Annotated in this window: 645 protein-coding genes, 4 tRNA genes, 2 rRNA genes, 31 pseudogenes and 1 riboswitch (2 of these 683 cut by a window edge); of the genes and pseudogenes, 391 read left to right on the top strand and 291 right to left on the bottom strand. The window is 68.9% G+C overall.

The features are described from left to right. The 4 genes from OG452_RS07980 to OG452_RS07965 all read left to right on the top strand — a co-directional run. Positions 1-2,152 (top strand): 23S ribosomal RNA (locus tag OG452_RS07980); it begins 973 nt to the left of the window's first position. A gap of 78 nt (positions 2,153-2,230) precedes the next feature. After that, positions 2,231-2,347 (top strand): 5S ribosomal RNA (rrf, locus tag OG452_RS07975). 96 nt (positions 2,348-2,443) lie between these two features. Beyond that, the gene (locus OG452_RS07970) at positions 2,444-3,130 is read left to right on the top strand and encodes a DegT/DnrJ/EryC1/StrS family aminotransferase (RefSeq protein ID WP_327294920.1); all 687 of its coding nucleotides are present in this window, start codon (positions 2,444-2,446) and stop codon (positions 3,128-3,130) included. A gap of 95 nt (positions 3,131-3,225) precedes the next feature. Further along, positions 3,226-3,298 (top strand) — tRNA-Thr (locus OG452_RS07965). A gap of 61 nt (positions 3,299-3,359) precedes the next feature. Here OG452_RS07965 and OG452_RS07960 read toward each other — a convergent pair. Beyond that, complete coding sequence (locus tag OG452_RS07960; protein ID WP_327294919.1) at positions 3,360-6,017, bottom strand: SpoIIE family protein phosphatase; 2,658 nt, start codon at positions 6,015-6,017, stop codon at positions 3,360-3,362. A 267-nt stretch (positions 6,018-6,284) separates the two neighbouring features. Between OG452_RS07960 and OG452_RS07955 the strand changes: the two genes are divergently transcribed. The 9 genes and pseudogenes from OG452_RS07955 (at position 6,285) to OG452_RS07915 (ending at position 20,427) form a co-directional block, all read left to right on the top strand. Further along, a complete protein-coding gene (locus OG452_RS07955) occupies positions 6,285-11,771 on the top strand; it encodes a HAMP domain-containing protein (RefSeq protein ID WP_327294918.1) in 5,487 nt (1,828 codons plus the stop codon). A gap of 255 nt (positions 11,772-12,026) precedes the next feature. Next, positions 12,027-12,706: pseudogene (locus tag OG452_RS07950) on the top strand (response regulator). A gap of 144 nt (positions 12,707-12,850) precedes the next feature. Continuing rightward, positions 12,851-15,628 carry a DNA translocase FtsK gene (locus tag OG452_RS07945; protein WP_327294917.1) on the top strand — a complete coding sequence of 926 codons (2,778 nt, stop codon included), beginning with the start codon at positions 12,851-12,853 and terminating at the stop codon, positions 15,626-15,628. Positions 15,629-15,858: 230 nt separating this feature from the next. Further along, positions 15,859-16,668 carry a helix-turn-helix domain-containing protein gene (locus OG452_RS07940; RefSeq protein WP_327294916.1) on the top strand — a complete coding sequence of 270 codons (810 nt, stop codon included), beginning with the start codon at positions 15,859-15,861 and terminating at the stop codon, positions 16,666-16,668. Positions 16,669-16,716: 48 nt separating this feature from the next. Further along, positions 16,717-18,180: a 30S ribosomal protein S12 methylthiotransferase RimO gene (gene rimO, locus OG452_RS07935; RefSeq protein ID WP_327294915.1), complete on the top strand. Its 1,464-nt coding sequence runs from the start codon at positions 16,717-16,719 to the stop codon at positions 18,178-18,180. Continuing rightward, a complete protein-coding gene (gene pgsA, locus OG452_RS07930; RefSeq protein WP_327294914.1) occupies positions 18,177-18,833 on the top strand; it encodes a CDP-diacylglycerol--glycerol-3-phosphate 3-phosphatidyltransferase in 657 nt (218 codons plus the stop codon). Before rimO ends, pgsA begins: the two co-directional genes overlap by 4 nt. Beyond that, positions 18,830-19,339 carry a CinA family protein gene (locus tag OG452_RS07925; RefSeq protein ID WP_327294913.1) on the top strand — a complete coding sequence of 170 codons (510 nt, stop codon included), beginning with the start codon at positions 18,830-18,832 and terminating at the stop codon, positions 19,337-19,339. Before pgsA ends, OG452_RS07925 begins: the two co-directional genes overlap by 4 nt. A 109-nt stretch (positions 19,340-19,448) precedes the next feature. Beyond that, complete coding sequence (locus tag OG452_RS07920; protein WP_327294912.1) at positions 19,449-19,832, top strand: helix-turn-helix domain-containing protein; 384 nt, start codon at positions 19,449-19,451, stop codon at positions 19,830-19,832. 124 nt (positions 19,833-19,956) lie between these two features. Beyond that, entirely contained in the window at positions 19,957-20,427 is a 471-nt protein-coding gene (locus OG452_RS07915; RefSeq protein ID WP_327294911.1) for a Dps family protein, read from the top strand. A 515-nt stretch (positions 20,428-20,942) separates the two neighbouring features. On the opposite strand, the gene OG452_RS07910 is transcribed toward OG452_RS07915, so the two are convergent. The 4 genes from OG452_RS07910 to OG452_RS07895 form a co-directional block, all read right to left on the bottom strand. Beyond that, positions 20,943-21,722 (bottom strand): SDR family NAD(P)-dependent oxidoreductase, encoded by a 780-nt coding sequence (locus OG452_RS07910; protein WP_327294910.1) that lies wholly within the window; start codon positions 21,720-21,722, stop codon positions 20,943-20,945. A gap of 36 nt (positions 21,723-21,758) precedes the next feature. Beyond that, positions 21,759-22,622 (bottom strand): Fpg/Nei family DNA glycosylase, encoded by an 864-nt coding sequence (locus tag OG452_RS07905; protein ID WP_327294909.1) that lies wholly within the window; start codon positions 22,620-22,622, stop codon positions 21,759-21,761. Positions 22,623-22,679: 57 nt separating this feature from the next. Continuing rightward, a complete protein-coding gene (locus tag OG452_RS07900; protein ID WP_327294908.1) occupies positions 22,680-27,305 on the bottom strand; it encodes an ATP-dependent helicase in 4,626 nt (1,541 codons plus the stop codon). Between the two features lie 92 nt (positions 27,306-27,397). Continuing rightward, the gene (locus OG452_RS07895) at positions 27,398-28,312 is read right to left on the bottom strand and encodes a hypothetical protein (RefSeq protein ID WP_327294907.1); all 915 of its coding nucleotides are present in this window, start codon (positions 28,310-28,312) and stop codon (positions 27,398-27,400) included. A 79-nt stretch (positions 28,313-28,391) separates the two neighbouring features. Between OG452_RS07895 and OG452_RS07890 the strand changes: the two genes are divergently transcribed. The 4 genes from OG452_RS07890 to recX all read left to right on the top strand — a co-directional run bounded on the left by OG452_RS07890 (position 28,392) and on the right by recX (position 32,061). After that, complete coding sequence (locus tag OG452_RS07890; protein WP_327294906.1) at positions 28,392-28,586, top strand: DUF3046 domain-containing protein; 195 nt, start codon at positions 28,392-28,394, stop codon at positions 28,584-28,586. Positions 28,587-28,851: 265 nt separating this feature from the next. Next, the gene (locus tag OG452_RS07885; protein WP_327299549.1) at positions 28,852-30,024 is read left to right on the top strand and encodes an AI-2E family transporter; all 1,173 of its coding nucleotides are present in this window, start codon (positions 28,852-28,854) and stop codon (positions 30,022-30,024) included. Positions 30,025-30,243: 219 nt separating this feature from the next. Then, positions 30,244-31,377, top strand: a complete 1,134-nt coding sequence (gene recA / locus OG452_RS07880; protein WP_327294905.1) for a recombinase RecA — start codon at positions 30,244-30,246, stop codon at positions 31,375-31,377. A gap of 3 nt (positions 31,378-31,380) precedes the next feature. Continuing rightward, entirely contained in the window at positions 31,381-32,061 is a 681-nt protein-coding gene (gene recX, locus OG452_RS07875; RefSeq protein WP_327294904.1) for a recombination regulator RecX, read from the top strand. Between the two features lie 107 nt (positions 32,062-32,168). Here recX and OG452_RS07870 read toward each other — a convergent pair whose 3' ends face one another. The 5 genes and pseudogenes from OG452_RS07870 to OG452_RS07850 all read right to left on the bottom strand — a co-directional run. Continuing rightward, entirely contained in the window at positions 32,169-32,558 is a 390-nt protein-coding gene (locus tag OG452_RS07870) for a rhodanese-like domain-containing protein (protein WP_327294903.1), read from the bottom strand. A 122-nt stretch (positions 32,559-32,680) separates the two neighbouring features. Further along, complete coding sequence (locus OG452_RS07865; RefSeq protein ID WP_327294902.1) at positions 32,681-33,220, bottom strand: cysteine dioxygenase; 540 nt, start codon at positions 33,218-33,220, stop codon at positions 32,681-32,683. Between the two features lie 147 nt (positions 33,221-33,367). Further along, positions 33,368-33,439, bottom strand: a complete 72-nt coding sequence (locus OG452_RS07860) for a putative leader peptide (protein WP_327299548.1) — start codon at positions 33,437-33,439, stop codon at positions 33,368-33,370. A 47-nt stretch (positions 33,440-33,486) separates the two neighbouring features. Beyond that, entirely contained in the window at positions 33,487-35,379 is a 1,893-nt protein-coding gene (locus tag OG452_RS07855; RefSeq protein ID WP_327294901.1) for an FAD-dependent monooxygenase, read from the bottom strand. Between the two features lie 369 nt (positions 35,380-35,748). Beyond that, positions 35,749-36,693 (bottom strand): annotated as a pseudogene (locus tag OG452_RS07850) (winged helix-turn-helix domain-containing protein); the annotation flags it as partial. 95 nt (positions 36,694-36,788) lie between these two features. Between OG452_RS07850 and OG452_RS35390 the strand changes: the two are divergent. Further along, a protein-coding gene (locus OG452_RS35390) for an IS630 family transposase (protein WP_442809945.1) occupies positions 36,789-37,855 on the top strand; the annotation gives its coding sequence in 2 pieces (ribosomal slippage) (positions 36,789-37,235 and positions 37,238-37,855; 1,065 coding nt in all). A 165-nt stretch (positions 37,856-38,020) separates the two neighbouring features. Here OG452_RS35390 and OG452_RS07835 read toward each other — a convergent pair. From OG452_RS07835 to OG452_RS07815, 5 genes are all read right to left on the bottom strand, one after another. Beyond that, positions 38,021-38,425 (bottom strand): hypothetical protein, encoded by a 405-nt coding sequence (locus OG452_RS07835; protein WP_327294899.1) that lies wholly within the window; start codon positions 38,423-38,425, stop codon positions 38,021-38,023. A gap of 184 nt (positions 38,426-38,609) precedes the next feature. Continuing rightward, complete coding sequence (locus OG452_RS07830) at positions 38,610-39,524, bottom strand: amino acid ABC transporter permease (protein WP_327294898.1); 915 nt, start codon at positions 39,522-39,524, stop codon at positions 38,610-38,612. Next, positions 39,521-40,195: an amino acid ABC transporter permease gene (locus OG452_RS07825; protein WP_327294897.1), complete on the bottom strand. Its 675-nt coding sequence runs from the start codon at positions 40,193-40,195 to the stop codon at positions 39,521-39,523. The genes OG452_RS07830 and OG452_RS07825 overlap by 4 nt, the downstream gene beginning before the upstream one ends. Before the next feature lie 83 nt (positions 40,196-40,278). Beyond that, positions 40,279-41,109 carry a glutamate ABC transporter substrate-binding protein gene (locus OG452_RS07820; protein ID WP_327294896.1) on the bottom strand — a complete coding sequence of 277 codons (831 nt, stop codon included), beginning with the start codon at positions 41,107-41,109 and terminating at the stop codon, positions 40,279-40,281. Between the two features lie 94 nt (positions 41,110-41,203). Further along, positions 41,204-41,998, bottom strand: coding sequence for an amino acid ABC transporter ATP-binding protein (locus tag OG452_RS07815; protein WP_327294895.1), 795 nt, complete (start codon positions 41,996-41,998; stop codon positions 41,204-41,206). Positions 41,999-42,331: 333 nt separating this feature from the next. On the opposite strand from OG452_RS07815, the gene OG452_RS07810 reads away from it, so the two are divergent. Continuing rightward, a complete protein-coding gene (locus tag OG452_RS07810; RefSeq protein ID WP_327294894.1) occupies positions 42,332-43,021 on the top strand; it encodes a response regulator transcription factor in 690 nt (229 codons plus the stop codon). Between the two features lie 15 nt (positions 43,022-43,036). Continuing rightward, complete coding sequence (locus tag OG452_RS07805; protein WP_327294893.1) at positions 43,037-44,431, top strand: sensor histidine kinase; 1,395 nt, start codon at positions 43,037-43,039, stop codon at positions 44,429-44,431. Positions 44,432-44,474: 43 nt separating this feature from the next. Here OG452_RS07805 and OG452_RS07800 read toward each other — a convergent pair whose 3' ends face one another. Further along, positions 44,475-45,470, bottom strand: coding sequence for a TAXI family TRAP transporter solute-binding subunit (locus OG452_RS07800; RefSeq protein ID WP_327294892.1), 996 nt, complete (start codon positions 45,468-45,470; stop codon positions 44,475-44,477). A 259-nt stretch (positions 45,471-45,729) separates the two neighbouring features. Between OG452_RS07800 and OG452_RS07795 the strand changes: the two genes are divergently transcribed. From OG452_RS07795 to OG452_RS07785, 3 genes are all read left to right on the top strand, one after another. After that, positions 45,730-46,380 carry a CBS domain-containing protein gene (locus OG452_RS07795; protein ID WP_327294891.1) on the top strand — a complete coding sequence of 217 codons (651 nt, stop codon included), beginning with the start codon at positions 45,730-45,732 and terminating at the stop codon, positions 46,378-46,380. Positions 46,381-46,433: 53 nt separating this feature from the next. Beyond that, entirely contained in the window at positions 46,434-47,930 is a 1,497-nt protein-coding gene (miaB, locus tag OG452_RS07790; RefSeq protein WP_327294890.1) for a tRNA (N6-isopentenyl adenosine(37)-C2)-methylthiotransferase MiaB, read from the top strand. A 148-nt stretch (positions 47,931-48,078) separates the two neighbouring features. Next, positions 48,079-48,789 carry a class III extradiol dioxygenase subunit B-like domain-containing protein gene (locus OG452_RS07785; protein WP_327294889.1) on the top strand — a complete coding sequence of 237 codons (711 nt, stop codon included), beginning with the start codon at positions 48,079-48,081 and terminating at the stop codon, positions 48,787-48,789. A gap of 103 nt (positions 48,790-48,892) precedes the next feature. Here OG452_RS07785 and OG452_RS07780 read toward each other — a convergent pair whose 3' ends face one another. Both OG452_RS07780 and OG452_RS07775 read right to left on the bottom strand, forming a co-directional pair. Further along, positions 48,893-49,138: an antitoxin gene (locus tag OG452_RS07780; RefSeq protein WP_327294888.1), complete on the bottom strand. Its 246-nt coding sequence runs from the start codon at positions 49,136-49,138 to the stop codon at positions 48,893-48,895. 28 nt (positions 49,139-49,166) lie between these two features. Beyond that, positions 49,167-49,469, bottom strand: coding sequence for a hypothetical protein (locus OG452_RS07775; RefSeq protein ID WP_327294887.1), 303 nt, complete (start codon positions 49,467-49,469; stop codon positions 49,167-49,169). Positions 49,470-49,652: 183 nt separating this feature from the next. On the opposite strand from OG452_RS07775, the gene miaA reads away from it, so the two are divergent. From miaA to hflX, 6 genes are all read left to right on the top strand, one after another. Continuing rightward, positions 49,653-50,591, top strand: a complete 939-nt coding sequence (miaA, locus tag OG452_RS07770) for a tRNA (adenosine(37)-N6)-dimethylallyltransferase MiaA (protein WP_327294886.1) — start codon at positions 49,653-49,655, stop codon at positions 50,589-50,591. A gap of 106 nt (positions 50,592-50,697) precedes the next feature. Next, positions 50,698-51,156, top strand: a complete 459-nt coding sequence (locus OG452_RS07765; protein WP_327299547.1) for a hypothetical protein — start codon at positions 50,698-50,700, stop codon at positions 51,154-51,156. Positions 51,157-51,199: 43 nt separating this feature from the next. Beyond that, entirely contained in the window at positions 51,200-52,072 is an 873-nt protein-coding gene (gene dapF, locus OG452_RS07760) for a diaminopimelate epimerase (protein ID WP_327294885.1), read from the top strand. Positions 52,073-52,215: 143 nt separating this feature from the next. Beyond that, the gene (locus tag OG452_RS07755; RefSeq protein WP_327294884.1) at positions 52,216-54,363 is read left to right on the top strand and encodes a RelA/SpoT family protein; all 2,148 of its coding nucleotides are present in this window, start codon (positions 52,216-52,218) and stop codon (positions 54,361-54,363) included. 83 nt (positions 54,364-54,446) lie between these two features. Further along, entirely contained in the window at positions 54,447-55,904 is a 1,458-nt protein-coding gene (locus OG452_RS07750) for a M1 family metallopeptidase (protein ID WP_327294883.1), read from the top strand. A 148-nt stretch (positions 55,905-56,052) separates the two neighbouring features. Then, on the top strand, positions 56,053-57,570 hold the full coding sequence (hflX, locus tag OG452_RS07745; RefSeq protein ID WP_327294882.1) for a GTPase HflX: 1,518 nt from the start codon (positions 56,053-56,055) through the stop codon (positions 57,568-57,570). A 118-nt stretch (positions 57,571-57,688) separates the two neighbouring features. On the opposite strand, the gene OG452_RS07740 is transcribed toward hflX, so the two are convergent. Next, complete coding sequence (locus tag OG452_RS07740; protein ID WP_327294881.1) at positions 57,689-58,858, bottom strand: trypsin-like serine peptidase; 1,170 nt, start codon at positions 58,856-58,858, stop codon at positions 57,689-57,691. A 76-nt stretch (positions 58,859-58,934) separates the two neighbouring features. After that, the gene (locus OG452_RS07735) at positions 58,935-60,155 is read right to left on the bottom strand and encodes a trypsin-like serine peptidase (RefSeq protein WP_327294880.1); all 1,221 of its coding nucleotides are present in this window, start codon (positions 60,153-60,155) and stop codon (positions 58,935-58,937) included. A gap of 297 nt (positions 60,156-60,452) precedes the next feature. Here OG452_RS07735 and OG452_RS07730 point away from each other — a divergent pair, with 297 nt between their 5' ends. From OG452_RS07730 to OG452_RS07710, 5 genes are all read left to right on the top strand, one after another. Then, on the top strand, positions 60,453-61,868 hold the full coding sequence (locus OG452_RS07730; RefSeq protein ID WP_327294879.1) for a diaminobutyrate--2-oxoglutarate transaminase family protein: 1,416 nt from the start codon (positions 60,453-60,455) through the stop codon (positions 61,866-61,868). Positions 61,869-61,923: 55 nt separating this feature from the next. After that, complete coding sequence (locus tag OG452_RS07725) at positions 61,924-63,873, top strand: IucA/IucC family protein (protein WP_327299546.1); 1,950 nt, start codon at positions 61,924-61,926, stop codon at positions 63,871-63,873. Positions 63,874-63,911: 38 nt separating this feature from the next. Continuing rightward, positions 63,912-64,652 (top strand): GNAT family N-acetyltransferase, encoded by a 741-nt coding sequence (locus OG452_RS07720; RefSeq protein ID WP_327294878.1) that lies wholly within the window; start codon positions 63,912-63,914, stop codon positions 64,650-64,652. 243 nt (positions 64,653-64,895) lie between these two features. Continuing rightward, positions 64,896-66,701, top strand: a complete 1,806-nt coding sequence (locus tag OG452_RS07715) for an IucA/IucC family protein (RefSeq protein ID WP_327294877.1) — start codon at positions 64,896-64,898, stop codon at positions 66,699-66,701. 39 nt (positions 66,702-66,740) lie between these two features. Further along, positions 66,741-68,711 carry an ATP-dependent DNA helicase gene (locus OG452_RS07710; protein WP_327294876.1) on the top strand — a complete coding sequence of 657 codons (1,971 nt, stop codon included), beginning with the start codon at positions 66,741-66,743 and terminating at the stop codon, positions 68,709-68,711. 170 nt (positions 68,712-68,881) lie between these two features. Here OG452_RS07710 and lexA read toward each other — a convergent pair whose 3' ends face one another. Then, positions 68,882-69,676 carry a transcriptional repressor LexA gene (gene lexA / locus OG452_RS07705; protein ID WP_327294875.1) on the bottom strand — a complete coding sequence of 265 codons (795 nt, stop codon included), beginning with the start codon at positions 69,674-69,676 and terminating at the stop codon, positions 68,882-68,884. 552 nt (positions 69,677-70,228) lie between these two features. Here lexA and nrdR point away from each other — a divergent pair. The 7 genes and pseudogenes from nrdR to OG452_RS07670 all read left to right on the top strand — a co-directional run bounded on the left by nrdR (position 70,229) and on the right by OG452_RS07670 (position 78,216). Then, positions 70,229-70,741, top strand: coding sequence for a transcriptional regulator NrdR (gene nrdR / locus OG452_RS07700; RefSeq protein ID WP_327294874.1), 513 nt, complete (start codon positions 70,229-70,231; stop codon positions 70,739-70,741). Between the two features lie 125 nt (positions 70,742-70,866). Then, positions 70,867-73,752, top strand: a complete 2,886-nt coding sequence (locus OG452_RS07695) for a vitamin B12-dependent ribonucleotide reductase (protein WP_327294872.1) — start codon at positions 70,867-70,869, stop codon at positions 73,750-73,752. A 340-nt stretch (positions 73,753-74,092) separates the two neighbouring features. Next, on the top strand, positions 74,093-74,698 hold the full coding sequence (locus OG452_RS07690) for a YdbC family protein (RefSeq protein WP_327294871.1): 606 nt from the start codon (positions 74,093-74,095) through the stop codon (positions 74,696-74,698). Between the two features lie 66 nt (positions 74,699-74,764). Beyond that, positions 74,765-75,423: pseudogene (locus OG452_RS07685) on the top strand (histidine phosphatase family protein). Between the two features lie 12 nt (positions 75,424-75,435). Beyond that, a complete protein-coding gene (locus tag OG452_RS07680; protein WP_327294870.1) occupies positions 75,436-76,365 on the top strand; it encodes an ADP-ribosylglycohydrolase family protein in 930 nt (309 codons plus the stop codon). A 381-nt stretch (positions 76,366-76,746) separates the two neighbouring features. Then, complete coding sequence (locus tag OG452_RS07675; protein ID WP_327294869.1) at positions 76,747-77,457, top strand: ribonuclease HII; 711 nt, start codon at positions 76,747-76,749, stop codon at positions 77,455-77,457. A gap of 96 nt (positions 77,458-77,553) precedes the next feature. Next, entirely contained in the window at positions 77,554-78,216 is a 663-nt protein-coding gene (locus tag OG452_RS07670) for a hypothetical protein (RefSeq protein ID WP_327294868.1), read from the top strand. A 158-nt stretch (positions 78,217-78,374) separates the two neighbouring features. On the opposite strand, the gene OG452_RS07665 is transcribed toward OG452_RS07670, so the two are convergent. Then, the gene (locus OG452_RS07665; protein WP_327294867.1) at positions 78,375-79,007 is read right to left on the bottom strand and encodes a hypothetical protein; all 633 of its coding nucleotides are present in this window, start codon (positions 79,005-79,007) and stop codon (positions 78,375-78,377) included. 381 nt (positions 79,008-79,388) lie between these two features. On the opposite strand from OG452_RS07665, the gene OG452_RS07660 reads away from it, so the two are divergent. From OG452_RS07660 to OG452_RS07615, 10 genes and pseudogenes are all read left to right on the top strand, one after another. Then, a complete protein-coding gene (locus tag OG452_RS07660; RefSeq protein ID WP_327294866.1) occupies positions 79,389-81,548 on the top strand; it encodes a RecQ family ATP-dependent DNA helicase in 2,160 nt (719 codons plus the stop codon). 308 nt (positions 81,549-81,856) lie between these two features. Next, positions 81,857-82,759: a phosphotransferase family protein gene (locus OG452_RS07655; protein WP_327294865.1), complete on the top strand. Its 903-nt coding sequence runs from the start codon at positions 81,857-81,859 to the stop codon at positions 82,757-82,759. A gap of 649 nt (positions 82,760-83,408) precedes the next feature. Next, positions 83,409-83,669, top strand: a pseudogene (locus OG452_RS07650) (NAD(P)H-binding protein); the annotation flags it as partial. Between the two features lie 246 nt (positions 83,670-83,915). Next, a complete protein-coding gene (locus tag OG452_RS07645; RefSeq protein ID WP_327299545.1) occupies positions 83,916-85,211 on the top strand; it encodes a DUF4192 domain-containing protein in 1,296 nt (431 codons plus the stop codon). Between the two features lie 123 nt (positions 85,212-85,334). Then, entirely contained in the window at positions 85,335-87,371 is a 2,037-nt protein-coding gene (locus OG452_RS07640) for a glycogen debranching N-terminal domain-containing protein (RefSeq protein WP_405563607.1), read from the top strand. A gap of 95 nt (positions 87,372-87,466) precedes the next feature. Beyond that, entirely contained in the window at positions 87,467-88,237 is a 771-nt protein-coding gene (locus OG452_RS07635) for an NUDIX hydrolase (protein WP_327294863.1), read from the top strand. Between the two features lie 101 nt (positions 88,238-88,338). Then, complete coding sequence (locus OG452_RS07630; protein ID WP_327294862.1) at positions 88,339-90,243, top strand: ABC transporter ATP-binding protein; 1,905 nt, start codon at positions 88,339-88,341, stop codon at positions 90,241-90,243. A gap of 160 nt (positions 90,244-90,403) precedes the next feature. Beyond that, positions 90,404-91,288 (top strand): FadR/GntR family transcriptional regulator, encoded by an 885-nt coding sequence (locus OG452_RS07625; RefSeq protein ID WP_327294861.1) that lies wholly within the window; start codon positions 90,404-90,406, stop codon positions 91,286-91,288. A gap of 331 nt (positions 91,289-91,619) precedes the next feature. After that, the gene (locus tag OG452_RS07620; protein WP_327294860.1) at positions 91,620-93,167 is read left to right on the top strand and encodes an RNA polymerase sigma factor; all 1,548 of its coding nucleotides are present in this window, start codon (positions 91,620-91,622) and stop codon (positions 93,165-93,167) included. 160 nt (positions 93,168-93,327) lie between these two features. Continuing rightward, entirely contained in the window at positions 93,328-94,155 is an 828-nt protein-coding gene (locus OG452_RS07615) for a S1 family peptidase (protein WP_327294859.1), read from the top strand. A 230-nt stretch (positions 94,156-94,385) separates the two neighbouring features. Here the strand turns inward: OG452_RS07615 and OG452_RS07610 are convergent, their stop codons facing one another. Next, positions 94,386-94,616, bottom strand: coding sequence for a DUF7455 domain-containing protein (locus OG452_RS07610; RefSeq protein ID WP_266852304.1), 231 nt, complete (start codon positions 94,614-94,616; stop codon positions 94,386-94,388). A 433-nt stretch (positions 94,617-95,049) separates the two neighbouring features. Here OG452_RS07610 and OG452_RS07605 point away from each other — a divergent pair, with 433 nt between their 5' ends. From OG452_RS07605 to OG452_RS07580, 6 genes are all read left to right on the top strand, one after another. Beyond that, positions 95,050-97,170 carry a DNA gyrase/topoisomerase IV subunit B gene (locus OG452_RS07605; RefSeq protein WP_327294858.1) on the top strand — a complete coding sequence of 707 codons (2,121 nt, stop codon included), beginning with the start codon at positions 95,050-95,052 and terminating at the stop codon, positions 97,168-97,170. 203 nt (positions 97,171-97,373) lie between these two features. Continuing rightward, entirely contained in the window at positions 97,374-97,895 is a 522-nt protein-coding gene (locus tag OG452_RS07600; protein WP_327294857.1) for a DUF1453 domain-containing protein, read from the top strand. Then, a complete protein-coding gene (locus OG452_RS07595) occupies positions 97,892-99,040 on the top strand; it encodes a sensor histidine kinase (RefSeq protein ID WP_327294856.1) in 1,149 nt (382 codons plus the stop codon). The genes OG452_RS07600 and OG452_RS07595 overlap by 4 nt, the downstream gene beginning before the upstream one ends. Further along, positions 99,037-99,711, top strand: a complete 675-nt coding sequence (locus OG452_RS07590; protein ID WP_327294855.1) for a response regulator transcription factor — start codon at positions 99,037-99,039, stop codon at positions 99,709-99,711. The genes OG452_RS07595 and OG452_RS07590 overlap by 4 nt, the downstream gene beginning before the upstream one ends. Before the next feature lie 121 nt (positions 99,712-99,832). Beyond that, positions 99,833-100,303: a DUF485 domain-containing protein gene (locus tag OG452_RS07585; protein ID WP_327294854.1), complete on the top strand. Its 471-nt coding sequence runs from the start codon at positions 99,833-99,835 to the stop codon at positions 100,301-100,303. Positions 100,304-100,314: 11 nt separating this feature from the next. Next, positions 100,315-101,907 carry a solute symporter family protein gene (locus OG452_RS07580; RefSeq protein WP_327299544.1) on the top strand — a complete coding sequence of 531 codons (1,593 nt, stop codon included), beginning with the start codon at positions 100,315-100,317 and terminating at the stop codon, positions 101,905-101,907. Here the strand turns inward: OG452_RS07580 and OG452_RS07575 are convergent. After that, the gene (locus OG452_RS07575; RefSeq protein WP_327299543.1) at positions 101,881-102,603 is read right to left on the bottom strand and encodes a response regulator; all 723 of its coding nucleotides are present in this window, start codon (positions 102,601-102,603) and stop codon (positions 101,881-101,883) included. The genes OG452_RS07580 and OG452_RS07575 overlap by 27 nt on opposite strands. Before the next feature lie 168 nt (positions 102,604-102,771). On the opposite strand from OG452_RS07575, the gene OG452_RS07570 reads away from it, so the two are divergent. The 3 genes from OG452_RS07570 (at position 102,772) to OG452_RS07560 (ending at position 105,679) form a co-directional block, all read left to right on the top strand. Continuing rightward, positions 102,772-103,587 carry an ABC transporter ATP-binding protein gene (locus OG452_RS07570; RefSeq protein WP_327294853.1) on the top strand — a complete coding sequence of 272 codons (816 nt, stop codon included), beginning with the start codon at positions 102,772-102,774 and terminating at the stop codon, positions 103,585-103,587. Then, positions 103,577-104,479 (top strand): ABC transporter permease, encoded by a 903-nt coding sequence (locus OG452_RS07565; protein WP_327294852.1) that lies wholly within the window; start codon positions 103,577-103,579, stop codon positions 104,477-104,479. Before OG452_RS07570 ends, OG452_RS07565 begins: the two co-directional genes overlap by 11 nt. A 168-nt stretch (positions 104,480-104,647) precedes the next feature. Beyond that, positions 104,648-105,679, top strand: a complete 1,032-nt coding sequence (locus OG452_RS07560) for an ABC transporter substrate-binding protein (RefSeq protein WP_327294851.1) — start codon at positions 104,648-104,650, stop codon at positions 105,677-105,679. Between the two features lie 5 nt (positions 105,680-105,684). On the opposite strand, the gene OG452_RS35385 is transcribed toward OG452_RS07560, so the two are convergent. Beyond that, the gene (locus tag OG452_RS35385; RefSeq protein WP_442809970.1) at positions 105,685-106,707 is read right to left on the bottom strand and encodes a PucR family transcriptional regulator ligand-binding domain-containing protein; all 1,023 of its coding nucleotides are present in this window, start codon (positions 106,705-106,707) and stop codon (positions 105,685-105,687) included. Between the two features lie 47 nt (positions 106,708-106,754). On the opposite strand from OG452_RS35385, the gene OG452_RS07545 reads away from it, so the two are divergent. Further along, on the top strand, positions 106,755-106,889 hold the full coding sequence (locus OG452_RS07545; protein ID WP_327294850.1) for a hypothetical protein: 135 nt from the start codon (positions 106,755-106,757) through the stop codon (positions 106,887-106,889). A gap of 249 nt (positions 106,890-107,138) precedes the next feature. Next, positions 107,139-107,651 (top strand): SRPBCC family protein, encoded by a 513-nt coding sequence (locus tag OG452_RS07540; protein WP_327294849.1) that lies wholly within the window; start codon positions 107,139-107,141, stop codon positions 107,649-107,651. Positions 107,652-107,664: 13 nt separating this feature from the next. On the opposite strand, the gene OG452_RS07535 is transcribed toward OG452_RS07540, so the two are convergent. Both OG452_RS07535 and OG452_RS07530 read right to left on the bottom strand, forming a co-directional pair. Beyond that, entirely contained in the window at positions 107,665-109,299 is a 1,635-nt protein-coding gene (locus tag OG452_RS07535; RefSeq protein ID WP_327294848.1) for a sensor histidine kinase, read from the bottom strand. Between the two features lie 63 nt (positions 109,300-109,362). Further along, a complete protein-coding gene (locus OG452_RS07530; RefSeq protein WP_327294847.1) occupies positions 109,363-110,676 on the bottom strand; it encodes a citrate/2-methylcitrate synthase in 1,314 nt (437 codons plus the stop codon). A 161-nt stretch (positions 110,677-110,837) separates the two neighbouring features. Here OG452_RS07530 and OG452_RS07525 point away from each other — a divergent pair, with 161 nt between their 5' ends. Together OG452_RS07525 and OG452_RS07520 are read left to right on the top strand one after the other, a co-directional pair. Further along, entirely contained in the window at positions 110,838-111,977 is a 1,140-nt protein-coding gene (locus OG452_RS07525) for a citrate synthase/methylcitrate synthase (protein WP_327294846.1), read from the top strand. 121 nt (positions 111,978-112,098) lie between these two features. Next, positions 112,099-113,223 carry a CobW family GTP-binding protein gene (locus OG452_RS07520; protein WP_327294845.1) on the top strand — a complete coding sequence of 375 codons (1,125 nt, stop codon included), beginning with the start codon at positions 112,099-112,101 and terminating at the stop codon, positions 113,221-113,223. Between the two features lie 36 nt (positions 113,224-113,259). Here the strand turns inward: OG452_RS07520 and OG452_RS07515 are convergent, their stop codons facing one another. Further along, complete coding sequence (locus tag OG452_RS07515) at positions 113,260-115,707, bottom strand: DNA gyrase/topoisomerase IV subunit A (protein WP_327294844.1); 2,448 nt, start codon at positions 115,705-115,707, stop codon at positions 113,260-113,262. A gap of 181 nt (positions 115,708-115,888) precedes the next feature. On the opposite strand from OG452_RS07515, the gene OG452_RS07510 reads away from it, so the two are divergent. From OG452_RS07510 to OG452_RS07500, 3 genes are all read left to right on the top strand, one after another. Beyond that, complete coding sequence (locus OG452_RS07510) at positions 115,889-117,283, top strand: M16 family metallopeptidase (protein WP_327294843.1); 1,395 nt, start codon at positions 115,889-115,891, stop codon at positions 117,281-117,283. Between the two features lie 20 nt (positions 117,284-117,303). Continuing rightward, a complete protein-coding gene (locus tag OG452_RS07505; RefSeq protein ID WP_327299541.1) occupies positions 117,304-118,671 on the top strand; it encodes a M16 family metallopeptidase in 1,368 nt (455 codons plus the stop codon). Positions 118,672-119,018: 347 nt separating this feature from the next. Next, positions 119,019-119,696 (top strand): GntR family transcriptional regulator, encoded by a 678-nt coding sequence (locus OG452_RS07500; RefSeq protein ID WP_327294842.1) that lies wholly within the window; start codon positions 119,019-119,021, stop codon positions 119,694-119,696. 151 nt (positions 119,697-119,847) lie between these two features. On the opposite strand, the gene OG452_RS07495 is transcribed toward OG452_RS07500, so the two are convergent. Further along, the gene (locus OG452_RS07495; protein WP_327294841.1) at positions 119,848-120,417 is read right to left on the bottom strand and encodes a TetR/AcrR family transcriptional regulator; all 570 of its coding nucleotides are present in this window, start codon (positions 120,415-120,417) and stop codon (positions 119,848-119,850) included. A 70-nt stretch (positions 120,418-120,487) separates the two neighbouring features. Here OG452_RS07495 and OG452_RS07490 point away from each other — a divergent pair, with 70 nt between their 5' ends. Next, on the top strand, positions 120,488-121,381 hold the full coding sequence (locus OG452_RS07490) for an NADP-dependent oxidoreductase (RefSeq protein WP_327294840.1): 894 nt from the start codon (positions 120,488-120,490) through the stop codon (positions 121,379-121,381). A gap of 103 nt (positions 121,382-121,484) precedes the next feature. Here OG452_RS07490 and OG452_RS07485 read toward each other — a convergent pair whose 3' ends face one another. Further along, positions 121,485-121,766 carry an HPr family phosphocarrier protein gene (locus OG452_RS07485; RefSeq protein ID WP_327294839.1) on the bottom strand — a complete coding sequence of 94 codons (282 nt, stop codon included), beginning with the start codon at positions 121,764-121,766 and terminating at the stop codon, positions 121,485-121,487. Positions 121,767-121,891: 125 nt separating this feature from the next. On the opposite strand from OG452_RS07485, the gene OG452_RS07480 reads away from it, so the two are divergent. From OG452_RS07480 to OG452_RS07465, 4 genes are all read left to right on the top strand, one after another. Next, positions 121,892-124,816, top strand: coding sequence for a bifunctional acetate--CoA ligase family protein/GNAT family N-acetyltransferase (locus OG452_RS07480; protein ID WP_327294838.1), 2,925 nt, complete (start codon positions 121,892-121,894; stop codon positions 124,814-124,816). A gap of 107 nt (positions 124,817-124,923) precedes the next feature. Next, positions 124,924-125,511, top strand: a complete 588-nt coding sequence (locus OG452_RS07475; RefSeq protein ID WP_327294837.1) for a DUF5998 family protein — start codon at positions 124,924-124,926, stop codon at positions 125,509-125,511. Next, positions 125,511-126,707, top strand: coding sequence for an alkaline phosphatase family protein (locus OG452_RS07470; RefSeq protein ID WP_327294836.1), 1,197 nt, complete (start codon positions 125,511-125,513; stop codon positions 126,705-126,707). Before OG452_RS07475 ends, OG452_RS07470 begins: the two co-directional genes overlap by 1 nt. Positions 126,708-126,773: 66 nt before the next feature. Next, positions 126,774-127,424, top strand: coding sequence for a thymidine kinase (locus OG452_RS07465; RefSeq protein ID WP_327294835.1), 651 nt, complete (start codon positions 126,774-126,776; stop codon positions 127,422-127,424). A 255-nt stretch (positions 127,425-127,679) separates the two neighbouring features. On the opposite strand, the gene OG452_RS07460 is transcribed toward OG452_RS07465, so the two are convergent. After that, on the bottom strand, positions 127,680-128,453 hold the full coding sequence (locus OG452_RS07460) for a VOC family protein (RefSeq protein WP_327294834.1): 774 nt from the start codon (positions 128,451-128,453) through the stop codon (positions 127,680-127,682). Positions 128,454-128,658: 205 nt separating this feature from the next. Here OG452_RS07460 and OG452_RS07455 point away from each other — a divergent pair, with 205 nt between their 5' ends. Beyond that, entirely contained in the window at positions 128,659-129,486 is an 828-nt protein-coding gene (locus OG452_RS07455; RefSeq protein WP_327294833.1) for a sulfurtransferase, read from the top strand. A 68-nt stretch (positions 129,487-129,554) separates the two neighbouring features. On the opposite strand, the gene sepH is transcribed toward OG452_RS07455, so the two are convergent. Further along, positions 129,555-130,622: a septation protein SepH gene (gene sepH / locus OG452_RS07450; protein ID WP_327294832.1), complete on the bottom strand. Its 1,068-nt coding sequence runs from the start codon at positions 130,620-130,622 to the stop codon at positions 129,555-129,557. 476 nt (positions 130,623-131,098) lie between these two features. Between sepH and OG452_RS07445 the strand changes: the two genes are divergently transcribed. Further along, on the top strand, positions 131,099-132,103 hold the full coding sequence (locus tag OG452_RS07445) for a hypothetical protein (protein WP_327294831.1): 1,005 nt from the start codon (positions 131,099-131,101) through the stop codon (positions 132,101-132,103). A 30-nt stretch (positions 132,104-132,133) separates the two neighbouring features. Here the strand turns inward: OG452_RS07445 and OG452_RS07440 are convergent, their stop codons facing one another. Together OG452_RS07440 and OG452_RS07435 are read right to left on the bottom strand one after the other, a co-directional pair. Further along, positions 132,134-133,486: a D-arabinono-1,4-lactone oxidase gene (locus OG452_RS07440; RefSeq protein ID WP_327294830.1), complete on the bottom strand. Its 1,353-nt coding sequence runs from the start codon at positions 133,484-133,486 to the stop codon at positions 132,134-132,136. Continuing rightward, entirely contained in the window at positions 133,413-134,690 is a 1,278-nt protein-coding gene (locus OG452_RS07435) for an MFS transporter (RefSeq protein WP_327294829.1), read from the bottom strand. Before OG452_RS07435 ends, OG452_RS07440 begins: the two co-directional genes overlap by 74 nt. A 138-nt stretch (positions 134,691-134,828) precedes the next feature. Between OG452_RS07435 and OG452_RS07430 the strand changes: the two genes are divergently transcribed. After that, the gene (locus OG452_RS07430) at positions 134,829-135,941 is read left to right on the top strand and encodes a ferrochelatase (protein WP_327294828.1); all 1,113 of its coding nucleotides are present in this window, start codon (positions 134,829-134,831) and stop codon (positions 135,939-135,941) included. A 138-nt stretch (positions 135,942-136,079) separates the two neighbouring features. Then, entirely contained in the window at positions 136,080-136,880 is an 801-nt protein-coding gene (locus OG452_RS07425; RefSeq protein WP_327294827.1) for an inositol monophosphatase family protein, read from the top strand. A 63-nt stretch (positions 136,881-136,943) separates the two neighbouring features. Here OG452_RS07425 and OG452_RS07420 read toward each other — a convergent pair whose 3' ends face one another. After that, on the bottom strand, positions 136,944-137,153 hold the full coding sequence (locus OG452_RS07420) for a hypothetical protein (protein WP_327294826.1): 210 nt from the start codon (positions 137,151-137,153) through the stop codon (positions 136,944-136,946). Positions 137,154-137,472: 319 nt separating this feature from the next. Here OG452_RS07420 and OG452_RS07415 point away from each other — a divergent pair, with 319 nt between their 5' ends. The 4 genes from OG452_RS07415 (at position 137,473) to OG452_RS07400 (ending at position 141,058) form a co-directional block, all read left to right on the top strand. Further along, positions 137,473-138,126 (top strand): response regulator transcription factor, encoded by a 654-nt coding sequence (locus OG452_RS07415; protein ID WP_327294825.1) that lies wholly within the window; start codon positions 137,473-137,475, stop codon positions 138,124-138,126. A 7-nt stretch (positions 138,127-138,133) separates the two neighbouring features. Continuing rightward, entirely contained in the window at positions 138,134-139,369 is a 1,236-nt protein-coding gene (locus OG452_RS07410; RefSeq protein WP_327294824.1) for a sensor histidine kinase, read from the top strand. 394 nt (positions 139,370-139,763) lie between these two features. Beyond that, positions 139,764-140,060: a DUF4193 domain-containing protein gene (locus tag OG452_RS07405; RefSeq protein WP_164260119.1), complete on the top strand. Its 297-nt coding sequence runs from the start codon at positions 139,764-139,766 to the stop codon at positions 140,058-140,060. An 11-nt stretch (positions 140,061-140,071) separates the two neighbouring features. Continuing rightward, positions 140,072-141,058: a hypothetical protein gene (locus OG452_RS07400; RefSeq protein ID WP_327294823.1), complete on the top strand. Its 987-nt coding sequence runs from the start codon at positions 140,072-140,074 to the stop codon at positions 141,056-141,058. Positions 141,059-141,071: 13 nt separating this feature from the next. On the opposite strand, the gene OG452_RS07395 is transcribed toward OG452_RS07400, so the two are convergent. Next, positions 141,072-141,524, bottom strand: a complete 453-nt coding sequence (locus tag OG452_RS07395) for a DUF3093 domain-containing protein (protein WP_327294822.1) — start codon at positions 141,522-141,524, stop codon at positions 141,072-141,074. Positions 141,525-141,582: 58 nt separating this feature from the next. On the opposite strand from OG452_RS07395, the gene OG452_RS07390 reads away from it, so the two are divergent. From OG452_RS07390 to OG452_RS07360, 7 genes are all read left to right on the top strand, one after another. Further along, positions 141,583-142,167, top strand: coding sequence for a PaaI family thioesterase (locus tag OG452_RS07390; RefSeq protein WP_327294821.1), 585 nt, complete (start codon positions 141,583-141,585; stop codon positions 142,165-142,167). Beyond that, positions 142,164-142,679 (top strand): dUTP diphosphatase, encoded by a 516-nt coding sequence (dut, locus tag OG452_RS07385; protein WP_327294820.1) that lies wholly within the window; start codon positions 142,164-142,166, stop codon positions 142,677-142,679. The genes OG452_RS07390 and dut overlap by 4 nt, the downstream gene beginning before the upstream one ends. Before the next feature lies 1 nt (position 142,680). Continuing rightward, positions 142,681-143,454: a DUF3710 domain-containing protein gene (locus tag OG452_RS07380; RefSeq protein WP_327294819.1), complete on the top strand. Its 774-nt coding sequence runs from the start codon at positions 142,681-142,683 to the stop codon at positions 143,452-143,454. 349 nt (positions 143,455-143,803) lie between these two features. After that, positions 143,804-143,887 carry a K(+)-transporting ATPase subunit F gene (gene kdpF, locus OG452_RS07375; RefSeq protein ID WP_327299540.1) on the top strand — a complete coding sequence of 28 codons (84 nt, stop codon included), beginning with the start codon at positions 143,804-143,806 and terminating at the stop codon, positions 143,885-143,887. Between the two features lie 5 nt (positions 143,888-143,892). After that, positions 143,893-145,572, top strand: coding sequence for a potassium-transporting ATPase subunit KdpA (gene kdpA / locus OG452_RS07370; protein WP_327294818.1), 1,680 nt, complete (start codon positions 143,893-143,895; stop codon positions 145,570-145,572). Beyond that, the gene (kdpB, locus tag OG452_RS07365) at positions 145,569-147,665 is read left to right on the top strand and encodes a potassium-transporting ATPase subunit KdpB (RefSeq protein ID WP_327294817.1); all 2,097 of its coding nucleotides are present in this window, start codon (positions 145,569-145,571) and stop codon (positions 147,663-147,665) included. Before kdpA ends, kdpB begins: the two co-directional genes overlap by 4 nt. 5 nt (positions 147,666-147,670) lie before the next feature. Next, complete coding sequence (locus OG452_RS07360) at positions 147,671-148,336, top strand: potassium-transporting ATPase subunit C (protein WP_327294816.1); 666 nt, start codon at positions 147,671-147,673, stop codon at positions 148,334-148,336. 101 nt (positions 148,337-148,437) lie between these two features. Here the strand turns inward: OG452_RS07360 and OG452_RS07355 are convergent, their stop codons facing one another. Next, positions 148,438-149,016, bottom strand: a complete 579-nt coding sequence (locus OG452_RS07355; protein WP_327294815.1) for a TetR/AcrR family transcriptional regulator — start codon at positions 149,014-149,016, stop codon at positions 148,438-148,440. Positions 149,017-149,312: 296 nt separating this feature from the next. On the opposite strand from OG452_RS07355, the gene OG452_RS07350 reads away from it, so the two are divergent. From OG452_RS07350 to OG452_RS07315, 8 genes are all read left to right on the top strand, one after another. Then, a complete protein-coding gene (locus tag OG452_RS07350; protein ID WP_327294814.1) occupies positions 149,313-149,957 on the top strand; it encodes a 2Fe-2S iron-sulfur cluster-binding protein in 645 nt (214 codons plus the stop codon). After that, positions 149,954-150,946 carry an FAD binding domain-containing protein gene (locus OG452_RS07345; protein WP_327294813.1) on the top strand — a complete coding sequence of 331 codons (993 nt, stop codon included), beginning with the start codon at positions 149,954-149,956 and terminating at the stop codon, positions 150,944-150,946. Before OG452_RS07350 ends, OG452_RS07345 begins: the two co-directional genes overlap by 4 nt. Further along, positions 150,943-153,084 carry a xanthine dehydrogenase family protein molybdopterin-binding subunit gene (locus tag OG452_RS07340; protein WP_327294812.1) on the top strand — a complete coding sequence of 714 codons (2,142 nt, stop codon included), beginning with the start codon at positions 150,943-150,945 and terminating at the stop codon, positions 153,082-153,084. The genes OG452_RS07345 and OG452_RS07340 overlap by 4 nt, the downstream gene beginning before the upstream one ends. Continuing rightward, positions 153,077-154,219, top strand: a complete 1,143-nt coding sequence (locus OG452_RS07335; RefSeq protein WP_327294811.1) for an XdhC/CoxI family protein — start codon at positions 153,077-153,079, stop codon at positions 154,217-154,219. The genes OG452_RS07340 and OG452_RS07335 overlap by 8 nt, the downstream gene beginning before the upstream one ends. Before the next feature lie 317 nt (positions 154,220-154,536). Next, positions 154,537-157,113 (top strand): ATP-binding protein, encoded by a 2,577-nt coding sequence (locus OG452_RS07330; RefSeq protein WP_327294810.1) that lies wholly within the window; start codon positions 154,537-154,539, stop codon positions 157,111-157,113. After that, complete coding sequence (locus OG452_RS07325) at positions 157,110-157,808, top strand: response regulator (RefSeq protein ID WP_327294809.1); 699 nt, start codon at positions 157,110-157,112, stop codon at positions 157,806-157,808. The genes OG452_RS07330 and OG452_RS07325 overlap by 4 nt, the downstream gene beginning before the upstream one ends. A gap of 121 nt (positions 157,809-157,929) precedes the next feature. Beyond that, positions 157,930-158,280: an OB-fold nucleic acid binding domain-containing protein gene (locus OG452_RS07320; protein ID WP_327299539.1), complete on the top strand. Its 351-nt coding sequence runs from the start codon at positions 157,930-157,932 to the stop codon at positions 158,278-158,280. A gap of 3 nt (positions 158,281-158,283) precedes the next feature. Then, positions 158,284-159,027, top strand: a complete 744-nt coding sequence (locus OG452_RS07315; protein ID WP_327294808.1) for a DUF3159 domain-containing protein — start codon at positions 158,284-158,286, stop codon at positions 159,025-159,027. Between the two features lie 153 nt (positions 159,028-159,180). Here OG452_RS07315 and OG452_RS07310 read toward each other — a convergent pair whose 3' ends face one another. Beyond that, positions 159,181-159,858, bottom strand: a complete 678-nt coding sequence (locus OG452_RS07310) for a potassium channel family protein (protein ID WP_327294807.1) — start codon at positions 159,856-159,858, stop codon at positions 159,181-159,183. Beyond that, complete coding sequence (locus OG452_RS07305; RefSeq protein ID WP_327294806.1) at positions 159,858-160,526, bottom strand: potassium channel family protein; 669 nt, start codon at positions 160,524-160,526, stop codon at positions 159,858-159,860. The genes OG452_RS07310 and OG452_RS07305 overlap by 1 nt, the downstream gene beginning before the upstream one ends. Before the next feature lie 235 nt (positions 160,527-160,761). Between OG452_RS07305 and OG452_RS07300 the strand changes: the two genes are divergently transcribed. The 3 genes from OG452_RS07300 (at position 160,762) to OG452_RS07290 (ending at position 164,853) form a co-directional block, all read left to right on the top strand. Next, complete coding sequence (locus OG452_RS07300; RefSeq protein ID WP_327294805.1) at positions 160,762-162,873, top strand: APC family permease; 2,112 nt, start codon at positions 160,762-160,764, stop codon at positions 162,871-162,873. Between the two features lie 165 nt (positions 162,874-163,038). Next, positions 163,039-164,367, top strand: a complete 1,329-nt coding sequence (locus OG452_RS07295) for a class I SAM-dependent RNA methyltransferase (RefSeq protein WP_327294804.1) — start codon at positions 163,039-163,041, stop codon at positions 164,365-164,367. A gap of 156 nt (positions 164,368-164,523) precedes the next feature. Beyond that, on the top strand, positions 164,524-164,853 hold the full coding sequence (locus OG452_RS07290) for a hypothetical protein (protein WP_327294803.1): 330 nt from the start codon (positions 164,524-164,526) through the stop codon (positions 164,851-164,853). A gap of 690 nt (positions 164,854-165,543) precedes the next feature. Here OG452_RS07290 and OG452_RS07285 read toward each other — a convergent pair. Further along, a pseudogene (locus OG452_RS07285) lies at positions 165,544-165,840 on the bottom strand (transposase); the annotation flags it as partial. A gap of 406 nt (positions 165,841-166,246) precedes the next feature. Here OG452_RS07285 and OG452_RS07280 point away from each other — a divergent pair. Then, positions 166,247-167,509 (top strand): IS110 family transposase, encoded by a 1,263-nt coding sequence (locus tag OG452_RS07280; protein WP_327294802.1) that lies wholly within the window; start codon positions 166,247-166,249, stop codon positions 167,507-167,509. Positions 167,510-167,526: 17 nt separating this feature from the next. Here the strand turns inward: OG452_RS07280 and OG452_RS07275 are convergent. Next, positions 167,527-168,206: pseudogene (locus OG452_RS07275) on the bottom strand (IS5 family transposase); the annotation flags it as partial. A gap of 67 nt (positions 168,207-168,273) precedes the next feature. Beyond that, positions 168,274-168,474, bottom strand: a pseudogene (locus OG452_RS07270) (LacI family DNA-binding transcriptional regulator); the annotation flags it as partial. Positions 168,475-168,886: 412 nt separating this feature from the next. Between OG452_RS07270 and OG452_RS07265 the strand changes: the two are divergent. The 4 genes from OG452_RS07265 (at position 168,887) to OG452_RS07250 (ending at position 173,688) form a co-directional block, all read left to right on the top strand. Then, entirely contained in the window at positions 168,887-170,212 is a 1,326-nt protein-coding gene (locus OG452_RS07265) for an ABC transporter substrate-binding protein (protein WP_327294801.1), read from the top strand. Between the two features lie 5 nt (positions 170,213-170,217). Then, positions 170,218-171,228 carry a carbohydrate ABC transporter permease gene (locus OG452_RS07260; RefSeq protein ID WP_327294800.1) on the top strand — a complete coding sequence of 337 codons (1,011 nt, stop codon included), beginning with the start codon at positions 170,218-170,220 and terminating at the stop codon, positions 171,226-171,228. A 10-nt stretch (positions 171,229-171,238) separates the two neighbouring features. Beyond that, a complete protein-coding gene (locus OG452_RS07255) occupies positions 171,239-172,144 on the top strand; it encodes a carbohydrate ABC transporter permease (RefSeq protein WP_327294799.1) in 906 nt (301 codons plus the stop codon). 98 nt (positions 172,145-172,242) lie between these two features. Beyond that, on the top strand, positions 172,243-173,688 hold the full coding sequence (locus tag OG452_RS07250; protein ID WP_327294798.1) for a GH1 family beta-glucosidase: 1,446 nt from the start codon (positions 172,243-172,245) through the stop codon (positions 173,686-173,688). A 737-nt stretch (positions 173,689-174,425) separates the two neighbouring features. On the opposite strand, the gene OG452_RS07245 is transcribed toward OG452_RS07250, so the two are convergent. After that, positions 174,426-174,860: an FtsX-like permease family protein gene (locus OG452_RS07245; protein WP_327294797.1), complete on the bottom strand. Its 435-nt coding sequence runs from the start codon at positions 174,858-174,860 to the stop codon at positions 174,426-174,428. A gap of 180 nt (positions 174,861-175,040) precedes the next feature. Between OG452_RS07245 and OG452_RS07240 the strand changes: the two genes are divergently transcribed. Next, a complete protein-coding gene (locus OG452_RS07240; protein WP_327294796.1) occupies positions 175,041-176,348 on the top strand; it encodes an IS4 family transposase in 1,308 nt (435 codons plus the stop codon). Between the two features lie 441 nt (positions 176,349-176,789). Here OG452_RS07240 and OG452_RS07235 read toward each other — a convergent pair whose 3' ends face one another. The 8 genes from OG452_RS07235 to OG452_RS07200 form a co-directional block, all read right to left on the bottom strand. Then, a complete protein-coding gene (locus OG452_RS07235) occupies positions 176,790-177,767 on the bottom strand; it encodes an aldo/keto reductase (RefSeq protein ID WP_327294795.1) in 978 nt (325 codons plus the stop codon). A gap of 146 nt (positions 177,768-177,913) precedes the next feature. Then, positions 177,914-178,906, bottom strand: coding sequence for a UTP--glucose-1-phosphate uridylyltransferase (locus OG452_RS07230; RefSeq protein ID WP_327294794.1), 993 nt, complete (start codon positions 178,904-178,906; stop codon positions 177,914-177,916). Between the two features lie 53 nt (positions 178,907-178,959). Then, the gene (locus tag OG452_RS07225; RefSeq protein WP_327294793.1) at positions 178,960-179,952 is read right to left on the bottom strand and encodes a hypothetical protein; all 993 of its coding nucleotides are present in this window, start codon (positions 179,950-179,952) and stop codon (positions 178,960-178,962) included. Continuing rightward, complete coding sequence (locus OG452_RS07220; protein ID WP_327294792.1) at positions 179,949-180,971, bottom strand: glycosyltransferase family 2 protein; 1,023 nt, start codon at positions 180,969-180,971, stop codon at positions 179,949-179,951. The genes OG452_RS07225 and OG452_RS07220 overlap by 4 nt, the downstream gene beginning before the upstream one ends. A 77-nt stretch (positions 180,972-181,048) precedes the next feature. Continuing rightward, positions 181,049-182,218 carry an endonuclease/exonuclease/phosphatase family protein gene (locus tag OG452_RS07215; protein ID WP_327294791.1) on the bottom strand — a complete coding sequence of 390 codons (1,170 nt, stop codon included), beginning with the start codon at positions 182,216-182,218 and terminating at the stop codon, positions 181,049-181,051. Further along, the gene (locus OG452_RS07210) at positions 182,215-183,306 is read right to left on the bottom strand and encodes a glycosyltransferase (RefSeq protein ID WP_327294790.1); all 1,092 of its coding nucleotides are present in this window, start codon (positions 183,304-183,306) and stop codon (positions 182,215-182,217) included. Before OG452_RS07210 ends, OG452_RS07215 begins: the two co-directional genes overlap by 4 nt. 54 nt (positions 183,307-183,360) lie before the next feature. Then, the gene (locus tag OG452_RS07205) at positions 183,361-184,368 is read right to left on the bottom strand and encodes a UbiA prenyltransferase family protein (protein ID WP_327294789.1); all 1,008 of its coding nucleotides are present in this window, start codon (positions 184,366-184,368) and stop codon (positions 183,361-183,363) included. 101 nt (positions 184,369-184,469) lie between these two features. Continuing rightward, the gene (locus OG452_RS07200) at positions 184,470-185,513 is read right to left on the bottom strand and encodes an NAD-dependent epimerase/dehydratase family protein (protein WP_327294788.1); all 1,044 of its coding nucleotides are present in this window, start codon (positions 185,511-185,513) and stop codon (positions 184,470-184,472) included. Between the two features lie 674 nt (positions 185,514-186,187). Here OG452_RS07200 and OG452_RS07195 point away from each other — a divergent pair. The 8 genes and pseudogenes from OG452_RS07195 to OG452_RS07160 all read left to right on the top strand — a co-directional run bounded on the left by OG452_RS07195 (position 186,188) and on the right by OG452_RS07160 (position 200,471). After that, a complete protein-coding gene (locus OG452_RS07195) occupies positions 186,188-187,222 on the top strand; it encodes a helix-turn-helix transcriptional regulator (protein ID WP_327294787.1) in 1,035 nt (344 codons plus the stop codon). 411 nt (positions 187,223-187,633) lie between these two features. Further along, a pseudogene (locus OG452_RS07190) lies at positions 187,634-188,619 on the top strand (ribose-phosphate diphosphokinase). A 2,023-nt stretch (positions 188,620-190,642) separates the two neighbouring features. Next, on the top strand, positions 190,643-191,803 hold the full coding sequence (locus tag OG452_RS07185) for a radical SAM protein (RefSeq protein ID WP_327294786.1): 1,161 nt from the start codon (positions 190,643-190,645) through the stop codon (positions 191,801-191,803). A gap of 84 nt (positions 191,804-191,887) precedes the next feature. Further along, positions 191,888-193,459: an FAD-dependent oxidoreductase gene (locus OG452_RS07180; protein WP_327294785.1), complete on the top strand. Its 1,572-nt coding sequence runs from the start codon at positions 191,888-191,890 to the stop codon at positions 193,457-193,459. After that, entirely contained in the window at positions 193,456-194,760 is a 1,305-nt protein-coding gene (locus tag OG452_RS07175; protein ID WP_327294784.1) for a sugar efflux transporter, read from the top strand. Before OG452_RS07180 ends, OG452_RS07175 begins: the two co-directional genes overlap by 4 nt. Next, positions 194,757-196,532, top strand: a complete 1,776-nt coding sequence (locus OG452_RS07170) for a PIG-L family deacetylase (protein ID WP_327294783.1) — start codon at positions 194,757-194,759, stop codon at positions 196,530-196,532. The genes OG452_RS07175 and OG452_RS07170 overlap by 4 nt, the downstream gene beginning before the upstream one ends. 17 nt (positions 196,533-196,549) lie before the next feature. Then, positions 196,550-199,183, top strand: coding sequence for a glycoside hydrolase family 3 protein (locus tag OG452_RS07165; RefSeq protein WP_327294781.1), 2,634 nt, complete (start codon positions 196,550-196,552; stop codon positions 199,181-199,183). A gap of 994 nt (positions 199,184-200,177) precedes the next feature. Continuing rightward, positions 200,178-200,471: a hypothetical protein gene (locus OG452_RS07160; protein ID WP_327294780.1), complete on the top strand. Its 294-nt coding sequence runs from the start codon at positions 200,178-200,180 to the stop codon at positions 200,469-200,471. Between the two features lie 517 nt (positions 200,472-200,988). Here OG452_RS07160 and OG452_RS07155 read toward each other — a convergent pair. The 5 genes and pseudogenes from OG452_RS07155 to OG452_RS07140 all read right to left on the bottom strand — a co-directional run bounded on the left by OG452_RS07155 (position 200,989) and on the right by OG452_RS07140 (position 203,268). Further along, a pseudogene (locus OG452_RS07155) lies at positions 200,989-201,751 on the bottom strand (SDR family NAD(P)-dependent oxidoreductase). After that, positions 201,748-202,278: an MFS transporter gene (locus tag OG452_RS07150; RefSeq protein ID WP_327299538.1), complete on the bottom strand. Its 531-nt coding sequence runs from the start codon at positions 202,276-202,278 to the stop codon at positions 201,748-201,750. The pseudogene OG452_RS07155 and the gene OG452_RS07150 overlap by 4 nt, the downstream one beginning before the upstream one ends. A 19-nt stretch (positions 202,279-202,297) precedes the next feature. Then, positions 202,298-202,576, bottom strand: a pseudogene (locus OG452_RS35380) (MFS transporter); the annotation flags it as partial. After that, positions 202,501-202,773: an MFS transporter gene (locus OG452_RS07145; RefSeq protein WP_327294779.1), complete on the bottom strand. Its 273-nt coding sequence runs from the start codon at positions 202,771-202,773 to the stop codon at positions 202,501-202,503. The pseudogene OG452_RS35380 and the gene OG452_RS07145, both read right to left, overlap by 76 nt. 207 nt (positions 202,774-202,980) lie before the next feature. Continuing rightward, positions 202,981-203,268, bottom strand: a complete 288-nt coding sequence (locus OG452_RS07140) for an Atu4866 domain-containing protein (protein ID WP_327294778.1) — start codon at positions 203,266-203,268, stop codon at positions 202,981-202,983. Positions 203,269-203,404: 136 nt separating this feature from the next. On the opposite strand from OG452_RS07140, the pseudogene OG452_RS07135 reads away from it, so the two are divergent. Next, positions 203,405-204,255 (top strand): annotated as a pseudogene (locus OG452_RS07135) (helix-turn-helix transcriptional regulator). An 82-nt stretch (positions 204,256-204,337) separates the two neighbouring features. On the opposite strand, the gene OG452_RS07130 reads toward OG452_RS07135, so the two are convergent. Both OG452_RS07130 and OG452_RS07125 read right to left on the bottom strand, forming a co-directional pair. Next, the gene (locus OG452_RS07130) at positions 204,338-204,700 is read right to left on the bottom strand and encodes an alpha/beta fold hydrolase (protein ID WP_327294777.1); all 363 of its coding nucleotides are present in this window, start codon (positions 204,698-204,700) and stop codon (positions 204,338-204,340) included. Positions 204,701-204,761: 61 nt separating this feature from the next. Then, positions 204,762-205,991 carry a flavin-containing monooxygenase gene (locus tag OG452_RS07125; protein ID WP_327294776.1) on the bottom strand — a complete coding sequence of 410 codons (1,230 nt, stop codon included), beginning with the start codon at positions 205,989-205,991 and terminating at the stop codon, positions 204,762-204,764. A gap of 147 nt (positions 205,992-206,138) precedes the next feature. Between OG452_RS07125 and OG452_RS07120 the strand changes: the two genes are divergently transcribed. Both OG452_RS07120 and OG452_RS07115 read left to right on the top strand, forming a co-directional pair. Then, positions 206,139-206,774 (top strand): ABC transporter ATP-binding protein, encoded by a 636-nt coding sequence (locus OG452_RS07120; protein WP_327294775.1) that lies wholly within the window; start codon positions 206,139-206,141, stop codon positions 206,772-206,774. Further along, the gene (locus tag OG452_RS07115) at positions 206,771-207,526 is read left to right on the top strand and encodes a hypothetical protein (RefSeq protein WP_327294774.1); all 756 of its coding nucleotides are present in this window, start codon (positions 206,771-206,773) and stop codon (positions 207,524-207,526) included. The genes OG452_RS07120 and OG452_RS07115 overlap by 4 nt, the downstream gene beginning before the upstream one ends. A 635-nt stretch (positions 207,527-208,161) precedes the next feature. Here OG452_RS07115 and OG452_RS07110 read toward each other — a convergent pair. The 3 genes from OG452_RS07110 to OG452_RS07100 all read right to left on the bottom strand — a co-directional run bounded on the left by OG452_RS07110 (position 208,162) and on the right by OG452_RS07100 (position 211,526). Next, positions 208,162-209,358: a type II toxin-antitoxin system HipA family toxin gene (locus OG452_RS07110; RefSeq protein ID WP_327294773.1), complete on the bottom strand. Its 1,197-nt coding sequence runs from the start codon at positions 209,356-209,358 to the stop codon at positions 208,162-208,164. Beyond that, positions 209,348-211,024, bottom strand: a complete 1,677-nt coding sequence (locus OG452_RS07105) for a DUF262 domain-containing protein (RefSeq protein ID WP_327294772.1) — start codon at positions 211,022-211,024, stop codon at positions 209,348-209,350. Before OG452_RS07105 ends, OG452_RS07110 begins: the two co-directional genes overlap by 11 nt. A gap of 67 nt (positions 211,025-211,091) precedes the next feature. Continuing rightward, positions 211,092-211,526, bottom strand: coding sequence for a hypothetical protein (locus tag OG452_RS07100; RefSeq protein ID WP_327294771.1), 435 nt, complete (start codon positions 211,524-211,526; stop codon positions 211,092-211,094). 125 nt (positions 211,527-211,651) lie between these two features. Here OG452_RS07100 and OG452_RS07095 point away from each other — a divergent pair, with 125 nt between their 5' ends. The 8 genes and pseudogenes from OG452_RS07095 to OG452_RS07055 form a co-directional block, all read left to right on the top strand. Then, complete coding sequence (locus OG452_RS07095; RefSeq protein WP_327294770.1) at positions 211,652-211,810, top strand: hypothetical protein; 159 nt, start codon at positions 211,652-211,654, stop codon at positions 211,808-211,810. A gap of 447 nt (positions 211,811-212,257) precedes the next feature. Further along, positions 212,258-213,886, top strand: coding sequence for a TIGR02677 family protein (locus tag OG452_RS07090; protein ID WP_327294769.1), 1,629 nt, complete (start codon positions 212,258-212,260; stop codon positions 213,884-213,886). Next, positions 213,883-215,114, top strand: a pseudogene (locus tag OG452_RS35375) (TIGR02678 family protein). The gene OG452_RS07090 and the pseudogene OG452_RS35375 overlap by 4 nt, the downstream one beginning before the upstream one ends. Next, positions 215,111-219,226 carry a TIGR02680 family protein gene (locus tag OG452_RS07075; protein ID WP_327294768.1) on the top strand — a complete coding sequence of 1,372 codons (4,116 nt, stop codon included), beginning with the start codon at positions 215,111-215,113 and terminating at the stop codon, positions 219,224-219,226. The pseudogene OG452_RS35375 and the gene OG452_RS07075 overlap by 4 nt, the downstream one beginning before the upstream one ends. Further along, positions 219,217-220,476 carry a TIGR02679 family protein gene (locus tag OG452_RS07070; RefSeq protein WP_327294767.1) on the top strand — a complete coding sequence of 420 codons (1,260 nt, stop codon included), beginning with the start codon at positions 219,217-219,219 and terminating at the stop codon, positions 220,474-220,476. The genes OG452_RS07075 and OG452_RS07070 overlap by 10 nt, the downstream gene beginning before the upstream one ends. Positions 220,477-221,244: 768 nt before the next feature. Continuing rightward, complete coding sequence (locus OG452_RS07065; protein WP_327294766.1) at positions 221,245-221,439, top strand: hypothetical protein; 195 nt, start codon at positions 221,245-221,247, stop codon at positions 221,437-221,439. Next, positions 221,436-221,843 (top strand): type II toxin-antitoxin system death-on-curing family toxin, encoded by a 408-nt coding sequence (locus OG452_RS07060; RefSeq protein WP_327294765.1) that lies wholly within the window; start codon positions 221,436-221,438, stop codon positions 221,841-221,843. The genes OG452_RS07065 and OG452_RS07060 overlap by 4 nt, the downstream gene beginning before the upstream one ends. Positions 221,844-222,605: 762 nt before the next feature. Continuing rightward, positions 222,606-222,834 (top strand): annotated as a pseudogene (locus OG452_RS07055) (sodium:solute symporter); the annotation flags it as partial. Positions 222,835-222,887: 53 nt separating this feature from the next. Here OG452_RS07055 and OG452_RS07050 read toward each other — a convergent pair. Then, positions 222,888-223,511, bottom strand: a complete 624-nt coding sequence (locus OG452_RS07050; protein WP_327294764.1) for a TetR/AcrR family transcriptional regulator — start codon at positions 223,509-223,511, stop codon at positions 222,888-222,890. A 413-nt stretch (positions 223,512-223,924) separates the two neighbouring features. On the opposite strand from OG452_RS07050, the gene OG452_RS07045 reads away from it, so the two are divergent. Together OG452_RS07045 and OG452_RS07040 are read left to right on the top strand one after the other, a co-directional pair. Next, complete coding sequence (locus tag OG452_RS07045) at positions 223,925-224,581, top strand: peroxiredoxin-like family protein (RefSeq protein ID WP_327294763.1); 657 nt, start codon at positions 223,925-223,927, stop codon at positions 224,579-224,581. A gap of 80 nt (positions 224,582-224,661) precedes the next feature. After that, entirely contained in the window at positions 224,662-225,954 is a 1,293-nt protein-coding gene (locus OG452_RS07040) for an IS256 family transposase (protein ID WP_327294762.1), read from the top strand. Between the two features lie 203 nt (positions 225,955-226,157). On the opposite strand, the gene OG452_RS07035 is transcribed toward OG452_RS07040, so the two are convergent. The 4 genes from OG452_RS07035 to OG452_RS07025 form a co-directional block, all read right to left on the bottom strand. Beyond that, positions 226,158-226,670, bottom strand: coding sequence for an SRPBCC family protein (locus OG452_RS07035; RefSeq protein WP_327294761.1), 513 nt, complete (start codon positions 226,668-226,670; stop codon positions 226,158-226,160). Between the two features lie 352 nt (positions 226,671-227,022). Next, complete coding sequence (locus OG452_RS35370; RefSeq protein WP_405563747.1) at positions 227,023-227,253, bottom strand: SRPBCC family protein; 231 nt, start codon at positions 227,251-227,253, stop codon at positions 227,023-227,025. A gap of 110 nt (positions 227,254-227,363) precedes the next feature. After that, positions 227,364-227,906: an NADPH-dependent F420 reductase gene (locus tag OG452_RS07030; protein ID WP_327294760.1), complete on the bottom strand. Its 543-nt coding sequence runs from the start codon at positions 227,904-227,906 to the stop codon at positions 227,364-227,366. A 57-nt stretch (positions 227,907-227,963) separates the two neighbouring features. Beyond that, positions 227,964-228,971: an NAD-dependent epimerase/dehydratase family protein gene (locus OG452_RS07025; protein ID WP_327294759.1), complete on the bottom strand. Its 1,008-nt coding sequence runs from the start codon at positions 228,969-228,971 to the stop codon at positions 227,964-227,966. Positions 228,972-229,029: 58 nt separating this feature from the next. Between OG452_RS07025 and OG452_RS07020 the strand changes: the two genes are divergently transcribed. The 4 genes and pseudogenes from OG452_RS07020 to OG452_RS07010 all read left to right on the top strand — a co-directional run bounded on the left by OG452_RS07020 (position 229,030) and on the right by OG452_RS07010 (position 235,358). After that, positions 229,030-229,953, top strand: coding sequence for a LysR family transcriptional regulator (locus tag OG452_RS07020; protein ID WP_327294758.1), 924 nt, complete (start codon positions 229,030-229,032; stop codon positions 229,951-229,953). Positions 229,954-230,341: 388 nt separating this feature from the next. Continuing rightward, positions 230,342-230,656: pseudogene (locus OG452_RS35365) on the top strand (AMP-binding protein); the annotation flags it as partial. A 23-nt stretch (positions 230,657-230,679) separates the two neighbouring features. Further along, positions 230,680-234,288, top strand: coding sequence for a beta-ketoacyl synthase N-terminal-like domain-containing protein (locus tag OG452_RS07015; RefSeq protein WP_327294757.1), 3,609 nt, complete (start codon positions 230,680-230,682; stop codon positions 234,286-234,288). A gap of 107 nt (positions 234,289-234,395) precedes the next feature. Continuing rightward, positions 234,396-235,358, top strand: coding sequence for a LysR family transcriptional regulator (locus OG452_RS07010; RefSeq protein ID WP_327294756.1), 963 nt, complete (start codon positions 234,396-234,398; stop codon positions 235,356-235,358). A gap of 70 nt (positions 235,359-235,428) precedes the next feature. On the opposite strand, the pseudogene OG452_RS07005 reads toward OG452_RS07010, so the two are convergent. From OG452_RS07005 to OG452_RS06995, 3 genes and pseudogenes are all read right to left on the bottom strand, one after another. Beyond that, a pseudogene (locus OG452_RS07005) lies at positions 235,429-235,563 on the bottom strand (VOC family protein); the annotation flags it as partial. Positions 235,564-235,662: 99 nt separating this feature from the next. Continuing rightward, positions 235,663-236,343: a TetR/AcrR family transcriptional regulator gene (locus OG452_RS07000; RefSeq protein WP_327294755.1), complete on the bottom strand. Its 681-nt coding sequence runs from the start codon at positions 236,341-236,343 to the stop codon at positions 235,663-235,665. Between the two features lie 410 nt (positions 236,344-236,753). Next, the gene (locus tag OG452_RS06995; RefSeq protein ID WP_327294754.1) at positions 236,754-238,193 is read right to left on the bottom strand and encodes an MFS transporter; all 1,440 of its coding nucleotides are present in this window, start codon (positions 238,191-238,193) and stop codon (positions 236,754-236,756) included. Between the two features lie 467 nt (positions 238,194-238,660). Between OG452_RS06995 and pssA (OG452_RS06990) the strand changes: the two genes are divergently transcribed. Further along, positions 238,661-239,425 (top strand): CDP-diacylglycerol--serine O-phosphatidyltransferase, encoded by a 765-nt coding sequence (pssA, locus tag OG452_RS06990; protein ID WP_327294753.1) that lies wholly within the window; start codon positions 238,661-238,663, stop codon positions 239,423-239,425. 59 nt (positions 239,426-239,484) lie between these two features. On the opposite strand, the gene OG452_RS06985 is transcribed toward pssA (OG452_RS06990), so the two are convergent. After that, positions 239,485-240,669, bottom strand: coding sequence for an amidohydrolase (locus tag OG452_RS06985; RefSeq protein WP_327294752.1), 1,185 nt, complete (start codon positions 240,667-240,669; stop codon positions 239,485-239,487). Continuing rightward, on the bottom strand, positions 240,666-242,045 hold the full coding sequence (locus OG452_RS06980; protein ID WP_327294751.1) for an MFS transporter: 1,380 nt from the start codon (positions 242,043-242,045) through the stop codon (positions 240,666-240,668). The genes OG452_RS06985 and OG452_RS06980 overlap by 4 nt, the downstream gene beginning before the upstream one ends. A gap of 200 nt (positions 242,046-242,245) precedes the next feature. Between OG452_RS06980 and OG452_RS06975 the strand changes: the two genes are divergently transcribed. Then, positions 242,246-243,262 (top strand): Lrp/AsnC family transcriptional regulator, encoded by a 1,017-nt coding sequence (locus tag OG452_RS06975; RefSeq protein ID WP_327294750.1) that lies wholly within the window; start codon positions 242,246-242,248, stop codon positions 243,260-243,262. Positions 243,263-243,309: 47 nt separating this feature from the next. Here the strand turns inward: OG452_RS06975 and OG452_RS06970 are convergent, their stop codons facing one another. Together OG452_RS06970 and OG452_RS06965 are read right to left on the bottom strand one after the other, a co-directional pair. Continuing rightward, on the bottom strand, positions 243,310-244,521 hold the full coding sequence (locus tag OG452_RS06970; RefSeq protein WP_327294749.1) for a serine hydrolase domain-containing protein: 1,212 nt from the start codon (positions 244,519-244,521) through the stop codon (positions 243,310-243,312). Positions 244,522-244,606: 85 nt separating this feature from the next. Beyond that, entirely contained in the window at positions 244,607-245,248 is a 642-nt protein-coding gene (locus tag OG452_RS06965; protein ID WP_327294748.1) for a TetR/AcrR family transcriptional regulator, read from the bottom strand. 130 nt (positions 245,249-245,378) lie between these two features. Here OG452_RS06965 and OG452_RS06960 point away from each other — a divergent pair, with 130 nt between their 5' ends. The 3 genes from OG452_RS06960 to OG452_RS06950 all read left to right on the top strand — a co-directional run bounded on the left by OG452_RS06960 (position 245,379) and on the right by OG452_RS06950 (position 249,652). Then, on the top strand, positions 245,379-246,935 hold the full coding sequence (locus OG452_RS06960) for an acyl-CoA synthetase (RefSeq protein ID WP_327294747.1): 1,557 nt from the start codon (positions 245,379-245,381) through the stop codon (positions 246,933-246,935). A 58-nt stretch (positions 246,936-246,993) separates the two neighbouring features. Beyond that, entirely contained in the window at positions 246,994-248,163 is a 1,170-nt protein-coding gene (locus OG452_RS06955; protein WP_327294746.1) for an acyl-CoA dehydrogenase family protein, read from the top strand. Positions 248,164-248,257: 94 nt separating this feature from the next. Then, entirely contained in the window at positions 248,258-249,652 is a 1,395-nt protein-coding gene (locus OG452_RS06950) for an MFS transporter (RefSeq protein WP_327294745.1), read from the top strand. A 326-nt stretch (positions 249,653-249,978) separates the two neighbouring features. On the opposite strand, the gene OG452_RS06945 is transcribed toward OG452_RS06950, so the two are convergent. Together OG452_RS06945 and OG452_RS06940 are read right to left on the bottom strand one after the other, a co-directional pair. Then, positions 249,979-250,455, bottom strand: a complete 477-nt coding sequence (locus tag OG452_RS06945) for an RrF2 family transcriptional regulator (RefSeq protein WP_327294744.1) — start codon at positions 250,453-250,455, stop codon at positions 249,979-249,981. Between the two features lie 82 nt (positions 250,456-250,537). Beyond that, on the bottom strand, positions 250,538-251,122 hold the full coding sequence (locus OG452_RS06940) for an RNA polymerase sigma factor (protein WP_405563777.1): 585 nt from the start codon (positions 251,120-251,122) through the stop codon (positions 250,538-250,540). A gap of 64 nt (positions 251,123-251,186) precedes the next feature. On the opposite strand from OG452_RS06940, the gene OG452_RS06935 reads away from it, so the two are divergent. Together OG452_RS06935 and OG452_RS06930 are read left to right on the top strand one after the other, a co-directional pair. Next, positions 251,187-253,052 carry a serine/threonine-protein kinase gene (locus tag OG452_RS06935; protein ID WP_327294743.1) on the top strand — a complete coding sequence of 622 codons (1,866 nt, stop codon included), beginning with the start codon at positions 251,187-251,189 and terminating at the stop codon, positions 253,050-253,052. Between the two features lie 65 nt (positions 253,053-253,117). After that, positions 253,118-253,906 carry a DUF4232 domain-containing protein gene (locus tag OG452_RS06930; RefSeq protein WP_327294742.1) on the top strand — a complete coding sequence of 263 codons (789 nt, stop codon included), beginning with the start codon at positions 253,118-253,120 and terminating at the stop codon, positions 253,904-253,906. Positions 253,907-254,000: 94 nt separating this feature from the next. On the opposite strand, the gene OG452_RS06925 is transcribed toward OG452_RS06930, so the two are convergent. Both OG452_RS06925 and OG452_RS06920 read right to left on the bottom strand, forming a co-directional pair. Then, a complete protein-coding gene (locus OG452_RS06925; RefSeq protein ID WP_327294741.1) occupies positions 254,001-254,573 on the bottom strand; it encodes a DUF4232 domain-containing protein in 573 nt (190 codons plus the stop codon). Positions 254,574-254,732: 159 nt separating this feature from the next. Then, positions 254,733-256,040, bottom strand: coding sequence for an MFS transporter (locus OG452_RS06920; RefSeq protein WP_327294740.1), 1,308 nt, complete (start codon positions 256,038-256,040; stop codon positions 254,733-254,735). Positions 256,041-256,358: 318 nt separating this feature from the next. Between OG452_RS06920 and proP the strand changes: the two genes are divergently transcribed. The 3 genes from proP to OG452_RS06905 all read left to right on the top strand — a co-directional run bounded on the left by proP (position 256,359) and on the right by OG452_RS06905 (position 261,393). Beyond that, entirely contained in the window at positions 256,359-257,960 is a 1,602-nt protein-coding gene (proP, locus tag OG452_RS06915) for a glycine betaine/L-proline transporter ProP (RefSeq protein WP_327294739.1), read from the top strand. Positions 257,961-258,055: 95 nt separating this feature from the next. After that, complete coding sequence (locus tag OG452_RS06910; protein ID WP_327294738.1) at positions 258,056-258,514, top strand: MarR family winged helix-turn-helix transcriptional regulator; 459 nt, start codon at positions 258,056-258,058, stop codon at positions 258,512-258,514. Continuing rightward, on the top strand, positions 258,511-261,393 hold the full coding sequence (locus OG452_RS06905; protein WP_327294737.1) for an FUSC family protein: 2,883 nt from the start codon (positions 258,511-258,513) through the stop codon (positions 261,391-261,393). Before OG452_RS06910 ends, OG452_RS06905 begins: the two co-directional genes overlap by 4 nt. A gap of 109 nt (positions 261,394-261,502) precedes the next feature. Here OG452_RS06905 and OG452_RS06900 read toward each other — a convergent pair whose 3' ends face one another. The 7 genes from OG452_RS06900 to OG452_RS06870 form a co-directional block, all read right to left on the bottom strand. Next, entirely contained in the window at positions 261,503-262,816 is a 1,314-nt protein-coding gene (locus OG452_RS06900; RefSeq protein ID WP_327294736.1) for a CynX/NimT family MFS transporter, read from the bottom strand. Next, the gene (locus tag OG452_RS06895; RefSeq protein ID WP_327294735.1) at positions 262,813-263,589 is read right to left on the bottom strand and encodes a FadR/GntR family transcriptional regulator; all 777 of its coding nucleotides are present in this window, start codon (positions 263,587-263,589) and stop codon (positions 262,813-262,815) included. The genes OG452_RS06900 and OG452_RS06895 overlap by 4 nt, the downstream gene beginning before the upstream one ends. Before the next feature lie 106 nt (positions 263,590-263,695). Beyond that, entirely contained in the window at positions 263,696-265,234 is a 1,539-nt protein-coding gene (locus OG452_RS06890) for an APC family permease (RefSeq protein ID WP_327294734.1), read from the bottom strand. A gap of 194 nt (positions 265,235-265,428) precedes the next feature. Beyond that, positions 265,429-266,778 carry an aminotransferase family protein gene (locus tag OG452_RS06885; protein WP_327294733.1) on the bottom strand — a complete coding sequence of 450 codons (1,350 nt, stop codon included), beginning with the start codon at positions 266,776-266,778 and terminating at the stop codon, positions 265,429-265,431. A gap of 62 nt (positions 266,779-266,840) precedes the next feature. Continuing rightward, the gene (locus tag OG452_RS06880) at positions 266,841-268,154 is read right to left on the bottom strand and encodes an ArgE/DapE family deacylase (RefSeq protein WP_327294732.1); all 1,314 of its coding nucleotides are present in this window, start codon (positions 268,152-268,154) and stop codon (positions 266,841-266,843) included. Beyond that, a complete protein-coding gene (locus tag OG452_RS06875; RefSeq protein WP_327294731.1) occupies positions 268,151-269,623 on the bottom strand; it encodes an aldehyde dehydrogenase in 1,473 nt (490 codons plus the stop codon). Before OG452_RS06875 ends, OG452_RS06880 begins: the two co-directional genes overlap by 4 nt. After that, a complete protein-coding gene (locus OG452_RS06870) occupies positions 269,620-271,092 on the bottom strand; it encodes a purine-cytosine permease family protein (RefSeq protein ID WP_327294730.1) in 1,473 nt (490 codons plus the stop codon). The genes OG452_RS06875 and OG452_RS06870 overlap by 4 nt, the downstream gene beginning before the upstream one ends. Positions 271,093-271,233: 141 nt before the next feature. On the opposite strand from OG452_RS06870, the gene OG452_RS06865 reads away from it, so the two are divergent. Both OG452_RS06865 and OG452_RS06860 read left to right on the top strand, forming a co-directional pair. Beyond that, complete coding sequence (locus OG452_RS06865) at positions 271,234-271,842, top strand: TetR/AcrR family transcriptional regulator (RefSeq protein WP_327294729.1); 609 nt, start codon at positions 271,234-271,236, stop codon at positions 271,840-271,842. Between the two features lie 129 nt (positions 271,843-271,971). Further along, a complete protein-coding gene (locus OG452_RS06860; RefSeq protein ID WP_327294728.1) occupies positions 271,972-272,910 on the top strand; it encodes a LysR family transcriptional regulator in 939 nt (312 codons plus the stop codon). 37 nt (positions 272,911-272,947) lie between these two features. Here OG452_RS06860 and OG452_RS06855 read toward each other — a convergent pair whose 3' ends face one another. Next, a complete protein-coding gene (locus tag OG452_RS06855) occupies positions 272,948-273,940 on the bottom strand; it encodes an Lrp/AsnC family transcriptional regulator (RefSeq protein ID WP_327294727.1) in 993 nt (330 codons plus the stop codon). A gap of 48 nt (positions 273,941-273,988) precedes the next feature. Between OG452_RS06855 and OG452_RS06850 the strand changes: the two genes are divergently transcribed. Continuing rightward, the gene (locus OG452_RS06850; protein WP_327294726.1) at positions 273,989-275,110 is read left to right on the top strand and encodes an IS630 family transposase; all 1,122 of its coding nucleotides are present in this window, start codon (positions 273,989-273,991) and stop codon (positions 275,108-275,110) included. 151 nt (positions 275,111-275,261) lie between these two features. Here the strand turns inward: OG452_RS06850 and OG452_RS06845 are convergent, their stop codons facing one another. Together OG452_RS06845 and OG452_RS06840 are read right to left on the bottom strand one after the other, a co-directional pair. Next, positions 275,262-275,630 (bottom strand): hypothetical protein, encoded by a 369-nt coding sequence (locus OG452_RS06845; RefSeq protein WP_327299535.1) that lies wholly within the window; start codon positions 275,628-275,630, stop codon positions 275,262-275,264. Between the two features lie 8 nt (positions 275,631-275,638). Beyond that, a complete protein-coding gene (locus tag OG452_RS06840) occupies positions 275,639-275,896 on the bottom strand; it encodes a hypothetical protein (protein WP_327299534.1) in 258 nt (85 codons plus the stop codon). Between the two features lie 413 nt (positions 275,897-276,309). On the opposite strand from OG452_RS06840, the gene OG452_RS06835 reads away from it, so the two are divergent. Further along, positions 276,310-277,206 carry an aminoglycoside phosphotransferase family protein gene (locus tag OG452_RS06835; protein ID WP_327294725.1) on the top strand — a complete coding sequence of 299 codons (897 nt, stop codon included), beginning with the start codon at positions 276,310-276,312 and terminating at the stop codon, positions 277,204-277,206. A gap of 61 nt (positions 277,207-277,267) precedes the next feature. Here the strand turns inward: OG452_RS06835 and OG452_RS06830 are convergent, their stop codons facing one another. Further along, a complete protein-coding gene (locus OG452_RS06830; protein WP_327294724.1) occupies positions 277,268-279,022 on the bottom strand; it encodes a site-specific integrase in 1,755 nt (584 codons plus the stop codon). After that, positions 279,019-279,564 carry a hypothetical protein gene (locus OG452_RS06825; protein WP_327294723.1) on the bottom strand — a complete coding sequence of 182 codons (546 nt, stop codon included), beginning with the start codon at positions 279,562-279,564 and terminating at the stop codon, positions 279,019-279,021. Before OG452_RS06825 ends, OG452_RS06830 begins: the two co-directional genes overlap by 4 nt. A gap of 552 nt (positions 279,565-280,116) precedes the next feature. On the opposite strand from OG452_RS06825, the gene OG452_RS06820 reads away from it, so the two are divergent. The 3 genes from OG452_RS06820 to OG452_RS06810 are packed head-to-tail and all read left to right on the top strand — an operon-like array spanning position 280,117 to position 282,466. Beyond that, complete coding sequence (locus OG452_RS06820) at positions 280,117-280,722, top strand: ABC transporter ATP-binding protein (RefSeq protein WP_327294722.1); 606 nt, start codon at positions 280,117-280,119, stop codon at positions 280,720-280,722. After that, positions 280,719-281,567: an ABC transporter permease gene (locus tag OG452_RS06815; protein ID WP_327294721.1), complete on the top strand. Its 849-nt coding sequence runs from the start codon at positions 280,719-280,721 to the stop codon at positions 281,565-281,567. Before OG452_RS06820 ends, OG452_RS06815 begins: the two co-directional genes overlap by 4 nt. Next, the gene (locus tag OG452_RS06810) at positions 281,549-282,466 is read left to right on the top strand and encodes a squalene/phytoene synthase family protein (protein WP_327294720.1); all 918 of its coding nucleotides are present in this window, start codon (positions 281,549-281,551) and stop codon (positions 282,464-282,466) included. Before OG452_RS06815 ends, OG452_RS06810 begins: the two co-directional genes overlap by 19 nt. Before the next feature lie 83 nt (positions 282,467-282,549). On the opposite strand, the gene OG452_RS06805 is transcribed toward OG452_RS06810, so the two are convergent. After that, positions 282,550-283,656 (bottom strand): FAD-dependent oxidoreductase, encoded by a 1,107-nt coding sequence (locus OG452_RS06805; protein WP_327294719.1) that lies wholly within the window; start codon positions 283,654-283,656, stop codon positions 282,550-282,552. Then, a complete protein-coding gene (locus OG452_RS06800; protein ID WP_327294718.1) occupies positions 283,542-284,663 on the bottom strand; it encodes an IS630 family transposase in 1,122 nt (373 codons plus the stop codon). The genes OG452_RS06805 and OG452_RS06800 overlap by 115 nt, the downstream gene beginning before the upstream one ends. Positions 284,664-284,802: 139 nt before the next feature. Here OG452_RS06800 and OG452_RS35360 point away from each other — a divergent pair. Both OG452_RS35360 and OG452_RS06795 read left to right on the top strand, forming a co-directional pair. Then, positions 284,803-284,871 (top strand): annotated as a pseudogene (locus OG452_RS35360) (FAD-dependent monooxygenase); the annotation flags it as partial. 67 nt (positions 284,872-284,938) lie between these two features. Further along, entirely contained in the window at positions 284,939-286,240 is a 1,302-nt protein-coding gene (locus tag OG452_RS06795; RefSeq protein ID WP_327294717.1) for an FAD-dependent monooxygenase, read from the top strand. Positions 286,241-286,313: 73 nt separating this feature from the next. Here OG452_RS06795 and OG452_RS06790 read toward each other — a convergent pair whose 3' ends face one another. The 13 genes from OG452_RS06790 to OG452_RS06735 form a co-directional block, all read right to left on the bottom strand. Further along, positions 286,314-287,051, bottom strand: coding sequence for a DUF6390 family protein (locus tag OG452_RS06790; protein ID WP_327294716.1), 738 nt, complete (start codon positions 287,049-287,051; stop codon positions 286,314-286,316). Next, positions 287,052-288,119: a hydrogenase expression/formation protein HypE gene (gene hypE, locus OG452_RS06785; protein WP_327299533.1), complete on the bottom strand. Its 1,068-nt coding sequence runs from the start codon at positions 288,117-288,119 to the stop codon at positions 287,052-287,054. Between the two features lie 8 nt (positions 288,120-288,127). Then, complete coding sequence (gene hypD, locus OG452_RS06780; protein WP_327294715.1) at positions 288,128-289,231, bottom strand: hydrogenase formation protein HypD; 1,104 nt, start codon at positions 289,229-289,231, stop codon at positions 288,128-288,130. Beyond that, positions 289,228-289,530, bottom strand: coding sequence for a HypC/HybG/HupF family hydrogenase formation chaperone (locus tag OG452_RS06775; protein WP_327294714.1), 303 nt, complete (start codon positions 289,528-289,530; stop codon positions 289,228-289,230). The genes hypD and OG452_RS06775 overlap by 4 nt, the downstream gene beginning before the upstream one ends. A gap of 67 nt (positions 289,531-289,597) precedes the next feature. Then, entirely contained in the window at positions 289,598-292,204 is a 2,607-nt protein-coding gene (gene hypF, locus OG452_RS06770) for a carbamoyltransferase HypF (protein ID WP_327294713.1), read from the bottom strand. Between the two features lie 2 nt (positions 292,205-292,206). Next, positions 292,207-292,701, bottom strand: a complete 495-nt coding sequence (locus tag OG452_RS06765) for a hydrogenase maturation protease (RefSeq protein WP_327294712.1) — start codon at positions 292,699-292,701, stop codon at positions 292,207-292,209. A 52-nt stretch (positions 292,702-292,753) separates the two neighbouring features. Continuing rightward, positions 292,754-292,873, bottom strand: a complete 120-nt coding sequence (locus OG452_RS35355) for a DUF6893 family small protein (RefSeq protein ID WP_371534969.1) — start codon at positions 292,871-292,873, stop codon at positions 292,754-292,756. Next, positions 292,870-294,300: a hypothetical protein gene (locus OG452_RS06760; RefSeq protein WP_327294711.1), complete on the bottom strand. Its 1,431-nt coding sequence runs from the start codon at positions 294,298-294,300 to the stop codon at positions 292,870-292,872. The genes OG452_RS35355 and OG452_RS06760 overlap by 4 nt, the downstream gene beginning before the upstream one ends. Next, a complete protein-coding gene (locus OG452_RS06755) occupies positions 294,297-294,953 on the bottom strand; it encodes a DUF6084 family protein (RefSeq protein WP_327294710.1) in 657 nt (218 codons plus the stop codon). Before OG452_RS06755 ends, OG452_RS06760 begins: the two co-directional genes overlap by 4 nt. Further along, on the bottom strand, positions 294,950-295,603 hold the full coding sequence (locus OG452_RS06750) for a DUF5947 family protein (protein WP_327294709.1): 654 nt from the start codon (positions 295,601-295,603) through the stop codon (positions 294,950-294,952). Before OG452_RS06750 ends, OG452_RS06755 begins: the two co-directional genes overlap by 4 nt. Beyond that, positions 295,600-296,544, bottom strand: coding sequence for a NifU family protein (locus OG452_RS06745; protein ID WP_327294708.1), 945 nt, complete (start codon positions 296,542-296,544; stop codon positions 295,600-295,602). The genes OG452_RS06750 and OG452_RS06745 overlap by 4 nt, the downstream gene beginning before the upstream one ends. 14 nt (positions 296,545-296,558) lie before the next feature. Further along, positions 296,559-298,352, bottom strand: coding sequence for a nickel-dependent hydrogenase large subunit (locus tag OG452_RS06740; RefSeq protein WP_327294707.1), 1,794 nt, complete (start codon positions 298,350-298,352; stop codon positions 296,559-296,561). Between the two features lie 34 nt (positions 298,353-298,386). Further along, positions 298,387-299,442 carry a hydrogenase expression protein HypE gene (locus tag OG452_RS06735; protein ID WP_327294706.1) on the bottom strand — a complete coding sequence of 352 codons (1,056 nt, stop codon included), beginning with the start codon at positions 299,440-299,442 and terminating at the stop codon, positions 298,387-298,389. Positions 299,443-299,794: 352 nt separating this feature from the next. Between OG452_RS06735 and OG452_RS06730 the strand changes: the two genes are divergently transcribed. Continuing rightward, on the top strand, positions 299,795-300,124 hold the full coding sequence (locus OG452_RS06730; RefSeq protein ID WP_327294705.1) for a hydrogenase maturation nickel metallochaperone HypA/HybF: 330 nt from the start codon (positions 299,795-299,797) through the stop codon (positions 300,122-300,124). A 3-nt stretch (positions 300,125-300,127) separates the two neighbouring features. Beyond that, the gene (hypB, locus tag OG452_RS06725; RefSeq protein ID WP_327294704.1) at positions 300,128-300,985 is read left to right on the top strand and encodes a hydrogenase nickel incorporation protein HypB; all 858 of its coding nucleotides are present in this window, start codon (positions 300,128-300,130) and stop codon (positions 300,983-300,985) included. 12 nt (positions 300,986-300,997) lie between these two features. Here the strand turns inward: hypB and OG452_RS06720 are convergent, their stop codons facing one another. From OG452_RS06720 to OG452_RS06695, 6 genes are all read right to left on the bottom strand, one after another. Beyond that, complete coding sequence (locus tag OG452_RS06720) at positions 300,998-301,777, bottom strand: SDR family NAD(P)-dependent oxidoreductase (protein WP_327294703.1); 780 nt, start codon at positions 301,775-301,777, stop codon at positions 300,998-301,000. Between the two features lie 149 nt (positions 301,778-301,926). Continuing rightward, the gene (locus tag OG452_RS06715; protein ID WP_327294702.1) at positions 301,927-303,120 is read right to left on the bottom strand and encodes an alpha-hydroxy-acid oxidizing protein; all 1,194 of its coding nucleotides are present in this window, start codon (positions 303,118-303,120) and stop codon (positions 301,927-301,929) included. 5 nt (positions 303,121-303,125) lie between these two features. Then, entirely contained in the window at positions 303,126-303,506 is a 381-nt protein-coding gene (locus OG452_RS06710) for an amidohydrolase family protein (protein ID WP_327299532.1), read from the bottom strand. A 34-nt stretch (positions 303,507-303,540) separates the two neighbouring features. Further along, positions 303,541-304,875, bottom strand: a complete 1,335-nt coding sequence (locus tag OG452_RS06705; RefSeq protein ID WP_327294701.1) for an amidohydrolase — start codon at positions 304,873-304,875, stop codon at positions 303,541-303,543. After that, positions 304,872-306,143, bottom strand: coding sequence for an MFS transporter (locus tag OG452_RS06700; RefSeq protein WP_327294700.1), 1,272 nt, complete (start codon positions 306,141-306,143; stop codon positions 304,872-304,874). The genes OG452_RS06705 and OG452_RS06700 overlap by 4 nt, the downstream gene beginning before the upstream one ends. A gap of 94 nt (positions 306,144-306,237) precedes the next feature. Next, positions 306,238-307,062 (bottom strand): class II aldolase/adducin family protein, encoded by an 825-nt coding sequence (locus OG452_RS06695; protein WP_327294699.1) that lies wholly within the window; start codon positions 307,060-307,062, stop codon positions 306,238-306,240. A gap of 169 nt (positions 307,063-307,231) precedes the next feature. On the opposite strand from OG452_RS06695, the gene OG452_RS06690 reads away from it, so the two are divergent. Continuing rightward, on the top strand, positions 307,232-307,852 hold the full coding sequence (locus OG452_RS06690; RefSeq protein ID WP_327294698.1) for a TetR/AcrR family transcriptional regulator: 621 nt from the start codon (positions 307,232-307,234) through the stop codon (positions 307,850-307,852). Positions 307,853-307,868: 16 nt separating this feature from the next. Here the strand turns inward: OG452_RS06690 and OG452_RS06685 are convergent, their stop codons facing one another. From OG452_RS06685 to OG452_RS06675, 3 genes are all read right to left on the bottom strand, one after another. Continuing rightward, a complete protein-coding gene (locus OG452_RS06685) occupies positions 307,869-308,255 on the bottom strand; it encodes a hypothetical protein (protein ID WP_327294697.1) in 387 nt (128 codons plus the stop codon). 189 nt (positions 308,256-308,444) lie between these two features. Then, positions 308,445-308,777 carry a cupin domain-containing protein gene (locus tag OG452_RS06680; RefSeq protein WP_327294696.1) on the bottom strand — a complete coding sequence of 111 codons (333 nt, stop codon included), beginning with the start codon at positions 308,775-308,777 and terminating at the stop codon, positions 308,445-308,447. Positions 308,778-308,888: 111 nt separating this feature from the next. Further along, the gene (locus tag OG452_RS06675; RefSeq protein ID WP_327294695.1) at positions 308,889-309,248 is read right to left on the bottom strand and encodes an SCO4225 family membrane protein; all 360 of its coding nucleotides are present in this window, start codon (positions 309,246-309,248) and stop codon (positions 308,889-308,891) included. Positions 309,249-309,550: 302 nt separating this feature from the next. Here OG452_RS06675 and OG452_RS06670 point away from each other — a divergent pair, with 302 nt between their 5' ends. The 12 genes from OG452_RS06670 (at position 309,551) to OG452_RS06615 (ending at position 323,171) form a co-directional block, all read left to right on the top strand. Then, on the top strand, positions 309,551-310,426 hold the full coding sequence (locus OG452_RS06670; RefSeq protein ID WP_327294694.1) for an ABC transporter substrate-binding protein: 876 nt from the start codon (positions 309,551-309,553) through the stop codon (positions 310,424-310,426). Between the two features lie 139 nt (positions 310,427-310,565). Continuing rightward, positions 310,566-310,961 carry a cell division protein SepF gene (locus OG452_RS06665; protein WP_164266402.1) on the top strand — a complete coding sequence of 132 codons (396 nt, stop codon included), beginning with the start codon at positions 310,566-310,568 and terminating at the stop codon, positions 310,959-310,961. Between the two features lie 56 nt (positions 310,962-311,017). Next, entirely contained in the window at positions 311,018-312,142 is a 1,125-nt protein-coding gene (locus OG452_RS06660; protein ID WP_327294693.1) for an AAA family ATPase, read from the top strand. After that, positions 312,139-312,489 carry a nucleotide pyrophosphohydrolase gene (locus tag OG452_RS06655; protein ID WP_327294692.1) on the top strand — a complete coding sequence of 117 codons (351 nt, stop codon included), beginning with the start codon at positions 312,139-312,141 and terminating at the stop codon, positions 312,487-312,489. Before OG452_RS06660 ends, OG452_RS06655 begins: the two co-directional genes overlap by 4 nt. 122 nt (positions 312,490-312,611) lie before the next feature. Continuing rightward, a complete protein-coding gene (locus OG452_RS06650; RefSeq protein ID WP_327294691.1) occupies positions 312,612-313,073 on the top strand; it encodes a DUF6099 family protein in 462 nt (153 codons plus the stop codon). An 80-nt stretch (positions 313,074-313,153) separates the two neighbouring features. Next, entirely contained in the window at positions 313,154-314,074 is a 921-nt protein-coding gene (locus OG452_RS06645) for an LLM class F420-dependent oxidoreductase (RefSeq protein ID WP_327294690.1), read from the top strand. An 8-nt stretch (positions 314,075-314,082) separates the two neighbouring features. Next, complete coding sequence (mmuM, locus tag OG452_RS06640; protein ID WP_327294689.1) at positions 314,083-314,997, top strand: homocysteine S-methyltransferase; 915 nt, start codon at positions 314,083-314,085, stop codon at positions 314,995-314,997. 43 nt (positions 314,998-315,040) lie between these two features. After that, positions 315,041-316,519: a 3' terminal RNA ribose 2'-O-methyltransferase Hen1 gene (locus tag OG452_RS06635; protein WP_327294688.1), complete on the top strand. Its 1,479-nt coding sequence runs from the start codon at positions 315,041-315,043 to the stop codon at positions 316,517-316,519. After that, complete coding sequence (locus OG452_RS06630) at positions 316,516-319,089, top strand: polynucleotide kinase-phosphatase (protein WP_327294687.1); 2,574 nt, start codon at positions 316,516-316,518, stop codon at positions 319,087-319,089. The genes OG452_RS06635 and OG452_RS06630 overlap by 4 nt, the downstream gene beginning before the upstream one ends. 94 nt (positions 319,090-319,183) lie before the next feature. Next, a complete protein-coding gene (locus OG452_RS06625; protein WP_327294686.1) occupies positions 319,184-320,410 on the top strand; it encodes an arginine deiminase in 1,227 nt (408 codons plus the stop codon). Positions 320,411-320,497: 87 nt separating this feature from the next. Continuing rightward, on the top strand, positions 320,498-321,529 hold the full coding sequence (gene argF / locus OG452_RS06620; RefSeq protein ID WP_327294684.1) for an ornithine carbamoyltransferase: 1,032 nt from the start codon (positions 320,498-320,500) through the stop codon (positions 321,527-321,529). Between the two features lie 166 nt (positions 321,530-321,695). Further along, positions 321,696-323,171 carry an amino acid permease gene (locus tag OG452_RS06615; RefSeq protein ID WP_327294682.1) on the top strand — a complete coding sequence of 492 codons (1,476 nt, stop codon included), beginning with the start codon at positions 321,696-321,698 and terminating at the stop codon, positions 323,169-323,171. On the opposite strand, the gene OG452_RS06610 is transcribed toward OG452_RS06615, so the two are convergent. Beyond that, a complete protein-coding gene (locus tag OG452_RS06610) occupies positions 323,143-323,574 on the bottom strand; it encodes an ATP-binding protein (protein WP_327294681.1) in 432 nt (143 codons plus the stop codon). The two genes, OG452_RS06615 and OG452_RS06610, sit on opposite strands and share 29 nt — an antisense overlap. Positions 323,575-323,842: 268 nt before the next feature. Between OG452_RS06610 and OG452_RS06605 the strand changes: the two genes are divergently transcribed. Beyond that, a complete protein-coding gene (locus OG452_RS06605; protein WP_327294680.1) occupies positions 323,843-324,670 on the top strand; it encodes an enoyl-CoA hydratase family protein in 828 nt (275 codons plus the stop codon). Beyond that, positions 324,655-326,976 (top strand): bifunctional salicylyl-CoA 5-hydroxylase/oxidoreductase, encoded by a 2,322-nt coding sequence (locus OG452_RS06600; protein WP_327294679.1) that lies wholly within the window; start codon positions 324,655-324,657, stop codon positions 326,974-326,976. Before OG452_RS06605 ends, OG452_RS06600 begins: the two co-directional genes overlap by 16 nt. On the opposite strand, the gene OG452_RS06595 is transcribed toward OG452_RS06600, so the two are convergent. After that, entirely contained in the window at positions 326,969-327,811 is an 843-nt protein-coding gene (locus OG452_RS06595) for a GNAT family N-acetyltransferase (protein WP_327294678.1), read from the bottom strand. The genes OG452_RS06600 and OG452_RS06595 overlap by 8 nt on opposite strands. Before the next feature lie 73 nt (positions 327,812-327,884). Further along, a complete protein-coding gene (locus OG452_RS06590; protein ID WP_327294677.1) occupies positions 327,885-329,483 on the bottom strand; it encodes an AMP-binding protein in 1,599 nt (532 codons plus the stop codon). A gap of 88 nt (positions 329,484-329,571) precedes the next feature. On the opposite strand from OG452_RS06590, the gene OG452_RS06585 reads away from it, so the two are divergent. From OG452_RS06585 to OG452_RS06570, 4 genes are all read left to right on the top strand, one after another. Continuing rightward, complete coding sequence (locus tag OG452_RS06585; protein ID WP_327294676.1) at positions 329,572-330,681, top strand: acyl-CoA dehydrogenase family protein; 1,110 nt, start codon at positions 329,572-329,574, stop codon at positions 330,679-330,681. Beyond that, positions 330,678-331,076 (top strand): RidA family protein, encoded by a 399-nt coding sequence (locus tag OG452_RS06580; protein ID WP_327294675.1) that lies wholly within the window; start codon positions 330,678-330,680, stop codon positions 331,074-331,076. Before OG452_RS06585 ends, OG452_RS06580 begins: the two co-directional genes overlap by 4 nt. A 1-nt stretch (position 331,077) precedes the next feature. Continuing rightward, complete coding sequence (locus OG452_RS06575; protein WP_327294674.1) at positions 331,078-331,911, top strand: alpha/beta fold hydrolase; 834 nt, start codon at positions 331,078-331,080, stop codon at positions 331,909-331,911. Positions 331,912-332,355: 444 nt separating this feature from the next. Continuing rightward, positions 332,356-334,281: an acyl-CoA dehydrogenase gene (locus OG452_RS06570; RefSeq protein WP_327299531.1), complete on the top strand. Its 1,926-nt coding sequence runs from the start codon at positions 332,356-332,358 to the stop codon at positions 334,279-334,281. A gap of 8 nt (positions 334,282-334,289) precedes the next feature. On the opposite strand, the gene OG452_RS06565 is transcribed toward OG452_RS06570, so the two are convergent. The 6 genes from OG452_RS06565 to OG452_RS06540 form a co-directional block, all read right to left on the bottom strand. Next, the gene (locus tag OG452_RS06565) at positions 334,290-335,651 is read right to left on the bottom strand and encodes a cytochrome P450 (RefSeq protein WP_327294673.1); all 1,362 of its coding nucleotides are present in this window, start codon (positions 335,649-335,651) and stop codon (positions 334,290-334,292) included. Positions 335,652-335,663: 12 nt separating this feature from the next. Then, positions 335,664-336,254, bottom strand: coding sequence for a GTP-binding protein (locus OG452_RS06560; protein ID WP_327294672.1), 591 nt, complete (start codon positions 336,252-336,254; stop codon positions 335,664-335,666). Further along, entirely contained in the window at positions 336,229-336,609 is a 381-nt protein-coding gene (locus OG452_RS06555; protein ID WP_327294671.1) for a DUF742 domain-containing protein, read from the bottom strand. The genes OG452_RS06560 and OG452_RS06555 overlap by 26 nt, the downstream gene beginning before the upstream one ends. Continuing rightward, positions 336,606-337,016: a roadblock/LC7 domain-containing protein gene (locus tag OG452_RS06550; RefSeq protein WP_327294670.1), complete on the bottom strand. Its 411-nt coding sequence runs from the start codon at positions 337,014-337,016 to the stop codon at positions 336,606-336,608. The genes OG452_RS06555 and OG452_RS06550 overlap by 4 nt, the downstream gene beginning before the upstream one ends. Beyond that, complete coding sequence (locus tag OG452_RS06545; RefSeq protein ID WP_327294669.1) at positions 337,013-338,170, bottom strand: ATP-binding protein; 1,158 nt, start codon at positions 338,168-338,170, stop codon at positions 337,013-337,015. The genes OG452_RS06550 and OG452_RS06545 overlap by 4 nt, the downstream gene beginning before the upstream one ends. Positions 338,171-338,645: 475 nt before the next feature. Continuing rightward, complete coding sequence (locus OG452_RS06540) at positions 338,646-339,767, bottom strand: PP2C family protein-serine/threonine phosphatase (RefSeq protein WP_327294668.1); 1,122 nt, start codon at positions 339,765-339,767, stop codon at positions 338,646-338,648. Between the two features lie 215 nt (positions 339,768-339,982). Between OG452_RS06540 and OG452_RS06535 the strand changes: the two genes are divergently transcribed. From OG452_RS06535 to OG452_RS06525, 3 genes are all read left to right on the top strand, one after another. Further along, on the top strand, positions 339,983-340,501 hold the full coding sequence (locus tag OG452_RS06535) for a hypothetical protein (RefSeq protein ID WP_327294667.1): 519 nt from the start codon (positions 339,983-339,985) through the stop codon (positions 340,499-340,501). A gap of 190 nt (positions 340,502-340,691) precedes the next feature. Beyond that, positions 340,692-341,462 (top strand): ABC transporter permease, encoded by a 771-nt coding sequence (locus OG452_RS06530; RefSeq protein ID WP_327294666.1) that lies wholly within the window; start codon positions 340,692-340,694, stop codon positions 341,460-341,462. 320 nt (positions 341,463-341,782) lie between these two features. Continuing rightward, positions 341,783-342,160, top strand: a complete 378-nt coding sequence (locus tag OG452_RS06525) for an SH3 domain-containing protein (protein WP_327294665.1) — start codon at positions 341,783-341,785, stop codon at positions 342,158-342,160. A 338-nt stretch (positions 342,161-342,498) separates the two neighbouring features. On the opposite strand, the gene OG452_RS06520 is transcribed toward OG452_RS06525, so the two are convergent. Further along, on the bottom strand, positions 342,499-343,221 hold the full coding sequence (locus tag OG452_RS06520; protein ID WP_327294664.1) for a TetR/AcrR family transcriptional regulator: 723 nt from the start codon (positions 343,219-343,221) through the stop codon (positions 342,499-342,501). Between the two features lie 476 nt (positions 343,222-343,697). Here OG452_RS06520 and OG452_RS06515 point away from each other — a divergent pair, with 476 nt between their 5' ends. Together OG452_RS06515 and OG452_RS06510 are read left to right on the top strand one after the other, a co-directional pair. Beyond that, positions 343,698-344,378, top strand: coding sequence for a hypothetical protein (locus tag OG452_RS06515; RefSeq protein ID WP_327294663.1), 681 nt, complete (start codon positions 343,698-343,700; stop codon positions 344,376-344,378). A 99-nt stretch (positions 344,379-344,477) separates the two neighbouring features. Continuing rightward, on the top strand, positions 344,478-344,750 hold the full coding sequence (locus OG452_RS06510; protein WP_327294662.1) for a hypothetical protein: 273 nt from the start codon (positions 344,478-344,480) through the stop codon (positions 344,748-344,750). A 74-nt stretch (positions 344,751-344,824) separates the two neighbouring features. On the opposite strand, the gene OG452_RS06505 is transcribed toward OG452_RS06510, so the two are convergent. From OG452_RS06505 to OG452_RS06490, 4 genes and pseudogenes are all read right to left on the bottom strand, one after another. Beyond that, a complete protein-coding gene (locus tag OG452_RS06505; RefSeq protein ID WP_327294661.1) occupies positions 344,825-347,650 on the bottom strand; it encodes a glycoside hydrolase family 2 protein in 2,826 nt (941 codons plus the stop codon). 161 nt (positions 347,651-347,811) lie between these two features. Then, positions 347,812-348,188 (bottom strand): annotated as a pseudogene (locus tag OG452_RS06500) (phosphotransferase-like protein); the annotation flags it as partial. Positions 348,189-348,336: 148 nt separating this feature from the next. Beyond that, positions 348,337-349,242, bottom strand: coding sequence for an RNA polymerase sigma factor SigF (locus OG452_RS06495; RefSeq protein WP_327294660.1), 906 nt, complete (start codon positions 349,240-349,242; stop codon positions 348,337-348,339). A gap of 105 nt (positions 349,243-349,347) precedes the next feature. Further along, positions 349,348-349,653, bottom strand: coding sequence for an STAS domain-containing protein (locus OG452_RS06490; RefSeq protein ID WP_327294659.1), 306 nt, complete (start codon positions 349,651-349,653; stop codon positions 349,348-349,350). Between the two features lie 208 nt (positions 349,654-349,861). On the opposite strand from OG452_RS06490, the gene OG452_RS06485 reads away from it, so the two are divergent. After that, positions 349,862-350,188: a helix-turn-helix transcriptional regulator gene (locus OG452_RS06485; protein ID WP_327294658.1), complete on the top strand. Its 327-nt coding sequence runs from the start codon at positions 349,862-349,864 to the stop codon at positions 350,186-350,188. A 112-nt stretch (positions 350,189-350,300) separates the two neighbouring features. Here the strand turns inward: OG452_RS06485 and OG452_RS06480 are convergent, their stop codons facing one another. The 4 genes and pseudogenes from OG452_RS06480 to OG452_RS06465 all read right to left on the bottom strand — a co-directional run. Further along, positions 350,301-351,182 carry a YihY/virulence factor BrkB family protein gene (locus tag OG452_RS06480; protein WP_327294657.1) on the bottom strand — a complete coding sequence of 294 codons (882 nt, stop codon included), beginning with the start codon at positions 351,180-351,182 and terminating at the stop codon, positions 350,301-350,303. Positions 351,183-351,325: 143 nt separating this feature from the next. Beyond that, the gene (locus OG452_RS06475) at positions 351,326-351,520 is read right to left on the bottom strand and encodes a hypothetical protein (RefSeq protein ID WP_405563893.1); all 195 of its coding nucleotides are present in this window, start codon (positions 351,518-351,520) and stop codon (positions 351,326-351,328) included. Positions 351,521-352,061: 541 nt separating this feature from the next. Next, on the bottom strand, positions 352,062-353,591 hold the full coding sequence (locus tag OG452_RS06470; RefSeq protein WP_327294656.1) for a helix-turn-helix domain-containing protein: 1,530 nt from the start codon (positions 353,589-353,591) through the stop codon (positions 352,062-352,064). Positions 353,592-353,739: 148 nt separating this feature from the next. Further along, positions 353,740-354,271 (bottom strand): annotated as a pseudogene (locus OG452_RS06465) (aldo/keto reductase); the annotation flags it as partial. 487 nt (positions 354,272-354,758) lie between these two features. Here OG452_RS06465 and OG452_RS06460 point away from each other — a divergent pair. Together OG452_RS06460 and acnA are read left to right on the top strand one after the other, a co-directional pair. After that, a pseudogene (locus OG452_RS06460) lies at positions 354,759-355,317 on the top strand (DUF3291 domain-containing protein). A gap of 281 nt (positions 355,318-355,598) precedes the next feature. Then, on the top strand, positions 355,599-358,313 hold the full coding sequence (acnA, locus tag OG452_RS06455) for an aconitate hydratase AcnA (RefSeq protein WP_327294655.1): 2,715 nt from the start codon (positions 355,599-355,601) through the stop codon (positions 358,311-358,313). Positions 358,314-358,436: 123 nt separating this feature from the next. Here acnA and xylA read toward each other — a convergent pair whose 3' ends face one another. From xylA to OG452_RS06440, 3 genes and pseudogenes are all read right to left on the bottom strand, one after another. Further along, positions 358,437-359,606, bottom strand: coding sequence for a xylose isomerase (xylA, locus tag OG452_RS06450; protein ID WP_327294654.1), 1,170 nt, complete (start codon positions 359,604-359,606; stop codon positions 358,437-358,439). A 274-nt stretch (positions 359,607-359,880) separates the two neighbouring features. Continuing rightward, positions 359,881-360,805 (bottom strand): annotated as a pseudogene (locus OG452_RS06445) (aldo/keto reductase). 231 nt (positions 360,806-361,036) lie between these two features. Continuing rightward, the gene (locus tag OG452_RS06440) at positions 361,037-364,861 is read right to left on the bottom strand and encodes a GH92 family glycosyl hydrolase (RefSeq protein WP_327294653.1); all 3,825 of its coding nucleotides are present in this window, start codon (positions 364,859-364,861) and stop codon (positions 361,037-361,039) included. 474 nt (positions 364,862-365,335) lie between these two features. Between OG452_RS06440 and ngcE the strand changes: the two genes are divergently transcribed. From ngcE to OG452_RS06390, 10 genes are all read left to right on the top strand, one after another. Then, positions 365,336-366,781 (top strand): N-acetylglucosamine/diacetylchitobiose ABC transporter substrate-binding protein, encoded by a 1,446-nt coding sequence (gene ngcE, locus OG452_RS06435; RefSeq protein WP_327294652.1) that lies wholly within the window; start codon positions 365,336-365,338, stop codon positions 366,779-366,781. 48 nt (positions 366,782-366,829) lie between these two features. Continuing rightward, on the top strand, positions 366,830-367,753 hold the full coding sequence (locus OG452_RS06430) for a carbohydrate ABC transporter permease (RefSeq protein ID WP_327294651.1): 924 nt from the start codon (positions 366,830-366,832) through the stop codon (positions 367,751-367,753). A gap of 1 nt (position 367,754) precedes the next feature. Further along, positions 367,755-368,666, top strand: coding sequence for a carbohydrate ABC transporter permease (locus tag OG452_RS06425; protein ID WP_327294650.1), 912 nt, complete (start codon positions 367,755-367,757; stop codon positions 368,664-368,666). A 282-nt stretch (positions 368,667-368,948) separates the two neighbouring features. Further along, on the top strand, positions 368,949-370,148 hold the full coding sequence (locus OG452_RS06420) for an ROK family transcriptional regulator (protein WP_327294649.1): 1,200 nt from the start codon (positions 368,949-368,951) through the stop codon (positions 370,146-370,148). 132 nt (positions 370,149-370,280) lie between these two features. Then, positions 370,281-371,387, top strand: coding sequence for an ABC transporter substrate-binding protein (locus OG452_RS06415; RefSeq protein ID WP_327299530.1), 1,107 nt, complete (start codon positions 370,281-370,283; stop codon positions 371,385-371,387). 160 nt (positions 371,388-371,547) lie between these two features. Then, positions 371,548-372,336, top strand: a complete 789-nt coding sequence (locus OG452_RS06410) for an ATP-binding cassette domain-containing protein (RefSeq protein WP_327294648.1) — start codon at positions 371,548-371,550, stop codon at positions 372,334-372,336. Then, complete coding sequence (locus OG452_RS06405) at positions 372,333-373,637, top strand: sugar ABC transporter permease (RefSeq protein ID WP_405563900.1); 1,305 nt, start codon at positions 372,333-372,335, stop codon at positions 373,635-373,637. Before OG452_RS06410 ends, OG452_RS06405 begins: the two co-directional genes overlap by 4 nt. Before the next feature lie 188 nt (positions 373,638-373,825). Beyond that, positions 373,826-375,748, top strand: coding sequence for a 1-deoxy-D-xylulose-5-phosphate synthase (gene dxs / locus OG452_RS06400; protein ID WP_327294647.1), 1,923 nt, complete (start codon positions 373,826-373,828; stop codon positions 375,746-375,748). 162 nt (positions 375,749-375,910) lie between these two features. Beyond that, positions 375,911-377,386 carry an amino acid permease gene (locus tag OG452_RS06395; RefSeq protein ID WP_327294646.1) on the top strand — a complete coding sequence of 492 codons (1,476 nt, stop codon included), beginning with the start codon at positions 375,911-375,913 and terminating at the stop codon, positions 377,384-377,386. A gap of 120 nt (positions 377,387-377,506) precedes the next feature. Next, positions 377,507-378,553 (top strand): hypothetical protein, encoded by a 1,047-nt coding sequence (locus tag OG452_RS06390; protein ID WP_327294645.1) that lies wholly within the window; start codon positions 377,507-377,509, stop codon positions 378,551-378,553. A gap of 173 nt (positions 378,554-378,726) precedes the next feature. Here OG452_RS06390 and OG452_RS06385 read toward each other — a convergent pair whose 3' ends face one another. After that, positions 378,727-379,788: an LCP family protein gene (locus OG452_RS06385; RefSeq protein WP_327294644.1), complete on the bottom strand. Its 1,062-nt coding sequence runs from the start codon at positions 379,786-379,788 to the stop codon at positions 378,727-378,729. A gap of 292 nt (positions 379,789-380,080) precedes the next feature. Between OG452_RS06385 and OG452_RS06380 the strand changes: the two genes are divergently transcribed. The 5 genes from OG452_RS06380 (at position 380,081) to OG452_RS06360 (ending at position 387,397) form a co-directional block, all read left to right on the top strand. Beyond that, positions 380,081-381,646: a hypothetical protein gene (locus OG452_RS06380; RefSeq protein WP_327294643.1), complete on the top strand. Its 1,566-nt coding sequence runs from the start codon at positions 380,081-380,083 to the stop codon at positions 381,644-381,646. 260 nt (positions 381,647-381,906) lie between these two features. Next, positions 381,907-384,060: a hypothetical protein gene (locus tag OG452_RS06375; protein WP_327294642.1), complete on the top strand. Its 2,154-nt coding sequence runs from the start codon at positions 381,907-381,909 to the stop codon at positions 384,058-384,060. A 38-nt stretch (positions 384,061-384,098) separates the two neighbouring features. Next, the gene (locus OG452_RS06370; protein WP_327294641.1) at positions 384,099-384,914 is read left to right on the top strand and encodes a rhamnogalacturonan acetylesterase; all 816 of its coding nucleotides are present in this window, start codon (positions 384,099-384,101) and stop codon (positions 384,912-384,914) included. After that, positions 384,911-385,738, top strand: a complete 828-nt coding sequence (locus OG452_RS06365; protein WP_327294640.1) for an Ig-like domain-containing protein — start codon at positions 384,911-384,913, stop codon at positions 385,736-385,738. The genes OG452_RS06370 and OG452_RS06365 overlap by 4 nt, the downstream gene beginning before the upstream one ends. A 42-nt stretch (positions 385,739-385,780) precedes the next feature. Next, the gene (locus OG452_RS06360; protein WP_327294639.1) at positions 385,781-387,397 is read left to right on the top strand and encodes a glycosyltransferase family 2 protein; all 1,617 of its coding nucleotides are present in this window, start codon (positions 385,781-385,783) and stop codon (positions 387,395-387,397) included. A gap of 44 nt (positions 387,398-387,441) precedes the next feature. On the opposite strand, the gene OG452_RS06355 is transcribed toward OG452_RS06360, so the two are convergent. The 6 genes from OG452_RS06355 to OG452_RS06330 all read right to left on the bottom strand — a co-directional run bounded on the left by OG452_RS06355 (position 387,442) and on the right by OG452_RS06330 (position 395,351). After that, positions 387,442-388,473, bottom strand: a complete 1,032-nt coding sequence (locus tag OG452_RS06355) for a phage baseplate protein (RefSeq protein WP_327294638.1) — start codon at positions 388,471-388,473, stop codon at positions 387,442-387,444. 176 nt (positions 388,474-388,649) lie between these two features. After that, on the bottom strand, positions 388,650-390,782 hold the full coding sequence (locus OG452_RS06350; RefSeq protein ID WP_327294637.1) for a 3-hydroxyacyl-CoA dehydrogenase NAD-binding domain-containing protein: 2,133 nt from the start codon (positions 390,780-390,782) through the stop codon (positions 388,650-388,652). Further along, entirely contained in the window at positions 390,779-392,008 is a 1,230-nt protein-coding gene (locus OG452_RS06345; RefSeq protein WP_327294636.1) for a thiolase family protein, read from the bottom strand. The genes OG452_RS06350 and OG452_RS06345 overlap by 4 nt, the downstream gene beginning before the upstream one ends. Before the next feature lie 325 nt (positions 392,009-392,333). Continuing rightward, positions 392,334-393,617, bottom strand: coding sequence for a ribonuclease D (locus OG452_RS06340; protein WP_327294635.1), 1,284 nt, complete (start codon positions 393,615-393,617; stop codon positions 392,334-392,336). Positions 393,618-393,735: 118 nt separating this feature from the next. Then, complete coding sequence (locus tag OG452_RS06335; RefSeq protein WP_327294634.1) at positions 393,736-394,392, bottom strand: response regulator transcription factor; 657 nt, start codon at positions 394,390-394,392, stop codon at positions 393,736-393,738. Positions 394,393-394,700: 308 nt separating this feature from the next. Further along, positions 394,701-395,351 carry a DUF3000 domain-containing protein gene (locus OG452_RS06330; protein ID WP_327294633.1) on the bottom strand — a complete coding sequence of 217 codons (651 nt, stop codon included), beginning with the start codon at positions 395,349-395,351 and terminating at the stop codon, positions 394,701-394,703. A 92-nt stretch (positions 395,352-395,443) separates the two neighbouring features. Here OG452_RS06330 and hemE point away from each other — a divergent pair, with 92 nt between their 5' ends. Next, on the top strand, positions 395,444-396,508 hold the full coding sequence (hemE, locus tag OG452_RS06325) for a uroporphyrinogen decarboxylase (RefSeq protein WP_327294632.1): 1,065 nt from the start codon (positions 395,444-395,446) through the stop codon (positions 396,506-396,508). Positions 396,509-396,587: 79 nt separating this feature from the next. On the opposite strand, the gene OG452_RS06320 is transcribed toward hemE, so the two are convergent. After that, a complete protein-coding gene (locus OG452_RS06320) occupies positions 396,588-397,967 on the bottom strand; it encodes an FAD-dependent oxidoreductase (protein ID WP_327294631.1) in 1,380 nt (459 codons plus the stop codon). 202 nt (positions 397,968-398,169) lie between these two features. Between OG452_RS06320 and hemG the strand changes: the two genes are divergently transcribed. Then, a complete protein-coding gene (hemG, locus tag OG452_RS06315) occupies positions 398,170-399,591 on the top strand; it encodes a protoporphyrinogen oxidase (protein ID WP_327294630.1) in 1,422 nt (473 codons plus the stop codon). A gap of 4 nt (positions 399,592-399,595) precedes the next feature. Further along, positions 399,596-400,333, top strand: coding sequence for a hydrogen peroxide-dependent heme synthase (gene hemQ, locus OG452_RS06310; protein ID WP_327294629.1), 738 nt, complete (start codon positions 399,596-399,598; stop codon positions 400,331-400,333). 30 nt (positions 400,334-400,363) lie between these two features. Here hemQ and OG452_RS06305 read toward each other — a convergent pair whose 3' ends face one another. Continuing rightward, a complete protein-coding gene (locus OG452_RS06305) occupies positions 400,364-402,022 on the bottom strand; it encodes an alpha/beta hydrolase (protein ID WP_327294628.1) in 1,659 nt (552 codons plus the stop codon). A 137-nt stretch (positions 402,023-402,159) separates the two neighbouring features. Beyond that, a complete protein-coding gene (locus OG452_RS06300; RefSeq protein ID WP_327294627.1) occupies positions 402,160-403,479 on the bottom strand; it encodes a DUF692 domain-containing protein in 1,320 nt (439 codons plus the stop codon). Between the two features lie 270 nt (positions 403,480-403,749). Between OG452_RS06300 and OG452_RS06295 the strand changes: the two genes are divergently transcribed. The 5 genes from OG452_RS06295 (at position 403,750) to yicI (ending at position 410,399) form a co-directional block, all read left to right on the top strand. After that, a complete protein-coding gene (locus OG452_RS06295; protein WP_327294626.1) occupies positions 403,750-404,823 on the top strand; it encodes a LacI family DNA-binding transcriptional regulator in 1,074 nt (357 codons plus the stop codon). Between the two features lie 196 nt (positions 404,824-405,019). After that, positions 405,020-406,255, top strand: a complete 1,236-nt coding sequence (locus OG452_RS06290; protein WP_327294625.1) for a sugar ABC transporter substrate-binding protein — start codon at positions 405,020-405,022, stop codon at positions 406,253-406,255. A 13-nt stretch (positions 406,256-406,268) separates the two neighbouring features. After that, a complete protein-coding gene (locus OG452_RS06285; RefSeq protein ID WP_327294624.1) occupies positions 406,269-407,225 on the top strand; it encodes a carbohydrate ABC transporter permease in 957 nt (318 codons plus the stop codon). Positions 407,226-407,230: 5 nt separating this feature from the next. Beyond that, positions 407,231-408,046, top strand: a complete 816-nt coding sequence (locus OG452_RS06280) for a carbohydrate ABC transporter permease (RefSeq protein ID WP_327294623.1) — start codon at positions 407,231-407,233, stop codon at positions 408,044-408,046. A 43-nt stretch (positions 408,047-408,089) separates the two neighbouring features. Further along, positions 408,090-410,399, top strand: coding sequence for an alpha-xylosidase (gene yicI, locus OG452_RS06275; RefSeq protein WP_327294622.1), 2,310 nt, complete (start codon positions 408,090-408,092; stop codon positions 410,397-410,399). 41 nt (positions 410,400-410,440) lie between these two features. Here yicI and OG452_RS06270 read toward each other — a convergent pair whose 3' ends face one another. Beyond that, positions 410,441-411,166 carry a peptidyl-tRNA hydrolase gene (locus OG452_RS06270; RefSeq protein ID WP_327294621.1) on the bottom strand — a complete coding sequence of 242 codons (726 nt, stop codon included), beginning with the start codon at positions 411,164-411,166 and terminating at the stop codon, positions 410,441-410,443. 123 nt (positions 411,167-411,289) lie between these two features. On the opposite strand from OG452_RS06270, the gene OG452_RS06265 reads away from it, so the two are divergent. Next, complete coding sequence (locus OG452_RS06265) at positions 411,290-411,967, top strand: AIM24 family protein (RefSeq protein WP_327294620.1); 678 nt, start codon at positions 411,290-411,292, stop codon at positions 411,965-411,967. Positions 411,968-412,083: 116 nt separating this feature from the next. After that, positions 412,084-412,278, top strand: a complete 195-nt coding sequence (locus tag OG452_RS06260; RefSeq protein WP_327294619.1) for a hypothetical protein — start codon at positions 412,084-412,086, stop codon at positions 412,276-412,278. A gap of 45 nt (positions 412,279-412,323) precedes the next feature. Here OG452_RS06260 and OG452_RS06255 read toward each other — a convergent pair whose 3' ends face one another. Then, positions 412,324-412,749 carry an OsmC family protein gene (locus OG452_RS06255; protein WP_327294618.1) on the bottom strand — a complete coding sequence of 142 codons (426 nt, stop codon included), beginning with the start codon at positions 412,747-412,749 and terminating at the stop codon, positions 412,324-412,326. A gap of 43 nt (positions 412,750-412,792) precedes the next feature. Then, on the bottom strand, positions 412,793-413,863 hold the full coding sequence (zapE, locus tag OG452_RS06250) for a cell division protein ZapE (RefSeq protein ID WP_405563953.1): 1,071 nt from the start codon (positions 413,861-413,863) through the stop codon (positions 412,793-412,795). Positions 413,864-413,898: 35 nt separating this feature from the next. Between zapE and OG452_RS06245 the strand changes: the two genes are divergently transcribed. The 10 genes from OG452_RS06245 to OG452_RS06200 all read left to right on the top strand — a co-directional run bounded on the left by OG452_RS06245 (position 413,899) and on the right by OG452_RS06200 (position 423,856). Then, entirely contained in the window at positions 413,899-414,696 is a 798-nt protein-coding gene (locus tag OG452_RS06245; protein ID WP_327294617.1) for a pyrimidine reductase family protein, read from the top strand. A 104-nt stretch (positions 414,697-414,800) separates the two neighbouring features. Further along, entirely contained in the window at positions 414,801-415,271 is a 471-nt protein-coding gene (locus OG452_RS06240) for an indole-3-glycerol phosphate synthase (RefSeq protein ID WP_327294616.1), read from the top strand. A 47-nt stretch (positions 415,272-415,318) separates the two neighbouring features. Beyond that, on the top strand, positions 415,319-416,713 hold the full coding sequence (gene murC / locus OG452_RS06235; RefSeq protein ID WP_327294615.1) for a UDP-N-acetylmuramate--L-alanine ligase: 1,395 nt from the start codon (positions 415,319-415,321) through the stop codon (positions 416,711-416,713). 9 nt (positions 416,714-416,722) lie between these two features. Then, a complete protein-coding gene (gene msrB / locus OG452_RS06230; RefSeq protein WP_327294614.1) occupies positions 416,723-417,130 on the top strand; it encodes a peptide-methionine (R)-S-oxide reductase MsrB in 408 nt (135 codons plus the stop codon). 128 nt (positions 417,131-417,258) lie between these two features. Beyond that, on the top strand, positions 417,259-417,879 hold the full coding sequence (locus OG452_RS06225) for an acyl-CoA-like ligand-binding transcription factor (RefSeq protein WP_327294613.1): 621 nt from the start codon (positions 417,259-417,261) through the stop codon (positions 417,877-417,879). An 8-nt stretch (positions 417,880-417,887) separates the two neighbouring features. Next, complete coding sequence (locus OG452_RS06220) at positions 417,888-418,616, top strand: 4'-phosphopantetheinyl transferase family protein (RefSeq protein ID WP_327294612.1); 729 nt, start codon at positions 417,888-417,890, stop codon at positions 418,614-418,616. 291 nt (positions 418,617-418,907) lie between these two features. Further along, the gene (locus tag OG452_RS06215; protein ID WP_327294611.1) at positions 418,908-419,981 is read left to right on the top strand and encodes an ABC transporter permease; all 1,074 of its coding nucleotides are present in this window, start codon (positions 418,908-418,910) and stop codon (positions 419,979-419,981) included. Next, entirely contained in the window at positions 419,978-420,916 is a 939-nt protein-coding gene (locus OG452_RS06210) for a carbohydrate ABC transporter permease (RefSeq protein ID WP_405563968.1), read from the top strand. Before OG452_RS06215 ends, OG452_RS06210 begins: the two co-directional genes overlap by 4 nt. A gap of 34 nt (positions 420,917-420,950) precedes the next feature. Continuing rightward, positions 420,951-422,600, top strand: a complete 1,650-nt coding sequence (locus OG452_RS06205; RefSeq protein WP_327294610.1) for an extracellular solute-binding protein — start codon at positions 420,951-420,953, stop codon at positions 422,598-422,600. A gap of 47 nt (positions 422,601-422,647) precedes the next feature. After that, on the top strand, positions 422,648-423,856 hold the full coding sequence (locus OG452_RS06200; protein WP_327294609.1) for a Gfo/Idh/MocA family protein: 1,209 nt from the start codon (positions 422,648-422,650) through the stop codon (positions 423,854-423,856). On the opposite strand, the gene OG452_RS06195 is transcribed toward OG452_RS06200, so the two are convergent. Further along, the gene (locus OG452_RS06195; RefSeq protein ID WP_327294608.1) at positions 423,843-424,628 is read right to left on the bottom strand and encodes a DeoR/GlpR family DNA-binding transcription regulator; all 786 of its coding nucleotides are present in this window, start codon (positions 424,626-424,628) and stop codon (positions 423,843-423,845) included. The two genes, OG452_RS06200 and OG452_RS06195, sit on opposite strands and share 14 nt — an antisense overlap. Positions 424,629-424,752: 124 nt before the next feature. On the opposite strand from OG452_RS06195, the gene OG452_RS06190 reads away from it, so the two are divergent. Both OG452_RS06190 and OG452_RS06185 read left to right on the top strand, forming a co-directional pair. Continuing rightward, positions 424,753-425,637, top strand: coding sequence for an SIS domain-containing protein (locus tag OG452_RS06190; protein ID WP_327294607.1), 885 nt, complete (start codon positions 424,753-424,755; stop codon positions 425,635-425,637). Between the two features lie 3 nt (positions 425,638-425,640). After that, positions 425,641-426,498, top strand: coding sequence for a class II fructose-bisphosphate aldolase (locus tag OG452_RS06185; protein ID WP_327294606.1), 858 nt, complete (start codon positions 425,641-425,643; stop codon positions 426,496-426,498). A gap of 195 nt (positions 426,499-426,693) precedes the next feature. On the opposite strand, the gene OG452_RS06180 is transcribed toward OG452_RS06185, so the two are convergent. Beyond that, positions 426,694-428,163: a hypothetical protein gene (locus OG452_RS06180; RefSeq protein ID WP_327294605.1), complete on the bottom strand. Its 1,470-nt coding sequence runs from the start codon at positions 428,161-428,163 to the stop codon at positions 426,694-426,696. A gap of 153 nt (positions 428,164-428,316) precedes the next feature. On the opposite strand from OG452_RS06180, the gene OG452_RS06175 reads away from it, so the two are divergent. Next, entirely contained in the window at positions 428,317-428,937 is a 621-nt protein-coding gene (locus tag OG452_RS06175) for a nucleoside/nucleotide kinase family protein (protein WP_327294604.1), read from the top strand. Positions 428,938-429,006: 69 nt separating this feature from the next. Here OG452_RS06175 and OG452_RS06170 read toward each other — a convergent pair. Together OG452_RS06170 and OG452_RS06165 are read right to left on the bottom strand one after the other, a co-directional pair. Continuing rightward, a pseudogene (locus OG452_RS06170) lies at positions 429,007-429,378 on the bottom strand (transposase); the annotation flags it as partial. 54 nt (positions 429,379-429,432) lie between these two features. After that, complete coding sequence (locus OG452_RS06165; RefSeq protein WP_327294603.1) at positions 429,433-430,056, bottom strand: TetR/AcrR family transcriptional regulator; 624 nt, start codon at positions 430,054-430,056, stop codon at positions 429,433-429,435. Positions 430,057-430,180: 124 nt separating this feature from the next. Between OG452_RS06165 and OG452_RS06160 the strand changes: the two genes are divergently transcribed. The 4 genes from OG452_RS06160 to OG452_RS06145 all read left to right on the top strand — a co-directional run bounded on the left by OG452_RS06160 (position 430,181) and on the right by OG452_RS06145 (position 435,413). Further along, complete coding sequence (locus OG452_RS06160; RefSeq protein ID WP_327294602.1) at positions 430,181-431,632, top strand: amidase; 1,452 nt, start codon at positions 430,181-430,183, stop codon at positions 431,630-431,632. Positions 431,633-431,933: 301 nt separating this feature from the next. Then, positions 431,934-432,629, top strand: coding sequence for a TetR/AcrR family transcriptional regulator (locus OG452_RS06155; protein WP_327294601.1), 696 nt, complete (start codon positions 431,934-431,936; stop codon positions 432,627-432,629). Positions 432,630-432,927: 298 nt separating this feature from the next. Next, positions 432,928-434,070 (top strand): FAD-dependent oxidoreductase, encoded by a 1,143-nt coding sequence (locus tag OG452_RS06150; RefSeq protein WP_327294600.1) that lies wholly within the window; start codon positions 432,928-432,930, stop codon positions 434,068-434,070. A 218-nt stretch (positions 434,071-434,288) separates the two neighbouring features. Further along, positions 434,289-435,413 carry an aminopeptidase P family protein gene (locus OG452_RS06145; RefSeq protein WP_327294599.1) on the top strand — a complete coding sequence of 375 codons (1,125 nt, stop codon included), beginning with the start codon at positions 434,289-434,291 and terminating at the stop codon, positions 435,411-435,413. 35 nt (positions 435,414-435,448) lie between these two features. Here the strand turns inward: OG452_RS06145 and treZ are convergent, their stop codons facing one another. Continuing rightward, positions 435,449-437,194: a malto-oligosyltrehalose trehalohydrolase gene (gene treZ / locus OG452_RS06140; protein WP_327294598.1), complete on the bottom strand. Its 1,746-nt coding sequence runs from the start codon at positions 437,192-437,194 to the stop codon at positions 435,449-435,451. Between the two features lie 115 nt (positions 437,195-437,309). Here treZ and OG452_RS06135 point away from each other — a divergent pair, with 115 nt between their 5' ends. Both OG452_RS06135 and OG452_RS06130 read left to right on the top strand, forming a co-directional pair. After that, on the top strand, positions 437,310-438,689 hold the full coding sequence (locus OG452_RS06135; protein WP_327294597.1) for a GH1 family beta-glucosidase: 1,380 nt from the start codon (positions 437,310-437,312) through the stop codon (positions 438,687-438,689). Positions 438,690-438,703: 14 nt separating this feature from the next. Further along, the gene (locus OG452_RS06130; protein ID WP_327294596.1) at positions 438,704-439,798 is read left to right on the top strand and encodes an alpha-L-fucosidase; all 1,095 of its coding nucleotides are present in this window, start codon (positions 438,704-438,706) and stop codon (positions 439,796-439,798) included. A gap of 20 nt (positions 439,799-439,818) precedes the next feature. On the opposite strand, the gene OG452_RS06125 is transcribed toward OG452_RS06130, so the two are convergent. Further along, on the bottom strand, positions 439,819-440,781 hold the full coding sequence (locus OG452_RS06125; RefSeq protein ID WP_327294595.1) for a GNAT family N-acetyltransferase: 963 nt from the start codon (positions 440,779-440,781) through the stop codon (positions 439,819-439,821). 127 nt (positions 440,782-440,908) lie between these two features. Between OG452_RS06125 and OG452_RS06120 the strand changes: the two genes are divergently transcribed. Further along, positions 440,909-441,481 carry a DUF1707 and FHA domain-containing protein gene (locus OG452_RS06120; RefSeq protein ID WP_327294594.1) on the top strand — a complete coding sequence of 191 codons (573 nt, stop codon included), beginning with the start codon at positions 440,909-440,911 and terminating at the stop codon, positions 441,479-441,481. 21 nt (positions 441,482-441,502) lie between these two features. Here OG452_RS06120 and treY read toward each other — a convergent pair whose 3' ends face one another. Further along, positions 441,503-443,857: a malto-oligosyltrehalose synthase gene (gene treY, locus OG452_RS06115; RefSeq protein WP_327294593.1), complete on the bottom strand. Its 2,355-nt coding sequence runs from the start codon at positions 443,855-443,857 to the stop codon at positions 441,503-441,505. Between the two features lie 108 nt (positions 443,858-443,965). Beyond that, positions 443,966-446,155, bottom strand: a complete 2,190-nt coding sequence (gene glgX, locus OG452_RS06110; RefSeq protein WP_327294592.1) for a glycogen debranching protein GlgX — start codon at positions 446,153-446,155, stop codon at positions 443,966-443,968. Positions 446,156-446,373: 218 nt separating this feature from the next. Between glgX and OG452_RS06105 the strand changes: the two genes are divergently transcribed. The 8 genes from OG452_RS06105 to OG452_RS06070 all read left to right on the top strand — a co-directional run bounded on the left by OG452_RS06105 (position 446,374) and on the right by OG452_RS06070 (position 454,997). Next, positions 446,374-447,606: an SAV2148 family HEPN domain-containing protein gene (locus OG452_RS06105; RefSeq protein WP_327294591.1), complete on the top strand. Its 1,233-nt coding sequence runs from the start codon at positions 446,374-446,376 to the stop codon at positions 447,604-447,606. Between the two features lie 237 nt (positions 447,607-447,843). Continuing rightward, positions 447,844-448,557, top strand: coding sequence for a 3'-5' exonuclease (locus tag OG452_RS06100; RefSeq protein ID WP_327294590.1), 714 nt, complete (start codon positions 447,844-447,846; stop codon positions 448,555-448,557). A 146-nt stretch (positions 448,558-448,703) separates the two neighbouring features. Then, positions 448,704-449,018, top strand: coding sequence for a DUF4158 domain-containing protein (locus OG452_RS06095; protein WP_327294589.1), 315 nt, complete (start codon positions 448,704-448,706; stop codon positions 449,016-449,018). Further along, a complete protein-coding gene (locus tag OG452_RS06090) occupies positions 449,015-449,641 on the top strand; it encodes a hypothetical protein (RefSeq protein ID WP_327299888.1) in 627 nt (208 codons plus the stop codon). The genes OG452_RS06095 and OG452_RS06090 overlap by 4 nt, the downstream gene beginning before the upstream one ends. Further along, positions 449,620-451,719: a Tn3 family transposase gene (locus tag OG452_RS06085; protein ID WP_327299526.1), complete on the top strand. Its 2,100-nt coding sequence runs from the start codon at positions 449,620-449,622 to the stop codon at positions 451,717-451,719. The genes OG452_RS06090 and OG452_RS06085 overlap by 22 nt, the downstream gene beginning before the upstream one ends. 363 nt (positions 451,720-452,082) lie before the next feature. Continuing rightward, positions 452,083-453,342 (top strand): sensor histidine kinase, encoded by a 1,260-nt coding sequence (locus OG452_RS06080; RefSeq protein ID WP_327294588.1) that lies wholly within the window; start codon positions 452,083-452,085, stop codon positions 453,340-453,342. Beyond that, a complete protein-coding gene (locus tag OG452_RS06075; protein WP_327294587.1) occupies positions 453,327-453,974 on the top strand; it encodes a response regulator transcription factor in 648 nt (215 codons plus the stop codon). The genes OG452_RS06080 and OG452_RS06075 overlap by 16 nt, the downstream gene beginning before the upstream one ends. Before the next feature lie 147 nt (positions 453,975-454,121). Continuing rightward, positions 454,122-454,997: a recombinase family protein gene (locus OG452_RS06070; protein ID WP_327294586.1), complete on the top strand. Its 876-nt coding sequence runs from the start codon at positions 454,122-454,124 to the stop codon at positions 454,995-454,997. A gap of 161 nt (positions 454,998-455,158) precedes the next feature. Here OG452_RS06070 and OG452_RS06065 read toward each other — a convergent pair whose 3' ends face one another. After that, on the bottom strand, positions 455,159-456,010 hold the full coding sequence (locus OG452_RS06065) for a phosphotransferase enzyme family protein (protein WP_327294585.1): 852 nt from the start codon (positions 456,008-456,010) through the stop codon (positions 455,159-455,161). 132 nt (positions 456,011-456,142) lie between these two features. On the opposite strand from OG452_RS06065, the gene mgt reads away from it, so the two are divergent. After that, positions 456,143-457,354: a macrolide-inactivating glycosyltransferase gene (gene mgt, locus OG452_RS06060; protein ID WP_327294584.1), complete on the top strand. Its 1,212-nt coding sequence runs from the start codon at positions 456,143-456,145 to the stop codon at positions 457,352-457,354. A gap of 100 nt (positions 457,355-457,454) precedes the next feature. Continuing rightward, entirely contained in the window at positions 457,455-458,003 is a 549-nt protein-coding gene (locus tag OG452_RS06055; protein ID WP_327294583.1) for a DUF1697 domain-containing protein, read from the top strand. 21 nt (positions 458,004-458,024) lie between these two features. On the opposite strand, the gene OG452_RS06050 is transcribed toward OG452_RS06055, so the two are convergent. The 3 genes from OG452_RS06050 to OG452_RS06040 form a co-directional block, all read right to left on the bottom strand. Then, on the bottom strand, positions 458,025-458,828 hold the full coding sequence (locus tag OG452_RS06050) for an ABC transporter ATP-binding protein (protein ID WP_327294582.1): 804 nt from the start codon (positions 458,826-458,828) through the stop codon (positions 458,025-458,027). Between the two features lie 447 nt (positions 458,829-459,275). Next, the gene (locus OG452_RS06045) at positions 459,276-459,863 is read right to left on the bottom strand and encodes a class F sortase (protein ID WP_327294581.1); all 588 of its coding nucleotides are present in this window, start codon (positions 459,861-459,863) and stop codon (positions 459,276-459,278) included. Between the two features lie 61 nt (positions 459,864-459,924). Further along, positions 459,925-460,557: a hypothetical protein gene (locus OG452_RS06040; RefSeq protein ID WP_327294580.1), complete on the bottom strand. Its 633-nt coding sequence runs from the start codon at positions 460,555-460,557 to the stop codon at positions 459,925-459,927. A gap of 242 nt (positions 460,558-460,799) precedes the next feature. On the opposite strand from OG452_RS06040, the gene OG452_RS06035 reads away from it, so the two are divergent. From OG452_RS06035 to OG452_RS06025, 3 genes are all read left to right on the top strand, one after another. Further along, positions 460,800-461,825 (top strand): ketopantoate reductase family protein, encoded by a 1,026-nt coding sequence (locus OG452_RS06035; protein WP_327294579.1) that lies wholly within the window; start codon positions 460,800-460,802, stop codon positions 461,823-461,825. 83 nt (positions 461,826-461,908) lie between these two features. After that, positions 461,909-462,511, top strand: coding sequence for a mycothiol-dependent nitroreductase Rv2466c family protein (locus OG452_RS06030; protein WP_327294578.1), 603 nt, complete (start codon positions 461,909-461,911; stop codon positions 462,509-462,511). Positions 462,512-462,663: 152 nt separating this feature from the next. Beyond that, positions 462,664-465,300, top strand: coding sequence for a fibronectin type III domain-containing protein (locus OG452_RS06025; RefSeq protein ID WP_327294577.1), 2,637 nt, complete (start codon positions 462,664-462,666; stop codon positions 465,298-465,300). A 97-nt stretch (positions 465,301-465,397) separates the two neighbouring features. Here the strand turns inward: OG452_RS06025 and OG452_RS06020 are convergent, their stop codons facing one another. From OG452_RS06020 to OG452_RS05955, 14 genes are all read right to left on the bottom strand, one after another. Next, positions 465,398-466,147, bottom strand: a complete 750-nt coding sequence (locus tag OG452_RS06020) for a sirohydrochlorin chelatase (RefSeq protein WP_327294576.1) — start codon at positions 466,145-466,147, stop codon at positions 465,398-465,400. Positions 466,148-466,153: 6 nt separating this feature from the next. Then, positions 466,154-467,032: an ABC transporter permease gene (locus tag OG452_RS06015; protein WP_327294575.1), complete on the bottom strand. Its 879-nt coding sequence runs from the start codon at positions 467,030-467,032 to the stop codon at positions 466,154-466,156. After that, positions 467,019-467,804 (bottom strand): ABC transporter ATP-binding protein, encoded by a 786-nt coding sequence (locus OG452_RS06010; RefSeq protein WP_327294574.1) that lies wholly within the window; start codon positions 467,802-467,804, stop codon positions 467,019-467,021. Before OG452_RS06010 ends, OG452_RS06015 begins: the two co-directional genes overlap by 14 nt. A gap of 36 nt (positions 467,805-467,840) precedes the next feature. After that, positions 467,841-468,953, bottom strand: a complete 1,113-nt coding sequence (locus OG452_RS06005; RefSeq protein ID WP_327294573.1) for an aliphatic sulfonate ABC transporter substrate-binding protein — start codon at positions 468,951-468,953, stop codon at positions 467,841-467,843. A gap of 249 nt (positions 468,954-469,202) precedes the next feature. Further along, positions 469,203-470,561: a sulfate adenylyltransferase subunit 1 gene (locus OG452_RS06000; protein ID WP_327294572.1), complete on the bottom strand. Its 1,359-nt coding sequence runs from the start codon at positions 470,559-470,561 to the stop codon at positions 469,203-469,205. Continuing rightward, positions 470,562-471,497 carry a sulfate adenylyltransferase subunit CysD gene (gene cysD, locus OG452_RS05995; protein ID WP_327294571.1) on the bottom strand — a complete coding sequence of 312 codons (936 nt, stop codon included), beginning with the start codon at positions 471,495-471,497 and terminating at the stop codon, positions 470,562-470,564. Further along, complete coding sequence (gene cysC, locus OG452_RS05990) at positions 471,494-472,063, bottom strand: adenylyl-sulfate kinase (protein WP_327294570.1); 570 nt, start codon at positions 472,061-472,063, stop codon at positions 471,494-471,496. The genes cysD and cysC overlap by 4 nt, the downstream gene beginning before the upstream one ends. Then, a complete protein-coding gene (locus OG452_RS05985) occupies positions 472,063-472,764 on the bottom strand; it encodes a phosphoadenylyl-sulfate reductase (protein WP_327294569.1) in 702 nt (233 codons plus the stop codon). The genes cysC and OG452_RS05985 overlap by 1 nt, the downstream gene beginning before the upstream one ends. Beyond that, complete coding sequence (locus OG452_RS05980) at positions 472,761-472,949, bottom strand: hypothetical protein (RefSeq protein WP_327294568.1); 189 nt, start codon at positions 472,947-472,949, stop codon at positions 472,761-472,763. Before OG452_RS05980 ends, OG452_RS05985 begins: the two co-directional genes overlap by 4 nt. Then, on the bottom strand, positions 472,946-474,643 hold the full coding sequence (locus OG452_RS05975; RefSeq protein ID WP_327294567.1) for a nitrite/sulfite reductase: 1,698 nt from the start codon (positions 474,641-474,643) through the stop codon (positions 472,946-472,948). The genes OG452_RS05980 and OG452_RS05975 overlap by 4 nt, the downstream gene beginning before the upstream one ends. A 173-nt stretch (positions 474,644-474,816) precedes the next feature. Continuing rightward, the gene (locus tag OG452_RS05970; protein ID WP_310591794.1) at positions 474,817-474,900 is read right to left on the bottom strand and encodes a putative leader peptide; all 84 of its coding nucleotides are present in this window, start codon (positions 474,898-474,900) and stop codon (positions 474,817-474,819) included. Between the two features lie 183 nt (positions 474,901-475,083). Next, a complete protein-coding gene (locus tag OG452_RS05965; RefSeq protein ID WP_327294566.1) occupies positions 475,084-475,662 on the bottom strand; it encodes a GNAT family N-acetyltransferase in 579 nt (192 codons plus the stop codon). 277 nt (positions 475,663-475,939) lie between these two features. Continuing rightward, positions 475,940-477,253, bottom strand: a complete 1,314-nt coding sequence (locus OG452_RS05960; RefSeq protein WP_327294565.1) for a helix-turn-helix domain-containing protein — start codon at positions 477,251-477,253, stop codon at positions 475,940-475,942. Between the two features lie 285 nt (positions 477,254-477,538). Then, positions 477,539-479,176 carry an acyl-CoA dehydrogenase family protein gene (locus OG452_RS05955; RefSeq protein ID WP_327294564.1) on the bottom strand — a complete coding sequence of 546 codons (1,638 nt, stop codon included), beginning with the start codon at positions 479,174-479,176 and terminating at the stop codon, positions 477,539-477,541. A gap of 17 nt (positions 479,177-479,193) precedes the next feature. On the opposite strand from OG452_RS05955, the gene OG452_RS05950 reads away from it, so the two are divergent. Together OG452_RS05950 and OG452_RS05945 are read left to right on the top strand one after the other, a co-directional pair. After that, the gene (locus OG452_RS05950) at positions 479,194-480,348 is read left to right on the top strand and encodes a YihY/virulence factor BrkB family protein (RefSeq protein ID WP_327294563.1); all 1,155 of its coding nucleotides are present in this window, start codon (positions 479,194-479,196) and stop codon (positions 480,346-480,348) included. A gap of 316 nt (positions 480,349-480,664) precedes the next feature. Continuing rightward, positions 480,665-483,067, top strand: a complete 2,403-nt coding sequence (locus OG452_RS05945; RefSeq protein WP_327294562.1) for an ATP-binding protein — start codon at positions 480,665-480,667, stop codon at positions 483,065-483,067. A 120-nt stretch (positions 483,068-483,187) separates the two neighbouring features. On the opposite strand, the gene OG452_RS05940 is transcribed toward OG452_RS05945, so the two are convergent. The 6 genes and pseudogenes from OG452_RS05940 to OG452_RS05915 all read right to left on the bottom strand — a co-directional run bounded on the left by OG452_RS05940 (position 483,188) and on the right by OG452_RS05915 (position 491,201). Then, on the bottom strand, positions 483,188-483,538 hold the full coding sequence (locus tag OG452_RS05940; protein ID WP_327294561.1) for a hypothetical protein: 351 nt from the start codon (positions 483,536-483,538) through the stop codon (positions 483,188-483,190). An 89-nt stretch (positions 483,539-483,627) separates the two neighbouring features. Beyond that, positions 483,628-487,671: an amino acid adenylation domain-containing protein gene (locus tag OG452_RS05935; protein WP_327294560.1), complete on the bottom strand. Its 4,044-nt coding sequence runs from the start codon at positions 487,669-487,671 to the stop codon at positions 483,628-483,630. Positions 487,672-487,858: 187 nt separating this feature from the next. Beyond that, positions 487,859-488,614, bottom strand: coding sequence for a recombinase family protein (locus OG452_RS05930; RefSeq protein ID WP_327299525.1), 756 nt, complete (start codon positions 488,612-488,614; stop codon positions 487,859-487,861). Between the two features lie 451 nt (positions 488,615-489,065). Further along, the gene (locus OG452_RS05925) at positions 489,066-489,485 is read right to left on the bottom strand and encodes a DUF4260 family protein (protein ID WP_327294559.1); all 420 of its coding nucleotides are present in this window, start codon (positions 489,483-489,485) and stop codon (positions 489,066-489,068) included. Between the two features lie 49 nt (positions 489,486-489,534). After that, positions 489,535-490,419 (bottom strand): annotated as a pseudogene (lgt, locus tag OG452_RS05920) (prolipoprotein diacylglyceryl transferase). A 233-nt stretch (positions 490,420-490,652) separates the two neighbouring features. After that, entirely contained in the window at positions 490,653-491,201 is a 549-nt protein-coding gene (locus OG452_RS05915; protein WP_327294558.1) for a TetR/AcrR family transcriptional regulator, read from the bottom strand. A gap of 195 nt (positions 491,202-491,396) precedes the next feature. Between OG452_RS05915 and OG452_RS05910 the strand changes: the two genes are divergently transcribed. Together OG452_RS05910 and OG452_RS05905 are read left to right on the top strand one after the other, a co-directional pair. Then, entirely contained in the window at positions 491,397-491,975 is a 579-nt protein-coding gene (locus tag OG452_RS05910) for a GrpB family protein (RefSeq protein ID WP_327294557.1), read from the top strand. A gap of 177 nt (positions 491,976-492,152) precedes the next feature. Next, a pseudogene (locus OG452_RS05905) lies at positions 492,153-492,605 on the top strand (IS701 family transposase); the annotation flags it as partial. On the opposite strand, the pseudogene OG452_RS35350 reads toward OG452_RS05905, so the two are convergent. Beyond that, positions 492,593-492,808: pseudogene (locus OG452_RS35350) on the bottom strand (hypothetical protein); the annotation flags it as partial. The pseudogenes OG452_RS05905 and OG452_RS35350 sit on opposite strands and share 13 nt — an antisense overlap. 43 nt (positions 492,809-492,851) lie before the next feature. On the opposite strand from OG452_RS35350, the gene OG452_RS05900 reads away from it, so the two are divergent. Beyond that, complete coding sequence (locus OG452_RS05900) at positions 492,852-493,652, top strand: inositol monophosphatase family protein (protein ID WP_327294556.1); 801 nt, start codon at positions 492,852-492,854, stop codon at positions 493,650-493,652. A gap of 30 nt (positions 493,653-493,682) precedes the next feature. Here the strand turns inward: OG452_RS05900 and OG452_RS05895 are convergent. Continuing rightward, a pseudogene (locus OG452_RS05895) lies at positions 493,683-493,837 on the bottom strand (IS630 family transposase); the annotation flags it as partial. Between the two features lie 389 nt (positions 493,838-494,226). Between OG452_RS05895 and OG452_RS05890 the strand changes: the two are divergent. The 3 genes from OG452_RS05890 to OG452_RS05880 all read left to right on the top strand — a co-directional run bounded on the left by OG452_RS05890 (position 494,227) and on the right by OG452_RS05880 (position 498,226). Continuing rightward, positions 494,227-495,210, top strand: coding sequence for a L,D-transpeptidase (locus OG452_RS05890; protein ID WP_327299524.1), 984 nt, complete (start codon positions 494,227-494,229; stop codon positions 495,208-495,210). A gap of 147 nt (positions 495,211-495,357) precedes the next feature. Next, a complete protein-coding gene (locus OG452_RS05885) occupies positions 495,358-496,578 on the top strand; it encodes a low temperature requirement protein A (RefSeq protein ID WP_327294555.1) in 1,221 nt (406 codons plus the stop codon). Between the two features lie 496 nt (positions 496,579-497,074). Then, complete coding sequence (locus tag OG452_RS05880) at positions 497,075-498,226, top strand: hypothetical protein (RefSeq protein ID WP_327294554.1); 1,152 nt, start codon at positions 497,075-497,077, stop codon at positions 498,224-498,226. A 201-nt stretch (positions 498,227-498,427) separates the two neighbouring features. On the opposite strand, the gene OG452_RS05875 is transcribed toward OG452_RS05880, so the two are convergent. After that, a complete protein-coding gene (locus OG452_RS05875) occupies positions 498,428-499,783 on the bottom strand; it encodes a hypothetical protein (RefSeq protein ID WP_327294553.1) in 1,356 nt (451 codons plus the stop codon). A gap of 375 nt (positions 499,784-500,158) precedes the next feature. After that, complete coding sequence (locus OG452_RS05870; protein WP_327294552.1) at positions 500,159-501,376, bottom strand: alpha/beta hydrolase; 1,218 nt, start codon at positions 501,374-501,376, stop codon at positions 500,159-500,161. 192 nt (positions 501,377-501,568) lie between these two features. Here OG452_RS05870 and OG452_RS05865 point away from each other — a divergent pair, with 192 nt between their 5' ends. From OG452_RS05865 to OG452_RS05855, 3 genes are all read left to right on the top strand, one after another. Further along, entirely contained in the window at positions 501,569-501,958 is a 390-nt protein-coding gene (locus OG452_RS05865) for a VOC family protein (protein ID WP_327294551.1), read from the top strand. A gap of 401 nt (positions 501,959-502,359) precedes the next feature. Further along, positions 502,360-503,478: a ribosome small subunit-dependent GTPase A gene (rsgA, locus tag OG452_RS05860; RefSeq protein ID WP_327294550.1), complete on the top strand. Its 1,119-nt coding sequence runs from the start codon at positions 502,360-502,362 to the stop codon at positions 503,476-503,478. A 96-nt stretch (positions 503,479-503,574) separates the two neighbouring features. After that, a complete protein-coding gene (locus OG452_RS05855; protein ID WP_327299523.1) occupies positions 503,575-504,906 on the top strand; it encodes a DNA-3-methyladenine glycosylase 2 family protein in 1,332 nt (443 codons plus the stop codon). A 44-nt stretch (positions 504,907-504,950) separates the two neighbouring features. On the opposite strand, the gene OG452_RS05850 is transcribed toward OG452_RS05855, so the two are convergent. Beyond that, positions 504,951-505,316: a PPOX class F420-dependent oxidoreductase gene (locus tag OG452_RS05850; RefSeq protein ID WP_327294549.1), complete on the bottom strand. Its 366-nt coding sequence runs from the start codon at positions 505,314-505,316 to the stop codon at positions 504,951-504,953. Between the two features lie 246 nt (positions 505,317-505,562). On the opposite strand from OG452_RS05850, the gene OG452_RS05845 reads away from it, so the two are divergent. From OG452_RS05845 to OG452_RS05830, 4 genes are all read left to right on the top strand, one after another. After that, positions 505,563-506,096 carry a hypothetical protein gene (locus OG452_RS05845; RefSeq protein WP_327294548.1) on the top strand — a complete coding sequence of 178 codons (534 nt, stop codon included), beginning with the start codon at positions 505,563-505,565 and terminating at the stop codon, positions 506,094-506,096. An 89-nt stretch (positions 506,097-506,185) separates the two neighbouring features. Beyond that, on the top strand, positions 506,186-507,055 hold the full coding sequence (locus OG452_RS05840; protein ID WP_327294547.1) for a DUF4097 family beta strand repeat-containing protein: 870 nt from the start codon (positions 506,186-506,188) through the stop codon (positions 507,053-507,055). An 87-nt stretch (positions 507,056-507,142) separates the two neighbouring features. After that, positions 507,143-508,156: an ATP-binding cassette domain-containing protein gene (locus tag OG452_RS05835; RefSeq protein WP_442809957.1), complete on the top strand. Its 1,014-nt coding sequence runs from the start codon at positions 507,143-507,145 to the stop codon at positions 508,154-508,156. Next, entirely contained in the window at positions 508,153-508,935 is a 783-nt protein-coding gene (locus tag OG452_RS05830) for an ABC transporter permease (protein WP_327294546.1), read from the top strand. Before OG452_RS05835 ends, OG452_RS05830 begins: the two co-directional genes overlap by 4 nt. A 123-nt stretch (positions 508,936-509,058) precedes the next feature. On the opposite strand, the gene OG452_RS05825 is transcribed toward OG452_RS05830, so the two are convergent. From OG452_RS05825 to OG452_RS05815, 3 genes are all read right to left on the bottom strand, one after another. Then, on the bottom strand, positions 509,059-511,413 hold the full coding sequence (locus OG452_RS05825; RefSeq protein ID WP_327294545.1) for a glycosyl hydrolase family 95 catalytic domain-containing protein: 2,355 nt from the start codon (positions 511,411-511,413) through the stop codon (positions 509,059-509,061). A gap of 133 nt (positions 511,414-511,546) precedes the next feature. Beyond that, a complete protein-coding gene (locus OG452_RS05820) occupies positions 511,547-512,029 on the bottom strand; it encodes a DUF456 domain-containing protein (RefSeq protein ID WP_327294544.1) in 483 nt (160 codons plus the stop codon). Between the two features lie 140 nt (positions 512,030-512,169). Further along, entirely contained in the window at positions 512,170-513,204 is a 1,035-nt protein-coding gene (locus OG452_RS05815; protein ID WP_327299521.1) for a helix-turn-helix domain-containing protein, read from the bottom strand. A 265-nt stretch (positions 513,205-513,469) separates the two neighbouring features. Between OG452_RS05815 and OG452_RS05810 the strand changes: the two genes are divergently transcribed. Together OG452_RS05810 and OG452_RS05805 are read left to right on the top strand one after the other, a co-directional pair. After that, positions 513,470-514,897, top strand: a complete 1,428-nt coding sequence (locus tag OG452_RS05810; protein ID WP_327294543.1) for a protein phosphatase 2C domain-containing protein — start codon at positions 513,470-513,472, stop codon at positions 514,895-514,897. Between the two features lie 120 nt (positions 514,898-515,017). Beyond that, the gene (locus tag OG452_RS05805) at positions 515,018-516,760 is read left to right on the top strand and encodes a pyruvate dehydrogenase (RefSeq protein ID WP_327294542.1); all 1,743 of its coding nucleotides are present in this window, start codon (positions 515,018-515,020) and stop codon (positions 516,758-516,760) included. A 131-nt stretch (positions 516,761-516,891) separates the two neighbouring features. Here the strand turns inward: OG452_RS05805 and OG452_RS05800 are convergent, their stop codons facing one another. Beyond that, positions 516,892-517,269 (bottom strand): hypothetical protein, encoded by a 378-nt coding sequence (locus OG452_RS05800; RefSeq protein ID WP_327294541.1) that lies wholly within the window; start codon positions 517,267-517,269, stop codon positions 516,892-516,894. Between the two features lie 214 nt (positions 517,270-517,483). Continuing rightward, positions 517,484-520,609, bottom strand: a complete 3,126-nt coding sequence (locus tag OG452_RS05795; protein WP_327294540.1) for an alpha-mannosidase — start codon at positions 520,607-520,609, stop codon at positions 517,484-517,486. Positions 520,610-520,829: 220 nt separating this feature from the next. Between OG452_RS05795 and OG452_RS05790 the strand changes: the two genes are divergently transcribed. Beyond that, a complete protein-coding gene (locus tag OG452_RS05790; protein ID WP_327294539.1) occupies positions 520,830-521,228 on the top strand; it encodes an ATP-binding protein in 399 nt (132 codons plus the stop codon). Positions 521,229-521,350: 122 nt separating this feature from the next. Here the strand turns inward: OG452_RS05790 and OG452_RS05785 are convergent, their stop codons facing one another. Beyond that, positions 521,351-522,421 (bottom strand): DUF2637 domain-containing protein, encoded by a 1,071-nt coding sequence (locus OG452_RS05785; protein ID WP_327294538.1) that lies wholly within the window; start codon positions 522,419-522,421, stop codon positions 521,351-521,353. 166 nt (positions 522,422-522,587) lie between these two features. After that, positions 522,588-523,436 carry a (2Fe-2S)-binding protein gene (locus OG452_RS05780; RefSeq protein ID WP_327294537.1) on the bottom strand — a complete coding sequence of 283 codons (849 nt, stop codon included), beginning with the start codon at positions 523,434-523,436 and terminating at the stop codon, positions 522,588-522,590. A gap of 119 nt (positions 523,437-523,555) precedes the next feature. Here OG452_RS05780 and OG452_RS05775 point away from each other — a divergent pair, with 119 nt between their 5' ends. Next, the gene (locus OG452_RS05775; RefSeq protein ID WP_327294536.1) at positions 523,556-524,389 is read left to right on the top strand and encodes a GntR family transcriptional regulator; all 834 of its coding nucleotides are present in this window, start codon (positions 523,556-523,558) and stop codon (positions 524,387-524,389) included. Between the two features lie 52 nt (positions 524,390-524,441). Here OG452_RS05775 and OG452_RS05770 read toward each other — a convergent pair whose 3' ends face one another. Both OG452_RS05770 and OG452_RS05765 read right to left on the bottom strand, forming a co-directional pair. Beyond that, on the bottom strand, positions 524,442-525,212 hold the full coding sequence (locus OG452_RS05770) for a hypothetical protein (RefSeq protein ID WP_327294535.1): 771 nt from the start codon (positions 525,210-525,212) through the stop codon (positions 524,442-524,444). A 152-nt stretch (positions 525,213-525,364) separates the two neighbouring features. Then, complete coding sequence (locus OG452_RS05765) at positions 525,365-527,068, bottom strand: PucR family transcriptional regulator (protein WP_327294533.1); 1,704 nt, start codon at positions 527,066-527,068, stop codon at positions 525,365-525,367. Between the two features lie 286 nt (positions 527,069-527,354). Here OG452_RS05765 and OG452_RS05760 point away from each other — a divergent pair, with 286 nt between their 5' ends. From OG452_RS05760 to OG452_RS05735, 6 genes are all read left to right on the top strand, one after another. Further along, complete coding sequence (locus OG452_RS05760; RefSeq protein ID WP_327294532.1) at positions 527,355-528,245, top strand: FAD binding domain-containing protein; 891 nt, start codon at positions 527,355-527,357, stop codon at positions 528,243-528,245. Continuing rightward, the gene (locus OG452_RS05755; RefSeq protein WP_327294531.1) at positions 528,245-528,838 is read left to right on the top strand and encodes a (2Fe-2S)-binding protein; all 594 of its coding nucleotides are present in this window, start codon (positions 528,245-528,247) and stop codon (positions 528,836-528,838) included. The genes OG452_RS05760 and OG452_RS05755 overlap by 1 nt, the downstream gene beginning before the upstream one ends. A gap of 2 nt (positions 528,839-528,840) precedes the next feature. Further along, a complete protein-coding gene (locus OG452_RS05750) occupies positions 528,841-531,225 on the top strand; it encodes a xanthine dehydrogenase family protein molybdopterin-binding subunit (RefSeq protein WP_327294530.1) in 2,385 nt (794 codons plus the stop codon). A gap of 234 nt (positions 531,226-531,459) precedes the next feature. Further along, the gene (locus OG452_RS05745) at positions 531,460-532,938 is read left to right on the top strand and encodes an NCS2 family permease (protein ID WP_327294529.1); all 1,479 of its coding nucleotides are present in this window, start codon (positions 531,460-531,462) and stop codon (positions 532,936-532,938) included. 38 nt (positions 532,939-532,976) lie between these two features. Further along, positions 532,977-534,128: an XdhC/CoxI family protein gene (locus OG452_RS05740; RefSeq protein ID WP_327294528.1), complete on the top strand. Its 1,152-nt coding sequence runs from the start codon at positions 532,977-532,979 to the stop codon at positions 534,126-534,128. Between the two features lie 157 nt (positions 534,129-534,285). Continuing rightward, complete coding sequence (locus tag OG452_RS05735; protein ID WP_327294527.1) at positions 534,286-535,782, top strand: DUF6056 family protein; 1,497 nt, start codon at positions 534,286-534,288, stop codon at positions 535,780-535,782. Here the strand turns inward: OG452_RS05735 and OG452_RS05730 are convergent. The 5 genes from OG452_RS05730 to OG452_RS05710 all read right to left on the bottom strand — a co-directional run bounded on the left by OG452_RS05730 (position 535,757) and on the right by OG452_RS05710 (position 540,121). Further along, entirely contained in the window at positions 535,757-536,251 is a 495-nt protein-coding gene (locus tag OG452_RS05730) for a GtrA family protein (RefSeq protein WP_327294526.1), read from the bottom strand. The genes OG452_RS05735 and OG452_RS05730 overlap by 26 nt on opposite strands. Further along, a complete protein-coding gene (locus OG452_RS05725; protein WP_327299520.1) occupies positions 536,248-537,231 on the bottom strand; it encodes a glycosyltransferase family 2 protein in 984 nt (327 codons plus the stop codon). Before OG452_RS05725 ends, OG452_RS05730 begins: the two co-directional genes overlap by 4 nt. 198 nt (positions 537,232-537,429) lie before the next feature. Continuing rightward, positions 537,430-537,606 carry a hypothetical protein gene (locus OG452_RS05720; protein WP_327294525.1) on the bottom strand — a complete coding sequence of 59 codons (177 nt, stop codon included), beginning with the start codon at positions 537,604-537,606 and terminating at the stop codon, positions 537,430-537,432. A 173-nt stretch (positions 537,607-537,779) separates the two neighbouring features. Further along, positions 537,780-538,286, bottom strand: a complete 507-nt coding sequence (locus OG452_RS05715; protein ID WP_327294524.1) for a MarR family winged helix-turn-helix transcriptional regulator — start codon at positions 538,284-538,286, stop codon at positions 537,780-537,782. A 56-nt stretch (positions 538,287-538,342) separates the two neighbouring features. Further along, entirely contained in the window at positions 538,343-540,121 is a 1,779-nt protein-coding gene (locus OG452_RS05710; RefSeq protein ID WP_327294523.1) for an FUSC family protein, read from the bottom strand. A 386-nt stretch (positions 540,122-540,507) separates the two neighbouring features. On the opposite strand from OG452_RS05710, the gene OG452_RS05705 reads away from it, so the two are divergent. From OG452_RS05705 to OG452_RS05680, 6 genes are all read left to right on the top strand, one after another. Then, complete coding sequence (locus OG452_RS05705; RefSeq protein ID WP_327294522.1) at positions 540,508-541,797, top strand: ROK family protein; 1,290 nt, start codon at positions 540,508-540,510, stop codon at positions 541,795-541,797. A 346-nt stretch (positions 541,798-542,143) separates the two neighbouring features. Then, entirely contained in the window at positions 542,144-542,689 is a 546-nt protein-coding gene (locus OG452_RS05700; RefSeq protein ID WP_327294521.1) for a flavin reductase family protein, read from the top strand. A 104-nt stretch (positions 542,690-542,793) separates the two neighbouring features. Next, on the top strand, positions 542,794-543,804 hold the full coding sequence (locus OG452_RS05695; RefSeq protein ID WP_327299519.1) for an ABC transporter substrate-binding protein: 1,011 nt from the start codon (positions 542,794-542,796) through the stop codon (positions 543,802-543,804). Next, entirely contained in the window at positions 543,801-544,748 is a 948-nt protein-coding gene (locus OG452_RS05690; RefSeq protein ID WP_327294520.1) for an ABC transporter permease, read from the top strand. The genes OG452_RS05695 and OG452_RS05690 overlap by 4 nt, the downstream gene beginning before the upstream one ends. Beyond that, positions 544,724-545,473: an ABC transporter ATP-binding protein gene (locus OG452_RS05685; protein ID WP_327294519.1), complete on the top strand. Its 750-nt coding sequence runs from the start codon at positions 544,724-544,726 to the stop codon at positions 545,471-545,473. The genes OG452_RS05690 and OG452_RS05685 overlap by 25 nt, the downstream gene beginning before the upstream one ends. A gap of 61 nt (positions 545,474-545,534) precedes the next feature. Beyond that, positions 545,535-546,902, top strand: coding sequence for an LLM class flavin-dependent oxidoreductase (locus OG452_RS05680; protein ID WP_327294518.1), 1,368 nt, complete (start codon positions 545,535-545,537; stop codon positions 546,900-546,902). A gap of 41 nt (positions 546,903-546,943) precedes the next feature. On the opposite strand, the gene OG452_RS05675 is transcribed toward OG452_RS05680, so the two are convergent. The 3 genes from OG452_RS05675 to OG452_RS05665 form a co-directional block, all read right to left on the bottom strand. After that, a complete protein-coding gene (locus OG452_RS05675) occupies positions 546,944-547,957 on the bottom strand; it encodes an NAD(P)/FAD-dependent oxidoreductase (RefSeq protein WP_327294517.1) in 1,014 nt (337 codons plus the stop codon). After that, positions 547,954-548,511, bottom strand: coding sequence for an isoprenylcysteine carboxyl methyltransferase family protein (locus OG452_RS05670; protein WP_327294516.1), 558 nt, complete (start codon positions 548,509-548,511; stop codon positions 547,954-547,956). Before OG452_RS05670 ends, OG452_RS05675 begins: the two co-directional genes overlap by 4 nt. 90 nt (positions 548,512-548,601) lie before the next feature. Beyond that, positions 548,602-549,669, bottom strand: coding sequence for a type III polyketide synthase (locus tag OG452_RS05665; RefSeq protein ID WP_327294515.1), 1,068 nt, complete (start codon positions 549,667-549,669; stop codon positions 548,602-548,604). A gap of 167 nt (positions 549,670-549,836) precedes the next feature. Here OG452_RS05665 and OG452_RS05660 point away from each other — a divergent pair, with 167 nt between their 5' ends. Continuing rightward, positions 549,837-550,706: a UbiA family prenyltransferase gene (locus OG452_RS05660; protein ID WP_327294514.1), complete on the top strand. Its 870-nt coding sequence runs from the start codon at positions 549,837-549,839 to the stop codon at positions 550,704-550,706. Positions 550,707-550,766: 60 nt separating this feature from the next. Here OG452_RS05660 and OG452_RS05655 read toward each other — a convergent pair whose 3' ends face one another. Further along, a complete protein-coding gene (locus OG452_RS05655) occupies positions 550,767-551,915 on the bottom strand; it encodes a D-alanyl-D-alanine carboxypeptidase family protein (protein WP_327294513.1) in 1,149 nt (382 codons plus the stop codon). Between the two features lie 368 nt (positions 551,916-552,283). On the opposite strand from OG452_RS05655, the gene OG452_RS05650 reads away from it, so the two are divergent. Continuing rightward, positions 552,284-552,769, top strand: coding sequence for a hypothetical protein (locus tag OG452_RS05650; protein ID WP_327294512.1), 486 nt, complete (start codon positions 552,284-552,286; stop codon positions 552,767-552,769). A 59-nt stretch (positions 552,770-552,828) separates the two neighbouring features. On the opposite strand, the gene OG452_RS05645 is transcribed toward OG452_RS05650, so the two are convergent. After that, positions 552,829-553,167 carry a hypothetical protein gene (locus OG452_RS05645; protein ID WP_327294511.1) on the bottom strand — a complete coding sequence of 113 codons (339 nt, stop codon included), beginning with the start codon at positions 553,165-553,167 and terminating at the stop codon, positions 552,829-552,831. Positions 553,168-553,735: 568 nt separating this feature from the next. Between OG452_RS05645 and OG452_RS05640 the strand changes: the two genes are divergently transcribed. The 9 genes from OG452_RS05640 to OG452_RS05600 all read left to right on the top strand — a co-directional run bounded on the left by OG452_RS05640 (position 553,736) and on the right by OG452_RS05600 (position 562,365). Then, positions 553,736-554,689, top strand: coding sequence for an urea transporter (locus tag OG452_RS05640; RefSeq protein WP_327294510.1), 954 nt, complete (start codon positions 553,736-553,738; stop codon positions 554,687-554,689). A 4-nt stretch (positions 554,690-554,693) separates the two neighbouring features. Continuing rightward, positions 554,694-554,999 (top strand): urease subunit gamma, encoded by a 306-nt coding sequence (locus tag OG452_RS05635; protein WP_266851657.1) that lies wholly within the window; start codon positions 554,694-554,696, stop codon positions 554,997-554,999. Between the two features lie 32 nt (positions 555,000-555,031). Next, entirely contained in the window at positions 555,032-555,481 is a 450-nt protein-coding gene (locus OG452_RS05630; RefSeq protein WP_327294509.1) for an urease subunit beta, read from the top strand. After that, positions 555,481-557,205, top strand: coding sequence for an urease subunit alpha (ureC, locus tag OG452_RS05625; protein ID WP_327294508.1), 1,725 nt, complete (start codon positions 555,481-555,483; stop codon positions 557,203-557,205). The genes OG452_RS05630 and ureC overlap by 1 nt, the downstream gene beginning before the upstream one ends. Before the next feature lie 78 nt (positions 557,206-557,283). Next, positions 557,284-557,970 (top strand): urease accessory protein UreF, encoded by a 687-nt coding sequence (locus tag OG452_RS05620; protein WP_327299518.1) that lies wholly within the window; start codon positions 557,284-557,286, stop codon positions 557,968-557,970. Between the two features lie 111 nt (positions 557,971-558,081). Further along, complete coding sequence (gene ureG / locus OG452_RS05615) at positions 558,082-558,759, top strand: urease accessory protein UreG (RefSeq protein WP_327299517.1); 678 nt, start codon at positions 558,082-558,084, stop codon at positions 558,757-558,759. Continuing rightward, positions 558,756-559,697 (top strand): urease accessory protein UreD, encoded by a 942-nt coding sequence (locus tag OG452_RS05610; RefSeq protein WP_405564085.1) that lies wholly within the window; start codon positions 558,756-558,758, stop codon positions 559,695-559,697. The genes ureG and OG452_RS05610 overlap by 4 nt, the downstream gene beginning before the upstream one ends. Before the next feature lie 186 nt (positions 559,698-559,883). Beyond that, the gene (locus OG452_RS05605) at positions 559,884-561,263 is read left to right on the top strand and encodes an NB-ARC domain-containing protein (protein WP_327294507.1); all 1,380 of its coding nucleotides are present in this window, start codon (positions 559,884-559,886) and stop codon (positions 561,261-561,263) included. Continuing rightward, positions 561,253-562,365: a hypothetical protein gene (locus OG452_RS05600; protein ID WP_327294506.1), complete on the top strand. Its 1,113-nt coding sequence runs from the start codon at positions 561,253-561,255 to the stop codon at positions 562,363-562,365. The genes OG452_RS05605 and OG452_RS05600 overlap by 11 nt, the downstream gene beginning before the upstream one ends. Here OG452_RS05600 and OG452_RS05595 read toward each other — a convergent pair. Next, positions 562,358-564,091 carry a hypothetical protein gene (locus OG452_RS05595; RefSeq protein WP_327299515.1) on the bottom strand — a complete coding sequence of 578 codons (1,734 nt, stop codon included), beginning with the start codon at positions 564,089-564,091 and terminating at the stop codon, positions 562,358-562,360. The genes OG452_RS05600 and OG452_RS05595 overlap by 8 nt on opposite strands. Positions 564,092-564,589: 498 nt before the next feature. Here OG452_RS05595 and OG452_RS05590 point away from each other — a divergent pair, with 498 nt between their 5' ends. The 3 genes from OG452_RS05590 (at position 564,590) to OG452_RS05580 (ending at position 567,063) form a co-directional block, all read left to right on the top strand. Beyond that, a complete protein-coding gene (locus tag OG452_RS05590; protein WP_327294505.1) occupies positions 564,590-565,408 on the top strand; it encodes a class I SAM-dependent methyltransferase in 819 nt (272 codons plus the stop codon). Then, positions 565,395-566,099 (top strand): M24 family metallopeptidase, encoded by a 705-nt coding sequence (locus OG452_RS05585; protein WP_327294504.1) that lies wholly within the window; start codon positions 565,395-565,397, stop codon positions 566,097-566,099. The genes OG452_RS05590 and OG452_RS05585 overlap by 14 nt, the downstream gene beginning before the upstream one ends. 166 nt (positions 566,100-566,265) lie before the next feature. Next, positions 566,266-567,063, top strand: a complete 798-nt coding sequence (locus OG452_RS05580; protein ID WP_327294503.1) for an SAM-dependent methyltransferase — start codon at positions 566,266-566,268, stop codon at positions 567,061-567,063. Between the two features lie 107 nt (positions 567,064-567,170). Here the strand turns inward: OG452_RS05580 and OG452_RS05575 are convergent, their stop codons facing one another. Beyond that, on the bottom strand, positions 567,171-568,358 hold the full coding sequence (locus tag OG452_RS05575; RefSeq protein ID WP_327294502.1) for an ROK family transcriptional regulator: 1,188 nt from the start codon (positions 568,356-568,358) through the stop codon (positions 567,171-567,173). A gap of 169 nt (positions 568,359-568,527) precedes the next feature. On the opposite strand from OG452_RS05575, the gene OG452_RS05570 reads away from it, so the two are divergent. The 6 genes from OG452_RS05570 (at position 568,528) to OG452_RS05545 (ending at position 575,293) form a co-directional block, all read left to right on the top strand. Continuing rightward, positions 568,528-569,706 carry a Gfo/Idh/MocA family protein gene (locus tag OG452_RS05570; RefSeq protein WP_327294501.1) on the top strand — a complete coding sequence of 393 codons (1,179 nt, stop codon included), beginning with the start codon at positions 568,528-568,530 and terminating at the stop codon, positions 569,704-569,706. After that, positions 569,703-570,626 carry a sugar phosphate isomerase/epimerase family protein gene (locus tag OG452_RS05565; RefSeq protein WP_327294500.1) on the top strand — a complete coding sequence of 308 codons (924 nt, stop codon included), beginning with the start codon at positions 569,703-569,705 and terminating at the stop codon, positions 570,624-570,626. The genes OG452_RS05570 and OG452_RS05565 overlap by 4 nt, the downstream gene beginning before the upstream one ends. Positions 570,627-570,736: 110 nt before the next feature. After that, complete coding sequence (locus tag OG452_RS05560) at positions 570,737-571,852, top strand: Gfo/Idh/MocA family protein (RefSeq protein WP_327294499.1); 1,116 nt, start codon at positions 570,737-570,739, stop codon at positions 571,850-571,852. A gap of 126 nt (positions 571,853-571,978) precedes the next feature. After that, entirely contained in the window at positions 571,979-572,917 is a 939-nt protein-coding gene (locus OG452_RS05555) for a sugar phosphate isomerase/epimerase family protein (RefSeq protein WP_327294498.1), read from the top strand. A 181-nt stretch (positions 572,918-573,098) separates the two neighbouring features. After that, complete coding sequence (locus OG452_RS05550) at positions 573,099-574,385, top strand: MFS transporter (protein ID WP_327294497.1); 1,287 nt, start codon at positions 573,099-573,101, stop codon at positions 574,383-574,385. A gap of 119 nt (positions 574,386-574,504) precedes the next feature. Then, positions 574,505-575,293, top strand: coding sequence for an LPXTG cell wall anchor domain-containing protein (locus tag OG452_RS05545; RefSeq protein ID WP_327294496.1), 789 nt, complete (start codon positions 574,505-574,507; stop codon positions 575,291-575,293). A 28-nt stretch (positions 575,294-575,321) separates the two neighbouring features. Here the strand turns inward: OG452_RS05545 and OG452_RS05540 are convergent, their stop codons facing one another. Further along, positions 575,322-575,702: a hypothetical protein gene (locus OG452_RS05540; RefSeq protein ID WP_327294495.1), complete on the bottom strand. Its 381-nt coding sequence runs from the start codon at positions 575,700-575,702 to the stop codon at positions 575,322-575,324. A gap of 321 nt (positions 575,703-576,023) precedes the next feature. On the opposite strand from OG452_RS05540, the gene OG452_RS05535 reads away from it, so the two are divergent. Both OG452_RS05535 and OG452_RS05530 read left to right on the top strand, forming a co-directional pair. Next, positions 576,024-578,276 (top strand): serine/threonine-protein kinase, encoded by a 2,253-nt coding sequence (locus OG452_RS05535; protein WP_327294494.1) that lies wholly within the window; start codon positions 576,024-576,026, stop codon positions 578,274-578,276. Positions 578,277-578,519: 243 nt separating this feature from the next. Further along, the gene (locus OG452_RS05530) at positions 578,520-579,614 is read left to right on the top strand and encodes a winged helix DNA-binding domain-containing protein (protein ID WP_327294493.1); all 1,095 of its coding nucleotides are present in this window, start codon (positions 578,520-578,522) and stop codon (positions 579,612-579,614) included. Between the two features lie 137 nt (positions 579,615-579,751). On the opposite strand, the gene OG452_RS05525 is transcribed toward OG452_RS05530, so the two are convergent. Both OG452_RS05525 and OG452_RS05520 read right to left on the bottom strand, forming a co-directional pair. Further along, entirely contained in the window at positions 579,752-580,606 is an 855-nt protein-coding gene (locus OG452_RS05525) for a GNAT family N-acetyltransferase (protein ID WP_327294492.1), read from the bottom strand. A gap of 144 nt (positions 580,607-580,750) precedes the next feature. Next, a complete protein-coding gene (locus tag OG452_RS05520) occupies positions 580,751-581,590 on the bottom strand; it encodes a helix-turn-helix transcriptional regulator (RefSeq protein WP_327294491.1) in 840 nt (279 codons plus the stop codon). Between the two features lie 138 nt (positions 581,591-581,728). Between OG452_RS05520 and OG452_RS05515 the strand changes: the two genes are divergently transcribed. Both OG452_RS05515 and OG452_RS05510 read left to right on the top strand, forming a co-directional pair. Beyond that, on the top strand, positions 581,729-583,408 hold the full coding sequence (locus OG452_RS05515) for an AMP-binding protein (protein WP_327294490.1): 1,680 nt from the start codon (positions 581,729-581,731) through the stop codon (positions 583,406-583,408). Continuing rightward, positions 583,405-584,988 carry an AMP-binding protein gene (locus tag OG452_RS05510; RefSeq protein WP_327294489.1) on the top strand — a complete coding sequence of 528 codons (1,584 nt, stop codon included), beginning with the start codon at positions 583,405-583,407 and terminating at the stop codon, positions 584,986-584,988. Before OG452_RS05515 ends, OG452_RS05510 begins: the two co-directional genes overlap by 4 nt. A gap of 13 nt (positions 584,989-585,001) precedes the next feature. On the opposite strand, the gene OG452_RS05505 is transcribed toward OG452_RS05510, so the two are convergent. After that, the gene (locus OG452_RS05505) at positions 585,002-585,808 is read right to left on the bottom strand and encodes a hypothetical protein (RefSeq protein ID WP_327294488.1); all 807 of its coding nucleotides are present in this window, start codon (positions 585,806-585,808) and stop codon (positions 585,002-585,004) included. 203 nt (positions 585,809-586,011) lie between these two features. Here OG452_RS05505 and gcl point away from each other — a divergent pair, with 203 nt between their 5' ends. Further along, on the top strand, positions 586,012-587,796 hold the full coding sequence (gene gcl / locus OG452_RS05500) for a glyoxylate carboligase (RefSeq protein ID WP_327294487.1): 1,785 nt from the start codon (positions 586,012-586,014) through the stop codon (positions 587,794-587,796). Positions 587,797-587,874: 78 nt separating this feature from the next. Here the strand turns inward: gcl and OG452_RS05495 are convergent, their stop codons facing one another. After that, entirely contained in the window at positions 587,875-588,909 is a 1,035-nt protein-coding gene (locus tag OG452_RS05495; RefSeq protein ID WP_327294486.1) for an ABC transporter permease subunit, read from the bottom strand. Beyond that, on the bottom strand, positions 588,906-589,922 hold the full coding sequence (locus OG452_RS05490; protein WP_327299514.1) for an ABC transporter ATP-binding protein: 1,017 nt from the start codon (positions 589,920-589,922) through the stop codon (positions 588,906-588,908). Before OG452_RS05490 ends, OG452_RS05495 begins: the two co-directional genes overlap by 4 nt. Before the next feature lie 272 nt (positions 589,923-590,194). Between OG452_RS05490 and OG452_RS05485 the strand changes: the two genes are divergently transcribed. Then, on the top strand, positions 590,195-591,322 hold the full coding sequence (locus OG452_RS05485) for a sensor histidine kinase (RefSeq protein ID WP_327294485.1): 1,128 nt from the start codon (positions 590,195-590,197) through the stop codon (positions 591,320-591,322). Beyond that, entirely contained in the window at positions 591,319-591,975 is a 657-nt protein-coding gene (locus tag OG452_RS05480; RefSeq protein WP_327294484.1) for a response regulator transcription factor, read from the top strand. Before OG452_RS05485 ends, OG452_RS05480 begins: the two co-directional genes overlap by 4 nt. A gap of 411 nt (positions 591,976-592,386) precedes the next feature. On the opposite strand, the gene OG452_RS05475 is transcribed toward OG452_RS05480, so the two are convergent. From OG452_RS05475 to OG452_RS05465, 3 genes are all read right to left on the bottom strand, one after another. Continuing rightward, the gene (locus tag OG452_RS05475; RefSeq protein ID WP_327294483.1) at positions 592,387-593,844 is read right to left on the bottom strand and encodes a catalase; all 1,458 of its coding nucleotides are present in this window, start codon (positions 593,842-593,844) and stop codon (positions 592,387-592,389) included. A 196-nt stretch (positions 593,845-594,040) separates the two neighbouring features. Beyond that, positions 594,041-594,931 carry a 2-hydroxy-3-oxopropionate reductase gene (locus OG452_RS05470; protein WP_327294482.1) on the bottom strand — a complete coding sequence of 297 codons (891 nt, stop codon included), beginning with the start codon at positions 594,929-594,931 and terminating at the stop codon, positions 594,041-594,043. A 35-nt stretch (positions 594,932-594,966) separates the two neighbouring features. Further along, entirely contained in the window at positions 594,967-595,788 is an 822-nt protein-coding gene (locus OG452_RS05465) for a TIM barrel protein (protein WP_327294481.1), read from the bottom strand. 125 nt (positions 595,789-595,913) lie between these two features. Between OG452_RS05465 and OG452_RS05460 the strand changes: the two genes are divergently transcribed. Both OG452_RS05460 and OG452_RS05455 read left to right on the top strand, forming a co-directional pair. Beyond that, positions 595,914-596,174 carry a hypothetical protein gene (locus OG452_RS05460; RefSeq protein ID WP_327294480.1) on the top strand — a complete coding sequence of 87 codons (261 nt, stop codon included), beginning with the start codon at positions 595,914-595,916 and terminating at the stop codon, positions 596,172-596,174. Continuing rightward, complete coding sequence (locus OG452_RS05455; protein ID WP_327294479.1) at positions 596,171-596,566, top strand: helix-turn-helix domain-containing protein; 396 nt, start codon at positions 596,171-596,173, stop codon at positions 596,564-596,566. Before OG452_RS05460 ends, OG452_RS05455 begins: the two co-directional genes overlap by 4 nt. Before the next feature lie 241 nt (positions 596,567-596,807). Here the strand turns inward: OG452_RS05455 and OG452_RS05450 are convergent, their stop codons facing one another. Beyond that, the gene (locus OG452_RS05450) at positions 596,808-597,020 is read right to left on the bottom strand and encodes a DUF397 domain-containing protein (RefSeq protein WP_327294478.1); all 213 of its coding nucleotides are present in this window, start codon (positions 597,018-597,020) and stop codon (positions 596,808-596,810) included. Further along, positions 597,017-597,841 (bottom strand): helix-turn-helix domain-containing protein, encoded by an 825-nt coding sequence (locus OG452_RS05445; protein ID WP_327294477.1) that lies wholly within the window; start codon positions 597,839-597,841, stop codon positions 597,017-597,019. Before OG452_RS05445 ends, OG452_RS05450 begins: the two co-directional genes overlap by 4 nt. Before the next feature lie 1,408 nt (positions 597,842-599,249). Here OG452_RS05445 and OG452_RS05440 point away from each other — a divergent pair. From OG452_RS05440 to OG452_RS05385, 12 genes are all read left to right on the top strand, one after another. Continuing rightward, the gene (locus OG452_RS05440; protein ID WP_327294476.1) at positions 599,250-599,636 is read left to right on the top strand and encodes a hypothetical protein; all 387 of its coding nucleotides are present in this window, start codon (positions 599,250-599,252) and stop codon (positions 599,634-599,636) included. Between the two features lie 59 nt (positions 599,637-599,695). Beyond that, positions 599,696-600,043 (top strand): histone-like nucleoid-structuring protein Lsr2, encoded by a 348-nt coding sequence (locus tag OG452_RS05435; RefSeq protein ID WP_327294475.1) that lies wholly within the window; start codon positions 599,696-599,698, stop codon positions 600,041-600,043. A 2,174-nt stretch (positions 600,044-602,217) separates the two neighbouring features. After that, on the top strand, positions 602,218-602,535 hold the full coding sequence (locus OG452_RS05430) for a hypothetical protein (protein ID WP_327294474.1): 318 nt from the start codon (positions 602,218-602,220) through the stop codon (positions 602,533-602,535). Positions 602,536-602,540: 5 nt separating this feature from the next. Next, on the top strand, positions 602,541-602,882 hold the full coding sequence (locus tag OG452_RS05425; RefSeq protein ID WP_327294473.1) for a hypothetical protein: 342 nt from the start codon (positions 602,541-602,543) through the stop codon (positions 602,880-602,882). A gap of 1,401 nt (positions 602,883-604,283) precedes the next feature. Beyond that, positions 604,284-604,442, top strand: coding sequence for a hypothetical protein (locus tag OG452_RS05420; protein WP_327294472.1), 159 nt, complete (start codon positions 604,284-604,286; stop codon positions 604,440-604,442). Positions 604,443-605,457: 1,015 nt separating this feature from the next. Further along, positions 605,458-605,754, top strand: coding sequence for a hypothetical protein (locus tag OG452_RS05415; protein ID WP_327294471.1), 297 nt, complete (start codon positions 605,458-605,460; stop codon positions 605,752-605,754). Positions 605,755-606,299: 545 nt separating this feature from the next. Beyond that, positions 606,300-606,488, top strand: a complete 189-nt coding sequence (locus OG452_RS05410; RefSeq protein WP_327294470.1) for a hypothetical protein — start codon at positions 606,300-606,302, stop codon at positions 606,486-606,488. Positions 606,489-606,648: 160 nt separating this feature from the next. Next, complete coding sequence (locus OG452_RS05405; RefSeq protein WP_327294469.1) at positions 606,649-606,879, top strand: hypothetical protein; 231 nt, start codon at positions 606,649-606,651, stop codon at positions 606,877-606,879. A gap of 406 nt (positions 606,880-607,285) precedes the next feature. Next, complete coding sequence (locus tag OG452_RS05400) at positions 607,286-608,626, top strand: DUF3987 domain-containing protein (protein WP_327294468.1); 1,341 nt, start codon at positions 607,286-607,288, stop codon at positions 608,624-608,626. A 152-nt stretch (positions 608,627-608,778) separates the two neighbouring features. Further along, entirely contained in the window at positions 608,779-609,213 is a 435-nt protein-coding gene (locus tag OG452_RS05395) for an adenylyltransferase/cytidyltransferase family protein (RefSeq protein WP_327294467.1), read from the top strand. Continuing rightward, complete coding sequence (locus OG452_RS05390) at positions 609,198-609,557, top strand: Lsr2 dimerization domain-containing protein (RefSeq protein ID WP_327294466.1); 360 nt, start codon at positions 609,198-609,200, stop codon at positions 609,555-609,557. Before OG452_RS05395 ends, OG452_RS05390 begins: the two co-directional genes overlap by 16 nt. A gap of 414 nt (positions 609,558-609,971) precedes the next feature. Next, complete coding sequence (locus OG452_RS05385; RefSeq protein ID WP_327294465.1) at positions 609,972-610,283, top strand: hypothetical protein; 312 nt, start codon at positions 609,972-609,974, stop codon at positions 610,281-610,283. 1,609 nt (positions 610,284-611,892) lie between these two features. Here OG452_RS05385 and OG452_RS05380 read toward each other — a convergent pair. The 24 genes from OG452_RS05380 to OG452_RS35345 all read right to left on the bottom strand — a co-directional run bounded on the left by OG452_RS05380 (position 611,893) and on the right by OG452_RS35345 (position 633,635). Next, positions 611,893-612,993: a peptidoglycan-binding protein gene (locus OG452_RS05380; protein WP_327294464.1), complete on the bottom strand. Its 1,101-nt coding sequence runs from the start codon at positions 612,991-612,993 to the stop codon at positions 611,893-611,895. Then, entirely contained in the window at positions 612,990-613,295 is a 306-nt protein-coding gene (locus OG452_RS05375) for a hypothetical protein (RefSeq protein WP_327294463.1), read from the bottom strand. The genes OG452_RS05380 and OG452_RS05375 overlap by 4 nt, the downstream gene beginning before the upstream one ends. Positions 613,296-613,419: 124 nt before the next feature. Beyond that, positions 613,420-615,126, bottom strand: a complete 1,707-nt coding sequence (locus OG452_RS05370; protein ID WP_327294462.1) for a glycerophosphodiester phosphodiesterase — start codon at positions 615,124-615,126, stop codon at positions 613,420-613,422. Between the two features lie 13 nt (positions 615,127-615,139). Further along, positions 615,140-616,204, bottom strand: a complete 1,065-nt coding sequence (locus tag OG452_RS05365; RefSeq protein WP_327294461.1) for a hypothetical protein — start codon at positions 616,202-616,204, stop codon at positions 615,140-615,142. A 2-nt stretch (positions 616,205-616,206) separates the two neighbouring features. Then, on the bottom strand, positions 616,207-617,571 hold the full coding sequence (locus tag OG452_RS05360) for a siphovirus ReqiPepy6 Gp37-like family protein (RefSeq protein ID WP_327294460.1): 1,365 nt from the start codon (positions 617,569-617,571) through the stop codon (positions 616,207-616,209). Then, positions 617,572-618,564, bottom strand: a complete 993-nt coding sequence (locus tag OG452_RS05355) for a phage tail family protein (protein WP_327294459.1) — start codon at positions 618,562-618,564, stop codon at positions 617,572-617,574. Positions 618,565-618,582: 18 nt separating this feature from the next. Then, complete coding sequence (locus tag OG452_RS05350) at positions 618,583-624,384, bottom strand: transglycosylase SLT domain-containing protein (protein WP_327294458.1); 5,802 nt, start codon at positions 624,382-624,384, stop codon at positions 618,583-618,585. A gap of 10 nt (positions 624,385-624,394) precedes the next feature. Continuing rightward, positions 624,395-624,676: a hypothetical protein gene (locus OG452_RS05345; RefSeq protein ID WP_327294457.1), complete on the bottom strand. Its 282-nt coding sequence runs from the start codon at positions 624,674-624,676 to the stop codon at positions 624,395-624,397. Positions 624,677-624,810: 134 nt separating this feature from the next. Continuing rightward, a complete protein-coding gene (locus OG452_RS05340; RefSeq protein ID WP_327294456.1) occupies positions 624,811-625,122 on the bottom strand; it encodes a hypothetical protein in 312 nt (103 codons plus the stop codon). Between the two features lie 81 nt (positions 625,123-625,203). After that, positions 625,204-625,785 (bottom strand): phage tail tube protein, encoded by a 582-nt coding sequence (locus tag OG452_RS05335; RefSeq protein ID WP_327294455.1) that lies wholly within the window; start codon positions 625,783-625,785, stop codon positions 625,204-625,206. Between the two features lie 13 nt (positions 625,786-625,798). After that, positions 625,799-626,179: a hypothetical protein gene (locus OG452_RS05330; RefSeq protein ID WP_327294454.1), complete on the bottom strand. Its 381-nt coding sequence runs from the start codon at positions 626,177-626,179 to the stop codon at positions 625,799-625,801. Continuing rightward, a complete protein-coding gene (locus tag OG452_RS05325) occupies positions 626,176-626,520 on the bottom strand; it encodes a hypothetical protein (RefSeq protein ID WP_327294453.1) in 345 nt (114 codons plus the stop codon). Before OG452_RS05325 ends, OG452_RS05330 begins: the two co-directional genes overlap by 4 nt. A 324-nt stretch (positions 626,521-626,844) precedes the next feature. Continuing rightward, complete coding sequence (locus tag OG452_RS05320; protein WP_327294452.1) at positions 626,845-627,396, bottom strand: phage gp6-like head-tail connector protein; 552 nt, start codon at positions 627,394-627,396, stop codon at positions 626,845-626,847. Between the two features lie 33 nt (positions 627,397-627,429). Beyond that, positions 627,430-628,497 carry a hypothetical protein gene (locus tag OG452_RS05315; protein WP_327294451.1) on the bottom strand — a complete coding sequence of 356 codons (1,068 nt, stop codon included), beginning with the start codon at positions 628,495-628,497 and terminating at the stop codon, positions 627,430-627,432. Between the two features lie 19 nt (positions 628,498-628,516). Further along, complete coding sequence (locus OG452_RS05310) at positions 628,517-629,098, bottom strand: hypothetical protein (RefSeq protein ID WP_327294450.1); 582 nt, start codon at positions 629,096-629,098, stop codon at positions 628,517-628,519. Positions 629,099-629,184: 86 nt separating this feature from the next. Beyond that, positions 629,185-630,657: a phage portal protein gene (locus tag OG452_RS05305; RefSeq protein WP_327294449.1), complete on the bottom strand. Its 1,473-nt coding sequence runs from the start codon at positions 630,655-630,657 to the stop codon at positions 629,185-629,187. A gap of 12 nt (positions 630,658-630,669) precedes the next feature. Beyond that, positions 630,670-632,253 carry a hypothetical protein gene (locus tag OG452_RS05300; protein ID WP_327294448.1) on the bottom strand — a complete coding sequence of 528 codons (1,584 nt, stop codon included), beginning with the start codon at positions 632,251-632,253 and terminating at the stop codon, positions 630,670-630,672. A 20-nt stretch (positions 632,254-632,273) separates the two neighbouring features. Then, positions 632,274-632,702: a phage terminase small subunit gene (locus OG452_RS05295; RefSeq protein ID WP_327294447.1), complete on the bottom strand. Its 429-nt coding sequence runs from the start codon at positions 632,700-632,702 to the stop codon at positions 632,274-632,276. Next, entirely contained in the window at positions 632,702-632,866 is a 165-nt protein-coding gene (locus tag OG452_RS05290; protein ID WP_327294446.1) for a hypothetical protein, read from the bottom strand. The genes OG452_RS05295 and OG452_RS05290 overlap by 1 nt, the downstream gene beginning before the upstream one ends. Continuing rightward, positions 632,859-633,074: an Acb2/Tad1 domain-containing protein gene (locus OG452_RS05285; protein WP_327294445.1), complete on the bottom strand. Its 216-nt coding sequence runs from the start codon at positions 633,072-633,074 to the stop codon at positions 632,859-632,861. The genes OG452_RS05290 and OG452_RS05285 overlap by 8 nt, the downstream gene beginning before the upstream one ends. A 67-nt stretch (positions 633,075-633,141) precedes the next feature. Beyond that, positions 633,142-633,222 (bottom strand) — tRNA-Tyr (locus OG452_RS05280). A gap of 46 nt (positions 633,223-633,268) precedes the next feature. After that, positions 633,269-633,339: transfer RNA gene (locus tag OG452_RS05275), tRNA-His, on the bottom strand. A 55-nt stretch (positions 633,340-633,394) separates the two neighbouring features. Further along, positions 633,395-633,468, bottom strand: a tRNA-Met gene (locus tag OG452_RS05270). A 5-nt stretch (positions 633,469-633,473) separates the two neighbouring features. Further along, positions 633,474-633,635, bottom strand: coding sequence for an HNH endonuclease (locus OG452_RS35345; protein ID WP_442809954.1), 162 nt, complete (start codon positions 633,633-633,635; stop codon positions 633,474-633,476). Positions 633,636-634,395: 760 nt separating this feature from the next. Between OG452_RS35345 and OG452_RS05265 the strand changes: the two genes are divergently transcribed. The 28 genes and pseudogenes from OG452_RS05265 (at position 634,396) to OG452_RS05135 (ending at position 651,372) form a co-directional block, all read left to right on the top strand. Continuing rightward, entirely contained in the window at positions 634,396-634,890 is a 495-nt protein-coding gene (locus tag OG452_RS05265; protein WP_327294444.1) for a hypothetical protein, read from the top strand. A gap of 186 nt (positions 634,891-635,076) precedes the next feature. Further along, on the top strand, positions 635,077-635,415 hold the full coding sequence (locus OG452_RS05260) for a hypothetical protein (RefSeq protein WP_327294443.1): 339 nt from the start codon (positions 635,077-635,079) through the stop codon (positions 635,413-635,415). Further along, a complete protein-coding gene (locus OG452_RS05255) occupies positions 635,405-636,196 on the top strand; it encodes a RecB family exonuclease (RefSeq protein WP_327294442.1) in 792 nt (263 codons plus the stop codon). Before OG452_RS05260 ends, OG452_RS05255 begins: the two co-directional genes overlap by 11 nt. A 51-nt stretch (positions 636,197-636,247) precedes the next feature. Continuing rightward, a complete protein-coding gene (locus OG452_RS05250; RefSeq protein ID WP_327294441.1) occupies positions 636,248-636,652 on the top strand; it encodes a DUF6915 family protein in 405 nt (134 codons plus the stop codon). Next, a complete protein-coding gene (locus tag OG452_RS05245) occupies positions 636,649-637,161 on the top strand; it encodes a hypothetical protein (RefSeq protein WP_327294440.1) in 513 nt (170 codons plus the stop codon). Before OG452_RS05250 ends, OG452_RS05245 begins: the two co-directional genes overlap by 4 nt. A 200-nt stretch (positions 637,162-637,361) precedes the next feature. After that, entirely contained in the window at positions 637,362-638,195 is an 834-nt protein-coding gene (locus tag OG452_RS05240; RefSeq protein WP_442809953.1) for an AAA family ATPase, read from the top strand. 9 nt (positions 638,196-638,204) lie between these two features. Further along, positions 638,205-638,531, top strand: coding sequence for a hypothetical protein (locus OG452_RS05235; protein ID WP_327294438.1), 327 nt, complete (start codon positions 638,205-638,207; stop codon positions 638,529-638,531). Positions 638,532-638,599: 68 nt separating this feature from the next. Further along, on the top strand, positions 638,600-638,890 hold the full coding sequence (locus tag OG452_RS05230) for a hypothetical protein (protein WP_327294437.1): 291 nt from the start codon (positions 638,600-638,602) through the stop codon (positions 638,888-638,890). Continuing rightward, on the top strand, positions 638,877-639,302 hold the full coding sequence (locus OG452_RS05225; protein ID WP_327294436.1) for an endonuclease domain-containing protein: 426 nt from the start codon (positions 638,877-638,879) through the stop codon (positions 639,300-639,302). Before OG452_RS05230 ends, OG452_RS05225 begins: the two co-directional genes overlap by 14 nt. Then, a complete protein-coding gene (locus OG452_RS05220) occupies positions 639,302-639,436 on the top strand; it encodes a hypothetical protein (protein WP_327294435.1) in 135 nt (44 codons plus the stop codon). The genes OG452_RS05225 and OG452_RS05220 overlap by 1 nt, the downstream gene beginning before the upstream one ends. Further along, positions 639,426-639,614, top strand: a pseudogene (locus tag OG452_RS35340) (CHC2 zinc finger domain-containing protein); the annotation flags it as partial. The gene OG452_RS05220 and the pseudogene OG452_RS35340, both read left to right, overlap by 11 nt. Before the next feature lie 31 nt (positions 639,615-639,645). Beyond that, on the top strand, positions 639,646-640,341 hold the full coding sequence (locus OG452_RS05215) for a toprim domain-containing protein (protein WP_327294434.1): 696 nt from the start codon (positions 639,646-639,648) through the stop codon (positions 640,339-640,341). Then, a complete protein-coding gene (locus tag OG452_RS05210) occupies positions 640,341-640,769 on the top strand; it encodes a DUF3310 domain-containing protein (RefSeq protein ID WP_327294433.1) in 429 nt (142 codons plus the stop codon). Before OG452_RS05215 ends, OG452_RS05210 begins: the two co-directional genes overlap by 1 nt. A gap of 29 nt (positions 640,770-640,798) precedes the next feature. Continuing rightward, positions 640,799-641,533: a hypothetical protein gene (locus tag OG452_RS05205; protein ID WP_327294432.1), complete on the top strand. Its 735-nt coding sequence runs from the start codon at positions 640,799-640,801 to the stop codon at positions 641,531-641,533. A gap of 31 nt (positions 641,534-641,564) precedes the next feature. Next, the gene (locus OG452_RS05200; RefSeq protein ID WP_327294431.1) at positions 641,565-641,714 is read left to right on the top strand and encodes a hypothetical protein; all 150 of its coding nucleotides are present in this window, start codon (positions 641,565-641,567) and stop codon (positions 641,712-641,714) included. 186 nt (positions 641,715-641,900) lie between these two features. Further along, positions 641,901-642,458, top strand: a complete 558-nt coding sequence (locus tag OG452_RS05195) for a hypothetical protein (RefSeq protein WP_327294430.1) — start codon at positions 641,901-641,903, stop codon at positions 642,456-642,458. Beyond that, positions 642,458-642,658 (top strand): hypothetical protein, encoded by a 201-nt coding sequence (locus OG452_RS05190; RefSeq protein WP_327294429.1) that lies wholly within the window; start codon positions 642,458-642,460, stop codon positions 642,656-642,658. Before OG452_RS05195 ends, OG452_RS05190 begins: the two co-directional genes overlap by 1 nt. Beyond that, positions 642,655-644,679 (top strand): ribonucleoside-triphosphate reductase, adenosylcobalamin-dependent, encoded by a 2,025-nt coding sequence (gene nrdJ, locus OG452_RS05185; protein WP_327294428.1) that lies wholly within the window; start codon positions 642,655-642,657, stop codon positions 644,677-644,679. The genes OG452_RS05190 and nrdJ overlap by 4 nt, the downstream gene beginning before the upstream one ends. Before the next feature lie 75 nt (positions 644,680-644,754). Further along, positions 644,755-645,300 (top strand): hypothetical protein, encoded by a 546-nt coding sequence (locus OG452_RS05180; RefSeq protein ID WP_327294427.1) that lies wholly within the window; start codon positions 644,755-644,757, stop codon positions 645,298-645,300. 644 nt (positions 645,301-645,944) lie between these two features. Further along, positions 645,945-646,655, top strand: coding sequence for an FAD-dependent thymidylate synthase (gene thyX, locus OG452_RS05175; protein ID WP_327294426.1), 711 nt, complete (start codon positions 645,945-645,947; stop codon positions 646,653-646,655). Next, the gene (locus OG452_RS05170; RefSeq protein WP_327294425.1) at positions 646,652-646,831 is read left to right on the top strand and encodes a hypothetical protein; all 180 of its coding nucleotides are present in this window, start codon (positions 646,652-646,654) and stop codon (positions 646,829-646,831) included. The genes thyX and OG452_RS05170 overlap by 4 nt, the downstream gene beginning before the upstream one ends. A gap of 27 nt (positions 646,832-646,858) precedes the next feature. Further along, positions 646,859-648,835, top strand: a complete 1,977-nt coding sequence (locus OG452_RS05165) for a DNA polymerase (RefSeq protein ID WP_327294424.1) — start codon at positions 646,859-646,861, stop codon at positions 648,833-648,835. A 366-nt stretch (positions 648,836-649,201) separates the two neighbouring features. Beyond that, positions 649,202-649,372, top strand: coding sequence for a hypothetical protein (locus OG452_RS05160; RefSeq protein WP_327294423.1), 171 nt, complete (start codon positions 649,202-649,204; stop codon positions 649,370-649,372). Beyond that, positions 649,372-649,617, top strand: coding sequence for a hypothetical protein (locus OG452_RS05155; protein ID WP_327294422.1), 246 nt, complete (start codon positions 649,372-649,374; stop codon positions 649,615-649,617). The genes OG452_RS05160 and OG452_RS05155 overlap by 1 nt, the downstream gene beginning before the upstream one ends. Further along, complete coding sequence (locus OG452_RS05150) at positions 649,614-650,012, top strand: hypothetical protein (protein ID WP_327294421.1); 399 nt, start codon at positions 649,614-649,616, stop codon at positions 650,010-650,012. The genes OG452_RS05155 and OG452_RS05150 overlap by 4 nt, the downstream gene beginning before the upstream one ends. Positions 650,013-650,207: 195 nt before the next feature. Continuing rightward, positions 650,208-650,609, top strand: a complete 402-nt coding sequence (locus OG452_RS05145; RefSeq protein WP_327294420.1) for a deoxycytidylate deaminase — start codon at positions 650,208-650,210, stop codon at positions 650,607-650,609. A gap of 171 nt (positions 650,610-650,780) precedes the next feature. Next, positions 650,781-650,951 (top strand): hypothetical protein, encoded by a 171-nt coding sequence (locus OG452_RS05140; protein ID WP_327294419.1) that lies wholly within the window; start codon positions 650,781-650,783, stop codon positions 650,949-650,951. Positions 650,952-651,147: 196 nt separating this feature from the next. Continuing rightward, complete coding sequence (locus OG452_RS05135) at positions 651,148-651,372, top strand: hypothetical protein (RefSeq protein ID WP_327294418.1); 225 nt, start codon at positions 651,148-651,150, stop codon at positions 651,370-651,372. A 251-nt stretch (positions 651,373-651,623) separates the two neighbouring features. Here the strand turns inward: OG452_RS05135 and OG452_RS05130 are convergent, their stop codons facing one another. Continuing rightward, positions 651,624-653,237 (bottom strand): recombinase family protein, encoded by a 1,614-nt coding sequence (locus tag OG452_RS05130; RefSeq protein ID WP_327294416.1) that lies wholly within the window; start codon positions 653,235-653,237, stop codon positions 651,624-651,626. Positions 653,238-653,486: 249 nt separating this feature from the next. Between OG452_RS05130 and uraD the strand changes: the two genes are divergently transcribed. From uraD to OG452_RS05105, 5 genes are all read left to right on the top strand, one after another. Further along, a complete protein-coding gene (gene uraD, locus OG452_RS05125) occupies positions 653,487-654,056 on the top strand; it encodes a 2-oxo-4-hydroxy-4-carboxy-5-ureidoimidazoline decarboxylase (RefSeq protein ID WP_327294415.1) in 570 nt (189 codons plus the stop codon). Positions 654,057-654,061: 5 nt separating this feature from the next. Further along, on the top strand, positions 654,062-654,451 hold the full coding sequence (gene uraH, locus OG452_RS05120; protein WP_327294414.1) for a hydroxyisourate hydrolase: 390 nt from the start codon (positions 654,062-654,064) through the stop codon (positions 654,449-654,451). Between the two features lie 7 nt (positions 654,452-654,458). Beyond that, positions 654,459-655,382: a factor-independent urate hydroxylase gene (gene pucL, locus OG452_RS05115; protein ID WP_327294413.1), complete on the top strand. Its 924-nt coding sequence runs from the start codon at positions 654,459-654,461 to the stop codon at positions 655,380-655,382. 175 nt (positions 655,383-655,557) lie between these two features. Further along, a complete protein-coding gene (locus tag OG452_RS05110; protein WP_327294412.1) occupies positions 655,558-656,943 on the top strand; it encodes an 8-oxoguanine deaminase in 1,386 nt (461 codons plus the stop codon). Between the two features lie 285 nt (positions 656,944-657,228). After that, a complete protein-coding gene (locus OG452_RS05105; RefSeq protein ID WP_442809952.1) occupies positions 657,229-658,743 on the top strand; it encodes a nucleobase:cation symporter-2 family protein in 1,515 nt (504 codons plus the stop codon). A gap of 87 nt (positions 658,744-658,830) precedes the next feature. On the opposite strand, the gene OG452_RS05100 is transcribed toward OG452_RS05105, so the two are convergent. Further along, positions 658,831-659,595, bottom strand: a complete 765-nt coding sequence (locus tag OG452_RS05100; protein ID WP_405565665.1) for a chitosanase — start codon at positions 659,593-659,595, stop codon at positions 658,831-658,833. A gap of 406 nt (positions 659,596-660,001) precedes the next feature. Here OG452_RS05100 and OG452_RS05095 point away from each other — a divergent pair, with 406 nt between their 5' ends. Both OG452_RS05095 and OG452_RS05090 read left to right on the top strand, forming a co-directional pair. Continuing rightward, positions 660,002-660,685, top strand: a complete 684-nt coding sequence (locus tag OG452_RS05095) for an alpha/beta fold hydrolase (RefSeq protein ID WP_327294410.1) — start codon at positions 660,002-660,004, stop codon at positions 660,683-660,685. A gap of 108 nt (positions 660,686-660,793) precedes the next feature. Further along, a riboswitch (TPP riboswitch) is annotated at positions 660,794-660,888 on the top strand. Next, positions 660,880-662,310, top strand: a complete 1,431-nt coding sequence (locus OG452_RS05090) for a purine-cytosine permease family protein (protein WP_405564126.1) — start codon at positions 660,880-660,882, stop codon at positions 662,308-662,310. Its footprint overlaps the riboswitch before it by 9 nt. Before the next feature lie 28 nt (positions 662,311-662,338). On the opposite strand, the gene OG452_RS05085 is transcribed toward OG452_RS05090, so the two are convergent. The 5 genes from OG452_RS05085 to OG452_RS05065 form a co-directional block, all read right to left on the bottom strand. Continuing rightward, positions 662,339-662,959 (bottom strand): TIGR03086 family metal-binding protein, encoded by a 621-nt coding sequence (locus OG452_RS05085; RefSeq protein ID WP_327299512.1) that lies wholly within the window; start codon positions 662,957-662,959, stop codon positions 662,339-662,341. Positions 662,960-662,988: 29 nt separating this feature from the next. Beyond that, positions 662,989-663,591 (bottom strand): GNAT family N-acetyltransferase, encoded by a 603-nt coding sequence (locus OG452_RS05080; RefSeq protein ID WP_327294408.1) that lies wholly within the window; start codon positions 663,589-663,591, stop codon positions 662,989-662,991. Positions 663,592-663,643: 52 nt separating this feature from the next. Further along, a complete protein-coding gene (locus OG452_RS05075) occupies positions 663,644-665,212 on the bottom strand; it encodes an NCS1 family nucleobase:cation symporter-1 (protein ID WP_327294407.1) in 1,569 nt (522 codons plus the stop codon). Between the two features lie 312 nt (positions 665,213-665,524). Next, positions 665,525-667,147 carry a malate synthase A gene (aceB, locus tag OG452_RS05070; protein ID WP_327294406.1) on the bottom strand — a complete coding sequence of 541 codons (1,623 nt, stop codon included), beginning with the start codon at positions 667,145-667,147 and terminating at the stop codon, positions 665,525-665,527. 213 nt (positions 667,148-667,360) lie between these two features. Beyond that, the gene (locus tag OG452_RS05065) at positions 667,361-667,930 is read right to left on the bottom strand and encodes a nucleotidyltransferase family protein (protein WP_327299511.1); all 570 of its coding nucleotides are present in this window, start codon (positions 667,928-667,930) and stop codon (positions 667,361-667,363) included. Between the two features lie 265 nt (positions 667,931-668,195). Between OG452_RS05065 and OG452_RS05060 the strand changes: the two genes are divergently transcribed. Continuing rightward, the gene (locus OG452_RS05060; protein ID WP_327294405.1) at positions 668,196-668,504 is read left to right on the top strand and encodes a DUF5955 family protein; all 309 of its coding nucleotides are present in this window, start codon (positions 668,196-668,198) and stop codon (positions 668,502-668,504) included. Continuing rightward, positions 668,504-668,860, top strand: a complete 357-nt coding sequence (locus tag OG452_RS05055) for a VOC family protein (protein WP_327294404.1) — start codon at positions 668,504-668,506, stop codon at positions 668,858-668,860. The genes OG452_RS05060 and OG452_RS05055 overlap by 1 nt, the downstream gene beginning before the upstream one ends. Here the strand turns inward: OG452_RS05055 and OG452_RS05050 are convergent. After that, entirely contained in the window at positions 668,829-669,473 is a 645-nt protein-coding gene (locus tag OG452_RS05050; protein ID WP_327294403.1) for a response regulator transcription factor, read from the bottom strand. The genes OG452_RS05055 and OG452_RS05050 overlap by 32 nt on opposite strands. Beyond that, positions 669,470-670,675 (bottom strand): sensor histidine kinase, encoded by a 1,206-nt coding sequence (locus tag OG452_RS05045; RefSeq protein WP_327294402.1) that lies wholly within the window; start codon positions 670,673-670,675, stop codon positions 669,470-669,472. The genes OG452_RS05050 and OG452_RS05045 overlap by 4 nt, the downstream gene beginning before the upstream one ends. A gap of 135 nt (positions 670,676-670,810) precedes the next feature. Between OG452_RS05045 and OG452_RS05040 the strand changes: the two genes are divergently transcribed. Beyond that, positions 670,811-671,854, top strand: coding sequence for an ABC transporter permease (locus OG452_RS05040; protein ID WP_327294401.1), 1,044 nt, complete (start codon positions 670,811-670,813; stop codon positions 671,852-671,854). Then, positions 671,851-672,543 carry an ABC transporter ATP-binding protein gene (locus tag OG452_RS05035; protein ID WP_327294400.1) on the top strand — a complete coding sequence of 231 codons (693 nt, stop codon included), beginning with the start codon at positions 671,851-671,853 and terminating at the stop codon, positions 672,541-672,543. The genes OG452_RS05040 and OG452_RS05035 overlap by 4 nt, the downstream gene beginning before the upstream one ends. Before the next feature lie 120 nt (positions 672,544-672,663). On the opposite strand, the gene OG452_RS05030 is transcribed toward OG452_RS05035, so the two are convergent. Beyond that, positions 672,664-673,467: an IclR family transcriptional regulator gene (locus tag OG452_RS05030; RefSeq protein ID WP_327294399.1), complete on the bottom strand. Its 804-nt coding sequence runs from the start codon at positions 673,465-673,467 to the stop codon at positions 672,664-672,666. 298 nt (positions 673,468-673,765) lie between these two features. Between OG452_RS05030 and allB the strand changes: the two genes are divergently transcribed. Further along, entirely contained in the window at positions 673,766-675,103 is a 1,338-nt protein-coding gene (allB, locus tag OG452_RS05025; RefSeq protein WP_327294398.1) for an allantoinase AllB, read from the top strand. Between the two features lie 81 nt (positions 675,104-675,184). On the opposite strand, the gene OG452_RS05020 is transcribed toward allB, so the two are convergent. Continuing rightward, positions 675,185-675,922, bottom strand: a complete 738-nt coding sequence (locus OG452_RS05020) for an SDR family NAD(P)-dependent oxidoreductase (protein WP_327294397.1) — start codon at positions 675,920-675,922, stop codon at positions 675,185-675,187. Positions 675,923-676,138: 216 nt separating this feature from the next. On the opposite strand from OG452_RS05020, the gene OG452_RS05015 reads away from it, so the two are divergent. The 3 genes from OG452_RS05015 (at position 676,139) to OG452_RS05005 (ending at position 679,005) form a co-directional block, all read left to right on the top strand. Next, positions 676,139-676,966 (top strand): AIM24 family protein, encoded by an 828-nt coding sequence (locus tag OG452_RS05015; protein ID WP_327294396.1) that lies wholly within the window; start codon positions 676,139-676,141, stop codon positions 676,964-676,966. A gap of 157 nt (positions 676,967-677,123) precedes the next feature. Then, positions 677,124-678,338 carry a sensor histidine kinase gene (locus OG452_RS05010; RefSeq protein ID WP_327294395.1) on the top strand — a complete coding sequence of 405 codons (1,215 nt, stop codon included), beginning with the start codon at positions 677,124-677,126 and terminating at the stop codon, positions 678,336-678,338. 241 nt (positions 678,339-678,579) lie between these two features. After that, positions 678,580-679,005: a PaaI family thioesterase gene (locus tag OG452_RS05005; protein ID WP_327294394.1), complete on the top strand. Its 426-nt coding sequence runs from the start codon at positions 678,580-678,582 to the stop codon at positions 679,003-679,005. Positions 679,006-679,045: 40 nt separating this feature from the next. Here the strand turns inward: OG452_RS05005 and OG452_RS05000 are convergent, their stop codons facing one another. Next, entirely contained in the window at positions 679,046-680,050 is a 1,005-nt protein-coding gene (locus tag OG452_RS05000; RefSeq protein WP_327294393.1) for a Gfo/Idh/MocA family protein, read from the bottom strand. Between the two features lie 76 nt (positions 680,051-680,126). On the opposite strand from OG452_RS05000, the gene OG452_RS04995 reads away from it, so the two are divergent. The 6 genes from OG452_RS04995 (at position 680,127) to OG452_RS04970 (ending at position 685,960) form a co-directional block, all read left to right on the top strand. Further along, a complete protein-coding gene (locus OG452_RS04995; RefSeq protein ID WP_327294392.1) occupies positions 680,127-680,891 on the top strand; it encodes a GntR family transcriptional regulator in 765 nt (254 codons plus the stop codon). Between the two features lie 310 nt (positions 680,892-681,201). Next, complete coding sequence (locus tag OG452_RS04990; RefSeq protein ID WP_327294391.1) at positions 681,202-682,206, top strand: sugar ABC transporter substrate-binding protein; 1,005 nt, start codon at positions 681,202-681,204, stop codon at positions 682,204-682,206. Further along, on the top strand, positions 682,203-683,240 hold the full coding sequence (locus OG452_RS04985; RefSeq protein ID WP_327294390.1) for an ABC transporter permease: 1,038 nt from the start codon (positions 682,203-682,205) through the stop codon (positions 683,238-683,240). Before OG452_RS04990 ends, OG452_RS04985 begins: the two co-directional genes overlap by 4 nt. After that, positions 683,237-684,208 (top strand): ATP-binding cassette domain-containing protein, encoded by a 972-nt coding sequence (locus OG452_RS04980; RefSeq protein WP_327294389.1) that lies wholly within the window; start codon positions 683,237-683,239, stop codon positions 684,206-684,208. Before OG452_RS04985 ends, OG452_RS04980 begins: the two co-directional genes overlap by 4 nt. Before the next feature lie 25 nt (positions 684,209-684,233). After that, a complete protein-coding gene (locus OG452_RS04975) occupies positions 684,234-685,379 on the top strand; it encodes an ROK family glucokinase (protein WP_327294388.1) in 1,146 nt (381 codons plus the stop codon). Next, complete coding sequence (locus OG452_RS04970) at positions 685,379-685,960, top strand: hypothetical protein (RefSeq protein ID WP_327294387.1); 582 nt, start codon at positions 685,379-685,381, stop codon at positions 685,958-685,960. The genes OG452_RS04975 and OG452_RS04970 overlap by 1 nt, the downstream gene beginning before the upstream one ends. A 90-nt stretch (positions 685,961-686,050) precedes the next feature. Here OG452_RS04970 and OG452_RS04965 read toward each other — a convergent pair whose 3' ends face one another. The 4 genes from OG452_RS04965 to OG452_RS04950 all read right to left on the bottom strand — a co-directional run bounded on the left by OG452_RS04965 (position 686,051) and on the right by OG452_RS04950 (position 692,139). Continuing rightward, the gene (locus OG452_RS04965; RefSeq protein WP_327294386.1) at positions 686,051-688,780 is read right to left on the bottom strand and encodes a bifunctional YncE family protein/alkaline phosphatase family protein; all 2,730 of its coding nucleotides are present in this window, start codon (positions 688,778-688,780) and stop codon (positions 686,051-686,053) included. Beyond that, entirely contained in the window at positions 688,781-690,142 is a 1,362-nt protein-coding gene (locus OG452_RS04960; RefSeq protein WP_327294385.1) for an ABC transporter permease, read from the bottom strand. Then, positions 690,139-691,080, bottom strand: a complete 942-nt coding sequence (locus OG452_RS04955) for an ABC transporter ATP-binding protein (RefSeq protein WP_327294384.1) — start codon at positions 691,078-691,080, stop codon at positions 690,139-690,141. The genes OG452_RS04960 and OG452_RS04955 overlap by 4 nt, the downstream gene beginning before the upstream one ends. A gap of 180 nt (positions 691,081-691,260) precedes the next feature. Further along, positions 691,261-692,139 carry an NAD(P)H-binding protein gene (locus OG452_RS04950; protein ID WP_327294383.1) on the bottom strand — a complete coding sequence of 293 codons (879 nt, stop codon included), beginning with the start codon at positions 692,137-692,139 and terminating at the stop codon, positions 691,261-691,263. A 175-nt stretch (positions 692,140-692,314) separates the two neighbouring features. Between OG452_RS04950 and OG452_RS04945 the strand changes: the two genes are divergently transcribed. Further along, entirely contained in the window at positions 692,315-693,937 is a 1,623-nt protein-coding gene (locus OG452_RS04945) for a N,N-dimethylformamidase beta subunit family domain-containing protein (RefSeq protein ID WP_327294382.1), read from the top strand. A 290-nt stretch (positions 693,938-694,227) separates the two neighbouring features. Here the strand turns inward: OG452_RS04945 and OG452_RS04940 are convergent, their stop codons facing one another. Both OG452_RS04940 and OG452_RS04935 read right to left on the bottom strand, forming a co-directional pair. Then, positions 694,228-694,473 (bottom strand): DUF7848 domain-containing protein, encoded by a 246-nt coding sequence (locus OG452_RS04940; RefSeq protein WP_327294381.1) that lies wholly within the window; start codon positions 694,471-694,473, stop codon positions 694,228-694,230. Further along, positions 694,461-694,703 carry a hypothetical protein gene (locus tag OG452_RS04935; RefSeq protein WP_405565670.1) on the bottom strand — a complete coding sequence of 81 codons (243 nt, stop codon included), beginning with the start codon at positions 694,701-694,703 and terminating at the stop codon, positions 694,461-694,463. Before OG452_RS04935 ends, OG452_RS04940 begins: the two co-directional genes overlap by 13 nt. 282 nt (positions 694,704-694,985) lie before the next feature. Here OG452_RS04935 and OG452_RS04930 point away from each other — a divergent pair, with 282 nt between their 5' ends. Together OG452_RS04930 and OG452_RS04925 are read left to right on the top strand one after the other, a co-directional pair. Continuing rightward, positions 694,986-695,705, top strand: a complete 720-nt coding sequence (locus tag OG452_RS04930) for a helix-turn-helix transcriptional regulator (protein ID WP_327299509.1) — start codon at positions 694,986-694,988, stop codon at positions 695,703-695,705. A 2-nt stretch (positions 695,706-695,707) separates the two neighbouring features. Further along, complete coding sequence (locus OG452_RS04925) at positions 695,708-696,178, top strand: NUDIX domain-containing protein (protein WP_327294380.1); 471 nt, start codon at positions 695,708-695,710, stop codon at positions 696,176-696,178. Between the two features lie 554 nt (positions 696,179-696,732). On the opposite strand, the gene OG452_RS04920 is transcribed toward OG452_RS04925, so the two are convergent. After that, entirely contained in the window at positions 696,733-697,746 is a 1,014-nt protein-coding gene (locus OG452_RS04920; RefSeq protein WP_327294379.1) for a YdcF family protein, read from the bottom strand. Positions 697,747-697,945: 199 nt separating this feature from the next. Here OG452_RS04920 and OG452_RS04915 point away from each other — a divergent pair. Next, a pseudogene (locus OG452_RS04915) lies at positions 697,946-698,434 on the top strand (alpha/beta fold hydrolase); the annotation flags it as partial. 103 nt (positions 698,435-698,537) lie between these two features. Here the strand turns inward: OG452_RS04915 and OG452_RS04910 are convergent. The 3 genes and pseudogenes from OG452_RS04910 to OG452_RS04900 all read right to left on the bottom strand — a co-directional run. After that, positions 698,538-698,743: pseudogene (locus OG452_RS04910) on the bottom strand (RNA polymerase sigma factor SigF); the annotation flags it as partial. Next, positions 698,740-699,582: a DUF1206 domain-containing protein gene (locus tag OG452_RS04905; protein ID WP_327294378.1), complete on the bottom strand. Its 843-nt coding sequence runs from the start codon at positions 699,580-699,582 to the stop codon at positions 698,740-698,742. The pseudogene OG452_RS04910 and the gene OG452_RS04905, both read right to left, overlap by 4 nt. Before the next feature lie 198 nt (positions 699,583-699,780). Beyond that, positions 699,781-700,140, bottom strand: a complete 360-nt coding sequence (locus tag OG452_RS04900; protein WP_266851514.1) for a hypothetical protein — start codon at positions 700,138-700,140, stop codon at positions 699,781-699,783. A 104-nt stretch (positions 700,141-700,244) separates the two neighbouring features. On the opposite strand from OG452_RS04900, the pseudogene OG452_RS35335 reads away from it, so the two are divergent. After that, positions 700,245-700,361, top strand: a pseudogene (locus tag OG452_RS35335) (IS5/IS1182 family transposase); the annotation flags it as partial. Between the two features lie 793 nt (positions 700,362-701,154). Here the strand turns inward: OG452_RS35335 and OG452_RS04895 are convergent. Next, positions 701,155-701,814: a hypothetical protein gene (locus tag OG452_RS04895; RefSeq protein ID WP_327294377.1), complete on the bottom strand. Its 660-nt coding sequence runs from the start codon at positions 701,812-701,814 to the stop codon at positions 701,155-701,157. Between the two features lie 211 nt (positions 701,815-702,025). Next, positions 702,026-702,175, bottom strand: a pseudogene (locus OG452_RS04890) (TraM recognition domain-containing protein); the annotation flags it as partial. A 15-nt stretch (positions 702,176-702,190) separates the two neighbouring features. On the opposite strand from OG452_RS04890, the gene pcaDC reads away from it, so the two are divergent. From pcaDC to OG452_RS04870, 4 genes are all read left to right on the top strand, one after another. After that, the gene (gene pcaDC, locus OG452_RS04885) at positions 702,191-703,492 is read left to right on the top strand and encodes a bifunctional 3-oxoadipate enol-lactonase/4-carboxymuconolactone decarboxylase PcaDC (RefSeq protein WP_327294376.1); all 1,302 of its coding nucleotides are present in this window, start codon (positions 702,191-702,193) and stop codon (positions 703,490-703,492) included. A gap of 19 nt (positions 703,493-703,511) precedes the next feature. Then, positions 703,512-704,144 (top strand): MBL fold metallo-hydrolase, encoded by a 633-nt coding sequence (locus OG452_RS04880; RefSeq protein ID WP_405565675.1) that lies wholly within the window; start codon positions 703,512-703,514, stop codon positions 704,142-704,144. A gap of 30 nt (positions 704,145-704,174) precedes the next feature. Beyond that, positions 704,175-704,954: an exodeoxyribonuclease III gene (locus OG452_RS04875; RefSeq protein ID WP_327294374.1), complete on the top strand. Its 780-nt coding sequence runs from the start codon at positions 704,175-704,177 to the stop codon at positions 704,952-704,954. Positions 704,955-705,047: 93 nt separating this feature from the next. Continuing rightward, entirely contained in the window at positions 705,048-705,488 is a 441-nt protein-coding gene (locus OG452_RS04870) for a DUF6278 family protein (RefSeq protein ID WP_327294373.1), read from the top strand. Positions 705,489-705,695: 207 nt separating this feature from the next. On the opposite strand, the pseudogene OG452_RS04865 reads toward OG452_RS04870, so the two are convergent. Further along, a pseudogene (locus OG452_RS04865) lies at positions 705,696-705,916 on the bottom strand (hypothetical protein); the annotation flags it as partial. A 136-nt stretch (positions 705,917-706,052) separates the two neighbouring features. Between OG452_RS04865 and OG452_RS04860 the strand changes: the two are divergent. From OG452_RS04860 to hydA, 5 genes are all read left to right on the top strand, one after another. Then, entirely contained in the window at positions 706,053-706,676 is a 624-nt protein-coding gene (locus OG452_RS04860) for a hypothetical protein (RefSeq protein ID WP_327299887.1), read from the top strand. Between the two features lie 403 nt (positions 706,677-707,079). Next, a complete protein-coding gene (gene ggt / locus OG452_RS04855) occupies positions 707,080-708,906 on the top strand; it encodes a gamma-glutamyltransferase (protein WP_327294372.1) in 1,827 nt (608 codons plus the stop codon). 225 nt (positions 708,907-709,131) lie between these two features. After that, positions 709,132-709,974 carry a nitrilase-related carbon-nitrogen hydrolase gene (locus OG452_RS04850; RefSeq protein ID WP_327294371.1) on the top strand — a complete coding sequence of 281 codons (843 nt, stop codon included), beginning with the start codon at positions 709,132-709,134 and terminating at the stop codon, positions 709,972-709,974. Further along, the gene (locus tag OG452_RS04845; RefSeq protein ID WP_327294370.1) at positions 709,971-711,251 is read left to right on the top strand and encodes an aspartate aminotransferase family protein; all 1,281 of its coding nucleotides are present in this window, start codon (positions 709,971-709,973) and stop codon (positions 711,249-711,251) included. The genes OG452_RS04850 and OG452_RS04845 overlap by 4 nt, the downstream gene beginning before the upstream one ends. A gap of 50 nt (positions 711,252-711,301) precedes the next feature. Next, complete coding sequence (gene hydA, locus OG452_RS04840) at positions 711,302-712,705, top strand: dihydropyrimidinase (RefSeq protein ID WP_327294369.1); 1,404 nt, start codon at positions 711,302-711,304, stop codon at positions 712,703-712,705. Between the two features lie 30 nt (positions 712,706-712,735). On the opposite strand, the gene OG452_RS04835 is transcribed toward hydA, so the two are convergent. Then, positions 712,736-713,701 (bottom strand): cyclase family protein, encoded by a 966-nt coding sequence (locus tag OG452_RS04835; RefSeq protein ID WP_327299508.1) that lies wholly within the window; start codon positions 713,699-713,701, stop codon positions 712,736-712,738. A gap of 145 nt (positions 713,702-713,846) precedes the next feature. Continuing rightward, positions 713,847-715,808: a heavy metal translocating P-type ATPase gene (locus OG452_RS04830; protein WP_327294368.1), complete on the bottom strand. Its 1,962-nt coding sequence runs from the start codon at positions 715,806-715,808 to the stop codon at positions 713,847-713,849. Positions 715,809-715,903: 95 nt separating this feature from the next. On the opposite strand from OG452_RS04830, the gene OG452_RS04825 reads away from it, so the two are divergent. After that, complete coding sequence (locus OG452_RS04825) at positions 715,904-716,296, top strand: ArsR/SmtB family transcription factor (protein ID WP_327294367.1); 393 nt, start codon at positions 715,904-715,906, stop codon at positions 716,294-716,296. A 51-nt stretch (positions 716,297-716,347) separates the two neighbouring features. On the opposite strand, the gene OG452_RS04820 is transcribed toward OG452_RS04825, so the two are convergent. Then, positions 716,348-716,932 (bottom strand): nuclear transport factor 2 family protein, encoded by a 585-nt coding sequence (locus tag OG452_RS04820; protein WP_327294366.1) that lies wholly within the window; start codon positions 716,930-716,932, stop codon positions 716,348-716,350. A gap of 357 nt (positions 716,933-717,289) precedes the next feature. On the opposite strand from OG452_RS04820, the gene OG452_RS04815 reads away from it, so the two are divergent. Further along, a complete protein-coding gene (locus tag OG452_RS04815; protein WP_327294365.1) occupies positions 717,290-718,288 on the top strand; it encodes a TIGR03842 family LLM class F420-dependent oxidoreductase in 999 nt (332 codons plus the stop codon). 33 nt (positions 718,289-718,321) lie between these two features. Here the strand turns inward: OG452_RS04815 and OG452_RS04810 are convergent, their stop codons facing one another. The 5 genes from OG452_RS04810 to OG452_RS04790 all read right to left on the bottom strand — a co-directional run bounded on the left by OG452_RS04810 (position 718,322) and on the right by OG452_RS04790 (position 722,432). Beyond that, positions 718,322-719,371 (bottom strand): lipoate--protein ligase family protein, encoded by a 1,050-nt coding sequence (locus OG452_RS04810; protein ID WP_327294364.1) that lies wholly within the window; start codon positions 719,369-719,371, stop codon positions 718,322-718,324. A gap of 127 nt (positions 719,372-719,498) precedes the next feature. After that, positions 719,499-720,344, bottom strand: a complete 846-nt coding sequence (locus OG452_RS04805; protein WP_327294363.1) for a COG4705 family protein — start codon at positions 720,342-720,344, stop codon at positions 719,499-719,501. 116 nt (positions 720,345-720,460) lie between these two features. Further along, positions 720,461-721,174: a phosphatase PAP2 family protein gene (locus tag OG452_RS04800; RefSeq protein WP_327294362.1), complete on the bottom strand. Its 714-nt coding sequence runs from the start codon at positions 721,172-721,174 to the stop codon at positions 720,461-720,463. After that, positions 721,171-721,776, bottom strand: a complete 606-nt coding sequence (locus OG452_RS04795) for a phosphatase PAP2 family protein (RefSeq protein ID WP_327294361.1) — start codon at positions 721,774-721,776, stop codon at positions 721,171-721,173. Before OG452_RS04795 ends, OG452_RS04800 begins: the two co-directional genes overlap by 4 nt. Then, positions 721,773-722,432 carry a DedA family protein gene (locus tag OG452_RS04790; protein ID WP_327294360.1) on the bottom strand — a complete coding sequence of 220 codons (660 nt, stop codon included), beginning with the start codon at positions 722,430-722,432 and terminating at the stop codon, positions 721,773-721,775. Before OG452_RS04790 ends, OG452_RS04795 begins: the two co-directional genes overlap by 4 nt. Positions 722,433-722,595: 163 nt before the next feature. Between OG452_RS04790 and OG452_RS04785 the strand changes: the two genes are divergently transcribed. Then, complete coding sequence (locus OG452_RS04785) at positions 722,596-722,964, top strand: BlaI/MecI/CopY family transcriptional regulator (RefSeq protein WP_327294359.1); 369 nt, start codon at positions 722,596-722,598, stop codon at positions 722,962-722,964. 45 nt (positions 722,965-723,009) lie between these two features. On the opposite strand, the gene OG452_RS04780 is transcribed toward OG452_RS04785, so the two are convergent. The 3 genes from OG452_RS04780 to OG452_RS04770 form a co-directional block, all read right to left on the bottom strand. Next, the gene (locus OG452_RS04780; protein ID WP_327294358.1) at positions 723,010-723,456 is read right to left on the bottom strand and encodes an FMN-binding protein; all 447 of its coding nucleotides are present in this window, start codon (positions 723,454-723,456) and stop codon (positions 723,010-723,012) included. Positions 723,457-723,473: 17 nt separating this feature from the next. Then, complete coding sequence (locus tag OG452_RS04775; protein ID WP_327294357.1) at positions 723,474-724,823, bottom strand: ferredoxin reductase family protein; 1,350 nt, start codon at positions 724,821-724,823, stop codon at positions 723,474-723,476. A gap of 63 nt (positions 724,824-724,886) precedes the next feature. After that, on the bottom strand, positions 724,887-725,165 hold the full coding sequence (locus OG452_RS04770; protein ID WP_327294356.1) for a dsRBD fold-containing protein: 279 nt from the start codon (positions 725,163-725,165) through the stop codon (positions 724,887-724,889). Positions 725,166-725,417: 252 nt separating this feature from the next. Here OG452_RS04770 and OG452_RS04765 point away from each other — a divergent pair, with 252 nt between their 5' ends. The 6 genes from OG452_RS04765 (at position 725,418) to OG452_RS04740 (ending at position 730,955) form a co-directional block, all read left to right on the top strand. Continuing rightward, positions 725,418-726,281, top strand: a complete 864-nt coding sequence (locus OG452_RS04765; protein ID WP_327294355.1) for a universal stress protein — start codon at positions 725,418-725,420, stop codon at positions 726,279-726,281. Between the two features lie 131 nt (positions 726,282-726,412). Next, complete coding sequence (locus OG452_RS04760; RefSeq protein ID WP_327294354.1) at positions 726,413-726,625, top strand: hypothetical protein; 213 nt, start codon at positions 726,413-726,415, stop codon at positions 726,623-726,625. After that, on the top strand, positions 726,618-727,385 hold the full coding sequence (locus OG452_RS04755; RefSeq protein ID WP_327294353.1) for an FAD:protein FMN transferase: 768 nt from the start codon (positions 726,618-726,620) through the stop codon (positions 727,383-727,385). Before OG452_RS04760 ends, OG452_RS04755 begins: the two co-directional genes overlap by 8 nt. 130 nt (positions 727,386-727,515) lie before the next feature. Further along, positions 727,516-728,052 (top strand): DUF2231 domain-containing protein, encoded by a 537-nt coding sequence (locus OG452_RS04750; RefSeq protein ID WP_327294352.1) that lies wholly within the window; start codon positions 727,516-727,518, stop codon positions 728,050-728,052. 219 nt (positions 728,053-728,271) lie between these two features. Further along, positions 728,272-730,086: a gamma-glutamyltransferase family protein gene (locus OG452_RS04745; protein ID WP_327294351.1), complete on the top strand. Its 1,815-nt coding sequence runs from the start codon at positions 728,272-728,274 to the stop codon at positions 730,084-730,086. Positions 730,087-730,127: 41 nt separating this feature from the next. After that, positions 730,128-730,955 (top strand): inositol monophosphatase family protein, encoded by an 828-nt coding sequence (locus OG452_RS04740; RefSeq protein ID WP_327294350.1) that lies wholly within the window; start codon positions 730,128-730,130, stop codon positions 730,953-730,955. Between the two features lie 66 nt (positions 730,956-731,021). Here OG452_RS04740 and OG452_RS04735 read toward each other — a convergent pair whose 3' ends face one another. Both OG452_RS04735 and OG452_RS04730 read right to left on the bottom strand, forming a co-directional pair. Next, the gene (locus tag OG452_RS04735; RefSeq protein WP_327294349.1) at positions 731,022-731,570 is read right to left on the bottom strand and encodes a flavin reductase family protein; all 549 of its coding nucleotides are present in this window, start codon (positions 731,568-731,570) and stop codon (positions 731,022-731,024) included. Then, entirely contained in the window at positions 731,567-732,058 is a 492-nt protein-coding gene (locus OG452_RS04730) for an ester cyclase (RefSeq protein ID WP_327294348.1), read from the bottom strand. Before OG452_RS04730 ends, OG452_RS04735 begins: the two co-directional genes overlap by 4 nt. A 303-nt stretch (positions 732,059-732,361) precedes the next feature. Between OG452_RS04730 and OG452_RS04725 the strand changes: the two genes are divergently transcribed. The 5 genes from OG452_RS04725 to OG452_RS04705 are packed head-to-tail and all read left to right on the top strand — an operon-like array spanning position 732,362 to position 736,976. Beyond that, positions 732,362-733,570, top strand: coding sequence for an LLM class flavin-dependent oxidoreductase (locus OG452_RS04725; RefSeq protein ID WP_327294347.1), 1,209 nt, complete (start codon positions 732,362-732,364; stop codon positions 733,568-733,570). Then, the gene (locus OG452_RS04720; RefSeq protein ID WP_327294346.1) at positions 733,567-734,184 is read left to right on the top strand and encodes an amino acid synthesis family protein; all 618 of its coding nucleotides are present in this window, start codon (positions 733,567-733,569) and stop codon (positions 734,182-734,184) included. Before OG452_RS04725 ends, OG452_RS04720 begins: the two co-directional genes overlap by 4 nt. Then, positions 734,181-734,732: an amino acid synthesis family protein gene (locus OG452_RS04715; protein ID WP_327294345.1), complete on the top strand. Its 552-nt coding sequence runs from the start codon at positions 734,181-734,183 to the stop codon at positions 734,730-734,732. The genes OG452_RS04720 and OG452_RS04715 overlap by 4 nt, the downstream gene beginning before the upstream one ends. Then, positions 734,729-735,508 (top strand): alpha/beta fold hydrolase, encoded by a 780-nt coding sequence (locus tag OG452_RS04710; RefSeq protein WP_327294344.1) that lies wholly within the window; start codon positions 734,729-734,731, stop codon positions 735,506-735,508. The genes OG452_RS04715 and OG452_RS04710 overlap by 4 nt, the downstream gene beginning before the upstream one ends. Next, on the top strand, positions 735,480-736,976 hold the full coding sequence (locus OG452_RS04705) for an aldehyde dehydrogenase (protein ID WP_327294343.1): 1,497 nt from the start codon (positions 735,480-735,482) through the stop codon (positions 736,974-736,976). The genes OG452_RS04710 and OG452_RS04705 overlap by 29 nt, the downstream gene beginning before the upstream one ends. Before the next feature lie 70 nt (positions 736,977-737,046). Here the strand turns inward: OG452_RS04705 and OG452_RS04700 are convergent, their stop codons facing one another. Further along, positions 737,047-737,796: a GntR family transcriptional regulator gene (locus tag OG452_RS04700; RefSeq protein ID WP_327294342.1), complete on the bottom strand. Its 750-nt coding sequence runs from the start codon at positions 737,794-737,796 to the stop codon at positions 737,047-737,049. A 201-nt stretch (positions 737,797-737,997) separates the two neighbouring features. Between OG452_RS04700 and OG452_RS04695 the strand changes: the two genes are divergently transcribed. The 6 genes from OG452_RS04695 to OG452_RS04670 all read left to right on the top strand — a co-directional run bounded on the left by OG452_RS04695 (position 737,998) and on the right by OG452_RS04670 (position 745,004). Beyond that, complete coding sequence (locus OG452_RS04695) at positions 737,998-739,479, top strand: purine-cytosine permease family protein (RefSeq protein ID WP_327294341.1); 1,482 nt, start codon at positions 737,998-738,000, stop codon at positions 739,477-739,479. 74 nt (positions 739,480-739,553) lie between these two features. Next, positions 739,554-740,969, top strand: coding sequence for a phytoene desaturase family protein (locus tag OG452_RS04690; RefSeq protein ID WP_327294340.1), 1,416 nt, complete (start codon positions 739,554-739,556; stop codon positions 740,967-740,969). Positions 740,970-741,130: 161 nt separating this feature from the next. After that, the gene (locus OG452_RS04685; RefSeq protein WP_327294339.1) at positions 741,131-742,600 is read left to right on the top strand and encodes an AlkA N-terminal domain-containing protein; all 1,470 of its coding nucleotides are present in this window, start codon (positions 741,131-741,133) and stop codon (positions 742,598-742,600) included. Between the two features lie 41 nt (positions 742,601-742,641). Then, positions 742,642-743,169, top strand: coding sequence for a methylated-DNA--[protein]-cysteine S-methyltransferase (locus OG452_RS04680; protein WP_327294338.1), 528 nt, complete (start codon positions 742,642-742,644; stop codon positions 743,167-743,169). 94 nt (positions 743,170-743,263) lie between these two features. Beyond that, positions 743,264-744,424, top strand: a complete 1,161-nt coding sequence (locus OG452_RS04675; RefSeq protein WP_327294337.1) for a glycerate kinase — start codon at positions 743,264-743,266, stop codon at positions 744,422-744,424. A gap of 133 nt (positions 744,425-744,557) precedes the next feature. Beyond that, a complete protein-coding gene (locus OG452_RS04670) occupies positions 744,558-745,004 on the top strand; it encodes a MarR family winged helix-turn-helix transcriptional regulator (RefSeq protein WP_405564206.1) in 447 nt (148 codons plus the stop codon). A 57-nt stretch (positions 745,005-745,061) separates the two neighbouring features. Here OG452_RS04670 and pssA (OG452_RS04665) read toward each other — a convergent pair whose 3' ends face one another. The 12 genes from pssA (OG452_RS04665) to OG452_RS04610 all read right to left on the bottom strand — a co-directional run bounded on the left by pssA (OG452_RS04665) (position 745,062) and on the right by OG452_RS04610 (position 759,883). Then, complete coding sequence (pssA, locus tag OG452_RS04665) at positions 745,062-745,916, bottom strand: CDP-diacylglycerol--serine O-phosphatidyltransferase (protein ID WP_327294336.1); 855 nt, start codon at positions 745,914-745,916, stop codon at positions 745,062-745,064. Then, a complete protein-coding gene (locus OG452_RS04660; protein WP_327294335.1) occupies positions 745,903-746,550 on the bottom strand; it encodes a phosphatidylserine decarboxylase in 648 nt (215 codons plus the stop codon). The genes pssA (OG452_RS04665) and OG452_RS04660 overlap by 14 nt, the downstream gene beginning before the upstream one ends. 169 nt (positions 746,551-746,719) lie before the next feature. Next, the gene (locus OG452_RS04655; RefSeq protein WP_327294334.1) at positions 746,720-747,925 is read right to left on the bottom strand and encodes an acyl-CoA dehydrogenase family protein; all 1,206 of its coding nucleotides are present in this window, start codon (positions 747,923-747,925) and stop codon (positions 746,720-746,722) included. Between the two features lie 42 nt (positions 747,926-747,967). Next, entirely contained in the window at positions 747,968-748,471 is a 504-nt protein-coding gene (locus OG452_RS04650) for a MaoC family dehydratase (RefSeq protein ID WP_327294333.1), read from the bottom strand. Between the two features lie 3 nt (positions 748,472-748,474). Next, complete coding sequence (locus OG452_RS04645) at positions 748,475-749,449, bottom strand: HpcH/HpaI aldolase/citrate lyase family protein (RefSeq protein ID WP_327294332.1); 975 nt, start codon at positions 749,447-749,449, stop codon at positions 748,475-748,477. Beyond that, positions 749,446-751,458, bottom strand: a complete 2,013-nt coding sequence (locus tag OG452_RS04640; RefSeq protein WP_327294331.1) for a protein meaA — start codon at positions 751,456-751,458, stop codon at positions 749,446-749,448. Before OG452_RS04640 ends, OG452_RS04645 begins: the two co-directional genes overlap by 4 nt. Positions 751,459-751,467: 9 nt before the next feature. After that, on the bottom strand, positions 751,468-752,862 hold the full coding sequence (ccrA, locus tag OG452_RS04635; RefSeq protein ID WP_327294330.1) for a crotonyl-CoA carboxylase/reductase: 1,395 nt from the start codon (positions 752,860-752,862) through the stop codon (positions 751,468-751,470). Positions 752,863-753,248: 386 nt separating this feature from the next. Continuing rightward, on the bottom strand, positions 753,249-754,064 hold the full coding sequence (locus tag OG452_RS04630) for a TetR family transcriptional regulator (protein ID WP_327294329.1): 816 nt from the start codon (positions 754,062-754,064) through the stop codon (positions 753,249-753,251). 91 nt (positions 754,065-754,155) lie between these two features. Next, positions 754,156-755,937 carry a 3-hydroxyacyl-CoA dehydrogenase family protein gene (locus tag OG452_RS04625; RefSeq protein WP_327294328.1) on the bottom strand — a complete coding sequence of 594 codons (1,782 nt, stop codon included), beginning with the start codon at positions 755,935-755,937 and terminating at the stop codon, positions 754,156-754,158. 406 nt (positions 755,938-756,343) lie between these two features. Continuing rightward, positions 756,344-757,129 carry a 3-oxoacyl-ACP reductase gene (locus OG452_RS04620; protein ID WP_327294327.1) on the bottom strand — a complete coding sequence of 262 codons (786 nt, stop codon included), beginning with the start codon at positions 757,127-757,129 and terminating at the stop codon, positions 756,344-756,346. A 1-nt stretch (position 757,130) separates the two neighbouring features. After that, entirely contained in the window at positions 757,131-758,495 is a 1,365-nt protein-coding gene (locus tag OG452_RS04615) for an aldehyde dehydrogenase family protein (RefSeq protein ID WP_405565678.1), read from the bottom strand. A gap of 20 nt (positions 758,496-758,515) precedes the next feature. Then, positions 758,516-759,883, bottom strand: coding sequence for a glutamine synthetase family protein (locus OG452_RS04610; protein WP_327294325.1), 1,368 nt, complete (start codon positions 759,881-759,883; stop codon positions 758,516-758,518). 74 nt (positions 759,884-759,957) lie between these two features. Between OG452_RS04610 and OG452_RS04605 the strand changes: the two genes are divergently transcribed. After that, positions 759,958-760,250 carry the 5' end (the start) of a FadR/GntR family transcriptional regulator gene (locus OG452_RS04605; RefSeq protein ID WP_327294324.1) on the top strand. 439 nt of this gene lie beyond the right edge of the window, so only the first 293 of its 732 coding nucleotides appear in the window; the start codon lies at positions 759,958-759,960; the stop codon falls past the right edge of the window.

Genomic DNA, 760,250 nt, shown 5'->3' with positions numbered 1-760,250 from the left:
GGATAGGCGATGGGCCCTACCGGGTTACTGACCTTAGCCAAACTCCGAATGCCGGTAAGTGAGAGCGCGGCAGTGAGACTGTGGGGGATAAGCTCCATGGTCGAGAGGGAAACAGCCCAGAGCATCGACTAAGGCCCCTAAGCGTACGCTAAGTGGAAAAGGATGTGGAGTCGCAGAGACAACCAGGAGGTTGGCTTAGAAGCAGCCATCCTTGAAAGAGTGCGTAATAGCTCACTGGTCAAGTGATTCCGCGCCGACAATGTAGCGGGGCTCAAGCGTACCGCCGAAGTCGTGTCATTCCAGCATGTACCCCCAACGGGGGCTGGGATGGGTAGGGGAGCGTCGTGTGCCGGGTGAAGCAGCCGCGGAAGCGAGTTGTGGACGGTTCACGAGTGAGAATGCAGGCATGAGTAGCGATACACACGTGAGAAACGTGTGCGCCGATTGACTAAGGGTTCCTGGGTCAAGCTGATCTGCCCAGGGTAAGTCGGGACCTAAGGCGAGGCCGACAGGCGTAGTCGATGGACAACCGGTTGATATTCCGGTACCCGCTTTGAAACGCCCAGTACTGAGCCCATTGATGCTAAGGCCGTGAAGCCGTCCTGGAGCCTTCGGGCAAAGGGGAGTGGTGGAGCCGCTGAACCAAGGTGGTAGTAGGTAAGCGATGGGGTGACGCAGGAAGGTAGTCCAGCCCGGGCGGTGGTTGTCCCGGGGTAAGGGTGTAGCCCGTCATCCAGGTAAATCCGGATGGCATGGAGGGTGAGACCTGATGCCGAGCCGATTGTGGTGAAGTGGATGATCCTATGCTGTCGAGAAAAGCCTCTAGCGAGTTTCATGGCGGCCCGTACCCTAAACCGACTCAGGTGGTCAGGTAGAGAATACCGAGGCGTTCGGGTGAACTATGGTTAAGGAACTCGGCAAAATGCCCCCGTAACTTCGGGAGAAGGGGGGCCATTCCTGGTGATCCGATTTACTTGGTGAGCTGGGGGTGGCCGCAGAGACCAGCGAGAAGCGACTGTTTACTAAAAACACAGGTCCGTGCGAAGCCGTAAGGCGATGTATACGGACTGACGCCTGCCCGGTGCTGGAACGTTAAGGGGACCGGTTAGTGATCTTTCGGGGTTGCGAAGCTGAGAACTTAAGCGCCAGTAAACGGCGGTGGTAACTATAACCATCCTAAGGTAGCGAAATTCCTTGTCGGGTAAGTTCCGACCTGCACGAATGGCGTAACGACTTCTCGACTGTCTCAACCATAGGCCCGGTGAAATTGCACTACGAGTAAAGATGCTCGTTTCGCGCAGAAGGACGGAAAGACCCCGGGACCTTTACTACAGTTTGATATTGGTGTTCGGTTCGGCTTGTGTAGGATAGGTGGGAGACTGTGAAGCGGCCACGCCAGTGGTTGTGGAGTCGTCGTTGAAATACCACTCTGGTCGTGCTGGATGTCTAACCTCGGTCCGTGATCCGGATCAGGGACAGTGTCTGATGGGTAGTTTAACTGGGGCGGTTGCCTCCTAAAGAGTAACGGAGGCGCCCAAAGGTTCCCTCAGCCTGGTTGGCAATCAGGTGTTGAGTGTAAGTGCACAAGGGAGCTTGACTGTGAGACCGACGGGTCGAGCAGGGACGAAAGTCGGGACTAGTGATCCGGCAGTGGCTTGTGGAAGCGCTGTCGCTCAACGGATAAAAGGTACCCCGGGGATAACAGGCTGATCTTCCCCAAGAGTCCATATCGACGGGATGGTTTGGCACCTCGATGTCGGCTCGTCGCATCCTGGGGCTGGAGTCGGTCCCAAGGGTTGGGCTGTTCGCCCATTAAAGCGGTACGCGAGCTGGGTTTAGAACGTCGTGAGACAGTTCGGTCCCTATCCTCTGCGCGCGTAGGAATATTGAGAAGGGCTGTCCCTAGTACGAGAGGACCGGGACGGACGAACCTCTGGTGTGCCAGTTGTCCTGCCAAGGGCATGGCTGGTTGGCTACGTTCGGAAAGGATAACCGCTGAAAGCATCTAAGCGGGAAGCCTGCTTCGAGATGAGTATTCCCACCCCCTTTGAGGGGTTAAGGCTCCCAGTAGACGACTGGGTTGATAGGCCAGATGTGGAAGCCCGGTAACGGGTGGAGCTGACTGGTACTAATAGGCCGAGGGCTTGTCCTCAGTTGCTCGCGTCCACTGTGTTAGTTCTGAAATAACGAACGACCGTGTAGTTACCGGTGTTGGTTGATTTCATAGTGTTTCGGTGGTCATTGCGTTAGGGAAACGCCCGGTTACATTCCGAACCCGGAAGCTAAGCCTTTCAGCGCCGATGGTACTGCAGGGGGGACCCTGTGGGAGAGTAGGACGCCGCCGAACAATTTTTCAACGTCGGCCCCTGAACTTCGGTTCAGGGGCCGACGTTTTTTTGTGCCCTGTTACTTGGTGTTCACGTGCGGCGAGCAGCATGCAGTCATGAGTACCGCGAGGTTCCTGAAGTCCGCAGGCGTCCGAGTCGGCGACGAGGTAGTCGTGCCGGCGTACGGGGACGCCGAAGCGGCCGCGGCCGTGGTGATGGCCGGGGCCAGGCCTGTCTTCGCTGACATAGATCCCGGGAGTTACTGCCTCGACCCGGACGCGGTCGCTGCCGTACTCACCCCACGTACCGCCGCAGTGGTGGCCGTCGCCGCCTTCGGGCACCCGCCGGACCTGGCGCGGATCGGTGAACTCGGGCGTATCCACGGACTCCTGGTCATCGGGCCCGGGGAACCCTCCGGAGAGACTGCCGCCGTGGACGAAGTCGAGCAACGCCGTTCCTACGCGGCCTACTTGGGCGATCGCCTGACCGGTGTGCGGACGCCGGTGCCGAACGCGGGCCACACATACCAGCGTTACGTCGTACGTGTGCCGGGCAACGGGCGGCCAGACCGTGACGCCTTCGCCCAGGCCCTGCGGCGCAGGGGTGTGGGGTGCGAGGTGCCCGTGACGACGCCCGTTCACCGTATGCCGGCCTTCCGCCGGGATGTGCGGCTGCCCGAGACCGAGCGGGCCGCCGACGAGACCCTCGCGCTTCCCGTGCACGGTTCGCTGCGCCGGCGCGAGCTGCAGCGCATCGTCTCCTCCTGCAACGCGCTCGGCGGCCTCCTTCAACCGGCTTTCTGAGCACGTGGCTTGGATCCGGCGAGTGGTGGCGGAGTGATGAGAATGTGGTGGCGGGAAGCACCGTCGACTTCGGGTATGATCTATCTTGTTGTTGCGCCCCAATAGCTCAGTCGGTAGAGCGTCTCCATGGTAAGGAGAAGGTCTACGGTTCGATTCCGTATTGGGGCTCTCACACCGAAAGGCCCCCGCCGTCCGGCGGGGGCCTTTCGCGTATCCGCTCGTATAGCGGCTACTTGGGCGGCTCGGGCACGCGCATGGCCAGGATCGCCATGTCGTCCGATGCGGGCTCGGCGGCGAACCGCTCCACCGCGCGCAGGATACGGCCGGCCACCGCGCCCGCCGTCAGGCCGGTGCAGGTGCTGAGTACGTCGGCCAGGCCGTCGTCGCCGAGCATCCGGGTGCCCTCGCGGCGCTCCGTGACGCCGTCCGTGACGCAGAGCAGTACGTCGCCCGGTTCGAGGGTCACGCTCTGCTCGTACAGCTCCAGGTCCTCCATCACGCCCAGCAGCGGCTGCGGTTCGGCCGCGGGCTCCACCGTGCCGTCCTGCCGCAGTCGCAGGGGGAGCGGATGCCCGGCGCAGACGACCTTGAGGAGAGCGCTGCCGTCCTTCTGGGGCCACAGCTCGCCGTAGAGGAGCGTGAGGAAGCGGCTGCGGGCGCCCTCGTCCAGGATCGCGGCGTTGAGCCGTTCCAGGACGGCGGGGCCTCCGAAGCCCTCCCGGGCGAGCAGTCGCAGGGCGTGGCGGGCCAGGCCGGTGACGGCGGCAGCCTCCGGGCCCGTACCGCAGACGTCTCCGATGGCGAAGCCGTACGCCCCGTCCCGGATGGGAAAGAGGTCGTAGAAGTCGCCGCCGACCTCGTTGCCCTCGCCCGCGGCCCGGTAGATGACCTCCACCTCGACATTGGGCACGTCCGGCAGGCCCGGCGGAAGCAGGCTGCGCTGCAGGGCCTGGCTGATGGCGGTGCGTTCCGAGTACAGGCGGGCGTTGTCGAGCGCGAGTGCCGCCCGGCGCGAGAGGTCTTCGGCGAGCTCCAGGATCTCCTGGCGGAAGTGGTCGTCGGACGGTTTGCCGAGGGTGAGCATGCCGATGACGCGGTTCCGGGCGACCAGCGGCAGTACGACGGTCTCACCGCCGACCGCGGCGGCCGTGGCGAGCGTGGTGCCGATGCCCGAACCGAGCGCCGGGCTCGATCCGAGACCGAGGCTGCGCATGGACGACGTCAGCGCCGCCTGGTGCGCCGCCTCACCGGGAGCGGCCCAGCTCCGGGCGCCCGGGGTCGGGACCGGCTCGGGCGGGCTGATCCGGGAGAGCAGGGCCTTGAGGCCGTCGATGCGCTCCTCGTCCTCGTGCAGAACATAGGAGAGGTACGGCTCCGACGCCTGGTCGGCGATCGTGTAGACGGCGCACCAGGCAGCCAGCGTGGGCACGGTCATCTGCGCCATCAGCGCCAGGGTCTGGTCGCGGTCCAGGGTGCCCGCCAGCAGATCGGACGCCTCGACGAGGAACGACAGCGAGCCGCGGCGCAGCTTCTCCAGCTCGCCCAGCCGGGCCGACTCGACGGCGAGTGCGATGCGGTCGGCGGCGAACTGGAGGCGCAGTGCCTGCTCGTTGGAGTACCGGCCCGGGGCCTCCGTGGAGACGCCGAGGGAGCCGGTGAGGCGGCCCTCGACCTTGAGCGGGACGGTGACGACCGAGCGCATGCCGGTGCCGTTCAGCAGCGGTACGGCGCCGGGTACGGCCGCCAGATCCTCGTGGACGGCAGGCATCCGCGCCGATCCGTACCGTCCGGTGCCCGCTTCGACCGGGACCCGGGCGAAGCGCTGGCGGGCGGACGGCAGCCCCGTCGTGGCCCGTACTTCGAGTTCCGTCTCGTCGTCCGTCGCGAGCAGCAGGAACGCGGCGTCGGCGTCGAGCATGTCGCGGGCGCGCTCGACGGTGCGCTGGAGGAGGCCGTCGAGGTCGTCGGGGGCGGGGGAGCCGATGAAGACTTCGAACGGGTCGGTGGTGCGGTGGTCGGAGAAGGAGTTCGAGTCGTTCTGCGGGGTGCGGGCCGGAGTCTGGAGGACCGCGCGCTCGTAGTCGTTGACCAGGAGGCAGACGGTGCTCGGTTCGCCCTGCCCGTCCCGCACCCGCAGGTGTGAGGCGTAGACGGGGACGACCTTGCCGTCGGCGGCGCGGATGCCGTAGCTGCCCTCCCAGCGGGAGAGCTGGAGGGCGTCGGCGATACCGGTGTTGGTGCCCGGGGTGTGCGGCCAGGCGGCGAAGTCGGTGAGCTGCTTGCCGACGACCTGGTCGGCGGGGTGGCCGAAGAGCTCCGTCGCATCCTCGTTCCAGGAGGAGACGGAACCGGTCCTGTCGATCTGGACCACTGCCACGCGGACCCGTCCGTCGGCCACCGGGAGAAGCTCCGCGGGGAGCAGCGGGCCCGCCGAGCGGGCGCCCACCGGGCGCTGCGGCAGGTCGAGTTGGAACCACACCTGCTTCTGGGTGGGCGTGTAGTCGACGCCCCAGCGGGAGGCGAGCGCCGCGCAGAGAAGCAGCCCCCGGCCGCCCTCCCGGTCCGGGCTGCCGAAGGACTGGCCGCTGCCCTGGAGCGGGACCTCACGCTCCGGATAGTGGTCGGCGACCTCCACCCGGATGCCGTCATCGGTGCGCAGGCACAGGACGTCGGCGGTGGTGCCCGCGTGGACGACCGCGTTGGTGACCAGTTCGCTGGTGAGGACGACCGCGTCGTCGACGACGTCGGAATAACCCCACCCCTGGAGGGTGTCACGTACAAAAGTACGGGCGGTCGCGACCGACCGTCCGACCGGTTCGAAACTGGCAGCCGCCCGCGCGGTGATCACAGAACTCCTCGTACGCGTCTCGACGCCCGGCTCTGCCATGTTGTCGGCCCGCCCCTCGCTGCCCGGTGGTAGTGCTGGTGCCTCCGCCCCCGCCGGGCGGACCGGGACGGTTGGACAGCCGGATGCCAGGTTACTTACCTTCGCTGTCCGTTTGGGTGCCGGTTACTGGGTTTCCGCTCCGAGTCTGCGGGGACGGGTATCCAAAGCTGCCGAACTGTTATGGCCTGGTCCTGCCATGGTGAAACACTGGGCTAGCTTCTCGATTACAGCCCGGGCAGTACGGCCAACCCCTGCGGGAGGGACACGGTGGAGTCTGGCACGGCGGCGCGTGACAAGAACACGCGCGCAAAAAGCGGACAGTCGCCAAAAAAGCGACACCACGGGACAACTGAAGTGGATACCGCCGCCCTGGACAGACTTCTGACGGCTCTGGCCGCGATGCGTGACGGGAACTTCCGGCGGCGGCTGACGGTCTCGGGCGAGGGCACGATGGCCGAGATCGCGGCCGTCTTCAACGAGGTCGCCGACCGGAATCTCCATCTGACGGGTGAGATCGCCCGGGTGCGCAGGATGGTGGGCCGCGAGGGGAAGCTCACCGAGCGGCTGGAGACCGGGGCCCTGGAGGGCTCCTGGGCCGTCGCGATCGATGCGTCGAACGAGCTGGTGGACGATCTCGCGCGGCCGGTGTCCGAGGTCGGCAGGGTGCTGTCTGCGGTGGCCGAGGGTGACCTCGAACAGCGGATGGACCTGCGCTCGCAGGCCATGGACGGGGTGGAGCGGCCGCTGCGCGGTGAGTTCCTGAAGGTCGCCCGTACCGTCAACAACCTGGTCGACCAGTTGTCGGCGTTCACCGACGAGGTGACGCGCGTCGCACTGGAGGTCGGTACCGAGGGCAAGCTCGGCGGTCAGGCTCAGGTGCGCGGTATGTCCGGTTCGTGGAAGGGTCTCACGGATTCGGTGAACACCATGGCGTACCGGCTGACCGCGCAGGTGCGTGACATTGCTCTCGTCACGACCGCTGTCGCCCGAGGCGATCTGTCACGCAAGGTCACCGTCCATGTGGCTGGAGAGATGCTCCAGCTGAAGAACACCGTCAACACGATGGTCGATCAGCTGTCCTCGTTCTCGTCCGAGGTGACACGCGTCGCGCGTGAGGTGGGTACGGAGGGCGAGCTCGGCGGTCAGGCGGCTGTGCCCGGTGTGGCCGGCGTGTGGAAGGACCTCACCGACTCGGTGAACACGATGGCCGGGAACCTGACGTCGCAGGTGCGCGGCATCGCGGAGGTCACCACCGCGGTCGCCAACGGCGATCTCTCGCAGAAGGTCACGGTGAGCGCGCGCGGCGAGGTCGCCCAGCTCGCCGAGACCATCAACCAGATGACGGAGACGCTGCGTACCTTCGCGGACGAAGTGACCCGGGTGGCCAGCGAGGTCGGCGCCGAGGGGCTGCTGGGCGGCCAGGCGCAGGTGCCGGGCGCCGCGGGCACCTGGAAGGACCTCACGGACTCCGTCAACACCGTCTTCCGCAACCTCACGACGCAGGTGCGGGACATCGCCCAGGTGACGACGGCGGTCGCCAACGGTGACATGACGCAGAAGGTCACGGTGAACGTGGCCGGGGAGATGCTGGAGCTGAAGAACACCGTCAACACGATGGTGGACCAGCTGCAGTCCTTCGGTTCCGAAGTGACCCGGGTGGCCCGTGAGGTCGGGGTCGAGGGCCGTCTCGGCGGGCAGGCCGAGGTGCCGGGCGCGGCGGGTACCTGGAAGGACCTCACCGACTCGGTGAACACGGCCTTCCGTAACCTCACCGGCCAGGTGCGGGACATCGCGCAGGTCACGACGGCGGTCGCCAACGGCGATCTGTCGCAGAAGGTCACCGTGGACGTGGCCGGGGAGATGCTGGAGCTGAAGAACACCGTCAACACGATGGTGGCGCAGCTCTCCTCGTTCGCCGATCAGGTCACGCGGATGGCGCGTGACGTCGGTACGGAGGGCCGGCTCGGCGGGCAGGCCCGGGTGGACGGCGTCAGCGGTACCTGGAAGGAACTCACCGACTCCGTCAACTTCATGGCGGGGAACCTCACGTCTCAGGTGCGCCAGATCGCCCAGGTGACCACCGCGGTGGCCCGTGGTGATCTGTCGCAGAAGATCGACGTGGACGCCCGTGGCGAGATCCTTGAACTGAAGAACACCATCAACACGATGGTCGACCAGCTCTCCGCCTTCGCCGAGCAGGTGACCAGGGTCGCCCGCGAGGTCGGTACGGACGGCCGGCTCGGCGGTCAGGCGCAGGTGCCCGGTGTGGCCGGGGTGTGGCGCGATCTGACCGACTCCGTGAACGGGATGGCGGGCAACCTCACCGCACAGGTCCGCAACATCGCGCAGGTCGCGACCGCGGTGGCCCGGGGTGACCTGTCGCAGAAGATCGACGTGGACGCGCGCGGCGAGATCCTGGAGCTCAAGAACACCCTGAACACCATGGTCGACCAGCTGTCGTCGTTCGCGGAGCAGGTGACGCGGGTCGCGCGCGAGGTGGGCACCGAGGGGATCCTGGGTGGTCAGGCCGAGGTCCAGGGGGTCTCCGGTACCTGGAAGGACCTCACCCAGTCCGTCAACTTCATGGCGAACAACCTGACCTCGCAGGTACGGAACATCGCAGAGGTGACCACGGCGGTCGCCAAGGGCGATCTGTCGAAGAAGATCACTGTCGACGCCAAGGGCGAGATCCTGGAGCTGGTCACGACCGTCAACACGATGGTCGACCAGCTGTCGTCGTTCGCGGAGCAGGTGACGCGGGTGGCCCGGGAGGTCGGCACCGAGGGCATCCTCGGCGGCCAGGCGCGGGTGCGCGGGGTCACCGGCATCTGGGAAGACCTCAGCGACAACGTGAACCTGATGGCCAACAACCTGACCAGTCAGGTGCGGAACATCTCCCAGGTCGCCACGGCGGTCGCCAACGGTGATCTGACCAAGAAGGTCACCGTGGAGGCACGCGGCGAGGTCGCGCAGCTCGCGGACACGGTCAACACCATGGTGACGACGCTGTCCTCGTTCGCGGACGAAGTGACGCGGGTGGCGCGTGAGGTGGGTACGGACGGTTCGCTCGGCGGTCAGGCCCGGGTGCCGGGAGTCGCCGGTACGTGGAAGGACCTCACCGAGTCGGTGAACTCGATGGCGTCCAATCTGACCGGGCAGGTGCGCCAGATCGCCACGGTCACCACGGCCATCGCCAAGGGCGACCTGACGAAGAAGATCGACATCGACGCCCAGGGCGAGATCCTGGAGCTGAAGACCACCATCAACACGATGGTCGACCAGCTGTCGAGCTTCGCCGAGCAGGTGACCAGGGTGGCCCGTGAGGTGGGCACCGAGGGCCAGCTGGGCGGTCAGGCGCGGGTGCGCGATGTGGACGGCACCTGGCGCGACCTGACCGAGTCGGTGAACGAGATGGCCGGGAACCTGACCCGTCAGGTGCGCGCCATCGCGGCCGTTGCCACCGCGGTGACCCGCGGCGATCTCAATCTCAAGATCGATGTGGACGCCGCCGGCGAGATCCAGGCGCTGCAGGACAACATCAACACGATGATCGCCAACCTGCGTGACACCACGGTCGCCAACAAGGAGCAGGACTGGCTCAAGGGCAACCTGGCCCGTATCTCCGGTCTGATGCAGGGGCGCCGGGAACTGGTGGACGTGGCGTCGCTCATCATGAGCGAGCTCACGCCGGTGGTCTCGGCCCAGCACGGCGCGTTCTTCCTTGCGGTGCCGACCGGGTCGGCCGCGGAGAGCGGCGCGGGCGCCGAGGACGCGTACGAGCTGCGGATGCACGGCAGTTACGGATACTCCGCCGGCTCCATGCCGACGACGTTCCGGCCGGGGGAGACGCTCATCGGCACAGCCGCCGAGGAGAAGCGCACGATCCTGGTGGAGAACGTGCCGCCGGGATACCTGAAGATCTCGTCCGGTCTCGGCGAGGCGCCGCCCGCCCACGTGATCGTGCTGCCGGTGCTCTTCGACGGGAATGTGCTCGGGGTGATCGAGCTGGCCTCCTTCCAGCCCTTCACGCACATCCAGAAGGACTTCCTCAACCAGATCGCCGAAATGATCGCGACGAGCGTCAACACCATCAGCGTCAATTCGAAGACCGAGGTGCTGCTCAAGCAGTCGCAGGAGCTGACCGAGCAGCTGCGGGAGCGTTCGGCCGAACTGGAGAACCGGCAGAAGGCACTTCAGGCGTCCAATGCCGAACTGGAGGAGAAGGCCGAGCTGCTGGCCCAGCAGAACCGCGATATCGAGGTGAAGAACACCGAGATCGAGGAAGCCAGGCAGGTGCTGGAGGAGCGTGCCGAGCAGCTCGCGGTCTCGATGCGCTACAAGTCCGAGTTCCTGGCCAACATGTCTCACGAGCTGCGGACACCGCTCAATTCGCTGCTGATTCTCGCCAAGCTGCTCGCCGACAACGCCGAGGGGAATCTCTCCCCGAAGCAGGTGGAGTTCGCGGAGACGATTCACGGTGCGGGTTCGGATCTGCTCCAGCTGATCAACGACATTCTGGACCTGTCCAAGGTCGAGGCGGGCAAGATGGATGTCAGCCCGACCCGGATCGCGCTGGTCCAGCTGGTCGACTATGTCGAGGCCACCTTCCGGCCGCTCACGGCCGAGAAGGGCCTGGACTTCTCCGTACGGGTCTCGCCCGAACTGCCCGCGACGCTGCACACGGACGAGCAGCGGCTGCTGCAGGTGCTGCGCAACCTCCTCTCCAACGCGGTGAAGTTCACCGACACCGGGGCGGTGGAGCTGGTCATCAGGCCCGCCAACGCCAACGTGCCGAACGCCATCCGTGAGCAGCTGCTCGAAGCGGGCTCGCTGCGCGACGCGGACGCGGATCTGATCGCCTTCTCGGTCACCGACACGGGGATCGGTATCGCGTCGAGCAAGATGCGGGTGATCTTCGAGGCGTTCAAGCAGGCGGACGGGACCACCAGCCGCAAGTACGGCGGTACGGGCCTCGGCCTGTCCATCAGCCGGGAGATCGCACGGCTGCTCGGCGGTGAGATCCACGCGGCGAGCGAACCGGGGCGCGGTTCGACGTTCACGCTCTATCTGCCGCTGCACGCCAGCGAGCTGCCTCCCCAGGGGTATCCGCAGCTGACGCCGGGCAGCCGGGAGCGGATGCCCGGCGGGACCGACGAAGGGGTGCGGGACGAGGCGGGCCAGGCGCCCGGCATGGCGCCCACGGACGGCCAGGGCGGCCCCGCGGAGCTCTTCCGCCGGCGGCGCCGCAGGTCGCTGGGGCCGTCCGGCGGACAGACGGCGCTGCCCGCCAGTTCAGGTGTGCAGGCGGCGACCTCGGAGCCCGAGACGTGGGGGGAGGAGACCGGGGAGGCGGCGAAGCCGCGCCGCGTCTTCCAGTTCAGCGGCGAGAAGGTACTGATCGTCGACGACGACATCCGCAACGTTTTCGCGCTCACCAGCGTTCTCGAACAGCACGGCCTCGCGGTGCTGTACGCGGAGAACGGGCGTGAGGGCATCGAAGTCCTGGAGCAGCACGACGATGTGACGCTCGTACTGATGGACATCATGATGCCGGAGATGGACGGCTATGCGACGACGACGGCCATCCGCAGGATGCCGCAGTTCGCCGGGCTGCCGATCATCGCGCTCACCGCGAAGGCGATGAAGGGCGACCGGGAGAAGGCCATCGAATCCGGCGCTTCCGACTATGTCACCAAGCCTGTGGATCCTGATCATTTGCTCACGGTAATGGAACAGTGGATGAGCGGTGAGTGATCGGTTGATGGGTAAATCTCTATGAGTTGCTGACTGGCTGTGGCCGGAGGCGTGTGAGGCGCGCATATTCGGGGAACCTTCTGGTCTCCCGGCGCGTTCCTGCTACATGTGCCGTGACATCGCGGTGACATAGCGGTGACAGGGTGTGGCGACGGGCGGGGTGCGGTTACCATGACCGGCACAAGGACGGACGGCGTTACGGAGCTGTCCCCTGGGGCGGCGCCCGGTGCACTGCCGGGACGAGGAGGACGGGCCATGGTGCAGAAGGCCAAGATCCTCCTGGTCGATGACCGGCCGGAGAATCTGCTGGCGCTGGAGGCCATTCTCTCCGCGCTCGATCAGACACTGGTGCGGGCATCGTCCGGGGAGGAAGCGCTGAAAGCGCTGCTGACGGATGATTTCGCAGTGATTCTGCTGGACGTCCAGATGCCGGGGATGGACGGTTTCGAGACCGCAGCGCACATCAAGCGGCGGGAGCGGACCCGGGACATCCCGATCATCTTCCTCACCGCGATCAACCACGGGCCGCACCACACGTTCCGGGGTACGCCGCGGGGGCTGTGGATTACATCTCGAAGCCCTTCGACCCGTGGGTGCTGCGCGCGAAGGTGTCGGTCTTCGTCGAGCTCTACATGAAGAACTGCCAACTGCGTGAGCAGGCGGCGCTGCTGCGCCTCCAGCTCGACGGCAGCACTCCCGCCGTCGGCGACACCAAGGAGCCCGCCGGGCTGCTGGCCGAACTGTCCGCACGGCTCGCGGCAGTTGAGGAGCAGGCCGAGGCGCTCTCCAAGCAGCTCGACGAGGAGTCGGCTGACGCTGCCGCGGTCGCGACCGCGGCCCATCTGGAGCGCAAACTCACCGGTCTCCGCAGGGCACTGGACGCGCTGGAGCCGGGCACGGGTGGCCCGGCTGCCGCGCTCCCCTCGCAGAGTTGACGGCCTGTCCGTCAGTGGCCGCTGCTGAGGGCGTGTCACCACGCGTTGCCGCGCGTCAAGAAGGTGTGTTCACCTTGGCGACACGAACGGGTGAAGCGGTCAGCACACGTGTCCGTCGCGGCGGACACAGGTAACCTCGGCTCCATGGCCTCACGTACGTCCGGCAAGGGTTCCCCAGGGGCGGCGGGCACCGCCAAGCCGCGTGCCGGCCGTACCGGCCCAGCCAAGAAGGCGGCTCCGGTGAAGAAGACCGCTGCCAAGAAGACCGCCCCCGCGAAGCGCGCACCCGCCAAGAAGGCGGCGGCGAAGCCCGCACCGAAACCGGCGCCGTCCCCTACCGGCGGCGTGTACCGGCTCGTACGGGCCGTCTGGCTCGGAGCCGCCCACGGCGTGGGGGCGATGTTCCGCGGCATAGGACGGGGCGCGAAGGGCCTCGACCCGGCCCACCGCAAGGACGGGGTCGCCCTGCTCCTCCTCGGTCTGGCGCTCGTCATCGCGGCCGGCACCTGGTCGAATCTGCACGGCCCGGTCGGCGATCTGGTCGAGATGCTGATCACCGGTGCGTTCGGCAGGCTCGACCTGCTGGTCCCGATACTGCTGGGCGCCATCGCCGTACGGCTGATCCTCCACCCGGAGAAGCCGGAGGCGAACGGCCGGATCGTCATCGGGCTCTCCGCACTGGTCCTCGGGGTGCTCGGCCAGGTCCACATCGCCTGCGGCGCTCCCGGCCGCGGGGACGGCACATCGGCCATGCAGGACGCCGGCGGCCTGATCGGCTGGGCCGCGTCCAAGCCGCTGATCTTCCTGATGGGCGACGTCCTCGCGGTACCGCTCCTCCTGCTGCTGACCGTCTTCGGGCTGCTGGTCGTCACAGCCACCCCCGTCACCGCCATTCCGCACCGGCTCAGGGCGCTCGGGGCCCGGCTGGGCATCGTCGACCCCGAGCCGGCCACTGGCGGGGCGCACGAGGAAGACGACGAGCGGTACGAGGAGCAGTGGCGCGAGTCGCTGCCGGCCGGGCGCCGCCCGGCCGCACCGCGCGGCCGTACCTCCGAGTTCTACGACGCCGAAGCCGCCGAGGAGCAGGCGCTCACCAAGCGCCGCGGCAAGCCGCGCAGGCCCTCCGTACAGCCCGCGCCCGGCCGGCCGATGGACGCCGTGGATGTCGCGGCCGCGGCTGCCGCCGCGCTGGACGGAGCCGTGCTGCACGGGCTGCCGCCCTCCCCGCTCGTCGCGGATCTGACCCAGGGCGTCTCCGTCGAACGCCCCGAGGCCACCCCGTCCGGCACGCCGGCCGCAGCGCCCGTGCCGTCGGCCCGCGAGTCGGCGGGAGCCGCGAAGTCCGGGGGGCCGGGGGCCGCCGTACCCGACCTGACCAAGAAGTCCCCGAAGCCGCCCGAGTCCCAGCCGCTGCCCTCCCGCGCCGAACAGCTCCAGCTCTCCGGCGACATCACCTACTCGCTGCCCTCGCTGGACCTGCTGGTGCGCGGTGGCCCGGGCAAGACCCGCAGCGCCGCCAACGACGCGGTCGTCGCCTCGCTGTCGAACGTCTTCATGGAGTTCAAGGTCGACGCGGCCGTCACCGGCTTCACCCGTGGCCCGACCGTCACCCGCTACGAGGTGGAGCTGGGCCCGGCCGTGAAGGTCGAGCGGATCACCGCGCTCACCAAGAACATCGCCTACGCGGTGGCCAGCCCGGACGTGCGGATCATCTCTCCGATCCCGGGAAAGTCCGCGGTCGGTATCGAGATCCCCAACACCGACCGCGAGATGGTCAACCTCGGCGATGTGCTGCGCCTCGCGGACGCGGCCGAGGACGACCACCCGATGCTGGTGGCGCTCGGCAAGGACGTCGAGGGCGGCTACGTGATGGCCAACCTGGCGAAGATGCCGCACGTCCTGGTCGCGGGCGCGACCGGCTCCGGGAAGTCCTCCTGCATCAACTGCCTGATCACCTCGGTGATGGTGCGGGCCACACCCGAGGACGTACGGATGGTGCTGGTCGACCCCAAGCGCGTCGAGCTGACCGCGTACGAGGGCATCCCGCACCTGATCACCCCGATCATCACCAACCCCAAGAAGGCCGCCGAGGCGCTCCAGTGGGTCGTGCGCGAGATGGACCTGCGGTACGACGACCTCGCGGCGTACGGCTACCGGCACATCGACGACTTCAACCAGGCCGTGCGCAGCGGCAAGGCCAAAGCACCCGAGGGCAGCGAGCGCGAGCTCTCCCCGTATCCGTATCTGCTGGTCATCGTCGACGAGCTCGCCGACCTGATGATGGTCGCGCCGCGTGACGTCGAGGACTCCATCGTCCGGATCACCCAGCTCGCGCGGGCCGCCGGCATCCACCTGGTTCTGGCCACCCAGCGGCCGTCGGTCGACGTCGTCACCGGTCTGATCAAGGCCAACGTGCCCTCGCGCCTCGCCTTCGCCACCTCCTCGCTCGCCGACAGCCGGGTCATTCTCGACCAGCCGGGGGCCGAGAAGCTGATCGGCAAGGGCGACGGGCTCTTCCTCCCGATGGGGGCGAACAAACCGACCCGTATGCAGGGCGCCTTCGTCACCGAGGAGGAGGTCGGTGAGATCGTCCAGCACTGCAAGGACCAGATGGCACCGGTCTTCCGCGACGACGTGATGGTCGGGACGGCCAAGAAGAAGGAGATCGACGGAGACATCGGCGACGATCTCGATCTGCTCTGCCAGGCGGCCGAACTGGTCGTCTCCACTCAGTTCGGCTCGACGTCGATGCTCCAGCGCAAGCTGCGCGTCGGCTTCGCGAAGGCGGGCCGGCTGATGGATCTTATGGAATCGCGGAACATCGTCGGGCCCAGCGAGGGCTCGAAGGCCCGCGATGTGCTGGTGAAACCGGACGAAGTCGACGGTGTGCTAGCGGTCATCCGCGGAGAGACCGAGCCGTAGCCCATCGGAGGGCAACCGTTTCCCCCGGCCGTACGTCAATTTGGACAGGAACCGGAGAGAAAAGGACCGGGGATGTCCCGCACCCGGGTTGTCTCCCGGCCCGTCCGGCGGGTCGTCCGATGATCCGCCGACCTGATGGCGTACAAAGTGCGCGCTCAGGTTGCTCCACCCTTTCACCGCCCCCCTAGACTGAACATCCAGCAGGTGGCTCACGCTCGAAAGGCGCCCACGTGTCCATCGGCAACTCCCCCGAAGACGACCGCCCTTCCATCGGTCACACCCTCCACCAGGCACGGATCGCCGCAGGTCTGACGGTTGAGGAAGTCAGCTCGGTGACACGGGTGCGCATCCCCATCGTGCACGCGATCGAGCAGGACGACTTCTCCCGCTGCGGCGGCGATGTGTACGCCCGCGGTCACATCCGCACGCTGGCGCGCGCCGTCGCCGTCGACCCGGCGGCTCTGGTCGACCAGTACGACGCGGAGCACGGCGGCCGTCCCGAACCCACCCCGGTCGCACCGCTCTTCGAAGCGGAACGCATCAAGCCGGAGCGCCGCCGCCCGAACTGGACGGCGGCCATGGTCGCGGCGATCGTCGTCGTGGTCGGCTTCGTCGGGTTCACCGCGTTCAGCGGCGGCAGCAGCACCAAGGGCGGCAAGCAGGTCGCCGAAGGCCCCACGACCGCCACGAAGGGGGCCAGCCCCAAGCCCAGCAAGCCGGCCGATCCCAAGCCCAGCACTCCCGCCGCTTCGGACAGCGCCATCGCGGCCGTGCCGAAGGACAAGGTGACGGTGAAGCTGTCCGCCGTCGACGACAAGAGCTGGATCTCCGCGAAGGCACACAACGGAAAGCTGCTCTTCGACGGTGTGCTGGCCAAGGGCGAGTCCAAGACCTTCACGGACGCGCAGCAGGTCGATCTGATCCTCGGCAACGCCGGCGCGATCCAGTTGTTCGTCAACGGCAAGGACGTCCACAACGACTTCCAGACCGGCCAGGTCGAGCGTCTCTCGTACACCAAGGGCGACCCCGAGGCGGGCTGATCACCCTCGCGGAACGGGCGTGGGCCGGGACAAAGTAGTCTTGAGCCCATGCCCGAACGCCGTACCGTCGCCCTTGTCACTCTTGGCTGCGCCCGTAACGAGGTGGACTCGGAGGAGCTCGCAGGCCGCTTGGCAGCGGACGGCTGGGACCTCGTCGAGGACGCCGCCGCCGCGGACGTGGCCGTCGTCAACACCTGTGGATTCGTCGAAGCCGCCAAGAAGGACTCCGTCGACGCCCTGCTCGAAGCCAACGATCTCAAGGATCACGGCAGGACGCAGGCCGTCGTAGCCGTCGGCTGTATGGCCGAGCGGTACGGCAAGGATCTCGCCGAAGCGCTGCCCGAGGCCGACGGGATCCTCGGATTCGACGACTACGCCGATATCTCCGACCGCCTCCAGACCATTCTGAACGGCGGGATCCACGCCTCGCACACCCCGCGGGACCGCCGTAAGCTGCTGCCGATCAGCCCGGCCGAGCGCCAGGGGACGGCCGGTGTGGCGCTTCCCGGCCATGCGCAGGACACCCCGCCGGACGACCTGCCGGAGGGTGTCGCGCCGGTCTCCGGGCCGCGGGCACCGCTGCGCCGCAGACTCGGCGACAGCCCGGTGGCCTCCGTGAAGCTGGCCTCAGGCTGCGACCGGCGGTGCTCCTTCTGTGCCATCCCGTCCTTCCGCGGCTCCTTCATCTCGCGGCGCCCGTCCGATGTGCTCGGGGAGACGCGCTGGCTTGCCGAACAGGGTGTCAAGGAGGTCATGCTGGTCTCCGAGAACAACACCTCGTACGGCAAGGACCTCGGCGACATCCGGCTCCTGGAGACGCTGCTGCCCGAGCTCGCCGAGGTCGAGGGCATCGAGCGGATCCGGGTCAGCTATCTGCAGCCCGCCGAGATGCGGCCCGGGCTCATCGACGTCCTGACGTCGACGCCGAAGGTCGCCCCGTACTTCGACCTCTCCTTCCAGCACTCGGCGCCCGGAGTGCTCCGCGCGATGCGCCGCTTCGGGGACACCGACCGGTTCCTGGAACTGCTCGACACGATCCGCGGCAAGGCGCCTCAGGCCGGTGCGCGCTCCAACTTCATTGTGGGCTTCCCCGGCGAGACCGAGAGCGACCTGGCCGAACTGGAGCGCTTCCTCACCGGCGCGCGGCTCGACGCCATCGGGGTCTTCGGCTACTCCGACGAGGACGGCACCGAGGCGGTCGGCTACGAGAACAAGCTGGACGCGGAGGTCATCGCCGAACGGCTCGAACACATCTCGCGGCTCGCCGATGAGCTGACCGCGCAGCGGGCCGAGGAGCGGCTGGGAGAGACCCTCTCGGTGCTGGTGGAGTCCGTGGACGGCGAGGACGGCGCCGTGGGCCGGGCCGCGCACCAGGCGCCCGAGACGGACGGGCAGGTCGTGTTCACGGCAAGCGAGGGCCTGGTCCCCGGCCGTATGGTCGTGGCGAAGGTGGTCGGGACCGAAGGTGTCGACCTGGTGGCCGAATGTCTTGGTGAGGAGGCAGCCAGATGACCGGAGTCCCGGCATCCGCTACGGGCGGTACCGGTGCCAAGCCGGCGCCCGCCGGAAAGCTGGGCGCTGCGGTGGTCAACCAGGTCAGTCTGTGGAACGTCGCGAATCTGCTGACCATGGTGCGGCTGGTGCTCGTGCCGGGGTTCGTGCTGCTGCTGCTCCATGACGGGGGCTACGACCCGGTCTGGCGGGCCTGGGCCTGGGCGGCCTTCGCCGTCGCGATGATCACCGATGTCTTCGACGGCCATCTGGCACGTACGTACAACCTGGTCACCGACTTCGGGAAGATCGCCGACCCCATCGCCGACAAGGCGATCATGGGAGCAGCGCTGATCTGTCTCTCGTACCTCGGGGATCTGCCCTGGTGGGTGACCGGCGTGATTCTGTTCCGGGAGCTCGGGATCACCCTGATGCGGTTCTGGGTGATCAGGCACGCGGTCATTCCGGCCAGCCGCGGCGGCAAGATCAAGACACTCGCGCAAGGCGCGGCGGTCGGGATGTACGTGCTGGCCCTGACCGGACCGCTGGCGACCATGCGGTTCTGGGTGATGGCGGTCGCCGTGGTACTGACCGTGGTGACCGGGCTCGACTACGTGCAGCAGGCCGTGACCGCACGCCGCAAGGGGCTCGCGGCCGAGCGGGCCGCCCGGTGAGTTCGGCGGCCCGGGTGCTGGAGCTCCTGGCGGCCCGGGGCGAGACCCTCGCCGTCGCCGAGTCGCTGACCGGTGGTCTGCTGGCCGCCGAGCTCACTTCCGTCTCTGGCGCCTCCCGGGTCTTCCGCGGGTCCGTCACGGCGTACGCAACGCCCCTCAAGCAGGAAGTCCTCGGCGTCGACGGGGCTCTGCTGGCCGAGCGCGGCGCGGTGGACCCCGGGGTCGCCCGGCAGATGGCGGCCGGGGTGCGAAGGGTGCTGGGCGCGGACTGGGGGATGGCCACCACCGGAGTCGCCGGTCCTGACATGCAGGACGGGCAGCCGGTCGGGACGGTGTACGTCGCGGTTTGCGGACCCGGCGGGGCAGAGAATATGGCCCCGCTGCGGTTGAACGGGGACCGGGCGGAAATCCGTAGGGAGAGCGTGCTGGGTGTTCTCGGACTGCTCTGCGATGAACTCCGCGCGAATGCGCGGACACAGGATACGGAAGAGAACGGGGGGAATTGATGTTTGCAGCCCTGAGTGAACACGACATCGCTCCCCGCACGGCCGCGGCGCAAGGCGGTACGGTGGGGCGTGAAGGATGCGGCTACGCGGTCCGAGGAGGGAGCCACCGATGATTCTGCTCCGTCGCCTGTTGGGTGACGTGCTGCGTCGGCAGCGCCAGCGCCAGGGCCGTACTCTGCGCGAAGTCTCCTCGTCCGCCCGAGTCTCTCTCGGTTATCTGTCCGAGGTGGAGCGGGGGCAGAAGGAGGCATCCTCCGAGCTGCTCTCCGCTATCTGCGACGCGCTTGACGTACGGATGTCCGAGCTCATGCGGGAAGTGAGTGACGAGCTGTCGCTCGCGGAGCTGGCCGAGTCGGCAGCGTCGACTGAGCCCGTACCGGTGCCGGTACGCTCGATGCTCAATTCCGTTTCCGTGACGTCGGTCGCGGGTGTTCCTGCCGAGCGGGTCACGATCAAGGCGCCCGCCGAAGCCGTGAATGTAGTAGCGGCCTAGTACGTGCTTACGGCTCCGGCCGGTCCTCAGGGGCCGGACGGAGCCATTTTTCCGCCCTGGGTGTCCGCTTTATGGATATTTGTGCCATGGTGATGGAAACGTACGAACACATGGGAGGCCTCGCATGTCAGGCGTGAAGAGCTCTCTGCCCGAAGCCGACCTGAAGGTGGTCGGAGACGCGCTGCAGGGCGCGCTCGCGGATCTGGTGGATCTGTCGCTGGTCGCCAAGCAGGTGCACTGGAACGTGGTCGGGCCGCGCTTCCGGTCGGTCCATCTCCAGCTCGACGAGGTGGTCGACACCGCGAGGCAGTACACGGACACGGTGGCCGAGCGGGCCTCGGCGATCGGTGTGACGCCGGACGGCCGGGCCTCGACGGTTTCCAAGACCAGCGCGATCCGGGAGGTCGCCGAGGGGCGGATCAGCGACACCGACGCCGTACGGACGCTGGTGGCAGCGCTCGGCGCCGTCATCACGCGGATGCGGGAGCGGATCGCGGCGACCGATGCTCCGGACCCGGTGACGCAGGATCTGCTCATCGGGGTCACCGCCGCCCTGGAGAAGCACGCCTGGATGTACCAGGCGGAGAACGCGTAACCGTGCGGATACGCGCCGGGCGGGCGCCTTGGGCGCCCTCCCGCCGGGTGATGAGGCCCGGTCGGTGCGCCGGTCGGTGTCACCGGCGGTGGCGCGGTCGGAAAGGGCTCCCGGGTGCTGGGCCGTGCTAGGCATCGGTGCGCCTTTCCGGGTGCGGCACCGGCGTCAGCCGGAGGAAGCGGCCGTGGTCCAGCGGTGGGTGCCGGCGGTGATGCTGGCTTTAATAGCGGGCGGTATGTGGTGGTGGGCCGTCCTGCGACTGGTGCTGGCGCCCGGTGAGTCCGGGCCGCTGGAAGGCGCTGTCGCAGTCGGAGGGTGGGGGCTGAGCCTGCTGCCGGTGCATGTGGTCGAGCTTCCGGGCGGCCGCTCCCCGGCGTGGCGGCGAGTAGGTTCCCGGCGCTCCGCCGGGGCGTGGCGGCGCCGGTCTGCTGTGTCTCGTTCTGCTGCGCCCCGGGCTGCTCTGCGCCTATCCGCTCTGTCTCGGCCTGCGCTGCTTCGGTCTGCTGTGCGCCGTTCTACCAGGGCATGGCGACGCCGCCGTTCGGGCGCAGGATCTGACCCGTCGTGAACGCGGCGGCGTCGGATGCCAGGTGCAGTACGGCATGCGCGATCTCCTCGGGTGCGCCCACCCGGCCCAGCGGCGACATCCGGGACATCAGGGCCGCGGTGTGTGCCTGGGCTTCGCTGTTGTTGTGCCGCTCCGTCATGGGGGTACGGATCCAGCCGGGGGCGACCGCGTTGACCCGGATTCCGTGCGGGCCGACCTCGGTCGCGAGTGTCTTCGTCAGCTGGAAGACGGCCGCTTTCGTCACGCCGTAGCAGAGCAGCCCCGGCCCGCCGGTGTCCACGGCGCCCGACGCCATCGTGACGATGCTTCCCGCCGTACCGGTCGCGATCATGCTGCGGGCCGTGGCCTGGCAGGCGTACAGCACGCCCTTGAAGTTGACGGCGAGGACGCGGTCCAGATCCTCGTCCCGTGTCTCCAGTACCGGACTGCTGTGCATGATCCCCGCGACGGCCGCCAGAACGTCCAGCCGGCCCGAGGCCGCGGCGGCCGCCTCGACGGCTGCCTCCACGCTGCTGCGGTCGGAGACGTCCAGCGGATGCGGATGTGCGGCGCCGCCCGCTCGGGCGATCGTGGACACGGTCTCGCGCAGGCCCGCTTCGTCGCGGTCCGCGCAGTGGACGGTCGCGCCTGCTTCCGCCAGAAGTACCGCGCTGGCGCGGCCGATGCCGCTCGCGGCGCCGGTGATGAACGCGGTGCGGCCGGTGAGTTCGTACGCCGTGACGGGCATGACGGGACCGTACGACTGAAACTGACGGCCCGTCAACTAGAGGGTGGGCGGGGGCTGGGGCTTGGTGGGGACGGCGGGGTCGGTGGGACTGCCGGGGGCGGCGAGGCTGGTGGGGCCCGTTTGGCAGGTGGGGCACCAGTACGTCGGGCGTTCACGGCTGGCGTTGCCGCTGTCGGTCCGGTTGGCCCGGCGTACGGAGGTGCCGCAGCGCAGACAGGGGCGGGGCGCGCGTCCGTAGACGTACAGACGTTGGTTCGGCCGGCCCGTCGTGGTGCGGACCGGGCGGTCGCGGTTGGCCTCCAGGAGTTTCTTCGCGACGGTCACCGCTCTTTCCGGCCGGGGCAGTTCGCCAACGGGCAGCCAGGGCGTGGCGCGCAGTACGAAGCAGATCTCCGCAGCGAAGACATTGCCGATACCGGCGAGGTTGCGCTGGTCGAGAAGGGCTTCGACGAGCGGTCGGCCGGGATCTGCCAGCAGGTTGGTGAGCGCTCTGCCCGGCTCCCAGTCGGGGCCCAGGAGATCCGGGCCGAGGTGGCCCACGACCGTGCTCTCCTCGGCGGTCCGTAGCAGTTCCAGCACGGGGAGGCGGTAGCCGACGGCGGTGTGCCCGGCCGTTCCGATCACGGCGCGGATCTCGTACGAGGGGCCGCCGCGCCAGCGCTCGCCCGGTGCGTAGACCTTCCAGGCGCCGTCCATCCGCAGATGGCTGTGCAGGGTGAGGCCGCCCTCGATGCGCATCAGCAGATGTTTGCCGCGCGGGGTGACGTCGAGGATGGTCCGCCCGGTGAGGTCGGCGGTGGCGAATCGCGGAACGCGCAGGTCGAACCGGGTGACGGTGTGGCCGGCGAGCGCCGTGTGCAGCCGCCGGGCGGCCTGGTGGACGCTGTCTCCTTCGGGCATGTCTCCATGATGCGGGCCATTCGGTGCGGGCTCCTCACTGATTCGGGGCCGCCACCGTCAGCCTCTCAGCCGCAGCCCCCTCGGCGTGGCGACGAAACCGGCTGCCTCCAGGGTCCGGCCCAGGTCGGAGGTGAGGGCGGACGCGCCGTTGGTGCGCTCCACGGTCACGGTGCCCAGCGCGCCCGAAGCCGCCGCCGCGGCAAGTGCCTGTCCGGCGGCCAGCAGTCCGGGGTGGTCGGGCTCGGTGGGCCAGGCCAGCAGGCTCTTGCCACCGCGCTCCATGTAGAGGATCAGCTCTCCGTCCACCAGGACGACCAGAGCGCCCGCCTTGCGTCCGGGCTTGTGGCCCACCCCGCCCGGGGACTCCGGCCAGGGCAGCGCCGCTCCGTACGCGTTCGCCGGATCCGCCGCGGCGAGCACCAGTGCCCGGCCCGGCGCCCCTGAATCCGTACGGTCGCGGGCGGTGGCCGCCGCGCGCAGCCGGTCGACCGCGCCGTCCATCGCGAACTGGGCCGCGCCCAGGCCCTCCACGACATAGCCCCGCCGTGCCTGCCCGCTGTCCTCGAACGCGGAGAGGATGCGGTAGACCGCGGAGAAGCCGCCCTCGACCCCCTCGGCCGATACCGCGCCGCGGGTGACGACACCGTGCCGGTCCAGGAGCGTACGGGCCAGGGCGTGCGCGCGGTGGGTCGCCTCCGGCTCGGCGGCCGGGAGCAGGGACCACCGGCCCGCCACGGTCGGCGGGCCGGTCCGCGAGACGGGGCGCGCCGCCGCGGTGAGGGTGCCGTACCGCCCCCGCGGGACCATGCGGCGGGCCCGGTGGGCGGTGGAGCCGGCCGTCCGGCCCGAGCCGAGCAGGGAGCGGAGCGGAGCCAGGGTGTCGTTGGTCAGCCTCCCCGACCAGGCCAGGTCCCAGATGGCGTCGGCCAGTTGGGGATCGGTGCAGTCCGGGTGGGTGGTGGCGCGGACGTGGTCCTTGAGCTGGCGGAAGAAGAGTCCGTAGCCGGGGGCCAGGGCCTGGAGAACGGACTCGTGCAGTGCGCTCAGTTCCAGTGGGTGGGGTGGTGGAACGAGCAGCGGTGCGCTGTCCGCGAGGAAGAGGGAGATCCAGCCGTCCTTGCCGGGGAGAGCGCCCGCACCGGCCCAGAGGACCTCCCCGGTGGTGGTGAGTTCGTCCAGGAGCGCCGGTGTGTAACCGGAGACCCGTGACGGCAGGATCAGTCTCTCCAGGGCGGAGGCGGGGACGGGCGCCCCCTGGAGCTGCTCGACGGCGCGCGCCAGGCCGTCGATGCCCCGCAGACTGCCGGCCCCGAGGTGCTGCCACTGCGGCAGGAACGAGGCGAGCGCCTCGGGCGGTACCGGTTCGAGCTCCTCGCGCAGTGCCGCGAGGGAGCGGCGGCGGAGCCTGCGCAGCACCGTGGCGTCGCACCACTCCTGGCCGATGCCGGACGGGTGGAACTCGCCCTGGACGACCCGGCCCGCCGAGGCGAGCCGCTGCAGCGCGCCGTCCGTGACCGCGCTGCCCAGGCCGAAGCGGGCCGCCGCCGTCGACGAGGTGAACGGGCCGTGTGTCCGTGCGAAGCGGGAGAGCAGATCGCCGAGTGGATCCTTGACCGGCTCGGTGAAGGCCTCGGGGACGCCCACCGGGAGGGCGGTGCCGAGCGCGTCACGCAGTCTGCCCGCGTCCTCGATCGCCGCCCAGTGGCCGGTGCCCGCGATACGGACCCGGATGGCCCGGCGGGAGGCCGCGAGGCCGGATGCCCAGTGCGGCTCCGCCCCGCGCTCGGCCAGCTCGGCGTCGGTCAGCGGGCCGAGCAGCCGCAGCCGGTCCGCGACCCCCTCGGCGTCCTTGATCCGCCGGTCATCCGTCAGCCACTGGAGCTCGCGCTCCAGCTCGTCCAGCACGTCGGCGTCCAGCAGCTCGCGCAGCTCGGCCCGTCCGAGCAGCTCGGCAAGGAGCCGGGAGTCCAGCGAGAGGGCCGCCGCCCGGCGCTCGGCGAGCGGGGAGTCGCCCTCGTACAGGAACTGGGCGACATAGCCGAAGAGCAGCGAGCGGGCGAACGGTGAGGGCTCGGCCGTGGTGACCTCGACGAGGCGGACGCGGCGCGACTCGATGTCGCCCATCAGCTCGGTGAGACCCGGTACGTCGAACACGTCCTGAAGGCATTCACGTACGGCTTCCAGGACGATGGGAAACGAGCCGAACTCGCTCGCGACCTGGAGGAGTTGAGAGGCCCGCTGGCGCTGCTGCCACAGTGGTGTCCGCTTGCCGGGGCTGCGGCGCGGCAGGAGGAGGGCGCGGGCGGCGCACTCACGGAAACGGGAGGCGAAGAGGGCCGAGCTGCCGACCTGGTCGGTGACGATCTGATTGATCTCGCCCTTGTCGAAGGCCACGTCGGCCGCTCCGAGCGGGGCCTGCTCGGTGTCGTACTCGACGCCCGGTGCGGCCGGATCGCCGTCCAGCAGGTCGAGGCCCATCAGATCGGCGTCGGGGAGCCGCAGCACGATCCCGTCGTCGGCGTGCATGACCTGGGCATCCATCCCGTACCGCTCGGAGAGCTTGGCGCCGAGTGCGAGCGCCCAGGGTGCGTGCACCTGCGCGCCGAACGGGGAGTGGACGACCACCCGCCAGTCGCCCAGCTCGTCCCGGAACCGCTCCACGACGATGGTCCGGTCGTCCGGCACATGGCCGCAGGCGCGGCGCTGCTCGTCCAGGTAGGAGAGGACGTTGTCAGCGGCCCAGGCATCGAGTCCGGCAGCGAGCAGCCGCAGCCGGGCGTCGTCCGGGGCGAGGCCGCCCACCTCACGGAGGAACGCGCCCACGGCGCGGCCCAGTTCGAGCGGGCGGCCCAGCTGGTCGCCCTTCCAGAACGGCAGCCGGCCCGGCACGCCCGGGGCCGGGGTGACCAGCACCCGGTCGCGGGTGATGTCCTCGATACGCCAGGACGTGGTGCCGAGGGTGAAGACGTCGCCCACCCTGGACTCGTAGACCATCTCCTCGTCCAGTTCGCCGACCCGCCCGCCGCCCTTCTTGGGGTCGGCACCGGCGAGGAAGACTCCGAAGAGGCCGCGGTCGGGGATGGTGCCGCCGGAGGTGACAGCGAGGCGCTGCGCCCCTGGGCGGCCCGTGACCGTACCGGCGATCCGGTCCCACACCACGCGCGGACGCAACTCCGCGAAGGCGTCCGACGGATAGCGTCCGGCGAGCATGTCCAGGACCGCCGTGAAGGCGGACTCGGGAAGCGCGGCGAACGGTGCCGCGCGGCGCACCACCGCCAGCAGGTCGTCGGCCTGCCAGCTGTCGAGAGCCACCATGGCGACCAGCTGCTGAGCCAGTACGTCCAGCGGGTTCGACGGGACCCGCAGCGCCTCGATCGAGCCGGTCCGCATCCGCTCGGTCACCACGGCGGCCTGCACCAGGTCCCCCCGGTACTTGGGGAAGACGACGCCCGTGGAGACGGCGCCCACCTGGTGCCCCGCGCGCCCCACCCGCTGGAGGCCGGAGGCCACCGACGGCGGTGACTCGACCTGGATGACCAGATCGACCGCCCCCATATCGATCCCGAGCTCAAGACTTGAGGTGGCCACCACGGCAGGCAGCCGGCCCGCCTTGAGATCCTCCTCGACCTGGGCCCGCTGCTCCTTGGACACCGAGCCGTGGTGGGCGCGGGCGAGCAGCGCCGGCGCGCCCTTGGCGGCGCCCGACTCGGCCATCACCTCGGCGGGGGAGTGGGCCTCCGGCATGATCTCGCCGGTGGCCCGCTCGTACGCGATCTCGTTCAGCCTGTTGCACAGGCGCTCCGCCAGCCGGCGGGAGTTGGCGAAGACGATCGTCGAGCGGTGTGCCTGGACCAGATCCGCGATGCGCTCCTCGACATGCGGCCAGATGGAGGGCTTCTCCGCCTTGTCCGGGTCCGTGTCGGACGCCGGGGAGCCGCCCAGCTCACCGAGGTCCTCAACGGGGACGACCACCGAGAGGTCGAACTCCTTGCCGGAGGGTGGCTGCACGATCTCGGCCTTGCGCTGCGGTGAGAGATAGCGGGCGATCTCGTCCACCGGCCTGACCGTCGCGGACAGCCCGATACGGCGGGCCGGGCGCGGCAGCAGCTCGTCCAGCCGCTCCAGGGAGACGGCGAGATGCGCCCCCCGCTTCGTACCGGCCACCGCGTGGACCTCGTCGAGAATCACCGTCTCGACGCCCGCCAGCGCGTCACGCGCGGACGACGTGAGCATCAGGAACAGCGACTCGGGGGTGGTGATCAGGATGTCCGGTGGCCGGAGCGCCATCGACCGCCGCTCGGCGGCGGGGGTGTCGCCGGAGCGGATACCGACACGCAGGTCGGGCTCCGGCAGCCCGAGCCGCACCGACTCCTGGCGGATGCCGGTGAGCGGGCTGCGGAGATTGCGCTCGACGTCGACGGCGAGTGCCTTGAGCGGGGAGACATACAGGACCCGGCAGCGCTTCCTGGCTTCGGCGGGCGGTGGCGCTGACGCCAGCTGGTCGAGGGCGGCCAGGAACGCCGCGAGCGTCTTGCCGGAGCCGGTCGGGGCCACGACCAGCACGTCGGACCCCGCACCGATCGCCCGCCACGCGCCGTCCTGGGCCGGGGTGGGCGCGGAGAAGGCCCCCGTGAACCAGCTACGGGTCGCGGGGGAGAAGGAGTCGAGCGCTGACCTCACCATGTCCCCATCGTGCACCCCGCCACTGACAACCGCCCGGACCTGGGGAAACAACGGAAGTCACGGAGTCATGGGGAACAGCGGCGGGCGAGCGGTCAGGCGATGTCGCGGCCGTGGGCCCGCAGCGTCAGCAGTGCCTGGACCGTCACCATGGGCCGCGCCTCGATCTGCGGGCCCGGCGCCCAGGAACGCCAGTTGACCGGCCAGCCGCCGTCCTCGCGCTGCTCGCCCGCCAGGAAGTCCAGCGAACGGGCCATCTCCTCGTCGGTGAACCAGCCGCGCGCCAGGGAGCCGGGCACCCGCGCGTAGTCGTACGGAAAATGCTGTTCCCCCGGCGCGTACCCGGGCGCGACCGGATACGACGCACGGTCCGCCGGGTCCAGCACGGCCAGCCGCTGCTCCCGCACCAGCCGGCCCAGCCGGTCGGCCGCCGCCTCGGCCCGTGACCGGTCGGGGACGCCGTCCAGGAAGGCGACCGCCGCCTGGATCTCGTACGGGTGGGAGTGCTCCAGCGCGTCGACCGCGTTCCAGCAGAAGTCGGTCGCCCGGAAGAGCCAGGCGTGCCAGACCTCGTTACGGTGCAGCACGCCCACCACGGGCCCGGTGGCCAGCAACTCGCTGGGCGGGTCGTCGACGACCGGGATGAAGGGCGCGCACGGGTAGCCGCGCTGTGAGGGGTGGACCGCGGGGAGTGCGCCGTCCCTGGTGGACACCTCGGTCAGATACCGGCACACCCGCTCCACCCGCATACCGCCGCAGCGCCCCACGGAGTCGAGTACGTGCAGGGCGTGCGCCGTGTGCAGCGGCTGGCTCATCGGGCCGCGCAGATCGGGTTCGAGCGCGTGTCCGTAGCCGCCGTCCTCGTTGAGATGGGCGGCGAGGGCGGCTTCCACCGCGTCGGCGCGTCCGTCGAGGAAGTGGTACGCGAACCGCCGCTGTTCCAGCACCCGGGCCGTCAGCCAGATGAAGTGCTCGGCGCGTGCGAGAGGAGATGCTCCTGTTCCAGCCATGTTCCGAAGGTAGAGCGGAAAGAGCCCAGGGCAAGGGCGGCGGGCGAGGCTGCACTCTCAGGGGCTGGATACTGAAGTCATGCGGTTGACGATTTTCTGGGAGCGGATGGCGGAGCACTTCGGCGAGGGGTACGCCGACTCGTTCGCTCGCGACCATGTGATGGCGGAGCTGGGCGGCCGTACGGTGCACGAGGCACTGGCCGCCGGCTGGGAGACGAAGGACGTCTGGCGGGGCGTCTGCGAGGCGGCGGGCATCCCCGAGGACCGGCGCTGAGCGCGGCTGGGCCCGGGGCGGGCGGCCGGGGTGTCACACGGGTACGCGAGACTGGGCCTGTGCCTCCGACCGCCTGTGCCACCGACCGATGACCGATGAGACTGCCGAGGACCAGATGACCCGGGACGAGACCGCCGCGGACCGGACGACCACCGACCGGACCGCCGCGGACCGGACGACCGCGGGCGGGACGACTGAGGACCGGACTCCGGGCGCCGCGCCGCCCCCTCCCGCCGCCGGGCGTGACGCGCCGGGCCGCGCGTCGATGCCACGCTGGCTGCCCAGGGCCATGGTGCTCGCCCTCGCCCTCGTCGCCTGCTTCCAGCTGGGCAGCTGGGCGTTCTACCAGCTCATCGGGTTGCTGACCAACATCCTCATCGCGTTCTTCCTGGCTCTCGCGATCGAGCCGGCGGTGGGGCGCATGGCGGCGCGCGGAATGCGCCGCGGTCTCGCCACCTTCCTGGTCTTCTCCGGGGTGGCGCTCGCGGCGGCCGGCTTCGTCTTCCTGCTCGGCTCGATGCTGGCCGGGCAGATCGTGGACATGGTCGAGGAGTTCCCCAAGTACCTGGACCTGCTGATCAACTGGACCAACCACACCTTCCACAGCGAGCTGTCGCGGGTACAGGTCCAGGACAGCCTGCTCCACTCGGACTGGCTGCAGAAGTACGTCCAGAACAGCGCGAGCGGTGTGCTCGACGTGTCGACCACCGTGCTGGGCGGTCTCTTCCGGCTTCTGACGATCTTCCTGTTCGCCTTCTACTTCGCGGCCGACGGGCCACGGCTGCGGCGCGCACTGTGCTCCGTACTGCCGCCGTCGAAGCAGACCGAGGTGCTGCGGGCCTGGGAGATCGCGGTCGACAAGACCGGCGGTTACCTCTACTCGCGCGGTGTGATGGCGCTGATCTCCGGCGTCGCGCACTACATCCTGCTGATCGCGCTGAATGTGCCGTACGCCCCCGCGCTCGCCGTGTGGGTCGGACTCGTCTCCCAGTTCATCCCGACCATCGGCACATATCTGGCGGGCGCCCTGCCCATGCTGCTCGCCTTCACGGTGAACCCCTGGTACGCGCTGTGGGTGCTGGTCTTCGTGGTGATCTACCAGCAGTTCGAGAACTACGGGCTCCAGCCGAAGCTCACGGCGAAAGCCGTCGACATCCACCCCGCGGTGGCCTTCGGTTCGGTCATCGTGGGTACCGCGCTGCTGGGGGCGGTCGGTGCGCTGATCGCCATTCCGGCGGTGGCGACCCTCCAGGCGTTCCTGGGCGCCTATGTGAAGCGGTACGACGTGACGGACGATCCGCGTGTCCAGGGCAGGCGCGGACTCCGTGACGCAGCGGGGCGCCGGGACGCGGCCACGGTGCCTGTGCGGCCCAGGGGCTCCCTGTTCCAGGGGCGGGTCCCGCGACCGGGGAACGGCGCCGAGGACACCGACGGCTGAACATCCGCGTGGTGCGCTTGACAGTAAAATCGAACAGCCGTTCTTATGGGGTTCTGGCCCGGTACTCGGACGAACCGTCGACCGGTTGTCCACTGCGTTGTCCACCGAGTTGTCCGCCAGGTTATCCACAGGTGGGACGGGCTTCGGAGCCCATTGTCAGTGGCAGGGGTTAGCGTCATTGACGTGAAGCGATCGACTCAAGCAAATCGGGTGGAACCCATGGCAGCAGGCAACGACCGCGAGAAGGCGCTGGACGCCGCTCTCGCCCAGATTGAACGGCAATTCGGCAAGGGCGCGGTGATGCGCCTGGGTGAGCGGCCCAACGAGCCCATCGAGGTCATCCCCACCGGGTCGACCGCCCTTGACGTCGCGCTCGGTGTCGGCGGCCTGCCGCGCGGCCGGGTGGTCGAGGTGTACGGGCCGGAGTCCTCAGGCAAGACGACGCTGACGCTGCACGCGGTGGCGAACGCGCAGCGGCTCGGCGGCCAGGTGGCCTTCATCGACGCCGAGCACGCACTCGACCCCGAGTACGCGAGGAAGCTCGGCGTCGACATCGACAACCTCATCCTGTCCCAGCCGGACAACGGCGAGCAGGCGCTGGAAATCGTCGACATGCTGATCCGCTCCGGCGCGCTCGACCTGGTCGTCATCGACTCCGTCGCGGCGCTGGTGCCGCGTGCGGAGATCGAGGGTGAGATGGGCGACTCGCACGTGGGTCTGCAGGCCCGGCTGATGAGTCAGGCGCTCCGCAAGATCACCGGCGCGATGAACCAGTCCAAGACCACCGCGATCTTCATCAACCAGCTCCGCGAGAAGATCGGCGTCATGTTCGGCTCCCCGGAGACCACCACCGGTGGCCGGGCGCTGAAGTTCTACGCGTCCGTACGGCTCGACATCCGCCGGATCGAGACCCTGAAGGACGGTACCGACGCGGTCGGCAACCGCACCCGGGTGAAGGTCGTCAAGAACAAGGTCTCGCCGCCCTTCAAGCAGGCCGAGTTCGACATCCTCTACGGCCAGGGCATCAGCCGCGAGGGCGGCCTGATCGACATGGGCGTGGAGAACGGCTTCGTACGGAAGGCGGGCGCCTGGTACACGTACGAGGGCGACCAGCTCGGGCAGGGCAAGGAGAACGCCCGGAACTTCCTGAAGGACAACCCCGATCTCGCCAATGAGATCGAGAAGAAGATCCTGGAGAAGCTGGGCATCGGTGTCAGGCGAGAGGCCGAACTCGGAGCCGAGCCGGGCGCGGACGCCGCAGGCGCCGTCGTGGCCGACGAGGCAGCGAAGACGGTTCCCGCTCCGGCCGCCGGCAAGGCCAAGACGGCCAAGGCCGCCGCGGCCAAGAGCTGACCCGTGGTCCGGAGAACCGAATGGCCGGAGGACACAGGCGCTACGGACTCCGGGGGCTCCACGGCCTCCGGGGTCTCCGGGGGCGAGGTCGGCCAGGGGGACGGAGGAGTGGGACCGCGGCGGCAGCGGTCCCAGCAGAAGCGGTCCCAGGACCAGGGACCGCGGAAACCTCAGGATCCGGCGGAGCAGGCGCGGGCCATCTGCCTGCGCCTGCTCACCGGGACCGCACGCACCCGTAAGCAACTGGCTGAAGCACTGCGGAAGCGGGACATCCCCGAAGAGGTCTCCGAGGAGGTGCTGTCCCGCTTCGAAGAGGTCGGACTCATCAACGACGCGGCTTTCGCGGATGCCTGGGTGGAGACCCGCCACCATGGACGGGGGCTCGCCAAACGGGCGCTCGCGCGGGAGCTCCGTACGAAAGGTGTGGACTCCGAGCTCATCGAGGAGGCCGTCGGACAGCTGGACTCCGAGCAGGAGGAGGAGACTGCCCGGGAGCTGGTTACCCGCAGGCTCCGCTCGACACGGGGGCTGGACCGCGACAAACGGCTGCGCCGTCTTGCGGGCATGCTCGCCCGCAAGGGGTACCCGGAGGGCATGGCCCTGAGGGCAGTGCGGCAGGCGCTGGAGGCGGAGGGCGAGGACCTGGCGGACCTGGAACACGGGGGGTTCCAGGGCGACGGGTAGCTGTGCGGTAGACGGATAGCCGTGCGGTGGGTAGCTGGGGTCGGTAGCCGCAGGTCGGTAGGTGTGGTCGGTAGCCGGGCGACGGCTCGCGCCGCCGCCCGGGGCGTTCAGGGCCCGGCGACCGGGAGTCCTGCCGCGCGCCAGGCCTGGAAGCCGCCGATGAGGTCGGTCGCCCGGTGCAGGCCCAGCTGTCGCAAGGACGCCGCGGCGAGGGACGATGCGTACCCCTCGTTACAGATCACCACGGTCCGCAGACCATGGCCGGTGGCCTCGGGCGCACGGTGGCTGCCCTGTGGATCGAGCCGCCATTCCAGTTCGTTGCGTTCGACGACCAGCGCCCCGGGGATCAGGCCGTCGCGCTCTCGCAGCTCCGCGTACCGGATGTCCACCAGCAGCGCCCCGTGCGCCGCGGCATCGAAAGCCTCCCGGGGCCCGATCCGGTCGAGCTCGGACCGGACCCGCTCCAGCAGCTCGTCCACGGAGAGTGGTTCGGGCATGGGGGGTGGTTCGGACAGGGTGCGTGGTTCGGACGCCGAGACCGGTTCGGACACCAGGACCGGCTCGGACGACGGGACTGGTTCGGACGCCGGGGCCGGCTCGGGTTGGGAGCGCGGCTCGCTCACTCCCACTCCCCGGGGTGCTCAACCTGCTCCAGGCGCAGGAGGGGGCCCCTGCGGCTGTAGCGGCGCATCAGCGGCAGCGGCGGGTAGTAGGCGTGCACCGAGACCGCGTGCTCGGCGGGCGACTCATTGAGCACCTGGTGGACGTGGTGGGCGCCGAAAGCCCGTCCGTCGCCCCGTGCCAGCTGCCGGGTGCGGTCGACCCCGTCGGCCAGTTCGAGGGTCTTCCACCCTTCGGTGGGCAGCCGCGCGGCAAGCGAGTCCTCCGTGAGCAGGCCTGCCGCTGTGGCGAACGCGCCCTGGGAGCCGCCGTGGTCGTGCCAGCCGGTGCCGGTGCCGGGCGGCCAGCCGATCAGCCAGGCCTCGCTCCCGCCCGGACCGTCCAGCCGGATCCAGGTGCGGCCCTCGGGGTCGAGCGGGAGGGAGCGGATGAGTTCGGAGTCGGCGGCGGTACGGCGTACGAAGTCGAGGAGCCGGCTCGTGGCGGGCGCAGCGGAGCGCGCGGGCGCCGGGGCGGGCAGGGGTGTGGAGAGAGACATGATGACCGTCCGGATTGGTTCGCGGGAACGTGCGGCGCGGCAACCCGGAACAGCACGCGGCAGTCCGGAACAGCAGGCCGGAGTCCGGAACAGCACGCGGCAGTCCGGAGCAGCGCAGGCGGCGCAGGCACGGAGAGAAAGGGCGAATCAGCGGGACGGGCGACACATGCAGCCCGCATAGCGGACGAGGTCCATATGGACCCTCCGCCACAGGCGCACATCGGTGTCGGTCACGCTCCGCAGTACACCATGTGCGTCCAGGACGGTCAATTGACGTCCGCGGTGCTCTCCTCACGGACCGCCGTCGCCGCCCCGCCCCGTGCGGCGTCGGCCGCTTCGTACAGTTCGGCGGGGCGCACCCCGCTGAAGGCCGCCACCAGATGGCCGTCCGGACGCACCAGCAGCACCGTGTGCGCCGAAGCGCCCGGATAGGTCTCGGCCACCAGGAGTTCGCCCTTGACCGGCAGCGCGCTCACCGCGGCGGCCAGCCTCGGCATCACGCCCGCCTTCACCCAGTGCCGCCGGTCCCACACCCCCGTACCCGGTGCGATCAGGACGACCAGCAGCTGCCCGCGTCCGAGCCGTTCGCGCAGCCGTACGGTCGTACCGTCCGGCGCCGTGACCCGTACATCGGCGATCTGAGCGCCGGCAGCGGTTCCCACCGCGGTCTGCGAGGGTGTGCGTGGCGGCGCCAGGGGGGAGTGGGCGTACACCGGGGGTGCGCCCAGCGCGCCGCTGCCCAGATGGCCGTCCGCGAGGAGGGCGTCGTGCCCGCGCGCCCCGCCGGGCAGATACGCGCGCAGCCCACCACCGCCGCGCAGTATCGGCAGCGACTGGTCGGCGGCGCGCAGCCGGGCGGCGACAGCAGTACGGCGTTCCGCCTGGTAGCTGTCGAGCAACAGCTCGGAGGCTCCGTGGTGCCAGGTCTGTGCCAGCTTCCAGGCGAGGTTGCCGGCGTCTCGCAGCCCCTCGTCCAGCTCCTGGGTGCCGAGTGCGCCCAGCAGATGCGCGGCGTCCCCGGCCAGGAACGCCCGGCCCACCCGCCAGCGCCTGGCCAGCCGGTGGTGCAGGGTGTAGACGCCGGTGTCGATCAGTTCGTACGGAGGTGTCTCGCCGCCGCACCAGCCCGCCAGGGCGGCCCGGACCCGCGCCACCAGTGCCTCGGGGGTGACCAGTTCGGCGCGCGGCGGCAGCAGCCAGTCGATCCGCCAGACGTCGTCCGGCAGTGGACGGGCCGTCACCTCTTCCCCGCCGGTCCGCCAGGGCGGCAGCCGGTGCAGCAACGCCTCGCCGGGCCAGGGCAGTTCGGCGCGCAGCGCGGCCACCGCGTGCCGTTCCACCGCCGTACGGCCGGGAAACCGGATGCCGAGCAGTTTGCGGACGGTGGACCGGGCTCCGTCGCAGCCGACCAGATGGCTGCCGCGCCACCAGGTGCCCTGCGGGCCTGCCGTGTGCACGGTGACGCCGCCGCGGTCCTGTTCGATGGTGTCCACCCGGCTGCGGGTGACCAGCTCCACCTGTTCCCGCTTCGCCGCCGCGGCCCGCAGGCCCCGGGTCAGGGCGTGCTGCGGCAGATGGAACGGCGAGGGCCCACCAGGACCGGGGCCGCCGAACCCCTCGGCCGGACCCGGCCCGTCCGGCCCGTCAGAGCCATTGACCACGCCCGGCCCCGCGGCCACCCCCGCTCCATTGACCACACCCGTCCCATCGGCCTCGTCGGACCCGCGAAACCCGTGCGGACCGAATGAGCCGGATGGGGAAGAAATGCCCGCAAGGTCGACCGGCCCACCCCGCCCGCCGCTCGTGCCGGGGCCGCCGGCTCCCTGACCGCCAATCGCGCCGCCGATGCCCCGGCCCCCGTACCCCACGGAACCGGCGGCGTTCCGGCCGGGCTCGTCGAAAACGACCCGCTGCATCTGCCGGCTCCGCCTGACGGACCGCCAGGCGGCCCAGCGCGCGGTCTCACCCGGGGCTGTCGTGCAGCCGAGCCGGCCCAGGAAGTCAGCGGTCTCCGGGCGCAGTACGACTGTGCGGGCGGGGCGCGGCGCGTCCTCGCCGGTTCCCTCGTCGAGCACGACGGAGGGGACATCCAGCGCGGCGAGCGCCAGGGCCAGCGCGAGCCCGACCGGGCCCGCGCCGACGATGATCACCGGGTCCACGGTGCGGCTCCTCGAACCCGTGCGGAGAAGTGACTGATGGCAGGTAGAGCCCGGTGCGCGATCACAGAACGTATGCAACCCATTGAGGGTGCCCCCGTCAAGCGAGCAACGGCGCCGCACGTCAGGCGGTTCGTAGGTGCGGCATCAAGCGACCGAACCGATTGAGGAGTTGGATTTCGCTGATTCGGTGTCGCCGCAGCCGAATGCTGTGGCAGGGCTTTCGTCAGCGGACTCGTACGGGTCTTGATCAGACCGGTAAGGAGTGGAGCTGGGCTGCAACGATGAGGTTTGGCAAGGGTCCGTCCGCTACAAGGGGAGAGGCACTCTCCAGGTGCTGAGGCTGAAAGTGTGATGGCCGCTGTGTTGATCACCGGGTTCGATGATCAGTCCGGTCTCGGCGCGGCAGCGATCGGTGGAGGCGATACTGGATCTTGTTGAGCTTTCTCTTCATGACCCGCAGGAGGTGGTCGAGGTTGGCGGTCAGCGAAGTTCGCCAGGCCTCGCTTGACCAGTGACCAGACGCCTTCCTGCGGGTTGAGGTCCGGCGCATAGGAGGGGAACTGGTAGATCTCCAGCCAGTCGCAGTACTCGAGGGCGGACTCGGCCAGGCCGTCGGCGAGATGGACGTTCAAGTTGTCCCAGCACCACACCACCGGCCCGCCGAGCTGCAGGTGGGTCACATCGAGGAAGTCGCGGTAGTCCTGCCAGGCGAAGCTCTTTCGCCTCGCCCTTGCGGGCGCGGTAGACGTCAGCCTGTAGAAGAACCGCGATAGGTGGCCGGGCTTGAAGCAGACCACGCCGGCCACTGTCACCCGGCCCCGGCCGCCGACGCAGACCCACACCTGGGGGTAGACCTCGGCCTTCCAGACCGCGACCGCCTCGTCGTCCCGCTCCATCGCTCTGCGGGCTGGCACCTGACAGGACCAGCCGTTACGTACCAACGGCTTGCGCACACCCTGGATGGTGTAGGTCAGATGGAAACGACGGCCGATCACCGTGTTCACACGGCCCAGAGTCCAACGCTGGTCCTCCCAGCATGCGCGGCCGACTCTTTGGCCAGCTCCGCTTCCAGATGCGTGAACTGCCGATCGCTCAGCCTCGGCAGTGAGGCCGGCCCCTGCGATCGCAAGGACCGTGGGCCGTCCTCGGCCTACGCGTGACGCCATTGCTGGACCGGGCGGACACTGGCCCGCAGATCCCTGGCAATCGCTGTACTACCCTCGCCTCGGGCAAACCGAATCGGTCGCCTGGAGCCGTAACTCTCGCGAACTGCTGCCGTTTGACGGTCAGCCCGCCCCTTTGCGGATACCGCATGCCTCCGGTGATACCGCAGTCAACGGTTACTGAGGCTGAACTCGTGGTGTCGTAAGGGGTGACGACTGGTCGGTGGCTGCGGTATCACCGGAGTCATGCGGTATCCACAAGGGGGCGGGCTGACCGCCGAACGACAGCAGTTTCGCGAAGAGTTACGGCTCAAGGCGGCCGAGCGGTTCGCCCTGGGCGAGGGTAGTACAGCGATCGCCAGAGATCTGCGGGTCAGTGTCCGCTCGGTCCAGCGATGGCGTCACGCGTGGGCCGAGGGCGGCCCGCGATCCTTGCGGTCGCAGGGGCCAGCGTCGCTGCCGAAACTGAGCGATCAGCAGTTCACGCAGCTTGAAGCGGAGCTGGCCAAAGGCCCGGCCGCGCATGGCTGGCAGGACCAGCGCTGGACGCTTGCCCGGGTCACGACGGTGATCGGCCGACGCTTTCACCTGACATACACGATCCAGGGCGTGCGCAAGCTGCTGGTGCGCAACGGCTGGTCTTGCCAGGTACCGGCCCGCAGAGCGATGGAGCGGGACGACGACGCGGTCGCGGGGTGGGTCAAGGAGGTGTGGCCCTGCGCGGAAGGCTCGCGGCGGCCCATGGAGCCTGGCTCGTCTTCGAAGACGAAGCCGGCTTCTCCATGACGCCGCCGCACGCAAAGACATGGTCGCCACGCGGCCGCACCCCGGTGGTCCGCGTCCGCGGCCGTTCCCGCAGGCGCATATCCATCGCAGCGCTGACCTGCTACAAACCCGGCCACCGGTCGAGGCTGGTCTACCGGCCCCGCCGCGACGACGGCAACCGTGACGGGCGCAAGAGCTTCTCCTGGCGCGACTACCGCGACCTGCTGATCTCCGCCCACCAGCAGCTCGACGGCCCCATCGTGCTCATCTGGGACAACCTCAACGTCCACAAAGCAGCCGGCCTGAGAGAGTTCGCCGAAACCCGCGACTGGCTGACCATCTACTACCTGCCGCCCTACGCACCCGACCTCAACCCCGTCGAGGGCATCTGGTCACTCCTACGGCGCGGATGGCTCTCGAACGTCGCCTTCAGCACCCCCGAACACCTCGTCCAGACCGTCCGGCGCGGCCTGCGGCACATCCAGTACCGCAGCCACCTCATCGACGGCTGTCTCACCGAGACCGGCCTGACCATCCGCCCCGCCTGACCATCAGCACGACATCCCGAGTTCAACCTCAGTAGCCGTCACCGCTCTACGACCCCACAGGTTCAACTGCAGTAGGCGCGAAGGTGCGATTCGTCACCTATATTCCGTTTTGGAAAGAAGTAACGGCCTACCAAATGGAGATAGGCCGTTACAGGGGATTGGAAGTCAGGCCTTATAGGTAGCGTGAGCCACGGAACTCTTCGAACCGACATCGTCGGTGTCGATGGTTCCGGCGTTTGACGCCCGATAGGTCTGTCCGTGCTTGGCTGAAAGAGAAACCGTCACCGTCTGGCATGTCGTGGCGGCCCTACAGGCCTTTCCCTTGATGATCATGCCGTGCTTTCCCCCGTCGGCTGAAAGTACGACTGCAGGCCGCATTATGAGTGTGCGCCTCTTGCAGGTCATCTTCCCGAAGGCCTTTACCTTGCTTCCATCACGCCAGACCTTGACGTAATTCGTGCAGCCCTTGTACTTGGCGCTGCCATCGGCCGCATGTGCTGCGGTTCCGGATATCAGCAGGCACGCGAGTGCCAGTGAACTGATGCTTGCGACACGCATTTTCTTCTTCATGTTACTACCCCCTCATTTGGTCATATTCGTGGCGTGGTCGATGCCAGGAACTATCAATAAGTTACAGTAGCGCTGTCGTTGATGTAATCAAACCGAATAGAAAACTGCTGAAATCTGGAACAAAAATTAGCGCAGAATGCGTCGATGGGCAGCGGGTTCCCGCTGCCCATCGACCGATGCCTCGTCAGCTCGGCTGGTTCTCCTGGCCGAGGGGGGTTGCCGGGGCAGGGATGGTCTTCAGACCGCCACCCGGTCCGGCCTCCACGACGGCGCCCGTGGAATTCTTGCCCCGGCGCAGTCGCCCTTCGAGGCGACTGGCGAACAGCGTGAGCAGGTAGTTCATCACGATGTAGATCAACGCGATCACGACAAGCGTGGCGATGGTATTGGCGCCGTAGTTCGCTGTGATCTGCCGATTCCGTGAAAGCAGTTCGGTGAAGCCGAGCATCGCACCGCCCAGTGCGGTGTCTTTGACGATGACGACGAGCTGGCTGACGAGGGCCGGGAGCATTGCAGTGACAGCTTGCGGCAGCAGGACGCTCGTCATTGTCTGGCCCTTGCGCATCCCGATGGCCTTGGCGGCGTCGGTCTGTCCGCCGGGCAGGGTGAGTACACCGGCTCGGACGGTCTCGGCGATGACCGACGCGTTGTAGAGGACCAGGCCGGTCACCACGGCATACAGCGGCCGGATGTCGGATTCGAGGTCCGCGTACTGGATGTAGAGCTGATTCGCGAACATCATCAGCAGTAGCACCGGAATGGAGCGGAAGAACTCCACCACGACACTTGAGACCCAACGCACCCACACGTGGTCGGAGAGCCGCCCGAGACCGAGCATCGCGCCGAACGGAAGCGCGATCACGATCGAGAGGGCTGCGGCCTTGAGAGTGTCGACCAGTCCGGGGAGCAGATACGTCGTCCAGACCTCGGAGTCCGTGACGAAGGGCTTCCACTTCGCGGCCGCGAGCTGGTCCTTGTCTGCCATGGTCGCCAGAACCCACCAGAGGGCGAGCGCTAGCACTACGAGGAAGACGATCGTGTAGATGACGTTCCGCTGTTTGGCACGGCGGCCGGGGGAGTCGTACAGCACCGAGGTCATCGCTTCACCGCCACTCGCTTGGCCACCCAGCCGAGGATCAGGCCGGTCGGGAGGGTGAGAACGATGAAGCCGAAAGCGAAGACCGCGAAGACGGCGATCAGCTTGTCGCTCTCGTTCTCGATCATGTCCTTCATCAGGCTCGCAGCTTCAGCCGTACCGATCGCCGCCGCCACCGTGCTGTTCTTGGTGAGTGCGATCAGCACATTCGCCAGGGGACTGACGACCGAGCGGAAGGCCTGCGGGAGGACGATCAGGGTCAGGACCTGAGTGAAGCTGAGTCCCAGTGCGCGGGCCGCCTCTGCCTGGCCCACCGGAACGGTGTTGATACCGGAGCGCAGCGACTCGCAGACGAACGTTCCGGTGTATGCGACCAGTCCAAGCACGGACAGACGGAAGCCTATGTCGTTGAAGTTATCGGCTCCGAGAGCGAAGCCCAGCGTCTGGTTGAGTCCCAGAGAGCAGCCGACGATGATCACCGTCAGCGGGATGTTGCGGACGATATTGATGTAGGCGGTACCGAAGCTGCGCATCAGCGGGACCGGACTGACCCGCATGCCGGCCAGGAGCGTTCCCCAGACGAGGGAACCTATCGCTGAGTACACGGTGAGCTGCACCGTTACCCAGAAGGCGCCGAGCAGGTCGTACTGCCCGGAATCAAGAAAGTCGAACACGTTGCCCCGCGCTCTCCCGTGTCGGATGGCGCGGCGCGCCGCTGGTGCCTCGTAGGTTCACCGGACGGCGCGCCGACTGAGGATCAGCTGGTTTCCGTGATCTTCGGAGCGGGCTCGTTCTTGTAACCGGCCGGACCGAAGTTCCTCTTCACTGCGGTGGCCCAGGTACCGTCCGAGACCATCTTTTCGAGCGCCTTGTTGATCTTTCCCTGGAGCTCGGTGTCGCCCTTCTTCAGGCCGATGCCGTAGTTCTCGTCGCTCAGCTTCAGACCGGCGAGCTTGAACTTGCCCTGGTGCTCCTTCTGCGAGGCATAACCTGCGAGGATGTCGTCGTCGGTGGTCAGTGCGTCAACAGCCTTGTTCTCCAGGCCCGTCAGACACTCCGAGTAGCCGCCGAACTTCTGCAGGTCTGCCTTGGGCGCCAGCTTGTCCTTGATGTTCTGAGCCGAAGTGGAGCCAGTCACCGAACACAGCTTCTTCGAGTTGAGGTCCGCCGCCTTGGTGATCGACTTGTCGTTGGCGCGGACCAGCAGGTCCTGGTGGGCCAGCAGGTAGGGGCCGGCGAAGGAGACTTTTTGTTTGCGCTCGTCCGTGATCGAGTAACTGGCGACGACGAAGTCGACGTCCCCGGCCGAGATCAGGTTCTCGCGCTCCGCACTTGGGGCCTCCTTCCACTCGATCTGCTTTTCGGAGTAGCCGAGCGACTTGGCGACATACCGGGCGACATCGACGTCGAAACCCTCGTACTTGCCGTCGGGTGTCTTCAGGCCGACACCGGGCTGGTCGAACTTGATGCCGATGGTGATCTTCTTGCCACCGCCAGCCGAGTCGTTCTTGCCCGAACCACAGGCGGTGGCGGTCAGGGAGAGAGCCATAACCGCGGCGGCTGCCGCACTTGCCTTGAGTAGCTTCATGGATGAACTTTCCTCGCGTAAGTCAATGGTCAGCTGGTTCGGCGGAACCTGAATCGGCCTGGTGAGCCGCAACTGGCCGGAATCGGTCCCGAGATCAGTGATGAAGGATCTTCGACAGGAAGTCCTTGGCGCGGTCGCTGCGGGGGTTGCTGAAGAACTGGTCCGGGGCGGCCTCTTCGACGATCTTCCCGTCGGCCATGAAGACGACCCGGTTTGCCGCGGAGCGCGCGAAGCCCATCTCGTGGGTGACGACGATCATCGTCATACCGTCACGAGCCAGCTGCTGCATGACCTCGAGGACCTCGTTGATCATCTCGGGGTCGAGCGCCGAGGTCGGCTCGTCGAAGAGCATGACCTTGGGGTCCATCGCCAGCGCCCGCGCGATCGCGACGCGCTGCTGCTGGCCGCCGGAGAGCTGTGCGGGGAACTTGTCGGCCTGAGTGCCGACGCCCACCCGGTCCAGCAGCGCACGCGCCTTCTCCTCGGCGGCCTTCTTCTCGGTCTTGCGCACCTTGATCTGGCCGAGCATCACGTTCTGCAGAACGGTTTTGTGCGCGAAGAGGTTGAACGACTGGAAGACCATGCCGACATCGGCGCGCAGCCTGGCCAGTTCCCGGCCCTCGGCGGGCAGGGGCTTTCCGTCGATCGTTATCGCGCCGGAGTCGACGGTCTCCAGACGGTTGATGGTGCGGCACAGTGTGGACTTGCCGGACCCCGAGGGGCCGATGACGACCACGACCTCGCCACGGGCGATGGTCAGGTCGATGTCCTGGAGCACATGCAGCGCGCCGAAGTGCTTGTTGATGTTGCTCAGTACGACCAGGTCGTCCGACACCGGCAAGGTTTTTTCGGCGGATTCGGCGGACTTGGTCACTGGCACTCCGCTCATCGGCTGTTCGCTCCGTCCTCTTCGACCGCACGGGCGGTCGTGGTTGGAAGGACAGTAATGAGGCGCTCCTACCAGCGTCATCACATCTGAGCGGAAATTGAGCATCACGATCTGATTGCATGTGGGCACGGGCCGGACACTCCCGGTGAACGGGAACATGACCGGAGTACCGGGTGCGTAACGGAAACCCAGCAGAATCCGGAACCCTCTTGACTGGCACGGCAGCCATCGGCGTGGATGACGAGACGTACGCGCGGCGAGACACGCGGATGGCGAGACGTGCCGATCACGAGACGTTACGGATGACGGAACCGCGCACCACGGAAGGGGCCCATGAGACTGCTGCTCGTCGAGGACGACAACCACGTGGCCGCCGCCCTGTCCGCCGTACTGGCCAGGCACGGCTTCAAAGTCGTGCACGCCCGTAACGGCGAGGAGGCGCTCCGGTCCCTCCTGCCGGACGAGCAGGAGCCCTTCGGCGTCATACTTCTCGACCTCGGCCTGCCCGACCTGGACGGCTACGAGGTCTGCGGCAAGATCCGCAAGCGCACGGCGACCCCGGTGATCATGGTGACAGCCCGGGCCGATGTGCGGTCCCGCATCCACGGCCTGAACCTCGGCGCCGACGACTACGTCGTCAAGCCCTACGACACCGGCGAACTACTCGCCCGGATCCACGCAGTCAGCCGGCGCAAGAGCGCCGGCGAGGACACCGGGGCGGTCCCGGCGGCAGCGCTCCGGGTCGGTCCCGTCGAGATCCAGCTCCCCACCCGGCGGGTCAGCGTGGAGGGCAGCGAGATCCAGCTGACCCGCAAGGAGTTCGATCTGCTGGCGCTGCTCGCCCAGCGCCCCGGTGTCGTGTTCCGCCGGGAGCAGATCATCAGCGAGGTCTGGCAGACCAGTTGGGAAGGGACCGGCCGCACTCTTGAGGTGCATGTCGCGTCACTGCGCTCCAAACTGCATCTTCCCGCACTGATCGAGACGGTGCGCGGCGTCGGCTACCGCCTCGTCGTCCCGGCCTGAGGCGCGTCCAGGCCCGTGCGCGCCCGACTGCTTCCGCTGCTCATCGTCCTCATGGCCGGGGTACTGCTCGCGCTCGGCTTCCCGCTCGCCCTGAGCGTGGCCGCCGCCGCGCAGCAGAACGTGGTCGTCGACCGGATCGACGACACCGCGCGGATGGCCGAGGAAGCGCAGTTCGTCACCGAGATACCGGCGAGCGAGCAGGAGCGGCACGACACGCTCCAGGAGGAACTCGCCCGCTACGAGACGGTGTACGGCATCCGGGCCGGTGTCTTCTACCGCGACCGCATCGCGATGGCCGCGGCCCCGCAGTCCTGGACGGTACCGGTCAGCGGTGAGGGCCGGACCGCCTTCGAGGACGCGCTCGCGGGACGGCGCAGCCGGGACCCCGGGCAGATCTGGCCCTGGCAGCACGGGCGGCTGATCGTCGCGTCGCCCGTCGTCAGGAACGGCGACGTGATCGCGGTGGTGGTCACCGACTCGCCCACCGACCAGATGCGTTCCAGGACCCTCCGCGGCTGGCTGCTCATCGCCGCGGGCGAGGCGGGGGCGATGCTGCTCGCGGTGGGCGCCGCCTTCCGGCTCACCGGCTGGGTGCTGCTTCCGGTGCGCACCCTGGACGCGGCCACCCACGGCATCGCGACCGGGCTGATGAAGTCCCGTGTCGCCTCCGGCAGCGGTCCGCCGGAACTGCGCCGTCTGGCCCGGTCGTTCAACGAGATGGCCGACAACGTCGAGGACGTGCTTGAGCAGCAGCGCGCCTTTGTCGCCGACGCGTCACACCAGTTGCGCAACCCGCTGGCCGCACTGCTGCTGCGGATCGAGCTGCTCGCCTTCGAACTCCCGGAGGGCAACGAGGAGATCGCCTCCGTGCGTACCGAGGGCAAGCGCCTCGGCCAGGTCCTCGACGACCTCCTCGACCTCGCGCTGGCCGAGCACACCGCCGCGGAGCTGCGGCTCACCGACATCGCCGAGCTGGCGGCCGAGCGGGTCTCGGCCTGGCGCCCGGTCGCGGAGGGCAAAGGCGTCCGGCTCACCGGGGGAGGCGCCGGGGCGGTCACCGCCTGGGCCGACCCCGTAGCGCTCTCCAGCGCCCTGGACGCGGTGATCGACAACGCGCTGAAGTTCACCCCCGGCGGCGAGGAGGTGCGGGTCGAGGCTGCCTCCTGTGGCTCCTCCTCCCGGATCACGGTCGCCGACGGAGGTCCCGGACTCGGCCAGGACGAACTCGCCCGGATCGGCGACCGCTTCTGGCGCAGCGGCCGCCATCAGAACATCAAGGGCTCGGGCCTCGGCCTCTCCATCTCGCGCGCCCTGCTCACGGCGGGCCGCGGCACGATCTCGTACGAGCAGAACGAACCGCACGGGCTCCGTGTGACCGTGACGCTGCCGCGCTCTTCCCCGGACACATAGACCTTCACGGGCGGCCGGCCGTTCGCGTGCGGCGGCGCCCGGGTCAGGGCTTGACCGACCGGTAGTAGCGCCGTGCACCCTCGTCCAGCTTCAGCGGGTCCGTGTAGATCGCGGTCCGTACGTCCACCAGTTGCGCCGCGTGCACCTGCCGCCCGATGCGGTCGCGGCTGCGGATCACGCTGCGGGTGAAACCTTCGGTCAGCTTCGGGTCCACGCGGTCGGTGGTCACCAGAACGTTCGCAACCGCGATGGTCGGCACCGGGGCGCTGTTACGGGCCTGGCGGTAGGCATCGGCCGGCATGACGGCCGAGCGGTAGTAGCGGGTGGTGCCGCCGGCCGCGTGCAGCCGGGTCACCAGGTCGTCGAGCGGGATCAGCCGGATCGGCCGGCGCGCGGCCAGATCGCGTACCGCGTCGGTCGGCAGGCCGCCCGACCAGAAGAACGCGTCGATCTTGCCCGCCTTGAGGAGTGCCGGACTCGTGTCGATCCCCGCCGGTACGGCGGTGATGTCCTTGACCGGGTCGAGGCCGGCGGCCCGCAGCGTGCGGTCCGCTATCAGCCGTACGCCGGATCCGGGCTGGCCCACGGCGACCCGCTTGTGGCGCAGGTCGGCGGCACGTCTGACCGTGGAGCTGTCCTCGACGGCGAGCTGCACATAGTCGTCGTACAGCCGGGCGCAGCCGCGCAGCCGGTCCGCGCCCGGCTTGCCGTCCTCGATGTACTTTGCGATGGCGTCGGCCGTCGCGATGGTGAAGTCGGCCTTGCCGGTCGCGACCCTGGCGAGGTTCTGCTGGGAGCCCTCGCTCGGCTGGAGACGTATGTCCACCCCGGGCATGTCGTGGGCGAGTGTGGGGCTGAGCAGCTTCCCGTACAGCTGGTACACGCCGGTCCGCACCCCGGTACTGAAGGTCACGCTCCCGTGCGGGGAGGACGGGCCGATGGGCAGCAGCCACCACATCAGCAGTCCGGAGACCACCAGTACGGCCGCCGTCCCCTGGAGGGCGCGGCGGCGGCTGATGCGAGGCAGTGCCTTGGGCATGGGCGCGATCCTGCCAGTTCACGCCCCCGGCGAACAGGGGAGCGAGGGAGTGGGGCAGCGGACGGGGCGACGTGGCGGGGTGCGGCTCCGGTACGCGGTGAGGTCGCAGTCCGGCCGCCGTGCGCTTGCTCAGGAATCCAAAATTATTCGGATCGGTCCATGGATGTCACTATTGATCCTTGATCACCCGAAGGCAGCCGATTGCCGCTGGACCGCGCACCGGAGGACCGCAGTGACGTCGAGCCGAACCGTCGGACAGATGATGTCGACGAATGTCGTACGGGTGCAGCGGGGGACGTTCCTCAAGGAGATCGCCCGCCTCCTCACCGAACACCGTATTTCGGCCGTTCCCGTCGTGGATGACGACGACCGGCCGGTGGGTGTGGTCTCCGAGGCCGATCTGCTCCGCAAGCAGCTGGGCCTGACCGCGCTGCTGCCCGCCGTCCGGCAGGAGTCCGACCACCACTCCAAGACCGAAGCGACCACGGCGGAAGGGCTGATGACCAGCCCGGCTGTGGTCGCGCGCCCGGACTGGACGATCGTCGAGGCGGGCTGGCTGATGCAGGCGCGGAGCGTCAAACGGCTGCCGGTCGTGGATGACACCGGCAGGCTGTCCGGGGTGATCAGCCGCAGTGATCTCCTCCAGGTCTTCCTCCGCCGCGACCGCGCCATCCAGGAGGAGGTGCTGGAAGGCGTACTGACCCGGACTCTGGGGCTCTCACCTTCCGCGATCACGGTGGATGTCAGCGACGGCCATGTGATGCTCAGCGGCCTGGTCGAGCGCAGCAGCGTGATCCCGGCGGCGGTGCGGCTGTGCCGCGGGGTGGACGGAGTGGTCGAGGTCTCCGAGCGCCTGCAGTACGACGTGGACGACAGCGCCGGCGGGAGTCAGGGCCTCCGGGCTGGATGACCGCGTCCACGGCCGGGGCGAGAGCTCCGCCCGGCACCGCCTACCCTGGTGGGATGACCGCGCAGGACGCCCTGAACCGAAGTTACGAGATCCGCACCTACGGCTGCCAGATGAACGTCCACGACAGTGAACGGCTGTCGGGACTCCTGGAGGACGCCGGATACGTCCGTGCGCCGGTGGACGCCGACGGGGACGCCGATGTCGTCGTCTTCAACACCTGCGCGGTGCGCGAGAACGCAGACAACAAGCTGTACGGCAACCTCGGCAGGCTGGCCCCGATGAAGACCAGGCGCCCCGGTATGCAGATCGCGGTCGGCGGCTGCCTGGCCCAGAAGGACCGGGACACCATCGTCCGGCGGGCGCCGTGGGTCGACGTCGTCTTCGGCACCCACAACATCGGCAAGCTCCCGGTGCTGCTGGAGCGCTCCCGTATCGAGGGCGAGGCGCAGGTCGAGATCGCCGAGTCACTGGAGGCGTTCCCCTCGACGCTGCCGACCCGGCGCGAGAGCGCGTACGCCGCGTGGGTCTCGATCTCCGTCGGCTGCAACAACACCTGCACCTTCTGTATCGTCCCCGCACTGCGCGGCAAGGAGAAGGACCGCAGGCCCGGCGACATCCTCGCCGAGATCGAGGCGCTGGTGGACGAGGGCGTATCGGAGATCACGCTGCTCGGCCAGAACGTCAACGCGTACGGCTCGGACATCGGCGACCGCGAGGCCTTCTCCAAGTTGCTGCGCGCCTGCGGGAAGATCGAGGGTCTTGAGCGGGTCCGCTTCACCTCGCCTCACCCGCGGGACTTCACGGATGACGTGATCGCGGCGATGGCCGAGACACCGAACGTGATGCCGCAGCTGCACATGCCGATGCAGTCGGGTTCGGACACCGTCCTGAAGGCGATGCGCCGTTCCTACCGGCAGGAGCGTTTCCTCGGGATCATCGACAAGGTGCGGGCCGCGATCCCGCACGCCGCGATCTCCACGGACATCATCGTGGGCTTCCCCGGGGAGACCGAGGAGGACTTCCAGCAGACGATGCACGCGGTCCGCGAGGCCCGCTTCGCCCAGGCCTTCACCTTCCAGTACTCCAAGCGGCCGGGCACCCCGGCCGCGACCATGGAGGGCCAGGTTCCCAAGGAGGTCGTCCAGGAGCGCTACATGCGGCTCTCGGCGCTCCAGGAGGAGATCTCCTGGGCGGAGAACAAGACCCAGGTCGGCCGCACGGTGGACGTCATGGTGGCCGAGGGCGAAGGCCGCAAGGACGGCGCGACGCACCGGCTCTCCGGACGCGCGCCCGACAGCCGGCTGGTGCACTTCACCAAGCCGGACACCGAGGTGCGCCCCGGTGACGTGGTGACGGTGGAGATCACTTACGCGGCGCCGCACCATCTGCTCGCCGAGGGACCGGCCGTGGCGGTACGGCGCACACGGTCCGGGGACGCCTGGGAGAAGCGCAACACCACGGCTGCGGCCAAGCCGGCCGGTGTCATGCTCGGTCTCCCGGGCATCGGCGCGCCGGAGCCGGCCGCGGCCGGCGGCTGCGGCTGCGACTAGGAGGTCGCGGGCGGTCTCAGGGGAACTCAGGCGGTTGTCCGGCTCCTGCCCGGTCAGGGCCAGGATTTCTCTCTGGCCGGTCTCCGCGCGGTCCGGTGCCGCGACGGGGCAGATCTCGCGTGCCGCGTCACTGGGTAGGCTGCGGATCATGCTCGTAGCCGCCGCCGTCTGCCCCTGTCCGCCCCTGCTCGTGCCCGAGGTGGCCGCCGGCGCGGCGTCCGAACTCGACGCAGCCAGGGCCGCCTGCCTCGAGGCTGTCGGTGTGCTCGCCGCGGCCCGGCCCGATCTGCTGATCGCCGTTGGGCCTGCCGGTGCCGCGGACCTGGGGGCGTACCCCGAGGGCGCCACCGGCTCGTTCAGTGGCTTCGGCGTGGACCTCAGGGTACGGCTGGGGACGTCCGACGCCGGGTCCGGACGCCGGCTCCCGCCGTCCCTGTCGGTCGCCGCCTGGCTGCTGGGCCGTGCCGAGTGGGCCGGCGCACCGGTCGAGGGGCTGGGTGTCGGGGAATCGCTGGAGCCGGAACGCTGTCTGGCGGCCGGACGGGAGCTGGCCGGCCGCGCCGAACGTGTCGCCCTGCTGGTCATGGGCGATGGCAGTGCCTGCCGCACCCTGAAGGCGCCCGGGTACCTGGACGAGCGCGCCGCCGGCTTCGACGCCGCTGCCGCACGGGCGCTGGGCACGGCGGACGTGGCGGCGCTGAAGGCGCTGGATGTCCGGCCGGCGTACGAACTGAAGGCCGCGGGCCGGGCACCCTGGCAGGTCCTGGCGGGCGCGGCCGACGGCATGGAGCCGGGCGGCCGGCTGCTCTACGACGACGCTCCGTACGGCGTCGGGTACTACGTCGCCACCTGGTCCTGAGCGCGGCAACGCAGACTGCGCGTTCCCGGAAACACGGCGGGCGGTCGTGGAGCGAGGTGCTCCGCGACCGCCCGCCGTGTTGTGCCGGATCTGCCGTGCCGGATCAGGAAGCAGTGGGCGGCTTGGCGGTACCGCCGCCGTCCTTGTGCGAGAGGCGCTCCAGGGCTTCCTTGGCCTTGCCGGTGCCTGTCTCGATCTTCTCGCTGTACTTGCCATTGGTCCGGGCGTCGACCGTGTGAGCGGCCTTGTCGAGACCCTCTCCGATCTTCTCCCCGTGCTGCTGCGCGAGGTCGGAGACCTTGTCCTTGGCCGGTCCGAGCTTGGCTTTCACGTTGTCCAGGAATCCCATGGCTTCCTACTTCCCTCCGTAGGGCGTTCTACTTGCGAACGCCCTCACCGGCTTCGTTGTCGGCGGCCGCAGCCGCGGACTGCTGACGCGGAATCTCCACGCTCTCCGCGGTGCCGCCCGCAGTGTCCGCCGCGGGCACCGCCACGGACTCTCCGCTCCGGTCCTCGGACGCCGGCTCCGGGGCCGAGCCCTCGACCGCCCCCTCGTCGGACTTGTCGGCGGACTCCTCTGCCGGCTCCTGCGCCGCAGCTTCGGTCAGGGCGTCCACAGCCGGCTCCGCAACGGTTTCCTCGGTCTTCGCCTTCCGACGGAACACTGCAAAAATACCCATATTCACTCCATAACGTACTCGTGTGAGCGAAATTCCTCGCCACCCGGAGCGCCTGATTGCGCCGACCGGGGCCACCGGTCGAAAGCCGTCGGCCGGAACCTCCGGAAGAGGAAACGAACCCGGGCGCCCGGCCGTCACGTAACTCATTCGGGGACACGCCCCCGGGTTTGCGAGACTGAGACGGTGAGAAGTGCAGCTCCCGCAGCGCGGGTCATCGCCGTCGTCGGTCCCACCGCGGCCGGAAAGTCCGATCTGGGCGTCGCCATCGCCCGGCATTTCGGCGGCGAAGTCGTCAACGCAGACTCCATGCAGCTCTATGAAGGGATGGACATCGGAACCGCCAAGCTGACGCTCGAAGAGCGCGGCGGCGTTCCGCACCACCTCCTGGACATCTGGAGCGTGACCGAGGCGGCCAGCGTCGCCGAGTACCAGCGGCTCGCCCGCGCGGAGATCGACCGACTCCTCGCAGCGGGCCGTACACCAGTCCTGGTGGGGGGCTCCGGGCTGTACGTCCGCGGGGCCATCGACGCGCTGGAGTTCCCCGGCACCGACGCCGGCGTACGGGCACGCCTTGAGGACGAGCTGGAGCGGCAAGGACCCGGGGCGCTGCACGAACGGCTGGCCGCCGCCGACCCGGAGGCCGCCGTCGCGATCCTGCCCAGCAACGGCCGCAGGATCGTCCGGGCCCTGGAGGTCATCGAGATCACCGGAAAGCCCTTCACCGCCAACCTGCCGGGCCCCGACCCGGTCTACGACACCGTGCAGATCGGCGTCGACGTCGCCCGCCCGGAGCTGGACGGGCGCATCGCGGTGCGCGTCGACCGGATGTGGGACGCCGGACTGGTGGACGAGGTCCGCACGCTGGAGGCCCGGGGACTCCGGGAGGGGCGCACCGCGTCGCGCGCCCTCGGATACCAGCAGGTTCTCGCGGCGCTCGCGGGAGAGTGCACCGACGACGAGGCGCGCACCGAGACCGTACGCGCCACGAAACGCTTCGCGCGCCGCCAGGATTCATGGTTCCGGCGTGACCCACGGGTGCACTGGCTCAGCGGTGCGGCCGCGGACCGGACGGAACTCCCCGGGCAGGCGCTGGCCTTGGTCGAACGGGCGGTCACAGCCTGATCACGTGATGGCATCGGGACGCTCAGCCCGTCAGTTCGCGGCCGGAGGCCGTGCCATCATCGATCTGCGATCGACAGTGGAGTCCGAGTGGGGAGGGCGTGTGGCGATGGAGGCCGGCCCTCGCGACAGCGAACGCGACGGAGAACGCGGCAGTGGCCCGGGACACCCCGACGCCCCGCGGCTCAGCCCCGACGGACCCGATGCACTGGACATCCCCGAGGTGGCCCCCGAGGTCGAGGTCGAGCTGCGGCCGCAGCGCAGACTCCGCATCTGGCAGCTCGCCCCGATCGTGGTGCTGGCTGCCGTCGGATCGCTGATGTTCGCCTTCCCACTCGCCTTCGAGTTCGGTGACGGCGGCCCGGTGGTCGCCATGCTCGGGCTGCTGATCAGCTGCTGCGCCGCCGGCTGGGGCATGATGGCCGCCCGCCGCGTCGGTTACACGTGGCCGGGGCTGCCCGCCAGAGGCTCGGGGGCGCGCCCGGACTGGCGGATGGCCGCCCTCTACGTCCTGGCCTTCTGCGTGATCGTGGCGCTCGCCGTGGGGCGCGTGGCCCGGCTGCGCTGAGCCGCGCCCGCCCGTACCGGCGGCCACCTCGTACGATGGCAGGGTGACCACCTCGCAGATCGCCTTCCTCAAGGGCCATGGGACCGAGAACGACTTCGTGATCGTCCCCGACCCGGACAACCTCATCGACCTGCCCGCATCCGCGGTCGCCGTGCTGTGCGACCGTCGGGCGGGCATCGGCGGGGACGGCCTGCTGCACGTCGTGCGGTCCGCCGCACACCCGGAGGCCCGGGCGATGGCAGGAGAGGCCGAGTGGTTCATGGACTACCGGAACGCTGACGGCTCCATCGCCGAGATGTGCGGGAACGGCGTCCGCGTCTTCGCCCGCCACCTCCACCGCGCCGGACTGGTGGACGCCGGGGACCTGGCCATCGCGACGCGCGGCGGAGTGAAGCGGGCCCATCTCGCCAAGAACGGCGACATCACCGTCTCCATGGGCCGGGCCGTGCTTCCCCCGGACGGTGTGGCCGTCACGGTCGGCGACCGGACCTGGCCCGCGCTGAACGTGAACATGGGCAATCCGCACGCCGTCGCCTTTGTCGATGATCTGGCGGACGCCGGAGCCCTGCTGTCCGTACCGCGGTTCGCCCCGGAGTCCGTCTACCCGGACGGTGTCAACATCGAGTTCGTCGTGGACCGCGGTGAACGCCACGTAGCCATGCGGGTGCACGAGCGCGGCTCGGGCGAGACCCGGTCCTGCGGTACGGGCGCTTGTGCCGTCGCCGTCGCCGCGGCCCGCAGGGACGGCATCGACCCGGCGCTCACCGGCGAGCCCGCGACGTACACCGTGGACCTTCCCGGCGGGCGGCTGGTGATCACCGAGCTGCCGGACGGTGAGATCGAGATGACGGGTGCCGCGGTGATCGTCGCCGAGGGCACGATCGACGCCTCGTTCCGGGAAACGGCTCTCTCCTAGTCAGACTTCGCTCGAATGGGTGATCCGTTTCACGGTGGGCGGGAGCGGGCCAGTACCGCGTGATGGGCTCGGTAGCATCAAGCACCGGCCCGGAGCGCCCAGTCGCAGCCAGTCCACCGCCGGTCGACACTGCCGGAGGTGCCATGAGTGCAGAGGCCGCCAGCCCCAACGGCGCGTCCCCGGAGATCCGTCCGGTGGACAACCCGGGCCGCAGACGCGGTCGCGCCAGAATCGATCTGCGCAGACTGGGCCGTGCCGCACTGTTCGGGCCCGCCTCGCGCGGCGGTCTGCCCGACGCCATCGGCCACGTCGCCGAGGCCCACCGGGCGCACTTCCCGGATGCCGATCTCGCCGTGCTGCGGCGGGCGTACGTCCTTGCTGAAACGTCCCACCGCGGACAGATGCGCAAGAGCGGCGAGCCCTACATCACCCACCCGCTCGCGGTGACCTTGATCCTCGCCGAACTGGGCGCAGAGACCACGACCTTGACCGCCTCGCTCCTCCACGACACCGTGGAGGACACCGAGGTGACGCTCGATCAGGTACGGGAGGGGTTCGGCGACGAGGTCTGCTATCTGGTCGACGGCGTGACCAAACTGGAGAAGGTCGACTACGGGGCGGCGGCCGAGCCCGAGACCTTCCGCAAGATGCTCGTGGCCACCGGCGACGACGTCCGGGTCATGTCGATCAAACTCGCCGACCGGCTGCACAACATGCGCACGCTCGGAGTGATGCGCCCCGAGAAACAGGCGAGGATCGCCAAGGTCACCCGCGATGTGCTGATCCCGCTGGCCGAACGGCTCGGTGTGCAGGCGCTCAAGACCGAGCTGGAGGACCTGGTCTTCGCGATCCTGAACCCGGAGGAGTACGAGATCACGCGTGCCCTCATCGCCGCGCAGGACGCCACCGCCGACCCGCTCGTCGCCATCGCCGAGGACGTCAGAAAGGTGCTGAGGGAGGCCGGTATCGCCGCCGAAGTCCTCATCAGGCCACGCCACTTCGTCTCCGTCCACCGGGTCAGGACGAAACGCGGCGAGCTGTGTCCCACCGACTTCGGCAGGCTCCTGGTGCTCGTCGGTGAGGACGCGGACTGCTACGGCGTACTGGGTGAACTGCACACCTGTTTCACACCGGTGATCTCCGAGTTCAAGGACTTCATCGCCTCGCCCAAGTTCAACCTCTACCAGTCGCTGCACACGGCCGTCGCCAGCGCGAACGGGGACGTCGCCGAAGTCCTCATCCGCACCCACCTGATGCACAAGGTCGCCGAGGCCGGAGTGGTCGCGCTCGGCAATCCGTACGTACCGCTGGACGGCCCGCACTCCGCCGCCACCATCGCGAACGCCGCCGTTGGCACCGCGGAGGGCGGCGAACGCGTCGACCCCAGCCGCCCGGGCTGGCTCTCCAGGCTCCTCGAATGGCAGGAGTCGGCGCCCGACCCGGACACGTTCTGGTCCACACTCCGCGCCGACCTCGCAGAGGACCGGGAGATCACCGTCTTCCGGGCCGATGGCGGCACCCTCGGCCTGCCGGCGGGGGCGAGCTGCGTGGACGCGGCCTACGCGCAGCACGGCGAGAAGGCGCACTCCTGCATCGGCGCACGCGTCAACGGGCGCCTGGCGACCCTCAGTACGGTGCTCAGCGACGGCGACACCGTCCAGCTGCTGCTCGCCGAGGACACCGCGTCCGGGCCCTCACCCGACTGGCTCGGCCATGTGCGCACCCCCGGCGCGCGGATCGCGATCACCGGCTGGCTCGACGCCCACCCCGAAGGGGCGGCGGTACCGGCGGCGGCCCCCCGGCCCAGCGCTTCGGTGACCGGCGGAGCGATGCGCAGGGCGGCCGCCGGGGCCGTCGTGGGCGTGCCGAACGCGACGGTACGGCTGGCCGGCTGCTGCACACCGGTGCCGCCCGACGCCGTCACCGGATTCACCGTGCGCGGCGGCGCCGTCACCGTCCACCGCGAGGGATGCCCGTCGGTGGCCCGGATGCTGTCCCTGGGAAGGCCCCCCGTCGAGGTGAACTGGGGTGCCACAGGCGACTGCAGGGTCACGCTGGTGGCCGAGGCCTTCGGACGGCCGCAGCTCTTCGCCGACCTCACCGAGGCCATCGCCACGGCAGGTGTCGCGGTCGTCTCGGCCACCGTGGAACCGCCGTCCGAGCAACGCGTACGCCACACCTACACACTGCAACTCCCGGACGCCGCCGGGCTTCCCGCCCTGATGCGCACCATGCGGGACGTGCCGGGCGTCTACGACGTGAGCCGCGCCCAGCATCCGGCCACCGCCTGACCGCACGACCGGCTGACCACACGTTCGGGTGGCCCGGCGCCCTGGGCCGGGGCGCGCGCGGCAGGGGCTGGTAGCCGTAGTCCATGCTGTTCATCTCCCGGCGCTCGCGAGGAGTCCTGCTCGCGACCGCATCGGCGGCCCTCGTCGCCGCCACGCTGCCCGCTCCCGTCCCCCTCGGCATCGGCGATCCGCTCTTCCCACACCTGGGCAACCCCGGGTACGACGTCCTCTCGTACGACATCGGTCTCACCTATCCCGGCAGTAACACCACTCCGCTGGAGGCCGTGACCAGCATCGACGCCCGTGCCACGGCGCCACTGCGGCGCATCAACCTCGACTTCGCGCGCGGCACCGTGCACTCGGTGGAGGTGAACGGTGAGCCCGCCCGGTTCGCCACAGCGGACGAGGACCTGGTCGTCACTCCGCGCAGCGCGGTCAGGGCCGGAAGCCCGCTGCGGATCACCGTGCGGCACACCAGCGACCCGCGGGGCGCCGCCGACGGCGGCTGGATCAGGACCCCCGACGGCCTGGCCATGGCCAACCAGGCGGACGCCGCCCACCGGGTCTTCCCCTGTAACGACCACCCCGCCGACAAGGCGTTCTTCACCTTCAGGATCACCGCCCCGCGGAAACTGACGGTCGTCGCCAACGGCCTGCCCGGGCCCCGGATGGCCCGCGCCGGCCGCACCACCTGGACGTACCGGACCCGTCACCCCATGGCCACCGAACTGGCCCAGGTGTCGATCGGCGACTCGGCCGTGGTCCACCGGACCGGACCGCACGGACTGCCGCTCCGCGATGTCGTACCCGCGGCCGACCGGAAGAAGCTGGAGCCCTGGCTGCGGAAGACACCCGATCAGCTGGCCTGGATGGAGTCGAAGGCCGGGCACTACCCCTTCGAGACGTACGGGGTCCTCGTCGCCGACACGGACACCGGCTTCGAGCTGGAGACCCAGACCCTGTCCCTCTTCGAGCGGCGGCTGTTCACCGGGGACTCCTTCCCCGAGTGGTACGTCGACTCGGTCATGGTCCACGAGCTCGCCCACCAGTGGTTCGGCGACAGCGTCTCACCGCACAGCTGGTCCGATCTCTGGCTGAACGAGGGCCACGCCACCTGGTACGAGGCTCTCTACGCGGACGAGCATCACGGGAAGCCGCTGGCCACCCGGATGCGCGACGCCTACCGACAGTCCGACGGCTGGCGGGCGGCGGGTGGCCCTCCGGCGGCACCCAAGCCCCCCGTGCACGGGCAGAAGATCAGCATCTTCCGGCCGGTGGTCTACGACGGCAGCGCGCTCGTGCTCTACGCACTGCGCCAGGAGATGGGGGCGGCGGCCTTCTCGGCGCTCGAACACAGCTGGGTGAGCCGCTACCGCGACAGGTCGGCCACCAGCGCCGACTTCGCCGCGCTGGCCTCGCGGATCGCCGGACGGGACCTCTCGGGATTCTTCCAGGGCTGGCTGTACGGGAAGAAGACCCCGCCCATGCCCGGCCACCCCGACTGGCGGAGCGCCCAGGCCCCGCGGGCGCACCAGGGCTGAAACCCGGGTGACGAGCCTGAGCGCACCATGTCACTATCGACGCGTCGGCGGCGCTGCCGGACCGGGTGAGACCTCAGGGAATCATCCGCGGCCATCACGCGTTGTGACTGGCGAACGAAACTTTCTGCCCTCTCGACGTAAGGATCCAATGCCCTCCTCTTCTTCCCCTTCCCAGGCCGCGCACGAGAAGGAAGCGCACGAGAAGGAAGCGCAGAGCTTCAACGAGAGCCTTCGGGCCGATGCCCTGATGGAAGAGGACGTCGCCTGGAGCCAGTCGATCGACGGTGAGCGGGACGGTGACCAGTACGACCGCTCGGAGCGAGCCGCGCTCCGGCGGGTGGCCGGTCTCTCCACCGAGCTCGAAGACGTCACCGAGGTCGAGTACCGGCAGCTGCGCCTTGAGCGTGTAGTGCTGGTCGGCGTCTGGACCTCGGGTACCGCGCAGGACGCGGAGAACTCCCTCGCCGAGCTGGCGGCTCTCGCCGAAACGGCCGGCGCGCTCGTTCTCGACGGTGTGGTCCAGCGCCGCGACAAGCCGGACCCGGCCACCTACATCGGGTCGGGCAAGGCGCAGGAGCTGCGCGACATCGTCCTGGAATCCGGTGCAGACACCGTGGTCTGTGACGGTGAGCTCAGCCCCGGCCAGCTGATCCACCTCGAGGACGTCGTCAAGGTCAAGGTCGTCGACCGTACGGCGCTCATCCTGGACATCTTCGCCCAGCACGCCAAGTCCCGGGAGGGCAAGGCGCAGGTCGCGCTCGCGCAGATGCAGTACATGCTGCCGAGGCTGCGCGGCTGGGGTCAGTCGCTCTCCCGGCAGATGGGCGGCGCCGGTGCGGGTGGCGGCGGCGGGATGGCCACCCGTGGGCCCGGTGAGACCAAGATCGAGACGGACCGGCGCCGGATCCGCGAGAAGATGGCGAAGATGCGCCGGGAGATCGTGGAGATGAAGACCGGGCGCGACATCAAGCGGCAGGAGCGCAAGCGCCACAAGGTGCCGTCGGTCGCCATCGCCGGGTACACCAACGCGGGCAAGTCCTCGCTGCTCAACCGGCTGACGGGCGCGGGGGTGCTGGTGGAGAACTCCCTGTTCGCCACCCTGGACCCGACCGTGCGCAAGGCCGAGACACCGAGCGGGCGGCTCTACACGCTGGCGGACACCGTTGGTTTCGTCCGGCATCTGCCGCACCACCTGGTCGAGGCGTTCCGGTCCACCATGGAGGAGGTCGGCGAGTCCGACCTGATCCTGCACGTCGTGGACGGCTCGCACCCGGCTCCGGAGGAGCAGCTCGCCGCCGTACGTGAGGTGATCCGGGAGGTCGGTGCCACCGACGTCCCGGAGATCGTGGTGGTCAACAAGGCGGACGCGGCCGATTCGCTCGTCCTGCAGCGGCTGCTGCGCATCGAGCGGCGCGCCATCGCGGTGTCGGCCCGCTCGGGGCAGGGCATCGTCGAACTGCTCGCGCTGATCGACGAGCAACTGCCCCGGCCACAGGTGTCGGTGGAGGTGCTCGTTCCGTACACGCACGGACAGCTCGTCGCCCGTGCGCACTCCGACGGGGAAGTGATCTCCGAGGAGCACACCCCGGAGGGCACCCTCCTCAAGGCGCTGGTGCACGAGGAACTGGCCGCCGATCTGGCGCCGTACGTACTCGTGGCGCCCTGACGCCGACAGCACGACAGCCACCGGGAGGTGCTTCCGGTGCAACGGCCGAGGCCGGTCCTCTCTCCACTGAGAGGACCGGCCTCGGCCGTTGCCGGTGAAACCAAACCAGCCTGCCTTACTACTGGTTCGCGTACCGGTCGCTCATCGCCTGGTAGAGCTGCTGCGCACCCTGGCCGAGCTGAGGCCCCGCCAGCCAGCCCGAGGTGACCGGGCCGATCGAGGTGTTGGAGACCAGCTCCGACTTGCCGTCCGGGCCCGCGATGAACCAGCCGCCACCGGACGAACCACCGGTCATGGTGCAGCCGATGCGCCACATCGCCGGCGTGCCGGGACTGACGGACAGTTGTCCCGGCCGGTCGACGCACTTGTTCATCAGCTGACCGTTGAACGGCGGGGCGGCCGGGTAACCCCAGGCGCCCATCGCGGAGATACTCTTGGCAGCGGGAGCGTTGAAGTCGACGGTCAGCGCGTTGCCGACGGTCTCTTCGAGGGACTTGCCCCCGTTCTCCGGCTTCACATGGAGCAGGGCGTAGTCGTATGGGGCGCCCTGCCCGCCGGTGGGGCCACCGTCCTTGATCCACGCGTTGGACGTCATGGCCCAGTCGGCCCAGTATTTGCCGTACGGGGCGACTTCCTGCGACGGTGCGTTCCGCAGCTGGGCGATCGACTTGCCCTGGTCGTTGTACGACGGCACGAACATGATGTTCCGGTACCAGCCGCCCTTGCCGCCCGCGTGGACGCAGTGGCCCGCGGTCCACACCAGATTGGACTTGCCCGGGTGCTTCGGGTCCTTGACGACCGTGCCCGAGCAGACCATGGAGCCCTCGGGGGAGTCGAAGAAGACTTTCCCGACAGGCGCCGCGTACCGGTGGTACGGGTGCTTCTCCTCCTGGGCCTTCACCGGAGCGAGCTCCGGGTCGGTCACGTTCTGGCCGCCCGAACTGTCGCCGTAAGCCATGGTCTTCTGCGGATCCCTGGCCGTCTTCATCCGGTCGGGCTTCCACAGCCCCTTGATCACCGGATTGGCGAAGTCCTTGGCATCACGGAGCCACTTGTCCTTGTCCCAGTTCTTCCACTGGCCGCTCTTCCACTTCGCCAGGTCGACACCGTGGCGCTTGAGGGCGTCGGACACACCGGCCGCCGCGTCGGCGCCGGACGCCGCGGATACCGTGGACTTGTCGGCGGCCGGAGCGGCAGCCTTGTCGTCACCGCCGCCACACGCGGTGGCCGTCAGCGCCAGGGCAGCGGCCACTCCGGTGGCGGTCAGTATCGGACGGATGGATCGCATGGAACTGTTCCCCCTGAATGGAGCATGATCGTTGGCGCTGTCCGCGGGACAGCTCTTTGAGGGGCAGGAACTGCGCCTACTGGCCCGCGTACTTCTTGCTGACCGAGTCGTATACGCCCTTGGCCACCTTGCCGAGGCGCGGACCGGCCAGCCAGCCTGCGGTCACCGGGCCGATGGAGGTGTTCGACACGAGCGCGGGCTTGCCGTCGGCGCCCTTGGCTATCCAGCCGCCGCCGGAGGATCCGCCGGTCATGGTGCAGCCGACGCGGTACATCGTCGGGTCGGCCGCGGAGAGCGAGAGACGGCCCGGACGGTCGGAGCACTGGAACAGCTTCTGGCCGTCGAACGGGGGCGCCGCGGGGTAGCCCGTCGCCGTCAGGCTCGGGATCTCCGGCACCGCGGGCGCGTTGAAGTTCACCGGAAGCGCGCCTCCGACCGTCTCCTCCAGGGACTTGGTGCTGCCCTTCTCAGGAGTGACGTGCAGGACCGCGAAGTCGTACGGGGCGCCCTGCCCGCCGGTGGGGCCGCCGTCGTTGATCCACTGCTCGGAAGTCTGGGCCCAGTCCGCCCAGAAGACGCCGTACGGAGCGACCTCGTCCTTCTTGGCGTTCTGCAACTGGGCGACGGACATCCCGCTGTTGTTGTACGAGGGGACAAAGGCGATGTTCCGGTACCAGCCGCCCTTCTTTCCGGCATGCACACAGTGGCCCGCGGTCCATACCAGGTTGGACTTCCCGGGGTGTGCGGGGTCCTCGACGACCGTCGCCGAGCAGACCATCGACCCTTCAGGACTGTCGAAGAAGACCTTGCCCGCCTCTGGAATGCTCTGGTGGTACGGGGCGTTGACGCCCTGCGCGGTCACCGGCGCCGGAGTCGGGTCGGTCACCCCCTTGTCACCGGAGATGTCGTTGTCGACCGGCTTCTCCGGGGGCTTGGTCGCGTGCCGCATCCTGGACGGGTCCCAGAGCCCGGAGATGACCGGGTTGACGAAGTCCTGCGCCTCACGCAGCCACTTGTCCTTGCTCCAGTTCTTCCACGCGCCGTGCTTCCACTTGTCCAGGTCGATGCCGTGCTTCTTCAGCGCGCCCCTGACGTTGTCCGGTATGACGACCTTGCCGTCGGAGGACGACGAGGTGGTGGCGGCCGGCTTGTCACTGGCGTTGTCGTCGCCGGGACCGCAGGCGGTCGCGGTGAGGGCGAGTGCCGCCGTGAGGCCAACAGCGGCCATGACGGGGAGCGTTCGCCGGGACGCGCGCCTCCCGTGGCGTTCGGTGGAAGTCGGGCGTAGCGGTCGCATGTGGTGATTCCCCCTGGGACTCCGGAACAACGGATTTCGGCACTGTGGTGCGGAACTGCGGAAACGTGGAACTGACCGGAACCAAAGTGCGGGCCCCACTATGCCGGTGCCGATGTGGACGGCATAACGCAGGGCCGTGGTTCCGACCCCGCAAGGATCTTCCGACTTACCCGTGCTCCCGGGGGGACTTCGTCGTTGGTACGGATGGGGGCCCTTGGGCTGCGTTCAGCGCCGGTGGCGACGGTCGTGGGACGAGGGGCGCGGCGGCCGATCCGTACAGCGGGAGGACCAACAGCAGTGGCCGTGACCGAAACCGCACCGTCGGCGGCGACGACAGCGCACGAGGGGATCCTGCGCCGCCAGTCGATGCGTGAATCCGCAGCCCGTACCTACGCGCGGTCGCTGCCGATCGTGCCGGTACGCGCACGCGGGCTGACCATCGAGGGTGCGGACGGACGGCGGTATCTCGACTGCCTGTCGGGGGCGGGGACTCTGGCGCTCGGACACAACCACCCGGTGGTCCTCGAGGCGATCAGGAAGGCGATCGATTCGGGAGCCCCCCTGCAGGTCCTGGATCTCGCCACATCGGTCAAGGACGCGTTCGTCACCGAGCTGTTCGAGACCCTGCCGCCCGGATTCGCGGACCAGGCACGGGTGCAGTTCTGCGGTCCTGCTGGTACGGACGCGGTCGAAGCAGCCCTCAAACTCGTCCGCACCGCCACCGGCCGCAGCGGAATCCTCGCGTTCACCGGCGCCTGCCACGGCATGACGGCCGGGGCGCTGGCACTGTCCGGCGGCGCTCCCGACGTACGGGTGACGCGGCTGCCGTATCCGCAGGACTACCGCTGCCCGTTCGGGGTCGGCGGCGCCCGGGGCCGGGAGCTGTCCGGCAACTGGACCGAGTCCCTTCTCGACGACCCCAGGAGCGGGGTGGCTCTCCCGGCCGCGATGATCCTCGAACCGGTGCAGGGCGAGGGCGGGGTGATCCCCGGACCGGACAGCTGGATGCGCCGTATGCGGAAGATCACCGCCGACCGGTCCATTCCGCTCATCGCGGACGAGGTGCAGTCCGGCGTCGGCCGCACCGGTGCCTTCTGGGCGGTCGAGCACAGCCGGATCGTTCCCGACGTGATGGTGATGTCCAAGGCCATTGGGGGTTCCCTCCCGCTCGCTGTCATCGTCTACCGGTCGGATCTGGACTGCTGGGAGCCCGGAGCTCACATGGGTACCTTCCGCGGCAATCAGCTCGCCATGGCCGCGGGCGCTGCCACCCTCGCGCATGTCCGTGAGAACCGGCTCGCCGAGAGGGCGGCCGACCTGGGCGCACGCGTGATCGGCAGGCTGCGGGGCCTGGCCGCCGACCACCCGGCCATCGGCGACGTACGAGGCCGGGGCCTGATGATCGGCCTGGAACTCGTCGACCCGGAAGCCGCCGACGCCACCCAAGCCGCAGTTGCTCCGGATAGCCGGGAGACGGGTGCCGTCGGTCCCTCGCCGGCGGATCCCCGGCTCGCGGCCGCCGTACAGCGGGAGTGTCTGGCCAGGGGGCTCATCGTCGGACTCGGCGGCCGCCACGCGAGCGTCGTGCGTCTGCTGCCTCCCCTCACCCTCACCGACGAACAGGCGGAGGCGGTTCTGGACCGGCTGGTCGACGCCCTGTCCGCTGCCGAACGTGCCGTCCACAGCCGTCATGAGACCCGGCGCCCGCACTGAAGCCACCTCCCCACCAATCCCGCCGGCCGCGCAAGGAAGCACCCCCGTGAACCCCATGCCTGACCCCGATGTCCCCGAGACCGGTGACTCCGCCGCCCCCAGCAGCCGTACCGCAGGTCCGCTCCCGGCCCACTCGCTCCCGGCCCAGCAGCTGCGGGCCGATTCCCTCACCGTCGGCCCGGTATCGAGCGGTTCGCTCTCGGCCGGCCCCGAGATGGTGCCGCGCCAGATGACGGCGGACCGTACCCCCGGGGGGCGTCCGGTACCCGGCCTCTTCGAAGACCCCATCGACGCACCGGAACCTCACACGGCCGCCGAGGCTGCGGCCGTCGAGAACTTGCTGCGCTGCTGGGTCCGGGAGACCGACCTGTCCGCGCCCAACGGGCCCACACTGCGCATCCCTCTGAACGCCAGCGGTATCGCGCTGCTCGTCCCCGTCCTGTACTGGTCGGCCACCGGCCTGCACAGGTTCGGCAAACCGGTGCTCGAAGGCGGATCGATCGGCGCGCCCCGCGCCGACGCCGTCACCGTCGCCGCCCTCCTCGGCAGGGAGGCGGGTCAGAGCGACAGCACCGAGCTGGTCGGCAGGGTCGCCGATTCGGTACACCGGACCGCCGCCTTCATCACGGAGCGCCGTCGCAGGCCGGAGCCGACCGGTGGGGCGGATCCCTTCCTGACCGCAGAACAGTCCCTCCTGCTCGGTCACCCGCTGCACCCCACACCGAAGAGCCGCGAGAGTCTCTCGGCCGCCGAACTCCGGCTGTACTCGCCGGAGTTGCGTGGCGAGTTCGCTCTGCACTGGATGGCCGTCGACCGCTCCGTACTCGCGCAGGACTCGGCGTGGACGGAGAAGGGACGCACGCTGCCCGCCGACCAGCTCACCGCCCGCTTCGCGGGTGCCGTCAAGCACCCCGACAACACAGCCCTTCTGCCGGTCCATCCCTGGCAGGCCCGGGACCTGGCCCACCGCCCCGCGGTGGCCGCCCTTCTCGAGGCGGGGCTGCTGCACGACCTCGGTCCGCACGGCGACCCCTGGTATCCCACCTCCTCCGTACGCACCGTCCACCGGCCGGGCGGCGCAGCGATGCTCAAGCTGTCCCTCGGGCTCCGCATCACCAACTCCCGCCGGGAGAACCTCCGCAAGGAACTCCACCGCGGCGTGGAGGTCCACCGGGTCCTGCGGAGCGGCCTCGGCGGTGCATGGCAAGCAGCCCACCCCGGCTTCGACATCGTCCGTGATCCGGCCTGGCTGGCCGTGAACACGCCTGCCGGTGAACCGCTTCCGGGCTTCGACGTCGTCCTCCGCCACAATCCGTTCAGTGCCGCCGACGACGCCGTCTGCGTCGCCGGGCTCACCGCGATCCGCCCACGCCCCGGCGGCGGTGCCATGCGTTCGCGTCTCGCCGACATCGTGACCGCACTCGCGGCCAGGACCGGGCGGCCCACCGGAGCTGTCGCCACCGAGTGGTTCCTGCGCTATCTCGACCATGTCGTACGCCCGGTGCTGTGGTTGGACGGCACCGCGGGCATCGCCCTCGAAGCGCATCAGCAGAACACCATCGTCATCCTCGGCCCGGGCGGCTGGCCAATCGGCGGCCGATACCGAGACAACCAGGGCTACTACTTCCGGGAGTCCCACCGTGCCGCACTGGAGAAGCGACTCCCCGGGGTCGGAGCCGTCAGCGACACCTTCGTCGCAGACGACGTCACCGATGAACGCTTCGCCTACTACCTCGCCATCAACAATGTCTTCGGACTGATCGGCGCCTTCGGCGCCCAGCGACTTGCCGACGAACGGCTGCTGCTCGCCGCCTTCCGGCAGTTCCTCACCCGAGCCACCGCCCTCGGCTCCCCTTTGCCTGCTCAACTCCTCGACACCCCCGTCCTGCGTACCAAGGCCAACCTCCTGACCCGACTCCACGGCCTCGACGAGCTCGTCGGCCCGGTCGACACCCAGTCCGTCTACGTCCGTCTTACCAACCCCCTTCACTCCACTGAGGCATGACCCGACCGATAGCTGAGCAGAGTATGAGGAGAGTGGCTGTGCCCTCCACGGATGCGAGCGCCCATGGCGGGACAGGACCTGTCCCACGGACCGACGAGGAGTCCGAGGACACCCTGGACCTGCGGTTGTCCGAGGACCTGCTGTCACTGCTGCACACCGGAGACCTGGCACACGCTCGGTGGCCCGCCTCTCCCGGCTCCGCCGGTGGCGACCTGCTGGACAGCCCCAGCACCTGGCAGCCGGTCGCCACCCCGGCCGGTGTCTTCCAACTCGTACCCGTGGACATCGAACGCGACCTCTCCCTCGTCAGCCACTGGATGAACGACCCAGCCGTCGCCGCCTTCTGGGAGCTCTCGGGCCCCGAATCCGTCACACGCGCTCATCTGCGCCCCCAACTGGGCGGCGACGGCCGGAGTATCCCCTGCCTCGGAGTGCTCCAGGGCACCCCCATGAGCTACTGGGAGATGTACCGCGCCGACCTCGATCCACTGGCCCGGCACTATCCGGCACACCCCCACGACACCGGTCTGCACCTTCTGATCGGCGGTGTCGCCGACCGGGGGCACGGCACCGGTACCACCCTGCTGCGTGCCGTCTCCGACCTCGTACTGGACAACCGACCCCAGTGCACCCGCGTCGTCGCCGAGCCGGACCTGCGCAACACCCCCTCCGTGTCGGCCTTCCTCCGTGCGGGATTCCGCTACTCGGCCGAAGTGGACCTTCCCGACAAACGCGCGGCACTGATGGTCCGCGACCGTGCCTACCGCGACCTGATGTGAACACCTCCCATCCCCGCACAGTGGTGACCACCTCTGTGAGGCCGCCTGTACACCCCCGACTCCTGAACCTCCCACCTCTGCGCCCCCGTTCATGTGCGTCCCCTACCGGCGCATCCCCTGCCGGTGCCTCCGTTGTCGGTGCCTCCCCTGCCCTTACGCCCCGTGCTGTACATCCCCGCCCTGACGAACTGTTGCTTTTGATACACCGCCCGTCCCGAATCGGTTCCACCCCGAGGAGTCCCCGTGCTGAATCCGTCTGCTGGCTTCGACTCCGAAGCAGAACCGACGCTGCTCGCCCCCGCCGAGCTGAACCCCGAGGACTGGGACCGTGCGGCTCGCCGTCTTCTCGCCAAGATGCTCGGCGCCTTCGCCTACGAAGAGATCATCGAGCCGGTGGCACGGACCGGCGGCCGCCACACGCTCACGCTGGATGACGACCTGCCGCTGACCTTCCGGGCCCGGCGCGGTGCGTACGGGCACTGGCACATCGACCAGGACACCATCGCGCTCCAGGGCGAACCCTTCAGCGACCCGCTCCGCTTCCTCCTCCTGGCCCGCAGGCTGCTCGCCCTGGACGGCGCGACTCTGGGGCACCTGGTCCGCGAGCTCACCACCACCCTCGCTGCCGATGCCCGTATGGATCACACCGCGCTCCTCGCCGCCGAACTCGCCGAACTCGACTACGCGCGGCTGGAAGGCCATCAGACCGGCCACCCCTGGCTCGTACTCAACAAGGGCCGGATCGGATTCTCGGCGGCCGACGCCGCCCGCTGGACACCCGAGTCCCGCCGGCCCGCCCGGCTGCCATGGATCGCGGTCAGCACGGACCTCGCCCAGTACCGGGGTGTCACCGGCCTATCGACGCCCGACCGGCTCTACCGGCGCGAACTCGACACCGCCGTCCGGGAGTCCTTCGCCGCCGAGTTAAGGGCCCGTGGGCTGGACCCGGAGGGGTTTCTCTACCTCCCCGTGCACCCCTGGCAGTGGGACGAAGTGATCCTGCCGCTCTACGCACCGGCCATCGCCCACCACCAGATCGTCCCGCTCCACGCTGATGGCGATCCGCGCCTGCCGCAGCAGTCCATCCGGACCTTCCTCAACGTCGAACACCCCGAGCGGCACACGGTGAAGCTGCCGCTGTCGATCCTCAACACCCTGGTCTGGCGCGGCCTCCCCACCGAGCGGACACTCGCCGCTCCGGCCGTGACAGCGTGGGTCCAGGGGCTGCGCGACAGCGATGCGTTCCTGCGCGACGAGTGCGGCGTCATCCTGCTGGGCGAAGTCGCTTCCGTCGCGGTCGAGCATCCTCTGTACGACCACCTGCCGGAAGTTCCCTACCAGTACCGGGAACTCCTCGGCGCCATCTGGCGCGAACCGCTCGGTGTGCAGCTGGCCGCCGGCGAAGGCGCCCGTACGCTCGCCTCCCTGCTCCACACCGACATTCAGGGCCGCTCCTTCACCGCGGAGCTCGTCGCCCGGTCGGGACTCGCGCCCGCCGCCTGGCTCGAGCGGCTCTTCGCCGCGCTGCTCCCCCCGCTGCTGCGCTTCCTCTACCGCTACGGAACGGTCTTCTCCCCGCACGGCGAGAACGCCATTGTCGTATTCGACGACCACGATGTCCCGGTGCGGCTCGCGATCAAGGACTTCGTCGACGACGTCAACATCAGCGCGGAGCCCCTGCCGGAGCACGACTCGATGCCCGCCGACGTGCGGGACGTGCTGCTGACCGAGGAGCCGGCCTTCCTGACGCAGTTCATCCACTCCGGCCTCTTCGTCGGGGTGTTCCGGTACCTCGCCCCACTCTGTGAAGATCAACTAGGAGTTCCGGAGGCGGATTTCTGGCGGCTGGTACGCGCCGAGATCCTGCACCACCAAGCCCGGTTCCCCGAGCTCAAGGAGCGCTACGAGGCGTTCGACCTGCTCACCCCGCGGATCGAGCGGCTCTGCCTGAACCGCAACCGGCTCCACCTCGACGGCTACCGCGACCGCCCGAACCGCCCGCACGCCGCCGTGCACGGGACGGTCGCCAACCCTCTGCACGAGGTGTGACCCCGATTGTCAGTGCTGCCCCGTAGGGTGGTCCCCGCTATGACGAAGCCCTCCCTCCCCGAGCTCCTGCACGCCGCCGTCACCGCTGTGGGCGGTACGGAGCGGCCCGGCCAGGTCACCATGGCCGAGGCTGTTGCCGAAGCCGTCGACGACAACGCCCACCTGCTGGTCCAGGCCGGCACCGGTACCGGAAAGTCGCTGGGGTATCTCGTCCCCGCGCTGGCTCACGGGGAGCGCGTCGTGGTGGCCACCGCGACGCTCGCACTCCAGCGGCAGCTAGTGGAGCGAGACCTCCCGCGTACGGTCGAGGCCCTGCAGCCCCTGCTGCGGCGGCGCCCTCAGTTCGCCATGCTGAAGGGGCGGTCCAACTACCTCTGTCTGCACCGGCTCCATGAAGGCGTACCGCAGGAAGAGGAGGACGGGCTGTTCGACCAGTTCGAGACCGCCGTCCCCAGCAGCAAGCTCGGCCAGGACCTGCTGCGTATGCGGGACTGGGCGGACGAGACGGAGACGGGTGACCGTGACGATCTCACTCCGGGCGTCTCCGACCGCGCATGGGGCCAGATCTCCGTCTCCTCCCGGGAGTGTCTGGGGGCAAGCAAATGCGCCTACGGGGCCGAGTGCTTTGCCGAGGCCGCCCGTGAGCGGGCCAAACTCGCTGACGTCGTCGTGACCAACCACGCCCTGCTCGCCATCGACGCGATCGAGGGCGCACCGGTCCTCCCGCAGCACGAGGTGCTGATCGTGGACGAGGCTCATGAGCTGGTCTCCCGGGTCACCGGTGTGGCCACGGGCGAGCTCACTCCGGGCCAGGTCAACAGGGCGGTGCGGCGTGCGGCGAAGCTCGTCAACGAGAAAGCGGCAGACGCCCTCCAGACCGCTTCCGAGACCTTCGAACGGGTCATGGAGCTGGCGCTCCCGGGCCGGCTCGAAGAGATCCCCGAGGACCTCGGATATGCGCTGATGTCCCTGCGCGACGCGGCCCGGACCGTCATCTCTGCCATCGGTGCCACCCGGGACAAATCCGTGCAGGACGAGGACGTCGTACGGAAACAGGCTCTGGCGTCCGTCGAGTCCATCCACGATGTCGCCGAGCGGATCACCCTCGGATCCGAGTACGACGTCGTCTGGTATGAGCGCCATGACCGTTTCGGCGCTTCCCTGCGTGTCGCGCCGCTCTCGGTCTCAGGGCTCCTCCGGGAGAAGCTCTTCGCCGACCGTTCAGTCGTTCTCACCTCCGCGACGCTCAAATTCGGCGGTGACTTCAACGGGGTCGGCGCCTCACTCGGCCTCTCACCGGAGGGGACCGAGGGAGAGGACGTCCCGCAATGGAAGGGCCTCGATGTCGGCTCGCCCTTCGACTACGCCAAGCAAGGCATCCTGTACGTCGCCAAACACCTCTCGGCCCCGGGCCGGGAGGGATCGCGTACCGACATGCTGGACGAGCTCGCCGATCTGGTGGAGGCGTCGGGCGGGCGCACCCTCGGTCTGTTCTCCTCCATGCGGGCCGCCCAGGCAGCCGCCGAGGAGCTGCGCAGCAGGCAGGACAGGCGTGTGCTGCTCCAGGGCGAGGAGACGCTCGGTGAGTTGATCAAGAATTTCGCGGCCGATCCCGAGACCTGCCTCTTCGGGACGCTGTCCCTCTGGCAAGGGGTCGATGTCCCGGGACCCAGCTGTCAGCTGGTGGTGATGGACCGGATCCCCTTCCCCCGCCCGGACGACCCGCTGATGAGCGCTCGGCAGAAAGCGGTCGAGGAGGGCGGCGGCAATGGGTTCATGGCCGTTGCCGCGACGCATGCCGCTCTGCTGATGGCGCAGGGCGCCGGCCGACTGGTCAGGGCCATGGGGGACCGCGGTGTTGTCGCGGTGCTGGACCCGAGGCTGGCCACCGCGCGCTACGGAAGCTATCTGAGGGCTTCGCTGCCCGATTTCTGGTTCACCACGGACCGGAACCAGATCCGCCGGTCACTGGCAGCGATCGACGCTGTGGCCAAGGAGACCGGTCAGTAAGCCTGGGCTGCCCTCCTGTGCCGCCGCAGCGAGAAGCGGTGGCACAGAGCGCGACGCGGAAGAAACATGGAGAAACGCGCCGAGATCAGGGCGCGGAAAACGCAAGGAAAAGCAGGACCCCGGAACCGGCGCAGTGAGTTCCGGAGCCCTGTTCAGGGCCGACGCGGTACTCACACGCGTCGGAGTACAGCCACTACCTTGCCGAGGATCGTGGCTTCGTCACCGGGGATCGGCTGGTAGGCGGCGTTGTGCGGCAGCAACCACACATGCCCGTCCTCGCGCTTGAAGCGCTTGACCGTGGCCTCGCCCTCCAGCATGGCTGCCACGATGTCGCCGTTCTCCGCGACGGGCTGGCGCCGCACCGTGACCCAGTCGCCGTCACAGATCGCGGCCTCGATCATCGAGTCACCGACGACCTTGAGGACGAAGAGCTCGCCGTCGCCGACGAGCTGCCGGGGGAGCGGGAAGACGTCCTCGACCGACTCCTCGGCCAGGATGGGCCCACCGGCGGCGATCCGGCCGACCAGCGGGACGTACGACGCGGCGGGCTTGCCCGTGGTGTCTGTGGTCTGGGTGCTTGGCTGGTCGGAGCCCCTGACCTCGTACGCCCGGGGGCGGTGCGGGTCGCGGCGCAGGAACCCCTTGCGCTCCAGAGCCATCAGCTGGTGGGCGACCGACGAGGTGCTGGACAGCCCCACCGCCTGACCGATCTCGCGCATGGAGGGCGGGTATCCGCGGCGCTGCACGGAGTCCCTGATCACCTCGATCACCCGCCGCTGCCGGTCCGTGAGCCCGGAGCTGTCCGCCCGGATACCGGGAGGCCGTCCGGGCAGCGAGCGTGCTGGGCGCGGGGGCAGCTGGCCCTCGGAGCCCGTTGCTGCGTCATCCATGGCATGCACCGGCTCGAGTCGGTTCTGCGAACGGTCCTGGGCGGTGATGGTGGCGGTGTCTGCGGTCGTGGTCACGTCGTCGGCCCCTCTCGAGATGTTCTCTCCCTGGTTGGACAACGGTAGTGGCTTTCGAAAGGTTGCGCCAAACACACGTTCGAGTGAAAAAATAAAATATCCTTCACATGAGCGCAGTGTCGGGTGTATGAGCACGATCGAGGCCGAATGGCAATTCGGTCGATTACGGTACCCTCCGCCGACTGCGCCCCGTGCCGCGGGGCGTCGGCTGCGGACTGTCGCGGCGAGCCCGCGGTCTGTCGGTGCCCATCATTCGGCTGTCGCCGACTGTCGCGTGCCGGTGATTGCGGGGTGGCCCCCGGTCCGGCCGCCGACACGCTTCCCGTACCCTCTTCCGAGCCGGGCGGGCTCGGCGGCCGAGTGCGACACGCTCTGCCGCAAAACCAGTGCTGAACCCCAGATCTAGTGGTTGGATTCAAACCGCCGCCCAGAAGTTGTGGTCCCTGGTCCCTCGCGGCCCGGGCCATCGCCTATGCTTGGTGCTGCTTCGAGAGGGTCTTTACGGGCCCGGGCGAGGCTATTCGGTCGTACTGCGAAGGAGGCTCGGAAACCATGCACTGCCCCTTCTGCAGGCACCCTGACAGCCGCGTTGTCGACAGCCGTACGACGGACGACGGCACCTCGATCCGCAGGCGCCGCCAGTGCCCCGACTGCTCTCGCCGTTTCACGACGGTGGAGACGGCCTCGCTGATGGTGATCAAGCGCAGCGGGGTGACCGAACCGTTCAGCCGTACGAAGGTCATCTCGGGCGTGCGGAAGGCGTGCCAGGGGCGGCCGGTCACCGAGGACGCTCTCGCCAAACTCGGCCAGCAGGTCGAGGAGGCGCTGCGCGCCACCGGGGGCGCCGAGCTGACCACTCACGACGTCGGGCTGGCGATACTCGGCCCGTTGCAGGAACTCGACCTTGTCGCGTATCTGCGCTTCGCGTCCGTCTACCGGGCTTTCAACTCGCTCGATGACTTCGAGGCCGCCGTCGCGGAACTCCGCGACGCGCAGCCCCTCGCAGTGGAATGCGAGTGCGGAGGGGCCCCCGCGGCCCCCGTGCCCGCCACTGCCACCGACTGACCCTCCGGGGCCGGCGGACACAGACCTGCCTGCGGTGCTTCCTGTGCCGCAGGTGTCAGACAGACATAGTGCCATGGGAAGAACTGGGCACTTTTGGGCGTTTTAGCCCGCATATGGGAGGCGGCATGACAGAGACGGCGAGCGGCCCGGCACGAGGTTCCCGCGCGAAGGGAACCAAGGCGGCTGCTAATCGGCAGGGGCTGCGCAGCGAGCGCATCCACACCACTCCCGGCGTGCATCCGTACGACGAGGTCGTCTGGGAACGCCGTGATGTCGTCATGACCAACTGGCGCGACGGCTCGGTCAACTTCGAGCAGCGTGGCGTCGAGTTCCCCGACTTCTGGTCGGTGAACGCGGTCAACATCGTCACCAGCAAGTACTTCCGCGGCGCTGTCGGCGCGGACAACCGTGAGAACAGCCTGAAGCAGCTCATCGACCGTGTGGTGAAGACGTACCGCAAGGCCGGCGAGGAGAACGGTTACTTCGCCTCCCGTGAGGACGCCGAGCTCTTCGACCATGAGCTCACGTACGCCCTGCTGCACCAGGTCTTCAGCTTCAACTCGCCGGTCTGGTTCAACGTCGGTACGGCCCAGCCGCAGCAGGTCAGCGCCTGTTTCATCCTCTCGGTCGACGACTCCATGGAGTCCATCCTCGACTGGTACAAGGAAGAGGGGATGATCTTCAAGGGCGGCTCGGGCGCCGGCCTCAACCTCTCCCGTATCCGCTCCTCCAAGGAGCTGCTCTCCTCCGGCGGCAACGCGTCCGGCCCGGTCTCCTTCATGCGCGGGGCCGACGCCTCCGCGGGAACGATCAAGTCCGGTGGCGCCACCCGCCGTGCGGCCAAGATGGTCGTCCTCGATGTCGACCACCCGGACGTCGAGGCCTTCATCGAGACCAAGGTGAAGGAGGAGGAGAAGATCCGCGCCCTGCGCGACGCGGGCTTCGACATGGACCTGGGCGGCGACGACATCACGTCCGTCCAGTACCAGAACGCCAACAACTCGGTCCGTGTGAACGACGAGTTCATGCACGCGGTGGAGACCGGCTCCCAATTCGGTCTGCGCTCGCGCATGACCGGCGAAGTCATCGAGAAGGTCGACGCCAAGGCGCTCTTCCGCAAGATGGCCGAGGCCGCGCATGTCTGTGCCGACCCCGGGATCCAGTACGACGACATCATCAACCGGTGGCACACCTCGCCCGAGACGGGACGGATCACCGCGTCCAACCCGTGCAGCGAGTACATGCACCTGGACAACTCGTCGTGCAACCTCGCCTCGCTCAACCTCATGAAGTTCCTGCGCGACGACGACCAGGGCAACCAGTCGTTCGACGCCGAGCGCTTCGCCAAGGTCGTCGAGCTGGTCATCACCGCGATGGACATCTCGATCTGCTTCGCCGACTTCCCCACGGAGAAGATCGGCGAGACGACCCGCGCCTTCCGTCAGCTGGGCATCGGGTACGCCAACCTCGGCGCGCTGCTCATGGCGACCGGCCACGCGTACGACAGCGACGGCGGCCGCGCACTGGCCGGCTCCATCACCTCGCTGATGACCGGCACCTCCTACAAGCGCTCCGCCGAGCTCGCCGCGGTCGTCGGCCCGTACGACGGCTACGCCCGCAACGCGGACGCCCACAAGCGGGTCATGAAGCAGCACGCGGACGCCAACGCGTCGGCCACGCGCACCGACGACCTGGACAGCCCGGTCTGGGCCGCGGCCACGGAGGCCTGGCAGGACGTCCTGCGCCTCGGTGAGAAGAACGGTTTCCGCAATGCGCAGGCGTCGGTGCTCGCGCCGACCGGCACCATCGGCCTGATGATGGACTGCGACACCACGGGCGTCGAGCCGGACCTGGCCCTGGTCAAGTTCAAGAAGCTCGTCGGCGGCGGCTCGATGCAGATCGTGAACAACACGGTCCCCAAGGCCCTCAAGCGTCTCGGGTACCAGCCGGAGCAGGTCGAGGCGATCGTCGCCCACATCGCGGACCACGGCAATGTCGTCGACGCCCCCGGCCTCAAGCTGGAGCACTACTCGGTCTTCGACTGCGCCATGGGTGAGCGTTCCATCGCGCCCATGGGTCACGTACGGATGATGGCGGCCGCCCAGCCGTTCCTCTCCGGCGCCATCTCGAAGACGGTCAACATGCCGGCGTCCAGCACGGTCGAGGACGTAGAGGAGATCTACCTCCAGGGTTGGAAGCTCGGTACCAAGGCCCTCGCCGTCTACGTCGAGAACTCCAAGGTCGGGCAGCCGCTCTCGGCCAAGTCCAAGTCCGCAGGGGACGCCGAGGAGAAGACGGAGCCGAAGACCGAGAAGGTCATCGAGTACCGCCCGGTCCGCAAGCGCCTGCCGAAGGGCCGCCCGGGCATCACCACCTCCTTCACGGTGGGCGGTGCCGAGGGGTACATGACCGCCAACTCCTACCCGGACGACGGTCTCGGTGAGGTCTTCCTGAAGATGTCCAAGCAGGGGTCGACCCTCGCGGGCATGATGGACGCCTTCTCGATTGCGGTCTCGGTCGGTATGCAGTACGGCGTTCCGCTGGAGACGTACGTCTCGAAGTTCACCAACATGCGCTTCGAGCCGGCCGGTATGACGGACGACCCCGACGTACGGATGGCGCAGTCGATCGTCGACTACATCTTCCGCCGTCTGGCGCTCGACTTCCTGCCCTTCGAGACGCGTTCGGCGCTGGGTATCCACTCGGCATCGGAGCGTCAGCGTCACCTGGACACCGGGTCGTACGAGCCGGGCGACGACGATGTGGATGTGGAGGGCCTGTCCCAGTCAGCACCGCGCCATGTGGAGGCTCCGAAGGCGGCTCCGCCGCAGCCGGAGGCCGCTGCCGAGGTGCCCGCTCCGAAGCAGGCGCACAACTCGACCGAGCTGATGGAGATCACGCTCGGCCTGAACGCCGATGCGCCGCTCTGCTTCTCCTGCGGTACGAAGATGCGGCGTGCGGGCAGCTGCTACCTCTGCGAGGGGTGCGGCTCGACCAGCGGCTGCAGCTGACACGGGCTGCGACAGCGGCTGATGTGCCTCTGAGCAGTGATGTGTCTCTGAGCACCGACGGCCGAGAGCTCTGAACCGCGCCGGAGAGGGCGCCGACCACTGGTCGGCGCCCTCTTCCCGTACTCCGGATCCCGCACTCAGGGCCGTTGGTGCGCATGCACTCCGCTCCGGAGGCGAGGTGGGGGGCAGGTGAACCAGATCCTTGTGGCCGCCTCTGGTTGACCGGTTTTCCCAACTATGTGATCGGTATTGGAAATGGCCCGGATGTTTGCGGCAGCTGATCCGGATGTGCTGCGCCGGACCCGGCCCGACGTCCCTCTCCTGCCCGTACGATGGCGCGGTGCTGGTCAAGTGGATTCGCTGCACGGTGACAGATCCCCGAGGGTTCGAACAGGGGCAGCGGAGATGGGCGGGGCTGCTGGGTGAGCCGGGCTTCCGGGGGCAGGGGGGCGGCTGGAGCCGCGGGCGGCCGAGTGTGGCGCATGTGTTCGCCTTCTGGGAGAGCCGGCCCTTCTACGACTCGTTCATGGCCCGGGCACACGACCGGCTCGCTGCCGCACAGGCGGGCACGTTCACGGACATGCAGGCGAAGCTCTTCGATTACCGCTTCGATGTGAGAACGGGGTTCGAACCCCGCTTCGGGGACGCGGACGTGGTCCGGGTCGCGCACTCCCGTGTGCACTCGGAGCGCGCCGAGCACTTCGCACTGATGCAGGAGAAGGTCTGGAACCCTGCGATGGCGGGATCGCCCGGAATGCTGCGGGGGATGTTCGGGGAGGCGCCGGGGGACGAGTTCCTCGTGCTTTCGATGTGGCAGTCCGCGGCCGAGCGCGGGAAATACCGGCCGGAGCGTATCGAGCGGCTGTCGCTGCGTGCCCAGACCGACGCGGACGTGGTGGCGCTGGCGGGCGACGTCGTACAGCTGGAACCGTCCTGGACCGTATGAGGGGCGTCGGCTGACCGCATGATGAGCGTCGGCGCATTCGGCGGCGATCCGATCTAGTGTTTTGGCATGGCTCGACCACAGCGCATCGTTCTTGTCCGGCACGGGGAGTCGGAGGGAAACGCTGATGACACGGTGTACGAACGCGAACCCGACCACGCCCTGAAGCTCAGTCCGAACGGCTGGAGCCAGGCGGAGGCGACCGGGGCGCGGCTGCGGGAACTCTTCGGCCGGGAGCAGGTGAGCACCTACGTCTCGCCCTACCGCCGTACACACGAGACCTTCCGGGCCTTCGGCCTCGATCCGGAACAGGTACGGGTCAGGGAGGAGCCCCGGCTGCGCGAGCAGGACTGGGGGAACTGGCAGGACCGCGACGACGTGCGTCTGCAGAAGGCGTACCGGGATGCCTACGGCCACTTCTTCTACCGGTTCGCACAGGGGGAGTCCGGGGCCGATGTCTACGACCGCGTCGGATCGTTCCTGGAGAGCCTCCACCGGAGCTTCGAGGCGCCCGACCATCCGCCGAACGTCCTGCTGGTCACGCACGGTCTGACCATGCGGCTCTTCTGCATGCGCTGGTTCCACTGGACCGTCGCCGAGTTCGAGGCGCTGTCCAACCCGGGAACGGGGAGTCGCGGACGCTGGTGCTGGGCGAGGACGGCAAGTACACGCTGGACCGGCCGTTCGACCACTGGCGCGTTCCGGAACCGTACGGCCTCACCGGTTAGAGTGGGGGTGAGATGACCGCTGACTCCGCATTTCACTCCGTTTCCGGATCTCTTCCCGATGCATTCGGACGCGCTCGGGCCAGCCTGCGCGGGCTCTCCGTCGGAGATGCCCTCGGCTCCCAGTTCTTCGTCCCCGACAACTATCCGCTGCTGGCCAGGCGCGAGCTGCCCGCGGGTCTCTGGCAGTGGACCGACGACACCGAGATGGCCTGTTCGGTGCTGTCGGTGCTGGCCTCGCACGGCCGGATCGACCAGGACGTACTCGCCGCCTCCTTCGCCGCGCACCATGACTTCGACCGCGGGTACGGCCCGGCGGTCAACCGGATGCTGCGACTGGTCAGGGAGGGCGGCGACTGGCGGGAACTGGCCAGCGCCCTTTTCAACGGTCAGGGTTCGTGGGGAAACGGCGCCGCGATGCGGATCGCACCGCTCGGCGCCTGGTATGCGCACGACCCGGAGCAGGCCACGCATCAGGCTGAGATCTCCGCGTACACGACGCATCAGCACCGTGAGGCGGTGGTGGGGAGCATGGCGGTGGCCGCTGCCGCCGCGCTGGCCGCCGATCCCGCGGGACCTCCGTCCGCAGCTGCCCTGCTGGACGGAGTGATCGCACTCGTTCCGCGCAGCGCAGTGGGAGCGGGGCTGCGTCGGGCCAAGGACATGCTGGACTACGACGACGCGGGTACGGTCGCCGCGGTGCTGGGATGCGGGCGGCGGACCAGCGCACACGACACGGTGCCGTTCGCGCTGTGGTCGGCCGCTCGGGGGCTCGGCGATTTCGAGCGGACGTTCTGGATGACGGCCCAGGTCGGTGGCGACGTCGACACGACCTGCGCGATCGCCGGTGGTGTCGTGGCTGCCGGTACCGGCGGTATGCCACCCGCGGGGTGGCTGGAACAGACCGAAGGTCTGCCCGAGTGGACACCATCGTGCCCGTCGTGAGTGATCTCCCCGCCGAGATTTGCCTGCGTGCCACGATTCACAAATGTGAAGATTCTGCTGTGGGATCGTTTCGTCGACTGCTGATTATCCAGTAGGTCATAGAGCTTTCCACCCGGCCTGCAGTGGGCCGATCGCTGCGACATTCGCGGAATTTTGGGGCGGTGACGGCTGTCCGGGTGCTGTGGGTGATCGGATCTGCGGTCTGATTCCGAGCTAATGATTTATCGATCAACTGTGCGCGGACGCAAACTTTTTGACCGTGATGCCGCCTGGATGGTCGACGAAGTCATGATGCCGCTGCTGCGTCGAGACGGTCGCTGAATTGGTGGGCGGTACCGGGGTGTCGCTGGAGGTGTCCGGCGGCGTACCCTTGCTGGCGCCATGCCGTACGAACCACCTACGCACACCGTAGAGCGCTCACTGCGCGCAACTATGGGTGCCAAGACCGTCGCAGGCGTCGACGAGGTCGGACGCGGGGCCTGGGCCGGCCCTGTCACTGTCTGCGCCGCAGTCACCGGACTGCGTCGACCGCCGGCCGGACTCACCGACTCCAAGCTGATCACCCCCAAGCGCCGCACGGAGCTGGCCAGGCTTCTGGAGTCGTGGGTCACTGCCTTCGCGCTCGGGCACGCCTCTCCGCTGGAGATCGACGATCTGGGGATGACGGCAGCGCTGCGGCTCGCCGCGGTGCGGGCGCTCGAAGTGCTTCCTGTCCGCCCGGACGTGGTGATCCTCGACGGCAAGCACGACTATCTCGGCCTTCCCTGGCGGGTCCGTACGGTGATCAAGGGCGACCAGTCCTGTGTTGCCGTGGCGGCCGCCTCGGTGATCGCCAAGGTGCGCAGGGACGCGATGATGGCCGAGCTCGCCGCGGAGTCGGATGTGTGCGCGGGCTTCGCCTTCGAAGCCAACGCGGGCTATCCCTCGCCTGTGCACAAAGCGGCGCTGGAGGAGCGGGGGCCCACTCCGTACCACCGGCTCTCCTGGTCCTATCTGGACGGGCTGCCCCAGTGGCGGCACCTGAAGAAGACCCGTCTCACCGCGGAGGCCGTCGCGCTGGAAAGCGGGGGCCAACTCGGCTTCGACTTCTGAACTTTCAGTGGACCGGCGGAGGAAACTCTGTCCGGATCGCACTGATGTGCCCACCCGGTGGTGCCTCGTGCGCCGCCATTTGATAGACATCCATTCATGCCTCTCATCCCCGAGGAGTCTCAGATTCACGAGAGTGCCCAGGGTCCCCGCGTTGTTCCGGCCGCCGGCCGTACTGCGTCGACCCCTCGTCCTGTACCCGGCCCGCGTCCCGCGGCCGTGCCACGCCCCGCTCGTCCGGGGCCCCGTCCTGCTGCCAGGCCTGCGCCCACCGCGCCTCCCGTGCAGCGGACATCCTCTTCCCAGCGTTCGGACAACCGGCCGGGCAACCGTCCGGAGGCCCGCCCTGAGACCCCTGCGGGAGACACTTCCGCGCCGCAGGTCCAGCTGATCCCCGCTTCGGCGGACGGTGCGCTGGACGCGGCGGAAGAAGCGGTCGACCTGCTGCTCGACACCGGTCGTGCACCGGGTGACGTCCTGGTGCTCACCACCGGCGAGCAGCACCCGTGGGCGGCGCACGAGTTGTCCTTCGGCGAAGCCGCCTACTGGGCGCAGCACGATGCCCGCGAGGACGTCTTCTACGCGAGCGCCGACGCCGTGCGCCGGGCGAAGGCCCGTCCGGTCGTGGTGGTCGCGGTCAACGGCGGAACCGATGAATCCGTGGCCCAGGTGCTGCCTGCGGCCAGGAAGTACGCGGGGGCGCTGCTGATCGTCTGTGGTGACCCGCAGCGTGTCAACGCCGTACTCGGCGCAGGCGTCTGAACCGTACGTCCCCTCCGCCCGGCCGGCTCCCGCAAGGAGCAGGCCGGGCGGAGGCCCGTCCGGTACGGTCGGCCCGCGGGCGTACGCGGTGCGGAACGGTCCGCAATGTCCACAACGGGGGGTGGTGCGGCGGCCGTTGGCTGGTCGCCTCGCCCCGTTCAGCGCGCCGCGACCCTGCGGAGCGCGTTCTGTGCACCCGAACGGAGCGGGGCCGGGGGCGAGTCGGCACCGCTGCCGCCGACAGGGGCCGGGCGGGAGAGTGAGTTCGGCCGCCGGCCGCCGCGGCCTTCGCCCAGCACCTGCCAGCCGCCCCGGGTGAGCGTGATGTACGCACCGCAGCGCAGCCCGTGCAGCGTGCAGGCGTCGCGCAGCCCCCACATCCAGGCACCGTCCTCCTCGGTCCACCGCTCGTCCCCCTCGCGGCAGTAGAGCAGTACGGCGGTGCGGACCGGCGTGCGGCGGCGGAGGTCGTGCGGGATGACCCGGCGCAGATGGTCGAGGAGTGCGTTGCGGAAGTCCCAGCCGTCCGCGGGAGTGGAACGGCGTGTGAACGAGGCGCTCGCGACGAGCCGTTCCTCATGATCGAGCACGGCCACGACGGCGGTCGAAGGGATGGGGCGATGTCTGGAGTGCAGCCCGCCCACGACGTCACGGGGGCTGCGGAGCAGGGGTATGCCCGCGGCGGCCCACTCGGCGGGTTCGAGCAGCCGCCCGATCCGGTTTCCCGAGTCGGCGGATATGGACGTCGAAGAGGCTGTAAGGGCGGCGGACGGAGCGAATCCGAAAGTCACGGTCCTCCCTTCGCATACGCGCCCGTGGTGTGGGCAGGGCCGGGTGAGGCGCGCCGGGACACAGCCCTTCCGAACACAGTCGGGCCGTGCGGGGAGCAGTCCCAATTCTTCCTGCCGTACGGGCGGGCGGCAACGAACAATTCATGCGTCTGTCGGGAATCTGCGGGTACGGCGCCCATATCCCTGCCCACCGGGGCCCCGAGCGACTCCTGTTGTCACCTCTGAACGGCGAGGACCAGCGGAAACACTCCCCTTCGCTCCGGACCGGCGCAGCGACCGGGTCGTCGAGGCGAGTGGCCGCCCACTCGCCGGCTCTTCGCAGGCCTTCTGCAACAGTGGGTGGATTCGCTGATTGTCAGTGCCATCGGGTTGCATGGAGGGATGGACACCCTGGAGTTGCGCACTGAAGCCGATGCCGTTCTCGCTGAGCTGGTGGGTGCCCCGGGGGGTTCGGCGCGGTTGCGGGAGGACCAGTGGCAGGCGGTGGCGGCTCTGGTGCAGGAGCGCCGTCGTGCGCTGGTGGTGCAGCGCACCGGCTGGGGTAAGTCGGCGGTCTATTTCGTGGCTACTGCTCTGTTGCGGCGGCGTGGGGCCGGCCCGACGGTGATCATTTCGCCATTGCTCGCGTTGATGCGTAACCAGGTGGAATCGGCGGCGCGGGCGGGGATTCAGGCGCGCACCATCAACTCCGCGAACCCGGAGGAATGGGAGACGATCTACGGAGAGGTGGAGCGCGGTGAGACCGACGTTCTCCTCGTGAGTCCGGAACGTCTCAATTCCGTGGATTTCCGTGACCAGGTGCTCCCGAAGCTCGCGGCGACGACTGGTCTGCTGGTGGTCGATGAGGCGCACTGTATTTCTGACTGGGGTCATGATTTCCGGCCTGACTACCGTCGGCTGCGCACGATGCTGGCGGAGTTGCCGGCGGGGGTGCCGGTGCTGGCCACGACGGCGACGGCGAACGCGCGGGTGACCGCGGATGTGGCTGAGCAATTGGGCACGGGGGGCGGGGACGCTCTGGTTCTGCGGGGGCCGCTGGACCGGGAGAGCCTCCGGCTCGGAGTGCTGGAGTTGCCCAGTGCGGCGCACCGGCTGGCGTGGCTGGGGGAGCGGCTGGGGGACCTGCAGGGTTCGGGGATCATCTACACCCTGACGGTGGCGGCGGCTGAGGAGGTCGCGGCGTTTCTGCGGCAGCGCGGGTATGCGGTGGCTTCCTATACGGGGAAGACGGAGAACGCCGACCGGTTGCAGGCGGAGGAGGATCTGCTGGCCAACCGGGTGAAGGCCCTGGTCGCCACGTCCGCGCTCGGTATGGGTTTCGACAAGCCCGACCTCGGCTTCGTGGTGCACCTCGGGTCGCCTTCGTCTCCGATTGCCTACTACCAGCAGGTGGGGCGTGCCGGGCGTGGTGTGGATCATGCCGACGTGCTGCTCCTTCCGGGCAAGGAGGACGAGGCGATCTGGGCGTACTTCGCTTCGGTGGGCTTCCCGCCCGAGGAGCAGGTGCGGCGGACGCTGGACGTACTGGGGGAGGCAGGCCGTCCGGTGTCGCTGCCCGCGCTGGAGCCGCTGGTGGATCTACGGCGATCGCGCCTGGAGACGATGCTGAAAGTCCTGGACGTGGACGGGGCGGTCAAGCGCGTGAAGGGGGGCTGGACCGCGACGGGGCAGCCGTGGGCGTACGACGCGGAGCGGTACGCCTGGGTCGCGAAGCAGCGGGCGGCGGAGCAGCAGGCGATGCGGGATTACGTGGCGACGACTGAGTGTCGGATGGAGTTCTTGCAGCGGCAGCTGGACGACGAGAAGGCGGTTCCGTGCGGACGCTGTGACAACTGTGCCGGACCCTGGCTGGAGGCGGCCGTGTCTCCCGCAGCCATCACGGTGGCGACAGGTGAACTGGACCGCCCCGGGGCCGAGGTTGAGCCCCGCAAGATGTGGCCGACGGGGCTCGCCGCGGTCGGCATGGACCTCAAAGGCCGTATCCCCGCAGGCCAGCAGGCGGTCACCGGGCGAGCGTTGGGCAGGCTGTCGGACATCGGTTGGGGTAACCGTCTGCGGCCGATCCTGTCGGCACAGGCGGCGGACGGGTCCGTCCCGGACGACGTGCTGAACGCCGTAGTGACGGTGCTGGCCGACTGGGCTCGCTCACCGGGCGGCTGGGCCAGCGGTACCGCCGACGCGGTGGCGCGGCCGGTGGGGGTCGTCGCCATGCCGTCGCGTACCCGCCCGCAACTGGTCACCTCGCTGGCTGAGGGCGTGGCCAGCGTGGGCAGGCTCCCTCTGCTGGGCAGCCTGGCCTACACCCCGCAGGCGGATGAGTATGCGGCCCACCGCAGCAACTCCGCCCAGCGGCTCCGCGCCCTGGCCGCCTCATTTGCCGTGCCCGACGAACTCACCGCCGCCTTGGCCGCCACTCCAGGCCCCGTCCTGCTCGTCGATGACTACACCGACTCCGGCTGGACCCTGGCGGTAGGAGCACGCCTCATGCGCCAGGCCGGTGCCGGCCAAGTGCTCCCGCTCGTGCTGGCTGTGGCCGGATAGCCGGACTCTGCTGCTCCGCCGCAGGCCGGCTTCGATGTGCTCCCGGCACGCGAAGCGGAGCCGTCGGCGGCGTGGCTGTCCACCCCGGTGCGTAGATCATCTGTCGGGACCAGGCCGTCGTCGACACCAGCCAGCTGCGCGGCCTCACCAACTTCGCACTCCACATGCTCTGGGGCCTCGACGCCGTGACCGCCGGCCTCACCCGCCTCCGACAAGCGCCTTTGCGCGCGCTGACGTCCGGATGATGGGGTGGCACGGTGTTCAACCACGATGAGGCGAGGGCCGTCCGACCGTTGATCCTGGCTTGGGTGGGCGGGCATCTGAAGGCCGGCGAACGGGTCGTCAGAACCGAGGTGCTGCGCGGCGGCATCACCGCAGAAATGTGGAGGCTGATCGTCGGCACGCGGGATGGAACCACCCGTGACCTGGTGCTGCGGACCTTCGTCAACGTGGAGCACGCCGAGGACTGGCTGAACAGGGAGGCCTGCGCCCTGACCCTGCTCACAGGAACGGGCGTACCGGCTCCTCGACTGGTCGCGGTTGATCCGACCGCCGCGCATTGCGAGTCTCCCTCGCTCCTGATGACACATCTGGCGGGTCGGACGGTCCTCGACGATGAGGGGCTGGAGTCGCGCGTCCCTGTGCTGGCCCGTCAACTCGTGGCGATCCACGCGTTGCGACCCGCCGCGCGGCCCGGAAAGTATGTGGCGTGGACTACAGCCGACACCGTCGTCGTTCCGAAGGGCGCCGACGCGACGGTATGGGCCGCGGCGATCGACGTGATCCGCCAGCCCGCGCCTCCCTATGAGGGGCGGTTCCTGCACCGGGACTTCCAGCCCGGCAACGTGCTGTTCGAAGTTCCGTCCCCGACGCCGGCAGATGTCCGGATCACCGGCGTCGTCGACTGGGCACAGACCTCCCGGGGCCCCGCGGATCTCGATGTGGCGCACTGCTCCACCAATCTCGCGCTGCTGCACGGCCCGGCGTGGGGTCTGCGGTTCGCCGAGTCGTACGAGGAGGCCGGCGGGGTACTGGCCGCCGCCGCGAGCGAGCGGCTGTACTGGCGGATGCGGGACGGACTGGCGTTCTCAGAAGAAGTGCAGCTGGTGTCGCAGCCATGGCGGGAGGCAGGGAGGACAGACCTGACGACGCGAGCCGTGGAGGAGCGGCTGGACGCCTATGTCACCGCTCTGATGGAAACGCTGGGCTGAGCCCGGGCGGTCCGGGACGCGGATACCGCGTCGAACCGCCATTGCCCGTGCCCTTACCTCGATTCGCTCAGCGGCATCACTGCGGCGGCTGATGGAGCGAGCGTGGGAGGCCCCGTGGCCCTTCGACATCGCCGTCGTGAACGAGGGCCGTGCCATCCGCTGTATCGGACGCGCTTCTGGAGGTGAGTCTGGGAACTCCAGGAGATCGGCATGTTCTTTGCCGTGGGCAACCGGGAATTCTGCAACAGCAGTTCCGAGGTGGAGAGCCTCCCGATTGCTTTCGGACAACTGGGCGTAGCCGTTTTTGAACGCGCGGACTCCCAGCTCGCTCGCGAGATGCGCAGCCGGGTCAGGAGCCTCGCGGGCGATGAGCGCGGCGGTCAGGGCGGCCGCGAGACCGACGCTCTTGAGGGCGTCCCGCTCCTGAAGTGCGGCGCTGGCTGCCACGGCTGCGTACCTCCGCTCGGAGAACGGCACGGCTGCGTACCTCCGCTCGGAGAACAGGTCGACGGCCGCAACGACGAGTCGTTGGGGCGCCCCGGTTGCCAGTTGCCTCCAGCGTGAGAACAGAACAGGTGATGGGACACCTGTCCCGTCGCCGTGCAAGGTCAGTGACGGGGCATTGGTCCCGTCACGGCAGGGAGGGCTCATGCGCGTCTTCGTCACCGGCGGTACCGGCACCATCGGCTCCGCCGTCGTCGCCGAACTGCTCGGCAACGGCCACACCGTTCTCGCACTGGCTCGCTCGGATGGCTCCGCACAGGCCCTTGGGGGCGCCGGCGCCAAGGCGCTGCGAGGAGATCTGGCGGACCTCGACGTCCTGCCGGCCGGCGCAGCGCAGTGCGACGGCGTGATCAGTCTGGCGTTCGGACGCGACTACAGCAGTCCGGATGCGCTCGCGCAGGCCATCGCCGAGGAGGGGGCCGCTCTCGCTGCGCTGGGGCAGGAACTCATCGGGAGCGACCGCCCGATCGTCACGGTCTCGGGTACGCCCTGGGTGCCGGGGCGCGCCTCCACCGAGGCCGATCCGGTGCCGACCGAAGGGTCGGTGTGCAGTCGAGGCCGTTCGGTCACAGCACTGCTGGATCCAGTCGGCCTGTGGATAACGTTATCCACAGGGGTCGCGGACTCGGACGGATCGCGGGATCTTCGAGCCATGAACAAGCACGACGAAACCAACGGTCCTTCGCCCGTCCAGGAACAGGTCACGCTGCGCGGCCCTGCCGAACTCGCCGACGCGCTGCCCTATCTGCTGGGCTTTCATCCGACCAACTCGGTTGTAATGGTCGCTCTGCACGGAGTCCGTGGCCGTTTCGGCGGACGCCTCAGGCTCGGTATCCCACGTTCGCCGCAGGAATGGCAGCCGGTCGCCGACCAGCTCGCCGACGGGCTGGTCACCGGTAGCGAGAGCCGAGGCAGGCGGCCGGAGGGCATCATCGTCTTCCTCTGTCAGGACCCGGGCCCGGGGGAGACCCCGGCGGACGTCATGGAGCGGCTTCGTCCGTTCGCGCAGCATCTGCGTACGGCCTGCGGTGCCCGAGACGTGCCTGTTCCCGAAGCCCTCTGTATCTCCGACGGCAGGTTCTTCTCCTACTGCTGCCCCGACACTCGGTGCTGCCCTTCCGACGGGAACGCCATGGCCCTGCCCGGCACTTCGGTGATGGCCGCGGCCGCGGCGTACGCGGGAATCCAGGTGCGAGGATCACTCCAGGAGATGGAGGCCAGGCTCACCCCGTGGCAGCCGCCCCGCACGGCGGCACAGGAACGTGCCCTGGACGAGGCGGCTGGTGCTCTGGTGCCGAGGATCCTGGCCGGTGCCGACCGTGAACAGGTCGGACAGGAGACGCTGGACACTGCCCGGCGACTCGTCCGCCGCATCGGGCGGACGCCGCAGCCGCCGGGCTGGGCAGAGGCCGATACGGCGGACGATGCGCTCATCACCGACGATGAGGCCGCTCTGGTCCTTCTCGGGCTCCAGGACCGAACGACCCGCGACCGTGCCGCCGAGTGGATGGAAGGACCGTCCGCCGCGTCGGTCGTGCGGCTGTGGCGGGCCCTGGCACGCCGCTGTGTCGGCCCGTACGCCGAATACGCCGCGGCCCCACTGACCCTCGCGGGTTGGGTGGCCTGGTCGACGGGTGACGAACCGGGTGCCCGGGTGGCCCTGGGGCGAGCTCTGGCCCTCGACCCCGAGTACATTTTTGCCCGACTGCTTCACCAGGCGTGCAATGAAGGGCTCGACCCCGAGGCACTCCGGCACTGCCTGCGCCGGGAGCGGAGCAGCCGGGTGGCATCGGGTAAGCCGCCCGCGCTCAGCGGCCGGCGTACTTCTCCCAAACCGCCGGGTGCCCGCCAGGACACCCTCCCGGGAACCGACCGGCCGGGGCCGCCCGCCGGGCGCGGTCGGTCGCGCCGCCGCACCGGTCAGCGCGGATCGCGGACTGGGCGATGAGGGGCGGGACACAGGTACGGCCGTGACCCGGCCACGTCCGGCGCCGTTCATCCCGATGGCGGTGCGCGGCGGTCCGCGCCGGGAGCTCCGCCGCAACCGGCCGTAGCGCTCAGGAGGCGGAAGATGGCTCTCAGCGTCCCTTCAGGAACCCGCGGGGCAGCCGGAGACCATTCGGCAGGGCCCGCTCCCGCGGTCATGCCCGCAGGTCCACGCCGGCGAAGTGAACTGCCCTCCGTACACAACGCGTTGATCTGCGTGGGCCTCCCCGGACTGGCCATTTCGCCTGCTCACGGGCAATTGACCGGCCAGGGCTTCGACGGCTACTACCAGTCGGGGCGACGCCTCCTCTCCCGCTGTCATGTTCGGGTGTCCGGGCGTGAACCGGTCGCAGTCCGGGGCGGGTTGATCGGAGCAGGGCGAGCCCGGTTCGTCGCTGTGGTGCGTCTGCCCGGCGCCGTCGGGCCCGATCCCGAGCTGATCGTGGAGCGCCTGCGCTCCGCCGATGGCACGGAGCGGATCACACTGCGCAGTGCCTCGGACCGGACTCTGCGGGTGCCGGTGGAGATCGGGCTCGGTACGGACCTGGCGTTCCTGGGAGCCGTCGCGGCCGGATCTCCGGGGGCGGAACTGCCGGCCAGTGTCCACGGAGCCGGTCTGCGCTGGTCGGGAGAGGGGCGCCATGCCGTTGTCACGGCAGACCCTCCGCCGGAGGATTCGCTGGCCGCCACAGGGCTGCTCAGATGGAAGCTCGAACTGCCGCCGGGAGGTTCCAGGAACATCGAACTCCGGATCCGCGCGGACGCGCCGTCCCGCCCGGCGGGCCCGCTGCTCGGAGGTGTGCTGTCCCCGGCGAGCGCGGACGGCGACGATCCCCGGGCGCAAAAACTGATGCGCACCAGTCTGGAGGATCTGCGGGCGATGCTGGTCCGAGATCCGGGCCACCCCGTCGACATCTACCCGGTGGCGGGCGTGCCATGGCGCTGTGGGTTCGCGCCCGCGGAGATCCTCTGGACCGCCCGGATGACGCTTCCCCTCGGTACCCGTCTTGCCGCCGCCACGCTGCGCAGACTCGCCCGCACACAGCTCGGGGGAGCCGGGCCCGGTGCTGGGCGTATCCCGGGGCCACTCAGGGACGCCGGCCCTCATCTGCCGCCCAGCTGTACAGGGATGGAGGCGACGCTGCTCTTTCCTGTGCTGCTGGCGGAGGCCCGACGCTGGGGGCTGCCCGAGCGGGAGGTGGCAGGGCTGCTCCCCGCGGCAGAGCGCTGTCTCGCGTGGCTCCGCGCGGCGGCGGATGAGGAGTGTCTGCTCGGCGAGCCCGGAGCCGGAGGTTTGCAGCGCGCGGAGACGCAGGCGCATGCCCACCGCGCCGCGGTGCTCGCGGCCGAGCTGCTCGACGAGTGCGGCCGTCCAGGCGCGGACGGCTGGCGCGAGTGGGCCGGCACGCTCCGCAGCCGGTTCCGGCAGACGTTCTGGATCGAGGACCGAACGGGTGGCAGGCCCGCGGCCGCACGTACCCCCGACGGCCAACTGGTTCCGCATCTGGGTGCCGGGACGGCTCATCTTCTTGACACCGGTCTGCTTGGCGGTGGCAGCTTCGCCGAGGGGCTGCTGGACAAGGTGCGGACGGAGCAGGTGGCCAGACTCCTGGGCGGTCCGGCGATGGATTCCGGCTGGGGGCTCCGCAGCCTCGGTGCCAGAGAGCGGGGCCACAATCCGTTCGGGCACCGGGGTGGCGCCGTGCGCGTGCATGAGACGGCTGTCGCGGTAGCTGGGCTGGCCGCCTCGGGATTCGAGAAAGAGGCGTGTTCGTTGCTGGGCGGAGTGCTCGCTGCGGCCGATACCTTCGGCCACCGGCTTCCCGAGATGTATGCCGGCGTGCAGCGGACGGAGGACAGCGTCCCACTCCCGCATCCGGCGGCCTGCCGTCCGGCGGCTGTCTCCGCTGCCGCCGGGATCCAGCTGCTCACGACTCTCGCGGGGATCCGTCCCGATGTTCCGGCAGCAACGGTCGCACTCCGGCCGATGGGCAGCGCCCCACTCGGGGCGATCCAGATGTCAGGGCTGTCGGTGGCTGGAGAGCCCTTCTCCGTGCGTATCAGCAGGCTGGGCCTCGGGATGGTCGAGGAAGCTGCCGCCGGACTCCAGCTGGGGCTGTGAACGGGCTTGAGGAGCGCCGGAGTACGGGTGAATTGGAGAACACTGTGGATACCGAAGGGCGTGTTTATCGTCAGAGAGACGACTATGATCATGGCATGTCGCCCTACGACCCGTCGGCCTTTCCGCCTTTCGCTGTCACCGTCGATCTGGTCGTGCTCACGGTGCGCAGTCATGCGCTGTGCGCACTGGCTGTGCGCCGCGGGGAGGCGCCCTACCAGGGCCGGTGGGCGCTGCCCGGCGGTTTCGTCAAAACGGACGAGGACCTCGGCGCAGCCGCTGCTCGGGAGCTGGCTGAGGAGACCGGGCTGTGCGCCCTCGATCCCTCGGCCCCGGTCCCCGCTCCGGGCAACGGCGCACACCTCGAACAGCTGGGCACCTACGGCGACCCGAAGCGCGACCCTCGCATGAGGGTCGTCAGTGTGGCCCATCTGGCACTCGCGCCCGACTTGCCCGCGCCCCGCGCCGGTGGCGACGCCCACAGTGCCCGGTGGGCTCCCGTCGAGGTCCTGCTGGGTCAGCAGGGAGCCGTCGTCAGGGCTGCCGAGCCACCCGAGCTCCTTGCCTTCGATCACGCGCGGATTCTCGCGGACGGTGTGGAGAGAGCCCGGTCGAAGATCGAGTACTCCTCGCTGGCCACCGCCTTCTGCCCTCAGGAGTTCACGGTCGGCGAGCTCCGCCGGGTGTACGAGGCGGTGTGGGGCGTGGTCCTCGATCCCCGTAATTTCCACCGCAAGGTCACCGGTACACCGGGCTTCCTCGTTCCCTCGGGCGGCACCACGACCCGCCAGGGCGGTCGCCCCGCGCAATTGTTCAGAGCGGGAGGTGCGACGCTGCTCAACCCCCCGATGCTCCGCCCCGAGGTCTGAGAACTACTGCCACGCTGCACCAAAAGTCCGAAAAGTCGCGTTATCTTGCTTCGGTAGCCGCCCATGCCGCCCGGCGGCCCTGCTACCCGCGGGAGAAAGCGATGCTCCAGGCCGTCGGACTCACCAGCCACCCCCGCCGGGATCTGCCACCCGCGGTGGACGATCTGACCTTCGAGGCCGAACCCGGGCAGATCACGGCACTACTCGGCGCCCAGGGCGCCGGTAAGACCACCGCCCTGCGGCTGATGCTCGAACTGGACCACGGGCGTGGCGTCACCTACTTCCGGGGTCTTCCGCTGCACCGGATCGCCCGCCCGGCCGCCGAAGTGGGAACCCTGCTCGGTGATGTGCCCGGGAACCCCACGCGTACCGTGCGCGGACAGCTGCGCATGCTCTGTGCTGTGACGGGGATGCCGGCCTCGCGCGCCGACGAACTGCTCGAAGGCGTGGATCTCGTCAGCCTCGCGGATCAGCGGCTCGGCTCGCTCTCTCACGGGATGGACCGCAGGCTCGGCCTCGCGGTCGCCCTGCTCGCCGACCCGCAGACGCTTGTCCTGGACGAACCCACCGAAGGACTCTCGCCACGCGACAGCAGTTGGCTCTTCGGCGTGCTCCGCGACCACGCGGCCCAGGGCGGCACTGTTCTGTACACCACGAGCGACCCCAAGGCGGCGGCCCGCACGGCCGATCATGTCGTCACCATCGACGCCGGACGGCTGGCGGCGGACCAGGAGGGCGCAGAGTTCGCCCGCACCCGGCTCCGCCCCCGGGTCGCCGTACGTACACCTCACCCGGCACGCCTTGCCGGACTGCTCGGCCGTGAGGCCCGCGAGGGGCACCGCTCGGTGGAAGTTGTGATGGAGGGCGGCAGCAGGCTCTCCGTCTACGGCAGCAGTTGCGCCGAGGTCGGTGAGGCGGCGTTTCGGAACGGCGTCCTGATCCACCAGCTCGCCGACGAGACCGGCGACATGGGCCCGACGGGTGAGGCCGGCGCTCTGACTCCCGGCACGTCCGGCTCCGAGCCCGAACCCTCCGAGTCCCGAACCTTCCACTCCGAAGCGCCCGGCCCCGATGGACCCCCCTACGGTGGATCCGATCGCGGGCCCTTCGGCTCCGCGGGTCCCGCTGCCGACGCCCCCGTACTCGCGGCCCGGTCCGCACTCCCGGAGCTCCAGTCGCTGATCGCGGCGCGATCCGAACTCTCCGAGCAGCAGCCGGTGATCACTCCGCTCCCGGCCAGGGGGCCGTGCAGGCCGCTCCGTTACGAGCTGCGGCGAGTCTTCGGCGTCCGGACGGCTCTTCTCGTCGTGAGCGTCATCCTCCCCCTCTCCATCGCGCTGTCCGTCGCACTCGCCAGGACCGGGCAGACGCCGCTCTCCCATCTGCTGATGGCGTGGCCCGATCTGCTTCCGCTGCCGCCCGCGGCCTTCGCGGCGGGACTGCTGGGCGCTCTCGCGTTCGGCGACGAATTCCGGTACCCGGCGCTGGCTGTGGGCCGCGGTGGTGTCTCTGGGCGGTTCGGCCTGCTGGTCGCCAAACTCGCAGTATCGGGTGCGACGGCCCTCCTGCTGGCCCTGCTCACGGCCGTGGTCGACGCAGGGGCCCTCCGGCTGGTGTACGGCGGCGTCTTGGGTGGTATCCCACAGAACTGGCCTTCGCTGGTCGTGGGTTGGTCGGGTCTGACGGTCGGCTGCGCATGGGCGGGGCTGCTGGGTGCGGGCGTCTTCAGGAGTACGACCGCGGGGCTGGCCGCCGTGCTGTCGGTACCGGTCGCCGTCGTGCCGCTGGTGCAGGCGGCCCTGGCGGCACCAGCCGCCCGCTCGGTCGCGGGGCTCCCCGCCAGGCTCCGCGAACTCGCGTGGGTGTGGCCCCACGAGACGGACCGCTGGCTGATCGCGGCTCTCCGCCTCCTGTCGCAGCCCGTCGGCGTGGCCCTCGCGCTGTCGCTCGCGGCCCTCCTGTGCGCGTATCTGTTCACCGGCCTTCGGGGCAGGGCCCGTTGGTGACCGTCCAGGCCCGCTTGATGGCGCCTTGCACGCAACTCCTAGGGGAATGCCCGGGTTCTTTCCGATAAGGCGTCAATTGCAGGGAGGCCGATGATCACCCTTTCGTGTGCTTTTCACCAAAGACCTCAAGGGGGGCCCGAGGCGCGCCGACAAAGGATGCGTGACTACCCTTGCGCACTCCATGATGACCACCGCCCGCTCTGCCGAGTCCGGCCTCGCAGGCTCGGGTGAACTCGACCGCTATCCGTACGCAGAGGCGCCCGGCGCCGGCCGTGCCGGAGCCCCTTCCTGGGGCGGCGACGCCGAGATGGGCAGGGCGGGCCGACGGGCGACGGGCAGTCGCGGCCGCGGTCTGCACGGTCAGCTGGTTCAGCAGCTCGGCCAGATGATTGTCTCCGGCGACCTCGGTGCCGACCGTCCGCTGGTTCCCGAGGAGATCGGACAGCGCTTCGAGGTGTCCCGCACGGTCGTGCGGGAGTCCTTGCGCGTCCTTGAGGCCAAGGGCCTGGTCAGCGCCCGTCCCAATGTCGGTACCCGGGTCCGCCCGGTCAGCGACTGGAATCTGCTGGACCCGGACATCATCGAATGGCGGGCATTCGGGCCGCAGCGTGACGACCAGCGACGGGAGCTGAGCGAGCTGCGCTGGACGATCGAGCCGCTGGCCGCGCGCCTGGCTGCCGGGCATGGGCGTGAGGACATGCAGCAGCGTCTCGCGGACATGGTCGAAATCATGAGCCACGCTCTGGCTCAGGGTGACGGGGTCACCTTTTCCCGTGCCGATGCCGAGTTCCACGCCCTGCTGATCCAGCTCGCGGGCAATCGCATGCTGGAGCACCTCTCGGGCATCGTCTCGGGCGCCCTCCAGGTATCGGGTGGCCCCGTCACGGGGTGTGACCGTCCCACCGAGATCTCTCTCGTCCACCACGCACGTATCGCCGACGCGCTCGCCGCGAACGACCCGCAGGCCGCGGAGGCGGCCATGCGTCAACTGCTGACCGTCCACCCGGAGGTGGAGCGCGTCGTTCCCGCGCCGCGCGTGCACTGATCGCGCGGCGCGGCCGGGGTGCGGGGGCCGAACCGGTGTCGCCGGATCCCAGGGGGGTCCGGCGGCGTAATTATGGGTAAGCGTCCCTTGGGGAGCCGTATGTCGCGAATAAGGTGTGACTCGGGCCACGCGGATTGGGCGTAACACTCTTTGAGGCAGCGCGATGACCTAAGAGGTGGTAGCCGAAGAGGGAATGCAGGCGTCGTTGGCGGCGCTGTACAGCTCCGAAGCTCAGCCCGCGCCGTCGGTACATCCCCAGCCGGCGGTCGTCGGTTCCAGGCCCCTCAAGGGCGGAGCCGGAAGCCGTTTCCATCGTTTCGAGAGGTTGTTCGTGTCGGCCAGCACATCCCGTACTCTCCCGCCGGAGATCGCCGAGTCCGAGTCTGTCATGGCGCTCATCGAGCGGGGAAAGGCTGATGGGCAGATCGCCGGCGACGATGTACGCCGGGCCTTCGAGGCTGACCAGATTCCGGCCACCCAGTGGAAGAACGTTCTGCGCAGCCTCAACCAGATCCTCGAGGAAGAGGGTGTGACTCTGATGGTCAGTGCCGCGGAGTCGCCGAAGCGCCCCCGCAAGAGCGTCGCAGCGAAGAGCCCGGTGAAGCGGACCGCCACCAGGACCGTCGCGGTCAAGACGACCGCGGCGAGGACTGTGGCGGCCACTGCCGCTCCTTCTGCCGACAGTGTGGACGCTGTGGCTGACGACGCCGAGCCCGCGAAGAAGGCCGCTGCCAAGAAGACGGCTGCCAAGAAGACCGCCGCGAAGAAGACGGCAGTCAAGAAGACCGCGGCCAAGAAGACCGCCTCCAAGAAGGATGCCGACGAGCTCCACGACGGCGACGAGGCCGCCGAGGAGGCCCCGGTCGCCAAGGCCGGCGAGGAGGAGGAAGAGGGCGGCGAGGCCAAGGGCTTCGTCCTCTCCGACGACGACGAGGACGACGCGCCCGCGCAGCAGGTCGCCGTCGCCGGTGCCACTGCGGACCCCGTCAAGGACTATCTGAAGCAGATCGGCAAGGTCCCGCTCCTCAACGCGGAGCAGGAGGTGGAGCTCGCCAAGCGCATCGAGGCCGGCCTCTTCGCCGAGGACAAGCTGGCCAACGCCGACAAGCTCGCGCCGAAGCTCAAGCGTGAGCTGGAGATCATCGCGGAGGACGGCCGCCGGGCCAAGAACCACCTGCTCGAGGCCAACCTCCGTCTGGTCGTCTCGCTCGCCAAGCGCTACACGGGCCGCGGCATGCTCTTCCTGGACCTGATCCAGGAGGGCAACCTCGGTCTGATCCGCGCGGTCGAGAAGTTCGACTACACCAAGGGCTACAAGTTCTCCACGTACGCCACCTGGTGGATCCGGCAGGCGATCACCCGGGCCATGGCCGACCAGGCCCGCACCATCCGTATCCCGGTGCACATGGTCGAGGTCATCAACAAGCTCGCGCGCGTCCAGCGCCAGATGCTCCAGGACCTGGGCCGTGAGCCCACCCCGGAGGAGCTGGCGAAGGAGCTCGACATGACCCCTGAGAAGGTCATCGAGGTCCAGAAGTACGGCCGTGAGCCGATCTCCCTGCACACTCCGCTGGGCGAGGACGGCGACAGCGAGTTCGGTGACCTCATCGAGGACTCCGAGGCGGTCGTCCCGGCCGACGCGGTCAGCTTCACGCTCCTCCAGGAACAGCTGCACTCGGTCCTGGACACGCTGTCCGAGCGGGAGGCCGGCGTGGTCTCCATGCGCTTCGGTCTCACCGACGGTCAGCCGAAGACGCTGGACGAGATCGGCAAGGTCTACGGCGTGACGCGTGAGCGCATTCGCCAGATCGAGTCGAAGACCATGTCAAAGCTGCGCCACCCGTCGCGTTCACAGGTACTGCGCGACTACCTCGACTAGTCCGCCGGTTCGTCAGTCCGCCACAGGACGCACCGAAGCGGGTCCGTGTCTCTCCGTAACGAGAGATACGGACCCGCTTCTCGTTTCCGGTGTGGGTGTATGCGCCACGAGACTGATTCACTCTGAGTGAGACAAGTTCACTGGAGAGTCAGGAAGTCGTATGTGTCGTCCTATCGTCCGAGCGCTGACCGGCGTGCTGGCGCTGACCGTGACAGCACTGCTGCTGGGCGTGCCAGGTCCCGCGTCCGCTGCTGCGGTGGCAGTGATCGGCGGCCAGGGGGTGTCCGTGACCGACAGTCCCTGGGTGGTCGCGGTATCCAGCCGTGAGCGCTTCGGAGGAGGTCGTGCGGGCCAGTTCTGCGGGGGAGTGGTGGTGTCGCCGCGGGCGGTCGTGACGGCGGCCCACTGTCTGAGTCAGGAAGTCCTCGGGGCCCCGCTGGGCCAAGTGCATGATCTGTCGGTCGTCGCGGGCCGCAGCGACCTGCGTACATCGGCCGGCCGCGAGATCCGTGTGCGGTCGACCTGGACCGACCCACGGTACGACCGGGTCAGCAATGCGGCAGATCTAGCCGTGCTGCGGCTTTCCCAAGCGCTGCCGCCCTCGTATGCGATGGGAATCGCCGAGCCGCACGACCCGGCCGAGGAACCCGGCACGGATGCGACCGTCTACGGCTGGGGAGACACGGCCGGCACGGGGAACTACCCGTCGGGGCTGCACGCCACCCGGGTCTCCGTACTGCCGGACGCGCAGTGCGCGTCCGCTTACCCTGGGGCGTCGAGCGGTACTTTCCAGCCGGGGACCATGCTGTGCGCCGGTGAGCCCCAGGGTGGTCATGATGCGTGTCAGGGCGACAGCGGAGGGCCGCTGGTCGCTCGGGGACGACTCATCGGTCTGGTCTCGTGGGGAGCGGGCTGCGGGCGGGCGCAGAGCCCCGGTGTCTATACGCGGATGTCCGCGATGACTCAGGCCGTGGCGTCGCACAGCTGAAGGAAGGCCCTGGCGGTGACCGTGGCTGCGTGCGGGCCGCTCAGGTGCCGGGGTTGCACCGTTGAAGGGCTCCGGCGCCGCACATGACGCATCAGGGCCCAGCTGAGCCCTCGGCGTCGGCGCCTCCCGGGTCCGGGCATGAGAACGGGCGGCCGCTCCTGTGGGTTGCAGGCGGGGCCGCCCGTCGACCGGGCTGATACCGGTCCTTGGCTCGTCGTGGGTGCGAGGTGTCAGCGGTCCTCTTCTTCGGAATGGCTCGGGACGGCCGTCAGGCGATCCGTCTCATCCTGGATGTCCGCGGCGATCTTCTTGAGTTCTGGCTCGAACTTGCGACCGTGGTGGGCGCAGAAGAGCAGTTCGCCGCCGCTGGTGAGGACAACGCGCAGGTATGCCTGGGCGCCGCATCGGTCGCAGCGGTCAGCGGCCGTCAGCGGGCTCGCGGGGGTCAGAACAGTAGTCACGTCGCCTCTTCTCTAGCTCGACGAGCTGTCGTACCAGGGTCAACATCCAACCAGGCCCAAAACGTTCCCGCTCGTGGCTTTTCCTTGAAACTTTTTGTCAAGGTGGCTGTCTGCTGCCGGTTGGCGGCGAATAAGCCGTATTGCGGTGGCTTTACGGTTTCGCATTGCTTGTCTTCGGTTGATCCTCCCGACTGGCTGCCGGTTGTTGATGAGGACGTGCCCGGAGCCTAAATGGTTCATGCCTGGAAGGGAACGTGATGTGTGCTTCACTCCATCGAGCTATCGAACAGGTGTACGGTGCGGGTTTGGCGCCCTGTCTCTTCTAGGGTGGCGTAACAACGGCTCTACCAGGGCTCGGTAGGCTCTGACAGGCGACCGACGCCCTGGCCTTACCCAATGGGCCCCAAAATAAATTCAGCGAGGAGCGAACCGCGTGACCGCCGATACGTCCGTGCCTTCCACTGCGCTGCTGAGCGGTGCAGACCGTGACGGCTCCAACTACACCGCGCGGCACCTGCTCGTACTCGAAGGGCTCGAAGCGGTCCGGAAGCGGCCCGGGATGTACATCGGGTCCACCGACAGCCGCGGTCTGATGCACTGCCTCTGGGAGATCATCGACAACTCCGTCGACGAGGCTCTCGGCGGCTACTGCGACCACATCGATGTGATCCTCCACGAGGACGGCTCCGTCGAGGTCCGGGACAACGGCCGTGGGATCCCGGTCGACGTCGAGCCCAAGACCGGGCTCTCGGGCATCGAGGTCGTGATGACCAAGCTGCACGCGGGCGGAAAGTTCGGCGGCGGTTCGTACGCGGCCTCCGGTGGGCTGCACGGCGTCGGCGCCTCCGTCGTCAACGCCCTCTCCGCCCGGCTGGACGTCGAGGTCGACCGGAACAGCGCCACCCACTCCATCAGCTTCCGCCGCGGCGTCCCCGGCATCTTCACCGAGACGGGCCCCGACAGCCCCTTCGACCCGGCCAACGGGCTGCTCAAGGGCAAGCGCGTACCCAAGGCCAGGACGGGTACCCGTGTCCGGTACTGGGCGGACCGCCAGATCTTCCTCAAGGACGCCAAGCTGTCCCTGGACCACCTGTACCAGCGGGCCCGCCAGACGGCGTTCCTGGTACCCGGGCTGACTCTCGTGGTGCGCGACGAGCGCGGCCTCGACGGCGCGGGCAAGACCGAGGAGACGTTCCGCTTCGACGGGGGCATCAGCGAATTCTGTGAGTACCTCGCCCAGGACAAGGCCGTCTGCGATGTGCAGCGACTGTCCGGGCAGGGCACCTTCAAGGAGACCGTCCCGGTCCTGGACGACCGCGGCCACATGACCCCGACCGAGGTCACCCGTGATCTCGGCGTGGACATCGCGCTCCGCTGGGGTACCGGCTACGACACCACGGTCAAGTCCTTCGTCAACATCATCGCGACGCCAAAGGGCGGCACGCACGTGTCGGGCTTCGAGCGCTCACTGACCAGGACGGTCAATGAGGTGCTGCGCTCGGCGAAGCTCCTGCGGGTCGCCGAGGACGACGTGGTGAAGGACGACGCGCTGGAAGGGCTGACCGCCGTGGTCACCGTGCGCCTCGCCGAGCCGCAGTTCGAGGGCCAGACCAAGGAGGTGCTCGGCACGTCTGCGGCCAACCGGATCGTGTCCAACGTCGTCGCCAAGGAGCTCAAGGCCTTCCTGACCTCCACCAAGCGCGATTCCAAGGCGCAGGCCCGGGCGGTGCTGGAGAAGGCCGTCGCCGCGGCCCGTACCCGGATCGCGGCCCGCCAGCACAAGGACGCCCAGCGCCGTAAGACCGCCCTGGAGTCCTCGTCGCTGCCGGCCAAGCTCGCCGACTGCCGCAGTGACGACGTGGGGCGCAGCGAGCTCTTCATCGTAGAGGGGGACTCCGCGCTCGGTACGGCCAAGCTCGCCCGGAATTCGGAGTTCCAGGCGCTGCTGCCCATCCGGGGCAAGATCCTTAATGTCCAGAAAGCGTCGGTCTCGGACATGCTGAAGAACGCCGAGTGCGGCGCCATCATCCAGGTCATAGGAGCGGGCTCCGGACGGACCTTCGACATCGACGCGGCGCGGTACGGCAAGATCGTGCTGCTGGTCGATGCCGATGTGGACGGCGCGCACATCCGCATCCTCCTGCTCACGCTCTTCCAGCGGTACATGCGGCCGATGGTGGAGGCGGGCCGGGTCTTCGCCGCTGTACCGCCGCTGCACCGCATCGAGCTGGTCCAGCCCAAGAAGGGCCAGGACAAGTACGTCTACACGTACTCCGACAACGAGCTGCGGCAGAAGCTGCTGGAATTCCAGCGCAAGAACGTCCGCTTCAAGGACTCGATTCAGCGCTACAAGGGGCTGGGCGAGATGGACGCCGATCAGCTGGCGGAGACCACCATGGACCCGCGGTTCCGTACTCTGCGGCGGATCAACATCGGCGACCTGGAATCGTCGGAGGAGGTCTTCGACCTGCTGATGGGCAACGAGGTCGCGCCCCGCAAGGAGTTCATCACCAGCTCGGCCGCGACGCTGGACCGCTCGCGGATCGACGCCTGAGCCACCGGCCGGCGCTGAGCCACCGGCCGGCGCTGAGTCACCGGCTGCTTGGAGTCGCCGACCGGCTCTGCTCCACCCACGGGGTCTCCACCCGTGGGTGGAGCCGCAAACTCCACCCGGAGTCCACCTCTGCTCCGATCTGCTGACCCGCGCGTTTCCGTAGCGTCGAAGACGTCAACCTTCCCCGCTCGCCGGAGGCCCCCATGTCAGCGTCCACGCTCACCGACGTCGCGGTGGCTGTCGCAGTCATCGCCCTGGTGCTCGTGCGGCAGTTCCGCCCGCAGCAGGTCAATCACGACAGGCGCTGGTGGCTGCTGCCCGCCATCCTGGTCTTCGTCGCCCTGCGCCAGCACGGTCTGCTCGACGCGCATCACCCCACTCTGTCCGTCCTGGTGATCGGGGCCGAACTGCTGACCGGCCTTGTGATGGGCGCGGGCTGGGCCTGGACCACCAAGGTGTGGAGTGAGCCGGACGGATCGGTCTGGACCAGGGGTACCAAGGCCACGGCGGCCGTCTGGATAGTGGGACTGATCCTCAGGTTCGGGGTGGCGGGTCTTGGCGCGCTGGCCGGAGTGAGCCTCGGGACCGGGGCGATGCTGCTCGCGCTGGCGTCCTCCCTGCTGGTACGGGCAGGGGTGCTCGCATGGCGGGCCGGGCGAATACACCCGTCGTACGGCGTCCCTGCCGCAGCAACAGCTGGAGGGGCAAGGAGGGAACGCGTATGACGCCGGGCGCCTGGACGAGCTGGCCCTCCCGGGAGGCCCTTTCCCGGGTCGACCTGACCAGTACCCGGCGCTCGCTCACCTGGGCCGTGCGGTGCATCGCTCTGGGCGCACTCCTGTGGAGCACCTTCGCGAAGGCGGGCGACGACGCCGGGGTGCTGGCCGCCGCTGTGTCCGGGGTCGCTGTCTGCGTGGCGGCGGCCTGGGCCTTCTTCCGGACCAGCCTGGAGCACCGCTTGTGGCCGTCTGTGGCGCTGCTGGCGGTTCTGCTGGGCGTCGCCCTCCTGGCGCAGCAGGCGGGGTTCTCCGCTCCTGCCGCTGTCCTCTGGTGCGGCTGCGCCGTCACCGCGATGGAGCGGCTGCCGCTCGCGGCGGCCCTGCCCTGCACGGCTGCCGCCCTCGGTGCCTACGCCCTGCTCAGCGACGACCGGCGGCTGACGATCGCCGCGACCACCGTTGGGCTGGCTCTTGTCGGCTACGTGATGCGGCTCGACGCGGAGGCCAGAGGCAGCGCTCAGCGGCTGCTGGTGCAGGAGCGCGCGGCCCTGGCGGCCGAGGCGGAGTCCGCGGCGCTGGCCGAGCGCTCCCGTATCGCCCGGGAGATCCACGATGTTCTCGCCCACAGTCTTTCCGCGCAGATGGTGCATCTGGAGGCGGCCAGGTTGCTGATCGAGCGGGACGCGGGGCGGGATCAGATCCTGGAGCGGGTGGTGGCGGCGCGCGGGATGGCCCGTGAGGGGCTCGTCGAGACCCGGCAGGCGCTATCGGCACTGCGTGGTGAGATGACGCCGGTGGAGGAGTTCCTGGAGGAGGTGGCGGGCAACTCGCGGCTCGCTGTGACGGGGTGCCGCAGACAGCTGCCGGCCGAAGCCTCGCAGACCGTGCGGCGGGTGGCGCAGGAGGCGATGACAAATGTGCGCAAGCACGCTCCGGGCGCCGAGGTCCGGCTGCGGCTGGAGTATCTGCCGGACGAAATCACCCTGGAAGTACGGGACTCGGGCTCCGGGAAAGCGGTCGATGAGCTCGCTGTCAGTGGCTCGGGATACGGTTTGGTCGGAATGCGGGAGCGTGCCGAGCTGCTCGGCGGGACGCTGGAGGCTGGACCCGACGAGGAGGGCTTCTTGGTACGGCTGAGGGTGCCGGCATGACGGCCCGCGTTGTGGTGGCCGACGACCAGTCCGTCGTGCGTGAGGGCATCGTGATGCTGCTGGGGCTGCTGCCCGGGGTCGAGGTCGTCGGAGCGGCGAGGGATGGGGAGGAGGCCGTCGCGCTCGTAGGTGAACACGACCCCGACGTGGTCCTGATGGATCTGCGGATGCCCCGCTGCGGCGGGGTGGAGGCGACCCGTCGTATCCGCGAGCAGTATCCGTCCACTCAGGTCGTGGTGCTCACCACGTTCTCCGACGACGACTCGCTCTTTCCCGCGCTGCAGGCCGGGGCGCGCGGGTACCTCACCAAGGACGCGGGCGGCGAAGAGATCGTCCGCGCCATCGAGGACGTCATGGCCGGACAGGCCGGGCTGTCGCCGAGTGTGCAGCGGCTGCTCGTGGAGCGGGTCACCGCACCGCCCTCGCCGGCCCCGCGGACCGCCGTGGAGCTGCCCGACGGCCTCACCCCCCGGGAGGCCGAGACCCTGGCCCTTATCGCCGAAGGGCTCTCCAATTCGGAGATCTCCCGCTCACTGCACATCTCGCCTGCCACCGTGAAGACGCATATCAACAATCTCTTCGCCAAGACCGGGATACGGGACCGGGCGCAGGCCGTGCGCTATGCCTACCGGCACGGTCTTGCCCTGCCGCCGGGCCCGTCCATCACCTAGTCCGTCGCCCGGTCCATCACCCAAAGGGGTGAAGAGGGGACGATAAGGGTCCAGATGCCCTCCGAAATACCCATCCTTGGGCACGCGGCTGAAGCGGCCACGCACAGGGAGAGGGTGTTCGGTGGAGAAGGACGACGGGCTCGACGCCGCTGAGGTGCGGTTGGACGACCCCTGGTACGACGCGTTGGCCTCTGGCTGGGGCGAGTTGGACGGCACCGGTGTTCCCGCGGCCGTACCGGCGCAGGCCGCCCCGGGGCGGGGACGCAGCGCGGCCGACATCTATCTGGAAGTGCAGAGCAGCGCCGCCTTCCAGGAAGTGCGCAGCCGCTACCGGAGGTTCGTCGCCCCCGCGGTGTGCGCGTTCTTCGCCTGGTACCTCGCGTATGTCGTCATGGCCACGGCCGCACCCGGTCTCATGGCGCGCCCGGTGGCCGGAGCGGTGAATGTGGCGATGCTGGCGGGGCTCGGGCAGTTCCTCTCCACCTTCATGCTCACCTGGGCCTACACCCGTCACGCGCGGCTGCGCCGCGACCGGGCGGCACTCGATCTCCGCTGGGACACACAGGAATTGACACGAGGGATCAGCCGTTGAGCAGCCACGTGATCACCACGGAGCACCAGACCCTGGCACTGCTGCTGTTCAGCGTCTTTGTCGCGGCAACTCTCGCGATCACGACCTGGGTGAGCCGTAACCGGCACGGTTCGGCAGAGGAGTTCTACGTCGGCGGGCGCCTCTTCTCCCCGATGGAGAACGGTTTCGCCATCGCCGGCGACTACATGTCGGCGGCGTCCTTCCTCGGTATCTCCGGGCTGATCGCGCTCTTCGGTTACGACGGCATGCTCTACTCGGTCGGCTTCCTCGTCGCCTGGCTGGTCGTTCTGCTTCTGGTGGCCGAACTGGTGCGTAACTGCGGCCGGTTCACGCTGGCCGATGTCGTGGCGGCCCGGATGAGTGAACACCCGGTGCGGATCGCGGTGGGCTCGTCGTCCGTCACGGTGTCGGTGCTCTATCTGGTGGCGCAGATGGTCGGCGCGGGGAGCCTCGTATCGCTCCTCCTGGGCGGGAACAGCGGCGCAGCTCAGACCTGGGCCGTGATCGGCGTCGGGGCGCTGATGGTGATCTATGTGACGCTCGGCGGGATGCGGGCCACCACCTGGATCCAGATCGTGAAAGCCGTCCTGCTGATGACAGGATCGATCCTGCTCACGGTTCTCGTCCTGGTGCGCTTCCACGGAGACTTCAACCAGCTGCTCAACTCCGCCGCGCACCGCAGCGGCCACGGCATGAAGTTCCTGGCCCCCGGACTCAAGTACGGCGGTGACTGGACCTCCCGCATCGACTTCATCAGCCTCGGTCTGGCCCTGGTACTCGGAACGGCCGGGCTGCCGCACATCCTGTCGCGCTTCTACACCGTGCCCACTGCCCGCGCAGCCCGCCGCTCCGTCGTCTGGTCGATCGGGCTCATCGGCGGCTTCTACCTGATGACGATCGTGCTCGGCTTCGGTGCGGCCGCGCTCGTCGGCTCCGACCAGGTACGGGCGTCGAACCCGGCGGGGAACACCGCGGTACCGCTGCTCGCTCTGGAGGTCGGCGGTGGAGCGGGCTCCACCGGAGGGACGGTCCTCTTCGCCGTGGTCGCCGCCGTCGCCTTCGCCACCATCCTCGCCGTCGTCGCAGGGATCACGCTGGCCTCGTCGGCCTCCGTCGCCCACGACCTCTACGCGACCCTCAGACGCGGCAGTGCCAAGCAGCGGAGCGAGGTGGCCGTCGCCCGGGTCGCGGCGGCCGGAATCGGCGCCGTGGCCATCGGACTCAGCCTGCTGGCTAAGGATCTGAACGTCGCGTTCCTGGTCGGGCTGGCCTTCGCCGTCGCGGCGTCGGCCAATCTCCCGGTGCTGCTCTTCTCGCTGTTCTGGCGGAACTTCACCACGCGCGGCGCGGTCTGGTCGGTGTATGGGGGACTCATCCCCGCGGTCGTCCTGGTGGTCCTCTCGCCGGTCGTCTCCGGGAGCCCCACCTCGCTCTTCCCCGGCATGGACTTCCAGTTCTTCCCCCTGGAGAATCCTGGCCTGCTCTCCATCCCCCTCGGTTTCCTCGCGGGATGGCTCGGTACGGTCACCTCGCCCGAACCGCCGGACGCCGCCCGGCACGCCGAGGCGGAAGTGCGGTCACTCACCGGTGCCGGGGCCGTCTGATACCGGTGCGGCCCAGGCGTAGCGATGCTCGGGCCGGCCCGTGTCTCCGTACTTGAGGGTCAGTCTGAGCCGCCCCGTCTGCTCCAGCTGACGCAGGTAGCGCTGCGCCGTGGAGCGGCTCAGCCCCGTCCGCGCGGCGACCTGGTGCGCCGACAGCGGTTGCCTGGCGCCCGTCAGGACCTCGCGGATCAGGTCGGATGTCGGTACGGAGTGCCCGCTCGGCAGTCCCGAGGACGCGGCGGGCCCGGTGGTCCGCAGCGCGCCGAAGATCCGGTCGACCTGTTCCTGTCCGGCACACTGCCCGCTGCCCCCGACGCGGCTCACGGTGCGCCGCAGCGCCGCGTAGCCCTCAAGCCGGGAACGTAGGACCGAGAAGGTGAACGGCTTGACCAGGTAGTGCAGGGCGCCATGGCGCATGGCGGCCTGCACGGTCGCCACATCACCGGCCGCTGTCACCATGATCACGTCGGTGTGGTGGCCCAGTTCCCGCATCCGCCGGACCAGTGAGAGCCCCGTCTCGTCCGGGAGGTAGTGGTCGAGCAGGACCAGATCGATGCGTTCGCGTTCCAGCGCTGCCATGGCCTGGGCGGCGCTGTGCGCATGGGCCGCGACGCGGAATCCGGGAACCTTCCCCACGTACGCAGCGTTGATCTCAGCGACACGGAAGTCGTCATCGACCACCAGGACATCAATCATCGGGCTGCTCTCTGTCATTACCGGTGTCATTACCGGTCTGAGACGTTCTTGTTAACCACGTAGTTGTAGCGCGCGCAAAACGAGCACAACAGTCTCTTGCAGGCAGAAGACTGCCTTGCGCCCACAAGGCTGCCGCTGTGCTGTGTGCCACATCTACCGTCCCGGTTCATGAGCACAGACACGAGCCCCGCCATTGAGCTGCGGGGCGCCAGCAAAGTGTTCCGGACCCCGTCGGGGGTGCCGCACACCGCGGTGCGGGACTTGGATCTCACCGTGGGGCGCGGTGAGTTCGTCGCGGTCGTCGGCCCCACGGGCTGCGGCAAGTCGACCACGCTGACCCTGGTCAGCGGCCTGGAGGAGCCCACCGAGGGCGAGGTGCTGGTGGCCGGTGAGCCGGTCCGTGGCATCGGCGACAAGGTCGGATTCGTCTTCCAGCAGGACGCCTGCTTCCCCTGGCGGACTGTCCTGTCCAATGTGATGGCGGGCCCGCGCTTCCGCGGCGCTCCGAAGGCCGAGGCCAAGGAGAAGGCCCGGGAGTGGCTGGCCCGCGTCGGCCTCGCCTCGTTCGAGGACCGCTACCCGCACCAGCTCTCCGGGGGCCAGCGCAAGCGGGTCGCGCTCGCCGCGACCTTTGTCAACGACCCCGAGATCCTGCTGATGGACGAGCCGTTCTCCGCGCTCGACGTCCAAACCAGGGCGCTGATGTCCGACGAACTCCTCGAACTCTGCGCGGGCACGGGCACTTCGGTCGTCTTCGTCACACACGACCTGGAGGAGTCCATCGCCCTCGCCGACCGGGTGGTGGTGATGACGGCCGGCCCGGCGACCGTCAAACAGGTCTTCGAGATCGACCTGCCCAGGCCCCGCAAGGTCGAGGCCGTGCGGCTCGAACCACGGTTCATCGAGATCTACCGCGAGATCTGGGCCTCGCTGGGCGAGGAAGTCCGTATCACCCGTGAGCGAGGTGCCGCTGATGCCGCCTGAGACGGAGCCCGTGCCGGGCGCCACCACCACCCTGTCGTCCGTCGGCCCGGCGGTCACCCCCGACAAGAGGACCGGCCGGACCGAGGAGCGTCAGCGGGCCGCACGCAACCGCCGTGCGGTGGTGTACGTGAGCCGTGCGCTGCTGCTCATCGCGGTGGTCGCCCTCTGGGAGATACTGGCCCGCGCCAAGGTGATCGACCCCTTCAACTTCTCGATGCCGTCGAAGATCTGGGACCAGATACGGGAGTGGGCGCTGCACGGCACTGCCCAGGGATCTCTCTGGGAACAGATCTGGTACACGATGTACGAGGCGCTGTTCGGCTGGGTGATCGGTGTCGTCTCCGGTGTGGTCCTGGGCATCACCCTCGGCCGCATCCGGTTCCTCTCCGATGTGCTCGGCCCGTACATCAAGGTCCTCAACGCCATTCCGCGTATCGTGCTGGCGCCGGTCTTCCTCATCTGGTTCGGGCTCGGGCCGGCCTCGAAGGTCGCCTCCGCCGTCGTGCTGGTCTTCTTCCCCGTCTTCTTCAACGCCTTCCAGGGCGCCAGGGAGGTCGACCGCAACCTGGTCGCCAACGCCAGGATCCTCGGCGCGAGCAACCGGCGTGTCACCTTCCAGGTGGTCATTCCCTCCGCCACCTCCTGGATCTTCACCAGCCTTCATGTCAGCTTCGGCTTCGCCCTCATCGGCGCGATCGTCGGTGAGTACATCGGCGCGACCAAGGGCCTCGGACTGCTGGTGTCCGCCTCCCAGGGAACCTTCAACGCCGCCGGTGTGTACGCGGCGATGGTGATCCTCGCGATCGTCGCCCTGATCACCGAAGGCCTGCTCACCTTCGCCGAACGGCGGCTGTTCAGGTGGCGGCCGGTGGAGGCCGGGAGCGAGCGCTGAGGGCGCGGCGCCACCGGCTGCTTGCGGACCCGGCACCTCCGGAACAGCACCCGGCCCTGGATCTCCCGGTCATCCGTTACAGAGCGATTCCATACAGAGCAACTCCATACAGAGCGATCTCGCGCCAAGCAATTCCGTACGAATCACAGGGACGTGATGAAGATGAACATGCGCAGCATCAGCAGAGTTTCGGCAGTCGCGGTGACAGGTGTGCTCGCGCTGACCGCGCTCACCGGCTGCGGCGGCGGCTCCCCGAGTGAGGGCAAGGACGCCGGCAAGATCAAGATCATGGTGGGCGGCCTGGACAAGGTCATCTATCTGCCTGCGATGCTCACCCAGCGGCTCGGATACTTCAAGGACGAGGGCCTCGACGTCTCGCTGCTGACCGAGCCCGCGGGTGTCCAGGCCGAGACAGCGCTGGTCTCCGGGGACGTCCAGGGCACCGTCGGTTTCTACGACCACACGCTCGATCTCCAGACCAAGGGCAAGCACGTGGAGTCGGTGGTGCAGTTCTCGCATGCGCCCGGCGAGGTCGAGGTGGTATCCAACAAGGCCGCCGGATCCCTCACCGGACCCAAGGACTTCAAGGGCAAGAAGCTGGGTGTCACCGGCCTCGGTTCGTCCACCGACTTCCTCACCAAGTACCTGGCGGTCCGCGCGGGCGGAAAGAGCAGCGACTTCACACCTGTCGCCGTGGGCGCGGGGCAGACGTTCATCGCCGCGCTCAAACAGGGCTCGATCCAGGGCGGTATGACGACCGACCCGACGGTCGCGAACATCATCGACCAGAAGCTCGGCAAGGTACTCGTCGACATGCGCACCCCCGAGGGCTCGCAGGCGGCGCTCGGCGGCCCCTACCCCTCGTCCAGCCTCTACATGAACGCCGACTGGGTCGACGGCCACAAGCCGGCGGTGCAGAAGCTCGCCAACGCGTTCGTGAAGACCCTGAAATGGATGTCGTCGCACTCACCCGAGGAGATCGCGGCGAAGATGCCGGCGGACTACGCCCAGGGCGGCAAGGGCCTCTACGCGCAGTCGATCAAGGCGACACTGCCGATGTTCACCAAGGACGGTGTGATGCCCGCCAACGGCCCCGAGACGGTCGAGAAGGTGCTCAAGGCGTTCAACCCCAACCTCAAGAACGCCACGGTGGACCTGTCCAAGACGTACACGACGGAGTTCGCGAAGAAGGCCCACTGAGCCGGCTAAAACCCACTGAGGTCCGCTGAGCCCACATGGATGACCGGTTCCAAGGGATCAGTGCTCGTGGGCGGTGAGTGAGCGGAGGGTGGCCTGTCTGTCGTGATCGTTGTGCTGGATTGCGTCAGCAGGCCCCCGCAGCGCTCCTGCCCATGGGGCGACGGGCCGTCAGCGGGCGGTGCCGGTGATGGAGCAGGCGAGGTGCAGGTCGACGCGGTCGCGGGCGCGGGAGAGGTCGCGGCCGGTGAGCTGTCCGATGCGGCCGATGCGGTAGTGCAGGGTGCTGACGTGGATGTGGAGTCAGGCGGCTGTGGTGCGCCAGGCGCCGTTGTGTGGGTGCGCAGGAACTCCGCGCCGTGGGTGCGGTCGTACTCCTCCAGGGCCCGAGAAGCCGTCCGCGGAAGGCCCGTCTGATCTCGACCGGCACTCCGGCGAGCAGGAGGAGGTGCGAGTCGAGGTCGCGGGCGGTGACCACGCAGAGCTGTTTGGATCCGAGTCCGGCCAGGTGTCCTGCGTGCCGCGCCTCTTCCAGGGCGGGGAATGCCGTCCGGCGTGGCGACGGTGCTGCTGAGGCCGAACGAGATCCGGGGCCCCTGGGCGGCGCCCGCGAGCGCGGTGAAGCGCTCGCGCAGCACCTCTGCCAGCTTCAGGTCGTCGCCGACCGTGTCGCCGAGCGAGGCGAGGACGGTCAGACCGCGCTGTCGCCGGCGACGACGGTAAGGGCCTCCGGATCGTGGTCCGAGCGCGCTCTCGACCAGCGCGGGCGGCACCTCGCCGAGCAACAGGTCACCGGCGATGACGGCGACCGCTCCGCCCGCCGCCAGGGAAGCAGCGAACAGGGCGCAGTCGGCGGGCTCCCGGTACCAGCCCTCGCTTGTCAGGACCAGTTCGCCGCCGGTCAGGAACGGCTCGGGCTCCAGCAGATCCGTCGCGTACACCCAGCGCAGCTCATGTCCGAGGGCGTCGGTGTCCCCGGTGAGCAGTTCGAGCAGCAGCTTCGGCGGGTCGAGCGGGCCCGCGACGTTCACACGTTCACTCTGCCTTCTGTGTCCTTCCGCGTTCTCGATTCCGGCTCATGACCGGAGGCAACCCGGAGAACCCCACCATGGCCCTGCCCTGCCGTGACGTCTTCACAGCGGGCCGGCGCGAGCTGCCGGTCGTCGGACCCGTCGACATGGACGATGCGCGCGCCCTCCACGACGGCTTCTAAAGCTGACTCCGCCAGGACCGGGCCGGGACGCTTCCACGAGACGTGAGCGTCTCGGCCCGGGGTGCGGCACCTCGACGGCAGGAGAACCACGGCACAGCCGGTACGGCGCTCAAGGCGCCATCGCCACCAGGTCGTTGAGACCACCGCGAGCACCATCAACTACCCTGACCGACGCCGCGATCCTGTGTCCAGGATCCGAGCCAGAGCCTCGGCTGTGTGCGGCCCGGAACGCTCCCCGGAGGTTGAAGCATGCGTCTCGCCGATGGTCCCCAGCTTGAGTGTCAGATCGAGATCGCAGCTGCGCCGGAGCAGGTGTGGGGGCTGGTTTCGGACATCGCTACCTCGGCCCGGCACAGCCCGGAACTGCAGGAAGTGGAGTGGCTGGACGGCGCCGAAGGTCCGGCCGTCGGCGCGTGCTTCTCCGGTCGCAACCGCAATGAAGGGCTGGGGGAGTGGCACACCGTCAGCCGTATCGCGGAGATCGAGGAGCCTCGTACCTTCCGGTGGGAGGTCGTCTACGCCGACGACCGGCATGATGGCGACCCGATGGCCATATGGACGTACACGCTGGAGCCGGTCGCGGGAGGGGCCGGCACCCGGCTGCGGCACGGTATGCGGATCGGCGAGGCCTCCAGCCCGCTGCGGGACTTCGTCGAGAAGCATCCGGAGAAGGAGGAGGAGATCATCGGCGGCCGCCTGGCGCTGCTGCGCAACGGCATCGAGGCGACGCTGTCCGGGGTGAAGGCCGAGGCTGAGGCGTAGTCGGCCCCGGTCGTCAGCCCGCAGCGCCCGGTGCTGCCGTCCGCTGCCCGGTGAGTGCTTCCGGGAGTACGACGGTGAACTCGGCCCCACCGTCCGCACCGGCCCCGACCCCGGCGCTGCCGCCCTGCCGCTCGGCGAGTCTGCGCACCAGCGGCAGCCCCAGACCGCGCTTCCCGTGTGCGGGGAGCTTCTTGGTCGACCAGCCCTCCGTGAAGATCAGTTCATGCTGCTCCTCCGGTATCCCCGCGCCGGTGTCGCAGACCCGCAGGACGGCCGTATGGCCCTCGGTGACCAGCTCGATCTCCACCCGCGCGCCGGCTGAACCGGACACCGCGTCCAGGGCGTTGTCCACCAGATTGCCCACGATCGTCACCAGGCCCTGCGGGTCGATCAGCCGGTCGGGCAGCAGCGTTTCCGGGGTGAGGCGCAGGGTGACCCCACGCTCCGCCGCCACGGTGGCCTTGCCGACCAGCAGGGCCGCCAGCAGCGGATCGTGGATCTTCTCGGTGATCTGTTCGGCGGTGGTGCGGTGCACCCCGACCACCTCGGTGATGAACTCCGCGGCCTCGTCGTGCATCTCCAGTTCGAGGAGGCCGAGGAGTGTGTGCATCCGGTTGGCGTGCTCGTGATCCTGGGCGCGCAGGGCGTCGATCAGCCCGCGGGTGGAGTCGAGTTCACGGCCCAGCCGCTCCAGCTCGGTCCGGTCGCGGAGGGTGGCCACGGCGCCCCCGTCGTCGGTGGGCATCCGGTTGGCGACCAGGACGCGGCGGCCGCGCACCGCCAGCAGGTCCTCGCCCGTGACCCGGCCCGCCAGCACATCGGTGGTGCGCCCCTCGCCCAGGGCCTCGGTGAGGGGGAGCCCGATGATCTCGGGGCCGAGGTCCAGCAGTCGCTGAGCCTCGTCGTTCATGAGCCGAATCCTGCCGCCGCCGTCCAGCGCGACGACGCCCTCGCGGATCCCGTGCAGCATCGCCTCACGCTCGGCGAGCAGTCCCGAGATGTCGGAGAACGCAAGGTCGTGCATCCGCCGCTGGAGTCTTCGGGAGATCAGATACGCGGCCAGCGCCCCGGCGGCGAGCGCCCCGCCGGCGTACGCGAGAAGCCCCGGGATCGCCGAGAGCAGATTCGCGCGCACGCTGTCGTACCTGATGCCGACCGACACCGCGCCGACGATCCGGTGGTGGCTGTCGCGCAGCGGGACCTTGCCCCGGGCGGACCGGCCGAGGGTGCCGCTGTCGATCTGCATGACCTCGTGGCCGGCCAGGGGGTCCTTGGCGCTTGTCGAGACGGGCCGCCCGATCTCGGAGCGGGTGGTGTGGGACCACCGGGTCCCGTGCACGTCCATGACCACGATGTACTCGGCGTGGGTCGCACGCCGGATGCGTTCGGCCTCGGCCTGGACGGGGCCGCCGGGTGTCGGCCGCGAGGCGAGGAGCTCCGCCGCGAGCCGGGGCGAAGCGGTGGTCTCGGCGATCGCGAGGGCCCGGCGCATCGCCTGGTCGTCCAGCTGCGCGCCGAGGGGACGCAGGAAGAGGCCGGTGGCCAGGACGAGCACTCCGCCGGCAATGGCCAGCTGCATCAGCAGCACCTGCGAGAACACCCGGCGGGGCAGGCCGATGCGACGTTTCCAGGGGTGTGCGGTGCTCATGTGCCAGAACGGTAGAGGGCGGGAGGAGCTACCGGAAGTTCCCAACCGTTACCTCGCGGCGGCTCACGGCAGGGGCAGCGCCTTTGGCGGGCGCGGGCCGTTGTACTGGCCGCTCGGGCGCAGCCGCAGTGGCCGTTCCGCGTACTCCTCGAGGGCATGGGCGATCCAGCCCGCCGTCCTGGCCACTGCGAACACCGCTTCCCCCGCCTCGGCGCGCATCCCCGAGGACACCGAGAGCACGGCGAGCGCCAGATCGACGTTTGCGTGCAGCTCGGTATGGCGTGCCGTCGTCGTCACCACGTCGTGGGCGGCGGCGAGCGCTGGACCGGCCGCCGGGACCCTGTCGAGCAGCGCGAAGAGCGCCGTGGCCCGGGGGTCCTCGCCCCGGTAGAGCCGGTGCCCGAGACCCGGTACCCGCCTCCCGGCCCGCAGATGGTCGGCGACGACCGGGGCCGCCCCGCCCCGCTCCAGCACCTCCGCCAGCATCCGGTGGGCCAGTCCGCTGGCCGCGCCGTGCAGGGGGCCCTCCAGCGCGCCGAGCCCGGCAGAGACGACCGCGTACGGATGGGCGCGTGCCGATGCCGCGACCCGCGTCGCCAGCGTGGAAGCCGCCAGGTCGTGGTCGATGAGCAGCACAAGTGCGGCCTCCAGTACGGCCAGTGAACTGCCGTCAGGTGCTTGCGCGGTGAGCCGGCGCCAGAACCGGGGCGCCAGCCCTGCCCCGTCTGCCCCGGCTGCTGGGTCTGCAGTGTCTGTCGTGTCCGTACTGGCTTCCCCGGCTGTTCCGTTCCGGTCCGCGCCTTCCACGAGTGGCAGCGAGCCCACCAGCGTGGGGATCAGGGCGCGTGCCGTCCCCAGTACCGCGTCCGTCGATAGATCGAAACGCAGCGGGTCGGCCGCCGACGCGGCGACGGCCACCGCCCGCAGCCGGTCCATCGCGGTGCTGTGCGCGGGCAGCGCCCCGACTGCCCGCCGCCCGGCCACCAGCGCCTCGGGAGGAGCGGTGAACCGCACCCCGGGGCGGAGCGTGCCGGTCCACAGCCATTCGGCGACCTCCTCGTAGCAGTACCGCCCAGCGAGTCCGGTCGCATCCACCCCCCGGTAGTAGTACCGGTCGGCGTCCGGGTCGATCAGCGTCACGCCGGTGCGGAAGGCGAGGTCGGCGGATGGCTGGGGCTCCCGCCGGGTGCCGCGTGCGGCCAGCGCCTCGACTTCGGCGGCATCGAAGGTGCTGCCCCGGCCGCCCGGTGCCCGGCGGCTGCCGAGCTGGCCGCGGCTGACATACGCGTACACGGTCTCCGGCTTCACCCCGAGCCGGTCGGCCGCCTCCCTGGTGGTCAGCCGCCGGGGTTCCGCCGCCGCTGGTTGATCGCTCATGTGGTCCACCGTATCTATATTGATTCAATCAACATTGACAGGACTTGAGTCAATCATGGACAGTCGAATCAATGAAGAGGGAACGCGTCACGAGGCGCACCTGACAAGGCACTCCTGTCGGGGTGCACCTGTCGGGGCGTGCTTGGACCAAGGAGACAGTCATGTCCACCATCACCGCCCCACGAGGGCTCGCGGGTGTAGTCGTCACGGAAACCGAACTGGGCGACGTGCGGGGCCGCGAGGGCTTCTACCACTACCGGCAGTACTCGGCGGTCGACCTCGCCCAGCTCCGCACCTTCGAGGACGTCTGGTACCTGATGGTCAACGGCGAACTCCCCGACGCCGCCCAGTGCGAGTCCTTCACCGCCCGGACCGCCGCGCTGCGCCGGCTTCCGGCCGGGGTCCGGGAGGCACTGCCCGCCATCGCCCGCGCCGGATCCGGTCCGCTCGCCGGGCTGCGGACCGCGCTGTCCCTGCTCGGCGCCGAGTCCGGCTTCCGGCCGGTCTACGACATCGGCACGGACCGGCGGGTCGCCGACACCCTCACCGCCTGCGCGGTCGTACCGACGCTGCTGGCCGCGCTGTACCGGACCGGCCAGGGGCTGGAGCCCGTCGAACCGCGTGACGACCTGCCCGCAGCGGCCAACTACCTTTACATGATCACCGGTTCGGAGCCGGACCCGGACCGGGCGCGCGCCGTCGAGCAGTATCTGGTCTCCACCGTCGACCACGGCTTCAACGCCTCCACCTTCACCGCCCGCGTCATCGCATCCACCGGCGCCGATGTGGCCGCCTGCCTGACCGGTGCGGTCGGCGCCCTCTCCGGGCCGCTCCACGGCGGAGCGCCGAGCCGGGCGCTCGACACCCTCGACGCCATCGGCACACCGGACCGTATCGACCCGTGGATACGGGAGAGGGTGCTGGCGGGCGACCGGATCATGGGTTTCGGGCACCCCGTCTACCGCACCGAGGACCCGCGCTCGCGGATGCTGCGGGAGATCGCCATGGGGTTCGGCGGACCGCTCGTCGACTTCGCCGTCCAGGTCGAGGAGAGGGTGGAGGCACTGCTCGCCGAACTCAAACCCGGCCGTGAACTGCACACCAACGTCGAGTTCTACGCCGGGGTCGTCATGGAGCAGTGCGGGCTGCCGCGCGAGATGTTCACGCCGACCTTCTGTGTGGCGCGGGTGATCGGCTGGAGCGCCAACATCCTGGAGCAGGCGGCGGACTCCAAGATCATCCGCCCTGCGGCCCGCTACGTGGGTCCGCCCCCGCCGCAGCCGGTGCCGGCCATCGGCTGACCTGCTCCGTGCGGCCCGGGCCCGGCGGGCGGGTGTGCCGGCGGAACGGGTCAGGCAGGGGCCGGCGAGGGCGGTCCCTGCCCGGCCCGGCGGGCGCGCGGCTCGATTAGGATCGGTGCCCATGTCCAGGAAACCCGTGCCCGTCGTCGTCCTCGCGGGATTCCTCGGATCCGGCAAGACCACGCTGCTCAACCATCTGCTCCGGCAGAGCAGAGGCACCCGGATCGGCGCCGTCGTCAACGACTTCGGTGCCATCGAGATCGACGCGATGACCGTTGCCGGGCAGGTCGACTCGATGGTCTCGCTCGGCGACGGCTGTCTGTGCTGCGCCGTCGACACCAGCGAACTCGACGAGTATCTGGGCCGGCTCTCCCTGCCCGGCCTGCGGATCGATGTCATCGTCATCGAGGCGAGCGGCCTCGCGGAGCCGCAGGAGCTCATCAGGATGATCCTGGCGAGCGGCAATCCGGACATCGTGTACGGGGGGCTCGTCCAGGTCGTCGACGCCGCCGAGTTCGACGCGACCCGCAGCCGCCACCCGGAGACCGACCGCCATCTGACCCTCGCCGATCTGGTCGTCCTCAACAAGGCCGACCGGGTGGACGAGGTCGGCCGCGCACGCATCCGCGCCGCGGTCGGCGAGCACGCCGTCGGGGTTCCGGTGGTCAGCACCGCGTATGGACAGATCGACCCCGGACTGCTCATCGACCGCAGACCGGCCGGTGAACGCGTCGGGCAGCTCTCCTTCGACGACCTGCGCGACGACCAAGCATGCAGCCGCGCAGACGTCGGTGATCACGACGGCCATGATGGCCGCGGTCATGAACACAGCGGCCATCTGCATGCGCTCTACGAGAGCGTCGGGTTCGTCTCGGCCGAACCGATGAACCCGCGGCGGCTCATGGAGTTCCTGGACGCACGGCCCGACGGGCTCTACCGCATCAAGGGATTCGTCCACTTCGGAGTCCCCGGCCACCCGGAGAAGTACACCCTGCACGCGGTGGGCAACTTCCTGCGCTTCTACCCCTCGCCCCGGGCCGAGGGCGAGGAACCCCTCACCGAGCTGGTCCTCATCGGCTCCGGCATCGACACCGAAGCGGTACGCGACCGGCTGGATGGCTGCCGGGAGTACGCACCGCAGGACGTCCCCGCCGAATCGATGTGGGGCGTCCTGCGGTACGTGCCCGGCCTCTCCGAAGGGCCCGGGGAACCGGACGGGACCGAAGAGGCCGGGCTGCCGTACTGAACAACGGCCCGCCGCCCGGCGGCATACCGCTCCGGGCTACACCGGCCCCGCGAGCTTCGCCACCGCCGAGGTGAGCGGCAGGCCCGAGCCGTCGCGGCGCGGGTCCGGTTCCGGCAGTACGGCCGGGGCGCCGTTCGCGGCGGCGGCCCGCGCGGGGGTCTCTCCCGCCCAGGCGAGCACCAGCAGGTCCTCGCCCTTCAGGAAGCGCTGACAGCGCACCCCGCCGGTAGCCCGGCCCTTGCGCGGGTACTGGTCGAACGGGGTCAGCTTCGCCGTACGCACCGAGTCGTCCAGCGTGCCGTGCGAGCCCGCGACCGTGAAGACCACCGCACCGGCCGCCGGATCCACCGCGGTGAACGAGATCACCTTGGCCCCTTCGGCCAGCTTGATGCCTGCCATACCGCCCGCAGGGCGCCCCTGCGGCCTCACCTGCCCGGCCGGGTAGCGCAGCAGCTGCGCGTCGTCCGTGATGAAGACCAGATCCTCATCGCCGGTGCGCAGTTCGGCCGCGCCGACGATCCGGTCACCGTCCCGGAGGCCGATGACCTCCAACTCGTCCTTGTGGGCCGGGTAGTCGGGCACCACCCGCTTGACGATGCCCTGTTCGGTACCGATCGCCAGACCGGGTGACGACTCGTCGACCGTGGTGAGGCAGACGACCTCCTCACCGTCGGCGAGCGAGACGAACTCCGCGATCTGCGCGCCGCCGGCGAGGCTGGGCGCGGCCGCGGTGTCCGGCAGTTGCGGCAGGTCGATCACCGCCAGCCGCAGCAGCCGCCCGGCCGACGTCACCACACCGATGTCGCCCCGCGCGGTCGCCGGTACGGCCGAGACCACCACATCGTGCTTGACGCGCTTCTGCCCCTCCGTACTGAGCGCCTCTGCGGTGGCCGTACGCGCCAGGAGCCCCGTGGACGACAGCAGCACCCGGCACGGGTCGTCGGCGACCTCCAGCGAGGCCGCGGCGACCGGGGTGCCCGCCGACTCCAGCAGCACCGTGCGGCGTTCGGTGGAGAACTTCTTCGCCACCGCGGCCAGTTCACCCGAGACCAGCTTCCGCAGCTCGGCGTCGGAGTCCAGGATCCGGGTCAGCTCTTCGATCTCCTCGTTCAGCCGGTCGCGCTCGCTCTCCAGCTCGATCCGGTCGAACTTGGTGAGCCGTCGCAGCGGAGTGTCCAGGATGTACTGCGTCTGGATCTCACTCAGCGAGAAGTGCGAGATCAGCCGCTCCTTGGCCTGCGCCGAGTTGTCGCTCGACCGGATCAGGCGGATGACCTCGTCGATGTCGAGCAGCGCCACGAGCAGCCCGAGGACCAGATGCAGCCGGTCCTGCCGCTTGGTCCTGCGGAACTCGCTGCGCCGCCTGACGACCGTGAAGCGGTGGTCGAGATAGACCTCCAGGAGCTCCTTGAGGCCCAGCGTCAGCGGCTGTCCGTCGACCAGCGCCACGTTGTTGATCCCGAAGGACTCCTCCATCGGGGTGAGCTTGTAAAGCTGTTCGAGGACGGCCTCCGGCACGAAGCCGTTCTTGATCTCGATGACCAGCCGCAGTCCGTGCGCCCGGTCGGTGAGGTCCTTCAGATCGGCGATGCCCTGGAGCTTCTTCGACGCCACCAGGTCCTTGATCTTGGCCCGCACCTTCTCCGGGCCGACTGCGAAGGGCAGTTCGGTCACGACGATGCCCTTGCGGCGCGGGGTGACGTCCTCCACCGTGGCCGTCGCGCGGATCTTGAAGGTGCCGCGCCCGCGCTCGTAGGCGTCCTTGATCCCGTCAAGACCCACGATCCGGCCGCCGGTCGGCAGGTCGGGGCCCGGCACGAAGCGCATCAGGGTGTCGAGGTCGGCGCCCGGGTGCTTGATCAGATGGCGGGCCGCCGCGATGATCTCGCCCAGATTGTGCGGGGGCATATTGGTCGCCATCCCGACCGCGATCCCGGACGAGCCGTTGACCAGCAGGTTCGGATAGGCGGCCGGGAGCACCCCGGGCTCGCGCTCCTGGCCGTCGTAGTTGGGCTCGAAGTCGACGGTGTTCTCGTCGATCGACTCGGTCATCAGCGACGTGGCGTCAGCCATCCGGCACTCGGTGTACCGCATCGCGGCCGGCGGGTCGTCATTGCCGAGCGAGCCGAAGTTGCCGTGCCCGTCGACCAGCGGGAGCCGCATGGAGAAGGGCTGCGAGAGCCGCACCAGGGCGTCGTAGATCGACGCGTCGCCGTGCGGGTGCAGCTTGCCCATGACCTCGCCGACGACCCGGGCGCACTTCACATAGCTGCGGTCGGGCCGCAGCCCCATCTCGTTCATCTGGTAGAGAATGCGCCGGTGTACCGGCTTCATACCGTCACGGGCGTCCGGCAGGGCCCGTGAGTAGATCACCGAGTACGCGTACTCCAGGAAGGAGCCCTGCATTTCATCGACCACGTCGATGTCGAGAATCTTCTCCTCGAAGTCCTCCGGCGGCGGGGTCTTCGTGCTGCGGCGGGCCATCGCTGCTGCGGCTCCTTCACGTGCCTGGTCCGGTACTGACGCCGACCATTGTGGACTGTCCCACTGACAACACCGACCGCGACCCGTGCACACCGGGATGGCTCCCGGCTGTCGGCGGGCTTGCATACAGTGGCAGGACTGCATTTCAACGCGGTCAACACACGCGATCGAAGGGACGTACATGCCCATGGGTCACACGGCCACAGCCGAGGCCGGTTCCGGCGGCCTGACAGCGACCGAGCACCGGCTGGCCAACGGCCTGCGGGTGGTGCTCTCCGAGGACCACCTGACCCCGGTCGCCGCGGTCTGCCTCTGGTACGACGTCGGTTCACGCCACGAGGTCAAGGGGCGTACCGGACTCGCCCACCTCTTCGAGCACCTGATGTTCCAGGGCTCAGGACAGGTCGAGGGCAACGGGCACTTCGAGCTGGTACAGGGGGCCGGGGGCTCGCTCAACGGCACCACCAGCTTCGAGCGCACCAACTACTTCGAGACGATGCCCACGCACCAGCTGGAGTTGGCGCTCTGGCTCGAAGCCGACCGGATGGGCTCCCTCCTCGCCGCGCTCGACGAGGAGTCCATGGAGAACCAGCGGGACGTCGTCAAGAACGAGCGGCGCCAGCGCTACGACAACGTGCCGTACGGCACGGCGTTCGAGAAGCTGACCGCCCTCTCGTACCCCGAGGGCCACCCGTACCACCACACGCCGATCGGCTCCATGGCAGACCTGGACGCGGCGACGCTGGAGGACGCCCGCGCGTTCTTCCGTACGAACTACGCGCCCAACAACGCCGTCCTGTCGGTCGTCGGTGACATCGACCCGGAGCAGACGCTCGCCTGGGTCGAGAAGTACTTCGGCACCATCCCCTCCCACGACGGCAAGCAGCCGCCGCGGGACGGCTCGCTGCCCGACACCCTCGGCGGTGAGGTACGCGAGGAGCTGTACGAGGAGGTGCCCTCGCGCGCCCTGATGGCTGCCTACCGGCTCCCCGAGGACGGCACCCGCGCGTGCGACGCCGCGGACATCGCGCTGACCATCCTGGGCGGCGGCGAGTCGTCGCTGCTCCACAACAGGCTGGTGCGCCGGGACCGTACGGCGGTCGCCGCGGGCTTCGGCCTGCTGCGGCTCTCCGGCGCCCCCTCGCTCGGCTGGCTGGATGTCAAGACGTCGGGCGGTGTCGAGGTCCCGCAGATCGAGGCGGCCGTCGACGAGGAGCTGGCCCGCTTCGCCGCCGAGGGCCCCACGGCCGAGGAGATGGAGCGCGCGCAGGCCCAGCTGGAGCGCGAGTGGCTCGACCGGCTCGGTACGGTCGCCGGCCGGGCCGACGAACTGTGCAGGTACGCGGTGCTGTTCGGCGACCCCCAGCTGGCGCTGACCGCTGTGGGCCGGGTGCTGGACATCACGGCCGACGAGGTGCAGCAGGTAGCCAAGGCCCGGCTGCGCCCCGACAACAGGGCTGTGCTGGTGTACGAGCCCGTCACCGCCGATGAGCCCGAAGAGACCAGTGCGGAGGGCGCGTCCGACGAGGCCACCGCGACCACCGCAGCCACCGAGAGCACAGAGGCGGACCAGTGACCGACCCCGCGGCCGTGATGATGGCCTTCCACCCGCAGCCCCAGGCGGGGGCTCCCAGGCCCTGGGCCTTCCCGGCCCCCGAGCGCTCCACCCTGCCCAACGGCCTGACGGTGCTGCGCTGCGACCGTCCCGGACAGCAGGTCGTCGCTGTCGAGATCAGCCTCGACGCCCCGCTGGACGCCGAGCCCGAGGGGCTCGACGGCATCGCCACGATCATGGCGAGGGCCCTCTCCGAGGGCACCGACAAGCACAGCGCCGAGGAGTTCGCCGCCGAGCTGGAGCGCTGCGGCGCCACCCTCGACGCCCACGCCGACCACCCCGGCGTCCGGGTCTCCCTCGAAGTGCCGGTCTCCCGGCTGCCCAAGGCGCTCGGCCTGCTCGCCGACGCGCTGCGGGCGCCCGCCTTCGCCCCGAGCGAGGTCGAGCGGATCGTGGGCAACCGGCTGGACGAGATCCCGCACGAGCTGGCCAATCCGGCCCGCCGGGCGGCCAAGCAGCTCTCCAAGGAGCTCTTCCCGGCCACCGCGCGCATGTCGCGTCCGCGCCAGGGCACCGAGGAGACGGTGGCGCGCATCGACGCGGCCGCCGTCCGTGCCTTCTACGACGCGTACGTCCGGCCGGCGACCGCCACCGCCGTGGTCGTCGGCGATCTGGCGGGGACCGACCTGGACGCGGTGCTCGCCGAGAGCCTCGGCGAGTGGAAGGGCAACGCGGGCACGCCCCGGCCGGTCCCCCCGATCACCGCGGACGATACCGGCCGCGTGATCGTCGTGGACCGCCCCGGAGCGGTCCAGACCCAGTTGCTGATCGGCCGGATCGGCGCCGACCGGCACGACCGTGTCTGGCCCGCCCAGGTCCTCGGCACGTACTGCCTGGGCGGGACGCTCACCTCCCGTCTGGACCGCGTCCTGCGAGAGGAGAAGGGCTACACCTACGGCGTGCGCGCCTTCAGCCAGGTCCTCCGCTCCGCCCCGGACGGCACGGGCGCCGCCATGCTCGCCATCAGCGGTTCGGTGGACACCGAGTCGACAGGACCCGCGCTCGACGACCTCTGGAAGGTCCTCAGGACGCTGGCCGCCGACGGACTGACCGACACCGAGCGGGACGTCGCCGTGCAGAACCTGGTGGGCGTCGCCCCGCTGAAGTACGAGACGGCCGCCGCGGTCGCGGCCACGCTCGCCGACCAGGTCGAGCAGCACCTGCCGGACGACTTCCAGGCACAGCTGTACGCGCGCCTCGCTGCGACCGGCACGGTCGAGGCGACCGCAGCCGTGGTCTCCGCGTTCCCCGACGACCGGCTGGTGACGGTCCTGGTGGGGGACGCCGCGCAGATCGTGGAGCCGGTCAGGGCGCTGGGCATCGGCGAAGTGACCGTGGTCGCCAGCTGAGGCCCCGGCCGCCCGGGGGCACCGGGCGGCCGGAGCGGATCTGCGGGGTCCCGGCCACGGCTCGGACATCGGCCCCGTCGCGTACCTGCGCTCGCACGGCGTCGATGTCCGACCCGGCTGTCCCGTGTGGCCCCGGCGCTCCTGGCGCCGGGGCCACACGGGTTCCGGGTGTTCGCATTCGCACGGATATCTTCCTCACGCCCGGCGTTCGTACGTCCGGCTTTTGCCTGGCCAAAAGATATCCATGATTTACCGGGGGCCTTCGGGAATTAACCTGCCCTGCCATAGAGTCGCCGCACAGGTGCGTACGGACCGCGATATGCGGGCGTCGATGCGGAGGTTCGGTCATGCGCGTTCCCGCACATTCGGTATGCACGGCAATCCGTGACGACATCATCTCGGGCGTGTACGAGCGGGGCGGCCGGCTGACCGAGGAGGTGCTCGCGCGCCGCTACGGAGTTTCCCGCGTCCCTGTCCGTGAGGCGCTGCGGACCCTGGAGTCCGAGGGGTTCGTGGTCACCCGCCGCCATGCGGGCGCCTGTGTCGCCGAACCGACCGAACAGGAGGCGGCCGACCTGCTGGAGATACGGATGCTCCTGGAGCCGATGGGTGCGGCGCGCGCCGCCCAGCGGCGGACCGAGGCTCATCTGAAGGTGCTCCGTGGCCTGGTCAGGCTCGGTCAGGAGCGGGCCGGGCGCGGCCAGGGCGAGGATCTGCGGTCGCTCGGCGGCTGGTTCCACGAGACGCTGGCGCAGGCATCGGGCAGCTCGGCGCTGGCCACGCTGCTCGGTCAGCTGCGGCAGAAGATCAGCTGGATGTACGCGGTCGACCAGCCGGCCCTTCCCGTCGTGTCCTGGGCCGAGCACGGCTCCATCGTGGACGCGGTGGCGCGCGGCGACGCGGAGCGGGCCCGCGCTCTGACCGCGGTGCACGCCGAGCGTGCCATTGCGGCGCACCGGCTGCGGAAGCAGGGGCGTGTGAGGGATTCGCAACATGCTGTAAACATTGCGAGCATCACTGATTAACAGTGCTGCCGTATACAGGGAAGGGGAATTCCGGCCCTTATCTCTGCCGTATTCGTCGCTCAGTCCCGTGCTGTCTTTTTATGTTCTGCTTTTCTGGTGGCGGCCGAATAGAGAACAGTCGGGTCGCGGTCAACCTGGCATGTCGAGACGGTCAGGTGACCTCCCAGGCCGCCTCGATCATCCGGAAGATCTCGTCCACCGCGGCCTGCGGATCGGCCGCCTCGCGGGCCAGCGAATAGGCGTCGACGGCGAACCTCGCGATCGTCCGGCAGGCCGTTGTGGTCTGTGACAGGCCGGGATCGGCGGCGATGACTGTTGCCAGCGACTCCGCGTGACGCAGCCTCATCGACTCCTCGTACTCCCGCAGGGCGGGGGACTCGTCGATCATGTGCCAGATCGGCGCGGCGCTGTCGGCCGTGCAGTGTCGCACCTGGGCCTGGATCTCGCGGCGCAGTGCGGGGATGAGCGGCTCCTGCGGCGTCCGGCCGGTGACCGCCTGGGTGAGGCGCTGCTCGAAGTCGTCGTCCCGCTCGAACACCAGGGCCTCTTTCGAGGCGAAGTGGGAGAAGAGCGTGGTGACGGCCACGTCGGCCTCGGCGGCCACATCGCGGATGCCCACCGCGTCGTACCCGCGCTCCAGGAAGAGCCGCAGGGCGGTGTCGGCGATCTTCTGGCGGGTCGCGGCCTTCTTGCGCTCACGGCGGCCGGGCGGCACGGTCATGGACTGATGCTATCAGGTGCAAAACCGGAGCTGTTGTTAAACACTAACGGTTAGTGCTACGTTCGGTCGCATGAAGAAAGTGATCTTCGCCGAATTCGGCGGTCCGGACGTTCTGCAACTCATAGACGCCGAGGAGCCCCACGCGGGCCCCGGCCGGATACGCATCGCCGTGCGGGCGGCGGGTGTGAACCCCGTCGACTGGCGGGTCCGGGAAGGACAGGTCCTGGGGGCCCACCCGACCGAACTGCCCTCCGGGGTCGGGCTGGACGCCGCCGGTGTGGTGGACGAGGTCGGCGAGGGCGTGGAAGGGGTCGAGGTCGGCGACCACGTGTTCGGCGAAGGGGCGAGCACCTACGCCGAGTTCGCCGTGCTGTCGGCCTGGGGTCGGATGCCCGAGACGCTGACGTTCGAAGAGGCGGCCGGGTACCCCTCAGTGGTGGAGACCGCGCTGCGCATCATCCGCGAGACCGGGGTGCGGCCCGGGCAGACGCTGCTGGTCAGCGGTGCGTCCGGGGGAGTCGGTTCGGCGGTGCTGCAGATCGCCCGCGACCGGGGCATCACTGTGATCGGCACGGCCGGGGCCGCGAACCAGGACTATCTGCGGAGCCTGGGTGCCGTCGCCACGACCTACGGCGAGGGCTGGGCCGAGAGGGTGCGGCAGCTCGGGCAGGTCCACGCGGCTCTCGATCTGGCCGGCTCGGGCGTGATCGGCGAGCTGGTCGAGCTGACCGGGGACCCGCAGAAGGTGATCTCCATCGCCGATCTCGGTGCGCCGGCGCTCGGTGTCCGGTTCTCCGGCGTGGCCGGGAGCGTGCCGGACGCGCTCGCGGAGGCCGCCGGCCTCATCTCGCGGGGAAAGCTGCACATCCCGGTCGAGAAGTCGTACACGCTCGCCGAGGCCGCGGCGGCGCACACCGACAGCCAGGCCGGTCACACCCGCGGGCGCCGGGTCATAGTCGTCTGAGCCGTTTCCCGCACAGTCGCACACATCGGCATGCTGGGTTGCCGGGCGGCGGGGACGTGCTTCCCGTCGCCCGGGCCCGGTGCGTGCCGGGCCGGACACTCGCTCAGACGGTCTCGGGGAGTTCGTCGAGCCCGTCGGCGACCAGCTTGGCCAGCCGGTCCAGAGCGGCGTCGGCGCCGTCCACATCCGAGGTGAGCACGATCTCCTCGCCGCCCTCCACGCCCAGTCCGAGAACGGCGAGCATCGACGCCGCGTTCACCGGGTCGGTGCCGTTCTTCGCGATCGCCACCGGGACGCCGGAAGCGGTGGTGGCACGGACGAAGATGGAGGCCGGCCGGGCGTGCAGGCCCTCGGTCCAGCCGACCTTTACGCGACGCTCAGCCATGGTGTTGCCCTTCGAGTTCTGCGAAAGTCGTCCAGACCAGTCTTGCACGGGCGGGGCGTGGGACGGCTCTGCCGGATCCCAGACTGCACCGCTCCCCGTACCACCGCGACCCGTACGCTTTCAGCATGCAGCCCCCGCTGGAGGAGAACCCGCACCAGGAGTACCCGGCCCACTGGGAAGCGGACGTGGTGCTGCGCGACGGCGGTACCGCGCGGATCCGGCCGATCACCGCCGAGGACGCCGACAGGCTCGTCAGCTTCTACGAGCTGGTCTCGCCCGAGTCGAAGTACTACCGCTTCTTCGCTCCGTACCCCCGGCTCTCCGCCAAGGACGTCCACCGCTTCACCCATCACGACTACGTCGACCGGGTGGGTCTGGCGGCGACCGTCGGCGGCGAGTTCATCGCGACCGTCCGCTACGACCGGACCGGCGCGCACGAGGCCGAGGTCGCCTTCCTCGTCCAGGACGCGCATCAGGGGCGCGGTGTGGCCTCCGCGCTGCTCGAACACATCGCGGCGGTCGCCAGGGAGCGCGAGGTCAGCCGCTTCACCGCTGAAGTGCTGCCCGCCAACAACAAGATGATCAAGGTCTTCACGGACGCAGGGTACGAGCAGCGGCGCAGTTTCGAGGACGGCTCGGTCCACCTCACCTTCGATCTGGAACCCACCGAGGCGTCCCTCGCCGTCCAGCGCGCCCGCGAGCAGCGCGCGGAGGCCCGGTCGGTGCAGCGGCTGCTGGCCCCCCGCTCCGTCGCCGTCGTCGGAGTGGGGCGCACGCCCGGCGGGGTCGGGCGGGCGGTCCTGCGCAATCTGCACGGCTCCGGCTTCACCGGGCGCACCTACGCGGTGAACCGCGCCTTCCCCGACGGCCTCACCGAGGTGGACGGCGCCCCCGCCCACCGCTCGGTGGCATCCGTCGCCGCCACCGGGGACGCGGTCGACCTGGTGGTCGTCGCCGTACCGGCCGCACAGGTGTCCGACGTGGTCGACGACTGCGGGGCGAGCGGGGTGCAGGGGCTCGTCGTGATCTCCGCCGGTTACGCGGAGAGCGGGCTCGAAGGGCTGCTGCACCAGCGTCAGCTGCTGCGCCGGGCCCGCTCGTACGGCATGCGCATCATCGGGCCGAACGCCTTCGGGCTCATCAACACCGCGGAAGCAGTCCGGCTGAACGCCTCGCTGGCCCCCGAGTCCCCGGCGCGCGGCCGGATCGGGCTCTTCACCCAGTCCGGCGCCATCGGCATCGCGCTGCTCTCCGCGCTGCACCGGCGCGGCGCCGGACTCTCCTCCTTCATCTCGGCGGGCAACCGCGCCGATCTGTCGGGGAACGACTTCCTCCAGTACTGGCACGACGACCCGGACACCGATGTCGCCCTGCTCTACTTGGAGTCGATCGGCAATCCCCGGAAGTTCACCCGCCTCGCCCGGCGCACCGCGGCGGTGAAACCGGTCGTGGTCGTCAAGGGCGCCCGGCACAGCGGCAGCGCCCCGCCCGGCCACGCGGTCCCGGTCACCCGGGTCCCGGACGCCACGGTCTCCGCGCTGCTGCGGCAGGCCGGTGTGATCAGGGTCGACACCGTCACCGAACTAGTCGACGCGGGTCTGCTGCTCGCGGACCAGCCGCTGCCCGCGGGGCCGCGCGTCGCGATCCTCGGCAATTCCGAGTCGCTCGGCCTGCTGACGTACGACGCCTGTCTCACCGAGCGCCTGCGCCCGCTCCCGCCTGTCGACCTGACGACGGACGCGGCCCCCCAGGACTTCCGCGACGCGCTCGGCCGGGCCCTGGCGGACGACGGCTGCGACGCGGTACTGATCACGGCGATCCCCTGGGTGGGCGAGAACGGCGTGACCGAGTCGGGCGACGGCGAGGTGCTGGCCGCCGCCCTGCGCGAAGCGGCCGCGGACGGCCCCGCCAAGCCGGTCGCCGTGGTGCATCTGGAGATCGGCGGTCTAGCCGAGGCCCTGGCGGCGGCCACCGGCACGGTGCGCGGCCGCGGCGGGACGGCCGCCGCGACGGCAGGCCCGGGTACGGCGACCGCCCCGGACAGCGCCGGGGGAGAGGTCCAACGGGCCGGCCGCGCCGAGACAGCGGACACGGCCGGCACCAGCACCGGCACCGCGGATACAGCCGACTCGGCACGTGCGGCAGCCACCGCCACGCCCCCCGTCGCCCGCACTCGGGGCATCCCCGCCTACCCGGCCGCTGAGCGGGCCGTGCGCGCGCTCGCCCAGGCCGTCCGGTACGCGCAGTGGCGCCGCGAGGCCGCCGAGCCCGGCCGGGTCCCCGAGTACGACGACATCGACGAGAGCGCCGCCGCCGGCCGGATCGAGGCGCTGCTCGCCACCACCCGCGTCGACGTCACACGCGGCCTGGCCCTCTCGCCCGACGACGCCCGCGAACTCCTGGGGCTGTACGGCATCCGCGTCCTGCCGGCCCGTCCCGCCCCGGACGCGGACACCGCCGTCGCCGCGGCGGAGCACCTCGGCTACCCCGTCGCGCTCAAGGCCACGGCACCCCATCTGCGCCACCGCCCCGATCTCGGTGGCGTGCGGCTCGACATCGCGAGCGAGGCGGGGCTGCGCCGCGCCTATGCCGAACTCTCCGCCGAGCTGGGCAGCCCGGCCGAGGTCCGGCCCGTGGTGCAGTCCATGGTGGGGCGCGGCGTGGACACCGTCGTACGGTCCGCGATCGACCCCGCAGCCGGAGCCGTCCTCTCCTTCGGCCTGGCCGGGGCGCCGTCCGAACTGCTCGGCGACACCGCCCACCGCCTCGTCCCGGCCACCGACCGGGACGCGGCCGAACTGATCAGGAGCATCAGGACCGCGCCCCTGCTCTTCGGCTGGCGGGGCTCGGCACCCGTCGACACCGGGGCCCTCGAAGAGCTGCTGCTGAGGGTGTCGCGACTGGTGGACGACCATCCCGAAGTGGTGTCCGTCGCACTCGAACCGGTAGTGGTCGGGCAGAACGGCCTCTCCGTGCTCGGGGCCGCAGTACGGCTCGCACCGGCGAACGCACTCGGCGACCTCGGCCCGCGCCGCCTTCCCAGCTACTGAGGGCCGGCCGGCAAGGGCGACAGCTGCTGGGGGCCGTCGCGCCGGGCCCGTGCGGGCCCTGCTCCGGGGGCCTCTCCCCCCACGGCCATCGGTCTAAGATGGAGCCCATGGCGAAGACCGGTACAACGACCCAGGGGCTCCGCGCGGCGATCGAGCGCAGCGGCTACTACCCGGCCCTCGTGGCCGAGGCGGTGGAGGCCGCTGTCGGCGGCGAGCCGGTTTCTTCGTACCTGGTGCACCAGGAGACGACGTTCGATTCCAACGAGGTCCGCCGCCATGTCACGGTCCTCGTCCTGACGGGCAACCGTTTCATCGTCAGCCACACTGACGAGCAGGCCGCCGACGGCAGCTCCCCGACGCCGTTCGCCACCACGTCGACCGAGTCGGTGAAGCTGGGCCGGATCTCCTCCGTGGTGCTCAGCCGGGTCGTGGCCAACCCGGAGAAGTACGTCCCCGGCACCCTGCCCCGTGAGGTCGTCCTCACCATCGGCTGGGGCGCGGTCGCCCGGCTCGACCTGGAGCCCGCCGCTTGCGGCGACCCCAACTGCGAGGCGGACCACGGGTATACGGGCAACTCCACCGCCGACGATCTGAGCCTGCGCGTGAGCGAGGCGGGTGACGGCCCGGACACGGTCCGCCAGACCCTCGCCTTCTCCCAGGCGCTCTCCGAGGCGACCGCGGCGGCCGGCCGCTGATGGCTCTGCCCGACTGGCCGTACGCGGACGACACCGCTCCGCTCGCCCTCTCCACCGCCCCGGTGCCGGAGTACGGCTCGGGTTCGCTCGCCGACCTGCTGCCGACGATCGCCGCGGGGCTGGGAGTTCCCGGCTTCACCTCCGCGATCCCGGAACTGGCACCCGCTGACCGGAACTGCGTCTTCCTCATCGACGGCCTCGGCTGGGAGCAGATCCGCGCGCACCCCGACGAGGCCCCGTACCTCCACTCACTGCTGCCGGCCTCGCGCGGCGGCACCGGCCGTCCGCTCACCGCCGGCTTCCCCGCCACTACGGCGACGTCGCTCGCCTCGGTCGGCACCGGACTGCCGCCCGGCGCGCACGGTCTCACCGGGTACACCACCCGCAACCCGGCCACCGGCGAGCTGATGAACCAGCTGCGCTGGCGCCCCTGGACCGACCCGCATGTCTGGCAGCCGTACCCCACGGTCTTCCAGCTCGCCGACGCGGCGGGCGTGCACACCGCGCAGGTCTCCTCGCCCGACTTCCAGAACACCCCGCTCACCAAGATCGCGCTGAGCGGCGGCACCTTCAGGGGCCGGCTCACCGGTGAGGACCGGATGGACCTGGCCGCCGACCAACTGGGCGCCGCCGACCGTTCGTTGATCTACACGTACTACAGCGAGGTGGACTCCAAGGGCCACCGGTTCGGCATGGACTCGGACGCCTGGCGCGGCCAGCTGATGTACGTCGACCGGCTCGTCCAGCGCCTCGCCGAGCAGCTGCCGCCCCGGTCGGCGCTGTATGTCACCGCCGACCACGGCATGATCGACATCCCGTTCGACGAGGAGTCGCGCATCGACTTCGACGAGGACTGGGAACTGGGCGCGGGCGTCGCCCTGCTGGGCGGCGAGGGCCGCGCCCGGCACGTCTACGCCGTCCCGGGCGCCCACAGCGATGTGCTGGCTGTCTGGCGCGAGGTGCTCGGCGAGCAGTTCTGGGTGGCGGGCCGCGACGAGGCCATCGCGGCGGGCTGGTTCGGCCCGGCGGTCGACGAGCGGGTGTACGGGCGGATCGGCGACGTCGTCGCCGCGGCCCACGCCGATGTGGTGATCACCGCGTCCCGCCGTGAGCCGCACGAGTCGGCCATGGTCGGCATGCACGGCTCGATGACCCCGGCGGAGCAGCTGGTGCCGCTGCTCGAAGTGCGCTCGTAACCGCGCCCGTTCGCGCCGCTGCCTGCCGCCCCCCTCCCCGCAGATCCGAAAGGTCTTCGACTCCCCATGCCTGAACTGGTGTTCTTCTCCGGAACGATGGACTGCGGAAAGAGCACGCTGGCGCTCCAGATCGGACACAACCGCTCCGCGCGCGGTCTGCAGGGCGTGATCTTCACGCGCGACGACCGCGCCGGTCAGGGAAAGCTCTCCTCCCGCCTCGGGCTGGTGACGGAGGCGGTCGAGGCGGCGCCCGGCATGGATCTCTACGCCTATCTGGTGGGCCTGATGTCGAAGGGCGGCCGGGTCGACCATGTCATTGTCGACGAGGCGCAGTTCCTGGCGCCCGATCAGATCGACCAGCTGGCCCGGGTCGTGGATGACCTGAAACTGGACGTCTTCGCCTTCGGTATCACGACCGACTTCCGCACCAAGCTCTTCCCCGGCTCGCAGCGGCTGATCGAACTCGCGGACCGGATCGAGTCCCTACAGGTCGAGGCGTTGTGCTGGTGCGGTGCCCGCGCCACCCACAACGCCCGCACCGTGGGCGGCGCGATGGTCGTGGAGGGCGAGCAGGTGGTCGTGGGTGATGTCGACCGCTCGGCCGGGGAGGTCGGTTACGAGGTGCTCTGCCGACAGCATCACCGCCGGCGTATGACGAGTGGCGCGGTCAGGGCCGCGGCGCTCTCTCCCGACGTCCTGCCCTCCAACTCCGCCTGAGCCGCGCGTCCCTCGCTCCGCCGGGGGCGGTACGGCACCGGAGGCCAGGGACGTCCTCAGTCCTCAGTCCTCAGTCCCCATTCCCCATTCCTCAGTCCGACAGCATGACGAACGCTTTCGCATGCGCGTTCGCCCCGCTTTTCGCTTCGCGCGGGCTCGCGCGGATGACCCGTGGTCCGGCCGCCGCCCGGGCCCGGACCACGGAGAGACCGCCAACGGCACGGGTGTGCCTGGAGACTGGCGTCCGGCAGGACGTCAGCGCTCCGTCCGCACGACGGTGAAGACCGCGCCCTCCGGATCGGCGACCGTGGCCAGCCTCCCCATCTCGCCCTGGTGCGGCGGCTGGTGCACCTGCCCGCCCAGCTCGGTCACCCGGCGCACGGCCGCGTCGACGTCCGCCACCTCGAAGTACGTCATCCAGTGCGGTCCCCTGTCACGGGGCAGCGCCTGGCCGGCCCCGTGCAGCGAGGCGACCGCCCGGCCCTCCAGATACAGCGTCAGACGGTCGAACTCGGCCGGGACGACCGCCTCCGTCTCGTAACCGAACACCGCCTGGTAGAACTTGCCGACCGGTCCGGTCTCCCGGGTCACCAGCTCGTTCCACGCCGGGGACCCGGGCACGCCCCACTCCGCGGTGCCCACGTGGGCCGCCGCCTGCCAGATGCCGAAGACCGCGCCTTCGGGGTCCGACCCTATGGCCAGCCGTCCCGCCTCGCCCGCGTCCAGCGGGCCAACTCCTACCGTCCCGCCGCAGTGCCTGACGGCCTCCGCGGTGGCGTCGGCGTCGTCGGAGGCCAGATACGTCGTCCAGGCGATCGGCAGGTGGCGGTCCGGCGGCATCTGCCCGATCCCCGCGACCTCACGGCCGTCCAGCAGCGCACGTACATAGGGGCCCAGTTGCTCCGGACCCGGCCCGAACTCCCAGCCGAACAAGTCGGCGTAGAACTCCTGGGTCTCTGACAGGCCGTGCACCATCAGACTCACCCAGCAGGGGGTTCCGGGCCTGCGCCGCGAGGCTGCCTCGGTCATTTTCGCTCTCTCCTCGGACCATCGGTGGTGGCCGTGCGGGGGCCGGTGGGCCGCCCCCCGCCCCGATGCTTCCACCACCTGCCGCGCGCCGCGCCCCGGCCGCGCCGCATTTTGCACGTTCCAGCAGGAGGATGCCTGTTTTGCTACTCCTCGTCCTTTTCTACGGCGTTACGTGTGCGCCGGACACTGGGCGAGGATGGCAGTCATGACACCCATCATCACCGCATCCGATCTCGCGAGCGAGTTGGCCGGGCCCCGTCCGCCGGTCCTCCTCGACATCCGCTGGCAGCTCGGCGGCCCGAACCTGCGCCCCGAGTACGAGGCCGGCCACCTCCCCGGCGCGGTCTTCGTCGACCTGGACACGGAGTTGGCGGGTCCGCCCGGCGCGGGCGGCCGCCATCCGCTGCCCGATCCCGCCGGACTGGGCGCGGTGCTGCGCCGCGCGGGCGTCTCGGCGGACACCCCGGTCGTCGTGTACGACGGCGGCCAGGGGTGGGCCGCGGCGCGCGCCTGGTGGCTGCTGCGCTGGACCGGCCACCAGGACGTCCGGGTGCTGGACGGAGGTCTCGCATCCTGGTCCGGGTCGCTCTCCACGCGCACACCGGTGCCCGCACCGGGCGACTTCGTACCCGCGCCCGGCGCGCTGCCGCTCCTCGACGCGGACGGTGCGGCCGAACTGGCCCGCAAGGGCGTATTGCTGGACGCCCGCGCCGCCGAGCGCTACCGGGGCGATGTGGAGCCCGTCGACCGGGTCGGCGGGCATATCCCCGGCGCGGTTTCGGCCCCGACGTCGGAGAACACCGGAGCAGGTGGGCATTTCCTGGCCGCCGGTGAACTGGCCGCGCGGTTCGCCGCGTTGGGGGCGGCGGACCAGGGCGCGGAGGTAGGCGTCTACTGCGGATCGGGAGTGTCGGGCGCGCACGAGGTGCTGGCGCTGGAGATCGCCGGGATCCGGGCGGCGCTCTACGCGGGGTCCTGGTCCGAGTGGTCGTCGGACGAGTCCCGCCCGGTCGCCACGGGGCCCACACCCTAGAGCTGTCAGCGGCCGGGGCCCGTACGCAGTGCGTACGGGCCCCGGCTCAACCAGTGCCGCTGTTCCCGCTACTCCTGCTTCTTGCGCCGGGTGCCGAAGACGATCTCGTCCCAGCTCGGCACGGCCGCACGCCTGCCCGGGCGGACGCCGTCCGCCTCGGCCTGCCGGTCCGTCGTCCCGGTCAGCCGGTCGCGGTGACCGGCCACCGCACGTGGCATCAGCACGTCCGCGTACGCCGAACCGGCCCCGGCGGACGCCGCGGGCGGCTCCTCGGACTCCGGCTCCTGCGCGGGCTCGGACGGCGGGAGTTGGGGCGGCGCGGGGCGCTCGGGCACGACCATGTCCCCCCGGAAGCTCGGTACGGCCTCCAGCAGGCTGGTCAGGGAGTCCCGCTCTCCGCTGCCGCTCTCATCGGGCTCGGGCGGAGCGGGCACCGGTGCGGTGGGCCGCTCCATCTGCCCCATCTGCCGGTCCAGAGCACGGTCGAGGGGCCGGTCGCGGGGCAGCCGGGCGATCCTCGGTACGAACGGGAAGCTCGGCTCCGGCGCCGCCAGTGAGTCGTCCGACTCGCCGATCAGCGACCGGGCCTCGTCGTCCATGGCCTGCACCAGGCGGCGGGGCGGGTCGTAGCTCCAGCTCGCCGAGTGCGTCTCGGTGGCGACCCGGTAGACCAGCAGGACCTCCCAGGTCCCGTCGTCGCGGCGCCAGGAGTCCCAGAGCACGGTGTCCCGCTCGGCGCCGCGCAGCAGCAGCCGCTCGTTCACCGCCTCGCCGAGCTGCGGACCGGTGCCGGTGTTCTCACCGGCACGCCGTACAGGTGTCTTGCGGGCCCGCTCGGCCATGAACGCGCGCTCCGCGAGTACCGGCCCCTCGAAGCGGCGGACCCGGTCGACCGGGATTCCGGCCATCTGGGCTACCTCTTCGGCGGAGGCGCCGGCCCTTATACGTGCCTGGATGTCACGGGGACGGAGGTGGCTCTCCACCTCGATCTCGATCTGGCCGAGGCGGGCGCGGTCATTACGGACCGCGGCACGCAGCCGCTCATCGATCGGAAGCGTGTACTCCGTACTGTCCGCAGCTTTGAGCACCAGTCGTGTGCCGTCATTCGAGACGGCCACGACACGCAGTTCGGGCATGGGAACCTCCCGGGTGGTGCCTGCCGACGTCACGTGCGTCGCTGCTTCCGCTAGTCGAGTGTGGCCTGCCCGGGTACAGCACGCCACAACCTTGCCGAGTTATCCGGCGTGTCGGGCCTCAGCCCTGGAACGCCGTTATGGCACGGTTACCTGTTTGCGACGCAGAGCGACCGTCGGTCACTCTGTGCAGCGAGGCGCCCGTGCAGTGCCATGGTGCCGCCGGTTCGAGTGCCGCCTTAGGCCCCTTCCCGCCTGTCCGGACACCCCTGAGGGAGGCCGGGCCCAGGGCTCGCCACAGTACTCCATTCGGGCCAAGGGGGTGGACGGCTCGCCGCTGAACTTCCCGGGGCCCGGCGGAGGGGGAGCCTCGTAAGTGCCGCCAGCGTATGCCTGCGGGTGTTGTGCTTCACACAATCTTCTGAAGTGGAACTATCCACTTCGCTCAAATGTCCCTTTCTGGTGCAGGGTGTAACCAGATGGACAAGCAGGGGCTGGTGATGGAGCAGAAGCCGGACGGCGGCGCAGAGACCGGAAGCGGGAAGAGGGGGCAGCTCGATCTGAGCGTCCCTCAGGTGGCGGGCAGCGCGTTCGCCGCTGTGGTGGCCGCGGTGCTTGCATCGAAGCTCGGCGTGTACGGAACGATCATCGGCGCGGGCCTGGTGAGTGTGATCGCCACCTGTGGCGGCACGATCTTCCAGCACTTCTTCCGGCGCACCGGGGAGCAGATCCGCGAAGTGACGGTCCAGGTCAAGCCCAGGGCCCTGAAGATCCCGGTACGGCAGGTGCCGGGGGCTCCGGAGCCGGGGGAGGCGCCGCCGACGATCGCGGTGCCGTGGCCCGGACAGTCCGGTGCGGACCGGACGGGGGGCTTCCCCGGCGATGGGGAGCCGGACGCGACGAGGCCGCTGACGCCGGTCGCCGGAGAAGGGTTCAGCGGTGAGGAGTTCACCGAGGCCACGACGCACGGGACGCGGGTGCGGGGCTGGAAGCGCTCATCCCTCGCGGCCCTGGTCGTGTTCCTCGTGGCGATGGCCGGGATCAGCGGCTTCGAGCTGCTCTCGGGACACGGGCTCAGCGGCGGCCCGGGGACGACCGTGGGCTCGGTGGTCCAGGGCGGCAGCGGCACTCGGCACCACTCGCCGGGGCCGGCGGTTTCGACCGACCCGCAGCAGAGCCAGGACCCCCGGCAGCAGGACCGGCAGCAGAGCACCGGCCCCGACCCGTCGCCGGGCACCGGCTCCGGATCCGGCGACACCGGCCGGTCGAAGCCCGACCCCGGCAAGAGCGGCACGTCGGCCGGTCCGACGCCCAGTCCCTCGCAGCCCGCGACGGGCGGCGGCGCGCAGACCCCGGACCCGACGCCCTCCGGCTCGTCCGGTGACGGCTCGGGCTCCACTTCGGGCCACGACAGCACCGGGGGGCAGGACAACGCGCCGGACACAGCCACACAGAACCCGGCGGGACAGCGCCCCACCGGGTGACGGTCCCGCAGGTCCGTCACCCGGTGGGGGTCACTCGCCCAGGACCCGGCGCAGGTAGTCGTTGCCGAACAGCCGCTGCGGGTCGAGCCGGTCGCGTACGGCCGTGAACTCGCCGAAGCGCGGGTAGACCTCCGCCAGGTACGCCGCGTCGCGGGTGTGCAGCTTGCCCCAGTGTGGCCGGCCGCCGTGCGCGGTCATGATCCGCTCCACAGCGGTGAAGTACGCCCGGTGCGGAGTGCCCCGGTACATATGCGCCGCGATGTAGGCGGTCTCCCGGCCCGAGGCCGTGGAGAGCGCGATGTCGTCCGCGGGCGCCGTGCGGACCTCCACGGGGAAGCTCACCCGCAGCGGCGAGCGCTCCACCATCGCCCTGACCTCCCGCAGCGCCCCGACCGCGGCCTCCCGGGGCAGGGCGTACTCCATCTCGACGAAGCGCACCCGGCGCGGACTTGTGAAGACCTTGTACGGGATGTCCGTGTAGGTGCGGGCGGAGAGCGCCCGGCTGGAGATCTTCGCGATCGCGGGAATCGTCGCGGGGACGGCCCGGCCCAGCGAACACGCCGCCTGGAACACGCCGTTGGAGAGCAGCTCGTCCTCGATCCAGCCGGCCACCCGGCCGGGCGGGGCGGCCGACCCCGCGCTGCGGTTGTTGCGCTTGGTGTTGCAGTTGCCGGTGTGCGGGAACCAGTAGAACTCGAAGTGCTCGTTCTCGGCGACCAGCTGGTCGAAGTCGGCGGTCACCCGGTCGAAGCCCATCGGCTCCTCGCGGGCCGTCAGCAGGAAGACCGGCTCCACCGCGAAGGTGATCGCCGTGACGACACCCAGAGCGCCGAGCCCGATCCGGGCGGCCGCGAAGACGTCGGGGTGCTCCGTCGCCGAGCACGTCAGCACCGAGCCCTCAGCCGTCACCAGTTCGAGCGCCCGGATCTGTGCGGAAATCGAGGCGGACTCGCGGCCGGTGCCATGGGTGCCGGTGCTGGTGGCGCCCGCCACCGTCTGGTCCATGATGTCGCCCATGTTCGTGAGGGTGAGACCCTCACGCGCCAGCGCCTGGTTGAGCCGCTTCAGCGGTGTGCCGGCCTCGACGGTCACCGTGCCCGCCGCGCGGTCGATCTCCCGGATGCCGGTGAGGAGACCGGGGCGTATCAGCAGCCCGTCGGTCGCGGCGGCCGCCGTGAACGAGTGGCCGGTGCCGACGGCCTTCACCTTCAGGCCGTCGTCCGCCGCCCGCCTGACGGCGTCGGCCAGTTCGGCGGCGGACGCCGGCGTCACCTCCCGGGCCGGGCGGGCGGTGACATTCCCCGCCCAGTTACGCCAGGTCCCCGCCGGCCGTACCGCCGTCGCCGTCCGTGCCGCAGCCGGTGTTCTTGATGTACCGGTCATCCGCCCCGCTCCCGTCTAGTGGCACCGGCACATTGAGCCGGCGGTAGCCGGGCAACGCCACCGCGGCCGCGAGCGCTCCCGCCACGAGCGGCACCAGATACCCCTGGCGTGCCCCGCCCGCGTCGACCGCCCAGCCGGCGGCCGAGGAGCCGAGTGCCACACCGACAGCGAGCCCGGTGCTGGTCCAGGTCATGCCCTCGGTCAGCCTGCTGCGCGGTACGTGCTGCTCGATGAGGGCCATCGTGGTCACCATCGTCGGTGCGACGAAGAGCCCCGCGACGAAGAGCGCCCCGGCCAGAAACGGCAGGTTCCCGGCCAGTTGGAGGGGGATCATACTCAGCGCCATCGCGCACACCCCCACCAGCCATCTGCTGGAAGCGGCCCCCCGCAGGTGCAGCAGTCCGAAGACCGCCCCGGCCAGACACGATCCGAGCGCGTACACCGCGAGGACCAGACTGGCCAGTGCCTTGTGGCCGCGCTCGTCGGCGAACGCGACCGTCACCACGTCGATCGACCCGAAGATCGCTCCCGTTGCCACGAACGTCAGCACCAGCAGCCGCAGCCCGGGGGAGCCCAGTGCGGAGCCGCCGGGGCCGTGGCCGTGCGGATGCGGGGCCGGTTCGGTGGCGCGCTGCGCGGTCAGCCAGCACACCCCCGCGACGAGGAAGCCGCCCGCCATCAGCGGACCCGCCTCGGGGAACCAGGCGGTGGAGAGCCCGATGGAGAGGATCGGACCGAAGATGAAGCACACCTCGTCGACGATCGACTCCCAGGAGTACGCGGCGTGCAGCATCCGCGGATCGCCCCGGTGGATCGCCGCCCAGCGGGCCCGGACCATCGAGCCGACGCTCGGGACACAGCCCCCGCCGGCCGCGCAGACGAAGAGCGTCCAGTCCGGCAGCCGCTGCTGCGCACAGACCAGCAGTCCCGCCACGGCGACGGCGGAGACGGCGGTCGCCCGGCGCAGCACCCGCCGCTGTCCGTGCCGGTCGACGAGCCGGGAGATCTGCGGGCCGATGGCGGCCGCGGACAGCGCCAGCGTCGCGGAGAGCGCGCCGGCCAGGCCGTACCGCCCGGTGAGCTGCGAGATCATGGTCACCACGCCGATGCCCAGCATGGACAGCGGCATCCGGCCGAGAAGTCCGGCCGCCGAGAACCCCTTGGTGCCGGGGGCGGCGAAGATCGCACGGTAAGGACTGGTCAAGAAGGGCTCCGGTAAGGCGTACTGGTGGTCCGCGCAGCTTACGGGCGCTGATCGGCGCCGAGCACCGGGGGCGGCTCCGACCAGGCGTTCCGTGGGGGGTCCCGGAGCCTGTCGGACCCGGGTGGCAGGATCTGGGGCATGTCCGATCAGCGTGATCCAGCTCCCTACGACGCCCTCCTGCTGCTCTCCTTCGGCGGTCCCGAGGGCCCGGACGACGTGGTCCCGTTCCTGGAGAACGTGACCCGCGGCCGCGGCATCCCGAAGGAACGGCTCAAGGAGGTGGGACAGCACTACTTCCTGTTCGACGGGGTCAGCCCCATCAACGGCCAGAACCGGGCCCTCCTCGACGCGCTCCGCAAGGACTTCGCCGGGCACGGTCTCGACCTGCCGGTGTACTGGGGCAACCGCAACTGGGCGCCGTACCTGACCGACACCCTGCGGGAGATGACCGCCGACGGGCACCGCCGTATCGCCGTCCTGGCCACCAGCGCGTACGCCTCGTACTCCGGCTGCCGCCAGTACCGCGAGGACCTCGCGGGGGCGCTGGCCACGCTGGAGGCGGAGGGCCTGGAACTGCCGCGGGTCGACAAGCTGCGGCATTACTTCAACCACCCGGGGTTCGTCGGGCCGATGGCCGACGGCGTCCTGAAGTCCCTGGCGGAGCTGGACGACGCGGTCCGGGCCGGGGCGCACCTGGCGTTCACCACGCACTCCATCCCCACCGCGGCCGCCGACAGCTCGGGGCCCGACGGCGGGGCGTACGTCGCCGAGCACCTGGACGTGGCACGGGTGATCGTCGAGAAGGTCCGCGCCGAGACGGGCGTCGACCACCCCTGGCGGCTCGTCTACCAGTCGCGCAGCGGCTCGCCGCAGACCCCGTGGCTGGAACCGGACATCTGTGAGCACCTCACGGAGCTGCACGGGGCGGGGGTGCCCGCGGTCGTCATGGTGCCCATCGGCTTCGTGTCGGACCACATGGAGGTCCTGTACGACCTGGACACCGAGGCGGTCGCGAAGGCGGCCGAACTGGGCCTGCCCGCCGTACGGTCGGCGACCGTCGGCGCCGACCCGCGCTTCGCCGCCGCGGTACGCGACCTCCTGCTGGAGCGGGCGGCCACCGAGCGGGGCCGCCCCGTGGAGCGCTGCGCCCTCGGCGCGCTGGGCGCATCGCACGACGTCTGCCCGGTCGGCTGCTGCCCGGCCCGCACGGCCAAGCCGGCGGCCGCGGGCGCCGACAGCCCCTACGCGTAATCAGCCGGAGCCCGTACGCGTAATCAGCAGCCAGGGCGCCCCGGAGAGCCGGGCGGCCACTCCTTCGAAGCCACTGAAGGCAGAGAACCATAAGCCACACCCGGCCCTCCCGGGCCGCCTAACAACCTACGGAGAACCGTGACCGATCCGCTCCACACCGAACTGCTCGAACTGGCCCTGGAGGCCGCGAGGCGCGCCGGGGCGCTGCTGCGGGACGGGCGCCCCGCCGACCTGGAGGTGGCGGCGACCAAGTCCAGCCCCATCGACGTCGTCACCGAGATGGACATCGCGGCCGAGAAGCTGATCACCGGCTACCTCACCGGCCTCCGTCCCGACGACGGCTTCCTGGGTGAGGAGGGGGCGAGCTCCGAGGGCACCAGCGGTGTCCGATGGGTCATCGACCCGCTGGACGGAACCGTGAACTACCTCTATGGGCTGCCCACTTGGTCCGTCTCGATCGCGGCCGAGCAGGACGGCGAGACGGTCGCTGGGGTGGTGGCGGCCCCGATGCGCGGCGAGACGTTCCACGCGGTGCGCGGCGGCGGTGCCCACCTCGGCGGCGCGCGGCTGCGGTGCAGGCCCGCGCCCCCGCTCGACCAGGCGCTGGTGTCGACCGGCTTCAACTACGTCACGACCGTGCGCACCCACCAGGCGGCCGTGGCCCAGCGGCTGATCCCGCAGTTGCGGGACATCCGGCGCGGCGGCTCGGCGGCCATCGACCTCTGCGACGTGGCCGCCGGCCGGCTCGACGGCTACTACGAGCGGGGGCTGCACCCCTGGGACCGGGCGGCCGGTGACCTGATCGCCCGCGAGGCGGGCGCACTGACCGGTGGGCGGCCGGGAGAGCGCCCGACGGACGACCTGACGGTCGCCGCGTCACCCGGCGTCTTCGAACCGCTCCAGGCGCTGCTGGAGCAGTACGGCGCCTGGCACGACTGAGCACGTACGAGGCCCCCGGCACCTGGAACGGTGCCGGGGGCCTCGTGGACGCGCTGTACTTGGTCAGGCAGCCGCGGTGCGGATGTCCGCGCCGCACTCGGCTGTCAGGGCGGGCTCGACCGCCACGCCGTGTTCGGCCGCGAGGCGGTGAAGATCGTCCAGCTCGCCCTGCTCGACCTCCGCCAGGAAGTCGTCGCCGGACTCGCGGGCACGCGTCAGGTCGGTCTGGGTGGCCTTTATACGCTGCAGCAGACCTGCGGTGAATGCGTCCATGGGTGCGCCCCCTCGTCGTGGGTCGGTGGCACGGGGGTGTGCCGGGGGTTGTCAACTGATCACGCGCCCCGGTGGTCTCGGAGCGGGGTGTGGCGCGCCCCGTACAGGGCGTGATCGGCGGGTGTGCAGTCGTCCTCCCCTTGCTCTGCCTCAGAGAAACCTCAACCGCACCGGGAATCCCTGAATTCCCCGGGGACCGCTGCCGAGCACTGCCTTACAGCCGGTTTATGGCCGTACGGGGCAGGATGGAAGTACACAGAAGTGCACACCCCCCTGCAGGACCTGCCCGGACACGGGCTGTAACGGAAGGACAAGCGCCGTGCGCGTACTCGTCGTCGAGGACGAGCAGCTGCTCGCCGATGCGGTGGCCACCGGACTTCGCCGGGAGGCCATGGCCGTCGACGTCGTGTACGACGGCGCCGCGGCCCTGGAGCGGATCGGGGTCAACGACTACGACGTCGTGGTCCTCGACAGGGACCTGCCGGTGATCCACGGCGACGACGTCTGCCGCAAGATCGTCGAACTCGGTATGCCCACCCGGGTGCTGATGCTCACCGCTTCGGGCGACGTCAGCGACCGCGTGGAGGGCCTGGAGCTCGGCGCGGACGACTATCTGCCGAAGCCTTTCGCGTTCACCGAGCTGACCGCGCGGGTCCGGGCACTCGGGCGCCGTACGACGGTCGCCCTGCCGCCGGTTCTGGAGCGGGCCGGCATCAAGCTGGACCCCAACCGCCGCGAGGTCTTCCGGGAGGGCCGCGAGATCCAGCTGGCCCCCAAGGAGTTCGCCGTGCTCGAAGTGCTGATGCGCAGCGAGGGCGCGGTCGTCTCGGCCGAGCAGCTCCTGGAGAAGGCCTGGGACGAGAACACCGATCCCTTCACCAACGTCGTACGGGTGACCGTCATGACACTGCGCCGCAAGCTCGGTGAGCCTCCGGTCATCGTGACCGTGCCGGGCTCGGGCTACCGGATCTGAGCGCCCCGTGGCCAACAGCCCGGCGGCGCCCGCGGCGCCGCCCAAACCGACCTGGGACCCGAAGAGCTCGGAGTCCCTCTCCCCGCTGCTGCGGCCGACCATCCGGATACGCCTGACGCTGCTGTACGGCGGGATGTTCCTGATCGCCGGGATCCTGCTGCTGACCATCATCTACATGCTGGCGGCGCAGGCGCTCAACGTCGGCGGCCAGCTGCCTTTCAAGATCGTCTCGGGTCAGGTCACCAGCGGAGTGTGCAACCTGCCCACCAACGGTGGTTCCGCGGACCAGTTCAACCAGGCCATGAACTCCTGCGTCAACCACCAGCGCCAGCAGGCACTCGACCACCTGCTGGCCCGGTCGCTGTACGCCCTGGTCGGCCTCAGCATCATCGCGTTCGCCTTCGGCTACGCGGTGGCCGGCCGGGTGCTGTCCCCGCTCGGCAGGATGACCCGTACGGCCCGCCGCGTGGCCGGTACGGACCTGACCCGGCGGATCGAGCTGGACGGCCCGGACGACGAGCTCAAGGAGCTCGCCGACACCTTCGACGAGATGCTCGACCGGCTGGAGCGGGCCTTCACCGCTCAGCAGCGGTTCGTCGCCAACGCGTCGCACGAACTCCGCACACCGCTGGCCATCAACCGCACGCTTCTGGAGGTGCACCTCTCCGACCCGGGTGCGCCCGTCGAGCTCACCCAGCTCGGCAAGACGCTGCTGGCCACCAACGAGCGCAGCGAGCAGCTGGTCGAGGGGCTGCTGCTGCTCGCCCGCAGCGACAACCAGATCGTCGAGCGGAAACCGGTCGACCTGGCCGAGGTCGCCACCCGCGCCATCGACCAGACCCTCGCGGAGGCCGCAACGAGAGGGGTGGAGATCCGTGGAGAGCAGTCGCCGGCGGTCGTCCAGGGCAATGGCATCCTGCTGGAGCGCATCGCCCTCAACCTCGTCCAGAACGCCGTGCGCTACAACGTCGCGGAGGACGGCTGGGTGGAGGTCACCACCGAACTGCAGCCCGGCCAGGCGCTGCTGGTGGTCTCGAACACGGGTCCCGTGGTTCCCGCTTACGAGATTGACAACCTCTTCGAGCCGTTCAGACGCCTGCGCACCGAGCGGACCGGCAGCGACAAGGGCGTCGGGCTCGGTCTGTCCATCGCGCGCTCGGTTGCCCGCGCCCACGGAGGCCGTATCATCGCGGAGCCCCGCGAGGGCGGTGGCCTCGTGATGCGTGTCACGTTGCCTGTCTGAGCCGGTCGGCGGGGGTAGGCCGGATGTTCGCTTTGCGCGGAATTTTCGGGGACGCGTTCCTGTGAGACGGATGTGCGATCCATCACAGGACCGATTTCCGTCTACCTACTCTCCGTGATCCCCAAATCCCCGAAAACCCGGGAAAACCCTGGGTTTCCAGGGGGTGCGATCACGGGAAGTACACGGGTGGTGCCCGCAAAGCACTACCCCGGGACCGTGTACGGTCCCGATCGCCATCCAAATCGATCTCTCCCCAGGGATCCGGTTGGGTGTCGATTGAGTAACAGACCTTGATGTGAGGCAAAATCTCCGCCTCGGGTCGGGCACAAGTCCGGCCTCTCACGCGTTACGTGCGCTGGAGACACCGCAAATACCCAGAGGGGGAGAGCGCGACATGGCTACGGATTACGACACTCCACGCAAGACCGACGACGACAGCGACCAGGACAGCCTGGAAGAGCTCAAGGCACGTCGGAACGACAAGTCGACGGCTGCTGTCGACGTCGACGAGTTCGAGCAGGCCGAGGGCCTTGAGCTGCCCGGCGCCGACCTGTCCAACGAAGAGCTGTCGGTCCGGGTGCTGCCCCGGCAGGCCGACGAGTTCACCTGCATGAGCTGCTTCCTCGTGCACCACCGCAGTCAGCTGGCGCGCGAGAAGAACGGCCAGCCCATCTGCCGCGACTGCGACTGAGGCAGTCGGTAGTGGCAGGCGCGAAACCGTCCCGGAAGCGACGCTTCCGGCGGAAGGGTTCCCCCGAGGACCAGCAGGGCGGCACGGGCCCGGCAGAAGGTGCGGAAGCACCCGCCGAGCCCCTCGCCCTCCGGCCCCCGGAGGAGGACGACCACGGGGCGAGCGCGCTCGTCAGCAGCGCACGTGACGACGAGCGGGGCCTCCCGGCCTCGCTCGACGAAGCGGCGCCCTTCGCCGCGGTGGCACAGGGCGTGCAGGACGGACCCATGACCCGGGCCCGTCGGCTGGGCGCTATCGGTCACGGCATACAGCACGGGATACAGCAGGGCATCCAGAAGGGCGGCGACGGCGCGAAGGCGGGGTTCGCGTACATCACCGACCGCATCATCGACATCGCACCCCGGATCCCGGTCCGCGACCTCACGACGCTGCGCAAGCACTTTCCCGGTCTCGGCCCGGAGGAGATCGCCGACCGGCTCGTCGCGGGCGCGGCCAACGCGACGTCCACCGTCGGCGCGGGCATCGGAGCGGCTGCGATGCTCCCCGTACCGCTCGCCATGCCGGCCGAGATCGCCGCGGAGATCACCGGGGTCGCCGCGATCGAGCTGAAGCTCATCGCCGAACTGCACGAGGTCTACGGGATGCGCCCGCCGGGCGGCCTCAAGGACCGCTCCACCGCCTATCTGCACGCGTGGTCGGGCGAGCGGGGCTTCGACATCACCAAGCCGGCCACGTTCACCGCGCTCGGCGGCCAGATGAAGCGCGAAATGCGCCAGCAGATCATGAAGCGCACGGTCCGCGACCTGCCGAACCTGATGCCGTTCATGGTGGGAGCCACCGTCGGCGCCGTGATGAACCGCCGGGACACCAGGAAACTCGCCGACAAGGTGCGCAAGGACATGCGCAAGCGCCAGGTCCCCTGGGACGCCCTCCCCGAGCTGCCACCGCTGCAGCAGCCCAAGGAACTTCCCGGCGGGAAGACCAAGAAGGGGCTCTGACGGCCCGCGGCCGTCAGTCCTGGGCGGCGGGCACCGCGGTCAGCGCCGTCCTGAGCGACTCCGGGTTGCGGGTCGAGAGATAGGCGTACGGCGTCGGGTCCGCCGGATCCGTGATCTCCACCCGCACGGCCGTGCGCACATAGCTGCGCATCAGCATGAAGGCGCGCGGATCGGCCTTGTACGAGCGCCAGGCGACCGTCTCCTCGGCATCCAGCACCGTGGCCTCGCCCAGCGCGGACAGCGGGATCTTCGCGTCGCCCGCGACGAGCGAGCCCGCCACGACCCGGATGCGCACCGAGCCGTACGAACTCACGATGATGCCTGCCACCGCCGCCCCGCCGACCAGGCCGCCGAGCATCGGCAGCGTGCCGAGCGGCAGGGTGATCAGCGCGCCCGCGAACCCGACGAGCAGGGCGATAAGCCACCAGGAACGGGGCGCGGTGAGACGTTCTTCGTAAGGCTGCATAAAGCCAAGCTTGGCATGGTGCCGTCCCCGCGTTGCCGCGCGGGTAATGTCTGCGGCTGTGACACGAACATCTTCAGCTCTGACGCCCCCGGCCGACGCCATAGCGCCCGTGCGCCACCACGATGCCCCGGCCCCCGGAGAGCTGCTCGGAGCGCACTACGCGCACTGTTTCGGCTGCGGCGAGGGACAGCCGCACGGGCTGCACCTCCAGGCGCGGGCCGGCGAAGGTGTGAGCGTCACCGCCGAGTTCACCGTGAAGCCCGCCCATCAGGGCGCTCCGGGCCTCGCGCACGGCGGTGTGCTGACGTCCGCGCTCGACGAGACGCTCGGCTCGCTGAACTGGCTGCTGCGGGTCATCGCGGTGACCGGCCGACTGGAGACCGACTTCGTACGGCCCGTCCCGGTGGGCACCGCGCTCCATCTGGACGCCCAGGTCACCGCGGTGAGCGGCCGGAAGATCTACTCCACGGCGACCGGCCGGATCGGCGGCCCGGACGGGCCTGTCGCGGTCCGCGCCGAGGGCCTGTTCATCGAGGTCAAGGTCGAGCACTTCACCGAGAACGGGCGGCCGGAGGAGATCCGGGCAGCGATGGACGATCCCGACCAGATCAAGCGCGCCCGCGCCTTCGAGGTGAACCCATGAGCCGTACTCCTGTAGACGTACTGATCCGCCGTGTCGACCCCGACGTGCCGCTCCCCGCTTACGGGCACCCGGGCGACGCGGGCGCCGATCTGGTGACCACCGAGGCCGCCGAGCTGGCGCCGGGGGAGCGGACCGTGCTGCCCACCGGGATCTCGGTGGCGCTGCCCGACGGGTACGCCGCCTTCGTGCACCCGCGCTCGGGGCTCGCGGCCCGCTGCGGGGTTGCCCTGGTGAATGCCCCGGGGACGGTCGATGCCGGGTACCGTGGAGAGATCAAGGTGATCGTGGTCAATCTCGATCCGCGCGAGACGGTGCGGTTCGAGCGCTTCGACCGGATCGCCCAGCTGGTAGTACAGCAGGTCGAGAAGGTGCGCTTCCACGAGGTGGCGGAGCTTCCCGGCTCGGCACGGGCCGGAGGGGGCTTCGGGTCCACCGGCGGACATGCCGCTGTGGGCGGGCCACAGGGTGGGAATCGATACGCATCGGTCGTATCCGACCGGGAAGGACAGTGACGTGTTCGGACGTCGCAAGAACAGCGGTTCCGACGAGGACGCGACGGGCGAGGCCGGGCAGTTCGACGACGGCGCCGGCGCCGGGAGCGATGAGTCGGCAGAGGTGAGCGGGGCACACAGGTCCGGCCTGCCCCCCGCCCCGCGGCCCGACGGCCCCTGGGACATCTCCGAGGTCCGTGAGGCGGCCGAGGGGCGGGTGGACCTCGGCGGTCTGTTCGTCCCCGGAGTCGAGGGCATGGAGCTGCGCGTCGAGGTCGCGGGCGACGCGATCGTCGCGGCCACGGTCGTCCTGCGCGACAGTGCCGTCCAGCTCCAGGGCTTCGCGGCACCGAAGAAGGAAGGCATCTGGGGTGAGGTGCGCGAGGAGATCGCCTCGGGCATCACCCAGCAGGGCGGCATCATCGACGAGGTCGAGGGCCCGCTCGGCTGGGAGCTGCGGGCTCAGGTGCCCGTCCAGCTCCCGGACGGTACGAACGGCGTGCAGCTGGTGCGCTTCGTCGGCGTCGACGGGCCGCGGTGGTTCCTGCGCGGTGTCATCTCGGGGCAGGGCGCTGTCCAGCCCGAGGCGGCCGGGGTACTGGAGCAGATCTTCCGGGACACCGTGGTCGTCCGCGGTGAGGGGCCGATGGCCCCCCGGGACCCGATCGTTCTCAAGCTGCCGGACGACGCCCAGATGATGCCCGACGGCGTCCAGCAGGAGGACCAGGAGGGCTCGCGTTTCTCCGGTGGCATGGGGCAGCTCCAGCGCGGCCCGGAGATCACCGAGGTGCGCTGAACCGCAGGCACGGACAGCCTTGAACACAGCACAGCAGGGCCGGTGGCCCGCACTCCCCGACGGGGGTGCGGGCCACCGGCCTTTCTGCTGGTCACAGCTGCGGGGGCCCGGTCACAGGCCGAGGCGTAGGGATCGCGTCAAGGGCGGGACGATCGCCGTATGGGTGGCGTCAACGGACGGCTGACACGCCGTTCGAGGGGGTTTGCTCAGGGAGTCCGTTCTTCCGAATCCTCGAACCGTTTCAGGAGCTCACGATGGCCGATGTGGCCTTCGTCGTCACCATGGTCGCGGTCCTCGCGCTGGTGGCGCTCATCGCCAAGGGGGTGTCGAAGCTGTGACCGGTTCTGCCGTGGAAGCGGTGACCGGCCTCGTGGTGGCCGTCGCCCTGCTGGGCTATCTCGTCCTCGCCCTCGTCCACCCGGAGAGGTTCTGAGCCTGATGAGCCCCGTCCTCGCCGGTGTGCTCCAGATGCTCGCGCTCATCGTGGCGCTTGGTCTGGTCTACCGACCGCTCGGCGACTTCATGGCCCGCGTCTACTCCTCCGACCGGCATCTGCGGGTCGAGAAGTGGATCTACAAGGCCATCGGCGCCAACCCCGACTCCGCGATGCGCTGGCCGGCGTACCTCCGCGGGGTCCTCGCCTTCTCCCTGGTGAGCATCCTCTTTCTCTATCTGCTCCAGCGGGTGCAGGGCGGTCTGCCCGGCTCGCTCGGCTTCCGGTCGATCGACCCGGACCAGGCGTTCAACACCGCCGCCTCCTTCGTCGCCAACACCAACTGGCAGTCCTACTCGGGCGAGCAGGCCATGGGCCACGTCGTGCAGACCGGCGGCCTCGCGGTGCAGAACTTCGTCTCGGCCGCCGTCGGCATGGCCGTCGCGATCGCCCTCGTACGGGGCTTCGCCCGCTCCCGTACCACCGCGTCCGGCAGCGGTGAACTGGGCAACTTCTGGGCCGACCTGGTCCGCGGCACCGTCCGGATCCTGCTTCCCGTCGCCGTCGTCGGCGCGCTGGTCCTGGTGGCCTGCGGCGTCATCCAGAACTTCGCGGGGATCCACGAGGTCGGCCAGTTCGGCGGCGGATCGCAGCAGTGGAACGGTGGCGCCGTCGCCTCGCAGGAGGCCATCAAGGAGCTGGGCACCAACGGGGGCGGCTACTTCAACGCCAACTCCGCCCACCCCTTCGAGAACCCCAACGGTCTCTCCAACCTCCTTGAGGTCTTCCTGATCCTGGTCATCCCCTTCGCGATGACACGCACCTTCGGCCGGATGGCGGGCTCCCTCAAGCAGGGCTACGCGATCCTGGCGACGATGGTGACCATCTGGACCGCCTTCACCGCCCTGATGATGTGGACCGAGTTCCACCACGGCGGCCCCGCCTTCGACATCGCGGGCGGCGCCATGGAGGGCAAGGAGACCCGCTTCGGGATCGGCGGCTCGTCGATCTTCTCGGTGGCGACCACGCTCACCTCGACCGGCGCGGTCAACTCCTTCCACTCGTCCTTCACCGGCTTCGGCGGCGGCATCACGATGCTCGGTATGCAGCTCGGCGAGATCGCTCCCGGCGGCGTCGGCTCCGGCCTCTACGGGATGCTGATCATGGCGGTCATCGCGGTGTTCATCGCGGGCCTGATGGTCGGCCGCACCCCCGAGTACCTGGGCAAGAAGATCGGCGTACGCGAGATCAAGTTCGCGGCCTGCTACATCCTCGTCACCCCGGCGCTGGTGCTCTGCTTCACCGCGGCCGCGATGGCCCTCCCGACCCCCGGCCACTCGATGACCAACTCCGGGGCGCACGGCTTCTCGGAGATCCTCTACGCCTACACGTCCGGCGCCAACAACAACGGCTCGGCCTTCGCCGGACTCGGCGCCGACACCCAGTGGTTCAACACCACCATCGGGCTGGCCATGCTGCTCGGCCGCTTCGTGCCCATGGTGTTCGTCCTGGCGCTGGCGGGCTCGCTCGCCGGGCAGCGCCGGATACCTGAGACCTCCGGGACCCTCCGTACCGACAAGCCGCTCTTCGCCGGGCTCCTCGTCGGCACGATCCTGATCATCGCTGGTCTGACCTACTTCCCGGCGCTCGCGCTGGGCCCGCTCGCAGAAGGGCTGGCGTCATGAGTACCCTCACCCCGGCTCGCGTCCCGCACCGGGACCCGGCGCAGGGCCCGAAGCCCGAAGGCCGCGCCGGAAGCGGTCTGTTCGACCCCCGGCAGCTGCTCAGGTCCTTCCCCGACGCGCTGCGCAAACTCGACCCGCGGATCATGGTCAAGTCGCCCGTGATGTTCGTGGTCGAGGTCGGCTCCGTCGTCACCACGGGGTTCGCCCTCAAGGAGCCCGGCGACTGGTTCGACTGGGCCATCGCCGGCTGGCTCTGGCTGACCACGGTCTTCGCCAATCTGGCGGAGGCGGTGGCCGAGGGCCGAGGCAAGGCCCAGGCCGACACGCTCCGCAGGGCCAAGAGCGACACCGTCGCCCGGCGGCTGGACGGCGCCGTGGAGGAGCAGGTGCCCGGTACGGCGCTGCGCATCGGCGATCTGGTGGTCTGCGAAGCCGGTGACACCATCCCCGGGGACGGCGACGTCGTCGAAGGGGTGGCCTCGGTCGACGAGTCCGCGATCACCGGTGAATCGGCCCCCGTCATCAGGGAGTCGGGCGGTGACCGCTCGGCCGTCACCGGCGGTACGAAGGTGCTGTCCGACCGGATCGTCGTCAAGATCACGACCAAGCCCGGCGATACCTTCATCGACCGGATGATCAAGCTGGTCGAGGGCGCCGCCCGGCAGAAGACGCCCAACGAGATCGCGCTGAACATCCTGCTCGCCTCGCTCACCATCGTCTTCCTGCTGGCGGTCGTGACCCTCCAGCCGTTCGCGGCGTACGCCGGTGCGAAGCAGTCGATGACCGTGCTCACCGCACTGCTGGTCTGCCTGATCCCGACCACCATCGGGGCGCTGCTCTCTGCTATCGGCATCGCGGGCATGGACCGGCTCGTACAGCGCAATGTGCTGGCCATGTCCGGACGCGCGGTCGAGGCCGCGGGCGACGTGTCGACCCTGCTGCTCGACAAGACCGGCACCATCACCCTCGGCAACCGGCAGGCCGCCGCGTTCGTCCCGGTCAGGGGTGTCACCGAGGCCGTACTCGCCGACGCGGCGCAGCTCTCATCGCTGGCCGACGAGACGCCGGAGGGCCGCTCGGTCGTCGTACTCGCCAAGGAGAAGTACGGGCTGCGCGAGCGCAGCCGCGGTGAGCTGACCGGAGCCGACTGGATCTCCTTCACCGCCCAGACCCGGATGTCGGGCGTGGACACCGGCGGCCGCCGGATCCGCAAGGGCGCGAGCGGCTCCGTGGTGGCCTGGGTCAGGGAGAACGGCGGTCAGGCCTCCGAGGACGCGCAGACGCTCACCGACGCGATCTCTGAGGCGGGCGGCACCCCACTGCTCGTCGCCGTCGAGGACGGCGAGTGCGCCCGGGTGCTCGGTGTCATCCACCTCAAGGACGTCGTCAAGGAAGGCATGCGGGAGCGGTTCGGCGAGCTGCGCCGGATGGGCATCAGGACCGTCATGATCACGGGCGACAACCCGCTGACGGCCAGGGCCATCGCCCAGGAGGCCGGTGTCGACGACTTCCTCGCCGAGGCCACCCCCGAGGACAAGATGGCGCTGATCAAGCGCGAGCAGGCCGGCGGCAAGCTCGTCGCGATGACCGGTGACGGGACGAACGACGCCCCGGCGCTGGCTCAGGCGGACGTCGGGGTGGCCATGAACACGGGGACGTCGGCGGCCAAGGAGGCCGGGAACATGGTGGACCTGGACTCCAACCCCACCAAGCTGATCGAGATCGTCGAGATCGGCAAGCAACTGCTCATCACCCGGGGTGCGCTGACGACGTTCTCGATCGCCAACGACGTCGCCAAGTACTTCGCGATCATCCCCGCGATGTTCGCGGTGGCGTACCCGAGCCTCGACAAGCTGAACATCATGCGTCTCTCGTCGCCCGAGACCGCGATCCTGTCGGCCGTCGTCTTCAACGCGCTGGTCATCGTCGCGCTGGTGCCGCTGGCGCTGAAGGGCGTGCGGTACAGGCCGGCCGGCGCCGACCGGATGCTCCGCCGCAACCTCGGGATCTACGGGCTCGGCGGCCTGGTCGCACCGTTCATCGGCATCAAGATCATCGACCTGCTCATCTCCCTCATACCTGGCATCGGGTGACCATCATGAACAACTCCGTGAGCGGAACGGGCCGTCTGCTCTGGGCCGGTCTGCGCGCCCTGCTCGTACTCACCGTCGTCTGCGGTGTGATCTACCCGCTCGCCGTGACCGGCGTCGCCCAGGCGGTCATGGGCCATCAGGCCAATGGCTCGGAGATCAAGTCCGGTGGCAAGGTCGTCGGCTCCTCCCTCATCGGGCAGAGCTACCCGCTGCCGCTGAGGAAGGGGCAGCAGACCCCGGCGCCCGACCTCAGGTGGTTCCAGCCGCGCCCCTCCAACGGGCTGGGCACCAACACCGTCAACACCCAGTACAAGCTGCTGGTGTCCGGCGCGACCAACCGGTCAGGGGACAGCGCCGAACTGATCAAGTGGGTCAAGGACGCCAAGTCCGCCGTCGTCAAGGACAATTCGACCGCCGGATACCGGGTACGGCCGTCCGACGTGCCGGCCGACGCCGTCACCTCGTCCGCCTCCGGTCTCGACCCGGACATCTCCCCGCTGTACGCGAAGCTCCAGGTGCACCGGATCGCCGCGCGCAACCACCTCACGGTGGCGCGGGTCGACCGGCTGGTCGCCGACCACACCACCGGCCGCACGCTCGGCTTCATCGGGGAGCCCCGGGTCAACGTCCTGGAACTCAACGTGGCGCTGAAGCAGCTGACCGAAGGCTGATCAGCGGCCGGCTGCCGCACGGCTGCCCGGGAACCGGTCGCGTACGGTTCCCGGGCGTCCGCATGTCCTGACCGCGTGCCCGCCGGGAGGCCGGCCGGCGGTCACCGCCCCGGTGCGCCCGCCCGCAGTCCGTCCATGACCAGGTCCATCAGCCGGGTGGTGCGCGGCTGCCAGTCCGAGTGCGGGTCGATCTGCCAGAGACCGGCGATGGCGAGCAGGAAGTCGTCGGGGGTCACCCCCGGGCGGATAGTGCCGGCCTCTTCGCCGGCGCGGAGCAGTAGGCCGGCCGCTGAGGTCACCGGGGTGTGCCCCGGTTTCGGCGGCCCCCCGGGCCCGCCGGTGGCAAGCCGTATCGCGTCCGCCAGGCCGGCCTTGGTCATGGCGAACCTGGCGAGGCGGTCCATCCACTCGCGCAGTGCCACGTCCGGTTCCCGCGTCTTGAGCAACTGGGCCGCCGTGTCGGCGACCTGCTGCATCTCGTAGCGGTAGATCTCCAGGACCAGGGCCCCGCGGTTGGGGAAGTTGCGGTAGAACGTGCCCTGTCCGACTCCCGCCTTCTTGGCGATCGCGCTCAGCGAGGCGTTCGGGCACTGTGTCAGCTCGACCACGGCCACTTCGAGGATGCGCTCGCGGTTGCGCTGGGCGTCCGACCGCAGAGCCGCGTCCTTCTTCTGTTCCACTCGTCCTCCCGGCGGCGCGTGGCCGATCTTGGGCCTTGCTAACCGGACAACTGTCCATTACGCTCCCTGCAAATGGACAGCTGTCCGCTTATATTCACCATAGCGGCGATTCGGCCGGCGGGGATACGGCCGGCCGGCTGCCGCCGGTGCCCGTCGTTCCTCCCCAGCCTGCGGTTCTCCCGGGCCCGCCCGGCCGTGCACGGCCGCCGGCCCGGATCCCCCTTGCGTCTCCTCGTTCGACCGCCTGCCGGTCCGTCCTTCCGGCGGACTCCGGCATACGCGAAAGAAGGCTGATCATGGCCCCTGCCCCAGCCACCCCGACGGCGTACAGCGCCAATATCACCTTGAAGGTCAACGGCGAGAAGCACACGCTGCCCGTCGACCACCGCACCACCCTGCTCGACGCCCTGCGCGAGCGGCTCGATCTGACCGGCACCAAGAAGGGCTGCGACCAGGGACAGTGCGGCGCCTGCACCGTCCTGCTCGACGGGCGCCGTGCCGTGGCCTGTCTGCAACTGGCCGTGGCGGCCGAAGGGCGTGAGATAACCACCATCGAAGGCGTCGCCGAAGGCGGTCAACTGCACCCGGTCCAGCAGGCGTTCCTCGACCTGGACGGATACCAGTGCGGCTACTGCACGCCGGGACAGATCTGTTCGGCGGTCGCGGTGATCGAGGAACACGCGGCGGGCTGGCCGAGCGCGGTCACCGGCGATGTGCGGCCCGAGGCGGGGCCGCCCCCGCTGACCGCCGAGGAGATCCGGGAGCGGATGAGCGGCAATCTCTGCCGCTGCGGCGCCTATGTGTCGATCGTGCAGGCGGTCGCCCGCGCGGCGGCGGCCCATGAGCCGGCCACGGAATCCATAGAGCCCTCAGGGGCCACAGAGACCACACGGACCACAGAGGCCGGGACGGCCTCGGCGGCAGATGGAGCGGCGGCATGAAGGAGTTCGGATATGAGCGGGTCTTCGACGTCTCCGGCGCCCTCGCGCTGGCCGGCGCAGATTCCGGCGCCCGCTATCTCGGTGGCGGCACCAACCTCGTCGACCTGATGAAGGCGGGCGTCGAGCGCCCCACCAGCCTCGTCGATGTACGTGAACTGCCCCTGGACGCTATCGAGGCGGCCGGGGGCGGCGGTCTGCGCATCGGCGCGACCGTCACCAACAGCGACCTCGCCGCACACCCCGAAGTCCGCAGAAACTACCCGGCGCTGACGCAGGCGGTGCTGGCCGGTGCCTCCGGACAGCTGCGCAACATGGCCACCGTCGGCGGGAACCTGCTCCAGCGCACCCGCTGCGGCTACTTCACGGACGTGACCAAACCCTGCAACAAGCGCGTTCCCGGCAGCGGTTGCCCCGCCATCGAGGGCGAGCACCACAACCACGCCGTCCTGGGCGCATCCGGCCACTGCGTGGCGATCCACCCCTCGGACATGGGTGTGGCGCTGACCGCCTTCGACGCCGTCGTGTCGTACGAAACGGCCGAAGGCCCCGGCGAGTTGCCGCTCACGGAGTTCTACCTGCCCGTCGGCGACACGCCGCACCTGGAGACCGCACTGCCGCCGGGGGCGCTGATCACCGGCGTCACCCTGCCGCCGGCCCCGGTCGCCGCCTTCTCGCGCTACCGGAAGGTGCGCGAGCGCGCCTCGTACGCTTTCGCCATCGGCTCGATCGCCGCCGCGCTCGACGTCCGGGACGGAGTGGTCCGCGACGTACGCCTGGCCTTCGGAGCGGTCGCGTCCCGGCCGTGGCGTGCCCGGGCGGCCGAAGCGGTGCTGACCGGAGCGTCTGCCGACGCCGAGACGTTCGCCGCCGCCGCGGACGCCGAACTGGCGGCCGCCGAGCCCCTGCCGCACAACGGATACAAGGTGGCGCTGATGCGCAACCTCGTGGTGGCGGTGCTGACCGAACTCGCCGAGGAGGCCGCCCGATGACCACCACCACGACCACCAGACTGCAGAGCGCGGTCGGTACCGCGCACATCCGAGTGGAGGGCCGCGACAAGGTCACCGGCGCCGCCCGCTACGCGGGTGAGATCCCCTTCGCCGAACTGGCCCACGGCTGGCTGGTGCTGTCCACCGTCGCCCGTGGCCGCATCCGCTCGGTGGAGACCGCAGATGTCCTCGCGATGCCCGGGGTGCTCGCCGTCCTCCACCACGGGAACGCGCCGCGCGTCGACTCCGACTACACCGGCCTCCTGGGCGCCCCGCCGGACCCGACCTATGTGCTCTTCCAGCATGACCGGGTGCCGTTCATGGGGTGGCCGGTGGCGCTCGTCGTCGCCGAGACGTCCGAGCAGGCCAGGGAGGCCGCCGAGGCGCTGGTCGTGCAGTACGACGTGGAACCGCACGACGTCGCGTTCACCGCCGGCCACCCGGACGCGTATCCCGCGGACGGCCATATGCCGGCCGTGACCGGGAAGGGCGACCTGGAGGCGGAACTCGCCGCGTCCGCCGTCGTCGTGGACGCGGAGTACACCACTCCGGAAGAGCACCACAGCATGATGGAGCCGCACGCGGCCACCGCCCTCTGGGAGGGCGGCCGCCTCGAAGTCGTCGACTCCAACCAGGGCACCACCTGGGTAGCGGGCGAACTCGCGAATCTGTTCTCGCTCGACCCCGCATCGGTCCGCGTACGGTCCGAACACGTCGGCGGCGGCTTCGGGAGCAAGGGGGCGCGCGCCCACCAGGTCGCCGCGGTGATGGCCGCGACCGTCCTCCAGCGCCCGGTACGCGTTGTGCTGACGCGACGTCAGATGTTCTCGCTCGCCGGATATCGCAGCCCCACGGCGCAGCGGCTCAGGCTGGGCGCGGACGCCGACGGACGACTGCGCGCGCTGGAACACAGCTCCCTGAGCCTCACCTCGTCCGTGCACGAGTTCGTCGAGCCGAGCGCCGCGGTGCCGCGGGTCATGTACGACGCCGACGCCCACCACACGGCCGTCCGGGTGGTACGCCTCGACGTACCGACACCGACCTTCATGCGCGCCCCGGGCGAGGCGCCGGGGTCGTTCGCGCTGGAGTCGGCGCTCGACGAACTCGCCGAGAAGTGCGGCATCGACCCGATCGAGCTGCGCGCCCGCAACGAGCCCGAGCTGGGCCCCGTGTCCGGCCTGCCCTTCAGCGGCCGTAACCTGCACGGCTGCTTCCGTGAAGGCGCGCGCAGGTTCGGCTGGGCGGACCGTGACCCCCGTCCCGGCCTGCGCGCCGACGGGCGCTGGCTGATCGGCACCGGCACGGCTGCGGCCTCGTTCCCGGCGGGGGTCGCACCGTCCACGGCCGCTGTGACGGCGGAGGCGGACGGAACCTTCACCGTACGGATCTCCGCTGCGGACATCGGAACAGGGGCCCGTACGGCGCTCACCCTGGTGGCCGCCGACGCGCTGGAGGCCGCCCCGGACCGTATCCGGGTACGGATCGGCGACAGCGACTTCGGACCGGCGATGATCGCCGGCGGATCGATGGGCACCAGGTCCTGGGCATGGGCGATCACGGCTGCGGCCGGCGAACTGCGCGAGCGGCTCGTGCCCGGCGCCGACATCCCGCCGGAGGGCATCACGGTGCGGTCGGACACCACCGAGGCCGTCGGCGCCCTCGAACAGAAGGAACGCCACTCCTTCGGGGCGCAGTTCGCGGAGGTCGCCGTGGACGTCGCCACCGGAGAGGTACGCGTACGGCGGATGCTCGGCATCTTCTCGGCGGGCCGGATCGTCAACCCGCTCACCGCACGCAACCAGTTCCTCGGCGGAATGGTCTGGGGCATCTCCATGGCCCTGCACGAGGAGGCGGTCCGGGACCGCGCGTCCGGCGGTCACTACGGTGCGGACCTCGCGGGGTACCACGTCGCCACGCACGCCGACGTGCCCGCCATCGAGGCGGACTGGATCGAGGACCCGGCCACCGACGATCCCGACGACCCGGTCGGTATCAAGGGCGTCGGCGAGATCGGCATCGTGGGCGCCGCGGCGGCCATCGCCAACGCGGTCTGGCACGCGACGGGTGTACGCCACCGGGCCCTGCCCATCAGGCCCGACCGCGTCATCATGGCCGGTACGGGGGACCCGCGTGCTTGACATAGCCGATGAGCTGCACCGCTGGGCCGAGGAGGGCCGGGACTTCGCCGTCGCGACCGTCGTCGCCGTCGGTGGCAGCGCCCCGCGCGGCCCCGGCGCTGCCCTCGCCGTCGACGGCGAGGGGCAGGTCATCGGCTCGGTCTCCGGAGGCTGTGTGGAGTCGGAGGTGTACGAGCTGTGCCGACAGGCGCTGGCGGACGGGGAGACGGTCGTCGAACGGTTCGGCTACAGCGACGAGGACGCCTTCGCGGCCGGCCTCACCTGCGGCGGGACCCTTGACGTCATGGTCACGCCGGTCGCCGCCGGCGCGCCCTGGCGGCCGGTGTTCCGGGCGGTGCTGGCCGGCGCCGCCCGGGGGGAGCAGGTGGCGGTCGCCCGGGTCGTCCGGGGCCCGGCCGGACTCCTCGGCAGGGCCCTGGCCGTACGCCCCGACGGCCCGTACGAGGGGACCCTCGGCGGCCAGGCGGAACTGGACCGGACGGCGGCGGCCGAGGCCCGGGCCATGCTGGACTCCGGGCGCACCGGCACGGTCGGTCTCTCGGAGGACGGCTCGCAGTGCCCCGGCGGCCTCACGCTGCTCGTCGAAGCGAACGTGCCGCCGCCCCGCATGATCGTCTTCGGTGCGGTCGACTTCGCCGCGGCGCTCGTGCGCGCGGGCAAGTTCCTCGGCTACCACGTGACCGTGTGCGACGCCCGGCCCGTCTTCGCCACGAGGGACCGCTTTCCCGCGGCCGATGACATCGTGGTCGACTGGCCGCACCGCTATCTGCGGCGCGCCCGGACCGACGGGCGCACGGTCCTGTGCGTGCTCACCCACGACGCCAAGTTCGACATACCCCTGCTGAAGGAGGCGCTGCGGATGCCGGTCGCGTTCGTCGGCGCGATGGGGTCGCGCCGCACCCATCTGGACCGTGACCGGCGGCTGCGGGAAGTCGGTCTGACCGAGGGGGAGCTGGCCCGGCTGAGGTCGCCGATCGGCCTCGATCTCGGCGCCCGCACACCCGAGGAGACCGCCCTGTCGATAGCGGCGGAGATCGTGGCGGCCCGGCGGGGAGGGACGGGCGTGCCGCTGACCGGCTCGGACAACCCCATTCACGGTGACAGGGGGGAGCGCGGGCGAGTGGCGGCTGCCTGAGCCGCGCCGTCCACCGGGCCACCGAGGCCGGCGGGCACTGGCCGTGCGAGCTCGGGAAACGACCGCGCGGAGCCGCTGTGACGCTCAGTGTCCGCCGGTGCGACGGGACCCGTTCGGCCCTGCTTGACCAGGGCGGACCGGGTCCCGCCGCCGTTATCAGGATCGCGTCAAGACACCCGCGTGGGCGGCCCCCCCGTCCGTTATGCCGGAATCCCTGGCCGTAAGGTCGACGGAGAGTACCCAGCTGTTCTCCTGGAGGCGATGTCCTCCGGGAGACGCTGCTCCTCGGAAGACGCTGCTCGAAAGAGAATGGGGCCATGGCGCGAGGCAAGCTTCGGATATTCCTCGGCGCGGCACCGGGCGTCGGGAAGACGTACGCGATGCTGTCCGAAGCCCACCGCAGGGTGGAGCGGGGAACGGACTGCGTCGTCGCCTTCGTCGAGCACCACGACCGGCCGCGCACCGAGGTGATGATGCACGGCCTGGAACAGGTCCAGCGCCGTGAGATCGGCTACCGCGGCGGCGTCTTCACCGAAATGGACGTGGACGCGGTCCTGGAACGCGCGCCCGCCGTCGCCCTGGTCGACGAGCTGGCCCACACCAATGTCCCGGGCTCGCGCAACGCCAAGCGCTGGCAGGACGTGGAGGAGCTGCTCAAGGCGGGCATCGACGTCGTATCGGCCGTCAACATCCAGCATCTGGAGTCGCTCGGCGACGTCGTCGAGTCGATAACGGGCGTCGCCCAGCGCGAGACCGTCCCTGACGAAGTGGTCCGCCGGGCCGACCAGCTCGAACTGGTCGACATGTCGCCCCACTCGCTGCGCCGCCGGATGGCCCACGGCAACATCTACAAGCCCGACAAGGTCGACGCCGCCCTCTCCAACTACTTCCGCCCCGGCAACCTCACCGCCCTGCGCGAACTCGCGCTGCTCTGGGTGGCCGACCGGGTGGACGAGTACCTCCAGCAGTACCGCGGAGAGCACGACATCCGGTCCACCTGGCAGGCCCGCGAGCGCATCGTGGTGGGACTCACCGGCGGCCCCGAGGGCCGCACGCTCATCCGCCGCGCGGCCAGGATGGCCGCCAAGGGCTCCGGCAGCGAGATCCTCGCCGTCTACATCGCCCGGAGCGACGGCCTGACCTCCGCATCACCCAAGGAGCTGGCGTTCCAGCGGACGCTGGTCGAGGACCTGGGCGGCACCTTCCACCACGTCATAGGGGAGGACATCCCGTCCGCGTTGCTGGAGTTCGCCCGCGGGGTCAACGCCACCCAGATCGTGCTCGGCTCCAGCCGCCGCAAGACCTGGCAGTACATCTTCGGCCCCGGCGTCGGCCAGACCGTGGCCCGGGACTCCGGGCCCGATCTGGATGTCCACATCGTCACCCACGAGGAGGCCGCCAAGGGGCGCGGGCTGCCGGTCGCACGGGGGGCGCGCCTGGGGCACGTACGGATCATCTGGGGCTGGCTGGCCGGGGTCGTCGGACCGGCCCTCCTCACCGTGCTGCTGACCAACGTGGACGCCGAGCTCGGCCTCGCCAACGACATGCTGCTCTTCCTGTCGCTGACGGTGGCCGCCGCGTTGCTCGGCGGACTGCTGCCGGCGCTCGCGTCGGCGGCCTTCGGCTCGCTGCTGCTGAACTACTACTTCGCGCCGCCGCTGCATCTGCTGACGATCTCGAATCCCAAGAACATCGTCGCCATCGTGATCTTCGTGTCGGTGGCCGTGGCGGTGGCGTCCGTGGTGGACCAGGCGGCCCGCCGCACCCACCAGGCGGCCAGGCTGCGCGCCGAGTCCGAGATCCTCTCCTTCCTGGCCGGCAGCGTGCTGCGCGGCGAGACCTCGCTGGACGCCCTGCTCGAACGGGTGAGGGAGACATTCGCCATGGAGTCCGTGGCACTCCTCGAACGGAAGAGTGACGTCGACCCGTGGGTCCGCGTGGGCAGCGTCGGGCCCCGGCCGCTGGCCCGCCCCGAGGACGCGGACGTGGACATGCCGATCGGCGACCATATGGCGATGGCGCTCACCGGCCGCGTGCTGCCCGCCGAGGACCGCAGGGTTCTCGGCGCCTTCGCCGCCCAGGCCGCTGTCGTACTGGACCGCAGGCGCCTCGTCGGCGAGGCAGAGGAGGCCCGCAGGCTGGCCGAGGGCAACCGCATCCGTACGGCGCTGCTCGCGGCGGTCAGCCACGATCTGCGTACCCCGCTCGCCGCCATCAAGGCAGCCGTCAGCTCGCTGCGCTCCGACGACGTCTCCTGGTCGGACGAGGACGAGGCGGAGCTGCTCGCGGGCATCGAGGACGGCGCGGACCGCCTCGACCACCTCGTGGGCAACCTCCTGGACGTCTCGCGGCTCCAGACCGGCACCGTCACCCCGCTGATCCGCGAGATCGACCTCGACGAGGTCGTCCCGATGGCGCTGGGCGGGGTCCCCGAGGGCAGCGCCGAGCTGGACATCCCGGAGTCGCTGCCCATGGTGGCCGTCGACCCCGGCCTGCTGGAGCGGGCCGTCGCCAACGTCGTCGAGAACGCCGTCAAGTACAACCCGGGCGACGTTCCCGTCACCGTGGCCGCCAGCGCGCTGGGCGACCGCGTGGAGCTGCGCGTAGCCGACCGGGGCCCGGGCGTCCCCGACGAGGCCAAGGAACGCATCTTCGAACCCTTCCAGCGCCTCGGCGACGCCCCGCGCGGCGTGGGCGTCGGACTCGGACTCGCGGTCGCCCGCGGCTTCGCCGAGGCCATGGGCGGCACGCTCGGCGCCGAGGACACCCCCGGCGGCGGCATGACCATGGTCCTCACCCTGAGATCGGCCGCGGGACCGGCAGGCGCGGGCTCCGCACCGCCGGCCGGCTCCACCCCGGCCACCCCATCGGCAGAAAGGCAGAGCCAGCTATGACCCGGGTGCTCGTGGTCGAGGACGATCCGCAGATTGTGCGCGCCCTTGTGATCAACCTGAAGGCGCGCAAGTACGAGGTGGACGCCGCCCCGGACGGGGCCACCGCACTCCGGCTCGCCGCCGCCCGCCACCCGGACGTCGTCCTCCTGGACCTGGGGCTGCCCGACATGGACGGTGTGGAGGTCATCAAGGGCCTGCGCGGCTGGACCCGGGTGCCCGTCCTGGTGCTCTCCGCCCGCCACACATCGGACGAGAAGGTCGAGGCGCTGGACGCGGGCGCCGACGACTACGTCACCAAGCCCTTCGGCATGGACGAGCTGCTGGCCCGGCTGCGCGCAGCGGTCCGCAGGGCCGAGCCCGTCGGACCGGTCTCCGGCGCGGGCGGCGAGGACGTCTCACTGGTGGAGACCGCGGAGTTCACGGTCGACCTGGCGGCCAAGAAGGTGCAGCGCGCGGGCCGCGACGTCCGCCTGACACCGACCGAGTGGCACCTCCTGGAGGTGCTCGTACGGAACACCGGCCGGCTGGTCAGCCAGAAGCAGCTGCTCCAGGAGGTATGGGGCCCCTCGTACGGCACGGAGACCAACTATCTGCGCGTCTACATGGCCCAGCTGCGCCGCAAACTGGAGGCCGACCCCTCGCACCCCAGGCACTTCGTCACCGAGCCCGGCATGGGTTACCGCTTCGAGCACTGAGACGGTCCGGCGCCTGGACGGTTCCGGGCACTGGGACAGCGACGGTGGCAGGGGATACCGGGGGGCGGGGCCCCGGTACCCTTCACGTATGAGCGCTAAGCCGACCGGCCGCTTCCGCCGGATGATCGACCGGCTGTCGACCTCGCAGGAGGATCTGCACTCCGCGGAGCTGCAGGAGGACTCGCAGGCCACGGGGTGTACCCGGATCTCCGAATGCACCGACCGCCAGATCGTCAAGGTGACTGGTACCTTGCGCACGGTCACCCTGCGTCCCCGGGCCGGTGTGCCCGCCCTGGAGGCCGAGCTGTTCGACGGCACGGCCCCGCTGGACGTGGTGTGGCTGGGGCGGCGCTCGATCGTCGGCATAGAGCCCGGCCGAAAGCTGATCGCCTCCGGCCGGATCTCCATGAGCCACGGCCGGCGGGTGCTGTTCAACCCCAAATACGAACTGCGACCGCTCGGACAGGAGTAGCCGGTGACGTCTCCCGACAAGCCGACCACAACCGACCAGGACACCGCTGACAGAGGCGTCACGGAGGCAGCGCTCTTCGAAGCCTTCGGCGGAGTGCGGGGCATGGTCGAGACCGTGCTCCCGGGCCTGCTGTTCGTGACCATCTTCACGATCAACAAGGACCTGAAGACCTCCGCGATCGCCGCCGTAGCGGTCTCCCTGGTGCTCGTCGTGGTGCGGCTGGTCCGCAGGGACACCGTCAAGCACGCCTTCAGCGGTGTCTTCGGCGTCGCGTTCGGTGTGGTCTTCGCGATGATGACCGGCAACGCCAAGGACTTCTATCTGCCGGGCATGCTCTACACGCTGGGCCTGGCTCTCGCCTACCTCGTCACGGCGGCGGTCGGTTTCCCGCTGATCGGCGTGATCCTCGGGCCGGTCTTCAAGGAGAACCTCTCCTGGCGCAACCGCAACCCCGGCCGCAAGACGGCGTACGCGAAGTCGAGTTGGGCCTGGGGGCTGATCCTCCTCGCCAAGTGCGCGATCCTCTTCCCGCTGTACTGGTGGGCCGACACCACGCAGTTCGGCTGGGTGCTGATCGCGCTGAAGATCCCGCCGTTCCTGCTCGCGGTCTACCTCACCTGGGTCTTCCTGGCGAAGGCGCCGCCGCCCATCGACGTTTTCGCGGAGATGGAAGCCGAGGAGAAGGCCGAGAAGGCCGAGAAGGCCCAAAGGGCGGCCGCCGCCGAGGCACAGCGCGGCGAGGCGTAAACGGCGTCAACCACAGGGTCACAAAGCCACAGGGCCACAGGGCATGTGGAGCCACAGAACCACCCGCACACGCGGAACGCCGTACCGGGATCGATCCGGTACGGCGTTCCGCGTGTGCGGGCAGCTCGTACGGTGTGCTGCCGGCCGGAGCGGTTACCCGGCCGCGCCCTCCCGGCGTACCGACAGCAGGTCCTCCAACTGCTCCTCGCGCGCCTGCGCGGCCACGAACAGCAGCTCGTCGCCCGCCTCCAGGGTCTCCTCCGGGCTCGGCGTCAGGACGCGCGTGCCGCGGATGATGGTGACCAGCGAGGTGTCCTCGGGCCACGCCACCTCACTGACCTGGGTACCGGCCAGCGCCGACTCCGGTGGCAGCGTCAGCTCGACGAGGTTGGCGTCGCCGTGGCTGAAGCGCAGCAGCCGGACGAGATCGCCGACGCTTACGGCCTCCTCGACCAGCGCCGACATCAGCCGCGGCGTGGAGACTGCGACATCGACGCCCCAGGACTCGTTGAACAGCCACTCGTTCTTCGGGTTGTTCACCCGGGCCACGACCCGCGGTACCCCGTACTCCGTCTTCGCGAGCAGCGAGACCACCAGGTTGACCTTGTCGTCACCGGTCGCGGCGATCACCACGTTGCACCGCTGCAGCGCCGCCTCGTCCAGTGAGGTGATCTCGCAGGCGTCCGCGAGGAGCCACTCGGCCAGCGGCACCCGCTCCACCGAGATCGCGGTGGGCGCCTTGTCGACCAGCAGGACCTCGTGCCCGTTCTCCAGCAGCTCGCCCGCGATGGAACGACCCACCGCGCCGGCCCCGGCAATAGCCACACGCATCAGTGACCGCCCTCCTCGGGACCTCGGGCGAAGGCCGCCTCGACCTTTTCGACCTCGTCCGTGTGCATCATGACGTGCACCAGATCACCCTCCTGGAGCACGGTCCGGGACGTGGGGAGCGTCGCCTCACCCAGACGGGTGAGAAACGCGACGCGCACGCCCGTCTCCTCCTGGAGCTGGCTGATCTTGCGGCCGATCCAGGCAGCCGACGTATGCACCTCCGCGAGCTGCACACCCCCGCTCGGGTCGCGCCACAGCGGTTCGGAGCCGGACGGCAGCAGCCGCCGCAGCATCTGGTCGGCGGTCCAGCGGACAGTCGCCACTGTCGGGATACCCAGGCGCTGGTAGACCTCGGCACGGCGGGGGTCGTAGATGCGGGCGGCGACGTTCTCGATCCCGAACATCTCGCGGGCTACCCGCGCCGCGATGATGTTCGAGTTGTCCCCGCTGCTCACCGCGGCGAACGCACCGGCCTCCTCGACACCCGCTTCACGGAGGGTGTCCTGGTCGAAACCGACTCCGGTGACCCGGCGGCCGCCGAACCCGGCGCCGAGACGGCGGAAGGCCGTGGGGTCCTGGTCGATCACTGCGACCGTGTGCCCCTGCTGTTCCAGGGTCTGCGCGAGAGCGGCTCCCACTCGCCCGCAGCCCATGATGACGATGTGCACGACCGTCCTTCCACACGTCCGTAAATTTTCGGTCATAACTGTTCCACCGGAAAAAGGCCCCGGCCGAGGAATAAAGACTCTCAGACAAGCGGCCAAGCTACACACGCGCGGTGCGGGTGGGGAGCCCTGTGCGGAAAGCCTCTGACAAGGACGGGGAAGTTCCGTTGTGACGAGTCCGTGGCGATGAGGGGGTGGGGGTGCGCGCCCCCTATATCGAACGCTTACGATCCTCACCGTGTCCAAACTGACCGACGTGCCCAAACGCATCCTGATCGGCCGGGCGCTGCGCAGCGACAAGCTGGGCGAGACCCTTCTCCCCAAACGCATCGCGCTTCCCGTCTTCGCCTCCGACCCCCTGTCCTCGGTGGCGTACGCCCCGGGAGAAGTGCTGCTAGTCCTCTCCGTAGCGGGTGTGTCGGCCTACCACTTCAGCCCGTGGATCGCGGCTGCCGTTGTGGTGCTGATGTTCACCGTGGTGGCGTCCTACCGGCAGAACGTGCACGCCTACCCGAGCGGCGGTGGTGACTACGAGGTCGCCACCACCAACCTCGGGCCGAAGGCCGGGCTCACCGTGGCCAGCGCCCTGCTCGTCGACTACGTCCTCACCGTCGCGGTGTCGATCTCGTCCGGCGTCGAGAACCTCGGCTCGGCGATCCCCTTCGTCGTCGAGCACAAGGTGCTCTGCGCCGTCGGCACGATCGTGCTGCTGACCCTGATGAACCTGCGCGGTGTGAAGGAATCGGGGAAGCTTTTCGCCATTCCGACGTACGTCTTCGTCGCCGGCGTCTTCATCATGATCGCGTGGGGCGCCTACCGGGGCTTCGTGCTCGGCGACACCATGAAGGCCCCGACCGCGGACTTCACGATCCACGCCGAGCGGAGCGGCCTCGGCGGTTTCGCCATGGTCTTCCTGCTGCTGCGGGCTTTCTCCTCCGGTTGTGCGGCGCTCACCGGTGTCGAGGCGATCAGCAACGGCGTACCGGCCTTCCGCAAGCCGAAGAGCAAGAACGCCGCGTCCACGCTGGCGCTGATGGGCATCCTGGCTGTCACGATGTTCTGCGGGATCATCGGCCTCGCCATGGCCACCAAGGTGCGGATGGCGTCCAACCCCGCCGCCGATCTGCTCAACCACGGTGTCCCGCTGGGGTCCGGCTACAACCAGGACCCGGTGATCTCGCAGGTGGCCGCCGCCGTGTTCGGCAACGGCACGTTCTTCTTCGTGGTCCTCGCCGCGGCGACCGCTCTGGTCCTCTTCCTGGCCGCCAACACCGCGTACAACGGCTTCCCGCTGCTCGGCTCGATCCTCGCCCAGGACCGCTACCTGCCGCGCCAGCTGCACACCCGGGGCGACCGGCTGGCCTTCTCCAACGGCATCGTGCTGCTCGCGGGTGCGGCCGTGCTGCTCGTGGTGATCTACGGCGCGGACTCGACACGCCTGATCCAGCTGTACATCGTCGGCGTGTTCGTCTCCTTCACCCTCAGCCAGACCGGCATGGTCCGGCACTGGAACCGCCACCTGGCGACGGAGAAGGACCCGAACAAGCGCCGCCACATGATCCGTTCGCGTGCGATCAACGCCTTCGGCGCCTTCTTCACCGGTCTGGTGCTGGTCGTCGTCCTGGCCACCAAGTTCACCCACGGCGCCTGGGTCGCCCTGCTCGGTATGGTGATCTTCTTCGGGACCATGACCGCAATCCGCAAGCACTACGACCGGGTGGCCGACGAGATCGCGGCACCGGACGAGCCGTCCGACGACAGCCTGCGCCCGTCGCGCGTCCACTCGATCGTGCTGGTCTCCAAGCTCCACAAGCCGACGCTGCGCGCGCTCGGCTACGCGAAGCTGATGCGCTCCGACCACCTGGAGGCGCTCTCCATCGGCGTGGACCCGGCCGAGACGAAGGCGCTCAAGGAGGACTGGGAGCGGCGTGGGATCAATGTGCCGCTGAAGATCCTGGACTCCCCGTACCGCGAGATCACCCGGCCGATCATTGAGTACGTACGGGGCCTGCGGCGCGAGAGCCCGCGGGACGTGGTCTCCATCTACATCCCCGAGTACGTGGTGGGGCACTGGTACGAGCACGTCCTGCACAACCAGAGCGCCCTGCGCCTGAAGGGGCGGCTGCTCTTCACCCCTGGTGTCATGGTCACCTCGGTTCCGTACCAGCTGGAGTCCTCGGAACTCGCGAAGAAGCGCGCGAAGAAGCGGGCGGACTGGAACGCGCCGGGTGCGGTGCGCCGTGGCCCGGTGGCCAGGCGGTCCGACGAGGCCGTGGGCGCTGCCGGCGGGAAGGGCGCTGTCGGTGGGAAGGGCGGCAAGGATACGAAGGACGCGAAGGGCAAGAGCTGAGCGGACCGGACCGGGCCGGGCCGGACGGGATCGGCGCGGACCGGAACCTCCCGGGCCGTCCCGCCCCGATCCGGTATCCGGCTGGTGAAGAGCCGGGCAGCGCCCACGTAGACTGGTGGGTCGTTGTCCGGCTGTTCCCTTTTGACCTTCTGGAGTCCCCCCGCCATGCAGACAGAACCCACGTCATCGCTGGTCGGGGAGGAGTACGAGGTCGAGGTCGGCCCCGTCGCGCACGGTGGCCACTGCATCGCCCGCAATGAGGAGGGCCGTGTCCTCTTCGTCCGGCACACCCTGCCCGGCGAGAAGGTCGTCGCCCGGGTGACCGACGGCGAGGAGAACTCACGCTTCCTGCGGGCCGACGCCGTCCGGATCATCGAGGCGTCCAAGGACCGGGTCGAGGCGCCGTGCCCGTTCGCGGGTCCGGGCCGGTGCGGCGGCTGCGACTGGCAGCACGCCAAGCCGGGCGCACAGCGCAGGCTCAAGGGAGAGGTGATCGCCGAGCAGCTCCAGCGGCTGGCGGGCCTCACCCCGGAGGAAGCGGGCTGGGACGGCACCGTGATGCCCGCGGCCGGTGACAAGCTGCCGGCGGGCGAGGTGCCCGCGTGGCGTACCCGGGTCCAGTACGCGGTGGACGACCAGGGCCGGGCGGGCCTGCGCAAGCACCGCTCGCACGAGGTCGAACCGATCGACCACTGCATGATCGCGGCGCCGGGCGTCACGGAACTGGGCATCGAGAAGCGCGAGTGGCCGCAACTGGCATCCGTCGAGGCCATCGCGGCCACCGGCTCCAGCGACCGCCAGGTCGTCCTCACCCCGAAGCCGGGCGGCCGGCTGCCCCTGGTCGAGCTCGACAAGCCGGTCTCCGTGCTGCGCGTCGAGGAGCACGACGGGGGAGTGCACCGGGTCCACGGCCGCCCCTTCGTCCGCGAACGGGCCGACGGGCGCACGTACCGCGTCGGCATGGGCGGCTTCTGGCAGGTCCACCCGCAGGCGGCCGACACCCTGCTGAAGGCCGTGATGCAGGGCCTGATGCCCCGCAAGGGCGACACGGCGCTCGACCTGTACTGCGGTGTCGGCCTGTTCGCGGGCGCGATCGCCGAACGGGTCGGCGAGCAGGGCGCGGTGCTCGGCATCGAGTCCTCGAAGCGCGCGTGCGAGGACGCCAGGCACAACCTGAAGGAACTGCCGAGGGTCCGCATCGAACACGGCAAGGTCGAAGGGGCCCTGCCCCGCACGGGCATCACGGAGACCGACCTGATCGTCCTGGACCCGCCCCGGGCGGGCGCGGGCAAGCAGACGGTCAAGCACCTGACATCCCTCGGCGCCCGCCGCATCGCCTACGTCGCGTGCGACCCGGCGGCGCTGGCCCGGGACCTGGCGTACTTCCGGGACGGGGGGTACCGGGTGCGGGTGCTGCGGGCGTTCGATCTGTTTCCGATGACTCACCACGTGGAGTGTGTCGCGATCCTTGAACCGGTCGCCAAGCCGTCCTGACCTGCGGTTTTGTGCGTGCGCATTATGTGCGGTGTGGGCGTTACGGGCGATATCTTGACGCTGAAATGACGCTCGTTCCGAAGGGGTGTCAGGCTCACTGAAGTGCTGTTCAGGCCGCGGGCAGCGACGACAGTCGACCGGGGGTCTCTGAGAAAAGTGTCCCTGCGCGGCTGGAAGCCGGAATACGGACGATGGAACGGAGCTGACCTGCTGCCAGATGTCGTGGGTGGGGGTGTCTGGTTCTTCGGCGAGTTCCAGGTCGACAGCCGGGGTGTCGCGAAGGTCTGTGGATGTGACGGGGTGCACGCCGTACACGACGGCGGCAGACCATGCCTGGGTGTCATCTGGCTGGGGCATAATGACGAAGCCTTTGGCGCGGACGGGGAAGACGCTGTAAAGGCCGAGCGCTGCTCCGAACCGGGCGAAGTTGGTCTCCACGAGGTCGCGGTACCCGACGAGGGCGCCGCGCAGGACATCGGCCGGTGATCGACCGCGTCAGCTCGGGTGAATAGGTCTGCCCTATGTAGCGCGAAGGGCCTTCGGGTCGGTCGGGTTCGGGGCAAGGGTTCTCCAGGACGTCGCCCCGGACGTGCTGCAACTGCGTGTGGAGCCAGCGGACGTCCTCGGAGTCGAAGCTCGGTCTTCCGCCACGTTGCCACGTGGACCGGACTGTGTTCGCGGCGTGGGCCATGAGAGCGTCCACTTCGGCACGCAGACGGTCCAATGCGATCTGCCGGGCGACTCTGGTGCCATTCCCGTTCTCCATGATCAGTCGCGCGAGGAACCAGACGCGTTCGTCTGCAAGGTGACGTGGAGGGAACGGGAAGGTCGCGCTGCCGCAGGCGGCGGATCAGGGGCTGGCGGAGTCGATCACGGGCCCACTTCCAGCGTGCCAGATCTTGGCGGGGTGCCTCGAAGAGGCTTACGTCGTGAAAGTGTCGGAGCCACTGCCTTCTACCGAAATCAAGGTCGGCTCGGACGGTCACGTCTTTTTCGAGTATGCCGTCACGGGCGTGGCCGATGATCAGTGTGTTGTCACTCAGCAGCCGGACACCCCAGGGAGCGAGCCGTCCGCGATGATGAGGAAGGAGCTGCGGCCCCAAGTCGCCGAGGCCCTGGATCCAGGCGACCATGCCTTCCCGAAGCCAGCTCCCTAGGGCCTGTGTGGAGTTGTGATCAAGGCTGTGATCCGAGGTGTCGGATCCAGAGGAGACCGGCGCATAATTCGAGTCCGGCCTGGTAGCTTTCAGGCTTTTTGTCGTAGCGGACGGCGAGGCCACGCCAGTCCTTGATCTTGTTGATGGTGCGTTCGACGCTGTTGCGGAGCTTGTACAGCTGCTTGTCCCAGGTGACGGGCCGTCCGCCGTGTGAGCTGCGGTTCTTGCGGTGGGCGGCCTGGTCCTTCTTCTCGGGGATGACTGCTTTGATCCCGCGTTTGCGCAGGTGGGAACGGTTCTGGCGGGACGAGTACGCCTAATGGGAAGCGAAGGTCGGCGCATGCTGGCCCTCAAGGCGCGAGCCGAGCCTTGGAGTATGCCCGGGTCTGAGAGCCCTGTTGACAAGACGAGGCCGGCTCGCGCCCAGCGATGGTCTCCAGGCGTTCAGAATGACATGCAGATCCGTCCATGAAGGCATCCCAACGGCCTCGTTGGCGCAGGCGATGGCCTTTCGGTTTGCTGTTCGTAGTCCGAGCCGGTTGTGCGGATCACCTCTCACCTCTGCCTTGAGCTTCCAGCTCTGACACGGACCGGGGGCCGCATGACTCGCTGGGGTTGCGAACGGCTGGTGGGATGACGTGCCTTGAGCACTTCCATTAGGGAGCACGCGCACCCTGCACAGGCTCTGGCCCGGGAAAAGAGTCGCAACGAAGGAGGACCGGATGGAGATCACCGGATTACCGACGCCCGTGTTCTGTGGTGTGGACTGGGCCGAAGACCACCACGACATTGCACTGGTCGATGCTGGCGGAAAACAACTCGCGAAGGTACGGATCGCCGATGACGCTGCCGGGTTTGCCCAGCTCACGGACCTGCTGACCGAGCACGGCGATAGCGAGAATGCCCCGATCCCCGTGGCGATCGAGACATCACGCGGACTTCTTGTCGCCTGCCTGCGGTCCACCGGTCGGCCGGTCTTTTCGATCAACCCGCTAGCAGTTGCCCGCTACCGGGACCGCCACTCCGTCGCCCGCAAGAAGTCAGACGTCGTCGACGCCGCGGCCCTGGCCAACATCCTGCGGACCGACATGGCAGCCCACCGGCCGCTGCCGGAGGACTCCGAGCTCGTCCAGGCCATCGCCGTGCTCGCCCGGGCCCAACAAGACGCCGTCTGGGCCCGCGGCCAGGCCCACAACAAGCTTCGCTCCCAGCTCAGAGAGTTCTACCCAGCGATCCTCGACGCCTTCGCCCAGCACAAGCACGGACTGTGTTCAAGGGAAGCCCGCAGCATCCTGGCCGCAGCACCGACCCCTACCATGGCTGCGAAGCTGACACGGCGACGCCTGCAGTCGCTGCTCAAGCAGTCCGGCCGGGTCCGCGGCATCCAGGCCGAAGCCGAAAAGCTCCACGAGGTCTTCCAACGCGACTACCTCCACCAGCTCCCGCAGGTCGAGGCGGCTCTCGGGCATCAGACGTCCGCTCTGCTCAGGCAGCTGAACACCGCCTGCGACAACGCCGACCAGCTCGAGGCAGCCGCCACGCGGGCCTTCGAAGAGCACCCGGATGCGCCCGTCATCCGCAGCTTCCCGGGTCTCGCCTCACTGACTGGCGCCCGGGTCCTGGCGGAGATCGGCGATGACCGGGCCCGATTCGCCAGCGCCGGATCCTTGAAGGCCTACGCGGGAAGCGCGCCGGTCACCAGAGCCAGCGGCAAGAGCTGCAAAGTCATGAGCCGGAAGGTCAAGAACCAGCGACTGGCTGCCGTCGGATACGTCTGGGCCTTCGTCTCTCTCACCAAGTCACCAGGCGCCAGAGCCCACTACGACCGCCGACGAGCAGCCGGCGACCGACACGTCGCAGCACAGCGAAACCTCTTCAATCGCTTCATGGGCATGCTGTTCCACTGCCTCCAGAACGGTCACACCTACGACGAAGCAATTGCCTTCCCACAGCACCCAATCGGACATATAGCAGCGGCAGCTTGACGCTTATCCGCGTGGGATGCCTTGTCGCCCGCGACTGCGTCGGGCCGGGAGCGGGGCCGGCCGACCAGGCCGGGGACGCGGATCTTGTTCAGGACGGGGATGAACTGCGGGCTGTCCCCGGCCTGCCCCGCAGTGATCTTCAGCGAGAGGGGCAGGCATTGCGGCACGCAGGACAGGTGCGTCTTCGTGGTCAGTCCGCCGCGGGAACGCCCCAGGCCGGCGGCGGCGAGCCGGGCCTTGCGGCGACGCCTCACGCGTCGTCGTTCCTCCCGCTCCGGGTCCAGTTGCCCGTCTTGTTCCTGACTGGTGCCCCTTTTTCCGCGGCAGCCTTCTCCAACGCGTCCAGGGTCTCGGGCTCCACGATCGTCCCGGCAGCATCATGGTGGGCCCGGACTGTGGTCGAGTCCACGCTGACCAGCGACAAGTCGACCAAGCCCCGCTTCGCCGCCTCGGCAATCGCGCCCTGGAAGACCGCGGTGAACACCCCGGCATCCCGCCACTGCCGAAACCGGCCGTAAACGGTGGACCAGTGCCCGAACCGTTCGGGCAACTCCCGCCACTTCGCCCCGTTCCTGAACCGCCACACGACGCCCTCGAAGTGCGCCCGCAAGTTCTCCGGGTACGGCCCGTACTCACCGACCGGCAGGAAGGGAGAGATGAACTCCCACTCAGCATCTGTAAGTTGAGGTCGAGACACCCCACCGTTTTACTCCACAGGCCCGACCCTCCTGGGTCGGGGCCCCACGAGATCACAACTCCACACAGGCCCTAGCGCGCGCGGCCGTGTTCGGGACGTAACCGAGCTCCGCTATCGCGGCCTCGACGGCGGCCCGGGTGGCGTCACTAACCCGCGGTGACCCGTTGATGACCCGCGAGACCGTCCCCCGCCCCACACCAGCCTGGGCGGCGACATCTCCGAGGGTGGGCCGACCACCACTACGCCCCCGCGCTCCGTGGCTTGCCATGGGCTCCGCCTTTCTCACCGACGTTCCTGTGCTGGCCTGGAATCTAACAGTGCGGGGTATCGGGGTGGCGGGCTTTCGGGGCGCAAGCCCCAGACCCTGCTTTGCCCGCACAGCCTCGTCCGCGGATGGGAGCACATCGAGCTCACTGGACGGGCGCCGTCCGACGCATTCCGGGCACCAACTCCGGCTAGCTAACGACCGGATAACTGAACACATCCCTCCGTGTCCGTTACCTTGACACCCGGCCTTGAACCGGCAACCCTTCAACACATCACCTATGGGAGCGCTCCCACACTACCCGACACATACACATCCCATACGTTCCCCGCCCGAGCCGCAACAAGCAACAGACAGGCCCAGCAGTGCAGTTGGCCGGGGGGACGGCACGTCAGGGCGCAACAGGAGGACGTAAATGCGAGCACGTACCCAAACCGCCTCACGGAAGGCGGTCGTCCTGACGGCCATCGTGTCGCTGGGCGGAGCGTTGCTGGCCGGCTGTGCCGAAGACAGTGGTGGCGGCAGCGACGACACCAGCGGTGGCGGCAGCGGCAAGATGACGATCTCCATGGGCCTCTTCGGTACGCAGGGCTTCAAGGAAGCCGGCCTGTACGCCGAGTACGAGAAGCTCCACCCGAACATCACGATCACAGAGAACGTCACCGAGCGCAACGAGAACTACTACCCCGCACTGGTCAACCACCTCACCACCAACAGCGGCCTGCAGGACATTCAGGCCGTCGAGGTCGGCAATATCGCCGAGGTCGTACAGACCCAGGCGAGCAAGCTGGAGGACCTCTCCAAGATCTCGGGCGTGGACCAGAACAACTGGCTGAGCTGGAAGTGGCAGCAGGCCACCACCAAGGACGGGCAAACCGTCGGGCTCGGCACCGACATTGGGCCGATGGCGATCTGCTACCGCCAGGACCTCTTCCAGAAGGCTGGCCTGCCCACCGACCGGACGGCGGTCGGCAAACTGTGGGCGGGCGACTGGAGCAAGCTGGTCACCGTGGGTGAGCGCTACAAGAGGAAGGCCCCCGCGGGCACCTACTTCATGGACTCCCCCGGTGGTCTGATCAACGCGATCCTCTCCAGCCTCAAGGAGAAGTTCTACGACTCCTCCGGCAAGGTCGTCTACAAGACGAACCCGGCCGTCAAGACGGGCTTCGACCTGGCCGCCAAGGCCGCCGCGGAGGGGCTGGTCCAGTCGCAGACCCAGTTCCAGCCGGCGTGGAACCAGACGATCGCCAACAGCAAGTTCGCCGCGGTGGCCTGCCCACCGTGGATGCTCGGCTACCTGAAGGGCCAGTCGAAGGCCGACGCGACCGGCAAGTGGGACGTCGCAGCCGCGCCGCAGGCCGGCAACTGGGGCGGCACCTTCCTGACCGTGCCGAAGGGCGGCAAGCACGTGAAGGAGGCGGAGCAGCTGGCTGCCTGGCTCGCCGCCCCGGCCCAGCAGTCCAAGCTCTTCAGCGTGCAGGGCAGCTTCCCGAGCGCACCTGCCGCCTACGACCTGCCCTCGGTCAAGAACGCCAAGAACGCCATGACGGGTGACGCGCCGATCGGCCAGATCTTCGCTGAGGCTGCCAAGGCCATCCCGCAGCAGCCCATCGGCCCGAAGGACCAGATCATCGGCGCCGGGCTGGGTGACAACGGCGTGATCCTCGTGACGAAGGGCAAGTCCGCGGCAGATGCCTGGCAGACGGCCACCAAGACGATCGACAACAATTTGGAGAAGTGACCGGTATGTCCCGGCACGACACCGCCGCGCCCCCGGTTCAGTACCGGGGCGCGGCCCCTGGCCGCGACCCTGCGGCACCCGAGTCACCGGCGGATGAGAAGCGCCGGACGCGGCTGTCCCGGCGCTGGCAGCGGGACATGCGCTGGAGCCCCTACGCCTTCGTCTCCCCGTTCTTCCTGCTCTTCGCCGCGTTCGGCCTCTTCCCGCTGATCTACACCGGCTGGGCCTCGCTGCACACGGTGGAGCTGACCGCGCCCACCGACATGCAGTGGGCGGGCCTGCACAACTACACCCGGATCTTCGACGACGACTTCTTCTGGAACGCGGCGAAGAACACCCTGACCATCGGCGTCATATCGACCGTCCCGCAATTGCTCATGGCGATGGGGCTCGCCCACCTCCTCAACTACAAACTGCGCGGCTCCACCTTCTTCCGGGTGGCGATGCTCGCCCCATACGCCACCTCGATCGCCGCGGCCTCTCTGGTGTTCGTGCTGCTCTTCGGCCGTGACTACGGCATGATCAACTGGGCGCTGCACTTCGTCGGCGTCGACAAGATCGACTGGCAGAACGACAAGTGGTCATCGCAGATCGCGGTGTCGTCGGTGGTCATCTGGCGCTGGACCGGCTACAACGCGCTGATCTACCTGGCGGCGATGCAGGCGATCCCGCAGGACCTGTACGAGTCGGCGGCGCTGGACGGCGCCAACCGCTGGCAGCAGTTTCTCAACGTGACGCTGCCGCAGCTGCGGCCGACCATCCTGTTCACCACCGTGGTGTCGACGATCGGCGCGAGCCAGGTGTTCGGCGAGCCGCTGATGTTCGACTCCATCAAGGGTGCCTCCGGCGGTACCGACCACCAGTTCCAGACGCTGGGCCTGTACCTGTACGAACAGGGCTGGGTCAACCAGCACCTGGGCCGAGCCTCCGCGATCGCCTGGACGATGTTCCTGATCCTCATCCTGATCGGGATCGTCAACTACGTCATCTCGCGCCGGCTGCGCGCCAGCAGTTAGGAGAAACAGCGTGACGACGACCCTGACGAACGCCCCCGGTGACGCGCCGCCCAAAGCCGCGCGCGTACGACGGCCCAAGGCGGCGCGGGCCGGCGGGCAACTGCACGCGGGGCCCTTCGCGTACGCGGTGCTGGTGCTGTTCACCCTTGGCTCACTGCTCCCCCTGGTGTGGACCGCGATCGCCGCGTCCCGCGACAACAACCGGCTGGCGCAGACCCCGCCACCGTTCTGGTTCGGCGCGAACCTGATGCACAACCTGCGGATCGCCTGGACCGACGCCAACCTGGGCAAGGCATTCCTCAACACGACGATCGTGGCGGGGATATCGGCGACGACCATCGTGTTCCTGTCCACCGTTGCCGGGTTCGCCTTCGCCAAGTTGCGGTTCCGTGGCCGTAACAGCCTGATGCTGGTGGTGATCGGCACCATGATGGTGCCGCCGCAGCTCAGCATCATCCCCCTGTACATGATGGTGGCGAAGCTGCAGTGGTCCGACCAGCTGCAGGCGGTGATCCTGCCGTCGCTGGTGAGCGCGTTCGGGGTGTTCTTCATGCGGCAGTACCTGCTGCAGGTGCTCCCGGACGAGCTGATCGAGGCCGCCCGGGTGGACGGCGCGAGCAGTTGGCGTGTGGTGTGGCACGTTGTGTTCCCGGCAGCGCGGCCGGCGATGGCAGTGCTCGGCATGCTGATGTTCGTACAGTCGTGGAACGACTTCCTGTGGCCGTTCCTGGTGCTGTCCCAGAACGGCAATCCGACCGTGCAGGTCGCCATCGCAGGGCTGGGCCGCGGCTACACCCCGGACCAGTCCCTGATCATGGCGGGCGCTTTGCTCGGTACGCTGCCGCTGCTGCTGGTCTTCGCGATCTTCGGCAAGCAGATCGTCGGCGGCATCATGCAGGGTGCGGTCAAGGGCTGAGCCCGTTTCCGGGCCGGGGCAGTGCGGCCCCGGCCCTCACTTTCGTCCACTTCCCCGACCTGTCCGTCGGTTCCTCGAACCTCTATGGGAGCACTTCCATGTCTCAGTCCGCACAACCGGCGACCCCAGTGGCCTTTCCCCCCGCCTTCCTCTGGGGCGCCGCGACGTCGGCGTACCAGATCGAGGGGGCGGTACGAGAGGGCGGCCGCACCCCGTCAATCTGGGACACCTTCAGCCATACGCCGGGCAAGATTGCCGACGGCAGCCACGGTGACATCGCTGTCGACCACTACCACCGCTACCGTGAGGACGTGGCGCTGTTGGCCGAACTCGGCATGACCGCCTACCGGTTCTCGGTCTCCTGGTCGCGTGTGCAGCCGACGGGACGCGGCCCGGCCGTCCAGGTGGGCCTGGACTTCTACCGCCGGCTGGTGGACGAGCTGCTGGCGCACGGCATCAAGCCCGCGGTCACCCTCTACCACTGGGATCTGCCGCAGGAGCTGGAGGACGCGGGCGGCTGGCCGGCGCGGGAGACCGCCCTGCGCTTCGCCGAGTACGCGGAGATCGTCGGCGAGGCGCTGGGCGACCGGGTCGAGCAGTGGATCACTCTCAACGAGCCCTGGTGCAGCGCCTTCCTTGGCTACGGCTCCGGAGTGCACGCACCGGGCCGCACCGACCCGGTGGCCGCGTTGCGCGCGGCGCACCATCTCAACCTGGCGCACGGGCTGGGCACGGCGGCGCTGCGCGCGGTGATGCCAACCCGCAACCAGGTGGCGGTCAGCCTCAACTCCTCGGTGGTACGGCCCGTTTCGCAGCATCCCGCCAACCTGGCCGCGGCCCGCCGGATCGACGACCTGGCCAACGGCGTCTTCCACGGTCCGCTCCTGCACGGAGCGTATCCGGCGACCCTGTTGGCGGCGACCTCGAGAGTCACCGACTGGTCGTACGTCCTCGACGGGGATTTGCGCGCGATCCAGCAGCCACTGGACGCGCTTGGGCTCAACTACTACACGCCGACGCTGGTGTCGGCGGTGGACGGGGCGCCGGAGAGCCCGCGCGCCGATGGCCACGGGGCGAGCTCCTACTCGCCGTGGCCGGGGGCGGACGACGTGGCGTTCCACCAGACGCCGGGTGAGCGGACCGAGATGGGCTGGACGGTTGACCCGACCGGTCTGCACGAACTGATCATGCGTTACGTGCGGGAGGCTCCGGGGCTGCCGCTGTACATCACGGAGAACGGCGCGGCGTACGAGGACAAAGTGGACGCCGACGGCCGGGTGCACGACCCGGAGCGCATCGCCTATCTGCACAGCCACCTGGCAGCGGTTCGCCAGGCGATCACCGACGGGGCGGACGTCCGTGGGTACTACTTGTGGTCGCTGATGGACAACTTCGAGTGGGCGTACGGCTATGCAAAGCGGTTCGGCATGGTGCACGTGGACTACGAGACGCTGGAGCGGACCCCGAAGTCGAGCGCCCGCTGGTACGGGGAGGTGGCCCGCACGGGGGCACTGTCGGGAGTGCCGGTGGCGCCGACGGTGTGATCCAGCGGCTTTCCGTGCTCCGGCGGATTGGGCGCGGAGCGCGGAGGCGACGAAGCTCGCGGCGTGTCCTGTGAGCTCGCGCGTCCAGTCCTTGATGCCGTCCTGCGGTTTCCACCGGTCGAAGCGGCCGTCCCAGTCGCATATGCCCTGAACGGTGGTGTCGAGCAGATCCCACTTCTTCTCGCGTGCTGCGAGGCGCGCGACATCGAGCAGCCACCGCACGGCTCGGTCGGACTCCTGCCAGGTGGGCCAGTCGTCGGCGGTGGCATGCCGAGTGAGGGCCTGGACCACGGCGGCCGAATGGTCGGGGTTGTCGAGCAAGGCTTTCCTGACTGTGATCACCTTCGACTTGGTGAGCACGTCCAGGTACCGCTCGTAGGAGCCGGGCGGGTTGGCGGCGAGGGTGAGCAACTGGGCGGCCCCGACGGTGTCGTTCTTCTTGTCCGGCGGCCTCCAGTAGACGCTGGGCGCGCGCGACGGGCAGTACAGCGGAAGCCGTGCCGGCCGCCAAGTCTTTCCAACGGGGGCACGCCCCAGCCACGCACTTGACCGAAGGGCGAAACAGGGCGGTCGACAGGCAATTTGACGCCGGGGGCCGCTGCCGTGCGGAGGGGCGCCGATCATGCTGGGCCCAGCCCGGGCCCGGTCACAGGCCGGTTCCGGAAAGCCGATGGCACCGCCGGCGGCCCGGCGGTGCCATCGCATGCTCCCGCGGTATCAACGGCCCGCTGGGCGGCTCACTCGCGACCGCCGATCGCGTCGACCGGAGCAGACCGCAGGGTGTGCTTGGCGGCCATCGCGATCGAACCCCAGGAGAGCGCGACGGTGAGCGCCACGATCGCGATGAGGCCGAGGGGGGAAACACGTGGAACGGGCGACTTCGTCAGCGAGATGCTGATGCCGACGAGCGGCGGGATCGTCGCCAGCAGACCGAACAACAGCGCCGAGAAGACCACGATCCTGGCCTCGCCGTTCATCATCGCGCGGACCTGATCCCGGCTGGCGCCGATGAGCTGCAGCATGGCGAACTCGCGAACCCGCGCCGCCGTCGCCATCACCAGGGTGTTCACCACGGCGATGGCGATGTAGCCAAGGAGCAGGGTCTGGAACAGGAGGTTGAGCGCCCAGTCACCCGAGCCGCCAGCGCCGGGCGCGTTCTGAAATGCCCCCATCCACGCTTCCGTTCTAGTGGCAACGCAGTTCAGTTAGGTGTGTGGGCTGTTCGTCAAGGCTGGTGAACGAGGCAGCGGAGCTGCTGTAGAAGAGGGATGTCACTCCAGGACATCCTCACCACAGGAGCTCCGCTGTTGGAACAGGCTGCCATATCAAGGACGCGCGGGACAGCGGCTGGGGTGTTTGCTCCAGGGCACATCGGTGAGCTGACCCGGATCATCCCGTTCGAGATGGTCGATGAGGTGCTGGCGGAGACCAGTGCGGTGCAGCGCAGGGTCCGGCTGGTGCCGGCCCGGGTCACGGTCTACCTGCTGCTGGCCGAGGCACTCTTCAACGGGCTGGGCTACCAGCAGGTTTTCGGCCGGTTATGCGCCAGGCTGGTGGGCCTGGCTTCGGCCCGGCCCAGCGGCAGCGCACTTCGCCAGGCCCGCCAGCGGCTGGGGCCGGCACCGATGAAAGCCCTGTTCAACCTGGTGAGTGGCCCTGCTGCCACGGCCGCTGGAGCCGGACGATGGCGGGGCCTGAGAGTCGTCGCGGTCGACGGTACCCTTTTGTCGGTCCCGGACTGTCCGGCAAACCTCGCGGTCTTCACCCGCCAGCGGCTCGGCAACGGAATCTCGGGCTATCCGCAACTGCGGCTGGCCGCACTGGTGGCCTGCGGGACCCGGTCGGTGATCGGAGTGGTGTTCGGCCCGGCCACTACCGGCGAACTGGGGTACGCCCGCCGCCTGGCGGCGGACCTCCGGGCCGGAATGCTGCTGCTGGGCGACCGGAACTTCTCCGCCGCGACACTGCTGAACCAGCTGGCCGCCACCGGCGCCGATCTGCTCGTGCGATGCAAGACAAACCGGAAACTGCCACCGGTGGCGCGCTGCCGTGACGGCTCGACACTGACCCGGATCGGTCCACTGACCGTGCGTGTCATCGAGGCCGAGATCACCATCCGCACGGCCCAGGGCACACGCACGGGCCGTTACCGGCTGCTGACCACTCTCACCGACCCTGCCACCCACCCGGCCGGCGAACTCGTCCGGCTCTACCACGAACGCTGGGAGATCGAGACCGCCTACGCAGAGCTGAAGTCCACGATGCTGGGCGGGCGCGTCCTGCGGGCACGCACCCCGGACGGCATCGAGCAGGAGGTCTGGGCCCTGCTGACCACCTACCAAGCGCTACGGACCGCTATGACCGACGCCACCGACAGCATTCCGGGCACCGATCCCGACAGGGCCGGCTTTCTCACCGCCCTCGCCGCCGCCCGGGACCAGCTCGTCCTGGCCGCCGGAATCATCACCGGCACCGACACCGATCTCGTCGGCACGATCGGCCGCCACGTCCTGGCCCACCTCCTGCCCACCCGGCGGATCCGCACCAAAGACCGCATCGTCAAACGCGCCATCTCCAAATACAACGCACGCGGACCCGCCATCGACCGGACCACCTACAAAGCCACCATCAGCATCAACATGCTCACGAGCAGCCCTTGACGCCCCCAGCCCCGCCCTAACTGAACGGCGTACCCCGACGCAACACCCCAGCCGGGATGTCGACCCAGTTGACTTGTTCCACCTGCATGGAGGTGGTTCAGGTCCCCGATGAAGTCGAAGGTCAGGCGCCGGTCGCCGTTGGCGGCGGACAGGTCGTCGCCGGTCTCCTCCAGCCGCTTCAGCGGCCTGCTGAAGCGGCTTGGACCCCGCTGCCGCTGGCCACCCTTCACCTGCTGAGGGGCGTCGTCTGGGCTGCAACCGTGCTGGGACGGTGCCGGGATGACATGAGGTGCCCGTGCCAGGCCGTGGACCGTGAGGTGAGCGGGAGTGGGTGGCGCGAGCGTTCCGTACTCATGCCTCCCCGGCGTTTTCGCCTACGCCGCGGTCATCCACGAGCTGCACGCACCGCCCGCCACCCGGTGACCGGCCCGGTGCCCCGGCTCAGCGGCCCAGCAGGGCGTCAATCTCGCTCAGCTCGCCGCCGGTGAGCGGGGCCCGGCCGAGGGCATCGGCGTTCTCCTCGACCTGTGCGACGGTGCGGAAGCCGGGGATGGGTACCGTGTGCGGGCTGCGCGCCCAGATCCACGCCAGGGCGCCCTGGACCAGGGAGCGTCCGTCCGAGGTCAGGATCTCGCGCACGGCGTCACGGCGCTTGAGCCATTCGCCGGCCGGGGCGCCGTCGGCGAAGTACCGCATCCACGGCGGTGCCTCGTCGCCCCGTACGTCATCCTGGGCGAGTCGGCTGCCACCGGTGTACTTCTCGCTGAGCAGCCCCATGGCCAGCGGACTGCGGTTGACGCTGGCCCAGTTGTGCTCGTCGACCAGGCGCAGCATGTCCGGCGCGTCGCTCAGCACGTTCAACTCGTGCTGGACGGCGGCGAAATGGGGGCCGGCCAGCGCGGTGGGCAGGGTCGGATCGTCGGTGCTCCACCCGTAGTGGCGGATCTTGCCCGCCGCGACCAGCTCCTCCAGCGCGCCCTGCATCTCCTGCGCCTGCTCGGCGGAGGCGCCGCCCAGATGCCACTGGTAGAGGTCGACGTGGTCGGTGCCGAGTCGGGTCAACGACGCCTCGACAGCGCGTCGGACATGAGCCGGGCTCGGGTCCTCGCCCGTGATCAGGCGGCTGCCCTCGTCGAAGAGGTTGCCCCACTTGGTGGCGATCAGCACATCGTCGCGGTGACCGGCCAGGGCCGCGCCCAGGATGCGCTCGCTGTGCCCGGTGCCGTAGACGTCGGAGGTGTCGAAGAAGCGGATACCCAGATCCACGGCCCGGCGCACCGCCCGGGTGGACTCCGCGTCGTCGACCTCGCCCCAGCCGACCGGGGTGTCACCGGCCCGGAAGGGACCACCGATGGCCCAGCACCCCATGCCCAGGGGGGGAATGGCGGTGTCGCCGATCAGGCGGTGCGCTTGCGTCATCTTGGCTCCAAACACGTGGGAAGACCCTGGTACCGGGACAGCCTCGAAGAACGTGGGACGGGCTGTCGGACGGATGAGTGGGCAGAGAAGCATGGCTGGTGGGACGGGCGCAACACAGTGCGGGGCAGTACGCCGCGCGGAGACCGTTATTGGCCACGGCCGGTTGCGGAGAGGGATCCGGGCGGCAGCCCCGGGTGTGGCGCCTGGGCCCGCCCGGGGGCCCCCTGCAGCGCCCCCGCCAGGCTCGGCTCGATCATCCGGGAGGTGACGTAGGCGGTCAGCCACTCACTGAACTCCGGCCCCAACTCTGCATGTTCGCATGCGAGTTGCACCACCGAGCGCAGATAGTCGTGGCGGTCGCCGGTGTCGTAGCGGCGGCCGGTGAAGACCACGCCGTGCACGGAGCCGCCGGCCGTCAGCGTCTCCAGGGCGTCGGTCAGCTGGATCTCGCCGCCGTGCCCGGGGCCCAGCCGCTCCAGTACGCCGAAGACCTCGGGCTGGAGCACATAGCGGCCGATGACCGCGTAGTTGCTGGGCTGGGTGCCGGGCAGCGGCTTCTCCACCAGGCCGGTAACGCGCACGACGTCGCCGCCGTCGGCCCCGGCGATCCGGGCGCAGCCGTACAGGTGCGTCTGCGCGGGATCGACCTCCATGAGGGCGATGACGCTGCCGCCCAGGGCCTGCCGCACGTCGAGCATCCGGCGCAGCAGGGCGTCCCGGGGGTCGATGAGGTCGTCTCCGAGGAGGACCGCGAAGGGCTCGTCACCGATGTGAGGGCGGGCGCAGAGCACTGCGTGGCCCAGGCCGCGGGGCGTCTTCTGCCGGACGTAGTGCAGGGTGCCGAGTCCGCTGCTGGCGCGGACCTTGGCGAGTTTGTCACGGTCACCGCGTTGCGCGAGCACGGACTCCAGTTCGAAGTTGTGGTCGAAGTGGTCCTCCAGGGAGTGCTTGTTGCGGCCGGTGATCATCAGCACGTCGGCGAGGCCCGCGGCGGCGGCCTCCTCGACGACATACTGGATGGCCGGCTTGTCGACGACCGGCAGCATCTCCTTCGGAGTGGACTTGGTCATCGGCAGGAACCGGGTTCCGAGGCCGGCGGCGGGGACCACGGCCTTGGTGACGGGGGGATGCGCGAACATGCGTACCTCTCTCATGGGGGGAGGGGGCGGCAAGAGGGGGAGGCGTGCCTGGCTCAGACTTCGGAGGGGGCCGAGGGCGCCCGGTCCGCGGTGCGCTCAGGGCCGTCCGGAGCCGGGCGCAGTCCGCGGCGTGCCAGCAGCGCCGCGGTGGCGAGTCCGGCGAGCGAACCGGAGACCTCGGCGAGGGTGCACGCCAGCCGGCTGACCACGACGGCCGTCACGGTCTGCTGGGTGGTCAGGACAGGAGCGAGCGCCAGGGTCAGTACGACCTCCCGGACCCCGGCGCCGTCCGGCACCACCAGCACGAGCATCCCGGCGGCGGAGGCCAGGGCGAAGCCGCCCACGCACAGCAGTACGGTGTGGGCGTCCAGCGGGCCGCTCAAGACGGCCACGATCAGCACCAGATGCAGGCCGCCGACCGCCCAGGACACCACCTGCACGATGATCGAGCGACGCAGCGGCCCCTCAGCGAACGAAGCCTGTGGCGGTGGCCTGCGCAGCACCCGGGCGATCACCCCGGCCAGCATCATCACCAGCCGGGGCCGGCGCAGCAGCACCACGAGCAGCGCGAGCCCGAGGACGAGCACGACAGCGGAGTGGTCCATGACGGCTGGTGCCGCGGCGATGCCCACCACGCCCGCGGTCAGCAGCACCAGCGCCGAGTTAAGCGCGTACGCGGTGAACATGCGGGCCGCGGGCACACCGCTGGCCCGCCCGCTGTGGACGCTGGCCAGACCGCTCCAGAAAGGGCCGGGGAGGTACTTGCCCAGCATCGCGGCGCCGTAGATCCGCATCGTGGGCCCGACGCCGAGCGGATGACCCAGACCGCTGAGCAGACTGCGCCAGGCCGCCATGCCCAGGGTCAGCCCGGCCAGGTCGAGCGCGGCGGCGCCGGCGAGTACGGCGGGCGCGTCGCCGCGGGCCAGGAAGCTGGCGACCCCGTCGGTGGAGTCGCCCAGCGCCCGGTACATGCCGTAGCCCGCGGCGACGACGAACGCGGTCACCACGACAGCCCGCAGAGCCCGGCGGCGGGACAGTGAAATCATCCGGTCTCACCGCCCAGACTGGCCGGTTCCGGTCGACGGCGCGCCGTCGGGGTTCCGAAGTCGGTGAAGACCATCCGCACGACGCCCCACAGCGCCCCCAGACCGATGGTCATGTTGACGAGCAGATGACACAGCAGGAAGAACGGCAGGAAAGTGGACCCGCGGTGGCGGCGCACCACGCCGAGCAGCCCGGGATCGGAGAAGACGAAGCCGGTCAGCGCCGCGAGCGGCGCCAGCGCCCACCAGGGGCCTGCGGCGACCAGCGGCAGCGTGACCAGGGTGAGCATCGCCATCGCGACACCGCCGGTGGTGTTGACCCGCAGCGCGCCCTCCTTGCGGCGGTGCGCGGCGCCGAACGGCACCAGGAACTGCGAGCGTCGGAAGGACTCGCTCAGCATGCGGCCCATCCTCGACTCCTCGTCATGCCGGGCGACGATCCGGTCGGTCAGCAGGATGCGGTACTTGACGGAGAGCCGTTCGCTGTACTCCACGTCCTCCGCGTCGCGCAGGGTGGTGTCGAAGCCGCCGACCTCGTCGAAGACCCGGCGCGGCATCGCGGTGGCGACGAAGATGACGGTGGATGTCTCGCCCAGCGCCTTGGTGCGCCAGTGGTGGGCGTGCAGGGTGCGGTACCACTCGACGGGGCCGTCGTCGATGAGGGGTTCCGGGGCGAAGACGCCGTGCACACAGCCGAGTCCGGGGTCCTCGGTGAGGAGGCGCACGGCCTCCTCTACGGCGTCCGGCGCGATGGTCTCGTCGGAGTCGAGGAAGAACAGGATGTCGCCGCTGCTGGCCGCGACGGCGGCGTTGCGGGCGGCGGACACCCCGCCGTTGGGGTTGAGGTGCAGCACGGTGCAGGGGAACTCGGCGGCGATCTCCCGCGAGGCGTCCGTGCTGTTGTCATCGGCCACGATCACCTCGTGCAGAGGATATTCCTGGTCGAAGACGGACTTCAAGCAGAGCCGCAATGTCTTGGCGTAGTTGTAGTTGGGGATGACGACCGAGACGGTGGGTTGCACGAGGCTGGGCCTTTCGGTTCAGAGGTCCACGAGCCGCGGGACGGCGGCCGGACAGGGGCCGCCGTCCGGCCGGGCCGTCAGAGGGTGAACGACATGATCTGCGCCCGGTGATCGGAGATCCCGCCCATCGGGTCGATGCGGTAGTGGTCGGCTGCGATGGAGCCGCTGAGGAAGGCCCAGTCGAGCCGCCACAGGTGGCCCCAGGAGGCCGGAAAGAGGCTGTCCCCGGCGTCGGCGGCGTCCCGCATCCTGCCGCGCAGGGTGTGCAGGTCTCCCATGGCCGGGCTGGTGTTGAAGTCACCGGCCACCACGGTCGGCAGGGCGTTGGCGCGCAGGTCGTCTGCCAGGCCCTCGAACTGGGCCTTACGCGCACGTTCGTTGGCGTGCATCATCCGGTACAGCCGGCTGCCCAGCGGGCTGACGCCCATGTTGATCTGGACCGGGACGTGCACGTTGTACAGCGACACGGTGTGTCCGCCGACCCGGACGTCGGTGCGCAGCACCTTCTCCTTGTCGAACTCGGTCTGCCATGGCGGCTGCCCGTGCTCCACACCGGCGCCGGGCCCGATGCTGTGTGCGGACACCACGGGCAGCCGGGAGAGGGTGACCAGCTCGCCGCGGACGACGATGTGGTAACCGGGGAAGTTGGCCCGCAGTTGGGCGAGTTCGTCGATGGGTTCGGCCGTCGCCCCGTTGTCGTGCGTGGTGATGTACTCCTGGAGGAGGTAGACGTCCGCCCTCCGCTCCCGGATGGTGCGGTAGAACACCGCCCGGTCGGTGTCGCCGGCCCAGAACCGGGTGTTCCAGGAGACGACCCGCAGATCGGGGGTGCCGGACGGGGAGTCGTGGAAGAGCACGCCCCACTGCGCCCCGCAGGAATTCCAGCCGAGGACGAGGGCGGCGACGGCGCCGGCCACGGTCGTCCAGGTGACCCGGCGCGGGGGCGCGGTCCGCCGCAGCCGGCCGGCGACGGCGGCCGCCACCAGCAGCAGCGGTACGGCCGCGTACACCAGCGGTGGTGCCAGATCCGGTACGAGCATCAGCCACCAGCGGCCCGACAGCACCAGGTGGACCAGGGCCACGGCCAGCCAGAGCCAGGTCGCCGCCCACAGCCACCGCACCCGGCCGAGCAGCTGGGCGGCACGCCGGACCGGTCCGGGGCGGTCGGTGTCGGACGGCCGCTGCGGGCCGACCGAGGGGCGGGAGTCTGCCGTCGGGCCGCCGCCGGCGCTGAGGTACCCGGTCATGGCAGGAGCATCCCACCGGTCTCGTCCTTCGCCTCGCGCCGCGGCGCCGGCACACACGGTGCCGGGCCGGCGGTATCGGCGCGTGGCTCACGCTCGTAGAGCCGGCGGAATCCCGGGGAGAGCAGCCAGTGCACCACGCCGAAGAGGACGGCGGTGGCCACGGTGACGTTGAAGACCAGCATCACGCCGAAGAACGCGGACATGAACAGCAGGCCCTTGCGCCGCGCGACGAAGGCGTACATTCCCAGGTCGCAGAGGACGACCGCGGTGAGCGCCGCGGCAGGCAGCAGCCAGCCGAGCGGTCCGAGCAGCAGCGGTGCGCACAACAGCAGGACGGCGACCAGACTGAGCAGCGCGGCCCAGGACCGTGCCATGGTCTCGAACCCCTCGGCGTGCCGCCTGCGCTGGGCGTACAGCGGCACGCGCAACCGGCCCCGCACGAACATCTTGCGGATCAGGGCGGACAGTTCGTGGTCGTCGTCGTGCGCGCCGCGCATGCGGTTGGTCAGCCGTATCTCGTAGCGCTGGGACAGCCGTTCGCCGAAGTCGACCTCCTCGGTCTGCCGGAGCTGCGGGTTGAAGCCGCCGATCTCGTGGAAGACCTCGGCGCGCGTCGCGCAGATGGCGGAGATGAGGAAGCTGACCGAGCCCTCGGAGTCGTAGCGCCAGTAGTAGGCCTGGAGGCAACGGGCCTCCTCCACCAGGCTGTCACGGATGAGCGGTTCAGGTTCGTACATGCCGCAGACCGCGCCCAGCTCTGGGTCGGCCAGCAACTGCTCCACGGCCTCGGTGATCGCGCCCTGGGCGAGGGCGACGTCGGAGTCGAGGAACATCAGGATCTCGCCAGCGGCGTGCTCGACGCCGAGGTTGCGGGCGACCGCGGAGCCGCCGTTGGCCGGCGTGCTCAGCACGGTGATGCCGGGTATCGCCTGAGCGGTGGCCAGGGAGTCGTCGGTACTGCAGTCGTCGACGACGATGATCTCCTTGTGCGGATAGTCCTGCTCGAGCGCGGAGCGGATGGACAGGCCCAGGGTGCGGCTGTAGTTGTAGTTCGGGATGATCACTGACACCAGCGGTGCGCCGGACATGGCGGTGCCTTTCTCGGAGGCGGTGGTCGGTGCGGGGCGGACGGCCTGCCGTCGTCAGGCCGGGGCGGGCAGCAGCACGATCAGTACGGCCCACAGCAGTCCCACGGCCATCAGCACCCGGTCGCTGAGCAGCATCCGGACCGGGTCGCCGCCACCGCCGTGGACGAGGACGACCTGGAGGTAGCGGAAGAGCGCGAAGATCGCGCACGGTACCGTCACCAGGATCAGGACTATCGCGGCCGGGTGGGACGGCGGGACGAACAGATGGACGACGTAGATCATCACCGAGAGGCTGGCGCTGACCACCACCATGTAGTCGAGCAGTTGGGTCGTGTAGCCGGTCAGCGCCGGGCGGTGCGAGCTGCCGCTCTCGCTCAGTTCGCGTCGCCGCTTGCCCAGGGCGAGCACCAGGCAGAGCGTGAAGACGCACATCAGCAGCCAGGCGGACGGGGTCAGGCCCGGCGCCAGGTAACCCTCGGCGGCCCGCAGTACGAACCCGCCGGCGAGGGCGAACACGTCGACGATCGGCAGGTGCTTGAGGCGGAAGCTGTAGGCGACGTTGAGGGCGAGGTAGACCGGCACTGGCCAGTACCGGTCCACGCCGCCGAGCAGCACCCCGGCGGCCAGCACGGCGAGCAGCACACCGAGCGCCAGGCACGCGGACCGGGCGCTCAACTCACCTGCGGCGAGCGGGCGGTGGCGCTTGACGGGGTGCAGCCGGTCGCGCTCGCGGTCCACCAGGTCGTTGAGCACGTACACGCTCGCCGACGCGGTGATGAACAGGGCGACGGCGACGCCCACGGCACGCAGCGCCGACGGGGTCACCGTCCCGGTGAGCAGCACCGGCAGGGCGATGACGAAGATGTTCTTCACCCAGTGCTTGGGCCGGGCGAGCGCGACGAGGGCGCGTACCGGTCCCCGCCGGTACGGCAAGGGATGGGGCGGCGGCAGCTGCGGCGCGGGCGGCGCGGACACGGCGCCCGGCGGTGCGCCGACGGTGAGGCGTGAAGGTGCGGCGCCCTCGGTGGCAGAGGGGCGGGGGGCGGAATCCGCAACGGACATGGCTCTCCTAGAAGTGGGAGGCGCGTCGTGAACGGTGGTCCGGGAGGGAGGAGGCGTCGGCGGGCGCGGCGCGGGAGGGAATCCGCGGCGGCCGGGTGTCATCAGAACAACGCCTTGCCGAGGGAGAGGGCGCCCTGTTTCCAGGGCGCACGGCTGGTCCGCCCGGTCGGAGCGCCCTGGCCGCGGGCGTGCTCGCGCCGCCACCATGCGAAGGTGCGCAGCAGCGCCTCGCGGTTGGAGTACCTGGGACGGAAGGCGAGGGCCTCGGCCGCGCGCTCGGTGGAGACGTAACTGTCCACCTGGAGTTTCTGCAGCAGCCTGCCGTAGACGGGGGAAAGCCCTGTGCGGCTGAGCGCCTTGAGCACGCCCACGGCGGGTGCGGTCGGGAGGGCGACCACGCGCTTGCCGTGGCCCGCAGCGTCGAGCACGGACTGGAAGTCCTGGCGCAGCGTGCGGAACTCGGTGGCGGCGATGTTGAACGCCGTGTTGACAGCGTTGTCGTCCGGGTGGACCGCGGCGGCGGTGACCGCGTCGACCAGGTCGTCCACGTCGAGCATCTGGGAGCGCACGTCACCACCGCCCAGCATGGGGAAGTTGTGGCCCTCGTCCGCCCATTCGAAGAGCATGGCGAACAGGCCGAGCCTGCCGGGGCCGACGAAGGTCTTGGCGCGCAACACCGGTATCACCATGCCGGCCGCGCGGAACTCGGCCACGACCTCCTCCGCCGCGGCCTTGGAGCGGCTGTAGGGATCACAGGGCCCTGGCGGGTGCGTCTCCGGCGTCGGCACGGTCCCGGGCACGCCGTACACCGCGGCGGAGGACAGGTGGATGACGCGGGGCACGTCCGCCTCCCGGCACCCGGTGAGCAGGGTGCGTGCGCCGTCCACGTTGATGGAATGGATCTCGTGCTCGGCGTACGTGGGCAACGCGGTCGCGCTGTGCAGGACCAGATCGGCTCCCCGTACCGCCTTGCCGACGGCGGTGGGGTCCCGGATGTCGCCCTCGATCCACTCCACGTCCGGGTGGGCGGCGGCGGGCGGGACCAGGTCCAGGCCGACGACCTGACGGCCGTCCCGGACGAAGCGGTCGACCAGGGCGGTGCCGAGCATCCCGGCGGCCCCGGTCACGACGACGCGGCTCACCACGCGCCGGCCGGGGCGGTGTGGGCGGGGGACAGGTACAGGTGCCTGGCGGTCTGAGGCGATCTCCGTCGGCTTCGGACCGGGCTCGGGGAAGCGTACAAGCGGGACATGCAACACCTCTTCGGTGGAATGTGTCGTGTGGGGGGCGCGGCAGTCCGTGGGAGCCTCGCGCAGGCACGGCGTCGTTGCCGTGGGGGGAGGGCGCTCCTCGCGCCTGCCGCGCAGGAGAGGGCGGACGCCGCAGCGGGGGTCTGCCCTCTCCTGCGCGGCCGGGGCCTGCCCGGGGGGCGGCGCCCGCATCGTTGCGAGGGGCCCGGGGCGGAGGTTCCGCGGGTCACGTCCGTGTCGCGCTGTTTACTGGTCGGTGTACCGGTCAGTCGCCGGGGGTGCTGCCGACGCCGGTACGGAGCGCGGCACGGGCGCTCCGGGCGCGGGCGGCGCGGACTACTGGCCGGTGGCGGGTGCGGTGCCGGGCCGGGGAGTGTCTTCCGGCCGGCCACCCCAGGCGGTGTCATACGAGTCAGGGAATTCGCTTTGCAAACGGCAGGGAACGCGCATTGAGGAGACCCTTTGATCGACCGATGTCCTACAGATCATCGGTGCCGCCGCAAGTGAATGTACAGTGATCGTGACTGCATCTTGATGCATGCAGCAAATGCCCTCACGGAAGGCGAAGGATGTCGATACTGGATTCTGGGGACGGGAAACTGGAGCGCATCGGGGCGCAGGTATACGAGCGGGCCCGACGGAGAGGCGGCATTGACGGCCGGGACGCCGCTCAGGAACTCGGCATTTCGGTGAAAGAGGCGGAAGAAGTCCTGGAAAATTTACGATCTCTTCATCTGCTGCGTACCGTCGGCGGTGCGGGAGTCCCCGTCGAGGCCCCGGACAAGCGGATGGAGGCGGTACCCGTCGAGCTGGCCTTCGGGCTGCTCACCGGCGGCATGGAGCACTCGCTGCGGGAGGCGCTGGACTCCCTCGGGGCGGTGCGGCGGGGTGCGGCCGGCCTGCGGGCGCTGTTCCAGACGCTCACCCTGGAGGGCGGGGACGGCGACGGACCGCTGCGCATCCCGGACACCGGCACGGTCAACGAACTGATCGAGGAGGCCGCTTCGGCCTGCGTGGAAGAGGTGCTGACCTGCCAGCCCGGCGGCGGGCGGCCGGCGCAACTGCTGCGGGAGGTGGTCGACCGCGACCTGGCGATGCTGGGCCGGGGCGTACGCATGAAGGTGCTCTACCAGCACGCGGCCCGGCGTGACCGGCCCACCCAGGCGTACGTGGAGAAGGCGGTGGGCCACGGCGCGCAGGTGCGCACCCTAGCGGACCTGCCGCCCCGTTTCATCGCCTTCGACCGCTCTGTCGCCTTCCTGGCGGACGCGGAGGCGCCGGAGGGCGCGACCGTGGTGACCCAGCCTTTGACGGTGCGTTTCCTCTGCCGTGTTTTCGACGCGGCATGGACTCACGGAACGCCTTTCCGGTCGAGCGTGGGAAACGGCGCTCTGGCCGAGGGCGTGCAGCGGTCGATTATCAGGATGCTGGCTGACGGTATGCGCGACGACATGATCGCGCGGCGCCTCGCGATATCACTGCGCACCTGCCGCAAGCACATATCCGAGATTATGCAGCGTTTTGATTCCGAGACGCGTTTCCAGGCCGGCTTCGCGATCCGTGAATTCGTCGACGCGGAAGCCCTGGAAACACCGTCCGAATGAGGACCCGGTCGACGTCCCGCAGTAGTGGGAGCGCTCCCGCCATACCGCGGCTACTAGCGTGCTGCGATGACACGGTAGCGCAACGGCATGGTCGTTGGCGACCGCGGGATTCGGCACCGGGGTGCGCCGGCCGGTCGAAGGCGGGAGGAGTAACCCGGGGGACACCGGGAGATGCTTGGTGCTGTGCGGCCGGTGGGCCGGGCCCGGCGGCGGGCTGCGGACCACACGCCCGGCGCCCCCACGGCGCGGGTGGCCGCCGCGCGTTCTCACCCCGCCGGTCGACCGACGGCCCCCCGGCGCTCGTTCCCCCTCCGGGGCCGGACGGGACTGGGTCCCCCCTGCGCTCGCACGGCGTCGACCCCCCCTCCGTACCGCGTCACCGCGGTGCCGCACCGTTAGGAGACCTCTGCCGTGACCGGCTTCACGACCGGACAGCGAAAGCTGATGCTCTTCTCCGGCCGCGCCCACCCCACGCTCGCTGAGGACGTCGCGCGAGAACTGGGCGTGCACATCGTCCCCACCACCATCCGTGACTTCGCCAACGGCGAGATCTACGTCCGCTACGAGGAGTCCGTCCGCGGTGCCGACTGCTTCCTGATTCAGAGTCACACCGGCCCCGAACAAGTGGATCATGGAGCAGCTCATCATGGTGGACGCCCTGAAGCGGGCGTCGGCACGCACCGTCACGCTCATCACCCCCTTCTACGGCTACACACGGCAGGACAAGAAGCACCTGGGCCGTGAACCGATCTCCGCGCGGCTCGTCGCCGACCTGGTGCGCACCGCGGGTGCCGACCGCATCCTCGCGGTGGATCTGCACACCGACCAGATCCAGGGCTTCTTCGACGGCCCCGTCGACCACCTCTTCGCGCTTCCCACCCTCGCCGACCACGTCGCCGCGCGCTTCGACCCGGCCCGGCTGACCGTGGTCTCGCCGGACGCCGGACGCCGGACGCCGGACGAGTGCGGGTGGCGGACCGGTGGTGTGACCGGCTGGGGGCGCCCCTGGCGATCGTGCACAAGCGCCGTGACAAGGAGGTGGCCCACCAGGTCACGGTGCACGAGGTGGTGGGCGACGTGCGCGGCCGGGTTTGCGTGCTGGTGGACGACATGGTCGACACCGGCGGCACGATCTGCGCCGCGGCCGACGCGCGCTGTTCGCCCACGGCGCCGAGGACGTCGTCGTGACCGCCACGCACGGCGTGCTCTCCGGGCCGGCCGTCGACCGGCTGAAGAACTCGCGGGTCAGTGAGTTCGTCTTCACTGACACCCTGCCCGACCCGGTCGCCCTGGACCTGGACAAACTGACGGTGCTCTCCATCGCCCCGATGCTCGCGCGCGCCATCCGCGAGATCTTCCAGGAAGGCTCCGTCACGGGCTTGTTCGAGAGCGCCTGACGGCCGAAGGGCAGAGCTCGCAGAAGAACGACAGCTGGGTGGGCGACTCGCCGACCTGTGAGGTCAAGACCGGAACCAGCAAGCTATTTTCCGGCAGCGGACCGGGGGCAGCCTGCCCCCGCGGTCGCGTATCGCCCGCTTCCAAAGGCCGGTTGCATTCCTCCACGGAGAGGGCAGGTGCAAGGGTCATGGAAACGCGGAAGACATTCTGCCACCGGCGGACGAAATCCCGCGCTGTCAACCCGGCAGGGCACTGTTCGTTCTTTCCGACGGCCTTTCACCGCGATATATCGAAGCGCCGTTTCCCGGACCGGACCCGTCCGTGGCGCGCGGACGGAACCCGGGAAGGCGGTGAATGTCGCTGGGCCGCTTTCCGTTTCCCGGTGCGGTGTCGTGGTCCGAGGAGCTTTCCGCGGAGGCCGGGGGTCCTGCCGGTGCTGAAGCACGGCTGCACGGCTGGAAGTGGGCGCAGTGCGCCCAGTGCGGTCCGTCGATGGACCGCGACCATGCGGCAGCCCGCCCAATCGGCGCACGCGACCTGCTCGTCCGCTCCCAACCGTGTGACCGAACGCGCCACCGGCCGCGCCACCGGCGCCGAACGCGCCACCTGTGAGGTACCGTCCGCCCGGTATGTCGACCTGAGCAGGCCACCGCCGCCTGCGCCGCACCCGCCGACCGCCACGGCCCCGCCCTGCCCGCGCGGCCCCAGGACCCACCTCGGGCAAGGCCGGCCCCACCCCCGGCAGAGCGCGGCCGACCCCCACCGGCGGCGCAGCTCACGCGCCCTCGGGCAACCACTCAGCGCCCGCTCCGGTCAGCGCGGTGGCGGTGACTTCCCGCCGCAGGCCCGACGTGCGTACGCTCCCCGCGACCACCCCCCGCCGGGGTGGGTGCGGTGTCCGGCGTGGCAGGCCGGGAAGGCACCAGCCCGTCTTGGGCGGGTGCCTGGTACCCGCCCCACTCGCCCGAAGCTTCCGCCGGCACGGCGCGGGCGGCTCCCGCACGGAACCTCCGACGGCGTACTGACGCCGCCGAGCGGACCGGCTTCCACCCCCCCCGCATACCACCAAGGCCCACATTCCCACCCCCAGATCCGGACCACCGGACAGCGACAGCGAACGGCCACGCCGCGCCCGAAAAGCCTGAAACCTCTTGGCACACACCGAGTTTCCGAGACGCTCCCTCGTGCGGTTATCGCGCACCGGGGGTCACATCCTCCGAGCGGCCGCGGTTGCCCGCCCCCGTCTTTCCTTCGCAGGCGAGGCCGGTAATGATTCGGCCAACCTGTACTTCATGATGTACGACACATGTCCCGGCGTGCGGCGGTAATGTCTGCTTTTTCGTATCCGGTGGTGAAGGGCGACCGGTGAAAACGCTCACGAAAATACCGTGACATTAATGACGGATTGCTTTTCCGTCCGGTCAATCGTTCCCGGCTGACCGAAAATCACGGCCTGTCCGCCTTGACGGCGGTGCCTGCCCGTTCTGAGCCACCTGCCCCGTCGGCCATGTCCCGTCCCGCCGATGCGTGCGCCGGCGGGACGGCGTAGTCGCTGTGCGAGGCTCGGCCCGGCCGGCGGCGGTTCCCTCGGCCGGAGGGTCGTGCTCCCCGCTGACCTGGCACGGGTTTCGAACGGCCGTTTCTGGTCGGCCATCCGCCCGGAGCGGCGTGCCGGCCCGCCATGCGCCGCGCGGTCCGGCCGGACCCGGGCGACCGCGGAAGAGAGGTGGCCGACCACCGTGACGACGCGTGCGCCCTTACCCGGTTGGGCAAGCTCCCAAACAGTGCTGATTCAAGCCAACTAGCCCATCACGCAACTTAGTTCGAAGAAGACTGTTGACACGCCGACGCCGTTTCTATGACGATCTTGGGAGCGCTCCCAAGGCCCCATGCGTAACTGCTGCTTCCCCAGTCGAACGATCCGCTCGGCCCTCGCCGCCTCTCCGATCCGCGCCCTGCGCACACGCTCTCGCGTGTGCGTCGCCGTCCTTCGCCCGTATGCACCGGAAAGTGACTGCACGCATGCCCGATCGCACATCCGCACCGCCCGTCGCTCAGCCCGAAGCCGCTCTCGGCACCCTCTTCGTGGAGCGCAACCTCGACCTCGTCGGCAAGCTCTACCAGCGTTCCATCTACCCCGGCGCCTTCGACGTCGCCAGCGGCAAACGACTGTCCTCGCCGCTCGTCGTCGACCTCGACCCGACGACCGTCTGCGACCTCGCCTGCCCCGAGTGCATCAGCTCCCAGGTGCTGCACCATGGCCAGATAGGCAAGGACCGCATCGTCCGGCTCGCCCACGAGCTGGCCGAATCGGAGGTCCGCGCGGTGATCCTTATTGGCGGCGGCGAGCCGCTGCTGCACCGCGCCATCGGCGAGATCATCGAGGTGCTGCACGGCGCCGGCATCCAGCTCGGCCTGGTCACCAACGGCACCCAGATCCACCGGCACATCGACGAGCTGTCCACCATGCTCTCCTGGGTTCGGGTCTCGGTGGACGCCGGCAGCGCCGAAACCTTCCAGACCTTCCGCCCCAGCCGCGGCAAGCACAGCGCTTTCCCGCAGGTCATCGACAACATGCGGCTGCTCGCCTCACGCAAGCGGGGCAGGCTCGGCTACTCGTTCCTGCTCATGCAGCGCTTCGACGAGGACGGGAAGGTCACCGCCAGCAACTACGACGAGATCTACCAGGCCGGCGTGCTCGCCCGGGAGATCGGCTGCGACTACTTCGAAGTCAAGGCGATGCTGGACGAGGACCACTACACGGTCAACCAGTCCGCCGGGGACATCGAGCTCGTCGAAACGCAAGTCGCCCGGCTGCGGGAGCTGCAGGACGACTCCTTCCACATCCTGCACTCCTCCAACTGGCAGGCCGTGCGCCACGGTTCCGACCCGGTGCAGCCCAAGGACTACCGAACCTGCGCTGTCACCGAACTGCGCACCACCATCACGCCCACCGGCGTCTTCGTCTGCCCCTACCACCGAGGGAACCCCAAGGGCCGGATCGGCGACATCTCGCAGACGACCTTCGCCGAGATGTGGGCGGCAGCCGACACGACGGTGATCGACCCCAGCGAGGACTGCCGCTTTGTCTGCGCCCGGCACGGCACCAACCAGGAGATCGCCCTGCTTCCGCATCGTCCCGCGCCGGACGACCTGGACGACGACTTCGACCCCTTCATCTGACGGCCCGTCCTCACTCGCCGCACACCCGCAGTCCCCGCCCTCCCGGGCATCGCGAACGCCCCAGCGACAAGGCCAGGAGCCCGTATGCGCTTAGCCCTGATCGGAGCCGGTGCCGCAGGTCTGACCTGCGTCAAGCAGGCTCTCGCCGATGGCCACGACGTGGTCTGCTTCGAGAAGCACCAGGATCTCGGAGGCATCTGGAATCCGGCGTCAGGCGGCGCCTACGCGGGGGTCCGGATGCAGAGCTCCAGGATGAGTATGCCGTTCACCGACCACCCTCCGGGCTTCGCCGCCGACTTCCCCGAACTCACTGAGGTGCAGGCGTACCTGCGCTCGTACGCGACGCGCTTCGGCCTGCTCGAAACGGTGCGGTTCGGCCACGAGGTGGTCGCAGTCGCCAAGGAGGGTGACGAGTGGGCAGTGACGGCCCGCCGGGCGACGGGCGAGGAGGAGCAGGTACGCGTCGACGCCGTGCTGGTCGCCAACGGCGAGCTGTGGCAGCCCCGGCTCCCGGAGGGAGGGCTGCCCGCGCCCGGCACCGGGGTTCGGGTGCTCACCTCCCCTGAGTACCGCGGCGCCGCCGACTTCACCGGACAGCGGGTGCTGGTCGTGGGGGGCGGGGTGAGCGGCGCCGACATCGCCGCCGACCTGGCCCCGCACGCCGCCCGGGTGGACTGGTCCGTGCGCAGCAGGCAGCTGTTCCTGCCCCGCGACATCGGCGGCGTCTACAACGACGCTCTGTTCTCCTACGCCGGCCGGGTCGCCATCGAGGACGTGCCCTACGCCGAATACCTGGACTGGCTGACGGAGTGGCTGCCCGACTACATGGGCATGTACCGGGCCACCGGACTGCTGCCGGAGCAGGGCTTCCACGGGTCCGTGCACGTCAACGAGAAAATCGTGCCCGCAGTGTCGGCCGGAGGGGTGCATCCCGTCGCCGCCTTCAAGTGGTTCACCGACGACGGGCTCGCCGTCCTCGCCGACGGGACCACCGACCGCTACGACGCGGTGGTGCTCTGTCTCGGCTACGAACCGCCGGACTACGGCTTCATCGACGGACTGCGCCGCGAGGACCTGTACGAACACCACTTCTGGCGGCACGACCCGACCCTGGCCGTGATCAACACCCCCGTCGACACCGAGGCGTTCGGCACCGCTTGCCCGTACTTCGAGGCGGTCGGCGGCTGGGTGCTCAGCGTGCTCGGCGGCAAGACCACACTGCCCGGACCCGTCGAACGCGCGGAGTGGTGCGCCCGCCACATGTCCGCGCTGTACGACCGGCGTTACCTCGACTGCTGGCTGGAGACGATTCGCCTGGGCCTGCTCAGCGGCTCGCTGCCCGACCCGGCGGTGCACTTCCGCGCCTACTGGACGCTCGTCTCCCACCAGGTCGACCCCGCCTGCCTGCGGCAGGGCCAGGGGAGCGCGGTGCCCGCCGCGCACGACGGGCGCCTGGACCTCACCGGTGTGCGCCACCGCGTCCTGGCCGCGCTGCCCGAGGTCACCCGGCGGGACCTGCTGGCCCGAGGCGAGGTCGACGGGGCCGACCTCGCCGCCGCCGCAGGGGTGCCCGCCGGCAGGGAACTCGCCCCGTGGCTGCCCTACCGGCAGCGCGCCACCCGCACCGCCGGGTCCGCCGAAGGCACGGCGGAGTGAAGGAGCGGACCGCGACCGAACCGGGGACGGCGGTGAGCCGATGGCGGCTTGTCACCGACCCTGCAGTGCGCGACCTCATCGCCGTCAGCGGGGCGATCGGCCTGGTCGGTGCGTTCGTGGTGCCCACCACCAGCCTCTTCCTGACCGAGGCAGCCGCCGCGACGCCCCTGATGGTCGGGCTGTTCTTCGCCGCCCGCTCGATCGCCGAGATCGGCACTGACATGGTGGTGGGCGCGGTCTCCGACCGGCTGCGCGACCGCCGGACGATCCTGGTGGCGACCGCCCTGCTCAACGCCGTCGGCGCACTGGGCTACACGTTCCTGCGCGACTACTATGCGCTGCTGCTGACCGGCATCGTCTGCTTCGGCCTGGGCGGCGCCTGCTTCGGCCAGCTCTTCGCCTACACCCGTGAACTCGCGGACGCGCGGGGCGTGGACGCCCCGTTCTTCAACGGCTTCCTGCGCTCGGTCACCTCCCTGGCCTGGGTGGTGGGACCGCCACTCGCCTTCTGGACGATCGCCCAGTGGTCGTTTACCGTGCTGTACGCCGCGACGGCCGCCTTGTCGGTGATGGCCGCGCTGCTGTGCCAGTGGGGACTGCCGCGCCCCGACACACAGGTCGCCGGGGCGCCGCCGGTCCCCCCGGCGACCGACAGACCCGGCGACGAGGAGCAGCCGCCCGGACTGCTGGGCATGTTCGCCGGCGTCGGACTGCACACGATGATCCTCCTCGGCTCCGTCGTACTGTTGCTCGGCGCCAACGCGATGTACCAGATCAACCTGCCCCTGTACGTCACCGACGAACTGCACATGAACGCGCAGACCGCCGGCCTGATGCTCGGGGTAAGCGCTGTCCTGGAGATTCCGCTGCTGGTGCTGGCCGGCGTCTGGGCGGACCGTCTCGGCAAAAGACGGCTAATGATCACGGCCACCGTCTGCGCCACCCTCTTCTTCGCACTGCTGCCGTTCCTCCGGAGCCTTCCGCTGCTGGTGGCGGCGCAGCCCCTGAACGCCGCCTGGGTGGCCGTCGCCTTCAACGTCCCCGTAGTGGCGCTCCAGGACAGCCTGCCCGGCCGGCCGGGCACCGCGTCGGCCCTGTACTCCAGCGCCTTCAAGGCCGGCATGTTCCTCGGCGGCCTGACCGTCGGCACCGTCGCCACCTGGACCGGCTACCGCCAGGTGTTCTGGGTGTGCGCCGGCCTGACCGCGCTGGCCGGGCTGCTGGTGCTGTTCCTGCGCCCCGCCCCCGCCCCCCGCCCCTCCACGGACGCCACCCACCCTCTCGAAGGGAGAGCCGCGTGACCACGTCACAGCCCGCCTGCACCGTCATCGTGCCCACCTACAACCGCAGCGGACTGCTGCGGCACACACTGGAATCACTGTGCCGCCAGCAGCTCGCCGCCGGCGACGGCTTCGAGGTGGTGGTCGCGGACGACGGCTCCACCGACGACACCGAGGACGTCGTCAGCGGCTACCGCGACCGGCTCGACATCCGCTGGTACCACCAGGCGGACGAGGGCTACCGAGTCGCCAGGGCCCGCAACCTCGGCATCGAGCACGCCCGCGCCGACCTCTGCGTGTTCGTCGACTCCGGGGTGATCCTGCACTCCGGCGCGCTCGCCGCCCACCTCGCCGCGCACCGGGACACGGACGGCCCCACCGCGGTCGTCGGCTACGTCTTGTGCTTCAACGAGGACAACGAGGACGGCCAAGAGATCCTCGACGCCCTCGACTTCGCCGACCCCGACGCCTCCTTCGCGCGATTCACCACGGAGGGCCGGTGGCCGGACATCCGCGAGGACTACTACGAGCGCTACGGCGAGGATCTGGACACCCTGACGGCACCCTGGCTGATGTGGTGGACCTGCAACGCCTCGGCCCCCACCGCGCTGCTGCGGAAGACCGGCGGCTTCGACGAGGCGTACCGCTCCTGGGGTGCCGAGGATGTCGACCTCGGCTACCGGCTGCGCACGGCCGGCTCGCGCTTCGTGCTGCAGCGCGACGCCGCCGCGCTGCACGTGCCGCACCCCAAGAACTACGAGTCCAACATGCGCTCGGCCGCTCACAACTACCGCTACTTCGCCGCCAAGTTCGACACCCCGGTCGCCCGTCTGGTGCCCGGCAACCACTTCCACGAGATCGAAGACATCCTGCGCTCACGCGGACTGGCCGAGGGCGAGGTGACCGACGCGTTCGGCTCGGTGATCCGCCCCATCGACCAGACGGACGTGGAACGCGCCGCCGCCACACCGTTGGAAGGTGAGCCCATGACCCCGCCCCTGCTCGGCATGTGGATGTGGAAGGACCGCGAGGCACGCCGTGACGCGCCCCGGATCCTGGTGTTCTCGCCACACCCGGACGACGAGGTGATCGCCTGCGGCGGCACCACCGCCCGACACGTCGCCGAGGGCGCGCAGGTGGGCGTGGTCTTCGCCACCGACGGCGCGATGTCCCACTCGGCGGTACTGGACATCCACAAGAACCCGACCCCCGGGGAACTGCGCGAGATCCGCCGCCAAGAGGCTCGCATGGCGGGCAAGTCGATGGGCGTGCGCGAGGAGGCGGTGCGCTTTTTGGACTACCCCGACACCCGGCTCGCCGAACACCTGCCGGAGTTCCGGCGGGACGTGCTGGAACTGCTGCGCGAACACAGCGCGGTCACCCAGGTGTACGTGCCGCACGAGTTCCGGGAGCTCAACGCCGACCACCGGCTGACCGGCGAGACGGTGGTGTCCTGCCTGGCCGAACTGGGCCTGGAGCCGGACATCTACCGGTACGTGGTGTGGGACGAGCGCACCGAGGAGGAGTTCGGTTTCGTCAACCGCAAGCCGGCCGACGGTCCCGGCTTCGGCTCCGAACGCCTCGTCTCCTACGACATCGAGGCATACGTGCCGCAGAAGCACGCCGCGTTCCGCGAACACCGCACCCAGGTCGAGCTGTACGCCCCGGGACAGACCAGGCCGGTCGTGCCGTGGCCATTCCAGGAGCGGGTGTTCGCCGCACGCACCGAGGAATTCTGGATCACCGAGCCGGGCGGCGGCGACACCGGCCACCGCACCGGGGACGGGGAGTGACGACGACAGTGACGACCGTGACCGGCCCCTCCGGGGCGCCCATGGCGGAAGACCCCGAGACGTCCGCGGCCGGCAGTGCCGCGGACCCCGTGGCTCCCGCGCTGTCCGACCTGCGGCCGCTGACCCGGTGGCTGCGGCTCACCTCGGCGATCCCGGCCGACCCAGAGGTGGAGCGCCGCGTGGCGGAGATCGTCGCGCAGCTGACGCTGGAGGAGAAGGTCGGCCAGATGATCCAACCGGAGCTGGCCGAGCTGACCCACGAGGACCTGCGCGAGTACGGCATCGGCTCCGCGCTCAACGGCGCCGGCATCTGGCCTGGCGGCGAACGCCACGCCACCGTCGAGGACTGGGTGGACGCAGTCGACGGCTTCTGGACCGCGGCCGAGGAGCACTGGAAGGACCGGCCCTTCCGCATCCCGTTCATGTGGGCCACCGACGCGGTCCACGGACACAACAACGTGCACGGCGCCACCATCTTCCCCCACAACCTCGGCCTCGGCGCGGCAGGCGACCCCGACCTGGTCCGGCGGATCGGCGCGGCCACCGCCCGCGAGGTCGCCGCCACCGGCATGGACTGGATCTTCGCGCCCACCGTCACCACTCCGCGCGACCGCCACTGGGGACGCTACTACGAGGGCTACGGCGAGGACCCCACCCTTGTGCACGCCTACGGCCGCGCCATGGTCGAAGGACTCCAGGGCGACGGCGCGGCGCTGCGCACCGATGAGAAGGTGCTCGCCACTCTCAAGCACTGGATCGCCGACGGCGGCACCGAGAACGGAAGCGACCGCGGCACCGCCCGCTGTTCCGAGGACGTCCTGCGCGACATCCACGCCCAGGGCTTCCTGGCCGGCATCTCGGCCGGCGCCCAGAGCGTGATGGTCTCCTTCAGCAGTTGGTCGAACGAGGCCAACTACGACCACAGCCCCCACACGGGCGAGCCGTACAACGACAAGCTGCACGGCAGCCGTTACCTGCTGACCGACGTACTCAAGGACGCTCTCGGCTTCGACGGCGTCGTCATCAGCGACTGGGACGCGCACGCCGAGGTGGCCGGCTGTTCCGCCGGGGACGCCGGCTATGCGATCAACGCCGGTCTCGACGTGCTGATGATCTCCGGCCGCGACGCCTGGCAGAGCGTGCACCGCACCACCGTCCAATACGTGCGGGACGGGGTCATCCCGCCGGCACGCATCGACGACGCGGTCTCGCGCGTGCTGCGGGTGAAGATGCGCGCCGGGCTGTGGGAGAAACCCCGCCCGCGCAAGCGTGCCCTCGCCCGCGCGGCGACGTCGGTCGTCGGCTGCGCCGAGCACCGGACGCTGTCCCGGGAGGCGGCCCGCAAGTCACTGGTACTGCTGAAGAACACGCCGGGGACACTGCCGCTGTCTCGCACCGCGCGGGTGCTGGTCACCGGCAGCGGCGCAGACAACCTGAGCAAGCAGTGCGGCGGCTGGACACTGACCTGGCAAGGCGACGGCCTGGACCGCACCGACCTGCCCAGCGGTGTCACGCTGGCGGACGCGGTCCGCGCGATCGTCGGGAGCGAACGCTGCACCGTCGACCCGGCCCTGGTCCACGCCGACCCAGCCGACTTCGACGTGGCCGTGGTCGCGATGGGAGAGGACTCCTACGCCGAGATGCGCGGCACCCTCAAACCGTGGCGCTCCCTCGGCTACGCCGATCTCAAGCTGTCCTATGCCCGCGACGTGGAGGTGCTGCGCCGGCTGAAGAGCGCCGGATTGCCCGCCATCGGCGTCCTCTTCACCGGCCGGCCCCTGTACTGCACGGAGGAGATCAACCTCTCGGACGCCTTCGTCGCGGCCTGGCTGCCCGGCCCGTACGCGGACGGCATCACCGACGTCCTGTTCGCCCCGGCCGAGGGCGCGCCCGCGTACGACTTCCAGGGCCGGCTGCCGTCGTCATGGCCGCGCACCCGGGACTCCGCGGCTGTCAACCGCATCCCGCCCCACCTGCCCGACTACCGTGTCCCCGAGCAGGAGAAGTCCCCGGAGGGCCGGCACACCCCGCTGTTCCCCGTCGGCCATGGACTCTCCCTGCACGACCCGGTGCCCGACACCGCTCCGCTGCCTTTGGACGTGTTCCGGCAGGTCCCGCCGCCGCCCCCGGCGGACGGTCCACTGCGCATCCTGGACGCGGCGGGCAGCCCGTACCGGCTGCGCATCGGCGGCCACAACACTTGGTCGCGCGAGGACCTGTCGTTGAGCGGGCCGACACGGTGCCTGATCGTGCACGCGGACCCGGTACCCGCCGAGACGGGTTTCGGACTGCGACTGCGCTTCACCGGCTACCCGGCCTTCGTTTACGCGGAGTCGCCCACCGGCACCCCGGAGGACCTGCGCGGCCATCTGGAGGCCGGGGCACATGTGCGCTTCCGCGTACGGGTGCTGGAGCCGCCGTCGGCCCCGCTCTACCTCGCCTGCCATGACGACTATCCGGCCCAGCCCGGCGTGAACCTGGCGCCGATACTGCGCGAGGCGACGCCAGGGGGGTGGACCAGCGTGTCGGTGCCGCTCACTACGCTGTCCGCCGTCGGCATGGACCTGGCACACGTGGACGTGCCGTTCATGTTGTACACCGAGGGCACGGTCCTGCTGGAGACAGCCGACATCGGCTGGAGCGTCCGGTGAATCCCGGCCGACCCGCGATGGGCGGGCACAGCCGCGTGCTGGTGCACGCCCCCCGCCTCTCGTCTCCTCCTCCGTCCGCGGCGCCCACTGGACGAGGCCGATGCCGGGGTGGGCGGCATGTTCCCCGGCTCCTGTCCTGCAGCCGGTGTCGGCTCGGGCTTTGGTGACGTTCGGAGGGAGCGCGACTCCCCAGCCTGGTGTACTAGTGGACGTGCCGGATGAGTCCCGACGGTGCTGCACACGATCAGCCTGAAGGCTGTTCCACCGGTGGGAGCGTTGCATGAAACGTTCCGTCCAATGTCTGGCGGTTGACCTGGCACCACATCAATGATCTGGCAAACGCGCAGGTCAAAAGGGGTCTGACTCTTCGGGGTCGGACCCCTTTGATGTCTGGGGCTGTGACGTGGAGGCCAGGGCATGCCTCCATTCTGGGGCAGGAGGAGTGGCGCGGGTCATGATGAGCCAGCTGGTCTCCGGAGTGAGCGGGACGGAGCCCGCTGGGGCAACTGATCGTGGCAGCTCGGTCTGGCCCGAGTGGGCGGGACGGGCTGTCGACCGTGACGCTCGTTTGACGCTCTGGGCGCACTCACGCTGCGCGGCGAGCCGAGAAAGCCGCTCTGACCTGGTCTTTTCCGTGACTCGCTCAGGCCGACATCTTTCCGATGACCCATCATGTGGAGTGCGTTGCCATCCTTGAACCGGTCGCAAAGAGCGCCTGACCTGCGTTTTCGTGCGTGCGCATTATATGCGGTTTGGGCGTTACGGGCGATATCTTGATGCTGAAGTGACGCTCATTGACGCTCGTTCTGATGGGGTGTCAGTCGGACGGTCGTGCAGGTCGCGCTTGGTACTGGATGTAGCTTCCGAGGTCTGACTTTGCGGAGACTCGAAGGAAATCGGTCCGTTCCGCCGTCGCTGACTGAACCGGCACAGGCGCGGCTGCCTTGACGCGGGAGCGGTGTCTGCCGCGAGGCTGTTCCGACGGATGGGGTCCGTGGTCCAGGTGCTGCTGGCGGGCCTTGGTGGGCGCGACGGACCACCGGCCCTGTCGTTTGGCGACTTTGACCAGTCCGCGACTGCGAAGGGCTTGGCAGCTGAGTTTGTGCCCGGTTCCTTCCCGCGCGCCGTCAGGGCAGCCTCGGGCGACCCACCGCGGCACCTGTTGCTGCCGTTCGTTGAGCTGTCGTGGCACCTGAACTCCCCACCGTGCGAATGCTTCACGGGCATGCTCTCAGCCGCACTCCGCCTGGCGCGGGTGGAAGAGAACGGCGGTTGGCAGGCGGCATGAGGATTCGGACAGATGTAGGCATGGCCGCTTGTGGTGGCTAGGATCGCCGTCGTTCGTTGGTGGCCCCCGTGGACGCTTGCTGGTCGGCCTGTGACGGGTGCTGGCCGTTTCGCGATCATCCGAGGAGGTGGCCGTCGGGCGTACGAGTGCCCGTACTAGCCTGGCCATCCGTGCTGAGGCGTTCCCGTGTCTCGGGCAGGGGAAGGCTGGTTAGGAGTGTCGGTCCCGCTTGGCTGCGGCCGGGAGGGGACTGGCGAGTGGATCGTGTGAACGTGAGCCGCTCGTTCTTCCGGTGATGGGTGCCTGAGGGTAAGCGGGGGCGTGCAGGCGCACCGCGGACGAGGGCGTCAGTTCGAGACGAAAGCGGGTTGGTTCATGTCGGTCGTGGCGCGAGAGCAGATGGATGTCGTCGCAGGTGTGCTGGCTCCCTGCGACCTCGTGCCCCGCGAGGCGAAGCTCGCGCTCGTCGAAGCCTTCGGGACGGAAGCTGTCTCGCTTGTTCGCGGGCGGACACTGATCAGGCGGCGGTGAAGCCGCCGTCCGCGGCGAGTACGGCGTCCGTGACGAAGGCGGACCGCGGAGAGACCAGGAAGCACAGGACTTCCGCGATCTCGCGGGGCTGCGCCACCCTGCCCAGGGGGTGGACGTCCGCGAAGGACGCGAGATGAGCGCGGCTGTCGGGGCGGAAGGTGTCGAGGAAGTCGGTCTCGACAACGCCTGCGGCGACGAGGTTCGCGCGGATGCCCAGGGGGCCGCCCTCCAGTGCCAGCACCTTGGTCAGCTGGGCGAGAGCCCCCTTCGATGCGCTGTAGGCGACCCCTTGGGGCAGGCCGACCTCGGACGCGTACGAACCGGTACTGACGATGGCGCCGCCGCCGCGGTCCTCCATGGCCCGGAAGGCTTCGCGGGCGAAGAGGAAGGCACCGCGGGCGTTGACGTCCATCACGCTGTCCCAGTCCCGTGCAGTGGTGTGCGTGACGGGCTTGTTCAGGGTGCGTCCGGCGTTGTTGACCAGGATGTCCAGTCCGCCGACGGGGTCGACGGCGGCACCTACCACGCGGGTGGCGGTTTCTTCCGCGGTGACGTCGCCGGTCACGGTCACGCCCCCGGGCAACTCTTCCGAGAGACCGGCGAGTTCGGGACGTGTGTCGAGGGCGACGACGTGTGCGCCGCGGGTGTGGAGGAGGGATGCTCCTTGCCGATACCGCGTGCGGCGCCGGTGACGAGTCTGTCTTCCCGGCGAACTCGGCGGCTCCGGTGGACGGGGTCGTGGATGTCATTCGCGTGCTCCTTGGTGGGATCGGGTTCGGGGTCCGTGCGCGGTCACGAACGGCTTCGTGGCCGAAAGAGGGGCCGTCGTCATCAGTGATCCCGGCTGTCGGGCCGGTGCCGGACGAGGAGCGCGGCGCCCCGGGCCGACGAGTACGGTGGCGACGATGACGCCGGTACTGAGGCCGTAGCCCGCCAGGGGGTCACCCCGGTTCGTGCGCTGTCCGGCTTCGACGACCGTGGTGACGACGCCGAGGACGACGGCTCCACCGATCTGCATGAAGGTGTTGAGCAGGGCTCCCGCCAGCCCTTGGTCACGATCCGGCACCCCGGTCACGGCGCTCATGTTCAGCGCGGGAAAGGTCGCCGCAGTGCTGATCCCGTTGACGACCATGACGGGCAGGACCACGGTGAGGAGGGAGCTGTGGGGGCCGATCCGGAAGAACAGCGCGTAGGGCAGCGCGAGGAGCAGCATTCCGGCGGCGATCATCCTGTGCGTTCCGAACCGGGCGGCGAGCCGCCCCGCGAGCGGTGCCAGAGCGCCGTTGGCGAGGCCCAGCGGGACGAAGGCACCGGCGGTCTGCAGTGGCGACCAGCGCGCCCACAGTGATGGGCACAGGGAGCGCGAAGACCGGTCGCCACGACAGTTTGGTCAGCACGCCGCCGAGAACGAGTCCGCCGATGAAGCCGCAGGCGCCGGCGGTGGCGTACCAGCCGAGGGCACGGCCGCGCCGCGGACCCTCCGGCCGACTGGTGGTGATCAGAGCAAGAGCCGCCGGGGCCAGGAAGCCCGTGGCGACCCCCCTTCGCCAGCCGCGCCACGACCAGCACGCCACCGGTGGGAGCGAGCGCTCCCAGCACGCTCACCTCGCCGGCCGAACAGATCGGCGACCCGGCCGCCCAGGGGGAGGAACCCGCCGTAGCCGAGGGGGTAGGCGGACACGACCCACTGCAAGGAGCCCGAAGCCATGCCGAGGTCACGCTGGATCGTGGGCAGGGCCACGCCCACGTCGGAAAGATCTATGTCGTCCATGAAATGAGCCGCGCACAGCACCAGCAGGGCCGGCCGGGTGGCGGGGAGACCTCCGCAATGGCCCCGGTTCCGTCGGCGCCTGTGGCGATCTCGTCGGTCTGCTTCATTGCTCTGCCTTCCTCCGGTGACGGGGCGGCGGCCAGGGGCCCCCACCGCGGCGGACTCCGTATCCGTGGGCGTCGGAAACGATGACGCTGCCGCGCCTTCTCACGAGGGCTTCTCCGTCCGGTCCTCGCGGTAGAGCACGAGGTGTTCGTGGTGGAGCACGCCGTCCCGGATGTCGCCTGGGGCGGTGAAGCCGGTGTCGTCGACGTAATCGAGGTGGTCGCCGGTCACCGTGTACCGGCCGGTGTACGCGCTGCGCCGGCCTCCCCGGGCCTCGTCGTAGCGCCCGTCCGGCAACAGCTCCTGGCGGATCTGACCATCCGCGGTCATCCACATGCCGACCACGTCGGCACGCCCGGAATCGCGGCGGTTCCGCGCGTCGCCTGTCATCACATTGCCTTCCTCGATGGGTGCGGGTGCTTGCCCGACCGAGTCTGCGCAGGTCGTCGCAGGTGTGCCAGGGTGCTCTCTGCCTGGGTGTGGCACACCCAGGCAGAGCGCGGAGCCACTGCCTAGCCTGGAGGCCATGGACGACAACCATCTCGGGGAATTCCTCCGCGCGCGCCGTGCCCACCTGCGGCCACAGGACGTCAACATGGCGAGTCACGGTGTACGCAGGGTCGCTGCACTGCGCCGCGAGGAGGTCGCTGTCCTGGCCGGATGAACGCCGACTACTACACCCGGCTGGAGCAGGGCCGCGAGCGCCATCCCTCGCCACAGGTGCTGGACGCGCTCAGCCGGGCCCTCCTACTCGACAGGGACACCCGCGGCCACCTGCACCGCCTGGCCGGAATGTCACCGGACGGCCAAGGCGCCCTCCACACCACCGAGCGCGTCGGTCCCGCGTTGCGTCAGCTGATGGACGGCTACCCGCACACCCCGGCGTTCGTGCTGAGTCGCACCCTCGACCTCCTGGCGGCCAACACCCCTCGCCGACGCGCTCCACGCCCCCTTCATGTCCGCGGACAATCTGGCCCGCATGACCTTCCTCGACCCAGCCGGACGGGAGTTCTACCAAGACTGGGACCGGGCCGCCCAGGCCGCTGTCGCCAACCTGCGCCAGGCGAGCGGCTTCGACCCCGAGCACCCACGTCTGCGAGACCTGGTGGGCACACTGACCGAACACATTGCAGCATTCCGGCGGCTGTGGGCGCAGCACACCGTGCGCGGAAAGACCCAGGACGCCAAGCAACTTCTCCACCCGGATGTCGGCCCTCTGGCCCTCACCTACCAGTCTTTCGACGTCCGGGACCCCCGGGCCAGCAACTCGTCATCTATCACGCCGAACCGGGCAGCCCCTCCGCGCAGGCCCTGACCCTTCTCGGCTCCCTGTACGCCGACGGCAGGCGGAACCCGACCCGTTCCGCCGGACAGTGAGACCCGTGGCGCGCCCCCGAACAGGACCGCCCGTGCCCGCGGCTCTCTTCGGGCCGGATCAGCCGCTCGGCCGCCCCGCAGCTCAGGCTGATGCGAAATCAGATGTCAGGCAGGCCAGCAACTGGCCGGGCGTGTCTTCCTGGAGGAGGTGGCCGGCGTCATCGATCCAGTGCAGTTCGGCGTGCGGAACGCGTTCGTGCAGCCACTCGGCGTACTCCGGGAGGAGAATGCGGTCCTCACGGCCCCAGAGGAGCCGCACCGGAATCGACACACCGCCCAGCAGGTGCTTGTCCGCCTGCCTGCTGGCTGTATTGACGGTAGAACGCCGACTGCCCTGCCTCCCCCACCACGGTGCGAGGCATGTGTCGAGGATTCCCGGCCGGAAGCCGGCGTGCGTGGCGTGCCGTCGGCCGGCACTGATACCACGCCTCTCTCCGACCGTCACCGCGGCATCCGATCGCCCTGTCAGGGCAAGCCGCCTGACAGACCAGGCTTCGGAAGCTCCGTCAGCTCGGAGCGCGACCTTTGTTGAGTGGGTCGGTCGCGCGGTCGCCGGGCTGCGCGGTGGGAAGGGTCGCCCGCGTCTTCTCACGTCGTAGCGCGTGGGCGATGGCGCGCGCTTCGATGCCCGCCTGGCGAAGGACGCCCGTGAGCGGATTGGTGTATCCGGCGAAGTACAGGCGCGGGGCTGCTGGATGGGTCTGTGCCCCTACGACGAGAGGTTGCCCGGCCTCGTCGAGTACGTCCAGGGAGCCGATCAAGTCGTGCAGGTCGGGCCGGTATCCGGTGGCGGCGATGACCGTGTCGGGTCGCAGTCGGGTGTCGTCGACCAGGACCACGTCGGGGCCGTCGAACGCCTGGACGGCGGCGACCGGCTCGACCTGCCCGGACCGGACGGCGTCCACGAAGCCGTGGTCGAGCACCGGGTTGATCCCTTCGCGGGCATTGCGGGTGTACAGGCCGGTGCGGGGGCGGGGCAGTCCCCGTGAGGTCAGGTCGGGCACCGCGAGACGTTGCGTGAGCAGGGAGGTGCGGTCGCGCCACGCGAGCGGGAGAACCTCCGTCAGCCGGCCGGCCGCATGCCATCGTGCGCTGGAGCGGGGCAGGATGTTGGGCGGAGTACGGACTGCGATCCATACCCGTCCGGCTCCGGCTCCGGCCAGGACACTCGCGATCTCGGTACCGCTGTTACCGGCGCCGACCACCAGGACGTCCTGCCCGCGGTAGGGGGCCGGAGAGGCGTAGTGGGCCGAGTGCAGCAGGGTGCCGGTGAACGTCGAACGTCCGGGCCAGTTCAGGAGGTTCGGGGTATGACAGCGGCCGGTGGCCACCACGACCGCGCCGGTGGGCACCGGACCGTCGGGGGTGTGGACCAGCCAGTGTGCTCCCGAGCCTGGGTCGGCCCGCTCGATGCGCCGCACCGGGGTGGCCGCCCGGACGTCGAGTCGGTGGTGGGCTACGTAACGCTCCAGGTAGCGCACGTAGTCGTCCCGGCTCACCCACGGGCCCGCCTGGCGAGGAACCGACAGGCCGGGGAGGCTCGAAGTGCCGGGGGTGGTGTGCAGGCGCAGATGGTCATAGCGCTGCGCCCAGCTCGCTCCCGCGCGGTCCGACCGTTCCAGGATCACGGTCGGCTCTCCGGAGCGGTTCAGTAGCGCGGCGGCCGCCAGGCCGTGAGGGCCGGCTCCGATCACGATCGTGGGAGCGCTGAGGTCTCGTTGTGGTGTCGGGGGCATCGCCTCCTACAACGGCAGACCGCGGCACATGTCACGCCCAACTGGCCCGTATGTATGAGCGGGTGACCGCCGTTACACCGGCGGTACGGACTCGTTGGACACCCCGGGTCGGATCGCTCCGGCCGTCCGATCTCTCGAGGGGCTCATGTGCAGACAGTAACGACGCGCCACCGGCCACGGCTGCGCATCAGCGGAGTCTGCAAGGCGTACGGCGGCAGGCAGGTCCTGCGCGATGTGGATCTTGACGTGTCGGCCGGGACGCTGATGGGAGTCGTCGGCGAGAACGGGGCGGGAAAGAGCACCCTGTTGCAGATCGCCGTGGGACACCTCGCACCCGACCGCGGAACGGTGGCGCGGACCGGGGCGGTGGGGTACTGCCCGCAACGGGCGGTACTGAACGATGCGTTCACCGTAGGACAGCATCTGCGGTTGTTCCAGATGGCCTACCGGCTGCCGGCACTGGAGCGCGCCGGCGAACTGATGGAGCTGCTGGCGCTGACCGACTGCCGGCGACAGCAGGTCGGCGAACTCAGTGGCGGCACGCGACAGAAGCTGAACCTGCTGATCGCTCTCATGCACGATCCGCAGTTGCTGGTCCTGGACGAGCCCTACCAGGGCTTCGACTGGGACACCCATCAGCGCTTCTGGGCCCTGGCCGCCGATCTGCGTGATCAGGGCCGGTCGATCATCGTGGTCTCTCACCTGCTGCACGACCTGCACCACTTCGACGCAATCGCTCACCTGCGCCAGGGCCGTCTGCACTTCGAGGAGACCGACCGTTGAGGCTCTCCTGGACGGCGTTCACCGAACTGCTGCGCTGCACCCTGTTGGGCCACCTGCGCAACCGGCTGGCCCTGGCTCTGGCGGTCGCGTTCATCCCTGTCTGGATCGCTGTAGCACGCCTGTGCACCTCCGACCAAGTGGTGCGCATCCGGCTGGACGCCATCAGCACCCCCATCTCCTCTCCGGCCAGCCAGCTGGGGCAGGTGGCCAGCGCACTGGGCGCCGTCACCATGGTCGCCGGTTTCATCACCTTTACCGAGACCTTCCAATCGCGGCAGATGGAGCGCCGTCTGCTGCTGGCCGGCTACCCTCGGCTGCCGATGCTGCTGGCGAAGCTTGCCGCCGTCGCACTCACCGCCACCCTGCTGGCCCTCTACACCATGATCCTTCTGTGGATCTCTCTACCCGTACGCCATCCGTTCCCCCTGGCGCTGGCCCTCGCCGGCGCCGGCCTCGTCTACGGCGGCATCGGCCTTCTGCTCGGCTCGCTGGTCCGCGGCGAGCTGGAGGGCTTCTTCCTTATCATCATGCTCAGCCTGGTCGACACCGGCCTGCAAAATCCCGTCTTCAACACGCTCATGGACGTGGCCGGCGTGTCCGCGCTTCCTCTGTACGGCGTGAACCAGCTGGCGCTGAGCTCAGCCCTCACCTCTCAGATTGCCTGGTCCCATGGCTTGCTCTCCCTCACCTGGTCCGCAGCGACCGGCGCCCTGGCGCTGCTCGTCCTCCACTCCCACCGCCGGGTGCGGTGACGGCGGAGTGCATACCTGTCGCGGTGAACAGGCGCTGCTGCTCGACCGACACGCCCGAATCCGGCGGGCCCTGGTAGGTGGCGGGGCCGGCAGGGAGGAGGCGCCGCCGCGCAGAGCCCGCGACAGAGGTATCGGCGACTCTGGTTCCGAATGCCGATCACGAATAGTCAGGAGGGATGGACTGTTGGCCATGACGCTCGTTTGACGCTCGGGCGCCCGCACGCGGGACAATGAGCCGAGAAACGAGCTCTGACCTGGTCTCTTCCGAGGCTCGCTCAGGCCGACAACTTTCCGATGACCCACCACGTAGAGTGCGTGGCGATTCTGGAGCCGGTCGCGAAGGCCGCCTGACCTGCGGTTTCGTCGAGTGTGCATGGTATGCGTTACGGGCGAGATCTTGACGCGTTTCCGAGGCACGTGACGCACGTGACGCACGTCCTGATGGGCGTCAGACTGCTGTTTGGGCCAGTGACGGTGCGGCGGGTATGGATCGTCGGAGTCACGTCTCTGCCGTCTCTTGGTGAGATGGCCGGCTTGGGTGCTGCCGCGGAATCGGTGAGGTGGGGCTCGGTTCATGCGGGTATCGGTCGCGTTACGCCTGGGGCCGCCCCGGAGCTGGGGCGGCCGTGAGCTGTTCAGGGGTGCAGTAGTGGGAGCGTCCGCAACCGGTCGTTGATGGTCGCGGTGACGAAGTCCGGTACGGGGGAGTCCCGTTGGACGCCGGGCCAGGAGCTGGCCATGGCGTCTGCGGTCTCCGCGACCGTGTCCAGGATCTGCTCCTCGGGCAGGCCGAGGGCTGGGGCCAAGCCGAGGAAGTTGCGTCGGGTGACGGCCTCGGACCTGACCGTGCCGCCTAGTGGGAAGGCGAGCTTGGGGTCGATCTTCGGATACGCCGTGACGCACACGAGGTCGTACGCCGGCGACAGCCGGGCCTGCCTCCCGTCGGGGTAGCGCAGCGTCCAGTTCTTCAAGTGCGCGTCCGCATTGCCCATGACCACGACCGCCACGAGCCGCCGCACGTACTCGATCGCGTCCTCGGGCGGGCAGACCGCCCTGACTACCCGGCCGATGCCCTCGTACGTCGCCTTGTCGTACTTTGCATCAATAGCGACCTCGCGGACCTGGGCGAAATCCTCCTGGTGCACTCGGCCTTCGCCATTCGTACGGTCGAACCGACGGACAGCAAGGGCCTGTTCACCGGGATCGGTCGACCCCTCGGGCAGATTCTGCATCTGTGCGCCGACGACGAGCCGGGACTCAGGCACGTCGATCCCCGACCGGCCCGCCCACTGGAGCATCGCGTGCTCGTTGGCCGGCACGCCGGAGAAGCGCTGGTCGGCGAGCTTCACGATCCAGTCGCCGCCGATGCCGGTTGCGGGCAGCACCAGGGCCTTCCCCTCGTACCGCATGGAGAACTTCGGCTGCACTCCGGCCAGCGAGAACCGGAGCGCGTGATCGTGTGCACAGTCGTCCGTGCTCTCATAGTCGGGCAGGCCGTGCAGCGGTACGTCGGGTACAACACGAACTGCCCCCGGAAGGTCGGCTCCGAGATGGCTGAGCAGGACGAAGTCGTGAATTCTCTGCTTGCCCAGTTCACGTGCGATTTGCTGCCGGAGCCCGCTCCCGGTCTCCGGCAGCAGGTTCGCGAACCATTCGGGGACACTGCCGCTCGCCGTCCGGCGCTTGCGCGGGTCGCGCTCGAAGCCCTGGCCGAGGACGGGGTGATCGGCGCTCAGGTCCTGGTACCTGAACCAGGTGTTGCCGTCGTGATAGCCGAGTACGCCGATCCGGCGCTCACGCAGGAAGACGGACGCGGTGACGTCACGCTGCATTGTTGCCTCCGGAGAGGTCGTCCGGGGAGAAGAAGTCGTCCAGTTCGAAGGTCGTTTCGTCGAACCACGATTCCGGGTCCGGGCCGTCGGAGAAGCCCCACAGGGCCATGCTCTGGACGTGGTTGGCGATGACCTTGCGGACGCTGTCCGCGCGCATGAGGAGGGACCCGGTCCCGTCCGAGTCGTAGGACACTCGCTCGTTCTCGTCGAAGCAGTGCGAGCGGAGAGCCTCCGGTCCCCCGCTCGCCAACAAGGACAGAACATTTACCTGCTTGTCCACCGGCGGGTGGACGATTCGGTTCGCCACACCCTTCTCCCAGCCGCTCAGGATTGGTGCCAGCGGTGAGGCCTTGCCTGCGAGCAGGCTGGCCAGTAGCCGGGGCTGGTCAATGCGTGTGCCCGGCGTATGCCGGTTGCCGTCCTCGTCTCGGTAGTCGGTGAGCAGCACTGGGCGAAGAGACAGTAGCCCCAGCACGTTGAGCTTGGCCTGGGCGCGGTTGAGTGCCGTCTGTGAAAGGTCGGGGGTCCACTGTTCGCCACCTGGCGGCAGCATTTCCAGCAACCGCTGTGCACTCACGATCGGGTCGCTCTTGATCGCCGTCGCATTGCGCCGCAGCGCCACCGTGTTGCCCTGTGGCGCCGCCCCCATTGCTGACCCGCGCCAGATCCAGCGCCGCAGCAGTTCGGCCCCCCGCCCCTCGGGTCGCCCGAAGAGCGCTGCGTACCGCGCGAGTACCGGTACGAAGAGCGCGTACGGCAGCAATCGCAGGTGCGGAATTCCGGCGTCCTCGCGGAGAAAGTCGACAACCAGGCGCAGTGCCTTCTCTGTCATGGCGAAGGCGTGCTGCCTGTCCGCGTCGTCGTCGAACTCGTGCCGGAAGTCCCGGTCCACCTTGCCGCCGCGCACAGCCATTACGCTCTGCATCAATATCTGAGTGGTAAAGTCCCCGAAGTCCAGCCCCGAGACCCGCTCGCGCAGCGCGTCAAGGCCGGACGGCTGTACGTCGAGGGGGCCGGCGTGCAGCGCCTGGAAGATCTCCGCCCGATTGAGCCGCTTGCCGAATGTGTTCATCCGGTCGAAGATTTCGCGAAGCGCCTGCTCGTCGTCGCCCTCGATCTCGTACATGGGGATCTCGTACGTCCGGATGGCCGTGGTGACCTCGTCGCAGAGGCTGTAGTCCTCCGGCGTCAGCCAGCTCCGCTCGCGCTGCCAGGCGATCAGCCGACGGTTGTCACCGGCGACCCAGACGGGCAGCCAGTGGTCGCGCGGCTTCTGCGAGTGCGGCGTCGACAGGAACTTCTTGTCCCACAGATCGTAGAAGATCCGGAACCGCCGGTCCACGGTCTCCTCGGACGCGGTCAGCGCGCCGATGAGTGTGGTGAGGCGCTGCTGGCCGTCGACGACCGACAGCGCATCCGACACCGCGGGCGCGGGGAAGTGCAATTCGCCGAGGTCGATTTCGGCGGCGGGCGCGGGTTTGCGCCACATCAGAAGGTTTCCGATGGGGTAGCCACGCAGGATGCTGTCGAAGAGCTTCTCGGCGTCCGTGTACTCCCAACGGTAAGAACGCTGGAAACGCGGAATTCGGATGCGCCCGCTCCTGGCCCAGTCCACGAGCTGGGGTGGTGCGACGCGGCTTACCTTCGGCTGGGTTACTCCCGCCATGATCCACCTCCTGGGACGCACATATCGTAGGTGGGTTTGCGGCGGGAACCGGGGCCGGTCTGCGAGTTCATCGCAGGTCCTTCAGGAAGATACCGGCCTCGGTGGCGAATACCTTCCATCCGTTCTGCTGGTTGCCCGCCAGGGCGGTCGCTGCGCTGGACGGCGTGTAGTGGACGGTGCCGTCGTCGAGCCGGAGGCCGCCGCCCTCGACGACGATCACCTGGTGCATACGGCCGAGGTTGCGCCGATGCCAGACGAGCCGCTGGCCGACATGCAGACGGCCGTCCTCGATGAGCGGGGCTAGCGTCTGCGACGGGTCGCGGGGGGAGTGCTTCTGCTTGAGAGGGGAGGGGAAGGCCGTGCGTCCCTCTGCGGGAGCGGGGGTGAGACCGAGCAGCCTCCGGAGAGTGCTGTTTGGTGTGTCTACGAAGGGCTCAGCCAGGGACTGGAGCTTGGCGAACACTTCAGTGTCGACGTGGAGGGTGTGGGTTGGTTCGCTCATCGAGCCCATCTCACTCGGAAAACTGGGGAAGCTCAGTAAACTCTCTTCTGCCTTTCGCCATGTGTCAAGGGCGTCCATTTGGCGGCTACGGCCGGCGTCTCCGGTGAGTTCCTCGTGGCCGACGCATGGGGACTGGCGCTGCTGCGCGCACATCCAGCGCGGGCGGGCCGTACTCACCGCAGTCGGCGTCGTTCGCGTACGGCATCAACCAGATCACCGGTGCGATCGAGTACGTGGATCTCCAAGTGGTGGAGGAGGGAGTCCTGGGCGGGAGGCCTCCGTAGCGCGTGCCGGCACTTCCGCCCCGCAAGCCGCCCCCGACGCAACGCTGTTCGCCGGGTACACCGCGGGGCAACTGGCCGAACTGGGCTCGCCGAGGCAGACCTGGCCCATGCCGCCGTGGCCGATCCGTCCCAGCAGCGTGAAGCCGCCCAGCTCGGCCGGATCGTCCGGGCTCAGCGGCGTTGCGGTCACTCTGGTCCGCACCTCGAAGGTCTGCCGAAGGCCGGGCGATGGCCGCGTGCGTACGGCCAAAGGTATCGGCGGTACCCGACACCAGGTCCGGTTCGGGGCAGGCCGCCCATGCCTGGCCGGATGCAGCCCGCGGGCGATCGGGCAACGCTCCTTCTCCGGCTCCGGTCCTGCCCTTCCGAGCCGATCGGAACGGGGTGAATCGGCCGGGTACTTCGGTTTCTTTCCGCGGTTGCCGCGCTTCAGGGACAATTGCGGCGATGAACCTCACCGCCCCCAGTGCTTCCACCGGCCCGCTTCCCGAGCCGGCGGGCTTCGGCCCCTTTGCTCACCTCACCGTGCCGAACACCCCGCTCTACCGCCACGTGATGCGGGCGTTCCTGACGGCCAAGGAACGGTTCGCGGTCCACCTGCGCCCCGAGGACGTGCACACCGCACTGCCGGCGGACGTCCGTCCCGTCGAGCTGGACGCCGTCGCCGGCGCGCTCGACAAGCTCGTCGGCTGGGGCAATCTGCGGGCGGATCCCGACACCGCCCGTGTGACCGCGGTCGAAGACTTCTACCGGAAGCGGTTCATCTACCAGCTCACGCGGGAGGGGGAGGCGGCCGAGGAGGCGTTGTCCGCCTATGACGAGGCGCTCGGGCGGCGCGGCGCCCTCCAGGCCGTGGCCCTGCACGACATCGTCACCCAGCTTCGCGCCCTTCTCGTCCTGGCGGCCGAGGAGGAGCCGGATCCGGCCAAAACGCATCTGGCGCTCGACGCGCTGGCCAGCCGATTCGCCGCGCTCGCCGACAACGCCCGGGCCTTCATGGGATCGCTCCAGCAGACCATCGACCTGCACGATGTCGAGGAGGCGGTCTTCCTCGCGTACAAAGACCGGCTCATCCAGTACCTGGAGCGGTTCATCCAGGATCTGATCACGCTGGGCGGGCGGATCGCGCGCCTGATCCAGGAGTTGGAAGTGGACGGGAAGGTGGAGCCCCTGCTCCGCGCAGCCGCCGGGCGGGAGGCCGCCGACGCCTCGCCGGAGGAGGCCGCGAACGCGGAGCGGGAGATGTACGAGCGTTGGGCCGCCCGCTGGTCAGGGCTCGGCGCGTGGTTCATCAGCCGGGACGGGCGCGAGTCGCAGGCCAGACTTCTACGGGGCCGGGCACTCGGCGCGATTCCCCAGCTCCTCGCCGTCGTACGAGCGCTGAACGAGCGCCGGGCCGGGCGCTCCGACCGGTCGGCGGACTTCCGTACGCTGGCGCGCTGGTTTGCCGAGGCACCCGACGACGACGCCCGGCACCGGCTGTGGCGGGCCGCCTTCGGCCTCTATCCGGCCCGGCACCTCACCATCGACGCCGACACCCTCGCCGCCCGGGCGGCGAGGCCCGTCCCGGCCGCCACCCCGTGGGCCGAGGCCGAGCCGTTGCGCATCAGCCCACAGCTGCGCCGCACCGGCAGCTACGAGCGGCGCGGCAAGCCCCGCAAGGTCGAGAACAGGGAGGAGCGGCGGCGCCTGCTCGCCGAGACCGCCGCCAAGCAGGCCGCCGAAACGGCCGCCGCCCGCGCCCGGCTCGTCACCCATGGCGTCACGCGGCTGTCCGGTCTCGGCGAGCTCGACCCGGCCTCCTTCGGGCTGTTCCTCCAGCTGCTCGGGGACGCCCTGGCCACCTGGCGGCCCGGCATGCGGCACACCGCGGCCACCAGCAACGACGGCTCCATGGAGATCAGACTCACCGCACTCGCCGACGGCACGACCGCCGAGGTCCACACCCCCGGTGGGGTCTTCAGCGGCCCGGACCACCTCATCGAGATCGTCGACCTGACGGACGGAGACGGTCTGACGGACGGAGACGGTCTGACGGACGGAGACGGTCTGACGGACGGAGCAACCGGACGATGACCACACCACTTGCCGAGGTACTGGACGGCCAGCACGCCGCCGAGCTGCGCAAGGCGGCACGTGCCCTGCTCAAGCAGCCGCTTCTGCTTGCGCGCGGCCGGTACGCCGACGAGTTCCGCCTCGCTCGGCGGCACGCATCGGAGCTACGTGAGTGGTTCGACCGCAACACCGGCTGGGCGCTCCAGGCGGACACCGAAGCCGCCCGGCTGCGCAAGAGTCCCGGTGTCCTCACCGACCCCACCCACCCCGCGCGGGACACGACCCGCGGTGCTGCCCCCTTCACCCGCCGCCGCTACGTCCTGCTCTGTCTCGCGCTCGCCGCCCTCGAACGCGGCGAGGCCCAGATCGCCCTCGGGCGCCTCGCCGACCAGATCGTCCTCGACGCCGCCGATCCCCGACTCGCCGCGACGGGGATCGAGTTCGCCCTGGAGCGCCGCGACGAGCGCCTCGATCTCGCCGCCGTCGTACGGCTGCTGCTGGACCTCGGCGCGCTGAGACGGGTCGCGGGCGAGGAAGAGGCTTACGTCAGCGGGGCGGGCGACGTCCTGTACGACTCGAACGCCGCGTCCTCGCCGGGCTCCTGGCCTCCCGCCGCGGCCCCTCCACCGTCCAGGCCGAAGCCTTTGACGACCGGCTCGCCGAACTCGTCGCCGAAACCGCCCTGGACAGCGACGAGCTGCGCTTCCGCGCGATGCGCCGCTCACTCACCCGCAGGCTCCTCGACGACCCGGTGCTCTACTACGACGACCTGAGCGACGCCGAACTCGGCTACCTCACCCGGCAGCGCGGCTTCCTCACCGCCCGGATCACCGAGCTGACCGGACTGGTCGCCGAGGTGCGGGCCGAGGGGATCGCCATGGTCGACCCCGAAGACCACCTCACCGACCTCCGCATGCCCGAACAGGGCACCTACGGCCACGTCACCCTGCTGCTCGCCGAGCACCTGGCCGCCGCCGGCGGCCCGGTCGATCTCGACGAGCTTGCCCTTCGAGTCCGCGAACTCGCCTGCCAGCACGGCGGATTCTGGTCGAAGTCAGCCCGGGAGCCGGGCATGGAGACCGAGCTCGTCCAACAGGCCGTCGCCCGGCTCGCCGCGCTCGGCCTGGTCTCCCGTACTCCGTACGCGGTCGTGGTGCGACCCGCCCTCGCCCGGTACGCGGTCGGCGAGACCGTCATCCGCGAACCCGGCTCCGCCCCCGTGCCTCCGCAGCGAAAGGCCACCTCGTGACCCGCCTCCCCACCCCGCGGCGTTCCCGCTGGCAACCCCTGCGCATCGGGCTCGTCGACCTGTTCCACTACGACGTGGAGGAGTTCCGCTTCCGGGACGGGCGCCTGTTGCTGCGCGGCAACAACGGCACCGGTAAGTCCAAGGTGCTGGCTCTGACCCTGCCGTTCCTGCTCGACGGCGACCTCAGTCCGCGTCGTGTCGAACCCGACGGCGACCCGGGCAAGCGGATGGAGTGGAACTTGCTCCTCGGTGGCGAGCACCCGCATTCCGAACGGCTCGGCTACACCTGGATCGAGTTCGGCAGGCTCGACGACGCGACCGGCGAGCGGCACTTCCGTACGCTGCTGTGCGGGCTCAAGGCCGTCAGCGGGCGGGGTATCGCCCGACACTGGTACGCCGTCACCCGCCAGCGCGTCGACCACGGCTCCACCGAACGCATGGAGGAGACCCTCCGGCTCGTCGACGCCACCGGCACGGCCCTGTCCAGGGACCGCTTCGCCGAGGCCGTCGCCGGGCACGGCATGGTGTACGACCAGGCCAAGGCGTACCGCAGGGCCGTCGACGAAGCGCTCTTCGGCCTCGGAGAGCAGCGGTACGCCGCCCTGGTCGACCTGCTCATCCAGCTGCGCCAGCCCCAGCTCTCCAAGCGGCCCAACGAAGCGGCCCTCTCCCGCGCCCTCACCGAGGCGCTGCCGCCCGTGGACCAGGCCGTCATCGCCGACGTGGCCGAGGCGTTCCGCTCCCTGGACGAGGAGAAGGACGAGCTGGCCGCCGCGTCCGCCGCCGAGCGGGCCGCCGCCGCCTTCCTGGGGCACTACCGGCGGTACGCCCGGATCGCCACCCGGCGCCGCGCCCGGCTCCCGCGCGCCGAGCACTCCCGCTACGAGCGCGTGCAGCGAGATCTGGCCGGAGACCAGGAGCGCCGGACCCGCGCCGAGGAGAAGCGAGCGGCGGCCGAAGAGGAGATCAGCTTCCTGGCCGAGACGGGGGAACGTCTGAGGGCCCAGGAGACAGCGCTGCGCGAGGCGCCCGAGATGCGCGACGCCCGAGAGCTGGAGCACGCTGCCCAGGCCGTGACGCGAACCGTGCAGGCGGCGGACCGGGCGCGGGAGGACCGGCAGCAGGCGGACGCCCTCCACACCAAGGCGCTCGGGCGGCTCGGCACCGCCGACAACCGGCTGCGTGCAGCGCGGGGCCGCGTCGCAGAGACCTGCGCCCACGTGCGGGAGCAGGCAGCCGCCGGACACGTCGCTCTACCGGCGGACGACCTGCTGCCCGAGCCCGAATCGCGGCGGGCCGTCGAGGAAGCCACGGACCGCGCCCAGCGGGCGCTCGACCACATCGAGGGCCGCCTCGAAGCGTCCGAGCGGGCTGCCGCCGCGCACCGTCGGGCGTCGGGCCGTCTCGACGAGGCGGAGACCGACCTCGCGCTGGCCGCCGAGACGCACGGCGAGGCGGAGGAGAACGCGGCGCGGGCGGGCCGGGCCCTCCTGGACGACGTACGCGATCGCGCCCGCGCCTGGAAGGAACTGGCCTACTCCGACGCGACGGGCCTCCTGGACGAGCTCCAGGAGTGGACCCGCCACCTCGACGGCCCCTACCCGGCGCGGGTCCGTGCCACCTCGGCGCACACCGCCCGCTCGATGGACCTGGCCGACCAGGCGGCCGAAGCCGCCCGCGAGACCGCGGATCTGGCAGAGCGCACCGCCGAGGCCCGTCGCGAGCTCGCCGCACTGGAAGCCGGCACCGGACGCGAACCCCGGCCCCCGGCGACGCGCACCCCCGGCCTGCGCGAGACGCTGCCGGGCGCGCCGCTCTGGCGCCTGGTCGACTTCCGTGCCGAACTACCTGAAGCCGACCGTGCCGGGCTCGAAGCGGCGCTCGAAGCCTCCGGCCTCCTCGATGCCTGGGTGCTGCCCGACGGATCCGCCCTCGCCGTGGCCGGACACGATGTCCTCCTCGCCCCGTCGAACGGACCGGTGAGCGGCCCCTCGCTGGCAGACGTGCTGTGCCCGGCCGCGGACCACGGCGATGGACGAGCCGCTGTCCTGGACGAGACGACGGTGACCCGACTGCTCGCCGGCATCGGCCTCGACGGCTGGGGAGGAGCCGCGACATGGGCGGCACCCGACGGGCGCTTTCGGGTCGGTGCGCTCACCGGTACGTGGGCCAAGCCCGCCGCCACATATATCGGTGAGGGCGCGCGCGAAGCCGCGCGCCGGGCTCGCGTCGCGGCGCTCGGCGTCGAACTCGCCTCCCTGCGCGAGGAGTCGGAGAATCACGCGGCTCGGTCCGCGGTGATCGCGGCACGTCGGCGCACGCTCGACGCCGAGCTCGCCGACGTCCCCGACGAGTCGTCGCTCACCAGGGCACACGCGATCGTCAGCGCCGCCGCCGAGACCGTACGCAAGACCCGTGCCCGGTATGAAGGGCGTGCCACCGAGGTCATCGAGGCGGCTGAGCTCGCCGAGCGGGCCGCCGCCGAGCTCACCGAGGCCGCCGCTGATCTGGGGCTGCCCGCCGACCGGGCCGGACTCACCGCCGTGCGTCACGCTCTCGGCTCCCTCGCCACCGCACTGGCGGCCCTATGGCCCGCGCTGCGTGAACAAGGGGAGGCCGCACGGCAGATGGACGACGAGCGTGCCGAGGCGACCGACGCGGAGCGGCGGGTCGTCGGCCTCGCCCAGCGCGCAGAGGAGGCGGCGCGCGAGGCGGCGGCGGCCGACGAGCGGCACCGGACTCTGCGCTCCACCGTCGGGGCCGCCGTCGCCGAACTCCAACGGCGCCTCGCCGAGACCGACGAGGCCCAGCGGAACTGTGAGACCGACCGGAAGAATGCCCGGCAGCGTCACGCCCAGGCGGACCGGGAGGCGAGCCGGGCCGAGGGGCGGATCGAGCAGCTGGAGAAGGACCTCGCCGAAGCCGTCGACGCACGTGCGGAGGCCATCGCCGCGCTCCAGCGCTTCACGACCACCGGCCTGGTCGCGGTCGCGCTGCCCGAGGTCACCGTCCCCGCCTCGGACGACGGCCACTGGGCCGCGACCCCGGCCATCGCGTTCGCTCGCGCCATCGACTCCGGCCTGTCGTCCGTCGACGACACGGATGCCGCCTGGGAACGCGTTCAGCGCCGGTTCAGCGAGGAACTCAAGACCCTGCAGGACACCCTGTCCCGGCACGGGCACAGCGCGTCCGCTCGCATGGTCGACGACGGCATGGTCGTCGACATCGTCTACCAGGGCCGTGAGCGTGCCGTACCCGAACTCGCCGAAGCGCTCTCCACGGAGGTGGGCGAGCTCACCCGCATCCTGTCCGCGCACGAACGCGAGATCCTCGAAACCCACTTGATCACCGAGGTCGCCGGCACCCTCCAGGAACTCATCGGTGCCGCCGAACGACAGGTGCGGGACATGAACACCGAACTGGAGGACCGTCCCACCTCCACCGGCATGAGACTCCGGCTGGTGTGGCGGGCCTCGCGCAAGGCCCCGTCCGGACTGGCCCAAGCCCGCGAGCGGCTGCGCCAGTCCGCGGACGCCTGGACTTCGGAGGACCGCGCGGCGGTGGGCGAGTTCCTCCAGGCCCAGATCGCACGCCAGCAGTCCGACGACGGCTCGGGCAGCTGGCTCGAGCACCTCACCGCCGCGCTCGACTACCGCTCCTGGCACGAATTCGGCGTCGAACGCCACCAGCACGGGCGCTGGGTCCCGGCCACCGGCCCCGCCTCCGGCGGCGAACGCGTCCTCGCCGTGTCCGTACCGCTGTTCGCCGCGGCCTCCTCGCACTACGCCAGCGCGGGCAGCCCGCACGCGCCCCGCCTGGTCACCCTGGACGAGGCGTTCGCCGGCGTGGACGACGATTCCCGCGCCAAGTGCCTCGGCCTCCTGAGCGCCTTTGACCTCGATGTGGTCATGACCAGCGAACGGGAGTGGGCCTGCTACCCGCAGGTGCCCGGCATCGCCATCGCCCAACTGTCCCGGATCGACGAGGTGGCGGCGGTCCTCGTCACCCGCTGGGAATGGGACGGCACGCGACGGCAGCGCCGCGAGGACCCCGTACGGTACGCGCTACAGGACGCACCCGGCGTAGAGGAGCCCGAGCCGCTGTGGAGCTGACCCATGAGCCTGAGCCCGGCACCGAAGCAGTCGACAGCCCGCGGCTCGCCAGGCTGCTCGGCACACCGGACCTCTCCTGGCTCGTCGAACGAGCGCGCCGACGGCTGGTGGCCGGGCAGCCCCTGACCGGCTCCGTGTCCTTGGCCGATCCCACTTCGGCCCAGCGAGCGGCGGCCGAACGACTTCTCGCCCGGGCCCCCGGCGGCGGCAAGTCTCTGACCGTACGGTTGGAAGCGGTCGACGCCGTACTGCGCCGTTCGGGCGCAAGCCCGAATGGCCTCGCCGCGGCAGTCGCAGCGCTCACAGGGCCTGTCAGGTCGATTGTCCAAGCCCGCCAAGAGGAGGAGGACGCCTGGAAGCGGGCGCACACGCCCCTCGACGAGCTTGTCGCAAGGGTTCCCGCGCTTGCGGAGTGGGCGGCCCGGATACGCGCCGACGGCCTGGCGCGGCGCATGGGGCGCACTCCAGACGTCACGTTCGGTCTCCTCGCCGGGGTGGGTACCGCCCTGCGCGAACTCCCCGCTGTCCCGGTCGTCTCGCTGCCTGCCTTCGCCGCCCGGGTCCTCGGCTGGGCTCATGCCCTTGATGACGGCACACCGCTGGCCACCCTCACCCTGTCCGGGGCTCGAGCGCTGACCGGTTTCCACGACGGCCGGGGTGCCGAATGGCGACGGGAGGCCTGGGCATCGGTGGGACTGTTGCGAGACGAGCTGTCCTCGACCGTCCTGACCCTGAACCTGCGCGGCACCCCAGCCCTGGACCGCCTGGCCGAAGACGGCGAACCCTGTGTGCTCACCCTTCGCCAGCTCACCCGCAAGCCTCCGGCCGTCGCCGCTCCCACGGTGCGCATCTGCGAGAACCCGACGGTCCTTGCGGCGGCGGCCGACACGCTCGGTCCCGCCTGCCCGCCCCTGGTCTGCCTCCAGGGCCAGCCTTCCGCCGCCGCCCTCACACTGCTCCGTGGGCTGCACGACCACGGAGCGACCCTGTACTACCACGGGGACTTCGACTGGGGCGGGCTCCGAATCGCCGGCATCCTTCGCCGCCGCGTCCCGTGGCGGCCCTGGCGCTACACGGCCGCGGACTACCGTGCCGCCGTGCTCCGCAGCGCCTCACCCCCGCTGTCACCGCTCGTCAGCACCCCGACGGAGACCCCTTGGGAGCCCGGACTCGCTGCGGCCGTCGCCGAATTCGGTGTTCGTGTCGAGGAGGAGCGGGAGCTGGAGCTGCTGTTGTCCGATCTCGCCTGAGGATCGTGACGCGGCCAGGCTGGGCGAGGGGCCTGGGCACGGGCTCTACGCGCAGTCGGAGAGCATGCACTTCAGTGCGGCGGCATCGACATGGGGGTGGATCACCTCGGAGCACGGCTGCCGAGGTGAAGGCCAGAGCTGGCGTCGCAAGCGGCGGTGAGCGACTGGTGGACCCTACGGTCGCGTTGCGTCGTCTTGGCAGGCCTTCGCCGTCCAGCGGCGAAGGCGCGTTGCTTGCGCGGCCACCGATTTCGAAAGAGGCCACGCTGGTCAGCTCGCCGCGCTTGGTGTCGGCCTCCGGCCTATAGAGGGGCTGAATGCGTGCGTCGAAAGGTCGCGCGTGGCACCCATAGCGCACGTCATGGAAGTTGATCTTGAGTCCGTTTTGTCTTCCATGCGCCGCTGACCTGCGGGTTTGTGGCCCGGGGTGGATTGCTCGACCGGTTTCCCTCCATGCAGTGGGCCAAGCGGACGGATCGACCCCGAAAGCCTTTTGAACTGCGAATTCATGAGGGAGGCGCTTTAGACGCCCGGTCCGAGGTCTCGTCTCGTCGAGTGGCTGGTATCACCTCGCACCTAAGGGCTGTCCCGCAATTCCTGGTGGATCAGCGCGCGGCGTCAGATGCGGTGCACCGCAAGGCGGAGGGGCGTCCGCATACTGGATGTATGTGGACGTTCCGACAACGCGGCGAGGTGCCGTAGCTGTCGTCGCGCGCCCGCCGGGAATTGCGGGACAGCCCTTAGATACCAGCCCGGTATCATGGCTGTATGGCGATGACACTCCGACTCCCCGACGACCTTGACGCGAAGCTCACCGAGCGTGCCAGTCGTGAGCGCCGCAGCAAGCAGGAACTCGCTATCGAAGCCATCCGCGAGGCCCAGAATCGGGCCGAGCTGAAGGTCGATGACGTCTTGGCCGAGCTCATGGACAGCGATGCGGAGATCCTGGACTACCTGAAGTGAAGGAGGTGCGTCACATCCAGATTGACGAGATCCTGACCGTTGCTCTCAAGGTCAACGGCACGGAGCACAGCGTGCGTGACATGGGGCTTCTGATATCAGCGATCGAACGGCCCCGGACCAATGTGTTCGGGGCCGAGCTCTATCCCACGCTGCACGAGAAGGCGGCCGCGTTGCTGCACTCCGTTGCCCGCAATCACGCGTTGATCGACGGCAACAAGCGCACCGCCTGGCTCGCCATGCGTGTTTATCTGCGACTCAACGGCGTCAGCGCCGGTATCGCTCCGCCACCGGTCTCCATCGCCGGCCCGTTCGTCGAGGAAGTCGCGCAGGACAGCATCGATGTACCGGTCATTGCCAAGCGCCTGTCGGCCTGGTTCCCCGTTTCCCGACGTTCGACGTCGTGAGGTACGGGACGGAATAAGGTTCCATGAGCGGTGCTGGCTCCTGGTAGTCCGCCGGTCGGACTGATCTCGTTCTTGTGGGACCCGTTCGTCCAGGGGGCTGTTCCGTATGCTTTCGCGAGACGGTCGGCGGGTCCGATTTGCGCGAAAATGGCGTCCCGAGAGCGCCTTTCGGTTTGGGGCGGCAGGCAAGATCCACGTCGGCTACGGCGGTCTCTTCCCGGCCCTGGAAGCTGAGTCCTCGCCTTCATCCTGAGTATTTTTGCCTGAGGCCCGGGTGCGTCCGGACTACGCAGTGGAGACATCGGGGCGCATCACCGGCTTCCTGGAACTGAAGGCGTCTGGGCACGACGTCACGCCCCGACGGCTTCACGAAGCGGGACCGGGAGCAGTGGGAGCTGATGCGCCGGCTGCCCAACGTTCTGTACGGCAATGGCCACACCTGGTGTCTGTACCGAGGCGGTTCGCGGCCTCTCCGCACGGTTCGGCTCGAAGGTGATCTGTACCGGTCCGGCAGTCGGTTGCGTACCAGCGAAGCCGAAGGAGTAGCGTTTCGGGATCTGCTGCGGGAATTTCTCGGGTGGCAGCCTCAACCCATCACCGCTGTCGGCCAGTTGGTATCGTCTATCGCTCCGCTGTGCCAGTACCTGCGAGAGGAGGTGCTGGAGCAGCTCGCCCTCGAACGCAGAACGCGGTCCGCGCAGATGCCGGCGGGCTCCCAAGCCTTTCACCGCCTTGGCGCACCACTGGAGCAAGGTGCCCTAGCACTTCGGCGGCTCCGCGATGGAGATCCCGGGCATCGGGGAGATCGGATACATCGGTCTGACGGCGTTCGCGAGGAACGTGGTCGTGACCGTGGTGCTGACCTACGTGCAGGGCCGTGAGGGTCCCGGAAGGCTTGGACGGGACGTACCCGGATGGCTACACAGCCGACGCCGGCGACACGGGCGTCCGGGGACACCTGCCCAAGGCTGTGGCCGGAGCCGCCCACTGACATACACGCGAGCCGGGGATATGAGATTGCTCGTACTCTCCGGCTCGCTCTTCTCATCGCGCTACGCGGCCCCGGGGCTGCGCCGCCACCCGCGTACCTAGCGAGTCGAGTGCGGCCGTGACGCTCCCCTTCAGGGAGCGGGCGCTCGCCCCTGCGCGCGAGCGCAGGTTCACGCCGTAGGCGACCAGAGCCAGCACGTCGGCCGCGGCGGCGGGGTCGGCGCCCTGTGCCAGCTGCCCGCACGCCTGCGCCGTTGCCAGGGCGGCGTAGAGCGCGTCTCGTAGACCCTGATGATGCCGGTCCAGCACCCGGGCTACATCGGCGTCACCGTTGTCGGCGCCCGCGTGCGCGTTGGAGACCATGCATCCCCACCGCGCGTATTCGCCCGAGCAGCGCGCCGCGATCAGGCCGGAGAAGAACTCCTCAACGGCAGGCAATCCGCGCTCATCCTGTGCCAGGCGCTGGAACATCGGCTGCGAGCGCTGTTCGAGATAGCGGTTCAGCGCGGCTACGTACAGTTCCTGCTTCCCACCGAAGGTGGAGTACAGGCTGGAGCGGTTGAGACCGGTCGCCGCCACGACATCCTGGATCCCGGTCGAGGCGACACCCTGCCGCCAGAACAGGCGCACCACGGTCTCCAGCGCGGCGTCCGGGTCGAAGTGCTTGACGTCGGGCATCGGCCACCTCACCAACTTGAAATAGAGATTCCAAGATAACTCCGCCCGGCCCCCGGGTGCAGCCCACGGATGATCCAGCCGTCCAGGTTCATCCACGATCCGATACAGGGCCGCACGTCGTTCCCAACCTGAACGCACGAACCGAATACCCGCACTGTGGACAACTGCATACGCCTCGCAAGTCTCCCCGGTGCGCCGCCTTCTGGCCCGCCGGGCGATCCGGGCCGGAGCGTTCACCCGCGCACTGGCCCTGGCGGACCACCGCCCGTTCACCGTGCTCTGAATCCGAGGCGCGCAACGCGATTGGCAGGAGGCCCTGCATGCCCTTATCCTGAAACGGTCATTCCAAGTTGCGGTCTAGGTCCGTCCTGGACCCGGGCCGCGCGTCCCACCGAACCCGGGAGGCCGGCCCGATGTCGCTCAACTCGCTCAACTCCGAACTGCGCACCTTCTACAAAGCCCGCCAGCAGCAGATTCCCGCCGCAGTCCGGGAGATCATGCAGCGAGCCGGGGAGGAGCTCGCCATGTCCGGTCAGACCGACCGCGCCCTGACCGCCGGCGCGAAGGCCCCTGACTTCACGCTGCCCACGGCCACCGGCGATACCGTCACCCTGAGCGAACTGACAGTCCAGGGGCCGGTCGTGCTGACCTTCTACCGCGGGGCCTGGTGCCCGTACTGCAACATCGCACTGCGCTCACTCCAGCAGCACCACGCCGCCATCACCGAGCGCGGCGCCCGACTGGTCGCCGTCTCCCCGCAGATCCCCGACGAATCACTCTCGCTCACCGAGAAGCACGCCCTCGATTTCGCCGTGCTCAGCGATATCGGCGCCTTCGTCGCCAGGTCCTACGGCCTCGCATTCGACTTGCCCGACGATCTGGCCGCCGTCTACGAGAAACTCGGCTTCGACCTCGAACGCGTCAACGGCGGCCACCCCCGCACCCTGCCGCTGCCCGCCACGTACGTCATCGACCAGAACGGCACCATCCGCTGGGCATTCGTACAGAGCGACTACACCGCGCGGGCGGAACCGGCAGATATCCTCGCCGCGCTCGACGCTCTGGCCTGAAAGCGCAGGCCCGAGCCCAGCCGCGGGAGGGCGGGACTGTAAAACGTTCGGTGTAACTCCCGATCATGGAAGATGCATCGATGACCAGCGACAACGTGACCGAGGCCGATCCTGCCGAGCCGTCTGAGGCGGTTCCGTCGAAGCCTGTGGACGACCGGTTGATTGACGAGCTGGTGGGCCGGGCTCAGGCCGAGGGCCTTCAGCTGACCGGCGAGGGCGGGCTGCTCCAGCAGCTGACCAAGCGGCTCCTGGAGTCGGCTCTCGAGGGCGAGATCACCGACCACCTCGGCTATGACAAACACGATCCCGCCGGGAAGAACGGTGGCAACTCCCGCAACGGCACCCGATCCAAGACCGTGCTGACGGATGTCGGCCCGGTGGAGATAACTGTGCCCCGCGACCGTGAGGGTTCCTTCGAGCCGAAGATCGTCAAGAAGCGGCAGAAGCGTCTGTCCGGCGTGGACGAGATAGTCATCTCGCTCGCGGCGAAGGGCCTGACCACCGGCGAGGTCCAGGCCCACCTTGCCGAGGTCTACGGCGCCGACGTGTCCCGTCAGACGATCTCCACGATCACCGACAAGGTTCTCGAGGGCATGGCCGAATGGCAGAACCGGCCGCTCGACGCCGTCTACCCGGTGGTCTTCATCGACGCCATCCACGTGAAGATCCGCGACGGCGCGGTCGCCAACCGGCCCATCTACGTGGCCTTGGCGGTCACGACCGAGGGTCGGCGCGACATTCTCGGGCTGTGGGCCGGCGACGGCGGCGAGGGCGCCAAGCACTGGATGCACATCCTCACCGAGATCAAGAACCGCGGCGTGAACGACGTCCTTATGCTCGTCTGCGACGGACTCAAGGGCCTGCCCGACGCGGTCGAGACCGTCTGGCCGCAGACGGTCGTGCAGACCTGTGTGGTCCACCTGCTGCGGAACTCCTTCCGCTATGCCGCCCGCCAGGACTGGGACAAGATCGCGAAACTCCTCAAGCCCGTCTACACCGCGTCGACCGAAGACGCCGCACTCGAGCGGTTCGCGGAGTTCGCCGACGCGTGGGGCAAGAAGTATCCGGCGATCGTGCGGCTCTGGGAGAACGCGTGGGAGGAGTTCACTCCCCTCCTCCGCTTCGACACCGAAATCCGCCGCATCGTCTGCACGACGAACGCGATCGAGTCCGTGAACGCGCGGATCCCACGGGCGGTGAAAGCCCGCGGCCACTTCCCCAACGAGCAGGCCGCACTGAAATGCGTCTACATGGCAATCATGTCGCTCGACCCGACCGGCAAGGGCCAAGCCCGCTGGACCATGCGCTGGAAGACAGCCTTGAACGCCTTCGACATCACCTTCGACGGCCGACTCTCCGCAGCCCGCCAGTAACCCTCAACAACCCGAGTTACACCGCTCGTTTGACAGACCCGGGAGGGCGAGGATCACATTACCCGTGGTCCGACCAGGTAACCGAGTTGGACGTCGAGCGCGACAGCCCAGTGAGCCTGGTGCTCTGACCGGAAGCGATCACCCGCCACGCCGGTACTGATGGACCGTGTGGCGGGGGCCGTCGGTCGGCCTGTGCCGGGTTTCTACCTCGCCGGGCGCGGGAGTTGTGCTGCCTGCGCCTCGGCGGCTTCGGCCAGGCGCTCGACCCATTCCTGGTGGTAGCGGTAGAGGGCTCCGGGGTTTTTGCGCCCGAGTTCCTCAAGGAAGAACGGGCCCTGCTGCGTCTCCTCGGTCAGGACGTGGCAGCCCTCGTCCGTGGGCGTGATGACCCAGCCGTGGTAGGCGCTGGAAGCGGTGGTGTCACCGTCGACGACCGTCTCCCACGAGAGCCGGCGGTGCGGCTCGAACTCGGTCACGTTCAGGCTCATGGGAAATCCGACCGTCACCCGGCTGAACTTGGTCCCCAAGGCCAGCTCTGTCTCCGGGGTGAGGATCTTGACCTGGTCTTCGGGCGGGAAGTGACTGGACCAGTTCTCGGCATCGGCGAGCAGCCTCCACACCGTCTCGGGCGGTGCTTTGACGTTGATGTCGTTGAGTGCGTAGACAGCTGAGATTTTTGGGTCGTACTGGGTGGGCCAGGTCACCTTCGCGTACATCGTCAGTCTCTCTCATGGCTTGGTTGGTGCGGGAGCGGTCGGGGGACGCTGTGAGGCGGCCCGTAGGCGCGGCCCGGGTCTCGTTGGCGGCTGGCGTGCGCGGGTTCGCGAAGAAGGCGTCTGCCCTCAGGGGGCGGGGCGCGCTGCGGCCTGTGCGGCGAGGTTGGCGAGCAGCTCTTCGTGAGTGCGCCAGAAGGCGTCAGGGGCCTTCTTGGCGAGGTCGATCCAGAACGTTCCCTGCATCGTCTCTTCCGTCCAGATGTGGCATCCCTGGTCGGTGGGGGTGAGGATCCAAGCGTGATAGGCGGTGGACGCCGGCGCGGCTTGAGGATGGCCGCCCCAGGCGAGGCGGTCATACGGCTCGAATCCCCGTACGGTCGCTGTAACGTCCTGACCGGCCAGGTTGGTTTCGAACGAGGTGCCCGGTCGCAGGACACGGTGGCCGTCGAGCAGTTGTACGCGGGTGACCGGGGTGGAAACGCGGCCAGTTGGGCGGGTCGGTGAGCAGGGACCAGACGGTCTGCGGGGATGCCGGGACGTCGATTTCGTTGGTGAAATGAATCGGGGGTCGGCTGGGAGCCATCGACTCAGGCCACCTGACTGCTTCGAACACAGGCGCTCCAGAAGTAGGTGCGCTCCTCTCGGTGCGGAACGTCGGCCGGGGAGGAGCCCGCCGCTGCGGGGCGGTCGGGTTCAGAGTTCGCCGGGGGCGGCGGAGCGGTAGAAGACGCCTCCGGTCGGCTGGACGCCCATGAGCAGCCACACCGCGTTCTCGAAGTCGCGGGCCCGTGTGAGGTCCCCGACGCGCACCGGGTCGAAGCCGGCGTCACGGATCAGCTGCTCGGTGATGGCGGCGGCCCCGTCGTCCGCCACGTACCAGTTGCTCGGCCGCGCGCGCTGTTCGCGCACCGCGTCATACAGCGAGGCGAAGTTCATGTTGAAGCTCTTGGCGACCGGGCCGTGCGTGAAGGACTTCACTTCCTCGGCGTACGAGGGGAAGTCGCCGTGGCGCTCGGGGAGGATGTTCGTCGCGTCGATGGCGGTCTTTCCCTCCAGGCCCGTCACCTTGCTCAGGGCGTGTGAGATCTTGTCTCCGGGGACGGCGACCAGGACGACGTCCGCCTGCGAGGCGTCGCCGCCCTCACGCCCGAGCAGGTCGGCCTGGTGCCCGGCGGCCTTCCACAGACCGGCCAGTCCGGCGCCGACGGCTCCGCGTCCTATAGTCACGATCTTCATGTCATGCTCCTTGTGGTGCCAGGGATGAACTGGATGCGGCGCCTCGGCGGGTGCCGCTCATGCGCCGTTGCCGGCGAGGGACTTCGCTACGGCGTCGAGTCCGTCGGTGTGTGAGACCAGTGGCCGGTAGCCGAGCTGTGCGGTGGCCTTGTCGGCGCGCAGGGTGCACGGCTGGCCGAGGAACCACCGGGCGGGCACAGGGACTTCGCGCGCTGCGGTCTGCGCGTCCATCTCCGGGACCGGCACGCCGACGCCGTAGGCGTCGAAGAGGGGCCGGAGGAACTCACGCAGCACGACGCGGTGCTGGTCGGTCACGAAGTAGGCGTTGGCGGGCCGGCCGTGCTGCCAGCCGCGCATCAGGCCCTCGACGGCGTTGTCGACGTAAGTGACATCGGTGATGTGCCGCCCGCCGTCGATCCAGGCGAACTGGCCTGCCCGGGCTGCTGCCACCAGGCTTTCGATGAGGATGCTGCCGGGGCCCCAGACGAAGCGGGGGCGGATGGCGAGAGTGTCGAAGCCGGGCCCGCTCGCGTCCAGGACGATCTTCTCCGCGGCGGCCTTTGCCGCGCAGTAGGCGGCTTCGGAGTCCGGGCGCAGGGGCTCCGACTCGTCCACCTCGATCAGCGGGTCGCCGGCCAGGAGCGCGGCTTCACTTCCGCAGTGGATGAACCGGGAGACGTTCGCCTGCCGTGCGGCCTCGACGACGGCCCTGGTGCCGCGGACGGTGACCGCGTCGTGTCGTTCGCGCTCAGCGGTGATATCGGTCTCCGCGGCGAGGTGGAAGATTACCTCGCTGCCGGCCAGCCCCTCGCGCCAGCCATCCGGTTCGGTGAGGTCACCGCGCACCGGCACAGCCCCGAGCGCGTCAACCGCGGCTGCGGAATTCTCGCTGCGGACCAGGGCGCGCACTGTGTGCCCCTCGCTGGTGAGGCGTCGCACCAGCACTTGGCCGATGAAGCCCGAGCCGCCCGTCACGAACACTTGCGCCATCACGTTCTCCTTCGTCATCTGCGCGGTCTCCGCCACATGGAGTGGAAGAGCGTTGTCCGGTACAGCACGCGCCATCCCGCAACCCTTCCCTCAACTCCATTCATAGTTATGAGGTCTGCGATAAATTTTATGAATGCCTTCTCTACGTGCGCTGGAATGTCTCGTAGCTGTCGCGGACTCGGGTTCGATCACGCAGGCCGCGCTGGTGTTGCACTCCTCGCAGCCCGCCGTCTCCCATCAGATCGCGGCGCTGGAACGCGAAGCCCGCACCCCCCTGGTCCGGCGCGAACACCGGGGTGTCAGGCTCACGCCGGCGGGGCGTGCCGCCGTCACGGATGCCCGGCGGGCCCTCGACGCGGCAGCCGCGGCGGTGCGGTCGGCGCGCGCGACAGGCGAGATGGCCGGCGGTGTGGTGCGCCTGGGCTGCGCGCAGAGCCTGAGCGTCGCGCTGCTCGCCCCGGTCATCCACAGCTGGCACCGCGTCCACCCCCGGGTCTCGATCACGGTGCAGGAGTTCGCCGTGGAGCAGGAGGCGCTCCACCTCATCGCCTCTGATGCGGTGGACGTCGCCGTGCTGCCGACGCCGCCGGCGGGCCCCTTCACCGTTATCCCGTTGGCCGAGGAGGAGATCGTGCTGGCAGCGGAAGCCGGCCATCCGCTGGCCGAGCAGCCGACTCTGCGTGTGGAGGACCTCGACGGTGCTTCGGTGGTGCACTTCGCGCCCGACAACGGTTGGGGGATCTGGCTGGACCAGCAGTTCGCCCGGGCCGGCATCCGGGTCGAGACGGTGATGCGGACATCGGTGACGTCGGCGGCCCCCCAGCTGGCCGCGGCCGGGCTCGGGGTGGCCGTGTGTCCGGTGAGCGCGGTCAGTGACGGCTTTCCCGGCGCAGTGCGGTCGTTCACTCCCCGCTGGGTGCGCCAGCTGGCGGCAGTGACCCCCGCTGAGCCCGATGTTCTGGCCGCCCGATTCATCGAAGACCTCCGCCATCGCGGCGTGCGCATGCCACGCGGCATGGCCGAAACTGCAGAGCAGGACAGCGCGCAGCACTGGTAGAGGTGCCTCTCCCGCCTCACGTGCTGGAGACGCACGCCCTCGATTTCGCCGTGCTCAGCGATATCGGCGCCGCCGTCGCCCGCACTCATGGACCAACCCGCACCCGGAGACCGAGACCGTTGACGACCAGCGTGGTCCGGCGGTGACCTGTGTCATGCGCAGGTGTGTACGTAGGTCCAATGTCATCGAGGAACTGGTGTGTTTGGATCTTGCCTGGACCTAGGGGTCCCGCCAGGGGAGCCGCGCCAGGCAGTCGGAGTGGCCCGGTACTTGGTCCCCGATCATGCCGGCGACGCGGCATTGAGTACGTGCGGTGGACGGATGCGACGGCATGTCACCCGTCCATCCACAGGGCCCGTGACGAGGTCTCTCGGACAGAAGTAGCTCAATGGTTGACATCCAGCAGCCGGTTCAGCGCACCGGATCGTCTGCACGCTGCCTGCACGACATGTTCGCCGCATATGCGGCGGCCACTCCGGCGGCTCCCGCGATCACGCAGGCGGGGCGGACCCTGTCGTATGCCGAACTGCAAGCCCGGGTACTGCGGTTGGCGGGACACCTGCGTGGCCGGGGTGCCGGCCCCGATACTGTCGTCGGCCTCCATGTCGAACGCTCCGTCGACATGATCGTCGGCATGCTGGGCATCCTGGAGGCCGGCGGCGCGTACCTCCCGTTGCGCACGGACGACCCCGCCCAGCGGGTGGCGGCAGTTCTCACCGACTCGGGGTGCGCGACCGTGCTCACCTCGGCTGCGACCCACGAGCGGCTTGCCGGCTTCGACGGTGCGCGAGTCAGGGCGGACGCCGGGTACCCGCCCCCCCCCCGGCACACGGCGCCCCCGCCGGTCCGCGCCCCACCGGGGAGAACCTCGCGTACGTCATCTATACCTCGGGAACCACCGGCGCCCCGAAGGGCGTCGCCGTCCCGCACCGGGCCGCCGAGCGCGTCGTCCGTCCCGGGGGCTACGCCGACTTCGGACCGCAGGAGACCTTCCTGCAGACCTGCCCGCTCTCGTTCGACGCCCACGTGCTGGAGGTGTGGGGCTCGCTGGCCAACGGCGGCCACCTCGTGCTCCACCCGGACACCCGAGTGTCGGCCGAGTCGGTCATGGAGGCCGTGCGTGCTCACGCCGTCACCGCGTTGTGGCTCACCCCGACCGTGTTCAACCAGGTGGTCGACGGCGGCCTGTTCGAGGGAAGCGGGCTGCGCCAGGTCATCGTGGGCGGCGAAGTGGTGTCGACACCGCATCTGGCCCGGGCGATGCATACGACGGACATCCGGTTCTCCAACGGCTACGGGCCCACTGAGGCGGGCGTGTTCACCTGCTGCCGTGTATTCGAGGCCTCCGACCTGGTGCACTCACCGCCGCCCGTGGGAGCCCCGCTCCCCGGCACCGAGGTCTGGGGCGTGGGCCCCGACGGGAAGGAACTGCCAGACGGGGAACTCGGCGAGCTGTACATCGGCGGCGACGCCCTGGCACACGGTTACCACGACCGCCCCGACCTGACGGAGAAGGCCTTCGTCCCCCATCCCTTCGGTGGTGCGCCGGGCGAACGGGTGTACAAGTCCGGGGATCTCGCACGAGTGCTGCCCGGCGGCTTGATCCAGGTGACCGGGCGCATCGACAGCCAGGTCAAGATCCGGGGAAACCGGGTCGAGCTGACCGAAGTCGAGTCGGCGCTGCTGGAAGCGCCGGAGGTGAAGCAGGTCGCAGTGGTGGACCGGCAGCAGGGCGCCGAGCGGGTACTGGCCGCATACATCGTTCCCGCGGACGGGCCCGCACCCACCGTCGCCGCACTGCGCGGCCGACTCGCCCGGCAGCTGCCCGATTACATGATCCCCTCCGAGCTGTTCCGTCTGGACCGGATCCCTCTGACGGGCAATGGCAAGGCCGACCGTGGCGCGCTGCGCGACAACGTGGACGGCACACGGCTGGAGCTGGGTGTCGACTTCCGCCCCGCGGACACAGACGTGGAGAGCACGCTCAGCGCGATCTGGGCCGACGTGCTGCAGACCCGCGTTGTAGGCGTCGACGACAACTATTTCGATCTGGGCGGCACGTCCGTCTCGATCGCTCGCGCACACCAGCGGATCCAGCGGGAACTCGGCCTCCGGCTCCCCTCGTGTCGATGTTCGAGTACCCCACCGTGCGGCTGCTGGCCGACGCGATCGCCAACTCTGAGGTGTAGAACAGTGAGCACTCCTGCCAACACGGGCCGCCCGGACATAGCGGTCATCGGCATGGCCGCGGTCATGCCCGGGGCCCGCGACATCGACGCGTTCTGGTCCCTCATACGTGAGGGCCGAGAGGCCGTCACCCACGGTTCGCCCCGGGTTGTGGAGGATGGGGATTCCGGCCGCCGTTGGGTGCACGCCCGCGGAGTCATGGACGGGGTCAAGGACTTCGACGCCGAATTCTTCGGCATACCGAAGCGCGAGGCCGAGGTACTCGATCCGCAGCACCGGCACCTCCTGCAGTGCGCGTGGAACGCCATGGAGGACGCGGGCCACGACCCGTACCGGATCGCGGAGGATGTCGCCGTCTACTCCTCCGTCGGCCCCAACACCTACTACGAGGGACGCGCGTTCGGCCCCCGCTCCGCAGCGGAGCGCATGCTCATCCAGCTCTCCAACGGCCCGGACACCCTGCCGACCCGGATCTCCTACAAACTCGGCCTGACCGGCGAGAGCGTCAACGTCCAGTCGGCATGCTCCTCAGCCGCCGTCGCCGTACACCTGGCCTGCGAGGCTCTGCGCGAGGGCCGTGCAGGCATGGCGCTCGTCGGAGCCGCCAGCATCGGCACTGCGGAGACGGTGGGGTACGAACACCAGGAAGGTTTCATCCTGTCCGCGGATGGCAGCACCCGCGCGTACGACAGCAGGGGTTCCGGCTACGTCGAGGGCGTCGGCGTTCTGGTGCTGCGCCGGCTGGTGGACTCCCAGCGCGATGGCGACCAGATCCACGCCGTGATCAAGGGCAGCGCGGTCAACAACGACGGCCGTGCAAAAGCGGGTTTCTCCGCACCGAGCGTCGTGGGTCAGGCGAGGGTGATCCGCACCGCTCTGGAGGCCTCCGGCCTTCCGGCCGAGTCCATCGGCCTGCTCGAGGGCCATGGCACCGGCACGCTCGTGGGCGACCCGATCGAGGTCCGGGGCCTCACCCGCGCCTACCAGGCGTTCACCTCGAAGACCGGGTACGTTGCGCTGGGTTCGGTGAAAGCGAACATCGGCCATTTCTGCTTCGCCTCGGGCATCGCCGGGCTCCTCAAGACGATCCTGTGTCTCAAGCACGGTGAGATCCTGCCCATGGCCGTGTTCGACGAACTCAACCCGCACATCGAGCTCGGCGCGACCCCCTTCTACATCAACCGCGAACTCAAGCCCTGGAAGGCGGAGATCAGGCGGGCCGGTGTGAGTTGTTTCGGCATGGGCGGCACCAACGCCCACTTCGTGCTGGAGCAGGCCCCCGAGCCGCAGCCGGACACCGGCGGGGCCGCCTCCGACGGCCCCTACGCGGTCCTGCTGTCCGGACGGACCGAGGAAGCACTGGAGCAGGTCAGGGAGCGGCTGCGGGAATTCCTCGTCGACCGATCGGAGACCGGCCTGGCCGACCTTGCCTTCACCCTGGCCGCCGGCCGTCGGTCGCTGGCCTGCCGGTGGGCCGCCGTGGTGGCTTCGACCGCAGAGTTGGAGCAGGCCCTCTCCGTGCCCCAGGCCGAACGCGCAGCCGTGCAGGAAGGCACCGCCGCGGCCATCGCGCACGAGTGGGCTGCCGGGGGGAACCCCGACTGGGCGGCCCAGTTCGCGCGCCGGCGGACCTGCCGCGTCTCCCTGCCCACCTACCCCTGGCAGGGCGAACGGTTGTTCACCCGCGCCTCGTGCGTCTACCGCTCGCGCTTCTCCACCGTGATCGGCCTGTGCTCGCAGGCGATCCTCGACCACGGCACCGATGAGCAGCGCGAAGGGCTCCTGCCGAAGATGGCGGCAGGCGAGCACATCACCGCCTTCGCCCTGACCGAGCCCGAGGCGGGCTCGGACGCCGCCTCGCTGACCACGACCGCGCGCAGGGTCGAAGGCGGCTGGGTCATCGACGGCAGCAAGCGCTACATCACCAATGCCCACTGGGCGGACGACCTGGTGGTCTTCGCCAGGCGTCGGCGACCACCCCGTGCCCCGGATGTGGCGCGACGTGCGGGCGCTGCGCATCTACGAGGGCTCATCGCCGGTGCACGAGCGCAACCTGGGGCGGGCGGTGACCCGGCAGGTGGAGAAGGACGGCGCACTTCCCGACACCTACCGCGTCACTCGCGGGCGCACCTCACCGGCATAGGCTGACGGGAGAGCGATCCGTCCCGGCGGGGAGAACGTTTCCGCAGGGGCGGTCACCGGTCGGGCACAGGGCCCCCGGGCGTGCTGCGGGAAAGCGGGAGAGCAGAGGGACCGTGGAACTGCGACAGCTTGAGCACTTCATGGCAGTGGTGGAGCACGGCGGTCTGGCCCGTGCCGCGGAACGGCTCTACCTGTCCCAGGCCACCGTCTCCAGCTCGATCCGTGCCCTGGAACGCTCACTGAAGGTATCCCTGTTCCACCGCACCGGCCGCCGTCTGGTCCCCACTTCCGCGGGCGTGGAGCTGGTACCGCTGGCCCGCCGGGTGCTCGACGACGTGGTCGCCGCTCAGGACGCCATGCGCAGCGCCCGCGAGGTCGGCGGAGGAGTCCTCACTGTGATGTGCACGCCGGACATGTCGGGTGAGGCGGTGGCCTCCTGGGCCGGCGGGTTCACCCACAAGTACCCGGCCGTCCGGCTGGACATCAGCGAGGTCGGATCCCGGCACGAACTCGTCACGGCGGTGGCGGACGGGCAGGCCGAACTAGGCTTCACTCTGGAGTCCGAACTCCGCAGCGACCTCCACTTCGTCGAGCTGGGCGTGCAACGGCTTCTGCTGGTACGGCCGCGGGGGCGCCGGCCGCCGCGCGGCGGCGGCGTTCCACTCTCGGAGATCGGTGATCTGCCGCTGGCCTGCCGGCAGGCCGCCCCCAACGAGGACGACGCGGTGCGCACGGCTCTGGCCGCGCACGGCATCGATGCGGTGGTCGGGGCCAACGTCCCCAGCCGGGCGGCGCAGTTGGCCTTTGTGCTGGGCTCGGGGTTCCAGGCCTTTCTGCCGTTGCGCATGTGCGCGACCGCGTTGGACGCCGGGGCCTGCGTCGTCGAGACCGACCCTCTGATCGAGTCCCCTTTCGGAGTCGTGCACCGTTCCGGGGTGCTCGCCCCGGCCGCGCAGCAGTTCGTGCACGACGTCAGATCCGCCCTGCGGGGCTGGTTCGAGGCGATCGCGGCACACCGCGCCGAGGGGCTGGGCCTGGTGGAGGCGGTGGTGGCCGCACGTGACACCACGACGTGAGCCCAGCCGCCGGCCGCCGCCACTGTCCGGCCCACGACTTCTAGAGCCTGCCGCGGCACTAGGGCACGGCGGCTGCCCAGTACTCCCGCCATGTGGCATGGCCGCCCGGCGGAGGCTCGGGTACGTATCCCAGAGCCTCGCTCCAGAACGCCACCAGCCTCTGTATGTCGGCGCAGTCGATTGTCAGTTGCAGTGTCATCTCCATGACCGGAGCCTGGCAGACAGATCTGACATGGCGCCGAGCCCGGCACTCGAGTGCCTGATGTGTGAGTGCCTGACGTGCGAGTACGAGTACTGACGCGCGTCAGGAGGCCTCCGGGCTCTCCCGGCGCGCGTTCACCATTACCTCGACACCGTCGAGAACACGCTGGAGTCCGAAGGCGAACTCATCGGTGGGGGCGTCGATGACGCCGGCCGTGATGAGCTCGCTCAGGACGGGGAAGTGGTCCGCGTCCACGAGCTTGGCCAGGACCCGCCCGTACTGCGGCATCGCGGCCCCGTCGCCGTCCGGCATCCGCAGGGCTTCCGGGGAGAGCTTCGTACCGGCGTGCACATAGCCGGTCATGAGGAGCACGGCGGAGAACTTCTCGGTGGGGCTGAGTCCGGTCCTGCGTAGCATCTGCAGCCCGCACTCCATCCAGGACAGCTGTCCCGGCTCCAGCGGCGGGCCGGCCGTCGGGATCTGCAGCATCCAGGGGTGGCGGCGGTAGACGGCGAGCAGCTCGGTCGTCCAGCGCTCAAGCCCCGCGCGCCAGTTCTCCACCGGGGCCTCGGGGAAGGGCGGCTTTCCGTAGGCGTGGTCGAGCATGAAGACCAGCAGGTCGTCCTTGGTCGCCACATGGCGGTACAGCGACATGGTCGCGCAGCCCAGCCGTTCGGCGAGCCGGGCCATGGAAAGTTTCGCCAGACCTTCGGAGTCGGCGAACCTGACCGCTTCCGCGACGATCCGCTCCTGGCTCAGCTCGGGCTGGGAGCTCCGGGGCACACGGCGCCTGGACTCCCAGAGCCGTGCCACGCTCGGGGGGAGGGCGCTCCCTCTGTCTACGGTGCTCACCTGATGCTCGCCTTCGAGGGAGAGGAATGGAAGGTTGGAGAGGAATGGAAGGTGTTGGTGCGGGGCAACCACACGGTGGCGGCGCGGCCTTCGCAGGCGTCCCGCCTCCCATGGCTCCAGTCTGCATGGCCATCGTCCTTGGCTGAAATTTACCTGTCCGGGGTGTCCCGTCCGGTCGCGGGCGGGGCACCGCCCGGGCCGTGCTGATCCTTACCGGGCGGAATCCGTGACCCGAGGTGGCACGCTCTCGGCCGCCTCGTCCGGTGCGGAAGCGGCGACCGGCTCCTTGCGCAGCAGGATCGCAACGATCACGGCGGCCACCCCGAGGACGCACACAGCTGTCAGCGCCGCCAGGTCGAGACCGTGGGTGAAGGCTTCACGACCGGCGTGCAGCAGCTTGTCGGCGGTCCCGCCTGGCAGCCGGCCGGCCGCCGCCGTCGTACCGCCGATGCTGCCCCGGGCCCCGTCGAGATCGCTGCTGGACAGGCCGGTGGGGTGTAGTCGGCCATGTGGTGGTGGAACACGGCCAGGCCGATGGTGCCGAAGGTGGCGAAGCCGAGGGCGTTGCCCAGTTCGTTGGCGGTCTCCGACACCGCCGCGGACGATCCCGCGCGCTCGGGCGGTGCGGCGGTCAGGACGATGTCGGCGACCAGGGCCTTCACCATCAGCAGACCGGCCGCGATGAGGGCGACACCCGCCATGACGAACAGCAGATGGGATTTTGTCCGGACGAAGCACAGCAGCCCGCAGCCCACCGCCATGACCACCATGCCGCAGGCAAGGAAGTTGCCCGGGCGAACGCGGCGTGAGTACTTGGCCGTGATCGGTGCGGCCATGGCGACCACCGGGAACGCCGCGAGCGACCACAGGGCCGCCGTGAAGGGGCGCATCCCCAGGACGGACATCATGTACTGGTTCACCAGCAGGTTGATGCCGATGAGCGTGCCGTGGACGATCAGGGTGATGGTCACCGAACCGCTGAACGCCCGGTGGCGGAAGAGTTCCAGGTCGAGCAACGGGCTTGCCACCGTGGACTGGCGCTGTACGAAGTGGAAGCCGAGAACGACTCCGACGGCGATGCTGATCACCGCGATCAGGCTGTAGCCGTTCACGGCGAACTCCTTGACGCCGTACACCACCGTGAGGATCGCAGCGAAGGAGAGCACGGCACCGGTCACGTCCAACTTGCCGCGCGACGGGTCACGGTGCTCGGGGAGCAGGAACGGCGCGAGCACCACCAGCAGGACTATGACCGGGATGTTGATGAGGAAGACCGAGCCCCACCAGAAGTGGTTGAGCAGCAGGCCGCCGATGACGGGGCCGAACGCGGTGCTGCTGGTGAGCACGCCGGTCCAGGCCGCGATGGCGGTCTTGCGCTGGTCGGCGTCGTTGAACATGACGCGGATCATGCCGAGCACGGTGGGTGTCACCGGCGCGGCCGCCACACCGAGCAGGGCCCGGGAGGCGATCAGGGCCTCGGGGGTGGTCGCCATGGCCGCGCAGGCCGAGGCGGCACCGAACAGCAGCGCACCTGTGATCAGGAGCTTGCGCCGGCCGATCTTGTCGCCCACCCACCCCATTGGAATGAGCAACCCGGCAAGTGCGAACGGGTAGACATCCATGATCCACAGCAACTCGGGGGCGCTGGGGCGGAGATCGGCGCTCATGGCCGGCACGGCGAAGTTCAGCACGCCGATGTCCAGCATGATCAACAGCGACCCGAGTGTGAGGACCGCGAGGCCCACCCACTCCTTGGTCCCCGCCTTGGCGTTGATGTTCATCGCTCTCCCCCTTTGGTGTGTACGTCGCACGCATGGCGTACCACGTACACACAGCGTATGAGATACGCCAACGGGCATCAAGTGCACCAGCTGGACGTGGTGCCGTCCAGCGCGTTATGACGGGCCGTCATGAGGTGGAGCTCAAAACGCCGAGCGGCACGGTGACGCGCGCTGGACGGCGCGTACGGTGCGGCCCTGAGGGGCCAATCCCCGCAGCACACGGACCGGTTGACCGAGATCCCGATCTCAGCGGCGCATTGGGCCGACGGCGCTGCCCGGCTGTACGGTCAGGTCTTCGACCGTCCAGGCCACCGGCGCCGCCGCCGGGCTGCGACCATCCGGGCGGTCGGCTCCGTCCCAGCCAGAGAGTCCAAGGAGAGAGAGCGTTGAGCGTTACCGATTCCGAGCTTCCGGGGCCATGGACAACAGAGGAGCCCGCCGAGCCCGCTCGGCACGCTCAGAGCACTGTGTCCCCCACGCGGCTGTCGATCGCCGATGTGCTGACCCTCGGTAACGCGGTCTGCGGCTTCGCCTCGGTGTACTTCATCACGACCAACGTCCTGGTCCCCTACCTCAGTGACGGACCGGGCCAGGGAGTGGCACAGGTACGGCAGGCCGGTGCCACCGCGGTCCTGCTCATGTTGATGGCCTCTCTGTTCGACCTGTGCGACGGGCTGGTCGCACGCCGGTTCCGCAGCTCCGGCATGGGGGCCGAGCTCGACAACCTCTCCGACCTGATCAGTTTCGGTCTCGCGCCCGCCTACTTCGTCGTCGTCTGGGGGCTGGTCAGCGGCACCGGCTACCCGGCCCTCGTCGTCATGGCCGGCCTCGCCGTGCTGCTGGCCGGGCTGCTGCGGCTGGCGCGGTTCTCCTGCACCACGATGCAGGACGGCATGTTCCAGGGCATGCCGATTCCCTTCGCCGCCCTCACCGTGGTCTCGATCGTCCTGCTCCAACTGCCGTTCGTGCCGACCCTGCTCGCCGTCCTGGGCGTCGCCTGGCTGATGGTGAGCCGGGTCGAGTACCCGAAGCCCACCGGCAAGCTGGCGGTGGCCACCATCGTGTGGGGATCGGCCAACATCGGGTGCCTGGTGGCCTGGGCCACCGGTATCGCGGGCGGCGAGTCGCTGATGGTCACCGGCTGCACCCTGCAGGTGCTGGTGGCGGCCGTCCTGCCGGTCTTCGCAGGGATGCGCCGGATCAACGCCGTGCGGCAGCGACGCGCGGCCTGACCCCCCCGAACTACGCTTCTCACCCGGCGGGAACGGGCCGCATCAGGACTGCGTGAGATTCATCGGTGGCCCGGCTGCCGCTCCCGTACCCCGTCCAGCAGCCGGTTCCGGCGGGCCGGCGACGCCGCCAGAGCGGCGCCCGTCAGGGCCAGGGCCGTGGCGCCGTCCAGTACCGCCCGGTCGGCGCCCGGGCTCTTGCCGTACGCGGTGAACTCGGGGGTGTGCTGTCTGGCGCCGCCCGTGTCGTAGCCGATCGTCGGGTGGATCGTGGGGACGCGCCGCGAGACGTTGCCCATGTCGGTCGACGCCATCGACTCGCCGTGCCGCAGCGTCGCCGTGCGGCCCACCTCGCCGAGGGCCTCCACGTACGCCTGCGTCATGTCGGCGTCCTGCCGCATATCGGCGAAGTCCCGTCCGTGCGGCGCCACTTCGAGCTCGGCTCCGGTGGCGAGGGCCCCGGCCTCGAAGCAGGCCCGTACCCGCTGCCACGCCTCGGCGAGCTGTTCCACCGTCAGGGCCCTGACCTCCCAGCGCGCGCGGGTGCGGGCCGGTATGACGTTCACGGCCTGGCCGCCGTCGGTGACGATGCCGTGGACCACCACACCGGGTGGCAACTGCTGGCGGAGCAGCCCGACGGCAGTCTGCGCGACGGTCATCGCGTCGAGGGCGTTGACCCCTTCCCAGGGGGCGAGCGCGGCGTGCGACGGCTTGCCCCGGTATGTGATGTCCCAGGAGCCGATGGCCAGCGAGGAGGCGCCGACGCTGTCCTCGGGGGCGGCGTGGACCATCATCGCCGCGGCCACGTCGTCGAAGACCCCGGCGTCGAGGAGGAGGACCTTCCCGCCGATGTCCTCCTCGGCGGGTGTGCCGATCAGCTTGACCGTCAGGCCGAGTTCATCCGCGACGGCGGCGAGGCCGAGCGCGGCGCCGACGGCCGAGGCGCCGTTGACGTTGTGCCCGCAGGCGTGGCCGATGCCGGGCAGAGCGTCGTACTCGGCGCAGTACCCGATGACGAGGTCGCCGGTCCCGCACGTGGCGACGATGGCCGTGGGGAGGTCCGCGACCCCCCGGGTGACCGTGAAGCCCGCCGTCTCGAGCAGGTCCCCGATCCTGGCGGCGGCGCGGTGCTCCTGGAGAGCGGTCTCGGGTTCGTCGTGCAGTCCGTGGCTGAGGGCCACGAGCTGCTCGCTCCAGGAGCCGACCGCCTCGGCCACGGTCCTGCGTACGTCCGGGGTGTCCGTCATGTGAGTTCTCCGCTCTGTGCCAGGTGCTGTCCGTGCGCCGGGTTCGTCTCTCGCGGGCTGCGGTAGCGCAGCGCCAGTGCCGTGCCGGCGAGGGCGATGACGGCGCACGCGCCCCAGCCCCAGAGGTAGCCGGACTCGGCGATGTGGGTGGAGCCGGCCTTGACGTGGGCCGCGAAGAACGCGCCGATCACGGCGGCGCCGATGGCCGCGCCGAGGGACAGGGCCAGTTCGTTGAGGCCGACGGCCAGGGCCGTCTCCTGTTCCGCGACGGCCTCGGCGGACAGGGTCCGCGTGATCGACTCGAAGAGTCCGGTGGCGAGCCCCACCACCAGGGCGCAGACCACGTACTGGGTGAGGGTGCCGTGGAAGAGGATCATCCCAAGGAAGCCCAGGGCGACGAGGCCCCCGGCCGACGCGAGCACGGCGCGGTCACCGAGCCGCCGGGTGAGGCGCGGGGTCAGCGCGGATCCGGCGAATCCGGCGGTCACCATGGCGAGCGAGATCGTGGCGATGGCCTGCGGCCCCAGGTCCATGCCGTAACCGGTCGCGGACCGCGAAGCGCCCAGGAAGAGGGCGTTGGCGCCGAGGAAGCCGATCGTGCCGAAGGAGGCGCAGAAGGTGAAGCAACTGACCACCGCGAGCCGCGGATTGCTCAGCATCCGTACGCTGACCAGCGGGTTCGCCGAGCGCCGCTCGACCGTCACCCAGATCGCGAGGAGGACGACGGCCGCGACGGCGAGAGCGAGCGTACGGGGTGCTCCCCAGCCCCATGCACTGCCCTGCGCGAGGACCAGGACGAGCGCCACCAGACCCGCGGTGAGCAGCACGGCCGCCCCGTAGTGGAAGCGGCCGCCGCGCGGTGCGTCGCTGGGGGGCAGCACGATGCCCGCCACCACGGCGAGGACGGCGACCGGAACGGCCGTCCACAGCCCGGCCTCTGCGTGCCGCTCGCTGAGCGCGCCCGCCACCAGGCCGCCCACGCCGATCGACAGGAGCAGGACCCCCACGAGGAGGGAGATCCCGCTGCGGTTCCGCTCGGGTGCGCGGGAGCGCAGGATGCCCACGAGCAGCGGGAAGAAGCCGACGACGGCGCCCTGGAGCACGACCCCGACGGCCAGTGTCACGGTGGACGGACGTACGGCGATCAGCAGCGAGCCGCCCGCCACCATCGCGATGGACACCCGCAGGAGCCTGCGGTGCCCGTACAGGTCGCCGAGGCGCGAGAGCAGCGGCGTCATCACCGCGAAGGCCACCTGGGACAGCAGATAGATGTTGTTCTGCCCGACGGTGCTGATGTGCAGACTGAGGCCCACCGCGGGCAGCAGCGGCGTCAGATAGCCCTGGGCGATGCCGCTCAGCAGGATCACGAACGCCATCGTCGTGAGCATGCCGCGTCCGGAACTCAGCGCTCCGGGTCCGTGTCCCGTTCCCGATATACGTGGAAGCACAGCTTCACCTCTGGATGACTGGGGCCGGTGGATCATTGGTGGCCGGAACCGGATGTCGCCGCTACTGTGCGGGCCGAGGCGCGAACGACCTCAAATATTCATGGATTCGTCCATACGGAGGCCTTGTCATGCGAGAAACGGTCACCACGAGCGAACTCGACCTCGCCCTGGTGAACGCCCTCCAGCTGCGGCCCAGAGCCTCCTGGTCGGAACTGGCGCCGCTGCTCGGTGTGACCGCGGGCACGCTGGCCCGGCGCTGGGAGCGGCTCACCGGGGAGGGGCTCGCCTGGGTGTACGCGGCGCCGGGCCGCGAGTTCTCCCGTAACCGCTGCTCGGCCTTCGTCCTGCTGCGCTGCCTTCCCAAGGACCGGTCCCGGCTGATGGCGGAGCTGAGCGCGCTCCCGGAGGCCGTGACGATCGAGCTGACCGGCCACGGCACCGCCGATCTGCTCATCGACGTGCTCGCCCCGGATCTGACGGCGCTCAACCGGTTCCTCAGCGAGAAGCTGGACCCGATGCCGGGCATCACATCGGTGACCTGCCTGTTCACCACGGAGCTCTACGTCGAGGGCAGCCGCTGGCGGCTGCGCTCCCTGGCCCCCGCCCAGCTGACGGCGCTCGGCAGCCCGGCGGCGGTGGGGGAGCACGCCCGTACGCTCGCACTCGACGCCGTCGACCGGGCCCTGCTCGACGAGCTGGTCCGCGACGGCCGGCTCGGCCTGGCCGAACTCGCCGGGCGCACGGACACCAGCCCGGCCACCGTCCGCCGCCGCGTGCGCCGCCTCACGGACTCGTCGGTCCTGACATTCCGCTGCGACATCGCATCCGCGCCGGCCGGGCACCCGGTCCCGGTCTCGCTGCTCGGCCAGGTGCCCGCGTGCGACATCGGCACCGTCCACCGCACCCTGGTCGCCCTGCCGGAATGCCGCCTGGTGGCGGCCGTGACCGGCCCCGCGAACATCTTCGCCACGCTCTGGGTGCACGACCTCGGTGACATCCAGCGCCGTGAGACCGCCCTGTGCGCCCGGCTGCCCACCCTCACGGTGACCGACCGCATCGTCGGCCTGCACACGGTCAAACGCATGGGCCATCTGCTCGACGCGGAGGGGCGCCGGGTGGGAGTGCAGCCGATCGCCCCCTGGTAGCCGGGGCCGCTCGGCGGAACTCGGCTACCAGGGTGGCCGGGCTGCCTTCAGCTGTTGGGGCGCGCGCCGTTGAGGTGGGCGCCCACCAGCAGGAACGCCTCGATCAGGGGGACTTGTGGCACCGCGGGTGACATGACCTGTGAGGCGAAGTGCACGATGACGAGGTCGAGTCCGGGTGAGACGAACAGGCGCTGGCCGTGGATGCCGCTGGCCATGAAGGAGCCGTGCGGGTCGTTCGGGATCCACCACAGGTCGTGGTACGAGAGGGTTGCGGGCGTGGTCGCGGGGGCGGCGGGGAAGCGGACGCGCCGGGTGTACTCCGGGACCGAGGTGGTGATGGCGGCGGCGACGGATTCCGGCACCACCTGCCGGTCGCCGGCCGCGCCGCCGCAGCGGATCATCTCGCCTAGCCTGGCCACGTCCCGCGCCGTCGCACTGAAACCGCCGCAGGCGGCCTCGGCGCCTTCGGAGTCCAGGATGTAGAAGGCGTCCTCCTCCGCCCCGATGCGGGACCAGAGGAGTTCGGACAGCAACGCGGAGGTGGTCGTTCCGGTGATCCGGCGCAGGACTTCGGCGAGCGCCTCCACATTGCCGTTCTCGTAGCGGAACCCGCTGCCGGGGGCGCCGGTCGTCCGTGCGGTGGCGAGGTGTTCGCGGATGGTCGCCGGGCCCGTGTAGCCGTACGGGCGCAGTCGCGGGGCGAGAATGGCGGCGTAACGCTGGGCTTCGAGCCCCTTGTCGTAGGGGCGGCCCGCGTAGCTCATCTGCGTGCCCATGTGGAGCAGGTGGCCGACCTCGGCCTCGCCGAAGGCGGTGCCCGCCAGTTCGGGGACGTACGTGGTGACCCGGGCCGTCCGGTCGAGCAGTCCCTCGTGTGCGAGTACCGCGGCAAGCAAGCCTATGTACGACTTCGCCGCCGAGGCGTTGAAGTGCGGCACGTGGGCCTCGTAGCCGTGCAGGTAGGTCTCGTGGACGACGGTGCCCCGGTGGAGGACGACGAAGGCATCCGTCTCGGCCGCGGCGAACACCTCGGGGAGTGGGATCTCGCGGCCGTCCGGCGTGGTGAGCCGGAGACTGCCGATGCCGGAGTCCCGCTCTGCCACGGGCAGTTCAAGGGGCCGGCCCCGGCCACGCCAGACGCGGCGGCTGGGCACCGTCTCACGGCCTGCGGCATTGTGCCGGCGCACCCACGCCGGATCCGTGAAACCTCGTGCCCAGACGAGGTCCGCCAACGAGGACATCTCCACCGGCTGCGTCATGCGCTCACTCCTATCGGTCTGAAGTACCGATAGTTACCATACAAAGTGTCTGATAAATGTGAAGTAGTCGGCGCGATGAGGACGGTCAGGGTGTGCTGTCGACGGCTCCCGGTGCGTCCGACGGGGCCAGTCCCGAGGCCCACACCCGCCCGTACACGGACAGGTCCCGCAGATGCCCGGTGATCTCGGCGGCGCTGTATCCCGTGTCGTTCTCCACCCACCAGGTCAGCATCCCGATGAGCTCGCCCGTCCATGCCCGCGCGATGACGTCGAAGGGGATGCGCGGGGTGACGCCGAGCTCTCCGGCGCGTTCGCGGAAGAGGCGCTCGACGCGGTTGCAGGTGATCTCGGTGAACTCCCGCAGCGCCCGGCCGTCCCCCTCGCCCCGGAGGATGACCTGGTAGACGGGCTTCTCCTGTTCCGCGTGCTGGAAGATGTACAGAACCGGCAGGCCGGTGAAGCCCTGGGCCTGGGCCTGTTCGATGGCGGGCAGTAGCCGTTCCCGGTCCGCGGCGAGTTCCCGTACGACGTCGACGAGCAGGTCCTCCTTGTCGCGGTAGTGGGCGTAGAAGGTGGCGCGGGCGACGTCGGCGCGCTCGGTGAGCTCCTCCACGGTGATCGAGTGGAATCCGTGGTCCAGGACGAGACCGACGAGAGCCGAGCGCAGTGCGTGGCGGGTGCGGCGGACGCGGCGGTCCTCGGCGGGTTTCGGGGCTGCGGGCTTCATGGCCGGATTATTTCCTCTTCGTGCGAACCGTTGACCTGACACTAACGCTGCATTTACGTTCTCATACACCAAGATTGTTTCCGGACAGAGTGTTCAGGAACGATTGCCCAGGAACTGGTGATGGAGCGCGATGAACCTCGGACGGTATCTACGCAGGACGACCAGCCATCAGCCCGGCGCCGAAGCGGTGGTCTGCGGGGCGGCCCGGCTCACGTACGCGGACCTCGACGAGCAGAGCGACCGGCTGGCCACCGCCCTGCACGGCCTGGGCCTCCGCAAGGGCGACTGTGTGGCGACCCTGGCGGCCAACCGCGCGGAACTCGTCGTCACGGAGATGGCCCTCTACAAGGCGGCGCTGGTGCGCGCCCCGGTCAACGCCCGGCTCGGCGAGCGGGAAGTGGCCCATCTGCTGCGCGAGTCGGGGGCGCGCGTCCTCCTCGCCGACGCCGCCCACCTGGACGCGGCGCGGCACGCGGTGCCCGGCAGCGCGGTGCGGACGGTGATCGGCTACGACGGGCGGAGCGACCTCGGCCCCGGCTACGCCGGCCTCCTCGCCGACACCACCCCCGAGCCTGTCGACACCGACTGCGACGACGGCGACCCCGCCGTCCTTCACTTCACCTCCGGCTCGACGGGCAAGCTCAAGGCCGCGATCCAGACGTACGGCAACCGCGCCGCGGTGATGCGCAAGACGGTGATGGGCCCGGACACCCGTGTCGGCCCCGGTGACCGGCAGATCCTGGCCGGGCCCGTGACCCACGCCTCGGGTATGCCGCTGCTCGGCATCTTCTTCGCGGGCGGGTGCGCGGTGGTGCTGCCGGGCTGGGACGCCGAGGTCTTCCTCGCCACCGTCCAACGGGAGAGCGCGACACACGCGTTCGTCGTCCCGACCATGGTCAACACCGTGCTCGCGCTGCCGGACGCCCGCTCCTACGACGTCTCCACGCTGCGCCAGCTGATCTACGGGGCCGCGCCGATGTCGCCCCAGCGCATCCGCGAGGCCTGGGAGTTGTTCGGCCCGGTGCTCTCCCAGGGGTACGGCTGCGGGGAGACCACATCGGGTGTGCTGTTCCTGTCGACGGAGGACCACCGGCGCGCCATCGAGGGCGAGGACGAGGAACTGCTCCTCTCCTGCGGCCGGCCGCGGGCCGAGGCCGAGGTCGCGGTCGTGGACGAGCACGGGGTTCCGGTGCCGGACGGCGAGATCGGGGAGATAGCCGTACGGGGCCCCGACGTCGTACCCGGGTACTTCAACGAACCGGACCTCACCGCCGCCTCCTTCCGCGACGGCTGGTTCCTCACCGGCGACCTGGCGCGCCGCCGCGCGGACGGCTACGTCTTCATCGTCGACCGCAAGAAGGACATGATCATCTCCGGCGGTTTCAACATCTACGCCGTCGAGGTCGAGTCCGTCCTGCACCAGCATCCGGAGGTGTACGCGGCCGCCGTCGTCGGCGTCCCGGACGACCGGTGGGGCGAGGCGGTCAAGGCCGTCGTCGTGCGGCGCGAAGGCAGCACGCTGACCGAGGCCGGGCTCACCGAGTTCTGCGCCGAACACCTGGCCGGCATGAAGAAGCCCCGCTCGGTCGACTTCGTCGCCGCGCTGCCCCACAACCCCAACGGCAAGGTCGACCGCCGTGCGATCCGCGAGCCCTACTGGGCGGGCGCCGCGCGCCGCGTCCACTGAGGCCTGCCGCCGCCCGCCCCGCGAAGCCCGCCGATCCCCGCTGAAGAGGAGCCACCCCATGCCCTTCACCCTCGAACCCTCCTACGACGACAACCCGCGCCTTCGGACACTGGTCGCCGACCTGCGCCGCTACCTCCACGAGGAGCTCATCCCGTACGAGCGCGAGCGGGGCCTGACCCCGGAGACCAAACTGGACCGGCCGACTCTCGAACACGTCTGGAAACGCAGCCGCGAGCTCGGCTTCTACGGCGTCAGCCTGCCCACCGAGCTGGGCGGCCAGGGGCTGAGCCTGGTCGAACTCTGCGCGCTGAAGGAGGAGTTGACCGCGTCCGGCGCCGTGTTGTCCCACTCGGTCCTCGGCGACATGGGCGGACCGCTGCGCGCCGGCTCCATCGTCAAGTACGCGACCGAGTACCAGCTTGAGCGCTACCTGCTCCCCGTCATCCGGGGCGAACGTGCCTGCTGCTTCTCCATCACCGAGCAGGACGCGGGATCGGACGTACGGCGCATGACCACCACCGCCACACCCGACGGCGATTCCTACGTCCTCACCGGCCGGAAGGTATTCAGCTCGGCCGCCCCCTTCGCCGACTTCGCCGTCGTCGTCGCCCGCATGGCCGGTACGGAGGAGGCGTACAGCGCGTTCCTCGTCGACCTCGACAGCCCCGGCTGCCGGGTCCTGGCCGGCGAAGTCCCCATGTCAGGACAGCAGATGGAAGGAGACCTGGACTTCGACGGCTGCCGTGTTCCCGCCGCGAACCTCCTGGGCGAGATCGGTCAGGGACTGCGCATCGGCATCGGGCGCATCACCCTCAACCGCCTCCTGCACTGTCCATCCCTCATCGGTGCGGCGCGGCGCGCCTGGGACCTGTCCGTGGAGTACTCCAAGAGCCGCATCGCCTTCGGGCAGCCGCTGCTCGCCCTCCAGGCCATCCAGCACAAGCTCGCCGACATGGCCACCGACATCTACGCCGCCCGCTCCGCGGTCATGGCCACGGCAGCCCGCGCCGACCAGGGGGCGAACATCAGCGTCGAGGCCAACATGTGCAAGCTGCTCACCGCCGAGTCCTGTTTCCGCGTCGCCGACCAGGCCGTACAGATCCACGGCAAGACCGGACTCACTCGCGGCCACGAGGTCGAACAGATCTTCCGGACGCTGCGCATGTTCCGCGTCGTCACCGGCACCAGCGAGATCCACAAGAACGCGATCGCCAAGTCGCTGAGCTGAGCGGCAGCCCGCCGGCCGGGCAGATGCGCGCTGGGCACGCAACTGCCCGGCACCCCGGCCTCCCTGCTCTTCATCGAACCCGCAGGAGTCACTCTTGGCACCCCGACCCAGATCACGGCCCCGGCCCCGCCCTCAACCCCGGCCCGCTGCCGAGGAAGACACCGACGGCCGCACAGCGCCACCTCCCGCACCCTCCTACGACCGCCGCCGCGCCTGGCTGGTCACGGCCCTGATCGTGGCCTTCATGGTCGTCAACTTCGCCGACAAGTCGGTCCTGGGCCTGGCCGCCGTCCCGGTGATGGACGAACTGCACATCAGCAACAGCACCTACGGGCTGGTCTCCAGCTCCTTCTTCCTGCTGTTCAGCCTCTCCGGCCTGGTCGTCGGGTTCTTCTCCTCGCGCCTGGCCAGCCGGCTGCTGCTGTTCGCCATGGGGCTGCTGTGGGCGGTGGCCCAGCTCCCGGTCCTCGTCGTGGCCACGGTCCCCACCCTCGTCGCCGGCCGCCTGCTGCTCGGCGCAGCCGAAGGGCCCGCCGCCTCGATGTCCATGCACGCCCTGTACAAGTGGTTCCCGCCCGAGCGGCGCGGGCTGCCCTCGGCGCTGCAGATCGGCGGGGCGGCCCTGGGTACCCTGGTCGCCGCACCGGTGGTCACCTGGCTCATCAGTGCCTTCGGCTGGCGTTCGGCCTTCGCCGCCCTCGGCGTGACCAGCGCGGTCTGGAGCCTGGTGTGGTGGAGGGGCGGACATGACGGTCCGTACGACGACGTTCGCCGGCCGCCTCACGGTCCCGCCGCGCCACGGGCCTCCGACCGGCTGCCCTACCGCAGACTGCTGCTCAGCGGCACGGTGCTGGGGAGCATATCCAGCGCCTTCGGAGCCTCCTGGGCGCTGTCCCTGAGCCAGGCGTGGCTGCCCGCCTACCTCCGGACACAGCTCGGCATGACGCCGGGGAAAGCCGCGACCACCATCAGCGTCGTCGCCGCCTTCAGTCTCGTCCTCCTGCTGACGGTCTCCCCGCTCGTGGACTTGCTCAAATCCCGTGGTGTTTCCAGCCGTTGGTCGTGCGGTGGGCTGCAGGGCGCCGCCGTGTGCGTCGCGGCGGTGGCCATGGCGGGCTTCCCCCTGATCGACGCCCAGGGCCCCCGCGTCCTGCTCATCGGCGTGGCCTTCGCCTGTGCCTCCGTAGCTGTTCCCCTGCACTACATGACCACGGCCGAGGCCGTCCCCACCTCCCAGCGAGGCGCGGTGTTCGGCATCGTCGCCGCCACCGGCACCCTTCCCGGCCTCGTCGTTCCCGCCGTCACCGGCCACCTCATCGACGCGGCGGCGACCCAACAGGCGGGCTATCGCACCGCGTTTCTCCTCACCGCGGGCGTCATGTTCGTCGCCGGAGCGGTGGCCATCGCCGTGATCCGGCCCGAACACGACGCGCGGCGCCTGGGGCCGGCCGTCGCGATGACGGAGCCTCTCGCGGACGGGCCGGCCTGAGCCGTGACGTCAGTCCCCCCACGCTTCACGGGCTGCCGCCCGCCGCTCCCTGCGGCTGCGCTGTCCGGCTGCCGATGGTGAAGGCTCCCCGCCGACGAGGCCCCCGCTGTCCCCGCGTCGACCTGCCGGTGCCCGCAGGGGAGCCGGGCCCCGACGGAACCGTGGAACGCGCGTCGCAGCAGCTGGCCCGCGCCCTGGCCCGCTGGAAGGCGGCGGCGGAGAGGTAGCGCCCCGGGGCGAGCACGGGCGCCGCGCCCTGCCCCGCACGATGTGGTGACTGCCTGCCGGCGGCCTGTCCGGAACGGTGTGCGGGGCGGCGTCCCGGCTCAGTGAACCAGCTGGGTAAGGGTCTCCTGATTGCGCGTGCGCACCGAGTCGGGCAGCCGCGCGACGAGTTCGGCGATGGTGACCGAGCGCAGCGAGGCGCGCCACGCCTCGTCCGCCTCGTTCATCACGGTGTTGACCAGGCACGTGCTCCGGCACTCCTCGGCGGAGGAGGCGCCGGTGCCGCGCTGCCGGATCTCCTGGCAGACGAAAGGCGGCGCGGTGCCCTCGATGGCCTCCACCACATCCAGGACGGAGACCGACTCGGGGGCGCGGGCCAGCCGGTAGCCGCCTTTCGGGCCGGAGTTGGCGCTCAGTACCCCGGCTCTGGTCATCGCCTGGAGGTGCTTGGACAGATACGCCTCGGGCAGGCCGAAGTGGGCGGCCAGCACCCCGCGGCGCATCAGCCCGCCGGGCGGCACCTGGGCGAGCAACGTGGCGCAGTGCAGACCCCACTCCACACCCTGTGAAAGCTTCATCGCGTTCTTCGGTCTCGTCGAGGCTTTTCCGGATCTGTCATGTCCGGCATACCGGACACGACGGGGATGTCTTGCGTAGCCCTCAGGCTTCGGCGCCGCCCGGTCCTTCGCCGGTGTCCCCGCCGATCAGCCAGGGCCTGACCTGCTGGCGGGCGCGGTGCAGCCGGGACTTCACAGTGCCGACGGGCAGGTTCATCCGGTCGGCGATCTCCGCGTAGTCGAGTTCGCAGATGTCGCGGTAGACGAGCGGCGTCACCAGTTGCGGAGCCTCGCGCTCCAGCCGCTCCAGGGCTTCGAGCAGATCGACGCGCGAGCCCGCGATCACGCTGGTGGTACGCGGGTCGGGGTGGGTCGTCTCCGCCGTGGTCAGCGGGGTCTCCGCCGAGCGCCGCTTGAGCTCGCGGTACTTCTGCCGCGAGCAGTTGGCGACCACCGTGTACAGCCAGGTGCTGAACTTGCTGCGGCCCTCGAAGCGGTGGATGTTGCGCGCAACTTGGACGAGCACGTCCTGGGCCGCCTCCTCGGCATCCTCGCGGTACAGGAGGAACCGGGCGCAGCGGCGCAGCACATCGGGACTGATGTCCCGCAGCAGGGCGTCCAGGGCTGCCTGATCGCCGCCGGATGCTCGGACGGCCAGGGCTTCTGTTCCATCGGCGGGCAGGGTCACTGGAGGGTGTCCGCCGGTCGGGCCGACTGGACTCGCTGGGGGATCACCCATGCATGATAGCCACATGTCCGTACCAGAAGAGATTGGCCGGTACCGCGTACTGCGGCGCCTCGGCACGGGGGCCTTCGCCGTGGTGTGGCTGGCCCACGACGAACGGCTGCACGCCGAGGTCGCGGTGAAGGTGATGGCCGACAACTGGTCGTACCGCCTGGACATCAGGGAACGCTTCGTGGCGGAGGCGCGACTGCTGCGCAGAGCCAACTCGGGTGGCGTGGTCCAGGTATTCGACATTGGTGATCTCCCTGACGGACGGCCCTACTTCGTCATGGAGTACGCCGACCACGGCACCCTGGACGACCTGTTGACCGCGGGCGAGCTCGATGTGGACGAGGCGCTGCGACTGACCGCCGAGGCGGCGCGCGGCGCGGCCGCGCTGCACGACGCGGACATCGTGCACCGGGACATCAAGCCGTCGAACATCCTGCTCAAGGGCCGGCCGGGCGGTCACGAGCGGGTCCTCATCGCCGACCTGGGCCTGGCGAAGAACCTGGCGCAGGCATCCGGCCTCACCGTGATCGCGGGCAGCAGCGGCTATATGGCGCCCGAGCAGGCGCAGCCGTACGACGGCATCGACCCGCGCGCCGACGTCTACAGCCTCGGCGCCGTCCTCCACCACCTGCTCACCGGCACGGTCCCCGGCCCGCCCGGCAAGGTGCTCCCGGCCGACGAGCTGCGGCCCGGTCTGCCGGCGCCGGTGGTGGCAGCGGTGCAGCGGGCCATGGACCCGGACCGGGAGCGGCGCTGGGAGAGCGCGCGGGCGTTCACGGCGGAACTGGAGCGGCTGCGGGAGCTGCCCACATCCGGGGAGGCGGCACCCGCCCCGGGCGGCTCGCCGGTACCGGAAGTCTCCGGAGGCTCGCCGGTACCTTCAGTCCCTGACGCTTCGCCCATACCGTCTTCCTCCGGTGCGCCTTCGGTCCCTGCCGGTTCGCCCGTACCGTCTGCTTCCGGTGCGCCTTCGGTCCCTGCCGGTTCGCCCGTACCGTCTGCTTCCGGTGCGCCTTCGGCCACCAGTGATTCGCCGCCCGTATCTTCTGGCCCGGGGTTCGGTCCGCCCGGTCCGGTGTTCGGCTCGCCCGTACCCCCGAATCCGGACGCCTCCGCCGCACCCTCGTTCTCCCCGGAGACCGTCGCGTTCTCCGAGCCCTTCGGCGCCCCCGAGTTCGTCGCCTCCCCGGGGGCGCCGGCGTTCGCGGCGCCCGAGCATCCCGGGCCGCCCGGTGCCCCCGCGTCCCCGGTGCCCGCCGCACCCGGCCCCGATGCCCCGCCGGCTACCCGTACGCGACGTACCCGGACCCTGCGGACCGTACTGACCGTACTGGCGGCCGTGGCCGTCGCCGCCGGGGCGGGAACGGCGCTGACTCTGTGGGAGCAGAGGCCGCCCAGTACGGAGCAGGTCAGCGACGCCACCGGGAAACTAAGCCTGGAAGTCCCGCACGCCTGGGCCGTGCAACTGGCCGACTCCGGCTGGTCACCCGGTGTACTCGGCCTCGGCCGTACGCACCGGCCCGGCCTGACAGTGGCGGACTCCGTCGCGGGGTGGTCCGATCTGCGGACGGACGACGACGGTGTGTTCGCCGGTACGGCCGGTCCCGGCACCGACAGTTCGGCGGCCCTGACCGCGAAGGTGAAGAAGAGCACGCACCCGGGCTGCAAGGCCGTCGGCACGACCACGTACTCGGACAGCCGTTGGCACGGCACCATTCGCACCTGGGATTCCTGCGGAACCGAGGGCAGAAGCCTCAAGGAGATCGCCCTGGTTCCGGTCGCCGGGGGCAAGCCGCCGGTGTACGTGCAGATCAGGTGCGCCGAGAGTTTCGGCGCCGACGCCACCGACCGCATTCTGCGGAGCGTGCGGGTTGCTGCGTGAACTTTTCGGTCCTTCCGGTCATCGGAGGTAGTCATAGGGACGTCACAGAAGGGACGGTAGGCACCATGCCGAATCCAGGACAGCGGGGCAGAGAAGACCACCTGACCGGGGCCGGCGAGAGGACCGGATTCGCCGACCGCCGGGGCCTGCTAGCCGGGGCCGCGACCGCGGCCGTCGCGGGCGCGCTGCTGCTCAGCGGGTGCGGCAACGCCGACTCGGGTCCGCAGAAGGTGGCCAGCGTCGGCGGCCCGGTGACCAGCGGCGCGTCGGTCCCCCCGGCCGACAGCAGCAAGGGACCGACCTCGCAGGCGTCGGGACCCGGAAGCGGATCGGAACCGCCCGCCGCCCCGTCCGGGTCGAAGAGCTCAGACACCAGCAGTGCGAATCCGCCGAGGAGCAGCAGCGGCGGAGGCGGGAACACACCTGCACCGAACCACTCGACCCGCTGCCACACCTCCGAACTCGGTCTGTCGATCGGCGACGACCACCCCGGCGCGGGGCAGGAGAACTTCGCGCTGGTCCTCACCAATAAGTCCGGCCACACCTGCACCGTCAGCGGCTTCCCGGGCCTGGCCTTCGTGGACGGCGGAGGCCACCAGGTCTCGGTGGATCCCGAACGCACCGGCTCCTCCGGCGGTGCGGTGAAGGTGGCACCCGGAGCGAGCGCCTGGGCGCCGCTGTCGTTCACCAACCCGGAGGTGTCGGGGTCGGGCAAGGTGACACCGCCGACCGTACGGGTCACGCCGCCCGACGAGAAGGTCGCGCTGATCGTGCCGTGGAACGGCGGCCCGGTGCCGGCGGACGGAAGCTCGGGGCCGCAGGTCGGGGCGTTCTCGGCAGGCTCGGGCAGCTGAGCACAGGACGCGTGACAGGGAACCGGGAGCAGGAACCAGAAGGGGGCGGGCCGCACCTGCGGCCCGCCCCCTTCCTCTGTGCCTTCTGCTGTGATCAGCCGTTGACGCTGATGTGCGTGGCGAGCGCGGTGACGTCGAGCTCACCGTTGTCGACCCACTGCGGGAACTTCAGGGTCTTGTGCGTGGTGGACGCGGGCGGCGTGACCACCAGGTAGGAGGCGTGCCGGGCGTCGGACGTACCGGTGTTGGCGTGCGTCCAGGCGATGACCGCCTCGGCGCTCTGGCCGTTCTTGAGGGTCAGCGTCTGCTTGGCCGGGCCCTTGGCGTACCAGGTGCTGCCCCAGTGCACCTTGGAGGCCAGCGTGTGGTGGCCGGCGTCCTGGAGGCCGAGTCCCGGGTAGCCGCGCAGGTCGCAGGTGTGGCCGCTGGTGTTCTTGAGCTTGAGGACGACGCCCTCGTGGTTCATCCCGCCGGCCAGTCCCTGCCCGAAGGAGGCGGTGAGCCCCGAGGTGGCACAGGTGGGCACCGACGCCGCCTGGGCGGCCCCGGCCCCGGCGAGCCCGAGTCCGGCGACAGCGACGACGGCGAGCCCCGCGGCGCCTATACGGGCGATGCGGGTGCGGGCCCCTGCGCGCCGGGCGGTGCTGTTCCGATACTGCTCAGCCATGTCGATCGATCTCCACTCTCAATGGTGCGCTTCTCAGCAATGCGGTGCGCGTTGTCTTCGCGTTTCCAAGCAGTGGGATGCGGAAGACAGCCAGAAAGTTCACGGTAAATCCGCCCAGATACGCCGGATACGGCGGGTGACGGAAGCGGAAGGGCCCGCTCAGGCGAAGGCGCGCTCCGCCTCGATCTCCTCCAGTGACTTACCCGCTGTGTCGGGCATGAAGAAGAAGCCGACCGCCCCGCTGACCACCAGGAACACGGCCAGCAGCGCGGCCACCGGCCGGATGCCGGTGCTGGCGAGCGCCGGTACGAACAGGCTCCAGATCCCGACGAAGGTCCGCGAGAGTCCGAAGGTGAAGCCCTGGGCCGTGCCGCGCAGCATGGTCGGGAACAGCTCCTGGCTGAAGATCTTGTAGAGCGGCTCGCCTGCGAATGTCCCGCCCACCGCGAAGAGCACGATGTTCAGGATGATCACGGGGATGGTGAACGGCAGCACCAGATAGCTGACATAGGCGATGACCTGCATGGCGCCGCCCGCCCCCCACATCCACTTGCGGGTGAGGTGACTCCGGTCGACGTAGTTCATGAACAGCAGCGCCGCACCGATGCTCACCACGAACCCCGCACAGGCGAGGCCCACCCCCGCCGACTGGCTGCCCGCGTGCAGGGTCCTGATCATGTAGGGGGTGAAGATGCCGTTGGTCGCGGCCGCCAGTCCCCAGAAAAGGTAGATCGTCCCGGTCCAGATCAGCGCGTTCCGGTTGGGCCCCTGGAAGAGCGCCCTCGCGGTGGGCCGTGCGGTCACTCCCGAGGCGAACGCCCGTTTCCAGCGCGCCGATTCCGCCAGACCGCGCCGCAGTGCCCACGTGACCAGCGCCACGACGAACAGCTGGAGAAACACCAGCCGGATACCGAGCAGGCCGAACGGGGCGAGGGCGAGTGCGAGCAGCAGCACAATGACCGGGCCCAGACTCCAGGCGATCTGGGTGAATCCGAGAAGCTTTCCGCGCGCCGAAGCCGGTGCGAACTCACCCACCAGCGCGAGAGAAGTGGGGACGTCCGCACCCACCGCGAGCCCCACGACAAAGGTGCCCAGAAAGAGCATCAGCGGATTGACCGCGAGAGCGATGCAGAGAATCCCCGCCGCATAGACCAGCAGGTCGTACTTGTAGATGCGTTTCCGGCCCAGCGTGTCACCCAGCCGGCCCCCGATGAACGCGCCGATCGCACAGCCGACCGCGTTGGGCCCCAGCGCTGCGAGCAGCCCCACGGCATTCGAACTCAGGTGCAGATACGACTGGAACATCACGAGCCCCGCGCCCAGCGCGACGATGGATCCGGCGTCCATGTAGGAGGCCATACCGGCCAGCACCGACCATTTCCACTGCTCGGATGTGACTCTCCCGGCCTCGCCGTCCGCCCTTTCCCCAGCGGCCGTACCGAGATCGCCTGTCTCCTGGGGGATCATGCCTTTCTCCGGATCTGTTCGTGGTTCGCGGTGGTGGTCAGCGCCCTGTGACCGGCGGCCCCGTGGTCCGTGCCGGCCACGGTGCGGCCATCTGCCCGCTGTACTGCGCTGATGGTGCGGCCGGCGTGGGTGGCCGGGATTTCGCAGCTGCATTGTCCAGGCAATGCGGGGTACGGAGTGGTCCGGCGCTCCGTATTGCGGACGGTTGTGCCTGAGGGCGCGCCGACACGCGGTCTCCCGTGTTTCCGCGAAGAAACTGGACAGGGGAGACCGAGGCGATGATGAACGCGGCAATGGCCGCTCTGCAGACGGGATGACATGAGCAAGGGACGCCCCCGACGAGAATCAAGGCGGTCCGGCGGATCGAACCCCGCCAATGACCGGCTCCTCCGTACCCTGCTACGGCGCCGCAAACGGTCACTGAGTGCCGAGGACGTGACGGTCACCGACAAACCCGAAGTGCGCAGGGCGGTGTCCGCGTCTGCTCTCGGCAACATGATGGAGTGGTTCGACTTCGGTGTGTACGCCTATTTGGCGGGCACCCTCGGCGAGGTCTTCTTCCCTTCCAGCTCGCCCGGGGCGCAGGTCGTGTCCACCTTCGCCACGTTCGCCGCCGCATTCCTCGTACGGCCCCTCGGCGGGCTGGTGTTCGGCCCGCTCGGCGACCGTATCGGCCGTAAACGCGTACTCGCCGCGACCATGATCATGATGGCGATCAGTACATTCGCCGTCGCGTTCCTGCCGAGCTACGACTCGATCGGATTCACCGCACCGATCCTGCTGCTCATCTGCCGGCTCGTACAGGGTTTCTCCACCGGTGGTGAATATGCCGGAGCGACCACCTATATCGCCGAGTACTCACCCGACAAGAGGCGGGGATTCCTGGGCAGTTGGCTGGACTTCGGTACGTTCGTCGGCTACTCGCTCGGTTCCGGCATCGTCACCATCCTGACCGCGGCGCTCGGGCACGACGGGATGGTCCACTGGGGCTGGCGGATCCCGTTCCTGGTGGCCGGGCCGCTCGGACTGATCGGCCTCTATATGCGGCTGCGGCTGGAGGAGACCCCCGCCTTCAAGCGCCAGGCCGAGGAGGCCGCGGCGGAGTACGCGAAGGAGTCGCACGACGAGGGCGACGAGGACCCGGTGGAAGTGGCCCGGCAGTCCGGCCACGGGCGGCTGAGGGAGATCTTCACCCAGCACTGGCAGGCGGTGCTCATCTGTATGGGTCTCGTCCTGCTCTACAACGTGACCAACTACATGGTGACCTCGTACCTGCCGACCTTCATGACCGAGACGCTCGGCCAGGACGCGCTCACCGCCCAGCTGCTGGTGCTCGGCACCATGATCGTGGTGGTGCTCACCATCACCACGGTGGGCCGCAGCTCCGACCGCTGGGGCCGCAGGCCCGTCTTCATGGCGGGCAGTATCGCGCTCATCGTCCTCTCGGTTCCGGCGTTCGTTCTGATCCGGCAGGGCGGCATCCTGCAGCCCGCGTTCGGCTGCCTCATCCTGGGCCTGCTGCTGGTGTGCTTCGCGGGTACGTCGGCCTCCACCCTGCCCGCGCTCTTCCCGACCCGGCTGCGGTACGGGGCCCTGTCGATCTCGTTCAACGTCTCGGTCTCGCTCTTCGGCGGTACCACGCCGCTGATCGCATCGGGCCTGGTCGAGGTCACCAAGAACGACATGGTCCCCGCGTACTACCTGATGGTCGCCGGCGTCATCGGATTCATCGCCACCTACTTCCTGCACGAGACGGCGGGCCGGCCCCTGCGCGGCTCCGGTCCCATGGTGGAGACCCATGACCAGGCGCGCTCGCTGGTCGCCGCCAGCCGCACCGAGGCCGGGCGCCGGGCGCGGGACGTGTGGATCCATCTGCGGCACCCATGGGCCCGGCACAACGGCGACGACAAGCAGGGCTGACACCCGCCGGGGCGGCACCGTCCGCACGGGCCGACGGTGCCGCCCGGTGGCCGGTACGTCGACGAGCACCCCTGACGGCAATATATAATTGCGATATGCATCTATCTCCGGCCTCCGACGAGCAGCGGATCGAGGACGCCGCCCGAGGACTCCTGCGAGGCATCGGACGGCTCTCCCAGGCGCTCTTCAGGGCCGGAGAATTCGGACTCCCGCGCAGCCACACCGCCGTACTCGACGCCCTGGAGCCCAGGCCACGCCGGGTCACCGAGATCGCCGCCTACACCGGCATCGCCCAGCCGCGGGTGACTCTCGTCCTCCAGGAGCTGGAGGAGCGCGGACTCATCGAGCGCGAACGCTGCTCCAAGGACCGGCGCGTCGTCGAGGCGTCGCTCACACCTGCCGGCGGAGAGCTCATGGAGCGGGCGCGGCAGCGTATGGCGTCGGCCCTTCTCGAAGGACTGCGGACGAACGTCGACGAGCCGGAGCGGGCTGTGGGACTGGCCCGGGATGCGGTATCCACCCTTCTGCACGCCGTCGAACCGGAGGTCAGTTGACCACCCCAGCCACCGAAGCCGCGCAAGCCACCGAAGCCACAGCCGGGCCGGGCGGGGGCAGGCCACCCCGCACCGGGGGCTCCGTCGCGCCCCGCCGGGTCGGCGGGCCGAGACGCTGGTGGGACGGGGTACTCGCCGCCGACCCCGGTCTCGGTCAGCTACAGGCCGGGTGGCGCTCGCTGGTCGCCGTCACCACCGGCCTCGCCGTCGGTTACGGGATGTCCGTCGCCCTGACCCTGCCGGCCATGCTCGGCATGATGGTCGGCGGCATGATGGGCATGATGAGCGCGTTCGCCATCGCGGAGAACACCCCGCTCCGGCTGACCCGCTCCATCCTGTGGATGCCGTTCCCCTACTCGGCCGTGCTGCCGCTCGCCGCTTGGCTGAGCGACGACCGTGCGCTGCAGCTCACCCTGATGGTGGTGGCGCTGGCGCTGACGTTCTTCCTCGCGCGGTTCGGGCCGCTGGGGCTGCTCACCGGCATGATGCTCTTCAACTCGTTCATGGTCGGCATGATGGCTGCCATCCCGCTGAACCTGTGCGGGAAGCTGTTCGTCGTGGCGCTGGTGTCCGCGGTGGCCATCCTCGCCGCCCGGCTGCTGCTCTGCTGCCCGATGCCCCGCGAGGACCTGCTCCGCACCCAGCGCGCGTTCGTCGTCGAGGCACGCCGGGTCGGTGACGCCGCCACCGCCGCGCTGGATCCCGACGCCGACCACGACGTCGCCATCAAGCGGATGCGGCGGAGTCTGCGCCGTCTCAACATCACCACCGTCACCATCGACGGCCGCCTCGCCCAGCCGGAGGTCGCCGCCGACCCGGACACCGCCGAGCTGCTCCACCAGTACCTCTTCGACGCCGAGCTCGCCCTGCAGGGCATAGGCCAGGCGGTGCAGCGGCTCGCCCGGATGCCCGTGCCGCCGCACCTGCGCGAGGCGATGGTCGTCGCGCTGGTCGTCGCCCGCGACACCCCGCTGGGCCGGGCCGACGCCCTGCACCCGGCGGCCCGGCTCATCCAGCAGCAGGCCACAGAGGTCCTCTCCGACCGGAACGCGAGCCCCGATGAGGCCGAGGCCGCGATGCTGGCCCGGAGGGTGGGCCACCTCCTCGACTCGCTCGCCGACTCCCTCGCGCACTGGCTCGAACTCGGCTGGAACGCGCCGAAGGCCCGGGCCAAGGTCCCCTTCCAGCCCACGGTCGCCCTGGAGCAGAACCGCCCGGCCGGAACCGGCGCGGTCGCCAGGCGGGTCGCGGCGGCTCAGCAGCTGAAGGGCTGGCGGCGCGTCGTCCCGTACGTACGCGTACCGCTGCACGCGGCGGTGGCCTGCGCCATCGTCTGCCCGATCACCGACGCCATCGACCCCCGGCGCTTCTACTGGGGACTGATCGGCGTGATGATCACGCTGTTCGGTACCAACACCACGCACGAGCGGCTGCGCAAGCTCGCCCACCGGATGGTCGGCACGGTCGCCGGTGCGGTGATCGGCATCTGGCTGCTCCATGTCATAGGACCCGGCCACGTCTACTGGACCCTGCTGGTCATCGTCGCGGGACTGGCCCTGGGCGCCTGGGGGATGCAGCGCCAGTACGCCTACTGGGTCGTGGGACTCGTCACCGCTCTCGTCCAGCTGTACGGGATGTCCACCCCGTACAGCAGGATGGACCACCTGCTGGGCGAGCGTCTGCTGGACAACGGCCTCGGAATCCTCGTCGCCACCGCCTGCGCCGCGCTGATCTTCCCCCTCTCCACCCGGAAGGTCGCCCAGGAGGCCGATCGCGGCTATGTCGCGGCGCTGGAGCACCTGATCAGCCAGGTCCGTGAACGCTGGGAGGATCCCGAGGCCCCGGTCCGGCTGCGCGGCGCGGCCCGCGGGGTCGACGCGGCCCTGTTCCAGGTCCGCAGTGTGGCGCGGCCGCTGGTCCGGATGCCGCTGGGGATCCGGGGACGCGGCGCCGAGAACCGGCTCGCGCTCCTCGCCACCGCCACCGCGCACGCACGGGCACTCGCCGCCGCGGCCGATGTCGACATCGATCTCGGGCCACGGCTCACCGGGCACGTCGAGCGGATCACGCAGACGCTCCTGGAGTCGCTGCGGGCGCTCGACCGGCACTTCTCGACCGGGGAGCCCGGCGGCACCTGGGTCAGGGTGAGCCCGCTCATCCGTGACCTCGAAGGGCAGCTGCGGGGAGCCCCGGCGGGTCCCCGCGCCGACCGGCTGCACACCGCGCTCCGGGAACTGGCCGCGCTGGACGAGGTGCTGGCCGGATTCGCCGAGGGCCGCGGTCTGGAGACCGTCACCGCGTCCGCCGAGCGGGTCACCGCGGCCGCCGAAGCCCCCGGGACGCCGCCCACCACGCCACGGGAGCGCCGTACCCAGGAGGTCCTGGCGGCGTGGGCCGCACACACCCGGCGGCAGGCGGACGCGCGGAAGCCGGGCAGTACGCCGGGACCGCGCGGACCGGTCACGGACCGGGCCGGGCAACAGGCCGGCCCCGGGGCGGCGGTGCCCGCGCAGGACGCCGCCCGCCCGGTCGGCAGCGGACCGGAGCCCGCGCGGAGCAACGGCGGTCCGAACGCCGGTGGTTCGAGGACCGGTGGTTCCAGGACCGGCGGTTCGGTCACGGTCAGCGGCACCGTACGGTGCGATGACCATCCGGTCGACTGCGGTGCGTGGATAACGGTGGTCAGTTCCCGGGGTAAGCGCCAGGCAGGCGTCCGGGCGGCCGGCGGCCGCTACCGGATCACCGGTCTGGAGCCCGGCACGTACACGCTCATCGCGGCCGGCTCGTCCCACGCTCCGCGCGCGGAGTTCCTCACGGTCACGCGCACGGAGGGTGAGATGCACCACGACCTCCGGCTCCACCCGGCGTCCGGGCAGTAAGTCCGGGCAGCAGCCCGGGGCGGTAGAAGGCAACGCCGGCCGGACCGGCTGTGCGGGCGAGCGGCCCGCACAGCACCGTCCGGCCGGCGGTGGTGTCCCGGCGGGTCCGTCAGTCCTGCGTCCCCCGGTCCCGGTCCCGCGGGCTCTGCTCCGGTGCCGCGTGCCGGTCGCGGGCGGCGCCGGTGCCGATGACCGCCTGCGGCACCAGCAGCACGATGAGCATCACCAGCGGCACCGTCCAACTGTCGGTCAGCTGGTGCACGGCGCCCAGCGCGAGCGGCCCCACCGAGGCCAGCAGATAGCCGAAGCACTGCGCCATGCTGGACAGCTGCGCGGCATGGCGGCCGTCCGGCGCCCGCTCCACGATGAACAGCATCGCCAGCGAGATCGCCGCGCCCTGGCCGAGCCCGAGCAGCACCATCCAGAGGTAGGCCCCGCTCACCGGGGCCATAACGAGACCCGCGAAACCGCCCACGGTCAGCACGGCGCCGACCATCGCCAGCAGTCCGGGCCGCACACCCCGCGAGGCGAGGACCGGCGAGACGAAGGCCCCGGCGATCCCCAGCAGGCTGGAGAACGACAGCATCCATCCCGCGGTGCCCTCGGCCATCCCCGCGTTGCTCAGGATGGTCGGCAGCCAAGCGGCGGCGGCGTAGTACGAGAGGGACTGCAGGCCCATGTAGCCGGTGACCAGCCAGGCGACCGGGTTGCGCCATAGCCCCCGCACGGGATGCGCCGCGCTGCGCGCCTCGGCCGCGGTGGCCCGGCTGTGACGGCGGATCTGCGGGGCCCAGACCAGGACCGCCAGCACACCGAGCAGCCCCCAGAGCGCCAGCGTGGAGCGCCAGTCCAGGTGGGCGGCGTGCTCGACGGGGACGGTGATACCGGCCGCCAGAGCGGCCCCGCCGAACAGCGACATCGAGTAGAGGCCCGTCATCAGGCCGACCCGCTGCGGGAAGTCGCGCTTGATGACCCCCGGCAGCAGGACATTGGCGACGGCGATGCCCGCACCGACGATGACGGTGCCGCCGAGCAGGGCCGCCATCGACGGCACCAGCCGCAGCGCGGTTCCGGCGCAGATCAGCACCATGGTGCCCAGCAACGCGGGCTCCATGCCGAACCTGCGTCCCAGGCGCGGTGCGAAGGGGGCCAGCAGACCGAAGCAGAGCAGCGGCAGGGTGGTCAGCAGCCCGACCGCGGTGGCGGACATGCCCGTGTCGGTGCGGATGGTGTCGAGCAGCGGTGAAGCGGCCACCAGGGCGGGACGCAGGTTCAGTGCCAGGACGATCACGCCGAACGCGAGCAGCCCGCCCGGCCGCACCGCGTCCCGTGCCGGCGCGGAGGCCGGGGCGGAGGCCGGTGAGGCCGGTATCCGCTCGCCGGGCGGCCGGATCGGGCTCTGCTCAGCGCGGGTGCCCTTCATGCGCCGCCTCCCGTGTTCGCGCCGTTGCTCGTCCGGGGGCCGGTTTCGCCGCCGTCGGGCCGGCCGGGCAGGGGGTCCGCGTCCTGCAGGGACCGGACGGAGGCGATGGTCTCGTTGATGTACTCCTCGACACAGCGGACCGCCCGGTCGGCGTCGGCCGCTTCGATCGCGTCCACCAGGGCGGCGTGCGAATCCAGCTGGAAGCGCGGCCCGTCCGGCAGCGGAGCGTGGGTGACGGAGGTGACGGTGGCGCGCAGCCCGTCGGTGAGATGGCTGTACAGATCGGTGAGCATCCCGTTGTGCGCGGCGGCCACCACTGTGTGGTGGAAGGAGACATCCGCGTCCACGAACTCGGCGGGATCGGGCTCGTGCCTGGTCTCGTCGCGACGCCGCAGGGCGGCCCGCAGCGCGGCCACGTCCTCGGGGGTGCGGCGTTCGGCCGCCAGCCGGGCGGCGTCGCGCTCAAGACCGGCACGGACCTCCAGCGCCTCCAGATGGCTCGCCCGCCGCAGCCGCCGCAGGAGCGCGGCGCCGAGGTCGTCGGCGGCGCGTACGTAGGTCCCGTCCCCCTGGCGCGGTTCGAGCATCCCGCTGTGCACCAGTGCCCGCACCGCCTCGCGCACCGTGTTCCGGCCGACCCCCAGCAGCTCCACCAGGACCGGCTCGGCCGGAATCTTCGTACCGACCGGCCATTCCCGTGACTCGATCAGGGTCTGCAGCTGGTCGATCACGCGTCCGACCAGGCTGGAGCGCTCCGTCGCGCGTAGCGGCATGTCCACCTCCAGGTTCAATACCTCCAATCAACCTAACATCCCATGTTTGACGGACGGTGCGGCCGGGACCGGCGGCCGGGCGGGGGAGTGGGCCGGGGCCGGGGGTCTACGGCGCCGTGGTGTGTACGTGTGCGGCGGATCCGGAGGGGCCGGACTCCTCCTTCGTACGCGCCGCACGGTCCCGGATCGCGCCCACGCCCCGGCCGAGCGCGCCGATGGCGAGCAGGAGCAGCACTGTGCCGAGCGTGAACGCCTCGAACGTGGTGCGTGTGACGCCCCAGGTCTGCCGGAAGTCGTAGCCGGCACCGAGGGCCGCTTCCAGGGTGCCGGGGAAGAGCGCGACCCAGGAGCCGACCAGGATCCAGGCGTAGACGAGGACCGCGCAGACCCGGAAGCCCGCGGTGCCGAAGGGCACGGTGTAGGGACGGGGGACTTCGCGGTGGCGGTGGCGCAGGGTGACGAGCGCCGGCACGACGACCAGATACGAGAGCAGCAGTGTGGTGATGGCTACGGTGAGGACGACGCCGAAGACCGCCGCGCTGTCACCCCGTACGAGGTTCGTCGCGGCGATCATGAAGATCGTGGCGGTGATCCCGGACACCAGGTTCATCCGTACCGGCGTGCCGAGCCCGCGGTGGAAGGCGCCGAGGGAGCGGCCGAAGAACCCGCCGTCGGCCGCCGCCATGGCCTGCATACGGTCGCTGACGATCATCCAGGCGCTGCCCTGGGTGAGCAGCGCGAAGGCGAACATCACCCCGGCCGCCGTCAGCAGCGGCCCGCTCCAGGAGCCGTATACCCCGAAGACCAGGGCCGCGGCCTCCATGAACCCGCCGATTCCGGTGACCTTGTCGGCGGGCGCCGCGGACAGGATGGCGAGCACGGGCAGCAGATAGCAGCAGGTCGCGACGGACGCGGAGACCGCGATGGAGACGGGGACGTCGCGCTTGGCGTCGTGCATCTCGTCACCGGCCGCGTTCGGGGCCTCGAAGCCCACGTACGCGAAGAGCAGGACGGGAACCAGGGCGAGGAACCCTGCGGTGGTCGGGGTGAACCGTGCGTGGTGCAGCCCCGCGAAACCGTGCTGCAGACCGTAGGCCAGGGCGGTTCCGGTGAACAGGAGCACACAGCCCACCTTGACGACCGCACCGGCCGTGGTGATCCATTTGCCGCGGCGCAGCGAGACGACGGCGGTCAGGATCGAGGCCCAGATGAAGACGAGCTTGAAGGCGTAGTCGGCGAAGGTGCCGCTGCCGAGGTGCGACACGTAGCTGTTCCAGGCGTCGGAAGCGGCGAAGACCAGCGAACCGCCCAGCCAGACCGGGTTGGTGACCCAGTAGAAGAGTGTGGTGAGCGCTGCCGTCGCCTTGCCGTAGGCGAGCTTGACCCACACATAGGGGCCGCCCTCCTGCGGGAAGGCGGCGCCGGTCTCGGCGAAGAGCAGGGCGTACGGGACGAGGAAGAGGAGCGCGATGACGGCGGTCCAGGTGACGGCCTCGCCGCCGCCGGTGGCGATCTGGCCGACCACGTCGAAGGAGATGACGGCGGCGATGCCCATCGCCATGATGTCGAAGCGGCGCAGGCTGCGGGAGAGATGGGGCGGTGGGGGCACGGCGGCTGGTGCGGGTGAGGCCGGTGGTGCAGACACGAGGTCCTCCTGCCGGCACGCGCCGCGGGAGGCACGTGACGAACGGTTGCGGTCGGCTGATGGGCGGGACCACCCGGACCTCCCGCGGCGACGGGAGGCCCGGGTGGGGCGGCGGCCCAGGGATCAGGCGCAGCAGACCGGGCGCAGCGCGGCCCGGCCCAGTGGATCGGGCACAGTGGAGCGGGGCCGGCGGATCAGGCCCGGACCTCTCCGGTGGGGAGGGTGCGCTCCAGGACCGAACGCAGCGCCACCGCGGCCTCCTTGGCCTCCGAGTCCGTCATGATCAGCGGCGGCGACAGCACCAGGCTGTGGGCCGAGTCGCGGACGATGACACCGGTCTCGCGACGGATGACGTCGTGCGGCATCCGGGCGGGGTCCAGCGGGAGCGGGGTGCGCGACTCGCGGTCGGCGACGAGTTCAACGGCCAGCATCATGCCGACCGACCTGATCTCGCCGACTACCGGCAACCCGCCCAGCTGCGCGTCCAGTTCGGCGTGCAGCCGGGCGCCCATGGTGACGGCGCGCCCGAGCAGCCCTTCGCGTTCGATGATGTCGAGGTTGGCCAGCGCGACGGCGGCCGCCACCGGATGGCCGTTGTACGTGTAGCCCATCGGGAAGCCGTGGTCGCGCAGCAGCACCTCGGCGACCCGGTCGGCGACGATGAGCGCACCGAGCGGGATGTACCCGGAGGTGATGCCCTTGGCGGTGACGATGATGTCGGGGGTGACATCGAAGTGCTGCGCGGCGAACCACTCGCCGACGCGCCCGTAGGCGGTGACGACCTCGTCGAAGATGAGCAGGATCCCGTGCCGGTCGAGGACTTCGCGCACCCGCGGCCAGTAGTCGGCGGGCGGCACGAGCATCCCGCCGACGCCCATGATGGGCTCGCCGATCATGGCGGCGATGTTGCCGGGGCCGATCTCCGCGATACGGGCCTCCAGTTCGGCGATCAGGAAGTCGGTGGGGTCCTGGCCGCCGTACAGCTCGGTGCGGTACGGCCACGGCGGGGTGAGGTGCGAGACGTGCGGCATCATCGGGGCGAACCCCTCGTGGTAGACGGGGAACCCGGTGGCCGAGCCGCCGCCGTAACCGATGCCGTGGTACGCCTTGTCGCGGGCCAGGATCCAGGTGCGGTCGGTGTCGCCGCGCCGGTGGTGGTAGTAGCGGGCCATCTTGATGGCGGCCTCGTTGCCCTCGGAGCCGCCCGATGTGAAGTAGACGTGGTCCAGGCCCGCGGGGGCGAGCGAGGCCAGCCGGGCGGCGAGCGCGACGGCCTTGTCGTTGGAGAACTCCCAGAAGCTGGTGAAGTACTCCAGCTGCTTCATCTGGTCGAAGGCGACCTGGGCGACCTCCTCACGGCCGTGGCCGATCTGGGCGAGCCAGAGCCCGCCGGTGGCGTCGAGGTACGAGCGGCCCTCGGCGTCCGTGAGCCGGCAGCCGGAGCCGCCGGTCATCACGACCCGCTCCTCGGCGGACCCGGGGAGGTACGGATGGATGATGTGCGCCCGGTCGGTGGCGGCGAGTTCGGCATGGCTGAAGGGCATGGCCGTGCGTCCTTTCGTTCCTGTGTGCTGGAGCCAGGTGGGTGTGGGTCGGGTGGCGCGGGTCAGGCGGGGCCGGTCAGTTCGACGGCGGCCAGTGCCAGCGCCTTCGCGGTGTCGACGAGATCGCTGACCTCGATGTACTCGTCGATGGTGTGGAGGGTCGGTGATCCGTCGGGCCGGGTCGCGGTGGGGCCAAGGCAGACGGCGGGCGTGCCGCCGATGCGGGTGAGCGTCGCCGCGTCCGTCCAGGAGGGTTCGCCGAGTACCCGGGGCGTGCGGCCGAGCGCCGTGGCGCAGGCGGCGAGCCGGCCGACCAGCGGATGGCCGGAGCCGACCTCGGCGGGCGGCAGTTCGGTGTCCCAGGCGAACCGGGGCGGATGCGCGGTGAGCCAGCCGTCCGCCGCGCAGGCCGCCCGTACCGTCCGCTCGATGTCGTCCCGTACCCGGCTCGCCCAGCCGCCGTCGTCGGCCTGGACCGGCAGATAGGTGATGTCCAGGCCGACTTCGCAGGAGGCAGGGTAGGTCACCCACCACTCACCGCCCCGGATGGTGGTCGGCACGATCGAAGGGGGCGGCAGCAGCGGGTGCCGGTGCGCGGGGTCGGCCGCCCAGCGTTCGCGCAGCCCCTGGAGGGCGGCGAGCACCGGAAGGGTCTTCTCGATGGCGTTGACGGCGCCCCCGGCCCGCCAGTCTCCCGGCGGGTGTTCGGCGTGCCCGGGGCGGCCCGCGACGGTGACGGTGCCGCCGAGTATGCCCCGCTGCGCGGTGACGACATCGAGGTCGGTCGGCTCCGGGACGATCGCCGCATCGGCGCGTACGCCGTGGTGGACGGAGGCGAGGGTGCCCGCCCCGTTCCACTCCTCGTCGGTCGCGGTGTTGATCAGCAGGTCGCCGGGGAGCCGGACACCGAGCGCGGCGAGCGCCTCGGCGGCGACGACCGCCGCCGCGATGCCGCCCTTCATGTCGCAGGTGCCGCGCCCGTACAGCCGCCCGTCACGGACCTCGGCGCGGAACGGATCACTGGTCCAGGCGGTCCGGGGCTCGGCGGACACCACATCGATGTGGCCGTTGAACAGCAGCGACCGGCCGCCGCCCGTGCCCGGGAAGCGGGCGACCAGCTGCGGGCGGCCGTCGAAACCGAGCCCGGGCGGTGTCTGCGGCGATGCGGGCAGGCCGCCGGCGGCCGGGGTGAAGACATCGGCGGTGGCACCGGCCGCGCGCAGCCGGGCCGCCAGGTACTCCTGGAGGTCGGCCTCGTCGCGGGCGGGTTCGTCCGCGCTGCCGCGCACGGTCGTGTCGAAGGCCACCAGGTCGCAGGTGAGGCGGACCAGGTCGTCGGCGCGCCTGTCGATCTCGTCCAGGACAAGTGTGTTCATGCGTAGTCGATCCAAGTCGTCTTCAGGCCGGTGTACTTGTCGAAGGAGTGCAGGGAGAGATCGCGTCCGAAGCCCGACTGCTTGAACCCGCCGAAGGGGGTGGCCGGACTCAGCGCGTCGACGGTGTTCACCGAGACCGTCCCGGCCCGCAGCGCGTCGGCGACCCGGTGGGCGCGGGAGAGGTCGCGGGTCCAGAGCGACGCGGCGAGCCCGTACGGGGAGTCGTTGGCGATCCGTACCGCGTCCCCCTCATCGGTGAACGGCAGCACGGTCAGCACCGGCCCGAAGAGCTCTTCGCGGGCGAGCGGCGAGTCCGGGGCGAGTCCGGTGACCACGGTCGGGTCCAGATAGGCGCCGTCCCGGTCGGGGCGGGTACCTCCGCAGGCGATGCGGCCGCCGGAGCCGGTGACCGCCCCGAGGATCCGGGCCGCCTGCCGCTCGTCGACCAGCGGACCGAGCCGGGTGGCCGGGTCGAGCGGATCGCCCGGCACATAGGCGGCGGTGTGCTTGACGACCCGGTCCGTGAACTCCTCGGCGATCGAGGCGTCCACGAGCAGCCGGGTGTTGGCGGAGCAGACCTGGCCCGCGTTGTAGAGGAAGCCCCACGCGGCACGTTCCGCCGCGGCGTCCAGGTCGGCGTCGGCGAAGACCAGGCAGGGGCTCTTCCCGCCGGCTTCCAGCCACACCTGCTTCATGTTGGAGTCGGCCGCGTACGACAGGAACTGCTTGCCGACGGACGTGGAACCGGTGAAGACCACGGTGTCCACGTCCGCGTGCAGCCCGAGCGCGCGCCCGGCCGTCGGACCCGGGCCGGGGACGACATTGAGCACCCCGTCCGGCAGCCCGGCCTCCGCGGCGAGTTCGGCCAGCCGCAGCGCCGAAAGCGGGGACTGCTCGGCGGGCTTGAGGACGACGCTGTTGCCCGCGGCCAGCGCGGGCGCGAGCTTCCAGGTGGCGATATCCAGCGGGAAGTTCCACGGCACCACCGCGCCGACGACCCCGAGCGGCGCGCGCCGGACGAGCGCAAGGCTGCCCGGCGGGGTGGGGGCGACCTCGTCGTACAGCTTGTCCGCGGCCTCCGCGTACCAGGCGAAGCAGCCGGCGGCGCCGGGCACGTCGGTGCCGTACGACTCCGTGATCGGCTTGCCCATGTCGAGAGTGTCGAGGAGCGCCAGTTCGGGGCCGTTCGCCTCGATGAGGGCGGCGAGGCGCAGCAGCACCCGTTTGCGGACGGCGGGGTCGGTGCGGGACCAGCGGCCGTCCTCGAAGGCGGTACGGGCGACCCGGACAGCGGCGTCGATCTCGGGCGCGCCGCCCTGCGCGACCCGGGCGACGGTCCTGCCGGTGGCCGGATCGATGGTGGCGAAGGTGGCTCCGTCGGCGGCGTCGGTCCAGCGGCCGTCGGTGAAGACGCGGGTACGGAAGTCGAGGGCTGCGGCGCGCCGCTGCCAGTCGGCGTGGGTGTTCATACGGTCGGGGCTCCGGAGGTCGGTGCGGGGGATGCGGGCGGTGTCGTGGTGCCGGGGGAGTCGGTGCCGGGGGGACGGGTGCCGGCGGCCGGGCGGCGCCTGCGCCCCGTCAGCCCGGCGGCCAGCAGATACACGGGGACGGTGACCACGAGCCCGGCGATCCAGCCGAGGTCGGTGTCGCCGAGGGCGTGGGCGATGGGCCCGGTGTAGAGGGACTGCGCCATGAACGGGATCTCGGCGAGGATGCCGAGTACGTAGACCCCCAGAGCTGTCAGATTCCAGCGGCCGTAGATCCCTCCGTCCCTGGCGAAGAACGACGCGATGTCGTAATCGCCGTGCCGGATCAGATAGAAGTCGACGAGGTTGATCGCCGTCCACGGGATCAGGACGTACTGCAGGACGTAGATCAGATCGAGATAGCTGCTCATGAAGGAGCCGGCGAGCCAGAGGGCCAGGACGACGGAGAGCGCGGTGAGCAGGGTCCCCAGGACGGCGCGGCCGGTGGCACGGGGCAGCCAGCGGTGCGCGAAGGTCTGCACCGCGGTGACCGCGCACAGCACCGCCCCGTACAGGTTCATCGAGTTGGTGAGCATCGTGACCAGGGCGAAGCTCCACAGGGTGAGCTGCCCGAGCGTGTTGCCGAGCAGACCGTCGAGGGCCGCGATCGGGTTGTCACCGCCGGCCAGGCCGATCGCCGCGCCTACCACCATCGGGAGCAGGCTGCCGAGGACGCATCCGGCGTAGGTGCACCAGAGCGTCGAGCGGACGCCGGCGCGGTCGGCCGGCATATAGCGCGAGTAGTCGGAGACGTACGGCGCGTACGCGATCTGCCAGAGCGCGCCGACGGAGACCACGCCGAGGAACCCGCCGATGCTGAAGCCTCCCCTGGTCAGGAAGCCCTCGGGCAGTCCGCCGATGAACAGCCACACGGCGCCGACCAGTTGGACGGCTCCGAACACCCAGCTGGTGAGGGCGCCGATCCGGTGCATAAGGCGGTACCCCACCACGGCGACGATCAGGCTGACCACGGCGCCGAGCAGCACACCCGTGTGCTGTCCGACCGGGGTCACCTCGCTCAGCGACTGGGCGCCGACGACCAGATTGGAGGCGAAGAACCCCTGGTACATGACGATGACGACCAGGACCACGGCGAGCGCGCCCACCGAGCCGAACTGGCCCCGGCTCTGGATCATCTGCGGCACGCCGAGCTGCGGGCCCTGCGCCGAGTGCAGGGCCATGAGGAAGCCGCCGCCGAGATGGCCGGCCAGCAGGGCCGCAAGGCTCCACCAGAAGGAGAGGCCGAAAGCGGCGGGGGCCAGGGCGCCGGTGACGACGGTCAGCGGGCCCAGGTTCGCGCTGAACCAGATGGTGAACAGGTCGCGGGTGCGGCCGTGCCGCTCGGCGGCGGGGACGGCGTCGATGGTGCGGTTTTCCACGACGCCCGGGACGGGCGACGAGTGGTGTTCCATGCTGCCTCCTCGGCGCCGTTCGGCGCGCCCTGCACGGGCCTGATTCTTTGATGCGAGATTCAAACAATGATGGATGACGTCGTCAATACCAATGACACGTTGCGATCGGGTAACTTGAATCGACGGACGGAGAATGACTTCATGGCTCGACCCAAGAACCAGGGAGCCCGACGCGAGGCGCTGATCGACGCGGCCGGCCGGGCGATTTCCGAACGGGGCATCGCCGGCCTGCGGATCAAGGACATCGCGGCCGAGGCGGGCGTCTCCGCCGGTTCGGTCCTCTACTACTACCCGGACCTCGACGACCTCGTCTTCGAGGTCCACCAGGGCGCCGTCGAGCGGTTCCTCGCCGACCGGCACAGCCGTACGGACCACATCGCGGACCCGGTGGCTCGGCTGCGCGAAGCCATCGCGTCCGGCCTCCCGGCCGACGCCGACGACGCCGCGCACCGGCTGCTGTACGAACTGCACAGCAGGGCCGACCGCAGCGCTTCGCACGCCGCGCTCATGGGCTCGCTCTTCGCCCGGGAGACGGCGCTGTACGCGACGATCCTCGAACTCGGCGCCGCGTCGGGCGACTTCACGCTGACCGAACCCCTCCAGGACACTGCCCGCAATCTGGTGACCCTGGAGGACGGGTACGGGCTGCACATCGTCAGCCGCAACACCGCCGTGGACCGCACGGCCGCGCTGCGGATGATCGCCGGATACGCGCGCACGGTCACCGGCTGCCCGGAGCTGTGCGGCTGAGCGCTGCGGAACCACTGGCGGAACCGCTGTGGGAGGAGCGATCCGCATCGGTAAAGCGAATCTTCTGGAGGCAGTTCATCGGAAATAGAGATACGGTTCTCCGCACCGGATCCAGCAGAGGAACTGACCATGCCACCTGTCGCGTTCACCCTGGTCCAGCTGCGCTACTTCGTCGCCGCGGCCGAGGCGGGCAGCATGACGGGCGCCGCCGAACGCCTGCTGATCGCCCAGTCGGCGGTCTCCACGGCCGTGTCCAACCTGGAGCACGAGCTCGGCGTGCAGCTGTTCCTCCGGCGCCGGGCCAAGGGGCTGACACCGACCCCTGCGGGAAGCCGTCTGCTGCACGAGGCCCGGAAGCTGCTGGCGCACGCGAGGGAGGTCGCCGACGAGGCGAAGGGGACGGGCGCGGAGCTGACCGGGCCGGTGGCGCTGGGCTGCTTCATCACGCTGGCACCGTTCTTCCTCCCGGCGCTGCTCACCGAGTTCGCCGACCGCTGCCCCGGCGTGGAAGTGAGCGTGCTGGAGGCCGAAGTCACCGAACTGGGGCGGGCGTTGAGCGAGGGCCGGATCGACTGGGCGCTGACCTACGACCTCGGGTTCGGCCCGGAGGTCCAGCGGGAGACCGTGGCCACCGTGCCCGCCCATGCCCTGGTCGCCGCCGGCCACCGGCTGGCCGGACGGAAGTCGGTCGACCTGGCCGAGCTGGCCGGTGAACCGCTCGTACTGCTCGATCTGCCGTACAGCCGCGACTACTTCTGGTCGATGGTGAACGCGACGGGCACCCGCCCCGTCGTCCGCCACCGAACCCAGAGCTATGAGACGGTGCGCTCCCTGGTGGCGCGCGGACACGGCTTCTCGGTCCTCAACCAGCTGCCGGCCACCGCCCAGACGTACAGCGGCGGTGAGGTCGTCGCGCTGCCGCTGTCCAGTGCGCACACCCCGCTGGACCTGGTGCTCGCCCAGGTGGCCGGAGTGCGCCAGACGCGCCGGGCGCGGGCCCTGATGGATGTGGTACGTGAGGTGGTGCCGGGCGCCGTACCGCCCTCGCGCGCTGCCGGTGACAGATAGCGCCCCGGCCTGGTGACAAGCGGTGTGCTTCGCGCGATCAGAACAGCAGGGGGCCGGCCGGTTGCCATGTCTGGTTCGCTGCCCTCTTGACGGTCCTGATCACTGGTGCCGTTTCGAGGTGTGTGACGGCTGGGAGCGCGGCGATCCGGGTGGTCAGGTACCGGTACAGCTCCCGTTGGTTCGTGCACACCACGCTCGCGTACAGGTTGGTCGGGCCGGTCGTGGCGGCGGCGAACGCGATCCCCGGATGCCCGGCCAGCGCCTGGCCGGCCTCCTCCAGGTGTGCGGGGGCGACCGAGAGCCAGAGCAGGGTCCGGGCTTTCAAGCCGAACATGCGCCAGTCGACGTCGATGTCGAGATAGAGCAGGCCGTGTTCCCGTAGCTCCGTCATCCGGCGCCGTACCGTCGTCGGCGACCAGTCGGTCGCCTCGGCCAACTGCTCCAACCCGGCCCGGCCGTCGGCGGCGAGCAGGGCGAGGAGCTTGCGGTCGCCTTCGACGAGCCGTACCGGTCCCCGCCGCCGCGACATCGGAGGCGGGCGCAGCCGCTCGGCCTCCTCCGCGTTCAGCGACCCCAGTTTTCCGACCAGATTGTCCGGGCCGCCGTAGAAGGCGTGCAGCACGGAGTGCGCCGTCACGCCCTCCACGCGCGGCGTGCGGGGGAGTTTGGCCAGCAGCAGTGCCTCGCTGTCCGCCTCGCTCTCGGTACGGACCACGCAGGTGATCTCGGTGCCGCCCGAGCTGAGACTCACCCAGGACGTGTCGGGGCGTCTGGCCAGCGCCTCGGCGACCGAGTGCGACGCGGCGGGCGCACATCGCACCCGCAGGAACCACAGGATCGCGCCCAGCGCGGTGGGGTCGACCCCACCCAGCACCCGTACCGCCCCGGCCGACCGCAACCGGGCGTACCGGCGGGCGATGGTGCGGTCCGACACGCCGAGAACCTCGGCAATGGCGCTGAACGGGGCACGGCCGTCGATCTCCAGGGCGTGCACGAGCCGACGGTCCAGCTCGTCGTAGTCGGATTCCACCGAGCCGAGGCTAGTGTCCTGCGCCTGAGATCCGTCGTTAGTTTGTGTATGAGTGCCTCTGGGGCTGTGCCGGTGCCACGTCGTGGCCCGAAGTTGGAACCGTTGTTGTTGTCCGCCGATGAGCGTGTGGTGTTGGAGCGTTGGGCCCGGCGGGCGTCGTCTGCCCAGGCGGTGGCCCTGCGGGCCCGCATCGTGCTGGCATGTGTCGGCGCCGATGTTCCGCCGATTGTCGTGGTGGCACGGGAGTTACGGATCGCGGCGGACACGGTCCGCAAGTGGCGTCGCCGGTTCCTGGCCGGCCGGCTGGACGGGTTGGTGGACGAGCCGCGGCCGGGCCGGCCGCCCAGTATCAGTGTCGATCAGGTAGAGGCAGTCGTGGTCAGCACGTTGGAGGAGATCCCGAAGAATGCCACTCACTGGTCGCGTGCCTCGATGGCCGACCGCAGTGGGCTGTCGAAGTCGACCGTGGGCCGGATCTGGCGGAAGTTCCAGCTCAAGCCGCACCTGAGCGACACTTTCAAGCTCTCGACGGATCCGTTGTTCGTGGAGAAGGTCTACGACGTGGTGGGGCTGTACTTCAACCCGCCCGAGGGCGCGGTGGTGCTTTCGGTGGACGAGAAGTCCCAGATTCAGGCCCTGGACCGCTCTCAGCCGGTGCTGCCGATGATGCCGGGCATGCCCGAGCGCCGCACCCATGACTATGTTCGCAACGGCCTGACCACCTTGTTCGCGGCTTTCGACGTCGCCACCGGTGAAGTCATCACCAGCCTTCATCGTCGGCACCGGGCAGCGGAGTTCAAGAAGTTCCTCGTCAAGATCGAGAAAGAGGTCCCCGGGCACCTCCAGGTCCACCTCATCGTGGACAACTACGGCACCCACAAGACACCGGCGATCAGGGCATGGCTGGCCAAACACCCCCGGTTCCACCTGCACTTCACGCCCACCGGCTCCTCCTGGATCAACCAGGTGGAGCGGTGGTTCGGCTTCCTCGCAGACCAGAAGATCCGTCGTGGCGCCCACAAAAGCGTGCGCTCCCTGGAGGCGGACATCCGTGCATGGGTCAAGCAGTGGAACGAAAGCCCGACCCCGTTCACCTGGACCAAAACAGCCGAAGAGATCCTCGACTCGCTCGCCCGCTTCTGCCAACGGATCTCTGGCGCAGGACACTAGTTCTGATCCGGAAGAGACACCCGAGAGCGACGTGCTCACGACGCTTCCGGCGCAGCCGCCGAGCGCACCACCAAAGATGGGTCCTCCCAGAGCCTCACCAGCTGCCGTCCCAAGCACGGTCACCACGCCACTGACCAGAGCAGCGCCCCGGTCAGGGTGTGAGGTCCAGAACCCGCACCGGCTCTCCCGCCCACCGGTCCGGCGCGGTGGTCGCCACGATCGCCCCGTCAGGGCGGTCCGGAGTGGGCTGCGCCGCGTACTGGCTGTGCGCCGCAGCCCACGTCTCCTGCCGCGCCAGAGCGAGAGCGGCCCCGAGATCAAGATCAAGGACCGTGATGCCGGGCAGCGACGCCAGGTGTTCCGCGGTGCCGGGCCGGGCACGGTCGGCTTCGACGAGCGCGCACGCCGGTGCGTATAAGAACCAGCTCGCTTCGGCGTGAGCACGGTGGATCAGCCGGGACGCCAGGACATTGCCCTGGCCGGCCGCGGCCATCGCGGTGTCGTCGAGCACGATGTGCATGGCGTCGCTCACCGGCCGCTCACCTGTGCCAGGCGCCGGTCCAGCTCACCGTCCAGGTCGTGCTGTTCCGCTGCGGTCGGGGCGTAGCCGTTCCACTCCTGCAGTGCGGCCAGGGCCTGCTCGGCGCGCTCGGCCCGCTCGGCCGGGGTCAGCAGTGTCTCGGCGAGACGGGCCAGGTACGCGCGCAGCGACAGTCCCTCCGCCGCTGCGATCGCGGCCAGCCGGTCTTTGGCTTCCTCGGGGATACGGACGTTGGCATCGGACATCATCGTGCTCCTTCCCATCCTGCAAGGGTACGTGTACGTACCCGTACCCGTAACCGTCAGGTCGTCCTGCTGCCCCGTACGAATGTCGCGCGGGCGCTGGCCCGATCAAGGCAGATGCCAGCGGGTGCGTGCCCGGATCTCCGGGGCGAGGATGAAGGCACGGACGCCCTGTCGCCCGTCGGCCCGGCCGACTGCGGCGTGTCCTTCTCTTCGGGAGGTCTCATGCCCCGCCCTGTGTGGTCCGGAGCGATCTCGTTTGGCCTGGTCACTTCTCTGAACTTCTAGGCCATTCCCTCCCGAAGTCTCTGATCTACGGCTCTCTGAAGCCGAATCGGTGGTGTCAGAGGAATCACAGCGAGATGTTCCGGGGAGCGAGAGCCGCTCGGCCTGCCGCCTCAGTACTGTGACTTTGCATGACCGACACCGAGATCGAGATCACCGCAGACCTGGTCCGCGACCTGCTGCAGGAGCAACATCCAGACCTTGCAGGGCTGGCCATCCGCGAGGTGGAGGGCGGTTGGGGTAACCAAATGTGGCGCCTCGGGGACGAGTTGGTCGTGCGCATGCAGCGCATGGACCCCACCCCGGAGCTTCAGCTCAAGGAGCGGCGGTGGCTACCCGTGCTGGCCCCGCGCCTGCCGCTCCCGGTGCCGACCCCGGTGCGGTTCGGCGAACCGTCCGAGCGCTTCCCCAAGCACTGGACCGTGATGACGTGGGTGCCCGGTGAGCCGCTGGACCACGGATCGATCAGCCGCGGCGCCCAGGCGGCCGACACGCTGGCGGGCTTCCTCCGGGCGCTCCACGTGGAGGCGCCCGCCGAGGCACCGATCGCTACGGACTTCGGTGCCCATCCCAGGGACTGCACGAACGGCTTCGAGAACCTCTTCCAGGCCGTTGTCCCCGAGGACATCGCGGCCGGCGTCCGGGCCGTCTGGGACGACGCCGTTGCGGCCCCCGCGTGGGAGGGTCCGCCGGTGTGGGTGCACGGCGACCTCCATCCCGCGAACGTCGTGGTCTCGGACGGAACGCTCTCGGGCATCGTCGACTTCGGGGCCATGTTTGCCGGCGATCCGGCGTGGGACCTCGCCGCCGCATGGGTGCTGCTACCCGCAGGCACGGCCTCACGGTTCTTCGACATGTACGGGCATGCAGACGAGGCGACGATCCGACGCGCCCGCGGGCTGGCCGCTATGAAGAGCCTCTTCCTGATGCTCATGGGGCAGAACGGAGATCGGGGCCTTCCCGGCGGCAAGCCGAACTGGGGACCTGCAGGCCGGGCGGCACTTGATCGTGTTCTGAAGGGCATTTGATACACATTGAACTTGTTCTCGATCTTGGTTGAGGGCCATGCGGCAGCCCACCTTCGTGGGCTCATCGATCACCACGCGTGGTGGGGATGCCAAGGTCCACCGCCGCACGACGTCCGTGGCCCCGATCGAGCTGGTGGAGCTTCTCCTCTGCGCCGGCCAGGCTGACCTGGAGTCCTTCGACCTCGCCGAGCCAGCCTTCCGTCTCCGCTTCGGCGATACGGGCGATCAAGTTGTCGCGGATTTCTGCAAGCCGTGCCCGTTGGGACGGGTCAGGCCGGAGGAGCGAGCATCTGACACAAGCGTGTTCATGAATGCACGCTGTGCCGTAGGCACGGGCACATGTGCCTACGGACAGCTTGCGGCGCTCGAAGTGGCCTAGGAAGTCTTCCCACTCGGTATCGGTGGGGGTGCGGTATTCCTCGGCAGGTCGCAAGGTTCGGCGCCGCGCGATGAAGGCGCGGTGGGCCTCGATCGTTTCGGCGGGGTAGACGGCGTTGTAGCCCATGGTGGTGTTGATGTTGGCGTGGCCGGCGAGGGCCTGGGCGATGTGGGGTGGCAGGCCGGAGCGGATGGCGTCGGTGATGAACATGCGGCGGAAGTCGTGCGGCGCGAAGTCCAGAGGCTGGCCCGTGGAGTCGGTGAGGCCCAGGAAGGCCAGAACTTCGGCGAGGGAGGTGCGGATGAATTCTCCGCTCATCCGGGAGTTTTCGCCGCTGCGGTCCCACTGGAAGAGCAAGGGGGCCGGCAAGTTCCAGACGCGTTCCTCGTAGTCATAGGCGGACAGGAGAAGGATGACACCGGTCTTCGGGTTGCGGACGCGGCGGATGATCGTGGCCAGGACATCGGCAAGCTCGGAACTGACGAGCAGGACGCGTTCCTGGTCCGTCTTGGACGGGGCGATCTGGAGGAGGGGGACGATCTCGCCGGTGGTGGGCAGGCGGTACTGGATCATCGCGTGATGGCTGAGCTCCAGCATCTCTTCGATGCGCATGCCCGTGTGGCGCAGGACCTCCACTGCGGCCCAAGCCCCGAAGGCCCGGTGCTCGGAAAGGTCGAAGTACCGAAGGGTTCCGTCTTGGCCGCGGGCGGCGGCAGTGGCGGCGTTCCCAGTGCGGACAAACATCGCGCCCTGGATGGTGAAGGCCGCGCCGGGCGGCACTGCGAGAAGAGCCTCCAGGCCGGTCAGGTGGAAACGGTGGTGGTCGGCCGCTGCCTTCGCGAACGATTCCAGGGCGGGGAGACGCTCGCGAGTCCGTTGATCCATGCGGGCTTTGACCCGCTTCACGCGCTTGCGGTCCGTGGTCTCGGCTTCCTTGATAGGACACCGCGCGGCCCACGGCCCCCACCGGGCCGGTTCTTCCACCGCCCAGCGGGCGATGTCCAAGTAGAAGGCACGAACCGTCATGAGCAGCATGGCCCGGTCGGCGCGTTCGACCACCGCCTCCCCGACCGTGCCGTCCGGCTGCCTGCGCCGCTGGACGCGGGTGCTGAAGCGCTCCTTCCACGCCGCGGCGACGCCGGAGGGCAGGTCGAGGGAGTCGATGCCTGGGTGGTGACGTTCCAAGTCCGACCAGAAATTGCGGGTCAGGCTACGGGCGAGGCGGTCGAGAGTGCTGTAGTCCAGGCGGGGCCGACGCTCTTCCAAGTAGTCGATCAGCAGCGCACGAATCGGTGCGCCGACCACGCCGTGACGGTCGATGAGCTGCTCACAGCTGAGCTGGCCCGTGACGCGGTGGAGGAAACGAAGGGTGACCGGGGCGTCCGCGGGCAGATGCCCCAGCTCCCGTAGCCACGAGTAGAAGAGGGTACTGCTCACCGTGTCGTGGCTGGCGGCCCGAACCGTGGCCACGTACTCGAAGGCGTCCCCGGGGTGATGTCCGCGAGGCCGCCTCCCTTGGCCAGCATGATGCGGGTCAGCACCAGACGGGACCGGTTCCCTCCCGTGGACGCCCAGTGCTTCGGATGGACGATCCCCTCAAGGCGCGTCAAACCCTCGGGATCGCGACTCCGTTCGGTCAGTGCGCGCAGGTGCCCGCTGCGATTGCTGAACTGCCACTCCAGTGGCAGGCGGAGCACATCTGCGACAGCCAGCAGCCACAGCCCGGCCCGGATACCGCACCAGCGCGCGTCGGCCGCAGTGCGGACCCAGACATGCCCCTCCTTGGCCCAGCGGCCGGGCTCTGCGGACGCGGGAGACGCCTCCCACCTCTCCTGCCAGGTATCGCCGGGAAAGCCCGACAGCCAGGCCAGGATCGCGCGCGCTCCACTTCTGCGCTCCCACTGCGTGTGCCGGTTCTCCGCCCTGAACGGCGGGCGATCCAGCGCGGAGACCACCTCCTCCGCCGAGGCACTCGTCATCGCCCAGCGGGTCCCTGCGGACCGGGCCGGGAATTGCAGCTGGGCCTGGCGCATTACGCTGCCCACGGCCTGGGGAGTACGAGGCCGGTCAGCCGCCCGCATCCGCGCGGCACCTGTCATGTCGTGCACGCGGGACTTCACCGGGCGGCTCCGAACAGGTCGCTCAGGGACTCGGCCCGGTACCCAGCCGCCGGCGGGGCCGGAATCCTGGCCATCCGAGCCTGGCGCTCGTGGTGGGCGCGGATCGTTTCGACGATCTCTTCCCGACCGGCCGTTAATGGCGCAGTCGGGTATCGGAACTCTCTGAATAGCTCGGACAGCAGGACCTCGCCCTTGTCGAATCTGAACAGGCCCTGTCGGCTACGCCGGCCCCGGGGATCAACCAGGGCGGCGTCGTTCAGGGGTTCCGTCCAGTTTGATCCGAGGGTGGCCAGTGGTCGGGTGGCGTCTCGGCCGTGTCCGTGGCGGTGGGGCGGCGTCCCGTTTCCTTTTCCGCCTCTTGATCGTTGGGGAATCCAGTCGTGGTCGAGCCGATGTAGGGGTGGAGGCGGGGTGGAGGTCAGGGATGTGCATCATGCCTACGGTCGGCGTCTGGTCCTGCGAGGCGTTGACATGCGGCTTCGGGCCGGGACGCTGTGCGGGATCGTCGGGGAGAACGGCGCCGGCAAGTCCACGCTACTGAAAGTGCTTTCCGGTGAGCTGCGGCCCACGCGCGGCACTGTCCGTCACGGTGGCCGGTTCGGTTACTGTCCGCAGCACGTCGTCCTCAATGACGCTCTGTCCGTCCGGCAGCACCTGACGTTCTTCCAGACGGCCTATCGCCTCGCCGATATGCGGTATGCCGAGGAGGTCATGGACGTGCTGGGCTTCACCGGTTACCTCGATGAGCGGGCCGGGGTGCTCAGCGGCGGGACGCGGCAGAAGCTGAACGTGACGCTGGCGCTCATGCACGATCCGCAGGTGCTTCTGCTTGACGAGCCGTACCAGGGGTTCGACTGGGACACCTACCAGCGGTTCTGGAGCCTGGCCGTGCGGCTGCGTGACGCGGGGCGTTCAGTCCTGGTCGTCTCCCATCTGGCGTACGACACCGAGCGACTGGACGCGTTGTGGCGTCTGGACGGCGGGGTGCTCCGCCCGGACACGGCGGTGGCCGCGTGAGGTTTCACCTGACCCGGTTCGCCATCGCCACACGGTTCGCGCTGATCGAGCACGGCCGCAACCGGTTCGCCGTGCTCCTGGTGATCCTTTTCGTTCCCCTGTGGACGACCCTGGCGTATCTGGCGATGCCCGACACCCCAACACGTATGTGGCTACACGCCACCGGCGAGGTGCTTGCCCCGCCCGGCAACGAACTGACCGAGATCAGCGGCGCGCTCAACGCAGTGACGCTGATCACCGGTTCCATGATGTTCGCCGCCACGTTCTCCGGCAGCTTCTTCGACCGCCGGCTGGCGATGGCGGGCTACCCGCGCACGCATCTCGTCCTGGCCAAGGTCACCGCCCTGGCTTTGGTCTCTGCGGCGGTCGCCGCTTACGCCACCGCGGTCACTTCCCTGGCCTGGACACCTCGCCAGCCCGTCCTGCTCGCCGCCGCACTGTTCTGCGCCGGGCTGACCTATGGCGCTCTTGGCGTCGGGTTCGGGTCCCTGCTGCGTCGGGAGGTCGAGGGCATGTTTGCCATCTTGATGACCAGCATCATCGACCTCGGGTTGCAGAACCCCATCGGCAGCACTGCGGCCGGAAGCCCGATCATGCGCTACCTGCCCTCCTACGGGGCCATGCAGGCCAGCACGGCGGCCGGATTCTCCAGCAGCCCGGTGCCCCGATACCTGGCCATCCAGCTCACCTGGTTCGCGGGGGCCGCCCTGATCGCCCTGGTGTGCTTCCACCGCAGCACCAACAGCGCCCTGCCGCCGACCGCTCAGGCCCCTGAGCCCGAGCCGGCTCAATGTGACCGCCGCATCAGCTCCATGGAGGACACAACGTGCAGCCCCTCCTCCTGACCGGCTACCAGCGCACCCTGACCCAGGCCGAGATCCCCTGCCCCCTCCACGCGGCGTACACCGCCGCTGCCGCCTACATGGCCCGCCGCGAGCGCGCCGTAACCCTCACCGTCCGCCACCTCGCCCCCCAGGAACTACAACCGCACCTGTTGGCCGTGCTCGCCTTCGGCTGCGTCAGTGACGACACCGCGGACGACAACCCCGGCAACACGACCACCGTGAACGCCTGGGCCGACCACGCCCTGAAAGCCCTCGACGGCGGCCCCACCACACACCCCATCCTTCGGGCCCTCGTTCACACCCTCCTCGTCCGCAAGACCCCCGACCACTGGGTGCGCCTCTTCATCACCCGCACCCGCGACGAGACGCACTTCACCGGCTTCGACACCGACGACGACTTCACCGCGTGCGTACGCGCCTATACCTATCCCTTGCTGATGATGTCCGTCGACGTCCAGTACCCCGGCGGGGCCGACGCCCGGCAAGCCGAGGAATGGTTCCCGCTCGCCGAGGCATTCCACCGCATCGACTCCCTCTGCGACCTTGCCGACGACCTGGGCCAAGGACGCCTGACGATCCCCCGCCAGGACCTCGCCGACCACGACCTGACCCCCTGTGACCTCACCTTCTCGGGGCCGTCACCTGGCCAAGTCCGTGAGGTACTGCGCCTGATGTGCCGCCGGGCATGGACCGCGCACGAGGCGAGCCTGGCCTGCGCAGAAGCAGCCGCACCCGCGTACCGGCGGATGGCCCTCGCAGCCTGGGACCTCCAAGGCCGCCGCCTGGCCCGCTGTGAAACGGCCGGACTGCAGCTCTTGCGCCGGGTGGTGCATGTGGGCAAGACCGACGCGGTGCGCGTCGCGGTATCCGATGCCATCCGCCAGTGGAACAGCCGTTGATCACCACCCGCAGTGTCGGCGACCCGCTCTCCTCATGACGCTGCGCTGCCGCCAGGTCCCAGCGCAGCTCCCATCCCGGATGGTCAGGCAGCAGGGGTGAGCTTGAGCAGGGCGCTGATGATGCGGTCCGTTGCGTCCTTGCCACGGGGGTCGGTCAGGTTGGCGCTCAGCTTGAGCGCGAGGCGGCGCAGGGCGGGGCGGTGCAGGAGTTGGGTGGTGAGTGACTGGACGAGGCGTGGCTGGGCGTAGGTGAGTTGGACGCCCAGACGGCCAAGGGTGAAGTAGCTGCCGAAGGCGTCCTTGAGCGCCTGCGGGTATGCATGCAGGGCTTGTTCGCGCCGCCTCGCGCTGGAGCGGGCCAGCGCCTGCGTGATGATCTCCGCGCTGAGACGGCCGGATTCCAGGGCGTAGTCGATGCCCTCCCCGGTGATCGGGTTGATCATGCCCGCAGCGTCGCCCGTCAGCAGCACTCCGCGGGCGTACTGCGGTCGGCGGCTCAGTCCCGTGGGCAGCGCGTGACCTCGAAGGGGGCCGTCGGCGTGGTCGTCGTCGATGTGCCAGTGCCTGGGCAGGCGCGCTGTCCATTCTCTGAACAAGGCGCGGTGGTCGATGTCGAGCTTCCGGTTGACGGTGAAGGTGCCGATGCCCACGTTCCAGATGCCGTCGCCGAGGGGGAAGATCCATCCGTAACCGGGCAGGATCCGGTCGCGGCCATGGGCGTCCCGGGCCCGGAGGTCCAGCCAGGTCTCCAGGTAGTCGTCGCTCGTACGCGGCGTGGTGTAGTAGCGGCGCACCGCCACACCCATGGCACGGTCCCTGCGCTGCGGCCGGCCCATAATCCGCGCCATGGGACTGGCGGCGCCGTCAGCAGCGACGACCAACCGGGCACCGTAGAGATACCGGCCACCGTCCCGCTGGACGACAACGCCGCGGACGCCCCCCGTGCGGTCGTCCAAAGCAGCATCGATGACCTTGGTGCCCTCCAGCAGCCGGGCGCCGGCCGCTTCCGCATGCCGAGCGAGGAGCTGGTCAAGGTCCCGGCGGGTCCGGACCAGGCCGAAGTCGGGGTAGCTGGCTAGTGTCCTGCGCCAGAGATCCGTTGGCAGAAGCGGGCGAGCGAGTCGAGGATCTCTTCGGCTGTTTTGGTCCAGGTGAACGGGGTCGGGCTTTCGTTCCACTGCTTGACCCATGCACGGATGTCCGCCTCCAGGGAGCGCACGCTTTTGTGGGCGCCACGACGGATCTTCTGGTCTGCGAGGAAGCCGAACCACCGCTCCACCTGGTTGATCCAGGAGGAGCCGGTGGGCGTGAAGTGCAGGTGGAACCGGGGGTGTTTGGCCAGCCATGCCCTGATCGCCGGTGTCTTGTGGGTGCCGTAGTTGTCCACGATGAGGTGGACCTGGAGGTGCCCGGGGACCTCTTTCTCGATCTTGACGAGGAACTTCTTGAACTCCGCTGCCCGGTGCCGACGATGAAGGCTGGTGATGACTTCACCGGTGGCGACGTCGAAAGCCGCGAACAAGGTGGTCAGGCCGTTGCGAACATAGTCATGGGTGCGGCGCTCGGGCATGCCCGGCATCATCGGCAGCACCGGCTGAGAGCGGTCCAGGGCCTGAATCTGGGACTTCTCGTCCACCGAAAGCACCACCGCGCCCTCGGGCGGGTTGAAGTACAGCCCCACCACGTCGTAGACCTTCTCCACGAACAACGGATCCGTCGAGAGCTTGAAAGTGTCGCTCAGGTGCGGCTTGAGCTGGAACTTCCGCCAGATCCGGCCCACGGTCGACTTCGACAGCCCACTGCGGTCGGCCATCGAGGCACGCGACCAGTGAGTGGCATTCTTCGGGATCTCCTCCAACGTGCTGACCACGACTGCCTCTACCTGATCGACACTGATGCTGGGCGGCCGGCCCGGCCGGGGCTCGTCCACCAACCCGTCCAGCCGGCCGGCCAGGAACCGGCGACGCCACTTGCGGACCGTGTCCGCCGCGATCCGTAACTCCCGTGCCACCACGACAGTCGGCGGAACATCGGCGCCGACACATGCCAGCACGATGCGGGCCCGCAGGGCCACCGCCTGGGCAGACGACGCCCGCCGGGCCCAACGCTCCAACACCACACGCTCATCGGCGGACAACAACAACGGTTCCAACTTCGGGCCACGACGTGGCACCGGCACAGCCCCAGAGGCACTCATACACAAACTAACGACGGACCTCTGGCGCAGGACACTAGACAGTGTCAGGTACCAACGCAATCACACCGGTTTCTGGCTTGGGTGACCCGGCTGACGGAGCGTTGGCTCTGTCCCGATCGACACAACCACAGGAGAGTCCATGGACACCGATGTGCTCATCGTCGGCGCCGGTCCGACCGGAATGACGCTGGCCAACGAGCTGCTGATGGCCGGGGTGCCGACCGTGATGGTCGACAAGCTGTCGCAGCGCAGCGACCCTGTCCAGAGCGGGCGGCGTGCAGTCCCGCACACTGGAGGCGCTCGACCAGCGAGGGCTGCTGGAGCCGTTGCTGGCCACCGGAGATCACCCCGTCGGCACGGGTCATTTCGCCGGTATCCCCCTCCCGCTCCACGCCAACCGGCACCGTCTGCCCTGGCGTTCCGTGCCGCAGGTGGTGATCGAGGGGTTCTTCGAGCAGCACCTCGCCGCGCACGGGCTCCACGCCCGGAGGGACCACGAACTGGCCGGCCTCGCCCAGGACGACAACGGGGTCACCGCGACCTTCGCCAACGGCGCCACCTTTCGCTCCCGTTACCTCGTCGCCGCCGACGGAGCCCACAGCACCGTGCGGTCGCTCCTGCGGGCCGAGTTCCCCGGTGAGCCCGGTACAGTGACGATCACCGCCGCCGACGTGCGGCTGAGCGGCGTCGATCCGTCCATGTCGCACACCTGGAGCGAGGACGGGCACTGGGCGGCACTGTTCCCGCTCGGCACCGATCCGCAGGGCAGGCAGCTGCGCCGACTGGTACTCGGCGGGCCGGGCCGATCACTGCCGAGGGAGACCCCGGTCACCGAGGGTGAAATCCGCGACGGCCTGCGCGCCGTGTTCGGGACGCGGGCGCACCTGCTCGAACTGCGCTACGGCCGCCGTATCACCAACACGTCACGGCAGGTCCGGCAGTACCGGCACGGACGGGTCTTCCTGGCGGGCGATGCCGCCCATGTCCACCTTCCGCTCGGCGCGCAGGGCATGAACACCGGGATCCAGGACGCGCTCAACCTCGGTTGGAAACTCGGCGCCGCCGTGCACGGCTGGGCACCGGAGAACCTGCTCGACACGTATCACGCGGAACGGCATCCGGCCGGGGCCGCCGTATTGCGCAACGTCCGGGCGCAGAGCCTGCTGATGGACTGGGCCGGCACCCGCGATCCGGAGGTGCTGGCCGCTCGGGAGATCTTCACGGACATGGCCCGACTGCCGGACGTCCAGAACTATCTCGCCGACCTGATGTCCGGGATGGCCAACCCCTACCCGATGCCGGGTAACGAAGCCCATCCGCTCGTCGGCCGGCCCGCACCGGACCTGGACCTCGGTACGACCCGGGTGCACGAACTGCTGCGGTCCGGGCACGGCCTCCTCCTCGACCCGGCTGACACGTTCGCCAGGGTCGCCGGCCCCTGGTCGGACCGGGTGGACCGGGTGGGCCAGGGCGCCGATACCGAGGCGATGCTCATCCGGCCGGACGGTTACGTTTGCTGGGCAAGCGCGGATGACCTGGAACCGGCGCTCCACTACTGGTTCGGCGAGCCCCGCTGAACCGACGTCGAGCAAGCCGGCCTTCGAGGAGAGGCTGGTGCACAGGCGACAAGCCGCATCCCGGACATGAAGATCACGATCTGCGGCCGGAGCACTGAGCGGTGTCCTCCGGGACCACGCCGTGCCGCCGGCCCTCGATCGACTCGATGCGCGCGGCCTGCGCATCGGTGAGCACATCGCAGATCCAGTCCCAGTGCAGCGCCACCCGGTCGCCGGGGGAGACCCCGGCGATCAGCGACCTGCCACCCGTCGACCAGCGGACCGGCTCCCGCCGGGGCGGCCCCGGGGCGAGCACCTTCCCGTCCCAGCTCAGCGGACGGGACTCGACGGTCGCCGACTCACCGTCGACGCCGACGACCACCCCCGTACGGATACGGCACTGGTCGAGCACGGACAGTGCGACCGGGTTGCCGCCCGCGCGCAGCAGCGCCGCCCACGGGTACACGTCGAATACCTGGAAACTGTGGTGGGGCAGGGCCCGGTGCGCCGCCTCCCGCCAGGTGCCGCCCGGCTGTCCCCGGAACCGGTCGAGCAGACGGTCCACCAGCGCCCCGGAGTCGGCCAGGTCCAGCAGTTCGTTGCCGATCCAGTACGCCTCCACCACCCGGACGTCGAGCGGATCGGGGATGCCGGCTGACTCCGCCAGGAATTCGAGATAGCACCAGGCCCCGTCGAACTGCCGGGCCCGCTCCTCCATCCCGGCCACCGCGCCGGGGCGCAGCAGCGCGGTGGCGTCGTCAGGACCGCAGTAGCCGAGTTCGTTGGGGGGATAGGCGTATCGCGCGAACAGCAGCGCGCCCTCCGCGCTCATTCAGCAGATCCGGGGCAGCTGCTCGCCGATCGGCAGCCCGACCACCCGGCTGCCGCCGAGCCCGGTCCTGACCACCACCATCCCGGCGTGGTCCGGGACGCAGGTGCCGATCCGGCAGGCCGAGCGGCCCAGCGGGTGCGCCCGCAGCGCCGCGAGGACCTGGTCGGCGCTCTCGCCGGGAACCAAGGCGAGCAGCTTCCCCTCGTTGGCCACCTGGAGCGGGTCGAGCCCCAGCAGGCTGCACGCGTCGCGCACCGTCTCCGGGACCGGCAACTCCCGCTCCACCAGCTCGATCCCGACGTCCGACGCCACGGCGATCTCGTTCAGCGAGGCCGCGACACCACCACGGGTCGGGTCCCGCAGCACATGGAGATCCGTACCGGTGGCGATCATGTCGGCGACGAGGCCGTGCAGCGCGGCCGTGTCGCTCTCGACCGTGGTGCCGAACTCAAGCCCGTCCCGGCAGCTCATCACCGCCACCCCGTGCACCCCGATGTCACCGCTGACGAGCACGGCGTCCCCGGGGCGCGCACGGCGCGGCCCGATGTCGACACCGTCGGGCACCATGCCGATCCCGGCGGTGTTGATGAAGACGCCGTCCCCGCTCGCGCTGTCCACGACCTTGGTGTCCCCGGTGACGAGCCGTACTCCCGCGGACCGGGCGGCGGCGCCCAACGCCTGGGCGATACGGCCGAGTTCACCGAGCCCGGTGCCCTCCTGGAGGATGAAGGCGGTCGAGAGGAACAGCGGCACCGCGCCCGACATCGCGAGGTCGTTCACCGTCCCGTTCACGGCCAGATCACCGATCGACCCGCCGGGGAAGAACATCGGCTTCACCACGTAGGAGTCGGTGGAGAAGGCGAGCCGGGGGCCCCCGCCGACGGACAGCACGGCGGAGTCGCCCAGTTCGGCCGCGGCCGCCGCACCGTACGCGGGCAGGAACAGATGCTCGATCAGCTCGCCCGACATCGCGCCGCCGCCCCCGTGGCCCATCACCACGGATGGCGTCTCGCGCAGCGGGACCGGACAGACCCAGCTCTCGAAGTCGAGCTCGGCGGGGGACTGCATCGCTTCGGTCACTTGGCTTCGACCAGTTCCAGTCGGCGGTACGTGTGGTAGGCGGCGCAGGCGCCCTCGGACGACACCATCGTGGCGCCCAGCGGGTTGCGCGGGGTGCACTCCTTGCCGAAGGCCGCGCACTCAAGTGGTTTGATCAGGCCCTGGAGCACCTCGCCCGACCGGCACAGGGCCGACTCGGCCGTATGGATACCGGACACGTCGAACCGCTGCTCCGCGTCGAACTCGGCGTAACCGGGTGACAGCCGCCAGCCGCTGCGCGGGATCGTCCCGATGCCGCGCCACGTCCGGTCGGTCACCTCGAAGACATCCCGCAGCATCTCCATGGCGGGCAGGTTGCCTTCCTCGCGTACGGCGCGGGAGTAGGCGTTCTCCACTTCGTGGCGGCCCTCTTCGAGCTGGACGATCGTGCGCCGGATGCCTTCGAGGATGTCCAGCGGCTCGAAGCCGGTGACGACGATGGGCACCCGGTACTTCTCCGCCAGCGGCGGGTACTCCGCCGTGCCCATCACGCTGCACACATGCCCGGCGGCCAGGAATGCCTGCACCCGGCAGGTGGCGGACTCCATGATCGCCGAGATCGCGGGCGGCACCAGGACGTGGGAGACCAGCAGGGAGAAGTTGCGTACCCCGAGGCGCTTGGCCTGGTGGACGGTCATCGCGTTGGCCGGGGCCGTGGTCTCGAAGCCGATCCCGAAGAAGACGACCTCCCGGTCCGGGTTCTCCCGGGCCAGCTTCAGCGCGTCGAGCGGTGAGTACACCACCCGGACATCCCCTCCGGCGCTCTTCACCGAGAACAGGTCCTGGCTGCTGCCCGGCACCCGGAGCATGTCACCGAAGGAGCAGAAGATGACCCCCGGCCGGGCCGCGATGGCGAGCGCCCGGTCGATGATCTCCAGCGGGGTGACGCAGACCGGGCAGCCCGGCCCATGGATCAACTCGACGTCATCGGGCAGGAGTTGGTCGATACCGTGCCGGATGATCGAATGGGTCTGACCACCGCAGACCTCCATCATGGCCCACGGCCGTGTGGTCGCCGCGTGGATCTGGTCGAGCAGCTTCCTGGCCAGCTCGGGGTTGCTGAACTCGTCGAGATACTTCACCGGCCGACTCCTTCTGGGTGTTCCTGCTGAGCGGCCCGTGCGGCGAGTTCGAAGCCGTCGCCGAACTCCTCCTCCAGGATGCCGAGCCTGTCGAAATCGGCCAGCGTCCGCCGGGCCGACTCCTCGTCGAGGCGCTGGATGGCGAACCCGACGTGCACGATGACGTACTCACCGGCCGTCACATCCGGGATGTACTGGAGGCACACCTCTTTGCGTACCCCGCCGAAGTCGACATCGGCCATCAACGTGCCGTCGACCTCGGCGGTACTGAGGACGCGCCCCGGAACTGCCAGACACATGGTCCCTCTTCTCTGTGGATCCCCGGTGGATCCCGTGAATCTGTACGGATGACCTGACGTACGGGGGTCAGCCCGACGCGGCGATCAGAAGCTGGCCCAGGGCGATCCCTCCGTCGTTCGGGGGCAGGAGTCTCGGCCGGAGCACGGTGAAGCCAGCGTCTTCCAGGCCGTGTTGGACCGCACCGAGCAGTACGGCGTTCTGGAAGACACCACCGCCGAGAGCCACCACCCCGAGCCCCGTCCTGGCACGTGCGCGCTCGGCGAGGGAGACGGTCAGGGCGGCGACGCAGGTGTGGAACCGTGCCGCGATCAGCTCGGCCGGCACCCCCGCCCGTACGTCCGACACCACCGCGCGCACGACCGGGCCGGGGTCGGCGACGACGGGCTCCCCGTCCACCGCTTCCCTGATCCCGAAGGAGTACCGGCCGTCCGCAACCGCTCGGTCAGGACCGGCCGACCTGGCCAGCCCCTCAAGGCCGATCGCGGCCTCTGCCTCGTACTCCACCTCGTGCCGGACCCCGGCCAGCGAGGCCACCGCGTCGAAGAGCCGGCCCATGCTCGACGTCGGCACACAGCCGAACCCGGTACCGAACTGGTGGGCCAGCACGTCCCGTTCCCTCGGCGGGCAGGCCCGTACGGAGGGCAGCCGCTCGTCCCAGGCGACCCCGGCGGCACGGAGGTGGGCCAGCGCCATCCGGTACGGCCGCAGCACACTCGCGTCGCCGCCCGCCAGTGGCACGTACCCCAGGTGCGCCGACCGCTCGAACGACTTGTAACCGGCGATCAGCACCTCGCCGCCCCACACGGCCCCGTCCGTACCGGCGCCGGTGCCGTCGAAGGCCACACCGATCACGCTCTCGTCCGCCCCGATGCCGTGCTCACCCATGACCGAAGCGATATGGGCGTGGTGGTGCTGCACCCGCCGCACCGGCCGGGACCCGGCGTGCGCCACGGCCCAGGCGCCCGACCGGTAACCGGGGTGCAGATCGGCCACCAGCTGCCCGGGTTCGACCCCGGTGATCCGCTCCAGCTGCCGTTCCGTCCTGGTCAGCGCGGAGGCCGTGCCCAGATCGTCCATGTCGCCGATGTGCTGGCTCACCCAGGCGTACCGCCCGTCGCCGAGCGCGCAGGTGTTCTTGAGATCCGCGCCGGCCGCGAGGAGCGGCGGTACGTCGAAGGGCAGCGCCAGCGGCAGCGGGGCGTAACCGCGGGACCGGCGCAGCGGCAGCTCCGCGCCGGCCACGAACCGGCTGACCGAGTCGTCGCAGGGCACCTCGATCCGCCGGTCGTGCCGCAGCCAGGCATCGGCCAGCGAAGCGAGCCCGGTGAGGGCCGCGGCGTCATCGGTGACGATCGGCTCACCCGCCAGGTTGGCCGAGGTCATCACCAGCGCGTCGGGGCCCGGCCGGTCGTCCCCGACACCGAAGAGCAGGACGTGCAGGGGGGTGTACGGAAGCATCAGACCCAGATCCGGGCTGTCAGGCGCCACCGAACCGGATACCCCGGTCCGCTCCGGCGTCCCGCGCCGCGGCAGCAGCACGATCGGCCGGCGGGCACTGGTCAGCAGGCGCTCCTCGTCCTCGGTCAGCGTCACCAGCTGCGCCGCCACGCCGACGTCCGCGACCATCACCGCGAAGGGCTTGCCGCCACGCCGCTTGCGCCGCCGCAGCTCTGCCACGGCCGCCTCGTTGCGGGCGTCGCACGCGAGGTGGTAGCCGCCGAGCCCCTTCACCGCGACGATCCGGCCATCGGCCAGCAGCTCCCGGGCCCCCCGCAACGCGTTCTCGCGGCTCGCCGCCTGCGCACCGTCCTTGCGGACCAGTTCGAGAGTGGGCCCGCACGCGTGGCAGGCGATCGGCTGGGCGTGGAAGCGGCGGTCGGCCGGATCGCCGTACTCCGACCGGCAGTCGGCGCACATCTCGAAGGCGGCCATCGTGGTGGCCGCCCGGTCGTACGGCACACCGGTGACGATGGTGAACCGGGGGCCGCAGTGGGTGCAGGTGATGAAGGGATGGCGGTAGCGGCGGTTCGCCGGATCGCGCATCTCGTCCAGGCACTCCCGGCACGTCGCCACATCCGGCGAGACCAGGGTGCGGGCGGGCCCTTCCCCACGGGACTCCCCGATGGCGAACTCCGTTCCGCCCACGGGCGGCAGGTCCGACTCGTGGACGGACTCCACCACGGCGAGCACGGGCGCGTCCGTGCGCAGTCTCCTGCCGAACTCGGCCACCGCGCCTGCCTCGCCCTCGACTTCGGCGACCACCCCGGAGCCGGTGTTGACCACCGAGCCGCTGAGGGCGAGTTCGCGGGCGCTGACGTACACGAAGGGCCGGAACCCGACCCCCTGGACCACGCCGTGCACCTCGAACCGCCGCCGCAACCGGTCGACCGCGGCCTCACCGGACGGGGACTCACCGGGCGCGGCCTCAACGGGCTCTTCGTCGCGGGCCCGGCCCATCATCTCCAGGCCGGAGAGCGCCTCTCCCGCCTTCGCCGCGTCGATGACCTCCAGTGCGAAGCCCATGTGGAGAAGCACCCAGTCGCCGCCGGCCGGAGGGGAGTCGAGCATCCCGACGTTGACGCGCCGCCGCGCGCCCTCGACATCGACGAGCGCGAGCTGGCCGGCATATCCGTCGACGAGCTCCACGACCCGCCCCGGAATGCCAAGGCACATGATCAGGACCTCCTGGTCGGGGCGGGTCCGGCGGGCAGCAGCCGGCCCAGCAGAATCCCTACGGCCTCGATGGCCGCGGGCACCGCCGCGAGTACCGCGGGGCTGAGCCCGATGCCCTCACCGACGTCGGCGGGGGTGCAGCCCACGACGTAGGTGGACGGAAGGGTACCGCCCAGTTGTTCCAGATTTGCCAGTACTGCGACCGGATTCATACCGTGTGCATCGAATTCACCCGAACCGAGGTCGTCCGGACCCACTTCGAGTACAGTCACCTCGCCGGGCGGCCCCCCGCCCGGGCAGGCGTCGACCAGCACCAGCGCGTCGTACCCGTCCAGCAGGTCGTACGCGAGGTGCATGCCCCGGATTCCGTAGTCCACGACGCGGACGCCGGGCGGCAGTGTGTCCGCACCGGCGAGTGCCCGGACCACCTCGGGGCCGAATCCGTCATCGCTCAGGAAGAGGTTGCCGACCCCGGCGACCAGCACGCGATCCGTCACCGGCGCCACGCCCGGGCTGCTGCCGGGCCGGGCGCCGGGACCGACGCGGCGCTCACATCGAACGCATTCGCAGATACCGGCGGATGTCCGGGATCGACTGGACTCCCACGGCAACAGCGGCTGCCACCAGGACTGCGCCCGCGACTGCGGTGATCACGCCAAGGGTCTTCACGATGGGCTCTCCTCTCGGTTTTCGAGGGTTTCGAGGGTCCCGGCGGGCAGGGGCTCCAGCTCGTCGGGGGCGAAATAGAAGTAGCGGCCGTACCAGTCGTGCATGTCCGCCGCCGGATCGTCGACGAGGACCAGGGCGACGTGCGTCCCGCCGTCGACATCCGAGAGCACCGCGGTCACCCGCGCCACCTGACCGTCGAAGAACAGGTCCTGGGCGTCCGCCCGGCGTGAGGGGTGCACCCGCACCAGGCTGCCCTGCGAGACGCTGACGCCGTCGATCACCACAGCGTCGGACGCCGGACGGACGGCCGCGTCCGAAGCGGGGTCCCACCAGGGCGCGCCGCCGGTGTCGAACGCGGGCGGCTCACTGTCCCGGACGTCGGCGTTCAGCTGCGGCAGCGAGCCCGGGGCCGCTGCCGCGTGCGGTTCGCGCAGCAGCCCGTGCAACCGCTGGAGATCCGCGGCGGACATGGCGTCGCAGCGTTCGATGATCTCCCTCGCCCGGGGGTCGGTGGCCCGCGCCTCCGCCTTCTCCTGCTCGGTCATGGTCATGACCCGCAGGGTCAGGATCTCGTCGATCTCGGTGGAGTCGAACAGGGCGCCCGGGCTCTGCTCGGCCACCTCCGGGTAGTCGTAGAGGATGATCGGCGCGCCCAGGACGGTGTCAGCCGAGCCCTCGGCCCCGGCCAGGACCGGCCAGCACCTGCGCTGCCGGCAGCGGGCGGCGGCGGCCACCGCCTGCTCCGGCGGTTCGAGCAGCGAGACGAACTCGCCGCCGTGCGCCCGCAGGATCAGATGCGCTCCGATCAGCGAGCTGCGGATCGCGTCGTCCTTGGATGCGGGCGTCCCGGGGTGCTCGTTGGCCACGGCGAGCGACAGCCGCAGCAGACCGTCGTCGGCGGTGGCGTCCACCCGGATCCGGACGTCCAGCGGAAGCCGGCGCCGTACGATCCGGCCGACCGGTGCGCCGTCCGCGTCCGTCAGCTGCTCCACGTCTTCGCCGCCGGGCACCGTGCGCCGCACATCGGCCGGCTGCGCGAGGGAGAGCCCGGGCAGCACGATCTCCTGCTCGACCGCCTCCTCCCAGCTCAGCAACTGGACGCCGTCCACGTTCAGTCCGGTGACCGGAGTGTGGCCGCCGTCCGCCTCGCGCCGCTGCACCTCCCGCATCTGCACCTGGAGGAAGCGCAGATGAACCGTGACGGCGGCGGGGGACCCGTCCGGGGCCAGCAGGCACTGCATCGCCATGTCCGGCTCCTCGCCGAAGCAGGCGGGCGCCGCGGACGGCGGCCCCAGTACCCCGAACTGCCAGCGGGACCGGTTCTTGTGGGAGCTGGCCCGGTACGGGTACAGCAGGTACCCCTCGTACAGCACCGCGTCGGCGACCGTACGGACGTGGTCCAGGCTCAGGGCGTTCACGGGGGTCACGGGACCACCTCTCCGGTCTCGGCCAGCAGGGTGTGGACCGTCTCTTCCCAGCTGATCAGCCCGCGCTGTGCGCGGAAGCCGGCGAACTCGGTGATGACGTCGTGGTCGAGCCTGATCCACCCCGCGTTCGGGAAGTGGGCGGCGATCATCTCCCGCCACACCGCGACGGGCATCGGATGACGGGCTTCGCAGTCCCAGGGCACCTGCCGTACGCCGAAACCGGCGCTGCCCTTGGTGAAGACGGTGCCCGAGAAGAGCAGCGTGAGCGGCACCGCGCCTTCCCCGAGTGCGTGGAGATACCGCGAGCCGGTCACGTCGAAGTCATAGGTGCAGGGCAGCGCGAGGTCGACCTCGGTGGCGCCGGTGAACCCCTGGACCGTGGTGTTGCACTGCATCCAGAGGAACGGCCGCAGGGTGTCCGCCCACCGGGACCGCTCCCCGAACAGCCCGCGCAACCCCTCCTCCTCGGCCGCGTCGTACGAGCGGCGCTGCGGTTCGATACGGACCTGGCACTGCAGGACGATCGCGTGGATCCGCTCGCCGCTGCTCTCCTCGATCCGCAGCCGGGCCGTCAACTGGGGCGCCGCCGAGTACGGTTCGGCCACCACGTCGAGCACCGAGAAGTCCAGTAAGGAGAAGTCCGTGCCGCTCACGAGATCCCCTCCGCCGGGACGGTCCTGCTGCGCTCCCGTACCTGCGTGAAGAAGGCGTCCATCGCCGCGTGCGCCTCACGGCCGCCGTCGAAGCCGCGCCACAGCGTCCGCAGCTGGCCGACCAGCTCGTAACAGGCGTCGATGGGGACCAGATGGCATGAGCCGTCCCCGGTGCCGGGGCGGCGGACCAGCAGCGCTTCCACGTCGGGACGCAGCACCGCGAGCGCGGGCGCCGAGCGGACGACGGAGTCCCAGGCGTCCAGCGGGAGTTCGGACTCGGTGGCGCCCGCGGGCCCGGGGTAGAACGCGACCGTGCGGTCCTGCACCGAGTTGCGGAAGAGGAACGCCAGGCCCACGGGGATCTGGAGTTCGTCCCAGGCCCGTGCGTCCAGCGGCTCCCCGTCGAAGCGGAGATACCGTTCCGGCACCGCCCGGTAGCGCAGCTGCGCGTCCTCATCGGTGAAGAGGAGATAGCAGGCACGGCAGCTGCACATCAGCGCGCGGCTCTCCAGGTTCACCACGTGCGGGTGCTCGGGGACGACCGGCTCGGCGCACATCTCGCAGCGTTCACCAGCCGCCGGCTGCGGGCGGTTGCGGGTGATCCGCCGCAGCGCGGACACCGGGGTCGCCGTACGGCCCGGGGCGCTCACGCGGAGACCGGGGCGGGCACCGCGACGGAGACCGTCGGGCCGTCCACAAGCAGCGGCAGCGGGTCCAGGTGCAGCCCGTCCTCGTCGAGACAGGCACCGGCCCGTCGTACGTCGTAGTGCGCACGGCAGCCGGGGCACCGCAGCACACCGTCACCGGACGCGCCGCCCAGCCGGCGGGCCAACGCCGCGCCCTCCAGGGACCGGTCGCACCGCGCGCACCAGTCACGGAAGGCGAACAGGTCGGAGCCGATCCGGCAGGCAAGCACCGGGATCGTGCCCGCGCTGAAGTGCCGTACGCCACCGGGTTCCAGGGCGTCGAGCCCCGGCACGGCCTCCCAGGACGAACCTCCGTCGCCCGGAGCCGAAGCCGCCTCGTGGAGCCGGGAGAACAGCGAGTCCACCGTGACCAGCGGCCCGGGTTCGCCCGTACCGTCCGCTGCCGCCTCCACCTCGATCCCGGTGATCTCCGGGGCCGCGGCCTCGACCGCGCTGCGCACGGCCAGCTTGAGCGTGGCCGACGACGAGGGGCACCCGTCGCAGCTGCCGAGCAGCCGGAGCCTCACGACGCCGTCATCCGTGACGCCCAGCAGCTCCACATCGCCGCCGTGCGAACCGAGATACGGCCGGACGCTCTCCAGCGCCTCCTCGACCCGGGTCTCCACGCCGTACGGGTGCAGCCCGTGCACCAGCAGCAGGCTGGCCACCAGGTCGTCGGCCGCCAGGGCCGCCAGTACCTCGTCGTCCAGCCGGCCTTGCTCGTGCACCAGGTCGAGCAGCCGCTCCAGACCGGCGCCGTAGAAGTCCGTGACGAGCCGGACCAGTTCCTCGCTCCGCTCGCGGGCGACGGCGCCGCCCGCCGCGCTGGCGGCGATCAGTGTGTCGATACGGTCGCCGGCCGCCCGCCAGTCGGCGGGCCCGGACGCGGTCTGCTGTGCGGACACGGTCTCCTGCGCCATCACTCGCTGCCCGCCGACTGGGTGGGGGAGTGCAGCAGTTCCAGCTTCTTGCCCTCGCCGAGATACATGTGCACGCCGCAGGGCAGACAGGGGTCGAAGCTGCGCACCGTGCGCATGATGTCGATCCCCTTGAAGTGCTCCCGGTCGTTCTCCTCGAAGATCGGCTGTCCCTGCACCGCGTCCTCGTACGGCCCCGGCGTACCGAAGTTGTCGCGGGGGCTCGCGTTCCAGGGGGTCGGCGGGTACGGGTGGTAGTTGGCGATCTTGCCGTCCCGGATCACCATGTGGTGCGAGAGCACACCGCGCACCGCCTCGGTGAAGCCGCAGCCGACGCCCTCATCCGGTACCTCGAACTTCTCCCAGGTCTTCGTCCGGCCCGCGCGGATCTCCACCAGCGCCTTCTCCGCGAAGTGCAGCGCGCAGGCCGCCGCGTACGCCTGGAAGTAGGTGCGCGCCCGGTTGCGCTCGATCGTGTTGCTCCACTTCGGGACGTGCCACTCCAGCTCCACCGGGCCCTTGAGTGCGGTCTTCGGGAGATTGATCTTGACGCTGTTGCCGGTGGACTGGATGTACCCGATGTCGACGAGCCCGGCCAGCGCGGTGGTCCACAGCCGGGCCAGCGGGCCGCCGCCGGTGTCGAGCGCGAGGTAGTCCTTGCCGTCGAACCAGCGCGGCGACATCACCCAGCTGTACTTGTCGTCCAGATCCCGCTTCTGCGGCTGCGGGTTGGTGTGCTGGTTCCACGGGTGCCTGCGGTCCACGGGGTTGCCGAGCGGGTCGTGGGTCACGAACATCTCCTGCTCCTCCCAGTCGCCGTAGTACGACGAGCCGAGGAGGATCCGGATGCCCAGGTTGATCTTCACCAGGTCGGTGGTGACCAGCTTCCCGTCCACGACCACACCGGGGGTGACGTACATCTTCCGTCCCCACTCGGTCATGTCCTGGTACTTGAAGTTGCAGTGCTCCGGGTCCTGGAACGAGCCCCAGCAGCCCAGCAGGATGCGCCGGTTGCCGACCTGCTCGTAGCCGGGCAGCGCCTCGTAGAAGAAGTCGAAGAGATCGTCGTGCATCGGCACGACCTTCTTCATGAACTCGACGTAGCGCTGCAGCCGGGTGATGTAGTCCGTCATCAGCTGCACGGTCGCCACGGTGCCCACGCCGCCCGGGTAGAGCGTGGAGGGGTGGACGTGCCTGCCCTCCATGAGGCAGAACATCTCCCGGGTCATCCGGCTGACCTGGAGCGCCTCCCGGTAGAACTCACCGGTGAAGGGGTTCAGCGAGCGCATGATGTCGCCGATGGTCTTGTACCCGTGTGCCTCGGCGTGCGGTGACGGGGTGCGGTTGGCCTGCTCCAGCACGCCCGGGTTGGTCTCCGCGACCATCTTCTCGCAGTAGTCGACCCCGACCAGGTTCTCCTGGAAGATGTTGTGGTCGAACATGTACTCCGCGGCCTCGCCGAGGTTGACGATCCACTCACCGATGTGCGGCGGCTTCACCCCGTACGCCATGTTCTGCGCGTAGCAGGAACACGTGGCGTGGTTGTCTCCGCAGATACCGCAGATGCGGCTGGTGATGAAGTGCGCGTCGCGCGGGTCCTTGCCCTTCATGAAGACCGAGTAGCCGCGGAAGATGGAGCTGGTGCTGTGGCACTCGGCCACCACCTTCTGCTTGAAATCGATCTTCGTGTAGATGCCCAGGCTGCCCACGATGCGGGTGATGGGATCCCACGCCATCTCGACAAGGCCGTCCTTGCCCTGCTTCCCGCTGCCACCCCTGCGTTGCGTCGCGGTCATTGCGCCGCCTCATCTTTCTGTCCGTTGCGGTCGGTTACCAGCTGCGGGTGGCACCGGTCGTGAGAGTCCTGCCGGGCCTGCGCCACTTCGGCTCCTGGTCCAGCGTGTGAGTGGTCATGTGGCGCAGCCGGCGCATGGTCGCGCCGTACAGTCCGACCGCGTTCGACGAGAGTTTCCCGCCGGGCGGCTCATCCATGAACGGCATGAACTTGTCCGGGAATCCGGGCATGGTGCAGCCGATGCAGATTCCGCCGACGTTGGGGCAGCCGCCGATACCGTTCATCCAGCCGCGCTTCGGCACATTGCACTTGACCGCGGGCCCCCAGCAGCCGAGTTTGACAATGCACTTCGGCGATCCGTATTCGGTGGCGAAATCGCCCTGCTCGTAGTAGCCGGCCCTGTCGCACCCCTCGTGGACCGTCTGTCCGAAGAGCCATGTAGGGCGCAGCGCGTCATCGAGCGGAATCATCGGGGCCTGGTCCGTGGCCATGTAGAGCAGATAGGTCAGTGTCTCGGACAGGTTGTCCGGCTGGATCGGGCAGCCGGGGACGCACACGATCGGAATTCCCGCCTTGGACTTCCAGTCCCAGCCCAGGTAGTCGGGCACCCCCATCGCGCCCGTCGGGTTGCCCGACATGGCATGGATACCGCCGTAGGTCGCGCATGTCCCGGCCGCGACGATCGCGGTGGCCTTCGGCGCCAGCCGGTCGATCCACTCGCTGGTGGTCATCGGCTGTCCGGTGGCGGGGTTGTTGCCGAAGCCGCACCAGTAGCCCTCGTCGTGCAACTGCTCGTTGGGGATCGACCCCTCCACGACCAGGACGAACGGCTCCAGCTCTCCTCGGTCGGCCTTGAAGAACCACTCAAGGAAGTCGTCGGCCCCACCGTTCGGCCCGCACTCGAAGTCGATCAGCGGCCAGTGCACCGCGACCTGGGGAAGGCCGGGCAGGGCGCCGAGCGCGATCTCCTCGATGCTGGGCTGTGTGGCCGCCGTCAGCGCCACGGAATCGCCGTCACAACTGAGTCCCGCATTGATCCAGAGAACATGGATCAGCGTCTCTTCTGCCTTTACCGCTGCTTCTGTCGGCATAGCGCTGCCGCCTTCCGGGGCCGGCGTTCCCATTTCCAGAAAGCGCTGGACAGGGGCGCCTGGCTCACGAGTATGTTTTCGCTCACATTGCTACCATCTAGGCCCGGTGCACGCGCCCTGTCAACGCGAGAAGAAGTCCGTATGGCACCCCCGGGCCGTGTCATTCGGCGGTGTGAACCCCGAATGCGAACCGGCAGGACAGAACCGGCGGCCCTTTCTCCCCGCGGCCGGGGCCGGATTGCGCCGCCCGAATGAACCGGGAAGCGGAAAAGGGCCGACCGAACCAACCGTAAGAGGCGCGCCCGGGATTCAGGTCCTACGGTCGTGCCACCGATGCGGGAACGAGGCAGAGATGCATGAATTATCGATCACGCAGAGCGTCGTCGACATGGTCTGCGAACGCGCCGAAGGCAGACCGGTCCGCACGGTCAGTGTGCGGGTCGGTGTGCTCACGGCAGTCGTGGCCGAGTCGATGCGGTTCTGCTTCGACCTGATCACGGCGGGCACGGTGGCCGAGGGCGCGCGACTGGAGATCGACCAGCCGCCCGGAGCGGCGCGCTGCCGTACCTGCGAACAGGACTTCGCCCTGCCCGACCCCGTACTGCTCTGTCCGTGCGGCAGCGCCGATGTGGAGATCACGTCGGGGCGTGAACTGCAGATCATCTCGATGAAAGTGGGCTGACCCATGTGCGGTACCTGCGGTTGCGGCGCCGAGGGCGGCGGTACGCGGATTTCCCTGCCCCACGAGGACCACACAGGGGCAACCGGCCGCCCGCACCACAGCCATGACCACACCCACGGGCACGATCAGAGCTCGGGCCATCACGGACACGAGGATGCCCAGGACACCGGCGAGACCGTCACCCTTGAGCAGCGGGTGCTCGCCAAGAACGAGCTCCAGGCGGAGCGCAACCGCGCCTGGCTCGCCGAGCGGCGCATCGTGGCGGTGAACCTGATGAGCTCACCGGGCGCGGGCAAGACCACCCTGCTGGAGCGCACCATCAGGGACTTCTCCGGACTGCGTCCGGTGGCCGTGGTCGAGGGCGACCAGGAGACCATGCTCGACGCCGACCGCATCAAGCGCGCCGGATGCGCGGTGGTGCAGGTGAACACCGGCGCAGGCTGCCACCTCGACGCCGGGATGATGCAGGGCGCTCTCACGGCCCTCGCACCCGGAAGGGGAGCGCTGGTCCTCGTGGAGAACGTGGGGAACCTGGTGTGCCCGGCCCTCTTCGACCTGGGGGAGAGCAGCAGGGTCGTCATCATCTCGGTCACAGAGGGCACCGACAAGCCGCTCAAGTACCCCTATATGTTCGGCGCTGCCGACCTGATCCTCATCAACAAGGCCGATCTGCTGCCTTACGTGGACTTCGACGTGGCCCGGTGCGAGGCGTACGCGCGTTCCGTCAACCCGGACGTACGGGTGCTGACGGTGTCCGCGACGACGGGCGAGGGGATGGACCGGTGGTACGAGTGGGTGGCGGCACTCGATGAGCAGCTGCTCACTGAGCCGGCGCGCGTCCCCACCGCGCCGGCTCGGTGAGCGCCCCACTGCTCAGTGAACGGAGAGCCCGCCGTCCACGAAGATCGCCTGACCTGTGACGTACGCGGAGGTGCGGCCGGCCAGGAACACCGCCGCGCCCTCGAAGTCCTCGGCCAGCCCGTTGCGTCCGACCATCGTGCGTGCGGCCAGTTCGGCTGTTTTCGCCGGGTCGGACGACAGCCGCTCGTTGAGCGGTGTCATCACGAAACCGGGCACGAGCGTGTTGCAGGTGACACCGTGCGGAGACCACGCCTCGGCCTGCGAACGGGCCAGGGACTCCAGCGCCCCCTTCGACACCCCGTAAGCGCCGCTCTGGACGAAGGCCCGGTGTGCTTGCTGCGAGGTGACGTGGATGATCCGCCCGAAGCCACGCTCGGCCATGCCGGGGCCGAACCGCTGCCCCAGCAGGTAGGGCGCCTCCAGGTTCACGGCCATCGTGGTGTCCCACACCTCGTCGTCCAACTCACCCATCGGCGGGCGCAGGTTGACCCCGGCGCAGTTGACGAGGATGTCCGGCTCGCCGAACGCTTCGACTGCCTTCTCGGCGCCCGCGCGCACGGCTTCGCGGGTGCTCAGGTCGGCGCTCACCCACGCGGCCCGGCAGCCGTCGGCCGTCAGTTCACCGACGGTGGCGGCCAGTTCGGCCTCCCTGCGCGCCACGATGACGACGCTCGCACCGGCCCGGCAGAGTGCCCCCGCGATGCTCCGGCCGATGCCGGAACTCCCACCGGTCACGACGGCCACCAGGCCGTCCAGGGAGAACAGTCCGGAAAGGTAGGTCCGAGAGGTCATACCTGCCTCCCGAAGTGAACGACCGCACCTTCCGGCACCGTGGTCGCTGTCGCGATCCTCAAGGTATTTCCTCCCGTGTCGCGCCTGCCGCCGGTCAGCAGCATCTCACCCGGTCATGTCCCTGACGGAGACCGCCCCCGGCCGCGGCACTAGGGTGCGGGGCGGACGCGCCGCAAGGCGCCGGGCGTCAGGTCGGCGAGCCGCGGGTAACCGTCCACGGCCATGATCAGGTCGGCCTCGGCGAGCAGCGAGCGCAGGACGTGGACAACACCGTCGGCGCCGCCGAGGGCCAGGCCGTACGTGTAGGGGCGGCCGATACCGACCGCCGTGGCCCCCAGCGCGAGGGCCTTGACGACGTCCGCGCCCGAACACACACCGGAGTCGAAGAGGACCGGGAGCCCTTCGGCTGCCTCCACCGCCTCGGGCAGGACGTCGAGCGCCGGCAGACCGCCGTTCGCCTGGCGGCCGCCGTGGTTGGAGCAGTACACGCCGTCCACGCCCAGATCCTTCGCGCGCCGGACGTCCTCGGGGTGACACAGGCCCTTGAGGATCAGCGGCAGCGTGGTGAGGGAGCGCAGCCAGGGCAGGTCGTCCCAGGTGAGCGGGTTGCCGAAGACGCGGGCCCAGGTGAGTGCCGTCTCGTTGGGGTCGTCCCGCCGGCCCGGGGCCAGCAGGGCGCGGAAAGCGGGGTCACAGGTGTAGTTGGCCAGGCAGTGGCCGCGCAGCTGGGGGAAGTTGGCGGTGGCCAGGTCGCGCGGGCGCCAGCCGGCGACCCAGGTGTCGAGGGTGATGACGATCCCGGCATAGCCGGCCTTCTCCGCGCGGTGGACGAGGCTTTCGGCGAGGGCCCGGTCGGTGGGGGTGTAGAGCTGGAAGAAACCGGGCGTCGTGCCGAGTTCGGCCGCGACTGTCTCCATCGGGTCGGCGGAGAGCGTGGAGGCGATCATGGGTACACCGGTGCGGGCCGCGGCGCGGGCGGTGGCCAGGTCGCCGTGTCCGTCCGGGGTGCAGATGCCCAGCACCCCGACAGGCGCCAGGAAGAGGGGCGAGGGCAGCGTCCGGCCGAAGAGCTCGACGGTCAGGTCCCGCTCGTCGGCGCCGACGAGCATGCGCGGGAGAAGCCCCCAGCCCGCGAACGCCTCACGGTTGGCCCGCTGCGTCCGCTCGTCGCCCGCGCCCCCGGCCACGTACGACCATACGGAGGGCGGCATGGCGTGCTGGGCCCGCTCCTCCAGCTCTGCGAACGTCATGGGGTACCGGGGCAGGGCGCCGGACAGGCCGTGGAGGTAGATCTCGTTCTGGTAGTCGCCGAACGGTCCCTGCGGTACTGCGGGGTTGGTCATGGGTGTTACCTCTCGGGGGTGTGGGTCGGGCGGCCGCCGAGGTAGGTGGCCGTTACGCGGACCTCGGCGCGGAAGGCGTCCGGGCTCACCCGGCGCGGATCCGTGGTCAGGACGGTGAGATCGGCGCGCATACCAGTGCGGAGCATGCCGATCTCGTGCTCCGGATGGAGCTGCCACGCGGGGTGGACGGTGACGGCGCACAGCGCCTCGTCGAGGGTGAGGCGTTCGGCGGGGCCGTGTACGGGGCCGCTGGGGTGGGCCCGGCGGGAGATCGCCGTGGCGACACCCGAGAGCGGGTCGGTGGGTGAGCAGACGCCGTCGTTGTGGAGGGAGACCCGGTGGCCGGCGTCCGTCGCCGACCGGGCGGCCGTCCAGCGGGCCGCGATGTCCGGGCCCTAGAGGAGAGGCCTCCGGTGAGGATCAGTTCCGGGGTGCCGGACACGGGCCTGTCTCCTGTTCCGCCGCGCGGGGCTGGGGTACCGGGTGGACGCCGGGGGCGAGCCAGGGCGTCGCGGCGGTGAGCAGATGGCGTATGCCGAGGCCGATGGCCGGGTCGGGGACCGGGGCGAACCGCGGGGAGTGGTTGTGCGGTATCTCCGCGGGGACCCCGTCGGCCGGGAGGTCGGCGTCGCCGAACGCCGCTGGGTCGAGAGCGCCGAAGATCCAGTACACCGATGGCGCGCCGAGCGCCGCACCGAAGGCCCCGAAATCCTCGCTGCCGGTGAGGGGCTGGTCCAGTGCGACCACGCTCGGGGACCCGAGCGTGGCGCGGAACGCACGCAGCACGGTCTCGGTGGCCTCCGGATCGTTGACGGTCACGGGGAATTCGGCGAGAGCGGTGATCTCGGGTTCCTTCGGAGCGCCCGACGCGGTGGCTTCGGCGCGGACGATCCGCCCGATCGCCGAGAGGAGGCGGTCCCGTACGGCCGGGGTAGTGCTCCTGACGCTGATCCTGAGATCGGCGGTGTCGGGAATGACGTTCTCCCGGGTGCCCGCGTGGATCGATCCCACGGTGAGGACGGCCAGTTGGTCCGCCGGCATCTCGCGGGCGACGACGGTCTGCAGTCGCATCACGACCGCGGAAGCCATGACGACGGGGTCGACGGTGGCCGCCGGGGTCGATCCGTGCCCGCCCCTGCCGAACAGCCGGACGGCCAGCGCGTCCGACGCGGCCATTACCGTGCCGGGCCGGGTACCGACCAGCCCCACCGGCGCGGGCGCCGCGTGCTGGGCCAGGCAGACGTCCGGGCGCGGGAAACGGTCGAGGAACCCGTCCGCGACCATCGCCGGCGCCCCGCAGTCCTCCTCGGCCGGCTGGAAGACGGCCACGACCGTGCCCCGCCACGCCCGGCGGTGGCCGGCGAGCTGCCCGCAGGCTCCCAACAGGCAGGTCACATGCAGGTCGTGCCCGCAGGCGTGCATGACGGGCACCTCGTTGCCGTCCGGGTCGATGCCGGTCACCGTGGAGGCGTAGGGCAGACCGGTCTCCTCCCGTACGGGCAGCGCGTCCATGTCGGCGCGCAACAGCACCACGGGCCCCTCCCCGTTGGTCAGCACGCCGACCACGCCGGTGCCGCCGACGCCCTCGGTGACCTGCCAGCCCTGGGCACGCAGCCGGGCGGCGACGACGCCCGCGGTGCGGAACTCCTGGTGGGACAGCTCAGGTTGGGCGTGCAGGTCGCGGTACAAGGCGGTCAGATCCGGCAGTTGCCGGTCCAGGCCGGCCAGGAGGGCGCCGGGCGGTGCGGTCGTCATGAGGGCTCCTTGGCGATACGGACGGACAGGGCGGGCGGGGCGGTGCGGCGCAGGGCAGCGGTGAAGCCGTGCGTGTCCTGCGGTGTGAGCAGGGCCATCACGATGGTGAGGACCGGGCCGAGGGCGAGTACGGCGAAGGCGACTTCGAAAGAGGCTGCTTCGGCGATGGCGCCGAGGAGAGGCGGGACCGCCATACCGGCGAACTGCCCGCCGATGACGACGACGGAGCTGCCGACCCCGACGAGCTCCGGCGGCAGACCGCGCAGCGGCACCGCGAAGATCGGCATGTAGCAGAGCGAGACCGCGAACACGGCGACCGTGCCGCAGGCGATGGCACCCGCCAGGCTCGGCGAGAGCGCCATCAGGCACAGCGCGACCGCCGCGACGGTCATGGCGGGAACGATCACCCTGCGGTGGTGCCCCTCCATCCGGTCGGACAACCGTCCGCCCAGCCAGGTGGCGACGGCCGTCCCGAGCGAGGGCAGCGCCACGAGGACGCCGGCGGAGGTGAGGGACAGACCGCGCTCGCTGGTCAGATAGGACGGGATCCAGGTGCTCAGGCCCCAGACGACTGTGGCGTACCCGAAGAGCATCAGCGAGAAGCGCCACAGCACGCCCATCCGCAGGACGTCCCGCATCCGGACCGCGTCTCCCGCCGCGCTCTCCAGGCCGTGGGCCCGGGGCGCGGGCAGCCGGACCCGTACGGCTGCTTGGACGGCGGGCAGCCGGGCCCGTACGGCGAAATGGACGAGGACGCCCAGGCCGGCCGCCGCGAAGAAGGCCCAGCGCCAGCCGAACGCGGCGGCCAGCGGAGGCACGGCGAGCGGTGCGGCGACCGCGGCGAGGGCGTTCGAGCTCATGATCGTCCCCTGCGCGCCCATCCGTTCGGCGACCGTGGTCCGCTCGACCAGTGCCTTGGTGGCCGCGGCGGGGAAGACCCCCTCGGCCGCCCCGAACACGAGACGGATGAGGAGTAGGGCGGCGAAGGACCAGGCGAGTCCGGTGAGCGCGGTACACAGCGACCAGGCGAGCAGCGCCCAGCAGGTCACCCGCTTCGCGCCGAACCGGTCGGCCAACATGCCGCCCGGTATCTGGAAAGCGGCGTAGGCGACGAAGAAGACCGAGACGACGAGCCCCTGTTGCCGGAGGTCGAGGGAGAACTCCTTGCCGATGACCGGGAGCACGGTGGCGATGGCGAGCCGGTCGACGTAATCGATGAACCAGGCGGCGAACAGCAGCGTCACCGTGGTCCTGACGAGCCCGCTCATCCTGGGCTTCGTCGTGGGATGCACTGGATCGGAAGAGGTACGGAGGAAGCGCACGCGGTGGTCCTCTCGGGAGGTGAGCCGGCCGCCCCGGCCGTCAGTCGAACAGGTCCGGCTGCTCCTCGGTGATCTGGTCCCACAGCGGGCGCAGCTGGAACCAGCCCGACAGCGGGCTGCCGGTCTGCTCCCGCACCTGGAGGGCGGTCTCGCGGTCGATGGAGTACGGGGTGCCGGCCGCCATCGCCAACAGCTGTGCCTGGCAGGAGCGTTCCATCGTGATGAACCACCAGGCCGCCTCGGCCACGCTCTGTCCGACGGTCAGCAGGCCGTGGTTGGCGAGGACCACGGCCTTGTGCGGGCCGAGCGCCGCGCCGATCCTGCGGCCCTCCTCCGTGTCGTTGACGACGCCGCGGAAGTCCTCGTAGAGCCCGTGGTCCTCGAAGAAGGCGCAGGCGTCCTGGGTGAGCGGGTCGAGGCGGCGGCGCAGCGTGGAGAACGCCTTGCCGTGGATGGAGTGGGCGTGGGCGGCGGCGACGACGTCCGGGCGTGCCCTGTGGACCTCGGAGTGGATGCAGAAGGCGGCACGGTTGACGGGGCGCCGGCCCTCTACGACGGCGCCGGCGTGGTCGACCAGGACGAGGTCGGAGACCTTGATCTGACGGAAGCTCATCCCGAAGGGATTCACCCAGAACCACTCGGGGTTCTCCGGGTCGCGCGCGGTGATGTGTCCGGCCACGCCTTCGGAGAACCCCAACATGCCGAACAGGCGGAAGGCGGCGGCGAGTTCCTGCTTGCGGTGCAGCCGCTCCTCGGCCACGGAGTCGAACGTGGGCGGGAGCATCACCTCGAACCCGGGCGGGACCGGGCCTATGCCGGTGTGCGGTGCCGCGTTGGGCTGCTGTGCCGCGGTGGACGTCTTCATGGGGTGGCCTCCTCGTCGAGTACCGATGAGTACCGGTGAATACCGGTCGGGGTACGTGAACGTGCTGGCGTGCGAGATACGGATCCGTATCGGATACAGATCTGTATCGAATACGGTGCTGTATCATGCGGAGAGTCGCGCCGAGGTGTCAATGGCCGGGAGGAAATCCATGCCGAAGGGGCCCACCAAGCGCCGCCCGCAGACCACCGCGCGGCTGCTCGAAGCGGCCCGGGAGATCTTCGCCGAGCGCGGTTTCTACGGAGCCTCCATCGAGGTGATCTGCGAGCGGGCCGGGCTGACGCGGGGGGCGTTCTACTCCAACTTCCGCACCAAGGAAGAGCTGTTCTTCGCGCTGTTCGACCTGCAGGCACAGCGGGTGACCGAGCGGCTTGCCCGGGCGGTCGACGAACTCGACACCATGGACGACCCGCTGCGGACCCTGATCGCCCGCATGAGCGCCGTCGACGAGGCCGAGCGCGGATGGTTCCTGCTGTCCACGGAGTTCACCCTGCACGCCATCCGGCATCCCGAGGCGGCACGCACGCTGGCCGAGCACGACCGCCTGCTGCGCGAACGGATCGTCGTCCTCCTCGGCCGTCTCTTCGAGCGCCTCGGCCGCACACCGACCGTCGACCTCGACTCACTGGCCCGCCTGACGACCGCCCTTCACGAAGGGGCGCTGACCCAGAGCCTCGTCGAATCGGACGCCCTGCCCCCGGAACACCTGGCTGTCACGTTCCTGCCGCGCCTGCTCGACGTCGTCTCGGAACCGGACGCCCGCCCGGAGTGAGGGCGCACACCACGAATTACCTGGTGTCCGTGGAGCCCTGCCCCGGCGCGCCGCCGGGCCGCTCCCGGGCCGTCGTGGGGTCCTCGGACATCCCGTCGGCCATGAGCAGTGACAGCACCAGCACGACGAAGGCGGCGCCGAGGCCCACGCCCGACCATCCCGCCCGCTGGATCCGGGCGGATCCGCAGGCCGGTGCGGTGTCGCGGTGGTCCGCCAGCGCGTCGTCGCCCGCAGGGTTCAGAACCGAGCCGCAGGCCACCTGCACGGTCGATTTCATCTCTGCGTCCTCGGACGGGTCGGGCACCCTCGGGGACATCGGCAGGAACAACAGGCCCACTGCTGCCACCGCGATCAGCAGGGCGAGGGTCGCCCCGCCTCTGACGACCGCGGGCAGCCTGCCCAACGACCGTACCGGCCGGGCGCGTTGGGGTTCTCCCGGTATACCGTCGTGGTCGCCGCTCACTGCCGTACCCCCGCTGCCCGTTCGGCCGGAAACACTCCGGCCGCTGAGGCTATCCTGCGGGCCGCTCGGCACCGGCTCCGGTGCCGAGCCGCAGGTGCGGTCGCCCGCCAGGCGGCGCGCCCGGGGCCGTCAGAGCAGTTTGGCCACGGTCAGCAGAATCGCGGAGTCCTCCAGGGCCTCCACCCGGTGGCGGTTGTCGGGCACGATGATCAGGTCGCCCTGGCGGCCCTCCCAGGACAGATCGCCCGCCGAGAGCCGCACCCGGCCCTGCAGTACCTGCACCGTGGCCTCGCCGGGATTCTCGTGCTCGGCGAGGTGCGAGCCGCGCGTCATCCCGATGACCGTCTGGCGCAGGACCTTCTCATGACCGCCGTAGACGGTGTCCGCTGTGTGGCCGCCACCGGCCGTGGCCGCCAGTTCGATCTGCTGGCGGGCCAGGGCTTCGAGAGAGAGTCTCTGCATGCCGTCATTCTCCCGCATCCGCCCGCCCGGGCAACGCGGACGGGACCGGGGGACGGGATTGTCCGGCAGGAGCCGGGCCGGGACACCCGGCCCGGTACGTCAATGAGTACGTCACCGCACAGAGGCCGCACCAGGGCCGACATGCCGAGTGCTGCTGGGTCCGGATCCGGAGCCGGGCCCGAAGGCCCGGCGGACGATCAGGCTGATGAACGTCGAGTTGACCAGCGCCGCAGCCACGAGCACGACCCACGTCAGCGGTGCCTCGACGCCCGGCAGCAGCAGAAGCAGGCTGGTCGGCAGGGTGAGCAGGATCGGGTACACCCCGGAGAACGACGCGTCCGGGTGCGAGACCAGCGTGGTGTCCACCCACACCCAGACCAGCAGGGCCGCGATGACCACGAGGTACCCGCGCGAGACCCAGTCACCCGCCACTGTCCGGCCGATCCGCCGCACCAGGCTCTTGCCGTTCATCGTCTCTCCACCACCGTCGTGTCGTTGTGCCCGGAACCGGGAAGCCGCACCTGCCTGTCACGCAGGCCCCGCGTGTATGTGTCAGTGGGGGCGTATCCCCGCTTCCCTCCGCTTCCAGGCTGCCGGAACCGGGCGGCCGCGACGTGAGTACGGCTACTCAACCGTGGCCGAGTACGGGGCGGCGCGCGAATCCCGGACGTGGGCCGGTCCGCTCCGAATGCCGTACACGCGAGCTGGGCAGGTACGGGTGTGCGGCGCCCGGAAGGCCGGACGGCGCTGACCCGGAGGAGGCGCGAAACGTCATGGAACCAGCTGGCTGGCAGTTCTCCGACGACCGTGGACAACTGTCGACGGCCGGACGGACACCGTCGCGGGTGACGGCGTACATCCGGGCCGGAGCCACTCTGTGGGACCACGGACTGGCCCCGCACGCGGTCTTCGGCTCCCTGCACGACGGCGCGGCGGTCGACCCGGCGAAGGCGGGGTCGCTGCCGCCCGACGACGTCCGTTATCTGGGGGCGGGCGGCGCACTGGACCTGGAGGCGCTGCTCAGCGGCGGTCCGGACCTCGTGGTAGCGGTCAGCTACGGCGGCGGCCAGGTGTACGGACTGGACCCGGACACCGCCAAACACCTGGAGGAGCAGGTCCCCGTCGTGGTCATCGACGTGGGGCAGACCCACACACTGGACGGGATCAGGGGCCGGTTCGGCGCGCTCGCCCGCTCGCTGGGGGCCCGCGGCGACGGAGAACAGCAGCGGCTGCTGGATGCCGCACACCAACGGCTCCGCGTGGCGGCGGACCTGCCGTCCCGGCCGGGGGTCCTCGCGCTCTCGCCCGCCGGGCCCGACCAGGTGCATCTCGCACGCCCCCATGCGTGGCCCGAGTTGCGCGAGCTGACGGAGCACGGCGTCAGCATGGTGCGGCCGCCCGAAGGCGCGGGTGCGAACTGGGCCACCGTCAGCTGGGCGGAGGCGGCGGCGCTCCACCCTAATGTCGTGCTCGCCGACGTCCGGTCGAACGCCACACCTCTCGGTGAACTGCGCGCCAACGACGAGTGGCTGCGCCTCACCGGCCGGGCCCGGGTCCTGCCGTGGAATCCGGAAGCCCCGGACAGCGCCCGGTCCCACACCCGGTTCTTCACCTCGGTGGCCGAGGCACTGGAGGCGGCTGTGAACTGAGTGCGCGGAGTGAGCGGCGGAGTGAGTGCGCTCACACCCGGCGCTGATCAAGGCACTCACACGTGTCGGTGTTGGGCCGAACGGGTGGTGGGGGTCAGAATTGGCTGATGCAGATAGAAAGCCCAGCCGAGGTGGTCCGGTGAGCAGGTACGACGAGTACGACGTCACCGACGAGCAGTGGGAGGGGCTCGCCCAGGTGGTGCCGCTGCGGGGGCGCAACGAATGGCCCTCGCGAGTCGATCACGAGACGATCCCCAACGAGTACGCGGCCGAGCAGCGCCGTTTCGTGGTCCTGCGTGTCCAGGTCTTCGCGGACGCCCGTGAAGTCGCCGAGTACCTCGTCGGGCAGGTGCCGGTGCTGCTCGACCTGACCGGGGCGGAGACCGAAGTGGCCAAGCGCATCCTGGACTTCAGCAGCGGCGTGGTCTTCGGCCTGGGCAGCGGGATGCACCGGGTCGACAAGAACGTCTTCCTGCTGGCCCCCGCCGGCATGGAGGTGGAGGGGATCGCGGCGGCCGCAGTCCCCCGATCGTAGGAAGGTCATGCAGACGGAACGGTTCGCCAACGTGACGCGTGCGTACGGTCCGGACCATGGACGCAACCTACGCACGCCCCACGGTCACCGAACTGCGGCTCTCGGCTTTCAAGTCGCACCGCGGCGCCGCCTTTCCGCTCGCCCCGCTGACCCTGTTCACCGGGGCGAGCGGGAGCGGTAAGACGAGCGCGCTCCAGGTGTACGAGGCGCTGGCGCGGCTCGGCGCTGGGGACGAGCTCGGTGAGGTCTTCGAGGACCCGGGCAGCTGTGTCCCGGAGTGGGCAGGCGCGGACGCGCAGGGGCGGCGGGGTTTCCGGATCGGCTGCACCGTCGACGGCCCGGCCGGCCCCGTACACCTCGATCTGGCGGTGCAGGCCGAGCCCGAACTGCGCGTGGTGGGTGAACGGCTCACCGCAGGCGGCCAGTTGCTGCTCTCCACGGCGCTGCGTGATCCGGCGCGCAGGACCGTGCAGGCCGCCTGGCACACGGCGGGCGCGGTCCCCGTGACCCGGGCGCCGCTGCCCGACGACCGGATGGGGACCGCGCTGCTCCCGCTGCGGGTGGCGGGCAAGACGGAAGGACAGCTGAAGGTGCTGGCCGCTGCCGAGCAGGTGGTGGTGGCACTGCGCTCGGTCTTCGCCTGCGACCCCCAGCCACACCGGATGCGCCGTCCGGTGGCCGCCGGTGCGGGGCTGTTGCGGCGGGGGTGCGACAACCTGGCCTCGGTGCTGTACCGCACCCAGTCCGAGTGCGCGAACCGGCACCGGCAGCTGGTCGCGGCGGCACGTGCGGGGTGCACGGGGCCGGTGGCGGGGCTCGCGGCGGAGGAGTTGACGGACGGGCGGGTACGGGCGGTGCTCGGCCGGGGCAGCGGTGCGGGCACCCCGGTGGAGCGGCTGGGCGAGGGTGAGTTGCGCTATCTCGCGCTCGCCCTTGTGCTGCTGACCGGGCCCGGCGTACTCGCGGTGGATCCCGCGGGCGAGGTGCCGCCCGCGATGCAGTCTCTGACGGTGCTGGCCGACGGGTTCGACCGCTCCCTCGATCCACGGCAGGCGCGTGAGCTCACCGCTCTAGCCGCGGCGATCTGCGCCCAGGGCCACATCAGGGTGGTGGGCACGGCGTCGGACTCTCGGTGGGCCGGTGAGCTGGCGGGTGTCTCGGTGGTAGACCTGGGCGCGTGACAGAACTGGACGTAGCGCAATTGCAGCGCCGGCTGGCCGAGTTCGCCGCCGCGCGGGACTGGCAGCCCTACCACACACCGAAGAACCTGGCCGCGGCACTGAGCGTGGAGGCGTCCGAACTGGTCGAGATCTTTCAGTGGCTGACGCCCGAGGAGTCGGCGCGGGTGATGGACGATCCCGGGTCGGCGCACCGGGTGGCGGACGAGGTCGCCGACGTCTTCGCCTATCTGCTGCAGTTCTGCGAGGTGCTGGAGATCGACGTTCTTTCGGCACTTTCAGACAAAATTGACCGAAATGAGTCACGTTTTCCGGCGAAGCGCACCATGGATCGTCACTCTCCGGAGTGAGTGAGTTATCAACAATGCGTCTTGCGTCCACAGATTTCCGAATTCCTCTGGCTTTATGGTCCAGCTGCCCTCACTCTGGGTAATGAAAGGGGAGACGGTAAGTCATACGAACGGGGACAGGGATGGACGGGGTGCGGCTCATCGCAATCAGCCGGGACGCTCTGGCACGGAGCCTTCCGGAACGGGACACCATGGTGGAGGCGTGGCAGGCGCAGGCGCTCTCCGGCGCCGTGGGCGGGCATCTGGCGCTGCGTGGTCCGCAGGAGTTGCGGGCCGAAGCGCGGGCGCTCAGTGAATCGGGCGGCCGGGGCTGCGGGGCGCTCGAAGTGCCGACGGTGCGCGGCGGACTGATACGGGCCGCGCAGCTGACCGAAGTATGCGACGTGCGGGAGGTGTTGACGGCGCTCGGGGTGCTGCTCGGCGAGGTGGGCATCGCCCTGGTCGGTGTCGCCTGCGGGACCGACGACGAGTCCGTCTACTGGCAGTGCATCGAGGCCATGGACGCGGCGGACGAGTCGGGTGACCGGGTGCGCGGAATGCTGCGGAAGCTGGAGGAGCGGGACGCGGAGAGGTCCCCGAGGTAGAGCCGGAGGAATCGCCGGACACCCGCGGGGCGGGCACTGCGGGAGACCTCGGGGGACGGTCGAAGGTGCAGGATGGATGCATGGATCTTCGAATCTTCACCGAGCCCCAGCAAGGGGCCGACTATGACACTCTGCTGACCGTCGCCAAGGCAACCGAGGACCTCGGCTTCGACGCCTTCTACCGCTCGGACCACTATCTGCGGATGGGATCGGGGGACGGCCTCCCCGGCCCCACCGACGCCTGGATCACGCTGGCCGGCCTCGCCCGTGAGACCCGTCGGATCCGGCTCGGGACGCTGATGACGGCGGGCACGTTCCGGCTGCCCGGTGTCCTCGCCATCCAGGTGGCGCAGGTGGACCAGATGTCCGGAGGCCGCGTCGAACTGGGCCTGGGTGCGGGCTGGTTCGAGGAGGAGCACCGGGCCTACGGGATTCCGTTCCCCAGGGAGAAGTTCGGCCGCCTGGAGGAGCAGCTGGCCATCATCACCGGGCTCTGGGAGACCAGGACCGGTGAGACCTTCAGCTACGACGGCACCTACTACCAGCTCACGGACTCGCCCGCGCTGCCCAAGCCCGCCCAGGCGAAGGTGCCCGTGCTGATCGGCGGGCACGGGGCGACCCGTACACCGCGGCTGGCCGCGCGGTACGCCGATGAGTTCAATATCCCGTTCGCCTCGATCGAGGACAGCGAGCGCCAGTTCGGGCGGGTCAGGGCAGCCGCCAAGGCGGCCGGCCGGGCGGACGACCTGGTGTACTCCAACGCGCTGGTCGTCTGTGTCGGCAAGGACGACGCCGAGGTGGCGCGCCGGGCGGAGGCCATCGGGCGTGACACGGCGGACGTGAAGGCGAACGGGCTCGGCGGCTCGCCCGCCGAGGTCGTCGACAAGATCGGCCGCTATGAGGCCATCGGGGCGTCGCGCATCTACCTCCAGGTGCTCGACCTCCACGATCTGGACCACCTGGAGCTGATCTCCTCGCAGGTCCTCTCCCAGCTGACTTAGGAGCCAGGGTGCGCCCCGTCCGTACACTCGCCGCCGCGCTGGCCGAGTCCACCGTCGTCCTCGACGGCGGCCTGTCCAACCAGCTGGAGGCGCAGGGCTGTGATCTCTCCGACGCGCTCTGGTCGGCCCGGCTGCTCGCCGACGATCCCCAGCAGATCGTGGCGGCGCACACGGCGTATGTACGGGCGGGCGCCCAGGTGCTCATCACCGCGAGCTACCAGGCCACGTTCGAGGGCTTCGCGCGGCGCGGAGCCGGCCGGGCCGAGGCCGCCGGGCTGCTGGCCCGCAGTGTGCGGCTGGCCCGGGAGGCCGCCGGGACGGTGGACCACGAGGTCTGGGTCGCCGCCTCCGTCGGCCCCTACGGTGCGATGCTCGCCGACGGCAGTGAGTACCGCGGGCGGTACGGGCTCACCGTCAGGGAGCTGGAGCGCTTCCACCGGCCGCGGATCGAGGCGCTGGCCGCGGCTGACCCCGATGTGCTCGCGCTGGAGACGGTGCCGGACACCGACGAGGCCGAGGCACTGCTGCGGGCGGCCGCCGGATGCGGCAAGCCGGTCTGGCTCTCGTACAGCGTCACGGGGGAGCGGACCCGGGCCGGGCAGCCGCTGGCCGAGGCCTTCGCGCTCGCGGCGGACCGGGACCAGGTCGTCGCCGTGGGCGTGAACTGCTGTGCGTCCGGGGACGTGGACCGGGCCGTGGAGCTCGCGTCGTCGGCCACCGGCAAGCCCGTCGTGGTCTATCCGAACAGCGGCGAGGAATGGGACGCGGAGCGCCGCGGCTGGCGTGGCCGCTCCACCTTCGCGGCCGCGAAGGTGGAAGGCTGGGAGGAGGCCGGAGCCAGACTGGTCGGCGGCTGCTGCCGGGTCGGCCCGGAGGAGATCGCGGACCTCGCGCGGCTCCGTAATCCGCCCCGAAGACCATGAAAACCTCTGGTCGGGCCCGGCCGACCGGGTGATACTCGGACCCGTGTTCCTGACGATCAGCACCACCGGCACCCCAGAGCGCCCCGCCACCGACCTCGGCTTCCTGCTGCACAAGCATCCCGACAAGGCGCAGGCGTTCTCCACCTCGCACGGCACGGCGCACGTCCTCTATCCGGAGGCCACCGCCGAGCGCTGCACGGCCGCGCTGCTGCTGGAGGTGGATCCGGTGGCGCTGGTGCGGCGCGGCAAGGGCAAAGGGCGCGGCGGCGCACCCGACGCGGCGCTCGCCCAGTACGTCAACGACCGGCCGTACGCCGCCTCCTCGCTGCTGTCCGTCGCCATGACCACCGTCTTCAAGAGCGCTCTGCGCGGCGTGTGCACCGCACTCCCGGAGCGGGCCGAGACCCCGATGCCGCTGCGGATCGAGGTGCCCGCGCTGCCCGTCGGCGGGGGCCCGGGCCTGGTGCACAGGCTGTTCGCCCCGCTCGGCTGGGAGCGGGTGAAGGCCGAGCCGGTCGCGCTGGACGAGAAGTTCCCGGAGTGGGGCGAATCGCGGTACGTGCGTCTGGTGCTCGAAGGCGAGCTGCGGCTCGCCGACGCGCTGCGGCAGCTCTATGTGCTGCTGCCCGTCCTCGATGACGCCAAGCACTACTGGGTGGCACCCGACGAGGTCGGCAAGCTGCTGCGCGCCGGCGAGGGGTGGCTGGCCGGGCATCCCGAGCAGAAACTGATCACCAGCCGCTACCTGTCGCGGCGCTGGGGACTGGCCCGGCAGGCGATGGAGGCCCTGGAGCTGGTGCGGCTGGCGGAGGCCGACGACACCGAGGTCGAGTCGATCGACAACGCGGTCGACGAGACCACGGACACCGAGGAGAAGCCGGTACCGCTGGCGGCGCGGCGCCGGGCGGCGATCCTGGACGCGCTGCGCACGGCAGGCGCGGGCCGGGTGCTCGACCTGGGCTGCGGCCAGGGCCAGTTGGTGCAGGAGCTGCTGAAGGACACCCGCTTCACCGAGGTCGTCGGCATGGATGTGTCGATGCGCGCGCTGAACATCGCGGCCCGCAGGCTGCGTCTGGACCAGCTCGGCGAGCGCCGTGCGGCCCGGGTGAAGCTCATCCAGGGCTCTCTCACGTACACCGACAAGCGGCTCAGGCGGTACGACGCCGCGGTGCTGAGCGAGGTCATCGAGCATGTCGACCCCGAGCGGCTGCCCGCGCTGGAGTACGCGGTATTCGGCGCCGCGCGGCCGCAGACCGTCCTGGTGACCACGCCGAACGCCGAGTACAACGTCCGCTGGGAGACCCTGCCCGCCGGGCAGGTGCGCCACGGGGACCACCGTTTCGAGTGGACCCGCGAGGAGTTCCGGGTCTGGGCCGGAAAAGTGGCCGAACGGCATGGGTACGGCGTGGAGTTCAGGGCCGTGGGGCCCGACGACCCGGAGGTGGGTCCGCCGACCCAGCTCGCTGTGTTCACCATGATCCCGAAGTCCGCCACAGCGCCGAAGGAGGCGGAAGCAGCATGAGCAGCACCGGAGACACCAGCAGCACCGCAAGTCCCGGCCCGCGCGTCCTCCCGGTGACCGATCTCTCCCTCGTGGTCCTCATCGGGGCCACCGGTTCGGGCAAGTCCACCTTCGCGCACCGGCACTTCAAGCCCACCGAGATCATCTCGTCGGACTTCTGCCGCGGCCTGGTGGCCGACGACGAGAACGACCAGAGCGCCAGCGGCGACGCCTTCGACGTCCTCCACTACATCGCGGGGAAGCGGCTGGCCGCCGGACGGCTGACCGTAGTGGACGCGACGAACGTGCAGCCCGAGAGCCGCAGGCAGCTGGTGCGGCTGGCGCGCGAGCACGACGTACTGCCCATCGCGATCGTGCTCGACCTGCCCGAGGAGGTGTGCGCCGAGCGCAACGCCGTACGTCCCGGCCGGGCCGGGATGCCCCGCCACGTCATCCAGCGGCACCGCCGCGAACTGCGCCGCTCGCTGCGCGGCCTGGAGCGGGAGGGCTTCCGCAAGGTGCACATCCTGCGCAGCGCGGCGGAGGCCGAGGGGGCCGAAGTCGTCCTGGAGAAGCGGTACAACGACCTCACCCACCTCACCGGCCCCTTCGACATCATCGGTGACGTTCACGGCTGCAGCTCCGAGCTGGACACCCTGCTCACCCGGCTCGGCTACACCGACGGTGCGCACCCCGAAGGCCGTACCGCCGTCTTCGTCGGCGACCTGGTGGACCGCGGCCCGGACAGCCCGGGTGTGCTGCGCCGGGTCATGTCGATGGTCGCCGCGGGCAACGCGCTCTGTGTGCCCGGGAACCATGAGAACAAGCTCGGCCGTTACCTCAGGGGACGGAAGGTCCAGCACAGTCACGGACTCGCCGAGACCATCGAGCAGCTGGAGAAGGAGGACACGCGGGACCCGGAATTCCGCGAGCAGGTGCGGGAGTTCGTCGACGGGCTCGTCAGCCACTACGTCCTGGACGGCGGACGGCTCGTCGTCTGCCATGCCGGGCTGCCCGAGAAGTACCACGGCCGCACCTCCGGCCGGGTCCGCTCCCACGCGCTGTACGGGGACACGACGGGCGAGACCGACGAGTTCGGCCTGCCCGTGCGCTACCCGTGGGCCGAGGACTACCGCGGCCGCGCCGCCGTCGTCTACGGACACACCCCCGTACCGAACACCAGCTGGATCAACAACACCCTCTGCCTGGACACCGGCGCGGTCTTCGGCGGGCGGATGACGGCGCTGCGCTGGCCCGAGCGCGAACTGGTCGACGTCCCAGCGGAGCAGGTCTGGTACGAGCCGGTCCGCCCGCTCACCACCGAGGCGCCGGGCGGCCACGACGGCCGCCCGCTCGACCTCGCCGACGTCAGCGGCCGGCGCGTCGTGGAGACCCGGCACACCGGCCGGGTCGCGGTCCGCGAGGAGAACGCGGCGGCTGCGCTGGAGGTCATGACCCGTTTCGCGGTCGACCCGCAGCTGCTCGCCTACCTTCCGCCGACCATGTCCCCCACGGGCACCTCGCATCTGGACGGCTATCTGGAACACCCCGCCGAGGCCTTCGCCCAGTACCGGGCGGACGGTGTCGCGAAGGTCGTGTGCGAGGAGAAGCACATGGGCTCGCGGGCGGTCGCCCTCGTCTGCCGGGACGCCGAAGCCGCGCGTGAGCGCTTCGGGGTGTCCGGGCCGACCGGTTCGCTGCACACCAGGACCGGCCGCCCCTTCTTCGACGACCCCGCAGTCACCGAGGAGATACTCGGACGGCTGCGCACGGCCGTCACCGACGCCGGACTCTGGGACGAACTGGCCACCGGCTGGCTGCTGCTCGACGCGGAGCTGATGCCCTGGTCGCTCAAGGCGACCGGGCTGCTGCGCAGGCAGTACGCGGCGGTGGGCGCCGCCTCGCGCGCCGTGTTCCCCGGCGTCGTCGGGGCCCTGGAAGCAGCCGCCGCCCGGGGCGTGGAGGTCGGCGCGCTGCTCGCCGGGCAGCGCGCGAGGGCTGATGACGCGGTCGCCTTCACCGAGGCGTACCGCCGGTACTGCTGGACGACGGACGGCCTGGACGGCGTACGGCTCGCACCGTTCCAGCTGCTCGCGGCCGAGGGCCGGTCCCTCGCAGCCGTACCCCACGACGAGCAGCTGGCCTGGCTCGACCGGCTGGTCGAGCACGACCAGAGCGGCCTCCTGCGGACCACTCGCCGGCTGGTCGTCGACACGGGCGACAAGGAGTCCGTGCGCTCCGGCACCGACTGGTGGCTGGAGATGACCGGACGCGGCGGCGAGGGCATGGTCGTCAAGCCGCTCCAGGCGCTGGTACGCGACGGGAAGCGGCGGCTCGTCCAGCCGGGCATCAAGGTGCGCGGCCGCGAGTACCTGCGGATCATCTACGGCCCCGAGTACACCCGCCCGGACAACCTGGCCAGGCTCCGTCAGCGCTTCCTCGGCCACAAGCGCTCCCTCGCCCTGCGCGAGTACGCCCTCGGTCTGGAGGCGCTGGACCGGCTCGCCGACGGCGAACCGCTGTGGCGGGTCCACGAGGCGGTCTTCGCCGTGCTGGCCCTGGAGTCGGAGCCGGTCGACCCGAGGCTCTGAGCGGGCGCTCCCCTCCGGGGGGCGGCCGGACACGCCTCCGCTCATCCCCTCACCTACAGGGGTGAGCGGGGCGGACCGGGGACAGGATGGGGGGATGGGATTCCATGTCGATTCCGAGACGGGGCCGCTGCGCCGCGTCATCCTTCACCGGCCGGGTCTGGAACTGAAGCGGCTCACCCCCAGCAACAAGGACGCGCTGCTCTTCGACGACGTGCTGTGGGTGCGCCGGGCCCGCCAGGAGCACGACGGCTTCGCCAACGTCCTGCGCGGGCGGGGCGTGGAGGTGCATCTCTTCGACGACCTGCTCCGGGAGTCGCTTGAGGTGCCCGAGGCCCGCGCGCTCATCCTGGACCGGGTCTTCGACGAGAAGGAGTACGGCCCGCTCGCCACCCACCATCTGCGGACGGTCTTCGACGACCTGTCCGTCGGTGACCTGGCGGAGGTGCTGGTCGGCGGAATGACCAAACGGGAGTTCCTGGAGCGGTACCGGGAGCCGGTCTCGGTCCGCTTCCATGTGATGGATCTGGACGACTTCCTGCTCGATCCGCTGCCGAACCATCTGTTCACCCGCGACACCTCGGCCTGGATCTACGACGGTGTCTCCATCAACGCGATGCGCTGGCCGGCCAGACAGCGCGAGACCGTCCACTTCGAGGCGATCTACCGCCACCACCCGCTCTTCACCGGCTCGGGCGCCTTCCACCACTGGTCGCAGGGGCAGGTCGACTACCCGTCCACGATCGAGGGCGGCGACGTCCTGGTCATCGGCAACGGCGCCGTCCTGATCGGGATGAGCGAGCGGACCACGCCGCAGGCGGTGGAGATGCTGGCCCGCGGACTCTTCGCGGCCGGCTCCGCGCGCACCATCGTGGCGCTCGACATGCCGAAGCGGCGGGCGTTCATGCATCTGGACACCGTGATGACGATGGTCGACGGAGACACCTTCACCCAGTACGCGGGTCTCGGGATGCTCCGCTCGTACACCATCGAACCGGGCGACGGCGACCGGGAGTTGAAGGTCACCGACCACCCGCCGGAGCAGATGCACCACGCCATCGCCGGGGCGCTGGGGCTGAGCGGTATCCGGGTGCTGACCGCGACCCAGGACGTGCACTCGGCGGAGCGAGAGCAGTGGGACGACGGCTGCAACGTCCTCGCCGTCGAGCCGGGTGTGGTCGTGGCGTACGAGCGGAACTTCACCACCAACACGCATCTGCGCAAGGAGGGCATCGAAGTCATCGAGATTCCCGGCAGCGAACTGGGCCGGGGCAGGGGAGGGCCGCGGTGCATGAGCTGCCCGGTCCAGCGGGATGCCGTATGAGCGGATGCCGTATAGTGATGCGCTCAACCGCATAGAATTCCAACCTCTCCCCCTGCCTATCCATTCGCGCCCCAAGGAGCAGCCACCATGGCGATAGACCTCGCAGGCCGCCACTTCCTCAAGGAGCTCGACTTCACCGCGGAGGAGTTCTGCGCCCTGGTCGAGCTGGCCGCCGAGCTCAAGGCGGCCAAGAAGTCGGGCACCGAAGTGCAGCGGCTGCGTGGCCGGAACATCGCCCTGATCTTCGAGAAGACCTCGACCAGGACGCGCTGCGCCTTCGAGGTGGCCGCGGCCGACCAGGGGGCGTCGACGACGTACCTCGACCCCTCGGGCTCCCAGATCGGGCACAAGGAGTCCTTCAAGGACACCGCCCGCGTGCTCGGCCGGATGTTCGACGCCATCGAGTACCGCGGTGACAGCCAGCCGCAGGTCGAGGAGCTCGCCGAGCACGCCGGGGTCCCCGTCTACAACGGACTCACCGACGACTGGCACCCCACCCAGATGCTGGCCGACGTGCTCACCATGACCGAGCACACCGACAAGCCGCTGGAGCAGATCGTCTTCGCCTATCTCGGCGACGCCCGCTTCAACATGGGCAACTCCTATCTGGTCACCGGTGCGCTGCTCGGGCTCGACGTGCGGATCGCCGCGCCCCGCGCCTACTGGCCCGCCGATGACGTCGTCGCGCAGGCGCGGAAGCTGGCCGAGTTGAGCGGCGGGACCGTCACCCTCACTGAGGACATCACCGAGGCCGTGCAGGGCTGCGACTTCGTCGTCACCGATGTCTGGGTGTCGATGGGGGAGCCGAAGGAGGTCTGGGCCGAGCGCATCAACGCGCTCGCGCCGTACGCCGTGACGATGGACGTGCTGCGCGCCACCGGCAACCCGCGGGTGAAGTTCCTGCACTGTCTGCCCGCCTTCCACGACCTGGGCACCCGGGTCGGGCGCGAGATCCACGAGCAGTTCGGACTGAGCGAGCTGGAGGTCACCGACGAGGTCTTCGAGTCGGAGCACTCGGTCGTCTTCGACGAGGCGGAGAACCGGATGCACACGATCAAGGCCGTCCTGGTCGCCACCCTGGCGGGCGAGGGACAGGGCGACGGGCAGGGCAAGGGGTAGGGCGGGGCACGCGGCATAGTCATGCGCCCGATTGGGTGAATATGCGATAAGGCGGCTACTATGTCGTCCATTGGTGGGGTTCGGGCTCGCACGCTCGAACCCCACTTCGCTGTGTGTGCCGCTGTGCGCGCCGCTCCGCGCACGTCCGGAAAGAGACCCCGCCCCCATGCGTTCCCCCCACCCCGCAGAACCGCGTTCGCCCCGGCTGTCCCGTTCGCCGGGGCTGCGCCTCAAGTCCCCCGAACTCCTGATCGCCGAATCCGGCGCGGATCTGGAGGGGCACGGCCTCCGCCGCACCATGGGGCTCTTCCAGCTGGTGTGCTTCGGCGTCGGGGCCATCGTCGGGACCGGAATCTTCGTCGGTCTCTCCGACACCGTGGCCAAGTCGGGTCCCGCGGTCATCGTCTCGTTCGTGCTCGCCGCGGTCACCTGTGTCTTCACGGCGTTCTCCTTCGCCGAGCTGGGCGGCGCGGTCCCGGTGTCGGGCAGCTCGTACTCCTTCGCGTACGCCACACTCGGCGAGCGCACCGCCTTCCTGGTCGGCTGGTGCCTGTTCCTGGAGTACGGCATCTCGGTGAGCGCGGTCGCCGTCGGCTGGAGCCAGTACCTCAACGAGCTGCTGGACAGCCTCACCGGACGGCAGCTGCCCGCCGCGCTCTCCAGCGGTCCGGGCGACGGCGGAGTGATCAACCTGCCCGCCGTCGTGGTGATCGGACTCGCCGCCGTGCTGCTGGTGCGCGGCGTCCGGGAGAGCGCCCGCGCCACGGCCGCGATGGCCGTACTGAAGATCGGCATCCTGCTGGTCTTCTGCGCCATCGCCTTCACCGCGTTCCGGGACGGCCACCTGGTGCCGTTCGCGCCCGGCGGTGCCGGCGGCATCACCTCCGGCGCCTCGATCGCGTTCTTCTCGTACATCGGCTTCGACGCGATCACCACGGCCGGCGAGGAGGTCAGGAACCCGCGGCGCAACATCCCGCTCGCGATCATGATCTGTATCGGCATCGTCACCGTGCTCTACTGCGCGGTCGCCGTGGCGGCCATCGGCGCGTTCGGGGCGCCCGCCGTCGCCGACCGGCCCGCCGCGCTCTCCCTGATCGTCAACCAGGTCACCGGCTCATCGGTCGGCGGCGGTGTCATCGCGTTCGGTGCGGTCGTCGCCATCGCGTCGGTGGTGCTCGCCGTGATGTACGGGCAGACCCGCATCCTGATGGCGATGTCCCGCGACGGGCTGGTTCCCGCGGTCTTCGAGAGGGTCTCCCCGAAGACCTCGACGCCGGTCTCCAACACCTGGATCGTGGCGACCGTCGTCGCCGTTCCCGCCGCGTTCGCCTCGCTCGACGTCGTGGTGAATCTGACGACCATCGGGGCGCTGGCCACGATGGTGACCGTGAACGTCGCGGTGATCGCGCTGCGCCGCAGCCACCCGAAGCTCCCGCGGACCTTCCGGGTGCCGCTGTTCCCCGTCAGCCCCGTCCTGGGGGTCGGGTTCTGCGTGTATCTGATGTACGGGACCGGCTGGCGGACCTGGCTCCAGTTCGCGGGCTTCCTGCTGGCCGGGGCGGTCGTCTACGCCGCCTACGGACGCCGCCGCTCCCGGCTCGGAGCGCGGCAGCTCAGTCCGCAGGACCCGCCGGCAGTGTGAACCAGACGGCCTTGCCGTGCTCGGTCGGGCGGTGGCCGTAGGACGAGCTGAGCGTCCGGATGAGCAGCAGGCCGCGGCCGTGCTCCTGCAAGGGGTCGGGCGGTCCCGACGGCGGCGTCCGGGTCAGATCGCCGGGCGGGACCGGGTCACGGTCGTGCACCTCGACCTGGCAGCCGGTGTGCAGGACCTCCACGACCAGCTCTATGGGGTCGCTGCCGAGCGTGTGCTCCACGGCGTTGGCGACCAGCTCGGATGTGAGGAGCTCGGCCGTGTCGGAGTCCGCGGCGTCCTCGCCCTCCAGGTCGGCGAGCACCGTACGGATCAGCGCACGCGCTATCGGCACCGCGGCCACGGTGTGCGGCAGCGCGATGCGCCACGAGGCGGGGCGCGAGGTGTCCGGCACGGCTGGAGTTCCGTTCGGTGTGGAGGGGGTTGTCCTGATTTAAACGATACGGAGCGGGAGGCGGCGCGAGTAGGGGCAGCGGCCGGGAGGAAATGGGACCTGTGCCACATTCTGGCGGGACTTCCGGCGGGAGGCTCTGTCATCTTCTTTATCGCGTACTCGTGACGGTAGTCACAGGGGAGTGATAATTTGAAGGGGCACGCCGCTCTTTCACCGGGTCTCCGGCCGGCCTTCGGACGAGTCCCCCGACCGAAGGAGGCCGCACACCATGAGCCCCTTTTCCGGCTCAGCGGACCCCGTGGAGCACTGGGACCACCTCCGCGTGACCAGGCAGGACGGGGTCGCGACCGTCACCTTCGCGCGCCCGGGAAAGCTCAACGCCCTCACCTTCGGCGCCTACGCGGATCTGCGGGACCTGCTCGCGGAGCTGTCCCGCGAGCGGTCGGTACGCGCGCTCGTCCTCGCCGGTGAGGGGCGCGGATTCTGCTCGGGCGGCGACGTCGAGGAGATCATCGGCGCCACCCTGGCCCTGGACACCGCCCAGCTCCTCGACTTCAACCGGATGACCGGACAGGTCGTCCGGGCGCTGCGCGAGTGCCCCTTCCCGGTGATCGCCGCCGTGCACGGGGTCGCCGCGGGGGCGGGCGCGGTCCTCGCGCTGGCCGCCGACTTCCGGGTCGCCGACCCGACCGCCCGCTTCGCGTTCCTCTTCACCCGGGTGGGGCTGTCCGGCGGCGACATGGGCGCCGCCTATCTGCTGCCACGCGTCGTCGGACTCGGGCACGCGACCCGGCTGCTGATGATGGGGGAGCCCGTCCTGGCGCCCGAGGCCGAGCGGATCGGCCTGATCAGCGAGCTGGCCGACGAGGGCCGGGCGGACGAGCGGGCGGCCGCGCTGGCCCGCCGCCTCGCCGAGGGCCCGGCGCTCGCGTACGCGCAGACCAAGGCGCTGCTCACCGCGGAACTCGACATGCCGCTCGCCGCAGCCGTCGAACTGGACGCCACCACGCAGGCGCTGCTGATGAACGGCGAGGACTACGCCGAGTTCCACGCCGCCTTCACCGAGAAGCGGCCCCCCAAGTGGCAGGGCAGGTAGCCGTGGCGGCCGGTACAGGGCAGCGCGCCGGCGCCGCCCTGCGGGTCGCGGTCGTCGGCGGCGGACCCGGCGGGCTCTACGCCGCCGCCCTCCTCAAGCGGCTCGATCCCGCCCGGTCCGTCACCGTCTGGGAGCGCAACGCCCCCGACGACACCTTCGGCTTCGGCGTCGTACTCTCCGACGAGACCCTCGGCGGCATCGAGCAGGCGGACCCGGCCGTACACCGCGCCCTCCAGGACGAGTTCGTACGGTGGGACGACATCGACATCGTCCACCGCGGCACCACCCTGACCTCGGGCGGTCACGGCTTCGCGGCGCTCGGCAGGCGCCGCCTCCTGGAGATCCTGCACGAGCGCTGCCGCGCGCTGGGCGTACGGATCCGCTTCCGCACCGAGGCACCACCCCCCGCCGAACTGGCTGCGACCCACGACCTGGTGGTCGCGGCCGACGGGGTGCACAGCGCCACCCGCCGGGCCTACGCCGACGTCTTCGCCCCCCGTGTCACAACCCACCGCTGCCGCTACATCTGGCTCTCCGCGCCCTTCGCCTTCGACGCCTTCCGCTTCGAGATCGCCGAGACCGAGCACGGCGTGATGCAGCTGCACGGCTACCCGTACGGGCCCAATGCCTCCACCGTCATCGTCGAGATGCGCGAGGAGGTCTGGCAGGCCGCGGGCCTCGACCGCTGCGACGAGCGGGAGTCCACCGAGCGGTGCGCCCGGATCTTCGCCGACGCGCTCGGCGGCCGGCCGCTCACCGGGAACAACTCCAGCTGGACCGCGTTCCGCACCGTCGTCAACGACCGCTGGTCGCACGGGAACACGGTGCTGCTCGGCGACGCCGCGCACACCGCGCACTTCTCCATCGGCTCCGGCACGAAGCTCGCCGTCGAGGACGCGCTCGCGCTGGCGGCGAACATCGAGGAGCAGCCCGACCTGCCGTCCGCGCTCGCCGCGTACGAGAGCGAGCGCCGCCCCGTCGTCGCCTCCACCCAGCGGGCGGCCGGGGCCAGCCTGGAGTGGTTCGAGCAGCTGGACATGTATCTGGGCCAGCCGCCAAGGGAGTTCGCCTTCAACCTGCTCACCCGCAGCCGCCGGGTCACGCACGGCAATCTGCGGCTGCGCGACCGCGCCTTCACGGACACGGTGGAGCGCGACTTCGGCTGCCGGGACGGCACCCCGCCGATGTTCACCCCGCTGCGGCTGCGCGGTCTCGAACTGCGCAACCGCGTCGTCGTCTCGCCCATGGACATGTACTCGGCGTACGACGGTGTCCCCGGCGACCTCCACCTCGTCCACCTGGGCGCCCGCGCCCTCGGCGGCGCCGGTCTGGTGATGACCGAGATGGTGTGCGTGAGCCCCGAGGGCCGCATCACACCCGGCTGCACCGGCCTCTATACCGGTGAACAGGCGGCGGCCTGGCGCCGCGTCACTTCCTTCGTGCACGAGCAGTCGCCCGGCACCGCCATCGGGGTCCAGCTCGGGCACTCCGGCCGCAAGGGATCCACCCGCCTCATGTGGGACGGCATGGACGAGCCACTCCCGGACGGCAACTGGCCGCTGTCCGCCGCGTCCCCGCTTCCGTACCGGCCGGGCGTCAGCCAGGTCCCGTCGGAACTGGACGCGGCCGGACTCACCGCGGTGCGCGACCAGTTCACCTTGGCGGCCCGCCGCGCCGTGCGGGCAGGCTTCGACCTGCTCGAACTGCACTGCGCGCACGGCTATCTGCTCTCCGGCTTCCTCTCCCCGCTCACCAATCTCCGCACCGACGGCTACGGGCGCTCCCTCCGCAGCCGCCTGCGCTTTCCCCTGGAGGTCTTCGACGCGGTACGGGCCGTCTGGCCCGAAGACCGGCCGATGACGGTCCGTATCTCGGCCGCCGACTGGGCACCCGGCGGCACGACACCCGACGAGGCGGTCGCGATCGCCGGCGCATTCGCCGCCCACGGGGCCGACGCGATCGACGTCTCGACGGGGCAGGTCGTGCCCGGCGAGAAGCCCGCGTTCGGCCGCTCGTACCAGACCCCGTTCGCCGACCGTATCCGCAACGAACTGGGCATACCGGTGGTCGCGGTGGGCGCGATCTCCTCCTGGGACGACGTCAACTCGCTGCTGCTCGCGGGCCGCACGGACCTCTGCGCGCTGGCCCGCCCGCATCTTTACGACCCGCACTGGACCCTGCACGCGGCGGCGGAGCAGGGGTACGAGGGCCCGGCCGCGCCGTGGCCCCTCCCGTACCGGGCGGGCAGCCGCGCCCCCAGGACCGGCAGGGCCGACGCCCCGAAGCCGAGGCTCACACTCAAGTGACGGCTGCGCCGACTGTCCTGGTGACGACGGCCCGGTCGGCCACCGGCCGGTACCCGATGCGCCGGTACACGCCGTTGCTGGTCGGATTGGCAATGTCGGTGAAGAGCAGCACATCGGCCACGCCTGCGTCCAGCGCCCCCCGGCTGATGTGCGCGGTGACTGCCGCCGCGTAGCCGCGACCGCGCAGGCCGGGCGGGGTGTACACCGGGGCGATGCGGACAGTGCCCGCAGTGGGACGGGTCACCCCCGCCATGGAGACCGGGACGCCCCGGTGCTCCCAGAGAGCCAGTCCGCCGTACGAGGTCCGGTCGTCGACGGAGCTCGCGACCCGGGCCAACGGCTGCCCCGTGTCGCGGCCGAAGGCGCGGTGCCACTCCGTCAGCAGCTCACGGTCGGCGGTCGTGGCGGTACGTGCCTGCCCGGCAGGGCAGGGTGATGGCGGGATCAACTCGGCCAGCCGGTAAAGGCGTTGCTCCTGTGTAGTGGTCCGGCCGGGCCACGACGCGGTGAGCGCGTCGGCCACGGACCGTTCGGCGTTGACAGCGGTCACCCGCCACTCGTCCAAGGCGTGCGCGAGCGATGGCGTGGCTTCGCCGGGGACCACCCCGACCTGCAGAGGGTGTGGCGGTGTCCACACGACGGCGCCGTCCACCGCGCCGGCCGGGGAGCGCCACCAGCCGTAAAGGGGCGCGCTGTCGCCGTAGAAGCGCGGACCGTGGCGCTTGAGCGCAGCCGTGATGGTCAGGAGGAGAGTGTTCCGGGCAGGGTGCGCGGCGGCGGCAGGCTCCGCGGTGGCGAGAAAGTCGTCCAGGTCCCGGGTGAAGGTCCATGTCATGCGGCACATGGTGCGGGACGGCGGGGCGCCAGGCACATGAGTTTCCGGGGGAGGGGCCGCGTCGTCGACCCGCTCACCCCAGCCGGAACCGCTGGAGCTTCCCCGTTCCGGTCCGCGGCAGCGCGTCCGCGAACACCACCACCCGGGGGCACTTGTGCGGGGCCAGCTCGGACTTCACGAACTCCCGCAGTGGCTCCGCCTCCCGCGCCGCGCCCTCGCGCAGCACCACATGCGCCACCACTACCTGCCCCCGGTCGGGGTCCGGGCGGCCCACCACCGCCGCCTCCAGGACGTCGGGATGGCGCAGCAGCGCGCCCTCGACCTCGGGGCCCGCGATGTTGTACCCGGCAGAAATGATCATGTCGTCGGCACGGGCCACATAGGTGAAGTAGCCGTCTCCGTCGCGCAGGTACGTGTCGCCGGTGAGGTTCCAGCCGTCCCGCACATACTCCGACTGGCGCTCGTCGGCCAGATAGCGGCAGCCCACCGGGCCGCGCACCGCGAGCAGGCCCGGCTCGCCGTCGGGCACCTGGCGGCCTGAGCGGTCCACCACCCGCGCCTGCCAGCCGGGCACCGGAACACCCGTCGTCCCGGGGCGCACCGCCTCGTCCGCGGCCGAGATGAAGATGTGCAGCAGCTCCGTCGCGCCGATGCCGTTGATGATGCGCAGCCCGGTCCGCTCGTGCCAGGCGTGCCAGGTGGCCGCGGGCAGATGCTCCCCTGCCGAGACACAGCGCCGCAGCGCCGAGAGGTCGTACGAGTCCAGCCCGTCCAGCATCGTGCGGTACGCGGTCGGCGCCGTGAACAGCACCGATACCCGGTGCCTGGCGAGCGCGGGCAGCAGCTGGCGCGGCCCGGACCGTTCGAGCAGGAGGGCCGAGGCGCCGGCGCGCAGCGGGAAGACCACAAGCCCGCCCAGGCCGAAGGTGAAACCGAGCGGCGGGCTGCCCGCGAAGACGTCGTCGGGGCGGGGCTTCAGCACGTACCGCGCGAAGGTGTCCGCGACGGCCAGCACATCGCGGTGAAAGTGCATACAGCCCTTCGGCCGCCCGGTGGTGCCGGAGGTGAAGGCGATCAGAGCCACATCGTCGGCGGAGGTCGCGACGGCCTCGTACCTGTCGGGTCTGGCGGCGGCCAGCCGCAGCAGATCCTGCGGCCCCTCGCCGCCGTACGTGGTGATCCGCAGCGCGGGGACCTCCGCCTTCACCAGGTCGTCGACGGCGCGGATGTCGCACAGCGCATGGCTGATCCGGGCGAGGGCGCACACCTCGGCCAGCTCCTGCGGGCGCTGGGTGGCCAGTACGGTCACGGCCACCGCGCCCGCCTTCATCACCGCGAGCCAGCAGGCGGCGAGATGCGGTGTGGTGGGGCCGCGCAGCAGCACCCGGTTGCCCGGCACGACCCCGAGATCCGATGTGAGGACATGGGCGATACGGCCGACCTCGGCCCGGAGTTCGCCGTACGTCCACAGCTCACCGGCGCCGGTACGGAAGGCGGGGCGGTCGGCGCCGAAGCGCTCCACGGTCCGGTCCAGCAGCTCCGCCCCGCAGTTGAGCCGGTCCGGATACGCCGGCCCGGGAAGTTCATCGAGGAGCAGCCGGGGCCACTGGTCGGCGGGCGGCAGCTGGTCGCGGGGAAAAGAGTCGACGTGCGCTGAGGTTTTCAGCTCCATCACAGGATCGCCCCCTTAGGCGGCATCGCATATGGAGCGTATCGTTTGCGTGACGACAGTCAACGGTTCACGATAGAGGGGATCGGGGATGACCGCATTCGCACTGGACCCGGACCAGCGGAAGTGGTGCGCCGAACTGCGCACCCTGGCCGCCGAACGGCTCGGTCCGATCGCCGCTGCCGGGGACCCCGGCCGCGTCAACCGTCCCCTGGTCGCGGCCCTCGGCGAACTGGGCCTGCTGAAACGGCTGTTCAGTGCGGGCGCGCTGGACCTGTGCCTGCTGCGCGAGTCACTGGCGTACGGCTGCACGGAGGCGGAGACCGCGCTCGCGCTCCAGGGGCTCGGGAGTTACCCGCTGGTCCAGGCAGGCACCGCGGACCAGCGCGAGCGGCTGCTGCCCGAGGTGATCGCGGGCCGGGCGGTCGCCGCCTTCGCGCTGAGCGAGCCCGGCGCCGGGTCGGATGCCGCCGCACTGGAGCTCAAGGCCGTACCGGACGGCGGCGGGTGGCGGCTGACCGGCGCGAAGTGCTGGATCTCCAACGCCCCCGACGCCGACTTCTACACCGTCTTCGCCCGTACGACCGACGGGGCCGGAGCCCGGGGGATCACCGCGTTCCTGGTGCCGGCCGACCGCCCGGGGCTGACGGGTTCACGGCTCGACATGCTCTCGCCGCACCCCATCGGGACGCTGGACTTCGACGCAGTGCCGGTCGGTCCGCAGGACGTCCTGGGCGAGCCGGACCGGGGCTTCCACGTCGCGATGAACACCCTGAACCTCTTCCGCCCCAGCGTGGGTGCCTTCGCCGTCGGCATGGCACAGGCGGCCCTGGACGCGACGATCGGCCACACGTCCCGCCGTACCGCGTTCGGCGGCCCGCTCAAGGACCTCCAGTCGGTGGCCCACCAGGTCGCCGAGATGGCCACCCGCACCGAGGCCGCCCGCCTGCTGGTCCACGCGGCCGCGGCCGCCTGCGACGCGGACGACCCGGGCATCGCGAAACGCTCCGCCATGGCCAAACTGTTCGCCACCGAGACCGCCCAGTACGTCGTGGACACCGCTGTCCAGCTGCACGGCGCCCGGGCCCTCCAGCGCGGCCACCTCCTCGAACACCTCTACCGCGAGGTCCGCGCCCCGCGGATCTACGAGGGCGCCACCGAGGTCCAGCGGACCATCATCGCCAAGGAGCTGTACGCATGAGCCTGGACCGAGTCAACCCGCCGGAGCTCTCCCCGCCCACCGGCTTCTCCCACGCCGTCGCCGCAACCGGGACCCGGCTGGTCTTCCTGGCGGGACAGACCGCGCTGGACGCTGCGGGCGAGGTCACCGGAGCCACCCTTGTGGCCCAGTTCGAGCTGGCGCTCTCGAACCTGCTCACCGCGCTGCGCGCCGCGGGCGGCGATCCGGCCGATCTCGCGCGGGTCACGGTGTACGCCACCGATGTCGCCGACTACCGCGCCCACGTCACCGAACTGGGCCGTATCTGGCGGAAGCTGGCCGGCCGCGACTACCCGGCCATGGCGGTGATCGGCGCCACGCGACTCTGGGACGAGCAGGCGATGGTGGAAATCGACGGAGTCGCCGTACTGTCCTGACATGCCCGAGATCACACTCACCGCAGGCACCGTCGACTACGTGGACACGGGCGGCTCAGGCCCCGTCGTCGTCCTCCTCCACGGGCTCGTCCACGACGCCACCGTCTGGCGCAAGGTGATCGAGGGCCTGCGCCCCGGCCACCGGGTGCTGGCGCCCACTCTGCCGTACGGCGCGCACCGTACCCCGATGCGCCGGGACGTACCGCTGACCCCGGACTCGGTGGCGGAGCTCATCGCCGAGTTCCTCGACCGGCTGGAGCTGCGGGACGTCACTCTCGTCGAGAACGACTGCGGCCGCGCCCAGACCGTGGCCGTCCGGCACCCGGAGCGGCTCGCCCGGCTGGTCCTGACCTCCTGTGAGGCCTTCGACAACTACCCGCCGGGCATCCCGGGCAAGCTGATCGTGCTGGCCTGCCGGGTCCCGGGCGGTATCCCCCTGCTGGTCCGTACGCTCGCGATCAAGCCGATGCGCCGTCTGCCGGTCGGCTTCGGAGCGCTCACCAAGCGGCCGGTGCCCGACCAGATCGTCGACGGCTGGCTGCGCCCGCTCCTCACCGACAAGGCGATCCGCGAGGACTTCCGCCGCTACGGTCTGGGCGTACGCAAGGAGGAACTGCTGGAGGCAGCGGAGGGGCTGCGGACGTTCGACAAGCCCGCGCTGGTGGTGTGGGCGCTGGAGGACCGCATGATGCCCCGGGCCCACGGCCGGCGCCTCGCCGAACTGCTGCCGCAGGGACGGCTCCTGGAGATCGAGGACAGCGGAACCCTGATCGCCGAGGACCAGCCGGAACAACTGGCCGCGGCCCTGCGGGAGTTCATCGCCGCCACCGGCTGAATTCACCAAATCACCGGAAAGCTATTGGCTGTTCCCTTTACAGGGAATCTCTATCCTGAGAGTCTTGAACAAAGAGACTAAACAAGGATGACGATGGAAGCTACCGCCCCACCCGGACGCGGTGCTTTCTGTGGTGGATGAGACGATGTGCCGCACTGCCACAGAGGAGAATACCCTGCGAGGCCCGATGGATAAACATCACTCACCGGCCCAGTGATATCCGCTTAAATTCCCAATTTTGCCCGATCTGTCATCTTACGCACTGGAGTTGGGCGAGCGCCGAGGGTAATGGAAGCGGCTGCCTTCCTCAAGCCATTTCCGTAGTGATCTTCAACTCAGAAAAAAGTCCACGCCAGCTCTGGATAAGGCAAGTCCGCCGGTATTCACTTGTTTCCAAGTTTCTATTCACTGGTGTAAAGCGTTCTTGCGGAGTACTTCGTGACCATGCACCCATTCCGGGACAAGGGCCTCCTTGAAGCCGCGTCGGAACGGAGCAGCCTGCCGAAGACGGGCGGAGCGGCGAACGCCTCTGCCACGAGCCGCGAGTTGACCCATCTCCTCTTCGACGGGGATGACCAGGCCCGGGTCCATGGCACCTGGCGGGATCTCATCGCTACGGAGAGCTTCCGGCACCGTCCTGGGCTCTCCGCCGCGGAGCGGGTCGAGCTCTCGTACTCCCGGCTGCGTCTGGTCAACGACGCGGCCGGCGATGCCGCGGATCTGGCCTTCGACGTCCGGCGGCTGGCCGCGCTGCACGAGTGGACCGGGGTGGTGGACGGCGGCCTCTGCACGGTGGCGAGCATCCACTACAACCTGTTCCTGGGGAGCCTGCTGGACCAGAGCGCCGGCATGGGCGGACGTGAGGTGTCGGAGTTCACGTCGATGCGCCGCATAGGGACGTTCCTCTGTACGGAGCTGGACCACGGCAATGACGCTCCGGCGCTGGGCACAACCGCCGAACTCGACCGGGAGACCGGCGGGTTCATCCTGCACACTCCCACGCCCGGCGCCCAGAAGTTCATGCCGAACACCAGCCTGGCCGGCGGTCCGAAGAGCGCGGTGGTCGCGGCGCGGCTGCTGGTCGACGGGGTGGATGAGGGGTGCTTCCTCTTCCTGACGCCGCTGAGTGACGAGAGCGGCCGGGTGCCCGGGGTCCACGTCCGGGAGCTCCCGGACCGGACCGGTACCCCGGTGGACCACTGCCTCACCTCGTTCGACCGAGTTCATTTACCGCGTGAGGCACTGCTTGAGGCGGAGCACGGCCGGCTGGATCAGGACGGGACGCTGCACAGCAGCCTGGGCAGCGCGCGAAAGAGGTTCCTGCATTCGATCGGGCGGGTCACCAGCGGCAAGCTGTGCATGAGCGCGGGCACCCTCGGGATGTCGCGCGCGGCGCTGACCATCGCTGTGCGGCACGCCCATACCCGGCATATCAGTGGGCCGAGGCTCGGGGAGCGGGTGCCGCTGGTGGCGCACCGCAGCCATCACAGCAGGCTGCTGGACGCGACGGCGACGGCGTACGCCATGACGTTCCTGCACCGGGAGGTCCTCTCGCGGTGGGTCGGGCACACGGCGGAGAACCGGGCGGAGACCGAGCGTCTGGTCGCTGTCGCGAAGGGCTGGATCAGCTGGCAGGCCCGGGCGATCGCGATCGAGTCCCGGGAGCGCTGCGGGGCCCAGGGGCTCTTTCCGGTCAACGGGATTTCGGATCTGCCGTTGAACATAGAGGGCGGCATCACCGCGGAAGGCGACAATCTCGTCATCTGGGTGAAGGCCGGGGCTGAAATGATCTTCGGGCATGAGGCGGACCGGGGCCCGTTGTCCCAAGTGCCGCTTGCCGAGCGGCCGTTGACCGGACTGCCGTTTCTGCGGGATCTCCTCGTGGAGGTCGAGACCGCCGCACAGAGCCGGGCGAGGACCGCTCTGCGCCAAGGCCCCGCCGGCGACCCGCTCGGACGCTGGAACGCGGCGTCCACGCCGGCTCTGGAGATGGTCTCGGTGCACGCCTGCCGCCGGGCCGCCGACGCGTTCATCGATGCCGCGGCCCGGGCCTCGGATCCGGCGGCGCGAACCCTGCTGGAGCAGCTGTGCAGACTGTTCCTGCTCCGTCAGCTGAGCTGCCACACGGGGGAGTTGCTCGCTGACGGTCATCTGACGGCCGACCATGTCAGGGCGTTCCCCGATGCCATCACCGGCGTCATCGCCGCTCTCGCGCCTCATATGCTGACCTTGGTGGACGCCTTTGACCTGCCGGATGCATTCCTCGCCGCCGTCCCGATCGCCAGTGGCGGGCGGATCGGAGACGAGGAAGACATCTGGTCCACGTGGCATCTGCGTAGATCAAGCCCTCTGGCGCCCGCCGCGCGGTAGTGGCCTGATCACCCCTTCCACCAGGACAGGAACCCGCTCCAGAACTTGCCCTTCGGCGCGGCGGCAGGCGCCGCCTGCGCCGGGCGGCCTGCCGTGGCGTGAACCGGGGCCGGGCCGGCGCCGGTTCGCGGCCGCGTGCTCCGGACCGGGGTGAACCTGGCGGGCAGCGCGCCGAGTGCCCGGTGGAAGGGGCCCGGCCGGTAGACCAGGGCCTCAGGGTCCACCGACATCTCGATATCCGGCAGTTCGTTGAGCAGTTTCTCGATGGCCTGTACGGCGATGATCATCGCCGGGTCCTTGGCCGGGCAGGCGTGCGGGCCCGCACCCCAGGCGAGATGGGCGCGCCTGCTCACCGTCCCCCGGCCCGCGGACAGGCTCGGGTCGGAGTTGGCGGCGGCGAACGAGATGAGGACCGGGTCTCCGGCGTTCAGCCTGCTGCCCGACAGCTCGACGTCGTACAGAGGGAAATGCGTGGCGTAGTTGGCTATCGGGCAGCTGTTCCACAGAACGTCGTTGATGGCGTCTTCCACGAGGATGACGCCCTGCGGGCCGTCGTCCTGGGTCCCCTGCGAGAGCAGGACCCGCAGGGCGTTTCCGATCAGGTTCGACATCGGCTCGAATCCGCCGCCGATGAGCTGGATGAGCTGGGGGATCATCTCCTCGTCGCTCAGCCCCGCCGGGTGCTGCAGCAAGTGGGTGAGGATGTCGTCGCCGGGCTGGGCCCGCTTCAGCGCGACCAGCTCCAGCAGCGCCTCTACCAGGACGTCGTTCGCGCTCTGGGCGTCGGTCCCGTCGAAAATGCCGGAAATGCCGAAGGCGACACGGTCACCCAGATCGCCGGGGCAGCCGAAGAGGTCGTTGAAGACCAGCAGCGGCACCAGGCGCGCGTAGTCGCCGATCAGGTCGACTTTGCCGCGCCCGCTGAACTGACTGATCAGGTAGGTGGCGGTGCGCTCAACCATCCGGGTCAGCTGGTGGGTGTCCAGCTTGACCAGGCTGTCGGTCACGGCCTGGCGGAGCCGCAGGTGGCGTGCTCCGTCCTCGAACAGCGGGCCCGGGCGGTACGCCATCATCGGCAGCACGGGGCTGTCCAGCGGCACCCGCCCTTCGTTCAGCGCGCGCCAGCGCCGCGAGTCGCGGACAAAGGTGTCGGGGCTCTGGAGCACCTGGAGCGCCACGGCGTAGTCAGTGACGAGCGAGGCGTCCACACCCGGGGCCAGCTCGACGGGTGCGACAGGGCCGAAGCCCCGCAGGTAGTCGTAGTGGCCCTGCGGGTCCTTGGCGAATTCCTGGGTGTACAGGGGGGTGCGACGGCCGGCGTCGTGCGCCGGGCAGCCGGGGGGCGGGGACGGCTCCGAGGGGGATCGCATTTTCTGGAACTCCTAGCTGAGGCGGGATTGGAGGTAACGCACGAGGACGATCAGAGCATTGGCGGACGAGCGCTGATCGCGCGCGTCGCAACTCACCAGAGGAGTCTCGGGAAGCAGGTCGAGAGCTTCCCTGATCTCCGCGTCCTCGTGATTCGTCCCGATGTCGAACCGGTTGACGGCGATGGTGTACGGAATGCCGTACTGCTCCACCAGATCCATCACGGGGAACGACTCCTGGAGTCGCTCGGGATCGACCAGTACGAGAGCTCCGAGAGCCCCGCGCGACATGTCTTCCCACACCTGGACGAAGCGCTGCTGCCCCGGTGTTCCGAAGAGGTAGAGCACAAGGTTCTCACTGAGCGTGAGCCGGCCGAAGTCCATCGCGACGGTTGTCGTGGTCTTGCCGCGCGTTCCCTTGAGGTCGTCGATTTCCTCGCCGGCCCGGGTCATGACTTCTTCGGTCCGCAGCGGAGGGATCTCCGACATCGTTCCGATGAACGTGGTCTTGCCGACGGCGAAGTGTCCTACCACCAGGATCTTCGCCGCGGTCTGTACTGCTTTGTTCAGATAGACGCCGCTATCCGAAACGGGCTTGAAGGCCATTCAGCACCTCTTCGAGTATGCGTCGTTCGACACGCTCGGCCCGCGGAATGGGTTCGCGCGTGTAGAGGTATCCCGCATCGGTGAGATCGGCGAGCAGGACGCGGACAATGCCGACAGGCAGCTGGGTGTGCCCTGCGATCTCGGCGACCGCGAGGTATCCCCCCGAACACAGCTCGACCAACCGGCGCTTCTCCGGGTCGAGATGACCGGTCGCGGGGCAGTTCTCAGCCACCGTGACCAGCGTGATCAGCGAGAGCTCGTGGTCGTCCACCAGGCTGCGGCCGTTCGTGATGACGTACGGACGCACTAATTGCGGGGCTTCCGGCTCCTGGTCCGGCTCCTCTGTCATCGTCATGCGTCGGCGTCGGCAATCTCGCGCGGCGGGCTGGTCAGTGCCTTGCCGAGCTGGCCGACCAACTGCTGCATACGGAAGGAGATCTCGGCCATGTCGACCTCGGGGGAGGCCGAAACGGCGAGGTAGGCGCCCTCTCCCGCGGAGTTGAGGAACACCCAGCCGTGCTCGAACTCGACCAGCGTCTGACGCCACTGGGGCCGGTCGCCCGCCGGACGGCCGCAGAAGTCGGCCACCGTGCGGCTCAGGGACTGCATCCCGCTCATCGCGGCGGCGACGGTGTCGCCGTGGTCCTTGCCGACCTCCTTCGAGCGGGCCATGAGCAGGCCGTCCGCCGAGACGAGGATCGCGTGCCGCGCTTCGGGGACTTCCAGGGCGCTGTCAAGCATCCATGACAGGTCGTAGTTCACTGAGTCTCAGACCCTTCGCTGCTTGCACTGGTGGAACGGCGTCCCGACTGGGTCCCCCGCTGGAACGCCCCCATGACTGAGGCGATCTGCTCGGTCGACCTGGCAGGGGCGGCCTCGGCGCCGGCTTCCGGCACGATGGAGATCGGCCCCCTTCTGCTGCGTTTCGGCAGACCGCCGAAGGTGGTCGCAGGAGCTGTTTCCGGTGCTGACGCCGAATCCTCTTCGCGCGGCATCGGGGAGGACGCTGCCACGGTGGGAATCTCCTTCGCCTGGGGCTGGGGGGCGGGTTCCGGCATCGACGTGAGGAGGTCGTCGGGCAGGAGCACGACCGCGCGTACACCGCCGTAGGGCGACGTGGTGTCCACTGAGACGCTGAATCCGTAGCGTGCGGCGAGCACGCCGATCACGGTGAATCCGAACTGCGGCGGGTTGCCGAGTCCCGCGACACCGGGGGAGCGCTCACTGGAAAGGAGCTTGGCCGCGCGGCTCTTCTCCTCCTCGTTCATGCCGACACCGGCGTCGTCGACAATGATGCAGACGCCCTTGGGGACCGGCCGGATATTGATCTCGATCACGGTTTCCGGCGCCGAGTAACTGGTGGCGTTGTCGAGCAGTTCCGCGAGTGTGAGGGCGACCGGTTCGACGGCGCGGCTCACGATGGCGAAATGGCTCTGGGTCCGGATCTCCACACGGGTGAAGTGGCGGATGCGGCCCTTCGCGCTGCGGACGACGTCATAGAGCGACGCGTCGGTGCGCTGACGGCCGAGCCAGCCGTCGCAGAGCACGGCAATGGACTGGGCGCGCCGTGCGAACTGGGAGTTCATATGGTCGATGTCCAGGAGATCCTGGAGAATCTGAAGTTCGCCGTACTTGTCCTGGAGTTTCGAAATTGCGAGCTGCTGCTCACTCGCAAGACCCTGAAGCGTCCGCATCGCGGATTTAAGAGCGGTCTTGGTGGCTTCCTCGGCCCGCTCTTTCGCCTCTTCGACGGATTCCGCGTAGTGTTCTTCCAGGGTGGAGTAGTGGCTTCGGAGTTCCTGCTTTTCCGTGCGGAGCTTGGAAATCGACTTTCTTCCGCGAGCGATCGCGGTAGCGGCGACAGGAGTGCCAGCTATCAAAGCCCAGAGTGCTGGATCCTGGAGGTACTGAGTCATAAGGCTCTCTTCGGGTGGCGGGGCCGCCGGGCTCTGAATGTCTCGGGGGCGCGGTCGAGTGCACTCGTGGCCGCAGACATACGGGATCGGTCGCGCGCGTTCTCCTGCCCGACTGCCTTGAAAGGCCCGGCTGATGGCAAAGTTCCCCCCGGGGTGGCGGAATTCTGGCCCGACGCGCTGCGCGATTAAGCGCCATAGCGGGTTTGGTGCCGCCTGGCAAGCGTGATGATCTTAGCACCACGGGATGGGGTGACGTTCCTGTGGAAGCGTTATCTTTCTGGCATCTGACGGAAATTCAGCAAGGTGCTCATATAGGGTCTTGTGGTCGTTGGCTATTTGCCGGACGTGCCCGATTGGTCATGATTATTAATTGTTCGGGATGAATGTCCGGCGAGCGTGGGGGCGGGGGTTGTCCCAGACCCGCGCGGGACCTCTGGGGGGCCCTGAGCAGGGCCCCTTAGGGGGCACCGTGTGGTCAGGGCGCCGCGAGCCGTTCGATGGCGACCATGGCCGCGTCGTCGCCCAGGCTGCCGTCCGCATGACGCAGCAGATCGGCGCAGAGGTCGCCCAGCAGCGCATCCGGCCCTTCGGCGCGGAACGACGCGATCCGGTCGGGCAGCGGGTAGAAGCGGCCCGCCCGGTCGCGGGACTCGATGACACCGTCCGTATACAGGAGCAGGATGTCGCCGACGCCGAAGGGGAACGTCTCGATGGCGACGGCGGAACCGGTCAGAGACCCCAGCCCCAGAGGCGGCGCGGGCTCCCGGACGTCGAGCGACAGGACCCGGCCGGACCGCAGCAGCAAGGGCGGCGGATGCCCGCAGCTGACCAGGCGGAGTTCCGGATCGGCGTCCGGGATGTCCAGCACGGCGGCGGTCACGAAAGCCTCCGTACCGCGACCGTCGTCCCCCTCCGCGGGCGGCAGCCCGTACCCGAACGCGGCGACCTCGACCTCCAGCTGGGCCACGGCTTGCGGAAGTCCCGGTCCCTGGTGCGCCAGGGCCCGGAAGGAGCCCAGGACCTGGGCGGCTTCGCCCATCGCGTCGAGCCCCTTGCCGCGTACGTCTCCGACGATCACGCGGGAGCCCGTGGCCGTACGGGCGACCGCGTACAGATCGCCGCCGAGCTGCGCCTCCGCCTCCGCGGCCAGATAGCGCGACGCGATCCGCAGCGTCCCGCTCCGCTCGGGCAGCGGAGGCATCACCACGCGCTGCACCGCCTGTGCCACCCAGCGGAGGTGGTTCATCTCCCGTGCGTGCCGCTCCCGCAGATGGGCGAAGAAGGTGACGAAGACGGAGATCAGGAACAGGGCGGCGATCTGGTACGTGTGATTGAGGTCGTTGATGCTGGTGCGCGCGATGCCCACCAGTGACTGGGCCAGGACGGCGACCGCACCGACGAATCCGGTCATACGGGGTCCGGCGAACGACGCCGTGATGGCCGGAGCCGCCACGAGAAATGGGCCGAGGTGGACGTCCGGTGGCGCGAAGATGTCGAGCACCGTGACGACGGCGATCAGGGCGAACGGCACCGCGATGAGCGCCTTCGGGCGTGGTCGGTCCTTGAGGAGCGGGCGCAGTATCCGCAGCGGGCTCATATCTCTGGATACCGCACGGAGGCCGCACCCGCTCCCCGTGGCCGGGCCGCCGCGCCGCCGCGCTCCGGGGCGAGCCGGCCGCCGGACCGCAGGGGCTTCCGCACCCAGATACGGGGGAATCGCGGCGGTATGCGGTTGTATCCCTCTATGCAGAGTGACCGCTCATTCTGTACTGATCTGTACGGAGTGGCTCGTTCGCCATGGGAGGATGCGCCTTGCCCGCCAGCCTGAGTGTTCCAGTCCCCCCGGCCCGGCGCGCCGAACCACTGCAGCGGCTGCTGTTCGGCGGCATCTACGGAACGATTCTCGCCAGCGCGCTGGCCGCCGCGCTGGGCAACGACAACGGCAGCCCGGACCCCGGGTACGACGCGCTCTGGGTGCTGCTCACGTCACTCGCGTCGGCGGCGGCGCACGGCTACGCCCATGCCATCGCCCACCGGACGGCGGACGGAGTGCCGGTCACCAGCAGCACCGTACGGTCGGTGCTCACCGAGTGGCCGCTGGCCGCCGCGGTACTGCCCACGGTGGCCGCCCTGCTCGGCGCGCACGAGGGCTGGTGGGGAGAGGAAGGCGCGATCGCGGTCTCCCTGGGGATCAACACGGTGGCGCTCTTCGGCTGGGGGCTATGGGCCGCACGCGTGGCGGGCCGCGGCTGGGGCAGGGCGTCCCGGACCGGCGGCGTGGACATGCTGCTCGGGCTCTTGATCGTGGCGGCGAACATCCTGAGTCACTGAGCGAGCCGGTCGCCGGGGGCGCCGCCCGTGGAGCGGAAGTGCCTGGTCGCTTCGCGGGCGGGAAGGTGATCGACAACCGCCCTTCCCCGCAGGGCTGTTGCGGGGCGCGGCAGCCTTCAGTCGGCCCATGAGGCACTGAGGATGGTGCGATCATCCGTGGCGCGCCGATGGTGTCCCTTACGGTGGCCATGTGACCCTGAGCGCAAGATCTCTTCTGCCGGTCAACCTCACCCTCGGCGTACTGCTGGTGGTGCTTCTGGTGGTAGCGGCGGGAGTCGCCTGCTTCTTCAGCCTGTCCCCTGATTCCTCGGCCCGTCGGCCGCGGGAAATCCTGGTCGCAGGGGTGCGTGCGGCCGTCCAGCTCGCCGCGGTGTCCCTGATCATCACCTGGGCAGTGACCAGGGCGGCGGGGCTGGGAGCGTTCCTTGTCGTGATGTTCACCGTCGCCGTGCGCACGGCAGGCCGACGGCTGACCAGCAACCACACCTGGTGGCTCACCGCCGCACCCCTTGCCGCCGGCGTCGTTCCCACGGTGGCTGCGCTGCTGCTGACGGGGCTGGTTCCCCTCAAGGGCCTCGTACTCATCCCGATCACCGGCATTCTCATCGGCGGCGCCCTCACAGCGACGGTGCTCGCGGGACGCCGCGCCCTGGACCAGCTGGAACAGCGCCGGGGAGAGGTCGAGGCCGCGATGGCTCTGGGCTTCCTCGACCGGGACGCGCGGTTGGAGATCGCACGGCCCGCGGCATCCGACGCCCTGCTTCCGGGGCTGGATCAGACGCGTACTGTCGGGCTGGTCACCCTTCCCGGGGCGTTCGTGGGCATGCTCCTGGGGGGTGCGAGTCCGCTGATGGCCGGCGCTGCGCAACTGTTCGTCCTGATCGCCCTCATGGCTGTGCAGGCCCTTGCTGTTGCCGTGACGGTCGAACTGATCGCTCGACGGCGTCTGTTCCGCCCGTAACAGGCAGAGACGGGCGAGCCTCTTGACCGTACGGATTCGTTGAGGCGGCTTATCCGCCGTGAGATCCGGCCGCACAGTTGAATTCCCCCGAACGGATCAATCTCGTACGCCCATTCAGGAGATCGGACTGTGTGTCGAATTGCCTGTGAGGGCGGTTGCTGTGGCGGCCGCAGTAACTTCCTCTTGCTGAGGCGATCAGTTCCTTCTGTGGGCCGTTCGACGCGGATTGTGCGAGCAGTGAGCCGTCCGTGCCGGCGCATATACGGGGACGTCGTCTCACAGCATCTACCCATCGGTCTGTGACCTCGTGGAGGCAATGCGTGTTCCCCAAGCCCAAGACCAGCAAGCTCGTCATGGCACTGACTGCCGGTGCGATGGCCGTCGGCCTGGCCGCCGGTCCCGCTCTGGCCGGCGATTTCAGCAACGGCACGGCCAACAAGGACCAGATGACTGCCCCGGCGGCCATGTCCCTGTACAAGGGGCGTGTGATCTCCAGGACGGGTGTGCTGGTACGGAGCGGGCCCAGCCAGCGCTTCCGGGTCGTCGGCTCGTACTCGTTCAACTCGATCGTCCCGATCGTGTGCAAGGTGCACGGCCAGAATGTCGCGGGAAACAACCTGTGGTACAAGACGCCCAAGGGCAACTTCGTGTCGGCGCGGTACATCGCCAACGTCGGTGCCATTCCGCACTTCTGCTGAGCCCCGGCAGACAGACCCCTTACGCGGTGACATTCCTGCTGTCGAGCCATATCGCGCAAGGGACTTGATCCGCTCCGGTCGCATTCGTCGCCGGCCCTGCTCCTGGGGGTCGGCGACGAATTGTTCTGGTACGGGGCCGGTCACAACCAGGCGTCCGGCCCCGCCCAGGTGCTCGCCGGGAGCCAGGGCCCGGACGGAACTCGCGCCGTGGTGTAGCGGTCACGGTGGAAGAGCAGCGGGCCCGAAGCCCCACCCGTCACCAGGCCCTCGACCCGGCCGACCACCACGTGGTGGTCGCCCTCTTCATGGACCGTCCGTACCGCAGCCCCGCTCTGTGGTCAGAACCCCGCTTCGGCGCCGACGAGAAAGTGCCAGGGCCAGTTGTCGTCGGCGGTGACCCGCTCCGGGTTCGGCGGGAGGAGTCTTCGGGTGGCATCGGAGACGGGCGCCCGAAGGATTCCGATGGTGCTGTCGATGAGGTTGGCGGTGAGCAGTGCGACTCGCCGCTCGTTGTCGGGCCCGCTGCCTTCCATGGCGTGCTCGCACGCGGCCAGGGCGCGGACGGTGAGCATCATGGCCAGGGCGAGCCGGGTGCGCAGGACGGCTTCAGGCAGGTCGTCCAGGAGCCGGACGATTTCGCTGAAGACGGTCCGTACGCTCTCCGTCGCCGCCGGATCGGCCGGTACGAGGGCCATCGTCCATGGGGGAGTGGCCACTTGGGCGAGGAAGCGCGCGTAATGGCTGTGCTCGTGCTCGATGAGCGTATCGGCCAGCGGGTGGATGAGTGCGTCGGCCAGTCCCTCCAGCGAGGGCTGCCGGCCGTTCTCGTACAGGGCGGTAAGTAGCTGCTGCCGGTGGATGTTCACCTGCCCCGTATGGCGTTCGAAGATCTCCCGGACGAGCTGTTCCTTGCTGCCGAAGTGGTACTGGGCCGCTGACTTGTTGCGCTGACCCGACGCCGCGGTGATCTCCCGGAGCGAGACGGCGTCGATCCCCCGCTCGGCGAACATGCGCAGAGCCACCTCGGCCATGGCCTCGCGTGTCGTGCTCCCTCTGGTCATGAACCCCATTGTAAGGCACACGCCTTAAAGGTTCGTGTACGTTAATAAGGCACTCGCCTTATTTCAGAGCGCCTGGGAAGGATCCCTCATGCAATTCCGCACCTCGAAGCTGCGTCGCGTCGCGACGCAGGCCGCAGCGCACGCCGGGGCCGTCGCGCTGGTGCTGGCCGGCGCCGTAGCGGCACAGGCCGGCCCACTGCCGACCGGCCCCGGAATGAGCGGTGCTCCCCGTTCCACCGGCCGTTCGGCGAGCCCTCACCCGGTGCCGGGCAGCGAGGTCCACAACCCCTTCATGGCCCAGGACGGGCGGAGCGCCATGCACGGCGACAGTTACGCGAGCAACACCCAGCCGCAGGGCGGTCCGTTAGGGCGCCACCCCCGGGCGACCAGTTCCAGCAAGGTCACCGACGATCCAGAACTCCTTCTCCACCGGCCCCGACGGCGTCTTCATCGCCACCGACCACGCCCTGTACAAGATGCACGCGGCGCCGGAAGGGACGCCGCGGACCGACTGGCGCGAGACGTACGACCGCGGGACCCGCACCAAGCCCGGCCAGATCAACCAGGGCACAGGCGCCACCCCCGCACTGCTGGGCAACAGCTACATAGGCAGCACCGACAACGCGGACCCCCGGATGCACGTCCTGGTCTACCGGCGCCGCAGCCACGTCAACGGCGACCGCCTGGTCTGCTCCGTTCCCGTCTTCCGGCCCGGCGCCTCCGCCACCGAGAACTCGCTGACCGCCTGGGGTAACGGCTTCACGGTGGAGAACGACTACGGCTACACGTCCACCAAGAGCACCCAGGGCGGCATGAGCACCCCCGGCGGGATCACCAAGATCGAGGTCGACAAGGGGGGCGACAGCTGCCACGTCGGCTGGACCAGCAAGGAACAGTCGCCCACAGTCGTCACCAAGCTCTCCCGCTCCAACGGCCTGCTGTACGCCTACTCCAAGCCGTACAGCAGCAAGGGAGCCGACGCCTGGTACCTCGCCGCCATCGACTGGCGCACCGGCACGACGCGCTTCCGGACCCTGACCGGGGCCGGCGACGCCTACAACAACAACTGGTCCCCGATCACCCTCGGCCCCGACGGTTCCGCCTACATCTCCACTTACAGCGGCATCGTCCGGGTCCACGACAGGGCTGGTCGTTAGGGCCTCCCGACGGGATCAGGCCGGAACCTTTCCGGAACGGGCTTCGTCCTGCCCTGTAGTCGATCAACACGCTGCCACTGTCGAAGGAGAAGAGAACAGGTGCGGAATGGTGAGGGAGACGGCGGCGGACCGCAGGAGGCCGAGAACCCGCCGGTCAGCGACGAACCCTGGTGGGCAGGCCTCGGCCGGACGGGAGGTGTACTTCTCGTCGCGGCCGGCATCGCACTGCTGCTGTGGTTGCTGCTGACCGGGAAGACGGCCGGTGACGACTGGACCCTCTACTACCGGGCCGGCAAGATCCTCGCCATCGGATGCGTGGTCGCGGGCACGGGACTTCTGAGCCGCCGCCGACGTGATGCGCCCCCGGCCTGAGCGGGAGGGGGCGAAAGCCCGGATGGCGGGTATGGCTGGCCGGCCCGGCCATACCCGCGCGTTCCGTTGGCCGCTCAGCCGCCGAAGGTCTTCGTCGGCGGCTGAGTCGACAGTGCCGCCTTGTTGAAGGTGACGGCCACACCGTGCCCCCGCAGCCGGGAGGCACGCTGGTCGATCTTCCAGCCGTCGATCCGCACCCCGATGTCCTTGTGGTCGCGGACCTGACCGGTGTCCAGGCGGACCCTGACAGTGCTCCACTCGCCGCCCACCAGGTTCAGGTAGTTGTCGTCGAACGTCGCCGGCAGGATGCGTTCGCCGGTCCGGGTGTCGTACACCTGCAGATGCACCATCAGAGCCACGGCCTCGCCGGTGTTCTCGACCTTTGCCGTCAGCTCGATGGTGTCCCTCCCGTGCTTCACGTCGGCCACGACGGAGACCGCGGCCGGGGCCACATCGTTCAGGCTCATGAATCCCGCGGCGCGGGCCGGGTTTTCGATCCAGTAGAAGTTGCGGACCAGTTCGGCGCCGTGCCCGTCCTTGAACGAGAGCCGGACGAAGGCGACATCGGAAGGCGCGCCGTTCAGCTGCGTGGCGAGGTTGCCGATCACGGTGTGGTCGGACTCCGCTGCCCCGCCGACGCGCAGGGAGGTGTTGCCGAACGCCTTGCCGTCCAGGTCGTACAGCGTGACGGCGACGGTCCCCCGCACAGCCGCCCGGGTGTGATTGGCCACCACCACGTCGTACGTCTTGCTGTTGAGGATCACGTTGAGCCGCCGGCAGGCGTGCTGGACCGCGTAGAACGACGAGTGCGCCTCCAGGTCGTGGGTGTACATCTGCCAGACGAAACTGGGCTGCGCGGGATTGGTCATCCACATGATGACGCCGGTGCGCGGGTACGGCTTGCCCGGTGAGGCGCTCTCCATGTTCGCGGCGTGCGCCTCGTAAATCGCCTTGATGCACTCGTAGTTCATCAGTTGCGACTTGCGGGCGAAGTCCGGGAGATTCTGCAGCTCGCCGTAGCGCTCCGCGGTGATCTGCAGGTAACCGGAGCCGCCGCCGTTGCCGCCGTTGCCATTGACGTCCCGGTCGGCCCAGGAGTCGTCCGGGTGCTCCCACGACGCTTCGGGGATCATCTTCCTGATGAACTCCAGCGTCGGAATGGAGTACGACCCGACCTCGTTGTGGAACGGCGGCCAGTGCGTGCCGTCGTTGAGGTCGAAGTGGGTGCTGGGGGTGACCCAGTGGTACGGCCCGCCCGAGCTGTACCCGCCTATGGGGTTCTTGCCGGTGTCGCCGGCCGAACTGGTCAGCGAGGCGCGCTTGGGGTCCAGTTCGGCGACCAGCGCGTCCAGACCGTCGATGAGCGGCTGCGGCGGCGGGCCCTCGTTGCCGCCGCACCACAGCAGGATCGACGGGTGGTTACGGAACCGGACGATGCAGTCCCGGATGTTGTCCAGGTCGCGGGTGACGTTCGCCGGCGCGGGACCTTCCGTCGAGCAGAAGAAGTCCTGCCAGACGAGGATGCCGAACTCGTCGCACGCCTCGTAGAAGTCTTCGGTGCTGCTCTGGCCGTTCCAGTTCCGGATCAGGTTGAGGTTGGCCTCGCTGTGCAGCCGCACCTGCTCACGGAGCCGTTCCCGCGGAATGCGCTTGAGCGCCTCGTCCAGGCCCCAGTTGCCGCCCATCACCAGGATCGGCTGGTTGTTGACGGTGATCGCCAGGCAGTCCACCGGTGTGCCGGACTGTGACTGGATCGGCTTGGTGTACTCGATCCGCCGGACGCCGAAGTCCACTGTCCGCTCATCGTGGACCTGGCCGCCGGACTCGACGCCGATGGAGAGCCGGTAGCGGTGGGGGTCGCCGTATCCGTTGGGCCACCACAGTTTCGGGCGGTGCAGTCGCAGGCAGGCGAGGTCATCCGACGTCACCGTCACCGTGGACGCGCCGGCCGGCACGGTGACCGTCCGGGTGAAGTCGCGGCCGTCGAGGGTGCCCCTGACCACCACCGACCGGGGCGAGTCGAAGGCGCTGTCGAGGGTGAGGCCGATCGCGATGTCGGCCGTGCTCAGATCAGCGGAGAGCGTCGGATCGACGTGCACGTCGGTAAGCCGGATCTGGCCCGTCGTGGACCAGGTGACGGGCTGCCAGATGCCCAGGTCCCGGTCGGGAATGGTGGGCAGCCAGTCCCAGCCCGCCGTACAGAAGAACGTCGGCCCGTTCTTCAAGGTGATCCCGGTCTTGCCGCCATTGCGCCCGCCGCGGGTCACGCCGCTGGCGTAGCTCGGCAACGCCGGGGGGTCGGCGTAGTCCAGTTTGCCGACCAGCACCGCGAGGTGAGCCGTGCCGTTGGCCTTCGCGATGATGTCCGTGACGTCGAAGACGCCCCGTCTGAACGCACCTTCCACGGTGCCCACCTTGGTGCCGTTGAGCCAGATGGTCCCGAGGTAGTTGATGCCGTCGAACTGCAGCCAGAACCGCTGACCCGGGATCAGCCGCGGTACGGGGAAGGCGACCCGGTACCAGTAGTCGGTGTCCTTGAGGGTGTCCGGGACCGTGTCGGTCACGATGTGGCCGTACAGCGGGTCGGGGTACTCGCCGTTGGCGATCATGCTCGTGAGTGGTGTGCCCGGCACGACAGCCGGCTTCAGGCCGGCGATGCGCCGCGCACTGGCCACCTGGTCTCCGGACGGTGTCGTCCCGTCTGCCGCCCTGAAGGTCCAGCCGCTGGTGATCTCGCGGCCGCCGATGCTGAGGAGGTGGGTGCCTGCGGTGCCTGGGGTGCCCGCGGTGCCGGCCGGCGCCGCATCGGCGACACCGGACAGCCCGAGCGCGCCGAGAACACCACCACCGGCGGTGGCGATTCCACTGGAAAGGAAACGCCTGCGATTCAACTGGGTCACGTCGCTCCCGATACGTCGTCCGACAACGTTGTCAGCCTTGATGTGAGTTCCATGGTCGACAGGCTCCGATCCCTTTGTCAACGCCCTTGAGGCCAGGTTCGGATGCCCATGCCAGGGAACGAGCCGCTGGTGAGGCCGGCGCCCCGGCCATCGAATCGCTGATCCCGCCCAGCTCCGGAACACGACGGAAGCTGAAGACTCACGACGGCTTCGAATGGGTCTACATCCTGGCCGGTCGGCTCCGACTGCTCCTGGGGCGAGGAACGGCCGAGGAAGACCTCGTCGACGATGACCCGGGCGCCCGTACGGGCCATCGCGGCGACTCCCTCGATCCACGCCGCTTCCGGCGCCCGGAACTCCGGCCCGACGATCACCTCTCCGGAGCGAACTCGATCCCGGCGTCCGATGCCCGTATGGGCGCAGGCATCGCCTGAACCAGCGTGCCGACCCCGAGGGTCAGCCACGGATCCGGCAGGACCGCCCGCAGACGCCGGGCGGCCCCGGACTTCCCCGAACTGGAACCGCCGCGCTGAAATATCCGGTGCGGGGCGGGATTGCACTCAGCTACGGGAGGTTGCCGACAGTTGGCGCCGGTCTGCCACCAGTTGGCGCGTATCTGCAGGATGGCGGCCCGTGTGTGCGGGCGGTCCGGGGAGGTTCACGCCGGGCCGGTCAGTCCTGTGTGGTCAGTCCTGTGTGAGCATCCCGGAACGCAGTTTGCCCAGGGTCCGGGCCAGGAGGCGGGAGACATGCATCTGGGAGATGCCGAGCTCCGCCCCGATCTGGGACTGAGTCATTTCCTGGCCGAAGCGCAGCGTCAGGATTTCGCGTTCGCGGTCATCGAGGGTGTGCAGGAGGGGCGCGAGCGCGTGGAAGTCCTCGACGAGCTCCATAGTGGGGTCGCACACGCCGACGACATCGGCGAGGGTCCGTGAACGGGTCGAGGACATCTGGGTCTGCTCGTTGTTGTCCTGGGGCATGTCCAGTGAGCCGGCGGTGTAGCCGTTGGACGCGATCAGGCCGTCGAGGATCTCTTCCTCACTCAGGTCGAGGTGATCGGCGAGTTCCCGGACTGTGGGCTGCCGGCCCAGGTCGACGAAGAGGGCTTCCTGCGCCCTCGCCAGGTCGACGCGTAGTTCCTGCAGTCGCCGTGGGACGTGGACGGCCCATGTGGTGTCGCGGAAGTACCGCTTGATCTCTCCCACGATGTAGGGGATGGAGAAGGTGGTGAATTCGACTTCGCGCGTGAGGTCGAAGCGGTCGATGGCCTTGATCAGGCCGATCGTGCCGACCTGCACGATGTCCTCCATCTCGCCGCTGCCGCGGTTACGGTAGCGGCTGGCCGCGAACCGTACGAGTGAGAGGTTCATCTCGATCAGGGTGTTCCGCGCGTACTGGTACTCGGGTGTGCCCTCTTCAAGTACCTGCAGCTGATCGAAGAACGTCCTGCACAGGGACCGTGCGTCCTTGGGGGCGACCTTCTTCGGGTTCTCGATCCACGGCAGTTCACCGGTCGCAGAGCATGGGGCGGCCGGCGTAACGGCTTGCGCTGACTGTCCCGTCGCCGCCCTGGCCTGCGTGGATACCACCATGACAACCTCCTGTTCAAAAGAATTGGCAGGCCGCGCGTACCAGAGCAGTCGCACGACCCGTCGGGCGATACACCTAGCCGGTCTGCATCACGTGCCGGGCAGGCCTCAGGAGCCGGCCGCTTCCTCCACCGTTGCTCGTACCTGAAGGATGGCGTCGGTTCCGGTCACCTCAAGGAGACGCCGCAACTGTGGTCTCGGTGCGGCCACGTGCAGGGCGGTGGCCCGGTGTCCGATGAGGATGAGGTTCAGGAACGAGGAGTCTGCGAAGGTGACGCCGGAGGTGTCCAGGACCACCTTCGGATGCTGTGCGGCCGCGGTGGTCAGCGCCTCCGTCAGGGGCTTGATCGAGTCCATGTCGTACTCGCCGACGGCAACGATCACCCAGGCGTCGCCGCACTCGTACTGAGCCACCGCGCCATGCACCGGTAGGTGTCCACCGTCCGGGCCGGACGGGTGGGTGCTGCTTCCCACAGCGTCGCCCCCCGGCCCTGCTGTGGCGACTTCGTCCCACGACATTCTCGGACCTCCCAGTCCACCTCTGCCGAACCCCGTCACGTGTTGCGCGAAAACTATGTCATGTATTCGCGTTCAGGTAAACCTGTCGCCTAACATGCAAGGCATGATCGGAGAGTCCGAGACACACACCGGGTGGACGTTCGTCACCAACCATGCGCGCGTACTTGCCGCCATCGCCGATGACCCGAACATCCGCATCCGCGACATCGCCGCTTACTGCCGGCTCACCGACCGCGCCGTACAGCGGATCATTGCCGACCTTGAGCAGGACGGTTACCTCTCCCACACCCGCGAAGGACGCACGAACACCTACCGCATCAAGCCGGACAAGGTGCTGCGCCATCCGGCAGAAGCCGGCCTGACCGTCGCCTCCCTGCTCTCGCTCCTCGTGCAGGATGAGACGGACCGCGGCAGAAAACCGGCCGTCTAGGCCGGGAGCCGTCGCGCCAGGTGGTCGGTTGTGCCGGAGGGCGAGCGGTCACATGTCTCGTTTCCCCAGGTCTTTCGAGTAGCGCCGGGACGGGGCGTCAGCCACCGTGCCCCTACTCGGCCTTGCCCAGTTCCGCAGTGAATTGCGCGCCTGTCAGGAGAGCCAGGTTGGACAGCCACAACCAGATCAGGAAGACCACGGCGCCGGCCAGCGATCCGTACAGGCGGCTGTAGGACCCCAACAGCGCGGTGTACAGGGCGAAGCCGGCGGAGGCGGTCAGCCAGAGCGCGGCGGCCAGGATGCCGCCGGGCAGGCTGTGATCGCGTCGGCGTGCGGGCGCGGGGCCGGTATGGAAGACGACCACGACCAGCAGGGCCACGAGGCACAGGAGCACCGGCCAGCGTGCCAGGCTCCATATGAACCCGGTGGTGGAGCCGGCGCGGACGGTGCGGCCCAGCACTGCTGTCACCGGACCGCTCAGCATCAGCAGGAGACCGCTTACGACCAACAGGGCGAGCAGGACCAGGGCGGTGAGCACGATCCGGTGCGCTTTGCGCCAGGGGGAACGACGGTCTGCGATGCGGTGCATACGGTGCAGGGCCCGACGGAAGACGGCCAGATAGCTGCAGGCCGACCACAGCGCGCTTGCGGTTCCGGTGCCGAGCAGCGTCCAGATGGCGGACCGTTGCGCAAGCATGCGTTCGAGTACGCCGTGGAGTTCGGTGCCTGACTGCCCCGGGGCATAGTCCGTAACGTAAGCGATGAGCTTCTCGGCCGTTTCGGGGCTGATGAGCCCGAACGCGAGGACGCTGACGAGCAGGGCAGGCAGCACGGCAAGGATCGCGTAGTACGTCAGGGCCGCCGCGTAGTCGGTGATGTCGTCGTTCCACAACGACACCGGCGTTCGGCGCAGGGCCGGCCACCAGTTACGGGCCGGGCGGATGAGCGTGCGGCCCGCGCGGCGCAGCTGGGCCTCGGGAGAGTCAGCGGACATGTTGTGTGTGGTGGTCGAGTCGTACGCGGGCGTCGTTGTTGTAAGGGGCTGCCTGTGCTCGGCTCCCACGATTGACGACGGTGAGCGCGTCGAGGTTCCGGGGCGGTGTCCGGTTCCGCCGCACGTGGACCCGCCGTTGCAGGTCATACACGCCCGGGACCTCCCGCGACGCCCGCCACTTCGACTACGAGGGCATCGGCGATCGAGGTATTGCCCCGAGCGTCGGCCGGCTCGTCCACGCCGGTCGCTCCCCGGGTCACAGCGGTCGTCGGTGACGCCTTCGCGATCTGCCGGGTGGACGCATTCGCCTGCACCGGCCTGTTCTGCTGCATGCTCATGGCAAGGTCCCTCCGTCGAGCGCCGACACTGGCCAGCGCTTCGGCCCGCTGTCACATGGACAGACCGTCCAGCGACGGCTGTTACCCACCTTCCCAGAAAACGTCCTCCCAGCCGCCGGCTCCGGGCGCTGTGTGTGGCCCGCCGACAACTGACCGACGCCATGGCAGCCGGACACTCGCAGCCCTGACCGCCCCCACATGGCTCCCGGCACCGCCGGGCTGGACAGGCGCGTGATCAGGCGACGCAGCCAAAAAAGAAGGGCGCCGGTGTACGACACGACGCAGCCCCCGGGCCCGGCAGATGCCAGATGCCAGATGCCAGATGCCAGATGCCAGGTGACCGTGGCCGGGGACCGGGCGCACGCGGCAGCGCCACCAGCGACGCGATCTTTGCGTAACCATGGACGGTCGGCAGGGTCTGTGCGAGCGTGGCCGTTGCCCGCCGCGGGCCCAAAAGGCCCAGAAAGTCCCAGAGGTGCGGCCCAACCTCATCCTGGCCCGCTAAGGAGCAGGCCAGGAGAGGTGTAGAGGCACTCGCGTATCAGATGTCCCGGAAGATCTCGATCTGTGCGCCCACGGAGTTGAGACGCTCCGCCAGCTCCTCGTATCCGCGATTGATCACGTACACGTTGCGCAGCACCGACGTGCCCTCGGCCGCCATCATCGCCAGCAGCACCACCACCGCCGGACGCAGCGCCGGCGGGCACATCATCTCCGCCGCGCGCCAGCGGGTCGGGCCTTCCACCAGCACCCGGTGCGGGTCGAGGAGTTGCAGCCTGCCGCCCAGCCGGTTGAGGTCCGTCAGATAGATCGCGCGGTTGTCGTAGACCCAGTCGTGGATCAGGGTCTGGCCCTGCGCGACCGCCGCGATGGCCGCGAAGAACGGCACGTTGTCGATGTTGAGCCCCGGGAAGGGCATCGGGTGGATCTTGTCGATGGGGGCTTCGAGCTTGGAGGGCCGTACGGTCAGGTCCACCAGCCGGGTCCGGCCGTTGTCGGCCGCGTACTCGGCGCTGCGGTCGTGATCGAGGCCCATCTCCTCCAGGACCGCGAGCTCGATCTCCATGAACTCGACGGGAACCCGGCGGATCGTCAGCTCCGACTCCGTCACCACGGCGGCGGCCAGCAGGCTCATCGCCTCGACCGGGTCCTCGGAGGGGGAGTAGTCGACATCCACGTCGATGTCCGGCACCCCGTGCACGGTCAGCGTCGTCGTGCCCACGCCGTCCACCCGTACGCCCAGCGCCTCCAGGAAGAAACACAGGTCCTGGACCATGTAGTTGGAGGACGCGTTGCGGATGACGGTCACGCCGTCGCTGCGCGCGGCCGCGAGCAGCGCGTTCTCGGTGACCGTGTCGCCGCGTTCGGTCAGCACGATCGGGCGGTCGGGGGTGGCGCCCCGCTCCACCTGTGCGTGGTAGAGCCCCTCCGTCGCCGTGATCTCCAGTCCGAAGCGGCGCAGCGCGATCATGTGGGGCTCGATGGTGCGGGTGCCCAGGTCGCAGCCGCCCGCGTACGGCAGCTTGAAGGTGTCCAGGCGGTGCAGCAGCGGGCCGAGGAACATGATGATCGAGCGGGTGCGGCGTGCGGCCGACGCGTCGATGGCGGCCATGTCCACGTCGGCGCCCGGGGCGATCTCCAGGTCCTTGCCGTCGTTGATCCAACGGGTGCGCACGCCAATGGAGTTGAGCACCTCAAGGAGGCGGTACACCTCCTCGATGCGTGCGACTCTGCGCAGCACCGTCCGCCCCTTGTTGAGCAACGAGGCGCAGAGCAGCGCCACACAGGCGTTCTTGCTCGTCTTGACGTCGATCGCGCCGGACAGCCGGCGTCCGCCGACCACCCGCAGATGCATCGGTCCGGCGTAGCCCAGCGAAACGATCTCGCTGTCGAGAGCCTCGCCGATCCGGGCGATCATCTCAAGGCTGATGTTCTGGTTTCCGCGCTCGATGCGGTTCACGGCGCTCTGGCTTGTGGCGAGCGCATCGGCCAGCTGAGTCTGTGTCCAGCCCCGGTGCTGACGGGCGACACGGATGAGCTTGCCGATGCGTACGAGGTAGTCATCTGCCATGCGACAGACGCTATCTCACATATGAGATGCCAACTCTTCCGGGTGGGCCATTGGAGTGACGGGTGTGGCTGCGGGTGCGACTGACGGGGTGGTCGCGGGTGCGGCTTCAGCACTCGGGCAGCGCGGCGCGCCGCGATGGGCGCAGCGGTCACGCGTCGAGGCGGCGCATGGCGAGCCAGGTGATGATCTCGGGGACGCCGCGCTGGGTCAGCCGGCTAGTACGACCTGCGCGACGGACTTGCCGCGCTCCTTGCCGATCTCGGCCAGGAGCGGGTTGGTGAACAGGTCGTTCCTGCCCTCGGCGAAGCCGCCCCAGGACTGGATCCGCTCCGCACCCCGTGCTCGCGCATCGGGTCCTGGTAGTCGGCGCGCTGGAAGAACGGGTGGGTCTCGATCCGGTTGACCGCCGGCAGGATGTCGTTGTTGATGATCAGGTCGATCAGGTCGATCAGGCGGTCGGGGTGGAAGCTGGCGACGCCGATCGCCCTGGCGAGCCCCTCACTGTTGAGGGTCTCCACAGCCCGCCACTGCCCGTAGGCGTCGCCGAAGGGCTGGTGCATCAGGTACAGGTCGAGGTGGGCCAGGCCCAGCTTGGCGAGTGACGCCTCGAAGGCGCGCCTGGTGTTCTGCTCGGCCGGCGCGTCCTGGACCCACAGCTTGGTGGTGACGAACAGCTCCTCGCCAATGCTGCTCGGCGGGTTTACCGGGCATATTCGATAAGGCCGTCGACGGCCGGCCCGTGTGTGCCGCCAGGGGTGCCTCACTCAAAGCGCGCCTGTCACACCTCTCTACCTGCCGCAGCCCCTCGAATGGCTGGAAACACCGGCGCGACTGTGATGTTCGCCCACCATGGGGGTGAGCCACCCCTGTGACGACTTGACGCCCAGCCGCCGCGTCATCCAACCCGGTTGACGCCGCTGGCGCTGCCCCAGCTCCCGGAAGGACCTGTATCAAAGGCCACTTGGACAAGGAAATCGCAACTTCGACATGGCTCGCAGAGGCGGCTACCTTCACCCGGTCTTCGGTGGTCGCCCACGGTCGCAAGGGGTTCCCCCAGGAGGGGCCACGCGCGACGGGATGAGTCGGTCACGCCCCACGAACCCTCGCCCCCATGCGTAAGCCACCGAACCGGGTCCGCACCAGACACCCCCGACCAGGAAGAGACGTATGCCCCCTCTTGCTCTGTACACATTCGGCGTCCTGAAGTCACCTCTCGCCGAGCCCGGAGCTCTCACGCGCGAGTTCTACGACATTGGTGAGGCCGTCTACCGGAAGATCGGTCAGCACGCCGGATACCTCGCTCGTGCTGAAGTGGCAGACGGCGCCCCGGGCGCGCTCTTCGGGGCGGACTGGGGGCGCATGGGGAGAGTTCGCCGTACCGACTTGGTACGACAAGGGACGTGCGGTGGAAACCACCGCCTTGGCCGCGACCCTCTCACTCTGGACCGACCTGCAGTCCGCCTTCGACGCTGTCTACACCGGTCTGCACCGTGAGGCGCTGAACAGGCGTTACGACTGGTTCGAGAGGACAGGACACCCGGGTTACGTGTTCTGGTGGGTCTCCGACGGCGTGATACCTACCTGGCAGGACGGGGTTTCCAGGCTGGAGCACCTCCACGATCACGGCTCCGCGCCGCATGCCTTCACCTATCACCACTCCTTCGCCCCGGACGGAACTCCGACCAGGAACAAAGGCACCGGGCCGAAGAGTGATCATGTTCGCTGACGAGGGAGCCTGAACGCCTGGCTTCGCCGGCAGACGCCTCGATTGTTCGATCGGATGAGAGCGGTCAGGGGCGGCCCCATATGACCTCCGTGCGGACGTGTACTAGAGTTATCTCGACATCGAGATATCTGCCGAGGCGCATCGCGGCCGTCACTCGGTAAGGGTTACCTAACTAATCCTCACTGTAGCGGACGGCCGAGCAGCCGCAGGCGGCACCACGCGGCGCCTGCGCTCATGAGGCGCGGCGCGGTAGAACGCGCACTTTGATGAAGGAGACTGTCGTGTCGGCGAACAGCTTCGACGCCCGCAGCACGCTGCGCGTGGGCGACGAGTCGTACGAGATCTTCAAGCTGGACAAGGTCGAGGGCTCCGCGCGCCTCCCTTACAGCCTGAAGGTGCTGCTGGAGAACCTGCTGCGTACCGAGGACGGCGCGAACATCACCGCCGACCACATCCGGGCGCTCGGCGGCTGGGACTCGCAGGCCCAGCCGAGCCAGGAGATCCAGTTCACGCCGGCCCGCGTGATCATGCAGGACTTCACCGGCGTGCCCTGTGTCGTCGACCTCGCCACCATGCGCGAGGCCGTGAAGGAGCTCGGCGGTGACGCGGCGCAGATCAACCCGCTCGCCCCGGCCGAGCTGGTCATCGACCACTCCGTCATCGCCGACAAGTTCGGTACGTCGGACTCCTTCGCGCAGAACGTCGAGCTGGAGTACGGCCGCAACAAGGAGCGCTATCAGTTCCTGCGCTGGGGCCAGACCGCGTTCGATGAGTTCAAGGTCGTCCCCCCGGGCACCGGCATCGTCCACCAGGTGAACATCGAGCACCTGGCCCGCACCGTCATGGTCCGCAACGGCCAGGCGTACCCGGACACCCTCGTCGGTACCGACTCGCACACCACCATGGTCAACGGCCTGGGCGTGCTGGGCTGGGGCGTCGGCGGTATCGAAGCCGAGGCCGCGATGCTCGGCCAGCCGGTCTCGATGCTCATCCCGCGCGTCGTCGGCTTCAAGCTGACCGGCGAGCTGAACGCCGGCACGACCGCCACCGACCTGGTCCTCACGATCACCGAGATGCTGCGCAAGCACGGCGTCGTCGGCAAGTTCGTCGAGTTCTACGGTGAGGGCGTCGCCGCCACCTCGCTCGCGAACCGCGCCACCATCGGCAACATGTCGCCGGAGTTCGGCTCCACCGCCGCGATCTTCCCGATCGACGCCGAGACGCTGAACTACCTGCGGCTGACCGGCCGTGACGAGAAGCAGGTCGCGCTCGTCGAGGCGTACTCCAAGGAGCAGGGCCTCTGGCTCGACCCGGCCGCCGAGCCCGACTTCTCCGAGAAGCTGGAGCTCGACCTCGCCACGGTCGTCCCCTCCATCGCCGGCCCGAAGCGCCCGCAGGACCGCATCGTCCTCGCCAACGCCAAGGCGCAGTTCGAGCAGGACGTCCGCAACTACGTCTCCGAGGACGAGGAGTCCGGCAAGGAGTCCTTCCCGGCCTCCGACGCCCCGGCCACCCACAACGGCGTGCCGAGCCGTCCGACCACCGTCACGGCCCCCGACGGTTCGACGTACGAGATCGACCACGGCGCCGTCACCGTCGCCGCGATCACCTCCTGCACCAACACCTCGAACCCGTACGTCATGGTCGCCGCCGCGCTCGTCGCGAAGAAGGCCGTGGAGAAGGGTCTGACCCGCAAGCCCTGGGTCAAGACCACCCTCGCCCCGGGCTCGAAGGTCGTCACCGACTACTTCGACAAGGCCGGGCTCACCCCGTACCTCGACAAGGTCGGCTTCAACCTCGTCGGCTACGGCTGCACCACCTGCATCGGCAACTCGGGCCCGCTGCCCGAGGAGGTCTCGAAGGCCGTCAACGACCACGACCTGGCCGTGACGTCGGTACTCTCGGGCAACCGCAACTTCGAGGGGCGCATCAACCCCGACGTCAAGATGAACTACCTGGCGTCCCCGCCGCTGGTCGTCGCGTACGCCATCGCGGGCTCCATGAAGGTGGACATCACCAAGGACTCGCTGGGCACCGACCAGGACGGCAAGCCGGTCTACCTCAAGGACATCTGGCCCACCGAGGCCGAGGTCAACGACGTGGTGGCGAACACCATCGGCGAGGACATGTTCAACAAGTCCTACCTGGACGTCTTCGCCGGCGACGCCCAGTGGCAGGCGCTGTCGATCCCGACCGGCAACACCTTCGAGTGGGACCCCGAGTCCACCTACGTCCGTAAGCCCCCGTACTTCGAGGGCATGACGATGGAGACCACCCCGGTCGAGGACATCACCGGCGCCCGGGTCCTCGCCAAGCTGGGCGACTCGGTCACCACCGACCACATCTCCCCGGCCAGCGCGATCAAGGCCGACACCCCGGCCGGCCAGTACCTCACGGAGCACGGCGTCGAGCGCCGCGACTTCAACTCCTACGGCTCGCGCCGCGGTAACCACGAGGTCATGATCCGCGGCACCTTCGCCAACATCCGCCTGCGCAACCAGATCGCGCCGGGCACCGAGGGCGGCTACACCCGCGACTTCACCCAGGAAGACGGGCCGGTGTCGTTCATCTACGACGCCGCCCAGAACTACCAGGCCGCCGGCATCCCGCTGACCGTCCTGGCGGGCAAGGAGTACGGCTCCGGATCGTCCCGCGACTGGGCCGCCAAGGGCACCGCGCTGCTCGGCGTCCGTACCGTCATCGCCGAGTCGTACGAGCGCATCCACCGCTCGAACCTCATCGGCATGGGCGTCCTGCCGCTCCAGTTCCCGGAGGGCAAGACCGCCGAGTCGCTCGGCCTGACCGGCCAGGAGACCTTCTCCTTCACCGGTGTGACCGAGCTGAACAACGGCACCACGCCCCGCACGGTCAAGGTCACCACCGACACCGGTGTGGAGTTCGACGCGGTCGTCCGCATCGACACCCCCGGTGAGGCGGACTACTACCGCAACGGCGGCATCATGCAGTACGTGCTGCGCAACCTGATCCGCAAGTAGGCGGACGGGCCGCGAGGCCGCGAAGGGCCGTACCCCCGTGCAGTACCGCGGGGGTGCGGCCCTTCCGTATGCGCCTGCGGGAAGCCCTTGCGGGCCCTCGACACGGGGCGCGCAAGCGCGTGTTCAGCGGACGCCGAGCAGGTGCTCCATCGCCAGTTGGTCGAGCGCCTCGAAGGCCATGCTGCGCTCCGCGGCCGCGCCGGTGTCGAATTCCTCGTACGCGGAGCGGTCCGCCAGCAGCCCCTTGACCCCGTCGGCCGCGGTGGGCACCGCCAGCTCGTCCAGGCGCGAGGCGGCCAGCGCCTCCTGGACGGCCGGGTCGGCACGGAACGCCAGCGCGCGCTCCTTGAGGATCAGGTAGTTGCGCATGCAGTTCTTCGCCGACTCCCAGACTCCGTCGAAGCCGTCGGTGCGGACCGGCTTGAAGTCGAAGTGGCGCGGTCCGGTGTAGCCGGAGCTCTCCAGGAGGTCGACGAGCCAGAACGCCTGGCGGAGGTCGCCCGCTCCGAAGCGCAGGTCCTGGTCGTACTTGATGCCGGACTGGCCGTTGAGGTCGATGTGGAAGAGTTTGCCCGCCCAGATCGCCTGGGCGATGGAGTGGGTGAAGTTCAGCCCGGCCATCTGCTCGTGGCCGACCTCCGGGTTCACCCCGTACATCTCCGGGCGCTCCAGCCGCTCGATGAACGCCAGGGCGTGGCCGACGGTGGGCAGCAGGATGTCGCCGCGCGGCTCGTTCGGCTTGGGCTCGATGGCGAAGCGCAGGTCGTACCCCTGGTCCACGACGTACTCGCCGAGCAGGTCGAACGCCTCCTTCATCCGGTCGAGCGCCACCCGGACGTCCTTGGCGGCCCCGGACTCGGCGCCCTCGCGGCCGCCCCAGGCCACATAGGTCCGTGCGCCCAGCTCCACGGCCAGATCGATGTTGCGGATGACCTTCCGCAGCGCGAAGCGGCGCACATCGCGGTCGTTGGACGTAAAGCCGCCGTCCTTGAAGACGGGGTGTGTGAACAGGTTCGTCGTGGCCATCGGGACCTTGAGACCGGTGCGGTCCAGCGCGTCCTTGAAGCGCGCGACGAGCGTCGAACGCTCGCTGTCCGACGCGTCGAACGGGATCAGGTCGTCGTCGTGGAAGGTCACACCGTGCGCGCCGAGTTCCGCCAGGCGCTCCACGGACTCGACGGGGTCAAGGGCGGGGCGTGTCGGGTCACCGAAGGGGTCGTTGCCCTTCCAGCCGACGGTCCACAGACCGAAGGTGAACCTGTCAGCGGGGGTGGGGGAGAAACGGTCCGGCATGATCAGCAGCCTCTTGTCGACGAGGGCCCGGGCCGCCGCGCACAGCCGCCCGGGAGGGATTTGTTTGCTGACAGTACTAATACGGCATCGCCGGGGTTCTTTCCAGAGCTTGGGCAGTGCTTGACCGGAAACGCTCAGCGGCAACTCGGCGGCAACCGCCGTCGTCATGGCTACGAGCACCAAGGGGATCCGGTCCGGTTTCTCCTCGGTGCCCGCAGGCTACTGTCGGTCTTTATTTGTTTTACGCGTGACTAAAAGCGTGCCGACGCCGGGTTCAGCGGTTGACGAAGCCCAGGTTTCCCTTGTCATACCGGGTGCCTGCGACCGACCCGGCGGGCGCCGCGTCGTCGATCGCCGTCAGTTCGGCGCCCGACAGTTCCAGGGTCGCCGCCATGACGTTCTCCTCCAGGTACTTCTCCCGGCGGGTACCCGGAATCGGCACCACATCGGATCCCCGGTGCTGCACCCAGGCCAGTGCCAGCTGACGGGCGGTCACACCCCGTGCGGCGGCCGGCTCGTTGAGCCGGTCCACGATGGCGAGGTTCTGCTCCAGATTGCCGTCGGCGAACCGGGGCTGGCCGCGGCGCGGGTCGGTCTCCGGCAGACCGTCCAGCGAGGTCTACCGCCCGGTGAGGAAGCCGCGGCCGAGCGGCGAGAACGGCACGAGACCGATACCGAGCTCGCGGCAGACCGGCGCGATCTCCTGCTCCAGGTCCCTGGTCCAGAGCGACCACTCGCTCTGCAGCGCGGCGATCGGATGCACCGCGTGGGCGCGCCGGACGGTCTCCGCGCTCGCCTCGGAGAGCCCCAGGTGGCGGACCTTGCCCGCGGTGACCAGTTCCGCCATCGCACCGACGGTCTCCTCGATGGGAACGTCCGGGTCGACCCGGTGCTGGTAGTGCAGATCGATGTGGTCAGTGCCCAGTCTGCGCAGCGACGCGTCACAGGCCTGCCGCACGTACGCGGCGTCGCCCCGGATGTCGACCGGCGCGCCCAGCCGGTTGGCGAAGCCGAACTTGGTTGCCAGCACGGCCTGTTCGCGGCGCCCGGCCAGCGCCCGGCCGATGAGCTCCTCGTTGTGGCCCGGCGCCGTAGAAGTCCGATGTGTCGAGCAGGGTGACGCCCAGTTCGAGGGCGCGGTGGATGGTGGCGATCGACTGGTCGTCGCCGGACGCGCCGTAGCCGTGGCTCATCCCCATGCAGCCGAGGCCCTGGGCGGAGACGGTCAGTTCGCCGAGACGGCGCAGCGGAAGTGTGGAATCCACGGAACCGACCGTAGATGCTGGAGCGCGCTCAAGGCCAAACACTCTTCCCCGGCGGGACGGCAAGCGCACGGGCTCTGTACGGGCTGAGGGGCGGGCCCGGAAATCCAGGCCCGCCCCAGCAGTTCACTCCGTGCGAGTGATCACCCGCCGGTGATCACTCGCGGATCAGGACAGCAGCTCCACCTCCGCCAGCGTCGCCGTCCCGGTGCTCACCAGGCGGTACTTCTGGTACGTGCCCGGGTGATCCACGGAGAAGACCCGGGTCTGCTTGTCGTAGCCGAACGACTCACCCGAGCGCTGGTCCAGCGTGGTCCACGTCGTGCCGTCGGCGGAGCCCTCCAGCTTCCACCCGGTCGGGGCCTTGGCCTTGTCCGACGAGGTGAGGGTGTACTGCACGGCCCTGGTCGCCGACTTCACCGGGAGGTCGGCCGAGGTGAACGAGGCGTCCGTCTTCGACGTGTTGTCGAAGAGCGCACCGGGGCCGTTCGTGGCGTCCTCGCGCGGCGACGGCACCTTGTCGTCCTTGGCGATCGAGACCGGGGCCGCGTTCTTTCCGGTGCCCCACTTCGACGGCTGGGGGCCCATGGCGAAGTCCAGGGTGCCGCCGTGCTGCAGAACGTCGTTGGGCAGCGCGGTGGAGTTCCACGCCTTGCCGTTCACCTTGAGGCCCTGCACATAGATGTTCTTGGCGCTGTTCTGCGGGGCCTTGACCACCAGGTCCCTGCCGTTGTCCAGATGCACGGTGGCCTTGGTGAACTGCGGTGAGCCGACGGCGAATTCGCCGCTGCCCATCACCAGGGGGTAGAAGCCGAGCGAGGAGAAGATGTACCAGGCCGACTGCTCGCCGTTGTCCTCGTCGCCGAGATAGCCCTGCCCGATGTCACTGCCCACGTACAGCCGGCTGAGCACATCGCGGATCTTCTCCTGCGCCTTCCAGGGCTGGCCGGCCGCGTCGTACATGTAGGTGACGTGGTGGGCGGGCTGGTTGCTGTGCCCGTACTGGCCCATGCGCACATCCCGCGCCTCGATCATCTCGTGGATGATGCCACCGTACGAGCCGGTGGTCTCGGGGCCCGCGGTCTGCGGCGTCGAGAAGTAGGTGTCCAGCTTCTTCGCCAGACCCGCCTGGCCACCGTAGAGGTTGGCCAGACCGCGCGAGTCCTGCGGAGCGGTGAAGGCGTACCCCCAGCCGTCGGTCTCCGTGTAGTCGTAACCCCAGACCTTCGGGTCGTACTTGTCGGCCGGGAGCCGCCAGCCGCCGTCCGGGTTCTTGCCCTGGAAGAAGCCGATCTCGGGGTCGAAGAGCTTGACGTAGTTCTGCGCCCGGTTGAGGAAGTACTCCGACTCCTCCTTGTAGCGGGCCTCGTGGGTCTTCTTGTAGAGCGCCTGGCCCATCTGGGCGATGCCGTAGTCGTTGATGTAGCCCTCCATCGACCACGACATGCCCTCGTTGGTCGCGGTGGAGGCGTAGCCCGTGAAGGGCGAGGTGTCCATGCCCTTGCGGCCGACGCCGGAGCTGGACGGAACGACAGTGGCGTTCTTCACGGCCGCCTCGTACGCCGCCTTCGCGTCGAACTTCACGCCCTTGACATAGGCGTCCGCGAACGCCACGTCCGAACTGGTGCCGGTCATCAGGTCGGCGTAGCCGGGGGAGGACCAGCGGGACATCCAGCCGCCGTCCTTGTACTGCTGGACGAAGCCGTCGACCATCTTCCCCGCCTTCTTCGGGGTGAGGAAGGAGTACGCGGGCCAGGTCGTCCGGTATGTGTCCCAGAAGCCGTTGTTGACGTACACCGAACCGTCCACGACCTTGGCGCCCGTGTGCGTCGGGGTGTCGTCACCGGCCTTGGCCGAGAAGGGGCTCGCGTACTCCGTCTTCGAACCGACCTTCTCCGAGCCCGAGTTCGGGTAGAGGTACAGCCGGTACATGGACGAGTAGAGCGAGGTCAGCTGGTCGTGCGTGGCGCCCTGCACCTCGATCTTTCCGAGGATCTTGTCCCACTGGGAGCGGGCCTTCGCCTCGGTGCCCGCGAAGGTCGACGACGCGGGGAGCTCCTGGGCGAGGTTGGACTTCGCCTGGTCGACGCCGATGAGCGAGGTCGCGATGCGCAGGGTGACCGTACGGTTCTTGCCGGGCTTGAAGCGCATATAGCCGGTGACGTCGTCGCCGCCCCCGCCGGTGAGCTTCGAGCTCGCGGTGACCGGGGCGTCGACGACCCCGTACACGAACATCCGGGTCGCGCCGGCGGAGCCGCCGCTCTTGACGTCCGAGTAGCCGCTGAAGGTGCCGGTCTTCGGGTCCAGCGTGAGACCGCCGGCGTTGGAGATGTTGTCGAAGATCATGCTCGCGTTGTCACCGGGGTAGGTGAACCGCATCATCGCCGCGTGGTCGGTCGGCGTCATCTCGGCCTTGAGGCCGTTCTCGAAGGTGACCCCGTAGTAGTCGGGCTTCGCGACCTCGTTCTCGTGCTTGAAGGGGAGCGCGCGCTTGGTCCTGGAGGCGTCCGGGGTGCCGGAGTCCACCGACGGCATCACCTGGAAGGTCTGCCGGTCGCCCATCCAGGGGCTGGGTTCATGGCTGGCACTGAAGGCCTGGAGGGTTGGCAGATTGTCGGCATTGTTGCCGTTCGCGTAGTTGTAGAGCCAGCTGGTGGAGCCCGCGTCGGTGACCGGCGTCCAGAAGTTGAAGCCGTTCGGGACGGCGGTCGCCGGGAAGTTGTTGCCGCGCGAGAACGAGCCGCTCGAATTGGTGCCCCGGGTGGTGAGGGCGTAGTCCGAGAGGTGTGCGGACGGCTTCTCCGCCTTCTTGGCCGCCAGCGAGATGTCGTCGATCCAGCCCCGGAACGTCGCCGGGCCCTTGGGGGAGTCGTACGCCACCAGGATCCGGTCGACGGTCTTGCCGGCGGCGACCGTCCCAATGTCCGACGAGACGGCGTTCCACTGGTTGACGTACAGCCGCTTGGCGGCCCCCTGACCCTGTGGCGTCAGCAGCCCGCCGTTGGAGTCGGTGGCCTTCAGGTCGCTCAGATAGGTGCCGTCCGTGAAGGCGAGGTCGACCGCCACATTGGTGGACGGGTAGTTCAGATCGGTCTTGCCCATCTCCGGGAAGACCTTGTACGACAGCTCGGTGTTCCGGCTGATCCGGGTGTTGACATCGAAGACCTTGTTGTACGAGTACGCGCGGCCGGTGCCCGCCTGCGTACCCTCGTACCGCAGCGACCTGATGCCGGTGAACCCGGCGCCGGTCTTGGCGGTCGGCGACGAGGTGGGTCCGCTGTCCACCCGGGTCACCATGTCCGACGGCGGGGGCGTGCTCGTGTCGCCGTCCGAGAACTGGACGTCGGCGAGCTGCACCGCGTCGGTGGCCCCGTGATTGGCGGTGATGTCGAGGCGGTAGTGCGCGTATGCGGTGTCCGCGCCCGCGATGTCGTACGACTTCGTCTGGAACCGCTTGTCGAAGTCCTGGCCCTGCTGGGTGTTGAGGGTCTTCCAGTCCTTGCCGTCGGTGGAGCCCTGGAGGGTCCAGTCCTTCGGGTCGCGCTCGTCGTGATCGTTCGCGGATGTCAGCGCGTACGTCTTGAGCTTGACCGCCTCGTCGAGATCGAACTCCACCCATGCCGTGGGATGGAATGCCAGCCACTTGGTGTCCGGATTGATGTCGATGAGGCTGCCCTTGCCCTCACCGCTCCCGGCGTTCTCGTCACTGGCGCGCAGAGTGACGACATGGTCCGTGACATTGCCGGGTATTCCCGCATTGATGGTGCCATCAATACCGGAGGCCCGTTTATGGCCGTCCGGGCCCACTTCCACGGTATTGCGCCAGTCCGGCTGCGGCTGATCCGCTTCGAACGAGGAGCTGAATCCCTTGTCCCCTCCATGGGGTTGGGCGGGTTGGGCGACGGCCGCGCCCTGGCCCGAAACGACAAGCACAAAAGCGGCCGCCACCAGGGCGGCGGCCGGGCCGGCCCTGTGCCGAGGTCTGGTCTGCATGAGGGTCTTTCCTCTCACCTAAGCGCTTTGGACAACGTTGTCACTCTGATGCGCAAGGTCCAGTAGGAAGGTAAGTGACATCTGAGTCAAGGGTGTTGACGACGCGCGGGCGGAAGAATTGGTCGCGCTCTCACGAGACGGTGTCACTCGGTGGGCGGAGTGCACCAGATGTCTGGGAGGTCTCAACTCGGGAAAGACTGACGTTCAAACCTGCATTCGATCTTGCCCAGTCGAAGGGAAGTGGACTATACCTGTCGACGTCCGCCCAGCCGTGTCTTTGGCGGCGGGCCAGGGGGGCGGGGAACGGGGCAGGGGGCTTCACGGCACTCCGGTCGTACTCCCAGGCTTTCCCTCCTGCAGCCAGTGCAACCCCCAGCGTCAACTGACCGCGGTGGCGGGGCCCTTCGCCTGAGGCGAATTCTCAACGGGCGACCGGTACACCGCCTGAGTCCTGTAGAAGGCGAGGACTTGAGCATGGGATCCACCTCCGCCCGCACCAATGAGGGCCTCGGCCGTCGTGATCTGATCAAGCGGTCTGCCGCTCTCGGCCTGATCACCGTTCCGACGATGAGTTTCCTCTCTGCCTGCGCGAGCAGTGACAGCAGCGGCGACAAGCAGGTCAAAAAGGGCAAGACGACCGCCGGCAACCCGCTCGGTGTGAACGAGACCGCCCCGCTCGACATGGTCGTCTTCGACGGTGGCTTCGGCACTGACTACGCCAGGGCCGCCAACGCGCTGTACTCCAAGGCACACCCGAAGTCGAAGGTGAACTTCTCGGCCACGCAGAAGATCCAGTCGGAGCTGCAGCCGCGCTTCAACGGCGGCACCCCGCCCGACCTGATCGACAACTCGGGCGCCGAGCAGATGGACATGGGTGTCCTGGTCGGCAAGAACCAGCTCACCGACCTCACGCCGCTGCTGGACGCGCCGTCCGTCGACGACCCGAGCAAGAAGGTCAGGGACACCCTGCGACCGGGCATCGTGGAGATGGGCCAGTACGACGGTCAGCCGTGCTGGATCATGAACTACGCGTACACCGTCTACGGCGTGTGGTACTCGCAGACCGCTCTGGACAACCTCGGCGTCGAGTACCCCAAGACCTGGGACGACATGCTCGCCGTCTGCGCCAAGGCGAAGAAGAAGGGCATCGCAGGCTGGACGTACGCGGGCAAGTACCCGTACTACATCCCGTTCTCGCTCTTCCCCTTCATCGGCAAGATCGGCGGCCGTCAGGTCCTCGACGACATCGACGACCTGGCCCCCAACGCCTGGAAGCACCCGGCGGTCAAGGCCGCGTTCGACGCCTACTACGAGCTCTTCAAGAAGGGCTACATCCTCAAGGGCACGCCCGGCATCGACCACATCCAGTCCCAGACGGCCTGGACTGCCGGCAAGGCGCTCTTCATCCCCAACGGCTCCTGGGTGGAGAACGAGTCGGCGAAGACCACGCCCAAGAACTTCCAGATGAAGGTCGGCGCGCCGTCCAGCCTGGACTCCTCGGACAAGATGCCGTACGGCACCATCTGGGCCTCCGGTGGTGAGCCCTTCATCGTGCCGCGGAAGGCCAAGAACCCGCAGGCGGGCATGGACCAGCTGCGCATCATGCTCAGCGAGGCCTCGTCCAAGACCTTCACCTCCAAGGTCAAGTCGCTGTCCGCCTTCAACGGCGGTACCGACGGCCTCAAGTTGTCGACGGCCCTCCAGTCGGGCCTCGACGCGCTGAAGGCCGCAGGCGACAACGTGGTCAACCCGCGCCTCCAGGACTGGTACGTGAAGCTCCAGAAGGAGCAGATCGGTGTCTCCGTACTCGGCGAGATGATGGCAGGCCGTATGACCCCGGCCGAGGCCGTCAAGAAGTGCCAGCAGTACGCGGACGCGGCGGCCAAGGACTCGTCGATCAAGCACTACAAGCACCAGTGAGCACGCGTCACCAGCGGCGGCACCCGCCGGAAGATCGGGGTCGGAACCATGCAACAAGGTAAGTACCGGTTCATTGTGGGGTTTTTGGTCGTCCCACTGGCGTTGTACGCAGTCTTCGTCATATGGCCGTTCATTCAGTCGATCTATTACTCGTTCACCGACTGGACCGGCCTGAGCCCGGACTTCAAGATGGTCGGCTTCGACAACTACAGCCGGATGCTCCACGACTCCACTTTCTGGAAGTCCCTGGAACACAGCGTCCTTTTCGTGCTGTTGCTGCCGCTGGTGACGCTCGGCCTCGCGCTGTTCTTCGCCTTCATGCTGAATGTCGGCGGCCGTCGCCGTAAGGGCGCGGCCATAGCGGGCGTACGCGGCTCGGGGTTCTACAAGATCGCGTACTTCTTCCCGCAGGTGCTGTCGATCGCGATCGTCGCCCTGCTCTTCAGGTTCATCTACAACCCCGACGGGGGCATCCTCAACGGGGCCCTGAGCGCGATCCATCTCGACAGCATCCAGCCGGACTGGCTCGGCGACCCGAAGCTGGCCCTCTGGTGCATCTTCGCGGTCCTGGTCTGGTCCCAGGTCGGCTTCTTCGTGGTGCTCTTCTCCGCCGGTATGGCGTCCATCCCGAAGGACTTCTACGAAGCCGCGCTGCTGGACGGCGCGAGCCGGGTCACGACCTTCTTCCGGATCACCCTTCCGCTGCTCTGGGACACCGTGCAGTCGGGCTGGGTGTACATGGGCATCCTGTCCCTCGGCGCCGAGGCGTTCGCCGCGGTGAACATCATGAGCGTGGGCCCCGGCGGCCCCGCCCAATCGACGACCGTGCTGCCGCTGTTCGTCTACCAGACGGCGTTCCGCGACGGAGCGGCCGGATACGCGACAACGATCGGTGTCGCCCTCCTCGTGCTCACCATGGTGTTCGCCGCCATCGTGATGCGACTGGGCCGGCGCGAGCGGCTGGAGTTCTGAGATGACCACTGACACCCCTCCGGCCGAGCTCACCAAGGACCGTGAGTCCGCGCCGCCGACCAAGCCCGTCGCGCCCCGCGAGCAGAAGAGCGGCGGCACCCTCAACGTCTTCTCGCACGGCGTGCTCATCATCTGGGCGGTCCTGGTCGTGGTGCCGCTGCTGTGGGCGGTGATGTCCTCGTTCAAGAACGACCACGACATCCTCGCCAAGCCGTGGAGCCTGCCCGACCGGCTGCACTTCGAGAACTGGTCCCGCGCCTGGGGCCAGGCGCACATGGGCCAGTACTTCGGGCACACCATCGTCGTCGTCGGCGGTTCGCTCGTCGGCACGCTGCTGCTCGGCTCGATGGCGGCCTATGTGCTGGCGCGCTTCGACTTCCCCGGGAACAGGTTCATCTACTTCCTGTTCGTCGGTGGGATGAGCTTCCCGATCATCCTGGCGCTGGTGCCGTTGTTCTTCGTCATGAACAACATGAGTCTGCTGAACACGACCCAGGGCCTGATCCTGGTCTACATCGCCTACTCACTGCCGTTCACCGTCTTCTTCCTCACCTCGTTCTTCCGCACCCTGCCGGGAGAAGTGGCCGAGGCGGCGACGCTCGACGGTGCCTCGCACACCCGTACCTTCTTCCAGGTGATGCTGCCGATGGCCAAGCCGGGCCTGATCAGCGTGGGCATCTTCAACTTCCTGGGCCAGTGGAACCAGTATCTGCTGCCCACGGTGCTGAACACCGACCCGAAGCAGCGGGTGCTGGCCCAGGGCCTGGTCGAACTGGCCACCAGCCAGGGGTACAAGGGCGACTACTCCGGCCTCTTCGCCGGTCTGGTGATGGCGATGCTGCCGGTTCTCGCGGCGTACATCGTCTTCCAGCGGCAGGTCGTCGCGGGGCTGACCGCGGGAGCGCTGAAGTAGAGCGCTCTCTTCCGCTCTCTGGCGCCGATCTCACGCCGGAAACTCCACCCCGAACCGCCCGACGGCATCCGCTGTCGGGCGGTTCGTCCGTTTCACCCCCGGGAGGTCGCCCGCTCATCCGTGTCTGCCCTTGCTCAAGGTCTTGCTCAAGGTCTTGACGGGAGAGAGCGACAAAGGGTCAGCTGAGGGTTCACATGTTGGAGATAGGGCGGGGTTCAGCACGCGCGCCCCGCGCGGGGACGGCCGTCGTGCCGTCCGCCAGTGGCAGGAGTGGATGAGTCGATGGAGACTCCGGGGTCGCAGACATCTCTGCACCGGGCCAACCTTGAGCGGGTCGTACGCGCGGTGCGTATGGCGGGCTCGCTCACTCAGGCGGAGATCGCCCGCAGCACGGGGCTCTCGGCAGCCACGGTCTCCAATATCGTCCGGGAGCTGAAAGAGGGCGGCACGGTCGAGGTCACCCCGACCTCGGCCGGCGGCCGCCGGGCCCGCAGCGTCTCGCTGAGCGGGTCCGCGGGCATCGTGATCGGGGTCGACTTCGGGCATACGCATCTGCGGGTGGCCGTGGGCAACCTCGCCCATCAGGTGCTCGCCGAGGAGTCCGAGCCGCTCGATGTGGACGCCTCGTCCGCGGAGGGCTTCGGCCGGGCCGAGGAGCTGGTCAACAGGCTGATCGAGGCCACCGGCATCGGCGCCGACAAGGTCGTCGGCGTCGGGCTCGGAGTGCCGGGGCCGATCGATGTCGAGTCTGGCACCCTCGGCTCCACGTCGATCCTGCCGGGGTGGTCCGGCATCAACCCGAGCGACGAGCTGGCCTCCAGGCTCGGAGTGCCGGTGTACGTCGACAACGACGCCAACCTGGGCGCCCTCGGCGAGCTGGTCTGGGGGAGCGGGAGCGGGGTCAGGGACCTCGCCTACATCAAGGTCGCCAGCGGGGTGGGGGCCGGTCTGGTGATCGACGGCCAGATCTACCGGGGCCCCGGCGGCACGGCGGGCGAGATCGGGCACATCACGCTCGACGAGTCGGGCCCTGTCTGCCGCTGCGGCAACCGGGGCTGCCTGGAGACCTTCACGGCGGCCCGGTACGTCCTGCCCCTCCTTGAGTCCAGCCACGGCACCGGTCTGACCATCGAGCGGGTCGTCCAGCTCGCCCGCGGGGGCGATCCGGGCTGCCGCCGGGTGATCGCGGACGTCGGCCGCCACATCGGGAGCGGCGTGGCCAATCTCTGCAACCTCCTGAACCCCTCCAGGGTGGTGCTCGGCGGGGACCTCGCCGAGGCCGGTGAGCTGGTGCTCGGGCCCATCCGGGAGTCGGTCGGCAGGTACGCGATCCCCAGTGCGGCACGGCAGTTGTCGGTGCTCCCCGGGGCGCTCGGCGCCCGGGCCGAGGTGCTCGGCGCGCTGGCGCTCGTCCTCAGCGAAATGGGCGATTCAAGTCTTTTGGACACAGCGCTGCCTGCCAGTACTCCTGCCTTCACTTAGATAACGAATGACACCGTTGCCATCTCGTTAAGGATTTACTCCTTGACGCTGGCCTGGCAGCCGAGTTGACTCCAGGCACCTCGGCCGCAATGTCGCGGCCTCGTCAGGGAGGTTTCTGAAGTGAACACGCAGATGCGTCGTGCCGCCGTGGCCGTGGCCGTAACCGCTATGGCTGTCTCTCTCGCGGCCTGTGGCAGCGCCAAGGAGTCGGGCGGGAAGGACAAGGCGTCCTCGAACTCCGCCAAGAAGGGCGATGCCCTCAACATCGGTCTGCTCCTGCCGGAGAACCAGACCGCCCGCTACGAGAAGTTCGACAAGCCCCTGATCGAGAAGAAGGTCAAGGAGCTGACGCACGGCAAGGGCAAGGTCACCTACGTCAACGCCAAGCAGCAGGCGGACACGCAGAGCCAGCAGATGGACACCATGGTCACCAACCAGGTGGACGCCATCATCGTGGACGCCGTGGACGCCAAGTCCATAGCCATCTCGGTCAAGAAGGCCAAGGACGCCCACATCCCCGTCGTCGCCTTCGACCGCCTCGCCCAGGGCCCGATCGACTCGTACGTCTCCTTCGACAACCAGACCGTCGGCAAGACCCAGGGCACCGCCCTGCTGAAGGCGCTCGGCTCCAAGGCCAAGTCCGGCAAGATCGTCATGATGAACGGCTCCTCCACCGACCCGAACGCCGCCGACTACAAGAAGGGCGCTCACTCCGTCCTCGACGGCAAGGTGAACATCGGCAAGGAGTACGACACCAAGGAGTGGAAGCCGGAGAACGCCAACTCCAACATGGAGGGCGCGATCACCGCCATCGGCAAGAAGAACGTCATCGGCGTCCTCTCCGCCAACGACGGCATGGCGGGCGGCGTCATCACCGCCCTCAAGTCCGCCGGTGTCAGCCCGATCCCGCCGGTCACCGGCCAGGACGCCGAACTCGCCGGTGTGCAGCGCATCGTGGCCGGTACGCAGTACATGAGCGTCTACAAGCCGTACCTCCGTGAGGGCCCGGTCGCGGCCGAGATGGCGGTGGCGCTCGCCAAGGGACAGAAGCTCGACTCGATCGTCAAGACCAAGGTCGACAGCCCCAGCACCAAGAACATCCCCTCCGTGATCTTCCCGGTCTACTCGCTGACCAAGGCCAACATCAAGGACACCGTCATCAAGGACGGCATCTACACGGTCAGCGACATCTGCACCCCGGCCTACAAGGCCGCGTGCGACAAGATCGGTCTGAAGTAATTCCCCTGCCCCGCAAGGGAATTACGCACCACTGAAGCCCGTCCGGCGCCCCGCCCCCCAATCGTCCCGCTACCGGGGCGGGGCGCCGGACGGTACACCCCGCTCAGCCACCGCGCTCGCCCGGCAGCGTGGTATCCCCGCCGGTCAGGCGGCGAAGGAGATGGTTCAAGTGTCCGCTACGCCCGTGCTGGCGTTGCGTGGGGTCTCCAAGCGATTCGGTGCCGTCCAGGCGCTCACCGATGTGGAGCTTGAGGCCTACGGCGGTGAAGTGCTCGCCCTGGTCGGCGACAACGGAGCCGGAAAGTCCACGCTGGTCAAGACGATCGCAGGCGTGCACCCCATCGATGACGGCGTCATCGAGTGGGAAGGCAAGGCAGTCCAGATCAACAAGCCGCACGACGCGCAGAACCTGGGCATCGCGACCGTGTACCAGGACCTCTCGCTCTGCGACAACATCGATGTCGTCGGCAACCTCTACCTCGGCCGGGAGCTGCGCAAGCGCGGCGTCCTGGACGAGGTCGAAATGGAGCGCCGCTCTCGCGAGTTGCTGACCACGCTCTCGATCCGCATCCCCAGCGTGCGTATCCCGATCGCCTCGCTCTCCGGCGGCCAGCGCCAGACCGTGGCCATCGCGCGATCCATGCTCGGCGAGCCCAAGCTCGTCATCCTCGACGAGCCGACAGCGGCCCTCGGCGTGGAGCAGACCGCGCAGGTGCTCGACCTCGTCGAGCGGCTCCGTGAGCGCGGCCACGCGGTCCTGCTCATCAGCCACAACATGGCCGACGTCAAGGCTGTGGCCGACAAGGTCGCGGTGCTCAGGCTCGGCCGCAACAACGGTGTCTTCGATGTGAAGACCACCTCGCAGGAAGAGATCATCGCCGCGATCACCGGCGCCACGGACAACGCTGTGACCCGTCGTGCGTCGCGCGGTGTGGAGGTTCAGAAGTGAGCATCGACAAGCCCGCAGCCATGGATGCAGCGCCCGCGGCGCCCGGCGCGGTGGACGCCCCGGCCCCGGCCGCCGACGCGGTGACCGCGGTCGACCCCCGGCTGCTCGTGCGCGAGCAGGGCTTCGCCGGTTATCTGTCCGAGTTCAGGCGCAAGATACGCGCGGGTGAGCTCGGCTCCATCCCGGTGATCGTCGGCCTGATCGTCATCGCCGCGATCTTCCAGAGCGTGAACTCGCGCTTCCTCACCGCGGGCAACCTGACCGACATCTCCGTCACCATGGTCGGTACGGGCATGATCGCCGTCGGTATCGTCTTCGTCCTGCTGCTCGGTGAGATCGACCTCTCGGTCGGCTCGGTCAGCGGTGTCTCCAGCGCGGCCTTCGCCGTGCTGAACGTCACACACGGGATGAACCAGTGGCTGGCCCTGGTGCTCGCCATCCTCACCGGTACGGTCGCCGGCGCGATCCACGGCTTCTTCTTCGCCCGCATCGGCGTCCCCGCGTTCGCGGTGACCCTGGCCGGTCTGCTGTTCTGGAACGGCTTCATGCTCCAGATCCTCGGCGACAACGGAACGATCAACCTGCCCGGCGACGGTCCCATCGCCAACATGACCGGCTACTACTTCTCCGATGTGGCGGTGGCCTACGGCTTCGCCCTGCTCGGTGTGGTGGTCTTCTTCCTCACCTCGTTCGTCGACGCCCGGCGCCGTGAGGCCGCCGGCGTGCCGTCCCGGCCGCTCAGCGAGATCGCGCTGCGTACCGCTGTACTCGCCGTCGTGGGCTTCGCCGTCGCCTTTATGTACAACCAGTACAAGGGGCTGCCGCTCGCCGTCCTGATCTTCATGGTGGTGCTGGTCGGCACGGACTTCGTCCTGCGCCGCACCACGTACGGCCGCAAGGTCTTCGCGCTCGGCGGAAGCGTCGAGGCGTCCCGGCGGGCCGGTATCAACGTCACGATGATCCGGATCTCTGTCTTCGCCATCGCCGGTACGTTCGCGGCCGTCGGCGGTCTCTTCATGGCCTCCAAGATCGCCACCGCCAACCAGGGCGCCGGCAGCGGTGACCTGCTGATGAACGCCATCGCTGCGGCCGTCATCGGCGGTACCAGCCTCTTCGGCGGCCGCGGCCGTACCTGGAACGCGCTGCTCGGCGTACTCGTGATCGTCTCGATCCAGTACGGCCTGTCGCTGCAGGGCATCGCCTCGCCCATCCAGTACATGATCACCGGTGGCGTACTGCTCGCCACGGTCGTGATCGACGCCGTGACCCGCAAGACCCAGAAGTCCGCGGGCCGCGCCTGACCCGCCGGCGGACAACCCGCACACATCGGACGCCCGGCCGGGGCACTCCCGCGCCGGGCTCCCGTGCGTCCCGGTCCGCCGAACGGGTGACGTACGACGCACCGCCCGATGACGAGTGCCCCGGATGGAACATTAGACTCGACAGACCCGGCAAAGCTCGATCACAGTTCGAACGCAAGGAGGCACGGGTGCCGCTGCTGACCCGCATCAGGGGACCGCGCGATCTGGACAGGCTGGGCCCGGAGCAGCTGGAACAGCTGGCCGGGGAGATCCGGACCTTCCTCGTCGACGCCGTGTCCAAGACCGGTGGCCATCTCGGCCCGAATCTGGGTGTCGTCGAGCTGACCATCGCCCTGCACCGCGTCTTCGACTCACCGAAGGACCGGGTGCTCTTCGACACCGGTCACCAGAGCTACGTGCACAAGCTGCTCACCGGCCGCCAGGACTTCGGGATGCTGCGCACCAAGGGCGGCCTCTCCGGCTACCCCTCACGCGCCGAGTCCGACCACGACGTCATCGAGAACTCGCACGCTTCGACGGTGCTGGGCTGGGCCGACGGCCTCGCCAAGGCCAACCAGGTACTCAAGAGGAACGACCACGTCGTCGCCGTGATCGGTGACGGCGCGCTCACCGGCGGTATGGCCTGGGAGGCGCTGAACAACATCGCCGACGCCAAGGACCGCCCGCTCGTGATCGTCGTGAACGACAACGAGCGCTCCTACGCGCCCACCATCGGCGGGATGGCCAACCACCTCGCCACGCTCCGTACGACCGACGGGTACGAGCGCTTCCTGGCCCGGGGCAAGGACCTTCTGGGGCGCACGCCGGTCGTCGGCAAGCCGCTGTACGAGACCCTGCACGGCGCGAAGAAGGGCCTCAAGGACTTCATCGCCCCGCAGGGCATGTTCGAGGACCTCGGCCTGAAGTACGTCGGCCCGATCGACGGCCATGACATCGAGGCCCTGGAGTCCGCGCTGGAACGCGCCAAGGGCTTCGGCGGACCCGTCATCGTGCACTGCCTCACCGAGAAGGGCCGCGGCTACCAGCCCGCCGAGCAGGACGAGGCCGACCACTTCCACGGCATCGGCCCGATCCACCCGGACACCGGCCTGCCGATCAAGGCCGCCGCCGCGAGCTGGACCTCGGTCTTCGGCGACGAGATGGTCAAGCTCGGCCGGGAGCGCGAGGACATCGTCGCCATCACGGCGGCCATGCTCCAGCCGGTCGGCCTGACCAAGTTCGCGAAGGAGTTCCCCGGCCGGGTCTACGACGTGGGGATCGCCGAACAGCACGCGGCGGTCTCCGCCGCCGGGCTCGCGACGGGCGGGCTGCACCCGGTCTTCGCGGTCTACGCGACCTTCCTCAACCGCGCCTTCGACCAGCTTCTGATGGATGTGGCCCTGCACAAGTGCGGTGTCACCTTCGTACTGGACCGGGCCGGGGTCACCGGCGACGACGGCGCCTCGCACAACGGCATGTGGGACATGTCCATCCTCCAGTGCGTCCCGACGCTGCGGATCGCCGCGCCGCGCGACGCCGAGCAGGTGCGCGCCCAGCTGCGCGAGGCCGTCCGGGTGGAGGACGCACCGACCGTGGTGCGCTACTCGAAGGGCGTCGTCGGCCCGGCCGTCCCCGCCGTCGGCAGGGTCGGCGGGATGGACGTGCTGCGCGAGGCGGGCACCACCGCGCCGGACGTCCTGCTCGTCTCCGTCGGTGCGCTCGCCCCGATGTGCCTGGAGATCGCCGAACTGCTCAACAAGCAGGGCATCTCCACCACGGTGGTCGACCCGCGCTGGGTCAAGCCCGTCGACGAGGCGCTCGCCCCGCTCGCCGAGCAGCACCGGGTGGTCGTCACCGTCGAGGACAACAGCCGTGCCGGGGGCGTCGGTTCAGCGGTCGCCCAGGCGCTCCGGGACGCCGGGGTCGACGTACCGCTGCGGGACTTCGGTATCCCGCCGCGCTTCCTCGACCACGCGTCGCGCAAGCAGGTCATGGCCGAGATCGGGCTGACCGCCCCGGACATCGCCCGCCAGGTCACCGGCCTGGTCGCGAAGATCGACGGCCGGTACGACAGCCCGTCGGCCGCGTCGGCCGAGCCGGCCCGCGACTGACCGCACCACGCCCGCGCGCGGCCGCGCGGCACCGAACGAGCCGGTGGGCCTACCTGTACGGGTGGTCCCGCCGGCTCATTGGTGTGAAAGGTCCTCACCTGGTGGTACATCGCACTCACGCGCTCCGATCATGGCGAGGACTACAAGCGTGGAGGTACACCCGTGAGCAGCAGTCTCTTCCGGACGAAATCCGTGGAGCAGTCGATCCGGGACACGGAGGAGCCGGAGCACGCACTCAAGAAATCCCTGTCCGCACTGGATCTGACGGTCTTCGGTATCGGAGTCGTCATCGGTACCGGGATCTTCGTCCTGACCGGGCTGATCGCCAAGGAGACCGCTGGTCCTTCGGTGGCCCTCGCCTTCGTGGTGGCCGGTGTTGTCTGCGCCCTCGCGGCGCTCTGCTACGCCGAGTTCGCGTCCACGGTGCCGGTCGCGGGCTCCGCCTACACCTTCTCGTACGCGTCGCTCGGCGAACTGCCGGCCTGGATCATCGGCTGGGACCTCATCCTCGAACTCGCCCTGGGCTGCGCGGTGGTGGCGGTCGGCTGGTCCGGATATGTGCGCTCGCTGATGGACACGGCCGGAATCGGTATGCCGCCGGTCCTCTCCGGGACGCATGGCGGCAAGTTCGGCTTCGATCTGCTGGCGGCCATCCTGGTCCTGGTGCTGACCGGGATCCTGGTCCTGGGCATGAAGCTCTCCTCGCGCGTGACGACGGTCATCGTGGCCGTGAAGGTCACCGTCGTCCTGCTGGTCATCATTGTGGGCGCGTTCTACATCACCGGGTCGAACTACCACCCCTTCATCCCGCCCTCGGTGCACGGCTCGGGCAGCAGCAGTCTCAGCGCCCCGCTCGTACAGCTCTTCGGGTTCAACCCCGGCTCGTTCGGCGTGATGGGTATCTTCACCGCGGCCGCCGTCGTGTTCTTCGCCTTCATCGGCTTCGACATCGTCGCCACGGCGGCCGAGGAGACCCGCAACCCGCAACGTGACGTGCCGCGCGGCATCCTCGGCTCGCTGGCGGTCTGCACCGTGCTGTACGTGGCGGTCTCGATCGTCGTCACCGGGATGCAGAAGTACACCCAGCTGTCCACGGACGCCCCGCTCGCCGACGCGTTCAAGTCGGTCGGACACCCCTTCTGGGCGGGCGTGATCAGTTTCGGCGCGGCCGTGGGCCTCACCTCCGTCTGTATGATCCTGCTGCTCGGCCAGAGCCGGGTCTTCTTCGCGATGAGCCGTGACGGACTGCTGCCCAAGGTCTTCTCGCGGGTGCACCCCAAGTTCGGTACGCCCTACCGCTCCACGATCCTGCTCGGTCTCATCGTGGCCCTGGTGGCGGGCTTCACCTCGATCAGCGTGCTCGCCGACCTGGTCAACATCGGGACGCTGTTCGCGTTCATCCTGGTGGCCGTCGGAGTGATCATCCTGCGCCGGCAGCGCCCGGATCTGCCGCGTGCCTTCCGTACTCCGCTCGTACCGCTGGTACCCGTCCTCTCGGCGCTGGCCTCGTTCTGGCTGATGCTGAACCTGCCGGCCGAGACCTGGATCAGGTTCGGCATCTGGATGGTCGTCGGCGGCGTCGTGTATGTCTGGTACGGGCGCGGGCACAGCCGGATGTCCCAGCGGGCGCGGAAGTAGCCGAACCGGTGCCCGGGCCTCGCCAGGCTCGGGCAACCGCCGCTCTCACCGCTCTCACCAGGCGGAATGTTATTCTCAGCGGTACCGTTCGACCGGTTGAGGGAAGGCTGGCAGCCAGCCATGTCGTCGCGTTCCGTCCAGGCCGCAGGCCCCGCCACGAGCTGCTGGCTGCTGCGGGGCAAGGACGGCAGCCTCAGCGCGTACGCCCCGGCGGACGGCGGCCTGCTCCGCTGGACCGAACAGCGGCCCGGCGGGCCCGACTGGACGGGGCCGCGGTTCATCGAGGCCCCCGGTCTCACCCACGCCACGCTGGCCCAGGGCCCGGACACCTATGTCCATCTGATCACCCGGCGCACCACCGCCAAGGGTGTCGAGCTGATGCACACGACGCAGTACCAGACGGGCCGGCCGTTCGGCCCCTGGCACTCCCTCGGCAACCCGCACAAGGAGGAGGACCGCGCACGCGCGGTCGGGGCCCCGGCGGCGGCGGTCGGCGCCGACGGCCGGGTCCATGTCTTCGTACGCAACGCGGCCGGCGGCCTCAGCCTGCGCAGTCAGGGCAAGTCCGGCAAGTGGGAGGGGTGGAAGGACCTGAAGGGCAGTCACCTCCTGGACGCGATGCCCGCGGCGGTCGCCGTCGGCGGCCGGGTCGAGCTGCTGGTCCCCGCCGATGAGCAGTTGTCGCGCTGGTGCCAGGAGGAGCCCGGCCGCGACTTCACCGAAGCGGAACCGTTCGCGGCCACGGCCGCCGCCGGATCCGTCACCGGCCTGTGCACCGCGGACGACCGCGTCACGTACTACGGCTGCGCCTCAGGCGGCGCCGGGGTGGCCGCGTACCGCACGGGTGCCGGCGCCCTGGCGCTGGGCGGCGCGCCGGACGGCGGCCCGGTGGCGGTACTGCGCACCCCCATAGAGGGCTACGACTGCACGGTCCTCGCCTACCGCGGCAGTAACGGCCGGCCGGCCATCGCGGCCTGCCCGACCGAGGGCGAGGCGGACGGCCTGTGGTGGACGGAGACCGGCGAGCCTTCGACCGGCGCGCCCGCGCTGGCGGTGGACGGGGAGGGGCGGGTGGTGCTCGCCGCCATCGCCGGGGACGGCACGCTCCGGGTGGCCCGGCAGAAAGCGGAACCGGGCCTCGCACTGGCGGCGTGGACCAGGGCCTGAACTTCCGGCCCGCCGGCGGGCGGTACCCGAGGCAGGTGGAATCCGGTCAGGTGGTTCCCGCGGTCGGCTCCCGGACCCGGCCTGGTTCCGGCACGGGCCCCGGGAGACGGGGCCGCACCGGAATCAGAAGTGGGACCAGAACCGGTCCGTACGGAGCCGGGCCGCGCCAGTCATCAACCGCCGTGCGCCGGGGACTTCTTCGCCGACGCCGGGATCTCCGTGTCCGTGTGGATGGCCTTCCACAACTGCGTGGCCTGCGGCTCGGCCGCCACCACCCGGTTGGGGTCGGCCTTGTCGTACTGCACCGGGAGCATGATCGTCTCCATGGTGTCCGGGTTGACGCCCTTCATGCTGCGGGCGAACTCGGCCAGCTTGGTGAGCGACGCCAGATCCGAGTCGGTGGTCAGCGACTTGGTCGCGGAGTTCGCGATCTTGTACGTCTTGGTGGGGCTGCTCAGCACGTCCTGCTTCTGCACCTCGCTCAGCAGGTCGAGCAGGAACTGCTGCTGGAGCCCGATCCGGCCCAGGTCGCTGCCGTCACCTATGCCGTGCCTGGTCCGTACGAACTCCAGCGACTGGGTGCCGTTCAGCTTCTGCGGACCCGCCTTGAGGTCGAGGCCGCTGGCGCCGTCGTGGATGTCCTGGGGGACATTGACGGTCACCCCGCCGAGCGCGTCCACGAGGCCCTTGAACCCGGCGAAATCGACCTCCATGTAGTGATCGATCCGGACGTGGGACATCTGCTCCACGGTCTTCACCACACAGGCCGGGCCGACCTGCGAGTAGACCGAGTTGAACATGACACGGTTCGCGGAAGGCACCGACGAGCCGTCCGACTTGGCGCACTCGGGACGGGTCACCAGGGTGTCGCGCGGGATGCTGACCGCGGTCGCCCTGCTGCGCCCCTCGGGCACGTGGATCACCAGCGCGGTGTCGGAGCGGGCGCCGCTGACGTTGCCGCCGGCTATCTTCCCGTTCTCCCCGGCGCGTGAATCGGATCCAAGGACCAGCAGGTTCTGCCCGGTTGTGGGCAGTTTCTCCGGACGGTCCTTGCCGAGCGACTTGTTGATGTCGACGCCCTTGATATTGCCGTTCAGGTTGCTGTACAGCCACCATGCGGTCCCGCCCGCGGCGAGCAGCAGCACCAGGAGTACGAGCAGAACGATGCGGAGCCCACGACGGCGCTGCCGGGGGGCTTTGCGCGAGCGGGGCGGGGTGGCGGTGGCCTGAGTCATGCCGTAGTTGTCCTCTGATCCCGGTAATCGGCTTGTGGCGGAGTGACGACCGCGTCTGGCATGGGGGGACTGGCGGTCGGTCGAGTGCGACAGCGCGAAAAAAACAAGGGGGGCGTCGTTGCCGCCGGTTTCGATCGGCACCAGAGCATATAGGCAATTGTGTGCTTCTTGTGTGCGTCTATCGTTCTGGTGTGCGTGAGAGCCTGGCGGGCGGCCGCCCGGCCGGAGATCGTCCGGCAGGCTCCACGGGACGGGAACCGCGGACTCCGCGGCGGAAGGGAGCGACAGCGCGATGGTGGCATCAACCGGACCCCGTGCCGATGAGCACGGGCAGCGGGACCCGCGGGCCGTAGGGCCGGCCGGGGCCCGGCAGGCGGGCGCCATCCTGCTCGTCGCGGCCACACCCGCCGACGCGGCCGTCCTGCTCGCCGGTACCGGCGGTCCCGGCGAGGTCAGCGTGGTCTGCCTGGAGAGCGGGGGACCGCAGGAGCGGCAGCTGTTCGAGCGGGCCGTGTCCGACGCCGTACGGCAGGGCCGGCGGGTCCAGGGCGAGCCGCGCGTCCTCACGTCGCGCGAAGACGCTACCCAGGCGGTCCTGGCCGAACTCCGCACCGTACGACCGGCGGTGGTCATCACCACGGGGCCCGACGCACCCTCCGGAGCTCCCGCCGTGGACCCCGGTACGGAGCAGCGCCGCACTGCCGCCGCGTGCGCCGCTCTCCGGGCGGCCGATGCCTACCAGCGCGAGAGCGGGCAGCCGCTCCTCGTCGACTGCCGGGCCCCGGCGCTGCCCGGCGCCTCCGGCACGGCGCTCCGCCCCCGGTACGCGCAGCCGGGCACCTGGCTGATCAGGGGCACTGACGGTCGTCTCTCCGGCTATCTGCCCACGGCCGGGGCGGTGCTGCGCTGGACCGAGGGGGCGGCCGGCGGCTGGTCGGGCCCCGAACGTCTGGAAGCACCCGGCCTGTTGCCGGGCCTGACCGTGGTCCAGGGGCCGGACGGCTATGTACGCCTGGTCGGCCTCAGGCGCACCGAAGGCCGCGGCGGCGCGGTCACCGTCGAGGTCGTGTGCGCGACCCAGTACCAGACGGGGCGCCCGGCCGGGCCGTGGCACTCGCTGGGCAACCCGCACCGCGCGGAACCGGAGCGGGGCCGCCATGTCGGCTTCCCCGTGGCCGCGTTCGACGACGACGGGACGCTCCACGTCTTCGTCCGCAACGACGAGCACACCGTGAACACCCGCCACGAGAAGCCCAATGGGTCGTGGTCGTCCTGGCAGCATCTGCGGGGCTCGAAGACCGCCGACGAACTGGTGGCCTTCCGGGTGCCGGACGGCAGGGTGGAGCTCTTCGCCCGGCTGCGGGACGCCCCCGGGACGGCGCGGTGGAGCCGGACGGGGCGCGACGGCGCCTGGGCCGAGGACACCGGGGTCAACGTCCATGCCGCCGCGGACAGTCTGGCGCCCGCGCCGGAAAGCGGCGCACTGCGCTACCGGTACGCGGGGACCGGCGAGCTCTGTCAGTGGCAGTGGAACGCCCCGGGCCCCGTGTCGCTGCGGAGCTCCGACGTGCTGGGCAGGGTCGCCGGTGCGACCGGTGTCGACATCGGCGGCTGGGCCTGTACGGTGCTGGTCTCCACCGACCCGTACGGATACTGCCTGGCCGGATTCCATGTGGACGGGCGGCCCGATTCCGGCGTGTGGTGGTCGGGTACCGGGCAGTGGTGTCTGGTCCCGCCCGCCCTCGCCCGGGACCGGCTCGGCCGTCTCACGATCGCGGTGCTGGGGCCCGACGCCCGGCTCGCCGTCACGCGCAGGATGCCCGGCGGACAGGGCCTGGACCTCGGGCCCTGGGGATAGTTGGGCCCTGCGAGGGCGTCCGGGCAGCTCGCGGGCATGGTCGGAACCTGCTGGTACGTAACGTACTGGTGTCTTGTCCGTAACCGTGTTCCGGGTACTATTCTGACCCCAGGTAAAGCTCAGGTTAACGTTTTGGGTGGGTCCCCTGCAGCTTTGCCGTCACTGTGGTGCCGCTTTTGCGTCCGCGCTCCGTCGCGCACGCATGCCCTGGGGGGGAACGCGGGTCCGGGTGTGCGTTTGACGATGAGAAGAGGACGAGATTGATAGCCGCACTGATCCGCCATGCCGAAATAGCCAAGGGCAAGAACGTCCTTGTGCTGTTCATGCTGCTGGCGAGTTACTTCGGCATGCTGGTCTCGGGAGCCCTCGGACTGCTCTGGGTCTTCGCCGCGGCCCTGGTGCTCAGCTACGCCTCCGACTTCTACCTGCACCGCGCCGAACCCGACCTGATCCGCTTCCTCGGCAAGCTCAAGTGGGGCCTCAGCATCCGTGTACTGACACGGGAACTCGGCGTGCTGGTGCTGCTGCGGTACACCGTCGGTGACGACCGCGACATCTTCACGGTGATCTTCCTCGGCTTCGCCGCCGTGCACTCGCTGCGCCTGCTGTACACGTTCCTCTGCATGTTCATCAAGCGCCGCCGTGCGCTCCCGGTGCGCGTGCGCAACCTCGATCTCAGCGCCCTGAACATGCCGGAGCCGCCGCCCCCGATCGCCTTCCGGTCCTACGAGCGGAAGCTGCTCCACCTGGACAGCGCGGTCATCGCCGGGGCCATCGCCTCCCGCGCCACGCATGTCATCGGCTTCAGTGTCCTCGGCTGCGCGCTGGCGGTGACCGTCGCCGTCCTCGGCATGGTGATCCTGCTGCCGACCATCAGACAGTGCCGCCGGGTGCCCAGTCATGAGCGCACCTTCCGCATCCTGAACAAGCAGGTGGCCAAGTACCGCCCCGAGGTCGTCCTCTACTTCACCTACGCGGCCGGCGCGCGTGACTCCGCCTACCAGGTCAACATGTGGCTGGAGACCCTCGCCCGGCTCGGCAGACGGCCGTTGATCGTGCTCCGCGAGGTCACCACACTGCGCTTCCTCGCGTACACCTCGCTGCCGGTCGTCTGCCTCCCGAAGGCCGATGACCTCAGCCTGCTTGAGCTGCCCGAGGTCCGGGTGATCCTCTATCCGGCGAACGCGGGCAAGAACGTCCACATGCTGCGGGTGGCCGAGGCCAAACACGTCTTCATCGGACACGGCGACAGCGACAAGCTGGCCAGCAGCAACCGGGTGAGCAAGGTCTACGACGAGATATGGACGGCGGGCCAGGGCGGCGAGGAGCGCTACCAGCGGCTGCGCGGCACCATCCCCGGCTCCGCCCTCGTGCCGGTCGGCCGGCCGCAGCTCAGCGCGGTCGAGTCGGTCTCGGCCCGGCCGCACGGCCGGATGACCACCGTGCTGTACGCGCCCACCTGGGAGGGGTGGACCGCCGACCCGTTCCACACCTCTCTCATCCTGATGGGCGAGAAGCTCATCCGGATGCTGCTGAACCAGCAGGAACCGGTCCGCATCCTCTACAAGCCGCACCCGTTGACGGGCAAGCGGTCGGCCGACGCGACCCGGGTGCACCGGCGCATCATGGCGCTTCTCGAAGCCGACAACGCCAAACGCGACCGCACCAGGGAGAACCGGAGCTCCCGCGCCTCGCAGGCGGACGGCGACAAGAAGCTGGCCGGTCTTGAGAGCCGGATGGCCCGGCTGAAGGCATGGACCGTGGTCGGGGTCTACGGCCTCTGGCACAAGGACAGGGCCATGCTCGCCCGGCCGCCGAAGGAGACCTGGGAGGAGCTGCAGGCCCAGTGGCACGAGACCTTCTGGGCTGGGGGCGGCGGTGATCGCCACCAGGTGGTCACCGGTCAACTCCCGTCCCTGTACAGCTGTTTCAACGAAGCCGACATGCTGATCAGCGACATCTCCAGCGTCGTGTCCGACTTCGTGGCGAGCGAGAAGCCGTACGCGGTCTCGAACCCGTCCGACTCGGACCCCGCACTCTTCAAGCAGCTGAACCCCGCGGCGTCCGCCGCGTACATCCTCGGCCCGTCCTGCGAGGAGCTCTCCGTCTGCGTCGAGGCCGCACGCTCCGGCGGCCGGGACCGGCTGGCCGGGCACCGGGAGCACCTCAAGCGCTATCTGCTCGGCGACGGGGACTCCATGGTCCGGTTCAACGACGCGGTGAACCGGCTCTTCGCGCGGGGCATCGCCGAATTCCCGGCCGGGGACACCGCGGAGCCGATCCTCGCCAACCCGTTCACCCGGGGGACCGCCGCGATACCCGAACAGTCGCTGGAATCCACCGCACCCATGCCGCAGCTGGGGTGGATCGGGCAGCAGCTCGGGCCGCAGGAATCGATGGAACAGTACTTCTGACCCGTGCGCGGTGACACGATCTGATGGAGGGTACGGCGATGTACGGGCAGGAGATGCCCCGCAGGCGGATGTTCGTCACAGGCGATTCCACGGTGGTGACGCGATCCGTCGACTACCTCCCGATGGCCGGCTGGGGACAGACGCTCCCGCTGTTCCTCGGCCCGGCGGTGGAGGTCGTCAACTGCGCACGGGCCAAGGCGAGTTCCCGGAGTTTCTACGACCGGGGCCGCTTCCAATGGATCCTCGAACGGGCCGCCCCCGGCGACTACGTGCTGATCAGCTTCGGCCAGGTCGACTGGGAGCCGGAGGAGGGCCTGCACACCGAGCCCTTCGAGGCGTACCAGCAGTACCTGCGGCAGATGGTGCACCTCACCAGGGAGGCACAGGCGCACCCCGTCCTCGTACTCACCCACGAGCGGCGCAAGTTCGACGCCTACGGCAATCTGCGGCGCTTCCTGCGCACCTACCCGATGGCCATGCGGGAGGTCGCCCAGAAGCTGTCCGCACCGCTCGTCGATCTCTACGCGCAGAGCCTGGCCTGGTGGGAGGAGCTCGGCGGCGACGCGGCCAAGGAACTCTTCGCGCATCTGCGGCCGTACGAGAACCCCGTCGCCAACCTCAAGGGCGCGGACGACACCCACCTGCGCGCCGAGGCGGCGGTGGAGTGCGCCCGCTTCATCGCCCGCGCCCTGCGGGACCAGGGGCTCGTCCCCGCTTCCTGGGTGCACAGCCTCGACCGGTCGGACTTCACCACCGACGAGATGGGCTGGCTGGACACCGCGACCTTCGACCGGCTGACCAAGGAGCGAGTGGCGCAGGTGCCCGGCGAGGCACGGATCGGAGCCGGGCGATGACCTTCCTGCTGGGCGTGGTCCGCATCCAGGAACCCGGTTTCCCGGACAGCGCGACCCAGGCGGCCGTGCACTGCGACGCGCACCCCCTGACCTCCCTAGCGCCGGGCCAGACCGTCCGGATCGCCCTCACCGTTCAGGCGGGCCCGGGCATCGGCCACGCCTACGGCTATCTCGCCGAGGACTCCTTCGCCGGGGCCGCGGACGTGGTGTCGGTCCACGGCGCCGAGTACTCCTCCCTTCTGCGGCACTACCGGGCCCGCGCCGACGGCGGTGGTTCGGGGACCGCCGTCCTGACCCTGCAGATCCGCCAGGACGGCACGGAGCACGTGCTGCGTCCGGCGGTCGCCGCCGCCATCCCCGGCCGGGACCCCCGCAGGCTGCTGCGCACCGAACCGCTGGCCGACCAGGGGGTGCGGATCCGGGGTTTCTCCGCCCCCGGCCGCGCCCTGAACGTCCCTGAGCACGGCGCGTACGCACCGGCGCTCGTCGACGTACGGGACGGCCTGCCGCAGGGCACCGTCGTGGTGGGACACAGCCAGCCGCGCTCCGGGCAGGTGAGCGTCACCCATGAGGGCGTCCTGGCTTTCCAGGCGGCGCCGGGCGCGGTCGGCTACGACCACTTCCAGTACGCCGTGCAGTCGCCGTCGGGCGAGCGGGCCGAGGGGCGGGTGGTCATCCACATCGGTGATCTCTCCGAAACCCCGGGGCTGCTGACCCCGCCCGGCTTCAACGGGGCCGGCACCACCGCGCACGCGTCCTGGACCCAGCCGAAGATCCACGGTCCGCTGCCCTGGCCGCACGAGGGCGCAGCGGTCCCCGGCTGACCCGCGCCCCGCTCGCACCACCCCCGTACGCAATGAAGTCTGGTGATCAGCGTCGTGAACCCCGTGTCCCTCCACCCCAAGGAACAGCCCGACGTCAGCGTCGTCGTCGACGTGGCCGACGCCGTCGGCCGGATCGGCGGCTGCCTGGAATCGGTGCTGGCCCAGGGCGATGACGGATTCCTGGTGGAGGTGCTGGTCCTGGACCGCGGATCCCGGGACGGCACCCGCGAGACGCTCCAGCAGTGGGCGGCCAGGTACCCGGCGCTGAAGTGCTCGTCCTCGCCCACCGCGACAGACACTCCGGCGCAGGCGCGCAACACGGGTATCGAGCAGTCCACCGGCCGTCATCTCCTGTTCCTCAGCGGTACGGACCGGCTCGCCCCCGGCGCGCTGAAGGCCATGGTGCGGGCGGCCGACGAGAACGAAGCCGATGTCGTACTCGGCAAGGTCGCGGGCCTGGACGGGCAGAAGGTCGGCACGTCCATGTTCACCCGGAGCGCGGCCGACGCCGATGTCGCGACCTCGCGCGTGTACTGGTCGCTGAGCGCCGACAAGCTGTTCCGGCGCTCGCTGGTGGACCGCTGCGCACTGCGGTTCCCCGAGGACTGGACCCTCGGCGACGACCAGGCGTTCACCGCGCTGGCCTATCTGTACGCGGACCGGATCTCCGTGGTCGCCGGCCAGGTCTGCGTCGAGCAGGCCCGCCGGGTCGCCGGGGTGAACACGTCCCGGTTCAGCGGTTCCCTCGCCGACCGGATGGCGCTCACCCGCCGGATGGTCTCCCTCGTCACGGAACGGGTCCAGCCGGGTCCCCTCCGGGACCAGCTGCTCGCCCGCCACTTCGAGCTGGAACTCGGCAAGGCCACCGGGTCCGCCTATCTGGCCTGCGAGGACTTCGAACTGCGGCTGGCCGCGCTCACCGAATGCCGAGGGCTGCTCGAACTCCACGCGGGCCACGAGGTGTTCCAGAAGCTCCCCCGGCCGCTCTCGGTACGCCTGGAGCTGATCCGCCGGGGCCTGTTCGCCGAGGCCGAGCGGATGATCGCGTTCGAGCAGGGCAAGGAGAAGGCCGCGCTGCTGGTGGAGGAGGGGCGCGCCTTCCGCCGGTACCCCTTCTTCCGGGACCCCGAAGTGGGGCTACCCGACGCGTACTTCGAGATCACCCACACGCTGCGGGCCAAGCACCGGCTGGCCGGGCTGAGCTGGTCGGGTGCCGTGCTCAGGGTGCACGGCCACTGCTACATCGAGCAGTTGTCCACCCGCGATCCGGCCGTCCGCGTGGTGCTGCGCGAGCGTGCGAGCGGCGCCGAGTACCGCTTCCGCGTCCACTCCACGCCCACACCCAAGCTCGACGCCGCCACCCGCGCCGACCGTGCGCAGGCCGGGTTCGAAGCGCGGCTCGACCTGTCGGCGGCCGACGGTTTCCAGCCCGTCGCCCCCGGTCTCTGGGACCTGTTCCTGCACGTCTCCTACCAGGGGGTGGCCAAGGAGGTACGGCTCGGCGGGTCGCGCGCGGACACGGTCACCGACCGGACGCGCCAGGGTGTCGTGGTCGGCCGGGCCGACGCGTCCGGCCTGGAGACGGTCTGCCACCTCTACGCGACGAAGGCCGGGAACCTCACCGCCGAGGTCTCCGCGAGGCGTCCGCTGCCGCAGTGACGGCGCGGGGCGGGTCGCTCACACGTGTTTCTCCACCGCGTCTGTCACACCCCGCCGCACGTGTGGATCGCCAGCATCCTGGCCCGCGAACTGCCGGTCGCGAAGCCCACACAGAGCCGGGGGCCGCCCGTCAGCCTGACGGCGAGCCCTTCCGGCTCCCGGTAGGCGAGGTCCGCCGCCACGGTGATCCGTCGCGGAGCGGGGTCCGGTCCGCCGCTCAGGCCGATCGTGGTGACGCGGGTATTGCCCCCGGATACGGCCGGGTTGGCGCCGGACGCCGGCGTGTACGCGTTGCCCGCGAGCTGGTAGACCCGGTCCCCGTACAGCACGCACCCCTGGAACGTCTCGGCCGCGCCGCGTCCCCGCTGGAGCACGGTGCGCAGCGGGTGGTAGCGGCCCGCGAGGAAGTCGGCCATGCCGTACACCGCGTACCACTGCTGCCGCCTCCCGTACGCGGGGACCGTCCAGTAGCTCACCATCACCCGCCGCGCCGCCATGTCGATACTGGGCTGATTGGCCAGTGAGCCGGGCACCGGGCGGTGGTGGCGCAGGCCGGGGTGGTCGCTGTCGAGCACAGCGCCGTCCCGGAACGGGAACCGGGTGACGGCCTGCCCGTACCCGGTAGCCGGGTCGGCCTGCGACTCCGTCCAGAGGAGCGCGCCGGACACCGACGGCTCGACGCCGAGGGAGACACCGTGGCCGAACCCGCGCAGGAACATATGGCCGCGCGTCCGCCCGCCCGCGGACAGCCGCGTCACACAGAGATCGCCGCGCCTGTTCCTCTCCGCACTCGACAGCCGGTACGGCTCACCGGGCAGCCGCACACCGCCCTGGACCAACTGGACCGCGTAGATGTCGCCCTGGCTGTCGTCGAAGGCGAACGACTGGGGCACCGTGGTCTGGTGCAGCGCGGTGGGGGCCAGGATCTGCGAGCGGTCAGCCGCCTCGAACGTACCGTCCCCGTACGCCTGTCGTTCCCCGTACCACCGGCCGCCGGCCAGACCGCCGGCCGCGGCCGCCGCCGAGACGCCCGCCCACAACGCGGTCCTGCGTGAGTACTTCCGCTGCCGTTCCACGAACAGTCCTGCCTCCGCGTCCGCCGTCCGGCAGGTACTCGGCTCCCAATCCCCACGAACCCGGGGAAAGGTCATTTTGTCACACCACGGCGGTCGGCCCTCACGGCGAGTGCCCGCCCCGGAAACACTGGGACGGGCACACGCACGAAGGGCTCCGGATCTGCGGAGACCCGGGGTCAGGCCGGGACGCTCGCCACACCCTGCGCGAGGAACGGCTTGCCGTTCACCCGCTGCGACACACCCTCACGGTCCAGGTACGGCGTGATGCCGCCCAGGTGGAAGGGCCAGCCGGCGCCGGTGATCAGGCAGAGGTCGATGTCCTGGGCCTCGGCCACGACACCCTCGTCCAGCATCAGCCCGATCTCCTGCGCCACCGCGTCCAGGACCCGGTCGCGGGTCTGCTCCTCGGAGAGCACCGACGTGCCCTGCTTGAGGAGTGCGGCGACCTCCGGGTCCAGCTCGGGGCTGCCCGACTCGTAGACGTAGAAGCCGCGCTTGCCCGCCTTGACGACGGCGGCCAGGTTCTCCGAGACGGTGAAACGCTCGGGGAAGGCGCGGTGCAGCGTCTCCGAGACGTGCAGACCGATGGCCGGGCCGACCAGTTCGAGCAGCACCAGCGGGGACATCGGCAGGCCGAGCGGCTCCACGGCCCTCTCGGCGACCTCGACCGGCGTGCCCTCGTCGATGACGTTCTGGATCTCGCCCATGAAGCGGGTGAGGATGCGGTTGACCACGAACGCCGGGGCGTCCTTCACCAGGACCGCGGTCTTCTTCAGCTTCCGCGCGACACCGAACGCCGTGGCCAGCGAGGCGTCGTCGGTCTGCTCACCGCGCACGATCTCAAGCAGCGGCAGGATCGCGACCGGGTTGAAGAAGTGGAACCCGACGACCCGCTCGGGGTGCTTCAGCTTCGACGCCATCTCGGAGACCGAGAGCGATGAGGTGTTGGTGGCGAGGATCGCGTGCGCCGGGGCGACCGCCTCGACCTCCGCGAACACCTGCTGCTTGACGCCGATCTCCTCGAAGACCGCCTCGATGATGAAGTCGGCGTCCGCGAAGCCCTCGGCCTTGTCGAGCACACCGCTCACCAGGGCCTTGAGCCGGTTGGCCTTGTCCTGGTCGATACGGGACTTCAGCAGCAGCTTGTCGATCTCGGCGTGCACATAGCCCACACCCTTGTCGACACGCTCCTGGTCGATGTCGGTGAGCACCACCGGCACTTCGAGGCGGCGCAGGAAGAGCAGCGCCAGCTGCGAGGCCATCAGACCGGCCCCGACGACGCCGACCTTGGTGACCGGGCGCGCCAGGTTCTTGTCCGGGGCCCCGGCCGGGCGCTTGGCGCGCTTCTGGACCAGGTTGAACGCGTAGATGCCGCTGCGCAGTTCGCCGCCCATGATCAGATCGGCGAGCGCCTGGTCTTCCGAGTCGAAGCCCTGGTTCAGGTCGCCGTCCTTGGCCGCGGCGATGATGTCCAGCGCGCGGTAGGCGGCCGGGGCCGCGCCGTGCACCTTCGAGTCCGCGATCGCCCTGCCGCGCGCCACCGCCTGGTCCCAGGCGTCGCCGCGGTCGATCTCCGGGCGTACGACCTCGATCTCGCCGCGCAGGACGGCGGAGGTCCAGATCAGCGACTGCTCGAGGAAGTCCGCGGCCTCGAAGATCGCGTCGGCGATCCCCAGCTCGTAGACCTGCTTGCCCTTCAACTGCCGGTTCTGGTTCAGCGAGTTCTCGATGATGACCGAGACCGCGCGGTCCGCGCCGATCAGGTTGGGGAGCAGCGCGCAGCCGCCCCACCCCGGTACCAGGCCGAGGAAGACCTCGGGGAGCGAGAAGGCCGGCAGCGACTTGGTCACCGTGCGGTACGCGCAGTGCAGACCGACCTCCACGCCACCGCCCATCGCCGCGCCGTTGTAGTACGCGAAGGTGGGGACGGCCAGTGTGGACAGCCGCTTGAAGACGTCATGGCCGCCCTTGCCGATGGCGAGCGCGTCCGAGTGGTTCTTCAGCAGCTCGACACCCTTGAGGTCGGCGCCGACCGCGAAGATGAAGGGCTTGCCGGTGATACCGGCGCCGGTGATCGTGCCCTCGGCGGCCTCCTTCTCGACCTGGTCGATGGCGGCGTCGAGGTTGGCCAGCGACTGCGGGCCGAAGGTGGTCGGCTTGGTGTGGTCCAGGCCGTTGTCGAGCGTGATCAGCGCGAACCTGCCCGCGCCGCCCGGCAGTTCGAGGTGGCGTACGTGCGCCTGGGTGACGACCTCGCCGGGGAACAGCTCGGCCGCGCCCTTCAGGAGATCGGAGGTGGTGGTGCTCACTTGGTGCCTCCGGCAGTCGTGTCGAAGTGAGGGTTCTCCCAGATGACCGAGGCGCCCATGCCGAAGCCGACACACATGGTGGTCAGGCCGTAGCGGACCTGCGGCTGCTCCTCGAACTGCCGCGCCAGCTGCGTCATCAGACGCACACCCGACGAGGCGAGGGGGTGGCCGAAGGCGATGGCGCCGCCGTACTGGTTGACGCGCGCGTCGTCGTCGGCGATGCCGTAGTGCTCCAGGAACGCGAGCACCTGGACGGCGAAGGCCTCGTTGATCTCGAAGAGACCGATGTCGTCGATGGAGAGCCCCGCCTTGGCGAGGGCCTTCTCGGTCGACGGGATCGGGCCGTAGCCCATGACCTCCGGCTCGACGCCCGCGTACGCGTACGACACCAGGCGCATCTTGACCGGCAGCCCGAGCTCGCGCGCGGTCTCCTCGGACGCGAGCAGCGAGGCGGTGGCTCCGTCGTTGAGCCCTGCGGCGTTGCCGGCGGTGACCCGGCCGTGCGCCCGGAACGGCGTCTTGAGGCCCGCGAGCGACTCCATGCTGGTGCCGGGACGCATCGGCTCGTCGGCGGTCGCCAGACCCCAGCCGGTCTCCCCGGCCTCCGGGTTGGTACGGCGCACCGATACCGGCACCAGGTCCTGCTGGATCTTGCCGTCGGCGTACGCCTTGGCGGCCTTCTCCTGCGAGCGCACGGCGTACTCGTCGGCGCGCCGCTTGGTGATCGTGGGGTAGCGGTCGTGCAGGTTCTCCGCGGTCATGCCCATGAAGAGAGCGGACTCGTCCACCAGCTTCTCGGAGACGAACCGGGGGTTCGGGTCGACGCCCTCACCCATCGGGTGGCGCCCCATGTGCTCGACGCCGCCCGCGAGGACGATGTCGTACGCGCCGAAGGCGATCGAGCCGGCGGTCGCCGTCACGGCGGTCATCGCGCCCGCGCACATGCGGTCGACGGAGAAACCGGGCACTGACTGCGGCAGGCCGGCCAGGATGCCCGCGGTGCGCCCGAGGGTCAGGCCCTGGTCGCCGATCTGCGTGGTCGCCGCGATGGCCACCTCGTCGATCTTCGCGGGGTCAAGATCCGGGTTGCGGCGCAGCAGCTCCCGGATCGCCTTCACGACGAGATCGTCGGCGCGGGTCTCGTGGTAAATGCCCTTCGGGCCCGCCTTGCCGAACGGGGTGCGGACGCCGTCGACGAAGACGACGTCCCGGATGGTACGAGGCACGATGGCTCTCCTCCAGGGTGCGGGATGGCACTGCTGCTGCGCGGGCACGCCGGGGCGCACCTGCACCAGGCCATGCTACCCACGGGTAACCATGCTGCCCAGTCCCTGGGTCGGGAGCGTCGAAGGTCACACGCCGGACGGGTGCCGGACTTGCGCAGCCGGATTCGCCGCAGGGGTCGAACGGACCGCCCTTGAATTCGGCCAGAAATAGCGGTTGTCCTGCGTTCTTCGAACTGGAGAGATCGGGCAGCCCACTCCACTTGTCCGGACTGTCCGGTCCTGGTGGTTTCCGGGTCCGCGGCGGGGTCACCGCAGACCCGGGGTGTCAGCTCTGGCCCGGCCGGTCCTGGACGGCGGCCGTCAGCAGCGGAGCGACCTGCTCGATCTGCCAGCTCCGGGCGCCGAGCCCGGAGAGAACGGCCGAGACCGTCTCCACCGTCCGCTCGCGCGGCGGCTCCCAGCACACCCGGCGCACGGTGTCCGGGGTCATCAGATTCTCCTGCGGCATGTTCAGCTCATCGGCGAGAGCCGATACGGCCGCGCGGGCCGCGGAGAGCCGGGCGGCGGCCGCCGGGTCCTTGTCCGCCCAGGCGCGGGGCGGCGGCGGACCGGCCACCTGCTGGCCGGGCTGCGGAAGTGCGGTGTCGGGGAGCGCCTTGGCCCGGTCCACGGCCGCCTGCCACTGCTCCAGCTGGCGCTTGCCCATGCGGTGGCCGAAACCGGGCAGTGCGGTGAGCTCCTGGAGATTCGCCGGGAGGCCCAGGGCGGCCTCGACGATCGCACCGTCCCCGAGGACCTTCCCGGGGGAGACGTCACGCCGCTGAGCCACCCCGTCGCGGGTGTTCCACAGTTCCCGTACCACCGCCATCTGACGGCGCCTGCGTACCTTGTGCATCCCGGACGTACGGCGCCAGGGGTCCTTGCGCGGCGGGGCGGGCGGCGCCGACGCGATGGCGTCGAACTCCTCCATCGCCCAGCCCAGCTTCCCCTGCCGGTCCAGTTCCTCCTCCAGGGCGTCCCGGAGGTCGACCAGCAGTTCCACGTCGAGCGCGGCGTAGCGCAGCCACGGCTCGGGCAGCGGGCGGGTCGACCAGTCGACCGCCGAGTGGCCCTTCTCCAGCGTGAACCCCAGCACGCTCTCGACCATCGCGCCGAGGCCGACCCGCGGGAAACCGGCCAGCCGCCCGGCCAGCTCGGTGTCGAAGATCCGGGTGGGAATCATGCCTATTTCCCGCAGGCACGGAAGGTCCTGTGTCGCGGCGTGCAGCACCCACTCGGCGTCGGCGATGGCAGCGCCGAGGGAGGAGAGGTCGGGGCAGCCGACCGGATCGACGAGGGCGCTGCCCGCGCCCTCGCGGCGCAGCTGCACCAGATACGCGCGCTGTCCGTACCGGTAGCCGGACGCGCGCTCGGCGTCGACGGCGACGGGCCCTGTCCCCGCGGCGAACGCGGCCACGACATCGGCCAGTGCTTCATCGGTGGCAACCACCGGCGGAATGCCCTCGCGGGGCTCCAGCAAGGGGATCGGCGCCTGTTCGACGTCGTCCGGGGGAGCGCCCCCAGTGGTTCGCAGTGCTGTCTCTGCTGCGGTCTCTTGAGCGTCGGTCACCCGTCAAGGGTATCGGTGAACGCACAGCACCCGCCGACGTAACGCTGCGTCGGCGGGTGCTGAGGGGGCTGAAACCAGTCAGTTCCGTGTCGTGGCCGGACCTGTCGGTTGGGTCACGTCAGTGGATGATTCCAGTACGGAGTGCCACCGCGACCATCCCGGCCCGGTCGCCCGTGCCGAGCTTGCGCGCGATGCGGGCGAGGTGGCTCTTGACGGTCAGGGCCGAGAGCCCCATGGAGACGCCGATGGCCTTGTTGGACTGGCCTTCGGCGACCAGCCGCAGCACTTCGACCTCACGGCCGGAGAGTTCGCGGTAGCCGCCCGGGTGGCTCGGGGAACCCGGGGGGCGGCGCTGCATCCGGGCGGCGCCGATGGGTGCGGCGCCGGGACGGGTCGGATGGCCGATGTTGTTGCGGGTGCCGGTGACGACATAGCCCTTGACGCCGCCCGCGAGGGCGTTGCGCACGGCGCCGATGTCGTCGGCGGCTGAGAGGGCCAGACCGTTGGGCCAGCCTGCGGCCCGGGTCTCGGACAGCAGGGTCAGCCCGGAACCGTCGGGCAGGTGGACGTCGGCCACGCAGATGTCACGTGGTTTGCCGACGCGGGGACGGGCCTCCGCGATGGACGACGCCTCGATGACGTCACGTACTCCAAGGGCCCACAGATGGCGGGTGACGGTGGAGCGGACGCGTGGGTCGGCCACGACGACCATGGCCGTCGGCTTGTTCGGGCGGTAGGCGACCAGGCTTGCGGGCTGCTCAAGGAGAACGGACACCAGGCCTCCTGGGAAGGTGCGGAACGAACGCCGGCCGGGGGAAGAGCCGGGGCGAACCGTGCTTGAAGGGTCACAGACTTCTTCGGCAGCAAACCCGCCCGCCTTTAGAGAATGATCACGATTTAGTGAGTAACAATTCGGGCAAATCGGACGCCTGACCGATCGTTCGAAAGATGCCCGTGTTTGCGAAGATGCTGTTCGCGCCGCCTGTGTGTGAGTCCAGTGGAGTCGACGGCGCGTCACACAGTGCGCTGCCCGGGGCCCGGGTAGCGGGCCGGCTGCGTCGGCTGTCTCGGCGTACGAGTGCGTCAGTGCGCGCGCGGCCCGCGCCGCTGCGGCAGCGAGACCACACCGGCGTCCGGCGGCCCGGCCGGCGGCAGCCCGGCGATCTGGCAGAGCAGATCGCACCAGGCGGCCAGATGCGCCCCGGTGTCCGGCACTCCGCTCAGATCCTCGCGGGGGGTCCAGGACGCCCGGATCTCGATCTGGGTCGCCGGCTTGCGCTCCGAGAGCCCGCCGAAATAGTGCGACCCGGCGCGGGTGACCGTGCCGCTGGCCTCCCCGTACGACAGTCCGCGCCCCTGCAGCGCGCCCGTCAGCCACGACCAGCAGACCTCGGGCAGCAGCGGGTCGGCGGCCATCTCGGGCTCCAGCTCCGCGCGCACGAGTGTCACGAGGCGGAAGGACCCCTGCCAGGCGTCATGGCCAGCGGGGTCGTGGAGCAGGACGAGCCTGCCGTCCGCCAGGTCGTTGTCGTTCTCGACGACCGCGGCCTCCAGCGCGTAGGCGTACGGCGCGAGCTTGCGGGGCGGCTTGGTCGGGTCGATCTCCATCTCCGGCCTCAGACGGGCGGACTGCAAGGCTTCGACCGCCTGCCTGAACGCGGGCGGGACGGAGTCCGTCTCCGCGCTGTTCATACCGTCAGCGCCATCTGAAAGTCGTCCCTGAGCCGCAGCCATGCCGGGAAGACTAGGCGGAACGAGGCAGTTGCGGGGGGAGAGACACCCGGCCCGGGCTCACCGCTTCCCCCGCACATGCGAAACTTCTCGGCGTGAGTGTCAACGACCGCCCCACGGGCGCCCAGAACCCGACAGCCGACTCCGCCTTCCTCAAGGCGTGCAGGCGGGAGCCGGCGCCCCACACGCCTGTCTGGTTCATGCGGCAGGCCGGCCGCTCACTCCCCGAGTACCTGAAGGTGCGGGAGGGGACCGCCATGCTCGACTCGTGCATGCGGCCCGACATGGTCACCGAGATCACCCTGCAGCCGGTCCGCCGCCACAAGGTGGACGCCGCGGTCTACTTCAGCGACATCGTCGTACCGCTCAAGGCCATCGGGATCGACCTCGACATCAAGCCCGGCGTCGGCCCGGTGATCGCCCGGCCGATCCGCACCCGCGCGGACCTCGCGCAGCTGCGCGATCTGGAGCCCGCCGACGTCTGGTACGTCACCGAGGCGATGGGCATGCTCACGGCTGAGCTGGGACAGACGCCGCTCATCGGTTTCGCCGGTGCGCCCTTCACTCTCGCCAGCTACCTCGTGGAGGGCGGCCCGTCCCGCAACCACGAGCACACCAAGGCGATGATGTACGGCGACCCGGAGCTCTGGGCCGAGCTGCTCGACCGGCTCGCCGTGATCACCTCCGCCTTCCTCCGGATCCAGATCGAGGCGGGCGCGAGCGCCGTCCAGCTCTTCGACTCCTGGGTGGGCGCGCTCGCCCCGGCCGACTACCGGCGCTCGGTGCTTCCCGCATCGGCGAAGGTCTTCGACGCGGTGGCCTCGTACGGGGTCCCGCGCATCCACTTCGGTGTCGGCACCGGTGAGCTGCTCGGGCTGATGGGCGAGGCCGGTGCGGACGTCGTCGGCGTCGACTGGCGGGTGCCGATGGACGAGGCGGCCCGCCGGGTCGGCCCCGGCAAGGCGCTCCAGGGGAACCTCGACCCGGCCGTCCTCTTCTCCACCCCTGGGGCGGTCGAGGCCAAGGCGGACGAGGTGCTGGCCGCCGCTGCCGGGCTCGAAGGCCATGTCTTCAACCTCGGCCACGGCGTCCTGCCGACCACCGACCCCGACGCGCTGACCCGGCTGGTGGAGTACGTCCACACCCGCACGGCCCGCTGAACCGTTCCGCGCTCCCGGTGCGCCGGACGGCCCGACCGTCCGGCGCACCGGGAGCGCGGCCGGCAAGGTTCCTGTCCGGCTACGCGCCCGCCCGGCGCACCGCCGTGACCGCCTTCCGCGCGGCGACCAGCACCGGGTCCCAGACCGGTGAGAACGGCGGTGCGTACCCCAGGTCCAGCGAGACCATCTGCTCCACCGTCATCCCCGCGGTGAGCGCGACGGCCGCGATGTCCACCCGCTTCGCCGCGCCCTCCCGCCCCACGATCTGCGTGCCGAGCAGCCGCCCGGTCCGCAGCTCGGCGAGCATCTTCACCGTCATCACGGCCGCGCCCGGGTAGTAACCGGCGCTGTTGGTCGACTCGATGGTCGCCGTGACGTACCGCAGCCCGGCCGCGTCCGCGTCCTTCTCGCGCAGCCCGGTCCTGGCGATCTCCAGATCGCAGACCTTGCTCACCGCGGTACCGACGACACCGGGAAACGTGCCGTACCCACCACCGGCGTTGGCACCGATGATCTGGCCGTGCTTGTTCGCGTGCGTGCCGAGCGCGATGTGCCGGTCCCGGCCGGAGACCAGGTCGAGAACCTCGACGCAGTCGCCGCCCGCCCAGATGTTCCGGTGGCCGCGCACCCGCATCGACAGATCGGTCAGCAGCCCGCCGTACTCACCCAGCGGCAGCCCCGCGGCGGCCGCGAGGCCGGTCTGCGGCTCCACACCGATCCCCAGGACCACCACATCGGCCGGGTATTCGGCGGTGTCCGTCGCGACGGCGCTTGCCCGTCCCCGCTCGTCGGTGCGGATCGCGGTGACCTCCGCGCCGGTCACCGTGGAGATGCCCATGCCGTCCATCGCGTCGTGGACCAGCCTCCCCATGTCCGGGTCGAGCGTGGACATCGGCTGGGCGCCGCGGGTCAGCACCGTCACCTCGTACCCGCGGTGCAGCAGCGCCTCCGCCATCTCGACGCCGATGTACCCGGCCCCGACGATCACCGCGCGGCGGCCGGACGCCGTCCGCAGCGAGTCGATCAGGGCCTGGCCGTCGTCGAGCGTCTGCACGCCGTGCACGCCCGGCGCGTCGATGCCGGGCAGCGCGGGGCGTACCGGACGCGCGCCGGTGGCGATGACGAGCTTGTCGTACGGAGTCCAGCCGGCCGCGCCCGATTCCAGGTCGCGGGCGTGCACCCGCTGCCCCGCGACGTCGATCTCCGTCACCTCGGTCCGCATCCGTAGGCCGATCGATCGTGCGCGGTGCTCGGCGGGGGTGCGGGCGACCAGGTCGTCGCGCTCGCCGACCTCGCCGCCCACCCAGTAGGGGATGCCGCAGGCGGAGAACGACGTGAAGTGGCCGCGCTCGAAGACGGTGATCTCCAGCTCCTCCGGGCCTTTGAGCCTGCGGGCCTGGGACGCGGCGGACATACCCGCCGCGTCACCGCCGATGACCACCAGTCGTTCCGCTGCCATTGCGCGTACCTCCGTGGCTGTTACCGCTGTTGCCGCTGTCCGTTACCGATGTCCGCGCGGGAGCCTCCCGCTCGGTGACCCTCTGGGAAGGTACGTGTGCGGGCAGCGGAACATTCCCCCGCGGCGCGGGAGGCCGCGGGCGGGCGCCACCGGACCACGGTCACGTTCGGCCCCCCGGAAAGGATTTGAGAGAGTGGGGGGCATGAATGCGGACACGCGTACGGCCCATGTCGTCGTCATCGGAGGCGGGATCTCGGGTCTCGCGGCAGCGCACCGGCTGGCCGGCGGCGGGGCCCGGGTGACGGTCCTGGAGGGCGCGGGCCGGGTCGGCGGCAAGCTCCACTCGGGCGAGATCGAGGGCGTACGGGTCGACCTCGGCGCCGAGTCGATGCTCGCCCGGCGCCCCGAGGCGGTGGCCCTCGCGCGTGAGACCGGTCTGGGCGACGCGCTCCAGCCGCCCGCCACCAGCGGCGCCGCCCTCTGGAACAGGGGCGTGCTGACCCCGATGCCCACCGGCCACGTGATGGGCGTACCGGCCGGTGCGGACGGGCTCGGCGGGGTGCTCTCCGACGAGGGGCTGCGCCGGATCGGCCGGGACGCCGAACTGCCGCCGACCGAGATCGGCGAGGACATCGCGCTCGGTGCGTACGTGGCCGGCCGGATGGGCCGCGAGGTCGTCGACCGGCTGGTCGAGCCGCTGCTCGGCGGCGTCTACGCGGGCGACGTCTACCGCACCTCGATGCGCGCCGCGGTCCCCGCGCTCTACGAGGCCGCGCGCACCCACCCGACACTCGCCGCCGCCGTCCGCTCGCTCAAGGAGCGCGTCACGCCCGCGTCCGGCCCGGTCTTCATGGGACTGGAAGGCGGCATCGGCACCCTGCCGCCCGCCGTCGCCGAAGCTGTCCGCGCCCGGGGCGGCGAAGTCCTGCTGCACCGGCCCGCGCTGGAGCTGCGGCGCACCCCGGACGGCTGGCTGATCCGCACCGGCGGGCAGGACGGGGGTCTCAGCGTCGAGGCCGACGCCGTGGTGCTCGCCGTACCGGCCTGGGCGGCCTCAGCGCTGCTGGCCGACGAGGCGCCCGCAGCCTCCGCCGAGCTGGCCGCCGTCGAGTACGCCTCGATGTCGCTTGTCACCCTGGCCTTCCGCCGTACGGAGCTGAACCTCCCCGACGGCACGGGATTCCTGGTACCGCCGGTGGACGGCCACTCCATCAAGGCGTCCACCTTCTCCAGCCGCAAGTGGGCCTGGTCCGACGCCGACCCGGACCTCGTCGTGCTGCGGACCTCGCTCGGCCGCTACGGCGACGAGGAGCATCTGCACCGCGAGGACGCCGACTTGGTGGGCCTCTCGCTGCGTGACCTGGGCGAGGCCGTCGGGCTCACGGCGAAGCCGGTCGCCACCGAGGTGACCCGGTGGATCGGCGGACTGCCCCAGTACCCCGTCGGCCACCTCGCACGGGTCGCCCGGGTACGGGACGCGGTCGCCGCCCTGCCGGGCCTGCGGATCTGCGGCGCGGCCTACGACGGGGTGGGCATCCCGGCCTGTGTGGCCAGCGCCGAGCGGGCTGCGAAGGAGATCACAGCAACCCTGGCGTCGGGCACCACCGGCGGCGCGGGAGAATAGCGGCATGACTGATGCTCCGGAGACCGTGACGTCCCCCAAGGCCCCGAACGCGGGCAAGAAGGCCAAGGACCTCAACGAGGTCGTGCGCTACACGCTGTGGTCCGTCTTCAAGCTGCGCGACGTGCTCCCCGGCGACACCGACCGCACCGCGGTGGCCGGTGAGGTCCAGGAGCTGTTCGACCAGCTCGCCGCCAAGGACATCACCGTCCGCGGCACGTACGACGTCTCCGGACTGCGCGCCGACGCCGACATGATGATCTGGTGGCACGCGGAGACCGCGGACGAGCTCCAGACCGCGTACAACCTCTTCCGCCGCACCCGCCTCGGCCGCGCTCTCGAACCGGTCTGGTCGAACATGGCGCTGCACCGCCCCGCCGAGTTCAACAAGTCGCACATCCCGGCGTTCCTCGCCGACGAGACCCCCCGCGACTACATCTCGGTGTACCCCTTCGTGCGCTCCTACGACTGGTACCTGCTGGCCGACGAGGACCGCCGCAGGATGCTCGCCGAGCACGGCAAGATGGCCCGCGGCTATCCGGACGTGCGGGCCAACACCGTCGCGTCGTTCTCGCTCGGCGACTACGAGTGGCTGCTTGCCTTCGAGGCCGATGAGCTGTACCGCATCGTCGACCTGATGCGTCATCTGCGGGGCTCCGAGACGCGGATGCACGTACGCGAAGAGGTCCCCTTCTTCACCGGCCGGCGCAAGTCGGTGGCCGACCTGGTGGCCGGGCTCGCCTGAGGCGGACCCGGTCGTCCATGACCCGGAAGATCAGAGAGCGGGCCGCGGCCTCGGCAGCGTCCGCCTCTCCAGCGACACCGGGTCCGGCAGCGGGTGCGGCGCGCACGTAGCGCGCCGCACCGGCGTCCGCCCCGTCAGCAGGTAGTCGTCCAGATACGTGTTGACGCACTTGTTGGGGCCGCCGCCGATGCCATGCGTACCCGCGCCCCGTTCAGTGATCAGCACCGACCCCCGCAGCCGCCGCTGGAGCTCCAGTGCCCCCGGGTAAGGGGTGGCCGCGTCCCGCTCGGCGGCCAGGATCAGCGTCGGCGGCAGCGCACCGTCGGAGCTGCGGACGTCGAGCGGCTGCTGCCGCGGCGCCGGCCAGTAGGCGCACGGCAGGTTCATCCAGACGTTGTCCCAGGTCTCGAAGGGGGCCCGGCGCGCAAGCGCGGTGTTGTCCGTGTCCCAGACGCGCCAGTCGGCCGGCCAGTGCGCGTCGTTGCACTCGACGGCCGTGTAGACCGCTGTGCTGTTCTCCTCCGCCTTCGCCGCCGCCGGGTCCGGCGCGGCCAGCTTGATCAGCGGCTTCGGGTCCCCCCGCAGATACCGTGCGAGCGCATGGGCGGCGGCCGGCCAGACGTCGTCGTAGTAACCGGCCTGGAGGAAGGCGTTCTGCAGCTGCGCAGGGCCGACGCCGCCCACCGGCCTGTCCGCGAGCCGGGCCCGCGCCGTCTCGTAACCGGCCAGCACGTCCGACGCGTCGCGTCCCAGGTGGTACGTCTTGTCGTGGAGCGCCACCCAGCTGCGGAAGTCGGTCCAGCGCCGCTCGAAGGCGAGTGACTGGTCGAGGTTGTCGCGGTACCAGATCTTGGCGGGATCCGGGTCGACAGCCGAGTCGAAGACCATGCGGCGCACATGCGAGGGGAAGAGCGTCGCGTAGACCGCACCGAAGTACGTGCCGTACGAGGCGCCCATGAAGGTCAGCTTCCGCTCGCCCAGCGCGGCCCGCAGAACATCGAGGTCCCGGGCGTTGTTCAGCGAGTTGTACTGCCCCAGCGCCGCACCGGCCCGGCGGGCACAGCCCTGGGCATAGGCCTTCGCCTGGGCGATCTTCTTCTGCTTGAAGGCCTCCGACGGGTAGATCGGTGCCGCCTTCGCGGGCTTCGCGTACGAGGCGGGGTCCTCGCACGAGAGCGGCGCCGAGCGGCCGACGCCGCGCGGCGCGTACCCCACCAGGTCGTACGCGGCCGCCAGCGGCTTCCACACCGGGACCGCGGCCGCCATCGGGAAGAACATGCTGGAGGCGCCGGGGCCGCCCGGGTTGTAGATCAGCGCGCCCTGGCGCTCGGCGGGCTTGCCGGTGGCGTGCGCCCTGCTGACGGTGAGGGAGATCTGCCTGCCGTCCGGCCTGGCGTAGTCGAGCGGGACCCGGATGCTGCCGCACCGCACGGACGCGGGGAGCGACTCGCTCTTCGGGCAGCTGCCGAAGACGATCCCCGCGGCTGCGGCCCGGGCGGCCGCGGCCAGGGTGCCCGCCGCCTCGGCCGCTCCGGTGCCCGCGGCCGTGGCTGCCCTGCCGTCCGGGCCGCCGCCTTCCGCGTACGTGCCGGCCGGGGCATCCGCGCTGCCGGGCGGCGCCGCGGCCAGGGCGGCCAGTCCTGACAGCACCAGAACGCCGGCCGTTCCGTACAGCGCGACTGCCTTCATCGGGTTCCCTCCGTACAGCTACTTCCTGCAGCTACTGAATAAAAGGGATAATTCGTCCGTCGGCTGATGTTGTAAAGGACCGCTCGGCGGTGTCGGGGTTCAATGACCCCGCTGCCCGGCGGCGGACGGGCCGGGAGTCACCGGTAGGCGCGGCCGAGCCGGGTCCGGGCCGCGCGGGCGAACCTGGCCGCCCTGGTCGGCCGCCGCGGGGCCGACCGCTCCTGCCACCAGAGGGCGAGCCGGCGCCGGGCCGCGGCGTCGGCGGGGCGCCCGGCGCGGAGCAGCTGCTCGGCGAAGTCGAGCGCGTCGCGACGGTAACCGCCGCTCATCGGGCGGGACTTGGCGTACGCCAGGAACGCGGGCCGGTACTCGGCGCCGAGCAGGACGGGCAGTTCGGGGGCGACGTGCGACACGACATCGGCGCGCTTGGCGGCCAGGGCACGGCTCTGCACACCCAGCCGCCGGGTGTCGAACCCCCCGGGCGCGGGGGTGCCCGCGACCAGGGCGGAGAGCAGCGCGGTCTCGGCGAGGGCGAGCCGCTGCCGGGACGCGGTGATGGAAGCGGACGCGGGGACCGGTACCGATGCCGACGGGCGCTCTGCGGGCGTCTCCCGGCCCTCGGCGGTCCCGGTCTCGTGGGCGGTCAGCGTCTCCCGTATCGCGGACAGTTCACCGGCCAGTTCGGCCGCAGGCGGGAAGTCGTCGTCCCGCTCCAGCAGCACCCCCGGCGGGTCCACCCGGTCCCGCAGCTGGGCCAGCACACCGAGGACCGGTGCGGTCACCGGGTGGGCATGGGTGTCGTGCCAGACGCCGTCCCTCTCCACACCGCCCGCGACATGGACGTACGCGATGGCCTCCACCGGGAGTTCGTCCAGGGCGGCGGCGGGGTCCTCGCCGCGGTTCACGTGATTGGTGTGCAGGTTGGCCACGTCGATCAGCAGCCGTACCCCCGTGCGCTCCACCAGTTCCGCCAGGAACTGCCCCTCCGTCAGCTCCTCGCCCGGCCAGGAGACCAGCGCCGCGATGTTCTCCAGGGCGAGCGGGACGGGCAGGGCCTCCTGGGCCACGCGGACGTTCTCGCACAGCACGCGCAGCGCGTCCCAGGTGCGCGGCACTGGCAGCAGGTGGCCGGCCTCGAGACCGGGGGACGCGGTAAGCGGGCCCCCGGCCCTGACGAAGGCGATGTGCTCCGTGACCAGCGGCGACTCCAGCAGGATGGCCCGCTCGGCCAGCGCCGCGAGCCGGTCGGCAGCCGGGCGCTCGGCGCCGCCGACACCCAGTGAGACGCCGTGCGGAACCACCGTCACCCCGCGTTCGCGCAGCCGCAGCAGGGAGTCCGGGAGATGGCCGGGGCAGAGATTCTCGGCGACCACCTCGACCCAGTCGATGCCCGGCAGCTCCTCCACCGCCGTGGCGATCTCCGGCCGCCATCCGATACCGGTTCCCAGCTTCTCCATGGTTCCCCCTCCGCCGCCGCTGCCGGGCGCGTGTGGGGGTGATGACCCCGCGGGGCCGCGGCGAATCCATCCGGTGGGACGTTCAGAGCTTGATTTGAGGTTCCCGGCCGGCGGAGGGAAGGCCGCTCCGGGGGTGCTGCGGCCCGTGCGCCGGCCCAGCGGTGCGCTGCGGCATACGGGGGAGCGGCCGGCCGGCGCCTCCGGCTGCCCCTGGGCCCCGGCACCGCGTGCCGTGTTGGGTACGATGACGGGCCACCGAAGGGGTCGAGGATGGCTACCATCAGGGACGTCGCGCAGCGGGCCGGTGTCGCCCCGAGCACCGTCTCGTATGTGCTCAACGGCTCCAGGAGCATCTCCATGGAGACGCGCACACGTGTCCAGGAGGCGGTGGACGCCCTCGGTTACCACCCCCGGGCCAGCGCGCGGACGCTGCGCAGCAGCCGCACGCAGGTGATAGCCCTGGCCCTGCCGCGGGCGGCCGGTGTGCAGCATTCCGTGGACGGCAGATTCGCCATCGACGTCAGCGACGCCGTCAACACCCTTGGCTACGACCTGCTGCTCACCACCTCCCAGGACAAGGCCGGGGGGCTGCGGCGGGTGGCGCTCAGTGGTCTCGCGGACGCCGCGATCCTGATGGCCGTCGACATGGAGGACGCGCGGATCGACGTCGTGCGGGAGCTGGTCTTCCCATCGGCCCTGATCGGACGGCCCGCTGACGAGGACGCCCTGCCGTGGACCGACCTCGACTGGGAGGAGGCCGCCGCCCTCGCCGTACGCGAACTGACTGCCGCGGGCCACGGCGACCTGGTGTATCTCGCGCCCAGCGAGGCCGAGGTCAGGGCCCGGCGCAGCTACGCGTTGCGCGGTATCGCCGGGGCGCGGAGAGGGGCCCGCGCAACAGGCGCTTCCGTCAAGGTGGTTCATTCCGTGGACGATGCGGCGGAGCTCGCCCGCAGACTGCGGACATTGCTCCCGGGACCCACGGATGACGCGCGCGGGAGGCCGCCGACCGCTCTTGTCGTGCAGCACCCATCGGCGCACCACCACATCATGGCGTCCGTGGCCGCGGCCGGTCTGCGGGTACCGGAAGAACTCAGTGTGGTCGTCATCGGTTCGCTGCCGGGGGATCCGTCGAGCCGGCGGCTGCCCCGTATCGAACTGCCCGTCGAGACGTTGGCAACCGAGGTCTCCCGGCTCGCCGTGTCCGCCGCCACGGCCTTGCGCGACCGTGCCGCCGACGGCTCCGAGCCGGGCGGGCAGCTGCTCGCCGCCTCCATCGGGCATCTGCTCATCAAGCCTGTCCTGATGCCGGGGGCGGCGCCGTTCACCGCACCGCTGCGCTGAACTCCGTGCCCGCCGGGCCCACTTCACCGCGCTGCCGCACCTCTTGTCGGCATGTCTGCGAGCGTTTAGCATCACTGCGATCTGTCGAATCGATTCGATAGATCGTCCGGATCGACCAGATCGACCGGACAGCCATGTCGGCACATCGAACCTCCGTCTTCTCACAGAGCCGTAGACCGAACGGAGAGCAGCCACCATGCACCTCCTCCGCCGACGCCCCCCGGCGTCGGCCGCGATCGCCACCGCCACCGCCTTCCTGACCGTGGCCGGCCTCGCCGGCTGCGGGAACGTCCCCGACCCGGGCACGATCACCGTGCTGAACTCGGCCACGGACACCCTCGAACACGATCAGGAACAGAAGTTCTTCGATGTGTGCGCGAAGCCGCTCGGAGTCAAGGTCAGACAGACCAGCGTTCCGGCCGACCAGGTGGTCTCCAAGGCGCTGCGGATGGCCTCGTCCCGCTCGCTGACCGACATCCTGGAGCTGGACGGCTCCGATGTGCCGCAGTTCGCGGACACGGGCGGCCTCGTGCCGCTGAAGAACGCCGGTGTCGACGTGTCCGGGATGTCGGGCAGCGCCATCACCATGGGCAGCTTCGACGGCACCCTTTACGGCATAGCCCGCTCGGTCAACTCGCTCGCCCTGTTCTACAACGTGGACCTGCTCAAGAAGGCCGGGGCCGAGCCGCCCGCCACCTGGGACCAGCTCAAGGCGACGGCCAGGAAGCTCACCCACGGCAAGACGTACGGGATGGCCTTCAGCGCTACGCCGGACGCCGACGGGGTCTACCAGTTCCTGCCGTTCTTCTGGTCCGGCGGCGGCGACGAGGCCCATCTCGACAACGGCAGGGGCGCGCCCGCGCTGCAGTTGTGGAAGGACCTGGTGGACCAGAAATCGGCGTCGAGCGCTGCGGTCACCTGGAACCAGCAGGACGTCAATGACCAGTTCATCGCAGGCCGCACCGCGATGATGATCAACGGCCCCTGGCAGGTCCCGGTGCTCAGTGAGCACAAGGATCTGCACTGGGCGGTCGCCGCGATACCGGTGCCACAGTCCGGTCGCCCGCCGGTGCCGCCGATCGGCGGCACCGTGATGACGGTGCCGCAGACCAAGGACAAGCAGCGGCAGGGGACGTCCGCGAAGATCATCAACTGCCTCAACGAGCGGAAGAACCAGGTCGCCTGGGGCGAAGCCGTCAACAACGTACCCACCCGCACCGCGGCGGCTGCCGCGTACAAGGCCCAGAACCCGAAGCTCGGACCCTTCGCCGACGAGGTCGCGACGGCACGCTCGCGCACCGACCGGGTCGGTGCCGGCTGGCCGGCCGTGTCCGACGCCCTGGCCGGCGCCTTCCAGTCCGTTCTGACCGGCCGCTCCACACCTGAAGCGGCTCTGAAGCAGGCCCAGTCACGGGCCACGGCCGGCGAGTGAGGAGACGACTGCCATGACGATCACCGCTGCCGTCCAGGCGCCACCGGCAGGAAGCACCGCAGCCGGATCAGCCGGGGCGCACAGACGCCGCGACACACTGCTGCGCTGGGGCTTTACCGCTCCGGCCGTCCTGTACATGCTGGCCTTCTTCGGATACCCGCTCATCCGGAACGTCGTGATGAGCTTCCAGCACTACACACCGCGTTCTTTCTTCACCGGTGAGTCGCCCTTCAACGGATTCGACAACTGGCGTGGTGTGTTCGACAACCCGCTGTTCACCGGCTCCCTCTGGCATACCTTGGTCTTCACTCTCGGCTCGCTGCTCGGCCAGTTCGTCCTCGGCCTCGCACTCGCCGTGTTCTTCTCCCGCCGCTTCCGGCTGTCCGGATTCGTCCGTGCGGTGCTGCTGCTGCCCTGGCTGGTGCCGATGGTGGTGTCGGCGGTCGTCTGGCGAAAACTCCTCGACCAGGACACCGGCGTCATCAACAGCCTGCTGACGAATCTGCACATCGTCCCGTCGCCGGTGTCCTGGCTCAGCAGCCCCGGCGTCGCCCTGCTGTCGGCGATCCTGGTCAATATCTGGATCGGCATCCCGTTCAACATGGTGATCCTCTACGGCGGCCTCCAGGAGATACCGCGCGATCTGCACGAGGCGGCGGCCCTCGACGGCGCCGGAGCCTGGCGTACGTTCCGCAGTGTCACACTGCCGCTGCTGCGTCCGGTGGTGACCGTCGTCCTCGTGCTGGGCTTCATGTCAACGGTGAAGATCCTCGACCTGATCCTCGCACTCACCGGTGGCGGCCCGGCCGACTCCACCCAGACCCTCGGCACCGTCACCTACCAACTCTCGTTCCAGAAACTGGACTTCGGGCAGGGCGCGGTGGTCGGCGACATCCTCATTCTTGTCAGCGCGGTGTTCGCCGTGCTCTATCTGCGGTTCAACCGCGCCAACCTCGGCCAGGGGAAGTGATCGCCATGTCCACCCGCCGACTGCGCCGGGGCGGAAACACCGTCATCGCACTGATCATTCTGGTCATCCTGCTCTTCCCGCTCTACTGGATGCTCAACATCGCCCTTCAGCCGGGCGAGAGTCTCGCCTCCACCGACTGGATACCGACGGCACCCGGCTGGGAGAACTTCCACCGCGCGCTCAGCAGCCAGGGCGGGTCGCTCGGTACCAGCCTGGTGGTCGCGCTCGGGGCAGTCGTGGTGTGTCTGGCGCTCGCCGCGCCCGCCGCGTACGGCCTCGCCCAGCTCGGGCCGCGGGGCAGCCGCAGCATTGTCTTCGGCACCCTGATCACGCAGATGGTCCCGGGCATCGTGATCGCCAACGCGCTCTACAGCGCCTACGTCGACCTGAACCTGGTCAACTCGACGTTCGGCCTCATCCTCGCCGACGCCTCGCTCGGGCTGCCGTTCTCCATCGTGCTGCTGCGGGCCTTCATGGTGTCCATACCGCGGGAGGTCGTGGAGGCGGCGCTGGTCGACGGGGCGAACCGGTTCACCGCGTTCTGGCGCATCGTCCTGCCGATGAGCCGTAACGCCCTGATCACCTCCGGCCTCTTCGCTTTCCTCTTCGCCTGGTCGGACTTCATGTTCGCGCTGACCCTCAACACCACCGACGACGTCAAGCCGATCACGCTCTCCATGTACGAGTACATCGGCGCACACGTCAGCGACTGGGGCGCGGTCATGGCGACGGCGGTCGTATCCGCCGTACCGGCCGCGATCCTGCTCGTGGTGGCCCAGAAGTACGTCGCGGCCGGGATCACCGGCGGCTCAGTCAAATAGCCCGCATTCATCACAGAACGAACGCACCCGAGCAGGAGAACCGATGAAGTTCACCGACGGCTACTGGCTCATGCGCCCCGGCGTCAGTGCCCACCACGCCGTCTCCGTGGCGGACGCCGTTGTCACCGACGACCGGTTGACGCTGTACGCGCCGGTGGGCCGGGTCGCGCACCGGGGCGACACGCTCAACGGGCCGTTGCTGACTGTGGAGTGCTGGTCGCCCGCCGAAGGTGTGATCGGCGTCCGCACCACCCACCACGGCGGGCGGGCCCCCCGGCGGCCCGAGTTCACGCTCAGCCCGTCGGAGGGATCCGCGGCCAGGATTGTGCGCGAGGGATCCGTCATCGAACTCGCCTCCGGCGAGCTGTCGTTGAAGGTAGACACCGAGGCGCCGTGGCAGCTGGACTTCAGCGGCGGTGGCCGGGCGCTCACCTCCGTCGGCCCGCGCGGCACCGGCTTCGCGGTCGACGATGACGACCGGCACTTCATGCTCACGCAGCTTTCGCTGGGCGTCGGGGAGTGTGTGTACGGACTCGGCGAGCGCTTCACCCCGTTCGTACGGAACGGCCAGAGCGTCGACATCTGGCAGGCCGACGGCGGGACGAGCAGCGAACAGGCCTACAAGAACGTGCCGTTCCACCTCACCGACCGTGGATACGGAGTCTTCGTGAACCATCCCGGCCAGGTGTCCTATGAGGTCGGCTCGGAGTCCGTCGGGCGGGTGCAGTTCAGCGTCGAGGACCAGTCGCTGGAATTCTTCGTCGTGTACGGCCCGACGCCCAAGGAGATCCTCGCCCGCTACACGGCGCTGACCGGCCGGCCGGCGCTGCCGCCGGACTGGTCATTCGGCCTGTGGCTGTCCACGTCCTTCACCACCTCCTACGACGAGGCGACGGTCACCCGGTTCGTGACACGCATGGCCGAGGCCGAAATCCCGCTGAGCGTCTTCCACTTCGACTGCTTCTGGATGCGTGAGTACCAGTGGAGCGACTTCGTCTGGGACCCGGACGTCTTCCCCGACCCGGTGGGCATGCTGGCCCGGCTCAAGGCACAGGGCCTGCGGATCTGCGTCTGGATCAATCCGTACATCGCTCAGAAGTCCCCCCTGTTCGCCGAGGGCATGGCGCTCGGGCATCTGCTGAGGAAGCCGGACGGCGATGTATGGCAGTGGGACAGGTGGCAGGCCGGGATGGCGCTGGTCGACTTCACCAGTCCGGCGGCGCGGGACTGGTACGCGGGCAAGCTGCGGCTGCTGCTCGACCAGGGCGTGGACTGCTTCAAGACCGACTTCGGTGAGCGTGTACCCGTCGACGTGGCCTGGCACGACGGCTCGGACCCGGAGCGGATGCACAACTACTACACGCAGTTGTACAACGAGACCGTCTTCGACCTGCTGCGGGAGGTGCGCGGCGAGGGGGAGGCCGTCGTCTTCGCCCGCTCGGCGACCACCGGAGGCCAGCGGCTGCCGGTGCACTGGGGCGGCGACTGCGAATCGTCGTTCGAGGCGATGGCCGAATCGCTGCGGGGCGGGCTGTCACTGGGCCTCTCGGGCTTCGGTTTCTGGAGCCACGACATCGGGGGATTCGAGGGCACGCCGACACCGGCGCTGTTCAAACGCTGGGTCCAGTTCGGGCTGCTGTCGTCCCACAGCCGGCTGCACGGCAGCAGGTCCTACCGCGTCCCGTGGGACTACGGCGACGAGGCGGTAGCCGTCACCCGCTCCTTCACCCGGCTCAAGCACCGGCTGATGCCGTACCTGTACCGCGCCGCCGTCCAGGCGGGCGAGGCGGGTACGCCGGTGATGCGCGCCATGGTGCTGGAGTTCCCCGACGACCCGGCCTGCCGGTTCCTCGACCGGCAGTACATGCTCGGCGACGACCTGCTGGTGGCGCCCGTCTTCACCGAGGACGGCACCGTCGAGTACTACGTGCCGGCCGGCACCTGGACCAACGTCCTTACCGGGGAACGGATCCCGGGGCGGGGCTGGCGGCGGGAGACGCACGGCTTCGACACCCTTCCGCTGCTCGCCAGGGAGGGCGCCGTCGTGCCGTTCGGAGCGGTCGTCGACAGGCCGGCGTACGACTGGGCGGACGGTGTGACGCTGGCCGTCCACGCCCCAGCCGACGGTTCGACGGCAGTGACGGCCATCCCGCTGCCCGACGGCTCGGGAGAGGCGGCCGTCTTCACCACCCGGCGATCGGGGGACGAGATCGTCGTGGAGACCGCGAGCGAACTGCCCTGGAACGTACTTCTCGTGGGCGCGAGCACAGTCAGGGGCGGCACATCGCATCCTCTCGGCGCGCTGTACTCCTGCCCGGCCGGCACACCCAGGCTGACGGCCCACTGGCCGTAGCGGGGCGCGGGTCGTGCCGGCCGGGACATCCGGCAGCCCGCCTACGGCCGTCGTCCGCGCGGGAGCGGGCAGAAGCGGCTGCCCCCTTCGGTCACGACGGTTTCCCCGGGCGCGATCTCGGTGAACCCCGCGTCATGCACGACCGGCAGCCCGCTCGTGGTCAGTTCGCCCCAGTGGCCAGGTGCCGCCGTCCGCACCGACAGCGGGAACCCGGCGGCCCGCCACGCGTCCCGGTCGGAGTCCGAAAGTTCCCACCAGGCGAGCTGGGCGCCATGGCCTGTCTGAGCCATCGACTTGCCCGCCGACATGTCCACTCGGGGGTTGAGCCAGAGGACCGGAGCGGCCGGGTCCGGCGCGGGCAGCGGCCCGGGGTCGTCCAGGTCGGTGCCGCTGACCTGGAGTTTCGCCAGCTCCTTCGGCCAGCCGTCCAGCGGCACCGGAGGGAAGACCCGTACCTCGGCCGCGGACCCGGTGACCGTGATGCCGGGCAGCGCCGACGCCTTGCGCCACTCGGCGCCGCGCGCCCGCCGTACGACCTTGCGGATCCGGGCGTCCTGCCAGTCCGCCATCGCCTGCGCCCATTCGCCGTCACCCACCGAGCGTTCGTCCGACAGCATCACGAGCACGGCACGCGCCGCCGTCTCCAGTGCGTCCGTACGGGCCGGGGGTCCGGCCTTCTCGATGTGGACCACCAGCGGAAGGACGAACTGCGGGGCCTCGTCGCGTGGCGTCGGCTCCGCCTGGAAAGGGCTGTCGTTGCTGCTCATCCGCCCAGTCTGCCAGCCGGGTACCGGCGGGTTTCCCGCGGATTCCCCTGGGTTTCCCGGCGGTGCTCGGCGGATTCTGGCGGATTGTTGGCGGAGGGGAATCTTCCGGGTGAGGATGCCCCCATGAAGAGCGATCTTTTCCAGAACGACCACATGGCGCAGCAGGCGACGGCCCCCGGGATGACCCTGCAGAACGCCAAGTCGATCAAGTACACCGTCAACGGTGACATGCTCGCGCGGCAGGGCGCGATGATCGCTTACCGGGGGAGTCTGCAGTTCGAGCGCAAGGGCCAGGGCATAGGCGGGATGCTCAAGCGGGCCGTCACCGGCGAGGGACTGCCGCTGATGTCCGTCACCGGGAAGGGCGAGGCCTGGTTCGCGCACGAGGCGGCGAACTGCTTCATCGTCGACGTGGAGCAGGGCGACGCGATCACCATCAACGGCCGCAACGTGCTGTGCTTCGACTCCACGCTCTCGTACGAGATCAAGACGGTGAAGGGCTCGGGCATCGCGGGCGGCGGGCTCTTCAACAGCCTCTTCACCGGGTACGGCAAGCTGGGGCTGATCTGCGAGGGCAACCCCATCGTCATCCCGGTCACCCCGCAGCAGCCGGTCTACGTCGACACCGACGCGGTCGTCGGCTGGTCGGCCCAGCTGCAGACCTCGCTGCACCGCTCGCAGTCGATCGGCTCCATGATCCGCGGCGGCTCAGGTGAGGCCGTCCAGCTGATGCTCCAGGGCGAGGGATTCGTGATCGTACGGCCGAGCGAGGCCAAGCCCGAGAAGCCGCAGCAGCACTGAGGCTCGAACAGGCGGACCGCCGGTACGGCCTCGGCGGCCCCTGGGCGCTGCGCGGCCGGCCCGCCTGAGGCAGCGCACCGCCTGAGGCAGGGACCCGGCTGAGTAGGCTCGTACGCATGGACGAGTCCTACTGCGAGAGCCCCGCCGTACCTGCGCCCGCCCCTGCGACCGGGGCTGTGCCGGACGGCCCTCCGTACGCCGAGTGTGTGCTGTGCCGCAAGCCGACCGAGTACCCGGAGTCGACGCGCGGTGCGACGCTCTGCCCCGTCTGCGAGTGGCAGGAGGCGGGCCGGACCGCCTGCTCCGGCTGAGCGCGGGCCGGCCGGGCCGGGTGCCCGGCCGGCGGGGCGGGCGGATCAGCTCAGCTTGGCACTCAGCGTGATCTTCGTACCCGTGAGGGCCTGGCTGACCGGGCAGTTGGCCTTGGCGTCCTCGGCCGCTGCGGTGAATGCGTCCGCGTCGATGCCCGGAACGTCGCCCTCCACGGTGAGGTGGATACCGGTGATGCCCTCGCCCGGCTGGAAGGTGACCTCCGCCTGCGTGGTCAGCCTGGCGGGCGGATTGCCCGCGCCGGTCAGGCCGTTCGAGAGGGCCATCGAGAAGCAGCTGGAGTGGGCGGCCGCGATGAGCTCCTCCGGGCTGGTCCTGCCGTTCGCCGTCTCGGCGCGGGAGGCCCAGGTGACCGGGTAGTCGCCGATGCCCGAGGTGTCGAAGGTGACCGTGCCCGAGCCCTTGAAGAGCTCGCCCTCCCAGACCGTGTGGGCGACACGCTTGGTGGCCATGTTGATTCCCTTCTGGTGGCGGATCCGGTGGCGGATCTCCAACCTACTGGCCCACCAGTGGCTTCGCGTCGCGTGCCAGCGCCGTCAGCCGGGAGATCGCCCGGAAGTACTTCTTCCGGTATCCGCCGTTCAGCATCTCGTCACTGAAGAGCCGGTCGAAGGGGAGCCCGGAGGCGAGGACCGGGACCTCCCGGTCGTAGAGCCGGTCGGCGAGTACGACCAGACGCAGCGCCGTCGACTGGTCGTCCACCGGCCGCACACCGGTGAGGCAGACCGCGCTGATGCCCTCGGTCAGTGCTCCGTAGCGGCTCGGGTGGATCCGGGCGACATGGTCGAGAAGGGCGGGGAAGGGGTCGAGCGAGGCCCCGGCGGTCGCGTACGCCGCCTTGGTGACCTGCTCGTCGTCGTACGGGGCGGGGGCCTCGGGCAGACCCCGGTGGCGGTAGTCGTCGCCGTCGATCCGCAGCGGCCTGAAGTGGGCCGAGAGCCCCTGGATCTCCCGCAGGAAGTCGGCTGCCGCGAACCGGCCCTCGCCGAGCTTGCCGGGCAGTGTGTTGGAGGTGGCGGCGAGCGCGACGCCCGCCTCGACCAGCCTGCTGAGCAGCGAGGAGACCAGGACGGTGTCGCCCGGGTCGTCCAGTTCGAACTCGTCGATGCAGAGCAGCCTGTGGTCACTCAGCGTCCGGACGGTCTGCTGGAAGCCCAGCGCGCCGACCAGGTTGGTCAGTTCGACGAAGGTGCCGAACGCCTTGTGCTCCGCAGGGGCGGGCGTCGCGTGCCAGAGGGAGGCGAGCAGATGGGTCTTGCCGACGCCGTAACCGCCGTCGAGATAGACACCGCGCGGCCCCGCGGGCGCGGCGGGCTTGCGGCCGCCGAACCAGCGCTTGCGGCCCGAGCCGCTGGCCGTCGCCCCGCCGAGCCCCGCGGCGAAGGCGCTGAGCACGGTCACCGCCTCGCTCTGGCTCGGCTGGTTCGGGTCCGGTACGTACGTATCGAAGCGGACCGCGTCGAAGCGCGGCGGCGGCACCATCTCGGCGACCAGACGGTCGGCCGCGACGCGCGGCTCGCGGGCGCACAGGGACTGGGGGACCACTTCAGCTATGGGCGACGACACGACCCCAGGGTAATGGCCGTGCCACACTGCCTGACATGCGACGCCTGCTCCCTGTGACCGACCAGACAGCACCCGCTCCCGGGACGGAGCCGCCCGGCGGGGCCGCCCGCGAGTGGAGCCTGGACGAGCTTGCCGAGGCCTACGCGTATCCGGCGGACACCGGACCGGACCGTGGGTGGCTGCGCGCCAACATGGTCTCCTCGCTCGACGGCGCCGCCCAGCACGAGGGGCGCTCGCAGCCCATCTCGACCGAGACGGACATGCGGATCTTCGGCACTCTGCGGGCGCTCGCCGATGTGGTGGTGGTCGGCGCGGAAACGGTGCGTCTGGAGGGGTACCGTCCGGCGCGCGCGCGGGACGCCTTCGCCGAGCGGCGCGAGGCGGCGGGGCAGGGCCCCGCGCCGGCCATCGCGGTGGTCAGCGCGAGTCTGGAGCTGGACTTCTCGCTCCCGCTGTTCGCCGCGCCGCTGGTGCCGACCCTGGTGATCACCGGCGCCGGGGCTCCGTCGGACCGGCTGGAAGCGGCCCGGCAGGCAGGTGCGCGGGTCGTGATCGCGGGGGACACGCGCCTGGTCGACCCGGTCAGGGCCGTGCGGGAGCTGGCCGCTCTCGGCTTCCGGCGGATGCTGACCGAGGGCGGGCCGCGGATGCTCGGTCAGTTCGTGGCGGCCGGGGTACTGGACGAGCTGTGTCTGACGCTCTCGCCGATGCTCACATCGGGTGACGCCCAGCGCATCGTGGGTGGTCCGGGGCTCGCGGTGCCCGACCGGTACGCCCTGGCCGCACTGCTGGAAGAGGCCGGGTTCCTTTTTGCCCGATACGTTCGGATCTGACAATCTGCGGAATCTACCGTTCCGCTTCCCGTTCTGTGGGCAGACTTAGATCGCAGACCCCGTGCGGGCACGGGGAAGGATGGTTTCAGCAGAAGGGTCCTCAGTTGTTCACGAGCGTATTGATGATCGAGAAACCTCTGACGTCCGAGGACGTGGAGTTCGTGACCACGCTGCACGGGGACGAGCCCGTCTCCTTCATCGTGCTCATGCAGCCACGCGGCGACCAGGCCGACTTCCTGCTCCGGGCGATCGACGACGTGGCCCTGGGCGAACTCGACGAGGCGGGCCGCGAGACCGAGGTGCCGGAAGGCCAGGAGGCGAGGATCCCGGCGGAGTCGGCGCTCCTGCAGTCGCTGGAGGCGCTGCGGGCCGGCGGCTGCAAGGCGGCCGGACGGGTCGTCGAGGACCATCCGCTCGATCTGCTGCAGTCCGTGGTCGGCGAGCAGTCGGCCGATGAGGTGATCGTGCTGACCGCGCCGCACTACGTGGAGGAGTTCTTCCACCGGGACTGGGCCTCGCGGGCCCGTCACAAGGTGGGCGTACCGGTGCTCAAACTCTTCGCGCACAGCGAATAGGCTGTGGCCTTCCAGTCCGCAGAAGTACAGCTTGGGGAGACACCCGTATGGCACCCGGTAGCCCGACCGCCATGGACCGACCGCACTTCATCGGCATCGGCGGCGCCGGGATGTCGGGCATCGCGAAGATCCTCGCCCAGCGCGGCGCCCAGGTGGCCGGCAGCGACGCCCGTGACTCCCCGGCCGCCGAGGCGCTGCGCGGGCTGGGCGTGACGGTGCACGTGGGCCACGCGGCCGGGCATCTGGCCGACGACGCGACCTGCGTCGTCGTCTCCAGCGCCATCCGCGAGGACAACCCGGAGCTGGTCCGCGCCGCGGAGCTGTCCATCCCGGTAGTGCACCGCTCGGACGCGCTCGCCTCGCTGATGCGGGGGCTGCGCTCCATCGCGGTGGCCGGCACGCACGGCAAGACGACGACCACCTCGATGCTCGCCGTGGCCCTGACCGAGCTCGCACTCGACCCGGCGTACGCGATCGGCGGCGACCTCGCCGGCCCCGGCACGAACGCCCGGCACGGCAAGGGCGACATCTTCGTCGCGGAGGCCGACGAGAGCGACCGCAGCTTCCAGAAGTACGACCCCGAGGTCGCCGTCGTCCTCAACGTCGAGCTGGACCACCACGCCAACTACGCCTCCATGGGCGAGATCTACGACTCGTTCGAGACCTTCGTGGGCAAGATCGTCCCCGGCGGCACCCTGGTGATCAACGCCGACCAGCCGGGCGCGGTCGAACTGACCGCCCGGGTCCGCGACCTCTCCACCCTGAAGGTCGTCACCTACGGCGCGTCCGACACGGCCGACGTACGCGTCCACAAGGTCACCCCGCGCGGTCTGACCAGCGAGGTCACGGTCCTGCTCAACGGGAAGTTCCTGACCTTCACGGTCTCCGTCCCCGGCCGCCACTACGCCCACAACGCGGTCGCCGCCCTGGCCGCCGGTGTCGCCCTCGGTATCCCGGCGCACAACCTGGCGTCCGCGCTCGGCAAGTACACCGGGGTCAAGCGCCGCCTCCAGCTCAAGGGCGAAGCGGCAGGGGTCCAGGTCGTCGACTCGTACGCCCATCACCCCACCGAGATGACCGCCGACCTCGAAGCGATGCGCGGCGCGGTCGGCGACGCGCGGATCCTGGTGGTCTTCCAGCCCCACCTGTTCTCCCGCACCCAGGAACTGGGCATCGAGATGGGCCAGGCGCTGCGCCTCGCGGACGCCTCGGTGGTCCTGGACATCTACCCGGCCCGCGAGGACCCGATCCCGGGCATCACCAGCGAGGTGATCATCGACGCCGCCCGCGCGGCAGGCGCCGACGTCACGGCCGTCCATGACAAGGAGCAGGTCCCGGCGACCGTCGCGGGAATGGCGAAGCCCGGTGATCTCGTTCTCACCATGGGAGCGGGCGACGTCACCGACCTCGGCCCGCGGATCCTGGACCACCTGTCGAGCTGAGGGAGCCCCATGCCGTACGACATCGAGAAGCCGGACGAGCAGTGGCGGGCCGAGCTGTCCGAAGCGGAGTACGCCGTGCTGCGCAAGGCCGGCACCGAGCCTGCCTTCGTCGGCGAGTACACGGACACGAAGACGACCGGTGTCTACTCGTGCCGGGCCTGCGACGCCGAGCTCTTCCGCTCGGACACCAAGTTCGAATCGCACTGCGGCTGGCCGTCCTTCTACGACCCGAAGGACACGGACGCGGTCGAACTGATCGAGGACAACTCGCTCGGGATGCGCCGGATCGAGGTGCGCTGCGCGAAGTGCGGCTCGCACCTCGGGCATGTCTTCGAGGGTGAGGGCTATCCGACCCCGACCGACCAGCGGTACTGCATCAACTCCATCTCGCTGCGGCTGACGCCGGACGCGGGCTGAGATTCACCGGGCGGGGCCCCGCGGCTACGGTGCCGCGGGGCCCCGCCCGCGTCCGCCCTCCCGGCGGTGACCGCGGAAACGGCACCCGAGGTGGCCACCCGGGGGCCCGGGCACGGAGAATCACCGGTATGAGCCCCACGGAGACCCCGACCGCCTCCGCGACGCCCGCTCCCGGGCTGCGCGAGCGCAAGAAGCTGAAGACCCGGCAGACCATCCGGCGTGAGGCGTACCGCCTCTTCGCCGAGCAGGGGTACGCGGCGACGACGGTCGACCGGATCGCCGAGGCGGCCGAGGTCTCGCCCAGTACGTTCTTCCGGTACTTCCCCACCAAGGAGGACGTGGTCCTCGTCGACGAGTACACACCGGTGCTCGCCGAGGCGCTGAAGTCCCGGCCGGCCGGCGAACCGGTCGTTGACGCCGTCCGGCACGCTTTCACCGGCTCGATGGCCCAACTCCTGGGCGCCGACCGGGAAGAACTGCTGTTCAGGACCCGGCTCGCCTTCACTGTTCCCGCCGTCAGGGTGCGTGCGGCGGACCAGCAGCTGCGCAGCCAGGACGCCGTCGCCGCACTGATCGTGGAGCGAACGGGCCGCGAACCGGGCGACCTTGAGGTGCACTGCGCCGCCGCGGCGATCACCGCTGTCTTCTCGGCGGTCGTCCGGTACTGGACGGAGGGCGGCGGCGCCGAAGATCTCGCCGAGCTCTTTGCCCGCCAACTGGCCCTGCTCTCCAGCGGGTTGAGGATATGACCGTGCGGATGACGCAGTCGGGGGGCAGCCCCGGACCCGGTCTGCGGACCGGCAGGTTCGGGCCGTTCGCGCCGGGCGCGGGGGAGTTGAGTACCGGGCCGGTCGTGCTGGTCGAGTCCTACGGCGACCCCGCGGAGACGGCCCCGCTCCTCCCCGGGGAGGAGCAGTTGGTGGCGCGCGCGGTGCCCTCCCGCAGGGCCGAGTTCGCGACGGCCCGGGCCTGCGCCCGGGCTGCGCTGGCCCAGCTCGGCGTGGCGCCCGCCGCCATCCTGCGCGGCGCCCGGGGCGAGCCGCTGTGGCCCGCCGGGATCGTCGGCGCCATGACGCACTGCGCCGGGTACCGTGCAGCCGTCGTGGCCCGCGCGACCGACGTGGTGTCGCTCGGCATGGACGCCGAGCCCCACCTCCCGATGCCGGGCCAGGGGGAGTTGCTGCTGGTCACCGTGGCCGAGGAGCGGCGGCAGCTGCCGGAGCTGGCCGCCCGGCGCCCGGAAGTCTGCTGGGACCGGCTGCTCTTCAGCGCCAAGGAGAGCGTGTACAAGGCCTGGTACCCCATCACCGGCCGGTGGCTCGGTTTCGAGGATGCCGTGATCACCCCGGACCCGGAGGCGGGCACGTTCACCGCACAGCTGCTCGTACCCGGCCCCGTGGTCGCGGGAAAGTCGCTCACCCGGTTCGACGGAACCTGGACGATCCAGGACGGACTGATCCGCACCGCGGTCGCCGTCGGTCACTGACACCCGCGCACGGCGTACTCCGGTGCGTGCCTCTGGCACCGGCGCCCGCGCGCACTCCTGACACCCGCGCCGCGCGTACTCCGTTCCTCCGCCGCCCAGTTGGGGGCGAGGGCGGCTGAAGCGACACCGCGATCCCCTGCCGTGCAGGTCAGAGACCGTTCCGTGCTCGAAGAGTGCGTGGAGCGTGCTCGTAACTGCGCTGTCAAAGGTTTTTTCGAGCAGCTCTTGTCATTTCTATCTCAGGCAGTGCAGGATCAGTGCATCTTGCAGGCCAGAACACCAGATTCCGCTATGGGCGGGGTTCGTCAGGTCTGCGTCCCCCTGACCACCCTCTACGCGGAGGTGACTGTGTCGGCCGCTGTGCCCACTTCGCCCCGTCCGGCCACATCTCAGCCAGAAGCCTCTGACCCCGCTGCGCCGTCTTCCCCGGTCGTACCCCCGGCCGGAAGCCCTCACGGGCGGAAGTCGTTCCGTCAGCGGTTCCGGCGTGACCGTATGCTTCTGCTGCTCTGTGTGCCGGGCGTCCTGTACTTCGCGGTGTTCTTCTATCTGCCGCTGGCCGGCAACGTCGTCGCGTTCCAGGACTACCAGCCGTTCCTCGGCTTCAAGTCGAGCCCGTTCGTCGGCTTCCAGAACTTCACCGCGCTGCTCGCCCAGCCGGAGTTCTGGTCCGCCGTGCGCAACACGCTGGAGATCACCGTCCTCCAGCTGATCCTCTACTTCCCGGCCCCCATCGCCCTGGCGCTGCTGCTCAACTCCCTGGTCGGGGAGAAGGTCAGGCGGCTCGTCCAGACCGTCGTGTACCTCCCGCATTTCCTGTCCTGGGTCGTGGTCGTGGCGATGTTCCAGCAGGTCTTCGGGGGTACCGGCACGGTCACCAGCCTGCTGCAGAACCACGGCCTCGCGGTCGGCAACATCATGAGCAACCCGGACACCTTCAAGGTGCTCGTCACCTCGGAGATGATCTGGAAGGACTGCGGTTACGGCGCGATCATCTTCCTCGCCGCGATGGCCTCCATCGACATGACGCAGTACGAGTCGGCCGCGATGGACGGCGCGGGCACCTGGCGGCGCATGTGGCACGTCACCCTGCCCGGGATCCGGCCGGTGATCATCATGATGCTGATCCTGCGCCTCGGCGACATCCTCTCGGTCGGTTTCGAGCAGATGCTGCTCCAGCGCGACGCGGTGGGACCCGATGCGTCGGAAGTGCTCGACACCTACGTCTACTACCACGGCGTGATCGACGGGGACTGGGGCATGAGCACGGCCGCAGGGCTGATGAAGGGCGTGATCGGCCTCGGGCTGATCGTCGCGGCGAACAAGCTGGCTCACCGCTTCGGTGAGCAGGGGGTCTACCGATGACCACGTCAGTCTCTCCCAAGCGAGAGAACTACCTGGCCCGGCTGCGGTCCGGCGGGCAGCGGCCGCCGTGGATGGAGCGCCCCAGCTGGTTCGGCCAGGGTGCGAAGGCGCTCGCGCTCGCCCTGATCGTGGTCATGGTGACGTACCCGTTCCTGCTGGCGCTCGGCACCAGCCTGGCCGGCCAGAAGGAGCTGGAGGCGCGCGGCGGTTACGTCCTCATCCCGCACCACCCGACGTTCCAGGCGTACAGCGTGCTGCTCCAGGGCGGTGTGGTGACCCGGGCGACACTGGTGAGCATCGGGATCACCCTGATCGGCACCGCGCTCAGCCTCCTCTGCACGGTCACGCTGGCCTACGGCCTCTCCCGGCCCGGGATGCTGATGGGCAAGCCCATCCTGCTGATCGTGCTCGGCACCTTCCTCTTCGCGCCGGGCATCATTCCCACGTATCTCGTGGTGCAGCAACTCGGTCTGCTCGACAGTTATGCGTCGCTGATCCTGCCGGTCCTGCTCAATGTGTTCAACGTGATCGTGGTGCGGGCGTTCTTCCAGGGAATTCCCACCGAGCTGTACGAGGCCGCACGGCTCGACGGTGCGGGTGAACTGGCCATTCTCTGGCGCATCGTGCTGCCGCTCTCCAAGGCCGTCATCGCGGTGGCGGGGCTCTTCTACGCGGTCAGTTACTGGAACAGTTTCTTCAACGCCCTGCTGTTCATGAACGACTCGGGGAAATACCCGCTCCAGGTCATCCTGCGCTCGTATGTCGTCCAGGGCGAGACGATCAACGCGCACGCACTCGGCGTGAATGTGCTGCCGCCCTCGATCTCGCTCCAGATGGCCGTGCTCATCATCGCGCTCGTGCCGATCCTGCTGGTCTATCCGTTCCTGCAGAAGCACTTCGCCAAGGGTGTCCTCACGGGCGCCGTCAAGGGCTGACCTCTCTCACCGATCCTGCCTTCCCAGGAGAATCATGTCTTCTCAGCACGTCAACCGGCGTACGTTCCTCGGCGCCGCGGGCGTCGTCGGGCTCGCCGCCACCGGAATGTCGACGCTCACCGGGTGTTCCACCGGGACTGCCGCCGCGGGCAAGGGCGCCGAAGCGTTCAACAAGGTCAAACTCCCGACGTACGTGCCCGCCAAGGTCGCGGCGCCGGACCTCGCGGGCAGCGCCGAGGGCCTGGACGCCGCCTACCTCCGCTACCCGAAGAACCTGGTCAAGTCGGTCGCCGCGCCGCCCGGCGACGGCTCACCGATCACCGCTCTGACGGAGACCTTCACGACGCCGGCCCCCGCGATGGGGAAGAACGCGTACTGGAAAGAGCTCAACAAGCGCCTGGGTTCGGAATTCAGGATGAACATCGTCGTCGAGACCACCGACGACAGCTACTCGTCCAAGTTCAACGCGGCGATAGCGGGCGGCGAGATCCCCGACCTCGTGTGGATTCCCCCGAACCAGGGGCTGCGCCGGATCCCCGAACTGCTGGACGCGAAGTTCCAGGACCTCACCGCGCACCTTTCTGGGGACGCCGTCAAGAAGTACCCGAACCTCGCCAACCTCCCGGAATTCGCCTGGAAGACGGCCGTCATCAACGGCAAGATCTTCGGCGTCCCGGTGGCGTACGGCCGTATGGGTCAGGTCTATGTCACCAATGAGGACTTCTGGAAGCCGGTCGGCGGTGCGGCTTTCACCAGTGCCGAGGACTTCCTCGCCAAGGGCAAGGAACTGCTGGACGTCAAGCGCCACAAGTACGTTCTGGAACCCGCCTATGTGAACCATGTCGGCATGTACGCCCAGTGGTTCGGCGCCCCCGCCACGTGGTCGCTCAAGAACGGCAAGCTGGTCCACCAGTTCGAGACCGATGAATACCGTGAGGCGCTGGAATTCGGCGTGAAGGTGAGCAAGGCCGGGCTGTTCTGGCCGGACCCGAACCTCACCACGACGCGCGAGAAGATGGCGCAGGGTTCTCTCGGTGCGTACGTCCAGTCCTTTCCCTCCTTCCTGGTGGACGTCAAGACGTACGACTTCCCCTTCGGGGTAATCCTTCCGTTCGCGGCGAAAGCCGGGGTGACCCCGCACTTCTACTACGGTCTCGGCTCGGTCGGCTTCACCGCGATCAACAAGAAGGCCGACAAGAAGCGTCTGGAGATGCTCCTCAACGTTCTCGACTACCTCGCGGCCCCGTTCGGCACCGAGGAGCGGCTGTTCCTCGACAACGGGATCGAGGGAACGCACTTCCACCGCACCGCGAAGGGCGACGTCGAGCTGACGGACAAGGGCAACGCGGAAGCCGTGACGACGGGTATGCCGGTCTCCTTCCTGGCCAACGCGCCCGAGTACCTCTACCTGCCGGGCCAGGCCGATCTGACCCGCCGCATCCACGACTGGCAGAAGAAGCTCATCGCCATGGCCGTGATCAACCCGACGGTCGGCCACTACTCCGACACGAACGCCAGCCAGGGAGCCTCCCTGACGATGGCCGTCAACGACGGCATCAAGGACATCGTCGCCGGGCGCAAGCCGCTCTCGGCGTACGACGGTCTGGTGCGCACCTGGCGCTCCGGCGGCGGTGACAAGATCCGCGCGGAGTTCGAGAAGTCCATCGCGCTGACCACCAAGTGACCGGACGTACTACCACCGCATCCGCACAACCGCGTTCAAGGAGCACCATGCAAGACCTCCGTATCGGTGTGGTCGGCCTCGGTCTGCGGGCCAATCTGGCCGATGCCGCCCACCGTCCCGGCGCCGGGTCCGTCGTGACCGCCGTCGCCGACACCGACCCCGCCGTACGTGCCAAGGTGGCGGACCGGTTCGCCGGGGCGGTCGCGGTGGACGACTACCGCAAGCTGCTCGACGGCGACATCGTCGATGCCGTCATCGTTGCCACCCCCGACGACACCCACGAGGCCGTCGCCTGCGACATCCTGCGTTCGGGCAGGCCGGTGTACGTGGAGAAGCCGCTCGGCATCACCGTCGAGCAGTGCGACACCATCCTGCGCACCGCCCACGAGACCGGCACCCGGCTCTACGTCGGCCACAACATGCGGCACATGGGTGTGGTGCGGCTGATGCGCGACATCATCGCGCGCGGCGACATCGGTGAGCCGAAGACCGTGTGGGTGCGGCACTTCGTCTCGTACGGCGGCGACTACTACTTCAAGGACTGGCACGCCGACCGCACCCGCACCACCGGGCTGCTGCTCCAGAAGGCCGCCCATGACATCGACGTGGTGCACTGGCTGGCCAACGGCTACACCTCGCGCGTCAACGCCATGGGCGACCTGATGATGTACGGGGACCTGCCGCGCCGCGAGCCGGGCACCCCGCGGCCCGATGGCTGGCTGAGGGAGTTCGACTGGCCGCCTGCCACCCGCAAGGACCTCCACCACGTGGTGGACGTCGAGGATGTGTCGGTCATGAACATGCGGCTGGACAACGGCGTGATCGCCGCCTACCAGCAGTGCCACTTCAGCCCCGACTACTTCCGCAACTACACGGTCATCGGGACCGAGGGGCGGCTGGAGAACTTCGGCGACCGGCCCGGCGACGAGGTCAGGGTCTGGAACACCGGGCCGACCGGCTACCGGGCCGACGCCGACGTGGTCTACAAGGTGCCGGATTCGAAGGGCTCGCACGGCGGTTCCGACGAGCGGATCATCGCCGAGTTCTGCCGGTTCGCCAGGGACGGCGGGGTGACCGACACCTCGCCGGTCGCCGCCCGGATGAGCGTGGCCGCCGGAGTGATGGCCACGCAGTCGCTGCGGGCCGGCGGGGCGCCGTACGACGTGCCGCCGCTGGACCCGGAGCTGATCGCCTACTTCGAGTCGGGCCAGCAGCGGGGCGCGCCGGACGCGGCTCAGGCGCTCACACCGCGATGACCTCGACACCGGCATCGGTGAAGAGAGTGGTCATCTCCTCACTGATGCCGGTGTCCGTGACCAGGGTGTCCACCTGGCCGGTGGTGCAGATCCTGGCGAAGGCGCGGGTCCCGAGCTTGGTGGAGTCCGCTGCGACGACCACCCGCTCGGCGCGCTCGCACAGCAGCCGGTTGATGCCCGCCTCGTCCTCGTGGTGCGCGGCGGCGCCGTGGACGACGTCGAAGCCGTTGACCCCGAGCACGGCGGTGTCCATGGTGATCTGGCCGAGTACGCCGTCGGCTAGGGGGCCCGTCAGCTCGTACGACTGGGGGCGGGCCACCCCGCCGGTCACCACGATCTTGAACTGGGGCCTGATCGCCAGCTCGTTGGCGATGTTCAGCGCGTTGGTCACCACGGTGAGCGCCGGGGTGCCGGACGCCAGGTCGGGCCGGACGGCGAGCGCGCGTGCCACCTCCGTGGTGGTGGTGCCGCCGGTCAGGCCGACCGCCTCGCCCGCGGTGATCAGCTCGGCCACGGCCTGCGCGATGCGCTGCTTCTCGGAGGCGCGCCGGGCAGTCTTGTAGCGCAGCGGGAGTTCATAGCTGACACCGTGGACGACGGCGCCGCCACGGGTGCGCACCAGCATCTGCTGCTGGGCGAGTTGGTCGAAATCGCGCCTGATGGTGGCGGCCGAGACATCGAGCGCGAGAGCCGCCGCTTCGACATCGAGACGGCCCTGCTCGACGAGCAGTTCCAGGAGTGCCTTCCAACGCGCGTCGCGGGACTGGGACATCTCTCGCACTCTCCTCTTCGGTGGAACGCTGTGACCTTAACCCAGAAACGTCTACTTGCTTGATTGTGCTTGAAACAACGCAGTATCTTGCAGAAACAATCATTACCTTGAGGGGTGGATCAGCATGAGCCATGTCCAGAACGAGCTGGCCAGTCAGCCCGAGTGCTGGGAGCGCGCCGCGGCGCTGGCCGGGAGCCAGGCGGCGGCGCTGCCGGCCGCCGGGGAGCGCGTCGCGATCGTCGGCTGCGGTACCTCGTGGTTCATGGCGCAGGCCGTGGCCGCGCTGCGGGAGGGGGCCGGCCAGGGTGAGACCGACGCCTTCGCGGCGTCCGAGTTCCCCTTCAGCCGCACCTATGACCGGGTGATCGCGCTCAGCCGCTCGGGCACCACGACCGAGGTGCTCGAACTCCTCGGCAGGGTACGCGGGCAGGCCCGGACGACCGCCATCACCGGTGACCCCAAGACCCCGGTCATGGAGGCCGCGGACGACATCGTCGTTCTCGACTTCGCCGACGAGCAGTCCGTCGTCCAGACCCGGTTCGCCACCACGACGCTCACCCTGCTCCGCGCCCACCTCCGCCTCCACACGGACGCCGTCGTGGCCGACGGACGGACGGCGCTCGCCGAGCCGCTGCCCGAAGGGCTCGTCGACTGCTCGCAGTTCACCTTCCTCGGCCGCGGCTGGAGCAACGGCCTGGCGCAGGAAGCCGCGCTCAAGATGCGGGAGGCGTCGCTGTCCTGGACCGAGGCGTACCCGGCCATGGAGTACCGACACGGTCCGATCAGCATCACCACCGAGGGAACCGCCACCTGGATGTTCGGCGAGACTCCCGAGGGTCTGGAGGAGCAGGTCCGATCCACCGGCGGGATGTGGGTGGCCGGCGGTCTCGACCCGCTCGCCGAGCTGGTACGGGCACAGCGCCTCGCCGTCGCCATCGCGGCCGCGCGTGGCCTCGACCCGGACTCGCCGCGCCACCTCACCCGCTCCGTCATCCTCGACGAGGGCTGAGCGATGGCCCTTGCCGAGAGCGGAACGCTGGTCGCGGGCGCTGCCGCGCGGCGCGGCGCGGTGGCCGCGTTCAACATCATCACGCTGGAGCACGCGGAGGCCGTGATATCCGGGGCCGAGACCGCGGGCTCCCCGGTCATCCTCCAGATCAGCGAGAACGCGGTGAAGTACCGGCAGGGCCAGGTGCTCCCGCTGGCCCGCGCCGCGGCCGAACTGGCCGGGGCGGCAGCCGTACCGGTCGCCCTCCACCTCGACCATGTGAAGAGCGACGCCCTGCTGCGGCAGGCAGCCGACGCCGGGTTCAGCTCGGTGATGTACGACGCCGCGCACCTTCCGTACGCGGAGAACCTCGCCGCGACCCGTTCCGCGGCCACCTGGGCTCATGCCCAGGGGCTCTGGATCGAGGCCGAGCTGGGCGAGGTCGGCGGCAAGGACGGGGCGGCGCCGCTGGACGCGCACGCACCCGGCGCGCGGACCCGCCCGGAGGAGGCCGCCGCCTTTGTGGCCGAGTCCGGCGTGGACGCGCTCGCCGTCGCGATCGGCAGCTCGCACGCGATGACCTCGCGCACCGCGGTCCTCGACCACGAGCTGCTCGGCAGGCTGCGGGACGCCGTGGGTGTGCCGCTGGTTCTGCACGGCTCCTCCGGGGTGCCGGACGCTGAACTGTCGGCGGCCGTCACCGGCGGTATCGCCAAGGTCAACATCGGTACGGCGCTGAACATCGCCATGACCGCGGCGATCCGGGAGGTGCTGACGGCGCAGCCCGAGGCGGTCGACTCGCGGAAGTACCTCAAGGCCGGGCGGCAGGCGATGGCGGACACCGTCACCGGGCTGGTCAAGCTCGTCGGCAGCGCGGCCTGACGAGCCGGGTCGCGGGCCGGGCACAGTGCGGCCGGGCGAGGGCTCGGTGAGCAGGGCGCGGGTTACGGGCGTCACGCGGCTTACGCGGGCGGCAGGTACGGAAGCGTGCCTGCCGCTGGAGCCTGGACTGATGACTGGTGACTGCTGACTGGTGCCCGGACAGCTGAACAGCGCGGTACCGGCCGGGGCCGGGTGCTACTTGAGCCGGGCCACGGCCCACTTCGTCTCCTGGGCCAGCATGCCGAGACTCCGCTGGGCGGACTTGCCCATTCCGGCGTGCAGTTCCCTGGCGACGGCCAGCGACTCCAGCGCGATGGGCGTGAGCCCCGCCCCAGCGGCTGCCAGAGCGAGCTCGAAGTGCTCGGCGGCGACCATCCGCCCCAGACCCAGCCGCCGCCACCGCCGCTCGGAACCGTCCGTGTCGAGGATCTCCGGGACCGGCCGCAGAGTCCGCCAGGCCGCCGGCAGGTCACCGGTGCGCCGCTGGAGCTCGGCCAGCCTGCGGCACGCCACCCCCTGGTCGCGCGGCTCGTCCACCAGAGCGGCGTGCCCGGACTGGGCGCGCGCCGCCTGGCGGAGGTCGCCGAGCGCCTCCAGCTCGACACTCAACACCCGCAGCAGGTCGGTCTGTTCGCCGGCGGCGTCCAGGATGCGCACCAGCGCCACCCGCGCGAGCTCGGTGCGGCCCTGCCTCCTGGCCAGCCGTATCCAGGTCAGCTCCGGCTCGCGTGCGGGGTCCTCGCCCAGGTGTGAGCCGTCGAGCCCGCGCGCCCACTCCACGAAGGCTCCGGGCCGCTCGGGTATCTCCGGCAGGCCCCACCGGAGGGCCTGCGGGGCGGCGCGGGCAGCACGCAGCAGCGGCAGATCCTCCGCGCTGCCGTGCAACGCGACCAGTACGGCGGCGAGCCGCAGCTCCTCGCTTGTCCCCGTATCAGCGGTCTCGGCCGCCAGCAGGCGCCGCAGCAGCGGCAGATCGCCGTCCTGCCGGTCGAACTGCGCCGCACGCAGCACCGTGGCGCGCCGCGCCTTGTCGCCCGCCACCTCGGTCCACTGCGCCGTGTCGTCCCGCAGCCGGGCCAGATCGGCCAGGCCGGGACTCAGCACCGTCTGGCGCAGGGGCGTGCGCGGATGCGGATCGAGCCGGGCAAAGGCCCGGCCGCCGGCCGTGTCGAGCAGCAGATGGTCCGGCTCGGTACGGAGCAGGGCCGTGTGCAGCCGGGCGAACAGCTCGGCGGGGGAGCGGACGGGCAGCCCCAGCGCCCCGCGCAGTGCGTCGCGCCGGCCGTCGAGATCCGGCTGCGAACCCCGTATCGCCTCCTCCGGCGCGGCGGCCGGCAGTGCCGCGCCGAGCCCGGAGGGGGACAGATGCAGCAGACCGAGCCACCCGGGCAGCCCGATCGCCAGCTCCAGCGCCTCGTCGGCGCTCGCGGCGACGAGCCCGGCCGCGCCGCCGCCCGAGGCGTACAGCACTGGCCCTCCGCCGCACACGAAGAACGTGCCGCCCGTGCCGTCCCCGGCCACCGTCTCCAGCGGCGCGCCCGACGCCAGCCGGACCGCCGCGCCGTGCGCAGCCCCGGCCACGTCGAAACCGAAGGAATACGCGGCCACTTCGGCCAGCTCCGGCCGGTCCACGAGGAGGGCGATGGCACGTCCGTAAACCGTCATACGGGAAACGTAACAGCCATGTCCGACATGACTCTCACGCCGGTTGCAGAAGGTTCCACCGGTTCCCGTAGAGGTCCTGGCAGGAAGGCTAACGACTGACGAGTTATACGTACCACTCGCGCGGCGGCTGCCGCTGTGGCGACAATGGCCGCCATGACTGCGCAGCACCTCATCGACCGCGCCCGGCTGCTCGCCGGCGCCGGGGGCCGGCGGATCCTCGGCATCGCGGGCTCGCCGGGCGCCGGGAAGTCCACCCTCGCCGCCGGGCTCGCCGACGCCCTCGGGCCGAGCGCCGTCGTGGTCCCGATGGACGGCTTCCACCTCGCCGGGGCCGAGTTGCGCCGCCTCGGCCGCGCCGACCGCAAGGGCGCCCCCGACACTTTTGACGAGGCCGGATACGTGGCCCTGCTCGCCCGGCTGCGTACGCCCGGCAGCGACGTGGTGTACGCGCCCGCCTTCGACCGCGCGCTGGAGGAGCCCGTCGCGGGATCGGTGGCGGTCGCCCCCGGCGTTCCGCTCGTGATCACCGAGGGGAACTATCTGCTGCACTGGCCGCGCGCGAGGGCCCTGCTCGACGAGGCCTGGTTCATCGGTGACGAAAGCCCGCGCAGCCCCGGGAACGAGGCCCGCGTCCGGAGACTCATCGAGCGTCACATCCGGTACGGCAGGAGCCGCGCGGAGGCCGAGCGCTGGGTGCACCGGTCCGACGAGGCCAACGCCCGGCTCATCGAGCGCACCAGGGACCGGGCCGACCTGCTCGTGCCGCATCTCTGAAAACGGTGAGGATGGGGGGTAGTCCGGGTGCTCGGGCAGGTCGGACGAGCTGGCCTGGGCGGGGCCCGGGTCGCCGTCCGCCTCGACGGCTGGTGACCAGGCCGAGGTGGGAACTTTCAGCACGTGGCTGTGGATCGCCTCGGTGATCGCCATGCCCACCGAACAGGACAGCCACCGTCCCCGCCGGGCGAGCCAGGCCACGAAGTCGTGAGTGCCGCCTGCGGAATCCGTGCGGATCAGGGTCCGGCGCCCGCGCCGGTACTCCTTCGGCAGCGGGGACAAGGCCAGTTGAGCGGCGGTGATGTGGTCGGCCGCGGTGTTCGAGCCCGCGTTTCCCGGCCTGAGCAGGGCCGCCACCGGCTCCCCGGTGCCGCCCGGCCCGTGGTCGACGAATCCCATCAGCGGGTGGTGCCCGTAGATCCGCTTCCATGTGGGTGCGGCGCGGAAAGAAGCACTTCTCAGGTGAAGAAGCGTATCGGGCGGGGGCGCGGGCGGTCAGTCAGCCGCCCTGTGTGCGCCGAGGTGGGAGCGGTGCCGGTCCACGATTCCCTCGACGATCTTCATCAGGCGGTCTCCCGTCTGATCGATGCTTCCGTTCTGTGTGCTGACCTGCGCCCCTTCGAGTACGAAGGTGATCTCGGCCGCGGCCTGTCCGGGGTCGGGCATCTGGGCTTGGGTGCACATGGCGATCAGTCGGCGGGTCTGGTGGGCCTTGTGGTCCTCGATCACTTGCCGTGCCGGATGAAGGCGGTCGGGCAGCTCGGCGAGGGAGTTGATGAATGGGCAGCCCCTGTATGAGATCGCCGGCAGCCCCTCGGCGATGAAGCGGGCCAGGCCCAGAATCTGCTCCTCGGGCCGGTCGGGGTATTCGGTCTCCACGCGGTCGAAGGCCGCCTGATAGTCCGCGGCGACGATCCGCAGCCACTCCGCGACCAGCGCATCTTTGGTCTCGAAGTGCCGGTAGATCGCCATTTTGGTTGTCTCTGCCTTGTCGGCGATTGTCTGGACCCCTACCTGCCGGATCCCTTCCCTCTGGAAGAGCTCTTCGGCCGCGTCGAGAATGCGCTCGCGAGGCGGCAGCTTCGCCACTCTGCTTGGCCTTCTGAGGGTCGATGCCATGACTACTCCGTCACTCCGGTCGATCGTGCGGTTCACAACCTCTCTTACGGTACCAGTCCGACCCCTTCGATACCGTAGAGTATCGTTCGGTACTCGAAGGTATCGTTCTTCTCAGGGAGTGGCAGTGAAAGTTTCTGAGTATGTGGGCTTCGACGCAGTCGGGCTGGCGGAGCTGGTGGCCAAGGGCGCGGTACTCCCCGCCGAGCTGGAGACAGCTGCGCGCGAGGCTGTGCAGGCAGTTGATCCGCAGATCAACGCCGTCGTGGAGACCTGGCTGACCGACGACGAACCTGTCCCCGGCAGCACACCACTGGCCGGCGTCCCTTTTCTGATCAAAGACATCGCGGTGGCCATGGCCGGGAGGCGGATGGAGCTGGGAAGCCGCCTGGCGGCCGGTAACGTCGTCGGCGCCGACTCCTCGCTGATGCAGCGCTTCCGGCGCGCGGGCCTCGTGACGTTCGGGCGCACCGCGACACCGGAGATGGCCTATGGCATCTCGACGGAATCAGCGCTGTACGGCGCGACCCGTAACCCGTGGGATTTGGAGCGCAGCGCGGGCGGATCCAGTGGCGGCGCGGCCGCCGCTGTCGCCGCCGGGGTGGTTCCGGTCGCCCATGGCACCGATGCCGCCGGATCGCTCCGTATCCCCGCCGCCTACAACGGCCTCTTCGGGATCAAGCCCACCCGTGGCCGGGTGTCCATGGGGCCCGACGTCGACGAGGTCTTCAGCGGCCTGGCCGTGCACGGCAGCGTCAGCCGCACCGTACGCGACAGTGCGGTACTGCTCGACCAGATACGCGGCCCGGAGTCGGGCGACCCCTACTTCGCCCAGCAGCCGTCACGGCCGTACGCCGAGGAAGTCACCCGTAATCCTGGCTCGCTGCGAATCGGTGTCCTCGCCCAGGCGTGGGGCGGACGCCGTACTACCGCACCGGTGACCGACGCCCTCTCCCGCACCGTGCGGTTGCTTGAATCCCTCGGTCACCAGGTAAAGGAGGTTGAGGTCGACCTCGGCGCCGACTGGGAGGAATTCGTCCTGGCCAACGCCCGACTCATGACGGTGAACCTCGCCACCCTGGTCGACGGGCTGGCCGCCGCCTTCGGCCGTCCCGTCGACTCCTCGACCCTTGAGCCCGCGACCCTCGCCGGCTACCACTACGGGCAGCGGGTCGGCGGCGCGCAATTCCACACCGCTCTGGCGATGCGGAACCGGGTGGCCCGAAGCCTGGCGCGGTACTTCGACGAGTACGACATCCTCCTCACGCCGGCCCTGCCGGAGCCTCCCGTGTCTCTGGGTACTCATACGGAGGGTGCGGAGACACTGGACGGCCTCGGCTGGATCGAGCGCATCAATGACCTGTCGCCGTTCACCATGCCGTTCAACGTGGCCGGCACGCCCGCCATGTCCGTACCCGTGACGGCCGACGCAGGGACGGGGCTCCCGGTCGGTATGCAGTTCGCCGCCGGATATGGCCTCGAAGGCCGGCTCTTCCGCCTCGCCGGACAACTCGAACAGGCAAGTCCGTGGTCAGGCCGAATCCCCACGGTATGGGCAGGGAACCATCCAGCCCGCTGAAGAATGCTCCTGGCACGCCACAGTGAGACATCGGCGGATTCTTGCCGGTCCCACGACCGAAAACTCTCGCGGCGCAAGGGGCGGATGCCCTCAATACCGAGGCGAAGCTGCGGGTATTGCCGACCTCGACGTTCATTCAGACCTGAGCGGCCAGGAAGCCCGCTCCGCTGCGTCCAGCCTCGGCACGGACACTCCGGGCGGCCGAAGGCCGAGTTGATGTTGTCGGACGAGGAACGGGCCGCACTTTCACCTCGGCCCCGAAGCGCCGCGCGTGACGAACGCGTTCGTTACGATCGAAGATATGACTGCCAGAAGAGAACCGGTCAGCCGCCGCGAGCGCCCGTCCAAGCCTGCCCTGACCCGGCGGGGAATCGTTGATACCGCCGTGCGGACCATGCGCGCTGAAGGGCTGGAGAAGGTGACAATGCGCCGACTGGCGCAGGAACTCGACACCGGCGCCGCCTCGCTGTACGTATACGTCGCCAATACCGCCGAGTTGCACGCGGCCATCCTGGATGCCCTGCTCGGTGAGGTCGACCTGACCGGCGACGACGCCGGAGCCGGCTGGCGCGATCAGCTGACCGCGGTCCTGGTCTCCTACACCTACGTGTTGTTCGAGCATCCGCAGCTGGCCCGCTCGGCTCTCGTCGCGCGCCCCAGTGGCGCCAACTACCTGAATCTCGTGGAGCGTCTCCTGGAGCTGCTCGCCCGCAGTGGTGCGGCCCCGGAGCGCGTGGCCTGGGGCGTCGACAAGCTGCTCCAGCACGCCACGGCATGCGCCGCGGAGCATGGGACGCAGCAGCACGACCCCACGAGCCAGGACGACTGGAACGCCTTGGCACGAGCTGTGAACGAGGTGGGCGAGGCCACTCATCCCGCGATCAAGGCGCATCTTCCTGCCCTGCTCGGCGGGTCGGAGGAGAGCCGCATGTCCTGGGGCTTCAACGTGGTGATCAATGGGATTCTCCACACCCCGGTTCCCGGGGCCGAGGGCTGAACCGCCCTCTCGTCCCTCCACACCCGAAGCAAGCCACCGCCCGTCCCCGCCGAACAGGTCATATACCGGCCTGGGCCCTGCGCTCGGGGCGGGATGCCCGCTGATGCCGTCGGCCGGCCGGCCGCGAGGAGCCCTGCACCCCCGTGCCTGAACTTGTTCGCAACGAACATGTTCGCTACGTTGGAGGGGTCCACACAGGCTGCTCTCACCGGAGCCGGCCGCACGCCCAGCACCGCGCGGTCGCCCCTTTTTGCCGCGCGGTTCGCTCTCCCGCACGACCATCCCCATGGAGGACCTGATGAGCACCCATTACCCCATCGCGATCATCGGCGGAGGTCTCGGGGGCCTCACCGCTGCCAGGGTTCTGCACGTCAACGGCATCGAGTCGGCCATCTTCGAGCTGGAGGCTTCCGCGGAGGCCCGCACCCAGGGCGGCATGCTCGACATCCACACCGAGAACGGTCAGAAGGCGTTACATGCCGCCGGACTGTACGAGGACTTCCGCAAGATCATTCACGAGGGCGGTCAGGCCATGCGCCTGCTCGGACCCGACGGGACCGTCCACGTGTCCGAAGAGGACGACAAGGACAGGGGCCGCCCTGAGGTCGACCGGGGAGACCTGCGCGATCTGCTCCTGAACTCCCTGCCGGCCGGAACGATCCGCTGGGGCAGGAAGGTGACGGGCGCCCAGGTTCTCGACGGCGGCCGCCACGAGGTGACGTTCACCGACGGGTCCACGATCACTACCGACCTCCTGATCGGCGCCGACGGCGCCTGGTCGCGTGTGCGGCCGCTGCTGTCGGACGCGATGCCCGCCTACACCGGCATCTCGTTCGTCGAGGCCGACCTGCACGACGCCGAGACCCGCCACCCGCGCAGCGCCGCCGTCATCGGCGGAGGCTTCTTCATCTGCCTCGGCGACCAGCGAGGCATCCTCGCCCACCGGGAGGCCGACGGCAGCCTCCACGTCTACACCGCGCTGAAGACCGGTGAGGACTGGCTCGACACCATCGACTTCAGCGACAGCCCCGCCGCGAAGTCCGCGGTCCTGTCGCACTTCGACGGCTGGGACGAGGACCTGCGCGGCCTGATCGCCGACGCCGACGGGCCGTTGGTTCCCCGGCGCATCCACGCGCTGCCCATAGGGCACCGCTGGGGCCACGTCCCCGGTGTGACGCTCCTGGGCGACGCCGCGCATGTGATGTCCCCCTTCGCCGGAGAGGGCGCCAACCTGGCCATGTTCGACGGCGCCGAACTCGGCCGGGCCATCGCCGCCCACCCCGGCGACATCGAGGCCGCCCTGGCCACGTACGAGGAGGCGCTCTTCCCGCGCAGCGAAGTCTCGGCCGCCGAGTCTGCCGAAAATCTCCGGACCATGTTCGGCGAGCACGGTCTTGAGCAGATGGTCGCGTTCTTCTCAGGCGGCCCGGGAGCCGAGTGACGGCCGCTCGCACACCCTGACCGCCCGCGATCCGGGAGGAACCCATGACCGCGTCTCTTGAGCACGCCGTCTGGCCCCGCGGCACCGCAGCTCTGAACCACCCGCAGGGAAGGGTGGATTACTGTCCACTACCCGCCACCCTATGCACCGCGGCTCAACCCGGTCGGTGCGGTGAACACCCCGTCGCGTCTCCGGACGCGGCCCGGCAGGATGGGGCCATGTCCACCGAACCCGTACCGTTCACCGCCGACGACTACCGCGCCCGTATGGCCCGTGCCGCACAGAGCGCGGCGGACGCCGGACTCGCCGGAGTGCTCGTCGCCCCCGGCCCCGACCTCGTCCATCTCACCGGCTACCGGCCGACCGCCGCCACCGAGCGGATGACCATGCTCGTCATCACCCCGGGGCAGGACCCGGTCCTCGTCGTACCGACGCTGGAGGCCGCGGACGCGGAGCACGCCGTCGGCGCACCCGCGCTCACCCTCCTCGACTGGACGGACGGGAAGGATCCGTACGGCATCACCGCCGCGCTCCTCAGCCCCGACGGCCGGTTCGCGGTCAGCGACAACGGCTGGGCGATGCATCTGCTCGGGCTCCAGCGCGCCCTGCCCGACAGCTCCTACCAGTCACTGACGGAGGCCCTGCCGATGCTGCGCGCCGTGAAGGACGCGCCCGAGCTGGCGCGCCTCGGCGCGGCGGGCGCCGCGGCCGACGCGACGTACGAGGAGATCCTCAAGGTCCGTTTCTCCGGGCGCAGGGAGACCGATGTCGCCGCCGATCTGGCCGCGCTGCTGCGGCAGTTCGGGCACTCACAGGTGGACTTCACGGTGGTCGGCTCCGGCCCGAACGGCGCCAACCCGCACCACGAGGCGGGCGAACGGGTCATCGAAACCGGCGACATGGTCGTCCTGGACTTCGGCGGGCTCAAGGAGGGGTACGGCTCCGACACCTCCCGCACCGTCCACGTCGGCGCCCCGGACGCCGAGGAGCAGCGGGTGCACGACATCGTCCGGGAGGCGCAGGACGCGGGCTGCCGGGCGGTACGTCCCGGCGTCGCCTGCCAGGAGATCGACCGGGCGGCGCGCGCGATCATCACCGAAGCCGGGTACGGTGAGCAGTTCATCCACCGCACCGGCCACGGCATCGGTGTCACCACCCATGAGCCCCCGTACATGATCGAGGGCGAGGAGCAGCCGCTGGTGCCCGGTATGTGCTTCTCCGTCGAGCCCGGCATCTACCTCCCCGGCCGCTTCGGTGTGCGGATCGAGGACATCGTCACCGTCACCGGGGACGGCGGGCGGCGGCTGAACACCACCCGGCGCGAGCTGGCGATCGTCGAGTAGCCGCCGGCCCGCACCACCTCACCGGTGACGGGCCCCTACGAATCCGTCAGTACGACACATGATTCCGGCGGCAGCAGGAGCAGACCGTCGGGGCCCGGCGGCCGGACCGGCTCCCAGGAGGCCAGGATCCGGCCGCCGCGCCCGTTCAGCGGGATCCTGGCCGCCTCGGCGCCGAGGTTGACCGCGATCCGCAGATCGCCCCTGCGGAGCGCCAGCCACCGGGCGTCCTCGTCGTACGCCACCTTGACCCCGGCCAGATCCGGGTCGACCAGGTCGGGGCAGGTGCGGCGCAGCGCGACCAGTTCGCGGTACCAGGCGAGCAGCCGCGAGTGGTGGCCGCCGTCCAGCTCGCCCCAGTTCAGACAGGACCGCTCCCTGGTGGCGGGCGACTGCGGATCGGGGATGTCCTCCTCCGCCCAGCCGTGCTCGGCGAACTCCCGGCGCCGGCCGTTCCTTACGGCCTCCGCCAGGTCCGGATCGGTGTGGTCGGTGAAGAACTGCCACGGAGTGGCGGCCCCCCACTCCTCGCCCATGAAGAGCATCGGCACGGACGGCCCGGTGAGCACCAGGGTCGCCGCGCACGCCAGCAGACCGGGGGACAGGGCCGCCGAGAGCCGGTCGCCGAGCGCCCGGTTGCCGATCTGGTCATGGGTCTGCGAGAAGCCGACGAAGCGGTGCGCGGGCGTCGACGCGCGGTGCACCGGGCGGCCGTGGCTCCGGCCGCGGAACGTCGAGTACGTGCCGTCGTGGAAGAAGACCCGGGTGAGCGTCTTGGCCAGGGCGGCCAGCGGCGCGCGGGCGAAATCCGCGTAGTAGCCCTGGGATTCACCGGTCAGCGCGGTGTGCAGGGCGTGGTGGAAGTCGTCGTTCCACTGGGCGTGCACGCCAAGTCCGCCCGCCTCGCGCGGGGTCGTCGTCCGGGGATCGCAGAGATCCGACTCGGCGATCAGGAAGAGCGGCCGCCCGAGACCGGCCGAGAGCGCGTCGGTGGCGGCGGACAGCTCCTCCAGGAAGGTCAGCGCCCGCCCGTCGGCGAGCGCGTGGACGGCGTCAAGCCGCAGCCCGTCGATCCGGTAGTCGCGCAGCCAGGCCAGCGCGCTCCCCAGCAGAAACGCCCGGACCTCGTCGGAGCCGGGCGCGTCCAGGTTGACCGCCGAGCCCCACGGGGTGTGGTGGGTGTCGGTGAAGTACGGGCCGTAGGACGGCAGATGGTTGCCGGACGGGCCGAGGTGGTTGTGGACCACGTCCAGCACAACCCCCAGCCCGTGCTCGTGAGCCGCGTCGACAAAGCGCTTGAGACCGACCGGGCCCCCGTACGGTTCGTGCACCGCCCACAGCGAGACCCCCTCGTACCCCCAGCCGTGCCGGCCGGGGAAGGGGCAGACCGGCATCAGCTCCACATGGGTGACGCCCAGCGCTGCCAGATGGCCCAGCCGCCCGGCCGCCGCTTCGAAGGTGCCCTCGGGGGTGTAGGTGCCGACGTGCAGCTCGTACAGCACGGCGTCCGGCAGGGCCAGACCCGGCCACTCCTGGTGCCACTGGTACGCGTCGTGCACGACGACGGCGCTCAGGCCGTCGGGCCCCGCGGGCTGACGCCGCGAGCGCGGGTCGGGCAGCACAGGGCCGCCGTCGAGCCGGAAGCCGTAGTGGTCCCCGTCCGCGGCATCCGCCGTGACGGCCCACCAGCCCGCCCGCAGCGGATCACGTTCCATGGCCAGCTCCCGCCCGGCCAGCTCCAGCGTGACTTCGCTCTTCTCCGGTGCCCACACCTCGAACAGCACAGCTTCCCCTCGGTCGTGTCGTCGGGACTGGGTCGCGCAGGTCGTCTCTCCGGGTCTCATCTTGACAAGATCAGGGGCTGGAGCGAGCGCACTCGGGCCATTAGGGTCCCGATCCATGAGGATTCCGCCACTGCCCGCCTTCCCGCCCGGTTTCCTGTGGGGTGCCTCCGCTTCCGCCTTCCAGACCGAGGGCGCGGCGGGTACCGACGGCAAGGGACCGTCCGGCTGGGACGCCTTCGCCGCCCGGCCCGGCCGTATCAAGGACGGCGCCGACGGCTCGCTCGGCACCGGTTTCTACGACCGCTACCGCGAGGACGTGGCGCTGCTCGCCGGGCTCGGCGCCGGGGCCTTCCGCTTCTCGGTGAGCTGGCCGCGCGTCGTCCCGGACGGCTCGGGCGCCCTCAACCCGGCGGGTCTGGACTTCTACGACCGGCTCGTCGACGAGCTGTGCGGCCGGGGCATCACCCCCGCGCCGACGCTCTACCACTGGGACACCCCGCTCGCACTCGAACAGGGCGGCGGCTGGCTCAACCGCGACACCGCGTACCGCTTCGCCGACTACGCGGGCGCCGTCGCCGAACGTCTCGCCGACCGGGTCCCGATGTGGATCACCATCAACGAACCGGCCGAGGTGACGCTCCTCGGCTACGCGCTGGGCGAGCACGCCCCCGGCAAGAAACTGCTCTTCGACGCGCTGCCCGCCGCCCATCACCAGCTGCTCGCGCACGGACTCGCCGTCGGGGCGCTGCGCGCGGCCGGGGCCTCGAACATCGGGATCGCCGTCTCGCACACCCCGGTATGGACGGCGGGTGAGAGCGAGGAGGACCGGTTCGGGGCCGGGCTCTACGACACGCTCTCCAACTGGCTGTTCGCCGACCCGCTCCTCACCGGCGCCTACCCCGACGAGAACTTCGCGGCCCTGATGCCGGGACCGGTCGCCGAAGACCTGGAGACCATCTCGGCCCCGCTCGACTGGTACGGGGTCAACTACTACAACCCCACCCTCGTCGGCGCGCCGGCCCCGCAGGCCCTCGACACCTTCGCCGGGTTCGGCATACCGCCCGAACTGCCCTTCGGGCTCAGGGAGATAGACGGGTACGACGTCACCGACTTCGGCTGGCCGGTGGTGCCCGACGGGCTGCGCGACATGCTGATCCAGCTGGAGAGCCGCTACGGCGACCGGCTGCCGCCGCTCTACATCACCGAGAACGGCTGCAGCTACGACGGCCTCCGGGACTCCCGCAGGATCGACTTCCTCGACGGCCATCTGCGCGCCCTGCACGCGGCCATGGCCGAGGGCGTCGACGTCCGGGGCTACTTCACCTGGTCGCTCACCGACAACTTCGAGTGGATCGAGGGGAACGCCCAGCGGTTCGGACTGGTCCACGTGGACTACGAGACGATGCGGCGCACCCCGAAGGACTCCTACCGGTGGTACCGCGAGGTGATCCGCAGTTCACAGGCCGGGCGCCCTTACGAACACCCCCAGGAATGATCAATACTTCAACCATGGTCGCTCCGTGGTGGCAACAGGCTCAGCTGGGGATCTTCGTGCACTGGACACCCGCGTCCGTGCCGGGGTGGGCTCCGCCGTACGACCCCGCAGGGCGCGCACACCTCGGCTGGACCTCGTACGGCGAGTGGTACGAGAACTCCCTGCGCTTCCCCGGCAGCCCGGTCTCCGCACACCACCGCGAGACCTACGGCAGCCGCCCGTACACGGCCTTCGGCGGGGACTTCGCGGACGCACTGAGCGGCTGGGACCCGGCGGACTGGGCGCGCCGCTTCCGCGCGGCCGGGGCCCGTTACGCGGTCCTCGTCGCCAAGCACCACGACGGCTACTGCCTCTGGCCGTCGGAGGTGCGCAATCCGCACCGCACCGGCTGGCACACCCCGAGCGACGTCGTCGGTGAGTTCGCCGAAGCGGTCAGAGCCGAGGGGCTGCGCTTCGGTATCTACTACTCGGGCGGCCTCGACTGGACGTTCCAGCCGCGCCCCATCGCGACCGGCGCCGACACCGTCGCCGCCGTCCCGCGCGGCGCCTACCCGGCCTACGCGGACGCCCAGCTGCGGGAGCTGATCAGGCGCTACCACCCGGACATCCTCTGGAACGACATCGCCTGGCCCGCGGGGCGCGCCGGGATCCGCAGCCTGGTGGAGTACTACCGGTTCACCGTCCCGCACGGCGTCGTCAACGACCGGCTCTACCCGTACACACCCCTGTGGCGGGCGCTGCGGGTGCCCGGTCTGCGGGCCGCGTACAACAGCTGGGAGCGCCGCACGGTCGTCAGCGACGAGGGCTTCGTACCCAAGAAGCCGCCGTACTACGACTTCAGGACACCGGAGTACTCCCGCTACACCGGCCCCGACCCCTTCGAGATCACCCGCGGCATCGACCACAGCTTCGGCTACAACCGGAACTCGGGCGACGGCTCCTTCATCAGCCGTGACGCGCTGGCCGCGCTGCTCGCGACCGTCAGGTCCGACGGCGGCAATCTGCTGCTCAACGTCGGCCCGCGCGGCGAGGACGCCACCATCCCGCCCGAGCAGCAGCGCCGCCTGGACTGGCTCGGCGAAGCCGCGGGCGTCGGCTCCAACCCGTAGGACGCCCCGGGCGGATCAGGTCACTCCCACACCATGTCGACCGCCCGGCCGAAGTTGACATAGCCGGCCCGCTCGAAGGCCCGCGCCATCGGGACGTTGCCGACGTCCGTCGACGCACGGATCCGGGGCACGTCCTGGCCGGCGAGAATCCGGGTCCCCTCGGCGAGGATCTCATCGACGTACCCGTGCCCCCGGTGGGCGGGCACGACCCCGATGTACGCGATGATCGCGTTGTAGTTGTTGCGCGCGGGGATCACGAAGCCGACCGGATCCCCGTCCGGCAGCTCCGCGATCCGCCACCAGCCGTCCGGGCTCCGGTAGCCCGCCAGCTCCTCGTCGTACTGCGCATCGGACACCGCACGCGCACTCAGCCCGGTCTCCATCGAGGCCCGGGTGTGCGCGTCGAGTGAACCCTCGGCGACCAGCGTCATCAGCGAGACGAGATCCTCCCGGCCGCGCACAGCACGGAACGCCAGCCGGCCGCCGGGCGCCGGGGGCGCCGACGCTCCGGGGGTCCACTCCAGCCGCAGCCGCTCGACCAGCAGCCGCGCACCGGTCCGCTCCACCGCCCGCATCCGCGCATCGACCACGTCGCGGGCGACCGGGTCCGTGCGCCAGTCCGGCGGGATGAACCGGCCGTACTCGGGGCGCTCGGCCCCGGCGGGGAAGAGCCGCGCCATCGCCGTCTCCAGCAGCCGTACGCCGGTCTCGCCGCGCTCCGGCTCGGGCAGGCTGTCGTCCAGATCGAAGAAGTCGAGGGTGTACGGGGCGGCGCCGGGCGCCGGAGCCCACCAGGCCGCCCGCGCCAGTACGCGGTCGCCGCGCAGCGCCACCCACATCCACTCGGGACGGCGCAGACCGCCCGCGAGGTCGTCGGCGAGTTCATGGTCGAGGACGTAGGGCAGGGCACGGAAGAGGGCGAGCTCGTCCGGCCCGGTCAACGGGCGGATCACCAGCTCGTTGCCGTGCGGCTTCGCGGGCAATTCGGCTCCTGGGAAAGGGGGATGTCCGCAGACCGTAACAATCGGCGTCCGGCCTGGTCACATGGATATCGCAAACCCGGGAGCCCCTGGACACCTCGATCGGGTCCGACTGACAATCAACCCTGTGATGTCCTCTTCAGAGTCCCCGGCGCCCGCCCATGAGCCGCCACACACGGCTGCTCCTGTCAGGCTGTCCGACGCCGAGCGCGACCGGGTGGTCGGCGTGCTCAAGGAGGGCGCGGTCCAGGGCAAGCTCTCGCACGACACCTTCGTACGCCGGATGGAACTGGCCCTGGCGGCCCGCAGGTCCGACGAGCTGGCCGCTCTCACCGCGGACCTGGAGAGCGGGACCGGCTGGTCGCAGCGGCTGCTGGGCGCGGTGGGCCGGGCGTCGGCCTTCCCCGGCCGTATACGCAGGGCCTGGGCCGCCGAGCGGCTGCCGAAGCTGCTGCTGCCCGCGCCCGGCCCTTACCCGCTGCGCATCGGCCGCGACCCGGTCAACGGCCTGCGGCTGAACCACGAGACGGTGTCGCGGATGCACGCCGAACTCGGCGTGGAGGCCGGGGTATGGGTGCTGCGCGACCTCGGCTCGGCCAACGGCACGACCGTGAACGGAGACCGGGTCACCGGCGCGGTCGTGGTCAGCGACGGTGACTCGGTCGGCTTCGGACGGATGCACTTCCGGCTCTCCTCGCGGTGACTCCGGGGACGCGCGGGCCGCTCACCCCGGTGCCCCGTCCGGCCCTGCCGCCGGAACGGCCCGCTTGAGCAGTGCCACCGGCCGTACGGCGAACAGCTCGCTCAGGGCGACCCGCTCGGTGAACTCCCGCTCAGGCGCCAGCAGATCGAGCCACACGCCGGCGGGCAGCGGCAGTTCCGTGTCATGCCAGCCGCCCTCCTGTTCGAGCCGCAGCGACAGCCGGGTCACCGCGGTGACGACCTCGCCGGAACGGCAGAAGGCCAGGCAGTGGGAGGCCGCGGGGCCCTCCGGCGCCAGCGGTGTGTACGTACCCGACTCACCGAAGACATCCGGGCAGTCGCGGCGAAGCAGCAGCGCCGTGGTCGTCAGCGCCAGCTTCTCGTCCGACGGGTCGACGGGCACGGGCGGCCTGCGGTTGTCCGGATCCACCAGCGCGATGTACGTGCCCTCCGTGCCCTGGTAGACGTCGGGCACGCCGGGCATGGTGAGGTGGACCAGCGCGGCGCCCAGCACATTGGCCCGTACGTACGGGGCCAGCCCGCGGGCGAACGCGGCGACGGCCGACTGCGCGGGACCCGCGGGCCCCGCCGCCGTGAAGTCGGCGACGGCTTGCTCGTACGCCTCGTCCTGCTCGGTCCAGCTGGTGTGCAGCCCTGCCTCGCGCACGGACTTCAGCAGCGCGGGGCCGAGCCGGTCCAGGTCGGGCAGCCCGAACCCGAACGCGCTCTGCCAGGCCACCCAGGCCAGCTGCGGATCGGGTGCCGGAGTGGTCAGCCGCTCAAGCAGCGCGGCCCACTGCTCCGGGCACTCGGTGAGGACCGCGATCCGCGCCCGGACGTCCGCGCTGCGCTTGGTGTCGTGCGTGGTCAGTACGGTCCCGCCGGCCGGCCAGTCGCGGGCCGCCCGCGCGCAGAACGCGTGGAACCGCGCCGGGCTCACCGCCGGAGCCCCCGGGTCGCCGCCCACCTCGCCCGCCGACACCAGCGGCGCGTACCGGTAGAAGGCGGTGTCCTCCACGGACTTGGCGCGCAGCGCCGACGCGGTCTGCGCGAACCGGGCGCAGAAGGCGGCGCGGTCGGACCCGCCGCCCAGCTTGCCGAGCGCCAGGTCCCGTACCACCCCGACGGCGGCCGACTCATCGGGCACGGTGAAGGACGCGGCGGCCTGCCGTACCGCATCCGGATCCAGCGTGGCCTCCGCGGTATCGGGCGTCGGCCCGCCCGCGGTCACATACGGGCGGTAGACGGGCATCCGAACCAGCAGCTCGCGCAGCGCGGCCCCCAGCGCCCACGGCGCGTGGTCGCGCAGCGCCGGGTCCGCCGCGCAGATCCGGGCAGCGGTGCGGACCAGGAAGGCGGTCTCGGCCGCCAGCTCGTGGGTGATGACCTTGTACGCGGCCCGGCGGACCGTCGACTCCCAGTACCCGCCCCGGTCGCCTGGCGGCCCCGCGTAGTCCCGGTAGCGGCGCACCAGCTCGTCGGCGCCCGCCGGGTCGGTGAACAGGCCGTCGATCCGGTGCAGTGCGTCATAGCCCGTGGTCCCCGCGACCGCCCAGTCGGCGGGCAGCTGCTCGTCGCCGGTGAGGATCTTCTCCACGACCGTCCAGCGGCCACCCGTCGCCTCGCCGAGCCGCCGCAGATACGCGCCGGGGTCCGCGAGCCCGTCCGGGTGGTCGATCCGCAGTCCCTCGATGACGCCGTCGTCCATCAGCTCCAGAATCTTGGCGTGGGTGGCGTCGAAGACCGCCGGGTCCTCGACGCGCACCCCGATCAGGTCGGAGATGGTGAAGAAGCGGCGGTAGTTGAGCTCGGTGCGGGCGAGCCGCCACCAGGCGAGCCGGTACCACTGGGCGTCGAGCAGTTCCGGCAGCGGCAGCTCCGCCGTACCCTCGCGGAGCGGAAAGTCCTGGTCGTAATAGCGCAGCACCTGCCCGTCGACCCGCAGCCGCTCCAGCTCGTCGCCGAGCCGGTGGCCGAGCACGGGCAGCAGCACCTTGCCACCGCCCGCCTCCCAGTCGATGTCGAACCAGCGCGCGTACGGCGAGTCCGGCCCCTCGCGCAGCACCTCCCACAGCGGCCGGTTGAACCGGGGGGCCGCCGCCATGTGGTTCGGCACGATGTCCACGACGAGCCCGAGCCCGTGCGTGCGCGCGGTGTGCGCCAGCGCCCGCAGCCCGGCCTCGCCGCCCAGCTCGTCGCGGACCCTGGTGTGGTCCACGACGTCGTAGCCGTGCGTGGAGCCGGGGACGGCGTCCAGCACCGGCGACAGATGGAGGTGCGAGACCCCGAGGGCCGCCAGATACGGCACCGCCGCCTCGGCGGCCGGGAACGGGAACTCCGGCTGGATCTGGAGCCGGTACGTCGCAGTGGGCGTCATGGGAACCTACGTACCCCGTTTCACCGGCTCCCTGACACCCGGCGGCCCGTCGGGCCGACGTCATCCACCCGTCAGCCCGTCAGCCCGGTGTCACCCCGCCGCAGTCGGTCAGGCCGGCCGTTTCAGCACGGCCAGGCTCCGTCCGATCAGCGCCAGCCGGTCACCGGCGTCCACCTTCGGGCCCGGCCCCGGTGGCACACCGTCCTCATGGGCCGTGTCCACGACGACCTCCCACTGCCTGCCGTGATTCACCGGTACCAGGAACTCGATCTCCTCCGCGCTCGCGTTGAACATCAGCAGGAACGAGTCGTCGGTGATGCGCTCGCCGCGCGTCCCCGGCTCCGAGATGGCGTTCCCGTTCAGGAACACCGACAGGGCCTTGGCGTGCGCCGCCTGCCAGTCGCGCTGGACCATCTCCTCGCCCTCGGGGGTGAACCAGGCGATGTCGGAGAGGTCGTCGTGGGTGCCCTCCACCGGACGGCCGTGGAAGAAACGCCGCCGCCGGAAGACCGGATGCTCGCGGCGCAGCGCCACCATCGCACGGGTGAAGGCCAGCAGGGTGCTGCTGCCGCCCGGAGCGTTCCGGCCGGAGCCGTCCTGCTCGGAGTCGCTCCGCTCCGAACCGGCCGCTTCCGGCCCGGCCCCTTCCGATCCGGGCCAGTGCACCCAGGCCAGCTCGCTGTCCTGGCAGTACGCGTTGTTGTTGCCGTGCTGCGTACGGCCGAACTCGTCGCCGTGGCTGAGCATCGGCACCCCCTGCGAGAGCAGCAGCGTGGCCATGAAGTTCCGCATCTGGCGGCCCCTCAGCTCCAGCACACCGGGGTCGTCGGTGTCGCCCTCGGCGCCGCAGTTCCACGACCGGTTGTGGCTCTCGCCGTCCCGGTTGTTCTCGCCGTTCGCCTCGTTGTGCTTGTCGTTGTACGCCACCAGGTCGTGCAGCGTGAACCCGTCGTGGCAGGTGGTGAAGTTGATCGAGGCGAGCGGGCGCCGCCCGTCGTCCTGGTACAGGTCCGACGAGCCGGTCAGCCGCCCGGCGAACTCCGCGAGTGTCCGGGGCTCGCCGCGCCACAGGTCCCGTACGGTGTCGCGGTACTTGCCGTTCCACTCGGTCCACATCGGCGGGAAGTTCCCCACCTGGTAGCCGCCCTCGCCCACGTCCCACGGCTCCGCGATCAGCTTCACCTGGGAGACCACCGGGTCCTGCTGCACCAGGTCGAAGAAGGACGACAGCCGGTCCACCTCGTGGAACTGGCGGGCCAGGGTCGCCGCCAGGTCGAAGCGGAAACCGTCGATGTGCATCTCGGTCACCCAGTAGCGCAGCGAATCCATGATCAGCTGCAGGACGTGCGGGGAGCGCATCAGCAGGCTGTTGCCGGTGCCCGTGGTGTCCATGTAGTAGCGCGGATCGTCCGTCAGCCGGTAGTAGGAGGCGTTGTCCAGGCCGCGGAAGGAGAGCGTCGGGCCCAGATGGTTGCCCTCGGCCGTGTGGTTGTAGACCACATCGAGGATGACCTCGATCCCGGCCTCGTGCAGCGCCCGTACCGCCTGCTTGAATTCGAGCACCTGTTCACCGCGGTCGCCCCAGGAGGCGTACGCGTTGTGCGGAGCGAAGAACCCGATGGTGTTGTAGCCCCAGTAGTTCGAGAGCCCGCTGTCCGCCAGCCGGTGGTCGTTGACGAACTGGTGAACGGGCATCAGCTCCAGCGCCGTGACCCCGAGCCCGGTCAGATGCTCGATGACCGCCGGATGCGCCAGCGCCGCGTACGTCCCGCGCATCTCGTCGGGGAGCGCCGGATGGAGCATGGTCAGGCCCTTCACATGGGCCTCGTAGAGCACGGTCTCGTGGTACGGGGTCCTCGGCAGCCGGTCGTCGCCCCAGTCGAAGTAGGGGTTGACCACCACCGATGTCATGGTGTGCGGGGCGGAGTCCAGGTCGTTGCGCGAGTTCGGCCGGCCGAAGTGGTAGCCGTACACCGACTCGTCCCATTTGACCTCCCCGCTCACCGCCTTGGCGTACGGATCGAGGAGCAGCTTCGCCGAGTTGCAGCGCTGCCCGCTCTCCGGCGCGTACGGGCCGTGCACCCGGAACCCGTACCGCTGGCCCGGCATGATGCCGGGCAGATAGGCATGGCGGACGAAGGCGTCCGTCTCCCTCAGCTCCACCGCCGTCTCTGAGCCGTCGTCGTGCAGCAGGCACAACTCGATTCGGTCGGCGGCCTCCGAAAAGACCGCGAAATTGGTCCCGGCGCCGTCGTACGTGGCGCCGAGTGGGTATGTCTGTCCCGGCCAGACCTGCATGGGCACGACTCTTCCACATCAGGCACCGAGTCACGCGTGTCAGCGCGTCCTCGCCACGAACCACTATGAATCCCCTCACTCGGCCCCGTACGGCCGAGGAGAACGGTCACCACGAATACGGGAGTTGGGAAAGTACCCTGTGCATCCGGCTGCACCGGCTCCCGCGCGCGGAGTACCCTTCCTTGATCGTTGCAGGGGCAGTGAAAGGCGGTACGCGGGTGGGCTCGGGAGGGCTGGAGCTGCCCCCAGGTGACCCGGGTCACGACGGGGGATCCGCAGGTGTCCCACCCGGGGCGGTCTCCCTGGTGCGGCCAGTGGAGATCGGGGCGGAACTCGACTGGGACGCCGGCGCCTGGAACGAGGTGCGGACCCGTGCGCAGCGCGCCGGGCGCGCCTACATCTGGCTGAACCTGGTCGAGCAGCGCCTCCGAGCGGTGGTGGCCGCCGTGCTGCGCCCCATCTACGAACCGGTGCACGCCGACGACTGGGTGGTCGCGGCCGCGGGCCCGGCCGGCCAGGAGTGGGTGCAGCGCGCCGTCGCCGTACGGGAGGTCTCGCGCCGCAAGGGCTATCTGCTCGACCCGGCCGACGACAACGTTCTGAGCTTCCTCACCCTCCCGCAGCTGCGCGAGCTGATGGTCCAGCACTGGCCGTGCTTCGAGCCGTACTACGACGACCGGCGTGATGTGGAACTGGCCCTGGACGAGCTGGAGGTCACCCGCAACGTGGTCTCCCGCAACCGCGCGCTCTCCGAGGCGGTGCTGGCCCAGGCGGAACGGGCCTCGTCCCGCCTGCTGAACATCCTGGGCGCGGGGTCGGGCTCGCCGTCCGCCGACCGGCTCCCGGTGGACGCGGTCGAGGACCTGGTGGGGGACCGGTACGCGGACGTCATCGGCGTCCACCCGGACCGCGTCCGGCTCCAGCGGCAGATCCCCGCCGAGGACCTGTTCGGCGGGGCACGCAGACTCGACGCGATAGGGATAGGCCTGAACCTCCTCGTCCAGAACTTCTCCGGCCGCAGGCTGGTCAGGCTGGCCGAGTCGGGGTGCCGGGTCCGGCTGCTCTTCCTCAACCCCGCCAGCAGCGCGGTCAAGCGGCGCGAGCGGGAACTCGGGCTCAAGAAGGGCGAACTGAGCCGCGCGGTGGAGACGAACATCCTGCACATGCGCCGGGTGCGCTCCCGGCTCCGGGACCCCGGCGCCTTCGAGATCCATGTGTTCGACGAGACGCCGCGCTTCATGGCCTGCCTGGTCGACGGCGACGGTGCGGACGGTCTCGCGGTCGTCCAGTCGTATCTGCGCAGGGCGCGCGGGATGGAGGCGCCGGTCCTGGTGCTCCGGGGCGGCGGGCGTGCGGTGGTCCGGCACGGGCAGGACTCGGAGCACGGCCTCTTCGAGACCTACCGGGACGAGTTCGAGTCCGTGTGGGGCGATTCGAGGCCGGTTTCCTGACAGAATTTCCTGGCACGTTTTCCCGGCACCTTCCCTGACAGAGCCTCACCGGAGGTGCGTGGTGTCTCCGGGGGTACGGGAGTGTCCGGCGGCCGTGGGAGACGCCGCGCCAGCCCGCTCCGGGGAACGCCGCCCGCCCACCCGGTGACCGGGCGGCCGGACCCGTTGTCAGTGGCGCGTGCGAGGGTGGTCAGCACTTGGGGGACGTACCACGACACACCACAGAGGAGAGCCGCCATGGGCTGGCACCGGGGACCACTGGTCGGCTTCGACCTGGAGACGACGGGCACCGACGTCGAGACCGACCGCATCGTCACGGCGGCGGTCGTGCGGCTGGACGCGGACGGCGTCATCGAGGGGCAGCGCACCTGGCTGATCGACCCCGGGGTGGCGATACCCGAGCAGGCGGCGGCGATCCACGGCATCTCGACGGACCACGCCCGCGAGCACGGGGCGCGGGCGGGTTCCGCCGTCGAGGAGATCGCTCACACGGTTGCCGGGGTGCTGCGCTCGGGGGTGCCGCTGGTGGTGATGAACGCGCGGTACGACCTGTCGCTCCTGGACCGTGAGTGCCGGCGGCACGGGGCGGCTCCGGTCAGCGAGCGGCTCGGCACTGTGCCGTCGCCGGTCATCGACCCACTGGTGATCGACAAACACGTCGACAAGTATCGCAGGGGCAAGCGCGCCCTCCAGGCGCTGTGCGCCTATTACGGGGTGGCGCTCGACGAAGCGCACGACGCGAGCGCGGACGCGGTGGCCGCCGTCCGGGTGGTCCGCCGCATGGGGGAGCTGCACCAGCCCGTCGGGGCGATGCCGCTGGCGGACCTGCACGGCCTCCAGGTACGTGCGGCAGCCGAGCAGTCGGCCTCGCTGGAGGCGTATCTGCGACGCACCGCCGACCCGGCGGCGGTCGTCGAGGCGGCCTGGCCGGTCATCCCCCGGAGCAGGTGAGACGGAGCGGGGGTACGCAGAAGCTCGTTGTGGGGGTCCCAGTAGTTCTCGCGAAAAAACAACGCTAATCCGTGCTGCAGCGCCCATCGTCTGGCCGGGTAGCGGTGGTGGTCGTCTGCGTCGATCGAGTGGGGTGGGAGGGGCCGATGGCCACCAGGGTGTTCTCGGATGAGGAGTTGGAGGGCTTACGGTCCTTTCCGGCGATCGGCAAGGACGAGCTGATCCGGTACTTCACCCTCACTCCGGCCGACGAGGCGTTCCTGCGGAAGTTCCGCCGGGCCCAGAACGTGCTCGGTGCCGCCGTGCAGCTGTCCGCCCTGCCCTGGCTGGGCTTCGTCCCCGACGATGTGCCCGCCGCTCCGCCCGCGGCGGTCGGCCGCCTGGCCCGCCAGCTCGGGCTCGCCGCGGGCTGCTGGTCGTCGATCCGGAGCTCAAGTCCTCGCGGCTGCACTGGCTGGTGACCGGGCCGGTGCAGGCGTCGCCGACGAGCGTGGGCGGCGAGGTCGAGAAGCTGAGGTTCCTGCGCGGCCTTGGCGCGGACACCCTGGACATGTCGTCGCTGCCCGCCGAGCGGCGCCGCTACCTGGCCCAGATTGGGCGCCGGCTGACCGCGCACGCCCTGGTGCGGCGCGAGCCCAACCGGCGCCATCCGATCCTGCTGACACTGCTCGCGCAGTCCTCCGTCGACGTCCTCGACGCCGTGGTGCAACTCTTCGACCAGACTCTGTCCGGGTCGGAGTCCCGCGCCCGGATCAAGCTGCGCGAGGTGCTTGCCGAGAGGGCCAAGCTCTCCGAGGACCGGCTCGCCCTGCTGGACGAGATATTGCCGGTACTGGCCGATGCCGGTATCCCGGACGAGGCGGTGGGGACGCTGCTGCGCGGGAAGATCGGCATGTCCCGGCTGCGGGCCGCGCACGCCGGGGCCACCGTGCGGCTGCCCAAGGACCACGGGCACCTGGCGCTCCTGGAAGGCTCCCACACCTACATCCGCCAGTTCGCACCGAAGGTGCTGGAGGCGGTGCGGTTCAAAGGCGGCACCGAGGCGAAGCCGCTGATCGAGGCCTGGAGATCCTGCGGGAGCTGAACGCGACCGGCGCCCGCAACGTCCCCGACAAGGCGTCGACGCTGTTCGTGCCGACCCGGTGGCAGGGCTACCTCGACGAGGCCGCGGCCAAGGGCGATGCGACCGCGTACCGGCACTACTGGGAACTGTGCACCCTGCTCGCACTGCGCGACGGCCTGCGGTCGGGGGACGTGTTCGTGCCAGGCGCGCGCCGCTACGACAACCCGGCCGCCTACCTGTTCAAGCCCACCCAGTGGGAGACGCACCGCACGGAGTTCTGCCGTCTGGTCGCCAAGAGCCCCGATGCCTCCGAGGCTCTGCCGCTGGTGATGGACGAACTGGACGAGGCCCTCACCGACCTGGAGGAGGTCCTCAAGCGCGGCGACGGGCCGGTCCGGCTGAACGACGCCGGGGAGCTGGTCATCTCGCCGCTCATCGCGGAGGACATCCCGTCCGAGGCCGAGGATCTGCACGCCGAGCTGGAGCGGATGCTGCCGAACGTGCCGATCGCCTCCTTGCTAGTGGAGATGGACCGGCACACCGGTTTCCTGGACTGCTTCGTCCACGCCGGCGGCAAGCAGGCCCGCTCCCCGCAGCTCAAAAGGAACCTGATCGCCTGCCTGATCGGGCTCTCCACGAACCTCGGATTGCACGGCATGGCCGCGGCCTGCGGCATCCCCTACGACGTGCTCGCGTGGACGGCGGAGTGGTACATCCGCGAGGAGACGCTGCGCGAGGCGAACATCTGCCTGGTCAACTACCACCACCAGCTGCCGGTGACGGCCATGTTCGGCTCCGGCACCCTGTCGTCATCCGACGGGCAGCGGTTCCCGACGAGGGGCAAGTCGATCACCGCCCGGCACCTGAACAAGTACTTCGTGTCCGAGGGCATCTCCACCTACACCCACGTCTCCGACCAGCACTCGACGTTCGGCACGAAGGTCATCGTGGCCACCCATCGCGAGGCCCACTATGTGCTGGACGAGATCCTGGGCAACGCCACCGATCTGCCGATCACCGAGCACGCCACGGACACGCATGGTGTCACCCTGGTCAACTTCGGCCTGTTCGACCTGGTGGGCAAGCAGCTCTCGCCCCGCATCCGGGACCTGGGCAAGATCACCCTGTATCGGATGGGCGCCAAGAGCGACTACGAGGAGCGGTTCCCGACTGCGGGACCGCTGCTGACGAAGAAGGCCAACCTGGACCTGGTCGCCGGCCACTGGGACGACCTGCTCCGTCTGGCCGGGTCACTGAAGTACGGGCATGCCACCGCCTCCCTGATCGTCGGAAAGCTCTCCGCGTCCTCCCGGCAGAACGCACTGGCCGCCGCGCTGAAGGAGTACGGCGCGATCCGGCGCACGATCTACGCGGCGAAGTACCTGTCGGACGAGGGCTACCGGCGCAAGATCGCCCGGCAGCTGAACGAGGGCGAGTCCCTCCACGCCCTGCGCCGTCAGCTCCACTACGCCCGCGAAGGCAAGGTCACCCGCCGCCAGCCCGAGCAGCAAAACGAACAGGCATGGTGCCTGACCGTCGTGACGAACGCAGTGGTCTGCTGGCACACGGAGTACATGGGCCTGGCCGTCGGCGAACTGCGTACCGCCGGGCGCGGGGTGGACGCCGAGGTGTTGGCGCACATCTCCCCGGCGCGCAGTTCGGTGGTCAACTACTACGGCTCGATCACCGTCGACTACGAACGCGAACTCGCCCAGCTCGGACGACCAGGGACACCGGCCGCTGCGGACCGCCGGCATGGACGAGCCCCGAGCCGGGCTGTAGCAGCCGGACACGGGCCTGTTGTCCGCTGCGCGCCCCGGATGCATCAGACGATGCCGTTGGTGCAGTCAGGAAGCACGCAGGAGCTGACGAGTCAGCGTGACTTGGGGAAGGCGGCGCGCAGTGCGGAGCCGCGGGTGATGAACGCGACTCGGATGATGGGCAGCATGCAGACGGCCTGCATCACGGCGTACCACGGCGGGCAGACACCCGGGATCAGGTCGACGCCGATGATCGCGATCGGCATGATGACGGCGAGGGCGCTCACGCGCTCGAAGGCCCGTCGAGATCCCCGGGAAGCGGAGACGATCATCCGGTAGATCAGCACGGCGACTACAGGCAGCAGGACTGCCCGGACCCACATGAACGTGTTCACCATATGACCGCTGCTCGACACCACGATGACCGCCAGGAGGACGACGGCGCTGAGTGCGCCATAGACCTTGACGCTGTTCTTCGCCGTGTCAAAGGCTTCTTGGGTGCGGGGGCTGTTGAGGACTGCCGCCTCAGCCGTGTGCTTGTTGGTTTCCATGCTCACCGACGCTAAGAAGCGCCAGGCCGACGCGGTATCCGTCTAGACCCACGGGTGGGTGCGGCTAGCCCCACTCCCCGGCTGACAAGGACAGTAGCGGGCTCCGCGCGGTGCACAGTGGGAGCACCGAACGGAATGCGAAGGAAGAATCATGAGACAGCGGGGTTCGTGGCTGGCGCGCGCCGGCGTGGGGTTCGTACGGGCGTGCGTCGTGGCGGTCATCAGCATGCTGGTCCCGGCCGTGTGGGCCGCCGCCGTGGCGCTGGGGATCTGGTGGGGAGCGGGAAACCCGTGGTCTTGGGTTGTGCCGGTCGTGCTGGCGTGCGGGTGCACGCTCGCCCTGTCCCGCTCGGTCTGCCGGATGGTCCGCTTCCTCGTCGCGAGGTGGACGGCCACCGCCATCCCCGCCGGATACCGGGAGGCCGGGCCGGTGACGCCGATGTCCACCGGGTACTGGTGGAACGGCTTCAGCTACGAGCGCACCCGCCGCGATGCTCTATTGGATCAGAAGTGGCGGGTCCGGTGGAGCGACCCCGCCAACTGGCGCGACCTGCGGTTCACGGCGATCGCGCCGCTCACCGCGGGCCTGGTCGCGTCCCTCCCGCCGGCCGGGGTGGCCGTGGCGGTCCTCGGGCTCGGCCAGCCGGGGCCCGCCGCGCGCGTCGTCGGGGCGCTCGGCCTGGTCGTGGCCGTCGCTAGCGCCCCGTATGCCTGGCGGTGTGTCGAGCCAGTGGCCGTCCGCTTCCTGCGCCCGTCACCCGCGATGGCGCTGGCGGACCGGGTGGACGAGCTGACCGCCCAGCGCGCGGATGCGACGGTTGCCCAGGCCGCCGAGATCCGCCGGATCGAGCGGGACCTGCACGACGGGGCGCAGGCCCGCCTGGTCGGGCTCGGGCTCTCTTTGGCGACTGCGGAGAAGCTGATGGAAACCGACCCTGAACAGGCCAGGACGCTGATGCGGGAAGCGCGGGCTGGTGCCACCGCGTCACTGACCGAGCTCCGCGAACTGGTCCAGGGAATCAATCCGCCCGTGCTGAACGACCGCGGGCTCATCGATGCCGTTCGCGCTCTTGCCCTGGACAGCCCGCTCGAAGCGGCTGTCAGCGCCCACCTTCAACTCAGCGTGGACCCGCCGATCGAGTCCGCCCTGTACTTCGCCATCGCCGAACTGCTGACCAACGCGGTCAAGCACGCCCGTGCGACCCAGGCCCGGATCTCCTTCACCCAGGACGACACCGGCATCGTCATCGATGTCGAAGACAACGGCCGCGGCGGAGCCGGCCTGCGAGCCGACGGCGGACTCGCGGGGCTGCGCCGCCGCCTCGCGGTCTTCGACGGCGCCCTGGAGATCACCAGCCCGGAAGGCGGCCCGACCCGGGTGAGGATGATGGTGCCGTGCGAATCGTTGTAGCCGAAGACCTCTACCTCCTGCGTGACGGGATGGTTCGCCTCATCGCGGCATATGGACACCAGGTGGTGGCGACCGCAGCCACCGGACCCGAGACGCTGCACGCGCTGTTGACGTGGCAGCCGGACGTTGCCGTCGTCGACGTCCGCATGCCACCGACCCAGTCGGACGAGGGCCTGCGGGCGGCTCTTGCCGCCCGCAGCGAACGGCCCGGACTGCCGGTCCTCATCCTTTCCCAGTACGTCGAGCAGTTGTACGCCCGCGAACTCCTGGCCGACGGCGCCGGTGGCATCGGCTACTTCCTCAAAGAGAGCGTCTTCGACGCCGATCAGTTCATCGACGCCCTGGAACGCGTCGCCGCCGGCGGGACCGCCATGGACCCGGCCGTCATCGCCAAACTACTGTCCAGCGGATCCTCGAATCGACGGCTCGAACGGCTCACCGAACGCGAACACTCCGTGCTCGGCCTCATGGCCGAAGGACTGTCCAACCAGGCCATCGGCCAACGGCTCTTCCTCAGCGAAAGCGCCATCAGCAAGTACACCACTTCGCTGTTCGGCAAACTCGGCATCACCGATGACGACAACAACAACCGCCGCGTCCTCGCCGTTCTCACCTTCCTGAACAACCCCTGACGCGCCTCGGCCCCACCGCAAGTCGGTGTTTCATAGGCGGTCCCCGTTTCAACACCGGGCGCCAGCAGCATCGCCGCAGGTCGATGTGTTTCACAGGCCGTTTCCTTCCTCTTGACCGGTGAAACGCACTTCTGAAACGATCCGATCGTGATCAACGATCCATACCGGCTCGTCGAGTCGCACGCCTGCCCGATGTCCACCTGCCAGGCCCCGGCGGGCTCGCCCTGCCGCACCACCTGCGGCAAGGTCGCGCTCAAGTACCACACCGCGCGCTTCCAGCTCGTCCCCGCACTCCGCTCCGAGCTGCACGTCGCCACCCCGGCCGTACGCCATCCCGGCTCAGCCTGGCAGTCCCTGCCGGTGCAGAAGCTCGCGGCGCCTGCCGTGCCGATGGAGGTCCGGCTCGCGTACGCCCGCGTCTCGACCCGGACGCAGGAGATCCAGTCCCAGGTCGACGCCCTCGAAGCCTCCGGCGTGCACCGGCTGTTCAAGGAACAGATCAGCACCCGGGTCCGCGAGCGCCCCGAGATGAAGGCGGCCCTGGCGGCGGCCCATGAGTACCGCTCGCTGGGCGCGAAGGTCACGCTCGTGGTGCACGAGATGAAGCGCCTGGGCCGGGGCGCCCTGGAACTGCTGAAGGTCGCCGAGGAACTGCGGGACGCGGAGATCGAGCTGGAGTTCCTCACCGGCCCTCTGGCCGGGAAGCACGACCCGGCCGGGCACGGCGCCGCCCTGTTCGCCTTCTTCGCCGCCATGGCGGAGTCCGAGCGCGACTACATCCGCGACAAGACCCTCGAAGGCCAGGAGACCGCCCGTACGAAAGGCAAGATGATCGGCGGCGTCAAGGTTTCCGACGAAGACATGCTCGCCACCGCCCTCCGGCTGCGCGACCAGGAACGCCTGTCACTGCGCGAGATCGCTTCCCGGCTGGTGATCCGCACCGGCAAGAAGCGTGGTCAGCACCCAGCTCCCGCGACCGTCATGCGCATGCTGCGCGAGCACGACGAGGCCACAACATTCTGATCCGCGCTCTGAGCTGGACCGCAGCCGCTTAGCGTTGTTTTTTCGGCGAGAACTACTGGGGCCCCTTGTGGTGTGCAGGGCCCGGACGGCAGGACCCAGGTCAGGGCCGGGCGGCGCCGTTGAACCCCGGGTGCGGCCTCCGGAAACGCCGGATGCGGCCTCTAGAACGGATACCACCGGACCCCGGGATCGTTCTCGCGCAGCGATGCCACCCTGCGGCGGAACTCGTCGAGCGCCCGGGGGTTGGCCGGGGCGTGCTGGGCGACCCAGGCGCAGCTTGCCGTCTCGCGGGCGCCGCGCAGGACCGTGCAGCCCTCCCATTCGCGGACGTCCCAGCCGTAGGCACGGACGAAGGAGTCGTACGCCTCCGGGGGCGCCCCGTAGCGGTCCCGGGAGAGGGCCATGACGACCAGGTCATGCTCCCGCAGGTCCGACGAGAACGTCTCCAGGTCGACCAGGACCGGTCCTTGCGGGGTGACGTGGACGTTGCGCGGGAGCGCGTCGCCGTGGATCGGGCCCGGCGTCAGACGGGGTGTCAGTGCGGCCGCCGCCGAGGCGAAGCCGTCGCGGCGCTTGCGGAGGTAGTCCGCGTCCGCCGGGTCGATGGCGTCCCCCGCGAGCCGCAGCCAGCGTTCGACCCCGCCCAGGAGTTCGCGCCGGGGGAGGGTGAAGTCCGGTGCGGGCAGCGTGTGGACGGAGCGCAGCAGCGCCGCGAGGTCCGCGGGCCCGGCCGGGCGGACCGCGTCGGGGAGCCGGTGCCAGAGCGTGACCGGGTGCCCGTCGACCAGCCGGGGCGAGGGCTCGGCCGCGCGCACCGCGGGGATGCCCGCCTCCGCCAGCCAACCCGCCACGGACAGTTCGCGCTCCGCGCGCTCCAGCAGCTCCGGGGCCCTGCCCACCTTGATGACGAGCCCGCCGTCCGCGAAGACCGCGTTCTCGCCCAGGGCCAGCAGCTCCGCGTCTTGCGCCAGGCCGGCCGTGCGCAGTATGTCCCGCGCCGTTGACTCGTCCATGTGGTGTCTCCCGCTCTCGTCGGAACGGGCCAAGTTTCGCATCCGTGCAGGCGGGTTCCCACACCCGAGGGTGGTCCTGAGCCTCGTCGAAATAAGTTGCACGAGACGTCTCGTCTCGCCTACCGTTGTGGCATGACTTCACCGAAGCGTGCCCATATCGCCATGTTCTCGATCGCGGCTGCCGGGCATGTGAACCCGAGCATGGAAGTGATCCGGGAACTCGTCGCCCGCGGCCACCGCGTCACCTACGCGATCCCGGCCTCCTTCGCCGAGAAGATCGCGGAGACCGGCGCCGAGCCTGTCGTCTACACATCCACCCTGCCGACCGACGACCACCCCGAAGCCTGGGGTACGGAGGTGATCGAGCACCTCGAGTTGTTCCTCCACGACGCCATCGCCGCGCTGCCGCAGCTGGTCGAGGCGCACGAGGGACCGGACGGCGTGGGCGTACCCGACCTGATCGTGCACGACATCACCTCCTACCCTGCGAAGGTGTTGTCCCGCCGCTGGGACGTCCCCGGTATCTCGCTCTCCCCGAACCTGGTCGCCTGGCAGGGGGCCGAGGAGGAGGTCGGCGAGCCGATGCTCGCCCAGCTCATGGCGACCGAGCGGGGCCGTGCCTACTACGCGCGCTTCCACGCCTGGCTGGAGGAGAACGGCATCGACGAGCACCCCGACCGGTTTGTCGGCCACCCCCGCCGCAGCATCGTCCTCATCCCGCGTGCGATGCAGCCCAACGCGGACCGGGTGGACGACACCACGTACACCTTCGTCGGCGCCTGCCAGGGTGACCGCAAGGCCCAGGGGGACTGGCAGCGTCCGGAGGGCGCCGAGAAGGTGCTGCTCGTCTCGCTCGGCTCGACCTTCACCAAGCAGCCGGGCTTCTACCGCGAGTGCATCGCGGCCTTCGGCGACCTGCCCGGCTGGCATGTGGTGCTCCAGATCGGCAAGTACGTCGAGGAGTCCGAACTGGGCCCGGTCCCGGCCAATTTCGAGGTGGTGCGCTGGGTCCCCCAGCTGGCCGTGCTCCGGGAGGCCGATGCCTTCATCACCCACGCGGGCGCGGGCGGCAGTCAGGAGGGGCTGGCCACGGCGACGCCGATGGTCGCCGTTCCGCAGGCCGTGGACCAGTTCTCCAACGCGGACATGCTCCAGTCGCTGGGCGTGGCCCGGCACGTACCGATGGCCGATGCCACCGCGGCGACACTGCGCGAAGCGGTGCTCGCCCTGGCCGGCGACCCGGAGGTCGCCCGGCGGCTCGCGCGTATCGGTGCCGGGATGGCGAAGGAGGGCGGCACCCGGCGCGCGGCCGACCTCATCGAGGAGGAACTGCCCGCGCAGTAGGCCCTGCCGGCGGGCGCCCCGCGTCCGTGGTGTGGGCCGCCCGCAGCAGCAGCCAGGGAAAGCAACTGCCGGAAGGCAGCGCGCCGTCTATGTTCGTCCCATGACGACCAGATACGCCGTACTGCTGCGCGGGATCAACGTAGGCGGCAACAGGAAGGTCCCCATGGCGGACCTCAGGGAGCTGCTCACCGGACTCGGCTACGGCGACGTCCGTACGTACCTCAACAGCGGGAATGCCGTCTTCAGCAGCGAAACGGCCGGCGAGGACAGACTGGCGGCCGCGGTGGAGGCGGCGATCGCGGACCGCTTCGGCTTCACGGTGGACTGCCTCGTCCGCAGCGCCGGCTATCTGCGGGCCGTGGCCGACGGCTGCCCCTTCCCGGCTGCCGGGCTCCAGGGCAAGCAGCTGCATGTCACCTACTTCTCCGGCCCCGTCGGGCCCGAGCGGTACGCCGCGATCGACCAGCAGGCCTATCTGCCCGAGGAGTTCAGGCTCGGCGACCGGGCGCTCTATCTGTACGCCCCGGACGGGCTCGGCCGCTCCAAGCTCGCTCAGGCGCTGAACAGCCCCGCCGTGAACAGGGGAGTCATCGGCACCTCCCGCAACTGGAACACCGTGCTCAAGCTGGCCGAGATGACCGGCGGCTGACCGGCGCTCCCTGGCCCGCCGTCAGCGCTGGGCGGTCGGCCGCCCCGAACGGGCCGCCCAGCGGCCGTCCGTGCGGGTGATCAGCACCGGGTGGTCGAAGCACTTGCTGACCTGGTCGGTGGTGAGGACCTCGTCGGCCGGTCCCGAGCCCAGGCACGCGCCACCGCGCAGCAGCATCGCGTGCGTCGTGGACGCGGGCAGCTCCTCCAGATGGTGGGTGACGAGGATCGTCGCCAGTTCCGGGTGCTCGGCGCGCAGTTCGTCCAGGCTGGTCAGCAACTGTTCGCGGGCCGCGAGGTCCAGTCCGGTGGCCGGTTCGTCGAGCAGGACGAGACGGGGCCTCGGCATCAGCGCGCGGGCGATGAGGGTCCGCCCGCGCTCGCCCTGCGAGAGCGTCGGCCAGCGCGACTCGGCCTTCTCGCCGCCCATGCCCAGCATGGTCAGCAGCCGGTCGGCCCGCTTGATCTGCTCATCGGTCGGCGACCAGCGGGGCACGGGCTCGATGGAGTTGGTGAGTCCGGTCAGTACGACATCGCGGACCCGCAGCGGTGAGTGCAGCGGATGGCGGGGGTTGATGTGCCCCAGATGGGAGCGGAGCTCCCGCAGGTCCACCCGGCCGAGTGTCCGCCCGAGGATCTCCACCCTCCCCCGGGTGGGGTGCGCCACCGCGCCCAGCAGTCCGAGCAGGGTCGACTTGCCCGCACCGTTGGCACCGAGCAGCGCCCAGTGCTCCCCGCTGTGCACGGTCAGTGAGACCGAGTCCAGCAGCAGGTTCCCGTCCCGTACGAAACCGACATCGTCCGCACGGATCACGACGGTGCTCACAGGTCGTTCAGCTCCTTCATCTGTTTTGCGGTCGGCCGGCTCCTGCCGGTCGGACCCATGGCTGTCGGCGACCCGGGGTGAGTACTGGTAGGGCGCCATCGGTCGGTGCGCTGTCCGCAGCGGGATCCAGGCCGGAAAAGCGGAGGCCGCGCACCCCGTAGACCGCTCGTACGTCCACCGGCGTGCGGTCGAGGAGGGGAGGCGGCTCTGCGCCGAGGCGGTCCCGGTCGGGGACAGCGCCTGTCGAGCTGGTCGGCGGTCATCGTGTCCAGGCCGATGTACCGGATTCTACCCTCCTGCCGCGGCGCGTCGGCGGTGCCCGACTGTCAGGTCATCGACGGCCCATCGCGCGGGCACGTGGAAAAGCCCCTCAGCCGGACACGAGCGGCTGAGGGGCCCGGCCGTCGCGAGGGCGGCCACCACGTCTTCACATCCCCACAACCCCGTTCACGTCTTCCGGACGCCCTTGAGATGGGCGAACACGACCACGTTGGCGCCGTATCCGCTCTTCTTGTCGAACGTGCCGCCACAGGTCAGCAGCCGCAGTTCGGGACGGCCGGTGTTGCCGTAGACCTTGGAGTCGGGGAAGTCCTTCTTCTTGTACGTCTTCACCGAGTCGACCCTGAAGACCGCCGTGCGGTGGTCAGCTCGCGTGACGTTGACGAGATCACCGGAGTGCAAGGCGTTCAGGTTCAGGAAGATGGCGGCTCCGGTGCGGGTGTCCCGGTGCCCGACGATCACTGCTGTGCCCGCCGCTCCGGGGGTAGGGCCGCCCCGGTACCAGCCGACCTCGTGGGGTCTGCTCATCGGTGGCGTGTTCAGCCGGCCGTGCCGGTCGAGTTCCAGACCGATGACCGGAGCTTCGATCACCAGGGCGGGAATGGCCAGTTTCGTCGGCGTCGCGGGTGGCAGGGGCGCGTGCGCCGGGACCCCGGGCGGCCCGGGGCGCGGTGCGCTTGCTGCGCTGGTGGCCGGCGGTTTGTCGGGTGAATCGCTGCACGCCCAGACGACGCCGGTCACCAGCGAGAACGTCACACTTGCCGTGATGGAGAGACGGCAGGCGCGACTTGGTCCCCGTCGGCGGCGGTAGGGCGGGTTACGCCGCACCATGGACGCGACGGCGAGCACGGCGGACGACGATCAGCCCGGCTGCTCCCAGGGCACCCGTGACGAGCAGCGGTCCGATGGGTGAGCCGGTGTCGGCAGCGGTGCTCTGAAGGTCGGGAACACCGCCGCCTCCCGCGTGCACAGCGCCGGACGGCATCCCGTGGCTGACAGCTGGCTTCGCGGGACTGCCCGAGTGGCCGCGGGGGCAGTCGACTCGGAAGCTCTTCGAGACGGCACCAGGGGCGGTCCAGGTGAGCTGGTACTGGCCGTTGGGGAGCGTGAGGTTGGTGGTGGTTCCGGTGCCGTTCAGTACCGGGAGGCTGCTGATCAGGGAGGGCAGGTTCGGGTTCGGCGGTGCCGGCTTGATCGACCACGGGACGGTCGCGAGGTCCGGCCCGAAGTTGGCGGCAGCCAGGTTGAACCTGCAGACCGTGGTCTCGTCCCGGGTGTCGCTCGCGCTCATTCCCGGATTGTGGATGCGTACCGCTCCGCTGTCGCCAGGGGCGGCAGCGGCGGACGAGGCTCCGGCCAGTGAGGCACCCGCGAGAGCCAGAGCGGCCATCGTGGCCATGCCCGTACGGGCGGCGGGGGAGAGGTGGGAGGAGGGGCTGGTGGTGGTCACGCGAAGCTCCTTCAAGCCGAGATGATTGTCATACAAGTCACTGACATCTGAGTACTTGTCACACTTGGCTGGGAAAAAGAAGGAGGCCACATGGGTAAGCGGTGAATAAGCCCCATTTGGCGCACGGGCGGGCCTCTGTCGCACTCCTCCCCTCGCTCGGGTGAGGCGGCGTGGTGGCTATGCTGCGACGGGGGCTTTCAGTCCGAGTGCCCCCGGCCTGCGGACATATCAACGGAGCTACGGTGCGCTACATCATCATCGGAGCCGGCGCCGTCGGCGGCATCATCGGCGGGCGGCTGTCCGAGAGCGGCAGCGAAGTGGTCGTGGTGGCCCGCGGGGCGCACTACGAGGCGCTCCGGGACGGTGGGCTGCGGATCGCGACCCCGGAGGGTGCCCGTACTCTCGCACTGCCGGTCGTCGACGACCCCGGAGCGGTCGGGCTGCGCCCCGATGACGTCCTGGTCCTGACGGTGAAGACGCAGGACAGCCTCGCGGCCCTCAATGCCTGGGGCCCGCGCCCGGTCGCCGGGACCGGCGCGACGGCCGCCGAGGTGCTCCCGCTGGTCTGCGCGCAGAACGGCGTGGAGAGCGAACGCCTCGCGCTGCGCACTTTCCGCCGGGTGTACGGCATGTGCGTCTGGCTGCCCGCGACCTTCCTGGAGCCGGGCTCCGTCGCCGCGGGCGGTTCCCCGCTCTCCGGGATACTGCACATCGGCCGCTATCCGGCGGGCACGGACCGTACCGCCCGGCAGATCTCGGCGGATCTGGAGAAGGCCCCGTTCGAGGCGCCCGTCGTTCCGGACGTGATGCGCTGGAAGTACGGCAAACTCCTCTCGAACCTGGTCAATTCACTCCAGGCGGCCTGCGGGCTCCACGGCGCGGACCCCACCGCGAACGCCATCATGGAGGAGCTACTCCAGCGGGCGGAGGCCGAGGGGTGCGCCGTCTACGCGGCAGCCGGGATCGAGGCCACGAGCGCCGAGGAGCAGCAGCGGGCGCGCGGCGACAAGATCACTCAGCTGCCGGTCGAGGGGCAGCCGTCGGGCGGCGGTTCCTCGTGGCAGAGCCTCAGCCGGGGCACGGGCACGATCGAGGCCGACTTCCTCAACGGTGAGATCGTCCTCCTCGGCCGGCTGCACGGGGTGCCGACCCCGGTGAACGACGTACTGCAGCGGGTGGCCGACACCTTCGCGCGCGAGCACCGGCCCGCGGGCTCCATGCCGGCCGCCGAACTGGCCGCGCTGGTGGCCGACGCGGGAGAGTACTGAACGGCGGGCCGGCCGGAGTGGCCCGCTGAATCCCTCCTCAAGTGGCCCACCGGGCTGTGCCATTGCCGCATAGCCTCATCCGTATGACGACTCTCGACTTCTACTTCGACCCCGCCTGTCCCTTCGCCTGGATCACCTCGCGCTGGATCCTTGAGGTCGAGCAGCACCGGGACATCGACGTCCGCTTCCGGGTGATGAGCCTCTACCTCCACAACGAGGGCAACGAACTGCCCGGCTGGTACCGCGAGTTGGTCGACAAATCGATCGGCCCGGTACGGGTGGCCGTCGCCGCGGCCCAGGAGCACGGGGACCAGGTGCTCCGCGACCTCTACACCGCGCTCGGCACCAGGATCCACGCCGGGAAGAACGAAAACTTCGGCCAGGTGATCGCGGAGTCCCTCGCCGAGACCGGACTGCCCGCCGGCCTCGCGGACGCGGCGCACTCCACGGCGTACGACGAAGCGGTCCGCCGCAGTCACGACGGCGGCAAGGACCCGGCGGAGGGCGCCTATGTCGGGACCCCGACCCTCCATCTGGACGGCGCCGTCTACTTCGGGCCGGTCCTCGGCTCGATCCCGCGCGGCGAGGAGGCCGCCCGGATCTTCGACAGTGTGCGGGTGCTCGCCGGGTGCCCGGACTTCTTCGAGCTGAAGCGCACCCGCACCGGCAGCCTCGACTTCAGCTGACCGGGGCGCACCCACGAGAGGCCCCGAGTCATCCGATGACCTGAAAGGAATCAGTCGGATCGGGACAGTAACCTTGTCGGATCCGTTGACCGTTGCATCTCATCCATCCTACCTTTCTCCTGCCTTGTGAACTTGATTCCATGGGAGGGAAAATGCTCGCACCCCGAAGAGCCACGCTCGTCGCGGCTCTCTCCGCCGTCCTGGCGCTCGGCGTCCCTGGCAGCGTGACCGCGGCCGGAGCCGACTCCGGTGCCGGCGGCTCCGCCGGTTCGCACTCAGCGGACGTGTACGTCACCCCGTCCGGCGACGACCACGCCCAGGGCACCGCCCGCAGCCCCGTCAGAACCCTTCAGCGCGCCCGGGATCTGGCCCGGGCCAGATCGGCCGGCCACGACGGGGATCTCACCGTCCACCTCGCATCGGGTACATACCGGACGACGGAGCCGCTCGTCCTCGATGCCAGGGACTCCGGGCACGACGGCCACCAGATCATCTGGCAGGGCACCGGCTCCACCGTCATCAGCGGCGGCAAGAAGGTCCAGGGCTGGAAGCCGGTCCACGGGCACCCGGGCCTCTACTCGGCGCCCGCGCCCCAAGGGCTCACCGACACCCGCCAGTTGTACGTCGACGGAGTCCGGGCCCAGCGCGCACGGGGCGAGGTTCCCGTCGGGCTGACCGCCACACCCACCGGGTACACCACGACGGCGGACACCATCGCCCACTGGCGCCACCCCTCCGACGCCGAATTCGTGTACTCCAGCGGCGAGGAGCTCTGGAACGTCGAGCGCAACGGCCTGGGCCAGTGGACCGAACCCCGCTGCCGGATCGCCGCGGCCACGGGCACCACGCTCACCATGGCCCAGCCCTGCTGGGACAACTCCAACAAGCGGGTCGAGTTCCCGGACATCCCCGGCCGCACTGTCTCCATGGTCGGTCCAGGACATCTCACCAACGACGGCAAGGCGTCCTACATCGAGAACGCCTACGAACTCCTCGACCAGCCCGGCGAGTGGTACCTGGACCGCACGGCCCACACGGTCTACTACCTCCCGCGCAAGGGGGAGGACATCCGGCACGCGGACGTCGAGGCCGCCGCGGCGCAGAAGCTCGTCGACGGGCGGGGCACCGCGGCCGCCCCCGTCCACGACGTCGCCTTCCGCGGGGTGCGGTTCAGCTACGCGACCTGGCTGACCCCGTCCACACCCGAAGGCTTCTCCGAGATCCAGGCCGGCTACACCATCACCGGCGCCAACGGCTGGGCCACCCAGGGGCTCTGCGGATTCGTCAAGGGCGGTACCTGCCCGTTCGCCTCCTGGACCCCGATGCCGGGGAACGTCTCCTTCACGTACGGCACGCGCATCGAATTCAGCGACGACGACTTCACCCACCTCGGCGCCGCCGGCCTGCAACTGGGTACCGGAACCAGCGACTCCAGGGTCCGGGGCAACACCTTCACCGACATCTCGGGCAACGGCCTGGAGATCGGCGGAGTCGACGGCAGCACCCCCGCCGACCACGTCGAAGTGACGGACAACCACCTGTACGCCCTGCCACGCGAGTTCCACGGCTCGGTCGGCATCCTCAACGGGTACACCCAGCACAACACCATCGCGCACAACCAGCTCGACCACCTCGGCTACAGCGCGATCTCCATGGGCTGGGGCGGCTGGCCCGACAAGATCGGCTCACCCGCGACCCCCAACCCCAGCCATGACAACGCGGTGAGCGACAACCTCATCTTCGACTACATGCAGATGTTCGACGACGGCGGCGGGATCTACACCCAGGGCCTGACCGGCACCTCACAGGCCGACGGCGAGAAGGTCACGGGCAATGTCATCCACGACCAGTGGGGCCTGGGCAAGAGCGTCTACACCGACAACGGCTGCACCTACGAGACCGTCGAGGGCAATGTGCTCTACGGCGCCTCGTACGCCAACGTCGCCAGCCGCCACACCGACTACCGCGACCAGCTCGGCAACAACGACCCGACGCTCGTCAAGGACAACTGGTGGGAGGAAGGCACCGCCGACGGCGACAACAAGGGTCTGGTGACGACCGGCAACCACATCATGGCCTCCCCCTCGGACGCCCCCGCCGCGATCGTCGCCGCCGCGGGAATCGAGCCCGCTTACCGGGGCGTCCTCAGCCGCACCCCGGGGGCCGTCTCCGTACCCGAGGCGCCGTCCAGGGTCGGAACCAGCACGGCAGGGGCTGACGCCCTGTACGCCATCTTCAACCCGGTCTTCGCCGACGGGGGTTCACCGGTCAGCAGCTACACCGCGCGCGCCCTGCGGCCGGACGGCACCGAGGCCGCGCGGCAGACCGTGTCGGCCGCCGACTACAAGCGGCTCGCGTACATCCGTATCGGCGGACTCCCCGCAGGCGACGGCCCCTTCACGGTCACTGTCACCGCGGCCAACGCGCACGGGAGCAGCGCGCCCTCCCTCGCATCCGCCCCGCTCGCCCCGACGGCGGTCACCGTGCCGCCCGACGCGCCGACCGGCCCGAAGCTCCGTACCGAGGCGACGGCCGCGACCCTCGCCTGGACACCGCCCAAGAACATGGGGGACGCCAAGGTCACCGGCTACCGCCTGACGGTGTCCGACGGCCGCACCATCGAGGTCACCGGCCGGGACGCGATGGTCGGACAGCCCTCAGGGAAGGGGATGTTCCGGGTGATCGGCGGCCTCAGGCCCGGTACCGGCTACACCGTGACAGTCGCCTCCGTCACCGCTGCGGGCGTCGGCCCGGCGGCCACGGCCACGGCGACCACCAGCGCCGGATAGGGGGAACCGGACAGCAGAACCGCCACCCGTCGGCGGGCACCGCGTACCAGCGTGGTGCCCGCCGGTGTGACGGTGACGGTGCGGACCACGCACGGCGTCAGGCGCTCAGCGGCACCGGCGTCCGCACGCGTGCCTCGTCGTACCTGGCCAGCAGCAGCCGGGCCAGTTCCCCGCAGGGGCCCAGCACACCGGCCAGCACATCGGCGCCGGCCGCGCGGGCCCCCGCCTCGATACGGTCCGGCAGCCGGCCCGGAGCGATGACATACGGCGCCACCGCGACGCGGTCGGCGCCGGAGGCCCGCAACTCCCGTACCGCGTCCTCGGTACGGGGCAGAGCAGCGGAGGCGAACGCAGGCCGCACGGCGCACCAACCGGTGTGCCGCAGCTCCCGCGCAATTTCAGCGATCACTGCGATCGCCTCCGGGTCAGTGGAGCCCGCCGAGGCCAGGACCAGCCCCGTCGAGCGCTTCTGGGACGGGGCGAGCCCCGCCTCGTACAGCCGCTGTTCCAGCGCGGTCAGCAGCAGCGGGGACGGACCCAGCACCTCCGCCTGGCGCACCCGCATCCCGGCCGGTGCCTCGCGCAGCACCCCCGGGATGTCCCACTTGGCGTGGAAGGCCCGGGTCAGCAGGAGCGGCAGGGCCACCACATCCCGTACACCTTCGGAGGCCAGCCGTTCGAGCACCCGCGGCACCGACGGTACGGCGAAGTCCAGGAACCCGGTCTCCACCCGCACGCCGGGGCGCAGCGACCGCACCCGACGGGTCAGCGCGCGGACGGTCGCGGCATGGCGGGGGTCACGGCTGCCGTGCGCGACGACAAGGAGCACCGGACGGTCGTCGTACATCGCGGTTCAGCTCCTGACCAGCAGACCGCGGCCGCGCAGCACGCGCCGCTCCAGCGGGCTGAAGATGAGCAGGTCGATGGCGATACCGACGACGAGGATCAGGACGATGGCCAGGAAGACCATCGACATGCTGCTGGTCTCCCGGCCCTGCTCCAGCAACTGGCCGAGCCCCACACCCAGATCGGGCGAGGACGCGATGATCTCCGCGGCCATCAGCGAGCGCCAGGAGAACGCCCAGCCCTGCTTCAGGCCCGCCAGGTACCCGGGCAGCGAGGCGGGCAGCACCACGTGCCAGGTGCCGCGCAGACCCGAGGCGCCGAGCGTACGGCCGGCCCGCAGATAGAGCGGCGGGACCTGGTCGACGCCGGAGACGAGGCCGTTGGCGATCGAGGGGACCGCGCCCAGCAGGATCACCGTGTACATCATCGTGTCGTTGAGCCCCAGCCAGATCACCGCGGGCGGCACCCAGGCGACGGACGGCAGGGACTGGAGGCCCGAGAGGACCGGGCCGATCGCGGCGCGGACGAACTTCACCCGCGCCACCAGCAGCCCCAGCGGAGTGCCGATCACGAGCGCCAGCAGGAAACCCAGCAGGCCGCGCGAGACGCTCGTCCAGATGTAGCCGAGCAGGGTGCCCTGCGCCCAGGCGTCGGTCACCTCGCCCCACACCTGGGAGGGCGACGGCAGCTTGTAGCTGTCGGTGACCTTCGCCCAGATCAGGATCTGCCAGACGACCAGCACCAGCACCACGGCCACCGCGGGCGGCAGCACTTTCCCCACCAGCACCCGGCGGACCGGGACCCGGTCCACCCGTACGGTGTCGAGCGCGTCCAGGCCCGCTTCCAGGCCGGCCAGCTCGTCCGTCCTGACGTCAGTGTTGGCCATGTCGGCGGATCTCCCCACGCAGTTGTTCAGTGATCTCCACCGAGAGCTCCGCGACCGCGGAGTCCTCGATCCGGCGCGGATGCGGAATGTCCACCGCCCACTCGCGCGCCACCCGGCCCGGCCGCGAGGAGAGCAGCACCACACGCTCGGCGAGCCGCACCGCCTCGCGCACGTTGTGGGTGACGAAGAGGACCGAGACGCTCGTCTCGCGCCAGATCCGGGTCAGTTCGTCGTGCAGTACATCGCGGGTGATGGCGTCGAGCGCCGCGAACGGCTCGTCCATCAGCAGCAGTTGGCTGTCCTGTGCCAGCGCGCGCGCCAGCGCCACCCGCTGGCGCATCCCGCCGGACAGCTCGTGCACCCGCTTGGCGTACGCGCCCTCCAGCCGTACGAGAGCGAGCAGCCGCTGCGCCTCGTCCCGCCGGTCGGCCTTGGGTACGCCGCGCAGCCGCAGCGCCAGTTCGATGTTCTTGCCCGCGGTCAGCCACGGGAACAGCGCGTGCTCCTGGAACATCAGCGCCGGCCGGCCGCCCGGGGTCGTGATGGTCCCCGACGACGGGGCGTCGAGTCCGGCCACCAGATTGAGCAGGGTGGACTTCCCGCAGCCGGACGCCCCCAGGAGCGTGACGAACTCGCCCGGTGCGACATCGAGGGTGATGTCGTCGAGTACGAGCTGCCCGGCGGGTCCGCCGAAGGACTTCGAGACGTGGCCGATACGGGCCGCGTGTGTCACCGCGGTCCGGTCGTCGGCCTCGGCGATTGCTGTGGCCATGGTCGTCACCTCCTGGGAACGGGTGTGGATCCGGGACTACTTGACGCCGAGACCGGCGTCGGGGACGGCCGGCCTGCCTGCGGCCTTCAGGACCTTGTTGAGCGGCCGCAGGTCATAGATGCCCTTGAGGTCGGGCTGCTGGAGCAGACCGGACTTGACCGCGTGGCCCGCCTCCGTGCTGAGCGTCGCCGCCAGCGGGTCGTCCGTGGTCTGGATCGACTTCCACGCGGGGTCGAGCACATCGGCGGGCAGCGCCTTGCCGGACAGCTTCTTCAGCGCGGCGTTGGCCGACGCCTTCGCCGCGTCCGGGTGGGCCTTGATCCAGGCGTTGGTCTTCACCGAACCGCGCAGTACGGCCTCGACGACGTCCGGGTGCTCCTTGAGGAACTTCTGCGACACCACGATGTTCGTGATCACGAACTTCTTCTGCGGCCACAGGTCGCTCTCGTCGAGCAGCACCTTGGCACCCTTCGCCACCAGCTTGGACGCGGTCGGCTCCGGGACCCACGCACCGTCGATGGAGCCGGAGGCGTACGCGTCCGGTGTCACGCTGTTGTCCGTACGGACCACGGACACATCGCCCTTGCCACTGGTGGCGTTGGTCTTCCACCCCTTGCCCGCGATCCAGTTGAGGAACGCGACGTCCTGGGTGTTGCCGAGCTGCGGGGTGGCGATCTTCTTGCCCTTGACGTCGTCCAGGGTCTTGATCTTCTCTGGGTTGACCACCAGCTTGACGCCCCCGGACGCGGAACCGCCGATGATGCGCAGGCTCTTGCCCTGGGACTTCGTGTACGCGTTGATCGCCGGGGACGGGCCGATCCAGCCGATGTCGATCGAGCCGGAGTTGAGCGCCTCGATCTCGGAGGGCCCCGCGTTGAAGGTGGACGCCTTGAGCCGGGTCCCGCCCAGCTCCTTCTGGAATATCCCCTGCTGGTCGCCGACCAGCGCGGTGGCATGGGTGAGGTTCGGGAAGTAGCCGATCCGCACCGAGTCGGCGGAGAGCTTCTTGGCCCCAGCCGCGACGTGGGACGTGCCCGGGTCGTCCTTGGCCTTGGCCGATCCGTAGCCGCAGGCGCTGAGCGCCAGGGCCAGCAGCGGGAGGGCGGCGACGACGGCGAGGCCGCGGCGCAGGGGGGGAGTGGCAGGCACGGGAGGGTTTCCTCTCGATGGCCCGGTGCGGGCGTCCCTCAGGACACCGCCGGGCGGTGGGCTGGTCTTTCAGGTCTTCGCCGGGGCAGGTGCGGCGAGGGGTGCGTCCGGGCGCGCAGGCAGTGCGCGTACGCCTTCACGCACATCGCCCGACCCCGCCCTGGCCACTGCCGGTAGCCCCGCTCCCGATCCGGCCGCCCTCCTTGGCGAAGGTGGCGTAGATGTCCACGGCCGCTGCCTGCCGCGGCACTAGAAGTCCCACCCGGACTCGTCCGGTGCGTTCTCGGCCGACTCCGCCGCGGTCTGCGCCACGACGGCGAAGGCGTCGCCCGCCATCCCGGCGGCCAGCGTGGTGCCGTCGGCCGGGTCGATCAGCAGGAAGGAGCCGGTGCGCCGGGAGTCCGCGTACGCGTCGAGCGCCAGCGGCTCGGCGGTGCGGATGACGACCCGGCCGATGTCGTTGGCGACCAGCTGACCCGGCGCCGGGTGCTGGGACAGGTCGTCCAGGGTCACCCGGGATGGGATGTCCTTGACGATTGCCTTGACCGTGCGGGTGGTGTGCTTGAGCAGCACCCGCTGGCCCACCGACAGCGCCGAGTCGGCCACATGGCAGACCGTCGCCAGGACGTCCTGGGTCGGCGCCGGGGCGTGCTCGGTCGGTGCGATCAGATCGCCGCGCGAGATGTCCAGGTCGTCGGTGAGCCGCACGGTCACCGACTGCGGGGCCCAGGCGATGTCCGCGCTCTGCCCCAGTACGTCGATGGCGGCGATCGTCGAGGTACGGCCCGACGGCAGTACCGTGACCGCCTCGCCGACCCGCAGCGCGCCCGAGGCGATCTGGCCCGCGTATCCGCGGTAGTCGGGGTGTTCTGCGGTCTGCGGGCGGATGACGTACTGGACGGGGAAGCGCGCCTTGCAGCCGGTGAGGTCGTGGCTGGCGGGGACCGTCTCCAGGTGTTCGAGTACGGTCGGACCGCCGTACCAGTCCATGTGGGCGGAGGGCTCCACCACATTGTCACCGGCCAGCGCGGAGATCGGGATCGCGGTGATCTCCGGGACGCCGAGCGAGGCCGCGTACGCGGTGAACTCCTCGGCGATGGCGGCGAACACCGGCTCGGCGTAGTCGACCAGGTCCATCTTGTTCACGGCGAGCACCACATGAGGGACCCGCAGCAGCGCGGCGACGGCGGCATGGCGGCGGGTCTGCTCGACCACGCCGTTGCGGGCGTCGACCAGCACCACGGCGAGCTCGGCGGTGGAGGCGCCGGTCACCATGTTCCGGGTGTACTGCACATGGCCCGGGGTGTCCGCGAGGATGAACCGGCGCCGGGGCGTGGCGAAGTAGCGGTACGCGACATCGATGGTGATGCCCTGCTCGCGCTCGGCTCGCAGCCCGTCGGTGAGCAGCGCCAGGTCGGGCGTCTCCTGGCCGCGGCCTATCGACGCCTGCTCGACGGCCTCCAGCTGATCCGTGAAGATCGACTTGGAGTCGTGCAGCAGCCGTCCCACCAGGGTGGACTTGCCGTCGTCGACGGAGCCCGCGGTGGCGAAACGCAGCAGCGTGGTGGCCGACAGCTGCTCGGCCGACCGGTCGGTTGACGTGGTCATTTAGAAGTACCCCTCGCGCTTACGGTCTTCCATCGCGGCCTCGGACATCTTGTCGTCGGCGCGGGTCGCGCCCCGCTCGGTCAGCCGGGAGGCGGCGATCTCGGTGATCACTGCGTCGAGCGTGGTGGCGTCGGAGTCGACGGCGCCGGTGCAGGACATGTCGCCGACGGTGCGGTAGCGCACCAGCCGGGTCTCGACGGTCTCGGTCTCTTTGGGGCCGCCCCACTCACCGGGGGTCAGCCACATGCCGGACCGCTTGAACACCTCGCGCTCGTGCGCGAAGTAGATCTCCGGGAGGGCGATCTGCTCCCGCTCGATGTACTGCCAGACGTCCAGCTCGGTCCAGTTGGAGAGCGGGAAGACCCGGACGTGCTCGCCGGGTGCGTGGCGGCCGTTGTAGAGCTGCCACAGTTCGGGGCGCTGGCGGCGCGGGTCCCACTGGGAGAACTCGTCGCGCAGCGAGAAGACCCGCTCCTTGGCGCGCGCCTTCTCCTCGTCGCGGCGCCCGCCGCCGAACACCGCGTCGAAGCGGTGCTGCTGGATGCCCTCGGTCAGCGGCACGGTCTGGAGCGGGTTGCGCAGCCCGTCGGGCCGCTCGCGCAGCTTCCCGGCGTCGATGTACTCCTGGACGGAGGCCACATGGAGCCGCAGCCCGTGCTCGGCCACCACACGGTCGCGGTAGGCCAGCACCTCGGGGAAGTTGTGCCCGGTGTCGACGTGCAGCAGCGAGAACGGCACGGTGGCCGGGGCGAAGGCCTTCAGCGCCAGATGCAGCATGAGGATGGAGTCCTTGCCGCCGGAGAAGAGGATCACCGGCCGCTCGAACTCGCCCGCGACCTCGCGGAAGATGTGGACCGCCTCGGACTCCAGGGCGTCCAGGTGGCTCAGGGCGAACGGGCTGTCGGTACCTTCGGTGACAGTGGCGGCGGTCGTCATCGGGCCAGGCCCCTCTCGGTGAGCAGCGCGTGCAGCGCGGCTGCGGACTCCTGCACGGTCTGGGTGTGCGACTCGATGCGCAGGTCCGGGGTCTCCGGCGCCTCGTAGGGGTCGTCCACCCCGGTGAGACCGGAGATCTCGCCCGCCGCCTGCTTGGCGTACAGGCCCTTCACATCGCGTACGGAGCACACCTCGACCGGGGTCGCGACGTGCACTTCCAGATATGCGGTGCCGGTGCTCTCGTGCCGCTTGCGCACCGCGTCGCGGCTGTCCGCGTACGGCGCGATGACCGGCACCAGCGCCTTCACGCCGTTGGACGCCAGCAGTTCGGCGACGAAGCCGATCCGCTGGACGTTGGTGTGCCGGTCCTCACGGCTGAAGCCGAGGCCCGCCGAGAGGAACTCGCGGGTCTCGTCGCCGTCGAGCACCTCCACCCGGTGGCCCTCGCCGCGGAGGCTGTCCGCGAGTTCACGGGCGATGGTGGTCTTGCCCGCGCTCGGCAGACCGGTGAGCCAGACAGTGGCTCCCTGGTCCGTCGTCATCTCGTTCTCCTGATCCTTCGTCATCAGCCGTGCAGCCCGCACTCTGTCTTGTTCCGGCCGGCCCAGCGGCCGGCCCGGGCGTCCTCGCCCTCCGCGACCCGCCGGGTGCAGGGCGCGCAGCCGATGGAGGGGTACCCGTCCATCAGCAGCGGGTTGGTGAGGACGCCGTGCTCGGCGACGTACGCCTCCACGTCGTCCTGTGTCCAGCGGGCGATCGGCGAGATCTTGACCTTCCGCCGCTTCTCGTCCCAGCCGACCACCGGGGTGTTCGCCCGGGTGGGGGACTCGTCGCGGCGCAGGCCCGTCGCCCAGGCCGAGTAGTTCCTGAGCCCGTCCTCCAGGGGCTTGACCTTGCGCAGTGCGCAGCACAGGTCGGGGTCCCGGTCGTGCAGCTTCGGGCCGTACTCGGCGTCCTGCTCGGCGACGGTCTGCCAGGGCAGCAGCGTGATGACGTTGACGTCCATCACGGCCTCCACCGCGTCGCGGGTGCCGATGGTCTCGGGGAAGTGGTAGCCGGTGTCGAGGAAGACCACATCCACCCCCGGGAAGGCGCGGGAGGCCAGGTGGGCGACCACCGCGTCCTCCATGGACGAGGTCACACAGAAGCGCTTGCCGAAGGTGTCCGCCGCCCAGGTGAGGATCTCCAGGGGCGACGCGTCCTCCAGTTCGCGGCCCGCGCGCTCGGCGAGGGTCTTCGGGTCTTCGGTCGCCGTAGTGCCGGTCATATCCCGTCCCCTTCAACGCTGTTGGCCGAGTGGTGCTGGAGCCCGCGGGCCAGCAGCCCGAGGAACTTCAGCTGGAATGCGCGGTTGCACGCCGCGCATTCCCAGGCGCCGTGCCCTGCTTCGCTGGGGCGCAGGTCCTCGTCGCCGCAGTACGGGCAGAAGAAGGGTGCCGCCCGCTCGCTCATGAGAGGGACTCCGCGTCCGCGCGCGCGGCCCAGGTCGCGAACCGCTCGCCGTCCGCGCGCTCGGCCTGGAAGTTCTTCAGCACCCGCTCGACGTAGTCGGGCAGCTCGTCCGCGGTGACCTTCAGCCCGCGGACCTTGCGGCCGAATCCCGCGTCGAGGCCCAGCGCGCCGCCCAGGTGCACCTGGAAGCCCTCCACCTGGTTGCCGTTGCCGTCCAGCATCAACTGGCCCTTGAGGCCGATGTCGGCGACCTGGATACGGGCGCAGGCGTTGGGGCAGCCGTTGATGTTGATGGTGATCGGCTCGTCGAACTCCGGGATGCGGCGCTCCAGTTCGTCGATGAGCGAGACGCCGCGCGCCTTGGTCTCGACGATCGCCAGCTTGCAGTACTCGATGCCGGTGCAGGCCATGGTGGAGCGCCGGAACGGCGAGGCGTTGACCTTGAGGTCGAGCCCTTCGAGCGCGGAGACCACCGATTCGACCTGCGACTCCTCGATGTCCAGCAGGATCATCTTCTGCTCGGCGGTGGTCCGCACCCGTCCGGAGCCGTGCGCCTCGGCCACCTCGGCGATCTTCGTCAGGGTCGTGCCGTCCACTCGTCCGACGCGGGGCGCGAACCCCACGTAGAAGCGGCCGTCCTGCTGCTTGTGCACTCCGAGGTGGTCGCGCCAGACGTCGGCGGGCTGCTCGGGCGCCGGGCCGTCGGCCAGCTTCCGCTGGAGGTACTCGTCCTCCAGGATCTGCCGGAACTTCTCCGGGCCCCAGTCGGCGACCAGGAACTTCAGCCGGGCGCGGTTGCGCAGCCGGCGGTAGCCGTAGTCCCGGAAGATCGAGATGACGCCCTCGAAGACGTCGGGCACCTCTTCGAGCGGCACCCAGGCGCCGAGCCGGACACCGAGCTTCGGGTTGGTGGAGAGCCCGCCGCCCACCCACAGGTCGAAACCCGGGCCGTTGTCGGGGTGCTCGACACCGACGAACGCGATGTCGTTGATCTCGTGCGCCACATCGAGCTGCGGGGACCCGGAGATCGCGGTCTTGAACTTCCGCGGCAGGTTGGAGAACGCGGGATTCCCGATGAAGCGGCGCTGGATCTCGTCGATGGCCCAGGTGCCGTCGATGATCTCGTTCTCTGCGACGCCCGCCACCGGGGAGCCGAGGATCGTACGGGGGGTGTCACCGCACGCCTCGGTGGTCGAGAGGCCGACCGCCTCCAGGCGCCGCCAGATCTCCGGGACGTCCTCGATCCGGATCCAGTGGAACTGGATGTTCTGCCGGTCGGTGAGGTCGGCCGTGCCGCGTGCGAACTCCTGCGAGACCTCGCCTATGACCTGCAGCTGCTCCGTGGTGAGGCGGCCGCCGTCGATGCGCACCCGCATCATGAAGAACTCGGCGTCCAGCTCCTCCGGTTCGAGGACCGCGGTCTTGCCGCCGTCGATCCCCTGCTCGCGTTGGGTGTACAGACCCCACCAGCGCATCCGGCCGCGCAGATCGCCGCCGTCGATGGAGTCGAATCCGCGCTTGGAGTAGATCGTCTCAATACGTGTCCGTACATTGAGACCGTCGTCGTCCTTCTTGGTCTGCTCATTGCCGTTCAGCGGGGTGAAGTGACCCTTGGCCCACTGGCCTTCGCCACGGTGACGGCTGACCTTGCGTCGGGGCGTGGCTGGCGGGGGCGTTCCAGGGCTGGCGGCCATGATGCTTCGTCCTTCTGTGGCGGCTCGAGGGGGCGATTGATCAAGCTGAAGGGACCCCTGTGACCTGCCGGTTCACGGCAGGGCGCGGTGGCGGTGGGATTGCAGGACCCCAGCGGGGGACTTCGCTCGTCCGCTACGACGGGGACGGCGGGAAACGGCGTGGCTGGTGGAGATCAGCGCGCCGGACAGATGGCGCTGGACATGCGGCCGAGATCGACGTGGCGTCGACTCACCAAGGCAATTCCAGTTCCAGACATGACGGAAGCGTGTCACGGCGATCTCGCGCCAGTCCACTACTATCCATTATGTGGACGAGATGGTCTCGTATCGTGGGACGATGTGGTGTCCGTCACGCGGTGGGACTCATGCGGGCGCCATACGCGGCGGACGTGCGGGGACTCATGCGGCTCATGGTGGGGTACGGGCTCGTGCGGCGGGGATCAGGCGTATGCGCCCGGCCACGGGCCGGGAGTCTCGACGTCCGGCTCTTCCTCGGTCTCGGTCCTGAAGAGCCGGAACCCGCGGCTCAGGTAGTTGTCCATCGCATGGGCGCCGTCCTTGCTGCAGGTGTGCACCCAGACCCGCTCGGTCGCCGCCCGCCCGGGCGTGCGGTCGGCGAGGTCCCAGGCCCGCCGGATGCCGTACGTGAGGAGGTGGCCGCCGATCCGCCTGCCCCGGAAGGCCGGGATCAGCCCGAAGTACATGATCTCCACGGCCCCGTCGCCGTGCGCGCCCAGCTCCACGAATCCGGCTGGGGTGCCCCGGTCGTACGCCACCCAGGTCTCGGTACCCGGCCGGCCGAGCATCTCCTGCCACTGGGCGTACGACATCGAGAGCCGGTCCGTCCAGCGGATGTCCCCGCCCACGGAGGCGTAGAGGTACCGGCTGAACTCCGGGGAAGGAACCTCCGCCCGGACGATCCGGATGTCGCCGCCGGGCTCGGCTGCCGGGCGCAGATCGGCCGGGGAGGTCTGCTCCAGGTACCAGGTGGTCACGGTGACGGTGCGCTCGCTCTTCATGAGGGCCAGCGAATCACGCGCCGGTGCGGTGGTTCACGGCAGCCCCGCGGACCCACGGCGCAGAAAGGCCAGCCGGGCCCGCTTCTCCGGTTTGTCCATCTCCGGGCCGGGTTCGAAGCCGAAGCCCTCCAGCCGGTCGATCACCCAGCTCCAGGGTCGGGTCCCGCGCGCTGCCCGCCCGCAGATGCGGAATGCCCCAGCGGTCGCGGTGCGGCTCGGCGCTCACCCTCGCCCCGTTTCCATTAGGTTAGGCTCACCTAAGCTAATGCATGCCTGGTCAGGAGACAATCCCGGGTTGCGCGACCGACCGGCGCACGGCGGGCGCCGTCGAGTGCGGGAGCAGCTCCGCCGGGTCGTCCGGGCCCGTCACCTCCACCTCGACCCCTTCGGCGAACCGGTACGGACGGTGCGCCAGCACCTCGGCGAGACCCCGGCGCACCCGCGACATCTCCGCGCGCACCGTCACCGTCCGGGTCGCGTCACCGAACAGGTCGTCCGCCAACTCGGCCGCCGTGCGGCCCTCGCGGTGCAGGCTCAGTACGTACAGCAGCTCCGCGTGGCGGGGCGTCAGATCCTGGGTCCAGCTGCCGGACGCCCCCGATACGGTCACCGACCAGCGCCTGGGCCCGCTCAGGTCGAGAACGACACGGCTCACCGCCGCCCCGTCGGCCGGCTGCCGCACCCCGGGCCCCTCCTGGTCCGGCCGGATCAGCCAGCCCCCGGGCAGTGGCTCCACCGTGCACATCCCGAGCGAGGGCAGCCAGACCCGGCCCGGACCGAAGGACTTGGCCAGCGGCAGCCGGCCGGCCGGCGGCATCCCGGTCACCGCGGCTGGCCAGCCGTGCGCGTCCACCACCAGAGCCCGGCCGCCCACCCTGCTCAGGATCGGCGCGGCCACCGACCGCAGCCGTTCGACGGAGTCGAGATGCCGGTCCCGCAGCTCCGCCGCCGCCAGCCGGGCCACCGAGTCCACCAGCGCGAGCATCGCCGGATGGAAGGTGGAGTCGGGGCCGCTGACGTCGATGACCCCGAGCAGCCGTCCGTCGCGCGGATCCTGGACGGGCGCGGCGGCGCAGGTCCAGTCCCGCAGCGTACGGACGAAGTGCTCGGCGGAGTGCACCTGGAGGGTCTGGCCGGTCGCCAGGACGGTGCCGACCGCGTTGGTGCCGGTGGAGCCCTCGCTCCAGGCGGCGCCCTCCTGCAGCCAGATGCCGTTGGCCCGGCGCAGGACGGCTCGGTTGCCCTCCCGCCACAGCACCCGGCCATCAGCGTCGGTGACCACCATGACCTGCATCGACGCGTCGGCGACCGAGGCGAGTCCGCGGCTGAGCGTCGGCAGCAGCTCACCGAGCACGGTGGATCTGCGCCGGTGCTCCAGCTCCTCCTTACCCAGCAGCACACTGCTGGTGTCCCGCTCCGGGTCGAGACCGATCCGGAGCATCCGCTGCCACGACGCGCCGATGACGGGGCGCGGCGCGACCTGCGGACGGTCCCCGGAGAGCGTCGCCTCACGTACGCCGTGCAGCGTTCGGGCGCTCTCGCGGGTGTGCCGGGCCGGCGGGCCGGCCGCGTTGGAGGCTCCGGTCCTCATGCGTACTCCCGAAATGTGATCCACGACGCCGGACTCGACGTCGAACCGATGGGCCGGCCGGCCCAGTTGATGCGGTGCCCCATCGTGCATCCCCCGGGGGCCCGGCGCACCGGACTCCGCAGAACCTCTGCAACTGTCTGCAACCCTGGCGTAAGCGCGGCCGGTTGTACGAAGGTGGAGGATGCCCAGCCGGGGTGGTGCCGTGTCGGCGCAGCATCGACCCCGGCTGGCCCCCGTGCTGTCCGCTGGTGCCCCTTGCTCCCGGCCGCTGTTCGCCGGTTTCGCCTACACGCCGGTCCGTGCCCGGTCGACGACCGACGCCAGATCCAGTGAGTGCGGCAGCGTGCCGAACGCCGTACCCCAGTCACCGCCCAGCCGCGAGGCGCAGAACGCGTCGGCGACCTCCGGCGGCGCCCAGCGCACCAGCAGCGAACCCTGGAGCACCAGCGCGATGCGCTCGGCGACCCGGCGCGCACGGGCCTCGATACCGTCCAGGTCGGCGAGTTCGGTGAGCAGATCCCTGATCGCCCGGTCCAGCCGGTGGTCGGCGCCGCGCGCCCTGCCCACCTCCTGGAGGAACGCGTTGAGCGCCTGCGGCTCGCGCTGGAGCGCCCGCAGCACGTCAAGCGCCTGTACGCTCCCCGAGCCCTCCCAGATGGAGTTGAGCGGCGACTCGCGCAGCAGCCGGGGCAGCCCCGACTCCTCCACGTAGCCGTTGCCGCCCAGGCATTCGAGAGCCTCGGCCACCACCGGCGTACAGCGCTTGGTCACCCAGTACTTGGCGGCCGGCACCGCGAGCCGGAGGAGCGCACGCTCCTCCTCCGTGTCACTGTCGTACGCGGCGGCCAGCCGCATCGCCAGCGTCGTCGCCGCCTCCGACTCCAGCGCCAGATCGGCCAGGACGTTGCGCATCAGCGGCTTGTCGATCAGCTCCCCGCCGAACGCCCTGCGGTACGTGGCGTGGTGCACCGCCTGCGCCACCGCCTGCCGCATCAGCGCGGCGGAGCCGAGCGCGCAGTCCAGCCGGGTGGCCGCCACCATCTCGATGATGGTGCGCACCCCCCGGCCCTCATCACCCACCCGGCGCGCCCAGGTCCCGTCGAACTCGACCTCCGCCGACGCGTTGGACCGGTTGCCGAGCTTGTCCTTGAGCCGCTGGATCGCGAACACGTTGCGCTTTCCGTCCGCCAGCACCCGGGGCACCAGGAAGCAGGTCGGACCGTCCGGTGCCTGCGCCAGCACCAGGAAGCCGTCGGACATCGGGGCCGAGCAGAACCACTTGTGCCCGGTGAGCAGATACGCGCCGCCGTCCCCCGCGACCGGCACCGCGGCGGTCGTGTTGGCGCGGACGTCGCTGCCGCCCTGCTTCTCCGTCATCGCCATCCCGAACAGCGCCCCCGGCTTGCGGCCCGGGGCCGCCAGGTCCCGTTCGTACACGTGCGAGGTGAGCCGCGGCTCCCACTCGACGGCGAGGGCGGGATCGGCCCGCAGCGCGGGCACCGCCGCATGGGTCATCGACACCGGGCAGCCGTGTCCCGCCTCGACCTGCGACCACACCAGGAAACCGGCCGCACGCCGCACATGCCCGGCCGGCCGGCCCCAGGCGTCCGTCAGCCCCGCCGACACGGCTTTGCCGAGCAGCCGGTGCCAGGCCGGATGGAACTCGACCTCGTCGATCCGGTGCCCGTAGCGGTCGTGGGTCCGCAGCCGCGGCGGGTTCTCGTTCGCCTGGAATCCCCACTCGCGCGCCTGCGTGGATCCGGCGCTGCGGCCCAGAACGGCCAGCTCCTCCCGTACGCCGTCGGCGAGTCCCGGCGCGGTGTGCCGGTCCACGGCCTCGGCCAGGACCCGGTCGGTCGTGAAGACGTCATGTCCCACCAGCGGCGGAGGCTGGTTGGTCACTGTGTGAGTGCTCGGTGCCATGGGGCTACGGTATGGAGGTGCAGGCAGCAAATGAAACAGGGGAGCGGCATCCGGGTCTGCTCCATCGGGCCAGAGCCCTCTATCGCAATGTCTCCAAACGCAGAATGGCGTGGTTGCTCCTCAAGGACACCGTCAACTCGTGCATGGAGTACCGGATCCTGGGGCTCGCGGCCGAGGCGGCGTTCTTCACGCTGCTCTCCCTGCCGCCGCTGCTGCTCAGTCTGATCGCGCTGCTCGGCTACGTCGACGGCTGGACCGACACCCACACCGTCGCCAGCCTGGAGAAGAACATCCTGCACGCGGCGAGCACGGTCCTCTCCGACCGGGGCGTCCACGACTTCGCCGAGCCGCTCCTGGAGAACGTCACACACGGCAAGCGCCCCGATGTCGTCTCCATCGGTTTCGCCTTCGCCCTGTGGTCCGGCTCGCGGGCGGTGAACGTCTTCATCGACACGATCACCGTGATGTACGGGCTCGACGGCCGTCGCGGCATCGTCATGACCCGGCTGCTCTCCATCGTGCTGTACGTCGTCGCCCTGGTGATCGGGGCGGTGGTGCTGCCCCTCGCGGTGGCGGGCCCGGACCGGGTCGTGCAGTTCGTGCCCGGCGCCGAACAGGTCATCTCGGTCCTGTACTGGCCGGTCGTCATCCTGCTGTCGATCGCCTTCCTCACCACGCTCTACCACGTGTCCGTTCCGGTGCGCTCACCCTGGATCGAGGACATGCCGGGGGCGCTGGTGGCGCTGTGCATGTGGGTCCTGGGGAGCCTGCTGCTGCGCATCTACCTCACGAGCACGGTCGAGGGGCCGACGATCTACGGCTCACTGGCCGCGCCGGTCGCGGTGCTGCTGTGGATCGGGGTCTCGGCCTTCGCCGTCCTGGTGGGCGCCGCGGTCAACGCCGCTATCGACCGGATCTGGCCCTCGGTGGCCACGGCGGCGGCACGCGCGGCGAACGAGCGTCTCCGGCTCCAGCAGACCGCCCGCCCCGAGGGCGGAGCGCACACCCCGGACCATCCGGGTGCCGTGGCCCCGGAGGCCGACGACGAAGGGTCGGACATGCCGTCCGAATTCCCCGAGCGGTGGTCGAAGTTCCTGCCCCCCGAGGACGTCACGGCCCGCCTGCGTACGAAGAAGCCCGAGGACAGACGGTCCACACCGGACCAGGAGTGACGGTCGGCGGTACGTACGTCACCTGGGGGAGCGGGTTCGCCCCGGCCCCGGTGGGCGGCGCGGCAGGAGACGAACCCGCCGTACGCCGTCCCGGGGCGAGGGCGCCATCCCCGCCCCGGACCGCGCGGCGTCGTACCCCCGGGCAACCGTCCCCGGGGTACCGCGGGTTACGGCTTTGGGAAAGGCTTGGGAACGCCCTTACGGAAAACGTTCCCGACCGGCCCGCCCGGGTCGCTCCTCCGGTGGCCCTGCCGGCCGCCCTGTGTCACTGACCGTGGTTGACCCCGTACGCTGAGGTGCGCGACAGGGGTGCGCGGTGTACGCAGAGACGGTGTACGCAGAGCCGTTCTGCGAACAGACGTCGCACGAAGGAACATTCAGGAAGCGCGGCGGGGGCGGTATGGCACTCGGTTACAGCCGGCGCACCGGCGAACTGCCCGTGGAAGTCACCGGATTCGTCGGCCGCTCCGCGGAGCTCGACCGGACACGTGAGCTGCTGGCGCGGGCGAGACTGGTGACCCTCGTCGGCCCCGGTGGAGTCGGCAAGAGCCGGCTGGCGCTGCGCGCCGCGCTGATCCTCGGAGGGAACTACGCGGACGGTGTCGTCCTGGCCGAGCTCTCCTCGCTGCACGACCCCGAGCTGCTGCCCCAGGCCGTGGCGAGCGCGCTGGGGCTGGCCGAGCAGTCCGGGCGGCTCCTGCTGGACGTCGTCATGGAGCACCTCCAGGAACGCCGGCTGCTGCTCGTCCTGGACACCTGCGAACACCACCTCGACGCCTGCGCGTTCCTCGCCGACCTGCTGCTGCGCGAGGCGCCCGGAGTGACGGTGCTGGCCACCAGTCGGCAGCCGCTGGACGTCCCTGGCGAACACACCCTGTATGTACCACCGCTGGCCTGCGACGACGCGACGACGCTCTTTGAGCAGCGGGCGGCCGCGGTGGTGCCCGGCTTCCGGGTCCACGCGGGCAACCATCAGGACGTGCTGGCGCTCTGCCGCCGCCTGGACGGCATTCCGCTCGCCATCGAGCTGGCCACCGTACGGCTCAGAGCCATCCCGCTGGACCAGCTGACAGCCCGGCTCGAACACCGCTTCCGGGTGCTCACCGGAGGCCGGCGCAGCGCCGTGCTTCCCCGTCACCAGACGCTGCGCACCGCGATCGACTGGAGCCACGAGCTGTGCTCTGCCGAGGAGCGGCTGCTCTGGGCGCGGCTGTCGGTGTTCGCCGGGCCCTTCGACCTGGCGGCCGTCGAAGAGGTCTGCTCGGGCGCCGGGCTGCCGCAGGACGAGATCCTTGAGCACCTCTTCGGCCTGGTCGACAAGTCGGTGGTGATGCGGGACGGCGGCGACGGCTCCCGCTACCGGCTGCTCGACACCATCAGGGAGTACGGAGCGGACCGCTGCGCCGCTCTGGGCGATGAGCAGGAACGCTGCCGCGCCCGCCACCGCACCCACTGTCTGGCCCGGGTCCAGCACTTCTACGAGACCGTACTCACGTCCGAACAGGTCCCGCTCTACTGGGAGTTGTACCGCGACCTCCCTGATCTGCGGAGCGCACTCGACTACTCGTTCTCCCGGCCCGATGGCATCAGGCCCGGACTGGAGATGGCCGCGAGGCTCTGGCCGTTCTGGCTGACTGCCGGGCTCTCCGAGGAGGGCCGCCACTGGCTGGGCAAGGGCATCGACGCCGACCCCGAGCCAAGCCGCGAACGTGCGCTCGCGATGCTCTGGCGCAGTCTTCTCGCCCTGGTGCAGGGCGATCTCGAACCGGCACTCGCCGGCTTCGAGGCGACCAGGGAGCTGGCAGGACAGGCGGGCTCGGAACTCGATCTCGCCCTTGCCACCGGCTACACAGGCGGCGTCCGCTGGCTCCTCGGCGACCCCGAGACGGGACAGCGGCTGCTGGACGAGGCGCTGGCCCGCCAGCACCGGATCAACGACCGGCTGGGACTGGTCGTCTTCCACTACCAGAAGGGCTATATGCACGCGGTGCTGCGCGACTCGGACGCGGCGGTCGAGGAGTGCGAGAAGGCGCTGCTGCTGCTCGGCGACGAGAGCGGCGAATGCATCATCAAGGGCCAGATCCTGGTCATCGAGGCGATGGCGGCCTGGGGGCGGGGGGAGGCCGCGGAGTGTGTGGCGCTGGCCCGCTCCGGTCTGCACCGCAGCCGCGAGGTCCGGGAGATGTTCGGCGCGGCGAACAGCCTGGAGTTGCTGGCCTGGGGCGCCGCCGACCTGGCGAACCCCAGCAGGGCTGCCTGGCTGCTGGGCGCCGCCGGGGCGCTCTGGCGCAAGGTCGGCTCCCCGATGATGGGGGCCGCGGTGTACCTCGACGACCACACACGGGTGGAGAGAGCCGTCCGCGCTGCGCTGGGCGACGCGGAGTTCGCCCGGCTGTTCGCGCAGGGCGCCGAACTCCCGCTGGACCGGGCCGTCGAGCTGGCGCTCATGGACGCCGACACCCCGGCCGTTCCGCTGCCCCGGCAGCCGGGCTCGGCCCCGGGCGACATGCTGACACGCCGGGAGCGGCAGGTCGCCGCGCTGGTCTCCGAAGGGCTCACCAACCGGGAGATCTCCGAACAGCTGGTGATCTCCAAGCGCACGGCCGACGCCCACGTCGAACACATCCTGGCCAAGCTCGGCTTCTCGTCCCGCGCGCAGATCGCGGCGCTGGCCGGGCGGCCCCAGGTCACGGACACGGAAGCGGCGCCACCGCGGTAGCCGCCCGGATCCGTACGGAGAGGCCCGGCCGGGCCGCGGCAGCCCTCACCCCCGCCCGTACGGACGGCAGGTCCGAACGGCGCGTCGCCCCGACCCGGGGCCCGCCCGCTCGCGGCAGCGTCAGGGGTGCCGGTCGTTCTGGCCGCAGATCCAGGACAGCGCGTCGTACAGCCCGCGTGCGTGGTCGTCCGGGACACCGCGCTGCACCGCGTCCTCCAGCTGTACGGTCACCGCGTCCACCTCGGCGGTCAGCCGCCCGAGGTCCGGGGCGCCGCCGGTGATGCCGGTGGCCGGCGCCGCGTCCGCCCGGCCCAGGGCCCACAGATACCCGGTCAGTACACCGCGCGCGAGCTCCGTCTGTGCCTCGGGAGCGGCGGCCGCTTCCACCTTCCGGTACGCCGCTTCCACTTCGGCGCGGTACCTCGTACCCACGCGTTCGTCGTCGAATGCTTCTCTCTCCGGGGTGCTCATACCTCTGAGTGTGTCCGATTCCTTCGTGGTGATGTCTCCGCGGAGGTCCCGCGGGACGGTTTCCGGCGCCCCACCGCGTCCTGCGTCCGTCAGACGGAGGAAGCGGTGGCGGTGGCGGCGTCGAGATGACGGTTGAGGGACCGCCCGATGTACGCGAGCGGCGCCGCCTGGGTCATGGCGTGGTGTGTGCAGGCGATGTCGTGCGATTCGATCCGCCCGGTCACCCAGGGGCGCCACGCCTCCCCGGTGAGGGACTGCGCCGACTTTCCCTGGGTGGCGTGGAAGTACAGCAGATCCCCCTCGAACACGCCCTCGACGAAGGTCGGCTGGAGCCGCACCGAGTTGGTGAGGACCGAGGTCATCGCCGCCACATGGTGCTCGGCCAGCCCATGGTGGTCGGTGAGCGGGGCGGGGCGCCCGTTCCCGCCGTCGCTGCTGAGGATCGCGGCGACATCCGTGGCGGTCAGCGCCGAGAGACCGGGGCCCGGCGGGGCGTGCCCGGCGGCTTCGAGCAGCAGCGCCAGTGCCGCGTGGTCGTCGGGCAGCGACCGGAGCCGACTGCGCGGGTCGATGGGGCGGGAGTCCAGCATGGCCAGCAGGGCGACCTGTTCGCCCCGGTCCTGGAGCCTTACCGCGATGGCGTGCGACAGCGCGCCGCCCAGGGACCAGCCCAGCAGATGGTAGGGGCCGGACGGCTGTACGGAGCGGATGTGCGCCACATAGTCGGCGACCATTTCCTCGAAGGTCGCGGGCAGCCCGCCCGGCCCGGAGAGCCCACGCGCCTGCAGCCCGTACACCGGGAGGTCGGCTGCGAGATGGCGCGGCATTCCCGCATAGCACCAGCTCAGACCACCCGCCGGGTGGACGCAGAACAGCGGCGGCCGGGAACCGTCGGTACGCAGCGGCAGCAGCATCGCGAAGGGGTCCTGGGCGGCGCCGCTGTCGAGCAGCCGGGCCAGTCCGGCCACCGTCGGCGCCTCGAAAACCGCGCCGATGGAGAGGGCCGCGCCCAGTGAGGAGCGGATACGGCCGATGAGCCGGGCGGCCAGCAACGAGTACCCGCCCAGGGCGAAGAAGTCGTCGTCGATGCTGACGTCGCCGACACCCAGCACCTCGGCGAAGAGCGCGCAGAGCATCCTCTCCTGTGCGCTGCGGGCGGGCCTCCCGGCCCGTTCGGCCGTCGCCTCCGGCGCCGGGAGGGCGGCCCGGTCGAGCTTGCCGTGCGGCGTCAGCGGCAACGTGCCGAGCAGCAGATACGCGCCGGGGACCAGATAGCCCGGCAGCCGCTCCGTCGCCCAGGCCCGCAGCTCGGCGGCGGACGGGGCGCCGTCGGCCGCCGCCCTCGGTGCCGGGGTCGCCGACGACGGCCGGCCGGTCGGCACCACGTACGCGGCCAGGACCGGTTCGCCCTGCGGAGACTCACGTACCGCGACCGCCGCGCGGGCCACCCCGGGGTGGCGGGCGAGCACCGCCTCGATCTCGCCGGGCTCGATCCGCAGGCCGCGGAGCGTGAGCTGGTCGTCGGTGCGCCCGAGGTACTCCAGCGCGCCCCGGACGGTCCACCGCACGAGATCGCCGGTGCGGTACATGCGGCTGCCCGGCGCACCGAACGGATCAGCGAGGAAACGTTCGGCCGTGAGCCGGGGCCGGTTGAGGTAGCCGCGCGCCACCTGCGCACCGGCCAGGTGCAGTTCGCCGGGCACCCCCGGTGGCACCGGGTTCAGGGCGGCGTCCAGGACATAGGCGCGGACGTTGTGACCGGGCCGCCCGATGACCGGCAGGTCACCTTCCGCGTCCAGTCGGCAGTACACGGCGTCGACCGTGCACTCGGTCGGGCCGTAGTAGTTGTACGCGGTCGTGTCCGGGCACTCCCGCAGCGTCCGCCACAGCGCCTCGTCCAGCGGCTCCCCGCCGATCATCAGCAGCCGGGGGCGGTGCCGGGCGCCGGTGAGCAGACCGGCGGCGATCAGCTGGTGCAGGTAAGAGGGCGTGACATCCAGGAAGTCGATCCCGTGCCGGTCGACATAGCCGGCCAGCTCCGCCGGATCGAGCCGTACGGCGTCGTCGATCACATGGAGCTCCTGGCCCGCCGCCAGAAAGAGCGGACCCTCCCACGCGGTGTCGAAGGTGAACGTCGCGGTCAGCGCGGACCGCAGCGGCCGGCCCGCCGCCGCGACCGCAGGGGCGATCAGTTCACTGTGGTGGTCGGCGCAGAGATTGCTGAGCGAGCGGTGCTCGACGACCACGCCCTTCGGCGCTCCGGTGGACCCCGATGTGTAGCTGACGTACGCGGGGTGGTGCGGCAGCAGCGGGGCACGGCGGTCGCTGTCGCGCAGGTCGGTGTCCGGCCCGGCGGCCAGTTCGCGGACGGTGCCGGGCGCGTCGACCAGCAGCGCGGGCACGGCGGCGGGCAGCCCTGGGGCGGCAGCGGCGGTGGTGACAACACAGAGCGGGGCGGCGTCGGTGAGCAGGTACCGGATGCGCTCGGCAGGGTGCTCCGGATCCACCGGTACGCACGCCGCGCCCGCTTTGAGCACCGCGAGCAGGGCGACCGGGTAGTCGGCGGTGCGCGGCAGCGCCAGCGCGACGAAGGTCTCGGGACCGGCGCCGCGCGAGATCAGCAGCCGGGCCAGCCGGTTGGCGCGCGCGTTGAGTTCGCCGTACGTGAGGACGTTCGCGCCGCACACCAGCGCGGTCGCATCCGGCGCACGGCGGGCCTGGCGCTCGAACAGCCCGGTCAGCGTGGCGGTGGGCACCGGGCGCCCGGTGTCGTTCCAGCCGCTCACCACCCGGTGCCGCTCGTCGGATGTCAGCAGCCCGATCTCCGCGACGGGCCGGTCGGGACCCGCCGTGGCCAGCGTGTCGAGCAGGGCCAGGAACCGCCGGTGGTGCCCGGCCGTGACCTCCGCGCTGTACAGGGCGGGGTCCGCGTTGAAGTCGATCCGCAGCGAACCGTCCGCCGGGCGGTCGTACACGTTCACACCGAGACCGGTCACCGGGCCGTTGGAGAGGTTGTGCAGGACGGCGGGGTGCCGGCCGAACGACAGCTGCGGGTCGTATCCCATGATGTTGATGCCCCAGTCGCCCAGATATCCGCCGGCGGGGATACCGCCGAGGTCCTTGACGAGGTACGGCGCCGGGTAGCGCTGGTGGCGCAGCAGCCCGCGGGCCTGCCGCGCGGTGTGGCGTACCAGCTCGGACACCGTGCCGCCGGGCTCCGGACGTACCGACAGCGGAAGCACGTTGGCCAGCATCACCGGGACCGTACGGGCCACCGCTCCGGTGCGGCCGGTCACCGTCAGATCGAGTGACACCTCGTCACGTCCGCTCAGCCGGTGCACGTACAGCGCGAGCGCCGCCATCGCGACCGACGGCAGGCTCGTCCTGGCCTGCCGGGCCAGCGCCCGCAGCCCCGCGGCCGCCGGGGCGCCGACGGGGCCGCTCTCCCGTACGAAGCGGTGCGGGACCGACTTCAGCCGGCCCGCCGCGTCGGGCGCGGCCGGGTGGCCGGCGAGCTGCGCCGCCCAGTACTCCCGGTCCTCGGTGAACCGCTCCGACGCGTGGTACGCGGCCTCGTCGGACAGCAGGTCCTCCAGCGTCCCCCAGGACGGATCGGGCCGGAACCGGCCGGACTCCAGCGCGGAGTAGAGCTCGGCCACCCGCTGGATGAAGAGCGAGAAGCCATAACCGTCGAGCGCGATGTGGTGCACGCTGATGTAGAGCAGGAAGCAGTCATCGGCCGTCCTGAGCACCGCGAAGGTGAAGAGCGGCGGGCGTCCCAGGTCCAGCGGGCACCGCATGTCGTCCCACATCCAGGTGTGCGCGGCGGCCCACGGGTCGTCAGTGCCGCGCAGGTCGACCAGCGGCAGCGACCACTGCGGCGCGGGCCCCACGCGCTGCCAGGTGCGGCCCTCGCCGTCGGTCTCGAACCCGGCCCGCAGCGCCTGCGTCTCGCCGACGGCCTCGCGCAGGGACTCCTCCAGCAGCTCCAGGTCGAGCGGGCCCCGGATCTCGACGAACTCGGCCGCGCGGTAGTTGGGGTTCTCCGCGTCCAGCTCCTGGGAGAACCACATCCCCGTCTGTGCGGCGGTCAGCGGCAAGCGACCGTTCCGGCTGCCGGACTTCCTGTTCATGCGTGCCGTCTCCTGACGCAGGTGCTTGGTCTACGGGCTCTATGGGCCATCAGGGCCAACGAGCGTCACCGGACAGGTGTATTGGCCCGGGGCGAAACTCTTTGGACCGGCGTTCCCGGAGGGGCCGCGTGCCGAGTGCGGCCTCGGGGAGCATCGGTACAGCGGTTGGCGCTGAGAACGATCATGGTCAGGGCGTGAGGGTGGTGACCCGGTTCTCGTACTCGCGGCGGGCCGTGCGCTGGGCCGGGATCGCGGGGGTGCCCTGGCCGCCGTCGAGCGGCTGGCAGAGGGCGAGGAGCCGACGGTGCACCGCGAGGACAGCGGTGACGCGCAGGGTGTAGCCCTGGCCGCGCCGTACGGTCGTCCCCTGGTCGAGGGCGGCACGTTCGGCGGGTTCCAGCTCGGTGGCGCGGAGATAGTCGGCGACCTTGCCGGGCATGTCGAGGGTGATCGGCAGCTCCGGGGCCGGGACGTCCTCCTCGATGGCGGTGTGGTCGGGCAGGAGGTCGGCGACGACCGTGCGGATGGCACCGCGGCTGACGCCGTGGTCGCGGGCGAGGGCGGCGATGGAGCGGCCTTCCAGGTACGCGGTGCGTACGTCGGCGGTCTTCGTGGGCGCCACGGCGGGGCGGCGCCCACCCTTGCTGCCCTTGGCCTCGGCGGCGCGCAGTCCGTCGTAGGTCAGCTCGCGCTGGAGGTCGCGTTGGAGTTCGCCGGCGGCGGCGAGGGTCTGCACCATGAACTTCACGGTGGACAGCAGCTCGCCGGTGCGGGGGTGGCGGGCGGTGAGGTCCATGGCGGAGAACGCGCCGTCGTGGATGCGCAGGGCGAGGCGGTCGCGGTGGAGGACGTCGAGCACGTCGAGGATGTGCGCGGTACCGCGTACGAGGCGGAACATCTCGGAGATGTGCACGGTGTCGCCCGGCCGCGCGTAGGTGAGCAGTTCGCGGAACTTCGGGCGCTGGAGCGGGTGGAGGCGGCTGGAGGTGCCCGGGTCTCGAAGACGACCGGGTCCTCGATCCCGGCCTCATCCAGGACGAGGTTCTGCCGGGCGGTGGACTGCTGGTCTGTCGAGACCCGCTTGTAGACCAGGTTCGCCACCGAAGGGCCCCTTCCGTACGGGGGATCGAACCCTATCTGTCGTCAAACCCTGTCAGCAATCACCATCGGATCTGATTGGATTCGCGGCGCCGCGAGCCCCGGATTGCATGGGTTCATTGGACGCGCCGCCTGCCTGTCGTCAAACGATCGTTTACCGATACCTGGGAAGCATCACCGCCGGGGATGCTCAAAGCGTAAGGGGCCTTGCATTTCGAGTTCCAGTGCCCGCGGTGGATGGGGGTGATGATCTCGCCGGTGCCAGGTCCGGGTCCGCGAAGCTGCCCGGTCGGCGCTTAGCGCTGCCAGCCGTCGGCAGTGCGCAGTCCGTAGCCGAGCGCCCGATCCGAGGCGATGTGCAGCAGCCAGCCGAGCGCGAAAGTGAACAGCCCGACGTTGGCACCTGGTCCGTCGCCCGGCAGGAAGGGGACGACGATGAGCCCCGGAATTGGGACGATCGGCCGGTGGACGAGGTTGTAGGCGGGCACCTTGCCGCGTGGGAGCTGCCCGGGTTCGCGAGGCCCCGACGGCCCGACGAACAGCGTCAGGTCGGGAGCGATGAAGCCCAATATGCCCAGTGGAATCGTCCCGCCGCCGTGGTTGACCATCTCGAGCACAGCCCAGGCCAGCAGAAACACAGAGAGCAGGGCCCAGGCGCCGCGGACCAGGCCCGATGCCGAACTCCGGTTGGCCTTGGGGCGCGTTGGGGATGTCATGCGTTCTCCTTGCGAGGCGACGGGGGCGAGATCCACTTGAGGCGGAGCGCTAAGGGTTTGATGTCGGCATGGTGTTACGAGGCTTGTCACCCTTCTCCGTTCCGCCCTCGCCCCGGGGCCGCGACACGTCCTCGATGCCGGGGAGGCGGCGGGCCGATACGACGAGGTAGGCGATCGCGCCGAGGAAGACCACGACGGAGGTCCAGTCGTTCAGGCGCAGGCCGAGGAACGTGTGGGCCTCGTCGATGCGCAGGTACTCCGTCCAGAATCGGCCAGCCGTGTAGGCAGCGGCATACAGGGCGAAGGCCCGGCCGTGGCCGAGTGCGAACCGCCGGGCCGCCCAGAGGACCAGTGCGGCGACGCCGATGTCCCAGAGCGACTCGTAGAGGAAGGTGGGGTGATACGTGGCGATGTCGAGCATTCCGAATGGGCGGTGTGCGCGGTCGATCTCCAGGCCCCAAGGGAGCGTGGTGGGGCGGCCGTAGAGCTCCTGGTTGAACCAGTTGCCCCAGCGGCCGATCGCCTGGGCCACGGCGATGCCCGGGGCGATGGCGTCCGCGAAGGCGGGAAGGGGGATGCAGCGGCGACGGCAGCCGATCCACGCGCCAAGGCCGCCCAGGGCGATGGCGCCCCAGATGCCGAGCCCGCCTTCCCACACGTACAGAGCCCGGATTGGCTCGCCGTGGTTGCCGAAGTACGCGTCGGGGCTGGTGAGCACGTGGTACAGCCGTCCGCCCACGAGGCCGAACGGCACGGCCCAGATGGTGATGTCGGCGATGACGCCCCGGTCCCCGCCCCGTGTGACTTAGCGCCGGTTGCCGAGCCAGACGGCCACGAACACGCCGAGGATGATGCAGAAGGCGTACGCCCTCAACGGCACCGGGCCGAGGTGCAGTACCCCGGTTGATGGGCTGGGAAGGTAGGCGAGATCCATGGTCACCCCGTAGCAGGCTTGGTGAAGGGGATTGGTCATCAGGCGTGCACCGGACGGCCTCCTGCCGGAGCTCCTTGTCCAGGAGCCGTGACCGCTGGGCATCCCGAGCGGCAGTTGTCCGCGCATCGCCCGGTCGAGCGAGCATTCAGGGCCAGCGCCTGAGCGTGGTGCCGAGTGCGGCGATCCATAGCAGGAGCAGGGGAGGCCAGGAGCGGAACGCTTGGCGATGGCCGTCACAGGGCATCCCCGCCATTCTTGTTCTGGAGTAGGTCGGCGAACGCCTCGCAGCCGGTGCGCCATGCGGCATCCGGGTCCGCGCCGGGCGGGAATCGGCCGTCGAGTTCGAGTGTCACCATGCCGTGGGCGAACCCCCAGAACGACCGCGCGATATCGATGTCGCCATGCACCGCGCGGGCCAGGGGCATCGCCGCGCGGTCTTCGAGCCCTTCGGGTAGCGCAGCGCGGGCGAGCGGCCGAGTGTGGGTAAGGCGGTAGAGATGCGGACCGGCGAGCGCATGCTGCCGATAGGCGCTCGCGAGCACCAGCAGGGGCGGATCGTCGCCGATCTCGGCCTCAGCAGCCTCCATGTCCTGCGCCAGGCGAACCATCCCCTGTGCTTGAAGCCCGGCCTCGACAGCGGCCTTGTCGGGAAAGTGCTTGTACAAGGAAGGCGCCCGGATGCCGACGCGCTCGGCAATGCGTCGCATCGACAACGCCTCCGGCCCTTCAGCGTCGAGCAACTCCCGGGCAGCGGCCATGATCTGCCGCGCACGGTCGGCCATGACGGGCCGCCCGGTTTCGGCTATGGGAGTGCTCACTGCAGCCCTTTCACTTCGCGAATGATCAACGCGGCTAATACTCCAGCCGTAGATCGTGATCTTGTTTGTGTCGAGTGCTGGGGCACACCCGTTGGCGGGTTGCAGGAGGTGGCCCCGCTGTCTATGGAGTCGCTCGAATGACATGTAGCGTCTGGCGACATGCCGTTTCCCGATGAGCGCGGTCAGGTTGCCGTGGTGGAGTACCGCCCGCAGTGGCCGATGGAGTTCGAGCTGCTTGCAGGGATGCTGCGAGATGCGCTGGGTGACCTCGTGCTCGGGGTCGACCACGTGGGATCCACTTCGGTACCGGGCTTGCCGGCCAAGGACTGCATTGATGTGCAGGTGCGGATGACGTCGATCGACGAGGCCAGGGATGTACCGCTGCTTGCGGTGATCGGCTTCCGGTGCCGCCCGGAGCCGTGGAACCGCGTCGAAGTCTCCGGCGGCCAGCGGTGTCACAAACTCGTCTTCGCGCCACCGGCCGGCGCAAGGTCGTGCAACGTCCACTTGCGGGAGGACGCCGGACCTAATGCCCGCTTTGCCCTGCTGTTTCGCGCCTACCTGCGTGCGGACGAGGACGCCCGTCGGGCGTGGGGCGCATTCAAGCAGCGGCTGGCACTGAGCGTGCCGGACCTGTCGGACTATGGGCAGATCAAGGCCCCCGCTACGGAGGTATTGATGGCTGCGGCCGAACGGTGGGCCGCCGACACCGGCTGGAGCGCTCCCGCAGCGGCTTGATCGAGTGCGCCGACGAGCACACGCAGGCCGGCAGCCAACCGGCCTGGTCACAGGTGGGGCGGCTGGGAGACGGGTACGGCCACCGCTGATCATCGGTGTGTGAAGGCAAACGATCATGCGGTGGCCACGGGTCACAGCGTAGACCCTGCCCTCTGGCAGGAGACGTTCGAGGTACTGATGTTCCGGATAGCGGGCCGGTTCGCGCGGGTCGAACCCCGGCGCCGGGTACGGGACTTGGTGCTGGGGCTGCTGTCGGACCTGCCGCGCAAGAACTGCTGGAGCATCGCCGAGTGGGCCGGGGAGACCAGTCCGGACGGCATGCGGCACCTGCTCGGCCGGGCCAAGTGGGATGCCGACAGAGGGCGCGACGATGTGCGTGAGTACGTGCTGGAGCATCTGCACGACGAGGACGCGGTGCTGGTGGTCGATGAGACCGGGGACGTGAAGAAGGGCACGCACACCGTGGGTGCCCAGCGTCAGTACACCGGCACCGCCGGGAGGATCGAAAACGCCCAGGTCGCCGTCTACCTCGTCTACGCAGGCAGCCGTGGACACGCGGCGGTGGACCGTGAGCTATACATCCCGCGCTCGTGGACATGCGACCCGGACCGCTGCCGGGCTGCGGGCCTGTCCACCCGCTCCAGCGCGCCGCCAAACGCCATGCCGGTGGTCCGCGTCGGCGGCCGGCGCAGCCGCTCCAGCTCCGAGAACCGCGAGCCCTCCGGCGTCTTCAGCGTCGCCACCAGGTCCCCCGGCAGCGCCGGGTCCGCGCGGCGGGCGGCGCCCGCGACCGTGGCGTGCAGCCGCTTCTCTGCGACCTTCCGTGACCGGGAAGGTTCGCCGGGGCGGTAGCTTCGCCTCGATAGTCTGCACGGCATGATCGACTCATACGCGAGCTCCGACGATGCTGCAGTCGCGATAGCCGGGGCGCGGGCCGGCGCGGACGTGGTCCGCAACATGTACGGCCAGCGGCTCAGCCGCATCGACAAGGGTGCGGGGGACTTTGCCACCGCCGCCGATGTGGAGGCAGAGGAGGCGATCCTCGGCGTCATCCGTGCCGCACGGCCCGATGATGCGGTGCTCGGCGAGGAAGGCGGGCAGCATGGTGCCGCCGACGCTGTGCGCCAGTGGTTGGTGGATCCCCTGTGCGGCACGCTGAACTACGCCGTCGGCAACATGCTGGTGGCCGTCAACGTGGCGCTGCGCGATGGGGCGGCGGCCGTGGCCGACCCATTCAGCGGCGAGGTTTTCTTCACCAACGGGGAGACCGCCTGGGTGCGACATGACGGGGCCGACGACGCACTGCTGACGCCCACGCCGTCTACCCGATTGGTGGATGTCAACCTGGATCCGCCGTTCCCGAGTGCGCCGGGATTCCGGGCCGTGGATCTGCTGGCCTGCCCTGAGTTCGTCGAGCGTTTCCGGCCGCGCGTCGTATCCACGACGCTGGCGCTTGCCTGGGTGGCTGCCGGCAAACGGGCCGCGTATGTCACCGATGGCGGCGACCTCTCCAGGAGCGTGCATTTCGCGGCCGGCATCGCGTTGTGTCGAGCAGCTGGCTGCGTTGTCACCAGCATCGACGGTGCCCCGATGGGTGAGGCAGGTCGTGGGCTTGTGGTCGCCGCCGACGAGGAGACTCACGGGCTGCTGATGTCGATGCTGTGCAGCCGAAGCTAGGGCTCTGATCGTGTAGGTTCGCCGGGTTGGTCAGGCCGCGGTGGCGAGGGGGCGTCCGCCCAGCGGATGCGTTTCTCGCTTCGGATACGGGCGCGTTCCTTGCGTTCGGCGGCCAGGACATCGCGATGGCGGGCGTTGGCGTTGCGCCAGCGCAGGTAGGCGTGCAGGGCCCGGGTCTGAACCGTGCCGAGGCCGGCAGCATCATCGCCCGCCGGTAACGCACCGAACTGGTGCTGCCCCGGCGCACGATCTGCTGCAGCTTCTGCCCCTCCTGGTCGGTCAGTCTGCGCACACGGACAGGCTCAGCCACCGCGCCTCCAGAGATCGCATCGGATGTCACCGCACATCCAACCGCCATGACCACCGACCCGGCGAACCTATGCGGTCACAGCACTAGCTGACCATGATCGTTCTCAGCGCCAACCGCTGTACCGATGTTCCCCGAGGCCGGAGTGGCCGGATCCGTACGAAGACTTGGCCTGCGCTTTACGAGAACCGCTGCAACCGCACAGGCCGGTCGACTGTCTCTAGTGGTGTTGCATTCAGCGGGACGTAATGTGAGCGGAGCATGAGCATGGGGCGGGTCAAGGGCGGCATGGGGATCGCACTGCTGGTCAGCGCGGTACTGGCGGGCACGAGCGCCTGTGGGGGAAGTGCCTCGGCGTCCGCATCGGGCGACTCGGCGAACGGGGGGCCGGCCAAGCCGTCGGCGAGCGCACACCCGTCACCGACCCACCCGGCGGGCCCGCCGATGCTGCTGGAGACGATAGCCCCGAAGACCGGTACGACCGTCGGGGTCGCGATGCCGGTCTCGGTGGTCTTCACCAACCCGGTCGCCACCTCGGCCCGTGCCACGGTCGAGAAGCACCTCAAGGTCTCCACGTCCGCACCGGTCACCGGCGCATGGCACTGGTTCAGCAGCACCCGCGCCGACTGGCGGCCCGAGAAGTACTGGCAGCCCGGCACCAAGGTGACACTGAACGCGGACCTGAAGGACGTGAGCAACGGCAACGGCCGTTACGGCACGCACAACTACCAGCACAAGTTCACCATCGGTGATGACGTCGAGGCCACCGCGTCGGTGCCCGGCCACTCGATGAAGGTGACGAGCGGCGGCAAGCCGGTCCGTACCCTCCCGATCGACGCGGGCAGCCCCAGCTTCCCCTCCTGGGACGGCACGATGGCCGTGATGGACAAGGCCAAGGAGGTCCACATGACCTCGTGCAGCGTCGGCATCAGCTGCACCAAGGGCAGCCCCGACTTCTACGACCTGACCCTGCCCTGGGACGTGCACCTCACCAACTCCGGCACCTACATCCACTACTCGACCGGCGACCCCTACCCGGGCCACAGCTACGGCTCGCACGGCTGCGTGCACCTCTCGATGGCCGACGCCAAGTGGTTCTACGACTTCGTCAAGCAGGGTGACCCGATCACCATCACCGGCTCCCCGCGCGGCAAGGCGGCCGGTGACAACGGCTACGCCGACTTCAACCTCTCCTGGGAGCAGTGGCTTAAGGACAGCGCCACCGGCCAGCAGACGACCACCACCGGCTGACCCACCGCACCGGCCCGGTGCGCCCCCGGTCCGGCCCGCGTTTCCCGGCTCGCAGTTTTCACTGCGGGCCGGTTCGCATGTCAGGGTGAGGTGCTGAGGGCCCGGGACGGGACCGGTGCCGGGTGTGAGCGGAGGAACGGCGCGCTGATGAGCGAAGAGACGACGGCGTACGGGGCAGGACACGGCGGGTTCCCGCTGCCAGGAGTGCGGATGCGGGCCCGGGACCCCGACGAGCCGCACCGCGCCTCCACCCCGCTGGAGCTCTTCTTCGACCTGTGCTTCGTCGTCGCGGTGTCGCAGGCGGGCAGCCGTCTGGTGCACGCGCTGGCCGATGGCCACCCGGCCCACGGGATCACCGGCTATCTGCTCGTCTTCTTCGCGATCTGGTGGGCCTGGGTCAACTTCTCCTGGTTCGCGTCCGCGTACGACACCGACGACGTGCTCTACCGGATCGCCACCCTGGTCCAGATCGCCGGCGTGCTCGTCCTCGCCGCCGGGGTCCCGCGCGCCTTCGACCACGCCGACTTCGGGATCGCGGTCGTCGGCTACCTGATCATGCGCGTCGTGCTGACGCTCCAGTGGCTCCGGGCGGCGCGCAGCGAGACGGGCGCCGCCCGGACCACGGCCCTGCGGTACGCGGCCGGGCTCGTGGTCGTACAGATCGGCTGGGTCGTTCTGCTGCTGCTTCCGCACGCCGCCTGGCAGTGGGGCTTCGTGCCCATGGCCGCAGCCGATCTGTCGGTGCCCGCGTTCGCCGAGCACCACCACCGGACCCACTGGCATCCGCACCACATCGCCGAACGCTACGGGCTCTTCACCATCATCATGCTCGGTGAGACCGTCGCGGCCGCTACGGTCGCGGTGCAGTCGGCGGTGGACGAGTCGGCCGCGCTCGGCGAACTGCTGCCGATCGCGGCCGGCGGTCTCGTCATCGTCTTCTCCGCCTACTGGATCTACTTCGCGGTGCCCATCCACGAGCACCTGGTCTCCAACCGGCAGGCGTTCCTCTGGGGTTACGGCCACTATCTGGTCTTCGGCTCGGCCGCCGCGATCGGCGCGGGCATCGAGGTCACCGTCGAGCAGGTGACGGGCCACGCGGACATCCCGGCGGTCGCGGCAGCGGCGGCGGCCACCGTGCCCACCGCGCTGTTCCTGCTCACGGTCTCGCTGCTGCACACGCGCCATTTCAAACGGGGCGCGGCCCAGCAGGCGGTCCTGCCGGTCAGCGTGCCACTGGTGCTCGCGACCACCTTCGCCGGTCACTGGGCGGTGCCGCTGGCCGGCCTCGTCACCGCCGCCACCGTCGCGGTGGGCAGCGGGCTGGCGCACCGGGAGCCGGGCACGGCGGGCCCTACTGCCTCTGCTTGACCGCCCCACCTCGGTGGCCCTGGTCTTCCGTTCTCCAGCCCTACGTTCCGTAGGAGTCGGCAGCGGCGCTCGGCCCGGCCGTGCTGGCAACGATCCCCGCAGCTCAAAAGCGCCTGCATCGGGCGCCGACGGCCCCAGCCCCCCGCCCTTGATGCCTTCGACGTACATGAGTGAGAGAACGAGCGTGACAACCGACGAGCAAGCACCGGCCACCTCTCGGACTCAGAGAGGGATGCAGAGCAGCCGGTCGATGAGGCTGACCGTCGGTCCGAGGCAGAGTGAAGTCGCGGATACGGGGCGGCCGCCGGCCGCACGCGATGTCGAGTCCGAGGTGGAGACGGTCTCATCCCACGGTCGCCGGTGCCGGCCGTTCACCCGGCCGGTGGTTGCCGTGACCATGTCGGTGACCGGCACGGTCCTCTTGGTTCTGGTAGGTGCCTGTGCGCCCAACCACAACACGCTCAGGTTGCCTCTGCCGATTCCGCTGCTGGCTCCCATGCCGGACCTTGCCGCCACACTGGCCACCTTCACTTCCATCACCCTGACGTCCCTCGGAATGATGGGCATGCTCGGGGCTCACCGCCGCGGCTGGACCCCCAGTCCACGAAAGCTGTTCGGCCTGGGCGCTCTGGCTGTGGCGGTCGTCGTCAATCTGACGCCAGTCGGCTCCTCCGATGCGGCCAGTTACGCCGCATACGGCCGGATCTCCGCCCTCGGCGGCGATCCCTACATGACCACACCCGCACAACTCGGCGGGACCTACGCACACTGGGTCGGCAACGCTTGGCTGAGAAGCCCCTCGGTGTACGGGCCGGTCGCAACCTGGTTGCAGACCACGGCAGCCCAAATCGGCGGACACAGGCCATGGTTGACCATCTGGCTGCTCATGCTCGTCAACGGTGCCGTGTTCCTGGCCGCTGGATACGTCCTTCTCCGCATGGCTCCCGATCCGGTCCGGGCCGGCTTGCTCTGGGTCGCCAACCCCCTGCTGATCGTGGAACTGGTCGCGGGCGGGCACCTGGATACCCTCGTTGCCGCACTCGCGGTCTGCGCCATCGCCGTGGCCGGCCAGACCGCCCGGCCACGCGGTGACCTGCTCATCGGCCTGCTCGTCGGGCTGGCCTGCAGCATCAAGATCAGCTCAGCCCTGCTGGGACTGGCGCTGCTCTGGCCCCTACTGCGCCAGCGCGCCTGGGGCCGAGCCACCCGGCAGACATCCGTCTGCCTGCTCATCCTGTTCTCCGGATACGGTTTCTACGGGCTGCACGCGCTCGAACCACTCTCAGCGGCCTCGCACATGGTCTCGGCCCCGACCCTCTGGGCACCCATCCAGCAGCTGGGTCAGGCGACTGTCGGCCGAGCGGCGACCAGCACCGCCATCAGCGTCGCCTGGCCCGTTCTGATGCTCGCCCTCACCCTGCTGATCCACCGCAGGACCCCGGAAACCCCACTGACCGTCTCAGCGCCCTTCGCGCTGGCATTCGCGTGGATCCTGGTGGCACCGTATTCGATGCCCTGGTACACGGCGATAGTCTGGAGCACAGCGGCGCTGCTTCCCCGCGGCGGTCCGCCGGACCGCTGGTTGATCCTGACCACCACGATCCTCGCCCTGGGCCACAACGGCGGCGGCCATGGCGCGAAATGGTGAACACGGATGCGAGCTCGCCAGGTGGACCGACCCCGCCGGGCCGCGGGTGCGTCCCGTGGGCCGGTCTTTCGCCCATTGCCGCGTCGGAGGCCGGACCATGGGGCCGCCTGCCACCCACGACAGGCGCCGCCGGCGTCGCGGAAGAGCCGGATGCGCTCCGTTCCGCCGCCAAATCGCCGCTGCAGCGCACCTGGCCGGCCGTCAGCGAGAACTCGGACGTGCGTGGCGCGGCGCTACGTATGCCGTGTAGGGGCCGCCTTGCTGTACGTCCGGCAGCCGGTGGCCGGTCCACGTCCGGGCGTACGCCGGCGGCCGTTGCCCCGCCGGGACGAGAACGGCAGTCGGCCGGTGCTCCGCGGTGTCGGTGATGCCCCGGACGGTGATGTTGGAGTTGTTGCCCGAGGTCGAGCCGGAGGCGCAGCCGGCGTAGTAGGCGATGGGGATGGCGTTGGTTCCGGTCACCAGACAGGGCCGTCTGACGCCGAGCCCGCGGAGGTCGGCAGCGATCCGCCCGTAGTCGGCGTGGGCCGTCACGTTGCGTGTGACCGTGTTGGTCAGCACGGCGTACTGAACGGTCAGATGGGCGGCAAGTACCAGGGTCACCAAGCCTGTTGCGACCGGCCGGAGCTTCGGCCTGCCCGCGCCTGCGGCCAACCACCATAGGCAGTCGGCGACCGGAAGTGCCAGCAAGGCGTACGTCGGCAGCAGGAAGCGCGGCGCGGCATAGTTGACCAGCAGCAGGTAGGGCACTGCCATCGACACCCCGCACAGTGCGGGCAGTAGCACGGACGGCAGGCGCCGGCCCTTTCGGGCAACGGCCACCCCGCCCGCGGCGAGCACAGGCAGAGCTAACCACCACAGTGAATCCACCTTGTTCGACCATGGCACGTTGCACGGCCGGCAAAGCGTGCGGCCGCCCAGCGCCCGCAACTGATCGGCGAAGGCCAGATGCCAGCTGATGCCACCCTCGACCCGGCCGGAGGTCTGGAGCCGGGACACCACCCCTCCGTAGCGCAGGTACGACTCCGCCACCCATTCCGCACCGCCCGCCGCCAGCCCGGAGGCGATCGCGGCGAACACCGCCCAGTGACGCCACGCGCGAACCAGGAACGCCGCGCCGACAAGGGGCAGGGCGAGCCAGAATCCGTCGGGAGGACGCAGCAGGACCACGGCGGCGAGGCAGAGCGCGGCGCCGAACAGTGCCCGGCGGTCCGTCCGCCCGGCGCAACGGCTGACCACCGCCGTCAGGTAGAAACCGGCACAGGACAGCGAGCCGAGTGCGACCCACAGGTTGGGCATCGCCTGCGGCCCGTAGAACTGGGTGACCCACAACCCTGCGAACAGCACGCCCGCGAGCGCCAGCCGGGGCGCGGGCTGACATCGCCGCCATACCCACAGTGCCCCCAGTAGGCCTGCGCCGGACAGCACTGCGAGGTAGCAGCGCAGTGCCACGGTCGACGAGGTCAGCGCAGCTACGGGGGCCACCAGGTACGAGATGCCGCGGGCACGCGGGGCGCTGAAGAAAGCCGCCGGGGCGTGGGAGCTCACCTGGCTCACGTACACGGTCTCATCCCAGCCGAGGCCCAAGTGCGGTAGTACGAAGGCGAATTGTAACGATGTGAAGGCCACCGCGACTGCTACGAGCCACCCGGCGCCCACACGGTGCGAGGCCGGGGAAGAGAGATCCCCCAGAACCACGATGCCCCTTTTATTCAAATAAGTCTCATTCATTCAGGCACCCTACAAGCTGCCGGCCGGGTCCCCCGGGGAATCGCCCCCGGGCGCCCCGACGACTTCTCGACGGGTTCGGATGTGCCTGCGCGAGCACCGAATTCCGTCACCTTCCGCTCCACCCCCTTCAAGGAGGACAGGTGAATCGGTGGAGGCGATGAATGCGGCCGACGCAGCCAACTCCGCGGGTCCGGCCCGGAGTCAGGGGTGGCGCCTCTGGTGACGCAGCGGCGGCATCTGGCTGCCGGGGGCCTGTACCGCAGCGCCGCCGCCGCTTCCGCCGCCCGCCCGCAGCCCGCCCCGGGTGTCCTGGACGCCGCTCAGCCGGCCGGACAACCAGCGGAAGACCTCGGGCAGCAGCGGCTTCCACACCACGTTCAGATGGCCGCCGTGGGTCCGCTGCACCCATACCTTGGTGGGCGCCTTCGCGGCCTTGCGGAGTGCGAGCCCGTCCTCGTAGCCGTCGCCGTGCTGCCCGGTGAGGAAGAGCGAGGTGCGCGGCGGGTGCCCGGCGTGGGTGAGTATCCACAGCGGGTTGGTCTCGCGGCGCAGCACCGGGTCACCCGCCGTGACCGAGTCGGATTCGGCGGCCGGGTCGTTGTAGCCGGAGAGTGCGACCCCGGCGCGGTAGCGGCCGGGGTGCTCGATGGCGAGCTTGGCGGCGCAGTGGGCGCCCGCCGAGATCCCGGCGACGCCCCATCCGCCGGCCCCGGTCTCGGCCCGGAAATTGTCGCTGACCATCTTGCGTACGTCCACGCTGAGCCAGGTGTCGGCGTCGACGACGCCCGGCACATTGGCGCAGCCGGTGTCCTCCCCGCCCAGCAGCGAGGTGCGCGGCGCTACCAGGATGAAAGGCTTGACCTCGCCCTTCGCCATCAGCGGCTGGAGCTGGCGGTTCACATCGAGGTTGGTGAACCAGTCCTTGGCCGAGCCCGGGTAGCCGGGGAGTATCTCCACGACGGGGAAGTCCTTGGCCTTGAACGCAGGGTCGGAGTACTGCGGCGGCAGCCAGACGTACACCTCACCGTCCGCCCCGGACACCCGGCCCGTCAGATGTGTGACCCGTACGCCCGCCCCCATCCTGGAGTCGTCGACCGGCGTAAAGGTCTGTTTGACCCGCGGCTCCCGTGAGACGCTCCGCCCGCCGGTCCCGTCGTCGCCAAGGTCGGGGGCCGCGCCGACGTGGCTGGCGGTGCCGAGCAGGTCACCCCAATTGTCGTAGAGCCCGTTCGCGTTGTTGACGGCGACGAACACGACGACTATGGCCGCCGCCTGCGCGACGAGCACCATGGCGAATCTCACGGCCCCGCGCACCACGACGGGTCCGTGGACCTTGTGCCAGAGAAACAGCGGCACCGTAACGGCGAGGGCGGCCACCAGGGTCGCGGTCACGAAGAAGGGAGTTCCGGTCAGGCTCATCACGGCAGACAAGAGCAACGTGAGAGCCTCTCGGTTGCCGGTTTTGCCATGGGTTTACGCGGGTGAGCGGAGGCCATGGGGCTGCGCCCGGCGAAGGGGCGGAGCGGGCGGAATCCGGCGTGTGCCCGGCCGGGCGGGGTAGGAGGCTCCCCAGAGAACAGGAATGTGCCGCAGACCGAAAGCAGGAGGACCATGGGCGTCCCGAAAACGACTGTGCTGGTGCTCGACTGTTCGGAGCACGCGGAACTGGCCGACTTCTACGCCCAGTTGCTCGGGGCTGAAGCACGTATGGGGGCCGATCCCGACGTCATGGAGGTCATCGGGAACGACGGCGTCCATCTGGCGGTCCGCAAGGACCACGGTTACGCTCCGCCGAGCTGGCCGCGGCCCGATGACGCCTCCCAGGCGCACCTTCGCATCCTGGTGTCCCAGGACGATATGGACGAGGCCGAACGTGAGGCGATCGGCCTCGGTGCGCGCCCCCTCGACACCAAGAACAACGGCGGTCGACGCGATGTCCGCATGTACTCCGATCCCGCCGGGCACTCGTTCGCCCTCGTGGTCTCCGCTCCGGTTCGGTGAGCCCCCGCAGCGCATCGAAGCATGGGGTGTTGGGGGGAAAGTCCGGTGGCACGCGCGTGGGTGCGGGTGGGACGAAGGCCCTTGTCCGGGCGTCCAGGCCTTGGCGGCGGAGCAGGCCGGCATGCGCCTCGCGGCTTGAGGACGTTCGGCGGGAGAAAAGAGCTGGCGCGGCGGCGGGCCCGTGCCTATGGTTTGCGGTGTTCCTCCGGCGGCTTGCTGCTGCCGGGATTGGCTGACGCAAGGCAGGAGGTGTGACCGATGGCTGTCGTCATGGTGGGTGCTGTCCGCACCCGGAAGCTCATTCACTCCACCTCCGTGGTCTCCGGCTGATCCCTCTCAGATCTCTCTTTGTCCGCGCCCGTCGGCGCGGTGCCGGGGCCACCCTTGTGAAGGGTCACCCCTTGTCTTTCTCTTCTTCCTCCCAGGCTTCCTCCGCTTCCGCGCACCCGCTCGCCGCTTACGGCTGGGATGCGGACTGGGAGGCCGAGTTCGCCCCCTATGCCGGACAAGGCCTGCTGCCCGGCCGGGTCGTACGCGTCGACCGCGGGCAGTGCGATGTCATCACCACGACCGGACCCGTGCGGGCCGACACCGAGTACGTCGTACCGCGCGACCCCATGCGGGCCGTGTGCACCGGCGACTGGGCCGCGGTCGACCCGGGCGGTGACCCGCAGTTCGCGCGGGCACTGCTGCCGCGCAGGACCGCCTTCGTACGCTCGACGTCGTCCGACCGTTCCGAGGGCCAGATCCTCGCCGCCAACGTCGATCACGTGATCATCGCTGTGTCGCTCGCCGTCGAGCTCGACCTCGGCCGGATCGAGCGGTTCCTCGCCCTTGCGTGGGAGTCGGGCGCCACGCCGCTGGTCGTCCTCACCAAGGCCGACCTGGTACCGGACCCCACCGGGCTCTCGTATCTCGTCGACGACGTCGAGACCGCCGCACCGGGCGTACAGGTGCTGCCCGTCAGCTCCGCCACCGGCGACGGCGTGGACGTCCTGGCGGCCGTGGTGGCCGGGGGGACGAGCGTGCTGCTCGGAGCCTCCGGCGCGGGCAAGTCGACCCTGGCCAACGCACTGATCGGTGACGACGTGATGGAGGTGCAGGCCACCCGTGATGTGGACGGCAAGGGCCGGCACACCACCACCACCCGTAATCTGCTCGTCCTGCCCGGCGGTGGCGTCCTCATCGACACCCCGGGGCTGCGCGGTGTCGGGCTCTGGGACGCGTCGAGCGGGGTCAGTCAGGTCTTCTCCGAGATCGACACGCTCGCCGAGCAGTGCCGTTTCCACGACTGCGCCCATGAGTCGGAGCCAGGATGCGCGGTGCTCGCGGCCATCGACGACGGCTCGCTGCCGGTCCGCCGCCTGGAGAGCTACCGCAAGCTGCTCCGGGAGAATCAGCGCATCCTCGCGAGGACCGACGCCCGGATGCGCGCCGCGATCCGGCGGGACTGGAAGATGAAGGGCGCGGAAGGCCGGGCCGCCATGGAGGCCAAGCGCGGCAAGATCCGCAAGCCCTGAGCGGATCCGGTCCCCGGCCCTGGCACAGTGGTCCCGGGCGCGCTGTCCGTTTTCCGCCAGCGGGGGGCCGGGGGCCGGGGCACACTGGTCTCCGTGATGGATGAAGAGACCAGGTACGAGGCGGTGAGCAGCCGCGACGCGCGCTTCGACGGAGAGTTCTTCTTCGCGGTGCGCACCACGGGGATCTACTGCCGGCCCAGCTGTCCGGCGGTGACCCCCAAACGCCGGAACGTCTCCTTCTACCCGACGGCGGCGGCGGCCCAGGGCAGCGGTTTCCGCGCCTGCCGCCGCTGCCGGCCGGACGCCGTGCCCGGCTCCGCCGCCTGGAACGTCCGCGCCGACGTCGTCGGCCGCGCCATGCGCATGATCGGCGACGGGGTGGTCGACCGCGAGGGTGTGCCGGGCCTCGCGGTACGGCTCGGCTACAGCACCCGGCAGGTCCAGCGGCAGCTGACCGCCGAGGTCGGCGCGGGCCCGGTCGCGCTGGCCCGCGCACAGCGCTCGCACACCGCGCGCGTACTGCTCCAGACCACCGGGCTGCCTGTCACGGAGATCGCGTTCGCGTCCGGCTTCGCTAGCGTGCGGCAGTTCAACGACACCATCCGGCAGATCTACGCCCGCACGCCGAGCGAGCTGCGGGCCGAGGCCGCCGCATCCGTGCCGGGCGTCTCCGCCGGGACTGCCGCCGGTATCCCGCTGCGGCTCGCCCACCGCGGCCCCTACGCGGCACGCGAGGTCTTCGACCTGCTGGCGCGGGAGGCGATCCCGCGGATCGAGGAGGTGCCGGGCAAGCCCGGCTTCCGCACCTACCGGCGCACGCTGCGGCTGCCGTACGGCTCGGGCATCGCCGCTGTCGGCGAGCGGTCGGCCGGGCGCTGGCTGGACGCGCGGATCCACCTCACCGATCTGCGGGACCTGACCACCGCGGTGCAGCGCCTGCGCCGGCTCTTCGACCTGGACGCCGATCCGTACGCCATCGACGAACGGCTCGCCGCCGACCCGCGCCTCGCACCGCTCGTCGCCCGCCGCCCGGGGCTGCGCTCACCCGGGACCGCGGAGCCCGAGGAGTTCGCGGTACGGGCGCTGGCCGGGCGGGAGAAGTCGCAGTGGCTGGTCGAGCGCTACGGCACAGCCCTCGACCGGCCCTGCGGCGGACTCACCCACCTCTTCCCGGCCCCGGCCGGACTGCTGGCCGACGAGCCCTCGCTGGGCGCGGTGTCCGCCGTACGCCTCGACCCGGGAGCCGACCGGGACGAGGCGGAACAGGCGCTTCTCGCGCTGCCGGGTATGACCCCGCGCGGGGCGGCGCTGATCCGGATGCGGGCGCTGGGCGACCCCGATGTGGCGTTCCCCGGTGAGCCCGGCGCGGAGAGCTGGCGGCCCTGGCGCTCGTACGCCCTGCGGCACATCTGGCTTGAGCAGCAGTGAGAAGCCGTGAGCAGCCGTGAGCGGCCGGGGGAGGGCCTGCCGGATTACTCCAGGCCCCAGCTGTGGATCTTCGCGGGGTGGATGCGGATCAACTCATCGCTGAAGTGCGAACCCAGCTCGTGCGGCCCGGTCAGCAGCTCGGCCTCGCCCCGGATGTCCACCCCGCGCACCGCCCACGGCTGAACGCTCACCACGTCGTCCACGACCAGTGCGACCTTCGGATTGGCCTGCAGATTCCGCCACTTCTTGGTCGTGCCGAGGGCGTACCCACCGATCAGGATCGTCCCGTCCTCCTGCGGAAAGAAGCCGACCGGGTTCGCCTGCGGCTGCCCCCTGGGGTCGACGGTGGCCAACCGCCCCAGGCGCTGGCCGGCTAGATACGCGCGTTCGGCGTCGGTGAATTCGCTCATGCGCCCAGCATCGCGCGCGGACCCCGTGACTGCATCGGTGACCTTGGTGGTGCCACGTGGTGCCAAGTGGTGCCATCGGATGCGCCAAGGAGAGGGAGGGGCCACATGGCGCCGCATTGACGCAACTTGGCGCGCGGTGTGTTTCCGCACGTCAGGGCTGGCTGAAGTTGCCGGATAACCTCCGATCGACAGTCGTTTCCCTTGCGGGGCTTGCATGTGGCGCCATCGTGGTGCCATTATGGCGTCATGGACCTCACGCCGTATGTCGACAACCTCCGCCGCGAACTCGCGGTGGCCGCCGAAGCCGGTGGCGAAGAAGCCCGCGAGCTGGCCGAGCGGCTCACCGCTCCCCTGGAGTCGGCGACCCGCCTGACGATGCTCAACGTGCTCTCCGCCGCGATGGGTGAGGTCACCCGGGAACTCGCCCCCGGGTCGGTCGACGTACGGCTGCGCGGGATCGACCCCGACTTCGTGGTGACGCGGCCGGCGGCCGATGAGGCGTACCAGGACAGGAGCGGGCCCGTCGAGCCGCTCAAGGCCCTGGCCCCGGCACCCGCCGAGGGCGACGACGGCGGCGGCACCGCCCGTGTCAATCTGCGCCTGCCCGCCCATCTCAAGGCGCGCGCCGAGGAGGCCGCGAGCCGCGAGGGCCTCTCGGCCAACGCGTGGCTGGTACGAGCCGTGTCGGCCGCGGTCGACGGCGGCGCCTCGTCACGTACTGCCGAGAAAACCCGCACCACCCGAACCGTCGGGCAGAGCTTCACGGGCTGGGTGCGCTAGCCGCCCCGCCCACCTCGCTTCACCTCCACCACGTCCCAACGGCAGGGACGCCACGAAGATCCAAGAAGACCCAAGAGGACGGGACAGTCATGCCTTCTTTCGACGCTCCTTTCGGTACTCCTTTCGACACCCCTGTACCGATCTCGGTCACCGCCCGCGTGGATGCCGGATCCATCGGGTTCATCGCCGCCGACCGGCTCGACACTCTCGTCGATGTGCAGCCCCGCGATCCGAAGAAGGACCGGGACGTACAAGCGGCGAAGCAGACCGAAGTGCGGTACACGAGCGGCCTGTTGACCATCAGGACGCCCAAGGGGCGTTATCTCATCGGGCCCGCCGGCACCGTCGATGTGACGGTGGAACTGCCTACGGGTTCGCAGGTCGACATGACCGGTGGCTGGGTCCAGGTGCGCGGTGAGGGCCGGCTCGGCGAGGTCCGTGTGAAGACCTCGGCGGGTGACGTCCGCCTCGAAACCACTGGACCGCTGCACCTGACCGCGTCCCACGGCAGTATCAACGTGGACCGCGTCGAGGGCCCGGCGGAGATCGCCACCAGCTCCGGCAGCCTGCGCGTCGGTGCCGTCGACGGCACCGCCGTCCTGAAGAACTCGCACGGCACCACGACCGTGGGTGACGCGATGGGCGATCTGCGGGTGAGTGGCGCCAACGGTGACATCTCCATCGAGCGCGCCCGGCGCTCGGTTGCCGCCACCACCGCCAACGGCACCTTGCGTGTCGCCGAAGTCGCCTGTGGGACCGTCCAGTTGGAGACCTCCAACGGCGCCATCGAGATCGGCATCCGCGAGGGCACGGCCGCCTGGCTCGACGCCGGCTCGGCCTTCGGCCAGGTGCACAACGCGCTCGGCGCATCCGACAGTCCGTCCGAGTCCGAGGACACCGTCGAGGTCAGGGCCCGTACCCGGAACGGCAACATCGACATCCGCCGCGCCCGGGCCTGATCCGCCCGGCCCTGTACGGCCAAAGCACTTCACCCTCGCCGCGCCTTCACGCCTTCACGCCTTCACGCCTTCGAGAGGGAGGACTCCATGGCTTCAATTGTCATGCCCACGTTCAAGTCGGGTGGCCGACGGCCGCCCGCTGTCTCCGCCGCCGGTCTGCGCAAGTCGTACGGTGACAAGACCGTTCTCGACGGCATCGATCTGCGGATCCCGACCGGCACAGTGTTCGCCCTGCTCGGGCCGAACGGCGCCGGCAAGACCACCACCGTGCAGATCCTGTCCACGCTCATCTCGGCCGACGGCGGCCAGGCCCAGGTCGCGGGCCACGACGTCGCCACATCGCCGGACGGCGTGCGCGCCGCGATCGGAGTCACCGGGCAGTTCGCCGCACTCGATGACCTGCTCACCGCCGAGGAGAACCTGCTCCTCATGGCCGACCTGCTGCACCTCGGCAAGCGCGAAGGGCGCAAGCGAGCCGCGGAGTTGCTGGAGCGGTTCGAGATCGCGGACGTTGCGCACAAGCGCGCCGCGTTCTTCTCGGGCGGTATGCGGCGCCGGCTCGACCTCGCCATGACGCTGGTCGGCGACCCACAGGTGATCTTCCTCGACGAGCCGACGACCGGGCTCGACCCGCGCAGCCGCCGCACCATGTGGGAGACCGTGCATTCGCTGGTCGCCGGCGGCGTCACCGTCTTCCTCACCACGCAGTACCTGGAGGAGGCCGACCAGTTGGCGGACCGGATCGCGGTGCTCGACGGCGGGCGGATCGTCGCGGAGGGCACCGCCGACGAGCTCAAGGCGCAGATCCCCGGCAGCCATGTACGGCTCCGGTTCACCGGCCCCGACGAGTACGAGCGCGCCGCCGCCTTCCCCGGCGCGGCCCGGGACGACGAGCAGTTCGCCCTGCGTGTCGCGGGCGACGGCGGGCTCGAAGCGCTGCGCGCCCTGCTCGACCGGCTGGACGCCGCCGGTACCCGCGCCGCCGACTTCTCCGTGCACACCCCCGACCTCGACGATGTGTTCCTCGCCCTGACCGGCGGCGGCAGCACCAACACCGCGCTCCACCTGACGGAGACGCAAGTGAAGGAGACCCTGCGATGAGCACCCTCGCCTACGCCGTGCACGACTCGGTGACGATGCTGCGGCGGAATGTGAAGCACGCGATCCGCTATCCGGCGGTGGGGCTCGGCACCGCCATGACGCCGATCCTGATGCTGCTGCTGTTCGTGTACGCCTTCGGCGACTCGATCGGCGCCGGCATGGGTGGCGGCCGGGGCGCGTATCTGAACTACCTGACGCCCGGCATCATCATCATGGGGGTGGCCGCCGGCTCGATGTCGACCTCGATCGCGGTCTGCACCGACATGACCGAGGGCATCATCAACCGCTTCCGCACCATGAACATCTCACGCTCGTCGTTCATGACGGGGCATGTCGTCGGCAGCGTCGTCCAGACGATGCTGAGCACCGTGCTGGTCGTCGGCGTCGCGCTCGCCGTCGGCTTCCGGTCCGGGGCGAGCCCGCTGGAGTGGCTGGCCGCGGCAGGTCTCCTCACGGCCATCGGCTTCGCGGTGACCTGGCTGTCCACGGCGCTCGGCCTGGTCTCCAAGACCGTCGAGTCGGCGAGCAACAAGCCGTTGCTCGTCCAGTTCCTGCCGTTCCTCGGCTCGGCGTTCGTGCCGGCCGGGTCGATGTCGCCGGGCCTGCGCTGGTTCGCCGAGTACCAGCCCTTCACGCCGATGACCGAGACACTGCGCGGCCTGCTCTCCGGCTCGGAGATCGGCAACGACGGCTGGATCTCGCTCGCCTGGTGCGCCGGTATCGCCCTGGTCGGATACGTCTGGTCGCGGTCGCTCTTCAACAGCAGCACCAAGCGCTGAAGCAGCACCAAGCGCTGAGTCCCGGACCACGGAGCCGGGCAAGGACCGGACCAGGGCGGGGCGTTCACTCGCCGGCAGGGAGTGAACGCCTCCGCCCTTACGGCCTGTCGGCCTCCGGCGGCGTCACGCGGGCAGACCCCAGCGGGCGGCCTGTTCGTTCGGAGTAACCGGCCGCACCGTCAGATCCGGGTGGTCGCCCGCCGCGGTGATGAGCGCGGACTCGCCCCTGCGGAGCGCGATGGTGACAGTGCCGTCGCCCCCGTCCTCGTACCGCAGCGGGTGCCCGTGGCCGTCGCGTACGTCGATGGGTCCGGCGATCCCATGGCGTACGGCACACGGTGCGCCCACCTCACTGGTCACCCTGACCCAGCGGTTCACCCCCTTCTCCCGTACCGCACTGAGCAGGAACGCCCCCTGCGTACGGAAGTCGTGGAGCACCAGGTCGCCCCAGGCCGCCGGGACCGCCGGAAAGACCCTGATCACACCGCCCCACGACTGGCAGAGCATGTCGTGCAGCGACTGCGCCGCCGACAGCGGCGTCTCGATGACCGGGCCCGACTCCTTGTACATGGTGTTGGCCTGGATGAAGCGGGCCATCAGCTCGCCCAGGTACTTCAGCGTGTCCTCGCCCTTGCCGAGCAGCGCGGACATCGAGGTGGCGCCGGTGAACGTGTAACCCTGGAGGGCCCCTTCGAAGCCGACCCAGTGGGCAAGCGACTTCTCGATCAGCGCGCGCTCGTCCGGGGTGCGGCCGGTCAGCTCGTAGAGCGGGTAGACCGCGAGGAGGTGCGAGTAGTGGCGGTGGGACATCGCGAAGGGAACGCCCGCGCCGATCATGAAGCCGTTCTCGTCGACCGGGTACGGCGTCAGTCTGGCCAGCACCTCCTGCCAGCGTTCCTTCAGCGGGTCCTTGATACCGAGGGTGGCGGCCGAATCGACCAGCGTGCGGCAGCCCCAGCGCAGCAGCATCAGGTCGTAGTTGGTGTCCGGGGCGTCGACCCCGTACTCCGGCGAGAAGGTGGCCGGCAGATGCAGCTTGCCGTCCTTGCCCGGGGTCAGGAAGTGCAGGTAGTAGTTGACGGCCTTGCGCAGCAGCGGGAAGAGCGTGTCGCGCAGGATCCGCTCGTCCATGGTGTGGCGGTAGCTCAGCCAGACGTTGTGCAGCGCCCAGGTGAGGTTGCCGACCTCGGGTGTCGGCGGGTCCTCGCCGGGGATGCCCACGCCGTAACCACCGTTGACGACGGCCGCCCCGTTGACCAGCTGGGGGTCGGTGGTGCGCGGGATACCTGCCGAGTCCTTCCGGTACGGCGCCGCCAGCTGGTTCGACAGGTTCTCCCGGAACTCGCCCAACGCCCGCGTCACCGCGTCGAGTTCCAGGTGGTTCGAGCCGTGGATCAGCCAGTACTCCAGCTGGACGTTGAGATTCCACCAGGTGTTTGGCCAGGGCGTCGGCTCCAGCCAGGGCCCTGACGTCGCCATGACGGGGGCGTCGGCGCGGGCGGCGGACGCGACCTTGTAGAGCTGGATCCAGTAGAAGCGCTGGATACGGGCGTCCGGTACGGACAGGAAGCTCTTGCGGTAGTAGTCGTGCCACCAGGCCCGGTGGGCCAGCGCGTGTACGTCGAGGGGGACCGGCGCCACGCCGCGAATCAGTCGTACGGCCTGGTCGAGTGCGGTGTTCTTCGGGTGGGAGTGCGCCACGGTGGCGTAGAGCGTGCGCCGTGCGCCGTGGGTGCGCTCCTGCCACGCGGTCACATGCTGGCCGCCGGCGAGGAGCGGCTGCACGGCGGTCGTCACCCCGCTGTGCTCCTCGGTCACGGCCGGCGGATTGGCCGTGTAGCCGTCGGGGAGCGGCTTCGACGCGGCGCGCGGGCTGATCGACTCGGCCGTGTGGAAGACCCAGCGGAAGTCCTGCTCGCCCTCGCTCGGAGTGATCTCGACGGCCAGCACCGAGAGCGAGTTGTGGACCAGGGCTCGCAGGGTGAGGGTGCCGCGGTCGGTGGTCAGCGTGCCGGTCAGCTCGGCGTCGCGCAGCCCAAGACGCCAGACGATGCCGGTGATGGTGCCGGCCGGTTCCAGGGTGAAGTAGCCGATGGGCAGCCGGGCGAGGCCGAAGAGCGAGCCGAACTCGGGGCGGTGGTCGGTGACCTCGGAGTGCTGGACGTTGAAGCGGACCGCGTTCCGGCCCGGCTCGGCGTAGATCCCCGAACCGAGGTAGCCGTTGCCGAGGTACGGGCCCTCGTACCAGGTCTTCGGCATCCGCTGCCAGACAAGGTCGGCGTCGTCGAGAATCGCCTTCCAGCTGTCGTCCGATGACTGGACGGCGGTCGGTGTGATCCGGGGTGAGGCAGCGGCGGCGCCGCCCGGAGCGGCCTGCGCGGGTACCGCGGCCAGGCCCCCGGTGAGCAGGGCGCCGCCGATGGCGGTGCCGGTGGCGAGAACCGTTCGTCGTTTCGGTGGTTCAGGTACAGCGGCCATGACGCCTCCCGGCGGCTCGTAACCCAAGAATTCATCCGAGCTATCCCCTGGAGAAAGGTAGACACGGCACTGGGGTGCGTCAATGAGTCGGGAGAGATCCCATGTATTGCGGGTTGTCGCGGTCGGCGGCGTGCTAGCCCAGGATGAGCGCGCCGAGCCAGGCGCCGATGACGGCCAGACAGGCGAGCAGTTCGACGAGAACCGCTGTCCCGATGGCCCGCATGACCGTACGGGTGGACGCCCGGCCGGCCCGGTGGCTGCCGAGGCGCACCCGCTCCGCTCCGTAGATCCCTCCGATGAAACCGGCGATACCGCCGAGCACCGGCACGATGAAGAAGCCCACGATGCCCGCGGCTCCGCCGATGTACACCGTCCTGCGCGGCGCCCCGGACTCGCGCGGACGGCGCGTGGGCAGCAGCGGACGGAGCGCCTGGTTCAGCAGTAGCAGGGCCGTGGCACCGGCGAGGATGGCCCAGGCCAGGCCGGTGGTGTCGGTCAGCGCCCACCACGCGGCGGCGGCCCACACGATCGCCGGCCCCGGCACACCGGGAACCAGGACCCCCGCCAGGCCGAGCAGCATCACCAGGCCCACCGCGACGAGCTGCCACAGACTCATCTGCCAAGCGTGCCGGAAGCGACCGTCCCGCGCAGCGCGGCACCGGGCCTCCGGCCGCCGGTATGTTGGAGCGGGTGGGGGTCGTACGAATCCGGTGGGTGCGCCCGGCAGGTGCGCGGGGCACCGCCCGCCGGCTCCGGTCAGCCGCTCCAGTCGGCCGTCGTGTTCCGGCCGGGTGGGTTCCGGTCGGGGGTCCTGGCGACCCAGCCCTTCTCGGACGCGTGCCAGCCGAGCTGCAGCCGTGTGGTGACCCCGGCCAGTTCCATCAGGCCTTTTACTCGCCGCTGCACCGTCCGCAATCCCAGCTCCAGCTGTTTTGCGACGCTCGCGTCGGTCATCCCGGCGAGCAGCAGCGAGAGGATCTGCAGATCCGTGGCGTCGGGACCCGGCTCGCCGTCCTCGGTCACCTCTCCACTGTGTCCCAGCCGCAGCGGCAGCGCCTCCCGCCACACGGCTTCGAACAGTCCCCGCAGTGATTCCAGGAGACCGCTCCCGTGGACGACCAGCGCGGAAGGCTGCGCGCCCCGGCCGGTCAGCGGCACCATCGCCAGGCTCCGGTCCGCGATCACCAGCTTCGTCGGCACCCGGTCGATGACGCGTACCTGCTCCTTGCGGCCCAGCGCCTCGGCCAGCTCGGCTATCCCGCCCGGCTCCTCCAGGACCACTCGCTCCAGCACCACCCGGTACGAGACCCCGCGGCTCGCCGCCCGCTCCTCGGCATCGTTGTCACCGCTGGACACCGCGATCGGATTGCCGCCGGTCACCAGGGCGCAGACCTCGTCGGCCGCACCCAGCTGCAACTGCAGGAAACGCTGGGACACGGCGTTCGCCCCGGTGACCACTTCCACCAGGTCGAGTACCGCCGGTTCCTTCGCCTCCGCCCTGAACTCCTCGACCAGCAACGCGGCCGTCAGCTCGGCCTGTTCCAGCTCGTGGCGGTGCTGGGTGAGCAGGGCGCCCAGCGCGACACCCGGCGGTGCGGCCACCCACCTGCCGGTCCGTGCGGACGACTGCGCGGCCAGGCCGTGCCGTTCGAGGCGGCGCAGGGCGCGTTCGGTCTCGGTCTCGGAGAGCTGCAGCCGGTGCGCGAGATCGGCCACATCGGCCGCGCCGAGCGCGACGAGTGAGCGGTACGCCGACTCCTGGAGGTCGTCCAGACCTATGACACCGAGCAAGGGAACCTCGATCCGCTGGCGGCTTTGAGTCACGGCGGGTTTCCGCCGCGGCACATCATCGCCGGTGAACTCCGGTTTCTGCCAGGGTGATCGAACTGGTGTCACAGAACCCGGCTTCCGGGCAGGCCCGGTTGACCGTATCGGGCGGTTTGCAGCGCTCACTCCGCAACTCCGTTGGGCCGCACCCCCGTGGGGGGCGGTGCGGTCCAACGGGCAATTCCGCGCACCCTGTACCGGGACCACCCCATCGATGGACAATAGGGGCATGAGTCAGCAGGGGGAGCAGCCCGCCACGGCCGACGACTGGTGGGGCCGGCTGTACGACGAGACCGCAGAGGACCAGACGACCGCCGACAAGGGCGACAGCCTGGACGACCGCTTCGACTCCGCGGCGGGGACGGTGGGGCCGGTGGGGGGCGCGGATGCCGGTGCGGCTCCCGGTACGGCCGATCAGGAACCACCGGGTACGGAGGCGGAGTTGCCACCCCTGGTGTACCCGCCGACCAGGCCCGCCCCCGATCCCGCTCCGTGGCCGGTGACTGAACCGAGGGCCCGGGCGCCGTGGGAGCCGCCTGCGGAAGGCGTACTGCCTTCCCGTACCTTTCCGTTCCAGCGGGGGAGGAGCGGTGGGAGTGGCACGCACGCGCCGGCCCCACCACCGGCCCCAGCCCAAGCGCCGGTGCCAACACCCGCACCAGCCCCCGCTCCCCCCACCGCCGCGCGCCCCGCCGTCGCCCATGTGGGTGACGGACCGCCCACCTACGACGCCGAGCCCACCGCCCTGCCCGCCGCGCGCCCCGACGCCCTCGGCGAGCTCGTCGCCGACACCGTCCTCGACGGCGCCTGCTACGGCTCGTACACCGTGCGCGCCACCTCCGTACGCGGTGACTCCGCCCGGTACCGGGGTGAGCCCCGCAGGGACGCCCTGCTCACCGCCCGTTTCGGCAGCGGCGACAGCGCGCTGGTGCTGGTCGCCGTCGCCAGTGGCGCCCGCGCGTCGGAAGGCGCGCACCTCGCAGCCGCCGATGCCTGCCGCTGGATCGGCGGGGCCGTCGGACGCAGCAGGCGGCGGCTCGCCGAGGACATCAGGGCGGGCCGCAGGGACGACCTCAAGTCGGGGCTGCACCGGCTCACCGGGCGCGGCTTCGGCAAACTGCGGGCCCGCGCCGCCGAACTGGGCCTCGACCCCCACGCGTACACCGCGTCCCTGCGCTGCCTGCTGCTCTCCGGAGACCCCGAATGCCGCACCCGGGTCTTCTTCGGGGTCGGCGACGGCGGGCTCTTCCGTCTCCGTGACGGCGCCTGGCAGGACCTGGAGCCCGCGATGCCGGTCCCGTCCGAGTCCGTCGGGGGGGCGGTGGTCGGCTTCGGTTCGGCGCCGCCCGGCGACCGGCCGCCCACGGGCCCCGGCGCGGCGGCGCCGCTCTCCGCCCACCTGGACACCCCGCAGCGGCTGCCGGCCACCGAGCCGTTCCGCTTCCGTGCGTCGGTCGCCCGGCCGGGCGACACCCTGCTGCTGTGCAGCGCGGGCCTCGCCGAACCGCTGCGCGGCGAGCCTGCGCTCTCCGGCGAACTGGCCGCGCGCTGGGCGCCGGCCGAGCCGCCGGGGCTCACGGAGTTCCTGGCCGACGCCCAGGTACGAGTCAAGGGATACGCAGACGACCGCACCGCCGCAGCGGTCTGGGAGAGCTGAGGTTCACCGGCGGCCCACCCGCCCGGTGCGGCGCGGCAGCCCCGGGGTTCAGGAGAACCGGGGTCATGAGAAGGCGTAATAGCGCAGGCGCGACGGGGGCGCCCATGGGTTGATGGAGGCATGGCCAAACAGAACGTTGCGGAGCAGTTCGTCGACATCCTCGTCCGCGCGGGCGTGGAGCGCCTGTACGGAGTCGTCGGCGACAGCCTGAACCCTGTCGTGGACGCCATCCGGCGCAACGCGGCCATCGACTGGATCCAGGTCAAACACGAGGAGACCGCCGCGTTCGCGGCAGGCGCCGAGGCCCAGGTCACCGGCAAGCTCGCGGCCTGCGCCGGCTCCTGCGGCCCCGGGAATCTGCATCTGATCAACGGCCTGTTCGACGCCCACCGCTCCATGGCGCCGGTCCTCGCCCTCGCCTCGCACATCCCCTCCAGCGAGATCGGCCTCGGGTACTTCCAGGAGACCCATCCCGACCGGCTGTTCCAGGAGTGCAGCCACTACAGCGAGATGATCTCCAGCCCGCAGCAGATGCCGCGGCTGCTCCAGACCGCCATCCAGCACGCCATCGGCCAGAGCGGTGTCAGCGTGGTGACCCTCCCCGGCGACATCGCGGGCGCCCCGGCCCCGGACCGGACCGGTGAGTCCGCACTGGTCACCTCGCGTCCCTCGGTGCGTCCGGGCGAGGCGGAGATCGAGAAGCTGGCCCGCCTGATCGACAAGGCCGAACGGGTGACGCTCTTCTGCGGCAGCGGTACGGCGGGCGCGCACGCCGAGGTGATGAAGTTCGCCGAGCGGATCAAGTCCCCGGTGGGCCACGCGCTGCGCGGCAAGGAGTGGATCCAGTACGACAACCCGTACGACGTCGGCATGAGCGGCCTCCTCGGCTACGGAGCCGCCTACGAGGCCACGCACGAGTGCGATCTGCTGCTCCTGCTCGGGACCGACTTCCCGTACAACGCCTTTCTGCCCGACGACGTGAAGATCGCCCAGGTCGACATCCGTCCGGAGCACCTCGGCCGCCGTACCAAGCTGGACCTCGCGGTGTGGGGCGATGTGCGCGAGACGCTGCTGGCGCTGACTCCGCGGGTGAAGGCGAAGACCAGTCGCAAGTTCCTCGACAAGATGCTCAAGAAGCACGCCGATGCCCTCGAAGGTGTCGTGAAGGCCTATACGCGCAAGGTCGAGAAGCACATCCCGATCCACCCCGAGTACGTGGCGTCCGTCCTGGACGAAGTGGCCGACGACGACGCGGTGTTCACGGTGGACACCGGGATGAACAACGTGTGGGCTGCCCGCTATCTGACGCCCAACGGCCGCCGACGGGTGATCGGTTCGTTCAGTCACGGCTCGATGGCCAACGCCCTGCCGCAGGCCATCGGCGCACAGTTCACCGACCGGCAGCGGCAGGTCGTCGCGATGTCCGGCGACGGCGGCTTCTCGATGCTCATGGGCGACTTCCTGACCCTCGTGCAGTACGACCTGCCGGTGAAGGTCGTCGTCTTCAACAACTCCGCGCTCGGCATGGTCGAGCTGGAGATGATGGTGGGCGGCCTCCCCGCGTACGGCACCACCCACCAGCCCTTCGACTTCGCGGCCATCGCGCGGGCCGCGGGGGCCTACGGCGTCCGCGTCGAGAAGCCGAAACAGCTGGCCGGGGCGCTCACGGACGCCTTCAAGCACAAGGGCCCCGCCCTGGTGGACGTGGTCACCGACCCGAACGCGCTCTCCATCCCGCCGCGGATCAGCGCCGACATGGTCAGCGGCTTCGCGCTCTCCGCGTCCAAGATCGTGCTGGACGGCGGCGTGGGCCGGATGGTGCAGATGGCCCGCTCCAACCTGCGGAACATGCCGAGGCCGTAGGGCCGCAGAGCCGGGAGCGGCGTTCCTGGGCTCCGTCGGTCAGGTCGTGTTGGTGAACAGCTGGTCGAGGTGCTGGTCGACGGCGGCCAGGGCCTCGGCCGGCTCGATCACACCCAGTTCGATGAGTGGGGTCAAGCCGGTGAGTGCCAGGAGCAGGTTGGTCTCGGTCGCCGGGTCGCGGTCGGGGCTGATGTGGCCATCGGTGACTGCCTGGCGGAGGATCTGCCCGACGAGGTCGCGGCCGTGCGCCAGCCCGTCGCGCGCGCGTGTGTGTGGATGCTCGCGTCGTGCAGTGCCTCCAGGACATAGACGGCGCTCATCCGGCTCGTCGCGCGCGCGTCGGGATGCAGCGGGAGCATCTCCGTCAGCATCACTCGGAGCAGGTCACGGGGGTGTGGTGGGTCGCCGAGTTCTCTGACGCCTTCGGCGACGCGCAGTGATGTCCGTTCGGACGCGAAGTCCATGGCGAAGACCAACATCTCTTCCCGGGTGGAGAAGTAGTGCTGCACCGCGCCGTGGGAGATGGCCGAGTCGAAGACCTTGCCCTACCCGGAAGAGGCCTCCCGCCGGATCTGGGAGGGACACGCCCCGGCCCCCTTCGACGTCACGTAGACGAGGACCCGACTGCCGGTCTGTCCGCTTCCCGTACAGCCGCTGCGCGACATGCCCAGGGCCGCGGGGCGTAAGGGGGAAGCGGCGCCGTCCGCCCCGGGACGGCGGCGGTCAGGCCGGGCGCAGCCGCAGGGTCAGGATCTGGAAGGGGCGCAGCGCCACCGCGAGCGTGCCGCCGTCCGCCGTCACTTCACGCAGTGGCCGTTCCAGCAGGTCGGTGATCTCGGCCCGCCCCACCGGGAACCCGAACCTGACCGCGGTGTCCGCACGCCCGCCCGCCGACTCGTAGAGCCGCACCACTACATCCCCGCTGCGGTCCTCGGCGAGCTTCACCGACTCCACCGTCACCGCCGGATGGTCCGTGGCGACCAGCGGCGCCAGCGCGGGGGCGTCCGCCGTCCGCAGCGGGAGGTTGAGCGCCAGCCCCTCCCGTACGGCGTCGGTCACCCCGGCACCCGGGTACAGCGCGTAGCTGAACCGATGGGTGCCCAGGTCCGTCTCCGGGTCCGGGCTGTGCGGGGCGCGCAGCAGCGTCAGCCGCACGGTCGTGCCAAGACCGTCCCGGTGCTCGGCCCGCGTCACATCGTGGCCGTACGTCGAGTCGTTGAGCACCGCGACCCCGTACCCCGGTTCGGCGACCCGCAGCCAGCGGTGCGCGCAGATCTCGAAACGGGCCGCGTCCCAGCTGGTGTTGGTGTGCGTGGGGCGGTGCACATGGCCGAACTGGATCTCGGCCGTGGACCGTTCGGCATGCACGTCGAGCGGGAAAGCGGCCTTGAGTACCTTCTCGGACTCCTGCCAGTCGGCCTCCGTGAGGATGTCCAGGCGGGGGCTCTCCGCGTCGAGCCGCAGCTCCTGGGTGATACGCGAGGCCCCGAAGGTCCGCACCACCCGCACCGCGGCCCGCAGCGGCCCCTCACCGACGACCTCCACCGAATCGGCGGCGGTGAGGTCGGTGCGGCTGCGCCGGTAGTGCCGGTCGATGTCCCAGGCGTCCCACTTATTGGGGTGGTCGGGGTGCAGCTGGAGCAGATTGCCGCGGCTGCCGGGGGCCAGGACCTCGCGGTCCGCCGCCAGGTCGCGCACCGAGGACAGCAGCCCGTCCGCGTCCACCGTGACCCGCAGCAGCCCGTTGTCCAGCACGATCGCCGGCCCGTCCGCCGTCACCACCACGGGGGCGCCGGGCGCCGTACCGCTGACCGGCGCGGAACCGAGCGGCGGCACCTCGGCGAAGGCGAGAGCGCCGCCCGCTGTGCCTTCGATTCCGTCCCCCCTGTCTCCGGTTCCGTCTGCCGCACGGACGACCTCGCGGCGCCCGTACGGTGAGGCGTTGAGTACGGCCCTGGGGGAGGGGCTTTCGGCCAACGGGCGTACATCCGGGCCGAGTTCGAGCGCTTCGACCGCGCCGGCGATGAGCGCCTCCAGCTCCTCCCGTACCCCCGCGTAGGTCTCACGCGCCTCCCGGTGCACCCACGCGATCGACGAACCGGGCAGGATGTCGTGGAACTGGTGCAGCAGCACGGTCTTCCAGATCCGGTCCAGACCGTCGTGGGGATAGGCGTACGTGTCCGACCGGAGCGCGGCCGCAGTCGACCACAACTCTGCCTCTCGCAGCAGGTGTTCACTGCGGCGGTTGCCCTGCTTGGTCTTCGCCTGCGTGGTGTACGTGGCGCGGTGCAGCTCCAGATAGAGCTCGCCCGACCAGACGGGCGCCTGTCGCCCGTACTCCTCCTCGGCCGCAGCGAAGAAAGCCGACGGTTTCTCGATCTCGACGCGCGGCGAGCCCTCCAGGTCCCGGAGCCTGCGCGCCTTCTCCAGCATCTCGCGCGTGGGGCCGCCCCCGCCGTCGCCCCAGCCGAACGGCACCAGGGAGCGCGTCGCACGCCCCTTGTCCGCGAAGTTCCGCTCGGCGTGGGCCAGTTCGGAGCCGTGCAGCTGGGAGTTGTACGTGTCGACGGGCGGGAAGTGGGTGAAGACCCGGGTCCCGTCGATGCCCTCCCACCAGAAGGAGTGGTGCGGCATCGGGTTCGACTGGTTCCAGGACAGCTTCTGGGTGAGGAACCACCTGATCCCCGCGAGCTTCGCCAGCTGCGGGAAGGCGGCCGTATAGCCGAAGGAGTCCGGCAGCCAGATCTCCTCGGTCTGGACACCCAGCTCCTCGGCGAAGAAGCGCCTGCCGTGCACGATCTGGCGGGCCAGCGCCTCACCCCCCGGCATATTGGCGTCCGACTCCACCCACATGGAGCCGACCGGAGCCCAGTTCCCTTCCGCCACGGCTTTCTTGATGCGCTGCCAGATGTACGGCTGGTTCTCCTTGACCCAGGCGTACTGCTGGGCCTGCGAACAGGCGAAGACCAGCTCCGGGTAGTCGGCTGCCAGCGCCGTCACATTGGCGAAGGTCCGCGATGCCTTCCGTACGGTCTCGCGCAGCGGCCACAGCCACGCCGAGTCGATATGGGCGTGACCGGTGGCCGAGATCCGGTGCGCGCCCGCATCGGCGGGCCTGGCCAGCGCCGGCGCGAGGGCCTCCCGCCCGGCCGCCGCCGTGCCCGGCACGTCGTGCAGATCCAGCGCGTCCAGCATGTCCTCGAGGGCGCGCAGGATCTCATGGTGCCTGCTCCGGTCGGCGGGCAGCTCCCGCATCAGCTCGGAGAGCACCTCGATGTCGATGACCAGCTGCCAGACGTCCTCGTCCAGTACGGCGAGATCCGCCGACGCGAAGCGGTAGACGGGTTCGTCGCCCGCGGTCAGGACGTCGCCCAGCGGTGTCGGTTCGAAGCCGTGCTGGAGCACCGCGGGGTTGGCGGCGGCCTCAAGGAGCAGACACACCGGTTCGCCGCCCGCGGCCGGCGCCGCCACGGGCACCTGGCGGTTGCGCGGATGGATGCCCTTGACCGGCACGCCTTCGGCGTCGTAGATCATCCCCTCGGCCTGGAACCCCGGTCCCTGGCCGGTGAATCCCGGGTCGATCACGGCCTCGACCCGGCGGCCGGCCCAGGCGTCGGGGACGGCGCCCTCCAGCCGGAACCAGCTGGTCGACCAGGGCCTGCCCCACTCCGTCCCGGCCGCGAAGGGCTCGTACGTACCGCGCAACGCCTCCGCCACGGGCACCGGCTCGTCCGGCGCGTGCCAGACGGACAGGGTGAGGCCCACCCGGGCCGGGTACTGCGCGGGGCGGATGAACTGGTTCAGGGCCCGCTCCAAACGGCCCTCGACCAGCGATCGGTCGTCGTGCATCGCGGCTCCTACGGGATCGGCTCGGCGTGACGTTCCCCGCTTGCCTTCCCCGGCGGAGCGCACGGCACCCGCCCCCGAGGCGTGAGTACCCGCCTGCCGGGCATGCATTCCGGGAGGCTGTTCGAGCACGACAGAGCACCACGACTTGCAGGCGGGGGATATGACGGGGCGTCACAGTGGTACGAGTACCGCACCTGACCGGTGCGGCCAGGGATCCGGCATGCCAGGGAGGCGCCGGAGCGGACGGCTGCACCGCAGACTGGGCCGGGGGGATCTGCCGGCGGTGAAGGACGTACGGCACGGGCTCAGGGAACTGCTGCGGCGGTGCGGAAGCCAGAGCAGCGCCGACGTGGCCGAGCTGCTCACCAGCGAGCTGGTGACGAACGCGCTGGTCCACACGGACCGGGGAGCGGTCGTCACGGCCGGGGTCGGCCCGGCCGGGCTCCGGGTGGAGGTAAGGGATTTCACCAACGGCCGGCCGGAGCCCCGCGGCGCCACCGACGAGAGCACGCACGGCCGGGGGCTGCTCCTGGTGCAGGCGCTCGCGGACGCCTGGGGCGTACGGACGCACGAGGTGGGGAAGTCGGTCTGGTTCGAACTCGAAGGCGGTCCGGCGTGAACCACACCTGACCGCCTTCGGGCCGCCCTGACCGTGTTCGGCCGCCCTGACCGCGTTCTGCCGCACGGCGGAATCCGGTCAGGGCGTTCAACCGGACACCTGGCTGTAGCGCGCGGCGTCGCTCAGCCGAATTGCTGTTCGAGATCCTTCAGTTTCTGCTCCAGGGAGTCGAGGCGGGGGAGCGTCTGGGTGTCGTCCTCGGCGGTGAGGTCGACCGTCACGGCATCGGTTCCCGCCGCATCCCGGTCGGAGTCAGGACCGGTCACGGCCTGCAGGGAGGGCCTGGCGCGTAAAGGCAGCTGTCCCGGCTCGGGTATGGCAGGCTCCGAGACCGCCTTCGGCGCACCCACAGCCGCAGCCGTGCCCGCCACCTCCACCTGACGGCTGCCGCGGCCGCGCCCAAGCGACCGGTGCTGCCTGCTGATCGCCTTGAGGTGGGCCCGCTCCAGCTTGTCGTGCTCCCGCTTCCGGAGCCGGTTCTGCTCCTTCTGGCGCCGGTCGTCACGGACCTCGTCGACTGCCTCGTCCAGCGTCCGTACACCCTCCAGGAGCATCAGCGACCAGGCGCCGAAGGTCTCCCGGGGAGCGCGCAGCCACCGTACGATCCGGATCTGCGGCAGCGGGCGGGGGACGAGCCCCTGCTCACGCAGCGCCGCCACCCGGGTCTGCTTCAGCGCGCGGTCGAACAGCACAGCGGCCGAGAGCGACATCCCCGCGAAGAACTGCGGAGCGCCCGCGTGGGCCAGGCCGCGCGGCGCGTGCACCCAGTTGAACCAGGCCGCCGCTCCGGCGAACGTCCACACCAGCAGCCGCGAACCGAGCGCCGCGTCACCGTGGCTCGCCTCCCGCACCGCCAGCACGGAACAGAACATGGCGGCGCCGTCGAGGCCGAACGGGACCAGGTACTCCCAGCCGCCCGTGAGGTTGAGGTTCTGCCGGCCGAAGCCCACCAGTCCGTGGAAGGACAGCGCGGCGGCGACCGCCGCGCAGCAGAACAGCAGCAGATACGAGGCGGTCCCGTAGACCGCCTCCTTGTGCCGTCTGCGTTCCTCGCTGCGCTCCCAGGTGTCGTCGGCCGATCCCTTGTCGGCGGAGCGCCTGCCGCGCACGAGCACCGCCACCGCGACCAGGACCCCCGCGATCATCACGCCACCGGGAAGCAGCCAGTCCAGAGATATGTCGGTCAGTCGCATGCGGTGTCCCTTGCATCGCGTCAGTGCATTGCGGCCGCAATATTGGCTCAGATCCCGGGGCCCTCAGAGCGTTTCGGGACAAGAGCACGCCAACGAAGTGCACGGAGCACCGGATAGGGGCGATCTGATCGAACTGCCTTGCGTGTTGACCGTGTTGGGTTCGAATTCAGTCAGCCGAAGGAGGGGTGTCGGCGCTGAGCCTGGCCACTCGGTCGGCGTCGCAGGTGCGCGGGCAGGTAACGCAGGTGTCCCCGGGGCGCACGGTGTAGAAGAGGCAGCAGCTCGCGCGGTCGCGGGTCGGCAGCGGCCGGCCCTGCGGACCGGTCAGCTCCCGGAAGCCCGCCGTGCCGACGTACGGGGCGGTCGCGCCCGGCAGCAGCAGCTCAAGCTCCGCCACCCCGCGCGGCTCCTCGCCGAGCAGATGGGCGACGTACCAGAGCCCCTCGACGATCTCGTCGGTCGCCATCCCCCACAGCGCCCGCCGGCCGCGGCGCATCCGCGGGCCGAAGCCGTCGAGCACTGGTTCCAGATGCTCGGTGACGGCCGCCCGCACCTCGGCGCGCAGCGCGTCCTCGTCCGCGACCACGTATGCGCCGGGCGCCCCGGCGGCCGGGTCGTCCGGCAGACAGGCGAACGCGCCGGTCCGTACGGCCATCCGGCCCAGCGTGCGCTGGAAGGAGACGGCGCCGACCGGGAGCCTCGGCACCCTGCGGTGCAGGAACCACGGGACCGTGATCAGCAGACAGGCGGGCCAGGCGTACCGGTGGAAGCCGAAGCCGGCGATGACGTCCGGCCGGGCCCGCTGCCCGTAGTCGCGCTCCACCTGCGCGCTGTCCCAGGCGAGGAACGTGTCGAGCGCCCTGCCGCCCGCCGCGAGGCCGGTGGCGGTCACCCAGCCCCCGCCGGACGGCAGACGTCCGTCCGGGGGCTCGGTGACGGACAGGCCGGGGAACACCCCGGCCAGTCGCTCGTAGGAAGCGGCGACGGGGGAGCGCAGCAAGGTGGAGACGGTCATGCAGGGACCACCGAATCGCGATCGTTGGCAGGTAAGCCTTACCTTATCCGATCTGGTCCATGTTTGAACTGAGGCCCCGTCCGCCTATCGTGCTGAACAGGACGCCGGAGGAGGACCAGGTGGAACAGGGCAGAGCACGCGATGCGGTACAGCCGTATGCGCCCGCGCACCCGTCCGGCCCGGCCCGGATCCCCGATCCCGCGCGCAGCCCCGAGCGGCGGGAAGCCGCCGGACCGGCCCGCGGTGAACACATCCGCTGTGAGCCGGCCGCGGCCGCCGTACGGCCGGTGCCCGCCGGGCCGTACGCAGCCGCGTCCCCCGGAGCGAAGCAGGTGCGGCGCCACTCGGTGCGCGGCCAGATCCTGGACGCGCTGCGCACCGCCCTGGTGGACGGCGAGCTGGTCCCCGGCGAGGTCTACTCCGGTCCGGCGCTCGGCGAGCGCTTCGGTGTCTCCGCCACCCCGGTACGGGAAGCCATGCAGCAACTCGCCGTCGAGGGCGCCGTCGAGGTCGTGCCGAACCGGGGCTTCCGGGTCGCCGAGCGGAGCGCCCGGGAACTCGCCGAGCTGGCCGAGGTGCGGGCCCTGATCGAGGTCCCGGTGATGCTTCGACTCGCGCATGCCGTCCCGGCGGACCACTGGGCCGGGCTGCGGCCGCTCGCCGAGGCCACGGTCTCCGCCGCCGCTGTCGGCGACCGCGCCCGCTACGCCGAGTCCGACCGCGCCTTCCACGGTGCCGTCCTCGGGCTCTCGGGGAACCAGCAACTGGTCGCCGTGGCCGACGAGCTGCACCGCAAGGCCCAGTGGCCGCTGGTGAGCGCACCCGTCACCCGGCGCGCCGATCTCCTCGCCGACGCGTCGGAGCACACCGCCCTGCTGGACGCCCTGATCGCCCGCGACCTCGCGGTCGTCCAGTCACTTGTACGGGAGCACTTCACCGGGGCGCCCGGCTGAACCGGAGTACCCGCTGAACCGGCGGGCCGACCCGCCCGCATCCCAGCTGCGCTCACACCGCCGCTGCAGGTGGTGTGAGCTGCGCGGCCAGCCAGGTCGGTACGCCGTCGAGCAGCCGGAACAGCCGGGCCGCCTCGGCCCGCAGTCGGGTCGCCTCCGGTTCCGGCTCCGCGTCGGCGAGCGCGGCGAGTGCCGGGGCGGTACCCACCAGGTAGCCCAGCTCCTCCCGTATCCGCAGGGACTCGGCGAAGCCGTGCCTGGCCTCGGCGAGTTCGCCCTCCCGCAGGGCCAGCGAAGCCAGATGGCGCCAGGTGAAGGAGAGCAGCAGCGTCTGGCCGTGTGCTGTGGCGCCCGCGTGGGCCCGGCGGTAGGCGGCGCGCGCCGACTGGGCCGAGTCGGCGAGGTTCTGGGCGATCAGCCCGCGGCGGAAGTCCAGGAGCGGCCGGCCCGGCGAGCCCGGCGCGATCAGAGCGGCCGCCCGGCCCATCGCGGCCCGTGCCTCGTCGGCCCGGTCCCGTACGCCCAACAGCGTTGACGCGTAACCGAGCTGGCCGCGTTCACAGGCCGCGGCACCGCGTGCCTCGTCGCTGCGGGCGAGCGCCTCGGCCGTCCGCAGGGCGTCCTCCGCGTCCGTCCAGCCCTGCTCCGTGTAGAGACAACGCTCGATCAGCAGCGCGGCCCGGTGCAGGGCCGCGTCGGCGTCGTGCTTCGCGTGCGGTTCCAGCAGGGCGGCCGCGTCCGCCCAGCAGCCGCGTGAGCGCAGCCGCCATACCGCGGTCTGGAGTGGAGGATCGTCATCAGCTGTCGTTCCGTAACCAGACATGGCGGTATAGGCCACATTGCCCTCCCCGAGCGCACCATTGAGCTGTTGAGTCTGGGCGCATCTCAGCACGGATTGGCACGCCGGGCCAAGGGGGTCGGGTGAATCAATTCACAATGTGCGGCTCCATGCGGGCCCCCGCGGGGCGCCGCGCGTCAGCTCATCCGCAGGGCCAGGAAGAAATCGAGCTTGTCCTCCAGGCGCGAGAGGTCACGCCCCGTCAACTGCTCGATCCGGCCGACGCGGTAGCGCAGCGTGTTGACGTGCAGATGCAGCCGGGTCGCGCAGCGGGTCCATGAACCGTCGCAGTCCAGGAAGGCCTCCAGGGTCGGGATCAGCTCCGCCCGGTGCCGCCTGTCGTAGTCCCGCAGCGGGTCGAGCAGCCGGGCGGTGAACGCCCGCCGTACGTCGTCGGGCACGAACGGCAGCAGCAGTACGTGCGAGGCGAGTTCATGGTGGCCCGCCGCGCAGACCCGGCCCGGCCGGGCCGCGGCCACCCGCCGGGCGTGCCTGGCCTCTTCCAGGGCGCCGCGCAACCCCTCGGCCGAGTGCACGGAGGCGGAGACCCCGAGCGTCAGCCGCCCGTCGTCGGCGAGCCCGGCCGTGAGCGGTTCGCGTACGGAGGTGAGCAGCTCGTCCGCGTGCAGCCCGGTGCCCGAGCCCTGGTCCGCGCCGTCGTCTCCGGCGTCCGGTGCGAGCGGCGGAAGGGGCACGAGCGCGATGGCCTCGTCACCCGTGTGGGCCACCGCGATCCGGTCGGACGAACCAGGGCCGGAGCCGCCCGGCAGCGCCTGCTCGACCAGGATCTCCTCAAGCAGCGACTGGGCCACCGGGCCCGCGTCGATCACCGGTCCTTCCTGCTGGTCCCAGTCGACCCGGGCGACGACCACCTGCCAGCGCGGAGCCGTCCCGATCCCCGGCATCAGCACCGGCGCGGCCACCCGCAGCCTGGCGGCGATCTCGGCGGGCGGCGCCCCCGTCTGGACCAGTTCGAGAACCTCCTGCGCGAGTCTGCGCCGTACGGTACGGGCCGCGTCGCGCCGGTCGCGCTCGACGGCGATCAGCTGGGTCACACCCTGGAGCAGATCCAGCCGGGCGGCCGGCCAGTCGCCCGCGTCCGCCTCCACGGCGAGCAGCCAGTCGGAGAGCACGGTCTCGCGGACGTCGCGGAGGCCGGCGGCCGCGCCGCGCCCGCCGCCCCGCACCGGGAACAGCGAGTACGAGGTGGAGTGCACCGTGACCCGGTGCGGCCCCCGGCGCCCGGTCCGGGTCGCGGCCAGGTGCTCGGCCGCCAGTACGGCGCCGGTCCCTTCCGGCAGCGGGTCGCCCGCCCCGGCGATCTGCCGGCCGGTGGGGGAGAGCACCCACGCGTGCAGGTCCAGGTCGGTGGTCAGCAGGTCGAGCACCACGTCGGGGCCGCCGCCCGCCGGGCCGGACGTCATCAGCCTGCGGTGCCGGTCCACGACGGCGGCGAGGTCCCCGGCCCGCTCGCCCGAGACCTGCCGCACCACGTACTCGGTGATGACGGCGAAGGCGACCGACTCCTCCACCGCGAAGATCGGCAGCCGGTGACGCACACAGGCCTCGACCAGGTCGTCGGGGACGTCCCCCAGCTCCGCCTCGCCCGCCGCGAGCCCCACGACCCCGGCGCTCGCGAGGATCCGTACGAACGGCTCGGAGTCCTCGGCCGAGCGCCGCCAGGCGAGCCCCGTCAGGACCAGCTCACCCCCGGTGAGGTACCGGCTCGGATCGCGCAGATCCGTGGTCATCACGCCGCGGACCGTGCGGTCCAGCTCGTCCTCACCGCCGAGCAGCCGCAGGCCCAGCGCGTCCGTGTCCAGCAGTGCGCGCAGCCGCATCTCGTCGCCGCCGATCCGTATCGTCCGCCGTCCCGGTGCAGCCGGTCGGCGGAGCCTGTCGTTTCCAGAGGAAAGCCAAGAGGTAACTGAACCCCGTCTTTCGTTCGAACATACAAGACGACCAAGCACACCAGCCAACTCCTTCATGGTTTCGGTGACTGCACCCCGCGCGGCCCGGCTTGTGTACTTGTGCCGTCAAGCGTTAACAGCAGATGAACATCCAGTCGAGGGCCGGCCGTCCCGGGCCCCAGCGAACAACCCTGAATGAGAAGAAGAGAGCCGCTACATGGACTTCCTTCGCCCCGCCAGCTGGGAGGAGGCGCTCGCCGCCAAGGCCGAGCACCCCACGGCTGTGCCGATCGCCGGTGGCACCGACATCATGGTGGAGATCAACTTCGACCACCGCCGGCCCCAGTACCTCCTGGATCTGAACCGCATCGGCCTCCTCAGCGAGTGGCATGTCGGCGAGGAGACCGTCCAGCTGGGCGCGTCCGTCCCGTACGCCAAGATCATGCAGCACCTGCGCACGGAGCTGCCCGGTCTCGCGCTCGCTTCGCACACCGTGGCCTCCCCGCAGATCCGCAACCGCGGCGGTGTCGGCGGCAACCTCGGCACCGCGTCGCCCGCCGGTGACGCCCACCCGGCGCTGCTCTCCGCGGACTGCCAGGTCGAGGCCGAGTCGGTGCGCGGGTCCCGGCTGATCCCCATCGACGACTTCTACACCGGGGTGAAGCGCAACGCGCTCGCACCCGACGAGCTCATCAAGTCGGTCCACATCAAGAAGGCCGACGGCCCGCAGCAGTATTCCAAGGTCGGCACCCGCAACGCGATGGTCATCGCGGTGTGCGCCTTCGGAATCGCGCTGCACCCCGAGACCCGCACGGTCCGCACCGGCATCGGCTCGGCCGCCCCGACCCCGATCCGGGCGAAGGCCGCCGAGGACTTCCTGAACGCGGCGCTCGAAGAGGGCGGCTTCTGGGAGAGCGGAAAGATCATCACCCCGTCGATCGCCAAGCAGTTCGCCGAGCTGGTCTCCGGCGCGGCGAACCCGATCGACGATGTCCGCGGCACGGCCAGCTACCGCCGTCACGCCGTCGGCATCATGGCCCGCCGCACGCTCGGCTGGACCTGGGAGTCGTACCGCGGCAACGGCCGCAGCACAGAGGGAGTCGCATAATGCGCGTGAACTTCACGGTCAACGGCCGTCCGCAGGAGGCCGACGACGTCTGGGAGGGCGAGAGCCTGCTCTACGTGCTCCGCGAGCGCATGGGCCTGCCCGGTTCCAAGAACGCCTGTGAGCAGGGCGAATGCGGCTCCTGCACGGTGCGCCTCGACGGCGTCCCGGTCTGCTCCTGTCTGGTCGCCGCCGGGCAGGCCGAGGGCCGCGAGGTCGTCACGGTCGAGGGCCTGGCGGACTACTCCAAGCACCGCGACGGCGCCCACCCCGGCACCGGCTGCGCCTCGTCCGACTGCGGCACCAGCCTGGACGCCGCCAAGCGCTGGCAGTCCAAGCCGACCGACGGCCGTACCGGCGAGGCCGGTGACCTCTCCCCGATCCAGCAGGCGTTCATCGACGCCGGCGCCGTGCAGTGCGGTTTCTGCACCCCGGGTCTGCTGGTCGCCGCCGACGAGCTGCTCGAGCAGAACGACTCGCCGTCCGACGCGGACATCCGTGAGGCGCTCTCCGGCAACCTCTGCCGCTGCACCGGTTACGAGAAGATCCTCGACGCGGTCCGTCTCGCGGCCGCTCGCCAGGAAGAGACGGTCTGATCATGGGCGTCACTGGTTCACCCACCAACATCAAGCAGGGCTCGAAGACCAAGGGCGGCATCGGCGAGTCCACGCTCCGCCCCGACGGCACCCTCAAGGTCACCGGCGAGTTCGCGTACTCGTCCGACATGTGGCACGAGGACATGCTCTGGGGCTTCACCCTCCGCTCCACCACCGCGCACGCCGAGATCAGGTCGATCGACATCTCCGAGGCGCTCGCGACGTCCGGCGTCTACTCCGTGCTCACCTACGACGACCTGCCCACCGAGATGAAGAACTACGGCCTGGAGATCCAGGACACCCCGGTTCTCGCCCACGGAAAGGTCCGCCACCACGGTGAGCCGGTGGCGCTCGTAGCCGCCGACCACCCGGAGACGGCCCGCCGGGCCGCGGCCAAGATCAAGATCGATTACGTCGAGCTGCCCGTCATCACCGACGAGGCGTCGGCGATCGCGCCGGACGCGCTGCTCGTCCACGAGGGCCGCGACGACCACCACATCGGCCATGTCCCGCACCCGAACATCGTCCACCGCCAGCCGATCATCCGCGGTGACGCCGACGAGGCCGCGAAGCGCGCCGCCGTCATCGTCACGGGCGACTACGTCTTCGGTATGCAGGACCAGGCGTTCCTCGGCCCGGAGTCCGGTCTCGCGGTGCCCTCGGAGGACGGCGGTGTCGACCTGTACGTCGCCACCCAGTGGCTGCACTCCGACCTCCGGCAGATCGCGCCGGTCCTCGGTCTGCCCGAGGACAAGGTCCGGATGACGCTCTCCGGCGTCGGCGGCGCGTTCGGCGGCCGCGAGGACCTGTCGATGCAGATCCACGCCTGTCTGCTGGCGCTCCGCACCGGCAAGCCGGTCAAGATCGTCTACAACCGGTTCGAGTCCTTCTTCGGCCACGTCCACCGCCACCCGGCGAAGCTCCACTACGAGCACGGGGCCACCAAGGACGGCAAGCTCACCCACATGAAGTGCCGGATCGTGCTGGACGGCGGCGCCTACGCGTCCGCTTCCCCGGCCGTCGTCGGCAACGCCTCCTCGCTCGCCGTGGGCCCGTACGTCATCGAGGACGTCGACATCGAGGCCCTCGCGCTCTACACCAACAACCCGCCCTGCGGCGCCATGCGCGGCTTCGGCGCGGTCCAGGCGTGCTTCGCGTACGAGGCGCAGATGGACAAGCTCGCGGCGAAGCTGGACATGGATCCGGTGGAGTTCCGCCAGCTCAACGCCATGACGCAGGGCACGAAGCTGCCGACAGGACAGGTCTGTGACTCGCCGGCGCCCGTCGCCGAGCTGCTGCGCCTGGTCAAATCGCGTCCGCTGCCGCCCGAGCAGCAGTGGCTCTCGGCCGGTGAGGACGCGGACGTCCGCGCCCTGCCCGGCGGCCTCTCCAACACCACGCACGGCGAGGGTGTCGTACGCGGTGTCGGCTACGCGGTCGGCCTCAAGAACGTCGGCTTCTCCGAGGGCTTCGACGACTACTCCACCGCCCGGGTGCGGATGGAGGTCATCAACGGCGAGCCCGTCGCGACCGTGCACACCGCGATGGCCGAGGTCGGCCAGGGCGGCGTCACGGTCCACGCACAGATCGTCCGCACCGAACTCGGCGTCAACCAGGTGACCATCCACCCGGCCGACACCCAGGTCGGCTCGGCCGGCTCGACGTCCGCCTCCCGGCAGACGTACATGACCGGCGGCGCGGTGAAGAACACCGCGGAGGCCGTCCGCGAGAAGGTCCTGGAGATCGGCCGGGCCAAGCTCGGCACGTACCACCCGGCCTGGGCGACGGCCGAACTCCTCCTGGAGGGCGGCAAGGTCGTCACCGACGGCGGCGAGGTCCTGGCGGACCTGGTCGACGTGCTGGAGGACGAGGCGGTGGACCTGGAACTGGAGTGGCGCCACCGCCCCACGGTCGCCTTCGACCTGGTGACCGGCCAGGGCGACGGCCACGTCCAGTACTCGTTCGCCGCGCACCGCGCGGTCGTCGAGGTGGACACCGAGCTCGGCCTGGTCAAGGTCATCGAACTCGCGGTGGCCCAGGACGTCGGCAAGGCGCTCAACCCGCTCTCCGTCGTTGGCCAGATCCAGGGCGGAACCACCCAGGGCCTGGGCGTCGCGGTGATGGAGGAGATCATCGTCGACCCGAAGACCGCGAAGGTGCGCAACCCCTCCTTCACGGACTACCTGATCCCGACGATCCTCGACACGCCGACGATCCCGGTCGACGTACTCGAACTGGCCGACGAGCACGCCCCGTACGGTCTGCGCGGTATCGGCGAGGCGCCGACACTGTCCTCCACACCGGCCGTCCTCTCGGCGATCCGCAACGCGACCGGACTCGAACTGAACCGGACACCGATCAGGCCGGAGCACATCACGGCCACCTGACCGGCCCCAAGCTCTCCGGGCGGCGTATGCCTCCTAGGAACGTCACACTTCCCAGCGTGCGCCGCCCGGAGTCACCAGTACCGCCCCGCTCGCGGTCCTTGCCCCCACACGTACAAGTGCAGTACCCCGTTTCGTCTCGGGCCGTCCCCCGGGTCGTGCAGCCAGCGCAGCATCCCAAATCCCGCGTCTCCAATCTCCAGGCGGGTGCCCCTTTGAACCTTGGGAGTAGGCACCATGACCCAGCAGTCCATTGAGCCAGAGACCGTGCCGGAAGACGCCGGCGCGGGCACGCGCCAGCCGGCTGGCAGGTCCTGGCTGGACCGGTACTTTCACATAACAAAGAGAGGGTCGACGGTAGCGACGGAGGTGCGCGGCGGCATCACCACCTTCATGGCGATGGCGTACATCATCCTCCTGAACCCGGTGATCCTGTCCGGCGCCGATGTCACGGGCCACCATCTCAACGGCGGCCAGATCACCACCGCCACCGCCCTCGCCGCGGCCGTCACCACCCTCGTGATGGGCTTCATCGGCAATGTGCCGCTGGCCCTGGCGGCGGGGCTCGGTGTCTCGGCGGTCATGGCGTACCAGGTCGCCCCGGAGATGACCTGGGGCAACGCGTTCGCGATGTGCGTCATCTACGGCGCCATCATCGTGCTGCTGGTGGTCACCGGCCTGCGCGAACTCATCATGAACGCCATCCCACTGGCGCTGAAGCACGCCATCACCATGGGAATCGGCCTCTTCGTCTGCCTCATCGGCCTGGTTCAGGCAGGCTTCGTCACCGGCATGAAGGGCCCCGGCGGCGTCTCGGGAGCCAAGCCGCTCCAGCTGGGTACCAGTGACATGCTGACCGGCTGGCCGGTGCTCTGCTTCGCCGTCACGCTCCTGCTGATCTTCGCACTCCAGGTCCGCAAGGTGCCCGGCGCGATCCTGATCGGCATCGTCGGCGGCACGATCTTCGCCGCGATCGTCCACCAGGTCGCCGGGCTCAGCCAGAAGGACTGGGGACTCAACGCCCCCGCGCTCCACGGCTCGCCCGTCAGCGCGCCGGACTTCGGCCTCTTCGGCAGTGTCTCGTTCAGCGGAATCGGCCATGTCGGCGGCATCACCGTCGGCGTCATCGTCTTCACCCTGGTGCTCGCCGGATTCTTCGACGCGATCGGCACGATCATCGGTGTCGGCCAGCAGGCCAACCTCGTCGACAGGGACGGGAAGATGCCGGGCCTCAACAAGGCCCTGACCATCGACGGCGCCGGCGGCATCGTCGGCGGTCTCGCCGGGGCGTCGGGCCAGACGGTCTTCGTCGAGTCCACCGCGGGCGTCGGCGACGGCGCGCGCACCGGCCTCGCCAGTGTCGTCACCGGCGTCGGCTTCGCGCTCTGCCTGGTCTTCACCCCGCTCGCCCAGCTCATCCCCACCCAGGTCGCGTCCGCCGCGCTGGTCGTCATCGGCTCGATGATGCTGACCAACGCCAAGCACATCGACTGGAACGACCAGGCCACCTCCATCCCGGTGTTCCTGACCACCGTTCTGATGCCGTTCGCCTACTCCATCACCGTGGGTATCGCGGCCGGTGTCATCTCCCACGTCCTCATCAAGGCCGTCCAGGGCAAGTTCCGGGAGATCGGCTGGCTGATGTGGGTACTCACCGCAGTGTTCCTGGCGTACTTCGCACTCCATCCCATTGAGAGCTGGCTGGGCGTCAAGTAGCCGCCCGCCCCCTTTCGCATATCCGTGAGGAGACCGACATGCTGGACATCGCCGAAGAACTGAACCGGTGGGTCGAGCAGGGACGCGAATTCGCCGTCGCCACCGTGGTGGCGGTCGGCGGAAGCGCGCCGCGCCGCCCGGGAGCCGCACTCGCGGTGGACACCGAGGGCACTGCGATCGGGTCGGTCTCCGGCGGCTGTGTGGAGGGGGCGGTCTACGAGCTCTGCCAGGAAGCCCTGGAAACCGGCCGCAGCGTTGTCGAACGCTTCGGCTACAGCGACGAGGATGCCTTCGCCGTAGGCCTGACCTGCGGCGGCGTCATCGACATACTGATCACCCCGCTCCGGGCCGACGCACCCTCGCGGGAGACATACGTGGCCGCGCTCGCCGCCGCCGCCGATGGCACGTCGGCGGCCGTGGCCCGGATCACCGACGGCCCGGACGAGCTGCTTGGCCGCGCCGTGCTGGTCCACACCGACGGATCGTACGAAGGGACGCTGGGCGGCCACCGGGAGCTGGACCGCACCGCCGTCTCCGAAGCGCTGGCCATGCTGGACGCGGGCCGCACCGAGACCATCACGATCGGTGAGGACGGCTCGCGCTGCGGCCGCCCGCTGACGCTGCTGGTCGAGTCGAGCGTGCCGCCGCCCCGGATGATCGTCTTCGGCGCGATCGATTTCGCGTCGGCCCTGGTCACCGTCGGAAAACTGCTTGGTTACCGGGTCACCGTCTGCGACGCCCGCCCGGTCTTCGCGACCGCCACCCGCTTCCCCGACGCCGACGAGATCGTCGTCGACTGGCCGCACCGCTATCTGCAGTCCACCGAGGTCGACAGCAGGACCGCACTCTGCGTCCTCACACACGACGCGAAGTTCGACGTGCCGCTGCTGAAACTGGCCCTCACCCTGCCGGTCGCCTATGTGGGCGCGATGGGCTCACGCCGTACCCACCTCGACCGGAACACCCGGCTCCGCGACGTCGGCGTCACCGAGCTGGAACTGGCCCGCCTCCGCTCGCCCATCGGCCTGGACCTCGGCGCCAGGACCCCCGAGGAGACCGCCCTGTCGATCGGCGCGGAGATCGTCGCCCACCGGCGCGGCGGCACCGGGGCCCCGCTCACCGGCGCACACACACCCATCCACCACGACAGCGCGACGGGCCCGGCCGGCCGGATAGGCTCCGTCGCCTGACACGCCCCGGGCAGTGCGTGACCCGGGGGACACGCACTGCCCGGCTTCACCCGATCGGGGCAATTAGGTGGCCTGAGGGGGTACGGGATGGAACGCGGAGGCGTCGAAATACGTCTTGCGGGCCGACCGGCAACAACCCCGAGAGGCAGTGGTGAACATGGCCGTCGACGCATCGAGCGTCACCGCCCCCAGGCAACCGGGCGACGGAGACCTGACGTCGAGAGGCCCCGGGCGCGGCGGACCGCTCCGGGAACTGGCCAGATCCTGGGCGCTCGTCCTCTCCCTGGTACCGCTCGGCCTGCTCGCCGTGGCGGCCTGGTACGGGCAGTATGTGCGCCCCAGCGCCGACGAGTGGTGCTTCCTGCCGTTCGTACGTGACCACGGAATCTCCGGGCTCACCGGAAAGTTCTACTTCCACGACAACGGCCGGATCGCCAACGGCTGGCTCGTCGGCCTCTACGCCGAGCCGGGAGTCCCCGGCCACCAGTGGTACGGACTGGTCAGCGGTGTACTGATGGTGGGGCTGCTCTGGGCGGTGATCGCCCTGGCCTTCCGGGCCGGCCGGCTCACCGTGCCGCGCGGCGTACCGCTGCTCGTGGCCTCCGTCACGGCCGTGGTCTTCCTCCTCGCCACCACGAACACGTACAAGACGTTCTTCTGGCCCGCGGCCTCCGTCTCGCACACCCTGGCGCCCGTGCTCGCCTTCGCCGCGGTCATCCCGGCGCTGCTGGCCCGCGGCCCCCGGGCCAGGATCGCCGCCCTCGTCATCGCCGTGTTCGCGGGCACCTTCCTCGGGACGCTGTCCGAGGAGACCTCGGTCGTGCTCCTGGTGGTCCTCTCGGCCGTCGTGCTCTTCGCCGGACAGGTCTTCACCGCCGACGCGCGGCGCTACGCCCGGCGCTGGGCGCTCGCCACGATGGCCGGTGTCGTCATCGGTGTGGTGCTGCTGGTGACGTCACCCGGCTCGCGTGAGCGCCGCCAGAAGTTCGGCGCCGGGACTTCGATGGTGTCCCCCGACTCGCTGACGACCTCCCTGCACCTGTACGTCCACATCATCTGGACGGTCGTGTCGACCTGGCAGTACCTGGGCGCGGTCGCGGCCGGCCTGGTGCTCGGTCTGGTGGCGCGCCGGGAGAGGTCCGGGTCCCTGCTGCCGTGCCGCCCGTTCCTCCTCGCGGGCGTCGGGGCGCTGGCCCTGCTGGTCTCCGGTTTCCTGTGCACCGTCATCACGTACCCGGTGTTCGGGAAGCACGTCCTGACCACCGAGCGGACCTGGAACGACTATCTGCTGCTGTACGTCCTGCTGCTCCTCGGCATCGGCGCTCTGCTGGGCCGCGCGATCCGGCTGCGCCCGCGAGGGGCGCTGGCCGTGACGGCCGCGGCGGGCGTCGTCTGCGCCGGGGTCTGCGTCTCACTGGCCGTGCCGCTGCACACCCTCGGGCACCAGATGCACGTCAGGGCCGAGAAGTGGGACCGCCAGGACCAGTGGATGCGGAAGGAGTCGGCGGCCGGGGCGAAGGTGCTGCCGTACAAGCCGCTCCATGTGGGCAAGATGCTGGAGCCCTTCAGCATGAAGCCGCACGGCTGGCCGGCCAGCTGCGTCGCCGACTACTACCACGTCGACCGGGTCACCCACGCGAAGCGGCTGCCCTGACCCGGTCCTCGTCGGGCGCGGAGGCCGCGCCCGAGTCGATGGCCCAGCGGGCCAGCAGGAACGAGACGGGAGTGACGAGGACACCGGCCGCGACCGCCGCGATGTCCTCGTTCATCCCGAGCATGCTCACCGCCAGGTAGAGCAGGATTCCGCTGCCCACGACATTGACCAGGCCGGAGACCGGGTAGCGCGCGAAGGCGCGCCAGGTGGGGCGGGTGCGGCAGGTGATGTACGAGTTGAGCAGGAACGACACCGTGATGCCCACGGCCCAGCCCAGCACATGGGCCGCCAGATACGGCATCCAGTGGTTCAGCGTGGCGAACACCGCGTAATAGACACCGGTATTGGCGACCCCGATCGCCGCGAACGTGGCGAACTGCCTGAGCGAACGGCCCTTCTTCGCGGGCGGCGGGGGCTCGGCCGGGGGCGGGGGAGGTGTGGCGGGTGTGCGCGTTCCGTCGGAGCTCATGAGGTCGGCCGCACCTGCCCCGCGGCCTCCAGCGGGGAGCGCGACACGAAGTCCTTGGCACGGTCGTCGGTCTCGCTGACCACGTAGTGCGGCCTGCGCTTCGACTCGTGGTAGATCCGCCCGACGTACTCGCCGATGACCCCGAGGGTGGCGAGCTGGATCCCGCTGAGCGCGACGATCGCGGTGATCAGCGTCGTGTATCCGGGGGTGTCGACCCCGTCGAGCAGGACGTTCCCGATGATGTACACCGCGTAGACGAGCGCCGAGAGGAAGAGGCAGAGGCCCGTGTGGATGGCGAGCCGGAGCGGCTTGCTGTTGAACGAGAGCAGACCGTCGATGCCGTAGTTGAGCAGGTGGCGCCCGCCCCACTTCGACTCCCCGGCCGCCCGCTCCACGTTCTGGTAGGTGAAGCTGACGGTGTCGAAACCGATCCAGGAGAAGATCCCCTTGGAGAAGCGGTTGCTCTCGGGGAGCGACAGCACACTGTCCACCGCGCGGCGGGACAGCAGCCTGAAATCGCCCGCTCCGTCGATGACCTCGACATCCATGCAGCGCCGGACGAGCCGGTAGTACGCCCGGCTGAGCGCGGACCGCAGCTTGCCCTCGCCCGTACGGTCGCGCTGGGCGACGACCTGGTCGTAACCGTGCCGGTGCAGGTCGAGCATGCGCGGCAGGAGCGTGGGCGGATGCTGGAGGTCGGCGTCCATCAGGACGGCCGCGTCGCCCGCCGCCATCCGCAGGCCGGCGAGCATCGCCGACTCCTTGCCGAAGTTGCGGCTGAAGGAGGTGTAGCGCACTCGTGAGTCGTCGGCTGCGAGCCCGCGGAGTTCACTCAGGGTCCGGTCTGCGCTGCCGTCGTCGACGTAGCAGATCTCGAACGTCTCCCCGGTCGGTTCGAGCGCGGCGACCAGCGCGGTGTGGAAGGCGCCGATCACCTCCGCTTCGTTGTAGCACGGTACGACAACCGAAAGGTGCACCATCGTCATTCACTCCGTGTCTGTTTGCGAACGGCGATCTCCCTCCGGAAATCGCTACCCATGAAGAACGGTGGTGAGGGCGGCGGGGTTGCCTGTCGTGACCAAACCGATTCAGACTTTGCGTCACCGGGCGATCACGATCGAAAAGGATCCGAACGGTGGCGAGTCGGACCGCCGCGAAGATGCGGGCCGGTGTACGGCTCAGGTCTGCGGGACTTTCCCCGGCGCGCGCCGGGCCGACGCGCCGTGCCAGTACTGGGCGGGGTCCGCCTGCTGGAGGGCTTCCTCGGCGAGCTTGCGCGCCTCGGCGAGAACATCGCCCTGCTCCTGGACCAGCTGGTCGTATATCGGCGAACCCGGGGTGGAGAGATAGCTCACTGGCGTACGTTCCTTACAAGTCGGCTGCCTGTCCAGCCGCTATTGCCCGGAAAGCGCCGGACCATTCACGATCGATCGGACGCTCCGTGCCGGGGCGGCGGTCCCCGGACACGCGGCCGGGGCACACCGCCCTCGCTGAACCCGCGGCCGGGGTGCGCGGACCGGACCCGGTGTCACTCCACGAGGCTGCCCAGCCGGCCTTCGAGCAGTACCAGCAGTTCGCTCAGCGAATCGGACAGCTCGTCGCGGCCCCGGGCGTCGATTCCGTCCAGCAGGGCCGCCTCGTACCGCAGCTGGACCGGGAGCAGCCGGTCCAGGAGTGTGCGGCCCTCCTCCGTGAGGGAGAGGTGCGAGACGCGGCGGTCGCGGTCGTCCGGCCGCCGGGCGACGAGCCCGCGCTCCTCCAGCTGCCGTACGCGCTTGGTCACCGCGGCCCCCGACGCGAAGGTCTCGCGGGCGATCCGGCCCGGCGTGAGCTCACGGTCCACCCGGCGCAGAGTGCCGAGTACGTCGAACTCCGGCCGGGAGAGTCCCTCCCGGCGGAGCGGTGCGTCGGCGGCCTGCTGCAGCAGTGCGGAGCAGCGGTTGAGCCGTCCGATCACCGCCATCGGGCCGGTGTCGAGCCCGGGCAGCACCTGCTCCCATTGCCGGATCACCCCCGCGACGATGTCCTCGGCCATGTACACCCTCCTCGCTCTCGGTCCGGGTCGATTCTGCCCCTTGTGGAGCTGTCTCCCTAAGCGGCCGGTACCGGCGGCGCGGTGCGGCGTACCAGCAGCGCCAGCGTGTGATGGCCGTCCTGCTCGGCGGAGGTGACAGGGCCGGTGGGCAGGGCGCGTTGCCACCACTCGCCGGCCGCGACATCGACGGCCTCGCGCAGTTCCACCAGCGCGAGGGCCAGGCGGTCCCGGGCCCACCCCGTGGTGTGGTCGGGGGCGGCCCGCAGCTCGACCAGGCGCCGGGCGGCGGCCTCGGCCGTCGTGACACGCACCAGGGCCGCATCGATACGGTCGGTGGCCCGGCGGTTGGTGACCAGCAGGCAGCAGAGCAGCCCGAGCACCGCGCCCGTCAAGGTGTCCAGGGCACGGTCCGTGATCAGGGTGTGGGCGGGCATGGCGGTACCGAACTCGGTCAGCAGCAGTGCCATCGGGGTGACGCACACCGACCCCAGCCAGTAGTTGCGGGTCATGAAGGCCTCCGCGCCGATCTGGAAGGCCAGGGCCAGCAGCACCATGGTGAATCGGCCGGTGTGGATCAGCGGAAGAAGCGCGAAGTAGAGGGCCAGACCGAGCACGTTGCCGATGAGACGCTGGACCGCCCGCTGCCAGGAGAGCGTGATGTTGGCCTGGAAGAGCGAGGCCGCGGTGACCACGGCCCAGTACGGATGCCCCACCCCGACGGCGAGCGAGGCCCAGCCGGCGAGCGCGCACCCGACGGCTACCCGCGCTCCGATGGGCAGCAGCGGCGACCCGGGACGCAGCCGCGCCAGCACCGGCCGGATCCCGTGGGCGCGGTCGGGCGGCGGGAGCCTCAGCCGGAGGGCGAGAGCCCGGTGCTCGGCGGTGGTGAGCCCGACCGTGGGCAACGACCGGCCGCGCCGCAGGACGCGCGCCAGGTCGGCGCACCGCTGCGCCTCCCTGCCCGGATCCGGCACCGGACCAGGCGTAAGGGCTGACATGGGGTCCGTCGTGGGTTCCGGGTCCCGGTCAGGAGGCGGGCCGGCGGATCGGGCCCGGGACAGGGACGCCGGCGCGGCCAGTGCGGACTCCGCGTGGACGAGTAGCCGCTCCAGTGCGGCCCGCTCCTCGTCTCCTGAGCGGACGAGGAAGAGTGTGTGCCAGGCGGCGTTGACGGCCGCGGCTGTGGCGCGCCGGCCGGGGAGCGCGCCGCGCTCTTCCGCGCGCCACAGCGCGGCAGCCGCCTCCAGGGCCCGGGCGACCGCGATCCGCTCCGGCCCGCGCGGCCGGAGCAGCGCCGGAGCCATCCCGGCGGCCCAGGCCACCGCCCCGCCGCCGAGCGCGAGGGCCAGATGAAGGGGGAGCTGCCCCAGATGCTGGGGGACGAAGAAGGCGGATGCGGCGATGAAGGTGAAGATCAGATTGCCGGGCGGGCCGATCCGGGTCGCGTCGCAGGCCATTTTGTGGACGGCGGCCAGCAGCGAAGCGAGCAGCACCAGCAGCGCGGGCGAGGTGACCAGCGATGCGCACAGCAGCGCGGCGGCGAGACTCGCGACCATACCGAGCACCACCCACACCAGCGTGCGGGCGCGTGCGGCGTACGGCAGGCCGTGCGCGTAAAGGGCGCACATCGCCCCGGCCGACGTGTAGAGGACGAGGTCCATCCGGCCCAGCGCGAGGAGCACCGCGTCGGGTACGGCAATGGCCACCGCCGCGCTGAGTGCGGGCTTGTGCCAGATGTCGGCCGGGCGCCTCAGCTTGAAGGTGGTCCTGACGGGGAGCGGGCGAATCCGCGGGGGACGTGCGCCCTCCGGTCCTCTCTTGGCGTGCTTGGGCATACCAAAAGATTAGCAGGTGTTTTACTCGTAAAGGATATCTGCCGTGGCACGCGTGTGGTGCCCCATTCGCTCGGCGGCTGTCCATGATGTGGTCGGTGGTTTGACCGGGTTCAGCCATGCCGGATACGTTGCGCGCCATGCAGCCTTCCGCACACCTGACGACTCGTGGTCATGTCGACCTGAAGCGTGTGTGCTCCGCGGCGTGTCACCGGGCCTGACCGCCTGGCTGTACGCGCCGCCCGCTGACTTCATCTCCCCGCCCCGGTTTTCCCGGGCTGCGCGGCGCCCTTCCCGGAAGAAGCAGAGCTCCGCCCATCCTCGGCGGGGTCTGCCGTGTGGCTCCGCAGAGGAGCCCGTACCGCAGTGCCACCCCACCGAGCAACGGGATGCCATCCGTGGACCGTCCGCCCGCGCCCGCCCGCCGCCCCGTCCCTGTCCGCCGTCCCGCCCCCGTCCGCCGCTCCGACATACCGGCCGCCGGACCGCAGCGCCGTGCGGCCGGCGCCGCCACCGGCGCCGTTCTCGCCGCGATCCTCGACCACGGTCCGGTCGCCCGCTCCACCGTCGCCCGTCTCACCGGGCTGTCGCCCGCATCGGTCACCGGCCACTCCAGACAGCTGCTGGCACGCGGCCTGATCCGGGAGGCCGCGGAGACCGCCGGGCCACGCGGTCTGGGGCGGCCCCACATCCCGGTCGAGATCGACACCGGCCAGTGCCTGGTGGCGGGTGCGCACATCGCCGTGGCGCACTCGACGCTCTCCCTGATGGATCTGCGGGGCCGGGTCGTGGCCGAGGAGCGGGAGCCGCACCGGGACACCGACCCCCGGCTGGTGCTTCGCGCACTGGCCGCGCGGCTGCCCCTGCTGGTGGCCGCGCACGCGGGCGGCCGCACCGTACTCGGGCTCGGTGTCGCCACCGGGAACCGCGTCGACCCCGCGGCCGGGACGATCGTGGACCATCCCCAGCTCGGCTGGCGCGATGTGCCGGTACGCGAGTACCTCGCCACGGCCACCGGGCTGCCGGTCCATGTCGACAGCCACGCACGGGCGTTGGCGCGCGCGGAGCAGATGTTCGGTGAGGTGACCACTCGTACCAGCGCGGTACTCCTCTTCGTCGGTGCCGTCATCGACGCGGCCTTCACCTCCGCCGGAACCGTCCATCTGGGGCCGCGCGCCGGGGCGGGGAGTGTGGCGCATCTGCCGGTCGGCCCGGACCACGGGACCGGCGCCGCGGTGCTCTGCGTGTGTGGCAGGCCGGGCTGTCTCCACTCCATGGCCTCGGAGCCCGCGATGCTGAGCCGGGCCGCCGAACAGGGGCTGCGCACAAGGACGTTCAGGGAGCTGCTCGATCTCGCCCTGGCCGGTGAACCCCGTGCACGGGAACTCTTCAGGCGCCGGGCCCGGTATGTCGGCCGGGCGGCGGCCCTGCTGCTGGACACCTTCGACCCCGAGATCCTGGTGGTCGTCGAGCCGGGAGTCGCCCGGCTGCCGGAGTGCCTGGCCGTGCTCCGGGCGGAGGCCGGCGAGCGTTCCCTGGTCTGCGACCACCCCCAACAGACCGTGGTGCCCGGCAGTTTCACCGAGTCGGTGCTGGCCACCGCGGGCGGCGCGGTGGCGCTCGGCGCCCTGTACGCGGACCCGCTCGGCCCCTGGCCCGCGGTGACGGCGGCCTGCTGACGCTCCGGCGGTGCACCGAATTAATTCAGAAGGTTGCATTGTTGACCCGGCGGGAAACAAGACGCGAGGATGGATTCATGACCGGACCGCAGCGGATTCCCCAGTACGCGCCCCTCGGGGTGTGCGACTGCCGCGCGGTCGCGTCGGCCGGCGTCTTCGCCCGCCTTTTCTGTTGTCGCTCCGCTCGGGTCTCCCGATAGCTGCTGAGCATCTCGTCCGCTCCGTTGAGGAGCGTACGCAATCCCCGATTGCGGGTTTCTCGCTTTCCTTCCTCATTCTTCTTTCCTGCTCCAGGTATGCCGTGCTGATCCGTCATGCCTGAGGGCCGATTCCTCCTGGGGAGATCATGACCGTCACCGCCACTCCGTCCCCCGTACCGTCCACGTACCCCAATCCCGGAATTACTCCCGGAGTTACTCCGGGAATCGCTCCCGAGCGGTTCCGGCAGGTGTTCCGCCGTTATCCCGCCGGGGTGGTCGCCGTGACCGCCGACTCCGGCCGGGGGCCGGTCGGGTTCACCGCGACCTCACTCACCTCGCTCTCCCTCGACCCGCCGCTGGTGTCCTTCGGTATCGCGGTGACCGCCTCGAGCTGGCCGCACATCGAGCGCGCCACGACCGCCGTCGTCAACTTCCTCAGCTCCGAACAGGAGTCGCTGGCCAGGACGTTCGCGAAGAGCGGCATCGACAGGTTCGCCGCGCCGACCGAGTGGCGGAGGCTGCCGGGCGGCGAGCCGGTGCTCGGCGGGGTGGCGGGCTGGCTGCGGCTCGGCGTCGAGCAGATCGTGCCGGCCGGGGACCACCGGATCGTGGTGGCGCGGGTCGAGGACTCCTGGCTCGACGAGAGCCGGGGCCCGCTGGTGTTCCACGACGGCAACTACCTGCCTCTCTGATTCTGTTGTCCATTCCGCCGTCCGCAACCGCCCACTGATCAGGAATCACCGTGCCAGCTTTTCCGCCCTCGTCTCCCCCCGGCCGCAGATCCTTTCTCGCCCTCATGGGCGGCACGGCGCTCGGCCTCGCCGGCTGCGCCCCACAGGCCACGACGGCCGCCAGCGGGAAACCGCTCGGAAAACTCCCGTCCGGCGCCCCGCCACCAGGAACGAAACTCTCCGTCGCCGTACGGACCACACAACTCCAGCTCGTCCCGTCCGGACTGAAAAAGGACCTGCGGTTCACCGTCTCCGACTGGCCCAATCTGACTGCGGGCCCCGACATCATCCAGGGATTCCGCGCCCACTCCATCGACCTCGCGGTCAATGCGGGAATTCCCCCGGTCCAGGCCGCCGCGATCGGGGTCGGCGCGCGGATCGTGGCGGTCCAGGAGCGCAACCACCCGTCGTACGTCTTCGCCACAGCGCCCGGCTCACCGATCACGGAAACCGGAGACTTCCGGGGCAAGAAGATCGGCTTCTCGCAGGGCCAGGCCCAGGGTGTGGTCGTCCTGCGGGCGTTGAAGAAGGCCGGTCTGCGCAACAGCGACGTCACCCTCGTGGCCCTGCCCAGCACCCAGTTCCTGACCGCACTCCAGTCCAGGCAGGTGGACGTGGCCCCGCTCGCGGAGCCCACGCTCACCAAGTACCTCAGGCAGTACGGCAAGGACGGCGCCCGGGGCGTGCACACCGATGTGGTCGACCTGCTCACCGTTCTCTGGGCGCCGGACGAGGTGCTGGACGACCCGGCCAGGGCCACCGCTGTCCGCGACTTCATCCCGCTCTGGGCCCGTGGCCAGGTCTGGGCCTGGGAGCACCCCGACCGGTGGATCGACCGGTACTACGTCAAGGACCAGGGCGTCACGGTGGCGGACGGCAGGCGCATCGTCGCGTCCCTGGCCAGGCCGGTCTTCACCACGAGCTGGAACCGGGCGATCGCCTGGGAGCAGGAGACCGCGGACCTGCTGGCCTCGGGCGGCTTCGTACCCCGGCAGGACGTCACCAAGCTGTTCGACCGCCGTTTCGAGCGACTGGCCGCCGAAGCCGTACCCGCCGCCTACCGGGAGGGATCATGACCGAAGTACTGCCGAACGCCCGCTTCCGGGAACCGGCGCAGGCCGAGTCCGAGCACGCCGAGCCCGAGCACGGCGAGTCCGTGCCCTCCGAGTCCGAGCACCCCGAGTCCGAGCACCCCGAGTCCCCGCACGCGGAGTTGGCGCAACGACCTGCCGGCCGCGCCGCCCGCAAACGGCTGGGGCCCGGGCGGGCCGTGCCCTTCGGCCGGCTGATCGGCCCGGCGCTGGTGGTCCTCCTCTGGTGGGCCTCGTCCGCTCTCGGCTATCTCGACCCGAGGATCCTCTCGGGGCCCGGGACCGTGCTCTCCACCGCGGGCGATCTGGCCGCCGACGGCCGGCTCCAGGCGAACGTCCTGATCTCGCTCCAGCGCGCCGGGCTCGGTCTCCTCTTCGGGGCGGCGGCCGGGACGGCCCTCGCGGTGGCGGCCGGGCTGAGCCGTACCGGGGAGTACCTGCTCGACGGCCCCCTCCAGATCAAGCGGGCCATTCCCTCGCTGGCGATGCTGCCGCTGCTGATCCTCTGGCTGGGCATCGGTGAGGAGATGAAGGTCACCGTCATCGCCCTCGGCGTGGCGGTGACCGTGTACGTCAACACGTACGCCGCGCTGACCGGCATCGACAGCCGGTATGTCGAGCTGGCTCAATCGCTCGGGCTCAGCCGCATCCAGTTCATCCGCACGGTGGTCGGCCCCGGCTCGCTGCCCGGCTTCTTCGTCGGGCTGCGGCTCGGCGTGACCGCCTCCTGGCTCGGCCTGATCGTGGTCGAGCAGATCAACGCCACCAGCGGAATCGGCTACATGATGTTCCAGGCCCAGCAGTACGCGCAGTCCGACGTCATCATCGTCGGCCTGGTGGTCTACGGGATCTTCGGCTTCGTATCGGACGCCCTGGTCCAGACGACGGGAAGGAGGGCCCTGTCGTGGCGACGCACCCTGGCGGGCTGACCGGTACGCGGCCGGCGGCCGTACGGATGACGAAGCTGGTGCGCCGCTTCGGCGACCGGACCATCCTGCACGAGCTCGATCTGACGCTGGCCCGGGGCGAGTTCACCGCTCTGCTCGGCCGCAGCGGCTCGGGCAAGTCCACCCTGCTGCGGGCAGTGGCCGGCCTCGACCACGGGGTCGACGGCTCGGGCGGACTCAGCGTCCCCGAGCGGGTGTCGCTCTCGTTCCAGGACTCCCGGCTGCTGCCCTGGCTGCGCCTCCTGGACAACGTGGTGCTCGGGATGCGCGGTCCCGGGGCCCGGGACCGCGGGCTGACCGCGCTCGACGAGGTCGGCCTGGCGGGCCGTGAACGGTCCTGGCCGCACGAACTGTCCGGCGGTGAGCAGCAGCGGGCCGCACTCGCCCGCGCCCTGGTCCGCGATCCCGGCCTGCTGCTGGCCGACGAGCCGTTCGGCGCCCTGGACGCACTCACCCGGCTCAGGATGCACGGGCTGCTGCGCGAGCTGTACGAACGCCACCGGCCCGCCGTGCTGCTCGTGACCCACGATGTCGACGAGGCGGTCGAACTCGCCGACCGGGTGCTGGTCCTGGAGGGCGGCCGGATCTCCCTCGATCTGAGGATCGGCCTCGCCGCACCCAGGACCCGGCGCGATCCCCGGTTCCAGGAGCACCGGGACACCCTGCTCGCCGCCCTCGGCGTGACAGAGCCCCAGCTCCAGGCATAGCCGCAGCTCGTACGCGCCCCCGGCCTACCCCCCGCATACCCCTTGAGGAGACGACACCGTCATGCCACGTACCCCCGGCGCCACCCCCGGCCGCGCCCCGCTGCACCTCAACGCGTTCCTGATGTCCACCGGCCATCACGAGGCGTCCTGGCGGCTCGCCGAGAGCCCGGCGCGCGCCAACTCCGACATCGAGCACTACAAGAACCTCGCCAGGATCGCCGAACGCGGCAGACTCGACTCGGTGTTCCTCGCCGACAGCCCCGTCCTGATGGGCGACCCGGGCAGGCGGCCTTCGGCCAAGCTGGAGCCCACCGTCCTGCTCACCGCGCTGGCTGGCGCCACCGAGCACATCGGGCTCATCGCCACCGCTTCCACCAGCTACAACGAGCCGTACAACCTGGCCCGCAGGTTCGCCTCGCTCGACCATGTCTCCGGCGGCCGGGCCGGCTGGAACATCGTCACCACCGCGGGCGCCGACGCGGCCCGCAACTTCGGCCTCGACGACACCCCGCTCCACCGCGACCGGTACCGCCGCGCCGCCGAGTTCGTCGAGGTGTCCACCAAGCTGTGGGACAGCTGGGCCGACGACGCCGTGGTCGCCGACAAGGAGCGCGGGGTGCACGCGCTGGCGGACCGGGTACGCCGGATCGACCACAGCGGCCCGTACTTCCGCGTCGACGGGCCGCTGAACGTCCAGCGCCCGCCGCAGGGTTATCCGCTGCTGGTGCAGGCGGGCTCCAGCGAGGACGGCAAGGACTTCGCCGCCCGCTACGCGGAGGCGGTGTTCACCGCCCAGCAGACACTGGAGGAGGGCATCGCCTTCTACCAGGACGTCAAGCGGCGCGCGCAGGCCGCGGGCCGTGACCCCGCCGGCATCAGGATCCTGCCGGGGATCGTCCCCGTCATCGGCGGCACCGAGGCCGAAGCCCGTGAACTGGACGCCGAACTCGACCGGTTGATCGTGCCCGAGTACGCGAAGCGACAGCTGGCCGAGCGGCTGAGGATCGCCCCGGACGACCTGGCGCTCGACGAGGAGCTGCCCGATGACATTCCCACCGAGGACGAGATCGAGGGGGCGAAGAGCCGGTACACCCTCGTCGTGGAGCTTGCCCGGCGCGAGCGGCTGACCGTGCGCCAGCTCATCGGACGGTTGGGGGGCGGCCGAGGTCACCGTACCTTCGCGGGTACGGCGGAGCAGGTGGCCGACACCCTCGAGCACTGGTACGAGAGCGGAGCGGCCGACGGGTTCAACATCATGCCCGCGGTGCTGCCCTCCGGGCTCGAGACCTTCGTGGACCGGGTCGTGCCGATCCTCCAGGAGCGCGGGCTCTTCCGCACCGAGTACACGGGGCGCACGCTGCGTGAGCACTACGGCCTGCCGCGCCCCGCCAACCAGCTGTTCGACACCGCAGCCCTGAGCGGCCGGTAGACACCGGTCTCCTTACGCGGGCAGTCGCGGTGCCGGCACGGCTACTGGAGCGCGTGGACGGCCGCCGTGAAGACGGCGGGCAGCCGGGCGGCCGCGGGCACGACGAGGCCCGCGGTCCGCGGGCTGCCGCTGAAGGACAACAGGGCGCAGGTCAGCAGCCGGTGACGGCGCGTCAGGCGCTGCCAGGCGCCCTCGTAGCCGTCGGGCCGGCCGGCGGCCAGGCAGCGCACCGCTGCCCCGGCGGTCGCCAGGGCCAGCGCGATGCCCTCGCCGGTGAGGGCATCGACGTACCCCGCGGCGTCACCGACGAGCAGGACCCGCCCGGCGACCCGGCGCCGTACCCGCTGGCGGAGCGGGCCCGCCCCGCGCACGGGGCTCGCGTACGGCCCGCGCAGTGCCGCCCGGAGCGCCGGGAACCCGGCCAGGTGCTCGTCGTAGCCGCGACGGCTGCGGCTGAGCACCGCCACCCCGACCAACTCCTCGCCGACGGGGGTCACATACGCCTCCCCGTGCGCGGACCAGTGCACCTCCACGTAGTCGGTCCACGGGGCGCACCGGTAGTGGCGGCGCAGCCCGTACCGGCCGGGGGAGCGGCCGGGCAGATCGAGCCCGAGACCGCGCCGCAGCGGTGAGTGCAGGCCGTCGGCGGCCACCAGCCAGCGCGCGGTGAGCCCGGCCGCCGTCACGCTGTCGGCGCTCTGGCGCACTTCGCCGACCTTGCTCGTGACCATCCGTACGCCCAGCTCGCGGGCGCGCTCGTGCAGCGCGGAGTGCAGCACCGTGCGGCGGATCCCGAGCCCGGTCCCGTCCCGGAACGCCGCCTCGGCGCTGCGTCGGCCGTCGAGATAACGGATGCCGCGCAGGCCCCACCCCTCCGCTGCCACCCCCAGCGCACGCAGCGCGGCGACACCGCCGGGCATGACTCCCTCGCCGCAGGCCTTGTCCACCGGCGAGGTCCTGGGCTCCACGACGACCGCCTCCATACCGGCCTGCGCGGCATGGATGGCGGTGGCGAGCCCGGCGGGACCGCCGCCCGCCACCAGTACGTCGATCACGCGGTGACGTTCCCCGCAGGACCGGACCGCGCTGCCCGCTGCGAGAACGCAGCGCCGGCCAGCGCAGCGTTCTCACAGCGGATACGGACCGTCAGCAGCACGGCATTGAGCAGGGTGAACGCCAGCGCGGTGAGCCATGCGGTGTGCACCAGCGGCAGCGCCACCCCCTCGGCGACCACGGCCACATAGTTCGGATGCCGCAGCCATCGGTACGGGCCGCCCTGCACGAGCGGCAGGCCGGGGACGACGATCACCCGGGTGTTCCAGCGCGGACCCAGGGTCCCGATGCACCACCAGCGCAGCCCCTGGGCGGCCACCAGTACGGCAGCCATGGCCCAGCCGAGCGCGGGCAGGAACGGCCGGCCGCCCAGCCAGACCTCGGCCACGCACGCCGCGAGGAGGCCGGTGTGCAGGGCGACCATCGCCGGATAGTGGCCCTGCCCGGCGACGGTCGCACCGCGCGCCATGCTCCAGCGCTCGTTGCGCCGGGCGACGACGAGTTCGGCGATGCGCTCGGCGGCGACAGCGGCCACCAGCAGCACGTACCACATCATGGGGTCCTCCGAATCACTGCGTCCTCCGTATCACGGCGTCCTCCGGCTCAGTCCTGCTCGATCCTGCTGATGAGGGGGCGGAGCGCCGGCCTACCAGCGCAGCAGAACCAGTTCGCAGCCGAACCCCGGGCCCATCGCCATCAGCAGCCCCGGCGTGCCCGGCGCCGGGGGATCCCCGGCCAGGGTGTCGCGCAGCACGTGCACCACCGACGACGAGGACAGATTCCCCACGTCGGCTAGGTGGCGCCAGGTGACGCCGAGTGCGTCGTCGGGCAGTCCGAGCGCCTCCGTCACGGCCTCCAGCACCTTGGGCCCGCCCGGGTGGCAGACCCAGGCGGCCACATCCTTCGGCTTGAGCCCGTGGTCGGCGAGGAAATCCGTGACGTCCGCCGCGAGATGACGGCGGACCAGGTCGGGCACGGACGGGTCGAGCACGACCTGGAAGCCGGAGCTCTTGATGTTCCAGCCCATGACGTGACCGGTGTCGGGGTAGAGCTTGCTGCGGGTGTCCACGACGGCCGGCCCCGGCAGATCACGCTCCGCGGCCGCGTGGTCCGGGCCGCAGGCGACGATGGCCCCCGCGCCGTCCCCGAAGAGGGCGGTGGCAATCAGATTGGCCATCGAGCTGTCGTCGCGCTGGAAGGTGAGGGAGCACAGCTCGACGGAGAGCAGCACCGCGACCTGGTCCGGATGGCCGAGCAGATAGTCGTGCATCCTGGCCAGCCCCGCCGCGCCCCCGGCGCAGCCGAGCCCGAAGAGCGGCAGGCGTTTGACGTCGGAGCGCATCCCGAGCCGTCCGGCCAGCCGGGCGTCGACCGAGGGGGCGGCGATTCCGGTGACCGAAGTGAAGATCAGCAGGTCGACGTCCTCGGGGCGCAGCCCCGCCGCGTGCAGCGCTCCCCGCACCGCTGTGGCGCCGAGCTCCGTCGCGCCGGTGATGAACGCGTCGTTGGCGGCCCCGAACCCGGCCAGCTTCTCGTACGCGTCGAGCGGCAGCGTCATGTGGCGGGAGTCGACCCGGGAGCTGCGGTGCAGCCGGTCGAGGACCCGCCGGTCGGCGCCTTCGGGCAGACAGACGCGGGCCACCATGTCGGTGATCTCGTGCTGGGCGTGGCGGTGCGGTGCCAGGACACCGTGGACGGCTGCGATCCGGGTCAATGTGTTCTCCCACCTCGGGGATGACGTGCCCTGCATTGCAGCATCCCTGCCCCGGGCACGGCCCCCGACACCCTGGCCGGTGCCCCGGCGCCGGCTGCCGATTCGCCCGTACGTGTGGAGAGCGCGCGGAACCGCGATGTGCGGGGGCCCGCGCCTACGATCACGGGGTGGGAACTTCCGAACAGCCCCTGGCAGATGGACCCGCTGTCCGGCGGGGCGGTGTCGTGGCCGCCCTCGCCGGGTCGTGTCACCCCGGCCCGGTCGTGGCGGTCACCGCGCTGCTGGCGGCGCTCGCCGCGTCCGCTGGGCTGAGCCCCGCGCGGTGTGTGCTGACCACCGCCGCCGTGCTCGCCGGGCAGCTGTCCGTCGGCTGGTGCAACGACGCGGTCGACGCCCGCCGGGACACCGCCGCGGGCCGCAGCGGCAAGCCGGTCGCCAACGGCGCGGTGGGCGTACGCACTGTGTGGACCGCCGCCTTCACCGCGCTCGCGCTCTGTGTGCCGCTGTCGTTCGGCTGCGGGCCATGGGCGGGCGCCGTCCATCTGACCGGGGTCGCCTGGGCCTGGGCGTACGACCTCGGGCTCAAGGCGACCGTCTGGTCGTGGCTGCCGTACGCGGTGGGGTTCGCCGCACTGCCCGCCTTCGTCGCACTCGGGCTGCCGGGACAGCCGTGGCCCGTCTGGTGGATCGTCACCGCGGGCGCGCTGCTGGGGATCGGCGCCCACCTGGGCGACGTGCTGCCCGACATCCGCAGCGACCTGGCACTCGGGGTGCGCGGCTGGCCGCACCGGTTCGGCCCCGACGGGGCGCGGCTGCTGCTCCCGGTCCCGCTGGTCGCGGCTTCCGCCGTTCTGGTCCTGGGGCCCGCCGGGCCGCCCTCCGGCCGGTCCCTGGCTGCGCTCACCGCGGCGACCGCGGCCGCCGTCGCGGGGACGCTGCTCGGCCGGCGCAGGGAGCGGGCCGCGTTCGCCTCGGCGGTCGTCGTCGCAGCGATCGATGTGGCGCTGCTGCTGTTCAACGGCACCAACATCGTCTGAACACGCCATCCCTGACGGCCTGAGCGCCCGAGCGCATAACCGCCTGACGCCGTGACCGCCTCAGCGGCGCATCCGCCGCCGCAGCAGCCAGAGCGACGCGGAGAGCGAGACCAGCAGAGCCCCGACCGCCGCGAAGCCTCCCAGCACCGATGCCTTCCTGGTCGTGGAGTGGTGGGTCTCCAGGAACGCCGCGCCCGCCGGCGCCTGCGCCAGGCCGGCGGCCGACGCCACGCCGGTCCTCGCGACGGGGGGCCGGAGCGAGCCGACCGGCCGCACCTTGCCGGACGCGGCGAAGCCCCAGTCGAGAAGCGAGCGGGCATCCTCGTAGACGGTGCCGTTCTGAGGGTTCATCACGGTGACGATCAGCGTGTGGCCGCCCCGGTGCGCCGCGGCGATCAGGGTGTTGCCCGCCTCGGTGGTGTATCCGTTCTTGACCCCGATGAGACCCGGGTAGGGGCTGACGTCCGGTGTCCCCGCCAGCAGGCGGTTGGTGTTCTGGATCTCGAAGGGAGCGTCGGTCCGGCCGGACTTCTCCAGGCCGCCGGGGAACTCCGCGACACTCGTGGAGCAGTACCGGGCGAACGCCGGGTCGGCCAGGCCGGTGCGGCCGAAGACCGCGAGATCGAAGGCCGACGAGTACTGGCCGGGTGTGTCGTAGCCGTCGGGGGACATGACATGTGTGTCCTGGGCCCCCAGCTGGACAGCCCGCTTGCGCATCTCGTCCCTGGTCTTCTGCCAGCCGCCGTTCATGGACGCCAGCACATGCACGGCGTCGCCGCCCGAGCGGAGGAAGACCCCGCGCCACAGGTCGTCCACCCGGTAGGCGCGGCCCTCGACCACGCCGACGCGGCTGCTCCCCGCACCGAGACCGTCCAGATCCGCTCTGGTCACGGTGTGCAGCCGGTGCGCGGGCAGACGGGGTAACACCGTGAGGGCGAAGAGCGTCTTGAGGGTGCTGGCCGGGGGCAGATGGCGGTGGGCGTCCTTCGACGCCAGCACATCACCGGTGGTCGCATCGGCGACCACCCAGGACAGGGCCGAGACCTCACCCGGCAGCGCCGGGGCCTGCGTCCCGCTCCCCGTCGTGCTGCCGGGCGGACGGTAGCCGGGCAGCGGGGCCAGCGCGGCACAGGGAGCGATCGCGGTGACGCCGGCGGCCAGCACCACAGCTCCGGTGCAGAGGCTTCGTACTGCTGGTCTGATGATCATTCAGTCACGTTAAAAACACTGCGCGTTACCCGCATCTCAGGCGTACGCCGAGGAGTCCGAACGGCCGAAACCCGCTGTTCCCGGGGTCGGCCCGGCCCCGGGGAAAGCCGGTCCGCGCAGCTGGCCTGTCCGGCGCAACCTGGCGCCCCGTTCGGGTGGCAGGGCTCGCCAGATGACGGTGGAGCCGCCTACCGTGGCCCTGCAGTGGTGTGCGTTTCCCGCTGAGCGCGTGGTCGCTGCACAGGCAGGTCAGTGCGCGTGTTTCTCTGCCGTGCGCCCCTGCCGACCGTAGCCGGTTGCCGCAGCGCCCCGCACCGGCCTGCCGCCGCGGTCCTGTACCCGCATCGTGTGCCCGGAGGTGTCCCCCAATGCGCTTGACGAGTATCGGGTCTGCCGCCCTGCTGAGCGCCGCCGTGCTGTCCCTGGCCGCCCCGGCCGCGACGGCGGGCGACGACGGCGGGGCCCCGTCGTTCGGGTCCACCGTGTCACCTGACCCGGTCGCTCCGGGGGGCACGGTCACCGTCGGCGCCACAGGCTGCCGGGCACCCGGCGTCACTGTCTCGTCCGGCGTCTTCGGCCCGGTCACCCTCCACCACGGCCACCCCGCGACCGTGGTCGTCGACCCGGGTGCGAAGACCGGGAAGCGGTACGACGTGACGTTCGCCTGCGCGGGGCAGCTGAGCAGCACCCCGCTGCTGGTCTCCGGCACCCCGGACAAGCGCATCAGAGCGGTCCTCAGCGGTTCGCTCACCGACCTGGACACCACGGAGCTGGTGGCGGGCGGTGTGCTGATCGCGGCAGCTCTCGGTGGCGTCCTCCACCTGCGCCGACGTACCGCCCACGGCGCGTCCTGACCCGGAAACGCCGTACCGGGTGCCGCCCCGGCGGCCTGTGCAGCCGCCGGGGCCCGGCCTCAGTGCCCCCGGCACTCCGCCCTGATCAGCTGCGCCGCGTAGCGCGCGTCGAGGGCCGGGCTGGCGAAGCTGTCCGGATGCGCGCACATACGGGCGCGGCCGGCCGGCGTGGTGCCCTTCCAGCTGAGCCGTACGGTCTGCTCGGTGAACGCGCGCCGGTCGTACGGAGGCGGATTCGTGTCGCCCTCCGTACGGGGCGCGGTCCGGGGCGCGGTATGGGGCGCTGACGGGGGCGCGGAAGCGGGGTGCAGAACGTTGCTCGGGGTGATCGCGCCTGCGGTGAGGGTGGCGCACAGAGCTGCCGTGGCGAGCGCGGTACGCATCAGTGCGGAGTGCATGGCGGTGCTCCTTCGGCTCATCGAAGGCGGGACCGGGGCGAGCCGCCCCAGGGGCGGCCGCGGTGGTACTCACACGGCCTGTACGGCGACGGTGACACAGGAGACTGTCGCGCGGATGGGGATGCCGCTCTGCCGGGGCGGTGGAGACGCGTGCGGTGGAGGAGACGCAGCGGGCAGAGCCTGCCGAAGCCGTTCCAGGATGGCCGCGGCACGGCGGCCCCGCAACCTGGTGCTTCCCCGGGACCAAAACGCCTGGTCGGCGGCGCGCCCAGGAGTCCAGGCCTGGTTCGGTCAAATGACAGGTATGAAGCATTCAAAAGACGTTCAACCTCTTACCAAGACTTGCTGCCGGGCCGACAGGGGGCAGGTCGCGGTGGGTCGGTGGTGCGCCGCATCCCAACAGCGGTTATGTCGTACCGTACCGCCCCGGACACGCTCGGTGTCCGATCTTGGCGACACTGTTCCGCTTGCGCCGGGCGTACGGTTTTCAACAGAAAGTTGATCTAGTGCCAGGCCCCCCTGATCTGGGGGTTTCTGGGCAAATTGCCATGTCCTCAAGGGAGTAGACATGTCTGCGGCGGAACAAGTGGTGCAGGCGAAGAGCCGGGCGCCGTTCCGGATCGGGCAGGTGCAGCTGCGGGGCATCGCACAGGTCACCCTCAGCGCGAACCCGTGGACCGGACTGCTGTCCACCGTCGGGCTGTTCGCCGAGGGATGGCGTACCGGCGTGTACGGACTGCTCGGCGCGGCGGTGTCCGCCGGGACCGCCGCACTGCTGGGCGCCGACCGCGGGAATCTCGTCAAGGGGCTTGAGGGCTACTGCGGTTGTCTGACTGGTATAGCCCTCCTCGTCACATTCGGCTCGTCGGGACGTACCGTCCTGCTCGCGGTACTCGGTGCGGCGATCTGCCCGGTACTGAGCGCGGCGGCCGGCCGCATCTTCGGGCGCTTCGGGCTGCCCGTGCTGACCGCCCCGTACTGCCTGGTCGCCGGAGCGCTGATGATCGCGCTGCCGACGGCCCCGGCCGCGGCCGCGGCCACCGCGAGGGTCGGCGGGTTCACCACGCTGACCGCTGCCGAGGCCGGCCGGGCCTTCTGCGACAACATCGGGCAGATCTTCTTCCTCGACAAGTGGTACGCGGGCCTGATCCTGCTCGTCGGCCTCCTCGTCACCTCGCGCGCCGCCGCCGTAGCCGCGGCCGGCGCCAGCGCCCTCGCGCTGCTGACCGCCTGCGTCGCCGGACTGCCGGCGGATCGGATCACCGAGGGCCTCTACGGCTACAACGGGGTGCTCTGTGCCATAGCGCTGGCAGCCACCTTCCTGACACTCACTCCGTGGACCGCCGGATATGCCGCGCTCGCCGTCGTGGCCTCGGTCCCCTTCACCGCCGCCTGGGAGGCATTCACCCGGCCGTCCGGCGGATCCCCCTTCACCTGGCCGTTCGTTGTGACGACCTGGCTCTTCCTCGCGGCGGGTCCAGCGCTGGGCCGGCCCGGCATCTCGTTCGAGAAAGCAGAGTGACGCCATGAATCTCGCACCACGCGAAATCGACAAACTCCACGTCTATGTGGTGGCCGACCTGGCCCGCCGCCGCAGGGCCAGGGGAACCAAGCTCAACTACAGCGAGGCCGCCGCGCTGATCACCGAGGCCGTCCTGGAAGCGGCACGCGACGGCCACACCGTCGCGGAGTGCATGGAACTGGGCCGCAAGGTCGTCGCTCAGGACGACGTGATGCCCGGAGTGCGCGAGATGCTCACGGTCCTTCAGGTCGAGACGGCGTTCGTCGACGGGACGAAGCTGGTCACCTGCCACGACCCGATCAGCGCCTGAAGCCTGAAGCCTGAACCACCGAGGAGACAGAGATGTCGGGCGGAGCCCACTACCTCTACGGAGATGACCCCGTGGAGATCAACGCCAACCGGGCCACGGTCAGGCTCACGGTCGCCAACACCGGCGACCGTGCCATCCAGATCGGGTCGCACTACCACTTCTTCGAGATCAACCGCGCCCTGCGCTTCGACCGTGAAGCCGCGTTCGGAATGCGCCTGGACATCCCCTCCGGCACCGCCGTGCGCTTCGAGCCCGGTGACAGCCGGGAGGTCGGCCTGTGCGCCTTCGGCGGCGCCGGGCGGCTCGTCGGATTCGCCGGACTCGTCAACGGGGGCCTGTCGGCACCCGACACCAAGCGCAACGCGCTGCGCCGCGCGTCGGAGCTGGGATTCACACACGCCGGCACCGCCGCCGGTACGGACAGCACAGGGAACACGCCCGGCGCCGACAGCACCGCGGGCACCGAGGGGACTCAGCACTGATGGCGATCATTCCGCGCAAGCAGTACACGGACCTGTTCGGCCCCACCGTGGGCGACCGGTTCCACCTCGCCGACACCAACCTGGTCGTCGAGGTCGAGTACGACCACAACGCCGGTTCCTACGGGGAGGAGGCCGTCTACGGAGGCGGCAAGGCCATCCGTGACGGTATGGCCCAGGACCCGTCAGCGCTCAACCGCGAGGGCGCCCTCGACCTGGTCATCACCAACGTCGTGGTCATGGACCCGGTGCTCGGCGTGGTCAAGGGCGACATCGGTGTCCGCCACGGTCTGATCGTCGGGGTCGGCAAGGCCGGCAACCCGCAGCTCCAGAACGGCGTGGACCCCAAGCTCGTCATCGGTCCCGGCACCGAGGTGATCTCAGGCGAGCACCTGATCGCCACCGCGGGCGGCGTCGACACGCACATCCACTTCATCTCCCCGCAGCAGGCCCAGGAGGGCCTGTCCAACGGCATCACCACGTTCTTCGGCGGCGGCACCGGGCCGACCGACGGCACCAACGGCACGACCTGCACCCCCGGCCCGTGGAACATCCACCGGATGCTGGAGGCCGTGGAGGACCTGCCGGTCAACGTGGGGCTGCTCGGCAAGGGCAACGGCAGCCGGCCCGAGGCCCTGCGCGAGCAGATCGAGGCGGGCGCGGCCGGTCTGAAGGTGCATGAGGACTGGGGCGCGACCCCGGCCGCCATCGACACCGCCCTGCGGGTCGCCGACGAGCACGACGTGCAGATGGCCATCCACACCGACACCCTCAACGAGGGCGGTTTCTTCGAGGACACCCTGTCCGCGATCAATGGCCGGACCATCCACACCTTCCACACCGAGGGAGCCGGCGGCGGCCACGCCCCGGACATCATCCGGGTCTCGGGCGAGGCCAACGTCCTGCCCGCCTCCACCAACCCGACGCTGCCGTACACGGTCAACGCGGTGGACGAGCTGCTGGACATGGTGATGGTCTGCCACCACCTGTCCCGCGACATCCCCGAGGACGTCTCGTTCGCCGACAGCCGGGTGCGCGCCGAGACGATCGCGGCCGAGACCGTACTGCACGACCTCGGCGTGATCAGCATCTTCTCCTCGGACTCCCAGGCCATGGGCCGCGTCGGCGAGTCGTTCGTCCGGGCGTTCCAGACCGCGCACCACTGCAAGGAGCTGCGCGGCCCGCTGGCGGAGGACAGCTCCCGCAACGACAACGCACGCGTGCTGCGGTACCTGGCCAAGCTGACCATCAACCCCGCCATCGCGGTTGGCGCGGCCGATGTGATCGGCTCCCTGGAGCCCGGCAAACTCGCCGACATCGTGCTCTGGCCGATGCACTCCTTCGGCGCCAAGCCGAAGCTGATCATCAAGGGCGGCATGGTCAACTGGGCCCTGATGGGCGACCCCAACGCGTCGCTGCCGACCCCTCAGCCGGTCTACTACCGGCCGATGTTCGGCTCGTACGGCCGTGCCAAGCAGCAGACCTCGGTCACCTTCATGTCGCAGGCGTCCATCGCGGCGGGCGTCCCCGCCGAGCTGGGCCTGCAGCGGCGGACCGAGCCCGTGCAGCGCTGCCGGACCATCGGGAAGCAGCACATGGTGCGCAACGACGCGCTGCCGCGTATCGAGGTGGACCCGGAGACGTACAAGGTCACCGTCGACGGCGAACCCGCGACGATCGAGCCCGCCGAGCGGCTCCCGCTCAACCACCTCTTCTACATCGTCTGACCGCCCCGGCGGTCTTCGACAGCCGGATCACCGCGGACCACCCCCTCGCACGAACGGAGCCCCGGCGTGAACGACCCGATGCCCACAGCGGCGCTGCTGACCGGGCTCCAGCTCACCGACTCGGCCTTCCCCAGCGGCTACTACACCCTCTCTCACGGTCTGGAGGGCTTCCAGCAGGCCCGCGCGGTGACCCCGCGCACCCTGCCCGACCTCCTGCACGACCTGCTGCGCCACAGTGCGGGACCGTCCGACGCCACCGCGCTCGCGCTCGCGCACCGCGCGGTGACCGCCGGCGACTGGGCGGAGGTGACGGCCGTCGAGCAGCGGCTGCACGCCACCAAACTGGGCCGTGAGGCCCGGCAGGCCAGCGTCCGCACCGGGCGGCAGCTCCTCGACCTGGCGGCGGAGGTGTACGGAACCCCGGAGATCGAGCAGTACCGCACCCTCTACCGGGACGGCGCCGTGCGCGGCTGCCAGCCGGTGGTCGCCGCCGCGGTCCACGCGGGCAACGCGGTGTCCGTACGGCAGGCGGTCACCTGCGAACTGTTCGCCTTCGCGGCCAGTTTCGTGGGGGCCGCCCTCCGGCTCCGGCTGACCGACCACCGTCAGGCGCAGGTCGTACTGCACCGGGCGGCGCCGGTGATCGAGGAGACCGCAGAAGCCGCCCTGGAGCGGGAGCTGTCCGACATCGGCGGCTTCGTCCCGGTGGCGGACATCATGGCCGGCCGCCACGAGCGGGCGGAGGCCCGGCTGTTCGCCAGCTAGGCGGAGCGCGGCCCAGGCGCCGGCCCGGCCGTACAGCCGTACGGCCAGGGCGCGCCGCGTGCCACCCCCGCGAAGACATCACACCAGAGAAGGAACACCATGCACGACCCCATGCAGGCCCGGCACCACCACAGCCACGACGAACTCCTGCGGCGCCCCAAGGACGGCGTCCTGCGCGTAGGGATCGCAGGCCCGGTCGGCTCGGGGAAGACGGCTCTGATCGAGGCGCTCGTCCCCATCCTGTTCGCGCGCGGCCGCACCCCGGCCGTCATCACCAACGACATCTTCACCTCCGAGGACGCCAACCACGTCCGGCGCACGCTCGACGGGATCCTCGACGCGGACCGGATCGTCGGTGTCGAGACGGGGGCCTGCCCGCACACCGCGGTCCGCGACGACCCGACGATGAACCAGGCGGCGGCCGACGAACTCCTGGAGCGCCACCCCGACGTGGACACGCTGCTCTTCGAGAGCGGCGGCGACAACCTGACACTCACCTTCAGCCCCGCGCTGGTCGACCTCTTCCTGTTCGTACTGGACACCGCCGAGGGCGACAAGATGCCGCGCAAGCGGGGCCCCGGCATCACAGAGTGCGAACTGCTCGTCATCAACAAGGTCGACATCGCCCAGTACGTGCGGTGCGACCTGGCGGTCATGGAGTCGGACGCGCACACCGTCCGGGAGGGGCGGCCCGTGGTGCTGACCAACTCCCTCACCGGGGAGGGCCTCGACACCATCGCCGACTTCCTCCTGGCACACGAGGCCGCCCAGGCGGCGGCCCCCGCGTGACCACGGCGCCCGCGCGGCTGGACCCCGCGCACTACGAACCCCGGCGGACCCCGGCCCGGCTGCTCGGCCTGGCCGGCCCGCCGGACACACTGGCCGCCGGGCGCCCCGGCAAGGTCGGCCTGCTCGAACTGCGCTACGCCCGCGTCGGCGACCGCACCGAACTCGTCGACCGCTACCAGAAGTCGCCGCTGCAGATCATGCGGCCGCTCTACATCGACCCGCACCGGCCCGACCTGCCGGTGACCTTCCTGATGTCGACGGGCGGCGGCATCCTCCAGGCCGACCGCAACCGCATCGACATCGACTGCGGTCCCGGCACCTCCGTGCACCTGACGACACAGGCCGCCACCAAGGTGCACCGCATGGAGTTCGACCACGCGACCCAGATGGTCAACCTGACGGCGGGGGAGGGCAGTTACGTCGAGTACCTGCCCGACCCGCTCATCCCGTACCGGGACGCGCGCTTCTACCAGCACACCCTGGTGACGGCCGACCCGTCGGCGACCGTACTGCTGGGCGAGACGATCTCGGCCGGGCGGCTGGCCCGGGACGAACGGCACGCCTACCGCATGCTCTTCAGCGATCTGGAGGTCCAGCGCCCCGACGGCACGCTGCTTGCGGCCGACACCGTACGGCTGGAACCGCACGGCCCCGGCGGGGTGACCGGACCCGCGGTGTTCGCAGGTCACGACCTGATGGCCTCGCTGTACGTGCTGACGCCGCTGGCCCCCGCGGCGCTGGTCGCCGACACCCTCCATGAGGCGCTGGCAGCCGCCGGCCTGGTCTTCGGCGTGAGCGTGCTGCCCGACGACACGGGTGCGTGGGCGCGCGTCGTGGGCAGCGACTCTCCGGCCGTCACCCGTGCGCTGCGCGCGGCGTGGGACGCCGTACGCCGCGTACTCATCGGGGTACCGGCCCCGGATCTGCGCAAGACCTGACGGCGCGACCGCTGAGCCGCTCAACTGCCCCTGCGGGACTCGCAGTAATGCAGGGGCAGTTGGGCGTCTGCGTGCCGGGCGGACGCCGCCGCTCTCACCGAGTAGGCGCCACTGAGTGGGCGGCGATCTCCCTGCGGCAGTGGCGACCTCGGTACGCTGACCCGACGTCGACACGAAGGGGGCTCGGTGGAAGCTGAGTTGGCGGCGCTCGCGTCATCGGGGGCGACCGCGCTGGTGGGGCTCATGGTCTCGGAATCCTGGGACCGGGCCAAGATCCGGCTGGCGCGGTTCTTCGCCCAGCGGGGGCGACCGGGCCCGGAGGGCGCGGAGGGAGCGACCGACGAGGCCCTCCAGAGCGCCCGTGACGAACTCCGCAGCGCCCGGCAGGCCGACGACACAGGTGCGGCGGCGGACATCGAGGCGGAATGGCGGCAGAGACTGCGCAGGGCCCTCCGTGAGGACCCTGCCGCCGCGCAGGAACTCCGCAGCCTGCTGGCAGAACTCGCTCGTGAGGCAGGAGTGGAGTGGGACGCGGGCGCACACGCCGAGATCAGCGGCGGAGTGCAGAACGGTCCCGTCTTCCAGAACACGCAGATCCACGGCGGCATCGTCTTCCAGGCTCAGCCGCCCCCGCCGCTGGACGCGAAACCCGACCAGGTGCCGGCCAGGACCAGCCGCTTCATCAACCGCACCGAGGAACTCCTCGCTCTCGACGGCTTCTTCACCGCGGTAGCGGACGGTTCCCCGCACATCGACATCGGCGCACTCGACGGCCTGCCGGGCGTTGGTAAGACGGCGATGGCCTGCCGGTGGGCGGAGAAGTCCCGGAACCTCTTCCCCGACGGCCAGATCTACGTCGACTTCGCGGAGCTGCGCGGGACCGGCGGCGGAGCCGATGTCTCCGAAGCGGTCGGCATGTGCCTGCGGGCCCTGGGCGTCGCCGACGCCTATCTGCCGCAGTCGCTGACCGAGCGGACCCAGCTGTTCCGTTCGCACTCCGCCGGGCGGCGGATCCTGCTCGTTCTGGACGACGTGGACCAGCCCGCCCAGGTCAGAGCCCTGGTACCCAAAGGCCGGGGCAGCGCGGTGCTGGTGACGAGCAGCAGCAGACTCGGGGAGCTCGCGGCCGTCGAGGGAGCCCGGCTGATGTCGCTCGAACCGCTCGACGCGGCCGGCGGGCTGAAACTGCTGGCGGCGCGGTGCGGCCAGCAGGCCATCGACGACGAGCCGGCAGCCGCGGAGCAACTGGTCGGTCTGTGCGCCGGGCTGCCGGTCGCCCTGCAGGTGGCCGCCGCCCGTCTGACGTCCACCCGCCGCCTCACCATGGCCGCCCTGGCCGCGGAACTTGCCGACGAGAGCGGCAGGCTGGCCGCGCTGTCACTGCGAGGAGAACATTCGGTGTCCGCCGTATTCGGAACCTCCTACGCCCAGCTCCCCCCCCGACGCCGCCCGGCTCTACCGGCTGCTCGGCTGGGTCCCCGGCCGTACCTTCGACACCGGCACGGCGGCAGTGGCCGCCGGTCTTCCACCGGCCACGGCCCAGGACCTGCTGGACGTGCTGGATGACGCGAGCCTGCTGGAGGCGAGGCCGGACGGTCGCTACCGGCTGCACGGCCTCGTACGGCTGCACGCCATGGAGCGCGCCGCCGAGGAGGAGAGCCCCACCGCGCGACAGGAGTTGATCAGCAGGGTCACCACGCACTACCTCGCCCTCACTGCATTCGCCGACCGCGCGGTACGGGCTGACCGGCTGCGCATCGCCGAGCTGTCCGAGGTCATCGGTGGAGCCCCCGATCCCTTTGCCTCGCCGGCCGCGCCGCGGCCGCTCGCCTGGATGGAAGCTGAACGGCTGAACATCCTGGCCGTCCTGCGCGAGGCGGCACAACAGGGCCTGCACACCCCGGTGTGGCAGCTGTCCGAAGCCTTCACCGTGCTCTTTCTGCACCGCAGGCACCTGCGCGACTGGATGGAGTCACTGGAACTGGGCGCGGCTTCGGCCGCAGCGGCGATGGCACCGGCCGCCGAGGCCAGGCTGCGCAGCCTGCTCTCCCGCCCGCTGATGGACCTGGGGGAGTACGACAGGGCCCGTACCGAACTCGACAGTGCCGTCGCGTGTGCCGAGATCGCCGATCACACCGCCCTGCGCGCGTCCGTCCAGGAATTCCTGGGCCGGTACTGGGACCACGCCGATCCCTCTCGCGCCACCGCGGCCTACCAGCGTTCACGGGACCTCAACGAAGCGGCCGGCGAGCGGCGGGGGGCCGCCATCGCCGCCTACTTCCTGGGCCGCGCCCAGGACCGGGACGGCGATTCCGCGTCGGCTCTGGCCACACTCCGGCAAGCCCACGCCGGGCTGACGGCCTGTTCCGACCCGCGGATGGCGGCCCGGGTGACCGCGGCCATCGGCGAAGTCCACGACCACCTCGGCGAAACGGAAGAGGCTGTCCGGGCGCTGCGAACGGCTGCGGTCGCCCTCAGGGCCCAGGAGGCGACCCACTACGAGGCGCAGGCTCTGGTCCTGCTTGCCGGTATCGCGCAGCGCCCGGGCAACGACCCGTCCACCGCGCGCGCCGACCTGACCCGGGCCCTGGAGATCTACGAGGCGGGCGGCAGCCCACTGGCGGACGGGCTGCGGGAACGGCTGCGGGATCCGGAGGACCTCAGCTGAACCGAGCCCCGGTCCGCGGCTCCCCGCCGCCGGGAACGACCCGCAGCGCCAGCATCTGTGTCCGTACGGCGCCCAGCCGCAGTTCCACCCCGGGGTGCTCCAGCGGTCTCCCCGCGCGCAGGAAGCCGTAGACGACGGCTGCCGCCAGACCGGGATCCGGGGCGGGCACGTTCCCGGCTGTCTGCGCTGCTGTCTCCACGATCCGTCCATCCCGCAGGCCGGCCAGTACCCGCCCGCTGGGCAGTGCGACCGCGGCGATCAGGCAGCCGGGAAGCCGCGCGAGGGTGTCGGCGATCCAGGCCGTGGCGGCTTCGGCGCTGTCGGCGGGCGCGGGCCTGAACAGCACAGAAGCGCTGTCCACCAGCCGTCCGTCCCGCTCGCCCTCCTGGCACGCCAAGTGGGTGAACCTTGCGGGCCCTTCACGGGAACCGCTGTGCACGGTGGACGGGATGCGGTCCACCGTGACCGCCGACTGGCATGCGTCCGATGAGACAACCGTCGTCACGGTCCAGGCCATGACCGCGCGTACCGCCATCTCCGGAGCGCCGAGAGCTGCCGCGCCGGGCGGCGGGGACGGTGGCTCCGGGAGCTCCAACAGGCGGTACACGGCGCTGCGCAGCCGGGCGAGCGCCTGCCCCGGCTCGGCGAAGGCCTGTTGCGCGACGGCCTCGTAACACCGGGGCTCGTGCAGTTCGACAGCCTTATCGACCTGCCCCCGCAGATCCTTGAGCGGATCGAGCCGGGGTGCGACCCGTGCGAGTTCGGAGACCGCCGTTCCCGGCACCGCGTCGCTGCCGAACGAGCCGATGAGCAGCGGGATACCGAGTGAGGCACCGTAGAGCGTCACCGAACCGTGGTCGCCGATGACGGCATCGGCCGCCACGAGGGCGGGCCGCCAGGTGTGCACCGGAGGCACCAGCAGCAGACCGGCTTCCAGCGCGGACGCCAGTAGATTGCTGAGCTGCCATGCGCCGTGTCCCGCCCAGACGTTGGGGTGCACGATCGCGCCGACCCGGTACTCGTCGTACGGAAGCTCGCCGAGGAGACGGGCCGGGAGCCCGGGATCGCGGCCCAGCAGGGATGTGGGGCCCCAGGTCGAACTGAGCATGACGAGGCGCTGATGGTCCGCGATCCCGAGCGCCCGGCGGTAGGTCTCCCGGTGCGGCCGGCTGGCGAGGAGGTCGTCGAGGCAGGGATCCCCGATCAGCAGGGTGCGGCCGGTGACTCCGGGGTGCGATCCGCGCAACTGCTGTTCCTGGCCGGGATGCGACACCGCGAGCCAGGCGCGCCCGGCCTCCAGGAGCGCGTCCGGCACCACACCGGACAACCGGGCCCGGTCACTGCGGGAATCCGGTACCAGCTTCTGGAAGCCCACTCCGTGGGGCAGTACGAGTACCGGGCAGTCGCCTTCCGGCAGATCGACGTTCTCGCTGGCCGAGATGATGAGATCAGCGGAGACGTCGCGCAGCTGATCCCACGGCATGACCCGGCACCCGGCGTCATGGAGAAGGTCGAGGACACCTTCGTTGAACGCGGATGTGGGGTCGTGGGCGAACACGACGGAGACCCGGCTGTCATCACGGAGTACGGCCGGCAGGCACTCAAGGACCCGTGCGCTGGAGGTGACCGTACGGGCGGCTACGACCAGTGTCTTCTCGGCGCGGAAGGTGCTCCACCGCCGGGAGTCCCGGCCCACAGGGACACGCAGATGCGGACTACTGTGCATGGCCACCCCGCCAGGTTACGCGCCGCCCGTCCGCGACGGCTCGCGGCTCGCGGCTCGCGGCTCGCGGCTCGCGGCTCGCGGCTCGCGGCTCGCGGCTCGCGGCTCGCGGCTCGCGGCTCGCGGCTCGCGGCTCGCGGTGATGCTCCGCTAGCGCATTTCAAAGCGTTCCGCAATCCTTCTGGAATTCCCGTACTTGACAGCCCGTGCCCGTCCGGCGTCAGCCAGACCTCTCGCGACGCCGTGCCGGACTGCCCCCACAGTATCTTCCGCCACCGGAGTCCTGCGCAGTGTTCCTGGAGGTGTCCACAGGTTCCCATCTGCGAGCCGTTTGTTTGATGCGATAAGCATTCACCAGTTGATTTACGCCAAGGCTATGGCAGATGCAGTATGAGGAGTGACGGATTCCCGGTAGGTGCGGAGGCGAAGACGGTGGCTGGTGTCCGGCCGGTCTTCCCTCCTTCTCTGATTCCCTGCTCACGAGGCGAGGTTTGGATCTTCATGGATGTCCGCAGCTCTGATGGCAGCGCCGGTGATGTCGACTACGGCAGCATCGGCACCGGCTACCCGGACCACCGGCGGCCCGACCCCCGGATCGCCCGGGTCATCGCCGACGCTCTGGGCGGTGCCCGAAACGTCGTCAACGTGGGTGCGGGAGCGGGTTCGTACGAGTCCGCCGCAGTGGCCGTCACGGCGGTCGAACCGTCCGAGTCGATGCGGGCACAGCGGTCCACGGGGCTGCCCCGGGCGGTGGACGCGGTGGCGGAGAACCTGCCGTTCGCGGACGGGGAGTTCGACGGGGCGATGACCCTCTTCAGCGTGCACCAGTGGTCCGACGTCGACGTGGGCCTGCGGGAGATGCGCCGGGTGACCCGTGGCCCGGTGGCCGTGCTGACCTGCGATCCGGAGCTGGTCAGGAACTTCTGGCTGTACGAGTACGCCCCCGAGGTCCTCGACACCGAGGCGCGGCGCTACCCTGCGCTCGGGACGATGGCCGAGGCCCTCGGCGGTACCGTCGGCGTGCAGTCCGTACCGATCCCGCTGGACTGCACGGACGGGTTCAACGAGGCGTACTACGGGCGCCCGGAGATGCTGCTCGACCCCGCCGCCAGGCAGGCGTGCTCGGCATGGAGCTTCGTGGACGACGGGGTGCGCGAGCGGTTCACGGACCGGCTGCGCGCGGATCTGGACTCCGGAGCGTGGGACGCGCGCTTCGGCCACTTGCGAAGTCAGTCGCACTACGAGGGGTCGCTCGTTATCGTGCGCGCGACACCACAAGAGGCCCAGGGAACAGGGGAACAGCACCATGGCGGTACCTGATCGGATGGACGAGCAACTTCGCGCGCTCGGGCTGGAGGAGGCGCAGCGCAAGGCGGTCGCCCTCTTCGCGGAGGTCGAGACGCGGCGCCTGGTGGCGCCGGGCGCCGGTGAACGGGAGGTCAGCGACCGGATCCGGGACCTCGCGAACGACATGTTCGGGACGACGAAGCACTGGCACAAGCGGATCGTCCGCTCCGGCCCGCACACGATGTTCCCGTACCAGGAGAATCCGCCGGACCGGGTGATCCTGGCGGACGACATCGCGTTCGTCGACTTCGGCCCGATCTTCGAAGAGTACGAGGCGGACTTCGGACGCACCTTCGTCCTCGGCGGCGACCCTCACAAGCAGCGGCTGCGCGACGACCTGGCGACGGTGTTCGCGGCGGGCCGGGAGGTGTTCCGGGCCGCTCCGGACATCACGGGGAAGCAGCTGTACGCGGAGGTCGAGCGGCTGGCCGCCGACGCGGGCTGGACGCTGGGCGGCTGGCACGCGGGCCATCTGGTCGGGGAGTTCCCGCACGAGACGATCGACGGGGCGAAAGTGGAGTCGTACATCGCGCCCGACAACGACACCCCGCTCCGCCGCACCGACCGGGCCGGATGGCGCTGCCACTGGATCCTGGAGATCCATCTGGTCGATGAGGAAAACCGCTTCGGCGGATTCTACGAGCAGCTGCTCGACCTCGCCTGACCCGGACGCCGCCGACCCGGAACGCCGGAACCCCTCCCGGGCAACGCGATCAGGACCGCAGCCCTGACGTCGGGAACTGCGGTCATGCGCAGTGAAGTTGATGTGGGAAGCTGTCGGCAACCGCTCGCCGGCGGGGAGCCGGGGCGGTCATCGAGAGGGGCGCAGCGTGAGACAGGACGGCTTCCGTGCCGACGGGATCGACACCAGCAGGCCGCACCCTGCCCGGATCTACGACTATCTGCTGGGCGGCAAGGACAACTACCAGGTCGACCAGCAGGCGGCCGAGCAACTGGCCGCCGCGGCGCCCGAGGTGCGGATCGGGGTACGGGCGAACCGGGCCTTCCTGCGACGCGCCGTCAGATACGTGATCGGCAGCGGCGTCCGGCAGATCCTCGATGTCGGCACCGGGCTGCCCACCTCGCCGAACGTGCACGAGACCGCCCAGGAAGTGGCGCCGGACGTGCGCATCGCGTACGTCGACAACGACCCCATCGTGAACGCCCATGCCAACGCGCTGCTCAGCCCCTCCGGCGCGACCAGCGTCGTGCTCGCCGACCTGCGCGACCCACGGGCCATCCTGGACCACCCCGACATCCGCCGGGTCATCGACTTCGATGAGCCGGTCGCCGTGCTCCTCATCGCCATCCTCCACTTCCTCACCGACGCCGACAAGCCCGGGCAGGTGGTCGCCACCCTGCGCGACGCCCTGCCGGCCGGCAGCTTCCTGGTGCTCTCGCACGCCACGAGCGACTTCGCCGACCGAAGTGCGGCCCAGGCTGTCTACAACAACGCCACCGCCTCCCTGAACCTGCGCTCCCGGGCAGAGGTGGAGCGGTTCTTCGACGGCTTCGAACTCATCGAACCAGGCATGGTCCAGGTGCCGTTCTGGCGCCCGGGCGCCCCGCCGCCGGCCGGGTCCGACAAGATCGGCTTCTACGGCGGGGTGGCACGCAAGACCGGTTGAACCAGCCTTCGGGCCCGCGGACGGCAGGTTCTCGGAGCAGTACTCGATGAAGGCAGTGCCGTGCTTCAACCGCATTGCTTCGTACGCTGGTCGGCGGCAGGCCGCAGTCAGATGTGCGGCTGGGACTGCAGCAGGCGCGTGATGCCGTCGGGGCTGAAGATGTCGCGGGCGGCCAGGGCGACAGCGCCGGTCAGGCCGGGCTCCGACCCAGGTTCGGTGGTGGTGATGGTCAGCCTGCGGGTGGCCAGCGGAAGGGCCCGCTGGTAGACGACGGCGCGCACGCCGGAGAGCAGTTCGTCGCGCTGTTCGCTCATCGGGCCGCCGAGTACCAGGGTGCGCGGGTTGTACATGTGCACCAGCATGGCGACGACTTCGCCGATCTCGGTCGCGGCCTGCCGGATGCGGTAGAGGGCCCGGGGGTCACCGTTGGCGACGGCTCCGGCCAGCAGCCGGGCGCCCGCCGCCGCATCGCCCGGCCCGGCAAGGAATCCCAGGTCGCGCAGCACGGCGTGGTGTGAGGCAACGGCCTCCACACAGCCGGTCTTGCCGCAGCTGCACAGGGTTTCGGAGTGGCTGGAAGCCCGCAAGTGGCCGATGTCGCCCGCGGCTCCGTCCGCGCCGCGGTGGACCCGGCCGTCCGCGGTGATGATCCCGGCACCGATTCCGGCCCCGACCTTGACCGCGAGCAGGGGCGCGTCGACATCGTGCCGTTCGGCTTCGCCGAGCGCCATCAGATTGACGTCGTTGTCCACCACGACAGGGGCGTGGAAGCGTTCGCGCAGATAGGCGCCGACCGGGAAGGCGTCCCAACCGGGCATGATCGGCGGCCGTACGGCGCAGCCGTGCTGGAAGTCCACCGGGCCCGGCAGCCCGACGACGACCTCGCGCACCGAATCCCGTCCCCCGGCGTGCTCCTGGAGCAGCTCGCACAGCCGGGCGGTGACCGCGCCGAGCACGGCGGCCGGGCCGTCCTCGACCGGTACGGCGATCACGTCGCGGGCGAGAATCCGGCGGCTGAGGTCGGCGACGACGACCCTGGTCTCGCTGACGTCCACATCCGCGACGGCGATGGTCCCCGCGTGCGGGCCGATCGAGAGCACCCGGGGAGGCCGGCCCCGTACCGAGGCGCCGACCTCGGTCTCCTCCAGGATGCCGCGCCGCAGCAGCTGGTCGACCTGCTGTCCCACCGTGGAGCGGGCCAGTGAGGTGCGGCGGGCGATCTCCGCGCGGCTGGTGGCCTCCCCGGAGGCCACGGCGCCGAGTATCCGGCGCAGAGCGACGGTCGCGGAGTTCACGGCCGGACCGCTTAAGGCTTCAGAGCTCTCAGTGTCGCCATCTTTATGCACTCCAGAAAACTAAAACCGGCGTCTTGTGCTTGTCAACGGGCTGAAGAAGGCTGGAATTCGTCGGGCAGGGGTACCGATCACCGTCCGACTGAACGAAAGCAACAGGAAGGTCCTCCAGATGTCCCGCGGGTACAAGGGAGCAGCCATCGTCGGCACCGGCATGATCGCCGGGGTACACGCCCAGGCGGTGCGGGGAGCAGGCGCGGAAGTGCGCGGGGTGGTCGCGTCCTCACCCGAGCGCGGCGCGCAGGTCGCCGCGGAGTGGGGGATCCCGCGCGGCTATCCGCAGCTGGAGGCAGCACTCGCCGACGAGAGCGTGGACGTGGTGCACGTCTGCACCCCGAACGGGCTGCACGCCACCCAGGCCGAGGCCGCGCTGCGCGCCGGGAAGCACGTCATCTGCGAGAAACCGCTCGCCACTTCGGTGGCGGACGCCGAACGGCTGGCCGCCGTAGCGCAGGAGACGGGACGTCTGCTGGCCGTGCCGTTCGTCTACCGCTACCACCCACTGGTCCGCGAGATCCGGGCAAGGGCACGGGCGGGCGAGTTCGGCGCCTGGCAACTCCTGCACGGCAGCTATCTGCAGGACTGGATGCTCGACGCGGACGCCACCGGGTGGCGCGTGGACCCCGAACGGGGCGGCCCCTCCCGGGCGTTCGCCGACATCGGCTCGCACTGGTGCGACCTGGTCGAGTGGGTGGCCGGAGTGCGTTTCACCGAGGTCTCGGCGCGGCTGGCGACCACCGTCCCCGAGCGCCCCGCCGACGACGCACCCGGCGCGCCCCGCAGGCCGGTCCGTACCGAGGACGCGGCGGCCGTACTGCTGCGCACCGACGAAGGCGTACTGGGCACACTCACCGTCTCGCAGGTCTCGGCCGGCCGGAAGAACCGCCTCTGGTTCGAACTGGACGGCGCCGGATCGAGCGCCGTCTTCGACCAGGAGCAGCCCGAGACCGTGTGGCTCGGTATGTCCGACGGGGCCAGGGTGGTGGTGCGCGACCCCGGCCGGGGCAGCCCGGAACAGCGGCGGCTGGCCACGCTGCCCGCAGGACACCCGCAGGGGTACGCGGACTGCTTCCGCGCTTTCGTCGCCGATGCCTACGCGGCGGCCGACGGCGCCGCGCCGGAGGGGCTGCCGGTGGCCGCCGACGGGGTGCGCTCGGCGCGGCTGGTCGAAGCGGTCCTCGACTCATCCCGCTCCCTGGCCTGGACCCCCGTCGGCAGGGCGGCCGCCGCGAAGACCGTGACCGCCGCGACCCCCGTAACCTCCGCGACCGCCAAGGAGTACGCCGTATGAAACTCGGAATGCTGACCGCCTGCCTGCCGCAGCTCTCTCTGGAGCAGATCGCGGGATGGGCCGCGGCGCGGGGGTACGAGGCCCTTGAGGTCGCCGTGTGGCCCGGCACCGGCGGGCGGGACTTCGAGGCAGCGCATCTGCCGGTGGCCGGTTTCGGCCCACGCGAGGCCGATGCCACCCGCGCGGTCCTGACCCAACACGGCCTGGACATATCGGCGTTGGCGTACTACGAGAACAACCTGCACCCCGACACGGGCCGGCGCGAGGAGATCCGTACGCATCTGCGGCACGCGATCGACGCGGCCGCGGTCCTGGAGGTGTCCCACGTCGGTACGTTCATCGGCCGCGACTGGAACCGGTCCGTCGCGCAGAACCTGGCCGAGGCCGAGAAGATCTTCCCGCCGCTGGTCGAGTACGCGGGGGAGCGCGGCGTGAAGCTCCTGATCGAGAACTGCGTGATGGAGGGCTGGCACCCCGACGGCTACCCGGGCAACCTCGCCTACTCGCCGGAGCTGTGGGAGTGGATGTTCTCGCTCGGCCTGTACCTCAACTGGGACCCCTCACACCTCACCTGGATCGGTATCGACCCGGTCGAGACCATCGCGCCCTACATCGAGCACATCGCGCACGCCCAGGCCAAGGACGTGGAGCTGCGGCCGGACGACCGCCGGCGCTGGGGGCACTTCGGCCCGGCCGTGGACCGGAGCGGCAACCCCTGGGACATGGGCTGGTGGCGCTACCGCGTCCCGGGCCTCGGCCAGGTCGACTGGGTGCGCGTGGTCGACCGGCTGTACGAGGCAGGCTTCACCGGCACCCTCTCCGTCGAGCACGAGGACCCCGTCTGGGGCGGCGAGGAGACCCGTACCAAGCAGGGCCTGGACATCGCCTACCGCACCCTGCGCCCCCTGATCGTCGGCTGACCAGGCCGTCCCGATACGCGACTTGCGGCATGCGGCCCCAAACCCGAGCCGTGACACCCCACTTGCGGTACCCGACACCCCTCAACAGCACCAGTGATGTGGAGCGCTCCGTGACCTTCTCACCCGCACAACCCGCCCGTGTCGGCATCATCGGCACCGGCAACATCTTCGACCGGTACGTCCACGGCATGGCCCGCTACCCGCGCCTGCGCCTGACCGGCTGCGCCGACCTGGACCACGCCCGCGCGCTCAAGGCCGCAGCCGAGCACGGGATCAGGGCGTACGACTCGGTCGACGCGCTGCTCGCCGACCCCGGCATAGACATCGTCGTCAACATCACCCCGCCGCTCGCGCACGCCGCGGTCTCCGCCCAGGCCATCCGAGCGGGTAAGCACGTCTACGTCGAGAAGCCCGTCGCCGCGACCGTCGCTGAGGCCGCGCCGCTGACCGCGCTGGCCGGCGAGACCGGTGTCCTGTTCGGCTCGGCGCCCGACACGTTCCTCGGCAGCGCGGCCCAGACGGCGCGCAAGGCGCTCGACGACGGGCTGATCGGCCAACCGGTGGGCGCGACGGCCTTCGTCACCCACAGCAAGGCCGAGACCTGGCACCCGAACCCGGGATTCCTCTTCGCGCCCGGCGGCGGGCCCGGCCTCGACCTGGGCCCGTACTACCTGACGAGCCTGGTCAACCTCCTCGGCCCGATCACGACCGTCTCCGCCCTGAGCCGGATCGGTGCGCCCGTACGCAAGGTGACGAGCCCGGACCGCGCGGTCGAGCGCATCGAGGTGACCACACCCACGCACGCGGCAGCCGTCCTCGGCTTCGCCTCCGGCGTCATCGGCTCGCTCCAGATGAGCTTCGACGTGTGGAACCACCACCTGCCGTTCATCGAGGTCTACGGCACCGAGGGGACCCTGACGATCCCCGACCCGAACGGCTTCGACGGCGACGTGCAGCTCCGGGGCAACCACGACGGGCAGTGGCGGGCCCTGCCGCCGGTCCTCCCGCCGTCGGGCCCGCTCGACATGGAGGTCCAGATGCTGCGCGGCGCCGGTGTCGACGACCTTGCCGGTGCCGTGGACGGCGCACCGCACCGCGCATCGGCCGAACTCGCCTTCCACGTACTGGAAGCGCTCGAATCGGTGGAGACCTCCAGTCGCTCGCGGCGGGTCGTGGAGCTCGCCTCGACCGCCGAACGCCCCGCGGCAATGCCCCAGACGGAGTGAACAGCGGCGGAGCCCCCGCGACACACCAACGCACGCCCAACAGGCAGCACACGCAGCACACGAAGTACAGGCAGCACACGCAGTACACGCAGCACACGGAGAACTGAAACAAGGAGCGGCAACCGTATGAGCAGCAACACACCCAAGTTCGGCGTCGACCTGATCACCTTCTACAACCCGTCGTTCTGGAATTTGCCCGACGAGAAGGCCATCCAGGAGCTCTCGGACCGCGACCCCGACGCGGTCTGGCGCAAGATCCTCGACTCGGCCGCAGCCGCCGGCGTCACCAGCCTTGAGGTCACCTTCGGCCCGGCGGACATCGGCAGCATCCGCCGCGCCTTCGGCTCGGCCACCGAGTTCAAGAAGGAACTCGACGGCCGTGGAATGGAGTTGAAGAGCGCCTTCTACCTCGAAGGAAGCTGGCAGCCGGACGCCGATCGGGGCGAGATAGCCGACAGCGCTGCCGCCTATGCCCGTTTCATCAAGGAGGCGGGCGGTGACGTGCTGGTCGCCGCGCCGCCGATGCGTACGACCTGGAACGCCGAGCCCCCGCAGTTCAACGATTTCGACTTCCTCAAGAACGTCGCCGACATCGCCCATGTGGTCGGCCGCGCCAGCCTCCAGGAGGGCGTGACCACCGCGCTGCACACCGAGGCGCACTCCAGCTTCTGCACGGCCCGCGACGTCGACCTGCTGATGGCCCTCACCGATCCGCTGTTCGTCAGCCTGTGTCCGGACACCGGCCATCTGGCGCTCTCCGGGGGCGAGCCCACGCAGATCGTCTCCCGCCACCGCGAACGCGTGGTCATCTCGCACTGGAAGGACGCGACCGGCCCCGCCCCGCTGCGGGTTCCCATCGACGACTCGATCCACGACAGCCACCGCGAGTACTTCCGCAGGGTCGGCGCCGGTTCCGTCGACTGGTTCGCATGGGGCCGCCTCATGCGCGAGATCGGCTTCACCGACCTCGCCCTGCTGGAACTGGACGCGGTCGCCGACCCCGTCACGGAGATCACGGCGGCCCGCGAATTCATCGAGCAGTCCCTCTCGACCGTCTTCCCGTAACAACCGCTCCCGCTGTTCTCCCGTAACAGCACATCCGGCGTGCTGAGCGGCGCCCCCCGCCGCTCAGCCCGTCGCGGCCCTTCCGGTGAGCCTCGCGCCCGGGCTTCCACCGAGGACATCCCCTGCCAGGCCCCACCCGGCCCCGTACAAGGGTCGCTTTGGCCCGTCGAAAGGCGTACCAATGAGTGACAGAGTCGTCAGCTCACCGGAGAAGTCAGGTGAGCTCCCTCCGTCCGTCTCCGCTGCCCCGGCGCGTGCGAGCGGAACCCTCATCGCCCTCTTCATCCTGGCCCTCTTCGGCAGTTACGTCGCGATCATCACCCCGTCCGTCGTTTCGCTGGCGCTGAAGGTCCAGCAGATCGACCCCGCGGGCAAGGTCGGCGCGCTCTCCCTGGTCCTGAGCGTCGGCGCGCTGTGCGCCGTCATCGCCAACCCCCTCTTCGGGAAGCTCAGCGACCGCACGACCTCGCGGTTCGGTATGCGCCGCCCATGGATGATCGTGGGCCTCATCGGCGGCGGAGCCGGCCTGGCGCTCGTCGCCTGCGCGGGGAACACCGGTACGGTCCTCATCGGCTGGTGCGTGGCCCAGATCTTCTTCAACGCGCTGCTGGCCCCGCTCGTCGCCGTACTCCCCGACCAGATACCCGCACGTCAACGCGGAGTCGTCGGCGGCCTGATGGGCGTCTGCTACCCCGTCGGACTGATCTTCGGCACCTGGATCGCGCAACGCCTGGCCACCACCGCACCCCGGGCGATGATCCTGGCACCGATGGCCGTAGCCGCCGTGACGGTGCTCCTCCTGTGCGCCAGGCTCAAGGACCGACGGCTGGACCCGGCAGACCAACCGCCTTGGAACGCGGGGCAGTTCCTGCGTACCTTCTGGTTCAACCCCCGCAAGAGCCCCGACTTCGGCTGGGCGATCCTCAGCATTCTTCTGGTCTCCACCGCGATCATGACCTTCGTGACCTACGAGGTCTACTACCTCTCCGACTACCTGCACATCAGCGAATCCAGCCTCCCCGGCCTGACGTTCGTCCTCACCCTCGTCATCAACGGAACGAGCGCGCTCACGGCCCTCGTCTCCGGATGGCTGGCCGACCGGTTCCACCGGCGGAAGTTCTACATGGTCTTCGCCGGGATCCTGGCCACCGCCGGATTCCTCATCCTCATCACCACGCGCTCGATGACCGGCATGTTCACCGGCGCGACCGTACTCGGCTTCGGTATGGGCTTCTTCTACAGCGGGCACTACACCCTGCCCAGCTCCGTCCTGCCCAGCGAACAGGACGCCGCGAAGGACATGGGCGTGGTCAACATTGCCGTCACCCTGCCCAGCTCCCTGGTTCCGGTCTACGCACCCGCCCTGCTCGGCACCGGCGGCAGCGACTACCCGGCGCTCTTCGTCTCCGGGATCGTGCTCGCGCTCCTCGGCATCCCCGCGGTCAGGCGCATCCGCGGAGTCAAGTGATCGAGCGGCGTCCTTCACCCGCCATCCGGCGGACCCGGCGCACCCGTGCGGAGGGCATTCGTCCCCGGCGGAGCTCAACACCCCGGTGAGCCGTAAATCGTGTGCTTAACGTGCCGGGCATGAGTCGCACCAGCCTTCTCTCCGTGACCGCCTGTGCCATGTGTCCGGCCGCCGCTCCCACCGAGCGAGACCGGGCGATGGCCGCCGGTGGCGCCCCCGCCGGGCACGGCTACCACGTCGCACTGCACACACCCAGCGTGTTCACCGCCCCCGTGGACTACCACCCGACGGCCCTGCTCATCGAGGCAGCCGGCAGCGACGGCGGACGGGACTCCACCGGTATCCGGGTACGGGGTGGGGGCGAGCAGCCGGCGTACGGCCGCTCGGTGTTCTGGCCCGAGGACAGCGGCCGACTGACGGCTGGTCAGCACAGCCTCATCCCCCGTTCACGGTCGCACCTCTCGCTGAACGAAGGACACCCCGAGCATCCCGAAGGACACCCTGACGGGCTGCCGCCGACCGGTACGGGACCGGTGGGCACGGACCCCGCGGGCGCCACCGGGCGGGACTCCGCCACCCCGCCGACGCCGGCGTGGCGACCGGCGGGGGGCAACGACCCGGCCGTCGTCAACAACGCCGCCACCTGGCACGCCCCCGAATACATCCGGATCCCGGGCGAGCGGTGCTCGTACCGGCCGTGGGACTCCACGCTTGCGACCGGTCTCCCCACGACGGGCGGTGATGTACCGGAAGCCGCCGCCCTGCCGACCCGCTCGCCGGCCGGACCCGCACGCAGGCCACGTCACCGACTCGCCAAGACCGGCCCGTCGGCCGTCTGGTACGTGGCGGGCGGAGCGCTGCTGCTGGTGATCGCCGGGGTGCTCGTCCGCCGACGTCCGCAGCGCTGACCCGGTCCGTGTCCTGGCCACTCCGTGGTCAAGCTCTTCGAGCACGGCCGCCCCCGCTCGCCGTACCGCCCGGACAGCCCTGAGCGAGCTGCGTGTCCCACGCGATGGTCCGCTTGTGTGGTCCGGCCATGCTGGTGGAGAGGATCACGGTCCAGTAGAAGACCGGGTTGTACCGAGGGGAGCGCAGCTGCACGATCAGGGTGGCCACGAACGGCATGAACAGTGCAACCGTGGTGAGGAAGTAGCCCATTCGCAGCGTCTGTGAGAACAGGTCTCCGGCTGTCTCCCCGAGGGTGGTCGCGGTGATTTTCGTGATCCAGAACGCCAGAGTGACCTCGGGCAGCTTCTTCATCACATACGGGCCGTCGCAGGTGGCATCCGACTTGGCAGCGAACTCCGGCTTTCCCATAACGCGCTCCTGATCTCTTCTTCGGCGCTGCCCCACGCGGACGTCGGGCGGCTCGCTGGGGTGCGGCCATCACCGCGCCACCGTCACACTGGGTATCGCACTGAACGCGCAGCGTGGTTTGCCTGTACTCCTGTAGACAAAAGAAGGTGCAGAGGCCACGGGGAATTGGCTGAGATCCTCCAGCAGGTTCGTTCTGGCTGCCTGCGGCCCTGTTCGTCACCCGCTTTGCTCTGCCCTACCGCCCAGCGGCTAGTTTGTGAGCAGAACAGGTATCCAGGCCCGTGGTGGCAGAGGTGCACGGGGGACGAGAGGTTGGGAAGAGTGTCGCTGCGTGGAGGTGATCCGGCCGAGATCGGCGGCTATCCGCTTGAGGCGCGGCTCGGCTCGGGCGGCATGGGCACTGTCTTTCTGGCCCGTACGAGTTCGGGGCGGGCTGTCGCGATCAAGCTGATCCACCAGCAGTTCGCGGCGGACGACGAGTTCCGGATCCGTTTCCGGCAGGAGGTGGCTGCAGCGAGGCGGGTGAGCGGCGCGTTCACCGCCGCCGTGGTCGACGCCGCCCCGGAGGCCGAGCAGCCGTGGATGGCGACGGCCTATATCGAGGGGCACACGCTCGCCCAGCACATCGCCGCGAAGGGCCCGCTGACCGGTTCGGAACTGCGGAGGCTCGCCATCGGTCTGACGGAGGCGCTGCGCGACATCCACCGTGTGGGCGTCGTCCACCGTGACCTGAAGCCATCGAACGTCGTGCTCTCGCCCGAGGGGCCGCGCGTCATCGACTTCGGCATCTCGCGCGCGGTGGACCAGCAGACGCTGACGATGACGGGGCGAGTCATCGGTACGCCACCCTTCATGTCGCCGGAACAGCTGCAGGCGCCGCGTGGTGTCGGACCGCGGTCCGATGTCTTCTCACTCGGGACGCTGCTGGTGTACGCGGCGACGGGGCAGGGGCCCTTCGACGCGGACAGCCCGTACATGACCGCGTACCAAGTGGTGCACGAGGAGCCGTCGCTGGATTCCGTGCCCATGACTCTGCGAGCGGTCGTCGAGTCGTGCCTGGAGAAGGTCCCGGAGGAGCGCCCCACGGCGGATGAACTCCTCGTACTGCTGCGGGACCTGCCTGCCGACCTCGGCGGGACCGGCGTGGACGGGGCCGGCGCCGGCCGCACCCGCGACACGAACACCCAGCATCACCTCTCGACGCAGGCCACCCCGCCGCCGATCACCCCGGCCACCGCCCTCGCCGGTCCCGATACACGGAGCACCGGAACCGCCATCGGCCGGCGTCTGCGCCGCCGGTGGCGTCCCGTGCTCGCCACCGCGGTCGCCGTGGCGGCTATCGGCGGCGGGGTCGCCGCGGTGACGGGCGGTGGCTTCGGTGGGAGCAGCGGCGACGACGCTAGGAACAGGGCTGCGGCGCCGGGTGTGCCGGGTGCCGGACTCCCGGACGGCTTCGAGCCGTGGCACCGGACCGTGCAGGGCGGCCGCAAGGACATCCCCGACGAGCTGCGCTGCGTCGCGCGCGGCGGCGCGGTGTTCTGCGGGGGCGGCGGAGTCGTCGCGACCCGTATCAGGGCCGTGGACGGCTCGCAGGTGTGGAAGGTGAAGAGTCCGGGCGTCCCTGTTCAGGGCTTGCACCTGGTGGGCGCCACCGACGACACGGTGCTCGGTTACCGCTTCGCCCCCGAGGGCGCCACGCAGGGCCCTGCCACCGAAGTGGTGGCCATCGACGCGGACAAGGGCCGGGAACTGTGGTCCGTGCCGTCCGGTGCGCAGGCCACGGCCGTCACGGGACGGAGCCTGGACGCCGTGGTGGTCGGCTCCACCGTCGTGACGGTCGATGCCTCCGACTCCCGCTTCGAGGCCCGGGACGCGCACAGCGGCAAGGTGGCCTGGACGGAGCCGTTCCCCGTGGGCACGCAGTGCGCGCCGGTTCCGGCCGGCGCACGGCTCTACGCGATGTGCGCGACGGATACGGAGGTGAACGCGTCAGAGGTGCGCCACCCTTCCCTGCATACGCTCGACCGCGCTTCGGGGGCCCTGGGCAGGCGTATCGCGGTCAGGGGGCCCGCCGTCCCGATGGGCGTCGCCGACGGCAGGCTCGTACTCCTTCAGGAGCACATGGACGGAACGGCGCTGACCGGTTACGACGGGGTGGCGCGGCTCGACCCGGCCTCCGGGAAGGTCACGTACTCCCGGCTGGCAAAGACGTACGAGGGGACGCCCGGCATGGCGCAAGGCGCTGTCTACGTGAGCGGGCAGACCGGTCTCATCACGGCCCTCGACCCCGCGACCGGCGAGGAGAAGTGGTCGCGGCAGACGGGCGTGGAGGGCGCGTCGGGTCCTGTTGCGGGAGCCGGGGCGCTGTACCTCAGCTCGGCCACCGGCCGGGTGGTCGCGCTGTCACCGAGTGATGGCGAACCCCTGTGGACAACGGACCCGCAGGCCGACGGCTTGACGGGCGAGCAGGGCGCGAGCCCGCGTGTGACGGTCGCGGGGCGTGCGGTGATCGTGGCCGCGGCCAAGAACACGCTCTTCGCTTTCGACACGAAGAACCCACCGAAGTCGCACTGACACCGGCGGAACCCGATGCCGGCCACCTTCCTCGCCGTGCGGACGCTGCACCTTCAACCAGGCGGGGGCCGCCGACGACAACTGGCAGGAGGAGGCCCTCGACATCGAGTGGGCCCACTCCGTGGCCCCGCACGCGAAGATCGTGCTGGTGGCGGCGGACGACGCTTCCGCCGCCGGCCTGTCGCGGGTGGCCGCAAGCCATGGCCGTCGCCGGTGTCCGAGCGCCCGGGTAGCGTGCCCCGCATGGGCCCGATCAGTACCCGCGCACTCAACCGCGCCACCCTGGAACGCCAGCTTCTGCTGCGCCGCGCCGAGCTGCCCGCGGAGGAGGCCGTCGCGCGGCTGCTGGGGCTCCAGGCGCAGAACACCAGGCCGCCGTATTTCCAACTCTGGTCCCGGCTCGCGGATTTCGACCCGTACGAGCTGTCGGAGCTGCTGGAGAGCCGTGCGGCCGTACGGATGGTGACCATGCGCTCCACCATTCATCTGCACACCGCCGACGACGCCCTCACTCTGCGGCCGCTCGTCCAGGCCGCACGCGAACGTGAGCTGAAAGCCTTCCGGGCCGGGCTGTCCGGGGTCGACGTCGACCGGCTGGCCGAGCTGGCGCGCGACCTGGTGGAGGAGCGTCCCCGCACGTTGAAGGAGCTCAGGGAGCACCTGCTCAAGGAGTGGCCGGATGCCGACCCCCTCGCCCTCGCCGTCGCCGCCCGCTGCCGCCTGCCGCTCGTGCAGGTGACCCCGCGCGGCCTGTGGGGCCGCAGCGGGCAGGTCGCGCTCACCACCGTCGGGAAGTGGCTCGGCCGGGCGTCGGAGCCCGCCCCCGCACCCGACGAGACCGTGCTGCGCTATCTGCGGGCCTTCGGGCCCGCCTCGGTCAAGGACATGCAGAAGTGGGCGGGACTGACCCGGCTGGCCGGTGTGTTCGAGCGGCTGCGGCCGCAGCTGATCACCTTCCGGGGCCCCGGTGGCGCCGAGCTCTTCGATCTGGCCGACGCGCCCCGGCCGGACGAGGACACCCCCGCGCCACCGCGCTTCCTGCCCGAGTTCGACAATCTGCTGCTCGCCCACGCGGACCGTACGCGGGTCATCCCCGCCGAGTACCGGGGCCGCAACGGCGTGGGCAACCAGGTCTTCGGCAGCTTCCTGCTCGACGGGTTTCTCGCCGGAATCTGGCGCCTGAAGGAGCACCGGGCCACGGCCACGCTCCGCATCGAGCCGTTCGCCCGGCTCACCCGTGCCGACCGGGCCGCCCTGGCGGACGAGGGCGAGCGGATGCTCACCGGCATGACGGAGGCAGGGGTCCACGACATCGGGTTCGGCGCCCTCGACGCGTGAGGCCGGGCGGCCGTCGCGCCGCGCACCACGCTGCGGCTGGGGACCGAGCACCGGACTCGGCGAGGATCCAGGAGGTTCCCACCGACAGCTGCGCCATCGGCGGCAGACTCACCGCCGACAAGTAAGACCGGCCGGCTCTACCCGAGTTCGAGTGTGGTGACTCCGTGGACGCACTGGTCGGCGACCGGACGGATCGGGCCCGTGTACATGCGGGCCGTCTCGAAGGAGGGCGTGAGGCCCAGCGACCCGACCAGTGCGACGGCCGCCGCATTGGACTCGGGGACGTCCACGGCGACCTGCGCCGTACCGGCCTCGTTCGCCAGCGCCCCGTACAGCGCCTCGGCGTCCGCGGGCGAATCGGCGAACAGCGGCCCGATACGGAGGACTTCGCCGGCCGCCGGGCGGATCACCGCGTACCCGGTCAGGCGCCCTTCGACGCACCGTACGAACGCGCGGTGCCCTTCCGTGGTCAGCCAGTGCTTCAGGAAGTACGGGCGGTCGGCCGGGTAGCACGCGCTGTCGTACGCCGCGATGGCCTCGTGGTCCCCGGGCCGGACCGGCCGTACGCCCGTCGACTCGCGGGGCGGCAGGACGCCGGTGTGGCGGAAGGTGCTGTGGGCGAGTGCGAACCCCGACTTGCGGTAGTTGTGCTGCTGGGCCACGACCCCGTCCAGGCCGATGATCCGGCTTCCCGCGTGGGCCTGCCCGGCCTGCCAGGTGGCCAGGCCGTGGCCGCGTCCCCGCAGGTCCGGGCGGACCAGATAGCAGCCGAGGAACGCGTAGCGCGCACTGTAGTTGACGACCGAGACAGCGGAGACGGGCTCTCCTTCGATGCGTCCGAGGAAGAACCCTTCGGGGTCCTGGGCGAAGAAGCTCCGCGCGTCGCTGATCCCCGGGTTCCAGCCCTCGTCGTGCGCCCACCCGCTGATGACGGGCCAGTCCTCCTCGGCCGCCGGCCCGACGACCAGCTGCCCGGCGGATGAGTACGTCATGCCTGCTCCGTAAGTCGTGAGTGGTAAATCGTGAGTCGTGAGTTGTAAGTCGTAGGAACTCGCGGTGAAGTCGGACGGAAGGCGCCGGCGCCTGTCCTCCAGGGGCTTCCCCATGGGGCTTTTCTCATGGCTTCGGCCGGGATGTTACGGCAGCAGGCCCGCCCGGCGGGCCGCCACGACCGCTTCGAGCCGGGTGTGCGCCCCCAGCTTGCGCATCGCGGACCGCAGATAGCCCTTCACGGTCTCCGGCTTCATCCCCAGCCGAGCGCCGGCCGCCGCGTTAGTCGCGCCGGTCGCCACCCAGGCCAGCACGTCCACCTCGCGCGGCGCCAGGGCGACCGGCCGTTCGAGCCCGGCTCCGCCACCGCCACCGCCACCGCCACCGGCCAGCCGGGCGCAGACGGCGAGAAGCTCATCGCGCAGCTCCCGGTCCGCGACGCGTGTCGCCAGCGCGCGCAGTTCACTGTGCGCCTCGCGTACCTGCTCCCACGCGCCGGGCCCGGCCACCGGTTCGCGCGCCGCCGCCAGCCGCTGCTGCACCTCGTCGCGCACCGCCAGCGACTGCTCGACGTCGCGGGCCGCCTCGACCGCGGCGTTGTACGTCCGGTCGCCGAACGACAGCCGCTCGCGTACCGCCCCGTACAGCACACCGCGTACCTTCCGCCGCACCACCACCGGCACGGCGAGCACCGCGTGCAGCCCTTCCGCGCCCACCGCCGTGTCGTACTCATGGCTGATGTGGAGCGAGGAGCGGTAGTCGGTCACCGCGCACGGCCGCGACAGCGCTATCGACTTGCCGCCGAGACCATTGCCGGCCGATACCGCGAGGCCGCGCAGCGCCGGTGTCGCCGTACCGCTGAGTTCGGCGATGCGCAGCTGCCCGGTATCCGTCAGCAGGCCGCCGAACGCGACCGGCAGCCCGGTGGCGCGGCGCATCCGCAACAGCGCTGCCCGCATGTCCACTGCCTCGACCGGCTCCGGCACGCGGCCGCTCCTCTCCGCCGGGGGCAGGGCCTCCGGCTCTCCTCGGGCGGGACGCCGCCTTCACCCCCGTTCGGGGGTGGTGGGACCCGGGGAACTGATTACACGATGCTGGGCAGCAGTCCGCAATGAGGAGGACACATGGTGTCGAACAACGCGACGGAGGAGTTCCGGGCCGCACGGGACTTCCTGCTGCGCCACCGTACGGAGTACCGCACGGCCTACGAGGGCTTCAGCTGGCCGCGCCCCGAGCATTTCAACTGGGCGCTCGACTGGTTCGACACCATCGCCCGCGGCAACGAGCGGACCGCGCTGCACATCGTCGAGGAGGACGGCACCGAGACCAAGGTCTCGTACGCGGAGATGGCCGGGCGGTCCGACCGGGCGGCCAACTGGCTCCGGGCGCAGGGCGTCCGGGCCGGCGACCGCCTCCTGGTCGTGCTCGGCAACCAGCAGGAACTGTGGGAGACCGCGCTCGCCGCGATGAAGCTCCGCGCCGTCGTCATCCCGGCAACTCCACTGCTCGGGCCGGAAGATCTGCGCGACCGGGTCGACCGCGGGGGCGCCCGCCATGTGCTCGTACGGACCGAGGACACGGCCAAGTTCGCCGATGTGGCGGGTGATTACACCCGGATCGCGGTCGGCGCGGGCACCCCGGACGGCTGGCTGTCGTACGGGGACGCGGCCGCCGCGCCCGCCGGATTCGAGCCCGACGGCGTCACCGGCGCCGGCGATCCGCTGATGCTGTACTTCACCTCGGGGACGACCGCCCGGCCCAAGCTGGTGGAGCACACTCACACCTCATACCCGGTCGGCCACCTGGCGACGATGTACTGGATCGGTCTGCGCCCCGGCGACGTCCACCTCAACATCTCCTCACCCGGATGGGCCAAGCACGCCTGGTCGAACCTGTTCGCGCCCTGGAACGCCGAGGCGACGGTCTTCATCCACAACTACACGCGCTTCGACCCGGCGCGGCTGATGGCCGAGATGGACCGGGTGGGGGTGACGTCCTTCTGCGCGCCGCCGACCGTCTGGCGGATGCTGATCCAGGCAGACCTCACCCGGCTGCGCACACCACCGCGCGAGGTCGCCGCGGCGGGCGAGCCGCTGAACCCCGAGGTCATCGAGGCCGTACGGCGCGCCTGGGGTACGACGATCCGGGACGGCTTCGGGCAGACGGAGACAGCCGTCCAGGTGGCCAACAGCCCCGGCCAGCTCCTCAAGGCAGGCTCCATGGGCCGCCCGACGCCCGGCTACAAGGTCGAACTGCTCGACCCGGTCACCGGGCAGCCGGGGGTCAGCGAGGGCGAGATCTGCCTGGACCTCTCCGCCCGGCCCGTCGGACTGATGACCGGGTACCACGGCGACCCGGAGCGCACGGCCGAGGCGATGGCCGGCGGCTTCTACCGCACCGGCGACATCGGCTCGCGGGACGCGGACGGCTACATCACCTACATCGGCCGCTCCGACGACGTCTTCAAGGCGTCGGACTACAAGATCTCGCCGTTCGAGCTGGAGAGCGCGCTCCTGGAGCACGAGGCGGTGGCGGAGGCCGCGGTCGTGCCGGCCCCCGACCCGCTGCGGCTCGCCGTACCGAAGGCGTACGTGGCCCTGGCGGAGGGCTGGGAACCCGGCCCCGACACGGCGAAGCTGCTCTTCGCGCACTCACGCGCGGTGCTCGCCCCGTACAAGCGGATCCGGCGGATCGAGTTCGCCGAGCTGCCCAAGACGGTGTCCGGGAAGATCCGCAGGATCGAACTGCGCCGGGCGACCGCTGAGGGCTCCACCGCCGAGTACGACGAGGGCGAGCTGCGATGACCCTCTCGTACACGCACGGCACCGGTACGACGCCGCTCCTGGGCGACACGATCTGCGCGAATCTGGACCGCGCGGTCGCGGCGTTCCCCGGCCGTGAGGCGCTTGTCGATGTGCCGTCCGGGCGGCGGTGGACGTACGCCCGGTTCGGCGCCGCGGTGGACGAGCTGGCCCGGGGGCTCATCGGCAGCGGGGTCGGCAAGGGCGACCGGGTGGGGATCTGGGCGGTCAACTGCCCGGAGTGGGTGCTCGTGCAGTACGCCACCGCGCGGATCGGCGCGATCATGGTCAACATCAACCCGGCGTACCGGGCGCACGAGCTGGAGTTCGTGCTGCGGCAGTCCGGGGTCTCGGTACTGGTCGCCTCGACCGAGCACAAGGGCACCGACTACCGGGCACTGGTCGGCGAGGTGCGCGGCAGCTGCCCGGAGCTGCGGTCCGTCCACTACATCGGTGAGCCGAGCTGGGACGAACTGACCGCCGCCGCCCGGCCGGTGGAGCTCGACGCGGCCCTGTCCTGCGACGACCCGATCAACATCCAGTACACCTCGGGCACCACCGGGTTCCCGAAGGGCGCCACCCTCTCCCACCACAACATCCTCAACAACGGCTTCTTCGTAGGTGAGTTGGTGGGCTACACGGAGCAGGACCGGATCTGTCTGCCGGTGCCCTTCTACCACTGTTTCGGCATGGTCATGGGCAACCTGGCGGCCACGTCGCACGGCGCCTGCGTCGTCATCCCGGCGCCCTCCTTCGACCCCGGGGCGACCCTGCGCGCGGTCGAGCAGGAGCGTTGCACCTCGCTCTACGGGGTGCCCACGATGTTCATCGCGGAGCTGAACCACCCGGACTTCGCGGCGTACGACCTGAGCTCGCTGCGTACCGGGATCATGGCGGGTTCGCCCTGCCCGGCCGAGGTGATGAAGCGGGTCGTGGCCGAGATGCATATGGCCGAGGTGTCGATCTGCTACGGGATGACGGAGACCTCGCCGGTGTCCACGCAGACCCGCCGTGACGACGATCTGCAGCGCCGGACCGGGACGGCGGGTCGGGTCCTGCCGCACCTGGAGGTGAAGGTCGTCGACCCGGCGACCGGGATCACGGTGGAGCGCGGTGAGCCGGGCGAGCTGTGCACCCGCGGCTACAGCGTGATGCTCGGCTACTGGGAGGAGCCGCAGCGGACCGCCGAGGTGATCGACGCGGGCCGCTGGATGCACACCGGGGATCTGGCCGTCATCCGCGAGGACGGCTACGTGCAGATCGTCGGCCGGATCAAGGACATGATCATCCGGGGCGGCGAGAACGTCTATCCGCGTGAGATCGAGGAGTTCCTCTACGGGCACCCCAAGATCGCCGACGTCCAGGTGATCGGTGTACCGGACGAGCGGTACGGCGAAGAGGTGCTGGCCTGTGTCATCCCACGGGATCCGGCCGACCCGCCGACGCTGGACGGGATCCGGGAGTTCTGCCGCGACCGGCTGGCCCACTACAAGATCCCGCGCGGGCTGCGGATCCTGGAGGCCTTCCCGATGACGGTCAGCGGCAAGGTCAGGAAGGTGGAGCTGCGCAACCTGTACGGCTAGGGCCGGAGAGGTCCTAGGTCTGTGCCGCGCCCGTGCTGACCAGTTCGTCGGCCGGTCGGTTGACCGGCTGCGGGGCGCCGGTGAGATCCAGCGCGAAGAGCGGCACGGCCAGGTCGTCGGCCCGGGTGCGCGCGTCGGCGGTGTACCCCGAGAGGGAGAAGAAGACGCACGCCGACGCTGAACTCATCCCGTGCAGCCACAGGCACTCTATGTCCCGCAGAACCGCGGGCCGGGTGGTGGCCTCGACCGTGGCGATCAGGCCGGGGCCGTGCAGATCGATCCCGGAGGCGGGCCGCCGCTCCGGCTGCACGATGCCCCGGAAGCCAAGCCACTCCAGATAGCGCGCCGCCGCCGACACCACGTCGCCCGCGGTGCGGATCGCCATGGGACGGAAGACGGGCCGGGGCGCGGCGGCCGCGCGTGGAGCGGCCGCGTCCTCAGCCGCCGTGTCCGGGACCGCCGTGCCCGGTGCCGCCGTGTCCGGGGCCGCCGGGGGAGTCGTCACCGGGCGAACCGCCAGCCGCAGGACCGTACCGCAGGAGCAGCCGATCTCGGGGCGCGGCCACTCGCTCTGCCGGCCGCACGCGGCGCAGCGGACCGCGACCCACTCGTCCGACCAGCTCCGGCGCGTGATCGGCACCGGCGGCGTGTCCGTCAGCAGCGGCGGGGCGAGCGGAGCGCCGCAGGCGCAGGGCAGGACCGTCGCCAGATAGGCGTGTTCCTCCAGGCAGACCGGGCAGCGCACGACCGCGCTCGTAGCCCGCTCGCCCGCGCCTCTTCCGGCACCCGTCCCCGCTCCCTCTCCCGCGCCTTCTCCCATGGGGTCATCGTCCACCAAGCGGCCCGGCCCGGGGGCGTACTTCGCACAGGTGACCCATGTCCGTCCCTCTTCCCTTGACGGCAGGTACAGCCACCTCTTACATTGCTTCCGTATAGCAGAAATGAACTTCCGTAATACGGAATTGGGCGATCTCAGGTTGGCGCGACAGGAGGCCCACTCCGACTGGCGAGCAGGAGTATTCAATGCCTCGTATGACCGCTGCCCGAGCGGCAGTCGAGATTCTCAAGCGCGAGGGCGTCAGCAACGCGTTCGGCGTGCCGGGCGCGGCGATCAACCCCTTCTACGCGGCCCTCAAGGCCGCCGGCGGCGTGCGGCACACGCTCGCCCGCCACGTCGAGGGTGCCTCGCACATGGCAGAGGGATACACCCGTACCCACCCCGGCAACATCGGCGTCTGCATCGGTACGTCGGGCCCCGCGGGCACCGACATGATCACCGGCCTCTACTCCGCCACCGGTGACTCCATCCCGATCCTCTGCATCACCGGCCAGGCTCCGACCGCCGTGATGCAGAAGGAGGACTTCCAGGCCGTCGACATCGCCTCGATCGCCAAGCCGGTCACCAAGGCGGCGACCACCGTCATGGAGGCCGCGCAGGTCCCCGGCGTCTTCCAGCAGGCGTTCCACCTGATGCGCTCGGGCCGCCCGGGACCGGTCCTCATCGACCTGCCGATCGACGTGCAGCTCACCGAGATCGAGTTCGACCCGGAGACGTACACCCCGCTGCCGGTCTACAAGCCGGTCGCGTCCCGCGCCCAGATCGAGAAGGCGATCACGCTCCTCAACGAGTCGGAGCGGCCGCTGATCGTCGCGGGCGGCGGCATCATCAACGCTGACGCCTCCGAGCTGCTGGTGGAGTTCGCCGAGCTGACCGGTACGCCGGTCATCCCGACCCTGATGGGCTGGGGCATCCTCGCCGACGACCACGAGCTGAACGCGGGCATGGTCGGTCTCCAGACCTCGCACCGCTACGGCAACGCCACGTTCATGGAGTCGGACTTCGTCCTCGGCATCGGCAATCGCTGGGCCAACCGCCACACGGGCAAGCTCGACACGTACACCAAGGGCCGCAAGTTCGTCCACGTCGACATCGAGCCCACCCAGCTGGGCAAGATCTTCGCCCCCGACTTCGGGATCGCGTCCGACGCCAAGGCCGCCCTTGAGCTGTTCGTCGAGGTCGCGCGTGAGCTGAAGGCCGCGGGCAAGCTGCCGGACCGCAAGGAGTGGGCCGCCTCGGCCCAGGACCGCAAGGCCAGGCTCCAGCGCCGTACGCACTTCGACAACGTGCCGATCAAGCCGCAGCGTGTGTACGAGGAGATGAACCGCGCGTTCGGCCCCGACACCCGTTACGTCACCACCATCGGCCTCTCCCAGATCGCCGGCGCGCAGATGCTGCACGTCTACAAGCCGCGCCACTGGATCAACTGCGGCCAGGCCGGCCCGCTCGGCTGGACGATCCCGGCCGCGCTGGGTGTCGCCACCGCCGACCCCGGTGCGACGGTCGTCGCGCTCTCCGGGGACTACGACTTCCAGTTCATGCTGGAAGAGCTGGCCGTCGGCGCGCAGCACAACATCCCGTACGTCCATGTCCTGGTGAACAACGCCTACCTGGGCCTCATCCGCCAGGCGCAGCGCAACTTCGACATCGACTTCCAGGTCAACCTGGAGTTCGAGAACATCAACTCTCCCGAGCTCGGCGTGTACGGCGTGGACCACGTCAAGGTCGCCGAGGGGCTGGGCTGCAAGGCGATCCGGGTCACCGAGCCCGACCAGCTGCTGCCCGCCTTCGAGGAGGCCAAGAAGCTGGCCGCGCAGTACCGCGTCCCGGTCGTCGTCGAGGCGATCCTGGAGCGGGTCACCAACATCTCGATGAGCGGCACCGACCTCGCCGGCGTCAACGAGTTCGAGGACATCGCGACCGAGCCGGGCCACGCCCCGACCGCGATCCTCCCGCTGATCACTTCCTGACCATCGCACCGGAAAGGGCGGGTCGCCGGCAACGGCGGCCCGCCCTTTGCGTGTTCCGGCGCCCCGGGACGGCGGTGGTCACAGAAGCCGCTTGCGGCCCCAGAGGATGACGAAGGCGACAACGGCGGCGGTGACGGCGAGCATGATGCCGGCTCCGAGCCACTGCATCGTGTGCATCTGGGAGACGGGGAGGTAGTCCATGGAGTAGCCGATGACGTGCTTGGACTCCAGGCAGGCGGTGTGCGCCTTGTCGTCGCCCGAGCGATCGAGGCAGGTGGTCCAGTCCAGACGGCTTCCGGAGCGGGTGAGGAAGTAGGTGCCCTGGCCCTGCTGTTCCGCCTGGGCGGGCAGCGTCGGAAGCGCGGCGCCGGGACCAATGCCCTTGTGGGTGCTGACCGACATGATGTGCCCCAGGCTCAGCCGGAACCGGTCCCAGACGACCCCGATCGCCACGACGATGCCGAGTGTGACCACCATCGACACCAGCGTGCGGCGCAGGAGCATTCCGACCGCCACGCCCACGGTGAACGTGAGCAGGGCGTAGGCCACCGGCGTGACCCCCGTGACGTCGAAGAAGGAGGTCCAGGCCAGGGCGGCTGAACGCCCCTGGACCGGGCTCCACCACCAGGTGAAGACGGCGGCGAGCACGGTGGTGGAGAGCGCGATCAGAGCGGCGGGCATGGCGAGCTTCGTGGTGAGCCACCGCAGCCGGCTGACGGACTGCGAGGTCACCAGCTTCGCGGTGCCGGACTCCAGGTCTCCCGCGATGAGCGGAGCACCGAGGAGGACCCCCGCCAGGACGGGGATGTAGCCCAGGTAGCTCCCGACGCTGAACATACGGTCGGCGTACTTCTCGAAATCGGCCGGCAGGCTGTCGGACTTGTGCGGGGTCGAGTCGTAGCTGCCCAGGTAGTCCATCATCTGCCCGCGCAGCCAGACCATGACGAGCACGCAGAGGGCGGTGAGAGCGATGAGGGTCCAGAACGCGGCGCGGTGCTGGCGCCAGACGAGCCAGACCGTACCGCCGAGCCGGGGGCGGGCCTCCGAGCTCCGTCCGTTCCTCGGGCGCCCCTCGGGCGCCGGGCGGGCCGGGTTACGGGTGAGCGTGGTCATGCGGTCACAGCCTTCTTCGGGTCGCGGGTGATGATGTCGTGGATGTCGCCGACCCGGGCGCTGGGGGTGATCAGCGCAGGCGCGTCGGGTGAACGCAGATAGGCGAGCAGGAGTTCTTCCAGGGTGGGCGGCTCGGCCTGCCCGCGGTACTCGATCGGCCCGCCGAGCCGCACCAGGACGCCCGGCCTGCCGTCGCCGCCGTGCGACCCGAAGCTGTGGGTCTGGATGCTGTGGTCCCCGATGCTGTGCGACCCAATGACGTGGTGCGGTGTGACGACTGGGGACGAGCCGTCTCCAGGAAAGGTGAACAGGGCGTGTGCGGCGCGCAGTTCGTCCACCTCGCCCGCGAGACGCAGCCCGCCGTCCGCGATGACGAGGAGGTAGTCGCAGACGTACTCCAGCTCGGCGAGCATGTGCGATGACACCAGCACCGTTGTGCCGTGTTCGGCGGCCTCCGCCGTCAGTGTGGCCATGAGCTCGCGGCGGACCAGCGGGTCCAGATCGGACATCGGCTCGTCGAGGATGAGCAGATCAGGGCGCTTTCCGAAAGCCAGGGCGAAGGCGACGCGGGTGCGCTGACCGCCGGACAGTGTTCCGATCTTCGCTCCCAGCGGTACCTGGCCCGCGCGGACGATCCCCTCGGCGACCCCCTGGTCCCAGCGGGGGTTGAGCTCTCGGCCCAGCCGCAGGGTCTCGGCGACGGTGAAGCGCCGGAACAGCGGCTTCTCCTGCGTCAGGAACGCCGTTCGCAGAACCGCCTCCATCGACCCCGGCGCCGCGCCGAACACCCGCAGGGCGCCGGTCGTCGGCCGGATCATGTTGGTCGCCAGACCCATCAGGGTGCTCTTACCTGCGCCGTTGGGGCCGACGAGGCCGCACACCCGCCCGGCCGGCAGCCGGAAGGAAACGTCCCGCAACGCCCAGCCGCGCCGGTACTGCTTGCCGAGCCCATGGGCCTCGAACGCCGGCTCGCCGACGGGGCGCGTGAACCCCGTTCCGCTTCCCTGGTGCATCTCTGCCTGGTCCATATGGTGTGGCTCCTGTGAGTGTGGAGGGGCGGCCACCGGGGCGACGTCGGCCGTGGTCATGACATGCTCGTCGGGTGATGAATGGCGAACGCCGCCCGGCGGGAACAACTCTCCTCGGCCGCGTCCCTCAGGGGATCCGGCGAAAGACAGATCCTGCGCGGCCGGCTCAGACTTTCGGCCGGTCGGCGGGGGAGAGAGGGGAGGCGGCGAGCAGCGCGGCCACAGGGACAGGGCGTTCGCAGCTACTGCCTGTCACGGTGTGGCTGCTGTTGGTCGGGGCCCTGGCCGCCCTCGTGGCGCTGGACTGCGTGGGCGGTTTCTACTGGACCGAGGGATACGGCCCCGCCAAGCCGATCGGCGCCCTGCTCGCCGTCGCTCTCGTCGTTGTGTCGCCCCGGCTCGGCGCCCGGGCGCTGCCGATGGCCGCCTGCGCCCTCGCGGTCGTGTCGCTGTGCCTCTCGGTCCTGCTGCACGTGGAAATGGTGGCTGCCTCACAGGCGATGGGATTCGCGGAACCGGCGTCGCTGGTGTGGCTCCTGCTGGTCGTCGCCCGGCGCGGTATGCCGTCGTGGGCGGCGGCGGCCGTCCCCGTACTGTTCCTGGCCGTCGTGGTGCGGCCGGTGTCGGTCGATGTGCGGCAGTCCACCACCATCATGGCGCTGCTCTTCGCCCTGGCAGCGGTCACCGCGTTGGGCACCGGCCTCGGGACGCGGCTGCTTCTGGTGGACCGGCGGCGGCAGGCGGCGGCTCTCCGGCTGGAGCAGCGCACGGAGTTCGCCAGGGACCTGCACGACTTCGTCGCCCATCATGTGACCGGCATCGTCGTACAGGCACAGGGAGCCCAGGCGATCGCGGGCCGGCGGCCCGAACTGGTGCCGCCCGCGCTGCAGCGGATCGAGCAGGCCGGCTCGGAGGCGCTGACCTCCATGCGGCACATGGTGGGGATGCTGCGGGACGCCGACGGGGAAGTGACACTGACGCCGCTGGCGGGCATCGGCGAAGTGCGTTCGCTGGTCGAGGAGTTCTCGGCCGTCGGTGGTGCCCGGGCCCGGCTCGATCTGGACGGTACCTTCGACGACCTGCCGGTCGAGGTGACCACCACCGCACACCGGGTGGTGATGGAGGCCCTCACCAACGTACGCAAACACGCCCACGGATGCACCGAGGTGCGGGTGCGCGTGGGCCGCTCGGGAGACCGGCTCACCGTACGGGTCAGCGACGACGGACGGCCGCGCCATGTCTCGCAGGGCGGCTTCGGGCTGAAGGGCCTGGACGAGCGGGTGGGCCTGATCGGCGGAAGCGTCCAGGCGGGCCCGGTGACGGGCGGCGGCTGGGGCGTCGAGGCGACGCTGCCGGTGGCCACGGCAGGGGAGGCGGCCTCGTGACGATCCGGGTACTGATCGCCGACGACCAGGCCATGGTCCGTGCCGGGTTCGCGATGATTCTCGCAGCGGAGGACGACATCGACGTCGTCGCGGAGGCCACGGACGGGGTGCACGCCGTGGAACTCGCCGGACGCCACCGGCCCGACGTGGTGCTCATGGACATCCGGATGCCCCGCATGGACGGGCTGGAGGCGCTGCGCAGACTGACGCGCCCCGGCACGGTGGATCCGCCGAAGGTCGTCGTGGTCACGACGTTCGACGACGACGAGTACGTCCAGCGCGCCCTGAGCGAAGGCGCATCCGGATTCCTGATCAAGGACTCCGGGCCTGCCCTGCTGGTCGAGGCCATCCGGGCGGCCGCATCGGGCGAGGCACTGGTGAGCCCGGCCATCACCGTCCGGCTGCTGCGGCGCCTCAACAGCGCCGTGCCCGTCGTACGGGAGCCGCACACCGCGCTCTCCGCGCGGGAGACGGACCTGGTACGTCTGGTGGCCAGAGGGCTGACCAACGCCGAGATCGCCGCCGGACTGTCCATCTCGGTGGGCACGGTGAAGACCCATCTCGCAAACGTGCAGATCAAACTGTCCGCCCGCAACCGCGTGGAGATCGCCGCCTGGGCCTGGGAGTCCGGCCTGGTCGAGGGGCGTGGATGAGTCCGGTCCGAGCCTGGGGCACACGAAAAGGAGTGCGGAACAAGGGATCGTGGACCCTGTTCCGCACTCCGGCTCGTGGTGCTGGATACCGCCCGACGGTACGAGGCTGGGCGCGACAGGACATTCGTGCCGCCGGGCGGGGCATTGGGGTGGTGCTCTGAACGGTGCGGCTGTGGGGAGGTTCCCGCTGTGGGGCAGCAGGGGACCGCGGCGGAGTGCGATCGGCCCTCCCGCCCCTCTCCTTCACATCAGGAGAGCGCCGGGGAGCCTTGACCACCGCACTGGCATCGTCGCTCCGCCGCGGTCCGCAGGCTTGTCCGGGCCGCCGGCCACCCCTCATCGGGACGGTGGCCCGGACCGCGCCGGTGACCTGACCTCCCGTCAAGTCACCTGCGCCGTCTATCGGTTCGCTCAGTCCTCGCGCAGGGCGCGGACCGCTTCCTCGACGCGCTTGCCGTACTCCGTGTCGGCAGCGTGGAAGTGCGCGAGGTTCTTCTCGATGACCTCGTCGAGGGTGACCTGCGAGAGGCCGCTCGCGATGTTGGCGATCAGGCGCGACTTCTCGTCGTCGGACATGAGCCGGTAGAGCTCGCCCGCCTGGAAGAAGTGGTCGTCCTTCACGTGCTCGGCGGCGCCCTGCGCTCCGGTCCAGCCGGTCACGGGCAGCGGGGCGGCCAGGGGTGCGTCCGTCTGGGCCGGGCCCGCGTGGGAGTTCGGCTCGTAGTTCTTGTCGTGGCGCGAGCCGTAGCAGGTCGCCATGGCGCCGTCCCGGCCGTAGTTGTCGGCGGTCGCCTTGCGCGGCGCGTTGACCGGCAGCTGCGTGTGGTTGATGCCCAGGCGGTAACGCTGCGCGTCGGCGTAGGCGAAGAGACGGCCCTGGAGCATCTTGTCCGGCGAGGGCCCGATGCCGGGCACGAAGTTGTTCGGCGAGAACGCGGCCTGCTCGACCTCGGCGAAGACGTTGTCCGGGTTGCGGTCGAGGACCAGCCGGCCGACGCGCTGCAGCGGGTAGTCGCTGTGCGGCCACACCTTGGTGACGTCGAACGGGTTGAAGCGGTAGTCGGCCGCCTCGGCCGCCGGCATGATCTGGACGTGCAGCGTCCAGGACGGGTTGACGCCCCGCTCGATCGCCTGGAGCAGGTCGGTCTGGTGGCTGTCGGAGTCCTTGCCCACCAGTTCGTTGGCCTGGTCGGCGGAGAGGCTGCGGACGCCCTGGTTCGTCTTGAAGTGGTACTTGACGAAGAAGGCCTCGCCCTGCGCGTTCGTCCACTGGTAGGTGTGCGAGCCGTAGCCGTTCATGTGCCGGTACGAGGCGGGGATGCCGCGGTCGCCCATCAGCCAGGTCACCTGGTGGGTCGCCTCGGGGGAGTGTGCCCAGAAGTCCCAGACGTTGTTCTGCTCCTGCTTTCCCGTGAACGGGTCACGCTTCTGGGAGTGGATGAAGTCGGGGAACTTGATGGGGTCCTTGATGAAGAACACCGGGGTGTTGTTGCCGACGAGGTCGTAATTGCCCTCGTCGGTGTAGAACTTCAGCGCGAAGCCGCGCGGGTCGCGGACCGCGTCCCGGCCACCCAGCGAGTCGGCCACGGTGGAGAAGCGGATGAATGTCTCGGTGCGCTTGCCCACGGCGGAGAGGAAGTCGGCGCGGGTGAAGCCGGTGACGTCGTCGGTCACCTCGAAGTAGCCGTACGCGCCGGAGCCGCGGGCGTGGACGACACGCTCCGGAATGCGCTCACGGTTGAACCGGGCCAGCTTCTCCAGCAGGTGCTGGTCCTGGATGAGGATCGGACCGCCGACGCCGGCGGTGGCAGAGTTCTGGTTGTCGGCGACCGGGGCGCCTGACTCGGTCGTAAGCACGCGCTTCGACATCGTGGACCTTCCGTACTGGGGCTGCTGACGGCTTGAGGAGCGTAAATACGCTGCGAACGCTACGTCAACAGTTTGTTGAAATTGAGGTGAGGAGACCGGACCGCGGCAGCGCCTGGGCGCGACAGGACAGGTGTCAGCACTGCCGCGGACCGGAGTTCGGAAGGGGCCGGACGGAGCCCCGGAAGGGAGGCGGGTGTCAGGCCTGCTGGCCGGACAGCCGCTCGACCGAGCGCAGCAGTGCGGAGTGGTCGAGGCCGCCGTCACCCTGGGCGCGCAGCGAGGCGACCAGCTGGGCGACGACTGCGCCGACGGGCAGCGCGGCGCCGACGTTGCGGGCGGCGTCGGTGACGATGCCCATGTCCTTGTGGTGCAGGTCGATCCGGAAGCCGGGCTTGAAGTCCCGGTTCAGGAAGTTGTCCTTCTTGCGCGTCAGGACGGTCGAACCGGCCAGCCCGCCGTTGAGGACGTCGAGGGCCGCGCTGAGGTTCACACCGGACTTCTCCAGGAAGACCACGGCCTCGGCGCACGCCTGGATGTTGACGGCGACGATCAGCTGGTTGGCGGCCTTCACCGTCTGGCCCGAACCGTGCGGACCGCAGAGCACGATGGTCTTGCCCAGCGCGTCCAGGATCGGCTTGGCGGCGTCGAAGTCGGCCTGCTCGCCGCCGACCATGATCGAGAGTACGGCCTCGATGGCACCGGCTTCGCCGCCGGAGACCGGGGCGTCCAGGACGCGCAGGCCCTTCTCGCCACCGGCCTTGCCCAGGTCGACCGAGGTCTGCGGGGTGATCGATGACATGTCGATCAGCAGCGCGCCCGCCTTGGCGTTCTCCAGGATGCCGTCAGGACCGTACGCGATGGCCTCGACATGCGGCGACGCGGGGACCATGGTGATCACCACGTCGGCGTCGCGCACCGCTTCGGCGATCGAGGACACGGCGGTGCCGCCTGCGGCGGCCAGCCGGTCCAGCTTGTCCGGCTCCAGGGTGTAGCCGGTCACCGAGTAGCCGGCCTTGATCAGGTTCTCGGACATCGGCGAGCCCATGATGCCGAGGCCGATCCATGCGACCTTGGGGAGATTGCTCATGCGGGGGTCCTCTTTCAACACGCGGGTGGAGATGGTCAGTTGGGGAGCCAGCCGAAGGCGTCGGTGCTCGGCCGGCCGCCCGGCTTGTACTCCAGGCCGACCCAGCCGTCGTAGCCGGCCTTGGTCAGCCGGTCGAGCAGGTCCTCCAGCGGCAGCGAACCCGTGCCGGGCGCGCCGCGGCCGGGGTTGTCCGCGATCTGCACATGGCCGGTCTGTGCGGCGTAGGTGTCGATGACCTCGTTGAGGTCCTCGCCGTTCATCGACAGGTGGTACAGGTCGAGCAGGAACTTCGCGTTCCCGAGCCCGGTCAGGGCGTTGACCTTGTTGACCACGTCGATCGCCGCCGGAGCGCTCACCAGCGGGCAGAGCGGCGACTCCGGCTTGTTGAGCGCCTCGATGAGCAGGATCGCGCCCACCCGGTCGGCGGCGCGGGCCGCTACCGTGAGGTTCTCCAGGGCCAGCTCGTCCTGGACCGCCGGGTCCACGCCTTCGACCCGGTTGCCGTACAGCGCGTTGAGCGCCTTGCAGCCGACCGACGCGGCGAAGTCCGCCGCGATGTCGATGTTGGCGCGGAAGCGGTCGGACTCCTGGCCGGGAACGGAGAGCGCGCCCCGGTCCGGGCCGGGGAGCCGGCCGGCGTAGAAGTTGAGACCCACCAGCTGGGTGCCGGCGTCGTCGAGTGCCTTTTTGAGGGCGTCGAGCTCGGCCTGCGGAGGGGTGGGGGTCTCGATCCAGGGCCACCACAGCTCGACCGCGCTGAATCCGGCCGCGGCGGCGGCCGCGGGACGCTCCAGAAGCGGGAGTTCCGTGAAGAGGATCGAGAGGTTCACATCGAAGCGCTGGTCCGTGTAGCCCATAAGGCGTTCGGCGCTCCTTCCGTATTGCGGAAGTTACTTTCTACTTGATGGAAGATTGCCTGTCGCCCTGCTGAGCTGTCAAGTGGGCCTGCCTTTTTTCGTCCCTCGCGCAGTAGGTTGTGCGCGTGCGATTGAGAGTGGAATTCACGACGGAGCCCTTTGATCTGGACGATGCGCCGCCCCATGCGGTGGTCGCCCGGGAGGTCATCCAGGCTGCCGAGCTGGACGCGGTGGACGTCGGACCGTTCGGCAACACCGCCGAGGGCGCGTCCGACGCGGTGCTGACCGCGGTTGACGCGCTGCTCCGCCGGGCGCTGGGCGCGGGCGCCACCCGGGTCTCCCTCCAGGTGAACGTGATCGGGCAGGACGGGGAGGACCAGAAGTGACCGAGCCGGGAGACCACCCACTCGTCGCGGCGGTGAAGCCGCTGGCCGACGCCATGGGGGCCGAGATCCTCGTACCGGACCAGGCGCGGGAGGACGACGTCGTGCTCGCCTGGGAGGGGGTGGACGTCCTGGCCGTGCGGCTGCCGCAGCTCTCGGACTCCCTCGACCACATCCTGGCGGCGCTGGAGCGCCGGCACGGGGTGCCGCTCTCGGAACTGGACCGCAAGACGAAACAGGCAGTGGTACGGATACTGGAGGCGCGCGGCGCCTTCTCCGTACGCCATGGCGTGGAGACGGTGGCGGGTGCCCTCGGGGTCAGCCGCTTCACCGTCTACAACTACATCAACTCCCAAGACGAGAAGCGAGCTGCTGAGCAGCGTGGCCGACCATGAGGAGCGGTCCCTCACCTGCGGAAACCGCCAGGGAGTTAGCGGAGTCCACGAGAAGCCTCTCCCCAGTGGACAGGGAGTCTCTGATGGCCTACCTGAGGGCCTTGGACGGACCCACCCGACCCGTCGTACTCCCAAGGCAAGACAGCCCTCCTGCGGGGCCTTGTAGGACTAGAAGGGTGGCTCTTCCGTAACGACAGAGAACCCCCTGCCTCTCGGCAGGGGGTTCAGTGCGTTCTCAGGCTCAGATGTGGCTGCCCTTGGCGAAGCCCACGAAGACCCCCCAGACGCTGTCAGGGAGCATCAGGACAGGTCCGGCAGGGACCTTGCTGTCACGGACAGGAACGCGCCCGCCATCAGCCGCAGAAGGCGCCCACTCCAGGCAGTTGCCGCCATCGGTGTTGCTGTAACTGGACTTGACCCACTGGTAAGGGGCCTGGTTCGTCAAGAGGGTCATAGCTTCTCCATAGTCTCTCTGATTAGGTCCGCGCTCTTACGGGCCGGATGAGCCTCGCTCAGAAGGCTCTCAAAGGCCCGCTGCGCGGGCCTGACGTACACGGGGTCCTCAATGATCCCAGTCATACGGTAGGTCTCAACATAGACCGTGCTCACCAGACTTGGCGACGTGAGCACTGATGCTGGACTGTCGATCAGGGGGTGTGCCTCTGCATCAAGCGGAAGGATCTGGATACGGGTAGTTGGCTGCTCACCGAAGGTTAGAAGCGCCGCTAGCTGCTCCAGCATTGCCTCACGGGGTAGTACTCGTCGGGCAAGTACGGATTCACACATCACCACCCGTACGTCTGGCGGGTTAGCTTCAGCGAAAATTTGTTGCCTAGCTAGTCGTTTGGCAACGGAAGATGACACCTCCTGTTCTGTTGCCCGGAATGGTCCAGCACGGAGTAACGCACGGGCGTACTCCTCTGTCTGAAGCAGTCCGGGGATGATGGCGGGAGCCCATTCCCAAATCTGTACGGCACCACGTTCTAGCTCCATCCTGCGGCGGTACAGCTCTGGGAAGTCAGCAGCAACGCACTGTTCGTACAATCTCTTGAACAGCCCATCAGTGCTGAAGACTTGATCCAACCAGGGCACAACCGCAGGGGGAATATGCCCCTTGCCTGATTCAAGTCTGCTGATGGTGCTCTTGCTGGTCTTCACCAGCCTCGCTAACGCTTCCTGCGTTAGTGAGCCAGAAGGGTACAGCTCCCTCGCGGACTTCAGTTCCTCAGCGAACGCCTTACGGGGGTCGGCGTCACCCGAGACATGCTCCGACATCCCATTTCCCCCTGACCGGTCGTGTGGTCACGACTTTGGACCTTGCTAAGTGTGCTGGTCAGAGGCTTCTGCATATGCCTAGCCGACCAACCCCCAGGTAGGTCCCTGAATCCCTTCCACGGTAGCCGGACTTGGGCAACTCTGTAAGCGCAACAACGGAGTTCGCACCCAAGAGAGGGAAGCCGGATGGCCAGCACTCCCCCCACCCAGCTCTCTGATGCAGAGCAGTTGGAGTCCCTAATAGAAGCTGGTGGCCTCTGGAGGTTGGCGCCTGACTGGCTCCCCCGTGACGGGTACGCGGAACCAACTCGGCCTGTAATGAGCAGAGTTGAGGCGGGACTGAGGAGACTGGTCCCAGATGAGTGAGACCACAGATCTGACCATCAGTGACCCTGCCCTGGAGCCTGTTCCGATGGAAGGCTGTCGTGTCTGTGTAGCAGCGTCCAGGGGCCGTGAGGCAGCACGAGACAGAGGCAGTATCCAAGGGGTCCACGCCTACAACCGGATCATCGGTCAGCACCCTCACAGGCGGTGTGGTGATGGATAGCCAAATGAGGCTGAGGTTGAGGGCCCTGCTTGCTGACCTTCAGGGAGAAGACATTCCTGAAGAGCCGGACGAGACCGAGAAAGCACCAGTAGAGGACGACCGCTCCCACACGCCGACTATGGAGCGGCTGAGGCCCCTGGTACAGGAGCTAAACAAGAGAGGAAGACATCCGTGGTAATCCCACCAGATGCTGTTAGAGACGAAAAGTCTGGGGTTCTGTTCATTCCCCAGCCCAAGTCCAAAACCCCTGAAGATAGACCTATTCGACACAGGTCTAAGCCCCCAACGAAGTGGGGTAGGCAGTGAGACTTCCTGAGATTCAGTCTGACTACTGGGATGTAGGGGGCCTGAAAGAGGCAAGGGATGCTGGCACAGAACTCGTCAATGCATTCCGCAGGGCCGGGGTTGACTTCGCAGACACCAGCCTCAAAGGGCCCTGTGAATGCTGTAAGCGCAAGGGCTATCTGATCTCCATTGGCGGAGTTACGCCTGAAGAGGCACTTGAAATCGCCGCCGCTGTGAACGCCACTCTTGATGGACTTGAGGGTGAAAACTGCCCCCTCTCATAGGCTCCCGCCCCACTGTTCCCCCGTGTCAATGGCAGTGGGGCGGGTTGTAAGGCAGGCCAAGGATCGTCCTTGGCTTAGAGTTAGGGAGGAAACGCCTTGACGCTCAAGGAAGCACTTCAGATGGAGGCCCTGTCAATGGGCCCTGGTGACGACGACGATGGTGGCAAGCCGAACCCTCCCACGGGTGATGGCGACGACGGGCGCCCGTACTAATCAAGTGCCCTGAAGGTTCCGTGAAGTAGAGCTGACCCCTGTACGTTGGGGGTCAGCTTTTTCATGTGGGAGGTCACCGATGGATGTTGCAGAGCACTGGCACGCGTTCGCCTGGGTAGGGCACGAACGACCAGCTGATGACATCAGAGTCCAGCCAAGCCAGCCGACACCGCCCCTGGAGGTGTCCCACTGGCTCAAGAAGCCGAAGCAGCATGTAGCCAAGACCTTCAAGAACTCCAGCTCCGGAGTAGCCGCAGCATCTCAGTGGATGAGAACAGGGGGCGAGGAGCAGCAATACGCCTCCGAGGAGTCGTTTCCTCTCGATGCCCGCATGGTCTACGTGGATGACTCTCTCAGCCGAGGTGCTGACGTGGTCTGGGGCTACTACTCCAAGAAGCTCCGCTACGTTTCCAGAGCCTTGGTGGCCTGCCCGCGTGAAGGAAAGCCTTGCCCCTACGGTCATTGACAGGGCTTTTTGCGGATCTGTGTCGCGAGAAGCCTTAGTGATGCTCTATCCTCCACCTCATGGCACAGAAGGTAGTCACCACATTCACTGATGACCTCACAGGCGAAGAGTCTGAGGAGATCGACACGTACACAGTCCTGGTCAATGGCGCCGGGGTGGAGATTGACCTCACTCCTGACTCCCATGACAAGCTCTTGGAGGCATTGGCCCCGTTCTTCGGGGCCAAGGGGGCACGAAGGGCCCGGGGAGCTTCCCCCAGTAGCCCTTCTAGGGCCAGGAAGGCTGTCTCTGACAGGGAATACTCAGGAAAGGTCCGAGCCTGGGCTAAAGCTAATGGCTATTCTGTAAATGAGCGAGGCAGGGTTGCAGCAGAGCTGAAGGAAGCCTACGAAAAGGCTAACGCTTAATAATCATTAGCTGGAAATCAAAGAAACGCCCCCTGCCTTGATGGCAGGGGGCTTCTTATATGCCTGGGCGCTGTTAATTCATTCATTCAGGAGCCTCTTAGGGAGACTCTACTTTGCGGCTAGACACTCAGAGGCCGCACCTTGGGTGTGCGGCACTATAGGTCTGCAACACTCACTCTGTGGCAGGGTATATAACCCTGCCTACAATATAGATGTCGGTGTCAGATTCATTCTTTCTTGACAGGAACCACAGAAATTGTGGCTCAGCTCACACAGTGCAGGTTCATTAGTTCATTCTTTCCGAGCCTGGAGGGTGCCGGATCTGACTCCTGGTGGCTAGAAGGGCTCTGTACGGGCTTCTAAGGCACTTTCAGAGCCTATTGGCCCTCCTGGGCGTCCATAGGGCTCTCAGGGCGTTAGAGAGGCACACAGAGTTCATTAACTCGTACACGATTAAAGGAAGGCACCCCCGGTGGGTCCTTACACACATATCTAAGGCATTACCCCCGTGCACGCGCACACACATGCGTGAAAGAATGAATGAACACACCTATACGCGCCTGCCTGCTATTGCCCATGCATTCATTCATGCATTGCCCTAGGGGAGGGCAGGGAGCCTTATCGAGAGGCCATGAGAATGCCAATGGGAATAGGGATAGACACTCATATGGATATTCAGGTGCATAGCTATAGGGCTCTATATGGCTATGGACACCATAGGGATGCACGTGCTATAAGCCTGCCCAGCCTATGAGTAGGTGTGAGCTAGACCACACATGGTGGTCCGCGAGAGCGCCTGTGGGCGCCTAGCGCTGCATGCTGGCATGCACTCAGATAACAGGCATGTCACAGCTAGGGGTGCAGCACAGTCACAGCCATGCATGGCATAGGGCAAGCACTAGTAATGCATAGGTAAAGCTATGTGGATCAATACCATGCCCACTGCTATAGAAGTGTCCTAGTTTGGGATATTGACACAGAGGGGCTATGTGGTACTCGCGTGCTCCTATAGACTTCTAGGGCCCTATGGGCGCCCCTGTGGGGGCGCCGCATGAATGAATCAATGAAAGATCTCTGCGGACTGGGGTTGCGAAGAGGCCAGAACCGAGTAGTGTTCTCCATGTCGGAACAAGCAACACCGACAAGGGCCCGGAAGACGGAACCACCAACCTAGAGTCTTAGGGAAGTGGGGAAGCCAAGGAAGCCTTTGTTCCTTGAGAACTCAATAGTGGACGCCAAAGATCAAGGCGAGACTTACAGGCGGGCTGTTAGTGGCCTAGGAAGCGCTCCCCCTCACAATGAGGTGTTGAGCCACCTAGCGCGAACCACACAGCATCTGAGAGCCAGTGAGGGACTTAGCCAACACCAGCCAGAGGTGAGTATCTGAGCACTAGCGCATAGCGGCTAAGGCCAGTAAAGGCTATGGGCACCATGGGGCCAGACACATGGGCACGCTCTCACTGACTCCCCTTCACAGGATGAGCAGAGGGCACATGAACGCCACAGGAGGGGAACCTAGACCTAACCGCAGCGGGATGGCTGTGCGGCATGGAACTATGGGTTGCCCAAGGAATGCGAACCCTGCCCGAGATCCCCGGGCCTTGTAGAGGGGGAAAGAATCCGGACCTAGTCCGGTAGCTGATAACGGTACCTGACATAGCAGTCAGGTTTCTCTCCTGTGGTCTAGTACCGAGATTGACCACGATAGGCAGGCTCAACACAGCAGGGCCAAGGCGCGGTGCCACTGGTGACTGATACTCACTGGGGCATGGGCGGACTTCTAAGCGCTTGAGAGCCTGTCTATCTAGGTGAGTGTCGGCACTGACCAAAGGAGCACAGCAGTAAGCAAGGTGGGCCAGGATAGGCAGTTAGAGGGGTGCGAGTCCCCTCCTGGCTACGCAGCACAATCTCATAGACAGAACTATGGAAGTGGGTCTACTGGAATGAAGACTTACAGGAATTACCGTGTCGTAGTAACCTACTTTATGAACGATGACCTTACAGAACCGCGATCCATGCCCGTTGGGGCAAAGGCAAGCTCTGAAGAGGTAGCGATGATGTCGGCGCGTAGGAGGGTACAGGCTGAGCTCTCTATGAGTGGCACAGACATGGCACTGTATGACCTTCATGCAAAGATCACTGCTGTATCAGGCTGAACTAAAGGGGGAGAGAGTATGTATCTGAAATTGCAACCGAGTGCCTACACCGATCACATCACGGCCCATGGTGAGGAGTTGCAGGCCCTTCCGCGACCCTATGCTATCGATGGGAACGGGCTTTGTGTCGGTCCGAATCCATACAAAGGAAAAGCCACTGGCGTATCGGGATTCCAGGTCGATGCAGCCGCACAGCAAATTGATGTTCTCGTTGATGAAGCGTTCCGCGACCCGAGCGGTATCGTTGGCATGTACGCAGTAATGGTCACTGAGTACGGCCAGTTCTTTACCAGCATTCCGGCAATCGCGAATGCTGAATTGATTCCAGAGAGATGAACAGCGTGGGAGAGCTTCCCGGCGAGAGTCGGGCGGTTCTCTTCTGCTTTTCAGCAGTCACCAAAGGGGAGAGAATGGGCAACTACAGGGTAAGCATCATCACGGACAACGGCACACTGCGCATTCATGGCAGGGATTGTAGAGATGTGCCACGAGAGGCTAAGAAGTACAGGGATGAGCCTTGGCACCTTGAAGCATCGACACGCCAGGAAGTGAATGAAGCGTGCTACGGGGACATTGCCTCTGACAATGCAGATGAGAACACACCCGAATGGGATGCTGAGGTGGCTAAGGAAGCTGAGTTCTCCAGTGTCTATCTTCCTTGCGTACCGGAGGGGCTGGTCTAGCCATGTGCAACTGTGAGAACGCTGGGCATTTCGATGATGAGCCCAAGCCCCGAACTCTGCATCCCTATGGGGGTGTGAAGGCAGGGACACATAAGGCACAGCACGTAGGGCCTGTCTGTGATGAGTGTGCGGAGACCTGTATGGCAGGGATGTTGCAGCACTAGGTAAGGGGTATCGGACACAGGGTCTCTGTGCCCCTGTGTCCCCTTACTTCCACCTAGGGGAGGGGCCAGTGTTCCAGCGACTACGGCAGGCGCTCAGAGACGCACTCAAGTACGATGCACAACAGATTGCAGATGACGTCATTTTTTCATGCCCAATAAGTTGAGAAGAGGTCAAACATGGACCAAGGAGCATGGGTCTACGTACTCAGGAATGGCCGCGTGATAGGCGCCGGACAGATCACGGGAATGATTGAAGGGGATTACATGGTGAGGCTTCCTGGAACGGATGACTTCCTTGTGGCCAAGATGAGCGACCTTGTGGAGCACCCTCAGAACAGGTGGTAGGGCAATGACTGTAAGCCTGGTAAAGCACACACTCAAGCTTGACGCATTCGGAGACTCGTACAAGCTGCACAAGAAATACCACTGTCGGCACTGTGGCAGTAACAACGTGACCATGGGCTACATCCCTGGAATGGCCATCGGGTCTGTCTGGGTAGAGGGCATCCCCTTTTCTGACTGCCTGTACTGCGGTAAGCGCTCGTTCGTTGACCCATGCCCAATAAGTTGAGAAGAGGTCAGATCATGAATGCTGGATTCATCGCATGGCTTGTCGGCGTAGAGAAGTCAGACGTGCAGACGTACCGGGACGTAGCTGACTGGCCGTCTCACTGGGCAATGAAGGCTCAGCACCGTATGCGCTCGCTCGGAGCTTCATCGGAGCAAGAGGCTATGTCCATCTACCGAACTCAGCTCATCTACGGCTAAGGGCTCGGCTGGATTGTGTGGCAGGCAGGCTTTCCTGTCTGTTGCACTGCCCATCAGAATCGCAGGAAAGGACTACTGAGTATGGCTAGGCATTGGGCACTAATCGAGTGGAATGGGACACGCGACATGGTAGATGAAACATTTGCCCATGTTGTGTGGTCCTCGCAAGGCTCGGAAGCAGCCGCAAGTAGAGCTTGGGAGTGGGGACGCAAGAATCTTGCTCCTGTCACTGCGGAGCAGGCTCGTGTTACGTACCTGGGAAAGGAAAGCGAGTGACCATGGCTAGTGGATACACATCCTGTGCCTGTCGGGACTGCATGGACATTGCTCTAGGCAATGAGCCTGTCCTTTGCTGGGAGTGTGAAGAGGCAGTCTGTGAAATCTACAGACCTAACCATCAGGATTACGTAGCGCTCCCTGGATACATGCAGGAATGCCAGAGAGAAGACGCTTACGAGGGGGCAATGTGATGGAGAGTGAAAAGGAACTGATTCAGGCACTCACTGAAGAAATCCAGGGTGCCATTCAGGCTGGTGGCAGGCTGCATGAAAATGATGTGTTCGATCTCGCCTATCACGCTGGACAGGTTTTGGGTCTGGATGTAGATGCAATGGAGGGAGTGAAATAATGGCGACTGAATACCATGTATTCCTGGTGACGGGTGACCACCTCTCAGGGCCACACAGGAAGGCAGCGGTAGCAGAGAGACAGGCGGAGAAGTTCCGTAAGAACTGTCTCTGTGATGGGGAAGATCAAGAGTGTGCAGACGACGACATGTTCCCTCATGGGGTGAAGGTGTCTTGCTCGGTTGATGGCTACTGGTCCAACGATCCCCAGTACTGACCCTGTAGCAGCATCGGACAGCCGTACACTGTGACGGCTGTCCCCTTGCCCTTACAGGGGCTCACACAGGTGCTAAGCACTGCGTGTGCCGCTAGCCATACACAGAGGAGATACAAGCATGAGTGAAGTTGAGTACGTAATCCAGGGGTACTACGGATCTCAGTACGGTTGGGAGGATGCTTGCTCAGAAGAGGATTTGAGCGAGGCAAAGCAGAGGCTCATTGAGTACCAGAAAAATGAGCCCCAGTATGAACACCGTATGATGACTCGCAAGGTAGAGAGAAAGGGGAAGTAATCAGCATGACTGCCGTCTGTACCTGCCGAAGCTGTCACTCATACTGTTACACAGCCGATGGGGGATGGACTCTGTGTGTGAACTGCCTTGATGCAGCCTGCACCCCGTACCCGACAAGGGCAGAGCGTCGGGTGTGGCCGGAAGAGGCAGACGATTTCAAGTGCCTAAAGGAAGTACCAGTAAATAGAAGGGACATTGGTTGTGGGTGACAAGCCACTCATGCTCAGCAGTATGGAGCGAATGACTGTCAGGCAGGCTCTGGAGGGTATGCAGGAAGACCTAGCGGAGTCCCGCCGTAAGGGAAACATGAGCCTAGGGGGATACGACAGGGCTTATGACCGAACAGCAACCATCCTGGAAAAGCTTAACGCCATGGACGAGTAACACAACCGAATAGCAGGATTGGCACGGGACCTAGGGAACACGCCCTAGGTCCCTTTCTCATGCCCTTGAGAGGGGTACAGCAATGCGAGTAGCTACAGGTTGTGCAGCTGGAAGAGCCTTTGTGCGTACAACGCTCCGGAGGGCATTGGAGCTGCACCACAGGTACAACATCTGGACAGGTACAGAGTATGTGAATGCCGCTAAGGCTATGTCTGGTAAGGGGAGTCCTGATCTGCTCTCAGATGCAGATGTGTGGGACCTGGACAAGGTGCAGATGCTGACTATCAAGAGGGCGCTTGACTGGCGAATGTCCAGGATGGAGGACAACCCTAATTCAGAGTGCTACGAACTCATTAGGGATGAGATCAACGGACAGCTTAGGGCTCTGTATCACTCCGAGGGAAAGTACTGGATGTGATTGGCATGTCATACATGAAGCAGTATGAGAGTGACCTAGAGAGCCTCTGTCTCCGTGCCTCTTACGCAGCGTGGGAGCCTACCTCTAACCTCAGGAACAAGGCGCTTACAGAGGTGCTGAACGACTGTGTGAAGGCTTCACAGATCTACCCGGGCCCTGAGATTGTAGGGCAGTTGCTCCTAGGGGAGGTATGCCGTCAGTACCTTGTAGTAAGGGAGCAGACACACCAGAATAGAGCTGCCTAGCTGAGTAGCTTTTGTGGGACCGGTTGCTGAGTACCGGTCCCGTAATGGAGTACTCAGCTAGGCGCTAAGCGAGAGTGTGCGCCGACTAAGGGGGAGTATGTTTAGCAGGGTGCTGATGGATACGTACGGGGAACCATGTGGTGTTGGGTTTTACTACCCCAATTGGAGAGATGCCCCCCGCTATGTTGAGCGTACCGAGTTCCCAAACGGTATGATCCGTAAGGTGTTTGTGGATAAGCATGGTAGACCGCTGATGACAGGGTGGTTTTACCCGAACGCCTACCCCTCCGAGGATAAGTGATGGCGAGAGTCACTGTGCAAGTAGAGATAGACGCATGTGATGCCTGCCTGAAAAAGGACGGCAGCAAGGTGAAGGCAGAGGGTACCATTTCAATTGGTGACAAGCTCTGGCTTGTCTGTGAAGAGCACGAAGCTAAATTCGTTGCGTTCTTTGTAGACGCACTAGGCGAACCTGAGGAGTCGGAATGATGAACCGGGAGGAGATCATTGATTGGTTGATCGGGAGAAGTCACCCAAACCCTAACCATGCCAAGTACGTAAACCGTAGCCTGTTCATCACTGACAACCTTCGAGAGATTGCCACACTGATGGACTTTCAGGAAATGATCCTTGCTAAGGGGGAGTCAGAGTGAGTGCAAGAGATGATCTGTTCAATGAGGTACTTGACGGGCTTAAGTCGGGGGATGTCAGGCTGGAAAACCCGGAAGCTCTCGCTAATGAATACATCAATGACTTCGCACACGAATTGGCAGAGCAGATCCGAAAGGATTCTGAGTCACTTCTTATTCAACAAGGCGGTAAGTTCCATTTCGGAATGCTCCATGGTGCGGACCTTATCGATCCTGAGGTGAGCAAGTGAGTAAGCGTGATGAGATCCTGGAATGCCTTTGGATGGGTGTCCCCGGATACAGCAGTGAGCACTCTAAGAGCGAGGCTGCAAGGATGCTGGATGAGTACACAGAAGAGCTGAGGGACGAGAACGCCAGTCTCCGAGCCACCATCGAGCGTGTTCGGGCGCTATTGGATGGCGAACCGTTGGGTGCAGCCGACGTCCGGGCCGCTCTGGAGGGGGAGTAAGTGAAGTTGACAAAGGTGCAGGATGAAGCATTGACCTATATGCAGGCCCATGGCGGGCGCATGGATTGGGGGCAGGGATTTGGACTAAACACTATGTTCGCACTTGAACGCAAAGGGTTGGTATCTGTGCACTTTCGGGGGGCTGGTGACCTGTGGTTTGCCACACTCATTGAGACTGGGGAGGGTAAGTGAGCAACACCGAAGCGTTTGAAGCCATGTGCTATGGGCCAATTGGCAAGGCAGTCAAGGCAGTTGAGCCACAGACAGAGGCTGACCCTATTGGGGTGCTTGCCTCGGTACTGGCTATGTACTCCGCAGCTCTGAACGGTACTGTGCGGCTCTCTGATGGCAAGCCTGTAGCTGTCTGGACAGTGCTTGCCGGACGCTCCTCTATCGGACGCAAGGGAACTGCCCTCAAGGCTGCTAGGGGCATTCTGGAGCCTGCCATTGGCGGTTTCCTGGACTCTCGCACCGAGGGTGGGATCAGTTCAGGCCCGTCCCTCACTCAGAAGCTGTATGAGAAGGAGGAGGATACGGCGGGTACAGAGGGTGGCCTAGATGGGCGGGTCCTCATCATTGATGAGGAGTGGTCAGAGAACCTAAAGCGCGTTAGGCGTTGTCCTACCTTCTCTACCAAACTTCGGGCTTGCTGGGATGGCACCACCATCCGGCACACAACTAAACAGGAGTCCATGGTAGTTGAGCGGCCCGTATTGGGATTCCACACTCACATCACACCAGGGGAGTGGTCAAAGTACGTAGGTGCTGTCGACGCTCTTGGGGGCAGCTTTAACAGGCTCCTGCCTGTAGTGGTAGAGCGCTCCAAGATGCTTCCCTGGGATCACACCCCTGTATTCCCTGAGACTCCAGAACTGAGAGAGGCATACGACTGGGCACGCAAGACCGAGCGAACCATGACTCTCAATAAGGAAGCAGGTAAACGCTGGGATGAGATCCGGGCCGCTATTGAGGACCGAATTTCATCTATGTCTGAGTCTCTTTCCTGCTACGTCGAAAGGTCGGCAGAGCAAGTGCTGAGAGTGGCTGCTGTGCTGACAGCTGCACAGATGAAGATCAGCATTAACCGCAAGGCTGTTGACGCTGCATGGGCTTTCGTTCAGTACTCCATGCGCAGTGTGGAAAAGCTGGTACGGGATGCTGCACAGCCAACCGGGTCTAACAAGCCCATCAAGACACTTCCTGAAATGATCAGGGAGATTCTGAACCGGTACCAGGGTGCCGACTGCACGTCTACCCTCATGCTTCGGTCTCTTGGCTCAAGGGCCACAGCTGCCACTCTCAAGTTGGCAGTAGAGAGCATGAACGACGTTGAGTGCGTCAAAGCAGAGTCCGAGACAGGCCGGGGGCGTCGGCCTGTGGTCTACCGATACGTGGTCCAGGAGGAGACAGCCACAGAGGAGCCAGAGGCAGTGCCTGACGTGCCGCCCACCTCAGTACCCCGTGTGGTCATCCCTGCCCCTGTACAGGCTCCTGCTGTCCCTGCTAACCCCCTCCTGGCACTGCTGTGACCAGTCCAGGGGAGATGCCACAGAAGAGGCCCCTACGCCCCGTACAGGGGCGCTACAGTGTGCTCGTCAGTAAGTGGAGGGATGGGAACTGGAAATGATCCACAAGAGAGAAAGACGCTAGAGCAGCTGAGCTAAAGGGCGGGGGGTCTGAAGTGAGTGTAGTGGTGGGGTACGCGTCGGGGATATTTGATCTCTTTCACGTGGGGCACTTGAATTTACTAAAGCAAGCAAAGCGCCAATGTGACTACCTAGTTGCAGGTGTGCTGACTGATGAAGCAGCGGGACATAAGGGTAAGAGCCCTATGGTCCCTCTCATAGAGCGACTGGAAATCGTAGCCTCTATGTCGTGCGTGGACAGGGTAGTCACAGACGAGAGCCTGGAGAAGCTGGAAGCTTGGGAAAAGGTCCGGTTTAACAAGTTCTTCAAGGGAGATGACTGGAGAGGCACCCCTAAGGGGGACCAGTGGGAAAAGGACTTTGCTGGGGTGGGAGTTGAGATAGTCTGGCTTCCGTACACCATCCACACGAGTAGTACGCAGATTCGTCAGGCAATCGAAATGAGGGGCAAGACATGCGAGAGACCGTAATCAAGTGTGACATCACTGGGGAGATTGGGGCGGAACCTTGGGAGTACGAGGTAGGAGACAAGAAGTACTCCATTGACCTTATCGAAGCTGAGAGGGTCAAGCTCGTTGAGCTTCTGAAGACCCTTGACGGCTATGTGGAGAAGTCGGAGGAGACTACTTCCCCCGCTATCCCGGCTCAGACAAAGGTATCTGGCCCTGATGCTGGTGCTGTCCGTAAGTGGGCAGCTGAGAACTTCCCCGAAGGTCATGAGATTGACGGTAAGGTCATGAATGACCGGGGCCGAGTTCCTAAGGGTTGGCAGGATGCCTTTTTGAAGGCTCAGGAAGCTTCAAATGCCGAGTGACTACGCTAAGAACAAGGGTGGTGCCGTACCGGGGATTGCTACCTCGGTACGGCGCTGTCTGGGTAACAGGAAGTTCCCACCAGCCACGGTCAGGAAAGGCTTTGGGCTCAGTGGGTACAAAGTCGTTGGGTCTCCCCGGGACTCCGTGGCGGCTGTGTTTTGGAGACCTAGCGACGATGCCCCCGAATGGACTATCGCTAAGAATCGGGAAGAGCTTCTAGCAGCATACGCCGAGGCTCTGGAGTCGGCTGGATTTGTGGTCACCAATCAGGGTGAATCACTGAGTGTCCGGAAGCCAACTAAAGAGGACTGGACAGAGGTCCACCACGCCACTACTGGTGAGCTAGTAGGTTGGCACAGACCAGGAGAGTTTTGGCACCTTGAAAGAGGAGTGCCCAAAGATTTGGAGAAGCCGTGACACCAATCTCCCAAGAGCGTAAGTACTTCTTTGAGTATGTGGTAGAGGAGTACGGCAAGGTGTATGCCTCTGTGTTGGGCGAATTGTGCCTACTGAGCTTCAATAGCGAGAGTCTTCCGAAGAAGACCAAGAGCACGACGACAGCAAGGGTTCAGGGAATGGCTAGGGCCGCTGTTCTCATCCTCCAAGCAGACGACTATAACGACATTACGTCTCAGGAGCAGGCGGAGAAACTGGTCAAGACTCACCGCTCTCTGTACCAAGAGGCAGCTTTGAAGGATCTGATGGACAGGGAGAGCTGGGTATGATCTGCAAGTGTGGAGCTGAGACCTATAAGGGCCACCTAGAGAAGTGTGAATCTGGGTACCCGGCTCATATCTACAACAGTGGGCATTGGCTGAGGGAAGCAGATGAATAGAATCAAGCTGCAATTACTACCGAATACCTTCCCCAACCTAGTGGAGAGTGAGTCACCAATGGCAGAGAAGAGCATTGCAGAGCTGTACGAGGATCTGACAGCAGCACTCCAGGCACTTGAGAGTGCGGGGGAAAAGCCTGCCCGAAGTTTCGTTTCTAGCTTTGGCGATGGGACCACTGACAGTGGTCTCAGGGGCAATACAGGGTGTGTTCGCCTAGTCGGTGGCAGCGAGTGGCAGACAGATATGGGGGCATGGAAGTGACCGAGGAGCCTAAAACCAAGCCTTGCGCAGACTGTGGAGACCCTATCCCAGCAGACGGCAGGGCAGAATGTAGGCACTGCCAAAAGTGCCTGGATTGGGCTTGCATCGCAACTCACGGAAAGAACCGGAGGAATTCAGGTAAAGGGGAATAGGCTAGTGCTCACGGTGGGCAACACTAATCCGGATAAGACGTGTGCAGAGTACTTTGTCCAGTACCGCATATCAGGAGACGATGGGTGGTACTCGGACCCTGAGCCTGATACACAGATTCTGCTTAATGCTCAGCGCAAGGCTGCTACCTGGCGGCGAGGTGACATGTTCCCCAAGGGGACCGAGAAGTCTGAAATTGTGGCTACCCGGATTATCCAGCGTGTCACTGTCGTGACAACTCTCTATGTGAGCTAGGCACAAACAGAAATAGGGCCCCCTGCCAGCAATGGCAGGGGGCCTTTTTGCGTTCTCTCTCAGACAGCCCTTCAAGGCGACTGCCCTACCCGCTGAGCCGTACCCCTACGGCTTAGCGGTCTGTACAGGAGCCTCTGTGACGAGTGCCTGAAACGTCTTGCTGTTCTCAATGCGCTGGGCGTACTCACCAGCGGCCAGAATGGCCGCTGTGACGCCTGCTGAGACCTCCCAGGGGAGATGGGTGGTCAGCTCCGCTAGTACAGGGGCCAGAGCGGCCACCACAGCAAGGATTCGCACAACATGATCTCTCAGGAAAGCGTTCATTCTTTCATTCATTCAACCGCCCCTAACTGGGGGCCGTAGCCCCCTCATTCTTTCATTCTTTCAAGTGCCTAAACCGAGACAGAGATAGAGACAGCTGCACTGCACTTGAACTCAACAGCATCGCCAAACAGCACGTGGGAGAACTTCCCAAATGCCTTGGACTCCCCAACCGGGACTGTGGCTGTGTAGTCAGCCACTGCATATCCCTCAACAGTGGCAGTCGTAACAAAGGTGACGGTAACGGGGGAGGTTGCCTCACTGGCATTAGCGATAACAAGCCGGACAGTGTCCAGGTTGGGAACAGAATTCCCGTTAGTGAGATCGGCATTTACAGGAGTGGGTACAGAGACCCCAGTCTGAGAAACCCTCACAGGAGTGAGCTTAGTAGCTGACATACAGCACCAACTTTCAAAGTGTGAATACGAATGACTAAAAGAGGGTCCGGGAGTGTACCCCGTGCGCAGTGGTGACTCAGCCGGACCCTCTGCGTGTACCCCGTGCAAGAGGGTTACGGCTTGGCCAGAAACCCATAGCTGGAAGCGAGCTTCTTCAAAGTCACCATGCCAGGAATTCCATTAGCATCCTTACCCTTGTAGCCAAGGGACCTTTGGTAAGCAGAGTAGGCAGACTTGGTCTGGACATCGAAAATGCCCTTCTCATACTTGCCCTTAAGGAACTTGCCCTTCACCAAAGCAGCCTGAACGACAGTCACGCTTGCCTTGTACGCCGGGTGCTTAAGCTCTGCACTGCGGGGCTGGGTAGCCCCATACGTGAGGGCAGCAAGAGAGACACTGGGCTTAGCTACAGGAGCCTTAGTATCTCCAGGAAGAGCCCCCAGCAGCTTCTTGAGGCTGTCAGCGCCCGGGACGCCATCAGCATCCTTGCCCTTATACCCAAGCGACTTCTGATAGTCCGAGTAGTTCTCAGTATCTGAGTCAGACCAGTTGGGTCCAGGACCCTCTGTGTAGTGCTTACCAAAGCCCTTGGCAACCAGAGCCTTACCAACTGCCGTGACCTGAGCGCCACTTGCCCCGTAGCCGTATTCAAGACCACCAATGGTTACCTTGCTACGGGAGACAGAGGGGGTCTCAGGAGCCTTCGGCGGGGTCCTGCCATCATAGGACGGGTCAGCAGACTTCAGGCCCTCAGAGTAAGCAGGGTAGCCATAGCCATAAACGTAGGAGTCCTTACGGGGACGAGTCTTGAGGTAGACACCATCGCCTTCGCTCGAACCATTCGTGTTTGTATTTCCTTCGACTGTAGTAATAGTCGTGGCTGTGTAAGCAGTGACAATGCCCGTGTGGCTTCCACCACCTGAGCCATAAAAGACCTGAGCACCAACAGCCGGATACTCAGACCACTGTCCACGGGACTTGAACCACTGAACTCCAGTAGCACAAGAGGCAGTACGCGGGAAAAGGTTATCTACCCCGGCCTTGAGAGCACACCAGGAAACAAAGGTGGCACACCAAGCCTGGTAATCGGCCCACTCAAGTCCAGGCACAGAGGGGGCGTACTTCTCCTTGTTGTTCCAGTGACCGTTGGACTTACCCTCGTGGTATCCAACTTCAGCCTTGGCGACAGAGATTATCTTGTTCGCATTGGTCATGTGATCTCTCCTTCTCCTGCATGAAGTGCAGCACTAACTCTTTCTGGGCTGACAGAGGAGACGATGGATATAAGGCGCTCGTTGTAGCGCTCCAGGTGAGAGAGTCGATTCTTAATGCTCGTAAGCTCGTCTATGACTCTGTCAGCCCGTGCCTTCTGTGCCTCTGCTTCTACTCGCCAGGACTCGGCAGTGTTCTGCCACGTCTTAGCTGTATTGGTCTTGAATGAGGCAACAATTACAGCGAATGCCCCAACTCCACCTGTGGCTAGCCCAACGGCTGTAAGCATCTCATCTGGGGACATGGGAGGTCTCCTCTTATAAGGCCCATAAAACGCGGGGGGTTGAGTTCAAAATAGCCTCCTCAGAGGACAAAGAAGGAGGCCCTTAGTAAGTGACTAAGGGCCTCCGACTGGTTGTACGTTGTGCTTACAGTGCCGTGATCGAGAAGTTCCGCCACTTAGGCTTTTGAGTAGGGTCAACTACTGAACCACCAGAAAGATGTACGTAGCCTCCCCTGTATGTGGTGTCATTTGAGGCGATCTGAAATACCGGGGTCAAGTCCGTACGCCTGAGAATGATCTGAGTAGGAGTCAAGTCAACCTGGAACGACATCCACTGTCCGGCTACAGGCGCCTTTGAGGCTGTACCCTGTGCCAGCACAGTCCCATTGGGAACCGTGGTGTTGTGTGAGTAGACCTGAATATCACCGCCGCCACGAATGGCTACGTGGTAGCCGCCAGACGTATTGATTTCTGAGAACCGGTATTTATCGTCAGCTACCTTGCCGAAGGCAATGCCAGCATGAAGCGTTGAAGCAGGGACAACGTCATACTTCATGTCAAAGGAGACCCTGTACCCGTTTGCTGGAAAGGTGGGGATGCTGACAGCACCCATAAGACAGGAAGCCCGGTCCATGAAGTCAAAGTAGGCAATTCCTGTACCGTCATACTTGAGAGCAAACTTGCCATCGTAATTCTCAAGTCCTATATCCCCAGGAGCCTTCACCTGACTCTTCCAGTTGTCCCGAGGGATAATCTGCGTGACGGGCTTGATGTAGTGAATAGAGGGAGTCATCATTCCTCTGACCCCCAGACCAGCAAATCTGTCTCGGTCACTTCGCCGGGCGACTTCCCAGACAATGACCGGCTTACCCCTGGCTACAACTTCAGCAACTTTGGCATCTGTTGAAGTGTGAGGCACACCCCAATAGTCAACATTGGCATCGTAGGTGTCCATATCCGCAGCAGCTGTAGTGGCGTCGATATATGCCCAGGTCTTCATCCCCTTGTCCTGGGCCCATTGCTTTGTGGCGTTGTTGTAGTAGGTCTTCCAGACCACAGAAGAGGCACAGGAGGGATAGTTGTTCATGAGCCAGCCACCCGTAAGGATGGCAGAGGCATCATTCGTCTTAGGCTCAAGGAAGATGACTACCTTGCCCAGGAACCTGTCCAAAACGTTTCGGAGAGGGGTCAGCTTCTGAGGGCCCCAGCCAGCCCCCAGGAGGTCACTGGGGTTCGGCTTGAGGGTGTTCCTGGCAGCGCTATAGGCGTACGTGTTGACCGAGCCTGCTACACCAAAGACACGAGTCATGTCAGTGTCGTGCATACAGACGAGGGTGCCGTCAGCGGTCGCCTGTACAGAGACCTCAATAGCAGTGGCACCAGAGGCTACGGCGTACTCGTATGCCTCCATGGTGTGCTCAGGGGCCTCAAGGCCCGAGCCCCTGTGAGCCGCGTAGAAAACCTGGTCCTGGAGCAGCTTCTCAACGGTCATGGTCTGGCCGCCGCCAGAGAACATGGCCTCAGCCCAGCCCTTGATTCCATGGGGATCATCAGCTGTCTCGTGTTCGTCCAGCCACTCAGCTACATCAGTAGGGGTGAGAATTACTCTGCCGGACCCAAAATCAACCCAAAGGGTGTCTACCCCGTCCGGTCCGTAGAACTGCCCGATCATTCCCTGAGAGTCTGAGGTAAGCCCCTGAATTGGACTTCCTCCAAGGTCAGTGAGGTCTATCAACTGAATAGCCCCAGATCCGGGACCATCCCATACGGTGCCCGAGGCATTAGGCACCCGGGCACCAGTAATGTCCTCAGCTACGTCAGCAGCTGAGCCCCCAAAAAGGTGTCTCGCCATATCCCGTCTCCTATCAGTAAAGGCTTGCGGTTTCGTAAGTCCCACTGATGCTCAGCGTAGAGTACGCGGGAATGGTGTTAACGGAGTCAAGACCCTGCTTAATCGTGGAAGTGCTGTCCATGTACATATAGCAGTTTTGGTTTGCTCCAGTACCCGTCTTCCCAAACACGCCAATCAGGTTGGGCATACTGTTTGAGACTCGGGGGTTGTCAATCATCCCAGTGAAAACCTGTCTGGTGTTATTCGCTACAGGCTTGGGGAGAGTGAAGCCAATGATAGAGACTCCACTGGATGCTGTTACGGCCTTGGACCCTGTGGTGATCTCTATCGAGAAAGAGATGGTTCCAGGAGCAATCCACCTCCAGAAACCGTTTCGGTCACCAGCTCCGGGCTTGTTGGACACGGTAAACAGATCTGGTGTGTACAGAGACCTCTTGGCGAGTGAGCGAGTCACCATGTAGCCGTCGGACCCGTAGTAGCCCTCTGCCTGGCCTCCAGTCCCGTTGTTGTCCATGTCCACCACGAAGGCACCGGGGGGCAGTCCGGGGGCAATGACATTGGCGTTCCAGGGGACTGCTACCGGCCCCGGACGTATGAACTTCCTCCGGTCCGAGGTGGTAATTGTTCCTCCATTGGCAGGAACTGTGGCAGTCTGGAGAACCATCTCCCAAATACCCCCAGGGACTCTCTTGGGCTTGGGCTCAACAGGGTTTTTTGCAGGCTGCCCCTGAGACACAGCAATATTGACAGAGCCTGAGGAGAGGTCAGCTCGAATCACAATGAGGTCAATGCGATCAGTGCTTCCAGAGTTGGCAGCCAAAGTCAGAATCTTGTTGGCGGTGAGCTGGTAGTAGAAGCCCCCGACAAAGGCATTTCCCGGGTGGACAGTGATAGTACCGGTTCCAGGGTTGGTCAGGTAAAAGGGGAGGTCTGAGTACTCGTAAGAGGTGGCTGTCAGGGGGTAGTCGATGCAGTCCTCACTGAACATGTGAGACATAGCCTGCCACTGCACCTGTGAGACAAGCTGAGCACCCCCACCAGCGCTGTTAGCAGCAAACGGGTAGCTGATTTCTGCCATAGTCACATCCTCGCTTCCAGTTTGCGCAGTTTCTTACGCATCTCATATACGGTCTTGTAAACGTTCAGGGGGTTGTCTGTACCTTGCTCACCAATATTCGGAGCTACGGAGTACGTATTGCCCCCGTCATCCACAGATATGGTCACTGCTCTGACAATGTCTGTGTAGGACTCTCCATCGACATCCACGGTAATCATGTCGCCAACAAAGTAATCTCTGCCAAACTTGATCTGCTCTGTATCAATAGGGTAGATCTGGAAGTTGCCAGACTTAGCTCCTTCAGCAAGAGCCTCATCAGCTGCCTGCTTTACTACATCAACGTAATAGGCAACTGCTACTGGCTTAGCTGCTTTGATTGCTGCCTTCAGGTTAGCCAGGGTGGTTGCGTTTGGGGTAGCAGAGTAGGCGGCTCTCGCAGTAGTGAGAGTGAAAGTCCACTCTGCCCCATCAGGGTTCTGCCCAATATCCTCAATGCCGTTGTCATCCGTGGTGACCACCAAAATGGGGTTACCACTGGAGTCAGTAGCCAGCGGAATATCCCTCCGGTCCACAAACCCCTCAATCTTCAGGCCCCACTCAGCCTCAGTGACTGTGTCGGCCTTCTGCCAGATATACCGGGCCTTGCCGTCACCCTGGCAGGCAACAATAACTCTGGTGACCTTAGGTGCGGTGAGAGTCCAGGTGTACTCTCGCAGGTTCCCAAGCTCGGGAGAGAACCTAACTGCCTTAGATTTGTCGGCGGGCGCAAAGGTAGAGAAGTCTATGGATTTGGTATCTGGGTTCCATAGGAATCTGTAGCCAGCTGAATTGTCCTGGCACCATGCGGATAGCTTCTCGCCAATAACGTCATACCTCAGAGAGTCAGAGACTGTGGTACCAGCTGTGCCCTTAGCAGGCATATTCAGGCCAGGGACTTGCCTGTCAGCAAGGGCCGAGCTTCCCATGGAGTGCTCAATCTCCCACCAAACCGCTTGTGCAGCAGGGCCGCTAGCTCCTCGCACTGATCTTCCTGAATACTGATTGGAGACGGTAGAGGAGGGCTCAGGGAAAGCTAGACGCTGATAAGCAAGCTTGTTGTCTGTCTTTCCACCCACATACACAGAGCCCTGTCCAGTGTGCTGTTCGACAGTCCAGTACTTCTGGAAGGACTCGATCTGACCAGTCAGGACGGGCTTAGCCACACCATCCTGAAAGATGGCGACACCACCTCCTTGCTGGAGGAGATCCGCCTGAGGAGTTCCAGACTTCACCAGGAGTTGCCAGGAGCCCTGATCGCAGAATTCCACAACGAAATCAAGAGAGATCCAGGTATCGATCTCACCAATCCGGTTCAAGTCCTTATCTCGGACGACGATTCGATAACCCATTTAGTACCCCTCATAGCGAGGACTGTAGGTGAGCTGCACTACAGCAGTTGATGAACCAGGAAGAATGCTTACGGTGCAGTCAGATACCCCATCGGGGATAGACCAAAGGACAGGATTTGGGTCAAGCAAGGGCCAGTAGTTAGTCCCTAGGTCATCCTTGAGAGACTTGTACCCTGGTCTTGTGTCGATAGTGAGTGTTCGCCCCCCAGCAATGATGTTGCTGCCATCGGTAGGTGCTGATATTCCAAAGGAGTCTCCGTCAGGACTGGTGAAAGTGAAGGATCTAATAGGGCCCTTCAGCTTCCAGACAGGCCAAGCCTCAACATCTCCGGGATTGTCCACCTCAACTGCTGACGACGAAACCAAGCCAGCATTCAGGTTAAGCGGCAGGAAGGCTCCCGTAGTAGGCAGGAACGGGGAGCCAGTACCAAAGGACCACTGAGCAGCCTCAAGAGAATCCGAGTAGAAATACGGGTCAAATGCTGTGAATGTGAGGCCGTATTTCTTCCAGTGGAAACCGGCTGTACTGGCATCCTCGCTACCCTCCATGCCACCCTTGTAATAGCAGTAGAGGTGCCGGGGCACTGCGTTGCCCTCTACGAACTTTATAACGCAGTAACCCTTCTTGGGATTCAGGGCTGAAGTCAGCTTCTTCTGAATGCCCTTCATTGTCTGTCTGTCAACCCCGTAGATAACCAGGGGAATCATGATCTCTCTGGCTACTGCCCTGGCACTACGGAACATGCCGCCATCAAGATTTGGGCTGTCATCGGAGTGCAGCTCAAACGGTGGGGCGTCCAATCCTGTGGCACCAGGCTGCACAAAGATCCCAGGCCATAGGGAGTTGGAGAAAGAGGTCAGGGGGATTTCCTCCCCCTGACCATCCCTCCCTGTAATCGAAACGTATGTCCTCTCCCAGTGCACTGGTGTCGGTGGCGAAGGAATCTTTGCCAATGGGGCAGGTGGAGCTGCCCTTAGTGCTGGAATAGCCATGCGTACACCTTCCTTCGATTACAGTTTGTTGCCGTACAAAGCATCCAGGGTCCTGAATGCCCTGATGGCTGCCTGAGTAGTGTCCTCGCTCTTAGCCTCGTTGATAGTGAGGTTCACAGACCGACCACCACTCAGCATTTCCTGAGTCTCGCCATTGTTGTAGACCCTCTCGCCTCCCTTGAAGTTCACCAGCTCGGGTCCTCTCTCACCTACTAGCTTCAGGCCAGGAGAAGCGGACTTCGTTCCTGTCCAATAGCCAGCAGTGCCAGAGAGAGCCTGAGTCCAGTGAGATCCATATCGGTGGGTTGCGTAGTTGAGCCCTGCGTAGATCGAAGCAAGGGGACTGGTGATTCCCAGCTTCTTGTAAGGCCCGGCATACGCATTGAAAGTGCCCGGAATGGTCTGCATCAGACCTTGTGACGGATGGCCAGCCTTGGCATTGCTGTCCCACAGGTTGATTGCCTTAGGGTTTCCTCCTGACTCAACATTGATCCGGTGAAGAACCAAAGAGAGGTACTTGGAGGAGAGCCCCAATTCCTTCAGGACCCTGAGCACAAGAGGTGCCCAACGCTCAGCACCACCAGCGCCACCAGCCATGGCTTCCATTGAGTCCATAAACTTCTTGTCCTGCTTAGACAGAAGCTCCGTGATGGCAGGACCGGCCTTCTTTACTCCGGTCTGGCCTACTCGACCGAACGAAGTGGAGACACCCTTCCCGAACTGACTGACCAGCTTCTTGAGAAGGGGGCCAGCAGTGTCAGAGAACATCCCCGGTACTGCATCAGACCAGTCACTACCGACGACTCCACCAGAGGCATAGGCAGGCAACTTCCCTGCTATCGCTGCCTGGTTGAGGGCGTGGATCGTCCCCTCTCCAAGGGCCCTTGTGACCTCTGGACGGAGGATGGACTCCCCAGGGGACACCATGGCCATCACAGAGTCCCTGCCGGGCGCATAGCCAGGTACAACACCACCTGTAGCAAAGCCAGGCATGTTGCCAATCTTCGAGAGCTTGGCAGGGCCTAGCAGCTTGCTGTTTACAGGGGAGATCATGGCCGACTGAATGAAGCTCACAGCAGATTTCACATTGGACTTGACCGAGGCAGGAATCCTATCCATGGACTTGTCAATGTTCTTCTGTGCGTTGCTGAAAGAGCCAGAAAGGCTCGACAGACCAGACTTCATGCTTCCAAAAGACTTGGCAGTCCCAGAAGCGGCAGAAGAGACGGAACTCTTAACCGCAGACATCTTGGCTGCTGTGTTCTTCTGGAGTGAGCCTTCCTGAGAAGACAGGGACTGAATGGCCGGAACCATAGTGGAGTTGACCGAAGCCCTCACCTTTGAACTGGTATCCGTCCACGCCTTGCTAGACGCATCCCTCATTCTCTCAACAGACTTCTGGCTGCCCTTAAGAGAGCTGTCAATCTGATCGGATGCCTTCTTGAATGCCTCAGCATCAGGGGCAGGGATGATCTCGCCAGACTTGTCCTTGAGATTCTTGACATCCCCATTCTTGGCTGCCTTGTTCAGCAGGCCAATGTTGGAGAGACCAAGTGCTCTCGCAGCTTCGGGCCTAAGCACTGCCTCTCCAGGGGAGAGGAGAGCGTGAACCCTGTCATCGTCTGGGCTGTATCCCGGAACAACACCACCATTAGCGAACTTGAAGAGGCCCGTGGTGTTGGGCATAGCGTCCTTGGCCTGGCTCCAGAATTCGCTAAAGACCTGCTTGGTGTAGCCTCCAGGCGAGTTGGCGAACTCCTGAATGGTGTTGAACGAGCCCTTGACACCATCAATGTAGCCAGTGACATCGTCCTTCATGCCCTTGATCTGGTCAGTTATGACACCCATCGGATTTTTGATCAGATCCTTGGCGGAGGAGCCAAGAGCCTTTATGGAGTCCCAAACCCCAGTACCGCTGTCCTTAATCATTCCCCAGATGTTCTTGGGGCTGAACAGATCCAGAATGAAATTGTTTGCCCTAGAAGCAATGTTTCCATTGCCCTTCCAGACGTCATCCCAGAAGTACTGGCCTGCTGAGGGGGCCATAGCTCCAGCAATAATGCCGCCAACCTTCCCGGCAGCATTGGGAGACCTCTTGAGGAGATCAGGGAGCTTATCAGTAAAGAAGCTGGCAATCTCACGGAGCTTGCTCTCAGCACCTGCACCAGCGGTACGACCACCATTCCTTGAACCCCAGGGAACAAGGCTAGTGTTGGTACGGCTGTCAACTCCGTTAGCACTGGCGTCAAAGCCTAGAGTTGATGTGAAAAGGCTTGCTACATGACTCATGTCAACGGCGTGCATAAGCTGACTAGCCGCAGAGGTTCCACGAGCAAACTTCTGAATCTGCCCACTCATTGCAGCAGCGTTCCAAGAGTCAATTACAGTGGGCCCAAGAGCCTTTGCCACTTCAGGTCGGAGAACGGCCTCACCAGGGGAGAGTACGGCAGGAATGTTGTCCACCCCGGGGGAATACCCCGGAAGAGTCCCGTACCGAGAGGCATCAATACTGGTGACTACACCACCAGTTGCAAGCTTCTTACCCTTCTTCTTTTTGCTGGAGCTTTCCCCGCCCCCGCCACCAAATGAGGAATCACCGTTTACCTCATTGATCTTGTTGTCAAGGGTGCTAGCGTGCCCGCTAGCGCTTTCCAGAGCCTTAGAGAGGTTCTGAACAGCCTTAATGATGGTGCCTAGACTCCGCTTATTCAGGCTGGTTACACGCCCGTTGACACCTGAGTTACCAGTGCCGAGGAGCTTGTACACCTCATTGACCACGTTGTACAGGCTGGACTTTCCACCCTTGAACTTGCCCTGAATGGAACTCAGAGACTTCCCATTGAGTGAAGTAACCCTGGATATAAGCTCCTTGAGCTTCTTGGACAGATTATTGGCAGCAGTAGTGGTAGAGGTGATCTCCTTACGGAGACCCTTGAGGGACTTTCCGTTCAGCGTGCCTACATGCTGAGCGGCATTCTTCAATTCGGATACCAGATGCTGAACTTGATTCTTCGTAGACTCAATCTGCTGAGTCTTAAGAGCCGTGAGCTTCTTCTTGTCCAGTTCGCTAACCGAGTGACCAGTCTGGTCAATCTTGTCCTTGAGATCTGTAACCGTGCCATGGGCAGAGTCCACAGATACCTTCAGCGAAGTGAAGTTCTTCTTGTTCAGGTCGGTAACGGCTTCCTTGGCATTGCCTACAGCCTTAGCGGAAAGCTCGACCTTCTCTGTGAAGGTGGTGAATTCCTGCTGAACTCCGTGAAGGTTCTGGTCATTTAGCTGACGAATCTGAGTCTGAGTGGAGCTGACAGCCTCACCAGAATGGGTAGCAGCAGTCTGGAGACTGCCAGTAGCAGAAGAGCCTCCACCAAACTGGTGGATAAGCTCGTCCATGGTCAGTCCGTTAAGATCCCGGATCTGCCTCTGGAGCTGCTTAGTCCTTTCCTCCACCTGCTTAATGATGTCGTCGGTATTAGAGATCTGACGGTTGAGTCCGTCAAGGCTGTTGTTGGTCTGTGTGTTGCGACCACGAGCCCTGTCAGTGGTCCTGCGAATAGGTCCACGGGTGTCCCCACCGCGAAGGTCTGTGCGGCGGTCTCGGTAGCCCTGGAGGTATCCATTGCCATTACGGGCGGAGGAGATTCCAGAAACAGCCTGTCGACCTACACGAGTTGCTGCACGGGCACCCTTACCAACACCAACAATTCCCTTACCAAGCGCCTTGATCGGAGTAAAAGCTGAGCCAAGAAGCTTGGTTATCTTGCCGAAGATCTTGGTAGCAAGACCGAGAGCAAGAATGAACGGAGCTGCCATAGCAGCCATCTTCACCAGAGACTTGAAGAACGACTTCCACTCAGGGTTCCCATTCATGAAGTCAGCAGCCCACTTGATCTGCTTAGCGAATGTGCCGATCGAGTCGAAGAAGGTGTTCATCAGGCCAACTGCATTGCCCTTCTGGCCCTTTGCAAAGTCCTTGGCATCATTGAGAAGGCCACCTTGATATTCGTAGCCATCTGCGATCTTGAAGCCGAACCTGTCAGTCTTGTACTTGGCTACCTTCTTGCCCATGAGCTTTTCGCCAAGACCGGTGTACTCAACAATTCCAGTCTTCTTGTTGGGCTTAGCAAAAAGGTTTCCCAGACCAACCTGAGTCTGTTCCTTGAGCTGCTGGAGCTTTCCGGAAATGGTAGAAGTACCTACCTGAGCTGCACGGCCCTTAGATCCGCTAGGACCACTCCAGTTCTTCAGGAGTTCATTAATAAGGTCCTGAGAGTCAATACCACCAGTCTTGGAGGCATTGGCCATCTTCTTGAGCATCTGTGCAGAAGCGGTGCCCTTTTTCTTATCCTTGGAGTCTGTGAATCCCAGCATAAGGGACATCTCTTCAACAGAGACACCGGCAGCCTGGGCAAACTGCTTTACCTGCCTGGTGTTTACTCGGCCAGAGTCCAACATCATGTCAATTGCGTACATGCCTCGCTGAACCAGCGAAGGGTCCAGGTTTCCCGCACGGGCGGCGTTGTCACCGACCATCATGACAAGGTCCCCAGCCTTGTTTGCAGCTCGCCTACCTGCTGCATTCTGCTTGGAAACGTTGGGAGACTTAAAGTCCTTGTCGTGGGACTCAATGGATCGGATATAGCGGACAATGTATGTCTGCATGTCCTCAATGGAATACGGCGTATCTACGCCGTACTGACGTATCTTTGTCAGAGCACTGAGGGAGTCCTTAGCAGAGACACCAGAGCCCATGAGGCCCATCTGACCGAGCTTCAGAGAGTCAGCAGACTTCACACCAATAGTGGTCAGTGCACCAGCTACAAGAGCCAGCGGACCAAGCAAATTGGTGGTGATGAGCTTCCCAGTCTCAGTGGCCTGAGTGCCAACAGTCTCAATAGCGTGACCGTGGCTCTTCCAGACCTGCTGAATAGGCTTGTTCCTAGCGGCAGCAGTGCGGTTGAGATCTGTAACGGATCGGCGATACCCACTTACCTGGTCCTGAAGAGCCCTGGAATAGTCCCTGGAGCTGTCCAGCTGTGTCTGGAGATCCCTGACCATCGTCCGGCGGATATTGGTCATCTGAGTGCGCTGAAGGGCTGCTGTCTCAGCAATGGCCTTCTGCTTGCGCTTTTCATTCTCCGCATAGGCAGAGGCAACTGTGGTAGCCCATTTCATCTCAGCCTTGGCCGACGCAGCAGCAGCAGTCTGCTTGCGCTTCTCGTTCTCTGCATAAGCAGAGAAGACCATCTTGTTGTGTGCCATCAGGGCCTTAGCCTGAGTAGCAGCAGAGGCTTCCTCTTCCTTGCGAATCCTCTTTACAACAGCAGCGGCATCCTCAGCAGACTTGACCTTAGACTTCTCTGCATCCGAGTTAGCAGCAGCACGAGCTTCAGCATTCTTCTTCTCAGCAGCAAGAGTGGACTGGAGAGCCTTCTTGGTAGCAGCAGAAGTCTTCTCAACCAATTTGGCCTTCTCGGCTTCAAACTTCTGAGCCTGCTTGAAGCGCTTACCAGCCTCTTCCCCATAGGCAGCAGTGACTTCCTTCTCGATCTTCTTCAAGACCTTCTTGGAGTCCAGGGCTGCCTTCTCGACAGCTTCCTTGGCTTCCTTAGCTGCTACAGCGGAAGCCTTGGGGATATTAGCCATCCCCTTAGCGACACCCTCTGAGAAGTCCTTACCGGCTGCAATACCAGCAGCAGAAAGTTGCTTTTGAAGCTCTGCCTTAAGAGCCTTGATCTTCTTTTCATCCACAGAGGGGTATACATCGATATACCCTGAGCCAACCTTTATGGGCCCACGGCCACTACCTGCTGTTGCCATAAGGCCCTCCTCAAAGGTTGCTCATCTGGTTAAAGAAGTCAGCCACCTCGTGGCCGGAAGCAAATTCATGCTTGGGGGTTTCCTCTTCGGAAATAGGCTGTCCAGGTCTCGGGAATGCCTCAGGGGCAGGAATCCCTTCCTTCTGATCTTCGGAGGTGTTGGCCTGGATGAAGTAGTAATTCGACAGCTCAAGGGCATCGGAGATGCGAGCCAGGAGGTATCCCTCAGGACCCCACTCTGACGTCTCGTCAAGAGCCATAAGAAGTACAGAGCGGCCGTGCTTCTTCAGCAAGGACCGGATATAAACATCAATCTTGCGGAGGGACAGCTTGCCTCTCCAGAAGTCCAGCAGATCTACTTGGAAGAATTCCTGAAGGTCTGCTTCAAGCTCGTCGCTGTACTCCTGGAGAATGCGTACTGTCCGGGTCAGTTTCCCTCTTCACCCCAGCCAATAGACTTGTTAGCAAGCTCCGAGAACTCCTGGAACTCACCAACAGTCGGACGAGTGGCACGGAACTGAGCCCAACCCTCTTCACCAACAAGGATTTCGATAATGTCAGCCTCCGACTCGGCATCCTGAAGAGCGAAGTAGTCAAGCGCCATAGGGTCACCGGGAGTGCTGTAGGTCTGACCCTTGAACTCAAACTCGTTGGTCTTGTCCTCAGCAACCTCAGGGGCTGCCTCAAGAGCCTTCGCAGCGAACTTAGGGGCTGCGGTCTTGCGCGGTGCAGTAGTCATAGGGGTTCTCCAAGCAGGGGTATGTGAGAGAGAAAGAGAAAGGCCGGGGAGTGCTCATCTCCCCGGCCTCTATGCAACATTTTAGGCAGTCATAGACTCATTGGTGAGGATGTAGCCCAGGCTCCCAGAGTTGTCCATGGCATTAATGGTCAGCTCGTAGCTCTGGTTCTGAGTCCGCTGAAGGGTGATAGCCCCTCGCTCAGTAACCATGGCCCGGCCGACAACCGCACGCCACAGATTGGTCTTGTACTTCCAGTCCACGACGACCGAGAACTCCTGGAGATCCGGTGTGGTGGACAGGTCCAGGCGGTAGTCCCCAGTGGGCTGACTCGACTGATCCATAACCTCAGTCCAGGTGGCACCGAAGAAGTTCTCAGTAACCAGCTTGTTGGCCTCAATCAGGGTCGCAGAGAGCTGGAAGCTAGCGGAGTCCACGTTGTACAGAACAGGGGCCGCAGACTGCCAGGCATTCAGAGGCGTGGTCTGAATAGCAGGGGTAATGGTCACACCAGCATCCGAGACATAGCCAAGCGCCTTGTATCCAGTGGGCGGGGTAGCCCCATCACCGACATCAGTCGGAAGGACAAGACCGCCACCAGTCGGGGCGAGATAGATAGCACCATCAGGTGCAAAGCGAATCTTCTGTGCATCTCCAGAAGGCATATGTACTCCTTAATCAATTTTGAACGTAGAAGAGGGCGATCTCCCCGCAATACACATGCTCACGAGAAGTGGGGTCGGGATCGTAGTAGGGCTGATTTACCTCTCCTACGTCCAGCACATAGGCATTGCCAGCCACAACCCCTGGGAGGCTTGAAAGCAAGTGCTCTCTAACCTCAAAGGCCAGTGCAACCGCAGTTTCCCTGTCCTGGTGGTAGACCTCATATTTGATGTCTGTCCTGTCCATGGACTCTCGGAGCATCCGAAAACCACCAGTGGAGAACACATAGAGAGTGGGATCTCCGACATTCCTTGCGTTTAGATCTCCAACGGCCTTGGGCAGATCAGGGAAGGTTCTGAGGAAGATGACTACTGAGTCAACAGGATCAACAATCATTCAATCCGCTCCCTCAGTAGCGCCTCCTTCATGTACTGGAGGCCCTTGTGATGCCTTCCGGCTCTGTCAGTCCAGCCACGGTCCTGGAGGAGCGCGTGGCGAACCTTGTCATTCTCTTCAATGGTGACTTCGCCGTAATAGCCTCTGGCGTCTCTCTCAACAGAAGCAGTGATGTTCTTCTTGATCTGGTTCCAGTTCGTATGAGTGCTGGAGTTCCTGGGAGCCTCCCGGATGACAGCAATTCGAATTCGTTCCGCAACTTCTGCAACCAGTGCCCCACACTCAAGAGTGGAGAACATTGCATCTTCCCAGCCAGGGGTAAAGGTGATTCCTCTACTCATCCGTTACTCGCCTTCCAAATCAGTAGGTGAGTGTGACGGGTAGTCCCATAGGGCCAGAGCTGGGGAGGGCCATCAATCTCGTACCAATCTCCCCGCCACTTACAGCGGTCGTTTTCTGAAAGAACTTCGGTGTAAGGGACGTACACATGGAGCCTGGACTGAGCCAAGTCCCTCTCTGGGGACCTGGTCTCAAACACCCGGTCCGGCTGTACCGAGGCACGAGAGGTGAGGACCAACGTGGGGTTTCCCCAATCCCTCTTGACCGTGTAAGAGCCTTCCAGCTCTTCAGCTGAGTAGAACTCCACTACCTCATCAAACATGGCCTCAGCCCCTCTCCAGAGAGAGGACAGCTACAGATGGCCGGTACCTCTTGAGAGCCGCCTTGGCTGCATCGGAAAGGGTCTGGGACTGAGCAGAAGTTCCGTACTCATACGCAACCTCGCGTTCTCCAGTCCTCTCCGAGACGACACCAGGGGAGATGGCTCTCCAACGGATTACCTCAGCAGAGGCAGCTACCTTCACCGGTCCAGGGACATTGGTGTATCCCCAAGAGCCAGTGACGGTGACGAGATCTCCAAAGCCAAGAGCACGAGTGAGTGTCTGGTGTTTGTACTCCCAGTCAGCAACTACCTCTCCATCTACAGCAACAGCTGTGACAGTCAGATAGGGCAGATACCTCTTAGGTACCTTCAGCCATGGCTCACAACTGCCAGGAAGGTCAAAGGACTCGTTCTCTCGTCGGTCAAAGTCCTTGTTGCAGTAGTCCTCAATAAGGGCTGTGACATCTGAAATGAACAGTTCGACCTGAGCTTTCTCAGGGTCAGTGAGGGGCCACCCAAGACGGGTGGCCACCTCTTCTACAGTGACAAGAGCCACTAGACATCCCTCCCTTCAAAGGGAAGGAGCGTCTTACGGAGTGCCAGCCGGAGTGTTGTGCGTAACGATCTCAGCCTCAACACCCTGAGCAATCAGGAGCTGTTCGGGACGGCACACCTTGGCGTCATAGATAACCCGGCTCTTGACAGCGTCCGTAAACGACTTCTCAGGCTTGTAAGTCTCCATCTGAGCGAAAGGCATCACAACAGAAACCGCAGAAGTCGAGCCCATGAAGAGATCAACAGACTCGAACTTCTGGTTGCCCTTTCGGATAACAGGGCTGGACGGACGAGTGTGGTTACCAAGGGCATTGGCCACAACAACCGGGAGACCGAGGATCGAGCCAATCTGACCAGAGGCCACAACCGAGCCACCCCCACCATGCTGCGAGGCGTCAATGAACAGCGGGTCTCGCAGAAGCAGCGAACGCATACGCGGAGAGACAAAGAGCCAGCGGTCCTGCGGAGCAGAGCGGGTGTCCAGGGTCTCAAGCATCTTGACGATGTAGTCGTACACAGACAGCGTCGCAGTAGCAGGGGCGTTGACCTGAGCCGCCTGGACAGTGCTGATCGCACCAAGCTCCAGTGCCGGAAGGCCAGAGACCGTGGCGTTGCGGTCCGCAGCACCGTTCAGGTCCTTACCCGAAAGCCCTGCAATGAGGGTGAGGGCCACCAGCTCATCAATCGCCAGAGCCGAAGCACGAGCACGCTGAGCAACAAGATTGCTCATCAGGTCAATACCGGACTTGGTCTGGAGCTGGTGAAGAGCGTCAATCTCCAGGTGGAAACTGGAACCCTTAGCAACGGTCATCTTCATGTACTCAAGCTGAGCGTGATCCGGGTCGCCAATCTCGCCGTATGCCTTAACCAGGCCCTTGTCCGAAACGGTGCCATCAACGAAGTGAGGGATGCGAATAACGTCTCCCTCACGCCGAAATTCACCCTCGTAGTTCCGGTTGGTGAAGGGGGAACCACTCAGAACAAGATTCTCCTCAATGTCCTGGAGGAGCTGAGCGGTCCAAATCTCGGGAATGAAATGGCCAGTTGTGGTCTGGAGCTGACCAGCTCCAGTGTTGTTGCCAGACTGGGTGTAAAGAGCCATGAATTACCTCACAGGTATGTCAGAGATCTCCTCGCATGAGTGCATCAAGGCGGCCATCTACACGGGCCTTGTTGATCTCAGTGGGAGTCATATTGGAAAGATCTGCATGGGAAAGCTGGTCAGGGCCAATAGCCCCTCCCTGCCGTCCAAGGCCAAGATCCTGAGCAAACTCAGAACCAGTGGCGGGCTTGGGAAGTGAAGTGACAAAGGCATTGATCTGGTCAGAGACCGGAAGCCCATTGGCATCTACGAACTGAGAGGTATTGACAAACTTCAGGTCTGGGAGCTGAACTCCATTGGTTGCAGCCGCAGCCTTAAGCTCAGACTCGACAAGACGCGACCCAACCTCGGAATAGGCAGAGGTTCGGCCCTCCGCACGAGCAGCCTCTAGGGCCTTCTCCTGGTCAGTCATTCCAGACTGCTTAAGCTGGTCCCTCTCCTGAGAGGCTTCCTTCCAGCGGTCCTCGTTGGTCCTCGAAAGGGTCTTCCACTTATCGCGCTCGGCAATAAGCTCCTCTACCGTCGGCTGAGTACCAGTGCCCTGCTGTCCCGTTTCGGTCCCAACAGTGGCTGTGGTCTCAGTCGTGTTCTCTTCACTCATAATCGAACCGTCCATTTCGGCTGGTTGAAGGCATCAAAAAAGGCCCCCAACCATTTCGGTTAGAGACCGTGTGAAACGGACGGGCCTTAGCCCGTCTTCCTGGCCTGGTTTCCAGAGTTGCCCTGAGGGGCCTTGGAGGCTGCCTTAGCAGCCTTGGGGTCATTCCCGACAGGCTTAGCACCAGGGTCTTGCTTGTCAGATCCAGGCAGACCGCCTGTGCCTATTTCAGGCTGAGGCATGAGCTTCTGAATCTCTGTGGCGTCCTTAGCATCTTGCTTACGCATCTCCTGAAAGCGGTCAATCTGCTGAGGTGTGTAGCCAGCATCCGAGAGGAGCTGGTTAACCGGGACGCCAATCATCTTGAGTTTCAGAAGAGCGTCCATGTGCTGTGCCTCGGTACGGTTCTCAGGATCTCTCCAGATAATCTCTGCACCGAATGCCTCTGCCTTAGGGTCTTTCATGACCTTGAAGCAAAGTCGCATGACCCGTTCCCATGCCTCACCGAAGTGAAGCATTCGTTCACGAGTCTTTGAAATAAGCCCTGCTTCAGCGGAGGTGATTGCCTCTCCTGAAGGGGCTGTTCCTCCGTTAAGGAGGAAGTAATGGAAGGGGATTCTAGAGATGCTAGCCATGTGCTGAACCAGCATGTCAACAAGAGTGACGTAGTTTCCCAAGTCGGCTGCTTCAAATTGACCAAACTTGGAAGTGGGGTCACTAGCCTGAAGCACTTTATCCACTCCGGAATCAAAGGGAGGGAGGGGGTTGTCATTCTCATCTGTCTGAATCTCAAGCCCAGTAACCCATCTCTGCGGCCAAGCTGCATACTCAGATGCCAGCAAAGCGTCAGAAACAATCTTGTTGATCGCATCCTGAATGGGGATTACCACTGACAGATCCGAGATGGGATCTCCAGCTATTCGAGAGCGGTTGTTGATAGGGATCACGGGCACTTCGAGAAGAGGGTTAGGTTCCCGCTTGTTTCCCACCCAACCTGCATCTGCACCATTTATGAACCGGTAGACAGAATTGGGAAGCCAGAGAGTCACCCACTCTCGACCCCAGTCGTCTGTGTAGAACTTGGCCGCTGCCTCAATCTCCCTTCGGGAGCCGGGCTTGTACTGAACCACCATGTTCTGAGCAGACTCCACAGTGATTGTGGGCTTGCCATCAGAGTCAGCCCACACAACTGCATAGGCAATGCCATAGATCAAGGCGTCAAGGTGAGCCTCATTTGAGTCAGAGTCCATGAAATTCCGCTGCCAGATTTCCCGAGCGTCCTTGTCCGCATCAGGTTCATCAGTCATCCGAAAGCCATCAATGGCCATTCGTTCATTCACTGAGTCCACGATGAGACCCGAGAAGTTGTCACACCATCTCTCGAAGAGTTCGGCGTACTGCTTCTTGTGGCGAGCCTGAGCAAAGGCCATCTTCTGATGGTTGCCGTCGTAGTACTCGCTGAACTTCCTGTAACTTCCCCTGGCTGTCAGCAACTTGGAGTGGAGGTAGTCCACCCACTGTTGTGGGGTAGCCGGAGGAGAGCCAATTTCGAAATTGCTCATCCATACCTCCACTTAGAAACCTACGACTCGTCCCCTTCTGCGGTTCATTCGTCCATCAGCGATAGCGTCGGCTCTCGCCTCCAGGGCGAGGACGGCACAAATAGCCAGGTCAATTTTTCTCTTCGACCTGGGGGAGTCTTTCTGAATCAGGACGCCAACTTCTCCACCAACCATTACGTCTCGGGTAACTGCATTGAGGACATGGCGAGTTAGACGCTCATCACCCTCATGCGAGATTTCTTTGACCATGACAGCGGAATGGAATCTCTCAACTACCTGGACCATGCGAGTTGGCTTATTGGTCCAGAACTCAAAGACGAAGTCCTGGTCTCTGGTAGCAAACTGGATAGCCCAGCGTCCTAGAGCCTCCTGCCAGTAAGGAGGGTCACCGTAGAACCACTCAACTCGGAAGTCTTTGAAGGCTTTGTAGACAGCCGCTTCAACAGCAAGGGTGTCCACTTCCCAGTCAGCGTGCGCGTTCTCGGGACGCTCCCAGACATCAATAACGAACAGTCGCCCATCTCGAAGTCTGCAACCCACGAGCCCTGTTGCGTCTCCTCGGACGGACCCGTCAAAGCCAATAGCTATCTGGTCACCGAGCTTGATGGGGTCTTCAGTGGCCTCACAGAGATCCCAGGCAGGCTTGTTCATCCAACCATCTGAAGACTCAGCTATCTGGTTGAAGTAGAAGCGACAGTAGGTGGAGTCCGGAGTAGTGCGGTCATAGAGGATGGTCTTGGTGAGACCTTCAATGTCAGCCCAGACAGCGTCTCCATACGCCTCCAGGAGGGCCTGTCTGACCTTCTCCTCATCCCTGATGTCCTCTACGTCAATAGATGCCTCACGGCAGTCATAGAGCCAGTAGCCCTTGGTCACCATCTCGGACTCATGAATGATCTGGGCTACTGAGTTCTCGTTGGGGTTGTAGGCGTTAGTCGTCCCGACCCACCGAGAGCCAGCCTTAGTTGTCTTCTCTACATTGCGCTTCAAGGTCTGGTAGAAGTCAGGGCCACCATTGGATGAAACCCAGTGATGTTGCTCGTCCATCACTACAAAAGTGGGTCGGTTACCTTCATTCGTCCTGCCAGCAGTTGCCTTCGGCTTGATAGAGCCAGGCTTGCCTGACTTGAACTGGACAATGGACTTCGAGATCTCCAGCCCGTATGCCTCTTCGGCAGGGGACTCAGAGAGCATTCCTCGGATCATGTCTAGCGTTTGTTCACACTGATCTAGTGCTGTGGCACCGATCTGCACGATAGGCAGTGGAACTCTCTTACCTACAGGGAGCCCAAAGGCGTCATAGTGAGAGAACCGAACAGGGCCTAGGAACTCGACAATGGCCAGGGCTGCAAGGAGAGGGGTTTTGCCCCAGCCCTTTGCACGACGAAGAGTTGCGGCCGAGTACTTCCAGGAGCCGTCAGGATTGATGGCATAGAACCAGAGCACAAACCGAAGTTGCTCAGGAGTGAACTCCCAAGGCTCACCAGCTCGTTCACCATCTGGGGTGACTACGAACTTCTTGGCCCACCTGATGACCTGGTAGCCCAGAGTCTCTTTAGGGGACGGAACCCCTTCGGGTAGATTCCCAGACTGCATAGGAACCTCCCTGTGGCCTCCTAGTTGTCACTGAGGAGCTTGTACAGCTCTTCGTCCATGTTGACCTCAGGTGGCGCCTCTGAAGGCTCCTTAGAGCCCTCCACTGAATCCTTCTTAAACGACATGCGAAGTCGAACGCGATCCTCGTTGGTTGCACCCCACTTGGCTACACGCTGCCTGATCTCTCCAGCCAACTTGTAGTCACCCTTGTAGAGCTGGTCCACGAGAAGAGTGGTGATTTCCAGTTCAGCCCAGTCAGTCTCAAGCCAGTCAGCAGACTGAGGAGATTCAGACCAGGTCCGCCAGAACCTCTTAGCCCCAGGAGTAGTGACTCCAAGGCCCTTGGCCAGTTCTCTTCCTGACTGAGGCTCACGGGAGATCTCAGTAGCACCCTCGTGCTTGTTTCGCCTGACGCTGTTCTCCTTGGGGTTTGGGCCCCTGCTTCCCATTAGAGCCTCACATTCACATTGCTTATCTCCCAGAAGTCTCCAAGCTCCTCAAGCTCTTCCTGAGCCTGCTTACGCCAAGAGACCCGCTCTGCTGCCTTGGAGAGTCGCTTCATGTCCTCAGGGCTGAAGTCGTACTCTTCATCAAAGCTGTACCACTCAGACATCAGCACTCCGAGCAATAGAGGCGTTAGTCCAGAACATTGCCTCTTCCAGCTTGGTAACCGCAAGAGCCTTCTCTCGGCCCTCAGGAAGCTCGATGTCCAGTACTTCCGCTGCATCGTAAAAGAGATTGCGAACGCGCTGATGGGCGTGAACCTTGTACGCATCAGGAGCATGGTAGGTAAAGCGGTTCTCAATGTCCTCGGGGCTCATCAGTCTCCTTGAATGAATGAATGAAGGCAATAAAAAACCCCGCTCACAAGGAACGGGGTGGGTTAAGTGGTAGCAGCAGGAATTGAACCTGCACAGCCGAAGCGTCTGGTTTACAGCCAGGTGGGCTCTACCAATGCCCAGCACTACCAAGGCTCCACCTATTTGAGCATCGTTGAGAGGCTTAGGGGAGGCGGTCCCATCGCCCGGAGTTGAACCGGAATCAGTGCGACCACAACGCACCGCTCTACCATTGAGCTACGAAAGGTATGTGCACTCTTTCAGGGGGAGTGCTGCCCAGACCCTCAGATGTAAAGGGGTCGTCCCTCGCCATGGACTCGAACCACCAACCTTCGCCTTATGAGGGCGACGCTCTAACCAATTGAGCTACCGAGGGATGAACTAACCAAACTGCTTTGACTTCTTGATGTGGCACTCATGACAAAGAACCAAAAGATTGTCCATCTCCCAGCCGCCTCCCTTGGCGACTGAGATCAAATGGTCAACCTCCAGGTTCTCCCTGGAACCACACCTCTGGCACTTGAAGCCATCCCTGGCAAGCACCTGGGCTCGTAGAGTGTTCCAGTTGCCTGGGCGACTCTGATTCCTGGCTGACTTCCTGTCCCAGCTCTTACGGGCCTGATGCTCTCGGCATCGGCCATCCTGCACAGTGAGGGAGACACAACCAGCTCGCAGGCAGATTGATTTGGCTCTGGGCACTGTGTGCCTCCCCCACTAAGTTGTGCCAGTCAGCACAAGGACAGTGCCTCCTGCGGTGACTGGTCAAGACTCGCCCTGGCTGGGTTCTGATCTAGCAGCCAGGGCTAACTACCTTCTGGAACTCTTTCTCTGGAAAGCCAGAGCTTAAAGGCTCTGGCTACTCAACAGTGGTTCAACAGAAGGAAACTCTTAGTAGAAGCTCCTTAAGGGAGCTTCTTTAGTAACTAACTACTACTTACTCTCTTCTAACTATAGAGTAGCCACTGCGTGGCCTCTTGTCAACTACCTAGGCAGTGATGTAAACTACAGAGAGCCAAGGAGAGTGTTTAGTAGTTACTTACTCTTCTATAAAGGATGTCTGTGTCAACTGCTGAGGTTCTTGACAGATCTTTAGTAGATGTGACTCACATCACATGCTATCCGTGGTTGACTAGAGTCCAGGCGGAAGTTGCCACGGGGCCGAGCTTGAGACTCAGATCACAGATCAATTAGACTTGTCGTCTAGTCCTGTAACCGGTACTGTTTTGTTACAGATGAACGAGGGTTGGGCCAGACAGGGAGGGCCCCGGGGAACACCCTCTCTAAACTGAAGAGGACTTACATCATGACTAGCCTGCCGACAGACAGTGTCATGATCAAACTGTTTCACCTGGGCGTGCCTTACAAGAAGATCGCCCGGACTTACGGGGTGTCCCATCAGGCGGTGAGTAAGCGCATGGTGGGACTGGGATTGAAGCGCCTTCCGGCGGCCGAGGAGGTGTCTGAGCTACTCAACTACCGGTGGGGTGGCATCCTCACGTCGCAGTACGGGAAGTCCCACCACAGCCACCGAGCAGGCAAGAGCCTCAAGCTGTGGCTACGAGCCAAGCTAGGAGATGACGGTCTGTCCGATCTTCAGCGCGAGACGGCAGCTCAGTGGGAGAACCGCATCAGGAGGAAGGGGCTAGTCCTCTGCTACGACAGTACGTCCTCTGCTGGCTGGTCCTACAGGGACAGGAGGCCGGAGGATGGACGCCTGGTGATTGACTGGCCGCCTGAACTGCCCTTCCCTGATGGGGCCTCCAGGAGTCTTCTGGAGCTACCGGACCCTCCATCTTGAGCGTGAGAAAGTTAGACCCCCTGTCAATTGCAGGGGGTCTTTCCGTTTCTAAGGGTTGCCTCATGGTTGCAAGTTCAAGCGTGTGGTCCTGGTCACTAGAACATACGTCTTGCAGTTGTGAAGGATTCGTGTACATTCAGTATCCAAGAGGTACTACTACCTCTGGTCGTAGGCGCAGGGGGGCTCATGAGTCAGGTCGTCAACCCGTCCGAGGCAAGGCGCGATAGAGCAGTCACACTCCTGGAAAACGCTCCGGTCGATCACTGTGAGACCTGGGTGGAGTCAGGGGGGATGTTGATTACGAAAGTTCACACCAAGACCATCGGCTGCTACTACGCGATGACGCTCACAGACTTGATGGATGAAGATGACAAGCTAGAGCTGAAGAGGCTCGAAGAGGAGTTGGGGGGATCCATCAACTACCTCACGGTGGAGATTGACTCGTACAACGGCCCCCACAGACAGTTCCCAGGTAGCACGTCATTCATCTACACAACAGTATACGGAGGCCCAGTTGAGTATTGAGGATCAGCCCAGGAGTGTGAGCCAGACTGAGCAATACGAGAAATGTGCGTATCGCTTCTATCTCCAGCGAGTTGAGCGAGTAGTCCCTAGGCCCGCTGCCTGGTCGACACAGGGAACCGCATTCCACTCCGCAGCAGAGGCTTTCGAGAAGAGCGACCGGACGGCTACAGCGGACGAGATGGTTGATCTGTACTCAGATTTCTTCAGCCGGAAGATTAACGGAGACCTTCAGAAGGAGCCGGATCTGAAACGCTGGCTCACGGCTGGTCCTCCAGCTGGAGAGGACATTGAGGCTCGGTACCGGCTTGGACGGCAGCAAGTCAGGGAGTACGTGGCCTGGTCCACAGAGACACAGCCGAAGATCTGGAAGACCCCTGAGGGCAAGCCGGGGCTGGAGCTGTACTTCAAGGTCGAGATTGGCGGAGTCCAAGTCAGGGGCTACATAGACCAGTTGCCCGAGGAGCCTGACTCGTCAGTGAGGGTCCGAGACCTGAAGACAGGTTCCACCAAGAGCAAGTTCCAGATCAAGACGTACAAGGTGGCCGTAGAGAAGGTCTACGGGGTCCAGGTGAACCGAGGAGACTGGTACTTGGGTAAGACTGGGAAGCTGTCTCCTGTGAAGGGTGTGGACCTCTCAGAGGTCACTGAGGAGGAGGTTGGGGCTCGGTATGCCGCCATGGACGCCGGAGTCAAGGCAGGCAATTTCCCCGCCAACCCTGGCTTCGACTGCCGGTTTTGTGACGTGAGTCATGCGTGCTCTTTTTCTCGCTCTAAAAGTTGACAAGAGGCCAACTCTCAGTCAGACTGAGAACAGAGCAAAGGAGTGAAGCCAGTGAATAGCTGGAATCATGCAGTATCCGCTGCCAAGAAGTGGGGCGGAGAGCCAGAGCACTACTTGCCTATTGAGGAGTTCATTGACTCCTCTAAGAAGGTTTTGGGAGATGCCCGACATCGGTCGATGTACCACCACACTCTTGGGGTGTGGCTGGTCCAGGAGGTGTTTGGCCCAACACTTGATATCCCGAAGGGTACTCCTGGTAGTTCACATACACGTACTGTGAGTGTGCCTACTCGGCTTGTTGCCGAGAGGCACATCATTGAAGACCTGGGTTGGCTTCCTTCCCCGGCTGATTACATCGAGAACATGCCTATTGCTGCTTGGATGTCCGGCTCTAAGCGCAAGGAAGTTCCCCTCTCTCATCTTCTTCTCAACCAGCCCACGGAGGCTTCAGTATGACGACTAATTTCCTCGGTATTCCTGTCTCTGGCGAGATCCATGGGGGTTCAACCCGAGTAGAGCAGAAGCCGGTAGAGGATCTGGCACCTCTCCTCCAGTCGCTGATTGATGACCCGACTATTGTTGAATTCGGGTGGACTCAGTACACTCCCTATTTCAATGATGGAGATACATGCGAGTTCAGCGTCAATGGCATGTGGGTTCGTACCGCTTCTGAGGTTGATGGTGTGGACGAGTATGGGGAGGAGTTCGAGCCCACTTACAATCTTGACATCTTTTATCACCCGAGCCTTGGCAAGGTAGTGAGTGATTGGGATGCAGAGGCTCGGGAATACGTGAACAGCCGCTACGAGGGGCCAGATGAGGACCGGTACAACCGGGTCCAGGAGCTTGACGGTGCTATCCAGTCTGGGGCCTATGAGAATGCCCTCCTGGATGCTTTTGGGGACCATGCGCTAGTGACTGTTCGTAATACTGGTATTGAAGTTGAGTACTACAGCCACGACTGATGTGTTTGCTGCTGATTTCATCGATCCGGAGGTACAGGCATGAGCGACGATCCGACCAGATCGCCTGACTGGTGCTGGACACACAATTGCCACCGTTCTGCATGTCCCGGTGGACACTGATTTTTATTTGCTCAAGGAGTTGACAAGAGGCCATGGGGCCTGGTTTGGTTTAAGCCAGGCCCCTTCACTGAAGGAGTGAAATGTATAGCTTGGCTCAATCAGTACGCATCAAGGGTGCTGCTGGTGAACCAATCCCTAATCCATCCAAGGCACTTCAAAAGCTGGACGTTGAGTTCCGGCGCGGAGAGTTCTCTCTGTGCTCTGCTGGCCCTGGCACAGGAAAGTCTCTCTTCGCCCTGAATTTGGCTCTGTTCGGGAGTATGCCTAGCATCTACTGGTCTGCGGACTCAAATGCTGCTACACAGCTCTCCAGGGCCACAGCCATCATCACTGGGGACAGCGTTAAGTCCATCAAGGCGAAGCTCCTCTCTGATGACTTTGGGGAGTATGAGAGGGTCCTTGGTGAGCGCTGGTGGATTCGCTTTAACTACGATGCGACTCCAAGTCCAGCTGATATGGAGCGAGACCTCGCGACGTACTTTGAGGTCTTCGGGTGCTACCCGCATCTCTGCGTCGTGGATAACATCACCAACGTTGATATTGGCGGAAGCCCTGACGCCGAGTCATTTACCTTTGGCCTTGAGGGCATGTGTGAGTACCTGAACGACATGGCTCGGGAGACTCAGTCCCATGTAATGGCACTTCACCATGTGGTTGGTGAGTACTCAGATGGTCTTAAGCCGATCCCGCTGTCTGGTGTGAAGGGCAAGATTGGGCGCGTCCCAAGCCTCATCCTCACCATCCATCGTGAGCAGGATGACGAGATGGGGGGCAACCAGATTCTGAATGTGAGCCCTGTCAAGAACCGTGAAGGCGTTGTGGATGCCTCTGGGGGCACCTTTGCCGCTCTAGAGCTGGACAGTCAGTCACTCCGGCTGACTGACGTAGTGGACATCAGTGGCACCAATTTCTAAGGAGTCTGTATGACCATCAAGGTTGGCTCGAAGCTGGAGAGCATCAACTTCCCTGTCCAGGGGGACGTTGTGTATGGGCCCTACGAGGGCTCTGAGTCCCGAGAGAAGGTGCTGGTCAAGCTCACTACTGGTGGGTGCTCAGGACAGACTGTTGAGTGGGACATGGCGGAGGTTGAGGAGCTTCCCCGGTTCACCTTGAACCGGGTTGTGTTGTGGAGTGGCTTTGAAGCGGTTGTGAAGTCTGGCCCGTTCAAGTGGGGTGGGCTCTCCAAGTGGGTCGTGGAGCAGGATGGGGACTCCTACCTGGTCTTTGAAGATGAACTGTCCACCGAGTGACCTGGATCACTACACATCTCCTTCACAAATAAGTTGCCAAGAGGCCACGAGAGGCGCATACTTAGACCATGAAGAGCAAAGGGAACGTTGGCTTCGGGCTTCAGATGGACATCCAGGGGAATGAAGCAGTGGTACTCCTTCGAATAACTAACCCCCGTACGCTGAATGTCAAGAAGCTTGGTGAGGTGCTGGTCCGCTTCTTGACTGGGGGATACAAGACCCTGATTCTCGATCAGGGCAAGGTAGGCAAGGCCAAGTTGAAGCTCCTTGACTTCCTCGGTCAGCTCCAGTCCATGATGCAGAACAAGCGTTTTTTGCAGTGTGAAAAGTTGATTAGAGGTCACTATGGTCGCCTCTAAAACCCGGCAGTGCACAAAGTGCCTGAAGAACAGGGCCGCTAAGTTCTTCTCTGGCCCCCGAGGGCGCATCTGTAGCTCTTGCTCCAAGAAGTCTCGCTCTAAGGCTTCTCACGCCAACAGGGTTGAAGAGACCTACGGACTGCTCAAGGGCGAGTACGAGAAGTTGATTGAGGCTCAGGGAGGCGTCTGTGCTATCTGCGGACAGTCACGGAATTACCGACTGAATCTAGACCACTCCCACAAGACGGGCCTGCTCCGTGGTGGTTGTTGCCGTCTTTGTAACGGGCGACTTCTCACGGCAGCTAGAGACAACCCCGCCGTTCTGAGAGCTGCTGCTGACTACCTGGAGAATCCTCCAGCGATACGAATTCTTGGGCCCCGGCTTCACAAAGACTTTCGAGAGGATTCCTGATGTACTCCGATTCCCGTGAGGTTATGGGCGACCGTCGAGACTGGCTCATGGTTCACCGCAAGTACAACTTCCCGGTTGAGGTCTTCAAGGTTAATGAGGAGGGTGTAAAGGAGCTGGTCCGAGTTGAGCAGTGAGAAGCCCCCTATTGCAGACGTTCTGGACCATTTCTACGGTCTGGAGATCTATCCATCCAAGTATTGGATCAAGATTCTCTGCCCCCTTCATGCTGAAGAGCGGCCTAGCGCCTCTGTTAATACCAGTGTCAATCGCTGGAAATGCCATGCATGTGATGTCTCAGAGGACTCGTACTCAGTCATCATGAGGGAGGAAGGACTTACATTCCGTGAAGCAGTCGAATGGGCAAATGCCCGGTTCAGTGGAAGCAGCGAAGACGTACTGGGAGCAGTTCAAGGGGAGCCCAGCGGATCTGTACCTTCAGGCCCGAGGACTGGAAGAGGGCGTAAGCACTCACCTCCCCGGATTCGTAGGTTCGGCGAGAACGGGCCATGAGAGGTACCGAGACCATCTTGTAATCCCGTATCTCCGCCCGGCTGGCTCGAAGTTCACAGCTACTATTCGATTCCGCTGTGTGCGGGATGAGTGCGTAAAGGACATAGATGGCAGTTACTTCTTTCTCAAGGGAGAGAAGGAACAGCATGAGCAGCACAGCAAGTACCAGTCTCTTCCTGGTGACAAACCGAGGCTGTACAACACAAGTGCCCTGATCCAGCCTAGTGCCTATGTCGCCATCGCTGAGGGTGAGTTCAGTGCCTGGGCGGTTGAGCTGGACGGAGTTCCCACAGCTGCTGTCCAGGGTGTGAGCGCCTGGAAGGACCACTTCGACAATTCCTTTGCGGGCTACGAGAAGGTGTTCATCCTGGGGGATGGGGATGAGGCTGGCAGGAAGATGACAGAGAAGCTGGCTGAGCGTCTTCCTAATGGAGTCCCTATAGATCTCCCTGACGGAGAAGACCCTGACTCTCTTCGTCGTTCATATGGCCCTGGATTTATTCGCCAACTGCTTGGATTGGATAGCTGATGAGCGAGTTCTCAGTGGGTGACCGTGTAGTGGTTACTAGTGATGAGTCAACTGTGATGGGTCAGCGTGGCGTAATCTCGGAGCTCGATGACTTCGGAGTGAAGCTTATCCTTGATGGTGGAGAGTATTGGTGGACCGATATTTTCTTCCTGACTCTTGAGTCGGAGTATGAGGTTCTGTCAGCACCGCCTCTTTCTGTTGAGACAGAAGTTGCAAAGAGGCCGGATGTGGTAAATCATCCCAGCCACTACACGTCTCACCCCTCTGGGATTGAGTGCAAGGACATTGTGGGGCACTACCCCTTTTTTGTTGGCTCAGCAATCAAGTACCTCTGGCGTGCTGGCCTGAAGACTGAGGATGCTGTCACTGATCTCCGTAAGGCCATTCAGAATATTGAGTTCGAGATCGAGCGACTGGAGAACTCTTGAAGACCTATTGCTTTGTCAGTGACCTACAAATGCCATTCCACGATAGGAAGTCCTGGAAGGCGGTCCTGAATTACATTAAGGATCAGCAGCCGGATGAGGTAGTGAACATTGGGGATGTCACTGACTACCCTCAGCCTTCTCGCTGGACTGAGGGCACCAAGGCCGAGTTTGAAGGCGGTGCACTCAAGGATGCTGAGTACACCCGCCGTTACTACTGTGCGGCTCTCAGGGCCGTATACAGCGGCCCCTCTTCGCTTATCAAGAGCAACCATGGTCTGAGGCCCGCTCAGTACTTCGCTAAGAAGGCTCCGGCCCTCCTGGACGACGAACACGGGAACCCCTTCACGGAGGACAAGCTCCTACGGCTGGATGAGTGGGGCATTGACTTCCATGAGGACTTCTATGACTTTGCCCCTGGCTGGACAGCTACTCATGGGCACCTGGGCTTCAGCCTGAGCCGCTATGCGGGCGGGACAGCTATTGGTGCGGCTCGAAAGATTGGTAAGTCAGTGGTCTGTGGCCACACACATAAGGCTGGTCTGATCTCTGAGTCTCGGGGCTATAAGGGCAAGGTTGAGACCATCACTGGTCTTGAGATCGGGAACCTTATGGAGATGAACCAGGCTGCCTACTTGAAGTACGGAGCTGCTAACTGGCAGCAGGCTTTTGGGATTGTTCGGGTGGATGGTAAGAAGTCCTACCCTGAGCTGGTGATGCTGAATGGCCATGAGTTTACAGTGAATGGGGAGAAGTACAGTGCCTAGAATCTTTGAGCCTATTTACCTTGAGGTCCCTATGGACCTGGAGTCACTTGCTGAAACTATGGCTTCCAATATGAAGTACGAACAGCTCGTCGCCTTTATTCGGGATGTTGCTGGACACATTGCTGACAGTGAATTTGATGACCAGGTCATTGCGGCTATCAAGGAGGACATGGGTGGCTAAGCGACGCAAGACCCCAGACAAGCGTTTCCGTGAAGGAGACAAGGTGTGCCTAGTAACAGAAGGGGAGCTGTTGTTTGAGCTGATCTCCAATGACTGCTCCCACTGTGGAACACACGAGCGTGGACGTTGGACTATTGATGGTCTCTTCTACCTCGGAGACGAAGACCTGGAAAGCCTGGAGAGTGCATGAGCGATACTGAAATTGACTGGGTTCCACTCATCGAGATTGCCGGTAAGGTAGCTCGTGAGATTGCTGATAAGTGGTCTGTGGTTGAGGCAGACGATGTGAAGCAGGAAATCCTCACTCACCTGATGACTGAGAAGCACATTCTGTCTCGGTACACAGACGATGAGGATCTTCTCCGTAAGGTCTGCTGGAACGCTGGTAAGCGCTATGCAGCTAAGGAGCGAAACCACTTTGACCTCATGGACGACCAGTACTACTACACCCCTGAAGAGGTTCGTGTAGCTCTGAGGTCTTTCACCTATACCGATGATGAAATCGGTCAGCTCATGGGCAAGAAGGATGACCTAACCCGCTGCCGTATCTCGGATAACATTCTGACTGCCAGGGCTGACGCCTCTAAGGCCATTCCTAAGCTGAATGAGCGTCATCAGGAGGCGCTTCAGCGGGTCTTCATCTATGGCATCCCTGCTAAGGACCAGTCGGAGGAACGGGCTGCTTACCGAGCTGTAGACACCCTGGCCAAGATTATGAATCGGAATGCAAGGACTGGTCGTTAATGGAGATTCAGCTCTCAATGTTGCTGTTTGGCAGTGACTACAAAGCCAGTGTCGTGTTTGGTGGTGAGTCTGATCTCACTTATCTCCGATTTGGTACCCCTGATTTCATGGACTTTGAGCACAACTTTAGCGCTGAGGACCTGGATACGTTTATCTCAATGCTCAGCTATGCCCGCAGCTCTAAGAAGGAGAATGCATGACAGGCTTTGCCACCGAGACTGCTAAGACCGTTTTCTATCGGACGTACAGCCGTACTAAGCCTGATGGCTCTCAGGAGAGTTGGTCGGATACAGTCCGGCGAGTTGTTGACGGGAATCTCAAGCTTGTGCCCTCTCGCTACATTGAAGAGGGGGAGCGTGAGGCCCTGATTGAGATGATTGAGAGCTTCAAGGTTTTGCCTGCTGGACGGCATCTGAAGTCCTCTGGCGTCAATGACTTCGCTCTCAACAACTGCTGGGCTGCTGGCTGGGATTCAGCGAAGCCGGAGGAGCACTTCACCTTCACCCTTCTCCGACTGGCAGAGGGCGGGGGAGTAGGAGCCAACTACTCGGCTCGGTACTTTGAGGACTTCCCTCCAGTCCAGGTCCCGGTTCAGGTCCACATCGTCTGTGACCCTGAGCACCAGGACTACACAGACATGGTTGAGGCTGGTCTCATCTCCCATGAGTACAGTCATGAGTGGTACGGAAGTTATGACGTTTTCGATTCCCGTGAAGGTTGGGCCGCAGCCCTTGGTGATCTGATTCAGACTGCCCACGACCCCAAGACACGTCACCAGGAGCGTGTCTATGACGTGAGCCGTGTCCGGCCTAAGGGAGCTGTACTCAAGAGCTTTGGCGGTACTGCTTCAGGCCCGGCTCCTTTTGCACAGATGATGTACGAGGTAGGGGAGATCTTTGCGGGTATTGTCAGAAACTGTGGTGGACCTGAGCCTCTAACTGGTCTTGAGGCTATGGAGATTGATCACTCCATTGCTCAGTGCATTGTCTCTGGTGGTGTCCGTCGCTCTGCTCGCATGTCCATCATGCTTTGGGATGACCCGCTTATTTTCGAGTTCATCAACATCAAGAAGAACGGCGGGCATTGGACAACCAACATCTCTGTTGAGGTGGATGCTCGATTCTTTGAGATGCGAGACAAGTATCATGGGGGCTATGCGTATGAAGTCCTCCAGGCCATTGCTGAGGGGATGCTCCACAACGGAGAGCCTGGTGTCTGGAACTCAGCTCTGACGGCTGATGGAGAGGTGGACGGTACCTACACCACCAACCCCTGTGGAGAGGCCACTCTCACTCCCTGGGAGCCCTGCAATCTTGGCTCTGTGAACCTGGGGGCTTTCGTTGACCACATTGGTGGGGTTGACGCCATTGGGCTTGGCAAGGCACACAGGCTCATCACTCGGTATCTGATTCGAGCCACTTTCGCTGAGGTGGCTGACCCCAAGTCCGCTGAGGCTATTGCCCGTTACCGTCGTATCGGTGTTGGGCACCTTGGCTTCGCTGACTACCTGGCTAAGCAAGGTCTTCTCTACTCTCAGGCATGGGAGGATCACCGCTTGATTGAAGAGCTGGAAGACATGGCCGCTGCTGTTGACAAGGCAGCTAGTGAGTACTGCAACCAGCTTCGTATCCCTGTCCCGATCAAGAAGCGTGTGATTGCTCCTACTGGGACTACCTCTAAGCTCGCTGGTGTTTCTGGCGAGGCTGTACACGCTCCATTTGCCGCCTACTTCATTCGGCGCATCCGGTTCTCTGCTGTAGAGCCTTCTGAGATTGCTCAGGTAGAGGAGTACCGACGACAGGGTTACCAAGTAGAGCCCTGTCAGTACGCCGCTAACACGATGGTGGTAGAGATACCCACCAAGGACAGCCTGTTGGATCAGATGGAGTTCCCTGAGTACTTCCAGAGTGCTGGGGACCTGACGATTCGAGACATGCTCTCTGTGCAGGCTCTGTATCAGGATGCTTGGGCGGACCAGGCAGTGAGCTACACAGTGAATGTTGACCCTGGGCAGTACTCCGTTGATGAACTCTCGCGGCTCCTCACTGAGTTCCTGCCTGTTCTCAAGGGGACTACGGTCTTCCCTGAGATGTCTATGCCGCAAAGTCCGTATGAGCGCATCTCTGAGGCTGAGTACCGTCTCCGAGCTGCTGAGGTAGGCATTGAGGTCACAGACACTGGCTTCGATGAGATCTGCGCTTCGGGAGCCTGCCCTATTTGATGTGAGCCAGTTCACTTGCTTTAAAAGTTGCGAAGAGGCCAGAAAGCCTGCATACTTAAACCAGGAGGTAAGCACATGACTGCTGAAGACCCGTTCGACCCGTTTGGAACTACCTCCCCTTGGGAGTCCCACGAAGCTGCTAACAACGCTCAGGAGCCGCCTGTGACCACTCCGATTGCTTCTTCTCCTAACCCCTTCAAGATTGGCATGACCCTTAAGGCTGCTGCTGGCTACGATGCGGAGTGGTTCACCCCCACTGTTTATGGGGCTAGTGCAGAGCAGACTGCACGGGATGCTAAGGCACTTGTTGCAGCCATGAAGAACGAGGGGCTTATTGAGCTGGTTTCCCGAGCCGCTGATTATGTTCGTTCCACCTATAACCCTGGTACTCCGAGTACTCCGGTTGCCCAGCCCACTTTCCAGAATGGTCAGGTAGTTCATCAGCCGGTTGCACAGGCTCCTGTGGCCGCTGGAGGTGGCTATACATGTGCTCATGGGAACCGGAATTACAAGAACGGTGGCTCTTGGGAGGCTCAGTTCTGTGGTGCCCCTCAGGGCACTCCCAAGGACCAGCAGTGTGCCCCACTGTGGAAGGACAAGAAGACAGGCGAGTTCAAGTAACCGCTAAAAGTTGCTAAGAGGTCAGAACCGGGGGCCAGGCAATACGGCCTGGCCCCTTAGCCCTCCGGCATGGGAGATCAATTGAATGTCAAGTCAGCGAAGATCCTCGTTCTGAGCAGTGCAGTTCTGGTTCTTGGTGGTGCTGTGGCTGTTGCTGTGCCAGAGCCTGTAAAGCCGGTAGTGAAGAGGGTTCCTGTTCCAGGACCCACAGTTACTCAGGTTGAGGTCTCCCCAACTCCTGTCCCTGGCCCAACAGTTACCAAGAAGGTTCCTGGCCCAGGGTCACAGTCCGAGTGACTGTCCAGGCAGCTACTCGGGACTACAAGCGCAAGAAGGTCACTGCTCTTCCTTGGGGCTCAGTACAGAACCAGGCCCGAGCAGTCTTCGGCTCTCAGTATGGCTGTGCAGCCTCTCTGATCTCTCACGAGTCGGGCTGGAGGGTTTCTGCCACCAATCCCTCCTCAGGCGCTTACGGGCTGCCTCAGAGCCTTCCTGGCTCAAAGATGGCGTCTGCTGGAAGTGACTGGCGAACTAACGCCACTACTCAGCTCCGTTGGATGAGGAGCTATGTGAACAGCCGCTACGGCGGCGCCTGTTCTGCCTGGTCCTACTGGACTACTCACCACAACTACTGAGGAGCTACTTTGAAGGTCTCTGTTCTTGCTGAAACCGTCGTAGACGTTCTACCCATGTGGGATGCGTATGGGTACGAAATGGGACCACTCAGCTCTGAAAACACCACGGGAGCGGATGGTCTGGTAGAAGGTGCCGGGCGCCTTTGCTACAAGAGCTTCAACCGCCCTAACCCTGCTACGGCCACCAATGAGGGCTACCTCAGCAACATCCTGAGTCAGCAGCACTTCTCAGTGCTTGAGCACGCCTCGGTGACCTTCTTGGTTCGAGATGTCTCCCGAGCCCTTCTGACTGAGCTGACTCGTCACCGACACCTCTCCTTTTCCGTGGTCTCTCAGCGCTATGTGGACTACTCGAAGACCGAGCCTGTTATTCCCCCTGCTATTAAGAACACGGACTTCCCTGAGGGTCTGGTCTATGAGGTGTACGAGGTTGCCGTAGCGACATACGAACATCTGGTTCAGAACCTGACGGAACGGGGCTTTACTCGTAAGCAGGCCCGTGAGGCTGCTCGTTCTGTTCTCCCCAATGCAGCTCCTGTGGACATGGTGGTTACAGGGAACCTGAGGGCTTGGCGAGACACACTCCAGAAGCGTCACTCAGTCCATGCAGATGCAGAGCTTCAGAAGTTCGCTCACAAGGTTCTCATGCATCTCAAGGAGATTGCTCCGAACTCGTTCTCTGACATACCGGATGAGCCCTATGGAAGTGGTGAGAAGTGAACTACACCGAGAAGTATGAGGTTCGTAAGCACGAAGGATTTCGTTACGTCGCTCTTCATCAGTTTGATGACGAGACAGATGCAATCGAGTACATGGATCTCATGGCAAAGGGCTCCGGTTGCTGGCATGTGATCCGGGTCATGGAAGTAACTGTGTCGAGTGTCATTAAGGCGTAGGTCAACTCAACAGGGGGAGGTCTTCTATTGAAGGTCATTAAGTGCGACGTTAAGGGCCCGATCACTATCAATGTGGTCGAGACAGTAAGAGACCTCCTCCCGTTCAAGCAGTTCGTTATAGACAACCCCTTCATGGGGTTTGATACGGAGACTACTGGGGGCTTCAACTGGTGGGATGCTCCCGATAAGTACGGTTGCAGGCTGGCTCAGTTCGGAAACCATGACACTGCCTGGGTTATCCCAGTAGAGCTTGGTGAGCCTTATGTGAAGGCCATGAAGTGGGCCCTGACAACTGCTGAGAGGCTGTCAGCTCATAACCGATGCTTCGACCTTCATGTAATTGAAGAGTGCTTCGGTGTAGACCCTTACCCGCTTGTGCAGAAAATGTGGGATACCAAGATCCTGGCTCACTTGGTGGATTCAAGAGGAAAGGACAGCGGTGGACCTGGACTCAAGCTCGAAGAGCTGGTCCCTCACTACATCGACGCTGAGATGGGCGCTCGGGTCAAGAAGTCCATGACCGAGATAGCTCAGGATCTGAATAGTCAGAAAGAGCTTGTTGGGTACAAAGCCAGGGACAGCAGCGGTCAGACCCTGGAGTTCAGATTCGCTGATGATCCTGAGGTCTCCAAGGAGAGCCTGAAGGCACGGGGTCTTAAGTATATTCGTGAGTTCAAGGAAGGCATTTACGGCAAGGTCAACAAGGATAATGTGTGGGGCAAGGTGCCTCTCGATCATGAGGGGTACAACCTCTACGCAGGAATGGACCCTATCTGGGCATTCCGGCTGACTAAGCTCCTCTTCCCTAAAATCTCCCAAAGGTCCATCAAGAAGGGGCTCATTGGTTGGGAACACAGGATCAACTGGGTTACCTACCAGCTTGAACGTGCTGGCTATCTGGTTGATGACGTGTATGCCTGGGACCGTATCCAGGAGCTTAAGGCTGAAGAGAGTAAGTGGCGGTCTGTTGCAGCCAAGTGGGGCGTAGAGCTAATTGGCTCTGCTGACCAGATCATCGCTGCCCTTGAGCGAATAGGCCACAAGTTCACCAAGGACTCCAAGAGGACTAAGCCGAGCAAGGAGCATCCTAAGGGGCAGCTGTCTGTAGATGATTCGGTCCTACAGGGTATTGACCACCCGCTGACTGAAGCCATCATCAAGGCGAAGTCGGCTCAGAAGAAACGCAAGACCTGGTTTGAAGCTGCTTACAACAACCGGGACAGGAATGGGAGGGTCCATGTAAATATCAACCCTCTCCAGGCCCGGACAGCGAGGATGAGTGTTACTGGAGCCATTGCAGCTCAGACTCTTCCTTCTGGTACTGGTTATGTGCGCCATTGCTTCCTTGCTGAGCCTGGTCACGTAACGGTCTGCATTGACTTTGCTAACCAGGAACTTCGGGTAGCGGCGGCTCTATCTGGTGACAAGCGAATGTTGGCGGCATTCGCTAATGGTGAAGACCTTCATCAGCTCACAGCAGATGCAGCAGGAGTTTCCCGGAAGATTGGAAAGATGTGCAACTTCCTGATTGCCTATGGAGGAGGGGCTAAGGCCCTTTCTGAGCAGGCTGATATTCCTCTGGCTCAGGCCAAGAAGGTTGTTGAGGGATTCAACCGGCTCTATCCTGGTGTTGCTGCTTACGCCCGAAAGCGGGCCAATGAGGCTAAGCGCAATGGTGGTATCTACACCATTACTGGCCGCTGGCTCATTGTTGACCCTGGACACGAGTATGCGGCCATCAACTTCGCTATTCAGAGTGCTGCCAGGGATATCACTGTGAGCACTGTCCTGGACCTTCATGAGGCAGGATTCACACCCTATATCCGTCTCATTGTTCACGATGAAGTGGTCTTCAGTTTCCCCAAGGAAAGGGCTGCTGAGCTGACCGCTAGGGCCGAGAAGATTATGGAGTTCCACAAGCAGGGAATCTACGTTCCTGCTGAGGGTGAAATTGGCGAGCAGTCCTGGGGCAGTGTCTTGGACGCTGCCAACTCTAAGCACTAGGAGAACTAATGCCCCGAATGCTGTCAGACGGAACATCCTTTGGTTGTTGGGTTAGTTGGGAGTGTGGGGCTTGTGGGGAACGAGGAGAAGTGCAGACAGACACTACTGATGGAGAAGTATTCGCTTGGATTGACCACACTTGTGAGGTGGATGACTGATGGATAGCAGCTGGCTCCCTAAGGGAGAGCGGTTCATTGAAGACCTTCATCCAGGAGACAGGGTTTGTATGGATGTCGGAACCTGCATTGTCCTGGAGTACCCCAAGGCAGGTCGTTATGGTGTGACTGTTCTGCTGGAATCGCCTTATGGGCAATATTTTAGCCTCACATACCGTCCTGGTAGCCCTTTTCTACTGGAGGAGAACTGATGAGTAAGAAGATTCTTACCATGACCATTGAGGTTACCTACGAGGGGGATTACTACTCTGCTGATGAGATCCCTGGTGTAACTGCTGACTGGATTGATGACGGATTCTGTGACAGGGATAACCTCATGGGCTTTATCGTTCGCAGTACTTCTGTAGAGGAGACGTTCTGATGGAAGACAATACCAACGCTGAGTTCGACATGCTTACTGCGGAGCTTCAGTTGGACAAGCTTTATCAGGATCTGTTGAGCAGGGCAGATGTTATTGCCCGAGTGACCCAACTTGCTTCAGGTATTTACAAGGTTGCTCGTAGGAAGGGTCTCCCCAGAAAGCTGGCTGGGGATATGGCTATTCGGTACTTCAACTACGAGCTGGCTCCTGAGGAGACTGTTATCTACGTGGATGGTGAAGAGTGACTGAGGATATTCAGAGGCAGATTGCTGAGAGTGCTAAGAGGGTTGCTGCGGTGTCTCAGGGGCTTAATGAGCGTCTTGCTGTTGGTGAGCGACAAGAGCGGTACGAGGACGCCATGGAGGAAGCTGGGGCTTTGAATGTCCACTTCCGTCGTCTTGCTGCTAAAGCTGCTATGGCCGTAGCTGATGCTGAGTACGACGCGGAGTACGACACAGAGTTCGGTGCACTGCGCGCGGACAACGCCCGGCTTCGCGCTGAGCTGGACAAGTCAAACAGTGCAGCCCTCTCGCTGTATTCCACCATCGAGCGTGTTCACGCTGTGCTTGACGACACAGAGCATCGGGGATGGGTAACAGCCATGATCCCGGACATCCGCGCCGCACTGGAGGATAAGTGACTGAGGAAATTTGGCTTGTTGAGCGTTACGTAGATCTCGGCAATGAGGCTTTCTGGCATGAGTTGGCTCGGTTCTATCGGAGAAAGCATCACACTGACGAAGGTCTAACTGAGTCAGGTCACCTTGTTGGTAAGCGGGATGCAGCTAAGTACGGGGCTCGATATCGAATACGAGTAGTCAAGGAGGCCACTGCCTATGACACAGCTGAGGGAAGTGACTGATGACAGACCAGACTGGCCGACTTACTTCCTTGGAATTGCTCAAGCTGTTGCAGCAAGGGGTGATTGCCTACGAAGTCGGGTGGGAGCTGTTCTCGTTGGACAGGACAATAGAATTAAGTCCACAGGGTTCAACGGCTCCTACCCGGGAGGACCCTCCTGCCTCGCAGGAGAGTGCCCTAGATGCGTCTCAGACCAGCCCTCAGGATCAGGCTATGAAGACTGTGTCGAAACACACGCCGAAGCCAATGCACTCCTCTACGCCTCCTGGGAGGACTGCCAAGGAGCGACCCTTTACGTCACTCGCAAACCCTGCAAGGACTGTTCGAAACTGATACGAGCAGCCAGCATTGAAGAAGTCACTTGGATTGAGGACTGAGCCTGTGAGCTATGGGGATTTGCAGCACTACAAAGACAGGGCCAATTACTGGCATGAGGAGTACAGGAAGGCTTACAAGCGGGCTAACGCTGCTGTTGCTGAGGCTAGGAAGTCCAAGGAACGTGAGCTGACAGCTATTCGACTGCTTCTGAAGTGCAAGGAGGAGAACTGATGGAGCTTAACCCTTCCATCCTTGAGGCTACTCTCCGGATGTATGTTGCTGAGCTTGACTATGACATTCACAAGAATCTTGAGAACGGTGAAGCAGACGGGCTTGACCACTATCAGGATGAGGTGGACTTCTTCCTGAGGTGCTGGGAATCGGCTGGAGGCAATATCTGATGGACAGAAAGAGTGGACTCCCTGGGCGACAGCTGGTTGTCTCTGAGATTCCAGGGCGAAAGGGTAAGTGGCTCTGCACTGTGAATGGGCCTGTGTTCCATAGTATGGCAAAGTTCAGGGACCAGGATGCTGTTGATGAGTTCTTCAAGTGGGTCACTGAGCATGAAGGTAAGACTGTGAAGGTGGAGAGGGCCTGATGTCTAAGTACCTTGTTTACTCCTCTGGGAATGACCCTGACTTGGATACATATGACCATGCAGGTGCTGTGGCTGTACTCAAGAGTTACCCGCACTACTGGGCTAAAGAGGATCTGAAGGTCTATGAGGAATTCTGTACCTATGATCTCCATGGGCACTTTGCCTCAGGATACGTAGAAATCCCTAGGTCCGAGTGGCTTGAAGAGTTTGGGGTTAAGGGCTGATGAAGCTTCGAGATGCTGACGGGGATATTTGGGAATCAGGCGACGATGGAGGCTGGGAACTCATCTCGGAAGACAGTGATGGGTACCTAACCAACCTGGATCTTTTGGAAATCATTTGGGGCCCACTCAGTGAGGTGGCAGATTGAAGGTCTATGTCTACAAGGTTGATGCTGATGGCAATAAGACTCTGCTGTACGTGAAGTGAAAAGAGAAGAACCCCCTGCCCGGAGGCAGGGGGTTCTTTGTATTGCTCAAATGCGCTTTGCTCCGAAGAAGTCCCCTCGGACAATCAGCCGTTCCTTGATGTCATGAGGGACATTCAGGTCAGCGTGGTCCTCATAGATTACGAAAGTGATCCCACTGCGGACTAGGTCTTCCTCCATCTTCTTCACGCCGTGTGTTTCCCAGTGCTGCCGGTAAGTGACTCCTTGGGATTCATACGTCCAGCGGTCTTCTACAGACTCAGGATCAATGCTAGCTAGCTCCCTACCGAGTGAAGACAGGGTCTCCTTTGCTTTGGCCTCAATGAATCCTCCATCGCGGTAACTTCCTCCAGGCTCAAGGGCAGTCATGTAGTGGCTGATTTGCTCTTCAAGCTGGATCTTCCTTGCCAGGCTGTCATCTCCGCGAGTGTACTTCCTATGAATGACTTCATAGTCGCCAATCTCTTCCAGCACTGTGTCCTTGAGTAGTGAGTAGATCTTCCCAGGATCGTTAAGAGCCTTCATGCCGCAAGAGCCTGTCAAGTAAGAGGAACAACGGAGTCTGCTGCTATTCATGACCTCCCCCGTAGCTCTCTTCCAGGACTTTGCTGTGTCGTACCAGTTCTTTCCACAGTTGCCACATTTGATGATTCCGAGAAAGGGCGTTCTCTGGTTTTGCTGCTTCACTTCCTTGTTGGATCTGGCCTCAAGAATGGATTGCATTCGGTCAAACTCTTCCTTGGTGAAGATGCCCTCGGTAATCTTGATAGGAGTGCCATCAGTGCTGTAGGCGATGAGTGGGGGCTTTCCCTGCTTATGCCCTTCAGGGCGATAGACCCTATATCCCATAAGGGCGGGGTTGATGAGGATCACCTTCAAGTTGCCCTGTGACCATTGCCCCTTGTTGGGGGGGAGAATGCCAGCGCGAGTGAGTAGCTTGCAGGCTTTATAGAGCGATGCTCCGCGAATCACCATGGAGTACACCCAACGAAGTGCCCGAACCTTACCCTGGTCAAATACCAGGGACTTAGTTCCGTCCTCTCCTAGCTCGGTCTTGTACCCGTATACAGGCTTTCCAATTAGCCAGCGCTTTTCAACAGTGCGAGAGAACTTCCACAGGGACTCGATACGGACTCCTGTGTTGGCTGCCTCAATCCGAGCCATACCAGCAATGATTGTGACCATGAACTGACCGAACTCTGTGCTTAGGTCAATCGGGTCATTCTTGGCTGCAAGGGTCTTCTGGTACTCCTTGCACCACTCGATCATCAGATGCAGGTCAGAGATCCTTCTTACGAAGCGGTCCAGTTTCCAAAACAAGATCTCATCGAACTCAGGGGCTCTGTTCCTGATCCACTCTCCTAGCTGAGGTCTCTTCCACGGAGGCACTTTGGTAGCGGATACCCCTAGGTCTCGTGCTATGCCCACCACCCTGCTTCCCCGCTCTACAGCCATGCGGACAAGGTCCAGCTCTTGCCTAATGGGAGATGTGGTCTCGTCAGTCAGGATGGAGAGACGGATGGACAGCAGGACTCGCGAAGCGGTCGCTGGGAGGGCTGACAGCCTCTCCTGTAGGTCGGCAAGCTCTCTCCTCTCGGAAGCGGACCAGCCAGCTTCGTCCAGGAGGGCCACGGGCCACAGGTCTTCAAAGGTCACAGTCACCCGTTGAGGGTAGCTGATGTAGTTCTTCGTCTACAACTACCTGAACCGGGAAAACGTCGCCAAGGGCGACTGACCGTTGCCGCGGCGGCCCGGTGGGCCCCGCCGCGTCCGCCAGCCGCCGTCCGGGATGCCGGGCGGCGGTTTTTGTCTCACCAAGTTTTCAACAAAGTGTTGACGTGGTGTTTCCGAGGGCGTTAGCTATCCGCAGCCCGTCCAGCACAAGGCCCATACAAGGCCACGGAGGTCCCCGTGACTTCGAGTCCAGAGCGTTTGCCGGGGGAGAACCCCGGAACCCCCGAGGGTCTCGCCCGGTTCAACACCCTGCGGGACAGCGTGGCGCGAGCCGCGCTTCACGAGGTCTGCGCCAGTTCGGTCTGGGGGAGCAAAATCCTCGCCCAGCGCCCGTACGCCACAGCTGAGGCACTCTTCCGCGCCAGTGACGCCGCCACGGCGGAGCTGACCGCGGAGGATCTGGCCGAGGCGATGGCAGGGCACCCGCCGATCGGGCGGCCGAAACCCGGAGACCCGACCTCCTCCCGTGAACAGCGGGGGATGGCCGGAGCCACCGAGGAGCTCAAGGCCGAGATGCTCGAACTGAACCTGGCCTACCAGGAGAAGTTCGGACATGTCTTTCTGATCTGCGCGACCGGTGCCACCGGCGAGCAGATGCGCGACGCGATGAAGGCCCGGTCCGGCAATACGCCCGAGCAGGAGCGCGCGATCGTGCGCACCGAACTGGGCAAGATCAACCGTATCCGGCTGAATCTGGTCGCAACGGCCACCGCGGAGAACGCGGCGGCCGCGGAAGAAGGAGAGTGAAGGTCTTGAGCACGCAGACCACCGCTTCGGTGTCCACGCACATCCTGGACACCAGCGTGGGACGCCCGGCCGAAGGTGTCGCCATCTCGCTCGCGGCCCGCAGTGGCCACGGCGAGCAGTGGACGGCCCTGGGAGGATCCGCGACCGACGCCGACGGGCGCTGCAAGGACCTGCCGGCCCTGCCGGAAGGAACAACCCACGTACGCCTCGATTTCGAAACCGAGGCGTACTTCTCCAAGAAACAAGCCGAGGCACAGCAGGACGCCCCCCGCGTAAGGGACAGCGGCGCTTTCTTCCCGGAGGTGGCGATCACATTCGCCGTCGTCCCGGGTGAGCACTTCCACGTACCGCTGCTGCTCAACCCGTTCGGCTACTCCGTATACCGAGGGAGCTAGCACCGACATGCCCACGATTCTCGGCCAGAACCAGTACGGCAAAGCAGAGAACCGCGTAGTCAAGATCACGCGGGACGGCGACACCCACCACATCAAGGATCTGAACGTCTCGGTCGCCCTCTCCGGCGAGATGGACGACGTCCACTACTCCGGCTCCAATGCCAACGTGCTGCCGACCGACACCACCAAGAACACGGTGTTCGCGTTCGCCAAGGAGCACGGCATCGAGTCCGCCGAGCAGTTCGGCATCCACCTCGCCCGGCACTTCGTGACCAGCCAGGAAGGGATCCACCGCGCCAGGATCCGCATCGAGGAGTACGCCTGGGAGCGCATCGCCACCTCCGACGCCAGCTCGCAGTTCATCGGCGCCGACGACGTCCAGCACTCCTTCGTCCGCAAGGGCCAGGAGCTGCGCACCGCCGAGATCACCTTCGACGGTGAGAAGTGGCAGGTCATCTCGGGTCTGAAGAACCTGACGGTGATGAACTCCACCAACTCGGAGTTCTGGGGCTACGCCAAGGACAAGTACACGACGCTCAAGGAGGCGTACGACCGCATCCTCGCGACCGCGGTGTCGTCCCAGTGGCGGTACAACTGGACCAGCGACGCGGACCGTATGCCGAACTGGGAGAAGTCCTACGAGCAGTGCAAGAAGCACATGCTCCAGGCCTTCGCCGAGACGTACTCGCTCTCCCTGCAGCAGACCATGTACCAGATGGGCTCGCGCATCATCAACAGCCGCAGCGAGATCGACGAGATCCGGTTCTCGCTGCCGAACAGCCACCACTTCCTGGTGGACCTGGAGCCCTTCGGCCTCAAGAACGACAACGAGGTCTACTTCGCGGCCGACCGGCCGTACGGACTGATCGAGGGGACCATCCTGCGGGACGGCGCCGATCCCCGTATCCCGGTGGACATGACCAACCTCTGAGACCCGGCCGGTACGCCGCCGCGGGCCGCCTCAGCCGGCGGCGGCGTACCGGACCCGGACCCGCCACACAACTTCACTGCACCACTTCGGCACCCGGAGCCACGCGGCTGCGGCACTCAAATCCTCCTGGGGTCCTGCCGTGCCCACATCGCCACCCGCGAGAGAAGGTATCCCCATGGCAGCAACGGCAGCCGCGCGCACGGTCATCGAGAACGTAGCCATCGCGACAGTCGACGCCCACGACACCGAGTACGCATCGGGGCATGTCGTGGTCGCAGGGAATCGCATCGAATCCGTCGGCGCGGGCAAGGCCCCCGACGGACTCACCGGCGTCGTACGCCGGATCGACGGCACCGCACACCTGGTGACTCCGGGCCTGGTCAACACCCACCACCACTTCTACCAGTGGATCACCCGGGGTGTGGCCACCGACCACAATCTCTTCAACTGGCTCGTCGCGCTCTACCCGACCTGGGCGCGCATCGACGAGCAGATGGTCCGCTCGGCCGCGCAGGGCTCCCTCGCCATGATGGCCCGCGGTGGCGTCACCACCGCGATGGACCACCACTATGTCTTCCCGCAGGGCTCCGGCGACCTGTCGAGCGCCGTCATCGGCGCCGCCGCCGAGATGGGCGTACGGTTCACGCTGGCCCGCGGCTCCATGGACCGCAGCAAGAAGGACGGCGGGCTGCCCCCGGACTTCGCCGTCGAGACCCTCGAAGGCGCGCTCGCGGCCACCGAGGCGACGGTCGACCAGCACCACGACGCCTCGTTCGACTCGATGACCCAGGTCGCCGTCGCACCCTGCTCGCCCTTCTCCGTCTCGACCGAACTGCTCAAGCAGGGGGCCGAGCTGGCGCGCCGCAAGGGTGTACGCCTGCACACCCACGGCAGCGAGACCGTGGAGGAGGAGCAGTTCTGCAAGGAGCTGTTCGGGATGGGCCCGACCGACTACTTCGAGTCGACAGGCTGGCTCGGCGACGACGTGTGGATGGCGCACTGCGTCCACATGAACGACTCCGACATCGCCGCCTTCGCCCGGACCGGGACCGGCGTCGCCCACTGCCCGTCCTCCAACGCCCGTCTGGCGGCCGGGATCGCCCGGGTCCCCGACATGCTGAAGGCCGGCGTGCCGGTCGGCCTCGGAGTCGACGGCACCGCGTCCAACGAGTCCGGCGAACTGCACACCGAGCTGCGCAACGCCCTGCTCATCAACCGCCTCGGCGCCCACCGCGAAGCGGCCCTCAACGCCCGTCAGGCGCTTCGCCTCGGCACGTACGGCGGAGCCCAGGTCCTGGGCCGTGCCGCGGAGATCGGTTCGCTGGAACCGGGGAAGCTCGCCGACCTGGTGCTGTGGAAGATGGACACCCTCGCCCACGCCTCCATCGCCGACCCGGTGACCGCGCTCGTCTTCGGCGCCGCGGCCCCCGTCACGCTCTCCCTCGTCAACGGCAAGCCCGTCGTCGAGGACAACCACCTGACCACGGTGGACGAGGACGCCATCGCCCGCTCCACGCGGGACGAGGCCCGGCGCCTGGCGCAGATCGCCGCGCAGGCCTGACGTCCGACAAGCTCCGGCCGGGGAGGACGGTCCCCGGCCGGCGGCCGCGAACCCGAGCGGGGTTCACGGCAGCCGTGACCGGGGGGTGTGTGCCCAGAGTGCATACGCCCTCCGGGGCGGTGACGTACCCGGAAACCCTCCCCGGAACCCCCGTGCCCCGCCCGGTACCCGACTGAGAAACGCAGCAGTACCGCCCTTACCCCCTCCCGCAGCCGCACCTGCATTCCGCACCACCTCCCTGACACCCACGTCACCGCCGACGTGTACCCGACCGGAGGAGCCGCCGTGGCCGCCGAGCCCAGGTTTCGCACCGATGCAGCAGAAACAGCCGCCGACACCGAATCAACCGGAGCCCCCGGAGCGACCTCCGAGGACCCCGGCACCATCTCAGCGGAACAGGGAGAGACCGCTGCGAAGCACCCGGTCGACGAAATCCTTCCGCCCTTCAAGATGTTCAGCAGTGGCCTTCAGCATGTGGCCGCCATGTACGCGGGAGTTGTCGCCCCGCCGATGATCGTGGGCCCCGCCGTGGGGCTCACCGCCAAGGAGACCGCCTTCCTCGTCGGGGCGGCCCTGTTCACCGCGGGCATCGCCACCCTGTTCCAGACCCTCGGGTTCTGGCGGGTCGGTTCCCGGCTGCCGTTCGTCAACGGTGTCTCGTTCGGCGGTGTCAGCCCGATGATCGCCATCGGCAAGGGCCGCGGACACGAGGGCATCGCCGTGATCTTCGGCGCGATCATCGTGGCGAGCGTGCTGGGGTTCATACTCGCCCCGTACTTCAGCAAGTTGCTCCGGTTCTTCCCGCCGGTCGTCACCGGCACCGTCATCACCCTCATCGGGGTCTCGCTGCTGCCGGTCGCCTTCGGCTGGTCGCAGGGGACACAGGGGGCCGCGGGCTACGGCTCGATGAAGAACATCGGCATGGCCGCCCTCACCCTGTTGATCGTCCTGGCCCTGCGGAAACTGCTCCGCGGCTTCCTCCAGCAGATCGCCATCCTGCTGGGTCTGGTGGTCGGTACGGTCGTCGCCATACCGATGGGCATGACCAGCTTCGACGCGATGCGCAACGCCGACCCGGTCGGGTTCCCGACGCCCTTCCACTTCGGCGCCCCGCAGTTCGAGATCTCCGCGATCATCTCGATGTGCATCGTGATGCTCGTCTGTATGACCGAGTCGACCGCCGACATGCTGGCGCTCGGCAAGGTGGTGGGCCGGCCCGCCGACGAGCGGACCATCGAGGGGGGACTGCGCGCCGACACGGTCTCCAGCCTGATCAGCCCGTTCTTCAACAGCTTCATGGCGAGCGCCTTCGCACAGAACATCGGCCTGGTGGCGATGACCAAGGTGCGCAGCCGGTACGTCGTGGCGACCGGCGGCGGAATCCTGATCCTGCTCGGCCTCTGTCCGATGGCCGCGGCGGCGATCGCGCTCGTACCGCTGCCGGTGCTGGGCGGTGCCGGGATCGTGCTCTTCGGCTCGGTCGCGGCCAGCGGTATCCAGACGCTGGCGGGTGCGGCCATGGAGAAGGGCGAGAACGCCCTGATCGTCGCCACCTCGCTGGGCATCGGGCTGATCCCGATCGCGGCGCCGGACTTCTACCACGCGTTCCCGAAGAACGTCCTGGTGGTGCTCGACTCGGGCATTTCCACCGGGTGTGTGGTGGCCATCGTGCTCAACCTGGCCTTCAACCACCTGGGGCGAAGGAAGAGCGACGGGACCCCGGAGACGGTGGGCGAGCCCACTGTCGACGACAACGCGACACAGCAGGCTGTCGCCAAGGCGGCAGCCGCACTCCACTGACAGTGGTGTGACTGACCGAGACATGACATGCGGGGCGTGGACCGCACCACTGGTGCGGAACGCGCCCCGCGGTTGTGCGCGGACCGGTCAGCTGATGCTGTACGGGTCCCCGTAGACCTTCCACTTGAGCGGCGTGTGCAGGTCGAGATTGCCGTTCTTCAGGAAGACGCGCTGCTCGGTGTCGACCCGGCTGGTGTCGCTGTGGGCCTCCTCCTGCTGCATCGCCCACACGCGGGCGTCGAGGAAGGCGTTGAGGTACGTGGTCTCGTTGCCGCCCTGGGCCGGGGTCTTGGCCTTGGCCAGCGCCCTCCTGCGGATGGAGCTGAAGCTGGTCTTGTCGTCGCCGTCACCGTGCATGACGATGGCGTCGTAGTACGCGAACTGGCCCAGGACCCCGATGCCGTCCGCCTTGCCCTGCTTGACCGCAGGGTTGAAGTACACCCGGTCGCGCTCGTCGTTCTGCGCGGTCTGGAACGCGGTGTCCTTGGCCGCGGTCCTCCAGGCGCTCTCGAAGGCCGAGCCGAGGCCCGAGTGCGAGTCGCTGCCGTTGACCTTCTCCAGCGCGGGGAGGTACTTGGCGAGCGGGTTGCCCGGCTCCCGGTCGGTGTACAGCTTCACCAGGTCCAGCATGTCGCCGGTGCCCGAGCAGAACCCGATGATGCCGGCGGTGTAACCGCGGCCGTCTCCTATGTCCTCGATGTACTTGTACTGGGCCTTCCAGTCCAGCGAGGAGTTCTCGGCGCTGGAGACCAGTTTCATGGCGATCTCCTTCTTCGCCGGGTCGTCGAGCCCGGTCGCGGAGACCGCGCGTTGCACGCTGTGGGACGTGCCGTGCCGGGTGTTCTGCTGCATGCTGCGCAAACTCACGTGGTCCGCAGGGGCGTTGGCCGCGTACGCGGTGGCCGGTACGGCCACCAGGGCCAGCCCGAGCACGGTGCGCGTGATGATCCTCTTGCTGCGTCCAGCGGTGGTGCGGTGGGGGGCGTTCACCGGTCCTCCAAGGGGAGTTTCAAGCGTCGATGTTCTGTTAGGAAGCTTTCCTATCAGCTGCCCAGGAGGCCGTACACCCCTTGGGGAGAAAGGAGTTGAGCGAATTGGGCAGGACATGGATCATTCCCGATCGCTGACTCACCGGGTTGAACCGGGATGACTGAGGGTTCCAAGGCCTATTTTGCCCGAATGTGACTCCATGCCATCGGGTGACACCCTGGCGCCACGGCGGCCGAGGCACCGGCCTGGGCGCGGTAGCGTCTGCGGTATGGACGATCACTCTGTAGTCGATGTCGGCGACGTACGGCTCGCGTACCGCACCTGGGGCGACCCCTTCGGCGCGCCGGTGGTGCTGCTGCACGGTCTCGGCGGCTCGTCCGCGACCTGGGAGGAGACCGGCCGGGCGCTCGGCAGCGAGTGGCGGGTGTACGCCCTCGACCTGCGGGGACACGGGGAGAGCGACTGGCCGGACGAGTACTCGTTCGAGCTGATGCGCGACGACGTACTGGGCTTCCTGGACGAACTGGAACTGGACCGGGTCGGAGTCGTCGGCCACTCCATGGGCGGAGTCGTCGCCTATCTGCTCGCCCAGGAGCACGCGGACCGGGTGGAGCGGCTCGTCCTGGAGGAGACTCCGCCCCCGTACCCCAGGGAGGTGGCCGAACCGCAGCGCCCCGAAGCCCCGGTCGACTACGACTGGAACGTGGTGCCCGCCATCAAGAACGAGATCCGGAAGCCCGCTCCGGAGTGGGCCGAGCGGCTCGGCGAGATCGTCGCCCCGACTCTGCTCGTGACCGGCGGCCCCGACAGCTCCATGCCGCAGGACCGGATCCCCGACATGGCAGCGGAAATTCCCGACTGCCGGACGATCACGATCCCGGTCGGCCACACCGTGCACGCCCTGCAGCCCGGACAGTTCTCGGCCGCGGTCAGCGACTTCTTCACCAGCTGAGCGGCGGGGTGCGGGTGTTCGGCGTGGTGACGACAGAGCCCTGGCCGGCGCCCGCAGCCACCCACCCTCGCCACGGACAGCGTGGCGCTGCCCGTTAGTCTTGCAGTCGTACCGGACACGGGGTGCCCCGCCCAGGGGCTGAGATCACACCCGCCGAACCTGAACCAGTTAGTACTGGCGGAGGGATGTCGCTCATGTCATTGCCACCTGCTCCCAGCAGCACGGCCACCGGTCCGCGGTCCGTCTTCGACGGCCGGATGCCCGCCGAGCCCGGCGACTTGCGGATCGAGGCTCGCGGGATCGCGCCGGTGCCCGGGCAGCACCGCTACGGCGGCCCGGGCCGGCTGTTCACCGTGTGGTTCGCCCCGAATCTGACCATGACCGGGGTGTTCACCGGCACCGTCGGTATCGCGCTCGGTCTTGACCTGCCGACCGCCCTGCTGGCCGTCGTGCTGGGCACCTTGGTGGGAGCTGTTCCCACCGCGTACCTCGGAACCTGGGGCAGCCGCACCGGGGCAGGTCAGCTGCCGTTGGCCCGGCTCGCGTTCGGCCGGTCCGTCACGGTTCCCGGTCTGCTGCAGTGGCTTTCGTCGGTGGCCTGGGACGCGCTCATCGGGCTGTTCGGCGGGGACGCGCTGGCCAGGCTCTGCGGCTGGCCGTTCTGGCTGGGTGTGCTGGTGATGATGGTGGGACAGGGGTCCCTCGGAGTACTGGGTTACGAAGCGATCCACCGGCTGCAGAAGCTGATGACCTTCGTACTCGCCGCCGCTTTCGTCGCCCTGGCCTTCAGGCTCCCGCACAGTGTCCACCCCGCGGCCGTCGGCAGCGCCCACGGCGCCGACCGCGTAGGCGCGTTCATACTGACCAGCACCATCGCTCTCAGTCTGGCGCTGTCGTGGGCTCCGTACGCCAGCGACTTCAGCCGCTACCTGCCGCAGGACACCTCCCGCCCGCGCATGTTCTGCTACACGCTTCTCGGCGTCAGCGTCTCCTTCGTGGCCGTCCAGGCGCTCGGGTTGTGGGGGGCCTCCGTCTTCACCGATCAGACCGCCCGGGGTGTCGACAGGCTGCTGGGCGGTGGCCTGCTCGGCGCCTTCGGGCTGCTGGCTGTGGCGCTGGCCGCTCTGTGCAGCAATGCCATGAACGACTACAGCGGCTCGCTGGCTCTGCAGACCATCGGTCTGCGCATCCCCCGTCCGTTCGCGGCCGCTCTCGCCGCCGTACTCGGTTTCCCGCTGGTGCTGTGGATGCATGCCGCTGACACGGCCGCCCGCTTCCAGAACGTACTGCTCTTCGTCGGCTACTGGATCCCCGGCTTCGTCGCCGTCGTCGCCGTCGACTGGTTCGCCCGGGCCCGAGCGGGTGAAGCGGTCGACCCCACAGCGGAGAGCGTCCGTTCGCGGTCCGGCCGGCCCGCTCTGGTGGCGTTCTGCGCCGCCTTCGCCGCAGCGGTTCCGTTCATGAACACGGGCCTCTACACAGGTCCGGTGGCTGCCGCACTGCACGGCGCCGACCTCGCCTACTACGCGGCCTTCCTCACCGCGCTCGTCGTCTACGCACCCCTCAGGCTGCGCCGCTACCGGACCGCCGCGTCTGCTCGCTCCGGCCCTGAAGACCGGCTTTGACAGCCCGGTATGACGCAAACGTACGACCCTAAGGCTTCCACTCCGGGCTGCGGCCGCTGAGCCCGATCACCCGGTCGAGGAACGGCGCGTCCTGCGGCACCTCGACAGCCGGCCCGAAGGCAGGCTCGCGCGCCGGGCTGTCCGCCGGGGCGAGCAGCGCGTACGAGACGCCGAGGCTCGCCGGATCGGGCGCGTACCGCTGTCCGGTCGAGCGGGCCAGGTCCCAGCCGTGCACGACCAGCTCGTTCAGCGCGATCCGTCCGGCGACCGTGGCGGGGAAGGTGAATCCGCCCGCCCTGGTGTCGCCTTCCCACGCGGCGGGGGAGTGCCAGGCCGCGATCAGCTCCTCCAGCCGGCGGGGCAGGGCCGTCCGCCAGTCCGCGGCGAGTTCGGGGCTCGGGCCGGTGCCCGGGGCCGTGTCGGTGTTGGGCCCGAATTCCTTCCGGGCCGCGGAGCAGAACGCCACCGTCAGTCCGGAGATGTGGGCGAGCAGGTCCCGGACCGCGAAGTCCGGGCAGGGTGTGGGACCACCCAGCTGTGCGTCGGTGACGGCGTCGGCGAGCTTCGCCATGTACCGGGCCGGGGGCTCCATGTCGGGCAGAGCGCTGTCGGGTTCCTTGGGTGCGTCGGTGTGCGTATCCGTGTCCATACCCTTCAGACCGGACCCGGTACGAGAACTCATCGGTCGCCGGGAAATCCCTCGGACTCCCCGGCATCCTGCCCGGTCGGGCGGGGAGCGACCGGCGGGGGACCGGGAGGCGGTGTCCTGTCCCCGGCGGAGATGAAGTCCTCCAGGACCAGGGCATGGACGGTGCAGGGGCGCCCGAGTACGACGTCCTCGCGCAGGGGTGAGAAACCGAGGCGCCGGGCGACCGCGCCCGACGCTGCGTTGTCGCGGTGGATCATGGCGGTGATCTGCTGGAGCCCCAGCGGCCCGAAGCCCCACGCGAGAACGGACCGGGCAGCTTCCGTGGCATAGCCGCGGCCCCAGTGCGCACGGGCGAAGGTCCAGCCGATCTCGGTCTCGTCGAACTGCTCCCACCAGTTCAGGCCGGAGCGCCCGATGGTCTCCCCGGTGCTCCTCAGCTCGACCGCGCACAGACCGTGCCCCCGCTCGGCCCACTGCTGCTCGATGGCGCGCAGACGAGCCGCGGCCCGCGCCCGGGTGTAGGCGCCGACGTACGAGTTGACCTCCTCGTCGGCGTGCAGCCGTACCCACCAGTCGGTGTCGGCCCCGGTGAGCGGGCGCAGCCGGAGGCGTTCTGTGGTGATCACTGTCATCCGCCGACGGTACAGGGGCCGGGGCGGGACACCCCCGGGCGCCGTACCCGTCTCAGTGCACGCTCGGAACGGCTATGGACGCGCCGGGAACGTCCTGGTGGTTGCCGTTCCGCTCCGAGACGCAGAGATACACCGCGGCGGCGATTCCGGCCCCGGTGAACCAGGCGAACGGTGCGACGGCGGAGAACAGCGGCACAAGGGCGCAGACGATGGCAGCGACGGCCGCCGGGGCGAAGGCGGCGATGGCGCGCAGGTTGACGCCGCGTGTGTAGTGGTACGCGGCGGAGGCGTCCATCGTGTACAGCTCCGGCACATTGACCCGGCCCTTCCTGATCAGCCAGTAGTCGGCGATGATCACGCCGAACAGCGGGCCGAGGAACGCGCCGAGGCCGCCCAGGAAGTAGTTGACGACGGTCGGGTTGTTGTAGAGGTTCCACGGCAGGATGACGACGCCGATCACGCCGCTGACGATGCCGGCCCGCCTGAAGTCGAGGCGCTTGGGGAAGAGATTGGCCAGCGCGTAGGCCGGGGCCACGAAGTTGGCCATGAGGTTCACCGCGACGGTGAGAACGATCAACGCCAGACTGGCGAGCGCCAGGAACCAGGTGCTGGGGATGGCCTGCACGACATCCGCCGGGCTGTTGATGACATGCCCGTTGATCCGGAACTGCGCCCCGGCCAGCACGACCGCGATGGTCCCGAAGAGCATGATGTTGACGGGGATGCCGCAGAAGTTGCCGATCGTGATCGACTTCCTGCTCGTACAGGACCGGGTGAAGTCGCAGAAGTTCAGCGCGAACGTGCCGTAGACGGCGACCCAGAGCGACGCTCCCGCGAAGATCTCGTGCCACATCTTCCCGCCGGTCAGCGGGTGGTTGCTGGACAGCGCGATGGAGCCGCCCGCCTTCCAGAACATCCAGACGGCGAGCGCGGACAGCGTGAACAGGATGACCGGGCCCGCCAACGCCTCGTACTTCCGCACCATTTCGATGCCGTACATCAGAATGCCGATCTGGACGCACCACAGGAACCCGAAGGAGATCCAGCCGAGGGTCGACAGGCCGAGGAAGGAGTTCTCGGTCAGATGGACGAGCGGGTGGTGCAGCGTGATCAGCAGGACGTTCAGCACATGGGACGCGAGATACGTCTGGATGCCGAACCACGCGATGGCGACGGCGCCGCGGATGAGAGCCGGGATCTGGGCGCCCCGGACACCGAAGCTGATACGGCTCATGACCGGGAACGGGATGCCGGTCTTCTGGCCCATGTACCCGGACAGGTTGAGTATCCCGAAGAGCAGCGCCGCGCCGATCGCGAGAGCGAGCAGCACCTGCCAGGCACCGAGCCCGAGGGCGAACAGGCCTGTGGCGAACGTGTAGTTGCCCAGGCTGTGCACGTCGTTGGCCCACAGGGTGAAGATGTTGTAGCTGCCCCAGCGGCGCCCGTGGACCTCGGTGGGCGCCAGGTCGTTGTTGTACAGCCGGGGGCTCAGCGGGGGCGTGGCACGAGCCGATGACGGCCGGTCGCCGCCGTCGGACGGAGCCAGGGGACCGTCGTGGGCATCAGTGGCGATGGCGGTGGTATCCAGGGAGGGCGTTGCTCGGGGCGGTTCCACAGGCATGTCTGCACTCATCACCGGGCCACTCATTCTGAGGAAATTCCACTATGTGGAATCTAAATATCGGGATGCGGCAAGGTTAGGTTCGTCCAAGTGCACTGTCAATAGATTGTGGGTTTCTTCAACATGCCTGGTGGGTGCGGTGGAAGGCGGCCGTGGAGGGTGGGATCGGGGCATATCCGGAGGCACGGGTTCCGGTGCTGGACGGGACAGCCCGAAAAACAAATGGGGCTGCCCCGGAGCCATGCGGCTCCGGGGCAGCCCCAGCGATCAAGCGGGTCGCGCGATCGGTCTCGCGCGGTCGGCGGTGGCGCCTCAGCTCCCCAGCTGCTCGTACGCGGGCAGGGTGAGGAAGTCCGCGTAGTCGGCGTCCAGGGACACCGTCAGCAGGAGGTCGTGCGCCTGCCGCCACTTGCCCGCGGCGAACGACTCCTCGCCGATCTCCTTCTCGATCGCGGCCAGCTCGTCCGCCGCGATCTTCCGCGCCAGCTCGGCCGTCGCGTGTTCGCCGTTCTCGAAGACCACGTTCGCGTTGATCCACTGCCAGATCTGCGAGCGGGAGATCTCCGCCGTCGCGGCGTCCTCCATCAGGTTGAAGATGGCCACCGCCCCCATACCGCGCAGCCACGCCTCGATGTAGCGGATGCCGACCTGGACCGCGTTGACCAGGCCCTCGTACGTCGGCTTGGCGTCCAGGGAGTCGATCGCGATGAGATCGCCCGGTGCCACCGCGACGTCCTCGCGCAGGCGCTGCTTCTGGTTCGGGTTCTCGCCGAGGACCGCGTCGAACGACTTCATGGCGATCGGCACCAGGTCCGGGTGGGCGACCCAGGAGCCGTCGAAGCCGTCGGCGGCCTCGCGGTCCTTGTCCGCCTTGACCTTCTCGAAGGCCACCTTGTTGACCTCGGCGTCACGCCGGGAGGGGATGAAGGCGGCCATGCCACCGATGGCGTGTGCGCCGCGCTTGTGGCAGGTGCGGACCAGCAGCTCGGTGTACGCGCGCATGAACGGCGCCGTCATCGTGACCAGATTCCGGTCCGGCAGAACGAACTTGGAGCCGCCGTCGCGGAAGTTCTTGACGATGGAGAACAGGTAGTCCCAGCGCCCCGCGTTCAGCCCGGACGCGTGGTCGCGCAGCTCGTAGAGGATCTCCTCCATCTCGTACGCCGCCGTGATCGTCTCGATCAGGACGGTCGCGCGGACGGTGCCCTGCGGGATGCCGACGTAGTCCTGCGCGAAGACGAAGATCTCGTTCCAGAGGCGTGCCTCCAGGTGGGACTCGGTCTTCGGGAGGTAGAAGTACGGGCCCTTGCCGAGCTCGATGAGGCGCTTGGCGTTGTGGAAGAAGTACAGGCCGAAGTCGACCAGCGCGCCCGGGACGGGGCGGTCGTCCAGCACGAGGTGGCGCTCGTCGAGGTGCCAGCCGCGCGGGCGCATCACGACGGTCGCGAGGTCGGCGGCGGGCTTCAGAGCGTACGACTTGCCGGACTTCGGGTCCGTGAAGTCGATCCGGCGTTCGTAGGCGTCGGTCAGATTGAGCTGGCCTGTGACAACGTTCTCCCAGGTGGGGGCGGACGCGTCCTCGAAATCTGCGAGCCAGACCCTGGCGCCCGAGTTCAGGGCGTTGATGGTCATCTTGCGGTCGGTCGGGCCGGTGATCTCGACGCGGCGGTCGTTCAGCGCGGCCGGGGCCGGCGCGACCTTCCAGCTGTCGTCGTTACGGATGCTCGCGGTCTCCGGGAGGAAATCGAGCGAGGACGTCCGGGCGATCTCGGCACGGCGCTCAGCGCGGCGGACGAGCAGCTCATCACGGCGGTGGGTGAACCGCCGGTGCAGCTCGGCCACGAAGGCCAGGGCCGCATCGGTGAGGACCTCGTCCTGCCGGGGCAGGGGCTCGGCATCGACGATGGCCAGCGGAGACGGCGCTGGTGCGGACATGAGCTGTCACTCCTTCAGCGGGCGGTACTTGACGGCCGCAGGACTCTCATGGTGGCACGGAGTGCCAAGGGGTCGCGGTACGGTCGCAGGCGCTCTGTGGGGCACGGAGCGCTTCTGACGTGTGGATACTAGTTTCCTCATGGTGGAAGTTCAACGTATGTTGACGTCGAGATTCTCCGGATCGACAGATTTCGGCGCAGAGTGCCAGCTCGGTCACTCCAAGTGGAACAGGTCTTCGACGGTGTCGATGTCGTACTCATCGGCGATATCGGAGCACTCCACCAGCGTGATGGCCTCCTGGTGGGCCCTGAGGTAGCTGCGGGCCCCGCGGTCGCCGACCGCCGTCGCCGCGATGTCCGCCCAGCGGTCGGCGCCGAAGAGGACCGGGTGGCCGCGCTTCCCCTTGTACGAGGCGGCCACCAGGCTCGTCGCGGAGCCGCCCGCTTCCCGTACCCGGGCCACCGCCGCCGCCCCGATTCCCGGCTGGTCCACCAGCAGGACGAGGGCGGCGTCCGCACCCGACCCGGCCACCGACGCGAGTCCGGCGCGCAGCGACGATCCCATGCCCTCCTCCCACCGGGGGTTGTCGGCGAGCACGCAGCCGGACAGCTCGGCCCGCTTCCGTACGTCGTCCGCGGCAGCACCCAGTACGACATGCACCGGACCGCAGCCCCCCTCGCGCAGCACCCGGACCGCTTGCTCGACCAGCGGCCGGCCGCGGTGTTCGAGCAGGGCCTTGGGGCGTCCGCCGAGCCGCCGGCCGCCGCCCGCTGCGAGCAGCAGCCCGGCGACCACCGGTCCGGCCGTCCGGGAAGGTCCCGGCAGGAAGGTATCCGTGCCCGTGTTGTTCACTTCGGTTCCGCCTTCGTATCGCATCAGGACTGGATACTTCATGGACGCCACCTCGTCCGGCTGAATTCCCGCCCTGGAGTGGCGAGAACGACGAGCGGTGGCGTTAACTGACTCGTGACCCGCGGTGTACGACCAGCGCCACACGGTCGACCAACCGTAGGGAATGACCGGCACAGAGTTGTGCGAGGGGGGAACTTTGTTGCGAAGTGCGGGGCAGAAACGCGTAACGGGCATCGGCGAGGACCCGAGAGTGTCGGAGCTGAGCGCCTCCGTCTCCCGGCTCCGCCGTGAACTGGCCGCTCACCCGGCCCAGTTCCCCGACCGTGCCATCGCCGAGGACGAACTGGCGGCCCTGGAGGAGATGGCCCGGAGCGGGGTGCCGGAAATCCTGCGGCTGCGTCGCTCGTTGCTGCTGGTCGCGGGGGCGATCGGCTCGGTCAGCGCACTCGCGGTCTCGCTCTCGGAGGTGCGGAACGCGGTGGAGCTGTTCGGATCGGCCTCCTGATGTCCGTCCGCAGGGTGGTGCCGGACATCACGACGCACGCCATGGCGGAGAGCCGGGACTTCTACGGTCTGCTCGGGCTCGGCGAGGTCATGAACCAGGGCTGGGTCATGACGCTCGCCTCGTCCGTCAACCCCACCGCGCAGATCACCCTCACCACGCACGACGCGAGCGCAGCCGTGCAGCCCGACCTCTCCATCGAGGTGGACGACGTGGACGCGGTGCACGCGGCGGTGCTGGCCTCGGGGGCGGAGATCGTGCACCCGCCGCGGGACGAGGAGTGGGGCGTACGCCGCTTCTTCGTACGCGATCCGAACGGCAAGGTGGTCAATGTGCTGAGCCACCGGCGCGACGGATGAGCCGCCGCGCCGAGGCCACGGCCACCGCCGAAGTACGGGAGTCCACACCCAGCTTGGCGTAGATGTGCACCAGATGGGACTTCACCGTCGCCTGGCTGAGGAACAGCACCTTGCTGATCTGCTGGTTCGACAGACCGTCCCCGACCAGCTGCAGCACCTCCAGCTCCCGGCGGGTGAGCGACTCGCCCGGTGCGCGCATCCGGTCCATCAGCCGGTGCGCGACGGCGGGCGCCAGCGCCGAGCGGCCCGCCGCCGCCGTCCGCACAGCGGCGGCCAGCTCCTCGGGCGGCGCGTCTTTCAGCAGATAGCCGCTCGCACCGGCCTCCACCGCGGCCAGGATGTCCGCGTCCGTGTCGTACGTAGTCAGCACCAGGACCCGCGGCGCCCCCTCGACGGCGGCGATGGCGGCCGTGGCCTCCGCGCCGTGCATGCCCGCGCCGAACTGGAGATCCATCAGGACCACGTCGAACTCTCCCGAAGCGGCCAGCTCCACGGCCTGTTCGGCGGTCGCCGCCTCGCCGGCCACCCGGAAGCCGGGCTCGGTGTCGAGGACGGCGCGCAGCCCGGCCCGTACCACCGGATGGTCATCGGCGAGCAGCAGCCGGATCGTCATGCGGGCGCCCCTTCGGGTACGGGGATCTCTTCGGATTCGGGCAGCGGCAGCGTGACCGCGACGGCCGTCCCCTGGCCCGGTGTGGACTCGACGGCGAAGGTGCCGCCCAGTGACTCGACGCGTGAGCGCATGGCGGGCAGCCCGAAACCCCCGTCACCGGACGGGGTACCGGCGAGCACCGGGTCGAAGCCGGAGCCGTCGTCGACGACGTCCAGGGCGACCGCGGTCTCCATGAAGCTCAGGGTGATCTCGGCGCGGGAAGCCCCGGCGTGCTGAACGGTGTTGGCGAGCGCCGACTGCGCGATCCGCAGCAGCGCCACCTCGTACGGTGTGGGGAGCGCGACCGGCGTGCCGCTGGTGGAGAAGCGGACGCGCGGTCCGGGGCCGCCCGTGCAGAGGCGGTCGAGCGCGGCCGCCAGTGAACCGTGCTCCAGCGCGGGCGGCGACAGCGCCCGTACGAAGCGGCGGGCCTCGGCCAGGTTGTCCTGCGCGGCCTGCCTGGCCTGTTCGATGTGGGCGGCGGCCGGCGCGTCGGCGGGCAGGGTGCGCCCGGCCGCCCGCAGCAGCAGCTGGATGGAGGAGAGCCCCTGGGCGAGGGTGTCGTGGATCTCCCGGGCGAGCCGCTCGCGCTCGGCGAGCGTGCCCGCGGTCCGTTCGGCTGCGGCGAGTTCGGCCCGGGTCGAGATCAGCTCCTCGATCAGCCGGCGGCGGCTCTCGCTCTCGCGGTAGAGCACCTGGTAGCCGAGGACGGTGGCCACGGCGACCGCCGCCCCGAGGAGCGGGCCGATGAACGCACCCGGATTCAGCGCCGCCCCGTGACCCACGTACGCGGCGATGGCCGCGCCCGCCGTGACGACGACCAGGGGCACCGACCAGCGCACCGGCAGGAGATGCAGCTGGAGGAAGTACAGCGGGAACGCCACCCACAGCCCGTCCGGGGAGAGCACGAGCAGCCCCAGCCACGCCACGCCGAGCACACCGAGCCAGACGGCGGCGGACCGGCGCGAGGTCCGTACCGAAGGCCAGACCGCGCCCGCCGCGTACACCGCGCCCAGCACCACGGCCGCCGCCACCACCGCGGGCGCGTTCGCCGCGTGACCGGCGAGCGCCCGCACCGCGGCCAGCGCCAGCAGTCCCGCCATCAGCAGGTGGAGGCAGAGCCGCAGGACGAGCAGCGCGGGGGTCAGTGCACGGGGATCCATGATCCTCCCAGCGTAGGCGGATCGTCCCGGAACGCCCTCAATCGAAAGTTTGATTGCCGGCTCCGTCTTTTGATCCGTGCGGAGCCATCCGTGGCGCGATGCCCAAGCGCCCCCGGTGCCAGCAGGGTTGGGCACATGTTCGTCGCATGGAGAGATCTGAGATTCGCCAGGGGCCGGTTCGCCCTGATGGGGACGGTCATCGTGCTCATCACCCTGCTGGTCGGACTGCTGTCCGGGCTGACCGCCGGGCTGGCCAGGGACAACACGTCTGCCGTCACCGGGCTGCCCGCCGACCACCTGGCCTTCGCCGCACCGCCCTCGGGGCAGTCCGCCTCCTTCACCGGGTCGCTGCTGCCGCAGAGCGCCTGGCGGAGCTGGGCCGCACAGCCTGGGGTGAAGAGCGCGCAGCCGGTCGCCATCGGCACCGGCAACGCGGAAGCGGGCAGCCGCACGGCCGCGGTCTCCGCGTTCGCGGTACGGCCGGGCTCAGGTCTGGCGCCCGCGGAGCCCGGGCGCTCCGGTGTGGTGCTGTCCAGGGGCGCCGCTGACGACCTGCGCGTGGCGACCGGGGACACCGTCACGCTCTCGGGCAGGAAGTTCAGGGTGACGGCGGTCGCAGGGGACGACTCGTACAGTCACACCCCCGTCGCTTGGACCTCGCTCCGCGCGGGCGAGCCCGCCAGTGTGGTGGCCCTGACCACCACCGGCGGGGCGGACCTCGGCGCGGGGGACCGGGCGGCCGGTACGAAGACGCTCACCCTGGACGGGTCGCTGAGCGCGCTCCCCTCGTACCAGGCGGAGAACGGCTCGCTGCAGCTGATGCGCGGCTTCCTCTTCGTCATCTCGGCCATGGTGATAGGCGCGTTCTTCACGGTCTGGACGATCCAGCGCAGCGGCGACATCGCCGTCCTGAAGGCGCTGGGCGCCTCCACCCCGTATCTGCTGCGCGACGCTCTCGGGCAGGCGGTACTGATGCTGCTGGCCGGGACGCTGCTGGGCACCGCCATCGCCGCCGGGGTCGGCGCCATCGTGCCCGCGAGCGTCCCCTTCGTGCTCGACCCGCTGACCTCCGTCCTCCCCGCCGCCGTGATCGTCGCCCTCGGCGTGCTCGGGGCGGCCCTGTCCATCCGGCGGATCACCGCCGTCGACCCGCTGACCGCTCTCGGGAGCGCACGATGACCCTGACCCTGGACGATGTGACGCTGACCTACCCGGACGGGGACGGCCGGGTGGTCGCGCTGGACGCGGTGACTCTCGATGTTCCGGCCGGGTCGCTGACGGCGGTGGTCGGACCGTCCGGATCCGGCAAATCCAGCCTGCTGGCGGTGGCGGCGACGCTGGTGACCCCGGAGCGGGGACGGGTGGTCGTCGACGGAGCGGACACGGCCTCGCTGAGCCGCGCTGCGAAGGCTGCGCTCCGGCGCGAACGCATCGGGATCGTCTTCCAGCAGCCGAATCTGCTTCCGGCGCTGACCGCCGCCGAGCAGCTCCAGATGATGGCGCACCTCTCGGGGCGGTCCGCTGCCCAAGTCCGCGGCCGTGCCGTGGAGTTGCTGGAAGCGGTGGGCCTCGCGGACCAGGCGGGCCGTCGCCCGCACCAGCTCTCCGGCGGTCAGCGGCAGCGCGTGAACATCGCGCGTGCGCTGATGAACGAGCCGTCGGTACTGCTGGTGGACGAGCCCACCAGCGCCCTCGACCACGAGCGGGGCGCGGGCGTGCTGGACCTGCTGGTCACGCTGACCCGGGCGCGCGGTACCGCGACGGTGCTGGTCACGCACGACCACGCGCATCTGGACCGGATGGACCGGACGGTGTCGATGGCCGACGGGCGGCTGACCGTGCCGGTGGCTGAACCGCCGGTCGTCTGAAGCCGGTCGTCCGAAGCCGGTCGTCCGGACCGCGGTGCGGAACGGGGACCGGATTGGCCGAGGCCCCGGCCGTATCAGATCCGCACAGGATCAGATCCGCACCGATCAGACCCGCACCGATCAGACCTGCTGGGGCCCCGCGCTCGCGAGCGTGGCCGAGAGCTCCAGGGCGATGCCCTGGAGGATCGGCACGATCCGCTCGGTCGCCTCCTCCGTCACCCGGCTCGCCGGACCCGAGATCGAGATCGCGGCGGCCGTGGGGGAGTTGGGGACCTGGACCGCGAGGCAGCGGACCCCGATCTCCTGCTCGTTGTCGTCCACCGCGTACCCCGCGTGGCGCACGACTTCCAGGGCGTCCAGGAACCCGTCCGCTGTGGTGATCGTCTTCTCGGTGGCGGCCGGCATGCCGGTCCTCGCCAGCAGCGCCCTGACCTCGGGCGGCGGGGTGTGCGCGAGCAGCGCCTTGCCGACTCCGGTGGAGTGTGGCAGGACCCGCCGTCCCACCTCGGTGAACATCCGCATCGAGTGCTTCGACGGGACCTGCGCGACGTACACGACCTCGTCCCCGTCGAGCAGCGCCATGTTCGCCGTCTCCCCGGTCTCCTCGACCAGCCGCGCGAGATAGGGGCGGGCCCAGGTCCCCAGCAGCCGGGCCGACGACTCGCCGAGCCGGATCAGGCGCGGCCCCAGCGCATAGCGCCGATTGGGCTGCTGGCGTACATAGCCGCAGGCGACCAGGGTGCGCATCAGCCGGTGGATCGTGGGCAGCGGCAGACCGCTGGCGGCCGAGAGCTCGCTCAGGCCGACCTCTCCACCGGCGTCGGCCATCCGCTCCAGCAGATCGAAGGCACGCTCCAGGGACTGCACGCCACCACTCGGTGGTGCGGTCTTGGCGTCGGGTGCGCTGGTGTGGGACTGCGGCACGGCGGCGGTCCTTTCGAGGCGGGCGGGGCAAGGCGCCAGCCTACCGGGCCGCGGTCCGCTGTATCCCCCTCGGCGGCAGGCGTTGGGGCCGGTCAGAACCCCTTTGTCCGGATCAGGCCGTGGGATGGGTACGATCCGGAGCCAGGGATACCGGAGGGAAGTACATTCCGGCACCCGAAATTTGGCTTTTGCTTTGTGGAATCATCCAGGCGGCTGGTCCGGTCTTGACGAGCCACGGCGCGCAGCGAACACTCCATTATCGGAACGTGAATTTCGCTATATGGAAAGAGGGGCTCGGGTGTCCACCACCGAACTGGTTCTGCGCTCGACGCGTGTCATCACCCCCCAGGGGACACGCGCCGCATCGGTCGCCGTCGCCGGGGGGAAGATCGCGGCAGTGCTGCCCTACGACGCGGAGGTGCCGGAGGGCGCCCGGCTGACGGACTTCGGCGACGACGTGCTGCTCCCCGGCCTCGTCGACACCCATGTCCATGTGAACGACCCCGGCCGCACCGAGTGGGAGGGGTTCTGGACGGCGACCAGGGCCGCGGCCGCGGGCGGGATCACCACGCTGCTCGACATGCCGCTCAACTCGCTGCCGCCGACCACGACCGCCGCCAACCTGCGGACCAAGCAGGACGTGGCCCGCAGCAAGGCGCACATCGACGTCGGCTTCTGGGGTGGTGCGATCCCGTCCAACGTCAAGGACCTGCGCCCGCTGTACGACGCCGGGGTGTTCGGCTTCAAGTGCTTCCTGTCGCCTTCCGGCGTCGAGGAGTTCCCCGAGCTTGACCAGGAGGAGCTCGCCCGGTCCATGGCCGAGATCGCCGGCTTCGGCGGGCTGCTGATCGTCCACGCCGAGGATCCGCACCAGCTGGCCGACGCCCCGCAGCGCAGCGGCCCCCAGTACGCGGACTTCCTGGCCTCCCGCCCGCGCGCCGCCGAGAACGCGGCGATCGAGGGCCTCATCGCGCTCGCCCGGCGGCTGGACGCGCGGATCCATGTCCTGCACCTCTCGTCCAGCGACGCACTGCCGCTGATCGCCGCGGCCAAGCGCGAGGGCGTCCGGGTCACCGTCGAGTCCTGCCCGCACTTCCTCACCCTGACGGCCGAGGAAGTCCCGGACGGGGCAACGGAGTTCAAGTGCTGCCCGCCGATCCGCGAGGCCGCCAACCAGGACGCGCTGTGGCAGGGGCTTGCCGACGGGACGATCGACTGCATCGTCTCCGACCACTCGCCCTGCACCACTGACCTCAAGACCCCCGACTTCGCCGACGCCTGGGGCGGTATCTCCTCCCTCCAGCTGGGCCTCCCGGCGATCTGGACGGCTGCGCGCGAGCGGGGCCACAGCCTCGACGACGTGGTCCGCTGGATGTCCACGGCGCCGGCCGCGCTCGCCGGTCTTTCCGGCAAGGGCGCGATCGAGGCCGGCCGGGACGCCGACTTCGCGGTGCTCGCGCCGGACGACACGTTCACCGTCGACCCGGCGGAGCTGTACCACCGGAACCAGGTGACGGCGTACGCCGGGAAGACCCTGTACGGGGTCGTGCGCTCCACCTGGCTGCGGGGCGTGCGGATCGCCCAGGACGGCGTACCCGGCGAGCCGGTTGGCCGACTGCTCGAACGCGACGCCTGAGCCTGCCGGCCTCCGCCCCGGGCACCGGGATTCCCGGTTCCGGGGCGGAGGCCGGCGTGTGAGAGGCCCCCTGCACCGGTGTTACGCCGCGTGCCCGCCGTCCACCAGCAGCTCGGCCCCCGTCACATACCCGGCCTCCTCGCCGGCCAGATACGCCACCAGCGAGGCCACCTCGTCCGCCGTCCCGAAGCGTCCCAGCGCCGTCGCCGCGCGCTGGGGCCCGGCGTACGGACCGTCCGCTGGATTCATCTCCGTGTCGACCGGGCCCGGCTGGATCACGTTGACCGTGATGCCCCGCTCGCCCAGCTCCCGGGCGAGCGACCGGGTCAGCCCGGTCAGCGCGGCCTTGCTCATTCCGTAGAGGCTGGCCCCGGGACCGCCCGCGTAGCGGGTCAGCGCCGTGCCGGTCGAAATGATCCGGCCGCCCGGCCTGAGCACCGCGGCCGCGGCCTGTGAGCCGAGGAAGACCTCTCGTACGTTGACCGCGAGCGTACGGTCGAGGTCGGCCACCGTGAGATCGCCGACCGGGGCCAGCACACCGACCCCCGCGTTGTTCACCAGGATGTCGAGCCCGCCGAACTCCTCGACGGTGCGGGCCACAGCGGTCGCCGCGTCCGTACGCAGCGCCAGACCCCGGCGGCCCGCCTCCTGGATCCCGGCGACGACCTCCTTGGCTGCGGTCTCGTTCCGTTCGAACGTGATCGCGACGTCCGCGCCATCCCGTGCCAGCCGCAGCGCCACGGCGGCCCCGATCCCGCGGCTGCCGCCCGTCACCAGCGCCGCCCGGCCGTCCAGCGCTGACCTGTTCAGAGAAGACATGGTGTGTCCCGCCCCATCGTTTCGTCGGTAGTGTTCGCACGTCCCAGCAAAGCGGCGGACGGCCATCCGTACCGGCGGGAAACGGACTGCGAGTCCGGGGTCGGGTGCCGACGGCCCCGCCCGGAACCGGCCAGCCGGAACCGAACAGCGGGTGCCGGCCGTTCACCTGCCGGTACGGATGTACCGGCCCCGCCACCGCCCCAAGGAGAACCGGCCGTGACCCTCCAGCAAGAGATCGTCGGCAACGCCATGCAGATGGCCGTCGTCAGCCTTCAGCCCGGCCAGACCGTCTACTGCGAGGCCGGGAAGTTCCTCTTCAAGACCTCGAACGTGAGCATGGAGACGCGTCTCTCCGGGCCCGGCGGCGGTGCCGGCCAGCCGGGGCAGGGTGGTCAGCAGGGGCAGGCCGGCGGAATGGGCGGAATCCTCAGACAGGCCATGGGCACCGCGATGCAGGTCGGCCAGCGGGCGCTGGCCGGGGAATCGCTAGCCTTCCAGTACTTCGCGGCCACCGGCGGGGAGGGCACGGTCGGTTTCGCGGGCGTGCTACCGGGCGAGATGCGCGCCCTGGAGCTGAACGGCAGCCGGGCGTGGTTCGCCGAGAAGGACGCGTTCGTCGCGGCGGAGTCCACCGTCGATTTCGGTATCGCCTGGCAGGGCGGCCGGACGGGCCGCAGTGGCGGTGAGGGCTTCATCCTGGAGAAGTTCACCGGCCGCGGGACCGTGATCATCTGCGGTGCGGGCAACTTCATCGATCTCAACCCGGCCGACTTCGGCGGCCGTATCGAGGTCGACACCGGCTGCATCGTCGCTTTCGAGGAGGGCATCGAGTACGGCGTCCAGCGCATCGGCGGCCTCAACCGCCAGGGCATGATGAACGCCGTCTTCGGCGGCGAGGGCCTGTCCCTGGCCACGCTGGAGGGCAACGGCCGGGTGATCCTCCAGTCGCTGACCATCGAGGGCCTGGCGAATGCCCTGAAGAAGGCGCAGGGCGGCGACAAGCAGGGGCCCACCGGTGGACTCTTCTCGACGAACGCCGGATAGGTCCTGTCCTGCCGGGCCGGGCGGAGCTCCGGCCGGCGGGTCCTGCGCGATGTCTCCGAAAGTCCGATGACTCCGAAAGTCCCGGGCTCCGTGACTTTGGTCCCGGCTGCCCCGCCGAGCACCGCACCGGGCGCGGCCCCTGCGTAACTTTGTTGGCATGACGCGTTCGGAGTACCGCTGGCTGCTGCCCTCGGCCCTCGCGGGCGACGAGCCTGCCGAGGACCGGGAGAGGCCGCACCGCACCCTGCGCGACTGGATCGTGGACATCGCGGCCTTCCTGATCGCGCTGGGCATCGGTGTGCTGGCCCTGGACTCCATCAAGAACCAGGCGGGCTACACCGACATCGACAGCGCCGCCGACCAGGTGATCGGCGCGCTCTCCTGCTGCACGCTGTGGGTGCGCAGGCGCTGGCCCGTGGGGCTCGCCGCGGTGCTCGTGGCGGTCAGCGCGTTCGCGCCGCTCGCCGCGGGCGCCGTGCTGGTGGCGCTGTTCGGCCTGGCCGTGCACCGCCCGTTCCGGCCGGTCCTGGTACTGGGGGCAGCGGCGGTGGCGGCCGGGGGAGTGCAGGCCGCACTGCGCCCCGATCCGACCATGTCCTGGATCAGCTCGACGCTCTACGGCACGGTGCTGGTCCTGCTGGTGATCATCTGGGGCATGTTCGTACGTTCCAGGCGCCGGCTCGTCGTGGTGCTGCGTGAACGCGCCCACCGCGCCGAGGCGGAGGCCGACCTCCGCGCCGAACAGGCGCAGCGGCTGGCCCGCGAGGCCATCGCCCGGGAGATGCACGACGTACTGGCGCACCGGCTCACCCTGCTCAGCGTCCACGCCGGAGCCCTGGAATTCCGGCCGGGCGCACCCGAGCCCGAGGTCGCCCGCGCCGCCGGGGTCATCCGGGACAGCGCCCACGAGGCCCTCCAGGACCTGCGCGAGATCATCGGGGTGCTCCGGACCCCGGGCGAGGGGGAGGGCAACCGGCCGCAGCCCACGCTGGCCACGCTCGAAGCCCTGGCCGCCGAGTCCCGGCAGGCCGGGATGTCGGTCACCCTGCACAACAAGGTCGCGGACCCGGCCACCGTCCCCGCGGTCACCGGCCGCACCGCCTACCGCATCGCCCAGGAAGGGCTCACCAACGCCCGTAAACACGCCCCGGGGGCCGAGGTCACCGTCACAGTCACCGGCAGCCCCGGGGCCGGGCTGACCGTCGAGGTACGGAATCCGGCGCCGCCCGGCGACGTGCCGAAGGTGCCGGGGTCCGGTCAGGGGCTCATCGGCCTCACCGAGCGGGCCACCCTCGCGGGCGGCCGTCTCGACCACGGCGCGACCGACGGTGGCGGCTTCCGGGTCGCCGCCTGGCTGCCCTGGACCGCCTGACCGTCAGGCGCGGTCCGGCCCGGCTCGGCCTCAACAACCGTGTCCAGACAGCACTGTTGGTCCACGACACGGGGTTCCGCCAAGGGGACGGCCGCGTACGCTGAGGCGATGACGCTGATCGATCTGCGGCAGGACACCGAGGACTGGATTCCGGGACTGCTGATGCACGGGGCGCGGAAACTGCCGGTGTGCCGGTGAGGCTGGACAGGCGGTCCGGCACCGGAAGGCAGGGAGCGGTGCGATGAGCGAACTCGACCTGGAACTCGCGCGCCGGACGCTCGACGCGCAGCCGTTCAGCCGTCTGCTGGGGGCGCGCGTCACCGGGTTCGGCGGCGGCGCGGCCGTACTGGAGGTGGACGTCCGCGACGAACTGCTGCAGCAGAACGGCTTTCTGCACGGGGGAGTGCTGGCGTACGCGGCGGACAACGCCCTCACCTTCGCGGCCGGGACGACGCTGGGGGCCGCCGTGCTGACCGGCGGCTTCTCCATCCAGTACGTACGCCCCGGCGCGGGCCGCACGCTCGTCGCCCGCGCCGAGGTGGTGCACACCGGGCGCCGCCAGGCCACCGTCCGCTGCGATCTGGTCATGGTGCGCGACGACGGTGAGGAGGTGCTCTGCGCCGTGGCACAGGGGACCGTGCTCTCGGCTGCCGCGCCACCGTCCTGACAGGCGGTCAGTACCCGGTGCCCGCAGAGCGATCGCTGCTTCAGCCGGTGGCGACCTCGTCCGCGCGGACCGGGCGCCGCTCGCGCCGGGACAGCTCGCACGCCTCAGCGATGCGCAGCGCGGCCAGCGCCTCCCGGCCGTCGCACGGGTTGGCCAGCTCGCCCCGCGCCACCCGCAGGAAGGCGTCGAGCTCGGCTTCGTAGGCCGGGGCGAACCGCTCCAGGAAGCCGGGCCACGGCCGGCCGGCGGGCGGCGGGCCCTGCGATCCGGCCGAGGTGAGAGGCGTACGGTCGCCGAGCCCCACCGAGATCTGGTCCAGCTCCCCTGCCAGCTCCATCCGGACGTCGTAGCCCGCGCCGTTGCACCGGGTGGCGGTCGCGGTGACCAGGGTGCCGTCGTCCAGCGTGAGCAGCGCGGCGGCCGTGTCCACGTCACCGGCCTCGCGGAACATCGCGGGCCCCGCGTCCGACCCGGTCGCGTACACCTCGGCCACCTCGCGCCCGGTCACCCAGCGCACCATGTCGAAGTCGTGCACCAGACAGTCCCGGTAGAGCCCGCCGGAGAGCGGCAGATACGCGGCGGGCGGTGGCGCCGGGTCGGAGGTGAGCGCGCGGACGGTGTGCAGCCGGCCCAGCGAGCCCGACCGCACGCGCTCGCGCGCCGCCGCGTACCCGGCGTCGAAGCGGCGCATGAAGCCGAGCTGGAGCACGGTGCCCGCCTCCTCGGCCTCACGCAGCGCCGCCAGCGTGCCCGGCAGGTCCCCGGCGACCGGCTTCTCGCAGAAGGCCGGCAGGCCGGCGCGGGCGGCCCGGCCGATCAGAGCGGCGTGCGACGAGGTCGCCGAGGCGATGACGACCGCGTCCACGCCCGAGGCGAAGATCTCGTCGACCGAAGGGGCGGCCGTCGCCCCGGTCCGGCGCGCGACCTCCGCGGCGCGCGCCGCCTCGGTGTCGGCCACCACCAGCGCGCCGACGTCCCGGTGGCCGCTGAGCACCTTCGCGTGGAAGGAACCGATCCGGCCTGTCCCGATGAGTCCGATACGCATGGACCCCAACGTGGCCGCAGCTCCGCCCACTGTCAAGCCTTTGTCCTGACAACCGGACCTGAGCTACCCTCTCGGCGTGTCCAAACCCGCGGCCGGCCCCGCCCTCAGCCTTGAGCTCAGCGTGGACCGCAGCAGCCCGGTCCCGCTGTACTTCCAGCTCGCCCAGCAGCTGGAGTCGGCCATCGAGCGAGGCAGGCTGGTCCCGGGCAGCCTGCTGGGCAACGAGATCGACCTCGCCGGCCGGCTCGGCCTGTCGCGCCCCACCGTCCGCCAGGCCATCCAGTCGCTGGTCGACAAGGGGCTCCTTGTACGCCGCAGAGGCGTCGGCACCCAGGTGGTGCACAGCCAGGTCAGGCGTCCCCTCGAACTGAGCAGCCTCTACGACGACCTGCTCGCCGCAGGGCAGCGGCCCACCACCCGGGTCCTGCGCAACGAGACCGTCCCCGCGACGGCCGAGGTCGCCGCCGCGCTCGCGGTGCCCGAGGACAGCCAGGTCCGGTGCGTCGAGCGGCTGCGGCTCGCGTACGGCGAGCCCATGGCGCAGCTCCGCAACTACCTGCCCGAAGAGCTGCTGACCCTGGACACCCCCCGGTTGGAGGCCACCGGCCTCTACCGGCTGCTGCGCGCCGCCGGGATCACGCTGCACAGCGCCCGCCAGTCGGTCGGTGCGCGGGCCGCCACCGCGCAGGAAGGCATACGGCTCGCGGAGCCCGAGGGGGCGCCGCTGCTGACGATGGAGCGCACCACGTACGACTCCACCGGACGGGCCGTCGAGTTCGGCACACACATCTACCGCGCCTCGCGGTACACCTTCGAGTTCCAGCTGCTGGTACGCCCTTAGTGCGGCTGATGAGCAGTCGTGCAGCTCGTAAGAATGTTCTGACAAACCATTGACGAGCCCCGGCGCCCGCCGCTAGAACTCCTCTGCCGCAACCCGGCGGCCGGGAGAGAGGGCGGACCCCCTTGCTTACGACCCGTACAGCAGCAGCGCGCCTCGTCGCACCCGCGGGCGGTACCCGATGACTCGCCGGCGATCAGCGGTGACCCATACTTGGGCCGCCGGTCCGGACGGGACCGGCCACCGTCCGCAGCGAGCACAGCAGTCGAAGCGCCCGCAGCAAGTACAGGAACACCGAGAAGGGCATCACGTCGTGGCAAGGGTACGAACCTGGGTCAGCGGGGCGCTGGCGCTAGCGCTGGGGCTCTCCCTGGCGGGATGCAGCAGCACAGGCGGCAAGCGGGCCGAGGAGCGCGCCTCACGGGCCGCTGCCGTCGGCAAGGCCGCTGTGAACACCCCCCGCTGGAAGATCGCGATGGTCACCCACTCCGGCGACGGCGACACCTTCTGGGACATCGTCCAGAAGGGCGCCAAGCAGGCTGCCGCCAAGGACAACATCACCTTCCTCTACTCGCACAGCGAGGAGGGCCAGCAGCAGGCCCAGCTGGTGCAGACCGCGATCGACCAGAAGGTCGACGGGCTGATCGTCACCCTCGCCAAGCCCGACTCGATGAAGGCCGTCGTGCAGAAGGCCGAGAAGGCCGGCATACCGGTGATCACCGTGAACTCCGGCTCCGAGGAGTCCAAGCAGTTCGGCGCGCTCAGCCACATCGGCCAGGACGAGACCATCGCGGGCGAGGCCGTCGGCGACGAGCTGAACAAGCGCGGCCGCAAGAAGGCCCTCTGCATCCTGCACGAGCAGGGCAACGTGGGCCACGAGCAGCGCTGCGCCGGAGCCAAGAAGAACTTCCACGGCACGATGGAGAACCTGTACGTCGACGGCACCAACATGCCCGACGTCCAGTCCTCCATCGAGGCCAAGCTCCAGGCCGACCCCGCCATCGACTCGGTCGTCACCCTCGGCGCACCGTTCGCCGACGCCGCCGTCCAGGCCAAGGACACCGCGGGCAGCAAGGCCGAGATCGACACCTTCGACCTGAACGCCAAGGTCGCGTCCGCCCTGCAGAAGGGCGCCCTCGGCTTCGCCGTCGACCAGCAGCCGTACCTCCAGGGGTACGAGGCGGTCGACCTGCTCTGGCTCTACAAGTACAACCGCAACGTCCTCGGTGGCGGCCGGCCGGTCCTCACCGGCCCCCAGGTCATCACCAAGCAGGACGCGGGCGCGCTGGCCGCCTACACCCAGCGGGGGACTCGATGAGCACCGCCGCACAGACGCCGGACGAACGGCTGCTGCGCTCCTCGCCGCTGCGCCGGCTGCTCGGCCGTCCCGAGCTGGGTTCGGTCGTCGGCGCCGTCGCCGTCTTCATCTTCTTCTCGGTCGTCGCGGACAGCTTCCTGCGGCCCTCCAGCCTCTCCACGGTGCTCTACGCGGCGTCGACCCTGGGGATCATGGCCGTACCGGTGGCGCTGCTGATGATCGGCGGCGAGTTCGACCTGTCGGCCGGGGTCCTGGTGACCAGCTCGGCACTGATCTCCTCGATGTTCAGCTACCAGATGACCGCGAACGTCTGGGTCGGCGTCGGTGTCTCACTGCTCGTCACGCTCGCCATCGGCGTCTTCAACGGCTTCATGCTGACCCGCACCAAGCTGCCCAGCTTCATCATCACGCTGGGCACCTTCCTGATGCTGACCGGGCTCAACCTCGGCTTCACCAAGCTGATCAGCGGCACCGTGTCGACCAAGTCCATCGGTGACATGGAGGGCTTCCCCTCGGCGAAGACGGTCTTCGCCTCCCAGCTCACCATCGGCAACGTCGACCTCAAGGTCACCCTCCTGTGGTGGGCGGCGCTGATCGCCGTGGCGACCTGGGTGCTGCTGCGCACCCGCGCCGGAAACTGGATCTTCGCGGTCGGCGGCAACGACGACGCGGCCCGCGCGGTCGGTGTCCCGGTCGTCAAGACCCGGATCGGCCTCTACATGGGCGTGGCCTTCGCGGCCTGGATCTCCGGCCAGCACCTGCTCTTCAGCTACGACGTGGTGCAGTCGGGCGAGGGGGTCGGCAACGAGCTGACGTACATCATCGCGGCTGTCATCGGCGGCTGTCTGATCACCGGCGGCTACGGTTCGGCGATCGGCTCCGCGGTCGGCGCGTTCATATTCGGCATGACCAGCAAGGGCATCGTGTACGCGGAGTGGAACCCGGACTGGTTCAAGTTCTTCCTGGGAGCCATGCTGCTCCTGGCCGCCCTGCTCAATGCCTGGGTGCGCAAGCGAGCGGAGGCGTCGCGATGACGGAGCAGACAGCGCCGGGGCAGCCGGAGCGGCCGGAGCCGACGGCACCGCCGGCGGGGACCACACCGCTGGTGGAGCTCGACCGCGTCAGCAAGTTCTACGGGAACATCAAGGCGCTGGAAGAGGTCTCCCTCGTCGTGCACGCGGGCGAGATCTCCTGTGTGCTCGGCGACAACGGCGCCGGCAAGTCGACCCTCATCAAGATCATCTCCGGGCTGCACCGGCATGACGCGGGCCGCTTCCTGATCGACGGCGACGAGACGAGCCTCGGCAAGCCGCGCGAGGCGCTCGACCGGGGCATCGCCACCGTCTACCAGGACCTCGCCGTCGTCCCGCTCATGCCGGTCTGGCGGAACTTCTTCCTCGGCTCCGAGCCGACGAAGGGCGCGGGCCCGCTCAAGCGTCTCGACGTCCGGCTGATGCGCGAGACGACCCGCTCCGCGCTGCTGCGTATGGGCATCGACCTGCGCGACGTCGACCAGCCCATCGGCACCCTCTCCGGCGGCGAGCGCCAGTGTGTGGCCATCGCCCGCGCCGTCCACTTCGGGGCCAAGGTGCTGGTACTCGACGAGCCCACCGCCGCGCTCGGCGTGAAGCAGTCCGGGGTGGTGCTGAAGTACGTCGCGGCGGCCCGGGACGCCGGTCTCGGCGTGGTCCTCATCACGCACAACCCGCACCACGCCTACCTGGTCGGTGACCGCTTCGTGCTGCTGAAGCGCGGCGCGATGTTCGGCAGCCACAGCAAGGACCAGATCACCCTGGACGAGCTCACCCGGCAGATGGCGGGCGGCAGTGAACTTGAGGAGCTCAGCCACGAGCTCCGGCGTTCACCCCGGCCCGGGGAGCCGGGCCCTGACAAGTCCGGCGCTGACAAGTCCGGCGCTGACAAGTCCGGCCCTGATGAGTCCGGCCCCGATGAGTCCGGCCCCGACAAGACGGACGGAAACCCCGCCGGGGACGCCTCCTGAGGATTCGGGTGGCATCATCAGTCCGATGAGTACGTACCGTGACTTCGCGCACCGCGGCTCCGCCCGCGCCACGGTCCTGCGGACCGTCGGGACCCGCGAGCGGCGCTCGCATCTCACAGCGCCCCGCGTCCCGACCGTCGGCATCGACATCGGCGGTACGAAGGTGATGGCGGGCGTCGTCGACGCCGACGGCGTCATCCTGGAGAAGATCAAGACCGAGACCCCGGACAAGTCCAAGAGCGCCAAGGTCGTCGAGGACACCATCGTCGAGCTGGTCCTCGATCTCTCCGACCGCCACGATGTGCACGCCGTCGGCATCGGAGCGGCCGGCTGGGTCGACGCCGACCGCTCCAGGGTCCTCTTCGCACCCCACCTGGCCTGGCGCGACGAGCCGCTGCGCGACGCGCTCCAGGGCAGGCTCGCCGTCCCCGTGATGGTCGACAACGACGCCAACACCGCTGCCTGGGCCGAGTGGCGCTTCGGCGCCGGCCGGGGCGAGGACCATCTGGTGATGATCACGCTCGGTACCGGCATCGGCGGCGCGATCCTGGAGGACGGTCAGGTCAAGCGCGGCAAGTACGGCGTCGCGGGTGAATTCGGTCATATGCAGGTCGTCCCGGGCGGTCACCGCTGCCCCTGCGGAAACCGCGGCTGCTGGGAGCAGTACAGCTCGGGCAACGCCCTCGTCCGTGAGGCCAAGGAGATGGCCGCCGCCGACTCCCCGGTGGCGTACAGCATCATCGACCGGGTCAAGGGCAACATCCCCGACATCACCGGGCCGCTCATCACCGAACTCGCCCGCGAGGGCGACGCGATGTGCGTCGAGCTGTTCCAGGACATCGGCCAGTGGCTGGGCGTCGGCATCGCCAATCTAGCCGCCGCGCTCGACCCCTCCTGCTTCGTCATCGGCGGTGGCGTCAGCGCCGCCGACGACCTGCTCATCGGACCCGCACGGGACGCCTTCCGGCGCCAGCTGACCGGCCGCGGCTACCGCCCCGAGGCCCGGATCACGAAAGCGCAGCTCGGGCCCGAGGCAGGTATGGTCGGGGCGGCCGACCTCTCCAGGCTGATCGCCCGGCGGTTCCGCAGGGCGAACCGCCGCCGTGTGGAGCGCTACGAGCGGTACGCACAGGCTGCCCGTACCACCCGCACCACCCAGGGATCCCCGTAATGACGACGTCCGTGCCGCACCAGACCTCGCCCCCCGAGGGCGGTGGACAGTCGCCGGAGGACCACCGGCACATGATCCGCCGCCGATGGCTCACCGCGGTCATCATCGTGCTGCTCATCGGGATCCCGGCCGGCTACCTGGCCATCTCCGCCGCGCAGAGCCGCGAAGGCGGCCGGGCCAACGAGAAGGAGGCCATGGCGACCGGCCTCACCCACCACTGGCCGTCGAAGGTGCTGCGCCGCACGTTCGACGTACCGATCCCGGAGAACGCGGTGGGCGTCTGGTACTACCAGACCAGCAACTGGAAGGTCAGCAGGCTGTACGTGCGGTTCACCACCGATCAGGCCGGCCTGGACGCCTTCCTCAAGAAGGCGGGGACCAGCACCGCCGCACTCAAGGACGGGAAGATCACCGTCAGCCCGCGGAACGCGAAGATCGTCGGCTGGAAGTTCCCCGACACCCGCGACTGGGCCGGTACGACCGTCACCCGCAAGAGTCCGCAGCCCACCGTCGACATCACCGTCGACCGGACCTTCCCGCACGGCAAGAGGGTGTATCTCGTCTCGACCGACACCCCCTGAAAACGCCGCTCGGCGCCTCCTGCGCGGAAGCCCGCCGAGCATCCCGGCGGGCTTCCGCGTCTCACGGCTTCCGTGAGGTGATCAGCTGCGTCACCCGTCGGACTCCGCCGACGGGATGTAGGCACCCGGCACGTCGCCCGGCGCGTAGATCTTGCTGTCGCCGGGGTACGCCTTGCTCCAGTTGTGCGTCTGGTACCACGTGAAGCGGTCCATCTGCTCGGGGTTGGCGAAGTCGGGCACCGCGTGGGGGCCGGTCAGCCGCTGCTTGGACTTCCAGGCGTCCCACTCCGCCGCGAGCGGCTTCTTGTCCGCCGGAACCTTCGACGACGGCACGGGCGCCGCCTTGGGGTTCTGCGGCGCAGGCGTGTCCACGCCGCAGGAGGGCGGGGTCGCACCGTCCGTCAGCGAGGTGCGGTTGGGCAGTGCCGTGAACGGCTTGTCGTCCGGCTTCCCGGTGAACACCCCGGACATCGGGGTGGCCGCGCTGTCCAGCTGGTTCATCGGGTGGATCCCGAGGATCTGCTCGATGGTGCGGATCATGGTGATCTGCGAGTAGTAGTGGTTGTCGACGGTGGCGTGCTGGGCCCAGGGGCTGATGACCTGGATCGGGGCACGGTGGCCGTCGACGTGGTCGAGGCCCGCCTGCGAGTCGTCCTCGACGACGAAGATCGCCGAGTCCTTCCAGTACTTGCTGTGCGAGATCTGGTCGACCACCCGGCCGACCGCGAGGTCATTGTCGGCGACCTGGGCGGGCGCGCTCGCCGAGCCGCCGGTGTGGTCGTTGGAGAACCAGAACATGTTCAGGGCAGCCGGACCGTTCTTCTTGAAGTCCTGCTGCCAGATCTGCTCCTTGTAGATGTCCGGGACACTGGTGTCGAACTTCGGGAAGCCGGGCACCGACACGTCGTTCAGCGACGGGATCGCTGAACCCGTCTGTATGGGGTAGGCGGTCTTCTGCCCGGTGGCTTCCATGTTCTTGGCGTCGCAGTACAGGTTCTGCCAGGACGCGCCGGACGGCTTGCTCTCGAGCGTCTGGAACTCGCCGTAGTCCTTGACGGACTTGCCGGCCGCCTGCGCACCGGTCCAGATGAAGCCGGACCTCTGGTGGCCGAGAGCGTCGTCCTCGGTGTCGTAGCTGCGCACGTACTCACCGGCCGAGGACTCCGTGTACTCCGGATTGTCGGCCTGCATCAGCCAGTTGTGGCCCTCGGCGGAGTTCGTGCCGATGTCGTACGTGTTGTCGTACAGCCCGAACTGCTGGGCCAGCGCGTGCTGGTTCGGCGTCACGTTCTCGCCGAACTGCGTGAGCGACGGATCGCCGTTGCCCTGCGCGATGTCACCGAAGACCTGGTCATAGGTCCGGTTCTCCTTGACGATCAGGAAGACGTGCTTGATCGTCGAGGGGTCGCCGATCCGTACGGGGACCGGCACCGGCTTCTTGTGGCCCTTGGCCTTGGCCATCTCGACCGAGTTCTTGGTCCAGCCGTTCTGCTTGAACACCTTGGCCGTCTCGGACTTGACGGTCCTGTCGTCCGGCAGCGTGAACTGCGTCAGGCTCGACGTCGTGTCGTGGGTGCCGTGTCCGTTGCCGGCGGTGGGGCGGCGGGCGTCGATACCACGGGTGTTGGAGACGATGACATTCTTGCCGACGGTGGTGATCTCCGAGGGGAAGTAGTCCGTCGGGAGCAGGCCGACGTACCTGGCCGGCTGCTGCGGGGAGGCGTAGCGGTAGACGGCGACGGCGTTGGCGCGGCCGAGCGTCACCAGCAGGCGGCCGTCGTCGGTGAGCGTCACCGCGTCGGGCTCGTAGCCGACCGACGCCTCCGGCCACGGCCGGGTGTCGATGGTCTGGACGACCTTGTTCTTCTCGGTGTCGATGACCGACACGTTGTTGTCGGCGGTGTTGGTGACGAACACCGTGCCCTTCTTGGCGTACACCGCGGTCGGGTGCAGGCCGACGTCGATGCTCTCCGGGGCAGCCTGCGGGTTCGCCAGGTCGATGACGCTGACCGTGCCGGTGGTGGCGGCACCGGTCTTGGGATCGGCCGGCACCTGGGTGCCGTAGGAGTTGATCGTGGTGTCGCCGGGCCTGGCCGGACGCCCGCCCTCGTTGCTGACGTAAAGCTTGTTGCCGACCTCGGCCATGCCACGCGGGGCGTTGCCCACGGACCAGCTCTGCTTGATGGCCCCGGTCGCCGCGTCGAAGGCGACCACCCGGTTCTGACCGTTGACCGCGGAGTACACGGTGGAGCCGTCGGCCGAGAACACCGCCGCGGCCGCCAGCGCGTGCTTGGAGCCGTCGGCCGGGATGGAGACGGTCACCGGGTCGGAGAGGGCGCCGTCCGCGTTGACGGTGTACTTGGTGTAGCCGTCGGTCTGGCCCAGCCACAGCTGCTTGCCGTCGGGCGAGTAGGCCGGGCCCTCCTGGCCGACGTTGCCGGACTTGCCCTTGATGCGCTGGGTCACTTCGCCGGTCTTGAGGTCGACGACGACCAGCACGGTGTTGGCATCGGTGACCGTGGCCGCGAGATGGGTGCCGTCCGGGCTCACCGAGGATGACATGATCTTGCCGTCGTTGATGACGGTGCGGTGGCCGTACGGGGCGATGTACTGGTCGCTGGAGATGACCTGGCCGTTGGCGGTGGTCTGGCCGACCTGCTGGGTGCCGAATCCCTGCGTCTGGGCGACGGCGGTGCCCGTGATGGCGAGAGCGACGCCGATGCCCGCCACCGTCACCAGAGAGGTCCGGCGGCCGACGCGTCTGCCGAAAAGGCTGATCTGCTTGTTCTCGTAGTCCCGGCGCTGCCGTGTGACCTGCATTCAGTTCCCCTTCGAGGTGGTGTCGAGCAGTTCGACGTTGCTGTCGAACTGCCACAGCGGGTTGGGTGCGTCCCCGGTCGGGGTCCGCACCAGGAAGTAGCCGTTCACTTCCTTCGGTCCGTCGCCGTCGGCCACGTACCGCCCGTCTGCGGTGACGTCGAGCTGGTAGATGGCCGTCCCGGTGGCCGTGACGCCGGGGAGGTGCCAGGAGACGACGCAGTGCCAGTCGTTGCCCGGCCCCTCGGCATCCCTGTCGACGCCGCCCTTGTTGCACGCCGCTGTGGCCCGCAACTGCGCCTCGGTGACGGCGGGACGGTGGAGCTGCTGGGTCTGGATGCGGTAGAGGTGGGCGAACGCCGTGGCAACCGAGCGCTGTACCTTCTCCTGCTTGATCCCGGAGCCCGTGGCGCCCGTCGCCCCGGCGACGATCCCGAACGTCACGGCTGTGAGGCCCACCAGCGGCAGAACTCCAGCGGTGAACGCACGGCGTCCCGAGCCCTCGTCGGTCGGATTGGTGAAGTCCCGTCGCAGGAAGAGCAGGTACGCCAGCACTGTCGCGGTCATCGCCCACACCAGACTGACCGCGATACCGGTCAGGACGGGGGCGAGCTGCGCGGAACTCGTGAACAAGCCGTTCCAGGCGATGAAGGCGTACCCGGGCAGGGCGAGTCGCATGGCGACGGGCAGCGGCAGCATCTGGGCGAGCTGCATCGCGAGCGCGACGAGCGCGGGCAACAGCAGCCCCATCGGAGACCGCCCCAGCACGACGGACCCGAGAAGCCCGATACCGGCGAGAGCGAGTGTCGGGGCCAGTACGCAGGCCCAGGCGAGCAGCACCCTGACTGCGGCGTCTCCCGACGTCAGCAGATGGCCGTCGAGGCCGACCAGCGGCTGGTTGCCGACTGCCAGGACCCCACCGGCCGCGCTGGAACCCGCCAGCCCGATGACGAGCAGGAGGATGACGGTGAGACTGGCCAGGGCCTTCGCTGCGAAGATCCGCCGAGGCGACCGCACCGCCACGAGCAGGTGACGCCAGGTTCCGAGCCGGTCCTCGGAGGCGAAGACGTCACCCGCGACCAGCGAGGTCACCAGCGGAAGCGCCCAGGTGCCCGCGAAACCGAGCACCACCAGCGGTCCCGCCCACCCCGTTGCGTTCATCCAGCGCCCGAAGAGGGTGTCGACAGGCAGAGTGCTCTGCCGGCTCACCACCGCGACGAAGAGTGCCGGTACGACCCAGCAGGCGAGGACCAGCAGGCGGATCCGCCATTGCGAGACCAGCTTGACCAGTTCGAAGCGGTAGGCGCGCGCCACCGAGACGCGATGGACGGCTGGCACGTGGCCGGTAGTCAGGGTCGCGGTCATCGACTGGGCCCCTGCTGTTCGGTGAGGGCGAGGAACGCGGCCTCGAGCGGTGACCTCACGGGGGCGAGCTCACGCAACGCGATTTTCGAGTGCACGAGTCGCACCACCAGTTCGTCGAGGGCGGATGCCGGCGCGCGCACGACGAGCACCGAGGCCGCGTTCCGTGTCCCGGAGCCGTCGACGACCCGGACCCCGTCCGTATCGAGCGCCAGTCGGCGTGCGGCCTGCCCGTCGGAGGTGAGCAACCGGTAGTCGAGTTCACGGTTCTCGGCGGCCAGTTTGCTCAACGGGCCCGAGAAGACCGCCCGTCCGGCAGCGACGATGGTCACCTCGGAGCACAGGGCCTCGAGATCGTCCATGCGATGGCCCGAGAGCACGACGCTGGTTCCGTCCGCCGCCAGCTGGGTGAGAACACCGTGCACGTGGTTCTTGCCGGCCGGGTCGAGACCGTTGGCAGGTTCGTCGAGCACGAGCAGCCGGGGCTTGGTGAGCAGGGCGGCGGCGAGCCCGAGCCGCTGACGCATGCCCAGGGAGAAACCGCGAGCCCTGTCGTCGGCCACATCGGTCAGCCCGACTTGGCCGAGCACGTCATCGATCCCCGCCGTCCGCGCGTCGTGACCGCTGAGCGTGGCCAGGGCGGCAAGGTTCTGCCTGGCAGTCAGCGAGGGGTAGAGAGCAGGCCCGTCCACAAAGCCGGCTACGCCCTCGGGAGCGGCGTGCGCCCGCCCGACCGGCACGCCAAGGATCTCAAGACTGCCGCTGTCGGCGACTGCCAGGCCCAGCAACAGGCCCAGCAATGTCGTCTTGCCCGCACCGTTCGGTCCTACCAAGCCGTGGATCTGCCCCTGCCCCACGTCCAGAGCGATGTCGTCGAGAGCGACGACATCGCCAAAACACTTGGTGAGCCCGCGCGCCCGGACTGCGAGGAGTTCGTCCATGAGTCCCTTCTTCCAAAACCTGAAAGGGACGTTAGGAGGGGCACAAGAAGCCGACAGGGACAGCTCCTTGACGTTCAGGAAACAGCCGGCGACCGGACGTGTACACGACGAGGCGGCGTCAAGTCCGGCTCGACGGCGGGCTGAGGGCTGCGGCCGGGGCGCGGGTCGCGGTCGCCGGGGTTACGAACCCTCCGTGAACGCGGTGGCGTGGTCGGTGGCCCACTGGCGATACGTTCGCGGCGCCGTCCCGAGGATGTCGGCCACCGCAGTGGTGACGTACGCGGGCTGACCGACCGCCGCGCTCCACGCGGCGAGCAGCATGTCGACGACCGAGCTGGGCGCCGTGCCCTCCGACAGGCTCCGGAACTCGTCCGGCGTCATCTCCTCGAATGCGAGCCGGCGCCCCAGGGCGTCTCCGATGATGCCCACCTGCGCGGCCTGGGTCAGCGAGGCGGGGCCCGTAAGGACGTAGTCGCCTCCGACATATCCGTCCTCATAGAGCGTCCGCGCCGCGACCGCTGCGACGTCGCGGTCGTCGACCGGCGCCGTCTCGGCGGCGCCATAGGGCCACCGAACGGCCTCGCCCGCCCGGATCGCGGGCGCCCACCAGGCCAGCGAGTTCGACGCGAGCATCCCCGGTCGGATGATCGTCGGCTCAAGTCCGGTGGCCGCGATGAGCCGCTCGATGTCGGCGTGCAACACCGCCATGGGATTGGGCTGCTGGAAGAAGGGGTGCGGCGTCCGGTGCGGTGAGGAGAGGAAGACGACCCGCCGCACATGGGCCGCCAGCCGCTCGACGACTGCCGCGGCGGTCTGAGGCGGGGCGGTCCAGACCAGGAAGACCGCACCGGCGTCATTCAACGCCGGGTCGAGCGACTCGGGCACGGTGAGGTCGCCGGTGAAGACCTCGACCTCCGCCGGCAGGGTCGCCGCCGCCTCGGAGCGATGGGTGAGGGCGCGGACCGGCACTCCCGCGTCGAGGAGTCGGTCGATGACGACGCGGCCGATCCGGCCGGTCGCGCCGGTTACGAGCACGGGAGGGCTGTCTGGCTGATTCATGCCGCCCATGGAAAGGGGTTCTCGCTAAAAAAGCAACTCGGTTACGAATTTTACTCTGGTTGGGATGGGTGAGGCCGGGCCGCCGCGCTGCCCGCAGATGGACGCTCTGCGTTCGTGGGGTGATTGGTGCCGGTCCACGATGGTCCCGACGCACTCGGCGGGCAGGGAGAGTTCGATGGACGAAGACAGGGAGCGCGACGGCCACCGCCGGGACGGCGGGCCGGACGGCGCCCGGGCACGCCTCGACCGCAGACATTTCCTCGGCGCCGCCGCCGCGGGTGCCGCCGGCCTCACGGCGGCGCTGGTGGCCGGATGTGACGCGTCGTCGGACCGCCAGAACGCCGGTGCCTCGCCCCACCCCACCGCTTCCAGCTCCGCAAGCGAAGCCCGGTCCGCCGCCGACGCGGAGCGGGCCAGGCCCGGCAGCCCGGACTGGCGGATCCGTTCGCAGGGCCCGCCCGAAGCGGTCCAGGGCTACACCGACAAGGTGAGCGTGCTGCCGGGCGAGGAGTTCGGTCTGCACGTCTCCACCACGGCACCCGGCTTCCGGGTCTCGGCCTACCGGGTCGGCTGGTACGGCGGGGCGCAGGCCCGGCTGGTCTGGAGATCGGACCGAGTGGCCGGAGAGCACCAGCCGCCACCGCGGCTGGTCTCCGGCACCCGCAGCGTACGGGCGGACTGGGGGCGCACCACTGGCGTCCGTACCGAAGGCTGGACCGCTGGTGCGTATCTGCTCAGACTCGACGCGGAGAACGGACACCAGCGTTACGTCCCCCTGGTCGTCCGCTCGGAGAGCGCCCCGGGCGCGACCCTGCTGATGCACGCGCCCGCGACCTGGCAGGCGTACAACGCATGGGGCGGGTACAGCCTCTACAAGGGCGAGGACGGCGCGTACACCACACGCTCGCTGGCCGTCGGTTTCGACCGGCCGTACGACCTGAACGGCGCCGAGAAGTTCATGGTCTACGAGCGGGCGGCGGTGGTCCTCGCGGAGCGGCTCGGTATCCCGCTCGCCTACACCACGGGAATGGACATCCACTCCGCGCCGTCCGTGCTGCAAGGGGCCACGACGGCCGTCTCGCTCGGCCACGACGAGTACTGGACCGCGGAACAGAGGCGGCATGTGACCCGGGCGCGCGACGCGGGCACCAATCTGGTCTTCCTTGGCGCCAACACCTGTTTCCGCCGGGTCAGACTGGAGCACGGGCCGTCCGGCACCGCCCGCACCGTGGTCTGTTACAAGACGGCGTACCAGGACGACCCCGATTTCACGGACCACCATGGCCTGCCGACCCAGGACTTCCGCCAGTCACCCGCCGCGGATCCGGAGTCCTCGCTGACCGGTGTCTTCTACGAGGGATATCCCACGGACGCGCCGTATGTCGTCCACAGCGCGGACCACTGGCTCTTCGAGGGGACCGGGGTGGGGAAGGGCGACTCCTTCAAACACCTGGTGGGTGTGGAGTACGACCGGGTCACCCCGGGTGCGCCCACCCCGGCGCCCCTGGAGATCCTGGCCCACTCCCCACTCGTCTGCAACGGCCGGAGCAGCCACTCCGACTCGGCCTACTACACGGTGCCGAGCGGCGCCGGCGTCTTCTCCTCCGGGACGATGCGGTGGGTCGAGGGCCTGACCGCCGGGACCCCGGACGGCGGCCGTGACCACGGTATGGACACCCGGACGAGGGCCTTCGTCACCCGTACCACGGAGAACCTCCTCCGGGCCTTCGCGACCGGACCGGCGGGGAAGGACCGGCCGGTTCCGAAGGCCAACGTACGGAGCGTGTACGCGACCTGACCGGCGCCGCCCCGCACCGGTGGCAAGGCCTCTGAGCATTGAAATAACTGGGCTAATGCCGATGCGGGGTTGAGCGAGACACACGTGACGGGTGATCGGTCGGCGCGCCCGCCCTCGTGGCTGACTTTCTGTGGCTGAGGCCAGAACCCCCACAGTCATGAGCACGCCACACATGTGAGGGTCCCGCCCCTGCCGGGCTGACTAGGAGGGGGAGCCTCTATCGGCCGCGCCCAGCAGGGACGGGAGTCGGGTGGGTCATCGCGGTGAGGCTCCTGAGCGAGCAGGGCGGGTCACGTCCGGCGCCAGGTCCGCCAGGGGCGGGTGATGATCTCCCGGTAGGTGTGGTGGGACGGGTTCTGGCCGCAGTGCCGCAGCACCCAGTCCTGCGGTTCGGCGAAGTCCTCGCTCGTCGGCGACTTCTCTCCGTCCACGGCGCACTGCATCGCGTACAGGACCGGCTCCGCGTCCGGCTCGCGGTCGGGCTGGAGCGTCCAATTCTCGTAGCGCAGGACCGAGCGAGGGGTCACCGTCCCCACCTCCGGTTGGCCACGGCCACCTTCGCGCTCAACTCCTCCGTCGGAGTCGGCGTACGTACGTCCTCTGGCGGCACGTCCCACTCACGGCCACCGCACGGCGGTCGAAGCTGCACGTACGGCCCCACATGCCCCATCACCACGCCCACCTTGCCGCTCCGCCGGTCGACCACCAGGGCGCCGGCATCGGGCGAGACGGTGTGCCCGTCGGCATCAGGGGCGGGGGCCTTCATCGTGACCACGCCGGCGAGGCGGTCCGCGACCGGGCGTCCAGTCGCAGGGCGGGAACACATGGGGTGGCGCTCATTCGCACGGTGGCGCTCCTCAGCGGCGTTGATGCGTGCCCCTGCGCCTGTTGGTGCCGCAGGGTCGGCACCGATCCTCACGCAGGTCACCGGGACGAAGGAACCTCCACCAAACCCCACTCCAGGACGTCCTGCACCGTGTAGAACGTCCCTAATGCCGTCCTGAGACGAAGGGGGAGACTCGTGCCGAACGAGAGACTACGAGCCGTCATGGCGGCGGGAGGCTGGACGTACGCCGCACTCGCTCAGCAGGTCGAGGTCGACCCCAAGTCGGTCGAGCGCTGGGTGAACCTCGGGCGTATCCCACGTCGTGCCACCGCCCTCCAGGCGGCCAAGGCCCTGGGAGAAGACGTGCACGCACTCTGGCCGGCGCTCCGCCAGGCCCGCCCCGCCCGCGCCATCAGCCCCGAACTGGTGGCGCTCTACGAACAGCGGGCCGACATCCCCGTCTCGACGTTCACCGACCTGATGGCCCAGGCCCGGGAACGGATCGACATCCTCGTCTACGCGGCCGTCTTCCTCCACGAGGCGTACCCGCGGCTGAACGAACTCCTCACCGAACGCGCCGCCGAAGGCTGCACCGTCCGCATCGCGATCGGTGACGCCGACAGCGACAACGTCCAAGCCCGCGGCCAAGAGGAGCGGTTCGGCCACGGCATCGAATCCCGCTGCCGCCTCGCGCTCATGCACTACAGGCCGCTCGCCGGCACCCCCGGCATCGAAGTCCGCACGCACAGCACCACGCTCTACAACTCCCTCTATCGCGCCGACGACCAGCAACTCGTCAACGCACACGTCTGGGGCGTCAACGCCTACGCCGCCCCCGTATGGCATCTTCGCCGACACGAGACAGGCGGCATGTTCGACACCTACGCCGAGAGCTTCGACGCCGTGTGGACGACGGCAACCCCGGTACAACAGGAAGGCTGACCGTGGCCCGCACCGAGTACTACGACGACCCGCACGCGCCCAAGCCGAACAGCATGGTCGTCGCCGCATCCGCCGTCGTCACCGACGACCACGGGCGCATCCTCCTCCAGCGCCGCCGCGACAACGACCTCTGGGCACTGCCCGGCGGCGGCATGGACCTCACCGACTCCCTGCCAGGCACAGCCGTCCGCGAGGTCAAAGAGGAGACCGGCCTCGATGTCGAGATCACCGGCCTGGTCGGCACCTACACCGACCCGAAACACATCATCGCCTACACCGACGGCGAGGTCCGGCGACAGTTCAACGTCTGCTTCACCGCCCGCATCACCGGCGGCCAACTGACAATCTCCGACGAGTCCACCGAGCTCCGGTTCGTGCCGCCGGAAGAGATCGAGCAGCTGCCGATGCACCACACTCAACGACTCAGGCTCCAACACTTCCTGGAACAGCGCGAAAAGCCGCACCTGGGCTGAACTGGCTGACGGCAGTAGCGACGGCAACACCCACGGATTTCCCCGCACAACCACGGACACCAGTGCGGCTACGCATCGCCGTGGGCCTGAACTGACCCACGAGCCTTCGGCGTCCCCGATGTTCAAAGGAGCGTTCGCGTGTGTCACTGGAGCACCTCGGCCCTATTGCCACGGTGTGGAAGACGACGTCTTCTTCATCGGATGGCGTGGTCACGAGGAACTGCCGACGGGCCTGACCTTTGCCGATCTGATGGTTGCTCCCGTCGTCTGCCCCATCCCTCCCCGGTTCCCCTTCCGAAGAGGCCCTCGCGCTCCTCCGACAGGTGACCGACAGCCGGGCACCGCACGCGGTCAGCGTCGGCGTTCCCGAGGAGCCTCCCGCCAGGTTCGGGCAGCCCGGTGAAGCGGCCCTGCTCGGAAAGCCGAGGGCGGCGTCCCGGGCCGGATGAGAACGAGGGGCTCCTACGTCGTTCTTGCGCAACCTCGTCATCCGGTACGAAGCGAGGCCGGCGTCGGCCGTGAGTATCCCCGGGACGGGTGAGCCTGGCGAGGCGTCATGAAAGTGGCCTGAGCCACCACAGGAGGAACCCGCCGAGCAGGAGGACCAGGCACACAGCGAAGTTGGTCCGCCGGTAGAGCACAGACAGCGCGACGAACTCACGGATCGTCGCACTGGGCCAGAAGTAAGCGGCCGTCGGCGCACCCACGACATGCCCCCTCACTCCTGCGCGGCGGGCGGACACGGCAGCGCGGAAGGCGTGGTAGTTGCTGGTGACGATCACGCATCGGTAGTGCGGACGCGCCTTCTCCATGAGCGTCGCGCTGAACCGGAGGTTCTCGTCGGTACTCGTCGACCGGTCCTCACGCTCGATCGCGCCGGCTGGGAATCCACGCTCGACGAGGTAGTCGGCCATGGCATGCGACTCGGGCACCCTCTCGTCGGGTCCCTGCCCCCCGGATACGAGAAGTACGGGCCGTGCTCCCCGTGCCGCGATCCGCTCGTAGAGCTGGCGGCCCCGGTCGAGCCGGCTCCTCAGCAGGGGCGGCGGCGTCGCTCCGCCGGTCAAGCCCGATCCGAGAACCACCACATAGTCGGCCTTGCGGGGGACGTACAGCCGTCCGTAGACAAACGCATATCCGAGATAGCAGAGGAACAAGAAGCCGATGTAGCTGGACAGGGCGGCAGCGGTCGCCGCCATGACCAGCAGCGTGTGCTGCTGCGTGGCTGCCGCTGTGACCAGAAGGACCAGCACGCACACCAGCGCCATCCCGGAGAGCAGGGACAGCAGATTTCCCGGACTCGCCCCCTCCTTGCGCACCATGACCACTCCGTTGGCGAGCAGACAACAGGCGAGCGTGATTACGCCCAGTGCCAGCAGGGCCGTCAGAGCGACTACGACATTCTTCGCAAGGGCCGGATGGTCCCGGGAGAGTTCGACCAACCACGCCGCGAGGGCGAGTACCAGCACGAGACCGAGCAGAACGGCATTGCCGATCCGGCGGCGGTCCCCCAACACCCGGGCGCAGAACAGGAAGAGGAGCAGCGCCGCCGGGAGGTAGATCAGCATGTTCCACAGGGTATCGGCCTGGAGGAAGGCGAAGCGGAGCCGGTTGGACCGGCTTCCCGTGGGAGGCCGTCATCTGACGTTCCGCCCCTGATGAGGTGTCTGCTGCACTTCTCTGCTTTGCGTAGGCCGGCTTCTCACAGGGATCCTCTGCGGCAGCTGTCCCGGCGGGCGCCCACCGGGACAGTGGAAGGGTGGGGGAATGGATACCGTGAGTAGGAACAATGTTGTGGTCACGGGCTGTGTGGCCGGGCCGGTAGTGCTGCTTGCGCACGGGTTCGGCTGTGATCAGAACATGTGGCGACTGGTCGTCCTGGCACTGGCGAGGAACACCGAGTGGTTCTCTTCGACTATGCCGGCTCCGGCCGCTCGGACGCATCAGCGTGGTGTGAGGAGCGCTACAGCTCGCTGGATGGGTACGCCCGGGACATCGTGGAGGTCTGCGAAGAGCTGGACCCGCGGGACGTGGCCCGGGTGGGGCATTCGGTGAGTGCCAGCCGGTGCGCTCGCGGCGGCAGCGGCACCGGAGCGGATATCCCGGCTGGTAATGATCGCTCCTTCCCCCCGCTACATCGATGACGACGGCTATCGGGGCGGATTCAGCGCCGAGGACATCGATGAACTGCTGGAGTCACTGGAGTCGAACTACCTGGGATGGGCGGCGGCCATGGCTCCAGTGATCACGGCCAATGCCGGCCTGGACCGGGTCTTCACGCTCTACCCCGGACGCCGTCACCGCCACTGGCCCGCAGCTACCGGGCCGAGCCACGAGCGGTATGGAAGGTGCGTGAGCGGATCCTCCTCTTCGCTGATCCGAGGTACGCCGCCAGTTCGGCGATCGTGGCACCCTGGCCCGGGGTGGTAGCGAATTCCGCTTTGAACTTGGCGAGGGTGACGCGTAGTTCCTGCAGCGCCTGGGGACGTGGACGGACCATGTGGTGTCGCGGACGAATCGCTTGAGCTCGCCGGCGATGTAAGGAACAGCGACCGCCCTCGTCAGACCTCGCGCCAGCGGGCGTTGGCCCAGGACAAGGCTCCGAAGGCCGCCAGGCCGACTGCAATCAGCGCCAGCAGCCAGGGGCCCGCGGGCGTCTCGCTGAATGAGCGCAATGTGTCGTCCATGCCTTTGGCCTTACCAGGCTTGTGCTGAACAGCGGCCGCGACGGCGAAGCCGCCCGCGACAGCGAAGACAACACCCCGGGAGGCACCTCCGAACACCCCAAGGAAATTAACCACCTTACGGGTGTGTGCCGACATCTCAGACATCTTGAGATGCTTATGGAACTTGCGCAGGAACGCCCGCACCGCGATCCACACACCGGTTGCGCCCACCGCGACGCCGGCAACGGCGACAATCCACTGTCCTGCTGGCCAGTCCAGCGCCTTCGCCGTGACGTCCTGGGAGTTCTTGTCCGAACTGCCGCTGCCGCTGCCCTTGTCGCCCGCAGCGTAGAACAGCACGGAGCAGGAGACGAAGGCATAGAAGACAGAACGGCCCACAGCCATCACCCTCTTGCCCGCCTTCTTGCCGTACGGGCCCGCCTGTCCGAAGGCGGCTTCCGACAGCCGCCACAGCGCCATACCCGCCAGAGCTATACCGAGCAGCCACAGCAGGACAGTGCCGAAGGGCTGGTCGGCTATCTCTGCGATCGCCCCGCCCCGGTCCGCCTGTTTGCCACCGCCGTCGGAAAACGCAATTCGCAGCGAGAGGACACCGATCAGTACGTAGATGACCCCTCGGGCGACGAAGCCCGCACGGGCCCCGGCCGAGACCGCTGTACTGTTCGCCGCGCGCTGGGCCTGACCGCGTCCGCGTGTCGTTGCCGATCCTGTTGCCATACCGGTCTTGTGCCCCCGCACGAGGATGCGATCCCCAGAGGGGGCCTGCCACGTTGTCTACCTGGCCATCGTCGAGAAGGGGCAACTACGACACCTACGTGGAGTGCTCACCTGTGGAGCGAAGGCACTCGTCGGCTCGCCGGGCTTCAGCCACCGCTCCCTCGGACCCATCGGGCCGGATACGAATTGCGGCCACTGCTAACCGTGAGCTCGGATTTCTCCCAGGAACCAACCGCTCACCTCATCCAGCCCGATACGGAACAGCCCCCCGTGCTCCGGGAACGAGGCCCCGTCGCTGACAACTTTGCCGCCGTTCAGATGGAGGTAGCTCCCGCCGCTCTCGGGCTGTGCTTGCGCCCACGCGAAGTCGGCGGCGAAGACGCTCGCCCGGCTCTCCGATTCGGCGAGTTGCTCGGCGATGTGCTCGGCCCAGACAGCATGTTGCACCACCTCTCCTGTGATGGTGGTGCCCTTCACCACGAGCGTGATCGGCAGGGCGAGGCCCTCCCGCTCCACTCGGTCGGTCAGCCTCTTCAGTAGCGGATCCACATTGCTCATGCCTGGACAGTAGCCCGGCACCAGCACAGAGGCGAGGAGTCGCTTCGCGCTGTGACCTGCAGGACCTGTCACGGCAGGCACCTCACCGCGCGGCTGACCCAACGTCCTGGCTCGCCGGTTGCCGCCGTTTCCACCGACGCTACGAGCGCAAAGCCGAGCACTTCCTCGCCTTCACCAGCATCGCTTGCACCCTCATCTGCTACCGCAGACTCACCAAATGAGATGGCGTCCAAGGAGACCTGATGGCGCACGGGACCGACGTCGGCCGTTGGCCCCCAGCGGACCGGCCGGGCCTCTCCGAAGAGCAACACGACCGCCTGGCGGCACTGGGGGTCAAGGCGCCGGATGTGGAGGCTGGTGGTGGAGGCGAGCGGGTGCCGAGCTCGCCCGCCGCGCGCACCGTGGCCTGGGGACTCCGGTTTCTGGTGCGGGGCTTCTGCGCGTTGGAGGTGGAGCCGCTGGAAACCGGAGCGGTCGAGCCCGTTCACCCCGCTGGCTTGGCCGACCGGCGGCGGCCGCCACCGTACGCATGACCTCGAACCTCTGGTATGCCGTCGTCAGCGACCACTACGACCCGGCGGACTCGGCTGGGACGGCACCACCCACGGCACCCTCACCCTCCCTGACCCGGCCCTGCGCTCCCATATCGGCCGAGGGCGTCGACGGGCGGTCCCAGCCGCCACGCCCCAGGGAGCGGGAGCCAGCGGCCGCGGTTCGGTGCCCCCAAGGGTGTTGATGCGGATGCTTTTGTTCGGGGTGACGCCGCTGTGTTCGGCCTCGCTGCTCGTCGTCGGCCCGGGTGGTGCACCTGCCTGGGCGGGCCCGCTCTCCCGGCGACCCTGAGGCCATCGCGGCGGGAGCCTGTGTGGCCACGGCCGGGTTGGCTCTGTTCACGAGGTTTGAGAATCTGGCACATAGTTCGTGAGCGGTGCTGGTGATCGCAAGGTTCGCGAGCGAGGGGTTTTGACTGGGGGCGGATGAGTTTGTCTGGCCTGACTTTTGCTTCGTTGATGATCAGCACTGCCACAGGAAAGAAGCCTGGGCGCAGGGCCCGCAGGCGAAGGCGAACGCTGTGCCGCAGCCGCCGAAGTTCATTGCCGTGGAGTGATCCGGTCCCTCCTCGAGCTGTGCGATCAGGATCATAGGCTGGGTACAGGTCGAGCATGTGGGTGTCTCGTTGCCTTGAAGCCAGTCGGCTTGTCCGCCGAGCTGTCCCAGGATATTCCGCATCCTGTTTCCGCTGCGCTTGCCCCATTCCTCGCGTGCACTGAAGTAGTCGGCGGAAGGCGAGCACACCAGGGTCACGGCGTTGACGGCCCCGAGGCGGAGCACGTCTCCGTCTCCGTTCGACTCGGGTGCGGCCATCCTCTGCAGCGCGTCACAGGGGTAGAGCAGAGCGCGGTTACCGCCGGCCGTCGGACTCCACTCCTCGCACATGCCGGGATCGTTCTGGCACATGAAAATCGCCAGGACGCGGTCGGCCCGGGTGTCGGCTTTGCCGACCGGGCGGCCCATGCCATCCAGGAGTATCTGGGCTAGGAACTGCATCGGCCCACTGCACGTCGCGCAGCTGGGCCATGACGCCCCTGCGGGGGCCAGCGGTATTCCTCCCGTGCGCGTGACCAGCGCATCGGGCTCGCCTGGTCCTGCGTAGGTCATCAGCGTCGTCGTCATGGGGCCGGACCCTACGACAGCCCACCGACACCTCATCGGGCGAGGGAGGTGAGGCCCCCCGGGGCACGTGGTTGTACTTGGCGTCCGCTTCGCACTTACTGGAGGCGCCGGAGGTGACCGTGGGATCGCAGTAGCAGTTCTGCGTGTACAGGAACTGGGTGGTCTTCCCCTCGTACCAGCCGTCGGTGACACCGATGTTGCGGCAGAGGTCCTCACCGATGAGGCGGCTGAGCTTGTCGGCAAAGTCGGGGTCGTCGATGCCGCTGCCGATGACCTTGACGGTCGAGGCACTCCACATGGCGTCCATGCCGGCGTCACCCCGGACTTTCTGGCCCTGGCGGTAGCTCTGGAGGTGAGATATGAGAGCGTGAGCCGGATGAGCGAGACGACGCAGCAGACCCTCCAGTACCGCTTTGACGGGCCAGAAGGCGCCCCGGTCCTGGTGCTGGGCCCCTCCCTGGGTACCACATGGCACATGTGGGACCGGCAGACGCCCGAGCTGTCCAAGACGTGGCGTGTCCTGCGCTTCGACCTGCCGGGCCACGGCGGCGCTCCCGCCTACCCCGTGCCCTCGGTCGCCGGGATCGCCGAGCGGCTGCTGGCCACGCTCGACGAGCTCGGCGTGCAGCGCTTCGGTTACGCGGGGTGCTCCATCGGCGGCGCGATCGGTATGGAGCTGGCGCTGCGCCACCCGGAGCGGGTCGCCTCGCTGGCGCTGGTCGCCGCCTCGCCCCGGTTCGGGACCGCGGACGAGTTCCGCCAGCGCGGGGTCATCGTCCGCACCAACGGGCTCGACCCGATGGCGCGCAGCGCGCCCGAGCGGTGGTTCACGCACGGCTTCGCGACGGCGCAGCCGGCCATCGTGGAGTGGGCCGTGCAGATGGTCCGCACCACCGACCCCGGGTGCTACATCGCGGCCTGCGAGGCCCTCGCAGCCTTCGACATCCGCGCCGAACTCGGCCGGATCGGCGTGCCCACCCTGGTCGTGGTCGGCGCCGAGGACCGGGTGACCGGACCGGCCGACGCCCGCACGCTGGTGGCGGGGATACCGGACGCCCGGCTCGCGATGGTCCCGGCCGCCTCACATCTGGCGCCGGTCGAGCAGCCCGCGGCCGTCACCGATCTGCTGGTACGGCACTTCTCCACGGGGTGGCAGGACAGCGCCGCGTCCACCACCTCGACCACCTCGCCGTCGATACCGGTGCCGCCGCAGGCACCGGGCCTCTCGGTTCCGGTGGCGCCCATCGCGGAGATCGCCCCCGCGGCTGTCCAGCCGGACGCCGTGCCTGCCGGGCGCCCCGATCCGTACGACGCGGGCGTCAAGGTACGCCGGGAGGTACTGGGCGACGCCCATGTGGACCGGGTGGAGGCCGCGGCCGACGCGTTCACCGGGGACTTCCAGGAGCTGATCACCCGCTACGCCTGGGGCGAGGTCTGGACCCGCGACGGGCTCGACCGCCGTACCCGCAGCGTGGTGACCCTGACGGCACTGGTCGCCGGCGGTCATCCGCAGGAGCTGGCCTCCCACGTCCGCGCGGCCCTGCGCAATGGGCTCACCCCCACGGAGATCAAGGAAGTGCTGCTCCAGACCGCGGTCTACTGCGGTGTTCCCGCGGCGAATTCGGCCTTCGAGGTGGCCAGGGCCGTGATCCAGCAGGAGACCACCCCCGAGACGTAGCAGGATGGTGGGTATGACGATCAAACTGACGAAGAAGACCCACGCCTGCGTCCGGCTGGAGAAGGACGGGCAGACGCTCGTCATCGATCCCGGGGGGTTCAGTGAGGAGGACGCGGCGCTCGGCGCCGACGCCATTCTCGTGACGCACGAGCACTTCGACCACTTCGACGAGAACCGGCTGCGCGCCGGGATGGAGTCGAACCCGGCCGCCGAGATCTGGACCCTGCGCAGCGTCGCGGAGCAGCTCTCCGCGGCGTTCCCGGGCCGGGTCCACACGGTCGGCCACGGCGACACCTTCGAGGCCGCCGGGTTCGGGGTCCAGGTGCACGGCGAGCTGCACGCGGTGATTCACCCGGATCTGCCGCGGATCACCAACGTCGGTTATCTGGTGGACGGTTCCGTCTTCCACCCGGGCGACGCCTTCACCGTTCCCGACCAGCCGGTCGAGACCCTGATGCTTCCGGTGCACGCCCCGTGGAACAAGATCTCCGAGGTGATCGACTATGTGCGCGAGGTGCGGCCGCAGCGCGCCATCGACATCCATGACGTGCTGCTCAAGGATCTGGCGCGCGGTGTGTACGACACGCATATCGGCAACCTCGGCGGCGCCGGCCACACCCGTCTGATGCCGGGCGATGCCACGGACCTGTGACTGTCGGTGCCACCGGCTAGGTTTGGTCCCATGCGCATCGCCACCTGGAACGTCAATTCGATCACCGCTCGTCTCCCGAGGCTGCTGGCCTGGCTGGAGAGCACCGGCACGGACGTGCTGTGCGTCCAGGAGACCAAGTGCACCGCCGAGCAGTTCCCCGCCGACGAGCTGCGGGAGCTGGGGTACGAGTCGGCGGCCCACGCCACCGGCCGGTGGAACGGCGTGGCGCTGATCTCCCGGCTGGGACTGGATGACGTGGTCACGGGACTGCCCGGTGGCCCGGAGTACGACGGCACGCAGGAGCCGAGGGCCATCTCGGCGACCTGCGGTCCGGTCCGGGTCTGGTCGGTCTACGTGCCGAACGGCCGCGAGGTCGACCACGCTCACTACACGTACAAGCTCCAGTGGCTCGCCGCGCTGAAGGCGGCGGCCACCAAGGACGCGGCGGGCGGGCGCCCGTTCGCCGTCCTCGGGGACTTCAACGTCGCCCCGGCGGATGAGGACGTCTGGGACCCCGCGCTGTTCGAGGGCGCCACCCATGTCACCCCGGCCGAGCGGGCGGCGCTCGCCGCGCTCCGCGAGACGGGACTCAGCGATGTGATGCCCCGCCCGCTCAAGTACGACCGCCCGTACACTTTCTGGGACTACCGGCAGCTCGCGTTCCCGAAGAACAGGGGGATGCGCATCGACCTGGTGTACGGCAACGAGCCCTTCACCGCTGCCGTCAAGGACAGCTATGTCGACCGCGAGGAGCGCAAGGGGAAGGGCGCGTCGGACCACGCTCCCGTCGTCGTCGATCTCGACGTCTGAGACGCTGTCGGGTGGCTGTCGGGTGACCTCTGGAGCCGGGGGGTCCGCGCGCCTGTTGGTGCGACTGTCCGGCGGAATGCGAGGCTGATCGGTGTGAATATCCCTTTCCTTGAACACTGGCGCAGGCGGCACGGCACGGAACACGCGGAGACGCTCGCCACGGCGGTGCGCAACAACCCGCAGGGAGTGGGCGAGCTGCTCGCCGAGTGTGAGCTGCTGCGCGCCAGAGCCGGACAGGAAGGGCTGCAACTGGATGATTCTCCGGCCTCGTTGACCGCGCTCGATCAGCTCCCGCCGCGCTGGCGCGACGACCCCGAGGAGCTGCCCTGGCTGGGCAACGACGCGGGCCTCTACCTCGGGACCATCATCGTCAGGACCGTCCCCGGCGCGGTCTGGGACGTCCTGCCGGGCGGCACACCAGTGGTCCGCCTGGAGTCGGGGCGCGAGATCAACGTGGTCGAGTCCGGACTCGACTGGGCGGTCACCGGCGCACCCGAACTCTCACAGGTCTACTCGGAAGCGGCAGAGGCCTGATCGCCCGAATTGGCCCACTTCACCGCTTTTCAATGCAAATACGGTTTATGGCCACTCGGCGTGTGTCGGGTGTGAAGTCCCTTGTCGGGGTGGATAGTTTGCTTCATCGGCCGTCCGCAGACGGCCGGGTCCGGCCGAACCAGGAACGCTGCTGCCGGGTGCGCAGTAGCACGTAGGGCACCAAGCCCGCCCGGCAGCAGCCGGTGATCACTTCTCGCGCAGCGGGACCGACAGGTACGACGGGTCGGACTCGGGTGAGGAGAAGGTCAGCTGCGCGCCGGTCGGGTTGTGCTCGATGTACCGAGGCCGAGCGGCCCCACGTCGTAGAGGTACGCGATGAGGGTGCCGCTCTCCTTGGTGCTGGTGCTGGTGCTGGTGCTGGTGCTGGTGCTGGTGGTGTGGTGGGTCGCCGTGCCGGGGAGGCGGCGAAGGAGGCTGAGGCCGGCGCCGTACGGGACGCTGTCATTCCGGTCTCCGCCTTGCCCCGCCGCAGCCGCGGCGAATCGTTGACCGGAATTCAGCGAAACCCTGGCGCGAACGCGTCCGGCGTCCCAAGCTCTCGGTGTGATGAATTCAGAGAAGGGCGCGGACCGGGGGCGAACGGACATGACCTTGCGGCTCAGGGGGAAGCTGCAGTGGGTCCCGGTGGCGGCGGTGGTGGCGCTGGTCGCCTGGGTGGTGGCCATTCCGCCGGTCGTCTCCGGGGCGTACGGAGCGGTCGGCGGCCCCCTGATGGTGATCGCGGGACTGCTGCTTGCCTTCTTCACCGCCACATTCGTCGGCTATCTGGTGCGGCCGCTGCGGCTGGCTCCGGGCGCCGACGGCCTGACCGTACGTCTTCCCAGCTGGCCCGCCCGTACCGTGCCGTGGTCCGCGGTGGCGGGCGTGGCGGCCGCCGAGGTCACCGAGGGCGGCAGGACCAGCGCCCATCTCGTCGTGGACTTCGCGCCGGGCGCGGAAGCGCTGCCCCGGTTCTGCCGCCCGCGCTCGATGTACCGCAGGCTCGCGCCGTCACTCGGCCGTGGTGAGCAGGCACAGGGGCTCTGCGTGGAGGCGCAGGTCTTCGACGTGGACCCGGCCGAGCTGGTGGCGCTGATCCGGGAGTACGCACCCGGCGGCGTCCCCGTCGGGGATCCGGACGATACGGCGTACGGGGAGCCCGGGCCGGGGTCCGCGCCGCGCGGGTGACGTCGGCCATCGACGGCATCGCGTCAGGGTCGTACGCCTGATCCGGCCGTACGCACGGAGTTGGCCCCTCGGCAGTGACACGGATGGGCAAGTCAACGCATATTCAGGCCGGTTGGCCGGCCCGGAGCGCCTGCGCGCACGTCACAGGAACACGCTGGAGGACTAGGCTGCCCGCCGGTGGAGTGCGGTCCGCCGCACTTCGAAGGAAGGGGAGAACACCCTGAATTCTGTAGTGACGTTGGACTTGGATGTCATCGATGTAACCCCCAAGACCTGGGACGATCTGTCCGGACGACCTGGCCGGGTGGTGCGAGGCGACCGCCGTCGGCTATCGACGTGTCCATGACGAAGGGGTGGCAGGCGGGCTACCCTGCGCCGTACGTCTCTCCGCTGGAGGTCATGGATGCGCCGTGTCACCGTCCGGAAGCTCTCGTATCTGGCCGTCGCCGCCGCCCTGTTGTCGGTGGGCGCGACCGCGCCGCCCTCCGCCGCCGGAGCGCCACCGGGACAGCCCCGGGGGACCGCGGCGGCGAAGTCTCCGGTCGCGGTCGGATACGGCGGCGCGGTGTCGAGTGTCGACCAGGACGCGTCGGCCGCGGGCATCGAGGTGCTCCGTGAGGGCGGCAACGCGGTGGACGCCGCTGTGGCCACGGCGGCCGCCCTCGGCGTGACCGAGCCTTACTCGGCGGGCATCGGCGGCGGCGGCTACTTCGTCTACTACGACGCGAAATCCCACCGGGTGCGCACCATCGACGGCCGCGAGACCGCACCGCGCTCCGCCGACTCCTCGCTCTTCCTTGAGAACGGCAAACCGCTGCCCTTCGCGGACGCGGTGACCAGCGGTCTGAGCGTGGGCACGCCCGGCACCGCCGCCACCTGGGACTCCGCGCTCGCCTCCTGGGGCCGCAAGTCCCTGGGGGCGGTGCTGAAACCGGCCGAGCGGATCGCCACGGACGGCTTCACGGTCGACCCGACCTTCCGCAGCCAGACGCAGGGCAACCAGGCGCGCTTCGCGGACTTCCCCGCGACGGCGAAGCTCTTCCTGCCCGGCGGGCAGCCGCCCGCCGTGGGCTCCACGCTGAAGAACCCCGATCTGGCCCGCACCTACGAGGAATTGGGCCGCAAGGGCGTCGGCGAGCTCTACCGGGGCAGCCTCGGACAGGACATCGTACGTACTGTCCGCAAGCCGGACCTGGCACCCGGTTCGACCCGCAACGCCCGCCCCGGGGACCTGACCGCCGAGGACCTGCGGGCGTACCGGCCGCTGCATCGCGCCCCCACCGAGACCTCCTACCGCGGACTCGACGTGTACGGCATGGCGCCGTCGTCCTCCGGCGGTACGACGGTCGGCGAAGCGCTCAACATTCTGGAGCGCACGGACCTTTCGAAGGCGTCGCAGGTCCAGTATCTGCACCACTACATCGAGGCGAGCCGGATCGCCTTCGCGGACCGGGGCCGCTGGGTCGGTGACCCGGCATTCGAGTCCGTACCCACCAAGGAGCTGCTCTCCCAGCGCTTCGCGGACTCCCGCGCCTGCCTCATCAAGGATGACGCGGTCCTGACCAGCCCGCTGGCGCCGGGCGACCCGCGCCACCCGGAGCGGTGCCGGAACAGCGGCAGCGCGGCGCCCACCACGTACGAGGGTGAGAACACCACGCATCTGACGGTGGCCGACAAGTGGGGCAACGTCGTCGCGTACACGCTGACCATCGAGCAGACGGGCGGCAGCGCGATGACCGTGCCGGGCCGCGGGTTCCTGCTCAACAACGAGCTGACCGACTTCTCGTTCGCCCCGGCCAGTCCGTCGGTGCACGACCCCAACCTCCCGGGGCCCGGGAAGCGGCCGCGCTCGTCGATCTCGCCGACGATCGTGCTGCAGGGCGGGAAGCCGGTCGTGGCGGTCGGATCGCCGGGCGGCGCGACCATCATCACCACCGTGCTCCAGACGCTCATCGGCCATCTCGACCGGGGGCTGCCGCTGGTGGACGCGATCGCCGCGCCACGGGCGAGCCAGCGCAACGCCGCCACCACCGAGCTCGAACCAGCCCTGTACAACAGCCCGCTGCGGGGTCAACTGGAGGCGCTCGGGCACTCGTTCACGCTCAACCCGGAGATCGGCGCGGCGACCGGGGTGCAGCGGCTGCCGGACGGCCGCTGGCTGGCCGCGGCGGAACCGGTCCGCCGGGGCGGCGGCTCCGCGATGGTGGTCCGCCCGGACGGGCGCCCCTGAGGGACCGCGCGCGGCGGCCGGCCAAGGATCCTGGCCGCCGCGCGGAGGCGGGCACGCAATCTGATCACGGCCGATGACGGATGATCACGAAGAGGCGAAACGTGATCGACTCGGCCGGTTAACGGCGATGGTCTTGCCCCAGTGTGTGACGAGGCTTACGTTCTCCTCCTACGCAACCCGTCTACGTGCGTAGAGCTTCGTGGCGCCCTGTTGAAGGAGCTGCTCGTGTCCCACGTCGTACGCGCCGCACTGGTCCAGGCCACCTGGACCGGCGACACCGAATCCATGATCGCCAAGCATGAGGAGCACGCCCGCGAGGCGGCCCGTCAGGGTGCGCGGGTCATCGGGTTCCAGGAAGTCTTCAACGCCCCGTACTTCTGCCAGGTGCAGGAGGCCGAGCACTACCGCTGGGCGGAGTCCGTGCCCGACGGCCCGACCGTCACCCGGATGCGGGAACTCGCCCGCGAGACCGGCATGGTGATCGTGGTTCCGGTCTTCGAGCAGGAGCAGTCGGGCTTCTACTTCAACACGGCGGCCGTCATCGACGCCGACGGCTCGTACCTCGGCAAGTACCGCAAGCACCACATCCCGCAGGTCAAGGGCTTCTGGGAGAAGTACTACTTCAAACCGGGGAATGTGGGCTGGCCGGTCTTCGACACGGCCGTCGGCAAGGTCGGCGTGTACATCTGCTACGACCGCCACTTCCCGGAGGGCTGGCGCCAACTCGGCCTGAACGGGGCACAGATCGTCTTCAACCCCTCTGCCACCTCGCGCGGTCTCTCCGCCTACCTCTGGCAGCTGGAGCAGCCCGCCGCCGCCGTCGCCAACGAGTACTTCATCGCCGCCATCAACCGGGTCGGCCAGGAGGAGTACGGGGACAACGACTTCTACGGCACCAGCTACTTCGTCGACCCGCGCGGCCAGTTCGTCGGGGCAGTCGCCGACGACAAGAGCGAGGAACTCCTCGTCCGCGACCTCGACCTGAAGCTCATCGACGAGGTCCGGCAGCAGTGGGCGTTCTACCGGGACCGCAGGCCGGACGCGTACCACGGGCTGGTGCAGCCGTGAGCGACCTCTACAACAGGCATCAGGCCGTCCTCCCCGAGTGGCTCGCCACCTACTACCGGGAGCCGATCGAGATCACCCACGGTGAGGGCCGGCACGTCTGGGACGCGGACGGCAACCGCTACCTCGACTTCTTCGGCGGCATCCTCACCACCATGACCGCGCACGCCCTGCCCGAGGTGACCAAGGCGGTCAGCGAGCAGGCCGGCCGGATGGTGCACTCATCGACGCTCTATCTCAACCGGCCGATGGTGGAGCTGGCCGAGCGGATCGCGACGCTCTCCGGGATCCCGGACGCCCGCGTCTTCTTCACCACGTCGGGGACCGAGGCCAACGACACCGCGCTGCTCCTGGCCACCGCGTACCGCAGGTCCAGCCAGATCCTCGCGATGCGCAACAGCTACCACGGGCGCTCCTTCACGAGCGTCGGCATCACGGGCAACCGCAGCTGGTCGCCGACCGGCCTCTCACCGCTCCAGACGCTCTACGTACACGGCGGTGTCCGCAGCCGGGGCCCGTACGCGCAGCTCAGCGACGCCCGGTTCATCGAGGCGTGCGTCGCCGACCTGGAGGACCTGCTCGGCCACACCCATGACGCGGCGGCGCTGATCGCCGAGCCGATCCAGGGCGTCGGCGGCTTCACCGCCCCGCCCGACGGCCTCTACGCCGCGTTCCGCGAAGTGCTGGACCGGCACGGCATCCTCTGGATCGCCGACGAGGTGCAGACCGGCTGGGGGCGCACGGGCGACCACTTCTGGGGCTGGCAGGCGCACGCCGAGAACGGCCCGCCGGACATCCTCACCTTCGCCAAGGGCATCGGCAACGGTATGTCCATCGGCGGTGTCGTCGCCCGCGCCGACGTCATGAACTGCCTGGACGCCAACTCCATTTCGACCTTCGGCGGCTCCCCGGTCACCATGGCCGCGGGCCTCGCCAACCTCACCTACCTCCTGGAACACGACCTCCAGGGCAACGCACGCCGGATCGGCGGCCTCCTGCTCGAACGGCTGCGGGCCGTCGGCGCGCAGTCCCCGCTCGTACGCGAAGTGCGCGGCCGGGGCCTCATGATCGGCGTCGAGCTGGTGAAGCCCGGCACCGAGGAAGCCAACCCCGAGGCGGCGGCGGCCGTCCTGGAGGCGGCCAGGGAGGGCGGGCTGCTGATCGGCAAGGGCGGCGGGCACGACACCAGCGTGCTGCGCATCGCCCCGCCGCTCTCGCTCAATGTCGCAGAGGCCGAAGCGGGCGCGGCCATCCTCGAACAGGCGCTGCACGCGGGGTAGTCGGCGGTTCCACAGCGCGCACCGGTGTATGAGAGAGGGAGCAGATCACCATGAGTACCCGCACCTTGGTCCGCGGCGGTCTCGTCATCACCGCCGCGGAGGAGACCCACGCCGACGTCCTCATCGAGGACGGCCGGATCGCTGCTCTCGCCGCGCACGGCTCCGCCGCCGCGGACGCCTGGACCGCCGACCGTACGATCGACGCCACCGGGAAGTACGTGGTTCCCGGCGGGGTCGACGCCCATACGCATATGGAGATGCCCTTCGGCGGCACTTTCGCGTCCGACACCTTCGAGACCGGGACCCGGGCGGCGGCCTGGGGCGGCACGACGACCATCATCGACTTCGCCATCCAGTCCAAGGGCGGATCACTCGGTGAAGGGCTCGACGCCTGGCACGGGAAAGCGGACGGGAAGTGCGCGATCGACTACGCCTTCCACATGATCATGTCCGATGTGAACGAGTCTTCGCTCAAGGAGATGGACCGGCTCGTCTCGGGCGGCGTCAGCTCGTTCAAGCTGTTCACCGCGTACCCGGGTGTGTTCCTCTCCGACGACGGCCAGATCCTCCGGGCCATGCAGCGTGCCGGGTCCAACGGCGGTCTGATCATGACGCACGCCGAGAACGGTCTCGCGATCGACGTCCTCGTGGAGCAGGCACTGGCCCGCGGCGAGCGGGATCCGCGCTACCACGGCGAGGTCCGCCACGCGCTTCTGGAGGCGGAGGCGACGCACCGGGTGATCAAGCTGAGCCAGGTGGCGGGCGCGCCTCTCTATGTGGTGCACGTGTCGGCGCAGCAGGCCGTCGCCGAACTGGCGAAGGCCAGGGACGAAGGCCTCCCTGTCTACGGCGAGACGTGCCCGCAGTACCTCTTCCTTTCGACCGACAACCTGGCGGAGCCCGGCTTCGAGGGCGCCAAGTACGTCTGCTCCACTCCGCTGCGTCCGGCCGAGCACCAGGCCGCGCTGTGGCGCGGGCTGCGCTCGAACGATCTGCAGGTGGTCTCCACCGACCACTGCCCGTTCTGCTTCAAGGGCCAGAAGGACCTCGGGAAGGGCGACTTCTCGAAGATCCCGAACGGTATGCCGGGTGTCGAGAACCGTATGGACCTGCTCCATCAGGCCGTTGTCGACGGGCACCTCAGCCGCCGCCGCTGGATCGAGATCGCCTGCGCGGCGCCTGCGCGGATGTTCGGTCTGTATCCGCAGAAGGGGACGATCACCCCCGGCGCGGACGCCGACATCGTGGTCTACGACCCGGCTGCCGAGCAGGTCATGTCCGCCGCGACGCACCACATGAACGTCGACTACTCGGCGTACGAGGGCAAGCGGGTGACGGGTCGGGTGGAGACGGTGCTCTCGCGCGGTGTTCCGGTGATCGACAACCGTGAGTACACCGGCCACGCGGGCCACGGTGCCTATGTGCCGCGCGGGCTCGGCGAGTACGCGCACTGAGCCCGCGGCGGCGCACGCGACGCGATCGCGTTACTTGACGGCGATCGGGTTGACCGGAGAGCCGACGGCTCCGGTGATGGGCAGCGGGGCGGCGGTGAGCCAGAACTCGTACACGCCGTCGCGGGCACAGTCGTCGGCGAGTGCGTCGGGATCCCACAACTCGCCCACCAGCAGGCCCATGTTGGGGATGACCACCTGATGCAGCGGCTGGAACGCGGACTCGAACTCGTTGGGCCGGACCTCGAAGCCCCAGGTGTCGGTGGCGATCGCGGCGATCTCGGTACGGTGCAGCCAGCCGGCCGTGGTGAAGGAGAGACCGGGGGCCGGTCCGCCCGCGTACTCGCCCCAGCCTTCGCGGCGGACGCGGGTGAGCTGTCCGGTGCGCACCACCACGATGTCGCCGCGTCCGACGGTGACACCCTGGGCCTTCGCGGTGGCGGTCAGCTGTTCCTCGGTGACGGCGAAACCGTCGGGGAGCTCGCCCTGTCCGCCGCCGGCGAACCGGCCCACGTCCAGCAGGACACCGCGCCCCGCGACGTAGGGGGCCATGTGCTCGACCCCGGTGACCTGGTCACCGGCGGAGGTGACGACGTGCTCCGCCGCCCGCCCGTTCCAGGCCACGCCGTGGTCGAAGATGTGGCCGAGGCCGTCCCACTGGGTGGAGCACTGCAACGGCATCGTGATCACGTCGTCGGCGCCCCCCATCCCGTGCGGGAAGCCCTGGTGGCCCAGGGCGGCGTCGGTGCCGGTGTCGAGCATGGTGTGGACGGGGTTGGTGCGCCGCCGCCAGCCGTTCTGCGGGCCGTTCATGTCGAAGCTCTGCGAGAGCGAGAAACTGGCGCCGCGGCGCACGAGGGCCGCGCCTTCGCGGCGCTTGGCCTCGTCGAGGAAGTTCAGGGTGCCCAGTACGTCGTCGGCGCCCCACCGCCCCCAGTTCGAGTACGCCTTGGCGGACTCGGCGATCGCGCCTTCCGGGTCGTGGCGGTTCAGGCCCACTTGGTCTCCTCCGTGCTGCAGCTGGTGCGCCGCCCGGCCGGGGATGCTGGCCGGCGGCCCGTCCATGATTGCACCGTCGTGCCGGCATCCGCTGGTGAGGGCCTCGTCGGGGACCAGCAGGGACCCATGCCACCGCGTGCGCAGGTCAGGACGGACTCTTCCAGGCCGCTTCCCGCAGCAGGCGCAGGCCGTTGAGGCCGACGATCACGGTTGAGCCCTCGTGACCGGCGACGCCGAGCGGCAGCGGCAGCGTGGCGACGAGGTCCCAGACCACCAGGGCGGTGATGAACACGCCCGCGATGACGAGGTTCTGGATGACCAGGCGCCGGGCGGCGCGGGAGAGCGTCAGGACGGTCGGGACGGTGGCGAGTTCATCGCGTACGACGACGGCGTCGGCGGTCTCCAGGGCGAGGTCGCTGCCGGCCCTGCCCATGGCGATTCCGGTGTGTGCGGCGGCCAGCGCGGGGGCGTCGTTGACGCCGTCGCCGACGACCAGGACCTTGCGGCCCTCGCCTTCCCACTCCCGGACGGCGGCGACTTTGTCCTCGGGGAGCAGTCCGGCGCGGACATCGGTGATGCCGACCTGGCCGGCCAGGTGCCGCGCGGCACGTTCGTTGTCGCCGGTCAGCAGGGTCGGGGCGCGTCCGGTCAGCTCGGTGAGGGCGGCGACGGTGACGGCGGCGTCCGGCCGCAGCCGGTCCGCGACCCCGATGAGACCGGCCGGAGAGCCGTCGTGCAGGACCAGCATCACGGTCTGTCCGGCGTCCTCCAACTCCCGCACCGACTCCCGTACGGGCCCGGTGGCGGAGGGCAGGAGACGGGCGGGGGAGCCGATCGTGACGGAGCGGCCGTCGACGGTGGCCCGGACTCCGTGGCCCGGCGTGGATGCGAAGTCGAGCGCATCGGGCAGCGGCAGGCGACGTTCGTGGGCGGCCTCGACGACGGCGCGGGCGAGCGGGTGTTCGCTCGGGTGCTCGGCCGCGGCTGCCAGGGTCAGCAGCGCGTCGTCGGTCAGGCCGGTGCCGGGCAGGGGCCGCAGCGCGGTGACGCGCGGAGTGCCTTCGGTGAGGGTGCCGGTCTTGTCCAGGGCGACGGCGTCGACCTGCCCGAGGCGTTCCATGACGACGGCGGACTTGGACAGCACGCCATGGCGGCCCGCGTTGGCGATCGCGGACAGCAGCGGCGGCATGGTGGAGAGCACCACCGCGCAGGGCGAGGCGACGATCATGAAGGTCATCGCGCGCAGCAGCGCGGGCTGGAGCCCGGAGCCGTACGCGAGGGGCACGGCGAAGACGGCGAGGGTGGCGGCCACCATGCCGATCGAGTACCGCTGTTCGATCTTCTCGATGAAGAGCTGGGTGGGGGCCTTGGTCTCGGATGCCTCCTGGACCATCTTCACGATGCGCGCGATCACCGAGTCCGACGGGTCCCGCTCGACCCGTACGCGCAGGGCGCCGGTGCCGTTCACGGTCCCGGCGAACACCTCGTCGCCCGTCCGCTTGGCCACCGGCAGCGGCTCGCCCGTGATGGTGGCCTGATCGAGATCGCTCGCGCCGTCCAGGATCCGGCCGTCGGCGCCGACCCGCTCGCCCGGCCGCACCAGGATGGTGTCCCCGACGCCCAGCTCCTCGGCGGCGACCGTCTCCTCGCCGCCGTCGGGCAGCAGCCGGGTCGCGGTGGCGGGTGCGAGGTCGAGCAGACCGCGTACGGAGTCCGCGGTTCGGGCGGTCGCGAGCGCCTCAAGCGCGCCGGAGGTAGCGAAGATGACGATCAGCAGCGCTCCGTCCAGGACCTGGCCGATGGCCGCGGCACCGACGGCGGCGACCACCATCAGCAGATCCACGTCCAGGGTCCTGTCCCGCAGGGCCTTCAGGCCCTCCCACCCCGGCTCCCACCCGCCGGTGAGGTACGCGGCGGCGAACAGCGGGCCAAACGCCCACGCCGGGGCGCCGAGCAGGCTCAGCGGGAGCGCGAGCAGGAACAGCACCAGCGAAGCGAGCGCCCACCGCGCCTCCGGCAGGGCCAGGACGCGGGTGCGCCGGCGCGGAGGGGCGGGCGGCGGCCCGGCTGTGACGGGCGCGGCGTGCTGGTCGAGGACAGAGGACATGACGAAACGACCCTTCGCGGGCGGACCGGCGGCGACATGCCCACCGTACAGGAATACCTGAAGAGGTATTCACGTGTCGTGGGTACGATGGCCCCATGGGTCATCAAGTCGACACCACCGGCAGCGCCACCACCCGCGAGCGTCTCGACGCGGTCGGGACCGCTGATGTCGCCGCGACGCTCCAGGCTCTCGCCACCCCCTCGCGGCTGCACATACTGGCCCGGCTCCAGGAAGGCCCGTGCTCGGTCAGCGCCCTGGCGGCCGCCGTCGACATGGAGCCGTCGGCCTGCTCCCACCAACTGCGCCTGCTGCGCAACCTCGGCCTTGTCACCGGTGAGCGCCAGGGCCGCTCGATCATCTACGCCCTCTACGACAACCACGTGGCCGAACTCCTCGACCAGGCGCTCTACCACGTCGAGCACCTGCGGCTGGGCGTCCGCGACAGCCCGGCCGACGTTCCGGGGAGTGCCGCACCGTCAGTGCGCTGACGGGAGCGCGGATCGCTGCCCGGCTGTGCGGCGGCCGGTCCCGCGCGGCGTTCAGGCTTCGTCGAGCCAGGCCCGGCCCGCCGCCTTCATCCGGGCCTCCAATTCGCTGTTCCTGGTGGGGAATTCACGGGCGACCGGGTAACCGGACTTCTCCAGGACGTAGGCGAGGGCCGCGTACTCGCGCGGGTGGCGCCGGACGGTGCTCTCGTCGATGTCCTGGACCTTCGCGAGGAAGTTGAACGAGCTCATGTCGTACACGCTCGCCCTGTGGACGATGCGCCAGTCGCCGTCACGCTTCTCGACGCGGTCCCAGAAGCGGTTGTGGGCGGTGAAGCCGAGGTCGAGCGCGACGTTCTCGCCGATGAGCATCGAGCTGGTCTCGACAAGGGCCCGGTCGCCGTTGAAGGTGATCGACGGGCCGCCGATCTGGTGCTTGGACCGCAGGTAGGACGCGCCCATCCGGGCGGAGGCGGCCACGAATTCACCGGCCGGCCCTTCGAACCAGCTGATCTCGATGGTGCCGTCGGGGTGGAAGAGCTCACCCAGCTGCTCCCACTCACCCAGATCGCGGTGTATCCACCCGGTCATCAGGTCGGCGATGGCGGATCGGTCCTCGACGCGCGTGCTCACGGTCATCTCGTTCTCCCTATAAGTACACAGTGCTGTCGACCCGTGCGACGCTACACAAGGTCCCCCGTCCGGCGGTCGGGCGTCTGCGCGGCCGTCTTCCCAAGGCCCGGCAAGAGGTCCAGGATTGTCCCCTCGCGACTCGCGTCCGAGACGTTGTCGCGCAGGCTTCTGCACGGCCCGATGTGGAAGGATCTCCCGGGACGCGGACCGCTTCCGCCCGGCTGCGCGTTGCCCGGCCGCCGCCTCAGCGGTCCCAGTCTCACCGGACCCCGTCTCACCGGACCTGTCTTACCGGATCCTGCTTCATCGGACCTCGCGTCGCCGGAACCCCCGCAATCCGCATCCGCACCAGGAGGCCACACCTTGGACTTCGGACTCGTCCTGCAGACCGATCCTCCCGCTTCTGCCGTCGTCGGGCTGATGCGGCGCGCGGAGCGCAACGGCTTCCGCTACGGCTGGACCTTCGACTCGGCCGTCCTCTGGCAGGAGCCGTTCGTCATCTACAGCCGCATCCTGGAGCACACCACCCGCCTGATCGTCGGGTCCATGGTCACCAACCCGTCCACCCGGACGTGGGAGGTCACCGCGTCCACCTTCGCCACGCTCAACGAGATGTACGGCAACCGCACGGTCTGCGGTATCGGGCGCGGCGATTCGGCGATGCGGGTCGCGGGGCGCAAGCCCAACACCCTGGCCACGCTGGGCGAAGCGATCGGCGTGATCCGCGACCTGGCCGAGGGACGCGAGGCCGACGTGGACGGCCGGCCGCTCAGGCTGTCCTGGGTCGAGGACGGGAAACTGCCGGTCTGGATGGCCGCGTACGGGCCCAAGGCCCTCGCGCTGGCCGGGCAGCGGGCCGACGGGTTCATCCTCCAGCTCGCCGACCCCTTCCTCACCGAGTCGATGATCGCGGCGGTGCGGACGGCCGCCTCCGACGCGGGCCGGGACCCGGACTCCGTGAAGATCTGCGTCGCCGCGCCCGCGTACATCGGCGACGACCTGGCCCACGCCCGTGAGCAGTGCCGCTGGTTCGGCGGGATGGTGGGCAACCACGTCGCGGACCTGGTGGCCCGCTACGGGGAGCACTCCGCACTGGTCCCCGACGCGCTCACCACGTACATCGAGCAGCGCCGGGGATACGACTACAGCCATCACGGCCGGGCCGGCAATCCGGACACCGAGTTCGTACCCGACGAGATCGTGGACCGCTTCTGTCTGCTCGGCCCCGCCGAGGCGCACATCGAGAAGCTGCTGGCGCTGCGGGCCCTGGGCGTGGACCAGTTCGCGGTGTACGCGATGCACGACGCGCGCGAGAGTGTCATCGACGCGTACGGCGAGCGGATCATCCCGGCCCTCGCCTGATCCTCGCCGCGAGGGGGCACCCGGCCCCGGCGGTCAGGGCACCCGCGCCGTCCACTCCGGAGTGGAGAACTTGGCCGCCGCCAACTCCTGTGCCCGGGCCAGCTCTTCCGCCGTCACGCTGCCGTCGGCGAGGCCGTAACGGCTGCGGAAGGACCCGATCATCCGCTCGATGACCTCTTCGCGCGGCAGGCCCGTCTGCCGGGCCAGCGGGTCGACGCGCTTCTTGGCGCTCCCGATCCCCTTGCCCGACAGCTTCTCGCGGCCGATGCGCAGCACTTCGGTCATCTTGTCGGCGTCGATGTCGTACGCCATGGTCACGTGGTGCAGCACGCCGCCGCCCGCGAGACGTTTCTGCGCCGCGCCCGCGATCTTGCCCGCCTCGGTGGCGATGTCGTTGAGCGGCTGGTACCAGGCCTTGATGCCCATGTCACCCAGCGCGCCGAGCACCCAGTCGTCCAGATACGCGTAGCTGTCGGCGTACGAGAGGCCGGACACCAGCGACTCGGGTACCGAGAGGGAGTAGGTGATGGTGCTCCGCGGCTCCACGAACATGGCTCCGCCGCCGGAGATCCGGCGGACGACCGTGACGCCGTGGCGCTCGGCGGCCTCCGGGTCGACCTCGTTGCGCAGGGACTGGAAGCTGCCGATGATCACCGCGGGGGCGGCCCACTCCCAGACCCGCAGCGTCGGCGGGCGCCGGCCGGCCGCGACCTCGGCGGTGATGACCTCGTCGAGCGCCATGTGGAGGGCGGGGGACTGCGGGCGGTCGTGGATCAGCTGCCAGCGGTGGGCGCTCCACTCGGTGGCCCGGGTGAGGGCCCGGCGTACGGCGACCGCGACACCCTCGGGCGAGAGGCCGAGCAGCACGGCGGCCGGGGGCAGCGCGGCGGTGATCCGGGCGGCGAGTGCGGCCGCGTCGGCGTGGGCGGGAGCGCCTTCCAGGGCCGCGTCGATGTCCAGGATCGCCTCGTCCGGTTCCAGGAAGAAGTCCCCGGCCACCCGGACGTTGCGCAGCGCGCCACCCTCGACATCGAGGTCGACGACGACGAGCTTGCCGCCCGGGATCTTGTACTCACCATGCACAGCCGTGCCTCCAGATCCGCCGGCCCGCCCGCGAATCCACCGCGCGCCGGCTCCGGCCAGGGCCTACTAGCTAGTAGTGCCGCGGCTAGCAACAACGCCGGAGCCGGCGGGGTCATTCCGCCGTGTGTCAGTCGGCCGGGGCCGGGACCGGCGTCTTCGGGGTCTGCCGGCGGTCGCTGACGGCCAGGTGGTTCACCAGGATGATGATCGGCACCAGCAGGGCAAGGCTGACCGGGCCGGTGCCCCAGCCGAGTCCGCCGCGGTGCGAGGACACGCCCATCCAGTCGGCGAACGAGGCTCCGAGCGGCCGGGTCAGGACGTACGCCCACCAGAACGCGGCCACCGCGTTGAGTCCGAGGAAGCGCCTGCACAGCGCCGGGACCGCGATGAGGACGGCGAAGAGCACACCCGACGGGAGGTAGCCCAGGTGCAGCGTCCCGGCGGTGAGGTCACCGACCGCGGTGCCCAGGGCGAAGGTGGCGAGCACGGTCGCCCAGTAGAAGCCCTCGCGGCGGCGGGTGCGGATGCTGTGGATGGAGAGGGTGCCCTCGGAGGCGTACCAGGTCATCAGCACGGCTGCCAGGACGACCGCGAAGCCCCCCGCTGAGACCTCGTACGGGACGCCCACCACCACATGGACGACGTCGGCGGCCATCGTGCCGAAGACACTGACCATCACGATCGCCGACCAGTAGGTCCAGGCACCGTAGCGGGTGGTGCGGAACTGGAGTACCAGCGTGGCCACCAGACCTATCAGCCCCAGACCTCCGGCCAGGACCGGGCCGAGTGTCTTGGCCAGATAGTCCGACGCGGTCTCACCCATCCCGGTGGTGAGGACCTTGACGACCCAGAACCAGACCGTCACCTCGGGTACTTTGCTCCACCCCGACACGGCCCGTCCGCGGGCCCGCCCCTGCGGGCTGCGCACCGCGTGCGCCGGTCCGGCGGCCGTTCGGCCCACTGGCTCTCGCATGCTTCTCTGTCACCCCTCCGGGCGCCGGGCGCCGCGTCGACTACCGTCCCGGCGCTCCCGGTCCGGTGAAATCCGACGGCCGGCCGTGCAGTCCCGCCGGGCGTCGAGCGTCTACGTTACTGTAGACGGTGTGGGTGGTACGCGGGCGCATCGTCCGGCGGCCGGGCAGCTCCGTCGTACGGCGTGCGCGGGACGGCAGGACAGAACCGGACGGCCAGCCGGAAGCAGACGGAGAGCCAGCAGAGGGCGAACAGCCAGCCGCCGGCGACATCCGTGGACCAGTGGACCCCGAGATACACCCGGCTCAGCCCGACGAGCACGGCCCAGCAGCCGATCCCCGCCGCGATCGTCCTTCTGCCGTGCGGCGCCCGCAGCAGCACCGCCGCGATGAGCAGCCCCGCGGTCACCGCCGACGTGGTCGTGTGCCCGGACGGGAATGACCAGCCCGTGGCCTGCGCGGCCCAGTCGCCGACGGGCGGGCGCGCCCGCGCGACCAGCGACATTACGCCGTACCGCGCCAACTGCGCCAAGCCCAGACAGACCAGGCAGGCGACGGCGGCGGTCACCCGCTGCCGTGCGCCGCGCCCGGCGATCACGCCCGCCAGCACGGCCAGCAGATAGGGGACGACACCGGTACCCGTGTCGGTGACGCCGCGCGCCGTGGCGACCGCGACCGGCGGCCGGTGGTGAAGCGACCACGAGAGGAGTCCGCGGTCCGTCAGCAACGGGGCACCGTGGTGCCCCGTCACCACCAGTGCCAGCAGCGCGAAGGCCACCAGGGTCCCCACGGCCACCGACACGGCCAGATCGGCGGCGCCCCTGCGGTTCACGACGAGACCAGCAGCGGCCGCAGCCTGGTGTCCGAGAGCCGCCTCGCCAGGGCCTCCGGCCGCCGGCGCAGAGCCGTCGCGAGTACCAGCGCGACCAGCGCGCCCACCAGCGCGCCGACGGCGACATCGTGCGGGTAGTGGGCGCCCACCCAGACCCGGGAGGCCGCCATGGTGACCGCGCAGACCAGGGCGGTCACGCCAAGCCGCCGGGAGACGAAGAGCAGGGCCACCGCGGCCGCGAAGGCGAGGGCCGCGTGGTTGCTGGGGAAGGACCAGTCGCCCGGCGCCGGGCATGCCTCCAGCGTCGTCACATGCAGGCTCTGGCACGGCCGGTCCTCGCGCACGACCAGCTTGACCGCGTCGTTGACGCAGTACGCCAGCACCACGATCACCGGCACGGCCAGCGCCATCAGCCCGGCGGTGGCGCCCTCCCTGCGCGCACGCCACCACCCGGCGAGCATCAGCACGGCGAACAGCGCCAGGCCGTACCCCGACCAGGCCGATACGGCCGAGTCCAGCCATCCGGGGGCGCGATGGGCGAGATCCACCGTGTCCGTGTAGAGGCCGCCGTCGATCGACGATCCGTCATACGCGAGATTCATCCACTGACTCCGTCTGTGCGCGGGCGGTTCTTGCGGGAGCGTCGCAGCTCCAGGGCGAGGGGCAGCAGGGACAGGACGATGATCACCGCGATGATCGGCAGTAGATACTGGTCCACGTTCGGGATGGACGACCCCAGCGCGTATCCGGCCAGCACCAGTCCCTGGCTCCAGATGAGCCCGCCGACCACCTGCCAGAGCGTGAACGTCCTGGCGGGTACGGAGAGCGCGCCCGCCATCGGGTTGAGCACCGTGCGCACCACCGGTACGAAGCGGGCGAGCACGATGGCCTTGGCGTGGCCGTACTTGCCGAGCAGCTCCTCGGCGCGGGCCGCTCCCTTGCGCAGATGTTCCGAACGGCTGCGGGCGAGCAGGGCGCCCCCCGCCTTCCGCCCGATGAGATAGCCGCACTGCGCTCCCGCGAGCGCGCCGACCGCCGACGCGAGCAGCACCGTGGGCAGCGAAAGCTTCAGGGTTCCGGTGGAACTGCCGGTGCAGAGCAGTCCCGCGGTGAACAGCAGGGAATCGCCCGGCAGGAAGAAGCCGATCAGCAGGCCGGTCTCGGCGAACATCACCACGGCGATACCGGCCACGCCGAAGGCGGTCAGTACGGACTGCGCGTCGAGGATGTTCACCGCGAGTGTCGAGGCTGTGAGCAAGGTCCCGGCCTTTCCGGTAGGACGAGGGAGGGTGTCCGGGCCGGGGCACCGTGCCGGAGGGGCGGTGCGGTCCTGGCCAGGGGGTGGCGGACCACACCGAAGCGACTACAGTTCAGTAGACGGTCTACGTAACTGTAGACGATAACGGGCTGAGGAGCGTTCCATGAGAGACAGCGCCGAGCGCCGTCCGCCGGGTGCGCTCGAAGCGAGCGTCGTGGCGGCACTCTGGGCCGCGGGCGCCCCGCTGACCCCGGGGCAGGTGCGGCGCCGCCTCGCGCTGCCGCTGGCCCGGACCACGGTCGCGACCATTCTGTCCCGGCTGTACGAGAAAGGCGTCGTAGGCCGGGAACGCTCGGGCCGCGGCTACGCGTATGTACCGCTGCAGGACGCCCAGGGGCTCACCGCCCTCCGTATGCACCGCGCGCTGGACAGTGACAGCGACCGGCGCACGGTGCTGGCCCGCTTCGTCGCCGAGCTGAGCGCCGAGGACGAGTGCCTGCTGCGCGGACTTCTGGAGGACGGCGGGGCGTGATGGCGGGTAGGCGCCCGGTAGCCCGGCGCAGCCGTGCGCGGGGCGTCAGATACCGGCCTTGTCCAGCGCGCTCTGCAGGGACTGGACGTAGCCCTGGCTGGTGTAACTGGCGCCGGAGACCGCGTCGATATGCGCACTGTGCGCCCCCAGCGCCTCAGTCGTCAGCCGGGGTACGGCCGAGGCGGCGAGCTGTCGGCTGTGGTCGTCCCCGGACGGTGTGTGAAGGGCCTTGACGCTGGTCAGCCGACCGTCCTTGACGGTCGCCGTGACCTGGACCGTGCCGTACTTGGTGGGCACGGCATCGCCGGTATAGGTGCCGCTCACCGGGTGCGGGCCGCCCGGTGGGGGCGACGACACACTCCGGGGCGGGGGCGCGGTCGGCGCCGGTTGCGCGCCCGCCGTCTCGGCTGCGTGGTGCGGTTTGAGCGAGAGGAGCATGACGACCACGGCGCTGGTCGAGGCAGCGGCCAGCACGGCTCGGCGGACTGTCACGGACACAGTGGGCCTCCTCAGAACGCGAACGACTCGTGGTGGATATGCCGCCGCGGAATCCCGGCCGCGTGCAGGGCGTGCAGAGCGGCATCGGTCATGCCGGGCGGGCCGCAGAGATAGACCTCGTGGGCGGCGAGGTCAGGCACCAGGCGGGCCAGGGCGCGGGCGGTGAGCGGCGACGACGCGGCCGGCTGGTCGACCACGTAGTGCACTACGGCGCCCCGGTCGGCGGCGATCGCGTCGAGTTCACCCCGGAGCGCGAGATCCTCCGGGCGGCGGGCGCGGTATATCAGTGTCACCTCGCCAGGCAAGGTCTCGAAAAGCGCCCGCAGCGGCGTGATCCCGACGCCGCCCGCCAGCAGCAGTATCCTCGACGACCGCTTCCGCGCCGCGGTGAAGGCACCGTACGGGCCCTCGGCCCACACCCGTGTTCCGGGCCGCAACGTGGCGAGGGCGGCGCTGTGTGCGCCCGCCGCCTTGACGGTGATCCGCAGCTCGTGCGGGAGCGGTGGCGCGGAAAGTGAGTACGGGTTGGCGGCCCACCACAGGCCGGGCGCCAGGAAGCGCCAGCGGAAGAACTGCCCAGGAAGCGTGCCCAGTTCGTCCAGATGATCGCCGGTCAGGCGGATGGAGACGACTCCCGGTGCCTCGTTCCGCAGACCGGCGACGCGTATCCGATGGCGCAGGGCACGCCGTACGGGGACGACGAACCGGTACCAGCCGATCAGCGCGGCCACCCCGAGGTACAGGACGTACCACGCCACCCGGGCGGGGAGGTTGTCGACGAAGTCCGCGCCGTTGCTGAGCTGGTGGAAGAAGGCGAGGAAGACCGCCAGGTAGGTCGCGAAGTGCAGGTAGTGCCAGGTTTCGTAACGCATCCTGCGGCGCGCTGCCCGGAGCGAGATGATCCCGGTGGCGACCAGCAGTATGAACGCGGCGGTCGCCTTGAGCATGTCCGGGTAGTGCAGCACCAGCGTCGATGTCTGGTGCACCACGCCGGAGTGGGAGGTCAGTGAGTACCCCCAGACAATCAGCAGCGCGTGGGCGAGCACGAGGGAGATGGTGTACCGGCCGCCCGTCGCGTGCCAGCGCGCGAGCCGGTCGCTGCCGATGGTGTGGTCCAGGAGCGGTACGCGGGCCATGAGGGCGATCAGTACGGCGCAGGCGTAGCCGGCCAGCAGCCCCGTGATCCGGCCGGCGTCGGTCAGCCACCCCGCCGCGCCCACCACCGAGGTGGTGTCGGTCCACCACAGGGCGAGCACTCCGGCCGCACCCGCCCAGATGGCGCACTGCGTCAGGAGGGGAACCAGCGAGCGCGGACGACGGGAGCGGATCACCGGACGGTTTGCGCTGGTCGCCGTACCCATGTGGCCTCACTCTCCACTTGATACAAGTGTGACAACGCGGCCTCTGAGAAGCCTCTGAGCCCGCTACGCTCCCTGCTCGGCCGGGCCGGTCAGGTCCACGATGTCGTCCGAGGCGACATCGTGCAGACGCACTGCGAGATCCTCCAGCGCACGGCTCGCGGCCAGTTCGTCGCCGATCTCGGGGATCGGCCGGTCGATCGGATTCCGGCGTGCTACGCCTCGACCCACCACATGTGCGGTGTCGCCGCGCCAGGAGTCCTGCCTGGTCAGAACCGCGCGGGCCCGGGTCTCGTCGCCGTCCTCGGTGAGGGAAATCTGTGCGTTCCACTGCTTGGTTCCCATGATCGTTCCCTTCGGCGCAGCTCTTTTCACGTGGCTTTCCGCATATGTGCGGACACCAGGCCTCCGACGGGCATGCCGGGTTTCCTTCCTCCAGTGTCCGCCGGAGTGGGCATCCCGGGGGAGGGGCCGGGTGGCACCTGCGCAGGACGGCGTCGAGCGCGCACCCTGGATGTGTGGCCGCGGTTTGGCGGTCACGGCGAAAGGGAGTGAGGACATGGATCACCCCAGGACCGCGGGAAAGGGAGCGATGTCATGAATGCGGTTGTCACGGTGGGGCTGGACGGCACCCCCGAGTCGCTGTCTGCCGCGCTCTGGGCCGCTCAGGAGGCATCGGCGCGCGGTGCGACGCTGCGGCTGCTGCACGCCTGGGTGCTGCTCTCGCCGGAAGGGGACGCGCAGCAGCCGGAGGGCGACCGCAACTACTGGCCCAAGCGGATCGTGTCCGACGCACGCGATGCGATCGGGGAGCGCTTCCCCGACCTGCGGGTCCACGAGGACCTGGTCGCCGGGGAGCCGGTGGGCGCTCTGCTGGAAGCGGCCTCAGCGTCGCAGACGCTGGTTCTCGGTTCCCGCGCGCTGAGTTCGCTGGCCGGGTATTTCCTCGGTGACATCGGCATGCACGTCCTCGCGCGGGCCGAGGTTCCGGCGGTCCTCGTACGGGCCAGGGAGGACGCCGCCCCGCTCACGGAGGACGGTGAGGTGGTGCTGGCGCTGAGCCTGCGCCGTCCGTGCGACGAGCTCATCGAGTACGCCTTCGACGCGGCGATCCGACGAGACGCCACCCTGCGGGCGGTGCACGGCAGGAATCTGCCGCCCTCGGCCTACAACAGGGGCACAGTCGACCCGTACCTCTCCCATGAACTGACCCTCGAGGCGCAGCGGGATCTCACCAGGGCGCTCGGTCCATGGCGCGACCGGTTCCCCGACGTGCGGGTCGTGGAGAGCGTGCAGATGGAGAGCCCGGCGCGCGCCGTCGTGCGCGACATCGCCGGTACGGGACTGCTCGTCGCCGGCCGCCGGGAGAAGCGTCGGATGCTCCCCCCTCGTATCAATCATGTGCTGTCGGCGGCCGTGCACCACGCTCCGTGCCCGGTTGCCGTCGTCCCGTACACCTGACACGGCGCTGGGGGGCGTCGGCCGGGGCGGATTCAGAGGGTTCACAGAAGTTGAGCTGTGAGGCTGGCACCCACGGCCGGGGCTAGCCCTGAGCGAGCCGTGGCTGAGCGCGTCCCATTTGGAGGTGTCCCATGACCGGCACATTCGTCTCGTCCGCCCCGCACACCCCGGCGGGCGCCTCGTCGGGCCCGTGCACGGGGGCGGGTACGTTCACCGGTGGCCCGGTCGGCGCCCGGTACGGAACGGTGCAGGTCACCGCCCCGGCCACGGGGGAGATCACCGTGGCGAAGGTCCTCCGGGAACCGGACCGGCCCGTGAGCGCACCGGACCGGGCCCATGCCTGACACCGCCCGCGGACTGCGCCACGTCGAGCACGTGATGGGCACCGCCTTCTCCTTCGACATCCGGGACGAACCCACCCCCGCCATCCACCGCGCTCTCGCCGAGGCCGTACGCCACCTCCACCGGGTCGACGCCGTGTTCTCCACCTACCGGCCCGACAGCCACATCAGCCGCCTCGACCGCGGCGACATCCGTCTCGCCGACTGCCCGCCCGAAGTCCACGAGGTCCTCTCCCTCTGTGCACAGGCCACCGACGACAGCCACGGCTGGTTCAGCATCGTCCCCTCAGGCGCCCTCGATCCCTCGGGCCTCGTCAAAGGCTGGGCCACCGAAGCCGCCTCCCGCCTCCTCCACGAAGCCGGCGCACGCAACACCTGTGTCAACGGCGGCGGCGACCTCCAACTCCAGGGCGAGGCAGCCCCCGGCACCCCGTGGCGCATCGGCATCGCCCACCCCCTGCGCACCGGCGACCTGGCCACCGTCGTCACGGCCGACCACAACCTGGCTGTCGCCACCTCCGGCACCGCCGAACGCGGCGCTCACATCCTCGACCCGCACGACGGAACCCCCGTCACCGCCTTCGCCTCCCTCACCGTCATCGGCCCACGCCTGACCAGGACCGACACCTACGCCACCGCCGCCTTCGCCAGAGGAGAGGGCGCCCGGGAGTGGCTGGAGACCCTGGAGGGCTACGAAGCCCTCGCGATCCTGCCCGACGGAAGGGAATGGCGGACCACGGGATTCAGCCGATACGGATCATAAACCTGGACGCAGACCCCTGACCGACCGTGCGGAAGGGGCCGCGTCTGCCCACGCACTCCCTCGCACGCCGGCGCACCGCCCAGGCCCCCACCTTGTCCAGCGTTCGACACCAGCTCTGAAGGAGCCCCCCATGGGACCCGACCTGATCAACGGCCTCCCCGCGCACGTCCTGTTCGTGCACGTGGTCGTGGTTCTGGTACCGCTGACCGCACTGGCGCTCATTCTGTGCGCCGTATGGCCCTCGGTCATGCGCCGATTCGGTCTCGCCCTCCCGGTCCTCGCCCTGGTCACTCTGATCAGCGTGCCCCTGACGACACAGGCAGGCGAGTGGCTGGAGCGTCATGTGAAGAGCGACGCACTGGTCCGCAAACACACCGAACTCGGAGACGGACTGCTCCCCTGGGTCGTCGCGCTGTTCCTGGTGGCCGCAGCGGTGTGGTGGTTCTACCGCCGCGCCTCCCAGGGCTCGCCCGACGCAGCCGGCTCCGCCAGCATCGCCGGCTCCACCAGCATCACAGTGTCCACGCCGCTGCGCATCGCCGCCGCGGTGCTGTCCCTCGTCATAGGCGCGGGCGCTGGCGTGCAGGTCTACCGGATCGGCGACTCCGGCGCCAAAGCCGCCTGGCACGACGGCTACTCCGCCACCGCCCACTCCGATCACGGCTGACACCGCCCGTCGGGCAGGACGACCGCTGGAGGCTGAGCCTCCCGGGGCGGCCACACTTCATGTCCGAAGCGGGTAGCAACGGGTGACGGGCGATCGATAGCCTGCCCGGAGATCAGGTGAACGGGCCGGCGGGACCGGACTCCCCGGTTTCCCCATGCTCGCTTGTGAGCCGTGGTCGGTTCGTTTCGTTCACAGGCCCAACTAGCAAGGGAACGCGCCATGTTCACCACCCGGCCGACTCTGCAGGGCACCTTCGGCATGGTGTCGTCCACCCACTGGCTCGCCTCGCAGTCCGCGATGGCCGTCCTGGAGGACGGCGGGAACGCCTACGACGCCGCCGTCGCCGCGGGCTTCGTGCTGCATGTCGTCGAGCCGCACCTCAACGGGCCGGCCGGCGAGGTGCCCGCGATAATCGCCCCGGCCGACGGCGAGGTCCGGGTGCTCTGCGGGCAGGGCCCCGCCCCCGCGGGCGCGACCGTCGAGCACTACCGCTCGCTCGGCCTCGACCTGGTCCCCGGGACCGGACCGCTCGCCGCCGCGGTGCCCGGAGCCTTCGACGCCTGGATGCTGCTGCTCCGCGACCACGGCACCAAGTCCCTCGCGGAGGTACTGAAGTACGCCATCGGTTACGCCGAGGACGGCCACGCGCCCGTCGAGCGTGTCGGCCAGACCGTCGAGAGCGTACGGGAACTCTTCGAGACCGAGTGGCGGTCCTCCGCCGATGTGTACCTCCCCGGCGGCAGGTCCCCAGCGCCGGGCGGGCTGTTCCGCAACCCCGCGCTCGCCGCGACCTGGCGCCGGCTGATCGCCGAGGCCACCGCGGGCGCGCAGGACCGGGCCGGCCAGATCGACGCCGCCCGCGCGGTCTGGCGTGAGGGCTTCATCGCCGAGGCGCTGGTACGCCAGTCGCAGCGCCCCACCAAGGACACCAGCGGCGCCCACCACTCCGGCACCCTCACCGCGGCCGACCTGGCAGGCTGGTCGGCGTCCTACGAGGCGCCCGCGACGTACGACTGGAACGGCTGGACCCTCTGCAAGGCGGGCGGCTGGAGCCAGGGCCCCGTCTTCCTCCAGCAGCTCGCCCTGCTCCCCGGCAAGCCCGGCGAACTTCCCCGGTACGGGTCCGCCGACTACATCCACCTGCTCGTCGAGGGCTGCAAGCTGGCGATGGCCGACCGGGAGGCCTGGTACGGCGACGCCGGGGACGACGTACCGCTGGGCACGCTCCTCTCCGACGCGTACAACGGGGAGCGCCGCGCCCTGATCACCGGCGAGGCCTCGCACGAGCTGCGCCCCGGCAGCCCCGACGGCCGCACGCCCCGGCTCAGCAGGCAGGCCACCGCCGTGGCGGCGGGCGAGCCCGGATTCGACGCCATGGGGATATCCGCCGCAGGCGCGGGCGAGCCGACCGTCGCAAAGGACGGCGCCACCCGCGGCGACACCTGCCACCTTGACGTCGTCGACCGCTGGGGGAACATGATCTCCGCGACCCCGAGCGGCGGCTGGCTCCAGTCCAACCCGGTGGTGCCCGAACTGGGCTTCCCGCTCGGCAACCGACTCCAGATGGCCTGGCTGGACGAGGGGCTGCCGAACTCGCTCACCCCCGGCCGCCGTCCGCGTACCACCCTCACCCCCTCGCTCGCCCTGCGCGACGGTGTGCCGGTGCTCGCCTTCGGAACGCCGGGCGGCGACCAGCAGGACCAGTGGCAGCTGCACTTCTTCCTCGCGGTCGCGCTGACCGCTCCGGTCCGCGGCGGCCTGGACCTCCAGGGCGCGATCGACGCCCCGAACTGGCACAACGACTCCTTCCCCAGCTCCTTCTACCCGCGCGCGATGCGACCCGGCAGCATCACCGTGGAGTCGCGGATGGGAGAGGAGACCATCGCGGAGCTGCGCCGCCGCGGACACGACGTCACCGTCGGCGACGCCTGGTCGGAGGGGAGGCTGTGCGCGGTCGCCCGTGATCCGCGTACCGGGGTGCTGAGCGCCGCCGCGAACCCGCGCGGCATGCAGGGTTACGCAGTCGGCCGCTGAACCGGTGCGGGGCCTTCACCGGGGTGTGCTGAGATGGAGGCATGACCGAACAGCTTCTGGCCAGGGATTCGACCGAGGTCGAGGCGGTGGTCCGCGAGGCGGCCGCCGCCGAGATCCTGCCGCGCTTCCGGCAGCTCGCCGCGCACGAGATCGCTGAGAAGAGCGGTCCGCACGACCTGGTGACGGTGGCCGACCGCGGCGCCGAGGAACACCTGACGGCCGCCCTCACCACCCTGCTGCCGGGCTCGGTGGTGGTCGGTGAGGAGGCCGTGGCGGCCGACCCGTCCTCGTACGAGGCGATACGGGGCGACGCCCCCGTCTGGATCGTCGACCCGGTCGACGGTACCCGCCAGTTCGTACGCGGCGAACCGGGCTTCTGCACCCTGGTGGCGCTCGCCCACCACGGAGAGCTCCTCGCCTCCTGGACATACGCCGCGGCGCTCGACGAGATGGCCGTGGCGGTACGGGGCGGTGGCGCCCGCCTCAACGGGAAACCGCTCCTGGCGGGCTCGCCGGCACCTGGCGCGGAGCTCCAAGTGGCCACCTCGCACCCGGACTTCACCACCCCCGAGCAGAAGAGCGCGCTGCTCGCCCTCCGTACCGACGGCATCCGCGCCAGACCGTGCGGCTCGGCGGGCCTGGAGTATCTGGCCGTCGCCCGGGGAACCCTCGACGCGGTCGCGTTCAGCTGGGAACTCGCCTGGGACCACGCGGCAGGACTGCTGCTCGTGGAGGAGGCCGGCGGCGCCCATCTGACGCTCACGGGCGAGCCGTTCCGGGTGACGGGCGGCAACGCGCTGCCGTTCACAGCCGCCCGCGACGTGGCCACGGCCCGCCGGGTGCGGCAGCTGCTGGCGACGGGTGCCTGAGGCGCGGACTCACCGCTGCCCGGGCCGCCCGCCGCCCCTGTCTGCCGAGCCCTGCGAGGGCTGTCGTCAGAGGGCGGCGGCGTCGAGCTGCCCGCCGTCGTAGAAGCCGCCCGCGCTGTAGATCAGGGGCGGCCGTTCCGAGTGGGCGGCCTGGGTGACCCGTCCGATGAAGATGGTGTGCGTACTGGTCTGCAGGCGTTCCTGGATCCGTGCCTCCAGTACGGCCGCACTGCTGTCGATCAGCGGCGAACCGTGGGCCCCTGCGGTCCAGCGCAGCTCGGCGAACTTGTCGTCGCCCTTGCCGGCGAAGACCGTCGCCACGGGCAGCTGGTCGGAGGCGAGGATGCTGATGCCCATGTGGTCCGCGCGGAAGAGCGGTTCGTAGGTCGACGAGGTCCGCTGGACGCAGACCATGACCAGCGGGGGACTCAGCGAGATGCTGGAGAAGGCGTTGACGGCCAGCCCGCGCGGCCGGTCGCCGTCCATCGTGGTCACGATGGTGACCCCGGTGATGAACTTGCGGTGCAGGCCCTTCACATCGGCGATATCAGCGGTGTTGGCGAGCTCGGCCGTGTCCGGGGCCGGCGCCGACGGGTTCCGGGCGGTCGTGCTCATGACGCCACCACCGATCGGGCGTGGCGTGCCGGGGCCACGGCCGCTCCCGGCGCGGGGGCCTGGGCCGGTTCGCTGTCCAGCGGGATGATCCCCAGCGCGGTCAGCAGCTGACGGGGGTCCCAGGTGACCCACTCCTCGGCGACCATGCCGTCCTCGACCCGGGAGAACGTCGCGCCGGAGACCGTGACGGTCCGGCCGGTCGGCGGTACGTCCATCAGCCGGCCGGTGTGCGTGCCCCTGCTGACCCAGCGGGTCGCCACCCGGTCCCCCTCGACCACGCAGTCCTCGATCACGGTGACCAGATCGGGGAAGCCCGCACGGCACGCGGTGATGTTGGCCTTGAGGTCCGCCGCGTCCTGCGCGGTGCGCCCGTGCCTCCGGTAGCCGTCGGCGAGGACCGTGTCGAGTACGTCGACCTCGCCGCGCTGCCAGGCCGCGCCCCAGGCCGCGGCGATGCGTTCCCTGATGTCGGTGCTTCCGGTACCCATACGTCGTCCACCGTGTCCTTTCTGCGGGGAGCCGGGCCCGGGGTTGAGCCGCCGGTCCTGCTCCGCCGTGCACTGCTCTTGTGTGGCAGGACGCTATGAATGCTCCTCTTGCATGTCAAGAGATTGCCCTGTTCTCGCTGTCTTCACGGCCTCAACCCCCCGGTTCTGTACGGATATAGGGGCTATGTCATGGTGAAAAGGGCCGTTCTGAAAAACGTCAGTCCGAGTCTTGACGGCTGAAAGAACAGGCACCTACGGTCTGTTGTATGCCAGCAGCTGCTGGCCGGCACAGAGAGGCAGGTCATGCGTTTCTCGATCTTTCACGCGCTCGGCGCTCCCGGGCAGCTCGGCGAGTACCACCGTCTGATGCGGGAGGCGCGCGAGTTCGCGGTCGCTGCGGAGGACGCGGGCTTCTGGTCGGCCTGGTACACCGAGCACCACTTCGGCCACGAGGGCCAGGAGCTGACGCCCAACCCCGTACTGATGGGTACGGACATCGCCGCGCGTACCGAGCGCATCCGCATCGGCCAGGCCGCCAATATCGTCACCTTCTGGCATCCGCTGCGCCTCGCCGAGGACCTGGCGCTGCTCGACCAGCTCTCCGGCGGGCGCGTCGAGGTCGGGGTGGGCCGCGGTCTCTACGGCCGTGAGGCGATGAACCTCAACCCGCAGGCGGACCCGCGGGACCAGGAGCAGAACCGCGCCCTGTTCGAAGAGACCCTGGAGATCCTCAAGAAGGCCTGGTCCGGCGAGTTCTTCGAACACCACGGCCGCTTCTACGACTTCCCCGCGCCCGGCCTGAAGTGGAGCCACCCGCTCTCACCGGCCACCGAGGACTTCACCACCGACGGCGAAATAACCAAGCTGGCCGTCACGCCTGCCCCGTACCAGCGCCCGCACCCGCCGATGTGGCAGGTCGTCGACTCGCCCCGGTCCATCGAGTCCTGTGCCAGGAACGGGATCCAGGGCATCCTCTGGCTGCCGCCGGTCTCGGCGCTCAAGGGACGCTTCGACCTGTACCGGCGGGCCGCCACCGAGGCGACCGGCCGTGAGCACGCCCTCGGTGAGGGGCTCGCCCTGGTCCGCGACGTCTATGTCGCCGACACGATGGAGCAGGCCAGGGAGGAGTTCCAGGAGGCGCTCCTGCAGACCTACCGGTGGGTCACGCACTGGCGGGGTCTGTCCAACCTCATGGAGGAGGGCGAGGAGCTGACCGACGAGCACGAGCTGAGCTTCGACTTCCTCCAGGACCGCAACCTGCTGGTGGGCACCCCCGACTACGTGGCCGAGAAGATCAGCGAACTCCAGGACGAGATCAACCTGGAGCATCTGATGCTGTGGACCACCCACCCCGGACTGCCGCACAAGAACGCCATGCGCAGTCTGGAGCTCTTCTCCGAGCAGGTCATGCCCCGCTTCACCGCCGAGGCCGGCACCGCAGGGACCAGCACCTCCCAGGCCGGCACCTCGGAGACCAGCACCTCCGCTACCAGTGGCGCGGGCCGCTCGTGACCGTCATCCGGCGCATCGTCTCCTCCTGCGAGGACTTCGTCAGCGAGCTGGGCGCGCCCGTCGCCACGACCGTCAGGCGCGGCGCCGTCGCGGTGGTCGTACGTAATCCCTGGGCCGGCCGCGGCACCGTGTCCGACCTGTCGGCCGAGGCCCGGGAGCTCGCGCCCGTCCTGGCCCGGGAGATCACCGGCCGGCTGACCGCCATGCTCGGCGGCGCGGACGCCATCGAGTCCTTCGGCAAGGCGGCCGTCGTCGGCCTGGACGGCGAGGGCGAGCACGGCGGCGCCCTCATCCACACCCCGTACTTCGGCAATATCGTCCGCGAGATCCTCGAAGGCACCTCGATCATCGCCTTCAGCGAGGAGCAGGCCCCGGCGGGGACCACGGTCACGGTACCCATCTGGCACAAGACCGCCGCTGCGACCCGCTCGCACTACGCCGCCACCCGGATCAGGGTCCCCGACGGTCCCCGCGCGGACGAGTTGGTGATCGTCGCGGCGGCGGCCACCGGGCCGCGCCCCAACGCCCGGATCGGGGACCGGCGCACCGACCCCGTGGTGACCCTGGAGACCCTTGCGACCCCCGCCCTGGCGACCCCCGAGAGGACCCCATGAACATCCGTAAGATCGTCACCCTCGTGGACGAGATCCACACCGAGGGCGGCGTCCCCGTCGAACCGGCCGCCCGTACCGCTGTGGTCGCGGCCGTCATCGACAACCCCTGGGCGGGCCTGGGCTTCGTCCAGGACCTCGCCCCCGGTATCGAGGCGACCGCGTCCGAACTGGGCGCGCTGCTCGCGCCGTTGGTCGTCAAAGCGCTCGGGGAGACCGTCGAGGCCTACGGAAAGGCCGCCATCGTCGGTCTGGACGGCGAGACCGAGCACGGCTCGGCGCTGATCCACACCCTGAAGTTCGGCAACCACTTCCGGGACGCGACGGCCGCCACCACCCTGCTCCCCGCAGTGGAGAAGCGAGCCGGGGCGGGCACGGTCTTCGACATCCCGCTGAAGCACATCACCGACGCCACCATCCGCTCGCACCACCAGACCACGGAGGTCCGTATCCCCGATGCCCCGCGGGCCGGGGAGATCGTGATCGCGCTGGCCGCCGCCGCCCAGGGCCGTCCGCAGGCCCGCCTCGCGCCCCTGGCGACCGAGCAGTGATCGGCTACCAGGACCACGGCAGCGGTACGGACCTCGTCCTGCTGCACGGGGTCGGCCTCGACCGGCACATGTGGGACCGCTGCCTGCCGGCGCTCGCGGCCCGCCACCGTACGCGGGCCGTCGATCTGCGCGGCCACGCCGATTCACCGCCTGCCGCGCCGGGGACCACCCTGGACGACCTCGCCACTGACGTCCTGGACACCCTCGAAGGCCCCGCCCACCTGGTCGGGTTCTCGCTCGGCGCCCTGGTGGCGACCCGGGCCGCCCTGCTGCGGCCGACCGCTGTCGCGTCCCTGACTCTGGTCTCGTCGGTGGCCCGGCGTACCCCCGAGGAGAGCCAGGACGTGGCCGGCCGGCTCGAACGCGCCCGGGAGGACTTCCCGGGCTCGGTGGACGCGGCGATCGACCGCTGGTTCACGCGGGAGTGGCAGGCGGCCGAGCCCGGCCTGGTCGAGGAGGTCAGGGCGACCCTGCTGAGCCAGAACCACACCTCGTACCTGGCCTGTTACGAGGTCTTCACCCGGGCCGACGCCGAGCTGTGGCCCCAGCTGCCCTCGCTCACGGTGCCGACGCTCGCCGTCACCGGCGGCGCCGACCCCGGCTCGACCGAGGCGATGACCCGGGCGCTGGCCGGTGCCGTACCCGGCGCGCGGGCCGCGGTCATTCCCGGCGCCCGGCATCTGCTCGCGCTGGAAGCGCCGGACCGGCTCACCGACGAGATCATCCGACACACCACGGAGGTGGACCGTGACCGCACAGCGGCTCCCGCGGCATGACCACTACATCGACGGCGCCTGGGTGCAGCCCGCGAGTGGCGCCTATCTGCCCAGCATCAACCCGACGACCGCGGAGGCCTGGTACGAGACCGCGCGGGGCGACGCCACCGACGCCGACCGCGCCGTACGGGCCGCGCACGCCGCGTTCGAGGACCCCGGCTGGCGCGGTCTGACGCCGACCCGGCGCGGCGCGCTGCTGCGGCGGCTCGCCGAACTCATCGGCGAGCACGGCGAGGAACTGGCCCGTACCGAGACGCTGGACAACGGCAAACTGCTCAGCGAGATGCGCGCCCAGCTGGCCAGCCTGCCGGAGTACGTGCACTACTACGCGGGCCTTGCCGACAAGGTGCACGGCAGCACCATCCCGGCCTACCGCGCGGAGATACTCAACTACACGGTGCGCGAACCGCTCGGTGTGGTCGTGGCCATCACCCCGTGGAACTCGCCGCTGCTGCTGACCATCACCAAGCTGGCGCCCGCGCTCGCCGCCGGGAACACCGTCGTCGTCAAACCGTCCGAGCACACCTCCGCCTCGCTGCTCCAGCTCGCTCCGCTCTTTGAGAAGGCCGGCTTCCCGCCGGGGGTCGTCAACGTCGTCACCGGTTACGGGGACGAGGTCGGCACACCGCTGGTGGAGCACCCGCTGGTCGCCAAGGTGACGTTCACCGGCAGCACCCGCACCGGATCGCGGATCGCGGCGAGCTGCGGCTCCCGGTTCGTCCGCACCACACTGGAGCTGGGCGGCAAGTCGCCCAACATCGTCTTCGGTGACGCGGATGTGGCGAACGCGTCGGTCGGCATCGTCGCCGGAGTGTTCGCCGCCGCCGGGCAGACCTGTGTGGCGGGCAGCCGGGTCTACGCCCAACAGGACGTCTACGACGAGGTGGTGGAGCGGGTGGCGGCGCGGGCCGACGCAATCCGGCTCGGCGACCCGCTGGACCCGGCGACCCAGCTCGGGCCGCTGGCGATCGAGAGCCAGCGCGACAAGGTGGAGGAGTACGTCGCCGTGGGTCGGGCGGAGGGCGCGGTGACCGTTGCGGGCGGCAGCCGGCCCGAACTTGATGGGCTTGACGGGTTCTTCTACCGTCCTACGGCCTTCGTCCAGGCCGACAACAGCATGCGGCTCTGCCGGGAGGAGATCTTCGGTCCTGTCGTGGCGATCATGCCCTTCGGGGACGAGGAGGAACTGGTGGGGCTCGCCAACGACACCGACTACGGTCTCGCCGCCGGGCTGTGGACCCGCGACCTGGCCCGCGCGCACCGCGTCGCGTCCCGGCTCGACGCCGGCACGGTCTGGGTCAACACCTACCGCTCGATGTCCCCGATGTCGCCGCGCTCCGGCTTCAAGTCCAGCGGGATGGGCGTGGAGCACGGCACGGAGGTGATGGGCGAGTACACCCGGCTCAAGAGCGTCTGGATCAACACCGGTGAGGGCCCCGCCGACGATCCGTTCGTCCTGAAATCCTGAAGCGTTGACGTCCTGGACGGCGTGCCGGCCGGGGATGAGCGGTGCGGCCGGCCCGCCCGGGCGCGGGCTCCTAGCCGGGCTCCCCGCCCTCCGCGCCTGGAGCGTTCCGGTCGAGACCGTCCATCAGCGCCCGGTGGCTCGCCCGCACGTGCTCGCGCATCACCCGCTCCGCGCCGTCCCCGTCCTTGGCCCGGATCAGTTCGAGCACATGGTGGTGTTCGGAGTCGGACCGGGTGGGGCGGCCGGGCTGCGCCAGCGAGGTGTGCACCAGGCGCGGGTAGGCGAGCTGGTTCATGAGGGTGCGGTAGTGGTCGGCGAGCTTCGCGTTGTCCGCGCCGCGCATCACCAAGTCGTGAAACTCGTGGACCAGTTCGGCGTAGCCCTCCTGGTCGCCACTGCGCACCGCGGCATCGGCGGTGGACAGATTGGCCTCCAGCGCGTCCAGTTCGGGGACCCGGCCGCGCTGCGCGAGCAGGCGCGCGGCGGCACCTTCGAGCAGTTCCTTCATCTGGAACAGCTCGGTGATCTCCCGCCGCGAGGGCGCGGCGACGAAGGTCCCCACCCGGGGCCGGATGTCGACGAGGCCCTCGGTCTGCAGCTGCTTCAGGGCCTCGCGCACCGGGGTGCGGCTGACGCCGAACGCCTCCGCCAGCACGATCTCCGACAGGCTGGTCCCGGGGGCGAGTTCGCCGGAGATGATGCGGCCGCGCAGCTCGACGATCACCCGGCTCTGGATGCTCATACCGCTCAGTCGCTGCTTACGCACAGCGGGGTTGCGGTCGGCAGCGAGTGCACCCTCGTTCGAAGAAGTATCTTGCATGGCACGAACCTAGGGTGCTGCCCGTTGCAGCGTCAAGACGATACCGCGCCGCTGTTGCACCCCCGTACGCCCCTCTTCCCACCTGTGTAAGGCGGTTGAGTGGGTGTGACCGGCCCTTGCCGGAACCCTTGACAAGCACACATGGCACTTTCACTCTGACCACTGGCATACAACATGGCAGCAGTCTGTAGGAGGCATGGCATGGACAGTGACAAGCCCGCGCAGCAACCGCCCGACCTGGGGTATCGCGACAGCATCGCGAAGGTGGAGCCGTACGGCGTGGACCACATCCCCGAAGTGGAGCGCCACGGAAAGGCGGGCTCCCAGTTCTCCATCTGGTTCGCCGCGGGACTCAACTTCCCGATCATGCTGCTCGGTTTCAGCGCCGCAGCCCTCGGTCTGTCCATGACCGCCGCGGTCACCGCCATTCTCGCCGGGGCCCTGGTCGGCTCGGCCACGATGGGGATCATGTCCCGGATGGGCGTGCGCCTCGGCGTGCCCCAGCAGATGCAGGCCCGCGGCCCGCTGGGCTTCGTGGGCAATCTGCTGCCCGTGGCGTACATCAACGTCTTCGCGGGCGTCGGCTGGGCCGCTGTCACGGTCATTCTCGGCGGCAAGGCGCTGGGCGTCCTGCTCGGGACGCCGTTCTGGCTCTCGGCCGCCGCGCTGACCGCGCTCCAGCTCACCGTCGCCGTCTTCGGCTACAACATGATCCACTACCTGCAGCGGATCCTGGCCGTCGTCCTGTTCGTGCTCTTCGCCCTGGTGACGGTCGTCGCGCTGTACCGGGGCGGCCACTTCCTGGCGGCCAACCCCCACGCACCGGGATACATCGGGTCCGCCGGGGGCTGGGTCACGCTCGGCGGCTGGTTCCTGGCCTTCCTCATCGCCTGGCTGCCGTTCGCTTCGGACTACTCGCGCTATCTGCCGGACAGCAAGCGGGTCAGCACATCGGCCGGCCTGCTGACCGCGCTCGGCAACTTCGTCACCCTGTCCTGGCTCGGCGTCGCGGGAGTCGTCCTGGCCGGTGCGGCGACCACCACCGATGACCCGATCCTGGCCCTGAAGGAACTCACCGGGCCGTGGTCCGTCCCGGCGATGCTGGCGATCCTGCTCTCCTCCTTCTCGCAGAACTTCCTCAACGTCTACGGCGGCGCGATCTCCCTGCAGACTCTGGGGCTGCCCCTCAAGCGCTGGCAGAGCGTCACTCTCATCTGCGTGGCGGCCTTCGGCGTCAGCCTGTGGGGAGCCGGCGGGATCTACACGTCCTTCGAGGTCTTCCTGAACCTCACCGCCTACTTCATCGCGCCGTACGTGGCCGTCATCCTGCTCGACTACTTCGTCGGCCCGCGCCGCGACAAGGCGCGCATCCCCGAGCTGTACGAGAAGCGCCGCGTCCTGGAGTGGGGCTTCGTGGCCTGGCTGGCCGGGGTCGTCTGCTCCGTACCCTTCTGGCAGTCGGACCTCTACACCGGCCCGGTCGCCGCCGCGCACCCCGGCTGGGGAGAGCTGACGTACTACGTGGGGTTCGCTGTCGCCGCCGTGCTCTACCTGCTGACGTACCGCCTGCCGCCGCTGTGGCACCGCAGGCCGGCCGTGCCCGAAGAGGGTGCTACGGGAGCGCCGGCAGCAGCGGAGACGGGAGCCCCGGCCGCTGATCAGCACGTACCGGTCAAGCCCTGACCCCCGGCTGCGCTGTCGGTGCCCGGGAATATCCTTGGAAGCCTCTGGCCGTCGGCTGACGAAGGAGTCCGAAGGTGCCGTCGATGCTCGATGCTGTCGTCGTGGGGGCGGGACCCAACGGGCTGACCGCCGCCGTGGAGCTGGCCCGCCGTGGATTCGCCGTCGAGGTCTTCGAGGCGCGGGACACCGTCGGAGGGGGCGCGCGGACCGAGGAGCTCACGCTCCCCGGCTTCCGCCACGACCCCTGCTCCGCCGTCCACCCGCTGGGCGTCGGCTCGCCGGTCTTCAAGACGATGCCGCTCGACCGGTACGGCCTGGAGTGGCTGCACCCCGAACTGCCCATGGCCCACCCCTTCGACGACGGCACCGCAGCCGTGCTGTCCCGCTCGGTCGCCGAGACCGCGGCCTCCTTCGGGCCGCGCGACGCGGGCGCCTACCGTCGGCTCGTCGCCCCCTTCATCGGCCGGTGGGACACGCTCGCCCGGGACTTCATGTCGCTGCCGCTCACCGCGCTGCCGCGTGATCCGCTGACTCTCGCCCGATTCGGACTGACCGGTCTCCCGCCGTCCACCTGGCTGATGAAGCGCTTCCGTGACGACCGGGCGCGTGCGCTGTTCGCCGGTCTCGTGGCCCATGTCATCGCGCCGCTCGACGGCCTCGCCACCAGCGCCGTCGGCCTGATGTTCGCGCTGGCCGCGCACGAGGGCGGCTGGCCGCTGCCGCGCGGTGGCTCGCAGTCCGTCTCCGACGCGCTGACCGGGTATCTGCGCGATCTGGGCGGGGTGGTCCACACCGGCTACGAGGTGAAGCGGCTCGACGACCTGCCGCCCGCCCGCGCGTACATCTTCGACACCTCGCCGACGGCCGCCGCGCGCATCGCCGGTCTCGGCCGGGCCTACGACGGATACCGGTACGGGGCGGGTGTCTTCAAGATCGATTACGCGCTCGACGGGCCGGTGCCCTGGACGGCGGAGGCGCCCCGGGCCGCCGGGACCGTGCAGATCGGCCCGACCAGCCGCGAGATCGGCACGGCGCTGCGCCAGGCAGCCGGCGGCCGCGCCCCCGCCACACCCTTCCTGATCAGCGCCCAGCCCAGTCTGGTAGACCCGTCCAGAGCGCCCGAAGGCAAGCACGTCTTCTGGACGTACGGACATGTGCCGCACGGCTGGGACGGCGACCTCACCGAGGCCATCGAGCGGCAGATCGAACGGTTCGCACCCGGCTTCCGCGACCGCGTGCTCGCCCGCGCCACTGCGGGACCCGCCGAACTGTTCGCACGCAACGCGAACTACGTGGGCGGCGACATCGCCTGCGGGGCGGCCTCCGGACTGCAACTGCTCCTGCGGCCCAAGCTCTCGCTGTTCCCGTACACGACCTCGCACCCGGCGGTGTACCTCTGCTCGGCGGCGACCCCGCCGGGACCAGGCGTCCACGGCATGTCGGGTCACAACGCGGCGAAGGCCGTATGGCGGCGGTTGCGCCGGACGTGAGCGGGGCGGGGGCCCGGCGGAGATCCGGCGGCCCGGCGGGATCCGGGGCAGGCCCGGCGGGATCCGGGGCAGGCCCGGCGGAGATCCGGCGGAAGCCCGGTCGGAGGGAGATGTCGGATTCTCGCCAGCCGCCGGTACGAGGAGTGGCCGATGCTTGAGTCATGCACACCGACACCGAGCGCTGCGTACGCGCCGTCCAGTCGAAGGACGCCCGCTTCGACGGCTGGTTCTTCACGGCCGTCCTGACCACCAGGATCTACTGCCGCCCCAGCTGCCCGGTCGTGCCGCCCAAGGTCGAGAACATGACCTTCTACCCGAGCGCCGCCGCGTGCCAGCAGGCCGGGTTCCGCGCCTGCAAGCGCTGCCGCCCGGACACCAGCCCGGGTTCCCCGGAGTGGAACGCCCGCGCCGACGTCGTGGCCCGCGCGATGCGCCTGATCCGGGACGGCATCGTCGACCGGGAAGGGGTGCCCGGCCTCGCCGGACGGCTCGGATACTCGACCCGGCAGATCGAGCGCCAGCTCCTGGCCGAGCTCGGTGCGGGCCCGCTCGCCCTGGCCCGCGCGCAGCGTGCGCAGACGGCGCGCATCCTCATCGAGACGACGGAACTGCCCATGGCGGACGTGGCGTTCGCCGCCGGGTTCTCCTCCATCCGCACCTTCAACGACACCGTCCGCGAGGTCTTCGCGCTCGCCCCGGGCGAACTGCGCTCCCGTGTAGCCCCCGGTGCGCGGCCGCACACTCCGGGCACGATCCCGCTCCGGCTCCCGTTCCGCGCGCCCCTCAACCCCGACAACCTCTTCGGCCACCTCGCGGCGACCGGGGTCCCGGGTGTGGAGGAGTGGCGGGACGGCGCGTACCGCAGGACGCTCTCCCTCCCGTACGGGCACGGCATCGCCGAACTCACGCCCCGGCCCGACCACATCGGCTGTCTGCTCTCGCTCACCGATCTGCGCGACCTCACCCACGCCATCAGCCGCTGCCGCTGGCTGCTCGACCTCGACGCCGATCCCGTGGCCGTCGACGGCGAGCTGCGCAACGACCCGCTGCTGGCGCCGATGGTCGACAAGGCACCGGGCCGGCGGGTGCCCCGTACCGTCGACACGGCGGAGTTCGCGGTACGGGCGGTGCTGGGCCAGCAGGTGTCCACGGCTGCGGCGCGTACCCACGCCGCCCGGCTCGTCGCCGCGCACGGGGTGCCCGTCGACGACGCCAGGGGCGGCCTCACCCATCTCTTCCCGTCGCCGCAGGCCCTGGCGGCTCTCGACCCGGAGTCCCTGGCACTGCCGCGCAGCAGGCGTACCACCCTCACCACACTGGTCGGCGCGCTCGCCGACGGGTCGCTCACGCTCGGAGTGGACAGCGACTGGGACGAGGCCCGCACCGGGCTGCTCGGCCTGCCCGGCTTCGGCCCCTGGACGGTCGAGGTCATCGCGATGCGCGCCCTGGGCGACCCCGATGCCTTCCTCCCCACCGACCTGGGCATCCGGCGGGCGGCGGGGGAGCTGGGCCTGCCTTCGACACCCGCCGCGCTCACCGCGAGGGCCGCGGCCTGGCGGCCCTGGCGGGCGTACGCCGTGCAGTACCTGTGGGCCACCGACTCGCACCCCATCAACCAACTGCCCGTCTGAACTCCCGCAGTTCCGGAGAGAGGAGCACCCTCATGTCTGCTATGTCGGCAATGTCTGCGAACCCGGCCGGGAAACGGCACACCGTGGTCGACAGCCCGTACGGTCCGCTCACCCTCGTGGCGACCGACGGCCTGCTGAGCGGCCTGTATATGACGGAACAGCGCCACCGGCCGCCCGAAGAGACCTTCGGCGAACCCGACCCCCGGCCCTTCGGACAGGTCAGGGAGGAGCTGACCGCGTACTTCGAGGGCGGGCTGACCGAGTTCACGGTGGAGCTGCACCTGGCGGGCACGCCCTTCCAGCGCACTGTCTGGGACCAGTTGCGGCGGATTCCGTACGGCGAGACCCGTTCGTACGGCGACCTCGCCGACCGGCTCGGCAGACCGGGCGCCTCACGGGCCGTGGGCCTGGCGAACGGCAGGAATCCGGTCGGGATCATCGTCCCGTGCCACCGAGTGATCGGCTCGACGGGCAGCCTCACCGGTTACGGCGGCGGACTCGACCGTAAACAGCGGCTGCTGGCCTTCGAGTCGGGCGGTGCGGGTCCGGGGGAGTACGCCCTCTTCTGACCGGTTTCTGACCGGTCCGTATGGGCAGCGGGCGGGTGGTGCGGATAGGGTCGGAGCGGCGCGACTGCCTGTTCGAAAGCAAGGGATAAACAAGGTGACGGACGGAGCAGTAACTGAAGCCGCACGGGTGCTCGTGGCGGCCGACAAATTCAAGGGGTCCCTCACGGCCGTGGAGGTCGCTGAGCGGGTGACGGCCGGCCTGCGGCGGATCGTTCCCGGTGTGCAGGTCGAGACCCTGCCCGTCGCCGACGGCGGGGACGGCACCGTCGCCGCCGCGGTCGCGGCGGGGTTCGACCGGCACGAGGTACGGGTCACCGGGCCCCTCGGTGAGCAGCTGACCGCGGCGTTCGCGCTGCGCGACGGTGTGGCCGTGGTGGAAATGGCCGAGGCCTCCGGCCTCCAGCACCTCCCGGCCGGGGTATTCGCTCCGCTGACCGCCACCACGTACGGCTCAGGTGAGTTGCTGCGCGCGGCGCTCGACGCGGGGGCCAGGTCCATCGTCTTCGGTGTCGGCGGCAGCGCCACGACCGACGGTGGCGCTGGCATGCTGGCCGCGCTCGGTGCCCGCTTCCTGGACGCCGCCGGACAGCCCGTGGGGCCGGGTGGCGGGGGACTGAACGAGCTGGCGACGGCCGATCTGTCCGGTCTGGACACCCGGCTGGCCGGCACGGAGATCGTCCTCGCCAGCGACGTGGACAACCCGCTGACCGGGCCCAAGGGCGCACCCGCGGTGTACGGGCCGCAGAAGGGCGCGTCCCCCGAGCAGGTCGCGGCCCTGGACGCCGCGCTGACGCACTTCGCCGCCGTGCTGGAGAAGTCCATCGGGGCGGGGGCCGCGGAAGCCGCTCTCGCGCCGGGGGCCGGTGCCGCGGGCGGTATCGGCTTCGGGGCGCTGGTCGGTCTGGGGGCGAGCTTCCGCGCGGGTATCGACGTGATGCTCGACGTCCTGGGCTTCGCCCCGGCCGTGGCCCGGGCGACCCTGGTCGTCACCGGTGAGGGTTCGCTCGACGAGCAGACCCTGCACGGCAAGGCACCGGCCGGTGTCGCCGCGGCGGCGAGGGCCGCGGGTAAGGAGGTCGTCGCGGTCTGCGGACGTCTCACGCTCCCGGCTGAGGTCCTCGGCCGGGCGGGCATTCGCCGTGCGTACGCTCTCACGGAGCTGGAGCCAGACGTGGAGCGCTGTATCGCCAACGCGGGCCCGCTCCTGGAGCAGGCCGCCGAGAACATCGCCCGCGATTTCCTCGTGCGCGAGTGACAACGGGTCACTCCGGGGTGTGAACGGGGGCCGGGCGGGGCGCCGCCCGGCCCGGCTCGCGCCCGCGGGCGGGGGCGGCCCAGCCCTGTCCAAGTATTTGAGATGGTCAACTTTCCGGGCGTAGCATCGCCCCATGCCAGAAACCCCCGGACCCGGCACCGACCGGCTCATGGAGCTGCTCTCGGTCTCGCTCGGCGCCTACTACGGCGACTTCACGGCAGCGGCCGCCGCCGAGGGGCTCACGGCCAGCCAGGGCAAGACGCTCAGCGTGCTGCGCCGGGGGCCGTCCGCGATGCGCGCCCTGGCGACCACACTGGCCTGTGACGCCTCCAACATGACCGGGATCATCGACCGGCTGGAGAAGCGCGCACTCGTACGCAGGGAACCCAGCCCCACCGACCGGCGCGTCAAGAACGTCCTCCTCACCGCGGCGGGCGAGCGCACCGTCGACGCGATCAGGGCGGGGATGCACACGACGCTGGCCGGTCTCGAAGGCCTGCCGGACGCCGACCGGACCGTACTCGCGGACCTGCTGCAGCGGGTCTTCGCAGTCCCCGCCGAGACCGGCCGGACCTCATGACAACGCCGGAGGGCCCCGAGTGCGATGCACTCGGGGCCCTCCGGCACTGTCCGGGAGCTACGGCAGCTGCGCCGTACGCGCCTCGCGGCGGTTGCCGCGGAAGGTGTTCACCCGGCGCGCGGTGGCGAAGAGCGGAATGACCGCACCCAGCACCACCTGGAGCGCACAGCCGGTCTGCAGGAGCAGCTGGCCGCCGGGAGCGTCGAACGCCCAGGCGGCGAGCAGTCCCATGGCGCCCACGATCCAGCTGAGCATCCCCACCGCGAGGACACCCCGCGGCTTCGGGTACTCGACCCGGCTCACCATCAGCCAGGCGACCCCGATGACCGCGAGCAGCGTCGGTACGAAGGGCAGCTGGAGGAGCACGATGGAGACCACGGTCAGCGCCCCGAAGGGGGACGGCATGCCCTGGAACGTGCCGTCCTTCATGGTCACGCAGGAGAACCGGGCGAGCCTCAGCACCACCGCCAGCAGCACCACGATCGCCGCCACCGCCGCGACGCGCTGGTGGGCGTCGTCCGCGACCATCCCGTACACCAGCACGAAGTAGGCCGGGGCGAGCCCGAAGCTGATCAGGTCCGAGAGGTTGTCCAGCTCCGCCCCCATCGCCGAGCTGCGCAGCTTACGCGCCACGAGCCCGTCGCAGAGGTCGAAGATCGCGGCGAGCAGCATCAGGATCACGGCGGTCGCGGCGGAGTGCCGCCCCATGCCGGTCTCCTGGCTGCCCTGGAGGTGCGGGATGAGGATTCCGGTGGTGGTGAAGTACACCGCCATGAATCCGCACGTCGCGTTGCCGAGAGTCAGGGTGTCCGCTATCGACAGCCGCAGCGAGAGCGGCATGTCCTCGATGTCGTCCTCGGCCTCCGCCTCGGGAACCCAGCCGGTCTGTGTCTCCGGATCAATCACGGTCAATTCGAGTCACCCCCGCGGTGGTGGGCTGGCCGACCTCGACCGCGACATCGATACCTTCCGGAAGGTAGATGTCGACGCGAGAACCGAAGCGGATCAGGCCGATCCGCTCGCCCTGCTCCACCTTCGTACCCTGGGGAAGGTACGGCACGATGCGCCGTGCGACGGCACCGGCGATCTGCACCATCTCGATGTCGCCGAGCTCGGTGTCGAAGTGCCAGACAACGCGCTCGTTGTTCTCGCTCTCCTTGTTGAACGCCGGGACGTAACCGCCGGGGATGTGCTCGACGGACGTCACGGTGCCCGCCAGTGGTGCGCGGTTCACGTGGACGTTCAGCGGGCTCATGAAGATCGCGACGCGGGTGCGCCCGTCCTTCCACGGCATGATGCTCTGCACTACGCCGTCGGCCGGCGAGATGACCCTGCCCTGTGTGATCTCCCGCTCGGGGTCGCGGAAGAACCACAGCATTCCCGCCGCGAGGGCGGTGGTGGGCACGGCGGCAGCAGCCCAGCGGCCGGACCGGCGAGCCCGGGCCAGGCTGAGCGCCGCGGTCGCGACAGTCGGCAGGAGCCACGGCGATGCTCCGCGCGCGAGACGGACTCGACCGCGTGGTGCAGAGGTTTGGCTGTGGGGCATGAATGACCTTCGTAGCGGATGATGCCGCACGGGAACGGGGGACGGCGGCTTTCGGGCGATGCTATCGGTTGTGCACCACAACTGGGCAAGCCAGGAAGCCGAGTCGGCGGCTGGAAGATGATGACTGGCTGTGATCTTCTTCGCTGATATATCGCCACGAAAGGGACAATCAGCCCTGGAATCGGTACTCTTCGAGGAGGCGCCGACCGATGATCATTTTCTGGATCTCGGCAGTACCTTCGCCGATCAGCAGCATCGGGGCCTCGCGGTAGAGCCGCTCGATCTCATACTCCTTGGAGAACCCGTATCCACCGTGGATACGGAAGGCGTCCTCCACGACCTCCTTGCAGTACTCGGAGGCCAGATACTTGGCCATCCCCGCTTCAAGGTCGTTTCGTTCCCCGGAGTCCTTTTTGCGTGCCGCATTGACCATCATCGCATGGGCGGCTTCCACCTTGGTAGCCATTTCGGACAGCTTGAACTGAATTGCCTGATGCTGGGCGATCTGTTTGCCGAAAGTGTGACGTTGCTGTGCGTAGCTGATACCCAGCTCGAAGGCGCGCTGTGCTACTCCGCAGCCACGCGCTGCGACATTCACCCGCCCGACTTCGACTCCGTCCATCATTTGGTAAAACCCTCGGCCCGTAACCCCACCAAGTACGCGATTGGCCGGAATTCGCAGGTCGTCCATGATCAGCTCGGTGGTGTCGACCCCCTTGTAGCCCATCTTGTCGATCTTGCCGGGGATGGTCAGGCCCGGGCGGACCTCGCCGAAGCCCGGCTCCTTCTCGACCAGGAAGGTCGTCATCGACTTGTGCGGGGCCGTGCCCTCGGGGTGACCCTCGTCACTACGGCACAGGACCGCGACGAGTGAGGACGTGCCGCCGTTGGTCAGCCACATCTTCTGGCCGTTCAGGACGTAGTCGTCGCCGTCCCTGATCCCCTTCGAGGTGATCGCCGACACATCCGACCCCAGCGCGGGCTCGGACATCGAGAACGCGCCGCGGACCTCGCCGGCGGCCATCCGCGGCAGGAAGGTGTCCTTCTGCTCCTGGGTGCCGTGCTGCTTGAGCATGTACGCCACGATGAAGTGCGTGTTGATGATGCCCGACACGCTCATCCAGCCACGCGCTATTTCTTCGACACACAGCGCGTAGGTGAGCAGCGACTCGCCCAGGCCCCCGTACTCCTCGGGGATCATCAGCCCGAACACGCCGAGTTCCTTGAGGCCCTCGACGATCTGGGACGGGTACTCGTCGCGGTGTTCGAGTTCGGTCGCGACCGGCAGGATCTCCTTGTCGACGAAGTCCCTGACGGTGGCCAGGATTTCCTGCTGCACATCGGTGAGACCCGGTGTCTGGGCGAGTCGGCTCATGACTGCTTCTCCTGTGACGTCACGCTGTTGGTGGGAAATCGCCTACTGGGAAGGAACAGGGCGGCCGGGCTGTTCTCCGCCGCGCTCCTTGATGTAGGTGGCGGTGGGGACCATGACCTTGCGGCGGAAGACACAGACGACGGTGCCGTCCTGGTTGTAGCCCTTGGTCTCGACGTACACGATTCCGCGGTCACTCTTGGACTTGGAGGGGGTCTTGTCCAGGACGGTGGTCTCGCCGTAGAGGGTGTCGCCGTGGAGGGTCGGCGCGATGTGCTTGAGCGACTCGACTTCCAGGTTGGCGATGGCCTTGCCGGACACGTCGGGCACGGACATGCCGAGGAGCAGGGAGTAGATGTAGTTCCCGACGACGACGTTCTTGCCGAAGTCGGTGGTCTTCTCCGCGTAGTTGCCGTCCATGTGGAGGGGGTGGTGGTTCATGGTGAGCAGGCAGAAGAGGTGGTCGTCGTACTCGGTGACCGTCTTGCCGGGCCAGTGCTTGTAGACGGCGCCGACCTCGAACTCCTCGTAGGTGCGTCCGAACTGCATGGTTCAGGCCTCCGGCGCTTCGAACGTGGTGGTGCGGCGCAGCCCTGCGGCGCGGCCCTTGCCGGAGACGACCAGGGCCATCTTGCGGCTGGCCTCGTCGATCATCTCGTCGCCGAGCATGGCGGAGCCCTTCTTGCCGCCGGCCTCCGACGTGCACCATTCGTAGGCGTCGAGGATCATCTCGGCGTGGTCGTAGTCCTCCTGGGAGGGCGAGAAGATCTCGTTTGACGCTTCGACCTGGCCGGGGTGGAGGACCCACTTGCCGTCGAAGCCGAGAGCCGCCGCCCGCTTGGCGACGTCGCGGTAGCCGTCGACGTTGCGGATCTGGAGGTAGGGGCCGTCGATCGCCTGGAGGTCGTAGGTCCGGGCGGCCATCAGGATCTTCATCAGGATGTAGTGGTAGGCGTCGGCGCCGTAGCCCGGGGGCTGCTCGCCGACGACGAGGGTCTTCATGTTGATGGACGCCATGAAGTCGGCGGGGCCGAAGATGATGGCTTCGTTACGGGGTGAGGCGGCGGCGATCTCGTTGACGTTGACGAGGCCCTTGGCGTTCTCGATCTGTGCTTCGATGCCGATCTTGCCGACTTCGAGGCCGATGGTCTTCTCGATCTGGGTGAGCAGCAGGTCGAGAGCGACGATCTGCTGGGCGTCCTGGACCTTGGGCAGCATGATGCAGTCGAGGTTGTGGCCCGCGCCCTCGACGACGGTGATGACGTCGCGGTAGGTCCAGTGGGTGGTCCAGTCGTTGACGCGTACCACGCGGGTCTTGCCGGTCCAGTCGCCCTTGTTCAGTGCCTCGACGATGGTGTGCCGGGCGCCTTCCTTGGCAAGCGGTGCGCAGGCGTCCTCCAGGTCGAGGAAGACCTGGTCGGCCGGGAGGCCCTGGGCCTTCTCCAGGAAGCGCGGGTTCGATCCGGGAACGGCGAGACACGAGCGCCTCGGACGCAGACGGTTCACAGGGCTGGTCGACTCGGTCATGCGGGGACCTCCAGAGGGTCGAGCTTGTTCGCTTTCCGGATCACTTCGACGATACGTCCGATGATCTCGGTGATCCCGAAGTCCTTCGGGGTGAATACGGCGGCGACGCCGGCCTCCTTGAGCGCCGTGCCATCGGCGTTGGGGATGATCCCGCCGACGATCACGGGGATGTCGGACGCGCCCGCCTCGCGCAGCCGCTCCAGTACGTCCGGGACCAGTTCGGCGTGCGAGCCCGACAGGATCGACAGGCCCACGCAGTGCACGTCCTCGGCCAGGGCCGCCGCGACGATCTGCTCGGGGGTCAGTCTGATCCCCTGGTAGACCACTTCGAACCCGGCGTCACGGGCCCGTACGGCGATCTGCTCGGCCCCGTTCGAGTGCCCGTCGAGGCCCGGTTTGCCGACCAGCAGCCGTAGCCGCCCGCTGCCGAGGTCCTGGGCCGTACGGGTCACGGCGGCGCGTACGGCGGCGAGCGGGGTACCCTCCTCCGCGGTCACCGCGACCGGCGCGCCGCCCACCCCCGTGGGCGCCCGGAACTCGCCGAACACGTCGCGCAGGGCCCAGGACCACTCGCCCGTGGTGACACCCGCGCGGGCGCACGCCACCGTCGCCCCGAAGAGGTTGCCGTCACCGGCCGCTGTCGCCTTGAGGACCGCGAGCGACTCCTGGGCCGCGCTCTCGTCACGGTTGTCGCGCCAGGTGTGCAAGGCGGCCACGACCCGCGCCTCGTTCTCCGGGTCGACCGTCATGATCGCCGTGTCCAGGTCGGCGGTGAGCGGGTTGGGCTCGGTCGACTCGTAGCAGTTGACGCCGACGATCTTCTCCTCGCCGCCCTCGATCCTGGCCCGCCGCCCGGCGTGCGAGGAGACCAGCTCCGACTTGAGGTAGCCGGACTCGACGGCCGCCATCGCGCCGCCCATCTGCTGGATGCGCTCGATCTCCGCGAGCGACTCCTCGACGAGCTCCTCGACCTTGGCCTCGATGACATGGGAGCCGTCGAAGATGTCCTCGTACTCCAGCAGATCGCTCTCCTGGGCGAGTACCTGCTGTATCCGCAGCGACCACTGCTGGTCCCAGGGCCTGGGCAGCCCCAGCGCCTCGTTCCAGGCGGGCAGCTGCACGGCGCGGGCCCGTGCGTCCTTGGAGAGGGTGACCGCCAGCATCTCCAGGACGATGCGCTGGACGTTGTTCTCCGGCTGTGCCTCGGTGAGCCCCAGCGAGTTGACCTGGACGCCGTAGCGGAAGCGGCGCTTCCTGGCGTCCGTGATCCCGTACCTCTCCCGCGTCAGCCGGTCCCAGATGCGGCCGAAGGCGCGCATCTTGCACATCTCCTCGATGAAGCGGACGCCCGCGTTCACGAAGAACGAGATCCGTGCGACGACCGCGTCGAACCGCTCGGGCGGTACCTGCCCCGAGTCGCGTACGGCGTCCAGGACCGCGATCGCGGTGGACATGGCGTACGCGATCTCCTGGACGGGGGTGGCGCCGGCCTCCTGCAGGTGGTAGCTGCAGATGTTGATCGGGTTCCACTTGGGGATGTGGGCCACCGTGTACGTGATCATGTCGGTGGTGAGGCGCAGGCTCGGCCCCGGCGGGAACACGTGGGTCCCGCGCGACAGGTACTCCTTGACGATGTCGTTCTGCGTCGTCCCCTGGAGCCGGCCCGGGTCCGCGCCCTGCTCCTCGGCGACCACCTGGTACAGCGCCAGCAGCCACATGGCCGTGGCGTTGATGGTCATCGACGTGTTCATCTGCTCCAGCGGGATGTCCTGGAACAGCCGCCGCATGTCGCCGAGATGGGAAACGGGCACCCCGACCCGGCCGACCTCGCCGCGGGCCAGGATGTGGTCCGGGTCGTAGCCGGTCTGCGTGGGCAGGTCGAAGGCGACGGACAGACCCGTCTGGCCCTTGGCGAGGTTGCGCCGGTAGAGCTCGTTGGACGCTTCGGCCGTCGAGTGGCCGGCGTAGGTCCGCATGAGCCAGGGGCGGTCCTTGTGACGTTCAGTCATCTGGAGACCTCAGACGTTCCGGCCGGCGGCGGTCTGCTCTGCCGGGTCGCTGCGGAACAGGTTGATGGCGTCGACGTGCTTCTCGCGCAGCTCCGGGTCGCGCACACCGAGCCCCTCGGCGGGTGCCAGGGCCAGGACGCCGACCTTGCCCTGGTGCAGGTTGCGGTGCACGTCGTACGCGGCCTGCCCGGTGTCGTCGAGCGAGTACACCTTCGACAGGGTGGGGTGGATCTTGCCCTTGGCGATCAGCCGGTTGGCCTCCCAGGCCTCGCGGTAGTTGGCGAAGTGGGAGCCCACGATCCTCTTCAGCGACATCCAGAGATAGCGGTTGTCGTACTCGTGGGTGTACCCGGAGGTCGAGGCGCAGGTGACGATCGTGCCGCCCTTGCGTGTCACGTACACCGAGGCGCCGAAGGTCTCGCGGCCCGGGTGCTCGAAGACGATGTCCACGTCCTCGCCGCCGGTCAGTTCGCGGATGCGCTTGCCGAACCGCTTCCACTCGCGCGGGTCCTGGTGGTGCTCGTCCTTCCAGAACCTGTAGTCCTCGGCGCTGCGGTCGATGATCGCCTCGGCGCCCATCCGGCGGCAGATGTCCGCCTTCTGGTCGCTGGAGACGACACAGACCGGGTTGGCGCCGCCGGCCAGCGCGAACTGGGTGGCATAGCTGCCGAGGCCGCCGCTGGCACCCCAGATCAGCACGTTGTCGCCCTGCTTCATCCCGGCGCCGTTGCGGGAGACCAGCTGGCGGTACGCGGTGGAGTTGACCAGTCCGGGGGCGGCGGCCTCCTCCCAGCTGAGGTGGCCGGGCTTGGGCATCAGCTGGTTGGACTTGACGAGGGCGATCTCCGCCAGGCCGCCGAAGTTGGTCTCGAAGCCCCAGATGCGCTGCTCGGGGTCGAGCATCGTGTCGTTGTGGCCGTCGGAGCTCTCCAGCTCCACCGACAGGCAGTGCGCGACGACTTCGTCGCCCGGCTGCCAGGCGTTGACGCCGGGGCCGGTCCGCAGCACGACGCCCGCCAGGTCGGAGCCGATGACGTGGTACGGCAGGTCGTGGCGCTTGGTGAGCTCGCTGAGCCTTCCGTAACGCTCCAGGAAGGAGAACGTCGAGACGGGCTCGAAGATCGAGGTCCAGACGGAGTTGTAATTCACCGAGCTGGCCATGACGGCCACCAGGGCCTCGCCGGGACCGAGTTCGGGCACCGGCACGTCCTCGACGTGCAGGGACTTACGCGGGTCCTTGTCGCGGCTTTCGAGGCCGGCGAACATCTGGGCCTCGTCCTTGTGCACGGTCACCGCGCGGTACGACTCGGGGAGTGCCAGGGCGGCGAAGTCGGCCGCCGTGGCAGCGGTGGAGCCGCCTGCTGTGTCGGTCCGCGACTGGATCGCGTCCAGGATTTCCTTCACGGTGCTGCCTCCGGCGAAGCGTGTTGGGGGAGTTGGTCAGGGTGAGCCCCGCGGGAGGCGGGGCTGCTGCTGTGGAGGTGTGCCGTCGGTTCGGCGTGAGCTGGTGCGGCGGCGCCGTGGTGGGGCGCTGAAGGTGCCTGTGACGCAGGCGTCCGGGCGCGTGAACACGTGGTTCACGGGGACAGCCGGCATACGAAGGTCGCTGCACGCCGGCCGCTCGGACACCTTCAACGTATGGCACCCCGTGCCAAGCCGCAAGACACTGAGTGCCAACAATTTCTCTCAGTTGTCACCGGCGGGTCACGTATGAGCGAAAACCGGAACGGCCGCCCCCGGAGGGGCGGCCGTCGCGGTGCGGATCGGTCAGATGCTGGTCGGTTACGTGCTCAGCGCTTCCTCAGCGCCTGCTCGATGGTGCGCATGACCTCGTCGAGCGGGGCATCGGTACGCGCCACCGTCACCAGAACCTCACCACTGCTCCGCACGGTCGCGGCCGGGGTGCGCTCGGCGGTGCGGCCGGCGCCTATCCCGGTGCCGAAGGTGTCCCGGACGATGGCGAAGGCGTGGTCGAGCCGGGCCTCCACGTCGCCCTGGCCGCCGGCCCGCAGCCAGCGGCGCAGCACATGGTTGTGCGCGGTGACCACGGCGGACGCCGCCACCTCGGCCAGCAGCGGATCGTCGTTGCCGTCGTGCTGCTCATGCTCGTCGAAGTGGCCCAGCAGATAACGGGTGAACAGCCGCTCGTAGCGGGCCACCGAGGCGATCTCCGCCTCCCGCAGCGTCGGCACCTCACGGGTCAGCTTGTACCGCGCCACCGAGACCACAGGCGACGCCGCGTACATCCGCATGACCTCCTTGATGCCCCGGCACACGGTATCGAGCGGATGCTCGTGCGGCGGCGCCGCGTTCAGCACCGCCTCGGCCCGCACCAGCGTGTCGTCGTGGTCCGGGAAGATCGCCTCTTCCTTGGAGCGGAAGTGCCGGAAGAAGGTCCGGCGTGCGACCCCGGCCTGCGCCGCGATCTCGTCGACGGTCGTCGCCTCGTACCCCTTGGCCGCGAAGAGCTCCATGGCCGCCGAAGCCAGTTCGCGGCGCATTTTGAGGCGCTGGGCGGCCGCGCGGCTGCCTGCGGCACTCTCAGGGGCGTCTGACGACGCGTTCTTGCGGACAGGCCGTCGGACGGGGCCGGTGAGCTCGGGCATGGTCCGAACGTACTGCATGGGACCGGCGGAACGTGTTTGCGGGGGCGGGCCGCCACCCGGTTCCAGCAGCCCGCCCCAGTCGCCCGGCGGATCAGCGACGGGCATACTCACGGAAACCGCGCCCGGTCTTGCGGCCGAGGCAGCCCGCCGCCACCAGGTGCTCCAGCAGCGGCGCCGGGGCGAGACCCGGGTCGCGGAACTCGCGGTGCAGCACCCGCTCGATGGCGAGCGAGACATCCAGGCCGACCACGTCCAGGAGCTCGAAGGGGCCCATCGGGTAGCCGCCGCCCAGCTTCATCGCCGCGTCGATGTCGTCGAGCGTCGCGTAGTGCTCCTGGACCATCTTGACCGCGTTGTTGAGGTACGGGAACAGCAGCGCGTTCACGATGAAACCGGCGCGGTCACCGCAGTCCACCGGGTGCTTGCGCACCTTCGTGCATACCTCACGGGCGGTGGCGTGGATGTCGTCGGCGGTGAGGACGGTACGGACCACCTCGACCAGCTTCATCGCCGGGGCCGGGTTGAAGAAGTGCATCCCGACGACGTCCTGCGGGCGCGAGGTGGCGCGGGCGCACGCGATGACCGGGAGCGAAGAGGTGGTGGTGGCGAGCACCGCGCCCTGCTTGCAGACCTTGTCGAGCGTCTCGAAGAGCTGCTGCTTGACCTCCAGGTCCTCGGCCACCGCCTCGACGGCCAGATCCACGTCGGCGAACGCGTCGAGCGAGCCGGCGGGGGCGATCCTGGCCAGCGTCTCGTCCCGGGCCGCCGCGGTCATCCGCCCCTTGTCGACGGAGCGCGCAAGCGATTTGGCGACCCGGGCCTTCGCGGCCTCGGCCTTCTCCGGGCTGCGGGCGGCGAGCACCACGTCGTAACCGGCCTTGGCGAAGACCTCGGCGATGCCGGAGGCCATCGTCCCCGAGCCCGCGACGCCCACCGACGTGACGGGCCGGGCCGCGACGGGCTGTGCACCGTCGAGCGGGGTGAGGGCGTCCCGCACCACGTCGGCGCTGCCCGGCTCCTCGTACGTGTAGAAGCCGCGGCCCGACTTGCGCCCGGTCAGCCCGGCGTTGCTGAGCTGCTTGAGGATCGGTGCGGGGGCGTGCAGCCGGTCCCTGGACGCGGAGTACATCGCCTCCAGGACGGTACGCGCGGTGTCGATGCCGATCAGGTCGAGCAGCGCGAGCGGGCCCATCGGCAGCCCGCAGCCGAGCCGCATCGCCGCGTCGATGTCCTCGCGGGACGCGTACTTGGCCTCGTACATCGCCGCCGCCTGGTTGAGATAGCCGAACAGCAGCCCGTCGGCGACGAAACCGGGGCGGTCGCCGACCGCGACCGGCTCCTTGCCCAGGTCGCGGGCGAGTTCGGTGACGGCGTCGACGGCCGAAGGAGCGGTCAGCACCGACGAGACCACCTCGACCAGCTTCATCGCCGGGGCCGGGTTGAAGAAGTGCAGGCCCAGGACGCGCTCGGGGTGCGAGGTGTCGGCGGCGAGCCGGGTCACGGACAGGGCGTTGGTGCCGGTGGCCAGGACCGCGGTGGGGCGCACGATCTCGTCCAGGGCCCGGAAGACCTGCTGCTTCGTCTCGTACGACTCCGGTACGACCTCGATCACCAGGTCGGCGTCGGCCGCGGCCTGGAGGTCGGAGAAGGTGCGGAACCGCGCGAGCACGTCCAGCCGCTCCTGATCCGTGAGGCGCTCCCGCCGCACGGCTCGGGCGGTGGAGGATTCCAGCGCCGCCACGGCGCGCGCCGCCGCGTCTGCACTGACGTCGATTCCGATGACCTCGCGGCCGCCGCGAGCCAGGACCTCGGCGATGCCGGTGCCCATGGTGCCGAGGCCGACCACGGCGATGGTGTGCAGAGGCATGTCCATCAGGGGACTCCAGGGATGAGTGACGACTGAGGGGTGCACGCGGTGCCCGGCCGTACCAGGGGTACACCGGGGGCATGCAATGAGGTGTCGTGAGAGGGGCCGACGGACCCGGTCCCGGGGCCACGTCGTACAGAACCGCTGAGTCGCGCAGAACCGCTGTGTTCTGCTGAGAACCGCTGAACCGACAGACACTCTTGGCGGCTGCGTCACCAGGCCGCGCTGAGGTGGAACGAACGGGGTGGTGCCCCGCTCACTTGAGAGTAACCGCCGAGTAACGAGCGCGCCATACCTGGGGCGCTGTGATCTGGATCGCTGCCGTGCCGGCCCGCTCGTGGACGCCGGCGGGTCCGGGACCGGCGCGCGGTGGCGCCGGTCCCGGTGAGAGGCGGTGCGGCCAGGGCAGGGGTCAGACGGGCGTGACGTACGCGCCCGCGATCCCGCCGTCGACCAGGAACTCGGCAGCGTTGACGAACGAGGAGTCGTCGCTGGCGAGGAACGCGACGGCGGACGCGATCTCCTCGGGCTCGGCGAACCGGCCGACGGGGACGTGCACCAGGCGGCGCTCCGCAAGCGCCGGGTCGTCGGCGAACAGCTTCCTCAGGAGCGGGGTGTTGACCGGCCCCGGGCAGAGGGCGTTGACCCGGATGCCCTCGCGGGCGAACTGGACGCCCAGTTCGCGGGACATGGACAGCACACCGCCCTTGGAGGCGGAGTAGCTGATCTGGGAGGTGGCGGCGCCCATCACGGCCACGAAGGACGCGGTGTTGATGATGGAGCCGCGGCGCTGGTCCCGCATATAGGGCAGGGCGTGCTTGCAGCAGAGGTAGACCGAGGTGAGGTTGGTCTCCTGTACGCGCCTCCAGGCATCCAGTTCCGTGGTCAGGATCGAGTTGTCGTCGGGTGGGGAGATGCCCGCGTTGTTGAAGGCGATGTCGACCGAGCCGTAGGTGTCGTAGGCGGTCCTGTAGAGCGCCTCGACCTGGTCGGAGTCGACCACGTCCACCTGGACGAAGAGGCCGCCGACCTCCTGGGCGGCGGCCTTGCCCGCCTTGTCGTCGATGTCGGCGCAGACGACGTTGGCACCCTCGGAGGCCAGCCGGCGGGCGCTGGCCAGCCCGATGCCGCTGCCGGCCCCGGTGATCACTGCGGTGCGGCCCACCAGCCGGCGGCACACGGAGGTCTGGTCGGTCACTTCAGTACTCCTCGGAGGCGATGAAGACGTTCTTGGTCTCGGTGAAGGCGGACAGCGCGTCCGGTCCCAGCTCACGGCCGAGTCCGGACTGTTTGAACCCGCCGAACGGGGTCGAATAGCGCACGCTGCTGTGGGAGTTGACGGAGAGGTTGCCGGCCGCGACAGCCCGCGAGACCCGCAGCGCCCGGCCGACGTCGCGCGTCCACAGGGAGCCGGAGAGCCCGTATGCGGTGGCGTTGGCGATCCGGACCGCGTCGGCCTCGTCGTCGAAGGGGAGGACGACGGCGACCGGGCCGAAGATCTCCTCGACGGCCGTACGGTCACCGGGCCGCCCTTCCAGGACGGTGGCCGGGTACCAGAAGCCCTTGCCCGTGGGGGCCTCGCCACGGATGGCGGCCGGTGCCTCCTCGGGCACGTAGGACCGCACCCGTTCGCGCTGGGCGTGGGAGATCAGCGGGCCCATCCGGGTGGCGGGGTCGGCGGGGTCGCCGGCCACGAACGCCCGGACCGCGGGCTCCAGCAGCTCCATGTAGCGGTCGTGGACCGAGCGCTGGACGAGGATGCGGCTGCGGGCGCAGCAGTCCTGGCCGGTGTTGTCGAGGAAGGATCCGGGAGTGGCGGCAGCGGCGGCCTCGATGTCGGCGTCGGCGAAGACGATGTTGGGGCTCTTGCCGCCGAGTTCCAGGGTGAGCCGCTTGGTCTGCTCCGCGCAGCGTGCCGCGATCCGCCGGCCCGTGGCGGTGGAGCCGGTGAAGACGACCTTGGCGACGGCGGGGTGGTCGACGAGGGCGGCGCCGGTGACCGGACCCTCACCCGGCAGGACCTGGAAGAGGCCCTCGGGAAGTCCCGCGTCCAGCGCGTACTGCGCGAGCCGGAGCGCGGTGAGGGGGGTGGTCTCGGCCGGTTTGAGGAGGACCGCGTTGCCGGCCGCGAGCGCGGGGGCGGTGCCCCAGGCGGCGATCGGCATCGGGAAGTTCCAGGGGGCGATCACGGCGACGACGCCGAGCGGTTCCTGGAAGGTGACGTTCAGCCCGCCGGCGACCGGGATCTGGGCGCCGTTGAGGCGTTCCACTCCGCCGGCGGCGTAGTGCAGCAGATCGCGGACGTTGCCCGCTTCCCACTCGGCGTTGCCCAGCGGGTGGCCTGCTTCTCGCATCTCCAGTTGGGCGAGCGACCCGCGGTGGGTGTCCACTACGTCGGCGAACCTGCGCAGGATGCGGGCCCGGTCGGCGGGTGCCAGGGCCGCCCACTTCAGCTGGGCCGCGGCGGCCCGGCGTACCGCGGCGTCGACCTCGGCGGGGGACGTGGTGGGGACGGTGGCCACCAGTTCCTCGGTCGCCGGATTGATGATGTCCAGCTCGTGCACAGTGTCCACGTGGTTGTTCCTCACATGCGCTCGAAGGAGCGGAAGCGTTCCCAGTCGGTGACGGCCGTGTCGTAGGCGTCCTGTTCGACGCGGGCCATGTGGCGGTAGTGGTCGACGACCTCGTCGCCGAAGGCTGCCCGGGCGATGGGGCTGTTCTCCCAGCGCTCGGCGGCCTCGCGGAGCGTGGTGGGCACATGCGCGGCGTCGCTGTTGTAGGCGTTGCCGGTACACGCCTCGGGGAGTTCCAGCTCGTTCTCCACGCCGTACAGGCCGGCTGCGACCATCGCGGCGACCGCCAGGTAGGGGTTCACATCGCCGCCGGGCAGGCGGTTCTCCAGGCGGTGCGAGCGGCCGTGGCCGATCACCCGCAGTGCGCAGGTCCGGTTGTCCGGGCCCCAGGTGACGGCGGTGGGCGCGAAGGAGCCGTCGCGGAAGCGCTTGTAGGAGTTGATGTTCGGGGCGTAGAAGAGGGTGAAGTCCCGCATGGCGGCGGCCTGGCCCGCGAGGAAGTGCCGCATGACCCCCGACATGCCGTACGGGCCGTTGTCATCGGCCAGTACGGGCCGGCCGTCCGCGTCCTGCAACGAGAGGTGGATATGGCAGGAGTTGCCCTCCCGCTCGTCGTACTTCGCCATGAAGGTGAGCGACATGCCCTCCTGCGCCGCGATCTCCTTGGCGCCGGTCTTGTAGATGCTGTGCTGGTCGCACGTGGTGAGCGCCTCGTCGTAGACGAACACGATCTCGTGCTGGCCGAGGTTGCACTCGCCCTTGGCCGACTCGACCGTCATACCGGCCCCGCCCATTTCGTTGCGGATGCGGCGCAGCAGTGGTTCGACGCGGCCGGTGCCGAGCACCGAGTAGTCGGAGTTGTACTGGTTGGCCGGATTCATCTGACGGTAGCCGCGTGACCAGCCGTCTTCGTAGGTGTCCTTGAAGAGCATGAATTCCAACTCGGTGCCGGCGTACGCGCTCCAGCCTCGCTCGGCGAGCCGGTCGAGCTGGCGGCGCAGGATCTGCCGGGGGGAGGCGACGACCGGTGAGCGGTCGTGCCAGGCCAGGTCGGCGGTGATCAGTGCGGTGCCCGGGTTCCAGGGGGTGCGGCGCAGGGTGGCGGCGTCGCCGTGCATGGCGAAATCGCCGTAACCGCGTTCCCAGGAGGACATTTCGTAGCCCCCGACGGTGTTCAGGTCCACGTCCACGGCGAGGAGGTAGTTGCAGCCCTCCGTGCCGTGTTCGAGGACGGTGTCGAGGAAGTAGCGGGCGGCGAACCGCTTGCCCTGGAGCCTGCCTTGCATATCCGTGAAGGCGAGGACGACAGTGTCGATCTCTCCGGCTTCAACGAGGACTCTGAGCTCCTCGACCGAGAGTGGGGGCGTGCGGTCAGCCACGGTTCTGCCTCCTGTCACTGCATCCGGAGGTCATAAGGTATGCGGGTGAACCATTGATTGGGAAGGTGTTGGTGATGGACGGTGCGTTGGACCGGCTCGCGCCCGTGCTGCGGCCGGTGCGGGCGGGCAACGGTTTCGAGGAGGCGCTGGAGCAGATACTCCAGATAGTCAGGCTCGGCCTGGTCTCCCAGGGTGAACGGCTGCCATCGGAAAGGGAGTTGGCCGAGCGGCTGCGGATCAGCCGGGTGACGCTGCGCGAGGTGCTGAAGGTCCTGCAGGACCAGGGCCTGGTGGAGGCCAGACGCGGGCGGTACGGCGGCACGTTCGTACGGGTGCGTACGGAGAATCCCGGTGAGGCCGAACTGCG

The organism is Streptomyces sp. NBC_01197, from assembly GCF_036010505.1.
Lineage (GTDB): Bacteria > Actinomycetota > Actinomycetes > Streptomycetales > Streptomycetaceae > Streptomyces.
This window is presented reverse-complemented; position numbering and strand designations above follow the sequence as displayed.

Excerpts from the sequence above, each read along its gene's own strand:
- OG452_RS07970 (WP_327294920.1), top strand. The coding sequence starts at position 2,444 with ATGAGTACCGCGAGGTTCCTGAAGTCCGCAGGCGTCCGAGTCGGCGAC.
- OG452_RS07960 (WP_327294919.1), bottom strand. The coding sequence starts at position 6,017 with ATGGCAGAGCCGGGCGTCGAGACGCGTACGAGGAGTTCTGTGATCACC.
- OG452_RS07945 (WP_327294917.1), top strand. The coding sequence starts at position 12,851 with ATGGCCTCACGTACGTCCGGCAAGGGTTCCCCAGGGGCGGCGGGCACC.
- rimO (WP_327294915.1), top strand. The coding sequence starts at position 16,717 with ATGCCCGAACGCCGTACCGTCGCCCTTGTCACTCTTGGCTGCGCCCGT.
- pgsA (WP_327294914.1), top strand. The coding sequence starts at position 18,177 with ATGACCGGAGTCCCGGCATCCGCTACGGGCGGTACCGGTGCCAAGCCG.
- OG452_RS07920 (WP_327294912.1), top strand. The coding sequence starts at position 19,449 with ATGATTCTGCTCCGTCGCCTGTTGGGTGACGTGCTGCGTCGGCAGCGC.
- OG452_RS07915 (WP_327294911.1), top strand. The coding sequence starts at position 19,957 with ATGTCAGGCGTGAAGAGCTCTCTGCCCGAAGCCGACCTGAAGGTGGTC.
- OG452_RS07910 (WP_327294910.1), bottom strand. The coding sequence starts at position 21,722 with ATGCCCGTCACGGCGTACGAACTCACCGGCCGCACCGCGTTCATCACC.
- OG452_RS07905 (WP_327294909.1), bottom strand. The coding sequence starts at position 22,622 with ATGCCCGAAGGAGACAGCGTCCACCAGGCCGCCCGGCGGCTGCACACG.
- OG452_RS07900 (WP_327294908.1), bottom strand. The coding sequence starts at position 27,305 with ATGGTGAGGTCAGCGCTCGACTCCTTCTCCCCCGCGACCCGTAGCTGG.
- OG452_RS07895 (WP_327294907.1), bottom strand. The coding sequence starts at position 28,312 with ATGGCTGGAACAGGAGCATCTCCTCTCGCACGCGCCGAGCACTTCATC.
- OG452_RS07890 (WP_327294906.1), top strand. The coding sequence starts at position 28,392 with ATGCGGTTGACGATTTTCTGGGAGCGGATGGCGGAGCACTTCGGCGAG.
- OG452_RS07885 (WP_327299549.1), top strand. The coding sequence starts at position 28,852 with ATGCCACGCTGGCTGCCCAGGGCCATGGTGCTCGCCCTCGCCCTCGTC.
- recA (WP_327294905.1), top strand. The coding sequence starts at position 30,244 with ATGGCAGCAGGCAACGACCGCGAGAAGGCGCTGGACGCCGCTCTCGCC.
- OG452_RS07870 (WP_327294903.1), bottom strand. The coding sequence starts at position 32,558 with ATGCCCGAACCACTCTCCGTGGACGAGCTGCTGGAGCGGGTCCGGTCC.
- OG452_RS07865 (WP_327294902.1), bottom strand. The coding sequence starts at position 33,220 with ATGTCTCTCTCCACACCCCTGCCCGCCCCGGCGCCCGCGCGCTCCGCT.
- OG452_RS07835 (WP_327294899.1), bottom strand. The coding sequence starts at position 38,425 with ATGAAGAAGAAAATGCGTGTCGCAAGCATCAGTTCACTGGCACTCGCG.
- OG452_RS07830 (WP_327294898.1), bottom strand. The coding sequence starts at position 39,524 with ATGACCTCGGTGCTGTACGACTCCCCCGGCCGCCGTGCCAAACAGCGG.
- OG452_RS07820 (WP_327294896.1), bottom strand. The coding sequence starts at position 41,109 with ATGAAGCTACTCAAGGCAAGTGCGGCAGCCGCCGCGGTTATGGCTCTC.
- OG452_RS07815 (WP_327294895.1), bottom strand. The coding sequence starts at position 41,998 with ATGAGCGGAGTGCCAGTGACCAAGTCCGCCGAATCCGCCGAAAAAACC.
- OG452_RS07810 (WP_327294894.1), top strand. The coding sequence starts at position 42,332 with ATGAGACTGCTGCTCGTCGAGGACGACAACCACGTGGCCGCCGCCCTG.
- OG452_RS07800 (WP_327294892.1), bottom strand. The coding sequence starts at position 45,470 with ATGCCCAAGGCACTGCCTCGCATCAGCCGCCGCCGCGCCCTCCAGGGG.
- OG452_RS07795 (WP_327294891.1), top strand. The coding sequence starts at position 45,730 with ATGATGTCGACGAATGTCGTACGGGTGCAGCGGGGGACGTTCCTCAAG.
- miaB (WP_327294890.1), top strand. The coding sequence starts at position 46,434 with ATGACCGCGCAGGACGCCCTGAACCGAAGTTACGAGATCCGCACCTAC.
- OG452_RS07785 (WP_327294889.1), top strand. The coding sequence starts at position 48,079 with ATGCTCGTAGCCGCCGCCGTCTGCCCCTGTCCGCCCCTGCTCGTGCCC.
- OG452_RS07780 (WP_327294888.1), bottom strand. The coding sequence starts at position 49,138 with ATGGGATTCCTGGACAACGTGAAAGCCAAGCTCGGACCGGCCAAGGAC.
- OG452_RS07775 (WP_327294887.1), bottom strand. The coding sequence starts at position 49,469 with ATGGGTATTTTTGCAGTGTTCCGTCGGAAGGCGAAGACCGAGGAAACC.
- OG452_RS07765 (WP_327299547.1), top strand. The coding sequence starts at position 50,698 with ATGGAGGCCGGCCCTCGCGACAGCGAACGCGACGGAGAACGCGGCAGT.
- OG452_RS07755 (WP_327294884.1), top strand. The coding sequence starts at position 52,216 with ATGAGTGCAGAGGCCGCCAGCCCCAACGGCGCGTCCCCGGAGATCCGT.
- OG452_RS07750 (WP_327294883.1), top strand. The coding sequence starts at position 54,447 with ATGCTGTTCATCTCCCGGCGCTCGCGAGGAGTCCTGCTCGCGACCGCA.
- hflX (WP_327294882.1), top strand. The coding sequence starts at position 56,053 with ATGCCCTCCTCTTCTTCCCCTTCCCAGGCCGCGCACGAGAAGGAAGCG.
- OG452_RS07740 (WP_327294881.1), bottom strand. The coding sequence starts at position 58,858 with ATGCGATCCATCCGTCCGATACTGACCGCCACCGGAGTGGCCGCTGCC.
- OG452_RS07735 (WP_327294880.1), bottom strand. The coding sequence starts at position 60,155 with ATGCGACCGCTACGCCCGACTTCCACCGAACGCCACGGGAGGCGCGCG.
- OG452_RS07725 (WP_327299546.1), top strand. The coding sequence starts at position 61,924 with ATGCCTGACCCCGATGTCCCCGAGACCGGTGACTCCGCCGCCCCCAGC.
- OG452_RS07710 (WP_327294876.1), top strand. The coding sequence starts at position 66,741 with ATGACGAAGCCCTCCCTCCCCGAGCTCCTGCACGCCGCCGTCACCGCT.
- nrdR (WP_327294874.1), top strand. The coding sequence starts at position 70,229 with ATGCACTGCCCCTTCTGCAGGCACCCTGACAGCCGCGTTGTCGACAGC.
- OG452_RS07695 (WP_327294872.1), top strand. The coding sequence starts at position 70,867 with ATGACAGAGACGGCGAGCGGCCCGGCACGAGGTTCCCGCGCGAAGGGA.
- OG452_RS07680 (WP_327294870.1), top strand. The coding sequence starts at position 75,436 with ATGACCGCTGACTCCGCATTTCACTCCGTTTCCGGATCTCTTCCCGAT.
- OG452_RS07675 (WP_327294869.1), top strand. The coding sequence starts at position 76,747 with ATGCCGTACGAACCACCTACGCACACCGTAGAGCGCTCACTGCGCGCA.
- OG452_RS07670 (WP_327294868.1), top strand. The coding sequence starts at position 77,554 with ATGCCTCTCATCCCCGAGGAGTCTCAGATTCACGAGAGTGCCCAGGGT.
- OG452_RS07660 (WP_327294866.1), top strand. The coding sequence starts at position 79,389 with ATGGACACCCTGGAGTTGCGCACTGAAGCCGATGCCGTTCTCGCTGAG.
- OG452_RS07645 (WP_327299545.1), top strand. The coding sequence starts at position 83,916 with ATGAACAAGCACGACGAAACCAACGGTCCTTCGCCCGTCCAGGAACAG.
- OG452_RS07640 (WP_405563607.1), top strand. The coding sequence starts at position 85,335 with ATGGCTCTCAGCGTCCCTTCAGGAACCCGCGGGGCAGCCGGAGACCAT.
- OG452_RS07635 (WP_327294863.1), top strand. The coding sequence starts at position 87,467 with ATGTCGCCCTACGACCCGTCGGCCTTTCCGCCTTTCGCTGTCACCGTC.
- OG452_RS07630 (WP_327294862.1), top strand. The coding sequence starts at position 88,339 with ATGCTCCAGGCCGTCGGACTCACCAGCCACCCCCGCCGGGATCTGCCA.
- OG452_RS07615 (WP_327294859.1), top strand. The coding sequence starts at position 93,328 with ATGTGTCGTCCTATCGTCCGAGCGCTGACCGGCGTGCTGGCGCTGACC.
- OG452_RS07600 (WP_327294857.1), top strand. The coding sequence starts at position 97,374 with ATGTCAGCGTCCACGCTCACCGACGTCGCGGTGGCTGTCGCAGTCATC.
- OG452_RS07595 (WP_327294856.1), top strand. The coding sequence starts at position 97,892 with ATGACGCCGGGCGCCTGGACGAGCTGGCCCTCCCGGGAGGCCCTTTCC.
- OG452_RS07590 (WP_327294855.1), top strand. The coding sequence starts at position 99,037 with ATGACGGCCCGCGTTGTGGTGGCCGACGACCAGTCCGTCGTGCGTGAG.
- OG452_RS07575 (WP_327299543.1), bottom strand. The coding sequence starts at position 102,603 with ATGATTGATGTCCTGGTGGTCGATGACGACTTCCGTGTCGCTGAGATC.
- OG452_RS07570 (WP_327294853.1), top strand. The coding sequence starts at position 102,772 with ATGAGCACAGACACGAGCCCCGCCATTGAGCTGCGGGGCGCCAGCAAA.
- OG452_RS07565 (WP_327294852.1), top strand. The coding sequence starts at position 103,577 with ATGCCGCCTGAGACGGAGCCCGTGCCGGGCGCCACCACCACCCTGTCG.
- OG452_RS07560 (WP_327294851.1), top strand. The coding sequence starts at position 104,648 with ATGCGCAGCATCAGCAGAGTTTCGGCAGTCGCGGTGACAGGTGTGCTC.
- OG452_RS07545 (WP_327294850.1), top strand. The coding sequence starts at position 106,755 with ATGACCGGAGGCAACCCGGAGAACCCCACCATGGCCCTGCCCTGCCGT.
- OG452_RS07540 (WP_327294849.1), top strand. The coding sequence starts at position 107,139 with ATGCGTCTCGCCGATGGTCCCCAGCTTGAGTGTCAGATCGAGATCGCA.
- OG452_RS07535 (WP_327294848.1), bottom strand. The coding sequence starts at position 109,299 with ATGAGCACCGCACACCCCTGGAAACGTCGCATCGGCCTGCCCCGCCGG.
- OG452_RS07530 (WP_327294847.1), bottom strand. The coding sequence starts at position 110,676 with ATGAGCGATCAACCAGCGGCGGCGGAACCCCGGCGGCTGACCACCAGG.
- OG452_RS07525 (WP_327294846.1), top strand. The coding sequence starts at position 110,838 with ATGTCCACCATCACCGCCCCACGAGGGCTCGCGGGTGTAGTCGTCACG.
- OG452_RS07520 (WP_327294845.1), top strand. The coding sequence starts at position 112,099 with ATGTCCAGGAAACCCGTGCCCGTCGTCGTCCTCGCGGGATTCCTCGGA.
- OG452_RS07515 (WP_327294844.1), bottom strand. The coding sequence starts at position 115,707 with ATGGCCCGCCGCAGCACGAAGACCCCGCCGCCGGAGGACTTCGAGGAG.
- OG452_RS07510 (WP_327294843.1), top strand. The coding sequence starts at position 115,889 with ATGCCCATGGGTCACACGGCCACAGCCGAGGCCGGTTCCGGCGGCCTG.
- OG452_RS07505 (WP_327299541.1), top strand. The coding sequence starts at position 117,304 with ATGGCCTTCCACCCGCAGCCCCAGGCGGGGGCTCCCAGGCCCTGGGCC.
- OG452_RS07500 (WP_327294842.1), top strand. The coding sequence starts at position 119,019 with ATGCGCGTTCCCGCACATTCGGTATGCACGGCAATCCGTGACGACATC.
- OG452_RS07495 (WP_327294841.1), bottom strand. The coding sequence starts at position 120,417 with ATGACCGTGCCGCCCGGCCGCCGTGAGCGCAAGAAGGCCGCGACCCGC.
- OG452_RS07490 (WP_327294840.1), top strand. The coding sequence starts at position 120,488 with ATGAAGAAAGTGATCTTCGCCGAATTCGGCGGTCCGGACGTTCTGCAA.
- OG452_RS07485 (WP_327294839.1), bottom strand. The coding sequence starts at position 121,766 with ATGGCTGAGCGTCGCGTAAAGGTCGGCTGGACCGAGGGCCTGCACGCC.
- OG452_RS07480 (WP_327294838.1), top strand. The coding sequence starts at position 121,892 with ATGCAGCCCCCGCTGGAGGAGAACCCGCACCAGGAGTACCCGGCCCAC.
- OG452_RS07475 (WP_327294837.1), top strand. The coding sequence starts at position 124,924 with ATGGCGAAGACCGGTACAACGACCCAGGGGCTCCGCGCGGCGATCGAG.
- OG452_RS07470 (WP_327294836.1), top strand. The coding sequence starts at position 125,511 with ATGGCTCTGCCCGACTGGCCGTACGCGGACGACACCGCTCCGCTCGCC.
- OG452_RS07465 (WP_327294835.1), top strand. The coding sequence starts at position 126,774 with ATGCCTGAACTGGTGTTCTTCTCCGGAACGATGGACTGCGGAAAGAGC.
- OG452_RS07460 (WP_327294834.1), bottom strand. The coding sequence starts at position 128,453 with ATGACCGAGGCAGCCTCGCGGCGCAGGCCCGGAACCCCCTGCTGGGTG.
- OG452_RS07455 (WP_327294833.1), top strand. The coding sequence starts at position 128,659 with ATGACACCCATCATCACCGCATCCGATCTCGCGAGCGAGTTGGCCGGG.
- sepH (WP_327294832.1), bottom strand. The coding sequence starts at position 130,622 with ATGCCCGAACTGCGTGTCGTGGCCGTCTCGAATGACGGCACACGACTG.
- OG452_RS07445 (WP_327294831.1), top strand. The coding sequence starts at position 131,099 with ATGGACAAGCAGGGGCTGGTGATGGAGCAGAAGCCGGACGGCGGCGCA.
- OG452_RS07440 (WP_327294830.1), bottom strand. The coding sequence starts at position 133,486 with ATGACCGGTACATCAAGAACACCGGCTGCGGCACGGACGGCGACGGCG.
- OG452_RS07430 (WP_327294828.1), top strand. The coding sequence starts at position 134,829 with ATGTCCGATCAGCGTGATCCAGCTCCCTACGACGCCCTCCTGCTGCTC.
- OG452_RS07420 (WP_327294826.1), bottom strand. The coding sequence starts at position 137,153 with ATGGACGCATTCACCGCAGGTCTGCTGCAGCGTATAAAGGCCACCCAG.
- OG452_RS07405 (WP_164260119.1), top strand. The coding sequence starts at position 139,764 with ATGGCTACGGATTACGACACTCCACGCAAGACCGACGACGACAGCGAC.
- OG452_RS07395 (WP_327294822.1), bottom strand. The coding sequence starts at position 141,524 with ATGCAGCCTTACGAAGAACGTCTCACCGCGCCCCGTTCCTGGTGGCTT.
- dut (WP_327294820.1), top strand. The coding sequence starts at position 142,164 with ATGAGCCGTACTCCTGTAGACGTACTGATCCGCCGTGTCGACCCCGAC.
- kdpA (WP_327294818.1), top strand. The coding sequence starts at position 143,893 with ATGAGCCCCGTCCTCGCCGGTGTGCTCCAGATGCTCGCGCTCATCGTG.
- kdpB (WP_327294817.1), top strand. The coding sequence starts at position 145,569 with ATGAGTACCCTCACCCCGGCTCGCGTCCCGCACCGGGACCCGGCGCAG.
- OG452_RS07360 (WP_327294816.1), top strand. The coding sequence starts at position 147,671 with ATGAACAACTCCGTGAGCGGAACGGGCCGTCTGCTCTGGGCCGGTCTG.
- OG452_RS07350 (WP_327294814.1), top strand. The coding sequence starts at position 149,313 with ATGGCCCCTGCCCCAGCCACCCCGACGGCGTACAGCGCCAATATCACC.
- OG452_RS07345 (WP_327294813.1), top strand. The coding sequence starts at position 149,954 with ATGAAGGAGTTCGGATATGAGCGGGTCTTCGACGTCTCCGGCGCCCTC.
- OG452_RS07340 (WP_327294812.1), top strand. The coding sequence starts at position 150,943 with ATGACCACCACCACGACCACCAGACTGCAGAGCGCGGTCGGTACCGCG.
- OG452_RS07330 (WP_327294810.1), top strand. The coding sequence starts at position 154,537 with ATGGCGCGAGGCAAGCTTCGGATATTCCTCGGCGCGGCACCGGGCGTC.
- OG452_RS07325 (WP_327294809.1), top strand. The coding sequence starts at position 157,110 with ATGACCCGGGTGCTCGTGGTCGAGGACGATCCGCAGATTGTGCGCGCC.
- OG452_RS07320 (WP_327299539.1), top strand. The coding sequence starts at position 157,930 with ATGATCGACCGGCTGTCGACCTCGCAGGAGGATCTGCACTCCGCGGAG.
- OG452_RS07310 (WP_327294807.1), bottom strand. The coding sequence starts at position 159,858 with ATGCGTGTGGCTATTGCCGGGGCCGGCGCGGTGGGTCGTTCCATCGCG.
- OG452_RS07295 (WP_327294804.1), top strand. The coding sequence starts at position 163,039 with ATGCAGACAGAACCCACGTCATCGCTGGTCGGGGAGGAGTACGAGGTC.
- OG452_RS07280 (WP_327294802.1), top strand. The coding sequence starts at position 166,247 with ATGGAGATCACCGGATTACCGACGCCCGTGTTCTGTGGTGTGGACTGG.
- OG452_RS07265 (WP_327294801.1), top strand. The coding sequence starts at position 168,887 with ATGCGAGCACGTACCCAAACCGCCTCACGGAAGGCGGTCGTCCTGACG.
- OG452_RS07260 (WP_327294800.1), top strand. The coding sequence starts at position 170,218 with ATGTCCCGGCACGACACCGCCGCGCCCCCGGTTCAGTACCGGGGCGCG.
- OG452_RS07250 (WP_327294798.1), top strand. The coding sequence starts at position 172,243 with ATGTCTCAGTCCGCACAACCGGCGACCCCAGTGGCCTTTCCCCCCGCC.
- OG452_RS07245 (WP_327294797.1), bottom strand. The coding sequence starts at position 174,860 with ATGGGGGCATTTCAGAACGCGCCCGGCGCTGGCGGCTCGGGTGACTGG.
- OG452_RS07235 (WP_327294795.1), bottom strand. The coding sequence starts at position 177,767 with ATGACGCAAGCGCACCGCCTGATCGGCGACACCGCCATTCCCCCCCTG.
- OG452_RS07230 (WP_327294794.1), bottom strand. The coding sequence starts at position 178,906 with ATGTTCGCGCATCCCCCCGTCACCAAGGCCGTGGTCCCCGCCGCCGGC.
- OG452_RS07225 (WP_327294793.1), bottom strand. The coding sequence starts at position 179,952 with ATGATTTCACTGTCCCGCCGCCGGGCTCTGCGGGCTGTCGTGGTGACC.
- OG452_RS07215 (WP_327294791.1), bottom strand. The coding sequence starts at position 182,218 with ATGACCGGGTACCTCAGCGCCGGCGGCGGCCCGACGGCAGACTCCCGC.
- OG452_RS07210 (WP_327294790.1), bottom strand. The coding sequence starts at position 183,306 with ATGTCCGGCGCACCGCTGGTGTCAGTGATCATCCCGAACTACAACTAC.
- OG452_RS07205 (WP_327294789.1), bottom strand. The coding sequence starts at position 184,368 with ATGTCCGTTGCGGATTCCGCCCCCCGCCCCTCTGCCACCGAGGGCGCC.
- OG452_RS07195 (WP_327294787.1), top strand. The coding sequence starts at position 186,188 with ATGTCGATACTGGATTCTGGGGACGGGAAACTGGAGCGCATCGGGGCG.
- OG452_RS07185 (WP_327294786.1), top strand. The coding sequence starts at position 190,643 with ATGCCCGATCGCACATCCGCACCGCCCGTCGCTCAGCCCGAAGCCGCT.
- OG452_RS07180 (WP_327294785.1), top strand. The coding sequence starts at position 191,888 with ATGCGCTTAGCCCTGATCGGAGCCGGTGCCGCAGGTCTGACCTGCGTC.
- OG452_RS07145 (WP_327294779.1), bottom strand. The coding sequence starts at position 202,773 with ATGGACGACATAGATCTTTCCGACGTGGGCGTGGCCCTGCCCACGATC.
- OG452_RS07140 (WP_327294778.1), bottom strand. The coding sequence starts at position 203,268 with ATGACAGGCGACGCGCGGAACCGCCGCGATTCCGGGCGTGCCGACGTG.
- OG452_RS07125 (WP_327294776.1), bottom strand. The coding sequence starts at position 205,991 with ATGCCCCCGACACCACAACGAGACCTCAGCGCTCCCACGATCGTGATC.
- OG452_RS07110 (WP_327294773.1), bottom strand. The coding sequence starts at position 209,358 with ATGCAGCGTGACGTCACCGCGTCCGTCTTCCTGCGTGAGCGCCGGATC.
- OG452_RS07105 (WP_327294772.1), bottom strand. The coding sequence starts at position 211,024 with ATGGCGGGAGTAACCCAGCCGAAGGTAAGCCGCGTCGCACCACCCCAG.
- OG452_RS07100 (WP_327294771.1), bottom strand. The coding sequence starts at position 211,526 with ATGAGCGAACCAACCCACACCCTCCACGTCGACACTGAAGTGTTCGCC.
- OG452_RS07095 (WP_327294770.1), top strand. The coding sequence starts at position 211,652 with ATGGGGACTGGCGCTGCTGCGCGCACATCCAGCGCGGGCGGGCCGTAC.
- OG452_RS07090 (WP_327294769.1), top strand. The coding sequence starts at position 212,258 with ATGAACCTCACCGCCCCCAGTGCTTCCACCGGCCCGCTTCCCGAGCCG.
- OG452_RS07065 (WP_327294766.1), top strand. The coding sequence starts at position 221,245 with ATGGCGATGACACTCCGACTCCCCGACGACCTTGACGCGAAGCTCACC.
- OG452_RS07050 (WP_327294764.1), bottom strand. The coding sequence starts at position 223,511 with ATGCCCGACGTCAAGCACTTCGACCCGGACGCCGCGCTGGAGACCGTG.
- OG452_RS07045 (WP_327294763.1), top strand. The coding sequence starts at position 223,925 with ATGTCGCTCAACTCGCTCAACTCCGAACTGCGCACCTTCTACAAAGCC.
- OG452_RS07040 (WP_327294762.1), top strand. The coding sequence starts at position 224,662 with ATGACCAGCGACAACGTGACCGAGGCCGATCCTGCCGAGCCGTCTGAG.
- OG452_RS07035 (WP_327294761.1), bottom strand. The coding sequence starts at position 226,670 with ATGTACGCGAAGGTGACCTGGCCCACCCAGTACGACCCAAAAATCTCA.
- OG452_RS35370 (WP_405563747.1), bottom strand. The coding sequence starts at position 227,253 with ATGGCTCCCAGCCGACCCCCGATTCATTTCACCAACGAAATCGACGTC.
- OG452_RS07030 (WP_327294760.1), bottom strand. The coding sequence starts at position 227,906 with ATGAAGATCGTGACTATAGGACGCGGAGCCGTCGGCGCCGGACTGGCC.
- OG452_RS07025 (WP_327294759.1), bottom strand. The coding sequence starts at position 228,971 with ATGGCGCGTGCTGTACCGGACAACGCTCTTCCACTCCATGTGGCGGAG.
- OG452_RS07020 (WP_327294758.1), top strand. The coding sequence starts at position 229,030 with ATGCCTTCTCTACGTGCGCTGGAATGTCTCGTAGCTGTCGCGGACTCG.
- OG452_RS06995 (WP_327294754.1), bottom strand. The coding sequence starts at position 238,193 with ATGAACATCAACGCCAAGGCGGGGACCAAGGAGTGGGTGGGCCTCGCG.
- OG452_RS06985 (WP_327294752.1), bottom strand. The coding sequence starts at position 240,669 with ATGACGGACACCCCGGACGTACGCAGGACCGTGGCCGAGGCGGTCGGC.
- OG452_RS06980 (WP_327294751.1), bottom strand. The coding sequence starts at position 242,045 with ATGGCGTTCGTGATCCTGCTGAGCGGCATCGCCCAGGGCTATCTGACG.
- OG452_RS06975 (WP_327294750.1), top strand. The coding sequence starts at position 242,246 with ATGCGAGAAACGGTCACCACGAGCGAACTCGACCTCGCCCTGGTGAAC.
- OG452_RS06970 (WP_327294749.1), bottom strand. The coding sequence starts at position 244,521 with ATGACGCAGCCGGTGGAGATGTCCTCGTTGGCGGACCTCGTCTGGGCA.
- OG452_RS06965 (WP_327294748.1), bottom strand. The coding sequence starts at position 245,248 with ATGAAGCCCGCAGCCCCGAAACCCGCCGAGGACCGCCGCGTCCGCCGC.
- OG452_RS06960 (WP_327294747.1), top strand. The coding sequence starts at position 245,379 with ATGAACCTCGGACGGTATCTACGCAGGACGACCAGCCATCAGCCCGGC.
- OG452_RS06955 (WP_327294746.1), top strand. The coding sequence starts at position 246,994 with ATGCCCTTCACCCTCGAACCCTCCTACGACGACAACCCGCGCCTTCGG.
- OG452_RS06945 (WP_327294744.1), bottom strand. The coding sequence starts at position 250,455 with ATGAAGCTTTCACAGGGTGTGGAGTGGGGTCTGCACTGCGCCACGTTG.
- OG452_RS06935 (WP_327294743.1), top strand. The coding sequence starts at position 251,187 with ATGTCCGTACCAGAAGAGATTGGCCGGTACCGCGTACTGCGGCGCCTC.
- OG452_RS06930 (WP_327294742.1), top strand. The coding sequence starts at position 253,118 with ATGCCGAATCCAGGACAGCGGGGCAGAGAAGACCACCTGACCGGGGCC.
- OG452_RS06925 (WP_327294741.1), bottom strand. The coding sequence starts at position 254,573 with ATGGCTGAGCAGTATCGGAACAGCACCGCCCGGCGCGCAGGGGCCCGC.
- OG452_RS06920 (WP_327294740.1), bottom strand. The coding sequence starts at position 256,040 with ATGATCCCCCAGGAGACAGGCGATCTCGGTACGGCCGCTGGGGAAAGG.
- proP (WP_327294739.1), top strand. The coding sequence starts at position 256,359 with ATGAGCAAGGGACGCCCCCGACGAGAATCAAGGCGGTCCGGCGGATCG.
- OG452_RS06910 (WP_327294738.1), top strand. The coding sequence starts at position 258,056 with ATGCATCTATCTCCGGCCTCCGACGAGCAGCGGATCGAGGACGCCGCC.
- OG452_RS06900 (WP_327294736.1), bottom strand. The coding sequence starts at position 262,816 with ATGAAGGGCACCCGCGCTGAGCAGAGCCCGATCCGGCCGCCCGGCGAG.
- OG452_RS06895 (WP_327294735.1), bottom strand. The coding sequence starts at position 263,589 with ATGCCGCTACGCGCGACGGAGCGCTCCAGCCTGGTCGGACGCGTGATC.
- OG452_RS06885 (WP_327294733.1), bottom strand. The coding sequence starts at position 266,778 with ATGCCCTTCAGCCATGCCGAACTCGCCGCCACCGACCGGGCGCACATC.
- OG452_RS06880 (WP_327294732.1), bottom strand. The coding sequence starts at position 268,154 with ATGAACACACTTGTCCTGGACGAGATCGACAGGCGCGCCGACGACCTG.
- OG452_RS06875 (WP_327294731.1), bottom strand. The coding sequence starts at position 269,623 with ATGAACACCCACGCCGACTGGCAGCGGCGCGCCGCAGCCCTCGACTTC.
- OG452_RS06870 (WP_327294730.1), bottom strand. The coding sequence starts at position 271,092 with ATGGAACACCACTCGTCGCCCGTCCCGGGCGTCGTGGAAAACCGCACC.
- OG452_RS06865 (WP_327294729.1), top strand. The coding sequence starts at position 271,234 with ATGGCTCGACCCAAGAACCAGGGAGCCCGACGCGAGGCGCTGATCGAC.
- OG452_RS06860 (WP_327294728.1), top strand. The coding sequence starts at position 271,972 with ATGCCACCTGTCGCGTTCACCCTGGTCCAGCTGCGCTACTTCGTCGCC.
- OG452_RS06850 (WP_327294726.1), top strand. The coding sequence starts at position 273,989 with ATGAGTGCCTCTGGGGCTGTGCCGGTGCCACGTCGTGGCCCGAAGTTG.
- OG452_RS06845 (WP_327299535.1), bottom strand. The coding sequence starts at position 275,630 with ATGCACATCGTGCTCGACGACACCGCGATGGCCGCGGCCGGCCAGGGC.
- OG452_RS06840 (WP_327299534.1), bottom strand. The coding sequence starts at position 275,896 with ATGTCCGATGCCAACGTCCGTATCCCCGAGGAAGCCAAAGACCGGCTG.
- OG452_RS06835 (WP_327294725.1), top strand. The coding sequence starts at position 276,310 with ATGACCGACACCGAGATCGAGATCACCGCAGACCTGGTCCGCGACCTG.
- OG452_RS06825 (WP_327294723.1), bottom strand. The coding sequence starts at position 279,564 with ATGACGAGTGCCTCGGCGGAGGAGGTGGTCTCCGCGCTGGATCGCCCG.
- OG452_RS06805 (WP_327294719.1), bottom strand. The coding sequence starts at position 283,656 with ATGGGTCAAGCAGTGGAACGAAAGCCCGACCCCGTTCACCTGGACCAA.
- OG452_RS06800 (WP_327294718.1), bottom strand. The coding sequence starts at position 284,663 with ATGAGTGCCTCTGGGGCTGTGCCGGTGCCACGTCGTGGCCCGAAGTTG.
- OG452_RS06790 (WP_327294716.1), bottom strand. The coding sequence starts at position 287,051 with ATGAGCGCGGAGGGCGCGCTGCTGTTCGCGCGATACGCCTATCCCCCC.
- hypE (WP_327299533.1), bottom strand. The coding sequence starts at position 288,119 with ATGCAGTCCCCCGCCGAGCTCGACTTCGAGAGCTGGGTCTGTCCGGTC.
- OG452_RS06775 (WP_327294714.1), bottom strand. The coding sequence starts at position 289,530 with ATGTGTCTGGCAGTTCCGGGGCGCGTCCTCAGTACCGCCGAGGTCGAC.
- hypF (WP_327294713.1), bottom strand. The coding sequence starts at position 292,204 with ATGTGCCTTGGCATTCCGGGGCGGGTCGTGGAGCTCGTCGACGGATAT.
- OG452_RS06740 (WP_327294707.1), bottom strand. The coding sequence starts at position 298,352 with ATGACCGCGACGCAACGCAGGGGTGGCAGCGGGAAGCAGGGCAAGGAC.
- OG452_RS06735 (WP_327294706.1), bottom strand. The coding sequence starts at position 299,442 with ATGCCGACAGAAGCAGCGGTAAAGGCAGAAGAGACGCTGATCCATGTT.
- OG452_RS06730 (WP_327294705.1), top strand. The coding sequence starts at position 299,795 with ATGCATGAATTATCGATCACGCAGAGCGTCGTCGACATGGTCTGCGAA.
- hypB (WP_327294704.1), top strand. The coding sequence starts at position 300,128 with ATGTGCGGTACCTGCGGTTGCGGCGCCGAGGGCGGCGGTACGCGGATT.
- OG452_RS06720 (WP_327294703.1), bottom strand. The coding sequence starts at position 301,777 with ATGACCTCTCGGACCTACCTTTCCGGACTGTTCTCCCTGGACGGCCTG.
- OG452_RS06715 (WP_327294702.1), bottom strand. The coding sequence starts at position 303,120 with ATGACCAACCCCGCAGTACCGCAGGGACCGTTCGGCGACTACCAGAAC.
- OG452_RS06705 (WP_327294701.1), bottom strand. The coding sequence starts at position 304,875 with ATGACGACCGCACCGCCCGGCGCCCTCCTGGCCGGCCTGGACCGGCAA.
- OG452_RS06700 (WP_327294700.1), bottom strand. The coding sequence starts at position 306,143 with ATGAGCGGGCTCGTCAGGACCACGGTGACGCTGCTGTTCGCCGCCTGG.
- OG452_RS06695 (WP_327294699.1), bottom strand. The coding sequence starts at position 307,062 with ATGAAGACGTCCACCGCGGCACAGCAGCCCAACGCGGCACCGCACACC.
- OG452_RS06690 (WP_327294698.1), top strand. The coding sequence starts at position 307,232 with ATGCCGAAGGGGCCCACCAAGCGCCGCCCGCAGACCACCGCGCGGCTG.
- OG452_RS06680 (WP_327294696.1), bottom strand. The coding sequence starts at position 308,777 with ATGCAGAGACTCTCTCTCGAAGCCCTGGCCCGCCAGCAGATCGAACTG.
- OG452_RS06675 (WP_327294695.1), bottom strand. The coding sequence starts at position 309,248 with ATGAACGGCAAGAGCCTGGTGCGGCGGATCGGCCGGACAGTGGCGGGT.
- OG452_RS06670 (WP_327294694.1), top strand. The coding sequence starts at position 309,551 with ATGGAACCAGCTGGCTGGCAGTTCTCCGACGACCGTGGACAACTGTCG.
- OG452_RS06660 (WP_327294693.1), top strand. The coding sequence starts at position 311,018 with ATGGACGCAACCTACGCACGCCCCACGGTCACCGAACTGCGGCTCTCG.
- OG452_RS06650 (WP_327294691.1), top strand. The coding sequence starts at position 312,612 with ATGGACGGGGTGCGGCTCATCGCAATCAGCCGGGACGCTCTGGCACGG.
- OG452_RS06645 (WP_327294690.1), top strand. The coding sequence starts at position 313,154 with ATGGATCTTCGAATCTTCACCGAGCCCCAGCAAGGGGCCGACTATGAC.
- OG452_RS06630 (WP_327294687.1), top strand. The coding sequence starts at position 316,516 with ATGAGCAGCACCGGAGACACCAGCAGCACCGCAAGTCCCGGCCCGCGC.
- OG452_RS06625 (WP_327294686.1), top strand. The coding sequence starts at position 319,184 with ATGGGATTCCATGTCGATTCCGAGACGGGGCCGCTGCGCCGCGTCATC.
- argF (WP_327294684.1), top strand. The coding sequence starts at position 320,498 with ATGGCGATAGACCTCGCAGGCCGCCACTTCCTCAAGGAGCTCGACTTC.
- OG452_RS06615 (WP_327294682.1), top strand. The coding sequence starts at position 321,696 with ATGCGTTCCCCCCACCCCGCAGAACCGCGTTCGCCCCGGCTGTCCCGT.
- OG452_RS06605 (WP_327294680.1), top strand. The coding sequence starts at position 323,843 with ATGAGCCCCTTTTCCGGCTCAGCGGACCCCGTGGAGCACTGGGACCAC.
- OG452_RS06595 (WP_327294678.1), bottom strand. The coding sequence starts at position 327,811 with ATGACATGGACCTTCACCCGGGACCTGGACGACTTTCTCGCCACCGCG.
- OG452_RS06590 (WP_327294677.1), bottom strand. The coding sequence starts at position 329,483 with ATGGAGCTGAAAACCTCAGCGCACGTCGACTCTTTTCCCCGCGACCAG.
- OG452_RS06585 (WP_327294676.1), top strand. The coding sequence starts at position 329,572 with ATGACCGCATTCGCACTGGACCCGGACCAGCGGAAGTGGTGCGCCGAA.
- OG452_RS06580 (WP_327294675.1), top strand. The coding sequence starts at position 330,678 with ATGAGCCTGGACCGAGTCAACCCGCCGGAGCTCTCCCCGCCCACCGGC.
- OG452_RS06575 (WP_327294674.1), top strand. The coding sequence starts at position 331,078 with ATGCCCGAGATCACACTCACCGCAGGCACCGTCGACTACGTGGACACG.
- OG452_RS06570 (WP_327299531.1), top strand. The coding sequence starts at position 332,356 with ATGCACCCATTCCGGGACAAGGGCCTCCTTGAAGCCGCGTCGGAACGG.
- OG452_RS06565 (WP_327294673.1), bottom strand. The coding sequence starts at position 335,651 with ATGCGATCCCCCTCGGAGCCGTCCCCGCCCCCCGGCTGCCCGGCGCAC.
- OG452_RS06560 (WP_327294672.1), bottom strand. The coding sequence starts at position 336,254 with ATGGCCTTCAAGCCCGTTTCGGATAGCGGCGTCTATCTGAACAAAGCA.
- OG452_RS06555 (WP_327294671.1), bottom strand. The coding sequence starts at position 336,609 with ATGACGATGACAGAGGAGCCGGACCAGGAGCCGGAAGCCCCGCAATTA.
- OG452_RS06545 (WP_327294669.1), bottom strand. The coding sequence starts at position 338,170 with ATGACTCAGTACCTCCAGGATCCAGCACTCTGGGCTTTGATAGCTGGC.
- OG452_RS06540 (WP_327294668.1), bottom strand. The coding sequence starts at position 339,767 with ATGAGCCCGCTGCGGATACTGCGCCCGCTCCTCAAGGACCGACCACGC.
- OG452_RS06520 (WP_327294664.1), bottom strand. The coding sequence starts at position 343,221 with ATGACCAGAGGGAGCACGACACGCGAGGCCATGGCCGAGGTGGCTCTG.
- OG452_RS06515 (WP_327294663.1), top strand. The coding sequence starts at position 343,698 with ATGCACGCGGCGCCGGAAGGGACGCCGCGGACCGACTGGCGCGAGACG.
- OG452_RS06495 (WP_327294660.1), bottom strand. The coding sequence starts at position 349,242 with ATGGTGGTATCCACGCAGGCCAGGGCGGCGACGGGACAGTCAGCGCAA.
- OG452_RS06485 (WP_327294658.1), top strand. The coding sequence starts at position 349,862 with ATGATCGGAGAGTCCGAGACACACACCGGGTGGACGTTCGTCACCAAC.
- OG452_RS06480 (WP_327294657.1), bottom strand. The coding sequence starts at position 351,182 with ATGTCCGCTGACTCTCCCGAGGCCCAGCTGCGCCGCGCGGGCCGCACG.
- OG452_RS06475 (WP_405563893.1), bottom strand. The coding sequence starts at position 351,520 with ATGAGCATGCAGCAGAACAGGCCGGTGCAGGCGAATGCGTCCACCCGG.
- OG452_RS06470 (WP_327294656.1), bottom strand. The coding sequence starts at position 353,591 with ATGGCAGATGACTACCTCGTACGCATCGGCAAGCTCATCCGTGTCGCC.
- xylA (WP_327294654.1), bottom strand. The coding sequence starts at position 359,606 with ATGCCGGACCGTTTCTCCCCCACCCCCGCTGACAGGTTCACCTTCGGT.
- OG452_RS06440 (WP_327294653.1), bottom strand. The coding sequence starts at position 364,861 with ATGCAGACCAGACCTCGGCACAGGGCCGGCCCGGCCGCCGCCCTGGTG.
- ngcE (WP_327294652.1), top strand. The coding sequence starts at position 365,336 with ATGGGATCCACCTCCGCCCGCACCAATGAGGGCCTCGGCCGTCGTGAT.
- OG452_RS06430 (WP_327294651.1), top strand. The coding sequence starts at position 366,830 with ATGCAACAAGGTAAGTACCGGTTCATTGTGGGGTTTTTGGTCGTCCCA.
- OG452_RS06425 (WP_327294650.1), top strand. The coding sequence starts at position 367,755 with ATGACCACTGACACCCCTCCGGCCGAGCTCACCAAGGACCGTGAGTCC.
- OG452_RS06420 (WP_327294649.1), top strand. The coding sequence starts at position 368,949 with ATGGAGACTCCGGGGTCGCAGACATCTCTGCACCGGGCCAACCTTGAG.
- OG452_RS06415 (WP_327299530.1), top strand. The coding sequence starts at position 370,281 with ATGCGTCGTGCCGCCGTGGCCGTGGCCGTAACCGCTATGGCTGTCTCT.
- OG452_RS06410 (WP_327294648.1), top strand. The coding sequence starts at position 371,548 with ATGGTTCAAGTGTCCGCTACGCCCGTGCTGGCGTTGCGTGGGGTCTCC.
- OG452_RS06390 (WP_327294645.1), top strand. The coding sequence starts at position 377,507 with ATGTCGTCGCGTTCCGTCCAGGCCGCAGGCCCCGCCACGAGCTGCTGG.
- OG452_RS06385 (WP_327294644.1), bottom strand. The coding sequence starts at position 379,788 with ATGACTCAGGCCACCGCCACCCCGCCCCGCTCGCGCAAAGCCCCCCGG.
- OG452_RS06380 (WP_327294643.1), top strand. The coding sequence starts at position 380,081 with ATGGTGGCATCAACCGGACCCCGTGCCGATGAGCACGGGCAGCGGGAC.
- OG452_RS06370 (WP_327294641.1), top strand. The coding sequence starts at position 384,099 with ATGTACGGGCAGGAGATGCCCCGCAGGCGGATGTTCGTCACAGGCGAT.
- OG452_RS06365 (WP_327294640.1), top strand. The coding sequence starts at position 384,911 with ATGACCTTCCTGCTGGGCGTGGTCCGCATCCAGGAACCCGGTTTCCCG.
- OG452_RS06330 (WP_327294633.1), bottom strand. The coding sequence starts at position 395,351 with ATGGCTGCGGCTCAGGGACGACTTTCAGATGGCGCTGACGGTATGAAC.
- OG452_RS06320 (WP_327294631.1), bottom strand. The coding sequence starts at position 397,967 with ATGGCAGCGGAACGACTGGTGGTCATCGGCGGTGACGCGGCGGGTATG.
- hemG (WP_327294630.1), top strand. The coding sequence starts at position 398,170 with ATGAATGCGGACACGCGTACGGCCCATGTCGTCGTCATCGGAGGCGGG.
- hemQ (WP_327294629.1), top strand. The coding sequence starts at position 399,596 with ATGACTGATGCTCCGGAGACCGTGACGTCCCCCAAGGCCCCGAACGCG.
- OG452_RS06305 (WP_327294628.1), bottom strand. The coding sequence starts at position 402,022 with ATGAAGGCAGTCGCGCTGTACGGAACGGCCGGCGTTCTGGTGCTGTCA.
- OG452_RS06300 (WP_327294627.1), bottom strand. The coding sequence starts at position 403,479 with ATGGAGAAGCTGGGAACCGGTATCGGATGGCGGCCGGAGATCGCCACG.
- OG452_RS06295 (WP_327294626.1), top strand. The coding sequence starts at position 403,750 with ATGGCTACCATCAGGGACGTCGCGCAGCGGGCCGGTGTCGCCCCGAGC.
- OG452_RS06290 (WP_327294625.1), top strand. The coding sequence starts at position 405,020 with ATGCACCTCCTCCGCCGACGCCCCCCGGCGTCGGCCGCGATCGCCACC.
- OG452_RS06285 (WP_327294624.1), top strand. The coding sequence starts at position 406,269 with ATGACGATCACCGCTGCCGTCCAGGCGCCACCGGCAGGAAGCACCGCA.
- OG452_RS06280 (WP_327294623.1), top strand. The coding sequence starts at position 407,231 with ATGTCCACCCGCCGACTGCGCCGGGGCGGAAACACCGTCATCGCACTG.
- yicI (WP_327294622.1), top strand. The coding sequence starts at position 408,090 with ATGAAGTTCACCGACGGCTACTGGCTCATGCGCCCCGGCGTCAGTGCC.
- OG452_RS06270 (WP_327294621.1), bottom strand. The coding sequence starts at position 411,166 with ATGAGCAGCAACGACAGCCCTTTCCAGGCGGAGCCGACGCCACGCGAC.
- OG452_RS06265 (WP_327294620.1), top strand. The coding sequence starts at position 411,290 with ATGAAGAGCGATCTTTTCCAGAACGACCACATGGCGCAGCAGGCGACG.
- OG452_RS06260 (WP_327294619.1), top strand. The coding sequence starts at position 412,084 with ATGGACGAGTCCTACTGCGAGAGCCCCGCCGTACCTGCGCCCGCCCCT.
- OG452_RS06255 (WP_327294618.1), bottom strand. The coding sequence starts at position 412,749 with ATGGCCACCAAGCGTGTCGCCCACACGGTCTGGGAGGGCGAGCTCTTC.
- OG452_RS06245 (WP_327294617.1), top strand. The coding sequence starts at position 413,899 with ATGCGACGCCTGCTCCCTGTGACCGACCAGACAGCACCCGCTCCCGGG.
- murC (WP_327294615.1), top strand. The coding sequence starts at position 415,319 with ATGGCACCCGGTAGCCCGACCGCCATGGACCGACCGCACTTCATCGGC.
- msrB (WP_327294614.1), top strand. The coding sequence starts at position 416,723 with ATGCCGTACGACATCGAGAAGCCGGACGAGCAGTGGCGGGCCGAGCTG.
- OG452_RS06225 (WP_327294613.1), top strand. The coding sequence starts at position 417,259 with ATGAGCCCCACGGAGACCCCGACCGCCTCCGCGACGCCCGCTCCCGGG.
- OG452_RS06220 (WP_327294612.1), top strand. The coding sequence starts at position 417,888 with ATGACGCAGTCGGGGGGCAGCCCCGGACCCGGTCTGCGGACCGGCAGG.
- OG452_RS06215 (WP_327294611.1), top strand. The coding sequence starts at position 418,908 with ATGGGCGGGGTTCGTCAGGTCTGCGTCCCCCTGACCACCCTCTACGCG.
- OG452_RS06210 (WP_405563968.1), top strand. The coding sequence starts at position 419,978 with ATGACCACGTCAGTCTCTCCCAAGCGAGAGAACTACCTGGCCCGGCTG.
- OG452_RS06205 (WP_327294610.1), top strand. The coding sequence starts at position 420,951 with ATGTCTTCTCAGCACGTCAACCGGCGTACGTTCCTCGGCGCCGCGGGC.
- OG452_RS06200 (WP_327294609.1), top strand. The coding sequence starts at position 422,648 with ATGCAAGACCTCCGTATCGGTGTGGTCGGCCTCGGTCTGCGGGCCAAT.
- OG452_RS06195 (WP_327294608.1), bottom strand. The coding sequence starts at position 424,628 with ATGTCCCAGTCCCGCGACGCGCGTTGGAAGGCACTCCTGGAACTGCTC.
- OG452_RS06190 (WP_327294607.1), top strand. The coding sequence starts at position 424,753 with ATGAGCCATGTCCAGAACGAGCTGGCCAGTCAGCCCGAGTGCTGGGAG.
- OG452_RS06185 (WP_327294606.1), top strand. The coding sequence starts at position 425,641 with ATGGCCCTTGCCGAGAGCGGAACGCTGGTCGCGGGCGCTGCCGCGCGG.
- OG452_RS06180 (WP_327294605.1), bottom strand. The coding sequence starts at position 428,163 with ATGACGGTTTACGGACGTGCCATCGCCCTCCTCGTGGACCGGCCGGAG.
- OG452_RS06175 (WP_327294604.1), top strand. The coding sequence starts at position 428,317 with ATGACTGCGCAGCACCTCATCGACCGCGCCCGGCTGCTCGCCGGCGCC.
- OG452_RS06165 (WP_327294603.1), bottom strand. The coding sequence starts at position 430,056 with ATGGCATCGACCCTCAGAAGGCCAAGCAGAGTGGCGAAGCTGCCGCCT.
- OG452_RS06155 (WP_327294601.1), top strand. The coding sequence starts at position 431,934 with ATGACTGCCAGAAGAGAACCGGTCAGCCGCCGCGAGCGCCCGTCCAAG.
- OG452_RS06150 (WP_327294600.1), top strand. The coding sequence starts at position 432,928 with ATGAGCACCCATTACCCCATCGCGATCATCGGCGGAGGTCTCGGGGGC.
- OG452_RS06145 (WP_327294599.1), top strand. The coding sequence starts at position 434,289 with ATGTCCACCGAACCCGTACCGTTCACCGCCGACGACTACCGCGCCCGT.
- OG452_RS06135 (WP_327294597.1), top strand. The coding sequence starts at position 437,310 with ATGAGGATTCCGCCACTGCCCGCCTTCCCGCCCGGTTTCCTGTGGGGT.
- OG452_RS06130 (WP_327294596.1), top strand. The coding sequence starts at position 438,704 with ATGGTCGCTCCGTGGTGGCAACAGGCTCAGCTGGGGATCTTCGTGCAC.
- OG452_RS06120 (WP_327294594.1), top strand. The coding sequence starts at position 440,909 with ATGTCCTCTTCAGAGTCCCCGGCGCCCGCCCATGAGCCGCCACACACG.
- treY (WP_327294593.1), bottom strand. The coding sequence starts at position 443,857 with ATGACGCCCACTGCGACGTACCGGCTCCAGATCCAGCCGGAGTTCCCG.
- glgX (WP_327294592.1), bottom strand. The coding sequence starts at position 446,155 with ATGCAGGTCTGGCCGGGACAGACATACCCACTCGGCGCCACGTACGAC.
- OG452_RS06100 (WP_327294590.1), top strand. The coding sequence starts at position 447,844 with ATGGGCTGGCACCGGGGACCACTGGTCGGCTTCGACCTGGAGACGACG.
- OG452_RS06095 (WP_327294589.1), top strand. The coding sequence starts at position 448,704 with ATGGCCACCAGGGTGTTCTCGGATGAGGAGTTGGAGGGCTTACGGTCC.
- OG452_RS06080 (WP_327294588.1), top strand. The coding sequence starts at position 452,083 with ATGAGACAGCGGGGTTCGTGGCTGGCGCGCGCCGGCGTGGGGTTCGTA.
- OG452_RS06065 (WP_327294585.1), bottom strand. The coding sequence starts at position 456,010 with ATGGACGAGTCAACGGCGCGGGACATACTGCGCACGGCCGGCCTGGCG.
- mgt (WP_327294584.1), top strand. The coding sequence starts at position 456,143 with ATGACTTCACCGAAGCGTGCCCATATCGCCATGTTCTCGATCGCGGCT.
- OG452_RS06055 (WP_327294583.1), top strand. The coding sequence starts at position 457,455 with ATGACGACCAGATACGCCGTACTGCTGCGCGGGATCAACGTAGGCGGC.
- OG452_RS06030 (WP_327294578.1), top strand. The coding sequence starts at position 461,909 with ATGACGACTCTCGACTTCTACTTCGACCCCGCCTGTCCCTTCGCCTGG.
- OG452_RS06025 (WP_327294577.1), top strand. The coding sequence starts at position 462,664 with ATGCTCGCACCCCGAAGAGCCACGCTCGTCGCGGCTCTCTCCGCCGTC.
- OG452_RS06020 (WP_327294576.1), bottom strand. The coding sequence starts at position 466,147 with ATGTACGACGACCGTCCGGTGCTCCTTGTCGTCGCGCACGGCAGCCGT.
- OG452_RS06015 (WP_327294575.1), bottom strand. The coding sequence starts at position 467,032 with ATGGCCAACACTGACGTCAGGACGGACGAGCTGGCCGGCCTGGAAGCG.
- OG452_RS06010 (WP_327294574.1), bottom strand. The coding sequence starts at position 467,804 with ATGGCCACAGCAATCGCCGAGGCCGACGACCGGACCGCGGTGACACAC.
- OG452_RS06000 (WP_327294572.1), bottom strand. The coding sequence starts at position 470,561 with ATGACCACGTCAACCGACCGGTCGGCCGAGCAGCTGTCGGCCACCACG.
- cysD (WP_327294571.1), bottom strand. The coding sequence starts at position 471,497 with ATGACGACCGCCGCCACTGTCACCGAAGGTACCGACAGCCCGTTCGCC.
- cysC (WP_327294570.1), bottom strand. The coding sequence starts at position 472,063 with ATGACGAAGGATCAGGAGAACGAGATGACGACGGACCAGGGAGCCACT.
- OG452_RS05985 (WP_327294569.1), bottom strand. The coding sequence starts at position 472,764 with ATGACCGGCACTACGGCGACCGAAGACCCGAAGACCCTCGCCGAGCGC.
- OG452_RS05980 (WP_327294568.1), bottom strand. The coding sequence starts at position 472,949 with ATGAGCGAGCGGGCGGCACCCTTCTTCTGCCCGTACTGCGGCGACGAG.
- OG452_RS05975 (WP_327294567.1), bottom strand. The coding sequence starts at position 474,643 with ATGGCCGCCAGCCCTGGAACGCCCCCGCCAGCCACGCCCCGACGCAAG.
- OG452_RS05970 (WP_310591794.1), bottom strand. The coding sequence starts at position 474,900 with ATGTCTGGAACTGGAATTGCCTTGGTGAGTCGACGCCACGTCGATCTC.
- OG452_RS05965 (WP_327294566.1), bottom strand. The coding sequence starts at position 475,662 with ATGAAGAGCGAGCGCACCGTCACCGTGACCACCTGGTACCTGGAGCAG.
- OG452_RS05960 (WP_327294565.1), bottom strand. The coding sequence starts at position 477,253 with ATGAGGACCGGAGCCTCCAACGCGGCCGGCCCGCCGGCCCGGCACACC.
- OG452_RS05955 (WP_327294564.1), bottom strand. The coding sequence starts at position 479,176 with ATGGCACCGAGCACTCACACAGTGACCAACCAGCCTCCGCCGCTGGTG.
- OG452_RS05940 (WP_327294561.1), bottom strand. The coding sequence starts at position 483,538 with ATGAGCACCCCGGAGAGAGAAGCATTCGACGACGAACGCGTGGGTACG.
- OG452_RS05935 (WP_327294560.1), bottom strand. The coding sequence starts at position 487,671 with ATGAACAGGAAGTCCGGCAGCCGGAACGGTCGCTTGCCGCTGACCGCC.
- OG452_RS05925 (WP_327294559.1), bottom strand. The coding sequence starts at position 489,485 with ATGACATCCCCAACGCGCCCCAAGGCCAACCGGAGTTCGGCATCGGGC.
- OG452_RS05915 (WP_327294558.1), bottom strand. The coding sequence starts at position 491,201 with ATGGCCGACCGTGCGCGGCAGATCATGGCCGCTGCCCGGGAGTTGCTC.
- OG452_RS05910 (WP_327294557.1), top strand. The coding sequence starts at position 491,397 with ATGCCGTTTCCCGATGAGCGCGGTCAGGTTGCCGTGGTGGAGTACCGC.
- OG452_RS05900 (WP_327294556.1), top strand. The coding sequence starts at position 492,852 with ATGATCGACTCATACGCGAGCTCCGACGATGCTGCAGTCGCGATAGCC.
- OG452_RS05890 (WP_327299524.1), top strand. The coding sequence starts at position 494,227 with ATGGGGCGGGTCAAGGGCGGCATGGGGATCGCACTGCTGGTCAGCGCG.
- OG452_RS05885 (WP_327294555.1), top strand. The coding sequence starts at position 495,358 with ATGAGCGAAGAGACGACGGCGTACGGGGCAGGACACGGCGGGTTCCCG.
- OG452_RS05880 (WP_327294554.1), top strand. The coding sequence starts at position 497,075 with ATGCCGGACCTTGCCGCCACACTGGCCACCTTCACTTCCATCACCCTG.
- OG452_RS05870 (WP_327294552.1), bottom strand. The coding sequence starts at position 501,376 with ATGAGCCTGACCGGAACTCCCTTCTTCGTGACCGCGACCCTGGTGGCC.
- OG452_RS05865 (WP_327294551.1), top strand. The coding sequence starts at position 501,569 with ATGGGCGTCCCGAAAACGACTGTGCTGGTGCTCGACTGTTCGGAGCAC.
- OG452_RS05855 (WP_327299523.1), top strand. The coding sequence starts at position 503,575 with ATGGATGAAGAGACCAGGTACGAGGCGGTGAGCAGCCGCGACGCGCGC.
- OG452_RS05850 (WP_327294549.1), bottom strand. The coding sequence starts at position 505,316 with ATGAGCGAATTCACCGACGCCGAACGCGCGTATCTAGCCGGCCAGCGC.
- OG452_RS05845 (WP_327294548.1), top strand. The coding sequence starts at position 505,563 with ATGGACCTCACGCCGTATGTCGACAACCTCCGCCGCGAACTCGCGGTG.
- OG452_RS05840 (WP_327294547.1), top strand. The coding sequence starts at position 506,186 with ATGCCTTCTTTCGACGCTCCTTTCGGTACTCCTTTCGACACCCCTGTA.
- OG452_RS05835 (WP_442809957.1), top strand. The coding sequence starts at position 507,143 with ATGGCTTCAATTGTCATGCCCACGTTCAAGTCGGGTGGCCGACGGCCG.
- OG452_RS05830 (WP_327294546.1), top strand. The coding sequence starts at position 508,153 with ATGAGCACCCTCGCCTACGCCGTGCACGACTCGGTGACGATGCTGCGG.
- OG452_RS05825 (WP_327294545.1), bottom strand. The coding sequence starts at position 511,413 with ATGGCCGCTGTACCTGAACCACCGAAACGACGAACGGTTCTCGCCACC.
- OG452_RS05820 (WP_327294544.1), bottom strand. The coding sequence starts at position 512,029 with ATGAGTCTGTGGCAGCTCGTCGCGGTGGGCCTGGTGATGCTGCTCGGC.
- OG452_RS05810 (WP_327294543.1), top strand. The coding sequence starts at position 513,470 with ATGAGTCAGCAGGGGGAGCAGCCCGCCACGGCCGACGACTGGTGGGGC.
- OG452_RS05805 (WP_327294542.1), top strand. The coding sequence starts at position 515,018 with ATGGCCAAACAGAACGTTGCGGAGCAGTTCGTCGACATCCTCGTCCGC.
- OG452_RS05795 (WP_327294540.1), bottom strand. The coding sequence starts at position 520,609 with ATGCACGACGACCGATCGCTGGTCGAGGGCCGTTTGGAGCGGGCCCTG.
- OG452_RS05790 (WP_327294539.1), top strand. The coding sequence starts at position 520,830 with ATGCCAGGGAGGCGCCGGAGCGGACGGCTGCACCGCAGACTGGGCCGG.
- OG452_RS05785 (WP_327294538.1), bottom strand. The coding sequence starts at position 522,421 with ATGCGACTGACCGACATATCTCTGGACTGGCTGCTTCCCGGTGGCGTG.
- OG452_RS05780 (WP_327294537.1), bottom strand. The coding sequence starts at position 523,436 with ATGACCGTCTCCACCTTGCTGCGCTCCCCCGTCGCCGCTTCCTACGAG.
- OG452_RS05770 (WP_327294535.1), bottom strand. The coding sequence starts at position 525,212 with ATGTCTGGTTACGGAACGACAGCTGATGACGATCCTCCACTCCAGACC.
- OG452_RS05765 (WP_327294533.1), bottom strand. The coding sequence starts at position 527,068 with ATGCGGCTGCGCGCACTGCTGGACACGGACGCGCTGGGCCTGCGGCTG.
- OG452_RS05760 (WP_327294532.1), top strand. The coding sequence starts at position 527,355 with ATGGACTTCCTTCGCCCCGCCAGCTGGGAGGAGGCGCTCGCCGCCAAG.
- OG452_RS05755 (WP_327294531.1), top strand. The coding sequence starts at position 528,245 with ATGCGCGTGAACTTCACGGTCAACGGCCGTCCGCAGGAGGCCGACGAC.
- OG452_RS05750 (WP_327294530.1), top strand. The coding sequence starts at position 528,841 with ATGGGCGTCACTGGTTCACCCACCAACATCAAGCAGGGCTCGAAGACC.
- OG452_RS05745 (WP_327294529.1), top strand. The coding sequence starts at position 531,460 with ATGACCCAGCAGTCCATTGAGCCAGAGACCGTGCCGGAAGACGCCGGC.
- OG452_RS05740 (WP_327294528.1), top strand. The coding sequence starts at position 532,977 with ATGCTGGACATCGCCGAAGAACTGAACCGGTGGGTCGAGCAGGGACGC.
- OG452_RS05735 (WP_327294527.1), top strand. The coding sequence starts at position 534,286 with ATGGCCGTCGACGCATCGAGCGTCACCGCCCCCAGGCAACCGGGCGAC.
- OG452_RS05730 (WP_327294526.1), bottom strand. The coding sequence starts at position 536,251 with ATGAGCTCCGACGGAACGCGCACACCCGCCACACCTCCCCCGCCCCCG.
- OG452_RS05725 (WP_327299520.1), bottom strand. The coding sequence starts at position 537,231 with ATGGTGCACCTTTCGGTTGTCGTACCGTGCTACAACGAAGCGGAGGTG.
- OG452_RS05715 (WP_327294524.1), bottom strand. The coding sequence starts at position 538,286 with ATGGCCGAGGACATCGTCGCGGGGGTGATCCGGCAATGGGAGCAGGTG.
- OG452_RS05710 (WP_327294523.1), bottom strand. The coding sequence starts at position 540,121 with ATGCCCAAGCACGCCAAGAGAGGACCGGAGGGCGCACGTCCCCCGCGG.
- OG452_RS05705 (WP_327294522.1), top strand. The coding sequence starts at position 540,508 with ATGCCATCCGTGGACCGTCCGCCCGCGCCCGCCCGCCGCCCCGTCCCT.
- OG452_RS05700 (WP_327294521.1), top strand. The coding sequence starts at position 542,144 with ATGACCGTCACCGCCACTCCGTCCCCCGTACCGTCCACGTACCCCAAT.
- OG452_RS05695 (WP_327299519.1), top strand. The coding sequence starts at position 542,794 with ATGGGCGGCACGGCGCTCGGCCTCGCCGGCTGCGCCCCACAGGCCACG.
- OG452_RS05690 (WP_327294520.1), top strand. The coding sequence starts at position 543,801 with ATGACCGAAGTACTGCCGAACGCCCGCTTCCGGGAACCGGCGCAGGCC.
- OG452_RS05680 (WP_327294518.1), top strand. The coding sequence starts at position 545,535 with ATGCCACGTACCCCCGGCGCCACCCCCGGCCGCGCCCCGCTGCACCTC.
- OG452_RS05670 (WP_327294516.1), bottom strand. The coding sequence starts at position 548,511 with ATGATGTGGTACGTGCTGCTGGTGGCCGCTGTCGCCGCCGAGCGCATC.
- OG452_RS05655 (WP_327294513.1), bottom strand. The coding sequence starts at position 551,915 with ATGATCATCAGACCAGCAGTACGAAGCCTCTGCACCGGAGCTGTGGTG.
- OG452_RS05650 (WP_327294512.1), top strand. The coding sequence starts at position 552,284 with ATGCGCTTGACGAGTATCGGGTCTGCCGCCCTGCTGAGCGCCGCCGTG.
- OG452_RS05645 (WP_327294511.1), bottom strand. The coding sequence starts at position 553,167 with ATGCACTCCGCACTGATGCGTACCGCGCTCGCCACGGCAGCTCTGTGC.
- OG452_RS05640 (WP_327294510.1), top strand. The coding sequence starts at position 553,736 with ATGTCTGCGGCGGAACAAGTGGTGCAGGCGAAGAGCCGGGCGCCGTTC.
- OG452_RS05635 (WP_266851657.1), top strand. The coding sequence starts at position 554,694 with ATGAATCTCGCACCACGCGAAATCGACAAACTCCACGTCTATGTGGTG.
- OG452_RS05630 (WP_327294509.1), top strand. The coding sequence starts at position 555,032 with ATGTCGGGCGGAGCCCACTACCTCTACGGAGATGACCCCGTGGAGATC.
- ureC (WP_327294508.1), top strand. The coding sequence starts at position 555,481 with ATGGCGATCATTCCGCGCAAGCAGTACACGGACCTGTTCGGCCCCACC.
- OG452_RS05620 (WP_327299518.1), top strand. The coding sequence starts at position 557,284 with ATGCCCACAGCGGCGCTGCTGACCGGGCTCCAGCTCACCGACTCGGCC.
- ureG (WP_327299517.1), top strand. The coding sequence starts at position 558,082 with ATGCAGGCCCGGCACCACCACAGCCACGACGAACTCCTGCGGCGCCCC.
- OG452_RS05595 (WP_327299515.1), bottom strand. The coding sequence starts at position 564,091 with ATGCACAGTAGTCCGCATCTGCGTGTCCCTGTGGGCCGGGACTCCCGG.
- OG452_RS05590 (WP_327294505.1), top strand. The coding sequence starts at position 564,590 with ATGGATGTCCGCAGCTCTGATGGCAGCGCCGGTGATGTCGACTACGGC.
- OG452_RS05585 (WP_327294504.1), top strand. The coding sequence starts at position 565,395 with ATGGCGGTACCTGATCGGATGGACGAGCAACTTCGCGCGCTCGGGCTG.
- OG452_RS05570 (WP_327294501.1), top strand. The coding sequence starts at position 568,528 with ATGTCCCGCGGGTACAAGGGAGCAGCCATCGTCGGCACCGGCATGATC.
- OG452_RS05565 (WP_327294500.1), top strand. The coding sequence starts at position 569,703 with ATGAAACTCGGAATGCTGACCGCCTGCCTGCCGCAGCTCTCTCTGGAG.
- OG452_RS05555 (WP_327294498.1), top strand. The coding sequence starts at position 571,979 with ATGAGCAGCAACACACCCAAGTTCGGCGTCGACCTGATCACCTTCTAC.
- OG452_RS05550 (WP_327294497.1), top strand. The coding sequence starts at position 573,099 with ATGAGTGACAGAGTCGTCAGCTCACCGGAGAAGTCAGGTGAGCTCCCT.
- OG452_RS05545 (WP_327294496.1), top strand. The coding sequence starts at position 574,505 with ATGAGTCGCACCAGCCTTCTCTCCGTGACCGCCTGTGCCATGTGTCCG.
- OG452_RS05540 (WP_327294495.1), bottom strand. The coding sequence starts at position 575,702 with ATGGGAAAGCCGGAGTTCGCTGCCAAGTCGGATGCCACCTGCGACGGC.
- OG452_RS05530 (WP_327294493.1), top strand. The coding sequence starts at position 578,520 with ATGGGCCCGATCAGTACCCGCGCACTCAACCGCGCCACCCTGGAACGC.
- OG452_RS05525 (WP_327294492.1), bottom strand. The coding sequence starts at position 580,606 with ATGACGTACTCATCCGCCGGGCAGCTGGTCGTCGGGCCGGCGGCCGAG.
- OG452_RS05515 (WP_327294490.1), top strand. The coding sequence starts at position 581,729 with ATGGTGTCGAACAACGCGACGGAGGAGTTCCGGGCCGCACGGGACTTC.
- OG452_RS05510 (WP_327294489.1), top strand. The coding sequence starts at position 583,405 with ATGACCCTCTCGTACACGCACGGCACCGGTACGACGCCGCTCCTGGGC.
- OG452_RS05505 (WP_327294488.1), bottom strand. The coding sequence starts at position 585,808 with ATGGGAGAAGGCGCGGGAGAGGGAGCGGGGACGGGTGCCGGAAGAGGC.
- gcl (WP_327294487.1), top strand. The coding sequence starts at position 586,012 with ATGCCTCGTATGACCGCTGCCCGAGCGGCAGTCGAGATTCTCAAGCGC.
- OG452_RS05495 (WP_327294486.1), bottom strand. The coding sequence starts at position 588,909 with ATGACCACGCTCACCCGTAACCCGGCCCGCCCGGCGCCCGAGGGGCGC.
- OG452_RS05490 (WP_327299514.1), bottom strand. The coding sequence starts at position 589,922 with ATGCACCAGGGAAGCGGAACGGGGTTCACGCGCCCCGTCGGCGAGCCG.
- OG452_RS05475 (WP_327294483.1), bottom strand. The coding sequence starts at position 593,844 with ATGTCGAAGCGCGTGCTTACGACCGAGTCAGGCGCCCCGGTCGCCGAC.
- OG452_RS05470 (WP_327294482.1), bottom strand. The coding sequence starts at position 594,931 with ATGAGCAATCTCCCCAAGGTCGCATGGATCGGCCTCGGCATCATGGGC.
- OG452_RS05465 (WP_327294481.1), bottom strand. The coding sequence starts at position 595,788 with ATGGGCTACACGGACCAGCGCTTCGATGTGAACCTCTCGATCCTCTTC.
- OG452_RS05450 (WP_327294478.1), bottom strand. The coding sequence starts at position 597,020 with ATGACCCTCTTGACGAACCAGGCCCCTTACCAGTGGGTCAAGTCCAGT.
- OG452_RS05445 (WP_327294477.1), bottom strand. The coding sequence starts at position 597,841 with ATGTCGGAGCATGTCTCGGGTGACGCCGACCCCCGTAAGGCGTTCGCT.
- OG452_RS05440 (WP_327294476.1), top strand. The coding sequence starts at position 599,250 with ATGGATGTTGCAGAGCACTGGCACGCGTTCGCCTGGGTAGGGCACGAA.
- OG452_RS05435 (WP_327294475.1), top strand. The coding sequence starts at position 599,696 with ATGGCACAGAAGGTAGTCACCACATTCACTGATGACCTCACAGGCGAA.
- OG452_RS05430 (WP_327294474.1), top strand. The coding sequence starts at position 602,218 with ATGTATCTGAAATTGCAACCGAGTGCCTACACCGATCACATCACGGCC.
- OG452_RS05420 (WP_327294472.1), top strand. The coding sequence starts at position 604,284 with ATGGAGAGTGAAAAGGAACTGATTCAGGCACTCACTGAAGAAATCCAG.
- OG452_RS05410 (WP_327294470.1), top strand. The coding sequence starts at position 606,300 with ATGGCGAGAGTCACTGTGCAAGTAGAGATAGACGCATGTGATGCCTGC.
- OG452_RS05390 (WP_327294466.1), top strand. The coding sequence starts at position 609,198 with ATGCGAGAGACCGTAATCAAGTGTGACATCACTGGGGAGATTGGGGCG.
- OG452_RS05380 (WP_327294464.1), bottom strand. The coding sequence starts at position 612,993 with ATGACCAATGCGAACAAGATAATCTCTGTCGCCAAGGCTGAAGTTGGA.
- OG452_RS05375 (WP_327294463.1), bottom strand. The coding sequence starts at position 613,295 with ATGTCCCCAGATGAGATGCTTACAGCCGTTGGGCTAGCCACAGGTGGA.
- OG452_RS05370 (WP_327294462.1), bottom strand. The coding sequence starts at position 615,126 with ATGGCGAGACACCTTTTTGGGGGCTCAGCTGCTGACGTAGCTGAGGAC.
- OG452_RS05365 (WP_327294461.1), bottom strand. The coding sequence starts at position 616,204 with ATGGCAGAAATCAGCTACCCGTTTGCTGCTAACAGCGCTGGTGGGGGT.
- OG452_RS05360 (WP_327294460.1), bottom strand. The coding sequence starts at position 617,571 with ATGGGTTATCGAATCGTCGTCCGAGATAAGGACTTGAACCGGATTGGT.
- OG452_RS05355 (WP_327294459.1), bottom strand. The coding sequence starts at position 618,564 with ATGGCTATTCCAGCACTAAGGGCAGCTCCACCTGCCCCATTGGCAAAG.
- OG452_RS05350 (WP_327294458.1), bottom strand. The coding sequence starts at position 624,384 with ATGGCAACAGCAGGTAGTGGCCGTGGGCCCATAAAGGTTGGCTCAGGG.
- OG452_RS05340 (WP_327294456.1), bottom strand. The coding sequence starts at position 625,122 with ATGACTACTGCACCGCGCAAGACCGCAGCCCCTAAGTTCGCTGCGAAG.
- OG452_RS05335 (WP_327294455.1), bottom strand. The coding sequence starts at position 625,785 with ATGCCTTCTGGAGATGCACAGAAGATTCGCTTTGCACCTGATGGTGCT.
- OG452_RS05330 (WP_327294454.1), bottom strand. The coding sequence starts at position 626,179 with ATGATTGTTGATCCTGTTGACTCAGTAGTCATCTTCCTCAGAACCTTC.
- OG452_RS05325 (WP_327294453.1), bottom strand. The coding sequence starts at position 626,520 with ATGAGTAGAGGAATCACCTTTACCCCTGGCTGGGAAGATGCAATGTTC.
- OG452_RS05315 (WP_327294451.1), bottom strand. The coding sequence starts at position 628,497 with ATGGCTCTTTACACCCAGTCTGGCAACAACACTGGAGCTGGTCAGCTC.
- OG452_RS05310 (WP_327294450.1), bottom strand. The coding sequence starts at position 629,098 with ATGAGTGAAGAGAACACGACTGAGACCACAGCCACTGTTGGGACCGAA.
- OG452_RS05305 (WP_327294449.1), bottom strand. The coding sequence starts at position 630,657 with ATGAGCAATTTCGAAATTGGCTCTCCTCCGGCTACCCCACAACAGTGG.
- OG452_RS05300 (WP_327294448.1), bottom strand. The coding sequence starts at position 632,253 with ATGCAGTCTGGGAATCTACCCGAAGGGGTTCCGTCCCCTAAAGAGACT.
- OG452_RS05295 (WP_327294447.1), bottom strand. The coding sequence starts at position 632,702 with ATGGGAAGCAGGGGCCCAAACCCCAAGGAGAACAGCGTCAGGCGAAAC.
- OG452_RS05290 (WP_327294446.1), bottom strand. The coding sequence starts at position 632,866 with ATGTCTGAGTGGTACAGCTTTGATGAAGAGTACGACTTCAGCCCTGAG.
- OG452_RS05285 (WP_327294445.1), bottom strand. The coding sequence starts at position 633,074 with ATGAGCCCCGAGGACATTGAGAACCGCTTTACCTACCATGCTCCTGAT.
- OG452_RS05265 (WP_327294444.1), top strand. The coding sequence starts at position 634,396 with ATGACTAGCCTGCCGACAGACAGTGTCATGATCAAACTGTTTCACCTG.
- OG452_RS05260 (WP_327294443.1), top strand. The coding sequence starts at position 635,077 with ATGAGTCAGGTCGTCAACCCGTCCGAGGCAAGGCGCGATAGAGCAGTC.
- OG452_RS05245 (WP_327294440.1), top strand. The coding sequence starts at position 636,649 with ATGACGACTAATTTCCTCGGTATTCCTGTCTCTGGCGAGATCCATGGG.
- OG452_RS05240 (WP_442809953.1), top strand. The coding sequence starts at position 637,362 with ATGTATAGCTTGGCTCAATCAGTACGCATCAAGGGTGCTGCTGGTGAA.
- OG452_RS05235 (WP_327294438.1), top strand. The coding sequence starts at position 638,205 with ATGACCATCAAGGTTGGCTCGAAGCTGGAGAGCATCAACTTCCCTGTC.
- OG452_RS05230 (WP_327294437.1), top strand. The coding sequence starts at position 638,600 with ATGAAGAGCAAAGGGAACGTTGGCTTCGGGCTTCAGATGGACATCCAG.
- OG452_RS05225 (WP_327294436.1), top strand. The coding sequence starts at position 638,877 with ATGGTCGCCTCTAAAACCCGGCAGTGCACAAAGTGCCTGAAGAACAGG.
- OG452_RS05220 (WP_327294435.1), top strand. The coding sequence starts at position 639,302 with ATGTACTCCGATTCCCGTGAGGTTATGGGCGACCGTCGAGACTGGCTC.
- OG452_RS05210 (WP_327294433.1), top strand. The coding sequence starts at position 640,341 with ATGAGCGAGTTCTCAGTGGGTGACCGTGTAGTGGTTACTAGTGATGAG.
- OG452_RS05205 (WP_327294432.1), top strand. The coding sequence starts at position 640,799 with ATGCCATTCCACGATAGGAAGTCCTGGAAGGCGGTCCTGAATTACATT.
- OG452_RS05200 (WP_327294431.1), top strand. The coding sequence starts at position 641,565 with ATGGACCTGGAGTCACTTGCTGAAACTATGGCTTCCAATATGAAGTAC.
- OG452_RS05195 (WP_327294430.1), top strand. The coding sequence starts at position 641,901 with ATGAGCGATACTGAAATTGACTGGGTTCCACTCATCGAGATTGCCGGT.
- OG452_RS05190 (WP_327294429.1), top strand. The coding sequence starts at position 642,458 with ATGGAGATTCAGCTCTCAATGTTGCTGTTTGGCAGTGACTACAAAGCC.
- nrdJ (WP_327294428.1), top strand. The coding sequence starts at position 642,655 with ATGACAGGCTTTGCCACCGAGACTGCTAAGACCGTTTTCTATCGGACG.
- OG452_RS05180 (WP_327294427.1), top strand. The coding sequence starts at position 644,755 with ATGACTGCTGAAGACCCGTTCGACCCGTTTGGAACTACCTCCCCTTGG.
- OG452_RS05160 (WP_327294423.1), top strand. The coding sequence starts at position 649,202 with ATGAGTAAGAAGATTCTTACCATGACCATTGAGGTTACCTACGAGGGG.
- OG452_RS05155 (WP_327294422.1), top strand. The coding sequence starts at position 649,372 with ATGGAAGACAATACCAACGCTGAGTTCGACATGCTTACTGCGGAGCTT.
- OG452_RS05145 (WP_327294420.1), top strand. The coding sequence starts at position 650,208 with ATGACACAGCTGAGGGAAGTGACTGATGACAGACCAGACTGGCCGACT.
- OG452_RS05140 (WP_327294419.1), top strand. The coding sequence starts at position 650,781 with ATGGAGCTTAACCCTTCCATCCTTGAGGCTACTCTCCGGATGTATGTT.
- OG452_RS05135 (WP_327294418.1), top strand. The coding sequence starts at position 651,148 with ATGTCTAAGTACCTTGTTTACTCCTCTGGGAATGACCCTGACTTGGAT.
- pucL (WP_327294413.1), top strand. The coding sequence starts at position 654,459 with ATGCCCACGATTCTCGGCCAGAACCAGTACGGCAAAGCAGAGAACCGC.
- OG452_RS05110 (WP_327294412.1), top strand. The coding sequence starts at position 655,558 with ATGGCAGCAACGGCAGCCGCGCGCACGGTCATCGAGAACGTAGCCATC.
- OG452_RS05100 (WP_405565665.1), bottom strand. The coding sequence starts at position 659,595 with ATGCAGCAGAACACCCGGCACGGCACGTCCCACAGCGTGCAACGCGCG.
- OG452_RS05095 (WP_327294410.1), top strand. The coding sequence starts at position 660,002 with ATGGACGATCACTCTGTAGTCGATGTCGGCGACGTACGGCTCGCGTAC.
- OG452_RS05090 (WP_405564126.1), top strand. The coding sequence starts at position 660,880 with ATGTCATTGCCACCTGCTCCCAGCAGCACGGCCACCGGTCCGCGGTCC.
- OG452_RS05085 (WP_327299512.1), bottom strand. The coding sequence starts at position 662,959 with ATGGACACGGATACGCACACCGACGCACCCAAGGAACCCGACAGCGCT.
- OG452_RS05080 (WP_327294408.1), bottom strand. The coding sequence starts at position 663,591 with ATGACAGTGATCACCACAGAACGCCTCCGGCTGCGCCCGCTCACCGGG.
- OG452_RS05075 (WP_327294407.1), bottom strand. The coding sequence starts at position 665,212 with ATGCCTGTGGAACCGCCCCGAGCAACGCCCTCCCTGGATACCACCGCC.
- aceB (WP_327294406.1), bottom strand. The coding sequence starts at position 667,147 with ATGTCCGCACCAGCGCCGTCTCCGCTGGCCATCGTCGATGCCGAGCCC.
- OG452_RS05055 (WP_327294404.1), top strand. The coding sequence starts at position 668,504 with ATGTCCGTCCGCAGGGTGGTGCCGGACATCACGACGCACGCCATGGCG.
- OG452_RS05050 (WP_327294403.1), bottom strand. The coding sequence starts at position 669,473 with ATGACGATCCGGCTGCTGCTCGCCGATGACCATCCGGTGGTACGGGCC.
- OG452_RS05045 (WP_327294402.1), bottom strand. The coding sequence starts at position 670,675 with ATGGATCCCCGTGCACTGACCCCCGCGCTGCTCGTCCTGCGGCTCTGC.
- OG452_RS05040 (WP_327294401.1), top strand. The coding sequence starts at position 670,811 with ATGTTCGTCGCATGGAGAGATCTGAGATTCGCCAGGGGCCGGTTCGCC.
- OG452_RS05035 (WP_327294400.1), top strand. The coding sequence starts at position 671,851 with ATGACCCTGACCCTGGACGATGTGACGCTGACCTACCCGGACGGGGAC.
- OG452_RS05020 (WP_327294397.1), bottom strand. The coding sequence starts at position 675,922 with ATGTCTTCTCTGAACAGGTCAGCGCTGGACGGCCGGGCGGCGCTGGTG.
- OG452_RS05010 (WP_327294395.1), top strand. The coding sequence starts at position 677,124 with ATGACGCGTTCGGAGTACCGCTGGCTGCTGCCCTCGGCCCTCGCGGGC.
- OG452_RS05005 (WP_327294394.1), top strand. The coding sequence starts at position 678,580 with ATGAGCGAACTCGACCTGGAACTCGCGCGCCGGACGCTCGACGCGCAG.
- OG452_RS05000 (WP_327294393.1), bottom strand. The coding sequence starts at position 680,050 with ATGCGTATCGGACTCATCGGGACAGGCCGGATCGGTTCCTTCCACGCG.
- OG452_RS04985 (WP_327294390.1), top strand. The coding sequence starts at position 682,203 with ATGAGCACCGCCGCACAGACGCCGGACGAACGGCTGCTGCGCTCCTCG.
- OG452_RS04980 (WP_327294389.1), top strand. The coding sequence starts at position 683,237 with ATGACGGAGCAGACAGCGCCGGGGCAGCCGGAGCGGCCGGAGCCGACG.
- OG452_RS04975 (WP_327294388.1), top strand. The coding sequence starts at position 684,234 with ATGAGTACGTACCGTGACTTCGCGCACCGCGGCTCCGCCCGCGCCACG.
- OG452_RS04970 (WP_327294387.1), top strand. The coding sequence starts at position 685,379 with ATGACGACGTCCGTGCCGCACCAGACCTCGCCCCCCGAGGGCGGTGGA.
- OG452_RS04965 (WP_327294386.1), bottom strand. The coding sequence starts at position 688,780 with ATGCAGGTCACACGGCAGCGCCGGGACTACGAGAACAAGCAGATCAGC.
- OG452_RS04960 (WP_327294385.1), bottom strand. The coding sequence starts at position 690,142 with ATGACCGCGACCCTGACTACCGGCCACGTGCCAGCCGTCCATCGCGTC.
- OG452_RS04955 (WP_327294384.1), bottom strand. The coding sequence starts at position 691,080 with ATGGACGAACTCCTCGCAGTCCGGGCGCGCGGGCTCACCAAGTGTTTT.
- OG452_RS04950 (WP_327294383.1), bottom strand. The coding sequence starts at position 692,139 with ATGAATCAGCCAGACAGCCCTCCCGTGCTCGTAACCGGCGCGACCGGC.
- OG452_RS04945 (WP_327294382.1), top strand. The coding sequence starts at position 692,315 with ATGGACGAAGACAGGGAGCGCGACGGCCACCGCCGGGACGGCGGGCCG.
- OG452_RS04935 (WP_405565670.1), bottom strand. The coding sequence starts at position 694,703 with ATGAAGGCCCCCGCCCCTGATGCCGACGGGCACACCGTCTCGCCCGAT.
- OG452_RS04930 (WP_327299509.1), top strand. The coding sequence starts at position 694,986 with ATGGCGGCGGGAGGCTGGACGTACGCCGCACTCGCTCAGCAGGTCGAG.
- OG452_RS04920 (WP_327294379.1), bottom strand. The coding sequence starts at position 697,746 with ATGCTGATCTACCTCCCGGCGGCGCTGCTCCTCTTCCTGTTCTGCGCC.
- OG452_RS04905 (WP_327294378.1), bottom strand. The coding sequence starts at position 699,582 with ATGGCAACAGGATCGGCAACGACACGCGGACGCGGTCAGGCCCAGCGC.
- OG452_RS04900 (WP_266851514.1), bottom strand. The coding sequence starts at position 700,140 with ATGAGCAATGTGGATCCGCTACTGAAGAGGCTGACCGACCGAGTGGAG.
- OG452_RS04895 (WP_327294377.1), bottom strand. The coding sequence starts at position 701,814 with ATGACGACGACGCTGATGACCTACGCAGGACCAGGCGAGCCCGATGCG.
- pcaDC (WP_327294376.1), top strand. The coding sequence starts at position 702,191 with ATGAGCGAGACGACGCAGCAGACCCTCCAGTACCGCTTTGACGGGCCA.
- OG452_RS04875 (WP_327294374.1), top strand. The coding sequence starts at position 704,175 with ATGCGCATCGCCACCTGGAACGTCAATTCGATCACCGCTCGTCTCCCG.
- ggt (WP_327294372.1), top strand. The coding sequence starts at position 707,080 with ATGCGCCGTGTCACCGTCCGGAAGCTCTCGTATCTGGCCGTCGCCGCC.
- hydA (WP_327294369.1), top strand. The coding sequence starts at position 711,302 with ATGAGTACCCGCACCTTGGTCCGCGGCGGTCTCGTCATCACCGCCGCG.
- OG452_RS04830 (WP_327294368.1), bottom strand. The coding sequence starts at position 715,808 with ATGTCCTCTGTCCTCGACCAGCACGCCGCGCCCGTCACAGCCGGGCCG.
- OG452_RS04825 (WP_327294367.1), top strand. The coding sequence starts at position 715,904 with ATGGGTCATCAAGTCGACACCACCGGCAGCGCCACCACCCGCGAGCGT.
- OG452_RS04820 (WP_327294366.1), bottom strand. The coding sequence starts at position 716,932 with ATGACCGTGAGCACGCGCGTCGAGGACCGATCCGCCATCGCCGACCTG.
- OG452_RS04805 (WP_327294363.1), bottom strand. The coding sequence starts at position 720,344 with ATGCGAGAGCCAGTGGGCCGAACGGCCGCCGGACCGGCGCACGCGGTG.
- OG452_RS04795 (WP_327294361.1), bottom strand. The coding sequence starts at position 721,776 with ATGAATCTCGCGTATGACGGATCGTCGATCGACGGCGGCCTCTACACG.
- OG452_RS04785 (WP_327294359.1), top strand. The coding sequence starts at position 722,596 with ATGAGAGACAGCGCCGAGCGCCGTCCGCCGGGTGCGCTCGAAGCGAGC.
- OG452_RS04775 (WP_327294357.1), bottom strand. The coding sequence starts at position 724,823 with ATGGGTACGGCGACCAGCGCAAACCGTCCGGTGATCCGCTCCCGTCGT.
- OG452_RS04770 (WP_327294356.1), bottom strand. The coding sequence starts at position 725,165 with ATGGGAACCAAGCAGTGGAACGCACAGATTTCCCTCACCGAGGACGGC.
- OG452_RS04765 (WP_327294355.1), top strand. The coding sequence starts at position 725,418 with ATGAATGCGGTTGTCACGGTGGGGCTGGACGGCACCCCCGAGTCGCTG.
- OG452_RS04760 (WP_327294354.1), top strand. The coding sequence starts at position 726,413 with ATGACCGGCACATTCGTCTCGTCCGCCCCGCACACCCCGGCGGGCGCC.
- OG452_RS04755 (WP_327294353.1), top strand. The coding sequence starts at position 726,618 with ATGCCTGACACCGCCCGCGGACTGCGCCACGTCGAGCACGTGATGGGC.
- OG452_RS04750 (WP_327294352.1), top strand. The coding sequence starts at position 727,516 with ATGGGACCCGACCTGATCAACGGCCTCCCCGCGCACGTCCTGTTCGTG.
- OG452_RS04745 (WP_327294351.1), top strand. The coding sequence starts at position 728,272 with ATGTTCACCACCCGGCCGACTCTGCAGGGCACCTTCGGCATGGTGTCG.
- OG452_RS04740 (WP_327294350.1), top strand. The coding sequence starts at position 730,128 with ATGACCGAACAGCTTCTGGCCAGGGATTCGACCGAGGTCGAGGCGGTG.
- OG452_RS04735 (WP_327294349.1), bottom strand. The coding sequence starts at position 731,570 with ATGAGCACGACCGCCCGGAACCCGTCGGCGCCGGCCCCGGACACGGCC.
- OG452_RS04730 (WP_327294348.1), bottom strand. The coding sequence starts at position 732,058 with ATGGGTACCGGAAGCACCGACATCAGGGAACGCATCGCCGCGGCCTGG.
- OG452_RS04725 (WP_327294347.1), top strand. The coding sequence starts at position 732,362 with ATGCGTTTCTCGATCTTTCACGCGCTCGGCGCTCCCGGGCAGCTCGGC.
- OG452_RS04715 (WP_327294345.1), top strand. The coding sequence starts at position 734,181 with ATGAACATCCGTAAGATCGTCACCCTCGTGGACGAGATCCACACCGAG.
- OG452_RS04700 (WP_327294342.1), bottom strand. The coding sequence starts at position 737,796 with ATGCAAGATACTTCTTCGAACGAGGGTGCACTCGCTGCCGACCGCAAC.
- OG452_RS04695 (WP_327294341.1), top strand. The coding sequence starts at position 737,998 with ATGGACAGTGACAAGCCCGCGCAGCAACCGCCCGACCTGGGGTATCGC.
- OG452_RS04685 (WP_327294339.1), top strand. The coding sequence starts at position 741,131 with ATGCACACCGACACCGAGCGCTGCGTACGCGCCGTCCAGTCGAAGGAC.
- OG452_RS04680 (WP_327294338.1), top strand. The coding sequence starts at position 742,642 with ATGTCGGCAATGTCTGCGAACCCGGCCGGGAAACGGCACACCGTGGTC.
- OG452_RS04670 (WP_405564206.1), top strand. The coding sequence starts at position 744,558 with ATGCCAGAAACCCCCGGACCCGGCACCGACCGGCTCATGGAGCTGCTC.
- OG452_RS04660 (WP_327294335.1), bottom strand. The coding sequence starts at position 746,550 with ATGCCCCACAGCCAAACCTCTGCACCACGCGGTCGAGTCCGTCTCGCG.
- OG452_RS04655 (WP_327294334.1), bottom strand. The coding sequence starts at position 747,925 with ATGAGCCGACTCGCCCAGACACCGGGTCTCACCGATGTGCAGCAGGAA.
- OG452_RS04650 (WP_327294333.1), bottom strand. The coding sequence starts at position 748,471 with ATGCAGTTCGGACGCACCTACGAGGAGTTCGAGGTCGGCGCCGTCTAC.
- OG452_RS04645 (WP_327294332.1), bottom strand. The coding sequence starts at position 749,449 with ATGACCGAGTCGACCAGCCCTGTGAACCGTCTGCGTCCGAGGCGCTCG.
- OG452_RS04640 (WP_327294331.1), bottom strand. The coding sequence starts at position 751,458 with ATGACTGAACGTCACAAGGACCGCCCCTGGCTCATGCGGACCTACGCC.
- OG452_RS04630 (WP_327294329.1), bottom strand. The coding sequence starts at position 754,064 with ATGCCCGAGCTCACCGGCCCCGTCCGACGGCCTGTCCGCAAGAACGCG.
- OG452_RS04625 (WP_327294328.1), bottom strand. The coding sequence starts at position 755,937 with ATGGACATGCCTCTGCACACCATCGCCGTGGTCGGCCTCGGCACCATG.